Origin of the sequence: Paenibacillus lautus NBRC 15380, from assembly GCF_004000945.1 — a bacterium.
Classification (GTDB): Bacteria; Bacillota; Bacilli; order Paenibacillales; family Paenibacillaceae; genus Paenibacillus_AQ; species Paenibacillus_AQ lautus.
Window position 1 is genome coordinate 1 of the sequence record NZ_BIMF01000002.1, and the last position, 800,213, is coordinate 800,213.

An 800,213-nucleotide genomic window follows, 5' to 3' on the forward strand; every position below is an offset into this window, starting at 1 on the left:
TAAAAAAAGTCGCGCTGGGCGCGACTTTTCTGCTATTCTGTTATTCCATATCTGTTTCCCTATGAGAATATAATTTCCGTACGAAACCACCTAGGCTTCGTCCCATAACCGCTTCAGATTGTCCAAGCCCAACCGGGTTCCTTCCCTGCACTCCTCCATGCCCTCGAATTCCAGCGTAATATCTCCGTCATAACCGGATTCTTTAATGAGCCGAAGAATTCGTCGCACGTCCAGATCACCCTGGCCGAAGATGGAGCCTCGAAGGTAATTGCCGTGGGAGGTTCGGAACCATTTCCCCCCACCCGGGTCCTGATCATATGGACGATAATAGAAGTCTTTCACATGGATGAGCGAGGCAAACGGCAAGTTGCGTTTCACGCCGACCAGCGGCTGCTCATCAACGCATAGAAAGTTCCCAATATCCAGGGTCGTCTTGAAGTTCTGGCGGTCGACAGCCTGCAGCACGCGCTGTACCCGGTCGCTCGCCTGTACGCTCACGCCATGGTTCTCGATCGTGGTCGTAATCCCGTAACGGTCGGCGTAATCTGCAATATGACGACATCCTTCCACAATCATATCCAGATGGGTTTCCACATAATCAATGCCCATCTTCTCCGGCGGCAGCGTGAATGCCGTCACGTCATGACGCATATGCTTCATTCCTAACCGATTCACCGTATCGACATGGCGTTTGATCCGCTCAACCTCCGCATCGAAGGCGTCCCGGCTCTCCTGGACAAAATTAGCGGGCATGGAGTAGTTGGATAACGCGATGCCGGCTTCCGCCGCCCGCTCACGCACCGCATCGGCAAGCCCGGGATTATCCTCCAGCGTAAATCCGTAGGGCACAATCTCCATGTGCTGGCCGCCGTTCTCCGCGATCCAATCCACCACGTCCAGCACCGTCATTTCGCCTGCGCGGATAGCCGGCAGCAAGCTGTAGGTGCTCACTCCAACCTTCATCCTGCAATCCCTCCTTTATTTGCTTCTTCCATCATAAGCTTCCTGGTAGATTTCCAGGTAGCGGGCCACATTCATGGCCTCCAGCTGCTTCACGTAGCTATCCCAGTCCTTATCCAGATCGGCATCGCCGATCACGAAGCGGGCCATCATTTCATCCACGTAATCGTTGATCGTCTTGGACAGATCCGCTACCTCGGACGCCTGCTCGTTGGTTAGAAATAACGGCGGCACGGTGCTGACATCGGTTGGTTTGTAAGGTTCGTATTTATTTTTCGTCTCGTTGTACAATACGACTTCCAGGTCGTCGTCTCCTTTGGCAACAGCGCTCAGGCGGAAATCATTTGTACGCAAACTCGGGCCGGTTTGAATCCAGGCAATATTTTGGACCGTGCCGTATGACTTCAGCTCAGACCAGACTGCAGGCTCCCCGTTAATGCCGATCTCTCCATCCTTCGCTTCCCGCCATTCCTGGTCCGGGCGGCCATACACGCTTCTCAGCGTATGCTCCCGCTCGTACAACCCATCCGCCCACCGCAGGGCAAGCTCAGGATGCTTGGCCTTCTTCGTGATGACAAATGCACCCGGATTCATTCCGGTGGAATCGAGAGCCGCATAGCGAACCCCATTCGGTCCCTTGAGCGGCGGCACGGTCTTATATTCCAACCATCTTCCGCTTTCGCCGAGGAGTTGGGTAAATATACCCTGATGGCCGCCGGTTGAAGCGCCCAGAATTACGGAATCGGGATTTTCCCCGATCTGGATCAGCTGATTGTCATCCTGCGTGAACGACTCCGGAGCGAGCAGTCCCTCAGCATACAGCTTATTCATATACCGCAAGCCTTCCCTCCACTCCGGTTTGTTGAAGGCAACGTCAAGCTTGTCGTCTTTTATGAATATATGCTTGTAACTTGAGCCGTAAACCGGATTATAGATGAAAGAATTCAACAAGAACGCATCGATGGAGGAGCTCCAGGATTTCGGTGAAATCGACAGCGGAATTTCATCCTGGATTCCATTGCCGTTCGGGTCTTGTTCTTTGAAAGCCTTCAGCACCTCGTACAGCTCATCGGTGGTTTCGGGCATTTTTAGATTGAGTTTCTTCAGCCAAGGCTCATAAATCCACATCTTCTGGCTCATGGAGCAGTGATAACATTCATTCACTTCCGGAAGCGCATAGATATTGCCGTCGAGCGCCGTAATCGTGGATTGGATCTCCGGGTTCTCCTGGAACAATTTCTTCGTGTTCGGGCCCTGCTTCTCGATCAAATCATTCAATGGAAGAAAGGCGCCCTGCGAGCCGTAAATCATCTGCTGCGCCGGCGATATGTTCAAGCCCATGATGACATCGGGATAATCCTCGCTGGCAAGAACGAGATTCAGCTTCTCCTGCATGCTCTGCTCCGGAACGACCTCCCACTCGATATGCACATTCGTTTTTTCTTCGTACCATTTGGTGAATTCATTCGTTTCGAAATTCTCGACCAGTGGATTTCCCCGCACCATTACCTTCAAGGTGGTTTTCTCTTGAACCAGCGGATAGGTTCCCGGTTCGGATAATGCGATAGGCTCGGTGCCGGCTTTCTGCGCCTCATCCGCGCCCTTCGGGCTCTGTGAACCCGTGCAGCCTGCAAGAAGGATACTAAATGCGGTGAAAGCACTCATGATAACCCGTGTTCTTTTTCTCATAACGTCCCGCCCTCCTGAAATGATGGATGGTTTATCCCTTTAACGAACCGATCATGACCCCTTTGACAAAAAACTTCTGCAAGAACGGATAAACGATCAACAGCGGAACTGAAGTGACCACGATCAGCGAATATTTCAGCAGCTCCCGCAGCCCTTGCCGGGCCGCAGCGGTTTTAGCGTCGCCGAGCATTTCGATATTGACCTCGTTCTGCACCAGAATATCGCGAAGCACCAGCTGCAGCGGGTACAAATCCGCGCTCTTCAAATAGATCATGGCGTTGAAATATTGGTTCCAGTGTCCAACGGCATAGAATAGGGCAATGACGGCCAGAATCGGACCCGAAAGCGGCAGCACGATGCGCCACAGAAACCGGAAATCCGTACAGCCGTCCAGCTGCGAAGCCTCCAGCAATTCCGGGGGGATTGTCGTCTGGAAGTAGGTCCGCATGATGATAACGTTCCACACCGACAGCGCCCCGGGAATCAGCATCGACCATACCGTGTCAATCATGCCGAGATCCTTCACCAGCAGGTAGGTCGGAATGAGCCCCCCATTGAACAGCATCGTGAACACGAACAGCAGCATGAACACGCTGCGGCCCCGAAAATCCTTGCGCGACAACGGGTACGCCGCCATGACGGACAGAATGAGATTGATCGAGGTGCCTGCCAGCGTATAGAACAGCGTGTTCATGAAGCCTTTGGCGACCATTGTATTTTTGAACACCGCACGGTAACCCTCGAGCGTCGGGTCGACTGGCCACAGCCATACCTTTCCCGACAAAACCGCGCTGCTGGAACTGAATGAGGCGCTGACTACATAAATCAGCGGATATAACACAACGATTAGGAAAACGGATAAAATGATGTAGTTGACCACCGTAAACACGCGGTCCGAGCCGGATTCTTTCATGGCAGGTGATTGCATACATGTCCTCCCTTCCTTACCAAAGACTTTCCTGCTTCAGCTTTTTGGCCGTCTGATTCACGATCAGCAACAGCACGAAGCCGATGATTGCTTTAAACAACCCAATTGCCGTGGCATATGAGAAGTTCATCGCTTGAGATACCAATCCAACCTTGTACACGTACGTGTCAATGACTTCGGAAGAACGCAAATTCAGTGCGTTCTGCATTAACAGAATTTTCTCGAAGCCGGTCTCCAGCATTTGCCCCGTATTCAGAATGAGCAAAATAATGGCGATGGGCATGATGCCCGGGAGGTCAATATGGCGCATCCGCTGCATCTTCGTGGCTCCATCCATGACGGCTGCTTCATGGAGGGCCGGATCAATACCTGAAAGCGTTGCCAAAAAAATGATGCAGGAAAACCCGACATTCTGCCAAATATGGGACCACACATAGATCGACTGAAACCAGGAAGCCTCCGCCATGAAATGAAACGGACCTATGCCGATCCAGCCGAGCATCGTATTGATGAGTCCCGTTCTTGGATCCATAAACTGCAGCATCAAGCCCACCAGTACGACCAGAGAGATGAAATAAGGCGCGTATGTAACCATCTGGACGGTATTCTTGAATCGCCGGTTCCTTACATAATTCAGTCCAAGCGCAAGCATAATGGGAAACGGAAAACTGGCTATCAGCGTGTACAAGCTGATGGAGAATGTGTTCTTCAGCAGTCGCCAGAATTCATGCGATTGAAAGAAGCGTTCGAACTGGGCAAAGCCTACCCATGGACTTCCGTTGATCCCCTTCGTGACGTTGAACTCTTTAAACGCAATCTGCGCGCCGTACATCGGTACATACTTAAATATGATGATGTACAACAACGGGAGCAAAAAAAGCGCGTACAGTTGCCAGCTACGGATGATACTCTTCCAGCCACTCAGCAGTTACCACTCCAATCGTTAATGAATTCGTCCCGATCCGGTCCGTGATTGGAGTATATACAGCCGGGTTGATCGGCGTAAATCTTCATATTTCCGGTAGACTATTCAGAATTTTAGAATGGGCTGTTATTCACCAATCCGGCATTACGCATTTCTTAAGATTAAGCATGGTCTCCGGCCCGGTGAAGGCGTCTATACTCGGTAGCGCTGATGCCATTTACCCGTTTAAACGCCCGGCTGAAGGTGTTGAGCGACAGATAACCACAAGCTCCAGCGATGTCACTTACCGGCTTGTCGCTCGCCGCCAACTCCCGCTTTGCCTCATCCATTCGGAGCTTCTCGAGATACTCCGAGAAATTCAAACCCGTCTGCTCCTTGAAGAAGTAAGATACGTATGCTTCGGAGGTGCGGGTTTCCCGGGCGAGCGTGGATAAACTCAGATCGCTCTCTCCATAGTGGTTCTCGATATGGGTAAGGAGCCGGTTCGTTAAATGATCATTGTGACTCTTCTTCCTCTCCTCGTTCTTCAGGCAGAGCCGAGTGAATGCGGTGTAGAGAATATTCATAGCTTCGGCAGGAGGCATGACCGGGTTTATCGCTCGGATGACAGCGTCCATTTCCTCCGTTCTGCCGCTTCCATCATTTCCTGTCTGTTCGCAGCATTTCATCAAGGTACCGCTAAGCTCCTGGGTAAGGAGCTTCTCCACGGCCATCGGCAATTGCCGCTCCGCTCTGTTCTTCTCCTTGATCTGCAGCAGAAGCTGCTGTGTCTCATCCAGATTGCCTGCCTTCACAAGCTGTATCAGCCTCATCTCTTCATCGGCCGGGTAATAATAGGAGAAGGCCGGCGTATCCATTTCAGCATGATATAAGATAGGAGTCTTCTCGCTCCATCCCGCGTGATGAAGCACAAACCTGGCCTCCCCGTAGGAGCGGTATAGCTCAGCAACGCTGGACTGGCATTCTCCTACTGCCAGATACAAACCCGTATCTGAGATTCCGCTCAAATGCTTATAAATTACCTGTACATTCGCTCGCATCTGTGTCGTAAAATCCGCGTTGTCGGCTGCTGTTCCCGACAGGATCAGGACCAATTGGTTTTCACCAAAATCATGCAGCAGCACCCTCTCCCCGCATAACGCTTGAATCCGGTCACGGATGTTGATTTTTACAATATCGAGTTCCATCAGCATCTCTTCCATAAACGGCTCCTGGTATCCCCGAATATGAAGAAGAGCAACCGCATGGTGAGATCCCCGAAGTTGGACTTGTGCGTGCTCCATGGCAGCATCTATCTCTTGCATCGATGTGAAGCTTCCTTTCAGAAGCCTGTCAACCACGACATTTCGCAGCATCGGAATCTGTTCTTCCAACCGCTCCTTCAGCGTATCATGACTTTCAATCAGCTCGGACACGGAATGTCCGATATAATCAACGGCGTTACGAGAAACCACATGCTTTGCATCCCGACGCGATGACGGCAGAAGCTGGAGGATCTTAAGGAATGGTCTGCTGCTTCGATATGCAAAATAGCCGGCGATCCCAAGCCCCAGCAGAAGAGCCGTGATAAAAATCGTCAATGTCAGCTGTTTGATATAATTTACCTTTTGCAGCACCACGGATTTCGGTTGAGCGGATACATAGCTCCAGCCATTGTATTTGGACGTGGATTGCGTCACCAGCATTTCCTGACCGCCCAATCGGATATGGGAGTAGCCCCCTCGTTTGGGAAGCGCTTTCAAAATATCCGGTTCTTTCAAACCAATAGAACTGATCAGGTTGCCGTTCTGATCCGCGATGTAGGCAAACCCCTCTTGTTCCGGATCGACTTTTCGAAGCATGTCCTGAATCTGCATGTTGTTGATCAGTACAGTGACAACTCCACTGCTCCTTTTGTTCCCGAAGGATTGCATGTAGCTGACAACCGAGTAAGGTTTGCCTTCATACACGACCGAATGGCCTGGGGCATACGTTTTATAATGATACTGCCCAAACAGAGCTTGCTTCCACTCGCTTAATGACTGGTCGTCATAGCGCAGCTGCAAACGATAATACTGGTCCACCGTATACACCTTACGAGGTGAAACGATCATGTTGCTGTTCCTGTAAGCGATGTAATAATCCAAGATGAAATGATTAAACAATTTGTAATTAAACAAACTCTTTTCCAAATCCCATAGACGGTAAGGACCTGTTCCCGCAAACGGTTCTTTCTCAAATTGAAAAGACAGCACCTTCGATTCGCTCGACATCTGCCGTGCCATGTTCTCGATTTCGGCAAATCTCTGATCCAGCGCTTCCTGGATTTGCTGCAGAGCGGCGGAGGTGCTTCTCACCGTCTCACTTTCGATAAGCCCTGCAGTCTTCTCATAAGCAAACCATCCAACCAATAGGGAGCCCACCAAAATGACAGCATACGGTATGAAAAATCGAACCAGCAGCGCGGCCTTCTCCCCGGAAACGGATTTCACCGCTTTATTCCCCCTTTCATCCCTTCAGATATGATCCAATATAACAAAGAAAACATCGTATAGTCAGTAGACCAAAAGGCGCTCTTTAAGCATCAATCATGATCCCCGTTTTCATCGCAAGTGGGTATGATCTAATATTTGGAGACTGTCGGCATTTCATCCGTAAATTGGTTATCTCCTTCTCCTTCCCTTATACTGGATATGAAACTATCATTTTCGAGAGGAGACCATACCGATGAATGTGAACGAATCTCTGAAAAATGCGTTGTTTACCAAAGAATTTACTCATAACCCTTATCCTGTGTACGAGAAATTGAGGCAAAGCGATCCCATACTGAATCTGCAATTTCCGGATGGACGTTTCGGATGGCTGATCAGCAGTTACGCTGAAGCCGTTGAAGCACTCAAGGATGGCCGGTTCAGTAAAGACATCGCGAAAGCAATGGGGCAGGAACAGACCAGCGTGTTCAGCACTAATATGCTGTTCTCCGATCCACCGGATCACAAACGACTTCGCGGATTGGTCCAAAAGGGCTTTACTCCGCAGCGAATTGCGGATATGCGGGGCCATATTCAAGAGATCGCGGACAACCTGCTGGATGCTGTCTCCTCCAAAGACACCATGAATCTTATTGACGAATATGCCTTTAAGCTTCCCATTATAGTAATCAGCGAGATTCTCGGCGTTCCTACCGAGGATCAGGACAAGTTCCGGGTATGGTCCAATTCCATCATCGGCGCTTCCAACCAGGAAATGAACGAGCAAGTAGGTCAGCATATGAACGAGTTCATCGCTTATTTGAAGGACTGGTTTGCCAAGGTTCGCGAAAATCCCGGCGATGATATGATTAGTCAATTGGTCATTGCCGAGAATCAAGGTGAGCGCTTATCGGAACAAGAGCTGTATGGCGTCGTTACCTTAATGATTATTGCCGGCCATGAAACTACGGTGAACCTCATCGGCAATGGCGTGCTCGCGCTATTGGAGCATCCGGAGCAGCGCCGGCTTCTGCAGGCGCAGCCCGAACTCATTCATGGCGCTATTGAAGAAATGCTGCGCTACAACGGTCCCGTTGAATTCAGCACCTCCCGTTGGGCGGCGGAGGATATGGATTTTCATGGTGTTCACATGAAGAAAGGCGACTTGGTTGTCATCGCTTTGAATTCTGCAAATCGGGATGCCTCCCAATTTGAGGACCCGGATATCTTTGATATCACCCGTGAGAAGAGCCAGCATTTAGCCTTTGGCAAAGGGATTCATCTCTGTCTGGGAGCCCCCCTCGCCAGACTGGAGGGTGAAATCGCAATCAACACGCTGCTCCGCCGCTACCCCAATTTTGAGCTTCAACGGGACATCGATGAGCTTGAATGGAGACCAGGTATGATCGTCCGCGGTGTGAGGGAGATTCCGATTTCTCTTCATGGCTAATGCTCAACATTATGAATTTTGCTGCTGCCATGAAAAAGGCGAATCCTGTTAGGGATTCGCCTTTTGACTATGTTGATTTATTAAGACAAACAAAGTGTATCTCCCGTTCATAAATATAGAAGATTCTAATCTTAGTAGAATAACATGAGCAGATGCAGATATCTCATGTATGCATCTATTAGAATAACTTGTATGGTTACATATTAATTATTATGTAAACTTAACAACCTCGAGATTGACATTTCTCCTTTAGTTCAAATGCAGGAGTGAATAATAGTAAATTCCACCCTTTTTATCCAAATCACATCACTGTATTCTATTTAAAAGCCATTTTCAAGGAGGACTTATGAAGCATTTCATAAACATCCAATAAACCAACCGTTTCCCCGTTAATTGGGGAAACGGTTGGTACTGTTCATGGGATATAACCGTGTCAAGCAGCCGAACTGACGTTCATTGTGGATGACAGTCTGACTTTCCCCCGCCTCAGAAACACCGTAACGTTCATGGAATCGCCGCAATCGAGGTGGTTCCCACCCGTTTGCACTTCCGGCAAATTTCATGAAGACTGGCATAAGTACAATCTGATCAAGGTGACATCGATAAGAACATACCGCTCTACCTCTTCTGGTTATTGATATGGTAAAAATGGGTAAACTTAGATAGTAGCACCCTTTTAAACCGATACACCTCGAATTTTTATAAACTGGAAGAGGATGAACCGAATGAAATCAACAACGTCCAAAGAAAACCAATTACAGCGCATAAGATACTCCGCGCGTAATGTATGGGCCGGAATCTTATTCGGATTAGGTCTGGTCGGTTTTATCGATGAGGTTGTGTTCCACCAATTGCTGCACTGGCATCATTTCTACGATAAGTCTACAACCGAAATTGGACTTGTATCTGATGGACTGTTTCATGCGTTCAGCTGGTTTGCTACCATCGGGTCCTCATTCATGCTTGCCGATCTGCATCACCGGAATGCATTCTGGCTTAAACGGTGGATTGGAGGCATTCTGCTTGGAGGCGGCGCCTTCCAGCTGTATGACGGCATCATTCAGCATAAATGGATGCGGCTGCACCAGATTCGTTATAACGTCGATATCCGTCCCTACGATTGGGTCTGGAACCTGATTGCTGCGGGCATGATCATAGTTGGTCTGATTCTCATCGTGCGAACTCAAAACCGTGTCCGTTCCAAGGAGGCCTGATCCTATGATGAGTAACCATTCGCTTGATCATGGGGCTGGAATGTCCGGAGCCTCTGCTTCATGGACCTTCTGGGAATGGATCATGGGTGGCCTAATCTTTGCGCTTCTCATTCTTCTATATATAATTGCTGCTGCGATCTCCAATCGCAACTACCGAATTTGGCCGATCCATCGTTATGTTTGCTGGGTTGCGGGTATGCTTTGCATTGTTTTGCCGCTGATTGGTCCGCTAGCGCGACTCGCCCCTGCGAACTTCACGATCCATATGCTCGGACATCTGCTGCTCGGTATGCTGGGACCGCTGTTGATTGCATTCTCCGCGCCGATGACGCTGCTGCTCAGGTCTACACCCGTTCCATTCGCCAGACGAATCACTCGTTTGCTGAAGAGCAAACCGGCCCAAATCTTTGTTCATCCGGCGGTAGCGACCTTGTTGAATATCGGTGGACTATGGATCCTGTACACAACCGGCTTATTCATGGCCATGCATCATAACTTTTTACTGCATATCGTCGTGCATTTTCATGTTTTTGCAGCCGGGTATTTATTTACGGTATCTTTGATTTACGTGGATGTGGCTCCGCACCGTCGCAGCTTTCAGACTCGCACGATCATCCTGATGATCGCCATTGCCGGACATGGAATACTCTCCAAATACCTATATGCCCATCCACCCGATGGCGTATCTTCGGAACAGGCCCAGCTCGGCGGAATGCTGATGTATTACGGTGGCGACGCGGTTGATCTTATTCTAGTGTTTTGGTTGTGTATGCAATGGTATAAGTCGGCGAGCCCGCGACCTGCTGCATCCATCCAACCCTTGGATTAATCACCATTAACCGGATTGTGCTTGTTGTCACTCGTCTCCTCCGGCAGCATGTTGGAGATGCTTGGTACGTTACGCGGCTTATATTCAATGAGTTCAGAAGAGTATATCGCAACGGTCATTCTTCCCCCATTACCGAATGCCCGGATGAGGATAGGCTGATTATAGGCGTTCTCAAAAACAAAATCGGGTCCTCCCCAGCTCACCGTAGCATCGCGCCCCGGCAGCACATACGGGACGTTCCGGCTGTGAGAGTAGCGCTTTACAATCTGTAAGCCTGCACGGTCAATGGCATTATACAGTGTGGAAGAGACCTGACAAATCCCTCCTCCCACTCCCTCTGATAATTCGCCCCTGACGATAACGCCGGCACGCTTGTAACCTCTGTCCACCGTTCTCATGCCAACCACCTGATTAAACGAGAAGGTTTCTCCGGGGAATACGACTGCACTGTCAATCGCCTGAGCAGCTAACGCGATATTATGGGAACGATTTTTGTTGTTGGAATTAAAATAGGTGACATAGTAACCTATCGGTTTAACCCGAATGGAGGCTAGAAGCTCGGTATCCACCTTCGGATAAATCGGATACCTCGGTGCTTCGACGGAAGCGCCCCCAGTGCCGTACCAATATGAATAATATTGTTCCAGCAGTTTGCGTCGATCCAGTCTATGACCATTCTGCCCCGGAATGATTTGGCCACTGCTGCCAATCCGGGCGTTCCGGGCTTCCAGATAGGTTTTCCGATCAAGCGCATCCACCCATTGATCGTATTTATCCATATCCAGCAGCGGGAAAACATCAAGCGCATGTTCGCTTCGGCTCACGCTTGCCATGACTTTGCCTTCTTGCGTTATCATTAAATTGTTGTTTTCCGGTTCATCCCCTTGCAGGAGCATAAACAATAGACCAAGGACTGATATCCATCTCAAGCTGGTTCACCTGCTTTATCTTTGTGTTTTTCTCTATTCTTCGCGTTTTTGTACATATCCAGTTTCGTTCACTCTCTGGTATTATGATTGCATTACAGGTAATTCATTCAGATTGTTTTATAAACAAAAGAACCCGCACCATGAATGTGCGGGTTCTCTATATGTCATAACTTTAATTTACAAGGAGACAGGAGTCTCTTTCCTATGACTAAAGGGCAAAACAAGGAACAGAAACGAGCTTACGGCCAGCAATTCTGCAATCCCGATGACCGTTCCCATGGGGGCCGCGGTTGTTCCGTCTCCCAGGCCCACGAGTGGACTTGCGGCTGCACCTAATAACAATGGCAGTAATCCAAGAAGTGCGGACGCACTGCCTGATGTGTGGGCTGCTTGCTTCTGCATCGCCAGTGATGTTGTCGTTGCACTGACCATGCCGACGGCAGAAACAATCAGGAACAACATGGGTGCAATCAGCAGCAATCCGCCGCCGAGCCATGTGATCGCGAACAGCGACGTGCCTCCAAAGGCCGCTATGACCAGACCCGTTGTCAACAATTTGGTTTCCCCTGTACGGGAGGCTAATCTACCCGTAATTTGAGAGAACAGGACAATACCGACCCCGTTAACGGCAAAGAACAGGCTGTACATTTGAGGGGATACGCCAAAGATATCCTGCAATACGAATGGTGACCCCGAGATATAAGCAAACATCGCGGCTGATACGAACGCTTGGGAAAGCGCATAGCCGACAAATACGCGGTCCCGAACCAGCGTACCGAAGGTACGGAAGGTTTGCTTGATCCCGCCGTTGGCCCTTTTCTCCCGATTGAGCGTTTCCGGAAGACCAAACCATACAGCGAGCAGCATAAGCAATCCAATCAGGAACAGAACGACAAAAACTCCGCGCCAAGAGACGAAATTAAGGACAAACGCTCCGAATACGGGAGCGATAATGGGTGCTAAACCGTTGATCAGCATCAGCAATGTAAAAAATTTGGTCAGCTCCGAACCGGTGTATAAATCCCGGACGACAGCCCTGGATATGACGATACCGGCTGCTCCGCTTGCTCCCTGTACAAGCCGAAGCACAACCAGAACCCATATCGTTGGGGCAAACGCACACAGCAAGGAGGTAATCGAATAAACAATCAAGGATATGATGAGCGGTGCTTTTCTCCCCCGGATATCGCTGAGCGGGCCTGCCACAAGCTGTCCCAGAGCAAGACCAAGTAAAAACGCCGTCAGGCTTAATTGGGCCAACGATGCTGACGACCCCAAACTCTCGGAGAGTTTAGGCAGTGCAGGTAAATACATATCAACGGAAAGCGGCCCGAAAGCCGAAAGAGATCCGAGAATCAAGGCAAACTGAAGCCTCTTCCTGCGAGTTAGAACTATGGCTGAACCGGCTTCATTCGTGGTCATCGACATACGTTTTGTTACTTCCTTTCCTGCAACACATTGATGCATAAGTATAAAATTTCAGCAAACCATCTTAGGTTGCTAAATAACTATCCTATCATAGGATATATTTCGGTAGATTGCCATCCATTTTTTCTAAGCCAGTGGAATCCGCAAGGTAAACGTTGTGCCAATACCCAGCTCGCTATGCACTGTTATTCTGCCGCCATGGTCCTCTACAATTTTTTGACACAGGGATAACCCAAGGCCGGTCCCTTCTTCTTTGGTTGTATAGAACGGATCAAAAATCTTGGCCAGATTTTCATCGGCAATGCCTTTACCGGTATCCTCAACTTCGACGACAGCCATTCGTTCTTCCGCCCTGAGCGAGATTCGGACGGAGCCGGTGTGCTCCATCGCTTGAAAGGAATTACGAATCAGGTTGATTAGCACCTGGATGATCTTATCACGGTCCATGACGATCTGGATCGGTTCATCGCTTATGTCCAGCATAAATACATGTCCATGCGAAGCTGCTTCGGATTCACACAACGAATAGACTCGTGTCATGCAGTCCGTAAGTGATTCTACCCTCATATTGCTGGCATGGGGCTTGGAGAAGTGCAAAAATTCTGCCGTTAGCTCCCCTACCCGCGTAATCTCCCCCATAATGACTTCATACCAGGGCTGAATGTTATAACTTTGAGTTTTGGAGAGTTGAATAAACCCTTTAATGGAGGTAAGAGGATTCCGAATCTCATGGGCCATCCCGGCAGCCAATTCCCCCACCATTTTCATCTTTTCCGTTCGGATCATTTCCTCCTGGCTTCTCATCCAGGAATTGCGCCGCATTTGAAAGATACGGTCCTCTGCAGTGCTGATCATCTCTTGATAATTTATAGCTTCATGCGGGTAACAAGTGATGCTATAGGTCACCTGTACACCGATATTTTCAAAATGGAACATGCTGCTGTCGATATTGACGTGCTCGGGTAGCAGTATAGCAAAGCGGTCTCCCGCATATCGGGAGGCTGCCAGCATATCGTTCAGGAACAGTTTGCGCACGGCCCGTGAGAAACTGATCAGAATCTCATTGGCTGTGGAGATATCCTTGGCATTTAACGATTTGAAGTTGTTGATGTCCAGTAACACCAACTGAAAGGGCTTGTTCACCTCAATGAGATGCTGAACTTTATGCAAATATCCATCATAATTCAGAAGTCCCGTCAAGGGATCGTGATAGGTCAGGTAATCGTTTTGCTTATATAATTTCTTCTTCTCCGATTCAAGAAAGTTAACAAAATGAAAGGAAATGACGACGACAAAGGATGCTAAGCAATCAAACACTGAAACCAGAATATGGTATTTTGTAAAAGGTACATAAGTCAGACGAATGATGGAATATTGAAGGACCATAAGAAGGCACAGCGGCATCGTTTCTATGAAACGCTCTTTTTTATTAATGAGATTGATGATTAGTATGTAATACAGCAAGATACACCAATTCAATTGGCTGACATAATGAAACGCCCCGAGAAAGAGAAATTGTATACTGCGAAGCCATTCGTACTTTCGATCGAAAAAAACGGATGCATACAGTAACGATGCCGTGACCAGCATCAAAGGGATTGACGTTTGATATCCAAGATAAACTGACGACACCATGATAAAAACCGATATCATTGGTACAAATAGGAGCTTGAGTACTATAAACGACAAAGCGAATCACTCCTAAATCACTATTACTGGCGCAAAATGTAGAACGGAGGCAAGTTTCACCAAATATGGTACACCATATGCATGCTTCTGAACAGCAGGAAAACACGACTTTCAAAATAGCAAACGTGAATCTCTATCTGAAAATCGTGTTTATTCCTGCTAACCAGCTCGAATTCCGGCTACAATTCTTCGTACCGAATCGATATGAACTGATGAGTTGTCGGATGAAACGCAACGGTTACGTATACACCGAATTCACGAGCCCCTTTCTTAAGCCATAGCTTAAATTTCTCCTCCGCCATTTCACTGGATATCGTGGTTCTTCCCATATAGAGGTAGTCGACTACATCCATATTGTATTTACGCTTCGTTTCCGTCACCGCGAGAGTTCCCCATGTGGCGTAAGCAGGGTCTTTACTGTTCACGGCATGGATCAGGGACTCTGCAATTTCCGTCAATTCCTGCTGCCTGATTTTTGATGAAGTGCGATTTGCAGCAGTTAGAAGGTATTGCCAGTTTCCCTTTTCGAATACTAACAGCTGAAGCGTATTGATCGGTCCCTTGTAGAACTTTGCGGTTGTATGATCTGCCAGCTCCGATTCTAGAAACGATAGATGTTTCAGCTGCTGTTTATTCTCCAGGGGATATAACTCGATTTTGTAGTCATGTTCAGGTTTATATCGGTTTTGATAATGAACCTCCAAATGCTCGTCCAATCCGCCCTTCATGTCATAACAGCGGCCATACTGATGCGTGAAATCTACGGGCGGCAACTGCGGCGGTAAGAAGATGGCTGTACCGAAATGTTTCTCACAGGTCCTTACAGCCTCCTCCACAAGCTCACCGCTGGATTCAAAGATAGCCTGCTGAAACTGATTCTTCGAAGATTCTTTTATTCCTTGATCATCACCAGGACTTATCCCAAGCGATAAAACACCGGCTAATAAGATGCTGCCCAGCATAGTAAACCTCCTCTTTACACCTCTAGATAAATCTGGCGTGCGTCTCTCATGCCTAAGATTCCCGCTTACGTTCATCCTAATTCGACATGGGATTCGTTGGATAAATCCAGGGAAAAGTACACACACTGTGACAGACTATGCAGGAATCCGAGGTGAAAAGGCGTGGGGATGAAACAGAAGTTAAAATCCATGTTTCTGGTTAGCCATGAGCATTCTGAAGAAGGCCAAACTCACGAAAATCAACAGGACCCTAACCCCCAGGAAGAAGTTAGACTAACGCTGCAGCATATCATCGACCAATTTGATGATGCCGCCGATTTTGTTCATAAAACCTATCATAAGGAACGTTTGCATGTACTGTATTTCAGCCATTTAGTCAATGAGGATCGGCTGGAGCGTGACCTGCTCCCCCCTGTGTTAACCGCTGAAGCGCCGCTTGCGTTGTTAACAGAGCAATCCCAATTTAAACAAGTAACGGATACCAAAAAATGCGTTGAAGGCATTTTAAGCGGCATGGCGGCTATCTTTTATGAAGAAAACGCATTTCTGATCGATGTCATATTCCCGGTGTCCCGTACGGTTGCCGAATCCGAAACGGAATCCATCATTATTGGTCCGCACGAGGCGTTTACGGAACAAGCTTATACCAATCTGTCGTTGATCCGGAAGCGCGTGCAGAGTTCTCATCTCAAAGTCATTAAATTGTCCGTTGGTGAAGTGACCAAATCTGATGTCTATGTTCTTTACATCCAAGACATCGCCAATGAGAACTACGTAAAAGAAGTAATAAAGCGAATTAAGGATATCGAAATCGATGCTATCCATGATGCGAACATGCTGATTCAGTGCATTGATGATGATCCCTATTCGATCTTTACACAATTTCTGACCACCGAGCGGCCGGATACGATTGCATCCAAGCTGGTATCGGGTCGTATCGTCGGGATTATGGACGGGAGCCCCACCGCCTTCAGCGCCCCGGTCAACTTTTTTGAATTTTTCTCGTCTTCCGACGATTATTACCAAAGATGGAGCATAGGCACGGCAACCTTGTTCTTGAGGTTTGCAGCGCTCATTATCACGGTGACGTTGACGGCCCTTTACGTCTCGGTGACCTCCTTTCACTATGAGATGATTCCGGAGAATCTAATCCTGACATTGACAGAGTCCAGAAGTAAAGTACCCTTCCCCCCGATTTTTGAAGCGCTGCTGATGGAGACTACCATTGAGCTGCTGCGGGAAGCCGGTGCCAGACTACCTACCAAAATTGGACAGACCATCGGCATCGTAGGCGGTATTGTGATAGGACAGGCTGCCGTGCAAGCGGGATTAACCAGTAACATTCTGATCATTGCCGTCGCCTCTTCTGCTATTGCTTCCTTTGTTATACCCAATTATGTCATGAGCGCATCCTTTCGCCTCTTCCGCTTTGGGCTTATTGTAATGGCAGGATTTTGGGGCAATCTGGGTCTGGCCTTTGGACTGGCGTATATCGTCATTCACCTTAGCGGTTTGACGAGTATTGGCGCCTCTTATTTATCGCCTATTGCTCCTTTTGAGCCCTATGACTGGAAAGATGTATTCTTGAGACTGCCTTTTTCCACATTGGCCAAGCGGCCAACCCAAGTCAAAGCAAGAAATAAAGTGAAGTTAAAAATGAAGAGGTGAGGACAATTGAAAGAAAAACTATCTCAATTCCATACCGCGATCCTCATCTACATGATTCAAACGGGTGTTTATGTATTCAGCATTACCCAGGTCGAAGCCCAATATTTCGGAACAAATGGTTGGCTAATCACCATCCCGGTGTCCCTTATGATCTGTCTGAATATCTACATGATGTATTGGGTGTATCGGCTGGGCAAAGGACAGTCCATTTTCGAAATATTAGAAAAAAGTATTCCCAAGTTCATTCTGGTCCCCTTCTATCTGGCGATTAGTACGGTATGGGCACTTATTGGCTGTCTCGTTGCCAAGGAGTATGTACTGATCTTTCAGATGTTCGCGTTCCCAACAACCAACCCCATGGTGTTCAAGATTGCGATCGATGTTCTTGCATTTATGTTGCTGACCAAAGGGCTCTATAACATTTCCAAGGCTTCGACCGTTTTCTTCTGGACCACCATCTGGATGAGCTTGCTTATGCTATATTTTGTTGGGGAATTCAGAATCGAGAGATTATCCCCCTATATTTTTAAAGACGGTTACAGCATGACCGAGGGTCTTTTTCAAATTTATTTGGCGTACTTGGGTTATGAGCTGTGCTTACTTTTGTTTCCCTATACCGATAAGAAGACCAAACTGTTCAAGGCGGTATTCTATGGAAATTTAATTCGTACGGTATCCTATACGCTCTTGGGCTTTGTTTCGTTTGGCGTAATTGGCTCGGATATGCTTAAAGTCATGTTATTCCCGTTACTGGACTTGCTGGCTTATATCAAGCTTCCATTCGTTGAGCGAATCGAGAATCTTTTCTACGGCTTTTTCTTGTTTACCACCCTCATTACCCTTGTCCTTTACTTCTGGGCGGCTGGCGAAAGCACCCAAAGAGTTTTTCCAAAGGTCAAAATCCATGTCCACTATTTTTTTATCATTCTAGCAGCTTTGCTCATTTCCTACATTCCAACGGTATTGAACACAATCCGGGAGTGGCTTTTATTTCTGGGTTATATCCAGATTGGATTCGCCTACATAATGCCGTTGATACTAATACTTCTGCTGTTATGGCAGCGGCGCAAAAAGGCAGCGTGATGTGATATGTTAAAAAAATGTACGTGCTTACTCCTCCTGCTGTGTATCATCCCTGTATCCGGCTGCGGGGATCAACGCATTTTGGAAGATCTGGGATTCATCCAAACGACAAGCTATGATTTGCTCCCGAATGGCGAGTTAAGCTTCTCAGTCTCGATACCCCAAGCGGATCCAGAGACATCCGCTAAGCGTGAAGTGCTGACGGCAACAGCCAAGAGCAGCAAGGAAGCGAGAATGATCATGTCCAGACAAACGGGGATGATGCTGGTGAGTGGACAATTGCGTAATGTGTTGTTCGGTACTTCGTTGGCGGAAAGCGGATTGCACGGTCATCTGGATACCTTGTTTCGGGATCCCTCCATCTCTTCGCAGGTAAAAATCAGCGTGGTTGAAGGCAGTGCAGGCGAATTGCTCATTGACGATTACAAGCAGCACCCGCGAACCGGCCGATATATCGATATGCTGCTTGAGAAGGAAGCACTCGGGCAGACCATTCCCAAGGTTACGTTATTTAATTTCGCCAGGGATTTTTTTGATCAGGGCGTGGACCCTGTTGCTCCGATTCTTAAGAAGCATGATAACAATTACATTACAACGGATGGTATCGCGTTATTTAGAGATGATCGTTATGTTACGAAGATCCACTCTCAGGACGCATTGGTCTTCGCTTTTCTGAAAGACAAATTCCGAGAAGGCCAAATTAATATTGATCTGACGGAGATTAACGGCAAGCAGGAAAACGTCATGTTCAGTTCATTGATCAGCACGCGAAAAGTCAAGATCACCCGCGGAGTACAAGGCGTTGAGAAGGTTACGTTTCATGTCAAGGTTACCGGCTCTGTTCTGGAATACATCGGTGATGCCAAGTTAAGCAACGAGCGGGAACGGCGTGAGCTGGAGCAGCGAATCAGTCAATATATTTCAAAAAAAGGCGATGCCATGATTGCGTTGATGAAAAAACATCAGGTGGATAATCTCGGAATCGGCAGTCATGTTCGTAATCGGGTTGGCTATGAACAATGGAAAAAAATGAACTGGCGGCAGGAGCTTCAAAAGATTCCGGTGGAATGCTCGTTTGATGTGCACATTAAAGATTACGGGAAGTTTCGATAAAAAGGAAAGGGCCCTACTAGGGTCTTTTTCGTATTATTAGGTCAGCCAGAGATTTCTGGTTGGCCTTTTTGTGCCTAACAAGATCCTCTATCACGCTTGGAGATAATCAGAAACCGAAGTGAATTTAATGTTATATATTATGACATTATTATTGACTATTTTTTTGTATAGTGCTACATTTATCCAAAATAAATGTCTTCATGCATCAATCAGTCTCTATTCACCTCACGTAATGTAATGTATTCTAACGCAAACAATGTAAAAGGAGTGGCTTGGATGCACCTCACTTACCAAGAAAGAGACAAATTATTGCTTTTTCTCGCGTCGGAATTAGCGCAGAAACGTTTAGCCCGCGGGTTGAAATTGAACTATCCGGAAGCGGCGGCACTCATTTCAGGTTTTGTTGTTGAAGGAGCTCGTGATGGTAAGTCTGTAGCCGAATTAATGGAGGAAGCGCGTCATGTGCTGTCAGCCGATCAAGTGATGGACGGCGTGGCCCACTTGCTTAGAGAAGTTCAGGTCGAAGCCACCTTTGTAGACGGTACCAAGCTGGTCAGCGTTCATGACCCGATTCAAGGCGCTGCCGTTTCTTCCGACATTATTGCAGGCGAATACGACCTGCGAGATGAGCCGATCGAGCTGGTACCCGGCCGCCCTCGCATTACGCGTGAAGTTACGAACAGCGGAGACCGCCCGATCCAGGTAGGGTCGCACTTCCATTTTTACGAAAGCAATCCGGCCCTGCAATTCGATCGGAACGGCACGCAAGGTTATCGACTCGATATCGCTTCCGGATTGTCGACCAGATTCGAACCCGGGGAAACCTTGGAGGTCACTCTTGTTCAAATTGGCGGCAGCCAGGAGATTCACGGCTTTGCAGGTTTAACGAACGGAAAAACCAATGGGGTGGTGAGCTTATGACAACAATCGATCGTGCTACTTATGCCAGCATGTACGGGCCTACGACAGGGGATCGGGTTAGACTCGCCGACACCTCCCTCTGGCTTGAGATTGAGAAAGATTATACCGTCTATGGAGATGAATGCGTATTTGGCGGCGGTAAAGTGATACGTGACGGCATGGGGCAGCATCCTCTCGCGACCCGCGCGGAAGGCGTCCTTGATCTTGTCATTACGAATGCCATCATTCTCGATACTTGGGGGATTGTTAAAGCGGATATCGGGATCAAGGACGGGTTCATCAGCGGTATCGGAAAAGCGGGGAATCCACTCATGATGGATGGTGTCACCGACGGGATGATTATCGGTGTAGGCACGGAAGTCATCTCCGGCGAGAACTTGATCGTAACAGCCGGCGGCGTGGATTCCCATGTGCACTTTATCAGTCCACAGCAAGTCGAAATCGCGCTCCAAAGCGGTGTCACTACATTTGTTGGAGGAGGCACCGGGCCTGCTACGGGAACACTGGCAACCAATTGTACTTCTGGGGTATGGAACCTGCAGCGGATGCTGCAAGCAACAGATGCCCTTCCCATGAATATGGTTTTTCTTGGCCGCGGGAATAGCAGTCGTCCGGAAGCGCTGGCCGAACAAGTCCATGCCGGTGCGGCTGGACTCAAAATCCACGAAGACTGGGGCAGCACGCCCTACGTAATCGACAAGTGCCTGAACGTCGCCGAGGAACTGGATGTGCAGGTTAACATCCATACCGATACGCTGAACGAAGCGGGTTTTGTTGAAGACAGCTTACGCTCCTTTAACGGCCGGGCGATTCATACCTACCATACCGAAGGTGCAGGAGGCGGTCACGCCCCGGATCTGCTGCGGGTAGCTTCCATGCCGAATGTCCTCCCCTCCTCGACCAGTCCGACCATGCCCTATACGGTGAATACGATTGACGAACATCTGGATATGCTGATGATTTGCCATCATCTCGATCCGCGTATCCCTGAGGATGTTGCCTTCGCCGCGTCCCGGATTCGGGCAGAGACGATCGGAGCTGAGGATATTCTGCATGATATAGGAGCAATCAGCATGACCAGCTCCGATTCTCAAGCGATGGGACGTGTTGGCGAAGTCGCTATCCGTACGTGGCAAACAGCGGACAAAATGAAACAGCAGCGCGGTCCGCTAGGATCGGATACGAAATCGGACAATTTTCGAATCAAGCGCTATATTGCCAAATACACCATTAACCCTGCCATGACCCACGGCATATCCGATTACGTCGGCTCCATCGAGGTCGGAAAAATGGCCGATCTCGTACTCTGGAAACCCGCCTTCTTCGGAGCCAAGCCGGAGATCGTGCTGAAGAACGGCATGATTGTCCATGCCGTCATGGGCGACCCCAACGCGTCGATCGCTACACCGCAGCCTTATATGTATCGGCCGATGTTCGGCAGTTATGGCGGAGCCCAGGCTGCGCTAAGCGCTACTTTCGTATCCCAATCTTCCCTCCAGTTGGGTACGCTTGATCCACTGGGATTGCGGAAGCAGCTCCTGCCTGTCCGGAACTGCCGAACTGTGAGAAAAACGGATCTTATTCACAATGGAGAAACTCCCGAAATTATGGTGGATCCGGTGACTTATGCGGTAAGCGTTAACGGCGAAAAGCTGACAAGCGCCCCATCTTCCTACCTGCCGTTATCGCAGCGTTATTTCCTGGTTTGACGAATAAGTCCTATCAAATGAAGCGAATGAAGGCATCTCTGTCAAAGCCGAGAACATAAAAACCATGAGCTGCCTGGTATGCAGCCCATGGTTTTTACTTCTAAATGGCTTTAGTTCTCAATCAGAAGCTTCTTAGCAGCGCATGCGAGCATGCCGTCTGAAGGTCCCTCCAGCAGCGATTGATTTCGGCGTCTTCCATCGCAGCGGATAAACCCAGCAGCGGGAACACCTGCTGGCCGCAGGATAACGCGGTTTGGGCTGTTGCTATGCTTCGGGAGGTTACCTCTGCTTCTGTTGCATTTGATAATTCACCGTTACGCAGCAGCTCCTCCCATGAGCCTTCCACCGACTCATAAAAATCCGAAACAGATTGCTCCAACGCAGCTTTACGCTCCTCCAGCTTGCCGATCAGATGAGAAGAGCTTCCCCTCTGTGTCGCAAGTGATTCTGCAGCCTCAAGGAAATGCTCGGCAATACCGGCGGCGACTCCGGCAAAAGACACTTGAGCAAATGGAAGGAAGGGATATTGATAGATCGTTTCGTTCTTATACCCTTGGGTTTCCGTAAGTGAGAACGTCATCTCAAACGGCACAAATGCATCCACAACGGATATCGTATGACTCGCCGTTGCCCGCAGCCCGAAGGCATTCCAATCCTCCAGAATCTCGATTTGACCAGGATTCAGGATAAAGGATCGAATTAGGGGCTCGTCCTGATCTGCAGTCAGTTCGCCAGTGGCGTCTTGTACCGCGAAACCCGGTTCGATAACTGCATTGGCTGTAAAGGTCGTTGCATAGGTAGAACCGCTGCAATACTTCCAGCTGCCGTTCACAATAAATCCGCCGTCCACCTGTCTTGCCGTACCTGTCGGCATCCCGCTGCCCGCAATCACCGCTTCTCGGTGTGCGAATATGCGGCGGCTCACCTCCCGGCTCATCAGTGACGCGAAGAATCCTCCACCTGCTCCAATCGTAACCAGCCATCCCAGGTTACCGTCGATCCTCGCGCTCTCCTGAAAAATGCGCGTAGCCTCCGGCAGCGAGGTCATTCGTCCTTCAAGCTCATCGGGCACAAACAAGTGAAACAAACGATGATCATATATAGTTGCCAGCACTTCGGGTGTTACTTGTCTATACTTGTCCATCCCAAACGCTTGTTCTCTTATGGTTTGAATCTGATGTGCTGTAAATAACATAACTCCACCGCTTTCCACTATCATTTCTCTGTCGGAATACTATAACGATTCCGACCTTGTACGAATGTCCTTAATCTATTCTTTCGGAGCCGTTTCATCGATCTGGATCAACACCTTCTCCAGGGATCCCATGAAGGACACACGTTGTTCTTGATGATGTTGATACACGACCAACAGGCTATCGATTTGAGATTGCAAGCTGCTCTTTAAGGCTTCCGGCTTGGAGGATACAGATAATCCCAGATCTACTGCATCCAGCTGCCGGATTTCTTCCATCAGACCTCTCTCCACATGGTTGATCTCCATCAACTCATGAAGCAGCGTTTTCACCTTTACGGCCTTGGCCAAGCGCTGCTCATTGCTCCACTGCTCCTCGGGCGCCGAAGCATCAACAAGGGACACGCTGTAGTTTCGCATCGCAGTCAGCTCGCCGTTATAGGTTAAAGCTCCTTTCTGTATCAGGTGGCGAACCCGATACTCGATAAAGGAGTCGGATACGGTTAATTCACCCATTCCAATCACCTCGCCAATAATGCGGGCCGATTTCTTGAAGAACCCGTGTCTAGCCTCAAGACGATAAGCGGCTTGCAGTATATCTGCATCACAGTAAGATTCAGGAACGGTACGTAACAGCTCCCCTTGAAGCACGCGCAGAGCCCCATCTTCGTTCAGGATACGCTGCCAATCCGCACGATAGCCAGCCTGATCTTGCGGCGACAATGGAACATGCTCGGCTGTGTCCAGCACGTTTTGAAGTTTATCCATAGCTAACTCAAATGTACCTCGATACCAAATGTTCGGGTTTTGCTTGTGAAGATAACTTGTCGCATTCACTAACCTAACATCGTGATGATCCGGTATCAGTGATAACAGTCTGCGCAGACCAAGTTGTTCCGAGGCGGAATCCCCTGCCCAAACCAAGCACGGCACCTCCTTCAGCTGCTGGGGCCAAGTAAGCCAAGCGAAGGCTGCTTGTAGCATCCCTAACTTCCTGTCATCCGCATGCCCAATGCTATACCGCTCCATAAACCATTCATTTCGGATGGCAAATGAACGGGAGAAATCCTCATCTTTCGGAAGCGGCCCAACCATGAGATCATCGCCCAATGTAACTACGATTTCTCCCGGTTTCGATCGCAGCATCAACTTTAACGACCCTGCCGTTGAATCATCGAAGGCAATATGGACACGCGAAACATTCCCGCGATGCATCGGGGATTCGTGCAGGTAGGCTTCATTCCCCATCGCCCACTCTTTATCGAATAACTGAAGAAAGAGTTCGAGACTTTGATGCTTGCCTTCTGCCAGCAGCCTTGCTGATTCCGTATTCATCTTGTCCTTCAGTTTCAGAAGCTTTTCATAGAAATGGTTAATCGCCGTGCTTTTGCCCTTTCGATATTCCTCTCGTGTCATATGCTCCCGAAGGGGAATGAATGGATCATACATGCTTTGTCCCTTCCATACGGAATAAGCAAATGTTCGGGCAATACCGATAGCGCCTATCGCATCCAGACGATCTGCATCCTGTACAATTTGGCCTTCCAATGTACGCATGGTGCTTCCTGTTCCGCCCGAAAATGACATCGTACTGATAATCTCCAAAACGTTCTCTTGGTCGGAAGCTTCCACACCGGCTTGTGTCAACCAATGCTGAACCCGTTCGTAACCCGCTTCCTTCGATTCATTCAACTTCTCGTCGGCTACATCATGGAGCCATGCCGACAATTCACATATGTATGCATTCGCACCTTCAAGATATGCCAGGACCCGCGCGATTCGGGTGACACGCTGTACATGCCACCAATCGTGACCGCTTGAATCCTGTTCGAGAACAGAACGCGCAAATTGTTGTGCTTGCTGAATGATTTGACTATACGTCGATTTCATCTGAATCAATATCCCCCATCCCTGGCTGTCGAGCTCCAAACTCTATTATTCCCGATTTACCAGAACGTCGCAACAAAGAGTAGGTTTCAGGCAATATTTTGTATCCCGCGCGCGCATATGGGCATAAGATAAACAGATTTTGCTATACATTCGTTTAAATCCGTATACAAGCCGTTTCCGTAAGGATCCAGAAAGGAACGATAACGACCATGCTCGTGTTTATTCTTCCAGGTTTATATCCGCGTCTAAGCGAGAATACCGTATCCACGGTTAAGCGATTTATTTCTAATTCGCGTCCTATCGTGATTCAAATCGAAGAACAATCTGCAGTTGTAATGAATGAAGCCCTATCTCGGGAAGTGCATCCGTGGTTTATGACACTCTATGCCGGAGATGCTGTACAACCTTATGCCGAGAAAGAAATCGAACGGTGGCTGCAAACCTGCACTGACCGCTCACCTGGCTTTAGTGTGAATCCCGTTACGATCATAGATCAGCCGGCCGCATCTAGTTACAGACCTGTTCCATCCTTCCGTTTTCCCCGCGGTCCCCTGTTATGGCGCACAAAGATTGTAATGAATGAACAGACACCGGGTTTTACAACGAGGGATCTGCTGCCATTCCAAAAATACGTGTTGATCGATAAACAACTCCAGCTATCAACCCGATATGAGTGGACGGAAGTGGTTTCCGATGGAATCTTATATCCTCATCGCATCGCCCCTGCCTGGATGAAAGAACCGGAAGAATGGAACGCATTATCACCGCTTCTTCAAGCTGCCGCCCAAGGACATACACCAACATTAAGAGCCGCCACTCCTCCAAAGGTGACGATTGCTCTGTGCACCTATAATGATGGCGCATATCTTCCTTGGGCTGTCCGATCCGTATTGGCACAGACCTGTGGGGCTTGGGAGCTTGTCATTCTCGATGACGGTTCATCCGATGAAGAGACGACAGCTTATTTGCAGAGACTGCCTCTGGATCCCCGAATGAAGATGGTACGTTTGGAGGGAAATTCAGGGAAATCAAAAGCACTGAATCGAATCCTGAATATGGCGACGGCCCCCTGGTTATTGGAGCTTGATGCCGACGATTGGCTGCCCCCCAATGCGCTGGAAATTCTCATACGGGAAGCAGGCAGAGCGCAGAATGCTGCCGTCATCTATGGTGATCATATGGAATGGCTTGAACGCGCAAATAAAGAACTGATATATCAAGGAGTTAAGGCTGCGCCTTTTCCCCTGTCTTCCCAATTGCTGCTGGACGATGCCCCGGCTGTTGCCCCGCGCATGTTCAATGTCTCTATAATCAAGCAGCAGAAAGGCTGGGATCATAACACCCTTTATGAAGGAAGACTGTATGAAGATATTGGGCTTTTATTCAAGCTATCCAAAACCAGCAAGCTTCACCATGTCCCGGAGACGCTTTACCACCGAAGACTAAGAAATTCCAGCATGACCCATCGCTATCCCCACCGCTATCCGGCATGGAAGAACTCTTTAATAGACAAGTTAAATGAATCGGAAATGGCAAATCACTCAGAGGGGCAGAATGCGCACGAATGAGATCGTATCATTAAATACGGTGACCACTTGTGAGGTAGGGATATAATTCGAGCTCACAACCTCCACCGTAATCAATCCGTCTGATGAGGAACGGAACTGCCCCTGCAGAAATTGATTGGTCTGAATAACCTCTACCGTCCTGCCCACGAATGTAGCCAGAATTTCTGAAAAATTCATCTCTGTTCTCCCTCCTCTCTTTTATCTAAGCGATAGACAACAAACTGCGGAACGGTATAATGACTATGCTGCCGTTAGGCTCAGCAATCTGAATAAAATCCTCACCGATGGCAACCAGCGTTCCGAATACGGATCCTGCCGTAGTTACAACAGTAATCCGAGTATTCAGCCTTCCTCTTAATAAAGCAAGGACACTGCTGCTTTGTCCTACTTCTAAACCATTCACCTGCTCCTGCAGCGCATTGATGCGTGCATTCACCTGCTCCTGCTGCGCGATGATGCGTGCACTCAACTGAGCAATCTGCAATCGGATCTGTTCAATGCTGCGTATGAGTTTGCGACGTAGAATCAGGATTTTCCTCCACACCGAATGAGATGGTTTCGCATGCTTTTTCTTTCTTCGGCCTGTGATTTCCTTGCATTCACCGTCATGACCAAGGTTCCAATATCTCCTCACAAGAGCTTCCTCCCTTTGTATATTCACTGGTACCTTATGTTAGAGTCGGGACAGTGGCAACTCGGAATGTACAAAGATAAGAAAATGGCCTAAAACTATAGGCTTCAGCTATCAATGGCTCGGGAACACTTCCTGATCATTTAAGGATTTTGCGCTGCACCTGGTGTTCTACCCATACAGATATTTGGGATGATACATATTTTGTAAAATAGACCATTGCACCAGTGAGGAGGCTAATCTTGAATAAAATTAAGCAGCACCGCCGACGCAAGTCTACCACCAATCGATCCGCATCACGTCGCGGGAAACATCGCCGCCTGAACCTGAAGTACAACCGCAAGAAGCGATCGGCTTCCCCTCTCTCTCCCGCGGTCTCATTTCCAATGACGTATTCGCGGTCCGTACAACATATGGAGCCAGTCTCTGTTCAGTCAGCCAAAGCGGCGGATACGCTGACTGCCGCGAAGATCGGGCCAAAGACCAAGGCCTTATACGATGTTATACGTTTTCCCGTTATCGATTGGCAGTTTCGATGGCAGCGGCCCCAACAACTGTCTGAGCAGTTTGCGCAGCAGGGGCATCGGGTGTTCTATGTAACTCCGGAGATGATCAGCATAGGTAAAGAAGATGCATCAAGAGAAGAAATCAGCCGCCAGGTAAAGGTCAAAAATATTGCTCGAAATATATGGCTTGTCACCTTATGCGCGAATCGACCGTTAAATCTATACCAAGATGAAATGGATCGTTGGGATATTCAGTATTTAAAATGGTCGGTTGAATATGTTCGGGATAAATTCGGACTATCCCAACTGGTCTCGATTGTGGATCTCCCGTTCTGGACTCCGCTCGTTACCGCGATGGATCAGCATCATATCGTCTACGACTGCATGGACCATCATGGCGGCTTCTCAACGAACGACAAATCCATGCTTCTACTGGAAGAACAGCTGCTTCGGGAAGCAGAGCTTGTGGTGACAACCTCTCAGCATCTGTATGATTGGGCCGCCAAATACAATCCGGCCACTGTACTTATCCGCAATGCAGTAAATTCCGATTACTTCTCGAAGCCGCCGGATGAGGTTCTGCCCGAACTTGAATCCATCCATCAGCCCATCATCGGTTACTACGGGGCTATCTCGGACTGGTTTGATATTCAACTGGTGGAGTCACTGGCCCGGAGCCGGCCGGAATGGACGTTTGTCCTTATTGGGCACACCTTTGGCTGCGATACCTCGGGAATCGAGGAGCTGAGTAACGTATTATTGCTGGGAGAAAAGCCGTATCGTGAACTTCCGGCGTATCTGCATCGGTTCCAGGTTGCTTTAATTCCGTTCAAGAAGAACGAACTGACACAAGCTACCAATCCCGTCAAGTTGTATGAATATTTGGCAGCCGGTAAACCCGTCATTTCTACGGAACTTCCTGAAGTAAGGACGGTTGCAGGTAACATCGTCACGATTGCCAATACGGAAGTTCAATTTGAAGAGGCGATTGAAGCTGCTCTGCTTGAGTCCGAGAACAGCGCAATTGAACAGCGGCAGCAATTTGCGGAGCTCAACAATTGGGGTCAACGTTATGAAGCACTTGATGCTTATATTGTGCAGCATCTATATCCCAAAGTCAGTGTTATCCTGGTCCTTCATAATAACTGGTCCTATACGCAGCAGTGTCTTCATCGACTCCTCCAACCGGGTCATTATCCTAACCTGGAGGTTATCGTTGTTGATAATGCCTCGAAGGATCAGACATCCTCCTATCTCGGGAGCCTGCGTCATCCGTTGATCCAGGTGATAACCTCGTCTACGAATCTTGGCTTTGCCGCCGGCAACACCCTGGGATGTGAGCACTCTACCGGAGAATTTATCATCCTGCTAAATAACGATACGATTGTTCCGGACGGAAGCTGGATCTCTCGTCTGCTCAGACCTTTTCAAGAGGATGCCAAACTTGCAATGACAGGTCCGATGTCCAATCATGTGGGAAATGATCAAGCGCTGGATCATTTTATAGGGGATGCCATTCAAGGTGCCAATCCACGTTGGCTGAGCGAATTCTACGAACGTTATCGGCGAAAATACCGTTATACGGATCTGCTTGGATTTTTCTGCGTAGCCATTAGACGGAGTGTGTGGGAGCACGTGGGTGCACTGGATCCCGCTTTCGGCCTTGGAATGTTTGAGGACGATGATTATTGCGAACGCGTCAGGAATGCCGGGTACCGTCTGGCCATCGTTGAAGATGCCTTTGTATATCATCACGGCAGCGTTACGATCAATAAGCTGAATAATAATGTCTATAACGAGTTATGGAATAAGAACAAAGCTTATTATGAACAAAAGTGGAACAAACCGTGGAGAATGCCAAAAGGACCGGATAGCATTTTTCATTTAGTGGATCAACCAGCCGAAATCGCCTCCAGAGTCAACCAAACCGGGAAGAAAGTAGTCCTGGTGCTCGGCCTTACCGTATGGGAAACCAATTCCAGGCGCTGGCAGCAGATCGTGAAGGGATTATGCGAGAACGAGGACCTCTTGGTGATCGTGTATACCCATCTATATCATGGCAATCAAATCGTGGGGACTCGAAAAATAGGACCCCAGCTGTATTTTACAAACCGAATCGATTTGTTCTCTAATGTCAGGTTTGATCTAGTCATTTATTGCGGCTCTACGGATATCCACCCCCAGGTCCATTCCGTTCAATACTGGGCCGATTCCTTAAGCTATCATGAACAACAGCTCAATTCCTTGCATACTCAAATATCGAAGCTGCAAGTATTGGAACCGATCGGTGTATCTCAAGCGGTTAGCCATCTGTGCTTGTCTGTCCATGAGGTAACAGAAAGATAAGTTAAAAAAAACAGCCCCTTCATGATAACTGAATGTGACAATCAGATCATGGAGGGGTTGTTGTTGTATAAATTTATTCCGTTGATTCCAGGGCTTTCTGCCGACTCAAATAGTTCATGACCACTTCAGGATGATGACCCTCATAAGGCCGTGTGACGATATCATATTGTTCGGGTTTGAAGTTCCAATCCGGCTGTCCGAGATTCATCTGCACATTGACATCGCCTCTGCGGTTATCGTTGAACTTGATTTTGCTGCCGAGTGCATAGTGGTAATGATACACGTTCACATCGCTTCGCCCGCGGGGGATGCTCCATATACTCCTGCCTTCTGCCGCCTCCAGCGTGCAGTGATGCTTCTCGTCACGATAGCGTATTCCTTGTTTGGCCCGCCACATTCTGGTGATGTCGTTTGACCAGCGTTCATCACCGGGACTGTTCACCCGGATCGTCCATGGATCTCCCCAGAAATTAACGAAGGGAAACTGATAAATATCCACATCTGATCGGTTCATGAGTTCGGGCAACACTTCAGCAAAACGGTCCTCCATCATTTCATCGATATCCAGATTCATAATCCAGTCTCCTTGAGCCTGGTCAATCAGAAAGTTACGCACCACGGACTCGTTCCAATCCTCGGTGTATGGCAATCCGCTCTGCTGGACATGAAACAGTCGGATCGCATACCGATGCTGAAGACGTTCAATCTCTTCGATGGTTCCATCTGTACTTCCGCCATCGGCGATGATGATTTCATCCGCGAAGCGGCTTACGCTTTCTACATACAGGGGAATGAAGGTTATTTCATTTAATACCGGTACAATGACTGACAGCTTCATAGCGATTTGCTCCTCCTTATTGAGAAGATTGTTCGAGTATCAATTTTCGCATCGCGTTAACATCGCCTCTTGCTAGGCTATACCGCTGATACAGCGCGTAATTGGAATCGTAATTGGGATTCCCGTCAGGTCCTACGAATGGATGCCAAAAATGAACCATTTCCCCTTCCAGGCGGATGTGACGGCCAACCAAGGTATCCAGCGCGTAGGCAAATGCCTCATCCTCCCCGCCCCAGCCGACAAATCGTTCATCATATCCTCCGACCGTTTCATAAGCTTCGCGGCTAAGCACGTTGAAACCTCCCACAAACGCGGTCGCCTGCTCTACAACCATTTCTGCCTTAACGGCCAATGGCCAGCCGCTTGAATGCTGCAATAACAGCCGCGACGTATTTTCGGATAGACGAAGGATTCGACTAAAGGGGATGACCCACTGCCCGCTATTTACGTAAGTCAAGGATTCCTTCAATAAAGCCGGATCGTATACAATATCGCTATCTGCAATGACAATAATGTCTTTGGTAGCCTGTTGATAGGCACGATTGATGGCTTTGGATCTGCTAAAGAGCTCTCCGGAATCCGTTATTTCGCCTACGCATACTTCGACTTCCGGCATAGCCTGCGCGTAGTAGCCCAATACCCATTCAAAAGCTGAATCCCTGGGTCCGTTACCATCCGATTGATACGGAATCAGCACGGATACTCGATTTAACACACGCATCCCTCCTTCATAGCCATACTACCTATCCAATTGAAATAATACGCTTAACCAACGCCCAATCCCCTGTTCTACCGTCCAGAATGACTCAATGTAATGTCTGCACTGCGCTCCAATGTCATTCAGCTTGCGCTTCTGTCCTATCCATGAATGGATCAAGGTAATAAAATCTTCCGGAATGTCGCTGTCCAGGATCAAGCCATGCGCTTCCGGGTGAGCCGCTGCCTTGACATTGCCCACATGGGTCCCTAGTACAGGCACCCCGCATGCATAGGCCTCCAGCGCTGTTGCTCCGCTTCCCTCATTCGCCGATGTGATCAGAAGAAGATCCAGCTGATGATAAAAGTTAGGCATATCTTCATAAGAATACGCCCCGGCCGTTTCCATAAATGTAATTCTTTCATCATGACGGAAGTGGTCTCGGATTTGCTTATATAATGTAGTGTAATTTTTGGATCGTTTAGCAGGATCACCCGCCCAACCGACCACAAGCGGGCTCCTGCTCCTGCGTAATAGGGTTGATGGTTGAAATAATCGGTGGTCTACAAAATGCCCGATATATTCCACGTTCGCCTCCGGCGCAACCTTTCGCAGAGCTTGATTAAGCCTTTCGTTCATCGCGCCTATAACCCCGATTCTGGGGATGACAAGCCTGAGAAACTCCGGATCGGGGACAAGTTCATCTTCTTGCCATTCCCGGAGAGTCTCATAATTCTGACTGAAGTAATAATAGGAGACAGCGGCTGAAGCATCGATTCGAATATGCTTGAATATGCAGTAAGCTGCGATCCCCAGGCACAACGAACATATTCGGTCATAGGCCTGATTGATTTCATCGCTGCTGTGCTGCTCCAGAAACCGATCCAATTCTCCGATGGACATCAGATCCAGATCGGGATGATGCTGTTGAATGACCTTTGCATGCTTTCCTAAGATCCACCACTCCACATCATAGATCAGCAGATGCCTTCCCATAGTTCGAACACTCCTTTATGCTCATAATGGATTATATTCGTTCCCAGGTCTCCAAGTTTGTCACCGCGGCATAAATGATGAATTGGTCCATATTTCACGCAAAAAAAGAGCCGCCCTCTACAGATAAGTTCTGTATCGGCATGGCTCTTTGTTCGGTTTTCAGATTATTTTGAATCGATCTATACTCTTTTATCCACGATATGTTTTATATATGCTGAAAGAATCCCTTGAGCAAACCGTGCATCATCGCAAAAACCAGCTCGGAATCCTGAAGCTCGTTCTCCTTTATCCGATGCAAACATTCCTTCACGCTCATTCTTACTACGTCGATGTGCTCATATCCCTCGAGCTGTTGCTCCGCTTGACTTATCACCTCATCGGTATAATAAACATGGGCCATTTCATTGCATCTCCAGGACGCCGGATACAGCTTGCCCAGATAATGAAGCCTGCCGCATGTGCAGCCCGTTTCTTCCAGCATCTCACGGCGTGCAGCCGATTCCAGGTCCTCCTCATCACCTACGCCACCGCCGGGTAACTGAATGACGTAGTCATCCACGGCTGCGCGATATTGACGGATGAGTAACAATTGATCGCCATGCTTAGCCAGAACAACAACGGACACATGATTCTCTTTGGTATAATACACTTTACCTGACGCTTCCTCGTAAATCGAAATTCCATTATGACGGATCAACAATTCGGTATTTTCCATGCAGGCAGGAGCTCCTTAACCATATGATAGATTTTAGACTTCGAATTCATCTTTGAGGATGGAGAATAAATAGGAATCATGGTAAGCGCCTTTAAACCATAAGTGCTGCCGAAGATGCCCTTCCTGCTTCATTCCGATATGGCGCATGACCGCAGCTGACCCGATGTTTCCCGGCCTGCATGTGGCGTAGATCCGATTAACTCCCAGCTCCTTAAAACCAAAACGACACATGGCGCTAGCCGCTTCCGAAGCATAACCCTGTCGCCAATAGGCGGAATTCAAACAGTACCCAAGCTCTGCGTTCGTCTTGGATCGGTGAAGACCCACACCCCCGATTAAACGGCCGCTATCTTTCAGCACGATCGCCAGTTCATAGCTGTCACGAGGGCTCTGCTCTTTCATTTGGCGGATATCCGTTAAATATTGAAAAGTATCCTCTTCCGTATTCGGTCCCCACATCGTATACTCGGTCACTAATGGGTCAGAAGCGTAGGCATGAATACTAGCAATATCCTCCTCCTGAAAATCCCGGATCACCAATCTTGTTGACTCCATGTACATATGTACTCACTCCTTGAAATAACCTTCATCACAGTTGCGGAATTTTTTTCCTAATTATACCACACCCTAGGTTTTTGAAGAGAAAAAGAAGCCTGGGCATCTACTCGCCCAAGCTTCATATAGGATCCTTATTTTAGGATGCACCGTCCAGTTTCTCTTCACTGCCGTGCGTATTAAATTTATGAAGATAACGGGAAAGCACGCCATGTCTCGGAGAGATCAGGAAACTGATAATAAATACAATACCAGTGGCAAATGCCATAGATCCTGAGATGGAGGTGTCCAGCCATAACGCGACATAGTATCCCATGAATGCAGAAATGACGCCGAATGCTCCGCTTAATACCAGCATAATGGAGAGTTTATCCGTCCAGAGATAAGCCGCCGCCGCAGGGGTTATAAGCATAGCCACCACCATGATCGCTCCCACAGCATCGAACGATGCAACCGTCGTGATGGAGACCAGCGACATAAATACATAGTGCATGAGTACGACAGGAATGCCGATACTGGCTGCAAGGGCCGGATCAAAGGACGTAATCTTCCATTCCTTGTAAAATGCCAGTATCACGATGACCACAACGATGAGTACGGCTGCAAGCATGAAGGTAGCTTTCGGAACTTCTCCCAACAATGGGACATGCATCACATCCCATGGCACGAACGTAATTTCACCCATGAGGGCATGCTTGGTATCCAGATGCGCATTGCCAACCTGGGTTGCAATCAGGATAACGCCAATCGCAAACAAGGTTGTAAATACAACACCGATCGATGCATCCTGCTGAACGCCCCGGGAATGAAACCATTGAACGAGGACCGCAGTCAGCAATCCGGCAATAATCGCACCGATCAGCATATGAGGTCCACTTAGTTCTCTTGTGACGATAAAAGCCGTTACAATCCCTAGCAGCACAGTATGACTGATAGCATCGGCCATCATCGCCATTCTGCGCAGTATCAGGAACACGCCAACGATACCGCAAGACAATCCGACGAGAGAAGCCGTGAGCAATATCCATCCTGTATAGGTCATTGATTGCTCCCCCTTTCGGACAACCGGGGACTAAGAACGGCTTGATTGCCCGCATCCAGATGTTCTTTTTTCTGGGATCGGAGCTGCAGTGCCTGAATCAGCAGGCCTTTCTCAGCTCCGAAGACCAGGGAGATCGTGAACAATACGGAAGAAGCCACAACGATGAACGGCCCTGTAGGCCACCCTTTTCCTATCGTGCTGACCAGCGTGCCGACAAACCCGGCGCCCCCTCCAAATATTGCCGACAAAGTGACCATCATTCTAAAGGATTGAGTCCAATATCTTGCGCTGACGGCAGGTATGATCAGCATGGCCGCCATCAGAATGACACCAACAGCCTGAATGCCAATGACAATCACGAGAACGAGCACCCCCATATAGAGGCTATTCATCAGACGGCTATTCAACCCTAATCCCCCAGCAAAATCGGGATCAAACAGAAACAGTTTCCATTCCTTAAAGCCAATCCAGATGACCAGAATAACTATAGCGGCCAGAATAAGCATCGTAAAAACATCCTTACGAACCATGGATGCAGCCTGACCGAAGATAAAGTTATCCAGTCCGCTCTGATTCCCGCCCGCTGTACGGTTCACGATCGTGAGCAGCATAATGCCCAATCCGAAAAATACGGATAGAATCATGCCCATGGCCGTATCTTCCTTAATGCGGCTGGAGGTGCGGATCCACTGGATCATCCAGGCTCCGATTAAGGCGCTGGCAGCAGCCCCGAGTATCATCACCAGCAGATTCTTGCTTCCGGTCAATGCAAATGCAATCACGACACCGGGAAGAGCTGCATGAGACAACGCGTCACTCATCAAACTTTGCCGCTTCCAATAGGCGAGACAGCCGATCATGCCGGCTGCCATACCCAGAATTAATGTGCTCAATAGCACCCATTGCGTGTTAGGAGATAGTAATGAATTCAGCATGCGTTACGCCTCCTTCATCCAGCGAAGCGAACCGCCGTAGGCGCGGTATACATGCTCCTTCGTGAATACGTCTTCCGTCTTCCCATGCGCAATGACCGTACGGTTCAGGAGCAGCACATGGTCGAAATAATCCTCAACCGTCTGCAGATCATGATGGACAACCATTACGGTTTTACCGGCCATTTTCAGATCCTTCAGCGTGGTCATAATCGCCCGCTCGGTTGCTGCATCAACTCCAGCTAACGGCTCATCCATGAAATAGAGGTCGGCATCCTGGACAAGCGCCCTAGCAAGGAATACGCGCTGCTGCTGTCCACCGGAGAGCTGGCTGATCTGGCGGTCGGCAAAATCCGCCATGCCCATTTGATCCAGCGATGCCATCGCTTTTTCCTTATGGCTCTTGTTCGGTCGTTTCAGCCAGCCCACCCGGCCGTATAGGCCCATCATGACAACATCCAGCGCATCGGTCGGGAAATCCCAGTCCACGGATCCGCGCTGCGGCACATAGCCGACACGGGTCTTGGTTTTGCTTAAGCTTGATCCAAAGAATGACACATTCCCGGACAGCTTGGGATGAAGCTCCAGCATGACCTTTAACAGCGTTGATTTACCGGCGCCGTTCGGCCCGACAATGCTGGTTAAAGAGCCTTGCTCCACTTTAAAGGAGACATGGTGGAGCACTTTATTTTTACGATAGGATGCATTGAGGTCTTGAACTTGAAGTACAGACATTTTATTCACCACTTCCTGTTAATGCATGATAGATCGTTTCGACATTATGACGATACATACCAATATAAGTCCCTTCCGTCGTTCCCGCTTCGCCCATGGCATCGGAGAAGAGCTCTCCTCCAAGCTTTAAATCCAGCCCTTTCTTGGCAGCACCTTCAATAACGGCATTAATCGAAGCTGGATTGACACTGCTCTCAACGAATACCGCAGGCACCTTGTGTTGCAGCAGAATATCGATCGTTCCGTTGATATCCGAGAGGCCGATTTCATCCTCCGTACTCAGGCCTTGCAGTCCAACTACCTCCAGACCATGCAAGCGGCCGAAATATCCAAAGGCATCATGAGCGGTTACCATGACCCGCTGCTCTTGCGGAATCTGACTCAACTTATCCTTGGCCTCGGCTTTCAATTCATCCAACTGGGCAAAATACTTCTGCTTGTTCTCTTCAAAATAGTCAGCATCATCCGGGGCCAGGGACTTCAGCTTCTCTACAGCCGAATCCAAAGACGCTTTCCACAAATCGATGTCAAACCATACATGGGGATCGATGGCCTGCGTATCATCCTGCAGCAATTGATCCTTCGGGATGGCATCCGCAATCGCCAGTACAGGTTTGTTCTTACCGATCTGTTCGAATATTTCGGTCATGTTGCCTTCGAGATGAAGCCCGCTATAGAAAATAACATCACCGCTATCCAATTTCTTGATATCGCCTTGGGTTGCATTATATAAATGCGGATCGACGCCGGGCCCCATCAAGCTCAGTACCTCGACCCGGGCTCCCCCGATAACGGAGAGAGGCTCCGCAATCTGTCCAATGGTTGTAACCACGCGAATTTTCTTATCTCCCTGTTCACCCGCTGCTCCTTCCTGTTTCACTTCTCCCGAAGCGCACGCGGATAACACCAGCAGCAAACTCAGAATGGCGGCTGCCCCTATTAATATCCTGTTTCTACTAGTCCTCTTGTTCTCCATCTTCTTCTCCTCCACTCCACATCTATAATGAGTTTACTCAATCCTTAGACAATTCGGGAAAATCTCAAGTCTCGTCCTGCCACGAACCAATTATTTTGCTCTTATGCAACTTTAATTCCTATGTACAAAAAATAATCCATCTTTAGGTATTTGTCAATGTAATTTTGTGAATTCGCACATCCAATTCTGTTTGGACTCTCCATTCCTCCTTGATTTTATTGATAATATACGTACATGAAGGGCTCTTTTTTCATCAAGGCAAAATATTTAGCTATATATAAAATATTTTAATGATTTGATTTTTGTTATCTTAAACACACAAAAAGACGACTTCTCTGTAAGAGAAATCGCCTTTTTTTGTTAATATTCTCGGTATCGCTAAACTCTACACCACACACTTTGGAATAAACCTTTTCCACTTGTTATCCAAAAAATCGGATGTGCGCAAATTTGGTTTTGATTCGATCGAGTTTCTTCTTAGTTGAGCTACGATGATCTGGCAATAGCTTCACATTTGCCAATGCAGCGATACTCTCTACCACTTCATCAATCGATAGATGATCCGTGTCGATATGATGCTGGAACACTTCATTCGAGAATCCGCTAATGCATCGGTCAATTTGTTGTGCGGCCCAAGAATTCGAACCTTCCCCTCTGCTCCGCAGTCGTCTAAGGAGTACTTCCTTGGAAGCGCACAATGTAAAATGCTGTACTGCCACGCCATCACGTCTCAAATGACCAACGATTTCATCGAAATACTCCGCGTTTGTAATGGTCATCGGAGCAATGATCAATTGATCGGATTCCTGGTCCAAATACTTAAACATGGAGTAATTAAACTCCCTCCACATCGGATAATGCTGAAAGTCATCGCGTTTCGCATCCCTCGGCACATTATCGCGAATGAAGTAACCTGCATTCTCCGGATCGTACACGTACGAGTTCGGGATTCTTCGCTGAAGCTCATGCGCAGCCTGGGTCTTACCTGAACCAAATGCGCCGTTAACCCATATAATCATAGATAGATGATCCCCCTTCTTAACAGGGCAAGCTTTTATAAAACCCTTTAATGATACCGTCCTCATATCCGAGGGATTTATAGAATTTATGACTTTCGGCTTTCTTGCTCCCAGTAACAAGTGTGATGAAATGACAACCTCGTTCGATAGCAATTTCTTCAATCCGCATAATAAGCTGTTTACCGATTCCTTTACGCCGGTAAGCACTGGATATAATTAAATTCTCAATCATCATGAAGAAATTACAATCACCAGTCAGATCGTAGCATTGTATCCCCATAACCGACCCAATTAATGAGCCTTCCTCATTCTTCGCACCGAGCAAAAAATAAAGATCGTTTTCTTGCATTTTTAAAAATAGAGATTTCATTTTGATTGCGTCAACGGTACTCTCATCCAACTCTTCATATAACAGGATAAGATCATCTAAATCATCATAATGAATACGACGAATACTAACCATCATAAACTCCTTATTATTTCAACTAATCCTTCCTTAAAAAGTCCGGCATTCGAGTCAACGTTTTTCCGTGATCGCGGACAAAACCGTATTGTTCATACAGACCATGGGCATCCCGGGTAGACAATATGCCGAATATATTTCGGTAATCCTCGTGGGTCGTAATCGTTTCGATTAAATTCTTCCCCACTCCAAGCCCCCGATAAGCTTCATCCACATACACATCACACAGCCAATAAACCGTTGCGCCATCCGTCACCACGCGAGCAAAGCCGATCTGTCGGTTGTTATAATATGCCCCGAAGCACGTAGAGCCTTCTAGCGATTTTTTGATTTTCTGGTCCGAGCGCTCGTTAGCCCAGTAGCTTTGCCGCAAAAAATGTACAATGGCGTCCAAATCCAACAGGGAAGGGTCGCTGCTAATAAGGACCTGCTTCATATCGATGTCCGTCATCGCATCCACCTAGTCCTTTTCCCCTGAGCCGAATGCAATCACGTAGCCGTCCGGATCTTGAATCGCAAAATCCTTCCACACGCCCCAGTCCGCTTCCATGAATACAGGTTCCTGTGCCACTTCGGCCCCTCTGGAGGTCAGTTCCTCATACAATTCATCTAAATCGTGATGTGTATCCACATATGCGTATGTATCCCATGGCGTTTCTTGGTCTCTGCCTGCTGGATTCGGTGTGACATCTGTACTGGATTCCGCTTGAATCAGCTTGAATCCGAGCGCAAAATCATCCCTGACCGCCCAAACGTCATTTACTTCACAACCCAGCACTTCTTCATAGAACTGTTTGGAACGGGTAAGATCGGACACCAATCGAACTTGGACTGAGAATAGAATCTTGCTCATAAGATCATCTCCGACTAGTTTTATTCCATATTACAACCGTCCAATTCGCTTAACAAGAACTTTTCGTAAGCTCATCTTAAAGGGGATTCGTTTCCGTAATATTTTCGCAAAATCGGCGCGACTTTGTTCACGACATACCCGCTGCCTCCCCGTCCTTCAACATGCTCTACCATCATCGCGAGCAGGAGCTTGGACTCCGTCGTGTCAAACGCAACGAACCATCCGTTCTCCTGTCCTTTTTCGGATTTGCTGATTTTCAGTTCGGCGGTTCCCGTCTTCCCTGCAAGCTCATTGCCCGAAATATCAGCACCGTGTCCGCTACCTTTTGGATCCTGAACCACATCAACGAGCATACGCTTGATGATCTCGGCAGTGTGCGAATCCAACACTTCTTTCGTCTCACTGGGACGGATCTCCTGCTCTGATGAATCCAGCACAGGCTGAATCAGCTTCCCGCCATTCATAAAGGGGGTATATGCCAATGCCAAATGTAAAGGACTCATGAGCACTTCCCCTTGCCCATATCCGGAATCCGCGAGCTGAATTTCGTTTTGTATCCCCTCATTAGCCAGGCTTGCTTCCGGGAAAGGGAATTGAAGCGGCAGTGCCTCTTCGAAGCCGAACTTTACAGCTTCCTTCAAAAAAGGATCCGCACCGATCTCCAATGCTTCCTGTGCCAGATAGATGTTATCTGAATACACAAGAGCATCTCTTAGATTCAGGACAGGAACTTCCTTCACGCGTGTCACGTAATAATTTCCCCAGCTCGGATCTTTGGACCAACGCAAGCCGTGGATCTCCCTTACTTTACCGGGGGTAGTGACCCCAAGCTTCAGACCAACCGCAGCCGTGATCGGTTTAAATACCGAGCCCGGAGCATACAGCTTAGTAAAACGATTCAATAGCGGCTTATCCGGATTATGGTTCCACTCATCCCACTGCTCGGTCGATAATCCAACGATGAAAGCATTGGGATCATAGGACGGGCTGTTAACCAATGCCAAAATTTCTCCGGTCTTAGGGTTGATAGCCGCTGCGGTACCTGCATCCTCGCGAAATGAAGCAAATATGGATTGTTGTAGTTCAGCATCAATGGTTAAACGAATATCCTGACCATCTACGGCTTCCTTCTCGGCTACGATATCTTTGACCTTACCCGAGAAATCCACGATCGATATCCGTTTACCGTCCCGGCCGCGCAGCACCTCATTATATACTTGCTCGGATCCTGATTTACCGATAAGTTCATTCGTTCCATACTGCGCTTCGGGCGCATTGGTCAAATCCTCCTTCGTCACTTGTCGGATGTAGCCTGTTAGATGTGCTGCCGCCGCACCGTAAGGGTAGACTCGAGCACGTTCATTCTTCTTTACTACGCCTGCCAAATCACTGTAATCCATTCTGCTCTGCTGCGCATTCAGGTTTAGGATGGGTACGAAAAGATCATCCTTCACCCACGCCGCATCAAGCTTTCGCTTTATAATCTCGGTCGATATTCCCAATCGCTCAGCCAACGCAACCAAGGTCTGTTCTCCGTCGTCACCGAGCTTACCCGGAACGATACCGATGACTTCCATGGTGCCATTAATGGCCAATCCATGACCGTTTCGATCCAAAATCTCACCCCTGCTGGATGGTAACGTCTGCACGTTCACTTTATCCCCGTCATCCATGGCCGGCAAAATCAAGGATGGATGCCACACCATTCGCCAAGACAGGCTCTTACCCTCGGTTTCATCGTCTTCTTTTGAAAGCTCAAACGAACCCTTTGCCTGCACCCGGCCTGCCGATGTTTCCAATAGGATATGGTATGGATAGAATACTCGCTCATCCGTTGCTTCTTCTGTTGCTTTAGCCGTAAAGTCAGGCGTTATGGTGAGGTCTGCTGCTCCAATCCCTTCATAAATAGTCTGAAAACGTGTTATAAATTCCTCCTTTGTCATCTCCTGTCTGGATTTCCGTGACAGCAGATCGTACATCGATTCATAGCTGCCTTTCTCCCACCATTCAACATACCGTTTTGCAATCTCTTCCGGATCCGGTTCTTTGATGCGGTCACAGCCCGTATGTATTAGTACCAAACTCAGGCACAAGAAGACCCATACCCACTTAAAATGCATCGATTCCACTCCTCAAACCCCATATAATTAGACGTCATTACATCGTTCTCCTAACCATGAAAAGGATCATGATCAGGACGCAATCCATCCCAATCAGCATCAACAACTTGGCATGCTGTCTCCGATGAATCGTTAACCCGGTTTCAATGAGCGAAACGGCAAGCAAGCTCCACAATGAGACCTCCATAAGCGGAATAAGGAGAACAACCCAGATGATCGAAGCGGTGCTCACTATCCATAATAAACTTAGAATGATGACGATTACCGGCGGGAGCAGCTTCACCACTGTTGACTTCTTTGCGCGATATGCCCACAGTTGAAACAATCCCATCCCCATAAGCGTCAGTACGTATTCATTGCGTAAATAAGTGTCCATCATGATCCCTGCCTTCTTAATAAAAAACAATATCTAACCAAAGCATGCTGTATTGTAGAGTATACTTATAGCGTATCGTTGTGAGAATGCATGTTTTCTGGCTCTGTACCCGTACAGATCGATTGGAGGTATAACGAGATATGAAATACACCGACATTATTAAGTCAATAGAATGCCAAATACTGAATGGATTATTGAAACCAGGCAGCAAGCTGCCATCCATCCGTGCTTTGACAGAATCCTATTCTTGCAGCAAAAATACAGCCATACGGGCCTATGCTGAATTGGAAAAGAGACATATCATCTACGCTGTTCCCAAGAGTGGTTACTATATCGTTGAGGGCAGCGTAAACACAAACCGCCCGAACCCCTCGGACCAAGTGATTGATTTCCGATCTGCGGGACCTGACAAAGCGGTCATGCCTTACCGAGACTTTCAGCATTGCATGAACCAAGCGATTGAAATATATAAGGAAGAGTTGTTCACCTATTCCCAGATTCCGGGTTTGAAGTCACTTCGGGTTGAGTTAGCCCGACATTTACTCGATTTGCAGGTCTTCACGGTTCCTGAGAGGATCTATGTTGTATCCGGTTCGCAGCAAGCGCTGCATCTGCTCGTCTCTCTCCCTTTTCCTAACGGAAAGAACAATATTTGCGTGGAGCAGCCCACGCATTTTAGCATGATGGACTCCCTGAAGATCCATCAAGCTGTGACATACGGGATTGAGGTTACGAACGACGGAATCGACTTTGGACGGCTCGAGGACATTTTTAAAACTCGCGATATCAAGTTTTTCTATACGGTCTCAAGGTTCCATAACCCTACAGGCTACAGCTATTCCAATGAGGAGAAGAAGAGGATTGTAGAGCTGGCGCAGAAATATGATGTTTATATCATCGAGGATGACTATATGGGAGATTTGGATCGGGATTCAAAACATGATCCGATGTTTGCCTACGATCCGTCCGGCAGGGTGATCTACACGAAGAGCTTTTCCAAAGTCATGCTCCCCGGATTAAGGCTGGGCTTGGCCGTGATCCCCGAAGAGATGAATGAAATATTCCAGCGGGCGAAGCACGCTGCGGACATACATAGCCCCGTGCTCATGCAAGGCGCACTCGAAATTTATCTGAAGAACGGGATGTTCCGTGCACATATTCAGAGGATGCGGCAGACCTATAGTCAGAAAGGGGCTCTGCTCCAGCAGGCTTACCAAACTCACCTGCCGCCCTTCTTATCTTTTACGGGTTCGCAATCCGGGTTTTATTCCACGATCCAGCTGCCGGAGCCATTGAAAGCATATCAATTGGTTAACCATCTGGAGAACGAGAACGTATATGTTCAGGATGCCAGCAGCATGTTCTTGCCTGAGTTTAAGAACGAATCCATGATACGGCTGAGCGTATCTCAAGTGAAGGAGGAACTAATCGAAATCGGTGTTCAGAAAATTGCGGAAGGAGCCGCAGAATTGTTGAAAAGGCGTAGCGAGGTGAGGTTCATCTAGTCGGACCAGGTCGGAGGCGACCGGACCGACAGATGAAATAGGCTTAAGCGATGGGAGTTCCATTCGGCAGATCGACATCCGGCTTCAGAAGCACAACGTCTCCTGGCTCCGGTACCCCGCCGAGCACAAGCACTTCGGATTGATAGCCAGCTATGCGTCTCGGCGGAAAATTGACGATAGCTACCACTTGATTGCCTACGAGGGTGTCCGCATCATATCGATTCGTAATCTGGGCACTTGTGCGTTTGATCCCGAGCGGGCCGAAATCAATCTTCATTTTGATGGCCGGAACGCGTGCTTCCGGGAAAGGCTCTGCCTCCACGATCGTCCCGATCCGAATATCCAGCTTGGTCAAATCATCGATGGTTGCCATGACTATATCTCCTTACAGCTAGGTTATGTAGCGATTAATGATGTTCACCACACAAAATTTATGTATCATCTTATCACCTGCGTTTCCGGGAATTCAAGTGACAGATTGGTTTAGCGTGTTCTATACCGCTGGGGATCAGCTCAAGAACCAAATGGAGGTAAAGCATTCGACACTTTCTATATTGGCTCATTCTCCATAAGCTTCTTCCAATTCTGGTGCTGCCTATATACCTTATCCCATATCTGGTCCCGTTCGAATGTGGAATAGTTGACGAGCGGCTCATTAAATATGTCCGCCAGGATCTCAAACCATTCCGACTTCGATGAAATCTCTACCCTATCCAGCGCGTTGCCGCTCCACTTTCTCCATATGCAGCCTTTGAGTTCATTCATACCCAACTCGTGCCGTTGCCTGACAATGAACAGATCCATCCATGGAGATTCCGGTGATCGGCTATAAAATGCATGATTTGATTTAAACATATCCAGGCTGTTCACAACATCAGGAGCATAATCTACGCCTACATAAGAATAATGGGGATCATGAATCAGCCTCCAACCACGATCCGTTATGCGAGACGGCTCGAGTACATATTGAAAAGGTCCCTGTAGGTATTCTCCGAATTTCAATGGGATCGGCTCCCAGGGCATATCGCCCAGACCGACATCTACGAGCCACCTCTCTTCTTCCTCATGTTGATCATTCAACAGACTTACGGTTATCCCAAGATGGAAGCCGTTAATCCGAGGTTCTTGTCCTAAGGGCTGTACTCCAGCCTGGTGCCAATATGCCTTATAACCTAAGCCTCGAAGAAGCGCGGTAAAGGCTCCATTCAGATGAAAACAATAACCGCTTCGATGCTGGATCATAAGTTGTACCGATTCTTGTATATCGATGGATGTCGGTTTCCCAGCAAAAATATCCAAGGTCTGCCAAGGTATTCGCGCCACGTGTGCTTTATGCAGCTCGAATAAATATTCCTTCGACGGAGCCTGAATATCCGAGATGCCTAAACGGTTTAAATATGCCCTTACCTCACTTTGGCTGATCATCGTGTACACTCCTACTTTTTTTGCTTTATCATAAACAATAAACTGACCCTGATGAAATGGTCAGTTTTAACGTTTTATAAAAGACAGGTTAAACACTAACCGTGTTCAGCCCTTGTTCCAAGCCTTTTGCAGAAGCCGAATTCCTGATTCCATTTCAACTGCGTTCAAGCCTGCAAATCCCATGTATAACCTCGGGTACTGGTTAGCATCTTGCTGGTGGTTCATCCACATTTTTCGCAGGTCATATACGATAACCCCGACCTTCGCCGCCTCCTGAATCAATTCTTCCGAGGACACATCTTTTTTGACGGTCAGCTGAATGTGGAGTCCTGAATTCTGACCCGTAATTTCGACAAACCCGCCAAGATAAGCTTCGATCAACCCGATTAACTGATGATGTCTCTTCCTGTACAGATTACGCACTTTACGAATATGACGGTACCAGTGCCCCTGCTCAAAAAACGCAGTCATTGCCCACTGTTCCAAGCGTGAAGGGGCAAAGAACACTTCCTGACGCATGTGGGATATTTGATTCAGCAGCGCCGGCGGCAGAACGAGATAGTTCATTCGCAATGTCGGAGTCAACACTTTCGAGAACGTGCCGGCATATATGACCCGACCGTTGTTATCCAATCCTTGCAAGGAAGGAATGGGTTTCCCCTGGTAACGAAACTCGCCGTCATAATCATCCTCGATAATGTATGCGTTTTTGGCATGGGCCCATTCCAGTAATCGCTCCCGCTCCGGATATGGCATAATGCTTCCCGTCGGGAATTGGTGAGAGGGCGTGACATATACAAGCTGTGCCTGGCTGCGCTCCAGCTGGTCAAGCGAGATTCCTTTATCATTAAGCGTTATCGGAAGTAAATGGCAGCCATTCAGCTGAAATTGATCTCGTACCAAGCTGTAACCCGGTTCCTCAACAGCGATATGTTTAATCCCTTGCAGCACTCTGGAAAGTAGCCCCATGCTATAAGCTGTTCCGGCACCTATCACAATTTGCTCAGGTGTTGAATTAACCCCTCTGGAATTTCGCAAGTATTCGGAAACCACGGTGCGAAGCCCGTATTCACCCTGCGGATCTCCATACATTCCAATTTCACTCACATGCTGTTCCAGCGCTTCCTTCAACATTTTATTCCAGGTTCGAAGCGGAAAAGACGCTTGATCTAATCGAGTGGGATTAAAGTCAATAAAACCTGGATTCAAGCGCCCATAGGAATGCATGACAGACATCGTGGTTATAGAGGGAGTCTGCTGTTGATGGTGGTGTGATAGTTCCTGATATGGGTTCATGACATATAGCCCTGACCTCGGCTTGCTGGTCACATACCCTTCTGACGTTAACATTTGATAAGCTGTCTCTATCGGCGTTTTGCTTATATTGAGTTGAAGCTGGAGAGAACGAACGGAAGGCAATCGTTGTCCGTCGGGAATGGTGCCATTACGGATACCCTCACGAATTTGAAGATATAACTGCTGGTATAACGGGAACTCGCTTTGCTCGGGTAAAAGAATATCAAACAATTTGGACCACCTCAGGCATTCTTAATAGCTGAATAGGAGATACGTTTACTGAATTATACAATAAATCAGGTCCAGGTTACGCGCATCCATTGTCACGAAACATTTCATTCGATAATACCACTTTTATAACATCTGACTTTGATAAAAAGATTAAAACTGACCATTTCTGTATGGTCAGTTTTATTTTAAGCTAACGATAGCTTGGATGTATATCCATATGAATCTGTTACGAAAGGACGTAGGATCCCATGACTCATCCCATCCGTCTCCATCACAAAATCGGCCAAGGTTTAACGCCTCTCCAATTTATGGAGAATATGAAGATTCAAGAAATGAAATTGAGTTGCATCCCAAACACCAAGGAATTATGTAGACAAGTCTATGATCGCTTCCAATGGGAGAACGAAGACGCTGAGCGATTCTTCACTTCTGAGCTGCACATATTCAACCAACTGCACTGCCTTATTCTCTGTACGGATTGGTGTCCGGATGTCATATGGAATGTTCCTGTACTATTTAGAATATTGGAATATAGCCGTATGCCGACCGAAGTGCTCATCATGGAAGATCATATGGAGACAATGGATCATTTTCTCACGGATGGCGGACGCGCACAGCCGATTGCACTCTTCCTTCATGCAAGCACCGGAGAAGTATTCGGAACTTGGGGCGCTCGACCGGCATACATCCAAAACGTCATGGACGAGTTCAAAAGGGACCACCCCGATAAACAAGCTGCAGGATATCAAGAACAACTGGACCAAACGTACAAGAAGATCGGCGAGCTCTACCATGACGGTAATGAGTATCAGAGAGTCATGATTCAGGAATTAAGGCAGCTATTTACTTCTATTGCAGTATGAAATAAATCACACTCCCGCTGCTTAAATCTTCCTGAATATGTTATCATTACTAACGAAGATGCATGAGGGAGTCACTGATCGAGCAGCAGCTTATTAGGGTAAATAGAAGGATAAACATTCACCAAATTTCATTAACTCAGTACAAGGAGAGAAACACTTATGACAAAAAATGAAGTTCAGCGTCCGTCCCGCGTGGTGGTCATTGGTACAGGCGCTGTAGGAGCAACGACTGCGTACACCTTATTTTTACGTGAGAGAGTATCTGAACTGGTATTAATCGATGCGAACCATGACAAAGCTCTTGGCGAAGCCTTGGATATGAATCATGGTCTCCCCTTTGCCGGAGGCGTGAAGCTTTGGGCTGGAGATTACAGCGATTGCAAGGATGCAGACATCATTGTCATTGCCGCAGGCTCCAACCAAAGACCCGGCGAGACGCGAATTGACTTATTGAAGCGAAATACGGCGATATTTGACGAAATTATCCAGAACATCGTGAAATACAATGATCACGGCATCATTCTCGTGGCCACGAATCCGGTTGATATTCTGTCTTACGTCACGTTGAAGAAAAGCGGCTTCCCGGTCAATCGCGTAATCGGTTCTGGTACCTTGCTGGATAGCGCCCGTTTCCGGTATTTGATCGGACAAAACAAAGGCATTAATCCGCGCAGCATTCACGCCCATATCGTCGGAGAACACGGCGATTCCGAGCTGCCGCTTTGGAGCATTGCCAACATCGCAGGGATCGGGATCGATCTGACAGACGGCGAAAAAGAGGATATTTTCGACCGCACCAAGAATGCGGCTTATGAAATCATTAACGCCAAGGGCTCCACTTCCTATGCGATCGCATTGGCGCTCGATCGGATCATCGTCTCCATTTTGCAAAATGAAGGTTCCGTTCTCAATGTATCCACGCTGCTCACGGACTACCACGGTGTGTCCGATGTGTACTTAGGCGTACCATGTGTGGTTGATCGTACAGGGGTTCGGGAAATTCTGAATCTCGAGTTTAATGATGAGGAACTAACCCAATTCCATGCATCCGCCAACAAACTGAAAGAGCAGATTTCCAAAATTTACGAATAAAACAAGGCAAGGCTTTCCGGATGAGCGATCCGGGAAGCCTTGTTCTTTTGGCTAAGGCGTCGATGACGCGCGAAGAAGCGAGCGTATCAGTTGGCGGTATAAATAGAAATTGCACTGTAAAGCAGAAGCAATCCCATCGATATATTAAACAGGCGCTCATACCGGGACAACAGATGCTGGAACAGCGAACCGAACAACGCCCAGGTCATATTGGCGCAAATGCCGACGATCGTGAGCAAGAACGAGTATGATAACAACTGCGCATGGGATGTAGAGATCGGCATGACGAAGGTCGATATGGCTGTAATCCCGTATAAAATAACCTTCGGATTCATGAACTGAAAGATGAATCCGAAGGAAAAGGTATTGAATCCACGCGCCTTATCATCTGCACGATGCGGCTTGCTCTGCATGATTTTAATGGCCAGATAGATCAGGTACAGGCATCCGATGATATTCATAACAAACCTGATCTTCGGGATGAATGGGGATAATACCAGATTGAAATAGCTGGACAACAGCATAATGACCAAGCATCCAGCCGCTACACCTCCGATAAAGCGCAGCGTTTTTTTAAATCCGTGACTCCGTGCATAAGTCATCGAAATGATGTTGTTGGGGCCGGGCGTAAATGAAGCGACAATCGCATAGGTCAACAGCGGAACGATCAACACGCTCCCCCTCCTTTCTTGTATGTTATAATGAACAAAGTTGTACGTTATAGCGTTCATCCGTTATAATTATACATTATGTATGTTATAACGCACAATATGTGCAGTATGGAGGTCGATGATACATTGAAGCCCATCAATATAATATTGGCGAATAACTTGAAGCTGCTAAGGGAGGAAAGGAAGCTAAGCCTGGATAAAGTCGCGGAGATGACTGGAATCAGCAAGACGATGCTGGGGCAGATCGAACGCGGAGAATCGAGCCCCTCCATAACAACCGTATGGAAAATCGCGAACGGATTAAAGCTTTCTTTTACGTCATTGATCAATGAGCCTCATTCCGAAACGGTCGTGGTATCTCAAGAAGAGATCCAAGCGCTGGTGGAGGATAACGGAAAAATTCGGATTTATCCTTATTTTCCCTATGAGGACGGACGACGCTTCGAGATGTATTCATTAGAAATGGAGCATGGCGGTTATTTAAGTGCAGAGGCTCACATCGAGGGGACGGAAGAGTTTATTACTGTTTTCGAAGGAGAGCTTACCATTCGTGTCGATAACGAGGAATATACGGTGACACCAGGTAAATCCATTCGGTTTAAGGCCGATAAACCTCATGTTTACCATAACTCCGGCGCCTCCATGAACCGATTAAGCATGGTGATCCATTATTCCAAATAACCAAGAGATTTGAAAAAGCAGCAGCCCCCTCCATAAGAGGGAACTGCTGCTTCGTATATTGCTCCACGTTCAACGACGCAGTGAATTCGTACTAACCACTCCGTAACGGGACAACAGCTTGCGCCCGAGCAGTCCAACGATACGGTCCGTTATGAACCCCATCAATCCCAGACAAATCAATCCGACAAAAATCCAATCCGTGCGGAAGAACAAACGTGAATTCCAGATCAGATACCCCACGCCTTCATTGGACGCAATCATCTCTGCCCCGATAATCGCCATGAACGAGGTTCCCATGGCAAGCCGAATGCCGGTGAACATAAAAGGGACCGTTGCCGGAATGATGACATGCTGCACAATCTGGCACTCGGAAGCCCCCATGCTGCGGGCGGAGCGAATCTTATCCTCTTCTACGGATAGGACACCCGTCAACGTATTTAATACCACAATGAAGAAGGTTGCATACAGAATAAGCATCACTTTCGATGTTTCCCCGATGCCGAACCAGACCAGAAACAAGGTGATGAAGGCAATCGGCGGGATGAACCGGATGAAATTGAGGAAAGGTTCGGCGAAAGCGCGGATCGGCCCCACCTTTCCGATGATGAGCCCGGCCGGTATCGCAATCAGACTGCCAAGGGTCCAGCCGAGCAGCACCCGGTATGAACTGATCCCGATATACTGAATCAGGGTGCCGTCCGTCAACAATTCATATCCGCCCTTGGCGGTATAGATAGGACCCGGCAAAATTTCAGGCCCATACGCAAGGGAAAGCAACTGCCAGACGCCAAGGCCGGCGATCCACAGCAGGATATGAAGCGACCATTTCTTAATTTTCTCGCTCATAGGTCTCCTCCCTACTCGTCAAAGTGCGATTGGATTTGGTTATACAGCGCATGAAAAGCCGGATCTGTTAAATCTCTCGGGTAAGCGAGTGGCACCTCATAGATATCCGTTATTTTCGAGGAGGGTCCCGCTGACATGATGCCGATGCGTCCTCCCAGTAGAAGGGCTTCCTGAATATCGTGCGTCACGAAGATGACGGTTTTGTCGGTGTCCTGCCATATGCGCACCAACTCCCTTTGCATGGTCCGCCTTGTCATCGCATCCAATGCGCCGAACGGTTCATCCATGAGCAAAATCGCGGGATCATTGGACAATACCCTTGCCAGCTGTACCCGTTGTTTCATGCCGCCTGACAGTTCGCGTGGATATTTGCTTTCATGCCCCGCAAGACCCACTAGTGAAATAAACTGGTTGGATATGTCCTTTCGCTTCGCGGCAGGTATGCGTTTCATCCGAAGTCCAAATTCCACATTTTCTCTTACGGTTAGCCATGGGAACAGGGAGGAATCCGCTTGCTGGAATACAACGGCGCGATCCTGGCCCGGACGGTCCACCTCCTTCTCGCCTACTCTCACCTGCCCCGATGTCTTGGATACAAAGCCGGCGATCAGACTAAGCAGCGTCGACTTACCGCACCCGCTTGGACCCAGAAGAACAAAGAACTCGCCGCCTTTTACCGCCAGATTGACGTCCTGGATAATATAGTGCAAGTCACCTGCAGAAGTTTGCTGTGCGTAACTTTTATTCAACTGTTCAATATGGATTTCATTCTGCCTTGACGCTGCTCTCATCGTCTTCATCTCCTCACTTCAATTCAATGACTCGATCCGGAAATGCTTCTCTCACCAAATCCAGATTCAATTTCTCATTCAGTTCGAAATCCTTCTCGATGATACCGTTATCCACCATATATTTCTTCTGTCCCTGTAATCCTTGGTAGGCTTTATCCGTAAAACCTATGTTCCATGGATTCTTCGGCAGATCCTTTAGGGTCGCTTCTCTCGGCTGCTTGACTTCTTCATACATTAGGTCCGCCGTTTCCTCCGGATGCGCCTGGGCATAAGCTGACGCTTCATCCAGCGCTTTCAGAAGCGCTACGAAACCTTTCTTGTTGCTGTTGATCAATTCATTCGAAGCGATCAATCCAGTACCCAGCCTTACCGGTGTCTTGGACATATCCGACAGTTCTTTGGCTTCGGTAAGCGCGCCGAACTTCTCGTTCAGCACTGCCCCATATACCCAGGCGGCGTCAATATCGCCTTTTTTGAGAGCCACAAACGCCTCGTCGAAACCTCCCTGTCCGATCAGTTCCACATCCGACAACGCAACTCCGCTTTCAGCCAAATAAACGTCCCATAGATAGGGGATGAACGTGCCTCTTGAGAAACTTAACTTTTTACCCTTGAGATCAGCAGCGCTCCCGATTTCTTTACGTACGAACAGCTTCCATTCGCTCGCACTTACATCCGTTGCTGTACCTGATGAAGCGAAGATGGAGTAATCGCCTTTGCTGACAGCGTTCAGGAGCGGGAAGTCCGCACCGAATGCAATGTCTACCTGTTTAATGAATAAGGAGTTCACGCCCTCAGCCGGTGTAGCGAAGTTTACCAATTCGGCATCAATTCCGTGTTTGTCAAAGAAACCTTTGCTTTTAGCCACACGAAACACGGTATTGGTGGAAATGTCCGCGATTTTCAGTTTGAGCCGATTCCCCTGCTGCTCGCCCGAGGCATTTCCACACCCGCTTAGCATACTCATGGTGAGAATCAGTGACAGAAACCGAAAACTCCATTGCTTCAAAGATTGGTTTCTACTCATCGCGATCCCTTCCTTTTTGCACAAGTTCATCCGTTCTGGCCACGCAAAGCGCGCCCTCTCCATATGAGATCGTGCCTTCTACTTCCACGCTCGTAACAGCACCTCTTTGTGCGGCCCCCGGCAGGCGGAAATCGGCAACATCAAGCGGAGCAATCTCCGTCTCAACAGGCAACGCAAGCTGAGGTACCCATTCATATGGAACCCGGTATGCGCGATAGACCATATTGGAGTTGCGGCTGTTTTTATAAGGCGAAATATATTCCCACACCAGCTCGAATTCTCGTGTCACTTCGAATATTCGCCCGTCAGCCCCCTCGGTGATCAAGGTGTTGCCATTAGGGAGCCGCTGAGCCGAGCTGATATATGGACTGTAAAAACGGTATGAGTCAAGCGGAGCCTGGAATCCGGCTTCCGTCGGCGTATATTGCCATTCAATCTCTAAAGTAACGGGGTTGATTTCCAGGATGCGCGAATGGTCACGCCGAGCTATTTTCAGACCATCTCCCGCTTCCGGATTCGGCTTTCCGTAACCGCCCCAGCCACCGTTATCAAAGATTAGAATGTTACCTTCGCCCGGAAGGCCCTGTGGAATGAGATGAGCATGATGCTGACCGATAATCCAGCCGATATGCTTTGTTTCCTCCGTGGAATAATCGGGGCCAAGCTTCCAGACGATATCCCCGGTTTTTTTATCAATGATGGCAATAATATTCGTTTCCCTAGCATCCCAGATTATATTATCGGGATGGAAACGTTCGTCCCCCGCATCATAGAATCGGTTAGGGCCGAGCACCGATGCCGAATTAATGTGCATCCAATCGCCCGCATGAGCGCCAAAGCCGCGCGTATTCGGATCGCGGGATAATGCGAGCTTCGCATCCTCATCAAATCCGAGTTCATCAAAGTGATCGCTGACGGCCCACTCCCACACGACATTCCCTTCCCAATCCACTTCGATAATCGTGTCGTCCAACAGCTCAATGTCGGATATCTCGGGACGTTTCACATTTTTGTGGGCCAGAATGAGCGTATGGCCCGAATCCACTTTCGGATCTTGCCCTGGAACATAATAACCGACGGGATTGCCTTCCCGCTGATAGTCATGATGCTGGCGTGCCATCCACTGCGGCGGATGTCCCGGATCCTCTATGTATTCATAACGGTCAAATTTCCAGACGATATTGCCGTCCCAGTCGACCTGCACGAGATTGGTCTCATCCTGAAACCCGTATTTCGGATCGCGCTCTGACGTGCTGCCAAGCACGTAACCACCCGGAAACAGCTTGTTGGGAAAACCTCGAAGTCCTTTCCACAAATGAACCTCTTTCCCATTCATGTCGATGAGGAGAGCCCCTGTATCCGCTGCTTGATAAATCGTGTAACCGCTCCAAGCCTTCTTTGGGTTATATACCGTTGTACCTGTTGGATAAATCGTCGGATGTCCCATCGTCACAACTTCCTTTCAAATTTGAATTTAGTAAGAAATAAATGCATTCGAACGTTTCAAGGAGCCGCGATTACCTTGAACATTTCCTTCGTTGGGTTCGGTGGATAATGCGCACTGTCGCAGCACGGAATCCGCGAAACCTTCAAGATGTTCATGGAGCCGTTTAAAATAATGAATCTGTTCCCTGAGCTCCTCGTGCGAGAATGCGCCGAAGATCAGCTCAATCATGTACCCGCCAACATTTTCGTTACGCTGCAGCATCTGTCTTCCTGCTTCTGTAATGTCTAAGGCAATCGCTCTCCGGTCTGTCTTGCTTCGCCTTCTAATCGCGAATCCGGAAGTCTCCAGCTTGTCGCATATCGCCGTTACCGCTCCGGATGTGAAATCGAGCTGTTCCGCCAGCTCGCCAAGCCTCTGCTCGCCATCCCGGAATATCGTGTTGAGAATCAACAAGCCTGGTAGTGAGATGCCTTCTACCGAGATTTTGTCACGCTCTTTGACAAACCTGCGTACCACTTTACGAAAATGCCAATCGGCCTCCTCCAATAAATCCCAATCCTTCTCTTCCATGTCGCTCCTCTCTCGGGTCATAAACCTCCATATGCAGTCCTTATCTCCCGCAGCTAACTCTTGCAATACAGAAAGACCCCCATCTACCCCTTTCGTCGTACTAACGACAAAACGAGTAAACAGGAGCCTTTGGTGGACCAATCGGCTGACCGTATCGTTCAATGCTAAGATAATGAATGATCATTTAATGATCACTGAAGGATGATGCCTGTGGCTAGATTAAACCAATTAATTCCACCTGTCAAGTAGGAATTATTCTCTATGGTTCGAAAGAAATGAATAGTTAACTAAATGAACGACAACCGCGCACCCATTTGACGGATATGGTTGACGTCAGCGAACAAGATAAAATAATTGTAGAACGTTTCCCCAATTTGGACAGGGCGTGGGTATCTTACGATCAGGGCGGACTGCTTATTCATCTCCGCTGGTTGGTCGGCTGACGGAAAAATAAAACACGCTTCTTGATTTTGTATCTTCACAGGAACAATTCTTGGTGATGAGCCGTAAGGCATCAATGGGTGAAAGGCTTCAGAGTGGCACACTTCGGTAATACCTTCACTCGATGAAATCGCAGATACCTGAAAAAAACCGTCGGCCCCTTCGTATCTCTCTTCACTGACCCGACGCCAGTTTGCGGGATATGGAAAGGATACCCGGTACACAAAGCTGGTGAAGATGTTTTCCGAAATCCTTCTGGCTCTAGGAGACCACTGCAAAGCTGTAATCCGGCCGCCGCTGACAACGTTCACCGGCACCTGATCCCTGAGATCCACAATCCAGAGCTGACTTGCGCTTTCTACACCTGCGCATCCCGATAAATACGCGATTTTCATACCGTCCGGGGACCACCCTACGGGAGTGGCAAAACAGTCGGATGCCGCAATCGTTCGTTGATTCTGACCGGTGCGGCTGTCGATCTGGATAAGAGAATAATAATTGGGCTCTTCATAAGCGGTTGCGCTGTAGGCGATGCTCTGGGAGTCCGGGGACCATGACGGAAAATAGTTTTTGGCGAGCGGTCCGCCTTCCAGTGTATAGATGGTACCCGTTGCCAAATCCACAGTTGAAATTATGGAGATGCTTGCACCAGGGAATGTATACAGTGCGAAGGTTCCGTCCGGGGATATCCGAACGTCGTGGAGCGGTCCGTTCGTATTTTGCGTGATTTGTCTCCGTTTCGTGCCATCGGTTCGCATGCGGAAGAGCTGCGTGATGCCGCTGGCATCGGGAGCCGCAAATAGAAGCTCCGTACCCGAAGGGAACCATTGGACATCACTAGCTCCTGGCTCTGAGAAGGTATAGCTCCGATGCGTGAACGTATCATAAACGACGATTCGGTCGTTTTTAACATACACCAGAGACCGGTTGTCAGGAGACCAGTCCAGCAGCGTGAAGGGGTCAATTTGGTCAATCCTGGCTACAGTACGCGTGGCAATACTCAGCAAGTAGACCACATTTCCAATTCCGATAAATGCGATACTCCTGCTGTCGGGCGACCAATAAGGAACAGAGAATTCCGCGCCAAGTCCCCGAGTAAGTTGAACATGAAGTCCGTCCTGCGGTCGGTACAGCCAAATGTCGAACGGTCCGCCGCGATTCGATGTGTAGGCAATCCACCCTTGATCAAGAACATGAGAAACTGCTTGCAAGGCCAACATCCTCTCTTGAATCATCTGATACTCCAGATATATTCAGTGGAGGACGGTTAGGCGACCGTCCCGGATGGATTTATGACGCTTCTTCTTTTTCATTTGTCTTATCCTCTGGAAAAGATAACGCTCCACCAGAAAAATGATGGCCGATTCATGCCTAAGAGGCGTATCGAGCAAAGCGACCCTAAACCAGGGGTAACGATGCTCCATAAGTTCACCTCAAATTACGATTGGTGTAATCAGTACAAAGGTTCCCATCCGTTGACGTTCAAGAAATTCTATCATAAAAATTTCTCATCAATCCTTATGCATAAAATTCAATTGCAGGGTTACCTGAGAACATGGTATTGGAATATTCGCCGGCCTTGTATTCTGAGATGACTTTTGTCCAAAAAGCTTGGGCTGACAGATTTTTTTCCAACCAAGCGATACTCCAATTGCCCTTAAACATTTCGAACACTTTGAAAGCTGCCTCTTTACCAATTGACTGCTTTCGGTATTTTTTCAAGATGAAAAATTCCGCCATGGAATAGTTTGGAGTTGCATCACTAGCTGTTTTGATTTCTCTCACCAATACAAATCCGGCCAGCTTCCCCGATTGTATAACAAGGTAAGGATACCGCCCATCTTCCGTCCAGTAATTGTCTAAATACTTATAATCGTACAGGCCAAATTCGTTAACGTCATTCTCACGCTCATCTTCATATGGACTCATATCGTATTGATAGAGTTCCATCAGGTTACGTAATATTATTTTCTGCTCATATGAAACCCTTAGAAGTTCCACCTACCCACCACCATTCCTCTGTATGTATGTAAAAATATTCAATATGGTTATGGATCAATCCTGCCTATATTTGAGAATACCGCAGTCAAAAAAACGTTCCCTCATCGGCTAATTATCCGCGTTTTTCTAGTATTGTCCAACACAATAAAGGTTGGTAGAGTATAACAGTTATACTATCGCACATACATAAGGAGAGGAACACAATGACAGTTCAACAACAAGCAGCTAAGGATTCCATGATCGAATGGCTGGCAAATGAACAAGAGCTTGGCCATAAGCCCAGCAAAATCGAATTAGCGGGAGAATTTGATCTCCACGACATGCATTATTATATTTTCAAATATAAGAAGACCCTGTTTGGCAAATGGCTGGTCGGCGTTTGCGGCGGTTATGAAAGTCCGTCAGACACCGAGCATTGTGGACATGTATTCAGTGAGATGCAGCCCTATCATCCTTCCACTGCGGAACAGGAAGCTGTAGCCATGGTTAACATGATTCGTGAGTATTGGATGAAGCAGGCTGCACGATATGAGGCAGGGGAAGCTTCAGAGGATAACACGCTGGACTCCAATGAATCATCCGGGATATTTAATGGCTTCGTTCTGTTGAACTCCCCGGAATGCGACCTGGAACAGATCAAAGCAAATCTTCTGCACGATTGGAATATTTCGTCTTCCCCGGAGGATGGCAGCTCCGGAGAGGAAAAAGAAGGAATTCTGGTCTTTGAGTCAGACGGCTGCATGATCGCGGTCAGCTTCGTTGATGCTCCGGTACCGGATGGCGAGGCTGAGCATTATGCGCAAGGCAACTATCTGTGGCCAGAGGCTGTGGAGGTAACCAAAACTCATGTCAGCCAGCTTATTCTGACGGTGTTTTCGCGTGCTGCCTCCCCGCTTGATAGCGGCAGGGTGTACACCAAGCTGGCGGCGAGCTGTTTGAAGCTGCCTAATGCCGTCGGGCTCTATTCATCCGGCACGGTATTTCAGCCTGAGCTCTTTGTGGAAATGGCTGAAACCATGAAATCCGACGATCTATTTCCGCTGTTAAATCTGGTATACTTCGGGCTAGTTCGTACGGAATCCGGAGTCAATGGATATACATATGGGCTCAGAGCCTTTGGTAAAGACGAGATCGAAGTGCTGGACAGCCAGGTGACACCTGCCGAGCTTCGTGAATTCCTTATGGATATTTCTTTATATATTGTTGAACAGAACGTCACACTAAGAGACGGGGAAACCATTGGCTTTTCGGCGGAGCAGAAGCTGCCGATTATGCGTTCCGAGGGTGTCTATCTTGATGGTGACACGCTTAAAATCAAATTCTGATTCCATGTGATCTTCTCCAATAAAAAGGCTCTCCAAGTCATTCAATTAACTTGGTGAGCTTTTCAAACTCCACAGCCCGTAAGCTTACCGAGTGATCCATTAATTGTTCTCGTTGTATCCTAGGGTCGTCCTCTCTTTGAGTCCATCCTCTAATCGTTGACACCACTCATTTTCTTCCTAAACGCGAAAATGGCTACGACCATGATAACAACGGAATATCCAATCACCCACCACAAGTGAGGTAAGATCGAAGCGTATTCTCCGGAGATGGCGGCTCTTCCCGCATCAACCGCATGAGCAAAAGGGAGAACATACGCAATCTCTTTAAACCAACCGCCGACAAGATTCAGATCAAACCAAGTGCCGCTAAGCCATGCGCTAAGATTCGTCAATAATGCTCCACATATACCGCTTACCTGCTTATCATTAAATATACTGCCTGCCAGCAACCCGATTCCAATAAACAGAACCGCTGTTGGAAGGAGAACAATAACGGAGAGCAGAACATTCAAAGTTACTTGTAATCCCAAGAAGGAAGCCGCAACAAAGGTTATGGCAACCTGGAGAATCGCCATCGGAACTAAAGGTAATGTATATCCCACGATATAATTCGGCGCAGTTAGCGGACCCGTATACAATCTCATTAAAAATGAGGAGCTCCGATCTTTGGCTATGAGCATCCCAGAGAAAAGTGAAATGAAGGAGAACCCGAACACGGCAACGCCCGGAACAAGCTGATCAATGACAAAGAGTTCAATTTCAATATTCTGTTGCAGGGCAGATAGCAGCAAAAGTATAACCAAAGGGAAGCCGATGCCAAAGGCCAAATTCAGCGGATCTCTAACCATTTCTTTGTGGTTTCGTGTGGCAAATGCTGTAGCTCTCATCCTGTTGCCTCCTCTAATGCAGCTAAAGATACAAAAGCATCCTCAAGTGTTGGAGTGTTTGTCTTTTCTATTAATTCTGCAGCAGTTCCAACTGCCTTTAATCTCCCTTTCGTCATAATCCCGATTCGATCCGAAAGCGCTTCTGCCTCCTCCATATGGTGAGTTGTCAGAATGATGGTGATTTTTCCCTTGAGTTGTTTAATAGCTGTCCAAAGCTGCCGTCTTGCGATGACATCCAGTCCCAGTGTGGGTTCGTCTAGGAAAAGGATCGAAGGGTTCGAAATCAGGGCCATGGCAATACTAAGTCGTCTTTGCATTCCTCCCGACAGCGTCTTGGCTTTATCTTGAGCCACCTCGCGAAGACTAAAAGTGTCCAGCATTTCTTCCACCTTTACGGCAATAGACGAACTGTCATATCCGTAAACTTTAGCAATAAACTCAAGATTCTCTTTCACAGACAAATTCCGAGCCACAGCCGTTTCCTGAGGTGACACATTAATCTTTTCTTTGACTGCATACGGATTGGCGACGATACTGTCTCCTAACAGAGCGGCGTCGCCGCTACTCGGCTTACTGAGGCAGGTTAACATCTTGATCGTTGTCGTCTTTCCAGCACCATTCACGCCAAGCAGAGCAAACAGCTCGCCTTGCTCGATCTTAAGGTTAAGAGAATCAACGGCGGTTTTGGTCTTGTATCTTTTGGTTAAATTCTTCGTTTGAATGGCAATCACTCATCTTCCTCCTCGTATGTCTGCGCATGTAATATATCCTCTGCAAACTGCAGCAAGTCTTCGCTTTTCATAATGGCAATTCCCTTCTGCGCCTCATCACCCAGAACCAGCAGGCTATCACCAGGGCGTATATCGAATATTTCCCTGGCCTTTTTGGGAATTACGATCTGTCCACGTTCCCCGACCCGTACCATTCCAAAAATATGTTTTCCCTTTGGCCGAAGACCGATTTCTGAATGCTCATCGGAATAATGGACCAGATCATCCAATACAACCCCATACAGTTCCGCAAGAGCTGTACAATGCTGAATATCCGGTACAGTCTCTCCATTTTCCCACTTTGCAACAGCTTGTCTTGATACGCCAATCTTTTCGGCAACATCTTCTTGGGTGAATCGGTGTTTTTTTCGTAATTTCTTCAAATTCATATTAATCATGTTGATCACATCCTTTTTTCTCATTATAAAGTCATTTTCCGAGCAAACCACCAATCCAGGATAACATTCCATGTTGCTTTCGGTTGCCGCAGAACAGCCACACACAAAAAAGCCCCCTGTCAGAAGGGAGGCTTTTTTCGCGGTTATGAGAATAGCATTACGCCTGGATAAACAGGCTGAATTCCTGTCCGTTTTTGACCGGCTCCTGTGCCATGGTGTAGCCGTGTTTAACGACTTCCTCCGGCACGTTCCGAAAAGCGGAAGGACAGTCCGAAATGACCTGAAGCGTTTGTCCTTTTTTCATATCACGGAGTGTTTCGAGTGTGTAGATGACCGGGTAAGGACAAGATTCCCCTCGGAGATCCAGTGTGAAATCAACGGACATGGGTTGCATCCCCTTTCTTGAATCCTACGCCGAAGCGGTAGTTTTTTTGCCAGTATGCGGCGACAGCAAATCCGCCCCCGAGTACGAGCAGCGTAACCATCAATGCAGCCGCCGGACCCATGACGGTGATGAGGTTGATAGGCGAGCCGCTCTTCACGAGAAGGTCAAATACCCCCATATGATCCCATGCATATGCCAAAGCGGTTGCACCTATAATGTTGCCGATAAACACGGGTAAAAAGACAACTTGTCCCTCCATCAGCCGGTACATCATGCCGGTTTCGCAACCGCCGGCCATGACAATACCCAGGCCGAAGAGCAATCCCCCGATAAAGGTGCTTGGGGCGGCAATTTTTGTAATCGGGTCCAGACCGTATACAAGTATAACGATAAGCGTAGCGACAGAGCTGACTGCCATACCGACGGCAATCGCTTTTGTCATCGTGGCCCGGCCGCTGATCCACAGATCGCGAAAAGCGGAAGTAAAGCAGATCTGCCCCCGTTCGATCAGGATGCCGAATGCCGCTCCGAAAAGGGCGGCTGTCCCCAACATCGTGCGGCCGGTTGCGTAGAAGTATACGATCAGCCCGATGTACGCAAGACCTAACACAGCCCCCAATAGGGGTTGCCGGTTCTTACCCGGTTTAACGGACGGCACGGTACCGCCCATTTTGAGTACGGGCTTCCCTTTCCACCATCTTGTGTTAACCAGCCGAGCACCCAAAAACGTGCCCGCACCAGTAGCAACGATAAAGATCCAGGAATGAAGGGAGAATTGAGGCACACCGGTAAAAAAGGCTGCGAGATTGCACCCCAGAGCCAGCCGGGCTCCGAAGCCCGCGATGATTCCTCCGACAAATCCCTGAACGTACCGCCGTTTCTGTCTCGGCATTCGGATCTTAAAATTGCTGCTCAGCAGAATCGTAATGAGGGCTCCGATAAACATGCCCCATACGATCCAGCCGTCGGTCCGCGTCCATGTCGTTCCGTTCATATGGACGAGGTCGAAATACGCCCAATCCGATACATCCACCCCGATGAATTCCAGAATATGCCCCCCGAGACGGGTGAACTCACCGGTTACCGCCCATACCGTATGGGTGATTCCGAAGTAGACCGCGCTGAGAATACCGGCCAGGGCCATAACGAGATAAGGACTCCAGTAGCTTCCGAACCATGTTGAATATAACTTTTTCACTTGCTCAATAACTCCTCTTCCGCTAAATTCACAACTCTAATCTATAGTAAAACCCACAAATTCCATTTTACTATAAAAACTTTAATGCGGGGATGAAATTTGTTCATGATCTTACATCGTTAAAACAAAAAAGCCGCGATGATTCGCGACTTCCTATGCGTGTATGTTCTTGTTCTCCGAACTCATTTATGTTCAAAGCGGCGGGTTTTCTACTCCCATTTGTATCCACCCTTCCTTTGAAGGACCATATACCGCAGGGATATTCAATCCCGCTTGACGCATCAGGACGGTAACCTGTCCTCGATGATGAGCTATGTGCTTAATCAATCCCATAAAAATGGTAGCATTGGATTCCTGACGTCCAAAGGCATTTTGAAATTGTTTTAAAGTCTCATGCGTCCATTGTTCTTCAAGAGCTGTTTCTACATCAGAACTTATTTTTCTAAAAGTCTCGGCGATTTGGTTCGCGGAGGGTACTTCAGCAGAATCTTGTACCTGATCGATGACAAGCCCGAATTCAGTCAAGTATTCAGGGGTATTCGTTACGAAATGCCATACAATTCTTCCCAGATTCCTGCCTTCTGGGTATACTTGCTGCAGTAATGATTCATCCGTTAAACTGTCTAACACCTTTTGTGTTAATTCTGCTTCTCTTTTCCATTCTGTAATAAAATCTGAAACGGTTATATACATGATTGGTTCATCCCTTCTTAAGAAACTCGTTCAATATTTGATGGTAATCGTTAATTCTACACATCTTCCCTCCCCTATAAAATTGGATGTAAGAAAATCATCCTTAACTCCATCATATCTGCTAATAGTGACAAGGATTGTCATAGTTATTGATTTCAGGCGCGATTCGAAAAAAACTCGTGTAACCGAAGCCGTGAATAACTTTGGAAGTATCCTCCATACTAGTGAAGAACCACACAATACAACCAAGGAGGAACCATGATGCTCGACAATCTGGAAAGAGACTATGACTGCGCGAAAGCCAGCGACGATCTCCATCAGCTCAAACAGGAGCTTGCCGCTCTGCGGGAACAGGGTGCTGAAGACAAGGAAACACAGGAACAACTCAACCGACTGGAGAATCAAATCTCCTTCATTATGAACAAATGCGATATTAACCATTAACGTTCAATCCAATCTCTTCTTTGAGATCTGCAATGATCTCGCCATGAACTCCCTCCATGATTTAAAAAACCCGTATCCGTGAAGGATACGAGTTTTTTTTAGTTTCGCTATTACTCCTCAATCTGCTTAATCAATGTCTTCATTGGATCGATCGGGCGGTTTGCGTCATATGGATAGCGATTCAATACTTGAAGCAGCAGTTGATGCAGCTTTGCGTTTTCATTCACCTTTGAAAGAAGGAATTCCATCTTGGAAATCAGCTCCTTATATTCAGGGATGTGCCCCGGTGAATACACCTCAAACTCAAAGAACGAATTGCCGAAGACGGTTGCCCGCTTCACGCCTTGGAATTTCACATATCGGGCTTGCTTGGTGTCGAACTCCAGAATGTCTAGTGTTCCCTTAGATTCTATGACGCCGCCTTCACCGGAAATATTCTCCCAGTTCGTCTTGTCACCTGACACCAGAATCTGATATTTCTCCGCGTAAGCGCCCTGCCACTTGATCGTGACTTTATTGATGTCCTTGTTCTCTCCCAGATCCACGAGGAACCAGGCATCATCAACATACGTACTGGACCAGCGGGTGGATTCATTGCCATCCACGGCCTTATCAGGAGAATAATACGGGAATTCCGTTTCAGAGGACTCCGCCGACTTGAGAAGCGCAAGGTTATCCGTGCTCAGCAGCTCGATCGCTTTGTTGTGGATGACAACATTATCCAAATCACCTCTGAACGCGTTCGTCTCGCTGCCGATACGCAGCGTAGGCAAAACGAGCGTGTGCATTTTCGGATATTGCATCTCCAGCCGTTCCACATATTCGTCAAGATTGACGAACAGCGATACGCCTTTGTCATCGCCCTTCAGCAAAATATGCGTCCACTTATCTTCCGGAACGACGTAGTTAAAGGTGCTGTTATAATGCTCCTTGGTAAATCCGAGCTTTCCAGTCTTGCCTTGCTTCAGCTTCAAAGTTCCTGCTGGCGATTCCATCAATACGGCATCATCGGGATTGTTCTTGTCGGGCTTAATCCACATGGAGGCGGTCCAACCGAACCCGATTGCATCCACCGGCGTTTCGATATAACTCTTACCTCCATTAAATCGAACGCCATGCTGGTATTTGCCGTCGCTTATATCGACATTGACGCCTTTTCCGTCAAAACCGTTACCTGAATCATCTTTGAAGCTTTCCTCGAACAAATACCGCATGACCAAATGATCCTGATTGTTCACTGTAATTTTGTGAGAACGGTCAGCATTCGGCGCATCACCAAGAATCTTCGTCCGCTGTTCAAATCGGGAGAAAGACTTGTCGTCTCTCGTGCCGGTCCACATCTTCTCTGCGACCACCTGAATTCCAGGCTGCAGACGGATATGCGCATCATCCATGGATACGCCGTTCGCATCGGATACGTCGTTCCACATCGAGAACATGCCGCCCTTCACGCGTGGATGGCCAAGCGGCAGCGTTGTGTTCTCCCATTTGTTCGGCTCCCACTCGTTATATAGGAATTGCGAGTTCAAGTAATCACCATAGAGCGTAGGCACGATGTACATGTAGACGTTTTGGGAGTTGATGACGTCATAACCGAGATCCACGGCCTGCTGCGGAGCACCATATGGCTCATACCAGATTCCCATCGTCGCATCATTGCTGATCGGTGTTGTCCCGTTGTACATCGTCAAGCCTCCCCACATAATCGGATGCTTGCCCTTGCTATTGATATGCGTCACAAGGGTGTCCATGTACCAACGGAATCGCTCGATATCCGGTCCCCAGTATTCATCCGTGCCGATGTGCGCTTCAGGCCCGACAAAAGTCGGATCGCTTCCATCCAAGTATTCATTGAACAGACTTTTGACAAACTCCACCGTTTCCGGCTTGGAAATATCCAATCCCCGCTCATTCCCGAGTGCCGGATTATAGGAAGTGAATGCGCGGGAATGTCCAGGCGTATCAATTTCCGGGACCACGTTGATACCATAATCCATGGCCATCCATTGCAGCTCCTTGAATTCTTGCTTCGTGTAGTGCCCGTTCCCGCTTGCAAGTCCGGGATATGTGGTGCTCTCCAAACGATATGCTGCCGTCGTTCCATCTGCGAACGGTGTCCCGACGTCATCGTTCAAGTGGATTTGGAACATGTTCATTTTGTACCAAGACAACTGCTTTACATAGTCCCGCAGGAAATCGATCGTAAAATATTTGCGGGCTACGTCGATCATAAGTCCCCGCTTCTCATACTTCGGATAGTCCCTCGCTTCCCCGCGCGGAATCGTGCGATCCTCGTTCTGCTTGATGATTTGGAGCGCCGTTCTCGTGCCGAAGAAGGCCCCTGTCGCCGAAGATGAGGTAATCGATACGTACTCGCCCACCTTGAACACATTGCCTTCGTCCCCAAGCCAGGACAAGGACGGATCAATGGCTATGTAGAAATCGCCGGATCGCGGTTGCCCTGCTGTCACTTCCAGCTCATAGCCAGTGATGTCCAACAGATCATCGCGTGTGATCTCAGCCGCCTTGCGCAATACCGATTCATCCTTCGGATCCACCACAATGCGCGAGGATTCAGTTAATGTGTACCTCCCGGAGTCTCCATACCACTCACGCAGCGATGGAATGACATCGGGTTCAACGTTACGATCCGGTGTTTGCTCATGTAAACCCGGAACAATGACGGAAATATTGTCCGACAGCAGTTTCCGATCCGGTTGGTTCAGATCCTCCACTTGGACGATCAGATTCACCTTGGCATCGACAAGCGGTGTACGGATATTTCCTTCCAGGTCAATGACAGGGATCCTGTCGCTTCCATATACACTTACGCCGTATCCATCCGGCACCTCTGCTGCAGACCAATCCAGCTTGGTTTGTCCGGCTTGCACGCTCAGGACAGCCGTTACCTTATCGATCACGGATTGCAAATCATTCAACTGATACACTTCAAATTCATAAAAGGAATAGCCGTACAGCGTTCCTTCGACAGGTGCGCGCTTAACGCCCTGGAATTTCACGTAACGAGCCTCCAGCGAAGGGAAATCGACCGTTTCCGCTCCTCCCTTGCTTTGGATGATCCCGTCATTGTCCCTTACATTCATCCAGGTCTGGGCATCATCTGATACGAGAATCTTGTATGTATCAGCCGGAGTTTGCCAACGAATAACGACGCGGTCGAACGCTTTCTTCTCACCCAAATCAATGTAGAACCACTGATCATCTTCGATGGCCGAGGACCATCTTGTATTGCCCTTGCCGTCGACCGCCAAATCAGGCGTCAAATAATCCACTTCATTACCCGAAGAAAAGGCAGGAGCATTCAGGGCAAGATTCGTTCCGCTGAACGTAGCCTCTGCAAGGAGACGAGCAGCTTCATCATCTGATTCGCCATTTCGGATTTCTTTGCCGTCCTTATCATAGACGACCTTAGTTACGCTTGGCGTCGACAAGCCTATGTTATCCGAAATGGTAACGTTCATGTCGGCATCTTTACGCTGAACGTTCGTATTTTTTTGCCCGCTGGTTTCAGCGAGTGCTTGTGCAGGTTGAAAAGCCGTTAACCCCGATGTCATCACAATCATCAAGCTCAACAGCAGAACAACCGTCTTCGAATAAGCTCGTTTCTTCATCAGATCCCTCCGGTTCTATTCGTAATCGAAATCTATACGTTAACCTTGTCCTCCCCCCCCTTTCTCGTACATTTCCTAGTGAGTAAACGCTTACATCTTGTGAGCATTTCTATAATATTACAAAAGGGTACATGTGGGAAGTGTTATTTTCCTAAATGTACCCTAATTCACTCAATAATTTTTATTTTTGTATGTAATATCTATTTTCAACAAATAAGGTTTTTCCTTTCGATTGGTTAACCTCAGCGGTTATATAGGTTCGCAAACGCATACGCAGACGGACCGTATAATAGTTAAGAAGCCGGGTTGTCCTACTCTAAGGAATCCGGCTTTTGTTTTAAACTCATAGTGAACGTAATGATCGTTCTCGAAAAAAATAAATAAAGAAACCGAACCTTTTTTTGATAGAGAGACAATATAGTGTGTAAGCTTACCCAGGAGGGCCCTCTGAATGCAAAGTGAAGATATGTACCAATTGCTCAAACAAATGAAGGATGGTGATCAACAGGCGTTTCATACGATGTACGATGCCACCTATCAGGACGTCTACCGGACCGTTTCCTTTCTGGTGGATCATCAGCAGGATCGGGAAGATGTCATGAATGAGATTTATATGCAAATGTGGACGTCGCTTGCCAATTACGATACGAATCGACCTTTCCGTTTCTGGCTGCACGGCTTGGTCATCCGTCAAGTGCAGAGATTTCGGGTTAAGCGCTGGCGGAGATTCCGAATTTTCGAACGCATCCGTGCCTTCTCACGGGAAGAGTCGCATTGGGATCAACCTTCTGTGTTGATGGAAGGCACGAACCAAATGATATCACAGGCCATCCAGAAACTGACTAATAAACAGCGAACGGTAATTATCCTCCGCTTTTTTCACGACTATACGTTGGAGGAAATCGCGACCGTACTCGACATCCCGCTGGGTACAGTCAAGTCCAGATATCATGCAGGCATCCAGGCGCTTCGAAAAAACATATGGAATCTCCCCCCGGAAAGGATGGAAAAGATCAATGACTATTGAACGCAATATCCGTGAACACTTGCGCAAGGAAGCAGAAACGATGGATTGCCCTCCGGCAATTTCCAACCGAATAGCACGATCCTATTCACAATATCTGCAACAAAAAAGGAGCGGGAAACCTATGAAAAAACGATTAATAGCTGGAATAGTTACGACTGCGATTTTGATTCCAACCGCAGCATTTGCTGCCCCTACGCTGATTGAAATGCTGACTAGAACCCCGATGACTGCTGAACAAGTCAAGACGGATGAGGTTGGCAAAGCAGCTCTTGAGAAGCTGTATCGCGCATTTCCCGAAACCAAATCGTTTGAGATTATCGAGGCAAGCAACGTCCAAGGTGTCCAAACAAGCATCATCCTCCAGGAAAAAGGGGGAATCGGCAAAAAAATTACCCTGCATACAAACAGTACGACGGGTGAGATTGAACACGTGATTCAAGAGAATTGGGAGCCTAAGGAGAAGCCACTCACTGCTTTAACCGATCGGGAGATCAAATCGAAGGTTGATGATCTCTTGGATAAAATGTATGGCAACATCGATGCGTATGAGTTTGCTTTGGAGCAATTGGAGAACCCGGATCAGAAAACGTTGATATTGAATTACACCCAAAAGGGATCAAAAACACCGTTCTACCAGGTTATGGTGCAGAGTAATTCAATCAGTGTTTCTCTGATTGGAGGAGAGACTGCTTCTTCAAACGGTAAAGTGGAAGGTTTCTTCTCTACCAATGGTAAGCCCGATTATTTTGCAGACGCCTTTTTAAATGATGATAAACTCTTTTCTTTACTTAATATGAGTCCAACCGAATTAAAACAAGAATTAGCAAAAGGTAAATCTGTAGTGGAGATTGCAGCATCTAAAAATGTCTCGAAGCAACAGATTGTGGATGTCATTGCAAAAACACAGGTTGATTTACAAATCCAAGGTGAAGCTAATGGCGAAATTCCTAACAACAACCTTTCAAATGAACAAATGTTAAAAGCTATTGAACCAAAAGTATTACAAGTCATTGAATACAAAACAGTAACGCCATCGAAGAAATAACTCATTGATCAAACAAAAAGCCGGATTCCTTAAAGTAGGAAAACCCGGCTTTTTCACTATTAATCCGTTCTATACGTATATTTTCGTTAAAGGGCTGGCCCCCCTTTAACTTCTTTCATAAACTCTCTAAATTTTTCAGCAATTTCTTTGAAATGGGTGTGGTGCAAATAATGTGATCCATTCATTGTTATTACTTTTCCATGTACCGAGTCTTTGATCTGCCCTTCGTGCAGAGGGATCCATCCTTTTACACCTTGATTATCCGCTTGTACAAAGAGTAGAAGTGGAAGGTCTTTTGGGAATGTTAAGCCTTGAGCCTCTTTAAAATTGGAAGAAATATGGTCCATCTCACTTAACATCGTGGAACTATTCGAGTTTTTATTCGACAGCATTTTCATCTGCTCTACGGTGTGATCATCAAATGGGAGTTCAGCATAAGGGTCACCACCAAATTTGACCGCCAATCTTTGGAGACCTGATTTTTTAAGAAATGCAAACGTTTTTAACGGGAATTTAACATCCATACCCGGTTGTGTTGGAACACTGCTATCGATGCCGACAAATGCAGTCACCTCGTTAGGATATTTGTTCACATAATCAATGCCGTAAATGCCTGCAATGGAGTGGCCCATGAGCATATATCGGTTAATGTTAAGTTGCTGTAGCGCTTCATGAACTTCACTTACGATATTCTCTGTGGTTCGTTCTTTTTCAGTTCCATCACTTAATCCATAACCGAAAGGCTCGACCGCCACAACTTTGTAATATGGAGAGAGTTCATCGATGAGCAGCTTAAAATCAAGCGCTGGTGCAGCTGTTCCATAACCTGGAAGAAGCACGATCGTTTCCTTGCCTTCGCCTTGAATGAACACATTCATATTTTTCCCGTCTACAGATACGTGCTGGCCGTAGGGCTCTATCTTTTTCGCCTCTGAATTGCTACTGATCACATTCGTGATATAAACAATACCCAGAAAAAGAACAATGACGATAACGATTGCACCTATGATTTTAAGTAAAATACTTCGTACTTTCTTTGATTTCGTCCCATTCCTCGTAGTCATTTTCTCTGTTTGTGTCACGCTCATCTTCTCCTGTCTTGATCTGTTTGTTTGGCTTCCTTCATTGCCGCTAATGAAATCTTAACCAATGAAGATGTACTCCCCGTGACGTCAATATGAACGGAGTATGAACTGGCATAAAAAACTACGGTCTCACATGCAAGAAAGTTTGCACATGAGCCGTAGCTGTGAGAATACGAAGTAGATAATTGGAATTTCACGCTATGAATCTAATGAATCTGACGGCATTGTCAATGGCAATGTGACAATGACGGCTATAAAAAATCTGCTATGGGTTAAGGAGCGTCGCTGCATCGCGTAACAAATATTCCGCAGCTTCGGCGGAGATATGATTCCCTTTTTGTGCATGGACTTCTGAAATGAAACTGCTTAGGTTTTGTTTTTGCAATTTTTTCAGCAGACTGTTAGCAATCCCTTTGTTGTTAATTATGCCCTCATCTGCAAAACGTTGAACCAGTTCCTCAAGAGCGGCATAACTTGTTTTCACTTGAAAATCTACGGATTGTGTCGATGAATTCCCTGCTGCGTCCATAGCTTTTACCGTAAACGTATGTGTACCCAGCTCAAGTTTGTATAAAGGAATATCCATTAGATCCGTTAGTGCTTTTCCATCCAACATGACTTCGGTTTTTGCTTGGTCGACACCTGACAGCGTGTCTGCCACTTCAAATTCGGGTTGAAACACACCCGTGTTGAATTCAGATGTTACCACTTGATTTATCGTAATCTCCGGAGCTGTCCAATCCACCGTAATGTGGCTGGAGGCCTCAAAATCACCGTCGTCCGTCGTGGCCGTAATGACTGCCCTTCCTTCTTCTACGGCAGTCACGATTCCATGATTGTCTACCGTTGCCACCTGGACTTGATTCGAACTCCATGTCATATTCTTATTGGTTGCATGATCAGGCATAACCGTTGCATGGAGCTCTACGCTGCGGCCGGAAGAGGAATTAAACACAAGCTCTGGTCTATCTATCATAATTCCAGTAACGGGTACGTTATCAGAGATATGCTCAACGATGAGTTCATTTAACGCAATGTTCCCCCATATCCGATTCCCGTCATTAACCTTTAATCGAAGTTTATAGGCGTTTACCGTTGGAAAAGAAACGCTCTGGTGTTCTTTGGTGCTGTCGTTAAGCTCCCATTCAACTGATGCGTCGGATAATGCCGTCACCCACCGGCTTCCGTCGTAATACTCTACATCAAAATTTGTAATGCCCTGGCCGATTCCGAAAAATGTAACCAATGTAACCTTGTTGACCGGAACCCTATGATTGCCGTAATCAAGGGTAATATAACCAGGAAAACTCACATCTCCATTACTTCCCCATGCAGAGTTCAAATTGTTGTCGATGATATTAGTAATGGTGCCTGCTCCTGTAGCAAAGGTTGTGGTTACCATATCTTTGGACAGTTCAGGATTGTTATACAATTCAATTTCGTTCAGTGCGATTCGCCCTGATTGTCCGGCTCCGTCATTGACCTTCAATCTGATTTGAGAGAATCGAGTCAGTGGAAATTCCACGGATTTGATCTCATCCGCGCCCGTGTTCAGATCCCAAGTGAGATTGATGTTCGTGCGTAAGGGAATCCATGCCGAACCATTGCTGTATTCAAGATCAAAGTTCGTAATCCCCATTTCTTGCCCGTATCTAGTATTTAACTTCAATTGGTTGGCCATGAGCGTTTGCTCGCCAAAATCGAGCGTGATATCGTTCGGAAATGAAGGCGAAGCATCGGTTTCCCATGCCGTGTCGTAATCATTATCAATAATGTTTTCGACCGGTCCTGTAGATGACGTTTGAAATGTCGTACTTGCAACAGCCTGCGTAGCTAGATTGTCAACAGGTGTGCTGGCTGGCCGTTTCGGAACGATCACGATCGGATCTGGCATATTCCCGGCTGGTGGCACACTGCCCTCGTATTCGTGGGCACCGATATCGGGAGCACCATTATATAACGGGTTGCCGAAATAATCCCTTCCTCCGTTATCTTTTATGCGAATGCCTGCCCCTAGGAGTGGTGAATCCGCTTGCAATTGGTACCCATTCACTGTACCCATGCCATTGCCGCCGCTTCCAGGATCAACGAATCTCGGATCGTTCGTGATTTTATGTGCATCGGCCTGCACCAATGTGTTTCCTCCGTAATATGCGTTGTAGTCAAACGTTTGACCCGTCAAATCCCATCCCTTATCACCGACGCTGTAGTACACATTATTATAGTTATGAATGTTGCGCGGAGCACCCGAAGCCTTGGTGAAGTAATCGCTCATCACCGGGTTGCCTGATGATTTTCCTACGTAAATCGTATTATTGTAGTTATAGACATGATCAATGGATCCGCTGTATCGGAATATACTTTTCCTGTCGTTTTGGCTTATGTTGTATCTGACGATGGTATTGATTGTGTAGTACGTGTCGTTTACGAACAGCATGAAGCCGCCAGCGTTATCATGACTGTAATTGTACTGAACCAACGAACCGATGTTTCCTGCATCCACGTCGAAGCCATGCCCGTCTTCCGCGCCGTTCACACTGGCAAACGATTCGTTGAATTGAACGAGATTATTGTCCGCATACGCCCACCAAATGGAAGCATTGGTTGCCAGATACGTAGCTTGTTGGACGGTGTTGCGCTCGACCACCGCTCCATCGGTGACATTCCACGCGATCCCGCCTGTTGCAGCCCTGATGACGGTATTATTGGATATTTTCACATGGGTAGACGGCGTCCATGGCCCGTATGGTTTTGGTACCCATGGCCATAAATCACCCATTCCATAGCGCAAGATACAGTTGGAACCAATATAAATACCATAGGCATCCACATCTGTCAGTGTATTTCCGTCAATGAGAATATCGTTAAATGCGCTGGGTGTAGTCGACCCAACCGAATCGAAAATTATGCCCCCGGAGCGTGTGGTATATGATCCATCGACATCATGGATGTTCATGTTTTTGATATGGATGTGATTCAATAAACCAGCTTCCTCATTTAAGATATAAACACCCCGTCTTTGGCCCCGCGGATTCTCCCAATCTCGATCAAAAGGCAGCGGGGAGCTGTTTGTCACCTCCAGGTTGTTGATTTCCCAGTACTCCTGGTTTTTCAAAAAAACGGCTTCCAGTTCGGACGTAATCCCTGCAATTAATGGTTTGCTTCCGGAACCGTACATATCGATAATGATCGGATGTTCGCTTGAACCTGAACCTTTAGGCCACAGCCTGCCGTTCCAGCTCTCCCCAGCTTTAAACAAGATTTGGTCGCCTGGGGCAAAGGTAGTTGCGTTAATTTTATCTAACGACCTCCATGCAGCGTCTTGACTTGTGCCGTTATTCCCGTCATCTCCCCCTGTGCTGTCCACATAATAAGTGGTTCCGGCTGCTGAAGCAGTCGACGGTGAAACGGTAACCCAATTGCAAACGAAAGATAAAATCGAAACCATACAGATAAGCTTTTTGAAAAACGATTGGCGCAATCAACTTCATTCCTTTCATTTTTATTTATGTAAATGCCAAATTGGCGGTTACATTTGGAATTTTCTGTACAGCTCCTCATTCAATACAACCTGCGCATCGGTTACCCGCTCACGTATGTACTCCTCGTATTTGTTATCGATATAGTCCTTTAACACTTGTTCTCGAAATTCGTCAAATGCCAGATACTTGGAACCCTTCTGACCTTTCTCAATGCATTGGATTAGATAGAAGTGGCCGTTCTCTTCAACAATTTCGCTAACCTCTCCTGGACGAAGGTTGGCTGAAGCTTGAGCTACCGGACTTCTAGCGTTGTGCCTGTAGCTGTCCAAGTTATATAACTGCTCCGTAACCTGGTCACCTTGATTGATGTCCTTGGCTGCTTGCTCAAATGAAATCCCGGATGAGATTTTCTCCTTGGCAGTCTCCATCTTTTTTTTCTTCTGCGTTTTAAGAAGTGTATCGACATTCCGATTTGCATCAAGAAAAGATAACGATAATTGTCGTACCTTCACCGTTGCGGGTGCATCGTACAGCCTTCTCTTATTCGCCTCGTAAAACGTAATCAGCTGTTGTTCATTCGGCTTCCAGTCATGTTCCATCAGCTGGTTTTTGACCGATAAGGTTGTGTTCCCCATCATATATTCAAAATAAGTTTCCTCCGTATATTGAGCGGGACCGAAAACAACCTGATGATTCTTGATTGCTTTTTGCCTTCTCTCGTTTTCAAGGTTGAAGTTTTGTACAAAACCGTCGTAACTAATATCGGAAAGCACTCCCTGCTCTTTGGCAAGGATCTGTCGAATTTTAAGATTCATGCTATCTTCCAGCGCCTTCTTTTTGATCAACTCAAGCGGGATTTCATTTCCGTATGGCGTGGACCAAAATGCGGCCGACTGGGCAGCATCATATTTTTCATGGAAATAGTTGATAATTCCAGCTCTATTGGCTTGAATGGCTCTTTGAAATTCGCTTATATGAATCTCTACACCGTCAACTGTCGCGATATAGGTGTCTTCATGATGTGTTTGTGTAATTTCACGCTTTGCGATAAAAATGATAATCACCATGATCAAGATTAAGATTCCGGCTAGGAACAGCCATTTCAGACTGCAAAATTTATGTATCATCATACCCATCAGCACCCTCGTCATTAGGATTTTTTAATGAACACGATCCTACCTAGACCACTGCAAATTTATGTATAATTCATTATAATTTCCATAAGTAAGCGCTATCAATTTCTCCTTTTTTACATTCCTTTCACTTTCTTTACTTGTTCCCACGCATAAAAAAAGCGACAGAGGATTCATTCCTCTGCCGCCTTCTCTTTCGTACTTTCCGTTTTCTTAATCGCAGCCATGCGGCTCACAACCGGATCATGACTCCATTTCCGCTTGTCCGATGACCATGAAGTGGAAGCCCGTCATCCATTCCGTTATCCGTTTCTGCTCTCGTTCTTGAATTTCATGATGGACCAGACAACCAATAACAGCAGAACGGACAGACATACACTGATGCTGACCCGATTCTGCCCATCTATAAGGAAAAGAACCGTGATTACCGAAAGGCAAAGCGCAGTAATCCCAGTCACATAAGGGAAACCCCACACCTTGAAGCTGGGCTGCATCGGATAAGCTTTTCGAAGCTTCAGCTGCGAGAAGCAAATGCAGATCCATACCAGCACCACAACGAAGCCCGGAACCGCCATCAAGATCCGAAACAACTGGTCTTGCGCGATCAGTCCCAGCAGGGAGCCCGCCAAAAGAATGATTGCACAAAGTTTCAGCGTATTAAGGGGAATGCCTTTGCTCGTGGTCTTGGCCAGGCTCCGGGGAGCCTCCCCGGCGGCTGCCATGGAATAAATCATGCGCGTCGCACCATAGATGCCGGAGTTGGCTGCCGACAGCACGGCCGTTACCAATATGAAATTCATAATATGGGCCGTGCCCTGCAATCCCGTAGCGGATAACACCTGAACGAAAGGACTTGCCTCCCCTCCCAGTTGGTTCCACGGAATCAATCCGCATATGATCAGGATGGGCAGCGTAAAGAACAAAATCACCCTTAAAATAAAGTTGCGCACGACTTTAGGCAGGATTTTCTCCGCATTTTCGGTTTCGGTTAATGTGAGACCGATCAGCTCGGAACCTCCATACGAAAAGGTAACGACAAGCAGAGCCGAGAAGATGGCGAACCACCCATTTGGCAAAAATCCGCCGTGAGCGGTGAAATTTTGAAGATACGGGGTGTCCGAACTTGGAATAATGCCAAACATAAGAAAACTTCCCAATACAATAAAACTAATAATCATGGCGATTTTGATCCCGGCAAGCCAGAATTCCACTTCGCCAAAACTTCCAACACTCATCATATTGATTAAAATAATAAGCGCCGCACTTGCAAGGCTCAGCAGCCACAGCGGAACCTCCGGAAACCAGTATTGCAGAAAGCTGCCTGCCGCAATCACTTCAATTACGCATACTGACAGCCACATGAAACAATACATCCAGCCCATGACAAAAGAAACCCGTTTTCCAAAGGCTTCCCGAACAAAATCTTTCATATTGCGGCCCGGATATACCGTTGCCATTTCCGTCATGGCTCCCATAACGACCAGAAGAAGCAGTCCTGCAAAGATATAAGAGAAAATAACGCCCGGACCGGCGAGACTGATCGTCTCCGCACTTCCTTTAAATATGCCGGTGCCGATTACACCGCCCATCGCCATAAAGCTGATATGCCTTGGCCTCAATTTCTTCTGTAATGAAACTTCATCTTGTTTTGCCATTCACATATCCTCCTGATGACTTTCAAATTAACCTATTGATAAGTATAACCTTTTCTGCTAAGGAAACAACTTAAGAAATTCGCAAAGTTAAGAAGGAAGCATGATAGTTCTAATGCCTCTTATTCCTTGATAACGGTTAACAGGTTGTTAGCGAGAGCGGACTTATAAAGAGCCTGGGTGGCCCCAGGCTCTTCATTCATCTCGGTATGATTGCAGCTAGCTTTTGCGATTAATACGTGTACAGTGCTTTTGGGATGGCCATCATCGCATTACATTCATTGCTTCCCCGTCGAGACGATTCGGACATTGCTAATTTTGGACATGTTGCCGGAAGTATCGTACGCAACGATAAAATATTGATACGTTGTATTCGGCGTCAAGCCGCTATCCTTATAATCCGTCGTATTCGACGTTCCAATAACGCTATTATTCCGATAAACCTTATACTCTGCAATTCCAGCATTATCGAAAGATGGAATCCACTTCAGTTCTACGGATGAATCGGACACAGCTACCGCTTCTTCGATGGTTGGCTGCATCGGCGCTTCGGTGTCCGCGATGGTCGGTGACCACCAGTTACCCGAAACGACAATCATGCTTAGTAGACGCAGCGTATTCCCAAAGTATACGTCATCGTTCGTGGAGATGGAGGCATTGTGGTCCCATAATCGGTTGAGCCACGCTTGATTGGCCGGATTTATCATGGCGCTGACCATCATCGGCGCAGAAAATGATGTATCCGTATAATCCACGAGTGCTTTCGACCCGTCCAGCTTGTATCCTCCATATATTTTGCTTGGATCATCCCCGGTCACTTGGCGAATCCAAGACGTCATTTTATTGAGCTGCTCCTTGGCACGAGTTTCCCCAGTCATAAGAGCATCCGTGCCGATCCGCCAAGGAATACGCGAAGAGTTATAGCTGAAGTCCCCGTCTGTTTCAGACTCCAGGAATTCCGGATCTGCCGGTGCATAGCTGCCGTTTTTCTTCTCCACAAAGTCGGGCAGCAGCCCCGCATTCGGACTGTATTTTTTGTATACTCCTTCGCTAATGGAATAGGTTTTGTCGATGACCCGGTCCCAATTGGCGTCTCCGCTCGCGTTTTTAAAGTCTTTCAAATGCTGAAGCATAAAATCGGAAGGACGCGTAGCACTGCCATATTTAGCATCGTCGTCGCTCACCCAATCCGCAAGCTTCAAAGTCCACTCAGCGTGATTGACATCGCTCTTCATGATCGCGTCGATTACTTTTTTGGCTTCGGCCAAGTAATTGATCTCACCGTCGCTTCCCCACTGGCGATCCGCAAGGAGCAAAGCGTATGCGATATCCATATCACCATCCGTGGCCGAATCAACACCGCCGACATTCACGACGGCCTGACCTGTATCGCCCTGCTTCCAGGCCATAAGGTCCGGGTTGATCTTGCTCGGATGTGCTCTGAAATAGCGATATAGCCCGTCAAAATAAGCCTTGGCCTTAGGATCATGGCCCGCCATGTGTGCGGTGATCAGCATCCCGTATCCGTGCGCTTCCGAAACGGTCATCGGTTGATACTTGACTTTAAGCTCCTCGTCATATTCTTCTTGGAACCAGTCCCCGTCGGCATACCAGACGTAGTACTGATCCGGCTCCGAAGATTGAAGATACGGCTTCTTTTTCAAGTATTTCTGCTTCCATTCATCATACAGCCGGGAAACGGTTGCATCCAGCTGCGCTTGTTGCAGATGATTGGGCTTGATCGAGCCGGCGGTGTAAGCCGTATGCTGCGGGAACGGCTTGTAAGGCCCGGTGCCTTGCGAGGAAGGCAACGTTTTTAAGCGGATTTCTTCAGACGGCAGCGATTCGACTCCTCCCGCGGTGACGGCTGTCACCTTGTACCGATATTCCGTGTCGGGCGTCAGCCCGGTATCGATATACGTTATTTCCTTGGTTGTTCCATCGTGACGATCGTTACGGTAAATATGATACCGATCCGGCGCATTACCGGAAGGCGCTCTCCAGGTCAGGTCGATTTGGAAAGGAGACACGCCTTTACCCACCAAACCATCCACAGCAGATGGAGGCTCATTCCCCTCGGCATGATCCGACGTGCTTACCGTGACTGGACTGGAATTGTCTCTTCTGCCAACAGATTTGATCACCAGATTATATTGGATATCCGGATTTAATTTGTCGATGACGGCACTGTACTGCGACGTTCCCGACTTCAAGGGCACATAGAGGCTCCAATGCTTGCTGATCTTGTCATCCTTTTCGTAAATACGGAATCCTCTTACCTGCTCTTTGCTGGAAGAAGGTGTCTTCCAGGTCAACGTAGCCTTGGTACCTTGGAGTTTAACCTGAGCTCCCTCCACCGGATCCGGTTTGGTGTCAGTTCGTTTGATGCCGTAATGATCGTATACCTTCAGCCCATTTTTTCCGTATCCGCTCTTTCCTTCATCTTCAATAGCGGCCGTATAGGCATCGAATTTCAGAATTTGATCCGAAACCGACACATCCGTAAACATTTTTTTCTTCGGCTGGTTGTTAATTGCCGCGAAGTAATCGTCATACGGTTCGTTCTTGTAATAGAATTTGTTTCCAAATGCATTGGACATCAGATACACCGTTCCTTGAGGATTGACGACGTTGCCAGCTTCGTCTTTTTCCAGTTTTTTCGGATCGATGACCTTGTCCCCATACATTTGGAAGGAACGCATGTACATATGATCGTGAGCCTCGAACACCATATCAATGCCAAGCTCGTCAAAAACAGGAATCAGATTTTTTCTGTAAAATTTAACGCGATCCCCTTCCCATTGCGCGGAATTATCGCCGGCTGCATAAGGCGCTTTGTGAAGCGTGACGAACTTCCACTTCTTATCGGTCTTCGCCACCGTGTTCCGCATCCATTCAATCTGGTTCCAAAACTGTTCGTGCTGATCATCATCCCAGTCGACAGAGCCGTCTTCGTTCAGCTTGCCGTCAAACTGCGAGTTGTAGACCATGTAAAGCGCATCGCCGTATTCAAAAGAATAAACCGAGCCGTCATGTGTTGCATCCACCACTTTCCGTGGCAGATTGAAATGGTTGTAAAAGTTGTTATTCGGTGTCGTGGCATCCCCGTCCCAATCGGATACTTCGTGTCCGCCCAGTACGGGTACAAATGGCACTTTCATCAAATGCTCCTGCGCGAGCCCAAGCATCCACTGCCACTGCTCTTCCAGGTCGCCATTATCGACCAGATCGCCGGCATTGATCAGAAATTTGGGGTTGCCAATATGTTCGTAGGCTTTCTTGAAGGTATCTGCCCATGGTTCAAAGCCTGATTTGCTCGAGGCCTGAGAGTCGGCTCCCACGATAAAGCGATAAGGCTGCGGTGTCGCCGTATCAGTTTTAAACGATCCAACAGAGCTCCATATCGAACCATCGCCTACCCGGAATACATAATCGGTTCCCGGCTTTAACCCATTCGCGCTTGCTTTATGGCTGAAAAACGTTTTCTTCTTTCCGGTAGTTCTGTCACTCTTGGTCATATAAGTCGAAATTTCTTCCGAAGATCCGGTGAATTCAAGAACCCCCTCTTTCGGAAACAGGTTTCCGGTTCCCGTTGATTCGGCAACCTGGACTTTGGTTCCGGCCGGCGTATCCGTGTACCAAGCGAAAGCCATGCTCGTTCTTGGATCGCCGTTCAAGGTCATGTTAATGAGTTTCGGCGAAGAGACGGTTCCTACAGTCGTAAAACTCCACTCGATATTTCGAATCAGGGGGGAGCCGTCTTTTCCTTGGACCGCGGTTTGGGGAATGGTAACCCTGTAGCTTTTCCCTTGACCTAAACCTCCATGCCCAATACGTAAGGTCGTTTGGTTTATAACTTCGACGGAAAGACTTGGAACAGCCTGATTCTGGACATCCCGTACCGTGATGTCCTGTTTGGCCGTTAACGTGATCGGTTTGTTGAACTTAACCTCAATCGGCGTCGTCACGGATACCTTTTCCGCACCTTGTTCCGGAACATAGGATAAGTCGATGGTAGGCTGTTCAGGCGTTGTTCCGGATATCGGTTCCCCGGTTACGCGAATGTTCCGAATTTTACTGGAACCTCCCGATCCAATGCCGTTCGGATTATCTTTGGGGTTGGTTGGCTTATTGGAGTTAACCACCCAACGGATATACAGCATTTGCTTATCGTCTGCATTCGGCAGGGGGATGTTACGGAGTATGCAGGATTGATTCGGACAATTGTAACTTGAAACAATATTCATCTGTACAGTGCCTCCCGGTACGTCCGTCCATACCGTTCGGTCGGTGCTTACCTGTACTTTGAAATCGTTAGGAGCGGAACCCGAAGAGCTTTGCTCCGAGGATAGTTTGACATTCTTGTAGGCTGAAGTAGAAACCATGGCCAACCAATACTTCTTGCCCTGGCCATTGTCCCAGCCCTGATAGCTGATGTCTTGGGCTTTGCTGTCGTAGTATTCGAAATATCCTCCGAACTGTTGGAGGATGGAGGAAGACATGTTTTGTCCTCCGGTTGCAGGATGGACGCCTCCTTCTCCCTTGTTCTTGAAGACCCATTCAGCGATTAAGGCCTCGGCCGCTTTCCCCGGTCCATCGGAGGCTAGCTCGGGCTTGGACGTCACGGAGTCGGCATGGGAATTTGCCGGCAATGTCCAGGGGATCAACAAAAATGCTAAAAACAATAAGACCATCCGCTGTGAATTCCTTCCTCTTTTCTTCTTGATTCGCATGCTTTGCAACCCCTTTCCCGTTCAACTTGAACGGCTTGGCTTGAGGATTCGATTGAATCCCGCCTTCTTGAATATATCCCATGTTTTCTCTGGATTCTCGCGGAATCTTATCTAAAAATGGCCATTTTCAACATATATTGCTGTGAATTTGATTAACAATTCAAACGGCTTCGGGTACAATGAGGATATCATGACCTAGCTGGATTCCGTGAGAGGTGATATGACATCAACTTTTTTTGCTCTGATCCCTTTTATATCAGTCGAGAGAGCAAATCCCGGTCAAGCATTCCTTCATTCCACTATCACGACGCTTATGAAATTTTGTATATTGTCTCGGGCGAGCTGCATTATTGTATTGGAAGCCAGCCGTTTCAGCTCGTGGGCGGTTCCATGCTGCTCATTCGCAAGAATGACGGGCACCGTCTGATCAATCCTAACGGGGCCCCATTTGAAAGAGTAACGCTGCTCTTTCAAGAAGAGTTTTTAGGCGGGTTATTAACCGAGGATTCGTCTTTTCATCCCCTCTCCCCTTTCCAGTTAGGTTCCGGTTCCATCCGGTTAAAGGGCCAGGAGCAGGGGTATGTCGAAGGGATTTTTGCGAAGATGGCCGCCGAATCGGCAAACGGATATCCCGAGTCGAATTTCTATCTCAAAATCCTGTTGTCCGAGCTTTTGGTGTTCATCCACCGTATTCTAAACAGCGGCCGTCAATACATAAATGTCTCTACCAACCAGGTCCATCAGCGCATCTCCCATATTGCCCACTTTATCAATCACCACTATGATCAGCGCCTGACATTAGAGGAACTCACGAGCCGATTCCATGTAAGTCCCTCTCATCTTAGCCGAACCTTCAAAGAATCAACGGGATTTACCCTGATCGAGTATGTGAATAACGTAAGAATCAAGCAAGCGTGTCATTTGTTGAAAGAATCCAATTTGCAGGTTTCCGATATCGCCGAAAGCGTCGGCTTCGAGAATTCTACCCATTTCGGCCGCACGTTTAAAAGCATAATCGGTCTCTCTCCTCTGAAATTTCGTAAGAATCATCAGACGGATATACGGCCGTAAAGCAACAAAGAGCCTGAATTCCTTCTAGGGAATTCGGCTCTTTGTCCTATAACTCTTCCTCACCACTTTGACCATTTACATGATGAGGCAGCAAATGACACAACCTAGACGCACTATTAGTTTACATAATATTTATTACGTAACTTTCAGTTTCCAGGGTACAATTCATGGATTTTGGATACCAGATCTACTGAATTGGTATGGAACGCTTCGTTTGAATCCGTCCAGGCCGATTTCAGAAAGTAAGAGGCATGAAACCGCCATCCCTGATGATCCGGATTAAAATCCAGTTGAACCTCACGCCCCGGCCTTCCACGATACACCCTGGAACCCGGTTTGCGCCAACTTCCAATTCTGGTGATCCTGTCCGGATTCTGGCCCGTGATATATGTAAACCGGTCATTGTAGGGAATGTCCTTCAAATAAAACTTTGGACATCCCACAGCAAATACATGGACTCCTTGAAAGTCGTATTTCTCCTCCAAATAAAGCCCAACCTTATAAGCGATCACGCCTCCGGCGCTGTGACCGATCAGGATCAGTTGATCCGCACCTGCTGCATGCTCGCGGAGGATCTGTCCTGCGTTCACTACCCGATGCGAATACTCTCGAACCACGTCATATCCGACTTGAGTAAGCTGCCGGGCTAGCAAACGGATCAACGCGGAACCCGATATGCCGTTTGCCATTCCATACGGAAAAATCATCACAATTTTGGCATTTGGATATCTAAGGGCTATTTCGCTTGCAGCGTCTTCAAAATTATTCCGATAGGTCAGGATGCCGGCAAAAAAACAAACCACCGTTCTGCACTTTATTGAACATGTGCTATAGGAGGATACGAACGCCTCTGTCATGACTTCACAGTCCACCTCCAAAAAAGTGTTCCATTCTTACGTTGAATCATATGAAGAAACCCCCATGATAACAACGCGATTCCTATCTGCATTGTAGCATGAGGGTCCTCAATATTTCATTTTTTGTTCACCTTATTTTTTTGCAGCCAGCCATTGGGACAGCACATTAATTTCGTCTTCCGTCAGCTTGCCTTGGAATGCCGGCATTCCATTGCGTCCATTCGTAATAATACCCGCAATTTCGCCAGCATCGTACTTGGACCCTACGTTTTGCAGGCTTGGGAAATTCCCGCCCCCAGCCAAGTCTGTTGCGTGGCAAGCCATGCAGTTGGCATTGTAGAGCGACGTTGCTTCAGCATTGCCGGCATCTCCGCCGGTTGCTCCCTCTTGTGGAGCCTGTCCCCCGTTTTCAGCAGGAGCAGGCTCGGATGTATCATTGCCGCCGCCGCATGCTACCGCTGCAAAAGCAAAAGTTGTCAAAAGCATAACAAACAGTAACCCTTTTTTGAACATTTCTGAAACTGCCTCCTTTTGTAAAATGCAGGCTACACTAATAGCCCGCCCTTTTTGCTGTACTCCAGAATTCCATCCACGGTGCGATAAGCAAGAGCTCCGACCGTTCCGGTCGGATTATAGCCGCTATTATGCGGGAAAGCGGATGCGCCTACTACAAACAAATTTTCCATATCCCACATTTGCATGTAATTGTTGACGGCCGAATTGCCAGGGTTCTCTCCCATAATCACCCCGCCGGTATTATGAGTCGATTGGTATGTCGTAATTTCGTAAGGTCCCAGTTCCTTCAATTTCATAATGTTTTGGCCTCCCATCTCCTGCACGATCTCCGCGCAGCGATCGGACAGATACCTGGCCAATTGGCGGTCCTGCTCTTCGAAATCAAACGTGATTCGAATCAACGGGTCTCCGTAAGCATCCTTATAGGTGGGATCCAAATCCAGGTAGTGATGCCGAAAAGGCATCGAAGAACCTTGAGAGCCCACGGTTAGTACGCTGTTGGCATACTTCAAGGAATTCGCCTTAAATTCTTTTCCCCAACGCGGTGATTCCTCCGGTACCGGATTGTTTTGGATTGGCCTTTGACCGGTTACCGTATGGGCAATGTTCCCCCCATGTATGAACTTCAGGTCCGAGTGATCGAAATTGTCGCCGTTAAAATCGTCCAAGCTCATCCCTAGGCTTCCCGCACCGGCAAACAGATTGAATTTGTCCTCAAAAAATCCGGCGGCAGTCCCCTTGATTACCTGATAGGCATAGTTTTTGCCAATCACGCCCGTCCCGCTGGACGAGTCGTATGGTTTGCCGATTTTAGACAGGAGCATCAAACGAGTATTGTTAAAGACGTATCCCGTGGATACTACGATATCCGCCGGCTGTTCGATTTCCTCTCCGGTCGTTAGGTCCGTGTACATGACACCCGTTGCCTTACCGCCCTTATGCAGAATTCTTCTAACATAAGAATGGGTGCGAATTTCGAACTTTCCGGTTTTTTTCGCAACAGGAATCACGGTAACGACAGGATCCGCTTTCGCTCCGTATTCGCAGCCAAACCGCTCGCAGTATCCGCAGTACTGGCAGGCCGCTCTTGAAATGCCATCCGGGTTCGTGTAGCTTTCCGACAGATTGGCTGAAGGCACCGTATAGGGGTTGAGCTTCAGATTTTTCGCCGCTTCTGCAAACATCTTCATAGATGGCGTGTGGAGCATAGGCGGGGTCGGGTAAGGATTCGAACGTTTCCCTGCCATGGGATTTTCCTCGCCGGAGATGCCGGTCGTCTTCTCGAACTTATCAAAAAACGGCTCGAGCTGATCGTAGGTGATACCCCAGTCCTGGATCGTCATTTCCGGCGGTATTTTATCTTTCCCATATCGTTCTTCCGTCATGCTCCGAATTTTAAAATCGTAGGGCAGGAAACGGAACGTTTGCCCGTTCCAGTGTACGCCGGCTCCACCTAGTCCCTCCCCTAACAGAAACGATCCATACTGCCTCATCGGCAGTGCACGTACTTTTTCGGTGCTCCGAAATGTAATCGTTTCTTTGGAGAGGTCCTGCATCAAATCGTACCGAAGCGCGTAACGGAGTTCATCGTGAGCCATGTAATAGTCTTCCGTTACCCTTTCTTTACCTCTTTCCAATCCGACAACGGATAATCCCTTCTTGGTCAATTCCGAAGCGATAATCCCGCCAGCCCAGCCGACGCCGATAATGACAACATCCGTTTTCGGTAATTTTTTGGCCATATGTGTACTCCTTTCGCTATATATGAGCGGTTATAGGTGATCCTTTAAGCTCTTCGGCGGGATCACGGTGAATTCTTTATCAATGATGTTGGTATAAGCCATTTGGTTACCCGGATATTGACGCATGACCCAGCCCTGCATGTTTTTATTGCCGCCGTATAACGGATCACTATAAACCCCTTCCAATGTGCTGCTGCGCAGCAGATTAAAGAACCCGCTGGCAGAGATTGTTGTCAATTTGACCTCATCGTTCTGAAAGGCAGTTAACACGGCATCCTGTTCCTCTGGCGCCAGGCTGGGGAAGTCTTTTTGATACTTTTTCTGGCTGTAGTTCTGAATCTCGCGGAGACCGATGTAGAATATCTCTCGCCGTCTTAACCGGCCCTGATAGCCTTGCGTTTTCTCTCCAACATAGAAAGGGGGCTGCATATAATCTCTTGCATTGAAGCCCCAATCACCGGCCAACTGATGGTCGATGAAGAATGCCGCGCCCAGCTCTTTGGCGCCCGGACCATTCTCATCCGCAGGAAAAATGCGCTCTACGGCTGCTTCCGTGATCCTGTATTGTTCCTGGTTAAAAAACATTAATGCTTGGTTGTAGTTGTTTTCATTCTGCGCAGGCGCTGGCGCTGCAGGCGGGGTTTCCCGCTTCGGCAGCAGATATCCGAGTACGCCGCCCAGTACGACACCTCCCACGGCATAACCGGAGTTTCTCAGAAACTTCCGCCGTGACATCGTCTGCGAGCCGTCAGGCTTCGCTGGTTTGGTTTGTTGTTCGTCTTGTTCGCTCAAACTTTCAGCACCCCTACTCTTCATCATTTTGAATAATGGGTATTGTCCCCATCAAATTTTCATTCATACATTATTCTCCATCCGGGCATGATAAAATTACTACCGATATGGAGGCGAATGCTCATGAAACCATTGTGGAGCAGATGGAAAGGTCCCCTCCTGGGATCCGTACTGCTTCTTTCATTAACAGCCTGCTTGAATCAAACAGACAATCAACAAAATGCTCAATCCACGCAGCAAGGTAATGCTGATGCCGTTCATCTGCACAGTACCGATGTGATTCCAAGTTATCACGGACCGAAAACCGAAACGACCAACGTTTATGGCAATAACACAAGCGGTATGGGCATGTCCGTGTACAGCATGATCGGTTCATCCAGCCTGCATGAGGGCGGTGTCTCTTCCCATGTACAGTCAAGACTTGCAGGTCTAGGCATTGATGGGGTGAAAGCTTTTGTCCTCAATGACACGATTGTTCTGGCACGCGCAGAATCACAGGTTTCGTCCAACCACTATGACAACATGCAGCAGAAGGTGTTAAGTCAGACAGAAGGAATGTCAGGCAAAGGCGAGCCGGATGAAGGCGTAAGCGGGGCAAAGATTGCGGACAACGATAATATGTCGCAAGCCAAGGAGCAAGTGAAGAACATGTTTAATGAAGAAGTGCAAATTCTAACGGTGACGAATCCGCAAGCTCCTGCGCTGATAGACCGCATTGCCACGAAACTGCATGATTCACCGCGCGACGAGTCGATAGCCAGGGATATTTCGGAGCTGCTTCGGATGGCTTCGGATAAAAAATAGGTAAAGGAGTTGATCATATGCCTTTAGGAAACATCGGCGTGACAGGGCTGATCCTCATTTTGTTGATCGCCTTGATTATTTTCGGACCTTCGAAGCTGCCCGAACTGGGCCGCGCCTTCGGTCGAACACTGAGCGAGTTCAAAAACTCAACACGTGAACTGGTTTCAAGCGAAGATATCCAAGATGGAGATAAATTGAAATGACCCCGCACGAGCAGGGACAAGAACAGGAGCAGCATATAATAGAGCACTTAACAGAGCTCCGCAAGCGGATTCTCATCACATTGGGCACCTTTTTGGTAGCCCTTTGTGCCGCTTTTCTATATGTTGAACCGCTGTATGAAATGCTGACTCGGGACGTGGAGGGTCAGCTTCAAGTGCTGGGACCGACGGACGTGATTTGGGTATACTTCATGATTGCAGGGGTTATAGCTCTTGCGGTGACGATGCCTGTTGCCGGATTTCAGGTATGGCGATTCGTTGTGCCCGGCTTGAGTACCATTGAGCGGCGTGCTTCACTGGCGTATATCCCCGCAATCGGTGCCCTTTTTCTATTGGGCTTGGCCTTTGGCTACTTTGTCATTTATCCCATGGTCCTGTCCTTCCTGGATTCGCTGTCGCACCATTTCATAACAGCATATACCGCCGAGAGATATTTCCGTTTTATGGTGCATATGACCGTACCGTTCGGTGTGCTGTTCGAAATGCCCGTTGTCATCATGTTCTTGACCTCGATTGGCATTCTGAATCCGCTCCGCTTAGCTAAAATGCGGAAAATCGCCTATTTTCTGCTGACGATAGCAGCCGTCACCATTACACCGCCGGATATCGTGTCGGACATCCTCGTTATTGTTCCCCTGTTCCTGCTATATGAGATTAGCGTTGGATTGTCTCGCATTGTATATCTCAAAAGGCAGTCCAAGCTGGAATTGATAGGCGAATAAACCCGGTACAAATCAGTGACGCTGCTTACGGATACTAAAAAAAGCTTGGAGATCTGTTTTAGATCCCAAGCTTTAACTATGTGCAGACCTATTTTAATAATAGTTAGAAAATCGTAGGCACCATTCCCCCATCCATCCGGATTGGAGAACCCTTAAAAGCGGATGCGTAAGGACTGCATAGGAATGCTGCCAGCCTACCTATTTCGATAGGCTTGATAAATCGCTGTATTTCAGATTGAGGCAGGTTTGTAACCATAAATTCTTTTTCTTTTTCAGAAAAAGTCATATTTTTATCAGGGTACAACCTTTCAATGATTCGCTGCACATTCTCTGAGAGGGTGGGTCCGGGCATGATCGTATTGACGGTTACTTCTGTTCCCTTAGTTAATTTGGACAAGCTCTTTGACAAGGATAGCAGCATGGATTTCGTCATGCAGTACTGAGGCATTTGTCCTGAAGGCATAACGGCTTCTTCGCTTGCTATAAAAATAATGCGTCCATCATCACGCTTCAACATCTGAGGCAAGTAAAATTTAGTTAATCCATTAGCAGCAAGAACATTCGTACGGAAATATTTCTCCCATACCTCATCATCCACATCCTCATACTGCATAATCTCATAAATACCCATGTTGTTAACTAAAATATCCACTGTGGGATACTTTTCAAACAATGCTTCTCTTTGCTTCGAATCCACGATATCGGCGGTAGCATTTTGAGGAGAAGTCGCCGGGAACTTGGACTTGATGTCATTCACGGTTTGCTCGACCTCTTCATGATTTCGTCCATTAATGAGTACATGAACACCTTCTTTAGCTAGTTCAAAGGCAATGGCCTTACCTATTCCTTTTGATGACCCAGTTACTAGAGCCGTTTTATTGTTTAATCCCATATCCATAAAATAATCATTACTCCTTTGCGATCCGGATAGTGATTATATTACTTTGTCAGGAATGTGGAGTAACTAGCATATAACGCCAAAGTACTTGTACAACACGCCAATTGTGAATATTAAAGTAACCTGCAACCTCTCTACAGCATTCGTCTAATTTGTGAACGCTATGAATCCATTGTCAGCATTCCGTGCCGTTGTTCTGATAGCGAACCGGTACTGAAATGTTCAGTACGCCAATTCGATGGAGTATCTCCTTCCCAAAGACGGAAAGCACGGTAGAACGAGTTCTGATCCTCATATCCAATCAAAAAGGCTACTTCTTTGATATCGAGCGAAGGGTCTGCCAAGTACTCGATGGCCTGTTCATGTCTAGCTTGTGACATCAGTTGCTTGAAGCTCGTGTTTTCATCCGTTAGCCTGCGCTGTAAGGTGCGATCGCTCATATTGAGCTCCTTCGCCACAGATTGAATGTCAGGGCGTCCTGCTGTGAGACAGCGTTTGATGATCCACTTTACCATCTCGGTAATAGAGCGATTACTCTGAAGTTCATCAAGCGATCGGTCCAGTGCGGGAGTCAGGATCTCCAGCAATTCTTCGTTGTACGAGAGAAAAGGTCGGTCCAGATCTCTTCGAAAGAGTGTCAACCGGTTACATTTTGCGCCCGTCCGGATCCGACAGCCAAAATAAGCTTCAAGCGCCTGTACATCGCCCATAGGCTGCGAAAATTCGACCAACTGCGCGGTCAAAGGTTGACCTGTGCCCCGGCGTCCAAGCTCCAAAAGACATGCCAGTGTGATACCAACAAGCAGAGACGGACCGGGCTGCTCGCCTAGATTCAGCCACTCCAGCTCGATGGTACAGCGTTCGCCATCCTCGTTGATAAGCAAGCCTTCGGGTGGACATAGTTGTTTATACCGAGCCATCCGGTTTAGAGCATCGCGGTAGTCACGAGCGTGGTATGGCGCTAAGACGGTCGGTGGGTACTTCGCCGTTTCAAAGACGGTCGCAAGTTTGATTATGGCTTGGGCAGTGTCCCCAATGAGATCGGAATAAGCCTCCCAGATCGCGAAATATTGGGCGGTAGTGACTATAGGTTCCGTAATGATGATAAGCGGTAATTGTGCTTGTCGAGCTACGTCATGGGCGGCAATCCCTAATTGATGTAATCCTTCCCAAAATCCCAGCGGGATTTTAATTCGGTCAGAGGTGTAAGTCTCCATATATAGGGCTCCTTTAGCTGCTGTTTATTGTAAGTGTAAATATTCCTTGATTCCGTCCAGGATGGAGCTTGCCATTCTGTATTGAACTTCCTCTGTCAGCATTGCTTTCTCTTCTTGCGGATTCGTTCACAATATCCGCCATATGATAGCTTACTGAGCCATCATTCGAAACGTTATTATACAGCAAAATCATGATTATTGCAGACCATATAAAGCTTCATTTAATCAATTCTAATGTTAGGCGAAGCAGCCTTTCGGATTGATTATTGTTTAATATAACTTGAGCAATATCTAGTTTTTTGTTTTGTTTATAAGCAGTTAGCGAATCTTTAGGCGGCGACTTTATGAAATGAAGAATGGGTTCTACTGCTTTCTGGACAGGCAGACCGATTATTTTATAAATGAACTTGACCAATATTTTTAACAGCTTGTTATCGAATGCTTCCGTCGCCCCTTTTGTTTGAACTCCTCCGGGATTGAATAATTTATACTTTACATTATCCGTCGAGTATTCCCTGACAGACAAGGGAAAGGATTTCCTTCGGGTGTACTATACCATGCAAGATTGGGGAGAGAAGTGGAAGGGTTATGATACACAGGAGAACGAGAGCTGAACGCCCAAGATCGTTAGATGATTAAGCTAACGGATTACGACAGCTCAATTTACCACTTTTGGGCAACATGGAAATTATTTTCTGTAACCAATCCCGAACTTAAACGAGCTTTTAGAAAAACAGGTGCGTTAAATGTCCTTAAATTGGCTCTGAATTATCCTACAGCGCAAGAAGTGGCCAAGGTAACTCAGCAAACTATGATTCCGATTCCTCAATTTGACAAATCGAGTTTATTTTTTATACATTAGAGTTAGTTGTTTGAATAACTTACTCATAAGGAAGGTGAACCGGTCATGGCGAAACCCAATGTAATCAGCAAACAAGAGCTGCTCGAAGCTGCCCAAAAGTGTGTTGCAGAAAAAGGTATGGATAAATTAACTTTGAAAGCAGTGGCCGAACAAGCAAATGTCAGCCAAGGGACGGTCTATTATCATTTTCGAACGAAAGAGCAATTAATCATTGAACTCGTTGAAAGCCTATGTAATGCTTCATGGGTTTCACTGGAGCAAAACAATCGATCTATTGAAGAAGCCATACTAGAAGCCAAAGAACGATGCGATTATCATTCTGTTTATCATCGATTATTTTTCTCGTCATTAGCTGCTAGCTTTCAAATCAAAGAGAATCGCAGCCGTATGGGTGCCATGATTCAAGAGGAAAACCAACATCTGACTCACATTCTTACTGCACGTTGGGGTGAATCACCGATAAAGGAAATCACCTTGGAGCATTGGGGCATTTTAATGAACGCATTAATGGATGGGCTGGCCGTACAAGCTCTGCTGGATGAGGATTTTCCAAAAGACGAAATTTTTCATGCATTGCAAGTATTTTTTGATTTCATGTCCAGCGAGGTGAAGAAATGAACAGCACTCGGACAAACAGACAGCGTCATAGCTTCTTTTTGGCATGGGGATTCGTCCTTTGGCTTGCAGCGACGGTTATCTTTCATTTCTGGGGAGATTGGTTGATTGATGTCAGGCATCCCATTCGAACCGCTGTCAGCTTTATTATCGCGATCCCCTTGATTTACGGATGTATCGCTCCTTTGTTTTCCTCCCTCGATATTCCGTATTCAGAACGCCCCCGCCTTTCCGTCTACATTGCTTTGCCTGGCATGTTGTTAGACATTCTGTCGCTACTCTTCCACTCTGTCATTTTCCCGGTTATTTCAGTGGAGAGCATCCACGTGCTGGCCGCTTGGCTATTCTGGGCATACAGCTTGATATTTCTGGTAGGGCTGAGACCTACAAGGATGGCTACTCGGCGCTATTAGGCAGCTCATTATCATATACGTTATTGTTCTCGGACGAAAGACGGCTTTTAATGCCGTCTTTTTTTCTTTCGAGTGATCGATTTCAGAGAAGCGATACGATAACCGGTTCGATCTCACGTGGCTCAGTCACAGTTTCATATCGCCCCGCTACGTTACCGTTACGGTCGATCAAAAATTTTGTGAAATTCCACTTGATTCCGTCACCAGCGTATAAATCCGGGTATTTTTCCAGCAGGAAATCCTGCATCCAGCGCCCGCTCGAGGTTTGTGTGTCGAAGCCTTGAAACGGCGCTCGATGCGTAAGATATGGAAACAACGGGTGAGCCGACGGTCCGCGAACCTCTACTTTTTCAAACAAAGGAAACGTCACTCCAAATTGCCCCTCGCAATATTGTTGAATCTCCGCGTTGCTCCCAGGCTCTTTTTCATTGAATTGGTTGCACGGAAAACCGAGTATTTCAAAGCCCTGTTCACGGTGAAGCTCATAAAGCTGCTCAAGATCAGCAAATTGACGAGAATAGCCGCATCTGCTGGCAGTATTAACGATAAGAAGAACCTTGTCGCGGTATGTTGATAATTCTACGGGCTGGCCGAGAATGGACTTGGCTTGAAATTGATAAATGGACATCGGTCACACTCCTTCTTGCTTTTTATACAAAGATCATAGAATCAAGAGGTGTTATAGGTCCAATATATAGTTTGAATAACGCTTATAGATATACACAATAAATCAATGCGCTAGATGCTCAAACCAACCGAATATTAAACCAGAATTAGGGAACGATTAGATCGTACGAATCATTGTTAAAGCGAGCTGATCACATGCCATTGTTCAAAAAATCAAAGAAAACAAAATCCAAACCAGATCGATCTCAACAAAATCATCAAACGAATCAAATGCCGGCCCCCTCCCCCCTCTCCGATCACTTGGATCAGAATTTGCACTTGCTCAGGGAGCAGACCGGTAACAGCCGAGATATCATTATTCGTACGTTACAACATATTTTCGGAAGCGACCGTACCATTGCGGTCATTTATATCGATGGGCTGGTGGATACGCTTACGATTAATAACTCGATCATGCAATCTTTAACACCAAAAGATTACCATGAAAAGTTGCAGACATCCGACCCAACTGAGATCCTCTCTATGATCAAAAACCGATTCTTATCCATCGGCAGCATTAGCGATTTGGATAATATGGGTCAAATCATCTCCGCCGTACTTGAAGGCAATACCGTCATTCTCATAGACGGATCATGCCACGGCATTATGGCAAGCTCTACAGGAGGCGAAGAGCGCGGCGTAGAAGAGCCCCAATCTCAAACCGTTGTTCGCGGTCCAAAGGAAGGATTCACGGAAAATATCCGTACCAATACGGCTTTAATCCGTCGGAAGATTAAAAGCCCGAATCTCTGGATCGTGGATCGAAAGATTGGCCGGGTCACCCAAACGCATGTTGCCGTCATGTATTTGCATGGTATCGCCAATGATAAGGTGGTACAAGAAATACTGAATCGATTAGACCGAATTGATACCGACAGCATTCTGGAGAGCGGCTATATCGAAGAATTTATTCAAGACAATACGTTCACCCCCTTTCCTACCATTACCAACACGGAGCGCCCCGATGCGATCGCCGGTGCGATTCTGGAAGGGAAAGTGGCCATTTTGGTTGATGGAACTCCCTTTGCGCTGATTGCCCCCATCACCCTATTTAAGCTTTTTCAATCGAGTGAGGATTACTATCAAAAATTCGATATCGCCACCTTTTTGCGTCTCTTACGCATCATTTCCTTTGTTGTATCGATGCTTCTTCCTTCGCTTTATATTGCTATCTCAACGTTTCATCAAGAAATGCTGCCAACTACGTTGCTGATTAGCCTTGCGGCCCAGCGGGAAGGCATCCCCTTTCCGGCCGTTGTCGAAGCGCTGGCTATGGAAATTACATTCGAAGTATTAAGGGAAGCCGGCGTTCGAATGCCGAGAGCTATGGGTTCTGCGATATCCATTGTAGGTGCTTTGGTGCTGGGGCAAGCGGCAGTCCAGGCCGGTTTAGTATCTGCTGCCATGGTGATCATTGTTGCATTCACGGCCATTGCCAGCTTTGTGGCCCCGTCCGTGAGCATATCGAACTCGGCAAGATTGCTTCGTTTTGGTTTTATGATACTGGCGGCGACATTAGGGCTGTTTGGCATTATGGCTGGATTAATCGCGATGTTAATTCATTTATGCGGTTTACGTTCATTCGGCTTGCCCTACCTCGCCCCGTTCGCTCCATTTATCCCGTCAGACCAAAAAGACGTCTTGGTTCGTGTTCCATGGTGGGCCATGCTGGCAAGACCGACCTTAATCAGTCAGAACAACCGGAAACGGCAAAAAATGAGTCCGCGACCATCGCCTACCGAAGACAGGAAGTAATCAACAACCGGTAAACTAGGAGGTGAAGAAATAGATGAACCGTAAACTTAATCTCCTGATTCTTACCGTGATCCTTCCGTTCTTGCTAAACGGCTGCTGGGATAGCCGGGAGCTTAACTCGCTCAGCATTGTATCTGCAACATCCATTGACCGAAGCAATGACGAATGGGTCATTTCCTTCCAAGTTGTCATCCCGCAGTCCATTGCTACCCAGACAGGCGGTGGAGCCGGCGGCAGCCAATCTCCGATCACCATCTTTTCGACGAGGGGTAAGACGATTCGTGAAGCCATGCAGAATGCCAATCTAGAAGCACCTCGAACGCTCTTTTTTGCCCATAACTCCATTTTGATATTGAATGAGCAGGTCGCGCGGAAGGAAGGAGTACGGCAAATTCTTGATTTTTTCCTCCGCCCCTTGGAAAGCAGGGAAACGATGTCTGTTCTCCTGACCAAGGGCAAAGCCTCAAATCTATTAGAAGTACTTATTCCATTAGAGAAAATAACGGGAAACGCGATTCAACGAGTCATTACGCAAGGTCAAGAGAATCTGTCCCAGGTTAAAAATATTAAATTGATCGATTTTGCATCGATGATCGCAAATCCTTACCGAAGTGCCGTCGTTCCAGAGCTAAAGGTTTCCGGCGATCAAGAGGAACAATCCACCCTGGATGCCCTCAAGTCAACCCGGAATAAAGCGGTAATCAAACTTGGGGATCTGGGGGTCTTTCGAGGGGACAAGCTGGTTGGATGGATGAAGCGGGAAGAAAGCAGAGGGGTTGCTTGGCTGTCGAACAGCGTCAAAAACTTGATCATTGTGTTTCCTTGCAGTGATCGAGAAAATACTCAACTATCGAGCTACCGGGTAGTCCATTCATCGACCCAGGTGGAGCCAGTCATGGTAAACGGATCTATAAATATGAGGGTACACATTGAAACGAAAGGTGCCCTTGATGAAACCAGCTGTACGATGGATTTAACAAAGCCGGATGTCATAACGAAACTTGAGGAGACGATTACCGAACAAATCAAGGACGAGATAGGGACAGCTTGGAAGAGGATGCAGGAATTGAATACCGATCCGGCAGGCTTCATGGATATGATTCATAGAAGGTACCCTTCGGTAAGCAGACGATTATCAACGTCCGAACAACCGCTTCAGGAACTGGAACTCAACCTGAACATCAAAGTGACCATTGAGCACACGAATATGATCAATAAACCATTCTCAAATTTGATTGAACCGAAGAATTAACCGGCATTCGATCCCATGAATAAGGAGGTTCAACATGGAGAAAATCGGTAAATACCAAATCATTGCCATGACCATCTTGTTTATGATTGGCAGTACCCCGTTGTATGAGCTGGGGATCGATGCTAAGCAAGATGCATGGCTTGTCATGTTGGCTGGAATGATCGCGGGATCATTGTTGCTATATGTCTATCTATATATTCAGAACAGAAATTCGGATCTTAGTCTTCCCCGAATTTTGAATCAACACTTGGGCAAGTATCTAGGCTCATTCATTACTACAGCCTATGTCGTTTATTTTTCGTATGAATCCATGAGGAATACCCGGGAGTTCTCGGACATTATCAATATCTCCTTTCTCCCCAGTACGCCGCTGTACATCCTTATTCTTTTGATGGTCGTGCTGTCCGGCTACGCCGTATCAAAAGGCATTGAGGTTTTCTTTCGTGTCGTCGAATTCATGCTTCCTTTCACTCTAATAGGCTATATGCTAATCATCATCATGTTCCTCGGATCGAACATCATTCATCTTGAGCGCCTTTTGCCCATATTAGAGAATGGCATTCTGCCAGTGTTGCGTGCTTCCTTACCGGAGGTGATTAGCTTTCCCTTCGGACAAATCGTGGTATTTCTCATGTTTTGGAGTCATCTCGACGACAAGAAAAAGCTGTCCAAAGCATCTGTTTCTGCTTATATTTTCGTCGGCATCTTTTTATTGCTATTCAACATTTTAAACCTTGCTATTCTTGACCCTTCGATTACTAGTATTTCGACTTTTCCGCTGCTTCGTTCTGTCCGTCTCATCCAAATCGCCAATTTCCTTGAACGTTTGGATCCTTTGATTATCATGCTGATTTATATTGGAATTTTCGTTAAAATGACGGCATTCTACCTTGGAGCCGTGCTTGGACTTTCGAGTTTAATCAAAGTGAGCCATAAAAAATTAACGGTGATCGTGGGTGCCTTCATTTATGCCATTTCGTTTCTTTCCCCCAACTTTATATATCATATCTGGATCGGATTTAATCAAAATTTGAAATATCATTTTCCTATTTTTCAGATCTGGATACCACTGATACTAGCGTTGATTATTCTAGTCAAAGGACCTCGTTCATCCAAGCCCGGGTGATTAGAATTGTCCACAAGGACACTTTCATGCAAACCAAAAAGCCGCGTTGTCGCGGCTTTTTTAGCGTGTAACAAATCGTGTGTACCAAAGGACACCCAAACCCATCTAATCAGATGCTGCTGCAGGGAACCATCCTTCAAGCAGTGCTCCTCCTTCCGGATGATTGCTTGCGGCTAGTTCGCCTCCGTGCTGCCTAACAATTCTTTGTGAAATGGTTAAGCCTAATCCGCTTCCACCTGTTGAACGACTTCTGGATGCTTCCCCCCTATATAGAGGTTCGAATACGCGCTCAAGTTCTTCCGTAGAGAAGCCCGGCCCGGTATCGCGTAACGTAAACTTAACCTTATTGCCATCCTTGTTACACTGGACTTGGATTTCACCACCCGCTGGCGTGTGTCTGACGGCATTATCCAAAAGATTGTTCATGGCACGTTCTAATAAATGCATATCTCCATTGATAGTGCAGCCATCTGTTACATGGAATGAGATCGAGATGCCTTTTTGCCGAGCCAGCGGACTTAGACTGTCCCTTGAATTCCGGATTACCTGGTTAAAATCAACCGTTTTATGGTTCAGTTCCGACTCCACATACTCCATTTTTGTAAAGGTGAAAAGGTCCTCTACCAAACGATCCAATTGTGCCGATTTATCCTTGCAAACCGCCACATATTGGGTCATTTTCTCCGGGGATTGTGCGATCCCTTGCTCAAGTCCATCCAAATAGCCACGCAAAGCGAACAACGGTGTCCGTAAATCATGCGCCGCAGCAGCAATGACGAATCGGCGTTCCTCCTCCAATTCGGCCTGTTTCCCATAGGACTGCTCCAGTCCCTTCACCATAACATCGAATCCGTCGCGGACTTCAGCGATTTCGGTGACCCTGGACATGGGTAACCGAACCTCCCAATCCCCAGTTGCAATTTGTCTAGCTGCGATTCCCATCTTCTCGAGTGGTTTAAGAACGAATCTTCTCATTTCCATTCCGACGACAAAGATCGCAAGCAGGAGCCCGATAAAAGCCGACATGACTTGAACTTGATTGGATTGAGGCAAATACAGAATAACCCTTCCCAGCAATTGGCCGTCCTCTATGACAGAGAACCGCTCGGTCGATAACGTAGTGCCTCGTCGCTCCGGATTGGAACGATAAATTTCCTGATCTGCTGCGGATTGAATGAGAACATCCATCTTCGCTTCGCGCAGCGCTGTATACAATTGGTTTTGCCAGTTCGGATCCGACCATTGGTCTGTGTCCGTTTCAATTCGCTGAGTCATCTCCGATATATTTCGTTGCAGCGTTTCGTTTTGAAGCCGACCTTTTTCGAAGCTGAGCGTCTTGGTTTCCATAAAGTGTGCGGCAACAAAGAAGATCCAAGGCAATAAGAGGATAAAGAAGAAGCAAAGCATTGTAAACGTACGAATGCGGAGTGACCTCATGTTACCCTCCCTCAAAGCGATACCCTACTCCCCATACGTTGACCAGGAATATCGGTTGGTTCGGATCGGCTTCGATTTTCTCGCGAAGCCGGCTGAGATGGACCCGAATCGTATGCCTGTCGCCCACCCCATCCCAAAATTTCGCAAGTAATTGTTCGTAGGAGAAAACATGTCTGGGGTGCTCGGCAAATAATCGAAGCAACTCATATTCCTTGGGTGTGAGCACGACGTTATTTCCATCCACTAGTACTTCTCTCGTGGACAGGTTTAACTTGATGCGGCCGTAATCCAAGACCCTACTATCCATTGGCTGAGGGGAAGCGTAACGCCGCAATACGGCTTTCACTCTGGCAACGATCTCTCCTGGCGAAGCCGTTTTGACGATGTAATCATCGCCTCCGAGAGTCAGGCCACGAATCTTATCCACATCATCGCTGCGAGCGCTCAAAAAGAGGATGGGAACATTGCTCTCCACACGAATCCGGCGGCAAAACTCAAATCCATTTTGGCCCGGCATCATGATGTCAAGAACAATACAATGAATGGAATTTTGTTTGAATATGTCCCACGCTTGAGCGGTATCGCAAGCAGTCATTACTTGAAAGTTGTCATTCTCCAGAAAATCCCTTAATAGCTCAACGATACTTTGGTCATCGTCTACAACCAGTATCGTCTTTGATCCTCTCATGTTTATCCCACCTTTGCTTTCCTAGTTTATCATTTTTTTAGCAAGAACCAACGCAAGCTTATGTATTGTGATGGTTTGTTTATCCTTTTGTGACCTTTCTACATCTTCGTTTGAGATATTCGTTTGTTATGATTCTACTTGCGCACACGAACAGCCCATATTTCGGGTGATCGTCCCGCGCAGTCATCGATAAAGGAGGTTTACATATGGGTTTGGAAAATAACGCATTCTCGTTCTTCCCTTTTGGCGCTTTGTTTTGTCTCACGCTATTTGCTTTCCTGGCGGTTCGAGTATACGCGATTCGTCAACGTTACAAAAGCGATCATCAAAAGGATGATATCGCAATGATTCTAAAGAATCGAATGGCCAAAGGTGAAATTGATGAGAAGGAATATCGCATGCTGAAAGATCTTCTGATCAAATAGAGACTAGGAGGAATTATTGAATGCTAAACGTTCAAATCGTGTTGTTTGACGGCTTCGACCTTCTGGATGCAATAGCACCTTACGAGGTCTTTTGCGCCGCAGCCATGAATGCTGAAAACGCGTTAAGCGTAGAACTGGTCACCGCCGAAGGTCCAAGATCCGTGCCTAGCGGCATCAACGGGTTGAAGATTGAAGCGAGTGGCAGACTGAACCCGGAACGTGCGGGCATCATTCTCGTACCCGGCGCATCCGGCGATGTCGAAGATGATGGGCCAGATTCGATTCCGGCTATTCTGGGCCGGGCCATGAGTACGGGATTGACCGATATGATCAAGCAGGCGCTCCAGCACAAAGACATCATCGTCGCTACGGTCTGCGGCGGTTCCCTGGTGCTTGCCATGGGAGGCCTCTTGGAAGGCAGGCCGGCGGTAACCAACCACCTGGGCATGGATCTACTTGGTGCAACCGGTGCACTTCCCGTCTCGGCTCGCGTCGTGGACGACGGCAATCTGGTTACCGGCGGCGGCGTGACTTCAGGACTTGATGTAGCGCTATATCTGGTGGAGCGTGAACTTGGGCCTCGTATCGCTCACGCGGTAGAGCAGTTATTTGAATATGAACGAAGAGGAACGGTTTGGAAGGATAAAGGGATTGCGCCTAGCGTTCATAAACCATTGACGAGTGACGAACCCAACACTGCGGTGAACAAAACAGCGATGACAACCACGCCCAGTTCCCTGCATAGCAATAGCACACAGGCAACGGTCTTCGACGGGGATTGGGATACCACCCTCGCTACGCCCGTCGGGAAGCTGGAGGTCAAGCTCTCCATAGCGACAAGACACGAGATGATCCATGGCACGGCAACGCAAGGAGATGAAACCATCGAGTTTATAAACCCCGTGCTTCTGGATAACAAGCTGACCTGGTCGCTGCGAATCACGAAACCCATGCGCTTGAATCTCAAATTTGAAGTTGTTGTCGATGGAGATCACATGGTCGGTATCGCCAAAGCCGGACTCCTGCCTGCATCCAAATTAACAGGAAATCGGGTTTCCTAATCATATGAAAAACCGCGGCCTACACGCGGTCTGGCTTCCAAGAATGTACATCGATCGAGTTTTTTTCAGGAATGGAATGTATCAAATATGGCGCTTCGGGAGTTGGGAACGGATGAAGAAACGGAAATCGTTATACCTACTGCTGGCCTGTGTCAGCATACTATTTATACTATATGCCTTGGTTAAAAACTACTGGATCGATCCCGGTGCTGCGGGGTTTTTAAGCCATAAAACCGGGCTGAAGCGCGAGCTTAATCTCCCGGTTTGGTTAAATGTCATGTACGTTCATGTTGCATTCGCATGTATGGCCATGGCATCGGGGCTGGTTAACTTTTCGAATCGAATATTTGAAAGAAGCCGCTGGCTCCATCGCATAAACGGCTATGTATATATCGTGTCCGTACTGCTAGTTGTGCTGACTTCCGGATATATGGCCCCTTACGCCACCGGCGGAAAAATAAGCAGTATGGGATTCAATCTGCTGAATATGATTTGGCTGGTTATCACCATTACGGCGTTCGTCCAGATCAAGAGGAAACGGATCAACCGTCATCGCAACTGGATGATTCGTAGTTACGCCTTTTGCTTCACGAACATGTTGATTCATCTCATTACTTCCCTTTTTCATCAGGGGTTTGGATACGTTTACGCTACCAGCTACACCATCGGCGTTTACGGTTCTATTGCACTGCTGCTATTTATTCCTGAAATGATCATCAGAACGAATCGAAAGGAATTGGTATAAGATGAAAAAAATACTTAGCTTACTCATGTCGTTTACGCTCATTCTAAGTCTGTTAGCCCCCGCAGCAAGCGCGGAAACCAATAAGAAGCCGGATCCATCCAAGGATAAAAGCGTACATGTTCAAATCGTATTATTCGATGGGTTTGATCTGCTGGACGCATTAGCGCCATATGAAGTATTTGCTGCCGCTGGAATGTATACTGGTGGAAAAGTCACCGTTGAATTGGTATCTGCAGAAGGTAAACGTTCGGTCCCGAGCGGGCTGAATGGGCCCACTCTCGAAGCGCAAGCCGTAATAGACCCTAACCGTTCCGGGATTATAGTGGTTCCTGGAGCGTCGGGAAAGCCGGCAGGGTATTCCCAAGATGCTATTCCCAGCATATTAAGACAGGCTAAGGATACTGGTTTAACAAGTATGATGAAACAAGCGATGAATAATAAAAAAGTCACGGTGGCTACCGTGTGCGGAGGTTCATTGCTGCTGGCTATGGATGGCTTGTTGAAAGACAGATATGCGGTCACCAATCAGATCGGCATGGGGGCGCTAGGAGCTCTCGGTGCAGTTCCGGTTGAAGCAAGAATCGTGGAAGATGGTCCGCGCTTGGTGACTGGCGGAGGGGTTACTTCCGGACTTGATGTGGCCTTGTATTTGGTTGAGCGCGAAGTCGGGCCGCAGATTGCGAATGCCATTGAACAGTTATTCGAGTACGAGCGTAGAGGTACAGTATGGAAGGCAAAAGGCATAACGCCGATTAGCTTTGAGACAAGCCAGGAAACATCTAAAAAAGCACCCCCGGCTGCACCGGAGAAAAAAGCCGACAAGTGAGGAGGCGAGGCAATCGGGGAGCGTGGAAGCGTGTCGTTCCCACCTCTCGTTTATTACACGCAATGAATAGATGGCGTTTCATTTACTCGTTGAAGAACTCGCATGAACTCATTAAAAAAGCCGCATTTTGTGCGGCTTTTTTAAGTGCAATCTTTGGTCACTCTACCAAACAAAGCGCTTATTTTTTATTTGTAGTTCTGCCGGATGAGTCCCTTTATCCTCTCGCTAAAAATGTAAGAATCAAACCAGCCAGTTCTTCTGCGTGCGTCAGCGTGATCATATGGTCAGCCCCCTCGACTACTTCGAAACGGATGTCTTGAACTCGCTTGAACTGTTCCGCAATTCGCTGCATATCCTCCCATTCGACCGTTCCCTGAATAAACAGCGTGTTTACAACAAGCTCCTCCAACCGCTCGATCGCTGGCGGCATCGGCCATACAACCTCGAAGCTCTTCCACTCACTAAACACTCTGGTCATATACAACGTGTGCATCTCGCGCAAAAAATCCCGTTCAGAGCCGGACATCGTCACACGATAATTCGGCCCGCTTAACGATTGTTCTACGAGACGGTTGACATCGGGTGCACAAGCATTAACTTGGGCCATCCAATCGATGAATGGCTGGGAGTGCTCGAATCCGGTTAGTGATGGTGCGATTAATACCAAATGGTCGACTCTAGAAGGGTAAGTCAAGGCAAAATCCGTAACTGCCTGCCCTCCCATGGAATGACCGACAAGCGAAACGCGGTCAATTTCCAGATGATCAAGCAATGACCGTAGGTCTTCAACCAAGCTGGTTGGCTTTTGCGGCGCAGGGGATTTTCCAGTTCCGCGACCATCATACGTGATGACTTGATGATTCCGGGCTAACTGCGGGGCAACATACTTCCATTCTCTTGAATCTACACCTGGGCTGTGTACCAACACAACGGGTGTCCCACTGCCTTGAGTCTGATAAGCTAAATCCATTTAAAAACTCCTCTCGCCTATGGATGATGATCCAGATTTTATGATTCTAATATAATTTAAGACTGAACATTCGGTCAATAGAAAAACGCATGAAATCCAAGTTCCTTTCCTTACATGGGGTAAGAACTGTCCAAGTCAACACAAAAAGCCGCCCCTGGCGGCTTCTTAAACATGCGATAAACCTAGCGAGAATTGATGAGGAAAACCCGGTAAACCCTTGAACGTTAAAACACCATCACTGACCAAACTCCAGATTCTGTAGATGATAAAGGAATAGCTTATACGCTGCTGTGAGCTTTCCAGTATTTTAGTCACGACGTCTCCAGCCTTAACAAAATTACCGGGATTGAGTTTATCTTGCAGCTCCAAGACCGATTTAACAATAACCTCGTCCAGTTTATCCTCTTGGCAGCATATGATTTTTCCCTCTTCCCAGAGTCGAAGCACATCATCCTGTCCTGCCAACCCCAACCATTCTGACTCATAACGCTTCCTCAGATCAGAATTAAGAGGGATCCCCTCACCATAATTTCTGAGGATTTCGATGTATTTATCTCGTTCGACCAATGCCTGCGATACTGGAGCATTACCCTGCGCCGTTTCTGTGAGTATTTGTGTCACATTGACCATATGGACTGGACTCTTCCGCTCCCTCAGCAGATACATTGCAAATCGAAGCCCCGTTTGATCATGGGCGTTATCCGCGCACCATACCACAACGGTCTTGCTCTCCGGTATATTCTTCAGCGTATCGATCATACGCTCAATTTGGTGTTCCTGGTTTATACTGTCTGAATAATATGAATCCCTGTCATGTTCCATCAACCACATTTGCCTTCGGAGCTGCCCTTCCTTTGTGCTCAATTCCGTGATGGGACCGACTGAAAACCAATCATTAAATGCTAGTACCCGAGACTCCTCCCGTTTACCAAGTTGACTGAGCGCAACTTTTAATGAACCGGCTTCAGAGAGACTGAACACAATATGGACGTGAGTTTGAAGTTTCTCTTCTTGCAGTCTCTGGTTGTTAACGGTATCTATGTGCATTTCCAACAGCTTATACAATCTCTGACCGAACATTCTATCTTCATGATCACCATGCGTAGAATCGTGTATCGCTGTATTCACCAACTGACGAAGTAAAAGCCAATGTTCTCTTTCTTCAAACCCGCTTAATTTCTCAAAGTGTTTATCGATCACGATCCCTCCCAAACTTTCGGCTTGATGAGAAGTTACCTTAATTTCATGTGCACATGTATTACAGACTTAAAATATCCATATTCAGAATACAAGAAGTTCATCACTTCTTGTTCTCAGCACAGCTGCCACGTTTTGATGCCGCGTCCAATACCGACTGGATCGTTTGCTCCTCCAAGTATCGATTCAATTGCCGTTCGGCACCGTCCATCACCTGTTTGACCAGGCATACGCACTCACGGGGGTGGTCCTCTTGTTTCTCGGCAGCCTTCTCTTCGGTCAGCAAACGGTGCTGCCGCGAATTCATATTTGAGCATTCAAAGAGCTGCTGCCTTCCTTCGATCACCTGTATCACTTCAAGGAATGTAATCTGCTCGGCCGTCTTTGCAAGCTCGTAGCCTCCGTTCACTCCCGGCACTGCCCGCACGATTCCATCCTGCCTCAGCTTGGACATAATTTTGGACAAATAGCTTTCCGAAACGCCCAGCGTCGCAGATAACTCCTTGATTCCGATGTTCTGGTCACGCTCCGAATGAGCCAAATGGATTAAGGCGTGCAGAGCATAATCAACGCTTTTGGAAAACTGTATGGCGGTTTCCTCCTTTAATTTCGAATTACATAGACCTATGATATCCATTATATTAACTCGGATTCGTTTTTGCAATGAACCCAGGTTATAGGGTGGGTCTTGGTTACATTTACCTTCTGATTCTTTGAAAAGATTTGTCCGCAAAAAAAGCCGCCAACAAGGCGACTTCGGAAGCAAATTCATATGATAGCCTTACGGTCAACGGGGCTTGCAACCGCCGAAATTTGATGGACTATTTCAGCGTGTTGTTATTCCGAGGATCATATAATCCCGATGTGTCCTTGAACCATTCGAAGATATGGGATACACAAACCTTGAGGACCGCATAACCGGGAACGGCTAACAGAATGCCAACCACACCGAACAGATTACCGGCCGTCAGTATGACGAAGATAATCGTAATGGGGTGAATCTTAAGCGTTTTGCCCATGATTTGCGGTGAGATGAACTTCCCTTCGATTAATTGCACGATCGTCCATACCGCCACCATCTTCAGCAGCATCATCGGAGAAGTGACCAAAGCCACAATGAGCGCAGGCGTAATCGCAATTGCGGGTCCCAGATAGGGCACCACGCTGGTGAACGATGCAATAATCGCTAGAATCAACGCGTAATCCAGACCGATGATCATGTAACCGATATAGAGCAGAATCCCAATGCAGAAGCTCACAATAATCTGCCCGCGGATAAACGAGCTGATCTGATGATTGATATCCTGAAGCACATGCAAAATTCCGGAACGACTCTTCGTCGGCAGGAAAGACAATATTTTCAGAGGGAGCTTTTTGCCGTCTTTCAGCATATAAAACAGCACAAAGGGTACGGTCACAATCGACAGCACAACCTCCGTAAAAGCACCCAGAAACCCGCCCACTCTGCTCCACGTATGGTTCAGAATTTCCGTTGCCTTCTGCGTGACGGTTGTCCACCATTCTTGGGAGTTAATGTTCATGGTCTCTTGAATCTGATTATACAACTCGCTGCCCGTTAGATCTTCAAACTGCTGTCTAGCCTTTTCGCTATATGTCGGAAAATTATCAATCAGCCCCATAATCTGGTTGCGCAGCACCGGAATGACCGCGAGCACCACGATCGTTAGAATACCGGCAATAACCAGATATAGGATCAGGATGGACCATCCGCGCTTGATCTTCCATTTTTCCATTACATCTACCAGAGGGTTCAGCAAATAATAGAGAATTCCTGATAAAATGATCGGCAACACGATCGTCTTGATTAATACGGCGAGCGGATGCAGCACAAACGAAATCTTGCTTAGAACCAACACATTGAGTCCAACCAGCAACAGAACAAGCAAAAGAAGCACAAACTTATTGTTCAGAAAAAAGCGCTTGAACCGATCCGGCCAAATACGGGGTTGCTCCATACATGTCCTCCCTTACTTATGTATACATATTCAAGATGTAAAGCTGAGCATGGATTCACGACACCGAAAAAATCCGACAAAATGACGTGATCTTCATTCTTTTAACTATAATGTTTGAACGGGGCACATGTCCAGTTTACCAAGAACGAACTAGGAGGCATGTTCAGGTATTCACTGACATAAATACGGAAACAAGCCCGCATGTCACAAGGACACGCAGGCTGAAGCTGTTCAGTATGATCTTACAAGTACCGGGAAATGATGCGCACCAATTTCGCTGGCAGCTCATTCAGGTTGGTCATATCCAAAAACCTCTCGGCACCATAGATCTGACTAATGACATCCTTGTCTTGACCGATGGCGGCCGCCAAAAATTTGACTCCTTTTCTTTCGTATTCGGATAGCGTCTGCTGCATGTCCTGAATAGCCAGATTTCCTGTATAGTCTTCCATGGCTTTTGGCTGCCCGTCGCTGATGCTGATCAACAGCTTGGTTTGCTTCGGTGAAGCTGCTAACCGTTCCGCCATAATTCTTAAAGCCATACCATCCCGATTATTACTTCTGGCACGGATCCCCATCAACCTGAACCGATCGCGAACATCCGGTTGATCGTAATCGGCATATGCGAAGATGGACATTTGTTCCAAACGGGAAACATCCGCAGTATCCCCGTAAATTAAAACAGGAATATGGCAAATTTGACAGAATTCATAGACAGCAATGACCGCCCGCTTGGCCGCCTCCAATCTACCGAAAGCAGCCATCGATGCGGATTCATCCACCCTCAAACCGACCACAAGACCAGGGGATTCCGTCGGAGGACGTTTCTTGGCAAAATACTTGAAATCGCGATAGGCCACGCTGTCAGCCTGAAATTTAGAACCATAGTAATGGTTTTTGGCATATTCCGCGGTGTTCTCATGCTCCAATAGCGGCAGCGTCTTTCTGGCGATTTCCCGCACGATGGGCATAAGGCCCTTACTCAGACTCGAATATTCCTCCTGCTGATTCGGGTCGTATTCAGGACGGTGAACGATCAGCTTAACAGCCTGATGAATCGAGTCGGACACGATGGCTCTGGAGACTTGATTCAGTTTTTTGCGGAAGTCCCGCTCCCTCCGCTTCTCCTCCTCCGACATGGGTGCGGGATTGGCCTGATGATATTGCGGTGATCCGTCCTCCCCTGAATCCGTACTCTCCATATCCGCTGACTCATCCGCAAGGATGGATGTGCTGTTTTCGCTTTCAGCGGACTTTTTTAACCGGAGCCCTTCTTCCTCGGCTTCCCCATCAGAAGTGGAATCCGGGTCTATATCGCTGTCCCATGTCGTGATCTCCACTGCTTCTGCATTCCGTTTTTTATTATTTTCAATTGGGACTTCCTCCAACGTATCCAATAAGCCTTCGCCTACCAGCGCTTCTTCCAGCAGTTTGATCTCTTCCGAATCGGTAGTTATCTTATAGATCACTTTATGGTAAAGTGCCTCCCTCGCAGGAGCACCTTGAGCAACGGCATCCACCCAATAGAAATAGGAGCGCATGCCAGCCACGCCTTTAATGGCATTAGCCCGGGCCGTTTTATCCAATAGAATAATGACGCTTGCCAGCACGTCCAGCATTTCATCGTTCCGATAACCGGTTTTGGCCATTGCCCGCTCCATCATGATCTCTTTGGTCGGCAGGTCCATTTTCTCCGTATGCTGCACACGGTCACGCAATGCCTCGTTAAGCGGCCTGGATCCCGCATAACTGCGGTTTGCCGTAATCACGGCTATGAAATCCGGATGCCGGTGTACGATCTCCGTTGGGAGATTAAGACTGCCGCCCGGCTCCAATGCGGAATTTAATGCCATCAATACGCCAGCATCCCGAATCACGTTCGGTTCCTGTATTTCCAGCAGATATCCCTTTTGAAAAGCTCTGACGATCTCGGAAGCGTAAAATCGATACTCTACAGCTCCATCCAGAGTGCTATTCGCAGCCAGCTTCAATAATTGCTTCATCTTGGCGGCAGCCATCTCTTGTGGAATCTCCAGCGCCTCCATTAAAATCTCCGTCGAGCTTCGAAAGCCATCGCTTTCGTACAATGCTTTCAAGGCCGCTTGGTCCCCGGTTTCCAACTGCTTCATTCGATCCGATGAAATAACCGGTAAAATGGCGCCAAGGATATCCGATTTATCCATATCGGCAAAACAAGTTACTTTGGTATAGGGTAACCTGAAGTTTGCAGACAGCGCCTTGGCGAGCTGTGTTTTCCCGGAGCCGGCATCTCCCTCCAATAGAATATTGGCGATTTTCATCTCGCCGCGATGCCAATTACGCTTAATTTCATTCGTGATTCGGCGTTCTTCCTCGCTTACTGTATGCGTTAATGGTTTTTTCCAGACAAGGCTCTTTTCTTCGTCAGTCCATTCTCTCCCAGGAGACAGCACGCAAGATTCATTGTCATTCTGGTCGTTCATGACCTCTCACCTCCAAACTCTCGTTAACTCTGAACACGGGAAAAGCCTCTTAACTCCCCGTTCGACGGGTTTCTCATCGTGCATAACCCAATTCTTCTAACATTCTCGTTAAAGTGCGCAGACGTTCTCCAATCATCTCACCGTTATCGCTCAATGCCTCGTTGAACAGCTTGATATCCTCATGAATCTCTTCATTATCCGTACAAACAGCCACCGTCATGGCGTTCCCCTGCAATCCGATCCGGTCGATCACAGGATGTTGTGGATCATATAAATGTTCATATCTATAGGCTTCGCTAAAGTGGGTCAGGGCACTGCAAATGAGAATGGACAAATCTAGAATTCGATGGATGGGGATCTCATCCGAAGATCCAATCCCTTGTCCCTCGGCAGCTCTCCATACTTTGGCGGCAATATGCGCCTTGCCATCCTCGTTCTGCCCGCTCAATCCCAAAGATAGGGCTCTTACATCTGTCTTATATGCGAATCGTCCATCCACTTTCCCATAGTTATCCGAAATCATCACGGGTTTATGATTTGTAGAAGCAGGTTTTTCCATGGTCTCTCCTCATTTCTGAGTAATTAATAAACATATTTATGTTATGTCTATATATATAATAGACATTTTCGCAATTAATGTAAACACCAACCTCCATACTTCAATTGAATTACTCACTGGAAAGGATTATGTTCACAAAAAATCCGTGGAGGACACTGCGTCGTTGGTCGATGCCAGAACAAACGAAAGGCTGCCGCTCTATTCCCGCGGCAGCCTTGGTACAGCTGAGGTATTCCATGATCTTCCTATTCTAGATGAAACGCTGCTTCAAGCTCGCGAATCCGGTCGTCATCGATGTGTATAACATTGCCGAGCGTTCTTGCCGACAGAATGGACTTGGCGCTGTACTCGGCAACTTCCAATCGGTCAAACGCGTTGAGCAGGCTCTGACCGGTAACAATTACACAATTATTATTTACAATGGCAATCGGCGTATCGGCTTTAAACAGCGAAGCGGTACGCTCAGGCTCATTGTAAACCGCATGAAAAGGAAGCTTTGGCATTCCGCGAAGCAAGATATAACTCTCCGGAATCGTTCTTGAATCGAATGCGGTATCGGTTACGGCAAATGCCATGATGTTGGGAGGATGCGCGATAATGACCGAATGGACATGCGGCTGCATTTGGTAGATCGCTTCATGGAGAAAGACAGACTTGCTCGGCTGTTTGCCAGCCTCGACTTTACCGTTCTCAATACGGACAAGGTCACCCGGTTCCAGATCGTTGCGGTCTTTGCCGTAGGGTGTGATGACAAAACCATTCCAAACAATCGATGGGAAAATGTGCCCTGCGTGCTTGTGAACGGAGCGTGGAGCTTTACATATTATTTGATAAAATCAACCATAGGATAGTCTGCAGACGGTGAGTCCAGCAGTGGCTGTGGAGCACCCTTTAAATGAAAATCGAAAAAGGCAGCGACATAATTTCGATGGGCAGCGATCGTCTGCTGTGGATCAGCTGTTCCGATAAACTGCTGGACTGCTCGCGGCGAAAGACTCAGCTTCTCTTGAAGCTGGGGAAGGAGCGACTGATAATCTGTAAACGTATAATGTGCTCCCTCGGGTATGCTTAAATCGAGCTTCCACCCGGTCGAATGCTGCCAGAACGATTGGCGGTCCATCGCGGTAAGATGGGAATCGACCTCGCCCTCCTTATTGTAGCCTGAATTCATGAGCATGAACGGTCGATCCAAACCGTGCTGCGCCACCGGCAGCGGGTTATCGGGCATGTGGCCCATCGTTCCATCCATATCGATGCCGGCGTCAACCCGGTCATCCTCATACATCACCTGAGCAGCGGTAGCCCCGCCGGCGGAATGTCCGAATATTCCGATCTTTGACAGGTCCCATGTTTCTTGAAGTCCAGCGGGTAAAGGCTGATCGCTTGGATGACGGCCTTCCTTTATGAGTTCAAGTTGGTCCAACACATATTGGATATCATCCACTCTTACCTCTAGCATCTTCAGTATCACTTCTGCGCTGAAAGACGGTAATAACTTGGTTGCCACACTTCCATCAGGAAATTGGACCGCAGAGGCTTCATACGTATGATCGACGGCAACAACCACATAACCTCTGCTGGCCAAATCTTCGACTACAGCCGTCCCGAAGTTTCTTGGAACAGACCCTCCAGGTGTATAGATGAGGATAGGCCACCCCTCACTGTTGTTCACTGGAGGTGCATTCACCCAAGAATGTGTCCCGATACCGGATAGATCGACCCTCCCGGGATCCACTCCGATCGTTGAAATCGTGTTTTCATCGTAATACTTTGCTGCCCCGGGCTGCATGTACAAAGCCTTCTGCTCGCTTTTCCCCGAAGCAGGGTACCATATGCTGACCATCAGCTCCCTGTCTCTGTCCTGTTTCCATGGGTCCACCCGGTTGCCATCCTTGAAGTGCATCTCCATCGTCCCCACCGAATATTCTCCAGTAGGTTTCGGAAGCTGTAACTGGATTTTCTCTGTCTGCCCCCTCTCATCCTGCGTTGCAGGGGTTTCCGTGCCGAAGAATATGCCAATCAGAACTAGAAGACAGACCGTAATGGCTATAGCTGCAATTCTTACCACGGGGGCCGCCTTTCCATGGACGATCCTGCTGATGGAGTTGACCGTGAGCACATAATAAACCGAATAGATCAGGAAAAACACAGCGACGCAGATCAGGATGGGCAGCATGAGGCTGGCGCCTGCCATATTGCTGAATAACCTTTTCAACAATTGCAGGATGACCATGTAGTGGGCAAGCCCGATCGTGAGCGGCAGAGCAAAGATGAAGGCGTTCTGCTTGATGATGGCCATACTTATTTCTTTTCCGCTTACACCGATTTTTTTAAGAATATCGAACCGAGGTTTGTCTGCCGCCGCTTCGGTCAATTGCTTGAAATAGATCATGCTGCCTGTCGCCATGACAAAAACGAGCCCAAGAAATCCCAATATAAACACGTTAAAGGCCGCTTCTTCAATTCCAAGCCGGTATTCGGAATAAAAAGAAGACAAGTACGATTCCGGTGTCTTCAGCGCCGCCAGCGCATCGGCCGTGTGTTTCGTTGTCTTCTGTTCCTGCACGGCATACCCGACATAGCGGGTCGGCGAAACCTGCGCCTCGATTTTGTCGTAGGTGCCGTTACTTACAACAATCATCACATCCGGATAACTCCAATTGATGATACGTTCTTCAGTCATCCCCGCAAAAGCAAGGGATATCCGTTGATCCGGCAATTCGATGTCGATCGTTTCGCTTTCATAATCCGACCATTCATAGTCCGTATACATGGGCCGGATCGCAACTGCTTCATCCTGTTCGATCGGATCCATTTCGGGGAGACGCAGTGCCTTTGCCACCTGGTTGTATTGATCGAGCGAAACCACTTTGAGCGGGGTTTTATCTGCTTCGATCATTCTTTCCGGAAGAATCTCGGGATCGGAAACCTCTCCTTTTGTCTCCAGCACCGGAATCGTCATTTGCGCTATAATCGGATGCGCTTCATCCCCGCGTATGATATCGTCTACCTTCTGATTAAAGGCATGGTCCTGGGCAATATACATGTAGCTAAACGGTGCCGTAAGCTTCGATGTTTTGTCAAAAGTAAAATATGCACCTAATCCGACACTGAAAGCGCACAAAGCTGCTGCGGATAACAGAGAAATGACACTTAACAAACGAGCGTTTCCTTTAATCCGATACACCAAATTAGAGGTAATGACCAGATTCATGCCTTTATAGTAACTTCGTTTTCTCTTCTTGGCGGTTCTTAACAAGACAATGACCAAGGAGGAAAAGAGCAGAAGCGTTCCAGCGATAATACCGACGCTCATCACGCTCAGATTGACAAGGATTTCTTCGGTGACAGAAAAATCGCGGAAGGCGAATCCGTATCCCGCAGCCAAACAGAGAACTGCACCCACTGCAGATAGAAACGACGCTTTCGGCTCCTGCTCTCCTTCTTGCTCCGCGCGAAACAATTCGATGAGTTTAAAGCTGTAAATCAATCGATAGCCTTGGATCGATGTCGCCAATATAATCACCATGAACACGATGAGCGTATGAATCAGAGCTCGCAGAGAGAAAGCCATACCTACCTGTACCGGCGTCCCCAGCAGCTTGATTAAGATCATGGCAAACAGCTTGGACAACAATGTGCCAATCAAGATTCCTATGATTAAAACCGTCACCCCAATGATCAGGTTTTCATAAAACAGCATTTTTCCGATCTTTTTTTTGGGAAGACCAAGCAATGCGTACAAGCCTACTTCCTTTTTACGCTGTCTCGAAAAAAAACGGTTGGAATACATAATAAAGACGGCAACAAACACAATCAATAGGATGGACGCTATCATGAAAACGGATTGCATGCTCTGCGACGATTCGATTGAACTCGCAATTTCTTGGCTGTATTGCAAAGAAAGAAACGTATAATAGATGATGACGCTGAACAGGATGGAAATGAAATAGATCGAGTAGTTTTTGAAGTTCCCTTTCATGTTCTTTTTCACGATGTCAAACAAGGTCACTTGCATTCCCTCCCAGAGCGGTCAATACATCCAATATTTTTTTGAAAAAGTGTTTGCGGGATGTTTCGCCTTTCGTCAGTTCCGTGAAAATGCGACCGTCCTTAATAAACAGCACGCGCTTGCAATAGCTTGCCGCAAACGTGTCATGAGTGACCATCAGAATCGTTGCCTGATCATATTCATTCAGATCCTTCAGGCTCTCCAGCAGGTCGGTCGCCGATTTCGAGTCCAGCGCGCCGGTCGGCTCATCGGCCAGCAGCAGGCTGGGACCGGAAATCATGGCGCGTGAAGCCGCAGTCCGCTGTTTTTGACCTCCGGAAATCTGATACGGGTATTTGTCCAAAATCGGGGTGATGCCGAATTTGTCCGCGATCTCCCCCACTCTTTGCTCCAGTTCTTTGACATCCATCCTGGCCAGCGCCAAGGGCAGCAAGATGTTCTCCTTCACCGTTAATGTGTCCAGCAAATTGTAATCTTGAAAAATGAATCCCAGTTTATCCCGGCGAAAAGCGGATAGTTGTTCCTCATCCATCTTCAGTACGTCAACCCCGTCAATGACTACGTCTCCGGAGGTAGGTTGATCGATCGTCGCAATCACATGGAGCAAAGTCGATTTGCCTGCGCCCGACGGCCCCATGATCCCCACGAACTCTCCCTCCTGCACGGTCAAATCGATATCATCCAAGGCGGTATAGACATTTCCTTTCACGCCATAAACCTTTCGTACCTGAGCCGCGTTCACTACCATTTTCATGTTGATCTTTCCTTCCTGGTTATCAATATAGAAACAATATCAGCACGATTTCGAAATCATGATTTCTTATCCTAATCTTAATACAGGTCACCTTTACTTTAGCTTACAACTTCCCCCTCTACCTTACATTCCTGTCACATTAGACAAAGGAAGCCGCCCCGGAAACTTGCTTGTCTGCCGCGGGAAGATCGTATACAATGTGTTTAATTTGCCGCTAGTAACGCCCGGGAGGATCGTTTATGAAAATTATGATCGTAGAGGATGACCCGACCATTCGCGAAATGATCCAGTTAGCATTAACCAAATGGAGTCTGGAAACGGTCAGCGTCGATAATTTTGACCAGGTCGCGCAATGCTTTATTCATGACCAGCCCCATCTTGTGATCATGGATATCAACCTGCCATCGTATGATGGATTTTACTGGTGTCAAAAAATTAGGGAAATCTCCAATGTTCCGGTGCTCTTTCTCTCTTCCCGCGATTCGCCCATGGATGTTGTCATGTCGGTGAATATGGGCGGGGACGATTATATTCAGAAGCCGTTCCATATGGATGTATTGACCGCTAAAGTCAATGCGCTGCTGCGCCGAACGTATTCCTATTCGGACCTGCATTCCAATGTGTTCGAGCATGAGGGGGTCGTGTTCCTTCCGGACAAAGGGATGCTCACTTATGAAACCGAACAAGCGGAGCTTACCAAAACCGAAGTCAGTATATTGAAGATTCTGATGCAGCAGAAAGGAACCGTTGTAGACCGCAAGAAAATCATGCGTCATCTTTGGCAGGATGAAAGCTTCGTGGACGAAAACACGTTAACCGTCAACATCGTCCGCTTGCGCAAAAAACTGGCCGGCATCGGCAAGAAAAACTGGATTGTAACCAAGAAAGGGCAAGGTTATATGATCCCATGAGTTTCATTCAATACATAAAGGACAAACGTTATTTTTTGTTGCTGTACGCGGGGATGATGGGCTTTATTTCAATGATCCTTTCCCTATCGGTCACCCCGGGTCAAGTCGCAGGCAGCATTCTGTATATTCAAATCGTTTGTTTTGCCTTCACCACAGCCTACTTACTGATTGGCTATGCTTATCGCAGATCCTATTACCGTAAGCTGCAGGAGCTGATCGATCTTGACCGGGAAGATTGGCCTGTCGCTGCCCCTGAACCGCAAAATTTGCAGCAACGGCAATACCTTGAGCTTTTTGCCAAACTGCACCGTCATCATGAACGAGACCTCCGGAAACTCAATGAAGAGAAAATAGATCACCAGGAATTTATCATGTCCTGGATTCATGAGGTAAAGCTGCCGATTGCAGCAAGTCGTCTGCTCATGGAAAACAGCACGGGGGAAACGGCAGATTCCCTTGCCGATAAACTAGAGGATGAACTGGATAGAATAGAAAATTATGTGGAGCAGGCACTGTACTATTCTCGAATCGATTCTTTCTCCAAGGATTATTTCATCACGGAAGAACCGTTAGACGCGATCATTAAAACTTGCGCGAAAAAATTCGCCAAAACCTTTATCAATAAACAGATTCGGTTACAGATGGAGGACATTCCGCAAACCATCCATACCGATCGCAAATGGCTCGGATTTATCCTTGATCAAATCGTTGCAAATGCGTTGAAGTATACGAACGAAGGCGGGAACATTACATTCACGGTCGAAGAAGACCGTAAAGAAAAACGGTTGAACATTGTAGATACCGGGATCGGGATCCAGCCGGAGGACCTTCATCGCGTCTTTGAGAAAGGATTTACCGGCTCTATTGGAAGAAGTCATCCCAAATCGACCGGCATGGGACTTTATCTTGCAAAACAATTGGCGCATAAGCTGGGTCATAATTTGTCTATCCGGTCGGAGGCAGGAACGTATACAAAAGTCACGATTCATTTTCCTAAATCGGAAACTTATTACCGTTTATAAGCTGTAACGGTTTGAGCCCTACTCTACCTAATCAAAAAAGCCGCCATATTGGCGGCTCCTTCAGCGTATATTGTTCTTGTCGTCTGGCAGACATCAATGTCAACCTTTCGGACCAAACCATACAAGTTCATGATCGGATGCCCACATCACTAAGCAGTACGGTTCCGTGCTTCGTGAGGTTGAATTGGATAATGATCTTGCTCAACTGCTGCGGGTTGAAGTCCGGATTCATTTTGTGAAAATCGCTTAACGGGAAATCATAGCTTTGAAATACGGGTTCCGAGGTATTCCCGGTATTAGCGAATGGCCATTTCAACAATTTGCCCTCAATAAGGGGCGGCAACTTAGATATGTGGCTGAGCGGAAGACTTGCCTGATTGCCTTTCTTGTCTTCAACGGAAACCGTTGCGTTGATCAGTTCATTCGGGTCGCCGCTCGCGTCTTTTCCACGGGCGTCCGCCAACGAAAATACGACAGAGCTTTCCGTTCCCGTTACCAAGCCGCGTTCCGGCAGCGTGACCGTGAAGGATGCAGGTTCGGATTCTCCTCTCGTGTCCCAGCCTAAACGAACCGCGCTGTAATCGGCGAAGCCATGCTTGGTCCTTACCCTCTCCTCCTTCCATACCCGGAGATGTTCGCCCATCAGGCTGCCGCCAGGCATCGTCGTGCTCTGCAGATCGATGTCTTCTTGAAAATCGGCAATCATGGTTGTCCCCGAATCGTAAACATTGCCCACGTACAGGTTGTCGGGAATCCATTCCTTGGCGTAACCCAAATCCGTGAATATTTTCCGATATTGACGTTGGTCCTTAAGCGTTGCATCGAGAAAGGCAGATATGAACACCTTGGCAATCGTTTCCTGCTCCTCCCGCGGCATGATTTGACGAAGGTTAAAGAGACGATTCGAAAGGCCGACTCCATCCCCTCTGTTCCAGCCTCCGTTGAACTGGCCATGGTTGGCCCCATAAACGTAAATCATCGACTTCATGTAATCTTTGCCTTGGGTATACCGAATCCGATGATACTGTTTGGCAGCGTCCAAGCTGTTGACGTCCATATCATGGGCTCCATGCAAAGAGAGATAATTCACGTCCTGCAGCGGCAGCGGTTTGCCTTGAGGCTGATACTGCCCGTCCGTGCCCGCAATGGAAATGAGAGAGCGGATCGAGAAGTTATAGTCAAACTTGATATGGCCGTGATCCGGGTGATTGCCGAGCTTGTTGAAGGCAGCCGCAATCGCGATAGCTTCGCCTCCCCTGGAATGACCGATGAGGGCGATTCGTTCCATATCGACCTTTTGATAAAAGGGGCTGTCCGGAGCGCTGTTCCAACCCTTCCAGGTCTTCAAATGCTCCAGCAGCAGCAGACCTCTTGCCGGATTTTCGCGTTGGAGGGGGCTAATTAGAAAAAGGTCCTCGTATGGGGCGGCATTAAGGAAATTTTCATCCACGGAGACGAAAATATATCCTTTACTCGCGAGCAGTTTGCCGAGGTATTCGTAACCGGGATCGGAATAATCGTTCATTAAGTGGTTTCCATGCACAATCAGGACCAGCGGAAATGTGCCCTCCCCTTCGGGATACCACACTTTTCCGTTTAACGGCAGGGCATCCGGTCCGAAACCAAGCGACTTCGTTCGCCCTGAGGACCATTTCTCGACAAACTCGGTCGCATCCACCGTTTTGGTGGTCAAGGATCCGGTTTGGTTAAACTCTTTCCTGTAGCTTCCTCGGCTTCCGTATAACAAGCTTTTGACTTGATAGTCCCCTTCTGCCGCAGGGTTGTTCATCAGGGATTCTTCATACCTGCTTGAGGTTTTTAGCTGTTGTAAAGTGACGGCCGGAGCGTCTTCATCTCCCTCCCGAAACAGCCAGAAGCTGCACGTTCCAATCACGATGGCGATCAAGGACAAGCAGGCCATGGCGCCGATTCTCCTTGCTCTTGAGACTTGCCTGTAGCTTCCGGCTGCCATTTTATATAGCAATGCACCAAGTAATGAAAATACAAAGGCTAAACATGCAATGAAAACGGCTGATACTTTCGGCGGCACGAAGAAGCAGAATAATAGCAAGGTCAGTGAGCCTATCAACGTCCAAATATAACGGCTTGGCAGTTTCTTGACTCCATGCAGCAGCAACGCGGCCAAGCCGCTTATCATCGCAATCGCTAAGACAAACAAGAACGTGCCCGCGATATAATTCACGAAACCGTGCCCCGTCAATAAATAATCGGCCTGGATCAGGGTCAGAATGAATGCGATGCCTCCAAGTCCAAGCGACGCTCCCTTCCATCCGGGAGTTAAGGGCTGCAGACGTTTCCGGTTGGCAACGATTCTTTGTATAATGGCAAAACCCTTCTCGTTTTCTTTCTCTTTCTCTTTTTGTATTTCCACTCTTCCAGTCCTCCTGCACTCTATTTAGTAGATCGTTCTACATCTGAGGATACCGGATCACTCTTTCTGTGTACTTTCCCTATTCTTTCAGAAATCTTACATGCTGCTCGGCAGAAACAGAACGAATGTCGTTTGCCCAGTTTTTGTTGTAAGCCTGATCTTCCCTCCATGTTTTTCTACCACTTGTTTGGCAATGGCAAGACCTAGACCCGTACCCCCATCGCTTTTACGAGCTTGGTCTCCGCGGACAAAGGCATCGAAGACCTTTTCCTTCATGGCATCCGGAATTCGATACCATCGTCTGAAACGTGAATTTCGATTCCCTTTCCCCTCGTTGCCAATTTCAATCCAACGGTTGTGCCAGGCGGGTTGTATTGGATTGCATTGGACAGGATATTGGAAACCGCCCGGTATAACCAGGTCGCGTTGAAGGGGACGATGATTACACGATCGGGAATATCATACTGGAATAGAAACTTTTTTTCTTCGAAAACCTCGTAATACTCGGCTGCGATTTCCCTCATGAATTCCGTAAGGTCGGATGCCTCAACGGCAAAAGGATAGTCGGGACTATCCAGCTTGGACAGTTCGAAGATGCCGTCAATCAACTCCGACATCAGACTGGCTTTGTCGGAGATCATACGCAGGATTTGCCGCCTTCGCTCCTCCGAATCAACGAGCCCCACTTCCATCGCTTCGATATAACCCTGAATGGTGGTCATCGGTGTCTTCAGGTCATGGGAAATGTCGATCAGCATGCGCTGCTTGCTCTCCGCTAGCTCCCGATTTTCCTTCTCCATCCGTTCAAGCCGCTCCGCCATATCATTGAAATCGTCCTGAATTTGCGCGAGCTCATAACTCGCTTTAAAGTTCAATCTTTTGTGGTAATGTCCGCTGGTGATATTCCGTATGCCGTCAGCTATAGAGCTGAGCGGGGTCGTAAACCGGGAAGCTGTAAATCTTCCGAAGAAATATACGGTGATCGCAAACAAAGCGAGAAACAGAAGCAGGGTTTGAAGAGCCATTCTATAAAACACCAGCTCGTGCTGACCGCTGTCGACGTCAAGCACGGCGGTAGGAGTGCCAAGGGCGGTATCCTCTGCCTTGATCTGTCCGGATATATCCATAAAATAATTCAAGATTTGCGCATTTAATACATACAGAGAAACCGCAGCAATGAGTGCAATCGTAACAAAAAAATAAATGTATTGGCGAATCAGCGAACGCTGCAGGCGATTAGGAGATTTCATGGCTGCAACTCATCTTTCTTCGCAAATCGGTAACCGAGTCCGCGAATGGTCTTGATATAGACAGGCTTCCTCGGACAAGCTTCGATTTTATCGCGCAGCCTGCTGATTTGGACCATGACGGCGTTATCGTCAGCCAGATAATGCTCGTCCCAGGCTTGTTCAAAAATTTGCTTTTTCGTAAATACGCGCCCCGGTTCCCCCATAAACAATTTCAACAATTTGTACTCAATAGCGCTGAGTGAAATCGGTGTTCCCTTGATGTATAACATGCATTCGCGGTGATCCAGCATCAAGTCCCCAACGCAGGTTTCGGATAACGGCAGAGCTTCCGAAGGCTCGTTAAACTCATAGCAACGTCTTAACTGGGCCTGAATTCTCGCCATCACTTCAAGCGGACTGAACGGCTTGGACACATAATCGTCTGCCCCCAGCTTGAGCCCGGTTATTTTATCAAGTTCCTGATTTTTGGCCGAAATGAGAATGACCGGGATTTTATAATCCTGCCGCATCATGCGGAGCAGCTGGAATCCGTCGATGAACGGCATCATGATATCGAGGAGCGCGAGATCCACATGCTTGCTTTGTAGATGCTCTAGGGCTGCTTTCCCGTCGAAAGCCTCCAAAGTCCTATATCCTTCTGCCTCCAGATAAAGTTTAAGCATATCTATAATATCCGGATCATCATCGACAACAAGTATGGTTTTAGGCATAAAAAGCATCCTCCTTCAAGTAGTATATGGTTCTCCTTGGGAGGCTAATTTCCTTTTTTGCGTTGTTTCCGTAAGCATCGTTAAGCGCAAATAACCTCCTACCTGGATCGTCGGAGGTCATTCTATGATTAAATTTTATTGGCGTCCAATAAAACCAAACAAGAGAAGCTGGTTAAGTTCAGCCATCTTGTTTTTATAATTCCCGGATTTTGCCCAGGAAGCTTGAAGTGTCCCGACAACACTTAATAATTCCAAAAGGGTCTCCAGAGAAACAGAGGAATGAATCGCCCCTTCCTTCTTCCCCAGCTCAATAAATTCCTGAATAAGCTCCATTCTGATTTTATTGGTGTTTTCACTATATAAACTCGCCAGCACCTGATCCTCAACTGCACCCGGTGTACGCAGCAATTGATAGTCTTGGTCAGCACAGATCTCCAACACTTGGGATAGCTTGTCTTTAAACTCGATATTTTGTTTCAACACCTCCTTGGCCATATGGATGGTATTTTGCATCAGAACGTTTGCACATTCTTTGACCACCCCTTCTTTGCTGCCGAAGTAGTTATACAGCGATACGGACGATACGCCGGATTCTTCGGCAATATCCTTGATGCTGACATGGATGAAGCCTTTTTCTTTAAAAAGCTTTAATGCCGCATGAATGATCGCATCCTTCTTTTGCTGCGTTCTTATTTCGAATTTATTCATCCGTTTTCACTCACTTCCCGTTTTCGTCGCTACAAGTAGTTTACCATAAAAAGAGTGGTTTTTAAATTTCGAGGTCGATATTTAAAAACTTCTTGACAGTCCGATCGATGTCCATATAGAATCAAGCTGTAATTTTTAAATATCACGACGATTATTTAAAAACTATATTAATAACAAAAATAAGTGTTTGAGAACACGGTTTGATCAAATCGTATAACTCGAATGGAGGAACTACTATGAAAATATTGGTTTATGGCGCTGGGGTTCTTGGCAGTTATTTAGCCCACGAGCTGGTGCGTGGAGGTCACAACGTCTCGATACTGGCCAGAGGACAACGAGCGGATGAGTTGGAAAAGAGCGGCAATGTCATTCGGCATTATTTTCAGTTCCAAACAACGGTTCATAACGTAAGGGTGATCCGGGAACTACAGCCTGACGATGTTTATGATCTTATTTTTGTTGTGATGAAATATCCGGATTTCGAAGCGGTGCTGCCTGCACTTGCAGCGAACCATAGCAGCCACATCGTTATCATGGGCAACAATGCGAGTCCTGGGGAAATGGAGGAGTATTTGCAAACCCATAGCCCGGTAGCGAAAAAGGTTGCTTTCGCTTTTCAGACGATCGCTGGCTGGAGAGAGAATGGCCGGGTCATTAGCGTACGCGGACCAAGAACCAAAATCAATATCGGCGGTTTAGGTGAGGAGCTGTCTTGGCGTTCGGTGATCGATCAGGCTTTGGTTAACACCAAATATAAGTGGACCTACCAGAACAATATGAATGAGTGGCTGAAAAGTCATTTTGTCATGATCTTGGCATTGAATTCCATTGCTTCTACATATCACGGGGATTTGCGCAAAGCCGCAAAAGACAAGCAGCTGCTTAATCTTGTCATCCATGCTGTAGATGAGGGACATCAAGTGTTGGAGAAAAACGGGTTTACGGTTACGCCTGCCACTCAAAAGGAATTCGCCCGCAAAAAAAGAAAGCTGTTCTACATCCTGTTGAAGATGATGCTGTCGAACCCCATTGGCAGAATCCTGTTAAGTGATAAGGCGGTGTCAGCAAACGAGGTAACTGCTTTACAGCAAGCTTTTGATCAATTGAAAATTCGCGCGAACATGGCGACACCCCATTGGGATGAGCTCCAACATTATTCCGCGCCTGTTCAGAGATCATAGATGATGGCTTTATTGATCTATAAGCTTATCCAGATAAGAAATGATGTTCATAAAAAAATCTCTGCTCAACCAACGAGCAGAGATTTTATAAAACCTTCCGGCGGGCTTTGACTGAAGTTTCAATCACAGGCACCCACCGTCAGCCTTGAACATGCCTGAACAGCTAAGCATCCCCTTCACTCTCCCTGACATGGTTTTGGTTCGAAGCAGCCAAGCTTCCTCTTCGCTCGTACGCAACAACAACCATAACCATGCTTAATGCAGCGCAAATCATATACATGACGGAGTATGAATAATAATCGGCGATCGGTCCCATCACGACCCCGCCCATGGATACCCCAAGGTCAGCCATCGCAATAAACAGTCCGATCAACACATTGCGGTTAGATGGTGGCAGTACAAAGGACAAATAAGTAGTTAACGCCGGATATAGGAGCGCCTGCGCAATGCCCATAAGAATCGCGCCGGTGTATAGAAGAACCGCTCCCTGCTCTGAAGAAATGCTAATGCATACTGCGGCGAGGGTTAGCAGAAGCATGGTTCCCATGATAAAAAACGAATGCCATTTGCCATCCGACGGGATTCTTTTTCTTAGAAGAAACCGGGAAGCGACAACGACAGCAGCCTGAAGCATCAAATAAATGCCGGCACTGCCGCTGCTTAGCTGCGATCCGTATAATGGCATAAACGTTGTTACGGCTCCGAATACGATCGATGCGGATAGCATTAAGACACTGCATTTGAACAGAAACGGATTCTTTACGATTTGTCCGAAGGAGTGAAACATGCCTGAACGGTTTGCCGATTGCTCCGATGGAACCGTTTCTTTATCCATCTTGACGCTATATCCGAATACACCGGTACAAATGGCGATAGCTACGAAGATGACGGTGAATGAATCCATACCCCCGGTCTGCCAGAGGCCTAATGCAAGAACGGGACCGATGACGCCGGGAATATACGAAAACAAGGAATAAAACGAGATTCCTTGCGAACGTTCCTTTTCGGGCAGCGCATCGATGATGCCGATTTGGAGTGCCATCGAAAAAAAAGCCGTTGATATGCCTTGCAGTATTCGAGCAATCAGATATCCGCCTAACCCTGTACATGTGTACAGAATTAAGGCAGCGCCATTGACCAAAAGGATCAGGCGCAGCACCTTGACTGGACCATGCTTTTGAATCAAATGTCCGGCCCAGGGCCGAAAGAACATCGTCGTAAACATGTAAGCTCCCATGACGAGACCGATGGTAGAGCTGCTGGCTCCCCAAGCGGCTCCTTGCAGCGGGATTAATACATTGAGTAAGGCATTCGCACTGAAATAAAGCAGCGCCAGCATATATAAACGCAAAAATGGCCAAGACATTGCTCCACTCACTATTTCTCTCCTCCTGCTAGCGACTGATCCTTAAAACGTAATCAAATGCTCCATTAATTTTTTGGCATAATCCGACTGGACGTGCTTTAATTGCTCCATCCGAACCGTTTCCTCGACCCTGCCGCTTTTGAAAATCAGAACCCTGTCGCATAGATAAGCAGCAGCTTGTATATCATGCGTGATGAAGATGTAACTCATCTTATAAATGTCTTTAAGCTCCTTCAATAATCGAAGGACTTGTATCTGGACGGACACGTCCAAAGAGCTGATCGCCTCGTCGAGTACGATGCACTTGGGTTCTGTGGCAATTGCCCTGGCAATGCAGACTCGCTGGGCCTCACCACCGGACAGCTCATGAGCATATTTCGTTCTATAGGAAGCGTCCAACCCGACCTGATTCAGCAGCAGATCGATTTTGGCCCTATGGTCATTATTCAATGACCCCTGCGCCGTTAAAGGCTCCATGATCGCTTCTTCCACCGTAAAGAACGGGTTGATAGACGAAGTATAATCCTGAAATACGGCACTTATATTGCCAAATCGTACTTGGCGATTCATGACATGGTTCCCTTCAAATAAGACGTGTCCAAGGTCCGGTTTTTCTATTCCCAAGATCAGTCGTCCAAGGGTTGATTTTCCGCTTCCGCTTTCACCGATGATGCCGAGGCATTCCCCGCTTCCGCATTCAAAGCTTACATCCTCCAAAATGCGTTGCCTTTTCCCCGAAAACAAGCCGCCTACCCGGTAGGATTTATGGACGTTCTCGACTTTCAGCACGTTACGTTCCCCCGTTCATGATCTTATTGAAATGGCTGCTGAGCTCTAGGCGCGTAGAAACCAAGTATTGCGTATAAGCATGCCGGGGTTCCGTAAATACCGATTTAATACTCCCGCTTTCTACAATAACACCGCTTCTCATAACCAAGACTTCATCGGCGATTTTCTTCACGACACCCAAGTCATGCGAAACAAAGATCATGGAGCCTCCCATCCTTTCGCGAAGCTGGATGAATTGTTCCACGACCTCGTATTGCGAGATCGTATCCAGTGCGGTCGTCGGTTCGTCGGCGATTACGATATCGGGTTCCAGCACAAGCGTGAGCGCGATCATCAAACGCTGCAGCATGCCGCCTGATAGCTGGTGAGGATACTTATTCATGATCTCCATAGGATGGGGAAGCATAACGCTCTCCATGGCTTTTTTCATGTTGACTTCAGCCTCGCTCTTGCTCCAGCCGAAATGTGCCTTCAACGTCTCTTGGAAATGAATGCCGACGACGCTGGTGGGATCGAATGCTCCCATGCCGTTCTGCATGATCATGCCAATCTGCTTTCCCCTTCTTTTCCTCATGTCCCTTTCTGACAGCTGATTCAAATGTTCTCCCTTGAAGATAATCTCCCCGGATTGTCGAATCCAGGGTTTATGCAGCCTTATGATCGACCTGCATGTCAGGGATTTTCCGCTCCCGCTTTCCCCCACAATTGCCAGGCAGGTTCCCGCCTTCAATTGAAAGGAGCTGTCATGGATAATCTCTTTTCCCTCGTTCGCATCCCATACCCTCAGATGATTAACCTCTAGCATATTCATAAGTCGGTTTCTCCACCTCTGTTGTTCGCGGCTGTTTACCGGAGTTCATCCGTTTGGGATCAAGCGCGACTTGAAGCCCATCCGCCAGAAAATTAAAAGCCGATACGGCAATCACGATTGCCAAGCCGGGTGCTAACATGAGCTCGGGGCGTGAGAACATCACCTCTCTCGCTTCATTCAGCATCATGCCCCACTCGGCGTTGGGAGCCTTGATGCCCAGCCCTAAGAATGATAATCCGGAGATCTGCAGAATCATGGAACACATCGAACCGCTTGCAATGACGGCAATATCCGAAAATGTCACGGGAACGATATGCTTCAGAATGATCCTTCGATTGCTGATACCGGCTGCTTTTGAAAATTTCACGTAATCCATTTCCGCGTACTGCAGGACCGACGTTCGGATGACGCGGGCAAACCACGCCCATTTCATCGCGACAAAGGCAATCAGGATGTTCTCAAGGCCTGCGCCCAGAATGCCAACAACCGCAAGTGTCATGACATACCCGGGAAATGAAAGCATGATATCGCAAATTCGCATCAGGATTGCGTCTGTTTTTCCTCTGAAGTAACCTGCGATGAAACCAACGATCCCTCCAACTCCTACCGACGCCAACAAAGCTGCCAGAACCCATAAAATACTGGGACGGATGCCATAAATCAGCCGGGATAAGATGCATCTTCCCAGATGATCGTTACCGAACCAATGCGACCAGGAAGACCCGGCATAACGCAGCTTCATATCGACTTGATTCGGATCGTGCGGCGCAAATATAGGGGCGAACAGGCCGACGATTACGATGGCGGCAATGATGACCAGTGACAGGCTCGCCAGCTTGTCTCTGCTTAGACTTTTAAGTACGTTCATCAGATTTCCTTCCTTAGTTTCGGATTCAACGCAGCATTGATCATGTCCGACAAGGTGTTAAATAGTACAAAGGCTACCGCCAAAATAAGAACATACGCCTGGATGACCGGAAAGTCCCTGCTCAGAATGGATTTAACGCTCAGCCGCCCAAGTCCCGGCCATGCAAACACATTTTCGATAACGACGGTGCTGCCTAGAATAATGGGGATAGCCATGCAAAATATGGATACGGCAACTTGAAGCGAATTCCTCAGGATGCGCATGGTAATCTTCTTCTCGGGCAAACCGCAGGCTCTCCCGTATACAACATAGTCTTCATGTAAGTGGTTCAGCATCGAGCTTCTTACGTTTCTGAAGTAAATGCCGACATAACTCACCGATATGACCGTCACGGGAAGGATATAGCTTCGATACGAATCCATTCCGCTGGTCGGCAGCAAGTCCAATCGGACGGAAAAATACCAGATCATAATCGACGCAAGCCAGTAGGAAGGCATCGCTGTCAGAAAGAAGGAAACGCCCCTCACCGATCGATCCCATATTCTTCCCTCGTTTAATGCACAAGCAACCCCCAAGATAATGGACATGACGATAATAATAATAGACGAAACCAGGGTCAGCTTTAAGGTATTGAGAAATGCCGGGCTGATCAAAGACCAAACCGTCTGTCCCGTCACGTAGGATTCTCCAAAGTCCAATCGAAGGCAGGCCATTACCCAATCCGCATACTGTTTCAAGAATGGCTGATTCATCCCAAGCTCTTCACGCGTCTGGGCGATCAGCTCTTCCGTGATTTCCGGAACCTCCTGGGCGCGGAGCACCACTTCAGCAGGATCCATGGGGGACAGATTGATTAACAGAAAAGTCAAAAACGAAATAATGAGCAGAATCGGAACGGACAACAATAACCGTTTAACTACATAACTTCCCATAATGACTCCTTATCCAATATTGAGTTCGCCCACCTATTCAAAATGCATTAACTCAAAGGGCAGCTCAAACTGGGTTTGTTTGAATGTAATGCCTTTTAAATCCTTGGGTGCTAGAACCGTGACGCTTCCGCTTGAAATCGGGATAAACACCGCTTCATCGTGAACCATTGTCATGATGTCAGCGTATAACGACTTGCGGGTCTCCTCGTCCTTGGATACCATAACCTCCTGAATATGTTCATATAGATGATCCGCTTCCGCGATCCCTTTGGTTGTATGTAGATAAGAAGCCTCGGACGTGAAGGCAGAGATGGTGCTCTGCGGGTCATACGCCAATCCCCAGGTTTGATTAAACAACAGCTCATAATCCCCTGTGGATCTTCGATTCGCGATGGAACTCGACTCTTCGCCGATGATATCCAGCTTGATTCCGATCCCTTTTACCGCATTTTGGATGAATTCCGCCTGCGTTTTTTGCGAAGATGAATTACTGTCATAGTATAAGTTCATGGCCAGCTTCTTCCCGGCTTTGATCCTGGTCTCGCCATCGCTGCCCTTTCCCCATCCGGCCTGCTCCAGAAGTTGCTCAGCCCTTCCCGGGTCATATCCGCGTTCCTTCAATTGGACATCCGCATAGTTCACGTTGGACGAGAACAGTTGATTCGCTTCCGCCTCGCTCCCCTCGAATATGTCCTTGCTGATCGTTTCGCGATCGATCGCATGCCAGATCGCTTCACGCACGGCGGTTTCGCTTACCGGACTATCCGATTGGCTGCTGTTGGCCACAATCATTTTTGTATTCATGGCTTCGCTGCGAACCAGCTGGTATGCTCCGGATTCAACCAGGCGATTCATCGCTTGCACATCGATGCTGTCGGCCCCCCGATCATCAGTGAATACAAAATTCACCTCCCCTTTCTGCATAGCCAAAAATGTCGTCTCCCCTGCAGGCAGTACCTTGGCCGTAATTTTTTTGATTTTTGGCGGACCTCCCCAATACTCCTCGTTGGCGGTAAAGGTAGCGTACTCATCGATTTTATGTTCCGTAAACTGGTAAGGACCCGTACCATGGTGTCCGTTAACGCCATCCTTCGTTTCCCCTTGAATGAAATCCTTGGGTGAGAGGAATACATACGGCCGCGTCATGGACAGTTCGACCAGTGCAGGGTAATAAGCTTCGCTTAAAACCAATTGGACGGTGTGTGCATCCACTACCTTCACGCTCTTGATTTTGGTGGACAGCTTAATCCAGGCGTGTTTTTCGGCATTGTGCTGCACGGCGTCGAAATTCAGTTTGACAGCCTCGGCATTGAACGGTTCCCCGTCATGAAACTTCACGTCTTTCCTCAAATGAAAGGTATAGGTTTTCCCATCTTCCGAAATGTCCCAGGACTCCGCCAGCAAAGGCTTGACCCCTTCTTTTGTGTTCTCCACCAGCGATTCATATACCATACCCTGAGCCGGCATGGATCCGGTGTATAAATGAGGATTCATATCATGAATATCTTTTGCTGTTGCATAGATGAGTTCATTCTGGATTGCCGATTCGGCCTTACTTCCCTGATTTGTCTCCACGCACCCTGCCAGAAGCGCGATCGAGATCATAAACATCCATAGCTTGACACTTTTTCTGTTCACGGTTTTCCTCCTGCTACCCACTTGTTTATTGTTTCGTTCATCGGTTTGATAATTCCGTGCATATCAGCTCCAGATCATGCTTGAAGCTCTGAACCGTGAATGCATTGGATAACAACCGGTCCTTGTGAGCAAGTGATACATTTACGATTTTGTCTTCATACGTTTGTATGAACCGATCAATCGTCGGACAATCCACCTTTAAGAATCTGGCTATACCTTGTATGATCTTGATCCGATAATAATCCTCCTTGGGCATTCTCGGGATATCCAGGCAGCCTTCCTGATTGATAAACATACTCCTGATCGGAACTGCCGAAAAATCAAAGTACTTTCCATCTGGATCCGGCTGAGAAAAAGGATCAATTAACAATGAGGCGTAACGTATATACAATAAATACTCCTGATGAATCGTTTGTAATTGCTCAAAGCGATCGATATCCTGGCGCGATAAGCACTCTATTCTCACCGGATAGTTATCATCCGTCATGAACTTTAGCAAATTGATGCCCGTCATCCCTAATTGGTCTAAGATGTTCATCATCTCTTTCCACTGGGATAACATATTGCGGATCAGATCTTGCGTAATCGGGCCTTCAGGGAAAAGCTTGTAGACGTACTTGCGCGAACTCGACTCATCAAAAATGGCGTTTAATGAGAAGTCATTCATGAACAAAGCAGGATGAACATATAACGAAATATTTCTCGCCTCTGCTTCCAGCGGCGTCTTCATGACTTCCAGAGTTATATCCAATTGCTCATACAGACCGCAGAGACTGTCGACAAGACCGGAGCGCCCCCGTGTCGAGCCGATATAAACCTTTTTCTTGACCCCCGCGGTGATGACATGATTAGAAACTCGGCCACCCATCCACCTTGTGTCTCCATAATATGTAGAAAAACTAATGACTTCCGCATTCGGATTCAAGCTTCGAATATAACCGGATATTAAGCTGTTGGAACCGAAAGTCGGTGATATCAGTACGAAACATTTGACCTTACGTAGAACGTTATGGTGAATCTGTCGCATGACTTCCATATAAGCGTCGGTGGTCACCGCCAAAAATAAAGTGTCCCATTCACCTTCAATGGTTTCAAACCCCCGAAACACATCGTCAATGCGACACTCGCCTTCCATGGGACGATGCTTTTCATTTTGGATGCTTGCGAGAACCTTTTGATCATTTGCCGCAAGCGAGTCGAAGAACTCAGCAGACCGGACCGATTCACGTCCGGCGATCCCCAGGCGACAATAGAATTCCTTTTTAAGAGTTACTGCCAGCTGCAAGGCTGCAGGGCCTGTTCCCAACAACAGGACATGCTTCATCTCTCTCATTAGACACCTCACTTCGGTTACCGTTAGCTAAGCTATGATTTTTTTATATAAAGCAATGTCAAATATATCGTCTCGGCGTAGTAGGTTATCCACTAATTCCCATTTACGATCATCCGTCTCTTTCATGGGATAATTGAATAAAGACTTCAATCGGTTTCCATACCTCATGGCGACAACAACCTGTTCATTCGTCAATGGATATAACTGTTCCAACAACGCGTACTTATCAGCCACCGTCGAGCTAAAAATGATGTGGGTGATCTCTCTCAAATCATCAAGGAATTCAACCGATGTCTTTTCCAATCGGATCTTCAACCCCGGGCCCAATTTCTCTACAACCTTCTCACCAAGCTCAATTGCCTCAACATCAATGTCGATCCCGACTACTAGAGCTCCTGTACGCTTTGCGATCAATAGTGCCGTCATCGGGAAAGAGCCAGAGCCAACCAGCAATACTCTCGATTTCGAAGTGATCAGGAAACTTCCAAACTCTTTCTCGATGCATTCCTCGATATTTCTGAAATAATCGGTGATCTCCGTATCTCCCTTCTGCAATTTCAGCGCACGATATTTCTCCAGGATCGCGACGCAGCGCGCCGAATTTTTTCTTAGTCCATCGATCAGACCGCTAATTCGGCCGATCCCCTGTTGCTCCAGTTCATCCCATATTTTGATGTTCGTTTCATCTGTTATAAACGCCGAGTAGTGGTCAATTAGACGTTCCAGCTCGGTTCGGTGCCGATGAGAATAATCGAATCGGTCAGCGAAGTACTCAAACCTAGTTAAGTAATCACGTAAGGATTGCTCAAACGTTGCTAATTTCATGAATACCCTCTCCCACAGACAGGTTAAAATCCATATCAATAAAAGCTGTGCCTTGTGCTACGATTCCAACAGAACCTTCGATTTCCAGTTGGGTCAGTTGCTCCTGGTCATACAGTGCCTTTACAAGCATCGTCCCGCCGGGTTGATGGATATGAGCTTCGATATTGCGCCTATTCTTCCAGGCTAGGTAAGCGCCTATGGAAGCCGTACCGGAGCCACACCCTCTTTCCCACACCGCACTATTCAACTTCGGGACGTATATAAGCGTTGTTAGCTGACTTGAACTGGCGTTGTATAACAGAATCCCAAGCATGCTTGTTTCTAGAAATGATCCGATGCGCTTGGCCAAGCATAACATTTGGTTCTTCATATTTGCATCGATGTGTTCCACTTCAATCACGAAATGAATAAAGTCGCTATACCGGACGGCAACCGCGTTAGCAGGGGCTCCCCCTTCCTGAAGAACCGTTTGATCCATTTTCACCGGGAGAGGCATGTTGACCCGGCAGCGATAATCCTCCCTGTTTTTTGTTATGCGGCATGCCACTAATTGCTCGGCTCCTGAAACCTCTAATCGAAATACGGTTGTTTCATGACGCTCCATCTCCTGCAGCTCAGCCAGGTATGCCGCCAAGGCCATGCAGGCGTTACCGCAAAATTCACCTCCCGCCATTTGCAGTAACGCGTCAGCTTCCTGGTTCATGGATGGCTCAATGAAACCAACTTGTTCAGCATAAACGTTGTCATATGACATAATTTTAGAAGCAATGCGTATATGTTCATCGGACGGAAGCATGGTGTTAATTAGAATCGTCATATTTTGCGTCGGATTACATTTCACAAAATTGATCTTCTGCTTCATCAAAACTCCCTCTAATCCAAATTATTTTGAGTTGGCTGGCTTGACCAGAACTTTAATCGTAATTTTTACGATTTAGACTGAAATGAATATAGCATGGCATTTTGAAATAGTCAACATTTATCTCCATGTTTTTAAATAACAAAAAAACCACTGGATTCCGTTTCGAATCAGCGGTTTAATTGTAAATCCTCATCTGAAAACGCATGAGCTAAGCATGATCGTGTGTACCTGCATCATCGTATAGCCAATGGGCTATTCTGAACGACCCTCAGCCATTCACGTGATATCAATCGATGCCCGGCTGTCGTGGGATGAATGCCATCCCATATCCAATATTCGGCGCCTGCTCGTTTTGCCGCATGATCAAACGCTTCTTGCAGAGGGACAAACAGCGTTTCAAATTCTTGAGCCAATTGCCGGACAATTAGGCTATATTCCTCCAACCGTTGACGCCATTTGTCCCAATTTTGCACAGTGGCGCCCGTTTTCAGCACGAATGGCTCACATAAAACCAGGCCCGTCTGTGGAAGCACTTCTTTCGTTTCCTCCAGTATGTTCCGATATGCTTTTTCGAACCTATCGGTAGCACCGCTTGGCGAGCCTTCGATGATCCGACCTGCGTCGTTAACTCCAACCAACATACTGATCAGGTCAGGTCGCAGACTAATCGCATCTTCATTCCAACGCGCGTACAAATCCGAGACACGATTGCCGCTGATCCCTCTATTTATGAACTGAGGTCGGTATTCCGCTAGTTCAAATCCCAGCTCTGCGGCTATCAGATACACATAGCCATGGCCATGGATATGGTTAAGGTCGTTGTCGCGCCCCCAATTCCCATCCGTTATGGAGTCACCTTGAAACAATACGGTTTTGCTTGTCTTTGTCATCCTCTTCACTACACCTTTCTTCAAATAGCTTCCTAGGATCCATACGGAGCATTGCTTCGCCACATGTTTCCGCTTTCAAAACCACCCCTTACCTGATGATAAACCAAGCACCGAAGCGAAAACACCCTCTCGATTGGCTTGAAAATCATATCAACATTAGATAATGAACCGGATCATCATAGATTTGCGTGAATTGCTCATGTCCTTTGGTCAAAAAGAAGATATCGTGTACCAAACAAAAAGCAGAAATACATCATCGATGTATTTCTGCTTTTCTGCTTTATTGGCGCCTGTATATAAAGTTAAAGAATAAGAGGAGATTCTGATTTTCTATTGCTTGTTTTCTTTGGCATACAGGCTTTCTTCAGCAACCTGCGCTAGCTCCTCTGCTTTGATACTAATCTCATGGATCGTTGCCGAGAATTCCTGAATCGCCCTTGACTGGGTATCGGTTAGGGTATGGATATCGGAAAAAGCATGATTTAACCGCTGCAAAAATTCCTGAATATTCTTTGTAATGCCATTTATCTGATCCACGTTCTCTTTGGAGCTTGTCGCCAGCTTCCGAATCTCATCGGCAACGACCGAGAAACCCCTTCCTACTTCCCCAGCTCTTGCCGCTTCGATCGAAGCATTAAGACCTAACATATTGCTCTGATCCGAAATCTCCTTAACAACGCTGGAAATCTTTCCAATCTGCTGCGCGCTGGAGCTGACATCCGTCATTTGGTTCGTTACGTCAGTTACACGTTCGGTCAGGTGAGCAATCGATTGGCTGATATCTTCAATGGACGCGGTGGTCTGTTCGACAATTGCGGAAAAACTCTCGGCCATCTCAAACAGCGCATTCGCTTTTTCAAGACTTGTCCCCATGCCTACACCGCCGATAACCCTGCCCTGTTCGTCATGCAGCGGAATCGCGCGTGCAGCTAGCGGAAATCCAAACAGCTCTTTCGGAACGACAGCCGATAAAGCTTTATTATTGCGGATGGCATCGGTTACGATATCCCCCTCCACTAGCGGGTCCCCAGGCTTGACATTCAGCGAAAAGGTTCTTCCCGGAATGTTGATGATAAGCTTCTCCGTATCATAAATGCCAATCGTGATGTCATCATTCGTAAGACTTTTCAGCAATGGAGCTACCTTTACAAAAGCACGGATCAGCTCATGCTGTGTTTGCTCTTCAGTCACATTATTCATGCCTATCTCCCCCAACCCTTAATACGGGAATTTCCTTTGTCCGTAATGAACCGATATCCATTTCATGGTCGTAAATTCATCCAGGCTCCATTGCCCATTCAGACGACCCAACCCCGACTGCTTCTCTCCGCCAAATGCTACAATCGGCTCGTCGTTAATCGTGACATCATTGACATGGATCATGCCTGTATGGACCTTCTTCGCCATTTCAACACCACGTTCAAGATTGGAGGTGTGAATAGCCCCGCTGAGCCCAAAACGTGTGTCGTTGGCGATTGCGATTCCTTCCTCTTCCGTTTCGAACGGGATAATACACACAACCGGGCCGAACAACTCCTCTTGTGCTACCTCCATATCCGGTTTGACATTGACGAGTACGGTAGGCTCCACCATTCTGCCGGTGATATTACCTCGCACCAGTGCAACTGCACCTTGCTCGATGCCCTTCTCAATCAGCTTTTCCAGTGTTTCTGCCTGCCGATGGTTGATGACGGGCCCGATAATGGTCTGCGGATCGCTCGGATCACCTGTTGTCAAGGTAGAAACCTTCTCTTTGTATTGATCTACAAACTCCTGATAGATCGATTTCTGTACAAGAATCCGATTGGCAGACATACAGATCTGGCCTTGATGCGTAAATCTGCTGAACGTTGCCGCTTGTACCGCGTAATCGATATCAGCATCTTCCAGGATAATGAACGCGCTGTTCCCGCCGAGCTCCAGCAGCGGCTTTTTAAAGTGCTTGACGGCCAGCTGGCCAATATGGCTTCCGACCTTGGTCGAACCCGTGAAAGAAATGATTCTTGGAATCGGATGCTCAACGAATGCATCGCCAATCTCCTTAATCTCTGTCACCACAACATTCAACAAGCCCTTCGGTACACCCGCTTCTTCGAAAATCTTGCCGATCAGGGTTCCTCCCGTAATCGGCGAATCCTCATGCGGCTTCAGCACGACGCCGTTACCGGCACCCAATGCAGGGGCGACGGACTTCATGGACAAGAAGAAAGGGAAGTTAAACGGACTGATAACCCCAACCACGCCAGCCGGGATCCGATACAGGCGGTTCTCCTTGCCATCCTCGGTTGAAGGTAAAATCTTTCCCTCCATTCTAAGGGGGAACGTAGCCGCTTCCTTAATCATATTTTTCACAAGACCGATCTCGAATGCAGCCTTCAGACGCGTTCCGCCCAGCTCCTGAACAATAATAGACGTAATGTCTTCCTCATGCGATTCAATATATTTAACAGCATTTTCAAGGATGTCGCGTTTATGGTAAGGATTAACCTTGTCCCATTCCAGCTTAGCTTTATAGGCAGCTTGATATGCATCATCTATGTCTGTAACGCTCGCGATTTGAAATGCGGTAATGACCTCATCATTATATGGATTGATGTCCGGTAGCGTTTTACCACTCTTGCCGTCTCGCCATTGCCCGCCTATGAATTGCTTTCCTAATTTCGAGTAATCCATATGAACCCTCCTGTGTCGAATAATTCCAACTGATCTATATAATTATCGACTAAATACAGGTAATTGTTAAGTGAATTTTCTTTGACCTCTCCTCCCTATCAGAGCATGGCAATGAAATACCCCTTCCTCACCTAGTGAAGAAGGGGTATTAATCATAGATATACCGCTTGGCGCAACCGCTCAAACAATATGTTGTTTTCCAGATGGATATGCTCGAAGGTATCCTTTTCCAGCATGGCTAACCGTTGAAAGACCAGCCGATACGTACCGCAGGCATCAGCCGGAAGCTCGAAATCGGATGTTACGTCCCGCAGCTCCTGCAGCAAGCTGCCGGCATGAGCATGTTCATGTTCCAGTTCGGACACATGCGGCTTAAGCTCTGCTGCCGCTTGGTGGCTGGGGTCTGCTACAAACTTCAAAATGAGCGGGAATACAAACTCGTCCTCGTCCTTCGTATGCTCCAACAGCTCCTTTTTCAATTCCGAGAAGAGCTCCTGCACCCGAAGAAGCTCGGGGTGATGCTCTCCATGCACACGGGCCAATTTCGTGACATATGGCGTTAATGCCGGTAATTCATCACGCAGGAAGGCATGATGTTTTTGTTGGATGTGATCAATCAGTTCGGATTCCTTCAGTGAAGCAGGACGGCTTTCCTGGTAATTGGCAAACTTGCTCTCCACGGACCGAACTTCCTCCAGAACGGCGGCTGGATCCAAAGAACGCTGCTTGGCCGCCTCTTCCAAAGGCACCTGGCCACCGCAACAGAAATCGATGCGGAGGGATCGAAATAAATCCGCGGTTTGCGGGATGGATGTTACAATATCGGATACTTGGCTCTGAAGCGTGAATGAACTCATATTCAAACCTCCCTAAACTAAATACGTGTTTGTGAACTTTTTCACTCTTACAACTCAAGTATATGAAACTCCCATCCCCGCATATGTGATTGCAGTCATACTGAAATGTAACACTATGTGAACGATAGTATCGAAAGGACTACGGGAGCCAGGACAACAACAAACAGGGATGAAATCATCCCTGTTTTGAAGAACCGTAAATTAGGCACCCTTAAAGCTTCGGCATGCCGCGGCAGGATGTCCGACGCCATGACCGACAGATCCTTGCCGTGCTATGCCCGAACTTCGTTCTCAAAGCTGCCCGGGTTCCCCTTCTTCGGCTTTTTCGTCATCGTTCACATCATACACGGTTTTCGGACCTTTACCAGATTTCGCTGATACATTCACATTGGAAAATGTGGATGTATTGTAATTCCATGTTTCATTGTTAACTTTAGCCGCATCCGCCACAAGCCCGACATAAACTTGCTTTGGCAAAACGACTTGGATGTTTCCAACCGCTGTCCAACTGATTCCATCTTGAGAAATCAGCGATGTGAATTGGTTATCCTTGCGGACAAGCTTGATCCAGTAAGGCAGCTGAAATTCCTGCTCCGGCTGAATCCTCGCAACCTCTCCACCCTCCTCAGCGCGACTAAGGGTCACGCCTCTTTTTCCCGTGCGAATATAAGGGACGACAAGGGAAACGAAGGGAGCAGCCTCGTTCAGGCTCTCGCGGAACATGATGCCGGCTTCCGCTTCCTCATTCGTGGGGGTCATGCTTTCAATCCGGGCAACAATTTCAGCATCTCCCTTTACCTTCTGATATGCAAAATGAAAGACGTCCTTTGTGCCGCCGATATCTCCTGCGGACTTGACGGTCACTTCGCCAGGCACGTCGCCGAGCTGTGTATGTCCCGGAATACCCGAACTGCCGACATCGACCGACTTCCAAGGCTTGATGCTCCCTTCGGTGTTTGCATGAACGACCACGCTCGTCGAGAACGCCATCGTACCCGTATCGTCGATCGCTTTCGTGGCCCAATAATGAGTACCGTCCGCAGCGTCCGTCCATTCATAGCGGAACGGCATGCTGTCGTCCTCTCCAACCTTCTCCCCGTTCCGGTAAAACTCGACCTTCGATACGCTTCCGTCTTCATCTGAAACGGAAGCTTCAATCGTCACGTTCGATCCGGCTTTGACCACCGTGTTGTTCGCCGGGGCGGTAATGACTGCAAAGGGATTGGCTGATCCGTTGCCTGTAATGGAATTCAGATACAGCTCCAGATTCGTAAATCCTTCATTATTGGTCAAATTGCGGTCGCTCGGATCTATCGGGTTCAGCCCGTGGGCGATCTCCCAATCATTCGGCATTCCATCATGGTCGTCATCTTCTCTTGTGGAAACAACTGGCTCCACGAGCGGATATCCGCCTACCTCATTCTGGGAGTTAATATGCATGCCGGTTCGGTTGATCACATCCTGGATGATTCTGGCGTCAACGGCATCTCGTTTCGGCAGGGTGGCTCCGACGCTTTGCATGACCGCTGCATAAGCCTCCTCGGCGGATTCGGTCGGCAATGGATTGGCAAAGGAAGCGGGAGTTTCCAGCTTCACGTAATTCGGATATAGATGAACGCCGGACCAGTTATCCTGCGTATATTCCGGATACCCGTCCATGACGTTGCCATCGATATAGTAGCTTCCGGTGCTCTCCGCATTCATAAACCGAACGACTTCCGTTTCCGGGCCGGGCTTGTAATAATTGTTGATGATATTGGTAACCGCGCCTTTGCCTCCGTACGAAGCAAAGAAACCCCAGTTGTATACAACGTTATTGCGGAAATCATGAGAATTGCCGGCCGTGCTGTCAAACGCTGGGTTACGGCTGGAATTGTGAGCGATCAAGTTATGATGGAAGCTGGTGTTCTTTCCGCCCCATATCCCGCCGTAGCCGTGTCTGCCTTTGACGTGTCTGCTAATATGCATGGCGTCTGCAATGATCGACCACTGCACGGTGACATTTTCGTTGCCGTAAGGGCTGAACACTTCGTCGACGGACCAGGTGAACGAGGAGTGGTCAATGATAATGTCTTTCTTGTACCGTCCCCCAAAAGAGTCTGCTTCCGTTTCATTCATATCGCCCAGCCGGAATCGCATGTAACGGATGATCAGGTTGTTTCCATCAAAAGACGTTGGATACCCGATGACCGTAATCCCATCGCCCGGTGCCGTTTGACCTGCAAGTGTCAGGTTGTCTCCGAGAATCTTAAGCGGAGATTTCAGCTGGATCACGCCGCCGACTTTAAATACGACGGTCCGGTTTCCGGCGCTGACCGCGTCACGAAGCGAGCCCGGACCGGAATCGGCCAGCGTCGTTACCTCATACACGTCGCCGCCCCGGCCGCCGGTCGTAAACTTCCCACCGCCTTCGGCCCCTGGGAATGCAGGCGTTTGCAGGGAAGTTGCCGGGACTACGGATTCAGGACTCTCCTCGGCATAAGCGGCTCCTCCGGAACAACCGGTAAACAGCATCGTGAGGACAAGCATTTGCTTCAACCGTTTTCCTGCTTTCAATTGCGTACCTCCTTATCATTTTGAGATGCTTACAACGGATATAATTCGATCACCCCCTTTCTAAGCCTTAATGAATCCGAAAGCTACTTGATCACGACCTCCCCGGGTTCCACTTCAGAAGAAATCATAATCTGCTTAGTCTTATCGGCATGCAGCCCCGAACATTCGATTTGCCGGGACCGTTCCCCGGTCACCGCCAACAAGCGGTCATCCTGCGTGCCTCCTGTTCCACTGACATTCGCCACCTGAACGTTCCGGCTTTGGTGAAGGAGAAGCAGCGCATTCTCCTGAATGTGAAGGACCATGTCCTGAAGGCTCAGGTTTTGCCCATTTCGGCAAACAATGCCTTCCCGACTTGTGATGGCGAACCGCTTCACTGTCAGGTTCTCCACCGGCATTTCCGGCAGGCCGTTGATGAGCAGCGCAGTCTGCGCGCCGCTGCAGACGATATCCTGAATGACCATATTCCGGAATACGGGGGTTTCCTCGGTAACGGGGAGCATTGCTTCATCTTGGTACTCGCCGGAGCCGGCTTTCCCTTCGTAATATAAATTGAAGGAGATCGCATCCCCGTCGATATCCCGCATCCGGATCCGTTCAATCAAGATGTTCTCGACTACGCCGCCGCGCCCGCGGCAGCTTTTAAACCGAATGCCGATATCGGTGCCGATAAAAGTGCAATCGGATACGTACACATCCTTGATACCTCCGGACATTTCACTGCCGACCACGATGCCGCCGTGGCCGTGATAAACGGTGCAGTTCCGGATGCTGATCCGCTCGCTCGGCTTTGCCAGCAGACGCCCGGCTTCATTTTTGCCGGACTTCAAACAGATCGCGTCGTCTCCTACATCAAACGAGCTGTTTTCTACGGTTACGTCTTTGCACGAATCGATGTCCAGACCGTCCCCGTTCTGGGCATACCACGGATTGCGGACGATAATGTTTTGAATGGTGATCTGCTCCGATGCCCAAGGATGCAGGCACCAGGCTGCGGAATTTTGAAAGGTGGGACCGCTGAGCAGGATCCGCTTGCAGTTTCTCAAGCTCAGCAGATTGGGTCTCAGGTAGTCTCGGACAGGCTCATAATCATGAGGGTTCTGGCTGCCTGTCTGTTCGATCCGTGCCAAGCTCTCTTGCCCGTCCCGAGCAGCCGGCGTAGGCCACCACAGTCCCTCGTCATCCACGACGCCGCCGGATCGAATTAAGCGATCCCACTGGCTTTTCGTTAGCTTCCCTTGCTTAACGGGCCTCCAGGCTTCACCGCTTCCGTCAAAAATACCGCTGCCGGTGATCGCGATATCCTCCAGCCCTTCGCCATCGAGCGGAGACTGGCAGCGAAACATCTGCCGGCCCTCATACGTGGACATCCGGATCGGATAAGCCTCGAATTGCTTGCTGAACACAACGAGCGCACCAGCAGAGGCGTGAAGCTCAATCCGGCTATGCAAGGTTAACGGACCGGTGTGCCAGATCCCGGGAGGGATGACCACCTTCCCCCCTCCTGCCTTTGCGCAAGCTTCAATTGCTAGATGAAATGCTTGGGTGTTGTCATAAACGCCGTCTCCAACGGCGCCATAGTCTGTGATCGTTACCGTATGCTCCGGGATCACGGGCAAGTCAGGGCATATCGCTTCTTCTGTTTGTTTGATCATGTGTACCTCCGTTATTGTAAGATTGCAAATTCGATTTATATCGGCTGGACGAAATACCTTGCGCCTGTTTCGGTCGCTATTTCGATGACATGGCCATGACGTTCCATTGGCACCTCCCTTCCATCCGAGGTCATGACCCGTACGGATGGCTCCGCATAGAGACGAAGCTTCTTCCCGCTTTCCGAAGTGATGACTGCTTCCGTAAGACTACCGTTCCTCCAAGCGATATCGACCTCGAAGCCTCCTCTAGCTCGAAGTCCTCGTACACGCCCTTTTGGCCACGCATCTGGCAGCGCCGGAAGAAGGCGAATATGATCCAGGTGACTTTGGACCAGCATTTCTGCAATTCCCGCGGCAGCTCCAAAGTTGCCGTCGATTTGGAACGGCGGGTGATTATCGAACAAATTTGGGAGCGTCGATTGCCTCAGCAATTCCTTAAGATGAACATAGGACTGTTCTCCGTCCAACAACCGCGCCCAAAAGTTAATAATCCAGGCCCGACTCCACCCGGTATGTCCCCCGCCATGAGCCAGTCGCCTTCGAAGCGTAACCCGGGCGGCTTCTGCCAAATCCGGCGTCGAATCCGGACTGATGGTCGTTCCGGGATGAAGACCGAACAGGTGGGAGATGTGCCGGTGCCCGGGGTCGGCCTCTTCGTAATCCTCCAGCCATTCCTGCAGCTGCCCGTACTTTCCTACCTTCATTTCCGGCAGACAATCCTTGATGGCCGCCCATTCCTGGCGTGCGCTCTCATCGGTTTCCAGCTCCAGGCTGGCCTCGATGCAGGCATTGAACAGCTCCGTCAGAATCTGTGTGTCCATGGACGGTCCGTAACAGAGCGTTCCGGATTCGCCATTCGGCAGCTGATAACGGTTCTCCGGCGAAACGGATGGATTCGTCACGAGGTATCCTTCAGGGCTTTCTACCAGAAAGTCGGTAAAGAAGAGTACCGATTCCTTCATCGTCTCATAAGCTCTTTTCAAGGAAACCGGGTTCGGATTGAATTTGTAATGCTCCCAAAGATGAAGCGTCAGCCATGCGGCGCCCATCACCCATTGGGTGGCAGGCGGATAGATGTCCTGTGGCGCGGTGTCGGCCCAAATATCGGTGTTATGGTGGGCGACGAATCCGCGGCAGCCGTACATTTTCCGTGCCGTGACGCGTCCGGTACCCCTCATGCGTTCAATTAAATCAAACAGCGGTTCATGGCATTCGGGCAGATTGCAGCTTTCTGCCGGCCAGTAATTCATCTGGGTGTTGATATTGATCGTAAATTTGCTGTCCCAGGGCGGAGCCATGGAATCATTCCAGATCCCCTGGAGATTGGCCGGGAGCGACCCGGGGCGGCTGCAGGCGATAAGCAGATATCGGCCAAAGTGAAAATACAGGGTATACAACCCGGCATCCTCCCCCCCCGCCTGGACACGTTCAAGTCGGTGTGCCGTCGTCCGCAAATGGTTCTTCCGATCCGCAGGAGCTCCCAGTTCCAGCTTTACCCGCTCGAACAACCGCCGGTAATCCGCAATATGACGGTTCTTCAAAGCGGCGTAGCCCTGCTTCGCTGCATGTTCCAGCAGCTCATAACAGCGCAACTTCGGATCGTCCGCGCGAAATGTGCTGGCTGCGGCAATGATGAAAACGACTTCGTCGGCATGATCCACCAGGATATGCTCACCGATGACACGCACCGTTCCGCCGACAGCAATTGCTTTTGCAGCGGCAGTATAGGTAAGCCCATCCTTTCCCCCGCAATCATTTGTCATCACCACCGTGTCCGTGCCATGCCGATGGGCAGCATCCATGTGCTTTCCTTTCTGCCGCTCAAATCGCGATGTCAATGTCAGAGCACCCGGTCGATCGGCTTCCAGCCGGATGACCATCACCTCGTCCGGATAGCTGCAAAACACCTCCCGGGTAAAGGTAACGCCTCCGTACCGATATCTCGTTACGGCAACCGCCTTCTCAAGATCAAGCTCCCTGCGATAATGGGACAACTCACCTTGCGGATGATCGATTTGGATGCAGAAATCGCCTGCCGTCAAATATGGCCTCTGACTGCGCGGCGTCCCGGAAAAAGCCGTCTCCGACAGCCGGTGAGCTTCCTTCAGCCGCCCTTCGAACAGCAGCTTGCGGATAAGCGGAAGATGCCGAAGCGCATCCGGATTGTTGCGGTCTCTCGGCCCTCCGTGCCATACCGAGTCCTCATTAAACTGGATTTTTTCCTGTTCGACGGATCCAAACACCATGCCGCCAAGTCTTCCGTTCCCAATCGGTAAAGCCTCGTTCCAGTTCTGGGCCGGCTGGTCAAACCATATCAAGGTTTCTGAAATTAATGGCATTCTGTCCTCCGATCTTCTTCGTGCTGGTTATCACTTCGATACCAGTATATGGCCATGAATATACTCATTTCTTGAGCATACCATGCTGATTTACCATGCTAATTTTGCTTTTTTTGTTGACATCGAAACGTACCTAGATCATATTTGGGAAAGAAGTAGTAATCCATTGACAAGATGATGTAAGCGCTTATATAAATGTTAGTGATTGCAGCCAGAACCCTTGATGATCGGCTGCGGGCATGATATATAATCTTCTACGATCACTACAGGTAGTTATCCAACCAAGCTAAAGGAGTTTGAGAGGAATGAATGAACGGCTGCAGCCTAAGTACCACATTGGAGAGCATGATTTCTCCATCCAATACATGTCGCGAAACGGTTCCAGCAGCATGCCCCGTCCGCATGAGCATCCCTACTTCGAGCTGTATTACCTGCTTAACGGTGAGCGAGTGTACTTCATGGACGATAACGTGTTTACCGTCAAAAAAGGAGATATGATGATCGTGAACCCGCATGATCTCCACTCAACGGCAAGCTCCGATAAGCTGACCTTCGAGCGGGTGCTGATCGGCTTCTCCAGAAGCTTTATTAAACAGGGGGATGCCGGCGTCGCCAAGCTATTGGATCATGGGACGTCCAGACTCGTTCGTATTCCCTTGAAGCATCAGCCGGAAATCGAACGGCTGCTGCACTCCATGCTCGCAGAATGCCAAACGGAACAGACTCACTACAGCTCATTGGTTCGCTCGCTGATGAACGAGCTGCTCATCCGCCTCCACCGGATTGAAACCTCGCTTCAATCCCAGACTCATGAATACGAGCATCCGATGCACCAGAAAATTTCGGAGATTGCCCAATATATCAAATCGAATTTTTATGAAAAGCTCACGCTGGAGCAGGTCTCCAAGCAGTTTTACATCAGCCCCTCCTACCTCAGCAGGGTGTTCACCAGGCTGACAGGCTTTCACTTTCGCGAATACCTGCAGGTGGTGCGAATTCGCGAAGCCCAAAAAATGCTCGTGAACAGCCGGGAATCCGTACAAATCATCTCCGAACAGGCCGGATTTGAGCATATTGCCCACTTTAATAAAACCTTCAAAAAAATCACGGGCACGACCCCTCTTCAGTACCGCAAACGTCATGGATAGAATCGGGGCTGTTCCAAAGTTGTCACCTGTCTTGGAGCAGCTCCGCCAGTTTTTCTATATCTCTCCTTTTCCAACCCTAAACCAGTCGATATCCGCATACCCTCTGTCTGCATGATCCTCTGCACAAGCCGCGAACAATCCGACCTTGGCTCCAACCCAGTGCCCCTTTTCCGCTTCGAACTCCTTATCCCTGCACGGCAAGAAAGGACCGTCAGCAGCGGCAAAATAAAAACGGCATTTGGCACCAGAATGAACGGTCACCCGAATCGTTACCTTCCCTTCATTCAATCCGCCAGACCATACGACATTCTCCTCCAAGTCGTTCCCTTCGGCCTGGATGATCTCCATGCCGGAGCCGTCAACCTTCATGTGAACGGCCGCATAGGCGAATGTTCGTCCGAATACGATCAGGCCCGCCCGCTCACCGGGCTTTAGTGCCGTACCGTCCAGATTGGCTTCCGCATGAAATACTTCCGCCGGAAATTTCTGCATCAGCAAGTGAGGGGCATCGTAAATCGTGCGCGATGACTGGTTCTCCGGTACCTGGAAAGAAAATAATCGCAAATGGCTTTCCTTCTCGAATGCATACCAGGCCGGATTCGGATTGGCCTGCCATTGCCACTGAAGGCCAAGCGGAGCGCCTTCGAATTCGTCCGAGTCGTCCGGTGCCTGAATCATATGCTCCCTGCCGACGTTTGGCTTCGGATAACGCAGAACCGGTTCGCCGATCCCGTCTCCATTCGTGTCGGTCCCCATCAGCGGCCAATCATCCACCCAGTTCATGGGCTGTAGATGAACTATTCGTCCGTAGGCCTCCTTGTCTTGAAAATGCATAAACCAGGATTCGCCCGATGCCAGCTCCACCCAGCCACCTTGATGCGGCCCGTTAATCGGGCTATCGCCTTGATGCAGTACGATTTTGTCCTCATAGGGGCCGAAGACCGAGGTAGACCGAAGCACGGTCTGCCACCCCGTTGATACTCCACCTGCGGGAGCAAAAATATAATAATAACCATTCCGTTTATAGATCTTTGGCCCTTCCATCGTCGGATGACGCTCGGTCCCGTCGAAGACGATCTGACCTTCATCCAGCAGACGTTTTCCGTCAGGGGACATCCGGCACATTCTTAATCGATGCTTGATGCCGCATCTGCTTTTGGCAAACGCGTGAACCAGGTAAGCTTGGCCGTCATCGTCCCAGAACGGACACGGGTCGATCAAGCCTTTCCCCTCTTGAACCAGATGCCGAGGCGTCCAGCTGCCTGCCGGGTTCTCGGTGGTGCTCATAAAGATACCGACATCCGGGTCGCCATAGAATACCCAGTACTTGCCGTCATGGAACCGAAGGGCAGGTGCCCAGACTCCGTTTCCATGCTGAGGGACGTCATAGCTCGGCAGATCCATCCGGGGCAGCACATAATTGATGAGCTTCCAGTTAATCAAATCCTTCGAATGCAGAATCGGCAATCCGGGCAGATGGCCGAAGCTGGAGGCCGTCATATAGAAATCCTCCCCTGCCCGGATCACATCCGGATCCGAATAATCCGCATGAAGTACCGGGTTCACAAACGTCCCGTCCCCCTGATCCGACAACCATGGTTTGTTCTGCAGAGATTGCTTTGTTGACGATGAATGCATCGTATGGTTCCTCCTATCACGAATCTAGTAACCGCTCCATTTCCAGACTTGCAAGGATGAAAGGCGCTACGCCGATCTGGGCGTCCGACACCACTTTCTCGCTGATGTAATATTCGTACGAGCCGTTGCGCTCGTCACTGAGCCCCGCTCCATGGCACATGGAATGAAGATGCACGCCGGTATCGTTGACCTCGACAAACCTCTGAACCAAACCCTCATAAGCCCCCTCCGCAATGGATCTTGAAGGCTGTTCCAGGTATTGGAGCCGCACACCCTTGGCTAATGCATAAATAAACATGGAGGAGCCGGAGGTTTCAAGATAATTGCCTTCCCGGAAGCCTTGATCGAGCACCTGGAACCACAGACCGCTTTTTTCCTCCTGCCAACGTCCCAGCGCACGGCTCAAGCGTTCAAATATGCCTATAATTGTACCGCGCTTCGGATGATCTACCGGAAAAAATTCGAGACTGTCCACCAGCGCCATCGCATACCAGCCTAAGGCCCGGCTCCAAAAATGGGAAGATCTGCCGCTTTCCGGGTCAGCCCATACCTGTTCCTTGGCTTCATCCCATCCGTGATACAAAAGGCCCGTTTTGGGATCCCGGGTGCTACGCTCCACCAGCAGAAGCTGGTGAGCTACCTCGTCGAAGAATTCAGAACGGTTGTAGGTTTTGGCATACTGCGCCAGAAATGGCGAAGACATATAGAGCCCATCCAGCCACATCTGAAATGGGTATACTTTTTTGTGCCAAAAACCGCCGTCCGTCGTTCTGGGCTGGCTGATCAGCTGGGCGGCCAGCGTATGGGAAGCCTTTTCATAACGGGAGTCATGAAATCTGGCGCTTAGGGCAAACAAATTTTTCCCCTGATTGATCTGGTCCAGATTATATTCTTCGATGCGATATCCCCGAATGTCCCCATCCGCTTGGACAAAAAGATCCATATGCCGCTTCATGAACTCAAAATAATCGTCCTTGTTATAGAAATCCCCTGTGCGGGCGATTGCCATGAGCATCATCCCGGGTACATACGCCCACCGGCGGACAATTTCCGGGTGAAGTCCCTCGCTGTCCGCTTGACTGAGAATGGTATCCGCCGTCAGGACGGACCATCTGTTCTCTTCCTTCAAAACCGCCTCACCTCAATATCCTTGGAAGTTTCATTCACAAACCTAATTATAAAGAAACGGAAATCATAAAAATTCCGGATTTGATGCCATATCTCCCTCATATTTTGCATTTTATGCTCTACTTCCCCAGGTTTGTTCAATAAGCACCAAACAGAAAAAGCTGCTATTTTCAAATCTGGCATAAAAAGCAAAAAATGATCCGATTTAAACATCGGAGGCGTTTTTATTGGAGCCTCCAATTCGATAACATAGATGAAAAATTCATAAAAGGAGCGTGTTCATCGATGAAAATCACAGTAGATTCCAGCGGACATGGCGACTTCGCGACGGTACAGTCCGCAGTTGACTCGATTCCCGAGCAGACCGATTCTCTTGTCATCCTCGAAATCAAAAAGGGTGTGTACCGCGAGAAAATCACCATCCCTTCATCGAAGCCAGCTATTCGCATGATCGGCGAAGGAGCGGAAGAAACGGTTCTTACCTATTCGGATAACGCCCACACCTTGGGGAAAGATGGACAGCCCCTCGGCACCTTTCGCAGTGGAAGCTTGTATGTCTACGCCGACGATTTCAGCGCTGAACAATTGACCATCCGTAATGATTCGGGCCCTGGAACCGGCCAGGCTGTCGCCGCCTTTATCGATGCCGACCGCGTCTCCTTTCAGCATGTAAGGCTCGAAGGCGATCAGGATACGCTCTATGCGTCCGGCGGACGTCATTATTTTTCCGGATGTTTTATCGAGGGAGATGTCGATTTTATATTTGGGCCGGCAACGGCCGTATTCGACCGGTGCCTGATCCGCTGCAAGCGGTCCTGCGGTTACCTAACCGCAGCCAATACGCCGGAGGAAGCGGAGTTCGGCTATGTCTTTCTGGACTGCCATATCTCGGGAGCACCCGGCGTTGAGAACGTATACCTCGGCCGGCCATGGCGTGCTTACGCCAATGTGGTGTTCATCCGATGCGAAATGGACGGCTCGGTTCATCCGCTGGGATGGCATAACTGGAACCAACCGGACCGCGAGGGGACATCCCGTTATGCCGAATTCGGCAGCCGCGGCCCCGGCGCAGCCCCCTCCCTGCGGGTTGCATGGTCCAGGCAGCTGACAGAGGCCGAGGCTAAACCGTTTACGATCAAACAAGTACTCAGCGGACAAGACGGTTGGTGTCCGCCTTACGCTCCTGGTACATCTAAGCTGACGAAAGGTTGATGATGATGACTGCACTGGCTCGATCTCGTCCCGAGGAGGTCGGTATTCCTCCTTCCGCCATCCTCCGCTTTATGGAGAATATGGCGGTAAGGAATATGAACCTGCACAGCTTTATGCTGCTTCGGCAGGGCAAAGTGGCTGCCGAAGGCTATTACTTCCCGTTTCACAAGGATTTAAGGCATCCGATTTTCTCTGTCAGCAAGAGCCTGACTTCAGCAGCCGTCGGCATTGCCATTGGCGAAGGACTGATCTCGCTGGAGGACAAGGTCATTCATTTTTTTCCGGATAAGCAGCCTCAGACCGTACACCCGTACACAGCCAGCATGACCATCCAGCATCTGCTGAGCATGCAAACCGTTCACCGCAAATCCACCAATAAGGAAGCCCGAGATATCGTATTCGAATATCTTCATACGCCTCCCAGTCATCCTCCGGGTACCGTCTTTTCCTACGATACAACGGGGACGCATACGCTGTGTGCCATCCTCCAAAGGGTCACGGGGACCACCGTGCATGACTATCTCGAAACACGCTTGTTCCAGCCCCTCGGGATGCAGGATATCGAATGGGAGACCTGTCCGCTCGGAATTAACCTGGGCGGCAGCGGAGCCTATTGCACTCCAGAGGATATGGCCAAATTCGGCCAGCTGTATCTGCAGGACGGAGTGTGGAACGGGATCCGGATTCTACCGGAAGGCTGGGTTGAGCAAAGCACGTCCAAGGCGGTTGATAACTCCAGAGCCGGAATTCTGCTGGAAGGACGAAGCGGGTACGGATACCAATTCTGGCGGGCCAGGCGTCAAGCCTACTGTGCTTTCGGCGCCGGCGGGCAATTCGTTCTCGTCATTCCGGACCATGACGCCGTTTTCGTCTCAACGGCCAACACCATGCTGAACCGGGATGAACACCAAGGGATCCTGGATAGCGTGTGGACCCATCTGGTTCCTTCCATGCAGGCGTGCTGTCCCTTTAATGATGCCGATTATCAGCAGATGCAGCAGCGTCTAAGCGACTTGAAGCTCCATCTGCCGGAGGGAACCTCCTTCTCCAGTGCAGCAACGCAGGTCTCTGGTCAGCATTATCGCCTCGCAGCTAACGAGCCGGGATGGACGGTTTGTCGCGTTACGTTTAGTGACCAACACTGTGAGCTCGACTTCGTTCATGAAACCGAACGTTCCAGGATTTTATGCTCCATGAACGATTGGCACGTCGGTCCCGATCCTTTTTTCGGCCTTCCCTCGGCCTGTAGTACCGTATGGGCAGACTCGTCGACTTGCTTGATCCACATTCAGCTGCTGGAACAGCAGCAGATGTTTATCCTTACCTGCCGTTTCGACCGTGACGGTCTTGTTCTGCAAATCAAGCCGGCAGGCGCCCTCAGAACGAATCATCTTGACCTCGTGCTAATTGGAACGAAAATCGACGGTCCATGAACCGTATGCTCCTAATTTGCCTCTCTTTATAAGTTGAATGACTGATTTGCATATAACGCAGCCGTGTGAAATGTTCTTTCGATCATGAATTCAGCTTATAAGTAGTGAGAGACAAAGCAGCCAAGTACGCCAAAGGCACTTCCTTTTACTTGCCCGCTTTGTCTCTCGTTTTCATAATGAATGACCTCTATTCTTGATTCTCGTAGGACTCTTTATATTCCGCAGCCATTTGATCACCGCCGCTCTTTCTCCATCTCTCCACCTCGGCTTTCCAGCCGGCCTCGTCAATCTGTCCCATAATAAACTTGGTTTGCGCATCGGTGATGATCTGCTCCAGCTCTCCGCCGCGTTCATTATACGTATTGGATTTCAGGGTAAGTGCCGGATTCGACACAATATATTTCTCGTTCTCATACACGATTTGTTTGTTCTTGTTGAACAGCTCCGTTCCTTTCGGTTTCTTCTCCATGTTGTACAAATCGCCCCGCTGCGGAAACGTATCGCGATAAGGCTTGACTTCTTTAGCGTCCTTATCCGCATCGATCGTTACGGTAAAATCTCCTTCGACTTCGTAATGGACGCCTTCGATGCCTTTATTAATGACATTAACCATCTCGGGATCCAGCAGCTTGTCAACGAAGGTCAGCACTTTAGCCAGCTCTTCTTCAGACTTGACCGTTGATTTCGGGATCGCCAGGAAACCGGTATTCCCGCTTTCCCCCGGAACCCGAACGCCTTCAGGTCCTTGCAGCGCCGATACGTCGACAACCGCTTCCGGAACGACCTTCTCCAGCTTGGTTTGCAGCGATTGGCCGTTGCCGCCGGAGATCCGGATATTCGCGCGTCCCGATTCATACACCTTATTGAGCTCGGAGGAATCGACCACGGCGAAATCCTGGTTGATCAGCTTCTCTTCATATAATTTTCTGAACAGCTTCATCACCTCGAAGAACTGCTCGGATTCGAACTCCGGATAGAAATTGCCCTGTTCGTCGATGCCCCATTTATTAGGTGCGCCTTGGGAAACGGCAAGCCGGGTCAACGTCGATGCCGTACCCTGGTTATAGCCTTTGTCCAGCATCATTCCGTAGGTGTCCCTTTTTCCGTTGCCATCGGGGTCCTCTTCCGTGCTGTACCGGATAATTTCATACCAATCATCCAGGGTGACAGGATCCTTCAAGCCGGCTGCATCGAGCCAGTCCTTGCGGTAGCTGACGATCGCCCGGCCCATGTCCCGGAACAAGGGGATGCCGTACACTTTGCCGTTCACGCTGATGTTGTCATAATAGGCTTTTGGCTGTACAGCCAAATTCGGATAATTTTCCAAATGGGATGTGATGTCCCAGAACAGATCGGCTTCAAGCGAGCTGATCGTCGTTGGCGTATAGTTCAGCTTAATCAGCTTCGGAAGTTCATTGGAAGCGACCATGACGTTAACCTTCTCGTCGTATGCCGAGTAAGGTATCCACTGAATCCGCAGATCTGTGTTCGTGTATTCGCGTATTTTCTCCTCCATGGGATTGTTCGGGTCGGGTATTTCCCCAACCTGATTAACCACCAGGGTAAGCGGATAAGGTCCGTCCCCATTGACCCCGCTCCCGCCGCTTTTATCTCCACAAGCCGTCACAAGCATCATCCCCGCCAGCATCGTTATAACGGTTGTCATCCATCTTTTCTTCATCATTACCCCTCCATCATTTTTTATTTCTATTGAAACCCCTCTTGGGAAGAAGGAACGCATCGAACCGATTATCCTTTCACAGAGCCCAGCATGACACCCTTTGCGAAATGCTTTTGCAGAAAAGGATACACGAGCAGAATCGGCACGGTGGCAAAGACGATGACCGCCATACGGATCGTTAACGGCTGCACGTCCATTTCGTCAAAGCTGGAATCCCCCACCCGGCTCTGTGCCAAAATCACGATTTCCCTGAGCAGGACCTGAATCGGCCACTTCTCGTTATCATTGATGTACAGAATCGCATTGAAAAACGTGTTCCAATGGGCAACCGCATAAAACAAACCAAACGTCGCCATGGCCGGAAGGGACAATGGAAGCACGATCCGTATCAGAACCCCCAAGTCGTTACAGCCGTCGATTTTGGCCGAATCCTCCAGTCCGTCGGGAATTTGCTGAAAGAAGTTCTTCAGCACGATCAGGTTAAACGCACTGATGGCACTTGGTATCATCAAGGACCACAACGTATTGGTCAGATTTAACCCGTTCACGACAAAGTACGTTGGGATCATCCCCCCGCTAAACAGCATCGTGATCAATACGCCCAGCAGAATGGGATTTCTGCCCCGGAGATGAGGCTTGGACAACGGATAAGCCATCAGCGAGGTAAACGCAAGGTTGATCAGCGTTCCTACTACCGTAATATAGATTGAAACGAGCAGGCTTCGCGGCAGTGTATCCGACGAGAAAATATATTGATACGATACGAGCGACCATTCCTTGGGCCAAAGAATCAACCCGCCCTTGGCGACTTCGGCCGGACTGGCAAAGGAAACCGCCAGCACATAAACGAATGGAAGAATACATACGATCGCTACGATAAATAAAATGGAGTGGTTGATGATATCAAACAGGCGATTGCCCCAGGTTTGATCTTGACGCACGATATTTCCCTCCTGTCATCTTCGAAAAAATGCATCCGCGGCATCCTTCTAGTACACGCCTTCTTCCCCGAATCGCTTGGCCATCCAGTTTGATCCGAGAACCAGTATCAATCCGACGAAGGATTTGAACAAGCCGACGGCGGCACTGTAACTGTACTGCGCCTGCGTCATCCCTTTGGTGTACACATACGTATCGAATACTTCACTCACTTCCCGGTTCGTCGGCGTGATCATCAGGAAGATTTGCTCGAATCCCGAGTCCAAAAAATTTCCTAAACGGAGAATAAGCAAGATGATGATCGTGCTGCGGATGGCCGGCAGCGTGATATGCCACAGCTGACGCCAGCGTCCCGCTCCGTCGATCCGTGCGGCTTCATACTGCTGCAGGTCTACGCCTGCAAGGGCGGCAAGAAAAATCACGGTACCCCAGCCTACTTCCTTCCAGATCGACTGGGAAACGATCATCGTTCGGAACCAATCCTTCTCCAGCAAGAATGCGATTTTCTCTCCCGTTATTTGATAAATAACTTCGTTAAGAATGCCGTTCTCGGTCGTAAACAAAATATAGAAAATACCTACAACGACAACCCAGGATACAAAATGCGGGATATAGATCAACGTTTGGACAAATCTTTTGAAGCGTTCCCGCCTTAACTCATTCAGCATGAGCGCCAAAATAATCGGCAACGGAAAGAAAAAGATCAAGTTGTATACTGCTAGAATAATGGTGTTACGAAAGAGCATCCAAAACTGAGGCTCACTGAAAAAGCGCTCGAAATGCTTGAACCCGACCCACGGGCTGCCGAAGAATCCGGTATGCGGCTTGTAATCCTGGAAAGCCATCGTCACCCCGTACATCGGAACATATTTAAACACGATAAAATACAGCACACCGGGCAGCAGCATCAGATACATCCACCTGTCCCTGATCAAATCCCTCAATAATAGCTTTCTTTTCTCCAGGCGCAGTTCCCTTTTTACTTGCGGGCCTGCTGCTGCCGGAGTTTGATTAGATTTCATAGCACCTCTCCTCAAAGTTTTGTGAGCGTTACTTCCTGAATCATCTTCGAGCAAAACTCGCTTCGGAAACATTGGCATTGCCTGTATGAACCTCGTTCTTGTTGCTTGCTTGTATGCGTTTTCATGATTTATTATCCGTCACAGTCTTCGTGTCCGGCTATACTCCGTTCATGACTTCATGCACCAACCTTCGATAATTGCCTTTCCTGGATAGGAAGTAGGGATATTACCGTTTTTCGCCGCATATGCCGTATTCCACCTGCTGTGTGCCGCATATGACATACAGATGAAGCTGGATCTTCATGCTGTACATTAGTAGCGCACTGAATGATCCCGTAACTATTTTCCGTATCCCTGTACGAGCTTTTTTGGGACAAAAAAGCTGCTCCATCACCGCAAAACACGCTACGGATGGAACAGCTTCATTGGATTCTTTGATGGTGTATTAACATGAGATGAGCCCATCATGCCGGATGTGTCTTCATCTTTGAATTGAGGTGTTTATCATCCACTAACCTTCTTCACTGTGCAGCTGCTCCCGGTACTGGCCGGGTGTCAGACCAAACGTACGACGGAACGTACGAATAAAGGCGCTGATATTCGTGTAACTCACTTTCCGACCGATTTCCGAAACCTTCATCTCGGTCGTGGCTAGAAGATTTTTGGCGATATTCATTCGGTACTCGCTTATGTATTCACTGAAGGAGACGCCCATTTCTTTCTTAAATACCCGGCTGATGTAAGCCGGATTAAAATTCATGACCGCCGCGCAGTATTCGAGCGAAATGTCTTGATCATACTGCTCCTGCACGATTTCGACGATTCGGCGGGTGATGTTCACGAACTGTTTATCGGCTATATCCTCCAACATTCCGATTACAGGTTTAAACAATCTGGAGTGGAACCAGCTCGCAATTTCGGTTCGTGTCTGCAGCCTGAAGAGATGCTTCAGCTCCTCTTTGCCATTCCATACTTGCTGCATCGACTGTCCTTGCTCTTGGGCTATGCCAACGGTCTTGGACGCCAGCTGCAGCAGCAATAAATGATGCTCTTGATGAAACCCGTCCTTGCACAGCAATTCATCCAAAAAACGCTGAAACAGCTGCTCCACCTTCTCAAGCTGTCGTTCTTCCATGGCAAGCATCATCTGATCCTCAATCAGTCTTAATTTCGTGTATGCCGTCTTCTCTGCATTGCCTTGATCCTCAATATCGGCATAACGGACAATAATATTCGATCCAAGAATAAAGCGCAATCTGAGTGCATGGCTGCTTTCTTTAAAAGCACGCTTCGCATCAGACAACCGCTTGAACGGATGGCTGATGCCGATGCTGCATTCGAGCCCGAGGTATTCCTGAACCTTGGCTTTGATGTGCTGAGCGGTCTCATAGAACAAAGCTAGGCCGGCTTCGGCATCCTCCTCATTGCAGGTTAGCAGCGTAACCTGGGAATGATTCAGCACGATCGGGCTGAAGCGTGCCTCTTCGGGCAAGGTTTCCGAGACGATATTACTTACTGCAAACAGAAGAAGCTCCCGGTCCTGTTCCTGAAACCGCGATTGCTGAAGGTTATCCAGCTCAAGCTGCAGCACGCCGAGACTCCCCCAGCCCTTTGGAAACCCGTAGCGTTCGGAGGCGTAATGGTCATCGACACCGGACATCTGCTCGGTAAACAGCTTCAGGACATAGAATTCCCGAAGATGAACCGTCTGGGATTTCATCTGTTTGTCCAGCTCGTTTCTTGAAACAGCAAGGAAGGTCAAGCTCTCCCGGATGAACTCAAACTCATCTTTTCGGTTGTCATCGGTCTGCTGCGGCTGAACGTGCGTCGCGAACTCATGGAGTTTGCGGATTGGAGAATACATCCTTCGGCTGCCAAACAAGGAGGCGATCAGCACGGTCACAATAATCCCGAAACAGGCTGCGGCTGTAATCAGCGCAATGTTTCCCGTCTGAGCGGTCACTTTATCCAGCGATACGACGGATACATAGGTCCACCCGTTATAATTCGATTTGGCGTACAGTACGCTCACCTTTTTGCCTTCACTCTCTGCGTGAAATGCCCCTTGGAGCTGACCGGACTGCTGAATCCTTGTCGAAACCTCTCCATTGATCGAGCGGTATGCCTCCCGATCCCGAGCCGGCGACAGGAACGCTTCACTCTGCTCGTTCAGGATATATTGGGTGGCCCGCAAATTGACGGGCTCCAGCATGCTTCGGATATCTTTAGCGGTGATTTGCAGGATCAAAATACCGGAGGGGGAGGCGTTCTTCGACAGCAGCGGTATTTTATGCACCAGCCGAAGAGTCGTCGCCGTTTGTTCGGCACTGTTCCAAGGATCCGTCTCCACAGGATTGGCAGTCTGTGAAATTTCGCCAGGTCCCGTTGCCCAGAATATGCTTTCATTGGTATCCAGATACCGGTCGAAATCGGCTCTGTTCATGCCATCCAGCGGCTTGAGTGAATTTAAATCGACGACCCATTCATGCTTTAGATTGACGACATACACCTGGTTTAATATGGTCTGCGTCTGCAGGTTGAACATTTCCTTCATCAGTTCCCGGACCTTAATAAAATCCTGTCCGCTTAACTTGCTGTCCATCACAGACTTCAGCAGCGAAGAGTTCTCAAACTGCAAGGCGGTTCTTTGCATGGAATCGAGCACCTGCTCCACCCTCATCCGGGTTTGATTCAGCAGATGCATATTGCCCTCGTTCACCTTCTCCTCCACGTCTTTGGCGGCAATGAAATAAGAGAAGAATCCTATAAGAATCGTCGGGAAGGATCCCAGCAGCAAACTGTATATGAGTATTTTGGATTTGAATGTTGCCAATATCGTCTGCTCCTTCTTGGCATTGGATGTAAAGAACACGACTAACAGGAAATTTCAAAGTGCTATGTACAGTCCTAATGATAACGCTTGCAAAATAATGGTTTAAAAATCATAACATACCCGAGTAATAATTTTTAGTCTCCGTATGCTTTTTTGTCAGCATTATGATGCATTTTTGTCAAAAACACAACAGCTTACTCATGACACAAGCTCTTGCGAAATCGCAAGAGCTTGTTAAGCTAAAACCATATATCATGCTGTGCAATCCCTTATTCTGCAGAATCAGTAACCGCACCTTTAGATGCTGAGGACACTAATCGAGCATACTTGTATAATACGCCTGTGGAAACTTTGAGAGGAGGCTGCTGCCATGCTTGTGCCCTTGCAGCCAAATCGGAATCCGATACGTCGAACGTCATTTCTTGCGTTTCACTGTCGATGGTGATCATGTCTCCATTCCTCAGCAGCGCGATCGGCCCTCCTACCTGTGCTTCAGGCGATACATGACCGACGACGAAGCCATGCGAACCGCCAGAGAACCTGCCGTCCGTTATCAGCGCAACCTCCCCGCCGAGACCCTTTCCTACAATGAGGGCCGTGACCGACAGCATCTCCGGCATCCCCGGTCCGCCCTTGGGCCCGCAATAACGAATGACTAACACGTCGCCCTTGCGTATTTCATCTCTCAGGATCGCTTCGGTTGCCTCTTCCTCGCTGTCATACACCTTAGCCGGTCCGACAAAACGCAGCTTCTTCATGCCCGACATTTTGGCAACCGCACCTTCAGGTGCGAGGTTGCCTCTTAATACAACCAATGGCCCATTCGGCTTCAGCGGCTTATCGATGGGGCGAATGATTTCCTGGCTGCCCCGTAACGGCGCAACTTCCGCCAGATTCTCTGCCAATGATTTGCCTGTGACCGTCAGACAATCGCCATGCAGAAGTCCCTCGGCGAGCAATAATTTCATGACGCCCGGTATGCCGCCGACTTCGTTTAAGTCCTGCATGGCATGTCGACCGCTCGGCTTCAGATCTGCAAGGTGGGGAACGCGCAAACGGATTCGCTCGAAATCGTCTAACGTCAAATCAACGCCTACCGAATGAGCAATGGCAAGCAAGTGCAGGAACGCGTTGGTTGAACCGCCCAATGCCATGACGACCGTTATCGCATTCTCAAATGCCTTTTTCGTCATAATGTCTCTGGGATAGATTTCTTGCTCCAACAGCGATATGACCTGCCTTCCAGCCGCAGCGCATTCCGCTGCTTTGTCAGGTGAAATAGCCGGCGTAGAGGAGGAACCGGGCAGGCTCATCCCCATGGCTTCTGCCGCCGCTGCCATCGTATTGGCTGTATACATGCCCCCGCAAGAGCCCGGTCCCGGGCAGACGCTGCATTCCACCTTATGAAGCTGATCGTCCGTCATTTTTCCATCATGATATTGGCCGACCGCTTCGAAAGCCGTGACGATATCCACGTTCTTGCCTTCGAGCTTCCCGGGTTGTATCGTACCGCCGTAAACGTAAACCGCAGGAATATTCATCCGTCCGATCGCCATCAGGCAGGCGGGCGTATTCTTGTCGCAACCGCCGATCGCCACAAGACCATCGAAACGTTCAGCCCCCGTCACGATCTCAATCGAGTCCGCGATGGCTTCACGGCTGGGCAGGGAGAACAGCATGCCGCCATGTCCCATTGAAATGCCATCCGAAACCGTGATCGTGTTGAAAATAAGCGGAGCGCCACCATGGTTGCGTACCCCTTGCTTGGCCTCTAAGGCTAACTTGTCTATATGCATATTGCACGGAGTCACCTCGCTCCAAGTGCTGGCTACGCCAATCATCGGTTTCTTGAAATCCTCATCCGTAAAACCAACAGCCCGCAGCATCGCTCTGTTCGGTACCCGATTGACACCCTCGCTGATTACCTTACTGCGAATGCGTAAATCTTTTTTGTCTGTCATTCTTCCCTCTCCCCTCTATTTAAAGTAACTCATGGAGTTCCTGCATCGGACGCATGAAATTTTGTTTCATCATGGCCTGTGCCCGATCACTGTCTTTCTGCTCGAAAGCGCTGATAATCGATGCATGCTCATCGACAGAAGCCTGTGTAGCCGCGATCGGCTGTTTTAAGAACACGTACTTAAACCGCCGGATATGCATCTGTAGAGAAGCACTATATGCGGCGACATAAGGATTATCTGAGAGCTCCACGATGTAGTTATGAAACTGTTCATCCATCTCCATGGCTTGATAAGCTTGCCCGCTCTTCATGGCATTTTCAAATTCCAGATTCATCGCCCGCAATTGCTGAATCTGCTCCGGAACAATAATGGTAGCGGTTACTTCGGCAGCTAATGCTTGAAGAGCAGCCATGGTCGAATACATCTTAAAGATATTTTCCCTCTCAATGGCCGTAACTTTTGTTTCTTTCCCAGGGTGGGTGGACACGAGTCCTTGTACTTCGAGCAGTTGAAAAGCTTCCCGGATAGGCGTCCGGCTTACGCCAAGGGATTCCGCCAATTCGGCGTCGAGCAATTTCTCGCCGGGCTGCAACGTGCCATCGATAATCCATCGTTGAATTTGGGAGAAGGCTCTTTCCTTTGCAGTCATCCGAACTGGAGAGACAAAATTCTTAGGTACTGGCATCGTTTATCATCCTTACTATTCATGTTTGTTATATGCAATATATCGCATTCATATATTAAATACAACACATTTTAGACTGCTTCCATTGATAAAAATAACAACCGGAGGAAATACTTAAGTAAAATATCCAAATGCTGTGAGCCCCGTTGAATCAGGAGAGGTGTTGGTACAATGTCATTTTCCACATGGGCGGGTTCGAACCAACCCAACAATAGCGATCATATTTCTGCCAATCCAAATGGGAAGAACTCAGAGGATATGGATATATCGGCAAACCTGGAAGAAACCATATCCGAAATCAAGCAAGTTCTGGGTGATAGTGACGATTTTATGGTATATGGCTTCCATGTGTTCGGCCAGCATCCGGCTGTATTGTTATATTTCTCCGATATGACGGATCATGCCGTTATCAATAACACGATATTGAAGCCTCTTAAATATGGGCCGCGCCATATCGATGTTCATAACCTCCCGCATGATGCGTTAATGGAAACCATAATGAAAGATACGCTTTATCATAGCGAGGGTTATACGGAAAGAAAAATATCCGTTCTTACCGACAACCTGCTAAGGGGGCAATCCGTCGTAGCCATTGAAGGGCTGGACGAGGCGATTATCATTGACACACGGCAGACCACGCAGCGCTCTATTGAGCAGCCGGCGACGGAGCAGGTCATCCGCGGGGCCAGAGAGGGATTTATAGAGTCCCTGGGAACAAATATTTCTCTACTCCGCTATCGGCTGCAAACGCCGGATTTTCGAGTGAAATCCATGGAGATCGGAACGAAGACCAAATCCAAAGTTGCCATGTGTTACATGGACGGCATAACCAATCCCGGAATCATAAAAGAAGTACAAAAGCGGCTGGATGCCATTGAAATCGACGCCGTTTTGGATTCAGGTTATTTGGAGCAATTCATCGAAGACAACCATTGGTCTCCCTTTCCGCAAATCCAGTATACCGAGCGTCCCGACAAAGTCGTGGCGAATTTGCTGGAAGGAAGAGTCGCCATTTTAGTGGACGGCTCCCCTCTGGCCTTAATCGCGCCAACCGTGTTTAGCCAGTTCTATCAGACCGTTGAAGATTATACCGAACGATTCGTCCTGATGAGTGCGATCCGACTGTCCCGTCTGGTTGCTCTAGTATTTTCATTGGTCTTTCCCTCGTTGTATGTGGCGATTATTTCATTCAATCCTGAGCTGATCCCCACAGAATTTGCGGTCGCCGTTGCCGGTGGACGTGCGGGCGTACCCTTTCCAGCCGTGATCGAAGTGCTTGTCATTGAAATCTCGATGGAGGTCTTAAGGGAAGCAACCATACGCTTGCCGCAACAGGTCGGCGGGGCATTATCCATTGTCGGCGTGCTTGTCATCGGGCAGGCTGCGGTAGCGGCCGGATTCGCGAGCCCGATAACCGTCGTTATTATCGCTTTAACGACTATCGGCTCTTTTGCAACGCCGGCCTACAATGCGGCTCTAGCTCTTCGCTTGCTTCGATTTCCGCTGATCATTTTAGCCGGTATCTTCGGTCTATATGGCGTCATGGTCGGAATCATTTTGATCACCAATCATTTATTGTCACTTAAATCGTTCGGGGTCCCGTACTTAAGCCCCTTTGTGCCTGGCAACTTTCAAGGCATGCGGGATCTCCTGACCCGTGGGCCGTTGTGGAAGATGAAGAACCGGCCTTCCTTCCTCCATCCGACGAGCAAGACAAGGATGGGTGATCAAATGAAGGAACAGGTGGATCATTCTTCATCCCATATTATGGATCCCGTTCATCCTAACGACGAGAAAGGGCGTTAACCATGAGTGAACAGCGCCAAATCACTGTCTTGCAGGCTTCTGCCGTTACGATTAGCACCATCGTTGGAGTAGGCGTTCTTGCACTCCCCTTGGCTGCGGTGAAGGCCGCGGATGCAGGAGCTCCGTTAGTCACTTTTTTGGGAGTGCTGCTTGCGTTTGTCGGACTATTTTTTATGACCCGGCTTGGCATGCGGTTCCCGAATGACTCTTACATCGAGTATAGCGAAGTCATCATCGGCAAATGGCTTGGTAGAATCGGAAGCCTTCTATCGATTGCTTTCTTTGCCGTCTTAAGCTCTCTTGTTGCAAGGGAATTCGGAGAGGTTGTTGTCACAGCCGTTTTGAGAAATACGCCGCTTGAAGTAACTGTACTGGTCATGCTGCTCCTGGCTGCTTTTTCTTCACGCCGAAATATCATGACCTTTGCTTACATTCACTTATTTTACAGCCCCTTCATCCTAATTCCTGCGCTGTTGATCGTCGCCCTGTCGTTAAAAAACGCGGACATCGTCAATGTTCTTCCTGTGATGGGGAATGAAATTCGAGGAATACCGGCAGGTATTATTACGTTGTCCACCATGTTCCAAGGATACTTTATTATGATGATGGTCATCCCTGCCATGTGCAAACCGGAAAGAGCGATGCGATCCAGCATATGGGCGATGCTGATTACCGGGGTGCTGTATATATTAATCGTCACGGCAACGGTTAGCGTGTTTGGGGCAGAAGAGACAAAGAAGCTGTTATGGCCGACGCTGGAGCTGGCAAAAGCAACTTCATTACCTGCCAATATACTGGAACGTTTGGATGCGGTCTTTCTTGCCGTCTGGGTAACGGCTGTATTTACATCCTTATTCTCTTGCTACTACTTTACGATTTACTCAATAAGCAAGTTATTCCGATTAGCGGATCATGGGATGCTGTCCTTCTTCATCCTCCCCATTCTGTTCGTTCTGGCCATGCTGCCCCAAAGCTTGATTCAATTGAACGAAGTGAACGGCTTGATCTCCAAATTCGGGCTGCTGATAACGATCGTATATCCTGGAGTGCTGCTTATCATCGCCATGCTGCGTAAAAAAAGAGGTGCGCCCAAATGATCGGAAATCTTTACAGCGGTTATTTGGATGTCGCCATCTTGGTCTGGGTGTTATCCGGTATGTTCAATCTGTTCATCGATAAATATAAGTATGAACAATCGAACATGGCCAAGGAGAAACAGGTATCTCGTATACTGGGCTGGATCCATATTGTGATCGGAACGGTATTGTTTCTAAGTGTCATACTTGTCAAAGCCCTAGTGTGAGTGAGCATGTTACAAAGTTTTAGGAGGATTTCAATGAGGAAAAGAATAAGCGTTAGCCTAAACGTAAAATTCATGATCGTCCTTCTTCTATCCTGCTCACTCCTGACAAGCTGCTGGGATCGGATGGAGATTGAAGAGCGTGCTGTCGTTCTGGGAATATCGATCGATACAGCGGATAAGGATGCCGATGCACGTGAGGATGAAATATCTCATCTTCGCGGGAAATACCCGGCACCTAAACAGGAATTAATTCAACTATCCGTGCAAATTGCTCTTCCCGGCAGAATACCGCTCGGGCCAGGTGAAGGTGGAGGTTCGGGAGAAGGTGAACAAGAAACCGTGTGGGTGCTTGATGTTGTAGGGCACACGGTCGACGATGCCATGATGAATTTACAGCAGCAAATATCCGGAAAATTGTTTTTTGGCCATCTGCGCGTCATTGTCGTATCGGAAGAGTTTGCCAGAAAAGGATTGCAGAATTTGAACGACTATCTTCATCGTAACGCAGAAGTTCGCCGTATGGCTTGGTTGATGGTGTCGAAAGGGAAGGCAAAAAATCATATGCAGGCAGCACCAAAATTGGAGCGTGTCCCGGCGCTGTATCTAGCGTCCACATTGGACGATGCCGTAAAGCATGGCAAATTTCCGAGTAACTACATTGGGGCGTTCTGGAGCAATTCTTCAAAGAAAGGTCAGGAAGGATTTCTCCCTTATATCCAAATCATGAAGGGGGATAACGTGGAAGTCAGCGGAATGGCTTTTTTTAAAGGAGCCAAAATGGTAGGCGTGACAAAACCGATTGAAATTGCCGGATACCTGGTCATCAAAGGAATCAGTCCGGCAGGATACCGCGGAATTATTCATCTAGGGAACGATTCACAGGTCGTTACGATCCATGCGACGAACCGGGAATCGGAAGTTAAAGTCGATATCAAGAACGGTATTCCCCATTTTACAATCACGGCGCTGACGGAGATTAATGTTGAAGAAAAAAACACCGATACCATCCCGATCAATAACTCGAAAATTCTTCAAGAAATTGCACGCGAGAATGAGCATTCCGTTAAAGAATTGTTAATCGGATTAATCCAAAAGACGCAAAAAAAAGAATCCGATATATTCGGATTCGGCGAATTGGTAAGAGCCAAGAAACCATCGTATTGGAAAAGCCATGTTAAATCTGCAGAGCAATGGGGTGAAATCTATAAAAACATCACCTTTGATTATCGTGTGACGACCAAAGTTCGAAGAATCGGGATGAAGGCAGAATGATGGTCCCGTTTGTCATAAACAGCCGAGCATGGAACTCACCTTCATTTCGTCCAGGCTTCCGGGCCTACATCATGGACAGTAAGCGGAGGATTGGCCCGCAGCTTGCCTGGCGCATATTCGTCTGCCCCCACGTCAGGTATATAGCGGATCTGGCCATCCATGTCGTCCGCTGCAACGTATGGAGTCAGGGCAGCGTCCACGGCTGGGCTATAGACGGATAAACGGATGAGACCATCCCTGCTGCGCACCAAATGAAGTTCTTGTTTGGTCATCTCTCTGTCCACGATGGGATTGTTAGAAACCGGTGCGTTCCCGGAGAGCATATTTCCCTTGTACACAGCCCGTTCCTGGTCGGGTGCTTGTATCACTGCATCGGTTTCATGAAACATCGTACCTGCATGGCTAAATATCAGATTGTTGTATATCTTAGTCCCTACAGGCTGATATGTTCTGCCGCCCAGATTGAAAGTCGTCGTTTGATTACCGACATTCACGATGGTATTATTGTAGATCTGGACGTTATACTGCCGCCAATGTCCGCACAAAAGTTCCGTTCTTTGTTCGGCCGGCAGATCGCCAAGCCGTGCAGTTTGCTCTTGGTTTCCACCCCAACGAACGATGGGATTCGTACTGCCTTCCGGTCCGCCGTCATGTGTTCCTCCATCAAGACGAATCACTTTGTCCGTAAGACCTTCCATGTAATTGTTATAGATTTTGTGATCGTTGCCATATATCCGGAACCCGCTGCTGCCCGGTGTCACTCCATCACCAATCAGATGGTTGCCGTAGAAGCTGTTGCGGTTTCCATGTCGTGACACAATCCCGCCGTATGAATGACGAATCGTGTTGTACCGAATGATATTGTCACTGCTCTTCACCGAGATCACTTCATCTTCACCGTTAAACCCGTCAAACAAATTGTACTGAACCGTAATATAACCAGAGGAGAGCGAGGTACTGGAAAGCCCGAGCCTGATGGCTTCCAACCCGTTGGTTACCCGGGGACCAATGCCGTGAAAATAGTTATACTCCATGACGTCGTATTGCGATATATGCTGTCCGCTATGCCCTTCACCATCATATATCACGACTGCGCCAAAGCCCTTCTTCGGTCCAATATCATTATAAGCGATCCAGTTATGGCTGCTCGTTCCTTCGACTCGGATATAATGTCTGTGCGTGCCATTGTCCGTAATCAGATTCGGATCTTCATATGGCGTTAATCCATCATATATTTCTCCGTTCGGGTCATACCGTTCTCCACTGTACCGGCAGCTGTTCTCCACATTGAGCAGGCACCAAACATATCGGTTTTGAGCTTTAAATCGATAGGGCTGACCTGTTTCATCCAAGGCAAAGGTGTTGCCCAAAATGGAGATTCGGCTGGAGCTTTCCAGCTGAATCCCTGGATGAACCCCTGTAAGCGCCCGATGGGCCAATCCACGGTCATTCAAGGTCTGGTTTCCATTCTCATCACCGATCCCGTTCCGGAACGTGAGTCCGCTTACTTCAACATAACTTGAATTTTCAATGTGCATATAACTATTCCCACTAATGATAGCCTTGCCGGACTTCCCGGTAATCCGAATCGGATAGACCGCAGAGCCGTGTTTATCCTTCACAACAAACGGACCGTTCTGCTCATAGGTCCCATCCTTCAGTTCAATCAGCGTACCGGCCACAGCCTGATCCAGTGCCTGCTGCAATTGTTCCGCCGTACTGACCGAAACTCGCTTCATCTCCGGGAGCTTCACGTCTTCCTCCTTCTCTTCGCCAGCGTTTGGAGGAAGCGGTGGTTGTGGCTCTTCCGGAGGTTCACCCGGCACTTTCCCTCCGTAAAGCTCTACTTCCATGATACTGTTCCAGTTTCCCGAGCTTCCGCTGGCGTTATTGCCATATCCGATCAACCGCAAATACCTGGCCTTCACCGGACGCTGTAATACATAGGTTTGCATGATGCTGTCTTCCGGTTTCAGCTGCCGGCTGAACTGTCGTTCGAAAACAACGGTGCTGGATTGGAAATCTTCAGTATTCGAAGCTAATATCTCAAAGCTGGATTGACGCTCTCTAGCATTCAGAAAGGCAATGTTCACATAAGTGACGGTTTGTTCCGTGCCTAGATCAAACTGCAGCCATTGACCTTGACCGGAAGCGGACCAGCGGCTTTGCTGGCTCTCCCCGTCCTCGCCCCATACCCCATCCAATACATTCCCCGGTACGTAATTCGTGCCCGGCTGGTAGCTGCTTGCCGTTACCGTGCTCTCGATCCGCTTCAAGCTGCTGCTCCCTTCCGCATCGCTCGATGCCCCTTGGGCTTCTGAAGGCGACATCACCAGTGTTCCGACCAAAAGGATCGAGACCAGCCCCATACATATCAATCTGTGATACCGATGGTTTAATGCGTTTAATAACGTTTGCATATCCGTTCACCTCTCTTCGAATATTAACGTCCCCAACCAATCAGAATACGCGATGGGTCCAGCCCCGAAGCTTCGCGAGAGCCTCGATGTAATAATAATCCCCATAAACAAGCGACACATTGATATTGGTATCCGCCGGCTTATGGCCGGTTCCGCCAAACAGGATCCCCTCATGCTCAGGAGCCTGGAATGCTGCATACTCCGTCGACAAAGTCAGGACGATTCGCTCTGCGGATTTCCGGTATACAGCCCCAACCTCCGGAGTTGTCAAGGCAGCAAGCTCCAACAAACCGGAAGCGGCAATGGCCGCAGCGGAGGTGTCACGAGGCTCGGTGTCGGGATTCGGTATCCGGAAGTCCCATGGTGGTACCCCATGCCCCTGTAAGGAAGCTATAAAATGATGAGCTACCCGCTCCGCGGCGTACAAAAAATCCTTATTGTTCGTGTAACGGTAAGCGTTAGCCATCCCATACAGCGCCCACGCATTCCCTCTCGACCAGCAGGAATCCGGGGCATAGCCCTGCCATCCCTTATATTCCAGCAATTCCCCGCTTTCCGGATCAAACACAGCAACATGACAGGTAGATCCATCGGCACGGATCATATGCTGCAAAGCCATATTCGCATGGGCATTCGCAACGTGGCGGAATCTCGGGTCTTCTCCTTCTTCGGCAGCCCAGTACAAGAGGGACAGGTTCATGAGGCAATCGATAATAGCCCAGCCCGGGAGATCCTTGTTCCATGCCCTGATGTACTGTCCAGCCAAGTTAAATCGTCCGGCCAGAAAGTTAGCCGCCGCAAGCCCTCGCCTTCTGCCGTCTTCATCGCCGGTTAACTTATATTTCAATACAGCTGTCGGCAAATACTGAAACCCGACATCATGATGGAAGCGACTCTCTTCCAGCGTCAATCGTTCCATCCGTATATCCCACTCCCAAGCCGCTTCCAGGTACTTCGCCTCTCCAGTCATATCGTAAAAAATCCACAGCATGCCCGGCCAAAACCCTGATATCCAGTTGTCCAGGGTCAAGCCGTCGTACTCACCGTCCTTGGCCGCATGCGGAGCAAGTTCAGGCTTTCTAGCCAACATTCGGTCCACCTTCAACCGAGCACCATTCCACCACATATCCAGGTCGAGTTCATGTTGAATCTTGAAGTTACTCATCATATCCTCCTGTCGTTATCCTTTAATGGCTCCAATAAGAGCACCTTTCACGAAATACTTCTGCAAAAACGGATAGACCAGCAGAATCGGCACCGTTGCTACGATAATGGTCGCATGCTTCAGCGTTTCGCCGATGACGGCGACCTCCCCTCCGCTCGCTCCGCTTGCCATGGAGCTTGCATCATTCAGAAGCAGCAGCTCTCGCAGGACGAGCTGAAGAGGATACAGGGAGCGATCCTGTAAATAGATCATGGCCTGGAACCATGAGTTCCAGTGGCTGACACCGTAATACAGCAGCATGACGGCGATAACCGGCATGCACAGCGGCATCATGATCCGGAACAGGATGACGAATTCATTGGCTCCATCGATCTTGGCCGATTCCTCCAGACTATCAGGCACCGCTTCAAAAGCCGTTCTCATGATAATCAGATTAAATGCGGATATGGCCTGCGGGATAATTAAGGACCACAGCGTATTGGTGAGCTCCAGGCCTTTCACTGTAAAATACAGCGGAATCAAACCACCGCTGAAGAACATGGTGAATACGATAAACAGCATCAGCTGCTTTCGGTAGCGCAGTCCCTTGCGGGAGAGTGTATACGCTCCGAACGCCGTCAATGTGATATTGAGCACCAAGCCGCCAGAAACGATAAGGAACGTATTCAGGTATCCTTGAATAATCATCGGATTATCAAACACCAGCCGGTAAGCATTAAACGTCATATCCAGCGGCTTCCACAGAATCCCCGAATGCTGCATGTAACGGGTAGGATCACTCAAGGAAGCAAACAGCACGTAAATCAATGGGTATAACGTACATAACGTGATTACGGTCAACAAGACGTAATTAAAAACATCAAACAGCTTTTCACCGACCGACCTGTTCCCAGCTCTCCATTCCATTCCTTTCACCTCCTACCACAAGCTGGTTTTGTTCATTCTGCGGCTCAGCCAGTTTGAGCCGATGACAAGCGTGAAATTGATGGCCGAATTGAACAGCCCTACTGCCGAGCTGAAGCTGTAATTGAATTCCTGCAGCCCGACCCGGTACACATAGGTGCTTATGACATCAGCGGTATCGTAGATTGACGGATTATAGAGCAGGATGATTTTCTCGCTGCCAACGTTCATCAGCCTGCCGATCTCAAGAATGAACAGGATGATAATCGTAGGCATGATCCCAGGCAAAGTCACGTTCAACATCTGCCTCCACCGATTGGCTCCATCGATCTTCGCGGCCTCGTATTGTTCCTGGTCGATACCGGCCAGGGCTGCAAGGTAGATGATGGTCCCCCAACCGATGTTCTGCCAAATTCCGGAGGTGACAAAGAGGGCCCGGAAATATTCAGATTCCAGCAGAAGGGAGACCCGTTCCCATCCGAAAAAAGCCAACATATCGTTGATTAAACCGTCACTCATCGTGAATTCCTTAATAATGCCGCAAACAACGACCAGCGAAATAAAATGCGGCATATACGTTATGGTTTGAACCGTGCGTTTAAACGCGGTCTTTCTCACCTCGTTCAGCAGAAGCGCCAATATAATGGGCGCAGGGAAGCCAAAGAGCAGTTCATAAAAGCTGATTAACAGCGTGTTTTTGACAACCCGCCAGAAATAAATGCCGTTAAAAAACGATTCGAAGTGCTCCCAGCCGGCCCATGGACTTCCCATGATGCCAAGGCGTGGTGAGAACTCCTTAAAGGCGATGGACGCCCCGTACATGGGGAAATAATGAAATACCGCGAAGTATAGAAGTACCGGAATTAACATGATGTACAGGAAACGATTTTTACTAATGTCCTTCAGCAAGCCCCAATTTCGAGGATTCAGTCCTGCCGAGTTTGAAGGAATTGACGTGCGTGTCGGAGGCGGAAGTTTCGCCATGCCGTTCTCACTCCTCTTGTGCTGTCTATTGAAGTATCAAATTATTGGGGGAATGAAGTCGCTCCATTCCCCTCGCTTAAGATTTCGTTATCGGCTGTTGTATCGATCCAGAGCGCTTTGATAGATTTCAACCGCGCGCTCGATCCCCAGCTTCTTGATTTGCTCCACATACTTGTCGTAACTCTCCATCGGCTCCTTGCCGACAATGAACTTGACAAACATTTCCTCTTTATAGTTGCTGACTTCGGTTAGAATTTTGCCAAGTTCCTTGCTTTCTTCAGCGGTAGGCGTCAGGAAGCCAGGCAGTATATGCTTCTCGGCATCCGTCTTCGCCCACACTTTCACGGCCTCATCCTGTTCAGGGAACGTATTCCAGTTCCGACGTTCATCCGCTTCGTAGGGACCATTCGGCTTGGAATACTGCGATACCATCTGCTGCAGATTGTATTTTTCATTGTTTTTAATCAAATCGGTATACACCGGAGCACCGTTCTCCATCACGTAGCTCTCTCCTTCAATGCCGAAGTTGAAGAGCATCGCGCCTTCATCGCTGTAAGCATAATCAAGCCAGCGTACGATCAGTTCCGGATTTTTCGCAGCGGTTGTGATGGCTTTGCTTGGTCCCGGATTGTACTTGAAATCCCGTTGTCCAATAAAAGGAACTTCGTCTTTAAGAAGCGTTGGATATGGAGCACCAACGAGCTTGAATTTCGGATCCTGCTCCTTCATGGCATCCATCCATTTTCCCATGCCGCCGCTGAGGAGATTTACCGTTGCTCCGGTCTGCCCGGTCAGAATATTGTTATCCAACGCTTTGGTATCGGTAAGCGCAAAATCCTTGTCAAACAATCCTTCCGCAAACCACTTGCGGAATAAGGCCAGAAAATCTTTATACTGCGGATCTATGGGTCCATACTTCACCTTTCCTTCATCGTCCACATAGAAGGAGTTTGATGTGCGGTAAGCTCCGATGAAAGCATCGCGGATCTCAAAATTCCCTCCAGTGTAAGTTACACTGAGCGGTGCTTTGGCACCCTTCTCGTCGCGAAAGGCGATTAACGTCTTCTCCCACTCCTCTATAGTTGTTGGAACTGGGAGACCAAGTTCATCCAGCCAATCCTGACGGATCATGGGGCCACGGAAGACCAGCCCGGACGGATTGCGAATCATGGGAAATACATAATATTTGCCGCTGTCTGTCTTGACCATTTGGTCAAGCGTCGGATCCGCTTCGAGTTTCTTCTTCAGGTTCGGCGCGTATTGATCAATCAGATCATTGAGCTCCAGAATAACGCCGTCCTGAATGGCCTTCTCCGGTCCGCCCGGATAAGATCCCGCACTTCGTCCGGTCCAGTCGTATTCAATGACATCCGGAAGCTCATCGGACGCGATCATCAGATTGAATTGTTCAGCCGTCTGCTGATCATTCGGATGAATATACTCCACCTGAACACCTGTTTTGTCGACAAGCGCTTTCCCAAACGGCGTATCTGCCAGGTTGGAATAGAAGGTTACCGCATTCATGTTCAAGATTTCCCATGACGTGATCGATTCGGTTGTATTTAGCGGATACGATGAACCGATTGCAGTGGATGTACCCTTCCCGGCCTCGTTCGGCTTAGCATCCGGCGTGTTATCCTTACTTCCCGACGTACATCCCGCCAGCACCAGACTTGTTAACAATATGGCGGTCAGTCCTGACTTTACATTTCGCAACAAGCTGTCTTTGACCAGCAAACGTTGAACCATCATCATTCCCCCGATTGTAAGATTAGGTGTCGGATAAAGCCTGCATGCTGCCCTATCCGATGTCATTGTTCAATAAAACCCGTGTTCCTTACCATAGACAAAATCTAAAATCGCAGGCAATTCCTTAAAAATCGATGGCTTTTTATGAAAAATCCGGTTTACAGTGCGGCTTTCTGATATTTTCCCGGGGTCACGCCTTCGAATTTTTTAAAGATTCGCAAAAACGTGCTGACATCCGCATAACCGACCCGGCTGGCGATTTCATTGACGGTAAGCTTTTGCAGAACAAGCAGTTCTTTCGCCTTAGACAGACGGAGGTGGTTAATGGTATCCAGCAAGGCTTCTCCTGTAAATTCCTTGTACAGTCTCGATACGTAAGAGGGGGTCATTTGAAACGCGTCGCCAATCATAGAAATATTCAATTTCGGGTCATACAGATGCTCTTGGACATACTGCCGAACATCTTCGATTAAATAACGGTGGTGATTTCGTTTCTCAGCCAGAATCCATTCACACACTTGCGCAAGCAACTGTTTCATCCGTTCCTTCATCTCCGGAACATGATCGCACTCTAGCAATAGATCCGCATCGATGAAATTTTCTTCATATGTTCGTTTGCTGCCCGCTCTCACTTCCTCAAGCGTATTCAGCATCGTGCTTGCCAGGTTGTACATCAGGCATTTGGCGAGTGGAACCGAAACCGGGTGCTTGGAAAAGTTGGCTTGGAATATTTCATCCAAAGTGGCTTCCGCTTTGTCGTAGTTCCCGCTCTTCACCAAGCCAATAAACTGCTGCTGGACACTCAAAGGATAATAAAATTGACGGGTTTGGGTGCTCCTGTCCATAAGAGTGTCCGTATATGGGATGAACTGTCCGCTCCCCATCACAATCCGGTATTCAAGCGCGGCCTGCGCCTCTTGATAAGAAAGAGCGATCTCGTGCAAATTCGAATGAACCTGGCCGACAGCCACCGTAAGCTCTGCTTCGATATGCTTTCGCATGAAATCTTGAACCTGAGCCAGTATTCGATTCAATACTCTTTGCTCCTCTGGCAAACTCGCTTTGAAATTAACGACACAAGCAAGCGCATCGTTCATTTCTGTCGTGAACACAAGCGCTTCATCGGCAGCCGTATCCTCAAGCACGTTTGTTAGTATGAAATAAAGCATTTGCTGCTTCTGATCCGGGAGCCCACGAATGCCAAACTGTTCAAACTTGCCATAATGATCGATCGATATCAGCAGGACAACAGATCGGTCGGATTGAAACTGTATATCGTGAGCAGGCAGCGTTGTATGGAGAGACTGATCATGATCGGCATATCCCTTTAACAGACGCCGCAATAAATGCGCTCGGATTGTATTGCGATGTTTGTGAAGCGCCGTTTGCATATCTTCCTTTTCATGAAAATATTGCTGAATCGTCCCCTGCAGGAACGAATATTCATTGGCTCCTCCGTCAAACCTCAGACCGAATTGCTTGGATAAACTTTGCAGCATCACTTGAACCGGCATATAGTTTCTGCGTAAGAACAATACCGTAACCATACCTCCGATAAACAAGCTCAGGGCGATGCTGATCCATGTCAGATGGAGTAAATCTTTCATTTTCTCATTGAATAATGCCGCTGGCAGCACGGATACATATTTCCATCCGGTTACTTGGGACGTGATGTAGGAAACCGCGAACTGCCCCGCGTCCGAATCCATATAGATCATTCCGCTGTCTCCTTGAAGCTGCTCATAACTCAGACGAGCAGGTACGGCCGGATCCTGTCGTGATGCGGCGATATACCGGCTATCCGCATCTATAATGAACATACTGGCATCTTTTTGCCGGGGAACGCTCTCGATTAGTTTCGAATCCTTGATCAAGAACAGAACCACTGCCGGGGGCTGGGCCGGTGAATTAAATACGAGAGAATGAGCAAATACGACCACCGGGAAGCTCTGAAGGCCATCTTTAAACTCCATAGACTTGTAAACGTTTACATATCTTTGCTCGAACAGTCCCATCCACTTCTCATAGGAGGTTTCGTCATTCTGCCTCAGCTTCTGATAGAGCCCCCTGCCGCTTGTATGACCATACGTTGAAATCACCGTATCACTGTTCAAATACATCACGTAAATATCCTCAATCGAATCGTTTGCATTTTTATAGGTTCGCAGGCTTTCCGAAATGTTGAACACATCGTAATACTGAGGATCACGAAGGGGTAACTCCACGCTGGAAAAAGCCGAAATTCCCTTGTTCAGTGCGATTTCCAGGCTTAAACGCTCCAAACTCTTCAGCTTGCTGTCGATGGACATCTCCATCTGCTGAAGAAGCAATTCGTTTGCCCGATTGGTCTCGCTCTTCACTTGATGGTATGAGAATGAATACAGCACAAAGCTGATCAGAATCGGCACCATTAATACGGTGACATAAGAGAACAGCCATGCCACAATGACGCTGCAGTTATATTTACGAAGGATGTTGAACATGTGATTTTCCTCCTCCTTATTGCCTCCTGTGATAACAAGAGCAGCCTTCATAGGGATAAGGCTGCTCTTAAGACGAATACGGTTGCAGGGGTATGACTGATTACGGTTTAATGCGGAATCCCATACAATCTCCACGGTTTGCGACTGCCAAACAGATTGCATTTGCCCATCTCAGCAGGAACAGGCGAAATGTGGAACAGAGTGGATCCGCTCCAATTGGCCCTGTAAATATAGGCTTCCTCACCAGGCTTCAAAGCTAGATCGATCACCCCATCTGCCTGGATCACACACTCCTTGGATATTCCCCCGATGTCAATAACCAGGCCGTCGTCCGAAGATGTGACCATATCCGTTACGATCCGGCAGGGTTCTCCAGCAAGACTGCAAATATGTATCCAAGCCGTGCGCCCCTCCTCCCGAACGGCGCTAACAAGGAAACCTCCTTCTGCCCGCAGCTGATGGAATACCGACTCCGGCCACGGTTTAGGCACTGCCGGGAAAACGTATATCCGCTCTCCTCTGCTCTGAAGCAGCATATCATGGATCGATTCCGCCCCGGCGAGCGGGGTTTCGATGACCGGTCCCGCTTCTTTATACATGGTGTTCGGTTTAATGAGATGCATTAAGCTTCGCAAATACGCGAGGGCTTCATCTCCTAAACCTAACTTGGCTGCGATGGAGGCGGCTCCGGTAAAACTGAATCCGCGCAAATCTCCTTCAAGGCCGATCCAATGCCGAAGCGAGCGAAGAATCAGCGCCTTCTCCTCTTCGGTATCGCCGACGATATGCAGTGGAAAGGCCGCCATCAAATGGCTGAAATGGCGGTGTCCGAATTCCATACGCTGTCCCTCGCCGATCATATATCCGGATGAATCCACCGGAAAAGGTACCAATCGCTCAAGGACTTCACGCCAGCGACCGTGCAGCGGATCATGAACACCAAGCTGATCCGCCAAGCGGATTAAGGTTTCACATCCCCAGCGCAGCAGCGCTAAATCATAATGAGAATCAGCTGTCTTCACCTGCTTGAAAGACCCGTATTCCGGTGAGACTGTGGGAGGTAAATGAAGGCGGCCGTCCTGTCCTTCCTCAAGAAGGTGCAAATATAAACCTACACTGCGCCGCAAAAGAGGATATACCAAGCTTCGCAGCATTTGATCATCCATGGCATAACGGTAATGACGCCAGCAGTTATGCATCACCCAAGTTAAATTCCCCACCTCATCCGTGACCGGACTGTCCAGATCATAGCTTGAGCTTCGACCGAGTCCTGCGGAGTCCGCACGGTAAGCTTCGGGAGCATTACGGATCAGTTGGTCCTGCTGCCCCTGTAAGGAACGAATCAGCGACATGCCCAGATGGAGGCGATTCGCCGTATAGATCGGAGAGTAGCTCATCTGAACGTTCATATTGAACCATAATCCAGGCCATGGCGTAGATGTGAGCCACGGCCCCTGATTATCGATAGGGAAGGAGTCCGCCCGGGTTGCAGACGCCAGCTTATACATCTGTATCCAGTAAAAGCTTTCCAGCTGCTGATCCGGTATGGAAATGAAGCTTTCCGGATAGTAATGATGCCACCACCTGCGATGGGCATGAATCCAGGCTTCCCAGCCTGAGGTTGAGTTCGGCACAGCCCGAAGTTCCCGTATCGCCTGATCACGAACGGAATCGTCCGTGCCATTCATTACGGTTAAGATGCAGATCTGACGATGCAAGCTTCCCACTCCCTGCTCATACTGGTCAGGACGATGAGTTACCCAAGCCGTAGTGCAGCCATCCCCGCTTCCATATTCCTGTATGCCGATCGATACCTCACCGGATTCTATATGCTGAACGGTGGTATCAGGTATATACTGGTTGAGATTGATCCCGTCCGCGTTCTTCAAAATTGGGTCAACTTCCGGATAGGCGTACCATTTCAGCTTCGCATGGAGTTCACCTTCATCTGCATCGAGCTCCAAGACAAGTACAGGCGCTAATGCATGAATAAGCGCGCGAATTCTGACTTCTCCCTTCGTTGTCGGTATAACCGCCCGGAGCTCCGCGTTCCATAATTCCAACCGCATTTCGTAGGGCTGATAAATCCAACCCTCCAGCTCCAATGCAAGTTCGCCAATAGGCACGCGTACCGGAAAAGCCTCTGCACCCGGACGTGATGCGGTTATATCGGAACGTCCAAGCACAAAACGCAGTACATTCCGTTTATCCCGATGTTCTTCACTGTAGATCATCGCTCCGAGCATGCCGTTTCCAAGAAAAGCCCCTTCATCCCAGCTGATCGGTCGCGTTGTCCACAACATATCGTGTCTCGACATAAACACCGGCCAGTCAATGGCATTCTCAATGCGTGTAGTCACGATATCCCTCCCATTACAATGAAATGTTGTTTCTTATGTGCGCCTGTTTGAATTCCGTTGGTGTCATCTGCGTATATTTTTTAAATACGTCGGTAAAATACCGCCGCTCCACATAACCAAGCAATTCTGCTATCTCCTGGATTTGCCGATCCTCCAAGAGCAGCCGCTTGGCCACCTCCATCCGTTCTTGAGTGACAAATTGACTAAATGCCATTCCCGTCACTTTCTTGAACAAGCCGGCAAAATAACTGGGGCTTAAATGAACTGCCTTCGCGCAAGTACTAATGCTGAGGTCCTGATGCAAATTGGATTTCACATAATGAATGGCTTCCTGGATGATTTTTGCGGCGGCGGAGCGATTCTGATTCTCGATGCGTTCACAGCCTAGCGTCACGATGCTATGCAGAATCTTCTTCATGTCCGTTAAGGATCTCTCTGAGCTGACCCGCCCTTCCCGAACGATCATGTTCAAATCGGACAATTCATTCATGGGTACCTTATCTTGAATCGCCCTTAGCATCATATATGCCAGCTCATAGTATAAGCTAATGAAGTATTCCGGCTTCGGAAGCGGCGACCTGTCCGTAAACTCAGTCAGGATATGATCGAGCGTCAGTAAGGCTTGGTTGACGTTTCCGGATTGTATGGCAAACACCATTTCCTGCTCTGCCGTACGTATGCTGCGCGGCAAGGAGATTTCCGTATTAGCTATATCTTCATATGAAATCACCGCGTTGCCTCCGGTATAGAAATGGTATGACAGGGCATGCAAAGCCTGATCGTACGATGAGTTCAATTCATGGATATACGTTACGGGACTGCCAATTCCTATTGATATCGTTAATGAAGTATATAATCTGACATGCTGACAGCACGCCTCCGCTATGGCAGCCGCTGAAGCTGATAACGGTGTATTCAATACCGCGACTAGGCGGTTAGCCGAATCCCGGAATACCATCCCCCTTGTATACAAAGCGATGGTCTCCTCCGTAATATTCTTCAATGCAAACCGGGCAAGCTCCAGTTCATTCATCGGTGAATCTCGGTGCTTGTCAGCAAATCCGTCGATTTCAAGAATCATGACGAGCAATTGCCTGGACTCCAAATCCGGCTTTACATATTCCCACCGCTGCCCCGCCTCCTGTTCGTTCACCTTATGATGCAGCAGCAACGTGAACAATTCCTGACGCAGGAACGGCATGCTCTCCTGAACCCGCTGCTCTAATTCAGCGATATGATCCTCTTGGTTTCGTATCGTTTCAATTTCTTTTTTGGCCTTTACAACAATTTCCTCGATATGAGCAAGTGAAAAGGGTTTCGTTATGAAGTCAAATGCCCCAAGCTGAACCGCTTGCTTCGCATATTCGAAATCACTGAATCCCGTCATCAATATGACCTTGCTGCGCGGCAGCAGCTCTTTGACACGTCGGGTCAATTCCAGACCATCGAGCTTCGGCATTCGAATATCGGTCACGATGATATCCGGTTTGCACGAGGTGATCAACAGGAGTCCGTCTTCTCCATTGATAGCCGTCCCGCTTACGGATATCCCATGATGTTCCCAATTGATTTGCTTGGATATGCCATCGACGACACTCTGAATGTCATCAATAAAGCATATCGTTGTCGTTATTGCGCTCATCGGCTTGAGTCAACTCCCTTCGAGTTGTGGGTAACGGGGGATGATAATCGAAACTCGGGTACATACATTAGGTTCGCTTTCCATGTACAAATCAGCCGAGCTTCCATACTGAAGCTGTAATCGCAATCGGACATTATTTAACGCATAACCCGATGTAGCCGAGGATGCCGGTTGTCGAAGATGCGGATCGGCTGGATTCTTTTCGTTCAACCCCATACCGTTATCTTCCACGTTGAAATACAGATAGGTGCTATCCTGTTTCACCTGAATTCGAATGAACCCGCCCTCATTTCGATCGTTAAATCCGTGCAGGATTGAATTTTCAACCAGCGGCTGCAGCATGATTTTTAAGATCGGGTGCTGCATATCCACTAAGGGATCAACCTCGATGCTGTAGGTAAACAGCGTTTCATAGCATTTCTGCTGAATGTTTAAATACTGCTCCACGTGGAGCAGCTCATGTTCAAGCGTCGTCATCTCTTTGCCGCGGTTGAGGCCGAGCTGAAACAGCTGTGATAAGGACAGCACCATTTCCTGAACATCCTCCAATTGATTCAACTGGCACTTCCAGTAAACCGTGTTAAGCGTGTTATATAGAAAATGAGGATCAATTTGAGCTTGCAGGGCTTTCATCTCGGACTGGCGTTTATCCTTCTCTGCCTGCTTTACAACGTCAAACATTTCATTAAGCTCTTCCAGCATCCGGTTAAAGCGATAACCGACCTGCGTAATCTCATCATTGTATTCGCTTTCATAACGAACGTTAAGATCGTTCATCTCCACCCGTTTCATTAGCGATTGCAGGTGACTTAACGGTCTTATGAGCAATCGGGTCAGCATATTCGCAAAAGCAAACGACACGAGCAAGCATCCCGTGATCACCCCGAGAATGGTCAACTTAATGCTGTCCATCGGCTTCATCAATTCTGATTTGGGCAGGAAGCTGAACAGCGTCCACTCCTTCACTCCACCTACCTTGGTAAAGTTAACCAGGTATTCATAACCTTGGTCCGAATACTCAAAGTTTCCCTGCTCAGCTGTTAAGGCCTCCCTGTATTTAGGTTCAAGCTTCAGCGTATCCGCGATGATGGAATCGTTTAACAACACATCGCTCCCATCGGATGAGGCCAGGAGATGGAATTGTTTGCGATTTTTATCCTCCGAGGCAATTAATGATCGAATCGAGTCGATTTTGACATTCGCTACAACGAAAATATCTTCGATATAATGAGAAGGTATGCCCTCCATCACAAAGGAAATGACGTTCTCCCTGCTGGAAAAGAAACGGTCCTCATGACCGGCCATCCATAATTTGCGTTTCTCGCTTTTGATATGCGTATACAGCTCCGAGTCATAGAAAGAATGGGAGAAGTTACGCTGCTGACTTGTTTGATAATAGTCGCCCTCGCGCGTGGCGATAAGAATGGAATCGATAATGGGTTCATACAGCTTGGTCTGCACAAAAGTCGATTGCAGCCCGGACAGATGGGTATAGTAATTCTCGGTCTCCGAGTAGCTGCTGTCCATCCCTAACGCTCTTCGGTAAGCCGTATTGACCATCATCGAGTAAACCGCTTGCGTGACATGATTCAGCTTCTCATCCAACACCTTCGATGTTTTATGAATCGTTTCCTGACTAAGCTGATAAGCGTTGTCCTTCACAACTTCCTCCGCGATCATGTAGCTTAACGCGCCTGCGGTTGTAACCGCAAAAATGACAATGAGCATAAATGCGATCCAGATTCGGCGTCTGAACGATAGTCGGTAGAGCATAGATCAACATCCTCCGTCTCTAATTTTCGGCTGTGGCAGCAGTTGTTCGTTTTACATGATCAATCACTTTGCCATGAGACGTCCTGAGGATGCAGCGGATCAAATGTTGGAATAGCTTGTATATTCACTCTGCCGGCGGCCCGTTCCTGATCTAATGCTGCATTGTAACGCGCGTTCAGATCCTCAACCAATCGATCCAGATCTCCGCCGATCATGATGTACTTTACGAATTCGTCCTCCCACTCCCTTCCCTTTGGTTTGAATCCTTGAGGCGATGCAGGCCATATCCCGTCATAATCACCTGGGAAAAAGCTGGTGATGCCTTCGATGTCGGGTTTCCTGGCTTTCGCGGCTATCGCATTCACCGATAAAATGCCCAGTCCGGCCTCCTGATACCCGATCAGCACTTCATCGCTGTACATATAACGGAGAAACTTCCAAGCTTCTTCCTTGTGCTTCGACTGACTGCTAATCGATAACCACCTCGTCGCTCCAACTCCCTGGTTGATCACTCCTTTATAGGTTCCGTCAATGGATGGGGGAAGAGCAGCTCCCCATTGGATCTTGGCCGGAAACTGAAACTTATAAATGCTGGGTTCCGAAGAATAAGACAAATACATCCCGATCTTTCCATCGGCGAACTGTGCCCGAAGCGGATCGATGTCCAGGGATTCCGATCCCGGCAGCGTACTGCCGTTCTCCATCATCGTCCGGAATGCGCTAATAATCGGTATAAAGCCCGTAAAATCATAGTTGCCTGTCAAAAAGTCATAACCATCGCCGCTAATTCCGCTTATTTCCGCAATCGGAACGGCTGAGCGTCCGAGAGCGCTGGCAGGAATCTTATAGGGTAGCGCAAAACCGTAAACGCCATCCGCCTTTCCAATTTCGGTAATCCGGCTCGCCGCTTCCACCAACTCGTCAAGCGATTTTGGAGGTGAGGTTATGCCGGCCCGCTCAAACAGCTCCACATTATAAATAAGCCGCAAGGTTGAACCGCTGTTAGGAAGACTGTATATGAAGGGATCAAACACGTTATATCCTTCGATGAAGGCTTGCTTCCCGAACCTGTTTCTAATCGCGGGCGTTAAATATTCGTTTAATGGCTCCACATAGCCTTTTCGGGTCATTTCAGCAAGATCGATCGGGGTGAAGATATCAGGTGATAACTCGCTAGCAAATGACAAATCAAGCGATTGGGAAAAATCATCTGCCATTACAGTCATCTCAACCTCAATATGATCGGCATTCTCTTGGTTATAACGATAAATAACCTCTTTGATATAGTTCGCGTCATGACGCCCCGTTGACCAGAATTTCAGCTTTGTCTTTTCTGCGGCACCAGCCATATCCGAAACCGTTGAGTACGAAAATATAGGATCAGAGCCCTGCCCTTTGCCACCCTGCATGCACCCTGTTATGGTTATGCTCAAGCACATCAATGCAACCAGCGGTAATCTCCACGTGATCATGCACACACCCTCCTTGTGCTTGTATCGTAGCATAACCTATTTTGTGGATATAGACAGAACGGTAAAAAAACTGTAAAGGGAAGAATATCGATTCATCTCCCCATACGAAAAAGGCTACCCCAAGCAAATGCCTGGCGGTAGCCTTCTCATGATTCTTATGTCATGCTTACGTCTAGCTTGAACCTAATTTTAAGCCCACACCAAGGTCCTAACGCTGGAATGACACATCGGCTGCGATGGGCAGATGATCCGAAGCTTCCGTATGGATCACGCGCTGATTCGAATGCTGAACAGTTGGAGAGGTCAGAATGTAATCGATCGTTGCCGACGGATTAATTACAGGAAACGTATAGGCATCGTTTATCCCCTGAAAGCTGTTCACGAATAAACCGCTGTCGAGCAGCAGCTGAAACTCTGAACTGTCTGGTTCCGCATTAAAATCGCCCATCAGCAGCACCGGTCCCTCAGAGGCAGAAGCCGCCAGGTCAATGATTTCCTGCGCCTGTGCCGTTCTGCTGGTGACATCCAGTCCAAGATGCGTATTGTACACATCGACGTGGATCCCCTTCAGATTTACGACAGCGTGCAGTACACCGCGCTGCTCCTTCCCGAAGCTGCTTAACAAAACATTCTCGGATCGAAGGATCGGGTACTTGCTAACAATGGCAGTTCCGTACTGACGCTTGTTCGTCTGTCCCTCCTCCGGCTCCAAATCAAGATTGGCACCATAAGCATAGTGATATCCGAGCAAACCCGCCAGTTCCTTCGCTTGGTCTTGAAAGTCGCTTCGCTCCCCGTAGTACCGGTCCACTTCTTGAAGGCCGACAATTTCTGCGCCGGAATCACGGATGACATCGGCGATTCTTTGCAGGCTTAACTGCTCATCCAATCCAACCCCGTGATGGATATTGTAAGACATTACGGTCGTGCTTACTTCTTTGCCTTGTCCTTTTCCAGCCGCCATCACCCCCGTTGTAAACACGGGAACAAACAACAAGCAAGCGATAAACGAGATGAAGCCTTTTTTCATGGACGACTCTCCCTTTCATTGTCGAATGCCGAACGATGCTAACTTTTCCGTTGCTACAGCTCTCAGAGGCTGACCCGCGTGGAAGTTAATTAAATATGCTATCCGGAACGTAATACACTTTTTGCGTATCTTTTTTGTTTACCGGGTCCGTCACAATCGTAAAATAAACGTTGCTGTTCTTTGTCTGCACTCCCTCGATTTCATGGTTTCCCACATTCGTGATTTTCACGAGGGTTTTGAATGTCCCTGCGTTTGTCATCATGGCAATCTGCGGGATGTCACCTTCCGCTCCGCCTGATGTATATATTTTCGTCTGACCCAGCATATCGGCCCCCTGGAAGGATCCGTTTGGCCTTACGATCCCACTGCCCGACTGCGTAAAGCTGCCAACCGCTGCGTTCACCGCTGCTGCGCTGTCCATCCGCACCTGTTCATTGCTGTCAAGAAGCTTATTGAGTGCGACTGTGTCATAAATGGACCAAGTTACAGTCCCCTCTTTTGTTTGTACGCGGAACACCGTATGAGTACTGTTGCCGCCGCCATCCACACGGTAGGTCTCGCCTAGCCTTGCCCCCGTTTTATTGGCGTAATTCATATAGGTAAACCGATGCAAATCCGTATAATCCACCGTTTTGCCGGCCGAATATTGTAGTCTTGCTACCTGCAGCGACCAGTAATAGTCCGTCGAAGGATCTGCCTTTGAACTGAAATAAAAGTAATTGACGCCGTTGTACGTATACATATCCAGCGTTTGGCAGTGACCGGTATTCGTGACGGTCATTTCATCTACATAGGTAGCGTCTTTCCCGTTAATGAGCAATCTTGAAAGATAGCAAGTTCCCTTAGAGCGCTGTGTTACATACAGATACTTATCCGCAATGTAAGCTTTTTGAACAGCCACGTTGTGATTAAGTCCCTTCAGATTGTAGGCGAGCGTTGCTGAAGCGTTGACCGTTTTCTCAGGAGTTGCCGCGAATGCCGGCAATCCGGACAAACAAAACACGAGAGCTGCAAGTATTGCGGACGCGAGAATTTTTAAATGCCTTTTCATATGGTTCAACCCTTGAACGTCAACCATCAATACACCTCCATTAATAGTAGGAATCAAATTGGACTGCCGCCGAAAATGTACTAAAAACATGGTTCAAGCGGGCATTTTACTGTCATGGCTATAGGATACATTCCTCCTCTCTTGTTACAGAAACATCGCTTCATTCAACTCAAGTTTCTGCTTCTCTACAGAAAGTGGGGGATCCACTATTGAGTTTATCATTTACCTCAAGAATTTCCCGTGTATAAAATACTTAAAGTTAGATGAATCGCATGGTCCTTTAGCCCTTTTTTTTACGTTGGAGCGCAGAATATGTCGGAAGAGATTTGTATCGAATGTTCATCCGATACAGTAATACGAAAAACAAAAAAAACCGCGAATTAACGCGGCTCCTTGGTCTCAAGCAGTTTTGGGATGAAGAACAAAGGATATAACATGAGATACAGGTTAGGCGCCCACCACATGATGTCGAAATCGGACTTCATGATCCAAAAAACGATCGCCTGCAGTCCGGAACAAAATGTCAGGATAAGCGATATTAAGGCAAAACTTCTCCACTTTACATTCATGTGATTATGTAAGTAAAGACTGTACATTCCGGTGATGGAAATGAGTATATCCAGCGGGAAGAACGACCAATTCCAAACCACTAACAGCTCATTGGTATAATCCTTATATAAATATTCCTTGGGAATTAACGCAAGTGCGGTGACGACCCAATACAAAATAAATCCGATATCCGTAAATAAAAACAAACCTTTTAATGTTTTACTCAATCCATGCTCTCTCCTCTTGTTCAACCTTCCTCCTTGATAATACCGGATAAAAGGATCTCTCCCATATCCCGCAGACCCTCATGAAGCGTAATACTGCTCTTATTCTCAGACGAGTCCTCAATTAATCGATAAAGACCTCCTACATACAAATCAATAAATATTTTTGTATTAAAAGGGCGTAACCATCCTTGATTGATTCCTTCATGAAATAGTTCCGTGATGCTGTCCCATTGTTTGTTTAGAAATTGATCCAGCGTCTTCCATTGATCAGGATAATAACGCTGGAGCTCGGTTATGAAGTTCAATCCGATAAACTGAAAATCAGTCGGGATGAGGATGAGGCAGTGCTTAAGTTTATCGAGTGTAGTCAGGTCAGGATTACCCATGATCTCCTTTTCTTTTTCTTGAAGTTCGACAATGGCATCATGAAGAATCGTTGCAATAAGCACATCCTTCGAAGGGAAGTATCCGTACAGCGTCTTCGTGCTCATACCCAGCCGTTTGGCAAGGTCACCCATCGTAAATCGTAATCCTCTTCTCCTGATTTCATGGCTTGCCGCCTCAACTATTCGGTCTCTCAATAGGTACACTTCCTTGTTCGGAAAATAATAAAACGATAAAGTTTTCCTTGATTTCTAAAATCATATCCCAATTCCTTCCTCATGTCAACGAAAGCGCTCATTGTACGATAAAAAAGAGACAGCCATAAATGCTGCCTCCAAATGATCGATGCTCCTTGCTAATGTATAAGAATATCCTTCTGTTTCAGCTATGTTTTAGGACTTTAACTTTAATTCAACAACGCCGGTTTCCCAATCCGAATGAGCTCCCGCAACGATGTTGACTCTGCAAGGGACCACTTCGAATTCCATGTTTCGATTCCAAATAGCCAACTCCTCGAAGCCGAGCTCGAACGTGACGGTGGTTACATCACCGGGCTCCAGCGCTACCTTTTTGAATCCCTTCAATTCTCGCAGGCGGCGGGTGATCCCGGATTGATCGGCTTGTATGTAGAGCTGTACCACTTCGTCCCCCTTCATCTTTCCGGTGTTCTTCACTTCCACGTACACCTCGACACGACTTCCGGATCGAAGCTCGTCAAGCGTCATTTCCTTTTGTGAGATGGTCGGAGAACCGTAATCGAACGTGCTGTAACTCAAGCCGAATCCAAACGGATATAACGGCTTGGACGGCATATCGACATAAGGGCGAGGGCGCCCTGCATTTTTCTGATTATAATAAACCGGCAATTGACCTACGGAGCGCGGGATCGAGACGGGCAGCTTGCCGCTCGGGTTCACCTGGCCGAACAGAATTTCTCCGATGGCACGGCCGCCTTCGCTGCCGGGATACCAGGCGCACAGCAAAGCATCGCTGAGTTCAGCCACCTCGTCGATAGCCAGCGGACGTCCCTGAATGAGTACCGTAATCACTGGTTTTCCGATCGCGTGAATTTCCCGAACCAATTGCTCTTGTATGCCGCCTAATCGGAGATCGGCTAGATCGACGCCTTCACCGCAATCCATTTCCGTCGGATCTCCTTCAGCTACGATAGCTGCACCATTACTATCAAACGTATCTCCGAATTGACGGGCGCTGCTGCCTCCGAGTACGAGCACGACCGCGTCCGCGGAACGGGCGGCTTCGATCGCTTCTGGCAAGCCCTGCGTGGACATGCCTCGGACGCTGCATCCGGGAGCGAAAATGATGTCTGTACCTGCAGGTGCAGACATCCGAATGCCTTGGAGCGCCGTAACTCCGCTGCCCTCGAGCTGAACGCTGGTGTAGTCCCCAAGTTGGTTGTAGAGCCTGTCCGCGTTAGGGCCGATAACCGCCAGTCGTTTGATGCTGCCGCCATTCAGCGGCAGTACGTCTTTGTCGTTCTTAAGCAGTACAACCGCTTCTCTCGCGACGGATGCATTCAAGTCTTTAGCGGCTGCGTTGTTGACGTTTGTAGCTGCCAAGCCTTCGTCAACGTATGGGTGCTCGAACAGTCCCAATCGGAATTTAAGCCGAAGTACTCGAGCCACCGCGCGGTCAATGCTCTCCATATCGGCCTTCCCTTGTTTCACCGCTTGTTCAAGCGTTGTGAAGGACTTGTCCCACAAACTAAGATCAACCCCGGATGACAGGGCTAGACCCGCCGCGGATTCATAGTCTCCCGTAATGGACACCAACCGGTCGATGGCCGTTCCATCCGCCATGACGATTCCTTCAAATCCCCATTCATCTCTCAGAATGCCGGTTAACAGCTTATCATTGGCATGACACGGAATGCCGTCGAGCTCATTATAGGCCGCCATGACACCAGCCGCTCCTGCCTTGATCCCCGCCTCCGCGGCAGGCAAATGAATTTCGCGAAGCTCCCGCTCGCCAACGGGAACAGGTCCTGCATTGCGACCACCCTGCCCCGCTCCCTGAGCGCAGAGATGCTTGAGGACGGCAGCCGCTCTGTCCGGTTTTTCCCATTCTTCCGGGTTTCTTCCCTGCATGCCAAACACAACCGCTTCCGTCATTCGTGCAGCCAGGTAAGGGTCTTCTCCGTAACACTCCTCGGAACGTCCCCACCTTGGATCCTGCAGGATGTCCAGTACCGAAACCAACCCTAAATGCGCGCCTCGGCTGCGGATCTCGGAGGCTACCTGGGAATAGGCTTGTTCAATTAATTCGGGATTCCAGGTGGAACCGATGGCCGTATTGACGGGCAGAAGCGTTCCGTCAAGCGCTTGATGTCCATGGGGGCATTCCTCCGAGAGCAGGACGGGAATGCCCAGCCGGCTGTGTTCGATCACATAGCGCTGGATCGCATTCGCTACCTTCGCATTGTCCTGCGTAGGAATCCCGTTCTCATAGGTCACCCCGGACCAGGGATCCGCCCGGAACAGTCCATACAGTGCCCCCATGCCGGCCCCCCACTCGACATGATCCTTGAATAAGTCGGTCAGTTCAAACTCCGTTTCGGTTCCTTCGCTTCGACGATAAGCCATCCAACCGTACAAGTGCTGATTCAGCTGCCCAACCTTCTCCCTCAGCGTCATTTTGGATAACAAATCCTCTACACGCTCATTTACGGGGAGCGCAGCATTCCGATATTTCTCCATATTCCCCATACTCCTTCCATCCTGGTCGTCATGCTTCTGATCATTCTTTGATATTCAAGACCCGATATTTCTTGGGCGTCATGCCCGTGTATAGTTTGAAGACGGATACAAAATACTTGTATTCTTTGTAGCCGACGCGGTCCGCAATCTCAAACACCTTGTCCTGCGTCGTCAGCAGCAGCTTTCTGGCCTCGTTGATGCGCAATTCGTTCATGTATTCGCTGAAGCTTTTTCCCGTGCTTTGTTTGAAAATATTGCTGAAGTAGCTCGGCGTAATTTTCAAATACGCTGCCACTTCCGACGCTTTCAGGTCGCTCAGATAATGATCCGCCATATACTTCTTGGCCTTCTCAATGATCCAGAAGGATCTATCGATGCCAACCTTGTCGATCAACTGCAGCAGGTCAAACACTTCCGTGGATATCGCCTGCCGGATCGCATCGGGATGATTGAACACCTCCAGGTCGATCGTTCGCTCCAGACCATGCTCCAGCTGGGTCAGGCCGCTTTGACGAAGTCGCTGCCGCAGCATGATGGATAGTTCATCACACACTTTGACCATATCCGTCAACAGGTAGCGCTGATCCAGGAATAATCGGAACATGCCGTCGATAAGCTCTTCCAGCATATCGGCATCCTGCTTGAATAATGCCACGGACAGTTTCGAGACCATCTCGGCACTGTCGAAATCGTGCATGGCCCGGCCGTTATCCACCTCAGTCTTATATTCGCGATCCAGCAAGGAGCGCTTCTCCAAGGCATAATAAGGCAGTAACGCGCGCAACTCCGCGCACATGGCTGCCGTTTGGTCCAGGGAAGCGTAAGCATCCGATACCGCGCCATACAAGCGATGCTCTTCCGGCCAAGCTTCCAGCATGGTTTGCAGGATTTCATCCCACTGCCGCTTCGAGCGCGGTTGATCCGTCATCAGCAGGGTCATCAGCAAATTTTTATGCACAAGCACGGATACTTGACGGATATCACTCTTTTCCAAGCTTTCACGAACCGTCTGGAGCCACAAACGCTGCAGCATCGTAAACTCCTGTTCCGTCTGGGAAGCCGCAAGGATCGAGAACTTCTCCAGCTGCGTGGCTATGAGTTTATATTCGGCACTGTTTAACAGATATGGAGGTATCGACTTGGCTAAAGAAGTTTCATAAGGCGCGGCCATCTCGGAAAGCCAAAGCTCCGCATCCTTCGTTGGACTGTTGACACGGGTATCCTTGCTGCGAATGTCTTCCACGATTCCGATCACGGCCGCCACCAATTCGTCAATGTCGACCGGCTTCAGCAAGTAATCGGTTACATCAAGCTTGATGGCTTGGCGCGCATATTCGAATTCTTCATAACCGCTGATCATGATGACCCGAATCTGAGGGTGGCAGCGCTTCAGCTCTTTAGCAAGCTGAAGCCCGTCCATTCCCTCCATACGGATGTCGGTAAGAACCAGATCAATCCCGTGCTCTTTCACCACCTGCAAAGCTTCATGGCCGTCATAAGCCTCCGCGACGACTTCGACTCCATAATCCGCCCAGTCAATGGTATAGTGCAAGCCTTGACAGATCACGGGTTCATCGTCAACGATCAGCATTTTTACTGTCTTCACGTGTTGCATCGTACGATTCACCACCGTAGGTTTCAGAATATGGGAGCTTGAGGCGAATCAAGGTTCCTTGAGGTGAAGCCTCAATCACTTCCAGTCCGTAGCGTTCTCCGAAATATAGGTATAGACGTTCATGAATGTTGCTGAGCGCACCTCGTTTGTGACCGGCTTGAACCCCGTTTCGAAGGGATTCCCGGACTTCCTCTAAAGTAAGATCGTCCATTCCGCGGCCGTTATCCTGCACGTCGATCCAAATCTCATCCTCCCGCTTATACGCGATGACCGATATTCTCGCTGCCGGCTCGCACCGATCTATGCCATGTTTAAGAAAATTCTCAACCAAAGGCTGAATGGTAGCCTTCAAAGTAAGCGAATTCGCCAGATCATATTCCATATACAGCGCGTATTTCAGTTTCTGACCCAGCCGCCTCTGCTGCAAATACAAATAGGAGCGCACGAACTCCATTTCTTTAGCGAGACTGGTCTCGTAATGACCATTGTTCAGACTGGAACGCAAGAATCGGGACAAAATTTCGATGAGCTGGCTGGACTCGCTGGCCTTCTCCAGCCTGGCGGTCCAGCGGATCATATCCAGCGTATTATAGAGAAAATGCGGGTCCATCTGCTCCTGCAGCAAACGCAGCTCGGATTCGCGCTCCCGCAGTTCCAGCTTGTATTTATGCTCGATCAGTTCCTGAATCGTGGATACCATATCGTTAAACCTGCGATTCAGTTCGGAAATCTCGTCCTTGGAACGAATAGGTACCCTCGCGGAGAAATCGCCGAGCTTTACGCGATTGGTCTCAATCTTCAAGCGCAGAATCGGCCTGATGATCGTATAGTGGAATCCGATCAAGGCCGATAAACCCAATAGGAGAATGCCGACAAGAATGACTTGCATCAGAATTCTTACGCCTCGTATATCCTGATCCAGCGCAGCCTTGGGCACCATGGAAACGATAGTCCAGTCGGTGTTTTCCATCCGTTGATGAAAGGTCAAATACGCTTCCCCGTCGTGGCGGTAAGTGGAAGTGCCCATCGTACCAGCGGTTACGATATCCGTAATCGCTTTCCCGTCGCCGATATTCAAGGATAGCAATTCTTTGGAGGGCAGTACGATTTGACCTTCCGAATCTACAATGAACACCATGCCCTCGTCCCGCGTCAACCCCCGCTGCAGCTGTTTGAGTATACTGGCTTCATCCATGCGGATCACAAGCCGGGCAAGCGGCAATGTGATCTCGTCATAGGAATTCAGCACACGGAACAATGAGACGAGGTTTACTTCTCCATACCAGCCGCTGGTTGAAGGATAGCCGTTGCTCCATACGATCCCGCCTTTATGCTCGTCCGCAAGGCGATTCCATGACTCTTCGTTGCCGTGAATCGGCTCGCCCATCTCAATGGAATTGCCGTTAAAGCCGGTGATTGATATCGATTTGATATAGTTTTTGGACATCAACTGAAACGTCAGAAATCCTTCGAGATTTTGCTTCAACTGCTCTGCTCTCCCGCTCTCGGGCGGTGGGTTCAGCCGCAAATATTGGCGCATGTCATTGCTGAGGATCAAATAATCGGCAATATCCTCAATCATGGTCGTTTGCTCTTCCAACTGGTTCGTTACGATCTCCAGGCTGCGCTGGCTTGATTGAATAAATTGGCTGCGCAGCACTTCGCTCAGCTTGTCTTGGGCCAGGACGCCGACCCCAAGCGTAGGCAGAATGACAAAAAAGAGGAAAATGACCAGAGCCTTCTGTTTCAGACCATAATTCCCGATCCAGCCAAAGCCGCTACGCATATTCATTCCCTCTTTCGATGTCTTCATGATGTTGAACAGTAACCGGATTAGCCTTTGACTGCGCCTGCCGTCATGCCGTTAACGAGCTGTTTTTGCAGGAGCAGGTAAAATATAATGATCGGTATAAGCGCGATCGTCAGTGCAGCCATTTGCAATGTCAGGCTGGCCGTTTCAATGCCGACAAAGTTGGCGAGCCCCAGCGGCAATGTTTTCAGCGACGACGAACTGATCAAGACGAGTGCGAACAAGTACTCGTTCCAATTATAGATAAAGTTCAAAATCACGACGGTTGAAATCGCTGGACGCGTAATCGGCAAAATGATCGACCAGAAAATCTTGAATACACCCGCACCGTCCATGACGCCCGACTCTTCCAAATCCTTCGGGAACCCTCTCATAAAGCCTTCCAGAATAAAGATCGTCAACGACAAGTGGAAGGCCGTGTAAGGTAGAATCAACGATAAGTGGGTATCCAGCAAATGCAGATTCCGCATGATCAAGAAAATCGGAATCAAGGTCGCGTGGATCGGAACGACCATGCCCAGCAGAAATATCGCGTAAGTCGCACCGCGCAGCTTAAAATTGAACCGGGCTAAAAAGTACGCCGCAAGCGATCCGAGCAGGACCGTCACGATCAATGACACGACCGTTACAATAATGCTGTTAAGGAAGTAGGTATCCATATTTGCCACTTCCCACGCCTTTGCGTAATTGGAGAATTGCAGTTCAGTCGGTATGGAGAACGGGTTCGCCGCATATTCCTGCTCGGTTTTGAACGAATCTACGATCATCCAAAAGAAAGGGATTATATTAATAATAGCGAATATCCCCAAAAAAGTGTATGCCGATAAATGGAACCATTTCGTTTGTCTGTACATCTCCTCCCTCTCCCTTCTATTCTTTTTCTCTTGCCAATCGATTTACGATCGTGATGACGATGAGGCTAAACAGCAGAATCAATACGGATACCGCGCTGCCGTAGCCGAATCTCATATTCATAAATGAGTTGTTATACATATACACGGTCATAACCTCCGTCGCATGTGCCGGTCCTCCGCCCGTCATGATCTGGATCAGATCGAACACGCGGAACGAATTGCTGATGCTGTAGACAACGGAGACGAGCAATGTTCCCCGAATCATCGGAATGGTAATACGCATGATCCGGCTTAGTCCGGTCGCCCCATCCAGGGCAGCCGCCTCATTGACTTCATCGGGGATGTTCTGCAAAGCTGCCAAAAGAATAATCATATACAATCCGCAGTTTTGCCATATATAAGCGATGCTGATAGAAATCATGGACCAAAACGGATCGCCCAGCCAATTCTGCTGCCAGCTCTCAAGACCCAAAACGCTGAGCAGGTTATTCAGCATCCCGTATTCCGTGTTGTACACCATGCCCCAGATCAGGGATACCATGACCGATGATATGACCACGGGCAGGAATCCGATCGTCCGGAAGAAACTGGAGCCCTTGAGCCCTCGATTCAGCAGCAGGGCCAGCAGCAGGCCAAGCGGGATCTGACCCGCTATCCCGGTAAACATGATAATGATGTTGTTCTTAACGGACAGCCAAAAGATATCGTCCTTGAAAATATCCACGAAATTGTCCAGCCCGATAAAACGCATGGGCGTGATCCCGTCCCAGTTCATTAATGAATAATAAACCGATAAGCCGATGGGAAATATGGCAATACATATATAGATAATGAGTGCTGGCGCCAAGCCCAAGAAAATAGCCCATTTCGTATGCTTAAGCGTATGCATTGGCGTAACTCCTTTCTTTCTGCCTTTAATAAGAAAAACCCGCTGCCGGGTTTTTCTTTGTGCCATCATAATGTTGACCTAGGGAAATTTGTCGGCTTATTTCATGCTGTCGAAAGCTTCCTGCACCTCTTGGGCGAGTTCCTCCGGCGTACCTCTGCCGATGGTTAGAGCCTGCAATCCGTTTTGCATGACGTCGGTTACTTGCGTCGGAATGACACTGTCGAACACCGGCGCCGTTCCCTTGTTTGTCAGCTCCAGCATTTCCTTGAGATACGGGCTCGCATCTTCTGGGATTTCCACGTTAGCCGGTACGACAACGCCTTTACTGATCAGATCTTTGTATAAGTCCTCATTAACAAAAAACTTGATAAATTCCTCGGCCGCCGCTTTCTTTTCATCGCTCAATCCTTTTTTGATGGCTATGCCGTACTGAACGACGCCCGCGCTTTTCACCGGATCACCGGAACCGCCCGGAACGCTTGGGAAGAGCGCAATGCCGAATTTGTCCCCTTCTTCGTTGTTGATGCGGATTCTTCCGTCAACGGTAGAAGAAGAGATATGCATCGCTGCTTTGCCTTGAATGAAGTAATCCTGACCCTGCACGGAATCCATGTTGTTCGCATCCGTATTGAATGCCTCCAGCTTGGCGAGTTCGTCAATGACGGCAATCGCTTTCACATATTCGGGATCGGTAAATTTGGCTTCCTTGTTCAGGATTTTCTGCAAGAAGTCACTGCCTACGTAACGGTCCCCGATAATCGATAAGAAGGACGATTGCAGCGGCCATTTCTCTTTGTTGCCCAGGGAGATCGGCGTAATGCCGGCTTCCTTCAGCTTTTTCACCGCATCGATGAACTCTTCGTAAGTAGCCGGAAATTGGTCGTAACCGACCTTTGCGAACATCTCTTTGTTGTAATAAATAATATCCACGAAGGTTTGTTTGGTTGGCACGGCAAATTGACTGTTGTTCTGGTTAAACCCGGCCAATGCGTCCTCCGGCAAAATATCCTTCCAGTTGTCCATCAGGCCATCCAGCGGCATCAGCAGATCCCCGGCTACCAGAGGAGCCAGATCGGCACCGGGCCATACGACATTGATATCCGACAGGTTATTGGCGGCAGCCAGCGTTCGCAGTTTCGTTTTATACTCGGTTGCCGCTACCCCGTCCTGCTTGATGATAATGTCGGGATGCTGTTTTTCAAATTCGGCGATCCGCTCCTTGTACACCTCGTTATCCACGTTCGGTGAAGTCCATGGATGCATGATGTTCAAAGTAACCTTTTCCGGTTCGGCAGCATCTTTCTCTCCGGAACCGCAGGCCACCGTTGACATGAGCAGCAGTGCAGCTGTTCCAGTGAGCAGCATCGATCTAAGCTTCTTAGACGTTTTCATGTTCGTATACCCCTCTCTATATATGTTACATATAATGTTCTCATATTTGACAATATAAGATATATTTATTATACAATCGGGCTGAAGATCTCAATATCCATTAAAAAAACGATTTCATCTAATTTTTTTAAGTTATTTTGAATAGGTGGAATTTATATAATGCACAATTTTGTTGATATACGTCAATATTGATGACATTAACTTTACAAATTTCCAAATTAATGGTATCGCTTACATATTAGGTTCTATAGAAAGCGTGGCGGAGAAACCAATTTTAACTCTGCCACGCCTTAACCCTGCGTTATTGCGGTTCGTTCAAAATATAATCTACCAACTCATCCAAAGGAACCGTTGCGAGCGCGATCGCCGTATCCGTCACACCATAATAAATATAGAGAAGCCCGTCCTTGACTACATTGCCTGTCGGAAAAACGACGTTCGGAATCTGATAGCCGAACTTCTCATAATACGTCTCCGGCTCCATAATGAACCGGCGGGTTCTGGCGATGATTTTCTCCGGATTTTCCAGATCCAGCAGCAAGGCCCCAACGCGATACACCGTATCTTGGTCTACGCCGTGGTAAAGCACCAGCCAGCCCTTGTCCGTTCGTACCGGAGGCGTCGAGCCGCCGATTTTTTTGTACTCCCAGTCGTTGTTTTCGGCTTTTGCCAGCAGCTTGGGCTCGTCCCAATGCACCAAATCATCGGAGTAGCTGATCCACATCGCTGCTTTTTCGGTACCGTGCTCCTCCCCTACATATTCTTCCGGTCTGCGAAGCAGCACATACTTGCCGTTGATTTTCTCCGGGAACAGAATGTTGTCGCGATCATTAATATCTAGCGGCGTCGTATCACATAGGTATTCCCAGTGAATGAGATCCTTGGAGGTCAATATCCCGGAGCGCGTCAGCCAATGGCCTTCCTCTTCGCCCCAGCCGTCTGGGTATTCGGGAATCGAGCGTTCAGGGATGCCGGCTCCCGTCGGGTAATAGTTCATGGCGCACGGACGCAATGCATAGTTCAAATAAAAGGTATCGTCGATTTTGACGATTCGCGGGTCCTGAATGCTGCCGTAAGGAAATCCCAGCTGGTCCGGTGTTACGACGGGCTCGTCCAGCACATGGGTGAAATGCACGCCGTCCGTGCTCTCCAGGAGACCCAAGTAGTTTTTGCAGGGAGTCAGGGATCCCGCCGTCCGTTCAATCATATAAAATTTTCCGTTATCAATAATGACGGCCGGATTGAATACCGTCACCTTTCTCCAATCGTAGAGTCCAGGCACTACGATCGGATTTTCCGGATGCCGGGTAATTTTCATGGATAAGCCTCCTATGATCGTTATGTAAGTGTTATCAATTTCTTCACTTCATTATAAGAGGCTTGGCCCATTCATAATATCCTGCAAACTTTCAATATTATCCGAAATATTGTTATCAGTGGTGTCCTTGCTGTTAAATAGCATAAAAAAGCGGTTCAATAATGAACCGCTTCGATTTGGCCATTTGGCCGATAGGTATATGGAATTATCCTTAGTAGTGCGTTATTCAGTAAAAGCGCCCCATGTGTCTTTTTAATTGCCGCTTTCTACCTGTCTAGTATTAACTATGAACCAGTGTTTTCAAGCTTAAGCCTAGCGTTTCCGAAGTTGAATCTTGAATTTCTTCAAAAAGAGCCGGATTCTTCGCAAGTGACATGCCGTAAGAAGGAATCATTTCTTTTATTTTCGGCTCCCACTCTTTCATCTGTTGCGGGAAGCATTTCTCTAATACCTCTAGCATAACGTGAACGGCCGTCGAAGCGCCAGGAGAAGCACCGAGCAAGGCAGCGACCGATCCATCCGCGGCACTGACCACTTCCGTACCAAATTGAAGCGTTCCTTTACCGTTAGGAGTATCCTTAATCACTTGTACGCGTTGGCCCGCTACAACGATTTCCCAATCCTCGCTTTTGGCGTTCGGAATAAACTCGCGTAATTCTTCCATGCGCTTTTCATTCGATAATACCACTTGCTGGATCAAATATCTGGTCAATGCCATCTCTTTTACCCCAGCAGCCAGCATGGTGAAAAGATTATTCGGTTTGACGGAGCTTATCAAATCAAAATTCGACCCCGTTTTTAAGAACTTAGGCGAGAAGCCGGCGAACGGACCAAAGAGCAACGCTTTTTGGTTGTCAATATATCTTGTGTCCAAGTGCGGAACGGACATTGGAGGAGCACCAACCTTGGCTTTTCCGTATACTTTGGCATGATGCTGCGCTACTACTTCCGGGTTCTTACATACCATGAATAGTCCGCTTACAGGGAATCCTCCAATATGCTTTGACTCGGGTATACCGGTTTTTTGCAACAAATGCAGACTTCCGCCCCCGCCGCCGATAAAGATGAACTTAGCCGTATGATATTCGGTTTTACCGTGCTCGATATCATGCACTTTCACTTTCCACGAACCATCTTGTGTACGTTTAATATCCTTGACGCTATGTCTGTAGTTGATCTCGACGTTTTTGCTTCTCAAGTGCTCAAACAGCATGCGCGTTAAAGCGCCAAAGTTAATGTCCGTCCCGGAGTCAATTTTGGTTGCCGCTAACGGCTCATTCGATGTACGCCCTTCCATAATAAGCGGAATCCATTCCTTCAGCTGATCCGGATCCTCGGAATATTCCATCCCTTGAAAGAGCGGATTGTTTGACAGCGCTTCAAAACGTTTTTTCAAAAAAGCCACGTCTTTTTCGCCTTGCACTAAACTCATATGAGGAATAGGCATGATAAAGTCCTGCGGATTGCGAATCAGATTGCTGCTTACCAGATAAGACCAGAACTGTCTTGAAACCTGAAACTGTTCGTTAATATTGATCGCTTTGCTAACGTCTATAGATCCGTCAGGTTTTTCGGATGTATAGTTAAGCTCGCACAGTGCGGAATGGCCGGTCCCCGCATTATTCCATTCGTTGGAGCTTTCCTCCCCCGCGCTTGCGAGTTTCTCAAACACTTTGATCTCCCATTCAGGCACTAACTCTTTCAGTAAGGCTCCCAATGTCGCGCTCATAACTCCGGCACCAATTAAGATTACATCTGTTTTTTTCTCCATGTTGCTCATTATAAACCTTCCTTATCCCATATATTTGAAAAAAGGGTAGGCGTCCCTGCTAAAATTGCCATTAAAAAGCAAGGCGTCCCCTGAAAACACACCTTTTCTGTGTCAATTATCACCATATTATAGTCTATTATAATTATTGATAGATTAAAATATCTACTATTATCTAATTATTATAAACCATTTAAACTTGTTAACAAAGTGAGAAGATCCTCCACAATACCTAAACGCCCAAGAAACATAGCATTAACTTTGTTTCATACGAGAGATGAAGTCCATTTTTACCGTTATCCGTGTTCTTCTTCGCCGGGATTAGACATGTGCTAACCACTTCACAACAAAAAAAGCCGCAAGATTCGCGACTTCTTCTGATGCTGTTCCTTATCCTCCGATACTTTATCTTCTAGCTACTTCCCGCTGCCCAGGAGCAGATTCGTCTGGATCTCCAATTGCTTCTCAAGCGAGATGAGATCGCCTGCCGAAAATTGATGGATATCCAATGTGTAGATGCAATTGTTTTTGTAAGCCGGAAGTGACTTCCAGATGGCGCTCTCTAAAATCTCCTGGGCACGATCCCCGCCTCCGTCCGCATCGTAAACCGTCACGAACATATAATCTGCGGCCATCTCCGGCAGCGATTCCAGGGAAATGTCCAGACCGGCTCCTCTGTTTACGATCTGCTCTTTCACGGCTTCTGGCGGCTGATAACCAAGGCCCGAATAGAGGTTTCGGGTACCGCGCCCAAAGCTCTCTCCCACACCCAGAAGTTTTTCGCCCAAATCTCATAGACGCCAACCGTTTCTCCTTCCTTCACGACTCCGTTCAGCTCCGCTTTGGCCTCTGCAAGCTTCTCCTCATAATGACGAATCGCTTCCTCCGCTTCCTCCGATTTCCCGAGGAATTCTCCGAATTCCCGCAGCTCCGCATACAGATCCTTTGCGCCCCAGGGAATAACGATCGTCGGTGCGATTTTGGCGAATTGCTCATAGTTTTTATCGGAAGGTCTAATGATGAGATCCGGGTCAAGAGAAACGATTTTCTCAAGCGCCTCCTGATCGTCGCCGATATCCTCGATGCCACCGGTCAGGTCCTGCAAAAAATATTGATTCAGGCTGGCCGTTCCAGCGCCGATTGGTTTAACTCCCAAGGTCTAAAAAGCGCCATGTCCCTAAGGACGTGGCGCTTTGGTAATTAGTGAGGGGCCATTTTGCCAGGCATTTGCGGCTGCATCGGTGCGGTGGCGTAACTATTTTGCATATACTGCATATCTTGCTGAGGCAGCTGCGGCACTTGGTAGTAGCCATGCTTATTTTGATATAGCGAAATCTCATAAGCCATTTCAATGCAGTTAGGCAAGGAATCGGCAAGCACGCGGCGCACGACCGGATTCGTAGATTCCATGGCAGCATTGGTTTTCATCGTAGCACCCGATTTCACTGCGTTTAACATGCTGAGTGCAATCGTTTCATCGTTGATCTCGGCCGTGGATTGCATCGGTTTTTTCGGTTGGCCTGGTTTCATGCCGTAAATAAAGTCATTACCCTGCTTCATTTTATAGCTCTGCGTAGGCTTTGATGGATCTTGTCCGGATTTAAAACACTCTAACGTGATGTTATATTCATCTGCCATAAATTGTTTCTGGCGCTGCAAGATATCCCGTAGCTCCGGATCCTGTACATGCCCGCTCAGCATGGTATACGTGTTCATGGTGTTGATGGCCCCTGCCAATACTTCGTGGACATCAAACATTTCATGGCCGCCATGGTTCAATTGTTGTGGAATCATACCGGTTTCCATGTTTTGGTGATTTTGTTGTTCGAATTGCATTCTCGTACCTCCTAAAGTTATTATATGCCCTTCATATTGTGGATTCTTTTGTCCAGAATATACGGACGATTTGGCGATCGCATTTTTCTTTTGAATAAGTCTGGACCGTCAAAATAATAGATAGCCCCAGATACATACTCCGTACGACACATGAACATTTTAACCATAGAGGAGGCATGTGCTATGGATTCACCTGGGTGTGCAGGACCGAACGATTCCACATCGTCGGATCAAAAGAGCAATAAAGGCAGCTTAAAGTGGTGGCAGCTTTCACTGCTTGGCATCGGTTGTACGATTGGTACGGGGTATTTCCTAGGTTCCGGCATAGGTATTAAGCTGACGGGACCTTCCATGGTTTTATCATTCCTTATCGCTGCCATAGGAACCTATATCGTCTTTCATTTTTTGGCCAAAATGACGACGGCGGATCCTCAAGAGGGATCCTTTTGTTATTATGCGGGAAAAGCGTTTGGGCGGTGGGCACGTTTCGGAAGCGCATGGAATTACTGGAGCACGAAAATTCTAATCATGGGCAGTCAGCTGACGGCTCTGTCCATCCTGACCAAGTTTTGGTTCCCTGATATTCCGCTATGGATATTTGCAGCCATCTATGCCGTATTATCGATTGCCGTCGTTCTGCTTGGTACAAAAGGCTTCGACAAGGTGGAAAATGTATTAGCCGTCATCAAAACCGCGGCGATTCTCATGTTCATCCTTCTTTCTACTGCTGCGCTTATGGGCTGGATTCGCGGGGGGAGCGATGGCAGACCGGGTTTTCCCGATTCGATTGGACAAGTGTTCCCCGGCGGATTTGCCGCATTCTGGTCCTCGCTCTTATATGCTTTCTATGCTTATGGGGGTGTTGAAACTATCGGTTTGATGTCCATGCAGCTCAAAAACAAGAAGGATGCTCCCAAGTCGGGAAAAGTCATGCTCATTGGACTGACCGTGATTTACATGATATCCATCGGGCTTGCTGTCTTCATGGTTTCCTACAAACTCTTGAGCGAGAAAGAAAGCCCATTCGTTACAGCGCTATCCAGCTATCCGCTGACTTTCTTCCCCCATGTATTCAATGGAGCGATCATTATGGCCGGATTCTCGACGATGAGCGCCTCCTTGTTTGCCGTGGTGAATTTGCTTGTGACGATGGCCAAGGACGGCGATGCACCGATTATCTTTACGAAGAAACTGGAAAAGTTCCGGAAGCTGCCACTCCCTTCGCTGGTGCTTGCTGCGGTCGGACTGTCCGCTTCAATCGTCACGGCACTCCTATTGCCCGGAAAAATATACGAATATATTACAACCGCGGCCGGCATCCTGCAGATGTATAATTGGTCGTTCATAATCATTTCGGCATACAAAATTCTAAAAGTCAGAATGTGGGATATGATTCTGGGTGGAATCGGCATCATTCTACTGCTGGGTGCCGTAACCGGAACCATCATGGAGAAGAGCATTCGGCCCGGTTTTTTCGTCAGTTTGATTTTGGCTGCGCTAGTGGCTATCGTGACGCTGATCATGGTTAAGATATGGAATAAGATGCAGACCAACACCATCAGCAATGAATAAAGAAAGGATATCTTCTTAGTAAGATACCCTTTCTTTTTTGCTACTTATAGGAGCGGGATGTTCCTACAACTTCGTGTTCTAAGGTGCCGAGGGTACGCATGTCGTCGCATATAACTTTTTCCCAATCCCACTGATCGACGTAGATCGAATGCAGATTATCCATGTTTTCATCCCGTCTGACCGCTTTCATATCGGTATATAAACCTTCTCCGTTCGTAAAGCCGTATTGGGCGAGAGCCGACCGTTTCCACTTCGCAAGGGATTGCACAATTTCGACTCTGCCTTCCTTCATATCCATCACATCAAAAGATACGGTCCGTTCCGTACCGTTCAAATTGTCGTTAATGCCTGTGCCTTCCTTTACCATAACGGGTGAGGAGACTTCGATTAAGCGGAGTGCCTTCTCAAACCCTGTCTTAAAATACGATTTGGTTTTTTGTATGGCGACGGCCGTTTCTAGCCTGTTTAGCCTGGATTGGTAACGCTCAGGAATCAAGATAGATCTCAGCAAGTATTCTTATCCCCTTCACAACATATTGAAATGTAAACTTCTGCCTAATTGACTGAGAACAGTGTATGTTTACCTTTCAATACTGTCGCTTTGTCCAATGTATATTGAACATAATTGGGCAGATAACCACTCCGGTTATCTTGTTAAAGCAAGAATACCCTGAATACCAAAATACACGCCGAAACCGATCAGAGAAATTCCCGATATGACCGAAATCGCAGTCAGCATATTTTCATTCAGGAAGCGACGAAGCCCTGTCGTTAAACCGGCAACGCATAGATCCCAGAGGGTCAAGCCCAAAAAGATCATGCTGCTATACAACAGCAAATGGCTCGTCCCGAACGCTGAGGCGGTCTTCGCCAGGATGGAGCCATAGATCCCCAGCCAAAACAAAATCGATAAAGGACTCGTAATGGACATGAAAAATCCGAGCAAAAAACAGCTTAACAACGAATCCTTTTTTCTCGCTGCCGAACTGATTTTCAATTTATTCACTTTCATTATGCTTTCAACCCCGCTGTAAATCAGAACGAATCCGCCAAAGAGCCACAAAAAGATCTGAACAATCGGAATATTGAGAAATTGAACGAGACCTAAATAAATGAACAACATAAAAGCTGCATCTGCCAGCATGGATCCGGCTCCGACTACCCAGGCATGCCAAAAGCCGTTCTTGATGCCTTTATCAAGCCTGGCCGAGTTCACGGGCCCGATGGGAGCAGCCAAAGTTAATCCCAGAATAATGTAGCTGATCAACAAATTCACATTCAATCGCATTCACTCCCGCCCACAAATCCAAAGCTTGTACATTTTATGTGAAAAAAGCGGTTGGTTATGACTTCTAAATTCCCACAACCAATAAAAAAACCGCCTTTGGCGGGTAGTATCCCCTTCTAGTAGACAAGAGGACAAAGACATCTGTTAAGAGGGAATTCATATCGCCAATCCAGAAAAATTAAGCAACCGTTTCCCGGTGGAACCGAGAAACGGTTGCTGCTTAAAGCTGTCTTTTTTAGTTCTGTCTACTTGACAGGGGTATGACTATATGAGTTGGCTTTTCAATACGATCTGTAGTCCGTTCATTATTTGTTGATCAGTTGGCCTGCATATGCCTGCACATTTAGCGGAGCTGTCAAGTATTTTGGAGCTTTAGCTACAAACTCCTGAAAATGGCTACTCGCATTGTGGAGCCCCAGAGCTTCCTGGTCTTTCCACTGTTCAACCATAAGATACGTGTTATCCTGCTCCGTATCTTTGAGCAGCTTATAAGATTCATTTCCTTGTTCTGCACGGGACGCCTCAATAAGTTCTTTTACGGATTCCAGAAATTCTGCCTCTAGTTCACGGTTTACTTTCATTTCTGCATGAATAATAATCATCGCTATGACCTCACTTCCACTCTGCAATACGATCAATAGGAAGACGAGTCGTCAAACGCGCTTCTTTGGCAGCTTTACCTACAGAGATGAGCATTACCGGCACGTAACGTTCTTTCTCCATACCAAATGCTTCTGCAATTCGGGATTTGTCGTATCCACCAATTGGGTTGGTGTCATATCCACGGGCACGAGCAGCAAGCATAAGCTGCATGGAAACCAAGCCGCTATCGATAAGGATCATTTCACGGAAAGCCTGTGCCGGAATACGTCCGAACAGATCGGTATAGTTTGCCATCATCTGATCTTTAATCTCTTGTGGCAGATAACCGCGTTCCACAGCAGTACCCATAATTTCATCTGCATTGTCGAATGCGTTCATATCCCCAAATACAGCAATGACTGCGGAAGAAGTTGAAACTTGTGTTTTGTTGCCTGGTGCAAGCTCTTCAAGCGTTGCTTTTCCTTCTGGGCTATCAACGACAAGAAATCTCCAAGGCTGAAGATTAACGGATGACGGAGCCAAAGTCGCTTCTTCCAAAATTTCAGTCATTTCTTCACGGCTGATTTTGACCGATGGGTCGTATACCCGCACAGACCGACGGGATGTAATAATTTCTTTATAATTATTGTTTAGGGAAGTTACAGTCATGATATTCTCTCCTTTTATCTCTATAAGTTAATTGGTCTTACTTGGTTCTTTCATCTGTTGAATCTGGCTGTTCAGCTTCTGTAGAGCTTGAACTAACACAAGTCGTTCGGATTCAGTGAGGTCTGCCTGCAGTTCCTCCATAAATCGATCTTTCTCCGCCTTAAACGCTGCTACTTTACTTTTGCCCGCTTCGGTTAGTTGAACTAACGTTATCCGGTTGTCATTCTCACATCTGGTGCGCAGAAGTATGCCTTCCGCTTCTAACTGCTGAACATGACGGGTCACCGCAGCTGGATCAATAGACACTGCCTTCTGCAGATCCGACTGGCTAATTTCGCCACCCGTTAGTTTGCAGAGGAGTTCCAGCCGATTAGGACTAACTCCAGCGCATCGTTCAAACCGAGTCGCAATATGCTTATTCAGATGCATGAGCAAGTACAGCAGGTCTTCTGTATGACATGTAGAAATGTTAGAGACCTCCTTTAATTCATTGATCCATCAATGGTTGATGGGTCAATGATATACCTTTGATTTCTGAAAATCAAGTCTTTGCATAAAAAAAACCGGATCGTTTCCGTGAACGGAAACGATCCGGTCTTGTTAATAAGTTGCGATCACGCCACTATTCGATTTGCGATGAATGTTCACGCAAGCCGCGTTTATTCAAACGTCACGTTGCTTTGAAACTCGTTGCATTGAAAATTGCCCGCTTCGGCGTTCATGATAGGCTCACCGTTGATAAGCAAATTCCGGAAATGAACGCCTGTCACCCTTCGATTCGCGTCGTATCCGGCAATCACCGAAGGATTATCGCACGTTCCTTGATAGGAAACATCGTTGAAATAAACATTTTCGACGCGGCTGCCGGGAACGGGATTGTACTTTGGGTTATGGAAGACCCGTATATCGAACAGCCTTCCAAGCTCGAACGGCTCAATTCGCACATCGTTGAAGGATACGTTTCGAACCGTATTTTGATCTCCCGCATTGATAGCCAGGCAGCCCCAGTAACCGTCTTGAGGCTCATGATGCTCCAAGATATCGATATGGTGGAAGGAGATGTTTTCGATGGTATCTCCTTCCCCCTCGTGATCACCGTGAACACCAATCATGACGGGGTGGGCAACGTCTGCCCACAGAACCGCGCGATTCACCCGTACGTTCGACGTATCGCCCTTGAATTCGCCGCGACTGGCGTAAATGGCGATGCAATCGTCGGAGGTGCGCAGAAACACGTCCTCAATAAGGACGTTTTTACATGACATCATATCAATGCCGTCGCACCAGCCCCGCGTGCTGAACGACTTGAAGCCGCGAATGCGAACGTTCTCCGATTTGCCCAGATGGATGCTGTAGTGGGGCGGATCGATGGAGATGATATCCTCGACCGTAATATGGCTGGAATAATTGATTTGCACGGACCGCCAGTAAGTGCTTTTCTCGATGTCCCGCAAGTAAACCATTCCTCTTCCCCGAATATGGACGTTCTCGACATGATCGCATACAAGCGAACCGATAATGACGGATCCGCCCGCAAGGTATACCGTGGCGTTCGACGGCACATGGAACAACCCATCCTGGAATCGGTGCATGCCGGGACCGAAATAAATGACGCGTTTCGCTGGGCCTGCTGCTTGGCTTGTATGCCGTAGGAGATCGATTTTATTCTGAATCTCATATTCCCCGGGTTCAATGAAGGCTACGTCGGAAGACTCCGGATCGGGCGCATCTTCTTCAAGCGCATGGGCAAACAGATGAAGATTGTGAAACCGGTCTCCGTTTGCCTCAATGCTTAAGTTGCATGGCCGGTCAAGCCGGAGCCAGATCTTATTGGAATCATAATTAAAATCGATGTGACTGGCCAAAGGCCTAATATCCACTTGATGAAGCGCCTCTCTCCTATACGTGATCTCGACCTCGACAACGCCGGTAAAATCGAATGTCGCCATCGACGCTTCGCGCACGTCATGCATATCGACCCGAACCAGATAGGTGAACAGGTCTTGGTATTTCCCCTCCTCCGTCCTGACACGGACCGAGAAATCATCGTTTAAGGCCGCACCGTCAGGCGCGGGATAGGTAATGAGCGATGTTAAAGTTTCGTTCATGATCATTCCTCCGTACAACAAAATAATCTAAAGCTGATTCCCCTTCACGAATGGAAGAACGGGAGTAAAAAGGGCTGCCAAGACCGAGTCCCGACGCAGCGGAAGGAATCCCATCCTGGCAGCCCGGTTCCAAGCATCGGTTTGCCGTGCTTAATTAGCCGCTTGGCGTGCTTTGTAAACAGCCGTAGCCTCGTCCAGCACTTCCTGGCCGCCGGTTTTTAGCCATTGCGTCTTGAAAGCCTCGAAGGAAGCGTCCACCTCGTCTTTCCCGATGATGGCTTTGGTATAGAATTCATCCTGCAGTGTCACGAGCGTCGCCCAGTACTTACCCTTGCTTTCCAGCGCCGTCGGGCCTAAAATATCCGAGATCGGCTTCAACCCCTCGTTTAACGTTTCCCTGAATTCCAGTTTCTCTTTCGAGAAGTGGTATTTCCACATGCTCGAATCGCGTTCCACCAGCGGGTTATAGTAGCCGCCGTATCCCATGGCACGCGCTTCTTCTACGGTGCTGGCGTATGGCTCTTTCATGATGACGGCACCATCCACCAGGTCATAGGAAACGCCCTCTTCTCCGAAGACGCTGCGCAGATAAGCTTCGTCGCTGGAAGTGAGATCCTCAAGCATTTGCAGTATCTTGATGCGTTTGACTTCATCCTCCTCGACCTGCTTGCCGAACAGAAGCGGCACTTGGAGCGCGCCGTTGGACATCACGATGGATTCGCCTGCAGGCCCGATGACGCCTTTGCCATATATGGGACTGGTGCCGTTCGTCTTATCAGCTTCCTGTCCGGCAAATAAATGATGATACATGTTGTTATCGATATATCCGATTTTGTGGCTGCTCCACTTCTGACCGATCAGGGCGCCGTCATCGGTCATGAACTCCGGATCGATAAGCCCGGCATGGTACCATGCTCTAAGCAGCTTCGTGGCTTCTTTGGCCTGATCCGTAATCCCGCCCCATGTCACCGTACCCTCGTCGGTTAACATGAAGTGGTAGGGGTTGACGCCGTAAGCGGCATAGATAGAGTTAAACATCTGTGCCCTTACGTCTTTCCCCCGTCCACTCATGCCGAAGGTGTCCTTCTTGCCATTGCCGTCTGGATCGTTATTGCGGAATTTAGTCAACACGTCTTCCAATTGTTCCAGCGTTGTCGGCGGTTCGTCGTACCCGACCGCTTTCAACCACTCTCCGTTATAGGTCGGAATGAAGCCATAGGCCCCATTAAGCCAAATGCGAGGAACGCCGTAGTTTTTTCCGTCGATCATTCCGACATCCCAGGCATAAGGGTTAATTTCCTCCACTTCCTTCACGTAGGTCGGCATATATTTCTTGATTTCGTCAACGGAAATGCTGGCGATCACCCCTTGTCTAGCCCAGTTCGTCATATCCGCTTCGCTGATGTTATGAGGCAAAATATCAGGAATCTCACCGGAAGCGACCATGACTTTGAAGTTTTCGTCATTTCCTCTCATGTTGACAAACTTCACGTTATAGCGTTCTTCCAAATACTTCTGGGTCGAATTTCCATCCTCAGTCGGAATATCCCAGGTCGATGCGTTGGTCATGATGACAATCGGTTTGTCTTCGCCTTGCTTATCGGTTTCGGCGGTCTTATTACCGCTTGAGCTGCCACTACAGCCTGTAGCCATCAGCGAGATGGACAGGGCCGCGGACAAACCAAGGCTTTTCCAATGTTTCATGTTTAGATCCTCCCTTTTTCAACCCATTTCTTTATATTAACGAGCCGTCATTTCACTGCCCGAATATAACGTTTAGCCTTTAAGTGATCCGATCATCGTCCCTTTGACAAAATACTTCTGAAGGAATGGATACACAATCAGAATCGGCAATGCCGCGAACATGATCGTCGCCGCTTTAATGGACGACGTATACTCGAAATTGCCCACGACGGTTCGCCCGAACGTTTCGGCATCCGTATTCGTGATAACGATTTCCCGAAGGAAAAATTGCAAGACTTGCTTGTTCTGATCCGTGACGTAGAGGACGGCGTCAAACCATGCGTTCCAATGACCAACCGCTGCCCAGAGAGCCAATGTAGCGAGCACCGGCTTCGATAGGGGCAAAATAATGCGGAACAATATGCTGACATCGTTGGCCCCATCGATCTTGGCTGACTCCTCGAGCTCCGTTGGGATCGCCATAAAGAAATTGCGCAGTACGAGCATCGAGAACACCGGAATCAAACCCGGCAAAATGTAGATCCAGCGGGAATCCATTAATTGCAGCGACTTCATCAACAGATACGTAGGAATGATGCCGCCCCCGAAGAACATGGTGAACAGAATGACCATGGTATAGAAGCTGCGGTGCGGCAAATATTTGCGTGACAGCGGGTATGCGCACAGGGACATCGCGATCAGAGACAAGGCTGTGCCGACAATCGTCCGAAACACCGAGTTGCCAAATCCGATCCAAATTTTCGTCTGGCTTAATACCTGGTTCCAGGCGAACAAGTCCAGCTCCCGCGGATATAAATGAAACCCGAAACGACTCGCTTCACTCGGGCTGCTTAGTGAAACGGATGCAATATGCAAGAAAGGGTAAACGGTTACAACACATAAGAGGGTGACGAATAGAATAAGAGTGCATTGAAATATACGCTCTCCCGCGCTCATTTTCATAAGACTACCAATCTCCTTTCGCTCCCCGTTAGAGGACGCCTTCCTGTCCCATTTTCTTCATGACATAATTGGTACCCAGCACCAGCATAATGCCAATGACGTTCTTGAATAATCCGACGGCCGTCGTTAACCCGAACTGAGCCTGCTGGATGCCAGCCCGGTATACATAAGTATCAATGACATCGGCGACCTCATATACGGCTGGGCTGTACAAGTTGAAGATTTGGTCGAATCCGGCATTCAGTATGCCGCCGAGCGACAGGATGAACATGATCGAAACGACGGGCAATATCGAGGGCAGCGTAATATGCCACATTTTTTTCCATCTGCCTGCTCCATCGATAACGGAAGCTTCATAGAGAGTAGGATCGATACCCGCGAGTGCCGCCAAGTAAATGATCGTTCCCCATCCGATCTCTTTCCAGATATTCGTAGCAACCAGCGTCGGACGGAAATAATCGGGATCCGCCAAGAAGTACACCGGCTCCATGCCGAGGAGCTGCAAAATGTAATTCACGGGCCCTTCCGACGGCGACAGCATGACGATAATGATGCCTGACAAAATGACCCAAGAAAAAAAGTGCGGAATATACGAGATGGACTGTGCTACTCGCTTAAACCTGTGAGAACGCAGCTCATTTAACAGAAGCGCGAGAATGATCGGCGCAGGAAAACCGAAAACAATATTGTATAGGCTGATCAACAGCGTATTTTGAAAAATCCGGGCAAAGTCAGGCGATTGAAAGAACAAAAACTCAAAATGTTCAAGTCCGACCCAATCACTCCCCCATATTCCCTTGATCGGACTGAAATCCTTAAAAGCCAATTGAATCCCATATAACGGCCCATAATGGAAAATGCCAAACCAGATCAAGGTGGGTATGAGCATAAAAAACAAATATTTGCTTTTCTTATAATTTTTCCAGGTCTCTTTCCAAGCCCCCGCTTTATTCGCTACCATTCTGTTACCGTTTTCATTTTTGGGAGCATGGGCGACATTCAACTTATTCACTAGCCTGCACTTCCTTCCAGCAATCTTAGGGATCGTTCCTTCAGTATGGATTCATCCCCCGTAAACCATAGCTATTAGTCTTTGCGCAGCTAATGCTCTCTTCGCCATCTGCTGCTCTTGCACCCATTGTATCTGCAATGAGGCCGTCATAATGGCAAAACGATGCGCGAAAATGTTCATTGGTTGTTATACTCCCCGGGACGAGTTCTTGGTTAGCGAGCTCTCCCCTTGCCGTGCACCGAGTGTATGAACCCTGTTCGATATTTGAGCGGGGTCGTCCCCACTTCATGCTTGAACACCTGAACGAAGTAGGACGGGTTCGATATGCCGACTTCGGAGCCGATCCACTCCACTGACTTCGCAGTCGTTTCGAGCAGCCTGCACGCTTGCCTCATGCGCTTCGCTGTCACATATTCCTTCAGCGTGCTGCCCGTCTCTTCATGGAACAGCTTCGATAAATAAAATTTCGATAGATGCATGGCATCTGCAAGATCGTCCAGATAGAAGGTTTCCTGATAGTGTTCGTCGATCCAACTCATCGCCTGCTGCACATAACCGGTCGACTTCCGCTCCAATGTCCCCGGCGACCGGCTCTGACCCGATGGATCATATCGAATGACCGTATCCAGCAGCCGCAGGATGAGCATGCCGATCTCCTCCGCGTCCTCGCCCTTACCTTCTTGCCTGGTACGATCATAATCGTCAAAATTACGTTCGACCGTTTCCTCGGCTGTCTTCAAATCAAACGCTTGGATAGGGTGGCTGCCTTGCCATAAGGCGGCAAACAATCCGTGACGCCTTGCGAAGGGAAGCAGCAATTCATCGGCCAGCTGGGAATCAAAGTGGAAGATCGTACGCGTATACGGCTGCTCCGGGCTGACGTTGGCATAGACATGGTGCAGCTGATACGGACGAAAGAAGAACAGCATTCCCCTGCGAATGGGGAAAGTTTCGCCGCCTACGACGACATGCCCCGTCCCCTCGTGGACGAATAACATCTCGCAGCACTGGTGCCAGTGATAATAACCTTTGTACTGATCGGTATTGCGGTGCCGATAATCCCAGAATAGTTTCGCCCCTCCGAAAACAACCGCCTCAAACATACGTTTCATTTCCATTCCTCCATACCGGAATCGTAACGTACGACAAACTTCCATTCCGCTCTGCCCTAGACCGATTAACGACTTTACCATAAATAAAGATCATTGCCCTTCAGCTTGAACGCCGCTTCCATGAAAAAGTAATCTCCGTAAATAATCGGTTGGTGATGCGTGGTGCCGCCATACGCCGCCGAACCGCGCTGAATGATCGCATCCGATCGTTCGGTCCAATCGCTCCGAGTCTCCAAGGATTTCAGCAGTCTCAGCGCCGCCTTCAGATAGATGTGCTTGTCGTACGTTCCGACGCACCTGGCTATCTCGATCAACCCGCATGCCGCGATGGCGGCAGCCGTATCGTCATCCCACTTTGGTTCGGGAGGCTGCCGGAAATCGACCGGTATGACCCCGTCTTCAGGAATATTCGCCATGAAGTAATGAGCGATCCGCTTGGCGGTATCCAGATATTCGGCCTTGCCGGTGTGCTTGTAACTCATCATGAAGCCGTACATCGCCCAAGTCTGGCCTCTTGTCCAAGAGGAACCCTCTTCGTAACCTTGCCCGCCGTATGTTCGGACAACGCCGCCTTCGTACGGGTCGAATTCCACGATGTGGTGAACCGAACCGTCCATCCTTACGAATGCAGTCATGGCCGTATCCGCATGTCTTTCCGCAATCTGCTTGAACCTCGGATCGCCCGTCTCTTCCGTTGCCCAGTAAAGGAGCGGAATGTTGAACATGCAATCGACAATCGCCCAGCCGCGCGTTTCACCGTCATCCAGATCATTCCACGCTCGAATGAAGCCGCCTGCCGGGTTAAATCTTCCTGCCAGCAGCGTAGCGGCGTGCATGGCTCTTTTTCGGGAATCGGGGTTTGACGTCAGCTTGAAATTGGCAACGCTCGTCAGCAGCCACATAAACCCGACGTCGTGATGCAGCCCGTAAAACTCGTCAAAGCATCGATCCAGCTTGGCTTCGGAAATCACCGCAACATCTTTATATTTTTCGTTGCCCGTTTCGTGGTACATCAGCCACATCATGCCGCCCCAGAACCCGTTCGTCCACCAATTGATCCCGTCCGTCAACGTGCCGGAGGGATTCGAGGCGGAACGATCGTCATGCGTCCCGTCTATCGTTGTGTAAGGAATTTTATGCCTCGATTTTTCGCTTACCCAAGCCATCTTGGCCGTGATCTTCGCAATCAGGGCGTTCAACCATTGCTGCTCGTCGGTACTTAACACGGATCATAACCTTCTTTCTGTACGAAAACTGGTGATTTAACTTTAGCTAAAGTGTAGTTTCTATCCGTATCGAGAAGTTTGAAAAACAAGACAAGAAATGTTGAAATCTTGTTGTTTGTTTCTCTCTAATCCAGTGTAAATTGGCACGGATGTTCATCCTATTGCACTTTTGCAAGATACCTTGCAATTTTCGATGAAAGATTAGGAAAATCCGATTCGCCGCTCCTGAGGGCAGGCAGCCATTGCCGAATCGCATAAAAAAACCGGCAAGTTCGCCGGGCAAGCATCATATCGTCAAAACCTCTCCTTCTCTCAATACGCTGTAAGACGTTATCCGTACTACTCGGATAAGGGCTCGAGTTTCCACTGCAGATGGTGTCCTACGATATACCGCCATTGCCGGATAAGCGCACCGTCCGCCGTATGAACTGCACGTCTCCTGCCGGCATATGTAAAGCCCCGGGGAATCCCGGGGCTTTACATGTTCTGCTCCCTTGCTTATGGAAGGCGATGACTGGATTTATGGAGCTTCTGCTTTTTTTTCATCATGTCAAAATCGTCGGGATCGGACCTTGCATGTCAGCTAATGGCCTGACTGCATACTGCCCAAACCGCATATTAAAATCCCGTCTTGGGAATTTCCCTCGAACGGTGGTCGAATGGCCGAGCAGCGCCGGTTCTGACAGCATACATTCGTTCGTGCGCCGTCCGCGCCGCTCGAGCAATGTCGGCATAGGGACGATTGCAAACGTCTACCATGCCGATCTGATAATTCTCGCCGTCGAAGCGGCCGAGGGCCGGCTGGTCGTTCCATTGAAAATAATGCACGCCGATCAATTCCGGAATAGCAGCCGCTTGTTCTACGTAGCAGCGATAGGCGTCGCCACGCTCCCGCTGGGTGGCTACGGACCGGATACCGTAAGCCGGGAGGCCTCCTTCGGCTGCTCCAAAATGGTACTCGCCGATCATGACGGGCCGGTTCAGCTTCCTTGAGATCTCCGCGATCTGCTCACGATCAGGTGCGAACTGGTAACAGTTGAGCGAAAACACGTCGAACCACTCGCAGCCCTGCAGCACTTCATCACTGCTCACCCAGGCATATCGCATGCCCAGATTCAGATGATTCGGGTCCGCCTCTTTGCATAATCGGGCAGGCAGCTCCACATAGCGCCGAATCAGGAGCCGGTTGAACGCCGAGCAGTCCTCTCCGTAGGCCGCAAGGAAGGTATCCGCCGTTTGCGCTGGCTGGTACAGTTGTTCAAAGCCATCATAATCGCTGCCCCAGGCCGCGTTTAACCGCTCGATCGTTTCGTATTTGGCGATCATTCGTTCCACGAACCGTTCCTTGCTAACGAAGTGGACGGAGGAATCCAACATGAGACGCGTCTGATCTTGACCTTCCACAAAAGCCCAATGCGGCTCGTTTCGCATGAAATAACCGATCATTCGGCGATCCTCCCGCAGCGGTACAAGCTGCTGCGCGAAGTCCTTCGAGCCGCGTTCGTATTCCGGACTGAATACGTCCGGAAAGTCACGGAAAATCGTTTTCTCCGTTGACGGGAAGTCGGCCAGCGGATACACATAAGGCAGTGTCGAATCGCAGATAAAACCCGCATCCGACCAATTTCCGATCGTGTTGAATCCCCAGCGCCGCAGCCGGTACTCGGTCAGTGCCGTCCAATCCTTGCGCCAGCCCGGCCCGAATGCTCGGATCAGATTGGCAACCTCGAAGCTGAACTCCGCTCCGCCGCGCTGCCATGCGTCACCGTAACCCTCTTCCGGCGCAGGCAACTCGGGTAGCAGATGCTCCATGCCCGTGATTCGCATGGGCGAGGCTGGTCCCACGCAGTCCATGCCCGCACTGAACAACGCGAAGCCGTCCGGATCGACGAACCACCAGTTCGAACCGTCATATGCCGTGCGGAAATATCCGCTCGGCTCGAACGCCATCCCCCTCCAGCCTCCGTACCGGCCGAAACCAGTGCCTTCCTCGGTACGGGACCCTTCCAGAGTCCCGGCTTTTTTTCCAAACAAAGCCGCCTTACCGTCTTCGGCCTCGCGCGCTCTGGCCTCACGATCCCCTGCTGCCGTCGCTTTTGCTCGTTCGGATCGGAGCCGGCTAATAAGCTCCCGCTCGTCAGCCGTTTTCCCAGGCCATTGCCGGCGTGCCATCTGCCCCAGCTGATCGATATAAACCTGAGGCTTCCGTATGAATTCCGGCTCGACCGGGCTCAGACGCAGATCGGCAATCTTGACACTTCGGTCTGTAGTTGAAGGAATCGTGGCAATGGAAAAGCCAACGATTGCACTTCGATCGACCCGCGCGTCTCCGCGAAGTACCGTCTGGAGCGTACCTGGATAACGGGAGAGAAACAGCTTCTCCCCGTCCAGATGTTTCAATGGCAGGCATACCGTCGTGGGTACCTCCGGCAGAATGCCGATATGATACGTGATGGAGCGCCCATCTTTATCCTCAAAGCCAAACAGGACCACAAGGACATCCGCAGACTCGTGATAAACGTCGGCAACAACGAATTCTTTTTCGTTCCATGCGTGGCAGCTCACCATACCCGTACGCACCCGGATGCCGCCGCCTTTCGGCGGCACGGTCAATCGGAATTCAGATCCCGAAGAGGATTCAACGCGAACCCGGTCATCGACCTGAAAAACGTCGCAATGCAGCAACACGGAGTTGCTCATAACGTAACTCCTTTCTTTTAATCCAGACCCATCTTGGTCATGGCATCCTTCGTGTTCGTATTCGCATACCATTCGTTGACTTCCTCGGTAATTTGCGTGCCTCCCTTGGCGTACCAATTCTTGACGAATGCATCGTAAGCTTCCAGCGGCTCGTTGCCGTAGATGATCTTGGTGAATGTTTCTTTTTCCATCGTGGTCAGCTGCTCCCAGGATGTCTGCATCGTCGCGGTCGGCGGCCCGTTGAAGGCACTCGGGAGCAGTGCGTCACGGTTTTCGTAAGAGATAACAAAACCGTCTTTCGTTGTCTGCTCAGCCGCGTCGGCAGCCATTAGCGGCCCGTTATCCGCCTTCGCGCCGTTCGCCAGATCGAAGAAGTTTTTGCCTGCAGGGTAAACGGCTGGTGTATTTTTGGTGAACGCCATCTTGCCTACGCCCTGAACGGCATCCATCGGTTCGTTAAATTTGGTCGGATCGAACACGACCTCCCCGTCCACGATATCGTAGTCGTAGCCCTGTGCGTAGCCGTACTGGAAGTCACCGGTACCAAACGCTGCGTCATACAGCTTGTCGTAATACAGGAAGAAGGCTTCCATATTACTGAAATCCTTGTTAAACATGAAATATCCGTCGTTCAGCTGGCCGTTCTGATACGTACGGTCCCCGTTCACGCCTTGAATCGTCGCGTATGCCGCAATCTTGGCGCCCTTGACGTTCTTCTCGACGTCCTTGACGCTGTCGTACAGCCACGGACGACCGACGATAATGCCCGCTTTGCCTTCGGTAAAGTCAGCAATGGCATCCCAGGCTCCCTGCGTTGCCAGCTCTTTATTTAGGTACCCCATCGAGTACCAGTCCCGCAGCTTAGCCAGCGCTTCCTTGTTGCCGTCCGCGACCGAGCCGTACGACAACTTTCCATTCTCTTCACTCCACTGCATCGGCAGGCTCTTGCCGGTGAAGGCGCTGAAGATCATGACGGGATCGCTGACCCAGCCGGTATTGTAGCCGTCTTTCCCTGAGAATGTGAATCCATACGTATCGTTCTTGCCGTTCCCGTCCGGATCTTCATTTGTGAATGCGGCGATGATGCTCTCAAAGTCATCGATTGTTACGGGCGCTTTCAATTTTAAATGATCCAGCCAATCCTGGCGGATCAGCATGACCTGCCCTTCCGTCAAGTTCGGTGAGATCGCCATGCCATATACTTTGCCGTCGCGGGCAACCGGATTGAACGTCGTGGGATACTGTTTGTAGATCTCTTTCAGCCGTCCCGGCATATATTTGGCGATATCCTCCGTAACGTCCCGGACCCGTCCCGACTCGATCAAGTCGTTTGCCAGTGTCGTATCGTAAACTGGAAACAGATCCGGCAGCTTCTCGGAGCCCGTAAGAGCCAGACGCAGCTTGGTATTGTAGTTCCCCGCGTCTCCGCCGAGTAGGGTCGTCTTCGTCTTGATGCCCAGATTCTCCAGCGCCCACCTCGTCAGCACGTTGTCGTCGACGCTCTCGCCGGCCTTGTATTTGCCCGCATTCTCGTCCAGCTGCTTACCGATGGCAATGGTGATGGGCGGTTCGTATTTCCCGTCCTTGAGCACCGCCGGAGCCGCAGGCTCGGATCCGGAGTCGGTCGATCCGCACCCCGCAAGCAGACCTATTGCCAGCATGGCAGCCGATAATATAACCGCCGTCTTTTTCATATGCATGGAATTTTCCCCTTTTAGCGTATTTTTTTATTCTTTGACCGCCCCAAGCACGATTCCTTTGACAAAGTACTTTTGCAGGAACGGATATACCGCGATAATCGGCACCGTACTGATAAAGATCTGTGCGGCTTTAATGCTCTGTTCCGACAATGCCGCCGCCTCAGAGGCGCTGAGCGCGACATTCTGCGCCGAATTCTGAACCACGACCGTCTGCAGGAACGAAGCCAGCGGGTATTTGTCGGTGGTGGACATGTACAGGAGTCCGTCGAACCAAGAATTCCAGTGTCCCACCATAATGAACAAGCCGATGGTGGCGAGACCAGGCAGAGACAGCGGCAGATAGATTTTGCTGAAGATGACGAAGAACGAAGCGCCGTCGATAAAGGCCGCCTCCTCCAGCGCTTTCGGTATCGTTTTGAAAAAGTTCATGATAAGGATCAGGTTATAAGCTCCGAACGCGCCGGGGAGTATTAGCGCCAGGATGGTATCCTTCAATCCCAGCTCTGACACTAGAATATAGGAAGGGATGAGCCCTCCGGAGAACAGCATGGTAAACACGAAAATCCACATCAGGGCATTGCGGCCGCGGAACTCCTTCGACAGGGCATAGCCGGCGGTCGTTATCACCACCATGCTGATCAGCGTGCCCAGTGTCGTCCGAACGACCGAGATCCACATCGATCCCGTAAAGTTCGTATTGCGAAACGTCTTGGCATAGGCGTCCGTGTTGAACTCAACCGGCCAGAAAGAGACCAGGCCACCGTTAACTGCCGATTTGCTGCTGAACGACTGCGCCAATAAATGCAGCAGCGGAAGGAAGCACGAAAGCGCGACCACGATCAGCAGGATATGGTTGAAGACGGAGAACACTTTGTACCCCTTCGTTTTATGATACATCCGGCTACCTCCCGCTTAAAAGATTTTATAATTCGCGACTTTGTAGGCAATGCGGTAAGCGACAACGATCAGCACAAGGCTGATGCCCGATTTGAACAGTCCGACCGCCGTACCGAATCCATATTGTCCGTTCAACAGGGAAGAGCGGTATACATACGTGTCGATAATGTCTCCCGTACTGTAAACGAGCGGGTTGTACAGGTTGAAAATCTGATCAAAGCCGGCATCCAGGATACTGCCCAGACTCAGCGTGGCGATGACGATAATCATCGGCATCATACATGGCAGCGTAACGTGCCGCGTCTGCTGCCAGCGGTTTGCCCCGTCAATCTCCGAGGCTTCATAATAAGAAATATCGATACCGGCGATGGTTGCCAGATACACGATCATGCCGAATCCGAAGTTTTTCCACAAGTCGCTGATGATGACCGTCGGCCTGAACAGCTCCGGATCACCGAGGAAATAGATCGGCTCCATTCCGAATACAGCCGTCAAGATTCGGTTGACGCCGCCGTCCAGCCCCAAAATATCGATCATGATACCGGCGATCGTGACCCAAGACAGAAAATGCGGCAGGTATACCAGCGTCTGGATGCTCTTTTTGAGTCCGATATTACGAATCTCGTTTAGCAATATCGCCATAACGATCGGCACGATGATGCCGACGATGATCTTAATGACGGCGATGATCAGCGTATTGACAATCGCCTGTTTCGATTCTTCATACTGAAAGATTCTCTCGAAATGGTCTAGACCGATCCAGGCGGAGCCCGAAATCCCGAGCCACGGTTTGTAATCCTGAAATGCCATTACCAGCCCCGCCATCGGCCCGTAGGAAAAAATCAGGACGAAGGCCAGCGCAGGCAGGCAAAGCAAATACAGCGGCCAGTTCTTTCCGATTTCGTTTTTCCAGGGATTCTTACGGAACGCATTGACTGTTCGTATGTCCGTCTTATCCGCCTTAACTTCCGCGATCCTAGCGATTTTCCTCCCCCCCTTTTCACGATCTTAATCTTGCTTGGGTCTTTGCATGTTCTATGTTAGCAATACCGAATGCATTAAAAAATGTCCTAATTTCAAGATCATATCCCCGATCTTAACCATTTTCGAAGCGCTTTCATTCCTTCTTTTTATTTTGCCTTCCGCCGATTATGATAGAGAATAACAGTAATCTTAGTAGATGAATGGGAAGTGAGCCTGTTGAAAAAAGTGAATATGAAGCGTTTCATCTACTTCTTTGTGTTTTTCCTGCTCCTTACGCTTTCATTGTTTTCCGTGATGAATGCACTGGACTCCCGGACGATTCAGAACAGCCTGGTGAATACCGCCAAGAATCAGGTGAGCTACGCAGAAAGCGTCGTGGACGACATGCTGTACGAAGCGGGCATGTACGCCATTCAGTACACCGCCGACAGCTCGGTCCGATTCTATCAGCGGCAGATTCTGGAATTGGGCAGCTACGACGCGCAGATGAAGAAGAATGATATCGAAGAACGGATGAAAAATACGCTGTTGTCCAGCCAATCGGTCGAGTCCCTGGGCATCTACTGGAAAGCGGAAGGCTCGTTTATCACGACCCGCGTAGAAGCGCTTGCCGATGATATATACGGTTCCGTGGACAAACGAGGATGGAAACTCGTGAACGGCAGCCTCTATTACTTCTCCGTCTACCCCTATGTTCGGGAACCCCGCACACCAGAAGACATCGAATATATCGTGGGCGTCAAGCTGAAGACAGATTATTTGCGAAACCTGCTGCAAAAGTCCTTCAATGGAGGCAGCTCCAACGCCTTCTTTCTGGTTGGGGACGATTTGACGATCAGCGACGGAAAGCTTGTCGACGGCATCGCGAATAAAGCCCGCGAGACGGTTACGCCTGACCCGAAGCATATTCTCCGGTTCGATTACAGCACGCATGGCGGAGACTACTTCGTGCTGTCCAAATATATCGAACCGATCGACGCCTACCTCGTCGCGTATACGCGAATGAGCGATTTCCTAGAGCCGCTTAACCGGAATCGACAGGTATTCTTCGCCAGTATCCTGATCATCCTGATCATCGGATTGGTTGTCATCAGCACCTTCTATCGCAATTTTTACCGAAACGTCTACCTGCTCAACAAGAAGTTCCACCAGGTTGAACAGGGAGATTACGCCATCCGGATCCATGACCGTCCCAAGAATGAACTCGGCAGCTTGTTTGGCAGCTTCAATCACATGGTCGCCCAGATCCAGATGCTGTTCACGTCGCTGAAGACGGAGACGGACCTGCGCCGCAACGCGGAAATGAAGCAGCTTCAGGCGCAGATCAATCCGCATTTTCTCTACAACAGCCTGTTCTTCATCATGTCGATGGCCAAATCTTCGCCGGAAGCTGTCATCCGCATGAGCAAACATTTGGCCGAATACTACCGCTATCTAACCCGATTAGACTCAAGCAGTGTCACGCTTGCCACGGAATTGGAGTTGGCCGATCATTATCTGGGCATCATGGCCCTCTGCAAGACCATGGACTATGAGATCAAACTCCCGGAAGAATTGAAGGAGCAGCCCATCATGCCGTTGATCATCCAACCTATCGTGGAAAACGCGATTCTGCACGGTATCGAAGAACGCCAGGGCTCTCATCGGGTTTCCATATGCGTGGAGGCATTCCATACGGGAGCTCGGATTACGGTCGCCAATGACGGAAAGCCGCTTTCGCCGGATGAGCTGCGGGCTCTGCAAACTAGTGTCGATGCGGCCTTGCCTCCTCCCGGAACGGCAGGAATCGGACTGTGGAATATCAACCATCGCCTGAAAAACGCCTACGGGGAATCTTGCGGGTTACGTTTTGCCTTGAATGATTGGGGCGGATTGTCGGTTTCGGTGTTGGTGGATTTTTCGTTTGAAGAAGGAGGAGCTTATGCATTTATTGATCGTGGATGACGGACAGTATGTTGTAGAGTATCTCAAACATTTGCTAAACTGGGCCAAGTTTGGCGTCGATCACATCGAAACGACGACCAATCCCTCCGAAGCCCGGATGCTGTTGGACAGCGACCTGTTCGACATCATGATCACCGATATCCGCATGCCTGAGATTTCGGGTATCGACTTGCTTGAGCATATCCATAAACAGGGATTGAAGACAAAAGTCATCTTTCTATCCGGCTATTCCCAATTCGATTATGCCCAGAAGGCGATTCGATTAGGTGCACTGGATTATCTTCTGAAGCCGGTGGACTCAAACGACATGGACAAGGCGATGAGCCAGGCCGTGAAGAATATCGGAACGAGTCGAGCAAAACCCCGGGACGATGCCACCGGGAACGAACGGAATATAATGACGCGTCCAGCGGATCGATCGGACGGCCAAGCTTCTTGTTCTGGTGCGGATATCGTGCATGCGGTAAGGAATTACATCGGCGGCCATATCGGCGACGGGCTGAGCCTGGAAGAGTTAGGCAGTGTCGTGCATCTCCATCCGGTCTACCTGTCCAAACTCTATAAGCAGGAGACGGGAGAAAACCTGTCGAGCTACATTCTGCGCACCCGCTTGGAGAAATCGGCCCATCTGCTGGAAGTTTCCAATCTGCACGTCATGGACATCGCTCGCATGGTCGGTTACCGGAAGCCTCAGTATTTCATCAAGCTGTTTAAGGAGCTCTACGGCATCACGCCTTATCAATACAGACGGAAACGAATTGGGCAGTCCGTTAGGACGGACTTCTGATATCTAAAAAAATCGACCGTTTCTCCGATCAGGGGAAACGGTCGATTTTTAAGATGCTCGAGGTTGCAGAGTCGAATGTACAGTCCTCCCTCGTCCTCGGTCAGGACTACTTCACGTCAAGGTCCATAGTCCGGTCGTATAGCCTAATCGGCCTTGCGTATGATCCCAATAATAATAATCCCCATGCATCCATATCAAATAATACGAGTCGTCCTTCGATGCATTTCGTACAACGAAGGGACGTACGTTATTTTTTGCCGAGTTCTCGGTGACTTGATAGGATTGAGCAATCGCCCCATCATCTGCGATGACGAATTGATGAATTTCAAAGATATCATCGCCGTATTTGCCCCGTGAAGGTATTGACAAATATACGGTGGAAGGATCGGCATGATCCAGTGTCATGCCTCCGGAATAACAATGTTCTCTTTGATCATTTTGGTGAAACCAACGTCCTCCATCGGCTAATTGGGTGATTCGCCATTCGGAGCCTGACCACTTGGCGTAACAGTAGTGATGACGGTCCTTTTGCTCATTGATCCTGACAAACAAGATAACCGGATATCCCTCTCTATCGATGGCAATATCCCAGTTCCAATTGCGTGTATCCGGCTGTCGATCCACCAAATAGGCCGGATCGGTTTCGTGGTTATTCAGCTTCAGCGGCTCGCGATTCAGATCTGCGAGTTGATGTCCATCAGCGCCATGCAATGTCAGGGTGTTCACATCTAAATACGAATAATATAACGAATTCGGATTCATATTGTCAGGATGGGTATAGGTATAAGTCATCATAATTTTATCTTTTCCGTTGGATACGTACTTGGCATACGGCCTTTTTCCGGTTTCATGTTCATCCTCTCTTGAATCCACGATCTGCTTCGGTTCCATGTCGCAAGAGACATCGCCCACTTGATCCGGCAGCGAGAACCTCGCTACGGTAGGGTGCCAATGGACACCCCGCCACAATAGATAGAAATAACCGGGCTGATCGGTCATCACGAAGGGAGAAGGATAGGTGGTATTCCCATATCCCATGGTATCGATGATCTTTTCAGGTCCTAGCGTCGCAAGATCGTCAGGCTGGGTGGTTACGCGATAATAAAAATAAGGAGATGATGAGTGCTCGGAATAAAAGATCATCACCCGCCCATCGGGCAGCGCCAAAAACGTCGGATTGTTATGGTCATCCTCCTGAAAACCTGCTCGTACCCGTACTTGCTTATGTTCATGGGTTGCGTGATCATATTGAAAAGCTTGGATGCTGCCCGCAACATCGATATACCCGATATACGTTTTGTCGCTGCCTGTCGCGACATTTACGTGCCGCAGCGCTCGCGGATCTGCAAACCAGCACCAGGCACCATCATCGGTAATGGTTGACAGGATGCGTTCGGCATTAAGATTGTTAATGGGATTCATCATGTGGAGACCTCCTCGATCCTTGTTGGTTCAATCGATTGTTCCGTGATTCTCGCATTACCTTTTCGTGGCAGCGAATCCATCCAGTTGATTCTGCAGTTCCTCCATGAGCCTCGGGAATCCTGCTTCCGCCAACTGCTGCTTCGCGCGGTCCAAATCCGCGTCGATATCGGCGGTCATGCCAACGGACAGCGGTGCCAAGTAACGCGATCGAACCGTCTCCATGGCCGTGAGCTCCGCCGTTATTTTCCCCGTATCGAAACGGAATCCCGCCAGTGGACTTTGACCGTTCGCTTCGGCGCGTCTTGCGCCTTCCGTATGCAAATGCTCAACAATACTCTGCCATTCTCCCGGATATTTTTCCATCAGGCTCATGTAATCGTCATAAAGTCCCGTCCAACCCGGCTTTTTGTTCTCCGATTTGATGCCCGCGTAGCTGATGTAATCCCCGTCCAGGTTGTAGTTCTCCCCTTCCACGCCATACAGCAGGAGATTATAGTATGCACGATCCGTGTGCGCCTTCTCGATCAGTTTGACCGCAATTTCCTTATGCTTGGAATGGGTGCCGACCGAAATCATTGTCATGTTGTCCGGTGTCATGTAAGGCATGTAATTCGGTACATGGTCGAGAAAATAATCAAACCAGCCGTATTCGAATTCGGGAAACAGCTCCTTGAGCACTCCGATGTAACCGCTGCTGACAGCGCCGAAATGGTTGTTGAATTCAAGCGGCTTCTTGTCCGCTTTCATCCATTCAAGCGTTTCGCTGGTGGCATTACCCTGGGCGGCCAGAATATCCCGGCTTACGATCCCATCCTCATACCATTTCTTGGCGCGATGCAGAACCTCCTTATATTCCGGGGTATCATACATGCTGAGGGCTTTGTAAGGTTCGTCGATGGAGACAACCGCATATCCTTTGACCACATCAAGATACTTGGAACCCGCGATCAGCGTCCACACATTATCCGCAAACCGTTTGTCATTGATCATTGGGGTGTCCGGATACGCTTTTTTGGCTCTGTAAAGGTACTGCTCAGCTGACTCCAGATCCTTGATTTCCGGCAAGCCCCATGCTTTGCGCAAATCCTCGCGGAACAGCATGCCTTCGCCTCCCCCGCCCGGTTTGATGTACTGCGGAATGCCAAAGAGCTTGCCATTGATCATGACGCTGTCCAGCTTTCCGTCATAATGCTCAACGAGTTCCGGCACCTGTCCCAGCAGCGGCGTCAGATTCGCAAATGCATTCTTCGCTGCAAAAGATGCAAAATCAGACCATACCCCACCGACATATAGGTCGTACTCCTTGGATGCAATCGCCCGGCTGATCTGGTTCTTCTCATCTCCCCACGGAATGAAATCGAATCGAACGGTCGCTCCCAGGTCTCTGATGGTAAGAGCATCAAGCTGTTTATAAAAATGATCCATACCGCTGGCCGGCTCTCGGCCCATGGTGATAGCCTTCAATTGTACAACCGGCTTGACGTCAGGCCCACGAATGATGCCTGGAGTCCCTTCCTCCCCGATGCCCGGCGAAGCGCCGTGCCAGCATGCAGACATGGTGAAGATGCAACAGGTCAGCAGCGCTCCTATGGCTCGAACCGATTTCCTCAATAATATCCTCCTTTTATGTGTTGATGGTTGTTGCGGTGGATGGTTGTTGCGGTGGATTGTTGTTGCGGTTGGTGGTTGTTGCGGTTGGTGCAATGGATGGTTTTGCAGCAATAGCGGAGACTCTGTCCTCACAAACTCAATATTCGGCTGATTTCACCAAAACAACACCAGGGATATGCGTCGTATTACCATTTCCCTCATTAAGACCACCGCCATCGATCCAGCTTGGTTTTACTCCATGGATTTGCCGACGTTAGAGGACCCTGGTTCCGCTATTTCTTTGTTTTACCTATTTCACAGTAATATGCGGACAAGAGATCCGCTATTGCAGGATTTAGCGTGGAATCATTCGCGATTATGGTGCAATAACGGATCCTGTGTCCGCAAGATCACCATAACGAGCTCATTTCGGCGAAATAGCGAACCCTCTGTCCTCATGTTTACAATATGAGGCAATTCAAGCACGAAGCAGAGCCTCTATCTTCATGATCCCAATATGAGGCAAATTCTTGCATGAAGCGTGTCCTCTGTCCTCTCATGATCTCAATAGCTTCTATACGCATGTGCCCAAAAGCGTGCCGATCCCAGCCAGTTTCAACCCGATTCGAGAAGATTGCAAGATCTCGACTCCCCCTTGATGGCCGGGACATCGATGCTAACGGTTGTACCCGTCCCTTGTACCGAATGCAAGTGGATCCCCTCCAATTCGTTGAAATAGTACTCCAGCCGCTTCCTGATATTGTTCAGCCCGTATCCGCTGCCGCGATATCGGGACGAATGTGCGTTTGCATCCCCCATTCCCGGACCGTCGTCGCTTACGGACAGCCGCAATCGCCCGCTGAGGACGCTCCCTTTTATGAGAATCCGCCCTTCCGCTTCGTTTTTTTCCAATACACCGTGAATGATTGCGTTCTCGACGAGCGGCTGAAGCGTGATTTTCGGAAGCAAACATACCTCGGCGGCTGCATCAACTTCGATTTCAAACCGGATTTTTCCCTTGAACCGCTTCTGCTGAATGGCTACATACATTTCGCACAACAGGAGCTCGTCTTTGAGCGAAACAAAATCCTCTCCTTTGTTCAGGATCAGCTTGTAATAGTCGGACAAAGCATAAACGACTTGCTGTATGTTCGCTTTCTCGTCCTTCTGGGCCATCCATAAGATCATATCGAGCGTGTTATACAGGAAATGCGGGTTGATTTGGGATTGAAGCGCCTTGAGCTCAGCCCCTTTCTTTTCCTGACCGAGGCGGAATTGGTTGTCCATCAGCTCCTTCACACTGTTGATCATGTAATTATAGCTCGAGACTAAATGCCCTACTTCATCCTCTTGGGTGGCGATATCCAGGGTACTTAACCTGCCCTGCCGAACTTGGCTCATCTTGTTCATTAACAAAAAGATCCGCCGCGTGATAGACTTCGTTACCGGTATGATGCATATCAATAAAGCCAAGCATACGGCAGCATATACCAAAAGGACTTGATTTCGGGCCTGATTGACTGCTTGTGCCGCCGCATCTGCCGATATGATAGAGCGCAGGTACAGGTTCGTCGTTCCTATTCCGGAACTCCTAATCAAATACTCTCGATCGCCCGCCGTCGTCGGTTCGAACCGATTGCGGTGGACCGGCTTGGCAAACAGCTGAGCCCGCTGTTCCAATCCATCTTGTTCGTTGCTGATCACCATTTCACCGTCATCGGTCTCCAGGTATATGAGCTGCTCCGCGGACGTATTCATGACGTAGGATTGAAGCTGTCCAAGGTCTACGCGGATCGTGACGATGCCTACCGGTTTCGATAAATCGTTGACATTCCACAACACCCTGCCAAGGATGAGATGCTTCCTTGACCGCACAGCTTCATCCTCCGCCAGGACCCATACCGCATCTCCCTCGGCAGCCATGATCTTCTTCGCCCATGGCAGGGCTGCAACGCTGCTGATAGGCCGGTACATGGCAGCTCGGGCACCGGTGACAACGAAGTCGCCATTGATATAGTAAATGATGCCGCTCATCTCCGAGTTCGTTTGCAATATCCGGGTGTAATCCGTAATCCGCTCAAATGCGGATAACTGTTCCCACACCTGCATGCGCTTCGGATTTTTTGAGAAAACCTCATTGATCTGATCGTCAATCATAATCATGGATGAGACATCTTCAAGATGGGTGAACTTGGTCGACAGCAAGGACATGGCTTGTTCGAAATTTTGATTAGCAGCGTCTTGCTGTTTGCTGATGATGGAGTCCCGAAGCTCGCCGTAGATGGCCACAAACGTAATCACGAGCGGAATGATGCCGGCCATCGCAAACAGGAACATCAGCTTCTTTTGTAACGATAAATTCCCGAGCCAGGTCTTGAGCTTCATCCGGAACGCTTCCTTCGATATTCAACCGGCGTCAGGCCGGTGGATAACTTGAATACTTTGGCAAAATAACCCGGACTTGCATAACCGCACATTTTGGAAATATCCGCCATCTTGAAATGCTCGCCAGCTACCAATCGTTTCGCCAATTCCAGACGGTAATCATTCACGTACTGTTTAATCGTGGTTCCCGTCTCCTGTTTAAAGAGCACCCCCAGATGGGCGGTAGACAGATGCACATGGTCTGCAATCTCCCTGACATCCAAGTCCGGATTGCTGCAATGGCTGGATATATAGTTCATCACGGCGCGTATCATGCTGGAATAGGTGGATGCCTCGTTCGTCTCCTCTTGGTAGGCTAAGCACATGTCCAGAATATAATCTTTGACCTCCTGCATCGATCTGCAATGGTTCAAATGCCGCTCGGTTTCGCGAAGCTGATACACCTTGCCGGTACGGAGCAGCATTCCGTTCTTCTCGTTTAACATCGTTTGCGCAAAGGAAGCAAAAAGGGATACTATCCCCTCCTTGAGCATGTACTGGCCAGCCATCAGCCGGTCGCAATACGATTCCATCCACGCTGCCAGTTCTTGAGGGTTATGCCTCAGACAGTGGTGGAATTCCAGATACGCATCCCCTTTGATGCTATGTTGTACGAACAAGTTAGGTTCAAAAGTAATGATGGTTGAGTCCGGTCGATAAAACCCGGCCTCCAGAGCAAGCACCGATTCTTGAAAACTTCGGGGCACCTCCCTGAGATCGGAAACGACGCTGCCTGCACCGATTCGAAGTCCATTCTTACGCTCGCTCAACCGCTCAGCCAAGTGAAGCACCATCCCGCGCTCATTTCGATTGCGCAGCGGCATCAGCAGAAACTGTTTATGCTGATCGATTTGTTCGGTTAATGCCACACCCGCGTACGCTCCCCAATCGTCTTGCAGCGTAACCGAAGGTTCCACCGGATACCCTTCACGTCGGGATACGATAATGGATATATAACTCGTATCTGTCGGAAAACCGGCATCCTCGCACATTCGTATTATTTCATTCTGGCTATGTCCTCCGGTTCGCAAGGCAATGGCCAGCTTCCTCCGCTCTAAATCAACCCTCTGGTTCAACAGAACGTTCCGTTCCCTACGTTCGCGAATGTACTCCATCGTCCTCCCGATGGCCTTCTCCAATTCCGGAAGCTTAATTGGTTTCTCTACATAGTCCACGGCCGCGAGACGAATCGCGCTTTTCATGTAGGCTACCTCCATATATCCGCTGATGAAGAGCAGCTTGCTGTCAGGACAGATGGCCGACAATCGCTCCGCAAATTCTATTCCGTTCAGCTTGGGCATTCGAACATCGGTAATGACGATCTCGGGGCGATGGGCAGCTGCCATGCGAAGCGCCTGCGCTCCGTCTTCAGCCTGGAGTATTTCATGTATGCCCAGTCGCTTCCACTCGATGGCCTCGACGAGCCCCTCCCTCGTGTAAACGTCGTCGTCTGCAATCAGCACTTTCATTAGGATGGTTCCCTCCCCTGTATTCATAGATCCTCGCAGATACGTAAAGACAACGCTCTCAATTTATGGAATAACTTCATGCTTCCATGCCTTCTTGTCCGTATTTTATATCAACGAGGCACCCTTTAGTTTTTCCCCTTCCGTATCCGCATACCTTAATGGCTATGGAGATCTCGGCAAACACATCGTTTGCCGTGCATTCCACCATTTCGTCGCCCAAGCTGACGTCTTCCTTGGCAAAGGTCCCGCTGCCTTCCTTCGTCAATCGTTTTGCCCGTTCACGTCAAGATCAACGGAGAACCTTTTGCTTAATTTATGAAACTGCGAGCCGAACGCTCCACCTCTCACCAATATTCCTCAAGAGGCATGCAAGTAAAGAAGCCGCGTTACACGGCTTTTTTACTTGGGCCAAAAACATTGTCATGCTATGCCAAGCATCAAAGATATAGCGGAGCTGTATTTACGCATCAGGTTAGGCAGTTGAATTAATCAGCTTATCAATCCACGTCAATTCTTCCTTAACCTGGGAGATTGAATACAGCAGAACCTCGTCCCGGAATAACTCGTCCCCACCTTCATTCAGTCTTCTCTCGATTTCTGACAACAGGCCCTCCAAGTCCTTCTTTCTCCTATGTAGTATTCGAAATCGGTCCTCTTTGGAAATACGTTCGAACAGGGACACCCTGACCATGAATTCGATTTGATGTTTGGCGTCTTTTTCGGTGAATTCATTTATGAGGTTTGTGATTTTCTCCCTGCCTGCTTCAGTAATTTCGTATATATACTGATTCGGTCTGCCTACCTGCTCATTTCTATGTTTACGAACAAACCCCTCATCCGTAAATTTTCGCAATGTCGGATATAACATATTGTGATTGACGTCCATCAAATAACCGAGATCTTTTTGTATCTCTTTTTTTATTTCATACCCATGTTTCGGGGATTTATCGATTTGGATCAAAATGAGAAGTTCAAGATACATGAGGGTTCAGGCCTTTCGTTGATGGATTTGGCTAAATTGCTTCATGGTTAGCAGCACATCTCTAGAGTATATGTTCCACTAAAATCCGACAAGGAAAGAATATAAACAGAACTTTGGACATGGGCCATTGGAAACTATGACCAATTGAGACTCTATGTTAAATTAACATATGTTAATTTATAATTACAGAGGAGGGAATGTTATGAATCAAGATATCATCTCTTTGGAGGAAATCACGCAATTTCATTCACCGACCGAAGAATTCAATCCTTATGATTGGTACAAGCACAAACTGAAGCATGAGCCCATCAGTTACAACAAGGCAACCAATACATGGAACGTCTTTCGTTATGATGACGTAAAGAGGGTTCTCAAGGATCATGAATATTTCTCTAGTGTAAGACCGCGGACGATGATCAGTGTCGGTGCAGATAATGACGAAGGACAGAAAATGAGCAAAATCAACCTGCAGTCCGATCCGCCTGAGCACCAAAAAAGCCGGGCATTGATTTCGGCCGCTTTTACCCCTCGCAGCTTAAAGCTCTGGGAGCCGCGCATTCAAGAGATTGCTGACCAACTTCTGCATGAAATGGGAGATGCCGATGTCATTGATATCGTTCAAAATTATGCCAGTGCGCTGCCGACGATCGTCATAGCGGATCTCCTCGGAGTCCCTTCTGAAGACCGCTTATTATTTAAGGAATGGGTAAACCATTTATTCCTCCCTCTGCCCAAAAACCATTCGGAAAATGTTCAAGAACTGAAACGTTATGCAGCCAAGGAATATTACAGCTATCTCTATCCTCATATCGTACAAAAAAGAGCAAATCTTGCGGACGATATCATCTCTGATCTCATCCAAGTCGAGGTGAATGGGGATCGATTATCGGACGATGAGATCGTCAGAACGACGATGTTTATACTGGGTGCGGGCATTGAGACGACTACTCATCTGCTGAGCAATACGTTTTATTCCTTCCTGTATGACAACAATCAGATTTATGGCGAAATTCGGGCCAACCGCGAACTTCTTCCCAATGCCGTGGAGGAAATGCTCCGCTATCGATTTAACATTGCTAAAATGGACCGAACCGTAAAACAGGACAATAATGTACTCGGTGTGGATTTAAAACAAGGCGATCTCGTGGTGGCGTGGATGAGCGCTGCCAATATGGATGAAGAGGTTTTTGAGGATCCCTTCACTTTGAACATTCACCGCGCCAATAACAAAAAGCATTTAACTTTTGGTAATGGCGCACACTTCTGCCTGGGTGCTCCGCTGGCACGGCTGGAAGCAAACATTGCGATAAGCAGGTTTATGGATTGCTTCACGCACATTGAACCAGTTCCTGATTTTAGGCTGGAAAATAACTTGAGCCCGTCTGCTGCAGGACAAATGTTGACTCAGCTTCCTATCCGCGTTCATCGGTAATCATACCCTAAATCAAAAAAAGCCCTTCAAAGCAAGGGGCTCCCAATGTCGGGAAACCCTGTTTTATCTTAAACACAGGGTTTCCCGCTTTTTTGTCCAACTAATCTTTCAAGTAAGCATACTGTCGATAAAAAGATAAACCAACACCATGAATGATCGCCCAAGCTAGCGTGAATCCGTAAAAGCCCCAAGCCTGTCCACAACCTGCTCAGGGGTTTCCGTCTCCTGCCCTTCCCTCTTCTGCCGAAGCATCTGCCTATACGCGCCGGGCGTCATGCCAAGCTTGGCGGTAAACAAGCGTGTCATGTAGTTGGAATCGCGAATTCCCACCCTCTCCGCGATCTCGGAAATGCCAAGCACCGTACCCCCGAGCAGTTTTTTGGCTTCCTCCAGGCGCAGGTGCAGCACGTATTGCAGCGGCGTTTTGCCGATATGCTTCTTCATGCATCTCGCAATGTAGCTTGCCTGAAAGTGCAGCTCCTCTTCCAAAGCCGCACGTTCAAACGGCCGCCTCCAGTGTTCGTTCAAATAGGCAGCGGCGGCTTGGGCCAGCCGGACGGAAGGCTCCGGCTCGGACGTTTGTGCGCATTCTGCCTGCAGCGCGGCGAACAACTCCGTCAGCAATAAATGAAGCTGGAGTGCATTCTCCCCGTTCAGCCTGTTGTGGATATCGTTTAGTCCTCGCAGCATCGGCTCCAAGGTCTGTACATCGACGGATGAGAACTTCGGCAAGTACATGCGCTGCTGTGAAGACGGCTCGATGTCCTCGACCGTGCCTTTGGACAACAGGGTCGACCAAGGAATATCCTCCTGCCGTACGTGCACAGCAGGATGTCCGTGGATGAAATGTACCCAATAAATCTCCGTATGCTCCAAGCAGGCTCGATGCCCGAAGTGCGGAAGCCCCGCCTCCAGCACGAGCAGTTTTCCGGCACCAACCTCATATTCCATCTGTTCTTCCGTCATGTATAGCGTTCCCCTTGTTACCATGAGCAGATCATATACGCCGAAGGTTCGGGCAAAATGCCGGTCTCCCGGCTTCCATACGGCATGTCCCGCCGTTACGAATTGCGGGAGCGGCGGTATGGAAAACTCTAGGCACTGCACGGCGGTTCTCTCCTTTGCGAAAAGTCCATTTTATGCTAATCAAAGTCTATATTATCACTGGTTGCCTACGTATAAAAGAGGTACATTGAACTCAAGAAACCGTTCTCATCAGGCGGCAAAGGAGGCTGTTCACACATGCGATTTCGTCAGGTTCATCTCGACTTTCATACGTCCGAGGCCATCCCTGGCATCGGAAGCCAGTTTTCTAAAATCCAGTTTCAAAACATGCTGCGTGCCGGGCATGTCGATTCCATCACCGTTTTCTCTAAATGTCATCACGGTTGGGCTTACCACCCGAGCGAAGCCAATGAAACGCACCCGAATCTTTCGTTCGATCTGCTAGGCGAGATGATTGCTGCCGCCCACGAAATCGACGTCAAAACGCCGGTGTATTTGTCCGCGGGCCTCGACGAAAAGCTCGCGCGGCGCCATCCCGAATGGCTGATCCGCGATGTGGAAGATCGCACGCGCTGGGTAAAAGATTTCATGACGCCAGGCTACCATGAATTTTGCTTCAATACGCCATACCTGGACATCTTGCTTGAGCAAATACGCGAGGTAGTTTCCCGCTATGATGCGGACGGCATTTTCCTAGACATCGTCGGCATTCGTAAATGCCGGTGTCAGCACTGCGTAGCTTCACTGCGATCAGACGGCCAAGACCCTCGCGATGAAGCAGCCGTTGCCGCCTTAGGCGAGGCGACCTACCTGAACTATGCCCGACGCGTGCGGGAAACCGTGGACGAGATCAAGCCCAACCTTGCGGTCTTTCATAATAGCGGACATCAACGTCGCGGCCGCCGGGACCTCGCCCATGTCAACAGCCATTTGGAGCTGGAATCGCTGCCGACGGGAGGCTGGGGCTACGATCACTTTCCATTGTCGGCACGCTACGCCCAAACGCTGGGCATGGATTTTCTCGGCATGACGGGCAAATTCCATACCTCTTGGGGCGAATTTGGCGGTTACAAGCATCCAAACGCGCTGCGCTTCGAAACGGCGCTCAGCCTCGCCCATGGCGCCAAGTGCTCGATCGGTGACCAGCTTCATCCCTCGGGTCTCATGGATGAAGCCACCTACGCCTTGATCGGCACCGCCTACGCGGAGGTAGAAGCAAAGGAGCCATGGTGCAGCGAAACATCATCCGTGGCGGACATCGCCGTGTTATCGCTGGAGGCTGCTTGGGAGGCTTGTCCGGAAGCACGGAAATCGGAAGACCGGCACAATCTGGCGGATGCCGGAGCCGTACGCATCCTGACCGAAGGACATTACCTGTACGACATCGTGGACGCCAGTGCTGATTTCAGCCTCTACAAAGTGCTGATTTTACCGGACGAGGTGCCGATATGGCCGGCATTGGGAGAGGCCATTCGTGGATTCACCTCCAAAGGCGGCAAGGTTCTGGCCACGGGTCGATCGGGTTTAAATACGGCCGGCGACGCGTTTACGCTTGATCTTGGACTGAGCTGGAAAGGCCCGAGCCCTTACCGACCGTCGTATTTCCGTCCACACTTTACTCCAGGTTCCCTTCTGCCCGCTTCGTTTGTCATGTACAGCGAGGGACAGCAGGTGGAATTGAACGGCGGTCGTGCTCTTGGCAGCCAGGAGAATCCATACTTTAACCGGGACGTGTTCACGTTCTGCTCGCATCAGCACACGCCAAGTGCCGGAGAAGATGTCGGACCGGGTATGATTGAAAGCACAGGCGGCATCTACATCGCTTGGAATGTATTCAGCGACTATGCGGACAACGGCCACCTCATTCTGAAAGAGATGGTGTTGCACGCTCTCGCCCGGCTCTTGCCGCAGCCGTCCCTGCGATGCGACTTACCGGCCCGAGGCATAGCGACGCTTCAGTATCAGCAGGGCGAGAATCGCTACATTAATCACCTGCTGTATGCTTCCCCTGTGCTGAAGGGGCGCGTTGAAGTCATCGAAGACATCGTTCCGCTGCGGGATGTTTCCGTCGGTTTGCGTCTCCCTTCCCAGGCTGTGGTCAAGCGGGTCTATTTAGCTCCGTCAATGGAGGAACTTCCTTATACAGTCGATAATCAAGACGAGATCAACTACACAGTTCCTTATTTGGACAATCATCAAATGGTTGTGTTGGAGCTGGCGTAGGCATCCTGCCTGCCATAGATGAGTGATGACAAACAACTTTTGCCTTGAGAAATAGCCGCAGTCCCCGGGCTGCGGCATTTTCACTTTTTATTATTTAGATCCCGGTTTGTATTTATATCGCAATGATAGGATGGTTTACAACTGATATAGAGGTCATTCAGCAACGTACATCGAAGTCGTCAGCAAGAGATGTTCGGCTTCGCGCAAGCGGCATCAATATACCCTACTACGTTCATCGATCAATCGCTCCAGAAAGTCTGCAAATGTCGGAGCGTACTCCTCAATCAGAACATTCATGAGATCATAACGCATCACAGGGAACTCACCCTGATCATCCTTGGTGGACGTATCGAAATAATACAGCTCGTCCTCGTCAGGGACGAACAAATCCAGCCTATGCGGATATTGCTTCCGCCACTCTTCATCAGCCTGATTCAGGCGGTGTATGTATAAGATATCCGTATCGGCATATTCCCTCATGTCCGGAGGGGCTAGTGTGAGAATCTCCGTGCCACTTAGCATTGCACTGCCGTAATTCTTGAGCCACCAGCGATAGGAGGGGGGTAGGCTGAATCCCAGCTCCGCTTCTGCCTCGACGATCCAATCCTCGTCCACGCCGTGTCCGGGATACCATTTCAAGGCAGTCGTGCTTTCCAGTTTCTGTGCCAATCGTTCATACATAACGAGAACTCCCTTCTTCGCATCTCATGTTTGTGCCTTCAAGTTCAGTGGCTGCTCTAGTCCGTGCTGATTCCATCGTTGATCGCTGGGCATCAGACATCAACATATGAGTGACTTACCATTCATAAAAATTGTCCTCGATCAGCGTCTCAAAAGAATCTGCCAATAATTCGACCTCTCCTGTATCGTGATAGCAGATGAACACTTTTCCTGTCTGATCGATGATAATCGGATCGCCGGAACCGTCGATCGAGATGACATAACTGGTTCGTAATACATCGCCAAAAGGAAGCTCCGTACATTGCTCGCGGAAATCCAGCGTCAAATCAATGATTGTTTCATTTCCGATACTGGAGGCATTGGAGAATGCAAGTACCGAGAGGCCGCATATACTCCTCCGAACATCCTTATAAAACGTACATAGTCCTCATGAAACCTTACATTCAAACGCTGCTCTGCATTTGCGATTTCCTCTTGGGTTGCCGGACTTCCTAATAGCGAGGCCCGATCCTGCCTTAACAGGAATTTCTGTAATCTTTCCATTAATCTTCATTCATAGGATCATTCCCTCCCTGCCAAAGGAATGACCATATTCCAGGTGTGCGTGAAATCCCATGCGCGTGTACCCGTGCCGGTCGCTGCAAACAGATGGGTTGGGAACCCGTCTTCAAATAATAAATAGGGACGCTCGAGGTTGCACATTTCTTTAACCGTGCCGTCATCCCATGCAACCGTCCGTGAATACGCCTTGGGCTCAGAATGAATCTTCCAGTCCAGACAATCCGTACTCGTGGCATATACTCCAGCCCCCCATTCTCCCGTCAAGCCCTCAGACCCGTTCTTGGAATCATCCTTGATCAGGAGGTGGAATCGCTCTCCATCATGCCAAAGAAACGGATCCTCCACATGTTTATCTGGATCGGAGAAATTCAATATCGGATGATCGGATAACCGCTCGAAAGGACCAGATGGACGTTCTGCTACCGCTACGCCTAACTGGAGAGTGGATCCGCTATACTCCTGCGATTTATAAATCATATAGGTACGGCCATCCGCCAGAATGGCAACAGCCGGATTGGTTGTGACGGTACCGTCCCACTGTCCCAGGCGGGGAAGCAGAATGGGTTCGTCCGACCTTTCCCAAGGCCCGAATACCGATTGAGATGTCGCCAGCCCAATTCTTTTATTATTCCAGACCTCCGTGCCTCGTTCAGAGGAGACGGCGTCTCCTGGCCCGGGTATCGGCCCCCCGTATGTCGTTCCCATATAATAGAGGTAATACGTACCGTTCCAGTACTGAATGTGAGGATTGTGCTGGTTCATCCCATCAAAAATACCGCGATCTCTACGGCCGAGCACCACTTCCTCAAACCGGTAAGGACCTTCCGGGACCGGGCTGGCAGCCCTTACGATCTCACAATTGAACAGCCAATGGACCCCGAATCCAAGCTCCTTCCTCCACCTTGAGGCGAACAGATGATAACGGCCGTCCTCCCCCTTAACACATGATCCGCACCAAATAAAATAATCTTCTTCACAATATCCGCCGTTCACTGGCGCAGGCAGTAACCTCGCATGAATCGGATTATTCATGAATAATGACCTCCCGTGAGCATGGTTTGGCTATCCTTTCTCGCAACCGTTCTCATCTCCCTTACATGGATATTCTAGCAGAACGGGAAGGCAGTGAGAATAACAAGGTTTCTCCATGATCGTGACCATAGCAGCACGGGTTTTCCATTCAACCATTCACGGTTATGCGGTTCTTATCCAATCTCTGCACCTTAAGCTGCAATCTGAGCGCATTAGCAACAACAAGCACGGAGCTTGCGGCCATGCCGATGCAAGCGATGCGCGGGTCCAAATAACCGCATGCGGCCATTGGTACGGTAATGGCGTTATACAGCAGAGCAAAGAGCAAATTCTGATGAACATTCCGCATCGTTTGGCGGCTCCATGTATAAGCATCGATAATGTTGAAGAGTTTGTTTCCGATCAGCACGATGTCGCCGGCCTGTTTAGCCGCGTCCGCTCCCCCGCCCATGGCCATGCCGACATCCGCCACGGCTAGCGCAGCCGCATCGTTTATGCCATCGCCAATCATGGCAACGGATCGTCCTTGATGTTGGAGCTCGCGGATGAACGCCAGCTTGTCTTCAGGAAGCATGCCCACACGTATCTGATCGATCCCTGCCGCGGCAGCCACCGCCACGGCGGCCTGTTCCTCATCGCCGGTTACCATCCACACATCGCCTCTGCGCTTTAACTCCTGTACAATCTCCCGGGCATCTTTTCTTAGCTTGTCAATCAACACGAGCGATCCGATACACTTCCCGTTCACGGCGACATAAAGTCTGGTATAGCCAGGTTGATCTGGAGGATTCTCCAGTTGGATGCCCTGTTCCAGCAGCCATCTCCGGTTTCCCACGCATACGTGTTTTCCTATGACATAGCCTTCCATCCCTTTTCCAACCCGTTCTTGGAATTTCTGTGCTTCCAAAAGCGGGGTATGTTTTTCTTGGAAGGCTCGTATAATGGCTTGTGCTAGCGGGTGGCCGGACCGTGAAGCCAGCGCAGCCGACATGGATAGCACGTAAGCACCGTTGCTGCCGTCCGCGGTGTGAATTGTCGTAAGCTGAGGTCTTCCTTCCGTCAACGTGCCTGTCTTATCCAACAAGATGACATCGGTTCGTCGCAAACTCTCCAGGGAACGGCCGTCTTTGAATAGAACTCCTCTTTGGGCGGACGATCCGGTTGCGATCAGGATGGATACCGGCGTAGCTAGACCAAGCGCACAGGGACAGGCGATCAATAAAACAGACAGCGCGTGGCGCATGGCCGTTTCGGATGCATCGGGGGCATGGGATAACCAGAGCCACCCCGCATACGTAAGGGCAGCACAACCGATCATCATGGGAACAAAAATCGCCGCTATACGGTCAACGGTTCGCTGAATGGCCGGTTTTCCCTGTTGTGCGGACTCGATTAGTCCAATCATCTGAGATAGGCGGGTTTCATCATGATGCTTATCGACCACGATGTCCAAACTTCCAACCAGACAACGTGTTCCGGCGTAGACTCGATCTCTCATGCCCTTGGCCACCGCTGTACTTTCACCTGTCAGCATAGATTCATCGGCATCCGCCGATCCCGACTGAACAAAGCCGTCAATGGAGATCCATTCCCCATGGTTCACACGGATGCGGTCCCCGATCTGTACTTGATCCGCGGAAATCCATTCTTCCCCATGACTGCGTATGACTCGAACCCGTTTAACCTGAAGCTCATATAAGGCACTAAGTTGTTTCAATGCTCTGCCTTTGGCCATCGTCTCGAGCCACTTGCCCAGCAGAACCGCTGTCATCACCATCGCGATCGTATCAAAATAAAGCGTTGGGTGCGTTAGACTGTGCCTCGATTCAAACATGACATAGTGGCTGTAGAAATAAGCCACGGAGGTACTTAACGCAACGAGGGTGTCCATGTTTGACGTACGATGGATCATAGCCTGGTAAGCCCCGTAATAGAAAGGATATCCAACCCCAAACTGAAGCAAGGTAGCGAGCACCCATTGAAATACAGGCTCCATCAGCAAATCTGGTATCCATTGTGCGGGCAAGTCGGTAACATGCGCCAACATCGCCCATAAGAGCGGTGCCGATAAACAAGCAGCGATGATGAAGCGGATGCGATAAGCACCCGTCTCCGCTTCAAACCCTGCCTGCGGATGCGACTGCCTGTCCGTGGCTCCATATCCAAGTCTTCCAATTTTCTCCATGATCTTCTCTATTCCAATCTGCTTCGGTTCATAATGAATCGTGGCCTGTGACAAGGCGAGGCTGACACGGACAGACTGAATGCCTTCCACTTTACGAAGGACTTTTTCGATCCGGGCCGCGCAAGCCGTGCAAGTCATGCCTGTCACATGAATTTGATGCAGCTTCACAATGGTTCCTCCCCATCTACTTCTGTTATTCGCTTGTCCATACATTGTATGAAGATACACGTAACAACAGAATGGCTAAGAAGGGCCACCGATTGCGATTTTTGCCTGAAAGAGTGTGCAGTAACCATAAAAGCCGCCAATTTGGCGGCTTCATATGCGTAGATATTTTCTTGTTCTTTTGACACCATCAATTTGTTGTCCGCTTGATACCGAGATTAAGATTGCGATGATATATTTACTCCATGACAGCCGGGATAATGCAATCTTTAATCAGTGTCCATCGATCCCGTGGATTGACGGTAAATGTCGACGCAATGGCTACAACCAAATCTTTTTTCGGTATGCAGCATATGATATTGCCTCCGTCGCCTACTGCCGAGTATGCAGATACCCCGTCCTCATCGCGTAACCACCATAGATATCCATAATGGTTGGAATTCATCGCTGTTGATTGGTCAATCCATTCCCCCGAAACAATTGGCTGATTGTCCCAGGTGCCGCGGTTCAAATAAAGAAAGCCAAAACGCGCCATGTCACGAGGACTTAACGTGAGCCCCCAACCTCCCGTAGAGTTACCGGCCGGGTCTTTGACCCATCCCCTGACGTCTTTGCCGAATAAATCATCAAATCCGAATGAGCTCATGTTATAATCCGGAATTTCGTTCATGCCGATCGGTTTAAACAAGTGTTCGTTAGCAAACGCGCGGGCACTTTTTCCGGTGCTGCGGGTAATAATGGCTGAAAGGAGATGCACCCCTGCGGTAGAATACTTAAATGCTCCCAGGCTTCCTCCTTCGCCCATCAGATCCAGCGTGTACTTTACCCAATCAGACTGCATGCACAATTGGTCCAGCGGTTCGTGCCAATCCTCAAATGGATAAGGGGTCGTCATCGTAAGCAGATGGCGTATCGTTATCTCTCGTTTTTGTTGAGGATCAGCCTTTTGTGCAATTTCAGGAAAAAAATCCAGTACCTTCTGGTCTACATGTTGAATATAGCCTGAATCTATGGCAATGCCAATGAGTGCGGATATGATGCTTTTGGTAACCGATGCCACGTGGTATGTATCTTCCGGACCGTATCCATGGCCATATTTTTCATAAGCGATATATCCGTTTCTAACCACTACAATACCTTTAATATCGCTATATTCGGATGGGATCTTTGAATCAAGCACTGAAAGATTGTCAGCGTCTATTCTCAAGGTTGCCGGCTCAAGGGTTTGCCATGCTAGCGTTGGCCAGTAGTTTCTTTTCATTAGAGACACCTCGCGATATTCGTTTTTATGCCAATGAATGTATAAGAACCCTCTTATTTTTTTGTCACCGGAAAATACACCTCGGTAACCATATCCTCGGCAGCTAATTCTTGATGGGGGTCTGTTACGTATACTTCGTAAGGGGATTGAGTAAGAGCATAACCTTCATGTTCCACCCATTCCCTCAGCTTGGCATATACCGATGTCAAATTCGGATAAGCCCCCTTTAAAACAGACCTCGCACAAAGGCCGCCGCACAAGTTTCTAGTACCCTTAACAGCCTCTTTGATCGGGAGGGCAAACTCTGTATCATTGCCTGCAGGATCGAATTCAGGGCTATGATAGATCGTCATGGGGGTGCCAACCAAGGTCAGTTTCTCTTTAGCAATCTTTTCATAGAGCATGCTAAAATACCTGCCATAGCCTAGAACATAGTCGTCACTGCTCATCATCTGATGCATGTATAGAATATTCATCGGTCCAGTTTCTACGAGCTCTACCTCAATGCGATCCAGATAAGACATCAAATGTATGCCATGCTCCAGATTCAAAATATCCTGGTTCATTTGTTTTAGGGTATATTCATACGTGTTTAGCTTCTCTTGAATTTCCCGACGTTTGCGATTCAGGGCGAAGCGAAGCTTCTCTTCGGAAGTATCCGCTTCCCCGTCCAGAACTTCTTTGATTTCTTCGAGCGAAAAATGATAAGACTTCAAACGGTTGATATAGAGCATTTTCTTTAATTGGTGGATGGAATAATATCGATAACCGTTTTCTGGATTAATCTGATCCGGATGAATTAATCCGATTTCATCGTAATATCGAAGCGTTTTTGTAGATACTTCGCATATTTTGGAGAATTCTCCAATCGACAGCAAAGGTTCACCTCTTTTCTGGATTGGGATCTTGGTTCAAGTTCACTATACACCTTGCCCTAAGGGCAAAGTCCACTGCAAAATATGAAGAAAGCATCCTGATCTACCCAGCCTTCAATACGATAAAGGACGAGCATCCTCAGGTATCGCACCTGTGCTCAGCCAGTTGTCCACCACGCGGTTGAACCGTGCCGGATCGGCAAGTGGTATCCCATGTCCGACACCGGGGAACATGATCCCATGGCCACGATCACATAACTTCACAAGATCCTGAGCCGATTTTTTTACTATGCCTCTCTCCTTCTCCCCTACCGTTACCAATAGTTTTGTCGACGAATCTTTAATACTTTGAGAGATCGAATAGGACATGTTCTCCTTCAGCACCGAAACCAGCATCTCCCGGTTCATATCCAGAGATTCCGAATAATACTGTTCAAAATCCTCCCGATTCACGTACAGCGTGCTTGCCTGCCATTTGGAAAACCATCGGTATCTTGTCAGCGGATAGCTTATTCGAACAGAGGGTTCGATCAACTTAAGTGCTGCCGGCATCGGTCTCAGCAATGCGCTGTTTACGATTGCGTAGTCGATAAGTTGCGGTCGTTGACTCATCATCTCCACGAGAATTTGCGCACCGAGTGAAAAGCCGAGGACAACAATCTCCCTTCCGTCCGCCGTAGCCGAAATGATCTCGTTGATATGCTCCGCAGTGCGGCCTATGGAAAAGGGCGGCTGGCCGGGGCTTCGACCGTGTCCGGGCAAATCGGGGACCAAGCAATAATCGTCTTCAAAAAAAGGGATCTGCTTGTTCCACATCCAGCCGCTCACGCCGCCGCCATGCAAAAATACGATCATTCTTGCTGCATGTTTGTTTCCGCTCTCCTTAATGAATAGATTCAGTTTAATCATCCCCCAGTATCACGAATGATTTATACTATATCATATATTATAGTTTATAAATCAATTTAATATCGAGTTATATATAGTATTTTATACTATGATTTTAATTAAAGTATAAAATCGAGCAGACGCCTTCACGGATATTGATCTCCCCTGGACCAAAGTCGAGGCCCGGTTCCCGCCGAAGAGCCAGTTAAAACTCATTCTGCGGACCGTTCTTCCTTCTCCCTCCATCGTCTACCATGAAGTGGAAATCAAATGCATTTGAGACAAGGAGAGGAATCTATGAAGCTAATGAAACCAAGCAAGTCTAGAACCATTCGTGTACTGGCAGCATCCGTGCTGTCCGCTAGCCTGCTGGCTTTCCCTGCCGATATCTATGCAGATACGGCAAAACCCGCCTCAGGTACAACCGCAGCACAGCATACGGGAACACCGGTACTGAACGCCAAAGAGATCAAAGCGTTCACCGATGCCTATTTTGCCAAACCTCATGTTTCGGACATGCTGGCTGGTGCGCTTGTCGTGATCGTAAAAGACGACAAGGTGCTGATGAATACGGGCTACGGTTATGCCGACGTTGAATCCAAGAAAAAGATTGATCCCGATCGAACCTTGTTCCGCATGGCCTCGATATCCAAATCAATAACCGCGACGGCGGTCATGCAGCTGGTAGAGGACGGAAAAATCGACCTGAAGCAAGACATCACCCATTATATGCCGGATGTTAAGATCACCAACAACACCGGGACGCCCGTCACCGTAGAGCATTTATTGACTCATACGACAGGCTTCGACTTTACGGACAACTACTCGGTTCCGCCGCATATCGTTCAGAATGGTGAGGTGCCGCTCGCCGACTTTATCCGGTTTAATGCGCCAGCTGTGGTTCGTACGCCTGGGGAGGTTTACCGGTATGATAATCTTGCCTCCTCCATGCAGGGCTATATTGTCGAGAGGGTATCGGGGGAGCCGTTTGAAGATTATGTACAAAAGCATATTTTTGCCCCGCTAAAGATGGAGCAGGCTGCATTTCGGATGGATGATGACATCATCGCGAACCTTGCCACAGGCTACAATGCCGATCGTCAACCGTTTAAGGCATACCAAAACATTCCTACCATCGCACCGGAAGGCGGCATGTTCGCCACCGGTAACGATATGGCCAATTTCATCACCGCCCATCTAAATAAGGGGCAGTTCGGAACTTCCCGCATTATGAAGGAAGAGACCATGCGTTTGATGCATCAGACGCATTATGATGCTGCTGGCATTCCGTTGATGTCATACGGTTTCGAGTCGTTTATGCACAGCAGCCACAACGGCCAAACCGTGATTGGCAAGGGTGGCGATTTGGATGGCTATCATTCCTGGCTTTGGCTCCTTCCCGACCAGGATGTCGGAGGTCTGATCGTTGTTAACAGTGACGCGAGCACATCGATCCGAGCCGAATTTTTTACCGCATTCATGGATCATTTTTATCCCAAGAAGCAGGGTCAGCAGAATGACTTCCCGCTCAATCAGGAACAGCTCAAGAAATTCGAGGGCACATTCAGAAGCTTGAGAACACCGATTATCGCCACGCAGGTGAAGGCAGGCCAAGGTGAGTTATTGGTCTTGGATGCATTGGGTGAGCATAAACTCACGCCGGTCGGTCCGCTGCGATTCGTAGATGAGAACGGTGCGCCAGCTGCGTTCAAGGAAGATGAGAACGGCGATGTGGCGTATATGTATTACACGGCGATAGACAGCATGTCCGAGAAGCTCGCGGAGCCTGCTGCATACAACGACGTCCCAGATGAGAATCCCTATGCCAAGGATATCTACTTCGTTCAGTCCCTCAAGGCTTTCGGAGAAGATGAGCAATCCAACTTTCGACCGAATGAGCCGATCACACGGGCAGAGTTTGTCAGTGTCATCAGTCGGCTGACTGGCATGAAACCAAGCAAAAGCGCGAGTTCTTTTAAGGATATGCAGGGGCATCCACTCGCTGGATATGTGCAGAATGTCGCGGAAATGGGGGTCGTCACCGGCACGCCGACCCAGAACTTTGAACCCGATCAGCCGATCACGCGCCAAGAGGCTGCTGCAATCATATGGCGCACGGCGCATAACGCGCTTGGTGCGCAGGCGGTTCCGGCAAAACTCAGCTCCAAACCGGCTGCCTGGGCGGATGAAGCGGTGCAGTTCATGGTCGGATCCGGGATGCACGGGCCCGAGGTGACCAAAGACGCAAATGGTGCCGTTGATTACCGACCGACTGACAAACTTCTGCGTAAGGAAGCAGCTTCAATCTATGCGAAACTGATTCAACAAGCTTTTGGTTTTTAACGAAGAAGACACCCCCAAGTCGGGGTGTCTTCTTGTCATTTCATCAAATTTATCGTGATCTTTTTTTATTCCAGCGTGAAGTTTCCAGAGCCTGTGCGAACCTTCAGCGCCACATCGCCATTGCCGAACGTCCCCTTCAGTCTGCTCTCATCTTCGTCTTTTTCCTCATAACGTATTCCGGACCACTCGATATTCCCTTCACCGGAGCTTCCTTGAAAATCAACTTCCAGCGAGGAAGGCTCTTGAACCAAATCAACGGTTACATTCCCGCTTCCAGCTTGCAGGTCGGTATCATAGATCAACCGCTCCGCTTCCAGTTGTATGTTTCCGGAGCCCGTCTTTCCTTGGACGGCCGACTCCCCGTCTTTCAGTTCAACATCGCCGCTTCCATTCTGAAAGTTCACCGTTGTGGAATGGTAGCGTTCCGCTTCTATATTGCCGGATCCCGATTCCAACGTAAAGGATTCGGCTTCAATCTCCATTGCCTCGATATCACCACTGCCGGTATGCACCGTAAGTGAGCCTGCATTTACTTCCTGAACATGAATATTGCCGCTGCCTGCCTTGACGGTGACCGCATCTCCATGCATATTCCCGATCTCGATATCGCCGCTGCCACTTTCAATTTTGGCCGCTGCCCATTGTCTTTCCGGTAACTCCACGGATAAATCGATATCCATAATATGCACGCCAAACTCAATACCGTCAGGAACATCGACCCCGATCACCAGCATATCGCCGTTCGGTTCGACTTTCAATTTCACTTGATCTGCATTTTTCGTGCTTACCTTCCCGTTCAACCGGACCTTAATCTCGTCTGCATTACCTTTTGTGATTTCAATGTCGGTGCTTCCAGTCTGCAGGGTCAAATCCCGGAAGTCATCAGCTGCCAATGTTTTCTCTTCATTGATTTTCTTGGTGTTAAAGGAAAATCCGAATTGAACATCCGAAAAAATGTTCATCGGGTTCATCGTAAAGAGCAGCAGCAGTACGCCGGCCACTACGATCAATACACCTGTTTTCTTCTGCATAACGTGTTTCCATTCCTTCCGTCGTCCTTTTTGTCTCTCTCTTTTGCCGAATCCTGAAGTCCTATTCAGTATAGCATCCATTTAGAGACTTGAGCATTGGTCCCGCGAATGAGACGGGAACCTCGACCTAAGTCCAGTATTCCTTCGAAGCGAACGGCCACGTGCGTCAAAAAAACGAGTGCATTGTGTAAACCTTGGCTCCCCGTCAGCCGATTTGAACGGCAAAACAGCCAGTCCGCACCCGGCTGGCTGTTCTCGTCGCTATCCCAATGCCACATCAAGAATCATCATCAATACGAAACCGAACATTAAACTCATGGAAGCTAAATCCTTGTTGCCTTTTTCTTGCGAGCTTGGAATTACCTCTTCGGCTACAACAAAAATCATGGCACCGGCGGCGAAGCTCAATGCGTAAGGCAGCATGGGTTCAATAAAGGCGACGGCTACCGCGCCGATTACCGCGGCAATGGGTTCCACCATACCCGAGAACTGCCCATAGAAAAAGCTTTTTCTTTGAGACATTCCGTCACCTCGCAGGGGCATGGAAACGGCAACGCCTTCCGGGAAATTTTGAATGCCGATTCCCAGAGCCAACGTCAAAGCACCCACCAGTGATGCTTCAGTCCCTCCATTGGCAAGCGCACCGAATGCGATCCCGACCGCTAACCCTTCCGGAATGTTGTGGAGGGTAATTGCGAGTACTAGTAGTGTACTCCGTTTTCTCACTTTTGGGTTATATCCTTCCGCTCCTCCAATCGGAGAATTGGGATGAAGATGGGGTAAAATCTTATCGATTCCCCATATAAAGATTCCACCTAATAAAAATCCGAAGGCAGCCGGAAACCAGTTCCCAATCGCATTACCTTCCGACATCTCGATGGCTGGAGCCAATAAGGACCAGTAACTGGCCGCTATCATGACACCGCCAGCAAAACCCAACATACTATCCAGCAGGCGCTGGTTCAATGTTTTTGTAAAAAAAACAAGAGCCGCCCCTAACGCCGTCATTCCCCAAGTAAACAAGGTGGCTAGTAATGCTTGGATAATGGGATTGAAATTCATAAAAAAATCTACCATTAAACAAGAACTCCTTTTATGAAAATAATATGATACAAATAATATCACCTAATATAGGCCTTACATACATGTAACGATTATCTAGAGAGTAATCTAAAGTTTATGTACCCGCGAGAGTTCATTCTAATAACAGTCAGTGCAAATTATTATATATCATAATATGCAATTATGGTTGTACTTTATTTTTCTGTAACTCTGGAATTTATGAACGATGTTTTCCTCCACAACACTCACCTTTTGGTAAGTACCTGTACTAAAAGTGCATACTTACATCATGGCTGCGATCCCTTTATACTCAAGAAAATAAATCATGCTCAAGGAGGACAAATCTTTGAAAACTCTTGTTATCGTTACACACCCAAGCCTGGAAAACTCGGTTATAAATAAGCGCTGGGTCGAAGAACTCCAAAAATATCCGGAGCGGTATTCGGTTCACGAATTGCATAAGGTTTACCCAGACGGAATCATGGATGTACAAAAAGAACAGCAGCTCATTGAATCGCATAGCAATCTTATTTTACAGTTTCCAATCTATTGGTTTAATTGCCCGCCGCTCCTCAAAACATGGCTTGACGAGGTTTTGGCTTATGGGTGGGCTTACGGTTCAAATGGAGGGGATAAGTTAAAGAAACGCAAAGTTGGATTAGCAGTATCGGCCGGCATAAAAAAAGAAGATTATCGGGAAGACGGAAGGTATCGCTACACGCTTGCACAGATACTAACCCCTTTTGAAACGACCTTCCGCTACTGCGACGCAGATTATCGTTCGTTCTTGCGTTTTACGGGCAAGAGGCTGCTCCTGGCGGGAACGCGCCTGACATGGACCTATCGCCTCCTGATAACGCATTGGATATCAGTGCACGAGATTATTTGAAGTTCATAGACAACCTGTGATGAATGAACGGAATGGAGCCGTTAAAAAAATAGAAGTATTTCCTTGTTCAGGAAATACTTCTTTGGATATAACCAAACTTCATGCTTCCCGCTCCACAGCTTCCAGATCTGGCAAACTGTTCTTCTCTCCCCACTCGCACATCATATGTAACACAGGAATGAGGGAAAGTCCGCGTTCCGATAAGGTGTATTCGACTTTTGGAGGGACTTGGGGAAATTCCGTACGAACGATTAGCTCATCCGCCTCCAACTCCTTTAACATGATGCTTAGCGTTTTAAAGGATATGGAACCAATGCTTCGCTTCAGCTCATTATGCCGCATCACCTTATTTTCAGACAGCCAATACAAGATGATCATTTTATATTTGCCGCCGATCAAGGATAACGTATAACCAAAGCCGGTGTCTTGGGGTTTCACGCCAGTCGGAACACAGGTTTCAGTTTCGCGCATAAGTCACACTCTCCTTCGAATCTGTTCCATTTATCATGTACTGATCATCTTAACATAAAAACAGTACGGGATCGCAAGGAGATCGTAGTCTTAGGGTGCGATTTCCGCTGGCATGATGATTATCCGGCCCAGACGTCTTTTACATATTGTCCCGACGCCTCCAGTCCGGATAACCAGGCAGCAGCCTCTTCCGCATTCACGCCATGTCGGTCCCGATAGGAACGGATCAGCGTTTGTTCCACCTCAGGCGCCATCCGGGAGCCGTCGCCGCAAATATACATTTGCGCTCCTCCCTCAAGCAGCGACAGCAATAAAACTCCGTCTTGTTTCATTAAATGCTGGACATAGCATTTGTCTACACCGTCAATCCTCGAAAAGGCCGTATGCAGGATGACCAGCCCTTCTCGCTCCGCCTGCTCAAACTCCTCGCGGTAAAGATAGTCCTGCTCCGGATTCCGGCAGCCGAAGTACAGATGCGCGGCACCCAGCTCTTGACCAGCCTCCCGAAGCGCTTGTCTTGCCTGGATGAACCCCCTGAACGGAGCCACGCCCGTACCCGGTCCGATCATGATGATTGGCGTTGCCGGATCCTGCGGCAGCGCGAAGCCCGACTCAGGAGTACGAATAAACATAAATACCTCGGCGGACGTCTCCAATTGGGCCAAATAGTTGGAAGCCACGCCCCGATATTCTCCCTTGCCGCTCCAAGCACTCCCCCGAACGACACTGACCGTGATGCTTGCCGTATTCCGGCTAACTTTCGATGAGCTGGATATTGAATAATATCTCGGCTTCAATGGAGGCAGGAGCTCAAGAAACCGCTCAAACGGCAGCTCGCAGGCTTCATATCGCTCCAGCAGGTCGAGCATGGAGATCCGTTTGGCCCGCACTTCGGCCTGATAGTTCGCTTCCGCAAGCAGTTCCTGAAGCTCCTTGGCATGCGGCGGGCATACCGTACAAGCGGCCATTTCCCGAATCTGCGCTCTTGTAGCCGGCTCCTGCAGCTCCACGCTGCGGGAGAGCAGGTCGTCCAGGCGGACAGGAATGCCTGTAGGCAAATGTGCACCGCTTCTTCCTTCAGCAGACAAAACAAGGTGGGCGCCCGCATCCAGCTTGAATCGCTGGAGAACCCGCTGAACCAGCGTCACCGGATTGACCGGAAGCACCCCCAGATGATCTCCTTCGCGATAGTCCGTTCCATCCGGCAGCGAGATTTCGATATGCTGCGTGATCCTTCCGCTGTCGTCATGCTGTAGATTGCGGCTGTGGACAATACGCCCCGTCACGGCGTGGTAGGTTTCTGCCAGCGGAACGGCGGCCGCACCCTGCACAAACTGGACGGACAAAGCACTGCGTTTCGGCTCATTAACGGACATAAAAGGTAGTCCTAGCGATTGCATCAAATCCGGCCATAAATGCTCCGTCCATTCATCGACTTCCCGCTCAAAATCGCCGCTTGCATCACTTTCGCCGCGCAGGAGCAAACGCTGCGCCCCTTTGACGGCAAGCTGCTCGTCAATGAAGCGGGGAATACGCTGGTACGTGCTTGCCCAGTTGTGATCTCCGCAGCCGAATACCGCGTAACGGACGCCTTCGATTTCGGATTCATCCGCCGTTTCCAGCCATTCCATAAAAGCTTTGGCATTGGATGGCGGTTGCCCGTTGTACGAGGCAGTAACAATAACTACGACCCCTTCCTTCGGAAGCTTTCCGGCAAAGTCGTCCAGTGCGCCGACCTGGCTGTCGAACCCTTGGTGCTTCGCAGCATCCGCCACCTCTCTGGCAATTCCCTCTGCCGTGCCCAGATTGGAACCGTACAACGCGAGCAGCGGTGTATGATGGGCATGTGCCGCAGAGGTTTCGGACTTGACGTATTCCCGCTTCTCCGACTCGGGTGACACCGTCTTACCTCCTCCAGGAACAAAAAGTGAAGTCCCGTCTTGACGGCTTCGAACTTGAATATGGAACCCTTCCGGCTTCAGTGTGAGTGTTTCCTTCACCTTCAGCTCATAAGACTGGTTTTCGATCAGTTCAAAATATTTGAGCACTAAACCAAGCACCAAGGTTGCTTCCTGCAGCGCAAACTGCTGCCCGATGCAAGCCCGTTGTCCGTTACCAAACGGTTTGTAGGCGTCATGCGGCACCTTGCTCGGATCCTCGAAGCGTTCAGGTCTGAACGTCTCCACGTCGTCTCCCCACACACGCGAGTCTCTATGGAGTCCTGGGATCAGGACCGTCACGCTGTCTCCCTTCTTGATCGGATAGGTTCCTCCGATCGCCGTATCTTCCTTCGCATATAACGAGAAAGCAGGCGCCGTTGGCCATAAGCGCAGCGACTCGTTGAGTACCATGCGGACGTATTTCAGTTCCCTCACCTGGTTATAGGTCGGAACGGGATCTTTCAGGACGCGGTCCACTTCGCTTATCGCCTTATGCAAGGTATCCGGATTTTTCATCAAATAATAAATGGCAAAGGACAGCAAGCCGCTTGTCGTCTCATGCCCCGCGATAAGAAACGTGATGATCTGGTAACGGATGTTCTCATGATCGAGGCGCTCGCCTGTATCGGGATCGACGCCTTCCAGCATATGCGCGAGCAAATCCCCCTCTTCGCCGCCATGCGTCTTGCGATCTTGGATGAGCTCATCCACAAGGGAGAACATGAACTGAATATCCTCCTGAAACTGCCGCTTCTTTTTAAGCATAAACATGTCTTGGATGCCCAGACGATGAAGCTGGTTCATGCCCTCATCAAGCGCCCGCACCATGCTGTCGATAAATGGATGGTTGTCTTCGCGGTAGAAGCTGTTAAACCGGAAATTAAATCCGCACAGGCCGATGGTATCCAGCGTCAGGCGCGTCATGTCGGCAGGAACGTCCACGGTTTCGTCGGGATTGAGCCGAGCCCATTTCTGAATGAGCTGCATGGCGATATCGACCATTTTTGTATGATAGCCTTGCATTGCGCGCTGGCTGAAGCTGGAGAGCAGAATGTTGTGGGCTTTTTTCCAGTTGGGCTCCTGCGTAGCACTCGTAAACAGTCCATCCCCCGCGAACGGACGAACATTCTGAAGCGGTGCCCAGATTCGTTTATCAAAACGCTTCTCGTCACAAGCGTCCTTGACATATTCATGTCCCGAGACGTACAGCTCCTTGCGTCCGCCAGGATATTGAAATTGAAAGATAGGTCCGAGCTCCGAGGCAACCTTCACAAGCGATTGGACCGGAGCGGCGGAATCCAGCAGCGGCAGATTGCCGAGCGGACCGTAGGTTTTAGGTTGAGGCACTAACTTGGTTTGTGTCATGCTATCTCCCTCCATTATTCCTTTAATCTCTTTGTATTCGCCCCTATACTGGGCGGGATGAATCTCGACTAGAACCAAATGACCAAAATCGTAATATGGTCATTTTAAAATAAAAAAGGAGGATTCGACGCTGCATCGTTCGTTTTCACTTACAATGGCTGCCTGATCCTGCCTTTACCCTATCATGTTATGGATATCCCGCACATCTGCCGGAGGTCCGTAATATCCATTAGGTCCGCTGATATTCGATTATTACTTTTCAACCAGGAAGTGGCCCGTTATTGAAACTTTTGGACTATAGATCCAGAACATCGTTTGAACCGATATGGCCAAAACCTACATGTAAGCTGACATTCACGGATCTATGCTGGTGGATCCAGCCGTGATCCTCATTTTACTTGCTTTAGAGATACGATATGATTAATGCCTATTTTTCCTGCTTTCTTTGGGGGAATCGTGGTTCGTTTATATTCCTTAAAACCCATCTTTTCGTAGAGTCTCATGGCAGGTATATTCGTATCGGCTACCTCTTCAATTAAAAACTCACGGTATGGAGTAGCTTCAAGAATATGGCCTATAATCAGTGAGCCTACCCCCTGTCCTCGATATTCCGAGGCCGTCCCAACAAACTCAATCGAACACTTCACCGGAGACGGATTCACAAGAGGCGTTTCAAATTCCTTTTTCAAAAACAGGTACGCAAGGCTGCCCTTATATAACCCCAAATACTCCCGCAGCTCTTTTTTGTTGAGTTTCACGGATAAAGAGGTGCCGTCCGTACAGGCGGCCATCCCAGCCACTTTGTCGCCGTCAACGGCTACATAAAATTGATCCAGATTAAACATGTGGGCAAAGGCTCTTGCGATTTGCTCCTGATCTTTAGAGAAATATCCAAGCCATTGCGAGAATCCTTCCGCAAAAATACGGGACATTTGAACTCTTGCATCCATTCCTGATTGATCAGCTTTCCTAACGGTGAACATAGTCAATCTCCCTCCTTAAATAGGAATGATGTAAGTACTAGCGGGGATGGCATAACAAAGTTGTTTTTCAAAATCACTTTCATTTCAGCCAGGCCCTGCAAAGCCGAATAGAACAACACGGCCATTTGGTGAGCATCCCCGGAACGGAAATCGCCTGACTCCTGCCCCTTCTTGATAAGCGCGGTTGTAGCACGCAGCAGCCGATCATTAACCTCTAAAACCTCAACTTGCTTGGGATTGGCTGCACCACCGGAGAAAAACAGCTGACTCATCAGTATCAGCAAATTGGCAAGCTCTTCTCCATTTTGCATATCGTGATAAATTTCGTCGACAAACAGCGCCATGAGTTTTTTCGGAGAATCAGCTCCTTCAAACATTTGGGTGATTTTTTTCAAGCCGTCCAGTGCATATTCAACGAGTTCATTAAACAAGCTTTCTTTTGTTTTGTAATGCCGATATAAAAGCCCGATGCTGATGCCGGCAACATCAGCGATGTCCTGCACATTCGTGGAGCCGAACCCTTTTTGAACAAATAGCTGCATCCCGGCCGATTGTATTTTTTGTCTAGTTGCGTTACGCATTTCTTCATATTGTTCCTTAGTACGTGGCAAATTGCTTCTCCTTTTTATGAATGAGTTTTTACTCATTATAAAATATTGATATTGTAACAGCAAGCGAAGTATGGATACTTTTTTTCGTAAAGGCTGATTTTCGGCGAATGCACGAATGGCGTTTGGCATTGAATACCCCATTTTGAATCGGTTATCGTACATCATTGAGCTTCATCTCACTCAAAAATTTGTAGCGGGGTATTGCAGAGTCGCAATAAAATAAGTCATAGTTTTTCATCATAGCAGAAACTTTTCAGTAAATGTTCACAGAACTTTCACTTACGAGGAGCTTTCCCCCATCTCTATAATGACAAAGGTAACTAGAAAGGATGAGGAAATTGCCAACAACGAAGAAAGAGAATTTTTATTTTGGTATGATGATGTGTGTGGGGATGGTCATCATGATGACGACCTACAATTTGATCACGAACGGATTGATTGGAAGAATATCGCTGGTAGCCGTGCTCATGCAATTTGTTCTGGGCTTTATGATTGCCTTCATGCTGGAGTTGTTTGTTGTCGGACCCGCTGTCAAAAAAATCGTGTTTTCATTAACGCGTAACAATTCCAATAAAATCATCATGATCGTGGCGATGGCATTTTTTATGGTGATTGGAATGGTGACCTTTATGTCCATGTACGGACTGGCGTCCTTCTACTATGCAAACGGCCTCGGAGGAGAATCGGTGCTTGGAAGCTACTTCTCCATCTTCATTAAAAATTTTGTGTTTGCTTTGCCGCTTCAGCTCCTCATTGTAGGCCCGACCGTTCGATTCCTGTTTGGCAAGCTGAAAGCAAGCCGCATGAACGAATCCTTCACGACCGTTTAGATCGGGGGCTTCGCCGTAATAACAAAAAAAGCCGCGATTGATCGCGGCTATATTTATATTCAATATTCATCTGCACTTACATCCACATCCATACGTGATCCTCACATACGGAAACTTGCTATGACTGATTCATGGTTCTGATCAACTGGACGGCCATGCTTGGGCTCCATCCATAGCTTTACGAACATCATAATCACGGATGTCGATATCCAGCGGCATTCGAAGCGCCAACTTTGCAAGTTGGCTCCCGATAAATGGACCCATCGTCAGTCCGGACGCGCCCAACCCGTTTGCCGTAATAAGGCCTTCCCAGCCAGGGACATCACCGATAACCGGAAGAAAGCCGGGTGTAAACGGACGAAACCCGACTCGTATTTCCTGAAACGTGCTGTCAGCTAGTCCAGGCGCCAAGGCCAATCCTTTATTCAGGATTTCCTGCATGCCGCCGGCTGTCACTCTCGTATCGTAGCCTTCAACTTCATTTTCGTGAGTCGCCCCGATCACAATTTTCTGGTTATCAAAAGAGAGCAAATATTGATCCGAAGGCGGCATGACGACCGGCCAGGTACCTGTATCTTGCTGGTCAGCCGCCTGTACGTGCATGATTTGGGCTTTTTGAAAACGAACCTGAAAGTGAATGCCTAATGGCTGAAGCAGTTGGTTCGCCCATGCACCGGCACAAACAATGACTTCATCGGCCGCGAAGCTATTAGCTCCTACAGCTGCTCCTGTTACACGATTTCCTTGATATAACAATGCGGCATCCCCGTTTATAAGCTTGGCCCCGTTCCTCTGTGCGGACCGGATCAGCGCATCGCGCAGCGCACGACCATCAATACGGGCGGCACCGCTAATATGAACGGAATGATAACCTTCACCTAGCAAAGGAAAACGTTCATGGGTTTCTTCCTCATTCAGCCGGGTAATCTCACCGATTTCCGGAGCATCTGTTTTCCTAATATGAGCCCGTTCCTCCATCTTGCGGATTTTATCCAAATCGTCATGAATGCTAAGAGCGCCGACTTGTGCGTAGCCTGTTTCTGTCTCGCCTTCGCTGATGAGTTCTTTCACTAACTCAGGGTAAAAACGTGCGCCGGCCTTGGCTAATTGGTACCACGCCTGATTCCGCCTTTGCGACAGCCAGGGGCAGATTATGCCTGCTGCGGCATCCGTAGCCTGTCCTTTATCTTTGCGGTCTATAATAAGGACTTCCGCTCCCTTTTTTGCCAACTGATATGCAGTCGATGCCCCTAGTATACCCGATCCAATAACGATCACTTTCTTCATGCATGACATCCCTTTCCTTAAATCACTGTATCCATTATAGCGAATGCAGGAAAAAAGTATAACGCCCACCATCTAAGGGGTTTGGAACGGCGGCTAAAGCATGTCAGCAGAAACATTTCTTCTATACAAAAAAGCCGCCATATAGGCGACTTTACATCCATATAATCTATAGTTGATCTTATGGCTCGGTTATTCTTATTTTTCCATGACAGCAAAATAGTTTTCTTCATAATCCGCAAAGTTGAAAACTCTGCCGGAAGGCATAGTTACCACTTCGCCGACCGTGATATTGTGGCTGGTTAAATGGCTGTGCAGCATTTCGAAATTTTCCGTAAAAAACATTAAAGAAGGTGTGCCCAAATGTAATCCTGGCGACATTTTGGCTACGAATTCCTTATCATGCAAAATGATGCTTGTTTCTGCTTCCTTCGTTGGAGCGATTTCAATCCATCTCATTCCACCGTTGTTCTCTTCAGCTATGACCTGAAATCCCACCACTTCAGTCCAAAACTTCACAGCTTGATCCTGATCATTCACGTACACCATAATTTGACCAACTTTGCTAATCATCGATTGTTACACTCCCTCGCATAAGTAAGTTAAATGTCAAACCAGCTTGCCTCTATGATTCCTTTTCTCTTCAGATCATAACATGCCAGATGCATTTATATTTCTTATCCATTGCGAATTTTGGTTAAATATTGGATTAATTTCATATGTTGCACAATGTAAAAAGAAGTGCCCGTCAAAATATTTTGCGGACACTTCTTCACTTGCTGCGAAAAGGGTAGTCTAGTGAATTATTTTATAGGAATATTCAACTCAAGATCTTTCAATTGATTTTTGACGATCTCTCCGTTCTTATCCAGTTTGAATTCGCCTGACGTTGCATTGGGATCTTTGAATTCAGGTGTGAACGGCTTAATGACAATAGATTTTACGTCCGCATCCGGAGCCTCCAGAATAAAGTCGTAATAATAATCACCGTTCTTGTTATTCTCATCAGTGCCTCTTCCCGATATTCGCTCCAGTTCATTACCTTGATCATCAAGGAAATCATACAGGATTGTTGAATCATGTCCACCCTTCAGAACAAACTGAACTCGGGTGGAATGAGCTGTAGAATGAACCTGCTTTAACGTCAAGTGGAGATTACCCGCTTTTTTAGTAATGTTAGGTTCAAGAACAACCGGTTTGTTGACTTCTTTTTGAAACGGAATCTCCAATGTGAACGGTTTCTGAACACCTTCCAGATAAATTTTAGCCGTTAACTTGAACTTGTCAGGAAATGATTCAAGGTTGCCTCCAAGCAAGGATGCATCGCTCAGGACCATAACCGCATGATTCGGATCGGAACCCGGTGTTGTGCCTAAGCTTGGTCTCTTCGCCAAATCCCCTCCACCATATTCGTGTATGGATTTGCCGTCAATGAAGACATCCATTTCGCGGATAGAACCTTTATCGTGGATATATTCACCCATCTGCTCATCCCACTGGCCTCCGGTTAAACTGCCGGCAAACTCTTTACCGCTTCGCTTTAGTTCAACTTTAACATGGTTCCCGTCGTACAATGCTTTGGACGCTCCAAGGGTGATCCCTTGTTGGGTATCGCTAGCTACCTTGGATTTGTTTTGATCCAAGCTCTTTGACACTTGTGGCTTTGTTGCCGTTATACTCGCCGCTTGAGCAGTTCCCCATACTGCTCCTCCCAGAATCATACCTGTCAGTGCCACAGTACTCATTACTTTATACATGGTTTTCATGTTTTTTCTCTCCATTCGATTTCTATTTTTTTATGTTCGTTCGCTATTTGACCAAAACGCGAATTTCAATATCCTTCATGTATTGTTTGATGATGTTGCCTTTGCTGTCCACCTTGTATTGACCGGAGGTACCATCTTTCAACTCGGGCTTAAAGGGTTTTATGGTGAATGAGTTCACATTTTTGCCCAGCCCATCAAGGAGGATATCATAATAGTAATCACCTTTTTTATTATTCTCGTCGGTCCCCCTGCCACTGATCATGTCAAGCTGTTTACCTTGATCATCCACAACATCAAAGGAAATTGAATTCTTGTCAGAACCTTTTAGTATGAGTTGTAGTCTTGTCGAAGTAGACGTTAGAGTAGCCTTGTTCAATATCATGCTCAGACCATTCGATTTCTTGGTGATATTTGGCTTTAAGACAACCGGCTTACCCGAGCCTTTTTGTATCGGAATATCCAAGGTAAAGGGCTTGCTTACACCTTCAAGGCTAACGGTGGCAGTGAGCTTGAATTTATCGGGAAACGCCTTGATGTTTCCTCCAAGCTGTGATGCGTCCGTCAGGGTAATGATCGCTGTGTTCGGATCAGCGCCTGCTCGCCAGCTTAAACTCGGTCTTTGCGACAGACTTCCGGAACCATGGATTGATTTGCCGTCGATCAGGATACTCATGTCACGAATGGAACCTTTTTCCCTAACGTACTCATTCGTTTTGCTATCCAGTTTCCCTTCCGTAATTCCACCAGTAAATCCTTTGCCGCTGCGTTGGATCGTAATGCTGACATGGTTCCCGTCGTATACTGCCTTAGTTACCCGAAGAGTGATTCCTGATTGTGTTACAGATATGGCTGAAGCAGCAGCCATGATCTGCGCAGAATTGCTGCTGGCACTAGTCTTCTCGGCGGCTGCGTCAGCATGACCCAAGACGGTTCCCCCAAGAAGCATGGCGGCGAATGCTGCCGTAGACATGACTTTACATAATTTTTTCATAGGATCTCCTTGATATGTCTTTTTGTATTTTAGCGTTGAACGTCATACAGTTTATCCAAACCGAGATGATTCACTGGAATGGTAATCTCCAATTCCTTCAGGTATGTCTTGACCATTTCTCCGTTGCTGTCGACTTTGTACAAGCCGCTGTTAGCTGCGGGATCTTGGAAGACGGGCAGGAATGGCTTGATCGTTATGGATTCTGGGGCATCTTCAAATCGGTCAAACATCAACTCCAGCCGCTGTTGTTGCTGTCGATCATCCCGGTAGACCCCCTTCCCGGAAATCTGGCCGAGTTCTCTCCCCCGATCATCCCAAACCTCGAACAGCAGATTAGGGTCTCCGTGCTTCCCTGACTTGTCCGTGCGTACCAGATTCAAGATGAGATCTGTTGTGATTGGAGTGAATTTCAGCTGCTCCAGTGTGATTTGAAGTCCGTTCCATTCTCTTGTTTCTCCAGAAGAGACAGTAATTCGATCTGTATTTTTCCGAACAGGTACATGGAAGACATAAGGGGCATCAATTCCTTCAAGTGAAATTTTGGCCGTTAACTGGTATTGATCCGGCAAGGATTGATTATGATTATCTGAACGAGAAAAGCCTATGAGTTCGTACAGTACAACGTTGGGATCCGAAGTGGGCTTACCAATCAGACCCGGTTTATCGCTTAGGCCGGGATCATGGATGGAGGTGCCGTCTATGAACATCTCCACATCCGTGATGGCACCTTTTTGATATCTATACGTTGTATCGTTGTCGTCCTGTTTGATTTCAACATCCGATATTCCCCCCGTAAGTCCTTCACCCTCCCGCTTCACGGCCAGGGACAAACGAGTCCCGTCATATACAACCTGCGGTATTCGAATGGTCACACCTTCATGCGTTACGCTGGCGTTGGGTTCAGCTACCAACCCTCGCTCCCCCGCTGTTTGGAGCCCCAGATCATCAGCTAACCTGAAAATACTGCTGATCAGCGGTATTTTTTTTAAGGATTCTGCCATTGCCGGTGATACATAAGCACTGCTTATCACCCCAATCATGGCCGCCGCGGCAGTAGCTGCTACCAATCTGCGTACCTTAGTGGAACGCTGTTGCTGATTCGATCTCGTCGACATCGGAAGATCTGTCAGAGAAGCGTAAACCTCGTCCTGATGACGGCGAATGATATCCGGAACCTCGCTCCGAGGCGCCTTCCCTATCTCCCGAAGTTCTTTATCCAAGTCAAAAGGATTCATAGGCCAGCTTCCCCTTCCGATTTTGTTTTACCTGATCAAACAGTATTCCCCTCGCTCTGTGAAGACGCGCCCTCACAGCTCCATCCGTGATATAAAGCACGCTGGCGATTTCCTTAATGGGCAAATCCTGAAAATAGAATAAGTGTATAACGATTCGAAGCGATTCATCTAAGCGTTCCACCGCTTCACGAAGGTCCAGCTTGTGGCTGTCTTCGTAATAGTTGGATGTTCGTACTCGCTCAGGCACTTCAGCCATGACTATAGTGCGCTCTCTGCTTCGAAGCAGTTGATTGCATTCATTGATCAGAATCCGAATCACCCAGGTTTTAAAGTACTTTGGTTTTTGTAATGTAGATAAAGATTTATATGCTTTAAGTGTTGTCTCCTGAAAAGCATCGGCACAATCTTCATCGCGTTTTAGAATGGACTTCGCCAAGCCGTACAGTTCGGGTTCCAGCCTCCGGAAGAGCTGGATAAACGCTTCACGATCTCCTCGCTGTGCTCTCTTGACTTCATGTTCCAATTCTCGCACGATATTCATCTCCTTTTGAGGGCCCTCTATAAGATTAGATGGACGAGTATATCGAAATGTTATATTTTTCGATAAAAAACTTCATGGGTACCCGTTTGACACATCAAACGTTCATCGTTACTATTATAAATGACTTATTGGTTTTTTTAAAAACTATAAAGTTTAATTTTGCAAATTTTCAAAGAAAGTAGGTTCACCACCATGTCAGATCCATCTGCAATTGTTCGTAACACCCCAGAAGAAAGAGCTTTTACAATCAAGGACATTATGGCACCATTACTTGCCGTCATCATCGGCACCTTTATGGTCCTGTTGGACAGCACCGTCGTAAATGTCGCCGTACCTACGCTAGTTCAATATTTTGATAGCCCCCTGCATACCATTCAATGGTCGATAGCTGCATACACTCTGGCATTGTCAGCGGTTATCCCTCTCGCGGGTTGGCTGTCGGATAAATTTCAGCCTAAACGGGTGTTTCTCATATCGATCGGATTGTTTACGATAGGATCCGTGTTATGTGCTTTTGCCCAGTCAGCCGAGCAGCTCATCGCCTTCCGGGTTATTCAGGGAATGGGGGGCGGCATGGTATCGCCGATCGGAATGGCCATGGTGTACCGTTTGGCACCTCCGGATAAAAGAGGTTCTATTATAGGAATGTTTGGAATACCATTACTGCTTGCCCCAGCGCTCGGTCCCGTATTATCCGGATGGTTGATTGAGTTTGTCAGCTGGCAATGGATTTTTCTGATCAATCTCCCCATTGGCATGATCGGATTATTCGTGGGAATCAAACATCTGCCTTCCTTTCCAGGAAAGGAGGCTCCATCCCTGGACATGGTTGGCATGATACTTGGGCCCGTGGCTTTTGCCATGATTACTTATGGGGTCAGTGAAGGAGGGGTAAGCTGGACTTCCACCAGAACGTTGTCCGGAATCATCATCGGCGGAATCGCGCTGCTTCTCTTCATTTGGTCCTGCTTACGGCAAAAACAACCGTTGCTTGAACTGCGTGCGTTCAAATCGGTTGATTTCACACGCGGTATCATCATCTCCTGGATCATGCAGGCCGCCATGTTCGGCTCCGTGCTTTTGTTCCCGCTGCTGCTCCAGCAGATTAGAGGTTTCACTCCGCTGACGACCGGGTTAATCCTGCTGCCACAGGCAGTCGGTTCCATGATCTTTATGCCTATGGCAGGCAAGCTGTTTGATAAAGTGGGAGCACGTCCCCCGCTTGTGGCCGGAATGACACTGATGAGCATTGCATTGTTCACGATGTCCTTTGTTCGAATCGATACCCCTTTATTCCTTATCATGATCGTGCTGTTTCTAATGGGCTCCGGCATGGGGTTATCGATGATGTCCCTAAATACGCATGTATTAAATGCAACGCCTAAGCACCTTGTAAGCCGGGTTACTCCACTTACAAGTGCGTCGCAGCAGGTGATCGCTTCTTTTGCCGTCGCAGGGTTCACTGGATATTTATCTTCCCGGATGACATCAAACCCGCCGAGTAACCCTGTTGGAACCAACCCGCTGGAATCCCATGCAGCCTCCTTCGCGGACACCTTTTTCCTGGCTGCCTGCATCGCATGTATGGGACTGGTTCTCAGCTTATTTCTTAGAAAACCAAAACCAATAACCAATGAATCTTCGTTCGATTAAAAGGCAGATATCGAATCAACCACAATAACCGTTAAACATAGGAGGAACTTACTTGAGATTCGGAGAAATGGTTATCATACTATTCATTATCGCTCTGGCTATAGCAACGATTTGGGGACCCCGATCGAAGAAAAGCCGGCTGATTTACTCGTTAATCGCGCTATATATCGTTACGGTTGTGCAGATCATCGTGGAGGATTGCCGATGGCAAATGATTCCTTGTTATGCGGCTTCCGTTATCCTGACGATTTGCATCATTTTTAGAAAACATGAAAAACAACAACGCAGTAAGAGCAAGAGAAGGTGGATAGCCTGGTTGTGGACCACGATGTTGTTCTTTTACGCATCGGTCATGGTCGCATTGCCGCTCTTGCTCCCCGTATTCACATTTAATCAACCTCAAGGGCCCTATTCTGTGGGAACATCGATATACCATTTTATTGACAATGACCGGCCCGATGAGTACTCAGCCGATCCGACGGATCACCGCGAGCTGATGGTACAGTTATGGTATCCTTCCGAGCCCGAAACGGGGGAAGAAGCCGCACCCTATATCCGTGATGTTGCAGCGATTACACAAGGTCTCGAACAGGCCTTGTCCTTTCCTGCCTGGACGTTAAGCCATCTGGGTCTCGTGGAGTCCCATGCCTACAGCAATGCCCCGCTGTCCTCCATGGAGCAGGAATATCCGATCTTGATCTTTTCACACGGCATGACGGGTTTCCGCAACCAGAATACCTTCCAGATCGAAGAGCTGGCCAGCCATGGATATATCGTGGTCGGAATCGACCATGCCTATGATGCGGCTGCAACCGTATACCCGGACGGCCGGGAGATTCTGATCAACAAGCACCAGCTTTCAGGTTTTGAAGCGCTTGACGAGCACATGACATTATGGACTCAGGATGTATCCTTTATTTTGAATCGGCTCGAACAATTGAATAGACAGGATGAGCAGGACCGTTTTACAGGCCGTCTTGATCTGGAGCGAATCGGCATGTTTGGACATTCTTACGGCGGTGCCACTGCAGCCCAGATACTGCTGAAGGATGCTCGGATCAAGGCTGCGATCAATATGGATGGAACCTTATATGGAGACCCCATGCCGAGCACGGGACTTAATAAGCCATATTTACAGATGAATGGTGAGAAGAGTATCGATAAGTCGATATTCGATAACTCGCTGGATCAAGCCATGGCACAAAGCGGCCATACACGAGAGTATTACGAAGATTTTTGGGAGGAGACGGTAAGGCGTCGCATGAATGCTCTGCAGGGAGGCGGATACACAATGACGATTCCGCATACTTCCCATATGAGTTATACGGATTTTCATCTATTCTCTCCGCTGCTGCCTAACCCGGGAGAGGATCCAAAATCGGTTCATCGCATCATAAACGAGGTAAGCGTTGCTTTCTTTGACCAGCATCTCAAGGGAATACGGAATAACGCCATGGAAGAACTGTCGAAGAAATATCCGGATATCGAGCTAGTTCAAGATTAAGGCACCTTTCTTATGCCTGTGGATTAGCTCTGCAAAAAACGATATGATAGTGATCGAATCCGGTTTATTTGTACATCGTTAAGGGGGCCGCGCTATGAGTTTGTTAAAAGAAAAAATATTGCAATCGGCTATTCGTTCCTTTGCCGAAAAAGGATACCAAGCGACTTCGATTCAAGATATCGCAGATGATTGCAGCATCGCTAAAGGCTCAATCTATAAATACTATGGTTCCAAAGAAGAGCTGTACATCCGTATTCTGGAGAAACGACAGCAAGATATGATTGATGCCGTAGAGAAGATCCGCAAAAAAGGCTTATCCCGCAGGGAAACATTTATTGAGGAGATCGCTTACCAGTTCGATTTTTTCATTGAGCATGGATATTATATTTCGCGTGATCACAACGAGCTCCCACCGGCGAACAGTGACAAGATCGGCACCGTCATTCATCAGCTCCAATTGAATATGTTTCGTTATTACCAGGATATTTTGCTCCGTCATTACGAGAATTCCATAGCGGAATGGAAATGGGATGCTACGGCCGTCTTTAACGGATTGATCCGAGAGTATACCTTTCATGTATTGTTTGGATTCAAACCGCTCATTCAAAAGGAATTGGCTGTTTTCATCGCTGAGCGAATGGATGATCTCGTGCTGGGATTGGAACAACGTGCTCCCCGTCCCCTGCTCACCGACGAACTTATGAAGGAATATTCGATGATTGATTTAGAAGCACTTACCTATACGCAGGAAATACGAAGAACGGCGTTGATGGATACAATCGAGTCGATTATTCCGGATATGTCCATAACGAACTCCAGAAAAAAAGACTTGTCTGAGGTAACGGCGATGCTCCGGGAAGAGTTCACCGCAGAACGTCCCCGACACTTTTTGATCCAAGCGCTGCTAAAGGATCTCTATTCGGAGAATGAGCTAGCTTTTTACACGAATCAATTGCAGCAGTTGATTCGAGAAAGCCATTGACGGGATAACCGAGGGGGCCATGTCGGCCTCTTCACGAAATGGAATCAATCCGCGGAATCATTCAAAAGAAAAGAAGTTGCATACTTTGCGGCTTCTTTTCTTTAGGCACATATGATGTCACCTGTATTCGAGCTTCGTTCGGTTGTCCCCATTCAATGCATCTCCCCGCCCCCTGCTTGTTCTAACTCCAGTTCCCTGCACGTCCCCATAAGCATAATGCTTGAAATTGTAAATAAGATCATCATGACATTCCTCATCATACATCCCCTTCTTATATGTTCAATTAACCCCAGTCTAAACCATAATGAAAGTTTCACCTATCGATTAACCTTTCTACAAGCTTACATTGTTGTAAGACACTCTGATGAGTCCATTTGGAATCAAGCGATGGAAGGGCTTTATTTGACCGGCTACTGGGAGGGCTAGGTATACTGTAAGAACGTCTAGTTGATATTACAACGAAATGTAAAAAAGCTGCCGCTAATCAGCGGACAGCTTTTTTTTGAAATACCCTATTAAGGAAAACATACTCCCGTTCCTTCTCGGGATAACGGTCTTGTTGTTCCTTAAATTTCTTGATTGCCATCAAACTCAACGATCTTTGTCGCCACATTGTCGCAAAATGCACGATCATGCTCCACGAACAGAATTGTCGGTGCAAACTCGAGCAATAGCTCTTCAATTTGCATACGAGAGATAACATCGATAAAATTAAGCGGTTCATCCCAAACATACAAATGAGCATGCTCACTAAGGCTTTTAGCGATCAGCACCTTCTTCTTCTGTCCCCCGCTATAAGTCGAAATATCCTTTTCAAATTGAAGTCTGGAGAAATCGAGCTTTCGCAGTATGGATTTAAACAGGCTTTCATCAATCCCGCTGCTTATGGCATAGTCCGTCAAACTGCCTTGAAGATGGGACGTGTCCTGAGATACATAGGATATCTTAAGTTGGCTATCCCTGCTGAAATGACCCGTGCACTGCATCTCTTCTCCGCATATCAGCTTAAGGATACTGGATTTACCTGAACCGTTTTTACCCGAAAGGGCAATCCGGTCCCCTTTTTCAATCGTAAAACTCAGGTTTTCACACACCGTCTTAGGGCCATATGAAAGAGAGACACGCTCAAGCTCGACCAGCTGTTTTTTATGATAATCGAGTTGGAACATCTGCAGACTCTCGGAACTCTCGATATTTTTAAGCAGCTTCGATTTTTCATCAATGGCGGACTGCTGTCGCTGCTCCAGGTTTTTGGAGCGTTTCATCATTTTAGCTGCCTTATGGCCGATATAACCTTTATCTACTTTGGAGCCTGAATTTCTGGTGCCGTTTTTGGATTTTTCCACTTCGTGCGACCAATTCCCCGTCCTTCTGGCAGAATCGGTTAAACGTTTAATATCTTTCCTGAGTTTCTCATCACTGGCAAGCTCAAATTGATCCTGTCGCTTTTTATTTTCCCACCATGCGGAAAAATTGCCTTTTTGGATCTCGATATTGGTTTTATTGATGGACAGGATGTGGTCTACGCAGTGATCTAGGAATGATCTATCGTGAGACACCAGAATAAATCCGCTTTTCTTGCTGAGATAATCGCTGATCAATTTTCTTGCATGCATATCCAGATGATTGGTCGGTTCGTCAATCAAAAGGAAGCGGTTCTCCTTGATAAACAGCGCAGCCAGCATCACTTTGGTCTGCTCTCCGCTGGATAATGATGCAAAAGGCCGGTATAGCACATCTTCCGAAACCTTCAACAAGTTAAGCTCGCGCACGATTTGCCAATGTACATACTCCGGATAGATCTCCTCGATAACATCCAGAGTGAGATATTCCTTGTTCTCGACATGATAAGGGAAGTATTCGAAGCTCACGGAGGCCGAAATATTCCCGCTGTATTCGTATTTGCCTAGCAGCAGATTGAGAAACGTGGTTTTCCCCCTGCCGTTTCTGCCGGTAAATCCTAATTTCCAATCGGTATCGATTTGAAAGCTCACCTGTTCGAATATCGGATCAAAACTGCTCTCATAAGCAAACGAAAGGTTTGAAACATTGATTAATGACATTTTCATCATTCCTCTACGGTAAAATTTCAGAACGAAAAAAAAGCGCAAAAACACCAGAATCCGGTGCTTTTTACGCTTACGTTAACCAACTATACCATAAAGAAACAAGCGACGATCTAGCTATCGCTACGTTTGTCTGCATATAAGTATAGAAGGATAAAGTTCCGGTATCTGATTGGTTATGGTGTGAACCTTGCCTATGTTTCCCAGTATCGACAGGTTCACATAAACATCTACAACCTCTAATTCAGTCATCGCTTTATCCCTCCTTGAACCGATCCCGTTATCGTGTGAATATTAAAAAACTTAACATGAATGCCACCTATTGGTCAACCTGTGTGGAGTTACATCGAAGCATAATTCAGAATAATGACTTCTCGGTTCTGATCATCTCGGCAAAAAAGATCCGACCTAACGATCTTGCGCATTTAACTAGTAGCTGATAGGATAATTCGAGTGGTAGATGAATTGCCACCCTACATTTTGGATTAAAAGCAGGTGACTTATTATGAATTTGTTAAAAGAATTTAAGACCTTTGCGCTTAAGGGGAACGTGCTCGATTTAGCCATTGGGGTTATCATTGGTGCTGCTTTCGGCAAAATCGTATCCTCATTGGTGAGTGATATCATTATGCCGGTGATTGGATTGATTCTTGGCGGAGTGGATCTATCAGGGCTGAAGGCTACAATCGAGGATGCAACCCTGACGTATGGAGTGTTTCTTCAAACGGTTGTGGACTTCCTGATCGTCTCCTTCTCGATCTTCATGTTCATCCGTACACTGAACCGCTTCAAACGCAAAGAAGAAACAAAGGCTGAAGAACCGCCGGCTCCATCGAAGGAAGAACTATTGTTGACTGAAATTCGCGATTTACTGAAACAACAAAGTAAGGCTTCCGAAAAATAATATGCATTCGATCTGGAGAGTGTGTTTTCGATATGAGAACACACTCTCTTTTTTTCTCCTTCTTCCAGGTCTCTCCCATAGGAATACAAACGCCCGCCATATCCTCCCATTCATGTTTGATTGACAGATCATGCCAAATAGAATTATAATCCTTACTAAACCTAGTAATATAGTATAGATTATAATTTAGAGACAGATCACCCACACCGTATGGGGCTGTCCATAAAGGGAGATGTGGTATATGCCGAGTGTTCAAACGTTCAAAGCAACTGCCCATTTGCAAGAAGGGGTAAAAGTTGTTACTACTGTAAGGCAGTTCGAGTTAGTCATCGATGAGCCGAAAAGCCTTGGAGGTACGGATACCGGAATGAACCCCGTTGAAGCTCTGCTTGCCTCCCTGGGGGCATGCCAATCGATCGTGGCCCGTGTATATGCGCCAAAATTCGATGTGATCCTTGAAGATTTCAGAGTTGAGGTAGAAGGCGACCTGGACCTGGACGGATTCTTTAACCGCTCTGACGTACGTCCAGGATACTCCGATATTCGGTACACGTTCTACATCAAAACGCCTTCGTCCGCCGAGAAGGTTGAGCAGTTCGTTGAATTCCTGGAGAGTAAATGCCCTGTGGGCGATACGATAGCTGCACCGGTACATTTGAAGCTAAATCGCATCGTCATCGAGAACGAAGTGACAAATTCTTAATGCATCTACATATAAGGGCTGCCAGGTTGCACAAAGCAACTTAGCAGCCCTTCTTTTTCATCGTTATCTATACGATGGATTGTCCCATAGATAATTGGATTATTTGTTGTGAACAGCATAAAGGAAACGGCAATAACCGATCTCAGCCGCATTTTTCATCAGTTCTAGATTTAGCCAGGCTGCCAATTCATGAAAAGGCTTATCCGTGAAAGGCCATAACGTTCGTTCCGTAGAAAGGAACGCTTCGTCCGTCAAAGCCGACATTTCCCGTTTCCACTCGGTGCTCAATTCATTTATTCTATCCCTGGTCTCTTGGATGTTACCCATAGAATGGATCTCTTCACGGGCCAATGTCCCACTGCCGAATGAATGATTCAGCACCATAGACCACCAGTATGTGATATGCCATGTCAGCCATGATATATTCGGCGGGCCAATTTCATACTCCTCGGATTCCGGCCATTCTGCCAGCCAGATTTCAGATTCACGGTAAACATGGAGTCCCTTTGAAGCAGGTCGCCAATGAAACTCCTCGTCTTGAAGCCCCGTGAGATGCAAGTCGAGCAACTGCCAAGCGATTTGGAACTGGAAATCAAGAGTACTTCGAATGACTCCGGTCGGATTAGGTGAAAAATGTCCATCTTGCATTCTACCCCTCCATTCTGCGCATATTTATAAACGTTGTTTATTTTTGTCTATTATTTAACAAACATAATAAAGTATTGTTTGTTTAATGTCAACATATATCCGTAGAATAACTAATACAAAAAAGCCGCAATTATTATGCGGCTATTATCTGGTGCCTATGCCCGATTCGGATAATCGGGTAGCTTTTACGATATAGGAAGCCAATCCTGGAATCATCCTGGCGATGCCTGGATAGAAGCGATTGGTTTTGGCGAAAGCGAGGTTCTGCATTCTCCTTGCCCTTCTGAGAAGCTCCGTAAACGTACGATTGGCTTCAAGTGTATATTGTTTTCGCCATTGAACGAAGTTTATTTCTCCCTTTAAATATTTGTCTGTCCAGCCAGAGCATAGCAATGATGATCGCAGAGCAACCGACATCCCGTCCCCGCACAGCGGCGGAAGCATCAGCATCGCATCGCCGATGTGCGGATATTCCGACCATGGATGCGGTGTATGGGATATACGAAGCGGAGCAATGGATACCTGGGTTCCCGAAACAGGCTCTCCTTCAGCCATCCGTTCGGCCAACCTTCTGTTCGTGCGTGAAGCGGCCCGGAGAATTTCAGGCACCGATTTGCCGCTGCCCTGCACGGAGTTCAAGGTCAGCAACGCGGCCACATTGACCGTTCCATTTTCAATCGGCGAAATCCCGACATAACCCCCATCGCAAAAATACAGTTCAACACGGGCCGGTATCGTAATGCCGCTAAAATGCGATTTTACGCCGACATAGACGGTGTCATCCCGATATTCCTCGGCAGCGGCCACGCCACGCGGCCTTTTTGTACCATATGCACCAATGACAACCCTTGCCTCATATCGAACGCGCTCGTTCCCTTGCCTCGCATCGACTTCATACCGATGATCACCCAGCTTCTGAATACCGGTCACGGTTGTTCCCGTGACAATTTCCGCACCCGCGTTCACTGCATTCTCATGAAGAAGGCGATCCAGCTCATAGCGGCTGATACCGGTTGCCTGTCCCGGTAACGGAGCGTTAATCTCACCGCCGTGTGACATCACGATTTTGGCATGATCCATGGAACTAGGCTTAACCTCTTCACCCATTAGATGGACGCCTAGATAATCCAGCATCTCTTGGGTCTCTGGCGACATGAATTCACCACAGGTTTTATGGCGCGGAAATGATTGCCGATCCAGCAATATCGTACGATGCCCTTGCTTTGCAAGCTGTTGTGCACAGCTGGTGCCGGCTACTCCCGCTCCGATGATAATGACATCTGCTTGCTTTGACATATATGATCACCTGCCTTTATAGCTTTAACTGAAGAACATTGGCTTCCGAAATGAGTAGATGACTAGGGTGTCCGATGTTTCGGGATAACAACGGAATAACGGAATAGTGGCTTCCATTCATAGGTCATGGTGTCGTGATTAAGCTGCTTTTTCAACTCTCTCCAATCTCTCCCTTTAAATCCCTTTGCAACCGATAACGGACCATCATGGCGAATATAGCGATTGCGGGAAATGATGCGCGTCGTAATCCAGACAGCCGTGTAGGGTACCGGATGCCGATGAATATCATTGATCACGACCCCGTGAATAGAGGCTCGCAGCATATGTGTCACCATCTCCACCAGCTGATCGCCCTGGAAATGATGGATGAACTGGGAACCGGTCACGATATCAGCCGATGCACCGGGGACATCTTTAACGTCGGCGCGCCAAACTCGAACTCTCGGTTCGTTTTGAAACAGTCGTCTAGCCTCATCGCATGCTTCTTCCGTCATATCGACCAAGGTAATATTCAGCTTGATGCCCCTTTGATCCGACCATTGCAGCAGCTTCTGGTTCACATCGCCTGAACCGGCCCCTACGTCCATGATGCTAAGGGTGCTCGGGCTGCCCATCGATTTCCAAAGCTTCTCCACGCCGTTCAGGGTAGGTCCCGGCGCCGCGAAGATCCGATTCAGCCGCCTTAAGTGCTTCAGCGCTTCAATCAACTCTTCCCCTCCCATGGAGAAGTCATCCATCAGCTCATCTTCCTGCGCCCGGATGGACAAGGTTCTAAAGAAGGACATGGTCCTGCTCCTTAACCGATGACGCATAAGCCTTCACGTAGGTAAAACGCATGAGCTCCGCTGTCAGACCTGGCCCGAAGGCCATAGCTACCCCTTCCGTGGAAGCTTTGTCCAGCTCTTGCATCTCCTTACGCATCGCACTCAGCACAAACATAATGGTCACGGAGGAGAGATTCCCTGCCGTTCTTAAGATGTCCCTGCTGTATTTGGTTTGTTCATCGGTCAAGCGCATGACTTCCTGCACGGAATCCACGATGCCCCGTCCGCCAGGATGGATGGCCCACAATTCCGGAACCTTATCGTCCTTCAGCAGAATACGCAGTTCTTCCTCCAGGTGAATACCGAGCAGCTTGGGAATACGCGGCGATAAAAAAAGATCAAAGCCTGTATTGCCTACCTCCCACGTCATATCCTCCGTTGAATCCGGAAGCAGGACCGAATAACCCGGGCCGAGCTCCAAATAATGCCGATAATTCGTTTCCGGAAGACCGATAACACAGGATGAGGCCCCATCCCCAAAAAACGAGGCTGCAAACAGCGCTTCCCTCTCCTTGACCGGCTGAAAATGAAGGGTACAAAGCTCCACGCACACAATCAAAACTTGCGATGCCGGCGCTCCCCTTACAACATCCCTTGCCATTTGAATCGCCTTAAGACCCGCAGCACATCCCTGAAATATCAACGGCAGACGATTGACCCGCGGAGAAAGCCCCAACTGACGGACCAGCAGTACATCCATACCCGGCTGGTATTGGCCCGTGCAGCTGACCGTAATGAGATGCGTGATTCGATTCGGTGACATACCGGCATCTTTCAACGCCTTCTCGGCTGCTGCTACGCCAAGCGGGAGGGCCTCCCGCTTGTATGTATCCATTCGTTCCTCGGTTGTCGGGATATCTGACTTGTCATGGGAAGGCAGATAGCGGCATTCTTCCAATGGACCAAGGTAGTTGGATTCGCAAGTATAACGAGTTTCGACACCGCAGGATCTAAATACTCTTCGAGCAAAGCGGGCCAGATCGGGTTGATCCTGCAGCGTAGAGGCAATTAAATCCGCAATATCCGACTGTGCCACTGAATGTGCCGGCAATGCCGTACCCATCCCGAGAATCGCAGCATCGGACATACCGTTTGTATGTTTCATGCTAACCTCCTGTATCGTCTTGGAATTATACTTGATTACCCTTCCCTGAGCATTTTGAATTCGTTCAAAGATATACACTTGAGATTAGGATATCCCGAGCATAGCAAATTATATCCAATTCAAACCAAACGCTTCATACGCATGTCCGCAATCGCAAAAAAAACCACGATTCCGTGGTTTCCTGAGCTAATTATTAAGGTCTCGTCACGTAAAAGAAAACGCGGCTGCTTCCAGAGCGGACGTGTCCGCCAAGCCTACGGCCCCCGGCTCCAGCAAGTTAATCAATGTGCCTTGCGGAAAAAAGGCCTCGATGAAACCTTCCACTTTAGCGCCGACTGAAAATAAACGTTGGGTCCGATGCCAGTCCATCTGGCCAGCTTGCAGCTGTTCCATCCAAAGCTCTTCGAATGCCGCTTGACTGATCTCTGTATAATAGGGTTCCTCCGGATTAAGAGGGTGCTCCGCCAGCATGAAATGATAGGAATCATGCTTCCGGTTGGATGTAATGCAGCTGCCATCCTCATAAAGAACGATCTGCCTATAAGCCGTGCCGTTGTTGTCCATTTCAAAATACCAGGTTCCCATCCCCGGCTCCTGAATATCTTTTAGATATCTCATAATCGTCAACTCCTATCAGTTAAACCAAGCATTCAAAAAAATCGGTCAAATTCCGGCCGATCTATTTGTTCCTCTATCAAGCACTAGGTTTATTTTACCCTACCCAGCCACTTGGTGTTGTGCCTTAGAGCCTTGCATTGAGAGGTGTCTATTCCTTGTCGTTAAAATACAAAAACAAGCCCGATTGCAGCTGCAATCAGGCTTGCGTTCTATACATTATTTCCCGGGCATCGTGCTTACTTGCGTGCTGAACTGCTGCTCAAATTCCTTTATCGAGATGACATTTCCATCTACTCTCGACTGCTCAGCGGCAAACGCCATGAGATGACTTTGAACGGAACGGCTAGCCGAAGTAAGTCCTTGATGGTTTCCCCCTGTCTGCACCAGCCTCAGGAAATCCTTGATCAGACCCATATCACCGCCGCCGTGCCCGACATGCCCGCCCCTATCCTCAAATGTTATCCGCTCGATCTTGCCGCTGCCGAAATGAATGATCTCAATTTCGTTCTTCTCCATCGCTCCGCGGATTTCACCACGGGTTCCCATCAGCTTGATCGTGCGGCTGACATCTCGCGTAAACGCACTCATCGTAAATGCCGCCGTCACGGTATTGGCAAATTCCAGATTAACGACCTGATGGTCCACCACGTCATTATCGCAATGGTATACGCAGCGGCCATATGGTCCCTCCAGCAACGCCTTATAACGGGCATCATAACTCATATCATCACTGATCGCCGACGTTGGCCAATTCGTATCCTCTGTCAAATATAGATCAGGCGCATAATAGAGGCACTGGTCCGAGACCGGGCATCCGTCCAAACACCGTTTGGGTGCACCTTCCGGTGCTTGCGCAGCCGTAAAATGGCTCAACGAGCCGAAAGAGGATACCCGAAGGCAATCGGAATCGGCAAGCCAGAGCAAAATGTCGAGATCATGACAGGACTTGGCGAGAATCATCGGACTGGAATCCTCCTTACGACGCCAATTTCCACGCACAAAACTGTGCGCCTGATGCCAATAGCCCACATTCTCGTTATGCTGGATCGACATCAATTGGCCAATGGTCTCACGCTCCAACAGTTCCTTTAAAGTCGTGAAAAACGGCGTATACCGCAGCACGTGACAAATGGAAAACACCAGGCCGGCCTGCGAAGCCATCTCGCCCATCCGGATGCACTCTTCGGGATCCGGTGACATCGGCTTCTCCAGCAGCACATGGTAACCGGCCTCAAGCGCCCGGATTGTCGGCTCGAAATGCTGCTTATCCTGGGTGCATATCAATACCGCGTCCGCGAGTTTGGGCCCTGCAAAGAAATCATCCCAATTCTCGAAGCACGCCGCGTCTTCAAGACCATGCCTAGCTTGAAACTGTTCCCTCCGCTGCCGATTCGGTTCCGCAACGGCAACCACCTCCAGCTCATGGGGATGCAGCAGGGCATATTCCATATAATTGATGCCTCGCAGTCCTGCTCCGATGAGGGCAACCTTAACCTTATTCATCCGTTTCTTCTCCTTTTTATGCAAGCACTTATTCTTTGACGCTTCCGACCGTCATTCCTTTGACGAAATACTTCTGCAGGAACGGATACACAACCATGATCGGCAGCGCTCCCATGAATATTTGGGCAGTCCGGAGCGTTTTCTCGCTCAAATTCTCCATTGCTTTGATCTGTTCGATCGAAATCGAGGTCATTTGGGAATTGATTGACATAATGAGTGTAGACAAATAGGTTTGCAGCGGATATTTATCCGGTGAATTCAAGTACAGAATGCCGTCGAACCAAGCATTCCAGTGTCCCACGATGGTAAACAGGCCGATAGTCGCAATGGACGGCAGCGAAACCGGCAGGTAGATACGCCATAATATTCTCCAGTGTCCGGCACCGTCAATCGTTGCCGCCTCCTCCAGCTCCTTCGGAATCGTTCGGAAGAAGTTCAGCATCAGGACCATGTTCCATACATTGAGTGCCCCAGGCAGAATCAGAGCCCAAACGGAGTCAATCAAGCCGGTATTCTTCACGATCATGTAAGTGGGAATCAAACCCCCGCCGAAAAACATCGTAATGGCAAAAAACCACACGTACGGTGTTCGAAACTTAAATTGATGATTGGATTTCGATAAGGGATACGCGGTGATGAATACCAAAAACATATTCACTGCCGTCCCTAGCACGACCCGCGTTAGCGAAACTCGAAATGATCGAAAAAACTCGACCTTTTCGCCCAAGTACCGATAAGCATCCAGGTTAAAGCCGACAGGCCAGAGCCTCACTTCCCCCGCCATCGCCGCTGTATTCGAGCTTAACGAAATCGAGAGCAAATGAATGAACGGAATGATACCGAGCAAGGTGATTGCGGTTAGAACCAGCGTATTCACGATTACAAACAGCCTTCTGCTGATCGTTGGTTTGTGCATTTTCCTACCTCCACTCCAGCCTAAAAGATCCGATAATTGTTATATTTATAAGCTGCATAGTACGTCACAGCCACGAGAGCCAGCGAGATGACCGATTTAAAGAAGCCGACTGCGGCGGCAGGTCCGAATTGCTGACTGAACATTCCAAGCCTATAAACGAAGGTATCGATAATATCCGCTCCTTCATAAACCGTCGGGTTGTACATGATCAGAATTTGCTCGAAACCGGCGTTGAGAATTCCGCCAAGACTTAATACACCCAGCAGGATGAGAATCGGTGCCATGCCTGGGAGCGTGATATGAATCATCTGCTTCCATCTTCCCGCTCCGTCTACTTCAGCAGCTTCATACAGCGTGGCATGGATTCCTGTTATGGCAGCGAGCATAACAATCATGTTATAGCCCATCCCTTTCCATACGTCCGAACCGATGATGATCCCACGGAACCAGTGGTTATCCAGCATAAACATGATTGGTTCCATATCCAGTGCGCCCACCAAGCCGTTCACTGGACCATTCAAGGAGAACAATTCAATGATGACGCCGCCAAGCACCGTCCAGGACAGAAAGAACGGCAGGAAAATGGCGGATTGGATAAAACGCGAGAACCATCTTCGGGTGACTTCATTGAGAAGCAGTGCCAGGATCAGAGGCACCAGTAAAAACAAAATCATTTTAAATACGGAAATGACAATGGTGTTCCACAATACCTGCTTGAAATCGGGCAGTTCAAATACATAGCGAAAATTATCAAAGCCAACGAATTCCGAGTGAAAGAACCCGGCTAGCGGCTCAAATTGTTGAAAAGCCATGACAAGACCGGCCATAGGTCCATAAGCATAAATCAAAGTGACGATAACTCCAGGCAGCAACATCAAATGCAGCAGATATTCTTTTTTTAGCGTTCTCACAGATGAACCTCCCCGTCCATTTAAAACGGGAGGAATTTGCCAACTTCATCAAGGCTCATCCTCCCGCTCTATCATTCAAAGATTATTTGGCACTCTGCTGGCCGTACCAATCGTTGACCTCTTGCGTAATCTGATCGCCGCCAAGCGACTTCCAGCTCTGAACGAATTTATCGAATTCATCCAGCGAAGCCCCCATGACAATCTTGGTGAAGGTTTCCTGCATCAGTTTATCAAGCTGGGATCCCTTCTCCACCTGCGTTGCCGTGGGAAGGCCGTAGAATTCATTGTTCACGTAAGCCTGATTCTCTTTGATTTGCCGCGTCATTCCCCAGCCGCCGTCTTTCGCCGCCCGACTGAAATACTGACCCCAATTCACGCCTTTCGAGGCATCTGCGGTATTACCTGCAAGGTAATCCTTTGTTGCTTTGAAGACGTCCGCCACATTTTTGTAGTTCTCGTCATCCAGCGTAATTTCCGATTGGTTCGCGTCTAGCGCTTTGTTAACCTCCGTATAGATCGTATCGATTTGGGCCGGATTATAAATCCGCGGATTGAACCAATTGTATACATATCCTTTTTCCGCTTTATTCTGATCCATGTACTTCTTGTTGCCCATCTCGATGTAGAAGTTGATCATCTTAATGGCGGCTTCCGGATTCTTCATTTTTTTGTTCACGACCACGAGCTTATTGCTGCGAATCTTGGGTACCATCGACTTCCCGGGTCCATCCAGTCCAGGAATCTGAAGGGCAATCCATTCTGCCTTAGGATCTTTGTCGACATTGAGATTCAATGGCCAGTTCGGATACCACCATTCGCCGTAGGAAATACCAACCTTGCCTGCGGTAATATCTTCAACGGACTTGTTCTCGTCCTTCAAGGCAAATTCTTTATCCAGAATCCCCTCCTTGTACCAGGACTGCAGCTTGCCTAGCGCGGTCTTTACTTCCGGTTGAATGAGTCCAGGTATAAGCTTGCCGCTGTCGTCCTTGATCCAGGCAGACTGGTTGTCCCCGATGGACGGATAAGCACCAAACCCATTGAAGAAGCCCCTCAGGTCAAAGCCCCAGAAGAACAGATTCTTCTGCATCGCGATACCGTATGTGTCACTTTTACCGTTTTGGTCCGGATCCTGCTGCACAAAGGCCTTTGCAACCTGTTCCAGCTCATCCATGGTTTGCGGCGGCTGCAAATTCAGGTTGTCGAGCCAGTCCTTGCGGATCCAGAGCAGTTGGGTCGACAGGAACGGATCCTCAAATCCGGGAATCGCAAGCAGCTTTCCTTCCGACGTAAACGTCTTCATCGCAAAGCCGCCGTCAGACTCCATGTATTTTTTCAGTGCCGGCGAAGCGTAGTCGTTGTAAGCTTGGGTTAGATCGGCAAGCATACCCTGCTTCTTCAGCTTCTCGAAGTTCTTCTGGTCCAGTTCCATAATATCCGGCAGGTCCGCCGAAGCCATGGCTAATGAAAACTTCTGTTCGAACTGGCTGGAAGGCACCGTCCATTTGTACTGAACCTCAATGTTCAGCATGTCTTTGAGATCTTTGAAGTAAGCATTCTGTTCAGGTGTAATCCCTTGAGGCGTCCGCGGGTCTTCCGGCGGATTGTAGCCGAGCACTTGCGTGACCGTTACCGTTTCAGGATATTTGCCGAGAGGGTCGGGCGGTGCAGTATTGGTTTTTGCATCCTCGGTAGTGGTTTTGGCCGGCGTCCCCTCAGATTCTTTTACCTGATTCGAACATGCAGCCATTACCGAAAGCGTCATCGTGCTAATCAACATCATCTTCGCTAGCTTGATCCATCTCATGATTGCTTTCCCCCTTTATCTGACGTAATCTGGATATCTGTGTTGCTTAGGTATCATTATAGTTTTTAATGGAAAGCGCTATCAATTTTAAGATTTTTACTTCACTTTCACTTTTTTTACTTATTGGGAATTTCGGTATTCCTGAGGGGAAACACCCATCTTTTTCTTAAAAAATGTCGTGAAATAGGAAGGAGATTCGAATCCGAGCCGCGTGGCAATCTCCTGCAACTTCATATTCGTATGCTGCATCAGGTGAAGCGCCCCCTCCAGCTTCTTCGCCTGGATATACTCCAGCAGGTTGTGCCCTGTCAGCTGCTTGTAGTAGCGCGAAAGATAAGATGGGTTAAAATGGACTTCCTCCGCGATGGCAGTCAAGGAGACATCCCCGGATAAATGCTCCAAGATATATTTATGGATCCGGTCGATCACGTCGAATTTCATATCATCCTGCTTGAACCGGTCATAATCTTGGTTCGTATCCTCAAGCTCTTTAGCCTTTTCAATGTCCACAATGACCATATTTTGACCAAGCGAAGCCCTGCTCTGCAGCATGGATCGTAAAACATCAAGCTGCTGTCCCGAGGTATCCCATTTATGAAGCAGATTGCCCGAAATTCCGAAAGAAACATGAACACCGAGCAGTTCTTCGCATTCATTTTGGACCAGCTCCAGGATGCCTCTCATATAGGACATAACCCCGTGCCAATGAAGCTCACTCTCCGGCTCATCACCGCGAAAACGTCCCCGAAGCTCCGCATCCGGCTGCAGCAGCCATACCTGTAAGGCATCATCCAGAACAGCATGCTCACATGCAAATGAGGCAGGCAAATCGTTGATAAACGTCATCTGAACAGCTTGCGCCACATCCTTGGTTTTTGACTCCGCCGCTCCATTGATCCTTCCGATGATAAAGAATGCCGGCTGATCTACATCGATGCGGAACTCCACCTCTTCATAGCGGGGCTCGGACAGCAGGGAATGGACGGCTTCTCCTTTCAATACCTGTCGTATCAGCTCCCGTTTCAGCAAAGGCTCGGCGATTTGAAAATGCACCTTTGCCTTTTCCGCCTGAATTCTGCGACGGTTTTCCTCATCAAGCTTAGATGAAGCCTCTTGGACAGCTTGAAAAATCGGATCGATTCCTTCGGTTTTCAGGATGTAGTTATCCACGTTTTTGCGCAGTGCTTCATGCACATAATCAAATTCACTGTAACCGGTCAGGAAAATAATTCGGCAATGCGGCCAATAGTATGTAATTTCATCAATCAGTTGAAGCCCGTTCTTATGGGGCATTCGTATATCGCTGACCAGGATGTCCAGCTTCACTCTCATGGCAATCTCCAGCGCTTCCTTGGCGGAATAAGCTTTGCATACATCCAGTTCCAATTGTGCATGCTCCTGAAAAAGCTGAACCAAGCCGTTAACGATGACAGGCTCGTCGTCCACGATCAACAGTCTGTACATGATGATGCCTCCTCTATCCCATCGATGATAATGATCAGATCCACCTTCAAGCCGCCATAGTCGCTGCGCGAGATGAACAATCCGCTTCCGGGTCCATATTTGAGCTGAAGCCGGTTGTTCACGTTGATCAAACCTGTTTTTTCAATATGCTTCGAATCCATGGCAAGCTTGTCCCGCAAACACTGCAGCATCTCATTCGTTAACAGCTTCCCGTTATCCTGTACCGTGACACGCAATTTGCCTTCCCGGTAATCGCTGCTGATGTACACTTCCCCCTCCTCCATGCCGTCTTCGAACGCGTGTTCAAACGCATTTTCTACGATAGGCTGTATGATGAGTCTCGGAACAGTTATGAACGGCGGGATGTCCGAAATTTCCTTATGCTCGTATGTGATCCGGTTCGAGAAGCGGATGCCTTGAATGTCGCAGTAATCCAGCGCATGCTTATATTCCGTATAGAAAGGAACCTCGTCGGAGCCGCTTCTCGTGATGTATTGATAGTAGCTTCCGAGCTTTTGCGAGAGTTCCGCCGCACTGTCCGAGTCTCCAACCTTGCACATCATATAAATATTGAAAAAGCTGTTATATAGAAAATGTGGATTGATCTGGGACTGCAGCTGCTTCAGCTGCGAGTGCTGCAGTGCTATTTTTTGCTCATAGTTTTCCTCAATCGAATGTTTGAGCTTAAACGCCATCCTGTTGAACCCGTTAAATACGTAATGAAACTCGTCTTTGCTTCTGGACTCGATCATGATGTTCAAATTATCGGTTTCGATCATATGAAAGGCTTTGACAAGCTTGGACAGAGGCCGGTGGATCATCAGATTGACCGAGAATGAATAGAGCACCATGACGGTTACCGCCAGAATAAACAACGTATAAAACCATGTAATGAATTGGCTTAAAGGCCGCGTGATTTCATTTTGGTTCACATACATAACCAGGGACAGATGCAGCGCGCTAACTTCATTCTGGTTGATAAAATAGTCTACGCCTTCCAGTTCCCCCGTCGCCGGCACACTTTGCTCCGGGCTGGGATTGTCCAAGATATGGCTCAAAATCTCGGATGACTCATCGGCCCGAGGAGCCGTCGTTAATATGGTCCCCCCTTCTTTGCTCCCGAGTAATACTTCGGATTCCGGATACAGCTTGGCGATTTCGCTTAAAGCCCCCAGCAGCTTAGTTCGTGAAATTTCGATATAGGACCAGATGCCGCCGTTGTTTTCGGTTTCAATCAGGAAAATCCGCTCACCGCTGCGATAAAAAGAAGGCTTGGGCATCACCGCCATCATGGAAGATATCCGTTCCATTTCCTTATTAGGCGTATTGGTCACGCCTGTTGTGGTCGAGATCGTTTTCCCGATATCCTTCACGTAAACGCCGGCGCTAACGATGTACTCGCTGGAGACCATAAGGGTTGCAAGCCGATCCCTGACCTGATCGATGAGCTCCACCTCTTCATAATTCTCAAGCATGCTGCCTCGAAAGCTCAGCTTCTGCAGATCCTTGTCATTTAACAGCTGCAGCTGTAAATTCCGGATAAAATACATCTCTTTATCCAGCTGCTTGGAATAGAAAGATGCTCCTGCTGTCGCGGAGTTCAAGAGAGACTCCTTCGTCACGGACATCCCCTTATAATTCAACCAAATATTCATAGAGATGAGAGGAAGTAATAATAGAATAAAAACGATGACGATTTTCTGATACACAAACCATTTTGATGCTTTGCCCGGAGCTTGAAGTTTCATGCTTTCCCCCCATTTGGTATCAACCGATCTATTATCATCTAGTATAGGGGGGCCGGCTGACATTACAACGAATTATTTTTACATATTTGTTGTGAACCATGACAGGCATGGATTCCAGGCATAGAAAAAAGCCCCGCAAGGGGCTTTTAAGCTAGTTTAGAATTCAGTATAGGGATCGGTACTATGGTGTGGTCATTTCGCACGGATGATTTCATATTTTGGCTTCACGTTGTTGAAATCCGGATTGCTTCCGCTTACCATTAAGCCCATTCCCCAATCGAAGTGAACATCCGCCGTAGGCACGTCCGCAGCGTCACGATACTGGAACAGGATGTTTCTCCGGGTTCGCTCGCTCCGGTTCACGTCCGAGCCATGAATGGTCAGGTAATTAAAGAAGAGTACATCGCCCGCCTTGGCCGGGCATGGAGTTCCAGAAGATAACGGATACTCCTTGTGGTTCAAATAGTAAGCGCCGATATGCGGCAGAACGCCTTGTTTATGGGATCCCGGGACGACGCATAGGCAGCCGTTCTCCATATCGGCATCATCGAGATGAATGCTGGCGGCTAACATGGTGTGATCGCGATGAGGGAAATACGGATAATCTTGATGCATGGGAAAAGCGGCCCCGTTAGCAGGAGGCTTAACCAGCATTTTCGAGTGATGCAGCTGCACGTTGGGTCCGATGATTCGGTTCAACGCTTCTGTCATTCGAGGATGGATCGCGGCTCGCATAAAAGCGGCATCATGGTAGTGCACGTCGTGAAAGCCTTTCAGAACCAGCTTCTTAAGCTGCTCAGGCGGCAGGAAGTCGCCTTGCCATGCATGGTTTTGATCCGATTTGGCGCGTGCCGCCCTCTGGATAATCCCTTCAACTGCCGCTCTCATATCCTCTACTTCCTGTTGATTATAAACGCCTCGGACCAGCAGGTACCCATTGTCTTTGTAAAATTGCACATCCTTTTCGTCCATCATCACCATGCACCCTCTCAATATGTTATGGTTTATCTAAGTTCATTATAGTAAGGGCGAGCGAAATCGTATTTGCACGGGAATGACGACGTTTTGCAAAATTACGCCAAAGGAGCTGCAAATGCCTTGTACCATTGGAGCAAAAGCGAGGAACGCCTTAATCGTTATGCTGGACGGCTTGAAGGCGAAAGCCTCTCGTTCCTTGTCCATTATTGGGGGAGCGTCCAGCATTTGACGGCCAATTCCATACATCGGCATTCATTCTATGAGATTTGTTATGTGGACGGCGGAACCGGCATATATACGGACGGCGATCAGATGTATCCCTTATATGAAGGGGTAGCCTTCTGTACAATCCCAGGCCGGTTGCATCAGATCAAAGACGTAGACGGTCTGAATCTGTTATTCGTCGCGTTTGAACCAATGGAGAGACCGTCTGCCCAAGAAGTAACGGTGAAATACATCGAGGCTCTTCAGCGATGTGCCGTTTGGACCGAGCACGCCAGCGATTCGCCTGCCATTCAAATATGGAAATCCATGCTGCTGCGCTCGGAATCCGACACATCGCTGCCTGTATCGCTTTTGCCGAAGCTAGCACATGTACTCCTGCAATCCTTTCCTGGCCTGTTCGGGGCTTCCGGCAGTTTCGAAAGCGCTCCGCTCTTATCATCCGCGTTACAACTCATTCAAAAGGCAAAGTTGTACATAAGAGACAACCTCGGCGGGCCTGTGTCACTACCCGAAGTGGCGGCTTACCTGAATGTGTCCGAGCGGCAATTATCCCGATTGTTTGCGGAGAGTATTCATGAATCCTTTTCCTCCATGGTTCGCACCGAACGAATCCGGGCAGCCGAGCTAATGCTCCAGCATACCCGTGATCCCATCAAGGTGATTGCAGAGCGAACCGGGTTCTCATCCGTTCATTACTTCACAAGGCTGTTCACCAAGTTCAAAGGTATTTCCCCTGCCGCTTATCGAGCGAAATGGGCCTTAGAGGCGGATCATCAGGAATGATCTCTCGGACCAATGTTACCGCTCATAGATATTTCATACGGGAACCGTTATGCCAAGCCTGTCCATCACCGCTTTGAAGTTCGGGTGTACCTTGTATTCGTCAAATCGTTCATCCGGATACCATACGAGATCGGAGATCGACGCTGTAATATTGAAATCATATTGCATATCTAAATCGTCCGTCGCGAATTCGCTTGCGGATTGTAAAGATGACTGGTCGTACAATTTGATCGAAACGATACAAGGCATGAAACCGATAGGTACAATGGTTCAATGTGCTTAAGGAAAAATAGATAAGGAGATTCACATGACAGGAACCTTAACTTTAATCCGTTATAACGGAACCGAAAAACACGCTTTGGCCGAATCCAATGCCTACGCAACCCGCAGCCAAGTCAATGAACGGCCGCAAATCATGCTGTGGTTCGAGACGGAGACGGAACCCGAGCCGCTCCAGTGTTTACCGGATTCGGATGAATTGCTGAACAATCCGGACGCGGAGCTTACGATTTATCTGGATACGTTAAAATTAGATGAGTTTGCACCGCTGGAATTTACGATTACCCAGGGTTATAACGAGAACTCCAGAAGCCTGGATGCAAGGCTGTATTATTTTGAGCACCAGGAGGTGAATGATAACCGGGGACGCATCGAGTATAGAGGGAATGGCGTATTTTACGTATATTGGACTGGATCAACGATGGACGTCAACTATTATGACGGCAGTAAGCCGAATACCCGGCTGGAGCTGGAAGGCGAGTTTACGATGGAGAAATACGAGGATTGGATTTAAAGAAAAATACATAATCTGCAGTAGAACCCTCTGACCTGTAGAGCCAACGTTCATGGTGTGCTGACTCTACGGGGTTCTTCATCACTACTGCATGGTTTTTTTTGAGCCTTATACGCCGAACTGTTTTAAATGATGATCCAAATGTTTGTATAATCCTTTCCCCCATTGCTCCGGGGTCATTTTGCCGAAGAATGAATGGGGATGCGTGGTACATCCCTCAGGTCCGTTCTTTTGGAATGCTATAATTTTTTCTTTCAATTGTTCTCTTTCCGTTTCAAACTCTCTTGGATCCGCAATCAAAATGTCCGGAATGGTAGACATATTGCGGGGTAACGGTTTTTCATTATAAAAAACAGGCTTCGCGAATTTTCCTACCAATATACCTAACCAACCTCTTGGAGGATTCGTAATGCCCATGGCTATGTCTTGGAACGCGGAGCAGTGAGACAGCATTTGGGCAACATCCATTTTTCCCCATAACGGCTGTGCTTGAGAGCTTAATGTGTCGATTCGGTTTAATATTCGGGTCATATCCAAATGATTGTACATATTATTCATGATTGCCTCTCCCCATAATGAATTTCATGTCTAAACACCTGATTACATTATAGCTGACCCATCTTCGGGACATTTCTTCTTGATTGCTTTCTTGTTTTAATATTTTAATAGGAGAATTAATATCATCAAACCTGTGAAGCAAAGTGAAGCTGCAGCCAATAGGATTGAAACTTGATGGCGCCTGGTTTCGCGTATGTATTTCCACTCCATATATCCGCGAAAGCAGAAAATGCCGGATAATAAGAATGGCAATATGGGATAGGGTCTGCTCCTATCCATAGTCCATACAAGGATGAGTATCGGAAGTAATAAAGCCCATGAGCCCAGAAGATACCATTTATACACCGGCGTGTCACGCATTTCTTCCTCGCCTACATCAATGATCTTGCTCAGGACCCATGGACCGACACAAATAACAAGGATAATAAATGAGTATAACCCCTCCATTATCATCCTCCTTTAAGTGGAATAAAATGTAAGTCCTTTCTACATCCATCTCATAAAATATCCCTCTGACACCTTTACCTGTTTTTCTTTTGCCCATGTTTCCAATTGCCTGATCCCTTCCACCTGCTCCTCCTCGAACGTAAAACATAACCTTAGAGGTACAATTGCACGCCCTTTCGGCTTGATCCCTATCACCGGTTTGCTGTCATGGTTGATCAGTAAACATTTCACAGCTTCAGCGTTAATTACTGTCCCGTTTATGACGATTCCTTCTTGAGCCAATTCCATCACACTTGGCTTCTTCACGTAGGTTCTATATACGGAGATGATGAATACGGCGGAACAAAAAACTGACCATATGATACAGAAATAATAAAAGACATCCCTTTCCCCGTGGTGTCTCATGATATTACCAAGAAGAATAGCGATTAAAATCAACATCGAAATCATCAATCTGACCCCTGACGGAGCAGAAACTCGAAACATCCTCTTCTTATTCATCTTATCTCCTATCATGAAATAATGATCGTTCTGTTGTTCATCCTTATGTATAGGTTCATTATACTTGAACTAACAAAATGTGGTAACCGTATGTACAAAAAAACAATAAAAAAAGCCCCGATATAAGCGGCAGCTTATGTCTATGTATTCACATCATCTCATATAAAAAGCAATCAGGAATTACATGATCAACACCTCATTCTCTAAAAATTTATTCAATCTTACTGTTGTATTCCCCAGCAGCCAAACGATTCGGTTCGATCGGTTTGCTTAGCCAATGCTCATCGGTTTGTACGTGATTCTTGCGCACGAACTTGGCAACGCTGCGTTTAAAATCGTCATAAGCGAATGAGGAAGCCAGCCGAACCACATAACCTTCCTGTTCCCCTCCACAGTTTGACTGCTTCGTATAACATGCTTTGGTAGCACCCTCGTCCCAGACTCCCCGGTACAAGACAGGAACTGATACAAGCCCCAGACGTTCCGCCCAAGCCTCCGTCTCATCCCACGACAAGCATACATTATCCTCATTCCACACCGAAAACAGCATGTAATAGGCAGGCAGCGCCCCATACGAGAGCGAATGCTTGGCATATACGTTTTCCCCGCAAAGACGATAACCTTCCGGAATCAAATACTTGATGCCACCATGCAGTGTCTTCACATAATGACGGGAAGGATGATCCTTGCTGTCCAGGGACCTGGCGTGGATGAAATCGGTGTACATCGTGGTGTTCTCTCCGTCCATTTTCTCGGTAATGACAACTTCCTGCCCCGTAAAATGGTCGGTATCCCGTAAAATCTTATCGTCATCCGTATAACCTCTGGACCATGGCAAATGCATCGTTTTGGGATACTTCATTTTCATCGTTGTTCACCCCCTTATTTGCCGTAGGTATCGGCTTCCGCGAAGAAATACAGCTCAGCCAGCACATCTTCGCCTAACAAATGATAGATTTTGGATGCCCCGGCATCCCCTCCATGCAAAATTTCCATATGAAAGCTCACTAGTTGAACGACGTGCTGAATAAATGCATGTTCATAACCGAGATCCTTCAATGTATGGCAGGTTATGCTTGCCGATACATGCTCGTGCCCATAATAGGAATAGTACCCTCTTGCCTGCTTCCATACTTTGCAGAACGGCTTGCCCGCGTCATGGAACAGCGCAGCTATTTGCATAGCCAGCAGATGCTCGCCTTCATAGAAAGCATTAATATATTCCAGCACGGCAAACGTGTGCTCCGACAACGTCTTGGAATGATGCGGATTCTCCTGATCATATCCCAGCATCACGTTGAAATAAGGAGTTTGGGACAAGTAGCCGAATAACTCATCATGACCCGGTTTGCGTGTTAGCAGCACTTCCAGTTCTTCTCTTGTAAGCTGAGTTTCGCCCTGCTCGTGAACGAGATGCAAATCACTGAATCCTTCTCCGATGACAGGAAATTCAAGATTCTTGGCATATTTCGTCATGATCTTCTCATCGAGCCGGCGTTTTCGTCGTTTAACTCTTTCCAGAGCCACTTCATAAGGGGCTGTGCAAATATGGCATTCCACCGATCTATCGCCAAATCGCTTCAGGAACTTCTGTCTCCGCTCCCGGCTGACATTTGTAGCGTCGAATACGGCGTTTCGACCGTACATCAGTACCTGTTCGATTTCGGCGAAAGCCTCGTCAAATACCAAATACGTATTTTTCTGTTTGGATTCGCTGCCAAACAACCTTTCGCGTATCGCGTCCGTCACAACCAGCACGGCCCGCTCGCTTTTGCACAATTGTTTGGCATAATAGCTTTTTCCGCTGCCCGGTATCCCGACCAGCATATGAATCGTACACATGTTGTTCACCTCCTTTCATGTCTTGGTTCGCTTGGTGTCATGTTTCGCTTATCGGACTCCTTACCTCTAAATAATGTACCATCCATGCAGAGTGTTTGAGTAAGTAGAGAATTTTTATATTCAACTTTTACATGCCTATAAAAAGGCTGATTGCGCGCAGGTAAAGAGTCTACCCGGCAATCAGCCTTCATATCAAATCTACTCTTCATATCAAATCTACTCTGTGACTTTCCCTTTTGGAGCTGGAGCGGTTGTATCACGCTCTACCAGCTTGACGGGGATCAATGTCCGATCCGGTGTCTGTTTCCCTCTCTCCAGCCAGTTTACAACATGTTCGGCCGCTTGGCGTCCAATCTCGTAAAAATTCTGCTCAACGGTAGTCAGCGGGATCATGACATGCTCTGTGACAGGGTTATTATCAAAGCCTATGATCGATATATCCTCCGGAATGCGGATCCCTCGTTCCAAACAGCGGTTCAGCAAGTTGGCGGCGATCAGATCATTCTCCGTCTGAACAGCCGTTACCCCTTCCGCCTGATAAGAGTCCAGCAGCTCATTATAAAATTGCTCAAAGCCAACCTTCTCCCGATAATCCTTCATATTCAACCTGATATAACGGCTATCGACGGGAAGCCCGTGGTCCTTCAGCGCTTGGCAGTATCCGAAATAGCGGTTGCGCACCGATGAGGTTGATTCAATACTGACCGCTGTCAGAAACGCAATCTTTCGATGACCGAGCTCAATTAGCCTGGATACGGCTTGATAGGAACCGCCCAAATTGTCGGAAACCACCGCCCCTAACGGCAGGCTGTCAAAATATTTATCGATGGTCACGATCGGATAATCCTCAAGGCAAAGTCGATGCAAAATGTCATAGTTCGTCTGATCGTTCCGCGGATACAATATGATGGCCGCAATGCCCTTTCGGGTCAGCATTTCCAGCAGATCGCGTTCTTTCTGGGAATCGTAATCGCTTTGGTGAATGCTCAAATAGTAGCCGTTCGCGTTGAGCCAGTCCGAAGCTCCGCGAATATATCCCATCGTACCGCGGTCGTCTTCGGAAGGCAGGATAAGCGATATCATTTTTTCCGTTCCAACCGCCCGCTTCTCCTGTCCACGTTGCCGGGGTTTAACAAAGCTGCCGCTTCCCTTGATGCGGTAGATAAACCCGTCCCGCTCCAGTTCCTCTAGCGCTCTTCTTGTTGTAATACGGCTCACGCCGAAGGCGGAGCTCAGCTCGGCCTCCGTTGGAAGCTGGGCTTCAGGAGGATAGTGGCCTGATGAAATTTGCGATTTCAACTCGTCCATCATCACGCGGTACAGCGGTGGTTTATTGTCTTTGGTCAACTTGGTTCTCATCCCATCTTTATCTATTTTCCAGTGTTAATCTTGTCGTACTAAAATTATAGCGTTTGCATCATTGGCATGTAAACCGCTCCTATCGTCCGTTCTTTGAGCCATTTCGGTTACTTTACATTCGAATAACGTTCATACTGCGCCCGTTTGATATCCAGGTAGCTCTGGGCTCCCATTTTATCCAGGGTCTTGACGTAGTTATCCCAGTCCGTGTCCAAGCTGGCTTTCCCCGTCACAAACTTCACCCGCATCTCCTCAATGTATTTATTAATGTCGGTCAGGATCGCGCTCGTTTGATTGGCTTCGTCATCCGTTGGAACAAAATCCGGCCAAAGCTCTTTAGGCGCCAGCTGATCCAGTTCAGCCGGATCCGCCTTGATCTCGTCGGCTACCGTCGTCCCGCGCGCCGCCATCCGCAAATCGTCGTCAGGCTCAACATACGGATAATAAGCACCATACACATTATCGACATATTGGAAAGCACCCAACTGCACGCCGCCCTTGTAGTTTAAAATCTCGTCTTTGTATTTCGGTTTGCCGTCAACCAATTCGTAGGTCTCACCCTCAAGTCCAACGGTGGCGAAGTTAATCCCTTCCTCCCCATAGAAATAATCGATCCACTTGATGGTTTCAACCGGATATTTGTTTTTGTTAGTGATGACAAATCCAAAGATTCCTTTCGCCGGCGGTCCCAGCACCCCTGCGACTTTATCCCCATTAGGCCCCTCGAGGGCATGAATGCCCACATAGTTCTCCGCCGCATCCTTACCGATATATCCCGGCCCTTCCCATACAAACGAACCGATCAGATTATTGGAACCGTCCGTAGACCACTTCGCATAATCGTAGCCCGTCGTGAAATTCTGCTGGGCCAGCGACCCGTCCTTATACAGATCGCTCATGTAGCGGAGCAGCTCTCTGTACTTCGGATCATTAAACGTCGTCTTGACCTGTCCGTCCGCATCCTTATATAGATATTGGCCGAATGCCTTGGCACCGCCTTCCCCCATACCAAAGCTGCCGGCCAGGAAGCTCTCCAGGAAAGTCCAATAGGAAGACTCGAGCACCCAGCCCAGACGCGAGCTGTCCTTCTCCCGCACCTTTTTCAGCGCCTGGCGAAACTCCTCGGTCGTCTTCGGAACCTCAAGTCCCGCTTCATCGAGCCAACCCTTGTGGATATACAAACGAACGGAATTAAACGCTTTCGAGAAATCAACGTAAGGCAGGGCATAAATATGTCCGTCCGACATCGTGATTGCTCCCCTGATGTCCGGATTGTCCTTCAGCAGCTTGTTCAAATTTGGCGCATGCTGCTCAATCAGGTCTTCAAGCGGAACAAACAAACCCTGTTTGCCGTATTTCATCAGCTCGTCGGTGCCAAAGGCAATGCGATAGAATGCATCCGGCAGGTCGTTGGAGCCGAGCATGACATTTTTCCTTTCGGTCACGGCGGAGCCCGCCAGCTCCTCAAATTCGACTTGAATGCCGGACATTTCTTCGTATTTTTGCCACATCCATAATTGATCGGCCGGAGGATGCACATCGGTATACCCGCGCTTAACGATCCTTAACTTGATGCTGCCGGGATCTCCGTCTGTTCCGGCTGGTTCCGGCTCTGCCTTTCCTCCCGAACCGCTGCAAGCGGAAAGCGCCAACGAGAACGTCATCGTTAAGGCAAGCAGAAGCTTCATTCCTTTTCTCATTTCCGTATCCCCTCTTTCCATGAGTTATGAGTTCCAAGCGGTAATGACCGCTCCCTTGATCGGCTTTACCCTTTGATAGCTCCCACCATGATGCCTTTCTCAAAGAAACGCGACAGCAGCGGATACAGCAGGAGCAGCGGCAGCGCGGATAATACGACGATCGCATATTTCAGGCCTTCCTTGACCATCATCTGATCCGCATATTCGGCACCGACCGATATTCCGGCCATTTCCTTGAAGTCGTTCTGAACCAGTATTTCTCTTAAAATCAGCTGCAGCGGAAATTTATTTCGATCCGTCAAATAAATCATGGCGTCAAAATAAGAGTTCCAGTGGCCGACCCCGTAGAACAGGATCATGACAGCAATGATGGGCATAGACAAAGGCAGGACGATTCGGTACAGCATATGAAAATCGTTGCAGCCATCGACATAGGCGCTCTCTTCAAGTTCCACCGGAATCCGGGTCTGGAAGTAGGTTCGCATGATAATCATGTTGTAGGCGCTGATCGCACCAGGGAGCACCAAGGCCCACATCGTATTCAGCAAACCAAGCTCCTTGTTTACCAAATAAAGAGGGATCAACCCACCGCCGAAAAACATTGTAAAAGCAAACAGAAGCGTAAACAGTCCCTTGCCGTAAAAGCGCTTTCTGGACAGCGGATAAGCGCCAAATACCGTCATCATAATATTGATCGCAGTCCCTATGAATGCGTAGAGGAGTGTATTGGCATACCCTCTCCAGATCTCGCTGTTCTCGAACACTTTGGCGTAGCTGTCCAGGTTGAAACCTGCCGGGAACAGCAGCAGCGGCTTGTCCCATATTTGGCGCGGATCGGAAAATGAAGCAAACAAGACAAAGAGAAGCGGGTACAAAATAATGATGATCACGAGGACGGACAGCACTAAAATGATGATATCGGCCAGCTTTTCTCCAGGCGTTCGTTTGACGTTCAGCAGCACAGCTTACATTCCCTCCTTAATCCTGCACGGACGAGTCTTTACCATAAGCTGGTCTCCCCCGCCTTGCGTGCAACCGCATTGACGATGATCAGGATAATAAAGTTGATCACATTGTTGAACAGGCCCACGGCCGCGGAAAAGCTGTACTGGGTGTTAAGCAGCCCACTTTTGTACATGTAAGTGGAGATCACCTCGGAGGTTTCCAGGTTCATCGGGTTTTGCATCAACAGGATTTTCTCGAAGCCGACACTCATGATGCCGCCGGCGCTCAGAATGGACAGGATTACGATGGTCGGAACGATACCGGGAATCGTAATATGCCATATTCGCCGAAATTTGCTGGCCCCGTCCATATAAGCCGCCTCGTACAGGTCAGGCGAGATGCCCGATATGGCAGCGCTGTAGATGAGCGAAGACCAGCCAACTCCTTGCCATACACCCGACCAGACGTACAGATGCCAGAATTTCGATGGCTCTGCCAGATAATCGACCGGTTCCCTCCCCAAGGAAACAAGGATGGAGTTGAAGACGCCATTCGTCGGTGAGATGAAGAAGAACAGAATACCAACCGCGACCACAACCGAAATGAAGTGCGGGGCGTAGGAGATGCTTTGGGCGAATGAGCGGAATTTACGATTTCGAATCTCGTTGAACAAAAGCGCAAGCAAGATTGGAGCGGGAATGCCAACCAGCAGTCCGTATAAACTGATCCCGATGGTATTCTTCAGAATCGTCCAAAAATAATAAGCGTCAAAAAGCCGCTCGAAGTGCTCGAACCCGACCCATGGACTGTTCCAAATGCCAAGCCCGGGCATAAAATCCTTGAACGCGATCTGGACGCCGTACATCGGCCAATAATGCCAGATCAAAAAATATAGCACCGCCGGCGAGATAATGATGTACAACCCGATATTTCGCTTAAGCTGCCTTTTTACATGCGTCCATTTGTTGGACTTTGGAGCGGGCTGTGGGGAAGCCGAGTTTAATCGGGTGTCCATGCTTTGTCATGACCTCCTTTTTCTCGATCAAATTGCGTCAGCAATATTAGCCATGTTGGGGCACTAATATCGGCTTGCTTGGTAATGCACCACCTCCTTCCCAACAACTTGTATTAACATTTTTTATACACTTGATTATTTGTTATAACACATTCTAGTTAGGTTTTATTTTCCAGTCAATATGACATCGAAAAATTGCTACTTTAGATGTATAAACCGCACATTTGTTATGACAAATTTCGACGGTACCGCATTTCCATATCATAATGGAAGAGATATAACCTTTTCATCCTTGTTAGATGAAGAAACTAATCTTTATGGAATACAAAAAACAGCCGCGTGATTCACGCGGCTGTTTCTAAAATATGGACGAAGATATGGAAGCAAAGTATCGTGTTTATGAAGGGCTAGAGCATTCACCTGCTTACAGGTGACCTGCCAGTTTGGCAAGCACTTCTGCTTGTTCACCCGTCAATATTTTGCCTGATTGTGCGCTGACTTCATTGGAAAAGGCGTTCAGCATGCCTTCCTTGGCAGAGGAGTCTCCTCTATTCTCGGCCTCTTTCGCAGTGAGGAGTTTCGTTGACAGAGATTGTGCGAGTCCCGGATGACTTGCGGCAAAATGCTCTGCAAGCGCGGACAAGCTATCATAAGTCACGGACACCTCGAAACTAAAGACCGCTTCCGTTTGATTTCCCGCCAGATCGATTGCCGTTAGGGAAATATCATGAGATCCCGGCTCGAAGGAATAGGCAGGACGTTCAATCAGTGGACGAAGACATGGATTCTCAGCTAACCCGGACAAGCTATCGTCGGCGCTGCATGAGACGTATACGGAATCGGTAACCGTGTACTGTCGTTCCCCCGTGAATTCTACTACCGGAGCCGTCTTGTCAATCTGCACCTTCAGAGTTCCTGGAACCTCAGGCACGCCTGAGAAGTTGGTGGCGGAATAGGTGACCGTCGTGACGCCTTCCTTCGTGATTTCAAGCTGAGCCGTACTCCCTTTTACTGTAGTCTTCTCGATCGGTTGTGCCCCTTCCGCGGAATATTCGATCGAATAGGCACGGTCGGCAGAGATGGACAACGACACATCGGAATTCACCCAGCCGTTCTCGTTGGGAGAAGGCGATGGGCTTACCGTTGAGACTGGCGGCACACTGTCTTTTACCGTAACAAAGAAATCGTCATAATATGCGGCTGCCACATTGTATCTGGAGGTTACCGCGATCAGTTTAGCGTAGGCTGCATTGGCTGGCGCCTTGCCTCTGAGCGTCACTTTCTGCCACTGGGCCAATCGCGATTCATCCAAATGGGTTTCCAAGGTGGAGATGGTCGCGTTATTGCTATCAAAGAATCGGAACATAAAGCCCGGCTGGCCGGATTCAATATAAAGATTCATGCCCGCCGTATATTCCTCTCCCGGGATAACGGGAATCGGATCACTCTGAACGGCAACGGATGCCGTTCTCAGCGTGTCCGTAATCTTCAGGCTGTTCGTTCCTGTGAAACTGCGTTCTGTACTGAGATCATAGCGGTAACCGTTACCGGGAGCGAATAGCGGGCTCCATCCCTTTAATGCCTCTTCGAAGCCCGGGTTGGTAACAGGAACAGCCGTATGCAGCGGTTCTTCCACGACTTCTCCGTCAACTTCCATCCGATACAGAATCGTGTTGGTTTGCATATCTGTGAAATACAGGTTCCCGTCAGCATGCAAATCGAATCTGGAGGTGTCGGCCAATGTCCGATGTTCCAGCGTTTCAGGGTCTATGACCGTCAGTTTGTTGTTAAACAGCACATAGAGCAACCCATCCTCCGACCAACGCAGCGGGTGATGCGCCCATTGGCTGAAGTTTAAGCTTGGATACACCTTTTTGCTTTTTACTAATTCATAGGTATCGGGATCAATTGCAAAAATGTATTCATAGGATGCCCCCCAGATCAAACCGTCCGGACCGGCGGAAAGATCGCCGATGAATATCGGTTTATCCAATCCGGGAACCCTGAGCGGGAATTCGGTGATTTTTTGCTGCTTCTCCTCATCCCATACAAAGATTTTCGCTTCCGCCTCGGTCGGCTCGGAGCCGAGTCCGCCCCGAATCGTCGTGGAGCCGAACACCTTGCCGTCATGAACCGTGGTGCTGAGCACGCTCTGATTCTGGACGACATTGCGGTGAACGTTTATTTCACCGGTCGCGGTGTCATATACGGTCAGTGAGCCGCCCAAGGTTCCGTAACCGGAAATTGTTGAAATGTACAATTTGCCTTTTGAACTGGAGATATCCACCAGCCTCTCCTGATCATTGCCCAGGACGGCCAATCTCTTCGGATTGTTCATTCCAGGCTCCGTCGATAAATCGAACTCGTACAGTCCGCCCTCCGGATACACGCCCATATACACCTTATTGCCCACGGCATGAACGCTATCAGCCTGGCCGATGCTGAACGGCGTCGCCGTTTTATCCGTCAGATCAACGAGCGAAGAACGCGCCTGCGAGCCGGTGGTGATCAACTCTGTATCGGAGACGCTTTTCAATCGGTTTACAACGCCGGGCAGACCCGGAATGACCGGCGGCATCAGATGTACCTGTTTGGTTTCGATGTTCATGATCGTAACACCGCCGTCATATCGGACGGTAACCAGATTTTTGCCCGGGTATTCCGGATTGTTCGGAAATTCCACCCAATTTACTCCCCGAAATCCGCTGTTGTACTCCATTCCTGTCAACTCGACCTCATGCGTGGCAAGATCAAACGTTTTCAGCTTCTTGTCGGACATATAATACAGTTTTCCGTCAAGCGAGTCCGTTGCGTGCAGTCCCGTTACGTTCTCCAGCACAACATCCAGCCAGCTTTCCGTCTGCGTATCGTAGATAAACGCCTCTCCAGGAATGCCGCTTCCGTCCGTATATCTGGCAAACAAATAACGGTTATCAATCGTGCTCAAGTCATACACGGTGTCTTCTTTAACCGGCAAGGAAGCAGCGATATTCGTTTTCTCACCTGTCGTTAAATTCACGCGTACGATCTGCTTATGTGCGGTACCGGCATAGATATTGCCGCCCTGGTAAGCAATGGAGCGCACATATTCCTGATCAAGCAATCCGATGACGCGGCCATAATCTTTTGTCTGCTTTGTAGCCGGGTCGTACTGGTACACTTTGCCGCCGGGATAGGTTCCGACATACACACGGCCCTGTTCATCCGTGGTGATGCTGTTCGGGACTGACTGCCCGTCGAACTGCGCCACCTGCACAGGGACATGAGTAACCGGAGAGTAACTCCACAGCCTTGCTCCACCGCCATCAGCTGCAAGGAACAATGTTCCGTCCGGTGCCGTGGTATGTGCCCAGGAGCTTTCGGAAGGTCCGATCGGAATGCTCCGCAGCAGTTTATAATCCTCCAGATCAATGACGTTAAGATGACCCGGCTTCCCTTTACTGGTCGCATAAAGCACGTTGCGGCCCTCTTCCTTGCCGGTGGTGCCGTTGAACACGGCCACCGTATAGTTGTTAGGGACCAGAATTTCTTCCGGTGTCCCATACGTTTTTTGAGCCAGCCTGCTCTCCCCGGAAGCAGCTGCGACACCACCGCCTCCCGAGCATGCCAATATAAAACAAATTGCAAACATCAAGACTTGGTACTTGCCACCCTTTCTAATTCTCATAAATAACCTCCTTAGATTCAATCGTTGTCTTCCCGAAAGATCGCTCCACATGCAGACGGATATCGAACGGGCGTTCAGTCTCTGTTTTTGTATACGGAGCCTCCTTTTTAGATGGATTGATAAGCACCTTGTAAGTAGAAGATAGAACATGGACGGGGGCCGTCTGGCCCGTATATTAGGCAAATACCAAGATGGTGTCAATCGATATTTATCATGCTTCATTACATTTGTCCTGTTATGGGTCCATGTGGATTTTGCAAAAGAAGTAGAATAATCGCAAAGTCTTCATCGAATTTCCAAGCTTTAAATCCAATAGGAAAATAACAAAACGCAGGGGATTAACGACAAAAAAAGCCGCAATTTAAGCGGCCCGGCGTATAATAAAGATTCATATCACTCGCGGCATCATTCCCTCTTTAGGGGGCTCTTTATGAATTTCCTCAATTTGTGTTCATAGCAAATTTCCTGAATAACTTGATTGCTTCATATAAAATACTGCGAGGGATAAAAAAATAAAAGACTGCCTCTCAGCAGTCCTTCTTGGTACTTTTGAAGATTACTTGGGTACGGCAGCAACTCTTTCTTTCCGTGTTCGTCCGCCACGATTTGTGATAAATACACCGGATAAAATGAGAATCAAGCCGATAATCAGGCTCCATCCAATCGGTTCATCCAGCAGTGTATACCCCCAGATCATCGCCGTTGCAGGAACAAGATAGGTGACGGATGTGGCGAACTCGGGGCTCCCTTTCAAGACCATATAATTGAACAGAATATACGCCACGCCAGAACCGAAGATGCCAAGGCCAACAAAAGAACCTAGATTGGCAGGCTCCGCGATCTTGGCGAATTCCACCTTTTCCGTTGCAAAAGCGATTATACCGCTCCCTACCATTGCCCCAAACAGCGTTGCGAACGTTAACTGATACATCGTCAGTCCGCCCAATAAGCGTTTGGATAACTGTGAACCCACAGCATAACACAAAGTAGCACCTATCATCGCCGTGAAGCCAATGAAATCGACGGTAATAAATGATCCGGGGCGAATGCCGAGCAGAATGATCAGTCCGACAAGCGCGACACCCATGCCCATCCATTGAATCCGCCTAAATACGGAACCGAAGAACAGTAAACCCACGATCATGGTCCATATCGGCGTCGTTGCATTCAATACCGAAGCCATGCTGCTGGCCAGCCTGGTTTCGCTAAACCCGATCAAGGTCCATGGCAGGGCCATATTGATCATCGCTATTAAGATGGTTGGCAGCCAACGGATATCGCGCAGGTCGAACGGCTTTCGCATGATAAGCATGACAACCGTAATGAAGAGAAATCCAAAGGTTGACCGCAGAAAGGCGATCCCCCACGGGCCGAAATCGTGTAGCAAGTTTTTGATGAAAAAGAACGAACCTCCCCATATGAGACTCAGGAGGATGAGAGCAATATATAAGGATCGTGCCAACTTAATACCTTCTTTCTATATTAGGGACATCCTTATAAGTTAACATCTCATCAGGGAAGTTGTACAGAGCGATTCTAAACCGAGCTCTTGCAGCAGCTTCTCTTGGAATGATTCATGCATAATACTTAAGCCAAGCGGCATTCATGTAGGCTGGCACGCCTGGCGGTACTGCCTCGGTGAAACCCCGTACTGTTTGCGAAACTGATCGGCAAAATGATTGTAACTGTTAAACCCGACATCCTGCGCGGCTTCGTTCGCCGTACGGCCGGAATGGGTCATCAATAAGGCGGCATGGCGAATCCTCATTTGATTCAGATGCTCCAAGATGGTGTACCCCGTTTCTTGTTTGAACAAATGGGCCAGCCTGGACCCCGATATTCCGACCTCTCGCGATAAAGCATCAATTTTTATGTCTTCTTTTAACGAGCGAGACAATATGCCAAGGGTCTGCTCGACTCTGGGGTCGAGTCTTTTGTGCGTGCGCTGTGCAAGCAGAAGCAAAATCTCACGCAGGGCGTTCTGACACAGTGCCTCCCACAGTTCTAACCGGTCCAGCGAATCTTGCAGCACATTCCGAAATGCGAGCTCGACACGTCTTCGGACATGTTCATCCGGCAGGGCTTCAACCAGAAACTCCTCGTTTCGCAGCAGCCTGTTTTCCGGAAGCCCGGGATAATGGATCCACAGGAAGTTCCAGCGTTTCCCCTGCACAGTCCCGTATTCGTGAGCGATGTTGGCTTGCAGCAGGCCGAGCTCCCCGGGCCCACAGCGTTTCTCCCCGGCAGGCGTCCGGAAATAGCCCTCTCCATGCAGCGTGTAGACAAGCAGCCAATCCTGCATCCCGTGAGGACGACGCAGCCGATAAGCATCGTCTTGATCGAAATGGTCGCCGAATATGGTGCCGGTACTTTCTAAGGATATGCCTTCCCGTCCGTCAGGCGTTCGCACAAACCTCTCCTCCTCTGTACCTCGAATAGCAGAATCCCGGTAATTATAAGCAGATATCATACTTCCTCTCAAGTTAAGCAGACCTTATTCTATTGTCAACAGGAAAAAACAATAATCTTACGGGAGGAATTCTTATGCGAGAGAAGTTAAAGGTATTGACGGAAGAGCAGCTGCACAAGTTCGAAACGGAGGGGTATTTAATTGTAAAAGGGCTCTTCCGCCAAGAAGAGCTGTCGGAAATCGAAGCGACGTTTGAGGAGATCAGCCAAACGACCGTTCCTGGCCACTTTGAACCGGTGTTGGATGATGAAACTGCCGAACCGCTGAAGCGTTATCCCCGTGTGATGCATCCGCACCGCTTTAATGCAACGGCGAAGAAATACATGCTGCACATGCCTGTCATGGAGGTGCTGGCCGATTTGTATGGCGAACCGGCGCTTGCAGCTCAAAGCATGTTCTATTACAAACCCCCGGGTTCCCGCGGTCAAGCGCTCCACCAGGACAACTTCTACCTGCAGGTCGAGCCTGGCAACTGTATCGCGGCATGGGCCGCAATCGACGCGGCAGATGAACAGAACGGCGGTTTACTCGTCGTTCCAAAAACAAGTGATTATGCTCTGGTGTGCCCGGAAGAAGCCGATTCGAACGAGTCGTTTACTACTCATTTCGTGAAGCCGCCCAAGGATAGACAGGTCCTCCCCGCGATCATGGACAAAGGCGATGTGCTGTTCTTTAACGGCAACCTGATCCACGGCTCCTACCGCAACAAATCCAACCGGTTCCGCCGCGCCTTCATCTGCCACTACGCCAACGCATCGGCTACCAAGATCGGAGCATTCTATCGGCCGCTGTTCCGGGAAGACGGTACGGAGATCAATCTGGACATCAATCCGAATGGCGGTCCGTGCGGCGTTGAATTCGAAACGCCTTATCCCCATTGAAATAAAGGCGGCCAGCGTACATGTTCACGGCGCTGGTCGCCTATTTTCTTTTCTTCGAATAGAAGTGCTTGGTATACATCTGAACCACTCGAGCATTTTCAAGTCGGTCTATGCATCCCGTTTATATCTCTCGCTTGGAATCGATATATGTCTGCTCTGCTACGGCGGTAAATCGCTCGACCAGGTCGCTGATCTTGAACTTCTCCGCACCGATCATATAAGTCGTTACCGTATCATGAAATGGCGCATGCCAATGGGCAGGCACGCCCTCCTTGCCAACGATCGCACCGACAATGCTGCCTGCGGTAGCAGCCGTGCAATCGTTATCCAGCCCCATCGCCACTGTCTCGGAAATGACCTTGGACACATCCGTCCCTCCGATCATTAATCCGAAGACGGTCAAACATGCGTTATTGTTCGTATGAACGCCGGACATGCCTTGAAAACGCTTGTTCACGGCTTCTCGCGCTTCTGCGTAGTTTCGGATATCTCCACATATGGCGAGCGCCCATTCGATATCCTTATATAGGCTGCAATCTCTAGGAATTTCAGTCAACCCGATTCGAAGGGCGTTCTCAGGGTGATCGACACCGAAGGCGGCGGCTTGTGCCGCACTAAAAAACATTTCACCATAGATCCCGTTCCTTCGATGGCTCAAGTAGGCATCACGATATGCGTATTCCGCAGCTTTCGACGGAAACCCCGGTGCTATATAGGCCCACGGGTCGGATCGAATATCTGCTCCGATCCATTGACAGTACGGATTGTCTAAGTTCGCTGCTTCCATTGCCGTCCTGCCTGCCCTCAAGTTACGAAGTGCAACTTCTTCGGCTGTGCATGCGAGCGGTAAGTATTTCACCCAGCTCTTTCCCACGTCCTCCGTCGTAAAATGAATCCCATGTTCCTCCGCAATGAGCAGCCCCAGGATCGTATACGTAATATCATCGTCGACTGGAACGCCATTCATGCCTTCAAGCGTATATTCATAGAACGTGCTCTTCCCATATCGCCTATGGTTCGGATTCTTAATTTTGGACCAATAGTTCTGCGGTGGAAATGGATCCCCTATGTATTCGGCCCAACTCTTCATTTCATGCACTTCCCATAGTTCGACCGGAGCTCCCAGCGTACACCCGGCGAATCGTGCCAGCATGGCGCCCTCCAGCTTATCTTTATACACGGACTTATTGAACGTATTCCACATTCTTCGAGGCCCGTTAGGCCGAAGTGACTGAATCCCCCGCAGATCATCCGGCTCATGAGAAGCCAGTTTCTCGTCAACAGGCAGGTCTTGCAATTTCCGAGCGGCTGCATGCATTGCCCTTTCAATGTCCAGCCAGACGCTGGAAACGCCATCTGCTCCGTATTCATGGGCTAATCGCCCATACTCCATAATTTTTTCGGCTAACTCGGCCAATTTCGGTTCTACAGGATACGCCATGTCACACTCTCCTCCCACTTCCTGGTGTAATCGATTTCAACCCTAGTTTATAATAAGAAAAATAACAATTCTGCTAAAAAAGGACTGAAAACTATGCAGAAACGACCATATTCATACGAGGTCATCTCTCAGCCGTATCTGCTTCCTCCGGCCTTTCCTGTTGATTGGATAGAGAACTACGTCCAGAACGATGCCGATATTACGTATCTGCATTTTCACAATTGTCTTGAAATCGGATACTGCTGCGAAGGCTCGGGCGTGTTTTTCGTAGAGCAAAAGATAATGCCTTACTCGAAAGGTGATGTGAGCATTATTTTTCCGGGCCAGCTTCATCTTGCCCAAAGCGTAAAAGGGCAAGTTAGCCGCTGGCATTTCTGCTTCTTGGATCCGATTGCGCTACTCAAGATTTCTTCTTCCCAATCGTGGAATGATCCTACACCAGCGGGATATTCACGGTTCACCAATATCATCAGTCCCAAGGACGCTCCTGACATAACGTTAATGACGGAATATCTCATGAAAGAGCTGGGGCTTCAACAGCGAGGGTACGAATCCGCCGTCAAGGGCTATGTCTGGACCCTGATGACGCTCATCACCAGAATTATCGATGTCCAGATGGCTGACCATACGCCTGTTGCTGAAGCTGCCGATCGGACTTCCATGAACAAAATATCCAAAGCACTTGAGTATATCTCGCAGCATTACATGGAACCGATGCAAATTCATGAATTGGCGGCAGCTTGCAGCCTTAGCGTCACACATTTTCGTCGTACGTTCCGCGCGTGCATGGGGATGGCTCCGCTCGATTACCTGAACAACGTACGAATGCAAATGGCATCTGCATTGCTGTGCCATACTGACAACAGCATACTGTCTATCTCGGAAGAGGTTGGCTATGCCTCCGTATCCAGCTTCAACCGTCATTTCAAGCAATGGATGGGAGTTGCTCCCTCCAAATGGAGAACGATGAAACGTCAGAGCGAACGACCTATGAAGCCCTAGGTTTAAGTGTTCCAGTACCGTGGTACCCGAACCGGCCGAATCGGTTATCACCGGAGGTTTTGCGGTGTTTTCGCTCGTTCTCTTTTCGTGTTGACAAAATCCTAATCCTCCCATACATTTTGCAGCGGAAGGCCGAGCTCCGTTCTGGCTGCATCCACAATCATCTGAATAAAAGCGGTTTTCTCCCTTTATATATAAAAAAACGCCATTGATGAAGAAAGAATGGAATTTATATCCATTTTTCATAAAATTCGGCGTAAGGTACAATCATAGAAAAGCCCTACCATAGATCTTGGTAGGGCTGATTCATTAGGATAAGTGCATATCAACTAAAATTTTGCATTGTTTCCGATCATTAGCCAATGTTTCAAAACCTTTCTCGACAATATCACCGAGCGGTATGAGGCTTGTGATGACCTTGTTTCCGTCAATGATACCTCCGGCGAGCAATCGAATCACCTCGGGGAACAGGTTTACGTAAGCGTAAGAACCGGTAATTTTGGCTTCGGTCTTTACAAAGCTGTTCGGACTAAAGGTGACCGGCTGTTCCCATAAGCTCACAACTTTGAATTCCCCGCCTTTTCTCACCGCACTTACGCCGCTCAAGAATGTGGCCTGCACACCCGCCGCATCAAAGGCTACGTCCACTCCTCCGTCCGTCAGTTCCTTGATTCGTGCGACTGCATCGACTTCAACCGGGTTAAGCACGTGGGTTGCACCTAGCTCCAGCGCCTTCTCCCGGCGGTCATCGGAAACTTCCACGACGAATATTTCGCTTGCTCCCGCCGCTTTCACCGCTTGCAGAAGCAAAAGACCGATGGGACCAGCCCCAAAGATAGCTGTCGTATCGCCAAGACGCAGCGTGCTTTGTCGTACAGCATGCACCGCTACGGCCGTAGGCTCGACGAGTGCTCCAAGCTTGACGTCCATTCCAACTGGAAGCTTGAACGCATTCTCCTCTCTGACAACGGCGTATTCCGCGAACCCACCAGAAATGGAATAACCGTAACCGGTGCTGTTCGAGCAGAGGTTCGCCATCCCTCTTCGGCAATTGGAGCAGTGGCCACAAGCGATGAGTGGTTCAACGGCCACCTGATCACCAGGCTCCACGGTGGTTACGCCTTCTCCTACTTCAACAACCGTACCGGAGAATTCATGTCCGAGGACCGGCTGCGTGCGGATTGGAAATGTCCCCGCTAAATATTCATGCATGTCGCTTCCGCATATGCCTGCATAATCCACTTTGACGAGTACCTTTCCCGCTTCAAGAAGAGGAATGGCTGTTTCTTCAACCTTTATGTCTTTAGTTCCGTATATTTTCGCTGCTCTCATGATGTTATCCCCTTTGCTGTTCACGATGAATGTAAACCATTCAAGACAAGGCGAATAATATGCTCAGCTGCCTGCGTGGCATTGTCCTCCGTAGGGGGCAAATCGCTGAACACTGGCTCGAGGAACGGGTTCTGTCTGGAAAAGATAACGACCCCCATCACAAAATGGACGGCGTGCACAATCGATTCGAACTGAAACATGCCACGGCTCTTCCCTGCTTCCAGTATAGCTCTTAGATGTACCCAAGAAGGATAATAGGCATTCGAAAGCAGCTTGAGCCGTGGACTTTGCATCATCATTTCCTGTTGCAGGATATGAATCAGCTCTTCGTTATCGTAACGATATGCAACAAAACCACGGATAAACGTTTCAAGCGCGTTGATTGGCTCCTCCAAGTTGAAGGACAGCTTTGCAAAATGTTCATTAAGCGGTTCGAACAAAGCATAGAGCAGCTTGTCCTTTCCTCCGAAATGGTAGGATACAAGCGCTAATGCGACACCTGCTTCGTCACAAATTTGCCTGACGCTGGTGCCTTCAAACCCTTTTCTGGCAAAAAGCTTCTTCGCTGCCTCTAAAATCTTCTGCTTTACGTCCTTTTCCTGATCCTTTACCTGTTCTTCGTTTACCATTCGATATCCATTACCTGTCTACATGTATTTGCTATTCCAATTATTCGTTAAGTTGATCCTTTGATTTGAACGTTCGTTTTGAACAATTGTTCAAGCAGCTGCGAATTCATTTTACTCCTCGTTTATATTCATGTCAAATGTGTCTGAACCTTGGATCAGCCGCTCGTTATTATCCATATGAAAAACCAAACTTCCAATAGATAGAGCCGCGGCCTCCGCCGCAGCAATGATCCTCGCCTCCGTATGCAGCTCATACTATCTCGCTCTTCTAGTCTTTATCCATTGAGTGATTCGCCTGGTTCTTCCGATCATCTTAGGGAGCAGCATCAATGCGACGATACAAGAAATGATCAAATACACGGTCTGGACTCCCTTCTCTTCCGACAGCATCTGTTCAACACTCGTACCGATCAGTAGAACAGGCTGTTTCGTATCGTCCCCCGGTAAGATGAAGGCTTCCAACTGGCCTTTGTTAGCCCGGCCAATTACCGTCACCCAATCTCCGGGGGAGACGGCATAATAACCGTAAGCCGTGCCCTTGGGACTTTCCATCAGCAGTGGACGGGATGAATTTCCTTGGTAAATCAGGGATAATTGTTCTGGTTTAACCGTCGCAAAGTTCAGCGGAAGCCAGTCCTTGTAGAACCTGAACCGTTCCGCCTGAATCGTTACTCCGTTTAACTCTGAACTTCCCCATAATCGATGGCTTCCGTCATCATCCAGTTTGTAATCGCAACCACCCTTACCGCATCCCCAGCGGAACGGCTCTTTCTGAAGCAGAGCGTAACGATCCTGAAGCTTGCCTTCATCCGTATATGCCGCTTCTCCTCCTGCCTGACCTTCGAGCCGTACATAACCAGTCGTTTCGGATGTCAACTGTTGGACCGGCTGAGCTTTGAATATAATGGCCGTGAGCCGGGCGGAATCCCAATACATTAGAAATGATCCGAGCAGGATGATCCATCCGACCGCTTCCACAATCCGGAACCAGAACCGATCGAAGCGGGTGTCTTCAGATCGTTTGCGGCGTTTTCTCACGTTCTGCTTATATGTATGCATACCTGTACGGCTTGATTTATTTTTACGTTGCTTAGCCACGGGTTTATCTCCTCTCCCTGTTAACGCTTGTCAGAGATGACAATGTATCATATACGGCTGCAAGGTGTGTGGGGTTTCAGTCGGCATCAGATCTTGATAGGATGTGGGACATCCACGCGGCTATATCGTTTGGGTTGTGTGTATATTATGTTGACATCGTGTTAACAATTTGGGTACAATAAATCTACAACGTTAAGGAGGCTAATGCCAATGGATACAAATTTGCACATCCGTCTATCCAAAGAACTCAAGGAGAGCTTTCAAGAGATTGCGAAGGACAATAATACGGACCCTTCTTCTCTTGTTCGCGACTGGATCGGCAACTATGTAACGGAGCATCGAGGATCAGATGAAGATACAGCTGCCGAGTTATACTTGGCTGGTTACCAATTACAGCAAGCACTTGGAGGACGGGAACATGTCAGCAAGGAATTTGCTAAACAACTGCAGGAGCATTCCTTGACAAACCAGAAGGAGTTCACGCAGTTGATCCTGACTACCTATATGGATCTGGATCTTACGATTCCTTCGTGTTTATCCAAGACCTATAAAGGTTATGCTTATTCTCAAATGTTTTTGTTGGGCTTGATCGGCGATAAACCTAAGGATTTGACATAGAGGACGATAGCCGGGTCAGCGCATCAGAAACATCCATCCTTTCCTGTCAGCTCAACAGAAAAAACCGTCTACAAGTAGACGGATCGAACAAGATCTCCAAGCAATATCCATTTCAATTGCGATTTCTGTGAATTATCAAATAATCCACTTTGTCCTCCAACCGTTCAGGCGGATTTCGAGGACTTTTTTGTTTTTTTAGACCGCATTTTACGGAAGCCATGCATGCCGAACAACAGCAGCGGGAATAAAAATCCGATCGTAATCGAATAAGGAATCCAAGTCTTTGAATCCCAAAGCGTCTTGTATGGAACATTGGGATAAATGAAGACGGAAACCGCGGCCAAAATCCACCCTAGCGGCACGACAAGCGGCTGATAATTCTTGATATTGAATATCTGGCTTAGACCGATCGTAATCGCGTAAAAATACAAGGAAATACGGAAAAACAAAGTGATAAACCACATCACCGCCATGATCGCTTCAATACGTTGCAGAAAATTGCCGATATTAATCTTCTTTGCGAGCATGTAGCTGGGATACATATTTCTTGCTGTAATGTCCGGACCCAAGACCAAAATCGTTAATGAAATAATCATAAAGAGCACCAACCCACCAATTAGGCTTCCGATATATACGGCTTTGTAAGACTCCGCCGGACGATTGACGGAGCCCGGGTAGATGATCATCAAAACGATGTGCGGCAGAAATGCTATGCTAACGAAAGAGAGCGCGGCCGGGAAGATGGGGGTTATCCCCGATTCGAGAACAGGCTGTGCATGCTCCCATTTAATCTCCGATAATAATAAAATGCTCATGGATAGAAACAGAAGCAGGAACCATGGAAACAACATCTCCGCAGAGCGGGCTAGCACCTCAAGCCCCAAACGCACTCCCAGCACAACTATGGCCCCAAAGAGGAATATGATCGCCTGAATCGGGGTTTCGGGCAGTATCTGGATTGTTATGAAAATGCCGATTTCGTGTAACACCGTAGCAGGACCACCTAGAAACAGTGTAAGTAAAATCAGAAAGTTGACCGTTTTGCCAATCCATTTCCCAAAAAGCTTCTCGGACAATTGCAACAAATTCGTTTCCGGATACTTTTTGGACAATTGCAGCTGCACCGCCAAGATGATGAATCCGAAACCGATCCCAACCAGTGACGCAATCCACGAATCTTGTTTAGCCATGGAAGCCATACCCGAGGGAACGATAAGTATAGCACTGCCGATCGTATACATGGCGGCTAAAATGCTCAGCTGGCGCAACGAAATTTTGACTACGGGCATCCTTCCCCCTCCTTTTCCTATTGAATCAAACCGACGGCAGAGAGCCAATCACTGAACGGTTGGAATACGATCGATATCAAACCCAAGGGTGTCGGGATGTCGTGCATGAACGTTTGGGCCACGCTGATTCCAATACCCAAGATCATGAATGATGTGAACCCCCTGATCTCCCTATATTCTCTTTCCCGAAGCATTCTCGGCAGCTCAAGCCAGATTATGACCATGGCTGAGACTGCAATAATCGCGATATTCAGCATGAATTCGCCTCATTCCTTAAGATCATTTAAGATAGAATCATTGGTTGTACCCGTTCGCCGGATTCTGTAATCCACATGAATATGGGTCTGAAGGTTCGGAAAATATCGGTCGTTCCAATCTTCCTTCATCTCTTTCCATGCCTTCGGATGCGAACGGCGAAGAGCCTCCCCGAAGCCGAATATGTCAACTTTATGCTCCGTTTGCACTTTGTTGATAACAGACTCCAAGTTTTGTGTTAATCTTTCTTCCATTTCGACTTCGAGATCCCTCACGGTCGCCGGTTGGGACAGATCCAAGCCGCTGCACTCCACAGCGGCAATATTTCCCTCGATATTAATTGTAATATCCATTTCAGGACGGGATTGAACGATTCTTCCTTTCATCTTGGCATCGGTCCTAAGCGTCTCCAATATGACCTTTCCTTCATTACGGCAGGGAATAAAATCTACAGAGCTTTTAACGTCCCCCCTTATGAGTCGATACCCTCTGCTATCCTTCTCGTTCAACCAGCCAATCAGCTTATCTAATTTGAAAACGGCAAGCCCTGAATATTTCAAATGGCTTGGTGTATAAATATTTTCTACGTTTTTCTTCGTTTCTCCGATATCTCGATTCCCTGTTATCACAAGTCCTGTAAGGACGGGGTGCTTTCCGCTGCTGGTAAGGTCGTTCATTAATTGATCCAGCGTTACCGCCATGCTGGGTGACCAAACCTGGTCGGAGATTTGCAGGGAATCGTAAAGTTTATTGGCAGGGATGGTTTCCATAGTCGTCATGATTTTCAAAGTTTCTTCGGCAGTGGCTCCTCTAGTAACTACCAGGTAGAAATCAGGTCTGAATTCGTGATCCCTGGACAGCAGGTCAAGAACCTTTGCTATCCCTTCTCTTGTCATCGCCTCGTCCATCAGAAACATCCGTAAATGTGAAAAATAAATTTTCCGCGGACTGATCTGAGTGATTCTCCGCGCCGCTTCAAATATGGTGTCGCCTTCTGCCGTATACAATGTAGCAGGCGCTTGGGGACCTCCGCTTCTTTTAGCAGCAACCTGTCCAGGAACGGCAACTTGGACCGACAAACGGTAGCGCCCGTCCACCCAGTCAACCCCAGCGGCCACCGCTATCGCAAGTTCGTTCAATTCTCTGCGGTTCCAGCAACCGCTCAGAAGAAGAGTGATAACGATATGTATTAGAAGTAACGCCAGTATCCGTTTCATCAAATCCCCTCGCTTTCCTGCTGGTTTACATTCGTCTATTCCCGCGATTTCTGGGGAGGTGTACTTGTTCTGCGTTTAACGTTGTTCTTATTCACCAGTCGGGGCCGTTTCAGGAGCATCCAATGCGGCAGCCTCAAGATTGAATCCTTTTGACCTTCCGGAATTAACGGTGCAAAGGGTGACATATATGGGACTCCGAACGAACGGAGACTGCATAGATGGAGAATAAGGATGGTGACTCCGACAAAGATGCCGAAAAGTCCGAAGGATCCGGCAAGTGCCATTAACGGAAACCGGAGCATCCGGAATGCAATGGACATATTAAATGATGGAAGCACAAAGCTGGAAATAGCCGTAATGGCAACCACGATGACCATAGCTGCAGAGATAATCCCTGCTTCGACCGCGGCTTGTCCAATTACCAGCGTCCCAACTATAGAAATAGCGGAGCCGATATTTTTGGGCAGCCGCACGCCTGCCTCCCGCAGAATTTCGAAGGTTACCTCCATCAATAATGCCTCGACAAAGGCCGGGAACGGGATTTGTTCCCGCTGTGCGGCCAGCCCGAATAGAAGTCTCGTCGGCAGCATTTCGTGATGAAAGGTCGTAATCGCGACGTAGAGGGAAGGTGCTAACAAAGAAATGAATATGCTTAGGTAACGAAGCATACGCAGGAAAGAGCTGATATCAGCCCGTTGGTAATAATCCTCAGACGCATGCAGGAAAGATACAAAGAGGGCTGGAACAATCAGGACAAACGGAGTACCGTCCACTAAAATGGCGATTTTCCCCTCAAGCAGCTCGGCCGCGATCACATCGGGACGCTCCGTGTTATAAATCGTAGGGAAAGGGGTCAAGGTTTTATCCTGGATAAACTCTTCGATATAACCGCTCTCCAATATGCCGTCCACATCAATACGTTCAAGCCGAGTACGAACTTCCTGGACTATTTTCTCGTTTACAATACCATTGATGTACATTATTCCGATATCTGTTTGAGTAATTCGGCCAATCTGCATGGTTTCCAGCCACAGATTTGGATCCTTGATCTTTCGGCGAATCATAGCCGTATTCGTGCGTAGCGACTCCGAAAAAGCTTCCCGCGGCCCTCGGACGACATTTTCCGCCGATGTCTCCGTGACCCCGCGATCCTTCCATCCTCGGGTGCCTGCAGCGATGCCTCTATCCAATCCATCGACCAGAAAAACGGTGTCTCCTGACAATAAAGAATGGAACAGCTTTTTATAATTGTTTATAGACTGGATCTCTTTATTCATTAAGGAGATATCGCCTAATATCTTTTTGCCATCGAATGGTTGGGGATTGTCCGGATGACTCTTCTCCGAGGATTTCGCAATGTGAGCCACAGCTTTCATGATGGATTCTAAAATTATGTTTTGATCGGCCAGTCCGTCCGTATAGAGGATAGCGAGGTAACGTTCTTCCTCTCCTTCGATTGGAATCTCTCTGATCACGATATCGCTACTGTTGCCGAGGGTTTTTCTAATATGGTTCAGGTTGCTTCTTATATCCGGACTTAAAGCATCGGGATCTTTTGTCGATGTGTTAGCCGGTGGGGTATCTTTGGTGTTGTTTTTGATGGTATGGCCGGTTCTTCTTCGATACCGCATGGGAACATCCTTCCTCTCACAGATGCTATTCCCCCATTATTACCGAAGGAAACAAGCTGTAAACTTACAGTGGATCGCTTTCATAACAAATACAAATATCCCCCCATAGTCACAATGTAGAGTTCACTTGGATCATGATCTCTTTTTCACTTTCTGCCATGAGGGGACAATCGTATATCTATAAAATTTAATTATTTTATTTCTTCAGCAGCTCTATAGCCTGACTATCCTTAATCGGAATCCAGTATTGTTTGACCCCTATCGTAAGCGGTTGCGGGTACTCAAGCGCGTCCTCCCCAAAATTATAGGTCGTATTGTCTTCTATGGTATCGTCTTTAACCGATGTCAGGAGTCCGCTGTGACTACTGCTTTCTGGAGATAACCTGCTATGTTTCTCCCCCGAGGCATCGGTGAAGCTGTCCTCCAGCCACATCCCGAAGCTTTCTGCTGCTTGAGCTTCTTCGAGAATACGCTGAAAATAGACTTCTCCTGCGCCAGCTTCCTGATCGGACGGGAGCATTCGCAGACGCTCGTCCGGTGCATCGATGATTTGTTTCTTCTTCAGATCAACAACGATGTTCATCTCGTCCTTTTTCACGGCCGCGATGCCAAACGTCTTGAATGAGGTCGTATCCAATTGATCCAGCTGGCTGTTCTTGTAAACCAGCGTAACTTTGGCGTCATCCTTTAAGATCGCTTGAGGATAATATAACTTCTCGGTATGCTCCCCGCTTTTTCCGATCAGAACCGGATTAAGCAATTTAAAAATCTGTTTATCATTGGCTTGGTCATATTCCAAATCCACATAGGTGTTCAGAGGCGTAAACAGCAACTGGCGAACGTTAATCCGTTGTCCGTCTACCTTCAATGTACGATCCGGGTAATAAGCTCGTTCATTGTCTTCGAACATATTGGGTTCGAGTTCCAGAGAGAAATCCATGCTGGTCAAGTACTTCTTACTGCTAGAGTTCAAGGCTCGATCCGACGTATCGGATAAGGTAATATGAATGCTTGCCTTATTCGTGTAAGGATCCATTGGCAAAAGATTCGTGGAATAAGCATAATAGGAGTTCTGCCCTGGGGGAATCTGTCCGCTCCCGCTCATATTGGCTATCATGGCTCCAACTGACGGGGTTTCGTAACCTCCATAATCAAGCGTGAAATCCCGTACGATGATCTCTTTGTCACTATGATTAAGCACATTAAAGAGAACAAAGGACTTCCGGCCGTCGGATACAGCTCCCAGAATCTCGATTCGATATCCTTTTTTCTCCATGGCCTGGTTGATTGGTTGTATGAGACCTCGTTCAAGCGCGCTCCGCAGCGAGCCATCCTTAATCCGTTCAGTCGGGAACGATTCCAGATTATGTACGCTGCCGATACTGGAGGTCTGGACCGGACGGTCTTGATTCCCCGTATATGGAGATCCGTTCACCGTGAACATGAGGAGAGCTGCGGCAGTCATTGCTGCCATGGCTCCCAATCCGTAAGAATACATGCGCCGCATTTCTCGTTTCCTCCCCCGTTCCATTCCCCCCCGCACTGCAGTCGAAAGCTTAGACTCCGGTAAGGAATTGGCTTTCTCATTCAATACGGTTGAATCTTTCATAAGTACGCGCTGTTCTTTGTCCAGCATGGTATTATCGCCTCCCTATCCTTACACGTAGTTCCGAAGCTGCTTCAGCCCTTCACGCAGCCAGGTTTTAATCGTGCCTTCCGGTTTTTTGAGCACTTTTGCAATTTCTGCCGTGGTCATATCCTGGTAATACTTCAGCATCACGACGTGCCGATATTTTGTCTTCATCCGATCCAGTGCCTGCTCAAGATCGATCCGATCATTGCTTTGCATTTCCTGCGCAGCCTCTTCCCTCAATGCCTCCACCGGAAATACGCGTTTTTTACGCCGGAGCTCGTCCATGCAGCAGTTGATCGTGATCCGGATCAGCCAAGGGGCAAACGCCTGCTCATCCTTCAGCTTTGTGCGTTTCATCCAAGCTTTGCAGGACGCTTCCTGCACGATTTCCAGCGCATCGGCTTCGTTTCTCATATAACTGAATGCTATGGAGTATAATTTCCGTTGTTCGCTTGATAAATGGTTGAAAAAAGTTTCTTCTTCCATCTCCTTCGAATCCGACACCTTGACTTCCTTCATCGTATTCTCCACCCCACCGTCCCCCTTTCTTATGTCTTTGGGTAATGGGAAATTAGCCGCCATATCGTCCACTCATAAAGTAAGACGCGGCTCACCTGAAAATCGATTGATTTTTCGGAAAAATGTTTCGCGGACAAACTAAAAAACGACATCCAGAAAGTCGGTTGACCCGGACATCATTCTTTTATTCATCATCAAACATAGATTCAGGGTACTGCGGACCCCACGGCGCTCTAGTATACGCGTATGCTTGTTCTTAAAGGCTATGCGCCCTAAAATGGCCGCTAGCACACATGCGCAGAACTCAGCCTGAATGAATCGGCACAAACATTGCGATTGGTTCAACAACCAATCGATTCATTCCTAAATGATACCAGATAACTTGAGGTCATATGTTTTCTGGCAACGAAAAAAGAAGGCAACCCTGTAGAATCCAGGCTTACCTTCTCCTATGAATGAAGCGATTCGTATGGCTAAGAAGAAGAGAAATTGTTGTTCTCCATAACGATTACGGACTCCGTTCCGGACCTCGCGGCTGCGGTTTGTTTGGTATGTAGAACCAGTTCACGGATGCTGCTGCAGCATTGCTTCGCGCCTGCGACCAATAAAGGATCCCCGACAAAACTCAATTTCAATCTTTTGGACAAAAATCCCCCGATCGTCATGACCAATGGAACGGTAGGCGAAGTGTTGGAGTACACAATGGGCTCCGTGTTCTGATATTTGTCTTGAAGGATCAGACTCAAATTTTTTAAAGCTGGAATGACTACCTTGGATGAGCCCCGTCCAAGGGTGTACACCGGATGCCCGTTCTCATCCAGCCCGTGAAAAACAAGTTTGCCCATGTCGGAAGTATTGAGTTTATTGAAATAGTCCACCGCCAGAATCTCTTCTGTTGTAAGCTGCCGATTCGTGGGTAATTTATTCAGATGATACGCTGCTGCCAGCGAGGTTGTGTGCGTTCCACCGTAATCATTATAAATAAATATCATTTCATGTACCCCACCTTCGTTATGTCATGAGCTTATTATTCCCGTTAATCTATATCTCATTCCACCGAGCTACATATCCAGTTTGCTAGATTCAGCATGTTTCGAATAAAAAAAGCCCTGATTCTCAGGGCTTTGGCATGATTAAATCATCCTATGAATATAAAACTCAGTCCAGGTAAACGGCTTTGCCGAGTTTTGCGGATTCGTATAGAGCTTCCAAAATTCGAGATACAACATATGCCTGTTCCGGGGTAACGACAGGATCTTTATCCTGATCGATTGCCTCGATCCATCTTCTCATCTCAACATCCGGAGCCTGCTCCTTCTTACCGTCGTAGAACGCCACTCCGCCGGAATTCAATTCGATCTCGTTTGTGTACAGACGACTGAATTTCTCGCCGTTGATGCGAAGACCGTTCTTCATGTCGGCTCCGCCTTCCGAACCGCTCAGCGTACATTTGGCTTCATCGATATCCAGCGTATTGAGCGCCCAGCTGGATTCCAGCATAATGGTCGCGCCATTCTCCATTACAATCATGCCGAACGCGGAATCCTCTACGGTGAATTTTTCCGGATCCCATGGTCCCCAAGCGTTTGCCGCGTTCTCCTTGCGGGACAATTCATGGTATGTGGTACCGAGGACAATTTTCGGTTTGTAATTATCCATCATCCAGAGGGTCAAATCGAGAGCATGCGTACCGATATCGATAAGCGGCCCGCCGCCTTGTTTTTCCTCATCCAAAAATACGCCCCAAGTCGGAACAGCTCTTCTTCTTACAGCATGAGCTTTGGCAAAATAAATATTTCCGAGTTCACCGGCTTCGCATACTTGTTTCAAATAAAGACTATCTTCACGGAATCGGTTATTGTATCCAATCGTTAATTTCTTGCCTGTGCGCTCCGCGGTTTCCATCATCCGCTTCGCATCCGCAGCCGTTTTGGCCATCGGTTTCTCGCACATGACATGTTTACCTGCTTCAAGCGAAGCAATGGAAATCTCGGCATGCGAGTCATTAGGCGTCAGAACATGAATGATATCTATGCTTTGATCCTGCAGCAACTCTTTATAGTCGCTGTACACTTTTGCTTCCTCGATACCGTACTTGCTAGCAGCTGCTTCCGCCCGGTCAAGGACGATATCACAGAATGCCACGAGCTCCACGTTGTTTAATCTGCTTAAGCTCGGCAGGTGCTTCCCGTTTGCGATACCGCCGCAGCCGATAATTCCAATACGATAAACTTTTGACATGAATCATCACCATCACTTTTCATTATTTTTTTAATAACATCAATTATAAAGTCCTGCCTATCCATGACGCCTTAAAGAGCAGGCGGGCTTTTATGTATGTAATTCTGCCACAACATCTCTTCGGTCTCCGGATAAGAACTTAGCGGCCATGACATCCACATATAAGGTATCACATCTCACTCATTTTTTTAGTCCAACTATGCGACAAATCATATATAAAATTACGACATCATCATGATGATAACGTCACCGGCAAATGGTCTCTTGCCACTCATTCTAAGTAGTTTACATAATATAATTTATGAAAAAATGAATTCTACCATATCTACTTACAAAGCCGGCGCTGAACCCCCGTCAATATTAATGGAAGTTCCAGTAACATAGGAGGCAGCATCAGATGCCAAAAAAACGATGACTTTTGCCGCTTCTTCCGTGTTTCCAATACGTCCTAGCGGAATATTGTGCCGCGTATCCCTTGCGTACTGTTCCCATGTCAGTTCGGGTTCTTCCCGTTTCCATCGCTCTTCAAGCTGTGCGCTGCGGATCATTCCGATACACACGGTGTTTACTCTGATATGGTCAGGTGCCAGATCGCGACTCATGGCCTTGGTCATGGCCTGCCCCGCCGCTCGGCTGACGCTGCTGGGCATGGACGCAGCAGGCGGCGTCTTGGCCCAGGATGTGGTAACATTAATAATCGCACCTCCGCCGGACTCCCGCATAGGAGGGACGGCTGCACGTGCAAATCGAATCGCGCCAAACAGCTTGAGATCCAGATCAGATGCCCATTGTTCGTCATCGATCAGCTCAAACGGCTTCGCAGCAGCGGTTCCGGCATTGTTCACCAGAATATCAAGCTGTCCATAATGCTGCACGGTATCGGTTACCGCTTTAATACAGTCCTCCGGTTTCGTCACATCCGCTGTTATGGTTAGCGTTTCGATATCCGCTGCTTGCCGGATATGGTCTGCCGCAGTTTTTAACTGCTCCTCGTCCCGTGCACAAATAGCAACCTTGGCACCTTCGAGCGCAAACGTCACCGCGGCTTCAAGGCCTATGCCTCTGCTCCCTCCGGTGATCAACACAACCTTTCCTGTCAGTCCCAAGTCCATGTTCTATCGGCTCCTTTACCTTGATTTATCGGACAATTACTCCTAGATAGCTTCAACATCGAGGAGGAGTTTTCCTCTTTCATTCCTTGGATTCTCCGGCTCTATTGCCCTGTTAGCCTCATCCATGGCAGCCCGTCAAGACAGCAAAAAAAGCCGCGATGAATTCGCGGCTAAATAATCACTTCTATTGGTCTCCAAAATCATGATTGGATTCTCTTCTTGCAAAATCAACGAACTGAAACTTATCCAATCGATGTCTCGATTCCGTATATTGAAAAAGCGTGGTGTCTTCCAAATGTACGTATCCCCGGACGACGACAACATGCGTATCATTTCCGATATCCATATAGGCTTGGTCCATGGCCGTGGCACGTTCAACAGAGATTATTTTTTTCGAGTAGCTGATTTTTAGATGGAGTGTATGCTCCAGGTATTCATAAATGGAATCGCCCGTAATTTCCTTCGTTAACCCAGAAACGATGTCGGCAAGCAAGTAATCGATATCGAGAATGATACGCTCCCCTTCGATTTCCCTGGCACGGATCACCTTCCATACGAGCTGGTCCGGACGGATTTGAAGCTCCTTCGCAATGCTCTCCCCTGCAGGGATGCGTTCGGTTACGTAAACAAGCGTTCGGCTCTTTCTTCCTAACCGTTCGGCAAGCTCTTTATAACTGACGAGCCCCGTTACCGGGAAGTTCATTCTTCCTGTATCCAGCACAAATGAACCTTTACCTTTTACTTTATGGATGTAACCATTTTGAGCCAGCAAATTAAGTCCCTTGCGCACCGTTTCCCTTGTAATTTGATAGGTTGCCGCAAGCTCGTTTTCCGAGGGAAGCTTGCTGCCGGGTTGGAGAGCGCCGGTTTCAATTTGATCGGCATAATCTTTGTATAGCGTCCAATAAATGTTATTTGTCATCCCATTATCACCATCAGCTATTGTACCATGTTCCAGTGACTATTACATGTAACATAGAAACCGTCAGACTTCATTACCAAGAGACACTTGCAATACTCGAGTTTCCCCCGGGATCGCTTCACCTACAAACTCGTGAACCTCTTGAATATGGTCTTGTCCATCTGGAATAATAATCGGCGTAATGACGGGCAATCCGGCTTGTTCAATACGTTCGATATCAAATTCAAGCAGAAGCTGTCCTTGGGTTACTTCGGCCCCAGTTTCCACAAGCGCGGTAAATCCCTCACCTTTTAAAGAGACGGTGTTAATACCCACATGAATGAGAACCTGTACCCCGTTCTTATCGGTTAAAATAATCGCATGTTTACTTTTCTTGATCAGATGCGCGACTTGTCCGTCAAACGGAGCATACACTTTCCCTTCGGACGGGATGATGGCGATGCCCTGACCCATCTGTTTGTCCGCAAAGGCAGGGTCGGGTACCTCAGACAAGGAAACCACAGTCCCTTTAATCGGCGCCATGATATCGACTGCGGCTTTTTGCACAGCTTCCGTAGTTGGACTATTCTCCGTTAACGATGACGCTGATTGACGGTTGTCGTTCGTTTCAGCCATTACCGCTTGATCTCTTGAGACGGTGTCGGCCGCATTCTCTTTCACAGGACGTCGAAGCTGCTTGGACAACTGGTAACGCCCGAACAACAATGTGCCTGTGAACGGAATGACCAGTACAATCGCCATGCCTATGAAGAAGACGCCCCACTGGTTAGGGAAGATCGACAGGAATCCCGGAATCCCGCCCACGCCGATCGACGAAGCCAGAACGTTGTTCATGGCCAGCAGCACGCCGGCAATCCCGGAACCGATCATACCGAAGATAAACGGATATTTATGACGAACGTTGACCCCGAAGATGGCAGGCTCCGTTACCCCCAAGAAGGCCGAGATGGAAGATGTAACAGCAAGTCCTTTGGCTTTCTGTTCCTTCATGATAAACATCATGGCCAGCGCTGCGGCGCCTTGAGCAATATTAGACAGCGCCAGCATCGGCCATAAGAACGTTCCGCCTTCACTGCCGATGAGCTGAATGTCCACCGCAAGGAAGGTATGATGCATCCCCGTAATAACTAAGAGTGCATACAATCCGCCGTAGATCAGTCCGCCCAGGGCAGCAAAGGAATCAAAAATGCTGACGAGGCCTGAAGTAAGGACGTTGCCGATGGCAAACGTGATCGGTCCCACCAGAACGAACGCGAGGAACCCGGTCACCAACAGGGCAACGGGTGCCACGACAAGCAGCTTAATGGAGTCATGCACCCGTTTGTTTAGGAGCTTCTCGATTTTGGCCAAAATATAAGCCGAGACAAGGACCGGCAGCACTTGTCCTTGATAACCGATTTTCTCCACTTCAAAGCCGAACAGGTTCCAGATTGGAACTGTGCCTTCAAGTTTGGCATCCGCATACTGGTAGGCGCTGAGCAGATCCGGGTTTACCAGGATCAGGCCCAGTACGATACCTAGCAGCGGATTGCCACCGAACTGACGTACCGCCGACCAGCCGATCAAGACGGGCAGGAAAGTAAAGGCGGTGCTAGCAATCAGATTGATGATTGACGCTACGTCTGCCCACTCGGGATGGACCTGAATCAACGATTGTCCTTCATAGAAAATGCCCGGTCCCGTCAGCAGATTGTTAATCCCTAACAATAAACCTGCCATGACGATTGCCGGCAGAATCGGTATGAAAATATCCGCAAGCGTTTTAATTGCTCGCTGCAGCGGATTTTGCTTTTTGCTCGCAATGTTCTTCACTTCATCCTTCGATACTCTCGCACCGCCGGTGATATCCATCATTTCGTTGTAAACCTGGTCTACAAGTCCCGGTCCGATCACGACCTGAAATTGTCCCTGGGAAGAGAACTGCCCTTTCACCAGGTCGTTCTCGTCAAGTGCCCGGGAATCCACCTTGCTGTCGTCCACAAGGGCAAATCTTAATCGGGTTACGCAATGCGTAGCGGCTTCGATATTGTCTTTTCCGCCGACTGCCTCGACAATGCGTTCCACGTTTTTGCGATCAATGGCCATAGCTCTACGCTCCTGACATTATGAAATTAGTTGTTATGAATAAGCCACATATAGGATGCATACGGTCGAAGTGCAACTGTTGGAGTAAAGCGAGGTTCTTCCGTTGTGTTGCCGATTAACAGTTGAACCGATCGACTTTCGGTCAGAGTGTCTTGCATCTTCTCGGAAAGCTCGAACGAGACGTCGCGGTCGCTGAAATTGGAAATGACAACAAGCGTCTGCTCCTTGTTCGTTCTGGCATACGCATAAATTTCGGGATGGCCTTCATCCAGGCGAACATATTCACCGTCCGTAATCACCGGAATGTTCTTTCGCATTTCTATCAGCTTTCGGTAATGATGATATATTGAATAAGGATCTTCCACCTCGGATTGCGCATTGATAATCGGATACCGCTCATCGATCTTGATCCAAGGCGTCCCCGTCGTAAAGCCGGCTTGATCGCCGTCATTCCACGGCATAGGCAATCTGGAATTATCTCGCGAGCGTACCTTGACGATCTGGGCAGCCTCCTCCGGCGTCTTCCCCTGCTCCTGGAGAATGGTGTACATGTTTAAGGATTCAACATCCCGAAACTCGGATATATCATTCCATTTCGGATCGGGCATGCCGATCTCTTCCCCTTGATACACATATGGCGTGCCCTGCAAACCGTGAAGCGTCGTGGCCAGCATCTTGGCGCTTTCCGTACGGTATTCGCCATCATTGGTGAACCGGGTCAGCGCGCGCGGCTGATCATGGTTGTTCCAGAACAGGGCATTCCAGCCGCCGCCCTTCTGCATGCCGATTTGCCAATCGGAGAGCACTCTTTTCAACTCCTCGAAATCATAAGGCTTAAGTTCCCATTTTTGCCCGTTGGGATAATCTACCTTCAAGTGGTGAAAGTTGAACGTCATGGAGAATTCATTCTCCTTCGGGTTCGAGTAACGAATGCAATGCTCCAAGGTTGTGGAGGACATCTCTCCCACCGTGACGAGATTGTAAGGCTTGAACACTTTTTCGTTCAATTCCTTGATGTACTCGTGCACCCGGGGGCCGTCCGTATAAAACCTGCGCCCGTCTCCAGGCGCAATGGAACCATCATCATCGGGATAAGCGGGATCTTTCGATATGAGATTGATAACATCCATCCGGAATCCGCTTACGCCCTTGTCCGCCCAAAAGGTGAGGATATCCACAACCTCCGCCCGGACCTTCTCGTTCTCCCAATTCAGATCTGCCTGCGTTTTGTCAAAAAGTGTCAAGTAATATTGCCCTGTCCCCTCGTCATACTGCCATGCCGGGCCTCCAAACTTGGATTGCCAGTTGTTTGGTGGGCCGCCGTCTTCTGCGGGATCCCGCCAGATGTAAAAGTCGCGATACGGGTTATCGCGTGAGGAAATGGCTTCTTTAAACCATCGATGCTCGGTCGAAGAATGATTCACGACGATGTCGATCATCAGATGCATGCCTCTTTTTTTTAACTCGGCAACAAGCTCGTCGAAATCGTCCATCGTCCCGTATACAGGATCTATGCTGCAATAATCCGCAACGTCGTAACCGTTATCATTTTGCGGAGAAACGTACACCGGCTGGAGCCACACAATGTCGATGCCAAGTCCTTTTATATAATCAAGCTTCTCCATGAGCCCGCGAATATCGCCGGTGCCTTGGCCAGTCGTGTCGTTGAAGCTCTTCGGATATACTTGATAAACCGTCGAAGTTCTCCACCAATCTGGAGACTGGGTTCCTGAGTTTTGCATGTGACTGGGTCCTCCTCGTCATGTTGTATATACAGGTTACATATAGAAAAATCATATACATGTATATACAGGTTGTCAACCGTTTAACAATTAATACCCACTTCCAGGACGTTTCGACTACAAAAATAACAAATTAATTGGAATTTTCTTCTGATTCCACGTAAAAAAGACTCCTTCATGGAGTCTTTTTTTTCAACTTCGAATTGTACGGATACAATCGAAAAGGTATGCATTATGCCGATCAAGCCCTAGATTCCCCAGCCGGTTCCGTGACCAGCCGATAGGTTATTCCCTGTTCTGCTGCAAATGAATACACATCTTTATTGGAGAGCTGTACGGGAATCCGGGCTTCGCCTTGGTAAACCGCAATCAAATCTCCATGGCCAACGCCTACGCTGCACATACTGCCACACCGGGACATGATCTCTGCCTCCGTCAGTCTTCCATGCTTCCAGCGAATGTTGACTTCAAAGCCGCCTCGTGCCCGTAGTCCACGCACCTCGCCTTCCGGCCAAGCATCCGGCAGAGCAGGCAGCAGCATAAGAACGGAGCGATGCGACTGCAGCAGCATTTCCGCAATTCCCGCTGTAGCCGCAAAATTGCCGTCGATCTGAAAAGGAGGATGCGCTCCTAATAAACTCGCATACACGCCCCCGTGCTCGTAACGCTCCGATTCCCCGTCCCGCACCAATCTCAGCATATTGGTTAACAGTCGAAGCGCCCGGTTGCCGTCCCCGAACCGGCTCCATAGCGCAACTCGCCAGCCCAGGCTCCAACCCGTGCTTTCATCCCCGCGACGCTCCAAGGAAGTTCGGGCTGCTGCAAACAGATCAGGGCTTTCTTCCGCAGATAGCTGTCGTCCAGGATAAATCCCGACCAGGTGTGACGTATGCCGATGAAATACGTCCTCATCCTCGAAGTCATGGGACCATTCCTGCAGCTGACCGTATCGACCGACCTGCAGTGGCAGCAATCGTTCTCGTTTGTTAATCAATTCCTCTCGGAAATCCTCATCCGCGCCGAGAATGCTGGCCGCCTCCATGCAATTGGTGAACAGCTCCCAAATGAGGGAAATATCCATGGTCGCCCCTTCGCTGATCGCAGCTGTCCCATCCGACGTGCGGAATTTATGCTCCGGTGAGGTCGACGGAGATGTCACGAGATGACCTTCGTTATTTTCTATAAGCCAGTCCAAAGCAAATAAGGAAGCTTCCTTCATGATGGGATAAGCAACTGCGCGCAAATAGGCTTCATCACCACTAAATGCGTAATGCTCCCATAAGTGCTGCGTCAGCCAGATTCCTCCCATCTGCCAAAGCGCCCATGAAGGATCCCCGTCCCCGTAATTGCCGACCGGAGCGGTATGGGCCCAAATATCCGTATTGTGATGAACCGTCCAGCCTCGAGTACCGTAATGGACGGCGGCGGTGTCCGACCCGTTCACCGACAAACTTCTGATCAGCTCCAGCAGAGGTTGATGGCATTCTGCCAAATTGCATATCTCCGCGGGCCAATAGTTCATTTCCGCATTGATGTTCAAGGTCCAATTGCTGCTCCACGGCGGCCGGGTTGATGCATTCCATATTCCCTGGAGATTGGCGGCTTGCGTTCCGGGTCTGGAGCTTGAGATCAGGAGATAGCGGCCATAGTGGAACAACAGCTCGACCAGGCCTGGATCCCGGGCACCGAACTGCTCGATTCTCCTCTCCGTGTCCATATCACCGGAAGCTAGTGTCTCGCCTAATCGGAGGCTTACGCGATCATATAGGCTGCGATAATCGTTGATGTGCCGCTCGCGCAGCTCTGTCCAAGTGTGGCTTCTTACAGCTACCATACTAGTCGCAGCTTTAGCAGCGGCTGCAGCCGACGGATGGTCCCCGCCATCGCGGTGACCGGGAATTTGATCGAATCCGTTGAAGCTGGTTGCCGCGGTGAAGTAGATGACGGCTTCGCTGGCATCCAGTACATGGATGCCTGCGGCGTCCACCGTAACGCGGCCATCAGTTTCGGCCACTGCCAGCCGACCTTCGAAAGCCATGGCGGCGGTATGTTCAGGATCGCCGTAACGTATTGGACGATCAGACGACACGTAGCTGGGCTCGACGCGTTCCGGTGCAAATCCCGACATGAAGTACATATTTTCTTCGGTCTTTACGGTATAGCGCAGCGGACTTTCCAGATGTGCATGGAAGTTCAGGGCGCCAGGAGCGCTTGAGGTTAACCGCAATGCAATCATCTGGTCTGGGCTGGATGCGAAGCATTCTCTCGTATAGGACACCTCTCCGATACGGTATTCCGTTCGTTGAACGGCATTAGCGATATCCAGCGTTCTTCGGTAAGAATGAAACACACCTCCATGATCAAACCTGAGGCATAAGTCTCCAAACGGGAGGTAAGATTCCGTATAGGGCCCCATCATCTTGCGCCCTAGCTGGTCAGCCTCCGAATAACGCCCCTGGCGTATCAGTTCCCGGATCGCCGGCAGCGCATCCCGGGCTGACGGGTTGTTCCAATCCCTGGGATAACCGGACCACAGCGTATCCTCATTCAAGCTGATCGTTTCACGTTCCACGCCGCCGTAGATCATAGCTCCAAGACGTCCGTTGCCGATCGGCAGCGCTTCGGTCCAGACTGATGCCGGCTTAACATACTGCAATTTCATATTTTCTCTCACTCGCTATGCCTCCTTTAATTCAAATCGTCATACTTCAAGTCGTTACACAAAATATCAACTCCAATGCAGGCTTCCAGCTTGACGCGTTCGTCCAAAGGGACATTCCCTTCACGGTCGTATTTCTCCTGCATCCGAATCACGTTATTTTTAAATATCAGTCCCTCCGTGCTTCTTGCCATTAACCAATCTTCTCCGGTCGTTTCAAAGCGGTTGCCTGTAATCCGGATATTGCGATGAACCGATGCATGGTGATGTTTATTCTCAGGCGCAATTCGAATCACGGAATGCCCGGGGCTACCGCAATTCACAAACCGGTTATCCAAAATGCTCATATCCGTTACAGCGCCGGATTCGTACCAGGATGAGGCGTCCGCTGCGACCAGGATAGCGCTCATCTGCATAGCGTTTTCATAAACGGATCGAGTTCTTCCACCAGCTAATAAATCTGATCATAATGGATGTTGGCGGCGCATGGGTAGGTACTTCTGCGTATAGAAGGGTACATTTTTCCGCCTCGATACGTGCATGCAGCTAAATGACAGAAAGTAACTCCATATTAGGGTAATCGGTGAGCTTGGTAAATATCCGATTGTTAAGGATCATGATGCTTTATGACAATAACCGAAAGTAACCATGCTTTTGAATATTTTGATCATAGTCCGCAAAAAAACAATACAAAGAGGACAAGCTTTACGCTCGTCCTCTCGATCATGTACAGCCATGTCCATGCTGTAAAATATTAATTTACAGTCAGGGCCGCATCGGTTTCTCCTGCCCACTCTCCTACCGGTTTGATGGTATACGTCGTTCCCGACTTCAGTTTACTCTCCTGCGTCAGATCAAACACGCCTACGGCTCCCTTGCGGCTTGAATATTTGTAGGTTGCTATTTGGTTGTTGCCGTCTGCGTCGGTCAATTCAACGCTCCGGCCGGAGAAGAGCTCGTCCCCAGGATCCTCGGACAAGGTAATGGCAATGGAGCTGTCGCTGATTGCCTCGGCTCCGATGATTTCCAGCGGAGCAAACGCTCCTGCTACGAATGTCGGGTTGGCCATCTGTGCCCAATCCGAGGTAACGGTATAAGTAACACCCGGCGTCGGTGTCTGGCCTTCCGGCAAACGGAATTTCGGTTCTTGTTTGCCATCCGTGGACTGGGTAAACGGTACGTATTTTGCCACGATAGGTTGTCCGCCTGCAGGCGTAATCGTGACTTCCCTGCCCTGTCCTGACGAGATGATCTGATAGACTATTCCATCGGCGCTGTTGTTCTCATCCAGTACGAATGCATTGGCTCCGCGGCCTCCGCTATAGGCGGAAATAACGTAGCCGTAGTCAACGACGCCATTCTCTTTAAGTGCCTCCAACTCAAACGTATCCTGAGCGACTTGTCTAGCCTCTGTCATGTCCAACTTCGCGCTATTGCCTGCAAATGTGCCTGCTGTTTTCCCTTTATAGGTAAGCGTATACGATGTACCTGGTTTTTGAACTGAGGTTGGGACGATGTAAGTGGAAATCGAGCCGGTCTTCAAGCGCGGCATGTTGGTGAGTACCAGCCCGTCGTTAAATTTAAAATCTTCTTTGGCTTTGGCAAACGCCTCATTCTCTGCCGTCAAGGGAGCATCGAAGGTGACGATCAGGGTTATGGCATTCAATGCACGAATGCTCGTGATCTTGGCTTTTTCCGACGGAATTGCCTCATGGGCAACGCTTATCAAGTAGGCTGCTTGACCGCGAGTCGTATAGCCTTCCTCGGAGTAAAAACGTTTCGCCCAAACATCCACGGACTTCGCGTCTCGTTTCAGAGCCTTGGACACCATTTGTACCAGCTCGGCGTGGGTAACCATTCCCCGTGGATCAAAACGGCCTTCCGGTGCCTGCATGACATCCTGCGCTACCAGCTCAGCTGCGTACCGTTCATACCACGCGTTTGGATTCACATCCGTAAAGCTTGTCTTTGCATCCCCTTTGCCTTCAAGTCCAAATGCAAGATCAAGCATTTTCGCCAGCTCTGCCCGCGTGATCGGACTGGTTATCCCCATCGTGCCATCCTGGTATCCCTGCATCACGCGAAGCTGGGACAGCTCTTGAGTGGCTTGCTCTATATCTTGTGCAGCCAGCGGGACTTCCGCAGCCTGGGCCTGCAGAACATGAAACGGAAGCGAAGCGGTCGTTCCCAGGGCAGCCGCCACCATCATGGCCGCCAGTTTATTAGAATATATTTTCATTTGTAAACCCTCCCTATTTCGATGAGTATGAACGTGGAATCGTCATATCTCCATGATAGAAGAGAGTCCTAAACTCCCAAGAAAGCAGGGATTAAGCGTTTCAAAAACTTTTATTAACAAATTCTAAATTGTTTAGACCGAAAAGCGATAGCCAGCCCCCCATACCGTTTCAATATACTGCGGATTGGATGGATCCACCTCCATCTTTTCGCGCAGCTTACGGACATGGACGGTTACGGTTGCGATATCCCCGCTGGAATCCATGCCCCAAATCCGTTCAAACAGCTCCGTCTTGTTAAACACCCGGTTCGGATGGCTTGCCAGAAATTCAAGCAAATTAAACTCCCGGGTCGTAAACGTGACTTCCTCATTTCGGATGAACACTCTTCGCGCCGATTTATCGATGACCAAGCCGCGAATATGAATTTCTGAACTAGGACTTTGGCTTTGTTTGCCCATAAGCCTTATATATCTCATCAAATGGGCCTTGGCTCTTGCAACTAGTTCGCTCGGGCTGAATGGCTTGGTAATGTAATCGTCGGCACCGAGATTAAAGGCACGGATTTTATCGATCTCCTCATCCTTGGCGGATACGATCAGAATGGGAACCTCCTTGTTCTTTCGGATATGGCTGCATAGTTCAAAGCCATTCATACCGGGCAGCTGAAGGTCGACAATGATAAGGCTGTAGTCCTCGTTAAGGGCAAGCTTCAATCCCTCATTGCCTGTATGGCATAGATCTACGTGAAAACCGTTCAGTTCAAAATAATCCCGCTCCAATTGAGCGATCGTTGACTCGTCTTCAATGATGAGAATACGTGTGGTCATGGGTTACAGCGCTCCTTCGTAATCGCTCGTTTGAGGGTAAAGTACAGGCTGGTGCCGACGCCGGGCTCGCTTTCCGCCCAGATCCCACCTCCGTGTCCCTCGATGATCTGGCTGGCAATTGCAAGCCCCAGGCCGCTGCCGCCCGTTGAAGAATTGCGGGATTGCTCCGCACGGTAAAACCTTTCGAATATATAAGGGATCGCTTCCGGCTCGATGCCCATGCCATTATCCCGTATTTCAACCGTTACCCATTCCGGAGAAAGCTGAGTGGAGACGTATATGGTTTTGTGCAACTTGTCCATAAAATTTTGAGCATTCCCGATAATGTTGAGCACCGTTCTCTTTAATTTTTCCAGATCGGCAATGACCTCGACAGGCTGACCGATACGTTCCTTCCACTCCAGCCATATTCCCTTTTCCTCCAAAACATAGCGCTGCTCATCGATGCAATCGTCTATAAAACCGATGATATCGACATGCTCAAACATGAACGGAACCTGCTTTAAATCTAGCTTGGAATAAAGAAACAGTTCATCCACAAGTTTATCCAGATCGATGGTTTTGGTGTAAATGATGTTCACATATTTATCCATCTTCTCCGGTGTATCCGCAACGCCGTCGCGTATGCCTTCGATATACCCTTTAATATTTGTTATGGGTGTGCGCAAATCATGAGAGATATTGGAGATCAGCTCTTTCCGGTTCTCTTCATCCTGTAGCCGGAGTTGAATCGATTCAAGCAGACGCTTCCGCATATTCTCAAACGTCTCGTTTAATTGGCCGATTTCGTCCTTGGAATGCAAACCCAGAGAAAACTGGAGATTTCCCTCCTTGATGTGTTCCGCCGAATTGCGGAGCAAATCAAGCGGTTTGACCACGCTCCGTGTGATCCAGCGATATAACAATACATTTGCAACGACAACGATGCCAACGAGACTCAAGACAAGAATGGGCAGCAGCTTGCGCGTAACTTCGCCGAAAGGACTTCGCTCTCGAATAACATACACACTCCCTCTGGCACCATCCGAATACCGGAAATCATATTTGGCATAAGCATAAAACCGCTCACCGATGTTGAGGGTATTGCGAATCTGATTGTTGTTCAGGTCATATGGAGGCAGATTCGCTTCCAGTTCAGGCTGGTTCATCGTATGGGACTCAAAGATCTGGTCGTTTTCTCTGCGGACATACAGGCCCGCTCGTACGGTTCTCAGCTTAAAATCGTATTCCGTCAGCAGCTCTTTGTTCTGCAGCTCATCCGGCTCGTTCTTGGCAAGATATTTTAATTCGAGGAAAATAGTCTCCTCTTGTTCCGTGAGCGGGTTAATCTGGTAGTGCACTTTATAAAAATCCCGAATACCGTGAATATCGCCGGTAGCCGCAACGGTAAACAAACTGGCAGTCAAGACAAAGACCAGCAAGCTGATGACCAGCATACCGGTATAGGACAGCAGCAACTTAATCCGGATGGACATGAAATTCGCCTAAAAAGAACCGGAAACGATGTTTCCCTGAAACATCGTCGCCACGCGTTTGGATCTTCTCGCAACGGCTTCAGCCGAACAAGAAGCTTCTAGAAATACGATGCTGGCAACATCTCCGACCTGCGGCCATACCTGTTCCCCTTCATGATTAAGCGGTGTAATGCCACCGGTAATATATTGGAGCGTTTGCGCTAAAGCGCGTTCATCCACCCATCTGGATATTTCGGCCAGTCGGCCGGCGCGCTCCAGCACATCCCCATTTCCGAATGGCGACCATACATCAAAGATGTTGTCGCATCCGACGGCTACTTCTACACCGCGCTCGTGCAGTAAGCCAACCGGCGGAAACTTGCGGCCAATGGGCACACTCGTAATAATGGCGACCCCCGCTTCAGCGAGCAAGTCCCCCATCTCTTGTGCTTGGGATGGTGGAATATCACCCAGTCCGAAGGCATGGCTTATCGCCACCTTGCCTTGCAGACCCGCTTCAATGGTTAACTGAGCTAATCGCTTCATGGTGAAGAGCCCTAGATGATCGGCATCGTGCAGATGTAGGTCAATGCCCGCATGGGCTTCGACTGCGAGCTCCACCATTTCCTGCAAGGATGCTTCGATATCGCCATCCACCGTCGCCGGGTCAACCCCGCCGACCAGGCTTGCTCCCTTTCGAAGTGCTTGTCTTACCCCTTCCCTTGACTTCGAGCGCAGCAAACCATGCTGTGGAAAAGCAACGATCTCATAGGACAACTTTCCTTCAAATGTGCGTAATGCCTGTTGAATCGCTTCTAAATGGTCTAATCCCACTTCCGGATAGATATCCACATGCGTACGCACATGCGTCACGCCGGACTCCAGATAAACATCAAGCAGCCTTTCTGCACGGTCTTGCGTCAAGGTATCCAGCGAAGGAAGCGTCGCTTTCTCGATAGCCAAACGCTCGAAAATACTGGAAACCGGCGTAACGGCACGCCACCTGTCACCGAGCAGCGTTTTATCCAAATGGCAGTGCTTTTCGATAAAGGATGGCAGAAGCAATAAACCCTTCACGTCGTGTTGCGTCAACTCGTCTGTTATAGTTGTGTCGGAAGCTACGATTTTCGCGATTTTCCCATCTTCTATGAATATATGGCGAATCTCCGTTTTTGTTCCCGTAATAACGCCCTCTTGTACTTCATAACCACTCTCTAATCGGGCATTTGTTAACCAAAATGCTGAACTCATATCGATCATTCCTCTCTCCCCTTGCCAGACATACGATTATGCTATCACAGGAAAAATGATATGGATAATATTTAAAAAATAGGATTCACTTATGTTTTACATATACATAAAAAAGAAAAGCCACCCGCTAAGATGACTCTTCTGGTGGTCTTGGTTATGCTTGATAATCTCATATGTAAATCTCCTATTATCGAATCATGGGCTTTATTGTTAATTCATGGACCTTTGGTCCAGCCATACCTGAAACTCTTCCAGCGTCCTTACGTTTTCTTCCAGAACCGCTGTATAAATATCAAAGCTTCGCACGGCTTTGCCATATTCAGCACGGCTTGCCCAGTTATTCTCAAAATAGCTTCCCGGCGTTCCTCGGTCAGCCGTTCAGGCATCGTTATGATATGTTTCAAGTCGGGTTGTCTCTCCGGTTCATCCACGAACCAAATGTCCATTTTCCACTCCTTCCCCTGCTTAGACTTATACTTTAGGCCAATGTACAAGCCATCCGGATAAGCGGGATCCGTATTATAAACGCCGGTATCGTTGATGAACTTCAGCTCCCGTACACCAGCTTGCAGCATGAGTAAGCAATCCCCTGACTCGGACGCTCATCCAAGCCCTCCTGCACGTACTGACCATAGAATTGGTGCAGCTCTGAATACTGGCCCCCAGCTTCTCGACCATGACCGGATCGCTTAGGTCATCCTTCTGCAGGTCTCTTCCTTCCAGCCAGGTAAGCATGGAGCTGTTCCAACGCTTCCCTTCGTGTTCAATGATCGTAATCAGTTTGCCTTCCCGATTACGCAGCGGCCTTTGGACAAGCAGATGATCCCGGCCTGACAAGTGCTCCAGCATTTGGAGTTCACCCAGCAAACCGTCATAGGTATGCTGCTGACCTGCCATGCCGTCTTTTACCGGTTGATGAATGCGCAGCAGATATGTACTTCCGTCATGGTCTTCCACCTTATAGGTTCGATTTTCATTATGCCGAATAAACGTAATCTCGGGTTTCCGGATGCCGTATTCGTTCAAAATTTTTTGCAGCTGTTCATTTTGCATATGAAATTTCTCCTTCTATGTATAAAATGGACCGCATCATCCTTCAAGGAACGTATGGTCAAAATACGCCTTGAAATCAGGATATAGAAATACCAGTGACTTTTTAAGCTCAGCCCGATCCGTTTGTTCTTCATCCAAATCAAAACATATTTCATGTTCGATCTCATAGATGGCCCCGAAGCCCTCGCCCGCGTCTTCGTTTACATCGATACACCATATTTTGCCGTATTCGGAATCCCATGTGAAAGGAAGATATCCCAGCCGGCATAACAAGGGATTGTACATGTCCCTGACGTTATCCAGCGGCTCGTCCACAGCTTGTTCAGGTATGACGTCAAAGTAATGATGGTACGTGGAGATGAATGCTTTATACCACTCGGGAAAAGTCAATCCATACTCTTGTTCCATCACCCCAATATCAACTTCACTTATAGTGGAAGGAACCAGATTCCATATGGACCACTCCTCACCCGTATCGACGGCCTTCATCTCTGCGGGAACGTCAGGGCGCATCCACCTGCAGAATCCCTCCTCCGTAACTTGACTATATTTGGCGTAATAGGTCTCAAACCCTTGTTTGATATATTTGCGTATTTCCATCTAAAAAGTCTCCTTATGTAGAAATTTGTCTCTATTTCATATCACTATAATCTATTTTTGGGTTATTATTAGATTCGATCTATTCTATTTTGTTTACAATTCAGAAACAAGTCAGAGATTCTACCGATATAACTCTCTTATATACTCAGAGATAGCTAACGAGGAGGGACTTCAAATGCACAAAAAAATCGTCAAATCCATCATACCCACGGTCATCATCGGTTCCGTTGTCACAAGCCTAGCCTTATCTAGTGTTCTCAGCAGCACAAGTATTGGCAAGGTGGAAGCTGCCGCTGCATCTTCTTCCAGCTTATCATTTACTAAGTTTTTGGAAAACAACGCACCTCACCGGACTTTAAAGACCGTTCATGGTATCCATACGGTCACCAATCTATCAAGTACCGTTGTACTCGTCAACAAGCAAAGAAATCTACCATCGAGTTATGTTCCGCAAGACTTGGTTGTACCCCATATTCCGTTCAGCTTCTCGGGACCCAGTCCTAAAAAACAGATGAAAAAGGTAGCGGCAACTGCGCTTGAAAAATTGTTTGCGGCAGCCAAGAAAGACGGGATCGACCTCAAAGCCGTGTCGGGCTACCGGTCCTATGCCACTCAAAAAGCCATATTCGAACGCAACGCCCGTAATAAGGGCGAGGCCGTCGCTAACAAAACAAGCGCGCGTCCGGGACAAAGCGAGCATCAGACCGGGCTCAGCATGGATATATCCAGTGCTTCCGTAGGGTATGCTTTGGAGCAAAGCTTCGGAAATACCAAGGAAGGCAAATGGCTGAAAGCCAATGCACCGAAATACGGATTTATTATTCGTTACGGAAAAGGCAAGGAGAAATTAACCGGCTATTCTTATGAGCCTTGGCATGTTCGTTACGTTGGCGTCTATATTGCGGGAGAAATCACGAGACAAAACCTGACTCTTGAGCAGTATCTGGGCCAATCCCAATAATCGCACAATCAAGAAACGGACCATAATGGGTCCGTTTTTTTTGCCTTCTCTTCTTGTCTTAAGCTTCTGAAGTACATTCGCATATTTTACGTCGTTTCCGGCGGACAATGTACTCCATATAGACTAAGCACGTACATTAACAGCAGTAGACAGGTTCGTTAGCTATGATTTTCGCAAATGGGGTGAACAACATGCCTATTAAATCGGGAAAGCAGTATATCGAACGGATTGACCGACAGAATATCAACATTTGGTATAAAGGAGAGCCTATCAAGGGACCTTTATCCGAGCATCCTGCATTCCAAGGTCTTATTCAAACCCAAGCCGATCTATACGATATGCAATGTGAAGCAAGTTATATCGAACAGATGACGTACCCCTCACCCGATACGGGAGAACGGGTAGGCTTGTCTTTTCTCCCGCCAAAGAACGCTGAGGATTTGCAGAAACGCAGACTGATGATGGAGTTATGGGCGAACAGGCATCACGGCTTTTTAGGGCGCTCTCCCGATTATATGAACACCGCGATCATGTCCTTATATACCGCTGCCGATATTCTGGAGGAACATCATCCGAAATATGCGGAAAATCTCAGGAACTATTATAAGTACTGTCGTGAACATGACATTACATTATCTCACGCCTTCATCCAGCCCTATGCTTGTAGGATGTCCGGTCAGCAAGATGCTGCTGAAGACTCTATCGCAGCTAAAGTCATAGAGATTAACGATGAAGGAATGATCATAAGCGGAGCCTTCATGATGGCGACACAAGGTGCAACTTGCGAAGAAATGCTGGTATTCCCGACACCGTCCACAACGTTGTCCCAGGATGTGAATCCTTCTGCATTTGCATTTGCGGTTCCCAATGATTTACCGGGGATGACTTTTATATGCCGCGAAAGCTACGGTGCCACTTCTTCCTATGATTATCCTCTCAGCGCGAGATACGAAGAGATGGATACGCTCGTCATCTTCGACCGCGTGCTGGTCCCTCATGATCGAATATTTTACTATGGGGACGAGACTTACGCCGGGCGTTTATTCGGCGAGAGTCACTTTCATACGCATATCGCCCACCAAATGGCCATCCGTTATATCGTTAAAACCGAATTCATGCTCGGTTTGCTGGAATCCTTGGCAGATGAACAGAACGTTGGACTCGAGCCCCATATGGTCTCGAATGTTGCGAAAATGATAACATTTCTGGAGACCTTCAAAGCATTAAGATTGGCGTCCGAGCAGGGGGCCAGCCAGGATCCATTCGGATATTTCGTTCCTGCCGCCAGTCCTCTTCTCGCATCCAGCATCCTCTTCCCCAAATTCTATCCCGAGATGGTAGAGATGATTCAGCTGCTAGGCTCCAGCGGCCTGATTATGATCCCTTCCGAATTGGATTTTCAATCGGATTCCGGACCTTACCTTAACCAATATTTAAAAGGATCCACTACGGAGGCTTGGGAGCGAATCGCATTGTTCAGGCTTGCTTGGGAGCTTGGTGCGAGCTCGTTCGGTGGTCGGCAAACCCAGTTTGAACGATTCTTCTTCGGAAATGCGCAGACGGCAGCCTATCGCATGTATAACCATTTTGCACAGCATGAGCAGCTACGAAGCAGGATTAACGATTTTATTACCAAGAACCATCCTTCATCATAACTTGATCGACGGATGATCGTGCATATATAAAAAAGATGCGAGTTATAAACTCACATCTTTCCGTGTTGTTTTTCATGATGGGCACATATAGCTCACGAATGAGAATGCAGTCTCAATCTGAACCGATACTTCATATCGTCTTCGAACCACATCATAAAGTTTGTACCCCAAATGTTATTGTGCAGATTGAAATGGAATCCACCGGTCAATGAAACATAGGAGTTGTCGAATTGCAGCAACCGCGGTTCCCCCGGGCACACAAGCGGCGCGTCCAAGGTTTCAATGACCACCGTTCCGTCTGCCCCCTCATAATATAGGCCGGAATTGACACCATGCATGTTCCGGTTACCGTCCTTCACGACGAACAACGGAGATATACGCTGGCCCAGCTTATCCATCATCCATGCGTTGGGATTATCCACAAGGGGGGCAAACGAGAACCAGCTTGCTTCCGGAAGACGGCAGGCTGGTTTGCCCTTCCAGCTCAGACTTACCTCTATGACGGGCTCATTCGCAAGGAACGTATAGATTATGTTCAATCGGCGGGGAGCCCCATAGTGGTTGCTCAGAATCTCCGGCAGCTTCATTTCCGCCGTTACGATATCATAATCGGCGTTCCTCTCCAGGTGCAACGTCCGCAAGGACGCGGTATATCGCCGATACTCCGGCCGCGGCTTGACATACTCGATTCCCGGCTTGCCGAAATCGTTGTCTGCCCAGCCATGATGGATATCCAGATTGGTCATGTATTCTTTGAAGAAACGGTCGTAGTTTTCTTTGCTGAAGGTTTCATACCTATAAGTGCCCAGTCTTTGATGGTCATCCGCCCATGCTTTCCCAGATCGATCCATTAATCGGTTTATCGAGCCGTCGGCGGCGAAACTCACCTGAAACTGACCTAATTCGTATAGCTCGTTTGTTTCGATCGGTTGTTTGTACTCCATCGGCTCCGATCCCGGAAGGGGATAATGCTGGTTCATCCGATCCAGCTCCCTTCTCGCTTCAGCTGCCAACGACTTCGGCAGCGATTGAACGGCCTCCTCAAGATAATCCCGCTGCTCCTGCCAAGAGCTCTCGTAATGGCTGTACGACCTGGTATCAATCGCCTGCTGGCATAGGTAGTCATATTTCCTCAATGTATTGTCTTCAACGATATCCCGTGCTCTTGCAGCGGCTAAATCCGTGGCGGAATAATGAACAAAATCGGCGAGATAGACGGAATTGTTCAGCCCCCAGGTATGCTCGGGAATCAACATCAGACGGTTGCAAAATCGATCGTACGCATCACTGTTCTTGTCCAATTGACCGGAATCGATCCAGCGATCCCGGAGGCGAAGCAATTCACGGTAGCGGGCAATTTTCCAAGGATCCGAGGCAATGCCGTGTATCCACGAATCCCCGATTTCTTCGCTCACGACAGGCAATCGGTCCTTTACGGTTTGAAGCCGCCGGGCAAATGCATCCAGTGTCGAGGCCATGATTTCCGCCCCTGGATAATCCCGCTCCAACTGTTCAAATAAAACACGGATCTCCTCCATAGAAGATGGACCATGATTATCATGGGTATGGGCAAAATACAGGGCATCTTCCAACCCTTCCATGTGAAACGGCTTGCCGTAACTATCCGCATAATGAACGATGATCTCCGAGCCGTCGGAAGCCCGCCATACAAACATCTCCGGCACCTTGGGATTTTTGGATACCATATTAACGCCCAAATGCAAATATTGTATGCCGTGTTTAACCAGCAAAGGTACCATGGCAAGGGTATGGCCCGGAACGTCCGTCATTTTAGCGGCAACCGTGGTTTTTCCATACTTTTGGTCCAAGCCGCCCGAAATGGAGATTCCAAATTCGAATAGCCGGGCATCCATGATCTCCGTATGCGTCGTAAACGGCAGCCCATGCCAAACGATGCGTCCCTCCCCAATGGCATGTTCCATACGCGCCCGCATGTCAGGAGAAGCCGTTCGCAGAAATTCATCGATTAACCATGAGCCGGTCGTCCATACGAATTTTACGTTCCCCTCTTCATTTGCCAGCTGTTCGGACAGTTCCAGAGCCTGGGGTATGAAATGCTCCATATAACGCTCGATTACGTTCTTTCCCAAATCGGTAAACCCGATGTCCAGATGGGTCTTGAATACGACATGAACTCTTTTGATTGATGTTGCCATCCATGACTGCCCCTTTCAACAATAAACGGCTAACGCCGAACTTTGAGCCCCATTTTACTAGAGCAGATCGCACAAGTCTTTGCATGAAAGGGTCATGCTTTTGCAAAAAAAGGACACCTGCCATGAATCGCGCCGGAGCTCAGGCATTCCAAAAAGCCCCTCTCATTTCGGCTGGGAATGGGAAGGGCTTCGGAAGGCAAATTCGGATATCAGAAAGTGCTCGCCTTCGTTGTGTCCGGACACCATCTGGCCGGTCGATAATATCGAATCAGGACATCCATCGCTTCGGGTGTCCGCAGATGGGTAAGCGTTTCGAAGGCATATGCCCTTACATAACGATCCTTGCTGTGAAGCGCTTGCTCAAGCGAATGGATGACTAGGGGAACATCAGGAGCCTTGGCGGTACGAAGCAACGCCAAGGCCGCAGTGTATCCCATTTTATTTAGGATATAGCTCTGCTGGCTGAAGTCCGTTTCATCGGTTTCCGCGGTTCCACTTCCCTCTTGCAGAAGCGACTGTTCCAATACGTTTGCCAAGGCCTGACACACATCGCCTGCCTCGCTCCCCATCATGCCCAGCGCTTCGACTGCATTTCGGCGAACCCAATCGCTCGGGTCCTGCAAGCACGTGATCAATGCCGATGAAACCTCATGCGTCGAAGGTACCATCGCTCCCAATGCGAAAGCAGCAAGCGCCCTGCGCTTCTCGTTTGCGTGTTCCAGCAGTGCAAGCAGTCCTGGAACGGCACCAGCGCCGGCACCTTGCAGTCCGTAAGCCGCTCTCTCTGCGATTTGCGTTGTTCCTTCGGAAATGAGGCGTATCAATTCATCGATGCCGGCGGAGCCCAGTTGGCCAAGCGCATAACCGGCATTCAAAGCTACCGGCTCCCTATCATTCAACATTCGGGCCAGTTCAGGAGCCAACGAAGCGGCCTTTTCTCCTAGCAATCCAGCTTGATCCGCGGCCCTTGCGCGAACGGTCTCGTCCTCAGACTTTAGGTCTTCTGCCAATTGCTCTATTTGGGCTTTGTCTCCCGTTGCAGTGGGGATCCCCTGACCCGGTTCGCCTCGCATCCAATTCCATACATCTCTCCATAGATTCAAATGCACGTAAGGTGTTCCGCCCGTAAGGCTCATCTCCTTCTCTTGATGATTCCAGCTCGGCGATTCCGGCGCATGCAATCGAACGAATTGAAACTTTAACATGTAACGATCCATGTCGGAGACATTAAGCGAAGCTTTATGCCATAAATCAAAATGAACCAGAACCATCGTTCCGGCTTTGCCGGTCGGCAGCAGCGTCTTGCCTTGATCGCCTACAAACTTTTCGTAATATGCGGTACCGGGCATGATGGCGGTCGGTCCCATTTCCTCAGTGATATCCTGCATGTAATAAAAAATCATCGCCCACCAAGGCCGGTGGCTGCGCATGCTGGACCAGTAACCGTCTTTGTGCCACTGCCCGCCTCCCGGCAGCGGATCGCCCGGCTGATTGTAATGGCAATGCCGATGCGGATGCATATAGTAATCCGGTCCGAGTACACTCGTCAAAGCCCCTTTAACGACCGGCGTTTCGAAGAACTGCTGAATCTCGGGCACCCGGGGCAGGATGTTATTGCCGGGATTTCCTTCCTCGTGAAATACGACATTCATTTTATCCCTGACGGCAGCATGAAGCTGATCCGGCAATTCGTTGTGAAGCACCACATACCCCTTCGTAATAAATTGAATTATTTGTTCATCCGTCAATAGGCATTCACAATCCAACATCTTAATTCCCTCCTCATGCATGAAATGAATTCAGTGTTAGTATAGCAATGGTGACGATCGCTGTATTTACATAAACGTCAGGGTTTTGTACAATCGTCATGCGAATATTTATACAATCTTATCTTATAAGGAAGTGGAAATAATACGTGGATTTTGCCGTCTTCCATCCCTATGTGTTTTATGCGACACGGTATCCCTTTTCCAAAGGTCAAAGCAATAACAACCGGCACTGCTATTCGTCATCGCTTTATCTAATTACCGAGGGTATGGGCATCCTTCGCACCAGAGGCCGCACATACCATACCGACACGGGTTCCCTTGTCTATATACCGGCAGGGCAGCCGCATGATTGGATAGCGGACAGCCAGGATCCCATGGTACATGTCTGCTGTTATTTCGACTGGTCCTATGTGGACCGCCGAGCTTTGGCGGATCATCCCAGCGTGATCTGTTATGACATTGCCCAGCTGATTCCATCCTATGTAGGCCCTTCTTTTCCCTATGCCATACCCGAGCTCATGAGGGTTGAGAAGATCAACGTATGGAGCGATTGGTTTGAAAAATTCTACACCGGGAACCAATTCGAGAATGAGCATACCTACATGCGCAGCGTAAGGACACAAAGCCAGTTCCTGCAATTCATCGAGTATTTTCTTGCATTCGCATTACAGGATGAGGCCATTCCCGATCATAGAATGAACAAACTACTGGAGCGACTGGATCAGGATATCCTGCACGGCAAGCTGCGTCCATTGGAGTCGTATTACGAGGAACTTCGGATCAGCAGAGGTTATTTTTTCGAATTGTTCAGAAGATCGACGGGCTTGCCGCCGACCCAATACATTAACCAGTTCCGCATCAATCGGGCTAAGGAGGATCTGCGCAATATGGACCTCAGCATCACGGAGATCGCCGAGAAGCACGGCTTCTCTTCTATCCATTATTTTTCGAAGCTGTTCCGGCAACTTAACGGCTTATCGCCGCTAGATTACAGGAACGATCGAGTGGATGTCGATTGACCAGTAGAGATTCACCCTAATCCGCAGGATATACCCTCAATTCGTCTAATCCGATCAAAAAGCATATAATGTACGATAACAAGGGATCGCACTTGCTCTAAACATACTAGAGGGACCAAAAGGAGAGATTTGGAATCGATATGCGTTTTTTTTCATACCTAAGCTCCTTTATAAACAATTGGCGGGATTACCCGGCTGAAGAAAATACGATACTGGGGAATCGTTACACTGTTCAACAGAGGATTGGGGAAGGAAGTTACGGCATCCTGTATAAATGCATGGATCAACAGAGCGGCGATGTGGTGGCGGTCAAACAGTCACGACCCAGCAAAGGCGATTATGCAAGACAATTGCTGGATCGGGAGGCAGCGGTATTAAGATCCCTTAAGCATCCGCAAATTCCGGCATATCGGGATTTTTTCACGAACAACCGCGATCGTTATCTGGTCATGTCTTATATGAACGGTGATACGCTAGAAGATTTGATATTTGAACAAAACATGAAATACGAAGAAGACGAATGCATTGAGATCACACAGCAGCTTCTGAAGCTGGTCAGATACCTACACGAGCAAGGCTATGTTCATCTTGATCTGCGGATTCCTAACGTACTGTTTAAGGATGGCAGGATCAACCTTATTGATTTTGGCCTGGCGAGAAGGATCGGTGAACCCCCTCCGCTTCAAGTACCTGTACGGAAAAAGTTCAAGCGAGGCAGCTCGGCGTCCTCTGTTCAATTTAAGGATTCGAAGGAAAGCGAGGATCTTCGGGACATTGGTCACTTTATGTTGTTCATGCTCTACTCCACCTACGAACCGGATAACAATCGGGGTGCAGCCGTGGAGCGAAGCTGGCAGGAAGAATTGCATCTCTCGATGGGACTGCAGAATATGATCAAACGATTGCTGCAATTGAGTGAACCTTACTTAAGCTCTTTGCAGTTCATGCACGAACTGCAGTCGCTCGCTAAAACAAGAAGCCACCCCTCGGATAAGAAGGGCAGCCTTTAATTTGATTATGGGGTTTCATTTATGTTACGATCCGATTAAATTATATGGAATGATTACGAACAAGAAAGGAGGATGTTTTCACATGTTAAGAAAAATCATGAACAAGCTTCTCCACTCTACATCCCATAGTCATGGCCGTAAGCGTTACAGCAGTTCCGCGAAGAATTATGGAAGAAAATACAGCAGCAGTCATGGCTATTCGCGTCGTAAAGGTTCCTCGTCTGATTACAAGCACAGGCATGGCAACCAAGGTCATGGCTATTATAAGAACAGAAGAGGCAGCTCGAGCTAATCATTAAACATCATTATGGTGTCCTTCATCCCTCAAATGTTTTGGGGGATTTCTTTATGGCATTCATTTAATAAGGAGTCCACACTGCCGGGCATCTCATCTGATCGTGAAGTTAACCCCGTAATAGGATAATTTTAATTTACTTGCGACTCTCCGGGAAGAGTTATTCTCCCATGAAGTGCTGTACAACGGCAGCGCGCCCCTCTTACGCACCTCTATTGCCCATCCGGCGACAACGGCAGCCGCATAACCTCTTCCGCGAAATTCCTCTAACGTCTCAAGCCCGGCTTCGTGTGCTCCTTCCGTAATCCGAACGCTCCGGCAAACCGACACCACCCTGTTTTCATGAATGAGCGCAACGAAAGGCTGGCCGTAATCGATTTCCGTGATCAGCCATTCAAAACCGGTGAGCGAATATTCGTTCATATTTTCTCGAGTGATCCATACCGTCTGTTTGGCCGGCGTTGTTTTGTCAGGTATCCGGTAACAGGGTCCGCTCGTATAGCGCTTAGTACGAAGGAGATTCATATAAGCGGCAACATGTTTAGGCTTCGTCGGAACCTCATCGTTTACGATCGGCTCATCTTCAACCAGCGCCTTCAATTGGGCTGCAATTCCTTCGGGAACATCATGACGAAACCGGCAGATCGCGGAACCGTCTATCGTGCGACCCAGGAAAAATCTGGGGGCAAGCTCCTCTCCCGGCCAAGGCTCGTTGATGGTGCGAATTCGCATATCGCGGTCATGCGTAAACATCGCCCGGACATGCATTTCCATCAACGTCGTCGCAGTTGGCTCTTTATGTATCCAATGGTTCATGCTTATATCCCCTCCCAAGAAATGAATCCACGAAGTTGGCTGCATATCACCTTACATCGTATCAGATAAATCCAAGAATAGGTTGGGTATGAATCGCTTTAATAAAAAAAGACCCTGTCTTCCCCTATCCGGGAGGCAAGGTCAACAACGAGATTAGGTTTAATGGGTAATCCTTATATCTTCCTGCCCAGCGAGTTCCGCTGCAATCGCGGTATCAACGCATAGGCAAACGTGAAGAGCGGGCTTAACCATAAGAAAGCTGCATACGGTGCATACTCAATGACCGGTACGCCAAGCGTAGCTGCGAAGAAGGCACCGCTAACCCCCCAAGGAATCAATGGGTTAACAAGCGTGCCGCAATCCTCCAATGTACGGGACAACGTCTTTGCCGGAATATCTCTGCGGGTGTATTCTTCCTTGAACATCTGACCAGGCAAAAGGATCGATAAATATTGCTCGCCCGTCATGCCGTTGACCGCAATCGAAGATGCACCCGTCATCAGGACAATGCTGCTCTTCCGCTTTAGCGGCTGCATGACTTTGCGGAAGAAGGCTTCAATGACGCCGCAATGCTGAAGCAGCCCTCCTAAGGCTAAAGCAATCAAGATCAGCGATACGGACCACATCATCGATTGTAATCCGCCGCGGTTGACAATGGAAGCAACGGTTTCGTTGGCGATCGTGCTCTTGTAGCCGCTCTGCATGACGCTGAACCAGACATCGACTGCCGTCTGCTGCTGAACGAAGGCCGTTACGATGAGTCCGGTAACAATGCCGACCATAAGCGTCGGGAGAATCGGAATCCGTTTGATGGAACAGGCAATAACCGCAAACGGAGATATCAACGTTAGCCAATGAATTTGGAATCCACCATTCAGAGCAGCTTTGATTTGATTTATCGATGATAAATCAAGGGTATTCGTGGTTGGTGCAAGCAGGAAAAAGACCGTTGTCACGATCAGGGCCGGCACCGTGGTGTAGATCATGTTGCCTATATGGGTGAATAAGGATATGCCAGCGACCGCAGGAGCAAAATTCGTTGTGTCGGATAGCGGCGACATTTTATCACCGAAACAAGCGCCGCAGATTACCGCTCCTGCTGCCAGTGTCGGAGAAATCCCTGTTGTTACAGCGATTCCCATGAAGGCAACGCCAACCGTGCTGACTGTCGTGAAGGAGCTTCCGGTAAACATCGAGACCACGATCGTCACGTATAACGCGCTCACGGCAAAATAATGAGGCTCAATATAATCCATTCCATAGTATAAAATGGTCGGGACGGTGCCACTCATCATCCATACCGCTATCAGAATGCCGATGAGAGAAAGGATGAGAATCGGCATAATCGCCGTTTGTATGCCTTGAATGATCGCGGATTCGAGCTGCTTCCAGGAAAATCCGAACAATCGCAGCAAGGCGGCGATGCCCACGGTTGTTGCCAGGAGCGGAATATGCGGCTCTGCCTTAAAAAGAAAGATGGAGACAAACAGTACTGCCAGTATAAACGCGATAAGAATGATGCTTTTTGAGAAACTAAGATGTCGTTCCATGGTGCTAAGACTCCTTATACATGGTCGTGGCGGGAGTTCCTTCCCGTCCATTGATTATGAATGATTTACTTTTTCGCTTTTATGCTTTTCGGCTTCTTTGCATTGAAGCGCAAAGTAACACTATAAACGATAAGTACAAACTTCGTCAATATACGAACCATGAACAATGGCCACAAAAAGGCGACTGCACCCGAGCAGTCGCCTTTGTCTTAACAAGTATATTTATTATTTCGCTTGAATGTAACCTTCGGCTTTCAGTAATTCGGCGATTAGAACAGCTCCGCCAGCCGCGCCACGCAGCGTATTATGCGAGAGTCCTACGAACTTGTAATCGTAGAGAGAATCCTCGCGCAATCTGCCCACCGATACGCCCATGCCGCGCTCGATGTCACGGTCCAGCTTCGTCTGCGGCCGATTCTCTTCTTCGAAATACGTAATGAACTGTTTAGGCGCACTCGGTAGATTCAGTTCTTGCGGTCTACCTTTAAACTGCTGCCAGCGGTCCAGGATTTCATCCTTCGAAGGCTTGTTCTCGAACGATGCAAATACGGTGGCTAAGTGGCCATCGGTTACGGGAACGCGAATGCATTGCGTCGTAATCAATGGCGATTGGGCTTTCACGATCTCACCGTTCACAACGCTGCCCCAGATGCGCAGCGGCTCCTGCTCGCTCTTCTCTTCCTCCCCGCCGATATACGGGATCACATTGTCCAGCATATCCGGCCAATCGGTGAAGTTCTTACCGGCACCGGAAATCGCCTGATAGGTGGAGGCAACGACATGGGTAGGTTTGTAATCAAGCAAGGCGTGAAGCGCCGGTACATAACTCTGAATGGAGCAATTCGGCTTCACCGCAATGAATCCGGTTGTCGTTCCCAGACGTTTGCGCTGTGCGGCAATCACGTCAATATGCCCCGGATTAATTTCCGGAATGACCATCGGAACGTCTGGCGTCCATCGATGAGCGGAGTTATTGGAAATGACGGGCGTGCCCGTTTTGGCGTAGGCTTCTTCCAATGCCTGAATCTCATTCTTTTTCATATCCACCGCGCAAAATACAAAATCAACCTCTGCTGCTACTTGTTCCACTTGCGAAGCATCCTGCACAACAATGCCCTTCACCTGCTCGGGAATAGGCGTTGCAAGCTTCCAACGGCCCTGAACGGATTCTTCATACGTTTTGCCGGCTGAATTTCTGCTGGCTGAAATGGAAGTGACTTCGAACCATGGATGACCATCCAGCAATTGCATAAAACGTTGACCGACCATACCCGTTCCACCAACAATACCGACTTTAAGCTTTTCAGACATTCGTTACTCATATCCTTTCAATAGTGGCGTCATGTTCCCCATACATCGACTCTGATCTACCGTACGGACAAAAGCATGCAGTAAATGAGGCAAGCCCCTAAAGTTTATACACTCTTATCTCTTAACAAAAAAATCCCACCCCCAAGACCATAAGTCTTAGGGACGAGATTGTTATACTCGCGGTACCACCCCAAATTTGCCAATATGTCACCATATTCGCCTCATCGAGTACGGCATTACACGATAATGCAGATACTCTAGCTCTGTAACAGGAGCTCCTGGCACACCATCCTCCTCTATATGAGGGTTCCATGTGCTGCTCTGAGTCTTTTTTCAATAAAGAATGCTTTGCCCCTTTTCAGCTGCCGGAGCTCTCTGTACAAGAATTCGTTTATTTACTCGTCTCTTCATCGCATTTGTTATGATTATTATATATAAAACCATTTCGGTGGTAAACCTTATTTATAAAATTTTCTGAAAACTCGGCTGATTTCATATACTGTTACTCCTATCCACCCAATGCAACCATTTTATGGCTGAAGTCGCAGCGCCAACAGTTCCATTTCCCGGTGGATCGCCATTTCCATTCTTGTTCTTAATACTATGTATTGATTCAACAAAGGGTGATCGTATCCCAAAACATGTTGGATCCGGCCAGTCACGGAATCATCTTCATACTCGTTGCTCCATTGGAACAATTGCGCGTAGAGATCGGAGAACAGTTCATCATTCGTCGCAGCAAAACGTCCATCTCCCATTTCGGTTCCAACAAAATACGTCTGATCTGCGCCTGTTGCGATCGGCCAAATGCAGCGATGCCCAGGATCAATCCCGCATTGCAATCCGAGGAGGCCTGCTCCCCCCACTCCATAAGGCGGGGAACCATCCGGTCATCGGTGAACTTAAAACATAGAGCCGGGAGAAATTCAATGCGCTATTTCCTCGGCCAATTTCTGATCTCCGCATCTCATAATCGGATCGAGCAGCAGGGAACGCTTGTAATCGGAAGGCTCCTCCGCAAACTGACGGAATAATGCGGCTGCGTCATCCCGGTCACCATATAGGGAGGTAATCCGGCAGTACGAAGCCAGAATCGTTCCATCTATCCTGGGGTTGTTCTTTAATTCTCTGATGAGCTTTTCGGTGTTCCGTATCATCCTTATGGCTTCTCCTGTAACATGTGATGGCATCTTTCCTATAAAACGGCTTTTATTGAGCGGTTTCGTACAGAGCAGCTTCTACATATTCTCCCCGCGGACCATAACTTCCCTATTCTTAGTCCGGAGTCCTGTAGATACTCTGCCTACCCCAAACCACAGAAGCTCAACTAACGCGATGGCACCAGCTACGTCCAGCAGGACATGCTGTTTCACGAATAGCGTGGAAACAATGATCGACCAAGCACAGATATGCACCCACGCCCGATCCTTATTCGTAAAGCCTGTACTAGCTGCTGCCCCTTTTATCATCAAGTAACTGGTCAGGACATGGATGCTTGGGAAACAGTTGTAGGGATTGTCGGTGCTGTATACCAGGTTTACCAACCGATCAAGAACCCCTGCGCCCATAAGCGGCGGCCGCTCTACCGTGGTCTGGAACAAAAAAAAGATAATGTAACACGCAATTAGTCCAATGCACTGGGTCAACAGTGTTCGATAATATACTTTTCGATCTCTGGCACAGAACAGAAACAGCATGATAATGATAAAAGGATACCATACCAGATAAGGTACGATGAATATCGGTACAAACGGAATCGCAGAGTCAAGATCCGTCATTAAGCTTTTTACTGGCGTATGTGCTTGATTCAAGATACCATAAAAAATGTTGAGCACAGGAATGGCCAGGATCCATAGCAGCGGGAGATATGTCTTCCATTTTAAGTTCATTGGCTTCCTCCCTTCTTCGACTCTTCAGTCTCTTTAAATATATGAAACAACGACGCAATTGCGCCACCTGTTCTTGACATCAACCAACGATTTAGTCTTAATATCATTAGGTTTGAATGTAAATCCGGATAACTCACATGTTCTCTAATCACCACTTGCGTTTAGCTTAAGATCATCCCCTCATTTTGCGCGACGATTTTGCCGGTGACTTCTCAATATACCATGACGTCAAGTAAGGCTCAAGTCATAACCCACCTTGATATCGTTAAAAATCAACCATAAATACAAATCGAGCAAGTCCATTGCTGGACTGCTCGATTCGATCATTTACTGTGTATAACCGATTTCCCCATTGACAATCGTCATTCTGATCTTTGCCTTCAGCAGTTCATCCGGATCCATATCATCCTCCAAGCAACGATCCACAACGGTAAAATCGGCATATTTCCCTAATTCAATCGTACCCCGCTGCCCTGCTTCTCCCGCCGCCTTGGCGCCGCCAAGCGTAAACAATTCGATCGCTTCGGTTAAGCTCAGCTTCTCCTCTGGCATAAATCCATCGTGAGTCTCTTCCGGCTTCCGTCTCGTGATTGCAGCATGAATCCCGAGAAGCGGATTCAGCGGCTCGATAGGAGCATCGCTGCCGCCGGAACAAGGCAGCCCGGAGCACAGCCACTTTTTCCATGCATACAAGTAGCTTGTCCGATCAGGGCCTACACGCTCCAGCACCCATGGGAAATCGCTGGCTACAAACCGGGGCTGAAGATCAACGGCCAGATTCAGCTTACTCATCCGCTTAACCGTATCCGGGTGTACAATTTGGGCATGGATAAAGCGGTCCGGAAGTTTCGCTGCCTTGCTTAATGGTAAACATTCAAGCACATCCGTCATCATCTCTGCCGCGCCGTCCCCAATCGCATGAAAAGCAACGGGAAAGCCAAGTTTGCGCGCGCTGCCAACAATCTCCCTTAACTCCTCTGAAGTATGCATAGCCAGCCCCCGGGTATGAGGCGCATCATGGTAGGGTTCCTTCATCAGTGCCGTTCTTCCGCCAACTGCCCCATCCGTAAATAATTTAACGGCTCCGATACGGTTCCATTCGTTGCCGCTGCCTGCCTGGAGACCAAGCTCCTTTATTTCATCAAGATAATCATGAAACATCAGCTGATGTGTACGGAAGTACAGTCCCTCCTCTCTCAGCTCTCTATGCATCCGCAACATGGCTTCAACACTTCCCAGTAGACGGAGATCCTCCGTATGAGCTGCCGTAAGGCCTAGACGAAGCGCATCTCGGCATGCCTCAAGCATCGCTAATTTCAGCCTGAAGGGTTCAGGCTCCGGCTGAACCCTGGCAAAAGGTATCGATGCATTCTCGTAGATGCAGCCGTTTAAACGCCCATCGGCATCCCGGCCGAAAGCGCCGGAATCCGGGTCTGGCGTGTCCGCTGTAATACCCGCTCTTCGGAATGCTTCCGAATTACCGAGGAAAGCATGGAAACAGGTCCTTGTTAGATAGACCGGATGTTCCGTTGTAATATCGTCGAGTTCCTGCATGTTCGGAATCTGCTGGTCTGGAAAGTTATGTTCATTCCAGTTCAACCCCATGATCCACTCGCCAGGCTGCGTAACCGCGACCCTCGCCCGCAGCATAGCCAGCATCTCTTCCTTCGAGGTCGCCTCGGTGAAGTCAAGCATGCCAAGCTTCAGTCCATGCATACCGAGATGCATATGCGCATCGACCAGGCCAGGTAATACACAGGCGCCATCCCAATCCACCGTTCGATAATGCCGATCCGCCAGCTGAAGGCGCAGCTCGGCTGAACTTCCAATAGCACGAATGATTCCGTCTTCCACATATATCGAATCCGCTGACGAAGCGCCGTGTGGTGAAAAAAGATTACCGTTCGTAAAAAGGATAGGTTGCATGTTTTCTATTTCCTCCGAATTTTTCCCATTATTATACCAGACAGACATGCAGCTCGTCAGCCGGAGCAGGCCTAAGTCAACCTGCACCAAAACCAAACAAGCAGCCCCTCACGGAGCTGCTTGTACAAGTTTAATTAATTTTGGTGAAGAACCACTTCTGCGCATCCGTACCATTGTCCGTCCACTGCTGGACAACAGCCCCATCTGCTGTGGAAGCACTGGCTACATCGACTGCCAGTCCGCTTACCTTGGACACAAGTTTGTAATACCCTCCGCCAACATCAACGATCCTCCAACGCTGCGCATTCGATCCATTATCATCCCATTGCTGCAGCTGAACGCCAGTGGATGTGGACGAATTCGGTACATCGAGAACTTTTCCGCTATGCACAGCTGTGAGCTTGTAGTATCCGTCTCCGGTGCTTTCTACTCTGAACCTTTGATTATTGGCGACGTAGTTGGTCCACTGCTGTATCTTGGCTCCGCTTGCCGTGGAGACATCCACAACATCCATCACTTTCCCGCTCGCCTTGGAAGCAATCGTGTAAATCCCATCACTGATAACGTTCGATGCACCCGTGTCCTGATACACACGTACATAATCCACCAGCATCTGCGATGGGAACGGCGTGGAATTGTTCGGACTTCCCGGCCAATTTCCGCCGACTGCCAGATTCAGTAATAAAAAGAACGGGCGCTGGAATTCCTCGGTATTGCCGGTTCCGTTCTCAATATAGAATTCATTGAACTGCTGACCGTCCACGAACCAACGGATATATTTGGAGTCCCACTCTATGCTATAGACATGGAACTGGGAGAAATCCAAATTGCCGGACACTCGTCCAAATTCGGCATGCCCTCCTGCATCCCAGTGCACGGTACCATTCACGTAAGGGTTATTGTTTACCCGTTCCATAATGTCAATTTCTCCGCTTTTCGGCCAGCCAACCGAGCTGATGTTGCTTCCGAGCATCCAAAACGCCGGCCAGAGGCCTTGACCCGATGGCAGCTTGATCCGCGCCTCTACTTTCCCGTAAGTAAAGCTCTTCAAGTCTTGTGTTTTGATTCGGGCAGAAGTGTAATTCATGCCGCCATAGGATTCCTTCTGCGCTGTGATGACAAGATTTCCGCCAGTAACCTGCACATTCTGTGCCCGGTCGGTATAATATTGCAGCTCATTGTTTCCCCATCCACCGCTGCCGGTACCGATCTCCGGAGTCCAATTGGCTCTGTTGAGCGAGGTTCCATTGAACTCGTCACTCCATACCAAATTCCAGTTCGGTGCGGCATTGCTTTTGTTGACAGGCAATAGAACGACCAGAAGACTGAACAGTAGAACTACACATATTCCTTTTCTTAGCATCATGTTCCCTCCTAATTATCATCGGATTTAGGCTTCATGGACACTTTGTGTATTTGCATAGCTGTTCATTGCGCGAACCGTCTACTGAAACTTCGACTCACCCCTCTTTCTGTTCTCTATTGTTTGCCGTACAACCAATCTATGATGGTAGATTCACTTGTTGTTCAAGAATATAACATATGAAATAATGCGCTTACATTTCCATTATAGAACCATTATATACCACGATCAACCTTAGTTTATATTTTTTTACATTTAAAATCTGTAATTTATGCATCCCTATCCTATCAAAAAAAGCCGGCTGCAAGCATTGCCAAAATCGTAGATCCATCCAAATCACAGGACCGACGATTAGACATCATAGTTCCATCTGACGGAACAACAATAACCTGAACTCTCGCAGGGAGATTCAGGTTATTTGGGCCATATGATTTCATCCAGACTTATTCACGACATATCATGAGTTTGTTTCCATCGGGATCCTTCACGACGAACCAATGATTATGTTCAATTTCCGTCACGAGTTCCACTCCGAGCTTTTTCATGTATGCTAAAGATCCTTCCAGGTCCTCTGTCAGCAGCATGAACGCAGGAGTATCGATAGATGGCGCTCCCCCCGGCTGATCTCCTCCCCACTTCGGCATGGTATCCAGGATCACTCCCGTTCCTTCCATCGGTAAAGGACATAGATGACCATTCATAACCTGGCAATCATCTTCCGCTATTCCGAGTACACGGCAGTACCAGCTGCGCGATCTTTCGATATCCCGAACCGGAATGAATATGCTGCCCACTTTATTCTTAATCGGGCTAGCCTGAGCATGGTTGTGACGATCCTGCTTTTTTTCGTTCATTGTTTTACCTCCATGTATCATTTTTAACACGCGGGGTGTCATAAACGGACGATACCCTTCCGGCTGCACTCTTTCGATAGGCAATCGGCTCATGAACTCCCTCCATTCTTATGACTATGACATGATTTGAACAGGAACATAACACTTCACGTTGATGATCCCGTCATCCGCCTCTTCCTTAGGTAAGTAACTCGCGTACCAAGAGCGCGCTGGATCTGGCCTATACTCGGTTGACATATCGAGCCACCGATCCACTCTTTCAAGTACACCCGTCATCGTGCCATAAGCACCTGACTCCAGACAGGCATACAGTCCGCCTTCCAGCTCAACTTGTAGATCTACTTCTTCACGGGAAGGAAGGAACTCCTTAGGAGGAGCGATATAAACCTCGTACGTAGAGCTTTCGTCCAGCAGTCCACCGTCACAGTGCATGAACACGCGAATTCGCGAATCATCAATCAATCCATTTCGACATAACCAGGAAATGGAATCTTCATCCGCTTGTTTCACGCAGTCTACACCGGTCCTTCGAAAACGCATCACCTTCAGCGAAGACAGCTCCACGATTTCGATACGCTTCACCAGCTTGCTTCGTTCCACCGGAAGATAAAGCTTCATGCGAACGATTTGATCCCGGTTCAGAACATATTCTTCAATGAATTCATGCTTTCCTTGCTCAAACACACTGCGGGGCAGCCATTCGGAGAACAAACGGTTCCAGGTGTTTTGAATACTGTCTTCCGCCACCGATGTCGTTCGAGCCACCGCATACAGTCCGCCGTCAAGAGTCATGGAATATAGTTCGGGATGCTTCAAATTCTCGGCCTGGTTCATCAGGTCAACAGCGAGCAGCTGATAACCGAATGGCTTGGTTTCATCTTCCATGTCCACGTTCCAACCGAAGAGCCTCAGCCCATTGAGGTCGACGCGGTGTGAAGACAATCGTTCGCGAAAATGATCGATCGCAGCAGTTTCTATGCCATTCTCAAATTCGGAAACAAACAGATGGCCGATCCCTTTCTGAGGATTCAGACGGATAACCCTTACTTCAGGAAATCGTTCAGATAATTGCCGCTCTTCCAGATAGCATACATGTTCATTCAGATTCATCCGTTCGAAACTATAAACCAGCTGAGATCTCCGATATTGTCCTGGAGTCAGTCCCGTGAGCCTCTTGAAGGTTTTAATGAATGTCGGGTAGGACTCAAATCCGCAGCGGTATCCGATATCGATTGTTGGCAACTCGGTATCCCTCAAGCAGATGGCGGCTTCGTTGATTCTGCGTTTACGTATGTACTCCTTAATGGGGTGTCCCGTCAGGCTATGAAACAATCGGTATAAATTGGGCAGTGACATGGCCGCCACGCCGGCAATTTCCTCGAGTGTCAGCGATTCCGTAAGACGATGTTCGATGTAATCAATGGCGCGTTGAACGATTTCACTGCTCTGCATTTCAAATCCTTTTGCCCCCTATCTATGTGGATTGGTCATGAGGTCATCATACCAAATTCCTTGCCGCAAGAACTGTACTTTTTTATCAAAAAAATGAGAAGTGTTGCTATGACAACCGTTAGCGTAGCAAGTTTCCAAACCGATCGCAAGTTCGAGCTAGCCCGTTGGTTAAGCACCGATTTCTAGGCTGAGCCGGAAATCCTCCAGCTACCTCTTGTTATTCACAAGCCGATGTTTTATATTGACATAAGAGTAGGTCAAAACTAAAAGAGGTGAACGGACGAGATGACTCCACGCACGAAGGAACAAAACGAAGAGATCCGGCTGCAGCGTCTGGCGCAAATCCGGAAATCCGCTGCCGATGTGTTTTTGAATAAAGGGCCATTACTGGAAATCCGCGATGTAGCCGCGCAGGCGGGACTGGGCTATGGCACGGTATACCATTATTACAGCAATAAGGGCGATATGCTCCACGATCTGCTATGGGACGCGTTGGAGCGGGCCGGGGAATGGCTGGAAGCCCCACTGGAGGTCATGCACGCTTCGGCTTCGGGGGAGGCGCAGGCGGGCGGGCATTTCGGCTTAGCTGCTGCGGCGGACATCGGGAACTCGGCTGCCGCGGATTCCCGAAGGGGAAGCCGCGAAACGGCCGCTGCAGCTGAGCTTGGCCCCGTCGCTGCCGCCGGTGTCCGGCTGCTGCAGCTTTGGGCAGAGGACCACGCCCTGTACCTGCTGTTTAAACTGGCCGGTGAGGGCTTTGCCTCGCTGCCTGAAGCGCGCTCGGTCCCGCTCTCGGCCGCCTTTCGCCGGGAGGTGCTCGCGCCGCTTGCCGCGCTGCTGGAAACCGAGCGTGCGGCGGACGGGGCTGCCGCTTCCGGCGGAAACGCGGCGGAGCCGCCGCTGCTACTGCGAGCGGAAATGCTGCTGGCCGCCTTGGTCGGCTGCGCCTCGCTTTCGCTCCGCCGCGGAAAGCTGCACGAGGAGACCAGGGATATCGCCCGGTTTTTAAAATTATAGAATGGAGCGAATAAACAAAGATGATCATTTTAAAATCACCTAGAGAAATCGAAGAGATGAAGCCGGCCAGCCAAATTGTTGCGGACTGCTACCGCGAGGTGACCAAACTGATCGAGCCAGGGATCACCACCCGGGAAATCAATGACTTTGTTGCCAGACACATCACCAAGCTGGGCGGCAAGCAGTTTACGAAAGGGTACAACGGTTTCCCCGCCGAAACCTGCACATCGGTCAACGATGTGGTGGCCCACGGCATTCCTTCGAACCGGGCGCTGATGGACGGCGACTTGCTGAAGCTCGACATCGTCGTGGAATACGGCGGATGGTTCGGCGATTCGTGCTGGTGCTATGCGGTGGGCAATATCCGGCCGGAGGCGCAGAAAATAATGAAGGTGGCAAAGGAATGCTTGGATCTGGGGATCGCCCGGGCAAACCCCGGAGGCCGGCTCGGCGACATAACGTCGGCGATTCAACAGCATGCGGAAGCGAACGGGTTCTCGGTCGTACGCGATCTGCTTGCGCACGGGATCGGGCGGAGCCTGCACGAGGAGCCAAACTACGAGCATGTCGGCGTTGCCGGCAAAGGCATTCGGTTAAAGGAAGGCATGGTGTTTACGATTGAACCGATGATTAACGAAGGTACGTTCCGTATCACGATTGACGACGATCAGTGGACGGCGAGAACGGCCGACGGCAAGCTGTCGGCGCAATATGAGCATACGATCGCAATCACGCCGGACGGACCGCTGATTTTAACGGCCCAGTAGAATCGAGGCGAACGGACGGGAATGCGTCATTTTAGGAAATAAGTCGCCAATCCGGCCTGCTAACCCTTCTTCACTTCGATTACAGTTCATTTGTCGAATGATCCTTAATGGCTTGCTTCCCAGTTTCGTTGATTCCATAGCAAAAAGACATTCCGGGTGGAATGCCTTTTTGCTCCTCCATTCAAACTACTTTTGAAGAAAGCTTGTGAGTAATGGCCGCAGCAATTCCGGATTCGGCATATGGTCTTGGCCCTCTAATATCGTGTTTTTGGCGTTTGGAATCGCTCGGCTTAACTGCTTTCCAACCTCCAGCATGGATACGGGACTTTGTTCGCCAACAATAATACGGATCGGTGTAGTCAGACGGGATGCTCTTTCAAGCGGTGGCAGGTCACTGGCTAAAAGCGTATCATAGGCAAGCGTAGGCGCGAGTGCGGTCATGATAGCCCACTGAGGCGAATGCTGCATTCCGGCAATCACTTCCTTAGGGATACCGATTCCCTCCAAAAATAGACTAATTGCTTCGTCATACTTCCCGCTTTCAAGCAGCTGGTTTAATCCTAGAATCAACCCTTTGAATTCCAATTGATCTGCCTCATCGTGTGCATAAGCCGGGTCATACAGGACCGCCTTGTTTACTTTGTCTCCCAGCCGCATGGCGGCTTCAAGAGCAAGGATCGCTCCGGAGGAATGCCCGTAAAGGCATGCGGAGCCACCCGCTGCCTCAATGATGGCTTCAATATCTTCGATTTCTCGCTCCATTGAGTACGGCAATGTGTTGCCACTGTCACCGCGCCCTCTTCGGTCATAATTGTAAACGGTGAATGCCTGAGCAAATACTTGCGCATCGTGCAATACAGGCTCAAAGGAACGAAAGCATGTAGCCCCTGTAATATAGACAAGCGCAGGCCCGCTGCCATAGACATCGTAAGCCAAGCTGGTGCCGTCTTTTGACATGGTAGTTTTCATAATTTCCACTCCAATCCTTTCCAATTAAGGTTAAACAGATTATATCTTTTGGGAATACGCTGTATTTCTTCTGGATTGCTGCTTTCACAAACCATCCTTGCAACACGCATGGCCTTAACGAATGCCGGAACCAAAAAAAGTGCTGGCCTTTACGCCAACACTTCCTCCCGGGATATTTTCTCTACATTCAACAATATAGTAGAAGCAATTTAACGGTCTCGATTTACCATGTAATTTAATAAATGCTTGAGAAACGCCGTATTGCGCGGCATCTCCTGCAGCGCCTCCATGGCGAGGCAATAATGCTCCCACATTTCCCGACTGGCGCCTTCCTGACCCAAAATGCTCACAAAGGTCGATGTGTTGTTCTCCGCATCCTGCCCGCCGGGTTTCCCGAGCTGCGCCAAATCCCCCTGCACATCAAGCAAATCATCCTGGATCTGAAAGGCAATGCCCGCATGGTAAGCGAATTTCTTCAGTGTCGCAATTTCGGTCTCCTTCACCTGAGCAAGGATGGCAGGCATAACAAGAGATGCCTCGAACGCAATGCCCGTCTTGTAATAACAGACCGTATTCAACTCCTCCAAGGACAATGCCTTCCCTTTTGAATTCAAATCCATCGCCTGGCCCGCACACATATCACCCGCTCGCTGGGACGAATATTGAATCAGGTTCAGTACTGTTTTCGGATCAAACCCTTCTAGGGACGATTGTTCCTCGATGGCCTTCTGAATCAGGAACAGGCCGGTGATTTCCGCCGTCGCGCTATCATGAACCCGATGCAACGTCGGTCGTCCTCTACGCGTAGAGGCGTTATCCTGGGACGGCAAATCATCAAAAATCAAGGAAGCGGTGTGCATGTATTCAAGCGATCTCAGCAGCGGCACGATGGCGGAAGCTTGCAGTCCGTATTCGTTCACGCCCATGACCCAAGTCAAGATGGGTCTTAGACGCTTGCCATCCCCTTCGAGCGTATAATTGGCGGCGTCAATGAGCGACTCTTTCATTGGTGGAATGCCAGGGGACTTCGCGATTTGCAAGCTGTTGTTGATCTCATTCCGAACGGTTTTGAAGGTATCGATAAAAAAATCCTTTTCCTTCCGCTCGTTTCGGAGCACCGTAATCATCTGGTCCCGCAGCAATTTATCGAAGAAATCCACCTGATCGGCTTTGCGAACCATTTGCTGGATAAGCCGATTAAACTCCGGGATTCCGGATGCAAAAACACCCATGATTTCATTATATTTATCTGCCCCGACACGTGCTTTGCAACGCTTCAGGCCATTAATGGCCCGGTCCAGCATCACCTCTCGCGTCTTGGCGTCCGAATGATACACGTCATGAATCAGATGAGAGATAACCGCCCAGTACAGTTCAAAAGGATTGATAAGATCCGTACGCTGACCGCGATATTTTAAATAGTACGTGTACGGTGTTACCGCCCCGTCCTCCATATCCTGAAACATATCGGCAAAATCATCGGCCAGCTGGTTGTAGATACCGTAGAAGAATGTCCGGTCCTCAAAGCCTTCGTCGGCCGATGCGCTGATGACGGAACGGACGATCAATCGGGAGGACGATGATTTCAGAATGATCGGCAGATATAATTCCTCATTGCTGTAATTGGGATATGCGAGATCCTTAATGCGGTCAATATGCTGAGATTGAAAAAACACATTAGACTGCTCGAAAAAAGCATGCTGCGTTTCCGGGCGTTGATGCCCCTGAATATACTCAAATGCCTCTCGAAGCTCCGTATGAACGAAATGAACGAGATCCATGTTCTTACCGCTCCACTGACCAAGCTCTGGTACCGTTCCAGTGATTAGTGCCTGACGTATCATCTGGGAGTACTGTTCCTTCTCTTGAGCGTTCAAGACGCCTGAATCGAGCAGATCGTCTATAAAAGGATAGGTCAACCCGTAAGAATAACCCAATCGGATGGCATCATCAAGGCGAGCCGAACGCTCTACTGGTGGAGTCTCAGCCCCCATATCTTCAATGACATGCAGGACAACGCCAACAATAATTTTGATCAATTTGCGTTGGGCTTGCTCCGCATCCATCTCCTCCGGAATATGGGTCGCCACATGCTTCAGTTTGTTTATGACCCAAATCACGGCATTTTCTATCCCTTCCTTCTGGGCCCACCGGTACAGCCCGGCCAAACTCATATAATCCGGCGTGTCCCCTCCGTTCGTACTGGTGGAGCGAAGCAGAAGTTTTTTGGTATCGGCAACAACCCGCCGAATTCTGGCCTTCGTGTCAGGCGAGTGCAGAGCCATACCCAGATCTCTCATATAAATATAGGAAATGCTTCGATCCAAGTAATCATCCAATCCACCGGTATAATGAAGCCATCCGATATATCTATGATAATCCCGGGTATCCGGTTTCTTCTTACTCGGTGATAAAAAAGACAGCCATGAAGGACGATGAATATGCTTCCTTTTCCACATTAGAATGTCTTCTGTCAGGATCGGCACATAACTCTTTTCCTTGACCTGTACATAAAGTGATGCAAAATACTGAGCTGCCTTCTGCTCAGCCCGCCGATATCCCGTATCGGCATAATCTGTATACGCCACATTCATATGATGGAATCCCTCAACTTCTTTAAGTGTTTAACATGTACCCATGTTTATAACCTATATACGTAGAAGTTTCAATCGGGTTACATTTCAGTTTCAGCGTTGAAACGAATCAATAGCCTGTATCCAGATGTCCATAGCCTCCGTCACTTCGATCAACTGCTCTTCTGGGGTTAAGGACGCTTCATTGTCTCCCTTCTGGAAACCGTAAGAACCGAATTGTCCGTGATTGCCGCCCGCAATATCCACGTATGTCGTATCGTCCGGCAGATTCTCTCTTGCAGCTTCCCATTTTGTTCGATCAAGAACACCATCCTGCGTACCGGTCATCTGAAGCGCGGACATTTTCAATCCGTTTAGCTTGCCTCCATCATCTGCATATGATGCCATAAAATATACACCGTCAATAACATCCGCATGTTCAGATGCATATCTGGCAGCAAAAACCCCGCCTAAGGAATGCCCACCAATGACATAACGGTTGCCGGGATGCTCCGATATAAACGCATCCGCCTTATTCTGTCCGAACACGGCGAGATTCAAGGGCATGGATGCAATATACACACGGTGCCCCTTCTCAGCCATTCTCTTGGCAAAAGGCGCATAACTTTCGGGCTCCACCAAACCACCCGGATAAAATATAATGTCAGGCTGGATAACCTCCCTGCCCACGGGCTCGAAACGATAACCGTCTTTAAGTTGTTCAATGGTTATTTTGGTATCATGTTGAAACACCGCTTGCGCTTCATTCAGCGGTTCATAGGTGAGTGAGTCCAGTATGACCCCAGCCGCTACAATCACCATGACTAAAATGCATAGGGTCCATATGCAGAACCTGCGCCACCTCTTGCTCTTCGGTCTATGGTTTGGCCTCATTTCCATCACGTTCCCTTCCATCTAGGTATGTCGACCATTTAATTATACCGCAGGGTTAATTAAATGCCTATCGATCCGTTCAGATGTACTCTTCCCTTCAATCAAAACAAAAATAGGCTGCCGATTGGATCAGCAGCCTCGATAACCCGTGTATTATGAACCTGATCGTACAAACCGGAACCAGCCAAAATCAAACTGGCTTCCCGGCAGGAAGATGAACGTAACCTTCTGTTTGCCGGTCACATGCTTCAGATCGAATACTCGCTCTTCGTATCCATCAGACTGCGTAAATTCAACAAGCTGATTGCTTTCCCCTTCCGAATGGGCAAACCGGATATGAATCGTGTTCTTATCTATGGCTGAACGGCCGTATACCGCCAGTTTCGATGTACCTGCTTCTGAAAAATCCATAGAGTCAAACTCAAGGGAAACATTATTTCCTATACCTTCAACAACCTTGTCATCCATAATCTTAAAAGTATCTCCATAGATCCGATCGCTATCTGCAGCAAAATTCTGCTCGAACGCTCGATTCCCCGCTTGAAAATAAAACCCTTTGATATGCACCTTCTGACGAAGGACAAAGCATATTGACGTGATGCCGCGCAGCTTCTTGGACAACCGGTAGGTTTCTTCCTGATACACGTTCCACTTGGACTCTTTCTGATACATACAATCGGCCAGCAAAGAGCTGCCCTCCTCACCGGGCATGCCTTCCCAGATTTGCAGCGAGTACGCTTCGCTTGATAGTGCAAATATCGGAATGGTTATCGTATCGGAACCATGGGGACCAAAATCGATGTCCCGAAACCCGACTTGCGTCTCGCCGTCTCTGCTCGTAGCTACGCCTCTTTCGTTCCCGTTTCCAACCTCACCTTGACTGTAGTCATACAGTCCTGCAGAAATGAAGGCGTATGGGTCTTTGTACGCTGCACCCAAACCGTCGACTTGAAATTCAAGCTGAGAGATGAGCTTGGTTTTATCCGTCCCGTTCCGACTCGTACACCTCAAACGAAACTCACCGTCGCCAAGAGCAGTCACGATGGCTTCATGACCATCGGCTTCCACACTGGCGATATTGGATTCGATGCCGGCATCATTCACGACAGCCCATTCGACCTCTTGATATGAGGTTTTTGGCGGATGTAAAATGGCACGCACCACCATTTGCCGATTGGACGGATGAAAGGTTTGACCTCCTTCGCTGATCAGTTCAATCTTGCGAAGCGGAAGCTCCAGCATACTCCCCGTCAGGCACGGCCCCTCTTCGTTATTCATGCTTGCCGATATGCCCTTCCTCACTTCATCCCGTGCAGGGACGGATGTCAAATGTAGAACTCGGCTCTCCAAACCAATCGAAGACACTTCGATTCGGATTTGGCCAGGCTCCAATGTTGCTCCAATGATCGCCATCAGTTTACCACTGAACAATCTTCTGCTCCGGCCTTTGTACGGATCATAATCCGTGCTGTCCCCATTATCGAGTCCAAGCAATCGCCCGGCACCCGAGACATGGACCTCCACCCGGTTATTCGCGTTCTCGACGGCATGGCCGTCCTCATCTTCCATCGCGATTTCAACAAAGATAAGGTCTGTTCCGTCGGCAGTTAATTCTTCTTTATCCGGGCGCAAAACAATTCGCTTGGCATCACCAAAAGAGGATCGTATATCCGTAGCCACGATACGGCCTGCTTCGTCATAAGCGATCGCTTTCAATTCGCCTTTCACGTAAGGAATCTTCCACCAACCCACCAGCTCTCTTCCGTGTGCATGGTCAATATCATGTTTACCCATGGTTTCCCCATTAAGCTGCAGTTCGACGCTGGGCGCATTGGAACAAATGCGAATATCGATCAATTGACCATCGTTGAAATCCCAATATGGCAGCAGATGCACCATAGGTTTCGCTTGGTAATCCGTCCAGGCCGCTTGATAGATATAATAAGAATCCTTCTTAAAGGTGGCCGTATCCACCTGTCCGAAATAAGAGTTTTTGGTATGATACGGCGTAGGCTCTCCAATATAATCGAATCCGGTCCATATAAACTGCCCCAGCGAGAAAGGCATATCCCGCTCAGCCAGTATGCACGCCTCCGCCGATTTGGCCCCCCAACTTGTCGAGCTGTTTCCAAGGGAGGAACACTGCTCGTCATCATCGGCCAGAATGGATTTTTCAAACGGGAAATGATAGATGCCTCTGCTTTGTACGACCGACGCGGTCTCGCTGCCATAGATTATCCAATCCGGATGTTCCCGGTGATGCTTCTCGTAATATTTCTCGGCATAGTTATAACCTGCCACCTTTACAATGTCGGCACATTGTTGGGCGTTCTCCCAAGGCATATAATTGGACCCGATGGTAATGTTTGCATTTTGCTTGGGATCGTATCGCTTAACCTCTGCCATCAGCATTCTTGTTATATCCTGCCCCCTCTCATCCGCATGGGTATCATATATTTCATTACCGATACTCCACATCATGAGGGACGGATGGTTCCGGTCCCGCTTGACCCAGCTCTTCACATCGCGCCGAACCCAATCCGGGAAGAACCTTGCATAATCATAAGAGGTTTTCGGTCGTTCCCACATATCAAAGGCTTCCGATACGATCAGCAGCCCCATCTCATCCGCAAGATCCATCAATTCCTTTGCAGGCATATTATGAGCGGTGCGGACCGCGTTAGCTCCCATATCTTTCAAAATGGCCAATCTTCTGGCTAAGGCGGTTTTGTTGAAGGCTGCTCCCAAGGCTCCGAGATCATGATGCTCGCATACGCCGTTCAATTTCAGTTTACTGCCGTTCAAGAGGAAGCCCTGATTGGGATCAAGCTGAATGTGGCGGAATCCCACGTTGTGCGATACCGATTCTACCATTTCATCGTGCGAGTCTGCCGGTCGATCTGTTCCAGTCACCTTCATTTCGGTAACCAACTGATACAATTGAGGCTCATCCGGGCTCCAGAGCAATGGACGCTCTACGGCTAAAGTTTGCGTATTCGTTATGCTGCCAGTGCGGATCGCGTTGACGCGATCTGACACCTCTGCGATCCTCTGACCATCCTTCATGATCGTGTGGCTGATAAGCACATCATTTACGATGTTCACTTCCGTGTCGACTTCGACCAACCATCCGTTTTCCTGATATTTTGTCGATATGTAAATGCCGTCCGTTGCGATATGGCTCGCTCCCCTTGTCTTTAACCACACATTACGATAGATGCCCGCACCCGAATACCAACGGCTGTTCGGACTTTGATGCACAACCTTCACAACGATGACATTCTCCCCTTCTACCAGGACATCCGTTATTTCGTGTTCAAAGGAGGAATAACCATACTTCCATTCACCCACGTAATGACCATTGACATAGACCGAAGAATCCATATACACGCCGTCAAAACACAGCAGAACCTGACTGCCTTCGTTATTCCACGACCATAGCTTCCGATACCAGCCTATGCTGTTTTCATATAAATTCTCCGTATTATAAATAAGCCAATCATGGGGAATATCCACGGGTTTGAATTTGAGATTCGCCGAATCCGTAAGGTCAAGACTGCTCTTTGCAAATGTCCATCCATCATTAAATAATGTTTTTTTGTTCATGGGTGGTATCACCTTCTTCATTTATTTAATCATTCCATGTTGGCAGCATATTGAAGCCAGTCTATCCTACTATATCAGGATGCTTGATCATTTGAGCCCGCTTTTACAAAAGTACTAAAGTTTTCAAAGGATATTCTTTAATTGCCATATTTCTTTTCTGCCCATACAAAAAGGAGCCCTTTGGCGGCAGCAAACGTCAGAGCTCCTTGCTTGTTATGTCGTAAATATGAAAAAGAGATCAAGAAAACTTGATCTCCTCGAATAGCGCCGAGTGTTAGTGCAAGTACCCTGTCTCCACTTCGTCCAAGACTTTTCTTGCTTGTTCAATCCACATATCATCCACCGATGCGTCCGGGTCGATCGGAGCCTGGAATTGATCAAAGAGTGCTCCCATTAAACGAGGTACCGCATGCTTGTCGGTTCCCGTATTGTATATATGTCTGAACACGAATGGACGGCCAAGCTTTATCGTAGCATGACAACCGCCGCATTCGCCATCCAAGCTGCCTTTGGTGACCAGAAAAGGGATCCGAAGCCACACCATCCGCTCCTGGTCCAACCGCCGGTCCAGATAGCCATGCTTGTAATCCCAATTGCCGGCTAACGTAAAATCATGTTTACATAGATAGGTATCAATGTTCACAAAACGGTCTTCGATATTCTCCAATCTCGATTCCAAATTAATCATGTGCGCCCACCTTATCTTTTTAGTCCTAGCATGGGCTTGAATTCCAAGCAATATACGATCTCATTTACGATTTCAACCTGACAAAAACGTTTCCATATGCGGAGTCTCACGATCCAAATCTGACGAGCCGCTCCTCTCCCTTAAATTACTAGTCGCTATGATGTAAGCTTTCAAATCTCCTCCATAACCCATAAATTTAATGAAGTTTTTTATTAAAACAGTGACACTAGGCCATATCGAAGTCAAAAACACAACTTTCTTCCTAAGTAGTTAGCCTTAATCTTGTTAGAATCCATATAATTTAGTTTATTTAGTTAAATATTTCCAAATATAGAGTAGTTCCTTTTAAACCGATCATTCGTTCGATGTACTCCTTGCTCCCTGTCCCGTGAGAACAAGGGCTCATCTTTTTTTGAGGTATCAATGCTATAATAACCCCGTTTACTAAATAGAGAATACGTGGAGTTCTCGTAGAGAAACGGAGGAAAAACATGAAAGTAAAAAGTTACCCGATGCTTGCCGGCCTCTTGGCTGTCATGCTTCTGGTGGGGCTTCATACCCCGGCTTATGGAGAAAATGCTACAAAAAAAGCAACTTGGATCTGGCAGACGAATCTGATTCAGGATAGCGGCGAAGAACTGCTTCGTTTTTCCAGAGAAGAGGGAATTAATCTAATCTTCTTACAGATTGATCGTCAACTGCCGTCCGAAATTTACGAGGCATTTATACAGCGTGCGCATGAGAATCAAATCGCGGTGCATGCTTTAGGAGGAGATCCAAGATGGGCCCTCACCGAACATCGGGAGGATATGCTCGGACTCGCTGATTGGGTGATGAACTATAACGGCAAGGTTTCGGCTGGTGCCAGATTTGACGGAATCCATCTTGATATAGAGCCGTACGTGCTTCCCCAATGGGAGGATGAGAAGGACAAGATCATCAGCACCTGGGAACAAAATCTTAAGGTATTCCTGAATCAAGTATCCGGGAACGACCTGGAGCTCGGAATCGACATCCCCTTCTGGTTTGATCCATACACCTTGGGTACTGGAACCAGTCTGAATGAATGGCTGATCGGTACATTTGACCATGTTACGGTGATGGCCTACCGGAACGAAGTAGAATCCGAGCATGGGATTCTGGACCTGACGCGAGATGAGCTTGAGCTTGCCAACAGGCTTGGTAAGCAGATTCTTATTGGGGTTAATACGAAGGAAATGCCGGGCGAGTCTCACACCAGCTTTTATGGGCATGGTAAGGAAAGAATGAACGAGAAATTGGAGCATCTGTCCAGTGCGCTCAGTTCATATGCATCCTTTGCCGGAATCGCTATCCACGATATTCGCAACTGGCAAAACATGTCTGATGATGAGAGCGTACCGCCAGACGATAAGGAACCTACTTCCCCATCACCGGTCCCCGATCCGAATCCTGAACCGGGAGAAGGCGGTCGCGTGCCCGATGCGGATCCGGTTACACGGGACCCTATCGTAAGAGGCAGCTATATATGGGAAGCCCATGAAGTGATTCAAAACAGTCAGGAAATACTTGATTTTGCGAAGGAGAAAAACTTAAACTGGCTGTATGTAAGGCTGGACCTGGAGCAGCCGTACAGTTCGTACTCATCGTTTGTTAAACAAGCGGCTGCAGCCGGAATCGAGGTTCATGCCATGGGTGGCCATCCGATATGGGCACTTGAGGAGAACCGGCCCAGAATGCTGCGATTGGTCAATTACGTGAAGAACTACAACCGCGCAGTGGAAGGCAATGAGCGTTTTCACGGCATTCATCTGGACATTGAACCTTATGTGCTGCCTGCATGGAGAGAAAATTCGCAGCAGGTTATTTCCGAATGGACCGCGAATCTGGATGTCTTTGTTACAGAATTGAAGAAAGATTCCAACCTGGAAGCAAGCATGGATATGGCCGTGTGGCTGGACAAATATAAAGTTACCGGCCAAGATATATCGCTCAGCAAGTGGATGATCAACCGCATGGACCATGTTTCTCTCATGGCCTTCCGGGATGCAGCGGAAGGATCGAACGGGATCGTCGGGGTCGCTAAGGAAGAGATTGCATTTGCCGATGAGCTGGGCAAGCCGATCAAGATTTCCGTGGAGATTAAAGCCAGCCATGAAGGCGATCATATTTCCTTCTATGAAGAAGGAGCAGGTTACATGGAGGAAGAGCTTGCCAAGCTGCCTGATTTATTGAAGGATTCACCTTCCTTTACCGGTAGCGTGGTGCATGCTTATACTTATTGGAAGAATGCTAAACCGTGAAACCGTAAGTTGAGGTGAAGATAACCCCGCTGCTCTATTCGAGCAGCGGGGTTATTCTATATGTTCCCGCAGACTCCCGTCTTATGCGCGCGATATAACTTGACCCGCTGTTATACCCTATACTTCGCTAATGCCGAATATAAAGAAAATGCCGAATAAAATGATGCCAGGAACTACCTATTATCGAATCTAGTTCTTCCTCTCCATTTTAAGAAATAAAGAATATCACAATGCCGTTCCGGCAAACTACCGCATGCACGACCCTACAATCGCGGAATATCGTATGATCAAGGCAAATCCATTAGAGCAATGCCAGTCCTCGATACATATAAATAGAGTATATCTATCTACTAATTATGAATGGTAGGTATCTTTACAAAAAATGAATAAGTGACGGCGAGGAGTGATATTCGTGATCGTGCTCATTGTTATTTTGTTGGCAGGATGGGGACTTTACTCTCTACTAACGCCTCCTACACAGATTCCAATTGAATCTATTAAGGATGAGGCAGCAAGAGAGCAAGTTGCTTTTATTAGTGTCGTGATTCCCGACAATAAGGATAAGTAACCATTGCAATCAATCAATGATAGAAGGGAGTGAGACACTCCATGCTCAGTCCAGCAGTGATCACACTAACCATTGCAGCCTTTATAATCGCCATGGTTCTAATTATATGGCGTCCGAATGGATTAAATGAAGCCATACCGGCTTCCGTTGGTGCCGCAATCGTTGTACTAAGCGGGAGCGTATCGTTGACGGACCTCCTAATGATCGGATCAACCATAAGCAGTGCTGCCATTACGATCATAGCCACCATTGTCATGGCCGTCATACTTGAGAGTTTCGGATTTTTCAATTGGGCTGCCGAGGGCTTGGCTGCCAGAGCAAGGGGGTCGGGAATTCGGTTGTTCTGGTATGTCAATTTATTATGTTTTCTAATGACGCTATTCTTTAACAACGACGGAAGCATACTCATTACGACGCCGATCCTCCTAATTCTGCTCAAGCAACTCGGACTCAAAAACCATGAAAAAATCCCTTATCTACTCTCAGGCGCACTCATAGCCACTGCATCGAGTGCACCTATAGGCGTCAGCAATATCGTAAATTTAATTGCTTTAGAAATTGTGGACATGGATCTTTACATGCATACCATGATGATGTTCGTTCCGGCGACCCTCGGGCTTTTACTGCTCGTATTTCTGTTATTCCTCTGCTTTAAACGTCAGCTGCCGCGTAGGCTTCATGTGAAAAAGCACTTAGCCGAAGGTAAACATCCTCTAAGCAGTCCTCTGAATTCTCCAGCAGATGTTCACAAACGCAATACGTTGATGCGTAATGTTCTCCTGTTTGTTTTTACTGTTCGAATCGCTTTATTCGTCGCCTCCTATTTAGGAATACCTATCGAAATTGTAGCCATCCTGGGCTCAACCATTCTATTGTCCTGGAGATGGGCCGTTCTAAAAATCCCCCCAAACGATTTATTGAAAAAAACACCATGGCATATTCTTGTTTTTGCCTTCGCAATGTATGTGCTCATCTATGGACTTCATAATATCGGTTTAACGGAACTGTTAATCCAATTCTTCGAACCTATCGTTGCAACAGATCTACTAAACGCCAGCTTGTTGATGGGTGGCCTTCTCTCTTTATTATCGATCCTCTTTAATAATCACCCCGCCCTGATGGTAGGCACCATCACGTTAACCAATATGAACCTTGATCCGCTAACTCTCAAGATTGCTTACCTGGCCAGTGTAATCGGCAGTGATATAGGAGCACTGCTTCTCCCGATGGGTACACTCGCTTCCTTAATATGGATTCATATTTTAAAACAGCATCATGTCAAAATCAAATGGAAGGATTATATCAAGGTCACGATATTGACCATCCCTCCTACCCTTTTATTTACCCTGGTGGTTCTGGCCTTTTGGGTTCAATGGCTATACTGATGCGACAACTCGAGGAGAGCATTGAAAATGATGTGGCGCGCCGTTCATCGTTCTTTAAGAAAGATGGAGAATACGCACATCATTCATTGCTCTCTCTTTTACGTCCAATTCGTTCCGCTGACTATGTACATATCATGATTTCGAACGAATATCTGCATTCCGTGTGTGTTCGTACAGACCTTTCCACAACTCTATGAATAATGTGTTACTAGAAAGGAGTTGGTAGAATATGAAGCAGCCCCCCATCGTTATCAGCATACTTGGCAGTTCCGGCGGAGTGGCTAAAGCAATCCTCTCGCTTTTAGAGAAAAGCCTTGGCGATATCCATGACCCCATTCATATCTTTATGACGCACAGCAAGATTCATCTGATCGACCTGAAGCAGGAAGAAGCGGCACATTGTCGAACATTCATGCCGAATTTGCTCAAGCATGCGACACTGCACCAATTCGATTTGAACCATTTGGAACAGTTTCGCCAGCATTTGCGCTCGACTGGCACCACGCATGTGATCGATGTATCATGGGCGGATACGGTCGATATGCTTACATGCTGCCAAGAAACCGGCGTACACTATATGAATACCGCGCTTGAAAATCCGAAAGTGGATGAGAATGAGAGTCTTGCAGGATATACGCTCTTGGAAAGGTACCGAACTTTCCAGGAAGGCCGAAATCAAGCCACACGATCTGCCGCCATCATCGGCACCGGCATGAATCCGGGCGTCGTCCAGTGGATGGCCATCAAGTTAATGAACGAAACACCTGGCGAGAAACCGCTGGCCTGTTATATCGTTGAACATGACACTTCACTATACAAAGACCCTGCTCTTGTTAAAGAGCGCACGATTTACTCCACTTGGTCGCCAGAATGTTTTCTCGATGAAGCCATTCTCAATTATCCAATGTTCATGAAGCATCGGTTTCCGTTCACGATGCATCTTCCGGTATACGAGCTTGAATTCAAGGTCACGTTGGGAAATAAACAATTCTATGGATCATTAATGCCTCATGAGGAAGTATTGACCCTCGGCAAACTCTTCGATATGGAGACAGGTTTTATCTACCGCGTAAGCGACCATACCATTCGTTTAATCCGTTCCCAGCTTGAGGATATCGACGAAATATGGGAATGGGATCAGCAGGTGCTTGATCCAGTGAATGGTGAGGTCGGAGGAGAAGATTTAGTGGGGGTCCTGCTTGTATATCCGGACAAAGAGCGGTATATGTATAATGTTTTGAGCAGCGACGACATTTTCCCTCAATATCATATCAACGCCACCTATTTTCAGGTTGCCTGCGGCCTATACGGCGCACTATGCACGCTCCTTAAAGACGAAATTGCAAATGGGGTTTATTTCGTGGATGAATTACTCCTTCAGACCGAAAGTCGATACGGTGACTATCTGTCCTACTATATGAAAGATTTTGTGAGCGGCGAGAACCCGTGCACGGATGGACAACTGCTCGATCGCATGAGAAGATACGCTGCCCCCTCTTAAGGAGAGCTTCATTGATAAATAACGACTTCATTAATATGAGTACCGACTCATATGACATTTCTGAGAGCCTGCTAAATAGCAACCCCACCGCCAGATGAACTGTCAGTGGGAAGTCTGCAACTTTCTAAAAGTTTAGAGTATCAGCTTTAGGGCAGATGGATGGATTTAACGTGATCCATATGCAGGTAAATGTCGTCTCCGCCTGCGAGAACCAATTGAATGATTTTATCATTGACGGATTTCAGCAATCCTTTTTTGTGGGGATGTTCGCCGAGATCGAATATGACGAGCTGGCCCTCGAGCTTTTTTAATTGTTGATCCAAGGTGCGGGACAGCGCAACACCGGAAGGCTGTACTGGAAAATGTTCTTGGCTGAGACTGTAAGGGGTCATGTTGGGCGGATACGGTATCAGATATTTGACGTGGTTAACCGGAATATACACCGCCTGATGCATCGGCGAGTGATACACAAAGAAATCGTTCATAATGCCCGTCACATAACCATGCAATGAATGTGAGCCTCCCAAGTAAATTTCCGTAAAAACGCCCCTGGAATTCATCAGCATTTTGCGATATGAAATATTGGTGAGGTCGATCTTAGAATCAGGACCGCTATCCTTCGCAGGGTTTTCCCATTCATCATATAAACGTAAATGCTGCAAATGATGGATTGGAGTATATATATATTTTGAATTGGAATATAACACCAGAACGTCGCTTCCCATATCAATGAATTCTCCATGAAGCAGCGTCTTGCAGCCCGAAAGCTCCAACTCAACACGTTTGCCTATCATTGAACGTAATGGTTCCATCTCTTCCCTCCTCGCAAAAAAACTTCGCTGCGTAGCATGATGGTTTGCACATCATATAACTTCACTTAAGCATCAAGAATCACCATCACCATCACCTAACGCCTGCGCCTGCATATATTGTTGATATCGAACTACAACGTGCAGGCTTATAACCGCAAGCGTCGTACTGGATAAACACTCCCCTGAAAGGAAGCATTGGATGCCTTCGGCAGCCAATGCTCATTCAGAGGCAAGACATCAATAATGCACGCACAATGATATCGGTAAGGGGCTGAATCGGGGGAATATTCATGCAACTCACCTTATAAAAGAGGAGAACGCAATGATTCATGTGAGGTGTTTGGCTACGGAGGACTAACATACTTTTAAATTCCTATTGCTTCATATATAAAATGAGTGAGCAGAAGATGGCTGGACTTGGATATTCATTACACCGTTTGTATTGGACCGATAAGTTACTCGCCGCCACTTCTCCGTTTTCCGCTGCGATTCCGGTTGCCGGAGCGGTTATTGGAACGGTTGCCGCTGCGATTGCGCTTGCCGGAACGGTTCTTGGATTGGTTGCCGCCTGTCCAATTCATCCAGTCTCCGCCAGTCTGGTTACCTCTCGTTTGGTTACCTCCTGTGCGATTACCTCTCGTTTGGTTACCGCCTGTACGGTTTCCTCCCGATTGGTTGCCGCCCGAGCGGTTTCCTCCTTGGTTGCCTCCCGATTGGTTACCGCCTGAGCGGTTGCCTTGCGATTGCGATTGGTTGGATTGGTTGCCTTGAGAGTTGCTATTTTGATTTTGATTGCTGCCGGATTGGTTATTCCCTCCACCACGAACAACCGTGATCGATTTAATATGACTAACAGGGATGTGAACGACCTCTTGACCTTTTACGGTTAAGATCAGATAGTTCTGGTTCACGTCAACGATGATACCCTCCAGTTTTTCTGGTCCGCCGCGATTAATTTTGACAAGGCGATACCGAAGGGCTTGCATGACTCCCACGAAGTTGTATGCCGTGATCGGATTTACAATGCTTTCTCTCGCTCCACCGGATTTACCTGTATCCGTAATGCTCTTGACATGATCGTCTTTAACATAAACGAAACCGCCATCAGCAACTGCAACGAGGTAGTCTGACTGAGCATCGAGCAGAAGACCTTCGATTGAATCCGGCCCGCCGCGGTTGATCTTCACGTTTCTTCCTACCAAATTCCCGAAACCAAACCTGTTATAAGCCATGTTCATGCTCCTTTCGAGGATTCATATTTCGACAGATCATGAATGGTATATTTCAGGAGTTATCTTGACCGCATTGGATACCCCTCAATTGTCCATCAGGTCTATCGGTAATATATTTATATGTTTCCCGTAATAGAAAGGAACTGGTTTAATATAATCGAATCATATAAAATCAACGATAGTCTACCAGTTTGAAGGAGGTAGCTTCATGCCCTTGCCTGTGTATCGCGTTACTATCAAAGACAAGGATTATGAACAGTTAAAAAGCAATATTTGGTCAAATCATTTTGTGCCTGCACAGCTGGTTAGCGGGGGAAAAAGAATACCGATACGTATTCGCTATCGCGGAGGGCATACACGTGAATACCCGAAAAAATCCTATGAAATTAAAACCTCAAAATATACCTACCACTTCAATGCCGAATATGATGACCCTTCCATGATTCGAAACGCCCTCTCCTTTCAATTTTTCAATTCGATCCATGTGCCAAGCCCGTCGACCCGCCACTGTGTGCTGCATCTGAATAATGAGAATCTGGGGGTCTACCTTAATATTGAGGCAGTCAAGACTCCCTTTTTTCGTAAGCGGGGAATTCCCGTGCGCAGCATTATTTATGCCGTTAACGACAATGCCGATTTTACGGATAAGCGTTCATCCGGTAAATCCTCCTTCTCAGGTTATAACCTGATCAAAGGTTCCGAGCGCGATCGCGTGAAGCTGTCCAACTTCGTACAGCAGATTCATCTTAAAGCGGGTGCCGAATTGCAGCAGTATCTCCGTAAGCACCTGGACATCGAAAATTATTTGCGGTGGTTATGCGGCGCGGTATTAACCGGGAATTACGATGGCTTTAATCAGAACTACACTTTGTTTGAGCATGGAAAAACTCGAACGTACCGCATGATCCCGTGGGACTACGAGGGAACCTGGGGAAGGAATTGCTATGGAAAATTAGTAGATTCTGACCTTGTGAAAATTCAAGGTTATAATAAGCTGACCGAGAAAATATTATCCTTCCGTCCGCACAGGCAGAGGTATAAAGCTCTCCTGTCAGGGTTTCTTGAGTCGGTATTCACTGTGAGGCGCCAACTGCCCATCGTATACAAAATGCACAATGCGATTGCGGACCATGTCTATAAGGACCCTAATCATAAGTGGAGCGACAAGGTGTTTGACTCCGAGCCGGATACGATACGTAAATATATTGATCAGAGAAGACAGGACATCATGAATCAATTGGGCAGTTTGGATTAAACGTCAAAAAACAAGGCTGCCTTAATGATGTATTATCCCCTCCAAGTAAACGGTAGTGCGCTTCTTCGCACTGCCTACTTAAGGGCTAATAGCATTTCTCGGCAGCCTTGCAGCGGTCTTATCGTTCAGTATCCTGCTCCTTTTATGATTTAAGGCCACTATCCGTGGTATGCAGAATAGGTGTGAAAGACTCGATCGCCGATCCGGAGAAACCAGCTTCTTCCCGGCAGCTCAATCGACTGCTTGCCTTCAAAGTCTAGTGGATTACCTGCCTGCTCATACTCCGCTTTGGTGCGGTAATTATATTCTACAGGAGTCACGGCCTCATCCAGCGTAACGTGGAAATCGTAGTTGAAATCACTGCCATACGAAGAGTACCAAGGGAAGCTCCAGCCCTTCCGCTCTTTGTATGCCTCGATCTTAGCCAGTGGTGCACGGGAGATGTATACAAAAGAGGTGTCACGGTCATGCATTAACTTCAGGTGATCATCCGAAATCTCGGCTGCACCGGCTGAGCAGCCTGGACAACCCTGTTCCCAGTCCGGGTCAAACATGAAGTGCCCGACGATGAGTTGACTTCGACCGTCAAACAAGTCCAGCAGTCTTGCCTTGCCGTCCGGACCTTCGAAGACGTAATCCTTATCCATCTCGACCATTGGCAGGGTTCTTCGTTCAACCAGCATCGCATCCGGTTCATGGGTAACTTCGTTCTCTTTGGCTAACAATTCCTTACGAGCCATGAGCCACTCGTCCCGAGTCACGATTTTGGGAGATTCCTCCCCAGTCTCTTTGGCCATCAGCTCCTTACGATCGAATAGCCACTCATCCGGAGATAGGACTTTTGGAAGCTGCGAATGATTTTCTCCATTTTTCATAATGAAATTCTCCTTTCATGTATTTTCTTAAGTTTATCTCTCATGGCAGCTAAGGATTTCTTCTCAATTGCTCAAATATCAAGAATTATAGCTTTGCCCTTTCAGCAAAACCTTCTTTTTGGATATATAAAAATAAAGAAGCCTGATTTCAGGCTTCTTTACGGATCGCGCGTTATGTGTTTGTTACATATATTCCATTCTCGTTTTACGAGGCCCGCTGTCTTTTTTTAAACAGATTCTCGCCCCTAAGCCACATATGATATAAATACTCAAAGCTTCCTGCAAGTACCGCGATTAGCAGAACCTCCGAGAAATTAAGGGTCCAGTTCGCAACACCGCCAATGATCCACAGCATAACAAATACCAAGCCGGCATCCGCGATCGTAGCCATCATATTGCTGGTGCGGGGCAGAATATATAAATCCCCCACCAAATAAGCAACGATGCCAATTCCTAATGCCGTCAATATAGCCCCTGTGAACGAAGCATCGGTAAGCGCAACAAGCAGTGCCGTAATCAAAACTCCATGCACCAATAACTTAACAAGCAGTTTCATAAGCTATACACTCCTTTTCACGGTAGTGTTACCTGCTTGCATCATTATTACTCCTGAACATGGTCCCTAACCGTCGGAAAACCATCATGGATATCGGACGTTTCTAAGTACGCCCCAGTTTGATTTCCATAACCGTGCCTTGATCAACTTTGCTATGAACCTGAATATGTCCTCCATGCGCGATAACAATGTCATGCGTAATGGCCATGCCAAGACCTGACCCTTTATGGAGTTCTCCCGTATTGGTCCCACGATAATAGCGGTCGAAGATCCTTCCGAGCTCCTCCTGCTTAATGCCTTTTCCGTTATCCTCCACACGAATCAGGATCTGCTCTTCATTCTTCTCGACTTGGACCTTGATCGAAATATCCTCGCGGTTATGAACAATCGCATTATAGATCAGATTGCTGATTGCTCTGCGTATCAGAATATCGTCAACCTCGATTTTAATGACCTCATGACTGCTCCTAAAATCAATGTCCCGGTTGGCGTAGCTGGGGTCATTGAGGGTATCGATCACGACATTGCGTACCAGGCTTACGATATTTACATTTTTCTTATTCAACGTCAGCTCTTTATTCCTCAAGCGGGTCGACAGATTCAAGTCCTCGATCACGTCTCTCAAATATTTGGACTTTCCTTCGATGATCCCGGCATAATCCCGTATTTCATCCATGGAGAACTGATATTCCGTGTCCTTTATCATCTCCGCATAGCCTTGAATCGAAGCAAGAGGCGTTTTGATATCATGTGAGATATTGCCAATCCATTCTTCCTTCATCGCATCCAATTTCTTTCTTTCCTTCTCGCTTGATTTCAGCTCTTGGGACAAAAGATTGATATTGGCGAACACGTCCTTATATATCCCCTTTGGTTGATGATAGACGTTATAATCACGCCCAGCCAAACGCTTAATGCTGTCGATTAATATAAACATGGGTTTGGTCAGCCGCTTGCTAAAGATATAAGCGATACATAAGGCGATGAATCCGTCAACAATGATAATGGACACACTAAAGACCTTGAACGTCTGCGCGAAGTTCCGTGAATCGATGGTTAACACTTGCCGCTCCAGGTATGGGGTCGTAAATCCAACCAAGTAACTGTAACGATGTTCGAAGGCTGTCTTTTCGCCAATAAAGACGGTGGAAAGGACTTCCTTCTCGACATACTTATATATCTGTACAATATCGATGGGGGCGTACTTTGTTTTGGCCTCTTCCGGAGCAAGATAGCGGAAGATTTCCTTACCATCCTCATCCAGAATTTGAACCCATGCCTGATTCTTCTCCAGAATCTCCTTGCCCTTCTCGCTTATGGTAGCTCCCGATTCCGATATTACGATATATTCCTGAAAGGATCGGGATATCGACTCTGCTGAGGTTTGCCTATTTAGGAGTGGGAGATCCTCATTTACCGCTTGTAGAATGAATAGTCCGATAATCACCACGATGTTCATAATAATAACGATGACGACGATAAGAACCACGGAGACCAGATACCTGCCGGTCAGCTTCCACTTCATCCCTTATTCATCCTCTACAACAAGCTTATACCCAAGGCCTTTTACCGTGAGCAGATAGCGGGGATTGGAAGGGTCCTCTTCTATTTTCTCCCGCAGCCTCCGGATGTGAACCATCACGGTATTATCAAAACCGAAGAATTCCTCACCCCATACCTGATCATATAAACTTTCCTTGCTGATGATCTGGCCCGGATGTTTAAGCAGCAGCGTAAGCAGCCCCAGCTCTTTCGGTTTCAGTGGAATGACCTTCCCGCTCTTCTTCAGCTCCACCTTGTTTTCATCTAATTCAAAGGGGCCTTTCTTAATTACGCGATTCGGTTTGTCCTCATGCTCAGAAACATCCGGTCTCCGAAACCGGGCTTTGATCCGGTAAGCCACTTCCTTCGGACTAAATGGCTTGGTAATGTAGTCGTCGCCGCCGATGGCGAAACCCAGGATTTTATCAATCTCTTCTGTCTTCGCCGATAAGAAGAATATCGGAACATTGGAGACGCTTCGGATTTTCTTGCACACTTCGTATCCTTCTCCGTCCGGAAGCATGATATCCAGAATGACAAGATCGGGCTGCCATTTCTGGAATTCAAGCCAGGCTGCTTCCGCTGTTGCTGCGGTATACACCTGATCAATGCCTTCCTTGATCAGTACGGTTTGAAGAAGCCTGACAATATCCGCCTCATCATCAACGACAAGTACCTTTTGATCAAACGCCAAATTCGTTCACCCCCTGTTATAACCAACATTTTTCCCACCTGCCAAGCTGCTATTCAACAGCGTTTGGAGACTCGAGAAGGGAACCTCAAGCTTACTCCTCCGCAAAAAACTTCGACAGCGGATTCTCCTCTAGTTTATCTAACACCACCTTGCCATTCTTGTCCAACACATAGTACTGATAAAATGCGCTCGTGAATCCGAGAGATTCCTGCATGTTCGCCATGTACGTCTCCAAGGCCTCGTCTGTTACATGATCTCCATTCCAGAAATAGTGCAGCATTAGGCGATTTTGATTGAATGGATGCTTGATCGCATACGCCCCGGAAGCACTCGGTTGATTCATGGTATCCTTCCAGGCAAAGCCCATTTTGTTCGCCCGCTCGATAATACCGGATTTCAGCGCCTGCACTACCCCGTTCGATTTTCCGTTGCCAATCACGATCAGATTGCTTGTCCCCAGTTCCTTCTTTAATTTCTTTTTCAATACCTGACGATCCCGAATAACGTCATATTTCACTCCGCTGATATCCAGAAGCATCGTGAGCTGGTTCACCATGGCTTCTTGCTGCTTGCGTGTTTGAGTGCTTACTTGATCGCTCAGAACGATCGATAACGGCTCTCCTTGAAGGGCCTTCTCCATGATGCGGCTCATCGTTTCGTAGGGCAAGCCTGGAATTTGGGTTAAGGCTGATTGATACAGCAATTGAAACTGATCATGCAAATATGCGGTTTTTTCTTCGTCCGACAGTTGGTATTCAGGCTTAAGAACAAAACCCGGTTGATATAGGGCCGTGGCCATTTCGTTTCGCGCCTCTTTTCCGAGCACGTCTTCAATCGTTTGGAGAAGTCCCTCCATTGTGGCATTTTTATATACATAACGTTTGAAATATTCCCTCATAAAGTGGTCAAACTTCTCTTCCCCAACGGACCGGTACAATTGGTATAACGCTTGGCGACCTTTTTCGTAATAAACCGGACTAGCCAAGTCCCCCACCTCGTCATTGGTCGATGCAATGGCAAGTTCCATCTTGGAATCGTCAAATTGAATGGATTTAAAACCATTCAGCTTATCCCCCTGCTTCTCCGCAAAATACACCTTGGAAAAATCGGCAAAACCTTCGTCCAGGAACGATTCCTTCTCCGAATCGTTCCCGATCAGAGCGTGGAACCACTGATGAGCGATTTCATGAATGAATACCGTGTCCTGCGCCGGATCGGCCTGGCTCTGTATCTGTCCCATTTGGATGACCCGCGAATATTCGATAGCCACGCCCTCGACGTACGACTCGACGATTCGGAATTCCGGATAAGGATAAGCACCGTATTTATCACCAAAAAATTCGATCGCTTTAAATGCCTGATCGATATACCGATCCATGACCTGTTTCTTTCCCGGTTCGTTATCAAAATAAAAATATTCGATCGTCAAGCCGTCGCGGGTAACGCTGTTTACTTTGAAATTGGGACTGGCAAAGAATACGAATTCCCTTGTATTGTTGGCAACAGCGGAAACGACCTTGCGGCCGGATTCCACGTCATTCCGTGTCGTTATCGTGCCTGGCATCGCCACCTGATAAGCGTCGGGCATGTTGAACTCTACTTCATAATCTGCGGAAGCATAATAATCCGTTTCGAATGATGGACTGTAAGGGCTTGTATTCCATTGATGCTTCTCTTCATCATAGACCGACATGACCGGAAACCAGTGAGCGCCATTTACAATATCTTGATAATACGATAATCGCTGCGAACCATACGGAATGTTCAGAGAGAAGTCCATATGTACCGTTATCGCTGCGCCCGGTTGTATGGGCTCCTTCAATCGAATAGTCAAAGCCTGATCTTCATTATGGAAATCAAGTGCTTGGCCGTTTGCGTTCACTCCTTGAATATCAATACCTCCAAGAAAATCTTCCGGCTTCTTATCCGGATGGTTCTTGCTGATTTCTTCGTTTGATCGTTTAAACATGGACGTCTGTGTCGATTTTGAACGGTTCGCATCCGCATAGGTGTGGAATACCAGTTGATTCAACGTATCCTGACTGGTGTTTCGATAGGTAACCATGCTGCTTCCCTGTATGGTCATGTCCTTCTCGTTCAGTCTCGCCTGAATATGATATTGAATCGGTGCATGCGCTTCATCGCTCTCTGAAATTTGTGAAATTGCAGTAGGGGAATTAGCTTTTGCCGCTGCACTACCCGCGCTGATGAGCGGGCATGCAGTCAATGTCAATGCAAGTGAGCCGATGATAACCTTTTTCGATAGAATCGTCGTTCTTTCTTTAACATGAGTCACGTTATTCTCTCCCTCTGATATCGTCCTTATTTTCCTAACGTTTCGAGCTTTACTTTGGCTTGTTCCGGAAGCTTGTTTGCCTGTACCTCTTGATAGGAGCTGACACCCTTTTCTTTGACGTATAAACGCAGGTACGCTTCCTTCCGCAGTTCTTTGTTCGCCGTAAAGGTCAACGTCTTCGCTTTCCCTTCTTTGTTGAATCCCTCCAAGGTGTACTCATAGTAGATGTACTTCTCCCCGTTATCCGCTTTGTCTTCCACTTTGGTTCCATCTTGAATTTGCACATAATATGAATCTGTCCCGAAGCGGTTAATGTTCACATTTTGAATAAATACAACAAATCCAATGAGGATGGCGACAAGAATGCCGCCGAAGATCATCGTTTTTTTCATGACTCTACTCCTTTGTGGTAGTTTAATTTGTTTTGGTTACAATTTTATAGTAGGACCTAACGGTCACGACGTAATAGATCAAATAAACACAGGTGTAGACGCCCATACAAATCACAACTGGAATCACAAGATTCATATGCAGAAGTTTGGACAAAGCTGAAAGTGCGACAGCGCAGTGGGCAATGCCGGCAACGAGCGGCAAAGCAAAGATGAACAGGACTTGCTGGGCTATGCTCTTTTTAACCTCACGCCGATTTACGCCGATTTTGTTTAAAATCTGATATCTTGCCTTGTCCGAATTGGCTTCGGTTAATTGCTTGAAATAGATGATGCTGCCGGTCGCCGTGAGAAACACAAGCCCCAGGAATCCTCCCATAAAAATTAACAGGCCTGACGATTCCATTCCTCTTGCATAATCCTGATAATAGCTGGCGAATGACGCGCTTTCCGGCAAGACGCCTTCGATATCCTCCGTAAGTTGCTTCGCTTTGTCTTGATTCGATAGGCCATAAGCCTCCAGCAGGATGGGGTTTGTCTGCTTCTCCAATTGCGCAAACAGCTCATCGCTTACCACCATAGTAGAATAGACCGTACCCATATTCAGCACGCTATATTTCTTTAATTCCTTAAAGGTAATTTGCTGCTCCTGCTTGTTTTGTTTGAGAGTGACTGTAGAACCCACATAAGCCGGTGAAATTCCTTCGAAATAGGCCGGGTCCAAGACAACTGCCTCTTCTTCGCTTAAAGTAATGGTGTCTTTGCGGCCCTGCACCTTCGCCAGCTCGTTGAAATCATGCTGGGATATGATGCTGAATGTTTGAATGTCTTGCGAGAATGCCTCGCTAAGACCTCTAACATCAGCATCCACTTCCAAGACAGGGACGGACGCATGATATAACAGCTCGTGATGCGGAGTTGAGTCTATCAACTCGTCGACTCGCTTTGTTACGCTGCTATCATGGGAGATCCACATCATGCTGTTGGGGTTCGCTTGCTGTGCGCTGTTTGCATTGCTGTAATAGAAGCTGTACGCCGTCCCAACCGCAGTCAGTGTTGTGGCGCTAAGCACCGCAATGATCGTAAGCGTGCGTGCATTGCCTTTGATGCGATATAGAAGCTGGGAGACGCCGATCATGTTCATCCCGTTCCAGAATCGGTTCTTGTTATTTCTGGATAATTTCAACAACGTAACGGTCAGGGTACTGAACAGCAGATACGTTCCAATAATCACCGTCATCAGGATAACGAGTGGCGTTAGCATGAATCCCATCGCCGCCCAGGCCTTGGATTGCAGCAGGTTCTGCAGAGCAAGCCAGTATCCGGTGCCTATGAATACCAGAGACAATAAGGCGGTGATCCATGAAGCCTTCGGTTCCCGTTCTCCCTCCTGATCCGCATGAAACAACTCAATCAATTTGAACCGGTAGATCAATCGGTAACCCTGCAGAGAGGTAATAAGCGTAATGATCATGAACACGATGGTGGTGTTGATGATGGCCGCAGGCGATATCGAAAAATTCGACACTGCGTCATAACCCATGACCTTCATTAACAGGGATACAAAGAAACGCGTCAGCACCGAGCCGAGAGCAATCCCTGCCAGTAGAGCTAGCACACCCATCAGAAAATTTTCATAAAATAACATCCGGCCGATTTGTTTCTTCCGAACACCGAGCAGCGAATACAATCCGACTTCTTTCTTGCGCTTGCGGGTAAAGAAGGAATTGGAGTACCAAATGAATATAGCCACGAAGATGATCAGCACGACGGCCGCACCGCTAAAGGCCGAACTGATTTTTGTCGACCCCTCCGTTGCGGACTGGATCGCAGTATCATATTTTAGTGAAACAAATGTGAAATAAATGACGATACTAAAGATCATCGAAGCAAAGTACAAAAAGTAATTCGTGAAATTTTTGCGGATGTTTTTTCTGGCTATGCTAAATAGTGTCATCATGCTCACCCCCAAGTGCAGCAAGTACCTCCAGGATCTGATCAAAAAACACCTTGCGCAGCTGGTCTTCTCGATGAAGCTCCTGGTACAGCTGTCCGTCTTTTATAAAAATGACGCGTTTGCAGTAGCTTGCGGCATAAGCATCGTGAGTGACCATCATGATCGTGGAACGATGGAACTCATTCAATTTCTTTAAGCTTTGCAGCAAGCTTGTTGCCGACTTGGAATCCAGAGCCCCTGTCGGTTCATCCGCCAATATGAGGCTTGGACTGGCAACAATGGCGCGCGAGGCTGCAGTACGCTGCTTCTGACCACCCGAGATGTGATAAGGATATTTATCCAAGATATCGCGAATGCCAAACGTATCGGCGATCTCGTTAACCCGCTTCTCAATTTCGGCCGCAGGCACCCTGGACAACGCCAGGGGAAGCAAAATATTTTCTTTGACAGTGAGCGTGTCCAGCAGGTTGTAGTCCTGAAATATAAATCCGAGCTGGTTCCGGCGAAAATCGGACAGCTGCTCCTCGTTCATCGACACGATATGTTGTCCGGCAATGGTAATATCGCCTGCCGACGGTGTATCGATCGTCGAGAAAATATTCAGCAGCGTGGATTTGCCTGCCCCGGAAGGTCCCATAATGCCAACAAATTCGCCTTCCTGAATTTCAAGATTGATATCTTGCAATGCCGTATATTGATTCCCTTGAATACCGAATGTTTTTTCTACATGCTTTGCTTGTAATATAGTTGTCATATTGCGTTCTCCTTCAAGTCGTCGTTTGTTAAGCACAGATGTAATTATAGAAGGCGAATCTTACACGATTTTTATACGAACCTTACATAAAGCTTAACAAACTAGTTGAGTACACTTACACGAATCTGCTTGCCCAGTACAAAACAAAAACCCGCAGCATGGACATGGGCATGGCGGGCTAAAGCGCTCAATTATTCGGATTGGAACGAATGAACATGCTAATCCGTTTCAAGCAAGTCATAATCCTGTTCGAGATTCTGAATGGTGGAAGGGGTTTAAGAAATGATGTCACCCGAAATCGAAACCATTAGGCAGCAGCTCCCCGGCTGGCTGGGAGCAAGCTTGCCATGTGTCGGCAGAGGCAAAGTCGCCTCCTACATCCCCGAGCTATCCAAAGCTCCCCATGCTGCTTTGGGCATCACCCTTCTGAACACCCAGGGCGAATCCGCCACCGCCGGGGACTGCGGGCTGCGCTTTACGATGCAGAGCATCTCCAAAGTGTTTACCCTAATATTGGCGCTGATGGATAATGGAGAGGATGCCGTCTTCAGTAAGGTTGGCATGGAGCCGACCGGAGACAACTTTAATTCCATGCTGAAGCTGGAGTTAGTAAGGCCCGGCATTCCCTTCAATCCGATGATTAACGCAGGCGCGATTACCGTTTCTTCCTTAATTCGCGGAGGCAGCCCGAACGAGAAATCCGACCGAATTCTTCAGTTCCTAAAAGAGCTCTCAGGGAACGCTGGTTTGGAGTATGACTTGGGGGTTTACCGCTCAGAATCGGAAACCGGGAATCTGAATCGTTCCATATCCTTCTTTTTGAAGGAAAACGGGGTTCTAAGCGGCGATGTTGAAGAGGTGTTAGAAGTATATTTTCGACACTGCTCCATCAATGTGGATTGCGCCGATCTAGCCAGAATGGCCTTGGTGCTAGCCTGCAACGGTTCGGATCCGCTAACCGGCAAAGCGCTCATACCTCGAAGATATGTTCAAATCGCCAAGACATTCATGACGACATGCGGCATGTACAACGCATCAGGTGAATTCGCCATTCATGTAGGATTACCCGCCAAGAGCGGCGTTTCAGGAGGCATTTTAACTTTTGTGCCGGGACGTTATGGAATCGGTGTGCTAGGTCCAGCACTGAATGACAAGGGCAACAGCTATGCCGGCGTACATTTGCTGCAAACCATATCCCGGGAAATGGACTGGAGTATCTTCTAATTACAATAATCCCCCTGGAGCAGTTACAGCTTCAGGGGGATTGAATCCGCCGTATATGATCTGAATATAGCGCTTTGTTTGATAAGAGGGTAAGAAGGGAATGCTCCTAACCGTTTCGAATGGGGCCGGTTATCCTATTTTCTGAAGAACAGTCGCCCAATCCGGTCCGCAAATTCCTGCATATTCACACTGGATGGGTCAAGACGGTAATAACCGTTCTTCACGGCCTCCAATACCCAGAGCGGCAGCTTCTTGCCCTCAAGCAGCGGATATACGTTGTCGTATGCCCACACGAGATGCTCCCATCGCTTGTCGTTTCCATCCTGAATATACTCTGATACATCGAGTACCTTCCCTCTGCCTTCCTGCAGCAGTACATTCTTCAAATGAATATCCCGCGGGTTTAAGCCCTTGCTCCGCACAAAGGAGCGTGCAGCCTCGACATCATCGATGACCTGCCTTGGAACGGGTACACCATAGAGCAAACAATCGTACAGGGTTAATCCGGATTCATGACTGATCGCCACATAACGCTCACCTGCTCCATAAAATGCAGGAAAATAGGGGCTTCCCACCAGCTCTTGATAGACCTTAATCTCCGCTTCCTTCTTAGGCAGCGCCTCCGCAGCATACAGTTTAAACGCATAGGCCGGCAAAGGTTCGTATACGAATACCGCAGCATCCGTACCGATTCCGATGCAGCGCAGGTCATCCGATTCGCCTTCAATCGTTACAGGGTCGTTTTCACCGTTCTTGATAACTTCCATGCAAGCCAGTGCGGTTTCTGCCTGCTTCCAATGTTCGTGATTCATGGGCCACCTCATTTGGTGTTACTGGACTTAAATCAGTATGATATTACCACACTCACGCCATAAGAAAAAAGTCTATCGACGAACTTTCACAGATGACAGACCGCAATTAGATGAAGTTTTTCTTGCGAGATAAGGATGATAAGCCTCGGATGTTTATACTTTCTTATCTCTTTAAAAAAATATTTGCCGGCGATGGCTGATCCTAAACACAAAAAAACCGCGAAAGCTTCTCGCGGTTTCATGCTTGCTGCCTGATCGTTACTCCGGTTTCACGAAATATCCGATACCAGCGGCATACTCAATCATTTTTTCAAATAACGGCTTGTCCGGTAAAGCGCATTTCACGCCTGTGTGCTTGAGGAATTCCGATGTTTGCGGACAAGTATACCGGTAGATGGAATTCTTCGCTCCGTCGCCTTCGAACTGTGCCATCGCCAGCTCAAGGCCTTCCTTATCCTTCGGCTGCTGCGGGTCCAATAACCATGCCTCGTATTCCTTCCAGTCCATCACCGAAATGTCATATCCATGGGCTTTAAAATGCCCCACCATGTCCTCATAAGGAATGGCAACCGGGTTACAGATATGGAACACTCGCCCGACCGTTTCTTGCTGAAGCAGAAGAGCGGTAATGGCTTCCCCGGCATAGTTAATCGGCGTAATATCCACTTCCCATCTCACGCCAGGTGCTTTCTTCAACAGCAGCATCGCTTTCAGCATGCGGTAAAAAGCGTTGTTGTCGATGTTTTTCTGGAAAATTCCATTCTCCGAGTTACAGGACAAATTCCCAACACGATAAACCGCTGCCGGGATGCCTCTATCAGCACCGGCTTTAATGACCAGCTTCTCTGCCTCCAGTTTGCTGTTCGTGTAGACATTCTCGATGGACGACTCTTCATATCCCGTTCCGGCAACGATGGCCTCCCATTGACCGCCCATTGCCAAATCTTCAGGGATCCCAAGCGTAGATATAAAGTGGAAGCGGATATGCGGTCTTCTCTGAGCCAATGCTAACAGGCGGTCCGTACTCTCGACATTGACTCTCGCAAAATAGTCGGAATCGCCAAAATGCTTCACTTCAGCTCCGCAATGAATGATGGAATCGATGCGCGCTTCAATCATTGCACGGTCTTGGGCTCCGAGCCCGAGGAACTCCTGCTCCAAGTCACCCTGAATCGCAATCACCCTTTTATCCATTCGAGACTTGACATCTTCGCCAAAGTATCCGGTCATGATCTGCTCAAGGCGAGCATAAGGCTCCATCAGCTTCGATGGCCGAACCAGGCAGTACACGGTAGCAGTCGATTGTTTCAGTAGTTCATACAACAGATGTGATCCCAGATATCCCGTGGCACCTGTCAGCAAAATATGCTGCTGGGTATAGGTGGGTTGTGCCGAACCATGATGGATAGGGAAAGAGATCGGATACTCAGCCAAATCCTGAATAGGAAGATCCCTATCCTCTGTTTGATCGGATGGTTTCGTTTGCTGCCCCAATTCCTCTACTCGCTCCGCTAATTTTTCAATCGTCGGATACACAAAGAAATCATTGATCTTCAACTGTGGATAAAGCGGCTTAAGGAGCACCAGAATCTCCAGAATTTTCAGAGAATAACCGCCAATATCGAAGAAATCGTCATGGATGCCGATTTTGGTTTGGCCGAGAGCTTTTTCCCAGGCTGCAGCAATATCCCGCTGAATATCGTTAACCGGTGCCTCATAGGGGGAGTCGTCCTCTTCCATCTCCATCGACAACTCGTATAATGCCAGCTTCTTACGATCGATCTTACCGGTCGGGGATAGCGGCATTTCTTCGACGAAACACATGTATTTAGGAACCATGTAACTAGGTACCTTCTGACTTAAAAATTGCACCAAATCCTTAGCGGAAGCTGCCTGTCCATCATGGGTTGTATAGAATGCCGCTAACATTTTGGTTCCGTCCTCGTCCATTCTCGGAATGACCGCGATGTCCTTTACGCGTTCATGCTTCGCCAGATTATCCTCGATCTCCCCAATCTCGATCCGAAAGCCTCTAATCTTCACCTGTGAATCTTTACGTCCCCGGTATTCCACTTGTCCGTTCGGCAGCAGGCGAACCAAGTCTCCGGAACGGTAGTATTGTTTTCCAGATTCCGGTGTTAACGGATCCAGTATGAAGGCTTCTTTGGTTTTCTCAGGCTGATTCAGATACCCTTTGGCTACGCCAACCGAGCAGATTAGCAGCTCTCCGGTTACGCAAGTTGGACATAACTCATTATGTTCATTCACAATATACAATTCATAGTTGGCAAAAGGCGTCCCGATATACACGGTGGCCAGATCGTCCGGAACCGGATAATCCACGACATGCCCTGTTGCTACAACCGTCGTTTCCGTTGGGCCGTATAGATTCACGATTGGAATCTGCAGCTTCTTCTGGAACATACGAACGGTTTCTCCAGCCAGTGCTTCCCCACCGACCACGATCGTTTTGATATTACGGTATTTGTAAGTATCTTCCACAGGCAAATAGGCTGCCAATTGATTAAAAAACACCGTAGGCAAAATCGCGACACGCGTTGCATTGGTTTCTACCACAGCCTCCGTAAAGGCGTCTATGGAGAAACGCTGCTCATCGGAGAGAAGATGCAGCTGTGAACCGCAAGCCAGCGATCCGAATATATCGTAAACGGAAGCATCAAAGCTGAATGTGGAATATTGAAGAATGATATCCTGTTCACTCATCTGTAATTTCTCTTGATTGGCCAGTGCCAAATTCACGACGCCTTGATGGGCGATTAAGGCACCTTTCGGTTTGCCCGTAGAACCGGAGGTATAGATAATGTATGCCAAATCATCGCCTTCAACGCGGACGCCACAGGCTTCGGGCGAGTATAAAAGGAATTTATCATCAAGACAGAAGTACGCTGGCTTCGGTTGAAAACCAGCCAGGAGTCCATCCAGCTTTGCCGTGAAATCCTGATGCGTAAGAATAATCGCTGACTCGGTATCCTCGATAATATAGGCATTTCGTTCATCTGGATGTGATGGATCCAGCGGGATATAGGCTCCGCCGGCCTTGAGCACACCGAGCATACTGACAATTGTATTCAGGCCCCTCTTCATAAATATCGAGACGAATTGGCCTTTACGCAGCCCCTTGTCAATAAGCATATGTGCAATTTGGTTTGACAACCGGTCAAGCTGTTCGTACGTTACTTGCTCATGACCCGACGATAGTGCAATTCGTTTCGGAAATTTCTTCACAATGGAAGCAAGCATCGACACAATGGTAGGATCCTCCGGTAGCTCCTTCTTTGTGTCGTTGAGAATCGTGTACGCGTTCCGGTCCTCTTCTGTCAGCATAGGCAAACGGCTAACCGGCATGTCTCCATGCTCAAGAGCCGCGTTTGCAAGTTGCTCAAAATGCCTGCTGAATTTTTCGATCGTTTCTTCTTTATATAAAGGCCGTGCATAGGATACGTAGAGTGTCCACTCGTCCTTTCTTTCCTCCTGAACCATCCAGTTCAGCCAGCTAGAACTATAGGCATAACCATTCCCATTATTGCCATAGACCGTTTGGAGAGTGAGCGGTTGACCAGTGAATCCTTCTATATCCTCAAGCGAAAAGCTGCTTCCTTCAATCTGCTCCATTTTGACGGAAACTTGCTCATAAATCTGTGCGAATGAATCGTCGCCGCTTAAGTTAACTCTAAGCGGAAGGAGATTGCCCTTCTCATTGTTCACGCCGATCAGCAAATCGGTATCGTGAGTCATTCGGTACAGAAACACCACATAGTTTGTGAGCATCCACGCCTTAATGTCATATGAATCGCGGAACCGCTTGATCTTACCGGTTTCGATACGAAGGTTAATCGCCATGCGATCAAGCTCTTGCTGCTGAAGATGCGCTGGACCATCGGTGTACATATAGAATCCCGGTAAAGGTAGCTGCAGTTCATTCAACCAATATTCTTTGCCTTGTTCGATCATCAATGTTGTATTCAAAGGTTTCAGCTCCATCTTTTTTCTCTACTGTTTCTGTTGTCGTAGCATTACACACTATACTTGCAATTTGTTAACAAGGGCCTCCAACTCAGCGGAAACCTGGTTGATCTGTTCTGCAGACTCGAAGATTTTGGCGAAGGAAGCCTGCTGTTCCTGGGCACTGATCCGGATCTCACCCGACACGGACGAGTTTCTCTCTGCGAGCTCTGCCAGTTGTTTAATAGCCGCGGTAATCTGTTCGGTTTCGGCAACCATTTGCTGTGTAGCGGCAGACACCTCTTGAATTTGACTGGTCACCGTATCGGTTGCCACCAGCATGCCTTTAAACAGCTCACCGGTTTCTTTGACAACCTCAATCCCCTTAGCGACATTGTGTTCTCCTTCGCTGATCGCTTCTACAGCAGATGCCGTTTCATCCTGAATGTATCGAACCAATTCAATAATTTGGTCCGCCGATTTTCTTGATTCCTCTGAAAGTTTCTTAACTTCGCTGGCGACGACAGCAAAACCGCGTCCCTCTTCGCCCGCTCTTGCCGCCTCGATACCGGCATTGAGTGACAACAGATTCGTCTGAGAGGAAATTTCGGTAATAACCTGCACGATCTGACCGATCTCATGCGAGCGGTTCTGCAGCTTCTCGATGATATTCACCGAGTTTTTAACCGAATGATCGATCGAATTCATCTGCTCGATAACCTGTTCCACATTGTGATTACCACGTTCCGATTGTTCCTTCATCTGAATGGATATCTCGGAAAGATCCGATGTATTGCCGGCAATCGTGGATACGCCCGATGAGATTTCCTCAAGCGAAACGACGCTTTCGGTTATGGACGTGCTCTGTAAAGCAACTCGTTCCGACATTTCCTCCATATTTTTAGTAATAGCAGAAGAGTTATTGTTATTGACTTCCACAGCCGAGAAGAGGAATTTAGACTGCTCTGCAGACTGCTCCGATACCGTTTTGATCGTAGTAACTAGTTCATTAATATGATTGACGGTTGTATTGAACTTGGCATTAACCTGCCCCAGCTCATCTTCGCCGGCTTTTAATTGGACGGTGAAGTCACCTTTGCTCAGCTTGTCAAGCGCCCCCATTAATGCTTGAATTGGTGCGAATGTCCGTCTAATCGTGAAGTATTGCAGTGCTAATACAATCAGCAAAGTAATCAGCAGCGCAAAAACCGTATTGGTGATCAATTCCTGTTTCCCGGAAGCGATTAAGCTTGCATCCACGTCGATCCCCATATAAGCAAAAACTTCGCCGCTGGCATCCTGGAAAGGATGCAGCACGGTGATCCAGGTACCGTAATTGTCTGTATAACCTTTGGTGTAGACGGTTTTTTTCGTTTTCAACATCTCTCTTACGGCATCGGCATGGATCTTCGGTTGTTCGTATAAGTCTCCGAGATTCAAGTCTTCTTCGGCAAACATATCGAGCACTGCCGTAGGCATGGCAATAATCGAGGTCTTGTTGCCACCCTCGAGCTCCGGTCCAAAAATATAGCCTTGTGCAATGTTGGGATGACTTAGGGATAGGTCATCAAACGTTTTGGTTAGTTTCTTTTGGATATCCGCATTGCGGTCGGTCGCGCCTTTCACCGCTTGAGCATCTTCCAGCGATACGGACTTAACCAAGGTATCCATAATTTTTCCCGAATCGGATTGCAACTGCTTCGTCAGCACGCTGTCCTGGATATAATAGCTTGATCCAATCACAATGGCACCCGTAATAATGATATACAGGCTCGTCCATAACATGTTTTTTGTTACAATGCTCAGATTTTTAAACCGCGTTCCTCTTGATAACTTTTTTCGCTCACTCACTTGGTGTCTCTCCTTTGATATCTCTTATGTATCTTCCATTAAAAATAGGGATCTCTTTAGCGAACCTGTCGCATCACCTACTTTCCTGGAAACATTGAATATTTCCGGAATTTTTCATGAATACAATACATTTTTCAAAAATGTTCGTCTTGAATGAACCGCCTTCCCCCTCCATCATTCTTCTGACATAGGTTCATTCCACATAAAGTTCTTGTTATGTGAAATTCCAGTTCAATAGATCCATATTCACGTTATGATTCCATAAACCTTACATACATCTTTTGTACTATTAATAAATCGGCATTTCCCCTTATATTTTTAATACTTTAGTAATATTTGAATGCAAAATAATCCTGGTTTTCGACAATTATTTGAATTTTCATTGAAATTTCATCAACTGGGATCGCTGGATCCACCTTACTCGGAAACGCAAAAAAGGCGACATTCCGAATAGTCAGATGACTTTGGAATATCGCCTTATGGCTTCATTGCATGAAGAGGAAGCCTAGTTAAAGAAATTCATTATATTGTTTAATTTCCGCTCTAACTCCCCGAACTGTACAAATCGATCTTCCCTCAGAAACTCTTTGCCCTCAACGAATAGCAGGAGCGAGGGGGCGGTGAATATCAAATATCTTGAGGCGATCTCCCCTACCACTTCGGCCTGAATATGTCCAAGTGAGATACTCGGGAACCGCGTTAACAGTTCTCTAAGTTTCGGTAATATCGCATGGCATACACTGCAATCTGCCCTGGATACATATAAAAAACTGAATGTGTGATCTTGAATAAATCGTTCGATCGCCTCTATCGACGTCAGATGTTCCAGTTCTTTCATAATGATCACCTTGCTTTCAGGAGACATGCAGGTTAATTGTTCAGTCCAGAACCGCTGTGATGTGCGCAGACGTAACCGCCCAATGTGAAGCCGTCCAGTATTTCGCTTGGTCCTTCACATAAATAATTTGCGGCGATTCATGCTTCACGTTCAAATCCTCGGCGATTTTATTGGAAACCGGACGGGATTCGATGACTTTAACCAATGTATAATCCACATTACCGTTTGGCGCCTTTTTCAAATAAGATTCATACTCTGCCAAAGCATTGGAGCTAACCGGGCATGTCGTGCTATGCTTCAGAATGACTTGACCGCGTTCGGAAGATTTCTTCAGAATATTTTCCCATTCTTCTAGTGTTGTGATTTCATTCCATTGCATATGATTTTCTCCCCTTTGATGTGATTTATCGCATTGCATCCATTATATAAACCAATAGCTATTATACACTTAAATTCCGCTATTTTCATATTTAGAGATTACCACTCTTCATCCGACACTCGAATTGTATTACGGCCGGAGTGTTTAGCTTCGTATAATGCACGATCCGCAAGTTTCAATAACCTCTTAAGCCAATCTGTTGTCCAGGTCCAATACAAGGACACCTTCTCGCATACTTGCAAAAAGGTTGTCTCTCGCAATCGGTGCCACATGAAACAATCCTTTGGAGGTGAGTGCCCAGAGATAGAGCGCGGAGGTAACCGTCATGATGACGGGAATCGGGTCCATCCCATCTGGCGTAAGCCCGCCAAGATAAAGAAAATCGCCAATAAGGGGCAGAACAAGACCGATCAGCATCGTGTTCAGTTGAAACCGGTAGGACGGCATCTTATGCCAGCTCCGCAGCAGTAGGATCACTCCGCCGATCATGCAAGCGAAGGTGTAGGCTCCCTGAATGATGTACCATGGGCCGGCAACCACGTCTACTTTCAGATTGGAAATGCCTGAGTAGAATCCGATCTCGCGATAGTATAAATGATGCATTTCGTTTGTCATGACGAGCAGCATGGTTACGACTGGAATAGCAAACATCCCAATCAGCAGAGGACGTCTCAGATATCGTTCCATTCCAAGATAGGACAGAATGATCAGCAGATTAAGGGGGGGCAGAAACGGCATGCCCAAATATTCAAACTTGATCCAAAATTGAATCTCATGAAGCGAATTGCTGGACAATTCCAATGCAGCGCCGAAAGTATAGATCGACGCAAGCATACTGAAGACGAAGAAGGGTTTGACCATAGCAAGTTTCGAACGCCCAGACAGCGCGTAAAGACCCATGATGATGTTCAATACGCCTGCCGTGACAATTAGCGTAATCATAGCGGAGTAAGGTGTTCCCATGTTGTAGGCTCCAAGTCTGCATGTGGTTAACCGGTCATCTCAACCGATCAAATCTTTAAACCGATGTTACCACAGTGCCCCTATCGGAACAATGTTCCAACTATTGGATACCCCCTACTCGCCGCTAGTCGGAAACGATGAGCACAAAAAGAACCGCGGGTTACGCGGTTCCCCTATCCCCTATCTGTTTATTATTCACTCTAATATGCATAGAGTTTATCGTGCAATATTGAATCGTGCTCAGCTTGAGTACAGCGAACAATACGTGCGCTCGAAATTTCTGGCCAGCAAGTCCTCTTTTCGGATGAAAAATTGCAGTTCACCCGCATCCCACCAGCAAAATCCTACCTCGTCGTCCGAATCGATTGCCAGCAGCAGCAGTGTATCCCGGATTTCCTGCTGGGCCCGTTCCGCGTTGCCGCCGCAATGATCGGTAATTTGCTGCAGGGCCGCCTCCATGGAATAATTGTACTCTGATCCCGTTAACAGCATTAAAGCAGCCTCGTGCTCACAATCTCCATGCTGGGTAGAGGGGTAGCCAAAGATCGACGCGATGTCGTCAGATTCCAGCCCCGTCAATTGATGGCACAGGTCCTCGTAAGATTCAAAATCGTGCTCCTCATCCTCGATAACCTCATCATCCACATAAGCGTAATTAGGAGGCTCAAGCGTGGCTCTGGCTTCAATACGGTAGCCAGTGAACTCTTCTTCTAACGCGGTCCCCTCAGGCGATTTACATCGAATTACAGGCGCTGTCTGATCCTCTGCCAGATACAGAACCCGGTGCTCAATGTTATAGGCAGGTTCATCAACGCCAACGAAGAAATACAGCATTCCGCTAAGCGGAAGTGAAGCCGTGGCGTCGTGAGCTGCCAAATCCCTCAACTGCAGCTGTGTCAAAAACGTCATCGGTGTTCCATCCGAAGTGAGCGGCCATTTAATTCCTTCGGGAAGATCGGGATCTCCGCCAATCCGTGAATTGCACGAGCTGGTATAGTTCTCCTCTCCCTGTTTGGATAACCGAATGCCTTGCCGAGTATGTTCGATTAAATAGTCTGCTGCATGTTCAAATTGGTGCTCTTGGATGATGTTTTGCATTTTGACCAAGTTGTGTTCGTTTAGCTTCATCGTCTGTTTCCTCATCTTTTCATAAATTATAATGCTGCCATGATTACGAAAATTGCCCAAGTCTGAAGGTCCTGTTATTCTTCCTTAAAGAGATCTTCAATGATCGACTTATCATAGCCATTGGTGATCCTGTAACTCCAGGAATATTTCTTATGTATGCCTCTATTCGGAGAGATTCGGATGATATCCGGTTCCGTATAATGTATTTGAAAGGGCTTGTATTCGACGTTAATCCAGATCCAGTAATCCGTCCCCCTTGGGTAATTGTCGGTCCTCCATAACTTCGCGTGGGAGAAGCTATTCATGATGCGCTCGATGGTTGCCGGATCGGTAATTTTTATTCGATTCTCCCCGTACGAAATGCCCCTTTTCTCAATCGTTATATGATCTATCTTCTGTATGTCATGGATCTGATCGCCCATCAACTCCTTGTAGGTCGTTCTGGATTGAACTAATGAAAAGACCGCTCCCGACAATATGGTCAACGTCACGATAGCAAAAAAAATTCGCCATGACCTGTCACTCATCACGATTCCGCCTTGAAACCCTTTAGGTTACGGGCTATCTCATTCACTTTTTTCATATCCCCCTCCACTTATGCACGTTAATGGCACGGCACCCTCATAATATAAACCCCATCAGCCATGCTTTAGTTGCCGGATAATTTAACATCTTTTGGTTTGATCTGTCAATCCATTATTCGAAAGAATACCGAATCTCTAACTTGACATGATTGCCCACTTCTACGCTCAGTATATTCTTTCCTTGAAGCTTACCTGCATAAATGGTATCTTCCCCGTTCTGGGAATAGGCGACATATCCTCGGCATTGGTAAGATACCCGACTTCGATAAGCACTGCCGGCATTATCGGCGTTGAGAGCACTTTTAATTGCTCTTCCTTTATACCGCGATCACGAAGGTCGATTGCCCTCACCAAATGCTTCTGCAGGGTCTCGGCCAAAGGAATGCTATCCGCGTGCCGGTATAGGGTTTCGGTACCCGATGTCAAAGGATCGGTATACGTGTTGCCATGAATGGACACCATGGCATCCGCATTCCAATCATTCGCGATCGCTGCCCGTTCATCCAATTCGATGAAACGGTCATCCGTTCGTGTCAAGAGAGGCTCAAACATAGGATCCTCCTCAAGGAGGGCAGCAACCCGTCCGGCAAGGGACAGGTTGAACGCCTTCTCATATGCGCCGCTGACGCCTGTAGCTCCAGGATCCTTTCCCCCGTGGCCTGGATCGATGACGATCCGAAATGTCTCTTGATGATTGGGCACGTCAGGAAGCGTCTTAAAGGAATCCGCAAGTTTGGCCGATGATGCCGGTACCAGCTCCATAGTAGATGCACCTGTGTTTACTACCATTTTGAAGCCGACAATAAACATGATGGCAATAAGTAGAATATAAAATAGGATGACAAATTTTTTGCGTTTCTTGTAATAGTTCATGGCTCCTCCTTCTGGATGATCGTGCTAGATACGATTCCATAAGAAGAATATAATCGCCGGATGTGACAACGATTTTACCAAGATGTCAACAACTTGTGTCCGATACTGTACTATGGATACAAACAAGAGTATTTTCATAGATTCATGACGATGCAAAACCACCGCGCAGAAAAAAAGCCGCACGTGTGCGGCTTTCTCGAAATCATACACTTTTAAATTTATAAACCCGTTGCGACGTGTCTCCTCCCTGATTCTCCAATGACAGATCGACGTCAATTGTACAGGCAGACGCATCGTGTCTACGTTACACGTTCAGCGAATAGGACGAACGAGCGATCTCCGTGGCTTGAACCATGTTACGGAGGGATGCGACCGTTTCTTCCTTACCGCGTGTTTTGAGACCGCAGTCCGGGTTGATCCAGAACAGTTTCGGATCTAGGACCCGCAGTGCACGCTCGATCATGCTTGTCATCTCTTCCACACGAGGTACCCGTGGACTATGGATATCATACACGCCAAGTCCAATCCCTAATCTGTAGGTATTGACTTCAAAGCTATGGATCAGTTCGCCATGACTGCGCGAAGTTTCAATCGAGATGACATCGGCATCCATCGCCTCAATCGAATCGATCATGTCATGGAACTCGCAATAACACATATGCGTATGAATTTGCGTGGTCGGCTGAACCGTGCATGTAGTCATACGGAAGGCTTTAACAGCCCATGCGAGATACTCCGCTTGGTCTTCCTCCTTCAGCGGCAGCCCTTCGCGGACCGCAGGCTCATCCACCTGAATCATTCCGATGCCCGCCTGCTCCAGCGCCTCTACTTCCTGTCTTAAGGCATAGGCCAGTTGATAAGCAATCTGCTCCCGCGAGATGTCTTCGCGAACGAACGACCAGTTCATGATCGTAATCGGACCGGTTAGCATCCCTTTCACGGGCCGGTTAGTCTTCGACTGTGCATATTTCGTTTCCTCTACCGTCATCGGTTTCTCGAATGCCACATCCCCGAAGATCACGGGCGGTTTCACGCAGCGTGAGCCGTAAGACTGAACCCATCCAAACTGAGTGAAGGCAAAGCCTCCAAGCTTCTCTCCGAAAAATTCAACCATGTCCGTTCTCTCGAACTCGCCGTGCACAAGCACATCCAGGCCGATTTCTTCCTGCAGCTTGATCCAAACATCGATTTGATCCTGAATGAATCGCTCATACTGCTCATGATTCCATTCTCCCTTGCGCCACGCCTGGCGTGCCTTCCGCACCTCGGCTGACTGAGGGAAGCTGCCGATCGTCGTGGTCGGAAGAATCGGCAGCTGCCACTTATTCTGTTGAGCGACATGACGCTCTGCGAACGGCAGACTGCGAGCCGGATTCTGAGCACTAATCTCGGCAACTGTCTGCTGAATGTCATGTCGATTGCGCTCTTCAGATTGTTTAAGTGCCTGAAGCGCAGCCTCGCATTCCTCCAGTTCCTTGGAGATTCGGGCTGTGCCTGTGGAGATTGCTTTTGTCAAAAGTACCAGTTCATTCAGCTTCTCGTCGGCAAAGGCGAGCGCCCCTTTTAGTTCAGGCTGCAGTTTCGTTTCATTGTTCACCGTCACTGGAACATGCAGCAAGCTGCACGAGGATTGAACGATCAACCGTTCAGCGGCTACGTATGTCGTCAGTTCTTCCAATTGCGACAGCTTCTCGCGAAGGGACGCCTTCCAGATGCCCCGTCCGTCGATCATACCGGCGCCCAACACTTTATTCGCAGGAAACCCTGACTGTTTAATGGCTTGCACATTGCCTTGGTAACCATGCACCAGGTCAAGTCCGATGCCGCTAACCGGAAGCTGGATGATATCCTGATAGTTTTCTACGAATTCAAAATAGGTTTGCAGCATGATGTTTAGGCCAGGCGCCGAAGTCGCAAACGTTTCATAGATGGTTGTTAAGCGCTTCAGATCGGCTTTGCTTAATTTCGTTACCAGGATCGGCTCGTCGATCTGTACCCATTGAACGCCTTCTTGTGTGAGCTCCTGAAGGATCTGAACGTACAGCGGCAGTAATTTATCAAGCCAGGCATCCGTTTCCGAGGCTTGGTAGCCTTTGGACAACTTCAGGAAGGTGAGCGGACCGACAATAACCGGCTTGCCTTCTATCCCGAGTTTCTCCTTGGCCTCTCGATAAGCTGCCAGCGGTCTGTTCTCCGTCAAAACCGGAGCCGCCCCATCCAATTCTGGTACGATATAGTGATAATTGGTGTTAAACCACTTGGTCATTTCACTTGCTGTAGCGTCCTTCGTTCCGCGAGCCATACCATAATATACAGACAATGGCACAACACCGCCCTCATAAGCGAAGCGCTTCGGTACGATACCGAACATCGTCGCCGTGTCCAGAACATGATCGTAATAACTAAAATCATTGACGGCGATCAGATCAATTCCGCTCTCCTGCTGCTTGCGTAAATGATTCAACCGAATCTCCTGCAGCTGCTTGTGAAACTCCGATTCTTCGAGCTTGCCCGCCCAGAATGCTTCCAGGGCTTTTTTCCATTCCCGATCAGCGCCAATACGCGGATATCCCAGTACACTGCTCTTTGCCATCTATGTAACACTCCTATACAAATTGTTACAAGAAAGATATCACGTATTGATCGGTATAGTGTAACTCATATAAGCTATATCTAGTTATAGCCTACGGCTATAGCGAGGTAACTGCGATGATTATCGTTGACTCTCTTTCCTTTTTGACAACCATCCGATAAGACAGCCCGCCATACTCGAGGCGTACACGATAAATAAGCAAACGATGGCAAATAAGGCCTTCATGTATATAAACGCGAATCATCGATAGAAGTATGGAAATTATTCGAATGGATAAGTTGCTTGTTTCTCTCAACAAAAAAACCGCGTAATTACGCGGTTTCTCATAAGATGAAGTTGAAATATGGCATTCTTCATACGAATCCATCTTCGAATAAATGGGGCTGCTAGTCTATTTGGGGCACGGGTGTTCAGCTCGGGCACTCGGATGCGAACACCATAGAGCCGTTACAGAGATAGCATTGGTTATGTATGTTGAAACACCCTATAATGGGTTTACTTAGGATCGTAAAGGAGCTTATCTATGAAGACGATTGGACTTATCGGGGGAATGAGCTGGGAATCCTCCATTGAATACTACAGAATCATAAATGAGCAGGTGAGAAGCCGCATGGGTGGCCTCCACTCGGCCAAATGCCTTATGTACAGCGTGAATTTCGAAGAGATTGAACGCTATCAATCTGAGGGAAATTGGAAAAAAGCCGGTAAAACATTGGGCGAAGTTGCGCTTTCTTTAGAAAAAGGCGGCGCCGATTTTGTTGTGATATGTTCCAATACGATGCACATGGTACTAGAGGATATTGAAGAAAAAATAAGTATCCCTGTGCTGCACATCGCCGATGCCACAGCAAATCAAATCCGTGAACAGGGGATTCGTACAGTAGGCTTGCTTGGAACCAAATATACCATGGAGCAGAATTTTTACAAGCAAAGATTAGAATCTAATCACATCAAAGTGCTTATCCCCAATGAACAAGATCGAGAGATCGTAAATAAAGTGATATATGAGGAATTATGTCTCGGTCACATCCAATCGGATTCAAAAGCTTACTATAAAGAAGTTATTGAACGGCTGATTCAAGATGGAGCCGAAGGAATTATTCTAGGCTGTACGGAAATCGGATTATTAATAAAACCCGAGGATTCCAAAGTTCCTCTGTTTGATACAACCTTCATACATGCCATTGAAGCTGTTCATACCTCGTTGGAAGGCTGACTCTTCATGGGCTGACCCTCCCGATTTCGAGGGAGGGTGCCGATGCTTCTCGGCCCTCTCTTATCCAGCGAGTTCTTCATTCAAAATCGGATTTCTTTACAAGTTATCTATGCTGTTCAGTAACAAGATCAGCCCGGCAATGCACAGCACCCATGACAGAATCGATCCGGAGCTCTTGGCGATTCTCAGGCGCAGCTTCTCCAGCGGACGCTGCATCATGCGGCCTAATACGAGGTGTAAACCGAGCAATATGAATGGAGGCAGCACCATCACGATATTGTATGCAGCCAGGATGGGCATCCATTGAACCGTAGTTAACTGCGCCTTTGTCATGAGTCCGATTGCCGCAAAATACGGAAGGGCTGTTGCTACCTCCAGCAGGGACGTCGTGACACCAAGCCCGATCATGGCCCCGAAGCTTTTCGATCTTGGACGGCGCGGTTCGGACGTTTTTTTCGTTGGGATAAAGAAGCTGGCGATAAACAGGACTCCGCCGATCATGGCCATGACCCAGCTGACCGTTCGATTCTGAAAGATGCCGGTTACGGACTGCAGAACAGCATCCAAGCCCAGCATAAGCGCAGCTCCTACCAGGAAGTAGAAACCCGCCACTGTGAATAAATAAATGAATAAACGCGGGATTAACCGGTCCCGTTCGGTCAAGAGCAAATACACCGTTACGCCAAGCGTGGCTGGACTCAGCGTATCCAAGAGTGATAAGGCTCCAATGGAGAGCAGCAGTTCCAGCGTCAAGTAGTCTCCCCCTCTTCAACTTGTTTTTTGTCCTTTTGTAATACATAAATTTCAAAAGCCTGTTCCATGAATTGAAGAAGTTCATCCTCGATGGGATATAACCCCATCTGCTCCGACTGTGCTCGAGATTTACGGATTTCCCACAGCTTATCTACGAAGGGATCTTCATCTTCAAATACCTCCAGTCGTTTCTCATCCATCCGCCGCACAATTCGTTGTACATCCGGTGAGTCGGGTCCGTCCTGCATCCTCCTTTTGAGCTGCCCCAACAGAGCGATCCACTCGAGAGAGTCCGGGTCCGTGCTGTTCATATTAGGGAGCAGATTTAACAACTCTACTTCGCGCTTCTCAAACATTTGCTGCCTTAACGAATGCTTTAACGATGGGTCTCTTCCGGAGAGGTGAATTAATTTCTGAATGACATCCCAGCTTGTCTCACCTTCCACCGCGATGCTATGAAGCACAGCCCGCAGCGCCGATTCCATCTGGTTCAGCTTTTTTTGTTCGTTCAACACGAAGTCCAACTGATTCATCAAACTGGTGGACCAGTTCCATTCCGGATTTGAAATCATATCCGATATTTCTTGCAAACTGAAACCCAGCCTTTTCAGAAACTGTATTTGCTGCAGCTTCTTTAATTCATCATCACTGTATATACGATGTTTGCCCGGTGTTTTGGCGGCAGGAATCAGCAGGCCAATCTGGTCATAATAGCGCAGCGTTCTTACCGTAATACCCGTCTGTTTGGATAATTCTTGAATGGGAATCGACTTCATCACCTGCTTTCATAATCGTCTCTGATACCTTCAGTATATAAGATGACGTTACGTCGCTTTCAAGCTTTTTAACAAAAAAATAGTACATTTGTGATTGGATGCAGCCGGCACAAAAAAAGCCCGAGGTATCGGGCATTGTTCTAACACATTCTGAAATTCACTTCGATTTGAGGATTTTCGTTCTGGTTAACCCGATCAGATAAAGACCCATGGGAATCACCAACAAGTGAAGAAGGGCGTAACTCGACCACACATTCTGAATGATATCAGCAACATAGACGGTGTTGATGTATGTATTCCAGGCCACGATGATAAACAGCACGGACAACGGATAGATTAACGGATTTTGTTCCTTCAGTCGGAACACGGTCTTCATTCCTTGAAGAATGGAAAGATACAATAGAGAGATCTTGTTAAAACCCACCTGCAACAGCTCCCCCCATCCATGCCCTCTCCCCTTTTTTCTCCCCCTTGGCCAGAGGCAGGAACACCATCAGCACAATCAGTTTCTAAAACATGGAGGCATGGAATCCGGCCTTGGCAACAGGCATCCAGCCTCCCTCAAACATCGACCTGATATGGTTCCAATCGAACTGGGGAATGATCGAGAGGACAAGGACCATAAACAGAATGAACTTTCAAATAACAAATAACGCCTACTGAAGACTCGGGGAGTCCGCAACAGGCGTTATCTGATCAAAATTTTCTACCACTTTAAAGTATTGTTAATGTTAATGCGTCTGCCCTTTAGCCTGCAAATACGCTCGCTTGTAATCGGCCGCTTTTTGGGCGATCAAGCTGTAGTCCTGCCGCTTCAAGGCTTCGCTTGTCAGATCCGAGCCAATACCGACGGCTATTGCCCCCGCCTTAATCCATTCGCCAAGATTATCAAGCGAGACGCCACCGGTCGGCATAATATTCGCCTGTGGCAGCGGACCCTTGATCGCCTTGATCATCGACGGATCATACAGGTTGCCAGGGAACAGCTTGACAATGTCCGCCCCCAGTTCCAGTGCTTCCTGGATTTCCTTGATTGTCATTACCCCCGGCATGACCGGAATCCGATAGCGGTTGCACAACATCACGGTATCCCTGCTCAGGCACGGCCCAACAACAAACTGGGCACCGCTCAATATCGCAGCACGCGCGGTTTCCGGATCAAGCACTGTACCTACCCCAATGATGGCGTAGGAGGAAGGGTCTTGGGCGTTCCAGGAATATTTACGCGACAGCGTTTCAATAGCCCGGAGCGCAAACGGTACGGTCATCGTCACCTCAATCACTTTGATGCCGCCGGCAATCGCCTGCTCGGCCATCTCCACAACCTGCTCCGGCGTTTCGCCGCGCAGGACGGCGACGACTCCTTCTTCCGCGATTTTTTGAATCAGCTGCAGTTTCTTCATCTTAACTCCTCTTTTCTATTCGATAACTACACAGAATACAATTCAAACGTACACTCCGCTCCGTTTATCGTTCTCGCTGAGCTGCCTGAAGCCATGACCTTCAGATGTAGTCGATCCTCGGTCATCCATCCTGTATACGCAACCTCAAGGCTGCCGTCTGTTTTGAATTCCGGTCCGTGTTCGGACATCCGCCGCGCAAATGCCGCTAGCTGTCCGATGCCCCTGTGCTCCGCTTCTTGAACGGACACCGCCTCTATGGTAAGACCGATTCCGGCTCCCTGACAAACAACCAAATGATAGCCGGACTGTTCCCTAATGTCATAAGCAGTCCCGTTGCTCAAATGAACGGCAAAATAGACATCGTCTACTTTGCCGTACAAAGCTTCTGCCTCATACAACCATTCCCCTTCCGGTAGAACGCCAACAACTTCTCCGCCCCCATCATCCGCTGATTCCGGCAGCGGATACAGCGCCAGCACCACATTTTTGTGGTACAGCACCTCCATCCACTCGCTTTGGTGACGGGGATCGCTTCCAGAAGGATCATATCCCTCTCCCGGGTGAAAAAAATACAGCTGATTTGCCTTGCCGCCGGTGCGGACAGGGAGGCTGAACATCCAGCGCAGCTGCTCGTTGTCGAACTCACGAACCCGCTCCCACAATCCGCCCGCCGCAAAGTATTCCGTCACATAAGCATAAGAGTGCAGCTGCCGCATCTCGCCGTCAACCGACTTCATCAGAGCCTTGCGCACTTCCGTCGGTTCGCTTCGATTTAAGGCTAGGCGCCGTTTAGCTTCCGGCGCTTCGTGGAACAGAAAACCGGCATACTCCGTGCGCGGCATCTCCTCCGGGAGGCTGAAATCGCCGAACTGCACATAGTCGTGAAGCACATTGGCATCCCTCGGCGCATCATGCGGCCATCCCCTGGAGCGGGCTCCTACCCAAGCCCCTTTCAAATAATAGGACGTGCGCAGGCTCCACAACTCATCCAACAGTTCATTAAGCTCCCGCTTCAATTCCGGCTCCTCCGCCAATTCCAGCGCACAGGTGAACGCCTGTGTCCAATGCCAGAACCACGGCAGGCACCCATACTCAGCCATACCTTCCCGGCGGAGCAGACTCAGAGTATCCCGAAGACTTTGTTTTCCGTCTTCCAGAAGTTCCTTATCGCGAAAGCGCTGGCCGAATATTAACTTGGCTACCGTATATTTAGCCTCATGATGATTGCACACGGTGAGCGGCTTGCGAAAAAAACCTCCGTGGTAGATGTGTTCCACCGCAGCCACAAACTCCGCCGCCAAGCCCTCGCTCATCTCTCTTTCAAACTTACGATGGAAAAAAACCATCAAGCTTCCCATCAATTCTACCGGCAGCGCATGCGGATTCGCCGCTTCCGGTTTCGACCCAAGGTTCAGCGGCCAGTGTCCGTACATCTGACTCTTCGCGTCCCTGTTCTGCAGCCGCAGCACACGACCCAGAACCTCCTCAGCCAGACGCTTACCTTCCTGCCGGTTGAACCGCGGATCATTCTCAAAGTCTACCGAAGCAGCAAACAGATAGGAGGCATAATAGAAGTTATCACGCACATCCCTATGAAACCACAGTCCGCTGGATTGCAGAGACTGTCTCCATGCTTGTTCCGCAACGTTCTGGACAATCCGGTTCATTCTATCTTTATAATCGTTCATGTGTTCTCCTTTCCCAATCCGATAGGTAAAGCTGCTTCCCAACATAATGTAAAATTAATACGAACAAAAAGAAACCTAATTTGAACCTATATAAACATTAAATACCTAAATGAACAAAAAGGGAAGCTATACTTCAGAACCCATGCCATCATTTATCTTATTTGCAGCAAAAACCCAACCAGAGAGCTTCTCTGGCCGGGCTCGTTGAACTTGGTGAACTGTACAATATCGGTGTCTTTATGGACTATTTGTCTTCTCCGTCCTGTACGAAATTGAGCACAGCCTCGTCCACCGCCGCGGTCTGTCCAAGGTCCGGTTGATCCGACAGTTCTACTTCGCAAGATTCGGGACGGCCATGCAGTTCGAAAAGAACCAGTTCGTTGTTCCCTTTATGCAATAAAGGGCCGGGAATATACAATGCCTTTTGCGGCCCCGCCTTCCAGTACCGGCCGAGATTGAAGCCGTTGATCCAGGCAACACCCTTAGTCCAGCCATCAAAGCGAAGAAACGTATCGCCGATGTCCTCCACCTCAAAGCAGCCGCGGTAAAATCCTGGCAGGCCCGCGTTTTCTGACTCCGGCATGGACAGCTCTTCTTGCTCCGACTGCCCTTCATCCATAACCGGTTTATAAGAGAGTGAGGCCAGCATTTCGGGCTCCAGCGGCAGGGTCCGGATCGTCCAATCATACAGGAACTGGTTATCGATTCTCACACCTTCCGTGATTCCCTTGGGATCACGGATAAGCGGCCCATAATTGATCCGGCCCATGTTCTCGACGAGAATATCCAGCCTGGCTCCGTTTGCGGGAACGGTAATATCGAGCGGCTCTGAATTCCAACGTTCGATTACGCCGAGCGGCCGACCGTCCAGAAATACCTGGGCGCGATCTCGGACCTCCTGGATATGCAGCTGCTGTCCTTGCCGCGGTCCCTGAAGAAAGGTGCTGTACAATATAAAGCCATAGGACTGGCCGAATTTTTCCATCGGCTGGATGCATACGCTTTTTATCGGTTCTGAGAGATGCTGTAGATTGGCTTCCGTAAATAGACCGGCCATTTCAGCCAAAGCAACCTTTCCGTAGGCTGCCTTAGGAACGGGCTCCGGGAAGACACCACCTGGCGCAAAACCATGCTTGCTGAGGACCGACCGTACCGCCTCATATTTCTCTGTCTTATCCCCCCATTCCGTCAAAGGGGCATCATAATCATAGCTTGTCGTTGTTGGCTCATATGCCTGGATGTGATTCGCTCCACTGTAAAAGCCGAAGTTGGTTCCACCATGGAACATATACATATTGATCGAGGAGCCCTTCTCGAGCATTTCATCCAGTACGCCGGCGACATCCGCCGCATCCCGCACATGATGATCCTCCATCCAGTGATCAAACCAGCCGTTCCAGAATTCCATGACCATCAGCGGCTCTTCCGTTCGATATTCCCGGTATTTGCGGAAGGATTCCTCTACCCTGGAACCGAAATTCACAGTCGCATGCACATCATCAAGTGACCCGCCTAGCAGCATTTCGTCGGTTGGCCCGTCGGAGGTAAAGAGAAGCACATCAACACCCCGCCGCACCAGCCCTGCGCGCAAATACTCCAGATAGGCGTGATCGTTGCCATAACTACCGTATTCATTTTCGACCTGCACGGCCAGAATCGGCCCGCCGTTTGTGGACAGTAGAGGAACCAGTCTTGGGATCAGCTCATCGTAATAATGATCCACCTTGCTCAAATAGAGCGGGTCACTGCAACGAAGCTGGACTTCTCCATAACTAAGCAGCCAGCCCGGCAAACCTCCAAATTCCCACTCCGCACAGATAAACGGGCTTGGTCTGACAATAACGTGCAGGCCTAATTTCCCGGCTAATTCGATAAACGATACGACGTCGGCCATGCCGCTAAAGTTAAATTCCCCTTCTTTGGGTTCGTGTACATTCCAGGCGATATAAGTTTCAACGGTATTAAAGCCGCCGGCCTTTAATTTTAATAGCCTGTCCTCCCAATATTCAGGAACGACACGGAAATAGTGAATCGCTCCCGATATGATCCGGTACGGCTGCCCGTTCAACACGTATTGTCCGTTCTCCCAAGTGAGCATTGCCATTACAGATCCCCTCCACCTCATGATGATAAAATCCAACGTTTATTGCCCACAGCGATAAAGCGCTATGTTTTTGATTTTCGGACTTGCTGCCGATTGCAGTACCCGTAAACGCACCTTGTCGGCAGATACCGGAGAGAATGCATCGATTTTTTTGTGGCCGATCGCGCTGCCGCGTGTAACCTCAAGCCACTCTCCATCGATGAAGGCTTCCAGCACATATTGACTTACCCGTTCTCCGTAAGCAATGTCCTCCATGACAACGGCATGATCGATCACGCATGCTCCAGGAAGGGTAACCTCTACGACCTCACCCGATCCCGAGCTTTCAGCCAGGGCATGACCAAACCGACGCTCGATCTCTCTGCCAAATGCTAGAAGCCGCTTTACATCGGCTTCCGGAAGCAGCCCCCGATGGTCTGGAGCGACATTGAGCAGCAAGGTCGCCCCATGTCCGACCGATCGATAATAGATTTCCATTAACTGATCAACGGACAACAACAAGTGTTCTTCGTCTGGATGCCAGAACCAGCGGTCTTTGCGAATGGGAACATCGCATTCCGCAGGTACCCAGCCGGGCGTCTCCGGCAGCCACTTCAGCGATTCTTCGCTGAACATGCTGCCCCGCGAAGAATCGGCCGTGTTCCAGCAAGGATACGGAGCTACACCATCCTCATTGCCGACCCAACGGATCGTCGGCGCGCCCATATTAAACACCATGGCGCTGGGCTGATACCTTTTAACGAGATCCATGATTCGGGGCCAGTCATATTCGCGGCCTTCCGACCCCGCACCGTCAAACCATATTTCCACCAGTGGACCATAGCCGGTTAAGAGTTCCTCCAATTGTTTGCAGTAAAAGTCATCATATTTCTGCGGGTCGGCATAACATGGCTCATGCCTGTCCCAAGGGGATACATAAATACCGAATCCGATCCCCTCTTCCCGGCAAGCATCTGCGCATTCTTTTACGACATCGCCCAGCCCATCCTTCCACGGGCTCGAGGCTACGGAGTAATCCGTTGTCGCCGTCGGCCACAGGCAAAAGCCGTCATGGTGCTTGGCCGTCAATATGAAATAACGGAATCCCGCTTCCTTCGCGGACCTGACCCACTGTTTGGCATCCAGGCGGTCCGGATTAAACAAAGCCGGAGCATCCTTGCCTTCCCCCCATTCCTGGTCACAGAACGTATTGATTCCAAAATGGCAGAACATCCCGAGCTCCATGTCCTGCCAGACTAGCTGCTCTGGGGTCGGCAAAGCCGCAAGATCATCCGTATGCTGCTTCAAATCATCATTCATCTTTATTCACTCCCTCACATGAGTTTTGCTTCAGTATGAAACTTAGATCCAATAGAATAAATGACATGGTTCATTATCTTTTTAAAACAATCAGATAGGTCTCTCCCCCCTCAGCCGCAAACGTATATTGATAACCCAAGCCTGAGCTTAGGCATGTTATAGGTACAGGAACATGCGTGGAATCAAGTATGACAAGCTGCTGCCCGCTAAATAAAACACAATCCCTGAAATTCTCCGAATAAATCTCAGCCGCTTCAAGCTTGCCTTCTTTCCAGCTAATATTTACGGTATAACCGCCCCTAGCACGCAGTCCCTTCACCGAACCACTTGCCCATGAGGACGGCAGAGCAGGAAGCAAACGAACTTCGCCGCCATGGGATTGCAGCAGCATCTCCTGGATCGCGGCCGCTCCGCCGAAATTGGCATCAATTTGAAAAGGGGGATGGTCACCGAACAAATTCGGATGTACTGCCTTGACCAGCAGCTCGCGAAGACTGGCATGCGCTTTCTCTCCCTCGCCAAGTCTGGACCAGAAATTCGTGATCCACGCTTGACTCCAACCGGTATGTCCTCCGCCATTCTTTAAGCGCCGTTCCAGCGTTGCCTTGGCAGCCTTCCCTAACTCGGGCATGTGATGAGGGATAATCTGTTCTCCCGGGTGCAGAGCGAATAAATGTGAGATATGGCGATGACCCGGCTCAAACTCTTCATAATCAACAGCCCATTCCATGACCTGTCCGTATCGGCCGATTTGAGGCTGAGGAAGCTTCGCCCGCGTACCACTCCATTGTCTACTCCATTCCTCATCCAGCTCCAGAATCTCCGCTGCTTCAATACAGGCGGTAAATAACGCATATAAAATTTGTGAATCCATCGAAGGACCAGAGCATAAGGAACCGATCTGTCCTTTCTCGTTAATATAGCTGTTCTCCGGTGAGAGCGAAGGCGAAGTAACCAGATAGCCGTTCTCATCAAAAACAAGAAAATCAAGAAAGAACAAGGAAGCCTCCTTCAGGACTGGATAAGCCCGTTCACGCAGGAATGACTCTGACAGGCTATAGCGGTAATGCTCCCATAAATGAAGTGCCAGCCATGCCCCGCCCATCGGCCAGAAAATAGCGGGTGTCCATGCTCCAAACAAGCCGCTCTCTGCCCACAGATTTGATGAAGTGTGCGCCGTAAAACCTCTCGCCCCATACAGAGATTTCGCGGTCTTCCGCCCGTTGATGACCAAACGATCGATAAAATCGAACAATGGCTCGTGACATTCTGGCAAATTACCTGTCTCGGCAATCCAATAGTTCATTTGCAAATTAATGTTCAGATGATAATCACTCTCCCAGGGTGGCGTGAAACTTTCATTCCAGATTCCCTGCAAATTGGCAGGTAACCCCCCCGGTCTCGAGCTTGCCATCAGTAAATACCGGCCATATTGATAGAACAACGCCTCAAGCCCAGGATCATTCACCCCTTGCCGATAAAGCTGTAGTCTCTCCGAAGTAGGTTTATCAACAAGTGCATCTTCTGCCTCTGAAGCGCTCTCTTCCGTTACCGGAGTTATCCATGTATCAGCCGCTTCGATTTCCAGACTTACTCGCTCAAATAAAGCGCAATGATCAGCAATATGCTCATCCAGCAATGAGCCATATGGCAGCAATATAGCGGATTCCGCTTGTCTCAGCGCCTCCCGGTACGGGTCAGCACAGCGGAACGATGTTTGAGCGGCGAGCAGCAAAGTAACGACATCGGCAGACTGGATATTGAGGTAATTGCCAACCGTTTCACACTTGCCGCCAATCGTATCAGCATGAAGTACTGCCGCGTATTTAACACCATCCGGCCCACATATGTCCTCCATCGCCAATGTACGTTCATTTTCTCGCTTTATGTTTCCATCGAAGGGTCGCCTGCTTAACCGGACTGATACATGAATAGCTGCAGGCTCCGATGCGGAAATACGAACGACCAGCACTTGATGAACAGCGCTAGCAAAGACTTCTCGATCATAGAGAATACCTTTCTCTTCCCAGCTTACGGAAGCAACGCCTGTCCTCAGATTCAGCTCCCGCCTGTAATGATTAACTTCTGACGTGCCGGATTTGAACTGAAGCAGCAACTCTCCCAACGGTTGGTAAGGTCCAAAGTATGGCGGAGCATTCGTAAAATGTGTAAGCGCCAGCTGCTCCCCTTCTCGCAGCTCCCCACAGCGAAGAAGAGATCTGATATCATCCAGCTTTTCTAACGCCTCTGGATTGTCATGCTGTTTTGGTCCGCCATACCAGACGGAATCTTCATTCAAACCGATCCGCTCGGTGGACACACCGCCAAATACCATCGCTCCGAGTCTCCCGTTGCCGATGGGAAAAGCCTCCGTCCAGAGCTGTGCAGGCCGTCGTTCTACAAGCTTTCTATTATCGTTGATCATCGCTTTGCTCCTATTTTTGAATATCACAATAGAATAAGGGCTGCCTCAGATGTATGATCACTGAAGACAGCCCTTCCAATCAATAGCTAAGCATCAACCTTGCGGTTTTTATCAAGGCCCGATTATTTAACTAAGCCTTTTTCGTTGATGATCTTCGTTGCTTCGTCAACCATCCATTTCTGAACTTCATCAATCGGCTCATTACTGAGCATGAATTTTGCAAAGCCGTCATCAATGATCTTGGTCAATTCCGAGGTAGCTGTCATCATGACTTTGGCTGCATCCAGATACTGGATATCATCGCTGAACAGCGTATATTTCAAGGAATCCATGTCGTACTTATCCTCTTTACCGGCAACCAGCTTCGTCAGTAATTCTTCGTTATTAGCCTTCTTGTAGCCAGAAAACTCAAGTCTGTTGTCCGAATCGGCTGTTGTCATGAATCTCATAAGCTTGAAAGAAGCTTCCTTGTTGGCGGAATTGGCGCCCATCGCCAGCATGCTGCCGCTCGTGAAGTATTTTCCTTCATACTCTTTAGGTTCCCAGCCAGCAGGAGGCACAGGTACAGGAGCGAAGGCTGTTTTGAAATCATGCGGATATTGCTCCGTATTGCCTGGATCCGCTATCGTAAAGTTGCCTGTAAGAATCATAGCGGCTTCTTCATTGAAAAATTCAGTACGGTAGTTCAGCTTCGCGGCAAGCACGTCACTGTAAGGTTTGGCCGACTTGTCCGTCTCCTCCATATCTTTGCGGAGCTGGAAGAAATACTTGTAAGTCGGATCGGACAGAATGGTCGTTCCGTCCTCGTATACGAACGGATCTTTCATCATGGTTTGCGCCGGAGCATTCATATAAAGCTCCCACGTATGGAAGTAAGACCCATAACGCTTGTCAACGCCTTCGCCCTTGGTCAGCTTTTTGGAGTATTCGCGGTAATCATCCCAAGTCCAGCCGAATTTCGGAACCTCAAGTCCCGCTTCATTCAGAGCATCCTTGTTGAGCATCACATAGTTCATGCTCTTGGTGTACTGCATGCCATAATACTTGTCATCTACCTTGGCATTGACGAAGTACTCGTCTTCCGGAACCAGACTTTCTTGCTCATAGAACTCGTTCAGGGGAGCAAGAGCTCCGCGTGTAGCCCGTTCGAGAACTCCGCCCAAGCTTGGAAACTGTATCACGTCGATTGCTTCGCCGGAAGAGATCAGGAAATCCAGCTTTTTCAACATTTCCACGGAATCGCCGGGTACCAGAACCACGTGTTCGACCTTGATATTCGGATTCTGATCCATAAATTCCTGAAGCATGGCGTCCGTACCCGCCTGTTGAGCTTCGTTATCCCAGTTGTAATACTTGACGGTAACCTGCTTGTCCGTCTGACCGTTTCCGGCGTTTTTGCTAGCACCCGTTTCTGATCCGGAATTCCCGCAGCCGCTTAATACCAGGGTGCTCGCCAGGATCGTGCTAAGAATGACGGATAATCTGTGTTTGCTTTTTTTCTTCATCTTACTTCCCCCTGCACAGATAAATTAGTTGTCGTGCTGTTTCCATGTTCATTATAGGCACCAGCAAGGCCGATCAAGTGCACAATTTTGAGGTTCTAGGATTACATTTTTGACTTTCCGCAAACTTCTGATTTTTGACTTTAGACTTAGTATCAACCTTTTACCCCGCCTAAAGCAATGCCGTTTATGACCTGCTTTTGCAAAGCGATGAACACAATGACCAGCGGAATGATCGCCGATACCGCCGCCATCATCATAATGGCATAGTTGTTGGTGTAGTCATCACGGAACAGCGTCATACCCAGCGGAATGGTGTATAAGTCCTTGTCTAGCAAGAAGATCAACGGATTCTGGTAATCGTTCCAGGTCCAAATGAATTTAATGATCGCAACCGTCGCCAGCACAGGCTTGCACAGCGGCACCATAATGGAAGCAAATGTCCGCAGATGGCCCGCTCCGTCAATTCTGGCCGCTTCCAAATATTCATCGCTGATCCCGATCATAAATTGGCGCAGCAGGAACGTAAAGTAGATCGAGAACATGCTCATGAAGATGATGGCCGCATGCGTATTGTAGAGACCAAACCAGCGAATCAGCAGAAATCGCGGAATCAGCGTCGCCTGATCCGGAATGATCATGAACGAGAGCAAGGCCATAAAGACAAGATTCCGTCCTTTGAATCGAATCTTCGTCAGCGCATAAGCTGCCATGGATGAGATAATCAGCGTGATTAAGGTCGTAATAATCGCTATTTTAAAAGAATTGAAATAGAAATCATAGAAGGGGACTCTTCCCATCCAGACCATCTTGAAATTATAGGCCAAATTCACCTTCTCGGGTATCCATTGAATCGGAAAACGCATAACGTCCTTCTCATATTTGAAAGCCGCGGAAATCATCCAGATGAGCGGAACGAGAAACACGATGGACAAAGCCCCCATGAAAAGGGTGATTACCACTTTGGACATGTTTTTTCGAAGCAGCTGCATGTACATTCCTCTCCCTCCTTATTCTTCATTTCTCATTTTCCAGGTGAGCGCGGTAATCAGACCGATTATCGCGAACAGCAGCCAGGAAATGGCCGAAGCGTATCCCATATTGTAATATTGAAAGCCTTCCTCATAGATGCGGAATACCAGCACGGTAGAAGAATTGTTCGGGCCGCCTTCCGTTAAAAAGGCGATGATGTCAAACACTTTAAACGAGCCAATCAGCATCGTAATCAACAGGAAGAAGGTTGTCGGACGAAGCATCGGAACCGTGATGGCAAAGAACTTTTTAATTGCACTGGCGCCGTCAATATCCGCGGCTTCGTAAATTTCATTCGAAATGTTCGTGAGCCCGGCCATATAGATAATGATCGTGTAGCCCAACCCCGCCCAGGAACTGATAATTGAAATCGCCAAGAGCGACGTTTTCGGATCGACCAGCCATTTCGGCGGACTGCTGATCCCGAGTTCCATCAGAAACTGGTTGATCGGTCCCAGCGACGGGTGGAATAATGCGCTCCACACGGCAGCAACTGCGATGATCGATGAGATATAAGGAATAAAGAATGCAACTTTAAAATAACTCTTGAAGAACACGCTGTTGTGAATCAATACCGAAAGCACCAGAGCAATCGCAATCGGGATCGGCACTGTAAGAACCATATAAATCAAATTGTTCTTTATCGCTTGAATAATGGTCGGATCATGGAACATCTTGATGTAGTTATCCAGTCCGGTAAACTCGATACCCTTGACGCCCGACAGCATATCCCAATCGGATAAACTCAAATACAAAGAAAATCCAAGGGCGAATACGTTTAATAGCAGCATCCCGACAATTTCCGGGGCCAGAAACAGCCACCCGATCAAAGCCTCTTTCCGCTTGGGAGTCCAAAACTTCCGCCGGCTCTTGGGCACTGGTTGTTGTACAGCCTCCATGTAGCATCACCTCAACAATTTGTAAGTTGTCATTATAGTAATACATCCGCCATCGGCAAGAAGGAGGGATTATGACCAGCCATGTGCAAGATTTTGACCTAAAAAAGCCCCACAAAGTGGAGCCTATGCTTCGATGCTTATTCCAGGTACTTTGCGGGGACCCCAAAACAAAAAGCCCCACAAAGTGGAGCCTATGCTTCGATGCTGATTCTAAATACTTTGCGGGGACCCCAAAACATATAAATGCGAATACATTATTGCTTGCGCTTCGCTTAAAACGTATACATTCTAAAATCTTAAAAAGCCGCCCTTGTTCGGGCGGCTTGCTGCTGCAGCTGTGAATTAAATCGTATCGGTCCTCTTATTTTCGCGCGGTGTACTTCGCTTTATATTCGCTGGGCGTGGTCCCCACATATTTTTTAAACACCTTTGAAAAATACGTCCGATCCGAATAACCTAATCCCATGGCCAGTGACTCCAGATTTTGTCCGGACATTCTGAGCATTTTGGTGGCCATCTTCATTTTGTATTGATGCACGTAGTCCGTGAAGGTCAACCCCGTCATCCGTTTGAAATATCGCGAAAAATAGCTCGGATTCAGAAACAAATAGCGTGCCATGTCGATCGACGTGATGTTATCGTCAAGATGCTGATCGATATATTGCTGGATCACCTGCAGCTTCGGCTCATTCGGGGAGCTTCCCATTCCCGTATGCCGGGTTCCGATCATCTGGGTCAGCTTTCTCTCCACCAGTTCCATCATATCCACCAAGGTGCGAGCTAAAGCAAGATAGGCAAACAGATCCTCATCGAATTTCAGACTGGAGAACATCAGCTCGATACCTCGCAGCATCGAGGAAAGATCCCTGGCAAAGTCGGCCGGATCAATCGACAGCTCTTTCGCGGTGCCGGCGATTATGTGCAGGGTCGTGCGGATACCCTCGAGATCCTGCTTGATGATTTTCCGTTCCAGCTCCGAAACGTAGCTATCAAGAAATCCCTGAGGCGCGGCTTGAAACCACCGCGACCTTATTTGAGAAATTTCGGATATCGTATAGTCGGAATTTTCGTAAAACTCGCATTTGTCATGAAGAATTTCCTGATAGATGGAGCCAATCGAGCTTAATTCCATTTTGTCCGTTACCGTGGTAACGCTCGGTTGAATTTTAAGAAAGTGGACGCACTGATAACGCAGCCGCTGCAAATAATTATGCAGATGCAAGCTGGCATTCTGTGCGAGATTCACCCTAAAGTTATGCAGAATCACAATGTTCCCCTGCTCCATGAACGGCGTAATTCCTTCATACGATTCGGACAATTCCATCGCGATATTGTAGACAGCGTATAAAATCAGCGGAAATTCCGTTTGCCTGAAACGCTTGTCAAAGCTGGAAAGCTGAATGCTGACCAGCCCCAGCATAAACCACGGATAAGTCCATGAGATGCCGATCTGCGACGCGTAAGCCAACGTGGCCTCGGACGGCGAGCCCTTGATTACCCTTTGCAGCAAATCCTGCCGAAAGAGCTGGCTGTTGTAACTCGCCGCCTCGCGATGAATCAGACCGGCCCGCGTCTTTAACAAGTTCATGGATTTGCCAAGGCTCTGTTCCAACTGCTCAGCTGTAAGCTGATCTTTGATCAAATAATCATCCGCTTGCAGTTTTACGGCTTGCTGGGCATAATGAAAATCCTCATGACAGGTCAGGAAGATAATCCGAACCTCCGGCTTCATGCGAATAAAATGGTCCGCCAACTCCATGCCGTTTTTCTGCGGCAGTCCGATATCCGTAATGACAATGTCCGGCCGGACTTCCTCAAACATATGCAGCGCTTTCGCGCTGGAATACGTACTGCCGGCAATCTGCAGATTGTTTGCCTCCCAGTCAATCATCTGTTGCAGTACCTTGAGCATAGGAACATCATCGTCAATGAGCATTACTCTATACATCATTCTTCCTCTCCCTCCGGTAAAAAACCATGATGATGACTTAGGGGCAAGTACAGTGAAACTGACATTCCTCCCTGCGGAAGGTTGGCGAGTGTCAAACTCGCTTCCTGTCCAAAGGTCAATCGGAGTCTTTGGACCACATTCATAAGTCCGACTCTCTCATAAGCCCCATCCTGCTCGCCGCTTGCTGTTCCCAGCCTACGGTTCAGACATTGGAGCATTTCTTCTTCGGCCCCGGAGCCGTTGTTTGCAATCTCAATTATGATTCCGTCCGGGTGGCTTCGGGAACGGATCTCGATGCGTGGAGTCTGATGATCGACAAGCCCGTGGACGATGGCATTCTCAACGACAGGCTGCAAAATAAGCTTCGGCAAAATGAGCCCCTCGGTTTCCGGATCCAGATCAACCTCTAAGTGAAGCGGGATTTCATTGCGGATTTTCATAATGTCGACATAATGGCCGAGCAGCTTGCATTCCTCGCGTAAAGTGGCCGGTTCATTGACCTTGAGATAGGCTCGGAGCAAACTCATCAGTGAATCTATAATTCCGCTGTGAAGCGTATCCTTTGTCAAGATCAGGCTGCATTTGATCGAATTCAGCGTGTTAATCAAAAAATGAGGACGAATTTGCATAAACAAGGCTTCGAGCTCCATCACCCGCTTCTGTTCCTGCTCCTGTTCGATATCGTGAATCAGCCGCTGTAATTGATCGAGCATCGTATTCAGCGTCTGCCCCAATTCGGCGATATCATCCTTGCCCTTGACCTCCAGCCTGACATCCAGGTTTCCCATTCCGAACTGGCGAACAACCCGCTGCAGCTTGAGAATCGGACTGTGCAGCCTTTTGGCGATCAGGATGGACATCCCGGAGAAAACGAGAAAAAGCAGAAGAACCCCGGCAAGACCGGTATAAAATGTCCGGGATATCTGCCCCGACCACTCTTTCTCCGAAGCCTCATAGGCCAGCTTCCAGTTCGATTTCAAAATGGTCCTGTCCGTTCGGACACTGCCCTTAGTCTCCGTATGATGCGGGATCAGCCCCGAATCGCCTGCGATGAACTCCCCGGTTGTATCAAAGAGCGCCACCTTGCCGAAGTCGACCGTACCGAGCAGCCTGTTGAAGTAAGTATCGGAAATGGCGCTGAGCAGTACGGACACTTGCCTCTTCTCGCGGCTGTCATAGATGACCCTGGCGATATAGTAGCTTTTTCCCTTCCCTGCCGAGTCGCCGCCGTCCATCCCAAGCCATTGCAGGCTTTCCGGTTTATTGAGATCGACGCGCTCCATCAGCTTGTCGACATTTCCGTTTATGGCGGTCAAATCCTCCGTGCCGGAAGAGATGACGAAATGCTGACGGTTGACCAAGTACATGCGGACGTTATTATTCAGCGGCTTGGAGTTAATCAGGGAAAATACATCCTGAATTTGTCTAAAATGCACATAATCCTGATAAGTAGCCAGCCGTGTTGTGTCTGCAAATGACTTCAGGATATTGCGAACATTCGTATCGTTCACGATAAAATGGGAAGCAAACGTTACATCGTCAATCGTCTTGCTCAGCTCATCCGTCATGACGTTCAGGACATTCTCGTTGCTGAGCTGCAGCTTCTCTACCATCGTATCCCGAATCAGAACAAACGAAATGATAGAAACCGCTATCAGCGGAATAAAGATCAGCAAAAGAAACGACAGCTGGATGCGTTTGTAGTAGGTGAATTTGAACATTTTCTCTGCGCCTCTCTTTTGCTCTTGTCCTTTTATTCTATCAGTCCTCTGTGCTGGAAGCATTCATTAAATGATCACGGTTGCTTGCTTTTTTCCGCCTTGAAGGGTCGTCAGAACAACTTCTCCGAAGATCTGCATACCCTCCACCACATAAGAATCATAATGGCCCGACGGCGCACGGTGACTAACAACGAGAATAAACTCCTCTTCCATTCCCGGAAGCTGAATCCCGCATGCCTCCGCTTGCCCGTCATGAACCCGCTCACCCGTATGACGGTATACCGGGACCATACGGACTCGCGGAGAAGCCGTTTCGCCTGGACGATGAGGATACAGCACCTGCATGATGCTGATCAATCCTTTTCCCGTCCGGGAGTAAGTCACATTCGCATTCGATTCCAGCAGGTTATATTCGCGGGATATCACACCCTCGCCCACTTCTCCGCGCAGACCGTCTATGCGTACGGGGATAATCGATAGATTCGCCTCCCCGAGGGTGTTTGTACGGCATATCAATGACTCCGCTTCTATCCTGACTTCTCCTGGCGGGTGCGGAAAATGAAAATGCTGGGTAAAGGTATGTTGCTCAAGGCACACCAAACTGTCAATCAGCAGCCAAAAATACGGCTTAACAAAAATGATCCTTCTCCGCGGATACAACGGTTCATTCCCATAGAGGTAGCCGTCATGCGCCCCCTCTACATAGTCAAACTCCGGCCTGCTGACCCATTTGCTGCCTAGCGGCGCGGCAATCCGGTCGAAAGACCAGGTGTCCCTGACCCCGGTAAACCCGATTCCATCGACAACCGTTGTGTTATGGGCTGCGCTCTCCTTCAATGCTTTTCTGAGCGGCGTATGATCGCTATAATTGTACCTTCCAAGATCCGTGAGCAGATCATAACCATAGGCATGAAGATCCACGTGCAGCATATCGGCGTGCCCGTGGCCTCCGCCAAGCGGGCCGCAGTGAAAATAAAGGTACAATGCTTCTTCGTCCCAACCCGTTCGCATCGTATAATGACCGGAATGGGTGAAAGCTCGGCTCTGGGATGGCGGCTCCGCTGGAACCATAGCTTTGTACTCCCTGATTCCGGTTATGCCGAACAGCCAGGCATTATCATAATCCGGTCGAGCATTTCCGCCATATCTTAGAACGGAATCCCCAAATAACCACGCGGCATAGGTCAGAATTCCACGAATATCACTATCGTCGCTGTCTCCCAGCATCGGCTGCCTGTGATTCGGCTTCGCCCAGTACAGAGAAGCTTCGGCCATCTCGCGGACCGTACGCCGAAATGGACCGTCAAGCTCCAACCCGTTTAGATTGGCGAGGTGAATGCAGTCAAGATAACAAGCCAGAACCTCATGATGGTATGTAGGCGATTGCTCCCAGTGGATGCCATCCGCCATAATCTGAAGCCTCGCCGTCTCCTTCAGTCTCTCTTCTCCCATTTCCAGCCAACTTGCCGACTTGCTGAATTCGGGGAAGAATAGTGCTATATGGTATAAACCGCAAGTTTCCAGTACTCCCCAGTTGCTGATATGCTTCCAGCTGGTGAAGGAAGCAGCCAGATACTCCCCGTGCTCGTGAAGCGAAATCAGCGTTTTACCGAGCAATGACGGAGTCAGGGAAGGGCTACCGATCATGTACCGAAGTGCCTTGATCCAGTTCACGCTGCGCAGACCCGCTTCGATCGGGCGCCATGTCAACGTATCCGTCGTAGGTTCTCCAGGAACAGGATTCCGATTGATCCAATCTTCAAGCTGGCGGCAAAATGCCGCCGCATACTCCTCATCGCCTGTCATCGCATACGCTTGTCCCAGCGCTACCCAATAGCGGTGGCGATTCATCATATAAGCCCACTCCACGTCTTGATCGGGAATATGACACCAGTCTATATCACCGTCAAATGTAACGGGAATAACGCTCCGTTCCATATCCCATGGGAAGCGGAACAGGAACGTCTGCCGCACCACCTCATCCGCCGTCTTCATCACGGTTTCCAGTTCCTCTGCACAGTATTGCTTCACATAATCCGTGATTTTCTGCTTATTCTCACTGCTCATCCACCATCCGGGTGTCCTCCGGCAAGTGAAGTATTGATGCAGCTCACTCAGTACATCGTGCCGATGACCTTGATCGTCTCCCTCTTGCATCGGACTCCTCCAGATTCATAATCGTCAAAACGGCATCCACCGAAGCCTCCGTAGCATCAGCGTTCATACCAGTACCCCTTGCGCCCGGTCTCCATCCGAATCAAAGCTTCCAGGTAAAAATAATCCCCCCAGATCATGAAATCATCCGGGGACAATCCGCCGCGCACATGATAAGAACCATGCTGCAGCAGGCCCTCCGCCTCTTTGCCGATCGTGGAATAATCTCGTACCAGCGAGGTCATGGAAGCCTTCAGTCCTTGTTCGAAGTCCTCTCTTTCGGGATCCTCCTCTTCCAGGTGTCCAATCAGTTCCAGCAAGCCTGCTGCCACAATGGCGGAGGCCGAGCTGTCGCGATAAGTCTCGGCGGTTACGGGAGCATTAAAGTCCCAAAGGGCGACGTGATCCTCCGGTAAGTGCTTCAAGAAATACCTCGCCATTCTTTTAGATGTATCGAGGTACGCAGGATCTCCTGTATATTGGTATGCCAGCGCGAAGCCGTACACCCCCCAGGCTTGTCCCCTCGTCCAAGTCGAACCGTTCGTATAGCCCTGATGTGTGGCACCTCCGATCGGCTCCCCGGTACGCGGATCAAAGAAAAAGGTGTGGTATGAACTGTCATCTCCCCGCACCAGATAACGTCTTGTCTTCTCCGCCTGCATAATTGCAACATCCCGATATACGGGAATGCCGGTTTGCTGTCCCGCCCAGAACAGCAGCGGCAGATTCATCAAACAATCGATGATGATGCGGCCACCCTCCTGTTCATCTCCTTCAGGACCCCAGGCTTGAATATAACCTCCGCCCGGACGCCAGCGTTTCAGCAGCAAGTCCGCAGCTTGAAGCGTCAACTGGCGGGCACTCTCGTTCTTCTCAACGATCCACTCCGCTTTGGAGGACAAGGAATACAGGAATCCGATATCGTGATGATCAAGCACCTTCTTATCCGCAAAGCGTTGGCGGAAATCTTCTACCGTTCGCACTGCCCCCAATCTGAAAGCCTCGTCACCTGTGTATTCATAACATAGCCAGAGAAGGCCGCTCCAGAAGCCGTTCGTCCAGTCGTCATTGTCATTCAGCAAATAAGATCCGTCCCTGCTGACGTGGGGAAATCTGGTCCCGAAGGTATCCATGTTTTTTCGGATTTTCTCTACGGCATCTTGAATCGCACTGCTCCACATAACCTCTTACTCCCTTCAAATCGATCCTGATTACGATTCATGATAAGGAGAGTCACCCGGTTCTTGTAGAGCCGATTTTTGCCTTGATGTGCAATATTTTGACTTCTGTGTCCCAAGGGCGGTAAAAAAGGATCAGATCTGTCCCTTTTCGCTGGAAACCAACTAAAAAAAGGGACTATCCCAAAAGATCTTAGATCTTGCGGAAGGCCCCCTTCTTGCTGTTAGAAGACGCTCCATGTACGAATCGTTCCGCCCATCGCTGTTGCCCCCACATTTCTTGGAATGGTTCTGAGCAAGGACGAAATGTGGGGACAAAGGCGAGCGCTGACGCTTGTCCGGAATCGATTCGATATACCATGGACCAACTCTATCTGAATAAACTGAAGCCATAGCGGTGTGGGAATAATATCCTGAGCACCGCCATGGCTTTATTTGACACACTTTCTGTTTATGAGAGCCGTTCATCAGGCAACTAAATCTATATAGGACGGTCCCATATGTCGCCAAGCGATATGGTCTAGCCGTCGTACTTCTTCCACTTTCTGATTTTGGTTCTGAAGCTTTTGAAAGGGGCGACTGAATTGATATGCAGCCATTTCCACATCGGCCAGTTGGCACTGGTTACCGTCCATTTTCGAACGCCCGGACGAAACAACTCTTCCTCGGTCAACCGGTTGATCCATTCGCACCATTCATCCGTCCTCTGCTTCAGCATGAAACGCAATTCTTCCAAAGAATAGGCGTCATACGCAAGGTAGAATTGCTGATACAATGCTCCCAATTGATTCCATTTATAGTCAGGGGTTGGCGTCGTGACTTCTTTGCCCGCTAATTCATCCTTCTCCCAGCTCATCACCAGCGTTAGCCATCCAAGCTGATAGGCGATCATCTCTTGCGGCGTTCTATCGACTTCGCCAATGCGATGATTCCTTTTATCCTCCGGGACATCATCAAATTCTTGGTCAAACAGCTTATACGTTTTTTGAATTTCTGCGATGAAAACCTCTTTGCTCTGATACGTTTGCAATGTACCCTCTCCTCCATCATTTACATGTTCCACTTAACAGGCACATCCAAATTATACCATGCTCAGGAACCATGTACGGTGATGAATATCATCTATGCGCTTTTCCTCCGGTAACACTGTATACCTAAGCATATATAAGCGACGACAGCTACTAAACCACTTACTCCAGCAGAGATTGAGAAGGATCTTTTACAATCTTCTATTGCACTTACAAAAGATTTCACCGCTCAAACAATAGCTTAATTCAAACAGCTGACAGACCTCTTCTTATTTCCTAGACTCTATCTCTTTCCGAAGCCGTTCAATCACTTGATCTATGGAGCTTTCACCAAGTTCGCCCTCGCCCCGTTTACGGACCGATACGTGATCGGAGTTCATTTCCTTCTCCCCAAGGACCAGCGTGTATGGTGTCTTCAGCAAACCCGCTTCACGGATTTTATAACCCAGCTTTTCATTTCTTACATCGACGTTCACCCGGATGCGGGCATTCTCCAGACGCTTCTTTACCTTTAACGAGTAATCGATATAATGGTCCGATACCGGTATAATCATAACCTGTACGGGAGCCAGCCACATCGGGAAAGCCCCGCCGTAATGCTCTGTAAGAATCCCGATAAATCGCTCGATGGATCCAAATACCGCCCGGTGAATAACGACCGGCCTATGCTTCTGGTTATCTTCTCCGATATACGAAAGATCGAATTTTTCAGGGAATTGGAAATCCAGTTGGATGGTGCCGCATTGCCAGCTTCGCTTTAAGGAATCAAGGATATGAAAATCGATTTTCGGTCCGTAAAACGCCCCATCCCCTTCATTAATCCGGTACGGCAGCCCTAGTTGATCCAGGACCTGCTGCAGGGAGGACTCCGCCTGCTCCCACAATTGTTCAGACCCCATGGAATCTTCCGGCCTTGTCGATAACTCTATTGTATATTCAAAGCCAAAGACTTGATAAACCTGGCTGATAAAATCGATAACCTGCTTAATTTCTTCCTGGATCTGATCGGGTCTTACAAAAATATGTGCATCATCCTGACAAAACGTACGCACCCGCATCATGCCGTTAAGAGCGCCTGAGAATTCATGTCGGTGCACTTGACCAAATTCGGATATACGAATGGGCAGCTCTCTGTAGGAATGCAGCGAATTTTTGTAGACTAACATATGCCCTGGACAGTTCATCGGCTTCAGCGCGTACTCCGTCTCGTCTACTTGTGTGAAATACATATTGTCTTTGTAATGATCCCAGTGACCGGACATTTCCCAGAGCCGCTTGTTCATCATCAGCGGAGTGCGCACCTCATCATAATCGCGATGGAATTGAAGTCCTCTTGCGAATTGCTCCAGCTCATTGCGGATAATCATCCCGTTCGGCAAAAAGAAAGGCATGCCCGGTGCTTCCTCCGAGAACATAAAGAGCCCCAGCTCTTTTCCCAGCTTCCGATGATCCCGTTTCTTGGCCTCTTCAAGCAGCAACAGATGCTCCTCGAGCTGCGACTTCTTGGGAAACGCTGTTCCGTATATCCGTTGCAGCATTTTATTATCCGAGTTCCCCCGCCAATAAGCTCCCGCCACACTCATTAATTTGAATGCCTTGATTCTACCCGTTGATGGAAGATGCGGCCCCCTGCACAAATCAACGAATTCCCCCTGCTCATACACCGAAATGACCTCGTCCTCCGGCAATTCACGGATCAGCTCCATCTTGTATGGGTCATCTTTGAAAATACGTTCGGCCTCCTGACGACCAACCTCCCTGCGAATAATCGGCAGGTCTTCCTGAACGATCCTCTGCATTTCTCGCTCAATGGCAATCAAGTCATCGGTTGTAATCGAATGCCCCAGATCCATATCGTAATAAAAACCATCCTCAATGACAGGTCCTACCCCAAAATGGACAGACTGGCTGCCATAGATCCGTTTAACGGCCTGGGCCATCAGATGAGCCGCGCTGTGCCGATACACGAACAATCCATCCTCAGAATCCAGCGTGATGATACTTACTTCCGCATCCTGACGCAGCTCATGATTCAAATCCACGAGTTTCCCATTCACTTTGGCTGCAACAGCCTGTTTCCTAAGACCTGAATGAATGGATTCCGCGATCTGGCTCATCGTCGTTTGTGCGGGATACTCCCTTTGGCTTCCGTCCGGCAGCGTTACTATAATTGACATTGTTATCCCTCCATCAAATTTTGATTGAACGCAAAAAAGCACTCGATCCCTAAGGGACGAGTGCGTTCAGCTCGTGGTTCCACCCTAATTTGATCCGAAAATGGCAAGCGCTCATACTGCCAGCGTGCTCTTTTGGATCCTCATTCAGACATCCGGTAACGGGGATGATTCGGTGTTTTCTAGTACCATATCTCGATAGTCGAACGACCGATCAGGGTTCAAAAACACAGCTACAAAGGGGTAATTCAAGAAGCAATCACGGAGGAAGCTTTCACCAATCACTTCCCTCTCTGGGCAGGTTGTTTCAAGAATCATGTCTTTGATCGTTGCTGATAGTAAAGTACTATAAGTCAGTTTTTTCTAATTGTCAAACATTAATCTGACTGATAGATCCATGTCAATATGGATAACTTACTGTCTCCTCTAATACAAACTATGTCAACATCTCTATCATGTTCACTTTTCTTCATTGTTCAAAGATATTTTAATCAAATACCCAACACCTAAACCGACAAGAACTCCTGGAAAGGCACTGCCCAGCGCTAAACCGATACCCGCTCCAATGATGACGCAAGCGTAAATAATGACATCTCCCTTATTCATTCCGTCCATCTCCCTCTGTATGCATTTATGACGTAGGCCGTAATTTTCTATGACAAAATACATCTTACAAGATGACGTCGCGTCGCTTTCAAGTGGTTAACGTAAAATAGTAAGGTTTAAGGGGATCATGGAGGAATTTGCTCCAGTAAATCGACGACATTCGAAATGATCGGTTAAATCTCCCTTGTTTCTGCTTGAAGCCAAAGCGTTTAATATCTTACCATATGACATTAACGCTGAAGGAGGGTTGTCCATGGATATGGTTATCGATTTAGGAGTCAAACTGATCATCAGCTTTTTCGGGTTATGGATCATCACTTTTGTTACGGGGAGAAAAACCATCAGCCAGCTTACACCGCTTGACTTCTTGTCTTCCTTAATTCTGAGTGAAATCGTCGGGGCAAGCCTCTATGATGATAAGGTAAACCTATATCATTTGTTATTCGCGCTTGCGCTTTGGACGACGATGTCTTACCTCTTCGAGAAGGCAACCACCTACTTTGTTAAGTTCGGATATTTAACGGAAGGCCGGGCGGTGCTTCTGATCGATAACGGTAAACTCAACCAAAAATTGCTAAATAAATACGATATGGAATATAAACAGCTGTTATCCATGCTGAGACGGCAAAGCATTTTCTCGTTAACTGAAGTTAAATACGCCATTCTGGAAACGGACGGATCGCTGTCTGTCATGCGCAAACCCGAGTACGAGCCGCCTACGGCCCAGGACATGGGCATGGAAGCCAAGCCGGACACCTTTACGGTAACGGTCATCGACAAGGGAAAGCTGCTCGAGGAATCGATGCTCGGCAAGCACATTAAACAGAGCGTGATCCAATCGAAAGCGCGGGAACAAGGTTTTGACTCCCTGGAAGATATCGCTTATGCGGAATATGGAGATGACGGGAAGCTTTATGTTTATTCCAAACGGGAGGTTCAGGATTGAACCTGTACGTCTAATGAAAAACCAAAAAAGCCTGATTTGTCAGGCTTTTTTGGTTCGTCTCTACTAACTACAGTGCGAATTCAACGATATATTGTTTGCACACCGTACCATATCCTAGGGACTGATATAAACGTACCGCGCTTAGATTCTCTTCCAGCACATTCAGATACACATCGGGAGTGATTGCACGCCCCTTACGGGTCAATTCCGCGCACACTTTCTTGCCGTACCCTTGTCTTCTCCACGCCGCATCCGTGCCGATATTGCCAAGCTCCACATAATCATCGCTATAAATATGATATCCGCCGACAGCGATGAGCTTCCGATCCTGAACAACCCCATAAAACGGATTTTGAAGCTCTTCCCTTGCAAAAGCCATCGAATGAAACTCCGCCATCTTTGACTCGATCAGGTCAAAGTATGAGGGGTCTAAACGAAACACCTCGTCATCCCCTAACGGCAAATCTTCAAGTTGCCGATGCTTCATGAGAAGGATACCTGCGGGAGGTTTCATCACATCAATCTCAGGGTTCAGACCCTCCCATTCATCCTCATTCACGATAAAGCTCCCTATTGCCCCATCGGGTAATTCCAAATCTCGTTTCATTCGGGTCAGCACGGACCGAAATCGAAATGATGTCTGAAGTGGATAAAACGAAAAGGCGTAGAAAGGCAGACCTTTCAGGAAGGCTGTAACACCCAGAAGCTCTCCACATTCTGAGAACTGCCCATAGTGAACGGTATGATTTTTCCGGAACGTCAGATAGGAATAATATAAGAAATGCTGCTCTCGGTTTATCGTTTCTAAGAGACGCCCCAGTTCTTCAGGCAACAGTCTGCGAATCACCAAGTCTTCTCCCTTTCTCAAAAGAAATCCATGAGGTAGGTTTGACCCGCGGGGATCATCGTCTCCAACTGTGTCATGGCCTTTGGATTTCCTGATAGCCGGTGAACGGCATGCAGCGCCTGCGGCCTTTTGTATCCCGTAAACAGCGCCGATAACGTCTGAATATTGGTGGTCAGATCAGCCTGCTCCCCTTGATCGGTCGGAAGCTCCGACAACTCCGCTTTCCCCTCTTGATTAACTGATAACCTCCATCTGCCCGCATTCCAAGGCGCAACGGAATCTTCCACCTCTATGGTCATTACGGCTTCCTGATGCGCTTCAAAAGCGTACTGCTCCACAAAGGATTTCAAATCTACGATACGGGCCATGAAGTATGGGACGATTTCCTGGGTAACGCGTGGATCCGGCAGCATGAACGGCAGCTGATCATCCCCAGGTACCATCGTCATCGTAACCTGCTCAATCCTGGAATCATGGTTTCCAAAAAAGGTCCAGAGTGCGTTTCGGGCTTCTTCATTCAGGTACACAAATTCGTCGCACACGAGATCTTTGTCTTTGAGCTCATATAACGCGTAGCCCGTCGGTTTGCCCTCCGCTGAATAATAAACAACGCTGTGACTGTCCCCCTGCAGCACGAATCTTGTCCACCAAGTGTCATCCCGCACAAGCGTACCGTTATAGCGGCTGGCATAGGCTTGATACATGCCGTCCAGTGTTGGAATATCGGTAACGCCTCTTACAATGCGGCCAGGCACTTCCACTTTACGCGGGAATTTAGATACCGGGATGATGTACTTTTTATATTCCGCGTACAGCTCCCAGCCAAATTTACGATAGAACGGGATCGAGAATGGATGCAGGAAGGAAAGGGTCTGGCCTTTGCCCTTCATCTCTTGCAATGCATGCTTGAGCAAGGTGGATACATGCCCCTGTCTGCGGTTCTCGGGCCAGGTTGCCACACCGGCAATACCGCCCATATCGAAAAGGTTTCCATGCATATAAACTTGCAGCGGGATGATGGTCAGCTTCGCTTGCAGCTCTTCTCCATCAAAAATCCCCCAGAAGCGTTCAGGTTTAAAATGCTTTTGACTGGATTCTCGCTGCTCCGGTGTCAGTGTATATTGAAAGGCATATTCGGATAATTTTGTGCTGATCTCAAACTCGTCGGATCTTAATTGTCTGAGTTCCATACTTGCTTCACCTCTCCAATCTTTATATGTACTTTTGTTGCTGAATTACCGTTTATCCCGGTTCAGAATGTTGTTCCAGGATATATGATCAGTATAACATTGCTGCTGCCTATACGGTACAAAACACCGTCCGATTTCAGGCATATATCCAACCGTATTTAGATACACAAAAAATCAGAATATTTTTCACGAACTTTTTGTAAGCTACTTGACAAAGTTAACCCCCTGAGATTATGATTAGCTCATGCAAAATAACAAACACATCACGGTAAAAATAAATTTCAAATAATCGGGAGGTAACAAGAATGTCTAAATTGAACATCGGTATCATTTTGGGAAGTACCCGTCAAGGCCGTTTGAGCCCACAAGTAGGTGAATGGGTTAAACGTATCGCTGATGAACGCGGAGATGCAAACTACGAGATCGTAGATATCGCTGATTACAAGCTCCCGCTTTTGGGCGAAGCTGATGCTACAGAGCAAGCTACCGCTTGGAACAATAAGCTGAATAGTCTTGACGGTTTTGTATTCATCGTACAAGAATACAACCACAGCATCTCTGCCTCTTTGAAAAATGCACTCGATTTTGCTCGTGAGCCATGGAACAATAAAGCAGCAGGTATCGTGAGTTACGGTTCTGTTGGCGGCGCTCGTGCTGCCGAACATCTGCGTGGAATTCTGGGCGAATTGTCCGTAGCGGATGTTCGTGTACACCCAGCACTTTCGTTATTCACTGATTTCGAGAATGGCTCTGTGTTCAAACCGGCTGATCTTCATCTCGTCAACCTGAATGGCATGCTTGACCAAGTGTTGGCATGGAGCAGAGCATTGAAAACACTGCGTTAATCTCTGATCCAAGGACTGTCCCCTTCATCTTCCGATGAGGCGAGGGCAGTCCTTTTTATTTTTCGGGTACCATAGGTCTTTCAGCGACCATAAGTCTATACCGCAGCCCTTTCCCCGTTCCTACTCCATATCAATCTGGAATGTTTCTTTCAATCCCTTCTTGCCTTCAGGCGTGATGGTTATGGCCCTTGTTCTTGGCAGGCGTTGTATCCAATTTAACTCCAATAACCTTTCAAGCAAGGCATGGCCTAATGCGCCGGCAAGGTGATGGCGTCTTTCACTCCAATCCAAGCATCGATGCGTGAAGGCGCGTCGTTTTCGCTTGACTTGTTCCAGATCAATCTGAAATGCCTTAAAGAATTCTTCCCCTTTTTCTGTAACCGTAAATTGATTTTCCGTTTCGGATATGACCCCTGCGCTAAGCAGCGAGTTGGTCAATTGGATTCCCAAGCTCCCTGCAAGATGATCGTAACAAGTTCTTGCCTGACGTATGGCTTCGTGCTCCGTAGCTTGGTTTAATGATCTTATTTCGACAGGCGGCGTTATCGATAGAAGAGTCTCCAGGATTTGGGCAACCTCCTGGTTTCGTATTCCGTAATAACGATGTCTTCCCTGTTCTTCGACGGTGACCAGATTCGCCGCTACCATTTTCGATAAATGGAAGCTTGCCGTTTGCGGTTTGATTTTTGCCATGTACGCCAGCTCGCTTGCAGGATGATATCGCCCATCCAATAAGACGGTTAAAATGGCCGCTCTCGAAGCATCGCTTACGAGTGAGGCTACTTGTGCTATGTTCGAATTCGCATTCATCTCTATCCCTCCTGATGTAATCCATATTTCGATGAGCATCGAACCTTTTCTATTTTACAATGATTTGGGATAGAACAGTTAATGGGAGGAACATTTTTATGAAGAAAATGACAGGCATGATCAACTCGGACATCATTAAACCGAAAATCCTATACTATGGAACCCCGGTTATTTTGCTCAACACCCTAAACGAAGATGACACCGTAAATATTAGCCCGATCTCCTCATCCTGGGCGCTAGGAGAATATATCATTCTAGGGATCGGACTCGGGGGTAAAGCGATAGAGAACTTGGAAAGGCACCCGGAATGTGTCATCAACATTCCCGACCCTTCCTTATGGGAGAATGTTGAGAAATTAGCCCCTCATACAGGAAAATATCCGGTTCCTGATTATAAGGCAAAGAACGGATTTACTTATGAAAAAGATAAGTATGCGACAAGTGGATTAACTCCTGCGGATTCCGTCACCGTAAAGCCTACTCGCATCATGGAGTGTCCTATTCAAATCGAGGCGACAGTGAAAAACATTCGGGTTCCTGACTATTCTTCCATGTTTGCCATTGTCGAAACGCAGGCGATCCATGTACACGCCCATAGCGACATCATCCTGGATGAACATCATATTGATCCTGGAAAATGGAGTCCGCTCATATATAATTTCCGGCATTATTATGGTCTCGGCCATTCTTTAGGCAAAACCTATCGAGCCGAAACATAACATTCGTGGAGTTAATAAAGAAGAGGCCCGCAGCATATGCGAGCCTCTTCTGTACTTACACGTTATTATGGCTTAATCGGAATGGTCATTTCCAGTTCCTTCAGATATGTTTTATCCCCGTGGCTGTTCTTTCCATGACCGACTACGCTCCAATCCTTGTTGTTTACGGTCAGGGTAAACGGCTTAATTGTTATGGATTTCGGAGTTCCGTTAATAGGACTGTACAGTTCATCGATATGGTATTCGGTTTTGGGTTCGCTATGGAAGTAACCGAATTTTATTTGGTTCAGAACATTTCCTTGATCATCCACAAGCTCATAATAGACCATGCTCGCGCTGTAATCGCCTGATTGCTCTGGTGAAGCTGGAACCGGACCTTGACTGTCCAGAACCAGACGGGTCGATACCGGTGAAATATCCAATTGCTTGACGGTATAACTGAATTGTCCATCCGATTTCGTAGCATCGTTTGGCTTCACGACAACCGATTTTTTATCGACATTCACTGGGACCTTGAATTCGAAGGTTTCATTCACTTGAGTTACGTTGGCCTGAATAGTCAGCTCGAATTGATCAGGCAATTCCAAGCCCTTGGTAAGCTCAACCAAATAGGCGTTGTCCTTTGAGGGATGGGTTCCGAAGATCCCTTCTCCATACTCCACATCTCGTCCATCCACCAGGATTCGCGGTCTTTCGATATATCCTTTCACCTGGTCTTCCTTGGCTACTTTCCTCGACTTGATAAATTCGCTATCGGGATTACCAATTATTGTTTCATCTTCGCCTATATACGGAGAAGCTGTATTCGGCAAATCCACTCCCTCGCGCTCCAGTATAAAGGACAGCCGGGTTCCATCATATAGAAGGTTAGCTATCTTCAAAGTCACGCCATCGTGAGTCACGCTCAAGTTAGGTTCGGATAGAATTCCTTGCTTTATAGCGGTATGAACTGCTTCTTCGCTGGTTCCTTTGAATAGCACGCCGATCACTGGGATTTGCTTCAGGTTTGCCGCCATCACCGGCGATACAAATCCTGACCCGATCACGGTTCCTCCCAACACTGCTGCCGCGGATGCAACGAGTATCGTTCTTTTTAAACCACTCGGTTTCCGTTTGGATGATGCTCTTGTCATTTCACGTTCTCCAATCCTGTTCATGATTTGATAGCTCAAACTATTCTTCGGTAAAGACGATTCGCGTATCATTTCTTCAAGTACATTCATTTCAGCGAATTCCGTTTGTTTCGGCAATTGTCCCACGTGCTACCTCTCCTTTTTTGCTTATTCGGTCTATCAGTTTACGTCGTAACCGTTCATACTTCTTTCGTATCGTTGCCGACTTAAGTCCCATAATGTCGCTGATTTCCTCAAAGGTATACTGTTCAACCGCCTTCAGCAGCAATATGTGTCGTTCTTCTGCTGTCAAGTAGGTTAACAGCTCGTACACAATCGGCTCATGCTGAGATATTTGCATAACCGGCTGCTGTTCCTTGTAATGCTCGATCAGGTTAAGAAAACGGCTCTGCTTTTTTTTGATGTTGATCAGATGATGATAGGCCATTTTATACAACCAGGCGGAGAAAGACACTTGTCTCTTGTACTGATGAAGATGTTCATAGGCACGAATAAAAATTTCTTGTACCGCATCTTCAGTCTCCGCATGATTTTTCAGAATATAGTAGCAGTACGTGTACATCTGCCGCTCAAACTGGAGGATGATCGCTTGGTATGCGTGTTTATCTCCTACTTTGACTTGTTCTACAACCGCTTCAATGGCTTCTCTTCTTCCTTCCGCTTCCCCGGGGATGGTTGGCTGCAAGCGAGCTCACCTCCTTCTCTGTTTACCTATATAACAATCCCAACAAGCGATTTTGTGACACCCATTATTTTATGTAGTGTAATATGATGAACGAAGCTCCTGCCTCTAATAGCGTCTGGATGCCGGGTATGAGTCTCATTTAGCGTCGCTATCGCAGCTACAGCTTGGGGTAGCTCTTAACATAATTCAAGAATCGCTTCGTAGCTGGAGATATTTCCCGCATGGAGTTTACGGCAATGCCGAGCGATCTGAAACTCTTCTCCTTCAATTCGATCAACCGTATATTCCGTTGCTGCCCTCGCAGCACAAGTTCTGGAAGAATGCTGATGCCCAGGCCCTTCTCGACCATGGCCATAATGGCATAATCGTCACCAAGCGTATATTTGATAGCCGGCTTGATCCGGGCCTTCTCCAGCATTCGGTTCACATCATAATCGGAACCTTGGCTGGGCATAATAAACGGTTCATTCTCAATCTGGGACAATGTAATCGAATCCTCCGAACGGAGCGGATGTTCCATTGGCAGCAATACAAGCATCGGGTCTTGGTGCAGGGGAATCGCATCAAATATATCCGACGTTGGAAGTGACAGGAACCCGCAATCAATCTTGCCCTCCGCGATCCAATCCTCAATTTCCCGATAATCTCCTTCAACCAAACGAATCTCGATATGGGGATAATCCCGCTGGAAATCCTGAATAATGCCGGGCAGCCAGTGAACGCCGACGCTGGTGAAGGTACCAATGTGAATGGTTCCCAGCTCGATTCCATGAATGGAAGCCACCTGCTGCTCCAAATGTTCGTTCCATTTCAAAATTTCCCGCATCGTCTTCAGAATCTCTTCGCCATTGGTTGTCAACTTGGCGCCCGAGCGGTTCCGGATCAGCAACGAGAAGCCGAATTCATCCTCCAGGCTGTTGATCATATGGCTGACACCGGACTGCGTAAATCCCATCACTTCGGCGGCTTTGGTCAAGCTTCCGAGCTCGACCACTTTTAATAGAACTTTAAATTTATTTATACTCAAGGGAATTCCTCCTGATCGTTTATTACATGAATTTTACTCATATTTATTATTAGAAACATTCGTTTTACTTGTCTATTGTACGTGAGTATACTGATTCTGTTCAATCACTTGAAGGAGGAAAAAAGAACTTGAAACCGCTGAAGGCCGATCTTATGATTTTGTTCATCACCATTTGTTGGGGCTCGTCCTATCTTTTTATGAAAATGGGACTGGATTCGCTGGGAGAGTTTAATTTGATAGCCCTACGCTTTGGATTGGCCTTTATACTTGCAGGAGTGATTTTTCTCCCCCGCTTGCGCCAGGTTAACGTAAAAACGATTCGGTATGCCATGCTCCTGGGCTTTATATTATTTATCATGTTCACGGCGCTTACCTTGGGTCTGAAGACCACGACCACATCCAATGCCGGATTTCTGGTCAGTCTAACGGTGGTGTTTGTCCCCTTATTACATACGTTTCTATTTAAGAAAAAAATAGAGAACAAAGTGGTTGTCAGTATTTTGCTAGCCTTAACCGGCATCGCGCTGTTAACCATCCAGCTTCCTTTCACATTTAAGATTGGTGATCTGTTCTGCATAGCGGCGGCATTATGTTATGCGCTCCATATCAATATGGTAAGCACTGCCGCGCAGAAGGTTGATACGCTAAGCCTCGGCATCCTGCAGCTTGGGTTCACGGGATTGTATGCGTTCATCTCATCTCTGCTCTTTGAAACTCCAGTATGGCCAAGCACGACCCACTCGTGGATTGCTGTCCTTGTTCTTAGCGTGGTATGCACCGCAATCGGGTTCATCTTCCAGACGATCGCCCAAAAATATACAACCGCTACCCGGACGGGACTTGTATTCTCCCTGGAGCCTGTATTCGCGGCATTGGTCGGATTCTGGTTTGCTCACGAGATCATGAATTCCAATCAATATGTGGGTGCTGCCCTTGTGTTCCTTAGTGTTGTATTATCGAGCGTTAATGTAAAAGTGAGACGACGCTCTACCATCAAGAATAGACCCATTCCAATGGAGACGTATTCTGCTGAATTCAAGTAAAAAAGCTTGACTTATTCCTCAAAAATTTATATCTTTATATCACGGCTTAACTGATGACGATATCAGTTATGCAGGAACGTGATTAAAGGGGAGTAGCTGATACAACAAAGTCGTCATTCCGGGAAAGTTCCCCGGCTTTGTTGGCAACGATACGTTGTTTGCGAGACCTTTACCACACTCTGTGGTGAAGGTCTCTTTTTGATTATGGAGGACCTTCACCTGCCGGTGGAGGTCCTTTTTGTGCCTTCAATTATACAACTAGGAGGAATTGGTATGGAGCTTTTATTGGAGTATGGGTGGGTACTGTTGGTGCTCATCGCACTGGAAGGGTTGCTCGCAGCAGATAATGCGCTGGTCCTTGCCATTATGGTGAAGCATTTACCTGAGACTCAGCGTAAAAAGGCTTTATTTTACGGGTTGCTCGGAGCGTTCGTCTTCCGCATTGGTTCGCTGTTCTTAATCTCGTTCCTGGTGGACGTATGGCAGGTGCAAGCTATTGGCGCACTCTATCTTCTCTACATTTCGATCAATCACACATTGAAACACTTTATCAAAGGCAAGAAACCAACGGAAGACGCCAAGCCGCAACCGGACAAACCCAAGAAGCAATCCGGCTTCTGGATGACCGTCTTCAAAGTGGAAGTTGCAGACATCGCGTTTGCTGTAGACTCGATACTTGCAGCCGTAGCACTGGCTGTAGCACTGCCGCCAAGCGGTCTGGCGAACATCGGCGGCCTGGACGGAGGTCAGTTCATCGTCATCTTCCTGGGAGGATTCATTGGTCTGATCATCATGCGTTTTGCGGCATCCTACTTCGTGAAGCTGCTGCAGCAGCGCCCCGGACTTGAAGTGGCAGCATTCCTCATTGTCGGTTGGGTTGGGGTCAAACTTGCAGTCATCACCCTTGCGCATCCGGATGTTGCCCTTATCGACCATCACTTCCCGGAAAGCTCGATCTGGAAGGCATCCTTCTATATTGTTCTTGTGCTGATTGCCGTTATCGGATGGTTTAGTTCATCGAAGGAGAAAGTGCAAGACGAGGACAATGCAATCAAGGAAGTGGAAGACCAGCAGCCTGGAAAAACGCTTCAAGGATAAATTCGGTTTCGGATTGGAACAGGACAACGCAACAACTGAATCTATAGATTGATCCAACAACAGACAAAGGCGATTTGCTGACGGTGTATAAACCGTTCACAAATCGCCTTTCTTCCTGCTTATATGGTTAATTGCATATTATATAAATTCGCATAAGGGCCTTGACGGGCAATTAATTCATCATGCGTGCCCTGTTCCTCAATTCCGTCCTCGGATAACACGACGATTCGCTGCGCATTCCGTACCGTTGTCAGGCGATGAGCGATGACAAGCGTTGTGCGATTATTGCTCAACCGTTCCAGCGACTCCTGGACGGCTCGCTCGCTTTCATTATCCAGGGAACTGGTCGCTTCATCAAAAATAAGAATCGGCGGATTCTTCAGGAACACGCGTGCAATGCTGAGCCGCTGCTTCTGTCCTCCGGACAGCTTGACGCCGCGCTGCCCGATATCCGTATCGTAACCGTCCGGCAGTGCCATGATGAAATCATGGGCATTCGCTCTTTTCGCTGCTTCGATGATTTCCTCCTCGCTGGCCTCCATATTGCCATATCGGATGTTATCAAAGACGGTTCCCGCAAACAAATATACATCCTGCTGAACAATCCCGATATGCCTCCTTAACGAGTGCTGCGTGATATCCCGGATATCGCGTCCATCCAGCATAATGCGTCCTTCACTTACTTCATAAAAACGCGGAATCAACGAACACAATGTCGTCTTCCCGACGCCGGAGGGACCTACCAATGCCACATACTCGCCGGGCTTAATGTCCAGCGATACATGTTTCAGCACATAGCCATAGTTATCTTTGTATCGGAAGCTGACGTTCTGAAATGTGATATTCCCCTGAACCTGCGTGATGGCCGCAGCATCAACAGAATCCTCGATATCCGGCTCTACCTCCAGAATCTCCATGAACCGGTCGAATCCCGTAATGCCCTCCTGATACAGCCTGGCGAAATTAACCAGTCTCTGGATCGGTTCAATCAGAATGCCGATGCACAAGAAAAAGGTCAGCAAATCCGCCAGTTCCAGCGAGGCATCCACGATTGCGGCTCCGCCAAACACAATGACCGCTATGGTAATGAGTTGGGTAAACCCGACCAACCCTTCGTGAAAGTAGGTTTCACTCTTATACCCTTCCCTTCTGCTGTCAACGAACCGCCCGTTAGCATAAGCGAACTTTTTCCTCTCCACATGTTCATTCGTAAACGACTTCACCACGCGGATACCCGATAGAGAATCCTCGACCTGGGCGTTGATATCCCCGATCCGATCCTTGCTAACCCGCAGCGCCACATTCATCTTCTTATTAAAATAAAAAGCAAACACAGCCATGACCGGCAGAAAAAGAAACACGATCAGGGTAAGCTTCACGTCAATATACATTAAGATGATGAATGCACCCAGGAACTTCAGAACGGAAATGACGATATCTTCGGGCCCATGGTGATACAATTCGGTTAGCGATAGAATGTCATTGGTGGTGCGGGTCATGAGCTGCCCTGTTTTGTTCTCATCGTAGAAACCAAAAGACAGCTTCTGAAAATGGTCAAACAGTTCCCGTCTCATGTCACTCTCCATATAAGCCCCCATCATATGTCCTTTATAGGAGATGAACATATCGCAGAAAGTATGAATGAGGACCATCGCCAGCATGACAGCACCCACTGCATAGATTTGGGTCAGCGGATTCGGGGAATCCCCTTCCAACACGTTAATAGTGATATACCTTATACACAGCGGAAGCATCAGTGTAATTGCCGAAACAACAAAAGCACATGCCAAGTCTGCAAATAACAACCCAAGGTACGGTTTATAATAGGACAAAAATTTCTTGGTTCGAGAATTCAAATATATCTCCTCCATAATGTTGGAGGGTTAAATGCTCATATCCCTCCAAACTTGATTCATGATGTACTCGATTGTTTTTCTCATTCCAAACACCCTTCCTTTTACTTGATGACTCCATCATACCCAAAAACGGTACCACCCCGGAGTGTAAGAATCATTTATAATCAAAAAATCCCCTACGGATATAAAAAAGGCAGACATGGATTCTAACCAAGCCTGCCTTTCGCATATTCATGTTTTAATGATTCCAGCGTTCGTTAAGCAGCTCACCATTGATGGCTGCCGCAGCCATTGCTCCCATCGAAGCGGCGGCAATGGCCTGATACATTTCGGTGGCTGCATCACCGGCACTGTAGACGCCTGGCACACTCGTTTTACCGAAGGAATCAATGACCACGCTTCCGGCTTCATTGATTTGACAGCCGATCGCGGCCGGCAATTCAGAGCCGGAGACCAGCTTCGGCGCGAAAAAGATGCCCGTGCAAGGAATAACCTTTCCATCCTCCAGCACGACTTGCCGTACCATCCCTTCGTTCGACTCAATGCGATGAATCGGGGAGCTAAATACGGGGATGTTATGCTCCTCCAATTCTTGTCGTTGTTCATCCGTCAGTTCATCCGGTCCATGGGTACAAATTGTATAATGATCACTCCAACCTGCAATGACTTTGGCAAAGTGCGCTGCACCCGCACCCTTGGCAATCACGACAAGCGGCTGATCTCGCAGTTCCCATCCATCGCAATATGGACAGACGAAGGCACTTTTTCCATATACGTCTGCCAATCCGTTAATATCCAAGGGGCTATCCTTCTTCCCGACGGCAAAGAGGAGCTTTTTACTGCGGTATACCGTCCCTTGCCCTGTTGTAATTTGAAAATCACCATCAACACCTGTAACCGAAGCGGCAGTATCCTCTACAAAACTTACAGAGGGGTAAACGCTAATCTGTTCCCTTGCGATCCTGCGAAATTCTGATGGGCTAATGCCATCACGGGTGAGAAAACCATGGGACTCGCGGGTAACTCTATTACGCGGCTTCCCTTCATCGATCAGCACCACATGTTTTCTCGCTCTCCCCAATACCAACGCAGCATTCAAACCTGCCGGTCCCCCGCCAATAATAAGGACATCATGCATTTGTTCACTCATTTATACCAACACCTTTCTGGATCTTTAATGTCCATAATAAGGGCGCAAGAAGACATGACTTCTTGTTTATTTCTCCATGCCCAAGGAAGATTGCCATGGACAAATATTATTATAGACTTATGACATCCATTATAGACAAATAAGATCTATAATGCAATCCAATTTCTTTATTTTGATTTACGAATCAAAAAAAACCTCAGCCATTCGTAACCTGAACGGTTTCCGCAATCAAACGCTGTAGATCATGCATTCGATTGGGCGTGGCCAAGCTGGAATGGGTTAACATATCGCACAAGGCAACCAGATCCTCAAGCTTGGATAGGATTTTCCAGTGATCATGCAGAACCACTCCTTCCTCACGATATGCACGAATAAAGTTCTTTTCAAATACAGATCCATCGCGTTCGTATCGAAGCATATTGGCTATATCTACGTATCGGTTCCATGAAAAAGCCTCCTCCCAATCAAGCACTGCCGAAACCTCACATCCTCCAGCACCATTCCGCATTAATATATTTAAGCCGTTATAGTCCGAGTGAACAAGCACGGGTGTATCCTCAATCTCCGACAATAAATGACTGTACGTTCGACTGAAGGACCATACCGAATGAGCCAGCTCTTCCCCGAGCCATTGGCCGCATGGATCCTGAAAGAGGCTTTGTTCAATAAATGCGAGAAACCGTTCCCCGTCCATCCTCATCGGATCCTGGACTGTCATGTCCTCATTGAAGAAACCGGACTCCGTAAATGTGTGCTTGTGTATGTTGGCGAGAATGCGTCCAGCGGAGGCTGCAGCGGCGATGAGATCCTGCTCGCTTCCGTCGCGCATTACATCACGAAGAAGATCGCCTTCCTTCCACTCCATTACCGCCCATGGTTTATCGAATACGCTGCAGGTCATATCGGCATAGAGATAATCAGCAACAGGAACGGTTGGGCGTACCTTTCGAATGATAGCCAGTTCTTTGTCGGCAATCTCACGACCTTTCCTGAATAAGCGCAGCACGTAAGGCTCTGCACTGTCTTCCAGACGAATTTTGTAGTTGGTATTGCTAAGTCCGGTACCGATCCGTTCAGCGGCTGCTACTTTTTTACCGGGGAATACGGGTGCCATCATATCATGAATTTGTGTGATGTCTAGTTGCATCGGCGGAACTGAGCGTTCCCATCCCTCTTTCATCTTGATGCCCTCCTATTATGGAAAATTTAAAGTGGATTGAGTTATAATGCCGTTACCTCTATTTATAGTTTACATGCTCTAATATGTTATATGAAATCATCTTCACAGAATAGGAGAGTGATATAATGGCAGCCAGCTTTATAAACAGTTCAAAACCGCAAGGCATATACCGTTATTACCTGTACCAATCGCCCTCTCGCCTTACCAACAAATGGCCAACAAGCATCGAAACATACAAATTCTGGCGATCAGGTTCTGGCGTGTAGTTTACATAACTGAATCAGAAGAATAAATAAGAGCCACTCCATCGAGTGGCTCTCATTCATACAAAGCGAATGGTTTGTCTCATTTCACATAAACACCGTAGTCCAATATGACATTCCCCTGTTCGTCCGGCGTCATGAAACGGATATGGTGATAGCGTTCGAAGAACCACGGGTTCTCGTCCAAGATCCAGCCTTGTTCGGCAATTTTAGCCATACATGCGTTATGGGGTTCCATACCGAAGAGCTCACCGTTATCCCTATTGCCGTATAACCAACAGATCCCCACATCGCCTTCCGCCAGATCCGCATAATCAAATCCGTCCGGAACTTCCGTGTGCTCCGGGAACAGCATCCCGATCCAATATTCAAACTGATTTCCGCTCATTCGCATGATTCCGTATGAAGAACCCTCAGATTCAGGCAGTGCGCCAAGCTTGCCGATCTCTTCGAACCAGCCATTGGCGGACCATTCATCCCATCGGTCCGCGAAGCTTCCTGCCGCATTCCGGTGCTCATCGGAATACCGTTTGCCGATCAAACGTGTTGACGGGATATGTTCTTTATATACTTTGGTTACTTCTGCTGTCACGATCCTCACCCTCCTGCTTCATTTTTCGTTATGTACATCTAATTGAATTCTCGCGCTAGCATGAGAATCCTGCAAAGGATAGACCCAATATTTCAACTCGAGATGGGCCAGTCTTTAGACATGAGAGTAATGTTCAAATCGGATGAGAACGGGTGCAGCGCCGAAACGCGTGCTGAAAACCCTGTTCGGTGAAGACGGTGTACAGACGCTGGATGACCAAGAGCATCATCATCGCAAAGCGATGTTCATGTCCTTGATGTCCAGGGAAGCTCTTCGCAGCATGAGAGAAATCACCCGTAAACATTGGGAACTGGCTGTAAGTCGATGGGAATCCGAGGATAACGTCGAGATTTATGAGGAAGCTCAAGAAATGTTATGCCGGGTGGCCTGTGAGTGGGCGGCTGTATCGCTTCCTGAAGCTGAAGTGAAAGAGAAAACGGGCTGGCTAGCTGCTATGATCGAAGCTACAGCCGCTTTTGGAATCAAGCATAGGAAAGGAAGACATGCCCGGGCTAAAGCGGAAAAATGGATGCAAGAGCTCGTAGTTGACGTGCGCAGTGGAACGATAGAACCGAAGCAGGGCAGTACCCTGCATACGATGTCCTGGCACCGCAATCTTAGGGGTGAACTCCTGGATAAGGAAACCGCGGCGGTTCTACCCATTCTTCCCCTTTGCGCCTGCGCGTGCACGGAAGGATTTTACCTGGAACGGATATGCATTTGATAAAGGCGTGCTCACGATCCTCGACTTATACGGAACGAATCATCATCCCGGTCTGTGGGAGCAGCCGGAGCTGTTCAAGCCGGATCGTTTCGACGATTGGAACGGGAGCCCCTTTAACTTCATCCCTCAAGGAGGCGGAGATCATCATACGGGGCATCGCTGTGCCGGGGAGTGGATTACGCTCGAGATCATGAAGGAGAGTCTGGACTTCCTCGCGAACAAGATGAGTTATGAAGTGCCTGTACAGGACGTAAGCTTCAGCTTTCACGATATGCCGTCTCTTCCTCACAGTCGTATCGTTATTCGGAAAGTCAAAGCGCTGTTATAAAACTACTAGGATATGAAGCGGTAGTCAGGGGTAACATCATGCGCACCTGCTTACGCATCCCAACTACCGCTAACTTTTTCCTTAAGGCGTTAATGGTTATCGTTTAACCGACCATATCCTCTTCGCTCAATCCGCTGGCTTTAAACGCTTGTTCTTTCCCATCATAGCGAGCCAGAGAATGCACCTTGCGGTCCTTTACGTGCAACACCGTAAATACGATCGCTTCACCCTTGATACGGCCATCCTCATCAAGCCAAGTCCCATGCTGCTCCAGTACGATCCACTCATCCTTGGCGTAACGGTTTATCGTAGCCAGCTGCAGATTCACTCGTTCCAGCCACTCCTCCAAGTCCGCATTATTCATGAACCCGGCCCCTCGTGGACCTGCAATCTCAATTTGGGGTGCGGTTAAGCCAAGCAATCCTTCCAGATCTTTATGATTGGATCGATCCACCCATTGTTCCGCCGTTTCAATCGTCATCAACGTTTGGTTGTGTGCCGGATTACATTCCATTCCAATGTCACTCCTTATGCTCGAATGCTGTTCAAATAATGAAGCGTAGTATACTTCACAAAATCTGCATGTGACATGCCATCTTCCCTGACCAGGATGGAGAACACGAGGGGATCCAGTAATTGCATAAGCTGCAAGGCAGAGAAATGCGTCGGCAAATCTTCGGTGAACACCCGCTCCTTCTTCCCTCGCTCAATGATTCGCTCAAAACAGGCGATCACTTCATCCTGAACGTTCTGGAGCTCTTTAGCCTTTGCATCCGCGAAGATGGCACCCATATCCGGAAAACTCGTCAGCACGAAGGTAAAAAACGAGCTGGATAAAGCTTCGTCTATGATCCGTTCCACCTGTTGAACCGGATGGAAATCCTCGCTAACCGTCGATTCCACGATCTCTCGGAATTCCATTATTTTAGGTTTGATGAGCTCAAATACAAGCTCCTCTTTGGATTTATAATGCAGATACAATGTACCTTTTGCTATCTCTAACGCATCTGCGATATCACTCATTTTTATGGCATGATAACCGTTGTCCGTAATTAGCCGCTCAGCTGTTTGAAGGATTAGCTCTTGCCTCGCCTCAAATTTCTGTTCGCGTTTACTCAACACATCACCCCACTTCTCATTGAAATTGACCCTGGAGTCATTTATGACTCATGAGTCATTTTATTTCAAGCGAACTCTCTTGTCAAATTTAAGCTTGTACACCTTGCCCCCTGCATGTCACAATAAACTAGATACTGACAGTAAAATCAACCTATTTTGAATGGGAGGACCGTAATCATGAAAACGATGAAGCTTGGAAGCAGTTCACTGGAAGTACCTGTTGTAGCCGTTGGTTGCATGCGTATAAATTCGCTGGAAAAAGCGGAAGCCGAGCGTTTCGTGTCATCCGCACTGGAGGAAGGCGCTAACTTCTTCGACCATGCCGACATATACGGCGGCGGAGCTTGCGAGGAAATTTTTGCAGATGCGATACATATGAATGCAGAAGTCCGCGAGAAGATCATTCTGCAATCGAAATGCGGGATTCGTCAGGGCATGTTCGATTTCTCCAAAGAGCATATCTTGAATTCTGTCGATGGCATCCTGAAAAGACTCAAAACCGAGTATCTCGACGTACTCCTTCTTCACCGTCCGGATGCGTTAGTTGAGCCTGAAGAGGTGGCTGAAGCATTCGATAAACTCGAAAGCTCCGGTAAAGTGCGTCATTTCGGCGTATCCAACCAGAATCCGATGCAAATCCAGCTTCTGAAAAAAGCAGTGAAGCAGCCGCTCGTAGCCAACCAGCTGCAGCTAAGCATCACGAACACCACCATGATACAGAGCGGGATCAACGTCAACATGGAGAATGACGCCGCGGTTAACCGTGATGGCAGCGTGCTGGATTTCTGCCGACTTCACGACATTACGATTCAGCCTTGGTCGCCTTTCCAATACGGGTTCTTTGAAGGCGTATTCCTTGGTAGCGACAAGTTCCCTGAGCTTAATCAGAAGATCGATGAAATTGCGGAAAAATACAACGTAACCAATACTACAATTGCCATCGCATGGCTTCTTCGTCACCCTGCACATATGCAGCCGATCATCGGAACGATGAATATCAGTCGTTTGCAGGACTGCATTAAAGCCGGCGATGTAACGCTCACCCGCGAAGAATGGTATGCGATATACCGTGCGGCAGGCAACATCCTGCCTTAAAGGCCATTACAAAACAGCCTCCTATCGACTGCGATAGGAGGCTGTTTCATTATAATGCCGTGTTTTTAGAGGATGACGAAGGTTTGCGCTTGTTCACCGAGCTTAAACAAACAGGTATCATCACCAGCGACAGCAAACCTCCCGCAATCGAGAGTGTACCGTAACTGGTATGGGCAACCACCATACCGGATAAAGCGCCGCCCGATGCGCCCGTTAATGCAATCAAGACATCCACCGTTCCCTGTGTTCTGGCGCGGGCGGAAGGATGGGTAGCATCTATGATGAGCGCCGTTCCGCTGATGAAGCCAAGGTTCCAACCCAGCCCCAGCAAAGCCAGCGCCGTGATGATCAACGCCATGGATTCGGCAGGAGCCAAAGCGGCTAGAATCCCGGAACTCAGGAGCACGACTCCGGAAGCGATTGACATGCGGATGCGGCCGATTTTGTCCACGAGGAAACCTGTGATTAACGAGGGCAGGTACATCGCTCCGATATGAATGCCTATCACCAAACCGACCGCACTCAGATCATGGCCGTGATGTTTCATATGGACGGGCGTCATGGTCATGATTGAGACCATGACCACCTGAGTCAATATCATCACGCAGGCTCCAACCATGATCCCCCGTTTGTTTCGTTCTGATCCGTTCACCGTTCCGGCCGAAGAATCGCTGGAAATTTTAATTTTATCTTCCTCAATCGCTTGGGCAATCGCATAGGGATCCGGGCGCAGGAATACTAGCAGTATCAAACCTGCCAGAATAAATGCCACGGCTGCCAAAATAAACGGTCCTGCCAATCCGGGAATCCCGAAGGATTCCGCAACGTTCCCCATAACCCCCACCAGATTCGGACCCGCAACGGCACCGAAGGTGGTGGAAACCATCGCCATGCTAACCGCACCTGCCCGCTGTGAAGGTTTAGCCAAATCCGTGCCTGCATAACGAGCTTGCATATTCGTAGCGGTACCTGCACCGTATATCAACAACGAAGCAAACAATAGATAAATATTTTGATAAACGGCAGCCAATATGACTCCGATCGCGGCAATACCCCCCGCCAGGAATCCGGCAGCCAAACCAGGCCCTCTTCCATATCGCTGGGTAAGCCGGCCAATATACCAGGCACCCAGTGCGGAACCGACCGTGATTAGAGCAACAGGGATTCCTGCATAGCTGTCGGTCTTGAGCATATCCTGTGCCAGAAGCGCACCGACCGTCAATCCTGCGGCCAGGCCAGCCCCACCGAATATTTGCGAGAGGATCACAACGATGAGGGTCTTCTTATACAGCTTGTTCTGCAAGTCGGGCGAATCTATGTAAGATTGAATATGGGATAGCCGCTTTGTATTGGTTTCAGCAATATCCTGATCATGGGACATGGACATTCTCCTTTCATGTGCTACCAAACAGAATACCATAAACAATCTCACGATAAGAAGAAATTTTCATTTCACTTGGCTATATAGGATCTGCCAGCTAACCTGCAATCTGCCGTGCGTTAACCGAAACAGGAACTCCCTATCATCAGAGCCTCGCAATGCCCCGGCCCGCCTGTCTCCCTGTGAACAGACAGCCTCCCAGAAAAGTTCCCTCCAATGCACGGTATCCATGAACGCCTCCCCCTCCGAATCCCGCTGCTTCTCCAACTGCGTAGAGTCCGGGAACCGGCTCGCCGTTTGCATTAAGTACCCGCCCAGATAGATCCGTCTGCAGCCCGCCCAACGTTTTCCTGCTAAGAATATGTAAGCGTACCGCGATCAGAGGACCATGGGCTGGATCCAGAAATTTATGCGGTTTGGCTATGCGTACCAGACGATCGCCGATGTAATTCCTTGCACCCCGAAGCGCCGTAATCTGCAGATCCTTGGTGAATGCATGGTCCATCTCGCGGTCTCTCGCAGCCAGCTGACGCTCTATGTCCACCCGCTTGATCAGATCCCTGCCTGTCAGTTTATTCATGCCATCCACTAGCTCGGGCAGTGAATCGGCAACAACAAAATCCTCCCCATGATCCAGGAATGCCTGCACCGGCCCCGGGATACCCGAACCTACTCTGCCTAACACCTTGCGGATGCTCTTTCCTGTCAAATCCGGGTTTTGCTCTGATCCGGACAAGGCGAATTCCTTCTCTATCACTTTTCTGGTGAGAATGAACCAGGAATAATCATAGCCTGTATCCTGAATGGCTTTCAGAGTTCCCAGCGTATCGAAGCCCGGGAAATTCGGGGCAGAGAGCCTTTGCCCCTTGGCATCAAGCCAAACAGAAGAAGGACCCGGCAGTATCCGGATTCCGTGCTTTGACCAGACCGGGCTCCAATTCTGAATCCCTTCGGTATAGTGCCACATCCGGTCTCTATTGACGACCCGCCCACCTGCTTTCTCCGTAATTCCAAGCATCCGTCCATCCACATGCTCGGGAACGCCAGAGAGCATCGTTTGCGGAGGATTACCGAGCCGAGATGGCCAATGCTGCCGGATCAGCTCATGGTTGGCGCCGATTCCTCCGCTGGAGACAACAACGGTCTCTGCACAAAATTCATAGTCGCCGACCACCTCCCGCGAGCTTGCTTCGCCGCGACAAGCCGCACTCGGAGCAAGGACTGAACCTCTTACGCCTGTAACGGCACCCTCCTGTGTGATCAGTCCATCCACTTGGTGACGGGGGCGATAATCAACCATTCCTGAACGTATGGCGTCTCTGACCCTGGACTCGAATGGTTGTACGACTCCAGGACCTGTTCCCCACACAATATGAAAGCGCGGCACGGAATTGCCATGCCCCTCCGCGAGATACCCGCCACGTTCGGCCCAGCCTACAACGGGAAAGAATCGGACCCCTAACGAATGCAGCCATGCCCGTTTCTCGCCGGCCGCAAAATCGACATAGGCCTCTGCCCATTTCCGCCCCCATCGATCCTCGTCATCCTCCCGATCGAAACCAGCAGCTCCCAGCCAATCCTGCCACGCCAGTTCACGGGAATCCTTGATGCCCAGTCTTCGCTGTTCCGGCGAATCAACTAGGAATAACCCGCCAAAAGACCACCATGCCTGCCCGCCCAGCGAGCTTTCCGGCTCCTGATCAAGCAGCACCACCCGCTTGCCGGCCTCGGCTATCTCCGCGGTTGCCACAAGACCGGATAACCCCGCTCCCACCACGATTACGTCATATTTCATACGTGCACCCCCGTTTTTCAGATATATAAACAAGCAAGACCTGTTAACACTCTGGCAATATCACGTCTGGTTGTTTAAACATGATATTTTCTCCGGCTTGGAAGCGCTTCCCTATTGCTGCGAATTGGCATCGCGGAACCTTATGCCGTATTCATATAGTGTATGCCTTCCCTGTGCCACAAACATGTTTAATTCCAAAAAAAGTGAACCCCAAATGGATAAGGGTTCACTTTATGGTTAGCGTATCTGTATTTCGTTCCAATTTATCCTGTCCGTTCCTCCGCCTCCGCAGCCAGTTTCAGGAGCTGATCCCTCACTCGTACAACTTCACCGATGATCAGAAGCGCCGGATTCTTCACGTTCATAAGAAGGGCAATCTTGTGGATGGTTCCGAGCGTTCCCGTTATGGTTCGCTCCTCTGCCCTTGTCCCCTGTTCAACGATAGCAACGGGAGTTGACGACGGCTTGCCATGAGCGAGCATCTCCTTGCAGATGTCGTCCATTCTGCTGACGCCCATGTACACCACAAGTGTATCCACACTGTGAGCCAGCAAGTCCCACCTCACGCTTCGCTCGTTTCCATGGCAGCTCGTTCCGCTGACAAAAGCTACCGAAGTGCTGGCTCCACGGTGGGTCAGAGGTATCCCTGTGGAGGAGGCTGCTCCCAATGCCGAGGTAACGCCGGGCACGATCTCGAAGGGAATGCCTCGTGCAGCCAATTCGCACGCCTCTTCGCCACCTCGTCCGAAGATCAGTGGATCACCTCCCTTGAGTCTTACGACATCATGACCGGCAAGGGCATAAGTCACCATGTTCTCGTTAATTTTCTCCTGCGGAATGGAATGGCTGCCGGGTGCCTTACCGCAGAATACGAGTAAAGCATCCTTTTTTGCGTAACTCAACAGCTCATCGTTCACCAGTCGATCGTACATAATGACGTCCGCTTCACGAATACGCCGAAGGGCTTTCAGCGTAATCAGCTCCGGATCTCCCGGACCTGCGCCAACAATATACACCATGCCCGGCCTCATCGTCTTTTATCGACCGGAACCGTCGTCGCCTCCATAACCCTGAGTCCATGATGGGCCTTCGCAACCGGATTAACCTCGCTGCGCTTTCCGAATCCGAATTGGGATAAGTGCAACATCGCCCCGGTAAATACCGCTCCACCAATAAAATTACCTATTAGTACGGGGATTTGGTTCCAGAGCCACCAATCGGCCACACTGACATCCGCCCCGAGCATCATGCCCGCCGGTATCACAAACATATTTACAACCGCATGCTCGAATCCTTGACCGAAAAAGATCAGGATGGGCAGCCACATCGCAGCGATTTTTCCTATCGTTGAGCTTGACGTAAACGCCATGACAACGCCTAGCGTCACCATCCAGTTGCAGAGCATAGCCTTAATCACTACCAGCAGCATGCCGCTCACGCCCAGCGCCTTATAGCCGAGTGTCTTTGTCTCGCTCGTGTCGACAATCATCTGAATAAGCGGATGGCTCATATCCGTCCCCATCTTGGTCGCGATAAGTGCATAGAGCCCCCCATAAATCAGACAGCCTATCAGATGTCCGAGAATAACCCATCCATAATTTGCAAGCATGGAGGCACTTGAAGCTTTCTTTTGCAGGACGGCTAATGGCAAGAGCGCAAAGCTTCCAGTTACCAACTCTAGGCCCAGCAGGACAATCATCACAAAGCCAACCGGAAACAGGACTGCGCCCACCATCGGGATATTCGTTTGGTTCGAAGCCGTAAAAGCTAGCGTGGTGGCGCACGCCAGGATGGCGCCTGACAACATGCCGCGGATGAGCATTTGCGAAGTCTTCAGCCGGGCTTTCGCGGCTCCGGCCTCGATCATGTCATACATGACCTGATTCGGTTTCACATAATCCATATCGTGCACCCCCCCTCATATGGAAACAATCTTTCGCGTTTAAGCCGTACGATCCTGCAGGTATATCGCGCCGCTTACCGGATCAACTTCAACCTGATAGGTGTTTACGTTGCCCGTATCCGGCTCTTGAACCTGCCCGCTGCATAGATCGATCTTCCAATCATGCAGTGGACAGTGCACCTGCTTCCCGCATACCATTCCCTCCGAAAGCTTGCCTCCTTTATGCGGGCACTTGTTCTCCACAGCCAGAATATCCCCATCCGATAAACGGAACAGCGCGATTTCCGTTCCGTCGATTTCAATGGTCCTTGAGCCCTTATGATCAATTTCGTTCACATATCCTACATGAAGTTTCGTCATTTTTGAATTCCCCCTATTTCGTCACAGGTTCAGCATCAGGCAAAGGCACGAAGTTTTTACGAAGCCCAGTATCCGACGTAATTTCCTTCCACGGATCCTTCTGCTTGCTTAATGCCAGCTTTATTCTTGAGAAGAGCGCGACGCGGTCCTCCTTCTTCTCTAATGCTTTTTTTACATGGTCCAAGCCTACTCGTTCGATCCAAACCGATGTCCGCTCATTCCACTGCGCGTTTTCCCGATAGTATTGGATAAATGCCCCGGCCCATTCGAGCACCTCATCTTCCGTCTTCACGATGCATAATAACTCCGTTGCCCGAACATGAACGCCTCCATTGCCGCCGACGTGCAGTTCCCATCCGCCATCAATCGCTACGACTCCAAAATCCTTGATGGTCGCTTCTGCACAATTTCTAGGACATCCGGAAACCGCAAGTTTCACTTTAGCCGGGGTGCTCAGCCGCTCAAACTCTTTCTCCAAGCGCACACCCATGCCTATGGAATCCTGGGTGCCGAATCGGCAAAACGTGGACCCCACGCAAGTTTTAACGGTACGGAGGGCTTTACCGTAAGCATAACCGGAAGGCATATCCAGCTCCTCCCACATCTTCGGCAGATCCTCCTTCTTAACGCCAAGCAAGTCGATCCGTTGTCCGCCTGTAATCTTAACCATCGGGACATCGAATTTTTCTGCAATCTCTGCAATTTTCTTTAACTCCGAAGGTGACGTCACCCCGCCATATATTCTGGGAACAACGGAATAGGTGCCATCCTTCTGAATGTTGGCATGGTATCGCTCATTCGTGAAGCGGGATTCCTTCTCATCCACGTAGGATTCCGGAAACAGCATGCCCAGATAGTAGTTCAAGGATGGCCGGCATTTAGAACATCCCTCCGGATTGTCCCATCCCAGCACATTCATCACTTCTTTGACGGTTCCAAGTCCAAGACGGGTTATCTCGCTGATAATTTCATCCCGTCCTAGCGATGTACACCCGCATATCCCTTCTTTCACGGGCTCCCCTGCTGCATCTCCGGCGTATAACTGAACCAGTCCCTCAACGAGCGGTTTGCAGCCGCCGCAGGATCCCGATGCTTTTGTACAAGCTTTAACGGAAGCAACGGTGTTGCATTTTTTCGTAAGAATGGCATCTTTTATCGCTTCTTTCGATACGCCGTTACAGCCGCAAATGATCTCATCATCCGCCAGCTGAGCCAGCCGCTGTTCCGTCGATACGGTACCGGCATGACCCGTGAAGCCTAACAGAAGCTCCTTCTCTCGGCCCTTGATGGATTCGCCGCTTTTCATCAGCGAGAACAGCTTGGGTCCATCCCCTGTATCTCCGAACATAACGGCTCCGATGAGCCGGTCTTCGCGAATCACGATTTTTTTGTATACTCCTTCAACTTCATCTTGATATCGCATCGATCTTGTTCCTTCCGGTTCAGCAAAATGACCTGCAGAGAACACATCCACGCCGGATACCTTTAATTTCGTTGACGTTACGGAACCGGCGTACCCGCTCGTCTCCACACCCGCCAGATGCTTGGCAAGCACAGCCCCCTGTTCGTATAGCGGTGCCACAAGACCATAAGCGATTCCGCGATGCTCTGCGCATTCGCCCACCGCATAGATGCCGGGAATATTCGTCTCCATATAGTCGTTAACAACGATTCCGCGCTTGACTTCAATCCCGGAGGATTGTGCCAAGGAAACGTTCGGCTTGATCCCGACGGCCATTACGATCAGATCGGTCTCGACACGGCTCCCATCCGTAAATTGGAGTGCCTTCACCCGCTTCCGCCCTGAGATGGACTCCGAATTTTTATTCAGCAGAAATTTCATTCCTTGGGTTTCAAGTTCACGCTGCAGCATTCTGGCCGCCGTTTCGTCCAATTGTCGTTCCATTAGATAGGGGTTAAGGTGAACCACAGATACATCCATGCCCAAATGCAGAAGCCCTCTAGCGGCCTCCAGACCCAGCAGGCCTCCGCCGATAACCACCGCTTTCTTGTATTGCTGCGATGTCTTCACCATCGTTTCGCAATCCTTGATATCCCGGAACGCGATAACGCCTTCCTTGTCGGCACCAGTCAAAGGCAGCATAAATGGATTGGAACCGGTGGCTATAATCATTACATCATAGTCAGCAACAGCTCCTTGATCGGAAAAAACTTGACGATTCTGGGTGTCGATCCGTGTCACCGTATGACCCGCATATAACTGGATCCGATTCTCCTTATACCAATCCCAATCATTAATGATGATTTCCTTCATATCGGTACCACCTGCGAGGACGGATGACAGCATGATCCGGTTGTAGTTCGGATGAGGCTCCGATCCGAATATCGTAATCTCATAAGCATCCGGCGCAAGCTTGATCAAATGCTCGATTGCCCGTACCCCTGCCATACCATTCCCGATCATTACTAACTTCTTTTTTGTCATGGTTCGCGCTCCCCTCCGTCTAACACCTTAGAATATACTTGTTCATTCATCAAAAGCCTTAAAAACCAAAATAGCCTGCATTCGTTCCAGTAGAGTAGGCACACTCTTACCGGGAACGAAAGCAGGCTTCTTTGCCGCTAATGGGATACACCGTTGTATCCGGGAAATATAAAGTTTCTTGAGGGAAATATACACTACACCCGATCCATCTGTCAACATATTTGACATGAAATGAAGAAATTTAATTAAATATCGACATCACCCTGTGATATATGTTATATAATTTAACATAATAACTGCTTTGTGCTAACAGCTTAAACTCTGACAGGATATCATTTATGAGAGGAGCGTCAATCCATGCGTTCATTGCTGGTTATCCACCATCCGGTCCCTGCTTCAGAGCGAAGCGACACAGATGCCAGGGCGCTTCTTCCGGAGTTTATCCTTCGTTCATATGGCTACAATGTCCACCTTGCCCGCAATGAGAAGCAAGCGCTGGCCGGAATCATGGAAGCAGACGGTACGGTTCTCCACCTCCCGGTTGCTGCAATCAAATCATGGTGCAGCACCCTCGAACAACAAAAGCGCGTTCCGGTTCTGTGGTGGTGCAGCGATCATGCCGCTTCGCAATCTCTCGAAGCATGTGAAGATGATGTTATAATTGATGGACTTTTATTTCCCACCATGAAGGAGCATGAGCTGCATTGGACGCTGCATTTTAGTTCCAAGCATTTTTACGAACGAGAGCAGTGGCATAATGAAAGAACGCAGCTTCTTGCCCGCATTGAAGAGCGAAAATGGATTGATATGGCCAAAGGCATTCTGTGCAAGATGAAAAATATTTCGGAATCCGAAGCATACGATGTCCTGCGCAAACAGGCGATGAATGAAAGAAAAAGAATGGTGGATGTCGCAACCTCGATCGTCAAGTTGTATCAATTGCTGCAGGAGACCGGTTCAGGAGGTGCAAAAAAATCATGATCCACTTATTAAAAGAAGTCGGCCGCGGCAAACGGGGTGCACGGGACCTGACTTACGAGGAAGCGCTGCAGGCTGCAGAATCGATTCTCGGATTGCAGGCAACCCCTGCACAGATCGGTGCCTTTTTCATTGCGGAACGCATCAAAATGGAAAGCGTGGAAGAATTGGAGGCATTCGTGAAGGTCGGCCGTGAATATGCGGACCGTTCATTTGTACATGAGGGTGTAGACTGCGCAGGACCTTATGATGGCAGAAAGTCCTCCTTTTTCTCTACGTTAGCCACTGCGTTTGTGCTGGCTGCTGCTGACCTGCCTGTCACTCTGCATGGGACCGCATCACTGCCCCCGAAGTGGGGGATCACATTGTCGGATATACTTGCGGAGAAGGGGATAACCGGACCGTTACTGGCAAAAGAATCATGCGTCCGCGCTGCCCAGCAATCGGGCGTATTATATGTACATGCTGAAGAGTGGTGTCCCCCGCTTAAGAATCTTCGCCCGATCCGGGAGGAGCTGGGTATGCGGACCGTGCTTAATACGGCCGAAAAGTTTGTGGATTACTCTCATTCCCCTTTCTTAACCTTCGGTGTATACCATAATACGGTCTTTGACCGTTTAAGCCGACTGATCATGAAACTCGGTTATCGGAAAGCGATCATCATTCAAGGCAGTGAAGGCTCGGATGAACTATTCATTCACCGGCCCACGCGGACTTACCGAGTTGAGAAGGGTGAAGCCAACCTCCAGATCATCGACCCGGAAGCGTACGGACTCGATACGCCCGTTCCGGACATAAGCTGGACCCCCTCCGAACAAGCTGACGTTACCGAGCAGGTTCTACAGGGTACGGGGGACATCGCTTTTATCTACCAGGTTCTGCTGAATGGAGCCGTTCGCTTACAGTTGGCGGATAAGGTCAGATCCGTCGAGGAAGGGATCTATACTTGCAAGGCTCTGCTGGACTCGGGTAAACCGTGGGAGTTATATAACAAGTGGCTCTCCTTGCTTTTAGAATCTGTCCCGAATGACGGCTGGACCTCACCCATCGTCAGACATGTTTCGTATTGAACAGAAGAAACCCGCACCGGGCAAGCGGTGCGGGTTTCATTTTCATCACCTATTAAACCCCAAATCCAAATCCGAACGCAGAAACGATGATGACCAAGAGAATAAAGAGAACCAGTACTGCTCCAACGGATCCATATCCTCCGCCACCGTATCCAGCAACTTCACCCATTGTTCCAACCTCCTTTACTTTTCCGAACACAACATCCTATGCTCGTGATATCAAAGAGCGTAGACTCTAGAGGAAAAAATAAAAACAGGCAGGAATTGTGTCAACATGAATCCGGATATTTTAAGACGAAGCCTTATTTCGCAATCATTTTCTTGGCATAGTTCAGCACATCCGATTTGGCGCTCTCCGCCCAAATGCTGTACCGAATCTGCTGCTCTTCATCGACCCAATCCAAGTGATCCCTTCCCTTGGAGTCGGCTGTGTAGACACATTCTACTCCGTTAATGACGATGCTTTCCTTTTTCTCGTTCGGTTTCTTCTGCGGCACAGGCGTTCCGCCCATTGGCTGTTCAGGAACAATATAACTCGCAACAACTTGAAGCTTTACTTTTCCCTTATCAAAATTCAGGATCGCCCCGGATGCTTCATTCGACTTCATGATGTCGGAGTAAACGAACTTCTCGCCGTTAGTGGCCTTCGTCTTCAATTCCTGGTCCAGCTTCTCGTACAAGCTCGACGTTCTATCAGGGCTCTTTAAGTATAAAGACGCGTTCTGAAATGAATAACTCTTCGGCAAGTCAGCAGGCTTGGTTAGCGTTGGAGCGTTCATTGCCTTCGCCTTCGCCACATAGTCCGTATACTTAGTATAACCGAAGCCTTTAGACGTAAAGTGGATTTGATCTGTCCGATTATATTCCTGGTCCGCAACATAGTAGGCAACCATCTGTCCTGCCTTAAGTTTGTTACTCAACTCCTTGATATGATCATCAAACGAAACGGAGGTCTTCTCCGGTTTGGCAGTAGAAACCGCTACCTTCGTCTGCGGAACAGACGTGCTTGCACTGCTTGCTGCGTAAACATTCGCGGATCCAACCATCATCGTTGCTGCTAGAAATAAAGCAACCTTCATCTTGTTTTTCATCATGGTAAAATTCGTGCTCCTTTCGGCGGCAAGGCCTTTTGAAATAGTGTTGAATTACATCTCATATAACAACTTGCCGTCCCCAAAAGGGACATTTATCCAAAAAAAGCAGAAATCGTTTTATTCCGAAATAAGACCGGCTGCAATCTTCGCAAACTCATCCTTGGACAGTGGATCCTTTGGATCGTCCATAATCAAATACAGCACCTCTTCACTATCGCTAAGCCATGTTAATTTGCGCGATGAGTTTGTTGGGCTGGCTGACAAAATCATTTCTTTCCCATTAATCGTTAGTTTTACGGCTTGGTTTGTTGGCACCCCAGCTTTTGAACCTTTCTTTCGGGCAAAAGCCAGAATCGTGATCCGATTTTCACCTTTACGATATTCCATTCCCGTAGAAGCAATCTCGAACCAAGGAACAACCTTATAGAACAGTCCCTGTTCCTCATCCGACTTTCCAGCCTGCTCTTTGAGTTCATTCAGAAGACTTTCATACTCCGGTGTTCCCCATACGGGTTCGTTTCTAATTTGAATCCGTCCAAAATCAAATCGATACCCTTCGGGAACATAATCAGGTTCTCGAAGTAAGGGGGCACTCTTCTCTTCGATTTCTTTTGCGAGTTCTTGATAATTCGGATGCTTTGTCGCCATATAAACATAGTTCAGTGGATATTTTTTGGTGGATGAAGTTAGATGCTGGTCCTTGATATAATATACCGCCTGTTCACCCGGCTTTAACCTCTTGCTCAGCTCTTCTACCGTCTCTTTTCTTCGTTTAGCGTTATATTCCGATTCGGAATATTTCCATGGCTTCATGGTAGACAGAATGACTTCGCCTTCCTTGTTCTTGATCTGAATCAAATATTGACTTGCGTAAACACTAAGGGACGAAAGAATCAAAATCGCAGTAAGCATCGCAATAATTAAGGTTTTCTTACGATTCCCGTCATTTCTCCCGTGTTTCTTCCGATGAATTTGACGCACCTTTTGCATGATGGCGGGGGTCACGTCCACCTCTTCTTCCACGGAGTGCAATTCCATGCTTCTCAGAATTCGATCTTGCTCCGGCTGTCCCGAATCTCGCATAACCCCGTCCCCTCCTTCTCCTGGATCAGCTTGATGACTTTCTGTTTCATTCGAGCATACTTTTTCTTCACAGCACTAAGATTCTTATCCAGAATCTGTGCGATCTCCGTGAACGGTTTATCTTCGAACACCCGCAGCACGAGCAGATTCCGCTCTTCCACCGAGAGCTTCGTCATGGCATATTCCAGCGGTTCGCTGAACCACCGGCGCTCCAGCGACTGTTCCACGCTATCAGCATGCCCTGTCGATCGAATGAGTCGGCTCACTCGCATGCGAACTTGTCTCTTGCGAAGCAGATTGAGACAATGATGATAGGCAATCTTGTATAACCATGATGAGAACGAAACCTTGACTTCATAGGTATGAAGCTTGGTGAACGCTTTGATGAAGATATCCTGGACGGCATCCTGCGCGTCCTGCTTGCAGCCGAGCATCCGGCAGCAATATATGTAGATTGGTTTTTTGTACGTTTCAACGATAGGCTCGAAACCATCCACCTCACCGGCCTTAACGCGCCTCACGCACTCCTCTATCGAATCCAATTCGAAGACGCACCTCCGCGTAAATCTTATTTACGTTTGTATAACACCTCTTCTTTAAAAAAAGGGACACCTGTAACATAAATAAAAAACAACTCATACCTCAAGTATGAATTGTTTTGAAATATTGTCGATCTTTTCTTTGGATTTGCTTATCCCACAATTCACTTATATACCTGAGGGCATATACTCCTGCCATAAAATATATTTTTAATTATATATCTTATCATCTAAGATAAAATCATAGAAACCAATTGATAAGGATTAAGAGGTATCGGCCCATAGTGCAGTACAAATAAAAGGAGGTTATACGTAATGCCCAACATCCAGGAAAATCACAAGGTACTAGAGGAGCAGGAAGATCGCATCATTAGACAAACGATTGCCGATATGGAATCTGCATTTAATCAACATGATGCCGATGCTTTGGATCGTCACTTCACGCAAGACTCCACTTGGGTCAATGTCATGGGGGAGATGCTCTCAGGCTGGGAGCAAATAAATAACACACATAAAGTGGTTTTAAAGGGGCCGCTTCTTCATTCTTACGCAAAGTATTTCGTTGAGAAACTTGTATTCTTACGCTAGGATGTGGCCATCGCGCATATACGACAGTATCCGGCTACATCGAAGGGGGAAATCATCGTAGACGGGCAAGGAAGCCTGGCAATCTATGTGATGGTCAAGGACCAAGACACATGGCTCCTTGCTGCGGGTCAAAATACTTTAATCCAATCGCACCCAAAAGGATAATCACAATAAGATTGAATCTATCACCCAAGCCGTTTAAACATCATTTCCTATATTAAAACCCAGGTTCTCGATCATAAGATCGGGAACCTGGGTTCATTGAGTTCATCTATTGGTTCATACGGTTTTGAACGGTTAAACGGTGCAATTTCTTAACTTCGTGGAAACCGTTTTTTTCTGGCGATAAGCAGTCCACCCGCAATCATGACAACCGCCGCGCCGACCCAGATCCACGGATTCGTACCCGCTTCTTCCGCTGCAACCACATCGGCTTCAACCGCATTCGCTCCATAGAGAATCGCTTGCTCTCCTTCCACCACCTGAACGATATCACGTCCAAACTTCTCATAAAGGAATTCTGCATGCTGTTCATTGTATGGTGTAATGCCAACCTCAACCTTATCACCAACCACCCCCGTGTGAGTCACAATAAAACCCTGTGCGGAAAGCTCTTCTTGACCTGCACCGGCAACATATTCGTCAATCTCCGCTTGTTTGTTAGTCAGACGATCTTCCGCCGCGGAAGCCAAGTGCAAGGATGTTGATACCGCGCTATCCGGCGCAGCCAAGGCAGAACCAGCCCCAAATACGAGCAAAGCGCTCCCCAACAGCAGTATCTTGCCCCAATGCTTCATATTTACCTTTTTCATATCTCATTACCTCCTGGTTTTTCTGTATGATCGATTATGGATCTGGATTCATAACCGGTTCCATAGACCGGGCAATTTGAAGAGCTTCCTCTTGGCTCACAAGACCTGAGATCATAAAGTGAATATGATCTGTGTACCAATGGAGCTGAACATTAGGAACCATCCCTCCGTTGTCTTGAATCGGCTCGCCTCTGATTAAATAGCCTTCGACACCGTTCAAGTCCACTTTTTCATCGAAATGCTGGGACATATTCACTTTGTCTTCTTTGTTTACAAACAAACCGAATGAACGGTCGCCTGCTGTGTAACTGAATACCGCTTCTGTAGCTGCCTCTTCTTTCGGACCTGTTACCGAAATTTGATGAAGGGAGAAGCCCTTCGGAAGATAGGAGGGAATACGAAGCTTATCACCAAAGGCTTGCCCTGCCTCATCATAGCTGCCGAGAATTCGCGGTTCGTTATTCGAAATACCCGGCGGATTATCGATCGGGGCATCAGGACCAGGATCGTTTAGGACCACAGGGGGCTCCAGTACTACAGTAGGCGATTCCGGAGATTTAATGAAGTTAGGCTCAGCGAAAATGAGGAATAATCCGATGAGCGCAGCAGCGACTGCTGTTCCGGTGAACCATGGATACCATCTTTTTCTCGTTCTTCGCTCCTGATTCTCCAACTGCTTTCGTTCTCGCTCTACAAGCTGCTTCACCTTCACTTGCATATTTGTATCGAAGTGAAGGTTTTCAAACAGGAGGTCATCCGCTTCATTTTTTATAAGGTCACGAAGTTGGTCGTCCTGGGATGTCATTGTGCGAGTCCCTCCTTTGCCAGGTATTCGCCAAGAAGCTCTCTTGCCCGGTGAAGCCTCCCGCGAACGGTCCCTTCCGGTGCTCCGGTAGCTTCCGCGATTTCACGAGTTCCCAGGTCAAGATAGTAATACAAGTAAATAACCTCATGATAATGAACCGGCAGTTTGGCAATATATTTAAGAATGGTTGTTTGATCTAGGCGCTCCATGGCTTCCTCCTCCACACTGCGGAGTACGGAGCTTTCCAGCAGCAGCGGGTCCGTCGGTTGCTCTTGTGTCATTTTTAAACCCAGTTTATCCCGGCATGCATTAATTGCAATCTTCGTCAGCCACGTCTTCACACTGCTCTCCCCCCGGAATGATGTCCAATGGCGAAAAGCCCGCAGGAACACCTCCTGGCTAACATCCTCCGCTAAATGTCGATCACCCAGGTAGAAGTAGGCTGTACGCAGTATGGAGGTGCCATACTCGTTCATGAATTGCTCCAGCGACAGGGAGGGCTCAGACGGAAATCTTGATTTGTCGTTAGGGCCGGCCGGCCTTGCCATCTGTTGACCACCTCCATACTCTTTAGACGGCTTAACTCACCATTCCGCTACATCAAAAGCAAAATAAAAGTTCTGAAGAATGCCTGACAAGGTAACAAAAAAACAACCGATCGCAATCGACCGGTTGGACTTTCCCGCTTGCTATTATTTCAATGACGCCACTGTCCCATCCATCTCAGTAAAGTATCTGATTTTCTATGCCAGCGATGAGTTAAACTGAAAGATCAGCTTCTCATTATCGTCCCTCGTCGCAACCAACTCTTTTACGCATGATTCCGGCACATAGTTTTGCAGCGTCTTCCTCCAGAACGTCTGAGCCCGCTTATTGCGATCCGTGGCATTCGTCTGAACTTCCCAGCTGCCGGCATGCTTGTCGAACACTTGTGATGCAGCATTCTCCGCAACATGTTTACCACGGAAAGGTTTCATAACAAAAAACTCATTCATATAATAATCACTGCCAAAGGTGTGTGGCGGGGTTGCCACCAGAGCAAATCCTGCCGGGAGGCCATCCACTCGAATCAGATAAGGAAACAAAATCGAGGGCTTCTCCCACCATATATCAAAAACTTGGATCTGGTCATTCAAGGTTCTTGTGTCATCATCCTCATAGATGCCATAACGATTCGGCTTCCATCCCCATATCCCTGATAAATCATGCAAATACAGCGGATATATATTATTAATGATAAATTTGGTGGAAGTGTCGGTTAACTCCACGGTAACTTTCATATGTTTTCCTCCGTCCTAGACACTTCCTTAGGGTCATGCCCGCTATGTATTTCTCTGGCCAGCCTAAACTCCGCGATACCGTAAGCTCTCCAGCCGTAACCGTATTAATTGAGTTGGATATGTAACCCTACCGCTTGCTTAGACAGAAGCGAGTAAGTGACAGGAAATAAACTCAAACCAAATCCCTCCTTGCACTCAAGGGTATCATCCTCAATAAACGCTTACATATAGGCTGTATGATTATAATTATTTTTTATATAAACCGCGGTACGCCGTAATCACAAAAAAAAGCAGCAAGCTCTGTCTTCTTTCGGACAGGCTCACTGCTTAAAATCCATTTAGTCTTTGATCATGCTTTCCTTGTAAATCCCATAAGCTCTTTCACATGCAGGGTATTTTCCAAGGATGTCAGTTTTTCCAGTAAAGTGAATGCCACATCAAAAGCCGTTGCCGGGTTACATGAAGTGATCAGGTTCCCATCAACAACGATCTGTTGTTCCATGACATGGGCACCGAATTCTCGCAGCTGCGATTTTCTGATGCTGGTTGGGTGATCATAAGTTGTGGCTTTTCGTCCCTCCAATACGCCGGCTTTGCCAAGCGTAAGGGCTGCAACGCAAATCGTAGCAATCCACTTGCCCTGCGCATGAAATTCCTGAATGATCTTGGAGAACCTGGAGTCGTATGCATCGTTATAAAAGCCCGCTTCCTCGAACCCGCCGGGAATCGCCAGCGCATCGTAATCGTCCACCTTAACCGAGTCCAGCGTGATCTCAGGAATAACGGTAAAGTTCCACGTGCATTTCAACCGGTCATGCAGTCCCGCGGTCACAACCAGGGTTGTCCCGTCCCCCTCCAGCTTGTTCCACCCCAGAACATCGGTAAACACACTCGCCTCCACAGCTTCAAATCCATCCGCCAACAGTAAAAGCACTTTCTTCATAAGCCATCCTCCCCCGTCCTTGTCACTCTATTATCATCTTAAGCGACATCCCGATCTTTCGGATTGTGTTCTATCATAACTACACTTATCTCTAAATTCAACTGAAAAACAAATGAATAACAAAAAGAAGCAGCCCGATGACTGCCTCTTTTATTCAATAACCTGCATATCTGAACGGATGCTGAATTAATGATTTAAATCATATAACCCAGGTGCGTGCTCGTTGGCCAGCTCAGGCATTACAGGTAACGGAAACCCTTCCGGAGGTTGAACCACTTGCAGCTCCCCGCCATTTCTGCTTGGTGTTTGACCGCTAAAAATCTCGCCGATTCGCGTATCATCCAGCCTGAAGTTGAACTGTGCGTTATGGAATCCCATATCTACGTATTTTTGGCATTCCGGATATTTATGGATGTCGTAATTCGGAACAGGGAATATCTTACCCCATTCAACGCCCAGCGTCTCCAGCGCTTTGGCAAACGCATTTTGATGTGCATTATCCCGGACAATCAGGAAAGCCAACGTCTCACGGAACGTTTTGTTTGTGCTCATCTCATAGATTCGCGTTTTTTGGAGCACTCCCGTTGATTCGAGCACTACGTTATCGAGCAAATTACTAACCAAATTTCCGTGATCGTACACGTAATTTCCCTGCCAAGGGTTTCCTGCGGCATCAACAGGCAAAGAACTTTGGGCTCCCATGATAAAGTGATGCGGATTCGCATGCTTGATCGCTTCATCGAGCGGGGCCTCGTCCATTCCGGAATTACCGGCGCCTTCTGCGCCAGCTCCGGTAAGCAGCTGGTTGATTGTATGTTGTACCAACTCGACATGGCTTATCTCTTCCAAGAAAATGCCACGGATCAAGTCGCGATATGGATGGCATTCCCTCGGAAATTGTTGCTCTGGAAGAAGAATTGCATCATCGTCCGCATTTCGCCAAATCGGCCGCCTAACGTTTCCTGCAACACCTTTGCACCTGCTGGATCAGGTTGATCCGGAACAATCAGATTGATCAGATCCTCTTTATAAAAATACATGTAATATCCTCCCGCTTCCTCAATATAGTCACGAATCCAGTTTGTGTTTACATTCCATCTTCCATGCACCTGCATCCGTCACAATGATTTCCTGAAAATTGCCAGAGGCCTATTCTGCTTACTTCGAAAGAATTAAACAACAATCTCTTGCACATAATGACTCTGTTTGAATAAATATTAAAGGAGCGAATAAGATTGGGAATTTTAAGCGGTAATCCTAAAAATGAGCCCATGCATTATGGGGAAATATTTAGCGTATGGTCAGCATCCATGTTGGCAAAAGGCATGGTATCCTGCTACGAGGCTTATTTGAATCATGCAGGCGATAAAGATCTCAAAAAAATCCTTAATGATCTGTTGGATCAAGCTAAACTCGAGATTAAAGAATGTGATGAATTGCTTACCGACAACGGAATCGCCCCTGCACCGGGACTTCCCGAAAGACCTCCGGTCAAACTCGAGGATATTCCGGCGGGCGCAAGATTCACGGATCCGGAAATAGCGGCCAAAATCGCTGCTGACACATCACTCGGATTGGTATCATGCAGTCAAACCATGGGACAATCCATCCGGGAAGATATCGGCGCGTTATTCGCTAAATATCATCTCACCAAGACGGCGCTGGGTGTGCGTATCCTTCAGATGAATAAGGAAAAAGGCTGGCTCATTCCGCCGCCGCTTCAACTCAAGAGACCTGAATGAGTATAGTGTAATCAATCAAAAAAAACACTCTGATCTGATGTAGCTCAGAGTGTTTTTTTGATTTAATCATATGTTCGCACATTGATCTTCTTCTTGCTAAGCCTGCTGCTTCTTAACAGGCTGATGATCTCGAAGGAGCCAAATGTGGAAGAAATATTCAAAGATTCCGGCTAACACCGTAATGAGAAGAATGACCGAAAATTCCAGGGTCCAGTTCGCCAATTCACTAATCATCCAGAGCATGACGAATACCAGACCTGCATCTGCGATGGTAGCGATCATATTATGGGTCCTAGGCAAGATTAATAGGTCACCTACCAGATAAGAAGCAACGCCTATCCCCAGGGTAGCAATATAATTTATAACCCAATTTTATCCTTTCAAACTTTTCCTTTTCTATCTGTCATACCAGCCCCTCATGAATAGAATGTAAGACTTGACTGAGAGGAGTGAAGCTGGATGCTACAGCTTCAATAATGAAGCCTTAATAACAATACGGGGTCATCCGTTTTAATTTTCCTTCTGGTTAGCGCCGTGAACTCAGCCCGCAGCAAGCGGTCTCTCAGTCGCTCAGACAGTTGGCACTTGAATCTGCTGAGACGCTGAACCTTTTCTATGCACAACAAAAAAAGAAGCGGCTTGGATGCTGCTTCCTTTTTTTGTTTTTAACTCATTCCCTGACCCCGATGATGATTCCAGGTTCCGGCGGGAGTTGTTGGGGCAACGGATTGTTTGCTGCCTGTTGCCTGCCAATGAGGAACATACCGAGAATGACCAGAATGCCGCCGCACCATTGCTCCCATCCTGCGGATTCTTTTAATACGATGACCGATAACAACAAAGCCGTGAAAGGCATCATACCGGAAAAAGCAGCAGCTGTTGATACATGGCAGCGCTTGATGCCGGCATACCACAGCATGAAGGCCACGGCCGTCACGATCGGTCCATACCAAACAAGCGCAAGCCATTCCTGCAATCCTATTGCTGCCAGTGAAGCCACCGGATTCTCGAACCATGCGGGTATCAAGCATAACATCAAGGCGATCACCGAGACCAGCGTCGTCTGGACCACAGGATGAATGGCTTTGTTTGGTGAAGACGTTCGCTGCATCGAACCGATGCGGGAAAGCAGATTAAAGCCGGATTCACTCCATGCAGCGCAGAGCACAAGCAGGTTACCGTACAGATGTTGTGCCTCGAATGCATGGCCCGGCGTGAGTACCCCTTGTATGATCATAATGCCTACCACCGTGGTAACAATGCCTACCAACTTATTCCCGTTCACCGATTCTCTCAGGAGCCCGAATGCCAGCATGACGGTAAAGGCGGGTGTAGCGCCTGTGAGAATTCCTGCTTCTGCCGTGCTGGTATGAAGAAGGCCTTGCAGCAGCAGCATCCGAAACAGAAACATCCCGAGTAACGCCTGAAAGAACAGAACCCCCCACTCTCGGAATGTTAACTGTCGAACCGTCTTCACCAGTTCCTTCCTACATAGAGGGAGCATACATAGCAGAGCCAATACCAAGCTGGCGGCTGTTATCGTAAATGTCCCTAACTTCCCGTTCAAAAACCATGCCGTGATGACAGAAGTCCCTGCAAGCGTGAAAGCTCCGCATAAATAAAGCATTCCTTTCCATCGTTCCAAAAAGATCACATCCCCCAGATATCACAGATCGATAGCGACTGAATCTATGCTACAATCATAGGGAAAATACTGGTATGGTTACAGAGCCAGTTAAGCGAAAATTTATGCAGACCAGTTGGAGGATGCTCTTATGTTGGGAATAATACTGCACCGTAGCAGCGAAGTATCGCTTAAACGACAAATTTATTCAGCCATAAGGGAGAGGATTGTTCAAGGAATCCTGCAGCCAGGAGAAGGCCTGCCCTCATCCCGTCAATTGGCGAGAGAACTCAAGGTATCTCGTAATACGGTTAATGAAGCGTTTGACATGTTGAGCGTCGAAGGCTACGTTATAAGCCAACAAGGGGCTCCTACACGGGTCGCTAAAGGCATTGCACTAGATATCCTGGCTAACGTTGAACCGCCGCCGCGGAAAGAAGCTCCTCCTGATTTCGCAGCAGATTTCCGCACGGGACAGCCTGAACTCCGGCTATTTCCACGGTACGCATGGCAGCAGATTTCAATGAAAACCCTTGGCGACATGAGCTCTGCTCTGCTAGGTTATACGGGACCTCAGGGCCTGCCCGCACTTCGAGAAGAAATCTCATTGTGGCTTTATCGTTGCAAAGGCCTTAAGGTATGCAGCCAGGATATATTTATAACGGCAGGTGCAACACATGCGCTGAATATCCTTGCCGAATTACTCTATCAGAATGATCAGGAAATTTGGTTTGAAGATCCCTGCAACATCGAGATGCTGCAGACGTTCATCAATAAAGGGTATCGAATCCATCATGTTCCCGTGGATGAACACGGGGTTCAGACCGATCACTTGACCGACAAGCCTGGATGTCCCGTTTATGTTACACCCTCTCACCAATTTCCGCTTGGAGGCATTCTGCCGGCCGATCGGCGTGCTGCGCTCATCCGCTACGCCAGAAAAAACGGCAGCTATATCATCGAGGACGATTATGACAGCGAGTTCCGATATAGCGGAGATTCGGTCGCACCTTTATATGACATGGATCCCGATAGGGTCATTTATGTTGGCACATTCAGCAAAGTTCTGTTCCCGGCGCTTCGGATCGGGTATGCGATTGTGCCCCGTAAGCTTCAACAGCGCTGGGGGCATTTGCGTACCCATACGGATGTACAGAATCCCCCATTTGAGCAAGCTGCCTTAGCCGAGTTTTTACGCACCCGGAAATTTGACAGGCATATCGGGAAAATGCGAAAGATCTACGGCGAACGGAGGCAGGTCCTGTTATCTTCGCTACATGAGCTTTTCGGAGATACTTGGCGTTCCTGGGGGGATGCAGCCGGTCTGCATCTCGCTGTTGAATTTCCCGGGGGGATCTTTGACGAGGCTTTCAGGCTGAGGACCCGGCAGAATCGGATACGCATCACGCCGCTGGACTACCATTGTATTCAAAAAGGGATCCATGCTAACAAGTTATTGTTCGGCTACGGTCACCTGGAGGCGGGCGAAATCCGCGACGGAATATCCCTGCTGCATGCTTATTTGAAGGATCAAGGGTACTTATAACATCTTCAAGTTTCTTCATGCTTCCATCCAAACAGTGAAGGCTGCCATCAGGCAGCCTTTTTTTATGCTTCGTCACCGTACTCCATGCATCCCATTCCTATTTAATCTTTATTGCAGCCTCCGTGCTCGCCAGCCGTTTCGCAGCTTCTTCGGCTTCCAGAAAGGCCTGTTCCAGAATTTGATTTCGATCCAGAATCGCATTTCCCTGTGCCCGAATGATCTGATAATCCATTACTCCCATAAAATTAAACATGGACTTAAGGTATTTATGCGAGTACTCCACCTCGGCATACCAGTCATGATTCGTGTAAATGGCATCACTAGCCTGAATGACCAGCAGACTGCGGCCATCGGTTAGCAAGCCTTCCGAGCCGTTCTTTGTATATTGGAATGTCTCACGCGCAATGAGGATGTTATCGATATAATCTTTAAGCTTGGAAGGAACGTTGAAGTTGTGCATCGGCATTACGATGACATACTTTCGTGCCGCCTTAAATTGCTGCAGAATTACGGACATACGGTCCGTTATCTGTTGCTCTTCTTCGTTAAGGGGCTCTCCCTTTCCCTGTTTGCTCCATGTCTCCAGAACCATATGGTCTATGGCAGGTATAGAATCACGGTATAGATCGATTTGTTTTATAGCTCCTGCTGGGTTCCATTTCGAGTACGCCTCCAAAAAATGCTGAAGCACCCGCAAGCTGACCGATGTCGCTGCCTCCACCTTGGGATGCGCATTAATAATGAGCATGTTCTCCATCATAAATCTCTCCTTTTTCATCTATTTCATAATGTAGACAAAGAAGGCGATCCAATTGTGACATCTACCGTGATTTTATGCATAAATCAAAGGCTGCAATGGAAATGATATCTAAGAGAATGTATGGCAGGGGAGTGAATGTATGGATCTCAAAGAAAGCCTGGCTGAGTATTTCAAAGCGAATGCTGATTTTTTCAATGTTGAAATTCAATTGCTGCAATATCAAGTTCAAGTGATCGGTTTAGATTCTTTAGTTGATCTTCCCCAGAGTATCGCTTCACTGCAAATCCAAACCTCAAATATGATTGAAAATTCCCTGTCGCCCGCTTCTCTGCTTAAAAATCTAGGCGAACTTGTCGAACCCAAACTGGAAGCGGTTATTCCTGACATCATGAAGGGCAACCTGATCATCCTGGAACCCTTGTCGGGAACTTGCAGCGCCGTCCTTCCGATATCGAAAAGCGTCACCCGTTCTGTCTCATCGCCAGAAACGGAAAATACGTTATACGGCTCCAGCAGCGCTTTTCTGGAAGATATCAATACGAACATCGGCATTCTTCGAAAACATTGCACCGGGTCCTCCTTGCAAGTCGAAACGTACACCGTCGGGAAGAGTCATCCCAAATCGTTATTGTTGATCTATCAGGATGACCGGATCGAACCACGGTTATTGCAATCCATTCAAGCGAAAATCAAGGAGGGTCTGGATCAGGAAGTTCATCATATCCAGCAGCTCGAGAACATGCTGGGTGTAAACACGTGGTCGTTCGTAACTAACTTCAACATGACGGAATTACCGCAAAATGCGGCCCACTCCCTTCAGCAGGGCAAGGTTGTGTTAATGATCGACCGCTATCCGTTCGCGATCATTTTACCTAGCCTCGTGATGGATATGTTCTGTTTGAAGGATGACCATAACTATCCTCTCCCCTTCATGTACCTGATCAGAGTCCTGAGAATCATAGGCGTCTTAATCGCTACGATAATTCCCGGACTTTATGTTGCATTGGTGTCCGTCAACCCTGAGGTTCTGAGGCTTCAGCTGGCCTTATCGATTGCAAACAGCCGGCAGGATGTCCCTTATCCCGCCTTTGTCGAGACGCTCTTGCTCCTCATCGTCCTGGAGCTCATCCTTGAGGCGAGCGTCCGTCTTCCAAAAAGCGTAGGACCCACCATTACGATGGTTGGCGGTATCATCTTAGGTCAAGCCGCTGTATCCGCCAAACTCGTCAGCAACCTGTTGATTATCGTTCTGGCGGGTACAACTATTGCCTCTTCTACGGTTGTAGGATTTCAGAATTCTGTAGCTATACGAGGATTCAAGTATCTGTTGATTATTCTATCCGCTATCTATGGCATGCTGGGGCTCCTTGCTGGAATCGTTGTCATCTGTGCCTATATGGGCCATCAGAAAAGCATGGGGATTCCTTATTTATCATTACCTACATTAAATCAGAAGGATGAGCAAAATGGATAAGAGTGGTTATCAAGCAACCATCCTGTACGTGGTTTGTCATATGGGGCTTATCTTTTTTCTCTATCCCTCCGATTTGTTTGCAGGCATGGAAATGGGGCACTGGATCGGAATTTCCATAAGCTATGCGCTACATGCAGCTGCCCTCTACATGTATATGAAAGGCCTGCAATGGGCCGCCCAGAGGAATGTCATGAATGTCGTGGATATATTCCGCAGCGCTGGTAAATATCTCGCATGGATCTTTTTGCTTCCCGCCTTCTTTTACTTCGGCATCGCTATTATCATAACGCTTAGGGCCTATTCCGAGATGTTAACCTTGGTCTTTTTATCAACCACGCCGCTGTGGGCGATCCAGTTGTTATTGATTGCTATTGCTTTCCTCATGGCTTGGCAAGGAATGGCCAGCATGGCCCGAACCAGCGTCCTGCTGGTCATCCTGTTCACATTCCCCATCATTTTTGTTCTCTGCTTTAGCTTTCAAAATGTGGATTGGTATTATTTGCTCCCGATCATAGACTCTGAACAATCGCTTCATTTTCTTGCGAGACCCGATTTTCTAGTCAGTTTATTCGTATATGCAGGGGGCTTCTTTTTCCTGGGGCTGTTACCGACATCCATACATATTAGCATCAAGAAAATGATCCTGGGCTGCCTTCTGCTGCTCCCCATGTTCTTGTTATCGGTATATTTGCCGCTTCTGACCTTTGGGCAAGCCACGGCCGAGTTATATCAATTTCCCATGCTAATGACCATAGACACCGTGAATATCACCTGGCTGTTGTTCGATCGGGTCACAACTTTTTTCTTATTGAGTCTGATGGCGTTTGCGCTGCTGTACTTGGGAGTGACATTATGGGTTCTCGTTACGCTTACCAAGCGGGCCGTCCCAAAGATTCCCAATATCTATCTATTGATTGCTCTGACCGCCGGTTTGTTTGCCATATCCTTGGCCATCCCCAACTGGGATTTCCTTAAGAAGCTGCAGGTGTGGATTATTCCTCTGCGAATGTATATTTTCCTGGTGCTTCCGCTGATCACGTTTATCATCGGATGGCGGCACAAGCATAAAGCAAACCGTGCAACGGAGGTAACATAATATGGACAACCCGGTCATCATCCGCAATGCCTTGAAGTGCTTTCTCATGCTGGCTGTCCTGGTTCCGTTGCTTACCGGCTGCTGGGATATCAAAGACATTAACCATCGCTCGCTTCCGGTCATTATGGGCATTTCGCTAACCGAGGAGAATCAATACAAGGTGTTTTTGGATATCCCGGCAACCAATGAAACAAGCACCGTAAATATCGTTTCGGATACGGGCGATACCATCAATGAAATCATCGATCATATAAGCATGAACATGGAGACTCAAGTGGATCTACTGCATTTGAAAATCGTCATCGTGGATAAAAAATTTGCCCGAAACGGCATGGAAGACATCATTTCCGCATTTAATCGTTCCAGAGATATCTCCTCCAAAACGCTATTTGCTATCAGCGATCAAGGGCTGGATCAATTCTTTTCGGATATGGCTGCGAAATCGGAACACAGCGGTAATATCGTTTATGATTTTTTCGAAAAAAACGCCGGCTGGAATCCCCAATTAGCGGATACGCGGGTATGGCAAATGTTTCGCAGCATTCATTCCTATACGCATGATGTCATCGTCCCGATTATACGTTCTGGAAAATCCACAAGCATCGAATGCATGGGTTCGGCCATCATCAAGAATGGCAGGATGACGGGCCGAATCGGACCCGATGAAACGCTTGTGGCCAATGCCTTTTATGGTAAAAGCGCGTTCGGCAAAGTCGAGGTCATGGAGAGCGCCACCGTACAAATCATAAGCAACAGGCTTACCCATCACAGCTGGATGCAGGATGGCAAGCCTTATCTTCGAAGCCATCTTAGACTGAAGGTTACCATCCTGGACTCCAGGGGACATCCCACGGAAGAGCAGATCAACGAGAAGCTGGAAGAGCTGCTCACCCTCCGGCTGAATCAGATGTTTCAAGAGACGCAAAACGAACAAGCGGATATCTTGGCTTTGGGCCAATTTTTCAGAAATCATCTGACCCGAGAACAGCTGCGGGATTGGAGAACTACTTACTACCCTAATCTGGATTTCAAGCTGCGAGTAACGACCGTCATTGAGAATCGGGGTAATCTTAAAAATTTGTAAGTCCAGGATACGGATTGGACCACATAACAATTCATCAAAAAAAGGACCGCACCTGCGGTCCTTTTGATATTTTCGCATACCTGCTCTTGTTGCTGGCTTTTTTGGCGGATACCGCATCCCTTTTAACGCTACATACTTACCATGGGTTACGTTGTATGCACTAAGACTTCGCCAAAAGCATCCAGCGGCTCTTGATTTTCTTCCGCCGTTCCTACCGAAATCCGGATATGCCCAGGCAGCCCCCAACCTTTGGCGTATCGGACGATAATCCCCCGCTCCAGCAGCTTATGGTAAAGGATTTCTGCATGTTCTCCAAGCTCTGCCAGAATGAAATTGCTCATGCTTTCGTAGTAAGGAATCGATAACCGACTCTGTCCCTCATAGATTTGCTGTCTGCCTTGTTCATTCATCCGGCATGATGCCTGGACGTGCTCCTCATCCCCAAGTGCGGCCGATGCCGCTGCTTGTGCCAGCGCATTGACATTAAACGGCTCCTTAACCTGAAGCCATGTGCGGACAATGCCTTCTGAAGCTGCTCCGAAGCCGACGCGAATACCCGCAAGACCGTAGATTTTGGAGAAGGTATTCAGGGTGCGTGTATTCATCTTCTACACTTCGCTGTAATCGATCTCCAAAAACTGTTCCACTTCCTTCTTCCAGCGGTTCTCGACGAAATCAACATGCTGCGGATGCACATTATAGGCTTCATAATCGGCTTCGTTATCAAATACCATCGAGAAGCCGAAATCATATGTATTTTTAGGACTGATTTGTTTAAATACCTTAAACGCTTGAACCGTTGGAATCGTACTGAGGGCAGATCGTCCATCCTCCAAAAAACGATGCTCCTCCGCCGATCCTTTCTCATGTTTAAGTGAAAAAATAACGGAATGAATGATTGGGTTGGTTGTAATGTTTGTCCAGCTCCTTATTAAGTTTCGTATGAGGCTGATTATCTTGTATAACTTGAAGTACTGTGGCTAGAGTTACATCATATTATAACGTCAATCGTCAAATAAATCGCTACGAAAAAGGCACCCTTTTCCATGAAAATCGAAAAAGAGTGCCTAATATCTTGCAAATTTCATAACAATGGCATCGTCATAAAACATGACTGTAGAGCTTTTGCAAATTATTTAGTCTTCTGAATGTGATTCGTCAACAAATCAAGTAAATAGGCTTTTAGATCAACCATTCGTAAATTCGCAGGCTTTTCGTTAGTTCCAACAATGATCAGTGGGACAAGCGACTCCGTACGTCGGATCGAGCCATGGCCCCCGCCCCCCTCATGCGTTGGTGAACTTCGGTCCGCCAATTCGTATCCCGGTTTAGCCGTCACGACCAAAAATTCACCTTTATGAGAGTTCAGCGCCCCGGACAGCCTCTCCAGCACATCGGGATACTGCCCGTAATCCAAGGTTCGATCATCGGCATTCAATTTAAGGTCCAGCACCTCGGCATCCTGCTTCACGGTCCATGTCTGTTTATAGCGATCGACCAGGTTACCTTTCGCCTTATATCGGAGTTCTTTCGAAGTGGATCCCTGAATGGCATGAATCCATTCATTTTCTTTCCAAGCAACAAAATCGATGCGGTCATCCTTGCTTAGGATATCCGCTATGCTTCTCAAAGAACGACTCGATTTGAAATTATATACATAAGCCATCGTTTCATTGACTGCGAGGGCGACCTCGGTCTCCGCTTTCACCTCTTCGCCCGGCTTTAGAACGGAGATGCCTTTCAGCATAGCGGGCATATCAATCTCCGAACGTTGTTCCGCCGGAAGAAGCTGTGTCATGCCGCTGTCCCCAGCGATGACGAAAATCGCTTCGTTAAACGCTTTTTCCGGGGATCCGAAGGCACTTAATAAGGATTGGAGCTGCTGATCCACCTTTTTGACGCCTTCGAGCTCTGACGGACCTTTTTTATGAAGCTTCTGGTCCAGGTCCGGTAAATAAACATACAAAAAATCCGGAAGCTTGTTGGCTTGAATCAGATAGCTAACGGCTTCGATTGCATACTTATTGTTCAGCCCCATCCGATCATTGAGATCATCAGGCAGATTCTCTTTACCTTCTAGGGGGTTGGACAAGGCTCCCAAGGTTAAAAAATCCGGGCCTTTGACTTTTATTTTTTTCTGGAGAGAAGTCGGACCTTGAATCCAATCCGGGATCGTCAGCGTATGCTCGGTCGTTCCACGATATATCAGGCCGTTAATCGATCCTGATTTCAAGCCGAGACGGGCTAATTCTTCGTGGATCGTACGTGAATTCGGATTTAGATGTTTTCCGTTCAAATGGATTAAAGCATCGGTCAGGACTGGATTGATGCCTTGCTTGAGGATTTCCATCGGTCCTGTTCCGTAGTTGATCATCTTTTTATCGTCGGATGAGTACCATAGGAGCCCCGGTACGCTATGGCCATTCGGATATGTTCCCGTCAACATCGTGCTGTCAATCGTGACGGACATCGTAGGAAAAGAGCTGACCAGATCCTTATAGTATTGTCCATGTTCAATCAAATATTGAAAGGTGGGCAGCTGTTTTTGAGATATGCCCTTATCGATCGCCTGTGCCATTAATGAGTCGACCATCAGAAATATGACTTTCTTATGAGTGTTCCCTTGTTCGGATTTAACCCGCAGCAAATCCTGTTCGGCAGGTTTTTGATGCTGGCATCCCGTTACCGTGATCAACACAAGGGACAGCATTACGATGAACATCCTGTTTATCCGCATTTCGCATTCACCACCTTAGTACATTTTGTCACTAAAGTGGACATGTCATTCGAGGGATATTTTGCATATTTCCTCAGGCATGCATGACCAAACAAAGAGAGGGCTTTCGCCCTCTCACAATTCACAAAATCAGCTTTCCATTGCTCGCCCCTGTGGTTTCGTCAGTTTGAAGAACGATGAAGCACCCAGCACGGAGGTGGCAAACAAAATGGCTCCCATCGGCACAGCTGTGGATTCGTCAATGCCAACCAGCGGTGACACGATCGAACCCAGCATCAAGGGCAGCAAACCTATGACAGCACTTGCGCTTCCCGCTCGATGGCCTTGTTTCTCCATGGCCAACGTAAATGTACTGGTGGCTACCATGCCGATTGTAATCATATACATAAAGATTAAGATGACAATGATCGCGAGAGGCCCTTTGAGCATCGTCATGATCAGGAGCAGGAAGGTTGCACTTGCGGAGACGATGACCCCGATTCGAAGCAAATTCCGCTCATGGATGATGCCGCCAAAGCGGCCAATGATGAAACTCCCCGAAATAATGGCGATTCCATTAATTCCGAACAGCACGCTAAATACCTGCGGCGACACACCGTAAATTCCTTGGTATACAAACGGCGTCCCTGAAACGTAAGCAAAGCTTCCTCCGTGGATGAAGCCTACTGTCAACGCATATCCGATAAAGGACCGATCTTTGAACAGGCTTCCCATCGTACGTACGGAATGGGTAAGAGAGCTTGGGGTTCTTCTCTCCCGCGGCAAGGTTTCCTTCAACTGAATAGCAATTATCAATACGATGACTGCACCGAACACGCTTAAAAAATAAAAGATCGAATGCCAGCTTGCACCCGGCATAAGCAAAATGGCTCCACCGGACATCGGTGCAACCATGGGGGCAACCGCATTAATGACAGATAATAAGGCAAAAAACTTCGTAAGCTCGCGACCGCTGAACACATCCCTTACAACCGCGCGCGAGATGACAAGGCCCGCGGCTGCCGTAAATCCTTGCAAGAATCTGGCGATGATAAGCGCCGTAATATCGGGTGCCAATGCACAGAATAAGGAAGAAAGGGCAAACAAGGCAAGCGATATGAGCAGCGGCCTTCTTCTTCCTTGCGCATCGCTGATCGGTCCGACAATGATTTGGCCAACCGCAAGGCCGATCAGACAGGATGTCAAGCTAAGCTGTACGAGCGAGGCCCGCGCGCCTAAATCATCGGCAATGTCGGGAAAGCTCGGCAAATACATGTCGATGTTGAACGGTCCCAATATGCCAAGCAAGCTGAGGAGCAAGGCTAATCCGAGGCGTTCTTTTCCTGTCGGGTTATGAAGCATATGTGTCAAACACCTCTACTCTACTATTGTTTTGTATTCATATAATGTATCAGGTTTGTCCAAAATAGAATAGTGGCCTGCAAGGTTTATACGGTATACGTGTAATTCCGGACAAAAGAAGAGCCCGGTTCTAATCAAACCGCGCTCTTCCCGTTTTTATAAAGGATTCGGTTCACTTTCTCGGAGCTCAGCAGCATCATCACCGCAAACAATAGAATGACGACCGGAAACAAACCTATCGATATTTGAGCCGCAACGAGACCAAACAGTGGGGGCAGTATCGTGGTGCCGGTATAGGCAACGGCCATCTGATAGCCCATGATTCTGGACGATTGGGCTTTGCCGAAGCGGGCCGGCGTTTCATGCAGCAAACAAGGAAATATAGGCGCAAGCCCGAGTCCGATGACAATCAATCCGATTAGGGACAAATAGGAATGCAGCGGCAGCAATAACAGAATGGCCCCAGCAATGGCCGTCATTTGCCCGGTCCGGATAAGCGTGAGATTGCTGAATTTCAGCGTTACGAATCCGGTAATGAATCGTCCGACCGTGATGCCTCCATAATACATGGAAACCCACACTGCTGCTGTTTCTAACGGTAAATCTCTGGTCCCCACCAGAAAGCTCGCTCCCCATAAACCGACGGTCATTTCCACTCCGCAGTAGAATAAGAACGCCAGCAAAGTAAACTTGACCCCTTTAATTTGAAGCGGCTTTCCGTGTTTGTGTGCGGTAGCTTCATCACGGTTCGTTGATTCGTTTCTCGTATGAAATTCCTCCATGCCTTGGGGCTGATGCTTGCCCGCCACGATCCGCCAGAGTGGAAGTGTGAGAAGCAGGATGAAGACCAGAACGAATTGCAGCAGCGATACGGTATAATATCCCTCTCTCCATGCATCGTTGGTCCCCATGGAATAGGACATGATGATCGGTCCTAACGTGGCGCCTACTCCCCAGAAGCAGTGCAGCCAGCTCATATGATGGGCCTTATAATGGTTCGCCACGTAATTGTTCAACCCCGAATCGACTGCCCCTGCGCCTAATCCAAGCGGAATCGCCAGCAAAATCAGCCAGAATAGCGATGGCGCAAATGAAAAGCCGAGTAGCGCACTCGCCGTCAACAAACAGCTGACAAATGTAACGATACCCGTCCCGTAGCGTTCAATCAAACTTCCGCTAACCAAGCTGGATACAATCGTGCCTCCGGTTACGACCATGGATAGCAGCCCTGCGGATTCGAAGGCAGCACCGATATCCGGCTGCATGGCCGGCCAGGCAACCCCGAGCAAGGAATCCGGAAGCCCTAAACTAATAAAGGCCAAATAAATAATAAGAAGAAAAAATGTTACCACAAATTAAAGTCCTTTCTACGCTATGATCATTAACATAAGTAAGGAGAGTTTTCATCTATTCTAATACTTGTTCGGTCATATGGAAAGATTCGGCACGGCTTTAATTCTAGAAGATGAAAGGTTAGGCATGAAACGCATTCCAGAACTCACCCTCGGTATGGATCATGTCCTTGATCTGAGCAAAAGGAATCGTGAACGTCGGAAAACCCGCTGCGTAAGGGGCGATCTCATAGGGTGCAAACACCAGATGAAGCGCGTTCTCAGTGACATAGAAGGTCTGGTCGGCAGCGATACCCGTATAACTGTCCGGAAATACGTACGAATACTGAGGATCCTCTTGTATCTGCTTGCCAACGATCCGGCTGAGCTCCTTCACATAAGCGCTGCCCGGCTTAAACAAGTCCTTCAATTCATACATCCTGCCGTTCTCCAGATTGATAATGGCATATACTCTGGTTGGCATGCCATGCGCGGCACCGAAGGGATATTGATAACCGTTCAACTCCAGTTCAAGCAGGTTCTGCTTATAGAAAATGACGTCAAAATCGCCTGAATAAGAATAATCAAGCTGTTGATTCTCAGGAATGAATTTCACCTGTGACATTTCCTTAAGCTTCGTATTCAGCATTTGCTGAGATGCTTGATCCCTCATTCCTTCGATCTGTGGATAATAGACCAAGTAATCCGGATTGGGTTTATACTTTTCTTCCATTACCTTATATGGTTGTTGCAGCGGAATCACTGTATTTTGCTCCCATATGACCTGGCCCGACCGGTTCAGGTAAGACAAACGCTGATCGACCAGAGCCTTAATCAATCCGCCTGCTTCCAGTGTAAGCGAACCGCTGCCGTTCACTCGGGGATACCCCGGCGCCGGTCTGCCGGTTCGATCAATAAAATACGTCTGCTTCGCATCATAAACAGAGGCCAATCCGTGCCTATAGTCCGATACATCGCGATACGTAAAATCGGATAGCTTCTTCCCATCCCAATCTGCTATGGCATAGATCGAGCCAATATACGGCTGCGCAGGATCAATCGCACGCCCAAGCGAAAACCGGTCTTCATTCAAATCCCGAATATCGTTATATTCAGGCTGGATTACCCATTCGCCCTGCTTATTAATGACGCCATACTTCGACTTGTAATCTTCAGCCGTGTTGACGATGGCTCTGTCATGGTGAAAAGGAAATGCCGAAGTATATGTCGGCGGAATGACCATGTTCCCCTGCTCGTTGATATAGCCGTATTTGCCAGTGCTATCTTTCTGAAAGGCAAGCAAGCCATCTCCAGGCGGTCCGACATAGGCGAACGGATAGTTGGCCAATGGGCGGCCATGGAGATCAATGAGCGCGTAATGATGATCTTGTATTTTCACAACAGCTTTGCCATCGACAAAATCATTCGCTTCCTCATATTGCGCCGGGATCACCTCTTGGCCCGAGGAGTCGAGGTAGCCGTAGCGGCTGTTTGCGCCATCTCCACTGCCATTATCGGTTACATAGTAGACAGCCCTGCCTTCTTTAAGCTCTGCCATATACGGATATCCTCGTCGTGTCAGCACTTTCCCTTGTTCGTTGATCATCTTAAACCCTTGATCATCGATCACGGTCGCTCGATGCTCCGAGAACGGGCTGATGGACTGATATATAGGCTGTATTACGAAACGGTCAGACCTGTCGATGAGACCATACTTACCGTTTACGCCTACAATCGCGAGACCATTATCCTGAAAATCCTGCGCATCATCATACTTAGGTTGAATAACCATATTTCCACTACGATCAATGTATCCCCACTTCGTTCCGTCGGTTGTCTTCACAGATGCCGGAAATATCCCGACATGCTGCTGTGGCTGCCCTCTGCTTGCTAGCATCTCCTTGATCCGTTTCTCAAGTTCAAGCAGCGTTTCACGCGCCGGGTAAGGTTCTGAAAACGTGAGTGCTTTGCGGACCGACACAAGGGCCGCCTCCGGCATCCCGGCCCGATATTGTGCATCCGCGAGGTAATACCAATAATAAGAATAATCCGGATGCTCTTGCGTCAGTCTCTCGTAGTACCTTACAACGACAGGGAAATAATAGGGGTATACATCAGGTGCAGTCACGAACGCCCCCTGGCTCCACCTGACGACCTCGACTCGATAAGCTTCACCTGTATCGTGAATCCAAAGCGTGATTTCAGCCTGACCATCCGGGCCCGAAGCACCCGGCATATCCGCAATATCGATATAACTGTAATATATATCTGCAGGTGCGATATCTTGAAGGCCCTCTGGCGTCCAGGCGTATATCGACAATTTTGACCAGATGGAACCGAGCTGCCAACCTACGATTAATTGATTCATACCTGGGTTCAACACAGGGGCCGCCGTCAATGAAGTAACCCCATATCCCTGCCCCAAGATATTGGCAACGACCTCATATCCGCCATTGCGGTAAAGCAGCACAAATAAATAAAGCTCATCATTCAATCGGGACACACCGGCAATCTCTGGTATGTGATCTCCCGTGACATCGGCTGCGATAACTGCGGGATGTTGGACAGGCTTATCAATTCGCACAAGTTCAGCACCTTGTGGCAGATAGGTCATAGCTATTTGTGCCAGCTGCTGATCGTTAACGGACATTTGGACATCCTCCCTTGTTCAGAGCTTTCTCGCCTAATCGTATGCAGACTATGGTCAAATATGCACCTGAAGGCGTTGAGGGGCGGCACTTCTGACGCCTCATGCTTCCATTGTCGGATGATTGCATATCCAAAAAAACGACCTGATCACCTTAGGCAATCAGATCGTTCTCTTCGCTTCAAAATGGCTTGCTGACCATGAAATACAATATAACGACAGGCAGCAGCGTGGCTATCGTCCCGCCTACCGCCCAATACGCCGAAACTCTTTTATAATCGGCTGAAATGACCCCATCCGCAATGGATTGTATGCTATGCCGAATCATCCCTTTTTGCAGCGGAATCAAAAAACCAGCCCACAGAATCCCCGTTATGCCAAACAGAATCAATGAAGCCATCAGCCAGCTCATTCCGCCCATACCATATCCGGCTTGAACAGCCATCACAACGCCTGAAATGATGATCAGCAGCAAACCCGGCAGGGTAAATACCATATCGGCTAACATGACATTCTTAACCGTGTTATGGATTTCTGCCGGATCCCCTTTCAGATCAGCTCTTACTTTCCAGAATGCCGCCGTAATGATATTGCCGAGGAATAACACACATCCGGCAATGTGCAGAAATAACCACAACGTCATAAGCTATCCTTCCCCTCTTCCCGGTGACCGGGCCGGAGAATGTCGATGATGAAATCCGCATAATCCTTCGTGCTGAATACATGACTATTTACACCGATCAGCCCTCGCATCCGCAGTCCGAACGACAACAGCTCGAACAGCTCAGCCGTCCGTTCCGCATCGATGGATTCGGGTATGACCCCTGCTTCCTGGCCTGTAACAATCCATTTCTTCGAAGTTGCAGTCGCTTCCCTATAGAAGCCAGCCACAATGTCGGCGATTTCGGGCTGATCGCTTTTGCCAATAAGGTACATGAAGATCAGGTTGCTGACATCGTCACGGCTTTCCAGTCTCGACATGCTGTTGGTAATGGTATTCATCGGTCCGTCAAACTGCTTGATGTCCCCCTGCTTATTCACTTCGCTCATGAACTGCTCGTTCTGCTCGGCAAGTTTTGCTCGTAATACGTGCACAAACAGCTCATCCTTGCTTGAAACATAATGAAATATGGCCCCTTTGGACAAGCCGGAACGCTTCATGATGTCATTAAGGGTCGTTTGGCTGCAGCCTTGCTCCCTTATCAATTCTTCCGTGGCTTCAAGCAGTATTCGCTTGGTTTGCTCTCGCCGTTCTTCCTGCTTCATCTCATTACTCCTCCTTGATGATCATGGATTACCCCTGTGGTGAAAGCCATCCCGCCATGAGAACCGCTGCCAGGAACACGATTTGCAGCATCGTTCTCGGCCCGATTGGAGTGACCGGCTTGCCGCCGAGTGACAAATGGTGATTCGCTGCGTATACATTGGCAGGAAACATGGCTGCCAGCATCAGGGCCAGACCTGCAGATGCCAAAGCTGTGGTAGCCGGAATAAGGATGAGAATCGCGCCCGCAATCTCCAGCAGCCCGGTGACGGTAACCATGAACGGGGCATTCGGTATTCCGGGCGGGATCATGGCGATCAGATCGGCTCGTCGTTTTCCCCAGTGGGCAGAAGCTGTTACTAGAAACAGGACGGCAACCGCAAACCTGAGCGAAATGACCCAGTCATTCACATACTCCCAGCCTGCGAAGCCCAGCGTCCGAAACAAAAGAAACGAAACCAACATGACGACAAAGGGTATCATCAACCTCACCAACCTTCCGAATTTCTTAACTTTATTATATATACCGACCGTTGGTTTGTAAATATGAAATTCAAATTTATTCCTTTGAAGGCTACAGGCTCGTTCAGTATCTCAAAAAAAAGAGCAAGCGTGCGGCTGTATTCCAACCGGGCCTGCTCTCATTTTCTACTCTCATATCATAGACCTGTTATGCTGCGTCTTTTTCTTCTACATATATTCGAAATAGCAGGATATACAATACCACGCTGATTAATGCCGATATCAAGATGATGCTGAATATACCCATTGGCGGCAGCCAAGCAGACAGAAATACCGTCACCGGCGCCAGCAATCTTCCGATCGTAAACTGTAAGCTGTCAGCTCCCATATACTGCCCTCTTGCATGCTCCGGGGCATAACGACTGATAAAGCTCTGCGTCACCGGCGAGCGGACAATTTCCCCGAAAGTAAACATAATGGTTACGAAGAACAAAAACCAGATGTTCGTGTTCAATCCGAGTGCAAAAGTACCTACTCCGGATAACAAGGAAGACAGTACGAATACGTCACGCTCCTTCCAGTTCCGAAACCACTTGGTTACCGGAAGAATAAATAGAACGAACAGGAGCCCGTTAAGGCCCAGCACCCACCCTAAAATCTCCGTGCTCGATAACATTAATGAATGACCGTTCCAGGAGAACAGCGTCTGGGAGGGCACATAATCGATGACATATACCGCCAAATACAGGTCCAGCTGCATGATGGTCACAAGGGCAAATATCCCTGACAGTATGTACACCAGAAACACTTTATCCCGAAAAATGATGCCATATCCCTTCCACTGTTCCTTGAATACCTGAAGAATCGAACCCGTATCCGTCGGCTCTACGCTTTTCGCAGGCGCTGGCAGGGTTTCATGAACGATGAAGTAAATCGCGATGAAATAGATCAGCAATACGAAGGAACAAGACCACAGAAGCTCTTGCCGATACTGAAAAAAGAAAATGGCTCCAAGAGCCGGACCAAGCACGGCCCCCAAGTTGTTCGCTGTCGTGAACGTGGCGAATACCTGCCGTCGTTCTTGAACAGGAACCAAATCGGCGACCATCGCAGAGCTGGCGGGCCTATAGATGGCTCCCCCGAATCCGATGCCGATAAAAGCGGCATAATCGATCCAGTGCGAAGGCGACAGCGCGAACAGCGCAAACATGACCGTCTGCAGCGAGGCGCCAAGCAGCATGACGGGGCGACGTCCTAGCCGATCGGCTAAAGCACCGCCGAGCAGGCTGCCGATGATGCTGAATATCGGAGGAACCGTCATGAGGATTCCCGCGATATGATTGCCTAAAGCCGCTCCGAAATAAACCGTTATGAAGGGAAAGTACATCCAAAACAGCATATTGAACAGCGCTTCACCCAATAATCGAACCTTTAAATTGTTATCCCATAATCGTATTTGCACAAAACTCCCTCTCTCTATCCGAACAGCACAAGTTAATAAGCTTACGATATAACGCGTTTCCCGGCCGGGTATTACAAACTATAAAACATTTCCCTGGCAAAATATAGACTTATATTAAGCACTGAGCTATACTAATAATATGAAAGCCGAATATCGTCCGATTCAATTTAGATGACCCACAAAACGAACATTTGTTCCATATATGAAAAGACGCTCCCGCGGAAGCGTCTTTTTTCGATGCATGGATGTATTGAATTATCCTTCTGTTGGACCAGCATGGATATAACCTACACTCATCAGATTGGAAGCCTGGATGCAGGATGCTATTCCAGTTGGTTAATTAATCAGCTAGCTTCTTCAATTCATGCAAATGCTCGAAGATCATCTGGCATACCTCTGAGACCCGCTCCCGATCCTTATACGTTAACCACGCCAATTCTTCAATTTCCGAAGCCGGGCTTAACTCTCCTTCATACTCCGCCGTGTAACAGGACATCGTTACTCGAACGCCCTCCGATTTGCCGTGAGCGCCAGCACGGAAGCTGCCTGCATTTGCCGCGGTCTCCGGTTTGATACGAACGGACAGTTCCTCCTTGATTTCCCGTACCAGCGTATCGATATCGGATTCCCCCGGTTCCCGTTTTCCTCCCGGCAGGTAGTACGTATCCTTCCCTTTGGAGCGAGCGCCCAATATGCGTCCATCCTCGATGTGGATCCAGGCGATTTTGTCAATCTCGGTTATCATATGGATTCCTCCCCTTATCATATAAACTTCATGCTAAGCCGTCCCTTGTTGTTCCCGTTTTCCGCCTAATTTAAATACCAGGATCCCGCCGACAATCACAAGAACACCGATCAGCTGATTCATGGTAAACGGAACCTTCTCTAACCCTAACCATCCCAAGGAGTCCCACAACAGCGCGAAACCGAGCTGCGAGGTCATGACAATTGAGATGGCGAACGTGGCACCCAGCAGCCTTGTCGCCTGCACCAGGCAAATCACCACGCCGACCCCAATCAACCCGCTAATCCAGTACCAAGGCTCCATATTTTGAAGGGCGAACGTCCCTTTGCCTTCTACAGCAAGACTCATGCCGAACGAAGCCACGAAGCCCATGCCTAGCACCAACGTCGTTGTAGACCAGGAGCCGGTCTTCTCATTCACTCTATTATTGAAAATGTTCTGCAAACTAACCAATGAACCCGCGATGAGGGCCAATACCAATCCTGCTAACATGTTCCATCTCCTTACTTCATGATTCATCATCACTGTGTGTTATTCTTCGTAAATATTGCCCCCCGCTACACGTGTTAACGCATCCCGGTCTTTGATCAGAATGTACCCCTTATGACGCTCGATCAGCCCTTCCTGACTGAATTTCAGGATCACCCGGTTTAAATGCCGATAGCTCGTTCCAAGCAGATTCGCGATATCGGTCAGGTTGAACGCGGCCGGGTTATGGGTAGCCAACGTATCCGACTCCTCCTCCGAAACGGACAATAAATAGCTAGCCAATCGTACCTCTACCGGATGCAACAAATTGAAACTCAAGAAATTGGATTTAATATAAAATTTCCGCGTAATGATCCGCAGCAAAAATTGAAGCAGCGGCGGATGCTCCTGTCCATATTTGCGAAGCCAGCGATAATGCACGCCGATCATATAAACAGATGATATGGCCTGTACCGTATTGATCAACGGATTGCCTTGAATGTATTCAATATCTCCGATCACCTCAAGCGGTGTTTTAAAAGATAGAACAAGCGCCTTGCCTTCTGCGGAGGTCGTGAAGATTTTAATCTTCCCTTGAACCAGGATATACAGCATCTCGGCCGGCTCCCCTTGCGTGCAGACGATGTCGCCCTGATCGAAGTGATATAACACCAGATAAGGCATTAAATCATCGTGAAATACGGACTGGATCTGGTTGCTCAGCAACAAATGCTGCAGGAGCTCCGCATTATGAATTTCCTTCACGTCCCTCTCTCCTTTCCCGAACACTCTATCTTATGAACCGAATTTTCCATATCATAATTTGATAATCACGACACCGGCGATCATCATTCCGATCCCGATGAATTGTGGCAAGCTCATTCTCTTTTTCACCACGCCAAACCATCCGTTGCTGTCGATCAGGAACGTTAAGAATAACTGGGCGATCAATAACGCGGATATCGTTAATGTTACACCGATGTTCTGAATCGCTGTCACCTCGCTGAATATAATGGGTGCCCCCAAGGCTCCTCCGATTAGATAGAGCGGCTTCACTTGTCCAAATCCTTGTCTGCTTCCGTCCCGAACGAACAGCAGAATAATGAAAGCCATAATAAATCCGGTCAACTGCGTAACCGCGGCAGCTTGCCAGGTGCCCATATCCTGACTAATTCGGGCATTGGCCACCCCTTGCAGCGTAATGCAGGCACCGCCAATGAATGCAAATAAGATTCCTCTCACGATACATACTCCTTCTTCTATAGGTCTGTATACTATTAAAAGTGAATACCCCAAACTCAGGAAAGGACATATGTCCTGAAATGACGTAAATTCCAAATAAAGCGATGTCCAAGACACGAATTTCATTATATACTATCGGTCGGCTTGGCAGGTAACATACAAAAAGCTGCCGGAATTTCCTTGGCAGCTTAAGGGATTATCACGATGCAATGACTTATATATATTCAGGATGCCCATGCCGCTTGCAGCCGAACCAGTAGCATGCGGTTAGCGTGGAGGGTCGATGATCCATGATGGGATATTCCCCTTCTGTGAAACGAGAAAAAATCGTTTGGTAATTTGCTTATGGTGCATTATAGCATCTGAGTTTCTGATTTTAACCCATTCACGAGGTACAAAACAGTTTAAACCAAGATTGCATCTATGACTCTATGATCATTTTGTTTTAAAATATAACTAGATGTCACTCATTGACGTAACACCGACTTGGAAGGAGCTCCTCTAACGTTATGCTAGACAAACAAGAACAAGTCCCCGATGAACAGGGCGGATTAGAATTACAAGCGGATTGCGAACGCTGTTTTGGATTATGCTGCGTCGCTTTACCCTTCGCCGCCTCCACGGATTTTGCCATGGACAAAGACGGCGGAACCCCTTGTCACCATCTGCAATCCGACTTCCGCTGCGGTGTGCACAGCAGCTTGAGGCAGCGAGGTATGAGAGGCTGCACCGTATACGACTGCTTCGGAGCAGGCCAAGTGGTTTCACAGGTCACCTATAACGGTCGCGACTGGCGGCAAGCTCCTGAGACCGCAAAAGAAATGTTTGACGTATTCCCGATCATGCGGCAGCTTCACGAGCTGTTATGGTATCTGAACGAAGCCCTGGCTTTGCAACCGGCTCAAGACATTCATACCAATCTGAGTTTATCGATAAAAGAGACGCTACGGTTGACTCAGCTTCCTCCCGAATCCCTGTTACGGCTGGATGTGGCAGCTCATCGGGCAGAAGTAAATCAGCTGCTTCTTCGAACCAGTGAGCTTGTGCGGGATGATGCGCGAAAGAAGCATAAAGGGCCACATGTGCGTCAAAAGATCGGAGGCCGCGGTGCTGACTTGATGGGAGCTAAGCTTAAAGGAGCTGACCTGAGATACGTCAATCTGAGAGGCGCTTATCTCATTGCCGCGGACCTCAGAGGAGCCGATCTGCGGGCTGCCGATCTGATCGGTGCCGATTTCAGGGACGCAGACCTTAGGGGGGCCAATCTAGCAACCAGCCTCTTCCTTACTCAATTCCAGGTTAACGCAGCGAAAGGAGACGCCAGCACTAAACTGCCCCCCTCCTTATCTCGACCGGGACATTGGACGCGTTAACCCTCAATATATTTAGGAAAGAACAGAAGATGATTTACTATAAACACTAAAAATCCGGCAGCTGACTTGCTGTCGGATTTCTGATGTTGGCCAAACGTTTATACTCAACGACGTTAAGCGCGCTTCTTCCATGAATCCTTCAAAGGAACGATACGGTTGAACACCAGCTTGTGTTCGGTCGTATATTTGGAATCCACGCAGAAATAGCCGTGTCTGATGAATTGGTACGTTCGGTTCATCGTCGCTTTCAGCATAGAAGGCTCCAATATGGCGTTTTCGATTCGAATCAATGAATCGGGGTTCATCAGATCCTCCCAAACGTTATTCGATTCTGATAACTCGGCTGATTCCTTCAGCAATTTATCATACAAGTGAAGTTCCGCCGGGATCCCGTGCTTCGCGGATACCCAATGCAGCGTTGCTTTCACCTTCCGCTCATGAAATCCGCTCCCGCTCTTCGTTAATGGATCATACGTGCAGTGAATCTCCATGATGTCTCCCGTTGCTGGATCTTTCACGACATCCTCGCATTGGATGAAGTAGGCTCCTTTCAGGCGCACTTCCTTGCCAGGAGATAACCGATGAAATCCGGGAACCGGCTCCTCCATAAAGTCCGCTCGTTCGATGTACAACTCTCTTGAAAAAGGAACCTCCCGCTCACCCAACGTTTCATCACTTTCATGATTCGGAATAGCAAGCATCTCGGTGCAATCTTCTGAAAGATTGGTGATGATCACCTTCAGCGGCTTCATGACGGCCATCGCATTATAACACCGTTCCTTCAAGTCTTGACGGATATAATGGTCGAGCATGCCCGAGTCCACCAGGCTGTTGCCGCGAGACGCCCCGAGTTCTCCCAGGAAACGTCGGATGCCCTCAGGAGTCACGCCTCGCCGCCGTAATCCTTTCAACGTTGGCAGTCTGGGGTCATCCCATCCGTCGACAAAACCTCCCTCCACCAATTCCCTCAGGTATCGCTTGCTCGTTACGTATCCCGAGATATTCAATCTACCGAATTCCCGCTGTTTCGGAGGCTCCGTCACTTCCAGCTCCGTAAGCACCCACTCGTATAACGGTCGATGATCTTTAAATTCGGCTGAGCACAGCGAATGGGTAATTCCTTCGATCCAATCCTGGATCGGATGGGCGAAATCGTACATCGGATACACACACCACGTTGTTCCTGTACGATAATGCTCCGCATGAAGGATACGATACAGGACTGGATCTCTCAGGTTCATGTTGGGAGAAGACATATCGATTTTGGCTCGGAGTACTTTTTCCGACGTTTGGAATGCCCCTCCGATCATTTGCTCAAATAACGCCAAATTCTCCTCGATGCTGCGCTCCCGAAACGGGCTGTTGATACCGGCTTCGGTCAGCGTCCCCCGGTATTCCGTCATTTGTTCAGGGGTGAGGTCACAGACATAAGCCTTTCCTTTGGCTATGAGTTTCTTGGCCGCCTCAGCGATTTGATCCGCATAATCCGAACCGAAATAAACACTCGGCTTAAGCCCCAGCCACTCGATATCCTCCTGAATCGCATGCACGTATTTGATATCTTCCTTCAGTGGATTCGTATCATCGAACCGAAGATTGAAAGTACCATGAAACCGGCTGGCCATGGAATGATTGATGTAAATCGCATAGGCGCTGCCGATATGCAGATAACCGTTGGGCTCCGGCGGAAATCGCGTAGCCACTGGCCTGCGGTATACACCATTCTCTACATCCTCCTTGATCATCCTGGTCAAAAAATCCACCGATTCTTCTACCTTGTTTTTGTCGTCGCTCATACCTGATTCCTCCTTACGTTGTTTTTTCTGCCGTAATTCCATGAAAAACAAAAAAATCCCGTCTCCAAGACATAAGTCTTGGGGACGAGATTACGTTTCGCGGTGCCACCCCTATTTGCCGATATCTCGCGATATCGGCCTCATCAGGTACGGCCATCTCGCGATCGCTTATACCCTAGCTCTGTAACAGGAGCTCCTGTCGCACCATCCCTTATCCATAAGTTCCGATGCGCCGCTCAGAGGCTTGGTTCAATGAATGGCTTCCAACTCCTTTTCAGCTTACCGGAGCTCTCTGTAGGGATTCCTGTTCATCTACTCTTCTCTTCATGGCGTTTACAATTTGATCCATAGTATCATCTAAATATAAAAAAGTAAACCATGGAACTTTGTTAACATGAAACGCCTGAACATGCCTTCCGTCGTCTTATTTCGGCAGCAGCTTCACCGTAGCCTGCTTGCCGCTGACCTGAATGCCCGTCTCCTTTTTGCCTGCCTCAGCCAAATCTTGAACGAGTCGCTCAAGCAGCTTGCGGGCGGCTTCGCCCTCCTTACCTTGAATGCGAATAACGGGCTGGACAGCTTTGCCCGCTGCCAGCAGCTTATGCATTTGCGACAGCTTGGTGTCATAATCATGCTCTTCAATATGTACGGACAAACGGAATTCCTTTACTTTCATCGGAGCGGATGAAGCTGCTTGGCCCTTCTTCTCTTTTACGCCCTCCTGCTTCGCATGGCCCCGGCTTACGAGCTTGCATGGCGGGGGACTGCTGAATAACGAGGTACACACCAAATCGGCTTTGTGACTTTTCGCAAGCGCAAGCGCCTCATCCCTGGAGACGACTCCCAGATCTTCGCCGTTTAGGCCGGTCAGTTCTACTTCGCGTGCTTTTATCTTTTCATTCATAACTAACATGAACAGATCCTCCTATCGAAAGTCATGTAGATATTCGTTCATTTCATTTCTTTTTCCTCTACGTTCACATCATTGCGCATGAAGCGAACAGAATGCGTTCGGTATTCCTGCTCTTCCGTGATTTCCAGGCAGTTAAGCTGTTTACCGTACACGCACGCTCCATCGATTCCTATTTTGTCCCCTTCGTCACAAAACCAAATCCCCTCCGAATCATGCAAGTTCATGGCCGGCGTATGCCCGAACACCACCGTTTGGTTAAGGCCAGTCGGATAATTAAAGAATGGATCGCGAATCCAGATGAAATCATGATGAGGCTGCAACTTCCAGTCATCCACACCCGGATTGATCCCTGCATGCACGAATATATGGGTGTCTGTTTCATAATAGAGGGCCAGCGTATCGAGAAAGGATAGATGGTGCCCAAACTGTTTTTTAATATAGGCTTTACCTTCGTTATATCTGGTACGATCCATTTCACCCTCAAAAAAGTCGGCGCCGCAGTAGCTTTCTATCGTATGTCGAGCTCCATTGCGAATCCAGCGTGAGTTCACTTCATCGGTATCAAGCATAATGGCATCCAGCATCATCTGATCATGATTTCCCCGAAGAGTGACAGCCCCTGCATTCCGCAATTCCATCACTTGCTCAATGACTTCCCTGCTTCTTAATCCGCGATCCACATAATCCCCAAGCAAAATCAGCTGGTCCTTAGCGGGATTGTACTGCACGTCAGACAATAACTGATTGAATTCATCGTAGCAGCCATGAATGTCGCTAATCGCTAATATTCGAATCGTAGTCCCCTCCCTACCCTAATCATAATACCACTCTGTTCTCCAGCAGGTTCTTCAGGCTGATTAATGATTTTGACGGACCCATGCCTGCAATCGAATCCTGAAAATCAGCAAACTCTTCAACCGATGTTACTCCTTGTCACTTTATAATTTTAGGACATCCAATCCGAGTTACTTTGCTATTTAGGTATAATAGCATATTCTCCTTTACACCAACATCACTTGAACACAGGGCATCGACTTGTAAGGAACCGAGCACCCTTTCGCTGGGCGAACCTCCGCTTTTGGTGAAAAATGCACTCGTGTACAGTCCAAACGGTGAAGTAATTGAATTGTTAGAGGAGATTCAATCCATCGGCACCCATAAAGAATCGAGCTAAAAAAAGCCGTGCGTTCTCCCATTCCCTATGGCTGAACGCACGGCCTTTCTCTATTCAATAAAACTATATTTAGCCATCACGTCTCCCCAAGGGGCAATCCCGGCTTCTTTAAACCCGATTTGGGAATAGAGTCTTTCCGCACGCTCATTCTCGGGTTTGTAACATAGCATAACATCGTCCGTTGTATCCGGCGAGCTCCGAATCTCCTCGAGAACCAACCGAATCGCGGGTTTGGCATAATGCAGTCCCTGAAACTTGCCGTCGATCATAAACCGGTATATCCAGTAGTTATCATCGTGCGGGTGCAGACCATACATCACAAATCCGATCATCTCTTCATCATGGTAGATCGCACGCGTTTCGAAGCCCTCCATGAATTGTGCTTCCGCTATCGAATATAGATTGGGGGCAATCCACTTCTCCTGTTCAGGCGTGGGTTTAAGACGGATGCAATCCTCCCAATTGTCTTTATCTATGGCATGAAGTGTTATCAAATGCAAGACTCCTTCATATATGGTTTATGCCTTTATCCTAATCCAATGCCGACCATTTTTCACGGTATTAAATATGTAAATTCAAATAAGGCGCTGCATGCTGCCAGATGCAGAGCAAGATAATGAATGATTATAAGCATTGTTTACATATTCCGAATATCTCTCAATGGATAAACTAGAAGTAACTTTATTTTTATGGAGGCGATTTTGATGCGGCAATTGAACTATAACTTCCAACGGAAAGGACAACTAACCATGAAACGAATGAGGGTTATGATATATGAAGAACATATTGAATATTGGAGTTTTGGCCCATGTTGATGCCGGTAAAACTACACTAACGGAGCAAATCCTGTTTAGATCCGGCATTATTGATCAAGCGGGCTCCGTTGACCAAGGCAATACCATCACGGATTCGCTGGACATTGAACGGAGACGAGGCATCACGATAAAATCCGCTGCGGTATCGTTCATGAAGGGCGATCTAAAAATCAATCTGATTGATACGCCGGGACATGCCGATTTCATCTCGGAGGTCGAGCATTCACTAAGTGTGCTGGATGGCGTCATTCTGGTCATTTCCGCTGTTGAGGGCGTACAGGCCCAGACGCGGGTGCTCATGCAAACACTGAAAGAACAAGGGATTCCCACCCTTCTATTTATGAACAAGATCGATCGAATGGGCGCGAATTACGAGAAAGTCTCTACCATGATACGTAATCTGCTGGATGAACATATTTGCGAGATGAGCACTGTAACTCGTGAGGGCAGTACAACCGTTCGGGTAGACGTGGGCGATCCCCATAGCACAGGGTGGGTGGAAACCTTGGCATTGGTCAATGACGATCTGCTGAATGACTATGCCCAAGATATTCCCATCTCTCGCGAGCGGCTGCAGGAGGAATTACGCAGGCAAACCCATCAAGGTAAAGCTTATCCCCTATTTGCAGGATCAGCTGCCAAAGGGATCGGCATCGAGCCGCTGCTCCAAACGCTCGGTGAATCTTTCCCCGTTAATGACGCCTTGGTGCTTCAGCATGAATCGTTATCCGGACTGGTGTTCAAAGTGATCAAACTTCCGAATGGGGAACGGAACGTATACCTCCGGCTGTTCGCCGGCAGTATTCAAGCACGAGACGAGATTCCGGTGATAACGCAGAACGGCAACACCACCATGTTCAAGGTAAAACATCTACATGCTCTGCACCATGGCAAATCCATTCCGGTGAATCAGATCGTTGGCGGAGACATTGCGATTCTCATGACCGATGAACTCAAGGTGGGCGACGTCATCGGTGCTGTTTCCGACAGGATGAAGCGGGTCCACTTTCAGAAGCCGCCGATTCAAGTCCAAGTGTCAGCCAAGAATCCCGCGGAGGAGCATCATCTCCACACTGCCTTAAGCGATCTTACCGAAGAGGATCCGTTCCTGCAATATATCCAGGATACAAACACCAAGGAACATATCATCCACGTATTCGGCAAAGTCCAACAAGAAATTCTGCTGGAAACGATCCAGCAGCAATACGGCATCGAAGCCGTATTTTCAGCTCCGCGGGTCATTTGTATCGAGAAGCCTTTGGCTACCGGAGAGGCCGTTGAATTTATTGGCGAGTGTCCTTTTTACGCAACGGTTGGCTTACGGGTTGAGCCTGGCGAGAGAGGAACCGGAATTCAGTATCGTCTGGAAGTCGAACTGGGCTCCCTCCCCTTATCCTTTCAGAAAGCGATTAAAGATACGGTGATTGAGGTACTGCAGGAAGGTTTGTATGGATGGTCCGTGACCGATATTATCGTGACACTGACGCATACCGGTTATGCAAGTCCGGTTTCGACGGCAAAGGATTTTCGCAGCCTGACCCCGCTCGTCCTCATGTCGGCGCTCAACAAAGCCGGAACGGAAGTTTACGAGCCTATCAATTTCATCCAATTCATCCTGCCAGAATTCAGCTTGAGCAAAGTGTTGTCCAAGTTGGCGGCACTGGAAGGGACCTATCAGGAACCCACATTCCACAATAATGCTGTCCACGTTCATGGTACCATCCCCGTGCGGACAACTGACTTGCTGAAAGCCGAAGTGCATTCTCTGACAAGCGGTGAAGGCATGCTCTCCGTTAAACCAGGAGGCTACGTGAAGGTGCAAGCCACCGTCCCTGTGAATAAACGGCGACAAGTCAACCCGCTGAACCGCGGTGAATATATGCTTTACTTGAACAAGATTATGTAAGAATCTAGGTGGAAATGCGGCTGATGAAATTGAATGTTGGTATGTAATTCAGCGTATTTCGCGTTAGGCGGACCACCCACATAGAATGTAAAGACAGATAGCGGTGTCGAGAGAGGATCTCTCCCGCTATTTTTTTGTGCCAACACTAGCCTCAATCTATCTTTCTTAGTCTGGTGCAACTCTTTTTGCCCCTTGTCACTTATTAAGTGATAGGAAAAAACGTTGCTCTAGACCCACCCCTGCTCGGCTTGGTAATATAGTCAGGTACTATTTTTTGGGGCGTGCGGAAGGAGTCGGCTAGATTTGGAACAACAACGTTATCATGATTTAAAATTGGGTGAAAAAGGTGCCATCATCAGTATCATTGCTTATATCTGTTTATCTGCAATCAAATTATGGATAGGTTACACTGCCAACTCCGAGGCCCTGCGGGCGGACGGATTAAATAATGCCACAGATATCGTGGCGTCCATTGCTGTACTGATCGGACTGCGATTATCGCAAAAACCTGCGGACCGGGATCACCCATACGGTCACTGGAAAGCGGAAACGGTATCCTCCTTGATTGCTTCCTTCATCATGATGGCCGTCGGGATCCAGGTCCTGTTCGGGGCCGTATCTTCCATGTTTGAAGGAAACCATGCATCGCCTGATCTTATATCCGCGTGGACCGGCATGGGCTGCGCCATTGTGATGTACTTGGTCTACCGCTACAATAAGCGCCTAGCCACCAAAGTAAACAGTCAGGCCGTTATGGCGGCTGCCAAGGACAACCTCTCGGATGCCTGGGTCAGCATCGGTACGGTCGTCGGTATCATCGGCGCCCAATTTCATCTGCCATGGCTCGATCCGCTTACCGCCGTATTGGTAGGCTTCCTGATATGTAAAACCGCTTGGGATATATTCCGGGATGCCTCTCATCATTTAACCGATGGCTTCGATGAGAACATTGTCAAAGACTATAAAGAAACCGTAAAACAAGTGGTTGGCGTTAAGGGAGTCAAGGACATTCGGGCAAGGAATTACGGCAGCAACACGGTTGTCGACATCGTCATCCTGGTCAGGTCGAATCTGGATATCCGGGTCGCCCATGATATTTCTGACCAGGTGGAACATGAATTAAAAGAAACCCACGGCGTTTATGACGTACATGTTCATATAGAACCGAGTTAATCCTCCACATTACCATGTGTCATAACTAACGAAGAAGGTCCGACCACATTCCTATTGGCCGGACCTTTTTTTTATACCTCTCACTTATTGCTCCTGTATATGTTCTGGCAAATCCCCTGGCTGACAACCTTAAGTGCTGCATAATTTATCAATGACTTTTAACGAAACATATGCCCCAGCGTGAATATGGTTATACGGCCTGCTCTTCTTCCTCGAAACACTCAATAATGCTCTTTAAATCTCTTAATCCACCAATCTTTCTTCAATAAATACTCAGTTTTTATGGGCATTATTATGAATTGGTTATTCACTTCAATTGGTTCTTTCAATCCTGTATATACTAAATCGACATGTAAATTAAATGGTTTTATTTCTCTTCCGGCTTGATTTTCGAATTCTTGCACAAAAGCTATAAGATCTGGTTTAGCTTCCCAATAATTCATCGCAGTTTGACCGCCTGCAGGCATGCTCCACCAATTAATAAATGACGGCCACATATTTATCAGCATATCCTTTACGTCTTCTTCTCTAATCATTGAAAAATCAGGGGGATCTAAAACTAAATATCTCTGGTTACTCCTTTTCAGAAGCCCCTTTTTATAAATGCTTTGATTCCACAACTTTTTCCATTGCTCTTGAAGTTTTTGATTACTTCGCCCAACACTTGAAAATTGACTAGAGGGCCAGGTACTTTCTTCGAATTCTTCTGTTAATAGTCCATGTACACTAGCCACATACATTAGAAAATTCAAGTCATATTCTCCTGACATACAAATAGACCAAGAATTGTACATTGTAATTAAGTCCTTTCAATCAGCATTTAGAGCATGTAGGTAACGTTTTATAACTGATTTCATTCATTATTATCATTTTGGTCAGTTTGTATTAGCCGATTTCAACTAACGTTTCCGTATTCACAAACCCAAGAGGCTTATAGCACCAGCGACTGGGTCCAACGGACTTTGCCTCGCAGGGTTGTGAGCTAAATCAGCATCTCTTCTTATAACCTCTAGCGAATCAAGGGAAAAGCACGCAGCGTAGATACTATGTTAAAGGATGTCAGCGCCTTCTTCGAAACACATATATCGTCGGCTATTTCAAGTATTGTCTTACATTATTTAAGGTCTGTTATCTAACGGTCACCTAGATATTTTTCTACAGATTCAAGTAAAAAAAGACCACTCTCTTTAATAAATTGGGTTAGTAAGTGGATATGTCCGGAGCCATAAATCACAAGAATTCTATCTTGGGGGGATGAAATTCGTGAAATATTTGCATAGATAATTAGATTTCGACGATACCAGTAATTACAGAGCCAATCAATTCCTATATTGTTTTTACCATCCCCAACTCGCGCAACAGTCATATAAGTTTCATGGTCCTCTTGTATTGCGCTAGGAGTATTACCTGAGATCAGAAGTTCCCTTACTGTTTTTTCTTTCATTGACTTTTGAAGAGCCTCTACTTTTTCCTGATTGTTAGAATTTATCCGTTGATAGAGTTCGGGCATGTTTGATTGTGCATATTCATAAACATGTCCTAGTGCAACCCCTCCGTACCATTCATTCCAATCGATAGGGTAAATTCTATCATGACCAAGATTAGCCGCAGTACGGAAACCTAATTGATGGATTTCATTTGCCCCGAGAGTAAATTCACCTGACAAATATGAGAGATACTGATTATTATATGACTCATGTTCATCAGCTAGAGCTTCAACTGCGATTTTCGTTGGATTAAATAGTTTAAGTCTATCGACAACCTCATAAATCTCCTTTTGTCTTTGTGGCGCCAAGACGTCATCAGACTGAACATTGTGCATATCTAGTCCAGGATTGCCCATATGATATGTGCCAAGTAACAAAATGGTGCATTTGTTAGCAGAATCCATAAATAACCTCCATTTTTTAGACTTTATTAATTTTTGTCGTATTACTATAAATGAAGTTGCTAGTTCTTTATAAAACTTGCGCTGATTTCCTATAACGCTCTTGCATTCACGAACCCTCATCGTCGCTCAAGTGCGTAGCGCGGGTCGTCAGACTTAGCCGGTGCAGGATTGTCCGCCAGGTTCCACTCCCTCAATAATCCTCGGTGCGGACCTAGGAGCGCGTTAGCGATTCACAGTGTGAATGCATTGTTACCTGAAGTATGTGACTTTATTGAGTTAAATTCATTAGTTCTTTCTTAATTAGTTCATTCGCTTCTTCCTTGCTATCTGCTGGACTAAAAATATATCCTTCTTGAATACCATATTTTTCATTTATGTCATTCAGCGTTATCCATATATAATCTAATTCTTTTGTTGCCATCACACTGCCTACTGAATTAAGTGTTGTGTCCTTACTAAACGTTGTAATTGTCCCAAATAACTTCCCATCTTCGTAATAAAGTTCAATATCATATGAAAGATCATCATCTACAACTAGCTGGCCATTAAACGAATCTCTAGAAAATGTTACCAGATATCACTATTTGAGTTTTCTTTTCAAAGTTTGAATCGAAAGAATAGATCAAGCCTTCCATCTTCTTGTGCACTGTAGTCGAAGAAAAGTATAAACAAGCAATGGTTACTAACACAATGATGATGACAACGATATAAGTGTTTCTTTTTGTCATTTATATTCCCTTTCAATAGCTCTGCTGAATATGCTTTATCGAGATCCCCCATGCAGACCAAGAGGCTCCAGCCCCGAAGCGAAGATACAATGTTAGATGATGTTATTGCCCTTATTCGAATTTATTATTTAATTGGTCTATTAGGTTTGTCACTTCCCTTGGTGTTTTAAGTATTATTATGTTTTTTTCTTTTTCATATTTTTTTAACTTTTCGAGTATTCCTCTTCTTTTATGTTTTCTGAAATTCCATACCCACTTAATGAATTCCCAATCTAATTGCTCAGGACATCCCTCATTCAAATCAGGTCTTGTTCTTCCATGGTATTTAATTCTTCGTTTAATGACTCTATAAGTAGTTATCCACGGAGGTAAATCAAAGAAAATTATTGTATCCGCTCTAGAAATTCTAATATCTATTGTTCGATTATAATTTCCATCAATAATCCATTCATCATTTTGTATAAGCTCTCTTAGCAATTCATCCCATTCGTGATTAGGGGTTGCAATCCATCCAGGTTTCCAATAATACGCATCTAAATGATACAATGGTAACCCTAAGACTTCAGAGAGTTTACTTGAGAATGTAGATTTCCCTGATCCTCCAGATCCAATTATCATGATTCTCTTCATTTTGTTCTCCTGGTTATTAATGATTTATAGTTACTTCAAATGCTGCAATAATTTCCCCTAACGCTCTTGTATCTGCGAGCCTTCACGACTTAAGTCCATGAGGGCGTCCGCTAAGCGGTTAGTATTGTCTGCTGACTTTGCTTCCTTGAAAATCATCGTGCAGATCGAGGGCAGATGCACCCGGCTGCCCCTGCTTCCTCAAAATCCCTCTGCCGGACCGAGGGCGTTTGCCCGATGCGTGAATATATTGTTATCTAGATAACGCCCCTGATTTTGCTGATTTCATCTAACGTTCTCGCATCTACGACGCGACCCGGCCTTAGATAGTCTTATCTTAGGCCGGGTCGTGTGTTGTCAGAATATTCTTCCTTGTAAAATCGTCCAACAACCAAAGGGCGAAAGCCCCACAGCGTAGATGCATTGTAAAGTGATGTTACTGCCTTTCTGTGATTCCTACTATACATACTTTTGTTATTCAATCTTTTATTTTCTCAATTAGTAAATCCTGATAATATCAGTTTTCTCTAGTCCAATATGTTATAATTTTCCAAGTGAAATATACGACTGTAAGGGCGGTCGGCTAATCTCCCAGAAGGGAGGTGATGCCCATGGAGGTCAAAGATGCACTTTCCTTAATGTTCATGTTCGGCATGTTCATTTTGGCATTGCTTACCTACATGAAAAAGAAATAGACCGCCCTCGATAAGGTAACGGTCTGTTTCTCGACCTAACTCCTGTGGCCGACTGCTCTTTATGCAGTTATTGTGCTTTGGAGTCGTGTTCCAGCACGGCTCCTTACTTATTCTTACCTCAGTATAACTCAATTTATAACACTTTTATAGGTTTTGTTTGTTTATTTTTTCTGTAATGCTGTCTGCAGTAATTTCAGTTAACGTTCTTGTATCTACGAACCCGAGAAGCTTAAGGCGCGAATGCGCCGGGTCCGACGGACTTAGCCTCGCAGGGTAGTGAGCTGATTCAGCTTCTCTGTTGCCTCATCTTGTTTCTACTTCATGTTTCCTACGACTTTCACTCTCAGTCTCGTCGCATTTCCCGGATGATAAGCCAGCGGGGTTTCTTCCACTTCCACGAGCTCCACCGTAGCCGGATCAGCGCCAGCCAGCACCGCCTGCTTCACGGCTTTTTCTTGCGCATCTCTTAATGAATCCTCACGGGGCTCTGTAGAATAGATATAAATTTGTTCATATTGTCCACTGATTTGAGCAATACACGCGCCAATGGCGTTGGCTACGCCCCCGTTCTCAGGCTTAATCATATGAGATACCCCGCGAATTTTGTCCGGTATAACGACACTGCCGCCACCTACCAAAACAAGCTCAACGTCTCCCGACGATGTCTTCATTTTATCAATGGCCTGCTCAAGAATGGTTGCAATTTCAGCTTGTACATTTTTAGCGAAATCTTCATCCAGATGCGCTACCAAGCTCTTATCTCCGACATCCGCGAGACCCAGCCGAACGGCAATGTCTGTTGTAGTCAGCGTATGCCCGCCAAAGACCAGCGCTTCCTGTCCAATCTGGTATCCTACGCTGTCAGGGCCAACCGTAATTTTGCCGTTCTCCGACCGCACAATGCTTCCGCCGCCCAGCCCAACGGAGATAATATCCGGCATGCGGAAATTCGTGCGGATATCGCCAACCTCGACCGCAACCGAGGATTCTCTCGGGAAGCCGTCCTGCAAAACCCCGATGTCCGATGTCGTCCCTCCCACGTCGAGAACCATCGTATCTTTGATCTTCGCCAAATAAGAGGCACCGCGTATGCTGTTTGTTGGCCCGCATGCAATGGTCAGGATCGGAAATTCTTTAGCGTAATCGATCGACATTAAGGTACCGTCATTCTGGCATAAAAACACCGCAGCGTCTGTGATGCCTTTTTCTTCTAACGCCTGCACAAATCCTTGGGTCGTCGTTTCAATAACCTTGCACAATGCTGCATTGAGTATGGTCGCATTTTCCCTCTCTATTAAACCTACCGAACCGATAAGGGAAGAGCAGGAAACAGGGAATCCCGGTCCATACACTTGACGGATGAGATCGCGAACCTGAAGTTCCTGATCATTATTAATGGATGAAAACACACCAATGACGGCGATGGACTCGACACTGCTCCCCCATTCCTCCAAAAGAGCTCTAATTTCAGCTTCGTCAACTTCTCCAAGCACTTGGCCGTCATATTCATATCCGCCATGAACGAGAGCATATTTACCCGACAACTTCTGAACCATATCCTCAGGCCAGGATGTGTACGGAGCAACGGAAGCCGTTGCCGGGTAACCCAGACGAATGACGCCGACTTGGGCCAGCTTTTTGCGTTCAACAATGGCATTCGTGCACTGGGTTGTACCTAACATGGCATGCGTTATTTGGGTTTTATCTATATTCGATTCCTGCAGCAAATTCCGGAGCGAGGTTTCAATACCCGTTTTAATATCTAGACTTGTTGGTGATTTCAAACGCATGAATCAGATGATAATTCTCATCCAAAATGATGGCGTCCGTGTTGGTGCCGCCTACATCGATCCCGATTCTATACATTCTCAGCCACCGCCTTTTTCACCATTTCCTCAATAGGAACATAATCGTAATCATATCCGAAGTATCTTGGTCCTGCCGTCTGGATTCCCTTCTCCGTTCTCCACTTTTCATGAGCGGGCAGTCCAATAACCCGCACGCGTTTACCGTATTTCAGGCTCTCCGTGGTTACAGGCGACAAGGTTTCGTAATCAACCAGACAGATCAAATCGGGGGTCATCGCTATAACTTGACCATTCTTTTCGGCAACCAGGTTTTCATTTTGAAAATAAACCTTCATCACTCCGCCTTTATGTGCCTCGATTCCTTCGAGATGCATTTGACCGAGGTTAAATCCTCCCTTGGTTTCCCGGATGACATCCACGATTTTACCTTGGAAAAGCTCATAGCCGGACACAAGGCTCAGCAGCTCTTGAAGCTTATCGCCCGCGTCCCGATTCTTCGATGTAATGATTTCTCCAATCTGTTCGGAGAGGGTCACAATATGATGAACGCCGCTTTGCTTCATTTGAGCACCCGTTGCCGGGTACAGGCTTACTAAAGCACTGGCGCCCATTTCAACTGTGGCCGCTCTGGCGAGCCGTTCCGTCCATTTATTATCAATAGTCTCAAAAATGCCGATGTTCCCTTTTTCATCCGTAATCGCCATCGGTGTTGCCGGAATGCCGTCCAAGTTAAACGTCACCATTTGAAGCTCCGGGAACGCCCGCCCCATACCGTCACAGTCGATCAGAGGCAATCCCAGCTGCGCCGCAACGACGATGGGAATCATGGAATTGACGCCTCCCGCTTCCATCGGAAATGTGCCGGCAATCTGTTCTTTTCCCAAGTAATTCGCTAATTTTTGAAAAACCTTAACAAACTCGTCCCCTTTAGGGAATTTCTCCACCAATACAGAAGGCGCCCCCATCATCGCGGCCGGAATGAAAAAGTCCTCATCCTGAATCTCATCGACTGAGCATAGTTTTACAGGTCCAAACTTTTCAATGGCCGAGAGAGCCATCAATTTTCCGATGTAAGGATCTCCCCCTCCGCCGGTTCCTAGAAATGCTGCGCCGACGGCGATGTTTTCAACAGCTGCTTTATCTAGATATCTCATTCATTTTTCCTCCAATATAACGGTCTTCTGAGCCGATAAACGATAACCTATATAATATACGACAAAAGAAATGACAATCCCGATCAACGGCCCTACCAACAAACTCGGGATGCTGATTATTCGAATACTTTTTCCTTATTGTAAAAGATGAAGGTGGTCAGCGTCTTTTTCAGAAAACAAAAAAAATCCGATGTTTTTGTCTTATTGGACAAAACATCGGAACTTTTTAGTTATGGATGAGACGGTAGACCATGCAGGCGGTATAAACATCGTACGATTCCGAGTTGATGGTCACATCATATCCTATAAGCTCGCATATTTTTTTAATGCGATATTTCACCGTATTTTTGTGGACGAACAACAGCTTGCTGCAGTCATCCATATTCCCCTTCGCATCCAGAAGAAAAGTCATCAGGGTTTTCAATGCGTCAGGGTCGTCCATAATCGGCTCCATGACGGACAAGCATTCTTCCGTGATCTCTTCCCCTTGTTTGCTGAGGTCTATGGCCCGTCTCATGGAACGGACTTCAGCCGCGGTATATAGTTTGCGGTGATGATAGATGCGGTGGACCTCTTTAGAGACTCCGTTTACGAGCTGGTACATTCGGCGTACGTCCTGGGTGTTCCGCATCCTTGGAGAATAAACGATGCTTGATATTTCAGCGATGAGACTCGTGGTTTCGATATATTCCGCTGCGATTTCAAACTCATTGTATTTATATGAACAATTCCCTAGCAACACGACAACGCAGTGATCGATCGTTTGAATGACCGCGGTTTTATAATATTGCGAGAGATGCGCTTTTAAGTCTTCCCTTATCCTTCTTTCCTCCGACAAATCCCGAATGTAAACCAGCCACATCATTTGGATGGCGGAAACGTCAATGTAGAGCAAACTGGCCAATCTGCGCATTTTTTCGCTTTCATCATTCACGATGGCTTTAACCAAAGCGTATTCACTGACCTCGTTATGCTTGTCTCCCCACAAATTGATGGCCACCTGCACCACCTCGCTGATTTGATCCATCGTCTTCGGAGGCAGCTTCGTATTCTCTTTAATGAGAAACAGGTAAAGGACCTCCCCGTTTTTTTGATGAACACGTTTGTATTCAACAAAGCAGGACGAATCCAGCTCGCCTTCTCCCATTCTGCCGTTCAAAATGGAAGGCCCCATGGACCGAATTAGACTCGCAACATCGAGCGATGAATTGCGCGGCCACATGACACGATTGATGATATCCAGGTTGCTGTTTGTCAGAACGATGTTCGCTTTCATCCGGTCCGACAGCAGTTTAAGGGTAATTTCCACGCTCCGCAAATGTTCCGGCAGCAGCGAGACCTTTTCCAGTGATTCATTCACGAAATGCTCATTCACATTCTGATTGCTTACGATCGCCTCCATGACTTCATAAATGACTTCATTATACCTAAGAGAGTAATCGTTTCTCGGCATGCAAATGATAATAAAATTCAGAGATTCGGCAAGCTCGAGCACTTCATTGGCTATATCTGGCATGACAATGCCAACATAGTACAATATCAATCCCACTTCTCCAAGGTCATGCAAATATTGAACCGTTTTGCATTGCTGCTCCACGCTGTCCTTAATGGAATAAAAAGAGCTAATGACCAGCTCTTCGGCATACCACTCTTCTTGAACGGTTTGAATAATTTGCGAGAAAAAATTGACATCCGCCACCTCTAACACAGATAAAGAGGAAACGGTCTGATGTAGTCTGCTTGTTCCAGTGACCACCTGAGCTCCTCTAAATGAAGGCAGCTGCAGTAAATCTTCAACGGTTACCCCAATTTAATCACCACTTTTTTGTTCAATTCAAGCTGCTCCTGTTCTTTAAACTGTACGCAGTCTACATCTACAATAGATCATTCATCCAGTAGTAGATCCTCGTAGAAATAGCCTGTTAAAACCAAGCTATGATGCTTGGCATAACGAAGCAGCCTAAGATAGGCTCCATTAATATTAGTATAACCCTCGTTATGATAAGCAACCAAGCAACTTCCTTTGCCAACTATGAATTTTTTTGCATACTCGGCCGGGTTCACTAAGATGCTGAGTCAACAATCGACTCGTACCGATATTCATCTCCTGTTAAGGATTTCTTATAACGCACCCGCATTTACGACGCGCCCCGGCCTTAGATAAGTGCTATCTAAGGCCGGGGCGTGTAGCGTCTGTATATTCTTCTATGCCTGAACTTTTGACAACCAAGGGGCGAATGCCCGCTGCGTAGATGCAATGTTATGTGAGGTGGGACCAAGGCAACTCGCCTGACGTATGCGCGAATATATAGTTAGATGAAATTATGTCCTCTTTGAGATGCTCTCACTTCATAAACTTTCAATTGTTAACTATTTTGTACTGGTCTTTCAAATATAATCTCGTAATGAGTTGGCTTTCCATATCCATTATAATTAGTGGGAAGTACTTGAACTAACCGCCACCCCTCTCTTGCATATTCAATAATTGTCTGTTGATGTGTTGCATCTGAGAAAAATCCACCCAATGAAGTGTCAACAAAGGTATATTCGTACAAATTATCTTCCTCCGTTCTCAGTTTGTTTAGTACTGTGGTTTGTAGATACGATCAGTGTCTGTATCACTAATATGTCAATTCAAGGCCTTCAATCTCTTCTTGTTTTTTATTTATTATGTAACCCTTTCTAAATTCTGTGTCTAAACAAAGAATTGTGCAAAATATCCATTAATTTCAATAATAAATTGTTCATAGCCCTTCTGTTTTTCATGGTTTTAATCTACATTAATTTTATCTAACGTTTCCGTATTCACGACGTCCAACGAAGGCGGATGTGTCTGCTGAAATTCCTCTCCGAAATCCATCCAGCAGACCAAGGCTCCGCAAGGAGTCGCTGCTTGAATATTATGTTATAGATGTCATTGACCACTTCGAGTCAACCCCAAAACATTCCGTTATGCCCTTCGTCCACAATCTTTAACTGTATTTCAAAATCTTCATTCGGTTCTATATCATCTATGAAATGCCATTTCCCTTTACTGTCTTGCCAATATACTTTCCATTCATTCTCATCTAATCTGAACTGAGCTACTGGCATCTGCACCCATTGATCACTTTTGTATCCTTGTCTTTCTTCAATCAATGTCACGTGATTTCCTCTGATCTTGTAACTGATTCTAATCTGGCTTTTCACATGTTCTGGTACTGCATTTTGGGTGTATTTGTCCATGATTTTCATAATTCGCTTCTTCGTAAAATCATCCATGAATTCTGTCTCTCCTGCCCTAATCGGTTTTGCTTTGATTATATCACGATGATCACTCATAACGTTCTTGCATTCACGAACCCGAGGGGCTTAAGGCGCGTAGCGCCGTGCTATCATGGTATGACTTATTTTGGGTTCGAGCGCACCTTCCCTCGGTAAATTGTAGCTTATGCTCCATGAGATTCTTTTGCCATATCGACATGTGATGGTCTTCAATGATTAACTATTTACCTCTTTAACTCTAAATAATTCATATTATAATCTTCGCCTAAAAAATTCATCACTCCAGAAAATCCATTTAATTCCCATTCTCCATTTTTGTTTGGAGTAAACATGTATTCTCTTTTCCAATCCTTTAACTTCTCACCATCACCAACATATTCTTCCTCAATGCTTAATCTAGTTTGATTAAAAAACTCATTCTCGAAGTAACTCTTATAAACGACCGCATTTGTTATAGTTATTCCTTTATGAAAGAGTGTTGGGTATAATGTGTTCTGTTGTACATACATATCTGACTCGGGATCGGAATCCATATTATTGATAAATAATATAGATAGAATATCCTTAGCATGGCCCCCAAACTCTTCGGTAAAGGATTTCTCTAATTCCTTATACTCCAGTTTTGACACCTTTTCTCTCAATGCTAAATCAATGATCATTTTTTCTTTCTTCTCAACCATTTCAATTGCAGTGTTTATGTCGAAATCAATTGTTTCTTCTTTTATCGGCTTTAATTGTTCTGATGATTGACAAGCCGATAAAAACAAAATAACCATAATAAGTGAAAATAAGTAGGATTTCTTCATAATCAGCTACTCTCCCCTACAATTAAACCAACCCTTCTCTTAATGTATATACATCATAGTTTTTACTAAGTTTGGCCGTGGTCGCGTAATTCTTAAATTATAATGTTCTCGAATGTCGGATGTGTCCGCAGCCTAAACTTCCCTGCCAATAACCTCTACGGACCGAGCACGAATGCTTATTTGTTACCGAGTTGTTCCGCCAAACCGATTAGAAGTCCTTCGGTTCCACGAATGTAGCAGAGCCGATACGAATCTTCGTACTGAACCACTTCGCCAACGAGCTGAGCACCATGCTTAGTAAGTCTGGATACCATCTCGTCAATGTTTTGAACTGTGAACATGACGCGTAGATAACCAAGGGAGTTTACAGGAGCCGTCCGGTGATCTGATATCGTAGGTGGGGTGAGAAATCGCGAAAGTTCAAGTCGGCTGTGGCCATCTGGGGTAACCATCATAGCAATCTCTACACACTGAGAACCTAGTCCGGTTACGCGACCAGCCCATTCCCCTTCGACAGTGGTTCGCCCTTCGAGGTTCAAGCCAATCTCCTCGAAGAAAGAAATTGCGTCATCAAGGGATTCTACAACGATGCCGATATTGTCCATTCTTAGTAATTTATTATTTTCCATAGTTTTTTTCTCCTCGTATACAAATTTCTCACCTGATTATTTCCCGAATTATTTCATTAAAGAATCACTATTTCCTTCTAATGTAACACTTTCTCATTATTCACGAACAATGAGAGGAAAATGTGAAATTGGGTTTTCGGGTATGTCATATAACGTTAATGTATTCACGACATCCCACCACCTTAAGCCCGAAGGGCGGCCGCGACGCGGTTAGGTGGTGGGATGTGTCAGGCTGATTATCTTTTCTCGTCGAATCTACAGCAGAATCCTGCCGGACCGAGGGCGAATGCCCGAAGCGTGTGTATGGTATTATAATATGTCAACGCCTTCTCGAGTCACTTACAATGATCACTCTTTTACTGAATCTTTGCAAATACAAGTGTAGATCTTAATCCACTTCCATCGGATGATAAATCATCATTTCTAAGGGTACCTTCCAACTGAAAACCTAAACGTTCCGGGATTGCCTTGCTCTTTAAGTTTAAAGAGTCACAACGAATTTCAACTCTTCTCGCCTTCAAATTAGAGAAAGCAAAGTCCGTAATCCCTTGCACAGCTTCCGTCATAAAACCACTTCCACTGAATCTCGAATCAATCCAATATCCGATTTCGAATTTAGGAACATTCCAATCTATCCTATGCAAACCAGAAGATCCAATAAAATGGTTTGTTTCTTTATGGAAAATCAAAAGTCTAAGATCTTCTCTAGATAAAAATTTCGCATGTGCATCTCTAATATTGGCTTCAATCATTTGTTCCGTTTGCTCATTCTGAGCAAACGGCATCCATTCCTTCAGCTCGTTTATTGATACCATAATGCTTTCATACACAATCTTTCCATCACCTGGGAGTGGCATTCTTACTAACAACCTTTCAGTTGTAAAACTTGTTGGAAAGTCTAGCAGAATTGGATTCATGTTTGTTCTCTCCGTTCTATAATTTATCTTTATTCGATTGTGCCTTGATTTTCCTATAACGTCATTGTATTCAGTGAATTCTCATCGACTTAAGGCTCTGGAGGAGCCGGTCGCGATGCGGTTAGTCGGTCAGGGTTGTCCGCCTGATTCAGCTTCCTTGAAATGCCTCGGGCGGACCAAGGGACGACGTCAGTCGGCCCGCTACGTGAATACTTTGTTATAGGAAGTTAGGCCTTCTTCGAGTTACCCCAAATATTTTTTTCACTCTTTGTTATTATTTCGTAAGCAATTTCAAGGATTGTCTTATCTCGTATAATCATGAATTTTGTTGAGTACTCATTACAATGTATAAGTGACTCTCTCATTACTTCTAATGCTTCATCTAATGTCATCCATTTAACCGTCATACCGAGTTGTTTTTCACTTTCGCTTAGGTTTAAACTGCATACCCTTTTCCTTACATTTGCTATCCAACAATAAGATATCTGCAAAAAGTTAGTTTTTGCTTTGTGTTCTTCAATATACCCCAGTTCATAAGTTGCTTCTGCCTCATATCCAGTCTCTTCTTTAATTTCCCTTAAGAAAGACTGCTCTTTAGTTTCTTTTTCTTCGATTCCTCCTCCTGGCAATTTGTATAGATCTAGTTTTGACATGTACATCATGGCTATATTCAACGCTCCATCAATTAACACACCTCTTGAAGCAAATCGTGACACTGGCTCTATCAATTTAATAGGGCCACCGAGAATCTCATGATCAGTAATTTTTCTAATCAACTGCATTTAAGCTTCAATTCCTTTATCGAGTTTTTATCATGGTATGGCTATTGCCGTAATTACTGAGTTGTTTTTAATATGTTTTGCCTGAATTAGCTGATGCCATTGCCCTCTTGGGAAACTATCAAATTCTTCTATTCAAATATCCATCGTTCACCATATTCTTTTATTATATTTTTATTTTCAGGTTCTTCCTTAATTGGGTTTCCGTAATAATCAATAGTTTCCCGATCTTGAGCATAAGGGCCATTAATACTTCTAAACCATGCAGTTTGTTGTTTTCCGTTTATAGAATAAAGAATTTTATATATTGTATAATCATATCCTCGTTTTTGGTCCAGTTCGTTATCCATTGTGTCAACAAACGGACTATTTATTAATTTAACTTTAGTTATCTGTTCAACTTGTCCTCCCATTGATTCTATTGTCTTCTCAATTTTATTGCGGTGTAATTGTTCCCCCTTATTCCATAGTACATAAAATACAAGAATTCCAACAACTAAAGCTATTACAGCTATTATTCCTCCTGCTTTTGTACCGTGCTTTTTAATAATCAAACTATGTGATCCTCCGGAATTTTGTTTTATATTGCAATGGTTTCGGCTAACGTTTTGTATCTACGAACCTGAGAGCCTTAAAGGAGCGCAGCAACTAGCTCCCAAGGACATAGGCTTACAGGGTTTCCTCGAAATCCCTCTTGCAGATCAAGAGCCGTATAGGAACGCCACGTATATACGTTGTTATCCGATGCCTGGGCTATCCTCGAATCTGCCTTCAAATTCATCTCTTATGATTGAATACAGCTTTACATCTTGCAATTCTTCTTTCGACCATACATATTTTCTTAATATCCCTTCGAATTTCATTCCGCTCTTCTCCATGACTCTTGCGGATCCTACATTTTCCGGGTGACATTTCGCTTCTACTCTAACTAATTCAAGATCTTTAAAAGCGTATTCAATAATTCGGTTTACTACTTCCGTCATGATACCCTGATTCCAATATTCATTAGACAATACATATCCAAGTTCAGCTCTTAGACATCGATTATCCCATCTCACAAAACTGCAACTTCCAATTAATTTCTTGGTTTCTTTATGTTCAATTCCCCATGGACCTACCTTCTCGGTTTCATACCGATTAAGAACAAAATCAATAAATCCTTTCGTGTCCTCTTTACTCCTGTGATAGTTCCATGTTGTATACCTCGATACTTGGGGCACGGCACAATATTGATACATATTATCAATGTCTGCATATGTAATCGGTCTTAACAAAATTCGATCAGTTTCAAGTATAGGAAAGATTTCAAAATGGTCTTCTATACGCTTCATGAATTCGCCTCCAAAAATATATCTTTTGCTCAGGTTTCAGATAACGTTTGTGTATCTACAAATCCGAGAAGCTTAAAGGCGCACCCCGCCGGGCCCAACGGACTTAGCCTCGCAGAGTTGTCTGCCTGCTCATACTTCTTCGAATTGCTACGGACAGAACAAGTGGGCTTGTCCCCCGCAGCGCGAATACTCTGTTATGTGATGTCGCAGTCCTCTTCGATAAACCTTAAGAAATCTAATCATTCCACATTCTTGTTACTTCTTCTAATTCTAAGTTCTCAAATTGCATTTTATAAATATCTGGTTTCTTTAATTGATTCAAAAACTCCAAGCCAAAAGCTGAATCAAAATGATTCATCATCAAAGTCATTACAAGACCATGAGTCCCGATTGCTATTTTCTTCCCTCTGTGCTCTTTTAATATGGGTTTTAGAACTGAGATTGCTCTTTTCTGACAATCAGCATTAGACTCTCCACCCGGCAAGGTATAATCAGGGTCATTAAAACTCTCTTTGATACTAGACATTAACTCTGCATTTTTAATAAGATAAGATGCAAAATGACGTTCTCGAAGATTTTCAAATACTTCAATATCTAACTTTAAGTGCTTGGCCAATCCCTCAACACTAAGAATTGCTCGAGTATAAGGACTTGATATAATCTTGTCTATTCCTTCACCCATAAGTAACCTCGTTACTTTTTCAATATCGACCTTTCCTTTTGGGGTAAGCCCTCTTGTTCTTTCATTTCCTTCATTGTATGGTGATTCTCCATGCCTAACCATATAGATAATTGTCTTCATACAGGACTCCTTTTGATACTTTCATTAAATATCACACTGTGATTTCTCATAACGTTCTTGTATCTACGAACTCGAGTGGCTTAAGGCGCTCACGCGCAGGGTCAGACGGACTTTGCCTTGCAGGGTTGTCTGCTGATTCTCCTTCCTCGAAATTCCTCAGCAGACCAAGTTGCGTAGCGACGCTGCGTAGATACTATGTTAGGATGTTACGGACTTCCTTGTAATATTTAAACACTAGGTTTTAATAATCTTTGTATAATATCTTCTAAATTTATCATTTTCCTGCCCTGTTTCTGCCCCTGATTCTTCTTCACTTATCTCTAGTCCATTAAAAAAAAGCATTGTTCTTAAACCAATCCACTAGCTCAGCCAGTTCTAAAACATCTTCATTTTCATCGTTATCGAAGTATGAAAAAACGGTCAAAGTAATTGCTGGGACCCCTATATCACCATAATTCACTAATATAAAATCCTTGTTCTTATAAAATCTTTGTAGGTACTGTTCAATCTTACTTTCCACAAAGAGCAATGAATTTACCACGTCTTTATTACTTATGGTCCCCTTCTTCATTAGACGAGTAAAACCATGTATATATTTGTAATTATTTTGTGCTTCTACCTCAATTAATCCTGGATCATTGGAAAATAGAAAATTAGGATTACTTGTGATCTGTTCTATTTCTTTATATACTTTGTTAGAATACATATTTAAAAATTCGAGCAAGGTTTGTATCAGTCCTTTATATAATAATGTTTCCCGTAATTTCCTCTAACGTTGATGCATTCACGACGTCGAGAGCCTTAGAGTGACTGCTCTTAGGCTCGCAGATGTGTCCCGGCATCCGCTTCTCCGCTCATCACTTCCGGGAACCAGGGCCGACAGGCCCGATGCCTGAATGCGGTGTTCTCGGATGTTCTTGCCTCCTCGAGATACTTTCACTCTGCTTTCTTCTTTGGTATTGATTTGATTATGTATTCATCGTCTTTTAGCAACTTTCCAATGAGTTACGCTGGCAAATACTCTCTCAGGTTACATTCAGAATAATGTCCTTTAGTTCAATCAGAGTCTTGATTCGATAACTGGCCTGTGAGAAGTCATGTGTTTTTGTGAAGTCGTTATGGACAATAACACAGTCGATACCAGCCTCCACGGCTGAGTTCAACCCTCTGTTTGAATCCTCTACAACTAGGGTCTCTTCTTTGGTAGCTCCGAAGCGCTTTAGCCCGGTCAAGTATGGTTCAGGGTGCGGCTTGGTGCGCTCGTAGTCTTCGCGAACAAGTACGAATTCCATGAATTGTTTAATCTGGCGCTTTCCATGAATAAGTTCAAAATCCGCACGTTTTGCAGTCGTCACGATGGCCATGCGGACGTACTTTGACAGTTCTGCTAGAGTTTCAACTACGCCTTCAATCTCTATGGCTTCTGTTCTTAAATATTCCTGATAATAGATGTTGCGGACCTCACGCTGCTTGCTGATGATCTGTTCATCAATACCTGCCGCCCTAGCTTGGGACCAAGTACCCAATGATTGGGTCATGTCGCGGAGGTATTGATCTTTATCCAAGGTAAAACCAATGTCAGCCAGAGCGCGTTCTCCTGCTTTGTAATACCAGAATTCAGTATCAACCAGAACACCATCATGATCGAAGAGTATGTACTTTTTCATTGTTTCATTCTCCTTTGTCAACTGCGGCAACCATGGCGGCATTAGCCGCTCGACGGTCCGCTGTTTCAATTCTGCATTCAATTGGCTCATTGTCCTCCACCTCGTTCTCTCTGATTCTCACTATCGTTCTATTGAGGGGTACGACAACTATTCCGACAGAGGGGGTTACCAATAAAATCCTTCTTCGAATTTCTCCATACTTTGCTTTTTAATATGTTTTTATCTCATTCATGAGACCACTTCCTTGTAATATTCTTCTGCAAGAATTTCCAATAACGTTCTTGTATTCACGACGTCGAAAGACTTAAGGACAGAACTGGAGCTGCGAAGCCATCCTTTCTTCCGGTTCATGAAGCGAGATTAGTCATGCAGATGTGTCCGGCTGATTCTGCTTCCCGGAATACTGAAATCCCTCTTCGCTTTCGCTTCTCCTTCTACCGGACGAGGACGTATGCCGATACGTGAAAATATTGTTAGTGGATGTCAATGCCTTCCTCGATACCTCTAAAGTTCTTTATACATGCTTCGCTTTGTCATCAGATATTATAGTTTTCTTGCCTTAATCACTAAGGTTACAGGAAGCATCTTAGCTCTCTTGGCCAAATCGCTTTTATCGTCCCGCGATTGCATAATCTCATCATCAGTTTGCTCAATCAATTGCTCAATTACAAATCCTGCTTTCGCCAGAGCGTTTACATAGGTTGATAGCTTACGGTCCGCTAATAATAGCTCACCTTCATCAACAGCTACCGGATACCAAGCTTCATCGAAATAACTCTTTCTAAAAACAAACCCACCATTATCATCAGTAACACATCTGTGTATAGGATGAGACCAACTGAAAATAAATACACCATCTTTTTTAAGATACGTAGCGATACGGCAAAAGGTACCTTCAAGGTCGGTTGTCCAACCGATGGCATAAATCGAATAAACATAGTCAAAATAATCCGCCGGTATGCCGCATTCTTCTTCCATGGGAGAACAGATGAATTTTGCCGATAGACCGAGTGACTCCAAATGCTGCGTTGCCTTTTCAATTTGTTTTTCCGATATATCCACAGCCCATAGTTCAGATGCGTTGCGTTCCCCTTGATATTGCAAGGATTGGCCGTTGCCGCAGCCGATCTCCAGCAGTTTTTTTCCTGAGATATCGCCAAAGAGCTGGCATTTTTCTTCTGAGATAAACCATCCATAATAAGGAAGTGAAATTGCTCTTAAGAAGTCATTGCCTTTTGTATCCCAATAGATCCTGTTTGTCTTATGAACAACATTCTTATCCATGTTTTCCGAAATGGTTACGCCAACTTCGCCAGCGCCAATAATGATTGATCTATTTACAGACTTCTTGTCCATGAAGACACCCTCCCCAGAATAGTTTCTATTTCAGATTTGATTGATATCTGATAACGTTCTTGTATTCACGACATCGGCGAATGCTGAGGTGTCCGGTTGCTGCCGGACCGAGAGCGTATGCCCGATGCGTGAATATATTGTTATCGGATGTCAATTCCTTCTTCGATTCAACTAGCATAAGATTAATGGATATCGCAAAAGCAGCTAAAGGGTGGGGTTATAGATACCATTGAAATTAAATTGGTATTCATTGTCGATACGAATATAACCAAGAATACAGTTCTTTCTATTCCTTCGCAAAACACTAGAATAGTTCTCGTTATCTCTATTGCCCTCAGCAACTAGAATTTCATGTTCTTCGCACGAAAGTACAATTCCTATATGATCATGCGGGTTATCAGATAACAGCCTTTCATAGACAACGATATCACCGCGTTCGGGTATAAATTCTTCCTGATTCTCATAATGAAAAAATCCAGTCTCGGGTAGTTTCGCCCATTCCAATATTGCACCAACCCCCGCTAATCGATAACTTCCATTCGGATAACGTATTGGAAGCAAAAATCCAGATGACATGCAACTATGATAAACGAATGCGGCGCACCAATTATCTTTGAGTACTTTATATATATCAGGGTCGGGCCAATATTTGCAGATTTCCCGATATCGTTTGTCCCCTGGAATCCCCATAATCTTCTTCCCAGCTAAATCTTCCGAAATGTCAGCCAATAATTGACGTCTGTCTTTAATGTCGCTAGGAGCATCATCAAACATTTCAAATTCTTCCTCTATACAATCAGCTATGATTGAAAATTCGTCTAGTAAGCTTAAAAGTCTCCTAGTATCCAAATGGGTTACAGCTTGCTCTGTGTTCTGTAAGAACTTATGCAGCACAATGGCATCCTTGATTAATTCATCATATGGACCATGAGCTTGTCCCCTCTGATCTTGATAAAATATTGCCCGCAAAATAACAAGTTGCTCTTCCGTAGAGAAAACTCCTAAATCTCTTATGATTGGCCTAACCGCCTCAGCGCTATTGATTCCAGGGTAATGAATAATCCCAGTTTTGTAGTTGTAAAAGTAATGAAGTAAACCTGCGATTGTAGCAATTTCCGGTTCAAGTCCTCTTTTCATTGCAATCATTGATGCAATAGATGATACCCCATACAGTCGAACAGAAGCTTCCTGCTTTTTTAGCGTACTGTCCATACTAAATATCGTTTCATTAATAAGTATACGAATACTTTCTACCCGTGATTGCAAATTCCCCAAGACCATCCCTGCTTTCTTGACTTGGTAATACGTTACCAAACTACCAGTAATGTCATTCATTTATGATTTGATATAATGTTTATTGATTTCCGATAACGTTCCTGTATTCACGACCAAGCGTATGCTGGGTGTCCGGCGAATGCCGGACCCAGGACGAATGTCCGCAGCGTGAATATTATGTTATGTGAAGGACTCTCTTCTATGACTCATCCTAAAAAATCGGTTTTCAATGTCCACTCTAATCTTCTAAGCCACTCGGTTTTTACATTCGTATCCGCGTTCTTGATTCGATTCAAAATACTAATTACTATAGAAAGTGCAAATGCTTTTACGGCTTCCTCTGTTATTTGTATGGTCGAATGTAAACGTTATGTACTTAAGAAAATCTCAGATAACTCTTTACAAAAATCCGGGTAATGAAAATGAATAAACCACAATACCCATGCGATGTCTTGTAGAGGATGACCCCACCCTCCCCATTCCCAATCAATAACAACCATCGAATTGTCAGATACAATCGTATTATGAGGACCAAAATCACCATGTTTACAAGCTCTATTAATGGTAATTCCGAGTGAATATTTTTCTGTTTTATTGAGTTTATTTCACTTGATAAGCAAACACCTAGCAACTTGTAAATTTCTCGAGCCTTATCCATATCGCCTTGATCTAGAAAACGCTGTCCGTTGATTCCACGTATGTAATCCATAATGATGTACGACGATGTGTCGTCCTCAAAATAATCATGAATTCTTGGGGACACACCTGAATGGTTTAATAGAGTCAATGTGTTCCTTTCACTCTTAGCGTCATTATTGTTTTTATTGAAAATTTTCGCAATAACCAGAGGGTTTGATCCTTCGAGGAGAATTGTAGAATTGGTATACCCTCCTGTAAGTGCAGTCAATTTTATGTTTGGAAACTTACGTAACAGGATGTCGTTAGCCATCAACTGTGCACCTTCTTTCTCTATTTTTAGAGTCTTTCACTAACGTTTTGTATTCACGAACGCGAGAGCCTTAAGTGACGTAGGGAACGGGTCGCCAGACTTAGGCTCGCAGGGTTGTGAGCTGAACTTCCTCCACTGCCTACCTCATCTCGCGAACCAAGGGCGTATGCCCGCAGCGTAGATACTTCGTTATAAGATGTCCCCGCCTTCGGCGCTGATCCCGCCCTTACTTCTTAAGTTCTGACAATCTCTTCTCTATGTTCTTTCTTCTTGTCTCTGGGTTTTTAAAGTGGCTTATTCCATTTATGAATTTTGATCTTTCTGGATACGATAAGTTCTGAAAAAGCTCGTATGCTACTTCATCTTTCTCAAATGCTTCTTTAAAATCTTGTGGAATTTTTACTATTATTTCTTTGTTCTTATAGATTTCATCAATGTAGAGCTCCATAAAATGCGTAATTTCCCCATTAGGTTCGTACTTCAACTCAAAAACACCAAATTCCGGATCATAATAAGTTCCATCGTAGTAAAGCACACTATGTGTATATGTCGGAAAGTTAACGAGTAATACGCAAAGTGGTGGAAGTTCATCAATCGTATGACGCCAACTCAAGTAATCAATCTTATATTTTTTTAGAGCTTTATAAAAATCTGAAGTCCCTGAACCTTCCTTTCCTCTCATCACAGCCATTGCTTCCTCAATAGGAATTTGTGCTACCATTGCTAAGCACGCTTCATCGCACGATGAAAAATCTGGCTGGGGAACATAATTAATCTTAAATTTATTCATCTTCCAGCACCTCATGTAATTGTCGTTTTTAATTATTTTGCGTGGATTTCTTATAACGTCTTGTATTCACGAATCCGAGATCCTTGAGGCCCAACGGGGGAGGCCGCGACGCGGTTAGGTTCTCAGGTTTGTCCGCCTGATTCAGCTTCCTCGAAATTCCTCGGGCGAACCAAGGGACGGCGGCAGCCTACCCGCTGCGTGAATATTGTGTTATGCGAAGTTCCTTGACTTCCTCGAATTGCTACAACAATTCTTTAAACTTTTCTCTATTTATATTTGATAATGCTTTTCGCAATAATTCTTTGTCATAACCATTTGTTATTAATGCATTCAAAATTGCATCAGTTCGATCTTGTCTATTTCTTCTAATGTTTGATTCCAACTGAATCTCAAGAGGAACTACTGGTATTTCATAGTTCTCAAATTCAACATACTTCTTTAATTCCCAAATATATTTACCGCCTTCCCATATCCCTTCACCTTTAACCGAATCGGGTATTCCAGCTGAATTTGATATTTGAACCACTTCCACAGTAAAATCATGAATCTTCCATTTACCTTTAGTCCAAGTAAATCCAGATGGAAAAGTTTGAGTAAAGTATGGTTCCTCATTAGAGGAAAGCCAGTCTACATCAAAATAAGAAAGATTAGATTTAGTCGTTAAGTTGAATTCATTCAGTAGTTGAGCTAATTCTTTAACATCATTAATGTTCTGAACATATATATCTAAATCATTTGGATTCATTATTGCCTTCTGCATTACAGATCCAACTGATCCGACAATAATCCATTCATTTGCTAGATTAGATTCTGAGTAGAGTTTATAAAATGTCTTTAAAGCTTGTTTCCAAGACATAAAAATAGATCCTCCCTTTTTTATCGCTCTTCAAGGAATCTCACATAACGTTCCTGTATTCACGACGTCGGACGAAGTCGGATGTGTCTGCTGAGCCCGCTTCCCTGAAATCCATCCAGCAGACCAAGGCTCCGTAAGGAGCCGCCGCTTGAATATTATGTTATGTGGCGTTTGGGCCATCTTCGAATTACTTAATCATTGTTTGAAATCCCTTTTCGTACAAAAATCGTCATTTATTTTTATTACAGTTAAAATAAAAATTCTCAATAAAATCAAATAATTCTGATTATGAATTTCCTTATCATTCTCTATATTCGGTTGAATGTGACTATATTTGTTCCGTAAATCTAATCCATTATTAAATTGCGATTTATTAAGAGTATAATTGATATAATCTGTTTCCTGTCTAGAAAAGAGAGTGCTTTCAAATTCAATTATTCCCTTATCTTGTAACTCATCTAGTAGCTTACGCTTATATTCTGAACATTTCCAATAGCACACTACTTCATTAATATAAAAATTAAATAAAAGTAAGGCTAGTTGATAATCTTTAAAAGTTATAATTTCATCTTCGTCAATAGATAAATATTGTTTCTCTATGAGCCATTCAATTTCTTTCAAGTTGTAACTCGGAATTTCATTTTTATTCAATCTTTCATTTGTAAGTAACTCAAAAAAGTTGTTATAAGACTCAACTGCTCTTTCAAGGTATCCTAATCCACTCTGATCTGAAAAAAGTAAGTAAATTAAATAATTAAATTCATCCCCACAACCATAGGCATATTTCTTTGCTATCAAGGATGGAATATTTTTGTAGACAAGATGTTCAGATCGAATTTCAAGTAACTCAAAGTCTATATGTCCATCTTCAACATATAAAATAAATTGCTTAAGAACTGATTCTAGAGCAGGTGTAATATAAGTGCATTTCTCAAAAAAAGGTGAATTTACTGAGGGCATTTTCACTTTAAAGTTGTGTGCATCAAACTCTGCAAGCAAATAATCTTCAAAAAACCATTCAATGATTTCTTCTAGTCTTATCCCAATACTAAAGAGCTGATGATAATAACCTGACATTTGGAGTAATGACAAAACGTTCTTACGCTCAAATACAAAACCAACATTATATGCGTTTTGAGATGAAATAAAAATATGGCGTTCAAACACTCCCATCTCGCTTGTCTTATTAACTATTGTACTTCTCATTTGTAAATCAACAAATTCAAAAAGATATATAAAATTATTAAGTAAAGTTGGAAAATCCCTATTTTCTTCAATCCATTTCGTGCTGTACGTTGCAGCTATGGTTTGACCTTCATAAATCAACTTCACTTCTTCATTCTGACTTTTCGAAAAACTCACACTTGTCTCAATTGGCATTCCAGAGTTCTCTACGAAATATTGCTTTTCTAGTTCTTCTGCTTTTCGCTTTGCTTTTAACAAGACTTTGGGTGAGATTTCAAGTTTATCTTTACTGCTCTGTATGTTAGCAATAAGCCGTACATAGTTCAAATTAGGTTCTTCACTATCCAAATAGCTTGAAATAATTGATTCTTTATTTAGACTACTTAATTGTTTCGGAAAATGTATGGCTTGGGGTTCTCTATGATGTTTTAATTCATATTTATCCAAAAGCAGTTGGACTGCTGATAAGGGATCAGACAACATTTTATCTTTAATTATTTCACCATAGTGATTCGTGATGTTCTTAGACTTTAATAATTCTGCCAATGATACACTTGTTGTACTCAAGAATATCTTAAAACAGTCAGATGTGATATTCTCATATACCTTGAATTTGTCTATAAGTTCCCAAAAATCATCTCTATAATTTCTTTCGACTCTACTATACATTTCTAATAAGTTACCATCATTAATTGTCTTAAAGAACTTAGCGACTATTCCAAAGAGTTTATTAATTTTCTTTTCCAAACTAGCTATAGTATCAGGTGTCCAATCACTAAGATATACTTTATTATCGAAATACTTTTTTGCATTATAAAGTTCAATTACATCATTAATATCATCTACTTCTTCGTTGTAATATTCATCTATCAATGTTAGGCTTTTCGATAAATTTCTTCCATACAGAATATCAGTTATTGAATAGAATTTTATTCTTTTCATGTAAGCTCCTTATCTGTAACTGGCTTTTTGCCCTAATGTCACATAATGTTGCGCATCTACGACGCGACCCGACCCTAGATAACTCTTATCTTAGGTCGGGTCGTGTGTTGTCCGAATATTCTTCTATGCTTTCACTCCTGACAACCAAGGGGCGAATGATCCGCAGCGTAGATGTATTGTTATACGATGTCGGCGACTTCTCCGATTTCACTATTAATTTTCATTCAATCCATTTGTTTAAGTACGTAGTTCTAATGTTTTCAAGTCAATAATAAAGCTTTGTTGTGTGAGGATATCCAATCCGAGTAACCCTATATGGTCCTTTGGCAGTATACCAACATCTATTTCTATATTTTCAATGCTTCTTGTACCTATTTCAATCCTGTCCATAATTTTAGTGTAGAAAGGAACGCTTCCGCCAATCCCGTATGCTTCATATATAGAATCCCCTGTTTCGTAGGTCACACCGATTTCCTCCAAAATATCAGGAGAAATTATAGTATGTGAGGACCCTGTATCTATAATCACATCATCTATCCTCAATACACTTCCTCTGAATGTAACGGTAAGCGACGTCGTAATTAACTGTCCGTCATAGTTAATTTTCATTACTACTACGTCTCACTCTCATTAATGGGTCCCTGCGAAGATGGATCACAAAATATTGATTTGAAGTATGATACACCATACTCCCAGGCTCTACTTGAAAAAATTCTTTATTAGCATCTTGCTCTGATATAGTACGAATCGGTGCAACTTCATCTACTATTTTTATGTTGCCCTCCTCATGATAATTAAGTATGGAAACCAGAACAAATTGGTCAGGGAACAGTTCTCTTACTTCTTGCCATTTCATTCGTTCTACCTCCTACAGATTCATCCTAATTCTTTTTACTATCTTGATTTTATCATACTTATAGTTCAGCATTCTCATAGTATTTTTTATCACCTTTTTTATTATTTCGCCGATTTCTTATAACGTTCTTGTATTCACGAAACGACCCAGCCTTAGATAACTCTTATCTTAGGCTGGGTCGTTTGTTGTCTGAGTGTTCTTCCATGATTATACTTCTGACAACCAAGTGGGAGTAGCCCCGCAGCATAATACAGCGCCGTTACTACCTTCGAAGCATCACCTAAAAACCTTTGATCAAGATTCCAACTCTATTTTTTACTTTGGTATAAAAACTCAACTTCACCATCTAGCAAATATCGATATTCAAATAATTGCATTGTTCTTTCCCTTATTCTCTCCTTTATATCCATGGCTAGGCTTACCGATCCTCGTGATCCAAGGTAACCATTATCAATAAATGTCTTATCTACAAATTTTGTTTCCCTTAAGTGATACTGTAACCACTCTTTCTGAGACTCAATTAGTGCTTCTCTTGGTTCTCTATCCAACTTAGAAAGAAGCTTTTTATATATTTGGTTCAACTCTTTATCCCAAATCTCTGTATATTTGCTTTCCAACGCCCCCCATCCCAATGTTGTAATAATCTCTTTGGAATTTTGAAATTCATTAAATTCCACTTTATAATCATGATCTATAGGGTTTCGAAGCATTTCATCATAAAATTCTCCTTTCAATTCATAGTTCCCAATGCTCATGGTTAACACTTCATTGTTAGAAGGATCTGATCGACCTTCAGTCATTTCTATCGATTCTGTTCCATTACCTGTACTCACTACATCAAGAGGCATTTCAGAATTCACTATTGAATTAGTTTCGCTGTTCAAGGTAGTCGATTGACTAATATTTTGACAAGATGAAAACACAATCGTAATAAAAAATAATAAAAGTATCTTACCTTTCATAAATTATCTCCTTAAATATTATCTTTAATATTTACCGGTAATGGCGCATAACGTTGTTATATTCACGACGTCCTACCACCTTAAGCCCGAAAGGGCGGCCGCGATGCGGTTAGGTGGTGCGGATGTGTACGGCTGATAATACTCCTCTGAATACTGAAATGCCTCATCTAAATACATCGAGCTTCGGTCCGGACCGAGGGGCAAATGCCCAAATGCGTGAATATTTTGTTATAGGATGTCGGCAGCTTCCGTGAACAACCTACAAAACGTTCTTAATATAAGTCCCATTCGCTAAACTTATCAGAAAACCCGATAATTACTTCAAGTTCATCAGGTATATAATCGTTATCTAAATAATAAGCCGTCAACCGTGCGTGACCTTCTAATACAACTACTCGCGAGTTCTCATTCATAGACACAAATATTAATCTTGGAAATACTTTACCGTTCTTGAGAGCTAAATTGATATCTAGAAATCCTTGGTTACTAATTCCAAAGACTTCAATTTGATTCATGATATTCTTCGATGCCTGCAAAGGAAGTCTCGTATTACTTGATAATTCATTCCAATAACTATAGTTGATGTACATTACTTCGTTTAGATCTTGCTTCTCAAAGAAAGCTTTATACCATTTAACTTCTTTAGGAAAGTTCTCAAACAAATCCGTATTGCGACCGAACCCCCTTGTCTGACCCAGAATATCTCGTCTGATTTGGTTCTCGGCTTGATCATTCAAATTGGGTTTAATAAGTAAATTCAAGTCATGGTCTCCAAGTGCATTTAATATTCCTTCCTTAAATCTATCTGAGTTAACCTCTGCAATTAGGAATTCTGCTATTACTTCATCTTCTTGAACTTGACTAACTATCTTCACTTGTTAATCCTCCATAAATATGTTTTGTGCTGATTTCCTATAACGTTCTTGTATTCACGACGTCCCACCACCTTAAGGCTCCAGAGGAGCCGGCCGCGATGCGGTTAGGTGGTGCGGATGTGTTCGGCTGTTTATACTTCCCTGCAGTTGAAATGCCTCTTCGAATTCTCTTCTAACTCTCGCCGGACCGAGGGGTGAATGCCCCGAAGCGTGAATATGTTGTTATCAGAAGGATCAGCCTTCCTCGTTATTACCCTCAAGATGTTTTGTGCAGTTATGCAGTTCACAAGTCCATTGATTACCTGTTTTCTTTACTATTGTTATTGAAGTATTGCCGAAGTGTTTTGTAGGAAAATCAGGAAGTAAATTTATAAAATTAAATTCGATTAGGGCACCATGAGAAACAACTAGCACCTTTTCACCTTGATGATTCAACACAATTTCTTCTAAAAATTCTTTACCTCTCTTTTGGACAGCTTCAATTGGTTCAAGCCCCAGATTTAAATCTCTCCAGTCTGTTCCCCACTTTTCTATTCTTTCCTCTTCAGTAGTACCTTCAATCAATCCTCCTGCCCTTTCCCTGAGACGATCATCAAGATGAATATCTACTCCGATAGAATTCCCTATGATTAGAGCAGTTTGCTTTGCTCTTTCTAAAGTACTTGAATAAATATGATTCCAATTATTTGAACTTAATCTCTTAGCTAAAAGTTCTGCTTGATTAATCCCATCTTGATCCAACGGGATGTCAGAGTTGCCCTGTGCTCTGCCTTCTTTATTCCAACTGGTGCTGCCATGCCTTATAAGTGCTATGGTTGCCATTTTGTACTCCTCCTTGAATTTAATATTAATTTGCTGATCTTTCTGATAACGTTCCCGTATTCACGAACCCTCACCGACTTAAGGCTCCGCCAGGAGCCGGCCGCGACACGGTTAGTCGGTGCAGGGTTGTCTGCTGCCCCCACTTCCCTGAAAGTCCTCTTGCAGACCAAGGGCCGCCAGGTCCGCAGCGTGAATATGTTGTTAGGTGATTTTCCGGACACCTTGAATCACATTCATAATATTATTTTCATATATCTTTCAATATAGTATATTACAATTAACAAATTCCATCGTAGGGGTACTGACAATGAAAAATACAAGTTTGTCTGTATTGATTTTTTTCATTACAATTTTTTTAATAATTATTGGTCTTACTTCTTCTTTTATATGGTTCCCTAAGAAGGAGATTTTTTTGGCTCTTACTGCTTTAGGCGGATCATTAGCAGGAGGTTGGTTGACTTTAATTGGTGTGAAACTAACTATTCAAAAGTCCGATCAAGATAAATTCATTCAAACTTATATCGAAAAAGTTATAGCAATAAAAGAATCTAAAGATTTCCTCGAAGAATTTCTCGAAGAAGATTGTCCACATAATGAAGGCGAAGAACTTTGGAACATTATTGTACATAAAAGCTCTAAATTCGAATCTGTTTATCAGAATATTAATTATATTGTTGGTGGGGAATTAGCTTATAAGCTGTATGATCAAACTTTTCATTTTAAGGGATCTTATATAATTGATTACAAGCAATTTTTAGACACATCTTTTAAAAAAGAGATATTAGGCAAAGATACTGCACTAAAAAGATTCCTTGACAGTTTCTGTGATTCAATTGAAATTGTTATAAATAATATAATTGATGAAGAAGAAAAATTAGTTCAAAAATATACCGAACTAAAAAAGGGAAGATTTCTTATTTAAATATTAGTTGTAATATTATTCATAGGGAATTTCACCTAACGTTCTTGTATCTACGAACCAGAGAGGCTTAAAGGAGCGTAGCGACTGGGTCCGACGGACTTAGCCTCGCAGGGTTGTTCGCTGAGTACACCCCTTTGCCTTAATACCTCTTGCGAACCAAGGGCAAAGCCCGCAGCGTAGATACAATGTTAGGCGAGGTATCTGCATTCTTCGATTACACTTTCCTAATAATGATCCCTTCTTCAAACTCTTCTATATTATTAATGTTTATCCAAGTCTCGTCAGATTCTCTTAATCTATGAAAACGTAAAATTGTATCATCATCATGAAAAGTTAAGATAAGGATAAATTCATACTCTGGAAAATCAATTTTTAGTTTAGCGGACCACATTTCTAATAGCTTCTTTGCAAACTTTAAACCTTCTAAGGGATATTTTTTAAAGGTATTTGATATATCTATCATATGAACATGACTTTCACTTGCTTCAAATCCAGTTCGGTCCCCAAACTGGTGAATAATATGTTCAATATTAATTTCTACATTTTTTTCAGTGTTTTTCTTTATTACAATGCAACCTTCTACCTCCACAAAGTCTGGCCATACTACATCAATTAATTCAGATTTATCATGATATTTGAGATTGTGCTCTTTCTTAAGAATTTCATTGATTTTATTATTTGATATTTCCATCGAATCAGTCCTTAAAGATTTATTACTGCGGATATTTCGCCTAACGTTGATGCATTCACGAACCCTCACCGGCTTAAGCCCGTAGGGCGGGTCGTCAGACTTAGCCGGTGCAGGGTTGTCCCTTGGGTTTACTCCCCTGCCTCCGCCTCGGGGGACCGAGAGACGCGACAGCGGCCCGATGCGTGAATGCTATGTTATACGTCGGTCTCTCTTCATTGAACTGCTTACAAAGTTGTTCTTTTTGATTTTATGTAGTTCTAATGTGCTCAACTTTGCTAATTCTCTCTGAATAATTCGCAAGCAATAGGTCCAATAATCCATCCGGTACTAGTTTTTCCTGTTCATTATTCTCGAATCCATTAATTGATTTCCAAACTGCTTTATATGGATTTATTCCTTCTATACCTTCGATAACTTCTCTTTTGTATAAGTCATGATCAACAAGATCGGCTTCATAAATGAAATCTACTTCATGACCTATCTGATCCAAGTATGTAAATAGGTTTTCGATGACAAACTTTAGCTTGGGTTCTTGTATTTCGACATTTAATTCTTCTTTTACTTCTCGAATTATCGTCTCTTTACTATTCTCACCATACTCAACCGTTCCACCAACCGGCCGATAGAAAGTCTTGTTTACGGCTTTATCATATGTTTCTTCAACTAATATTTGATCGCCTCTTCGAAATAGACACAATGAAACGGTCCTGATGATCATTCAAATGATTCCTTTCTATGTTTTTCTATGTATTTTAGAGACTGTCGTATAACGTTCCTGTATTCACGACCCAGTGTATGCTGGGTGTCCGGCGACTGCCGGACCCAGGGCGAATGCCCGCAGCGTGAATATTATGTTATACGTAGTTACTGCTCTGCTTTGAAAGGCTGCTGTATTCCAACTTTATTTGTTCTAACTTTTTTGCTTGTTTAAATGCTCTTACTAAAAATTCTTCAACAGACAGGTTAAGATAATCCCAGTTCATTGCTTCTATGGAGATGGGTCCTGTATAATCAGCCTCTACTATTTTTCGCATAATTACATCCCAGTCAAGCGTGCCATCAAAAGGCAATCCATGTTGAGCGTAGCTTCCGTTATTATCATGCAGGTGCATAGCTTTTAATCGTTCACCGTATACGGACAAAAAATCGTATTCTGGATAGTATCGATAGTGGTGACTTACATCGTAACAAAATCCGACTTGCGGCGAATCCACTTCGCTCAATACGTGTGTCAAATTTGTTGAATTCCATAAATTCTCTAAAGCAAGGTTAACTCCTCGCTGTTCCGCTCTGTCCACAATGTGTTTAAATCTATCCATAGCAAAGGGGTTATGTATATGTTCTTCATCCGGAAGATGTATGACCATTGTTGGTATTTCTAGATTCGAACAGTCTTCAATACATTCCAGATAGCAATTGACCAAATCTTCACCCGCCAAATTAGCTAACCAAAGATCATTTTGATTTTCGATGGGGGCATGAATATTCTCTATCGTTAGCCCCGCTTCTCGTGCAAGTCGTGCTCCGCTTCGGTATTCTCCACGACCAAAGCCTTCACTCCACCACAACATTACCCCATCAAAACCTACTTTCTTGATCAAGCGATATCGTTCTTCAATAGGCAGTTCATATCCGAACCAATCATAGATACTAATCATATTAAACGCTCCTTTTCTCTTAAGGAATGATTCATGTTCTTTAAGTTCACCTGAAATAGCAGATGTGCTGATTTAGAAAAAAGATTAATTTCGATTTGAGTAATTACGTATAACGTTCCTTGAGAATTCACGACGCTAGACGAAGTCGAGTGTGTCCGACTACTCATGCTTCCCTGCCAATATCTCCTGCCGGACCAAGGGCGAATGCCCGATGCGTGAATATGGTGTTATGTGATGCCAACGACTTCCTCGAATTACTTATGGGTTTAACGTGAAGCAGTCATATACAAATTATATAAATTAGTACATTGGTCAAAACATTCCAGATATAAAATTCTGATTTCATCATTAGAGCATAACTTTAGATAACTTTCTGAATTTATGATCTCTTTGATGGGTAACATCTCATGATAATATTCCGGGCTATTCTCCTTCATTAAGATATCTTTATATCTACTAAGTACCTCTACATAAACATTATCAATAAGTCGATATTGACACTTACTGAGCTCCATCAGGAAGAATTTCTGTATTTCTCTCGCCAAAAACGAACCATTATTATAGGGAGGAGTACCGAAAAAGCAATTACTTACAGGAGACCTATACCAGTAATGATCTTTGTGCCAATGCTTTGTAACAATAAAAGAGTGCCACTTTCGAATTTCTTCATAACGAGATCCTAACACTTGAAAGTGGCTTGAATACAGTCGCTCAGTGGATTGTGATAGCAAGTAATTGATTATTTCTTCATTAGTATTTAATTGTGTGACCTTGGTTATCGAACACCAGCAAATATAGTTATTATCTATTTTTCCCAATAGGCATACTTCTTCACCAGGGCTAACATATATCTCAAAATAAAAATCTTTATTGCTAATATCATAATTCGGCTTAACACTATTCTTTGTTGTAATAAGGTTGTATTCAAACATTATAATGACTCCTTTATCAGAGTTTTCGCTGGTTTCACATAACGTTCAGGCATTCACGAACCCTCACCGGCTTAAGCGCGTAGCGCGGGTCTTAGTCGGTGCAGAGTTGTCCGCTGAAACAACTTCTCCGAAAATACTTCTTACGGACCGAGGGGCGTCAGCCCCTATGCGTGAATGCCATGTTATGCGATGCCCCTGACTTCCTCGAAATACTACATCATTACTGGTCTCTAATAGTTCTCTAATTCTCTTTCCAAATCGCATTTTAGCACTTCCACTTCTAATACTGCCGAATCATCATTATTAAAAAATATAGAGGGTTTAACTCCATCTTCTACCATTCTCAACAAAAACAACTCAATGAATTCCTGAAGATCGATGGCTTCTGACTTATAATTATTCCAATCACCAATTGCACAGTATTCGGCAAACTCTTTCCGAGGCCAAAAAGGAAATAAGTAATTCCCCTCATCGTCAGCGCTTGCTGCCCAGCCATCATCATATAATCCCCAAATCTCTTCTCGGTCTACGACTTGCTTAATGAAATACTCATATCGGATATTGGCCGGTTGCTTAATGAGCGATTCAAACTCTTTATTGTTCATTTTCTCTACACCTTTTGTTTTCATTTTTCTATCAGGGGTTTCGCATAACGTTCCTGTATCTACGGACCCCAGAGGCTTAAGGCGCGAATGCGCCGGGTCCCACGGACTTAGCCTCGAAGGGTTGTGAGCTGAATCCGCTTCTCTGCTTGCCTCTTCTGCGAACCAATGGCCGAACGGCCCGAAGCGTAGATACTATGTTGAGTGATGTATTCGTCATCCTCGATCAAGCTTCAGATAATGTTCCTAATTTCGTATATCTTTGTAAACAAATTCTTTATATTTCATAAATCCTTTGTTCTTATAGAAACTCCTAGCTACTTCATTGTTCACCCAATAATCTAATTCAATTTTATTTACTTTATTACTTTCAGCTACTTCAATAACTTTATTTATTAATCCATTTCCTACTCCCCTATGCCTAAATGCACTAAGGACATTCAGATGATGAATAAATAGAGATTGATACGCATTACGGAATGCACTTTCTTTATACTCTCGTAACTCCACCCAAGCATATCCCAATACTTGATCTTCTTCTCGCGCAACATAAAAGATAAATCTTGGGTCGTTTATGATTTGTTTAAAAAAAGTTTTCGCAGCATCGGGATCATATTGTTTAAAATACTCAGGATACATCTGTCTATGTAATTCTTGAACTTCCTGATTCAGCCTACTAATAAGCTCGTAATCATATGTTTGTAAGACTTCCATATCCCACCTCATATAAGCTTCTATCGATTTAAAATGTTCTTACGAATATTTCACTTAACGTTTTTGTATTCACGACGCGAGCCGGCCTTAGATAGATCTTATCTTAGGCCGGCTCGGGTATCGTCTGAGTTATCTCCCATGATTATACATCGGACGATCAAGGGGCGTAAGCCCCGCAGCTTGAATATTATGTTATAGGATGTCAACGACTACTTCGAAATTGCTAAACACTCTAAGATTTCATTTCATTTATTATTCTTTGGAGACCTGATAGATTTCCCTTGCCTAATGTTGAATAATAATTGACATGCTTTTGAGATGCTATTAAAGCTTTTGTAAAATATTCTTTCCCAAAATCTTTCTTTATACTTTCAAATAAAAACTTATTGGTTTCATTATTAAATGCTCTCTTGTATACTTCTCCATTCATCATCGCAAGAAATATGGTTATAAACGCTTGTGCTGATCCTTCATTCATTCCTGTAATCTTATTAAATTCTATTTTCCCTTCAGTTCTTGTAATATGCCCTAAGTATACCTTCTTAGCTATTTCATAAGCGGCTTCGCTCATTTCCATAGTGATTTTCATACGTTCTCCTATAATTAGATGATGTTATTTATACTCGTTGATTTCCTATAACGTCGAACTTGCCTATAGCAGGTTGTCACGTGAATAAACACCCCTTCCAAAGGCATCACCAGTGACCGAGGAGCGAATGCGACGATGTATTAATGCTTTGTTATAAGATGTCAGCGCCTACATCGAATTTCTTACAATACTGAATTGTTCTTTTGTTTAAATACTAACCTTTTTTTATAAAAACTTTAATTGTTCAAGAGATCCCATAAGAATCCTTCATTCATTCTAAGAAGAACACCCAATACACCAAGTGTTCTTACAGTCAATTTTTCACCATCTTCGTATTCATACCTTTTTTCATATGAGGCAAAAAATGCTGAGTTTCTAAAGTGAGATGACTTAAAATCAATTCTTTTCTCATCCTTATAACATACATCGATTAAGTACTTATCAAATTCACATCTAATACCATATTCCTGTAAAATCCACTTCTCAAATCTTTCATGAGAAGGCGTAGTTATTAACATTATGCTTAAACTAATAATTAAACCTATTGCAATACTCCTCAATATTTTTTTTATCTTAATTAAAATCACTTCTCAATTACTTCAATGCTTTACTGAATTTATCCATTATATGAAACTATAATTTGCATTGAAGTGTTTGCTCTGATTTCTTATAACGTTCTTGTGTTCAGACGCCGAGAGGCTTAAGGCCACGAAGTGGCCGGCTGCGCTTGCGCAGTTAGCCTCACAGGTGTGTCCGCCTGAATCCGCTTCTCCGAAATGCCTCGGGCGGACTGAGGGTTGAATGACCCGATGTGTGAACACGTTTTTATAGGATATAAGCGCCTTCTTGAATAACTTCCAAAGCACTTTACAATTTAAATTTGCCTAAAATTATTTTCATTCCTTGCTGGTGGCATTTCATAACAGCATTGTGATTTCTTTCTGAAATTCGCTTTTCAGAATCTAGAAAAGTTCCATCTAGATCTAGTACAATTGTTGAATACTTCATTGATTTCTCCTTTCGCGCTTCTGGTCATTTCACCTAACGTTTTGTGTTCACGAGCCCGAAAGGCTTAAGCTGCCCATCTATCCAGCGCAGCGATTGATTCTTGCCGGGTGGCTCCGCCACTTAGCCTTGTAGGGTTGTCCGGCTGACTCCACTTCTTGGCTTCTCAACTTCTGCCGGACCGAGGAGCGGATGCGACGATGCGTGAACATGGTGTTATACGACGCACCTCTTGCATTACCTACAAAGGGTTTAAATCCTGCCCTGTCCCAGAATCTTTTCCCCTCTCTACAAAATTAATATGCTGAAACCCCATGTCCTTGAAATTTTGCATTGCCCTTTGTGCATATCTATTATTTTCTTTCATAGGGGATGCTGTTGTAATAATAGAGACCTTTAATTGAGAAATATCTCTATCAATAAAATCCAGAAATTGATTTTTAATATCTTCAGTATAAAAACCACAAGAGGTTAGTAACAAGCCACTCATTGAAATCCCCGTCCTTAAATAATAGTTTATCTAATCTTTATAATTTAATTAAGCATTCCCCTGATTTCTGCTAACGTTGTTGTATTCGCGACGTCCATTCCCCTCAGATAGCTCTTATCTTAGGGAAATGGATGTATCTGCCTGATTCACTTCCTCGAAAATAGTTCTGGCAGATCAAGGGCCGTATGGCCCGCAGCGTGAATATTGTGTTATATGCTGTCCCAGCCTTCTATGAACACCCTATATATCATTGATTTCAATCGGAATTTTTGTTATACATGGATCTCCATACATTTGGTATAACTCCCCGTTTATAGCTACCGTAATGCTATCAAGTCCAACAAAAGGAATTATTGGAATTATAGTTACTTGTACCTCGCAGTATTGCTTAGCTTTTTCTAGCCAACTACCAATAACAGGTATAATATCACCTGATATAGAATAATTCTCGGTAAACTCGGTTTTTATCGTGTTTCTGCTCTTACTAACTACTACCTTGTTCAGCCAATCTCTACTTGTGTCATATTGGAAGAAACACCATAGTTGACAAAGTTGAATTTCAGGTACTTGTTGCTCTTTATCATGGTGATATCCAATCGATAATACGCCACAGTCAAGGATATTCTCCAAGTTTTCAATGCAGTTATAATAAGATATGGCCCATAACACTGTATTCTGTACTTCTTGAATGTTGTAGAATGCCTCTATGAATTCTTTGTTAGAAGCTATTAGTTCATTATTGAGTGAATATAGATTTCCCTCAATAATTTTATAGTCATTATGACCAAAACTATTTCTTAGCTTCGGAAGGTATGCTTTTGAAATTGCTTCAGCTAATTTCGGGAATGACTGCAACCCTGAAATTATGTAATCTACTGCAACTCCTTTACGCAACCTTCCAGATCTATCACGTAAGTTATTCAGTTCAGTATCTAAAATACTGTCTGATATTACCTTTCTCAGAACAGCTAACAAAATAAGAATCTCATCAATTTCATACTTACTTTGGTATGCACTGAGAGTAATTTGATTCAACTCAACACGTTCTATACGCAGATCTGTAAATAAACGAGTGAATTGAAAAACATTATTCCATCTATTATTAAAGTTATTAAATAGAGAATCCTGAAGTAACTTAAATCTCTCATAATTCTCTGGTTCAGAATTAATCATTTGATTTATCAATTTATATAGTTCTTGATGTATTTCCCCTTCATCTGTTATATCTTTCATAAAATAGATAAGGCTATGTCTATAAAATGAATAAGCTTCTTCGCTTTGCATAAATATAGTTTGATATGCAGGCGGAATATCATCTTCATGAATAGGTAATGCGTTTTCTTGTTGAATCCAACTCTCATACTTAATGTGTCGAAGTATTAGTCTATCGACGACTTCACGATCAATCAATGTGATCACACACTCCTCTTTATATTTATTAGCAGGGATTGCATATAACGTTCTTGTATTTACGACGTCGATCTTCCTTAGATAGCTCCTATCTTAGGGAGATCGATGTGTCCGGCTTATTCACTCCCCAGTATCTGAGATCACTTCAATCGAATCCTCTTCAACTTCGGCCGGACCAAAGGGGCGAAGCCCCAATGCGTGAATACTTTGTTATACGACGGTGTTTTGAATAATCCCATAATCTATTGCCTTTTCATCATCATTTCAATAATCTTTCTGTTATCTCCATCGTCCGGTTCAGCATTATCCCAGTCATGGCCATACATCATATCAGTGTGCCTAATAAGGAAATCAAGTTCAATCCAACGGTTTTCAATAATTAACTTAAAAATATATGCTATTTTATTTACCATGAATTTATTGAGTGTTTTCATATCTTCTTGTGAAAGTTGATTATTCGGACTTGCATGCATATCTTCTACAGGGCCATTTCGAAATGCAAAATGTGTAATTGCTTTTGATATCATGGTCAAATTCTCATCAACCAATAGCTTGTCTCTGTACTTCTCATTAACTTTCATTGCCTCTTCAGATTTTGCCAATAAGAAATCATCTAATATAGAGTTTCTAATAGTTATACCGTGCTTTTTTCTTCTGTATGAAATTTTAGATTCTTTTACATCAAATAATTGCGAGATAAGATAATCTGATTTTTCTTCTTCAATAAATAACTTCCTGAGCATTTCTGGAGTAAGTTCTTCTATATTTAACGACATTCCTGCTTCTTTTTTTGTTTTGAGTTCTTCATATAACTCCATAGTGGAAAACCTCCATTCAATACTCTCTTCGTACTGTCGTATAACGTTCCACATTCACGACGTCCACCGTAGGTGGATGTGTCCCGGCTATTCTTCCTCGCCCTCTGCTTCCGAGACCAAGGGTCAGCTTGCTGGCCCGCAGCGTGAATGTTTTGTTATAGGATGTCAGCGACTTCTTCGAATTACCAACAAATTTATCCTTGTAATCTTAAGCTATCGTACCTGTCGTTAGTTCATTCGACACTTACTATTTCTCATAATAATCTTGCCCCCTAAACCCATTAAAAGCGGAAAGAAGTCCGCAAAGACGAAGTCGATCTTGATCGATTAAATGTTTACCGTAAGCCTTAACAAACTGTTTGGAATAATCATCACTTCTCAGATTAAATTGTAATGACCACAGTCCCCAGAAAATGTCATAGTGCCGATCGCCTATACCACCATAACCTACATCAATATATCCAGTCATTTTAAAATCCTGAAGGATTAAGTTAGGTAAGCAGTAGTCACCATGTATAACTACTCTATCTTCTGTGGAATTTTTAAACAAAGATATCATATCTTCGTATGCGACTTTGATATTTGAATATCCCAAATACCTAAGCAGACCCTTTTCGACTCCACCCTCGCGATATTTTCTCTCGGCTCGTATAACCATTTCCTCTAATCCGTTCGTTATTGGACAATTCACAGGTTGGACTCGATGTAAACTTAAGAGACTTTCAGCAAATACTTCAGATAAATGTCCAGGTTGTTCAAGGTACTCATCACTTGCTGCATCTGAGCCAGTTAGCCGTTCTGTTACAAAAAAATCATTTGTGTCATTTGAAACGTAATGAACTACTTTTGGACATATTCCGAAATTGTATAAAAAATTTGTCATTATGGCTTCACAATTCATTTGATCTTTTGAAGTGACCTTAAGGAAATAATCATGAACGGGCCCTTTAATGTGATATACAGATGACCTTGAATTGTTCTTTATGATTGTTACCCCTGCATCGATTAAGTATCTTCGTATTTCTGTGGGAAAAGTCTCGTATTCAACTGAATTTATTGGGGTAATATTCATTGATTTCTCCTCCTAATGAATTCGACTTAATACATTTTCCTGTGCTTAAAAAGTAGGGCAACAAGATACTGTCTCCCTTTTTCAAAATAAACTCCCGTTGGCTGAATACCTATTATGGTTTAAATGGTTTTATCGTTTTCGCTGATTTCCTATAACGTTCCCGTATTCACGACGTCCGATGAAGTCGGATGTGTCCGGCTGTCTATACTTCCCTAACCTCTTCTACCGGACAAAGGATGTATACCGATGCGTGAATTTAATGTTAGAAGAAGTTACTTCCTTCCTTGGGAAACTCTCAAATCCATTAAACTGCACTCTTCTCATATTCATTAAATAAGCCTCTTCTTAATTTAGAAAATATATTAATATAGTCGGTTAATATACTTATGATACTTCCATCTTTTCCTGAATTCATTATATATAAAAGCTTGATTGTATTGCCGTCATTTACAAACTCAAATAACTTATCTAATATTTTATATGTTGTGGGACCTGCCATGATCGCTTTCTCTTTCAACTCAATCTCTTTTGAACTAAATTCGAAAAGACAAGAAAGCAATTCTTTTTCATTTTTGCATTCTTTAATTCTTTCCATTAATTTTTTTATTTCAGTGATAATATCACGTAACGCAATATCTTTCTGTGGAAAATCTTTAATAAACTGTTGTTTATTATTATGACTTATCGTAAGCCTAACCCCTATCAAAGTTAATAAGCCTCCGAATAATCCACCCAAATAACTACCGTAAAATGAAATCCAATCTGAAGTTTCTCCAGCAACATTTTTAGATGGTATGTTAAAAATTTTATTATAGATAATTGGGAAAATAAGCAGAACTAAAATAATTCCTAATCCCCATATTACATAAATAAGGTATTTCAATTTAAACTTGTCCCAAAACTTAAGGATTTTTCTTTTTCTATTTAATTTGTTTATCACGTGCATAGTTAATGGTTCAGCTTTTTTGTTCTTTTTATTTTTGCCACCATTGAGTAATCCCGCGCCTTCTTCACCGAAATACAGCTTGTTTGATAAGTCCTTTAGTTTTTGAATATCGAGTTCATTTTCTTGAAATATGTTCTTTAATTTCTTTAACAAAATTATTATCCTCACTTCATAATAAAATAGATCTGGTCTTATGACCTTTTAGTAATTTCTTCTAACGTTCCTGTATTCACGACGTCCCACCGACTTAAGGCTGCGCCAGCAGCCGGCCGCGATGCGGTTAGTCGGTGCGGATGTGTCCGCTTGAACACGCTTCAATATCATTCTCCTCGGGCGGACCGAGGAGCCGCCAGGGTCCGATGCGTGAAAATAATGTTATCTGAAGCCAGTGCCTTCTTCGAGTTCTCTAATTCTCATTTTTAAATCTTCTTTCAAGCTCTTTAACAAATACATCAATTGGATATTTATAATCGATTGGTTTGTAAATAAATCGATTATTCCACTTGTGTCGTAGAGCTTGATCTCTGAAATCTTCGTTTTCGCTCTCTAGTGTCTTCATAACAAGCATAATTTCATTCATTGTACTTATAACACTTCTACTATCCGTTTTGGTAATAGCCTTTTCGCAACATCTTTCTAAATAATATTGCGCTAGAGTATCAGGGATTTCTTCAACGGCAAAATAAGCTTCCAAATTATCTTTAAAGATTTCTCTTAGTTTATTTGCTTGATTTGTTCTAATACCAGTGACAGTTAAACTTAATCAAGAAAAGTCATTCATAAACACATAGTGCTTTCTACCATATAATTTGAAAAGGTTTACATCCCAACTAAAGAAAGAATCCGTATGTTCAATTGTTTCTGATTTGGCATTTAGATCTTTTAATGTGTCTTTCGTTGTTTTGAAAATAATCATGACTTTTGTTCCTTTCGTTCTTGCACTGGTTTCAGATAACGTCTTTTTCACGAACTTCGCAAAAATATCATCTCTTGAGGTGTTTACGAACTTCGTAAACACTCCTTCGCCAAACATTTTACTACTCCTCCTCTCCCTCAAACTCCTCCTTCCAATTGATCTAACGATCTTTTAATCCTTCTTATGTCCTTCACACTCACATGTGTGTACCTTTCGGTATAAGCGTAAATAGCCCTCATCTTGATCACAAGGTGTGGGCTACTTGATGCTTACGTTGATAGCACTCTCGTTCTAAAATGTCATGAAGGACTCTTGACTACCTAGGCACCATCGAATATAACGAACGTTTTGCCAATCGCGTCATCAGGGGCTTCGGCAACCCTGAGGGACTCTTGCAAAAAGAGCATGAGTGAAGCTCAAGAAGCACTAGGCTGAACAAGCTTTAGAGAGGAAAAACTTCTTCATAATACTGTAAACTTAACTCTATTTTATTAGTGGTACTTGTGACTATTATGGATTCACCTGTGTAATTTGGCATATTGAAATAGCAGCATTTACAAATGTACCTCCTCCTAAATCCAATTGTCCAAAAATAATTCCAAGTCCCGTTCTTTCTAAGTTGAAATTTTCCGCCATTCCACCAGTATTACTCCGAAAACTTACTGTTGTATTAACAAGTGTATCAAATAACTCTCTAAGAGGTCTTTCACGACAATCACATTCGCCCGGGAAATTCATAGGTGCATCTAATGTGATTTCAGTACCAGGTGAAAAGAGGACTGCAGTCACATCTGCAATGCTGACTATAGAGGTTGTGTTAGTTGCTTCGTCTACTACCGTAACCAGAAAATCATTCACTTCATTGATGGTGACGTTAGTTAATAATGGTTGTACATTAGGTGCGTCTGCAACAGTAGAAAGAATAACGGTCACACCAATTAATTGTTCTAATACATTTTGCATCGGAGAAACACAACAATCACAAACACTAAATTCAGGTCCTGGTGGTCCTTGTGGTCCTGCTGGTCCTTGTGGTCCTACTGGTCCAGCAGCGCCAATTGCTCCTGCCAGTCCTGCTAATCCTTGGGGTCCAAGTGCACCAATTGCTCCTGCCAATCCTGTAAGTCCTTGGGGTCCAAGTGCGCCTGCAAGCCCTCCAGGTCCAGCTTCTGCAATTGCTCCCGCAAGTCCTTGAAGTAATTGCTGTCCTTCTGGTGGGGGACACGGCACCCTCATTACTTTTTTTATAACTATTTTTTTAATAACTCGAAGACGACGTTTCTTTTTTTCTTTTAGATAGCATACAGTTGCGGTTTTCTTTTTACACCGTTTTTTTCTATCCGGAAAACTCAACAACGACACCTCCCTATAAGGATGGTTCAGTGTACGTGAGTTGTTTATTTTAGGCATGGACTATTAGCTTGGCTATAGCTAGACTCAAAACCATTTTAAGAATATTGGGCGTTATTCGTTGACCAAAATTCTCAGTCACAAAGATACGCCATTGATGCATCTCTTTTTTGCTTTATAAGCGGGTTGAGGGACGGATAACGATAGCTCAACGGGGTGCCGATCAAGGCTGCCTCGTTTTGGATTTTACAGATAAGATGTAATATAAACGTAAAATAACCCCCCACCTTTTCCTTCAGATGAGGGCTGGGATAAACTGAGTTAGGATTGGAATACACGACAGGTCAGCGGGAGCGAAGACGACCACGGCAGATTCAGTTCTCGTTCAACGGCAAAGAGCTGGCTGCAGGATAGGTTTTATCCTGCGAGCTTCATTGATAAACAAGCTGCACTCTTTCATCAACACACTATCAACATAAATCTTCGTTCCTTCAAAAAGTATATGCAACTGTTGAATGGATTCGGGTGTAAATGGAATCATCCAGATCTTCATTATAGCAGCAACCTAGTTATTGGGAAGCAAAAAGAGCTCACAATCGCCGTAATCGACGTTGTAAGCTCCCGATACTTTCGGTGCTGTCCATCCTTTATGATCTAACCGCATTCAATTCAATATTATTACGCGCCTTTCTTCTCTCCAATAAGCTGGATCATTTGGCTCTTATCGTTAACTCATGTCCAGAGATAGCAAACTATTAAACCTGCAGCATTACATAAACAGGCAGTATAGTGGAGTATGCACTACTTCAACCTACACAGGGTCAGGCCATCATGGCCCAGTTCCGGCTGAGCCGTAAACTACTCAAAAGACTGAAAAGTGAGGTTAATTAAATCGTTATGAATCCAGCTACAACAGTTGCAGCTCCTACCCAGATCCAGTACATGATGGTATTTTGTATAATAGAGAGATACATATTGTGGAACTGCGAAGGAGTGGAACTATCGTCATGAAACCGGAGTTAGATCCGAGAGAAATAAGAACCCTGCAAAAAATTAAAACCGCTCTCCTTCACATGATGGCTTCCCGAATCGATCCCATATCCATTACGGATCTATGTGCCGAGGCACAAGTGACACGGCCTACCTTTTACAAGCATTTTAGCAGCGTAGCCGAGTTAATGGAGGTCATGTCCAAGGAGACAATGGAAGATTTGGAACGCCGCATCGTGATCGAGAAAAAAATATCCCTTCAAGAGGTCGATTATGATGAACTGCCTTCCAATATGGTAGCTTTATTCAACCATGCGCTGGAGAATCGGCAGTTTTACGAAGCCTTCATCTTAATCCATCCGGACACCCCATTTTTGCGTTATTTTAAAGCCACGCTCTACCATTTTGTAAAGGTCGGGCTTGAAGCTGCCATCGAGACAGGCGCCGAGATCAGCGTTCCATCGGACGTGGTGATCAACTTTATGACGGGTGCGTTTCACGAGACCATCTTATGGTGGATGTTAAAGGGATATCCCTACACTCCACGGGAAATGACGGCCATGGCATTACGCTTGTCCATTAACGGCCCCTATCGATTCTAGAAATCAGAAGGAATATTTGTCCATTTCATCGAAATACAATGTACTAACACGAAATCGATAGAAAGAGATGTGTATAAGATGAATGGAATTCTGGGTGTATCCGGACTATCGTTCTTGCTGGTGACACTGTTCACGCCGCTCCTTATCTGGGGATTGCGCACGTTAAAGCTTACGCAGCCAATCCGGAGTGAGCTGCCTCCCGATCATCAGGCCAAACGCGGGACGCCGTTAATGGCAGGTCTTATATTGCTGATTGGCGTTGCCATTTCACTGCAATTTCAACCTGCGCCGCTTACCGTTTTTTTATGCGCGACCTTCCTCTTGTTTAGCTCGATCGGGTTTATGGATGACTTCAAAAAAGCTGCGTGGCAGGACCCGTCCGGAATCTCCGGTCGCATGAAGCTTGTTTTTCAGTTCCTGTTTACCGGCGCGTTGCTGTATGTACTGTTCCATTCCTTTTCACTGACAAGTGATATCCGACTCTTCAACGGCTTCCAGCTCCATTTGCCGGTTAGCGTGTACGTTATTATCATGCTGCTATTCATTGTGGGTTCGGCGAATGCCATTAACTTTACCGACGGATTGGACGGACTATTAATCAATGTAGCCATACCTACCTATTTTTTCTTCTTTTTAATCTCCGACAAACCGGAGGTGCAAATGTTCTCGCTGGTCATGGTCGGCTGCCTGCTCGGCTTGCTGCTCTACAATATTCATCCAGCACGGGCTTTCATGGGCGATACGGGATCTCTCGCCATTGGCGGCTCCCTTTCATTCTTAGCGGTGATCGAGAAGGTCGAAATTCTGATTCCACTTCTGTTCATCATCTATTTGGCCGAGCAGCTCTCGGTCATACTGCAGGTATGGTACTACAAACGCACCAAGCTGCGTCTGTTCCGAATGGCACCGATCCATTTCCACTTCAGTCTCAAGTACGGCTGGAGCGAGAACAAAATCGTGATGATTTTCGGTTTTGTCTCCTGGTTTATGGCTCTTCTCTGTTGGGTACTTGCAAAGTATGTGATGTGAAACACCGAAATAGACAAGCAAGAAAAAAAGCCTCCTGGTAGGATTGAAGCGTGGCTTCACTCTCCTGGATGGCTTTTTTCATGTATTAGGATCAGTCCCGACGGGAAGAAGCGATCTCTTCCAGCTCTTTTCTCAGACTCTGGAGCGTTAACGCACGTTCTTTGTCATCCTGGACATCATAGAGCAGCTGCTCCATGAACTCCCAGACATCTTCCAATTTGCGTCTCCCTTGATAAAATGCAAGCGCCTCGGCGTTTATCTCATACTGACCATGCGTTTCTTTATATACCCTCATGAATTCAGCAAAGTAGGGCTCGTCGGCAAAGGACATCATATCAGCTTCAACCGGTGCCAGCTTCAGTCCCTCCCAATCAATCAATTTCAGTTGTTGTCCGTCTGACATGAGATTCCAGGCATGAACGTCGGTATGACATAATGCCATACGAAGATTACGGTTCTTTAATGCTTCGGACAGCTCTTCAATTTTAAGCATTAAATTCTTCAAGCTCTCGATATGATGAAGCAGCACTTTTCCGAGGTCATACGGCAACTCCCCGTCGAGCGTGCTCCTTAGCTGCTCAAGAAACGGCACCGTAAAGCTTTCTTTCATCGCACTTGTCACCAGTGGAACCTCTTCCCCATAACGATGGAGCTCTCCGATCATCTCTGCCAGTTGCCTCACTTGATCCTTGGTCAGCTCGGTATCGGCGATTGTATCCCCGGCGATGTATTCATATAACAGATAAATCCCTTCGTCATCCTCGCATTGATAGCGGCCGTCAGTCGTAAGAATAGGCACAGGAATCTTACCCTTTAAACGACTATGCTCCTCAAGCCACAACAGGACAGGAACGTAATCATCAATAAGCGCAGTCCACTTCGGGGTAGATGCACGGCTTTTCTCATATACTTTCAGGAAATAGGTATGTTTGACATCCCATACCCTGAATGCCAATGCAGCCCATCCACCCTGTTGTGGTGAAATTCCGGTATGCTCCAAGCCGTAATAATCCTTCAACATGTATTGTAAATGGTCCATGGGTCCTCCTATCTATGCCTTTTATCATTCTTGATCATCCTATTTATCATTACGGTACTGAAAATTGGATATAAAGTCCATCATTTATGATACAGCCTCATTTATCCCGTTAAAAAAACAAGGATGCATCTTCTGCATCCTTGTTTGCCGTTAACCAGAACTTATTTTATTCTAATGGCCTGCCTTCTTTATAATAAAGATTCCGCTGAAGAATCACGAAGAAAATATGTACGTTCCGATACCCGTGCTCCGACAAGATGTCGTGAATGCGGGCTGCAACAGCATCATGAATCTCCTGAGATCTCTGGAACATGAGGATTTCCACGGATAGCGGCGTATTGGTTATAATCTGATAAGGAAGCAGTTCGATCTTCACAATTTCCTGCGGTATTTGAACAATCCTCGCGAATTCATCAACGACCTGTGGTGTGATTTCTTCAAGAAAGACTTCGGTAAATCCTTTAAAGCGTAAATATGGCACTCTGATCCCTTCATTTCGTCGAATTATTGTCTTATAGATGTCCTCAAGTGACTTTTATCTCTCTTCTACTATACAATATTGTTATTGTGAAAGGAATCACTATGATTCAGATGTACACATTCGCAGGTGGATTTCAACTATAGTTATCCTTTCAATTGCCCTGTACGAGCTCTTCCGATAAACTTGATAACATCCGATTCATCATACGAGAAATTTATTATGGAGGTGAATGTCCTCATGGGACAAAATCTATGGGATGCCGAATGGGAAGTGACCGAGTCGTTAGTCCGGTTATTGCTTACCCGTCAATTTCCCCAATTGTCCGCCCTTAAGGTCCAGGAGATTGGCAACGGATGGGACAACACCGTTTATCGCGTTGGCGATGAGTATGTATTTCGCTTTCCTCGTAGAAATATAGCCATATCTTTACTTAAAACCGAAGCAAAAATCCTGCCCAAGCTTGAACACTACATAACGGTACCTTATGCGAAACCCCTTTTCTTCGGAAAAGAAAGCGAAGACTATCCTGCACCTTTTCTGGGGTATAACTATCTTCCAGGAAAATTTCCGATTGGAATATCGGATGAAGCGCGGATGCAGTCGGCGGCAACACTCGCCCGGTTCCTGAAGAATCTGCATGCGTTTCCCGTGGAAATCGCTCAGCAAGAGGGTGTATTGTCCGACCAGCGTAATCTGGCCGATATCGCAGGCCGCAAAAACAAAATGCTGAATCTCCTTTCCAATCTTACCCACTATATTACGCAAGAGGAATTAAATGAGATCGAGGACTATTTGCAGGGCATCCACTTGGATCGGGCCAGGCACCAACATGTTCTAATCCACGGGGATCTCCATTTTAAAAACATGTTGGTCGACGATGCCGGCATGCTTTCGGGCATTATTGATTGGGGTGACGTAAACATTGGCCATCCTGCCTGTGACCTGAGTATCGTTTACAGCTTCCTGCCACCGGCCTCCAGGGAGGCCTTCTATGATATCTATGGCGAAGTGGACGACGAAACCAAGATTTTGGCACGGATGATCGCCGTATACATCCCCATGTTAATATTCATGCAGGCCATCGACGATAAAGATGAAGCCATTGCATTGGAAGCCAAATCGATTATTCAGCGTGCGATCGCCAGGTAATGGTTTGATGGTTATGGCGTAATCATATCCTATATAAAAAAGAAGCTTGAAAAAAACCTTCAAGCTTCTTTTTCTTCGTTTCGTGATTAGCCAGACGTTGCAGCAACGTTATATTTTTAACATTCCCATTAATGGCATAATGGTTTTTATCACATTCATGCCCAGTTTAATGTGAGGCACGATTTGTCCTAAAAAGCCCAACCCGCCTACAGCCGCAACTCCTTCTTTTTCCTCGGCTCCTTCGGCTGCCGGAGCGCTTGGGGGACCTCCAAACAAGTCGCTTAAAAATCCGGAAATCTGCGCTTTGTCCCCGCTCCGTGCAATCGAAGCCGGCATTTTTTTGTTAGCACGAAGTCCAGACAGCGTTACTTCCCGGCCTTGGATCTGGCTCAGTTCTCCGATATAGTAGCTGCCGTCCTTCAGAACGACCACGACCGGTTGACCTACCCAATGCTGCGGAGGTCTCGATTTCGAAGCGGTTCTGGATTTCCTTGCGCGTTTCGAAGACATATTAGGATCACCTCGCTTCCCTATTCATCATGATGACATCATATGCAGAGCCGTCTTTCATTCTTGTGCCTTTATAGGATGATAGATATAAATGCGTCAATAACCTAGATTTTCGGCCCAGCCACCGTATGAAATGAGCAGAAATTATTTCCGTCGAATGTGGCTTTTTGCCTCCCTCCGGTGTCTAATTAACTGTAAGGTCAAGAGGAGGTTCTTATTCATGTCAAGAGCTCATGACAATCTCCCTGTTTATCCGGATAACCAGGGAACCAATCGTACATTTGAAGAGGTGTATGATGAATACCGCCTGAGGATTCGCCATTATCTCGCACTGAAAGTGAATCCGATGGCTGCAGATGACTTAACACAACAAGTGTTCTTAAGGGCCATGGAGAACCTCGATAAGTTCAACGGGAATTCCAGTCTATTTACCTGGATCTTCAAGATTGCCCAGAACACGGTTAAAAATGAATATCGAAGTATATCACGTAAACATGAGATGCCTTATGACTTTACAAGTTATGAATCACAGTCCATCTCCCTTGATTTTGCCAGATATGTTGATATTCGAATCGATATTAGCTCGGCACTTAAGCAGCTGAGTGAGCTTGATCAACAGATTATATCCTTGCGATTTTTCGTGGATTGTACGCTGTCGGAAATATCCAGGATCGTGGGCATGCGCGAGAGTGCGGTGAAAAATCGATTGTACCGGTCATTGGAGAAGCTAAAGAAAGAATTAAAAGAATGGGGTGACATCACGATTATGTCAATTCTTGACTTGATATCCATTGAAAGCAAAAGTGAAGCCAATCATCGTCAGAGCAAGGTCCATCAGGACCTGTTTCAAGAACTTAAGAACAATGTAGAACAGATTGCAGCGAAATATCATCATCAGCCTTCACGCAAAATCGTAATTGAAATCTATCCCGATCTGCCAACATTCCATCAAGCCGTCGGTGAATCGGATGCACCGGATTGGTTCATGGGTACGTTCGATAACAACAAATTAAAAATCGTCTCGCCCTTGAACCCGGGACCCGAGCATACGTATCAATCGATCCTCCGGTCCACCCTGCACTTGTATACCATGTGGTTAATAAGTGACATTAATCCATCCGCACCCAAATGGATCCGTCAGGGCATCGGCGGGTACGAAGCGCAGCAAATGTCCGAGGATTTCATTCGGAGCACGACTTCCGAAGCCATCCGCAATCAGGCCATTCCTAGCTTCGAAGATCTCAATGATAATTCCTGGGAATTCGGCAAGACGGGATTTCAGTTCTCCTATCTGATCGTTGAGTTCATCATTAAAAAATACGGGTTAGACGCATTAAATCAATTCATCCGAAACCAGAATGATTATCAAGGCACTTTCCATCTTACCGAAGAAGAGCTACATGAACAGTGGGCGAAGGCCCTCCAAGATCAGCTGAATTAAATCGTAAGAGAACCCGGTCCAGGACCGGGTTTCTTTATTTTCCACCGCGCGGTCATGTGATATAACGCAACTACAATGGACTCGTCTTTAAGTTTACTTGACCTATTCATTCATAGGAATTTGACTGAACATTAAACCACCATCACATGTCATCATGGATTAAAGCAAAGCGATGTATAAACAAAATCAGAAAAGTAACGCTCTCGACGGAACATACATGCATTAGAAATAGCATTTGGCCGCTTTTATAGATATAAGTTCTTCTCCCGAGCTGAGACAAGAACTTATATCGCTAGCCAACAAAGACAAGAACCTGTGCTCATGGCGGATTCGATGAGAATCTAATAAGAACGCGGTAATGTCACTATATGCTTATGTCACAGGCGCAGAATGTCCCCGTACCAAGTCATGGAACCACAAGAAGATTGAGAGCGGCTCTAATTGATATTGGCATTTTTATCGAAAAATACTGTATTTCTTACCCTCTATGCAATTCGCGTAATTACAAGATGTGCGGAAACAGGCCTTGTTCCTCCAGCTAATGGAGTGATTGTGAGTGCCTCAGTATTGCCAGCAGGATTTCGAACTGTGAGGACTGAATTAATGACCGATGTTCGCACAAGAGCCATTCCTACGATTTGAGTAGTACCCGTTGCTCGCCCGACAACCGTATAAGCCAAGTCAGCGCCATTAAGTGTTAGAATGAGTTGGCCCGGTTCGTTTACACCTACTTGAAACAAAACCTGATAAGTGCCTATTGCCGCCAAGTTAAATGCGCTCGCATTTACACGGGTAATTTCCGTCCCACTGATTGGTCCATCTTGCGGGAAACTTACGTCCGTATTGGCAGCAACAGTAGCTGCATTATTAGGAGGCATTAAGGCAAAAAAATCTGCAAACCCTAATACTCCGACCGCCGGCCCTGCGGGCCCCGCTGGACCCGTTGCGCCTGCTGGTCCTGCTGGCCCTGCCAGTCCAGCTGCGCCAATTGCTCCTGCAAGTCCTGCTATTCCTTGGGGTCCGAGCGCTCCTGCAAGTCCTTCAGGCCCAAGTGCTCCAATCGCTCCTACAAGTCCTGCTAGTCCTTGGGGCCCTAGTGCTCCTGCAAGTCCTCCAGGTCCAAGTGTTCCAATCGCTCCTACAAGCCCTGCTAATCCTTGGGGGCCTAGCGCTCCTGCAATTCCTTGGGGGCCTAGTGCGCCAATCGCTCCTACAAGCCCTGCTAGCCCTTGGGGGCCTAGTGCTCCTGCAAGTCCTTGGGGTCCAGCTTCTGCGATTGCTCCTGCAAGTTCTTGAAGTAATTCCTGTCCTTCAGGCGGGGGACACTGGACCCGCACTATTTTTTTAATAACTCGTAAACGACGTTTCTCTTTTTTTTCTTTGGGATGGCACATATTTACAGTTCTCTTTGTACACCGTATTTTTCTATCCAAATAACTCAACTACGACACCTCCCTATAAAGATGGTTCAGTGTACGTGAGTCGTTTGTTTTAGGCATGGACTAATAGCCGTCTGTTAGCTGGACTATAGACTATTTTTAGAATTAATGGGTTTATGGTAGGGTATTGTATACCACAAACACCAACACACTTTCAGTAATTTGGGTCTTTTTTAGCAAGCACTTCTTATTGAAGGATTGACTTAAGTTCGACATCACTCCCGCTTCAAGGACCGTATCCGGACAGCGGATGTCTTAAACCCGGGCATTTTACAGAACGGGTCGAGCTCCGGCCGGGTCGCGTAATTGACATTCTGCACGCCGCCCCAATGCATGGGGACGAACAAGGTGTCTTCTCGAATCTGGTCTTTGATCCTGCTGCGAACGATAAAAGATCCATGCTCCGACAGGATCTCTACCCACTCGCCGTCCTGGATTCGATAACGCTGAGCGGTGTTTGGATGAATCTCGGCGAAATTTTCAAGCTCGCGTGCAAGCAAAGTGGGGCTTCTCCGGGTCTGTACACCGGTTAGATAGTGGGATAGAACACGACCATTGGTCAGAATGAGTGGGTAATCCTCGGACACGCCTTTCCATGGATCCCCTTCCGTAACAGAGAACACGGCCTTCCCGTCCGGATGGGCGAACGATTGTTGAAAAAGAAGACCCACCCCAGTCTCTTCAGGTGAGGGGCACGGCCAATATACGCCCTTCTCCCGGCGCAATCGGTCATAAGTAATTCCGTAGTAGTCCGCAATTCCACCTTTGCTCGCGAGCCGCAGTTCATTAAAGATCTCCTCAGGCTCGTTGAAGCGAAAATAATGCCTCTTGCCCAGCCTGTCTGCCAAGGAGCACAGAATCATCCAGTCATGACGCGCCTCACCCGGCGCCTGACGCCCTGCCTCTCGCAGAAGAACCCGTCCCTCCAGATTCGTCAGCGTCCCTTCATTCTCCATGTAGGAGGTTACCGGCAGAACGAGATCGGCTAATTGGGCCGTTTCGGACATAAACATGTCTGCAACCATCAGAAAATCAAGCTTCTTCAAGCCTTCCTCCACCAGTCCGGCGTTCGGATTCGATACGATAGGATTGGAGCCCATCACGAAGAGCGATTTAATCCCTCCCTGATGAATCAGCTCCATCATCTCATAGGCCGAGACTCCTTTCCCGGGCAGACTTGAAGCATCCACACCCCACACGGAGGCAACATACGCCCGATCCTTTTCATTCTCGATCGACCTGTAGCCCGGCAGCTGATCGGCCTTCTGTCCATGCTCTCTTCCCCCTTGTCCATTCCCCTGACCGGTGATGGCTCCGTATCCGCAGCCTTCTCTCCCGATTTTCCCCGTAGCCAAGACCAGGTTCAGAAAATGACGAACCGCCAAATGGCCATCCGTCTGCTGCTCCACCCCTCGCGCAGTCAGCACCATGCCTGTATCCGACTCACCATAAGCTAAAGCCGCCTCACGGATATGCCCCAGCTCCAATCCGCATATGCCTGCAGCCTCCGAGAGATCGAAGCTGTTTAAATAAACTCTAAGCTCATCGTAACCGTTCGTTCTTGCTTGAATGAAGGTCTCATCGATGAGCCCCTCATCCATAATGATCTTAAGCATCGCATCCGCCAGTACGGTATCCGTTCCCGGTCTGATCGGCAAATGCATATCGCCCATTGCGGCGGTGGCTGTTTTCCGCGGATCGATGACAACGATCTTCGCCCCATTCTCCTTAGCCTGGTTGAAGTAAGGCAGCAGCGTAGGCTGGCATTCCGCTATATTGGTGCCGGCCAGCACGATACAGCGTGCCAGAGGAATATCTGCCAATCTGAACGTCAACCCCCGGTCGATCCCGAAGGTTTTGCTCCCTGCAGAGGCGGCAGCAGACATACAGAAGCGGCCGTTATAATCGATATGGCGGGTACCCAGCGCCACCCTGGCAAATTTCCCGAGCAAGTATGCCGTTTCATTGGTCAGCGATCCACCGCCGTATACGGCATTGGCATCAGGGCCATACTGCTCTAAAATCCCCTGCATATGTTGACTGGCCACGGCAAATGCTTCATCCCATGAACATGGAACGAGCTCACCTTTTGAACGGATTAACGGATGCGTCAGGCGCTGTGAATGGACTGCATGCTGATGCGCATGCATGCCTTTGACGCATACCCTGCCCTCCGAAGCGGCGTTCGGAACCCCTTCCACCTTATATTCAGCCCGGCGCTGACCCGGAATGCCGTTCTCACCTTCGGTAACCGTCATCTTGCACTGTACACTGCAGAAAGGACATTGCGTCTCGATCACGGCAGCAGAACCTGTCACTTCAGCACGATCCGATTGAAGCATATCCAGACCACCTCTTCCTATTATTCTCCTGTTTTAACCGACTTGGGCCTCCCATACTTGGCGAGACAGCTTCTCTGCAAGTTCTCTTTGCAGATCATTGTCAAGAACATTTTCCCGGATTGCCGTTACGCCTGTACGTTCCACCCACCTCCACAGCGGTTCCTCATACAAGCTGTTCTGACGGTACCACTGCAAACAAGCAGCTACGAGCTGAACGACTTCTTCCTCGCGTTCCGCAACACCGATCAGCTGCCCTTCACGGACAGGATGCTCCGCATGTCCGCCGAGATAAACCTCCCAGCCCGCGGGGGAAGCGGAAATTCCGATCCCCTGGACCAGGATGCTGACGGACGACGCTGTGCAATCAGATACCCCTGCACTAACCGGGGATGGAAGAGACACTTCTCGACAGCTGGTGCGAAGCCATTCTCCAATTCTGCGAATGCCTGCCGCCTCCGGTTTAGATCCTTCTGTGTCTCCAACCCATACCTTGACCCCTTGATAAGACCCTGAGCCTTCAAAAGAAACATCGTCAAGGGCTTTAATTGCCAGCGCCCACTCATCATCGTTAACTGCGCCCGTCATTTCCATTTCAAAATAAAAGCGTACGGCTGGACGGCACACCTCACATCCGTCCCGCTTCTTCCAGCCCTGATGTAACATGAATTCCGAAATGGAATAACAGCCTTGATCCACGGCATGAACAACCGCTTGCTTCAATGAAGATTGACCAAGCACCGTGCACTCACAATAAGGAACTTCAACCGGCGTTCTGACTGACGTATGCGAGCCCTCTTTCTTTTTGCCGCTTCGCGTATATTTGACAAGAGCATCCACCATAGGCCGGCAGCCGCCGCAGGAACCGGATGCCCTGGTAAACTCCTTCACTTCATCCGAGCTTTCCAGATGATGTTCGGTAATAGCCCGCATGATCGCCGCTTTGCTGACACCATTGCAAGCGCACACCGTTTCATTGTCAGGGAGCGCCTCCGCAGCAGATCCGGCTGTGCTGACGGCTCCGCTTTCAGAAGGAATAAGCTCCGACACAGCCGCACCCTGCTGCACCAATGCCAGCAGCGAGGACCCCTCATTCGTATTTCCGAACAGAACAGCACCCGTAACCCTGCCTTTGCGCATCGTCACTTTTTTGTATGTGCCGCATACGGCATCGTAATGCTGAATAGCCGTTTCAGCATCTTCCCCTGATATCAACCCGGCGGAAAATACATCCACGCCCGATACTTTAAGCTGGGAGTAGGGAATCGACCCGCAATAAGGTTCTGCCTCCCGGCCGCAGATGACACGAGCAAGCACCTTCCCCTGCTCATATAGGGGAGCGACCAGACCATAACTAATGCCCCGGTGTTCCGCGCACTCACCAACGGCATAAATGTTCGGCTCGCTTGTTCTCATGAAGTCATCCACCAGAATCGCCCGCTGCGTTCGAAGGCCGCTTCTTTGGGCAAGCTCCACATTAGGCTTGATCCCTACAGCGAGTACGACTACATCAGCATCAAGCCGCGACCCGTCCATAAACCGAAGGCCTTGAGCCCTGGTACGGCCAACAATTCGCGTGGTGTCCTTTGCCAAGTTAAATCGCATCCCCTGAGCTTCAAGTTCCCGCTGCAGCATCATCGAAGCCGTTCGATCCAGCTGTCGGTTCATGATGTAAGGAGCATTATGAACCACTTGGGTTTCCATCCCGAGATGGAGAAGCCCGCGGGCAGCCTCCAATCCCAGTAATCCTCCGCCAATGACAGCCGCCTTAGCGTACACCTTGGACATGTCGGCCATTTTCGTACAGTCGTCCACGGTCCGAAACGAAATAACTCCTTCCTTATCCGTTCCGGGGATCGGCGGAATGAAGGGGGATGAGCCTGTTGCCAGAATTAAAGCATCATACGTTTCCCGTATACCGGAGGCTGTCTCAACAGAGCGGGATTTGATATCGATATGACGAACGGTCTCCCCCGCCAACAACCGAATGCCATGCACCTCATACCAGGACCAGTCGTTCAGAATGATATCCTGAAGAGAATGTTCACCTTGAAGAACTTTGGATAAAAGGATCCGATTATAGTTGGGACGAGGTTCCGCACCGAATATCGTAATATCGAAGAGCTCCGGGTCCAGCTTGAGGATTTCCTCTACACATCTTATCCCCGCCATCCCATTGCCAACGACAAGTAGTTTCTTTCTCTTCATGAATTCCCTCCATTCCCGCCATGTCATTTTCATGTGAGAAAATGACAAACGCCCTTCCCCCGTTATAAGGGAAAGGGCGTCATTGCCTCCAATCCGGCACATCATTGTGCCGGATTTCAATAATTATGATACATTCAGATTAGTTGATGAACAATTAAATGTCAATATATATAACACTAAATTAATATCATTGCTGGATAAATAAATTTTTAGATAAATTATGTAAAGTATATTGACATCCAATTAACCTCTTCTCTATAATGTGAATCATCAAAATCATATGTTATTTTACGGACGGGGACACAATGCTGTGTCTTTAGTCTTGGGCAATGAGGCCGCAAATCGTCTTGGGGAAAGGGCGAATTGCGGCCTTTTTATGCCTGCAGCTGTGAGTCGGCAACGATTAGAGAAAGTACACATTTGGATAAGGAGCGATAACCATGGAGAGGAAAGGATTTTGGCAAAGCGGGCATAAGCCCTCGCTATTTGGTGCTTTTCTGTATTTTGATATCAGCTTTATGATTTGGGGCATGCTTGGACCCCTTGCGGTGGTCATTGCCGCGGATTATCCGATGGACCCGGTGCAGAAGGCAAATCTGGTGGCTCTTCCCGTTCTGGGCGGCTCCATACTCCGACTCGTATTAGGTTTCCTGGCGGATCGCCTCGGCCCCAAACTAACAGCCCAAATTGGAATGGTAGTTACGCTGCTCCCTTTATTATTAGGCTGGCTGTGGGTCGATTCCCTGGATCAATTGTATGTCGTTGCTGTTCTGCTAGGGGTTGCTGGAGCTTCGTTCGCCGCAGCTCTGCCGCTGGCAGGACAGTGGTATCCCAAGGAACATCAAGGTTTGGCGATGGGAATTGCCGGGGCCGGCAACAGCGGCACCGTCCTCGCAACCCTCTTCGCCAATCGGCTCGCCCAACATTTCGGAAGCTGGGAGATGGTGTTCGGACTCGCCATTATCCCCATTGTGTTGGTCTTCATCTATTTCTCGCTGTTTGCACGCAATAGTCCGAATCGTCCAGCTCCCAAAAGATCATCCGAGTATGGAAGTGTCCTTAAGCAGCGTGATGCCTGGGTATTCTGCGCCCTGTACTGCGTGACGTTCGGCGGCTTTGTGGGGCTCGCCAACTATTTGACGATCTTCTTCAACACCCAGTATGGTCTCTCAGCGGTTCAGGCTGCGGACATTACCACGATCTGTGTCATAGCAGGGAGTTTCTTCCGCCCTGTGGGCGGCTTTCTGGCCGATCGAATCGGGGGCTCGCGGATGCTGATGTTTCTCTATGCCGGGGCGTCCATCATGCTAATCGGCGTCTCCTTCTTGCCTCCCCTTTGGCTGGTTGTCACGCTGCTGTTTATCGGCATGATGTGCCTGGGTGCGGGGAACGGTTCGGTATTTCAGCTCGTCCCTCAGCGTTTTGGCGGCGAGATCGGCTTGGTTACCGGTATTGTGGGAGCCGCCGGAGGTCTGGGCGGTTATGCTCTTCCGCTTATTCTCGGCCTGTTATACCAGGCAACAGGCTCATACACCGTAGGTTTCATCATCTTAAGTTTCATTGCTGCCGCTTCGCTGGCACTTACGGTCGTGATGCAGCTGAAATGGCGGCGAAGCTGGCTTCGCAGTGTGTCATCAGGCCCGCAGGCCGGTTCGGCCAAGATCTAGATGAAAGACGCTCAGGTTATAACCTCGTCAAACGAATACAATTGTTAAGAACATGTTGATGATGCGACCAATACCCGGTATTATACCGGGTATTGGTCAAGCTTTTACCTGTATTTTTTCGATGCCCTTCTACCCAATCAAACATCAATTCCTTACTTATTCGTTCCCAGTTAAAGGCTTATCTGTTCTTCTTCTCTCGTCAATAGGAAGTGTTGTTCCCGCTAAGGTGAGTTTAAGCATGAGAAACACGCCGTATCCGAGCACCCCACCGGCCGTATTCAGGATTAAATCATCTACATCAAAACTTCCCATTGAAAAAACGAGCTGAGAGCATTCCAGTCCCAGGCTCAACCCCAGGGATGTCGTGAAGGAGCCGATGAATCCGAAGAACTTGTTCCTAAGCATAAGACCGACGAATATACCGTTAGGCATGAATATGGCGATATTCCCGAATAGATTGATCACATCATGCCCGCTCGAAAGGTGCTTCATATTCATCCGAATGGATTCAAATGGCGTGAAATTGGCAAACGGCAATCGATTCTGCACATATTCCGGGTTCTCGATGGCTCGCTGCAACTGCTGCCACAGAAACGATAGATCCACGGAACCGAACTTGAATAAAATCACCTTGAGCAAGACGTAGAGATACAATGCATATGGCATTACCAGTATCCATTTATACGATAATTTCATTCCGCATCATCCTTGTTTAGCAGTACCGTCACAATGATTCCGTCGATATTGTTTCCGGATATCTCATACTCGCTTCCTGCCGGTATCTCAATCTCCATGTCCTTGGACGTCACGGGTACATACTTAATTTCGTATTCCTTCCCCTCTACGGTTGTTCTATAGCTGGATTTTTCCTTCAGGTAATCCAGATATTCCTCCAATGTAAGATTCAGTTCCTTCATGATCATGCTGTGCGGCTGCCCAACATAACGAAAATGCCACGGTTCATACTGAATGCCTGTAATCTCTGTTTTGTCCTGAGGATAGCGCAGAATGAAGCCGTGCTCCCATGCATGCTCCTTCAGCCACTTCCCTTCGGGCGATCGATCAATCGACTGTTGCGTCGATCCGATATCCATCGAGAGCCCGAGATTATGCTCGCTGTAGCCTGGGGGCAAGGCGTAATCGGAACCTTTCTCACGATAAAGCTGTTCTTGCTCGTCTTCATCCCGATACCCGCTGCTGATCATGAAGCGATTGACTCCGTCTTCTCCGGCGGCTCCAATCATATCACGGAAATTCTCCGCCACACTGCGCGATAACCGGATTGTGTTGTCCAGAACCACATAGCCATACATTAAGTCATGATTCTCAAACAATGTTACGATATCATTCGGCACCGCTTCCGGATCAAGCGGATGATCCTTATTGACCAGGACCAAATTTCCACGTGTCACTTGTTCATCCGTTACACGGATCGTTTGCTTAACTGATGGATGATTCGATGGCGTGCCGGAATCCGCTTTTGTTTCCTGTCCATCTCTACTGTCCACCCTATCCTTCACGTTAGGCTTCTCCGTCAGAATGGACTCGCATCCGACCAACAGAAATATAACGAGCATGATTAAACCCTTTTTCAACTTCAACAACTCCCTCTAGCTTGGTCTATCCAGATTAATGAATAGAGTTTAAGGAAAAGTAGGAAAAAGTTAAAGTTTTTCTTAAGAGAGGTGCGTTGGGCCTATCCCTTTTCCCTTTGACAAGATTGAAGCCTATGGCTTAACTTGGTATTTAGACTAAAAAGAATAAAGAAGGTGCCATTATTCTTGCTCAAATTATTTCGTTATTTGCGTCCCCACTGGTCAGCGGCCCTGCTTGCGCCGCTGCTTATGCTGCTGGAGGTCGCCATGGATTTGCTCCAGCCCATTCTCATGGCCAGCATTATTGATCAAGGCGTCATGCAGAACGATACTTCACACATTCTCCATACAGGTCTCATCATGCTGGGTGCGGCTGCCATCGGGCTGCTTGGAGGTCTCGGATGTACGATCTATTCTTCTATTGCCTCGCAGCGTTTCGGTGCCGACCTGCGCCGGGATTTGTTCCGCAAGGTTCAAACCCTCTCGTTCCGTAATCTGGACGATATCTCAACCGGTTCACTTATCACTCGGCTTACGAGCGACATCGTTCAGCTTCAGACCATGGTCCAGATGCTGCTGCGCATCTTCGTTCGGTCTCCATTTCTCGCGATTGGAAGTATGATCATGGCGGTGATCATTAGTCCCAAGCTCGCCATCATTCTAGCCATTGCCGTTCCGTTATTGTTCGTTGTGATGTTCTTCTTGATCCGGGCCACCCTCCCTTTATTCGCCACCGTTCAGAAGAAACTCGATAAAGTGAATACGGTCCTGAAGGAGAATTTCGCCGGCATCCGGGTATCCAAAGCATTCGTGCGATCCGGGTATGAGCAGGATCGATTCCATCAAGCGAATACCGATTTCACGCAAGTTTCGGTTAAAACACAACGGATCGTTGCGCTGAATATGCCTATCCTGACCATGATACTGAACATCAGTATCGTGATTGTCCTATGGCTCGGCGGGAAGAACGCGATTGATGGCTCATTTGAGGTGGGAAGCCTGGTAGCCTTTATCAACTATGTGACACAGGTGCTGTTCTCCGTTTCCTCCGTGGCGATGATGCTGGTTCGAATCTCTACAGCCAAGGTTTCCGCTGATCGTATCCAGGAAGTCATGCATACGGAATCCGAGATCTTGAACGTTGTTCATCCGACGATGAATGCATACAAGCAGGGAGAAATCGTATTTGACCAGGTGACTTTTTCCTATAAACCGGAGATTCAGAAGCCCGTTTTACATCATGTCAGTTTCAAGGTTCGACCGGGGCAGACCGTCGCGATTATGGGGGCAACCGGTTCGGGAAAAACCTCTCTGGTATCCCTGCTCCCCCGCCTGTATGATGTAACTTCCGGGCGGATATTCATCGATGGGACCGATGTGCGACAATACGATTTATCGGCGTTACGCGAACGAATTGGCATCGTCCTTCAAGAATCCATCCTCTTCACAGGCACGATCCGGGACAATATCCGCTACGGAAAAGCGGATGCTTCCGATGAAGAAGTGATCACAGCAGCCAAGGCTGCGCAGGTGCATGAATTCATTTCATCCATGCCGGAAGGGTACGATACGATCCTTGGACAAAGAGGCGTGAACCTCTCCGGCGGCCAGAAACAGCGAATCTCCATTGCACGGGCATTATTGCTTCGCCCCGCCATTCTTATTCTTGATGACAGCACCAGCGCCATCGATATGGGTACGGAGTCCAGGCTTCAGAAAGAGTTGGCCCGGCTGATGAACGGCCGCACCAGCCTCATGATTGCGCAGCGGATCTCTTCCGTAATCGATGCCGATCTTATACTGGTGCTGGATGATGGGAAATTGGTAGCGGAGGGTACGCACAGCGAGCTGCTTGCTTCCTGTGAGTTATACCAGGATATTTATCAATCGCAATTCGGCAAGGAGGTGTCTTCCCATGGCTAAACCGGATCAAGGATCAAAGCATGGCCATGCGGACGCTCCGGATCTGAGCATGCGCGGCGGCAGCCCCATGCGTGGAATGACGATGGCCAAGGCGAAGCCCAAAAATACGATGGGAACGATACGCCGGATCTGGAGTTATATTCGACCATTTAAAGGCGGTATGATCGCTGTTTTCTTGTTCACGCTTATCACAACGATTCTGTCCCTGGTTTCTCCTTACCTGCTGGGAAATGCGGTGGATCATTACATCATTCCCGGAGATTTTAAGGGACTCATGGGGCTGTGCGCGGTGCTTCTAGCGGTTTACGCGGGTACCGCACTCACGGCATGGCTGCAGCAGCATGTCATGGTTAAGGTCTCCCAGCTGTCTATCCAGGCCATGCGGAGGGATATTTTTGCAAGACTTCAAGTCCTTCCGCTGCGGTTCTTCGATAGCAAGACTCACGGCGAATTAATGAGCCGCACGACCAACGATATCGAGAACGTCTCCGGGACGTTGAATCAGAGCGTAACCCAGCTCATTTCAAGCGTACTGTCCCTGGTTGGATCGCTTGCCATCATGCTGTACCTGAACGTGTGGTTGACGCTGCTCAGCATGGTGACCATTCCGCTTGTCATGCTGTTCACAAAGACGGTAGCAAGCCGGACAAGGAAGCATTTCTCCAAGCAGCAGAGCACGCTGGGTGAGCTTAATGGCTTTATCGAGGAAACCGTCTCGGGTCAGAAGGTCGTACAGGTATATCGCCGGGAGCGGCATGCCGCTGCGCAGTTCGATGTCATGAACAAGAAGCTGACCGATGCCAGCATTCAAGCTCAGATTTATTCGGGTACCGTCGGTCCGGTTATGAACGTGCTGAATAACGTCAGCTTTGCTTTAATTGCGGCGGTTGGCGGGTACATGGCATTCAAGGATTTTACTACCGTTGGAGTTGTCGTTGCATTCCTGAACTACTCGAAGCAGTTTCAACGGCCGCTGAACGATCTGGCGAATCAATTCAACCTGGTGCAATCCGCTGTGGCGGGTGCTGAACGGGTCTTTGAGATTATCGATACCGAGTCGGAGTACCAAGACGATCAAGATGCGAATACAGCAGATGACATGCATGGGGAGGTACAATTTGACCGTGTCTGCTTCAGTTATAAGGAGGGCGTTCCGATCCTGAAGGATGTCTCACTTACCGCTCGGCCGGGCGAAACCATTGCACTCGTCGGTCCGACAGGCGCCGGCAAAACCACCATCATCAATCTGCTCACCCGTTTCTATGAAATCGATTCTGGCGTGATCACCATTGATGGGGTCGATATCCGTCAGCTGAATAAGGACAATCTGCGGAGCAAGCTGGGAATCGTGCTGCAGGATGCCTATGTATTCTCGGCATCGATTCGGGAGAACATCCGCTACGGCCGGCTTGATGCCTCGGACGAAGAGATCGAAACTGCCGCCAAGCTTGCCAATGCGCATGACTTCATTATGAAGCTGCCCAAAGGCTATGATACGCAGCTTCTATCGGGCGGAGGCAACCTGAGCCAGGGCCAGCGGCAGCTCTTGACGATCGCGCGCGCGGTGCTTGCCGATCCGGTCATTCTGATTCTGGACGAAGCTACCAGCAGCATCGATACGCGGACGGAGATGCATATTCAGACCGCCATGCGCACCCTAATGCAGGGCCGAACCAGCTTCGTCATCGCTCATCGTCTAAGCACCATTCGTGAGGCTGACCAGATTCTCGTCATGAATCAAGGCGGTATCACAGAGCGCGGCACACACGAAGAACTGCTGGCCAAACGCGGTTTTTATTACGAGTTATACAACAGCCAGTTTAAGTTAACCAGTTAAAGTGCCTTGCTTACAGGCTGCTGACAACAAACAAGAGAGTCGGTTCATGAAACCGGCTCTCTTGTTTTTCAGCTATAAGGATAAATGCTCTTAGAATTGAACGTTACGTATCGACCACCTTGCCCTTATAACTGCAGACCATTGTCTGTATCTGTATCAGTCTAAGACGAGCGCGGATTCTCTTCCCATTTGGCACGACCGGACCTGAACGCCTTTATTTGGATCAAACCGGCTTGATTCGCTAATCGAGCAGAGGCAAATCCAACGGACACTAGGGCCTACATTTCGATCAAAATAGGTCAATTCACGAATCGAAAGAACATCAGGGCCTACATTTCGATCAAACCTGCTCAATTCGCGAATTGAACGGACACTAGGGTCTTCATTTCGATCAAACCAGCTCAATCTACAAATTGAGCGGACACCAGGGCCTACATTTCGATCAAACCTGCTCAATCTACAAATCGAGCGGACACTAGGTCCGTTATTTCCATCAAAACAGCTCATTTCGCAACTCGAACGGACACTAGATCCGTTATTTTAGTTAGCATAGGGCGAAAATCACACTTTTACGGCGAATAACGTATCTCATGTCCGCTAAACAAGTTAATTTCATCTTTTTTAACTAAATAACGGATGCTCAGTCCGTTAACAAAACAAATACAATACAACGCAACGCAATGTAATGCAATGCAAAACAATATAAAACAACGCAATGCAGATGCACCTCCAGTGCCATGCAAATGCACTACAGGGCTACCATCTCGTACGATCTCATCATTCCAACTCAACTCGACTGGCATTACTCACGATCCGTTTTACAGCCCCGATAATCCATTCCATCTCCACATATTGGTTGTTCGGCGCATTGTATTCGACGCCCCAATAGCCCTTGTATCCGCCTGCGAGCAGGCTTCGTACCTTCTCCTCCGCATCGGGATGAACCGCTGTTTTCGCGTCAAAATGAGTATGTACCGTCCATGGGGCAACCATCGCATCCCCTTCAGCCTCATCGGCCTTCCATCTGCCAAGATGAAGCAGAAAACCAAAAGCCGGATGATGGACTTCCTCTGCAAGCCGTTTCATTTCGCGTGGAAGCAGCGACGCGCCCATATGATTTTCCGGACCAATGGTATAACCGCCATCCGCTGCACGATCCACCTTTACTAATCTGTATTCCATAACTCCGCTCCTTATCCCCTTTTGAATTAGGCTCATTATATAGGTTGGAAGAAGCGTGGGCAAAGGGATTTATCATCTATAATAAAAAATCACGCATCGTGTCCTAGCTAAGATAGAATCAGGCTAACCCCCAGATACCCCGCTGTTCCCCACATAATCAACGCTGATATTCGGTTCAACGTAGACAACATTTTCCCTGATGCATCCATCCTTCCCGCTGCCCTGCCCGCTATTCCTAGACCCAAGAACCACAGCCATGAAACTGCGATGCATACGACGGCAAAGGTCACTTTGTCCATCCCTGTATATTGAAGAGAGCTTGTGCCAATGACCCCCATCGTGTCCAGGACGGCATGCGGATTTAACAAAGATACGGACGTGGCAAAAACAATTTGCCTCTTCGGCGTAAACGAACGAGCCTCTTCCTGCGCTTGACCCGAAGGTTTGCTCTTCCAGGTCACCATTCCCATATAGACCAGGAAACAGATCCCCAGTGAAAAGAGCACCGTTCGGATCCACTCGTATTCCAGTACAACAACGGATACCCCCAGAATCGCTAGTGAGATCAGCAGCGTATCACAGAGCGATGCCGTAATCATGGCGGGCAGTGCCTTGACGAAGCGGGATTGTACCGCTCCCTGATTAAATACAAACACGTTCTGGACGCCCAAAGGAAGAATAAGGCCAAAAGCCAGGATGAAGCCATGAAGTAAGACACTGATCATATGAAACCAAACCTCCAACGAATATTTCCACCATTGTAAAGGAGGATGTCAGTTGCGTCTCCAACCAATTGGTTGGCGCTTGAACCAACCAATGAGGTATACTGAGGCATATTCCTACATGAAAGCGGGTTTACTTATACTTATGGCTGAAGAATGGAAATTAAATAAGTACTCCGATGTGCCGCTTCATCAGCAAATTTATGATGATATCAAGCGCAGAATCATGAACGGGGAATGGCCGGTCGGAACCCGAATTCCCACGCAGCGTGATCTGGCTGCCAAATTTCAAGTTAACCGCAGCACCATTGTGTATGCAATCGGGGAGCTCGCCGCAGACGGTTTAATCGAATCCCGCGTGGGGCAAGGCACCGTGATTATCAACAATACCTGGAGTTTACTCGCTGCCACGCCTCCGCCTGATTGGAATCAATATGTGAAATCCGGCTCCTATCAGCCCAACATCCAGATGATCCAGCAAATCAATCGCGCGGAAACCGATTCGGGCATGATCCGTCTCGGAACAGGCGAGCTCTCGCCCGATCTCCTCCCGACCGACCAAATGCGGGAGACGTTTAACGGCAGGATGTACAGCCGTTTCACCTTGGGTTACTCGGAACCGAAAGGGAGCCTATACTTAAGAGAAATCATCAGTGAGCATCTGAAAAAGAAAGGGGTTATAGCCTCCCCTGCTTCCATACTCATCGTCTCGGGCGGGCTGCAAGGCTTACAGCTGATCTCATTGGGACTGCTGCATCACGGCTCCTCCATTTTGGTGGAGAATCCCTCTTACCTGAACTCGATCCATGTGTTTCAATCTGCCGGCATGCATTTGCACGGCATCCCTATGGATGAGAGCGGGATCCGAACGGAAGCCATCGGAAGACTCAAGCGCCAACACAGGGCTGCCCTGCTGTATACCATCCCTGCCTTTCATAACCCAACCGGCACCCTGATGTCTTCTGACAGGCGAGCAGAGCTGCTTCGGATATGCGCTCAGGAAAGGCTGCCACTAATCGAGGATGACGTGTACGGGGATTTATGGTTCGATTCCCCCTCGCCACCTCCGCTGAAAGCTTCGGATAAACAAGGTCTGGTGCTCTATATGGGCAGCATGTCCAAGACCCTGGGTCCCGGACTGCGTATCGGATGGATCGTCGGGCCTGAGCCGGTCATCGACCGGCTGTCCGACATCAAAATGCAAACCGATTACGGCTCCAGCTCACTTTCCCAGCATGCCGTCGCCGAATGGCTCTCCAGCGGGTTATATGAGATACATCTCGATCATATCCGGGCAGAGCTTATGAGACGCCGAGACTTTACCCTATCGTTACTGGAGCAATATTTCCACGATATCGCACACTGGAATGTTCCTCAAGGCGGTTTTTATATCTGGCTTTGCATCAAGAACCCTCTCTCCATTCGCCCTTTATTTGAGCAGGCGCTGAAGGAGAGCATTCTGCTTAATCCGGGAAATATTTATGATCGTAACGACCAGCAGCATCTGCGCCTATCCTATGCTTACGCCTCGTACGATCAGCTGGAGAGCGGGCTTATCCGGCTTGCGGAGCTTATCCGCCTCCATGCGTTGTCATGAAAAAAAGGGCTCTCCCGAGGACTTTGATCCACAGGGAAGGCCCTTGCCTTATGTCAGTATACCCGCTCCATATCGCAAATCTATACCTTTCACCTACACATGACGCCGTTCCATCAGATTAATGCCTATGCCCATGCACAACACCCCGATGAGCAGCAATTTGGAAATCGGGATCCAGAGATCCGCGATTCCATAACTGTACACGGCTATTCCCGTCAATGCTTTCATGGCATGGGTCAGCGGAATGACTTCCGCGATGCCAAGCAGAATCGGATTCGTGATCGTTCCCGGCGGCATATATACCCCGCTGATGAGCGGCAGGATCGGAATGATGGACGGAAACAGCGTCCCAAATTGCTCGGGCGACTGCAATATGCCAACAAAGAGCATGGATAAAGCGACGATGGTCAGTATATAGATCACAGTGACTAGCAGCAGCAAGCCGTATTGGTCGCCTAGGTCGAAGCCGAAACCATACCGAAAGATGAGCAGCACGATGATGATCTGCAAGACGCCAATCAAAGAGCTGTAAAGCAGGTGACCCATATACATCTCTGTTTTCCGGACAGGAGACAGTATCAGCCGATTCCAAACGCCGGAGGTTTTATCCTTCGTAATCGTGTTCACCTTGAAACCAACAGTAAACATGACTAAGAATAACGAAAATCCGAACAGCAGCTGAAGTCCCATATCATGAGAAACGAGTTCTCCCCCGCCCTGCGACTCGGATTGGAGACGCATGGGTGGTTTCTCCATATAAGCATGTACGTGCTCGCGAAATTCAGCTTCATCTTGCACGTTCGCCGCTGCGGCCCGAAGCTGCAGCTCTCGTTCATAAACCGTACGGAGATGCTGATCAGCTAACTGGGCGTATGGGTTATCCATTGCGGCTATGATGCGATAATCGTCAGAGACCAGCTTCACGGCGAGATCTGCGCGTCCCTCGCGCACTTTCTTTCTTGCCGTCTGTTCATCCTCAATTCGAAATTCGAACGTATCGTTTTGATTCAGCCATTCGATCCACTTGGCTTCGGACTCATCAACCGCCCCGTCTGCCGTGAAGATGTCAATCTTGATCTTGCTGTCAGCCTTCCCTCCGAACATAAGCGTGGCCAATATGCTCAGACCGATGAACAAGATGATCATCCATGGATTTCGCTTTTCTTTCATCCATTGCGATATTAAAATGGGAGCCATCAGATCCGCCCCCTTCTTGGAAAGATCCATAAACTCGCAGCTAGAATAACGATGAAGAACACCCCTTGGTACAGAATCGGCAGCCATAGCTCTTGAAACGGACTGCCCTGTATCCACTGAATCATGGACATCAAGGCCAAGCCGTTGGGGGTTACGCTGCCGATGCTTATTAGCCAATCCGGCAAAATATAGATCGGCACCAGATTCCCTCCGATGACGCCGAGCACAAGAAGCAGTATGAATGATATGCCAGTTGCGACATCCGTGTCCTTCATTCGGAAGAGCATAGCCGTATATAGCGCAGATAACGCTGCAACCGTTAGACACATCATGAAGATAATGAAGGTCAAACCGATCCAGAAGCTCAGGGATATCCCCGGAAAAAGCTGAAACAGAAAGTGCGAGACGATCAGCAGGACCGCAGATTGCAGCAGAGACATGCAGAAGGTCGACCCAACCTTACCGGACATATAGCGAAATGGATGGGTCCCGGCAAGAAGGAGACGCATAAACACCATCTCTCGCTTTTCCGTGATCGATTTGGACGCCGTTGTTGTGGAAACGGACAGTGCAAAGAATATACTGACCGCCAGTGCGTAATATTGGAACGAGGTGATCATGTCCACACCTTCAATTTGTTCCAATCCGCCGACAGGGCTGTTCACCAGCGCAAGCTCGCCCTCACCCTTCCTTTCCTGTCCTTCCATTCCGCTGTCCAGCGCAGCTTGATAATTAACGGCACCCAAAAATCCATCCAGCATATTTTGCAGAACATTCACTTTCATTGAATTCTCAAGCGCAGTCAAAGTCAGCACCGCACCGTCCCCCTCATGCAGGAGCAGCTTGTTAAGCGCAGCCAGCGTATACCCTTCGGGGATCGTAATAACGGCCTCCACTTGCTCTTCCTCCAGCTGTGCAAGCGCAGTCTGGTCATCCAAAGCAGCAACTTGAAGAAATTCCTCCACTTCATCGTCGCCGAACATATTCATTAATAAGGCTTCCGGTTGGAAATTCGCAGCTGCTTCACTCAGTTCGTTCTTCTCTTCCGTACTGATCGACAAACTCTTTAGGCTTTCCTGAAAGGCATGAACTCCCTCTTCATGCCGATCCTTCACGACTAACGCAACTCTCATCTCAAGGGATTCATTCGAATTCTCTACCCAATTCGGCAAGGCAAATCCAAGAATCAGGATTAGCACTAATGGCATAAACAAAGCAATCAGCATCTCTTTCCGGTCTCGCCAATAGACGAGAAAGTCTTTCTTGAAAAATACGCCCAAGCGGCTGTCCCTCCCCTCAATCCCGAAGCTTGCGGCCGGTCAAATGAAGAAATACATCCTCGAGACTTGGCGACTGGATATGAATATTCTGAATCTGCACCTCATGGCGTTCGGCAGCCTGCACAATACCGGACAGAATGTAACTGTTCTTCATGACAATGAGCTTCAGGCCATGATCCGTCTCCTCAACCTGCCTGACGCTTTCTAAGGAGCGAAGCTCCTCGGCCAGCTCCGGATTCGGGCGACTCAGCTGAATGATCAGCGTATCCTCACCGGATAAGATGTGCTGCAGCTCCTCCTTGGTACCCGACGCGATAATCCGCCCATGATCCATGATGTACATCCGGCTGCACAGCTGCTCCACCTCTTCCATGTAATGGCTTGTGTACAGTACCGTTGTCCCTTTGTCCCGGTTTAAGCGCCGGACCGTTTCAAGAATATGATTGCGGGATTGCGGATCAATGCCCACGGTCGGTTCATCCATGATGACGATTTGCGGATCGTGCAGCAGAGCAGCTGCAATATTGATCCTTCTCTTCATGCCTCCGGAATAGGTTCTAATTAACTCCTTCTGGCGATCCCGAAGGCCGACCGTCTCAAGCAGCTCCTGAATTTTGATCTCCAATTCCTTTCCGTTCAATCCATATACGCGCCCGAAAAATTTAAGGTTTTCATACGAGGTCAATTCCTCATACAAGGCAATTTCCTGAGGCACTACGCCTAATACGGTGCGAATGTCCTGCGGATGCTTGAGCACGCTTTTGCCGTTCAGGCGTACATCGCCGCCCGTCGGTTTCAGCAAGGATGATATCATAGAGATTGTTGTCGATTTCCCGGCGCCGTTCGGACCGATCAATCCGACGGATTCTCCCCGGTCCAGATACAGGCTGACTTCCTCCACAGCAGTCTTGCCCTTAAACACTTTTCGAAGTTCTACGGTTTCCAGCATCATGTCCCCCCATTCTCGATATGAAACCTAACCTGCCTAGTTGCCCTTCGTTCATATCGTCATCCACTGCTACAAGTGTATATGCAAAAAGGCAGTGCCATCACTGCCCTCGGTCATTGCTTTGATTCAGAACCATGACTTCAGTCATGTTAGATTCGGATTTAACGGGTTATCGCCTTTTCTCGCGAATCAAACCACATTGTGCCGTATAGCATAAATCGCCAGCTGCGTCCGGTCTCTTAGATCAAGTTTGTCCATAATCTGGCTGACGTGATTCTTGACCGTTCCGATCGACAAACCCAGCTCGTCTGCGATTTCGCGGTTGCTGCGCCCTTCCCCTACCAGACGTATGATGGACAGCTCCCGCGGGGTAATCGAAGCATCAACGACGGGTGCTTTCTTCTCTTCCAGCAGTTTGGGGATCACCTTGGCCGCTACATCCTCCTGGAGCGACAATCCGCCGCTCAAGCAGCTTCGAATCGAGCGGATCAGGGCCTCCGGCTCCGCCTCCTTCAGCATATACCCGCTTGCCCCGCTCTTTAGCGCCTCGACCGCATACTGATCGTCATTAAACGTTGTCAGCATCAGCACTTTTGTCTTCGGCCATCGTGAACGTATGATGCGAGCAGCTTCCAATCCGTTCATCTCCGGCATTCGGATATCGAGCACAACGACATCAAAGATATGGTTTTCGCATAATACTACAGCCTCTTTGCCGTTGCCAGCTTCACCGGCAACCAGCATATCCGAATCGCTTTCGATCATCATCTTCAGACCTTGACGAACCATGGCCTGATCCTCTGCCAATAATAAACGTATCAGCGGACTCCCTCCTCTATTATCTTGGACATGAATAACGTTCCGCGAACGATAAATTGATTGTCGTACTGGGAGATTTGAAGCTCGCCTCCAGCCTCTTCCATTCGCTCTCGCATCGCTTTTAAACCATAGCCCTCCCGGTATGTATCGCGTTTCCGGTGATACGGATTGCTTACCTCAAAACGGAATATGCCGCCTCCCGGCGCTTCAAAAATGATATGCACTTCTCGCGTACTCCCATGCTTCATCGCATTGGTCATGGCTTCCTGAACCGCACGGTATACCGCAATGGAGTGGATATTGTTTAAAGGCACGGTAAGCGCTCCATGCCGCGCCGTTAGCGTTACGCGCATAAAACTCTCGGATTCCAAGCGCCGGAGAAGTCCAATGATCGCGGGCAATCCGCTGGTCTCCTGCTGCTTCATGGATTTCACCGCATTCCTGGACTCCTCCAGACTTTCCTTGGCAAGGGCTTTGAGCCCCTTCAGAACCTCGGCGGTTTCCCCGTCTGCCTGCATCCGGTGCATCTCAAGCTGCATGAGCAGTGCCGTTAATTTATGCCCGACGGAGTCATGGATATCGCGACCGACCTGAGCCCGCTCCTCCTGCCTCGCGTGCTGCTCATCCGTTATAAGACGACGTTTCATGTTACGGTATTCACTGAGCAGCGTTTCATTTCGAACCGCCGACTCTTCATAACGGGACCAGATGGTGCGAAACAGGGTAAGAGCCATCGCGAGAATAACAGAGTAAAGCGCGAGAAACAGCCATGGTAATCCGGAGTATCCTAACAAGCCGGGTGCAATGGCACCGGCGGTCAGCACTAAACCTATGCAGGCGGCATGAATGGCGGAGAGCCGATACACGGCTTTTCCCGCAAGAATGGAATAAACCAGCAGAATGTACGGGTCAGATGCACTCGTAGTGGTCGGCCATAAGGAGATCACGGAACATAATGATGCAATGAGCAGTGTGACAAATAGCATTGCAGGCTTGGCGCGGTATAACGGCAATAAAAAAAAGCCTGTGAAGAAAATGGCGCTGCTTCCCAATCTCCAAGGCAATTGATCCGGATTAACATGCTGGAGTACTGGAATGAAGGCGCATAGCCAGCTTAAAAGAAGAAATAAAAACCATATCCAGAACGACCGACATGCTCTCCTCTCTTTCCTATCAAGAGTTTCACAATTTCCAATAAAAGATGCCGTTCCAAATTGTGGTTATATCATATCACAAGCCTATTCGATACTTTTGGGGAAATAAGTAAACTGGAAATAAAAAATCGCTTCGATATTATTGTGAAAAAATATACATACAGGCCTAAACCCTTATCATTACTGGGATTTATTCGACAAGCTCAGAGGGCAATCACAGCGAAAAACAGGTCCGAAATTGTGACGAAACTGGTAACTCTCGTGAAAGTTTGAACAATGTATGAACTGCCCCAAAACCGCGCCACTACAATGATTTCGCTCACAACCTCCCCCTTTTGTAACAATTTGAACACATAAAATTACATACATTGACACGAATATGGATTTATCTGTTAATTATACAAGTTTATGTGTTTTGCAAAGCCGACCGGAACTTTCTACTATAGATGTGTCAGTAACATTGAATCGAACGAACGTTTCAAGGAAAGGGGTACATCATGAACAAAAGAGGGCCGTTATTTGCATTGTTTTTAGGCTTTACCTTGCTCTTATCGGGATGCAGCTCGCTCACGGTATTAGATCCGAAAGGACCGGCTGCCAGAACCCTATCCGATACAATCATATTCTCCATTCTCATGATGGTCGGAATTCTAGCGGTAGTTTACGCGCTCTATATCTACATGCTCACCAAATACCGAGCCAAGAAATCCAACGAGGGTTACGAACCGCCTCATGAAGAGGGTAACAAATGGCTGGAGATTCTGTGGACTGCCATTCCGATCCTGATCGTCGCCGTGCTATCGGTCGTAACCGTCAAAACGACGGTGGCCGTCGAGAACGTGCCGGAAGGTTATGAGAACCAAGAGCCTTTGGTCATTTACGCTTCCTCTTCGAACTGGAAATGGCACTTCAGCTATCCGGAAGAAGGAATTGAGACTGTCAATTACGTCAACATTCCAACCAATCGTCCGATCGAGTTCAGACTGTATTCATTCGGTCCGATCACAAGCTTCTGGATCCCTCAGCTTCACGGGCAGAAGTACGCGATGAGCGACATGATCACCAAGCTGAACATGGTGGCCGACGTACCGGGTTCCATGATGGGCCGTAACGCAAACTTCAACGGCGAAGGCTTTGCCCATATGGAGTTCGAAGCTCTTGCCATGACCTCTGCCGAGTACGATGAGTGGGTTAAAGATGTAAAGGACACCGCGCCTGAACTGAAGGAAGATGAGTTCAAGAAGCTTCTGGACACCGCGCATGTCGGACGAATGACCTTCTCCAACACGCATCTGGAATTCAGCCCGCCGCCATCCGAAGACCATCACCATGGCGGTGATGTCAACGGCAATGAGGAGCATCAGGACCATAAAGACGTCCACCCGGATCCTGCAACAACGGAAGAAACGGAATTTGACAGCGAAACGAACGTGGATCCAAACGAACCGCTGCCGAACTTCCCGGCTGAAGAAAGCCCAAATCATCAACATGAAGGACATTAAATCGGTGAGTGAATCATTGTTCGCCCGATCTACTTCATACATCCAGAAAGGAGCTAGGCCTTTATGAAATGGGACGAATTTTTCGTTACCGGTGATCCGTTAATTTACGGCGCCATGGTGAGTATCGTGCTCGTCTCGCTCGCAATCCTCTTCGGTTTGACCTATTACAAGAAGTGGGGATATATGTGGCGGGAATGGCTGACAACCGTGGATCACAAAAGAATTGGGGTCATGTACATCATCTGTGCATTGATCATGCTGTTCCGCGGGGGCGTCGACGCGATCATGATGCGCGCGCAGACCGCCGCACCGGAGATGAAGTTTCTGACCGGTCAGCATTATAATGAAGTATTCACGACTCACGGGGTCATCATGATCCTCTTTATGGCCATGCCGTTTATCTTCGGTCTGATGAACGTCATCATTCCGCTTCAGATCGGAGCCCGTGACGTAGCTTTCCCTAAACTGAACGCAATCAGCTTCTGGCTGTTCTTCGCCGGGGCCATGCTGTTCAACATTTCCTTCGTTATCGGAGGTTCGCCGGATGCAGGCTGGTCCGCTTACTTCCCGCTGGCCAGTATCGAATTCAGTCCGACGGTCGGCAACAACTACTACTCTCTATCGCTACAGATTTCAGGGATTGGTACCTTGCTGACAGGCCTTAACTTTATCGTAACGATCCTGAAGATGCGCGCGCCGGGCATGACCCTGATGCGCATGCCGATGTTCACATGGTCTGTATTGATTACTTGTGTCATCATTATCTTTGCTTTCCCTGTACTTACGATTGCGCTCCTGCTTATGATGTTCGACCGCATCTTTGGTTCGCAATTCTTCACGATGGCCAACGGCGGCATGGATATGCTATGGGCCAACCTGTTCTGGGTATGGGGACACCCTGAGGTATACATTGTCATTCTACCGGCTTTCGGTATTTTCAGTGAGATTATCTCGGCCTTCTCCAAAAAGAACTTGTACGGTTACAGCTCCATGGTATTGAGTATGGCGATTATTTCCGGCTTGTCCTTCCTGGTATGGGCCCACCATTTCTATACCATGGGTCAAGGAGCCATGGTCAACGGTTTCTTCTCCATCACAACGATGGCGATTGCCGTACCGACCGGGATCAAAATATTCAACTGGCTTTTCACCCTTCGCAAGGGTCGAATCAGCTTTACGACGCCGATGCTCTACTCGCTTGCCTTTATTCCGATCTTCACGATCGGCGGAGTAACCGGCGTCATGCTGGCGATGGCCAGTGCGGACTATCAATATCATAATACGATGTTCCTGGTTGCCCACTTCCACTATGTGCTCATTCCAGGCGCCGTATTCGCCGTCATTGCCGGTTTCCATTACTGGTTCCCTAAAGTGTTCGGCTTCCGTCTGAACGAAAAGCTTGGCAAAATCGCATTCTGGTTCATTGCCATCTCATTTAACGTAACGTTCTTCCCGATGTTCTTCCTGGGACTGATGGGGATGACCCGTCGTACGTACACCTATTCGGCTGAAACCGGCTTTGGCCCGCTGAATATGCTGTCGATGGTCGGCGCCGTCGGCCTGGCGATCGGATTCATCATTCTGGTATACAACATCTACTGGAGTACACGTTACGAGCCGCGCGACAAAACAGGAGATCCATGGGATGCACGCGCACTGGAATGGTCTACGCCAAGTCCGGTTCCTGTATACAACTTTGCAGTAACGCCGAAAGTCAAAGGCCGAGACGCCTACTGGTTCTCGAAGAAAAACAACGAGCCGCTTTCAGATGAGAAAATTACGAAAATTCACATGCCAAGCAACACCGGAAAGCCGTTTATACTGGGTATCGCCTTCTTCTTCCTTGGCTTCTTCCTGGTATTCAGCTGGTGGATTCCCTCCATCGTTGCCGGTATCGCGGTATTGATCATTATGGCAACCATGTCCTTTGACCGTGATCACGGGTACTACATTCCGGTTGAAGAGATTGTTCAAACCGAACAGAAACTGCGGGGTGATACGGTATGAAAATAGATGCCACTCAGCCGCTGGAATATGGAACAGAGGAAAACCGTAATCGTATATTCGGCTTCTGGCTGTTCCTCGGAGCTGAAATTGCGCTCTTTGCTACCTTGTTTACCGTCTACTTCGTTCTCGTGAACCGCTTTGCCAGCGGTCCGAGCGGAGCGGAAATCTTTGAAATTACGCCGGTCCTGCTTGAGACGTTCCTGCTCTTAACGAGCAGCTTCACGATCGGTTTGGCTGTTCATGCGATGCGTCTGGGACTGAAAAAGCAGACGATGATCTTTATGGTCATCACCCTGCTGCTGGGTGCGGGATTCCTTGGGATCGAGATCTTCGAATTCTTCACCTATGTGCATGAAGGAGTAACGCTCTCAACGAGCGCCTTCTCCTCCAGCTTGTTCACATTGCTTGGCACGCACGGAGCTCACGTTACCTTCGGTCTCCTGTGGGGAACTGCCATTCTGATTCAACTTAAAAAGCATGGACTGGATCATTCCACAGCCAACAAGTCCTTTATCTTCTCGCTTTACTGGCATTTCCTGGACGTTGTGTGGATCTTCATCTTCAGCTTTGTATACTTGAAAGGACTGATGTGACATGATAAAACAGCTGTTTCCAATTAAGCATGTAGCGGGTTATATATCGTCTCTCGTCCTTTCAGCGGTTGCGCTAGTCGTTCTGCTGGATATGCCGGCAGCTTCGAAATTGGCCGTTCTGCTGGTTACCGCGATCCTGCAGGCAGCCGTTCAGCTCATGCTGTTCATGCACGTTGGGGAAAGTGATGACAAAAAGTCCGTTTACATCAACATTGCCTTCGCTTTGTTTGTCGGCCTTGTCACGATCTTCGGAACGCTGTTCATCTTCGTATGGGGCTGGTACGCTTAAGACCCGCGAATCTTTGTGAACTTGTAACGTAACGATGAACGTCCGCATCCCGATAATTTCATCCAATATCAAAGAGGGTGTTCCAAAAGATCTTAGATCTGGCGGGAGCCCTCTTTTTCTGTTATGCGACGCTACGTGTACGAATCGTTCCTCCCAGTCATCCTTCAGACAAACAAAAAGAAAACCGTTTCTCCGTAGAATGGAAGTGCGACCCACCATTTAAAAAGGAACGGTTTTTTTGTATATTCAATATCCAGCTTCATCTGCCCATACAATATGAGGATCATTTAGTCATGACCAGACTCCATATCCAAAATTTCATCAATCTCACTCTGGAGCTTCGTGGTCAAGGTCTGTTCGTCTCCAATGATCCAGGCATGATTATAAGGAGCTTCCAGCGGGGACGTGCCGCTCTCACGCCGTATCGATTCAACATACTTTGTAATGGAACGTGGCACCCCGTCGCGCTCCGTAAACAATAAAGGTGCACGCTTACCCATATGGGACAAAGGGGCAGCTGCAATGGACAATACGGGCGAATCTGGTGTCGAGAATGAGAGGCTGTATCCCGGCGATTGAACGCCCCAACCAAAGCCTGTTGCGGGATCATTGAACTGTGCAAAATGAATGGCATTCTCGAATGGGTCATCCCCGGATATTCGCGTTACCTTCCCATATTGCCGCAGCTCGTCCTCTACGGCCCGGGATACCACCTTTTCCGGGCCGATAATATAAATATTCGCTTTTCCTTTTCGCTTAAGAAGCGCCTGTGCCGTCTCTTCAGGCACATTCCTCTCGCGGACATACAGCATCGTTTCCGGCATATGCGCAATCCAGCTCACCGCAGGGAGCGTATAGTCCGGACGCTCCATCGATCCGACAATAACCGAGGTGGGTACAGATCCGGATACCTTAGCGGCGTATTCATCGATAGCGGCTGCAGCTTCTTCAGGTTCCCCGGCAGCAATGTGATCGGTCTTATATTCAAGTCCGTTCAGCTCCTTCATCACCCTGTCCGAGATCGGGCCGACGGTGATAATCTCAATGCCCTTGTTATGCTCCGATCCCCTTGGCTTCAACCGTCTAAGCTCTTCCAGCGTCTCCTTGGGAATCCCCTCTTCTTCCACAAACAGCAGAGGTCCCTCGCTAAGCTGCGTCAGATCGACGCTCACAGCCGCTATGGACCATTGAGCCGAATCCACCAGAATCACCGTCTGCGGACGACTATGCTCATTCGTGGACTGCCACAGCGTCTTGGAGGTCAGCACGGCCGCACTTACAGGATCGGATGTATTCAATCGGATGGTGTTCTTCGTAGCAGACCAAGGTACAGGAACATCCTTCAGCAGCTCTTTGCTGTGAACAGCCGAGGGAATGGAGGGCTCGGAATGACTTTGAGTCTGACTCCATGCGAGAATGCCTGCCGTTAACAGGGCAAGAGCCCAGCCGGCGATCATTTTTTTCACCGTAAATTCCTCCTGTCTCACAATAAAGGTCTCTAGGATAGATCTCTTCCACCCTTGATGCTGTTACATCTACAGATCTTCCATTAACTTCTCCTCATCCATATCCAGTGGCAGACCCAGGCGGTCATTGGATCGGTTTCGCATCCATTGTTCCTTCAGCATCTTCACAAACACGTCATCCCTGGACAGCCAGACACCATACTGCCGCTTCATGTGCCGCTCTGCCTCCTCGAACGATCCGAACCGGAATGGGAGGGGTTCTCCGTTCCACTCGACAATCCATTCTCCGGCGTTGGCATAAACAAACAGCAGATCCTCGCCCCAGCTTTCGTAAAGAACGCCGGACTCCGCCCCCTTAATGTTGAATTGATTCCGTGAAGCATCGAACCGGATCGGTTCCAGCTCGAACGGATCAGCAGCAAATAACTGATACACTTCCTCCGTAATCGTGCACCCCGCTGCTTTGGGATGGCCGCCTCCTCCGTACCTCATTGCCACTTCGGATACATCCACGTGATCATGAATCGTGCGAAGGCTCATTTTCCTTCCCCCCATGTTCAAGATGGCAATGTAATCAAGGTGGGGATACGTCGTTCCCAGCTCGCTGGCAAGTTCAGAATGATAGGATTCGGCATAAACGATGCCTACGCAATGCTCCCCCACGAAGGTCTGAATGAGTTCTCGCTGCTTGCGGCGGATGTAACGATCGATTTTATTCTCTTCCATGTCCAATATTTTTTCTTCAAACTCATCAAAGAAGAAGCCCCCTTGCTCCCGCAGACGCTGCGTCATCTTGCTCTCAAATTCGTCAAGTGACAACATAAAGAACAAATCATTCAGTCGTTTAGCCTCAATCTTCTGGTTCTCTTCCCATTCCCACGTATCATAGAGGCGGACCAGTTCTACGAATTCGTCCAGCGCTTCGCTTCTGCCCAGATGTCCATGCTCAATTAAATATTCATAAAATAGTGAGGTTGCCGATGCCAATCGGCCGTCCCGATGCGTGATGTCCACTTGCCCCCAGCTATATTCATTCAAGTGAAGAGCCGTTTTGTGGTGATCGATCAGCTGCACCTGACCTCCCTCTTCGACAAACACGTTCAGTTCCTTCTCCATATCCGGAGCGACCGACAAATCCGTAATAAACAACACATCATACGGATTTTCCTGCACGGAAGTCCGGTTCAAATACCTTGCAACTTGTTGATTCAAACCGTGAATGGAGTTGTAACGGACATCAATTCCTTCACCGAAAGCGCATTTGGCGATAATGCCGCAACCGACACCATCCAGATCATTATGGCTATATAGATGATACATAGGTGACTTCCTCCAAACAGTAGGTGGAATGATTAGCTGATCCATTCTTTCATCCCTTTACGGTTCCCTAAAATCTGTCGTTTTAACCCTTTTAACCCTTGTTAGCCCCACCCGATGTTACAATGGAACAAAAAAAGAAGCGGCTTTAGCAGCCGCTTCTTTTTGGATAATAAAATATTATGCCTGTTGAACAGGTCTCGGTCCTTTGGATGCCTTAACCTCATACATGCCGTGGCTGGAGCTGATCACATGCTCCGGCTGCGGCTTGCCGCGGTTATCACGGTGTCCTTGAATATGTGCGGGACTGGTTTCCCAGCGTTTCCACGCTTCTTTGGATTCCCAGCGAATCATGACGATGACTTCTTCCGTTTCGTCGGTACGCTTTGCATTCTTAACAAGGACACTCAGATCGATGAAACCTTCAATTTCTTCAATGGGTCCCGGCTTGCTGAAACGCTCAACAACCAGATTGGATGTGCCTGCTTTAACAATAATCGTTTTCGTCTCGATCAACATATTCAACGAACACTCCCTTAGCTGAAAATAACCGTACAAATGAACGATATTCTTTCATTTTAAATGATAACGATTATCATTGTCAAATTCTATGCCTTCAACCGAAAACTAAAAAAAATCTGACCAGCAAAAGCCTGCTGACCAGATCATCATTAATTCAGTGAAACATGCTGCATGGAATGGCAAGCCGTACAATCCTCCTGCAGATAAAAAAGCGAAGTAAATCCAGCCTTCTTCAGCTTGCGCGCAGCCAGAATTCCATCCGAGCGCTTGGGCGTTACTATGACCACGGAGTCATCGGGTTTCAACTCCTGCTCCCACACATACGGCAATCTGCCGAGAGAGATGTTAATCGTTTCTTTCCGCGGACATGCCATGTATTCGGATACATCGCGTACATCGAGCATTTTCAAATTCGGACGTTCCTTCCGGGCCTGTCGAAGGTCACTGCACTTCATGAACCGCAAGCCAGTTATAGGCACATACCTTCGGTAATATAAACTGAATATAAATATAATCAGAGCGGCAGATGCAATCAGCACAAAGCATTCCCCCATCATTGTCATGTGCATCAGCTTGATGCTTGGTGGGAAGAGCATGAGACATCCAGCCCCCATCCCTACCCCTACGGGTATATAGTATGTGCTTCATGCATAAATGTCAATACATCATGACAGAGCGCATTCCTCAATTTCAAACCCTAGGTCTTCAATCAATCCCCAGTCTGCGGTATGGGCCTGGCCTTCTGTCGTTAAATAATCGCCGATGAAGATCGAGTTGGCTGCATATAATCCCAGCGGCTGCAAGGAGCGCAGATTCACTTCGCGTCCCCCCGCAATCCGAATCTCTTTCGTGGGGTTAACAAACCGCATCATGGCAAGAATCTTCAAACACATCATCGGCGTCAATTCCTTGCGTCCTTCAAGCGGAGTGCCCTCAATCGCATTCAGAAAATTGCAAGGAATCGAATCCGCTCCAAGCGATTTCAGAGCAAACGCAATCTCCACCCGTTCTTCCAGGCTCTCGCCCATTCCGAAGATGGCTCCGGAACAAGGGGACATTCCGGAAGAGCTTGCCTGCTTCACGGTATCTAGCCGGTCATCGTATGTATGCGTGGTCGTAATCTGCTCGTAGTTCTCTTTGGAAGTATTCAGATTATGGTTATATCGGTGCACGCCGGCATCGGCGAGCTTACGCGCATGATCCTCATTCAAAAAACCCAGACAACAGCACACCTTCAGCTGAGTCGTTTGTGTAATCTCCTTCACCGCCGCGACTACATGATCAATCTCCCGATTGGTAGGACGACGACCGGAAGCAACGATGCAATAGGTTCCCGCCTTTCGGCGAACCGACTCACGCGCGCCTTCCAGAATTTTGTCTTTGGTCAGCCATGCGTATTTATCAATAGGCGCTTCCGACACGATGGATTGGGAGCAGTATCCGCAATCTTCAGGACACAGACCGGATTTGGCGTTTACAATCATGTTGAGCTTGACCTTATTCCCGTAATACTCGCGGCGGATGCGATAGGCAGCCTGCATAACAGTCAGCAATTCCTGATCCTCGCTGTTCAGAATCGCCAAAGCTTCAACCGGCGTAATATCATGCCCTTGCACAACATGATCAGCCAGCGTCGCCCAATCATACTGGATTTGAGTCGTCATATCTTCATTCACCCTCTCCGTTTTTATTGTCAACCATTGTTATTAATAATCAGGTTAACAATATGGGTAATAATAGCATAGATGACGAAACAGAGGCAATCCTCAATCGCAGCTTTTACAAGAAAAAAAGGACTGCTTCATCCATGCCTGCGTCAGGCTTGATGAAACAATCCTCTTCCTCGTTAACTACTCATTTGACTTTACGGCGCCCGTTTGGGCAGCATTTTCACGTATTCATCGGACATTTTCATCAGCTGCAAAATATAGTCATAATCGCTGCGGTACTTCTCGATATCCGTTACGGGCTCGAGCGTCTTTAGGGACACCGCCGTTCCGTCCTCAAACCCGTCCCCTGGCACAAACAGAATGTCGTTGTTAAAGAATGAACCCGTCGGCAAATAATATCTCATCCCGATTACATTGCGGTCCACATTCAGCAGGTCATGCCCAAATGCGTTAAAGCCTTCATCGTCAAGCGATACACCTAAAAGGTTTGCGACCGTTGGCAGAATATCGACCTGGCCCCCTACCTGTTCGATAACCTTTCCTTCCTTCATGCCGGGTACATGAATGACAAGCGGGATGTTAAATCGGCTGACCCGCTCATGGTAAGGAATACCTAGCGTTGACGAGATCATATCGGCGTCGGCTTCTGCCGGATTGATGCCGAAGTGATCTCCGTACACAACCAGTACGGTATCATCCCACAACCCGTTCTGCTTCAGACGGTCAACCAGTGTTCCGAGTGCATAATCAGAATAATTCACCGACTTCAGGTAATTCCCCAGATGGGTCCCTTCAAGCTCAGCCGGCAGGGTGATCTTCGCAAATTCATCCTTCACATGGTATGGAGAATGGTTGGATACCGTGATGTAATGGGCATAGGTAGGCTTGTTCTGCTGATGATTCTCCAGCAGCTTCTCCACGCCGACACGGAACAGCTCTTCATCGGAAGGTCCGAATTCATTGAAGTTATCATTCGTAAAATATGGCTTGTCGTAATAATGTTGAAAATCAAGGGCCGGGTACATCTTGCTTCGATCCCAGAACTTCACATCATTCACGTGAAATGTCGTCGTCACATAACCGTGCTTGTTCAATAGCCGCGGCAGTCCCGGCAGCTCTTTATGTCCGAACCCGGTGGACATCGCCACCGTTCCGGTCGGATAAATCGAAGTATTGACCGCAAACTCGGCATCAGACGTGTTGCCTTGTCCAATCTGTTGGAAGACATGCGGGAAATACAGGCCGCCATCCGCAAGCTGGTTCATCACCGGTGTCAGCTCCTGGCCATTCAGGGATTGACCAACCGGAAAATTCTGCAGCGATTCCATCTGAACGATGATCAGATTTTTGCCTTTGGCAGCGCCGAAGTAGTCCGGCTTGTCCTTTGCTTCCTTAACGTAAGGATAGGTCGCCAGCAGCTGCTGGGACCGCAGAATCGTGTCTTGCAGACTCCCTTCGGCCAGCGCACGATTCTCCTGCGAAATCCGGATCACGGCGGAAACCTGATAATTCATGAATCCCATTTGCTCCGCTCGCACGATTTCATTCTCGATTCCCCATTCTTTGCGCATGATGAGTCCGGACAGAACACCCGCAATGACCAGCACAACCGTCATGGATATACGCCATTTCATTCCAGGCCTGCGCGAATAGGATGCGGAATAACTGGAACGGACTCCGCCGAAATGCAATCCTCTTTGGGAGCGCGAACGAATTTTTTGAATTGCCCATATGACCAGTAGGACAAACACGTCCAGGAAGAAGAGAAAGTGCTCCGGCTCTAACAAAGCCGTAATGCTGGCTCTCACCTGGTTTACTTGACCGATACCCGCAAGCGCGGTATACGTCGGTATGGACCCAAAATGAACGTTATAAACAGCGGACGCAAACATGATGAAAGATAATACGACATTTAGGACCACATAGACCATCTTTTTCCCTCTTACTGGCAGGATCAGCTCCAGAAAGCTAATCAGGGCCAACAGAGATAGCGCGTCGGTAAGCACCTTACCCCATGCGACCCCATTAAACAGAAACACTCTTAGAAGGATCAACTTCAATAAGAGCGTCAAAAAAACGAGTATGCATAATTTCAACCTTTGTTCAAGGTAGCGTTCCATTTTCCATTCCCTCTTCTGTGTAAAAATAATGTTAAATTGCAGCTTCCATTATAACAGGAATGTAAACGTCAATCTAATCTGCCCATTCCTTCGTCCCCCCTGTCAATTGTCCAATGCATGATCCTTCCGTATCACGTAGGATAAAGCATCCCAATCAAAAGGCTGGAGGGTTAAGACATGAAGATGGTTGTAACCGGCGGAGCAGGCTTTATCGGCTCCCATCTGGTGAATGGACTTGTTAATCAAGGCTATGAAGTCCATGTGATTGATAACCTGACAACCGGAGATCCAGGTCGCCTTCACAGCGAGGCGATTTTACATGTAGCCGATGTAAACAGTCAGCAGACCACGGCGTATCTCTCCGCGCTGAAGCCGGACGTCGTGTTCCACTTGGCCGCACAGGCTGATGTCCAGCGGTCGATCAAGGAGCCTCGGCTTGATGCGGATGCGAATGTGATGGGCACCATCAATATACTTGAAGCTTGCCGTAAGGCAGGGGTCCGTAAGATTGTGTTTGCTTCGACGTCAGGCGTATATGGAGATCTGGAGAAATCTCAGCTGACGGAGGATGATCCAGTTAATCCGATCTCCTTCTATGCACTGTCCAAGGTGGCAGGTGAGCAATATATCCGTTTATACCACCGCTTCTTCGGACTGCAGTACACCATTCTTCGTTATGGGAATGTCTACGGTCCGGGTCAGACTGCGAAGGGAGAAGGCGGTGTTGTGGCGGTGTTTGGTGACCGCCTGCGTCAAGGGACTCCGTTTCATATATACGGGGATGGCGAGCAAACCCGGGACTTCATTTATGTTAAGGATGTGGTTGAAGCGAACCTCGCCTCCATCCAACACGGGGATGAGTGCGTTCTTCATGTTAGCACCGGCACCGGCCATACCGTCAATTCCCTCGTCGATCTCATCAGCAGACTGCATCCTGACCGCATTGATGTCAGCTATCTGCCTGCGAAGAACGGTGATATTCTGCACAGCTGTCTGAATAATGAGAGAACCCGGGCATACCTGCAGTGGAGCCCATTATTTAGCCTGGAGGAAGGAGTGGAAGAAACCTACCGCCACTGGCTTCGCACATCCTAGTTTAGCCAATGAAAGGTAGGTGACAACAGAAAACAGCCTTGTTCCTCGTTCATCTCGAGGAATAAGGCTGTTTTGTTATACGTACTGAATGTAAAACCATGGGATTACAACCCTATCGATTGAAGCAGACCGGCAAAATTCATCGCATAGTTATGCGGATTAAAATGATGCTCGACATGTCGCATCGCCTGGTCTCGAATCTGTTCACGTAGAACAGGTTCCATCATGAATTCAAGCGCTTCGGTAACAGCATGCTGTATGTCTCCCAGCATGTAAAACTTGCCTGTAAAATTATGATGAACCGAGGTGGATACCCCATCCGAATCGGTCGTCAGGACCGGGCAGCGGCAGCTCATCGCCTCAAGCACCGCATAAGGCGCTCCCTCTACCTTGGAGGTACAGCACAGGAATCCGCCGGAGTCTCCAATAACCGAATAGTAGTAAGGCATCTCTGCATTAGGCACATTGGATCGAAGGGTTAACCGATCCGACAGGCCCAACTCATCAATGAGTGATAGGAATTGCGCCCTTTCTGCCGGCTGGCTGAGCTCAATATCCTCGAACATCCACATTTGCAGATCAGGAACATGTTCCTTAAGCGCATGCCCGATATGAAGAAACTCTCGCCAATTCTTGTTATCCTCGATCCGTCCAAGCCATGCCATTACAGGGCTTGAAGGACTCGGATAAAGATGGTAAGTGAACCGTTGACTATCAAAACAATTGTTGAAATGAAACTGCGGCTTATGCGGATACAGCTCCTGGAACAGAGCAGCAATATGAGGGGTATTGGGATTCAGCAGCGCGTCAGCATATGCGTTCACATACGGCGCTGCCTGTGCGAGCTGTGCACGGGCAACGCTCTTTGGTCCATACCCTTGAATCTCCAGCACGAATTTCCCTTTGAAGCCAAGCATTCGAAACCGAGGAAAACTGGCGTGATCCGTCGTAACGACGATGACGTCAAAATTATTCGAATCCAAGATGTGCTTGATCTCGATGTCATTGCGGGTTACGTAGATGGGGAAGTCCGCAGCATTCTGCATGCCCGACCCCCACTTATAATACAGACAATGCGCCTCAATTCCGGCAAGTCGCAGTGCACAGCATCGCTGTCTGTTTAATGTTTCGACCCCCCCGCTCGGCACATAGTAGACGAACAGCACCTTCATGTCGCACACCTCCCGTTATTCGATAACTTGAAAATCAGAATGTGAGTAGACGGCCACAAGCTGTCCTTCGTTCTTGGCATGCACAGTTACCAATGTGGAGTACGAGTAATTAATATTGGTCACGAGCAGCAGGCTGAACGCAATATTATGATTCATGATATTGGGTACAAACACCGTGGAACCGACCCCTACATGTACAAGGCCGACATGGTAAACTCCTTGGGGGTGATATCCATGCACGAGGACATCAAATACATCAGGCCCCGCATTCGTAATTGTGAGGTCCACGGACTGGATATACCGCGCGTCAATGTTACCGTATTCCACTGCATCTAAACGAAAGATGGACATTTCATTCCCTCCTGGCTATGGCAGCTTCATTAATTTCAGGATATGTAACTACCGCTGTGCCGGTAAGGGCATATCCAACGTGACGAACATCCAAATGTGTGTGACTTGATCCCCGGTCCAAGCCGCTTCTTTCCGATTCGCATTTAATATGATGAAGAATAACTTCGATTGGAAAGGTTGGTGACCATCGTGATGACTCTGCAGGATCTGAAGGGACCCTATTCTGCCATTTTCAGCTTGGGGATAAACTGTTTGCCCGCCATGGAACTGAGGGCACATGGACTGCGTAATATGGCTGGACCTCTCGATTGGATGGGTACCCCAGTACTGCCTAATGTTACAAGATTGCTTCGTAATCGATTTCAAGGGATGCTATCCTATCCTAACCTAACAACAATTGACAAGGCTAATGATGAGCTCTATAACGTGTGGGATCGGGAATATGATCTATATATGAACCATGATTTTTATATACACAACAATTTCCCGCCTCACCTTGCAGCCTATCCGGAAGTGAAAGCTAAATATGATCGAAGAATTTTAAGGTTTTTGCACAAAGTAGAAAGCGGAGGACGTATTCTCTTTATCCGAACCGATTCCAATTATGAAGATATCAAAGAGCTTGCTGTAACACTGGAGCAGCTAGTCACTGGTCCATTCCATCTCCTCGTTGTTAACCATTTGCCGGTTCCGGAGCTTGAATTGCAGGACTGGAAGCTAAAGCATGTATGCGTAGTCAACATGCCGAATCAGGACGTTTGGTATAGCAACCGCCATCGTTGGTCTTTTATATTTGATGGAATGTGGCTAATCTAACCTGACATATTTCACTTCATGAAAAAACGATGATCAAAACAAAATGGCCGGGCAAGAATCTCATCTTGACCGGCCTTTCCTCCTCAAATATTCGTGACAGGTTCGTCTGGCAGCTTATAATCTTTAGGAAGTGATTGAAATATCCGATTCCATATTACATAGTCGACAACAAGCTCTGGACTTGACACCTGATTCACAAATAATCGGTTATATAAATCACTCATAACCGGAAATCCTTGCTGCTGGTTCATATCTCCACTCCCCTTATTTTTGCGAAATGGCGCTGTTATATATGGCTAGAAGTCGTTCAATCATCAGGTCCATGGACCAGTGATTGATGGCAAACGCCTTTGCGTTCTGACCAAGGAACTTACGGTACTCATCATTTCCCAAAAGCGCGTTTAATTGCTGAGCTGTGCTCAGGGCATCTCCTACTGGCACAAGCAACCCGGTATAGCCATGCGTGACCATTTCAGGCAAACCTCCTGCTGTCGACACAACAGAAGGTAATCCTGCCATTTGCGCCTCCATTACGGAGAACGGCTGATTATCCTGAATGCAGGTGTGTACAAAGATGTCAGCCTGCGTGAGCAGCCCCGGAACGTTGCTTTGCTCGCCTAAAAAAAACACATCTTGTTGCAAGGATGCACGTATACTCTGCTCCTCCAGTTGTCTCCGCAAACTCCCATCCCCAACAATCCAGCATACCCAATCACTGCGCATCTGCTTTAATATGGTTAATGCGGACAGAAGCACGTGGATTCCCTTAACATATACCAGCCTGGCAGGACAAATGATCACTTTTTTTCCATGCGGCCGAAACATGAGACTTCCTTGGTTAAGCTTTGCTTGGAATCCGGCAGCATCAAGCCCATATTGGAAAACGGCAACTCGATAACTAGGCACTCCAAATTCCCCGACCAGAATATTTTTGGACCACTGGTTCGCAGCAATCGTTATATCTGAAGACATGGCAGCATGATATTCTAGTGCAGGAAAGTATCGCCATGCCGGACTTCCTTCGTTTACGCCTTCGGAGGGATTCTTGCGAAAGTGGTCCATCATTTCTCGGGCTACGGAGCCATGGACATGGGAAATAAGCGGGATACGCTTTGGTTTGACTCTGCTTAAGGACCGAGTGGAGAATATATCCTGGGTATGGATAATATCATACTGATTCAGCCCGAAATAAGATGCTGCAAGCTCAAAGCAGTACCGGTCCATCTCGTAAGAGCGTATGGCAAAATGTTGATTCACTCCCGGTGCGGTTTGCTTAGTGAGCTTGGTTTCTAGCATGGGCAGCAAAACGTCCTTTGAAAGTTCCTTTCCTCGATTGACAATATGAATTTTCTTGTAATCCGGACTGTTTCCAAGCATATCCACTTCATGACCAAGCCGCTCCAAACGATTTTTAAGCTGCTCCATGAAGTTCCAAACCCCGCCGACGTGAGGGATTAACCAGTGGGTTGCAAGCAATATTTTCATGGTATCCCCCATTAACCGCCGTGCTGCAGTGCGTAATGCTCAAGCACATGGCGGTAATTATTTTTGACCATTTCATATTCCTTAACGATGGTTGCTTGGTGGCGAATAGTTCCCATTTGAGAATGCTCCCGGTACATGGTCAGCATATCCGGTAAAAATCCAAATTGGGCTCCGTTCAAGAGCAGACGAATCCAGAGATCGTAATCATGGGTATAAGGAAGCTGTTGATTAAACAGACCTACCCGGTGCAGCCAGTCTTTCTTCGCAATCACTGTACAACCATTAATTGGACTGAAATGGATAAACTGACGACATAAATCAGCTGTACTTGCCATAGGAATCCCGCCATAAGGTTTCGTAATTCGGTTGTGCTCATCGATAACACAAAAACCGGTATACGTGACATCGAGTCCCCTGCTCAGCATAAACGACATCTGCCGTTCAATCTTTTGGGGGACAAAACGATCATCCGAACTGAGCCAGGCAATATATTCTCCGGAAGCATGCAGAATACCATGATTCAAGGCGCTGGCCGTTCCGCCGTTACTCTTGCCCATATAGTAGACTCTGTTCATGTAGGGGGCAATCAGATGTGAATATTGGGTTGACCCATCATCTACAACGATGATTTCTACGGCAGGGTACGTTTGGTGTACCGCACTTTCCAATGCTTGCTGTATATACTGGCAGTTATAGAAAGGTATAACTATCGAAACCGTCGGCATCATCCCCTGTCTCCTCCTTCTGCCTATCTTGATATAGGATCTAAATACATATCATGGGTTAGTACACCATATGCAGTGCTTACGCATTCCGAAAGGGACCCCTGTCCCCTGACATTTGACCAAATAACAGGCAGACGGCGTATAAAGGAACAACAATAGGGACTGCTTTTGTACATCATGCGCACTGCTCCCTTTACACACGGTGCGGGGTCCAGGGCATGCTGGGATGGCTGTCGACCCTACAAAACAAGCTGTCCTCCCGCTTGTCAGCTGGGAGAACAGCTTATGCAATCGAACGACTTTTAATTAGAAAAACAAGCGGAGCCCCACCAAAGTCAGGATCCCGACGATGACGGTGGCAAACAGGCTTTTCGTGAGAAAAGCGGTTAGGAAAGCGGGCACGGCTGCTATCAATTCGAGTGAATGCCCCCCTGGATCTACACGCCCAGCCGATAGGAGCAGCTCCTGGGCTAGCAGTGCTCCCATGACAGCAATCGGTACATGATTGAGCCACCGGATCATCATCTCCGGAATGCGGAGCTTGCTCAGGATCATAAGCGGCAAAACCCTGGGAATGAGGGTTACGACAGCACAACCGATAATCAGTATGGCGATAGGCCATCTTATTTCCATCGTTCGATCACCATCCCTGCTGTGGCCGCAACCATAATCGCGACAATCACCGCCGCGCTTCCCGGCATAATCGTACTGACAGCTACCACAGAAACGGCGGCAATCATAACCACCATGAAGTCAAGTTTATACTTCTTCCGGCTGATCCATTGCAGAGCCAGCAATCCGATAAACATCCCCGGCAAAGCAAAATCAAGGCCAAACTTCTCCGGCTCCGGAATCCACTCCCCGACTAAACCGCCCGCTACGTTGGCTGCACACCAGAACAGATATGCCGTGATATTCAGGCCGACCATCCATTTATAGCCGAGTCTCTTTTGCTCGGTGGCCTTAGCTGCCGCAACGCCAAACGTCTCGTCGGTTAACAGGGAGCCGATGAAGAAGCTTTTTCCCGAGGACAGCCCTTTAAAGTACGGGGCAATCGCGGCGCTTAACAGCAGATGCCTGGCATTTACGAAAAATATCGTAACAATAATCGATAAGACCGGGCTTGCAGCGGCTACCATCCCTGCGGCTATGAATTGCCCGGAGCCCGCATAGAGCAGCAGCGAAATGAGTGCGATCTCAAGCAGGCTGAAACCTGCGGTGCGCTCGACAACACCTGCCGCAAAGCCGATGCTCAAGTAGCCCAGCAGGGTTGGAATACAATCTTTGAAGCCTTGAAGATAGGAGTTTCCCTGGGGCCCCTCAAGACTAGTGGGAAGCCTTTCTGACTTGGTGCTCATCTGTGTTTGATTCCTCTCTCACTCTACAATTCTATTTTTAATTACTATGAATTCTTCCTGCACGCTTGTCAACGCTGTTACACCATTTTTCCATCAAAAAAAGCGTCCTTAGGAATGCTGCTCATTCACCAAGAACGCTTCTTCATTCGGTTTATTTGGCTGCTTAAGGCTTCAAGATGACTTTGATACAGCCATCCTTCCGCTCATTAAAGATATCGTAGCCATGGGCAGCCTTCTCCATCGAGAGCCGGTGTGTGATGATATCCGAAGGGTCTAAAGTCCCCTCTTTCAACATTTGATAAAGGTGCGGCATGTAATGAATGACGGGTGCCAGCCCCATTTTTAACGTAATATTGCGTTCGAACAGCTCCCCAAGCGGGAATGCATTATAAACAAGCCCGTATACGCCGGTTAACTGGATGGTCCCGTATTTGCGAACCATACTCACAGCCATGCGGAAAGCACCCAAGGAGCCCCCTTGAAGCTTCAGCATGCTTCCCAGCATCTCAATGCCGGTCCGTTTGGCATCCAGGCCCACACAATCGATGACAACGTCGGCGCCGCCCTTGGTAATCTCTCGAATATAATCCTCGATCTCGGGTATCTTCTCGAAATTGTAGGTTTCCACGTGATTGGTCCGTTTCGCATGCGCGAGCCTGTAATCCACATGATCGATTGCAATCACCCGCTTCGCGCCTTTCATCCAGGCAAACTTCTGCGTTAACAATCCTATCGGACCGCATCCCAGGACAACCACGACATCGCCGGGCTTAACCCCTCCGTTCTCCACGCTCCAGATGGCTGTGGGCAGCGCATCGGACAGCATGAGGAGCTTCTCATCTTCCATCTCGGCATCCTCAGGAATGACAAAGGGCATATAATTACCGTAAGGTACCCGCAGCAGCTCCGCCTGCGCGCCTTGAAAGCCGCCGTACGCGTCGCTGTATCCAAAAAAACCACCGGTATTCTTGGCTTCATTCGCATAATCGCATTGGCTCTCCATTTGATTCTGGCAGAAGACGCACGTTCCGCAAGAAACGATAAAAGGAATAATCACACGGTCGCCCACTTTGACCCTGCTTACTTCCGGACCTGCATCCACAACGATTCCCATCGGCTCATGGCCGATAATGTAATCATCATTAAGCGGCTTTAGCTCGCCGTTATATAAATGCAGATCAGATCCGCAGATGGCCGTGGTGGTGACTCGAATCAGGACATCGTCGCTGTGCCGAAGAACGGCGTCTTTCATTTCCTTCACTTGGATCCGATGTCTGCCTTGATAAGTGACTGCTTTCACGTACGAAACCCCTTTTCAAGTCAATATCCATTTTTGAAAGGATTTGTCTTTTCAGGATCAGTGTACGCCATTTCAATCAGAACTACTCCGGCAGTGCAAAAAAATAAAGCGACATTCACCCCAGCGCTTCGGGTTGAATGTCGACAGGCTGCTTTCTCGGTTTCCCGACCTTCAAGAATAATACCAGGCCTAACAGCACAAGCGCTCCCCCTGCCGCCTGCAGGGAATTCATCGACTCATTCAACAGGAGAAAGGCCAGTAAACTCGCTCCAACCGGCTCTCCGAGAACGCTCATCGATACGGTGGAGGCTGTGGCATACTTCATCAGCCAGTTAAATAACAGATGGCCGAATACCGTTGGCACGACAGCCAATAAGGCAAATATCCCCCACTCACGTCCGGAATACCCCGTCATGGGAATGTTCATTCCCACGTTGTACACCGCCAATACGGATGCTGCCACCGCAAAGACAAGCCAGCTGTATAGGAATGACGGCAAACGCCGTAGCAGCAATTGACCCAGCAGCATATGGACGGCGACCGCAGCCGTTCCCATCAGAGACATGATATCACCGGTCAAATGCCCTTTGCTCCCACTGAGCCCACTGCTTCCAATGAGAAGGAATACGCCGAGAAAGGCGATGGCCATGCCTCCGATTGCTGCCAGCGATGTTTTCTCCTTAAACCAAAAGTAAGCACCCATCATCACGAATACCGGCTGAAGGGCAAGGATAATCGTGGAGCTGGCTACGCTTGTCCACTTCAAGGAGCCCATCCATAACAAAAAGTGCAGGGCCAGCATCGCTCCGGATAGAAGGAGCAGCAGCAGTTCAGAACGCTTCAGCGATTTGATAGCCGGCACATATTTGCCCGCGAAGGGCAGCATGATCAGGAACGTTATCACCAGTCTGTACATCGCCTGGATGGAAACGGGGCTGCTGGACCATTTTACGAAAATCGAGGAAAAAGAAATAGCTATGATGCCGATAAATAGAGGAATAAATACGGGAATCGGTGCTCGGTTCGAATTCATGATGGTTAAATGATTCACCTTTCGTGTTATATTAGAGAATGATTTCAAAATTAAAACATTCGGAAAAGGATAATTGGCATGAAAAAGAAAGACCTTCGAAACCAAATGACCCCTCCCAAATTTCTGGCGATCGGCTTTGCCTCGATTACACTGATCGGGACATTCCTGCTTAAACTTCCCATCGCTACTGAGGACGTGACATCTACCCCGATAATAGATGCTCTCTTCACAGCGGTTTCCGCCATCAGTGTAACGGGTTTAACCGTTGTGGACACAGGGACTCATTGGTCCATATTTGGACAAATTGTCATGCTCATGCTCGTTCAGCTTGGCGGATTGGGCTTTATGACCTCAGCCACCTGGATTGCATTGATGTTCAATCGCAGAATCTCGCTTCGGGAGCGCATGATCCTTCAGGAAGCGATGGGTCAATACCAAATTCAAGGGATTGTAGACCTCATCCGAAGAGTGCTCGTCTATACGCTGATCATAGAAGGGGCAGGCGCCTTGCTGCTGACGCTCAGGTTCTCCGCCATTATGCCGCTTTCCGATGCGGCTTACTTTGGCATATTCCAAAGCATCTCCATATTCAACAATGCAGGCTTCGATCTCTTTGGCCAAATTCACGGACCTTTCTCAGGGTTTGCAACCTATGTAGCGGATCCTTTTGTCAATATCGTCGTGATGTTCTTAATCTTCCTTGGGGGAATCGGCTTCATCGTCATCTTTGATCTTATTGAATATCCGAAGTGCAGGAAACTGTCGCTTCACTCCAAGGTTGTATTAACCGTGACTTCACTGTTAATCGTAATCGGGGCTGTCATGATCTTTATTCTGGAGCACGGCAATCCCAAAACACTAGGGCCGCTCTCATACCCGGTAAAAATCATGGCGTCCCTATTCCAATCGATCACTCCGCGTTCCGGTGGCGTCAGCACCTTGGACATCGCGAGTCTGGAGCAATCCTCCCAGTTCTTCATGATTCTCCTGATGTTCATCGGAGCAGCGCCCGGATCGACTGGAGGGGGCATTAAGGTGACCACCTTCGCCGTGCTCATTGGTGCCGTCGTCACGATGATCCAGGGTAAACGCGATGTGGTTCTCTATCGCAATCGAATCTCCCAAGCCCTGGTTTATCGTTCCATTACGCTGACGATACTATCGTTGCTGCTATTGGTGGGAGCTTCCATGTTTCTGTCCGTTACGGAATCGGGTGAATTCTTAAGAATTCTGTTCGAAGCCGTATCCGCGTTCGGTACAGCCGGGCTATCGATGGGACTTACAACCGAGCTGTCCGGGGTTGGCAAGGTCACCATTGCCCTGCTCATGTTCCTTGGCCGGTTAGGTCCGCTAACCCTTGCGTACGCGCTTAGCCGCAAGAATAATAAAGAACTATACCGCCATCCGGAAGGTCGAATTACGATTGGTTAACTTGTTCTTCTCCCATGTCGGCACATATAAGAAAAACATCGATCGACGCACTTTCACAGAGGACAGACCCCGTTTAGAGGATGTTTTTCTTGCGATTACCGAATTTGTTCACCTTCGCTGAAAACTTATAAATGCTACAATCTTAAACAAACCGTACGCTTCCCTTCCACGGGAGGTGCACGGTTTGTTTTCATTGGATTACATGTTGGATTGGTCTCTTATTCCCCGAACTCACTCGCATCGATGGCTGCATCCAGCAAATCATCAAACAACTCATTGTCGGCTTCAATCCGCTCGTCAATCTGAAGAAACTGCTCCTCGATTCCCGGCTCGCCGGCGAAGTTCAGGCTGTAGTCCCAATCCCGGCCATTCTTGCTCAGGAATGTGATCTCGTAGGCTGATGCATGTCCATCTATAGAAAATACGGTATATCCTACGAACTGATCGCTATCATCCCGCTTCATATCCGCACGCTCGATTCGGACTTCTGACACGTTTCCACGCTCCTTCATTACGTTGTAAAGCACTCACAAGACTCAGTATATCACTTTTCTTGGCAGCTGATTATTGTTTTTCTTATACGGCAAGATCTAGTATAATATGGGTTGGTAAATTAAATTGCATTGGAGGGTACCAAATGTCCGATTTCAATACATACTTGGACAAATATGCCGAGTTGGCTGTAAAGGTGGGAGTTAACATACAGGAAGGTCAAACCTTAGTGGTTCATGCTCCTGTCGATTCCGCCGAGTTCACTCGCTTGATTGCCAAAAAGGCATACGAAGCGGGTGCCCGCCTGGTTAAGATCCTATGGACCGACGAAACGATAACAAGACTACAATTCGAAAAAGCTGCGGATGACGTCTTTACCGAAGCGCCGAAATGGTATGCCGGCGAAATGACGGAATTGGTGGAGAACGGCGCAGCCATTCTGCACGTGCTTGCCGAAAATCCCGATTTGCTCAGCGGCATTGATTCCGAGCGTATCGGAAACTTCTACAAAGCGCGCGGTGAAGCATTGAAGACATATCGCGCCTATCAACAATCCGACAAGTTTAGCTGGTGTCTGATCGCTGTGCCTTCAGCAGCTTGGGCTGCCAAGGTATTCCCGGATGTGCCGGAATCCGAACAAGTCGGCAAACTGTGGGATGCTATCTTCCACACCGTACGTGTGGATCAGGATAACCCGGTTGAAGCGTGGAACAAGCACCTCGAAGTGCTTGAAGCAAAATCCTCCGTGCTGAACGCAAAAAAATACAAGAAACTCCACTATATCGCACCGGGAACCGACCTTACCATCGAGCTGCCGGAAGGACATATTTGGGCGCAAGGCGACAGCATCAACGAGCGCGGGCATTCCTTTGTGGCGAACATGCCGACAGAAGAAGTATTTACCGCTCCTCTCAAAACAGGAGTCAACGGAACCGTACACAGTACGAAACCTTTGAGTTATGCCGGAAACATCGTGAACAATTTCTCCCTTACTTTTGAAGAAGGTAAAGTGGTCAGCTTCACGGCAGAGCAAGGCTATGAGACCCTTGAGCGTCTCCTGAACATGGATGAAGGTGCCCGTTACCTCGGAGAAGTGGCGCTGGTGCCGCATCACTCCCCGATCTCGGAGTCAAACATCCTATATTACAATACGTTGTTTGACGAGAATGCTTCCAACCACCTTGCACTCGGCAGCGCTTATGCATTCTGCTTAGAAGGCGGAAAAGAAATGAATCAGGAGCAGTTGATTCAGAACGGTCTCAATACGAGCGTAACCCATGTCGATTTCATGATCGGCTCCGGCGAAATGGATATTTACGGAGTAACGGCAGATGGCCAGGAAGAACCGGTATTCCTGAAAGGAAACTGGGCATTTTAAGAAACGATACAGCATCAGCAGCTATTTCTTATGAAGTAGCTGCTTTCTTGAACTTTTCCGGCCTTTAATTGACCTGAGGTTGATTTACAATCCGAAAAATTGTGCGATAATCAAGAAATCGCATGCAGTTACTTATAGGTAGCATAAAAGAAATGGAGGGTCTGTCATGTCCAGCTTTGAACAAAAATTGGAACGCTACGCGGAGCTTGCCGTCAAGGTGGGTGCCAATGTGCAGCCGGGACAAACACTGGTAGTTAACGCGATGATCGATGCTGCACCGTTGGTACGTCTTATCGTGAAGAAAGCTTATGAAACGGGCGCCAAGCAAGTTAAGGTGAACTACAGTGATGAAGTTGTGAACCGGATTCGGTACGATCTGGCACCAGATGACGCTTTTCTGGAGCCCCCGACATATTATGCGGAGGAAGTAACCGAGCTCGCCGAGCAAGGAGCTGCTTTCTTGACGATTCTCTCCTCGAACCCTGACCTGCTTAAAGGCGTTGATCCGGAGCGTATATCCAATTATCAACGTACATATGGCGCAGCTATGGCGAAATACCGGCAATATCAGCAAGCCGATAAAATGAGCTGGACCGGCATTGCCTACCCTTCCCCTGATTGGGCTGCCAAGGTGTTCCCTGACGTTCCAGCCGAGCAGCAGGTGGACAACATGTGGGACGCAATTTTTCACGCGGTTCGCGCGGATCTCGAAGATCCCATTGGTGCATGGGAAGAGCATATCGCGACCCTCCAGCACAAATCGGATGAGCTCAATGCCAAGAAATATCATAAGCTCCGGTTCACATCACCGGGAACGGATCTTACGATCGAGCTTCCGGAGGGGCATATTTGGGCCCAGGCGGGCAGTCACAACGAGAAAGGCGAACGTTTCGTTGCCAACATTCCGACGGAGGAAGTATTCACCGCACCTCTCAAAACCGGCGTGAACGGCACTGTACGCAGCACGAAGCCTTTAAGCTACGGCGGGAACATCATCGACAATTTCTCGATCACGTTCGAGAATGGCCGCATCGTCGATTTCTCCGCGGAACAAGGCGAAGATACCTTAACCCGCCTGATCTCCATGGATGAAGGCTCGCATTATCTGGGCGAGGTTGCTCTTGTGCCTTATCGCTCCCCGATATCGGAAAGCGGCATCTTGTATTACAACACGCTGTTTGACGAAAATGCCTCCTGTCACCTGGCTATCGGCAGCGCGTATGCTTTTAACCTTGAGGGCGGCAAGACCATGACGTCCGAACAGCTTCAAGCAAGCGGTCTGAACACCAGTATTACCCACGTCGACTTCATGATGGGCTCCAAGGAGCTTAATATTACCGGAATCACGCATGATGGCACGGAGGAGCCCGTATTCATCAACGGGAATTGGGCGTAAACCGCAGCCATTCCGTTATGTGCGTGACAAACACATCGCAATGCGATCGAAACTATACAACAGAGCAGCCTTTTAACAGAGGCTGCTCTGTTTTTTTCGATTAATACCGATAGATTGCCGAGCATATGATGAAGAGATGGACGCATACTTAAGATTTGTCATTTTAACTCATAAGCTAAAGCGCTTCAAACACATGACTTCATACAGTTAGACCCTTTTCCCGCAAACCGTCTTCAGACCAGTTGTTATTAGAATTAATAGGGCTTTTTTACCCGATATGTTGTAAAATGATGAGAGAAATAGGATGGTTACACCAGAGAGGGGATTATCGCGTGTCCAACCGATTACAGCTCCTCCTTGCAGCAGATTTCGCTGATCTGAGCGAACCTATTCAGGAAGAAATCTATTATGAATTTTATGACCTCGTTTATGGACAGATACTGTATGTCGTACGGGATCATGCTGCTGTTGAGGATATCATTCAGGAGTCCTTTATAAAAGTGATTACAAGTAAGCCGAATTTTGAAACCGAAAGCAAGATGCGGGGGTGGCTCCGTGTCGTTGCCAAAAACTCAACCATGAATTATTTAAGAAAAAATAAAAAATACCGTAACCAAGTGGATGTCGAGAGTGTTTTTATTAATGAAGAGGACGTGGTAGTTTCTTCCACGAACGTCGAACATCAGGTGGAGTCGAATATGCTGGAGGAATCCATCGAGCATTATCTCGACCAATTGAAGCCTGAATACAAGCTATTGATTGAGTACCGTTGGAAGCATAGTCTGACGTACAGGGAAATCGCGGAGCTGCTGAATACTCGCGAAGAGATCGTGAAGCAGCGCTTGTTCCGAGCCAGAGAATCCGTAAAAAAAATGCTGTATAGAGAGTGGGGTGAATTAGATGAGCAACGAAAAATACGATGATTGGTTTGATGAGGCCTTTGACGAAGCCTTTGATCGTGCAGCTTCACGTTCCTCACTCCCTACTGACATTGAGTCCAAACGACAATCCTGGCAGCAGGTTCAGCAGCAAATCAAACAGGTACACAAAAAGAAACAGCGTAGACGCACTTTTCAGTTAGCCGGAGTCATTGCAGCATCGATGGCCTTTGGTGCGTTGATATTCTCTCCATCCTCTGTAACTCAAGCGGTAACTCCGGTTTATCAGGAGATCAAGGATTGGGGAAATGGTGTGGTGACCCAAATTTTCGGCATGCGAGAGCCTGTTGATAAGAGCAAGGCATTAACTGCTCCCCCACCGGAGCAAGGAATAGTGCCGGAAGGGTATGTACCGCCAGCTGAATTAGTGGACACCGAATATATTCCTTTCACAGATACCGATGAATCTCTGACCGAATCGCAAAAACGCGCACCATTTAAAATACCAAAAATCAATTATCTTCCGGAAGATTACAAATTCCATGAGGCTACCGCATTAACAACCGATGAAAATGCCGTTTTTGACGAGCTCCATCTTCATTATAAAAATTCGGACGATAAGTTTTTTCATATTGATCTTATCGGGATGCAACTTGGCAAAATGATCAATCTCAATGGGGATATCAAGAAGACTATTGTTCTTGAATCCGGAGCGAAAGCCTATCTAACCGAGACTAACCTTCGCTTCTTATACGATAATGATCAAGTGATTGTATCCATTAGCGGCTTCTTCACAGAAGAAGAATTCATAAAAATTGCAAACGACATACAATGATTTTTTAGAGGATCAAAAAAGAACAATAAAATGGTTGAAGACAGGCTCAAGGGCTGGTCTTCGACCTTTTTGTTCCATGGTTACCTACACATCAGCAGATGATGGGACAGCGATGGGTGGAACGATTCCTACACAGAGCGTCTTTCGACTCAAAAAAAAGGGAGTGCCCCGCAAGATCTAAGATCTTGCGGGGCACTCCCTTCATAAATCCATATTCGTATTATTGTGCCACCAATATCGAGCTCGTGTGGTAAGTCCCTTCTTCATATGTACCGCTCTCTTTGACCCAGTGAATCGTCTTGGCCCGGTAATAATAACCCGCCTGTACACTAAAAGTTTTGCTTCCGCTCAGAGAGGCCCTACTTGTTCCGTTATCGTATGAAGCTCCCGAATCAACCCAAGCGGAGCCCGTCCAGCGTTGAAGAACATAATTGATTCCCAGAGAATCTACAGCTTGAGAAGCACTGGTAGTGGCGTTTATCCCTACTTGAGTACTACTTACTTTCCCAATCGAAGAAAAATAATCCAGCAAGTACTGATTCGCTAAAATGTTGAAGGAAGAGTCCAGATTCATCTCCACTGGGGGCGGTGGCGTTAAAGCACCGGGTGCAATGTCTGCAGCGGAATCCGCGTAAGCCCCTCCCGCCAGAGATAAACTTAATAGAACACTGACTGCAAGCGCTGAAGCTATACGTTTAGGACTGCGTATTCTTGACATAACATCACCTTTCTTTCAATATATTAGGAACATCCATATTTTAACACATGACATCAACACAAAAGTATCTAATTTTTCACAGTTTGATATAATTATTGAAACCTTTTTGCAAATAAAAAGAAGTAGCGGCATAATATGTCGCTACTTCTTCTAATATCCAGTTTACGCGCCTGCTTCTTCCTGAATCAGCTGCTGCTGCTGCCTGATCAGACGAATCCGCGAGATTCGTTTATGCTCGGTCTCCTCAATCACAAAGCGATAATCCTCATACATGACAGATTGACCTTTGTGTGGGAGCAGCACCTCAAGACGCGAGGACAGCCATCCACCGATAGTATCATAGTCTTCTGTATCCACGTTCAGACCAAATTGGTCATTAATTTCATCGATCAGCATCAACCCATCAATGGAGTATTCATCCTCCCCCACCTTTTCAATGCCCGGACGCTCTTCGTCAAACTCATCTTGAATTTCACCGACGATTTCTTCCATAATGTCCTCCAGGGTTACGAGTCCTGAAGTCCCGCCGTATTCATCAATAAGAATGGCAATTTGCGTCTTGCTCCGCTGCATTCTTCGCAGCAGATCACTGATCTTGATCGACTCAGGAACAGCAATGATCGGGCGAATCAAGGAAAGCTGGTCACGAACGAATCCGCGCATCAGATCTTTAATGTGAATAAAGCCAATGATATGATCCTTGTCTTCGTCACAGATCGGATAACGGGTTCGCATCCCCTCGCTTGCGATCTTCAGATTTTCTTCCAATGAAAGATTGTTGTATAAACAGATCATTTCTGTTCTGGGGATCATGATCTCCCTTGCCGTCGTATCGGCAAATTCAAAAATGTTGTCTACCAATACCATATCCGTGCTATCCATCAGGCCGCTCTCACTGCTCTCTTTCATCATATCCCGCAGTTCTTCCTCGGTATGAACATTCCGTTCAACCACCGGTTGCATCCGGAATAGGCGGAGAACGTTATTGGAGAGCCCATTCGCAAACCAGATAAACGGGAACATGATGGTGTAAAATACCCGCAGTGGGCCTGCTGACAGCAGCGTAATTTGTTCCGCTTTACGAACAGCCACCGTCTTGGGCGCCAATGCACCAAATACAATATGCATGAGTGCAATCAGGATGAAGGCTAATACCAAAGACACGGCATGAACGACTGTATTACTCCAGCCTATGCCATGAAACCAAGGCGTAATCATAGCGGATATCGTTCTTTCGCCGATCCATCCAAGTCCAATGGACACGATGGTAATACCAAACTGGCATGCGGATATATATCCGTCCAGATTTTGCAGTATGTTCTGCGCAAATTTTGCACGTCTATGTCCTTCTTCGACTAGAGCGTCAATGCGGCTGCTTTTCACTTTAACGAAAGCTAATTCAGCCGATACAAAAAATCCATTTAACAGGACGAGAATCAATACCAAGGTTAAACTTATCAAACTCGGTAAGGGGTCACTCAATCGATCTCCTACCCGCCATACAGCATGCTATGACGAATAGGAACACCTCCTTCGGTTATTAAAAATGTGTGGTGCCATCAAGCATAACAACGTGTTCGGACTACGCATCAACTTCCCAATGGTCTCATCTCCTTATCTTATTCCGACTTAGGCAAGCTATATAAGTAATTATATAGTACTACGATACACAGTCAAACGTTGTCTTATGACATTAATCAGCGTTGTTATAAGCTTTAATTTGATTCTCGGCCGTTAGCACTCGTTTTTCGATGAATTGATATATTCTATGAATAAACATTCAAAATGTTAATAGAATACTATGTATTCAGACATCTGGGCGGAAAAAATTCGCATGACATTGAATATTTGCCATTTGAAACATAATGAAATAACCCCCGTCTACGCTTAAGTAAACGAAGGTTATTATGCTGATGCTGCTAGAAGTTATCTTCCTGTCGGAGGCGGGTTGCCGATAACGCCTGGATATTGATATTGAAGCGGCTCGTCGAACACGACATAATCCAGATTTACCATCAGCAGGATGATACGGCGTCCTGTCGACCGTTCGCTAATAATGATATGATCGCGTCCAGCGGCTTCAACCACGCCTGTAAACACCTTGGCATTCCATTGCGAATTGTTTTCATATGTCATGTAGAAGGTTCCCTGCTTGCCCAGATTCAGTCGAAGAATATTCTCAACGTAAGATTGCTCGAATTGCGGGGCAGGAACAACGGTGCCTCCTGGAGTCATGGGGCTTCCGCTAGGCACCTGCGGTGGAACGTTCGCCATATAACCTGCCGTCCCGCGGCTCGGCACTCCTGGATAACGGACACCATTCATGAAGTTCACAGGTGGCACACCTTGATTGTACATAAGTAATTTCCTCCTTTAATTTATAACTCCCGCATAAGCGGTTGTATAACGTGACTCAATAGACTGCCGGGCAATCGGCATATGTTGGGGTGAAGAAGCAGTGTGCTTTGAAACGACCTGTGTTCTGCTGATTGTACCAGGTACCCGGGCAATCCCCTGCCGGGCGGAAAAACCATAGCGCATTGCTAGCCGGCCATATGCGTTCCCCATTAATCAATCTTTGGGCAAGCTGACGATCTCGATCCCTGGCCCGTTGATAAAAATAGCCCTTTTGTGTTGCTTCAAAGCCTCCCGGGCTCTGAAACACCATATCATTCATGTTGCGGATGTTTCGAAAATCCAAGCAGTTGGACAGTATCCGGTTCACGCCGACATTCCCGACCATGAGCATGCCCTGCTCGCCTTCACCTTCTGCCTCTGCGCGGATCAATCTCGCCAGAAGATCCACATCATTCGAATTCGTTTTGATGACTGCCACAGAGTTCCCCTCGCTTCCTTAAGATCACTTTGTATTTGTATGTGCATTCGCCCATAAATGTGACTATGTGAGGAGAAAAAAAAGTTCCTTACCGCAACTCACCACGGTAAGGAACTTTAGTTCCTGCATCTATTCATTACTTCACAGCATGACCGGAATAAACATATCTGAACTTATACTCTCCTGAGCCCGCTTGAATCACAACACCCGCTTCCCCATCAAGTGCAGATTGAATCCCGTTCGCTTGGTCTAGAGGTATCGCCTCTCCCTCCGTAACACTTGATGAATCAAAAGCGCCTGGCAGACGGATTTCCGCCGTTGCATTTGGCGGGATGGTTACCTCCAGTTGAAACTCTCCACTTTCCATTCTCCAGCTTGACCGGACGGTTCCGTACAGCGTATCGATCTTGCCTTCAGCCCATGTCAATCCTTCGCCAGGCACGGGCGCAATCACGATATGTTTATAACCTGGCGCCTCCTCCACGGTTTGTATGCCGGCAACCGTACGATACAACCACTCCCCGATGGCTCCGTATGCATAATGATTAAATGAATTCATATCGCGGCTCCAGAAGCTGCCGTCCTCCTTTATTCCGTCCCAATGCTCCCATATCGTGGTAGCGCCTTTCGTAATCGGATACAGCCATGAAGGATAGTCCCGCTGCAGCAGCAGCTTATACGCCGCGTCATGCATCCCATGCTGACTTAATACATGGTTAATATAAGGTGTGCCCACAAAGCCTGTCGTAAGATGATGCCTGCTCTCCTCCAGCAGCGAACAGAGACGTTGCGCTGCCCGTTTTTCCGTCTCTTCATCCAGCAACCCAAACATGAGCGCAAGCACATGCGCGGTCTGAGTCGAAGCCGCGAGCCTTCCGGCCGGGGTCACGAATTCGTTACGAAATGCAGCGACAACCCTTTCCTTAAGCGTGGCATACGCTGCCGCATCTTTTTCTTGCCCCAATACCACTGCCGTCTTTCTAAGCAGTTCTACCGAATAAGCATAAAACGCCGATGCGATCAAATCCCGCTCTGTAGCACCCACATAGTCGCCGGATTTCGCATCAAGCCCCAGCCAATCACCGAAGTGGAAGCCGGTATTCCACAAATATTCATTCTCCCCTTGTGCTTGGATGTAGGAAACCCAGCTCTTCATGCTCTTGTATTGACGCTCCAATATCCGTCGGTCGCCATAACAGACATATAGGGTCCACGGGCATATGACCGCTGCATCTCCCCATGCGGCCGAAGCATAGGCTTCATCCCCAAGGACATGCGGGACAACGAACGGTACTGCCCCGTCGCCACGCTGCTCTGCAGCCAGATCGGATAGCCACTTGGTGAAGAAAGGAGCTATGTTGGCAAGATAAGCAGCTGTACCTATAAACATCTGCGCATCTCCCGTCCAGCCAAGCCGCTCGTCACGCTGCGGACAATCCGTGGGCACATCCAGGAAATTTCCCTTAAGCCCCCATCGAATGTTGCTCTGCAATTGATTCACCATAGGTTCCGAGCATTGGAAAGTCCCGGTCTCTTCAAAATCCGAATGAAGCACAACCGCTTCGAAAGCACCCCGGTCCAGCTGCTCCTCCGTAAAACCGTCTAAGCGGACATACCGGAAGCCTTGGAACGTAAAATGGGGCTCGTAGGTTTCTTTCCCGCCACCTTTTAACGTGTACTGAATCGTTTGTTTAGCGGTTCGGAGGTTCTCCGTATAAAAGTTACCATTGGAATCCAGTATCTCCGCATGCTGCAGCGTCAAGATAGTTCCCTTGTCACCGGACACGCTAAATCGGACCCAACCCACCAAATTCTGTCCGAAGTCGATGACGGTTTCACCTTTAGGCGTGGTCAGCCATTCAACGGGCTCCACCGTTTGGATGGCTTTTACGGGCTCGTTAATCTGAGGCTTCAACATGTCAAACCCGTGATCGATCGATTCGACACCCTGCCAATCATTTGAGTTATAATTTCCTGAACTGAAGCCTTCCAGCTCCAACCGGGCATCGTAGGTTTCACCATGATAGAGTTCCGACATCTTGATCGGGCCTATGGCCGACTGCCAGCTTGAATCGGTTGCCATCACTTCTTCGCTCCCGTCTGCATACGTAATATGCAGCTCCAGCAAAAGGGCTAATCGATCCCCATAGATTGAACTCCGTTCCTCCCATCCCAATTGACCCTTGTACCATCCATTTCCGAGCCAAGCTCCGATTGCGTTTAGGCCAGTGTTCAGCATGTCCGTCACATCATAACTTTGCGTCTGTATCGTATGTTCGTAACTCGTCCAACCGGGTGTGAAATAACAATCTCCCACCCGCTGTCCGTTCAGTTCCAGTTCATAAAGGCCTAAGGCCGAGGCGTATATTCTTGCCTTTGAAATGGGCGACTTCAAGCTGAAGCTCTTGCGAAGCAGCGGTAGATGAGCAGAGTCCCCAGGCAGCAAAGAACGTGGTGCCGATATCCATTTCCCTACCCATTTCTCCCCTTGCAGCTTACCCGTCTCCCAATAGGCTGTATCCGACCATTCCGATACGTCCCCGACTTGATTCCAGACGCGAACTCGATAAGTATAGCGCTTACAAGACGATACACGCCATTCGCTTAATTCCACATGAACGGATTGTGATGAAGCCACTTTCCCAGAGGTCCAAAGGGGCTTGGAAAAGTTATTATCATTCGAAACCTCAATCTCATAGGCCGTTTGACTGACTGCTCTTTCGTCCGAGACCAACCTCCAGCTTAAACGCGGGTGCTTCTCGCCGATTCCTATCGGATTATGCTGGTACTCACATCGTAAATCCGTTACGCTAAACATAGAACATTCCTCCGTTCACCTTCATAAAAAGTTATCACAACAATCAAGCTCTATAGGCCGCAATCCGGGATGCTCGCTTCCTAACCGTGCCTGTTTCAACTATTATTATAAGTGAACCTGAACGTGGAATTATGGGGATATCAGACAATAATATGAGGCATAACGGACATTCTTCCCCTATTAACGATGAGGAGTATTAGGATGAAACGACCGATGGAAACCTATTACGGAGATTATTTTTTCCAGAATGACACCTTGATGTATGTGAATCGAAACGCGGAGAATTTTACAGGCTCTTACCATAACCATGATTTTCTGGAGATTGCTTATATTGCGGAGGGCGAGGGCTTTCATCACCTAGAGAACTCGGTTCAGCGCGTACGCAAAGGTCAAATGTTCTATATACCACTCGGAATATCTCATGTATTCCGGCCCACTTCTGCAAACGGGAAACCGCTCATTGTGAACAATTGCATATTCTCTGTACAGCTGCTGCCCAAATTGATAGCTTTTGCAACAGATTCGGATACTGCAGCCTTTTTGAAACGCATGGAGGATGGATCCCTTGGATACCACGCGATTATGGACCGACATGATCGCTTCGAGAGGCTCTTCGGCTCCCTCTATGAACAAAATGCCATGCCAGGCAGCGGTTCTGCCGTTTATCTGCACACGCTGCTGTTACAGCTGATCATTGAATTCAGCCGTGTCATTGAGCATCCCCATACTATGCCTTCGGTGCCGCAACACCATTCCTTCCAAGATGTCCTTCAATACGTGGAAGGGCAGTACATGCATGAGCTCACTTTGACACACCTTGCCCAAATCAGCGGATTCAGCGAGCGCCATTTGCAGCGATTGTTCCGCCGGTATACAGGCCAGAGCTGGCATCATTATCTGCAGACCGTGCGGATTCGAATAAGCCGCGAGCTGCTGCGCACCACCACGGACAAAATCAGTACGATTGCCGAGAAGGTCGGTTATAAGGACATGCATTCTTTCCACTCGGTGTTTAAGCGAAATACAGGGCTCACGCCTGGTCAATACCGGAGCGATATTCAGCATCATTCATCAACGACCGGACTCTCCTGCAAATAAATAAAGCATGATGATCCTCACGGTATCCAAGGTCATCATGCTTAGGAATATGCTCCTTCTTTTCCATTTCTTATTTGAAGTATCTTGCGTGCTCTTCCACCCACTCGGCAAATGTTCTTGCAGGACGTCCTGTTATCTGTTCAACCGTTTGATTGACGGTGTATGCTTCGATTGGCGGATTCATGTACCAGTTGATGACGTAATCGATAACGCCCTTATCAACCCCAAGTTCGGCCATTCGTTTACGCTCCTGCTCTTCGGTCAACTGAATAAACTTTATATCTTTACCGATAAAGCGGCTAAGAATCTGCACCTTTTCAGGAACCGTTAGCGCCTCGGGACCGGTTAAGGTATACATTTGGCCCGCATGGATATCCTCCGACAGCACCGCTGCAGCCACCCGTCCGATATCCCGCTCATGTATCGAAGCATTTAACGAAGCACCAAACAGATCGCGTACAACTCCCTCCGTTCGTATCGATTCTCTCCAGTTCATAACATTGGACATGTAATCTACCGGCTGCAGCTGTGTCCATTCCAGATGACTCGATTCTACTGCTTCCTCCACCGTCCCTTTCTTTCCGTCCCATAAAATGCTTACACGCCTTACTCCCGCAGCCTCGGCGATCCGTATAATCTCCTCCCCTGTCGTAAGCGGGACGTAACCTGCTCCAGTCGTGATTAAATGAAGCCCGGTCACACCCTGTAATGCTGGAATCAGCGTGTCGGGGTTACTCAGATCACCGGCAACCACTTCTACGCCAGCAGGTAATTTGGCAGAAGCCGGAAAACGGCTGAGTGCCCTGACGCTATGTCCAGCCCTTAGCAGCTCATGCACAACATGACGACCTACTTTGCCTGTCGCACCTGTAACTAGTATTGTCATGGTTTAATTCCTCCTTTATCTCAATAACAAGCCTACAGCAGTGGTACTTCCTTGTTGTTCCATTTAAACGTAATTCCAGACCGGTTACGTCCAGCTCTGGTCTAAATCAGCCATACAAAAAAGGCCTTATCCGCAGATAAGACCTGTCACTACGACTATAGTCTGATGGTTATGTGTTGAACCAATGGTTCCTTATCGCGTACAGCGCTGCCTGGGTACGATCCTGTACCTCCATTTTTCCCAGAATATGCGTGATATGCGTCTTTACCGTTTTCTCGGCAATATGTAGTTCTGCGGCGATTTCTTTGTTACTCCTGCCCAATGTAATCTGTTCAAGAACATGCTGCTCACGGATCGTCAGAATATCGATTCCTTTGACAACCTCGGGATCTGTCGCCACATGAGCAATTAATTGGTTTGTTACCTGAGGATGAAGCATGCGGTTTCCGTTTACAGCGGCAATGATGGTTTCGACCAGCACTTTAGGCTCGATATCCTTCAGCTGATATCCAATCGCTCCCGCTTTAATCGCCGGCAGAACCGAATCCCGGTCGGCAAAACTCGTGAGAATGATGACTTTGATATGAGGAAACTTGCTTGTGATTCGCTTTGTGGCTTCAACTCCGTCCATCTCCGGCATCTTCAGATCCATCAGTACCACATCAGGCAGCAGCTTTTCTACCTTATCCAGAGCCTCTAGCCCGTTAAGGGCTTGATCTACGATTTCTATCATGGGCTGTGTCTGCAGGAAATAACGCAACCCCCTTAATACAACGAGATGATCATCAACAATTAGCACTTTAATCTTCATAAGTTCAAACCTCTTTCTTGGATAAAAACGGAACCATTACGGTCACCATCGTCCCTGTGCCTTCCTCGCTGCTTATACTTAGGGTTCCTTGTATTTCTGAAGCCCTCTCCCTCATGCTGGTAAGCCCAAGCGAATGCGGACAGAGTTCGGGCGATCCCGGGTTGAATCCTCGGCCTTGATCCGATATTTTCATATATAGACTGGAGCCGTCCTGTTCCATTCGGATCCAGGCTCGGTTCGTACCCGCGTGTTTGCTGATATTGTTCAATGCCTCCTGCCCAATTCGATACAAGGACTCTTCCACCCGGTTCGTCAAAATAGGAATTTCTTTCATGATAAACGTCAGCTGTATGCCAAGTTTCTCGGCATAGTCCTTCAGCGATGCCAATATCCCTTTGGCCTCTCCGGAAGGTCGCAGCTGCCAAATTAACGTGCGCATTTCGGTGAGCGTTTCTTGGGCAAGCTGTCCAATATCATGTATTGCCTCCGCCGTATGCGGATCCTCATGTAAGGTCGTCTCACGCACGCCTTGAGCTAGCAGTGAAAGAGAGAACAGCTTTTGATTGACGGAATCATGAAGATCCCGTGCCAAACGGTTCCTCTCTTCAACCAACAATAAATCCTGCCACTCGTAATATAAACATATCTTTTCAATGGCCAGTGATATATGCTCCGCCAGCACATCTAAGATTTCAACCTCCAGCTCAGAGAAGGGCCCACTCTCACGGCCAATAAAGAGCACCCCCATCGTCTCATAGGTTTGAAAAATACGCTCAAGATGCTTTAATGGTATCGCCGCCGTATATGTATGGGGCTGAACGCCAGGAAGAACCCGGACCCGGCCTTCTTGCACCACTACGTTTTGTTCCTCATATGCCCGGTGTACGATTCCTGACTTTCGTGCGGTCTTATTGCCAGCCTTTCGTACCAGCTCCTTGCAGCTATGCGTCACTTCATTCTGACGGATCGTACGAAGATACAAGTTGTCATCGTCAGACGTAATCATGGCAACAGTCGGCCAGCCAAATGCATGAGCAAGCTGCTCTACGATCGCCACAAGCATTCTCTTCATATCGTTAATTTTCCATAGATATCTGGTTACTTTGCTTGCCTTGGCATAATAATCGACGATGAAGCGGGCTATGCTGTCCACCGCCTGTTTCTCCCTTTGCTCCGACAGTTTTGTCCGCTCGACCGCCGTTCCAATCTGATAGGCAACGGATTGTAACAACGCAAGTTCTCCCTCGCTAAAATGCTCTTTACCCGGCGAACCCACATTCAGCAGCCCCAGTCGTTTACCTTGAACCGTGAGCGGAATCGTAGCATGATGGGTCAAATTGTGCGTTTCTCCCCAGCACTGCTCTTTGGCATTGTGCAGTCGTTCACATTCAATAATCGTAACCGGTTCATTTAAATTTCCTGCCCAATACAATCGAAGGCATAGGCAGTCTCCGCATCGCATCGGTTTTTTGTTATCCCATGATAAAGCAGGCGGAAGGTTGACATCGGCTATTTGATCATAGTGTGGCTGATCTCCGATCAGAAAAAGCCATCCTGTCTCAAGATGGGTTAAATCCAGCAATTTTTCGAGTGTCGTTTGCAGCATTTGCTTCATATCGTTGCTCTGGTTCAAATTTTCCGCTATTGTCTTCAGAATGAGCAATTCTTCGACATATTGGTCTTTATCACATAACATCAGGCTCACTCCATCCCCTACCGATAAGTGAAATATCCATTGGATAGCATGTTACACGCACGCAACATTTTACCCAAGCTCTTTCTCCAGAAGCACTTCATCCTCCCGCTTATAACCTAATTTCTCATAAACTCCGATGGCTTGGTGATTATCATGACCCGTAAGCACCTTAACGGTCTTCACCCCGCGCGCAATCAATTGATCCTCCAGAAAAATGAGCAGCATTCCTGCCAGCCCCTGTCTTCTTGCCCGCTCCTGAATGTACATTTCCGTTATCTCGCCAACAAGCTCCCGGTAACAGAAGGATTGGAAGGACTGAGCACAGGCAAATCCAACAGGGTCATCGCCTATATAGGCTATGGCCACAATTTCACCCGATTGTTTTAATCGATGTTCAGCTTCATCCAGCGGCATTAACACTTCATTAAACTCCCAGTTTAACTGTACCAGGACGGATGCGTCCGAATGAGAGGCCAAGCGGATGTGTCTCTCTTTTTTCATAAAACTTCCTCCATTCGCAGAGTAGGTGCAGGTGGTCCTTTTACTCGCCAGTATACCATCTTTATCCAGCCTGAGCTTCCTTATCCTATCATAAAAAAAGATCCTGCTGCGTAAACAGCAAGGACCTTGTCAACTCAAACGATATTAGACTGTAGTAACCGAGAACATCAGGCCGCAATAAATGAACACAACAGCGCCTAGTCCGCATAACAACGCGCCTGCCGCGGCCCGGTTTCTGCGGAATACGTTCACGACGTTCCATAGAAGCGCTAGCCCAAGACAGAGGCTAAGGATTCCTATCCAGCTCCACGTGAAAGCCAGTTCACCGATCGTAAACCCGGGATGGAACCAAACAAAAGTTGCAGCAGGGCCATATAAGGCCAATGTATCAATGACCTCATGCGGAGCAGGCTGCTGGTTCATGTATCCGGTGACGATATAAATCAACCAGATCAGAACTCCCTCACTTCGTGCCCATGCCACCGGATGATAACCCGAATCCCGGCGCAGCTTGCGCTTTACGAGATGACCGTTTACAAACGCGAATACCAACAAGGGCAGAATGAGAATATGCTTAACCAGCAGAGCCTGACCATAAGACAGCGTCCAGCTGTTTATAGGCTCCGGCGTCACGGCCGTCATCAAGAATAGTCCCGATCCGATAACAATGATGACACAGATGATCGCTGTTGGATGGAACCATCTAAGAAACGCACTCCAGCGGCTCTGATCCGTACTGAACCATCCTGTTATCAGCAACGTTCCCGTCCATATCGCCATCGCTGTGAAATGGCCGAAGAATGCAAGCTGTCCTGTGCTTTCGAACAGGGATGCAGCGTGATTAAACGAGGACATGGCCACCGCAATGCCCAACAAGGCAACGGGCATAAGCCAGCGTAATATAGAACCCGGCTTCCGGCGGACAAGCATGCTCAGAATCCCCAATAGGATCGAAAGAACCAGAATCCAGGCATAACGCTCGCCCTCGCTGAACTTAAACATGATGCTGTTAAAGGACTGCCAGAACCCGATATCATCCTTGAAGAACATGATGATCTGCAGCAGCGGCACAAATCCGAAAACGAGGATGGCCACTGCCGCCACCGGGCCAAGCCAGGCCGGAACCGAAATTTCCGGCTTATATGCTTTCGGTACCAGGTACAGCACCGTGATGCCTGCCAGAATGGCGTAGGCTACATATAGAAACGGCTCACTTAACCAATAGTAAGACATTACTTTCTCTTCCGGGATGCTCTAATTCCAAAGTATCCTGCGATAACAGCCACGATGACGATAATAACGATCCATACGGTTGACCCGCTGCCTTCGGATGGTTCGGCAGCTGAATTGTCCGCTTGCTGATCCTGGCCAGCCGACTGATCCGTGTTGTCGGCAGCTGTGTTGTCTGCTGCCGTATTATCCGCAGGTGCTGTTTCATCCTGTGTATTTCCTGTATCCGCAGGCGTTTCTTCGGTATCGGCTGGTGTCTCAAGGGTAGCTTCTGCTTCTGGGGCATCTACCTCGAATGCATACGTTCCATCCACGGTATGTCCATCACCGCCCACAATTTTCCATTCGACCGTGTAGGAGCCGGATGGAAGCGGTGCTGCCAGCGTTCCCAGCATGGTATTCTGGTTGACCCTGACCTCCGCTACTTCAACCGATTCGCCTTGCGCATTCTTAACCTTGAGCACGCTCAAGTTTTCATCGATATTTTCATTAAATGACAGGCTTACTTCCTGCACGCTTTCCGTCAGCTTGGCATCCGCCGCGGGCGTACTGGTTTCCAGCTTGGAATGGGCCCACGTTGCTGTCGGGAACACCAGTATTAGCAGCAGACCTAAGGTCAGCAAGACTGAAGTTTTCACATGTTTCAACACGCATATCTCCTCCAAACCATTTATCTCAAATTTGAATCTTCTCCATCATAACAAAGACATTCTGACAATGCTAATGAGTATATTGTGAACAATGATCCTCTGATATTTTACAAAAAAAAGGAATGCCGCACAGCACGCGACATCCCCGGAATGTTTCACAGATTCAATTATCTTGACCTCTCTCATACCAATAGCCGGGTATCCCTTTGGTCAGTCGCAGCAAGGCTTCGAGATAATAGTAATCGCCCCAGATCATATAATCATCCGGTCCCACGCCCCCTCTGACGTAATAGGAACCATGCTTAATCAAGCCTTCCTCACCCGCCTCACCGATGGTAGAATATCGGTTTACGAGAGATATCATCGACTTCTCGACGGCTTCTGTCAATAGCCCTTTATTGTCATCTTCTCCGTCCAGATGCTCCAATATCTCCAGCATGCCGCACGCCGCAATGGCGGAAGCGGAGCTGTCGCGAGGTGTATCCGCTTCAATCGGAACGTCAAAATCCCAATACGCAACATGATCCTCCGGCAGATATTCGATAAAGAAACGGGCGGCACGTAAAGCCGTATCCAAATATTTCGGATCACGGGTATAGCGGTATGAGAGCGCAAATCCGTAGATGGCCCATGCCTGGCCCCGCGTCCAGGTAGAGCCGTCATGATATCCTTGATGCGTTCCTCCTCGGATGGGCTTTCCATCTGCTGGATCGAAGTAAAAGGTATGATACGACGAATCATCCCCGCGCATTAAGTAACGTCGGCTCTTGTCCGCGTGCGCTACGGCCACGCTCTTGTATCGCTCATCACCTGTCTGATCATACGCCCAATACAGCAGCGGAATGTTCATCATGCAATCGATGATAATGCGACCGCCGTTCTTCTCGTCGCCTTTCCGGCCCCAGGCCTGAATATACTGTCCCTCTTCCCGCCAGCGCAGCATCAGATGATCCGCTGCTTTCAAAGCGAGCTGTTTGCCTTCGACATGTTCATCCACGATCCACGCTGCCAATGCGGAGGGCGAATACAGAAATCCGATATCGTGATGGTCCAGACGCCGCTTTTCCTGCAGCCGCAGCTTGTAATCCTCCAATTGGGCTATTGCCGTTTCCTTAAACAGCGGGTCCTTCGTATATTCATAACACAGCCAGATCATCCCGGTGTAGAATCCTTCAATCCAGTCATTGCTTTCTCCCCACTCGTAACGCTTCTCTTCCGTAATATGAGGAAACTTCATCGGGAATTGTCCGATATTCCGCTTTGTTTTTTCTACCGCATCCCTAATGGCTTGCTCCCACATGAGTCAACTACCTCCTTATTCTTTGATGGCTCCGATCATGACGCCCTTCACGAAATATTTCTGCAAAAATGGATACAGAAACAAAATCGGCAGCGTAGCCACCATAATCGTTGCATACTTAATCGTTTCGCCAACCGGCATCCGATCTCCCCCGCCTACCGAGGTCATCATGCTGCTGGTATCGTTTTGGATGAGAATCTCGCGCAGGATCAGCTGCAGCGGAAACAAGTTCCGATCCCTTAAATAGATAAGGGCATCAAACCATTTATTCCAGTGCCACACCCCGTAAAAGAGCACCATCACCGCAATGACCGGCAGCGATAGCGGGATGATGATCCGGAACAGAATGGTCCAGTCGCTGGCTCCGTCGATCCTTGCAGATTCCTCGAGCGCATCCGGTATCCCTTGGAATGCCGTTCGCATAATAATCAAGTTCCATGTCGTCATGGCGCTTGGAATAATCAAAGCCCAGTACGTATCAATTAGACCCATATTTTTCACGAGCAGGTATTTCGGAATGAGCCCACCGTCGAAAAACATCGTCATTACGATCAACATCATGATAGTGCTCTTCCACATCACGTTTTTCCTGGATAAGCCATAGGCTCCGAGAGCCGTCATCAGAATGTTCAGCGTCGTGCCGACCACCACATAAAATATCGTGTTCAGGTAACTTCGGATAATATTGGGGTTCTCAAATACCATGCGATAGGAATCCAGCGAGAAGCCCTTGGGCCACAGCAGGATCCCCCGGTGCTGAACGAATTCGGCCGGCGTACTGATCGAAGCAAACAATACGTAGAGAAACGGGTATAACGTGACGATCGACAGCAAGCACAAGAGAATGATATTCGCAGAATCAAACAGGACTTCACTGACAGATTTTGAAGTACGCATGAGATGCCCCCCTTTCTACCACAGCTTCGTGTCGGTAAACCGCTTACTGAGATAATTGGCTCCAATGAGCAGTATAAAGTTAATGAGGGAATTAAACATGCCGACAGCGGCGCTGAAGCTGTAGCTTGCTTCCAAAATCCCCTTGCGGTAGACATAGGTACCGATAACGTCCGCCGTCTCATAGATAACCGGATTGTACATAATCAGAATCTTCTCATCCTGCAGCGCCATAAAGGAACCAATCCGCAAGATGAGCAAAATGATGACCGTTGGCAGAATGCCGGGCAGCGTAATTTGAAGCATCTGCTTCCAGCGGCCGGCACCGTCCACTTTAGCCGCTTCATAAAGGGATGGATCGATATTGGAAATGGCCGCGAGGTAAATGATAGATCCCCATCCAATCCCTTGCCAGATGGCAGATGAGGTATAGATGGTGCGGAACCATTCCGGCAGCCGCATGAACGAAATCGGTTTGCCGCCGAAGTAGGTCATGATGTGATTGATCAGCCCGTCTACCGACAAAAAATCAACCAGCATCCCGACAACCACGACAACGGATATAAAATGGGGAATGTACGTAATGGATTGTACCGTCCGCTTAAATATGCGATGCCGTACCTCGTTTAGCATTAGCGCCAGCACAATGGAGGCGGGAAAAACAAATATAAGATCGTACGCGCCCAGGATAATGGTATTGGAAACCACCCGCTCAAAGAAAAATCCGTTAAAGAAATCGCTGAAGTGTTGAAATCCGACCCACGGGCTATTCCATATGCCGAGCCCAGCCGAGAAGTTTTTGAACGCGATTTGCAGGCCATATAACGGTCCGTAATGAAACACGGCATAAAACGCCACCACCGGCAGCAGCATCAGGTAGATCGTGGAATTTCGGCGAAAGTCCCTCGCTGCTCTTGCGCTGAAGCTCTCTGGCTTGCTCTGTATCGTAACGTGGTTTGTCTCTTCCTTAAGCTGCACCGTATGCCCTCCTCTGACAAAAAGATCTTCACAGTTAGAGGGAGAATCCCGAGGTCTTCTCCCTCTTCATGCGCCTACAACTTAACGGCTGTTGAACCGGTCCAACGCGGCTTGCTGAATCTGGAGCGCTTCCTCAATGCCCATACCTTGAACCGTTTGGACAAATTGATCAAACCCGCTGATCGGCTCCACGCCCATAATGAATTTGTTAACCATCTCTTCGTAGTACGTATTAATATCGTTCATGATCGAGGCATAGCGTGTGCTTTCTTCAGCCGTTGGCGAAATAATCGGCATCAAACGGTCATTCTCCGCTTTCATCCATGTCTCAATGGCAGCTTTCTGCTGAGGAAGCGCGGAATACTGCTCGATGTAACGGCGATCCTGGACGAAAGGTCCCGAATAACTGGCCAGATTGTATTTCGACAACGCCTGGGTGATCGACAGCCCATCTGGATTTTTCATTACTTCGTCGGTATAGGTCGGGTACCCGTCCTTCATCTCGTAGCTGACTCCCTCGACCCCGAAATTAAACAGCATGTGCCCTTCTTCCCCATACTTGTAATCGATCCATTTCACCGTTTCCGCCGGGAACTTGTTCGCTTTTGTAACAGCCGCCCCAAATCCGTTGAACGGCGAATCCTTCTGTCCAAGGAGCGGCGTGTCCCCCTTCTTCAGCACAACGTTCGGAGCACCCACCAGTTCGACGTCAGGATTGCTTTTTAGCATGAGCTCGGAATAGCGGCCGAGGCTGCTGCCCATGTAACCAGAGAAGGCACCCACTTGATTGTTGGTCACTTTGGCATCTTTGAGTGTCCCGTCCGTTGCCGCATAATCCTGATCGATCAGGCCTTCGGCATACCATTTGCTCATCGTCTCCAAATACGATTTGAATTCGGGTTGGATTGGTCCATACTGCACCTTCCCGTCCACCTGATAAAATCCGGTCGTAATTCCCCACGCGCCGACAAATGCATGGTTGATGCCCGTCATATCCATATCAAGCAGAAGCGGGATTTCATCCGCTTGCCCATTTCCGTTCGGATCCTTGGTCTTGATCGCCTTCAATACTTCATACCACTCATCGATCGTTTCCGGTACGGACAGCTGAAGCTGGTCAAGCCAGTCCTTGCGGATGATAAGGCCGTTAAAGGTCAGCAAATATTCGTCCCCGCGGATAAATGGAAATACGTAAATGTTCCCTCCGTCTGTCGTGATCAATTTTTTGTATTCCGGATGCTCGTTCAACACTTTCGATAAATTCGGCGCATGTTCTTCAATCAACTCATTCAGGCGAATGATCGACCCGTCCGAAATGGCTTTATCCGGGCCTCCTGATACGTTGGCCCATCCATGTTCCACAACATCCGGCAAATTGCCTGACGAAACCATGATGTTAAAGGCGTCTGCCTCCTGGCCCGCCGGCGGATGCTGGAACTTCACTTTGGTGCCTGTCGTTTTCTCCAATTCCTGATATGCAGCGATTCCGTTCATATCCTGCATCGTTGCTGATGCATTTGCATTCAGCGATACCCAATAGGTCAACTGTTCAGGATATCCCGGGTCACCTCCAGCGGCCACGCCTGTTCCTTCCTTACCTTTTTCGCCGGCAGGCTCCTCGGCCCCCGAGCTTTTTCCGCTGCATCCGGCAATCATAGCCACAATCAGCATAAAGATCGCAAGTCTCGCAACACGTTTCCGGTTTGTTTTCAAATCACGACGCCTCCCTTTTTTCCTAATGAATGATCATCTGATAAGACTAGGCTCAAGTTATTCCAACCAGCCCTGCCTCAAATATTAATGCTGAAGCGCTTACATCGTATACCGTACAGTTTCAACATTCATAAACAGGGATTAAGAATTGAGATGATCATTTCTTAAGGTCGATGATAGGGAATGCAGGGTTTCCTTGTATTTTCCCGGGGTAATCCCTTCGTATTTCTTGAATACCCGGATAAAACCGACGTCACTGGTATACCCGACGGAACGGGCAATGTGCGATATTGTATTTTTGGCATCCCGCATCATTTCCTTGGAGCGCTCGATCCGAATCTTGGCCAAGTAATCCGTGAGATTGGTGCCGCTGTTTTTCTTGAAGAAAGCCGACAGATAGGGCGGCGTAATATCGAACTGCTCGGCAATGGAAGACAGACTGATCATGGCATCGTCGTGGTGATCCGCAATGTAGCTCTTGATCTTCTCAAGCAGCAGCGAAGAGGAATCGCCCCTTTGATCTCTTACGTAGAGACAGACCTTGCCGAGCATCCATTTCACTTCCCGGTAGAGCTCCTCTACCGTACTTCCTTCCGTAATTTCCTCAAGCGATTTCCCCGACTCGCCGAATATATCCTCGTACTTCACATTCAATGCATTCAGCAGCTTGAACATGGTGCTGAGCAGGTTAGCGAACATGAGTCTGCCGAGCTCAGGTGAGATGGATTGTCCATTGAAGTTATTGTGGTACAGACACTGGATGATATCCTGCGCCTTACCCGTATCCCCGCTTTTCATGGCGTTAATGAGCTGGATTTCCGTCTCAATGGGAAAATCATAATACACCCCCGTTTTCTGTTTCATTTCTTCGTACAATAAAATCGGTTTATACGCAGTAAAAATGGAATATTCCAAAGCTTTCAAGCTTTCGGTGTAACCGCTCGCCAAACATCCAAGACCTGTACGGATGTCGCTGATCCCGATCGTTATTTCGGATTTAAAGCGCTGTTCAATCACCAGCTTCACTTCCTCTGCCCAATCGTACAGCTGGGCTGCCTTGTCATGCAGCGGTTCTGGCATGTTTAGAATAATGGCAACCACGTTCTTCTCCAGCTCTACGGAATATGCGGTAAAGGGATGAATTTCTTCCGCCACCTTCCCGGTGACAAAACGGATCAGGGCCCATTCGCTTTCCCGCTCATTATGTATGAACCCGCTGGCATCCCTCAGCTCGATCAAGGCAACAACAAAACTCGAATGCGGGAATGAGATCCCCATGAAATCCAGAGCATGATCGGACATATCCGCCGTATCCACGTTCCCCTTCAGTAAACGCTGCAAAAAGTTCGACCGAATCACCGGTGTCTGCCTGGACAATTGCTCTTTCATCTCCGTTTGCTTGCCAAAGGAATCCGCCATCGTCGATTTGATATAATCATATTCGTTACGTACCTTTCCCTCCTTAACCGGATGGGATTGGCGGATGAAGCGGATAATGTCGCGCAAAGGGAAATACGCGCGGTAGGTCATGAACGCACAGGCGGCAATCCCAGCGACAAGACAGATGACCAGAACGCCAACGGCCATTCGTTTGACCATATTGACCTTTTCCATAAACACTTTTTCCGGCACGGCCGATACGTACTCCCACCCACTCCGCGTAGATCTAGTCGATACTGTCATCACACGCGGATTATCCGTGGTTTTACCCATGCGAACCTCGGATTCACCAGCACTCAGAATCACTTGGCCGCTGGCATCCTTGATGTAAATGGTTCCGTGGTTTGTTTTCACAATCTCCTCAAGCAATCCCGCGATCTGCCTCTCCTCAATCAGCATAACAAGCGCGCCTTTGGGATTAGCCTTCTCACCAAATGGAAGCGTTTGCATATATGTGAGCATGCGTTTCTGATTTAACCCCTTGCCAACTTCAGTCACGGGCAAATACCGATTAAAGTGGACACCGTGAAGAACATCTGTTTGATACTGTTGAAAGGTTAATTTTTCATATCCGTAAATATCGGAAAACAAGACACTGGACGTTGTCTTTAAGGATGGGCTGAGAACCGTATCGCTCTCCCGTAGATATACATAAAAATCGGTGATGAAACTGCTGCTGTTACGGTATCGCTGCATTTCCTGCATAAAAGTGTAGTAATGGTAGTTCTCGGTTCCATTTTGAGGGGAACTTGCCTTTAGCAGCGCATCCAGTCGCGGATGCGAAGTGATGTTCCGGGAAATCAGATGCATTTCATCCAGTCGGCTATCCACGACCTGCTTCGCCTGTTCGATCAGTGCCATGTTGGAGTTGTTGGCATTCTCGATCATAATCCGCTCGATTTGCGTATACAGTCCCCAGAACACGATGACCGGGATCAGCAGTATCACAAGATAGGACATGAGCAGTGTAACGAACACGGACACTCGATTGGAACGTTCATTTTTTGCGCTGGTTGTCGTCAATTTCCCCATACCCTCATTCCTTCCCATTCTTTAGATGTGACCTTTTTCGTACTTACATTAATTACATCATACTGTTTTTATTTATCATGAACAGGTTTTCTTCAAAAATGTTAATGCATCACGAATTTGTATCATATACGAGACGATCGACCCCATGACCATCAAGAAGAAGAGCGCCTTCCATGGGAAGACGCTCTTCATATTCAGATGAACTAAGGCTCATATATCATTTTGCGGGTCATGCCGCCATCCACAACCAGATGGGCCCCCGTCACGAAATCATTGTCCGGATCTGTAAGATAGAAGCAGGCTTTGGCGATATCGGCCGGGATCCCTACCCGTCCGGCAGGGTGCTGTTTATGGTCCGCTGAACGAAGCTCGTCATAGTTTCCGGTTTCAATCCAGCCTGGACTTATACAATTCACCCGAATCCCATCGGGTCCCAGGCTAACGGCCATGGCATGGCTCAACGCAACAATGGCTCCCTTGGAAGCTGCATAAGCCTCCGAATTCGGCTCGGACATGATCGAACGCGTGGAGGACATATTGACGACAGCCCCTCCATTCCCAGCCTTTTTCATATGTACCGCCGCTTCACGCGTAGCCAAAAAACAGCTTCGGGCATTCGTGTTGATCACATCGTCCCAGTCTTCAACCGTAAGCTCATATGGTGATTTCCACCGGGAGACCCCGGCATTGTTAATCAAAATATCGATGGTGCCGGCATATTGAACGGCTTGGTTCATCAGACGTTTAATATCTTCTTCCTTCCTTACATCGCAAGGGACGAAAACCGCGTTCAATCCTTGTTCCTTCAAGATGCTTGCCGCCAGGTTGCCCTGTTCTTCATGAACATCGCTTATTATCACTCGAGCTCCGCTTAGAGCATAAGCCTCAGCCAACCCGCGGCCAATCCCATTGGCAGAGCCCGTTATCACGACCGTTTTATCCTGAAATTTCATATGCTGCCCCTCCTTCTCCTTCATTATATACCACAAGAGAAGGCGGATATAAAAATCAAATCCGACACTTATTTAGGTTGGTCATAACCTCGGACCACGCTAAGATGCGCCCTCGGGTGCCTAACAAACCCGTAATACCGGGTTCCCTGAAAACGCAGCAGTCCCTCGTCCCCTTCCGCGCACATGCCGAATTCCTCCCCATTTACTACAAACTCCATGCGGTCTCCGCTCTCTACTTCAAATGTCAGATAATAGGTGGTACGAGTACGGCTCGACATCGTATCATCTGTCTGCTGCGTATGTTTCACTTCCGTTCGCTTGCTCACAATCTTGGAATCGACCGATAGCAAAGGCTGTCGGTTATTCTGACTCCATTGCAAGATTCCCTTACCGGCCGACAGCAAAATGATCCCGATGACGACGATGAAAAACACGGGCATTACGCTGCCGAAAAAATCGAACATCCAAACTGACCCCGATCCCATACGGCTCCCCCCTCCACCTTGTCTTGAAATATGTATATGCTTTATTTCGGACAATTTAACTCATACCTCATGGAAAGTTTGATTGAAATTTTAAAGAACTTGTCCCTTTCTGGGAGCACCAAAAAAGCCGATGTCTGCACTTTGTCAGTCATCAGCTTCTTCGTGGGACTAGAACGTCCTGTTCCATTCCTTCTCTTCATTGTCTTCATTGTCTTCATTTCCATTTAGTCGTAAGCCAATCTCATCCATCTCATCGTTTCTTCTTGTCCTGTCATTTCATGCTCTTGCGGTGTCATTTCCTGCTCATTCCAGCAAGCCAGACACTGCTCCTCGGTGTCGCATAAACATGCATCATCACAATGGTAGCAGAGGCGGAGGAAATTTATCGTCATTTGATCGGTATGCATACGGATCGTCCCCTTCCGAACAATTTGGAGTATCTGATTACACCTTTATCGTAGCATACATGGAGATTAATGTTTGTGATTTATTTCACAATATATATTGAAAAAAAGCTTTACAGAACTGCTGGTCACAGTCGATAAAGCTTTTGATCTTTGTCTTGGCGAATTCAAATCAGGTATTCTTGCCCTACATTATAAACCCTGCCAGGTTTCTCCGCCGTCACTGCTTTTCATCAGACGCGATCGATTCTTGTCCGTTGTTTCAATCAGCATCCACCCCACATCAGAAGATGTAAACTGAAGTTTTACCACGTTCGGATATTTGGCGAGATTATCGTTCAACAGCTTACTCCTCGGAAATGGCTTCCAGGTTTTGCCCATATCGTTCGTATGATAAACAATACCGTTCACCATTCTCCACCCGTCATGAAGGCGGCGGAAAACAGGCTGAATGGAACCCTTGCCGGTATCACCCGGCATGGGGAATGACACCAGATTCCATGATTTCCCCGTGTCGGCAGTAAAGTAACCCAAATAGCTCGCCTGATCATCCTTCACGCAGGTAACCGGTATATAAACCTCGCTTCCGCTACTGCCTCTGCCCAGAAACTTGGGGGTGCCGGCAAAGATCGAACCGCACGAATCCAGCAGCTTGCTCTTGAATATCTGTCCGGAGGACTTCCATTTCTGACCTCCATCACGGGTAATATACAATTTGGAGGATTGCATTTCACGAATGGTTGCAAATCCGACAAGCGAATCCGTGAATGTTAAGCCGATGATGGACCCTGTTCGTGGAATCACGCTGCCGGGAACTCGGGATGTAGGATACTCCGTATTCTGCATGACCTCTTCCCATAATCCGCCATTATTGTCGGTTCGAAATAGCGACTTCTCCTCGGAGCCCCGCGAAAGGTCGCCTTTCGCCATAATCCATCCCTGCTGAGATGAAACGAAGGACATGGCCGTGACGACGCCTGTCTCCGGCAGCGAGGAAAGCTTCCAGGTGTCTCCCCCGTCCGTCGTATTGAGCAGGATCGTTTCGGCTGATCTCTGCTTGTTACGTATAATCCAACCATGTTTCTTATCCGTAAACACGATGTCTTTCCCATACTCCAGCTTATCAACGAATTGAACGTTGGATGAAGGAGAGATATCAACCCACGTTTCGCCATAATCTTGGGTCTGGTAAAGGCGCAGTTCCGTGTTCGTTATTCCCCATGCAATCCCCGTTGACTCATTTAAGAGCTGGAAATCCGTCAACCGTGTATGTATCTGATATTTACTTTTTTCCTCAGGTGCTTTCATCGCCGTATCCGGCGTTACTAGTGTAATGGTCTGACCTTCTTCTTCATCTTCAACCGATTCAGGAGGGCCTTCTACTGTAGAAGTTTGCTGTTGTTTTATCGGTTCTGAGGTACAGGCTGCTAACATCAATGTCATTATCATTAGCATACTGAGCCAGAATATAAAACGACTTGATCTCAAGAATTCTTCCTCCTCTTATTTCGATGTCATGCTGCAAGTCTGCTTTTTCGACATTATAACATATTACGTCCAACAGAAATGTAAAGAACTGACTTGCAAAATTTACAATACTGTAGCTTTTTTGATAGTGTCAGTCTCATATGTATAAGGATGTTTTTATTATGGAAGACTTTTGAGGTGTGTAATTTTAGCAAGGCAGTTAAATTTAAGGAGGTGAACACTCATGGCTAAACCCGATAATCGCGAAGACAATGTAGAACATTTGCAGCAGGCAGTCCAAAACACGATTGAGAACTACCGTGAAGCTGAAGATTATCTCGAGGAGTTTGGGGATGAGATTCCGGCAAGCGAGAAAGAACAGATTCAAGATCGCAATGCTCGTCGTGAAAAGAGTATTTCCGGCTTCCGGGAAGAGATCAAAGACGAAGCTGCCCATCAGCAAGGAGAATAATCCGTAGATCACATAAAAACAGGAGGAAGCATATGATGCTCCTCCTGTTTTGTACATATCGCCTACTAGAGGCTATTCCTTCTCCACGAAATTCTTTTTGACAATGACTCCCTTATAATCCTTTAAATACTCGGGCGCACCCGTAATAAAGTGTCTAATCGCCTTCACCCTGGATTCCAAATCCATGGTATCGTTCGGACCCACCTGTACAACCGATGCAGATGCAACGGCTGTAATTTCGAGGCATCCCACATGAATCTTTTTAAAGTCTTGTATAATGTTTAGTTCTACATCTGACTGCCGCGGCCATCTGGGTATAGATCTGGAAAATATCGAGTAATCCTCATAATCTCCTTCGTCTTCAAAAAACACTGGCACCTGCCGCTGAACCGCCAATGCCCGCGTATTGGCATCAATATGTTCCGATTCACCGCATACACATACTGAACTATTTGAAATATTGATGATATACACGTGATCAACGTGTGAATGACGCTTCATGGTGCGGAACCCGGAGATAATGGAACAAGCGGGGTGATTTGCAGTGATTCGGAAGGCGTATCATACATGGAGAAGCTATTAATCACATGGGTATCTCCAATCAACAATACGGACGAACTTGAGATCGCTGTAATGCGGATCGAACCAACCTGGAGCTCTTTATTGACGACTGTCATTTTCATTTGAATTCCACTTCCCTCGTTGCAAATTAAGAAGGTGCTGCTCAACTGCCGTAACGATCTCACTCTTCACTTGTTTGATGATCGATTGCTCTACGTCTAGCGGGTTCATGCCTTCCCTGTTCGTTTGATATTGCTTCAGATACACCATAATACGGTCTCCGAGTTGTTTACGAATATCTTCTATCATAACCGCAGCATATTCATCACCAGGTACAAAATTGGCTTCGGAAATCACGCGTTCGATCTGCTCGGGTACGATGTCTTCTAGATAACGTGATACATTCTGATATATGTTCGAGTACTGTTCACCGCCGGCATATCCCGACGAGGACTGTGCTAACGGCTGACCATTCAAGGTAATATCGTCCAGGGACTGCCCCTCCTTAGGCATCAGTCCAATATTTAAGGTGCCTTCCAATTTTTCAATTTTCAATAAATCAAAATTATATTCCACCCGATCTATCGTTTTCTCGCTTCCTTGTCTTAATCGATCTATTTCACTGCGCATTTCCTTCAGCATTTGTTCCATTCTACTCAGCTGGTCTGACTGAGTACGAAGAAGATAGAACAATTGCTGTATATAATAGGAATCGTACATGGAACCGCCTCCCTGCTCCTTATACAATCTATGCGCAGGCAATTCACCTCATTCTTGTCTGTACAGTCCTTCAGTCGGCGCAGGCAATGGAACCAAGGGATTGTTATTATTCTGAGGCTCAAACTCAGGCGCAGGGCCTGTAAATCCGCCGGTGTTATATATAATGGATAATGCCCGGATCTCTCCTGCGGTTCCAATCTGCAGCACCGAAGAGTTTGTTACCGCTTCGACCCGAAGCTGCTGTATATTAATACATTGATGTACTGTTAGATTCACAGTGGATCACAACCTTAATTAAGCATTAGGCGAATCAATCAGGTCCGGATCAAATGTATTTGTACTGTTGGCCTGGTTGTTTGTTATATTTGTGCCAATACTGTCACCGGTGGTGAACGAGTTGGCGCCGGAATACGCTTTTGTGGAGCTAGTTAAGTCAATGACGCCTGTATTTCCAACCAAGACCGTAGAACTGGGGCCCACGTTAACAATTTTCATATTGCCGATAATCGAAACCACAATTCCACCTCTTCATTCAAAATCATACGCTTGGGTTTATTCTATGTGGTTGGATGCCTAGATGTCACTATAACATTCCTTCGCCCATATAATGAAATTACAGAACGAAGGAGGGATATCTAGTGAACTCAAGATCCAAACGACCCGACTGGTTAACGAAGGACTCTTTTTTCAACAACAAATCTTTTCCATTCAAAGATCTTAATGACCTCAATGAGGATTTTCAGCTGGATCCAACCGTGATTGAGGATTATGTGAAGGATACGATAAGACAAGCAGCCGCTGGAAATGAAATGCTGCCTAACCCTTCCACACTTCGATACGAAACGTTTGATACGCATAACTTTCTGGTTGTCAAATGTTATGTACCCAAACGTGTCCATCCGGAAAATTTATGGATTAAGCTAAATCGGACACAGATCAAAATCCATGGTCTGCCCAAAGATCAAAGCCAGACCATCATCTTACCGGTCCCCATTCTTCCTGCGCAAAGCATTGCGACCTATAAACAGCCCACACTACAAATTAAGATGCCAAAAATGTCAACTGGCCGATTTCATGATGTCAATATTCGTTTCTTATGATCTGGCCCTTTTCCCACCATTTTCACTTTTGTGCTTGGGTCTATACAGGAGGTTGGGGTGCAATTTGGTAAAAGTAGCTAGATAAATTGAAGTTGTTCTTTTGTTGTGAATTTTTCATATGATGCATTATTCACTTATAAATACGAATTTTCCGCATTAAAATAAGCTGATTTCATGATGAAATCAGCTTATTCAAGGATCTATGTGAAGGTCGATGCCGGGCCTATTAAGCCTCGGATACTACCGTATAACGCTCATTGATATGCTTCGGCTGTTCAAGTTCATCCAATACCGCGATCGCGTAATCCGCGTAGCTGACATAGCTTTGGCCGCTCGAATTGACAATGACATGGTCCTTGCCTTCCTGATAGCTGCCAGTCCGTTGACCTTTCGGATTAAAGAACGCAGCCGGACTAAGATACGTCCATTTCACATCGGAAGCCTGCTCCAGGTCTTTCAAGTTCTCACCGGCATGGAATGCCGTCGGATAATATTCCTTAGGAAAATCAGGAGTTTCCATGAGTCGCAAGGTTTTGGCTTCATCAACAAACAAGCTTCCGGCACCGCCCATCACAAACAGTCTGGTATTCGTGCCTTTCAGAGCTTCTGTCAGTACCCGGCCAACTTCCACATATTGAGTTTCCTGCCCGGGTGCCGCCGCAAAGGCATTCACGACGACATCGAAGCCCTGAAGATCGGCATTCGTCAATTCCAGCACGTTCTTTACCACAATGTTAACACTGGAATCGGAGATCTTGGATGCATCACGTACAATAGCCGTTACTTCATGACCGCGTGCTTGTGCTTCCTTGAGAATCAGACTTCCCGCTTTCCCTGTTGCACCGATAATACCAATCTGCATTGTGAATCTCTCCTTTATCAATTGTATATGCAAATGAGGGGCGAAAAAGAGGCTTTATATTCCCTTTTTCAATATTTCACTGGATTCATGGAGAAGTTTAGTTAATTGTTCACTATGCTCCTTCCCCAAGAGGGATACATATTGTCCATACAGCTGTTCAAAATATTGGTTTAGCTCCTGATACAACAGCTTCCCTTCATCCGTTAAGAAAATATGCGTTTCTTTCCATTCGGATTTGCGCTGTACCAACCTCTTCTCCTCCAGCTTATCAATGAACCGGGTGCTTGTGGATGGAGCAATCGATAACTTATCGCTTAGCTCCTTCTGTGTAATGCCGGGATATTGATGGATTACCACCAGTACATAGGAGTACGTTGGCGATAAGCCGGCTTTGGCAAAAGCATCCTCCGCCATCTTGGTCATCGAACGAGCAAAGCGATTCGAAGTAAAAAACAAGCATGAACTTAGTATGGAATCATCGATGTTCATAACCAGTCACCTCTCATTTGTATATACAAATTAACATGTTGCTAATATTTTGTCAACAACTTTCTTTTGGTTAGTTTGTTGATTCATTTTATCCTTTTCGTCGTAATTAGGTACGGATGCAATCGTATATAGTTTGCTTGTGAGATAGGGAGCGATTTTCTTCATTATTATGAATTTTTCATATAATGAAATACTTACCTTATTTTTAAGATAAAAGACGATTGACCTTGACATTAGTGTCAAGGTCTACACTATATTCGAAGCCAACACCCAAGGAGGAAAAAAAGATGGAACCGTCCAAACAAAATCAAGGCCAAATGATCGAACCTAGAGTTCGTGAAACTCAGCACAACACCAACAAGGAGCATGTGACCGTGCTCGGGCTCGGCCCTATGGGCCAAGCGCTTGCAGGAGCTTTTATCAAGAACGGCTACGCTACAAGTGTGGAACCGGACGGCTGCAAAGGCCGACGCACTTACAACACAAGGTGCAGTGCTTGCTCCGACTGTTACGGATGCCGTACTTGCCAGCCGGCTTATTATCATCTGTGTACTCAATTATGATGCAGTCCGCTCCATTCTCTCTCCTGCGACTAGCGCGTTGAAAGGGAAAACCCTCATTAACCTGACAGCCGACTCCCCTGAACGTGCACGCGACATGGCGGATTGGGCAACCGAGAACGGTATTGACTATATAGATGGAGCGATCATGACGCCGATAACGACCATCGGGCAGCCTTCGGCGGTTGTTCTGTACAGCGGGCATGAAGACGCGTATCGCAGCCATCGAGAAACACTTTCCAGTCTGGGAGGGACCGCTTCGTTCCTAGGGGAGGATTCTGGTCGTGCCGCGGCATATGATGTCGCATTGCTTGATGTGTTCTGGACAGCCATGAGCGGCTATGTGCACGCTCTGGCTATAGCACGCGCTGAGAATATTCCCGCAAAAGACATCGCCCCCTATGCGCACAATATCATTAACATTATGCCGAATATCATGACCTATATCGCACAAGATGTGGATCAAGGCGTATACCCTGGTGAGGGCTCGAGTCTCATCTCCAATATGACAAGTATGGAGCATATCATCCACGTGGCTGAACAACACGGCATCGATAGCAGTGTCTTAAACGCTGCAAAAGCTATTGCCCAAAGAGCGATCCATGCCGGTCATGGAGGAGATGGCTTCGCACGCTTAGTCGAATTCTGCTTAAAATGCGGAACCGACTATTCTGCAGATTAAAAGTCTAGATGAAATATAACAACGAATAGGCAAGTCAAACAGGTGACGAAAGCGTCCCCTCTTGACTTGCCTATTCGTTGAGTTCGCTGTCTCCTTAACCTTTGACAGCTCCTTCGGTCAAACCTTTCTGAATATACTTCGAGATAAACAGGTATACAATCAGCACCGGAATAACGGTCAACGATACAGCCGTAGCCATCAAACCAAAGTCTGTTCCGTATTGGGAGCTGATCTCATTGAGCAATGCAACGATCGGACGGACATTCTCTTTGTTTACAAAGATCAACGCTGAGAACAAGTCATTGTAAGCCCACATAAATACAAATATGCTTGCCGATGCAAATACGGGCTGCGAGATCGGCACGAAGATCTTAACAAACATCTGCCATCGGTTGCATCCATCCATGAAAGCCGCTTCTTCAAGTTCCTTCGGTATGGTGGCCATATAACCGGCAATAACCAAGGTCGCAAACGTCAGATTGCCTGCCGTTTGAGGGAAGATCAAGCCCCAATAGGTATTGACCAGGCTGGTTTTGATCAGAAGCTCGTATACCGGAACGACGGTGGCAAACGCCGGGATCAGCAAAGTCGCATACAGAATGGAATAAATGGTGCGCTTACCTCTGAAGTTGAATCTCGACAACACATAAGCGGCTAATCCCCCAAGCAGTAACACCAAAAATACGGTGCTGAAGGACATCACCAAACTATTGATATAACTTCTTCCGATATTGATGCGGTCAAAAGCGTTCTGATAGTTAACAAACACCGGTTCCCATGCGATACCAAAGGAATTATTCATCACATCGCGCGAAACCTTAAACGAGTTGTTCACGATCCAAAATAATGGATAGATGGTTGTTAAGGACCACGCTGTCAAAATCACGTACATCAACGTGGTGCCTAAACTAAACCGACTTTTCCTAACGCGCTGAGTTTTGTGTTCAACGACGATGGTTGGCTCCATAACAGTACACCCCTATAATGCTTAGTATGTAATCTCGTCTCTTTTCAACAAACGGTTGGCAATTAACGCAAGCAGTACGCCAAAGACCACCATGTATATCGCAACCGCTGATCCGTATCCAAAGTTCTGATCAACCATGGCCTTTTTGTACATGTACGTTCCCAGCACTTCTGTTCCATTCTGGCCGCTTGTAATGACCCAGATGAATTCGAACACCTTCAACGTACCTGTAATGGCAAGGGTGATAACAACCTTGATATCACTCATGATGAGCGGAATGGTAAGCATCGTTGTTTTCTTGAGCCCCGTGATTCCTTCCAACTTTGCAGCCTCATAATAATCCGCGGGTATTTTGGACATGGCGGTCAAGAACAGAACGAAATAAAAGCCCACATAATGCCATACCGTTGGAATCGATACCGCCTTAAGCGCATTCTTCGCATCCAGCCACAAAATCTTCTCTATGTTGAAATTGGCCAGCAAATTGTTCAGCAAACCGAAGTTGTAATTGTAGAACAATACAAATAATAAGGAAATGGCAGTACCGGAGATGACTACCGGGAAGAAAAAGACAGTTCGATAAAACCCCTTGAGCTTGGAAATGTTATCTACCAGGACGGCCAACACAAGTGCGATCCCAACCTGAAACACGATAACATAGAGCATGATTTCCAGTGTGTGCAATGTTGCAGCGCCAAGCAGTTTATCCGTAACAAGTCTCTCATAGTTAGCCCATCCCACAAACTTTTTGTCAAAAAAGCCGCTTGTGCGATAAAAGCTGAGATACAAACTCTTGAAGAACGGATAATATAGAAAGATTGTCATGATGGCTGCTGCAGGTAATAAAAACAGCACAATGTACTTGCGATCACCCTTCATATTAATCACCCTTGATGTTTATTTTTCTTCATCATCCATGCCGAAATGACTACGCCGCCCAAATGAAAGCAGAGGGGCGGCGTAACGTCACTTTTATTTCTACCGTTTCTTATGAAAACTATTTTTTGTTGGCATCCTCGGTTTTCTTCGCTTCTTCGATCGCTTGAGTAGGAGTTTTCTTGCCTTCCACTACAGGCTGAACGCTAGCACGAAGGTTACCAAACGTTTCTTGTGAAACTTTGCTGTCAACCGGCGCGCTGATGGAAGCTGCTTTGGCTGTCATAGCAAAACCGTCAAGAGCTACTTGCGGCAATCCAGTCACTTCAACGTCAGCAGCAGGTGTACCGCCGTTAGCTGAAGCGATTTTTTGAATGGAGGCCGGGGAAGTCAGGTGCTTCAGCAAAGCGATTGCCGCTTCTTTTTTGGCTGCGTCATCATAAGTGGCTTTGGAGAGGTAGAAACCGGAACCGAAACCGCCTACGATATCGTTACCGCTGCCAACGCCGCCAGGAACCGTAGGGAATGGCAGAACTGTAGAGTTATCACGAGTATCATCGCTCCAGCCGCCAACTGCCCAAGATCCTTCGATGGTCATAGCAGCCAGACCTTCACTGTAGTAGTTGCCGGACATGCTCAGGTCGATCGTTGCCGCGTCTTTAGGGAATGCGCCCAGGTCATACAATTCTTTCATCGCGGCATACGCTTTTTCCCAGTTTGGATCGATGCCGTCAAGCAGACCTTTATTTTGGCCTTCAGGACCTGCCGCAGACAAAATCGTGTGCTCGATCAGGTAGTGGGATTGGTCAAATGGTACGGACAAAGGAATGATGCCTTTGTCAGATAACGTCTTCACAGCTTTGGTCAATTTCGCCCAGTCTGTTGGAAGCTCCAGACCGTTTTCTTCGAAGATTTTTTTGTTAACGAACAAGCCTTCATAGAAACCGGTCAATGGTGCAGCGTAAATGTTACCGTCTTTTTGCTTGGCAAGCTCAAGCGCATCAGGAATGAAGCCGTTCTTCCACTCAGCGTCAGCGTCGAGAATTTCGTTCAGCGGGACAACCTTACCGGCATTGACGAAACCTTCTGCATCAGCCCCGATGAAGTAGAACAACAAGTCAGGCTCGTTGCCGCTGTTCATGTCGGTGTTAACTTTCGTTCTGAAACCGTCATCATTTGCTGACATGGTGTCGTTGTCTATCTTCACGTTCGGATGCTCCTTCGTGAAATCATCCAACGCTGCCTGGAAGGCTTCGCGAGCTGCGTCAGTTCCTCCGAAAGTCGAGAACACGCGGAGTGAAACCGGAGCGGCTTCATCCTTCTTCTCATCTGCCGGCGGAGTCGTTTCCGTCTTCGTAGTATCTCCTTCAGCAGCAGGAGTGTTGGTGCCACTGCTGTTACCGCATGCTGCGAGGAACATGGAGAGCAACAACATCACACTCATGAGTAACATGGAAGTCCTTTTCATTTCTAATCCCCCTAAGTATTTTTTCAGAACCTTATGTAAATACTTGCTGTCTACCAGAATTTTATTCCAAGCCCTACTGGTTTCAAAGGGGGACATTCATCTTTGGCAGGGGGAAATTTTTCCATATTGATTTTTATCCGCCTCATAGCTCCCTTTTTAAAGTAGGAGAATGCGCTAGGTAACGGAGAAGTTAGGCTACAACTTAGAGAGGTTAGATAAGGATTGGTGATAGATTTTTTCTATTATGAATTTTTCATGTATTGAAATATTGTGATCTTATGACTTCCATACTGACTTCTTTCAAAGCACAGCAAAAAAAGACCAACCCCTTCTAAACGGTTGGCCCTATCCCTGAATCCCTTCATATTCATTCATCTATTCTCGTATGAGCGAATCTAATCTCTAACTCTGCTTAATCTCACTCGGCAGAACCCCCCAATACTTCTGAAATACCTTCGAAAAGAAACCGCTATTGATGTACCCAACTTGTCTCGCAGCCTGCCCAACCTGTCCTCCCTCCTGGATGAACTGCTTGGCCAGCGTCATCTTGCGTTTAAGCACATATTGGGAGAACGACTCACCAACTTCATGCTTGAATAGTCGGCTTAAATAGGACTTGTTTACATATAACCGATCCGCGATCAAATTCAGGCTTATATCCTGACCGATTTCCTCGTCAACAAGGACAAGCAGACGCTGAATCAATTTATGTCCGCTTGGCTGAGGGCGCTTTTGCGAATGGGTCGTAATCTTACGTACGATCCGGTGCAGGGTTTGCTGAATTTGTTCCCTTGAATGAAGGTTCAGCACACTGTAAAAATAAACGGCATCCTCCCCCACCATCTGGCGCAGGTTCCACTGTTGTTCGCGAATGACGCGAAGCAAACCATGCATGAGATAAAGCAGCTTCTCCTGTACCTCCTCTACCGCAGAAGCATGCCCGAACACCTTCTCCAACAATCGATCAAGCGCCGCTTCCGCTATTTGAATATCTCCAAGCTCGATTCCTGTTTCAAGTGCTCTTTCATCAGAGGCAATCGTTAAATTCGCCGAACCATCTTCCCCGAGTTCATCCGCATAAGGGATCGCAAGGTCATGTCCATATACGACTCTTTTCCGAAGTGCATTCTGCGCCTGGGCATATAACATGGGCAGATGCTGCAGTCCAGTCGCGATACTGCTGATTCCCGCACTAGCTGTCACTTTCAGACACTCTTTTAACGTGGACAACACTTTGGTTGTGGTAAAGCTGACACGAAGCTGGAATTCACCTGGGACCTCCTCCGGTCTGCTATGAAAAATAATGACCGTAGAGCCCTTCGCATCCTGAAACAATTCGGAATCCATGCCTGATATCACGTCAAACGCAATGCTTCGCAGTGAAAATTGAAGCAGCGGCGTGTCCTCTGCCCGAAATCTCCCCCCGTCAATCAATGGATCCGGCTCCAAGACAACAACGGATAATCGTCGTTCCGCTTCAAACGGGATCAACAATTCCTTGCTTCGGCTTTCATATTCCCAATCGGCAAAGGCACCGGAAATGCAATTATTATAAAAAGTTTCCTGCAGTCTCGGCAGATGATTCCTCCATTTCGAGAACAGCATCTCATAGTTATGCCGCTTCTCCAATTCGCTTTTCAGGATAGCTGCCGCCTCCAGAACGGCCTGCAGGATCTCCTCATTGCTTGCAGGCTTAATCAGATATTTGAGTACGCCGGACTCCATGGCAGAACGTGCATATTCAAAATGTTCATAACCGCTGAGGATGATCATTTTCACCATTTCGTTGGACTCGTGAATCCGCTTCGCCAATGTGAGTCCATCCATTTCCGGCATCCGAATGTCCAGCACAATGATATCCGGGCGGGTCCGTTCCATCATTTGAAGCGCTTCACTCCCATTCTCCGCAAGAGCAACCACGTCGATGCCGTTCTCTTCCCAGGGGATGGTTCCCGCCATTCTTGCCCGGATACCGATCTCATCTTCCACGATCATTAAATTCATGCCCCGTCCCCCTCCATGTACCGGATACTTCCGCATTCAACCCGCGGTATATACAATCGAATACGCGTTCCTTCCACTTCATCACTATCAATCACTAGATCTGCCTTCTCCCCGTAGTGCAGTTTCAGCCTGGATTTCACGTTTCTCAAACCGTATAATTCCGCGTCCATCCGGTCCCTTCCCGCTGAGAGATCCAAATTCATCATGGAGATTCCATCCAGTTGCTGTTGAATATACTGCAGACGATCCGGCGCCATTCCAACACCATTATCCTTTACTTCGGCAACGAACCATTCCCCGTCGTTCACTGCAGAAATTTCGAGTGCCCGGCCGCCGTGTTTGCGCTCAAGCCCATGCAAAATCGCATTCTCCACTAACGGCTGGAGCAGCAATTTAAGCAGCAGGATATCTTCCGTACCTTCTCCCATCCGATAAGTGACTTCAAAATCAAATCGTCTCTGCTGCACTTTAATATAATAGGTCAGATGGTTGAATGTCTCCGAGACCGTGTAGTGTTCCTTTCCCTTACCCAGGCTGTATCTCAAAAACTTGGACAAATTGATGACCATCTCTCCCACATCGTCGGCGTCGCTTAATACCGCTGCCGAATAGATCGAATCCAGCGTATTGTACAGAAAATGAGGATTGATCTGCGACTGCAGCAATTTGAATTCCGTCTTCGTCAGCAATATCTGCTTCTCATACACATCTTCGATCAGGTGCCGCTGCGCACTGGCCAGATGATTGAACGTATCCATGACATACCCGAACTCATCCTCCCTTCGATGGATGATCTGGGTATCGAGCTGCCCCCTCCTCATTTCCTTCATCGCGGCTACCATCTTCTTCATCGGTTTGGATATGCCGCTGTAAACGATCCACGATATCCATAACGATATCAACACGCTTACGGCGATGATCAAGTACGTCCACCCTTGCAACGTATGCGATTCCTGCAAAATATCCTTCTCGGGCTGTACCATGACGAGTTTCCAGCCCGAGTCCTGTGACGTTACCCGAACCATAAGCATCCGCTCAGGATAACCCGGGAGATGGCCTGCAATCAGATCCTTGCGTTCGTCCGGCCAGGAGGGAGGAGTCGCAGTGCTGCTTGTCGTCGTAGCAATTAATTTCCCGTCCTGAGTAAACAGAAAAGCCTCTGCACGGCTGCTTGGAAGCAAACGCCTCAATTGGCTCACAAAATAATCCTTGCTTAGCGGCAGTATAACGATATTTTTGTTCCGTTCAGGATTGAGCAAGCTCATTCGCCTCATAACCACCATGACGTTCTCGTTATAGATCGGGTCTATCATATGGTTCGCATTGTACCGGTTCTCTTCCGGGAAGAATAACGTGATTTTCCCATCGGCTTCGATGGCCTGCTTGACCCATTCCAGCTGCTCTGGATTCTGTTCTTTTTGATATCCGGTGGTTGACAATAATATGCCGGAATCATAATGAAATAAGGACGCCTTCGGAGCCATCCGGTTAACAGAGGAGATGGCGGCGATTTGCTGATCAATCCACTGGAAATCCAAAATCGACTGCGGCGTGAGTACTTTGCCGGCATATTCGAATCTGCGGTTAATGTCATAATTGTTCGCAAGGACCGTTGTCAGCTCATACACCCCCTGCATCGTAAGGTCCACATAATGGACAACGGATTGCATGGCGCTTTGCGTACGATCGCCAATCTGATTTTTTAGAATCGTGCGCGAGCGATGATTGGAAAAGGTCGATATCACAACGAGGGGGATAAGGATCAGAATAAAATAACCGGTAAGCCGCAGCTGAATCGATTGCCTGAAACGGTTTTTCCATGTTCTGATCATTCAGCATCATCCTTGTCTACATAAATCAAAGTGAAGGCGCCTCTATTGGAAGCCCCTTCACTTTGTTATTCAGCTTATTTGTTCATCTTTGCATAATTCTCGTTCACCTCAGCGGTGATGGATTCACCGCCCTGGCTCTGCCATTGCAGCACGTATTGATCGAATGCTTCGACCGGCACAGTCCCCATGATGATCTTCGTAAATGTCTCCTGCATCAGCTTGGTCAATTGCACCCCGTTCTTGCCCATGCTTGGCGTCGGGGGTCCGTTGTATTCGTTCTGGATCAGGTTGCTGCTGATCCGTGTCACGTTATCCTTTAGCTTGAATTCAGGACCGAGCGCATCAAGCCGCTGATAGTCAAGCTCCTGATCCCATGGGGCGGCATAGTCCAAAATGTTGTTGCGGTAAACGTGCTTGTTGTGCTCCTCAAAGTCCATGACCAGCTTGCCGTTTTCCCTCTTCGATATGTTGTGCTCAGGCAAGCCGAGTTTGATCGGCTCATGGCCTTCGCCATTGGCAAAATTGAACATTTTGATGACTTCATTCGCCTTCTTGCTCTTTGCAGGCACGATGCTGTAGCCCATCACCATACTGGAGGCAAGGACGCCGGACTTCCCGTCCTGGCCCACCGGATAGTCAAGAGGAATCCATTCCGCCTTCGGATCGTTTGTCTTATTCGTCAAGATCGGCCCCCGCGTATCAAACCAGGTTGCCGAGAACAGGCCAGCTTTGCCGCTGGCTACTTTCTCTTCGATGTTGTTGTTCTTGTTCAGCGCCCATTCCGGATCAATCAGCTGTTCTTTATAGAGGTCCGCCAGGAACTGGAGAGCTTCCTTCGTTTCTGGCAGAATGGTGGCATTCACCAGCTTGCCGTCTCTCATCACCCATTGATTGACCGCAGACGCACCATTGAACGGTACACCGAAAGAGCCGAAGAATGGCGCCGATCGGATGAGATTTTCCCCCATCAACAAGCCGACCGTGTCATCCTTGCCGTTACCGTCGGGATCATTTTGAGCAAATTGACGCATCACATTCACATATTCATCCAGCGTCTTGGGCGGCTGCAATCCCAGATTGTCAAGCCAATCTTTACGCACATACATCAAATCGTTACCGAGAATATAATTGACCGCTGGCACCGCGTAGATGTTACCGTCCACCGTAACGGAGTCCCACGCTTCCTGTGGAACCGACTTCTTCAGATCGGGACCTGATGCCTCGATAGCATCATTCAGCGGCTGCAGTGCCTTTTGGTTTACCATGTTAATGAACCAGGAAGCGTCCTGTGTAAATACCATGTCTATATCGTCGCCGGATGACATCATCACATTCAGCTTGTCCTGATAGCCGTCGGAGGGCGGGTATACCACATGCACGTCGATATTGACGCTATCATTGACGTATTTTTGATAGGGGTTGTTGTTCTCGTTCATACCGTCCAAAAATTTACGACCAAAGTTAGGCTGCACAATATTGATGGTCTGCCTTTTGCCGACTTCTCCTGAATCGGGACTGCCGGAAGCCTCCTTCCCGCCTCCGCATCCACTGAGCAAACCGGCCGCTATAGCGGAGATCACCAATCCTGACAACATGTTTCGCAATTTCATACTTTCAGCCCCTTTATATAAAAATATTACGAAATGTAAACGGATACAAGAACAATATGTCCTATTACCCCTTGACCGAGCCGATCATAATTCCCTTCACAAAATATTTCTGAAGGAACGGATACACGAGCAATATTGGCAATGTGCTCGCTATCAATGCTGCGGCTTTCAGCGACTCCACCGCCAGGAGCTGCCGTTCCAGGCTATCCGTCGTATTAATGTTCGATTGCCCCGACATCACAAGCTCCCGCAAATAGATTTGCAGCGGCTTTAAAGAAGAATCGGTAACGTACATAACCGCATCGAAGAAGGAATTCCATTGTCCGACCGCATTAAACAAGGCGATTGTGGCAATCACCGGCATGGACAGCGGTACTACGATGCGAAATAAAATCCCGAGATTGGACGAACCGTCGATTCTTGCGGATTCCTCCAGTTCATTCGGGATGGACTGAAAGAAATTTTTCATGATGACCACATGAAATGCGTTAACAGCGCCCGGAATGACGTAGGCCCAGAAGGTGTTCATCAGATGCAGCTCCTTGATTACCAGGTATGTCGGGATCATCCCGCCGCTGAACAGCATGGTAAAGACAATGAGGAACATGATAGGACCGCGGCCTTTAATGTAATATCTTGATAGAGGATACGCAAGCAGCATGGTCATGACTACGCTGATGAGGGTCCCCACAACCGTCCGCTGCACGCTGACGAGAAAAGATTGAACGAACCCGGGGTCATTGAACACCTTCATGTAAGCTTCCGTCGTCCATTCTACCGGCAGGAAGGAGACTTCGCCGGATACAATTGCCCGGTAGCTGCTGAACGACTGGGCCAGAATGTGAATGAAGGGCGCCAAAGCCAGAAGCCCAAAACAGGCAAGCGCAAAGTGATTGATGCCGCTGAACCATTTTTCTCCCTTTGACATTTTCATAATCAGTAGATCCCTTCTTGACCCGTTCTTTTAACGGCTTTGTTGACGATAACGACCAGCACCAGACTGATGACGGATTTAAGCAATCCAACCGCAGTCGAATAACTGAACTCGGACTGACCGATACCAATTCGGTACACATAGGTCTCAATGACGTCGGCAACATCATATACGAGCGAGTTATACAGAACGAATATTTGTTCAAACCCCACATCGAGGATGCTGCCAAGCCTAAGCAGGAACAGCACGATGATTGTCCCTTTAATGGAAGGAAGGGTTACATGCCACAGCTGCTTCCACTTCCCTGCACCGTCCATGACGGCTGCCTCATACTGCTGCTGGTCGATGCCCGCGAGAGCCGCAAGATAGACGATGGCCCCCCAACCGACCTCCTTCCAAATATCGCTGATGACCAGCACCGATCGAAACCAAGCCGGATCCGCTAAAAAAAACACGGGTTCGAATCCAAGCCATTTCATGATTTCATTGACTGCGCCCGTTGCGGGAGACAGGACGTTTACCAATATACCGCCTAAAATGATCCAAGACAGAAAGTGCGGCAAGTAAGCAAGCGTTTGGATCGTCCGCTTATAAAACATGCTGCGGATCTCATTGAGCAGAAGTGCTAGGATGATGGGACCCGGGAAACCCCAGAACAGCTTATATAAACTGATAATGACCGTGTTCCAGAACACCTGATAGAATTGGGGATCATGAAACAGCCGTACAAAGTGGTCGAACCCGACCCATTCGCTGGCATTAAATCCTGCAAATATGCTGTAATCCTTAAAGGCGATCACAATCCCCCACATCGGAAGGTACTTAAAAACGAGAAAATACACGATACCAGGAACCATGATCAAGTACAAATCCCAATATTGCCTGAGGTTTGCGAAACGTTTTTTGTTTAAGACCGTATCGGTGCTGGTGCCGGACGGTCTGGGCACGGTGACAGCCTTATGTTGTGCCACGGCATTCACCTCTCTTTTGTTGTCTGGTCGCTATGATAAAAGAATGGATTCGCTTCCGCCTAAACTTCAGCAAGCTCGCCCAGCCAGGCCCCTTGCTCGATGAGAAGACGCTGCAATTGCTTGATATCGACCTCCCGGGATGTACTGCCCGTCTTTGCACAGATGGCCGCGGCTGTTCCCGCTGCCTGCCCCATTGCAAAGCAGTTGGGCATTACCCGAAGCGAGCCCTGTACGACTCGGTCAGCGGAGGCGGCCCGTCCCGCAACCCACACATTTGCCAAACCTTGAGGAAGAAGGGAACGGTATGGAACCCCATGCGACCGACCGGGGGGAAGATGGCGAATTTCCATGTTTTCTTTGCTGGTTGCCATATGGATATCAATAAAATAAGCATTTCTTGCAATGTCGTCTTCAAAGCTTCGCATGGATATAAAGTCATCCTGAACCAGCATGTAGTCACCGACGATGCGGCGGGTTTCACGTATACCGATTTGCTCGCCTGTGCTGACCAAATGGGCGTCTTCAAATCCGGGTACATACTTCCGCAGAAATTCGACCTGGATCTTGACCAGCTTTCTGCCTTCTACCGCAGCCTCTGTGAGATCTTCCGCCTTCGTTCCGTCCACGCCGAACACATGGCCGAAGTTGACCCCAACCAAGTAATCGGACACCCAGGCAAAGCCGGAGACTTCTTTCCGGCCGGGAGGCAGATCGCCGTTGCTCTGCGCTAACTGAACCGCTTGCGGAATTTGTCCGGTGTCACCGCTATCCCTCATATATTGCCTGAAGCGCTCCCGGTTCACGTTGGTTAACAGGTAGCACATCGTCCCCGGCTGCAGCTCGCCGCCATGCCCGCCTTTCTGAAACGGAGCGCCGGCCAGCGCCGCAATATCGGCGTCACCTGTGGCATCTATGACGTACTTGGCCTCGACGATCGATCTTCCGGACTTATTCAGAAGCACCAGACCGTTCACGTCATGGCCCCCCGGATTCATGACCAGCTGTCCAACAAATGTATGGAACAGAACCTTGGCTCCGCTCTCAAGCAGCGCTTCATCGTACACCCGCTTCAATACCTCAACGTCAATCGGAACCCAATCCAGCTGTTCTTTATATTCCGTGATATAAGAAGGTTTGCAATTCGCTTTCATTCGCTCCATCAGCTCAAGCCCGATACCGCGAATGACAGGCTTCTCATGGTCGGTAAAAGGACAAAAGGCAGGTACCAGTGCCGTCGTGCCCATACCTCCTAGAAATCCCCTTTGCTCAATCAGCAACGTATTTGCTCCATTATTGGCGGCAGCGATGGCAGCGGCAATGCCGGTCGGCCCTCCTCCGACGACGACGACATCAACCTGGTTCATAATAGGCAGTTCTTCCGGCGGCAGCGTCCATGTTCTTTTCGTTGTCATGTTTAGACCCTCCAGTTGGTAAACTCGAAATGTCCCGATCCATTCGGGTATACCTACATTTTAGATCCCAATGGCGGTCATGATTAGCACACGCTGATGACATTCACTGTTCGGATCATGACCTTTTCATGGATTTAAATAAAAAAGAGCTGATTCACAGGCAGGAACCTGCGAAAATAGCTCTTTAACGAACACACTCATCCAAATTCGTTAGATACTTATTTTCCTTTTATGAATGAACGCTCCCGGGTTTATCTTTGCACGGTTTTATCTTTGCACGGTTTATCCTTGTCAGGTTTATCCTTGGGTTTGCTCCCGTGGTTTGTTTGATCGTTACTCGGCTTGCCTCTATCAGGCTTCTCGCCGCCTGGGCAGCTGTTACCCGGACGATCGACTCCCGGCTTACCGGAAACCGTGACGCCAGGAGACTTATTCCCCGCCTCATCCACCGTTCGGATTCGATACGCGTATTCCGTCCCATTCACGAGCCCGTTTATTGTAACGGTTTGTACCCCTTTGCCTACATGAACCGCTTCGGCTTCGGCTGCACCTTCACCCAAAACGACGACATGGGCGAAATCGTCATCCTCCGGATCCGTCCAGTACAAGGTCAGCTGGCCGTCCCCTTCCACTATCGCCGCATCATTCACTTCCTTCGGTGCCGTGTCGTCGTTGTAGCCTGTCTCCATGTCCATAACCCTGGCGATTTTATCATTCGGATTCACCGGTATCCCTTGCCATGAAGGCTTCGTAATATTTATGCGCAAGGCTGTCGTTTGAAGTGTTTCGAAGTGCAGATCATTATACTCGCCATAAAAGCCGTCCTTGTCATTATCGACAACGGATGCCACCGGCACCCATACGGTTCCGTCCCAGTAATCTACGCTAAAATCACGGATATGCCATTGTTCACCGCTCGCGGCTCCACTCCAAATTTTTAAGTAGTTGAGTTTTTGCGGAACCGTCCATTCCATTTCAATAAAATGGCTCTCTTCCTGCCCTTGAGACAACCAGCGGGTGGATAGATTTCCATCAACGGCATATTCCTTAACGTTAGATCCGTTGGTTGAATCCACAGTCAAAGCTGCGAGCTGGGCTATGTTGCGGACGGTTATCGGTCCGAATATTTCAGACGGCTCCGAGGCACCGCCCGTGTTTTTGGCCGTAATTCGGTAATAGTACGGTATGCCGCTGCTTGCGGACGCATCCTTGAACGGTTGATCTGCTTCCGCGAGATCAGCCCCAACCACCGACCAAGGTCCGTTTGGCGCTTCAGCCCGTTCGATATCATACGATTCAGCCCACTTTACCGGGTACCATGTCATGGAAGCAACTGAGGTAAAAGGTATCCACATCGGCTGATCCGGTACCGGTGGAACGGAAGAGGCGGTAATGGGGCCAACGACATTCGAAGGCTCCGAGATTCCGGCCCCGTTCATCCCTTTTACCCGATAATAATAATTCATTCCTTCCGCAGCCGTCGTATCTTGGAAAGGCCGAAAAGGAATATCACTATCTAGTACCTGAGTGCCTATGATGGTCCATGGCCCATCCAGGTGTTCTGCTCTTTCGAATTGATAGGATTCCGCCCCCGCAGATCCTCTCCAGGCGATGCCAAGCACCGATTCGATCGGCAGTAGCTGAGGTGCGTCAGGTACTGGCATCGGCGGGACCGGCAGTCCGCGGATTTCATGGGCTTTTTCGCGAATCATGGACATAATCGCCTTTTCGTCATAGGTTTCACCCGATGGAAAGCCTGGCCAACGGAAATCTCCTTCCTTGTTGTAAAAGCCGCCGTCCTTGTTGTGAGACTTCAACGTCCATAACAAGGCTCCGGATGTACCATTAGCGATCGCCTCATCAGCCGTTCGGGTCAGATTTGTCCTGTTTGAGTGTCCAAACTCCCCGATAACAAACGCTTTTTTACCCAAACTCAAGTTTCGGTCCGCAGCAGCACGCAGCGCATAATCAGCTCCTCCGCTCTCATAATAATGATTGGATACGATATCCACATTGGGATCCTCAAGGGAAGCCTGACTGATACCGTACCGTCCATCCATTACGATGTGATTAGAGTCCATACTTTTTATATAAGCACTCATCTCCTGTGTCCATGCATCCGTCGGGTATAATTCATTGCCGGTTTCCCAAGCAAGGATGGCTTTGTCGTCTTTATATTTGATGCCGGTATAAGTATTCGTCCTGTTCAGCACATAGCTAACCAGGTGTTTATAATCTTCCTTCAATTCGGGATCGGTGTAGAACTCCTCGGCGGTCTTCCCCCGAAAACCTGCAAACTGTTTTATTCCTCCGACATGCTCCCATGTATCGATAAAAGGAATAATGACGCGGATATGATACTCATTTGCCAGCCTCAGCACATGGTCCAGGTCCCGAAAATAGTCTTCATTATACTGTCTTAAGCCGGTTACATGACTTGGCTGATCCCCATTGGCGGTTCCCCCTTTGATCGTGAACGTATAAAGTCTGACTACAGTGCCACCCATTTGCTGCAAGGATTTAAATACATCCTCCTGTTCCCATGGATCAGGGCGATGCCATACGGGAGCTGGCATATACGTGAGATTTGAGCCGTTCATGGATATGAACCGGAACTCCTTCTCGCCATCCATCAATCGATCCCCGCTGCGCGTGATAAAGTTCCATTCTTTTGGCGGTACGCCATCCGCTGCGGCGGTTAAACCTACACGATCCATTCCTCCCAACATAAGCAAACATACAAGCATGACAGAAATCCAATGTCTTCGCATTCTTCTTCATTCCTCCTGTCCCTACTTCGATTTGAACAAAAATGGCTCCCCTGATGTAAGCGGTGTCATTTTTTGTTGTTGATCTAAATTATAGGGACCCTTGCGCAAAGTTGTTAGGTTACGTTCATGACTTGTCCTGTTCCGCTGATGACTTTTTCGGAATGCAGCTATTGGGGAACCCCTTATATTAACTGGTGGTTCGTGTCCATATCAAAGATACAAAGGACTGCCCTTCCGTTAGAACTGTATCTTACCTGGTCCAAAATATATCGACACCCGCTCCTGTCCGCGAAAAAAGAGCCTGTCGAGAGATCTCGACAAGCTCATCTTAGACATTTCTATACCTTGCCCACCCAATCCGCACCGGCAACCTCTCGCCAGCGGTTGCGGATCGACTCGTAAATCTCCTCCGGCAATAGCCCTTTTTCCAGTATTGCGGCATTTTGTCCCCACCGGTCCGGATTTGCCGTGCCAACGATGGCAGTTGCTACGCCCGGCGTGCTCAGTGTGAATCTTAATGCCGTTTCAACGCCCTGCTGCACGTCCGCGAGAAAATCGTAATTCAATTCGCCTAACCGGACCCAATAAGGGTAAGCATAATCCTGTTCGCTTAGCGTTTCGTTCTTCCAGGCAACATTGGCTACCGGACGTTTGGCAATAATTCCTATTTCCTGCTGCATGGCAAGCGGAATCGTGAGATCGATCGCCTCCTGGTCGGCAATGTTCAGCGAAGTTTCAAAGCTGTCGAACACACCGGTTTGAAGGGCATAGAGCGCATCGGTTGAGTCGCCGCTATAGCCGATGTATCGCGTTTTGCCCTGCTCCTTAGCTCTTCGTAACACCTCGATCACTTCGCCCCGCCGCAGGATCTCTTCAGAGCAGCTGTGAAGATGGATGACATCGACGTGGTCCACCTGCAGTCGCTTCAAGCTGCGGTCAATGCTCTGCGCAAGCATCATGGGATCCCAATCCGGATAGTCCAAACCGGAAGCATGGCCGCATTTCGTAAACAGGTAATAATCATCTCTTCGACCTGACAAAGCCTTGCCGATCAATTCCTCGCTGCGGCCATAACATTCCGCGGTATCAATCATGTTAAGACCCGCATCAATAGCGCTGTGCAGCAGCCGGTCCACCGTCTTCTGATCCGACCGGCCGATCTCGGCGCCGCCAAATCCCAGCACACTAACCTGCATGTCCGTACGTCCAAATGCTCTTCGTTCCATTTTTCTTCACTCTCCTCCCTGTTAATCCCATTCATCATTACCCGATCCGAATAAACCTGAAAGCTTTTTTTTTCATATCATTCCGATTTCACGATTTTCTTAAGTTTGAAAGAATACTCCCCTGCTAAAATCCATATATGCTAAGTCCGCCATCCACCAGCAGCGTTTGCCCGGTCATGTAATTGGCAGCCTCGGACGCCAGGAAAACGACAGGTCCCACCACTTCTTCCAGACTTCCCACGCGCTTAAGCGGTGTCCGGTCCAATATGGACTGCATATAAGCTTCATCGCTAAGGAGCTTCTCCGTCAGCGGAGTCCGAAAATACCAGGGTCCGACCGAGTTGACCTGAATTCCATACTGCGCCCACTCCATCGCAAGCACCTTGGTCATATGGATGAGAGCCGCCTTCGCTGATCCATAGACAACGCCTGTGCGAAGGGCGGTATGTCCGCCTACGGAGGAGATATTAACGATTCTGCCATTTCCCTGATTTTTCATAAATCGAGCAGCCGCTTGAGAAGCTACAAAAGCCGACTTCAGGTTGGTTTGTACAATCAAGTCCCATTCAGAATCCGTCACTTCCAGCGCAGGCGTACGAATGTTAATGCCGGCGTTATTCACCAGTATATCGATCCGTCCTGTCTGATCTACAAATTCGCGAATCGCTCCCTCGATCTCTTCCCTTATGGTCAGATCACCCGGCAGCACAAATGCTTGACCCTGGTTCAAGCCATGGATCAGATTTGCGGTCTCCTCCAAATCGCTTTTGGTTCGGGACATCAAGCCGACATCACATCCGGCCTCTGCCAAACCTACGGCAATAGCGCGTCCGATTCCACGTCCCGCCCCTGTTACAAAAGCTTTTTTTCCTTCCAGATTAAAGCTCGGTAAGTACATCCGACTCCCTCCTAATCATCTCTTTATACCCAGATTCAATAATCCATGTTGAACGATCTTTCGATCCGTGTAAAATGCTAGGAATTGAAATATTGCGAAGGATTGTGACGAACCGGATCAATATATTCCTCATATCGACCGCCCGTATAAGATTCAATAACTTTTCGCCAAAAAGCCTGCGCTGGTATATTGCTGCTGATTTGCGTCACCTTCCAGCGTCCCTGGAACTGATCAAACAGCCGCGTTGCCGCCCAAGTCCCCAAACCCGTACGCCGATATTTCTGCATAACGAAAAATTCCGTCATGTAATAGTCCGCTTCTGCGGCGTCATCCATCCGCTCGACTAAGGCAAACCCGGCTGGACGTTGATCAAACGTAATCAGATACGGATATTTCCGTTCCCGTTTTTTCCAAAATTCATCCAGATCCGGATAGGGTAAAAACAGCCCTTGATCATTCACCGAAATATCCAGATATTTGGTAAAATCATATAAGTACAATTGCATCAAGTTTACGATAACGGCTTGTTTCCGCTTGGGAACCAGCTCAATTCCCATGCGTTCCGATCGTTCTGAAATCATGCTGCCGCCTCCCTGGGCATATCATCTATCACTTTCATGCTTCATCTCTTCATCTTAATATCCGATCATAGTGAAACACAAGCGTTATATCGATCCGTGAGCACGGTGATCTGACCCATGCAAGCACGATAGACTTTCCATATGTTACACTAGTATTTAATGACAAAGGTCATCGCTATAAAGACAATCATTCGAGGTGGAACATGAATATACAAAAAGATATCGACCGTGCAAGACTCGATGAGAAATCGCCGGACATGCCTTGGTTCGTACAGCAATTTATCGACTACAAGCTCCCGGATCTCTCCCCCTCCACCCTGCTTGAATATGTAAGGGATTATGAAACGTTCTTTAATTGGCTCCGGTCGGAGGGGCTGTCACAAGCAACCTCTAACCGAGAGGTGACGCTGCTTGAGCTGGAGACGCTGCGCATGGACAGCATTACCAGTTACCGATTATATCTGACTACGCGCCGGGAAGGGACCAACTCCAGAATCACCGTTTCCCGCAAGCTCTCATCGCTGCGCTCCTTGTTTCATTATTTAAGCCAGATTGCAGAGGATGAGGATTTTTATCCGCTTCTCAAGCGTAACATCATGGCAAAAGTGGAAATTAAGCGAATTCATAAACCCAAAGATACGGCTGCCAAGTTAAAAGGAAAAATACTGGAAGAAGAAGAACTTCAGGATTTCATCACTTACATTCACGAAGGATATGGGCTGGATGTGGAGCAGAACAAGCAGGCGCTCTATGCGCATGAACAAAATAAGGTCAGAGATGCCTGTATCGCCAGCCTCATATTAAATTCCGGTCTTCGTGTATCCGAAGTGGTCAATTTGAATCTTGCAGACATCGACCTGAACAATAAAATGCTGCATGTCTATCGTAAAGGGAATAATGACGAAACCTTCAAAACCCCGGTCTACTTCCGTGCTCAAGCCAAAGACGATCTTGAGTATTACCTGCAGCTTCGGCAGGCTCGCTACAAGGTGCCAAAAAAAGAAAAAGCTCTGTTCGTTGCACTGCGTAACGGCCAGAACGAAGGGCAGCGCATGACCAAACGGGCAATTCAGGCGATGATCATCAAATATGCCAAGCGTTTTGGCAAGCCATCCCTGACCGTACATAAGCTGCGGCATTCGTTTGCAACCGACTATTATCTTCAAAATGATATCTACAAAACCAAAGAACAACTGGGACACGCTTCTACCGAGACAACCGAAGTGTACGCCCACTTAACGGACAAAACCATGTCCGAGGCGATTGAACGCCGCTCTGAAGATTAACCACAGCTTGTTTATAATGACAGCAGCAGCGACGTGACCCGCTCCGTGTCATTCCAAGTAAACAGGGGAACCGCTAGCCGCTGCTGTATCTCATGCAGGGCCGTCGGTTCCTTTAGCATTTCAGGACGCACCACGATACCCCTGATCTCCTCAACTTGATCCAGCAGCCCAATGTCCTCCGTTCCCCGCAGCAGTACGAGCTTCGGATAAGGCTGCATCTTATAACCTTCGACGAGCACCAGATCAAAATCGCTGTACAAATGGATCAACGACGCAAGTTCCAGCTCCGTTTCCATCAGCATCGCCGTACGCCCCGGTGAAGCGATGGCGATCCCCTCGGCTCCCGCCTCACGGAATTTGTACGTGTCGGTCCCTTTGTGGTCCATTTCAAATCCGTGGCCATCATGCTTGATGACGGCTGTCCGAGTGCCGTGCCATTTCAACTGTGGAATCAAGCTGGCAATCAACGTTGTTTTGCCGCTGTTCTTATAACCGCAGATTTGGAAAACCTTCATGTCCAGGCTCCCGGCAGAACGAGAACTTGTACGGTTTGGCCTTTAACTGCACCTCGAAGCTCTGGCGGAATCACAATTAAGCAGCCACTGTCTTTGATCGTGATCATGACACTCGATTCATCAAGGGATGCAGGTGTCGCTATAAGCTTTCCATTTGACACCTCAAGGCTCCCCCGGACGAAACGGGTAAAGTTATTCACTTTCGAGTAATCCGAACCCAATTCTGCCGTCCATTCGATTAAAAACAACTGCTCCATGCCAAGCATCTTTCGGATCGCAGGTCTGACAAACAACAGAAAGCCCACAAAACATGCCCCCGGATTACCCGATAGCGCGAAGAGCAGCTTACCCTCCTTCACAGCCGCGGTTGTCACACTTCCTGGACGCATTGTGACTTTATTAAACAGCATGTCCAGACCGCCGGATGTCACCAGCTCGCCCATAATATCGTAGTCGCCTACAGAAACGCCGCCTGTCGTAACCACGATGTCATACACCTGGAGCGCTTCCTCCACCTTCTGGCGGGCAAGCTCGATATCATCCGGGATCGCCTCCATAATCACCGGCACACCACCGGCTTCCCGAATTTGCGATGCAAGCATATAGGTATTGCTGTTTCGGATTTTACCAGGTTCAAGCGGCTCGGTGATGTCCAATAGCTCGGTGCCCGTTGAGAAAATCCCTACTACCGGCTGACGATACACTTCTACCTGATGTACTCCGAAGGTAGCCAGAACCGAAATTTCTCCAGGCCCGATGAGAGTTCCCCGGCGCAGGATCAAATCACCTTCCTGAAGCTCGAATCCGAGGGGAGTGATATTCTTTCCCTTCTCGATGGACCGCTTGAAGCCTACATGGGTTAGGCCATCATCTTCCACTCGAAGCTCCGTCGCTTCAAGCATAACGACAGCGTCTGCCCCTTCAGGGACTTGAGCGCCTGTCATGATGCGGGAAGCCTTGCCTTGCTCGATTGGGATTGCAGATACATATCCGCACGGGATCTGGTCGACAACCTCAAGCCACACCTTTTCCCCTAGATCGCATACCGCCAAATCCGCTGATCGAACGGCATAACCGTCCATGCCCGAACGGGCAAAAGCCGGAAACGGGTGGGGGGCGATGACATCGGAAGCAAGCACACGTCCATCACTGTCCTGCAGCCGAATGAGCTCCTCCTGACCAAGCCCCGCATAAGAAGCGGCAAGCGCTTGCGCGTCTGCTACCTGTAATGCGCGCCGATCAAATTTATGATTTTGTTTCTTAGGCGATATCGAATGATTATCCTTCACAACGCATCCCTCACTTTCTGACTCAAAGAAAACTGACATTCTTACTGTACTACATTCTGAACAATCTTCAAACCGAGCACCAGGTCCCATCCATGCCCTCCGGCTCTATAAGCCATATAGAAAGACACCAACCGGGTGTGTATTTTTGATTGGACAAAAAAAGCGCATGGTCACCAGACCATGCGCTTGAAACTTCTTGCATTACCTTCGTCCCCTTCGGGAGATTTTGCCGGATCCGATTCGGGTCTTCGGCTTCTTGTACGATTTCTTCGGCGAATCGAACAAACCTCCGCCGCTTTCGCCGCGCTTAATCGTGCCGCGGTCTCCGCTTGTATCCGGATTTCGTCGGAACAGGCTTCCGCCGGTACCGGCAGAATCCTGACCGCGCCGGGTAATCTTACCGCTCCGGTCCACCGTCAGCGGCGGAGCGATCTTCTTATCCTGGCTTGTTGGCTTCTTATAGTTACCTTGTGCCGGTTTATACACATCTTTACTTGTATAACCACGGTAACCTCCGCCGCCCATCGAATCAAATAAGTTCCCGATCAGAACGGCCGTTAAGTACCCTTGCAGGAAACTTGAATCATAGTTGCGCTGAACATACTCTTTGGAATCGATTTCGATCAGCGTATCGGCCGGCTTCTGGGGATCCTGCTGTAAATGGTAATACTCATCCCCATACACCAAAAACATCCGCTCGCTATTCTCAGGAGACGATTGATCCGGCGTATTTGCCGCCATGAGCTCGCCTGCAACATCGGGAACGCTTTTATCAGCTGCCCGGTACACATAGGACGTTGCATTTCCGTCTCGATTGACGGATTCCAGCGGATAGGTATCTTTGATATTCGGCGCTCCGCATCCACTCAATAATGATACGAACAAACTCAGCACCAATATGATTTTTATAGATATAAAAGAGCGTTCCTTCATGCCACCACTCCTAAGTCGCCCGGATAACTCGAACGTCCCCCGGTATCACTTTCTCGCCTTCATACAACATAAACCGCCCGTTCTGCCATTCAATTCGCAGCAGTTTGTAATCATCCGATTGGTATTGCCATACATGCTGCTCCCCACTTTGAGTAAACGCAGTGCGACCGGTAATCGAAACATGTCCCCCGTATTCCTCTTCCAAATGAAATACATGATCGTCCAAATCGATGATGGAGGGTACCTCATCCGGAGAATCCAGCCGTCCATCGATCGGAGAATACAAGGCATACTGAACCGTCTCGCGCTCTTCGATATGAAGATAAGCAATGGTGCTGCCATCCTGCAGCGTTAAGACGACTGCATTACGACCGCGATTGTGCACGCGACCCGTGACTTCATAAGTGACCAGAGACACTTCGCAAATATCGCCGGGAGCCAGCTGCAGCATGCTTTTCTCTACCTTGGGCGGCTCCGGCTTACTAAATAAGTTGCTGATTCTTTTCCACATACTCATCTTTCCTGTCCCCTATCTCCATTATGCGTTCTATAGGCAAGCGGTAATAATTAACGCTCCAACCACATGCAGCGATCCTGCAAACAAGCCGTATCCCGTCTTACCCTCGCGGGTGCCTTTATCAAGGTTCAGCTTGCCGAAATTACGCAGCATGAGCTCTGTCAACGATTCGAGAACCAACAATATGATAAACGAAATAATCGATACCACAATCGCTTCAAGCAGATGATATGATGTTCCGATCGACACGGATAAAATATACCCTTGTGCGAACAGCTTCAGTATCAGTCTTGTGGTTACCGCCATATTACCCGCTTTCACTTCTTCAAGATCGTTATATTTCGTGAACAGGGAATCCACAAACATCAAAACAAACAACAGCAGTCCACCGACAGCTGTCCAAAGCAATACACGCAAGATCATATCAAAATCCATCGCTAAGCCTCCACATTCAACATACGAAAAACTCATTGAGCCCCGGACTGCATCAATTAAAGACAAACGTCCATAAAGGGATGTTCCCCATGTATATCTACTATCAAACAAAAGCGAAGGAGAAGCACAGCTGCTGCATTCAGCCCTGCTGTTTCTCCCTCGCCCCCTAAACTATATACCTGTTAGACCACTGAATCCGTTTTTACTTGTTCTCGTATTGTTTCATCAAGGCTGCCAGCTCATCCTCAACGACTTTGTCCTTGCCAAGGTTCTCAAACTCTTCATCAAGGGATTTCTCTTTTGTCGACATTTCATTGCTTGCTTCCGCACGTGCTTCCATTGCGAGCATCTTCTCTTCCATACGTTTCAAACCGGCAGACGCTGTATCAGAACCAAACCCGTTCATCGCTTTGTTTATCTCGGTTTGCGCTTTAGCAGCATTATAACGGGCTACCAAAGTTTCGCGCTTGTTCTTCATCGCTGTTAGCTGCTTACGCATTTCTTCCAGCTTGCTGCGCAGATTGTCAGCTGCCAGTTTGTTCTGATCATAGCTTGCTTTGTACTCATCACGCTTGGCCTCGGCGGCCTTCTTCTCTTCCAGCGCGCGGCGGGCAAGATCAACGTTTTGAGCTTGTGCTGCGGTATGAGCCTGCTGCGTGCGTTTTTCGACAAGCGCAGCTTGCTCTTCATAAAGTGCTTTAAAGCGTTTCTCGATGGCAATTTGCGAAGCTACCGCTTTCTCGGCATCCTCAAGATCTTCCGTCATATCCCGAATGTACTGGTCCGTCATTTTAATCGGGTCTTCCGCCTTGTCGATAATGGCGTTAATATTGGACATGGTCAAATCGCGCAATCTTTTAAATATGGACATCGTTCTCTTCCTCTCGCTTTCACTTTAAAATACTGGTATATGATTAATATTTACGTTGCATGCTCCAAAACGTTTCAAAATATTTTTTAGAGGTTGTTCATTTTAATACCCTCGTTCATATTGCTTGGGAACTTTCTGTCCGCCATCAAGCGCCTTGGCTGCATGAACAGCCCAGTAGGGATCGCGGAGCATCCCCCGGCCAATCGCCACCAGATCCGCTTTACCTGACAAAATAACCTCTTGCGCGGCATTGTAATCATCCAGCAATCCTACCGCAATAACAGGCACCTTTAACAGCTGCTTGAACTCTGCTGCCAGATCCACCTGATAACCGGGCTTCGCTTCCGGGCCGCCATTTGCACCGACCTGGCCTTCTCCCCCCGAGGAGATATGAAAGATATCGACACCGGCATCCCGGTAACGTTTGCAGATCTCCGCACAATATTGCACATCGTAACCGCCGTCCACATATTCTTTTGCAGATACCCTCATCATGATCGGCATGCCTTCAGGCAGCACTTCCTTAACGGCTTGAACAACCCGCTCGCCGAACAGAGGAAGGTCTTGACCATATTCATCACTGCGCTGATTCGTCAGCGGCGAGTGAAACTGATGAATGAGGTAACCATGGGCGCCATGAATCTCAACGGTATCAAACCCGGCTTCAACAGCTCGACGCGCACCTTCCTTGAAGGCTTGAATGAGCTCTTCCACTTCCGCCCCGGAGAGCACCTTGGGCATTTTGTAATGAGAGCTGAACGGAATCGCAGAAGGGGCTACCGACGGTTCAGCATCCTGCGCTTTTCTTCCGGCATGCCCAAGCTGAATACCGATCTTGGTTCCATAAGAATGCACGTTCTCCACAATACGGCGATAGGCTGGAATCTGATTGTCATCCCAGATCCCCGTATCCTGATTCGTAATGCGTCCATCAGGATGGACACCTGTCATTTCCACAATAATTAAGCCAGTACCTCCTACGGCACGGCTGACGTAATGAACAAAATGCCAATCATTCGGAATCCCGTCCCCAGCTTGAACGGAATATTGACACATCGGTGGCATAACAATGCGATTCTTGAGGGTCAAATTCTTGAAATTGTAAGGTGTAAACAAGTCTGCCAAGCGATTATCTCCTTCCATATCCAAATGATCAAGATGTAATAAAATCTGATACCGGTTATTATACACCTTTCTGCGGGAAAACTAAAAAACATCGCATTCCATATTGAGGATAATCGCCCGATCAACTGGGCATACCATATTAAAAAGCAAAGGGGGCCGATCGTGATGTTCAAACGATACTGCGCAGGAAGCTGCCTGTTGTGGATCATGTTATTCTTTTTTATGGTGCCGGACATCCCGGCAAACGCGTCCGCTGTACATAGTTTCTCACTTCACCCCCAGGACACTTCCGTCATGTCGGAGTCCGGTCAGATCATGGATCATGCCAAGCGCAGTAAAACCCAAAATTCAGACGATGCGCCGTCTTTAAGTCAATTGCTGAGAAAATACCCGGATACCTTTCGCTCCAGCGGACCCCGGGTCAAACAGATCGCTCTGACCTTTGATGATGTTCCGGATCCCCGTTTTACCGGGAAAGTACTGGATGTCCTCAAAGAGTATCAGGTAAATGCCACATTCTTTGCAGTGGGGGAACGCGCCAAAAAACACCCCGCTCTCGCGAAACGAATCCATGAAGAAGGTCATGCCATTGGCAATCACTCTTATAATCACGCGCAGCTGAACAAGCTGAGCCTGGACAAATTCAAAAGCCAAATCGAACGTACCAATACGATCTTGAAATCCCTAACCGGAGTGGATCCTCGGCTAATCCGTCCGCCTTATGGCGATATTAACGAAGAGCAGCTTCAATGGGCACGCAAAAACGGATACAAAGTCGTGAATTGGAATGTTGACTCCCTCGATTGGAAAGGACTGCCTAAGGAAGAGGTTAAGCGCAACATTCTATCAGCGGTCGGGCCAGGCTCGATCGTACTCCAACATGCCGGAGGTGGCGTGGGATCGGACCTAACCGGAACGATCGAAGCGCTCCCGGATATTATTACCGAACTGCGGAGTAAGGGATATAGCTTCGTGACACTTCCGGAGATGTTAGGAGTATCAGAGTCGAGATAGATCTGTCTAACAAAAAAAGACGGCTGACTGGAGCACTGATCCAGACTAGCCGTCTTCCGTATTAGAATTGTTATTTCATGAGGATGGGTTGAATTATTCGATAATGAACAATTTGATGTCCTGAATGCCGAATTGCTTCACGGCTGATTGTGAACCCGGAATGAAGATATCAATCCGATTCCCTTTAATAGCCCCGCCGATATCACGAGCTTCTGCTACAAATGCCTTTTTCGGTAGTCCTGGATGCTCGTGTCCTGTTACAAGCACCTTGGTGCCGAGCGGAATGATCTTGGGATCCACCGCAATGGTACCGAGCTCAAGGGAATTTCCGAAGTAATCAACAGCACCCCATTTCCCGTTCTCGCTTGCGGCAGCAGAATAAGCGGTTGCCTTGACCGACAATGTTTTGCTGTAATTAAACGTCTTGCCCCATGCTTCCACCACGTTCTTCTCAGAGGAAACGCTCAAGCTAGGCGTAAACCCGGAGGTACCTGGAGCGATGGGTGCAGCAGACGCCGTCGAGTTCATCGATACCGAACCGGGGATGGTGATTTTCAGACCCTGGTATATATTTGTTGCTTTAATCGTTGGATTCGCCTTCATCAGCTTGTCCATGTTAACGCCGTACTGTTTGGACAAGAAATAAAAGGTATCGCCGTTCTTGGCCACATGCACTGCGCTTGCATGTGCCTGCAGACCCCCTCCGGCAAAAGTCAAGCCAAGGGCAACGGCTGTAATGGTAAACCATTTTGCAGTTTTTCCAGCGATCTTATGGTTAAGTCCACGATTTTTAGTCCATGATTTCATTTGTTGTAACATCTAAAGATGCCTCCTTATATGTAACTTGGTCATTCGGATGTAGTATGTCAACGAACATGAATATATCACAATTTTGTAACCTATACTGCAAGCAATTGTTACCAATAAACAGACAAAAACAGCGCCAATTCCTGAAACAATCAGGTATGGCGCTGTTTTGGTTTGTTACAATGCAGATATAAAAGTTACAAAACCTTACTTAAAAACTCTTGCGTACGAGGATGAGTCGGATGGCCAAACAGCTGGTCCGGCGTGCCTTCCTCAACGATTTTACCGCCATCCATGAACAGGATCCGATCTCCCACTTCCCGAGCAAAGCCCATCTCATGGGTGACGATGACCATCGTCATACCGCCCTCGGCAAGCTTCTTCATCACTTCCAATACCTCACCCACCATCTCCGGGTCCAGTGCTGAGGTCGGTTCGTCAAACAGCATGACATGCGGCTGCATCGCGAGTGCTCTCGCTATGGCAATTCTCTGCTTCTGTCCTCCGGACAGCTGGGAAGGATACGCCTCCTTCTTGTCCTGCAGGCCAACTGACTTCAGCAGCTCGTCTGCAGTCGCCTCGGCTTCCTTCGCCGAGACGCCCTTCACCTGAATGGGAGCGAGCGTAATATTATCAATGACCTTCTTGTGAGGAAACAGGTTAAACTGCTGAAATACCATGCCCATTTTCTCACGGGTAGCATTGATATTGTGATTCTTGGCGGTGATCAGCTCACCCTCGAACGAAATTTCGCCGCTGGTCGGCACTTCAAGCAAATTGAGACATCGTAAGAAGGTACTTTTACCGGAGCCGCTCGGTCCGATGACAACCACCACTTCTCCTTTTGCAATCTCGATGTTTATACCCTTCAATATGTCCAGCTTGCCAAACGATTTATGAAGATCCTTAATGGTTATCACTTGCACTCAACTTCCTTTCCCAGACACCCAGAAGCTTCGAAAGAACGAATGTCAGTATAAAGTAGATCAGGGCAGCCACAAGCAGCGGATTAAGCGGGGCAAAGGTAGAACCGCGCAAAATCTGAGCCTGGTACATAATATCGAATACCCCGATGAACGATACGATGGACGATTCCTTGATAATGACAACGAATTCGTTACCGATGGCCGGGAGTACCCCTTTCAGTGCTTGCGGCAAAATGATATGACGCATTGCCTTGCCCTTCGTCATCCCGAGTGAACGGGCCGCTTCCAGCTGACCGCGGTCCACGCCTTGAATGCCAGCACGGAATATTTCAGCCAGATAGGCCGCGCTGTTGATAGAAAGCGTCAAAATCCCCGACTGGATCGGTGAAAATTTAATATCAAACGCCGCCAAGCTGTAATGGATAATAAACAACTGGACCAGCATCGGGGTACCACGGATGATCTCAATATAAGCGGTAGCCAAAAACTTAAGGATTTTTACACCCGACATCCGCATTAAAGCGATAATCAATCCGAGAATGAAACCGAAAAACACACCAAGAGCCGAAATAAGCAGCGTAAACTGGATTCCCTTGGCGTAATAATCACGGTACTTCCAAAAGAATTCGAATGTGTTCAGGTTCTCTGCCTTACGACCGGCAGCCAGGTCACTGGCCTCGTCGACAAACTTCTGGATCTGGTTATTCTCCTTCAAGCGCTCGAGTGTAGCATTAATGCTCTTGAGCAGCTCTTCGTTCCCTTTACGAACCCCGATGGCATAGGCATCGTTCTCAGCCGTTGGTTTGGCGTCCGTGATCACCATGGTCGCTTCATTCATATTGGTCTTTGCGATCGGATATTCAGCGAGAACAACATCCACACGCTCGGATTCCAGCTGCAGCAGCAAGTCCGGGATTTTATCCAGTGATACTACATTGGCTTTCGGGATGGTTTTTGCAATGGACTCCTGAATGGAGCTTTTCTGAACCCCGATCCGGGCTCCCTCCAGGCTTTCAAGCGTGTTGAACTTTAGTGCATCTTCCTTACGAACGACAACCGATTGTTCCGCAGCATAATATGGCTCGGAGAAATCAATGCTTTTTCGGCGCTCTTCCGTCGGATTCATGCCCGATATAACGAAATCCACGCGTCCGCTCGTCAGCTCCGGCAAGAGCGCATCAAAGGAGGTGTCCTTAATAATGAGCTCGGCGCCAAGATCCTTGGCGATTTCCTTCGCAATATCGATATCAAATCCGACGATGGTATCCACGCCATCTATCGTTTTATGGAACTCATAAGGTGCATAATCAGCACTCGTGCCGAGAATCACCGTTTTCTTCTCACCCTCCGCATGGACGATACTGCCAAAAGATAGCACGACCACCATGAATAGGGTCATCCACGCTGTAAATTTACGTTTCATATGTCTCGTTTCTCCCCTAACTATTACAAATAGATTCAATCATAGAAAAAATGCAACTGAGTCATTATAAAACAGGATGCATGAATATGCAATGAAAATTCATGGATTTTCAATTTGAGCACAAATGCTTTTTTAACTTGCACATGGCGCCGATTTCACTATTTTAATACAATGGTCAATTCATCATACCCTTAGGATTATGTTACTCATGATTCTTTTAACCATTTCGTCAAATAAATTAGAGCGCTGAATCTTTTTAAAATCTATATTGTGGAAATCACTTCGCTATTTTAAGTGATAAGAGGATCTGTAGTGAACCCTTTTCCGACGATGCATAATCTATCCGTTCCCTTCCCATCTTATAATAGCGCATAAAATCCGGTACTTGATACATGAAGGCCAGCCGGGCTGTCTCTTTCACTCCATGATTCATGCAAGCCAGCAGTTGGTTATTAATTAGCTATAGCTTTACTCATATAGGAGGTGTAACCATGCTGTTAGAAGCACTGTATCATGTTCCAAGAGATAAATGGGCTTATGCATATGATACAAAAACCATTCATCTTCGGATCCGAACCAAAAAAAACGATATTGATTCTGTTGTTGCCATGACCGGCGACAAATATGATTGGGACCGTACGTACTTCGAGATCACCATGGAAAAGGCCGCCTCGGATGACATGTTTGATTACTGGGAATGCGGAGTCAGGCCAAAATACAAAAGACTGTCCTACGGCTTTCGGATTCATGCCGGAGATGAAACGGTTTATATGGTGGACAGCGGTATCGGATGGGACTATCCTTATCCGCCTGCAGGTTACTTTGAATTCCCGTACATACATGAAGTCGATGTATTCAAGGTACCGGAATGGGCCAAAGAAGCCGTGTTTTATCAAATTATGACGGAGCGCTTTGCTAACGGAAATCCTGCCACCAATCCTAAAGAAACCGAGGCCTGGGGCGGCAAGCCGGAGGTGGATAATTTCTTCGGCGGTGACCTGCAGGGCGTACTGGATCATCTGGATGATCTCGTTGACCTAGGCATTAACGCCATTTATTTTACTCCGCTCTTCCTCTCCCCCTCCAATCATAAATATGACACGGTTGATTATAAACAGGTGGATCCGCACTTTGGCGATAATGAATTGTTGAAAAAAGTAGTAGATACTTGTCACGCTAAAGGCATTCGAGTGATTCTCGATGCGGTATTCAATCACTGCAGCGAGGAGTTCCCTCCCTTTCAGGACGTGCTGAAGCACGGCGAGAAATCCAGATATGCGGAATGGTTTCATGTGAACCAGTTTCCTTGCGAGGTCAAGGATGGCATTCCCAGCTACGATACCTTCGGCTTTTTCGGAAATATGCCGAAATTCAATACGGCCAATCCCGAAGTTAAGGCGTATTTGCTGGGTGTAGCCGAGTACTGGATCAAGGAGATCAATCTCGACGGCTGGCGTCTGGACGTTGCCAATGAAATCGACCATCATTTCTGGCGGGATTTCAGACAAGTCGTCAAGAAGGCCAACCCTGAGGCTTATATCGTGGGCGAGGTCTGGTCGGACTCCTTAATCTGGCTGCAAGGTGACCAGTTTGATTCCGTCATGAATTATCCTTTTGCCGATAAGGTGCTGGAGTTCTTTAACGGCAACATGGACGGGCTCACTTTCGCCAACCGGATCGGCTCGATTCTGATGCGATATCCGCAGCAGACCAACGAAGTGGTCTTTAATCTGCTGTGCAGCCACGATACGCCGAGGCTGCTTACCCGTGTAGGAGAAGATATCCGGCGCATGAAACTCACGGTTGTATTTCTGTTTACATTCATGGGAACGCCGTGCATCTTTTATGGCGACGAAATCGGATTGACTGGTGACGGAGATCCCGATTGCCGGAAATGCATGGAATGGGATCCCAAGAAACGAAACCAAGAGCTGTATAAGTTTTATCAAGGGATGATCGCGCTTCGAAAAGAACATAAGGCGCTGAGACAGGGGCGCTTCCGTTTCCTGCAAGCGAATCTCCATGATCCTTGCATCGTGTACGAGCGTGCGGACGAAACCATGCATTTTATCGTCTGGATGAACAACAGCGACTCGAAACGCACCATATCGCATCCTATCATCACGACCGATTGGATTGATGCCGAGACGGAGGAGCCTGTAAAACCGGTAAACGGTACGATGCATATCGATTTAGAACCTTATGCATATCGAATTTTATGCCGGCAATTGAAGCATTAATAAACTCAACTTATGTAATACACACTCCTAGATAAGGGATATGAAGCTTCAGACCAACTGGCACCATAGCATCCATATCGAGCTTCAACACGCACAGGGGTGCAAGGATAGCAGCGTTATTCGGCTATCCTTGCACCCCTGTCTTCTTGTTATGGTTCAAGCGTGGGATTTGGTGATTTGATGGTATATCTCCTGATATTCCTTCGCCGAAACGTTCCAGCTGTAATCCCCGCCCAAGGCGTTCTTGCTCACTTTACGCCAGTGCTCAGGCATGCGGTAAATAGAGGTTGCGCGCCGGATCGTGTTCATCATATCATGCGCGTTGTAATCCTTGAAAGAGAATCCGTTCCCTTCCCCCGTATACTCGTTATATGCATGAACCGTATCGTTCAGTCCGCCTGTTTCGCGGACAATCGGTACACTGCCGTAACGCATGGCGATGAGTTGGCTGATACCGCACGGTTCGAATTTGGAAGGCATCAGGAACAGGTCGCTGCCAGCGTAGAAGCGCCGGGACAACGGTTCATTGAACCGAATCTGGGCCGACATTTTATTGGGATACCGATTGGCCGCTTCCCGGAACCAATGTTCATATGAAGGGTCTCCCGTTCCCAGAAGGACAAATTGAATCTCATCATAGTACAGCAGCTCATCCAGAATCCGGATGACCAGATCGAGTCCCTTCGAATCGACCAGCCGCGTCACCATCGACATCAACGGAATATGCGGGGCCACCGGAAGATTCAACTCTTCCTGTAGGGCAATTTTATTCTGCGTTTTCTTATTCAGACCGCTCCGGAACTTCATCGCGATGTGCGGATCGGTCGCCGGGTTGTAACTCTTGGTATCAATGCCATTCACGATGCCGCTCAATCTCGAACCTTGGGCTGACAAAAGCCCGTCGAGTCCGTATCCGTAATAACCGGTCTGGATCTCCGAGGCATAAGTCGGGCTAACCGTCGTTACATGATCTGCATAGACGATTCCCGCTTTCATGAAATTCACGTTTCCGTAATATTCCACGCCTTCCGCTGTGAAATGGCGGCTGTGGATTCCAAGCAGATCAACCAGCACCTCGTATGGATATACGCCTTGATACAACAAATTGTGGATTGTAAATACGGTTCGAACCTCCGCATAGTAAGGATCATGGCGGTAGACATCTTCAAGAAGCAGCGGAATCATGGCCGTATGCCAATCGTGGCAGTGAAGCACGTCCGGCTGAAAGCCGATAACCGGCAATATCTCGAGGACGGCGCGGTTGAAGAACGAAAAGCGCTCGCCATCGTCCATGTAGCCATAAATGCCGTCGCGGCCAAAATAATATTCATTATCTATGAAATAGATCGTCACTCCGTCCTCAACCAGGGATTCGATGCCGCAATACTGCTCGCGCCAGCCTACCCGCACCCGGGTTTCCCCTACATGAGTCATACGCTCCCGGTATTCCTCAGGAATCCCTCGATATTTGGGCAGAACCACCCGAATATCCTCGCCCATGCCACGAAGGGATTTAGGCAAAGCAGCGATCACATCCGCCAATCCGCCTGTCTTGATGTACGGTCCACATTCTGAAGCTGCAAATAACAATTTCAATCCTGCTTCCCCCTTTGATTTCGCTTGGTTCTCCGTGCCGTCTTCTCTTTTACTGCTGCCGCCTTGAGTGAAGCGTCCTGTCGAGCCTGCGATTTTCTGGAACGCGGCTTTTTCTTTAACACGACCATGCCTAACGGAGGCAGCTTGATCTCCAGGCTGTGGGTTTGGCCATGCCAGGCCTTCTTCTCCGCTTTCATATCTTCGTTGTTGACCAGTCCGGAGCCGCCATAATCGGTGTGATCGGAATTCAATATTTCCACGTACTGTCCCGCTCTCGGTAAGCCGATCCGATATTGGTCATATGCCCGAGGCTGAAAATTAATGACGACGATCAGTGTATCGCCAGGTTTTGTGCCCATTCTCATGTACGATAGTACACTCTGCTCATGATCATCGGCGCTAAGCCACTCGAAGCCTTCCCATTGGTGATCCTGCTCCCATAGCGCCTTCTCCTCCACATACATGCGGTTTAACGCTGCCGTGTAAGCCAGCTGCTTCCGGTGGCTTTCGTAGTCCAGCAGCAGCCAATCCAGCTGTTCCTGATCCTTCCATTCAATGAACTGACCGAACTCACCCCCCATAAACAGCAGCTTCTTGCCGGGCTGGGTGATCTGATATCCGAGCAAAATCCGGAGACCCGCAAACTTTTGTTCATAGCTGCCCGGCATTTTATTAAGCAGTGATTTCTTCCCGTGGACTACTTCGTCGTGTGACAGCGGTAATGTAAAATTTTCTGAATAGGCATAACAGATGGGAAATGTTAGTAAATTATGATGGGTAGGCCGCTGATCGAATTCTTGCTCCACATAGGACAGCGTGTCATTCATCCAGCCCATGTTCCATTTGTAATTAAACCCGAGGCCCCCTTCGTGCACGGGTGCTGTTACCCCTGCCCAAGCGCTGGACTCCTCGGCCATCATCAAGGCATTCGGGTAATATCGAAACACGGCTTTATTCAATTCCTGCAGAAAGGATATCGCTTCGAGATTTTCCAAGCCACCATGTTCATTAGGGCTGTACTGACCTTCGCGCTTCTCAAAATCCAGCCGGATCATGCTTGTCACAGCGTCAACACGAAGACCATCAATATGATACATATCCATCCAAAATAAGGCATTGGAGATGAGGAATGAAATCACCTCTGGCTTGGCATAATCGAAAGACAGTGTTCCCCAGCCCGGTTTCTCTGCTTTTTGCGGGTCTGCGTACTCGTAAAGAGCCGCCCCGTCAAACAGTCGAAGCCCGTGGGCATCCTTGGCAAAATGTGCGGGCACCCAGTCGAGGAGCACGCCAATACCAGCTTGATGCAGCTGATCCACAAGGTACATGAAATCATGGGGACTTCCGTATCTGCTCGTCAGCGCATAGAATCCGGTTCCCTGATACCCCCACGAAAGGTCGTACGGATGCTCAGCCAAGGGCATGAATTCCACGTGGGTATAACTCATCTCCAGCAAGTAGGGGATCAGTTGGTCCGCCAGCTCGCGGTATGTATAGAACGAGCCGTTCTCCTTTTGCCGCCAGGTTCCAAAGTGCATTTCATATATGTTCATCGGCTTGGTGTAGGGGGATTTGTTCTTTCTTTTCCATGCAGCGTCATTCCAATGATAACCAGAGAGATCGGTCACGACCGATGCCGTTGCAGGCCGAATTTCGGCATGAAACGCGTACGGATCCGCCTTCAAGAACGTTTCTCCATACGGTCCGGTGATATGATATTTGTAAAAAGTTCCAGTCTCCATCCCAGGGAAAAACCGACTCCAAATTCCCGAATCGGGCATCCTATATAACGTGTCTTGGGAACCGTCCCAGCCGTTCCAGTCTCCGGCAAGACCCACCTGCCTTGCATTCGGAGCCCACACCGTAAAACGCACGCCTTCTTGTCCATCTTCAGTAACACGGTGTGCGCCCATGCATTGGTAACTGTGATACCAGGTTCCTTCATGAAATAAATACAATTGTTCCGGAGTCATGTTTCCTTCCCTAACTGCTTGGTTCAATCATCGTCACCCGCTTTTTCTTAAAAATCCATATTATTAGTGCTATTACCCCATTCTAACCATGTTGAAAATAAAAAATGTCCCTGAAAAATAATTTTGTAATTTTCAATTTACTTTTTCAATATAATCGTTTCAAACCCCGGGAATGTCGTTTATGTAATGTACAACGTGAAAATACATTGGGAGGGAAACGTGATGAAGAGAAAAGACTGTATTGCTATGCTTCTGGCCGGTGGAGAAGGTAAACGATTAGCTCCCCTTACGTCCAAGCTGGCAAAACCCGCCGTTCCTTTTGGCGGACATTATCGTATAATCGATTTTCCTCTCAGCAATTGTGTGAACTCCGGAATCGATACGGTTGGAGTGCTTACACAATATGAGGCAGAATCATTACACGAACATATCGGTGAAGGCGAACCCTGGGGACTAACACATACAGGACGTGAAGGCATTGCTCTGCTTCCATCCAACAGCACACACCAAGACGGATACTTGGGTACAGCAGACGCCATTTATAAAAACATTCCATACATCGATGATCAAAATCCCGAACATGTCCTTATTCTATCCGGGGACCATATTTACCAGATGGATTACCGCGAAATGCTTGAAGCCCACATGAAACAAGCGGCACCTGCCACGATCTCCGTGATGGAAGTACCTTGGGAAGACGCCAGCCGGTTTGGCGTCATGAGCGTTGATGACAATCTCAATATCATTGAATTTGCCGAAAAGCCGGCAGAACCGCAAAGCAACCTCGCCTCGATGGGCATTTATTTGTTCCGTTGGGACTATCTGAAGCAGCACCTCATTGAGGATGCGGCTGATCCAAATTCCAGCCATGATTTTGGGAAGGATGTCATCCCTAAGATGCTGGCCGGAGAAGAATCACTGCTTGCGTTTCGCTTCCAGGGCTACTGGCGCGATGTGGGCACTGTAGAAAGCCTCTGGGAAGCCCATATGGATGTGCTTAGCCAAAACGAGCTAGTCCTGGAGAGATCCGATTGGCCTATGTATACCCGAGCATGGAAGACCAAGCTGTCGGCGGCGCGGAACCGCAATACGGAACACACAGACTGCTTGATTCATGACCAATGCACCTTCGAAGGAAAAGCCAAGAGCTCCGTTATATTCTGCGGTGCGGAGATCGGCAAATACTCCATCGTCAAGGACAGTGTGGTCATGCCGAATGCCAAAATCGGCAAGGGCGTCCATATCGAGCATGCCATCATCGGTGAGGGAGCGATCATCAAGGATGGAGCGATTGTAAAAGGGGCTCCCGGCAACGTTGTAGTTGTTGGACCTTACGAGACCGTGCTTCCGAAACCAACCATTCGTACCCAGCCGTCCCGGCTGCTTCAGGATGTATACGAAAAAGGACGCTTGCGGGCTAATGTCTCTTCATCTTAAACGAGTTTCTTCAACAGAATATTAGCTCTGAGATAAATCCCTTCAGACTTTTATACAAAAAAGCGATCCGTGACGGATCGCTTTTTCTCGTGTATCGTGCCCTGCTGACTGTGTCTCAAGCGCATGCGACTTAGGTTTTGTAACACGTAAAATTATGAAATAAAACGCTTCTCATATAAATTCACGAAGCGACCACCCATATCCTGCTCAGCCACGAACTGAAATCCTTGGCGCTGATAAAATTGGTTCAGCGTTGGCAGATGAGATACGCAATCCAGCCTGAAACCCTGTTTACCCTTGGATAACAAATACGATTCTGCAAAAGAAATCATCTTCGTTCCAAGCTCCAGTCCCCGATACGAGGCGCGTACGGTCAGCCGATGCAGATAACCATAGGCCGGATCGTCCCGCTCTCCCCAATAGGCTGGGTCTCCATACTGCAGCGTGAACATGCCGATGGCCATGTCTTCATGCCACAGGATAAACACTTCACGCTCCGCCAGATACTGCTCCATCAAGTCCAAGGAAAAGAGCGATGGACTCCACTGCTTGCGCCCTTGCTGTTCCATCACCTCCGCCGCTTCCTTGAGAAGCGACAGCATCTCCCCTGCCTGTTCTGCTTCAGCCCGTTTTAATTCAAACCGACCTTGCTCAGTAGAAAACGTTGCTGCTGTGTCCCCCACTTTCGCTCTCCCCCTTGTAGAATAGCCCCACAAAGTGGAGCCTACGCTTACGATGCTTATTCCAAATACTTTGCGGGGACCCCAATACAATACCCCAAAACAATACCCCAAAACAATACCCCACAAAGTGGAGCCTACGCTATGATGCTTATTCCAAATGCTTTGCGGGGACCCCAATACAATACCCAGAACACAATATCATTGGGCTGAAAACTTATAAATTCTGTACTCTTGAGAAAAGCTTTGCCGGTAACCCGGCAAAGCTTATACTGTCGGTCCGGCTACGTCATCCTCACCGTTCTCTAATCCGCCGGCCATCGGTATTTTTCCTTCAGGCAGCGGCAGCTTGACGATAACGGATGTTCCGTGCCCGAGCTCGCTTTCCATCTCCATCGTGCCTCCATGGAGTTCAATGAGCTGCTGTGTAATCGCGAGACCCAGTCCCGTTCCCCCGTTAAGCGGATTAACCTGGAAGAACCGATCCTTTACCCGCCGCAGGTGTTCGTCCGATATGCCAATACCGTGATCCTCCACGGTTACGACAACAAACTTGTCTTCCATAGCGAAGGACAGGTTGATTATGCCGTTCTCATGCGAGAATTTAATCGCATTGTCCACAATATTCAGAAACACCTGCTTCAACCGGTTGGCATCCCCATAGATAATCGGTTTTTCGTCGGTCTCCAGTTTGATCTGGATGCCCTTCTTCTCAGCCTTGGTCCACAGATTGAGCATAATCTCTTGCAGAAGCTCCCGTAAATTCACGATACCCTTCACAAGTTTCATCTCATTCTGCTGGAGCTTGGAGAAGTCGAGCAGCTCTTCAACAAGACCGATCAAGCGATCGGTTTCCTTCGAAATAATCTGCATCCCGATCTTCGTTTCTTCCGGATCATAGCCGCCGGAGTCGAGCGTTTCACTCCAGCCCTTAATGCTTGTGAGCGGAGTCCGCAGCTCATGCGAAATGGATGAAACAAAATCATCCTTCACCTGGTTGCTTCGTACAATCTCCTGCGCCATGTAGTTCAGGGTTGACGCTAGCTCGCCAAGCTCATATTTATAGTCGCCTTTGATTCTCACGTTAAATTTGCCCTTGGCCATCTGCGCGGATACCGTTGTAATGTTGTTGAGCGGCTTTACGATGGAGTTGGCCAGCCCAATGCTGAAGGCAAGCACTAGCGCTAACACGGCCCCTCCGATGCTGACGGCAAACAGTGTGATTTTCATCAGCTTGTCGTTAATGAACTCAAGCGAAGTCACATAGCGAAGAATGTAGGTTTTCTCAAAACCGTTCGAAACAGTTTGGGATACGGCCATAACGATCTGCCCCGTACCTTGCTGCTTGCCAATCCAACGGCTCGTATTGCCTGCAAGCGCTTGGGTGACATCACTGGTATTGATGGTCTGTTCTATTTCGAAGCCGGTAGATGTTGAGAGCACTTGACCCGCCGGATTCAGAATTTGAAGCTCCGTTGTATACAATTCAAAATGGCGAACCATCTCGCTCAGCTGGTTGACGTTGTCCGACGAGGTCAGTCGAAAGGGCTGATAGAAATCGTTGGCGGTATTAATATGATTCACAATATGATTGTATACCGTATCGTAATAATACGATCGTAAAGCGATTAGAAATATGACCTCAATCAGCAGCAAGGCGATGAACACTACCAGGAAGTAGTGCAGCACGATTTGCCGCCGAATGCCTTTTTTGATGATCATTGTCCCTGACCCTTCCATTTATAGCCGTGTCCCCATACCGTCTGGAGGTATTCCGGCTCGGAAGGATTGCCTTCGATTTTTTGGCGCAGTCTCCGAATGTTCACGTCCACGATTTTGGGGTCACCCATATATTCTTTGCCCCATACGTGATCGAGCAGCACATCACGACTAAGCGGCGTGTTTTCTTTCTCCAGGAAAAACTGCACCAGCGAAAATTCAGTAGGCGTCAGCTCCACCGGCTGCCCGTTCTTCTTGAACTGCTTGGAGATCAGATCCAGCGTAAAGGGACCTGATTGAAATGATACCTTGGCGGCTCCCGCACGCTGGACATTCACCCTCCGCAGCAGAGATTGCAGCCTGGCGATTAACTCCGTCGGACTAAACGGTTTGCTTACGTGGTCGTCGGCTCCGACGGAGAGGGCATACACTTTATCCTGCTCCTGAACTTTTGCCGTCAGAAAAATAATGCCGATCCGCTCGTTCGTTTCCCGAATTCTGCGGCATACTTCAAATCCGTCAATCCCCGGTACCATAACATCAAGCAAAGCGATATCGATATCTGGCGTCGTTTGCAGCATACGAAGGGCTTCGTTGCCGTCCCCAGTCTCCAGAACTTCAAAGCCGTTTCGTTTCAGATTAATTACAATAAAACTGCGGATAGATTCTTCATCTTCTAATATGAGCACTTTACTCAAGGTCTAGTTCCCCTTTCTTTCGATAGGAGCCACATTATTGCTGTTTGGCTTTTTATCTTTTTTACTCAGTTTCAGATCGCCATGACTTCGGTAAGCAATCACGCGGTTTTTCTCCTTCACCAAAATCTCCCAATCGGATTCGGCTTTCTCCCACTGGGCCGTCGAAAAGAATTTGATCTCTGCAACGGACTCTCCCGTATCGGTCATGACAAAGTTTAAATACGCATTTTTGTTGGATTCCGACGTGATGGTAATCTTATTGTACATGTCTGGCGGAAAGTCCAGATAGAAGTGATTGTTCATATCGTAGTACCTTTGGAGTACGAATTGAAGCCCTTCTTTTTCATTGCTCTCCCGTACCTCTCCGTCCCACTGGAAGTACGTGGTGAAGAACGGGATCTCATCCAGGATAAGCCGATCTTCCCAGCCGCTTGGCCTCATAAGAACACCAAACTCCAAAATACCGTCATCATTCACATCCTCGCTCTCGACAGGCAGCTCCTTGTAGGTAAGCAGTTCATCCTGGAGGACGTCAATAAACTGGTTTTCCTCCATAATAATGAGCTTGGAATAAGAAGAGCTGGATACAACCGAAGCGTCCAAGATGATACCTTCTTTGTCCTTGGCCACTTTACCTGCGACAACATTGTAATAACTTTCGATATTCGGTCCCAGTTCCAGCTTGTTCAGCTCGACAAAGGCGTCCTCGAATTTGTCATATTGATAGGTGCTGATATACGAGAGCTCTTTCTGCTGAAGATAGACAACCGTAATATCGTTGATCTTATCCCCGTTCATGTCTCCGATATTAAAGTGTGTATATGGCAAAGCCGGTATTTTTTCGAGCGAATCCCCGGAGAATGAATACACGGCCAGCAGGTTCTGAAGATTCTCTTCGCCGCGGGAGAATCCGGCTACGATGTCGACCTTGCCGTCATTCGTAAAATCGACAAAATCAAACGACTCCAATACCGTCCCTTCTCCATCGAAATCAAGCTTCTTCACCCATGTATCGCCTTGCTGCTGCATAATCATGCCATGGATCTTCACTTCATCGTCCGGCGTCTGATAGAAGACGACCGCTTCCAAAATCCCGTCGTTGTCCAGGTCATGAATACGGATGGAACTGCTATCCACGTCACTTCGCGGCCGGATAATGGCACCGGCATTCAGCTTTTTCTTCAGAAGCGCAGATTGAATGGCGCCATTCAGCGTCGCTTTATCCGTCGGTAAATCCGGTCGCTTCATTAAAGACACCGGGTCCTGAATAAACGTGCAGCCGCTTAGGATAAATAGTAACAAGCCTGCCAAGAGGGCTTGCATCACTCTATATTTCAATAAGTATCAACTCATTTCTATACATTCACCTGGCGTCTTTGGTGATCGATAATTACAGTCTTGACTTCTCGCCATGGGTTAAACGTCTTCCGGTCACATCCACGGCCAGCTCTCCGCCGGATAGACCCATGATCCGGGTGCAATACTTCTCGGCCAGCTCCAAGGGAATCACGGTAAATACAGTTAAACGTTCTTCCTCGCACAAGGTTTTAAGTGTCTTCAATACATGCTCGGCCGAAGCCGGATCAAGTCCCGTGACCGGCTCGTCCGCCAAAATTACCTTGGCACCATGAACGAGCGCGCGGGCAATAGCAATCCGCTGCTTCTCGCCGCCGCTTAACTCGCCGGCCTTTCGTTTGGCCTTGTCCAACAAGCCCAGGTGCTCAATCGTATCCATAGCTCCCATATAATCATCAGACCGGACCATCCCGGTTACCATCCGCCACAGCGGTGTTTGGCTGGATTGTCCGATCAATACATTCTTAAGCGCCGTTCGATTCACATTCAAGGACGGGTTCTGCTCAAGATAAGCCCATTCCCGGCGAATTCTCCGTTTTCCCGCAGGATTCATCATATCTTCGCCATCAATCGTTAATTTGCCGCCGTCCCATTTTTGCTGCATGGATAGACAGCTCATCAACAAGCTTTTCCCGCTTCCGCTCGCACCGATCAGACCGATCATTTCCCCGTGCTCCATCTGAAAAGTGATATCCTTTAACACCGGTGTGCGTTCAGGACCCATCGTTTTCTTCAGCCGATCCACTTTAATCATGTTATCGTCTCTCCCGTCAAGTGCATATTCCTACTCTCTAGTTTAGAAGAAAGCGAAAGCAATTGCCATGAGAACACACATTCCTATTTTTGTGTTGATGCTGTTGTGACTTTAAACCATAATCCCGTACACGCAAACAGAATATACAATCCACCAAGCAGAACGAAGATCCCTCCGTTCCACCCCGTTTCCATGATAGCGCCCCCCGCATTCGGACCTGCTATGCTGCCCGCATTAAAATGGAAGGAAGCCACGACGTTGGCCGCCGGCAGCAGCACTCTGGGAAGGATATCCGCCGCATAAGCCAAACCGAGGGAGAAGAAGGAACCGACCAGGCCGCCGGCCAGCGTTAGTAATATTAAGGTTGCCCAGAAATTCGTTCCTGCTGCAGGAATGAGCAAGAAACAGCACCCGCCCACAACACCGGCGATTGTCAGCACCCGTTTGCGTCCGAATTTATCACTCCAAATGCCGAGGGGAAGCTGCAGCACCAGACCGCCGATGCCAACAAAAGGAAGGAGTGCCGAAATTTCGCCCAATGTAAACCCGCTTCTTAACCCGTAGACCGGGAAGTTGCTGTTAATGCCTGCTTCCATATATCCGTAGAGGAACGCTGGAATCAAGGCAAACCAGGCTAGGCGGTAGCTTTTGAGATAGCGTCCAGCCGGCTGCTGCTCCCCATTCTCGTTTTTTTCCGGCTTCAAGTTCGGAAGTTTGAAGAGCACGATCAACAGAATGAACAAGAACAGCACCGCCAGAATGATAAACGGTACCGCCTCGCCATACTTTAACAGCGGAATGCCCAGCGGCCCTATACTGAATCCCAAACCGTAGGACATGCCGTAAAAGGATATGCTTCGCCCCCGGTTCTTAACCGTTGACATCATCAGCACCCATAGCTGTGCCGCATAATGAAGTGCGCTGTCGCCAATACCCACGAGCACGCGCAGTACAAACCAGACGGCCACGCTCGGAATCAACGGAAAAGCGACCAGCGACAGCATTACCAGCACAAGTCCCGAAATGATCAGTTTTTTGAAACCGACCCACCCGAGAAGTCTTTCCGCAACGAGCGTCATGGCAAACGAGCCTACATATAGCGCCGCCGCGTTCAATCCGTTCATGGAGGATGAGATGCCCATCCGTTCCAAAAAAATAGCCAGAACCGGTAATAACAGTCCCTGACTTAAACCTGCCGCAACCACGACGGCAATTAAAATGAAATAATGAGTTCTCCCCTGACGGGGGGTTACAGCTTCTGTCACTGAAATATAGTCCTCCTCTAATGTGAAAAAACGATGAATTTAAACAGTCAAATGAACATTATAGTGGACAAGCCCAATCCATACAAGCCATAATAATAACAATGCCATCAATTGGGAGGGTATCCGTTAATGAAATATAAAGTTAGTATCGATGTCTCTATGGTGTACGAGCTGCTGGGCAGCTTCATGATATATGCAACAAGGAAATGGACCGATAATCTGGATATCGGAAAACAGCTGATAACGGAGATGGACGAGCGTTTACCTCAGCCTGTTCGTGTCCAGTTCAGTCGAGCCCGTTCATGGCCACTCGGAGATTATGATGTGTTATACGCTTTGATCATGCTTCGGGGAGAACACCTTGAAATCCCGGATTTTCTGAATTGGATCGAATCTTCCGCCGTGGAAGAGCTGCATGACCTGCTTCAGCCTCACTTGCCGTCCCTCTCACTGGATGAAACATCTAGAATTCGAGAAAACTATACACCGCTGATGAAGCTTTGGCACGAGCACTACTTCTCAGAAGTGGAGCCTGACCTGTACCAGCTTCTGGAAGAAGATGCCGAAGAGAAACGAATGCTCCTTCCGAAAATGGACGACGAAAACTTGATCGAATATGCCTCAAGCGGGGTTATACTGGACGACGTGCCTCAGGAGAACGTAGTCTTATTCCCGGGCACGCATTTCCGGCCGATCAATACCTATTGCTTCTATGAGAACGTACTCCTGCTGCAGTATCCTATTGATATTCCGGAAGAAGAGGAAGATGAGCCGCCCGTCGTTCTCCTCCGTATGACCGAGGCACTCGCGGACCCGGAGCGTCTCCGTCTCCTGCGATATATTGCAGATGAGCCGAAGGCCGTGTCCGAAATGGCGTCCGAGTTGGGTCAGCCTTATGAGGAATTGATGCACCACTTGATGATATTGAGGGCGGCAGGCTTGCTGCGCTCCCATCTGAAGTCCGAGAATAACGAAAGATTCAGCCTGCGGCCGGATGGGGCTGCCGAGCTTCAGATGTTCCTGGAGACTTACATTCGACTTTCATAGCAAGAAGGAGTGAACCATGAGTATAACATCGCAGCATATTATCTTCGACATGGATGACACATTAATACATTGCAACAAATATTTCAATCTGATCCTCGGTGATTACTTCGAGTGGATGACCGAATGGTTTCAACATGTTGGCTTGACTACTGAAGAAGTCCGGACCAAGCAAATGGAGATCGACGTAGCCGGCATCGATAAGCTGGGATTTGCAAGTGCGAACTTTCCCCAGTCCCTTATCGATACGTATCATTATTTCGGCCGCATTCACGGAAGAGAAAGCTCGCGCAAGGAAGAGGAGCTTCTCTACGAGTTAGGACTCAGTGTGTATGAGCAGGAAATCGAAGCCTACCCCGGCATGGTCGAGACGCTCGAGAAGCTTCAGGAGGATGGACATTGCCTCCACCTCTATACAGGAGGCGAGACCAGAATTCAGAAACGAAAAATCGAACAGATGAAGCTGGCCGATTACTTCAAAGACCGTATCTACATTCGCCAGCATAAAAATATTTCGGCATTGGAAGAAATCCTCACGATGGGGACATTCTCCCGTTCCGATACGTGGATGATCGGCAACTCGCTTCGCACGGATGTCATTCCGGCACTAACGGCTGGCATCAACAGCATCTATATCAAACAACAGCGCGAATGGCAATATAACCTGGTCGAGCTGAAGCAAGAGCCGCATAATGTGTTATATACCGTTTCGGCGCTGACCGAAGTGCCCGAGGTCATTGAAGAGCATTTGGATTAATCAAAATAAACCGAGCCGATATCAAGGAGCAACTCCCTGATGGGCTCGGTTTTTTATTTAACTGTGCCGTCTCACGATTTCACGGCTTCACTCGAGTCCTCTGCCTGAACAGCAAGCTTTCCGTTCCCTTCAGCAGCTAAGACAATCCTGCCTTTATACGTGCTGCCGTCCTCGTTTTTAAAGGATAACACCTGGGTCTTGCCTTGAAGCAGCAAGGATTTCAGCATCGCATGCGAAACTTGTTTACCGGCAAATTCCTTCCAGATGACATAGCTGCAGCCGGTTTTAAAATTCGCGCAGCCATAACCTTTGCGCCCTTCAATAATATGCCCTTCACATCCGGGTCTAGGGCATCGGCCTAATGAAGAGCGTACGGACGACGTTTCGCTTGGAGTAGAGGCATCTGATTTCGGAGTCCGCTTAGCCGCACCCTCTTCCTTGTCACGCGAAGTTGCGGCAGCTTTTCCCGCGCTTCGCTTCCCTCTGCCTTTGGACTTGTCCTCATCCCCGCCGAATAATGACGAAGGCGCCGGGCGCTGGGAGGATACCTTATTGATGATCGAAATGGTAAACTTCTGCACGTTTTGCATGAACACGTCTGCGGAAGCCTCGCCCTTGGATATTTGGTGAAGGCGACGTTCCCATTGACCAGTCATCTCAGGCGAAGCAAGTAATTCTACGCCTGCATGCCGGATCAACTCCACCGCCGTCCTTCCTTTTTGGGTAACGGTGATTCTTTTGCCCTGCATCGTAATATATCCGACCTTCTTCAAGCGCTCGATGGTCGCTGCCCGGGTTGCCGGCGTTCCCAGCCCGCTGTCTTTCATCGCATCCCGAAGCGCTTCATCCTCAATGGATTTTCCGGCACTCTCCATCGCCTTCAGCAAGGTTCCTTCCGTATAACTCTTTGGCGGTTGGGTTGCCTTTTCTTTCACTTCGGATTTTTTGCAGTGTACCGGCATATCGGGAGACAGATCAAAGGAACGGTCGTTCCATTCCTGGGTCTCCTCTTCCTCGTCCTCTTTCCCCTTCTTGGAAGATTTGGCTTTCTTCTGCTCTTTGTCCTGGGCAATCAGCACCTTCCAGCCAAGCGATAGCAGTTCCTTGATTCCCGTCTTGAACGTTTCACCCTCTACCTCGGTGAGTACCGTATGCTGCTTATACATCGCCGGCGGGTAGAAATGCGACAAGAACCGGATGATGACCAGATCGTAAATATGCTGCTCTTCCTTGCTGAGTGTGCCCGGACGCTTTAATGTCGGCAAGATGGCATGGTGATCCTCAACCCGCTGCGGATTACATACCGCTTTATTGTTAATCTGCACCCGGCTAGGATCCGCTCCTTCAGCCATCGATGCATAGGAGGTTGATTTCAACATATGAAGTGCCTTGTGCATGCCTTCGATATTCTGTTCATTCACATAATTGGAGTTGGTACGCGGATATGAGATCACCTTATGACGCTCATACAACGCTTGCGCGAGATCCAGCGTTTTTTTGGCAGAGTATCCGTATTTGGCATTGGCTTCACGCTGAAGAAGGGTCAAATCATACAATTTAAACGGATATTCTTTCGTTTCTTTGACCTCATATTTGGTGATAACCCCATTCTTCCCATTGACCTTCGATGCAATCGCCTCTGCTTTCTCCTGAGAGGTCAGCCGCTCTCCCTGCCATGTTCCGTTATACTCCAGCTGCTCTTGTTTGAACACGGCCTTCACATCGTAAAACGTTTGCGATTCGAAGGCTTCGATTTCCTTCTGCCGATCATAGATTAGAGCCAGAACCGGCGTCTGGACCCGTCCAACCGATAGTAATGTCTGATGACGGGTTGTAAAGGCACGCGACGCATTCATGCCGATCAACCAATCGGCTTCACTGCGTGCGCGCGCAGCTTGCGTTAAATTCTCGAATTCAACCCCATCCTTCAGCTCCGCGAAGCCACGGGCGATGCTTTCCGCCGTTAAATCCGAAATCCATAGTCTTTTTACAGGCTGTTTAAGTTTTAATTGCTGTTGGATCAGAGCGAAAATATATTGTCCTTCTCGCCCCGCATCACATGCGTTTACGATATGGCTGCAGCGCTTGGCGACCTCTCCAATGACCTTCAGCTGATCCTTGGTTTTCGGATTCGGGATGATTTTGAATTGCTCCGGAATGATGGGCAGGTCCCGTAAATTCCAGCGTTTGTACTTCGGATCATATGCATCCGGCTCCGCTAGCCCAACCAGATGTCCGATAGCCCAAGTTATGATATATTGCTCACCTTCAAGATATGTACGGTTATTCTTGGCCCGCGGCTCGATGACCGCAGCGATGTTCCGTCCCATATCCGGCTTTTCGGCAATGACCAACGTTTTCAAATGACATTCTCCTCCCCGATGAGTAACCATGTCGCGGTGGCTAACTCCAAAAAGGACTTCGCTCTCGCGAAGTCCTTTTAACTACTATTAGTATGATAGCATATTTAGGAGAAGGATTAAACCAGTACGGTCGCACCCATTAAATATTTGTCTACCTCGCGCGCCACCTCGCGGCCTTCGTTGATGGCCCATACCACGAGGCTTTGTCCGCGGCGCATGTCTCCAGCGGCAAATACTTTATCCACATTGGTCGTATATTTGCCGTACAGTGCTTTCACATTGGAACGGCGATCCGTTTCAAGTCCAAGCTGCTCGACCAGCGTATGCTCCGGTCCATCAAAACCGATGGCGATAAACGCCATTTGAGCAGGAAATACTTTTTCCGTACCCGGAATCGGTTGATACACTTTACGGCCGGTTTCATCTACAATACGCTCGATTTGAACGGTATGAAGCTCTTTCAGATTGCCCTCTTCATCCCCGACAAATTTCGTCGTCATAATGGAGAATTCGCGTGGATCGTTGCCAAACAGTGCTTTCGCTTCCTCATGTGCGTAATCGAGCGTGTACACATTCGGGAACTGCGGCCAAGGGTTTGCAATTGGGTCGCGCTGCAGTGGAGCCTGTTTATGCGTACCGAACTGGGTGACGCTGCTGCAGCCGTGACGGAGCGCTGTAGCGACGCAGTCGGAGCCGGTGTCGCCGCCGCCGATGACAATAACGTCTTTGTCTTTTGCCGACAAGTAGTTGCCGTCTTCAAGACCTGAATCCAGCAGACTCTTGATGGTTCCGTTCAAATAATCCATTGCATAGTGAATGCCCTTGAGGTCACTGCCCTCAATATTGAATTCACGCGGCTTTGTAGCACCGCCGCACAGGACAACGGCATCATAGTCTTCCATCAGCTGCTTGGCGGGAATGTCCTTGCCGATCTCGGTGCTGACAACGAATTCGACGCCTTCAGCCGCGAGCAGATCTACACGGCGCTGAACAATACCCTTGTCCAGCTTCATGGATGGAATCCCGTAAGTCAACAGGCCGCCGATACGGTCGGCACGTTCATAGACGGTTACGGAATGGCCTGCTTTGTTCAGTTGAGCAGCCGCAGCCAGCCCTGCCGGACCGGAACCGACAACGGCTACGCGACGTCCCGTTCGCTTCGCCGGCGGCTCGGGAACAACCCAGCCTTCTTCAAAGCCCTTGTCGATGATCGCTTGCTCGATGGATTTAATCGTAACCGGCTCCCCGATCAAACCGACGGTACAGGAACCCTCGCAAGGGGCAGGACATACGCGTCCGGTAAACTCAGGGAAGTTGTTTGTTTTGTGGAGACGCTCCAGAGCTTCTCTCCATAAGCCCCGATATACAAGATTGTTCCATTCCGGAATCAGATTGTGAATCGGGCAGCCCGAAGTGCCGCCGAGCATATCGATTCCTGTATGGCAGTATGGCGTACCGCAGTCCATGCAGCGTGCTCCCTGGGTCTGGAGCTCTTCTTCTTCTAAATGTTTATGAAACTCTTCCCAGTCTTTAACTCGTTCTGCCGGGCTCCGATCTGCCGGAAGCTGGCGCTGATATTCCATAAATCCTGTTGGTGTAGACATACTGCTTTTACCCCCATCCGTTCTATCCATGCTGGTTACCATGTACAATTTATCATATCATAAATCATCCGACATCGATCTTCAGATGACCCAAGAAACAGGTTTCAGTCTGATTTATTTTTTCTATTTATGCTAAAAAATTTTTTATCAGAGCTTGAACCCCCACGATTAGCGGCTATTTAAGCAGCGATTTGTATAAACATTAAAAATATAGTAGCATTTCGCTTTTCTCCTGTTAAATGGACTATATGCATGATCATTTGTATTATCCTACTATCAAAGCGTTGTCAACATGAATGGATTAGGGTATGTCTATCCCTTGTAAGCTCACCATCAAGCTCTTTATTTTCGTTCAAACGTAACAAACCGGTAGGCATACGGATTTTTCTCGTCCGTTATGCCGGGAATTTCTTCGATAATTTCCCATTCATCCCAGTTCACTTCGGGGAAGAACGTATCCCCTTCAAAAGTCTCATCAATAAACGTACAGTACAGTCGATCCGCTTTCGGAAGCATCAAATCATAAATCTGCGATCCGCCAATGACCATCAGCTCTTCGTTCTCCGCGTAGGGAAGGGCTTCATCCATATCATGGATCACGATGCCCTGATCGTCCGACACCGCGAAGCTTTTGTCTCTCGTGAGCACGATGTTCTTTCGGTGAGGCAGCGGTTTGCTGCCAAAGGAATCCCAAGTCTTGCGCCCCATCAGAATGGTTTTATGCAGGGTTTTCTCCCTGAAGAAGGCCATATCCCGCGGCAAACGCCAAGGCATCGTACCGTTCAGCCCAATCACTTGATCCTTGCCCATTGCCCATATCATGGATATCATTGCACACTCACTCCTTCCTTGTACGAATGGATTTTACCGAATATGGGTCACAACTTTTTATTTACACAGCTACGGTCGCTTTAATGGTTGGATGATACTGGTAACCCTCGAATTCAAAGTCTTCGAATGTATAATCAAAAATGCTCTCCGGCTTGCGCTTGATGACCAGCTTAGGCAGCTCATAAGGCTCGCGTTCAAGCTGCGTTTTGACCTGTTCCATATGATTGGAATAGATATGCACATCGCCCCCGGACCAGATGAATTCACCCGGCTCCAGGCCGCACTGCTGGGCAACCATATGGGTAAGCAGCGCATAACTCGCGATGTTGAACGGCAGTCCGAGGAAACTGTCCACAGAACGCATGGTAAGCATACAGGAGAGTTTCCCGCCCGCCACGTAGAATTGGAATACAAAATGGCATGGAGGCAGCTTCATGTTATCGATCTCTGCCACGTTCCAGGCACTGACGATATGCCGCCGGGAGTCGGGATTGTTTTTAATCGAATCGATGACATTGGCAATCTGGTCGATATGGCGTCCATCCGGCGTTTCCCAGGCTCGCCACTGCGAGCCGTAAACCGGCCCCAAATCACCGTTCTCATCCGCCCACTCGTCCCATATCCGCACGCCGTTTTCTTTTAGATACCGGATGTTTGTTTCCCCGCTTAAGAACCACAGAAGCTCATGTATTACCGATTTCAGGTGAATCCGCTTGGTTGTCATCAGAGGGAAGCCTTTGGCAAGGTCAAAACGCAGTTGTCTTCCAAATACGGATAACGTTCCCGTTCCCGTGCGGTCTCCTTTCTCTACTCCATGTTCAAGTATGTCTTGCAGCAGCTCCAAATATTGTTTCATGTATAGTCACCTCACTAGAATCTCATATCAACAGTCTATCATGTTCGTGGAATGTTTGGGATGCTTAAAATAACCCTGCGCAGAGAGGCTCGGTATCACTTGGCATATCCACACAAAAAAACAGGAGGCAGAAACCGCCTGCGCGTTCTCTGCCTCCTGGCCGAATATATAATGACTCGCAAATACGTCTTGGATTAACGGGCAATGATGTGGATCGGATGACCCATAACCAATTCCGCAGCTTCCATTACGATTTCGCCAAGCGTCGGATGCGCATGGATGGTCAAGGCTACATCTTCAAGCGTAGCGCCCATCTCAATCGCAAGACCGAGCTCTGCAATCAGGTTGGAAGCTTCCAGACCTACGATTTGCGCTCCGAGAATAAGTCCTGTTCCTTCTTCAGCCACGATCTTCACGAAGCCTTCCGGATGGTTCAAGGATACGGAACGTCCGTTACCTGCGTAAGGGAATTTGCCAGCTTTCACTTTATGGCCTTTTTCCTTCGCTTGAGCTTCGGTGTAACCTACGCTGGAGCATTCTGGATCCGTGAACACAACGGCTGGAATACACTTGTAATCCACGACGGACGGCATTCCGGAAATGGCCTCGGCAGCCACTTTACCTTCATAGGAAGCTTTGTGTGCAAGCGCCAGACCGGACACGATATCCCCGATCGCGAAGATATGAGGAATGCTGGTGCGTCCTTGATGGTCAACTTTCACGTAACCGCGCTCGTCGAGATCCAGCCCGATCAGATCAAGGCCAAGCTCTCCGTCCGTGTTCGGACGACGGCCAACCGTAACCAGCAGGTAATCAGCTGTTACTTCTTTAGTTTCCCCATTCACGGAGTATTTCACGGTAACTTCTTTATCATTTTGCTCAGCACTTTCAGCTTTTGCACCTGTGATAATTTCGATACCGGTTTTCTTCATGTTTTTGGTAACGAGGCTTGTCATGTCTTTGTCAAAGCCAGCCAAAACGCTGTCCAGACCTTCGATGATCGTTACTTTCGAACCGAATTTGGAGTACATTTGACCAAGCTCGGCACCGATGTAGCCGCCACCGATGACGATCATGCTCTTCGGTACCTCAGGCAGGTTCAATGCTTCGGTAGAAGACAAGATGCGTCCGCCAAACGGGAATGGCTTCAGTTCGATTGGGCGGGAACCTGTAGCAATGATGCAGTTCTTGAAGCGGTAACGCGGAGATTCATGATCATTGAATACACGCGCTTCGTTTTCGTTGATGAACATGCACTCGCCGTTGAAAACTTCCACTTTGTTGCCTTTCAGCAAACCGGCAACGCCGCCAGTCATTTTTTTGACAACGCCGTTTTTGAATTCCTGCGTTTTTGCAAAATCAACGGTTACGTTCTCCACGGAAATACCGAAGGCATCGGCATGCTTAGCGGATTCAAACTGATGAGCTGCAGCGATCAAAGCCTTGGAAGGAATACAACCACGGTTCAAGCAAACACCGCCGAGTTCCGATTTATCAACGATCAGAACCTTTTGACCCAGTTGGGCGGCACGAATCGCCGCCACATATCCACCAGGACCAGCACCAATGACTAGAGTATCAATATCTAAAGAAGCATCTCCAACTACCATTAGTTACACCTCCATAACAAGCAGCTCAGGGTTAGCGAGCAGTTGTTTAATATAGTTCATAAAGTTTTGAGCCGTTGCGCCGTCGATGATACGGTGGTCAAAGCTCAAGGACAATGCCATAACAGGTGCTGCTACAATCTCGCCGTTCTTCACAACCGCTTTTTCGCTGATGCGGCCGGTACCAAGAATAGCAACCTCTGGGAAGTTAATGATTGGTGTAAAGAACATACCGCCTGCGGATCCGATGTTCGTGATGGAAATCGTGCTGCCCTTCATTTCGTTAGGGGACAATTTGCCTTCACGGCCGCGAGCAGCCAGGTCACGGATGCTGTCAGCGATCATCCAGATGCTCTTACGATCCGCATCTTTGATAACCGGTACGATCAGACCGTTGTCTGTATCTGTAGCGATACCGATGTTGTAGTATTTTTTGTACACGATTTCGTTCGCTTCTTCGTCGATCATTGCATTCAAAGCAGGGAATTGACGGCTAGCCGCAACGAGTGCTTTAACGATGAACGGCAGATACGTAACTTTCGTGCCTTTTTTCTCCGCGATCGGTTTCATGCGGGTACGGAACGCTACCAGCTCGGTTACGTCAACTTCGTCCATGATCGTAACGTGAGGAGCTGTGTAAGCCGATTTAACCATGGCGTTCGAGATCGCTTTACGGATGCCTTTGAATGGTACGCGCTCTTCTTCTGCACGAGTATCCACCGCTGCGGATGCTGCTGCAGGAGCTGCTTTTGCTTCTGAAGTAACTTCTTGCGCTGGAGCTGCTGCCGCTTGGCCTCCACCGTTTTTGAAGGCTTCAACATCTTCGCGAGTCACTTTACCATTGTTGCCGGAGCCCTGCACTTGTGCAATGTCTACTCCTTGCTCGCGAGCGAATTTACGCACGCTTGGCGTAGCCAGAACTTCATGGTTAGGTGCTGCTGGTGCAGCTGCTCCACCGTTTCCGCCTTGTTTAGCGTCAGCCGGAGCATCTTGAGCCGGGGAAGAAGTTGTATCCGCGCTGCCTTTCGCTGCATCAGCTTCTTGCGCCGATTGCTCTTCAGCAGGAGCTTCCTGCTCAGGAATGTCGCCTTCAGCGTCGATGATAGCAACCACTTCACCGACACGGCACACTTGACCATCCTTGGCAAAAACTTCTTGAACCGTACCGTTCACGGGACAAGGAACTTCTACGACTGCCTTGTCGTTCTGTACTTCCATGATGATGTCGTCGTCTGTTACTTTGTCGCCCGGCTTGATATGCATTTTGATGATTTCACCTTCATGCAGACCTTCACCCAGCTCTGGAAAACGATATTCAAATTTTGCCAACTGAAAAACCTCCCTAGAAATTGCTGCTATTAGAAATTCAATACTTTATTGACGGCATCCACGATACGTGCCGGAGTAGGCAACCAAGTGTCCTCGATTTGCGCGAATGGATACACAGTGTCCGGTGGAGTCACGCGAAGCACTGGAGCTTCCAAGTGCAGAATCGCTTTCTCATTGATTTGAGCGATAACTTCTGCGGCTACGCCGGCAGATTTTTGCGCTTCTTGAACCACGATAGCACGGTTGGTTTTCTTAACCGAAGCAAGCACGGTATCGATGTCGATTGGAGAAATGGTGCGCAAGTCGATGATTTCCGCTTTGATTCCGTTCTTCTCAAGTTCGTCCGCCGCTTTCGTTGCGGTGTGAACCATCAGACCGTAAGCGATAATCGTAACGTCGGTTCCTTCGCGAACCACGTTAGCTTTGCCAAGCTCAACGGTGTAGTCACCTTCAGGAACTTCAGCGCGGAACGCATGATACAGGTTCAAGTGCTCCATGAAGAACACAGGGTCATTATCGCGAATCGCTGCGATCATGAGTCCTTTTGCATCATAAGGATTGGAAGGTACTACAACTTTAATACCCGGGGTTTGCGTGATCAAACCTTCGAGTGCATCGGTATGCAGCTCAGCCGCTTTAACCCCGCCGCCGAATGGCGTACGGAATACGATTGGGGAGTTGTAACGTCCACCGGAACGGTAACGCATACGCGCTGCTTGAACAACGATTTGGTCAAGAGCTTCAAAGATAAATCCAACGAATTGAATTTCAGCGATTGGACGGAAGCCTTGAATACCGAGACCTACTGCCAAACCGCCGATTGCGGACTCAGCCAGCGGCGTATCGAATACGCGCTCTTCCCCGAATTCTTTTTGAAGGCCTTCCGTTACCCGGAAAACACCGCCGACATTACCCACGTCTTCACCGAAGATGACAACGTTAGGGTCACGGCTCAATTCAACGCGCATGGCGTCGCGAATCGCTTCTTTCATGTTCATTTGTGCCATTGCTTCATTTCCTCCTTAAGAAATACAGTTCACTAAAATTCCAGTGTTATGCCTTGCGGCTATATATCGATGTCAAAACGTTATTCAAAAACAGACCTGATGCAGCCATGACAAAACCGGATGATTATCCAGGATCAACCTTTGACAATCATCGGCCCGTCATTTTTATTGGAAATCAGCTTTCTGCTCTTCCAGATGCTTCGGCGTTTGTTCGAACATGCTGTCGATCAAACCAGGTACCGTCATTTTTTCCGTTTGTTCTGCTTTTTTAATTTGCTCGTTGACTTTCGCTTTCGCTTCTTCTTTCACGCGAGCTGTATCTTCCTCTGTCCAGAGGCCTTTTGCTTCCAGGTACTTCGCAAGACGTGCGATCGGATCCTTCTCGTTCCACTCGCCCTCTTCTTCCTTCGTACGATATTTCGAAGCGTCGTCAGACAGGGAATGCGGACGGAAACGGTATGTTACAGCTTCGATAAGCGTTGCGCCTTCGCCGTTGCGGCCGCGTTCTGCAGCATCACGAACCGCTTTGATCACAGCGAGGACATCCATGCCGTCAACTTTAACGCCCTTGATACCGGCTGCTACAGCTTTATGTGCGATAGACAATGCTGCAGTCTGCTTGGAGAATGGAGTCGTGATTGCATATCCGTTGTTTTGAACGAAGAAGATGACTGGCAGTTTGTACACGCCTGCATAGTTCAAGCCTTCGTAGAAGTCGCCTTCGGAAGAGCCGCCGTCACCGGTATAAGTAATAACCACTTGTTTTTGCTTCTTCAATTTGTAGCCCATAGCGATACCCATAGCATGCAAGATTTGCGCGCCAATGATGATCTGAGGCATCAATACGTTAACACCCTCCGGAATTTGTCCGCCATGCTGATGTCCGCGGGAATAGAGGAATGCTTGATAAAGCGGAAGTCCATGCCATACGATTTGCGGCATATCACGGTAGCCCGGGCAGACAAAGTCGTCTTTCTCAAGCGCAAATTCGCTACCTACCATCGTTGCTTCTTGACCGGATACAGGAGCATAGAAACCGAGACGTCCTTGGCGGCCGAGATTTACGGCGCGGTCGTCCCAAGTACGGGTAAATACCATACGGTACATAATTTCTTTCAGTTGATCGTCTGACAATTCAGGCAGAAGATCTTTGTTTACGATTTTGCCATCCGGGGAAAGTACAGATAGAGTATCGACTTCCTCGGTATATACTTCATAAGGAACCTTGGTCATTTTTTTCACCTCAATAAATATTTGAATATCAAGTTCCGCTGTTATAGAATTATTATACACCTGTTTTACTGCATTCGTCAAAGAAATAGCAGATAAAATTTCATATTTCTTAACGTTTGTATGTATAACAGTTAATGAATAATACTATAACAGTATGACAAACATCATAGAACAGCAGCCAACTTAGACATGTCAGGGTAATTTTAACTTATTGTTTACCGCATTTCAAAAACTAACCCGAAAAAGGTGACGAATGATGACGAATGAACGTTTATTGAAGCGAACCATTGTAAAAGAAGTGATTGAAAGCCAGTTTCTGCAGGAGAATCGAACGCTGCGTATTTACCTTCCTCCCGGATACAATGAAATTCTCAGCTATCCCGTTGTTTACTGTCAGGATGGAGAGGAATTTTTCAATTTTGGCCGCATTGCGACTTGGGCCAACCAGCTCATTCTCGAAGAAGGCGTGGAGCCGTTTATCATTGTAGGCGTGGAAGTGAACACCAAAGTTCGCACCGAGGAATACGCGCCATTCGGAAACCGTTTCGACGCTTATCTATCCTGCTTCGCCGAAGAGATTATTCCCTTCGTCGAACAAAGATATCCTGTGCGCAAAGAGCCTGCCGAAAGAGTACTTGCCGGCGACTCCCTTGGCGGAAGTGTCTCCGTGCATCTGGCCTTGCGTTACCCGCATCTCTTCACCCGAATCATCAGCTTGTCCGGCGCCTTCTATGAGAAGTCCCAGCATATGATCAGGGAAGAACCGGATTTGTCCTGGCTCGACATCTATATGATTGTAGGCTTGCAAGAAGACAACTATGCAACCGATACAGGTGTCTATAACTTCGTTGAATTGAATCGTTCAACAAAGGCATTGCTGGAAGAACGGGGTGCCACAATATCTTATCTTGAAAAAGACGGCCGCCACCTTTGGGGTTTCTGGCAAAAAGAGCTCCCTGCTGCTCTTATGTACTTCCTGGGCTAATCGATTGATTGGCAAAATCCATTGGCTATATAAATGACCTGTTACAGCAAAATTCTTTGCCTGTCCCACCCGGGACCTTACGCATTACGCTTTAAAGCAGTTGGCAAAAAAAGAATACCCGTGAAGCAAACGTAAGCGCAAGCTATATGCCCCCTTTGCTTCACTTCAAAAAAAGATGAACAACCGCGCATTTTTTATGGAATGTGCATTGTTCATCTTTTATGTTCAGCAGCCCGTTCTTCTTGGTATCGCTTTCAATTATTTTCGTCAAAAAAGCGGTTGACTCACCGCTTGTTCGAATCGATTATAGCTTTTCTTTCATGATTTTGTCCAGTAAGATGTCACACCCCGCATCAATCAGACGGTACACTTCATCAAAATTTCCAGTGAAATACGGATCCGGCACCTCGCGCAGCTTTTCATCCGGCAGCAAATCCATAAACTTCAGAATCGCGGCCTGGTCGCCTCCCGCTAGCTTGCGCAAATTCGCCACATTCGAATCATCCATGCCGATGACGTAATCGAACTTGACGAGGTCCTGGCTTTCCACTTTGCGAGCGACCATTCCTTCGTAGCTGATTTGCCAGCTGTCCAGCAGCTTTCGGGTTCCTTCATGGGGAACGTTTCCGATATGCCAATCTCCTGTGCCGGCAGAATCCACGCGTATCTTATCCTGCAGTCCACGCTGTACAATTTTATGTCGCAGCACCGCTTCCGCCATCGGCGATCGGCAAATATTGCCCAAACATACAAACAAAACGGATACCATGGTCCTCTCTCCTTCACGCTATACTTAATCGTCATTTCACGAAAAATTTCATATTCATGAATGACGTTGCCTACCTTCCATTATCCCGAACTAACTTTTTTTCCATTGGCTGCCGCTGGATGGCCCTCGTGCAGCGACCTTCTAGGCAACCTCCATTTATAAAGCACGGACAGCATCCGGAACACGATCACCACAACAAACAAAGTAAGCAGTTCCCATGTCTTGGTGGCTACACCAAGGCCGATGGCGACTCCTGCTATCATGGCCCAGACCGCATAGATCTCATCACGCAGCACCAGCGGTTTCCGTCCAGCCAATAAATCACGGACCATTCCCCCGCCGCTTCCGGTAAGCACGGCAGCCACAATCACCGCGCTCATGGGGTGATTCATTTGCGTAGCATATAAAGCCCCTTGAATCGCAAAGGCAGATAATCCGATCGCATCGAACAGTGCCTCCGTTTTCTTCCAGTGCTGAATCAAACCGAGCGGCAGCACAAACGCTACAAATACCGAAATCATCGCGAGCATGATTAAATCGCCCTGTCCCCACAGGGTGGTAACCGGCACGCCGATCAGTACGTTTCTTATAATACCCCCGCCGAAGGCTGTGACTAGACCCAGAACCACAACCCCCAAAATATCGTATTCCTCTTCCATAGCTACAAAAGCTCCGGACATGGCAAACGCAATGGTGCCAATGATACTGAATACGTCAAACACATGCATGTCCAAAATTCAGTTCCCCCGCTCCCCCGTCAATTTACATACTACATTGTAGCCGTGCCTATTAAAATTGTGCAAGCATGAAAACTGCTCTATACTAGAATTCAATGACAATTCTCTCGAAAAAGGAGGAATTTATAATGAACCATACTCGCGTCCTGATCTTTACAGGTGGGGAGTTGTCACCGCGATTCCTGGATGAGGTTCAAAACGGGGACTTCATTATAGGGGCTGATCGCGGAGCCCTCTACCTGATTGAACATGGAATCAAACCGGACCTGTCCGTTGGAGATTTCGACTCCATTTCGCCAGGCCAAATGGATCGAGTACGATCCATGAGCGGCAAGGTGATTGACTGTGATCCCATCGATAAAAATTTAACCGACACCGAGCTTGCCTTCGAACTGGCACTGGAGCATTCCCCCGAATCCATCATGATTCTGGGAGCTACGGGCACGCGCCTGGATCACACGCTGGCTAATATCCACATGCTGATTCGTGGGCTCCAGCATCATATCCCGTGTTCTATATTAGATGAGAACAATTTTATTACCCTGACAGGCTCCAGCTGCATTGTCGAGAACAAAGGGTTTACATATGTCTCCCTCCTGCCGTTGACTACGGAAGTTACCGGGATCAATCTCGAAGGATTCGAGTACCCGCTCCACGATGCCACTTTGCGATTGGGGCAGTCTCTTGGAGTTAGTAATAAGCTGGCCGAGGATAAAGGGACGGTCCGGATCGAAGGCGGTCTACTGCTCATTATTCAAAGTAAGGATCACTAATCGTTACTATTTTGTCATCTTTGATGCGATCATGTTAACAATCAAAATTACTGTTAAAAACCCTTGTATATCAAGGGTTTTTTCTCATTTTTAACTCATCGATTGCACCTAGTTCTTAATATTTTGTTACTTTTAATGATATTTTAATAATTCGCTTTCATTTCATGCGGCCCAATGGTTTGCGCCGATTATCCAAAATATAGTCGGTTTCAAATCTGATATACTCGGTTCATCGCAAAAAACAAAACTGCTTGGAGGTAATAACAACATGAATCGACAGCATTGGATTAAGAAGGCCGTAGTAATCAGCTTGAGCGCAACTTTGGGTGTAGGAGCAGTTCTTACTGTTGCACCGCCGGCTCCTGTAGAAGCAGCATCGGTAAGCAAAGGATCTCAAGTCGTTAACTTTGGTAAACAATATATGGGTACACCTTATAAATTCGGAGCATCCACGTCCACCACAAGAGTGTTTGACTGCTCTTCCTTTATGAAGCATATCTTTAAAAAATACGGCGTAAATCTGCCGCGTACATCCGCTGCCCAATCCAAAGTGGGTAAGGCCGTATCCAAATCGAACCTGAAAGCCGGCGATTTGATATTCTTCTCGAGCGGAAGCCGTGCAAATGGACGAAACGTAACTCACGTTGCCGTTTATATGGGTAACAACAAAATTCTGCACACTTACGGCAAGCCTGGCGTAACGATCTCCAGCCTGTCAGGCAACTGGAGCAAGACTTACCTGAAAGCCCGCCGCGTACTGTAGTACTGTTATTATGGAATGAAATCAAAGACCGACTTCCACTTACGGAAGGCGGTCTTTTTTGCTTGCAGCATTGATTTCTTCCTGCGATAGCAGTTTATATCCGGTCCCCCGAATCGTACGCAGCAGCTTTTGTTTGCGCCCCCTATCGATTTTCTCTCTCAAATGAAGAATATAGACATCTACCACGTTGGTGCCCGTATGAAAATCGTAATCCCACACCTGTTTTAATATATCCTCACGCGTGCATACCTGGCCCTGCCTTCTAGCCAAAAACAGCAGCAGATCATACTCGCGATGAGTCAGCTCCACAGCTTCCTCTTCCCGGAATACATTTCGGCTCAGAGGATCGATCACCAGATCTCCGATTCGGATGACTTCCTCTCGTTCCATGCGACCTGTCTGAAAAAGTTTCAGCAAGTTCGCAATCCGCGCCAACAGCTCTCTTGTATCTCTGTCATTAGGGATGTAGTCATGGGCACCTGCCTCCAATGCCTGAATTGCTTCATCAGAACCGTCATTTCCGATAACGATGATCGGGATCTGTTCCCTTTTGCCTGTCAACCGCTCCACGAGATTGAATTGGCTCATGCCCGGCAATCTGCTGTCGATAAGCAGCAAGTCTGCGCCTGAGCGCTGCAAAACGGCGACTACCTCCGAATAATTCATGGCATGCTTAACCTTATAACCCGCTTGTTCTAAAAGCTCCATAACGGTCTGAACCCGATCTTGATTGTCTGCCGCGATCAAAATTACTTTCTCCACGGGTTCCCCCCCGCTTTCAACGCTTAATAATGTAAGTATGTCTGATTCATCCTGCTTTCACTCCAAAAGATGCTGGGATCACATACGATTTCCGTAGAATTACATCTTATCTCCGATGCGACGCTATTTTTATAATGGGATAAAGGATTAGGAAAGGGGGATATCTTCAAAATTTCGCTTGTTCAATCGGAAAGGAAAGTATGGTGTGAACACACTTTGGAGGAGGAAAATAACATGCGCAACAAACTCGTGGTATGGCCTCTTGTCATGGCTATGCTGATTTCTATCGTATGCACGGCTGCAGGGCCGCCCGCACCGGTTTCAGCCGCAGGCGAAACCAACCTCTCGCTTGGCAAAGCTGTAACAGCAAGTGGTCAATCCCAAACCTATGGGCCGGCTAACGTTAACGATGGCAATCAGGGTTCATACTGGGAAAGCACTAATCATGCGTTCCCCCAGTGGATTCAAGTCGATCTCGGTGTTGACACCAGTATCAACCGGATCGTCCTTAAACTTCCTGCCACCTGGGAGTCACGGACACAAACGCTAACCGTGCAGGGCAGCTCGAACGGTTCCACATTCTCAAATATGGTGGACTCGGCCGACTATGAATTCAACCCGTCTACAGCAGGAAACTCGGTGACTATCAGTTTTGACGAAGCGAGCACGCGATATGTTCGCCTGACCGTAACCAGCAATACGACTTGGCCGGCAGCACAGCTGTCGGAGTTTGAAATTTATGGACCATCGATCTCCCCGCCAACACCTCCGACGGGTAACAACATCGCGAGCGGCAAACCGATTACCGCCTCCTCAAGCACCTTCACGTATGCAGCAACCCATGCTAACGACAACGACATCCAAACCTACTGGGAAGGCGGAAGCAATCCAAGCACCCTGACGCTCGACTTGGGAACCGATCACGATATCACCACCATCGTACTGAAGCTCAATCCGTCTCCGGCGTGGAGTTCGCGCACCCAAACCATACAAGTGCTCGGGCATGACCAGAGCACAACGAATTTCAGTAATTTGGTATCGCCACAGTCTTATGCGTTCAATCCCGCGTCCGGCAACTTTGTGACGATTCCCGTAACGGCAACCGTTAAAGGTCTACAATTGAACATAACGTCCAATTCCGGCGCACCGGCCGGGCAGATTGCGGAATTCGAAGTGTACGGCACAGCCGCCAAGAATCCGGACCTGACCATTACGGATATGTCCTGGACTCCTTCTACTCCGATTGAAAACGATGACATTACACTGCGTGCTACAGTTAAAAACATTGGGAACGTGGAAGCTGGCGCTACGACGGTCAATTTTTACCTGAATGGCGCTAAAGCAGGCTCCTCCCCGGTAGGTCTGCTTGCGGCAGGAGCATCCACCACGGTAACATTACAATCCGGAACCAAAGCGGCTGGATCCTATTCCGTCAGTGCGAAGGTCGATGAGGATAATGAAATCATGGAACAGAATAACGAAAACAACAGCTATTCGCATACATCCCCTCTGGTTATTGGTGCGCTCGAAAGCTCTGATTTGATAGGAACCGTGCAATGGTCACCCGCTACTCCTGTCGCAGGGAATGCAGTAGCCTTTACCGTTAATCTTAAGAACCAGGGCAACAAAGCCACGGCAAGCGGATCCCACGCGATTTCCGTCGCTCTGAAAAATCCGGCCGGTTCAACGATTCAAACCTTCACCGGTGGTTATGATGGCGCGCTTGCTGCAGGTTCCTCCGCCGCTGTCCATATTCCGGGCACATGGACAGCGGAAAGTGGCAGCTACACGTTAACAACAACCGTGGCACCCGATGCAAACGAAGTACCCGTCAAACGGGAGAACAACGTCAGCCAGGCCAATCTCATGGTATATTCCTCCCGTGGCGCCAGCATGCCATATACCCGATACGATACGGATGATGCATTACGCAGCGGCGGGGCTCTGCTGAAGACGGCACCGACTTTCGATCAAGCGCTCACAGCCTCGGAAGCATCCGGCCAACGTTATATAGCGCTTCCTTCCAACGGGTCCAATCTGGAATGGACGGTTCGACCAGGTGAAGGCGGGGCCGGCGTAACCATGCGTTATACGATGCCGGACTCACCCGACGGCATGGGATTGACTGGATCACTCGACGTGTATGTAAATGGCACAAAGAAAAAAACCGTTCCATTGACTTCCTACTACAGCTGGCAATATTTCTCCAGCGATCATCCTGCTGATGAGCCTGGGGGAGGACGCCCTCTCTTCCGGTTCGATGAAGTACACTGGAAGATGGATACGCCGCTCCAGCCGGGAGACAAAATCCGGATTCAAAAGTCCAATTCCGATAACCTGGAATATGGCGTTGATTTTATCGAAATCGAGCCGGTACCGACGGCTATCGCCCGCCCGGCTAACTCGGTATCCGTAACGGATTTCGGTGCAGCGCCAAACGATGGCCAAGATGACCTACCGGCGTTTGAAGCTGCTGTGCAGGCTGCCGCTTCAACCGGCAAAACCTTATACATTCCTGAAGGGACATTCCATCTGGGCAACATGTGGAAGATCGGTTCGGTTGGGAATATGTTGGATGACATCAAGATTATGGGCGCAGGCATCTGGCATACAAACATTCAATTTACCAACCCGAACGCCGCTTCTGGCGGGATTTCACTTCGGATCACGGGCCAGCTTGACTTCAGCCATATCTACCTCAACTCAAATCTGCGGTCACGATATAATCAAAATGCAATCTACAAGGGATTTATGGATAATTTCGGCACCAACTCCAAAATACACAATGTGTGGGTCGAGCATTTTGAGTGCGGCTTCTGGGTAGGCGATTATGCACATACCCCAGCCATTATCGCGGAGGGTCTAATCATTGAAAACAGCCGGATCCGCAATAATCTGGCGGATGGGGTCAATTTTGCCCAAGGAACCAGCCATTCAACTGTACGTAACAGCAGCATTCGAAATAACGGAGACGATGGTCTCGCCGTATGGACGAGTAACGTCAATGGCGCACCTGCGGGCGTTAACAACACCTTCTCGTATAATACCATCGAAAATAATTGGCGTGCTGCAGCCATTGCATTCTTTGGGGGAAGCGGTCATAAGGCTACTCACAACCTGATTGTTGACACCGTAGGCGGATCTGGGATTCGAATGAATACCGTGTTCCCGGGGTACCATTTCCAAAACAATACCGGCATTCTGTTCTCCGATACAACGATCATTGGGAGTGGAACCAGTAAAGACCTGTACGATGGGGAGCGCGGCGCGATCGATCTGGAAGCATCGAATGATGCGATTCGCAATGTCACGTTTACCAACATCGATATCCTGAACACCCAGCGCAGTGCCGTTCAGCTTGGTTATGGGGGCGGCTTTCAGAACATCGTATTTAACAACATCCATATTGACGGTACAGGGCTTGACGGGATTACATCCTCAAGATTCTCGAATCCTCATCCTGGTGCGGCGATTTACACCTATTCGGGCAATGGGTCGGCAACATTTAACAATCTGACGACGCAAAATATCGCTCATCCGGATCGGTTTTTCATTCAGAACGGTTTTCAATTGATCGTGCAATAATCCGGCTTAAACATCAAAAGGAGGAGTCTTTTGTGACTCCTCCTTTTGTAATTGACGGATATATAGATAAGTAACGCTAGTATTTGTCGCAGATTAACCACCTACGTATTGATTATACAGCGACCTGGCCTTAGCGATATCCGATGTGCCATGTACCAGGGTTCTCCCGTCCCGGAATATAACCAAACGATGCGGAGTCACCTGATAGATGATCATATACGGCGTTACGGTTGCTTTTCCTTGATGAAGCCTGTTCAATCGATCGGCCATTTCATCCAGCTGAAGCTGCATGGGGCTGGCTGGCCTGATCTGTACCGTATCCCTACCGCACAATACTTCGCTTTTATCAGCATGTTCAGCCGTCAAGTAAGGATATTTCGGATGCTCACCGCATGTGGGGCAGTCTGATTGTTTCGCTCGGTCTACGCCAAACTCCACCCATTCATTACGCCATAAGTCGAATGACAGCATTTTTTTTCTAAGAACATGTCGGTGTCCCGATAAAAGCTTCATCGCTTCCATCGTTTGATGAGCAGCGACCATCTGTACCGCTTGAGGAAGAATTCCGTTAATGTCGCAGGTGTCACCGCCCAAGGGAATCGTTCCTAGCAAACAGTTCAAGCATGGCGTCTCTCCCGGCAAGAAGGTGTAACTCATTCCTGAGCTTCCGACGCAGCCTCCGTATATCCACGGGATTCCATGCTTATATCCGATATCGTTCAGGATCAGCCGGGTTCCGAAATTATCGGTAGCGTCCATCATTAAATCAACGCCTTGACAGAGTACCGCCAGTTCCTGCGCACGTACATCCATAACGATACCATCCACGATACCGTCTGAATTAATTTCGGATAACCGCTTAGCCGCTGCTACGGCCTTCGGCAATCGATCGATCGCGTCCTGTTCGGTAAACAGCTGCTGACGCTGCAGATTGCTCCATTCCACGTAATCCCGATCCACGATAGTTACATGCCCAACACCTGCGCGAACCAAAGTTTCCGCTACGGCGCTTCCCAGCGCACCAGCTCCAAGAACGAGCACGTGACTGTCCCGGAGGCGAAGCTGGCCTTCTTTTCCAAATGGCGTAAACCGCTCTTGCCTAGAATACCGATCCTCTCGTTCCATATGAACTGTTACACCGCGGTCCGGGGACTCCGAGGCGGCCATGAAGAGAGGCAACGTACGATTTACTTCCTCCCTCTTATCGCTTAAACCAGACATGAATTTTCCTCCGATCAATATCTGCAAATCTTCTAAATAAAATAAAAGAAGACTTCATGAAGTTTTTAGACGACGACCCATGATTAAAATACCCATCCCACGAAGAGGATGGGCTGTTTAACTATTTCAACCTAATACAACCTAGTATTCAACGCCTTCTCCAGTATTCCGCGATGACGCAGAATCCAGGCCGCACTCCGCGCCCTCCAGGCCAATCCCCACAGAACGCCTTCCGTTTCCGGCGTGACCTGCAGCTCAATCGCTTCCTCTGCCGTTTCCCGAACGACCACCTCAACGATCATATCAAAGAGGGCAGCCCTACTAGCTGGATCGACGCCATATGCGTCAACCAATAGACGGAGCTGCCTTGCACGAACCTCTGCGTTTGGCAAACCAACCCGTTCAGCTACATCATCATCATGCAGCTGCGGAAAGAGCCAACATACGCGGGCTAGTTCAACAAGCGGATGTACAGGTCCGGCGTATTCCCAGTCAATTAGTGCAATCGGCATCCCATCACGGGTAACCATATTCCAAGGAGCCATATCACCATGGCTGTATACCACCCCGATATCACCCAGTTCCCGCAGGAACCACGGTTTCCAGACCATCCCGGGCTCAGGATTAAATGTAGCCGAAGCGTCATGAAGCCGACGCAATAATTGTCCTACCTCGATGATGCCTTCGTCGCTCCATGGTCCGGGATGAACAAATTCGCCTTCGATATAACTTAACATCTCTTGGCCTTTCTCATTACATCCTGAGCCTATAATTTCCGGTATCGAGGTAAACCCTGATTGCCTCAGGTGTCTCAACAAAGAGTGTACAGCCGGAGTCCAGGCTCCGGATGGGCGGTACACAATCTGGCCCCGCCGTACAACCGACTTCTCGCGAGAGAGTATGACGTCTTCTCCCTGATTTGAGTTATTTTCCGAATTCATTTAATACGACTCCCTTCAGAAGGGAATTACACAGGTTCATGGGGCTAAGGATGCGAATCCCCTTCATATAATAATGCCCCGATGGATAAGTCCAAGTCTTCCATCCACATCTCCTCCGTTCGTTTCAGGTTATTTCTAGCATATCACAAATGCGCTTCCTCCATAAACCATAACCGTACGCCCCATTTTGCCGGATATACCAAAGGAGGACAGGCAGCAATCTGCCCATCCTCCTTATGGAAACTAATAAACTCATTCTTATTAAGGTTTGATATATCCTGGCAGAGAGCAGGATTATGATTCTGATAATCAGGAATTCTGGTTGGACCAATCTTCGACGTTCCAGATCTTGGTCACCCAATCCTCATAAAACTCAGGTTCGTGGGAAACCAGCAGGATCGTGCCTTTATATTCTTTCAAAGCACGCCTTAATTCCTCCTTAGCCACAACATCAAGGTGATTGGTCGGTTCGTCAAACAGAATCCAGTTGCTTTCGCGCATCAGAAGTTTACACAGACGGACCTTGGCTTGCTCTCCGCCGCTCAATGCCTTCAATGGACGGGTAATATGCTCGTTTTTGAGCCCGCAGCGAGCAAGCGCTGCACGAACCTCGTGCTGGTTCAAATGTGAAAATTCGTTCCACACATCATCAATCGGCGTAATATTCCCTGGACGTACTTCCTGCTCAAAATAAGCAGGCACCAGGAAATCCCCTTGATACGTCTTCCCGGAGAGCGCCGGGATTTTGCCTAATATGGTCTTCAGCAGCGTTGATTTACCTACGCCATTACAGCCTACAATGGCAATTTTCTCTCCTCGCTCGATGAGGATATTCATTTTGGGGAGCAATGGTCGATCGTATCCGATCTCAAAGTCTATTCCCTCGAATACCGTTTTACCGCTGGCACGGGATTCCTTGAAGTTAAACACAGGTTTAGCCGCTTCCTCCGGGCGGTCAATCCGCTCCATTCGATCCAGCTGCTTCTCCCGGCTCTTCGCTCGGCCAGAGGTGGAATAACGGGCCTTGTTCCGCTGAATGAAGTCTTCCTGTTTCTTGATGAACTCCTGCTGCTTCTCGTAAGCATCAATGTGCTGGTTCTTATTGATATCGGCCATTTCCAGGAACTTCTCGTAGTTCGCTGTATAGCGAGTTAACTTCGCAAATTCCAGATGATAGATCACATCCACCACCTGGTTCATAAATTCCGTATCATGGGATATCAAAATGAAAGCATATGGATATTGCTTCAAATATTGAGTGAGCCATTCAATATGCTCAACATCCAGATAGTTGGTGGGCTCGTCCAATAACAGTACGTTCGGCTTCTCAAGAAGAAGCTTCGCAAGCAATACTTTGGTACGCTGTCCCCCGCTTAACGTCGCAACATCGCGATCCAGGCCAATGACGGATAACCCAAGACCATTCGCCATCTCTTCAACCTTTACGTCCAACATGTAGAAATCCCCGATATCCAGCTGCTCCTGAATTTCACCCATTTGCTCGAGCAGCAGCTCCAACTCTTCAGGAGAAGCATCACTCATCTTATTGGTGATCTCCAACATTTCCTTTTCCAGCTCCAGCAAGGGCAGGAAGGCATCCTTCAGTACATCGCGAACTGTTTTGCCAGGTGTCAGCTTGGTATGCTGATCCAGGTATCCGTACCGGATCTTCGGTGTCCACTCCACCTTGCCGCTGTCTTTCAACAGCTGCCCGGTCAAAATATTCATTAGTGTTGATTTGCCTACGCCGTTTGCTCCAACCAAACCAACATGTTCGCCTGCCAACAAACGAAAGGATACATTCTTAAATAGAGTACGTTCCCCGAAATTATGCGATACGTTCTCTACAGTCAATAAACTCATGGCTATAGTAACTCCTGTCTGTATAAAATGAACTTATTTCATGTTAATTTAGCGAAATATACACAGTCAAGAGTTTATTGTATCACATCATGGAGTCCGGCAGAAACCATAACTTTCAGGGATTAGAGGACACCGGGATTGGAACAGCTTTTCTCCTGATAACCGGCGGCCGCTGCCTCCTTGGCACTCGGAAACACTTCTTCCACGCGATAGTTGTATTGGCAGACATCACGATAATAATATTTGAGTCCCCTGCTATCCACCCCTCCGAAATAGACCGGGGCTTTAACGAGTCTGCCGCCTCCAAGGGCATAATTATTATAATACTGATCGCCCATGGGAATGCCTTGAATAAACGCCATCATACCGATATCATCAATCGTATTCACCCACTCTTCCTGGGATATCAACGGAAGTGCGAACGTATAGGATATTCCGTTCCGGAGCGCCATTTGGTTGTGCCGCTGTATGTAATATGCAAGATGATCTTGAACGGCATTCACAATCGTGATTCGCCTGACTTGTTCGAACACTTCCACATCTTCCAGCAAAGCTACACCCGTCCTGCCGGTCAGGTCCTCCCGAAAGCCAGAGTGCCAGAGGGAGGAACCTCCACCTGATTCATGTACCTGTACGAAGGAATCCAATGTAAACTGGATGCTGTTGCCCCTGCCATCATTCCAGGCATAAGGAATTTTGGGTATCCATCTGTGTTCCATGAGCTCCTCCCCATACGCGTTGGTGAAGGTTTGCGAAACATACATATAATACCCGTCATAATCCAGAACCACGATGGCAGGTATGTACCACCACAGGGCATTCTGCGCAGCCGGATCATCCGCGATGCCCATATTGATGTACAACGTCCGGGAAAAGGACTCCAGCGCTCGCTCTTTGTCCGCACGCATAAATTTTAAAGAATCATATGCCGACTCTTTGTCCTGGGTCTCATTATCGTTCAGCATCATCCCGCCGTCTTGGACGGCAGTGCGCAGAGCAGCCGAGTATTTCATCTCTACGTACCGAACATCCTCCAGACTCTCAGCACGCATGCCCAGGATGAGAAACATGGGGAAAAACACGGCGGTAAATACGATGGCAAGATCAGTAATCTTCATTCAGAACCAAGCCTCCGTAAGGGAATGCGATTGCTGCTTTTCCACCTGAATTTGATCCCGTCAGCGCATCGAACATGATCAGTCCGGGCGTTCGATTCAACGTACTGACACTTACCTGGAAGTGATCTCCGGCCGTTAGACGGTATCGGCGACTGTCATCGTTTTTATCAACATTCGACTCCGGGAACAGATAGCCCATAACATCTTCCTGATAATAAGCATCATATACGACGGAGTAGCGGTTCAGGAATGTTCCAGGATCTGAAGGATCGGCATATTCGGGGTGGTACTTCTTGTGACGATGCTCCATCTCCACATTGTAAATGTTCCCGGTAGCTGCCAGCTCTTGCAGGAAGTCATTGTACATGATCGGGGTAATATACCCCTTCGTACGAACACTGTCCACGAATTTGGTGACGGATTGATAAACAACGAGCCGTGACAGATCATCCTGTCTTCTGGCCATCTCGCCTGCGGGAACCAAATACAGCAAAAGAAGCGCCAGAAAGGCAGCAAACCATTTCGAAACCGAGTTTGACATTGTTATTACCTCACTTTAACAAACTGGATGCTCTCCACTACTCCATCGATTCTCCGAACGTACTCCGCATCATAACGGGCGTTCGTATCAATGATCGAAAGATCCAGCTCCTCCGGATTACTTCCGGATCGGAATCGTACACCATCCACATACATATGGAAGCCGCCAGCTTGTACCTCTCGCAGCGTGAATAATACTTCGCTTCCCTTATAAGTCAGCTTCCTGGGCTCGTTTGTCATCTCTACGGTGATCACACCGGCATGCTGCTCCTGAGTCATTCTGCCTGCGGCTGATATACCGCCATCCACCATCGTCTGAATATGGAATGCATACAGGACAGCGCCAAGAAATAATGCCACCCCTGCTGCCAATTCAAGTGCGCTTATGGTTTGTTCACGCAAGGCAAGTCACCTTTCTGTTCAGAACTATTGATCGAATTTGATGCCTCTGATCACGTTGGAATCATCCTTAACGATGGTGGCCTTAAATTTTCCGCTTGGATTGACGTATTCTGGGCTTTTCTCATCCATAACGAAATCGATATTCCCTTGTCTTGAATCCGGATTGAGAATCGAACCGTCCTTCTCCAATACATTGCCGTACCATTGCCCTGCTTTATTTTTCCCCGTTGCTATGAAAACGCCGAATTGATCCTTGTCCTTGTATTTGCGCAGTGCGTTCGTCACCTGAGAACCGCTGATGGTTGTTCCGTCATACACGGTAAATGCTGCCTGGGACAGCTCAGTCTGAATATCCGAAAAATTGTTCTGAGCAGTTTTGGTTGCCTCCTGCGCCGAAATGAACAAAATAACAACAATGGTAATCAAAGCAATGGTCAGAAATATACCTGCTGCAACCTTTAAAGCGGATGATGCATTATTCATTGAAATCTCCCTCATTCTCTCGTTTATTATTTGAACCTATTGATATAATTCCGCGTTGACAATCCTTGTATCGTTATAACCGTTGAATGTGCTCATAGTACGTTTCCATTTGGGAGAAACTCATGCCGATTAGAGGGATGACAAGATACATAAAGATCAGCGCATACATCGGAGTAAAACCGATCATTCGCCCCCATGCGGCCTTCGTGTCGATCATCGCTTCATACTCCTGCTTGCGCTGCTCGAAACTGAATATCATTTCTCCATCGAGGTCATCAAAAACATCCTTAATCGGTACTTTATCTACCGCAAGCAGCAGCTTGTCCACCAGCCGCTGAAATTCAGGAAACCAGACGTCTTCCTTCAGCTCCAGCAATGCCAACTGTGCGCCATGTTCGTAATGAAGCAAGCTTTTTTGAATGGGAATCTTAAAAATAACGGCAAACCGATTTAGCCATTCTAAGATAGCTTCAACCGAGATACGCTCCATTCCGCGCAGTATGGATATGACTGTCTGAAACTGATAAATTTCATGCTGCATTTCCATATTGCGTACTTTCCGGTGAAAATGCAGCAGCCATAATGGCGCCGCATATGCAGTCACACCTGCCAGAAAGGATAGGAGCAACTCCCACCATTTCAAATACTCGCTATCATAGCGCTGCAGTTTGGTCATAATTCGATCGGTTGTGATCTCAACTTGTTCCTTGGTCAATGGAGTAGGTTCTGTCTCATTAATCATCTGCTTGACCTGATCATCGGTTACATCCGGCGACATATGGAATTGTTCAATAAGCAGCCGATCGCGTTCAACCGTTTCCTCTGCCTGCCGACGCTCGATCTCATTCATCTGGCCGAACAGAGAATGGTTCAAGGAAACGGGGGCATACAGCAGATGATGTTTAGCCTGCACGTGCAAGCCTATTGCGAGCGATAACGACAGGAAAAAAGCTAGGAAAAAGAACGTCATTCTTCTGATATAGAGCCATTCGAACTTGATTCGCGCGTTGCTTTCCTTTAGTAACCGCACCTGCCTGTCATATTTCACCGTACCAGGTGTTGGAGCCATCACCTTCACAAGCCAGCGTATAATAGGAATCCGGTACATCCTTTCTTCCAAGGTCATCTTCTGAACCTCTGCGCGGTAGTCCGTTTCCCGATTTTGCTGAAGCTTCTGAAGCAAGATGTAAGAAATGAGAATAATGACATAAATCGATATCTTGGTCATAAAACCGAGCTTGCTCATATAAAACTCGTCCATCGACGGAAAACTGCTTCTGGCCCAGCGTTCAATCGGTTTGGTGAAAAAGACCGGAGCCAACGAAATCACATTCAAGCCCTTCATTAAATAATCCAGCTTGTCTCTGCGCAATATTTCCAATTGGATCTCCTTGGTCAATCCGCTTAGTCCATGCAGATAGATGGAGCCCTGTTTTCTCGCATGATCGCCAAACTCCATGACAAGATGTGAAATGCCCGCAAACGCTTTAAGATATCGGTTCGGCGCTACCTCATAATACCTCTCCAACTCGTCATCAGGATCGTTGGATACCAAGGCATTGTAGATCCGATGGGCATGCATAGAGATTTCATGTCCTGAAGTCTCAGCCCCCTCGTACAAAGCTTCCTCTACCATTCCATGCTGCTGATAGTGATGGCGGACCGAGGAGAACAATTCAACCGATTGGATAAGGATTCTTCGTTCCAGTCGGTTAATGAACATCTCAACGAGCATATTGTTAATGACCGCTGCTGCGAGAATAACAATGACAATAAACCCCGGGTCCGGATGACTCCATATAAGGAGCATGGCGGTTAAACCGATCGTGCCGGTAATCGCGAAGGCTAATCTCACTGTTTCAAACCGGAGTGATATTTCGTCGTAGGGATGCATGATCGTGATCCGCTGTCTGATCCGTTTAAGATAGTCTTGGATTATCGGGAGCTTCATCCCATACATATAGGCCAATTGAAACCATTGCCGGTACATCCCGCGCAGTGATCTTACCTCGCCCGCACCCACCTTTACGGCCGTTTCCTCACGATACCCTCGTCTTCTGCTCATCCACGACACGATACCGAACGTGATGGAAAACAGCGCCAGGGATATGATTAAAATCAGTATCAACACATCTTTAGAGGTCACTTTGATTCCCCCACCCTGAAGCCAGAAACATTTTGAATTCTTCGGCATCTTCCGGATGCATCTGCTCCGTCATTTCGCGAACACTGCATTCGGATAACTTGGCGGCAGCGATATAGGTCCCGTCCCGATATTCAATCACATTACGGGATTCGAAATAACTTACCTCGTTCAATCTCCGCATATGTTCTGCACTTAACTGAAAATACTGCTCCATGCTGCTCTTCCAGCTGTTTTCTGAAGTTCCCTCGAATGGTGGCAGGGATCCCTTCTCAACCGGGATGCACTCCGTAATACGCTCTATGTAACGGTTACCGTAAGCGTCTCTTCTTAGATGTATATCAAAGTTGATCACGCTGACCACCTGCTGCTCAGCAATATGCTCTTGCCTGAAAACGCCGCTCTTGAGCAGGGAGTTGCGCAAGGATTGTACAAGGTCTTTGAATGTCTTGGCATGATGGGTAAACACGGTAAACAAACTTGCCACTTGAGACATCTGTATCATCCATGACGCTACCTCGTCGCTGGCAACCTCACCAAGAATATTAACTGTACCGTCCGTCTTCTTCTGCAGATCCAGACCGGCCTGCCCACTAATATGCTCGGTTTCCCTGAAGCTGAGAATGTTCCTGCGGCTATAGATTTTCCTTAAATGCAGCTCAAAGGCCATCTCCTGAACCCGAAGGGTATAAGACGCATAAATATGACCAACCATCGCCATGAGCAGCGTTGTTTTTCCGGAACCCTGAGCACCGGTGATTGCCGTAATCCGGCTGCCTTTCATTAAATACCTCAACAAACCGATTACCAATTCCGAGCCGTTTCCCGTAATTAACTGATCAAGCGAAGCCTTGGGCAGATCAAACTTGCGAACAAAGAACGCCCAGGACTCGGCAAATGGTGGCCGGACCACAACGACCCTGGAGCCATCCTTCATCTCATTCACTTTATAACCGCTAGCTTCTGAAAGCTGCCCGGGATGATTGTACTTGTATATGTTTTGACATACCCTCTTAAGTTCCAGCATCGAACCAAACGATAAAAAAGCTAGATGCAGCGAAACCCCTCGATAAAAAATCCATACACTCTCACAGCCTGTTGCTGGCTATTCGGGATGCGAAAAACTTAGCCCCAAGAACTCATCCTGGGAGTGAAAGATATCCTGTCCACTGTCACTATTGACAGGAATGCCACTAACCCCGCCACTGATCCCGTCAATCCGTTGATCCCTGATTTCATCCACAACGGAAAAGCCTTTGTACTGCTGATAAATGCGCTGGACGACGATGTCAAGCTTCTCCGGAAACAAGAGCGGCCGTTGCTCTGACTCATAGATATATGCGATGTCTTCCGCGGTAACCGCATACACGCTGCCCTCTCCGTAACCAGGAATCACGCGCGGCCCTGCAAGATCGTAGGTTTCAAGAAGTACGGATAAAGCATCCTCCCCATGCCTTTGCTTATACAGGTATAATATGATCTCGAATTGATCCTGGGCTGTTAACTCGGTCAGGTTTTCGAACGGAATGGCTGCATGAATGTTGGACTCGTTCAAACCCAGATCTCGGACCAGCATCTGCTTTAAATAGTCCTTTACATATGCTTTATCCAGGACATCTCCGGATACGCAGCCCTTGAGAGCACTTCGCAATTCACTTCGCTTGTTCAGCCTGCGGCGATACTCCTCCTCGTGCAGCCCTAAATCAGATAACTGGCTGTGCGTCAGCTGATGAAGACTATCTTTAACAAACGCAGTCATTGCTTCTAGCGAATAGGGGTCGGATCTCCGTGAAATAGTAGCCGCCGGTTTTCGGGTATCCAAATAACGCAGATATACAAACAGCAATCCAAACAAAATAATGACGATGATCCATATCGTATTCAAGGAATTACCCAAGAGCATGCAGGCCTCCCGCTTTCGAACCGCCGGAAGGCAGACCAAGGTGTTCAGCCGCGGCATCCGCCAGATTACGAACAGCATCATACAGTGGGCTCATGCGTTTGAGGTCAGCGCCTCCTCGACTTCGCTGCATGTAGGACATAACTGAGCGCATATTCCATGCATCCGTCATACCGGAACAATACGGGACACCAAGTACCATCGTTTTGATGCCAAAGCGGCGCTTGATATTTTGCAGTGTACAATGGCTCTCCCGGTCATATTTGCCGACGATATACAAGCATTCCTTGTCCTTCACTTCAGGGGGCAGGCTCACCTGGTTGAGCTCACTCTCCAGGACATGCATATTCTGATTCAATCCAACCACGATTAAGTCTGCCGCTCGAAGTATCGCACAATCTGCCGCTCCAGGGGCTCCATTGCCTGCATCGGCTATCGTGACGTCGTAACTTCGCTTGGAGGACTCCATAACTCTGGTCATAAGTTCAGCCTGTTTCCCGTCCCCCCCACTTCTTGCGGCATGTATATCATCGGCGGACATGGGTTTCGGTCCACATAAAAGATCGAGCCGATCAGACAGGAGCGGCAAGGTATAATTGCGTACATTCTCCGGGTTCAGTCTCCCGCTTGTACTAAGCCGTTCCAAGGCATCCATTCCGGTATCTTGAAAAGCCGTCATATAATCTAATGATTCCTGCTTATAGGTAAAGGCTTGTTCTACTCGTTCCCCTGCATGTCCACCATGGGCGAGCAGCACTTTGACCTGATATTCAAACGCCAATACGATAGGTAAGCTCGAGGCTAACATCGTACTGCCGCTGCCGCTCTTTAAGGGACTCCATACAGCAATCAGACTCATGCATGCCTCCTTCCTGCTTGCCGAAGTGCCCGGCGAATATGCCGGTGCTCCATTTCCGTTAACCTGCGGAGAAGTTCGGTAAGCGATCGTTTATACTGTCTGGACAATGGCTTGATGCCCAGTCTCCCATCATGTTCATTTTTTATTTTCAAGGCGAAAAACAATTCATCCCATGGCATTTTTACGGGCGGTCCCAGCCACTGAATCCGGCTGTCTTCCAGATAGCCTTCAATGTAGGTTTCATCCATCAAATCTTCAATGACCTGAACATATACCCGATGGAAAGGCGGCAGCGGACCATCTGTTCTTGCGGCTCTCAGTTCATCAAGCAAGGCCGTACTCTTACGCAGTCCTGTTACCTCGAATCCGCTAACCCAAACATGGGCATCTGCTGTATCCCACTGCATCTTGTCCAGAAAATCCGACTTCTCCACGTCCATGACGATATAGTCATACTTCTTCTCGTCTGTTTCTTCCAGATAGTCCATCAGCGACGTATAGTTCTCAAATCCGGTTGCCACGTCGAATCCGGCAAACTCCATAACCGGCAGCTGCGGATGTATCACGCCTATGCAATGTTTGTACTTCGCATCCATCGCACCATCCACAAGCAGTACCCTGTTGTCTCCATTAGCTAATATTTTGCACATGTAGAGGAGCATGTCGCTCTTATCACAGATGCCTGTAAATATCCACCTCTTCAATTTGATTACACTCCTTCACTTACCATCTGTTCTTCGGGCTTCGCCTTGTATTTACTAAGGACTTGAGAATATCAAATCCGCTTCTTGTGATTCCTTATCACTGCTCGCCTCGGAATCTGCCGGACCGGTTGACCCCAAAATCTGCTCCGCTTCTGAATCCCGCTCTTCGCGGAGTGGAGGAGTCTCTGAACTTGCCTCACCCTCTGGACGGATGTCAGCGGTATTCCAATTCGTATCATTTGAAGATTTCGCTTGGGAGCTTATATGGGATGCCGGGCTCCATGAATCCGGACTCCTTGCACCGCCAGCAAAGATAGAGTTATGATGCATGTCGGATACCTGAGCCTGCTGATTCGGCTGCTGATTCGGCTGAAGCTTGCTTAAATCCTCCTCCAGCGTGCTTCGCAGAGTAACCTCCAAATGCTTCTCGGCTTTCTTCACAATATTCGGGTTGCTTGCAATCAGCTTCGTTACTTCAGCGTTCGGGGGATAGTTAGGAATCGCTCTTTCTTGCAGCTCCGGCTCTACATAGGTAAGTGCATAGAGCGTTGCATCATGCAGATAAGCATCCACCAAAGCGCTGGAAAGCAATAAAATCTCCTGTTCGCTTAACGTTGTCCAGAACGCTGGATGTTGAAGCCTATCGATCTTCTTCTTGGATAAAATGATGTAATCCTGTCCGGTAGGAAACTGGACCCTCACATCGATAACGTCCCCTTGACGTAAATTGCTTGGCAGATATACGGACTTCATCTCCCGATGACGAAGATCGGACGGCGTCGGCTCTTCTTCAAAGAGCATTGAGCGAGTAATCGGTGTTCCCTGCAGCAGCTCGATCTTGGCTCCCTTCCCCGCAATCTCTTCCTTGACCGAGAACAGATTCCCGGAAGAACCGTCATCAGGCAAACGCACTTCCTTGATATCCTTCGCCTCTATGAAATGACCGGGCGGAATATCTTTTAACGGAACCCATGCAACCTTCATTGAATTGAGCTGCTGAAGCTGTGTCTCTTCAAGCTCCGTGATTCGATGCTCGTATTTAGTACGCTCAATACTCTGCTGCTCTTTATAGCCCTGCACATAATACATCATTGCCCCGGCACATACGGCACCTGTCACGGCTGCGCCGGCAAGTCCGGCAAATATCAGTTTGCGGCTGCGCCTCCTGATAATCGGCATTGCTTCATCTCCTTTAGTTCATATGCAGTTAATTCTTTAGAAACCTGAATCTTCGCTTCCTTTCTGCCGGCGGCAAGTAGTCCTGAAATAACTGTGCAAAAGCCTCACGGCTGCTGTCCGGCACTTCAAAAGGGTCCAATTGCAGGGGCAATGAATGAACTTTATTCGTCCCTAGCGTTCTTCTCATCTCTTGAATCGTTTCTTCGCCTGCAAGAGGCAGTGCATAGATCCTGGCCGGCTGTGGATGTCTTGACAGCATCCGGGCCAGCGTCACCACATCATGCTGTCGCCACTCCGCTCCTGATCCGATAACGATAGGGAGATCAGCCCGAAGGAACTCCTCAAGCCGTTCGCTGTCCCGGTATGCTCCCAAATCCAAGACAACCGCATCGTAACTGCCTCCGAGCAGCGAGATCACTTCCGTTCTGGCTGTTTGCCGCCAAAAGTGAATCCCGTTGATTTCGAACTTTCGGATAGACCCCAGCTTCCCGCCTTCGGCAATTTCCTGAATCCGGGTAAAAGCGGTGGATTTTGCGCTCATCTCTACGATCGCTACCTTCCCGTACCTTGAAGCCAAGTAATGCCCAAATGCGATGCAGCTGTGCGTTGTTCCTACACCGGACGATGCCCCCAATACGGCCGCCACAAGCGTCCCGGCCAGCGTGTTGGACTGAACACCCGATAAATTTGCAGTTATCGGCTGCTGCCTGCTAAGCGCTGAACGAACATCTAGGGCGGATTGATATCGGTGCTCCGGAGCATACTGCAGCAGCTTTCGGATAACGGGCACAAGCTCTCTAGGTAAATCGCTACGAATATGCCGCTCCACGCCCGTTATCCATTCACTGAATTTGCCGCCGGTTGAGAGATAAAGCAGAAGCGCTCCAAGCCCATACAGGTCCGATCTTGCATCACTTTGCCTACCTCCATACTGCTCCGGGGCCGCAAATCCAACGGTGCCTAGCTTGACCGTATCTTCGCCTCTCTCCTGTTTATAACTTCTCGCGATTCCAAAATCGATGAGTCTAACCTCCAGCTGATCCGTCAGCATAATATTCGATGGCTTTAAATCTCGGAATATAACCTGGGGTTCGTGGTTATGGAGATACTCCAGAACATCCAGCAATTGCTCGGTCAGTTCCATAATGAAGTCCGGATTCACATTTCCCCGATATCCCCGGAAGTACTTCTCCAATGTCATGCCCTGAATATAATCCATAACTAAATAGGTGTATCCGGTAGCCTGAGCATGAAAAAAATCGACAATGCGCGGCAGCCGCGGGTGACTGAGTTTAATCAGAAGCTGTGCCTCATCCTGAACGGCGCGCTGCATCCCGGGTTCAGACAAACTCTCTTTCACTGCCCATTTCTTCCCGGGCAGCTTCAGATCCTCGGCTAGATAGACACAGCTCATCCCCCCTTCACCAATCACGCGGTCAATCACGTAACGCTCGCCCAACACTTCCCCATGTACCAATCTGCAAGGCTGATTCATGTCAACGCCCTCTCCTCTGACTTACAAGCACAACAAAAAAAGGAAAGCACTCCGCCACATCACTGAATCGTGATGAAGAGCGGGATGCTTTCCCTGTTGTTGTCGTTGGTTAATTTTGGGATCATTATAGAACAAGATACATTCACTTGTAAAGACTTTTTTAATACTTAAACATATATAGCGTAATCTCGTCCCGATTATGGAACAGCTGCTTCGCTCCCTGAATCTGCATTCTGGACTCCTCAAACACCGACATGATCTCTTTCACCAGCGCCATCGGTTTCTTAGTCAGCAGCTTAACCGTAATAACAGCGGTGCCGCCCGTCTCAAGGCTGTACAGAAGCCCGGTCACCATTCGGGCCATCAGTTTGGGGCTCCAGCTCATGTCGCATACCAGCAGATCGAATTCATGCTCTCTAAACGACACGTCCGCCGCATTCTTATGGACGACACGCAGGTTCTTGTGCCCATCCAGTGATGGATGCATTTTAGCCGGATCAACAGCCGTAACTTGCAAGCCGCGCTCCAATAGAAAGGATGTCCATCCGCCAGGCGCTGCTCCGATATCGACAGCCTTGCGGAAGGAATCAAACGGAATCCCGAACTGCTTCTCCGCCTCAAGGAGCTTGAATTTGGCTCTTGAGATTTGTCCCTCTTCCCGTTGAAAGCGGACGGCGCCTCCGTTCCAATCCGACAGGTTGTCCTCCGGCCGCGACACGCCAACGTACCAGACGCTGTCAGCAGTGAATAGTGAAATAATCCATTCCGGTGCCTGGACCGTGTATTCAAGTTCCATTGCAGCCAAGCGATGCTGTAATTCATCCCGAAGCGCAGCCGGGTTATCCTTCCACGAGCTGTTCTCCGTCTTGCGGATTTGGATGGACACGCGGCTGCGGCCGATCTCCTCCCGCTTCATGACATGCTCAACGACCGCATGCAATGCTTCGACAGCGGTATCAGCTGTTATTTCCAGATGTACTGGAAACAGATGCCGCAGAAATATAGGCGGGGAAGACGTAATTAGCCGCTTAGCCTCATCTTCGGAACTGCCGAGTGTCGCCAAAAACACCTCGCCCGGCATCAACATCGTGCTCTTTAAACTGCCAAACATCCGCCGCAGCTCTTCTTGGGCGTAAGGAGCAAAACCATGGTTTGCCGTACATACCCACTTACTGTGGAAATCTCCGTGATTTTCATTCTGTTCCTCATGTTCTTGCATAACTTTTAATTCGTCCAAACGGATTAACCTCCAGAAATAACTTTGATCCAGGGACGTCCGCCATCCCATTCCAGCTGAGCGTCGATATCATAAGTTTGTTTGATAAGTTCATGGTTCAAAACTTCTTCTTTGCGTCCCGCGGCCGTCAACCGTCCGTTTTTAATAAGCGCCACATGAGTAAATAAAGGGACAATCTCCTCGATATGATGCGTGACGTACACGACCGTAATATTACGCTGCCTCAGCCGGTCAATCTCATGCAGCATCTTCTCCCTTTCATACAAATCCAGACCGGCGCACGGTTCATCCATAATCAGAATCTTTGGATCGGCCATGAGGGATCGTGCCAGCATCACCTTTTTCCGTTCACCCTGGGACAATATCCCGAGAGGCTGCTCCGCCAAATGGCCGAAATTCATTTCGTTTAGCAGAGTATAAGCTAGGTTTCTGGCCTCTTCCGGTATGTCCTGGTAGAAGCGCAGAAAGGCGTAAGCCCCTGTTGCCACAACCTCCCAGACCGGGTCGCTCAGCGTCAATTTCTCCAATAACGACTGGCTAATATAACCGATCGATTTGCGGACCTCCCGAATATCGCATTGTCCATAAACATGGCCAAGAACCTCAACGCGCCCGCTGGAAGGAAACATATACCCTGTCATCATTTCCAGCAGCGTCGTTTTGCCTGATCCGTTCCTGCCCAAGATAGCCCAGTTCTGTCCCGGCTTCATCTCAATAACATCATGCAGAATATGACGATTCCCTCTGACGAGCGACACATGCTGTAGCGAAATCACGGCTTCACGCTCCTAACAAAACTTACGATATCCTGCACGGAACCCATCCGGTACAGCACCTCCGGCTCAGCGAGGGGGCTGGACTGGATGGCCAACAATGCAGGTACGCTGCGGATTTGATACCGTTCCACAATGCCCGGAAGAAAGTTCACATCGGCTTCGAGCAGCTGTACATCCGGCACCACATGTTCCACGATGTCGATCATCTTACGCGCTGCGGCACATGTGCCGCATAATGGCGTATGTAAAAATACGATGACAGGATCCGCATTCGCATCCCGTTTCGTCAGACGCTCGTGCCATTCAAGCCTCTCCGTCAATTCACGCTGCGTAACCTCAATCATCTTGAACCCTGGGCAACTTCCCGCAGCACGGATTCGGGCATCGGTCCATTGTGGACCTTGACGCTTTTCGGCATGTGCTCATAGAGCAGCTCATACATTTTTCTTCGGCCTGACGGACTTGAGGTATGCAAATAAATTTCCTTAGCCTGCAGGTTTTCGGCGATCATGGCTGTAACCACGTCTCCGCCGTTCATTTGGCCATGCCCGAGTTCAAAGTCAAGCGACAGAACGTCCACTTCACATTCACGGAGCATCAGCAAACACTCTTCCCCGTTTCGAGCCAGCGCAAATCCTTTCGGATTGGGACGCCAGTCGTCTAAATACAGATGAATCATATTACTCTCTCCCTTAATCAGGACCAGGACAGCACCTTGGCGATGTCTTCCCGATGCGTGCCGTCAGCCCCTTTTTCACTTTCCAGGACAAATGCCTTGCCCGCAAGTTCCGGTGCCAGAACCAGACGCTTCAGAGCTTCTGTGCCTATCATACCTTGTCCGATGCGGGCGTGGCGATCTTTTCTTGAGCCGGCCCCATATTTCGAATCGTTCAAATGAACGGCAACGGTAGATTCCCAATAAGCTAGCGACTGGCCCCTGGCAAGGAGCTCATCCGTATTCGAAATGTCCCATCCTCCGGCGGCAAACAAGTGGCAGGTATCCAGGCAAAAGCCTATTTTTTCCGGATAATCGGCAAGCTGTCTAACCTTCACGCTCTCTTCTAGCGTCATCCCCATGGACCCATGGTCTCCCGCCTGATTCTCGATCAGCAGCTTGGCCCTGCCCGTCCAGGAAGACAACACATCATTCATGCAGCGAATAATATTCTGATACCCTTCAAGGACATTCTGACTCTTGAGATGCCCAAAATGAACCACGATACCCAGCGATCCGCAAGCCTCGGCAATCATGAGATCGTTCTTTAGGGAATCTACGGTCAACTGGTAAAACGCTTCTCCCCGGGTTAAGCCAACCGCCATATTCGTCGGATACGGTGTGTGCGCGATCGAAACGAGTCCTTGTTCCTGACAAAACGCTGCGCATGCGGCGGCATTGCGGACGTCCGGCGTCTTCAAGTGAAGACTGCGCGGATTTTTCGGGAAATACTGATACGCGAGTGAACCGATGCCGGCTGCATGCTGAGCTGCTGCGAGAAATCCGCCGCGTGTGCTGACATGGCTTCCAATCCGGACTTTAGACTTCATGCTGACAGTTCGGACAAAAGAACACTTTGCGCGAGGTATGCTCCGCCTTCACGATCGGCGTGCCGCAGCGAACACAGGGCTCTCCTTCGCGATCGTAAACTTTGCACTCGTCGTTATAAGCTCCCGTCAGGGTGTCCCCTTCCTGAAACGGCATTTCCATATATCCGCCGCCATCCGTTGCCTCGTGCATCACTTTAACGGTACTCTCGTATAACTGCTCTAAAGACTGCTCCGATAGATCCTGAATTTTGGACAGCGGGTGAATTTGGGCATCGAAGGCAATCTCATCCGCGTAACAGTTGCCGATTCCGGCGACAACCTGCTGATTGACCAGCGTTGTTTTTAAAGCGCCCCGCCGTTTTCCGATCAGTTCGACAAAGCGCGCTTTGGTCATTCGCCGATCCAGAAGTTCAGGTCCAAGCTCTTTAAGCGCATTTTCCGTTTCTCGGGCCGTTAGGAAGTGCAAGTAACCCAGACGCAGACCGATAAAATACAGCACCTGATCACCAAATGTGATCTCGACCTGAGTCGACCTTGAGGGACGTTCCTCATCCCTATGCCCTAAATACAAAATGCCGCCCAGCATGAGGTGAAGCAGCAATCTGCCTCCGTTATGCAGATGGAATATGAGATGCTTGCCTCTACGTTCCACAAAAATGACCTTGCTTCCCTTTAGCACGGAAGTAAAGTCTTCAACCGTCACATTTAGTGATTTTTCACGGTTCACGACGACATTCGTGATTGGCACATTCAAAATGCTCTGCGATAACAATCTTCGGTAATTTTCCATTTCCGGCAGTTCCGGCATGATTCATCTTCCCTTTCGTCAATCACAAAAGTTTATGTACACACTCGATCATTATGAACACAGCAGATTTTTCACTTCGCTCAAATCCCGGCAGATAAAGTCCGGTGTGACCCCCGTGGCTTCCATATGCGCCTCCATATTGTGATCGGTCGTGATTCCGGTCATAACGAGCACCGTCTTACAGCCTGCATGCGCGCCAGCCGCGATGTCCGTACGTATATTATCTCCGATTACATAAGTTTCCTCCGGGGCCAAACCGAGGCGATCCGAAGCAAATTTCATTAAAATCGAGGACGGCTTTCCGATGACCGTCGGTTTCACTCCGGAAGCGGCTTCGATCGCAGCACCCAGCGAACCTGCACCGGGCATCAAGCCGGTATCCGATGGAAGCTGCAAATCCGGATTGGTCAATATCGACACGGCTCCCTCCTGAATCCAGCGAACGGCACGTGTTAACTTCTCGTAATGGAACGAGCGGTCGATTCCTTGAATCACATAATCAGGGGACTGCTCCACGATGTTCAGACCTGCGGACAAGAGCGCTTCACGGAGCCCCTCTTCTCCGAGCATCGCCACTTTGGCACCCGGCGACTTCTCAGCGATATATTTAGCTGCAGCCAGGGAGGAGGTGCATACTTCCTCCGGTAAGGCAGGGATCCCCATCTCCATCAGATGCGCCGCAACCTGTTCGGGTGTCCTTGATGAATTATTCGTTACATACAGGAACGGAATCTGCAATTCCTTCAGCCGCTCGATGAGAAGGTCTGCCCCCTCAATTCGATGCCGGCCATGATACAGCGTTCCATCCAGATCAATCAGTAATCCTTTTGGTTTTGGTTTTTCCATGAGTTGATAGCACCTTCTTATTTCTTTCCTTCACGCCATAAATGATTCATCGGCTAAAGGTTGAGCTTTCTCGGCATCGCCGTGATCGTCAATCATCGTCATATATCGGTATAAATATGTATAACCATGGTTCATACACTGCGCTGAAGTTTGCTTACGCTGAAACCCCAGTTAGTATTATTGTAAAGAAGGCTACTTCCGGTTGCAAGGTTCATGGCGAGTATCTCAGCCCGGCGGCAAATCAGTCGAAAGAGATCGAAGACTGTCCAAGCGTTAGTGATTATAAACCGGTTTGTCATTTCCTGCGCTTTCCCGGAAAATAATTCACTCAATCACTCGATATTTCCCTGTAAATAGCCGCTTTGTCTACTTATGATCTGCGCTGGATTGGGTACAATCCGAAATCCTCTGCTAGGCGTGTATTTTCAAAAATCTCCTGCGCTTCCTTGAGCAGCGGCTGCAAGTGCTCAATATCCTTATACCGGGAGCTGAAGTGGGTCAGGAACAGCGATCGTACTTCAGCCCGTTTGGCTGCTTCCGCTGCCTGTTTAGCCGTACTGTGATAGTATTCGTGCGCTAGTTCCGACAGATCTTCCATGAAAGTGGCTTCATGAACCAGAAGATCGGCACCTTTGGCCAGAGTCTCCACTCCAGGGCATGGCCTTGTATCCCCGAGAATCGTGACCACTCTCCCTTTTTTCGGTGTCAGGAGCACATCAGAGGCATGAATCCATCGCCCGTCGCCGAGTTCCACGCTCTCCCCTCTTTTTAGCTTGCCATAAAGCGGCCCTGGCTTGAGTCCATAATCCGCCAAACGTTTCAGGTCCAGACTGCCGGGGAGATCCTTCTCCACGATACGGTAGCCATAACTCTCGGCCCTGTGATCCAGCTTTGCCGATTCCACGAGGAAGTTATCGTCCTCAAACAATATGCCACCGGTGTGCTCAATAACCTCCATCGTATAAGGGACACGCGATTGGCTGATGCTCAGCGTAGTTTCAATGAAAACCTTAATACCTGGGGGACCATATATCGACAGGGGTGAAGTTACCCCTTGGGCACCTCGGCTGGATAGCAACCCTGGCAAACCGAATACATGATCACCGTGCATATGTGTAATGAATACCTTTTCAAGCTTGGACAGCTTGAGCGGGGACTTCAATATTTGATGCTGCGTGCCTTCTCCACAATCAAACAGCCACAGACTTCTTCGTTCTTCCAGCATACGCAGTGCAATCGAGGTCACGTTACGCTGCAGCGTAGGAACCCCCGCGTTTGTTCCTAAAAAATAGAGTTCCATCCCTCTTCTCCCCTTTCGTGTTGTAAACCGGAGAAATCCCCCGAAACATTCGGAGGATTTCAAACCGGCTGTACCGGTATTCAAATGTTAAGCTTTATCCACGTTAAAATAATGAGCCTCCGGATGGCTGAACACCATGGCGGATACCGATGCCTCCGGTTCCATCATGAAACCTTCGGTAAGATGAACGCCGATATCTTCTGGCTGCATCAATTTAAATAACGGTTCCTGATCCTCCAGATCCGGACAGGCCGGATACCCGAAGGATACGCGAATGCCTTGGTATCTCGCACCCAAGCGCTGCTTCATTGTCATGTCAGCCGGATCGGGGTATCCCCACGTATCCCGCATCATATGGTGAATCCGCTCCGCCAGACCTTCTGCCGTTTCCAGTGCGACTGATTGAAGCGCATGTGAGCGCAAATAGTCACCCTTGTCCTTCCATTCCCCGGACAATTTTCCGACGCCGTGTCCGGCTGTAACGACAAGGAATCCAACGTAATCCATTACCCCGCTGTCTACGGATTTCAGGAAATCCGCCAAGCACAGGTACGGCTCAACCTGCTGTCTTGGAAACGTAAAGGTATGCAACACTTTTGTTGTATCTTTCGGATCGTATATGAGAATATCATTTCCTCTCGACTGTGCCGGGAAGAAACGGTACATCGCATGCGCCTGTATGATCCCCGATTGAACGGCCTCTTCCAGAATACCATCAACGGTTTCCTTAAGCGATACCGCCTTCGGGTCATTGGCTTTCAGCAGCTGTTCCACTGAACCTTTCAGGCCTAAATGATGTCCCAACAGCATCTGCATGTTGATATAAGGCAGGATATGCGAAATCGGGTAGTTTCGAAGCACATGCCGCTCCATATCCGGCGGTATATATACAGGAGCATCGGTCGAAATTTTGGAGCGCAGCCCTTCTGACAGCTTCGGCATTACTTTTACTACCTGAGGTGCAGCGGCATCCGCTTCTTGCTCTGCCTTAATCTCTTCCGCCATTTGGGTCCGCAGCACCGGATCGCTCAGCTGGTTGGCCAATGCAAGACCATCCATTGCGTCCTTCGCGTAAAGCACCATGCCGTCATACTCGGGACGAATGCGGGTCTTCGTGAATTTCCGTGTAAGAGCCGCCCCGCCTACCATGATCGGAACGCTAATGCCCGCGTTTTTCAAATCCTGGGCGGTGGATACCATCTGTTGGGCTGACTTCACGAGCAAACCGGACAAGCCGATCGCATCGGGCTGCTCGCGTCGGTATGCCTCGATAATTTGCTCCGGTGGTACTTTTATACCCAAATTAATGATTTGATAACCATTGTTGGATAAGATGATCTCCACCAGGTTTTTACCGATATCATGCACGTCCCCCTTCACGGTGGCAAGCATGATTTTCCCTTTGACCGACGACTCGTTTTTCTCCATAAAGGATTCGAGATACGCCACGGAGGCTTTCATCACTTCGGCACTTTGCAGCACCTCAGCCACAATGAGTTCGTTGTTGTTAAACAAGCGTCCAACCTCGGTCATCCCGGCCATCAGCGGGCCATTAATGATCTCCAGCGCGCCGTATTTGGTTAATGCTTCATCTAAGTCCGGAATGAGGCCTTCCTTGGAACCTTCCACCACATAGGATGCAAGTCGCTCCTCGAGTGTCAGATTGGATACCTTCACCTTCTTCTCTACCTTTTTATCCCGGAATGCCGCCACAAAAGCAGCCAACGTCTCATCGTTGGTGCGGTAAATCAAATCCTCTGCCAGTCGGCGCTCTTCTTCCGGGATTGAGGCATAACGCTCCAGCTTCTCGGTATTCACGATTGCGTAATCCAATCCCGCTTTTGTGCACTCGTACAGATACACGGAGTTCAAGACTTCACGGCCCGCTTCCGGCAATCCAAAGGAAACGTTACTGATGCCGAGGATCGTATGCACTTTTGGCATGGCTTCTTTTATGATGCGGATGCCTTCAATCGTTTCCTTGGCGGATCCGATATACTGTTCGTCCCCCGTACCTACCGGGAATACAAGTGTGTCGAAAATAATGTCCTCAGGCGAAACGCCATATTTGTTCACCAACAGATCATAAGAACGCTGGGCTACCTTCAGCTTGTCGTCACGATGGATCGCCTGACCGGTCTCATCAATGGTTCCTACAACAACCGCGGCACCGTATTTATGCACCAACGGGATCACATGCTCAAATTTCTCTTCACCGTCTTCAAGGTTAATGGAGTTAATAATCGCCTTCCCTTGCGAATATTGCAGCGCCAGGTCAATAACGGCTGGATCGGTGGTATCAATCATGAGCGGCACTTTAACCTTTTTAACTACTAGCTCCAGAAACTTAATCATATCTTCCGACTCTTCACGATCCGGATCCTGTACGCAAACATCAATGACATGTGCGCCATTCTTGACCTGTGCACGTGCGATCTCGGAGGCTTCCTCATATTTACCTTCTACAATTAACCGTTTAAACTTCCTGGAACCCAGAACATTCGTTCTCTCCCCCACCATATACGGTCGGTTTTCCTGCTCGATATAAACCGGCTCGATACCGGATAATGCCGGCAAATGTCCACCATCCAGCGGTCGTGGGGAGAAGCCATCCATCGTTTGTTTTAAAGCGCGAATATGGTCGGGTGTTGTCCCACAGCATCCGCCGGCGATGTTAAGCCAGCCTTTTTCAGCAAAAGCCCCCATCTTTTGAGCCAACGATTCAGGGGATTCGTGGTACTGCCCGTTCTCGTCTGGGAGACCTGCGTTAGGATAACAGCTAATGGCACTTCTCGACATTTCGGATAAGGAGCGAATATGGTCACGCATGAATTCCGGGCCCGTTGCACAGTTAAGGCCAATGGATACGGGATTCAGATGTTCCAAAGAAATGTAGAATGCCTCTATATTTTGTCCGGCCAGCGTCGTTCCCATCGGTTCAATCGTACCGGATATCATGATTGGAAGCGTGACGCCCGTTTTATCAAACGCTTGGCGAATCCCAATGCTCCCGGCTTTCACGTTTAATGTATCCTGGGATGTTTCGAGCAAAAGCGCATCAACTCCGCCTTCAATCAAGGCAACGGCTTGCTCCTCGTAACTCTCGATCAATTCGGCAAAGGTCACACCGCCGGTAACCGATAGCGTCTTGGTTGTCGGACCCATCGCTCCTACCACATAGCGCGGGCTGTCCGGCGTGGAATATTTTTCAACCGCTGCACGGGCCAAATGAGCCGCTTTCAAGTTGATTTCCCGGGCAAGTTCAGGTATATCGTATTCAGCAAGCACAACCGAGGTTGCGCCAAACGTATTGGTTTCAATCAGGTCGGCACCTGCTTCAAGATATTGTTCATGTATTTTCTGAATGACATCCGGCCGATGAATGACCAGCATTTCATTACAGCCATCGAGGTCCGGACCGCCAAAATCTTCAGCTGAGAGGTCCTCCTGCTGGATCATCGTGCCCATGGCACCATCAAGAATTAATATTCGTTCTTTAAGTACTTCTTGTAAGCTAGGCTTGTTCAACTCGTAAACCTCCCCCGAAAACGTTAAATCTTAGTGTATCAGAATATTTTTCAATAGAAAAGCTGAAATATTGCGCAGCAATGGGTACAAATCCACATTTTCAGATGACAAATGCTGTGAGGGGGGCTATAATACATATTAATCCAACGGGAGAAAGAGGGTTAAAGCTATGGCAGAGATTGTGATTCGCAACACGAACGAACGCATTACTGGAGAAGAAAATGTTCGGGAATTCCTGAATAACCAAGAGGTTGTTTACGAGCACTGGAATATGGAAAAACTCCCGGCAGCGCTTCAAGAAAATTTCAAGCTTAGTGATGACGATAAGAAGCGCATTTTGGACATCTTTGATGAAGAAATTCGCGACTTGGCTGCAAGACGCGGCTACAAAATTTGGGATGTCATCACACTTTCCGAGTCCACGCCCAATATAGAGGACCTGCTGAAAAAATTCGAAGAGGTTCACACCCACGCGGAAGACGAAATCCGTGCGATTGTCGGCGGTAAAGGAATCTTCATTATTAAAGGCTCCGACGATGTCGGTTACTTTAATGTAGAGCTTGAGCCAGGCGATGTCATTTCCGTACCGGAAAATACGCCTCACTTCTTCACATTGATGGAGAACAAGCAGATCATCGCAGTTCGTCTTTTCATTGAAGAGAACGGCTGGGTTGCTACACCGGTAGAAGATCCTCAATTCCAATAAGCCTGAGGGCAAATTGATTAGGAGAACGGAATAAGGCAGCGCATCAATCCACTTGCGGATCATGCGCTGCCTTTTTATTGGAGCCGAGCAGCTTAACTATAAAGGAGGATTCCAATATTTATTAGCGATGCGTTACTCCGTTACCTTCAGTTCCTTTAGCGGCATAGAATGCTGTCCTCTCGCCGTGACATGTGAAACGATACGATAGGTTCCAGCCTCATCGAAGGTTTTCTCCATTTTGTAAACCCCGCCTTGATCATGCTTGACCGGGACCTTCGCCTGAACGCCTCCGCCTTCCAGCGTCACTTCAAATTCCACATCGTTCGCATCTTCCACCGGGCTGCCGGCTTGCGTCACCTTCGCTTCGATCAACACCTTCTCGCCAGCCTTAATGCTCTCCGGCGTCAGAGACAGCTCGACGATGATGGGTTCCGCCATCACATCATCTCCGGATTCCGCCTTGCTGTCATTACATGCGGCAAGCGCAACCGCCATTAGCACCATGGCTGCAATTAGGGCCATCTTTTTTCTGGTCATGCTCTACACCTCTTTTACAAAATAGGGCTATGTATGGTTCATTCACGTAATGGTCATTTCCAAACGACGTAAGTTTCCTAATCCATTATATCGCATAATTCTTTTCCTTCTATCTCATGCAGCTTACAATTGTGTGACGTTTATCATAGCCAAGGGCAAGGGTGAAATCAGAACGTATAACCAACAAAAAAACAGCCCATAACCGCTGAATCTGCTGTTAGGGCTGTTCCTATGTAAGTTTAGCGTATCAATTATTCGGGCTTAGCTCTTAATTGTATAGTCTATAAAGATGCCACGATGGCATGCAGCTCCGATAAATGTTTAATCTCAAACTTCGGTTGAATGGACGGATCATGAGGTCGGTTTACCCGATTGATCCAAACCGTATGCAGTCCAGCCGCATTTCCGCCTTTAATGTCTGTGGTCAGCTTATCTCCCACCATCACGGCCTGATCCGCCTCGACACCTAACAAGTCAAGTGCATGCTGGAAGATGGAAACATCCGGCTTCCCTTTGCCAAAATCACCGGAGATGATGATATGATCAAAGTAAGGAACCAGTTCCGGAACACCGTCCAGCTTCTCCTGCTGCAAATCCGGACTTCCGTTCGTAAGAAGGAGCAGCTTTACATTCCCCTGCAATTCCTTCAGAACTTCAAACGTTTCTTCATATACGTATGGTCTTGTTCTGCGTTCAGCAGCGAATTGTGCAGCCAGCGTCTCGGCCAATAGTTCATTATCAACGCCCAGGCGCTGAAGTCCGCGTCGCCATGATTCCTTGCGGTATACGGGTGCCAGCTCCTGCAGCTTTCTGAATTCAGGCTGCGAACCAGCCGTAAAATTAGCCCACAAGCCTTCAAAAGGGTTAATTCCGATCATTTTGGTAAAAGCAAAGGTATCATATGATTCATATAATGCTCTCGCTTCTTCCCGTACTGCGGCCAAAAGTGATTGGGCATCTACGCCGGTCTCGTCCGCTCCGGCCTGGCATGTCACTTCAAACGCTTCTTCCACACTACGTTCATCCCACAATAACGTATCGTCCAAATCAAACAAAACCGCAGCTATCGGCATGTCTCTCCCACTCCTCATATACACTGTGATCTATTCTATATGTTAATTATGCTCCACTGGAATTTGATGAGTCTTTGCGAACTCTTCCAATCTTTCGCCCATCGCTTTCGTATCATAAAGATTCATCATACGCGAGAATACCCAGTTGCCTGCTTTCCCCTTGCCTTGGATCACGACGGAACCTGAAGCCAATTTGATCTTCTCGATATCCGATACAGCCAAACGACGTTCCCTATTGAACTTCATCGTGGAAACGGAAGCACGCTCAATCTTCAAATAAGGTTTGCGTAGGAAAATCATGAGCGCTAACAGGATATACAAGCTGACACCAACCCAATTCAACACGTCATTGCTTCCGCCGGCTGCCTGGGATGTCGCCGTTCCGAGAAGCGCATACAAACCAGCCAGTGCAACGAGTACTAACGGAAGAACATACTTACGCCCCTTAAACACGTCATGCTTATCATTGACGGCAGAGCCTTGGTATGAGGTCAGTCCCTGCTTTTTACGCTGCTTGTTCAGCTGTGACATATTTTTGTTGACTTTTCTTTCCCATGATCGTGACATATAGTTCCCCCTGAACTCAATTTCAAAATATTACCAATCCATATATAAACTTGGGGTAACCGTATTCGATTCCACGAATAATCGGCACCCCAAGTATTATAATTCTATCCATCTATCTGGTCATGAATCCACTGTTGTAGGTCCATGCGACAGTTGATCGACTAATGCTTTAATCGCGGGCCGCCTTTTTGTTCATTTTCATCAACCCATTCGATCGTTTCCAGCTGTTGTCTAAAGTTACTGCGAATATTATTAAGGTATATTTCCCGAAGCTCAGCCCGTTCTTTGAGCTCTTCCGCGGTCAATCCCTCACTCTTCTGTTTTCTTGCTAGTACATTGATGCGTTCAACCAAAGTATCGATGTCCATGACTTCTCCTCCAATTCCGATATCATGTATAACTTAAACATGTGAAAAAGAGCTTGTCAAGGCAACAGCACCCTTGCAAACTCTTATTAAGAACAAATATGAACATATGATGCCATAAATGGGTTCCTCTATGTTAAGAAATCAATAGTCGTCTATTATAAACACGCTTATACTGCGTGAAATCACTTCGTTAGGCAAGCTTAGAAATATGAAGCGAGAAGTAGGGACATATATAAGGAAAGGTTTGCTCTTAGCGTCGTCCAATTACCAGACCGGTAAAGACAACACCTCTCCGGCCTGTATATCCGGACCTTTCAATCCGTTAATTCTTCGGATGCTATCCAGATAGACTCTCGTATCCATATCTGCCGGTTTATGAAGGGAAGCAATTCGCCACAAACTATCACCATATTGAACAATAACCTGCTTCTCCCCAGCCGGCTTGTCCATCCCCCCGGCAAAAACGGAATATGCTCCTGTCCAAAATGAAGCTACGATCAAGAGGATGAATAAAAGCTTTATAAAAGGAATGGATGCCATTCTGGACTTCAATTGATTGCTCCAAGTCTCCGAGGAATTCTTCGTTTTCACTGGAACGTTCTCATAAATGCTGCGGTATGTACTGTATTTCAACATGGAATCATCATCTCCCAAACAAGTGTTCTCTTATGGATTTATATTAACACGAACACTTGTTTGATTCAATACCTAAAAGAACATTTGTTCTATTTTTATTTAGAACTTATGTTTGTACGAACGGAAGTTCTATGTTATAATTTTCCCAAACGTTACTAAATGGGGTTGATACGGCATGTCGAAAATATCCAGCCGCCAGCTGGCGATCTTAGAGTTTATCCGCAACGAAGTTCGTAGCAAGGGTTACCCGCCTTCTGTCCGGGAAATCGGCGAGGCTGTCGGACTAGCCTCCAGTTCAACGGTCCATGGACATCTAGACCGTCTGGAGAAGAAAGGCCTCATTCGCCGTGACCCTACGAAACCAAGAGCCATCGAGCTGCTTGGCCAAGAAGAGTCCGATAGCGCGAACCTGTTTACCCACACCATTGCCAGAGTGCCTGTTGTCGGTAAAGTCACTGCAGGTGTTCCTATTACAGCCATGGAGAACATTGAGGATTATTTCCCGCTCCCGCAGCATTATGTAGGCGACGATAAGGTGTTCATGTTGTCGGTTGTCGGTGACAGTATGATCGAAGCTGGCATTCACAGCGGCGACTATGTCATTGTTCGCCAGCAGCAAACTGCAGACAATGGCGACATTGTTGTAGCGATGACCGAAGAAGACGAAGCAACGGTAAAGACCTTCTACAAGGAGAAGGATCATGTACGATTGCAACCGGAGAATCCTACCTACGAGCCACTGCGCCTGAACCATGTTACGATTCTCGGTAAAGTAATCGGACTCTTCAGGGACGTCCACTAACTTCATAGATTTATGAATAAGAGGTTACCTTCCTTAATTGGACGGTAACCTCTTTACTTGTTTTATTTAACTCGCAGGGGATATCATTGTATTGCCTTGGACCAGTACCATTGCATTTTGCCTAAGATCCAACCGATACGTTCGCGTGAGTTTAGAATCCGATGAACCTTCTCCGCCAGGCCCCTCCGTGGACTGCAGAACCAGCTTATTCTCTTTAACCATGGGAGTAGTACCTGGTCTATAATATGAAAAGTAGGATATCAAGGATTCATCCTGAAATCGGAGCTGGACGGCTTTACCCGTTTCATGCTCTACTGCGAACGCATAGATTTGTATACCATGACAGTCCCTATATTGCGGTGCCAGTATAAATACATCGGCATCTTGAAACGGCAGGCGAATCATATCAACCGGAGCAGATGTTGGTTGAATAAAAGTAAGATCCCCCAACGTAGTTACTTCATTTGTAACTTGGTTAGTACTATACTGTACGCTGTAGTTTCCGGTAAACGACATATCCGTTTCGATACCGAAGCAGCTCGGTGCTCCCAATGTCGTTATTTTTTCCTGTCCAACTGCAATAAGCCTTAACCTTCCTTCATCCGTTACGCCTTGTGCCCGGATTGTCTCTTCCGTACCAGGAGGTAAAGTCCCTGCTCTCTGTTGTTCCTCTCTGCCAAAAGGCAATTGAAAGGCAATTAAAATAATCAGAAGCATTAACCCTCCAACAAATCCAACTTGTAAGTACTTTCGACGTTTAGGCTTGCTGTCGGTGAAAATCACGGACCTATGCACGTTTTTTTTCATTTCGGATGTGAACTTTTCATCTGAAAAGGGAGCATTTTTAGCCCGGTTGTACCAGTCTGGTTTATCCTCATTCATAGCCATTCTCCTTCAACATGTTCTGTACTTTTTTCCTTGCCCGATACAATCTGGATTTTACGGTGCCTGTCGCAATATGAAGCAGCTCCGCAATCTCACGCATTGGCATTTCATAGTATAGGTCCAGGACCAACACCTCCCTAAACTTGCTCGGCAAAGTCATAATCATGGCCCATATTTCATCCGTATACAGCTCGTCCAAATATTCCGCTTCCGCTGACCGGTTTGAGGAACTGGCGAGAAGCTTGTCCTTAAGGATGACTTTCCGAAAGAAAAAAGCCTGTTTGTACCGGAACGCCGTATGTCGCGTGATCGTAAGCAGCCACGTCTTCAGCGTCGCCTGACCGCGAAAGGTATGTATGCCATAATAGGCCTTAATAAATGCTTCTTGTGCAATATCGTCTGCCAAGGCATGCTGTTTGGTCAAAAAATACGCATAATTCCACACATCATTTCCATATTCATTCATGATTCTATCCAGCGTCTGGCTGTCCATGATCGTCATCTGCTTCAAGTATTCGAGCTCCAACCGATTCACCTCGTCTAATTAGAGTCATGGAAGCGAGGAAAGGTTCATTTTTTCGTAAAATAAAAAAAGAATCTTCCCTTTTATGGAGGGCGATTCTGTATTAGCTGCATTCCATGAACGGTTCTCCAAAATCATAAACCAAAATCTATTGCCATTGCTATTAAACTAACGGAGCCTCTTCCCAGGCCTGTTTAAATCGAGAACCAAATCTTCGAATGGATTCTTTGTCGGCCGTTAACTGAAATCCTGTTCAGACCCGTAAAAACGCAACTGATATATTCCTTTTCGATCCATCTGTTCCCAGCTCAGATGGTATAAATGTTTTTCAAAAGATATAAATAAGCCGTCTAATTTAAAACCATTTAAATACTCAAGCGGAAATTCAGCAGTTACCGAAATAAAGTTCCTTATTGTCATATTGGTCCACCCAAAATTCAAATCATAAATGATTCGGTTAGCTTGAAAGAACTTAAAATTGATCTGGCATCCTTCATCCTAACCAGCAATACGAGATATAAACGCGAACGCTGCCCGAGTTCCTTTCTCTTCGTGGTCGCTTAGAGTTGCCATTTACGTGCCTCCTTCGTTGTTCCACTTACCAGCTTTTCACCTACTCACTAACTTTATATGAAAGCCGGCTAATATTCCATAAGCCCTGTTGGATCAATTTGATTGGAAAAACAAAAAAACCCTCACGCCTTACGGCGCAAGGGATTCCTCTATTAATACATGGTAATGTACTGATCGCGTTCCCATTGGTGAACTTGTGTTCTATACATATCCCACTCGATTTCTTTCAGTTCATAGAAGTGAGCCAGCGCATGATCACCGAGTGCATCGGAAATGACTTCGCTGCGGATCAATTCGTTAAGAGCTTCTTTCAGGTTTGCCGGCAAGCTAGGGATGCCTTCCTCAATGCGCTCTTCTTCCGTCATCACATAGATGTTACGGTCAATTGGAGCCGGGAGCGACAGCTCACGTTTAACGCCGTCCAAACCTGCTTTCAGCATGACAGCCAGAGCCAGATACGGGTTCGCCGCTGGATCCGGGTTACGCACTTCGATACGCGTGCTGAGGCCACGGGATGCAGGGATACGAATCATCGGGCTGCGGTTACTTGCAGACCATGCTACGTAGCAAGGTGCTTCGTAACCAGGCACGAGACGTTTGTACGAGTTCACCGTTGGGTTCGTAATCGCAGCAAACGCGCGTGCATGCTTAAGAATACCCGCCATATAGTTACGAGCCGTTACGCTCAAGCCAAGCTCATCACTCTCGTCAACAAACGCGTTCTCGCCGCCTTTGAAGAGCGATTGGTTACAGTGCATGCCGGAGCCGTTTACGCCAAAGAGTGGTTTTGGCATAAAGGTAGCAATCAGTCCATGCTGACGAGCGATCGTCTTAACAACCAATTTAAACGTTTGAATCTGGTCAGCCGCTTTGATCGCATCTGCATATTTGAAGTCGATTTCGTGCTGTCCGGGAGCAACCTCATGGTGAGAAGCTTCGATTTCAAAGCCCATCTCTTCCAGCGTCAATACGATATCACGGCGGCAGTTCTCGCCAAGATCCGTAGGCGCGAGGTCAAAGTATCCGCCTTGGTCATTTAGCTCCATGGTCGGGTTGCCTTTTTCATCGGTTTTGAACAGGAAGAATTCCGGTTCCGGACCAACATTCATGGAAGTGAAGCCCATCTCTTCCGCTTCCTTCAATGCTCTCTTCAAAATGCCGCGCGGATCTCCAGCAAATGGGGTGCCGTCAGGCATGTAGATATCACAGATCAGACGAGCAACGCGATCCTCGGATACCCAAGGGAAGATCATGAAGGTATCCAGGTCCGGGTACAGGTACATATCGGATTCTTCGATACGTACATAACCTTCGATGGACGAACCGTCGAACATCATTTTATTATCAAGCGCTTTAGGCAGCTGGCTTAACGGAATTTCAACGTTTTTAATTGTTCCAAGCAAATCTGTAAATTGCAAGCGGATAAATCGAACATTTTCTTCTTTGGCAATGCGTAGAATGTCCTCTCTGGTATAACTCACTTTATCCTCTCCTTTTTAAATAAAAAACTAGTCTTAATGAAGAATTACAGCATGGCAATCCTTATTTATTAAAAAACCGGGATAATTCCCCTTGAATCAATGAAACCTGACCCGGTCTTTTAGCGGTAATCAATTCCTGCTTCAGCAAACGTCGCAACTGGGACTCCGACATCTCACGGCGTCTGTTCTCGGTATCAGGAGTAATGACGGTAGCCTCTTCAGACTCTTTTGTGACTGGGTTCATTACTTGTTTAATGCCGGCGATATTAACACCTTTTTCAATCAAAGCCTTAATCTCTAGCAGTCGCTCCACATCATTGAAGGAAAACAGGCGTTGGTTGCCCGACGTTCGGGCTGGGACAATTAAGTTATGCTGCTCATAATAGCGAATTTGTCTGGCAGATAGATCCGTAAGCTTCATAACAATGCCTATCGGAAATAACGCCATATTCCTCCGAATCTCATCACCCATATCTCATCAACCTTCCAAGTGGTCTATTCTGATCCTATTGTACATTTCCTGATCAACCACGTCAACCGCATGTAAGGATAACTCACAACAATTTACGATCTTTCATGCTTTGGAGGGCCATAAGCACACCATATTTAACATGAGAGTAGGTCAAGCCGCCTTGCATATAACCGATATATGGAGATCGGATCGGCGCGTCCGCGGATAATTCAAGGCTTCCTCCCTGGATGAACGTACCTGCCGCCATGATGACGGGATGTTCGTATCCAGGCATATCCCAAGGCTCAGGCACCACATGACTATCGACTGCCGCAGCCCGCTGAATCCCTTGAACAAAAGCGATTAGATGATCCGCTCCGGTAAACGATACGGCCTGGATCAAATCGGTTCGTTCATCCTGCCAGCCCGGCTTGGTTGTGAACCCTACCGCCTCAAACATCGCGGCAGCATAAATGCTGCCCTTGACCGCTTGTCCAACCGTGGATGGTGCCAGGAATAATCCCTGATAGATGCCTCGGGTCGTTCCCAGCATCGCCCCCACTTCTCGTCCGATTCCGGGAGCGGTCAGCCGATAGGCTGCCTTATCCACATAGGCGGCTTTACCGCATATGTAGCCGCCGGTTTCGGCAATGCCGCCGCCAGGGTTTTTGATAAGAGAACCCGCCATCAAATCAACGCCAACTTCCGTCGGTTCCAATCGCTCCGTAAACTCGCCGTAACAGTTATCAACAAAAACAATCAAATCCTGACGGATGGACCGGATCCGGCTGACCATGTCACCAATCTGGGAAACCGTGAACGAAGAACGCCAATCATATCCACGGGAACGCTGGATACCGATAACCTTGGTTGAAGGCGTGATTGCCCTCTCTACCCGCTCCCAATCCATATCCCCTTGTTCTGTTAGCGCAACCTCCTGATAACCGATTCCGAAATCTCGAAGGGACCCGTTACCGTCCCCGGGTTCGCCAATCACTTTATGGAGGGTGTCATAGGGACGCCCCGAAATATACAACAGCTCATCTCCCGGCCTTAACACACCAAACAGTGCTGTTGAGATCGTATGGGTACCGGAAGCAAAATGCGGCCTCACCAGGGCAGATTCGGCTCCAAATACGTCTGCGTAGACTTCATCCAGCACTTCACGGCCGCGATCATTATATGCATACCCGGTGGAAGCCGCAAAATGAAAATCACTCACCTGAAACTTCTGGAAAGCATCGATCACCTTCCACTGATTAAAATCAACGATAGCGTCGATCTCCCGTAAACGCTGCCCGATTTTGGATTCAATCTCACTGCTCAATTCAAGTATATCTTGCGAAAATCTTGCCATGACCAACTGCTCTCTCCTCTTTTACACATGATGTCTCACATCTTAACACATATTTTTATTTCATAGAACTCTGCAATGGATGGACACCCTGAACACGCAATATAAGCCCCATACAGGGGCTTATACGACGATTCCTATTGATGGCTAAGATCCATTCTGAACGTAATCATGAAGCAAATAACCCATTTTCTCATAATCGGCTTTATTGATTCGAACTTCATAGAGGATATCATTCTCATCAAAAGACTGCTCCAGCACATCTCCGACACGGTATACAACCGAGTTCAGATCGCCGCGGTCAGCCGGAATCCGGAACGTCACGTTCCCTCCGGACAGCTGGTCCTGAATCGCTTCACGGACTATTTCCAAATCCTGATCATGATACGCACTAATCTTTAATTGACCATCCCCGGTAGGCAGCATCTCCAGCTGATCCGGTTCACATGCGTCCTTCTTGTTAAACAGAACGATTTGCGGTTTATCCGCCGCCCCCAAATCCTGAAGTATGGATTGCACGACTGCCATCTGTTCGTCCCGCATAGGGGAAGAAGCATCTACGACATGAAGAATCAGATCGGCTTCGTTGACTTCTTCCAGCGTCGCACGGAACGACGCTACCAGATCATGAGGAAGGTTCTGTATAAATCCTACGGTATCCGTAAGGACAACTTCTTTGCCGCTCGGCAGCTCCAACACACGCGACGTGGGATCCAGCGTAGCAAACAATTGATTTTCGATATAAACGTCTGCGGCCGTTAACCGGTTCAGCAATGTTGACTTGCCGGCATTGGTATAACCGACCAGGGCAACCTGTACGGCGCCGCTCTTCTTCCGGCGCTCCCGATGAAGCGTCCGATGCCGGGTGACTTCATCCAACTGCCGCTTCAGGTCGCTGATTCTGTCCCGGATATGCCTGCGGTCGGTTTCGAGCTTGCTTTCCCCTGGTCCGCGTGTCCCGATCCCCGCTCCGAGCCTGGACAGATTCTTACCATGACCCGACAACCGCGGGAGCAAATAAGTAAGCTGAGCTAACTCCACCTGGATAATCCCCTCACGGGTCTTCGCTCGCTGAGCGAAAATGTCCAGTATCAATTGAGTGCGGTCGATAATTTTCACATCGAGTGATTCTTCCAGATTTCGAACCTGCGCGCCGGATAATTCCTGATCAAAAATGGCCGTTGTTGCACCCAAGCCATCAATCGCCATACGCAGCTCTTCAACCTTCCCTTTGCCGATGAACCACTTGGAATCCGGAACTTCGCGATTCTGTGTAATGACATCCAGCACCACCACTCCAGCGGTTTCAGCTAGCTGAACCAACTCCTGCAGCGAGTGTTCCGGATTCATTCCTGAGCGTTTAACCGCATCCGTCACCAAACTGACCAAAACGGCTTTATCTTCGATCTCTGTCCGGGTATCATGCGTTATATTTGTCATATAGCCAACTCCTTCTAACATTACGTCTCCTAATTTAACTAACCGCTGCTGCCTGCAATAAACATTATGATCCAAAGAAAGCAGCGTTACCCCTTCATTATGTTCGAATACAAGCTTAAAATCATTGTATTTTTCCGTTTAACTTAAAGTCCTCCGGCCGCAGGGTCATAAGCTCCAGCTTACCGGGATTTCCGGTTACGTACTGATTCAGCAGTCGAACCGATTGATTCCTTATCGATTTCTCGATAACATTCCGTACGTAACGCGCATTACTGAAGGCGTGTAGTCCGTGATCCTTCTCCAACTGCAGGTGTTCCTTCAGCTTGCTCAGCGACTGCGGCATCAAGATATAATCCCTCTCCTTCGCCATCAGCTCCGAAATCTGGATCAATTGATCCAAATTGTAATCCGGGAAGTCCATCTGGATCGGAAAACGGGAATACAGGCCGGGATTCGAATCCATAAAAAAATCAATCTCATCGCTGTAGCCTGCCAAAATAAGAATGAACTGATTTTTATGATCCTCCATCGCCTTGACCAGTGTATCGATCGCTTCCTTGCCAAAATCCTTCTCACCGCCGCGCGCCAAACTGTAAGCCTCGTCGATGAACAGAATTCCTCCAAGCGCTTTTTTGACCAATTCTCTGGTCTTCTGTGCCGTGTGACCGATATATTCACCTACGAGATCCGCCCGTTCCACTTCGACCAGGTGACCCTTATTAAGCACGCCCATCTTCTGAAACAGCTTTGCCACGATACGGGCGACGGTGGTTTTCCCAGTTCCGGGGTTTCCTTTAAAAATCATATGGTACACATGACCGCCACTTAATAAGCCTGCTTCCGTACGCATCTGGGCCACTTGAAGCAAAGCATAGATTTCAAATACCAGGTCCTTGATTTGTTCGAGACCTACCAGTTGATCCAGCTCTTTCTGTATTTCCTGGAATAGACTGTGCTGGGAAACAGGGTTTGGCGAAGGGGCCGGTTCCCGTTCCGGAACCGCACTGCTGATGAGTGGAGGTTCCGCGCTGCGGAGCACGACATTAATCTGCCTGGATGGCCGTCCTTCAGATCGGCCGTTAGCGGCCGTTACACGCCCGTTCATTGCTCCTCACCTCTTTATCCAAAGGGCTGACTATCTATTCCAATGTATTCTATTTACAGCCTGCTTATTAGAAGTTTCGTCCTCATAGGACACCCATGGCGATCAACAGCCGATCGGCCGTCCATTTCGTATAAGCCAGCACTTCTCTAGACTTGTGTTTGGCCATCGGCAAAACGGTAGATTCCGTTAGCGACATAGAAGGATGATCGTAACCAAGGGTTCTTGCAACCTCCATCGCCCTCGTCCCGTGATAGTCATGGGTTATTATAATGGCGGTGTTCCACCCATGCTCCTCCATCATCGCTTGGCTGAAGAGCAAATTCTCATAAGTGCTCGTAGCTTCGTTCTCCAGGAAGATCCGTTCCCCGGGTACGCCCGCTTCGACCAAGAAATTTCTCATCCCTTCGGCTTCGGTATATGGATATCCGGGCTTATCGAGGCCGCCTGAAACGATAAAGGTATCAAAACGGCCTGCATGGTATTCAACCAGTGCATGCTCAAGCCGTTCCCGAAGCCCCGGACTTGGCTGATCTCCCCACATGGAAGCGCCCAAGATGATGCCGACATCCGCCTTGTCCGACGGACTGCTGACGGCGCTTTCGATCTTCCAATATGCATAACCTGACCATAGCAATCCAAGAACAACGAGAGAGAGCAAGGTAATCATCCCTCGCCGATACCATGCTCTCTTCTTAGTGCCTGCTTGTGGCAAACTCTTATGTATTTCCTGACGCATTATTTCATCCTCCTGAACTCTCCGTTATGAAATAACTGGTCGCGGTGCTTCAGAGACATCATAAAGTAAGGGAATTCATGCGCGTCGATGGCCCGAAGCAGATTCCGTGCAGTCACCTTGGCAAGCCTGTAATCATCCCGGGTAATGTCATTCCGCCCTAGGGCATCCTCAAGCTCATCTTCATCCAGCAAGAACACTTCACCATTCTTGACAACCACAACGTCCAAATACAGATCGTCAAACCAAGGGACACCCTGATCCGTTACCCCTTGTTTCTTGCAAATATCGATATACCATTGAACAATATTTCGTTTGTCATCAAACATGGCTGTCACGATGAAATGGCTGTCCTTCGGATAATACTGCAGCCATGAATAGCCTTTGTCCGCGATTCGGTAGGTATGACGGCCATACGTCTTCCACAACGGTTCTTTCAGGCCATATATGGTATATAACGTGAGATACCCTGTAAATTGCTCACATTCCACATACCGGGAAGTGAAGTGCCGGCGGGTGATACGGCGCCAATTCGCCCGATCTCCGAATTTACGTTTCATGGAACTTTTCCTCCCCATTCGTATTCCCAGCTTACCACATTTGGGTTTCACACTCAAAACAAAGAAGCCTCCGCAATCATGCGGAGGCTCTCAAGTTCATCATGGGCTGTCTTGGAACTCGTCAGATCCGTCAACCGGATCCGACGGATCCACAATGGTTCCCGGTACCGTAGGAATATTGCCCGAATCGGTGTCGGTTCCTCCAGTGCCTGTGTCACCATTGCTAGATCCATCTCCTGAGCCATCCGATCCATTGCCAGGATCTTGACCATCTTGGCCATTCCCGGCTCCGTTTCCATCGTCAGGAGGGTTCGTTCCATTACCATTACCGTTCCCGTTCCCGTTGCCATTGCCTGGGCCTTCACCATTCCCATTGCCTGGCTCGCCATTACCGTTGCCATTTCCGTTCCCGTTGCCATTCCCAGGAGGAAACTCGTTTCCTGCTCCGTTGTCACCTTCATCAACCGGAGGCGGTTCCTGGGTGTCCCCCGGATCGGGTTCAAGATCCTCAGGCGGCAATTCCTCGGAAACGGCCACAATCTGCAGAATGTTCGAAGGTGCCGACTCCTGGTTCGTCGACGGGTCTATAGCGGTCACATAATAATCATAGGTCAATCCCTCCATTGCGCTCAAATCCTCAATGGACGTACCATTCAAGGCATCGAGAATCGGGGTGTATTCCGATTCCGACGTTTCCTTACGGTACACGCGGTATTGAACGTTGCCCTGAACCGGATTCCAGCTCAGTGATACGGTCTGAGATTCCCCATTATAGGAACCTGTCAAACCGCTGACTGCGGCTAATGTCGTTTCTTCTACAGGCGGCTGAACCGGCTCGGTATTCGGGAAGCTCTTCGCTTCATAGCCCTGAACCGCCTTCTCCATCACTTTGCCCCATAAGGAAGCGGAGATCGAACTGCTTCGTTTCAGCAGATGCTGCCGGTCAGGGGTATCATAACCCATCCATACAGCTGCCGTTAACTCCGGCGTATATCCGACAAACCATACGTCGCGGTTTGAGCTGACGCCCTTATAGCCGCTCTGCGTGGTTCCGGTCTTACCGGCTACCGGACGGCTGATCCGAGCATTTCTACCCGTTCCGTCCTCTACAACGCGCTTCATCATGTCTGTCATTTGCGAAGCCGTCGAAGCGCTCATCACGCGCTTCCCTTTGCTGCCTTTATTCTCAAACACAACCTTGCCTTTGCTATCTTTAATCTGTTTGATCGCAAAAGCCTCTTTGAATTCTCCGCCATTGGCAAAGGCGCTGAAAGCTTGTGCCATCTCGAATGTGTTCGTACCGGTATCCATGCCGCCGAGGGCCAGGGATAAGTTCGCATCGCCTTCGGTCATCTTGATGCCGAGACTCTGAGCGAACTCAAATCCGGTTTTTACGCCGATTTGGTTCAACAGCCATACGGCCGGAATGTTTTCGGAACGCTGAATCGCTTCCGGCATACCAATCGTTTCCGAATATCCGTGCAGGTTATTTGGGCAATAATTGGTGCCAAAACATTGCTTTTTATTACTTAATCTGGAGTCCTTCGTGAACTTTCCGGATTCCAGCGCCGGTGCATACGATACAATCGGCTTCAAGGCGGATCCCGGCTGACGACGGCTGTCGGTAGCCCGGCTGAACCCGCCTCGCGTATATTCCCGTCCACCGGACATGGCTACGATACCGCCGGTTTCCTGGTTAATGATGACCATAGAACCTTCCACCGGCACGTCGTCCGGACTTTCTTCAAAGTTAGCCGGATTCTTGAATTCTTCTTCCATTGCCGTCTGGGCATTCACGTCCATCGTTGTGTAAATCTGATATCCGCCAATGTTGACATCGTCCTCGGTGAGGCCCCATTTTTCTTCGGCTTCTTCCATTACATAATCGATAAACGCTGTATACTTCTGCTGTCTTTCTGGCGGTGTATAAGCATAGTCCACTTTCTTGGCTTCCGCTGCCTCTTCGGCCGTGATATACCCCTGCTGTTCCATCAAGGTCAAGACAACCGCACGACGCTCTTTGGAAAGGTCGGGATTCTTCAGCGGATTATAGCGGGATGGCCCTTTCGGCATTGCCGCAAGTGTCGCCATTTCCCATAACTTCAAATCATTCAGATCCGACTTGCCGAAATAACGCTCGGATGCGGCTTTGATGCCGTAATAAGGTCCCCCGAAGTTAATCCGGTTCAAATACATCTCAATAATTTCCTGTTTGCTGTGCTGACGCTCAAGCGCCAGCGCGATCGACATTTCAGTAGCCTTCCGGAAGAACGTTTTATCCCTTGTCAGGAATATATTCTTCGCCAGCTGCTGCGTGATCGTACTTCCGCCTTCGACCATGGAACGGGCCATGATATCCTTTACCGCTGCGCGGCCGATCGACCACATATCCACGCCGTTGTGCTCCATGAACCGTTTATCTTCTGTTGCAATGAATGCTTGTATCAATTTCTCCGGAATATCCTCATACTTCACAGGATCACTCTTCTGGAGGGACAGTTCGCCCATCAGCGTGCCATTACGGTCATATACCTTGGAAGTACCGTAAGCGGTCAGCTTATCCTGATTCTGCTCCAGCAGCTTTTCGCCGCTGATCAAGATGAACAAATAACCTGCAAGCGCACAGAAGATCGCAATGACGGCCGTGAAAAACAACGCCCATGCAATTCGCTTTCCTTTGCCTTTTTTCTTCTTCGCATTCGGTTTCGTGGTTTTCGATGTCTTCGAGTTGTCTTTGTTTTTGTTCAACCTTGACATCTGATTATCTTTTCCAGCCATTTGTCCCCCTCCTTACTCCCTTGCGGGATCAAGCCTTCTGACTTTGAGTCATGCCTCGGAAAGAAAAGAACAACCTTCTCAGGTTGCTCTCTGCACTCCTTATAAGCTAAACGAATTATAAACCAAAAAGTTTCAAATTAATCAGTTGACGGTATGATTTTGCTCTTTATAAATCCATTCTAAAATCTATTGATCGCTGCTGTTTTCCTGCATCAGGGACACATTACGCTGCGGCATGAACGTGGAGATAGCATGCTTGTACACCATTTGCTGACGGCCGTCGCTGTCAATCACGATGGTAAAATTGTCAAAAGCTTTGATCGTTCCACGGATCTGAAAGCCGTTTGTAAGGTATACCGTGGCCGGAATGTTCTCTTTGCGCAGTTGGTTCAAGAACGTGTCTTGGATGTTAATGGACTTGTTCATTAGCCGTACCCCCAATGGTTCATTTAGATTGTTTTGAAATATATTCAAGATTTCAGTGAAACTTTCCTGCTATTATAGCACGGATTTTTTGATAGTTTGCAGAAAAATTTCCCGAGTCGGTGACGTCTACCCACTCGATGTCCTTCATGTGGCGAAACCAAGATAGCTGCCGCTTAGCGAACCGGCGTGTATCGCGCTTGAGCAGCACGACGGCCTCCTCGTAGCTGAACTCCCCGCTAAGGTACGATACGATTTCTTTGTAACCCAGCCCTTGCATGGATACAAGCCCCGGAGCGAATCCTTTGTCCATGAGCGCCGCTACCTCATCAACAAGTCCCTGGCTCAGCATAAGATCAATTCGCTCTTCAATACGGTTATATAGCATTTGCCTGTCCATTGTCAAACCGACCAAGCATAAGTCATAGGGAGATTGCTTGGTTTGAGGCGCCAGCTGGGCCGAAAGTGGGACACCGGTCATATGGAATACTTCCAAAGCACGAACGACCCGACGTAGGTCATTAGGGTGAAGCCGCTCGGCCGTTTCAGGATCTACCTCTGCCAATTTTTGATGAAGAGCCTCGGCTCCATGTTCATTGGCATAGCGGAACTGCTCTTCCCGAAAAACTTCATCCGCTCCGGTCTCGCTGAACTGATACCCGTAGCACACCGACTCCACGTAAAGCCCGGTTCCGCCAACAATGAACGGAAGTTTGCCCCGCTCCGTGATCTCCGTAATAAGCCTTTGGCTCTGCTCCTGAAATTCGGCTACCGAATAGGGGTGATCGGGCTCGTGAATGTCAATGAGATGGTGGGGAACGCCTTCCATTTCCTCAGCGGAAATTTTGGCCGTTCCGATATCCATGCCCCGGTATACTTGCATCGAATCGCCGGAAATAATCTCACACCCGAATTCCTTCGCAATTTCAATGCTCATTTTGGTTTTACCTACTGCTGTAGGCCCGATGAGAACGAGCAGTTTCGGTTTGGTTTCATCTGTCAATGGAAATCACTCCGTACGTTATTTTCGATTTTCCCCGTTCAGGCAAGCTAAAGCCAAGCCGCTCAAACTCTCCGCTGGATCGCGCTTCCTTCATCACGACGGTTTTGCGCGCGACCCTGACCGCTTCTCTCACACTTTCCATTTCCAGCGGTTCCCCATTTGCATAATGTCTCAGAGGATGGATGGAAGCCGATTCGGCGATCGGTTCACGGAACATCGGATCAAAATAAACAATGTCTACGCTCCGGTCCGGCAGCAACTTCAAATAATCCAGGTGATGGCTGTGCCTGACTTCGATTCGTCTCATCGCCTGATCACTGGCCTCCAGATGGCTTTCATAGGTCCGAAGCCCTTCTTTTAGCAGCGCATACAAGGGCAGCGAGCTTTCCAGGGCAGTGATCCGGCTGTTCGCCCCGCCCTTGCCCGAGAATACCAGGGAGTCGGCTCCAAGCCCCGCCGTACAATCCAGTACGGAATCCCCTTCCTCCATTCCGGAAGCCTCCAGCATGGGATCGGGTTTTCCGCTCAGCACGCGTTTCAATCGGACAAACCCCATACTGGGGTGAAATTCCATGACTGAGCCGCCCGGTCCGCTTAGACGTACATGTCCGTTCAGTACGACCAGCACGTCGTCGTCTCCGAACATGCGGGCTAATTTTCGCAATGAATGACCGCCGCGCTGGACATAACGACAGCCGGTTTCCTGGGCTAAACGTTTCGCGCGCTCCACAATGTCCGGCGCTTCCGCTTCTCCAGTTGTAATAATCATGAAGGTCCTCCTTGCTGTTACATCACGCGCTTAAACATTTTCTCCAAATCAAAAGCTGAAAACGAAACCACAATCGGTCGTCCATGCGGACATGTGTATGGCTGCCGGCAGGCGCCTAAACGCTGAATCAGCGTCATCGCCTCCTGCTCCGTCAGCTTCTGATTGGCTTTAATGGAAGCCTTGCAGGAACACATGATCGACGAGGTTTCTCTCAGCTTGGCGATATCAATATTGCGTTCGCTCAGCACCCATTCCGCCATCTCCTCGATAATGGCCTTCTCGTCGCCCTTAGGGAACCAGAACGGATGAGAACGAACCAGGAAGGTATGGCCGCCAAAAAACTCCATATAAACGCCAACCTTCTCAAACCAGTGCAGCCGTTCCTTCACCTTCTCCGATTCCGATGGCGTGAATTCCAGCGTAATCGGCAGCAGCAGCTCCTGGGATGCATCTGCCGGGTTGCCAAACTGTTCGTAGTAATACTCGTAGTTAATCCGCTCATGCGCGGCATGCTGATCAATCAGGTACAGCCCGGTATCATTCTGCGCTATGAGATAGGTACCGTGATGCTGGCCGATGAGCGTAAGCTCCGGAAATGGCGGAATCTCGGGAGCCGGTCCTGAGGCCGCCTGCAGCCACTCCTTCGTTACGGCAGGAATTCCCGCATTCCCCCTGGTCTCATTGCGGTAATCACTGCGGTAAGAAGAAGCTGCTGCCGTTTCACGCATTTGCGAGGAGGCAGCTGTACCTGCTGCTCCGTCGCCATAAGTGCGCTTGATATCCGACTCTGCCTGGGTGAAGAACTGTCCCTCAGGCCATGTCGACGCAGACGGCCCCTTGAGAGGCATGTTTCCACCAGTTGAAGGCTCGCCGCCGCTTCCTGGAATCGCGATATCCCGTTCATTGCCGCTGCCGGTCGCCGAGGCATGGACTTGCGCAGGAGAAAATTGCAGCTGTTCCTGGATATAGGCGTTGTCGCTTTTGCCAATATTTTGTTTGGCCGGACGTGGAATAAGGATTTCCTGCTGCAGCACCTTGCGAATCTCTTCCTCCACAAAAGCAAACAGCTCCTGCTCTTTACTAAACCGCACCTCCAGCTTGGATGGATGCACATTCACATCGATCAACGAGGGGTGCATGGACAACTGAATAACAACGAGCGGAAACCGGTTGATCGGCAGCAGCGTATGATAACCTCTCAAAATCGCCTGCATTAAGCCGTAGTTCCGGATGTACCTCCCATTAATGATGAGCGACATGCCGTTACGGTTTGCCCGGGTATAATCCGGGCGGCTGATATATCCGCTTAACGTATAATCCATATTCTCCGCTTCAAACGGCAGCATGGCTTTGGCCGATTGAGTACCGTATATGGCCGCAATGACCTGAAGGGCATCGCCGTTGCCCAGCGTCTGCAGCAGCGAGTTTCCATTGTGCCTGAGCGTAAAGGCAATATCCGGCCGGGAAAGGGCCAGACGATACATATAGTCGGATATGTGCCCCAGCTCCGTTTGGATCGTTTTCATATATTTCAGCCTTGCCGGCGTATTGAAGAACAATTCCTTTACGAGGAAATCCGTTCCTCTGGGTGCGGCCGTCTCTTCGTTCACCCGCAGATGACCGCCTTCGATTTCGATCACCCGTCCGCGGCCATCCTGAGCATTGGATGTAACCAGACGTACCTTGGATACGGCCGCAATGGATGGCAGGGCTTCGCCTCTGAATCCAAGGCTGGTGATTTGGAACAGATCGCGGCCTTCGACGATTTTGCTCGTTGCGTGGCGGTAAAAAGCCGTTTCGCAATCCTCCGGATCAATACCGGCGCCGTTATCCGTTACGCGAATGCTGTCCAGTCCGCCTTCTTCGACCGTTACGTCAATCTTGGTGCTCCCGGCATCAATGGCGTTCTCAACTAGCTCCTTCACAACGGAGGCAGGCCGCTCCACCACCTCACCGGCAGCAATCTGGTTTGCAATATGCTCGTCCAAAATCCGAATAATCCCCATCGTTCCTACCTCCGTTTCATTTCATTCCCATGCTAACATCACATATCCTTCGCTTGAAGCTTCAGGTCATTCAGGAACTGCATGGCCTGAAGCGGTGTCATATTCATCACGTCCGCGCCCTTAACGGCATCAATGAGGCTCTTGACGGCAGGATCTTGAGATGCTTCCGGCGGCATGGAGTGCTGATCCTTACCGGGCTTCGCACTCGGTTCAGGCACTTCCTCCTCGCCAAAAATGGAAAGCTGCACCACGCCGCCCTTCTGGTCGGCGCCGCTCAAGCTTTCGGTATACGGCACCCTATCTTCACGAAACTCATGCACCGTTTCCGGTCCAATTCGTCTCTCATCGGAATGAGCAACGGTAGCCGGCTGCTCGCGCTGCATCACAGCCCCTTGCTCCGATGCCACAGCGGCCAGCGAAGCCATCTCCAGGCCCTGCAGCAGTCCATAGGCACGGTCAATGATACTGCCGGGCAAGCCGGCCAATCTCGCGCAGTAAATGCCGTAGCTGCTGTCGGCCGCCCCAGGGATCAGCTTACGGAGGAAATGCACTTTGTCTCCGCTTTCCTGAACCGCCATGGAATAGTTTTTGAGACCGCCAAGGCTTTCCTGAAGATGGGCAAGCTCATGGAAATGCGTCGAAACCAATGCCTTGCAGCCGATGTGATCATGCACATACTCAATCACGGCTTGCGCGATTGCCATGCCTTCACTCGTCGACGTACCGCGTCCCAGCTCATCAATGATGATCAGGCTGCGGGGCGTTGCTTTTTCCGTCATGACCTGAATATCCGCCATTTCCACCATGAAGGTGCTCTGGCCGCCAATCAGATCGTCAGCCGCCCCGATGCGGGTAAAGATACGGTCCACCAGCGGGATAACCGCGCGCTCTGCCGGAACAAAGCAGCCCATCTGGGCCAAAATCGATAACAAGGCCACCTGGCGCATGTACGTGCTTTTTCCAGCCATATTCGGACCGGTAATAAGCAGGATCGAGGAGCCTTCCTTGCGTAAATCCGTTCCGTTCGCGATAAACGATGAATCCTTCATGACGGCTTCCACGACAGGATGACGGCCGCCTTCAACGATATAATCATAACCTTCGCTCAGTTCCGGTTTCACGAACCGGTATTCCGCGCTGACCGCAGCCAACGATTGATAGACGTCAATCTCGGCAATCCGCTCAGCGAGCTTTTGCAGCCGGCTCACTTGGGTATTCAGCTTGTCCCTGATCTCGGTAAAGAGGGCGTACTCCAAATCCACCATCTTCTCCTGCGCCTCCAGGATCAGACCTTCCTTCTCCTTCAGCTCGGGCGTGACATATCGCTCTGCATTCGCCAGTGTCTGTTTGCGTTCGTACCGGCCTTCCGGCAGGGATGAAAGATTGGACTTGGTCACCTCGATATAATAACCGAACACCTTGTTGTAACCGATCTTCAGCGACTTGATCCCCGTAGCCGCGCGTTCCTTGGCTTCCAGCTCCGCGATCCAGCGTTTGCCGCTGGTGCTCGCTTCGCGAAACTCATCCAGCCGCTCGTGATAGCCCGGTTTGATGATGCCTCCGTCACGCACGGACACCGGCGGTTCATCGACAATCGCATGCTCAATCAGTTCACACAGATCGTCGCAAATATCCGTATCCGCAGCCACCCGGCGCAGCGTCTCGGAAGCCGACTGGGCACACAGCTCTTTCAGAGAAGGTATTTGTCTTAATGACAGCTTGAGCGCGTTCAAATCCCGTCCGTTCGCGCTGCCGAACGCAATCCGGCCGACCAACCGTTCCAGATCGTAAATCTCTTTCAGCGCCATCCGCAAATCTTCACGCAGTATGTACTGGTTATACAAATGCTCAACAGCCTCCAGCCGCTCTTCGATCCGGCTGCGGGACAGCAGCGGTTTATCGATTCTCCGCCGCAGGAGTCTGGCTCCCATCGAGGTTTCCGTGCGATCCAGAAGCCACAGGAGCGAACCTTTCTTCGAGCGCTCTCGAACCGTCTCAACGAGCTCCAGGTTGCGTCTGGTGAACGGATCCAGCACCATGTATTGTCCCGGTTCATAGGAAGCAATCTGCGTCAGCTGTCCCAGCGACCGCTTCTGCGTCTCGCTTAAATACGAGATCAGCAAGGATATGCAGGCTCTTCGCTCCTCTTCCAGGCGGGCCCATGCCGGTTCTCCGAATTGGGTGCGAACCAATGCGTCCTCCCTGCGATCCCATGCCGTATAGACGATGTTCCGGCTGCCTGGAAGCGACTGAGATGAAATGATATCAAGAAGGGATGCGTCCCCAATGATCTCGGAGGGCTCATACAGGCCGATCTCATCCCGCAGCCATTCCTCCGAAGATGGGACCGACGTCACATAAAGCTCGCCGGTTGACAGATCGCATGCCGATAAAGACATCAAGCCGCCCGCTTCCGTGACACAAACCATGTAATTGTTCGATTTGTCGTGCACGACCTTGCCGTCCATGATGGTCCCCGGCGTGACGACCCGGACGATTTCCCGCCGCACCATGCCTTTGGTGACCGAAGCATCCTCCATCTGTTCGCAGATGGCAACTTTGTACCCTTTCTCAATCAACCGCTGAATATAACCCTCCGCGGAATGATAAGGCACTCCGCACATCGGTATTTTCTCTGCACCGCCGCCCTCGCGGCCGGTCAGCGTAATCTCCAATTCCTTCGACGCGAGGATCGCATCATCAAAAAACATTTCGTAAAAATCGCCTAAGCGGAAAAAAAGAAACGCATCGCGCGCTTGTTCTTTGACCTTCAAATATTGTTCAATCATCGGCGTATATTTAGCCATGACGTACCTCCATTACCTTCTAGCTTGACCTCCATTATAACAGAAATTGACCGCAAGGCATCACGCCTTAACGGGAATATTCCACAGCGGCCTGATATCTCTGCTCTCATCCCAGGCGCGCCCCGCCTCCATGTGTGCAAGAGCCAGTTCGATTTCACGAGCAAAGTCCGAATATTCCGGCAGTGCCGACAGATCCCTGTGCCAGCCTGCGATGCATTCTTTAAGCACGGACTTATCGCCTTCGTAATAGGCGCGATGGTAACGTTCCGTATTGAATGGTCTCGCCAGCAAACGGTCGCTGTATCGAGCTGCCAGATAGGCAACATACAGCGATACCTTCGCCACAAGCGGCGAAACGAGAAAGCTGGGAAGCGTACGGTATTCAAATCCGCCATACGGCTGCCTCCGAAAATCGCCCAGGAAACCATAACGGGGTCGGCGAAGACGCCCCTTGGGGTCTTCGAGCAGCGCCAGCGGCAGAGCCAGATAATTGTCCAGGGTCTGAAGAAGGGACAGGGAGAGCGGTACTCCGCTGAAATGTATATGGCCGCCTAGCGGGAAATCATCATAAGGCAGAGCTCCTGCCCTCCATGTTAGTGAACGATCCGTAATCAGGCTCTGGGCTTGGCGCAGAGCTTTTTGCATTTCAATCATTAACGCCTTCGGATTCGCTCTCGGTAACGGCCTGAGTTCGGCAATGGGGTAAATGACCTCACCCCGAAAACGAACGGCGTCACTGCCGACCGATCCGCCACGCTCCATAAATTCGGATGCAAACACAATGTCTCCGTTATCCTTCATCAGCACAAACTCGGGATCCATCCCCATAAGCAGCGGCGGAGTCAAATGGGATTCATTGTCTTCGTTAAACGTGTGAAAACCTGCCGCCTGCTGGCCTTTGGCACTCATAACGGTTTTATTCCGGCCCGCTTTCATGCGGACATCCTCGACTACATATCTTCGCCCGGGCCGGGCCGTGATGATGACCTCCCCTTCATCCGCACCCAGCGTATACAGCGACCTCAGGGCCGCTTTCTCCAATCTCCGATGCAGGCCATCCTCGTACCTCCCGTTCTCGGGGTCGGGCTCATACATCACTTCACTACCGCCGAGCTGGTAGGAGCGGATCGAGGCAGCGGACAGCTGCTCGACATGAACCGCGTACCTGGCCGTGTAATGCTTTTCCTCAACTGAGCTCAAACCCAGAAGGCACGGTATCCCGGATCTGGCCAGACGTGCTTGCGCGAGGAGCGCGGCCGCTCCCTTCAATGGTACATATTCTTTTACAGCAGCTGGTTTTACTTTATAATGAGCCATCTCCTAGTCCCCCTGTAAAAAAAATAAAAAAGAGGGCATCCGCCCTCCGCAAAGCTGCCCTCACTGCATATGCTAAGATTAGAATCACTCCTACAGGAGGGTTATCTTACAGTTCATCCTCCAGACCTTCGTAATCAAGGTCTTCATAATCATCGACTTCGTCTCCCAGGACGTAATCGAATTCTTTGTCTTCGTAGTCGCCGTGATGATGGCTGCATACTTTGACAACGACCTTGGTTTCGGCAATCAGCTCCACCGCGTACTCTCTCTCTACCCGCAGAATGACACTCGTGCCATTCGAGGATACGCTGGCCTCAACGCAGCTCGGCTCCTGTGTCGCTTCAGCCGACACTTCCACCGTGGAAGCACGGTGCTTCGGATCCAGATAAGAAAGAGGCACGCGTTCTACATACGATACCGTTTCTTTCGCCACATCGGTCTGTGAATTTTTGTCATAGGAATACCAGATGTTAACATCGTAAGTACCAATAACTTCAATTCCGTCTCCGGCGGCAACCGCCTCGTATTGATGGTTTATAATCCAAGCCCCCAAAATACTGGTCGGATTATTAGGCGGAGTCACGGTATGTGTTACGGTAGAGAATTTACGACCCTTGCCGCAGATCGCCTTCGTGATGATTTCTCTACATTGGTGTTTATGACTCAATGACATCTTCGAACCTCCTCCATACAATCATTCCATACATGTGTATGCAAGACATGGGCGAATGTTGAATGAAGTGGTCCAAATAAATTCATATGATGCTAAAAATATCAGATTTTTTTTTGCAAATCCCTGAGCTATACGGCCGAATCCGCGCGCTTCTGCGGTTTTTTCGCCGTGGGCGCCTTATACTTCTTCGAAATATTCAGATAGTATTCCAGTTCATGGCATAGCTGCAGAATGGCGGACCGGACCTCGAATTCTTCGCGGGTCGTCGGCAGCTCCATCTCCTTGAACCTGTCCTCCAGTTCAATCAGCAGTCCTTCGGACTTGCCCGTATATCCTTCGGCAACGACATCCTTGCTTAACTGATCGAATATTTCCGCCGTCAGCACGCCGTGCGGAAGCCGCTCGTACACCTGGGAGATCTGATGCATCATGCTCTGGATATTCTCCATCTGTTCCTTCCGCATATAAAAATATATGTTCCAGGAGCCGTCCGGATGAATCATCTGATTCTCGGATGCCCGCTTCGCTTCCTCAATTCCTTTTTCAATCTGCCGGTTGGCCTCGATCAGCTCTTTACCGTCCCATATATGTTCGGGATCTCGAAGTGTAAGCGAGAAATGATGGAAAATGACAGAGAAGAGCCCGTCCACCTTCCGGCGGATCTCCATCATCGCTCCCTCGCTGTTTGGCATATAAACCAGGTTCACAAGCATGGCCGATCCGAGACCGATAATCAACAGTTCAATTTGGGTGAGCAAAATGTCCACCCCGATCTCTTCGCCCTGAAACACCCGAAACACCACGACCGAGCTGGTTACAATGCCTTCCTTGAAGTTCGCCTTCGAAATCGCGGGGAATGCAAGCAATATGTATAAAGCCAGTACCCAATAATGAAAACCGAGAAAATAAAATAGCATACACGCCAACACCAGGCCCAGCAATGAAGCGAACAATCTGGACGATATGGAGCGCACACTCCGTTTTCGTGTGACGTCAACGCCGAGTATAGCAAGAAGACCGGCGGACGTAGCCCCCGGTATGTTCAAGGCATCTGTAATTAAGATGGCAAGCAGGCTTGCCGCAGCCGTTTTGATGACACGAAATCCCATGTGATGAAGAGCCTCCAGGCGAGTTGATGATGATTATATATGTTTCCTTATGATGTGACCACATATATAAGGTATCTTCATCCTAGCTTATTTTTATGCCATAAACAACCATGCCTGGGGGCTGCAGACCAAGCCCATTAACGATGAGTCAGCAATTTCCTTTCTATATATACCACCATTTGATACATAGCTGTAGCCACTACAGCGATAATGAGCAGGCTCGACAGCACAAGCGTGAAATTGAATACCTGAAAGCCGTACATAATCAAGTAACCAAGACCCGATTTGGCGACCAGGAATTCGCCGACAATGACGCCGACCCACGCCATGCCCACGTTGACCTTGAGCGTTGACACGATCGCCGGATAGGACGCCGGCAAAATAACTCGCTGAAACACCTGGCGCTTGCTTCCGCCGAAGGTGCGGACGACCTTGATCAGATTGGAATCCACCTCATGAAAACTGTTGTAAACGACAAGCGTGGTCACAATGACCGTGATGGATAACGTAGTGACGACAATAGCGGTAAAACCCGCGCCAAACATCACGATAAATATGGGACCCAGCGCCACTTTCGGCATACTGTTGAACACAACCATATAAGGGTCCAGAACTTTGTTGAGAAACGGCGACCACCAGATCAAAACGGCCAGCAGCGTGCCTACCAGCGTGCCGAGCAGAAACCCGACAACCGTCTCCCCTACCGTAATCCCCAAATGCCCCCATAACTCGCCGCTGATCATATTCCCCCATATGTTGGCAAAGATTTTAGTGGGATAGCTGAAGAGCAGCACGTCAATCCATTTGAATCTGCCCGCCGCTTCCCACCAGATAAAGAATAACAGCAGCAAGCTAAGCTGAACGGTCAGCACGCGTGTGCGTATGCTTTTCTTTTGCTTCATGTGTTTTACATAAATATCCTGGAGCCAGCCCTTCGAAGAAGAAGCAGAAGGCTCATCCCTTGATGTCATAGGCTTCACTCCTTCCCGATCGTTTGCATTTCGCCCCAGATCTCATGAAACAATTCGTTGAACCCTGGCTCCTTACGAGCAAAAAAAGGCTGTACCCGGCGTATGTTCTCGGGAATATTGAACATGCGATGAATCCTTCCCGGGTTGCGGTTCAAGAGCATAACCCGGTCGCTCATCGCAATCGCTTCGGACAAATCATGGGTGACCAGGATGGCGGTCTTCCCCCGCTCCTTCAAGGTCTCCACGATCAGATCCTCAAGCTGCAGCTTCGTCTGATAATCCAGTGCGGAGAAGGGTTCATCCAGCAGCAGCAGTCCCGGGTCGGTCGCCAAGGTCCTTACGAGTGCAACCCGCTGTCTCATTCCGCCTGACAGCTGGGCCGGATAGAGATTGCCGCTCTCTCCGAGGCCCATCTCCTTAAGCAAACTCTGGACGATACCTCGGCTTTCCGGATTCAACCTCTCCGTCAGTTCCAAGCCGATCAAGGCGTTATCCATAATGGTGCGCCAAGGAAACAAATAGTCCTGCTGCAGCATGTACCCGACCTCCGGCGACGGTCCGTTTACCGGTTTGCCGTTCACGTAGGCGGTTCCTTTGGATGGCTGCAGCAAGCCGGCAATGACAGACAAGATCGTTGTCTTGCCGCAGCCGCTGGGTCCAACCAGGCTGATGAACTCCCCTGGTTCCACTTTCAGTTGAATTCCTTCCACAGCCAGAGAGGCTTCCCGATCCGTGACATATACGTGAGCGATATCGCTCAATTCAACTACCGGTACCATTGGTGCTCTCTCCTTTCGTTCTATGGATTAGGAGCACTTCATTATTTAGCTTGTTTCGCTTTCTCGGCAAAGCTGTTGTTGACGATCGTGTCAGGCGCTACCCGTTCTTTCAGCTCCCCGGCTTGCTCCATCACGTCCAGCAGATTGTTCCATTCCGCCTCGTCCACGATCGGATCGGTTGCATAGCTGCCTTGCTCTTTGTAGCGTTTAACGGAAGACACCACGATGTCGCGGTCGCTATCCTTAAAATAAGGCATGATCGCATCCGCGATATCTTCCGGGCTGTTCGCATCCACCCACTGCTGAGCCTTGTAAAGGGCATTCGTAAACTTCTGCACCGTTGCATCGTTTTTGTTGATGTAGCTCTGCTTCGTCATGAATACGGTATATGGCAGACGTCCGCTTTCTACGCCAAAGGAAGCGACCACCTTGCCTCGGCCTTCTTTTTCAAATATGGAGGCCTGCGGCTCAAAAAGCTGAACAAATTCACCGGTACCGGAAGCATAGGCAGAGGCGATATTCGCAAAATCGATATTCTGAATCAGCTCCAGGTCCGCGTGCGGATCGATCCCTTTTTTATTCAAGGTAAACTCGCCTGCCATCTGCGGCATTCCCCCTTTGCGCTGTCCGAGGAATACTTTACCCTTCAGGTTGTTCCAGTCAAAAGCACCCGATCCGTCTCTGGCCATCAGAAATGTCCCGTCCGTCTGCGTCACCTGTCCGAAGTTAATGACCGGATCTTCAGAGCCCTGTTGATACACATAAATCGAAGTTTCTGAGCCGACAAGTGCCACATCGATGGCTCCCGACAGCAGGGCCGTCATCGTTTTGTCTCCCCCAGAAGTCGTCTGCAGCTCGACATCTAGACCTTCTTCCTTGAAAAATCCCTTTTCCAATGCGACATACTGCGGCGCATAGAAGATCGAGCGCGTCACTTCGCCAATCTTGACCTTCGTAGCCGATCCGCCGCCACCGCACCCGGCAAGCGCCGCTCCGGAAACAAGCAGCATGGTTAGCGCCAGCCCCCACCATTTTTGACGCTTCATCGTAACCCTCCATTCCCATTGACCCATTGTTTCTTTTCAGCATATGCATGTGCCTGCCCAAAGGTTAAACTTCTGATAGAGTATGCCGGCGGATGGTGATTGGCACTATGGATATTTGGAAGGAAATAACATCTGCCTGATCCAAGATTACATGGAACCACGAATCATAACAAAAACGTCTATTAACGCATTTTCACAGAAGACAGACCGTGTTTATAGAAAGTCTTTCTAGCGAGAACAGGATGGAAGCCTTCGAAGGTGATACTGTTTTAATGCAAAAAAACGCAGCCCCTTGGGCTGCGTTTATCGTGATGCTTAAAGTTTGTAAATCTCTTTATACTTCTCTTCGAGATAGTCGGCCAGATAGTCCGGATTCAGTTCTTCTCCGGTGACACGTACGATGATCTCGGACGGCTTCTCGCTCTTTCCGTACTTGTAAACCTTGTCCGTCAGCCATTCCTTAATCGGAGCCAGGTTCCCTTCTTCGATGAGCTGGTCGAGGTTCGGCAGTTCTTTGCGCATCGTATGTAGGAACTGAGCCGCATACATGTTGCCGAGGGAATACGAAGCGAAATATCCGAAATCGCCCCCGGACCAGTGAACATCCTGCAGAACCCCCATTCCGTCGTTCGGCGGCATAATGCCGAGGTATTCTTTATACTTCGCGTTCCAGGTCTCCGGAAGATCCTTCACCGCCAACCCTTCGTTAAAGAGCATTTTCTCGATCTCATAACGAATGATGATGTGCAGATTATAAGTAAGTTCATCCGCCTCAATTCGAATCAGAGAGTTCTCTACCTTGTTCGCGGCCAAATAGAAATCCTCGATGTCCACGTCCTTCAATTGTTCAGGGAAGTGCTGCTGCAGATCCGCGAAATAACGGCGCCAGAACGGACGGCTGCGGCCAATCATATTTTCCCACAGACGGGATTGAGATTCATGGATGCCCATTGAGGTACCGCCGGAAAGCGGCGTACCTGCAAGCTCCTTATCGATATTTTGCTCGTAAAGGGCATGCCCCCCCTCATGCAAAGAGCTGAATACCGCACTTAGCACATCATCGGGAAGATACATGGTCGTGATGCGCACGTCACCCGGGTTCAAGCCCGTCGCAAATGGATGCACGCTCTCGTCCAAACGTCCCGCTTCAAAGTCGTAGCCCATTTGCTCCAGCAGGAATAAACTGAATTTCTCCTGCTGCTCTTTCGGAAACAGCTGTTTCAAGAAGTCCGTTTTCGGCTTGAAGGGCGAATTCTGGATCGCATGAACTAGCGGTACCAGACGCGCTTTCAGGCGTTCGAAGATGGCATCCACCTTTTCCACCGTTAAATCCGGCTCATACATATCAAGGAGTGTGTCGTATCTTGTGTTTTTCACGCCCCAATATTCAATAAACTCTTGCTTGAACGCAACAATCTTCGTTAAGTAAGGTTCGAAACCTTCAAAATCGCTGTTCTTCTTCGCTTCCTCCCACTTCGTCTCCGATTGGGCGGCGAGAATGGAATACTCCTGGAAGCGTTCAGGCGGGATGGATTTGCTCTGATCGTACACCTTGCGTGCTTCGGCAATCATGCGGCGTTTGCGGTCATCGAGCTGTTCTGCTTGTTTCGGCTCCGCAAAAAACGATAACAACTGTCCCATTTCTTCCGATATTTGCAGTTTAAATGCTTCTGTGGATAGAACCCCGATCGTTTCCGAACGGATTTCGGTTCCCTTGCGTGGAGCACCCGTCCGTAAATCCCAATGAAGTAGGCCAATAGCTTCGTAATAACTCATGATTTTGCGAACCAATCGATCAAATTGTTCCCATTGTGGTAAATGTTGTACTGCCATTCCGGCACACCTTCTTTTTTTATTAATAGGATTCTTCTATTCTCTATTGATGATACTTTTTACAAGGTATATAATCAACTTCCAGAAAGAATAAATAACAATATACATATAAAGGAGTGTCAGGATGCAGTGAACATTCAACTCACCCCGCAAGCAGAGCTGAAGCTGAAGCACAAGCTTGGGGACAAGCCGGGCGCAATCAGGCTGATCTATGACACGGAGGGATGCGGATGTGCCGTCAACGGCTTCCCAGGCCTGCGTATTGTAGATGAGCCGACGATGGAAGATATCGCTATCGAGACAGGCAGCCCGGTGCCGTTTATCATGAACCGCAAGCAGGCCGTTTTTTTCGAAGAGAAGATGAGGCTCGACGCCGATCCAGCCACCTACTCCTTTCGCCTGGACAGCAGCGGACAGAACTACGGTACTAACATTCAAGTATTAGATGCCAGAGCATAAGAACAACAAATAAACAATAGATACAAAGGAGAGAAAATCGATGGAAAAACACCTTAACAGCATTCTGGAACACAATCGCAGCTTTGTAGAGAATAAAGAGTACGAATCCTACCTGACAGGGCGTTTTCCTGAGAAGAAACTCGTCATTATCACTTGTATGGATACACGATTGGTCGAACTGCTCCCTAAAGCGATGAATTTCAAAAATGGCGATGTCAAAATCATTAAAAACGCCGGCGCGATTATTTCACAGCCCTTCGGAAGTGTTATGCGAAGCGTCATGGTTGCACTGTACGAACTGCACGCCGAAGAAGTCATCGTTGTGGGTCACTACGAATGCGGCATGGCTTCCCTGAACGCCGAGGACATGATCCAGCATATGAGAGACCGCGGCATATCCGATGAAGTGTTGTCCACGCTGGAAAACTCGGGCATCCGGTTATCCAAATGGCTTCGCGGATTCGATAACATTACGGACGGCGTAAAAAATACCGTAAACCTGATCAAAAACCACCCACTTCTTCCTCCAAACGTACCCGTTCACGGCATGGTCATCGATCCCAACACCGGCGCGCTTGATCTGGTCGTAGAAGGTTACGAGAACGAATAAATCAACCAAAGTCAAATGGAAGCACAAACGCTTAAGCGTTTGTGCTTTTTTAGTCACAATTTTGCCAAAAGCAGAGAGAAAGCCCCCTCCCCCGGTTGTCAAACCATACAGTTTCAGTGTACACTTTTTATCAACCGGACCGATAGGCGGATTATCATTCCTGCCTTAGCGTCCACGATATGCGTTTCAAAGGGAGTTATGTCCATGAATACGTTGTCATACGGCTTGTTAGGATTACTGGCAAGAAGAGAATCATCGGGATACGATTTGATGCTTCGAATACAGCCTTTTTGGCAAGCCAAACACAGTCAGATCTATCCACTGCTGTCCAGCATGGAGGAGAAACAGCTATTGTCCTCGCACTGGGTCCAGCAAAGTGATAAACCGGACAAGAAAATCTATGCGATTACAGAAAAAGGCATGCAGAAGCTGCGTGAATGGATGTATCAACCCATCGCGCCTGCAGTCACCAAGGATGAACTTTCTCTTCGAACCTTTTGCCTGTGGCTAACGGAGATCGGCATCGCCGTCGATATTTTCGAGGACCGCAGAATCGGGTATCTGGAGAAGAAACGTTATTATGAGCAGATATTAGAGGGAATTCCGGAGGATACCCGCGAGATTGGAAGCAAGGCTTTCAGCAATTATGTACTCGCTACCAAAGGGTTGATGATGGCTGAAACCGAGCTGAAGTGGTGCGACTGGGTACTGGAATTACTGAGACGGCAGCAGCACACAACAGCCTCAAAACATGGTCGCACAAATTTTGAAACCTTATCGTGACTCGTCCGTATTACTCTTTATTACTCTAAATTTACTGGGAGGTTCGACAGAACACGATGAAAAAAGTATTGACTATTCTTGTAGCGATTACACTGTTCTTTGTAGCGCTGACGCCTGATTCCGCAGATGCCCGCAGAGGTGGCGGAGGTTTCAAATCCGGCACCAAGTCATACAACAGCACTCCGAAAAAGGATACCAATAATGTTCAACAAACGAACAACCGTTCCAATACGACAGGAGCAGCCGGCAGCACAAAAAAACCAGGATTTTTTAGCGGCGGCAGCTTGATGAAAGGACTTATGATCGGTGGTCTGGCTGGTTTGCTCTTCGGCAGCATGTTCGCCGGCATGGGCTTCATGGGCGAAATCATGGGATTGCTCATTAACCTGATCGCAATCTGGGCTTTGATTATGATCGTTATGGCTGTTGTACGCGCCGTGAAGAATCGTCGTAAACAAAACGAACCTCGCGACAACAACAATAACAATAATCGGTACTAATCCATGGTTCTGAGCATGGATGAAATCATCAATGCGGTCTGCCTTCATCAGGCGGAACGCAGAGGCGTCAAACCAACCGATGTATCGCTTGAGCTTAGCTGGGACGAAGATACCGGATATACAGCCGAAGTATGGGTCAGCGGAAGAACACAATATTTGATTGAGGCTAACCTCATCGAAGCTATTCTCCGTTACCTGCACTCCGAGTACAATATCCGCGCTTACAGCGAACAAGTACGACTTGAGCTGGAAGACGAAATTATCGCAATCGTTCAGCAATAACGTTATGAATCGATAAAGCAGCCGCTTCGCTACTATGTGAAGCGGCTGCTCTTTGATTACAAACAATAGAATCAGTTCGTACACCGCACAAAGGTTCCGTCCAAGAAAAGCGCTTCAACAATATCGCGCCCCTCTCCTATTTATCATACGAGCAATGCGCATGCATCATTAGCTTCGCTCTGTGCCTTTGCCTGCGTTTCTGCCCGGATTAGGCGACTCCAGCTCTTTCCGCTTGCCCGCCTTATGCCACTCTTCATATTTTCCGCCAATCTGCAGGAAGGATTCATTGATCATATCCGTCATTTCTTGGATTTCGTCCTTGGTATACTTCAAATGGGTGTTTACATTATCCACCTTGTATTTTAGCAGAAGCTTGATATGGGCTATGGTATGAATGGTATCCTCCAGGATCCAGAAGATCACTTCATCAACATCCTTCGTCCTCTTGCTGAGCATCTGCACGCCTCTTTCATACATAGCGAGCTCGCAATCCTGCACTCCAACCCGGACAACCGGACTCAAATCACCGATATAACCTTCTTCAAAAGGTAGAGTGGCCACTCTCTCGTATTCAGGATCATACACAGAAGTCTTATGAAGCAGATGAAGGATTCGATCAATCATTTCTTGTTTTGTAAGCATAATGGACATATATCCCCCCTCAGGAGCCTCGTAAATTAGTTTCTATATCGCTCACAGTACTATTGGCTTATAATTCAATGCCTTTTCAACGATTTCCTCAGGTGTAAGATCTTCTTCCGGCCAAAAAATCAGATTGCTGATGTCAGGGTGAGGCACATTCGTTGACTAAAGAGCAGTAGAAATCAGTCGGCTCCTCTCCATCGTATAAATAAAAAACACTGCACCAGCTTCAGAAGAACTTAAATAAAAGAAATAAGCCTTCCATAATAAAGGCTTATTTCTCACTATGGTACGCTTATATCATTTCTCTACCAATACTTCATTCAAAAAATTCCCCGTTTAGAAGCACTTCCCGAAACAGCACATTATGATATAAAACCATATCAACTGCCTTCATGTTTTTGCCCGGCTAAACCGTAAAAGAAAAGCTCCAACAAGGTTTCCATGCTGCCATTGCCATATTCCTGGTTCCCCGAATCCCAGCGTCGCCCCAGCTCATTCATGAACATCGAGAAGTACAGCATCGCGACCTCTTCGGTTTGGTCCTTATGAATATAACCTTCTTGTTTCCCCAGCGCGACAAATCTCATGAAAAAACCTTTTACTTTCTCCTCGCTGTACTGTTGGATCGTCTGACTAATGCCACGCTCCTCGGAGGATTGGAATTTCCGGAACTCTTCCGACAAAAAGGTCAGATTCTTAGCCTCCAACTGCATGATTTCTCGGGTCTTATCGGCAAAAGAGCGCGCGGAATCCAGAATGCGCTCATACACCTCCAACTGCTTGTCCGTCCACTCCTTGATCATTTCCATATAGAGCTGATCTTTGGTTCCAAAATAGTTATATATCGTCGCAGGTGACACGCCTGCCTGTTGGGCGATTTCGTTAACGCTAACCTTTTGGTAACCGTGCCTTGAAAATAGCTGGAAAGCGGCGTCGAAGACCTGTTCGATTTTTTTGTGCTTTCTTCGTTCATACCCGTTCATGTGTTCTCCACCTCAAATGAAGTATATATCAAGTTTTAGAGCAACTCAATGCTTTCACTATAAAACAATTGACAACCACCTACTCGAAGTTATAATGTTTTTGTAGTCAATCAATTCAATTACTACATAATATTAATTTAAATTAGAAAAGAAATGAGTGCGTTATGTAATGAAAATCGTAAAGATTCCTTCGATTCTGCATGATGTTTTTGGTGAAAAGCAGTCCGTTGGCTCTCTTCTGGTCATACTGCTCTTCGGTGGACTTCTAACCATCGCGATGGGCTTCATTTATCCTGAAATCACAAGCTCTTTGCCTTTATGGCGCAGTACCCTTGCCTTATTGCTCATCTTCGATATTTTCGCCGGCTGCATTGCCAATTTCACAATCTCAACCAGTAATTTCTACGCGTCCCGAAAAACGAATCGCACAGTGTTCATTGCGATACACGTTCATATCATCATGATTGCGCTTCTGTTGAATACCGATATTGAGTATGCCGTCGGTATATGGGCATATACAATCGCTGGAGCTGTGATCGTAAATGCGCTGATCGGGAAATCATCGCAGCGTTTTATAGGAGGCTTGCTCCTGTCGATCGGCATAGGAGGTACGTTCTTGCTGTCCAACATCCAGCCCTACATGTTATTGGCCGGCACCCTGTTTATGCTGAAAGTATTGTTCAGCTTTGCTGTCGATCATTATGGCGAAGCTGTAGAGAAAGCATGAACACTTCATGCAGAGTATCCAAGCTGACCAAATCGGATAAACTCTTATTTTCATTCATTATGAGCCTGGCATTTGCCCGGGATCCCTTGTTTCTGTATGCATTTGGCGATCCAGAACTCGATCGTAAATCAAGAAGCAGAGCGGCCGCATTTGTCTCCCTCATGTTTGATAAAAGCTTTCTGCTGAATGAAGAAATATGGGGCTATTTTGAAAACGAAATCTTGCTCGGTACCTTTAGTGGTTCATGCGGATAACAAGTCACATGGAATCGCGCTCGATACGGAAAATAAGGGGAATGTAAATTTGTATCAAAGGTGGGGATTTGCTTTAAGGCATGAAGAGAATATCAACGGCCTGACCGTGTATTGCATGTTCTATCAGAAATAGCTCTCCGATATGGTTCTTTGAAGATACGATTCGTCCCATCTATATTAGGTGTCATTGACCTGTGCTCCGAGATTGTCGATAATAGTAGAATAAGTTCACTATCTTCAAGGGATTGGAGCTATGTAATGAAATATCATAATCTGGAAGAATGCATTATGGATCTGGAGAAACATGGGCATTTGGTTCGTATACATGAAGAGGTTGATCCTCATTTGGAAATGGCAGCCATACATATGAAGGTCTATGCCGCAGGCGGCCCGGCGCTGCTGTTTGAAAATGTAAAGGGTTCAAGGTTCCGCGCGGTCTCCAATCTGTTCGGTACGATCGAGCGCAGTAAATTCATTTTCCGGGAAACCTTCGAATCTACGCAAGACGTGATTGCGCTGCGCAACGATCCGATGAAGGCGCTCAAAAATCCGTTCAAATATATCGGGACGGGATTGGCAGCTAAAACCGCATTACCTATCAAAAAAACGGGGACTCTCCCACCTGGCTTTCAGGAAATTCAAATTTCCGATCTGCCGCTAATTAAGCACTGGAAGGACGATGGCGGTGCTTTTGTCACGCTGCCTCAAGTCTATTCGGAAGATCCGGAGAAGCCAGGTGTCATGAATTCCAATCTGGGCATGTACCGGGTGCAGCTCACAGGCAACGAATATGAAATGAACAGGGAAGTCGGCATCCATTACCAAATCCACCGGGGTATCGGCATCCATCAAGCGAAGGCCAATAAATTGGGGCAGCCGCTTAAAGTAAGCTGTTTCATCGGGGGTCCCCCTGCGCATACGATTTCAGCGGTTATGCCGCTGCCTGAAGGCATGAGCGAGCTTACCTTTGCCGGCTTGCTGTCCGGACGCCATTTCCGGTACAGCTATGTTGACGGCTACTGCATTAGCCACGATGCGGATTTTGTCATTACAGGGGAAATCCATCCGGGTGAAACCAAGCCGGAAGGTCCCTTTGGCGATCATCTGGGCTATTACAGCCTTGTCCATCCGTTTCCCGTCATGCGAGTGCACAAGGTCTACGCCAAACAACAGGCCATCTATCCATTTACGGTCGTGGGAAGACCTCCGCAGGAGGATACGTCCTTCGGCGAACTGATTCATGAGCTGACCGGCGGGGCCATCCGGCAAGAAATTCCGGGTGTCAAAGAGGTTCATGCGGTGGACGCTGCTGGGGTTCACCCCTTGCTCTTTGCCATCGGCAGCGAACGATATACCCCTTATCAACAAGTGAAACAGCCGGCTGAGCTTCTTACGATTGCCAATCGGATATTGGGCACGGGCCAATTGAGTTTGGCCAAGTATCTGTTCATAGCGGCCGAGGAGAACCAAACCTTAGACACGCATCAGATCGAGGCTTTTATGTCCTATATATTGGAACGTATCGACCTGCACCGGGATATCCATTTTCAGACCAATACCACGATCGATACACTCGATTATTCCGGTACCGGTCTCAACACCGGCAGCAAGGTCGTATTCGCGGCGGTCGGGGATAAAAAAAGGGATTTGTGCCAAGAGGTGCCTGAAGCCTTGAAGGATCTGCCCGGGTACTCGCCATCGAAATGGATCATGCCCGGCATTGTCGCAATCCAGGGAGCCCCTTTTACGAGTTATGCCGAAGTACGGCAGGAAATGGAGCATCTAAACGAGGCAATCCGTGCGAGAGGTGCCCTCTCTTCCTGTCCAATGATCATTCTGTGTGATGATAGTGAATTCATGAGTGCGACAGTGAGTAATTTCCTGTGGGCGACCTTTACGCGCAGCAATCCTTCCCATGACATTCACGGTGTGAACAGCCGCTATGAGCACAAGCACTGGGGTTGTGATACGGTCATTATCGATGCCCGTACGAAACCGCATCAGGCCCCACCATTAATACCGGATGAAGAGGTTGAACGCAGCATCAAGCGTTTATTTACGGATGGAGGCAGTTTAAGTCGTATTCCGATACGATAAATTAAGGGATGACCGCGGGCGTTATTCCAGAAATGAATGAAATTTATAAGGGCTGGTCTGTAGTCAATGCGACTATGGGATCAGCCCTTATATATCTTCATAGGAACCACGATGACGATGATGCAAAAAGAGCGGAGGTTGGGATTCAACTTCAAGTGCCATTCGGTTGTCCGCTTCCTATACCAGCACGCTCAGCACATCCTCAATCTTTCTCCCGTGCGATATGCTCCCATAATTCATCCAGGTGAGAAAATCAACCTCATACACACAGCCACTCTTAACGGCCGGCAGTGACTTCCATTCCGGCGTATCCATCACGCTTCTCTCCTCGCCTTCACATGAAGAATGGCGTTTATCGAGGGTAATAAACAAATGATCGGCATCCAATAGTTTCATGTATTCCCGGGTTAGAATCGCATTTCTGGCATCCCCTGACAACCGCTGAACGAGCGGATGCGGGGTCAGCCCAAGATCCCTGTACAGGATCGGCCCGGTATACCCGTGATCTGGGCCCGAATACAGACTCATTCCTAATGCCGATATACGAAGACAAGCCACGGTTTGTGTTCGGACGGCTCGTTTCAGAAGCGCCTTGGCTCTACTAGCTTTATATTCATACTGTGCAATGACATCCGACACCCGATCCATCCGGCCCAGCAGGTCTGCCGATGTACGAAGCGTCTGGCGCCAATCCTCGCCTGCGTGCTGAAACTCGTATGTTGGCGCTAACCGTCCCAAGCCGTCGTCGGACATCCAACGTGTGAAGCCCTGATCCATCATGATCATATCCAGCTTATGACGGGAAAGTTCATCAATATCCTCACGCTCGATATCGATGACCGGAACATCGTGCAAGCCAAGATAATCCTGCTTTCCCCACCGCGGGTGGGTGCATTGTATGACGGGCTTAATGCCGAGAGCTACCAGAAAATCTTCAAGGAATGGCGCAAACACCCGCTTAGTATCGTGGTCATGGCGACGACGTCGATATTGACCAGGAGAAACGCCGACCGTCTGTTTGAATCGACGATTAAAATAATATTCGTTGCTAAACCCAACGAATGATGCAATATCCAGCAGCCGATCTTCCGTTGCCAGCAGCAATTCTTTTGCACGCTCAATCCGGATACGGTTCAGGTAATCAAGCGGATACTGGGTCGTTAACTCTTTAAAAATCCGCGTATAATGCCAACGCGCAACGTCCGCACGATCAGCCAGTTGTTCCACTGTCCACGTCTTCCGGTAATCTTCTGTCAGATGCTCGATCGATCGCTCCACGGCCTGACGCATATCGATGGACTGTGAATCGTTCCGGTTCTGCCTGCATAGAAACAGCATAAGCTGCTGAAATCGAACGTGAACGTCGAAGTCTTCCAGCTCGCACCTGGTTCCCCGTTGCTTCCAGAGAGCTTCCAAATAATCAAGGCACTGGGAGAACGGACGACAGGACAAAACTCCCTGGCGCATGCAGGATTGGAAGCTTCGCACCGGCACAGAGTCGGTCTTCCTGCCATCAATCCTCCAATATTCGTAAGTTAATCGATAGTAAGCCAATCCGTCGGATTCAGAATGAATAACCGAAGTTGTGCCTGGTACAATGTGATAACATCGCCCTCGACGTATGGCATGCTCTGTATCCTCCAGAACCAATCGTCCGGTCCCGGCAGTCGCAATCAGCAGCGTGAAGTCGTTCCCGCACACAGGAGCCTCCAGCCCATTTATGGAACGAGAACGAAACCGAATATCCTTAAGCCTATAAAAAGCAGTATCGCGCAGCAACTTGATCTCATCGTTCATGTCATCTTCCCCTACCGAAAATCATATGTATAGCGCAAAAGAACAAAAAAGCATATCAACTTGGTTGACAGCTTCCTGTTCCTTCTCATCATGCACGGTTAATCTGATTATTGGACAAACCAGTTCAAGAGATCATCGGCTTTTATCATATTCGCTTTAATCGCGCCCGTTTGCCAGTGGGTTCGATCCGCTCTGTACACATGACCGTTTTTGACGGCGGGTACGGATTTCCACAACGGACTGTCAAATACCTGCATTGCTTCTTGATTCTCTTCCGAGTCCCAGCTGCCGTTCGAAGGGAAAATAATGATATGGTCCGCATCTAACTCCGGGATTTTCTCTTCGGATAGAATAGCTTGAAAATCGGTCATGTCACGCGCAAACGGGTGTGGAGTCAACCCCATTTCTTTGTAGATATTGCCGATAAACCGGTTCTCGATACCAAACAGGGCGAGCGTTTTATCTCCGACATTTAACCGGAGCACCGCCACGGTCTCTTCCCCGACAGCTTGTTGCAGTTTCATCCTCGTTTCCTCGATTTTCTTATTATAGTCGCTCAACACGCCTTCGGCTTCCTCAGGTATGCCAAGCACATCCCCTATGGCCTTCATAATGTCCGGCGGACTTTGTAAAATAGACTCGGGCAGCCGATAAGTAGGCGCTATTTTGGAGTATAGTTCATACTTGGCCGCATCCACCGCTCCGTCAACAATAATCAAATCCGGACCGGTTTCCAGCAGAGCCTCCACGCTCCCCGTTATATCAAAGGTCGGAACTTCGAGTTCCAAATAATCCTGTTTCCCCCAGCTCGGATGATACCACTGCACAACAGGCGTAATGCCAAGGGCCAGCAGATAGTCCTCCAGGTAAATTCCCGCTACCCTCTTCGGATCTACGGGAATTTCGACTTCTCCGAATTCATCCTTCACCACTTTGGTAGCAGCCGCATCCTGCTCCTCCTGCTTGTCCTTCTGTTCCGTGACTTGTTCTGAAGGCTCAGCTCCCTCCTGACTCTGCTGAGCTCCGCATCCAGCCAGTAGAATCATCAGCGCTAATAAAGCTAGCATCCATCCGGCATTCTTATAAATAGACCTTGCCATAAAACATGTCTCCCCTTGCACGTTGTTAAAAGGTACGAAAAGAGCACGAATCCCACATATTGATTATGATAATCATTCTCATTTCGTTCAGGTACATTGTATCTCACCCTTTGGGATCCAACAATACATTTTCTCGAATCTTTTTTTATACAAACTAAAAGGGCCCCTTAGCTTGGAAGCCCCTCTACTTTTTATTCATAAATCTATATAATAAATATTATTTCTACCTGGGAGGGAGAGCATTGTTTCCAATACTAGAGACCAAACGATTAAAGCTGCGGGAAATCCAGCATCAGGATGCCGGGGCCATCTATAGCTGCTTCTCGAATGATGAGGTGACTCGCTATTACGGACAAGACACACTGACCACCCTCGAGCAGGCACTCCACATGGTTAAGCTCTTCGCTACCAACTACGCGGAGAAACGCGGGATTCGTTGGGGCATCGAAAGGAAAGATACGCAGGGTCTCATCGGCACCATGGGGTATAACGTATGGTCCCCGCGGCATAAGAGGGCCGAGATCGGATATGAAATACATCCTGAATTCTGGGGACAAGGTTATGCAATCGAAGCTGCCTCCGCCGTGATCGCATATGGTTTTCAAGTGCTTGGCTTGACCCGCATCGGTGCCGTTGTTTTTCTTGAGAACCAGGCTTCCCACGCCCTGCTGACCAAACTCGGTTTTGAAGCGGAAGGTATCCTTCGCCAATATATATATCAAAACGGCGTGGCACACGATACGCGGGTGTATTCATTATTAAAAAACTAACCACTTGCGTTAGGGGTTCTGCTTAAACCTCTTTAAGTTTCATTCTTCCGGGGATTCCTTCGCATCCAGAAAAGGTTTGTTCACAAAATAATACATAAAACCCATCAGCAGCACGCCGCCAATCAAATTGCCAATCGTTACCGGGATCAGGTTATGCAGTACGCCTTCCAATGAAATCGTGCCGGGATGATTCAGCACGAGCGCAATAGCAAAGGTGCACATATTCGCAACGCTGTGCTCATATCCGGAAATGAAGAAACAGAATACAAACAGCATCATGGCAAACATCTTGGCCCCGTCGCCCTTCAGTGACATCGGGATGAAAAAGCAAGGCATACAAGCCAGTTGCACAGAATGGCCCTGAAAAACAGCTGCACCGTCGGAGTGGTCATTTTGTGCTCAACCACATCGAGCAAAAAACCGTTCACGGATGAATCCACGAAAAGTCCGGTCAAGAAAATCAGCAGCGCAAACGTGCACGCCCCCAAGATATTCCCCGCGTAGCTGAAGACCCACAGCTTGACGACCTCCAGCCATCTTAGTTTCTTGCGCAGAGCGGCATACGTGTAGTAGAACGTGTTCCCCGTAAACAAGTCCCCTCCCCCATACGCGATCAGAATGATCGCCGCGCCAAACGTAAGGGCGGCCATCGGGTAAGTCAGGGGGGAATGCTCCAGATAAAAGAAGTTGCCTGTCTTAAAAGCAACAATGACGCCAAAGCCGATAAACATGCTGGCGAGCATGGAGCGGGCGATGTAACGAAGATGGCTTTGTTTGAAAATTTTGTGTTTTTTGAGAGCAAGCTGCTCCACCTTGAGTAATGATTCGGTTTCCATAATTCCTCCTGAAAAAGTCGATTCTATATAGATTACACGATTTTTCCAATAATTCATATCGCCTTATGTATCATTACCCCATTTCCCCTGACGAAATATTCATGGTGGACACAACTCGATCCGGTCGGGGTATCAAATCTGATATTTCATCTTCATAGAATCGTAACCCACTGCCGTTAAGCTTCCACTATCATAAGAAGATAAGGATGATACACTTGTTTGATGCACAGCGCAGGTGGTAATTAGTTGTTACAAAGGAGAGGATGCAACATGAACTTGAAACAACCAGCAAAAAAAGCAATCGTCGCCTTGACCATCGCAGGAGTCTTCGGTGTAAGTGCAATCGGTGTAAATCATGCTGTTTTTCCGCTGCAGCAAGCAGAAGCGGCTACGGCGGCCAATGCCGGCGATTATGCTGCGGAGCATGCGCTCAAGACGCTCAACAGCTTCTATAAACCCGCATTAAAGGGACAATTTCCTGGTGCCGTCAGCGGATTAACGATCGGTAAAAGCACAAAGCAGGATGTTTATAAAGCAATTGGCGAGCCTTCCGTGGCAGGCAAGCATGCCGACGCCTTCGATGTATACGGGGCCAACATGGGGAATCCAGGCTACGCCTTTTCCTATAAACTGAACAAAATCCGCGAGATGCGTTATTTTGGCACGAACGTGGAGCGGCAGACGAACATCGGCGGCATCACCATGAAAATGCTGAAGCAGAACTGGTTTGCACCGGACGCCACAACCACTTTCAAAACCGGAAAAGTCAAGCAAACCAAGCTCACTTACAACCGGGGAGATTACAAATTGGAGTTCATCTTTAACAGCAGCACAGAGCTGGACCATATTAATCTGCTGAAAAAATAACCGAGATTAGAAACTCTCACTCCCCAATTTATGGTTAACCTGTCCAGAAAACATCAGAAAAGCCCGGTCTCTTAGAGAGCCGGGCTTTTCTGATACATGTATAGATTTTTACAGCAAATACTGAAACAATGTATCGTCCAGCCACTCCTGACTATATTCCATCCGCTTAAATCCAGCAGCTAGCATATACACCTGCTCACTTAACACTTGAGACTCATCGGTCCCTTCCTGATAGCGGCTCAAAAAATGCAGAAATACATCAACCATACGCAAGCGCATGAGAACCGGAATCGCGGCAATCTCCTCTGCGTTCAGCCGAACGCGGCTGGCAAATCCTTCACAAAACTGCTTTATGGCCTTCCTCTCGTCCGCGATTCCCAAAAATCCCGAGATGACGACCGCAGGCTCCATCGCTCTTACATCCCATGTGCAAAATTCAAAATCAAGCAAAGCGGTAACCGTATGCGGGTGATCTGCGTCTACCAATAGATTCGAAAGGTTAAGATCACAATGCACTAGCTGCTGCGGCAGATTTTTTAAAGATTCAAGCCTGCTGCATATATCGGCGTATGCTTCTTTTAGTATATGAAGTGCCTCTGCTTGATCCTTGAACTCCATTGGCGGCTGCTTGCAAAAATCTAGAATGAACGCTTCGCTGCATGCAGGATAAGACTGAAGCAGCTCGAAATAAGGTGGGTACACCGGTTCCATTCCGATTGAACAAGCCGCAAGGGCATTTACCAGTTCCCCGGTCTTCTCCCCGAAGGAATACGCTGCTTGAGTGCTGCCTTCTTCCGGACGCACTCCTTCAATATATGCAAATAGGCAGGCGTAACGATCACTCCCATCCTGAACCCGAACCATCTTATCGCCAGACGCGGAAGGAAGAGGAGCCGGAATCTTATAACTCAGCGGCACCTGCTGCAGCGAGTCCAGAACCGCAAACTCGAATTCGATTCTTGCCTTATCTCGATGTGTATTGTAAATACGCATGACCGAGCGGCGTTGTTCGTTATGAATAAAGTGGGTCGTATTGTTCCAGCCCGTCGGACCTTTAACCAGTTCACCGTTCCACTCTGGCCAGTAGACTTGCAGAAGATGCTGAATCATGATTTTACCTCTCTTACCCTTTTAAATCTTCAGTTATATCAAATGAAGCGTCATTTCTGTGCAACTTCTTCCGTTTTCGCCACAATAACCTTTACGCCAAGATCCTGAATCCGGTCCATAACCTCCTGATCCGCCTTCTGATCGGTAATTAACACATCCAAATCTTCGACGGCGCCGGCTCTGGCAAAGCCATCCTGTCCGAGGATCCGATGCGTTGCCATGCCGATTCTGCGGCGGGATACGGCAGAGACCGCGCGACCAAAAGCGGCAACTTCAGGAGTAGCCACGAATATTCCCTCATCGGAAATACCGCCTCCGCTAACGAAACTGATATCAAATTTAAATTGACGAATAAATTCGTTAGCAAGCACGTCCGTAATATTTCCGGAAGGCTTCACCCGCCCGCCAATCAAATAGGTGTCAATCCATTCGCGCTCGCGCAGGGCTTCTGCTACACGCATGCAGTTGGTCACGATCGTCAAGGGCATTTGCTCCGGAAGATGCTTCAGCAGTAAATAGGTAAGCGAACTGCTGCCAATGAACAACGTGTCTTTTTCTCGGACGTATGAAACGGCTAATTGAGCAATGGCGTTCCCTTCCGGAGACCCTTCACCATACCGCTGTTCCGGGACCAGGGGCGGTTGTCTGACTTTCATGGAAGGAATCGCGCCTCCGTGCGTTTTCTGGAGTAAGCCTTGCTCCTCCATGATCGTCAGATCCCGGCGAATCGAATCAATCGATATTTCAAATCGCTCGGCCAAGTCCTTGGCAATCACCCGTTTATCTTGATGCAGCAAAGCAAGAATTTTCTGACGACGTTCCTCGGCAAACATTCCTGATTGATCTTGCACCATACATCTTCCCTCCTGAATATTCATTTGTTTTCCACTTCACACCTCAATTATATTCGTTTTTATTCCGTTTTACCAGATAAATTCTTCATTTTAATTCGTTTATATGCATTTTTTAGCGTGAATTTTCCGAATGATTCGTAATAATTACAGTACAACCGTTGGCATATCCTTCGTGTCCCTCACAACACGGAAACCGCAATTGCCCGTCGAACTGTCGGGCGTATTCCCGCTGCGTGCCGCGACTCGGTACCGGTTGCAGTAGGATCTGTGGCACAGGTACGAACCGCCGCGCATCGACCTTCTGCCGCTTGGCTCCACGTAGAACGGATTTACATCCGAGGTCTGTTGATGATAAGACGGGCTGAACCAATCGCCGCACCATTCCCATACGTTACCGGACATGTTATACAGTCCGTAACCATTCGGTTTATAGGCATCCACCGGCGCGGTTCCGATATACCCGTCGCTGGCGTTATTTTTGACCGGAAATTTGCCCTGCCATATGTTGCATCGATGTTCTCCGTCCTGCTTCAGCAGATCGCCCCATGGATAGGTCCTGCCCTCCAAACCGCCGCGAGCCGCATACTCCCATTCCGCTTCCGTAGGAAGCCTCACGCCTGCCCAACGGCCGTATGCCATGGCATCGTTCCAGGATATATGTACAACCGGATGGTCCATCCGGTCTTCGATGCTCGAATCCGCTCCCTCGGGTGCTGCCCAATATGCACCTTCGACCACCAGCCACCAGGGCACTTCTTGCGGAACTTGTGCGACTCTTGCCTTTGTCTCCTCCGAAGCCAGCAGTTCAAATACAAACGACCATCCGAAATGCTCCGCTTCCGTAACATAACCGGTTGCTTCCACAAAGCGTTGAAACTGTTCATTCGTAACGGCATACGGTGAGATTTCAAATCCGGAAACGGTTACGCTGCGAGCCGGCCCCTCGCCGTCACGCGGAAAGCCTTCTTGCGAATTCGTGCCCATCGTAAACGTCCCTCCAGGCAGCATGACCATGTCGGTATGGAGATCAGGAAGAGACTGTTCATGATCCTCATCTTCTCTAATATTGCCAAGCTGCTCCTTCTGATCGGTTTCCGCTAACCGCACGTTCGCTCGGGAGCCGGCGCAGCAAGAATGTTGTTCTCCCATGCTAAGTTCCTCCTATGCTTGATACGGAGAACAGGACAACCACTATCGGAGCGGTTATCCTGCTTCACTTGCTATAATTATTATTACACGAACTCCCGAGGATGGCGACGCATCAATTCCGGAATCGCTTCACCTCGGCCCGTGTTCTTCAAACGCTCGATATACCGGGGCAGATGACCTTTGGCATGGTAAGGTCCCCCCTCCTTCATGACCGTCCACAATGGATCCACGTCAAACGGCATCGTTGACATCATATGATCATGCCACTCATTCAGCAGGTAGACGGCTTCCCTGCAAAGATCCGGCCTTTGAGAGGCCTGATTGTGCTGTTCATGAACGTCCTCGGTGATGTGGAACAGCATTTCTTTGTCGAACAGATGATAGCCGTCGTGGTACGTTCGAATGTAGAGCCATTCTCCAAATCGCACGCTTCGCTGACAGACATGGGCGCATTGAGAGACCACCAGATACTCCCTGCCGCTGCCTTTCCCGCTTCGCAAGCTCTCCGCATAACTGATGCCATCCCAGCTTCGTGCCGGTGCAAGGTTCAAATATTCCGCCATCGTAGGCAGAAGATCCAGATGATAGTGGAGCTCGCGATCCGTTACTCCCTTCATGATGCCAGGCCCCCGAATAATCATCGGAATGCGGCAGGTTCCCTGATCCGCTGTGCCATGTTCACCATAAATCCCAAGCTCGCCCATGTTCTCGCCATGATCCGCGGTAATGATGACGATCAGATCATCCATCACTCCCTTGTTCTCCAGCAATTCAAAGATGGCGCCGATGTGCTCGTCCATATGCCGAATGCCGCAATCATAGCCGTCCACCATCGTCCGCAAATCCTCCATCGTCCGAATCTCTCCGGGATGACGCGGAAAATTGGGAGATACTTCACTATTATACATGTTAATTTCATTCACTCCATGCGGGCCGACCTTCTTCTGATGCTCCTGAAGCACCTCTTCGGTAATCCAATCCGGGAGAGGATCATGCTCGAACGGGTTTCCCAGCGACTGCGGTGCCCGATAAGGTGTATGCGGATCCCAGAAGTTCACATAGAGCATCCAGTTATCTTCATCGGCGTTACGATCCAGCCAATCCAGCACGACCGGAGATACTTCCTCTGCCGACTCCAAGCCGCCCTTACCTGTATTATACATTTCATTGAAGCCCGCATAGAAGGTCCAGGCGGAATGGCGTTCTCCGAACGGACTGATCAACGCGGTTTTCATGCCGGCCCGGCGGAATATAGCGGGAAAACTCTCCGAAGCGAGTTTATCGCGGAAATCCCGCGTAATGCCTTCATGCCGCACATCGGCTGCCGAGCCCCCATGGCCTACGACGCCGTTATGAATGCCGAATTTGCCGGTCATCAGCGCGGTTCTTGAAGGAAAACACGGAGCGTCCGAGGTATAATAATTGTCAAAACGCACGCCTTCCGCCGCTATTCGGTCAATGTTCGGCGACGTATTCCGGTGATATCCGTAGCATCCTAAGTGATCCGGTCTGGTCGAATCCAAATCCAGCAATAATACTCTCATCTCCTCATCGCTTCCTTCCTCGTCTGAATTCACTTACCCTGGATATATGTCAGCGTTTACAAAACGACTGCAGTTGACTGAAATTATAGGCCAATGCTCTGTCCAGAGTCGATGTACATTTCGTTAATTTGTTGTACGATTCTACTACGATTTTAATTAGCAGGAGCATAAAAACTAACAACCCCCTACTCATTGAAAGCATGAATATGCTAGGCTATAGGTATAAAATCACTGCGAGGTGTTTTCATGTGATCCAGCTGATGAGCGTAAATTTTGATGATAATATTCCGAACTGGCGGACTCAGCTTGAGACGATTGATTACAACGTCCTTGTTGTGGTAAGAGAAGGCAAAGTGAGGTATGAAATCAACGGGGAGGAGATGATTGCTGAAAAAGAAGACGTACTCTTCATCCCGCGATCTACAAGGCGGAGCGGAGGCAATTGGAATGGCGTCCCTCATCAGAAATACACCATTCTCTTTACGATGGATCCGCATGAATCCACAGGCATCCCGTTTCTGGATGAGGGACGATGCCTTAAATTCAATCTCGCGCATATTCAATATGCCTACCGTCGCTGTGAGCGCTTATTCGAGGAAATGCGGGGCGGCAAAAGCTACCGCGCCATGATCTGTCAGGGCATCATGCAGGAGCTGATGGGCATGCTGGCCCGTGAACTCGAGAAGACCGAGCTGCCACCAAGCAAAAGAAACTATGCGGATACCATCAAATCGTATCTGTTGGAGCACTACCGCGAACCGATCGAAATCGATAAACTCGCAAAGTTAATTCATCGTTCCCCGAATTATGCCACCGCCCTCTTCAAGGAGGTGTACGGTCATTCACCGATTCGGTATATGCACCAGCTGCGCGTGCTGGAAGCGTGCAACCTGCTGCTTCATTCGGACATGACGATCGCTCATATCGCCCACTATCTGGGTTATTATGACACGTCCTATTTTTATCGCATGTTTAAAAAATACACCGGTCTGTCACCCTCCGACTATGTGCAGCAGGGCGATCGGTCCGATGTATCCAAGCTCTTCACCTAATCCTCTCTGATTGTCATACCGTTGTTGGCGGCTTCTGGCCTGCAAACTGAATGACATGAGACAAGCCTTGATGCCCCTGCCCTTCCTGCCTGACGACCTCACCCATGAAAAAATGGACAATCCGCCAATCCGCAAAAGTTTCGAGGAAATCCCCAGGGGCGTACAAAAACTGCTGATCTTGCGGCCCCCCGCTGCGATAAGGAATCTGGTACGGGGAGTACACTTCAGTGAGGAAATATCCTCCAGGCTTCACCGCTGCCTTCACGCCCGCTAAAGTCCTCGTTCTTAATTCCTTGGAAAAATGTCCAAACACGCATATAACCTCATCCCATTGATCCTGCTTCCACTGCGCATCGTGCAGATCCACAAGCTCGGTACGAATCTCAACACCGCTGGCTTCCGCCAGTCGATGGGCTTTGTTAAGGCCGGATTCCGCGTAATCCCATACGGTTACGTTCATCCCTTCCCGGGCCAGGAACACCGCATTCCGTCCTTCTCCTTCCGCGATAGCCAGTGCGTCGCCCGTTAAGCTTAATTTCTTATGCATGTCGGCTATAAATACATTCGGGTCCGTTCCAAATACGTAATCATCTCCCTGAAACCGTTCATTCCATGGATTCATCGTTTGAGCACCTCTCTCTTTTGAAATCAATGTAACCCTGTACACACGAAAGCTAAACCCATCTTACCATTCCTACCGCATCGATGATATTGTACGAACTTCTGGAATAACCATACTGCTTTCCGGAGCCCGCCATCATATCATAGAATGTCCAGCCAAATTTTGACGGCCGTTGCCAGGATCAAGACAGCCAATAGGATCTGCAAGACCTTTGTGTTCATCTTCTTGCCTGCCGCCGCACCTAGAGGGGAAGCGATCAGACTGGCGGCAACCATGATGAGAGCGGGGATATAGTCCACCTGGCCAGTGGTCAGCTTGCCCACCGTCGAACCGATGGATGAGATGAAGGTGATCGCAAGCGAGGTTGCAATGGTCATCCGGGTCGGAATTTTCAACACAACCAGCATGATCGGAACGAGCAGAAAAGCACCTGCCGCTCCGACGATACCTGCTCCGATTCCGACCAAAAGCGCCAGCCCGGCAGCCAGCCATTTGTTGAATTTGACCTGATCCAGCGGGATATCGTCCACCCCTTTGTTTGGGATGAACATCATAATGGCCGCGATAAGCGCCAATATTCCGCAGATGAGATTTATGCTGCTCTCGCTCATCATTTTAGAGCCGAAGCCGCCGATGAAGCTGCCAAGCAAAATAGCTGAACCCATATGGATAATGAGCGTTTTATTCAGCTTTACATTCGAATCCATTGTCGTCATATCACATCGAACCTCCAATGTTTTGTTTGTCGGGCAATCATATACCCCAATGGGTATATTTCATTTCAAAAAAAGGGGGCCAAACACACCCATTCTTTTTCAAGGAAACCTGATTACTCTGTTGTGCCTTCCCATTCGAGCATGCCCCCCGTCATGTTGACGACTCGATAGCCTTGGCTCTCCAAATATTGCGCTGCCCGGCCGCTGCGGCCACCGGAACGGCATACCATAACATATTCTTTCGACCGATCAAGCTCCTGCTTGCGATATTCAATCAAACCGAGCGGAATGTTGACGGCGCCTGGAATTTTCCCTTCTGCGACCTCTTCCGTTTCTCGCACATCGATAATATTCATGACGATCCTATCATTCAGCTTCTGCTCTACTTCTTTGGGAGAAATCTCTCTCATGTTAATCAACACTCCTTCTTGCTTTAAGCTTTTAAGACCAGGCACTCATGCCGCCCTTGACATTGGTCACCTTCTCAAAGCCTGACTTCCTTAATATTTTGCTGGCTTTGTTGCTCCGCATGCCACTTTGGCAGATCAATACCACTTCCTTCTCTCTTGAGAGCGACTCACTGCTCAATAAGAGCTGGTCCAGCGGAATATTGCGAAAACCCCGAATGTGATTTCCCTTGAATTCTCCAGGCGTCCGGACATCGATGAACTGTTTGTTTGCGTTGACGTCCTTCAGCTCACGCTTCAGCTGTGCCGCGGTAATCTGTCTGACTCCTTTGGCCGGGAGAATTCTCCATACGATAAACATAATCATAAGTGCAATGAACATGATATGGAGTAGATCCATCTTTATTCCCTCTCTTTATGCACGCATTCGTCGCCGCTGTTTTCGTTATATAAACAAGTTGACATTGCCATCCTGGGCATCGCCCAAATAACCTGCCACCCCCGCATATTCAATATCTTCAAACAGCTCTTCTTTTTGCAGACCGAGAAGGTCCATCGTCATGGTGCAAGCAACCAGTTTCACGTCCTGCTCCTTCGCCAGCTCGATCAGCTGCGGAAGCGGTACGGCATTGTGTTTCTTGATCACATCCTTTATCATTTTGGGACCCATGCCGGCAAAATTCATTTTGGAAAGTCCCATGTTATTGGACCCACGCGGCATCATTTTCCCGAACATTTTTTCCATGAAACTCTTCTTCTTGGGCAGCAGCACGTCTTCGTCCTTGCGCAGGGCATTCAATCCCCAAAAGGTGTGGAATATCGTCACCTCATGGTCGTATGCCGCAGCACCGTTCGCGATGATATAAGCAGCCATAGCTTTGTCATAATCGCCGCTGAATAATACGATCGTTGTCTTTTTTGTTTCCGTCACGTTAAGATCTCCCCCTGTAAAAAAATAATGAAATTCCGTTCTTGGATCAGACATCAGACATCACACATACCCATATGGGTATATTGTAATTCAAAAAAAATTATCCCTTCCTAATCCAAAATTTCTGTACGTCGCCTTCCTCCTGATAGTCTAACAATTCATGGCCTGTCGATTTGGCCCATGCCGTCAGATCGCTCTTTGCGCCTTGATCCGTCGTATGAATCTCAAGGACCTCACCCGGTTCCATCTCTTTTATTTCTTTTTTTGTTTTCACGATCGGCATGGGACATGCCAAGCCCTTCGCATCCAATACTTTATCCGCGTTCATGATAATATTCCTCCTTCGATTAATGGACGATTATTTTATATACCCATAGGGGTATATAAAACCATGTCGAATATCATGTCAATCTTGTTCATTTTCCCATTCTGGAGCGGGGTGTAGGAACCATCCCTTCAATTATCTGCTTCTAACGAGCAGATTTACCGCTTCGATCACCAACTTCTCTGTATCCTGCCCGCTCTCTTCGGCTTTCTGTACACATTCGACAAGATTGGAGCTGACTACAACGCCAATCGTCCGATCTATAGCCGACCGAGTGGCCGACAGCTGGGTTATGACCTCCTTGCAATCTTTGTTCTCCTCCATCATCTTCAGAATGCCGCGCAGCTGACCTTCAATCCGTTTTACCCGATTCTTCATTTGATCATCGTAATCCATCTCGAACCCCTCCTATCTGTACTTATGTCGTGCCTGATATTTGTCACACCATTCGGTGCTGATACATGTTATAATACCCCATAGGGTATAAAATAATCAATTCATAATACGCTCCAAATTCAGGGAGGAATATACGATGGGCAAAAAAATCATCATTGTCGGCGGTGTGGCTGGTGGGGCCTCGGCAGCTGCCAGGCTGCGGAGATTGGATGAGAGCTCTACCATTATTGTAGTGGAACGCGGGGAATATATTTCGTTTGCAAATTGCGGTCTCCCCTACTATATAGGAGAAACTATAAAGGACCACAATAAGCTTATGGTGCAGACCGTGCCCGGCCTTAGCAGCCGCTACGGGCTGGATATTCGGAATCTTAGCGAAGTTACGTCCATACTGCGTGATGAGAAAATGGTTACGATTAAAAACCTTAATACCGGCGAAACCTACACCGAGAGTTATGATTATCTGATCCTGTCACCCGGCGCGAAGCCAATGGTGCCGGATATTCCCGGCTTGTCGGAAGCCCGTAACGTATTCACATTGCGGAATATCCCGGATACGGACCGGATCAAGCAGTACGTGGATGAAGCCCAGCCGAAGGAAGCCGTTATTGTCGGGGGCGGGTTTATCGGGCTGGAAATGGCCGAGAATCTGGCGGATCGCGGCGTTCAGGTGACAGTCATCGAAATGGCGAACCAGGTAATGGCTCCGCTCGACTACGAAATGGCCGCGATCGTCCAGTCGCATCTTCAGGAAAAAGGAGTCCGTTTGATTCTTGAGGACGGCGTACAAACGTTTCATGACGGTGGCCATCAAATTGAGCTTTCCAGCGGCAAACGAATATCAACCGAGATGACCTTGCTTTCGATAGGCGTTCGGCCCGAGAGTGTGCTGGCGTCATATGCCGGACTTCGCGTCAATGATCGCGGCGGGATTCAAGTTAACGAATTTATGCAGACCACCGACCCGAACATTTATGCGATCGGCGATGCAATCGAAGTGAAGGATTTCGTCCTTCAGAGCCAGGCCTTTATTCCGCTCGCAGGGCCTGCCAACCGACAGGGCCGACTTGTTGCAGATCATATCTATGGTAAAAACAATAGCTACAAGGGCACACTGGGTTCGTCGAACGCCAAGGTCTTTGATCTGACGGTCGCGGCTACGGGTATCAATGAAAAACGTCTCAAGCAGGTAAGTGCACCTTATCAAGCTATCCATATTCACCCCTCGTCGCATGCCGGGTACTACCCCGGGGCGTATCCCATCTCCTTGAAGCTGTTATTCCATCCGGAAACAGGTCAAATCTATGGGGCGCAAGCGATTGGAGCAGATGGCGCGGATAAGCGGATCGATGTCATTGCTACTGCGATCAAGGGGAATCTCAGCGTATGGGACTTGACGGAACTGGAGCTATCCTACGCGCCCCCTTATTCCTCCGCCAAAGACCCGGTAAACTATGCCGGATATGTTGCCGCCAACATCCTGGATGGCTTGGTTGAAACGGTACAATGGCATGAAATCGATGATGTGGTTGAAAACGGCGCCACCTTGATCGACGTCCGTGAACCTAAGGAAAGGGAAGCGGGTTATATCCAAGGTTCCATCAACATTCCGCTTAACGATCTGCGCAGCCGGCTGAAGGAATTGCCGGAGAATGAAACGCTGTACGTGACTTGCCAGGTTGGGCTGCGCGGATATTTGGCGGCGCGTATTTTGGCCGAGCATGGATTCCGGGTTAAGAACCTGGACGGCGGCTAGAAAACATATGCATCGGTTTACGAGCAATCATAATCCTTCCTAACTAAATCGGTCTGAAAGCGATGGATATGCTGCTTGCAACAAAAATACAACATGCAAGAAAGCCCCGGAATTCCGGGGCTTTCTTCTTTATATGAAATAGATAATGGCTTAAATCAGCTTGTGCGCATACCATTTCTTGCCGCGGAAGCGCCATAGGAAGACCGCTCCCCGGACGCCCCATTCACAGTTCATGGCTAGCCATACGCCAAGAATGCTCCAGCCCAGAACGATCCCCATAATATAACCGAGAATCACCCGAAACAGCCACATGGTCAGCATCGAAGTGATTGATGTAAAACGCGAGTCGCCTGCCGCACGCAGCGCCGAAGGCAGTATAAAGCTTATCGACCATAGCGGAACCTGTACCAGGGTGTTAATCAACAGCACCACAAACAGATCGTTCACGATTTCCGGAGGCGGGTTAAACAGCCCGACCAGCGGCCGGTAGAGCGGCATCAAAATCAAACCCATGAAGGCGAGCGAGATTGCGCCAAGCCACAAAAAAGATTTGATGAACTTCCGGGCATCCGCTATATTTCCGCGGCCAATGCATTGACCGACGACGGTCACAATCGTTAAGGACAACGCGCTGGCTGGAATTTGGAAGACGGCCGCAAGTGAAGACCCGATCGCGTTCGTTGCAATGGCGTAAGTGCCTAGGCTGACGATAAACACTTGGGTCAAGAGCTTTCCCCCGTTAAAAAACATCTGCTCGGCTGCGAACGGAAGCCCGATAAACATAATTTTGCGCAGCATCGATATCGGAAAATGAAACAGATCCCGAAGGCGGATATGCAGTGTGGCATCCACTCTGAACAGATAGTAGAGCGCGCAGGCCGCACCGGCAAAACGGGCGATGTTAATCGCCAGCGTCATGCCCATAACGCCCATATTCAGCAGCGTGATGAACACGATGTTGAGCAGAACATAGAGCAGGTTCATGATCAGCGACAACGCCAGTGAAGCCCGAGTCTTGCCGATCCCTCTCAGCGCGCCGCAAACGGCCTGCACGATGGCAATTCCGATGAAGGAAGTACTGCTTCCGATCAGATACACTCGCGCACTCTCCAGCACCTCGGGTGACGCTGAGCCGAATAGCAGATTCAGCACCGGCTGGTGAAGCCCAATGATCAGCAGCGCGATCGCTAAAGCGATCATAGCCACCGATGTAACGGTGGCCGCAGAAGCCCGGGATACCATCATCGCGTTGCCGCTTCCCTTATACTGCGCCACGACGACGGTGCCCCCGGTTGCCACCGCCACGAACACATTGATGAGGAAGATGTTCAGAGAGTCCACCATGTTCACGGCGCTGACCGCCGATACACCCGACGAACTGATCATGGCCGTATTGACCAGGTTCAAACCGATGATGAATGCCTGGTCGATCAATATCGGGAAAAATAAAGCAAAAATCTGCCGGTAGTCCATCGACTCCCCGGTTAAATGATGTTGAAGCAAACCGTTCATTTGGGTTCGTAATCGAACCAACATCTGTCATCACATTCTTTTCGTTGTAATATAAAAGAAAAAACTCTTCATGCGAAGAGCTTCAGGCTTACGGTATTTAGAAATGGCAGCCGTAACCGTTCCGCTTGGGAGAGCTTACTCCCTCGCCAAGGGGACAATACGGATTGATTCATTTGATCCCGGATTAACCCCGTCTTTGATTGGAGGATATCACCAGACCCGTGATCTGTCAACGAATGCAAGCCGCAGGAAACGACCGTAAACCGCTGATAAACGGAGGAACATGCGAGTCTAGACTTTCCGAAGACGTTTCGACAGCCATCCAGAAGCTAAGTGGCATAAAGCACACTCGAAGTTTGTACTTTTCGCAACCTCCGTCATCATTCCGATGCAGTACTGAAAGACCTTTTACCGGGTGGATCTCTTTTTTTGGCAAAGCTGCGTACCCTTCCAATGATCTGTTATGGCAAGCTTCGTGGACTAATGCATTCCAATGCGTGCTCTTCTATTCCCATACGATACTCGCTTCCGTCATTGCAGTCACACCTTTTCTTGATTATTCCGACTTGTTCCAGCGGTCATAGGCATCCTGATAAATCTTCAGCATTTCTTCCAGACCCATCTTGTTAATCATCTTCACATAATCGTCCCACATCGTGAGCGGTTCCTGACCAACGACAAACTTCGCTTCCATTTGATCGACATAGGTTTTAATGTCCGTCTTAATGATATTCAGCCTTTTTTGCTCTTCATTGCTGAAATACACATCCGGGTATGCTGGCAACGCATAAGGGTTTAACTTCTCGTCAACCATTTTGTTGTAATCCGGCCCTTTGCCGTTGTCACGCATAGCATCAAATTTTCTTTCCTTGATCAATGGCAGTTGTCCACCACAGTCCGGGGTTAACTTCGCCCGATATTCCTCACTGTTCATTCCTTCAGGGAAATCGAACTCCCACTTCGTTTTGGCGTCATCCAGCCATTTGATACTGTTTCCGTAAATCCCGAGTTTGCTGCCTTCGGAGGAGTACAAATAATCGACCCACCGCATCGTCGCCTCAGGATACTTATTCTGACTCGTAATCGCGAATGTACCACGGCGGATTTTCGATGATTTCAGCGCCAGCTTTACGCTGTTGACCGGACTGGTCAGCGTCCCAAGCATAGGGTGCTTTAAATTGTCTTCCGGTTTGTCGACCTTCAGGACGAGATCTGGAGATGAATGTGGGAAAGCACCGATTTGATTCGAATTTCCTTTGGCCGTCATTTGCTGGGACGTCTGTACAAAGGTTTCCCCATCCATCAGCTTCTCTGTGAACAGTTTGTTCAAGTAAGCGAGATATTCCTTGTACTGATCTTGCACCGGATTGAAGCGGACCTTCCCGTCCTTTACCTCCACTTCACGGCCAAGCAAGCCGAATGCTGGCAGCAGCACACTTTGGAAGCCCCCCAGTTTCTCGCTGGATAACGGGGTTTCGTCATTTTTGCCGTTCTTGTTGGGGTCTTCGTTTTTGAACCGCTTCAGCAGCTCATACAGTTCATCCGTAGTCGTTGGCTCCGTCGTAATCCCCAAACTCTCCATCCAGTCCCCGTTCAGCCACAGTCTGCTCGGAACAAACGCGCGCGGCTCGTCGATAATGAGCGGGAGGGCGTAAATATGTCCGTCCACGGTGGTGATCGACTTTTTGATATCCGGATTATCATTCATCAGCTTTTTGAAATTCGGCGCGTACTTCTCGATCAATCCTTCCAGCGGAACCAGATAACCTTGGCCGCCGTATGTAACTTCATCGTCAGGTGTAAGACCAGCATTGAAGAACACATCAGGCAATTGCTGGCTTGCGAAAGCCAGATTCTTAGCCTCTTGATAATTAGCTCCAGGAGGCGTATTGAAATTAAAATGGATATTTGTCATTTCTTCCATTTCCTTAAATAGTACCATGTCCTCCCAAGGCCCGTGAATGGCCGCTTTCGCTCCCATCATCGTCAAAGTGATTTTGTCACCTACAATCGGGTAGCCGCTGGCATTGAAATTTTTCGGTTCTCCCCCACTCTCATTCCCAGCTTGATTCGCTTTATTGCCCGGGCTGCACCCGGCTAACAGGATTGCGCCGCTTATGATGATACAGATACTCCCTTTTAACCATTTTTTCATAACTTTGTTTCCCCTCTCTATGAGTTTATATGGTTCATCGTTGTGAAATTCCGAGTTTGCCGTTAACCCTTAACGGAGCCTATGAGCACACCTTTCATGAAAAAGCGCTGCATAAACGGATAGATGACGATAATCGGCAAGCTGGATACGATCATGACGGCATACTTGATGATGTCGGCAATTCGGGCTTGTTTGGCCATCGCTTCCATGTCGTCTCCGGTCATCAGCATCGTATCGTTCATCTGATTCTGTACGAGTATTTCACGCAAAATTAATTGAAGCGGATACAAGCTGCGGTCCTTCAAGTAAATGATGGCACTAAAGTAACTGTTCCAGTGGGTCACCCCATAATAAAGGGCCATGACCGCGATGATTGGAGCAGAGAGCGGAAGCACGATTTTCAGAAACAGAACGGTATTGGAGCAGCCATCGATTTCGGCAGATTCCTGGAGCTCTTTCGGAATATTGGTTTGAAAAAATGTGCGGCAAATAATCAGGTTATACACTGCAACTGCATTAGGAATCAGCAGCGCCCACACGGTGTTCAGCATTCCAAGCCAGCTGACGAGCAGGAAAGATGGAATCAGCCCGCCTCCGAAAAACATCGTGAATACGATCAAACCCATCATGATCCCGCGGCCTTTCAAATCTTTGCGTGAGAGCGCATAGGCCCCTGGAATCGTAAACAGCAGGTTGATGGCTGTTCCTGCAACCGTATACAAAATCGTGTTTCTGTAACCGGACCAAATCTCCGGATTTTGAAACACGCGCTGATACCCTTCAAACGTAATGCCTCTGGGATAAAGCCACATCGTCCCCTGATTCACATAGACAGGATCACTGATCGAGGCGCTGATAACGTATACGAGCGGGTATAAAACGATGATCAGGATAAAGAACAAAAATATGAAATTGATGATTTCGAACACTCTGTCCGATCTGAGTTTCCTATTCATGGTTGTCTCCCCCCCTCCTTTACCATAGACTTGTCTCGTTTACCCTCTTGGCGATCCGGTTAACGGTAAGCAGCAGTACGAAATTAATAACCGAGTTAAACAAGCCAACCGCAGCCGAGAAGCTGAACTGGCCTTGCACAAGCCCGCTTCGGTATACGTATGTGGAGATAACGTCTGACGACTCCAGATTCAGTGGGTTTTGCAGCAGGAATACTTTTTCAAATCCGACGGACATAAAACTCCCTACGTTCAGAATGAGCAAGATCACCATCGTAGGAAAGATGCTCGGAAGATTGATATGCCATATGCGCTTCATCCGGGTGGCTCCGTCGATCATCGCCGCTTCATGCTGCTGGGGATCGACTCCAGCCAGCGCCGCCAGGTAAATAATCGTCCCCCAGCCCATACTTTGCCATACACCGGAGAGTACGAACACAGATTTGAACCAGCCCGGTTCGCCCAGAAATTGTACAGGTTCTCCACCCAAAGCCTTGATGGTTAAATTGACTAAACCGGTTCCCGGAGACAGAAAAGCGATAATCATGCCACTCATGACAACTACGGATATAAAGTGAGGTGCATACGTTACGGTCTGCACCCACTTTTTGAATGCCCCGTTCTTCAGCTCATTGAGCGCTAACGCGATCATGATCGGGATCGGAAACCCGACGATCATTTCATACAAGCTGATGCCAACCGTGTTCCGGATCAGATCCCAAAAATAATAAGAATCGAAAAAGCGCCTTAAATGCTCCAGACCCACCCAAGGGCTGTTCCATATCCCCGAACTAGGGGCATAATCCCTGAAGGCAATCTGCAGGCCATACAGCGGGAAATAATGAAATACAATAAAATAGGCCATCGTGGGCAGAACGAATAAATACAATTCCCAATTTTTGAGAACCGACTTCCATCCGCTTTTCCTGAGCCCGCGCCCCACCCTTTTGGTAGCACGCAGTGTCTTGGCTGTCATGAACCAACCAACCCCTTTCTCAAATTGAACTGGTGAACCGCAGTTAATAAATCCCATGCTACCTGTTCGAATATGTAATCGTAAATCTGTAGAAATTGTTCTGTGGTTGTTACTCTTTACATTGCCTCCCGCGACAAGCCGAATCCATGTAAATTTGTCGTTCTTGCTCTGGATTGTCGATTCTTTACAATGCTGTACATCCTTCTTTATCAAGGCTTATCTCCTGCCCGACCCAAGGCTAATGGACAAAAAAAGCGCGTTCTCTCGAATCGAAGATTTCGAGTAGAAGCACGCGTTTTATCGAAAGATTATACGAAGATTTACAGCTTGGTACTCACGAATACAGTTTCCGGTACTGCCCAAGCGTAATACCTTCTGTATTTTTAAATTTGCGCATGAAATTGGAGACGTCCGAATAGCCAACACTGGCAACAATATCTTTAATGGTCAGGTCGCTGTTCTTTAACAGCCGTTTGACCTCCTCCATGCGAAGATGGGTAACATATTCGGTAAACGTATACCCCGTCTGGTCTTTCATGTAACGGCTGAAATAGGATATGGACATCTGGAAGTGATCGGCGATTTTCTCCAAACTCAAGTCATATTCCTGGTAGTGCTGCTCAATATATTGGAAAATCTCTGTTCCCATGGCGGTGTTCTTGCTTTCTTTATTGGCCTGCACATAATCGCATATGAGGTCGATGAGTCCGGTCATCCCCGCATCCAGTTGTTTCAAGGTCGTGAATTCCGCCAAATGGCTTCGATACTCTTGAGGAATACCCAGTTTCATTTCATTCATCGTTCTGAGAAACGTGTTGATCAGATCAAAACTCATACAGCGGAAGTAGAACAAGGATACTTCTTTTCCTTCTAAATCATGCATGATGTTAGCCAGAGCGGTTTTGGCCGCTGTATTGTTTCCCTGCTTCATGCTTTGCACAAGGCGGATTTGCTCTTCGATCGGGTACCACTCACTGCCTTCCTGCCACTCTGACATATCAGCGAAATATACGATCTCCCCTTTGCGAATCCGACCGCTTTGCTCCATAGCAGCAGAAGCTTCAATGTAAGACCGATTCACATGAATCAGCCCGGATACTGGGCTGCCCATACCGACCGTTGGCCGAAATCCGCAGCAATGCTCGAACAGCCGAGCAATTTCGACTGCAATATCCTCTTGGACTCGGCGCACACATGATTCGTTGCAGCCCGTGCTAATCAGGATGGCGATGGACTGATCTGGTATGAGTTCTACTCCATACCCAACCGCATCCGTCATGGATATCTCGGACAGCCGCCGCAGCAGCTCTTCCCGGTTCTGCGTGGATATGTACTCACTCCTGTCCATCTGGATAACGGTCACAAAGCAGTTCTCTCCGGGAAGCGCCAAATTTTCCCTGGACAAAAAAGCTATCGTCTCCTCCTCATCCTTGATCGAACCTAATATCAGTCGGACGAAAAACTGCTCACGCACAATCGGACGCTGTTCATCGATTCTCTTCATCAGGTCGCGCGTCGCCTGAACGGAATCGCGGATCAAGTCGAGTTCATTATGGCGGCTGTCATCGTTTCCATGCGTCCATACCTGTAAAGTCCGTACATAATCTGCGATGTTCCGGATCGGACGGTATTGCCTAGTAGAGAGCAGTACAGCGATCAGAATCCCGAAGGCGACAACTGCACCACAAATGAGTAATACAAAGGTCCGCATTTCCAGTACCCTTCCCAAAAACTGATCGGTTGGCATAACGATGACATAAGACCAACCCGTCAAATTTGATTTAGCCTGCATTAGAGAATAATGTTCGTCGCCCAGCTTGGCATCGTGAATGCCATCCTGGGCCTTGGAGACAAGTAACTGTTTGGCATCCTGTTCCGTCAGGTCATTCTCGCGGCTCCTTGAAGCCAGAATGTTGTCCTTGGAATCCAAAATGTAAACGCTGCCATTAAAGTCTCCTAAAATAGGACCCACCAGTTCGGTCAGCATCGATTCACGAATGAAGAAGCTAACCGTGCCGTAAGGCGATTGGCTATTGCGTGGAATCGGGAACATATACATCAGCACGTTTTGCTTCTGGCTGCTGCCCGAAACAGTAGTTTGGGTACGACGGATTTCAGGGATCTGAAGACGGCTCATTTCCTCGTCCAGCCGGATCCCGTCCAGGTCACTAAATCCGTACACCCGTTTAGCAAATGTATCGAATGAGTTGATTCCGGACGAAGTATACAGCCGCTCATCCCCATGAAAATAAAGCGCAACTTCATCGACAATCGTGTTATTTGCCTTATATTTGCCCAGCTCATCCACAACTTCAATTTCTTTGTATTTCCCGCTCTTCACTACGAATGGGGTTAGTTCGGAATCAATCGAAATCCTTGAAGCGGTGTTGTCCAGACCGCGTGCCAATAAGTCGAACGTATTCTTGACCTGGTTCAGCTTGTATACATTGGATGACTCAATTTCACTTTTGAATCGTACGACCGCATTATAATACACGACACCGCTAAGTATAATGAACGGTATGGCAAAAATCAGTACATGCGACAGTAGAAATTGATAGAACAAGCGAGAATTGGTTCGTTTGCGCCTCATTGTTCTCCTCCAATATTAGTTATGGCAGCAAATTAGACTGGAATGCAGTTTTTCTTTAAATAATACAACTCCTTCCATTTATTATTCGTACAATATAGGCGTTATTCGTAAGTTAGTCAATACAGAAGTGGCAGCTAACCATGACGTATAAAAGGCTTGTTATCCAAAAATCCCGCTCTCTCCGTTGTTACAAGAGAGATCGGGATTTGGATCACATATGTGCTTCTATACTTTAGATTCGTCTGCTTCTTTTTCGGATATAAGCCAATGTATAGAGCATACTTCCAGCTACGATAACCACTGAAAACAGAAGCAGCAAGTTGCTGTACAAGTCTGCCACAGCATTCCATAACATTGGAAGAAGCGGGAAATCCAGCAATCGTCTGGAAAGTAAACCTCCTACGATCGCAACTCCGATCCCCTCCGATAAGAAGCATGCAAAATTAAGCATTCCCATCCCTGCTCCCGCTTCTTTCTCTTCCAGAGCATCGGAAACGACGGTTGAAATCACCGTCTTCACAAAAGAAAGGCCTCCAAATACAAAAATAAGCATGGCGGTAACAATCCAAGGTGATTGATCCGCCAGCATAGCTATGGTTAAAAAACCACCGATAATCATCAAGGATCCTATATAGAACACAAGATGATGACCTTTTTTATCGACGAGTATGCCCCCTAACATGCCAAACAGCATGACGCTCATGGCACCAGGGAATATAATACCCGCGCCAATCATGCCTGTTGACAGATGATGGACGCTTCTCATCAGATAAGGCACCATGGACAGAAATCCCGCAACCATGCCCAAAATGATGCAGCCCGTGACCGTTCCGGCGATGAACTTCTTCCTTACGAATAAATACGGTTCGATAAATGGATTTGAGGCCCGCTTGATACGTGCGGCGAATAGTACGAGCGCTGCTAAACAGCCAGCCAGATACATCCAATGCTCATCGGTTGTAAACAAGGTAAATAGCACTACGCCAATCGAGAGCAGAGCTGCTCCCGTAACATCCATGTTCCCTTTCTGTTTGGTTTCATCCGGCAGCACTCATAAAAAGAACGGAATCGTTGCAAGCGTCATAAGAGGAAAAACAAACAACACGGACCAGTGCACATAATGGGCAACGACGCCTCCGATGACAGGCCCGATTCCTTCGCCCGTTGCAACCAGCGATCCTATAAGACCAAAAGCTCTGCCGCGAGATTTTGCATCGAAATAACGCACAATCATGACCATGACCAGTGCAGGGATGGCAGAGGCTCCCGCCCCCTGAATAAATCTTGCCGCAATCACAGCAGGTAAATAGGCATGTGCCGCTAATCCCAGGATAGACCCGCTGCCGTACGTTACGATGCCTATCATGAGCATTTTTTTGATCCCGTACAGATCCGATATTTTTCCGTACACAAACGAACCAATGGCGAACGACAGCATAAAGCCTGTATTGACCCAATTGGCAGTCGATGGCTCCACTTGAAATTGTCTAGCGATATCCGGTAGTGCCACATTAAACACCGTTTCATTCAAAACGCTGAAAAATACCAAAAATCCCAGCCAGGCAAAGGCGCCTTTCACATTTGTGATCCGTAATTTTTGGCTTGGTTGAGTAATCTCTTCCACTTGGTAGTTGCCCCCATAAAATTAGGGGAATACGCAGTTTATAGGGTCAATGATGCGATTTCCCTCAAATTTTGTACCCAAATCAATGTTTTTTGCCGCATGCAATAATCCTCCTTAGAAATTTCTATTTTTATATAACATACGGTTTAGGAAAATTTGTAATCCGTGAATTTCCCTCTAAACGGGCAGACATCCATTCCCGAAAATATAAATATATGAAAAAACGAAGCGCTAGCCATATCCGTGCTTCGTTTTTGTGCGGCACCTCCTCTCTAAGTATCAGCCCCTTCTACCGTGAGCTTAAACGGTGGCTAGCGTCTGCTCTCCACACCTACCATGGTCACTACTCCATACCAACTCTATCTATTTGCATAGGATATCTAATGATAGATTCAAGGAGGTTTGGTAGCATGACAACCCCTATGGAGTTTGATGCCATTTTCAGTCTGGGTCACAACTGTCAGGTTGCCGCCCAGCTAAGAAGAAACAAGCTGCGTCATGCAGCGGGTCCGTTGGACTGGTTCAACTTCGCTTCAACACACGAGTTTTGTAAAGTCATTAAACATCAATTCAGCGATTTCATGCTCCGGGATAACCTGGTCATATATGGTAAATCCGTAAACTGTTACTATGTACGAGACAAACGATCTTCCTGTTTATCCTTCCATGATTTCAAGAACGATCCGGAGGAGCGGCCTTTATATGACTACCCCGTTTTTCGCGAACGGCTGGATCGAAGAATCGAGCGCTTTAACCGCAACTTGAATTCTGAACAAAAGACTCTGCTCGTGCGGATCATCCCGCATAAAAAAGATGCTGAGACGATTGATCAGGTTATTCGTGAAACCTACTCCAATCCGAACGTAACCCTGTTATTTGTCATGCTTAGCAGCAGTCCGAGTATTGTAACCCTTCCCTCATTCTCGGATCGGGTGCTCATCAAGCAAATACCGAAAGGACCCACATGGGAAGGTGATTTGGAGGCTTGGAAGACCATTCTTGGAAAATTTTCGCTCATTTCAGGGGAATAAACGTTTGACAAAACCAAAATTTTCCTGTATATTTACTAAAAGTGAATCGGAGCTCTTACGAAGGAAGCACCCGTAAGTCTGGCGTTTAATAGCGCCTTTCTACGGGTGCTTTTTGTCGTGAGTCCGGTCATCCTGTCATGATGCGCTAGCCGCTAATGATGATTATTATTTTTTAGGAGAGATGTTTATGTTTAGAAGATTACTGACTTCATCCCTTGTTATGGCACTATTTCTCACTTTAATCCCCATGCCTTTCGCAAATGCGGCCGCGATTGAGTTCACCGATACGGTACAAGCCCAATTGAATGCCACGGCGGACCGGGCCGGCGGAACTGTTCGTGGGAAGCTAATCAAACAGTACGATGATTTTAAATCCGAACGAAAGCAGGCGATGGATTGGGACGATCGAATCTCTTCCCTTCGTTATGCCAATGAAGCCAAAGCTTCGGAAACCCGCAAAAGAATCAGCGAAATCGATAAGGACAAAATCCGCAAGCTAGAGGATCAGCTCCAAACAGCCAAAACCAAGTACCAGCCGCTGTTTAACACCTATACCGCTCTCAATAAGCAAATCGCCGCAGCTAAAAAACTCAAAGACAAAACGCTCTCCAAGATGCTGCAGTCACAGGCTGGTGGCATGAAACTCCTGGTTACCCTGGGACGTGAGGATATTAGAAATAAGCAGGCCGCCCTTACGGCTGCCAAGAAAGAGAAAACTTCCAAAGCGGCAAAGGTCCGCTCTATCCTGTCCGAGATTGATTCCTACAAAAGCAAGATCAAGGGCGATAAAAGCGCAATCTCTACGCCGAATAAACTGATGACAACCGAGTGGAAGAATTTCAAAACCGCAGTAAAGGCCAATGAATCGGCCAGAACCAGCGATACCCTTTCCAGGCTGCTGACGCTCTCCGGTCAGATCCTGACGAAAAAGAAAAGCATTTACAGTCACGAACAAAAAATCGAGTCTATCATTGCACGTGCAAATGCGCAATTAAAATAACGATTTAAGAGTCCCACGATACAAAAATAACTTCTGCCGAGGGCAGAAGTTATTGTTCGATATGCAACAAGTCAACTCAACTTGAAGCCGTTTGTAACGGGTATTGAAATCCAGCCAACCTGGATTGATCAAGCAATGGATAGTCATATAACATGCCTTCATAAACAACCTCGAACGCCGGATGCTGAAAGAAATCATTCGGAGTTACTGCGGATGAAGGGCGATCCCATAGATGGATTCTGCTTTGCTTCATCGCTTCCGCTACGAATTGTGAGCAGAAGTAGGATCTTTCTCTCGTAATATCAAGTCTCATCAGCACGCCGAACATACCGATGAGATTGTACCCGTAAGCATCCTCTTCATCCTTATAATTTTGAATCACGCGTCTTGCCGCCTCAAATTGCTCTCTTGTGATCTGGAGACGGAGCAGAGCGCAGCGCGTACCAGGAAAGTGACGGAAGGTCCCTTCGTATACATCTTCCTCCACAAAACCCCCAACCCAAGGATTGTTGGCGCATTTGCGGCCGAAACTGAACACTTCGTTCAAATTCTCGTCCAGCGCCAGCGAAGCATGATTATAGGGAGCTGCCGTAATTCGTTTGATCAGTTTCGTAAACATCGTACCCGTATCAGTCAGAAGAACATATATATTTTGGTTATCGGACATTTGGCTTTCCCCCACATACATTGATTACATATTTCATTGAATCCGGATTTCGTCAAATCCTTCGTTAATTTCATTGTAGTAGAGGCAAGCCGTTTCCATAACCGACTATAGGTGTGAATAGAACCTGGACCTTAGTCGAGTTCTCACCTGACCTTGCGACATGATACCCCTAACTATACCCCATATAAGCGACGATAGGAAGATGGCGTCATGCCTTCATGCTCCATAAATCGCTTGTTAAAATAACTGACACTTGGATAGCCCGCTTCCACTGCAATTTGTCCGATGGTTTTTTCTTTATGGTCGAGCAGCCACTGCTTTGCCATCTGGAGTCGGCAGCGCGTTACAAAATCCATCGGAGTCATCTCCATGACATTGCGGAATAATTTGCAGAAATAGTAAGTGGTTACGCCGAGTCTGTCCGCCCACTCTTCCAAAATAAACGGCTGTGCCGCTTCCTGCTGCATAATCGGCAGCAGTTCAAGAATCCGGTTGGCGGAGTTGTTCGATTTATTGTCCGATAATGCGGACGCCTGCTCCACGAATACCGCTAACAAGGAATACGTTAGCGTGGATAATTGCGCAGGCTTGAGCATCCGGTGGGTCTCCGCCTCACATAACAGCGCTTCGTGCGCTTCCTCAAAGGCAGACGGCTGCCGAATGCTCCACAGCTGGCTTTTATGAAATCCGCGTTCGATGAAATAGTTCTGCAGACCGCTGCCATAAAAGTGGAACCACCGTACATCCCACGGATCGTCCTCGCTTGTGTAATAACGCTGTGCCTGCATAGGAAAATACAGCACGGCTTCACCTGGGCCAAGCGTATGGGCTACATTTTCGATTTCAACATACCCTTTACCGGAAGCCACATAGTGAATATTGAAATTGTTTAAAGACCCGGCTGCCCGCGTAACCGTATGGTCCGGTTCATCCCGGTAAATTCCCACCGATTCGGGCAGGCAGAAGAACGGCATTTGCGGAAGGGTCAGCAGATGACTTTGTCGTTTCATCATAATACTCCTCGAATGACAATATTGTTGTATTAGACTACAAAATAATATTATATCAATTTTATTTCTTGTCTTTTATAATCGCAATATAATCTTAATAAGTTGTATAGGAGCTGATGAACATGACTCAAAAACTTCGTTGGGGAATCCTTGGCTGCGCCAGCATTGCCAAACGCTCGGTCATACCTGGTTTGCAGCAATCCCGTCTCAATGAAGTCGTTGCCATTGCCAGCCGCGATCAGGCAAAAGCAGCACAAACGGCTGAGGAACTGAATATCCCGACAGGATACGGCAGTTACGAGTCCTTGCTCGAGGATTCTTCCATAGATGCTATCTATATTCCGCTCCCTAACCATCTACATAAAGAATGGAGCATCCGTGCGGCGGAAGCCGGTAAACACATTCTATGCGAAAAACCGCTTGCGCTGACGGAAGCAGAAGCAGCTGAAATGGCTGAAGCAGCAGCTAAAGCCGGCGTAGTGCTGGCCGAAGCCTTTATGTATCGCTATCACCCGCGGTATGACTTGATGAAGGAAATGATCGACTCCGGTGCCATCGGGGATATTCGGGGCATTCGCAGCGCGTTTACCTTCAACAGCTCAGCCAATCACGGCAATGTCCGTTTCCGCAAGGATTGGGGCGGCGGCTCGATTTATGATGTCGGCTGTTATCCGATCAATGCCGCGCGGATCCTGCTGAATAAAGAGCCGGAAGCCGTTACCGTTCAAGCTTTCTTCTCCCCTGAGCATGACCATGTCGACATGATGGCATCCGGATTAATCGAATTTGAAGGCAATGTCGCTCTGACATTTGATTGCGGAATGTGGGCGGCGTATCGCAACCCTCTTGAAATTGTGGGCACGATTGGCCTGATTGAAGTCCCTTACGCTTATAGCTTGCCTGAGGACGGAGCGAACTTCTTCTTAACGACAGGCGAAGGACGTAAAGAAATCGAGGTTCCTCGTGCAAACGCATACAGCGAACAAGGTGATCATATGGCCGAAGCTATTTTGAACAACAAACCCCTCCGCTACTCCGCAGAGGACGCAATTCACAACATGAAAGTCATTGACGCTTGCCTGCAATCTGCCCATGAACGGAAGCGAATTGTATTGTAATTACACCCAAGGAGGATATGAATATGAAATATATATCAATCAAGGGATTAAACAAACCCGTCTCAGCACTAATGAAAGGAACGGACTACTTCTATCATGATTCGTACGAGAAAGCTGCCGCCAATATGGATGCTTACCTTGCGATCGGCGGCAATTCCGTTGATACCGCCCACATCTACTGTGGAGGTCAAAGCGAAGAAGTCATCGGCAGATACATGCAGGAAAGGGGTAACCGGGATCAGATCGTCATCCTGACCAAGGGGGCCCATCATGATCAGAACGGCCCGCGCGTGAATAAAAAGGACATCAAGAGTGACATCACAACGAGCTTCGAAAGACTGCAAACGAATTTCATCGATCTGTACGCTCTTCACCGTGACGACCCTGAGGTTCCGGCAGGTGAAGTTATTGAGGCCCTGAACGAATACATTGCCGATGGCAGCGTGGGTGCCATTGGGGTATCCAATTGGACATGGGAGCGCATCCGGGATGCCAATGCCTATGCTGAAGCGAATGGACTGGTCGGTTTCTCCTTCAGCAGCCCGAATCTCAGTCTGGCCAAGCCAAACGAGCCGTTCTGGAAAGGCTGCGTCTCAGCCGATGCAGAGACGATTGCGTGGCATGAGGCCGAGCAGTTCCCGCTGTTCTCCTGGTCTTCTCAAGCGAGAGGATTCTTCACCGGACGATTTACGCCGGAAATTCGAGATAATGCGGATCTTGTGCGGGTATTCTACAGCGATGCGAACTGGGAGCGATTAGAGCGCGCCAAACAACTGGCCGCAACGAAGAATGTGACAGCCATACAGATCGCGCTCGCTTACGTGCTGAACCAGCCATTCCCGACCTGTGCGCTGATCGGTGCGCAATCAGCCGAAGAATTAAAATCCTGTGATGAAGGTTCAACCATCCAGCTGACAAGGGAAGAAATAGACTGGTTAGACCTAACGATCGATCAGCTGTCTACAATCTAAATGTTAAAAGCGCCTTGTGCCAGGATAATTCCATCCTGCTCAAGGCGCTTTTTATAGGCTAATGAACCGTCTGAAACCCTTCACTAGGACGAAGCCATCTCCTTGATCGGTAGAATAATCCGCGCTGCTGAGTTACTTCCTACTCCTGCAAACTCCGAAGATATGCTTCATATTCAACCGTAAACTCAAGCGCTTCCTTAAAATCCGGGGACTTGAGCGAAAGGGCTTCGACGACTTCCTCTTTTCCTGTCTCATGCAAGGCTAGGATGCGAGGCTGCCTTGGGACGCGAAACTGGGTATGATCGTGATATACGATGGTGACGATGGTGCCAAGCGGCTCCTTCTCGGTTGAATAAACCGTACTCCACATCCAGCGCTGCTGGTCCGTCCCTTCCGGGCTTCCCCATTCTCTTGAAATGTCAAAGTTCCCCGGGAAATTAGGTTCAGGACGTATTCCCAGCTCCTTGAATTCTCTATGAATCGGCAAGAATAACAGGTTCAAAAACGTCCCATACGCTGCATCTCCACCCTCGTTGTATGCCCTCATCAGTTTTTCATGATTTACGGTAAGTACGGTTTGCCAGTTTCGTTCAATGTATTCGGAAACATAGCTTCCGATGGCTTCGATGGGATGATCTTGATGATCTTGGTGCTCTTCCAAAAATTCCTGCAGCGGTTTCATTGGTTTCATGGTTTACCCCTTCCCATTTCATGGATTTTTTGATGTACCTCTCCAGCTTACAACATGGGTGCAAATTGTAAGGTTTGTAGGATAACCAGCCCATATTAGGGGTAAACCTTATCATGTACTTTAGTCTCTTACCCTGAACCCTTGTAACATACCGGCAATCACATCCATCGTTTCCTCGAGGCCTTTATCGGTTTCCGGCATTTGAGCGACCCAGAGCGAGCATTCGTTTAATGCGCCGGACAAGGCATGGGTCATAGCATCAACAGGGATTCTCTTCATCATTCCCAACTCCTGCATCAAGGTTAACTGCTCCCGCAGATGACTCATCGAATGCAGCTCGTCCAACTCTCGCCAAGATTCCCAGCCTACGACACTTGGACCGTCAATGAGCATAATCCGCTTATTCTGCGGTTCGACCACGGCTGCAACAAAAGCCCGGCAGCCAAAGAGGAGCTGCTCCCAAGGATCCTCGGAGCTATCCGCTTCCGTCTCGACGCGCTGCGCTATTTCCGATTGCACTAATTCAAGCACGGCCAGGAACAAACCTAGTTTATTCTTAAAGTGATGATACAGCGCGCCGCGGGTAGCTTTAGCTTCGTCGGCAATCTCTTCTAGTGCCGCATTGGCGTAGCCTTTTTCCGTAAATTGGGTTCTGGCTACCTTCAGCAGCAGCTGTATTGTCTCGTTGGTTTCGCTTTTGCTTCTTCTCATATTTCGCGTTGTTCCCCCCTATGCATCATTCTCTGGGGTCAACCCCGTTTGGTGACCACACTTCTTCATTATACTGCTCGAGAAAGGCCTGGGAAGGCGGAATAATCTTGATCATGTCAATCAGTACCCCATTCGGGTCACTAGTAATAAAATGCCGCTGACCAAATTCCTCGTCCCGCATATCCTGATGGAGCTGCAGCTTTTCGTGGATGACCAGCCTTTGGTACTCGGCATCCACATCCTCCACCTCGAAATTCAGAATCAATCCCTGTACAGGTTTCTGAAAAGCGGACGGTACCGTGGGATGGTCTTTGGATAAGATGGCCATTTCATAAGCGCCTTGTCCTTGGTCACCCTTCTTCAGGCTTACATACCAATCCGCTTCAAAAACAATCTCAAAACCAAACAACCGTGTGTAAAAGTCTGCGCTTTCGGCAATCTTCTCAGTCATGATCACGGGATAAAATCCTTGCAGCTTCATATGGAAAACATCTCCTTCTATAATGGGATGCATCCAATTTAACATACATACAGTATGTATGTAAATATGTTCTTTTAAAACTTACCATAAAAAAAAGAACCTGCAGATCGGACCGCAGGTTCTTCGTTTGCTACCACAACAAGCTGACAGCCAATAGATTGAACAATGCTAACGGCAATATGACATTAGGGTTGGGCCCGTATGGCACAAATGGAGGGTATCCCGGGAAGAAACCTCTGTTGCCTTGTTCTACAAGAATGTACACATTCTTTGCATCAACATTAATGACGATACCTTCAATGGCTTCATCATCCATCGTATGCACTCTTACCTTGCGATTGACTACGTTTTTCATGGCCGAATGGGCGCTTTCTCTATGTTTCTTCATGGAATGTACCAACTGGTGGTCGCATTGAAACAGCATTTGGGGTTGGGTTGAATAATGGCTCATGATGCTCCTCCTTCATTCTCTTCTATTCGCATTGTATGCAAATGTCCCGTCAAGGGTGTTTGCCTATCTGAAATCCGTTTAATGCATAGCGGATACGGGTATAGTACAACCAGATGAAGGAGGGTTAAACACCATGGACAATCGAAATATACAGACAAAGCCCGGAAGCTTTTTTATTGAAGATAACGGAAAAACGGTAGCCGAAATCTCCTACTCACCTCAAGGAAACGGAGTGATTAGTATCGATCATACCTATATTTCACCCGGCCTACGAGGCCAAGGAATCGCCGACGAACTCGTTCGAAAAGTAATAGGATACGCTCGGGAAGAAGATTTGAAAATCATCCCCGTTTGCTCCTACGCCGGACATTATTTTGACAAAAACGTCGAAGATCGTGTACTGCTGCACAAATAACAAACGATGATTAAAACAACATATGGCATTAGGAATCGGATGTACCCGTAAGGTTTAACTCGCCAGCCATAAGAAAGCTCCTCTTATCGGTTGGCTTTTACGCGCCATGATTTCCATGTTCAAATGTAACGTTGGTATTTTCTATTGCGATAGAGTGATCCTATCCTCTATGATCAAATGGTATAGCTTAAGTTAGGGAGGCAACTGTAATCATGAGGCAAACAGCGGAACATTGGGTCTGGGAACAGATGTTTGATAACTTGCCTATTGGGGCAATCCTGATTTCTGCGGTTGACGAGCCTGTGGCGAAGGTGAATGATCGTTTTTGCGAACTTATCGAATCCAAACGTTCAGACCTGCTTCAGCTCAAACCTTCCGAAATCCAAGTTCTATCCAACTTATCGATTCAACAAACATTACAATCATTGACATATGACCTAACGTCCACGCTCAAAAAAAACTCTTACTTTATCCGCCGTGACGGAAATCAAGTTCAAGTCTCTGTGACGATTTCCCTGTTGAACCATCCCGCCCCTGGAGAGACTCCATGGATTTTATGCTGTATTGAACCTGGGACCGTACAGGAGGAGTCGTCTTTGCCGCCGACCATTAAGAATGATGAGCTGCTTGCACTCATCTCCAAGAGCGGACAAGATCTTATATCCATTAGCAACGCCGACGGCATCATCGAATACATCTCACCTTCTGTAACGGAAATCCTCGGATACACCCAAGAGGAAATGACGGGCCAATGCCGGATCGATTACTATCATCAGGTTGATTCCGAGCAAATGAAAGAACCGGGCAAACTATTCTCAGAGGAAGATAGTTTCGTTCGACGCATACGCCATAAGGACGGGCATTATTTATGGTTTGAAACGTCTTTCCAGCTGGTCCGGGGAGCGCAAGGCGAGGTTACCAAGGTCCTGGCCATTGGACGAAATATTACCAAACGCAAAACGGATGAGGATACGCTGGCCCATGCGCAGCGGATTGCCAAGATTGGTTCCTGGCGTTGGGACTTAATCACGCATACGCTAACCTACAGCGATGAAATGAGGCGAATTTACGGGTATCAGATCAGTACTACCGAGCCAAACCATAACACGCTGCTGTCATTGGTCGTTCCGGAGGACCGCGAGCGGCTGGAGGCGGAATTGAGCAGAGCCATTCTAGGGAAAGCGAATGAAATCATTTACCGGATCCAGCTTCAGGACGGGCAAATCCGAACGATTCGAGCTCAATGGGAAGTCTCCGTTACGAACCAAGGCAGACCGATGGAGATGGTCGGCATGGCCCAGGATATCACCGAGCAGGTGCTGATTGAACAGCAGTCGCTGGAGAATGAAAATAAGTACAAGCTCATAACCGAAAATTCCCTTGATTTCATATCGAGTAGCACCATAGGCTGTTCCACGTTTCTTTATTGTTCACCTTCCTGTTATTCCCTGCTTGGATATCGTCCGGATGAGATGGTTGGCACCAGTATATTCGATTACGTATACGCTGAGGATATCATACCGCTCCAGGACTATTTCAAGAATTGCCTGGACGGCAAATCGCTCATACCAATTACCTTCCGTTATATACATAAGGATGGCAGGCACATCTGGTTTGAAGTCAATTGCAAGTACATTAGCACGCAGGACGGCCAAAAGAACGAAATCATTTCGATCGCCCGCGACATTTCCGAGCGAAAGATGATGGAATTTAAACTTAAAGAAAGCGAGCAGCGATATCGTTCTCTATTTGAATATAATCCGTCGGCGGTATACTCCCTGAATTTGGATGGCGACTACTTAACGGCCAATCAGAATTTGCAGGAGCTGACGGGATATTCCCTGGACGAGCTGATCGGAATGTATTTCGGACCGATTGTAGCGGAAAATGACATGGCTCGAACGTTGTATCATTTTAATCAGGCGACTGAAGGCATACCGCAGAGCTATGATCTGACGATAATTCATAAGGATGGACATCCCATCAACATCAATACCGTCAACATACCGATTTTCGTGGATGACGAAGTGGTCGGCGTCTATGGCATTACCCGGGACATTACCGAGCGCATGCGAACCATGGAAGAGATTAAGAAACTTAGCCGCGAGCTCACTCTTTTGCTGAATACGGTGTCCGAAGGCATTATCGGGCTGGACATTCACGGACATGTCGCATTTATCAATCCGGCAGGCGCAGCGATGCTGGATTATGAACCGTCCACCACCATCGGAAGACCTTGCGACCAGATTATCAAAGAAATTTGCCATGACGGCACTTTTTATCGGGGGGATGATTCACCACTTGTTCGGGCCGTCAAACAAGGCGTACCGCTGTCCAGAGCCGAAATTGTGCTTTGGCGAGGCGACGGAACCAGCTTTCTGGCAGATTATCAGGTCAACCCAATCTGGGATCAAGGAGAGCGCAAAGGTGCCGTTATGGTGTTCCGCGATATCACCGATGAGAAAGAGATCATCCGGGCGAAGGAGAATGCCGAACGGGCAGATCAAGCGAAAACGGAGTTTCTGACCATGATGAGCCACGAACTCCGTACACCCATGAACGGCATCATCGGTATGATTGAGCTGTTAAGAACGACCGAGCTTGACGAGGACCAACAGAATTATACCGATATTTTGATGGAGAGCAGCAGCTCGCTGCTGCACATCCTGAACGAGATCCTCGATTTCAGCAAAATCGAGACCGGCAATATGACCCTCATTCACGAACCGATCGATTTACGTTCCTTGCTTGAAATCGTCGTTGATTTATTCTCGGCCAAAGCCAAAGAAAAAGGATTAACGTTATCCTGCAGCATCAACAGCTCCACGGTTCCCGATGTGATCATCGGCGATGCCCTGCGGCTGCGGCAAGTGCTTGTTAATCTTATCAGCAATGCTATTAAATTCACCCATGAGGGCAGCATCGTGATCAGTGTCGAGGGACTGCGCAGGACGGGCACCCATGAATTCACGCTTGCTTTTCAAGTAAGGGATACGGGAATTGGCATTCCTGCTGAACAGCAGCATCAGCTGTTCACCTCCTTCTCGCAGCTTCATCCATCCTTGAATCGCAAATACGGCGGTACGGGATTGGGGCTGGCGATCAGTAAAAAACTAGTTGAGCTGATGGGAGGGGTCATCGGCGTCGAGAGTCGTGAAAACGTCGGTTCCTCCTTCTACTTTACGATCCCGACCCATACGCTGCATGATGATATCACGGACAAATAAGCCTTTGGTTTCACTCCAATATCCTCCACAAAAAAAAGGGTGATCTACAGCAATGAGCTGTGGACCACCCTTTTCTCATATATGCAAATGGTACTACTGCTCGTACAGAGACTCTAGTTCGTCGACGAGTGATCCAACATAAGCTACCGCTTTGGAGATCGGCTCGGAAGTGGACATATCGACGCCCGCCATCGCCATTAATTCCAGCGGGCTCTTGCTGCCTCCGGTTTTGAGGACGTGGAGCCAGCGGTCTACAGCCGGTTGTCCCTCCTCGCGAATCAATTGTGCTGCAGCTGTTGATGCAGTCAGACCTGCGGCATAAGTATATGGATAGAGACCCATATAATAATGCGGTTGTCTCATCCAGGTCAGCTTCGCTCCTTCATCGAGCTCGACCGCGTCACCCCAGAAATCGGAAAGCACGGCACCCTTTAGCTCAGATAGCTTATCTGCGGTAATCGGCTCATCAGCCATCGCATGGCGGTATACCCGTCGCTGCATTTCCGCTTCCAGAAGATGAGTCACGTAGTTATGGTAATACGTGCTCAGAAGCTGAAGAATAACAGAGCGTCGCATCCGCTTATCCTCGGATTGGCTGAGCAAGTGATCCGCCAGCAGCAGCTCGTTCATCGTTGAAGGCGCTTCGATAAAATACAAGGAAGGACGCGCATTGGTAATACGCTGATTCTTCGCTGCCAGCATCAAATGACCGGCATGCCCGACTTCATGCGCTAATGTGAAGGCATTGCGCATATTATCCGCCCATGCCATCAGGATATAGGAATGTACCCCGTATACGGAGGAACAGAACGCGCCTGTAGATTTACCGATATTATCGGCATAATCCACCCAGCGCTTGGAGAACGTGGATTTAACGATCTCGCCGTATTCAGGACCCAGAATCGACAAGGCGCTCGAAATCGTGGAGCACGCTTCTTCATAAGTGACGCTTGGATTGAAATCCGGATCCATCGGCGCTTTCAAATCGCAGAACAGCATTTGATCCAGCCCAAGCACACGCTTCTTGAGCTTCATAAGCCTCCGCATATGCGGAGCTAACTCCGTCAGAATGGTATCATGAATATGGTTGTACATCTCCATCGTCACTTGCTGCGGCTTCAGCAGCATGTCCGTTACGGTATCATACCCGCGAAGCCGGGACATCACCACTTGCTTCTTCACTTCGGTGGCGTAAGCCTCGGCAAATGTATGACGCGATCCCTGCAGCGACTTCGTGAACGAGGCATAAGCCTCCCGTCGAAGCTGCGTATCCTCAGACATTTCGTAAGAATTCTCGTACAGACGGAACGAGACCGGTTTGTTTACGTCATTCACTTGAATCTCGTCAAAGATCATATCCGACAGCTTGCTGCGCAAATAGATGCGGTAAGGCGAACCGAGCACCTCTCCCAGCGATGCTAGCACGCTTTCCGTCTCAGGACTCAAGCGGTGAGGCTTGGATTCCAGCAACAATTTTAAGCTGCGGGCATAAGGTACAAGCCCGTTTTCCTTCGTTATGTAATGTTCGATGGCTCCATCTTCGAGATCCAGCAGCTCCGATTCAATGAACGTCAGAGAGGATTGGATGCGTGAGAGAACATCGCCCGTTTTGGCCGAATTCGCCAGGTTAGCCGGGTTGGTTCCGTCCTCCGATTGTCGTAATCTGGCATACGCCCCGACTCTGCTAATGCTCTCCATCAAAACTTCCTGTTCATTCAAGCATTCCAGAAGAACAGATGCCCCCTCTCCCAGTCTGCCTTTGAATCGCGTCAATTGAGCAGCTTGTGATTCAAGCGCCTTTAACCCCGCTTCGAATTCTTCTTGCGAGACAAACAAATCATCCAGATTCCAGGTTGCCTCAATTGGAACCTCACTTCGTGTCAGCAATTTCCCCATGGATACAGCTCCTCTCGTGTCTTATCCTCTCATGATTGACTATCGCAACTACTAATGATTAGCAACAGCATAACAATTCCATCATATCACAGTTTTTTAAGGGATCGTATCCGCTTTTCCACCTTGACTTCTGACCATATTTATGGATATAGTTATTGCATACTCTTATCTAAAGGAGAGATTTTGATGTCGGTGGTCGTTCTTAACTAACCAAATTTCATATGGATTGAAATGTAAAATTTTGGACATTCCCTGTAACGGGATATGTTTATTTTTTGATGGATTTTCATTTCGTCCGTTGAATTAGTTAAGAACTGCGGATATCAATTGAAGCCCCTTTAGGGTTTATTCAGATATGATATGGTCATCCGTGCTGAGTTCAGCACGGATTTTTTGGGTCTCCCCCTCTTTTATGCAAAAGGGTTATTTGGAGCTGTCCCATAACGCCATGCCATCGGAATAACGGTCTATGGGCGGAAAGCGAACCTTAGTAGTTCGCTTTCCGCCCTTTTTTGCGCTGTATAACCATCCATTTTATAGTCAAAAGGAGAATATCACCCATGAAACCATTCGCATTAAACAAATTGGAGTACGAGAAAATTCGCACCGAGCTTGAACGCCTTGCCGTATCATATCTGGGAGTCGAGCATATCCGGAAGATGGCCCCCCTCACCCAGATGAAAGCCATTCGCAATAAGCTAAATGAAACGGAGGAAGCCAAAACCCTGCTCCAAACCGGGGCTAGCGTCCCTATTCCTTCCCTGGAGGGAATCGAGATGATCCTGGATCTGCTCGGCACCGGTTATGTGCTGTCTGAGCGCGATTTCGGGAATATGGTCCAATATCTGAGAAGCTGCCGCCAGCTCATTCAATATATGAATGCCAAGGAAGGCATTGCTCCATTGATCAGTTCCTACGCCTCCTCTATGCATGAACTGCGTCCACTTCTGTCCGAAATCGAACGCAGCATTCACGGCGGTCGTGTTGTGGATAGCGCCAGTAAAGATCTGGCCAAAATCCGCAAAAAAATCATCGTAACCGAGGAACGGATCAAGCGTAAGCTCGACAGCCTGATGAGCCGTTACAAAGGGATCATGCAAGAGCATGTCATCAGCAAGCGTGGAGGACGTTACGTGCTGCCCATCAAGAAGGAGCACCGTAAATCCGTAAATGGCTCGATTCTGGATGAATCGGCCAGCGGGCAGACGGTATTTATCGAGCCTTCCGACATGCAGGCACTTCAGATGGAATTAACTCTTCTGCACGCCGAAGAAGTCCGGGAAGAAACAAAGGTGCTGAGTGATTTGACCGCACTTGCCGAGTTATATCAATTCGAACTGAGAACCAATGCCGACATTGTTGGAATCTACGATTACATCATAGCCAGAGGCAAGTACGCCATTTCCATCGGCGGGCGCAATGTGAGCCTGAACCAGGATGGGTTCATCCATCTAAAATCTGCGGTGCATCCTTTAATCGGCTCCTCTATGATACCGCTGGACTTCACCATCGGGAAGCAGTACAAAACCTTGATCATTACAGGACCTAACACCGGCGGCAAAACTTCAGCGCTCAAGACGGTCGGACTCATCACCGTTATGGTTCAATCCGGTCTGCTGGTTCCTGTAGGTGAAGGCAGCCATTGCGCCATCTTTGACGAGGTTTCCGTCGATATCGGAGATGGGCAGAGTTTGGAGCATGCCCTCAGCACGTTCTCTGCGCATATTCGCAACATCCGCGACATTTTGCAGACGGCCGGCCGGTCCACGCTGGTGCTGCTTGATGAAATGGCGTCCGGAACGGACCCTGGTGAAGGCGTTGGATTGTCGATCGCCATTCTGGAGGAGCTGAGTCAACGTCAAGCAACGGTTGTGGTCACCACGCATTTTACCGAAATCAAAAATTTTGCCGAGCGCACAGCCGGCTTTGAGAATGCCCGGATGGAATTTGATGCCGACACACTCGAGCCGCTCTATCGTCTGCGGATCGGTGAAGCCGGTCACAGTTATGCTTTTGTCATTGCAGCAAAGCTGGGCATTCCGGAGTCGATCATTGCCAGATCGCGTGAAATCACGGAAGCGGGAACGGAAAGAGGTGACACGTCCCTTATATATGATGCTGGATCAGAGTCCGAAGAATGGACAGAAGAGGCGAGTCCGGTAGACCAAGTTACCTTACCGTCAGACGAACAGGATAAGCTTAAGAATGTTAAGGATCATGAAGATGAAAATGAAGCCTCTCCCTCTTCCTTCTACCAACTTGGCGATCGTGTCTATGTGCCTTATTTGAAACGAAGCGGAACCGTGTATGAAACCATGGACGGTAGGGGAAATATCGGTGTTATGATTCAGAAGGATCGACTGAAGATTAACCATAAACGGCTGAAGCCTTATATTGCGGCCAAGGATCTATACCCGGAGGATTATGATCTTGATATCGTTTTTGAGAGCAAAGAGAATCGGAAGAAGCGTAAACTGATGAACCGCAAACACATTGAGGGGCTGCAGATAGAAACGAAGCCGGAGTAACGAAACTCTTGATGATGGGTCGACCAGGATATCAAAAAAGAATCCTAAGGATTTGCGAAGGAGAGATCACGATGAACTTACGCACAGAAACCAAGAACGATTATGAGAAGGTCCAGGACCTTCTCACCCATGCTTTTCCCGGACAGGAAGAAGCGATTCTGGTACAGCGGCTGCGGGAAGACAAAGCCTTTCAACGGGAATTGTCAATCATAGCGGAAGAAGATGGGATCATCAAGGGCCATATTATGTTCAGCCGAGCCAGCCTTTTTGACGGCATTCATACCCATCACGTGGCTGCACTAGGGCCGCTGGCCGTGCTTCCGGATTATCAACGACAAGGGATCGGCGGAAAATTGATTGAAGAAGGCAAACGACGGTGTCTCACGCACGGCTATCCCCTTGTTTTTCTATTCGGCCATCCGGCGTATTATCCCCGGTTCGGTTTTGTGCAGGCCAGAACCTATGGGATCGATATAACCCAATTCACTGTTTCCGATGAAGTGTTCATGGTTGCCGAGCTTCAGCAGGGCGCACTCGATCACCTGCATGGCGAATTCCGTTTCCACTCCGCATTCGAAGATTTGGGGTAAGTCTCCGAGCTTCAAAGTCTATATCATCCGAATAGGTTTGATCAAGCCGGGCAATCCTTGGTGGCATTCAGCTTCTGATATGTTGTACAATAAAATCTAAATGACTATTTGAAGGATGGTTTTCAACATGTATGTAGCTCAGGATTGGCAAGATTACGAGGTCATCGATACCGGAGGCGGGGAAAAGCTGGAACGCTGGGGCGACGTGATTCTCAGACGTCCGGATCCGCAGATCATATGGCCGATTGAACGTGAAGATGGACAGTGGCGCAGTGTTCACGGACACTATCACCGCAGCTCGTCCGGCGGCGGGCAATGGGACATGAAAAAGCAGCTTCCGGACCGGTGGACCATCTCATACGACCAATTGAAATTTCATATTCGACCAACCAATTTTAAACATACCGGTTTGTTTCCGGAGCAGGCAGCCAACTGGCGCTGGATGATGGATAAGATCGCTTCAGCCGGACGCCCGGTCAGCGTGCTGAACCTATTCGCCTATACCGGCGGAGCAACCGTCGCGGCCGCCTCGGCCGGAGCTCAGGTTGTCCATGTGGATGCTGCGAAGGGGATGGTTCAATGGGCCAAGGAAAACGCGGCATTGTCCGGCCTCGCCGACCGTCCTATCCGTTATATCACGGATGATGTGTTTAAATTCGTGCAACGGGAGCAGCGTCGGGGAAACAAATACGATGCGATCATTATGGACCCTCCATCTTATGGCCGCGGACCAAGTGGAGAAACGTGGAAGCTTGAACAGAGCTTGTACCCATTCCTCGAAAGCTGCATGAGCATCGTATCGGATCATCCGCTGTTCATGCTGATTAACTCCTATACAACCGGCATCTCTCCTACTGTTCTGAATAACATGCTGACCATGACCATGAAGCTGAAATACGGCGGCACCATCAGTGCGGGAGAAATCGGATTGCCGATTACCCGCTCCGGCATGAACCTGCCATGCGGCATCCTGGGTCGATGGGAGTCCTGATTCGATGAGCAAGCGGGAACCTGCAGCATATCCGGTTGTGCCGATTCTTTTCGAGGATAATCATGTGTTAGGTGTAACCAAGCCGGTAAACATCCCCTCCCAGGAGGATGCTACCGGCGATCCCGACATGCTGACCATTCTGAAACAGGACATTAAGGAGCGCTACAATAAACCGGGCAATGTATTTTTGGGATTGGTGCACCGTCTGGACCGTCCGGTTGGCGGAGCGATGGTCTTTGCCAAGACCTCCAAAGCCGCTTCCCGATTATCGGAAGCCGTCCGCAGTCGCAGCTTCCGCAAGCAGTATGTAGCGGTCGTTCACGGGATTCCTTCGAAAACTTCGGGTCGGCTCGTGAATATGTTGTATAAGGATGTAAAAACCAACACCGTCTATGTCACCTCTAAAGGTACGGACGGGGCCAAGGAGGCCATTCTGGATTACACCGTGCTCCAAACGGCGGATGGCTTCAGCCTCGTCCTGATCGAGCTGCACACGGGCAGGCCGCACCAAATCCGCGTACAGCTCAGCCATGCGGGACATCCGCTGTTCGGAGATCAGAAGTATGGAAGCAAGGTGAACAAAGCCGGCCAGCAGATTGCCTTATGGTCCGTATTGGTCGGATTTCCGCACCCCGTTACCAAAGATGATATCTCCATTCGTTCCATGCCGCCCTCAGTCTATCCTTGGAGCCTCTTCTCCATGGACAAGCTGGAGTCCACACTACGGTCCTATTAATAGAACTCAAAAAAACGAAATCCAATCTTGGATTTCGTTTTTTATATGCCCTTTCACAGTGGCAAATATTGTAATATTTTATCCCTCTTCGATAATATATTATCCCTTTACTTTTATCAAAGAATGCCGAAAAATAGTAACTAGATTAGTTTAACATTTTTTAGATGATTTGTACAATCATGGTATAAACTCTAATTTTGAGTTTATATAAACCAACGGCTGCCAAGGAGGAGGATGATCAAAGCTGTTCATGAATGGTTACAAATTAAATATTCAAGGAGGAATTTGTTATGGACCAAGTTCGATGTCAAACAAATCGCCGCTTGCATTTGAAACCGCTGTGGATTTTTTTAGGAAGCACACTGTTGTTCTTCACCATCATGATCATCACAGCAAGCAGCGTCTCCGCTCATGGTTATGTTGAATCACCAGCCAGTCGTGGTTATAAGTGTAAGCTTGGAGAGAACACCAACTGCGGCAGAATCATATATGAACCGCATTCCCTGGAGGGAAAAGGAAACTTCCCGATCGGTGGACCGGCGGATGGTCAGATTGCTGGTGCTGGAATTTTTCACGAGCTCAATGAACAATCACCTACCCGCTGGAGTAAAGTGAACATGAACGGCGGACCGAATACGTTTAAGTGGGTGCTGACCGCTGCTCACGCCACATCCGATTGGAAATATTATATTACGAAAAAAGGCTGGGATTCCAGCAACCCCCTCGCACGCGCAGATCTCGAATTGTTCTGCTCCTTCAATGACGGTGGTAAACAACCGCCGAACACCGTAACCCACACTTGTAACGTACCTACCGACCGCACCGGCTACTATCTGATCCTCGCCGTATGGGAAATCGCCGATACAGGCAACGCCTTCTATAACGTAATCGACGTGAACCTGAATAACGGCAGCGGGAATCAGGACACGCAAGCTCCAACCGTACCGGGTAACTTGAGATCCACAGGTGTCACCAGCAGCAGCATAACGCTCTCATGGAACGCTTCCACGGATAACGTCGGGGTAACCTTCTATGAAATCTATCAAGGGTCCAATCTCGTAACCACCGTATCCGGATCAACCTTAAGCCACACCGTAACCGGTCTGCAAGCGGCAACCTCCTATACCTTTACGGTAAAAGCACGTGATGGAGCAGGCAACGTTTCACCAGCGAGCAGTCCGTTAACTATTGCCACATCGAATCCCGTCCCGGACACTCAAGCCCCGACGGCCCCTGCCAATTTGCGATCTGTAGGTTCTACTTCGACCAGCGTATCACTAGCCTGGAACAATGCCACGGATAACGTCGGGGTAACCGGTTATGAAGTATATCGGGGCACAACGCTGGTGACCACGGTATCCGGCAGCACGCTTTCCTATACGGTCAGCGGGTTGACGCCAAACACATCTTATAACTTCACCGTGAAAGCTCGTGATGCGGCTGGCAACGTCTCTCCTGCAAGCAATCAGCTGCAGGTCACCACGACGGACGGCTCCACACCGGAAACTCCGGCCTGGGCACCTAACACTTCATACCAGCAGGGAGCTTTAGTCACATATGGAGGCAACACCTATGAGTGCCGCCAAGCCCACACGTCCCTGCCTGGTTGGGAACCCTCCAACGTCCCGGCTTTATGGTTGCTTAAGTCATAATTTCATGACGTCTTGTAAAAAGTTCGAAATCATGGATTGACCATGATGTTCCATGCGTATGAAGATATGTAACAGCCCAAGGGTGAGCTGCCGTATGCAGCCGCCAGGGGGCTTCTCTACGTTTACAACGTTTGCTTCAGAACTTAGACCTCAACCAGAGCTTCCTTTGGAGCTGTATTAATCTTTCCTAACAGATAGACAAGCAGCTGTTGATTATGCGAGGATATGCGGTTCAAAATCTGGGAAAGGTACTCCTCCCTAACCTGTAATCCGCGCGTATACTCCTCACGTCCTTTATAGGATATCGTCACCCAGACGATCCGTCTGTCATTTGCGTCACGTTCCCGTTTGATCAGTCCATTCTTCTCCATCCGGTCCAATAGCATGGTTACGGCTGCCGGACTTGTGGCCAGGTAAGGAATGAAATCGGAAGGTTTCATTCGCTTCTGTTCAGCCAGCACCTCCAGCACCATCAGTTGCGATTCCGTCAATGTCGGTGCTAATCCGGCTTCCATATGGAGCTTATAATCCTTTGCCAGCTTGGACCACACCTTGGCGAATTCGGCAGTATGCATGTTTTATCCCGTCCCTTCAATTATGTCTGTCATGATCAAACATCGGATACCATCCGTGGATGTTGCACTGTACTTCGTTGAATGGATTTCGTTTGAATCCAAGTCATGATTCCATAATAGTTTATAGGATTAACTTTTCGCGGGCGAGCTCCCAATATCCTTCTTTTTTCGTTAAAAAATATAATTTCCAATCAAGCGACAAAACCCGTCAACCCTTATATGACGGCGTTTTTCAAGGTTCACCTTGCTTCGACATAGACGGACATATGTCAAATAGTATAAACAAAAGTTCTAATGTTGTGCAAACGCAAAATATAGCAAAAGCACCTCGACAAATATCATCGAAGGTGCTTTTCGTCCATCTATCTCACCTGTACTTCGAACATTTCTTTCTAAACAAAGGAAGTACCTACATCCTTGTTTAACTTTCTTTGCCTAACTCCCCATGCGGAATACTTACCAAATCAACAATCTGTCCTTGCTTGCCAACATCCGCAAGCAGTTTGCCTATCGATTTACGTTCCGCGATCGGTACTTTCTCCGTATGAATCGGATAAGCTTGCCCGTCTTCGCTGTACGCCATTATCTGCAACGGTTCACGGCAATAGAAAGCACCGACAATGGCGCTGCCGTTCGGCTTCACCCGCTTGCCTTCCTTAAACTCAAACGTAGCTATTCCTTTTCCGCCGCGGCTTTGCGTCTGGTAATCCAACAGCAAGCTGCGCTTACCATAACCAAGATCCGTGATGGTCAAAATTTCACCCTCATCGTTCTCCACCCATAACGCTGCAACGACTTCATCCCCGTCACGGAGCTGGATTCCCCGGACCCCGCCGGAAACGCGTCCCATGGCGTTGACTTCCTGCTCATTAAACCGGATGCTCATCCCTTCTTTCGAGATCAGCACAATATCTTTATTGCTATCACTCACGACGACCTGGATAATACTGTCTTCCGCAGCAACCTTGGCGGCCGCAACGGCGCCAGTCCGCTTGGTTACATACTCCTTGAGCTCTGTACGCTTCACTTGACCTTTGCGGCTGACGAACACAAGTGATTTGCCCTCTTCTTCAAAATTCGAAACCGGAATGACCGATACGATGTGATCCTCTTTCGGCACCTGAATCACGTTAACGATAGCCGTACCGGCATCTTTCCATTTGTATTCCGGAATTTGGTGAACCGGCAATAAGAAATACTGTCCACGGCTCGTGAATATGAGCAGATTCTCCAGCGTATTGACTTCAAACAGACGGGTGATGTAATCCCCTTCCTTAACGCCGGAGCTTTCCAGCTCACCGCCGCTTCGGGTGAAGGATAACATGCTGGTACGCTTGATGTAGCCTTCATTAGACAGCGTTACGAGCACGTCCTCTGCGTTAACCAGCACTTCAAGATTCACCTTGATCTCTTCCACTTCTTCCTGAATGACAGAACGCCGGTCGATACCGTACTTCTCGCGAATTTCAAGCAGCTCTTTGCGAATGACGGCAATCAGCTTCTTATCGCTGTCCAGGATCGCACGCAAGCCCTCGATTTTCTTTGTTAACTCGTCCAGCTCTTTTTGCAGGGAATGAATTTCAAGGTTCGTAAGGCGGTATAATTGCAAAGTCAATATGGAATCGGCTTGTCTCTCCGTGAAACCGAACATCCATTGCAGATTGTTCTGGGCATCCTGGCGATTCTTGGACGCTTTGATCGCCGCAATAACCTCATCCAGGATATTTAAAGCCTTAACCAGGCCTTCCAATACATGCGCCCGATCCTCTGCTTTCTCCAGCTCATACTGCGTCCGGTGCGTGACGACTTCACGCTGATGCCCGATATAAGCGGATAACATGTCTTTAAGCCCCAGCTGTTGAGGGGTTTTATTCACAATCGCAACCATATTGAAGTTGTACGTAATTTGCAGATCGGTTTTCTTGAACAAATAAGCAAGAATCCCGTTTGCGTCGGCATCCTTCTTCAGCTCAACGACGATGCGAAGTCCTTCCCGTCCGCTCTCATCGCGAACCTCGGCGATGCCTTCGACTTTTTTCTCGAGCCGTATGTTCTCCATGGCGGTAACAAGCCGGGACTTAACGACCTGGTAAGGGATTTCCGTGATGACAATCTGCTGCTTGCCGCCGCGAAGCGATTCAATGTCCGTCTTCGACCGCAGATATACGCGGCCTTTGCCTGTACGATAGGCATCCAAAATGCCTTCGCCGCCCATGATGATTCCGCTGGTTGGGAAATCCGGACCTTTGATAAAGGTCATAATCTCGGCCAGCTCAATCTCCGGCTTCTGCATGACGGCAATACAAGCATCGATCACTTCCCGTAGATTGTGAGGCGGAATTTCAGTGGCGAAGCCTGCGGAAATCCCGCTAGCTCCGTTCACAAGCAGGTTGGGGTACCGTGAAGGCAGCACAACCGGTTCCTTGGCCGTGTTATCAAAATTATCCTTAAACAGCACGGTCCGCTTCTCGATATCCCGAAGCAGTTCCATGGCAATCGGCGATAACCTTGCCTCGGTATAACGCATCGCTGCTGCGGGATCATCGTCCTGTGAACCCCAGTTTCCGTGGCCGTCCACAAGCACATGTCCCATCTTCCATGGCTGGGCCATCCGAACCATACCTTCATAAATCGATGAGTCCCCGTGCGGATGGTAGTTACCCATAACATCCCCGACAGTTTTGGCTGATTTACGGTATGGTTTATCCGGTGTGTTACCCGAATCGTACATGGCATACAGAATCCGGCGCTGAACGGGCTTCAGGCCGTCACGGACGTCCGGGATCGCCCGGTCCTGAATAATATACTTGGAATACCGGCCAAATCGATCACCTACGACCTCTTCCAGAAAAGCCGGCAAAAATTGCTCCGATAAACTCATTCCTTCACCTTCTATTCCTCAAACTCCGCGAAGTTGACATTTTCTACGATCCACCGCTTGCGGGGATCTACTTTATCTCCCATCAGCGTAGACACGCGACGCTCCGCTTTGGCAGCATCATCGATTTGTACCTGCAGCAATGTCCGTGTTTCCGGGTTCATCGTTGTTTCCCATAATTGCTCCGGGTTCATCTCGCCCAGACCTTTGTAGCGTTGCAGCTCAAAGTTCTTGAATTCCTTCAAATAATTAGCCAGCTGCTCATCCGTCCAGGCATACCGTATGGTTTCCAGCTTCCCGGATTTGCTGGCGATTTTATACAGTGGAGGCTGTGCAAGATAGACGCGGCCTTCATCAATCAACGGTTTCATGTATCTGTAGAAGAACGTAAGCAGCAGCACCTGAATGTGAGCGCCATCCGTGTCCGCATCCGTCATGATAATGATTTTCGAATAATTGCTGTCCCCGGCGGTGAACTCCGTACCGATTCCTGCTCCGATGGCAGATACAATCGCTCGGTATTCATCATTCTTCAGGATGTCGGCCAGCTTCGACTTTTCCGGATTCATCGGTTTCCCTTTAAGAGGCAGTATAGCCTGGATTTTCGAATCCCGTCCCTGCTTCGCAGAGCCGCCGGCGGAGTCTCCTTCGACAATAAACAATTCGGTTCTCGAAAAATCCTTGGACTGCGCCGGCGTCAGCTTGCCGCCTAGATTGGAGCTCTCGCTGCGTTTCTTGCCGCTGCGCATTTCATCCCTTGCTTTACGGGCCGCTTCACGGGCTTTGGAAGCCTGGATGGCCTTCTTCAAGAGCGTTTGCGCGATCTGTGGATTCTCCTCGAGGAAGATTTGCATCTTCTCGGTGACAATGCTGTCAACCGCACTGCGCGCAGAGGCGCTCCCCAACTGGTCCTTAGTCTGGCCGACAAATTCGACCTCAGCCATCTTGACGCTGATCACGGTCATCATGCCTTCCCGGAGATCATTCCCCTCCAGGTTCTTGTCCTTTTCCTTCAAAAGATTGTTCTTGCGGGCATAATCATTCATGACACGGGTATACGCTGTCTTAAAGCCCGTCTCATGCGTACCGCCCCCGCGCGTCGGGATGGAGTTAACGAAAGAAGCCAGCGTTTCGGTGTATCCCGCATTATACTGAAGGGCGATTTCGACTTCGATATCATCCTTCTCCGCATAAAAATGGATCACATCATGCAGCACGTCCTTGCCTTCATTCAGGAACTGCACAAACTGGCTTGCGCCGCCTTCGTAGAAAAACTCTTCTCCGTTGCCGCTACGCTCGTCTTTCAGAACAATCCGGAGTCCGGAGTTCAGGAAGGCAATTTCCTGTAAGCGCTCTGCAAGCGTGTCGTAGTTGAGATGCGTTCCCGCAGTAAACACGCGCGCATCCGGTTTAAACGTAATCTTCGTGCCTGTTTTGTTCGTATTACCAAGCACCTCAAGGCCCGTTACCGGTTCCCCGACATGCTCTTTTCCTTTTTTGTCCTGCCAATATTCAAAACGTTGGCGGTGAATTTTACCATCACGGTAAATTTCCACCTCCAGCCACTCGGAGAGCGCATTGGTTACCGAGGCGCCAACGCCATGAAGACCGCCGGACTTCTTATATCCGGAACCACCGAATTTACCGCCGGCATGCAAAATCGTAAATACAACCTGCGGGGTGGGGATGCCTGTCTTGTGCATTCCGGTTGGAATACCGCGTCCGTTATCGTATACCGTCGCGGACCCGTCTTTATGCAATGTAATTTCAATTCTCGAGCAGTACTTGGCCAAATGCTCGTCTACGGCGTTGTCCACAATTTCCCATACCAGATGATGCAAGCCTGACGAGCTTGTGCTCCCTATGTACATGCCTGGCCGTTTGCGCACCGCAACGAGGCCTTCGAGCACTTGAATGTCGTCAGCATCGTATCCTGAACGGTTGTTACCGCCGTTCTTCGATGACTCTGCAAACATATCGATCTGTTCGACCATTCATGCTCCTCCTTCAAATTCACGTATCTCGTGTATTTCTATTTCTACATTTCAATATTTTAGAAGAACGCTGTTCCCTAAAAAATGCAAACAAATGTTTCATGCTTTGTCCATTTTAATTCAAGATATCCCTTCTCGTAAAGACACTGAATGAAACAATAACCGCACAAATTGCCCAGAGGGCCAATACGGCAAGGGAAAAATTTAAAGTCATCCCCTCAATTGGCGGTAAATTGCCGGCTAAATAATTGGTCAAATTCAGGTTTACCATAAACAAATATTTCGCGCTGCTCCATGCCGATGCCATATTCGTCAGAATATTACCGGCAATCAATGCGGCCATCATAATCACAATGCTCGCCGCCGTACTTTGAACCAGCACGGACACCATAAAGGCCAGCATACCGACACATACGCCGACAAACCACACCAAGCCGCCCTGCATCAGCAAGTACTTCCACTGCGGAACAGCATGAACGCCGGACATATCCACATCAGACCCAACAATTTGGAATCCCGTGAATACCGGTATCTCAAACCCCTTGTATCCGAAGGCAAGACCGGAGATCAGATAGGCAATGACAAAGGTGGAAACTACGATAAGAGACGTAAACATGATCAGGGCGATCAGTTTGCTCAGCAGCACCTTCCATCGCTTCACAGGCCTTGTCAGCAGCATCTTGATGGTACCGGTCGTCCGTTCGCCGGAGACAATATCTGAAGCAATGGCCATAATGAGCAGCGGGATAAATAGGGATATCGCATTATTCAAAAATTCCCGTGTGAACGTAACCCCGTTTGGTTGATTAGGATTCACATCATGCTGCAAATAATACTGCATTTGCTGAATAAAGATTTGCCTATATCGTTTCCATTCATCCGGTACCCTGTCACTGCTAAGCGAATTCTCATTATCCGTGATTCGCTGCTGAAGCTCAAGCCGCCAGTCACTATTGAACTTCTCCCGGCTCCGTTCAGCCGATTTCATCTGGGCATAGGTAAACATGGGAACCAGAACAAGAAGAACCAGCAGGACAACATAGAACCGCTTTCGTTTGATAATTTTGATGCACTCGTTCTTGATCAGGGGCAACAGGTTACTCAATGCTCTCACCCTCCGTCATCTGCAGGAACAGCTGCTCCAGCGTAGGATTGATCCGATGAACCTCCCGGACCTGTACACCAGCGGCCACCAGCCGTTCCACAGCTCTAGACGTGTATGTCGTGCTCATACGGGTCACAACAGCGCCCGGAGACATGCCTGCAAGCAAATTATCATCGAGCACCTCCTCGGGGCGGTCGACAATTTGGCAATAATCCAGCTTTTGCAATATTCGTTTGCCTTGCACGGCGGGATCCAGATCCCAGATAACATGATCACTGCTGCCGGCAATTAATTCATCGACCTCACCAACCGCAAGCACTCTTCCGCTGCTGATGATCGCCACGCGATCGCATAGCAGCTGAATTTCGCTCAGCAGATGGCTGGAGACAAAAACAGCCAATCCTTTTCCGGCCAATTGGTGTATGAACTGCCGCATCTCTTTGATCCCTTTCGGATCAAGACCGTTGGTCGGCTCGTCCAGAATGAGCAGCCTCGGTCTGCCGAGCAGCGCCTGGGCTATCCCGAGCCGCTGCCGCATTCCCAGTGAATATGTACTCACTTTGTCATGAATTCTTCGATCCAGTCTCACCGTATCCACAACTTCCTGTATTCGCTGCTGGTCAATGCCGGGCTGCATTCGCGCAAAATGCTCAAGATTTTCCCATCCTGTCATATACGAATACATTTCCGGATTCTCCACGATGGACCCAATATAACGCAGCGCCTGCTCCTGCTGGCGGTTCACATCATAACCGCAGACCTCGATCCTGCCGGAGGACGGTTTAATCAAGTCCACAAGCATGCGGATTGTGGTCGTCTTTCCTGCCCCGTTCGGCCCCAAGAAGCCAAATATTTCGCCTGCGCGCACGTCGAACGACACATCATGTATAATCCATTTTCGACCGATTTTCTTTTTTACATGCTGGACAGATAGTACGATTTCTTGAGCTTGTTCATTCATCGAATTCCAACTCCCCATATGACATCCTCATCATGCCTACAGCATACCCTCTACAATTCGATCCGCTATAGCCTGATATCCTGCCCCGTTCGGATGAAAATGGTCCGAGGACAGATACTCGCCCAGCTTATGCTGAAACAGATCGAACGTGGGGACCAATGTCATATTGGGATCCCGGTTCACGATCTCCATAACCGCATGATTCCATGCAGAGACCACGATATTGCCGGGTATGAGCAAGTCTTCCAAATCGGAAAAAGGATGATACAGACCGATATAAACGATTCTCGCATCCGGATTAATGGCGCGAATCTTCTCCAGAATCGCCCGCAGGCGTTCAGATGCTTGCGGCAATGCACCCATCAGCTTAGCAGGTTCGAGCTCTATCTCATCGGAATCCGCCGCCCCTTCCATCAGCCCGCTGCCTTGAAAGATATCATTGCCTCCAATCGAAAGCATAATGACATTGGCTTGCTTCAAGGCATACTGTATTCCCTTGTCGTCCAGCTTGGGAAGGAGTCCTTCGGTCGTCATTCCGTTTATGGCCAGATTCGCCAGCAGGCTCGCTGTTCGGCCATCGCCATTTAATTGATCCACGCTTCGACGGACAAAACCGCTCCCGGTATTGTCCCCCGTTCCCTTGGCCAGTGAATCTCCAATCGCAGTTACCTTTAAATCATTCGGCAAAATCGGATGTGATGGAGCGCTCTCCGGCTCTTCCGGCGCTGTCTCTTCTTCGGACGCCTCGGATCCTCCACCACCAGTCAGCAAGGGCTGTCCTTGCGGATCATTAATATCCTTAAATGCATACACAAAGCCAAGAATAAGCACAATCGTTACTATAACCGACACGGAGGCAGTAATTCGCCATATCCATGCAGATGATTTCATGACATTCCCCCTACAAAATTCCTCATGTACACTACCTTAAGACTTCTATTAAAAATTTGCAAATCAAAACACGCAAAGAAGACTGCCCCGGACGCAGTCTTTCGATGCGTGACCGGGGCAGCCCTGTTCATATGAAACAAGATAAGTGCTTATTCACTGATGAATTCTTGAACCCAATATCCGTTGTAGTATCCAACACCGATCATGGTGAAGTTCGGAGACAGGATATTTTCACGATGACCTTGACTATTCATCCAGGAGTTCATAACTTCTTGTGGTGTACGTTGCCCTTTAGCAATATTCTCACCGGCATAGCCGTAAGAAATACCGTAGGCTTTCATCATATCGAATGGAGAACCATGCGTTGGCGAAGTGTGGCTGAAATAATTGTTATTGCTCATGTCCTTCGCTTTATCGAGTGCCACGGTTGTCAGCTTAGCATGGACCGTAAGCGGCTTCAGGCCTGCATTCGCACGTTCTTTGTTCACCAACTTTACAACCTCGGAAGCAAAATTCGATTGTTCCGTTGTACCCGCAGACTCGGAAGGCTGGGACGGTGTTGTAGATGGAGCGCTGGTCTCAGGCTTGCTTGTTTCTGGTTGAGTCGTTTCTGGTTTGCTGGTTTCCGGCTTACTTGCTTGCGGAGTTTCAGCAGGCTGGTTCGCCTGAGGTTTTTCCGTTTGCGGCTTCTGAACGACCACCCATTTAAACTGTGATTCCAAGCCTTGGCTCTCCAGGAATTTCTGAATCTTTTGTTGCCAGTTTACATAATTATTGCTTTCAGCAGGTGCAGCAGACGCCGTCGTTGGCAGCATGATGCCGACAGCCAGTACAGCAGCAATGCTCCCGCCTGCGATTTTCTTTATCCAATGGTTGTTCATGAATGCTCATCTCCTATGCTCATAGTTGTGGAGTTTGCTTGACCGCCCCTTCTAAGATGAATTTCTAGGGTGCCGGACGATCAAACAATAGTTACATTTTTGTAATCTCGTACGAACACATTGTAACACATTTGATACCTTCGGCAATCCTACAATTGTTGGAAAAGCGTCCTTGAATTCCTACCTATACACCGGAAACCAAGTCGGCTCTAGTCCCAGACATGATGTAGGGATCGATGCTTTAATCAAGCGAAGAATCTCTTCTTATATCGGTGGTCTTCCAATCGAGTTTTAGGGAAAAACAAGAAAAAACCCACCCCAAAATTGGGATGGGTTTATGAAAAGACGAAGACTACAGCTTTTTACTAAACTGGTATCCAGCCTTTTCAAATCCAATATGCTCATAAAATGCATGTGCGGGAGCAAGTTCTTCCCGGTTGCCGCTTGTGAGAAACAAGAGGTGGCTACCATGCTGTCTTCCCCATGTCTCTGCACCGCGAATCAATCTTTTGCCAATTCCTTGGCCGCGGTAGCTTGAGGTTACAATAACCGAAGTAATTTGAGTGACCGGTTCGGTCATAGTGAAGGATTTGACTTGACGAAGCATGATCATACCAACAACAACACCATCAACCTCAGCAATCAGATTGCCGTATAAAGGATTGTCGTTCATGGCTTCCATCCGTTCACGCATCACATTAAGCGTGGTCGGATAATTCAGTTCGCGCATCAAGGATGTGACAGCTTCCAAATCATTCTTCTCAAAGTTTCGAATCAGCAGTGCAGGCGCAGATAATACGCTTTCGATGCTCATTATACCCTCATGCTTCCCTTCTTCTATGAATTCTGAGTAAACTCTACTTCTATTTTGTAAGTTTACGAAGAAGATTGCAAGTATCAAGCGACATTTTTTTTACATTTGTGTCGGTTTTGTTAAACCTTTGTTAAGCCGTTTTTACAAAAATCGGTATTGTGCTTCAATCAACCCATGGTACGTACCCTGCTTCTGCATAAGCTGGCTGTGATTTCCTTCTTCGATTATCTTGCCGTGATCAAGCACAACGATATGATCGGCGTGGCGGATCGTTGACAAACGGTGCGCCACGATGAAGGAGGTTCGACCCTGAAGCAGCACTTTAAGAGCTTCCTGAATTTTCAATTCCGTCTCGGTATCGATACTCGCCGTTGCTTCATCCAGAATTAGAATCCGCGGATCGGCAAGGAGCGCCCTGGCAAAGGACAGCAGCTGCCGCTGACCCATGGACAGCATATTCCCGCGTTCTTCAACCTCGGTATCGTAGCCGCCCGGCATTTGAACGATAAAATCATGGGCCCCGACCGCCTTGGCTACATCCTCTATCTCCTCATTGGTTGCATCCAGACGGCCAAACCGGATATTATCTCGAATCGTACCGGAGAAAATAAAGGTATCCTGCAGCACGATGCCAATCTGATTTCGAAGACTTTCAACCGTTACCGATTGGATATCGTATCCGTCGATGGTTAATTTACCTTCGGTAATATCATAGAATCGGCTGAGCAGATTAATGATGGTACTTTTGCCTGATCCGGTATGACCGACAAGCGCAATCGACTGGCCTGCCTTCACGTCCAGATTGATCCCTTTGAGAGCCTGGCGTCCTTTTTCGTATTCAAACACCACATTCTCCAGCTTGATATCCCCTTTAATCGTCGGCAATTTCTTCGCCCCAGGCTGATCATCAATGCTCGGCTTCTCGTCAATAAACTCAAAAATACGTTCAGAGGAAGCCATGGCAACAAGCAATTGGTTATACATTTGGCCAAGCCGGTTGATCGGCTCCCAGAAGTTTCCTACATATTGGGTGAAGGCAATGAGCAGACCGATGGTGAGCTCGCCTTGTTGGATCAACACGGCACCAAGCCAGAACAAGATCAATGAACCGAAACCACCGGTAATTTCGATAAGAGGCCCAAACCCTTGGTTCATGGCAGACGCCTTATCCCAGGACTTTTTGCTGTCCATGTTCATGTTGTCAAAAAACTTCATATTCTCTTCTTCTTGCGTGTAAGCTTGGGTCACGCGGATCCCTTGAATCGATTCATTCAAGTGGGAGTTTATCCGCGAGTTACGAATCCGTACATCCTGCCATGCACGCCGGATACGTACACGGAGTTTGGTCGAGATGAAGAACATGATCGGTACCGTGACAATAACAGCAAGACCGAGCTTCCAGTTTATTAAGAGAAGGATGACCACAATACCTACTAGCTGCACGCAGTCGATGATCAGATTGACAACCCCGTTAGTAAACAAATCTTGCAGGGAGTTAACATCATTCGTAACCCGGACCAGCACGGATCCAGCCGGACGCTTGTCGAAGAAATTAAAGGACAAGCGCTGAATATGCTGGAACAGATCCGCTCGCAGGTCATATATCACTCGCTGACCGATGATATTCGTAAACTTGATACGAAATATTCCGGCAACCCATTGAATGATATACATCGCCAGGACGGCTATCGTAATCTGATATAGCAAGGTCAGACTTGGATTCCCATTCTTCGGTTCGATGGCCTGGTCAATGGCCAAACTGGTCAAGAACGGAATGGCAAGCTTCGTAATGGTACCGATGATCATCATAAGTCCGATCAGCGGGAGAATCTGCTTGGCATAAGGTTTCATGTACGAGATCAGCCGTGTCAGCTGCGACCAGTTAAACGGTTTCTCAATCGCATCATCGTCCTTGTATACAAAACGTTCATTGGTTTCTTCCGAGGGCTTCCGCGGCCTCGGAATCTTTTGCTTTTGATGCGGTTCAGTATTTACATTGGCGTTCATGCTTGCACCTGCCCTTGCGTGCCTCCTGCTTGAGCTTGCTTCGCAATAAGGTCCGCATATTGTATTTTGTACACATCCTGATAAGGTCCTGGCACTGCAATCAATTCAGTATGCTTGCCGCGCTGCACGACTCTTCCCTCATCCAGAACGAGAATTTCATCCGCATGACGTAAAGAGGAAATCCGGTGAGCGATGATAAACGTCGTTCTGCCGTTCATGACTTCCTGGAAGCCGGATTGAATTTCATGCTCGGTTTCCATATCCACTGCACTGGTGGCATCATCCAGGATCAGAATTTTCGGATCCTTCAGCAGAGCCCGGGCAATCGCGATCCGCTGCTTCTGTCCGCCGGAGAGGCCCATTCCCCGTTCGCCAACGATGGTATCATAGCCATCCTTCATCTCCATGATGAAGTCATGAGCTTTGGCCAGCTTGGCTACCCGGATAATCTCTTCCATACTGACGTTCTTCATCCCGTAAGAGATGTTATTTCGTATACTGGATGAGAACAGGAAGGTCTCCTGGAATACCGTGGCGATCTGGCTGCGTAAACTCCGCACCTTAATGTCATTAATGTTGACTCCATCTAATTTAATACTGCCTTGATTGACATTGTAAGCATGCATCAAGAGCTGTATTATCGTCGACTTACCAGAGCCCGTTCCGCCAAGCAAACCGATAACAGAGCCGGGACGCGCATCCAGATTAATATCTTTAACTGCAGCCATCTTATTGCCGTAAGCAAAGGTGACATTATCAAATACGACGTGTCCTTTCACTTTGCTTGGCACCAAATCTACAGCACGTTCGCGGTCTTCCACATCAATTGGCTGATTTAGCAGCTCCAACACACGTTCACCGGAAGCCTTGGACTGCGTATAGTTGTTAATGTGGAAACCAATTCCCCAGAGAGGGCCGATTATGTACCAGATCAAGGTAAAGAACGCTGCTAACTCCCCAACTGTCATTGAACCTTTGATAACCATGGCACCGCCGACTGCAAGGAGAATGACGACACTGATATTCGCAAATAGTTCCATCATCGGGAAGTAGCGTGCCCACAGTGAAGAGGCAAAAATTTGGTTGGTTTTGTAGCGCTCATTCCGTTCGGAGAACTTCTCCACTTCGTGAGGCTCACGCGCAAAAGATTTTACGGTTCGAACGCCCGTAATATTCTCCTGAACCGCGGTCGTCAGCGAGCTCAGCGCAAGACGCATTTCCTGGAAAGCCGGATGGATCTTGGATTCGAACTTCAGAGCTGCCACAACCAAGAATGGCATCGCTACCAAAGTAACCAGCGTTAATTGCCAGCTGATGGTGAACATCATGATGGAACCAAAGGTTATCATCAGTACTAAATTGAGAAGTTGGGCAAAACCGAAGCCGATAAACATCCGGATTGCTTCCAAATCCCCGGTAAGCCGCGACATCAAATCCCCTGTCCGTGCCGTGTCATAATAGCGGAACGATAGAAATTGCAATTTTTCATAGCAGGCGTTTCGTAACGAGTATGCCAGGTAGTTACCTAGCCTTCCCCCAAAAAAACCGTGCAGAAACTGCATTGAAGCTTTCAGAATTACCACACCCAGCACAGTAAGTGCGAGCTGCGGCACGATGCCGTAATTCTCCAGCTTGATTGCATCGTCAATCAGCACTTTCAACAGCTGCGGATAGACAAGTCCTAAAGCGGTTGCAATCGCCAGACACAGAATGGAAAGAAAAAGATAACTTCGTTTCTCCCAAAAGAAGCCCTGCAGTTGCCTGAGAACATTCATGTTTATCCTCCTTTGGATTATTTTCGTTCAGGTTATGTAGCATTTATGAAGTTTATCATCGACCTGAACCCGCGGCAAAGAGGGAAAACCGTCATAAATGAGCCAAAAGGACCTAAAGGGGGCAAATAGTATAACTTATCTTTGTTTCATAATGAAATCATCGGAAATTCTCATTAATACTAGGGGATATAATCACATTGTCAGTCCCTTCAACCATCAGGCTTCATCCACGATTTCCGACTTTTTTGAACATGCTTGAAAAAGGGTAATATCCTAAGCCGTTTTCATCCCAGTGCGAACGCTGTAGCGGATTAAAATACGTCATACCATCCTCTTAACCTTCATCAGCCCACGGTGAACATAGGAAAAAAGACGCCCCGCCATGGTGGCATACGGGACGCCTTTTGATTGAGAAGTATGAGTTTGGAGTTTAAGCTGCATAAAATCGCTATGCGTATGGGAGCTTCTGACACCAACAATAACTATGCTATTCCGTTGTGTACTGCTCTTGATCGCATAAGAGCCGTCATTACCGTGCTCCCTGAATCATAACTTCCAGCTCATCCGCCAGCTTACTCCACATCAACGGAGATTGGCCGTCCTGCAGAGAACCGAGAATGGCAGCCATGGATTCCTTCAGCTGTTCCTCCAACACCGAGACATGATGCTGCAATGAACGCTCACTCATCCGAACATAGTGGTCTGTCAGCTGCTCTTCTCGAATGCTCACCACACTCGCCACGGCTTCCTTCACCTTCGGCTCAGCCGCTTCACGAAGCTTGGAGCTTCCGCTTCCCTCAAAGAAATGCTTCGGGTTCTTAAAGGACGACCAGAAGGACAACCAATCCCCCTGTATTTGCAGATCCGTTTCTTCCAGCTCCGGCGGTGACCAGTCCTTATCCGCCCGTATGGAAAGGGACAAGCCCTCGGCCATACCGTTGATATCCGCTGCTGCTTTAAGCGCTGCGTCTTCAGCTAATTTGCGGCCGGCCATCTCTAAGCGAAGCGTTGTCGCCCATAACTCCTGATCCAGCTCCATGGACATCGTCCGCATCAAATCTCGTCCGCAAGCCGCAAAGGCCGATTTCAGGTGACCTGCATCCTCCCGGAGCACGGAAGGATTAAACGACTCCTGAAAGAAACGGTTCATGGCATAATCCAGCCGCTGCCGTACATGAAACAGCAGCTCGCTGCTTTCCTGCGCGATGTCGCGCGACATATTAAACTCCGTTAAAGCCGCAAGGCGAGATAAGGCTTGTTGATGAACCTCTTCCAGCTCCACGATTTTACGCTCACGCGTGGTCTCATCCTGGGCTGCCATATCGGCCCATGCTCTGATCCGGTCCCTAACCGAAGCCAGTTCATCATAAGCAGCGCGCTCGGAAAGCCTTGGCAGCTCTTCAACCGCAAATCGACTAAGCGCTCCTTCGAATACAGGGAACCCCGATTCCTTCAATTTTGCTTCATCCCCATCCAGCTTACTATCCAGCGCAGCCAGACTGGAAACGGGGAAGATATGCGGGCTGCCTACCCCGCTGGATGTCAGGTTAGTACGAACATGCTTCACAACCTCATCCAGCTCCTCTTCGGATTGTGCAAGGTCTGCGGCATTGACGATAAAAAACATTTTATCCAGGGCAAAACTGTCTTTAACCCTGCCCAGCTGGGACAGGAATTGCCGATCCGCTTTGGAAAACGCATGGTTGTAATACGTTACGTAAACGATGGCGTCCGCATTTTTAATATAATTGAATGTTACGCCCGTATGTCGGGCATGCAGGGAATCGGCTCCCGGCGTATCCACCAGCACAATCCCCTGCTCCGTCATCGGACAGCTGTAATACAGATCGATCCCGTCGACAAAACAGGATTTGGTTTCGTCCGCCACATAGCCCCGATATTCCGCCAGCTCTACCGTTTCCGTCGTACCAAGTTTGGATTCCATCACTTCCCAACCGGCGGCGGCGGCCTTCAGGAACCCGTAATGCGGCAAGCCTGCCGGGTGAATACCGGCTGGATTCAATCCTTCTGCCGTGCTTCGCCAATTGCCCGGATTCGGTTCCTGGAGACCCAGCACGCTAAAGGAGTACTTCAGATCGTCCCACCACATCTCGCGACTCTTCATCCGCACGGCTGCGGTACCATGGGAATTCCCTTCAGCCGGTGCCAGAATCCGGTTCACCGCCGCCGTTGTCGGGTGCGGTGACACCGGTAGGACCGACTCGCCCAGCAGTGCATTGGCGAAGGAGGACTTCCCGGCGCTGAACGCACCGAACAGCGCCAAAGTGAACGAGCCGCCCGCAAGCGCATCCGCGCGGGCGGTCAAATCCCGCGCGGCCGAGACAAGCGCGGGATGCGGCGCCAGCAGCGCTGCTGCGGCGCGCAGCTCGGCTGCCGCGGCATCCAGCC

698 protein-coding genes, 12 pseudogenes and 2 other annotated features are annotated in these 800,213 nt (G+C 48.0%); of the genes and pseudogenes, 155 read left to right on the forward strand and 555 right to left on the reverse strand.

What is annotated here, in order from left to right; all coding sequences use genetic code 11:
- Positions 1-90: 90 nt before the first annotated feature.
- The 5 genes from PLA01S_RS03490 to PLA01S_RS03510 all read right to left on the reverse strand — a co-directional run bounded on the left by PLA01S_RS03490 (position 91) and on the right by PLA01S_RS03510 (position 6,973).
- Positions 91-963 (reverse strand): sugar phosphate isomerase/epimerase family protein, encoded by an 873-nt coding sequence (locus PLA01S_RS03490; protein ID WP_127590104.1) that lies wholly within the window; start codon positions 961-963, stop codon positions 91-93.
- Between the two features lie 15 nt (positions 964-978).
- Positions 979-2,649, reverse strand: a complete 1,671-nt coding sequence (locus tag PLA01S_RS03495; RefSeq protein WP_127590105.1) for an ABC transporter substrate-binding protein — start codon at positions 2,647-2,649, stop codon at positions 979-981.
- 31 nt (positions 2,650-2,680) lie between these two features.
- Entirely contained in the window at positions 2,681-3,577 is an 897-nt protein-coding gene (locus tag PLA01S_RS03500) for a carbohydrate ABC transporter permease (RefSeq protein WP_127590106.1), read from the reverse strand.
- A 16-nt stretch (positions 3,578-3,593) separates the two neighbouring features.
- A complete protein-coding gene (locus PLA01S_RS03505) occupies positions 3,594-4,451 on the reverse strand; it encodes an ABC transporter permease (RefSeq protein ID WP_246059302.1) in 858 nt (285 codons plus the stop codon).
- 212 nt (positions 4,452-4,663) lie between these two features.
- On the reverse strand, positions 4,664-6,973 hold the full coding sequence (locus PLA01S_RS03510) for a helix-turn-helix domain-containing protein (RefSeq protein ID WP_127590108.1): 2,310 nt from the start codon (positions 6,971-6,973) through the stop codon (positions 4,664-4,666).
- Positions 6,974-7,208: 235 nt separating this feature from the next.
- Here PLA01S_RS03510 and PLA01S_RS03515 point away from each other — a divergent pair, with 235 nt between their 5' ends.
- The 3 genes from PLA01S_RS03515 to PLA01S_RS03525 all read left to right on the forward strand — a co-directional run bounded on the left by PLA01S_RS03515 (position 7,209) and on the right by PLA01S_RS03525 (position 10,445).
- Complete coding sequence (locus PLA01S_RS03515) at positions 7,209-8,402, forward strand: cytochrome P450 family protein (RefSeq protein WP_127590109.1); 1,194 nt, start codon at positions 7,209-7,211, stop codon at positions 8,400-8,402.
- A 725-nt stretch (positions 8,403-9,127) separates the two neighbouring features.
- Positions 9,128-9,616, forward strand: coding sequence for a DUF2243 domain-containing protein (locus PLA01S_RS03520; RefSeq protein ID WP_127590110.1), 489 nt, complete (start codon positions 9,128-9,130; stop codon positions 9,614-9,616).
- A 7-nt stretch (positions 9,617-9,623) separates the two neighbouring features.
- Entirely contained in the window at positions 9,624-10,445 is an 822-nt protein-coding gene (locus PLA01S_RS03525; RefSeq protein ID WP_127591017.1) for a cytochrome c oxidase assembly protein, read from the forward strand.
- On the opposite strand, the gene PLA01S_RS03530 is transcribed toward PLA01S_RS03525, so the two are convergent.
- From PLA01S_RS03530 to PLA01S_RS03545, 4 genes are all read right to left on the reverse strand, one after another.
- The gene (locus tag PLA01S_RS03530) at positions 10,442-11,374 is read right to left on the reverse strand and encodes a VanW family protein (RefSeq protein ID WP_127590111.1); all 933 of its coding nucleotides are present in this window, start codon (positions 11,372-11,374) and stop codon (positions 10,442-10,444) included. The genes PLA01S_RS03525 and PLA01S_RS03530 overlap by 4 nt on opposite strands.
- Before the next feature lie 177 nt (positions 11,375-11,551).
- The gene (locus PLA01S_RS03535) at positions 11,552-12,802 is read right to left on the reverse strand and encodes a multidrug effflux MFS transporter (protein WP_127590112.1); all 1,251 of its coding nucleotides are present in this window, start codon (positions 12,800-12,802) and stop codon (positions 11,552-11,554) included.
- A 126-nt stretch (positions 12,803-12,928) separates the two neighbouring features.
- The gene (locus PLA01S_RS03540; protein WP_246059303.1) at positions 12,929-14,437 is read right to left on the reverse strand and encodes an ATP-binding protein; all 1,509 of its coding nucleotides are present in this window, start codon (positions 14,435-14,437) and stop codon (positions 12,929-12,931) included.
- Positions 14,438-14,670: 233 nt separating this feature from the next.
- Positions 14,671-15,453 carry a YqzG/YhdC family protein gene (locus PLA01S_RS03545; RefSeq protein WP_127590114.1) on the reverse strand — a complete coding sequence of 261 codons (783 nt, stop codon included), beginning with the start codon at positions 15,451-15,453 and terminating at the stop codon, positions 14,671-14,673.
- 168 nt (positions 15,454-15,621) lie between these two features.
- On the opposite strand from PLA01S_RS03545, the gene PLA01S_RS03550 reads away from it, so the two are divergent.
- The 5 genes from PLA01S_RS03550 to ureC all read left to right on the forward strand — a co-directional run bounded on the left by PLA01S_RS03550 (position 15,622) and on the right by ureC (position 21,947).
- Positions 15,622-17,121: a spore germination protein gene (locus PLA01S_RS03550; protein ID WP_246059304.1), complete on the forward strand. Its 1,500-nt coding sequence runs from the start codon at positions 15,622-15,624 to the stop codon at positions 17,119-17,121.
- Positions 17,122-17,127: 6 nt separating this feature from the next.
- Positions 17,128-18,204, forward strand: coding sequence for a GerAB/ArcD/ProY family transporter (locus PLA01S_RS03555; protein ID WP_127590116.1), 1,077 nt, complete (start codon positions 17,128-17,130; stop codon positions 18,202-18,204).
- Positions 18,205-18,210: 6 nt separating this feature from the next.
- On the forward strand, positions 18,211-19,317 hold the full coding sequence (locus PLA01S_RS03560) for a Ger(x)C family spore germination protein (protein WP_127590117.1): 1,107 nt from the start codon (positions 18,211-18,213) through the stop codon (positions 19,315-19,317).
- Positions 19,318-19,593: 276 nt separating this feature from the next.
- The gene (ureA, locus tag PLA01S_RS03565) at positions 19,594-20,238 is read left to right on the forward strand and encodes an urease subunit gamma (protein ID WP_127590118.1); all 645 of its coding nucleotides are present in this window, start codon (positions 19,594-19,596) and stop codon (positions 20,236-20,238) included.
- Positions 20,235-21,947 carry an urease subunit alpha gene (gene ureC, locus PLA01S_RS03570; RefSeq protein ID WP_127590119.1) on the forward strand — a complete coding sequence of 571 codons (1,713 nt, stop codon included), beginning with the start codon at positions 20,235-20,237 and terminating at the stop codon, positions 21,945-21,947. The genes ureA and ureC overlap by 4 nt, the downstream gene beginning before the upstream one ends.
- Before the next feature lie 121 nt (positions 21,948-22,068).
- Here the strand turns inward: ureC and PLA01S_RS03575 are convergent, their stop codons facing one another.
- Together PLA01S_RS03575 and PLA01S_RS03580 are read right to left on the reverse strand one after the other, a co-directional pair.
- Positions 22,069-23,142: an acyl-CoA dehydrogenase family protein gene (locus tag PLA01S_RS03575; protein WP_246059305.1), complete on the reverse strand. Its 1,074-nt coding sequence runs from the start codon at positions 23,140-23,142 to the stop codon at positions 22,069-22,071.
- A 75-nt stretch (positions 23,143-23,217) separates the two neighbouring features.
- Positions 23,218-25,029 (reverse strand): DUF3658 domain-containing protein, encoded by a 1,812-nt coding sequence (locus PLA01S_RS03580; RefSeq protein WP_127590121.1) that lies wholly within the window; start codon positions 25,027-25,029, stop codon positions 23,218-23,220.
- 209 nt (positions 25,030-25,238) lie between these two features.
- Between PLA01S_RS03580 and PLA01S_RS03585 the strand changes: the two genes are divergently transcribed.
- Positions 25,239-26,597: a glycosyltransferase family 2 protein gene (locus PLA01S_RS03585; protein WP_127590122.1), complete on the forward strand. Its 1,359-nt coding sequence runs from the start codon at positions 25,239-25,241 to the stop codon at positions 26,595-26,597.
- Here the strand turns inward: PLA01S_RS03585 and PLA01S_RS03590 are convergent.
- Together PLA01S_RS03590 and PLA01S_RS03595 are read right to left on the reverse strand one after the other, a co-directional pair.
- Complete coding sequence (locus PLA01S_RS03590) at positions 26,571-26,774, reverse strand: hypothetical protein (RefSeq protein WP_127590123.1); 204 nt, start codon at positions 26,772-26,774, stop codon at positions 26,571-26,573. The two genes, PLA01S_RS03585 and PLA01S_RS03590, sit on opposite strands and share 27 nt — an antisense overlap.
- A gap of 25 nt (positions 26,775-26,799) precedes the next feature.
- Complete coding sequence (locus tag PLA01S_RS03595) at positions 26,800-27,231, reverse strand: hypothetical protein (RefSeq protein ID WP_246059306.1); 432 nt, start codon at positions 27,229-27,231, stop codon at positions 26,800-26,802.
- 239 nt (positions 27,232-27,470) lie between these two features.
- Here PLA01S_RS03595 and PLA01S_RS03600 point away from each other — a divergent pair, with 239 nt between their 5' ends.
- A complete protein-coding gene (locus PLA01S_RS03600) occupies positions 27,471-30,080 on the forward strand; it encodes a glycosyltransferase (protein WP_127590124.1) in 2,610 nt (869 codons plus the stop codon).
- A gap of 73 nt (positions 30,081-30,153) precedes the next feature.
- Here the strand turns inward: PLA01S_RS03600 and PLA01S_RS03605 are convergent, their stop codons facing one another.
- The 15 genes from PLA01S_RS03605 to PLA01S_RS03675 form a co-directional block, all read right to left on the reverse strand.
- On the reverse strand, positions 30,154-30,918 hold the full coding sequence (locus tag PLA01S_RS03605; RefSeq protein WP_127590125.1) for a glycosyltransferase: 765 nt from the start codon (positions 30,916-30,918) through the stop codon (positions 30,154-30,156).
- 16 nt (positions 30,919-30,934) lie between these two features.
- Entirely contained in the window at positions 30,935-31,633 is a 699-nt protein-coding gene (locus tag PLA01S_RS03610; RefSeq protein WP_127590126.1) for a galactosyltransferase-related protein, read from the reverse strand.
- A gap of 24 nt (positions 31,634-31,657) precedes the next feature.
- Positions 31,658-32,611 carry a glycosyltransferase family 4 protein gene (locus tag PLA01S_RS03615; RefSeq protein WP_127590127.1) on the reverse strand — a complete coding sequence of 318 codons (954 nt, stop codon included), beginning with the start codon at positions 32,609-32,611 and terminating at the stop codon, positions 31,658-31,660.
- 205 nt (positions 32,612-32,816) lie between these two features.
- Positions 32,817-33,326, reverse strand: a complete 510-nt coding sequence (locus PLA01S_RS03620; RefSeq protein ID WP_127590128.1) for an NUDIX hydrolase — start codon at positions 33,324-33,326, stop codon at positions 32,817-32,819.
- A 33-nt stretch (positions 33,327-33,359) separates the two neighbouring features.
- A complete protein-coding gene (locus tag PLA01S_RS03625) occupies positions 33,360-33,887 on the reverse strand; it encodes a GNAT family N-acetyltransferase (protein WP_127590129.1) in 528 nt (175 codons plus the stop codon).
- A 133-nt stretch (positions 33,888-34,020) separates the two neighbouring features.
- Positions 34,021-34,923, reverse strand: coding sequence for a metal ABC transporter permease (locus PLA01S_RS03630; protein ID WP_127590130.1), 903 nt, complete (start codon positions 34,921-34,923; stop codon positions 34,021-34,023).
- Positions 34,920-35,858 (reverse strand): metal ABC transporter permease, encoded by a 939-nt coding sequence (locus tag PLA01S_RS03635; RefSeq protein WP_127590131.1) that lies wholly within the window; start codon positions 35,856-35,858, stop codon positions 34,920-34,922. The genes PLA01S_RS03630 and PLA01S_RS03635 overlap by 4 nt, the downstream gene beginning before the upstream one ends.
- Positions 35,859-35,861: 3 nt before the next feature.
- Positions 35,862-36,590, reverse strand: coding sequence for a metal ABC transporter ATP-binding protein (locus PLA01S_RS03640; RefSeq protein WP_076323422.1), 729 nt, complete (start codon positions 36,588-36,590; stop codon positions 35,862-35,864).
- A gap of 1 nt (position 36,591) precedes the next feature.
- Positions 36,592-37,566, reverse strand: coding sequence for a metal ABC transporter solute-binding protein, Zn/Mn family (locus tag PLA01S_RS03645; protein WP_127590132.1), 975 nt, complete (start codon positions 37,564-37,566; stop codon positions 36,592-36,594).
- Between the two features lie 422 nt (positions 37,567-37,988).
- Positions 37,989-38,585 carry an ATP-binding protein gene (locus PLA01S_RS03650; RefSeq protein ID WP_127590133.1) on the reverse strand — a complete coding sequence of 199 codons (597 nt, stop codon included), beginning with the start codon at positions 38,583-38,585 and terminating at the stop codon, positions 37,989-37,991.
- 19 nt (positions 38,586-38,604) lie between these two features.
- On the reverse strand, positions 38,605-39,048 hold the full coding sequence (locus PLA01S_RS03655) for a GNAT family N-acetyltransferase (RefSeq protein WP_164817291.1): 444 nt from the start codon (positions 39,046-39,048) through the stop codon (positions 38,605-38,607).
- Between the two features lie 22 nt (positions 39,049-39,070).
- The gene (locus PLA01S_RS03660) at positions 39,071-39,499 is read right to left on the reverse strand and encodes a GNAT family N-acetyltransferase (RefSeq protein WP_127591021.1); all 429 of its coding nucleotides are present in this window, start codon (positions 39,497-39,499) and stop codon (positions 39,071-39,073) included.
- A gap of 9 nt (positions 39,500-39,508) precedes the next feature.
- Positions 39,509-39,901: a VOC family protein gene (locus PLA01S_RS03665; protein ID WP_127590135.1), complete on the reverse strand. Its 393-nt coding sequence runs from the start codon at positions 39,899-39,901 to the stop codon at positions 39,509-39,511.
- A gap of 71 nt (positions 39,902-39,972) precedes the next feature.
- Positions 39,973-42,021 (reverse strand): penicillin-binding transpeptidase domain-containing protein, encoded by a 2,049-nt coding sequence (locus PLA01S_RS03670; RefSeq protein WP_127590136.1) that lies wholly within the window; start codon positions 42,019-42,021, stop codon positions 39,973-39,975.
- A 37-nt stretch (positions 42,022-42,058) separates the two neighbouring features.
- A complete protein-coding gene (locus PLA01S_RS03675; protein ID WP_127590137.1) occupies positions 42,059-42,400 on the reverse strand; it encodes a hypothetical protein in 342 nt (113 codons plus the stop codon).
- A 137-nt stretch (positions 42,401-42,537) separates the two neighbouring features.
- On the opposite strand from PLA01S_RS03675, the gene PLA01S_RS03680 reads away from it, so the two are divergent.
- Complete coding sequence (locus tag PLA01S_RS03680; RefSeq protein ID WP_127590138.1) at positions 42,538-43,902, forward strand: aminotransferase-like domain-containing protein; 1,365 nt, start codon at positions 42,538-42,540, stop codon at positions 43,900-43,902.
- 43 nt (positions 43,903-43,945) lie between these two features.
- Here PLA01S_RS03680 and csaA read toward each other — a convergent pair whose 3' ends face one another.
- From csaA to pdxR (PLA01S_RS03695), 3 genes are all read right to left on the reverse strand, one after another.
- Positions 43,946-44,275 (reverse strand): chaperone CsaA, encoded by a 330-nt coding sequence (gene csaA / locus PLA01S_RS03685; RefSeq protein ID WP_127590139.1) that lies wholly within the window; start codon positions 44,273-44,275, stop codon positions 43,946-43,948.
- Positions 44,276-44,451: 176 nt separating this feature from the next.
- Positions 44,452-45,327 carry an arylamine N-acetyltransferase family protein gene (locus PLA01S_RS03690; protein WP_127590140.1) on the reverse strand — a complete coding sequence of 292 codons (876 nt, stop codon included), beginning with the start codon at positions 45,325-45,327 and terminating at the stop codon, positions 44,452-44,454.
- A gap of 105 nt (positions 45,328-45,432) precedes the next feature.
- Positions 45,433-46,854, reverse strand: coding sequence for a MocR-like pyridoxine biosynthesis transcription factor PdxR (gene pdxR / locus PLA01S_RS03695; RefSeq protein ID WP_127590141.1), 1,422 nt, complete (start codon positions 46,852-46,854; stop codon positions 45,433-45,435).
- 332 nt (positions 46,855-47,186) lie between these two features.
- Here pdxR (PLA01S_RS03695) and PLA01S_RS03700 point away from each other — a divergent pair, with 332 nt between their 5' ends.
- Positions 47,187-47,717 carry a thioredoxin family protein gene (locus PLA01S_RS03700; RefSeq protein WP_246059364.1) on the forward strand — a complete coding sequence of 177 codons (531 nt, stop codon included), beginning with the start codon at positions 47,187-47,189 and terminating at the stop codon, positions 47,715-47,717.
- 159 nt (positions 47,718-47,876) lie between these two features.
- Positions 47,877-48,809, forward strand: coding sequence for an L-lactate dehydrogenase (locus PLA01S_RS03705; protein ID WP_127590143.1), 933 nt, complete (start codon positions 47,877-47,879; stop codon positions 48,807-48,809).
- Between the two features lie 86 nt (positions 48,810-48,895).
- On the opposite strand, the gene PLA01S_RS03710 is transcribed toward PLA01S_RS03705, so the two are convergent.
- On the reverse strand, positions 48,896-49,483 hold the full coding sequence (locus tag PLA01S_RS03710; RefSeq protein WP_127590144.1) for a LysE family transporter: 588 nt from the start codon (positions 49,481-49,483) through the stop codon (positions 48,896-48,898).
- Positions 49,484-49,606: 123 nt separating this feature from the next.
- Between PLA01S_RS03710 and PLA01S_RS03715 the strand changes: the two genes are divergently transcribed.
- On the forward strand, positions 49,607-50,161 hold the full coding sequence (locus PLA01S_RS03715; RefSeq protein WP_174819183.1) for a helix-turn-helix domain-containing protein: 555 nt from the start codon (positions 49,607-49,609) through the stop codon (positions 50,159-50,161).
- A 69-nt stretch (positions 50,162-50,230) separates the two neighbouring features.
- Here the strand turns inward: PLA01S_RS03715 and PLA01S_RS03720 are convergent, their stop codons facing one another.
- From PLA01S_RS03720 to PLA01S_RS03750, 7 genes are all read right to left on the reverse strand, one after another.
- On the reverse strand, positions 50,231-51,007 hold the full coding sequence (locus PLA01S_RS03720; RefSeq protein WP_127590146.1) for an ABC transporter permease: 777 nt from the start codon (positions 51,005-51,007) through the stop codon (positions 50,231-50,233).
- 11 nt (positions 51,008-51,018) lie between these two features.
- Positions 51,019-51,798 (reverse strand): ABC transporter ATP-binding protein, encoded by a 780-nt coding sequence (locus PLA01S_RS03725; protein ID WP_127590147.1) that lies wholly within the window; start codon positions 51,796-51,798, stop codon positions 51,019-51,021.
- Between the two features lie 13 nt (positions 51,799-51,811).
- The gene (locus PLA01S_RS03730) at positions 51,812-52,765 is read right to left on the reverse strand and encodes an ABC transporter substrate-binding protein (RefSeq protein WP_371860391.1); all 954 of its coding nucleotides are present in this window, start codon (positions 52,763-52,765) and stop codon (positions 51,812-51,814) included.
- Positions 52,766-52,817: 52 nt separating this feature from the next.
- Positions 52,818-54,272: an aryl-sulfate sulfotransferase gene (locus tag PLA01S_RS03735; RefSeq protein ID WP_127590149.1), complete on the reverse strand. Its 1,455-nt coding sequence runs from the start codon at positions 54,270-54,272 to the stop codon at positions 52,818-52,820.
- 27 nt (positions 54,273-54,299) lie between these two features.
- Positions 54,300-54,842 (reverse strand): MarR family winged helix-turn-helix transcriptional regulator, encoded by a 543-nt coding sequence (locus PLA01S_RS03740; protein ID WP_127590150.1) that lies wholly within the window; start codon positions 54,840-54,842, stop codon positions 54,300-54,302.
- Positions 54,843-55,129: 287 nt separating this feature from the next.
- Positions 55,130-56,503, reverse strand: a complete 1,374-nt coding sequence (locus tag PLA01S_RS03745) for a PD40 domain-containing protein (protein WP_127591023.1) — start codon at positions 56,501-56,503, stop codon at positions 55,130-55,132.
- Between the two features lie 298 nt (positions 56,504-56,801).
- Positions 56,802-57,284 (reverse strand): GNAT family N-acetyltransferase, encoded by a 483-nt coding sequence (locus PLA01S_RS03750; RefSeq protein WP_127590151.1) that lies wholly within the window; start codon positions 57,282-57,284, stop codon positions 56,802-56,804.
- 203 nt (positions 57,285-57,487) lie between these two features.
- On the opposite strand from PLA01S_RS03750, the gene PLA01S_RS03755 reads away from it, so the two are divergent.
- Positions 57,488-58,609: a DUF4261 domain-containing protein gene (locus PLA01S_RS03755; RefSeq protein WP_127590152.1), complete on the forward strand. Its 1,122-nt coding sequence runs from the start codon at positions 57,488-57,490 to the stop codon at positions 58,607-58,609.
- A 149-nt stretch (positions 58,610-58,758) separates the two neighbouring features.
- Here PLA01S_RS03755 and PLA01S_RS03760 read toward each other — a convergent pair whose 3' ends face one another.
- From PLA01S_RS03760 to PLA01S_RS03785, 6 genes are all read right to left on the reverse strand, one after another.
- On the reverse strand, positions 58,759-59,496 hold the full coding sequence (locus PLA01S_RS03760) for an ABC transporter permease (protein ID WP_127590153.1): 738 nt from the start codon (positions 59,494-59,496) through the stop codon (positions 58,759-58,761).
- On the reverse strand, positions 59,493-60,224 hold the full coding sequence (locus tag PLA01S_RS03765) for an ABC transporter ATP-binding protein (protein WP_218033640.1): 732 nt from the start codon (positions 60,222-60,224) through the stop codon (positions 59,493-59,495). Before PLA01S_RS03765 ends, PLA01S_RS03760 begins: the two co-directional genes overlap by 4 nt.
- Positions 60,224-60,664 carry a helix-turn-helix domain-containing protein gene (locus tag PLA01S_RS03770; protein WP_127590155.1) on the reverse strand — a complete coding sequence of 147 codons (441 nt, stop codon included), beginning with the start codon at positions 60,662-60,664 and terminating at the stop codon, positions 60,224-60,226. The genes PLA01S_RS03765 and PLA01S_RS03770 overlap by 1 nt, the downstream gene beginning before the upstream one ends.
- Before the next feature lie 157 nt (positions 60,665-60,821).
- Positions 60,822-61,049 carry a sulfurtransferase-like selenium metabolism protein YedF gene (gene yedF / locus PLA01S_RS03775; protein ID WP_015735163.1) on the reverse strand — a complete coding sequence of 76 codons (228 nt, stop codon included), beginning with the start codon at positions 61,047-61,049 and terminating at the stop codon, positions 60,822-60,824.
- Complete coding sequence (gene yedE / locus PLA01S_RS03780; protein WP_246059365.1) at positions 61,039-62,193, reverse strand: selenium metabolism membrane protein YedE/FdhT; 1,155 nt, start codon at positions 62,191-62,193, stop codon at positions 61,039-61,041. Before yedE ends, yedF begins: the two co-directional genes overlap by 11 nt.
- Before the next feature lie 246 nt (positions 62,194-62,439).
- Complete coding sequence (locus PLA01S_RS03785) at positions 62,440-62,940, reverse strand: DinB family protein (RefSeq protein WP_127590157.1); 501 nt, start codon at positions 62,938-62,940, stop codon at positions 62,440-62,442.
- Between the two features lie 261 nt (positions 62,941-63,201).
- On the opposite strand from PLA01S_RS03785, the gene PLA01S_RS03790 reads away from it, so the two are divergent.
- Positions 63,202-63,384: a DUF2524 domain-containing protein gene (locus PLA01S_RS03790; protein ID WP_127591025.1), complete on the forward strand. Its 183-nt coding sequence runs from the start codon at positions 63,202-63,204 to the stop codon at positions 63,382-63,384.
- Positions 63,385-63,494: 110 nt separating this feature from the next.
- Here PLA01S_RS03790 and PLA01S_RS03795 read toward each other — a convergent pair whose 3' ends face one another.
- Positions 63,495-67,016, reverse strand: coding sequence for a discoidin domain-containing protein (locus PLA01S_RS03795; RefSeq protein WP_127590158.1), 3,522 nt, complete (start codon positions 67,014-67,016; stop codon positions 63,495-63,497).
- Positions 67,017-67,467: 451 nt separating this feature from the next.
- Here PLA01S_RS03795 and PLA01S_RS03800 point away from each other — a divergent pair, with 451 nt between their 5' ends.
- The gene (locus tag PLA01S_RS03800) at positions 67,468-68,043 is read left to right on the forward strand and encodes a sigma-70 family RNA polymerase sigma factor (RefSeq protein WP_127590159.1); all 576 of its coding nucleotides are present in this window, start codon (positions 67,468-67,470) and stop codon (positions 68,041-68,043) included.
- On the forward strand, positions 68,033-69,088 hold the full coding sequence (locus PLA01S_RS03805) for a hypothetical protein (protein WP_174819185.1): 1,056 nt from the start codon (positions 68,033-68,035) through the stop codon (positions 69,086-69,088). Before PLA01S_RS03800 ends, PLA01S_RS03805 begins: the two co-directional genes overlap by 11 nt.
- An 86-nt stretch (positions 69,089-69,174) precedes the next feature.
- Here PLA01S_RS03805 and PLA01S_RS03810 read toward each other — a convergent pair whose 3' ends face one another.
- The 5 genes from PLA01S_RS03810 to PLA01S_RS03830 form a co-directional block, all read right to left on the reverse strand.
- The gene (locus PLA01S_RS03810) at positions 69,175-70,176 is read right to left on the reverse strand and encodes an alpha/beta hydrolase (RefSeq protein ID WP_371860383.1); all 1,002 of its coding nucleotides are present in this window, start codon (positions 70,174-70,176) and stop codon (positions 69,175-69,177) included.
- 262 nt (positions 70,177-70,438) lie between these two features.
- Positions 70,439-73,654 (reverse strand): discoidin domain-containing protein, encoded by a 3,216-nt coding sequence (locus PLA01S_RS03815; RefSeq protein ID WP_127590161.1) that lies wholly within the window; start codon positions 73,652-73,654, stop codon positions 70,439-70,441.
- 48 nt (positions 73,655-73,702) lie between these two features.
- Positions 73,703-74,806: a peptidylprolyl isomerase gene (locus PLA01S_RS03820; RefSeq protein WP_307719749.1), complete on the reverse strand. Its 1,104-nt coding sequence runs from the start codon at positions 74,804-74,806 to the stop codon at positions 73,703-73,705.
- 284 nt (positions 74,807-75,090) lie between these two features.
- Positions 75,091-76,443, reverse strand: a complete 1,353-nt coding sequence (locus tag PLA01S_RS03825) for an amino acid permease (protein ID WP_127590163.1) — start codon at positions 76,441-76,443, stop codon at positions 75,091-75,093.
- Positions 76,444-76,718: 275 nt separating this feature from the next.
- A complete protein-coding gene (locus PLA01S_RS03830) occupies positions 76,719-81,173 on the reverse strand; it encodes a glycosyl hydrolase family 8 (RefSeq protein ID WP_246059308.1) in 4,455 nt (1,484 codons plus the stop codon).
- Between the two features lie 285 nt (positions 81,174-81,458).
- Between PLA01S_RS03830 and PLA01S_RS03835 the strand changes: the two genes are divergently transcribed.
- Complete coding sequence (locus PLA01S_RS03835; protein WP_272868134.1) at positions 81,459-82,244, forward strand: AraC family transcriptional regulator; 786 nt, start codon at positions 81,459-81,461, stop codon at positions 82,242-82,244.
- Positions 82,245-82,390: 146 nt separating this feature from the next.
- Here the strand turns inward: PLA01S_RS03835 and PLA01S_RS03840 are convergent, their stop codons facing one another.
- The 4 genes from PLA01S_RS03840 to PLA01S_RS03855 form a co-directional block, all read right to left on the reverse strand.
- On the reverse strand, positions 82,391-82,951 hold the full coding sequence (locus PLA01S_RS03840) for an alpha/beta hydrolase (RefSeq protein WP_246059309.1): 561 nt from the start codon (positions 82,949-82,951) through the stop codon (positions 82,391-82,393).
- A gap of 282 nt (positions 82,952-83,233) precedes the next feature.
- The gene (locus PLA01S_RS03845; protein ID WP_127590166.1) at positions 83,234-83,614 is read right to left on the reverse strand and encodes a c-type cytochrome; all 381 of its coding nucleotides are present in this window, start codon (positions 83,612-83,614) and stop codon (positions 83,234-83,236) included.
- A gap of 32 nt (positions 83,615-83,646) precedes the next feature.
- Positions 83,647-85,359, reverse strand: coding sequence for a GMC family oxidoreductase (locus tag PLA01S_RS03850; protein ID WP_127590167.1), 1,713 nt, complete (start codon positions 85,357-85,359; stop codon positions 83,647-83,649).
- Between the two features lie 30 nt (positions 85,360-85,389).
- Positions 85,390-86,151: a gluconate 2-dehydrogenase subunit 3 family protein gene (locus tag PLA01S_RS03855; protein WP_127590168.1), complete on the reverse strand. Its 762-nt coding sequence runs from the start codon at positions 86,149-86,151 to the stop codon at positions 85,390-85,392.
- 123 nt (positions 86,152-86,274) lie between these two features.
- Between PLA01S_RS03855 and PLA01S_RS03860 the strand changes: the two genes are divergently transcribed.
- From PLA01S_RS03860 to tatC, 3 genes are read left to right on the forward strand one after another with little or no spacing between them, the layout of a single operon-like run.
- On the forward strand, positions 86,275-86,955 hold the full coding sequence (locus PLA01S_RS03860; RefSeq protein WP_127590169.1) for a hypothetical protein: 681 nt from the start codon (positions 86,275-86,277) through the stop codon (positions 86,953-86,955).
- 17 nt (positions 86,956-86,972) lie between these two features.
- Positions 86,973-87,158, forward strand: a complete 186-nt coding sequence (tatA, locus tag PLA01S_RS03865) for a twin-arginine translocase TatA/TatE family subunit (RefSeq protein ID WP_100536978.1) — start codon at positions 86,973-86,975, stop codon at positions 87,156-87,158.
- Positions 87,155-87,898, forward strand: coding sequence for a twin-arginine translocase subunit TatC (gene tatC / locus PLA01S_RS03870; protein ID WP_127590170.1), 744 nt, complete (start codon positions 87,155-87,157; stop codon positions 87,896-87,898). Before tatA ends, tatC begins: the two co-directional genes overlap by 4 nt.
- A gap of 103 nt (positions 87,899-88,001) precedes the next feature.
- Here the strand turns inward: tatC and PLA01S_RS03875 are convergent, their stop codons facing one another.
- Both PLA01S_RS03875 and PLA01S_RS03880 read right to left on the reverse strand, forming a co-directional pair.
- Positions 88,002-88,796, reverse strand: a complete 795-nt coding sequence (locus PLA01S_RS03875) for an SDR family NAD(P)-dependent oxidoreductase (RefSeq protein ID WP_127590171.1) — start codon at positions 88,794-88,796, stop codon at positions 88,002-88,004.
- Positions 88,797-88,957: 161 nt separating this feature from the next.
- Positions 88,958-90,013 carry an AraC family transcriptional regulator gene (locus PLA01S_RS03880; RefSeq protein WP_127590172.1) on the reverse strand — a complete coding sequence of 352 codons (1,056 nt, stop codon included), beginning with the start codon at positions 90,011-90,013 and terminating at the stop codon, positions 88,958-88,960.
- A gap of 476 nt (positions 90,014-90,489) precedes the next feature.
- On the opposite strand from PLA01S_RS03880, the gene PLA01S_RS03890 reads away from it, so the two are divergent.
- The 4 genes from PLA01S_RS03890 to PLA01S_RS03900 are packed head-to-tail and all read left to right on the forward strand — an operon-like array spanning position 90,490 to position 91,903.
- Entirely contained in the window at positions 90,490-90,627 is a 138-nt protein-coding gene (locus PLA01S_RS03890; RefSeq protein ID WP_127590173.1) for a winged helix-turn-helix transcriptional regulator, read from the forward strand.
- A gap of 17 nt (positions 90,628-90,644) precedes the next feature.
- Entirely contained in the window at positions 90,645-90,875 is a 231-nt protein-coding gene (locus tag PLA01S_RS31850; protein WP_164817293.1) for a hypothetical protein, read from the forward strand.
- Positions 90,876-90,920: 45 nt separating this feature from the next.
- Positions 90,921-91,493 (forward strand): TetR/AcrR family transcriptional regulator, encoded by a 573-nt coding sequence (locus PLA01S_RS03895; protein ID WP_127590174.1) that lies wholly within the window; start codon positions 90,921-90,923, stop codon positions 91,491-91,493.
- Positions 91,490-91,903: a DUF5367 family protein gene (locus PLA01S_RS03900; RefSeq protein ID WP_127590175.1), complete on the forward strand. Its 414-nt coding sequence runs from the start codon at positions 91,490-91,492 to the stop codon at positions 91,901-91,903. Before PLA01S_RS03895 ends, PLA01S_RS03900 begins: the two co-directional genes overlap by 4 nt.
- A gap of 82 nt (positions 91,904-91,985) precedes the next feature.
- On the opposite strand, the gene PLA01S_RS03905 is transcribed toward PLA01S_RS03900, so the two are convergent.
- Positions 91,986-92,531, reverse strand: coding sequence for a glutathione peroxidase (locus PLA01S_RS03905; RefSeq protein WP_127590176.1), 546 nt, complete (start codon positions 92,529-92,531; stop codon positions 91,986-91,988).
- Positions 92,532-92,800: 269 nt separating this feature from the next.
- On the opposite strand from PLA01S_RS03905, the gene PLA01S_RS03910 reads away from it, so the two are divergent.
- From PLA01S_RS03910 to PLA01S_RS03920, 3 genes are read left to right on the forward strand one after another with little or no spacing between them, the layout of a single operon-like run.
- Positions 92,801-94,324, forward strand: a complete 1,524-nt coding sequence (locus PLA01S_RS03910) for a spore germination protein (protein WP_127591031.1) — start codon at positions 92,801-92,803, stop codon at positions 94,322-94,324.
- 34 nt (positions 94,325-94,358) lie between these two features.
- Positions 94,359-95,576: a Ger(x)C family spore germination protein gene (locus tag PLA01S_RS03915; RefSeq protein ID WP_127590177.1), complete on the forward strand. Its 1,218-nt coding sequence runs from the start codon at positions 94,359-94,361 to the stop codon at positions 95,574-95,576.
- Between the two features lie 34 nt (positions 95,577-95,610).
- On the forward strand, positions 95,611-96,702 hold the full coding sequence (locus PLA01S_RS03920; RefSeq protein WP_127590178.1) for a GerAB/ArcD/ProY family transporter: 1,092 nt from the start codon (positions 95,611-95,613) through the stop codon (positions 96,700-96,702).
- Between the two features lie 105 nt (positions 96,703-96,807).
- On the opposite strand, the gene PLA01S_RS03925 is transcribed toward PLA01S_RS03920, so the two are convergent.
- Entirely contained in the window at positions 96,808-98,139 is a 1,332-nt protein-coding gene (locus PLA01S_RS03925) for a sensor histidine kinase (RefSeq protein ID WP_127590179.1), read from the reverse strand.
- 1 nt (position 98,140) lies between these two features.
- Positions 98,141-98,827 carry a response regulator transcription factor gene (locus PLA01S_RS03930; RefSeq protein WP_127590180.1) on the reverse strand — a complete coding sequence of 229 codons (687 nt, stop codon included), beginning with the start codon at positions 98,825-98,827 and terminating at the stop codon, positions 98,141-98,143.
- A 206-nt stretch (positions 98,828-99,033) separates the two neighbouring features.
- Here PLA01S_RS03930 and PLA01S_RS03935 point away from each other — a divergent pair, with 206 nt between their 5' ends.
- The 4 genes from PLA01S_RS03935 (at position 99,034) to PLA01S_RS03950 (ending at position 101,884) form a co-directional block, all read left to right on the forward strand.
- A complete protein-coding gene (locus PLA01S_RS03935; RefSeq protein ID WP_127590181.1) occupies positions 99,034-99,252 on the forward strand; it encodes an SHOCT domain-containing protein in 219 nt (72 codons plus the stop codon).
- Positions 99,253-99,272: 20 nt separating this feature from the next.
- Complete coding sequence (locus tag PLA01S_RS03940) at positions 99,273-100,313, forward strand: DJ-1/PfpI family protein (RefSeq protein WP_127590182.1); 1,041 nt, start codon at positions 99,273-99,275, stop codon at positions 100,311-100,313.
- A gap of 112 nt (positions 100,314-100,425) precedes the next feature.
- Entirely contained in the window at positions 100,426-101,058 is a 633-nt protein-coding gene (locus PLA01S_RS03945; protein ID WP_127590183.1) for a DUF2306 domain-containing protein, read from the forward strand.
- A gap of 1 nt (position 101,059) precedes the next feature.
- Positions 101,060-101,884, forward strand: coding sequence for a DJ-1/PfpI family protein (locus PLA01S_RS03950; RefSeq protein ID WP_127590184.1), 825 nt, complete (start codon positions 101,060-101,062; stop codon positions 101,882-101,884).
- 214 nt (positions 101,885-102,098) lie between these two features.
- On the opposite strand, the gene PLA01S_RS03955 is transcribed toward PLA01S_RS03950, so the two are convergent.
- The 7 genes from PLA01S_RS03955 to PLA01S_RS03985 form a co-directional block, all read right to left on the reverse strand.
- Positions 102,099-102,854, reverse strand: a complete 756-nt coding sequence (locus PLA01S_RS03955) for an alpha/beta fold hydrolase (RefSeq protein WP_127590185.1) — start codon at positions 102,852-102,854, stop codon at positions 102,099-102,101.
- 165 nt (positions 102,855-103,019) lie between these two features.
- Complete coding sequence (locus PLA01S_RS03960) at positions 103,020-104,054, reverse strand: DUF1835 domain-containing protein (protein WP_246059311.1); 1,035 nt, start codon at positions 104,052-104,054, stop codon at positions 103,020-103,022.
- A 100-nt stretch (positions 104,055-104,154) separates the two neighbouring features.
- A complete protein-coding gene (locus PLA01S_RS03965) occupies positions 104,155-104,640 on the reverse strand; it encodes an RrF2 family transcriptional regulator (RefSeq protein ID WP_100539353.1) in 486 nt (161 codons plus the stop codon).
- A 232-nt stretch (positions 104,641-104,872) separates the two neighbouring features.
- Positions 104,873-106,027, reverse strand: a complete 1,155-nt coding sequence (locus PLA01S_RS03970; RefSeq protein WP_100536962.1) for an AI-2E family transporter — start codon at positions 106,025-106,027, stop codon at positions 104,873-104,875.
- A 242-nt stretch (positions 106,028-106,269) separates the two neighbouring features.
- Positions 106,270-108,489 (reverse strand): AAA family ATPase, encoded by a 2,220-nt coding sequence (locus tag PLA01S_RS03975; protein WP_127590186.1) that lies wholly within the window; start codon positions 108,487-108,489, stop codon positions 106,270-106,272.
- A gap of 73 nt (positions 108,490-108,562) precedes the next feature.
- Positions 108,563-109,048, reverse strand: coding sequence for a DUF6530 family protein (locus tag PLA01S_RS03980; protein WP_127590187.1), 486 nt, complete (start codon positions 109,046-109,048; stop codon positions 108,563-108,565).
- A 245-nt stretch (positions 109,049-109,293) separates the two neighbouring features.
- Positions 109,294-109,767 (reverse strand): class II aldolase/adducin family protein, encoded by a 474-nt coding sequence (locus tag PLA01S_RS03985; RefSeq protein ID WP_246059366.1) that lies wholly within the window; start codon positions 109,765-109,767, stop codon positions 109,294-109,296.
- Here PLA01S_RS03985 and PLA01S_RS32390 point away from each other — a divergent pair.
- Positions 109,687-109,899 (forward strand): hypothetical protein, encoded by a 213-nt coding sequence (locus PLA01S_RS32390; protein ID WP_246059312.1) that lies wholly within the window; start codon positions 109,687-109,689, stop codon positions 109,897-109,899. The genes PLA01S_RS03985 and PLA01S_RS32390 overlap by 81 nt on opposite strands.
- On the opposite strand, the gene PLA01S_RS03990 is transcribed toward PLA01S_RS32390, so the two are convergent.
- Both PLA01S_RS03990 and PLA01S_RS03995 read right to left on the reverse strand, forming a co-directional pair.
- A complete protein-coding gene (locus tag PLA01S_RS03990) occupies positions 109,872-113,060 on the reverse strand; it encodes an FtsX-like permease family protein (protein WP_127590188.1) in 3,189 nt (1,062 codons plus the stop codon). The genes PLA01S_RS32390 and PLA01S_RS03990 overlap by 28 nt on opposite strands.
- The gene (locus PLA01S_RS03995; protein ID WP_127590189.1) at positions 113,047-113,814 is read right to left on the reverse strand and encodes an ABC transporter ATP-binding protein; all 768 of its coding nucleotides are present in this window, start codon (positions 113,812-113,814) and stop codon (positions 113,047-113,049) included. Before PLA01S_RS03995 ends, PLA01S_RS03990 begins: the two co-directional genes overlap by 14 nt.
- Positions 113,815-114,053: 239 nt before the next feature.
- On the opposite strand from PLA01S_RS03995, the gene PLA01S_RS04000 reads away from it, so the two are divergent.
- Both PLA01S_RS04000 and PLA01S_RS04005 read left to right on the forward strand, forming a co-directional pair.
- Complete coding sequence (locus PLA01S_RS04000; RefSeq protein ID WP_127590190.1) at positions 114,054-114,725, forward strand: response regulator transcription factor; 672 nt, start codon at positions 114,054-114,056, stop codon at positions 114,723-114,725.
- Complete coding sequence (locus tag PLA01S_RS04005) at positions 114,722-115,747, forward strand: sensor histidine kinase (protein ID WP_127590191.1); 1,026 nt, start codon at positions 114,722-114,724, stop codon at positions 115,745-115,747. Before PLA01S_RS04000 ends, PLA01S_RS04005 begins: the two co-directional genes overlap by 4 nt.
- Positions 115,748-115,874: 127 nt before the next feature.
- Here PLA01S_RS04005 and bahA read toward each other — a convergent pair whose 3' ends face one another.
- The 4 genes and pseudogenes from bahA to PLA01S_RS04025 all read right to left on the reverse strand — a co-directional run bounded on the left by bahA (position 115,875) and on the right by PLA01S_RS04025 (position 120,807).
- The gene (bahA, locus tag PLA01S_RS04010; protein ID WP_127590192.1) at positions 115,875-118,139 is read right to left on the reverse strand and encodes a bacitracin amidohydrolase BahA; all 2,265 of its coding nucleotides are present in this window, start codon (positions 118,137-118,139) and stop codon (positions 115,875-115,877) included.
- A gap of 96 nt (positions 118,140-118,235) precedes the next feature.
- A pseudogene (locus PLA01S_RS04015) lies at positions 118,236-119,389 on the reverse strand (HAMP domain-containing sensor histidine kinase).
- The gene (locus tag PLA01S_RS04020; RefSeq protein ID WP_127590193.1) at positions 119,386-120,099 is read right to left on the reverse strand and encodes a response regulator transcription factor; all 714 of its coding nucleotides are present in this window, start codon (positions 120,097-120,099) and stop codon (positions 119,386-119,388) included. Before PLA01S_RS04020 ends, PLA01S_RS04015 begins: the two are co-directional and overlap by 4 nt.
- 135 nt (positions 120,100-120,234) lie before the next feature.
- On the reverse strand, positions 120,235-120,807 hold the full coding sequence (locus PLA01S_RS04025) for a TetR/AcrR family transcriptional regulator (RefSeq protein ID WP_127590194.1): 573 nt from the start codon (positions 120,805-120,807) through the stop codon (positions 120,235-120,237).
- Positions 120,808-121,043: 236 nt separating this feature from the next.
- On the opposite strand from PLA01S_RS04025, the gene PLA01S_RS04030 reads away from it, so the two are divergent.
- Positions 121,044-121,988, forward strand: a complete 945-nt coding sequence (locus tag PLA01S_RS04030) for a ketopantoate reductase family protein (protein ID WP_127590195.1) — start codon at positions 121,044-121,046, stop codon at positions 121,986-121,988.
- Positions 121,989-122,151: 163 nt separating this feature from the next.
- Here PLA01S_RS04030 and cntE read toward each other — a convergent pair whose 3' ends face one another.
- The 16 genes from cntE to PLA01S_RS04110 all read right to left on the reverse strand — a co-directional run bounded on the left by cntE (position 122,152) and on the right by PLA01S_RS04110 (position 142,382).
- Complete coding sequence (gene cntE, locus PLA01S_RS04035; RefSeq protein ID WP_127590196.1) at positions 122,152-123,366, reverse strand: staphylopine family metallophore export MFS transporter CntE; 1,215 nt, start codon at positions 123,364-123,366, stop codon at positions 122,152-122,154.
- Positions 123,367-123,396: 30 nt separating this feature from the next.
- A complete protein-coding gene (locus PLA01S_RS04040; protein WP_127590197.1) occupies positions 123,397-124,143 on the reverse strand; it encodes an ABC transporter ATP-binding protein in 747 nt (248 codons plus the stop codon).
- 1 nt (position 124,144) lies between these two features.
- Positions 124,145-124,954 (reverse strand): staphylopine uptake ABC transporter ATP-binding protein CntD, encoded by an 810-nt coding sequence (gene cntD, locus PLA01S_RS04045; RefSeq protein WP_127590198.1) that lies wholly within the window; start codon positions 124,952-124,954, stop codon positions 124,145-124,147.
- Entirely contained in the window at positions 124,935-125,822 is an 888-nt protein-coding gene (cntC, locus tag PLA01S_RS04050) for a staphylopine uptake ABC transporter permease subunit CntC (protein ID WP_127590199.1), read from the reverse strand. Before cntC ends, cntD begins: the two co-directional genes overlap by 20 nt.
- Positions 125,822-126,754 (reverse strand): nickel/cobalt ABC transporter permease, encoded by a 933-nt coding sequence (gene opp1B / locus PLA01S_RS04055; RefSeq protein WP_127590200.1) that lies wholly within the window; start codon positions 126,752-126,754, stop codon positions 125,822-125,824. Before opp1B ends, cntC begins: the two co-directional genes overlap by 1 nt.
- Before the next feature lie 33 nt (positions 126,755-126,787).
- The gene (gene cntA, locus PLA01S_RS04060) at positions 126,788-128,392 is read right to left on the reverse strand and encodes a staphylopine-dependent metal ABC transporter substrate-binding lipoprotein (protein ID WP_272868131.1); all 1,605 of its coding nucleotides are present in this window, start codon (positions 128,390-128,392) and stop codon (positions 126,788-126,790) included.
- A gap of 37 nt (positions 128,393-128,429) precedes the next feature.
- A complete protein-coding gene (locus PLA01S_RS04065) occupies positions 128,430-129,725 on the reverse strand; it encodes an opine metallophore biosynthesis dehydrogenase (RefSeq protein ID WP_127590201.1) in 1,296 nt (431 codons plus the stop codon).
- Between the two features lie 27 nt (positions 129,726-129,752).
- Complete coding sequence (locus PLA01S_RS04070; RefSeq protein ID WP_127590202.1) at positions 129,753-130,550, reverse strand: class I SAM-dependent methyltransferase; 798 nt, start codon at positions 130,548-130,550, stop codon at positions 129,753-129,755.
- On the reverse strand, positions 130,531-131,412 hold the full coding sequence (locus PLA01S_RS04075) for a histidine racemase CntK family protein (RefSeq protein WP_127590203.1): 882 nt from the start codon (positions 131,410-131,412) through the stop codon (positions 130,531-130,533). The genes PLA01S_RS04070 and PLA01S_RS04075 overlap by 20 nt, the downstream gene beginning before the upstream one ends.
- Positions 131,413-131,645: 233 nt before the next feature.
- Complete coding sequence (locus PLA01S_RS04080) at positions 131,646-132,302, reverse strand: SGNH/GDSL hydrolase family protein (protein ID WP_127590204.1); 657 nt, start codon at positions 132,300-132,302, stop codon at positions 131,646-131,648.
- 330 nt (positions 132,303-132,632) lie between these two features.
- Positions 132,633-133,502: a methyl-accepting chemotaxis protein gene (locus PLA01S_RS04085; protein ID WP_127590205.1), complete on the reverse strand. Its 870-nt coding sequence runs from the start codon at positions 133,500-133,502 to the stop codon at positions 132,633-132,635.
- 18 nt (positions 133,503-133,520) lie between these two features.
- The gene (gene yfmT, locus PLA01S_RS04090; protein ID WP_127590206.1) at positions 133,521-134,975 is read right to left on the reverse strand and encodes a benzaldehyde dehydrogenase; all 1,455 of its coding nucleotides are present in this window, start codon (positions 134,973-134,975) and stop codon (positions 133,521-133,523) included.
- Between the two features lie 152 nt (positions 134,976-135,127).
- On the reverse strand, positions 135,128-135,832 hold the full coding sequence (gene ric, locus PLA01S_RS04095) for an iron-sulfur cluster repair di-iron protein (RefSeq protein ID WP_127590207.1): 705 nt from the start codon (positions 135,830-135,832) through the stop codon (positions 135,128-135,130).
- A 291-nt stretch (positions 135,833-136,123) separates the two neighbouring features.
- Positions 136,124-138,388, reverse strand: a complete 2,265-nt coding sequence (locus tag PLA01S_RS04100; protein WP_127590208.1) for an Ig-like domain-containing protein — start codon at positions 138,386-138,388, stop codon at positions 136,124-136,126.
- An 83-nt stretch (positions 138,389-138,471) separates the two neighbouring features.
- Complete coding sequence (locus PLA01S_RS04105; RefSeq protein WP_127590209.1) at positions 138,472-140,043, reverse strand: glycoside hydrolase family 28 protein; 1,572 nt, start codon at positions 140,041-140,043, stop codon at positions 138,472-138,474.
- Positions 140,044-140,078: 35 nt separating this feature from the next.
- Entirely contained in the window at positions 140,079-142,382 is a 2,304-nt protein-coding gene (locus PLA01S_RS04110; protein WP_127590210.1) for a glycoside hydrolase family 95 protein, read from the reverse strand.
- Positions 142,383-142,687: 305 nt separating this feature from the next.
- On the opposite strand from PLA01S_RS04110, the gene PLA01S_RS04115 reads away from it, so the two are divergent.
- Entirely contained in the window at positions 142,688-143,530 is an 843-nt protein-coding gene (locus tag PLA01S_RS04115; protein ID WP_127590211.1) for a helix-turn-helix transcriptional regulator, read from the forward strand.
- Positions 143,531-143,584: 54 nt separating this feature from the next.
- On the opposite strand, the gene PLA01S_RS04120 is transcribed toward PLA01S_RS04115, so the two are convergent.
- Entirely contained in the window at positions 143,585-145,168 is a 1,584-nt protein-coding gene (locus PLA01S_RS04120) for a glycoside hydrolase family 43 protein (protein ID WP_127590212.1), read from the reverse strand.
- Between the two features lie 16 nt (positions 145,169-145,184).
- Complete coding sequence (locus PLA01S_RS04125) at positions 145,185-146,297, reverse strand: glycoside hydrolase family 88/105 protein (RefSeq protein WP_127590213.1); 1,113 nt, start codon at positions 146,295-146,297, stop codon at positions 145,185-145,187.
- A gap of 284 nt (positions 146,298-146,581) precedes the next feature.
- On the opposite strand from PLA01S_RS04125, the gene PLA01S_RS04130 reads away from it, so the two are divergent.
- Both PLA01S_RS04130 and PLA01S_RS04135 read left to right on the forward strand, forming a co-directional pair.
- Complete coding sequence (locus tag PLA01S_RS04130) at positions 146,582-147,508, forward strand: pectinesterase family protein (protein ID WP_127590214.1); 927 nt, start codon at positions 146,582-146,584, stop codon at positions 147,506-147,508.
- Between the two features lie 2 nt (positions 147,509-147,510).
- On the forward strand, positions 147,511-148,941 hold the full coding sequence (locus tag PLA01S_RS04135; RefSeq protein WP_246059315.1) for a serine hydrolase domain-containing protein: 1,431 nt from the start codon (positions 147,511-147,513) through the stop codon (positions 148,939-148,941).
- 187 nt (positions 148,942-149,128) lie between these two features.
- Here PLA01S_RS04135 and PLA01S_RS04140 read toward each other — a convergent pair whose 3' ends face one another.
- From PLA01S_RS04140 to PLA01S_RS04165, 6 genes are all read right to left on the reverse strand, one after another.
- Complete coding sequence (locus PLA01S_RS04140) at positions 149,129-150,622, reverse strand: extracellular solute-binding protein (protein WP_127590216.1); 1,494 nt, start codon at positions 150,620-150,622, stop codon at positions 149,129-149,131.
- 68 nt (positions 150,623-150,690) lie between these two features.
- Entirely contained in the window at positions 150,691-151,563 is an 873-nt protein-coding gene (locus PLA01S_RS04145; RefSeq protein WP_127590217.1) for a carbohydrate ABC transporter permease, read from the reverse strand.
- A 48-nt stretch (positions 151,564-151,611) separates the two neighbouring features.
- The gene (locus PLA01S_RS04150; RefSeq protein ID WP_127590218.1) at positions 151,612-152,583 is read right to left on the reverse strand and encodes an ABC transporter permease; all 972 of its coding nucleotides are present in this window, start codon (positions 152,581-152,583) and stop codon (positions 151,612-151,614) included.
- A gap of 511 nt (positions 152,584-153,094) precedes the next feature.
- On the reverse strand, positions 153,095-155,416 hold the full coding sequence (locus PLA01S_RS04155; RefSeq protein ID WP_127590219.1) for a helix-turn-helix domain-containing protein: 2,322 nt from the start codon (positions 155,414-155,416) through the stop codon (positions 153,095-153,097).
- 269 nt (positions 155,417-155,685) lie between these two features.
- Positions 155,686-157,377, reverse strand: coding sequence for a dihydroxy-acid dehydratase (ilvD, locus tag PLA01S_RS04160; RefSeq protein WP_127590220.1), 1,692 nt, complete (start codon positions 157,375-157,377; stop codon positions 155,686-155,688).
- Positions 157,378-157,396: 19 nt separating this feature from the next.
- Entirely contained in the window at positions 157,397-158,062 is a 666-nt protein-coding gene (locus PLA01S_RS04165; RefSeq protein WP_127590221.1) for a GntR family transcriptional regulator, read from the reverse strand.
- Between the two features lie 171 nt (positions 158,063-158,233).
- On the opposite strand from PLA01S_RS04165, the gene PLA01S_RS04170 reads away from it, so the two are divergent.
- Genes PLA01S_RS04170 through PLA01S_RS04185 form a run of 4 tightly spaced genes read left to right on the forward strand, consistent with a single transcriptional unit; the run spans position 158,234 to position 162,443 of the window.
- Positions 158,234-159,868 carry a spore germination protein gene (locus PLA01S_RS04170; RefSeq protein WP_127590222.1) on the forward strand — a complete coding sequence of 545 codons (1,635 nt, stop codon included), beginning with the start codon at positions 158,234-158,236 and terminating at the stop codon, positions 159,866-159,868.
- A 2-nt stretch (positions 159,869-159,870) separates the two neighbouring features.
- Positions 159,871-160,965, forward strand: coding sequence for a GerAB/ArcD/ProY family transporter (locus PLA01S_RS04175; RefSeq protein ID WP_127590223.1), 1,095 nt, complete (start codon positions 159,871-159,873; stop codon positions 160,963-160,965).
- Positions 160,962-161,171: a CLC_0170 family protein gene (locus tag PLA01S_RS04180; RefSeq protein WP_100536922.1), complete on the forward strand. Its 210-nt coding sequence runs from the start codon at positions 160,962-160,964 to the stop codon at positions 161,169-161,171. The genes PLA01S_RS04175 and PLA01S_RS04180 overlap by 4 nt, the downstream gene beginning before the upstream one ends.
- Before the next feature lie 33 nt (positions 161,172-161,204).
- Positions 161,205-162,443 carry a Ger(x)C family spore germination protein gene (locus PLA01S_RS04185; RefSeq protein WP_127590224.1) on the forward strand — a complete coding sequence of 413 codons (1,239 nt, stop codon included), beginning with the start codon at positions 161,205-161,207 and terminating at the stop codon, positions 162,441-162,443.
- A 41-nt stretch (positions 162,444-162,484) separates the two neighbouring features.
- Here the strand turns inward: PLA01S_RS04185 and PLA01S_RS04190 are convergent, their stop codons facing one another.
- From PLA01S_RS04190 to PLA01S_RS04305, 25 genes are all read right to left on the reverse strand, one after another.
- On the reverse strand, positions 162,485-164,863 hold the full coding sequence (locus PLA01S_RS04190; protein ID WP_127590225.1) for a chondroitinase-B domain-containing protein: 2,379 nt from the start codon (positions 164,861-164,863) through the stop codon (positions 162,485-162,487).
- Between the two features lie 40 nt (positions 164,864-164,903).
- Positions 164,904-166,028 (reverse strand): glycoside hydrolase family 88 protein, encoded by a 1,125-nt coding sequence (locus PLA01S_RS04195; protein WP_246059316.1) that lies wholly within the window; start codon positions 166,026-166,028, stop codon positions 164,904-164,906.
- Positions 166,029-166,043: 15 nt separating this feature from the next.
- Complete coding sequence (locus PLA01S_RS04200) at positions 166,044-166,934, reverse strand: carbohydrate ABC transporter permease (RefSeq protein ID WP_127590226.1); 891 nt, start codon at positions 166,932-166,934, stop codon at positions 166,044-166,046.
- 12 nt (positions 166,935-166,946) lie between these two features.
- The gene (locus PLA01S_RS04205) at positions 166,947-167,915 is read right to left on the reverse strand and encodes an ABC transporter permease (RefSeq protein WP_174819186.1); all 969 of its coding nucleotides are present in this window, start codon (positions 167,913-167,915) and stop codon (positions 166,947-166,949) included.
- Positions 167,916-168,002: 87 nt separating this feature from the next.
- Positions 168,003-169,664 (reverse strand): extracellular solute-binding protein, encoded by a 1,662-nt coding sequence (locus PLA01S_RS04210; RefSeq protein ID WP_246059317.1) that lies wholly within the window; start codon positions 169,662-169,664, stop codon positions 168,003-168,005.
- Between the two features lie 158 nt (positions 169,665-169,822).
- Complete coding sequence (locus PLA01S_RS04215) at positions 169,823-172,147, reverse strand: helix-turn-helix domain-containing protein (RefSeq protein WP_164817296.1); 2,325 nt, start codon at positions 172,145-172,147, stop codon at positions 169,823-169,825.
- A 107-nt stretch (positions 172,148-172,254) separates the two neighbouring features.
- Entirely contained in the window at positions 172,255-174,507 is a 2,253-nt protein-coding gene (locus PLA01S_RS32260) for a glycosyl hydrolase family 95 catalytic domain-containing protein (RefSeq protein WP_218033638.1), read from the reverse strand.
- A 13-nt stretch (positions 174,508-174,520) separates the two neighbouring features.
- On the reverse strand, positions 174,521-176,149 hold the full coding sequence (locus PLA01S_RS04225) for a response regulator (RefSeq protein WP_127590228.1): 1,629 nt from the start codon (positions 176,147-176,149) through the stop codon (positions 174,521-174,523).
- Positions 176,150-176,158: 9 nt separating this feature from the next.
- The gene (locus tag PLA01S_RS04230) at positions 176,159-177,922 is read right to left on the reverse strand and encodes a sensor histidine kinase (RefSeq protein WP_127590229.1); all 1,764 of its coding nucleotides are present in this window, start codon (positions 177,920-177,922) and stop codon (positions 176,159-176,161) included.
- A gap of 59 nt (positions 177,923-177,981) precedes the next feature.
- Positions 177,982-179,394, reverse strand: a complete 1,413-nt coding sequence (locus tag PLA01S_RS04235; protein ID WP_164817298.1) for an ABC transporter substrate-binding protein — start codon at positions 179,392-179,394, stop codon at positions 177,982-177,984.
- Positions 179,395-179,602: 208 nt separating this feature from the next.
- Positions 179,603-180,424 (reverse strand): endonuclease/exonuclease/phosphatase family protein, encoded by an 822-nt coding sequence (locus PLA01S_RS04240; RefSeq protein WP_127590231.1) that lies wholly within the window; start codon positions 180,422-180,424, stop codon positions 179,603-179,605.
- 85 nt (positions 180,425-180,509) lie between these two features.
- Entirely contained in the window at positions 180,510-181,502 is a 993-nt protein-coding gene (locus PLA01S_RS04245; RefSeq protein ID WP_127590232.1) for a helveticin J family class III bacteriocin, read from the reverse strand.
- 353 nt (positions 181,503-181,855) lie between these two features.
- Positions 181,856-182,251: a YvaD family protein gene (locus PLA01S_RS04250; RefSeq protein WP_127590233.1), complete on the reverse strand. Its 396-nt coding sequence runs from the start codon at positions 182,249-182,251 to the stop codon at positions 181,856-181,858.
- Positions 182,252-182,271: 20 nt separating this feature from the next.
- Positions 182,272-182,832 (reverse strand): TetR/AcrR family transcriptional regulator, encoded by a 561-nt coding sequence (locus PLA01S_RS04255; protein WP_127590234.1) that lies wholly within the window; start codon positions 182,830-182,832, stop codon positions 182,272-182,274.
- A gap of 195 nt (positions 182,833-183,027) precedes the next feature.
- Positions 183,028-185,352, reverse strand: a complete 2,325-nt coding sequence (locus tag PLA01S_RS04260) for a glycoside hydrolase family 3 N-terminal domain-containing protein (RefSeq protein WP_127590235.1) — start codon at positions 185,350-185,352, stop codon at positions 183,028-183,030.
- A gap of 40 nt (positions 185,353-185,392) precedes the next feature.
- Positions 185,393-186,967 carry a response regulator gene (locus PLA01S_RS04265; protein ID WP_127590236.1) on the reverse strand — a complete coding sequence of 525 codons (1,575 nt, stop codon included), beginning with the start codon at positions 186,965-186,967 and terminating at the stop codon, positions 185,393-185,395.
- The gene (locus tag PLA01S_RS04270; protein WP_127590237.1) at positions 186,930-188,753 is read right to left on the reverse strand and encodes a sensor histidine kinase; all 1,824 of its coding nucleotides are present in this window, start codon (positions 188,751-188,753) and stop codon (positions 186,930-186,932) included. The genes PLA01S_RS04265 and PLA01S_RS04270 overlap by 38 nt, the downstream gene beginning before the upstream one ends.
- A gap of 47 nt (positions 188,754-188,800) precedes the next feature.
- Positions 188,801-189,631: a carbohydrate ABC transporter permease gene (locus PLA01S_RS04275; RefSeq protein ID WP_100536906.1), complete on the reverse strand. Its 831-nt coding sequence runs from the start codon at positions 189,629-189,631 to the stop codon at positions 188,801-188,803.
- 16 nt (positions 189,632-189,647) lie between these two features.
- Complete coding sequence (locus tag PLA01S_RS04280) at positions 189,648-190,520, reverse strand: carbohydrate ABC transporter permease (RefSeq protein ID WP_127590238.1); 873 nt, start codon at positions 190,518-190,520, stop codon at positions 189,648-189,650.
- A 96-nt stretch (positions 190,521-190,616) separates the two neighbouring features.
- Positions 190,617-191,912 (reverse strand): extracellular solute-binding protein, encoded by a 1,296-nt coding sequence (locus tag PLA01S_RS04285; protein ID WP_127590239.1) that lies wholly within the window; start codon positions 191,910-191,912, stop codon positions 190,617-190,619.
- Between the two features lie 301 nt (positions 191,913-192,213).
- Positions 192,214-193,230, reverse strand: coding sequence for a glycoside hydrolase family 130 protein (locus PLA01S_RS04290; RefSeq protein ID WP_127590240.1), 1,017 nt, complete (start codon positions 193,228-193,230; stop codon positions 192,214-192,216).
- A gap of 280 nt (positions 193,231-193,510) precedes the next feature.
- Positions 193,511-195,010 (reverse strand): malate:quinone oxidoreductase, encoded by a 1,500-nt coding sequence (locus PLA01S_RS04295; RefSeq protein WP_127590241.1) that lies wholly within the window; start codon positions 195,008-195,010, stop codon positions 193,511-193,513.
- 404 nt (positions 195,011-195,414) lie between these two features.
- Positions 195,415-195,696, reverse strand: a complete 282-nt coding sequence (locus PLA01S_RS32795; RefSeq protein WP_272868132.1) for an ABC transporter substrate-binding protein — start codon at positions 195,694-195,696, stop codon at positions 195,415-195,417.
- Positions 195,693-196,154 (reverse strand): ABC transporter substrate-binding protein, encoded by a 462-nt coding sequence (locus tag PLA01S_RS32800; RefSeq protein WP_272868133.1) that lies wholly within the window; start codon positions 196,152-196,154, stop codon positions 195,693-195,695. Before PLA01S_RS32800 ends, PLA01S_RS32795 begins: the two co-directional genes overlap by 4 nt.
- Before the next feature lie 44 nt (positions 196,155-196,198).
- Entirely contained in the window at positions 196,199-196,834 is a 636-nt protein-coding gene (locus PLA01S_RS04305) for a spore coat protein (RefSeq protein ID WP_127590242.1), read from the reverse strand.
- A gap of 183 nt (positions 196,835-197,017) precedes the next feature.
- Between PLA01S_RS04305 and PLA01S_RS04310 the strand changes: the two genes are divergently transcribed.
- A complete protein-coding gene (locus PLA01S_RS04310) occupies positions 197,018-198,406 on the forward strand; it encodes an amino acid permease (RefSeq protein WP_127590243.1) in 1,389 nt (462 codons plus the stop codon).
- Between the two features lie 40 nt (positions 198,407-198,446).
- Here the strand turns inward: PLA01S_RS04310 and PLA01S_RS04315 are convergent, their stop codons facing one another.
- From PLA01S_RS04315 to PLA01S_RS04385, 15 genes are all read right to left on the reverse strand, one after another.
- Positions 198,447-198,917, reverse strand: a complete 471-nt coding sequence (locus PLA01S_RS04315) for a class-II aminoacyl-tRNA synthetase family protein (RefSeq protein WP_127590244.1) — start codon at positions 198,915-198,917, stop codon at positions 198,447-198,449.
- A 135-nt stretch (positions 198,918-199,052) separates the two neighbouring features.
- On the reverse strand, positions 199,053-199,688 hold the full coding sequence (locus PLA01S_RS04320; RefSeq protein WP_127590245.1) for a LysE family transporter: 636 nt from the start codon (positions 199,686-199,688) through the stop codon (positions 199,053-199,055).
- 311 nt (positions 199,689-199,999) lie between these two features.
- Positions 200,000-200,296 (reverse strand): putative quinol monooxygenase, encoded by a 297-nt coding sequence (locus PLA01S_RS04325; protein WP_127590246.1) that lies wholly within the window; start codon positions 200,294-200,296, stop codon positions 200,000-200,002.
- Between the two features lie 10 nt (positions 200,297-200,306).
- Positions 200,307-200,945: a nitroreductase family protein gene (locus PLA01S_RS04330; RefSeq protein ID WP_100536885.1), complete on the reverse strand. Its 639-nt coding sequence runs from the start codon at positions 200,943-200,945 to the stop codon at positions 200,307-200,309.
- A 27-nt stretch (positions 200,946-200,972) separates the two neighbouring features.
- Positions 200,973-201,374 (reverse strand): MarR family winged helix-turn-helix transcriptional regulator, encoded by a 402-nt coding sequence (locus PLA01S_RS32805; RefSeq protein WP_127591046.1) that lies wholly within the window; start codon positions 201,372-201,374, stop codon positions 200,973-200,975.
- A 230-nt stretch (positions 201,375-201,604) separates the two neighbouring features.
- Positions 201,605-203,053 (reverse strand): glycosyl hydrolase family 28 protein, encoded by a 1,449-nt coding sequence (locus PLA01S_RS04340; protein WP_127590247.1) that lies wholly within the window; start codon positions 203,051-203,053, stop codon positions 201,605-201,607.
- A gap of 150 nt (positions 203,054-203,203) precedes the next feature.
- The gene (locus tag PLA01S_RS04345) at positions 203,204-204,757 is read right to left on the reverse strand and encodes an extracellular solute-binding protein (protein ID WP_127590248.1); all 1,554 of its coding nucleotides are present in this window, start codon (positions 204,755-204,757) and stop codon (positions 203,204-203,206) included.
- Between the two features lie 72 nt (positions 204,758-204,829).
- The gene (locus tag PLA01S_RS04350; RefSeq protein WP_127590249.1) at positions 204,830-205,699 is read right to left on the reverse strand and encodes a carbohydrate ABC transporter permease; all 870 of its coding nucleotides are present in this window, start codon (positions 205,697-205,699) and stop codon (positions 204,830-204,832) included.
- Between the two features lie 28 nt (positions 205,700-205,727).
- Complete coding sequence (locus PLA01S_RS04355; RefSeq protein ID WP_246059318.1) at positions 205,728-206,711, reverse strand: ABC transporter permease; 984 nt, start codon at positions 206,709-206,711, stop codon at positions 205,728-205,730.
- A 212-nt stretch (positions 206,712-206,923) separates the two neighbouring features.
- Complete coding sequence (locus PLA01S_RS04360) at positions 206,924-207,823, reverse strand: helix-turn-helix domain-containing protein (RefSeq protein ID WP_164817300.1); 900 nt, start codon at positions 207,821-207,823, stop codon at positions 206,924-206,926.
- Between the two features lie 74 nt (positions 207,824-207,897).
- The gene (locus PLA01S_RS04365; protein ID WP_127590251.1) at positions 207,898-209,049 is read right to left on the reverse strand and encodes an AGE family epimerase/isomerase; all 1,152 of its coding nucleotides are present in this window, start codon (positions 209,047-209,049) and stop codon (positions 207,898-207,900) included.
- Positions 209,050-209,667: 618 nt separating this feature from the next.
- Positions 209,668-211,749: a beta-galactosidase gene (locus PLA01S_RS04370; protein WP_164817302.1), complete on the reverse strand. Its 2,082-nt coding sequence runs from the start codon at positions 211,747-211,749 to the stop codon at positions 209,668-209,670.
- 17 nt (positions 211,750-211,766) lie between these two features.
- A complete protein-coding gene (locus tag PLA01S_RS04375; protein ID WP_246059319.1) occupies positions 211,767-213,449 on the reverse strand; it encodes a type 2 periplasmic-binding domain-containing protein in 1,683 nt (560 codons plus the stop codon).
- 27 nt (positions 213,450-213,476) lie between these two features.
- A complete protein-coding gene (locus tag PLA01S_RS04380) occupies positions 213,477-214,346 on the reverse strand; it encodes a carbohydrate ABC transporter permease (RefSeq protein ID WP_127590253.1) in 870 nt (289 codons plus the stop codon).
- A gap of 15 nt (positions 214,347-214,361) precedes the next feature.
- Positions 214,362-215,246 (reverse strand): ABC transporter permease, encoded by an 885-nt coding sequence (locus tag PLA01S_RS04385; RefSeq protein ID WP_127590254.1) that lies wholly within the window; start codon positions 215,244-215,246, stop codon positions 214,362-214,364.
- 309 nt (positions 215,247-215,555) lie between these two features.
- Between PLA01S_RS04385 and PLA01S_RS04390 the strand changes: the two genes are divergently transcribed.
- Together PLA01S_RS04390 and PLA01S_RS04395 are read left to right on the forward strand one after the other, a co-directional pair.
- Complete coding sequence (locus PLA01S_RS04390) at positions 215,556-217,274, forward strand: sensor histidine kinase (protein ID WP_246059368.1); 1,719 nt, start codon at positions 215,556-215,558, stop codon at positions 217,272-217,274.
- Positions 217,252-218,061, forward strand: a complete 810-nt coding sequence (locus PLA01S_RS04395; protein ID WP_164817304.1) for a response regulator transcription factor — start codon at positions 217,252-217,254, stop codon at positions 218,059-218,061. Before PLA01S_RS04390 ends, PLA01S_RS04395 begins: the two co-directional genes overlap by 23 nt.
- 111 nt (positions 218,062-218,172) lie before the next feature.
- On the opposite strand, the gene PLA01S_RS04400 is transcribed toward PLA01S_RS04395, so the two are convergent.
- The 6 genes and pseudogenes from PLA01S_RS04400 to PLA01S_RS04425 form a co-directional block, all read right to left on the reverse strand.
- Positions 218,173-219,486 carry a BNR repeat-containing protein gene (locus PLA01S_RS04400; protein ID WP_127590256.1) on the reverse strand — a complete coding sequence of 438 codons (1,314 nt, stop codon included), beginning with the start codon at positions 219,484-219,486 and terminating at the stop codon, positions 218,173-218,175.
- Between the two features lie 54 nt (positions 219,487-219,540).
- Positions 219,541-221,097, reverse strand: a complete 1,557-nt coding sequence (locus PLA01S_RS04405) for a DUF3502 domain-containing protein (protein ID WP_246059320.1) — start codon at positions 221,095-221,097, stop codon at positions 219,541-219,543.
- A 594-nt stretch (positions 221,098-221,691) separates the two neighbouring features.
- Positions 221,692-223,461 (reverse strand): cache domain-containing sensor histidine kinase, encoded by a 1,770-nt coding sequence (locus PLA01S_RS04410; RefSeq protein WP_127590257.1) that lies wholly within the window; start codon positions 223,459-223,461, stop codon positions 221,692-221,694.
- Positions 223,458-224,969, reverse strand: a complete 1,512-nt coding sequence (locus PLA01S_RS04415; protein ID WP_164817306.1) for a response regulator — start codon at positions 224,967-224,969, stop codon at positions 223,458-223,460. The genes PLA01S_RS04410 and PLA01S_RS04415 overlap by 4 nt, the downstream gene beginning before the upstream one ends.
- A gap of 76 nt (positions 224,970-225,045) precedes the next feature.
- Positions 225,046-225,237, reverse strand: a pseudogene (locus tag PLA01S_RS04420) (DUF6138 family protein); the annotation flags it as partial.
- Between the two features lie 204 nt (positions 225,238-225,441).
- Entirely contained in the window at positions 225,442-225,930 is a 489-nt protein-coding gene (locus PLA01S_RS04425) for a PadR family transcriptional regulator (protein ID WP_246059321.1), read from the reverse strand.
- 223 nt (positions 225,931-226,153) lie between these two features.
- On the opposite strand from PLA01S_RS04425, the gene PLA01S_RS04430 reads away from it, so the two are divergent.
- Positions 226,154-227,383: a cytochrome P450 gene (locus PLA01S_RS04430; protein ID WP_127590261.1), complete on the forward strand. Its 1,230-nt coding sequence runs from the start codon at positions 226,154-226,156 to the stop codon at positions 227,381-227,383.
- A gap of 165 nt (positions 227,384-227,548) precedes the next feature.
- On the opposite strand, the gene PLA01S_RS04435 is transcribed toward PLA01S_RS04430, so the two are convergent.
- Entirely contained in the window at positions 227,549-228,490 is a 942-nt protein-coding gene (locus tag PLA01S_RS04435; protein WP_127590262.1) for a helix-turn-helix transcriptional regulator, read from the reverse strand.
- A 135-nt stretch (positions 228,491-228,625) separates the two neighbouring features.
- Between PLA01S_RS04435 and PLA01S_RS04440 the strand changes: the two genes are divergently transcribed.
- Complete coding sequence (locus PLA01S_RS04440; RefSeq protein ID WP_127590263.1) at positions 228,626-230,611, forward strand: alpha-amylase family protein; 1,986 nt, start codon at positions 228,626-228,628, stop codon at positions 230,609-230,611.
- A gap of 213 nt (positions 230,612-230,824) precedes the next feature.
- Here PLA01S_RS04440 and PLA01S_RS04445 read toward each other — a convergent pair whose 3' ends face one another.
- From PLA01S_RS04445 to PLA01S_RS04475, 8 genes are all read right to left on the reverse strand, one after another.
- Positions 230,825-231,292 carry an SMI1/KNR4 family protein gene (locus PLA01S_RS04445; protein ID WP_127590264.1) on the reverse strand — a complete coding sequence of 156 codons (468 nt, stop codon included), beginning with the start codon at positions 231,290-231,292 and terminating at the stop codon, positions 230,825-230,827.
- A gap of 115 nt (positions 231,293-231,407) precedes the next feature.
- A complete protein-coding gene (locus PLA01S_RS32410; protein ID WP_246059322.1) occupies positions 231,408-231,617 on the reverse strand; it encodes an SMI1/KNR4 family protein in 210 nt (69 codons plus the stop codon).
- Positions 231,614-231,835 carry an SMI1/KNR4 family protein gene (locus PLA01S_RS32985; protein ID WP_371860384.1) on the reverse strand — a complete coding sequence of 74 codons (222 nt, stop codon included), beginning with the start codon at positions 231,833-231,835 and terminating at the stop codon, positions 231,614-231,616. The genes PLA01S_RS32410 and PLA01S_RS32985 overlap by 4 nt, the downstream gene beginning before the upstream one ends.
- Positions 231,836-231,853: 18 nt before the next feature.
- A complete protein-coding gene (locus PLA01S_RS04455; RefSeq protein WP_127590265.1) occupies positions 231,854-232,885 on the reverse strand; it encodes a glycoside hydrolase family protein in 1,032 nt (343 codons plus the stop codon).
- Between the two features lie 148 nt (positions 232,886-233,033).
- Positions 233,034-235,238 (reverse strand): heavy metal translocating P-type ATPase, encoded by a 2,205-nt coding sequence (locus tag PLA01S_RS04460; RefSeq protein WP_127590266.1) that lies wholly within the window; start codon positions 235,236-235,238, stop codon positions 233,034-233,036.
- Positions 235,239-235,473: 235 nt separating this feature from the next.
- Positions 235,474-236,496, reverse strand: coding sequence for a serine hydrolase domain-containing protein (locus tag PLA01S_RS04465; protein ID WP_127590267.1), 1,023 nt, complete (start codon positions 236,494-236,496; stop codon positions 235,474-235,476).
- Positions 236,497-236,549: 53 nt separating this feature from the next.
- Entirely contained in the window at positions 236,550-237,374 is an 825-nt protein-coding gene (locus PLA01S_RS04470) for a MerR family transcriptional regulator (protein WP_127590268.1), read from the reverse strand.
- Between the two features lie 111 nt (positions 237,375-237,485).
- On the reverse strand, positions 237,486-238,226 hold the full coding sequence (locus PLA01S_RS04475) for an alpha/beta fold hydrolase (RefSeq protein WP_246059323.1): 741 nt from the start codon (positions 238,224-238,226) through the stop codon (positions 237,486-237,488).
- Positions 238,227-238,556: 330 nt separating this feature from the next.
- Here PLA01S_RS04475 and PLA01S_RS04480 point away from each other — a divergent pair, with 330 nt between their 5' ends.
- Entirely contained in the window at positions 238,557-240,602 is a 2,046-nt protein-coding gene (locus tag PLA01S_RS04480; protein WP_127590269.1) for a serine hydrolase domain-containing protein, read from the forward strand.
- Positions 240,603-240,667: 65 nt separating this feature from the next.
- Here the strand turns inward: PLA01S_RS04480 and PLA01S_RS04485 are convergent, their stop codons facing one another.
- On the reverse strand, positions 240,668-241,633 hold the full coding sequence (locus PLA01S_RS04485; RefSeq protein WP_127590270.1) for a DUF4097 family beta strand repeat-containing protein: 966 nt from the start codon (positions 241,631-241,633) through the stop codon (positions 240,668-240,670).
- Positions 241,634-241,894: 261 nt separating this feature from the next.
- Positions 241,895-242,710 carry a ZIP family metal transporter gene (locus PLA01S_RS04490; RefSeq protein ID WP_127590271.1) on the reverse strand — a complete coding sequence of 272 codons (816 nt, stop codon included), beginning with the start codon at positions 242,708-242,710 and terminating at the stop codon, positions 241,895-241,897.
- Positions 242,711-243,041: 331 nt separating this feature from the next.
- Between PLA01S_RS04490 and PLA01S_RS04495 the strand changes: the two are divergent.
- Positions 243,042-243,604 (forward strand): annotated as a pseudogene (locus tag PLA01S_RS04495) (NAD(P)H-dependent oxidoreductase).
- Positions 243,605-243,683: 79 nt separating this feature from the next.
- On the opposite strand, the gene PLA01S_RS04500 reads toward PLA01S_RS04495, so the two are convergent.
- The 4 genes from PLA01S_RS04500 to PLA01S_RS04515 all read right to left on the reverse strand — a co-directional run bounded on the left by PLA01S_RS04500 (position 243,684) and on the right by PLA01S_RS04515 (position 248,954).
- Positions 243,684-244,055 (reverse strand): winged helix-turn-helix transcriptional regulator, encoded by a 372-nt coding sequence (locus PLA01S_RS04500; RefSeq protein WP_127590272.1) that lies wholly within the window; start codon positions 244,053-244,055, stop codon positions 243,684-243,686.
- Positions 244,056-244,174: 119 nt separating this feature from the next.
- Positions 244,175-247,360: a bifunctional cytochrome P450/NADPH--P450 reductase gene (locus PLA01S_RS04505; protein ID WP_127590273.1), complete on the reverse strand. Its 3,186-nt coding sequence runs from the start codon at positions 247,358-247,360 to the stop codon at positions 244,175-244,177.
- A 389-nt stretch (positions 247,361-247,749) separates the two neighbouring features.
- Positions 247,750-248,343 carry a GNAT family N-acetyltransferase gene (locus PLA01S_RS04510; RefSeq protein ID WP_127590274.1) on the reverse strand — a complete coding sequence of 198 codons (594 nt, stop codon included), beginning with the start codon at positions 248,341-248,343 and terminating at the stop codon, positions 247,750-247,752.
- A gap of 2 nt (positions 248,344-248,345) precedes the next feature.
- Entirely contained in the window at positions 248,346-248,954 is a 609-nt protein-coding gene (locus PLA01S_RS04515) for a TetR/AcrR family transcriptional regulator (RefSeq protein WP_127591058.1), read from the reverse strand.
- Positions 248,955-249,292: 338 nt separating this feature from the next.
- On the opposite strand from PLA01S_RS04515, the gene PLA01S_RS04520 reads away from it, so the two are divergent.
- Positions 249,293-249,784 carry a DUF2798 domain-containing protein gene (locus tag PLA01S_RS04520; RefSeq protein WP_127590275.1) on the forward strand — a complete coding sequence of 164 codons (492 nt, stop codon included), beginning with the start codon at positions 249,293-249,295 and terminating at the stop codon, positions 249,782-249,784.
- A 141-nt stretch (positions 249,785-249,925) separates the two neighbouring features.
- Here PLA01S_RS04520 and PLA01S_RS04525 read toward each other — a convergent pair whose 3' ends face one another.
- The 6 genes from PLA01S_RS04525 to PLA01S_RS04550 form a co-directional block, all read right to left on the reverse strand.
- A complete protein-coding gene (locus PLA01S_RS04525) occupies positions 249,926-251,071 on the reverse strand; it encodes an NAD(P)/FAD-dependent oxidoreductase (RefSeq protein ID WP_127590276.1) in 1,146 nt (381 codons plus the stop codon).
- A gap of 195 nt (positions 251,072-251,266) precedes the next feature.
- Positions 251,267-251,641, reverse strand: a complete 375-nt coding sequence (locus PLA01S_RS04530; RefSeq protein ID WP_127590277.1) for a VOC family protein — start codon at positions 251,639-251,641, stop codon at positions 251,267-251,269.
- Positions 251,642-251,871: 230 nt separating this feature from the next.
- The gene (locus PLA01S_RS04535) at positions 251,872-252,834 is read right to left on the reverse strand and encodes a DUF5643 domain-containing protein (RefSeq protein WP_127590278.1); all 963 of its coding nucleotides are present in this window, start codon (positions 252,832-252,834) and stop codon (positions 251,872-251,874) included.
- Between the two features lie 43 nt (positions 252,835-252,877).
- Positions 252,878-253,804 (reverse strand): DUF5643 domain-containing protein, encoded by a 927-nt coding sequence (locus PLA01S_RS04540; protein WP_164817308.1) that lies wholly within the window; start codon positions 253,802-253,804, stop codon positions 252,878-252,880.
- A gap of 50 nt (positions 253,805-253,854) precedes the next feature.
- Positions 253,855-255,060, reverse strand: a complete 1,206-nt coding sequence (locus PLA01S_RS04545; RefSeq protein ID WP_127590280.1) for a DUF4179 domain-containing protein — start codon at positions 255,058-255,060, stop codon at positions 253,855-253,857.
- Positions 255,047-255,592 carry a sigma-70 family RNA polymerase sigma factor gene (locus tag PLA01S_RS04550; protein ID WP_127590281.1) on the reverse strand — a complete coding sequence of 182 codons (546 nt, stop codon included), beginning with the start codon at positions 255,590-255,592 and terminating at the stop codon, positions 255,047-255,049. The genes PLA01S_RS04545 and PLA01S_RS04550 overlap by 14 nt, the downstream gene beginning before the upstream one ends.
- A gap of 201 nt (positions 255,593-255,793) precedes the next feature.
- Between PLA01S_RS04550 and PLA01S_RS04555 the strand changes: the two genes are divergently transcribed.
- From PLA01S_RS04555 to PLA01S_RS04565, 3 genes are all read left to right on the forward strand, one after another.
- Positions 255,794-257,254 carry an MDR family MFS transporter gene (locus PLA01S_RS04555; protein WP_127590282.1) on the forward strand — a complete coding sequence of 487 codons (1,461 nt, stop codon included), beginning with the start codon at positions 255,794-255,796 and terminating at the stop codon, positions 257,252-257,254.
- A gap of 52 nt (positions 257,255-257,306) precedes the next feature.
- Positions 257,307-258,758 (forward strand): alpha/beta hydrolase family protein, encoded by a 1,452-nt coding sequence (locus tag PLA01S_RS04560; RefSeq protein WP_127590283.1) that lies wholly within the window; start codon positions 257,307-257,309, stop codon positions 258,756-258,758.
- A gap of 94 nt (positions 258,759-258,852) precedes the next feature.
- The gene (locus PLA01S_RS04565; RefSeq protein ID WP_127590284.1) at positions 258,853-259,740 is read left to right on the forward strand and encodes a TetR/AcrR family transcriptional regulator; all 888 of its coding nucleotides are present in this window, start codon (positions 258,853-258,855) and stop codon (positions 259,738-259,740) included.
- A 566-nt stretch (positions 259,741-260,306) separates the two neighbouring features.
- Here PLA01S_RS04565 and PLA01S_RS04570 read toward each other — a convergent pair.
- On the reverse strand, positions 260,307-261,803 hold the full coding sequence (locus PLA01S_RS04570) for an Lsa family ABC-F type ribosomal protection protein (RefSeq protein WP_127590285.1): 1,497 nt from the start codon (positions 261,801-261,803) through the stop codon (positions 260,307-260,309).
- A 508-nt stretch (positions 261,804-262,311) separates the two neighbouring features.
- On the opposite strand from PLA01S_RS04570, the gene mscL reads away from it, so the two are divergent.
- Both mscL and PLA01S_RS04580 read left to right on the forward strand, forming a co-directional pair.
- The gene (mscL, locus tag PLA01S_RS04575; protein WP_127590286.1) at positions 262,312-262,710 is read left to right on the forward strand and encodes a large conductance mechanosensitive channel protein MscL; all 399 of its coding nucleotides are present in this window, start codon (positions 262,312-262,314) and stop codon (positions 262,708-262,710) included.
- Positions 262,711-262,951: 241 nt separating this feature from the next.
- Positions 262,952-263,413, forward strand: coding sequence for an OsmC family protein (locus PLA01S_RS04580; protein ID WP_127590287.1), 462 nt, complete (start codon positions 262,952-262,954; stop codon positions 263,411-263,413).
- A 99-nt stretch (positions 263,414-263,512) separates the two neighbouring features.
- Here the strand turns inward: PLA01S_RS04580 and PLA01S_RS04585 are convergent, their stop codons facing one another.
- The 12 genes from PLA01S_RS04585 to PLA01S_RS04640 all read right to left on the reverse strand — a co-directional run bounded on the left by PLA01S_RS04585 (position 263,513) and on the right by PLA01S_RS04640 (position 277,228).
- The gene (locus PLA01S_RS04585; protein ID WP_127590288.1) at positions 263,513-264,061 is read right to left on the reverse strand and encodes a DinB family protein; all 549 of its coding nucleotides are present in this window, start codon (positions 264,059-264,061) and stop codon (positions 263,513-263,515) included.
- 144 nt (positions 264,062-264,205) lie between these two features.
- Complete coding sequence (locus tag PLA01S_RS04590; RefSeq protein ID WP_127590289.1) at positions 264,206-265,357, reverse strand: NAD(P)/FAD-dependent oxidoreductase; 1,152 nt, start codon at positions 265,355-265,357, stop codon at positions 264,206-264,208.
- 62 nt (positions 265,358-265,419) lie between these two features.
- On the reverse strand, positions 265,420-266,142 hold the full coding sequence (locus PLA01S_RS04595) for an SAM-dependent methyltransferase (protein WP_127590290.1): 723 nt from the start codon (positions 266,140-266,142) through the stop codon (positions 265,420-265,422).
- Positions 266,129-267,286: a type III polyketide synthase gene (locus PLA01S_RS04600; RefSeq protein ID WP_127590291.1), complete on the reverse strand. Its 1,158-nt coding sequence runs from the start codon at positions 267,284-267,286 to the stop codon at positions 266,129-266,131. The genes PLA01S_RS04595 and PLA01S_RS04600 overlap by 14 nt, the downstream gene beginning before the upstream one ends.
- Before the next feature lie 204 nt (positions 267,287-267,490).
- Positions 267,491-267,904 carry a hypothetical protein gene (locus PLA01S_RS04605; protein WP_246059325.1) on the reverse strand — a complete coding sequence of 138 codons (414 nt, stop codon included), beginning with the start codon at positions 267,902-267,904 and terminating at the stop codon, positions 267,491-267,493.
- 216 nt (positions 267,905-268,120) lie between these two features.
- Positions 268,121-269,407, reverse strand: coding sequence for a Gfo/Idh/MocA family protein (locus PLA01S_RS04610; protein ID WP_127590292.1), 1,287 nt, complete (start codon positions 269,405-269,407; stop codon positions 268,121-268,123).
- A 28-nt stretch (positions 269,408-269,435) separates the two neighbouring features.
- Complete coding sequence (locus PLA01S_RS04615; protein ID WP_127590293.1) at positions 269,436-270,323, reverse strand: carbohydrate ABC transporter permease; 888 nt, start codon at positions 270,321-270,323, stop codon at positions 269,436-269,438.
- Positions 270,324-270,343: 20 nt separating this feature from the next.
- Entirely contained in the window at positions 270,344-271,234 is an 891-nt protein-coding gene (locus PLA01S_RS04620) for an ABC transporter permease (protein WP_127590294.1), read from the reverse strand.
- An 82-nt stretch (positions 271,235-271,316) separates the two neighbouring features.
- Positions 271,317-273,041 carry an extracellular solute-binding protein gene (locus PLA01S_RS04625; protein WP_127590295.1) on the reverse strand — a complete coding sequence of 575 codons (1,725 nt, stop codon included), beginning with the start codon at positions 273,039-273,041 and terminating at the stop codon, positions 271,317-271,319.
- A gap of 120 nt (positions 273,042-273,161) precedes the next feature.
- Entirely contained in the window at positions 273,162-274,505 is a 1,344-nt protein-coding gene (locus PLA01S_RS04630) for a response regulator (protein ID WP_127590296.1), read from the reverse strand.
- Positions 274,490-276,253, reverse strand: a complete 1,764-nt coding sequence (locus PLA01S_RS04635; RefSeq protein ID WP_127590297.1) for a histidine kinase — start codon at positions 276,251-276,253, stop codon at positions 274,490-274,492. Before PLA01S_RS04635 ends, PLA01S_RS04630 begins: the two co-directional genes overlap by 16 nt.
- 192 nt (positions 276,254-276,445) lie before the next feature.
- Positions 276,446-277,228, reverse strand: a complete 783-nt coding sequence (locus PLA01S_RS04640; RefSeq protein ID WP_127590298.1) for a phytanoyl-CoA dioxygenase family protein — start codon at positions 277,226-277,228, stop codon at positions 276,446-276,448.
- A gap of 123 nt (positions 277,229-277,351) precedes the next feature.
- Between PLA01S_RS04640 and PLA01S_RS04645 the strand changes: the two genes are divergently transcribed.
- Positions 277,352-278,239, forward strand: a complete 888-nt coding sequence (locus PLA01S_RS04645; protein ID WP_127590299.1) for an AraC family transcriptional regulator — start codon at positions 277,352-277,354, stop codon at positions 278,237-278,239.
- Between the two features lie 33 nt (positions 278,240-278,272).
- Here the strand turns inward: PLA01S_RS04645 and PLA01S_RS31855 are convergent, their stop codons facing one another.
- Complete coding sequence (locus tag PLA01S_RS31855) at positions 278,273-278,488, reverse strand: hypothetical protein (protein WP_164817290.1); 216 nt, start codon at positions 278,486-278,488, stop codon at positions 278,273-278,275.
- A gap of 58 nt (positions 278,489-278,546) precedes the next feature.
- Here PLA01S_RS31855 and PLA01S_RS04650 point away from each other — a divergent pair, with 58 nt between their 5' ends.
- A complete protein-coding gene (locus tag PLA01S_RS04650) occupies positions 278,547-279,032 on the forward strand; it encodes a hypothetical protein (protein ID WP_127590300.1) in 486 nt (161 codons plus the stop codon).
- A 108-nt stretch (positions 279,033-279,140) separates the two neighbouring features.
- On the opposite strand, the gene PLA01S_RS04655 is transcribed toward PLA01S_RS04650, so the two are convergent.
- From PLA01S_RS04655 to PLA01S_RS04710, 12 genes are all read right to left on the reverse strand, one after another.
- The gene (locus tag PLA01S_RS04655; RefSeq protein WP_127590301.1) at positions 279,141-279,590 is read right to left on the reverse strand and encodes a DUF1569 domain-containing protein; all 450 of its coding nucleotides are present in this window, start codon (positions 279,588-279,590) and stop codon (positions 279,141-279,143) included.
- 96 nt (positions 279,591-279,686) lie between these two features.
- Positions 279,687-280,043, reverse strand: coding sequence for a DUF4181 domain-containing protein (locus PLA01S_RS04660; RefSeq protein WP_307719750.1), 357 nt, complete (start codon positions 280,041-280,043; stop codon positions 279,687-279,689).
- 33 nt (positions 280,044-280,076) lie between these two features.
- Positions 280,077-280,487, reverse strand: coding sequence for a hypothetical protein (locus PLA01S_RS04665; protein ID WP_246059326.1), 411 nt, complete (start codon positions 280,485-280,487; stop codon positions 280,077-280,079).
- A 262-nt stretch (positions 280,488-280,749) separates the two neighbouring features.
- Positions 280,750-281,406 (reverse strand): RNA ligase family protein, encoded by a 657-nt coding sequence (locus tag PLA01S_RS04670; RefSeq protein ID WP_127590304.1) that lies wholly within the window; start codon positions 281,404-281,406, stop codon positions 280,750-280,752.
- A gap of 14 nt (positions 281,407-281,420) precedes the next feature.
- Complete coding sequence (locus tag PLA01S_RS04675; RefSeq protein ID WP_127590305.1) at positions 281,421-282,380, reverse strand: AAA family ATPase; 960 nt, start codon at positions 282,378-282,380, stop codon at positions 281,421-281,423.
- Positions 282,381-282,596: 216 nt separating this feature from the next.
- Positions 282,597-283,739: a GntR family transcriptional regulator gene (locus PLA01S_RS04680; protein ID WP_246059327.1), complete on the reverse strand. Its 1,143-nt coding sequence runs from the start codon at positions 283,737-283,739 to the stop codon at positions 282,597-282,599.
- A gap of 107 nt (positions 283,740-283,846) precedes the next feature.
- Positions 283,847-285,439 carry an ABC transporter substrate-binding protein gene (locus PLA01S_RS04685; RefSeq protein WP_127590307.1) on the reverse strand — a complete coding sequence of 531 codons (1,593 nt, stop codon included), beginning with the start codon at positions 285,437-285,439 and terminating at the stop codon, positions 283,847-283,849.
- A gap of 65 nt (positions 285,440-285,504) precedes the next feature.
- Positions 285,505-286,401, reverse strand: coding sequence for a carbohydrate ABC transporter permease (locus PLA01S_RS04690; RefSeq protein WP_100536813.1), 897 nt, complete (start codon positions 286,399-286,401; stop codon positions 285,505-285,507).
- A 38-nt stretch (positions 286,402-286,439) separates the two neighbouring features.
- A complete protein-coding gene (locus PLA01S_RS04695) occupies positions 286,440-287,399 on the reverse strand; it encodes an ABC transporter permease (RefSeq protein ID WP_127590308.1) in 960 nt (319 codons plus the stop codon).
- 424 nt (positions 287,400-287,823) lie between these two features.
- Positions 287,824-291,066, reverse strand: a complete 3,243-nt coding sequence (locus PLA01S_RS04700; RefSeq protein ID WP_127590309.1) for a PQQ-binding-like beta-propeller repeat protein — start codon at positions 291,064-291,066, stop codon at positions 287,824-287,826.
- Positions 291,067-291,622: 556 nt separating this feature from the next.
- A complete protein-coding gene (locus PLA01S_RS04705; RefSeq protein WP_127590310.1) occupies positions 291,623-292,528 on the reverse strand; it encodes a DMT family transporter in 906 nt (301 codons plus the stop codon).
- Positions 292,529-292,669: 141 nt separating this feature from the next.
- Positions 292,670-293,476, reverse strand: coding sequence for a helix-turn-helix domain-containing protein (locus PLA01S_RS04710; protein WP_127590311.1), 807 nt, complete (start codon positions 293,474-293,476; stop codon positions 292,670-292,672).
- A gap of 134 nt (positions 293,477-293,610) precedes the next feature.
- Between PLA01S_RS04710 and PLA01S_RS04715 the strand changes: the two genes are divergently transcribed.
- Complete coding sequence (locus PLA01S_RS04715) at positions 293,611-294,417, forward strand: phytanoyl-CoA dioxygenase family protein (protein ID WP_127590312.1); 807 nt, start codon at positions 293,611-293,613, stop codon at positions 294,415-294,417.
- A 121-nt stretch (positions 294,418-294,538) separates the two neighbouring features.
- Here the strand turns inward: PLA01S_RS04715 and PLA01S_RS04720 are convergent, their stop codons facing one another.
- The gene (locus PLA01S_RS04720; RefSeq protein WP_127590313.1) at positions 294,539-295,858 is read right to left on the reverse strand and encodes an ADP-ribosylglycohydrolase family protein; all 1,320 of its coding nucleotides are present in this window, start codon (positions 295,856-295,858) and stop codon (positions 294,539-294,541) included.
- A gap of 93 nt (positions 295,859-295,951) precedes the next feature.
- Here PLA01S_RS04720 and PLA01S_RS04725 point away from each other — a divergent pair, with 93 nt between their 5' ends.
- Positions 295,952-296,860, forward strand: coding sequence for an AraC family transcriptional regulator (locus tag PLA01S_RS04725; protein WP_127590314.1), 909 nt, complete (start codon positions 295,952-295,954; stop codon positions 296,858-296,860).
- A gap of 309 nt (positions 296,861-297,169) precedes the next feature.
- Here PLA01S_RS04725 and PLA01S_RS04735 read toward each other — a convergent pair whose 3' ends face one another.
- From PLA01S_RS04735 to PLA01S_RS04745, 3 genes are all read right to left on the reverse strand, one after another.
- Positions 297,170-298,192, reverse strand: coding sequence for a 2,3-butanediol dehydrogenase (locus PLA01S_RS04735; protein WP_127590315.1), 1,023 nt, complete (start codon positions 298,190-298,192; stop codon positions 297,170-297,172).
- Positions 298,193-298,212: 20 nt separating this feature from the next.
- Positions 298,213-298,821 (reverse strand): TetR/AcrR family transcriptional regulator, encoded by a 609-nt coding sequence (locus tag PLA01S_RS04740; protein WP_127590316.1) that lies wholly within the window; start codon positions 298,819-298,821, stop codon positions 298,213-298,215.
- Positions 298,822-299,076: 255 nt separating this feature from the next.
- Positions 299,077-299,919, reverse strand: a complete 843-nt coding sequence (locus PLA01S_RS04745; RefSeq protein ID WP_127590317.1) for a hypothetical protein — start codon at positions 299,917-299,919, stop codon at positions 299,077-299,079.
- A 210-nt stretch (positions 299,920-300,129) separates the two neighbouring features.
- Between PLA01S_RS04745 and PLA01S_RS04750 the strand changes: the two genes are divergently transcribed.
- Positions 300,130-300,537, forward strand: coding sequence for a ribbon-helix-helix domain-containing protein (locus PLA01S_RS04750; protein ID WP_127590318.1), 408 nt, complete (start codon positions 300,130-300,132; stop codon positions 300,535-300,537).
- 164 nt (positions 300,538-300,701) lie between these two features.
- Here PLA01S_RS04750 and PLA01S_RS04755 read toward each other — a convergent pair whose 3' ends face one another.
- From PLA01S_RS04755 to PLA01S_RS04855, 21 genes are all read right to left on the reverse strand, one after another.
- Complete coding sequence (locus PLA01S_RS04755; RefSeq protein ID WP_127590319.1) at positions 300,702-301,826, reverse strand: GerAB/ArcD/ProY family transporter; 1,125 nt, start codon at positions 301,824-301,826, stop codon at positions 300,702-300,704.
- 17 nt (positions 301,827-301,843) lie between these two features.
- Positions 301,844-302,083 carry a hypothetical protein gene (locus tag PLA01S_RS04760; RefSeq protein WP_127590320.1) on the reverse strand — a complete coding sequence of 80 codons (240 nt, stop codon included), beginning with the start codon at positions 302,081-302,083 and terminating at the stop codon, positions 301,844-301,846.
- Positions 302,084-302,092: 9 nt separating this feature from the next.
- On the reverse strand, positions 302,093-303,298 hold the full coding sequence (locus PLA01S_RS04765; protein ID WP_127590324.1) for a Ger(x)C family spore germination protein: 1,206 nt from the start codon (positions 303,296-303,298) through the stop codon (positions 302,093-302,095).
- 35 nt (positions 303,299-303,333) lie between these two features.
- Positions 303,334-304,929, reverse strand: a complete 1,596-nt coding sequence (locus PLA01S_RS04770) for a spore germination protein (protein WP_127590326.1) — start codon at positions 304,927-304,929, stop codon at positions 303,334-303,336.
- A gap of 196 nt (positions 304,930-305,125) precedes the next feature.
- Entirely contained in the window at positions 305,126-306,565 is a 1,440-nt protein-coding gene (locus tag PLA01S_RS04775) for a DUF4179 domain-containing protein (protein ID WP_127590328.1), read from the reverse strand.
- Positions 306,566-306,586: 21 nt separating this feature from the next.
- Complete coding sequence (locus PLA01S_RS04780; RefSeq protein ID WP_127591060.1) at positions 306,587-307,081, reverse strand: sigma-70 family RNA polymerase sigma factor; 495 nt, start codon at positions 307,079-307,081, stop codon at positions 306,587-306,589.
- Between the two features lie 473 nt (positions 307,082-307,554).
- The gene (locus PLA01S_RS04785) at positions 307,555-308,073 is read right to left on the reverse strand and encodes a DUF3189 family protein (protein ID WP_127590330.1); all 519 of its coding nucleotides are present in this window, start codon (positions 308,071-308,073) and stop codon (positions 307,555-307,557) included.
- Between the two features lie 166 nt (positions 308,074-308,239).
- Positions 308,240-309,322, reverse strand: a complete 1,083-nt coding sequence (locus tag PLA01S_RS04790) for a Gfo/Idh/MocA family protein (RefSeq protein WP_127590332.1) — start codon at positions 309,320-309,322, stop codon at positions 308,240-308,242.
- A gap of 329 nt (positions 309,323-309,651) precedes the next feature.
- On the reverse strand, positions 309,652-310,434 hold the full coding sequence (locus PLA01S_RS04795; RefSeq protein WP_127590334.1) for an SDR family NAD(P)-dependent oxidoreductase: 783 nt from the start codon (positions 310,432-310,434) through the stop codon (positions 309,652-309,654).
- Between the two features lie 184 nt (positions 310,435-310,618).
- The gene (treR, locus tag PLA01S_RS04800) at positions 310,619-311,356 is read right to left on the reverse strand and encodes a trehalose operon repressor (protein WP_127590336.1); all 738 of its coding nucleotides are present in this window, start codon (positions 311,354-311,356) and stop codon (positions 310,619-310,621) included.
- Positions 311,357-311,419: 63 nt separating this feature from the next.
- The gene (treP, locus tag PLA01S_RS04805) at positions 311,420-313,441 is read right to left on the reverse strand and encodes a PTS system trehalose-specific EIIBC component (RefSeq protein ID WP_127590338.1); all 2,022 of its coding nucleotides are present in this window, start codon (positions 313,439-313,441) and stop codon (positions 311,420-311,422) included.
- 26 nt (positions 313,442-313,467) lie between these two features.
- Positions 313,468-315,183, reverse strand: a complete 1,716-nt coding sequence (gene treC, locus PLA01S_RS04810; RefSeq protein WP_127590340.1) for an alpha,alpha-phosphotrehalase — start codon at positions 315,181-315,183, stop codon at positions 313,468-313,470.
- Between the two features lie 241 nt (positions 315,184-315,424).
- Positions 315,425-317,845 (reverse strand): glycoside hydrolase family 95 protein, encoded by a 2,421-nt coding sequence (locus tag PLA01S_RS04815; RefSeq protein WP_127591062.1) that lies wholly within the window; start codon positions 317,843-317,845, stop codon positions 315,425-315,427.
- A gap of 26 nt (positions 317,846-317,871) precedes the next feature.
- Positions 317,872-318,252, reverse strand: coding sequence for a hypothetical protein (locus tag PLA01S_RS04820; protein ID WP_174819187.1), 381 nt, complete (start codon positions 318,250-318,252; stop codon positions 317,872-317,874).
- Between the two features lie 344 nt (positions 318,253-318,596).
- On the reverse strand, positions 318,597-320,081 hold the full coding sequence (locus PLA01S_RS04825) for an S-layer homology domain-containing protein (RefSeq protein WP_127590342.1): 1,485 nt from the start codon (positions 320,079-320,081) through the stop codon (positions 318,597-318,599).
- 132 nt (positions 320,082-320,213) lie between these two features.
- Complete coding sequence (locus PLA01S_RS04830; protein ID WP_127590344.1) at positions 320,214-320,909, reverse strand: response regulator transcription factor; 696 nt, start codon at positions 320,907-320,909, stop codon at positions 320,214-320,216.
- The gene (locus PLA01S_RS04835; RefSeq protein ID WP_127590346.1) at positions 320,906-322,384 is read right to left on the reverse strand and encodes a sensor histidine kinase; all 1,479 of its coding nucleotides are present in this window, start codon (positions 322,382-322,384) and stop codon (positions 320,906-320,908) included. Before PLA01S_RS04835 ends, PLA01S_RS04830 begins: the two co-directional genes overlap by 4 nt.
- Positions 322,385-322,393: 9 nt before the next feature.
- Positions 322,394-323,614, reverse strand: a complete 1,221-nt coding sequence (locus PLA01S_RS04840; RefSeq protein ID WP_127590348.1) for an amidohydrolase — start codon at positions 323,612-323,614, stop codon at positions 322,394-322,396.
- A gap of 260 nt (positions 323,615-323,874) precedes the next feature.
- Positions 323,875-324,189 carry a hypothetical protein gene (locus tag PLA01S_RS04845; RefSeq protein ID WP_246059328.1) on the reverse strand — a complete coding sequence of 105 codons (315 nt, stop codon included), beginning with the start codon at positions 324,187-324,189 and terminating at the stop codon, positions 323,875-323,877.
- Entirely contained in the window at positions 324,134-324,667 is a 534-nt protein-coding gene (locus PLA01S_RS04850; protein WP_246059329.1) for a phosphotransferase enzyme family protein, read from the reverse strand. The genes PLA01S_RS04845 and PLA01S_RS04850 overlap by 56 nt, the downstream gene beginning before the upstream one ends.
- 36 nt (positions 324,668-324,703) lie before the next feature.
- A complete protein-coding gene (locus PLA01S_RS04855; RefSeq protein ID WP_127590350.1) occupies positions 324,704-325,267 on the reverse strand; it encodes an SMI1/KNR4 family protein in 564 nt (187 codons plus the stop codon).
- Between the two features lie 175 nt (positions 325,268-325,442).
- On the opposite strand from PLA01S_RS04855, the gene PLA01S_RS04860 reads away from it, so the two are divergent.
- Both PLA01S_RS04860 and PLA01S_RS04865 read left to right on the forward strand, forming a co-directional pair.
- Entirely contained in the window at positions 325,443-326,228 is a 786-nt protein-coding gene (locus tag PLA01S_RS04860) for a M15 family metallopeptidase (RefSeq protein WP_127590352.1), read from the forward strand.
- 191 nt (positions 326,229-326,419) lie between these two features.
- On the forward strand, positions 326,420-327,883 hold the full coding sequence (locus tag PLA01S_RS04865; RefSeq protein ID WP_127590354.1) for a 4-hydroxyphenylacetate 3-hydroxylase family protein: 1,464 nt from the start codon (positions 326,420-326,422) through the stop codon (positions 327,881-327,883).
- A gap of 92 nt (positions 327,884-327,975) precedes the next feature.
- Here the strand turns inward: PLA01S_RS04865 and PLA01S_RS04870 are convergent, their stop codons facing one another.
- A complete protein-coding gene (locus PLA01S_RS04870) occupies positions 327,976-330,060 on the reverse strand; it encodes a DUF5054 domain-containing protein (RefSeq protein WP_127590356.1) in 2,085 nt (694 codons plus the stop codon).
- Positions 330,061-330,269: 209 nt separating this feature from the next.
- On the reverse strand, positions 330,270-331,829 hold the full coding sequence (locus PLA01S_RS04875; protein WP_127590358.1) for a HEAT repeat domain-containing protein: 1,560 nt from the start codon (positions 331,827-331,829) through the stop codon (positions 330,270-330,272).
- Between the two features lie 146 nt (positions 331,830-331,975).
- On the opposite strand from PLA01S_RS04875, the gene PLA01S_RS04880 reads away from it, so the two are divergent.
- The 3 genes from PLA01S_RS04880 to PLA01S_RS04890 all read left to right on the forward strand — a co-directional run bounded on the left by PLA01S_RS04880 (position 331,976) and on the right by PLA01S_RS04890 (position 334,150).
- Positions 331,976-332,848 (forward strand): helix-turn-helix domain-containing protein, encoded by an 873-nt coding sequence (locus PLA01S_RS04880; protein ID WP_127590360.1) that lies wholly within the window; start codon positions 331,976-331,978, stop codon positions 332,846-332,848.
- 278 nt (positions 332,849-333,126) lie between these two features.
- Complete coding sequence (locus PLA01S_RS04885) at positions 333,127-333,858, forward strand: protein kinase family protein (RefSeq protein ID WP_246059330.1); 732 nt, start codon at positions 333,127-333,129, stop codon at positions 333,856-333,858.
- Between the two features lie 82 nt (positions 333,859-333,940).
- Positions 333,941-334,150, forward strand: coding sequence for a hypothetical protein (locus tag PLA01S_RS04890; protein ID WP_100539335.1), 210 nt, complete (start codon positions 333,941-333,943; stop codon positions 334,148-334,150).
- Positions 334,151-334,246: 96 nt separating this feature from the next.
- Here the strand turns inward: PLA01S_RS04890 and aac(2')-IIb are convergent, their stop codons facing one another.
- The 10 genes from aac(2')-IIb to PLA01S_RS04940 all read right to left on the reverse strand — a co-directional run bounded on the left by aac(2')-IIb (position 334,247) and on the right by PLA01S_RS04940 (position 345,314).
- Complete coding sequence (aac(2')-IIb, locus tag PLA01S_RS04895; RefSeq protein ID WP_246059331.1) at positions 334,247-334,969, reverse strand: kasugamycin N-acetyltransferase AAC(2')-IIb; 723 nt, start codon at positions 334,967-334,969, stop codon at positions 334,247-334,249.
- 173 nt (positions 334,970-335,142) lie between these two features.
- Positions 335,143-336,519 (reverse strand): Na+/H+ antiporter NhaC, encoded by a 1,377-nt coding sequence (gene nhaC, locus PLA01S_RS04900; RefSeq protein WP_127590364.1) that lies wholly within the window; start codon positions 336,517-336,519, stop codon positions 335,143-335,145.
- Between the two features lie 225 nt (positions 336,520-336,744).
- Positions 336,745-337,830, reverse strand: coding sequence for an aspartate-semialdehyde dehydrogenase (gene asd / locus PLA01S_RS04905; RefSeq protein ID WP_100536778.1), 1,086 nt, complete (start codon positions 337,828-337,830; stop codon positions 336,745-336,747).
- Positions 337,831-337,985: 155 nt separating this feature from the next.
- Positions 337,986-338,250 (reverse strand) — a binding site (T-box leader).
- A 110-nt stretch (positions 338,251-338,360) separates the two neighbouring features.
- The gene (locus PLA01S_RS04910; protein WP_164817310.1) at positions 338,361-338,696 is read right to left on the reverse strand and encodes a hypothetical protein; all 336 of its coding nucleotides are present in this window, start codon (positions 338,694-338,696) and stop codon (positions 338,361-338,363) included.
- 60 nt (positions 338,697-338,756) lie between these two features.
- Positions 338,757-338,987 (reverse strand): hypothetical protein, encoded by a 231-nt coding sequence (locus PLA01S_RS04915; protein WP_127590368.1) that lies wholly within the window; start codon positions 338,985-338,987, stop codon positions 338,757-338,759.
- Positions 338,988-339,068: 81 nt separating this feature from the next.
- Entirely contained in the window at positions 339,069-339,719 is a 651-nt protein-coding gene (locus tag PLA01S_RS04920) for a phosphatase PAP2 family protein (protein ID WP_127590370.1), read from the reverse strand.
- Positions 339,720-340,046: 327 nt separating this feature from the next.
- Complete coding sequence (locus PLA01S_RS04925; RefSeq protein WP_127590372.1) at positions 340,047-341,645, reverse strand: amidohydrolase; 1,599 nt, start codon at positions 341,643-341,645, stop codon at positions 340,047-340,049.
- A 130-nt stretch (positions 341,646-341,775) separates the two neighbouring features.
- Positions 341,776-343,008: an RICIN domain-containing protein gene (locus tag PLA01S_RS04930; RefSeq protein ID WP_127591066.1), complete on the reverse strand. Its 1,233-nt coding sequence runs from the start codon at positions 343,006-343,008 to the stop codon at positions 341,776-341,778.
- 443 nt (positions 343,009-343,451) lie between these two features.
- Positions 343,452-343,862 (reverse strand): VOC family protein, encoded by a 411-nt coding sequence (locus PLA01S_RS04935; RefSeq protein ID WP_127590375.1) that lies wholly within the window; start codon positions 343,860-343,862, stop codon positions 343,452-343,454.
- Positions 343,863-343,976: 114 nt separating this feature from the next.
- A complete protein-coding gene (locus PLA01S_RS04940; protein WP_127590377.1) occupies positions 343,977-345,314 on the reverse strand; it encodes a helix-turn-helix domain-containing protein in 1,338 nt (445 codons plus the stop codon).
- A 285-nt stretch (positions 345,315-345,599) separates the two neighbouring features.
- On the opposite strand from PLA01S_RS04940, the gene PLA01S_RS04945 reads away from it, so the two are divergent.
- Both PLA01S_RS04945 and map read left to right on the forward strand, forming a co-directional pair.
- The gene (locus PLA01S_RS04945; protein ID WP_127590379.1) at positions 345,600-346,331 is read left to right on the forward strand and encodes a TetR/AcrR family transcriptional regulator; all 732 of its coding nucleotides are present in this window, start codon (positions 345,600-345,602) and stop codon (positions 346,329-346,331) included.
- A 20-nt stretch (positions 346,332-346,351) separates the two neighbouring features.
- Positions 346,352-347,098, forward strand: a complete 747-nt coding sequence (gene map / locus PLA01S_RS04950; protein ID WP_127590381.1) for a type I methionyl aminopeptidase — start codon at positions 346,352-346,354, stop codon at positions 347,096-347,098.
- A gap of 186 nt (positions 347,099-347,284) precedes the next feature.
- Here the strand turns inward: map and PLA01S_RS04955 are convergent, their stop codons facing one another.
- The 5 genes from PLA01S_RS04955 to PLA01S_RS04975 form a co-directional block, all read right to left on the reverse strand.
- Positions 347,285-348,067 carry an alpha/beta fold hydrolase gene (locus PLA01S_RS04955; protein ID WP_127590383.1) on the reverse strand — a complete coding sequence of 261 codons (783 nt, stop codon included), beginning with the start codon at positions 348,065-348,067 and terminating at the stop codon, positions 347,285-347,287.
- Positions 348,068-348,276: 209 nt separating this feature from the next.
- Positions 348,277-350,661 (reverse strand): polyprenyl synthetase family protein, encoded by a 2,385-nt coding sequence (locus PLA01S_RS04960; protein ID WP_127590385.1) that lies wholly within the window; start codon positions 350,659-350,661, stop codon positions 348,277-348,279.
- A gap of 93 nt (positions 350,662-350,754) precedes the next feature.
- A complete protein-coding gene (locus PLA01S_RS04965) occupies positions 350,755-351,462 on the reverse strand; it encodes an alpha/beta hydrolase (RefSeq protein WP_246059332.1) in 708 nt (235 codons plus the stop codon).
- A 225-nt stretch (positions 351,463-351,687) separates the two neighbouring features.
- Entirely contained in the window at positions 351,688-355,140 is a 3,453-nt protein-coding gene (locus PLA01S_RS04970) for a glycoside hydrolase family 2 TIM barrel-domain containing protein (RefSeq protein ID WP_127590387.1), read from the reverse strand.
- 274 nt (positions 355,141-355,414) lie between these two features.
- Complete coding sequence (locus PLA01S_RS04975) at positions 355,415-355,828, reverse strand: YugN-like family protein (protein ID WP_100536768.1); 414 nt, start codon at positions 355,826-355,828, stop codon at positions 355,415-355,417.
- Positions 355,829-356,319: 491 nt separating this feature from the next.
- Between PLA01S_RS04975 and PLA01S_RS04980 the strand changes: the two genes are divergently transcribed.
- The 4 genes from PLA01S_RS04980 (at position 356,320) to PLA01S_RS04990 (ending at position 361,564) form a co-directional block, all read left to right on the forward strand.
- Complete coding sequence (locus tag PLA01S_RS04980; RefSeq protein WP_127590389.1) at positions 356,320-358,110, forward strand: hypothetical protein; 1,791 nt, start codon at positions 356,320-356,322, stop codon at positions 358,108-358,110.
- A 412-nt stretch (positions 358,111-358,522) separates the two neighbouring features.
- Positions 358,523-358,678 (forward strand): hypothetical protein, encoded by a 156-nt coding sequence (locus tag PLA01S_RS31860; protein ID WP_164817312.1) that lies wholly within the window; start codon positions 358,523-358,525, stop codon positions 358,676-358,678.
- Between the two features lie 41 nt (positions 358,679-358,719).
- Positions 358,720-360,063, forward strand: coding sequence for an ArsB/NhaD family transporter (locus PLA01S_RS04985; protein ID WP_127590391.1), 1,344 nt, complete (start codon positions 358,720-358,722; stop codon positions 360,061-360,063).
- 229 nt (positions 360,064-360,292) lie between these two features.
- Positions 360,293-361,564 (forward strand): saccharopine dehydrogenase NADP-binding domain-containing protein, encoded by a 1,272-nt coding sequence (locus PLA01S_RS04990; protein ID WP_127590393.1) that lies wholly within the window; start codon positions 360,293-360,295, stop codon positions 361,562-361,564.
- Between the two features lie 146 nt (positions 361,565-361,710).
- On the opposite strand, the gene PLA01S_RS04995 is transcribed toward PLA01S_RS04990, so the two are convergent.
- Both PLA01S_RS04995 and PLA01S_RS05000 read right to left on the reverse strand, forming a co-directional pair.
- Entirely contained in the window at positions 361,711-362,376 is a 666-nt protein-coding gene (locus PLA01S_RS04995) for a YwrJ family protein (protein ID WP_127590395.1), read from the reverse strand.
- Positions 362,377-362,831: 455 nt separating this feature from the next.
- Complete coding sequence (locus PLA01S_RS05000) at positions 362,832-363,608, reverse strand: hypothetical protein (RefSeq protein WP_127590397.1); 777 nt, start codon at positions 363,606-363,608, stop codon at positions 362,832-362,834.
- A 208-nt stretch (positions 363,609-363,816) separates the two neighbouring features.
- Here PLA01S_RS05000 and PLA01S_RS05005 point away from each other — a divergent pair, with 208 nt between their 5' ends.
- Entirely contained in the window at positions 363,817-364,863 is a 1,047-nt protein-coding gene (locus tag PLA01S_RS05005; protein ID WP_127590399.1) for a CotH kinase family protein, read from the forward strand.
- Between the two features lie 158 nt (positions 364,864-365,021).
- Here PLA01S_RS05005 and PLA01S_RS05010 read toward each other — a convergent pair whose 3' ends face one another.
- The 8 genes from PLA01S_RS05010 to PLA01S_RS05045 form a co-directional block, all read right to left on the reverse strand.
- A complete protein-coding gene (locus PLA01S_RS05010) occupies positions 365,022-365,738 on the reverse strand; it encodes a DUF899 domain-containing protein (RefSeq protein ID WP_246059333.1) in 717 nt (238 codons plus the stop codon).
- Between the two features lie 205 nt (positions 365,739-365,943).
- Positions 365,944-366,294, reverse strand: a complete 351-nt coding sequence (locus tag PLA01S_RS05015) for a DUF2512 family protein (RefSeq protein WP_127590401.1) — start codon at positions 366,292-366,294, stop codon at positions 365,944-365,946.
- Positions 366,295-366,397: 103 nt separating this feature from the next.
- Positions 366,398-367,819: a sensor histidine kinase gene (locus PLA01S_RS05020; RefSeq protein ID WP_127590403.1), complete on the reverse strand. Its 1,422-nt coding sequence runs from the start codon at positions 367,817-367,819 to the stop codon at positions 366,398-366,400.
- Between the two features lie 3 nt (positions 367,820-367,822).
- A complete protein-coding gene (locus tag PLA01S_RS05025) occupies positions 367,823-368,530 on the reverse strand; it encodes a response regulator transcription factor (protein WP_127590405.1) in 708 nt (235 codons plus the stop codon).
- Positions 368,531-368,621: 91 nt separating this feature from the next.
- Entirely contained in the window at positions 368,622-370,826 is a 2,205-nt protein-coding gene (locus tag PLA01S_RS05030; RefSeq protein WP_127590407.1) for a M1 family metallopeptidase, read from the reverse strand.
- 26 nt (positions 370,827-370,852) lie between these two features.
- On the reverse strand, positions 370,853-371,218 hold the full coding sequence (locus PLA01S_RS05035; RefSeq protein WP_127590409.1) for a YxeA family protein: 366 nt from the start codon (positions 371,216-371,218) through the stop codon (positions 370,853-370,855).
- 22 nt (positions 371,219-371,240) lie between these two features.
- The gene (locus PLA01S_RS05040; protein WP_127591072.1) at positions 371,241-373,172 is read right to left on the reverse strand and encodes an ABC transporter permease; all 1,932 of its coding nucleotides are present in this window, start codon (positions 373,170-373,172) and stop codon (positions 371,241-371,243) included.
- Complete coding sequence (locus PLA01S_RS05045) at positions 373,159-373,926, reverse strand: ABC transporter ATP-binding protein (RefSeq protein ID WP_127590411.1); 768 nt, start codon at positions 373,924-373,926, stop codon at positions 373,159-373,161. Before PLA01S_RS05045 ends, PLA01S_RS05040 begins: the two co-directional genes overlap by 14 nt.
- Positions 373,927-374,208: 282 nt before the next feature.
- On the opposite strand from PLA01S_RS05045, the gene glsA reads away from it, so the two are divergent.
- A complete protein-coding gene (glsA, locus tag PLA01S_RS05050; protein WP_127590413.1) occupies positions 374,209-375,150 on the forward strand; it encodes a glutaminase A in 942 nt (313 codons plus the stop codon).
- A gap of 134 nt (positions 375,151-375,284) precedes the next feature.
- On the opposite strand, the gene PLA01S_RS05055 is transcribed toward glsA, so the two are convergent.
- The 10 genes from PLA01S_RS05055 to metE all read right to left on the reverse strand — a co-directional run bounded on the left by PLA01S_RS05055 (position 375,285) and on the right by metE (position 389,134).
- Complete coding sequence (locus PLA01S_RS05055; RefSeq protein ID WP_127590415.1) at positions 375,285-375,962, reverse strand: protein kinase family protein; 678 nt, start codon at positions 375,960-375,962, stop codon at positions 375,285-375,287.
- A gap of 258 nt (positions 375,963-376,220) precedes the next feature.
- Positions 376,221-379,949, reverse strand: coding sequence for a non-ribosomal peptide synthetase family protein (locus PLA01S_RS05060; RefSeq protein WP_246059334.1), 3,729 nt, complete (start codon positions 379,947-379,949; stop codon positions 376,221-376,223).
- Between the two features lie 54 nt (positions 379,950-380,003).
- Positions 380,004-381,776, reverse strand: coding sequence for a methyl-accepting chemotaxis protein (locus PLA01S_RS05065; RefSeq protein WP_127590419.1), 1,773 nt, complete (start codon positions 381,774-381,776; stop codon positions 380,004-380,006).
- Between the two features lie 505 nt (positions 381,777-382,281).
- A complete protein-coding gene (locus PLA01S_RS32415; protein WP_127590421.1) occupies positions 382,282-382,614 on the reverse strand; it encodes a thioredoxin family protein in 333 nt (110 codons plus the stop codon).
- Positions 382,615-382,654: 40 nt separating this feature from the next.
- Positions 382,655-382,993: a bacillithiol system redox-active protein YtxJ gene (ytxJ, locus tag PLA01S_RS05075; RefSeq protein WP_127590423.1), complete on the reverse strand. Its 339-nt coding sequence runs from the start codon at positions 382,991-382,993 to the stop codon at positions 382,655-382,657.
- 186 nt (positions 382,994-383,179) lie between these two features.
- Positions 383,180-383,956 (reverse strand): histidine kinase N-terminal 7TM domain-containing protein, encoded by a 777-nt coding sequence (locus tag PLA01S_RS05080; RefSeq protein WP_246059335.1) that lies wholly within the window; start codon positions 383,954-383,956, stop codon positions 383,180-383,182.
- 240 nt (positions 383,957-384,196) lie between these two features.
- Positions 384,197-385,054 (reverse strand): YwqG family protein, encoded by an 858-nt coding sequence (locus PLA01S_RS05085; RefSeq protein WP_246059336.1) that lies wholly within the window; start codon positions 385,052-385,054, stop codon positions 384,197-384,199.
- A 104-nt stretch (positions 385,055-385,158) separates the two neighbouring features.
- Positions 385,159-385,611, reverse strand: a complete 453-nt coding sequence (locus PLA01S_RS05090) for a hypothetical protein (protein WP_127590427.1) — start codon at positions 385,609-385,611, stop codon at positions 385,159-385,161.
- A gap of 222 nt (positions 385,612-385,833) precedes the next feature.
- Positions 385,834-386,541 carry an N-acetylmuramoyl-L-alanine amidase family protein gene (locus tag PLA01S_RS05095; RefSeq protein ID WP_246059337.1) on the reverse strand — a complete coding sequence of 236 codons (708 nt, stop codon included), beginning with the start codon at positions 386,539-386,541 and terminating at the stop codon, positions 385,834-385,836.
- Positions 386,542-386,845: 304 nt separating this feature from the next.
- Complete coding sequence (metE, locus tag PLA01S_RS05100; protein WP_127590429.1) at positions 386,846-389,134, reverse strand: 5-methyltetrahydropteroyltriglutamate--homocysteine S-methyltransferase; 2,289 nt, start codon at positions 389,132-389,134, stop codon at positions 386,846-386,848.
- A gap of 523 nt (positions 389,135-389,657) precedes the next feature.
- On the opposite strand from metE, the gene PLA01S_RS05105 reads away from it, so the two are divergent.
- Complete coding sequence (locus PLA01S_RS05105; RefSeq protein WP_127590431.1) at positions 389,658-390,350, forward strand: aspartate/glutamate racemase family protein; 693 nt, start codon at positions 389,658-389,660, stop codon at positions 390,348-390,350.
- Between the two features lie 96 nt (positions 390,351-390,446).
- Here the strand turns inward: PLA01S_RS05105 and PLA01S_RS05110 are convergent, their stop codons facing one another.
- The 18 genes from PLA01S_RS05110 to PLA01S_RS31865 form a co-directional block, all read right to left on the reverse strand.
- The gene (locus PLA01S_RS05110) at positions 390,447-391,103 is read right to left on the reverse strand and encodes a GAP family protein (protein WP_127590432.1); all 657 of its coding nucleotides are present in this window, start codon (positions 391,101-391,103) and stop codon (positions 390,447-390,449) included.
- Positions 391,100-391,879: a MerR family transcriptional regulator gene (locus PLA01S_RS05115; protein ID WP_127590434.1), complete on the reverse strand. Its 780-nt coding sequence runs from the start codon at positions 391,877-391,879 to the stop codon at positions 391,100-391,102. The genes PLA01S_RS05110 and PLA01S_RS05115 overlap by 4 nt, the downstream gene beginning before the upstream one ends.
- Before the next feature lie 157 nt (positions 391,880-392,036).
- Positions 392,037-392,303 (reverse strand): hypothetical protein, encoded by a 267-nt coding sequence (locus tag PLA01S_RS32420; protein WP_246059338.1) that lies wholly within the window; start codon positions 392,301-392,303, stop codon positions 392,037-392,039.
- Between the two features lie 307 nt (positions 392,304-392,610).
- The gene (locus PLA01S_RS05125; RefSeq protein ID WP_127590436.1) at positions 392,611-393,282 is read right to left on the reverse strand and encodes a bifunctional 2-keto-4-hydroxyglutarate aldolase/2-keto-3-deoxy-6-phosphogluconate aldolase; all 672 of its coding nucleotides are present in this window, start codon (positions 393,280-393,282) and stop codon (positions 392,611-392,613) included.
- A gap of 26 nt (positions 393,283-393,308) precedes the next feature.
- Positions 393,309-394,970, reverse strand: a complete 1,662-nt coding sequence (locus tag PLA01S_RS05130) for a hypothetical protein (RefSeq protein ID WP_127590438.1) — start codon at positions 394,968-394,970, stop codon at positions 393,309-393,311.
- Between the two features lie 244 nt (positions 394,971-395,214).
- Positions 395,215-397,074: a glycoside hydrolase family 35 protein gene (locus PLA01S_RS05135; RefSeq protein WP_127590440.1), complete on the reverse strand. Its 1,860-nt coding sequence runs from the start codon at positions 397,072-397,074 to the stop codon at positions 395,215-395,217.
- A gap of 39 nt (positions 397,075-397,113) precedes the next feature.
- A complete protein-coding gene (locus tag PLA01S_RS05140) occupies positions 397,114-398,373 on the reverse strand; it encodes an alpha-L-fucosidase (protein WP_127590442.1) in 1,260 nt (419 codons plus the stop codon).
- Between the two features lie 73 nt (positions 398,374-398,446).
- Positions 398,447-400,798, reverse strand: coding sequence for a glycoside hydrolase family 95 protein (locus PLA01S_RS05145; protein ID WP_127590444.1), 2,352 nt, complete (start codon positions 400,796-400,798; stop codon positions 398,447-398,449).
- A 122-nt stretch (positions 400,799-400,920) separates the two neighbouring features.
- Positions 400,921-402,303 (reverse strand): ABC transporter substrate-binding protein, encoded by a 1,383-nt coding sequence (locus tag PLA01S_RS05150; protein ID WP_127590446.1) that lies wholly within the window; start codon positions 402,301-402,303, stop codon positions 400,921-400,923.
- Between the two features lie 152 nt (positions 402,304-402,455).
- Positions 402,456-403,292: a carbohydrate ABC transporter permease gene (locus tag PLA01S_RS05155; RefSeq protein WP_164817335.1), complete on the reverse strand. Its 837-nt coding sequence runs from the start codon at positions 403,290-403,292 to the stop codon at positions 402,456-402,458.
- Positions 403,293-403,310: 18 nt separating this feature from the next.
- Entirely contained in the window at positions 403,311-404,231 is a 921-nt protein-coding gene (locus PLA01S_RS05160) for a carbohydrate ABC transporter permease (RefSeq protein WP_127590448.1), read from the reverse strand.
- A 361-nt stretch (positions 404,232-404,592) separates the two neighbouring features.
- Positions 404,593-406,182 (reverse strand): response regulator, encoded by a 1,590-nt coding sequence (locus PLA01S_RS05165; RefSeq protein WP_127590450.1) that lies wholly within the window; start codon positions 406,180-406,182, stop codon positions 404,593-404,595.
- Complete coding sequence (locus PLA01S_RS05170) at positions 406,179-407,903, reverse strand: sensor histidine kinase (protein WP_127590452.1); 1,725 nt, start codon at positions 407,901-407,903, stop codon at positions 406,179-406,181. Before PLA01S_RS05170 ends, PLA01S_RS05165 begins: the two co-directional genes overlap by 4 nt.
- A 66-nt stretch (positions 407,904-407,969) precedes the next feature.
- Complete coding sequence (locus PLA01S_RS05175; protein WP_246059339.1) at positions 407,970-410,060, reverse strand: alginate lyase family protein; 2,091 nt, start codon at positions 410,058-410,060, stop codon at positions 407,970-407,972.
- A gap of 56 nt (positions 410,061-410,116) precedes the next feature.
- Positions 410,117-411,238, reverse strand: coding sequence for a glycoside hydrolase family 88 protein (locus tag PLA01S_RS05180; protein ID WP_127590454.1), 1,122 nt, complete (start codon positions 411,236-411,238; stop codon positions 410,117-410,119).
- A gap of 517 nt (positions 411,239-411,755) precedes the next feature.
- Positions 411,756-412,265, reverse strand: coding sequence for a ClbS/DfsB family four-helix bundle protein (locus PLA01S_RS05185; protein WP_127590456.1), 510 nt, complete (start codon positions 412,263-412,265; stop codon positions 411,756-411,758).
- Positions 412,266-412,532: 267 nt separating this feature from the next.
- Entirely contained in the window at positions 412,533-414,440 is a 1,908-nt protein-coding gene (thrS, locus tag PLA01S_RS05190; protein WP_127590458.1) for a threonine--tRNA ligase, read from the reverse strand.
- 456 nt (positions 414,441-414,896) lie between these two features.
- Positions 414,897-415,043: a hypothetical protein gene (locus tag PLA01S_RS31865; protein ID WP_164817314.1), complete on the reverse strand. Its 147-nt coding sequence runs from the start codon at positions 415,041-415,043 to the stop codon at positions 414,897-414,899.
- Positions 415,044-415,296: 253 nt separating this feature from the next.
- On the opposite strand from PLA01S_RS31865, the gene PLA01S_RS05195 reads away from it, so the two are divergent.
- Entirely contained in the window at positions 415,297-415,989 is a 693-nt protein-coding gene (locus PLA01S_RS05195; RefSeq protein ID WP_127590460.1) for a DUF421 domain-containing protein, read from the forward strand.
- A gap of 67 nt (positions 415,990-416,056) precedes the next feature.
- On the opposite strand, the gene PLA01S_RS05200 is transcribed toward PLA01S_RS05195, so the two are convergent.
- Both PLA01S_RS05200 and PLA01S_RS05205 read right to left on the reverse strand, forming a co-directional pair.
- Positions 416,057-416,836: a GNAT family N-acetyltransferase gene (locus PLA01S_RS05200; RefSeq protein WP_127590462.1), complete on the reverse strand. Its 780-nt coding sequence runs from the start codon at positions 416,834-416,836 to the stop codon at positions 416,057-416,059.
- 17 nt (positions 416,837-416,853) lie between these two features.
- Positions 416,854-418,026, reverse strand: coding sequence for a GNAT family N-acetyltransferase (locus PLA01S_RS05205; protein WP_127590464.1), 1,173 nt, complete (start codon positions 418,024-418,026; stop codon positions 416,854-416,856).
- Positions 418,027-418,331: 305 nt separating this feature from the next.
- On the opposite strand from PLA01S_RS05205, the gene PLA01S_RS05210 reads away from it, so the two are divergent.
- Entirely contained in the window at positions 418,332-418,871 is a 540-nt protein-coding gene (locus PLA01S_RS05210) for an NADPH-dependent FMN reductase (RefSeq protein ID WP_127590466.1), read from the forward strand.
- Positions 418,872-418,991: 120 nt separating this feature from the next.
- Here PLA01S_RS05210 and PLA01S_RS05215 read toward each other — a convergent pair whose 3' ends face one another.
- The gene (locus PLA01S_RS05215) at positions 418,992-419,681 is read right to left on the reverse strand and encodes an ArsR/SmtB family transcription factor (protein ID WP_127590468.1); all 690 of its coding nucleotides are present in this window, start codon (positions 419,679-419,681) and stop codon (positions 418,992-418,994) included.
- Positions 419,682-419,779: 98 nt separating this feature from the next.
- On the opposite strand from PLA01S_RS05215, the gene PLA01S_RS05220 reads away from it, so the two are divergent.
- Positions 419,780-420,400, forward strand: coding sequence for a flavin reductase family protein (locus PLA01S_RS05220; protein WP_127590470.1), 621 nt, complete (start codon positions 419,780-419,782; stop codon positions 420,398-420,400).
- Between the two features lie 65 nt (positions 420,401-420,465).
- Here the strand turns inward: PLA01S_RS05220 and PLA01S_RS05225 are convergent, their stop codons facing one another.
- The 3 genes from PLA01S_RS05225 to PLA01S_RS05235 all read right to left on the reverse strand — a co-directional run bounded on the left by PLA01S_RS05225 (position 420,466) and on the right by PLA01S_RS05235 (position 423,245).
- On the reverse strand, positions 420,466-421,659 hold the full coding sequence (locus PLA01S_RS05225) for a DUF4179 domain-containing protein (RefSeq protein WP_127590472.1): 1,194 nt from the start codon (positions 421,657-421,659) through the stop codon (positions 420,466-420,468).
- Complete coding sequence (locus PLA01S_RS05230) at positions 421,625-422,218, reverse strand: RNA polymerase sigma factor (protein WP_127590474.1); 594 nt, start codon at positions 422,216-422,218, stop codon at positions 421,625-421,627. Before PLA01S_RS05230 ends, PLA01S_RS05225 begins: the two co-directional genes overlap by 35 nt.
- Before the next feature lie 157 nt (positions 422,219-422,375).
- Positions 422,376-423,245, reverse strand: a complete 870-nt coding sequence (locus tag PLA01S_RS05235; RefSeq protein ID WP_127590476.1) for a LysR family transcriptional regulator — start codon at positions 423,243-423,245, stop codon at positions 422,376-422,378.
- A gap of 128 nt (positions 423,246-423,373) precedes the next feature.
- Here PLA01S_RS05235 and PLA01S_RS05240 point away from each other — a divergent pair, with 128 nt between their 5' ends.
- Together PLA01S_RS05240 and PLA01S_RS05245 are read left to right on the forward strand one after the other, a co-directional pair.
- The gene (locus PLA01S_RS05240) at positions 423,374-424,288 is read left to right on the forward strand and encodes a DMT family transporter (protein ID WP_127590478.1); all 915 of its coding nucleotides are present in this window, start codon (positions 423,374-423,376) and stop codon (positions 424,286-424,288) included.
- 273 nt (positions 424,289-424,561) lie between these two features.
- Positions 424,562-425,386, forward strand: coding sequence for a TerC family protein (locus PLA01S_RS05245; protein WP_127590480.1), 825 nt, complete (start codon positions 424,562-424,564; stop codon positions 425,384-425,386).
- 119 nt (positions 425,387-425,505) lie between these two features.
- On the opposite strand, the gene PLA01S_RS05250 is transcribed toward PLA01S_RS05245, so the two are convergent.
- The 4 genes from PLA01S_RS05250 to PLA01S_RS05265 form a co-directional block, all read right to left on the reverse strand.
- Positions 425,506-427,242, reverse strand: a complete 1,737-nt coding sequence (locus PLA01S_RS05250) for an ABC transporter ATP-binding protein (protein WP_127590482.1) — start codon at positions 427,240-427,242, stop codon at positions 425,506-425,508.
- Between the two features lie 238 nt (positions 427,243-427,480).
- On the reverse strand, positions 427,481-428,392 hold the full coding sequence (locus tag PLA01S_RS05255; protein ID WP_127590484.1) for an NAD(P)/FAD-dependent oxidoreductase: 912 nt from the start codon (positions 428,390-428,392) through the stop codon (positions 427,481-427,483).
- A gap of 196 nt (positions 428,393-428,588) precedes the next feature.
- The gene (locus tag PLA01S_RS05260) at positions 428,589-429,572 is read right to left on the reverse strand and encodes a phosphotransferase family protein (RefSeq protein WP_127590486.1); all 984 of its coding nucleotides are present in this window, start codon (positions 429,570-429,572) and stop codon (positions 428,589-428,591) included.
- Between the two features lie 345 nt (positions 429,573-429,917).
- Positions 429,918-430,427 carry an AraC family transcriptional regulator gene (locus PLA01S_RS05265; protein WP_127590488.1) on the reverse strand — a complete coding sequence of 170 codons (510 nt, stop codon included), beginning with the start codon at positions 430,425-430,427 and terminating at the stop codon, positions 429,918-429,920.
- Positions 430,428-430,569: 142 nt separating this feature from the next.
- Between PLA01S_RS05265 and PLA01S_RS32425 the strand changes: the two genes are divergently transcribed.
- Entirely contained in the window at positions 430,570-431,151 is a 582-nt protein-coding gene (locus PLA01S_RS32425; protein WP_246059340.1) for a cytochrome P450 family protein, read from the forward strand.
- Positions 431,051-431,479: a cytochrome P450 gene (locus PLA01S_RS32430; RefSeq protein WP_246059341.1), complete on the forward strand. Its 429-nt coding sequence runs from the start codon at positions 431,051-431,053 to the stop codon at positions 431,477-431,479. The genes PLA01S_RS32425 and PLA01S_RS32430 overlap by 101 nt, the downstream gene beginning before the upstream one ends.
- A gap of 103 nt (positions 431,480-431,582) precedes the next feature.
- Here the strand turns inward: PLA01S_RS32430 and PLA01S_RS05275 are convergent, their stop codons facing one another.
- Both PLA01S_RS05275 and PLA01S_RS05280 read right to left on the reverse strand, forming a co-directional pair.
- The gene (locus PLA01S_RS05275) at positions 431,583-431,993 is read right to left on the reverse strand and encodes a hypothetical protein (RefSeq protein WP_127590490.1); all 411 of its coding nucleotides are present in this window, start codon (positions 431,991-431,993) and stop codon (positions 431,583-431,585) included.
- 14 nt (positions 431,994-432,007) lie between these two features.
- A complete protein-coding gene (locus PLA01S_RS05280; protein WP_164817316.1) occupies positions 432,008-432,598 on the reverse strand; it encodes a TetR/AcrR family transcriptional regulator in 591 nt (196 codons plus the stop codon).
- 177 nt (positions 432,599-432,775) lie between these two features.
- Here PLA01S_RS05280 and PLA01S_RS05285 point away from each other — a divergent pair, with 177 nt between their 5' ends.
- The gene (locus PLA01S_RS05285; RefSeq protein WP_100536702.1) at positions 432,776-433,693 is read left to right on the forward strand and encodes an aldo/keto reductase; all 918 of its coding nucleotides are present in this window, start codon (positions 432,776-432,778) and stop codon (positions 433,691-433,693) included.
- 49 nt (positions 433,694-433,742) lie between these two features.
- Here PLA01S_RS05285 and PLA01S_RS05290 read toward each other — a convergent pair whose 3' ends face one another.
- From PLA01S_RS05290 to nirB (PLA01S_RS05315), 6 genes are all read right to left on the reverse strand, one after another.
- Complete coding sequence (locus PLA01S_RS05290) at positions 433,743-435,074, reverse strand: MFS transporter (RefSeq protein ID WP_127590493.1); 1,332 nt, start codon at positions 435,072-435,074, stop codon at positions 433,743-433,745.
- A 145-nt stretch (positions 435,075-435,219) separates the two neighbouring features.
- A complete protein-coding gene (locus PLA01S_RS05295) occupies positions 435,220-436,869 on the reverse strand; it encodes an FAD-binding dehydrogenase (RefSeq protein ID WP_127590495.1) in 1,650 nt (549 codons plus the stop codon).
- A 263-nt stretch (positions 436,870-437,132) separates the two neighbouring features.
- On the reverse strand, positions 437,133-437,900 hold the full coding sequence (gene cobA / locus PLA01S_RS05300) for a uroporphyrinogen-III C-methyltransferase (RefSeq protein WP_127590497.1): 768 nt from the start codon (positions 437,898-437,900) through the stop codon (positions 437,133-437,135).
- Complete coding sequence (locus PLA01S_RS05305) at positions 437,897-438,772, reverse strand: formate/nitrite transporter family protein (RefSeq protein ID WP_127590499.1); 876 nt, start codon at positions 438,770-438,772, stop codon at positions 437,897-437,899. Before PLA01S_RS05305 ends, cobA begins: the two co-directional genes overlap by 4 nt.
- Positions 438,773-438,811: 39 nt before the next feature.
- Positions 438,812-439,132: a nitrite reductase small subunit NirD gene (gene nirD, locus PLA01S_RS05310; protein WP_100536697.1), complete on the reverse strand. Its 321-nt coding sequence runs from the start codon at positions 439,130-439,132 to the stop codon at positions 438,812-438,814.
- 13 nt (positions 439,133-439,145) lie between these two features.
- On the reverse strand, positions 439,146-441,578 hold the full coding sequence (gene nirB / locus PLA01S_RS05315) for a nitrite reductase large subunit NirB (RefSeq protein ID WP_127590501.1): 2,433 nt from the start codon (positions 441,576-441,578) through the stop codon (positions 439,146-439,148).
- Between the two features lie 357 nt (positions 441,579-441,935).
- Between nirB (PLA01S_RS05315) and PLA01S_RS05320 the strand changes: the two genes are divergently transcribed.
- Together PLA01S_RS05320 and PLA01S_RS05325 are read left to right on the forward strand one after the other, a co-directional pair.
- On the forward strand, positions 441,936-442,559 hold the full coding sequence (locus PLA01S_RS05320; RefSeq protein WP_127590503.1) for an ANTAR domain-containing response regulator: 624 nt from the start codon (positions 441,936-441,938) through the stop codon (positions 442,557-442,559).
- Positions 442,556-443,626: an anthranilate phosphoribosyltransferase gene (locus PLA01S_RS05325; RefSeq protein ID WP_127590505.1), complete on the forward strand. Its 1,071-nt coding sequence runs from the start codon at positions 442,556-442,558 to the stop codon at positions 443,624-443,626. The genes PLA01S_RS05320 and PLA01S_RS05325 overlap by 4 nt, the downstream gene beginning before the upstream one ends.
- A gap of 52 nt (positions 443,627-443,678) precedes the next feature.
- On the opposite strand, the gene PLA01S_RS32265 is transcribed toward PLA01S_RS05325, so the two are convergent.
- The 4 genes from PLA01S_RS32265 to PLA01S_RS05340 form a co-directional block, all read right to left on the reverse strand.
- The gene (locus PLA01S_RS32265; RefSeq protein ID WP_218033639.1) at positions 443,679-443,795 is read right to left on the reverse strand and encodes a YjcZ family sporulation protein; all 117 of its coding nucleotides are present in this window, start codon (positions 443,793-443,795) and stop codon (positions 443,679-443,681) included.
- 133 nt (positions 443,796-443,928) lie between these two features.
- A complete protein-coding gene (locus tag PLA01S_RS05330; protein ID WP_127590507.1) occupies positions 443,929-444,720 on the reverse strand; it encodes a hypothetical protein in 792 nt (263 codons plus the stop codon).
- A gap of 117 nt (positions 444,721-444,837) precedes the next feature.
- Positions 444,838-445,803 carry a superinfection exclusion B family protein gene (locus PLA01S_RS05335; protein ID WP_246059342.1) on the reverse strand — a complete coding sequence of 322 codons (966 nt, stop codon included), beginning with the start codon at positions 445,801-445,803 and terminating at the stop codon, positions 444,838-444,840.
- Complete coding sequence (locus tag PLA01S_RS05340; protein WP_127590509.1) at positions 445,764-446,345, reverse strand: RNA polymerase sigma factor; 582 nt, start codon at positions 446,343-446,345, stop codon at positions 445,764-445,766. The genes PLA01S_RS05335 and PLA01S_RS05340 overlap by 40 nt, the downstream gene beginning before the upstream one ends.
- Before the next feature lie 312 nt (positions 446,346-446,657).
- On the opposite strand from PLA01S_RS05340, the gene PLA01S_RS32435 reads away from it, so the two are divergent.
- Positions 446,658-446,930 carry a YybH family protein gene (locus PLA01S_RS32435; protein WP_246059344.1) on the forward strand — a complete coding sequence of 91 codons (273 nt, stop codon included), beginning with the start codon at positions 446,658-446,660 and terminating at the stop codon, positions 446,928-446,930.
- A 314-nt stretch (positions 446,931-447,244) separates the two neighbouring features.
- On the opposite strand, the gene PLA01S_RS05350 is transcribed toward PLA01S_RS32435, so the two are convergent.
- From PLA01S_RS05350 to PLA01S_RS05375, 6 genes and pseudogenes are all read right to left on the reverse strand, one after another.
- Complete coding sequence (locus PLA01S_RS05350; protein ID WP_127590510.1) at positions 447,245-447,742, reverse strand: LPXTG cell wall anchor domain-containing protein; 498 nt, start codon at positions 447,740-447,742, stop codon at positions 447,245-447,247.
- 34 nt (positions 447,743-447,776) lie between these two features.
- Positions 447,777-448,547: a DUF4367 domain-containing protein gene (locus PLA01S_RS05355; protein ID WP_127590512.1), complete on the reverse strand. Its 771-nt coding sequence runs from the start codon at positions 448,545-448,547 to the stop codon at positions 447,777-447,779.
- Complete coding sequence (locus PLA01S_RS05360) at positions 448,544-449,095, reverse strand: sigma-70 family RNA polymerase sigma factor (RefSeq protein ID WP_127590514.1); 552 nt, start codon at positions 449,093-449,095, stop codon at positions 448,544-448,546. Before PLA01S_RS05360 ends, PLA01S_RS05355 begins: the two co-directional genes overlap by 4 nt.
- A 195-nt stretch (positions 449,096-449,290) precedes the next feature.
- Positions 449,291-449,827, reverse strand: coding sequence for a GNAT family N-acetyltransferase (locus PLA01S_RS05365; protein ID WP_127590516.1), 537 nt, complete (start codon positions 449,825-449,827; stop codon positions 449,291-449,293).
- A gap of 349 nt (positions 449,828-450,176) precedes the next feature.
- A complete protein-coding gene (locus PLA01S_RS05370; protein WP_127590517.1) occupies positions 450,177-450,770 on the reverse strand; it encodes a DJ-1/PfpI family protein in 594 nt (197 codons plus the stop codon).
- Between the two features lie 186 nt (positions 450,771-450,956).
- Positions 450,957-451,810, reverse strand: a pseudogene (locus PLA01S_RS05375) (manganese catalase family protein).
- 195 nt (positions 451,811-452,005) lie between these two features.
- Here PLA01S_RS05375 and PLA01S_RS05380 point away from each other — a divergent pair.
- Positions 452,006-452,512, forward strand: a complete 507-nt coding sequence (locus PLA01S_RS05380) for a DUF3231 family protein (RefSeq protein ID WP_127590519.1) — start codon at positions 452,006-452,008, stop codon at positions 452,510-452,512.
- A 96-nt stretch (positions 452,513-452,608) separates the two neighbouring features.
- Here the strand turns inward: PLA01S_RS05380 and PLA01S_RS05385 are convergent, their stop codons facing one another.
- Together PLA01S_RS05385 and PLA01S_RS05390 are read right to left on the reverse strand one after the other, a co-directional pair.
- Positions 452,609-452,875 carry a DUF2512 family protein gene (locus PLA01S_RS05385; protein ID WP_127590521.1) on the reverse strand — a complete coding sequence of 89 codons (267 nt, stop codon included), beginning with the start codon at positions 452,873-452,875 and terminating at the stop codon, positions 452,609-452,611.
- A 307-nt stretch (positions 452,876-453,182) separates the two neighbouring features.
- Positions 453,183-454,166, reverse strand: coding sequence for a DMT family transporter (locus tag PLA01S_RS05390; protein WP_127590523.1), 984 nt, complete (start codon positions 454,164-454,166; stop codon positions 453,183-453,185).
- Positions 454,167-454,287: 121 nt separating this feature from the next.
- Here PLA01S_RS05390 and pdxR (PLA01S_RS05395) point away from each other — a divergent pair, with 121 nt between their 5' ends.
- On the forward strand, positions 454,288-455,682 hold the full coding sequence (gene pdxR / locus PLA01S_RS05395) for a MocR-like pyridoxine biosynthesis transcription factor PdxR (RefSeq protein ID WP_127590525.1): 1,395 nt from the start codon (positions 454,288-454,290) through the stop codon (positions 455,680-455,682).
- 97 nt (positions 455,683-455,779) lie between these two features.
- Here pdxR (PLA01S_RS05395) and PLA01S_RS05400 read toward each other — a convergent pair whose 3' ends face one another.
- A complete protein-coding gene (locus PLA01S_RS05400) occupies positions 455,780-456,439 on the reverse strand; it encodes an FMN-dependent NADH-azoreductase (RefSeq protein ID WP_127591076.1) in 660 nt (219 codons plus the stop codon).
- 142 nt (positions 456,440-456,581) lie between these two features.
- Here PLA01S_RS05400 and PLA01S_RS05405 point away from each other — a divergent pair, with 142 nt between their 5' ends.
- Genes PLA01S_RS05405 through PLA01S_RS05415 form a run of 3 tightly spaced genes read left to right on the forward strand, consistent with a single transcriptional unit; the run spans position 456,582 to position 460,096 of the window.
- A complete protein-coding gene (locus tag PLA01S_RS05405) occupies positions 456,582-457,916 on the forward strand; it encodes a spore germination protein (protein ID WP_127590527.1) in 1,335 nt (444 codons plus the stop codon).
- The gene (locus tag PLA01S_RS05410) at positions 457,909-459,012 is read left to right on the forward strand and encodes a GerAB/ArcD/ProY family transporter (protein WP_127590529.1); all 1,104 of its coding nucleotides are present in this window, start codon (positions 457,909-457,911) and stop codon (positions 459,010-459,012) included. The genes PLA01S_RS05405 and PLA01S_RS05410 overlap by 8 nt, the downstream gene beginning before the upstream one ends.
- Position 459,013: 1 nt before the next feature.
- Positions 459,014-460,096 (forward strand): Ger(x)C family spore germination protein, encoded by a 1,083-nt coding sequence (locus PLA01S_RS05415; protein ID WP_127590531.1) that lies wholly within the window; start codon positions 459,014-459,016, stop codon positions 460,094-460,096.
- A gap of 146 nt (positions 460,097-460,242) precedes the next feature.
- Here the strand turns inward: PLA01S_RS05415 and PLA01S_RS05420 are convergent, their stop codons facing one another.
- From PLA01S_RS05420 to PLA01S_RS05485, 14 genes are all read right to left on the reverse strand, one after another.
- A complete protein-coding gene (locus tag PLA01S_RS05420; protein WP_246059346.1) occupies positions 460,243-460,701 on the reverse strand; it encodes an aminotransferase class I/II-fold pyridoxal phosphate-dependent enzyme in 459 nt (152 codons plus the stop codon).
- 3 nt (positions 460,702-460,704) lie between these two features.
- On the reverse strand, positions 460,705-461,052 hold the full coding sequence (locus tag PLA01S_RS05425; protein WP_371860393.1) for a Dabb family protein: 348 nt from the start codon (positions 461,050-461,052) through the stop codon (positions 460,705-460,707).
- 176 nt (positions 461,053-461,228) lie between these two features.
- Positions 461,229-462,833, reverse strand: a complete 1,605-nt coding sequence (locus PLA01S_RS05430) for an alkaline phosphatase family protein (RefSeq protein ID WP_127590533.1) — start codon at positions 462,831-462,833, stop codon at positions 461,229-461,231.
- A 129-nt stretch (positions 462,834-462,962) separates the two neighbouring features.
- Positions 462,963-464,174: a Bcr/CflA family efflux MFS transporter gene (locus tag PLA01S_RS05435; protein WP_127590535.1), complete on the reverse strand. Its 1,212-nt coding sequence runs from the start codon at positions 464,172-464,174 to the stop codon at positions 462,963-462,965.
- A 134-nt stretch (positions 464,175-464,308) separates the two neighbouring features.
- A complete protein-coding gene (locus PLA01S_RS05440) occupies positions 464,309-465,526 on the reverse strand; it encodes an MFS transporter (RefSeq protein ID WP_127590537.1) in 1,218 nt (405 codons plus the stop codon).
- A gap of 121 nt (positions 465,527-465,647) precedes the next feature.
- Complete coding sequence (locus PLA01S_RS05445) at positions 465,648-468,155, reverse strand: WG repeat-containing protein (protein ID WP_127590539.1); 2,508 nt, start codon at positions 468,153-468,155, stop codon at positions 465,648-465,650.
- 178 nt (positions 468,156-468,333) lie between these two features.
- Complete coding sequence (locus tag PLA01S_RS05450) at positions 468,334-468,795, reverse strand: DUF2269 family protein (RefSeq protein WP_127590541.1); 462 nt, start codon at positions 468,793-468,795, stop codon at positions 468,334-468,336.
- A complete protein-coding gene (locus PLA01S_RS05455) occupies positions 468,792-469,418 on the reverse strand; it encodes a TetR/AcrR family transcriptional regulator (protein ID WP_127590543.1) in 627 nt (208 codons plus the stop codon). The genes PLA01S_RS05450 and PLA01S_RS05455 overlap by 4 nt, the downstream gene beginning before the upstream one ends.
- A 28-nt stretch (positions 469,419-469,446) precedes the next feature.
- The gene (locus PLA01S_RS05460; protein ID WP_127591078.1) at positions 469,447-469,899 is read right to left on the reverse strand and encodes a DoxX family protein; all 453 of its coding nucleotides are present in this window, start codon (positions 469,897-469,899) and stop codon (positions 469,447-469,449) included.
- A 187-nt stretch (positions 469,900-470,086) separates the two neighbouring features.
- Complete coding sequence (locus PLA01S_RS05465; protein WP_127590545.1) at positions 470,087-471,340, reverse strand: MDR family MFS transporter; 1,254 nt, start codon at positions 471,338-471,340, stop codon at positions 470,087-470,089.
- A gap of 340 nt (positions 471,341-471,680) precedes the next feature.
- A complete protein-coding gene (locus tag PLA01S_RS05470) occupies positions 471,681-472,085 on the reverse strand; it encodes an NUDIX hydrolase (protein WP_127590547.1) in 405 nt (134 codons plus the stop codon).
- 33 nt (positions 472,086-472,118) lie between these two features.
- Entirely contained in the window at positions 472,119-472,577 is a 459-nt protein-coding gene (locus PLA01S_RS05475; RefSeq protein WP_127590549.1) for a DMT family transporter, read from the reverse strand.
- A 39-nt stretch (positions 472,578-472,616) separates the two neighbouring features.
- Positions 472,617-473,318, reverse strand: coding sequence for a Crp/Fnr family transcriptional regulator (locus tag PLA01S_RS05480; protein ID WP_127590551.1), 702 nt, complete (start codon positions 473,316-473,318; stop codon positions 472,617-472,619).
- Between the two features lie 51 nt (positions 473,319-473,369).
- On the reverse strand, positions 473,370-473,795 hold the full coding sequence (locus PLA01S_RS05485) for a DMT family transporter (RefSeq protein ID WP_127590553.1): 426 nt from the start codon (positions 473,793-473,795) through the stop codon (positions 473,370-473,372).
- 509 nt (positions 473,796-474,304) lie between these two features.
- On the opposite strand from PLA01S_RS05485, the gene PLA01S_RS05490 reads away from it, so the two are divergent.
- Positions 474,305-475,168, forward strand: coding sequence for a pentapeptide repeat-containing protein (locus PLA01S_RS05490; protein WP_127590555.1), 864 nt, complete (start codon positions 474,305-474,307; stop codon positions 475,166-475,168).
- A gap of 113 nt (positions 475,169-475,281) precedes the next feature.
- On the opposite strand, the gene PLA01S_RS05495 is transcribed toward PLA01S_RS05490, so the two are convergent.
- The 4 genes from PLA01S_RS05495 to PLA01S_RS05515 all read right to left on the reverse strand — a co-directional run bounded on the left by PLA01S_RS05495 (position 475,282) and on the right by PLA01S_RS05515 (position 479,545).
- A complete protein-coding gene (locus PLA01S_RS05495) occupies positions 475,282-476,964 on the reverse strand; it encodes a glutamine--tRNA ligase/YqeY domain fusion protein (protein ID WP_127590557.1) in 1,683 nt (560 codons plus the stop codon).
- 77 nt (positions 476,965-477,041) lie between these two features.
- Positions 477,042-477,301 (reverse strand) — a binding site (T-box leader).
- Between the two features lie 87 nt (positions 477,302-477,388).
- Positions 477,389-477,877 carry a translation initiation factor IF-3 gene (infC, locus tag PLA01S_RS05500; protein ID WP_127590559.1) on the reverse strand — a complete coding sequence of 163 codons (489 nt, stop codon included), beginning with the start codon at positions 477,875-477,877 and terminating at the stop codon, positions 477,389-477,391.
- Between the two features lie 38 nt (positions 477,878-477,915).
- Positions 477,916-478,671 (reverse strand): metallophosphoesterase family protein, encoded by a 756-nt coding sequence (locus PLA01S_RS05505; protein ID WP_127590561.1) that lies wholly within the window; start codon positions 478,669-478,671, stop codon positions 477,916-477,918.
- A gap of 430 nt (positions 478,672-479,101) precedes the next feature.
- Positions 479,102-479,545, reverse strand: a complete 444-nt coding sequence (locus PLA01S_RS05515; protein ID WP_100536633.1) for a GNAT family N-acetyltransferase — start codon at positions 479,543-479,545, stop codon at positions 479,102-479,104.
- A 280-nt stretch (positions 479,546-479,825) separates the two neighbouring features.
- On the opposite strand from PLA01S_RS05515, the gene PLA01S_RS05520 reads away from it, so the two are divergent.
- Together PLA01S_RS05520 and PLA01S_RS05525 are read left to right on the forward strand one after the other, a co-directional pair.
- Entirely contained in the window at positions 479,826-481,772 is a 1,947-nt protein-coding gene (locus PLA01S_RS05520) for an elongation factor G (RefSeq protein ID WP_127590565.1), read from the forward strand.
- A gap of 303 nt (positions 481,773-482,075) precedes the next feature.
- On the forward strand, positions 482,076-482,945 hold the full coding sequence (locus PLA01S_RS05525; RefSeq protein ID WP_127590567.1) for a cation diffusion facilitator family transporter: 870 nt from the start codon (positions 482,076-482,078) through the stop codon (positions 482,943-482,945).
- Between the two features lie 221 nt (positions 482,946-483,166).
- Here PLA01S_RS05525 and PLA01S_RS05530 read toward each other — a convergent pair whose 3' ends face one another.
- The 4 genes from PLA01S_RS05530 to PLA01S_RS05540 form a co-directional block, all read right to left on the reverse strand.
- Positions 483,167-483,697 carry a hypothetical protein gene (locus PLA01S_RS05530; protein ID WP_127590569.1) on the reverse strand — a complete coding sequence of 177 codons (531 nt, stop codon included), beginning with the start codon at positions 483,695-483,697 and terminating at the stop codon, positions 483,167-483,169.
- A 380-nt stretch (positions 483,698-484,077) separates the two neighbouring features.
- A complete protein-coding gene (locus PLA01S_RS05535; protein WP_127590571.1) occupies positions 484,078-484,836 on the reverse strand; it encodes a DUF5694 domain-containing protein in 759 nt (252 codons plus the stop codon).
- Between the two features lie 268 nt (positions 484,837-485,104).
- Positions 485,105-485,257, reverse strand: coding sequence for a hypothetical protein (locus PLA01S_RS31870; RefSeq protein ID WP_164817318.1), 153 nt, complete (start codon positions 485,255-485,257; stop codon positions 485,105-485,107).
- A gap of 418 nt (positions 485,258-485,675) precedes the next feature.
- Positions 485,676-486,194 carry a DNA topology modulation protein gene (locus PLA01S_RS05540; protein ID WP_127590573.1) on the reverse strand — a complete coding sequence of 173 codons (519 nt, stop codon included), beginning with the start codon at positions 486,192-486,194 and terminating at the stop codon, positions 485,676-485,678.
- 608 nt (positions 486,195-486,802) lie between these two features.
- On the opposite strand from PLA01S_RS05540, the gene PLA01S_RS32945 reads away from it, so the two are divergent.
- Complete coding sequence (locus PLA01S_RS32945; protein WP_220687457.1) at positions 486,803-486,886, forward strand: putative holin-like toxin; 84 nt, start codon at positions 486,803-486,805, stop codon at positions 486,884-486,886.
- A gap of 314 nt (positions 486,887-487,200) precedes the next feature.
- On the opposite strand, the pseudogene PLA01S_RS05545 reads toward PLA01S_RS32945, so the two are convergent.
- From PLA01S_RS05545 to PLA01S_RS05665, 26 genes and pseudogenes are all read right to left on the reverse strand, one after another.
- Positions 487,201-488,752 (reverse strand): annotated as a pseudogene (locus PLA01S_RS05545) (hydantoinase/oxoprolinase N-terminal domain-containing protein).
- Positions 488,745-489,848 carry an S-methyl thiohydantoin desulfurase family protein gene (locus PLA01S_RS05550; RefSeq protein WP_127590575.1) on the reverse strand — a complete coding sequence of 368 codons (1,104 nt, stop codon included), beginning with the start codon at positions 489,846-489,848 and terminating at the stop codon, positions 488,745-488,747. The pseudogene PLA01S_RS05545 and the gene PLA01S_RS05550 overlap by 8 nt, the downstream one beginning before the upstream one ends.
- 226 nt (positions 489,849-490,074) lie before the next feature.
- Entirely contained in the window at positions 490,075-491,604 is a 1,530-nt protein-coding gene (locus tag PLA01S_RS05555) for a PucR family transcriptional regulator (RefSeq protein ID WP_246059348.1), read from the reverse strand.
- Positions 491,605-492,214: 610 nt separating this feature from the next.
- Positions 492,215-492,403 carry a DUF4177 domain-containing protein gene (locus PLA01S_RS05560; protein WP_074961996.1) on the reverse strand — a complete coding sequence of 63 codons (189 nt, stop codon included), beginning with the start codon at positions 492,401-492,403 and terminating at the stop codon, positions 492,215-492,217.
- A gap of 376 nt (positions 492,404-492,779) precedes the next feature.
- On the reverse strand, positions 492,780-493,109 hold the full coding sequence (locus tag PLA01S_RS32445) for a DUF3024 domain-containing protein (RefSeq protein ID WP_246059349.1): 330 nt from the start codon (positions 493,107-493,109) through the stop codon (positions 492,780-492,782).
- 227 nt (positions 493,110-493,336) lie between these two features.
- Positions 493,337-493,918, reverse strand: coding sequence for a hypothetical protein (locus PLA01S_RS05570; protein WP_127590579.1), 582 nt, complete (start codon positions 493,916-493,918; stop codon positions 493,337-493,339).
- Positions 493,919-494,094: 176 nt separating this feature from the next.
- The gene (locus tag PLA01S_RS05575) at positions 494,095-494,547 is read right to left on the reverse strand and encodes a VOC family protein (protein WP_100536622.1); all 453 of its coding nucleotides are present in this window, start codon (positions 494,545-494,547) and stop codon (positions 494,095-494,097) included.
- Positions 494,548-494,903: 356 nt separating this feature from the next.
- Positions 494,904-495,464 carry a GNAT family N-acetyltransferase gene (locus PLA01S_RS05580; protein WP_127590581.1) on the reverse strand — a complete coding sequence of 187 codons (561 nt, stop codon included), beginning with the start codon at positions 495,462-495,464 and terminating at the stop codon, positions 494,904-494,906.
- Positions 495,465-495,691: 227 nt separating this feature from the next.
- On the reverse strand, positions 495,692-496,246 hold the full coding sequence (locus PLA01S_RS05585; protein WP_127590583.1) for an NUDIX hydrolase: 555 nt from the start codon (positions 496,244-496,246) through the stop codon (positions 495,692-495,694).
- 128 nt (positions 496,247-496,374) lie between these two features.
- Entirely contained in the window at positions 496,375-496,797 is a 423-nt protein-coding gene (locus PLA01S_RS05590) for a hypothetical protein (RefSeq protein ID WP_127590585.1), read from the reverse strand.
- 183 nt (positions 496,798-496,980) lie between these two features.
- Complete coding sequence (locus PLA01S_RS05595) at positions 496,981-497,574, reverse strand: GNAT family N-acetyltransferase (RefSeq protein ID WP_127590587.1); 594 nt, start codon at positions 497,572-497,574, stop codon at positions 496,981-496,983.
- A gap of 235 nt (positions 497,575-497,809) precedes the next feature.
- Complete coding sequence (locus PLA01S_RS05600) at positions 497,810-498,376, reverse strand: histidine phosphatase family protein (RefSeq protein WP_127590590.1); 567 nt, start codon at positions 498,374-498,376, stop codon at positions 497,810-497,812.
- Between the two features lie 328 nt (positions 498,377-498,704).
- Positions 498,705-499,082, reverse strand: a complete 378-nt coding sequence (locus tag PLA01S_RS05605; RefSeq protein ID WP_164817320.1) for a hypothetical protein — start codon at positions 499,080-499,082, stop codon at positions 498,705-498,707.
- Between the two features lie 319 nt (positions 499,083-499,401).
- Complete coding sequence (locus tag PLA01S_RS05610; RefSeq protein ID WP_246059350.1) at positions 499,402-500,133, reverse strand: HAD family hydrolase; 732 nt, start codon at positions 500,131-500,133, stop codon at positions 499,402-499,404.
- Positions 500,134-500,586: 453 nt separating this feature from the next.
- On the reverse strand, positions 500,587-501,399 hold the full coding sequence (locus PLA01S_RS05615; protein WP_127590594.1) for a class I SAM-dependent methyltransferase: 813 nt from the start codon (positions 501,397-501,399) through the stop codon (positions 500,587-500,589).
- A gap of 204 nt (positions 501,400-501,603) precedes the next feature.
- Positions 501,604-502,734: a CHAP domain-containing protein gene (locus tag PLA01S_RS05620; RefSeq protein WP_246059351.1), complete on the reverse strand. Its 1,131-nt coding sequence runs from the start codon at positions 502,732-502,734 to the stop codon at positions 501,604-501,606.
- A 308-nt stretch (positions 502,735-503,042) separates the two neighbouring features.
- Positions 503,043-503,243 carry a phosphotransferase gene (locus tag PLA01S_RS32990; RefSeq protein ID WP_371860394.1) on the reverse strand — a complete coding sequence of 67 codons (201 nt, stop codon included), beginning with the start codon at positions 503,241-503,243 and terminating at the stop codon, positions 503,043-503,045.
- Positions 503,244-503,299: 56 nt separating this feature from the next.
- Positions 503,300-503,623: pseudogene (locus PLA01S_RS32995) on the reverse strand (hypothetical protein); the annotation flags it as partial.
- A gap of 226 nt (positions 503,624-503,849) precedes the next feature.
- On the reverse strand, positions 503,850-504,413 hold the full coding sequence (locus PLA01S_RS05630; RefSeq protein WP_164817322.1) for a YdeI/OmpD-associated family protein: 564 nt from the start codon (positions 504,411-504,413) through the stop codon (positions 503,850-503,852).
- Positions 504,414-504,654: 241 nt separating this feature from the next.
- Positions 504,655-505,269 carry a nucleotidyltransferase family protein gene (locus PLA01S_RS05635; protein WP_127590602.1) on the reverse strand — a complete coding sequence of 205 codons (615 nt, stop codon included), beginning with the start codon at positions 505,267-505,269 and terminating at the stop codon, positions 504,655-504,657.
- 195 nt (positions 505,270-505,464) lie between these two features.
- Positions 505,465-507,396 carry a hypothetical protein gene (locus PLA01S_RS05640; RefSeq protein WP_246059352.1) on the reverse strand — a complete coding sequence of 644 codons (1,932 nt, stop codon included), beginning with the start codon at positions 507,394-507,396 and terminating at the stop codon, positions 505,465-505,467.
- Between the two features lie 237 nt (positions 507,397-507,633).
- Positions 507,634-508,005, reverse strand: a complete 372-nt coding sequence (locus tag PLA01S_RS05645; RefSeq protein WP_127590604.1) for a retropepsin-like aspartic protease — start codon at positions 508,003-508,005, stop codon at positions 507,634-507,636.
- On the reverse strand, positions 507,995-508,252 hold the full coding sequence (locus PLA01S_RS05650) for a hypothetical protein (protein ID WP_127590606.1): 258 nt from the start codon (positions 508,250-508,252) through the stop codon (positions 507,995-507,997). Before PLA01S_RS05650 ends, PLA01S_RS05645 begins: the two co-directional genes overlap by 11 nt.
- Before the next feature lie 308 nt (positions 508,253-508,560).
- On the reverse strand, positions 508,561-509,214 hold the full coding sequence (locus PLA01S_RS05655) for a lysozyme inhibitor LprI family protein (RefSeq protein WP_127590608.1): 654 nt from the start codon (positions 509,212-509,214) through the stop codon (positions 508,561-508,563).
- A 272-nt stretch (positions 509,215-509,486) separates the two neighbouring features.
- Positions 509,487-510,089 (reverse strand): hypothetical protein, encoded by a 603-nt coding sequence (locus tag PLA01S_RS05660; protein ID WP_127590610.1) that lies wholly within the window; start codon positions 510,087-510,089, stop codon positions 509,487-509,489.
- Between the two features lie 234 nt (positions 510,090-510,323).
- Positions 510,324-510,911: a histidine phosphatase family protein gene (locus tag PLA01S_RS05665; protein ID WP_127590612.1), complete on the reverse strand. Its 588-nt coding sequence runs from the start codon at positions 510,909-510,911 to the stop codon at positions 510,324-510,326.
- A 307-nt stretch (positions 510,912-511,218) separates the two neighbouring features.
- Between PLA01S_RS05665 and PLA01S_RS05670 the strand changes: the two genes are divergently transcribed.
- Positions 511,219-511,833 carry a hypothetical protein gene (locus PLA01S_RS05670; protein WP_127590614.1) on the forward strand — a complete coding sequence of 205 codons (615 nt, stop codon included), beginning with the start codon at positions 511,219-511,221 and terminating at the stop codon, positions 511,831-511,833.
- 214 nt (positions 511,834-512,047) lie between these two features.
- Here PLA01S_RS05670 and PLA01S_RS05675 read toward each other — a convergent pair whose 3' ends face one another.
- From PLA01S_RS05675 to PLA01S_RS05755, 16 genes and pseudogenes are all read right to left on the reverse strand, one after another.
- Complete coding sequence (locus PLA01S_RS05675) at positions 512,048-512,524, reverse strand: PM0498 family protein (RefSeq protein ID WP_127590616.1); 477 nt, start codon at positions 512,522-512,524, stop codon at positions 512,048-512,050.
- 247 nt (positions 512,525-512,771) lie between these two features.
- Positions 512,772-513,242 (reverse strand): NUDIX hydrolase, encoded by a 471-nt coding sequence (locus PLA01S_RS05680; protein WP_127590618.1) that lies wholly within the window; start codon positions 513,240-513,242, stop codon positions 512,772-512,774.
- A 136-nt stretch (positions 513,243-513,378) separates the two neighbouring features.
- Entirely contained in the window at positions 513,379-514,182 is an 804-nt protein-coding gene (locus tag PLA01S_RS05685; protein ID WP_127590620.1) for a sugar phosphate isomerase/epimerase family protein, read from the reverse strand.
- A gap of 266 nt (positions 514,183-514,448) precedes the next feature.
- On the reverse strand, positions 514,449-515,114 hold the full coding sequence (locus tag PLA01S_RS05690) for a hypothetical protein (RefSeq protein ID WP_127590622.1): 666 nt from the start codon (positions 515,112-515,114) through the stop codon (positions 514,449-514,451).
- Between the two features lie 230 nt (positions 515,115-515,344).
- Positions 515,345-515,743, reverse strand: coding sequence for a DUF2750 domain-containing protein (locus PLA01S_RS05695; RefSeq protein WP_246059353.1), 399 nt, complete (start codon positions 515,741-515,743; stop codon positions 515,345-515,347).
- 219 nt (positions 515,744-515,962) lie between these two features.
- Positions 515,963-516,430, reverse strand: a complete 468-nt coding sequence (locus tag PLA01S_RS05700) for a GNAT family N-acetyltransferase (protein ID WP_127590626.1) — start codon at positions 516,428-516,430, stop codon at positions 515,963-515,965.
- A 232-nt stretch (positions 516,431-516,662) separates the two neighbouring features.
- Complete coding sequence (locus tag PLA01S_RS05705) at positions 516,663-517,019, reverse strand: hypothetical protein (RefSeq protein ID WP_127590628.1); 357 nt, start codon at positions 517,017-517,019, stop codon at positions 516,663-516,665.
- A gap of 236 nt (positions 517,020-517,255) precedes the next feature.
- Positions 517,256-517,606: a hypothetical protein gene (locus tag PLA01S_RS05710; protein ID WP_127590630.1), complete on the reverse strand. Its 351-nt coding sequence runs from the start codon at positions 517,604-517,606 to the stop codon at positions 517,256-517,258.
- Between the two features lie 280 nt (positions 517,607-517,886).
- Complete coding sequence (locus PLA01S_RS05715) at positions 517,887-518,027, reverse strand: HAD family hydrolase (protein WP_127590632.1); 141 nt, start codon at positions 518,025-518,027, stop codon at positions 517,887-517,889.
- Positions 518,028-518,265: 238 nt separating this feature from the next.
- On the reverse strand, positions 518,266-518,514 hold the full coding sequence (locus tag PLA01S_RS05720) for a type 1 periplasmic-binding domain-containing protein (protein ID WP_246059354.1): 249 nt from the start codon (positions 518,512-518,514) through the stop codon (positions 518,266-518,268).
- A 240-nt stretch (positions 518,515-518,754) separates the two neighbouring features.
- Positions 518,755-519,924: a hypothetical protein gene (locus tag PLA01S_RS05725; protein ID WP_127590634.1), complete on the reverse strand. Its 1,170-nt coding sequence runs from the start codon at positions 519,922-519,924 to the stop codon at positions 518,755-518,757.
- A 242-nt stretch (positions 519,925-520,166) separates the two neighbouring features.
- A complete protein-coding gene (locus PLA01S_RS05730; protein WP_127590636.1) occupies positions 520,167-520,742 on the reverse strand; it encodes a hypothetical protein in 576 nt (191 codons plus the stop codon).
- A 247-nt stretch (positions 520,743-520,989) separates the two neighbouring features.
- On the reverse strand, positions 520,990-521,814 hold the full coding sequence (locus PLA01S_RS05735) for an aminoglycoside 3'-phosphotransferase (protein WP_127590638.1): 825 nt from the start codon (positions 521,812-521,814) through the stop codon (positions 520,990-520,992).
- A gap of 304 nt (positions 521,815-522,118) precedes the next feature.
- Positions 522,119-522,913 (reverse strand): hypothetical protein, encoded by a 795-nt coding sequence (locus PLA01S_RS05740; protein ID WP_127590640.1) that lies wholly within the window; start codon positions 522,911-522,913, stop codon positions 522,119-522,121.
- A gap of 253 nt (positions 522,914-523,166) precedes the next feature.
- A pseudogene (locus PLA01S_RS33000) lies at positions 523,167-523,793 on the reverse strand (DUF6933 domain-containing protein).
- Positions 523,794-524,186: 393 nt separating this feature from the next.
- Positions 524,187-525,038 carry a bclA protein gene (locus PLA01S_RS05755; protein WP_272868136.1) on the reverse strand — a complete coding sequence of 284 codons (852 nt, stop codon included), beginning with the start codon at positions 525,036-525,038 and terminating at the stop codon, positions 524,187-524,189.
- Between the two features lie 995 nt (positions 525,039-526,033).
- On the opposite strand from PLA01S_RS05755, the gene PLA01S_RS05760 reads away from it, so the two are divergent.
- Together PLA01S_RS05760 and mraY are read left to right on the forward strand one after the other, a co-directional pair.
- The gene (locus tag PLA01S_RS05760; protein WP_127590648.1) at positions 526,034-526,618 is read left to right on the forward strand and encodes a TetR/AcrR family transcriptional regulator; all 585 of its coding nucleotides are present in this window, start codon (positions 526,034-526,036) and stop codon (positions 526,616-526,618) included.
- Positions 526,619-526,696: 78 nt separating this feature from the next.
- Positions 526,697-527,647 carry a phospho-N-acetylmuramoyl-pentapeptide-transferase gene (mraY, locus tag PLA01S_RS05765; RefSeq protein WP_174819189.1) on the forward strand — a complete coding sequence of 317 codons (951 nt, stop codon included), beginning with the start codon at positions 526,697-526,699 and terminating at the stop codon, positions 527,645-527,647.
- Between the two features lie 91 nt (positions 527,648-527,738).
- Here the strand turns inward: mraY and PLA01S_RS05770 are convergent, their stop codons facing one another.
- Both PLA01S_RS05770 and PLA01S_RS05775 read right to left on the reverse strand, forming a co-directional pair.
- Positions 527,739-528,686 (reverse strand): aminoglycoside phosphotransferase family protein, encoded by a 948-nt coding sequence (locus PLA01S_RS05770; protein WP_127590652.1) that lies wholly within the window; start codon positions 528,684-528,686, stop codon positions 527,739-527,741.
- A gap of 166 nt (positions 528,687-528,852) precedes the next feature.
- Positions 528,853-529,167, reverse strand: a complete 315-nt coding sequence (locus tag PLA01S_RS05775; RefSeq protein ID WP_127590654.1) for a DUF1904 family protein — start codon at positions 529,165-529,167, stop codon at positions 528,853-528,855.
- Between the two features lie 237 nt (positions 529,168-529,404).
- On the opposite strand from PLA01S_RS05775, the gene PLA01S_RS05780 reads away from it, so the two are divergent.
- A complete protein-coding gene (locus PLA01S_RS05780) occupies positions 529,405-530,316 on the forward strand; it encodes an aminoglycoside phosphotransferase family protein (RefSeq protein WP_127590656.1) in 912 nt (303 codons plus the stop codon).
- Positions 530,317-530,424: 108 nt separating this feature from the next.
- On the opposite strand, the gene PLA01S_RS05785 is transcribed toward PLA01S_RS05780, so the two are convergent.
- Entirely contained in the window at positions 530,425-530,826 is a 402-nt protein-coding gene (locus PLA01S_RS05785) for a hypothetical protein (protein ID WP_127590658.1), read from the reverse strand.
- A gap of 220 nt (positions 530,827-531,046) precedes the next feature.
- Between PLA01S_RS05785 and PLA01S_RS05790 the strand changes: the two genes are divergently transcribed.
- On the forward strand, positions 531,047-532,267 hold the full coding sequence (locus tag PLA01S_RS05790) for an RNA polymerase sigma factor (protein ID WP_127590660.1): 1,221 nt from the start codon (positions 531,047-531,049) through the stop codon (positions 532,265-532,267).
- 485 nt (positions 532,268-532,752) lie between these two features.
- Here PLA01S_RS05790 and PLA01S_RS05795 read toward each other — a convergent pair whose 3' ends face one another.
- From PLA01S_RS05795 to nirB (PLA01S_RS05805), 3 genes are all read right to left on the reverse strand, one after another.
- Positions 532,753-533,661 carry a collagen-like domain-containing protein gene (locus PLA01S_RS05795; protein ID WP_246059355.1) on the reverse strand — a complete coding sequence of 303 codons (909 nt, stop codon included), beginning with the start codon at positions 533,659-533,661 and terminating at the stop codon, positions 532,753-532,755.
- 260 nt (positions 533,662-533,921) lie between these two features.
- Positions 533,922-536,048: an assimilatory nitrate reductase catalytic subunit NasC gene (nasC, locus tag PLA01S_RS05800; RefSeq protein WP_127590664.1), complete on the reverse strand. Its 2,127-nt coding sequence runs from the start codon at positions 536,046-536,048 to the stop codon at positions 533,922-533,924.
- Between the two features lie 33 nt (positions 536,049-536,081).
- Entirely contained in the window at positions 536,082-538,253 is a 2,172-nt protein-coding gene (gene nirB / locus PLA01S_RS05805) for a nitrite reductase large subunit NirB (protein ID WP_127590666.1), read from the reverse strand.
- Between the two features lie 440 nt (positions 538,254-538,693).
- Between nirB (PLA01S_RS05805) and PLA01S_RS05810 the strand changes: the two genes are divergently transcribed.
- Positions 538,694-539,920 carry a nitrate/nitrite transporter gene (locus tag PLA01S_RS05810; RefSeq protein ID WP_127590668.1) on the forward strand — a complete coding sequence of 409 codons (1,227 nt, stop codon included), beginning with the start codon at positions 538,694-538,696 and terminating at the stop codon, positions 539,918-539,920.
- Between the two features lie 156 nt (positions 539,921-540,076).
- On the opposite strand, the gene PLA01S_RS05815 is transcribed toward PLA01S_RS05810, so the two are convergent.
- Together PLA01S_RS05815 and PLA01S_RS05820 are read right to left on the reverse strand one after the other, a co-directional pair.
- On the reverse strand, positions 540,077-540,616 hold the full coding sequence (locus PLA01S_RS05815; protein ID WP_127590671.1) for a VanZ family protein: 540 nt from the start codon (positions 540,614-540,616) through the stop codon (positions 540,077-540,079).
- Positions 540,613-541,515: a M15 family metallopeptidase gene (locus tag PLA01S_RS05820; protein WP_127590673.1), complete on the reverse strand. Its 903-nt coding sequence runs from the start codon at positions 541,513-541,515 to the stop codon at positions 540,613-540,615. The genes PLA01S_RS05815 and PLA01S_RS05820 overlap by 4 nt, the downstream gene beginning before the upstream one ends.
- 186 nt (positions 541,516-541,701) lie before the next feature.
- Here PLA01S_RS05820 and PLA01S_RS05825 point away from each other — a divergent pair, with 186 nt between their 5' ends.
- Both PLA01S_RS05825 and PLA01S_RS05830 read left to right on the forward strand, forming a co-directional pair.
- Entirely contained in the window at positions 541,702-543,438 is a 1,737-nt protein-coding gene (locus tag PLA01S_RS05825; RefSeq protein ID WP_127590675.1) for an ABC transporter ATP-binding protein, read from the forward strand.
- Positions 543,431-545,275, forward strand: a complete 1,845-nt coding sequence (locus PLA01S_RS05830) for an ABC transporter ATP-binding protein (RefSeq protein WP_127590677.1) — start codon at positions 543,431-543,433, stop codon at positions 545,273-545,275. Before PLA01S_RS05825 ends, PLA01S_RS05830 begins: the two co-directional genes overlap by 8 nt.
- A gap of 777 nt (positions 545,276-546,052) precedes the next feature.
- Here the strand turns inward: PLA01S_RS05830 and PLA01S_RS05835 are convergent.
- Together PLA01S_RS05835 and PLA01S_RS05840 are read right to left on the reverse strand one after the other, a co-directional pair.
- Entirely contained in the window at positions 546,053-546,457 is a 405-nt protein-coding gene (locus tag PLA01S_RS05835; protein ID WP_246059356.1) for an IolE/MocC family protein, read from the reverse strand.
- Between the two features lie 107 nt (positions 546,458-546,564).
- Positions 546,565-547,182 carry a LysE/ArgO family amino acid transporter gene (locus PLA01S_RS05840; protein WP_127590679.1) on the reverse strand — a complete coding sequence of 206 codons (618 nt, stop codon included), beginning with the start codon at positions 547,180-547,182 and terminating at the stop codon, positions 546,565-546,567.
- 142 nt (positions 547,183-547,324) lie between these two features.
- Between PLA01S_RS05840 and PLA01S_RS05845 the strand changes: the two genes are divergently transcribed.
- A complete protein-coding gene (locus tag PLA01S_RS05845; protein WP_127590681.1) occupies positions 547,325-548,776 on the forward strand; it encodes an aminotransferase-like domain-containing protein in 1,452 nt (483 codons plus the stop codon).
- A 93-nt stretch (positions 548,777-548,869) separates the two neighbouring features.
- On the opposite strand, the gene PLA01S_RS05850 is transcribed toward PLA01S_RS05845, so the two are convergent.
- The 5 genes from PLA01S_RS05850 to PLA01S_RS05870 all read right to left on the reverse strand — a co-directional run bounded on the left by PLA01S_RS05850 (position 548,870) and on the right by PLA01S_RS05870 (position 554,034).
- Positions 548,870-549,946, reverse strand: a complete 1,077-nt coding sequence (locus tag PLA01S_RS05850; RefSeq protein ID WP_164817323.1) for an ABC transporter permease — start codon at positions 549,944-549,946, stop codon at positions 548,870-548,872.
- Positions 549,947-549,972: 26 nt separating this feature from the next.
- On the reverse strand, positions 549,973-551,253 hold the full coding sequence (locus tag PLA01S_RS05855; RefSeq protein WP_127590685.1) for an ABC transporter permease: 1,281 nt from the start codon (positions 551,251-551,253) through the stop codon (positions 549,973-549,975).
- A gap of 16 nt (positions 551,254-551,269) precedes the next feature.
- A complete protein-coding gene (locus tag PLA01S_RS05860) occupies positions 551,270-552,202 on the reverse strand; it encodes an ABC transporter ATP-binding protein (RefSeq protein ID WP_127591086.1) in 933 nt (310 codons plus the stop codon).
- A 189-nt stretch (positions 552,203-552,391) separates the two neighbouring features.
- Positions 552,392-553,024 (reverse strand): response regulator, encoded by a 633-nt coding sequence (locus PLA01S_RS05865; protein ID WP_127590687.1) that lies wholly within the window; start codon positions 553,022-553,024, stop codon positions 552,392-552,394.
- Positions 553,021-554,034: a histidine kinase gene (locus tag PLA01S_RS05870; RefSeq protein ID WP_246059357.1), complete on the reverse strand. Its 1,014-nt coding sequence runs from the start codon at positions 554,032-554,034 to the stop codon at positions 553,021-553,023. The genes PLA01S_RS05865 and PLA01S_RS05870 overlap by 4 nt, the downstream gene beginning before the upstream one ends.
- Before the next feature lie 638 nt (positions 554,035-554,672).
- Here PLA01S_RS05870 and qoxA point away from each other — a divergent pair.
- The 4 genes from qoxA (at position 554,673) to qoxD (ending at position 558,566) form a co-directional block, all read left to right on the forward strand.
- The gene (qoxA, locus tag PLA01S_RS05875; protein ID WP_100536575.1) at positions 554,673-555,677 is read left to right on the forward strand and encodes a cytochrome aa3 quinol oxidase subunit II; all 1,005 of its coding nucleotides are present in this window, start codon (positions 554,673-554,675) and stop codon (positions 555,675-555,677) included.
- A 63-nt stretch (positions 555,678-555,740) separates the two neighbouring features.
- A complete protein-coding gene (qoxB, locus tag PLA01S_RS05880; RefSeq protein ID WP_127590691.1) occupies positions 555,741-557,684 on the forward strand; it encodes a cytochrome aa3 quinol oxidase subunit I in 1,944 nt (647 codons plus the stop codon).
- A complete protein-coding gene (gene qoxC, locus PLA01S_RS05885; protein ID WP_100536573.1) occupies positions 557,681-558,277 on the forward strand; it encodes a cytochrome aa3 quinol oxidase subunit III in 597 nt (198 codons plus the stop codon). Before qoxB ends, qoxC begins: the two co-directional genes overlap by 4 nt.
- A 1-nt stretch (position 558,278) precedes the next feature.
- The gene (gene qoxD / locus PLA01S_RS05890; RefSeq protein ID WP_127590693.1) at positions 558,279-558,566 is read left to right on the forward strand and encodes a cytochrome aa3 quinol oxidase subunit IV; all 288 of its coding nucleotides are present in this window, start codon (positions 558,279-558,281) and stop codon (positions 558,564-558,566) included.
- Positions 558,567-558,853: 287 nt separating this feature from the next.
- On the opposite strand, the gene PLA01S_RS05895 is transcribed toward qoxD, so the two are convergent.
- From PLA01S_RS05895 to PLA01S_RS05920, 6 genes are all read right to left on the reverse strand, one after another.
- On the reverse strand, positions 558,854-560,023 hold the full coding sequence (locus PLA01S_RS05895) for a cell wall-binding repeat-containing protein (protein ID WP_246059371.1): 1,170 nt from the start codon (positions 560,021-560,023) through the stop codon (positions 558,854-558,856).
- 78 nt (positions 560,024-560,101) lie between these two features.
- Entirely contained in the window at positions 560,102-561,352 is a 1,251-nt protein-coding gene (locus PLA01S_RS05900; RefSeq protein ID WP_127590697.1) for a DHH family phosphoesterase, read from the reverse strand.
- A 177-nt stretch (positions 561,353-561,529) separates the two neighbouring features.
- A complete protein-coding gene (locus PLA01S_RS05905) occupies positions 561,530-561,868 on the reverse strand; it encodes an antibiotic biosynthesis monooxygenase (protein WP_127591088.1) in 339 nt (112 codons plus the stop codon).
- A 152-nt stretch (positions 561,869-562,020) separates the two neighbouring features.
- Positions 562,021-562,410 carry a rhodanese-like domain-containing protein gene (locus PLA01S_RS05910; RefSeq protein ID WP_246059358.1) on the reverse strand — a complete coding sequence of 130 codons (390 nt, stop codon included), beginning with the start codon at positions 562,408-562,410 and terminating at the stop codon, positions 562,021-562,023.
- Between the two features lie 126 nt (positions 562,411-562,536).
- Positions 562,537-563,535, reverse strand: a complete 999-nt coding sequence (gene bioB, locus PLA01S_RS05915) for a biotin synthase BioB (protein ID WP_127590699.1) — start codon at positions 563,533-563,535, stop codon at positions 562,537-562,539.
- 200 nt (positions 563,536-563,735) lie between these two features.
- Complete coding sequence (locus tag PLA01S_RS05920; RefSeq protein ID WP_127590700.1) at positions 563,736-565,661, reverse strand: LTA synthase family protein; 1,926 nt, start codon at positions 565,659-565,661, stop codon at positions 563,736-563,738.
- Between the two features lie 177 nt (positions 565,662-565,838).
- Here PLA01S_RS05920 and PLA01S_RS05925 point away from each other — a divergent pair, with 177 nt between their 5' ends.
- Positions 565,839-566,756: an NAD-dependent epimerase/dehydratase family protein gene (locus PLA01S_RS05925; protein ID WP_127590703.1), complete on the forward strand. Its 918-nt coding sequence runs from the start codon at positions 565,839-565,841 to the stop codon at positions 566,754-566,756.
- 104 nt (positions 566,757-566,860) lie between these two features.
- Here PLA01S_RS05925 and PLA01S_RS05930 read toward each other — a convergent pair whose 3' ends face one another.
- Positions 566,861-567,928: a glycosyltransferase family 4 protein gene (locus PLA01S_RS05930; RefSeq protein ID WP_127590705.1), complete on the reverse strand. Its 1,068-nt coding sequence runs from the start codon at positions 567,926-567,928 to the stop codon at positions 566,861-566,863.
- Between the two features lie 15 nt (positions 567,929-567,943).
- Positions 567,944-568,279, reverse strand: coding sequence for a hypothetical protein (locus PLA01S_RS05935; protein WP_100536564.1), 336 nt, complete (start codon positions 568,277-568,279; stop codon positions 567,944-567,946).
- Positions 568,280-568,471: 192 nt separating this feature from the next.
- On the opposite strand from PLA01S_RS05935, the gene PLA01S_RS05940 reads away from it, so the two are divergent.
- Entirely contained in the window at positions 568,472-569,095 is a 624-nt protein-coding gene (locus tag PLA01S_RS05940; protein ID WP_272868137.1) for a DUF1796 family putative cysteine peptidase, read from the forward strand.
- Between the two features lie 83 nt (positions 569,096-569,178).
- Here the strand turns inward: PLA01S_RS05940 and PLA01S_RS31875 are convergent, their stop codons facing one another.
- The 7 genes from PLA01S_RS31875 to PLA01S_RS05970 all read right to left on the reverse strand — a co-directional run bounded on the left by PLA01S_RS31875 (position 569,179) and on the right by PLA01S_RS05970 (position 574,996).
- Complete coding sequence (locus PLA01S_RS31875; RefSeq protein ID WP_164817325.1) at positions 569,179-569,346, reverse strand: hypothetical protein; 168 nt, start codon at positions 569,344-569,346, stop codon at positions 569,179-569,181.
- A 13-nt stretch (positions 569,347-569,359) separates the two neighbouring features.
- Positions 569,360-570,580, reverse strand: a complete 1,221-nt coding sequence (locus PLA01S_RS05945; RefSeq protein WP_127590707.1) for a glycosyltransferase family 4 protein — start codon at positions 570,578-570,580, stop codon at positions 569,360-569,362.
- Between the two features lie 11 nt (positions 570,581-570,591).
- On the reverse strand, positions 570,592-571,308 hold the full coding sequence (locus tag PLA01S_RS05950) for a glycosyltransferase family 2 protein (RefSeq protein WP_127590709.1): 717 nt from the start codon (positions 571,306-571,308) through the stop codon (positions 570,592-570,594).
- Positions 571,309-571,611: 303 nt separating this feature from the next.
- A complete protein-coding gene (locus PLA01S_RS05955) occupies positions 571,612-571,938 on the reverse strand; it encodes an AzlD domain-containing protein (protein ID WP_127590711.1) in 327 nt (108 codons plus the stop codon).
- Positions 571,929-572,663: an AzlC family ABC transporter permease gene (locus PLA01S_RS05960; RefSeq protein WP_127590713.1), complete on the reverse strand. Its 735-nt coding sequence runs from the start codon at positions 572,661-572,663 to the stop codon at positions 571,929-571,931. Before PLA01S_RS05960 ends, PLA01S_RS05955 begins: the two co-directional genes overlap by 10 nt.
- A gap of 163 nt (positions 572,664-572,826) precedes the next feature.
- Positions 572,827-573,963, reverse strand: a complete 1,137-nt coding sequence (locus tag PLA01S_RS05965) for a zinc-dependent alcohol dehydrogenase (RefSeq protein ID WP_127590715.1) — start codon at positions 573,961-573,963, stop codon at positions 572,827-572,829.
- A 115-nt stretch (positions 573,964-574,078) separates the two neighbouring features.
- On the reverse strand, positions 574,079-574,996 hold the full coding sequence (locus tag PLA01S_RS05970; RefSeq protein ID WP_100536558.1) for a DMT family transporter: 918 nt from the start codon (positions 574,994-574,996) through the stop codon (positions 574,079-574,081).
- A gap of 78 nt (positions 574,997-575,074) precedes the next feature.
- Between PLA01S_RS05970 and PLA01S_RS05975 the strand changes: the two genes are divergently transcribed.
- Positions 575,075-576,427, forward strand: coding sequence for a TrkH family potassium uptake protein (locus PLA01S_RS05975; RefSeq protein ID WP_127590717.1), 1,353 nt, complete (start codon positions 575,075-575,077; stop codon positions 576,425-576,427).
- Between the two features lie 218 nt (positions 576,428-576,645).
- Here the strand turns inward: PLA01S_RS05975 and PLA01S_RS05980 are convergent, their stop codons facing one another.
- Positions 576,646-576,921, reverse strand: coding sequence for a hypothetical protein (locus PLA01S_RS05980; RefSeq protein ID WP_071224350.1), 276 nt, complete (start codon positions 576,919-576,921; stop codon positions 576,646-576,648).
- A gap of 143 nt (positions 576,922-577,064) precedes the next feature.
- Here PLA01S_RS05980 and PLA01S_RS05985 point away from each other — a divergent pair, with 143 nt between their 5' ends.
- The 4 genes from PLA01S_RS05985 (at position 577,065) to PLA01S_RS06000 (ending at position 581,406) form a co-directional block, all read left to right on the forward strand.
- Positions 577,065-578,297, forward strand: a complete 1,233-nt coding sequence (locus PLA01S_RS05985) for an aminopeptidase (RefSeq protein ID WP_127590719.1) — start codon at positions 577,065-577,067, stop codon at positions 578,295-578,297.
- A gap of 166 nt (positions 578,298-578,463) precedes the next feature.
- Entirely contained in the window at positions 578,464-579,693 is a 1,230-nt protein-coding gene (locus PLA01S_RS05990; RefSeq protein ID WP_127590722.1) for an aminopeptidase, read from the forward strand.
- A 332-nt stretch (positions 579,694-580,025) separates the two neighbouring features.
- A complete protein-coding gene (locus PLA01S_RS05995; protein WP_100536554.1) occupies positions 580,026-580,616 on the forward strand; it encodes an RNA polymerase sigma factor in 591 nt (196 codons plus the stop codon).
- Positions 580,594-581,406 carry a DUF4367 domain-containing protein gene (locus tag PLA01S_RS06000; protein ID WP_127590724.1) on the forward strand — a complete coding sequence of 271 codons (813 nt, stop codon included), beginning with the start codon at positions 580,594-580,596 and terminating at the stop codon, positions 581,404-581,406. The genes PLA01S_RS05995 and PLA01S_RS06000 overlap by 23 nt, the downstream gene beginning before the upstream one ends.
- Positions 581,407-581,626: 220 nt before the next feature.
- Here PLA01S_RS06000 and PLA01S_RS06005 read toward each other — a convergent pair whose 3' ends face one another.
- The 5 genes from PLA01S_RS06005 to PLA01S_RS06025 form a co-directional block, all read right to left on the reverse strand.
- Positions 581,627-582,124, reverse strand: coding sequence for a hypothetical protein (locus tag PLA01S_RS06005; protein WP_127590726.1), 498 nt, complete (start codon positions 582,122-582,124; stop codon positions 581,627-581,629).
- Positions 582,125-582,286: 162 nt separating this feature from the next.
- Positions 582,287-583,606: a hemolysin family protein gene (locus PLA01S_RS06010; protein WP_127590728.1), complete on the reverse strand. Its 1,320-nt coding sequence runs from the start codon at positions 583,604-583,606 to the stop codon at positions 582,287-582,289.
- Positions 583,607-584,050: 444 nt separating this feature from the next.
- Positions 584,051-584,449 (reverse strand): spore coat protein GerQ, encoded by a 399-nt coding sequence (gerQ, locus tag PLA01S_RS06015; protein ID WP_243390847.1) that lies wholly within the window; start codon positions 584,447-584,449, stop codon positions 584,051-584,053.
- Between the two features lie 88 nt (positions 584,450-584,537).
- Complete coding sequence (locus tag PLA01S_RS06020; RefSeq protein ID WP_127590730.1) at positions 584,538-584,960, reverse strand: cell wall hydrolase; 423 nt, start codon at positions 584,958-584,960, stop codon at positions 584,538-584,540.
- Between the two features lie 136 nt (positions 584,961-585,096).
- Positions 585,097-587,778 (reverse strand): family 78 glycoside hydrolase catalytic domain, encoded by a 2,682-nt coding sequence (locus PLA01S_RS06025; RefSeq protein WP_127590733.1) that lies wholly within the window; start codon positions 587,776-587,778, stop codon positions 585,097-585,099.
- Positions 587,779-587,979: 201 nt separating this feature from the next.
- Between PLA01S_RS06025 and PLA01S_RS06030 the strand changes: the two genes are divergently transcribed.
- The gene (locus PLA01S_RS06030) at positions 587,980-588,876 is read left to right on the forward strand and encodes an AraC family transcriptional regulator (RefSeq protein WP_127590735.1); all 897 of its coding nucleotides are present in this window, start codon (positions 587,980-587,982) and stop codon (positions 588,874-588,876) included.
- Positions 588,877-588,946: 70 nt separating this feature from the next.
- Here PLA01S_RS06030 and PLA01S_RS06035 read toward each other — a convergent pair whose 3' ends face one another.
- From PLA01S_RS06035 to PLA01S_RS06105, 15 genes are all read right to left on the reverse strand, one after another.
- Positions 588,947-589,762, reverse strand: a complete 816-nt coding sequence (locus PLA01S_RS06035) for an NmrA family NAD(P)-binding protein (protein ID WP_127590736.1) — start codon at positions 589,760-589,762, stop codon at positions 588,947-588,949.
- A gap of 169 nt (positions 589,763-589,931) precedes the next feature.
- Complete coding sequence (locus PLA01S_RS06040; protein WP_127590737.1) at positions 589,932-590,573, reverse strand: response regulator; 642 nt, start codon at positions 590,571-590,573, stop codon at positions 589,932-589,934.
- A 4-nt stretch (positions 590,574-590,577) separates the two neighbouring features.
- On the reverse strand, positions 590,578-592,269 hold the full coding sequence (locus PLA01S_RS06045) for a GAF domain-containing sensor histidine kinase (protein ID WP_164817327.1): 1,692 nt from the start codon (positions 592,267-592,269) through the stop codon (positions 590,578-590,580).
- Between the two features lie 69 nt (positions 592,270-592,338).
- Complete coding sequence (locus tag PLA01S_RS06050) at positions 592,339-592,770, reverse strand: GNAT family N-acetyltransferase (protein WP_127590741.1); 432 nt, start codon at positions 592,768-592,770, stop codon at positions 592,339-592,341.
- Between the two features lie 144 nt (positions 592,771-592,914).
- A complete protein-coding gene (locus tag PLA01S_RS06055) occupies positions 592,915-594,003 on the reverse strand; it encodes a CopD family protein (RefSeq protein WP_127590743.1) in 1,089 nt (362 codons plus the stop codon).
- Positions 594,003-594,650 carry a copper resistance CopC family protein gene (locus tag PLA01S_RS06060; protein ID WP_127590745.1) on the reverse strand — a complete coding sequence of 216 codons (648 nt, stop codon included), beginning with the start codon at positions 594,648-594,650 and terminating at the stop codon, positions 594,003-594,005. Before PLA01S_RS06060 ends, PLA01S_RS06055 begins: the two co-directional genes overlap by 1 nt.
- Positions 594,651-594,813: 163 nt before the next feature.
- On the reverse strand, positions 594,814-595,950 hold the full coding sequence (locus PLA01S_RS06065) for a glycoside hydrolase family 88 protein (protein WP_127590747.1): 1,137 nt from the start codon (positions 595,948-595,950) through the stop codon (positions 594,814-594,816).
- 15 nt (positions 595,951-595,965) lie between these two features.
- Positions 595,966-596,847, reverse strand: a complete 882-nt coding sequence (locus PLA01S_RS06070; protein ID WP_127590749.1) for a carbohydrate ABC transporter permease — start codon at positions 596,845-596,847, stop codon at positions 595,966-595,968.
- 15 nt (positions 596,848-596,862) lie between these two features.
- On the reverse strand, positions 596,863-597,822 hold the full coding sequence (locus tag PLA01S_RS06075) for an ABC transporter permease (RefSeq protein ID WP_127590751.1): 960 nt from the start codon (positions 597,820-597,822) through the stop codon (positions 596,863-596,865).
- 81 nt (positions 597,823-597,903) lie between these two features.
- Positions 597,904-599,535 carry an extracellular solute-binding protein gene (locus PLA01S_RS06080; protein ID WP_127590753.1) on the reverse strand — a complete coding sequence of 544 codons (1,632 nt, stop codon included), beginning with the start codon at positions 599,533-599,535 and terminating at the stop codon, positions 597,904-597,906.
- A 141-nt stretch (positions 599,536-599,676) separates the two neighbouring features.
- Positions 599,677-602,007, reverse strand: coding sequence for an AraC family transcriptional regulator (locus tag PLA01S_RS06085; RefSeq protein ID WP_127590755.1), 2,331 nt, complete (start codon positions 602,005-602,007; stop codon positions 599,677-599,679).
- A gap of 203 nt (positions 602,008-602,210) precedes the next feature.
- Positions 602,211-602,960 (reverse strand): SDR family NAD(P)-dependent oxidoreductase, encoded by a 750-nt coding sequence (locus PLA01S_RS06090; RefSeq protein WP_127590757.1) that lies wholly within the window; start codon positions 602,958-602,960, stop codon positions 602,211-602,213.
- Between the two features lie 68 nt (positions 602,961-603,028).
- Complete coding sequence (locus PLA01S_RS06095) at positions 603,029-603,445, reverse strand: DUF2500 domain-containing protein (protein ID WP_100536536.1); 417 nt, start codon at positions 603,443-603,445, stop codon at positions 603,029-603,031.
- Positions 603,446-603,669: 224 nt separating this feature from the next.
- Positions 603,670-603,852, reverse strand: coding sequence for a hypothetical protein (locus tag PLA01S_RS06100; RefSeq protein WP_127590759.1), 183 nt, complete (start codon positions 603,850-603,852; stop codon positions 603,670-603,672).
- A gap of 189 nt (positions 603,853-604,041) precedes the next feature.
- Positions 604,042-605,337: a WD40/YVTN/BNR-like repeat-containing protein gene (locus PLA01S_RS06105; RefSeq protein ID WP_127590761.1), complete on the reverse strand. Its 1,296-nt coding sequence runs from the start codon at positions 605,335-605,337 to the stop codon at positions 604,042-604,044.
- 223 nt (positions 605,338-605,560) lie between these two features.
- On the opposite strand from PLA01S_RS06105, the gene tlp reads away from it, so the two are divergent.
- Positions 605,561-605,788: a small acid-soluble spore protein Tlp gene (gene tlp / locus PLA01S_RS06110; RefSeq protein WP_071218157.1), complete on the forward strand. Its 228-nt coding sequence runs from the start codon at positions 605,561-605,563 to the stop codon at positions 605,786-605,788.
- 72 nt (positions 605,789-605,860) lie between these two features.
- On the opposite strand, the gene PLA01S_RS06115 is transcribed toward tlp, so the two are convergent.
- From PLA01S_RS06115 to PLA01S_RS06135, 5 genes are read right to left on the reverse strand one after another with little or no spacing between them, the layout of a single operon-like run.
- Complete coding sequence (locus PLA01S_RS06115; RefSeq protein WP_127590763.1) at positions 605,861-606,289, reverse strand: spore germination protein GerPE; 429 nt, start codon at positions 606,287-606,289, stop codon at positions 605,861-605,863.
- Complete coding sequence (locus tag PLA01S_RS06120) at positions 606,286-606,471, reverse strand: spore germination protein GerPD (RefSeq protein WP_127590765.1); 186 nt, start codon at positions 606,469-606,471, stop codon at positions 606,286-606,288. The genes PLA01S_RS06115 and PLA01S_RS06120 overlap by 4 nt, the downstream gene beginning before the upstream one ends.
- Positions 606,449-607,069 (reverse strand): spore germination protein GerPC, encoded by a 621-nt coding sequence (gerPC, locus tag PLA01S_RS06125; protein ID WP_127590767.1) that lies wholly within the window; start codon positions 607,067-607,069, stop codon positions 606,449-606,451. Before gerPC ends, PLA01S_RS06120 begins: the two co-directional genes overlap by 23 nt.
- A gap of 48 nt (positions 607,070-607,117) precedes the next feature.
- Positions 607,118-607,345: a spore germination protein GerPB gene (locus PLA01S_RS06130; protein WP_127590769.1), complete on the reverse strand. Its 228-nt coding sequence runs from the start codon at positions 607,343-607,345 to the stop codon at positions 607,118-607,120.
- 18 nt (positions 607,346-607,363) lie between these two features.
- A complete protein-coding gene (locus tag PLA01S_RS06135; RefSeq protein ID WP_127590771.1) occupies positions 607,364-607,585 on the reverse strand; it encodes a spore germination protein in 222 nt (73 codons plus the stop codon).
- A gap of 122 nt (positions 607,586-607,707) precedes the next feature.
- On the opposite strand from PLA01S_RS06135, the gene PLA01S_RS06140 reads away from it, so the two are divergent.
- Complete coding sequence (locus PLA01S_RS06140; RefSeq protein ID WP_127590773.1) at positions 607,708-608,169, forward strand: Hsp20/alpha crystallin family protein; 462 nt, start codon at positions 607,708-607,710, stop codon at positions 608,167-608,169.
- Between the two features lie 226 nt (positions 608,170-608,395).
- Here the strand turns inward: PLA01S_RS06140 and PLA01S_RS06145 are convergent, their stop codons facing one another.
- Positions 608,396-609,031 carry an NAD(P)-dependent oxidoreductase gene (locus PLA01S_RS06145; RefSeq protein WP_127590775.1) on the reverse strand — a complete coding sequence of 212 codons (636 nt, stop codon included), beginning with the start codon at positions 609,029-609,031 and terminating at the stop codon, positions 608,396-608,398.
- 54 nt (positions 609,032-609,085) lie between these two features.
- Entirely contained in the window at positions 609,086-609,520 is a 435-nt protein-coding gene (locus PLA01S_RS06150) for a MarR family winged helix-turn-helix transcriptional regulator (protein WP_127590777.1), read from the reverse strand.
- A 405-nt stretch (positions 609,521-609,925) separates the two neighbouring features.
- Between PLA01S_RS06150 and PLA01S_RS06155 the strand changes: the two genes are divergently transcribed.
- Positions 609,926-610,762: an NAD(P)-dependent oxidoreductase gene (locus PLA01S_RS06155; protein WP_307719751.1), complete on the forward strand. Its 837-nt coding sequence runs from the start codon at positions 609,926-609,928 to the stop codon at positions 610,760-610,762.
- Between the two features lie 94 nt (positions 610,763-610,856).
- On the opposite strand, the gene PLA01S_RS06160 is transcribed toward PLA01S_RS06155, so the two are convergent.
- From PLA01S_RS06160 to PLA01S_RS06220, 13 genes are all read right to left on the reverse strand, one after another.
- Entirely contained in the window at positions 610,857-611,729 is an 873-nt protein-coding gene (locus PLA01S_RS06160) for a carbohydrate ABC transporter permease (RefSeq protein WP_100536527.1), read from the reverse strand.
- A 21-nt stretch (positions 611,730-611,750) separates the two neighbouring features.
- Positions 611,751-612,608 carry a carbohydrate ABC transporter permease gene (locus PLA01S_RS06165; RefSeq protein ID WP_100536526.1) on the reverse strand — a complete coding sequence of 286 codons (858 nt, stop codon included), beginning with the start codon at positions 612,606-612,608 and terminating at the stop codon, positions 611,751-611,753.
- Between the two features lie 118 nt (positions 612,609-612,726).
- A complete protein-coding gene (locus PLA01S_RS06170) occupies positions 612,727-614,049 on the reverse strand; it encodes an ABC transporter substrate-binding protein (RefSeq protein ID WP_246059359.1) in 1,323 nt (440 codons plus the stop codon).
- 426 nt (positions 614,050-614,475) lie between these two features.
- A complete protein-coding gene (locus PLA01S_RS06175) occupies positions 614,476-616,077 on the reverse strand; it encodes a response regulator (protein WP_127590781.1) in 1,602 nt (533 codons plus the stop codon).
- Complete coding sequence (locus PLA01S_RS06180) at positions 616,074-617,909, reverse strand: sensor histidine kinase (RefSeq protein WP_127590783.1); 1,836 nt, start codon at positions 617,907-617,909, stop codon at positions 616,074-616,076. The genes PLA01S_RS06175 and PLA01S_RS06180 overlap by 4 nt, the downstream gene beginning before the upstream one ends.
- 74 nt (positions 617,910-617,983) lie before the next feature.
- Positions 617,984-619,519 (reverse strand): extracellular solute-binding protein, encoded by a 1,536-nt coding sequence (locus PLA01S_RS06185; RefSeq protein WP_036665345.1) that lies wholly within the window; start codon positions 619,517-619,519, stop codon positions 617,984-617,986.
- A gap of 64 nt (positions 619,520-619,583) precedes the next feature.
- Positions 619,584-620,453, reverse strand: a complete 870-nt coding sequence (locus PLA01S_RS06190) for a carbohydrate ABC transporter permease (protein WP_127590785.1) — start codon at positions 620,451-620,453, stop codon at positions 619,584-619,586.
- A 2-nt stretch (positions 620,454-620,455) separates the two neighbouring features.
- Positions 620,456-621,424, reverse strand: a complete 969-nt coding sequence (locus PLA01S_RS06195; protein WP_127590788.1) for an ABC transporter permease — start codon at positions 621,422-621,424, stop codon at positions 620,456-620,458.
- Positions 621,425-621,483: 59 nt separating this feature from the next.
- The gene (locus PLA01S_RS06200) at positions 621,484-622,836 is read right to left on the reverse strand and encodes an FAD-dependent oxidoreductase (protein ID WP_127590790.1); all 1,353 of its coding nucleotides are present in this window, start codon (positions 622,834-622,836) and stop codon (positions 621,484-621,486) included.
- Between the two features lie 251 nt (positions 622,837-623,087).
- Positions 623,088-625,607: a cellulase family glycosylhydrolase gene (locus PLA01S_RS06205; RefSeq protein ID WP_127590792.1), complete on the reverse strand. Its 2,520-nt coding sequence runs from the start codon at positions 625,605-625,607 to the stop codon at positions 623,088-623,090.
- A gap of 338 nt (positions 625,608-625,945) precedes the next feature.
- Positions 625,946-626,833, reverse strand: coding sequence for an aldo/keto reductase (locus PLA01S_RS06210; protein ID WP_127590794.1), 888 nt, complete (start codon positions 626,831-626,833; stop codon positions 625,946-625,948).
- Between the two features lie 124 nt (positions 626,834-626,957).
- A complete protein-coding gene (locus tag PLA01S_RS06215; RefSeq protein WP_127590796.1) occupies positions 626,958-627,731 on the reverse strand; it encodes an SDR family NAD(P)-dependent oxidoreductase in 774 nt (257 codons plus the stop codon).
- Positions 627,732-627,808: 77 nt separating this feature from the next.
- Positions 627,809-628,312, reverse strand: a complete 504-nt coding sequence (locus PLA01S_RS06220; RefSeq protein WP_127590798.1) for a GNAT family N-acetyltransferase — start codon at positions 628,310-628,312, stop codon at positions 627,809-627,811.
- A 203-nt stretch (positions 628,313-628,515) separates the two neighbouring features.
- Between PLA01S_RS06220 and xerS the strand changes: the two genes are divergently transcribed.
- Entirely contained in the window at positions 628,516-629,598 is a 1,083-nt protein-coding gene (gene xerS, locus PLA01S_RS06225; protein ID WP_100536514.1) for a tyrosine recombinase XerS, read from the forward strand.
- Between the two features lie 11 nt (positions 629,599-629,609).
- Here xerS and mobB read toward each other — a convergent pair whose 3' ends face one another.
- The 7 genes from mobB to PLA01S_RS06260 form a co-directional block, all read right to left on the reverse strand.
- The gene (gene mobB / locus PLA01S_RS06230) at positions 629,610-630,113 is read right to left on the reverse strand and encodes a molybdopterin-guanine dinucleotide biosynthesis protein B (protein WP_127590800.1); all 504 of its coding nucleotides are present in this window, start codon (positions 630,111-630,113) and stop codon (positions 629,610-629,612) included.
- Positions 630,110-631,402: a molybdopterin molybdotransferase MoeA gene (locus PLA01S_RS06235; RefSeq protein ID WP_127590802.1), complete on the reverse strand. Its 1,293-nt coding sequence runs from the start codon at positions 631,400-631,402 to the stop codon at positions 630,110-630,112. The genes mobB and PLA01S_RS06235 overlap by 4 nt, the downstream gene beginning before the upstream one ends.
- Positions 631,403-631,603: 201 nt before the next feature.
- Complete coding sequence (locus PLA01S_RS06240) at positions 631,604-632,335, reverse strand: DUF4247 domain-containing protein (protein WP_127590804.1); 732 nt, start codon at positions 632,333-632,335, stop codon at positions 631,604-631,606.
- A 10-nt stretch (positions 632,336-632,345) separates the two neighbouring features.
- Positions 632,346-632,852, reverse strand: coding sequence for a DUF4178 domain-containing protein (locus PLA01S_RS06245; protein ID WP_127590806.1), 507 nt, complete (start codon positions 632,850-632,852; stop codon positions 632,346-632,348).
- Positions 632,853-632,882: 30 nt separating this feature from the next.
- A complete protein-coding gene (locus tag PLA01S_RS06250) occupies positions 632,883-633,287 on the reverse strand; it encodes a DUF350 domain-containing protein (protein WP_071218177.1) in 405 nt (134 codons plus the stop codon).
- A 202-nt stretch (positions 633,288-633,489) separates the two neighbouring features.
- Entirely contained in the window at positions 633,490-634,158 is a 669-nt protein-coding gene (locus tag PLA01S_RS06255) for a PspA/IM30 family protein (protein WP_127590808.1), read from the reverse strand.
- A gap of 102 nt (positions 634,159-634,260) precedes the next feature.
- Positions 634,261-635,283 carry an NADH:flavin oxidoreductase/NADH oxidase gene (locus PLA01S_RS06260; RefSeq protein WP_127590810.1) on the reverse strand — a complete coding sequence of 341 codons (1,023 nt, stop codon included), beginning with the start codon at positions 635,281-635,283 and terminating at the stop codon, positions 634,261-634,263.
- A 165-nt stretch (positions 635,284-635,448) separates the two neighbouring features.
- On the opposite strand from PLA01S_RS06260, the gene PLA01S_RS06265 reads away from it, so the two are divergent.
- On the forward strand, positions 635,449-636,297 hold the full coding sequence (locus PLA01S_RS06265) for a polysaccharide deacetylase family protein (protein ID WP_127591094.1): 849 nt from the start codon (positions 635,449-635,451) through the stop codon (positions 636,295-636,297).
- Positions 636,298-636,390: 93 nt separating this feature from the next.
- Here PLA01S_RS06265 and PLA01S_RS06270 read toward each other — a convergent pair whose 3' ends face one another.
- From PLA01S_RS06270 to PLA01S_RS06280, 3 genes are all read right to left on the reverse strand, one after another.
- Positions 636,391-637,116 (reverse strand): 3D domain-containing protein, encoded by a 726-nt coding sequence (locus tag PLA01S_RS06270; RefSeq protein ID WP_127590812.1) that lies wholly within the window; start codon positions 637,114-637,116, stop codon positions 636,391-636,393.
- Between the two features lie 185 nt (positions 637,117-637,301).
- Complete coding sequence (locus PLA01S_RS06275) at positions 637,302-638,024, reverse strand: amino acid ABC transporter ATP-binding protein (RefSeq protein ID WP_164817329.1); 723 nt, start codon at positions 638,022-638,024, stop codon at positions 637,302-637,304.
- Complete coding sequence (locus tag PLA01S_RS06280) at positions 638,011-639,453, reverse strand: ABC transporter substrate-binding protein/permease (protein ID WP_127590817.1); 1,443 nt, start codon at positions 639,451-639,453, stop codon at positions 638,011-638,013. The genes PLA01S_RS06275 and PLA01S_RS06280 overlap by 14 nt, the downstream gene beginning before the upstream one ends.
- Positions 639,454-639,944: 491 nt before the next feature.
- Between PLA01S_RS06280 and PLA01S_RS06285 the strand changes: the two genes are divergently transcribed.
- On the forward strand, positions 639,945-641,693 hold the full coding sequence (locus tag PLA01S_RS06285) for an alpha-glycosidase (protein ID WP_127590819.1): 1,749 nt from the start codon (positions 639,945-639,947) through the stop codon (positions 641,691-641,693).
- 156 nt (positions 641,694-641,849) lie between these two features.
- Here the strand turns inward: PLA01S_RS06285 and glgA are convergent, their stop codons facing one another.
- Positions 641,850-643,289 (reverse strand): glycogen synthase GlgA, encoded by a 1,440-nt coding sequence (gene glgA, locus PLA01S_RS06290; RefSeq protein ID WP_127590821.1) that lies wholly within the window; start codon positions 643,287-643,289, stop codon positions 641,850-641,852.
- Positions 643,286-645,262 carry a 1,4-alpha-glucan branching protein GlgB gene (gene glgB / locus PLA01S_RS06295; RefSeq protein WP_127591097.1) on the reverse strand — a complete coding sequence of 659 codons (1,977 nt, stop codon included), beginning with the start codon at positions 645,260-645,262 and terminating at the stop codon, positions 643,286-643,288. The genes glgA and glgB overlap by 4 nt, the downstream gene beginning before the upstream one ends.
- Positions 645,263-645,484: 222 nt before the next feature.
- Between glgB and PLA01S_RS06300 the strand changes: the two genes are divergently transcribed.
- Positions 645,485-646,699: a glucose-1-phosphate adenylyltransferase gene (locus PLA01S_RS06300; RefSeq protein WP_127590823.1), complete on the forward strand. Its 1,215-nt coding sequence runs from the start codon at positions 645,485-645,487 to the stop codon at positions 646,697-646,699.
- 152 nt (positions 646,700-646,851) lie between these two features.
- Here PLA01S_RS06300 and PLA01S_RS06305 read toward each other — a convergent pair whose 3' ends face one another.
- From PLA01S_RS06305 to PLA01S_RS06330, 6 genes are all read right to left on the reverse strand, one after another.
- Positions 646,852-647,382 (reverse strand): GNAT family N-acetyltransferase, encoded by a 531-nt coding sequence (locus PLA01S_RS06305; RefSeq protein ID WP_127590825.1) that lies wholly within the window; start codon positions 647,380-647,382, stop codon positions 646,852-646,854.
- A 264-nt stretch (positions 647,383-647,646) separates the two neighbouring features.
- Complete coding sequence (locus PLA01S_RS06310; RefSeq protein WP_127590827.1) at positions 647,647-649,101, reverse strand: sensor histidine kinase; 1,455 nt, start codon at positions 649,099-649,101, stop codon at positions 647,647-647,649.
- Complete coding sequence (locus PLA01S_RS06315; RefSeq protein WP_100536498.1) at positions 649,098-649,796, reverse strand: response regulator transcription factor; 699 nt, start codon at positions 649,794-649,796, stop codon at positions 649,098-649,100. The genes PLA01S_RS06310 and PLA01S_RS06315 overlap by 4 nt, the downstream gene beginning before the upstream one ends.
- Before the next feature lie 3 nt (positions 649,797-649,799).
- Positions 649,800-651,098: an FG-GAP repeat domain-containing protein gene (locus tag PLA01S_RS06320; RefSeq protein ID WP_246059360.1), complete on the reverse strand. Its 1,299-nt coding sequence runs from the start codon at positions 651,096-651,098 to the stop codon at positions 649,800-649,802.
- A gap of 88 nt (positions 651,099-651,186) precedes the next feature.
- Complete coding sequence (locus PLA01S_RS06325; protein WP_100536497.1) at positions 651,187-651,906, reverse strand: phosphonate ABC transporter ATP-binding protein; 720 nt, start codon at positions 651,904-651,906, stop codon at positions 651,187-651,189.
- Positions 651,907-651,989: 83 nt separating this feature from the next.
- A complete protein-coding gene (locus PLA01S_RS06330) occupies positions 651,990-653,171 on the reverse strand; it encodes an MFS transporter (RefSeq protein ID WP_127590829.1) in 1,182 nt (393 codons plus the stop codon).
- 129 nt (positions 653,172-653,300) lie between these two features.
- Between PLA01S_RS06330 and PLA01S_RS06335 the strand changes: the two genes are divergently transcribed.
- Entirely contained in the window at positions 653,301-654,218 is a 918-nt protein-coding gene (locus PLA01S_RS06335; RefSeq protein ID WP_100536495.1) for an ArsR/SmtB family transcription factor, read from the forward strand.
- Positions 654,219-654,234: 16 nt separating this feature from the next.
- Complete coding sequence (locus tag PLA01S_RS06340) at positions 654,235-654,972, forward strand: HAD family hydrolase (protein WP_127590831.1); 738 nt, start codon at positions 654,235-654,237, stop codon at positions 654,970-654,972.
- Between the two features lie 71 nt (positions 654,973-655,043).
- On the opposite strand, the gene PLA01S_RS06345 is transcribed toward PLA01S_RS06340, so the two are convergent.
- The 8 genes from PLA01S_RS06345 to pdhA form a co-directional block, all read right to left on the reverse strand.
- Complete coding sequence (locus PLA01S_RS06345) at positions 655,044-657,335, reverse strand: type IA DNA topoisomerase (protein WP_127590833.1); 2,292 nt, start codon at positions 657,333-657,335, stop codon at positions 655,044-655,046.
- A gap of 116 nt (positions 657,336-657,451) precedes the next feature.
- On the reverse strand, positions 657,452-658,939 hold the full coding sequence (locus PLA01S_RS06350) for a glutamate synthase subunit beta (protein WP_127590835.1): 1,488 nt from the start codon (positions 658,937-658,939) through the stop codon (positions 657,452-657,454).
- Positions 658,940-659,281: 342 nt separating this feature from the next.
- Positions 659,282-659,770, reverse strand: coding sequence for a dihydrofolate reductase (locus PLA01S_RS06355; protein WP_127590837.1), 489 nt, complete (start codon positions 659,768-659,770; stop codon positions 659,282-659,284).
- A 61-nt stretch (positions 659,771-659,831) separates the two neighbouring features.
- The gene (gene thyA / locus PLA01S_RS06360; protein WP_127590839.1) at positions 659,832-660,626 is read right to left on the reverse strand and encodes a thymidylate synthase; all 795 of its coding nucleotides are present in this window, start codon (positions 660,624-660,626) and stop codon (positions 659,832-659,834) included.
- A 194-nt stretch (positions 660,627-660,820) separates the two neighbouring features.
- Positions 660,821-662,236 (reverse strand): dihydrolipoyl dehydrogenase, encoded by a 1,416-nt coding sequence (gene lpdA, locus PLA01S_RS06365; protein WP_127590841.1) that lies wholly within the window; start codon positions 662,234-662,236, stop codon positions 660,821-660,823.
- Positions 662,237-662,239: 3 nt separating this feature from the next.
- Positions 662,240-663,562 (reverse strand): dihydrolipoamide acetyltransferase family protein, encoded by a 1,323-nt coding sequence (locus tag PLA01S_RS06370; protein WP_127590843.1) that lies wholly within the window; start codon positions 663,560-663,562, stop codon positions 662,240-662,242.
- 29 nt (positions 663,563-663,591) lie between these two features.
- The gene (locus PLA01S_RS06375; RefSeq protein WP_009589183.1) at positions 663,592-664,569 is read right to left on the reverse strand and encodes an alpha-ketoacid dehydrogenase subunit beta; all 978 of its coding nucleotides are present in this window, start codon (positions 664,567-664,569) and stop codon (positions 663,592-663,594) included.
- 165 nt (positions 664,570-664,734) lie between these two features.
- Positions 664,735-665,802, reverse strand: coding sequence for a pyruvate dehydrogenase (acetyl-transferring) E1 component subunit alpha (gene pdhA / locus PLA01S_RS06380; protein ID WP_113056870.1), 1,068 nt, complete (start codon positions 665,800-665,802; stop codon positions 664,735-664,737).
- A gap of 256 nt (positions 665,803-666,058) precedes the next feature.
- Here pdhA and PLA01S_RS06385 point away from each other — a divergent pair, with 256 nt between their 5' ends.
- On the forward strand, positions 666,059-666,787 hold the full coding sequence (locus tag PLA01S_RS06385; protein ID WP_127591101.1) for an alpha/beta hydrolase: 729 nt from the start codon (positions 666,059-666,061) through the stop codon (positions 666,785-666,787).
- A 304-nt stretch (positions 666,788-667,091) separates the two neighbouring features.
- Here the strand turns inward: PLA01S_RS06385 and PLA01S_RS06390 are convergent, their stop codons facing one another.
- Complete coding sequence (locus PLA01S_RS06390; RefSeq protein ID WP_127590845.1) at positions 667,092-667,556, reverse strand: low molecular weight protein-tyrosine-phosphatase; 465 nt, start codon at positions 667,554-667,556, stop codon at positions 667,092-667,094.
- 80 nt (positions 667,557-667,636) lie between these two features.
- Positions 667,637-668,284: a trimeric intracellular cation channel family protein gene (locus PLA01S_RS06395; RefSeq protein ID WP_100539321.1), complete on the reverse strand. Its 648-nt coding sequence runs from the start codon at positions 668,282-668,284 to the stop codon at positions 667,637-667,639.
- Between the two features lie 137 nt (positions 668,285-668,421).
- Here PLA01S_RS06395 and PLA01S_RS06400 point away from each other — a divergent pair, with 137 nt between their 5' ends.
- Both PLA01S_RS06400 and PLA01S_RS06405 read left to right on the forward strand, forming a co-directional pair.
- Complete coding sequence (locus PLA01S_RS06400) at positions 668,422-669,066, forward strand: thiamine diphosphokinase (RefSeq protein WP_127590847.1); 645 nt, start codon at positions 668,422-668,424, stop codon at positions 669,064-669,066.
- Between the two features lie 268 nt (positions 669,067-669,334).
- The gene (locus tag PLA01S_RS06405; RefSeq protein ID WP_127590849.1) at positions 669,335-669,829 is read left to right on the forward strand and encodes a C40 family peptidase; all 495 of its coding nucleotides are present in this window, start codon (positions 669,335-669,337) and stop codon (positions 669,827-669,829) included.
- 39 nt (positions 669,830-669,868) lie between these two features.
- Here the strand turns inward: PLA01S_RS06405 and PLA01S_RS06410 are convergent, their stop codons facing one another.
- Positions 669,869-670,591: a response regulator transcription factor gene (locus tag PLA01S_RS06410; RefSeq protein WP_127590851.1), complete on the reverse strand. Its 723-nt coding sequence runs from the start codon at positions 670,589-670,591 to the stop codon at positions 669,869-669,871.
- A 234-nt stretch (positions 670,592-670,825) separates the two neighbouring features.
- Here PLA01S_RS06410 and PLA01S_RS06415 point away from each other — a divergent pair, with 234 nt between their 5' ends.
- Positions 670,826-674,176 (forward strand): galactose-binding domain-containing protein, encoded by a 3,351-nt coding sequence (locus PLA01S_RS06415; RefSeq protein WP_127590853.1) that lies wholly within the window; start codon positions 670,826-670,828, stop codon positions 674,174-674,176.
- A 93-nt stretch (positions 674,177-674,269) separates the two neighbouring features.
- Here the strand turns inward: PLA01S_RS06415 and PLA01S_RS06420 are convergent, their stop codons facing one another.
- From PLA01S_RS06420 to metH, 22 genes and pseudogenes are all read right to left on the reverse strand, one after another.
- A complete protein-coding gene (locus PLA01S_RS06420) occupies positions 674,270-675,343 on the reverse strand; it encodes a ThiF family adenylyltransferase (RefSeq protein ID WP_246059374.1) in 1,074 nt (357 codons plus the stop codon).
- Between the two features lie 185 nt (positions 675,344-675,528).
- A complete protein-coding gene (locus PLA01S_RS06425) occupies positions 675,529-676,338 on the reverse strand; it encodes a phosphotransferase (protein WP_127590857.1) in 810 nt (269 codons plus the stop codon).
- A gap of 309 nt (positions 676,339-676,647) precedes the next feature.
- Entirely contained in the window at positions 676,648-678,201 is a 1,554-nt protein-coding gene (locus PLA01S_RS06430; protein ID WP_127590859.1) for an ABC-F family ATP-binding cassette domain-containing protein, read from the reverse strand.
- Between the two features lie 122 nt (positions 678,202-678,323).
- Positions 678,324-679,319: a hypothetical protein gene (locus PLA01S_RS06435; RefSeq protein WP_127590861.1), complete on the reverse strand. Its 996-nt coding sequence runs from the start codon at positions 679,317-679,319 to the stop codon at positions 678,324-678,326.
- On the reverse strand, positions 679,306-679,860 hold the full coding sequence (locus PLA01S_RS06440; protein ID WP_127590863.1) for a hypothetical protein: 555 nt from the start codon (positions 679,858-679,860) through the stop codon (positions 679,306-679,308). The genes PLA01S_RS06435 and PLA01S_RS06440 overlap by 14 nt, the downstream gene beginning before the upstream one ends.
- A 5-nt stretch (positions 679,861-679,865) precedes the next feature.
- Positions 679,866-680,261 (reverse strand): hypothetical protein, encoded by a 396-nt coding sequence (locus PLA01S_RS06445; RefSeq protein WP_246059361.1) that lies wholly within the window; start codon positions 680,259-680,261, stop codon positions 679,866-679,868.
- 24 nt (positions 680,262-680,285) lie between these two features.
- On the reverse strand, positions 680,286-680,744 hold the full coding sequence (locus tag PLA01S_RS06450; RefSeq protein WP_100536476.1) for an ABC transporter permease: 459 nt from the start codon (positions 680,742-680,744) through the stop codon (positions 680,286-680,288).
- 73 nt (positions 680,745-680,817) lie between these two features.
- A complete protein-coding gene (locus PLA01S_RS06455) occupies positions 680,818-682,890 on the reverse strand; it encodes a hypothetical protein (protein ID WP_127590865.1) in 2,073 nt (690 codons plus the stop codon).
- Positions 682,880-684,790 (reverse strand): annotated as a pseudogene (locus tag PLA01S_RS06460) (pilus assembly protein CpaF). Before PLA01S_RS06460 ends, PLA01S_RS06455 begins: the two are co-directional and overlap by 11 nt.
- Complete coding sequence (locus PLA01S_RS06465; RefSeq protein WP_127590867.1) at positions 684,777-685,646, reverse strand: CpaE/TadZ family protein; 870 nt, start codon at positions 685,644-685,646, stop codon at positions 684,777-684,779. The pseudogene PLA01S_RS06460 and the gene PLA01S_RS06465 overlap by 14 nt, the downstream one beginning before the upstream one ends.
- The gene (locus PLA01S_RS06470; RefSeq protein ID WP_127590869.1) at positions 685,643-686,350 is read right to left on the reverse strand and encodes a hypothetical protein; all 708 of its coding nucleotides are present in this window, start codon (positions 686,348-686,350) and stop codon (positions 685,643-685,645) included. The genes PLA01S_RS06465 and PLA01S_RS06470 overlap by 4 nt, the downstream gene beginning before the upstream one ends.
- A 54-nt stretch (positions 686,351-686,404) precedes the next feature.
- The gene (locus tag PLA01S_RS06475; protein ID WP_127590871.1) at positions 686,405-687,529 is read right to left on the reverse strand and encodes an SAF domain-containing protein; all 1,125 of its coding nucleotides are present in this window, start codon (positions 687,527-687,529) and stop codon (positions 686,405-686,407) included.
- Positions 687,530-687,557: 28 nt separating this feature from the next.
- Complete coding sequence (locus tag PLA01S_RS06480; protein ID WP_127590873.1) at positions 687,558-689,024, reverse strand: serine/threonine protein kinase; 1,467 nt, start codon at positions 689,022-689,024, stop codon at positions 687,558-687,560.
- A 160-nt stretch (positions 689,025-689,184) separates the two neighbouring features.
- Positions 689,185-690,261: an SAM-dependent methyltransferase gene (locus tag PLA01S_RS06485; protein ID WP_127590875.1), complete on the reverse strand. Its 1,077-nt coding sequence runs from the start codon at positions 690,259-690,261 to the stop codon at positions 689,185-689,187.
- A gap of 5 nt (positions 690,262-690,266) precedes the next feature.
- On the reverse strand, positions 690,267-691,037 hold the full coding sequence (locus PLA01S_RS06490; protein ID WP_127590877.1) for an ABC transporter ATP-binding protein: 771 nt from the start codon (positions 691,035-691,037) through the stop codon (positions 690,267-690,269).
- A complete protein-coding gene (locus PLA01S_RS06495) occupies positions 691,034-691,381 on the reverse strand; it encodes a thioredoxin family protein (protein WP_100536467.1) in 348 nt (115 codons plus the stop codon). Before PLA01S_RS06495 ends, PLA01S_RS06490 begins: the two co-directional genes overlap by 4 nt.
- Positions 691,378-691,716: a cyclic-phosphate processing receiver domain-containing protein gene (locus PLA01S_RS06500; protein ID WP_127590879.1), complete on the reverse strand. Its 339-nt coding sequence runs from the start codon at positions 691,714-691,716 to the stop codon at positions 691,378-691,380. Before PLA01S_RS06500 ends, PLA01S_RS06495 begins: the two co-directional genes overlap by 4 nt.
- A 17-nt stretch (positions 691,717-691,733) precedes the next feature.
- Entirely contained in the window at positions 691,734-692,582 is an 849-nt protein-coding gene (locus PLA01S_RS06505) for a deoxyribonuclease IV (RefSeq protein WP_127590881.1), read from the reverse strand.
- Positions 692,572-693,390: a DNA-formamidopyrimidine glycosylase gene (mutM, locus tag PLA01S_RS06510; protein WP_100536464.1), complete on the reverse strand. Its 819-nt coding sequence runs from the start codon at positions 693,388-693,390 to the stop codon at positions 692,572-692,574. The genes PLA01S_RS06505 and mutM overlap by 11 nt, the downstream gene beginning before the upstream one ends.
- 51 nt (positions 693,391-693,441) lie before the next feature.
- Positions 693,442-694,236: a 5' nucleotidase NucF gene (nucF, locus tag PLA01S_RS06515; RefSeq protein ID WP_127590883.1), complete on the reverse strand. Its 795-nt coding sequence runs from the start codon at positions 694,234-694,236 to the stop codon at positions 693,442-693,444.
- 370 nt (positions 694,237-694,606) lie between these two features.
- Positions 694,607-695,536: a ribonuclease Z gene (rnz, locus tag PLA01S_RS06520; protein WP_127590885.1), complete on the reverse strand. Its 930-nt coding sequence runs from the start codon at positions 695,534-695,536 to the stop codon at positions 694,607-694,609.
- Positions 695,537-695,623: 87 nt separating this feature from the next.
- Entirely contained in the window at positions 695,624-699,064 is a 3,441-nt protein-coding gene (metH, locus tag PLA01S_RS06525) for a methionine synthase (protein ID WP_127590887.1), read from the reverse strand.
- Between the two features lie 169 nt (positions 699,065-699,233).
- On the opposite strand from metH, the gene PLA01S_RS06530 reads away from it, so the two are divergent.
- Complete coding sequence (locus PLA01S_RS06530) at positions 699,234-699,770, forward strand: acireductone dioxygenase (protein ID WP_127590889.1); 537 nt, start codon at positions 699,234-699,236, stop codon at positions 699,768-699,770.
- A 132-nt stretch (positions 699,771-699,902) separates the two neighbouring features.
- On the opposite strand, the gene PLA01S_RS06535 is transcribed toward PLA01S_RS06530, so the two are convergent.
- The 5 genes from PLA01S_RS06535 to PLA01S_RS06555 all read right to left on the reverse strand — a co-directional run bounded on the left by PLA01S_RS06535 (position 699,903) and on the right by PLA01S_RS06555 (position 702,951).
- The gene (locus PLA01S_RS06535) at positions 699,903-700,307 is read right to left on the reverse strand and encodes a FixH family protein (protein WP_127590891.1); all 405 of its coding nucleotides are present in this window, start codon (positions 700,305-700,307) and stop codon (positions 699,903-699,905) included.
- A gap of 281 nt (positions 700,308-700,588) precedes the next feature.
- Complete coding sequence (locus PLA01S_RS06540) at positions 700,589-701,380, reverse strand: HAD family hydrolase (protein WP_127590893.1); 792 nt, start codon at positions 701,378-701,380, stop codon at positions 700,589-700,591.
- A 42-nt stretch (positions 701,381-701,422) separates the two neighbouring features.
- Positions 701,423-701,947: a hypothetical protein gene (locus tag PLA01S_RS06545; protein WP_071218230.1), complete on the reverse strand. Its 525-nt coding sequence runs from the start codon at positions 701,945-701,947 to the stop codon at positions 701,423-701,425.
- Between the two features lie 161 nt (positions 701,948-702,108).
- Positions 702,109-702,315 (reverse strand): DUF896 domain-containing protein, encoded by a 207-nt coding sequence (locus PLA01S_RS06550; protein WP_100536458.1) that lies wholly within the window; start codon positions 702,313-702,315, stop codon positions 702,109-702,111.
- A gap of 264 nt (positions 702,316-702,579) precedes the next feature.
- A complete protein-coding gene (locus PLA01S_RS06555) occupies positions 702,580-702,951 on the reverse strand; it encodes a LysM peptidoglycan-binding domain-containing protein (RefSeq protein ID WP_127590895.1) in 372 nt (123 codons plus the stop codon).
- A 175-nt stretch (positions 702,952-703,126) separates the two neighbouring features.
- Between PLA01S_RS06555 and lexA the strand changes: the two genes are divergently transcribed.
- Positions 703,127-703,753 carry a transcriptional repressor LexA gene (gene lexA / locus PLA01S_RS06560; protein WP_006209658.1) on the forward strand — a complete coding sequence of 209 codons (627 nt, stop codon included), beginning with the start codon at positions 703,127-703,129 and terminating at the stop codon, positions 703,751-703,753.
- Positions 703,754-703,819: 66 nt separating this feature from the next.
- Here the strand turns inward: lexA and PLA01S_RS06565 are convergent, their stop codons facing one another.
- The 22 genes from PLA01S_RS06565 to PLA01S_RS06675 form a co-directional block, all read right to left on the reverse strand.
- Positions 703,820-704,635: a hypothetical protein gene (locus tag PLA01S_RS06565; protein WP_127590897.1), complete on the reverse strand. Its 816-nt coding sequence runs from the start codon at positions 704,633-704,635 to the stop codon at positions 703,820-703,822.
- Positions 704,628-705,140, reverse strand: a complete 513-nt coding sequence (locus tag PLA01S_RS06570) for an RNA polymerase sigma factor (protein ID WP_371860397.1) — start codon at positions 705,138-705,140, stop codon at positions 704,628-704,630. The genes PLA01S_RS06565 and PLA01S_RS06570 overlap by 8 nt, the downstream gene beginning before the upstream one ends.
- Before the next feature lie 746 nt (positions 705,141-705,886).
- Positions 705,887-707,215 (reverse strand): type I glutamate--ammonia ligase, encoded by a 1,329-nt coding sequence (glnA, locus tag PLA01S_RS06580; RefSeq protein ID WP_100536454.1) that lies wholly within the window; start codon positions 707,213-707,215, stop codon positions 705,887-705,889.
- A 61-nt stretch (positions 707,216-707,276) separates the two neighbouring features.
- Positions 707,277-707,687 (reverse strand): MerR family transcriptional regulator, encoded by a 411-nt coding sequence (locus tag PLA01S_RS06585; protein ID WP_006209652.1) that lies wholly within the window; start codon positions 707,685-707,687, stop codon positions 707,277-707,279.
- Positions 707,688-707,769: 82 nt separating this feature from the next.
- The gene (locus PLA01S_RS06590) at positions 707,770-709,023 is read right to left on the reverse strand and encodes a methionine gamma-lyase family protein (protein WP_127590901.1); all 1,254 of its coding nucleotides are present in this window, start codon (positions 709,021-709,023) and stop codon (positions 707,770-707,772) included.
- Between the two features lie 144 nt (positions 709,024-709,167).
- Complete coding sequence (gene hflX / locus PLA01S_RS06595) at positions 709,168-710,460, reverse strand: GTPase HflX (RefSeq protein WP_127590903.1); 1,293 nt, start codon at positions 710,458-710,460, stop codon at positions 709,168-709,170.
- Between the two features lie 121 nt (positions 710,461-710,581).
- Positions 710,582-711,565 (reverse strand): AAA family ATPase, encoded by a 984-nt coding sequence (locus PLA01S_RS06600; RefSeq protein ID WP_100536451.1) that lies wholly within the window; start codon positions 711,563-711,565, stop codon positions 710,582-710,584.
- Between the two features lie 82 nt (positions 711,566-711,647).
- The gene (locus tag PLA01S_RS06605) at positions 711,648-712,301 is read right to left on the reverse strand and encodes a YdcF family protein (RefSeq protein ID WP_127590904.1); all 654 of its coding nucleotides are present in this window, start codon (positions 712,299-712,301) and stop codon (positions 711,648-711,650) included.
- Entirely contained in the window at positions 712,301-712,858 is a 558-nt protein-coding gene (locus tag PLA01S_RS06610; protein ID WP_127590906.1) for a ribonuclease FAU-1 family protein, read from the reverse strand. The genes PLA01S_RS06605 and PLA01S_RS06610 overlap by 1 nt, the downstream gene beginning before the upstream one ends.
- Positions 712,859-712,957: 99 nt before the next feature.
- Complete coding sequence (locus PLA01S_RS06615) at positions 712,958-715,636, reverse strand: PBP1A family penicillin-binding protein (RefSeq protein WP_127590908.1); 2,679 nt, start codon at positions 715,634-715,636, stop codon at positions 712,958-712,960.
- Between the two features lie 186 nt (positions 715,637-715,822).
- Positions 715,823-716,062, reverse strand: a complete 240-nt coding sequence (hfq, locus tag PLA01S_RS06620) for an RNA chaperone Hfq (protein WP_100536448.1) — start codon at positions 716,060-716,062, stop codon at positions 715,823-715,825.
- 52 nt (positions 716,063-716,114) lie between these two features.
- Positions 716,115-717,062 (reverse strand): tRNA (adenosine(37)-N6)-dimethylallyltransferase MiaA, encoded by a 948-nt coding sequence (gene miaA / locus PLA01S_RS06625; protein WP_127590910.1) that lies wholly within the window; start codon positions 717,060-717,062, stop codon positions 716,115-716,117.
- Entirely contained in the window at positions 717,052-717,831 is a 780-nt protein-coding gene (locus tag PLA01S_RS06630) for a class I SAM-dependent methyltransferase (protein WP_127590912.1), read from the reverse strand. The genes miaA and PLA01S_RS06630 overlap by 11 nt, the downstream gene beginning before the upstream one ends.
- A gap of 17 nt (positions 717,832-717,848) precedes the next feature.
- Positions 717,849-719,837, reverse strand: coding sequence for a DNA mismatch repair endonuclease MutL (mutL, locus tag PLA01S_RS06635; protein WP_127590914.1), 1,989 nt, complete (start codon positions 719,835-719,837; stop codon positions 717,849-717,851).
- 38 nt (positions 719,838-719,875) lie between these two features.
- Positions 719,876-722,644 (reverse strand): DNA mismatch repair protein MutS, encoded by a 2,769-nt coding sequence (mutS, locus tag PLA01S_RS06640; RefSeq protein ID WP_127590916.1) that lies wholly within the window; start codon positions 722,642-722,644, stop codon positions 719,876-719,878.
- A gap of 60 nt (positions 722,645-722,704) precedes the next feature.
- Positions 722,705-723,961 (reverse strand): putative amidoligase domain-containing protein, encoded by a 1,257-nt coding sequence (locus PLA01S_RS06645; RefSeq protein ID WP_127590918.1) that lies wholly within the window; start codon positions 723,959-723,961, stop codon positions 722,705-722,707.
- A 106-nt stretch (positions 723,962-724,067) separates the two neighbouring features.
- A complete protein-coding gene (locus PLA01S_RS06650; protein WP_071218248.1) occupies positions 724,068-724,634 on the reverse strand; it encodes an outer spore coat protein CotE in 567 nt (188 codons plus the stop codon).
- A 128-nt stretch (positions 724,635-724,762) separates the two neighbouring features.
- Positions 724,763-725,743, reverse strand: a complete 981-nt coding sequence (locus PLA01S_RS06655; RefSeq protein WP_127590920.1) for an aromatic acid exporter family protein — start codon at positions 725,741-725,743, stop codon at positions 724,763-724,765.
- A 137-nt stretch (positions 725,744-725,880) separates the two neighbouring features.
- On the reverse strand, positions 725,881-726,714 hold the full coding sequence (locus PLA01S_RS06660; RefSeq protein ID WP_100536441.1) for an ABC transporter permease: 834 nt from the start codon (positions 726,712-726,714) through the stop codon (positions 725,881-725,883).
- Between the two features lie 5 nt (positions 726,715-726,719).
- The gene (locus tag PLA01S_RS06665; protein ID WP_127590922.1) at positions 726,720-727,493 is read right to left on the reverse strand and encodes an ABC transporter ATP-binding protein; all 774 of its coding nucleotides are present in this window, start codon (positions 727,491-727,493) and stop codon (positions 726,720-726,722) included.
- A gap of 41 nt (positions 727,494-727,534) precedes the next feature.
- A complete protein-coding gene (locus PLA01S_RS06670; RefSeq protein ID WP_127590924.1) occupies positions 727,535-728,539 on the reverse strand; it encodes an ABC transporter substrate-binding protein in 1,005 nt (334 codons plus the stop codon).
- A 315-nt stretch (positions 728,540-728,854) separates the two neighbouring features.
- Positions 728,855-730,372, reverse strand: coding sequence for a carboxypeptidase M32 (locus PLA01S_RS06675; RefSeq protein WP_127590926.1), 1,518 nt, complete (start codon positions 730,370-730,372; stop codon positions 728,855-728,857).
- Between the two features lie 129 nt (positions 730,373-730,501).
- Here PLA01S_RS06675 and PLA01S_RS06680 point away from each other — a divergent pair, with 129 nt between their 5' ends.
- The 5 genes from PLA01S_RS06680 to PLA01S_RS06700 all read left to right on the forward strand — a co-directional run bounded on the left by PLA01S_RS06680 (position 730,502) and on the right by PLA01S_RS06700 (position 733,006).
- Positions 730,502-730,831 (forward strand): iron-sulfur cluster biosynthesis family protein, encoded by a 330-nt coding sequence (locus PLA01S_RS06680; protein WP_127590928.1) that lies wholly within the window; start codon positions 730,502-730,504, stop codon positions 730,829-730,831.
- 40 nt (positions 730,832-730,871) lie between these two features.
- Positions 730,872-731,441, forward strand: coding sequence for a beta-class carbonic anhydrase (locus tag PLA01S_RS06685; RefSeq protein WP_090911712.1), 570 nt, complete (start codon positions 730,872-730,874; stop codon positions 731,439-731,441).
- A gap of 204 nt (positions 731,442-731,645) precedes the next feature.
- Positions 731,646-732,224, forward strand: coding sequence for a PadR family transcriptional regulator (locus tag PLA01S_RS06690; protein ID WP_100536436.1), 579 nt, complete (start codon positions 731,646-731,648; stop codon positions 732,222-732,224).
- Between the two features lie 56 nt (positions 732,225-732,280).
- Positions 732,281-732,724, forward strand: coding sequence for a hypothetical protein (locus PLA01S_RS06695; RefSeq protein WP_100536435.1), 444 nt, complete (start codon positions 732,281-732,283; stop codon positions 732,722-732,724).
- Positions 732,725-732,727: 3 nt separating this feature from the next.
- Positions 732,728-733,006 (forward strand): YxcD family protein, encoded by a 279-nt coding sequence (locus tag PLA01S_RS06700; protein WP_006209626.1) that lies wholly within the window; start codon positions 732,728-732,730, stop codon positions 733,004-733,006.
- Positions 733,007-733,174: 168 nt separating this feature from the next.
- Here the strand turns inward: PLA01S_RS06700 and PLA01S_RS06705 are convergent, their stop codons facing one another.
- The 3 genes and pseudogenes from PLA01S_RS06705 to PLA01S_RS06710 form a co-directional block, all read right to left on the reverse strand.
- Positions 733,175-733,657, reverse strand: coding sequence for an immunity 63 family protein (locus PLA01S_RS06705; protein WP_127590930.1), 483 nt, complete (start codon positions 733,655-733,657; stop codon positions 733,175-733,177).
- A 42-nt stretch (positions 733,658-733,699) separates the two neighbouring features.
- Positions 733,700-733,807 (reverse strand): annotated as a pseudogene (locus PLA01S_RS33165) (bacteriocin immunity protein); the annotation flags it as partial.
- A gap of 224 nt (positions 733,808-734,031) precedes the next feature.
- A complete protein-coding gene (locus PLA01S_RS06710; RefSeq protein WP_127590932.1) occupies positions 734,032-734,634 on the reverse strand; it encodes a TetR/AcrR family transcriptional regulator in 603 nt (200 codons plus the stop codon).
- A 169-nt stretch (positions 734,635-734,803) separates the two neighbouring features.
- Here PLA01S_RS06710 and PLA01S_RS06715 point away from each other — a divergent pair, with 169 nt between their 5' ends.
- The 3 genes from PLA01S_RS06715 to PLA01S_RS06725 all read left to right on the forward strand — a co-directional run bounded on the left by PLA01S_RS06715 (position 734,804) and on the right by PLA01S_RS06725 (position 737,712).
- Positions 734,804-735,361 carry a hypothetical protein gene (locus PLA01S_RS06715; RefSeq protein WP_127590934.1) on the forward strand — a complete coding sequence of 186 codons (558 nt, stop codon included), beginning with the start codon at positions 734,804-734,806 and terminating at the stop codon, positions 735,359-735,361.
- A gap of 59 nt (positions 735,362-735,420) precedes the next feature.
- Positions 735,421-735,615 carry a hypothetical protein gene (locus PLA01S_RS32450; RefSeq protein WP_246059362.1) on the forward strand — a complete coding sequence of 65 codons (195 nt, stop codon included), beginning with the start codon at positions 735,421-735,423 and terminating at the stop codon, positions 735,613-735,615.
- Positions 735,616-735,873: 258 nt separating this feature from the next.
- On the forward strand, positions 735,874-737,712 hold the full coding sequence (locus PLA01S_RS06725) for a UbiD family decarboxylase (protein ID WP_127590936.1): 1,839 nt from the start codon (positions 735,874-735,876) through the stop codon (positions 737,710-737,712).
- A 177-nt stretch (positions 737,713-737,889) separates the two neighbouring features.
- Here the strand turns inward: PLA01S_RS06725 and PLA01S_RS06730 are convergent, their stop codons facing one another.
- Both PLA01S_RS06730 and PLA01S_RS06735 read right to left on the reverse strand, forming a co-directional pair.
- On the reverse strand, positions 737,890-739,509 hold the full coding sequence (locus tag PLA01S_RS06730) for an AraC family transcriptional regulator (protein WP_127590938.1): 1,620 nt from the start codon (positions 739,507-739,509) through the stop codon (positions 737,890-737,892).
- Between the two features lie 107 nt (positions 739,510-739,616).
- Entirely contained in the window at positions 739,617-740,609 is a 993-nt protein-coding gene (locus tag PLA01S_RS06735) for an ABC transporter substrate-binding protein (protein ID WP_246059363.1), read from the reverse strand.
- Positions 740,610-740,851: 242 nt separating this feature from the next.
- Between PLA01S_RS06735 and PLA01S_RS06740 the strand changes: the two genes are divergently transcribed.
- A complete protein-coding gene (locus PLA01S_RS06740; protein ID WP_127590940.1) occupies positions 740,852-741,379 on the forward strand; it encodes a GNAT family N-acetyltransferase in 528 nt (175 codons plus the stop codon).
- A gap of 39 nt (positions 741,380-741,418) precedes the next feature.
- Here PLA01S_RS06740 and PLA01S_RS06745 read toward each other — a convergent pair.
- Positions 741,419-742,215: pseudogene (locus PLA01S_RS06745) on the reverse strand (formate/nitrite transporter family protein).
- A gap of 270 nt (positions 742,216-742,485) precedes the next feature.
- Between PLA01S_RS06745 and PLA01S_RS06750 the strand changes: the two are divergent.
- A complete protein-coding gene (locus PLA01S_RS06750; RefSeq protein ID WP_127590942.1) occupies positions 742,486-743,082 on the forward strand; it encodes a YjgB family protein in 597 nt (198 codons plus the stop codon).
- Positions 743,083-743,190: 108 nt separating this feature from the next.
- Here the strand turns inward: PLA01S_RS06750 and PLA01S_RS06755 are convergent, their stop codons facing one another.
- The 4 genes from PLA01S_RS06755 to PLA01S_RS06770 form a co-directional block, all read right to left on the reverse strand.
- A complete protein-coding gene (locus tag PLA01S_RS06755) occupies positions 743,191-744,192 on the reverse strand; it encodes a phosphotransferase (RefSeq protein WP_127590944.1) in 1,002 nt (333 codons plus the stop codon).
- A 50-nt stretch (positions 744,193-744,242) separates the two neighbouring features.
- Complete coding sequence (locus PLA01S_RS06760; protein WP_164817341.1) at positions 744,243-745,025, reverse strand: DeoR/GlpR family DNA-binding transcription regulator; 783 nt, start codon at positions 745,023-745,025, stop codon at positions 744,243-744,245.
- 165 nt (positions 745,026-745,190) lie between these two features.
- Positions 745,191-746,195, reverse strand: coding sequence for a formylglycine-generating enzyme family protein (locus PLA01S_RS06765; protein ID WP_127590948.1), 1,005 nt, complete (start codon positions 746,193-746,195; stop codon positions 745,191-745,193).
- Between the two features lie 83 nt (positions 746,196-746,278).
- Positions 746,279-747,739, reverse strand: a complete 1,461-nt coding sequence (locus PLA01S_RS06770; RefSeq protein WP_127590950.1) for a sulfatase family protein — start codon at positions 747,737-747,739, stop codon at positions 746,279-746,281.
- A gap of 248 nt (positions 747,740-747,987) precedes the next feature.
- On the opposite strand from PLA01S_RS06770, the gene PLA01S_RS06775 reads away from it, so the two are divergent.
- Positions 747,988-748,791 (forward strand): helix-turn-helix domain-containing protein, encoded by an 804-nt coding sequence (locus tag PLA01S_RS06775; protein ID WP_127590952.1) that lies wholly within the window; start codon positions 747,988-747,990, stop codon positions 748,789-748,791.
- A 13-nt stretch (positions 748,792-748,804) separates the two neighbouring features.
- Here PLA01S_RS06775 and PLA01S_RS06780 read toward each other — a convergent pair whose 3' ends face one another.
- The 7 genes and pseudogenes from PLA01S_RS06780 to PLA01S_RS06810 form a co-directional block, all read right to left on the reverse strand.
- Positions 748,805-749,413 (reverse strand): class I SAM-dependent methyltransferase, encoded by a 609-nt coding sequence (locus PLA01S_RS06780; protein ID WP_127590954.1) that lies wholly within the window; start codon positions 749,411-749,413, stop codon positions 748,805-748,807.
- A gap of 140 nt (positions 749,414-749,553) precedes the next feature.
- Positions 749,554-750,102, reverse strand: a pseudogene (locus PLA01S_RS06785) (sulfite exporter TauE/SafE family protein); the annotation flags it as partial.
- Positions 750,103-750,242: 140 nt separating this feature from the next.
- Positions 750,243-750,539 carry a rhodanese-like domain-containing protein gene (locus PLA01S_RS06790; protein WP_127590956.1) on the reverse strand — a complete coding sequence of 99 codons (297 nt, stop codon included), beginning with the start codon at positions 750,537-750,539 and terminating at the stop codon, positions 750,243-750,245.
- A 31-nt stretch (positions 750,540-750,570) separates the two neighbouring features.
- Positions 750,571-750,936 (reverse strand): rhodanese-like domain-containing protein, encoded by a 366-nt coding sequence (locus PLA01S_RS06795; RefSeq protein WP_127590958.1) that lies wholly within the window; start codon positions 750,934-750,936, stop codon positions 750,571-750,573.
- Positions 750,937-750,981: 45 nt separating this feature from the next.
- Positions 750,982-751,467, reverse strand: coding sequence for a DsrE/DsrF/DrsH-like family protein (locus tag PLA01S_RS06800; RefSeq protein ID WP_127590960.1), 486 nt, complete (start codon positions 751,465-751,467; stop codon positions 750,982-750,984).
- A 100-nt stretch (positions 751,468-751,567) separates the two neighbouring features.
- Positions 751,568-751,795 carry a sulfurtransferase TusA family protein gene (locus PLA01S_RS06805; protein ID WP_100536413.1) on the reverse strand — a complete coding sequence of 76 codons (228 nt, stop codon included), beginning with the start codon at positions 751,793-751,795 and terminating at the stop codon, positions 751,568-751,570.
- Between the two features lie 132 nt (positions 751,796-751,927).
- Positions 751,928-752,188, reverse strand: a complete 261-nt coding sequence (locus PLA01S_RS06810) for a metal-sensitive transcriptional regulator (protein ID WP_100536412.1) — start codon at positions 752,186-752,188, stop codon at positions 751,928-751,930.
- A 136-nt stretch (positions 752,189-752,324) separates the two neighbouring features.
- Here PLA01S_RS06810 and PLA01S_RS06815 point away from each other — a divergent pair, with 136 nt between their 5' ends.
- Positions 752,325-753,944 (forward strand): FAD-dependent oxidoreductase, encoded by a 1,620-nt coding sequence (locus PLA01S_RS06815; RefSeq protein WP_127590962.1) that lies wholly within the window; start codon positions 752,325-752,327, stop codon positions 753,942-753,944.
- A gap of 150 nt (positions 753,945-754,094) precedes the next feature.
- Here PLA01S_RS06815 and PLA01S_RS06820 read toward each other — a convergent pair whose 3' ends face one another.
- The 6 genes and pseudogenes from PLA01S_RS06820 to PLA01S_RS06845 all read right to left on the reverse strand — a co-directional run bounded on the left by PLA01S_RS06820 (position 754,095) and on the right by PLA01S_RS06845 (position 763,721).
- A complete protein-coding gene (locus PLA01S_RS06820) occupies positions 754,095-755,480 on the reverse strand; it encodes an MATE family efflux transporter (protein ID WP_100536410.1) in 1,386 nt (461 codons plus the stop codon).
- Between the two features lie 532 nt (positions 755,481-756,012).
- On the reverse strand, positions 756,013-757,611 hold the full coding sequence (locus PLA01S_RS06825; protein WP_127590964.1) for an extracellular solute-binding protein: 1,599 nt from the start codon (positions 757,609-757,611) through the stop codon (positions 756,013-756,015).
- Positions 757,612-757,673: 62 nt separating this feature from the next.
- Positions 757,674-758,567, reverse strand: a complete 894-nt coding sequence (locus PLA01S_RS06830) for a carbohydrate ABC transporter permease (protein ID WP_127590966.1) — start codon at positions 758,565-758,567, stop codon at positions 757,674-757,676.
- Between the two features lie 19 nt (positions 758,568-758,586).
- Positions 758,587-759,540: an ABC transporter permease gene (locus tag PLA01S_RS06835; protein ID WP_127590968.1), complete on the reverse strand. Its 954-nt coding sequence runs from the start codon at positions 759,538-759,540 to the stop codon at positions 758,587-758,589.
- 334 nt (positions 759,541-759,874) lie between these two features.
- Positions 759,875-762,133 (reverse strand): helix-turn-helix domain-containing protein, encoded by a 2,259-nt coding sequence (locus PLA01S_RS06840; RefSeq protein WP_127590970.1) that lies wholly within the window; start codon positions 762,131-762,133, stop codon positions 759,875-759,877.
- A 232-nt stretch (positions 762,134-762,365) separates the two neighbouring features.
- Positions 762,366-763,721: pseudogene (locus PLA01S_RS06845) on the reverse strand (MFS transporter).
- Positions 763,722-764,167: 446 nt separating this feature from the next.
- Between PLA01S_RS06845 and PLA01S_RS06850 the strand changes: the two are divergent.
- Together PLA01S_RS06850 and PLA01S_RS06855 are read left to right on the forward strand one after the other, a co-directional pair.
- A complete protein-coding gene (locus tag PLA01S_RS06850; RefSeq protein ID WP_127590972.1) occupies positions 764,168-764,788 on the forward strand; it encodes a DUF1796 family putative cysteine peptidase in 621 nt (206 codons plus the stop codon).
- A 187-nt stretch (positions 764,789-764,975) separates the two neighbouring features.
- Positions 764,976-765,788, forward strand: coding sequence for a hypothetical protein (locus PLA01S_RS06855; protein ID WP_127590974.1), 813 nt, complete (start codon positions 764,976-764,978; stop codon positions 765,786-765,788).
- Positions 765,789-765,864: 76 nt separating this feature from the next.
- On the opposite strand, the gene PLA01S_RS06860 is transcribed toward PLA01S_RS06855, so the two are convergent.
- Entirely contained in the window at positions 765,865-766,455 is a 591-nt protein-coding gene (locus PLA01S_RS06860; protein ID WP_127590976.1) for a hypothetical protein, read from the reverse strand.
- Positions 766,456-766,628: 173 nt separating this feature from the next.
- A complete protein-coding gene (locus tag PLA01S_RS06865; protein WP_127591107.1) occupies positions 766,629-767,465 on the reverse strand; it encodes a helix-turn-helix transcriptional regulator in 837 nt (278 codons plus the stop codon).
- 122 nt (positions 767,466-767,587) lie between these two features.
- On the opposite strand from PLA01S_RS06865, the gene PLA01S_RS06870 reads away from it, so the two are divergent.
- On the forward strand, positions 767,588-768,583 hold the full coding sequence (locus tag PLA01S_RS06870; RefSeq protein WP_127590978.1) for a Gfo/Idh/MocA family protein: 996 nt from the start codon (positions 767,588-767,590) through the stop codon (positions 768,581-768,583).
- Between the two features lie 23 nt (positions 768,584-768,606).
- Positions 768,607-769,554 carry an aldo/keto reductase gene (locus tag PLA01S_RS06875; RefSeq protein WP_100536397.1) on the forward strand — a complete coding sequence of 316 codons (948 nt, stop codon included), beginning with the start codon at positions 768,607-768,609 and terminating at the stop codon, positions 769,552-769,554.
- A 139-nt stretch (positions 769,555-769,693) separates the two neighbouring features.
- On the opposite strand, the gene PLA01S_RS06880 is transcribed toward PLA01S_RS06875, so the two are convergent.
- From PLA01S_RS06880 to PLA01S_RS06895, 4 genes are all read right to left on the reverse strand, one after another.
- A complete protein-coding gene (locus PLA01S_RS06880; protein ID WP_127590980.1) occupies positions 769,694-770,245 on the reverse strand; it encodes a DUF6022 family protein in 552 nt (183 codons plus the stop codon).
- Between the two features lie 120 nt (positions 770,246-770,365).
- Complete coding sequence (locus tag PLA01S_RS06885; protein WP_127590981.1) at positions 770,366-770,956, reverse strand: TetR/AcrR family transcriptional regulator; 591 nt, start codon at positions 770,954-770,956, stop codon at positions 770,366-770,368.
- A 25-nt stretch (positions 770,957-770,981) separates the two neighbouring features.
- Complete coding sequence (locus PLA01S_RS06890; RefSeq protein ID WP_127590983.1) at positions 770,982-771,437, reverse strand: VOC family protein; 456 nt, start codon at positions 771,435-771,437, stop codon at positions 770,982-770,984.
- Between the two features lie 130 nt (positions 771,438-771,567).
- Complete coding sequence (locus PLA01S_RS06895; RefSeq protein ID WP_100536393.1) at positions 771,568-771,888, reverse strand: hypothetical protein; 321 nt, start codon at positions 771,886-771,888, stop codon at positions 771,568-771,570.
- 133 nt (positions 771,889-772,021) lie between these two features.
- Here PLA01S_RS06895 and PLA01S_RS06900 point away from each other — a divergent pair, with 133 nt between their 5' ends.
- Both PLA01S_RS06900 and PLA01S_RS06905 read left to right on the forward strand, forming a co-directional pair.
- On the forward strand, positions 772,022-772,303 hold the full coding sequence (locus PLA01S_RS06900) for a GNAT family N-acetyltransferase (RefSeq protein ID WP_127590985.1): 282 nt from the start codon (positions 772,022-772,024) through the stop codon (positions 772,301-772,303).
- A gap of 212 nt (positions 772,304-772,515) precedes the next feature.
- A complete protein-coding gene (locus PLA01S_RS06905) occupies positions 772,516-775,530 on the forward strand; it encodes a PAS domain S-box protein (RefSeq protein ID WP_127590987.1) in 3,015 nt (1,004 codons plus the stop codon).
- Between the two features lie 93 nt (positions 775,531-775,623).
- Here PLA01S_RS06905 and pepF read toward each other — a convergent pair whose 3' ends face one another.
- Positions 775,624-777,426 carry an oligoendopeptidase F gene (gene pepF / locus PLA01S_RS06910; protein ID WP_127590989.1) on the reverse strand — a complete coding sequence of 601 codons (1,803 nt, stop codon included), beginning with the start codon at positions 777,424-777,426 and terminating at the stop codon, positions 775,624-775,626.
- Between the two features lie 560 nt (positions 777,427-777,986).
- Between pepF and PLA01S_RS06915 the strand changes: the two genes are divergently transcribed.
- The 5 genes from PLA01S_RS06915 to PLA01S_RS06935 all read left to right on the forward strand — a co-directional run bounded on the left by PLA01S_RS06915 (position 777,987) and on the right by PLA01S_RS06935 (position 783,923).
- Positions 777,987-779,954 carry an endonuclease MutS2 gene (locus PLA01S_RS06915; protein ID WP_127590991.1) on the forward strand — a complete coding sequence of 656 codons (1,968 nt, stop codon included), beginning with the start codon at positions 777,987-777,989 and terminating at the stop codon, positions 779,952-779,954.
- A 71-nt stretch (positions 779,955-780,025) separates the two neighbouring features.
- Positions 780,026-780,544, forward strand: a complete 519-nt coding sequence (locus PLA01S_RS06920; RefSeq protein ID WP_127590993.1) for a GNAT family N-acetyltransferase — start codon at positions 780,026-780,028, stop codon at positions 780,542-780,544.
- Positions 780,545-780,671: 127 nt separating this feature from the next.
- Positions 780,672-781,535 carry a class I SAM-dependent methyltransferase gene (locus PLA01S_RS06925; RefSeq protein ID WP_127590995.1) on the forward strand — a complete coding sequence of 288 codons (864 nt, stop codon included), beginning with the start codon at positions 780,672-780,674 and terminating at the stop codon, positions 781,533-781,535.
- 4 nt (positions 781,536-781,539) lie between these two features.
- Positions 781,540-782,271 (forward strand): RluA family pseudouridine synthase, encoded by a 732-nt coding sequence (locus tag PLA01S_RS06930; RefSeq protein ID WP_127590997.1) that lies wholly within the window; start codon positions 781,540-781,542, stop codon positions 782,269-782,271.
- Positions 782,272-782,561: 290 nt separating this feature from the next.
- Positions 782,562-783,923 carry a lytic polysaccharide monooxygenase gene (locus PLA01S_RS06935; protein WP_127590999.1) on the forward strand — a complete coding sequence of 454 codons (1,362 nt, stop codon included), beginning with the start codon at positions 782,562-782,564 and terminating at the stop codon, positions 783,921-783,923.
- Positions 783,924-784,066: 143 nt separating this feature from the next.
- Here the strand turns inward: PLA01S_RS06935 and PLA01S_RS06940 are convergent, their stop codons facing one another.
- The 11 genes from PLA01S_RS06940 to PLA01S_RS06990 form a co-directional block, all read right to left on the reverse strand.
- Positions 784,067-784,498: a MarR family transcriptional regulator gene (locus tag PLA01S_RS06940; protein WP_127591001.1), complete on the reverse strand. Its 432-nt coding sequence runs from the start codon at positions 784,496-784,498 to the stop codon at positions 784,067-784,069.
- Positions 784,499-784,919: 421 nt separating this feature from the next.
- Positions 784,920-787,379 (reverse strand): DNA gyrase subunit A, encoded by a 2,460-nt coding sequence (gyrA, locus tag PLA01S_RS06945; protein WP_127591003.1) that lies wholly within the window; start codon positions 787,377-787,379, stop codon positions 784,920-784,922.
- An 11-nt stretch (positions 787,380-787,390) separates the two neighbouring features.
- Entirely contained in the window at positions 787,391-789,370 is a 1,980-nt protein-coding gene (gene parE / locus PLA01S_RS06950; RefSeq protein WP_100536382.1) for a DNA topoisomerase IV subunit B, read from the reverse strand.
- 115 nt (positions 789,371-789,485) lie between these two features.
- Positions 789,486-790,475, reverse strand: a complete 990-nt coding sequence (locus PLA01S_RS06955) for an ABC transporter permease (RefSeq protein WP_127591005.1) — start codon at positions 790,473-790,475, stop codon at positions 789,486-789,488.
- Positions 790,468-791,436 carry an ABC transporter ATP-binding protein gene (locus tag PLA01S_RS06960; protein WP_127591007.1) on the reverse strand — a complete coding sequence of 323 codons (969 nt, stop codon included), beginning with the start codon at positions 791,434-791,436 and terminating at the stop codon, positions 790,468-790,470. Before PLA01S_RS06960 ends, PLA01S_RS06955 begins: the two co-directional genes overlap by 8 nt.
- A gap of 36 nt (positions 791,437-791,472) precedes the next feature.
- Positions 791,473-792,327 carry a GDSL-type esterase/lipase family protein gene (locus PLA01S_RS06965; protein ID WP_127591009.1) on the reverse strand — a complete coding sequence of 285 codons (855 nt, stop codon included), beginning with the start codon at positions 792,325-792,327 and terminating at the stop codon, positions 791,473-791,475.
- Between the two features lie 149 nt (positions 792,328-792,476).
- On the reverse strand, positions 792,477-793,208 hold the full coding sequence (locus tag PLA01S_RS06970; RefSeq protein WP_127591011.1) for a CAP domain-containing protein: 732 nt from the start codon (positions 793,206-793,208) through the stop codon (positions 792,477-792,479).
- A gap of 352 nt (positions 793,209-793,560) precedes the next feature.
- On the reverse strand, positions 793,561-794,022 hold the full coding sequence (locus PLA01S_RS06975) for a GNAT family N-acetyltransferase (protein ID WP_071218337.1): 462 nt from the start codon (positions 794,020-794,022) through the stop codon (positions 793,561-793,563).
- A 141-nt stretch (positions 794,023-794,163) separates the two neighbouring features.
- Positions 794,164-796,029: an ABC transporter ATP-binding protein gene (locus tag PLA01S_RS06980; protein ID WP_127591013.1), complete on the reverse strand. Its 1,866-nt coding sequence runs from the start codon at positions 796,027-796,029 to the stop codon at positions 794,164-794,166.
- The gene (locus tag PLA01S_RS06985; RefSeq protein ID WP_127591015.1) at positions 796,026-797,804 is read right to left on the reverse strand and encodes an ABC transporter ATP-binding protein; all 1,779 of its coding nucleotides are present in this window, start codon (positions 797,802-797,804) and stop codon (positions 796,026-796,028) included. Before PLA01S_RS06985 ends, PLA01S_RS06980 begins: the two co-directional genes overlap by 4 nt.
- 529 nt (positions 797,805-798,333) lie before the next feature.
- A partial coding sequence (locus tag PLA01S_RS06990; protein ID WP_174819190.1) for a dynamin family protein occupies positions 798,334-800,213 on the reverse strand: 1,880 nt, incomplete at its 5' end.

Excerpts from the sequence above, each read along its gene's own strand:
- PLA01S_RS03490 (WP_127590104.1), bottom strand. The coding sequence starts at position 963 with ATGAAGGTTGGAGTGAGCACCTACAGCTTGCTGCCGGCTATCCGCGCA.
- PLA01S_RS03495 (WP_127590105.1), bottom strand. The coding sequence starts at position 2,649 with ATGAGAAAAAGAACACGGGTTATCATGAGTGCTTTCACCGCATTTAGT.
- PLA01S_RS03500 (WP_127590106.1), bottom strand. The coding sequence starts at position 3,577 with ATGCAATCACCTGCCATGAAAGAATCCGGCTCGGACCGCGTGTTTACG.
- PLA01S_RS03515 (WP_127590109.1), top strand. The coding sequence starts at position 7,209 with ATGAATGTGAACGAATCTCTGAAAAATGCGTTGTTTACCAAAGAATTT.
- PLA01S_RS03520 (WP_127590110.1), top strand. The coding sequence starts at position 9,128 with ATGAAATCAACAACGTCCAAAGAAAACCAATTACAGCGCATAAGATAC.
- PLA01S_RS03525 (WP_127591017.1), top strand. The coding sequence starts at position 9,624 with ATGAGTAACCATTCGCTTGATCATGGGGCTGGAATGTCCGGAGCCTCT.
- PLA01S_RS03535 (WP_127590112.1), bottom strand. The coding sequence starts at position 12,802 with ATGTCGATGACCACGAATGAAGCCGGTTCAGCCATAGTTCTAACTCGC.
- PLA01S_RS03540 (WP_246059303.1), bottom strand. The coding sequence starts at position 14,437 with ATGGTGTCGTCAGTTTATCTTGGATATCAAACGTCAATCCCTTTGATG.
- PLA01S_RS03545 (WP_127590114.1), bottom strand. The coding sequence starts at position 15,453 with ATGCTGGGCAGCATCTTATTAGCCGGTGTTTTATCGCTTGGGATAAGT.
- PLA01S_RS03550 (WP_246059304.1), top strand. The coding sequence starts at position 15,622 with ATGAAACAGAAGTTAAAATCCATGTTTCTGGTTAGCCATGAGCATTCT.
- PLA01S_RS03560 (WP_127590117.1), top strand. The coding sequence starts at position 18,211 with ATGTTAAAAAAATGTACGTGCTTACTCCTCCTGCTGTGTATCATCCCT.
- ureA (WP_127590118.1), top strand. The coding sequence starts at position 19,594 with ATGCACCTCACTTACCAAGAAAGAGACAAATTATTGCTTTTTCTCGCG.
- ureC (WP_127590119.1), top strand. The coding sequence starts at position 20,235 with ATGACAACAATCGATCGTGCTACTTATGCCAGCATGTACGGGCCTACG.
- PLA01S_RS03575 (WP_246059305.1), bottom strand. The coding sequence starts at position 23,142 with ATGTTATTTACAGCACATCAGATTCAAACCATAAGAGAACAAGCGTTT.
- PLA01S_RS03580 (WP_127590121.1), bottom strand. The coding sequence starts at position 25,029 with ATGAAATCGACGTATAGTCAAATCATTCAGCAAGCACAACAATTTGCG.
- PLA01S_RS03585 (WP_127590122.1), top strand. The coding sequence starts at position 25,239 with ATGCTCGTGTTTATTCTTCCAGGTTTATATCCGCGTCTAAGCGAGAAT.
- PLA01S_RS03590 (WP_127590123.1), bottom strand. The coding sequence starts at position 26,774 with ATGAATTTTTCAGAAATTCTGGCTACATTCGTGGGCAGGACGGTAGAG.
- PLA01S_RS03605 (WP_127590125.1), bottom strand. The coding sequence starts at position 30,918 with ATGAAGCTGTCAGTCATTGTACCGGTATTAAATGAAATAACCTTCATT.
- PLA01S_RS03615 (WP_127590127.1), bottom strand. The coding sequence starts at position 32,611 with ATGGGAAGGCATCTGCTGATCTATGATGTGGAGTGGTGGATCTTAGGA.
- PLA01S_RS03620 (WP_127590128.1), bottom strand. The coding sequence starts at position 33,326 with ATGGAAAATACCGAATTGTTGATCCGTCATAATGGAATTTCGATTTAC.
- PLA01S_RS03625 (WP_127590129.1), bottom strand. The coding sequence starts at position 33,887 with ATGTACATGGAGTCAACAAGATTGGTGATCCGGGATTTTCAGGAGGAG.
- PLA01S_RS03630 (WP_127590130.1), bottom strand. The coding sequence starts at position 34,923 with ATGACCTATACAGGATGGATATTGCTCACGGCTTCTCTCGTCGGATTG.
- PLA01S_RS03635 (WP_127590131.1), bottom strand. The coding sequence starts at position 35,858 with ATGCTGAATTCATTACTATCTCCTAACACGCAATGGGTGCTATTGAGC.
- PLA01S_RS03640 (WP_076323422.1), bottom strand. The coding sequence starts at position 36,590 with ATGTCTGTACTTCAAGTTCAAGACCTCAATGCATCCTATCGTAAAAAT.
- PLA01S_RS03645 (WP_127590132.1), bottom strand. The coding sequence starts at position 37,566 with ATGGAGAACAAGAGGACTAGTAGAAACAGGATATTAATAGGGGCAGCC.
- PLA01S_RS03650 (WP_127590133.1), bottom strand. The coding sequence starts at position 38,585 with ATGATTATATGGGTTAACGGCGCATTTGGTTCAGGTAAGACCCAGGCT.
- PLA01S_RS03655 (WP_164817291.1), bottom strand. The coding sequence starts at position 39,048 with ATGGTTAGTATTCGTCGTATTCATTATGATGATTTAGATGATCTTATC.
- PLA01S_RS03660 (WP_127591021.1), bottom strand. The coding sequence starts at position 39,499 with ATGACGGACATCGATATGAAGCAGGTCCTTATTAGCAGCGACCCTTCC.
- PLA01S_RS03665 (WP_127590135.1), bottom strand. The coding sequence starts at position 39,901 with ATGAGCAAGATTCTATTCTCAGTCCAAGTTCGATTGGTGTCCGATCTT.
- PLA01S_RS03670 (WP_127590136.1), bottom strand. The coding sequence starts at position 42,021 with ATGCATTTTAAGTGGGTATGGGTCTTCTTGTGCCTGAGTTTGGTACTA.
- PLA01S_RS03675 (WP_127590137.1), bottom strand. The coding sequence starts at position 42,400 with ATGATGGACACTTATTTACGCAATGAATACGTACTGACGCTTATGGGG.
- PLA01S_RS03680 (WP_127590138.1), top strand. The coding sequence starts at position 42,538 with ATGAAATACACCGACATTATTAAGTCAATAGAATGCCAAATACTGAAT.
- csaA (WP_127590139.1), bottom strand. The coding sequence starts at position 44,275 with ATGGCAACCATCGATGATTTGACCAAGCTGGATATTCGGATCGGGACG.
- PLA01S_RS03690 (WP_127590140.1), bottom strand. The coding sequence starts at position 45,327 with ATGATCAGCCAAAGTGAGGTAAGGGCATATTTAAACCGTTTAGGCATC.
- PLA01S_RS03700 (WP_246059364.1), top strand. The coding sequence starts at position 47,187 with ATGAAATTGAGTTGCATCCCAAACACCAAGGAATTATGTAGACAAGTC.
- PLA01S_RS03705 (WP_127590143.1), top strand. The coding sequence starts at position 47,877 with ATGACAAAAAATGAAGTTCAGCGTCCGTCCCGCGTGGTGGTCATTGGT.
- PLA01S_RS03720 (WP_127590146.1), bottom strand. The coding sequence starts at position 51,007 with ATGAGCGAGAAAATTAAGAAATGGTCGCTTCATATCCTGCTGTGGATC.
- PLA01S_RS03725 (WP_127590147.1), bottom strand. The coding sequence starts at position 51,798 with ATGAGAGCAGCGTCAAGGCAGAATGAAATCCATATTGAACAGTTGAAT.
- PLA01S_RS03730 (WP_371860391.1), bottom strand. The coding sequence starts at position 52,765 with ATGAGTATGCTAAGCGGGTGTGGAAATGCCTCGGGCGAGCAGCAGGGG.
- PLA01S_RS03735 (WP_127590149.1), bottom strand. The coding sequence starts at position 54,272 with ATGGGACATCCGACGATTTATCCAACAGGTACAACGGTATATAACCCA.
- PLA01S_RS03740 (WP_127590150.1), bottom strand. The coding sequence starts at position 54,842 with ATGGAAGAGAAGGATTGGGATTTATTGGAGGAGGCCGATTGGCATTTT.
- PLA01S_RS03745 (WP_127591023.1), bottom strand. The coding sequence starts at position 56,503 with ATGTTGGCCTTGCAAGCAGTTTCTCATGTTCTTGATCAAGGGTGGATT.
- PLA01S_RS03755 (WP_127590152.1), top strand. The coding sequence starts at position 57,488 with ATGACAGTTCAACAACAAGCAGCTAAGGATTCCATGATCGAATGGCTG.
- PLA01S_RS03760 (WP_127590153.1), bottom strand. The coding sequence starts at position 59,496 with ATGAGAGCTACAGCATTTGCCACACGAAACCACAAAGAAATGGTTAGA.
- PLA01S_RS03770 (WP_127590155.1), bottom strand. The coding sequence starts at position 60,664 with ATGATTAATATGAATTTGAAGAAATTACGAAAAAAACACCGATTCACC.
- yedF (WP_015735163.1), bottom strand. The coding sequence starts at position 61,049 with ATGTCCGTTGATTTCACACTGGATCTCCGAGGGGAATCTTGTCCTTAC.
- yedE (WP_246059365.1), bottom strand. The coding sequence starts at position 62,193 with ATGGCCCTGGCCGGTATTCTCAGCGCGGTCTACTTCGGAATCACCCAT.
- PLA01S_RS03785 (WP_127590157.1), bottom strand. The coding sequence starts at position 62,940 with ATGTATATAACCGTTTCAGATTTTATTACAGAATGGAAAAGAGAAGCA.
- PLA01S_RS03790 (WP_127591025.1), top strand. The coding sequence starts at position 63,202 with ATGCTCGACAATCTGGAAAGAGACTATGACTGCGCGAAAGCCAGCGAC.
- PLA01S_RS03795 (WP_127590158.1), bottom strand. The coding sequence starts at position 67,016 with ATGAAGAAACGAGCTTATTCGAAGACGGTTGTTCTGCTGTTGAGCTTG.
- PLA01S_RS03800 (WP_127590159.1), top strand. The coding sequence starts at position 67,468 with ATGCAAAGTGAAGATATGTACCAATTGCTCAAACAAATGAAGGATGGT.
- PLA01S_RS03805 (WP_174819185.1), top strand. The coding sequence starts at position 68,033 with ATGACTATTGAACGCAATATCCGTGAACACTTGCGCAAGGAAGCAGAA.
- PLA01S_RS03810 (WP_371860383.1), bottom strand. The coding sequence starts at position 70,176 with ATGAGCGTGACACAAACAGAGAAAATGACTACGAGGAATGGGACGAAA.
- PLA01S_RS03820 (WP_307719749.1), bottom strand. The coding sequence starts at position 74,806 with ATGACGAGGGTGCTGATGGGTATGATGATACATAAATTTTGCAGTCTG.
- PLA01S_RS03825 (WP_127590163.1), bottom strand. The coding sequence starts at position 76,443 with ATGGCAAAACAAGATGAAGTTTCATTACAGAAGAAATTGAGGCCAAGG.
- PLA01S_RS03830 (WP_246059308.1), bottom strand. The coding sequence starts at position 81,173 with ATGCGAATCAAGAAGAAAAGAGGAAGGAATTCACAGCGGATGGTCTTA.
- PLA01S_RS03840 (WP_246059309.1), bottom strand. The coding sequence starts at position 82,951 with ATGATTTTTCCGTATGGAATGGCAAACGGCATATCGGGTTCCGCGTTG.
- PLA01S_RS03845 (WP_127590166.1), bottom strand. The coding sequence starts at position 83,614 with ATGTTCAAAAAAGGGTTACTGTTTGTTATGCTTTTGACAACTTTTGCT.
- PLA01S_RS03850 (WP_127590167.1), bottom strand. The coding sequence starts at position 85,359 with ATGGCCAAAAAATTACCGAAAACGGATGTTGTCATTATCGGCGTCGGC.
- PLA01S_RS03860 (WP_127590169.1), top strand. The coding sequence starts at position 86,275 with ATGAAACCATTGTGGAGCAGATGGAAAGGTCCCCTCCTGGGATCCGTA.
- tatA (WP_100536978.1), top strand. The coding sequence starts at position 86,973 with ATGCCTTTAGGAAACATCGGCGTGACAGGGCTGATCCTCATTTTGTTG.
- tatC (WP_127590170.1), top strand. The coding sequence starts at position 87,155 with ATGACCCCGCACGAGCAGGGACAAGAACAGGAGCAGCATATAATAGAG.
- PLA01S_RS03875 (WP_127590171.1), bottom strand. The coding sequence starts at position 88,796 with ATGGATATGGGATTAAACAATAAAACGGCTCTAGTAACTGGGTCATCA.
- PLA01S_RS03880 (WP_127590172.1), bottom strand. The coding sequence starts at position 90,013 with ATGGAGACTTACACCTCTGACCGAATTAAAATCCCGCTGGGATTTTGG.
- PLA01S_RS31850 (WP_164817293.1), top strand. The coding sequence starts at position 90,645 with ATGATTAAGCTAACGGATTACGACAGCTCAATTTACCACTTTTGGGCA.
- PLA01S_RS03895 (WP_127590174.1), top strand. The coding sequence starts at position 90,921 with ATGGCGAAACCCAATGTAATCAGCAAACAAGAGCTGCTCGAAGCTGCC.
- PLA01S_RS03900 (WP_127590175.1), top strand. The coding sequence starts at position 91,490 with ATGAACAGCACTCGGACAAACAGACAGCGTCATAGCTTCTTTTTGGCA.
- PLA01S_RS03905 (WP_127590176.1), bottom strand. The coding sequence starts at position 92,531 with ATGTCCATTTATCAATTTCAAGCCAAGTCCATTCTCGGCCAGCCCGTA.
- PLA01S_RS03910 (WP_127591031.1), top strand. The coding sequence starts at position 92,801 with ATGCCGGCCCCCTCCCCCCTCTCCGATCACTTGGATCAGAATTTGCAC.
- PLA01S_RS03915 (WP_127590177.1), top strand. The coding sequence starts at position 94,359 with ATGAACCGTAAACTTAATCTCCTGATTCTTACCGTGATCCTTCCGTTC.
- PLA01S_RS03920 (WP_127590178.1), top strand. The coding sequence starts at position 95,611 with ATGGAGAAAATCGGTAAATACCAAATCATTGCCATGACCATCTTGTTT.
- PLA01S_RS03925 (WP_127590179.1), bottom strand. The coding sequence starts at position 98,139 with ATGAGGTCACTCCGCATTCGTACGTTTACAATGCTTTGCTTCTTCTTT.
- PLA01S_RS03930 (WP_127590180.1), bottom strand. The coding sequence starts at position 98,827 with ATGAGAGGATCAAAGACGATACTGGTTGTAGACGATGACCAAAGTATC.
- PLA01S_RS03935 (WP_127590181.1), top strand. The coding sequence starts at position 99,034 with ATGGGTTTGGAAAATAACGCATTCTCGTTCTTCCCTTTTGGCGCTTTG.
- PLA01S_RS03940 (WP_127590182.1), top strand. The coding sequence starts at position 99,273 with ATGCTAAACGTTCAAATCGTGTTGTTTGACGGCTTCGACCTTCTGGAT.
- PLA01S_RS03945 (WP_127590183.1), top strand. The coding sequence starts at position 100,426 with ATGAAGAAACGGAAATCGTTATACCTACTGCTGGCCTGTGTCAGCATA.
- PLA01S_RS03950 (WP_127590184.1), top strand. The coding sequence starts at position 101,060 with ATGAAAAAAATACTTAGCTTACTCATGTCGTTTACGCTCATTCTAAGT.
- PLA01S_RS03955 (WP_127590185.1), bottom strand. The coding sequence starts at position 102,854 with ATGGATTTAGCTTATCAGACTCAAGGCAGTGGGACACCCGTTGTGTTG.
- PLA01S_RS03970 (WP_100536962.1), bottom strand. The coding sequence starts at position 106,027 with ATGGAGCAACCCCGTATTTGGCCGGATCGGTTCAAGCGCTTTTTTCTG.
- PLA01S_RS03975 (WP_127590186.1), bottom strand. The coding sequence starts at position 108,489 with ATGAACGACCAGAATGACAATGAATCTTGCGTGCTGTCTCCTGGGAGA.
- PLA01S_RS03980 (WP_127590187.1), bottom strand. The coding sequence starts at position 109,048 with ATGGAAAAACCTGCTTCTACAAATCATAAACCCGTGATGATTTCGGAT.
- PLA01S_RS32390 (WP_246059312.1), top strand. The coding sequence starts at position 109,687 with ATGGAGAAAGACAGACTTGCTCGGCTGTTTGCCAGCCTCGACTTTACC.
- PLA01S_RS03995 (WP_127590189.1), bottom strand. The coding sequence starts at position 113,814 with ATGAAAATGGTAGTGAACGCGGCTCAGGTACGAAAGGTTTATGGCGTG.
- PLA01S_RS04000 (WP_127590190.1), top strand. The coding sequence starts at position 114,054 with ATGAAAATTATGATCGTAGAGGATGACCCGACCATTCGCGAAATGATC.
- PLA01S_RS04005 (WP_127590191.1), top strand. The coding sequence starts at position 114,722 with ATGAGTTTCATTCAATACATAAAGGACAAACGTTATTTTTTGTTGCTG.
- PLA01S_RS04020 (WP_127590193.1), bottom strand. The coding sequence starts at position 120,099 with ATGCCTAAAACCATACTTGTTGTCGATGATGATCCGGATATTATAGAT.
- PLA01S_RS04025 (WP_127590194.1), bottom strand. The coding sequence starts at position 120,807 with ATGAATAAATTCGAAATAAGAACGCAGCAAAAGAAGGATGCGATCATT.
- PLA01S_RS04030 (WP_127590195.1), top strand. The coding sequence starts at position 121,044 with ATGAAAATATTGGTTTATGGCGCTGGGGTTCTTGGCAGTTATTTAGCC.
- cntD (WP_127590198.1), bottom strand. The coding sequence starts at position 124,954 with ATGAATATGCTAGAGGTTAATCATCTGAGGGTATGGGATGCGAACGAG.
- cntC (WP_127590199.1), bottom strand. The coding sequence starts at position 125,822 with ATGAACGTACTTAAAAGTCTAAGCAGAGACAAGCTGGCGAGCCTGTCA.
- opp1B (WP_127590200.1), bottom strand. The coding sequence starts at position 126,754 with ATGGGAAGTTATGTAGTTAAACGGTTATTGTTGTCCGTTCCGATTCTG.
- PLA01S_RS04065 (WP_127590201.1), bottom strand. The coding sequence starts at position 129,725 with ATGAGAGAGATGAAGCATGTCCTGTTGTTGGGAACAGGCCCTGCAGCC.
- PLA01S_RS04070 (WP_127590202.1), bottom strand. The coding sequence starts at position 130,550 with ATGAAATTAGCAACGTTTGAGCAATCCTTACGTGATTACTTAACTAGG.
- PLA01S_RS04075 (WP_127590203.1), bottom strand. The coding sequence starts at position 131,412 with ATGAAGCAGAAGATCAATTTTGTGAAATGTAATCCGACGCAAAATATG.
- PLA01S_RS04080 (WP_127590204.1), bottom strand. The coding sequence starts at position 132,302 with ATGACAAAGACAAGCAAAACCGTATTGTTTCAAGGTGACTCCATAACG.
- PLA01S_RS04085 (WP_127590205.1), bottom strand. The coding sequence starts at position 133,502 with ATGAATAATGTGACTGAAGAGCAAACACAGCATGAGCTGATCCGTGCT.
- yfmT (WP_127590206.1), bottom strand. The coding sequence starts at position 134,975 with ATGGATTACTCGAAATTAGGAAAGCAATTCATAGGCGGGCAATGGCGA.
- ric (WP_127590207.1), bottom strand. The coding sequence starts at position 135,832 with ATGAGTTCATTCACGCTTCAGAGCCAAGTATCCGATATTGTAACATCC.
- PLA01S_RS04105 (WP_127590209.1), bottom strand. The coding sequence starts at position 140,043 with ATGATCAAACAAACAGAAGAAGCGATATGCCCTGACTTGCCCGTGATC.
- PLA01S_RS04110 (WP_127590210.1), bottom strand. The coding sequence starts at position 142,382 with ATGCCATTAATTTCAGAAACCTTGATATGGTTTGACCAGCCGGCCCAG.
- PLA01S_RS04115 (WP_127590211.1), top strand. The coding sequence starts at position 142,688 with ATGAATGAACGGCTGCAGCCTAAGTACCACATTGGAGAGCATGATTTC.
- PLA01S_RS04120 (WP_127590212.1), bottom strand. The coding sequence starts at position 145,168 with ATGCATTCATCGTCAACAAAGCAATCTCTGCAGAACAAACCATGGTTG.
- PLA01S_RS04130 (WP_127590214.1), top strand. The coding sequence starts at position 146,582 with ATGAAAATCACAGTAGATTCCAGCGGACATGGCGACTTCGCGACGGTA.
- PLA01S_RS04135 (WP_246059315.1), top strand. The coding sequence starts at position 147,511 with ATGATGACTGCACTGGCTCGATCTCGTCCCGAGGAGGTCGGTATTCCT.
- PLA01S_RS04140 (WP_127590216.1), bottom strand. The coding sequence starts at position 150,622 with ATGAAGAAAAGATGGATGACAACCGTTATAACGATGCTGGCGGGGATG.
- PLA01S_RS04150 (WP_127590218.1), bottom strand. The coding sequence starts at position 152,583 with ATGAAATCTAATCAAACTCCGGCAGCAGCAGGCCCGCAAGTAAAAAGG.
- ilvD (WP_127590220.1), bottom strand. The coding sequence starts at position 157,377 with ATGACAGACAAAAAAGATTTACGCATTCGCAGTAAGGTAATCAGCGAG.
- PLA01S_RS04165 (WP_127590221.1), bottom strand. The coding sequence starts at position 158,062 with ATGCCAGTACCTAAGAATTTTGTCTCTCCAGTTCGGATGACTGCAAAG.
- PLA01S_RS04170 (WP_127590222.1), top strand. The coding sequence starts at position 158,234 with ATGTCATTTTCCACATGGGCGGGTTCGAACCAACCCAACAATAGCGAT.
- PLA01S_RS04175 (WP_127590223.1), top strand. The coding sequence starts at position 159,871 with ATGAGTGAACAGCGCCAAATCACTGTCTTGCAGGCTTCTGCCGTTACG.
- PLA01S_RS04180 (WP_100536922.1), top strand. The coding sequence starts at position 160,962 with ATGATCGGAAATCTTTACAGCGGTTATTTGGATGTCGCCATCTTGGTC.
- PLA01S_RS04185 (WP_127590224.1), top strand. The coding sequence starts at position 161,205 with ATGAGGAAAAGAATAAGCGTTAGCCTAAACGTAAAATTCATGATCGTC.
- PLA01S_RS04190 (WP_127590225.1), bottom strand. The coding sequence starts at position 164,863 with ATGCAAACGTTATTAAACGCATTAAACCATCGGTATCACAGATTGATA.
- PLA01S_RS04195 (WP_246059316.1), bottom strand. The coding sequence starts at position 166,028 with ATGAGTAACTTCAAGATTCAACATGAACTCGACCTGGATATGTGGTGG.
- PLA01S_RS04200 (WP_127590226.1), bottom strand. The coding sequence starts at position 166,934 with ATGGAATGGAGAGCTGGGAACAGGTCGGTCGGTGAAAAGCTGTTTGAT.
- PLA01S_RS04205 (WP_174819186.1), bottom strand. The coding sequence starts at position 167,915 with ATGGCGAAACTTCCGCCTCCGACACGCACGTCAATTCCTTCAAACTCG.
- PLA01S_RS04210 (WP_246059317.1), bottom strand. The coding sequence starts at position 169,664 with ATGGTTCAACGTTTGCTGGTCAAAGACAGCTTGTTGCGAAATGTAAAG.
- PLA01S_RS04215 (WP_164817296.1), bottom strand. The coding sequence starts at position 172,147 with ATGTTCAACATCCTTCGTAAATATAACTGCAGCGTCATTGTGGCATGG.
- PLA01S_RS04225 (WP_127590228.1), bottom strand. The coding sequence starts at position 176,149 with ATGAGCGCAATAACGACAACGATATGCTTTATTGATGACATTCAGAGT.
- PLA01S_RS04230 (WP_127590229.1), bottom strand. The coding sequence starts at position 177,922 with ATGCTCTACCGACTATCGTTCAGACGCCGAATCTGGATCGCATTTATG.
- PLA01S_RS04235 (WP_164817298.1), bottom strand. The coding sequence starts at position 179,394 with ATGATCACGTGGAGATTACCGCTGGTTGCATTGATGTGCTTGAGCATA.
- PLA01S_RS04240 (WP_127590231.1), bottom strand. The coding sequence starts at position 180,424 with ATGAAAAAAGGCTTCATCTCGTTTATCGCTTGCTTGTTGTTTGTTCCC.
- PLA01S_RS04245 (WP_127590232.1), bottom strand. The coding sequence starts at position 181,502 with ATGGTTGACGTTCAAGGGTTGAACCATATGAAAAGGCATTTAAAAATT.
- PLA01S_RS04260 (WP_127590235.1), bottom strand. The coding sequence starts at position 185,352 with ATGGAGAAATATCGGAATGCTGCGCTCCCCGTAAATGAGCGTGTAGAG.
- PLA01S_RS04265 (WP_127590236.1), bottom strand. The coding sequence starts at position 186,967 with ATGCAACACGTGAAGACAGTAAAAATGCTGATCGTTGACGATGAACCC.
- PLA01S_RS04270 (WP_127590237.1), bottom strand. The coding sequence starts at position 188,753 with ATGCGTAGCGGCTTTGGCTGGATCGGGAATTATGGTCTGAAACAGAAG.
- PLA01S_RS04275 (WP_100536906.1), bottom strand. The coding sequence starts at position 189,631 with ATGTACAGACAAACGAAATGGTTCCATTTATCGGCATACACTTTTTTG.
- PLA01S_RS04280 (WP_127590238.1), bottom strand. The coding sequence starts at position 190,520 with ATGCATACGCTTAAGCATACGAAATGGGCTATTTTCTTGGGCTTGGCG.
- PLA01S_RS04285 (WP_127590239.1), bottom strand. The coding sequence starts at position 191,912 with ATGAAAACGTCTAAGAAGCTTAGATCGATGCTGCTCACTGGAACAGCT.
- PLA01S_RS04290 (WP_127590240.1), bottom strand. The coding sequence starts at position 193,230 with ATGAAAATTACCCGGCATCCGGAAAATCCGATCGTAGTGCCTGGACTC.
- PLA01S_RS04295 (WP_127590241.1), bottom strand. The coding sequence starts at position 195,010 with ATGAGCAACATGGAGAAAAAAACAGATGTAATCTTAATTGGTGCCGGA.
- PLA01S_RS04305 (WP_127590242.1), bottom strand. The coding sequence starts at position 196,834 with ATGCAATTCGAACAACAAAATCACCAAAACATGGAAACCGGTATGATT.
- PLA01S_RS04310 (WP_127590243.1), top strand. The coding sequence starts at position 197,018 with ATGGATTCACCTGGGTGTGCAGGACCGAACGATTCCACATCGTCGGAT.
- PLA01S_RS04325 (WP_127590246.1), bottom strand. The coding sequence starts at position 200,296 with ATGATTATTATTCATGCAGAAATGAAAGTAAACCGTGAACTAGAGGCA.
- PLA01S_RS04330 (WP_100536885.1), bottom strand. The coding sequence starts at position 200,945 with ATGACTGTAACTTCCCTAAACAATAATTATAAAGAAATTATTACATCC.
- PLA01S_RS32805 (WP_127591046.1), bottom strand. The coding sequence starts at position 201,374 with ATGCATCTGAATAAGCATATTGCGACTCGGTTTGAACGATGCGCTGGA.
- PLA01S_RS04340 (WP_127590247.1), bottom strand. The coding sequence starts at position 203,053 with ATGAACGAAACTTTAACATCGCTCATTACCTATCCCGCGCCTGACGGT.
- PLA01S_RS04345 (WP_127590248.1), bottom strand. The coding sequence starts at position 204,757 with ATGAAACATTGGAAAAGCCTTGGTTTGTCCGCGGCCCTGTCCATCTCG.
- PLA01S_RS04350 (WP_127590249.1), bottom strand. The coding sequence starts at position 205,699 with ATGAAAATGAGCGCGGGAGAGCGTATATTTCAATGCACTCTTATTCTA.
- PLA01S_RS04360 (WP_164817300.1), bottom strand. The coding sequence starts at position 207,823 with ATGAAACGTATGTTTGAGGCGGTTGTTTTCGGAGGGGCGAAACTATTC.
- PLA01S_RS04370 (WP_164817302.1), bottom strand. The coding sequence starts at position 211,749 with ATGAGCAACTCCGTGTTGCTGCATTGCGACGTTTTTCAGGTCGATGAC.
- PLA01S_RS04375 (WP_246059319.1), bottom strand. The coding sequence starts at position 213,449 with ATGCATATGAAAAAGACGGCGGTTATATTATCGGCTGCCATGCTGGCA.
- PLA01S_RS04380 (WP_127590253.1), bottom strand. The coding sequence starts at position 214,346 with ATGTATCATAAAACGAAGGGGTACAAAGTGTTCTCCGTCTTCAACCAT.
- PLA01S_RS04395 (WP_164817304.1), top strand. The coding sequence starts at position 217,252 with ATGCATTTATTGATCGTGGATGACGGACAGTATGTTGTAGAGTATCTC.
- PLA01S_RS04400 (WP_127590256.1), bottom strand. The coding sequence starts at position 219,486 with ATGATGAATCCCATTAACAATCTTAATGCCGAACGCATCCTGTCAACC.
- PLA01S_RS04410 (WP_127590257.1), bottom strand. The coding sequence starts at position 223,461 with ATGAAGCTCAAGACCTGGCTCGGGAATTTATCGTTACAAAAGAAGCTG.
- PLA01S_RS04415 (WP_164817306.1), bottom strand. The coding sequence starts at position 224,969 with ATGAAAGTGCTGATTGCAGACGACGACGTTTACACGAGGGAGGGGCTC.
- PLA01S_RS04430 (WP_127590261.1), top strand. The coding sequence starts at position 226,154 with ATGAATCAAGATATCATCTCTTTGGAGGAAATCACGCAATTTCATTCA.
- PLA01S_RS04440 (WP_127590263.1), top strand. The coding sequence starts at position 228,626 with ATGCGATTTCGTCAGGTTCATCTCGACTTTCATACGTCCGAGGCCATC.
- PLA01S_RS04445 (WP_127590264.1), bottom strand. The coding sequence starts at position 231,292 with ATGTATGAACGATTGGCACAGAAACTGGAAAGCACGACTGCCTTGAAA.
- PLA01S_RS32985 (WP_371860384.1), bottom strand. The coding sequence starts at position 231,835 with ATGGAAAGATTACAGAAATTCCTGTTAAGGCAGGATCGGGCCTCGCTA.
- PLA01S_RS04455 (WP_127590265.1), bottom strand. The coding sequence starts at position 232,885 with ATGAATAATCCGATTCATGCGAGGTTACTGCCTGCGCCAGTGAACGGC.
- PLA01S_RS04465 (WP_127590267.1), bottom strand. The coding sequence starts at position 236,496 with ATGAAAAGAAACTACTGGCCAACGCTAGCATGGCAAACCCTTGAGCCG.
- PLA01S_RS04475 (WP_246059323.1), bottom strand. The coding sequence starts at position 238,226 with ATGATCGTATTTTTGCATGGCGGCGGCGTGAGCGGCTGGATGTGGAAC.
- PLA01S_RS04480 (WP_127590269.1), top strand. The coding sequence starts at position 238,557 with ATGAAGCTAATGAAACCAAGCAAGTCTAGAACCATTCGTGTACTGGCA.
- PLA01S_RS04485 (WP_127590270.1), bottom strand. The coding sequence starts at position 241,633 with ATGCAGAAGAAAACAGGTGTATTGATCGTAGTGGCCGGCGTACTGCTG.
- PLA01S_RS04490 (WP_127590271.1), bottom strand. The coding sequence starts at position 242,710 with ATGGTAGATTTTTTTATGAATTTCAATCCCATTATCCAAGCATTACTA.
- PLA01S_RS04500 (WP_127590272.1), bottom strand. The coding sequence starts at position 244,055 with ATGCGCGAAACTGAAACCTGTGTTCCGACTGGCGTGAAACCCCAAGAC.
- PLA01S_RS04505 (WP_127590273.1), bottom strand. The coding sequence starts at position 247,360 with ATGACACAAACCAAGTTAGTGCCTCAACCTAAAACCTACGGTCCGCTC.
- PLA01S_RS04510 (WP_127590274.1), bottom strand. The coding sequence starts at position 248,343 with ATGTTCACCGTTAGGAAAGCTGATCAATCAGGAATGGATGCAAGAGTT.
- PLA01S_RS04525 (WP_127590276.1), bottom strand. The coding sequence starts at position 251,071 with ATGAAGAAAGTGATCGTTATTGGATCGGGTATACTAGGGGCATCGACT.
- PLA01S_RS04530 (WP_127590277.1), bottom strand. The coding sequence starts at position 251,641 with ATGATTAGCAAAGTTGGTCAAATTATGGTGTACGTGAATGATCAGGAT.
- PLA01S_RS04535 (WP_127590278.1), bottom strand. The coding sequence starts at position 252,834 with ATGAAAACCATGTATAAAGTAATGAGTACTGTGGCACTGACAGGTATG.
- PLA01S_RS04540 (WP_164817308.1), bottom strand. The coding sequence starts at position 253,804 with ATGTCTACGGCAGCATTCGCCGCCATGCTTCTTGGGGGAACCGTCTTG.
- PLA01S_RS04545 (WP_127590280.1), bottom strand. The coding sequence starts at position 255,060 with ATGAATCCTTTTGACTTGGATAAAGAACTTCGGGAGATAGGGAAGGCG.
- PLA01S_RS04555 (WP_127590282.1), top strand. The coding sequence starts at position 255,794 with ATGTCAGATCCATCTGCAATTGTTCGTAACACCCCAGAAGAAAGAGCT.
- PLA01S_RS04565 (WP_127590284.1), top strand. The coding sequence starts at position 258,853 with ATGAGTTTGTTAAAAGAAAAAATATTGCAATCGGCTATTCGTTCCTTT.
- PLA01S_RS04570 (WP_127590285.1), bottom strand. The coding sequence starts at position 261,803 with ATGTCATTAATCAATGTTTCAAACCTTTCGTTTGCTTATGAGAGCAGT.
- mscL (WP_127590286.1), top strand. The coding sequence starts at position 262,312 with ATGAATTTGTTAAAAGAATTTAAGACCTTTGCGCTTAAGGGGAACGTG.
- PLA01S_RS04580 (WP_127590287.1), top strand. The coding sequence starts at position 262,952 with ATGCCGAGTGTTCAAACGTTCAAAGCAACTGCCCATTTGCAAGAAGGG.
- PLA01S_RS04585 (WP_127590288.1), bottom strand. The coding sequence starts at position 264,061 with ATGCAAGATGGACATTTTTCACCTAATCCGACCGGAGTCATTCGAAGT.
- PLA01S_RS04590 (WP_127590289.1), bottom strand. The coding sequence starts at position 265,357 with ATGTCAAAGCAAGCAGATGTCATTATCATCGGAGCGGGAGTAGCCGGC.
- PLA01S_RS04595 (WP_127590290.1), bottom strand. The coding sequence starts at position 266,142 with ATGTCCTTCTTTAGAACCTTGTCCATCCGGGCGCAGGAAGATGAGCTG.
- PLA01S_RS04600 (WP_127590291.1), bottom strand. The coding sequence starts at position 267,286 with ATGAAACATACAAACGGTATGTCCGATGCTGCGATTCTCGGGATGGGT.
- PLA01S_RS04605 (WP_246059325.1), bottom strand. The coding sequence starts at position 267,904 with ATGAGATATCTAAAAGATATTCAGGAGCCGGGGATGGGAACCTGGTAT.
- PLA01S_RS04610 (WP_127590292.1), bottom strand. The coding sequence starts at position 269,407 with ATGAATAAGGTTAAGGTTGCCCTCATCGGAGCAGGACTGCGAGGCATC.
- PLA01S_RS04615 (WP_127590293.1), bottom strand. The coding sequence starts at position 270,323 with ATGCACAAACCAACGATCAGCAGAAGGCTGTTTGTAATCGTGAATACG.
- PLA01S_RS04625 (WP_127590295.1), bottom strand. The coding sequence starts at position 273,041 with ATGAGATGGATCAAGCTAGCGAAGATGATGTTGATTAGCACGATGACG.
- PLA01S_RS04630 (WP_127590296.1), bottom strand. The coding sequence starts at position 274,505 with ATGTACAGACTGTTGATCGTGGACGACGAGCCTGTCATCGTTAACGGC.
- PLA01S_RS04635 (WP_127590297.1), bottom strand. The coding sequence starts at position 276,253 with ATGAAACTTCAAGCTCCGGGCAAAGCATCAAAATGGTTTGTGTATCAG.
- PLA01S_RS04640 (WP_127590298.1), bottom strand. The coding sequence starts at position 277,228 with ATGATGGACGAAAAGGATGTGCAATTTTACAAAGACAATGGGTACCTG.
- PLA01S_RS31855 (WP_164817290.1), bottom strand. The coding sequence starts at position 278,488 with ATGCCTTGTATCGTTTCGATCAAATTGTACGACCAGTCATCTTTACAA.
- PLA01S_RS04650 (WP_127590300.1), top strand. The coding sequence starts at position 278,547 with ATGACAGGAACCTTAACTTTAATCCGTTATAACGGAACCGAAAAACAC.
- PLA01S_RS04655 (WP_127590301.1), bottom strand. The coding sequence starts at position 279,590 with ATGAATAATATGTACAATCATTTGGATATGACCCGAATATTAAACCGA.
- PLA01S_RS04660 (WP_307719750.1), bottom strand. The coding sequence starts at position 280,043 with ATGATAATGGAGGGGTTATACTCATTTATTATCCTTGTTATTTGTGTC.
- PLA01S_RS04665 (WP_246059326.1), bottom strand. The coding sequence starts at position 280,487 with ATGATTTCGATGTTGATTTTAATCGCTATTCTTCTTGGTAATATCATG.
- PLA01S_RS04670 (WP_127590304.1), bottom strand. The coding sequence starts at position 281,406 with ATGAAAATGAAGTATCCCAAAACGATGCATTTGCCATGGTCCAGAGGT.
- PLA01S_RS04675 (WP_127590305.1), bottom strand. The coding sequence starts at position 282,380 with ATGTGTACGATTCATATGCTGGTCGGGATACCGGGCAGCGGAAAAAGC.
- PLA01S_RS04680 (WP_246059327.1), bottom strand. The coding sequence starts at position 283,739 with ATGAGAACCAAGTTGACCAAAGACAATAAACCACCGCTGTACCGCGTG.
- PLA01S_RS04685 (WP_127590307.1), bottom strand. The coding sequence starts at position 285,439 with ATGAGAAAAGGAATGAAGCTTCTGCTTGCCTTAACGATGACGTTCTCG.
- PLA01S_RS04695 (WP_127590308.1), bottom strand. The coding sequence starts at position 287,399 with ATGGACACCCGATTAAACTCGGCTTCCCCACAGCCCGCTCCAAAGTCC.
- PLA01S_RS04700 (WP_127590309.1), bottom strand. The coding sequence starts at position 291,066 with ATGAGAATTAGAAAGGGTGGCAAGTACCAAGTCTTGATGTTTGCAATT.
- PLA01S_RS04715 (WP_127590312.1), top strand. The coding sequence starts at position 293,611 with ATGCGAGAGAAGTTAAAGGTATTGACGGAAGAGCAGCTGCACAAGTTC.
- PLA01S_RS04720 (WP_127590313.1), bottom strand. The coding sequence starts at position 295,858 with ATGGCGTATCCTGTAGAACCGAAATTGGCCGAGTTAGCCGAAAAAATT.
- PLA01S_RS04725 (WP_127590314.1), top strand. The coding sequence starts at position 295,952 with ATGCAGAAACGACCATATTCATACGAGGTCATCTCTCAGCCGTATCTG.
- PLA01S_RS04735 (WP_127590315.1), bottom strand. The coding sequence starts at position 298,192 with ATGAGAGCAGCGAAAATATACGGAACTAAAGACATAAAGGTTGAAGAA.
- PLA01S_RS04740 (WP_127590316.1), bottom strand. The coding sequence starts at position 298,821 with ATGGTAAACGAAGAACAGGTAAAGGATCAGGAAAAGGACGTAAAGCAG.
- PLA01S_RS04750 (WP_127590318.1), top strand. The coding sequence starts at position 300,130 with ATGGATACAAATTTGCACATCCGTCTATCCAAAGAACTCAAGGAGAGC.
- PLA01S_RS04755 (WP_127590319.1), bottom strand. The coding sequence starts at position 301,826 with ATGCCCGTAGTCAAAATTTCGTTGCGCCAGCTGAGCATTTTAGCCGCC.
- PLA01S_RS04760 (WP_127590320.1), bottom strand. The coding sequence starts at position 302,083 with ATGCTGAATATCGCGATTATTGCAGTCTCAGCCATGGTCATAATCTGG.
- PLA01S_RS04765 (WP_127590324.1), bottom strand. The coding sequence starts at position 303,298 with ATGAAACGGATACTGGCGTTACTTCTAATACATATCGTTATCACTCTT.
- PLA01S_RS04770 (WP_127590326.1), bottom strand. The coding sequence starts at position 304,929 with ATGCGGTATCGAAGAAGAACCGGCCATACCATCAAAAACAACACCAAA.
- PLA01S_RS04775 (WP_127590328.1), bottom strand. The coding sequence starts at position 306,565 with ATGCTGGACAAAGAACAGCGCGTACTTATGAAAGATTCAACCGTATTG.
- PLA01S_RS04780 (WP_127591060.1), bottom strand. The coding sequence starts at position 307,081 with ATGAAGGAAGTCAAGGTGTCGGATTCGAAGGAGATGGAAGAAGAAACT.
- PLA01S_RS04785 (WP_127590330.1), bottom strand. The coding sequence starts at position 308,073 with ATGATATTTATTTATAATGATTACGGTGGAACGCACACAACCTCGCTG.
- PLA01S_RS04790 (WP_127590332.1), bottom strand. The coding sequence starts at position 309,322 with ATGTCAAAAGTTTATCGTATTGGAATTATCGGCTGCGGCGGTATCGCA.
- PLA01S_RS04795 (WP_127590334.1), bottom strand. The coding sequence starts at position 310,434 with ATGGACTTGGGACTGACAGGAAAGGTTGTGTTGATCACCGGAGGGAGC.
- treR (WP_127590336.1), bottom strand. The coding sequence starts at position 311,356 with ATGACAAATAACATTTATTGGACGCTATACAAAGATTATGCCGATCAA.
- treP (WP_127590338.1), bottom strand. The coding sequence starts at position 313,441 with ATGGCCATTGATCGCAAAAACGTGGAACGCATTGTCGAGGCAGTCGGC.
- treC (WP_127590340.1), bottom strand. The coding sequence starts at position 315,183 with ATGCAAAACTCAGGAACCCAGTCTCCAGATTGGTGGAGAACTTCGACG.
- PLA01S_RS04815 (WP_127591062.1), bottom strand. The coding sequence starts at position 317,845 with ATGAAATTGCAGTATGTTAAGCCGGCATCAGTCTGGACCGAAGCGCTG.
- PLA01S_RS04820 (WP_174819187.1), bottom strand. The coding sequence starts at position 318,252 with ATGAGCGCTATCCTGGTCGCAGCGGACGCCTCATCCTGGTACGAATCC.
- PLA01S_RS04825 (WP_127590342.1), bottom strand. The coding sequence starts at position 320,081 with ATGAAAATATATTCTAATAAACTGGCGGCCATGATGGTGGCGGCTGCC.
- PLA01S_RS04830 (WP_127590344.1), bottom strand. The coding sequence starts at position 320,909 with ATGACCACACGTATTCTCATCATTGAAGACGAGTCAACGATCGCTCAA.
- PLA01S_RS04835 (WP_127590346.1), bottom strand. The coding sequence starts at position 322,384 with ATGTCCATCCGGATTAAGTTGCTGCTGTCCTATACCGGTATGCTGGTC.
- PLA01S_RS04840 (WP_127590348.1), bottom strand. The coding sequence starts at position 323,614 with ATGAGTTCAGCATTTTGGTTAACAAATGCCCGATTAGAGAGTGGTTAT.
- PLA01S_RS04845 (WP_246059328.1), bottom strand. The coding sequence starts at position 324,189 with ATGCTGCAAGCTGGTGTACGGGAGCTGAAGTTCATCAACGATACCGGC.
- PLA01S_RS04850 (WP_246059329.1), bottom strand. The coding sequence starts at position 324,667 with ATGCAAAATGAACAGCTGCAAAAAATTTTGAACGAATACGGCATCCGG.
- PLA01S_RS04855 (WP_127590350.1), bottom strand. The coding sequence starts at position 325,267 with ATGGAAATACGCAAATATATCAAACAAGGGTTTGAGACCTATTACGCC.
- PLA01S_RS04860 (WP_127590352.1), top strand. The coding sequence starts at position 325,443 with ATGCACAAAAAAATCGTCAAATCCATCATACCCACGGTCATCATCGGT.
- PLA01S_RS04865 (WP_127590354.1), top strand. The coding sequence starts at position 326,420 with ATGCCTATTAAATCGGGAAAGCAGTATATCGAACGGATTGACCGACAG.
- PLA01S_RS04870 (WP_127590356.1), bottom strand. The coding sequence starts at position 330,060 with ATGGCAACATCAATCAAAAGAGTTCATGTCGTATTCAAGACCCATCTG.
- PLA01S_RS04875 (WP_127590358.1), bottom strand. The coding sequence starts at position 331,829 with ATGTTGGATTGTGAATGCCTATTGACGGATGAACAAATAATTCAATTT.
- PLA01S_RS04885 (WP_246059330.1), top strand. The coding sequence starts at position 333,127 with ATGGATCAACAGAGCGGCGATGTGGTGGCGGTCAAACAGTCACGACCC.
- PLA01S_RS04890 (WP_100539335.1), top strand. The coding sequence starts at position 333,941 with ATGTTAAGAAAAATCATGAACAAGCTTCTCCACTCTACATCCCATAGT.
- nhaC (WP_127590364.1), bottom strand. The coding sequence starts at position 336,519 with ATGGAACGACATCTTAGTTTCTCAAAAAGCATCATTCTTATCGCGTTT.
- asd (WP_100536778.1), bottom strand. The coding sequence starts at position 337,830 with ATGTCTGAAAAGCTTAAAGTCGGTATTGTTGGTGGAACGGGTATGGTC.
- PLA01S_RS04915 (WP_127590368.1), bottom strand. The coding sequence starts at position 338,987 with ATGATACGGAACACCGAAAAGCTCATCAGAGAATTAAAGAACAACCCC.
- PLA01S_RS04920 (WP_127590370.1), bottom strand. The coding sequence starts at position 339,719 with ATGAACTTAAAATGGAAGACATATCTCCCGCTGCTATGGATCCTGGCC.
- PLA01S_RS04925 (WP_127590372.1), bottom strand. The coding sequence starts at position 341,645 with ATGCAACCTATCCTTTTTACGAACGGTAATCTTTTTTCACCACACGGC.
- PLA01S_RS04930 (WP_127591066.1), bottom strand. The coding sequence starts at position 343,008 with ATGCTAAGAAAAGGAATATGTGTAGTTCTACTGTTCAGTCTTCTGGTC.
- PLA01S_RS04935 (WP_127590375.1), bottom strand. The coding sequence starts at position 343,862 with ATGAACGAAAAAAAGCAGGATCGTCACAACCATGCTCAGGCTAGCCCG.
- PLA01S_RS04940 (WP_127590377.1), bottom strand. The coding sequence starts at position 345,314 with ATGCAGAGCAGTGAAATCGTTCAACGCGCCATTGATTACATCGAACAT.
- PLA01S_RS04945 (WP_127590379.1), top strand. The coding sequence starts at position 345,600 with ATGACTCCACGCACGAAGGAACAAAACGAAGAGATCCGGCTGCAGCGT.
- map (WP_127590381.1), top strand. The coding sequence starts at position 346,352 with ATGATCATTTTAAAATCACCTAGAGAAATCGAAGAGATGAAGCCGGCC.
- PLA01S_RS04955 (WP_127590383.1), bottom strand. The coding sequence starts at position 348,067 with ATGAAAACTACCATGTCAAAAGACGGCACCAGCTTGGCTTACGATGTC.
- PLA01S_RS04960 (WP_127590385.1), bottom strand. The coding sequence starts at position 350,661 with ATGAATGTGGCGTATACAGATTATGCCGATACGGGATATCGGCGGGCT.
- PLA01S_RS04965 (WP_246059332.1), bottom strand. The coding sequence starts at position 351,462 with ATGGTGATTGTAGCGGCTGGGGTCATACTGGACTCACTCACCTATGAA.
- PLA01S_RS04970 (WP_127590387.1), bottom strand. The coding sequence starts at position 355,140 with ATGAACAAAAAAACATTATTTAATGATGGATGGACATTTGCAAAGAGC.
- PLA01S_RS04975 (WP_100536768.1), bottom strand. The coding sequence starts at position 355,828 with ATGATTAATTTGGAATCGAGATTGGAGAATATCGAAGACCGTTTTGTG.
- PLA01S_RS04980 (WP_127590389.1), top strand. The coding sequence starts at position 356,320 with ATGAAAGTAAAAAGTTACCCGATGCTTGCCGGCCTCTTGGCTGTCATG.
- PLA01S_RS04985 (WP_127590391.1), top strand. The coding sequence starts at position 358,720 with ATGCTCAGTCCAGCAGTGATCACACTAACCATTGCAGCCTTTATAATC.
- PLA01S_RS04990 (WP_127590393.1), top strand. The coding sequence starts at position 360,293 with ATGAAGCAGCCCCCCATCGTTATCAGCATACTTGGCAGTTCCGGCGGA.
- PLA01S_RS04995 (WP_127590395.1), bottom strand. The coding sequence starts at position 362,376 with ATGGAACCATTACGTTCAATGATAGGCAAACGTGTTGAGTTGGAGCTT.
- PLA01S_RS05000 (WP_127590397.1), bottom strand. The coding sequence starts at position 363,608 with ATGGCTTATAACAGGTTTGGTTTCGGGAATTTGGTAGGAAGAAACGTG.
- PLA01S_RS05005 (WP_127590399.1), top strand. The coding sequence starts at position 363,817 with ATGCCCTTGCCTGTGTATCGCGTTACTATCAAAGACAAGGATTATGAA.
- PLA01S_RS05010 (WP_246059333.1), bottom strand. The coding sequence starts at position 365,738 with ATGAAAAATGGAGAAAATCATTCGCAGCTTCCAAAAGTCCTATCTCCG.
- PLA01S_RS05015 (WP_127590401.1), bottom strand. The coding sequence starts at position 366,294 with ATGAAACTGCTTGTTAAGTTATTGGTGCATGGAGTTTTGATTACGGCA.
- PLA01S_RS05020 (WP_127590403.1), bottom strand. The coding sequence starts at position 367,819 with ATGAAGTGGAAGCTGACCGGCAGGTATCTGGTCTCCGTGGTTCTTATC.
- PLA01S_RS05035 (WP_127590409.1), bottom strand. The coding sequence starts at position 371,218 with ATGAAAAAAACGATGATCTTCGGCGGCATTCTTGTCGCCATCCTCATT.
- PLA01S_RS05040 (WP_127591072.1), bottom strand. The coding sequence starts at position 373,172 with ATGACACTATTTAGCATAGCCAGAAAAAACATCCGCAAAAATTTCACG.
- PLA01S_RS05045 (WP_127590411.1), bottom strand. The coding sequence starts at position 373,926 with ATGACAACTATATTACAAGCAAAGCATGTAGAAAAAACATTCGGTATT.
- glsA (WP_127590413.1), top strand. The coding sequence starts at position 374,209 with ATGATGTCACCCGAAATCGAAACCATTAGGCAGCAGCTCCCCGGCTGG.
- PLA01S_RS05055 (WP_127590415.1), bottom strand. The coding sequence starts at position 375,962 with ATGAATCACGAACATTGGAAGCAGGCAGAAACCGCACTGGCTTGCATG.
- PLA01S_RS32415 (WP_127590421.1), bottom strand. The coding sequence starts at position 382,614 with ATGAAAGAACTGGAACATCTGACGTCGATAGAGGCGATCGAACGATTT.
- ytxJ (WP_127590423.1), bottom strand. The coding sequence starts at position 382,993 with ATGCAATGGAATGAAATCACAACACTAGAAGAATGGGAAAATATTCTG.
- PLA01S_RS05080 (WP_246059335.1), bottom strand. The coding sequence starts at position 383,956 with ATGGGAACACCTTACTCCGCTATGATTACGCTAATTGTCACGGCAGGC.
- PLA01S_RS05085 (WP_246059336.1), bottom strand. The coding sequence starts at position 385,054 with ATGCAAAACATCATCCAAGAGCACCAATTTGAACATGCAGCAGACTAT.
- PLA01S_RS05090 (WP_127590427.1), bottom strand. The coding sequence starts at position 385,611 with ATGAGTGACAGGTCATGGCGAATTTTTTTTGCTATCGTGACGTTGACC.
- PLA01S_RS05095 (WP_246059337.1), bottom strand. The coding sequence starts at position 386,541 with ATGAACTATTACAAGAAACGCAAAAAATTTGTCATCCTATTTTATATT.
- metE (WP_127590429.1), bottom strand. The coding sequence starts at position 389,134 with ATGGCAAAGAGCAGTGTACTGGGATATCCGCGTATTGGCGCTGATCGG.
- PLA01S_RS05105 (WP_127590431.1), top strand. The coding sequence starts at position 389,658 with ATGAAGACGATTGGACTTATCGGGGGAATGAGCTGGGAATCCTCCATT.
- PLA01S_RS05115 (WP_127590434.1), bottom strand. The coding sequence starts at position 391,879 with ATGAAGTCGATTCCCATTCAAGAATTATCCAAACAGACGGGTATTACG.
- PLA01S_RS05125 (WP_127590436.1), bottom strand. The coding sequence starts at position 393,282 with ATGAAGAAACTGCAGCTGATTCAAAAAATCGCGGAAGAAGGAGTCGTC.
- PLA01S_RS05130 (WP_127590438.1), bottom strand. The coding sequence starts at position 394,970 with ATGAACGATTATAAAGATAGAATGAACCGGATTGTCCAGAACGTTGCG.
- PLA01S_RS05135 (WP_127590440.1), bottom strand. The coding sequence starts at position 397,074 with ATGGCAATGCTCACTTGGGAGAACGGACAATACGTGTTGAACGGGCAG.
- PLA01S_RS05140 (WP_127590442.1), bottom strand. The coding sequence starts at position 398,373 with ATGAATGATGATTTGAAGCAGCATACGGATGATCTTGCGGCTTTGCCG.
- PLA01S_RS05145 (WP_127590444.1), bottom strand. The coding sequence starts at position 400,798 with ATGATCAACGATAATAGAAAGCTTGTAGAACGACGGCCTGCACAGCTC.
- PLA01S_RS05150 (WP_127590446.1), bottom strand. The coding sequence starts at position 402,303 with ATGAAGAAAAAAAGCAAACACAGATTATCCGTCATTCTTAGCACGATC.
- PLA01S_RS05155 (WP_164817335.1), bottom strand. The coding sequence starts at position 403,292 with ATGCAGCTGCTTCGAAAAAACATGTCCAAAGTGGTAATCACCCTTTTC.
- PLA01S_RS05160 (WP_127590448.1), bottom strand. The coding sequence starts at position 404,231 with ATGGAGGCTGTACAACAACCAGTGCCCAAGAGCCGGCGGAAGTTTTGG.
- PLA01S_RS05165 (WP_127590450.1), bottom strand. The coding sequence starts at position 406,182 with ATGATGTATAGAGTAATGCTCATTGACGATGATGTTCCTATGCTCAAG.
- PLA01S_RS05170 (WP_127590452.1), bottom strand. The coding sequence starts at position 407,903 with ATGTTCAAATTCACCTACTACAAACGCATCCAGCTGTCGTTTCTTTTG.
- PLA01S_RS05175 (WP_246059339.1), bottom strand. The coding sequence starts at position 410,060 with ATGCAAGAGGGAGACGATCAAGGTCATCGGCACGATGTACTGAGTGAG.
- PLA01S_RS05180 (WP_127590454.1), bottom strand. The coding sequence starts at position 411,238 with ATGTGGAGCAGTGCGATTCAAGATGCCGTAGAGAAAATCCGAAAAAAC.
- thrS (WP_127590458.1), bottom strand. The coding sequence starts at position 414,440 with ATGTCAATTATAGTAACGCTGCCGGACGGAAGCCAAAGGGAGTATCCC.
- PLA01S_RS31865 (WP_164817314.1), bottom strand. The coding sequence starts at position 415,043 with ATGAATAAGGGAGATGTCATTATTTACGCTTGCGTCATCATTGGAGCG.
- PLA01S_RS05195 (WP_127590460.1), top strand. The coding sequence starts at position 415,297 with ATGGATATGGTTATCGATTTAGGAGTCAAACTGATCATCAGCTTTTTC.
- PLA01S_RS05205 (WP_127590464.1), bottom strand. The coding sequence starts at position 418,026 with ATGGAACTCAGACAATTAAGATCCGACGAGTTTGAGATCAGCACAAAA.
- PLA01S_RS05210 (WP_127590466.1), top strand. The coding sequence starts at position 418,332 with ATGTCTAAATTGAACATCGGTATCATTTTGGGAAGTACCCGTCAAGGC.
- PLA01S_RS05215 (WP_127590468.1), bottom strand. The coding sequence starts at position 419,681 with ATGAATGCGAATTCGAACATAGCACAAGTAGCCTCACTCGTAAGCGAT.
- PLA01S_RS05220 (WP_127590470.1), top strand. The coding sequence starts at position 419,780 with ATGAAGAAAATGACAGGCATGATCAACTCGGACATCATTAAACCGAAA.
- PLA01S_RS05245 (WP_127590480.1), top strand. The coding sequence starts at position 424,562 with ATGGAGCTTTTATTGGAGTATGGGTGGGTACTGTTGGTGCTCATCGCA.
- PLA01S_RS05255 (WP_127590484.1), bottom strand. The coding sequence starts at position 428,392 with ATGAGTGAACAAATGCATGATGTCCTTATTATTGGCGGGGGACCGGCA.
- PLA01S_RS05260 (WP_127590486.1), bottom strand. The coding sequence starts at position 429,572 with ATGAAAGAGGGATGGGAACGCTCAGTTCCGCCGATGCAACTAGACATC.
- PLA01S_RS32425 (WP_246059340.1), top strand. The coding sequence starts at position 430,570 with ATGAGAACGGGTGCAGCGCCGAAACGCGTGCTGAAAACCCTGTTCGGT.
- PLA01S_RS05275 (WP_127590490.1), bottom strand. The coding sequence starts at position 431,993 with ATGGAATGTAATCCGGCACACAACCAAACGTTGATGACGATTGAAACG.
- PLA01S_RS05285 (WP_100536702.1), top strand. The coding sequence starts at position 432,776 with ATGAAAACGATGAAGCTTGGAAGCAGTTCACTGGAAGTACCTGTTGTA.
- PLA01S_RS05290 (WP_127590493.1), bottom strand. The coding sequence starts at position 435,074 with ATGTCCCATGATCAGGATATTGCTGAAACCAATACAAAGCGGCTATCC.
- PLA01S_RS05295 (WP_127590495.1), bottom strand. The coding sequence starts at position 436,869 with ATGAAATATGACGTAATCGTGGTGGGAGCGGGGTTATCCGGTCTTGTG.
- cobA (WP_127590497.1), bottom strand. The coding sequence starts at position 437,900 with ATGAGGCCGGGCATGGTGTATATTGTTGGCGCAGGTCCGGGAGATCCG.
- PLA01S_RS05305 (WP_127590499.1), bottom strand. The coding sequence starts at position 438,772 with ATGGATTATGTGAAACCGAATCAGGTCATGTATGACATGATCGAGGCC.
- nirD (WP_100536697.1), bottom strand. The coding sequence starts at position 439,132 with ATGACGAAACTTCATGTAGGATATGTGAACGAAATTGATCATAAGGGC.
- nirB (WP_127590501.1), bottom strand. The coding sequence starts at position 441,578 with ATGACAAAAAAGAAGTTAGTAATGATCGGGAATGGTATGGCAGGGGTA.
- PLA01S_RS05320 (WP_127590503.1), top strand. The coding sequence starts at position 441,936 with ATGCGTTCATTGCTGGTTATCCACCATCCGGTCCCTGCTTCAGAGCGA.
- PLA01S_RS05325 (WP_127590505.1), top strand. The coding sequence starts at position 442,556 with ATGATCCACTTATTAAAAGAAGTCGGCCGCGGCAAACGGGGTGCACGG.
- PLA01S_RS32265 (WP_218033639.1), bottom strand. The coding sequence starts at position 443,795 with ATGGGTGAAGTTGCTGGATACGGTGGCGGAGGATATGGATCCGTTGGA.
- PLA01S_RS05330 (WP_127590507.1), bottom strand. The coding sequence starts at position 444,720 with ATGATGAAAAACAAGATGAAGGTTGCTTTATTTCTAGCAGCAACGATG.
- PLA01S_RS05335 (WP_246059342.1), bottom strand. The coding sequence starts at position 445,803 with ATGCGAGATTCGGGACAGCCGGAGCAAGATCGAATTCTGAGAAGCATG.
- PLA01S_RS32435 (WP_246059344.1), top strand. The coding sequence starts at position 446,658 with ATGCCCAACATCCAGGAAAATCACAAGGTACTAGAGGAGCAGGAAGAT.
- PLA01S_RS05350 (WP_127590510.1), bottom strand. The coding sequence starts at position 447,742 with ATGAAAAAGGTAAATATGAAGCATTGGGGCAAGATACTGCTGTTGGGG.
- PLA01S_RS05355 (WP_127590512.1), bottom strand. The coding sequence starts at position 448,547 with ATGACATCCCAGGACGACCAACTTCGTGACCTTATAAAAAATGAAGCG.
- PLA01S_RS05360 (WP_127590514.1), bottom strand. The coding sequence starts at position 449,095 with ATGGCAAGGCCGGCCGGCCCTAACGACAAATCAAGATTTCCGTCTGAG.
- PLA01S_RS05365 (WP_127590516.1), bottom strand. The coding sequence starts at position 449,827 with ATGAAAGTTACCGTGGAGTTAACCGACACTTCCACCAAATTTATCATT.
- PLA01S_RS05370 (WP_127590517.1), bottom strand. The coding sequence starts at position 450,770 with ATGAAGAAAGTGCTTTTACTGTTGGCGGATGGATTTGAAGCTGTGGAG.
- pdxR (WP_127590525.1), top strand. The coding sequence starts at position 454,288 with ATGTTGGGAATAATACTGCACCGTAGCAGCGAAGTATCGCTTAAACGA.
- PLA01S_RS05400 (WP_127591076.1), bottom strand. The coding sequence starts at position 456,439 with ATGGAGAACATGCTCATTATTAATGCGCATCCCAAGGTGGAGGCAGCG.
- PLA01S_RS05405 (WP_127590527.1), top strand. The coding sequence starts at position 456,582 with ATGGATCTCAAAGAAAGCCTGGCTGAGTATTTCAAAGCGAATGCTGAT.
- PLA01S_RS05410 (WP_127590529.1), top strand. The coding sequence starts at position 457,909 with ATGGATAAGAGTGGTTATCAAGCAACCATCCTGTACGTGGTTTGTCAT.
- PLA01S_RS05415 (WP_127590531.1), top strand. The coding sequence starts at position 459,014 with ATGGACAACCCGGTCATCATCCGCAATGCCTTGAAGTGCTTTCTCATG.
- PLA01S_RS05420 (WP_246059346.1), bottom strand. The coding sequence starts at position 460,701 with ATGAATACACGCACCCTGAATACCTTCTCCAAAATCTACGGTCTTGCG.
- PLA01S_RS05430 (WP_127590533.1), bottom strand. The coding sequence starts at position 462,833 with ATGCGGATAAACAGGATGTTCATCGTAATGCTGTCCCTTGTGTTGATC.
- PLA01S_RS05435 (WP_127590535.1), bottom strand. The coding sequence starts at position 464,174 with ATGCTTCATAACCCGACAGGAAAAGAACGCCTCGGATTAGCCTTGCTC.
- PLA01S_RS05445 (WP_127590539.1), bottom strand. The coding sequence starts at position 468,155 with ATGTCCGTTAACGATCAGCAGCTGGCACAAATAGCTATGACCTATCTG.
- PLA01S_RS05450 (WP_127590541.1), bottom strand. The coding sequence starts at position 468,795 with ATGACGTTGTGGTTATTTCTGCACATTGCCGGATGTGTGTTATTCCTC.
- PLA01S_RS05455 (WP_127590543.1), bottom strand. The coding sequence starts at position 469,418 with ATGAAGCAGGAAGAACGGCGAGAGCAAACCAAGCGAATACTGCTTGAA.
- PLA01S_RS05460 (WP_127591078.1), bottom strand. The coding sequence starts at position 469,899 with ATGATACCCTTTGTCGTCATGTTGGTTTCGTTTCTTTTGTTTCGGACG.
- PLA01S_RS05470 (WP_127590547.1), bottom strand. The coding sequence starts at position 472,085 with ATGATAACCGAGATTGACAAAATCGCCTGGATCCACATCGAGGATGGA.
- PLA01S_RS05475 (WP_127590549.1), bottom strand. The coding sequence starts at position 472,577 with ATGTTAGCAGGATTGGTATTGGCCCTCATCGCGGGTTCATTGGTTAGT.
- PLA01S_RS05490 (WP_127590555.1), top strand. The coding sequence starts at position 474,305 with ATGCTAGACAAACAAGAACAAGTCCCCGATGAACAGGGCGGATTAGAA.
- PLA01S_RS05495 (WP_127590557.1), bottom strand. The coding sequence starts at position 476,964 with ATGAGCGACGACAAAAACAAGGTAGAAGAATCGGTGGATTTTTTGACC.
- infC (WP_127590559.1), bottom strand. The coding sequence starts at position 477,877 with ATGTTAGTTATGAATGAAAAGATAAAAGCACGCGAAGTAGAACTGACC.
- PLA01S_RS05520 (WP_127590565.1), top strand. The coding sequence starts at position 479,826 with ATGAAGAACATATTGAATATTGGAGTTTTGGCCCATGTTGATGCCGGT.
- PLA01S_RS05535 (WP_127590571.1), bottom strand. The coding sequence starts at position 484,836 with ATGGATTCTGCTAACAAATGCACCATTTTGTTACTTGGCACATATCAT.
- PLA01S_RS31870 (WP_164817318.1), bottom strand. The coding sequence starts at position 485,257 with ATGGCAACAAAAGAATTAGATTATATATGGATAACGCTGAATGACATA.
- PLA01S_RS05540 (WP_127590573.1), bottom strand. The coding sequence starts at position 486,194 with ATGAAGAGAATCATGATAATTGGATCTGGAGGATCAGGGAAATCTACA.
- PLA01S_RS32945 (WP_220687457.1), top strand. The coding sequence starts at position 486,803 with ATGGAGGTCAAAGATGCACTTTCCTTAATGTTCATGTTCGGCATGTTC.
- PLA01S_RS05550 (WP_127590575.1), bottom strand. The coding sequence starts at position 489,848 with ATGAGATATCTAGATAAAGCAGCTGTTGAAAACATCGCCGTCGGCGCA.
- PLA01S_RS32445 (WP_246059349.1), bottom strand. The coding sequence starts at position 493,109 with ATGGATGATTTTACGAAGAAGCGAATTATGAAAATCATGGACAAATAC.
- PLA01S_RS05570 (WP_127590579.1), bottom strand. The coding sequence starts at position 493,918 with ATGAAGAAATCCTACTTATTTTCACTTATTATGGTTATTTTGTTTTTA.
- PLA01S_RS05575 (WP_100536622.1), bottom strand. The coding sequence starts at position 494,547 with ATGGAAAATAATAAATTACTAAGAATGGACAATATCGGCATCGTTGTA.
- PLA01S_RS05580 (WP_127590581.1), bottom strand. The coding sequence starts at position 495,464 with ATGAATCCAATTCTGCTAGACTTTCCAACAAGTTTTACAACTGAAAGG.
- PLA01S_RS05585 (WP_127590583.1), bottom strand. The coding sequence starts at position 496,246 with ATGCAGTTGATTAGAAAAATTACTGATCATGAGATTCTCGGTGGCCCT.
- PLA01S_RS05595 (WP_127590587.1), bottom strand. The coding sequence starts at position 497,574 with ATGAAGCGTATAGAAGACCATTTTGAAATCTTTCCTATACTTGAAACT.
- PLA01S_RS05600 (WP_127590590.1), bottom strand. The coding sequence starts at position 498,376 with ATGAAGACAATTATCTATATGGTTAGGCATGGAGAATCACCATACAAT.
- PLA01S_RS05605 (WP_164817320.1), bottom strand. The coding sequence starts at position 499,082 with ATGTATTCTAACAAAGTATATAAAGAAATAGAACAGATCACAAGTAAT.
- PLA01S_RS05610 (WP_246059350.1), bottom strand. The coding sequence starts at position 500,133 with ATGAGCCAATTGAATGCAGAATTGAAACAGCGGACCGTCGAGCGGCTA.
- PLA01S_RS05615 (WP_127590594.1), bottom strand. The coding sequence starts at position 501,399 with ATGGACAAGAAGTCTGTAAATAGATCAATCATTATTGGCGCTGGCGAA.
- PLA01S_RS05620 (WP_246059351.1), bottom strand. The coding sequence starts at position 502,734 with ATGAATGACATTACTGGTAGTTTGGTAACGTATTACCAAGTCAAGAAA.
- PLA01S_RS05630 (WP_164817322.1), bottom strand. The coding sequence starts at position 504,413 with ATGAATAAATTTAAGATTAATTATGTTCCCCAGCCAGATTTTTCATCG.
- PLA01S_RS05635 (WP_127590602.1), bottom strand. The coding sequence starts at position 505,269 with ATGTCTTGGAAACAAGCTTTAAAGACATTTTATAAACTCTACTCAGAA.
- PLA01S_RS05640 (WP_246059352.1), bottom strand. The coding sequence starts at position 507,396 with ATGAAAAGAATAAAATTCTATTCAATAACTGATATTCTGTATGGAAGA.
- PLA01S_RS05645 (WP_127590604.1), bottom strand. The coding sequence starts at position 508,005 with ATGAAAATTAACTATGACGGACAGTTAATTACGACGTCGCTTACCGTT.
- PLA01S_RS05650 (WP_127590606.1), bottom strand. The coding sequence starts at position 508,252 with ATGAAATGGCAAGAAGTAAGAGAACTGTTCCCTGACCAATTTGTTCTG.
- PLA01S_RS05655 (WP_127590608.1), bottom strand. The coding sequence starts at position 509,214 with ATGAAAGGTAAGATACTTTTATTATTTTTTATTACGATTGTGTTTTCA.
- PLA01S_RS05665 (WP_127590612.1), bottom strand. The coding sequence starts at position 510,911 with ATGGCAACCATAGCACTTATAAGGCATGGCAGCACCAGTTGGAATAAA.
- PLA01S_RS05670 (WP_127590614.1), top strand. The coding sequence starts at position 511,219 with ATGAAAAATACAAGTTTGTCTGTATTGATTTTTTTCATTACAATTTTT.
- PLA01S_RS05675 (WP_127590616.1), bottom strand. The coding sequence starts at position 512,524 with ATGGAAATATCAAATAATAAAATCAATGAAATTCTTAAGAAAGAGCAC.
- PLA01S_RS05680 (WP_127590618.1), bottom strand. The coding sequence starts at position 513,242 with ATGATCATCAGGACCGTTTCATTGTGTCTATTTCGAAGAGGCGATCAA.
- PLA01S_RS05685 (WP_127590620.1), bottom strand. The coding sequence starts at position 514,182 with ATGATTAGTATCTATGATTGGTTCGGATATGAACTGCCTATTGAAGAA.
- PLA01S_RS05690 (WP_127590622.1), bottom strand. The coding sequence starts at position 515,114 with ATGTTTGAATACAACCTTATTACAACAAAGAATAGTGTTAAGCCGAAT.
- PLA01S_RS05695 (WP_246059353.1), bottom strand. The coding sequence starts at position 515,743 with ATGAAAACAAAAGGTGTAGAGAAAATGAACAATAAAGAGTTTGAATCG.
- PLA01S_RS05700 (WP_127590626.1), bottom strand. The coding sequence starts at position 516,430 with ATGGAAGTCTTACAAACATATGATTACGAGCTTATTAGTAGGCTGAAT.
- PLA01S_RS05705 (WP_127590628.1), bottom strand. The coding sequence starts at position 517,019 with ATGAAAATCACTATGGAAATGAGCGAAGCCGCTTATGAAATAGCTAAG.
- PLA01S_RS05715 (WP_127590632.1), bottom strand. The coding sequence starts at position 518,027 with ATGAAGTATTCAACAATTGTACTAGATCTAGATGGAACTTTTCTAGAT.
- PLA01S_RS05720 (WP_246059354.1), bottom strand. The coding sequence starts at position 518,514 with ATGAGTGGCTTGTTACTAACCTCTTGTGGTTTTTATACTGAAGATATT.
- PLA01S_RS05730 (WP_127590636.1), bottom strand. The coding sequence starts at position 520,742 with ATGGAGTTATATGAAGAACTCAAAACAAAAAAAGAAGCAGGAATGTCG.
- PLA01S_RS05735 (WP_127590638.1), bottom strand. The coding sequence starts at position 521,814 with ATGAATATTACCCCAATAAATTCAGTTGAATACGAGACTTTTCCCACA.
- PLA01S_RS05760 (WP_127590648.1), top strand. The coding sequence starts at position 526,034 with ATGAAACCGGAGTTAGATCCGAGAGAAATAAGAACCCTGCAAAAAATT.
- mraY (WP_174819189.1), top strand. The coding sequence starts at position 526,697 with ATGAATGGAATTCTGGGTGTATCCGGACTATCGTTCTTGCTGGTGACA.
- PLA01S_RS05770 (WP_127590652.1), bottom strand. The coding sequence starts at position 528,686 with ATGGACCATTTACAATACATGTTGAAGGATTATTACGGCTTGGAGCAT.
- PLA01S_RS05780 (WP_127590656.1), top strand. The coding sequence starts at position 529,405 with ATGGGACAAAATCTATGGGATGCCGAATGGGAAGTGACCGAGTCGTTA.
- PLA01S_RS05785 (WP_127590658.1), bottom strand. The coding sequence starts at position 530,826 with ATGTCTTCGAAACGCGCAAGGAAATCCAGAACCGCTTCGAAATCGAGA.
- PLA01S_RS05790 (WP_127590660.1), top strand. The coding sequence starts at position 531,047 with ATGTCAAGAGCTCATGACAATCTCCCTGTTTATCCGGATAACCAGGGA.
- PLA01S_RS05795 (WP_246059355.1), bottom strand. The coding sequence starts at position 533,661 with ATGTGCCATCCCAAAGAAAAAAAAGAGAAACGTCGTTTACGAGTTATT.
- nasC (WP_127590664.1), bottom strand. The coding sequence starts at position 536,048 with ATGCTTCAATCGGATCGTGCTGAAGTGACAGGTTCTGCTGCCGTGATC.
- nirB (WP_127590666.1), bottom strand. The coding sequence starts at position 538,253 with ATGAAGAGAAAGAAACTACTTGTCGTTGGCAATGGGATGGCGGGGATA.
- PLA01S_RS05810 (WP_127590668.1), top strand. The coding sequence starts at position 538,694 with ATGGAGAGGAAAGGATTTTGGCAAAGCGGGCATAAGCCCTCGCTATTT.
- PLA01S_RS05815 (WP_127590671.1), bottom strand. The coding sequence starts at position 540,616 with ATGAAATTATCGTATAAATGGATACTGGTAATGCCATATGCATTGTAT.
- PLA01S_RS05830 (WP_127590677.1), top strand. The coding sequence starts at position 543,431 with ATGGCTAAACCGGATCAAGGATCAAAGCATGGCCATGCGGACGCTCCG.
- PLA01S_RS05835 (WP_246059356.1), bottom strand. The coding sequence starts at position 546,457 with ATGGAATACAGATTAGTAAAGGTGGATCGTGCAGCGGATGGCGGTTAT.
- PLA01S_RS05840 (WP_127590679.1), bottom strand. The coding sequence starts at position 547,182 with ATGATCAGTGTCTTACTTCATGGCTTCATCCTGGCTTTTGGCCTTATT.
- PLA01S_RS05845 (WP_127590681.1), top strand. The coding sequence starts at position 547,325 with ATGGCTGAAGAATGGAAATTAAATAAGTACTCCGATGTGCCGCTTCAT.
- PLA01S_RS05850 (WP_164817323.1), bottom strand. The coding sequence starts at position 549,946 with ATGAAAGAAAAGCGAAATCCATGGATGATCATCTTGTTCATCGGTCTG.
- PLA01S_RS05860 (WP_127591086.1), bottom strand. The coding sequence starts at position 552,202 with ATGCTGGAAACCGTAGAACTTCGAAAAGTGTTTAAGGGCAAGACTGCT.
- qoxA (WP_100536575.1), top strand. The coding sequence starts at position 554,673 with ATGAACAAAAGAGGGCCGTTATTTGCATTGTTTTTAGGCTTTACCTTG.
- qoxB (WP_127590691.1), top strand. The coding sequence starts at position 555,741 with ATGAAATGGGACGAATTTTTCGTTACCGGTGATCCGTTAATTTACGGC.
- qoxC (WP_100536573.1), top strand. The coding sequence starts at position 557,681 with ATGAAAATAGATGCCACTCAGCCGCTGGAATATGGAACAGAGGAAAAC.
- qoxD (WP_127590693.1), top strand. The coding sequence starts at position 558,279 with ATGATAAAACAGCTGTTTCCAATTAAGCATGTAGCGGGTTATATATCG.
- PLA01S_RS05895 (WP_246059371.1), bottom strand. The coding sequence starts at position 560,023 with ATGATCGCCGGCTGGGCTCTTGCCCTGTTAACGGCAGGCATTCTCGCA.
- PLA01S_RS05900 (WP_127590697.1), bottom strand. The coding sequence starts at position 561,352 with ATGTATCATCTATATAGCCATAATGATCTGGATGGTGTCGGTTGCGGC.
- PLA01S_RS05905 (WP_127591088.1), bottom strand. The coding sequence starts at position 561,868 with ATGTTGATCGAGACGAAAACGATTATTGTTAAAGCAGGCACATCCAAT.
- bioB (WP_127590699.1), bottom strand. The coding sequence starts at position 563,535 with ATGACGACTCAAATCCAGTATGATTGGGCGACGCTGGCTGATCATGTT.
- PLA01S_RS05920 (WP_127590700.1), bottom strand. The coding sequence starts at position 565,661 with ATGGAACGCTACCTTGAACAAAGGTTGAAATTATGCATACTCGTTTTT.
- PLA01S_RS05925 (WP_127590703.1), top strand. The coding sequence starts at position 565,839 with ATGAAGATGGTTGTAACCGGCGGAGCAGGCTTTATCGGCTCCCATCTG.
- PLA01S_RS05930 (WP_127590705.1), bottom strand. The coding sequence starts at position 567,928 with ATGAAGGTGCTGTTCGTCTACTATGTGCCGAGCGGGGGGGTCGAAACA.
- PLA01S_RS05935 (WP_100536564.1), bottom strand. The coding sequence starts at position 568,279 with ATGTCCATCTTTCGTTTAGATGCAGTGGAATACGGTAACATTGACGCG.
- PLA01S_RS05940 (WP_272868137.1), top strand. The coding sequence starts at position 568,472 with ATGACTCTGCAGGATCTGAAGGGACCCTATTCTGCCATTTTCAGCTTG.
- PLA01S_RS31875 (WP_164817325.1), bottom strand. The coding sequence starts at position 569,346 with ATGAACCAGCAGCAAGGATTTCCGGTTATGAGTGATTTATATAACCGA.
- PLA01S_RS05945 (WP_127590707.1), bottom strand. The coding sequence starts at position 570,580 with ATGAAAATATTGCTTGCAACCCACTGGTTAATCCCTCACGTCGGCGGG.
- PLA01S_RS05950 (WP_127590709.1), bottom strand. The coding sequence starts at position 571,308 with ATGATGCCGACGGTTTCGATAGTTATACCTTTCTATAACTGCCAGTAT.
- PLA01S_RS05955 (WP_127590711.1), bottom strand. The coding sequence starts at position 571,938 with ATGGAAATAAGATGGCCTATCGCCATACTGATTATCGGTTGTGCTGTC.
- PLA01S_RS05960 (WP_127590713.1), bottom strand. The coding sequence starts at position 572,663 with ATGAGCACCAAGTCAGAAAGGCTTCCCACTAGTCTTGAGGGGCCCCAG.
- PLA01S_RS05970 (WP_100536558.1), bottom strand. The coding sequence starts at position 574,996 with ATGAATTCGAACCGAGCACCGATTCCCGTATTTATTCCTCTATTTATC.
- PLA01S_RS05975 (WP_127590717.1), top strand. The coding sequence starts at position 575,075 with ATGAAAAAGAAAGACCTTCGAAACCAAATGACCCCTCCCAAATTTCTG.
- PLA01S_RS05985 (WP_127590719.1), top strand. The coding sequence starts at position 577,065 with ATGTCCGATTTCAATACATACTTGGACAAATATGCCGAGTTGGCTGTA.
- PLA01S_RS05990 (WP_127590722.1), top strand. The coding sequence starts at position 578,464 with ATGTCCAGCTTTGAACAAAAATTGGAACGCTACGCGGAGCTTGCCGTC.
- PLA01S_RS06000 (WP_127590724.1), top strand. The coding sequence starts at position 580,594 with ATGAGCAACGAAAAATACGATGATTGGTTTGATGAGGCCTTTGACGAA.
- PLA01S_RS06005 (WP_127590726.1), bottom strand. The coding sequence starts at position 582,124 with ATGTCAAGAATACGCAGTCCTAAACGTATAGCTTCAGCGCTTGCAGTC.
- gerQ (WP_243390847.1), bottom strand. The coding sequence starts at position 584,449 with ATGAATGGTGTCCGTTATCCAGGAGTGCCGAGCCGCGGGACGGCAGGT.
- PLA01S_RS06025 (WP_127590733.1), bottom strand. The coding sequence starts at position 587,778 with ATGTTTAGCGTAACGGATTTACGATGTGAGTACCAGCATAATCCGATA.
- PLA01S_RS06030 (WP_127590735.1), top strand. The coding sequence starts at position 587,980 with ATGAAACGACCGATGGAAACCTATTACGGAGATTATTTTTTCCAGAAT.
- PLA01S_RS06035 (WP_127590736.1), bottom strand. The coding sequence starts at position 589,762 with ATGACAATACTAGTTACAGGTGCGACAGGCAAAGTAGGTCGTCATGTT.
- PLA01S_RS06040 (WP_127590737.1), bottom strand. The coding sequence starts at position 590,573 with ATGAAGATTAAAGTGCTAATTGTTGATGATCATCTCGTTGTATTAAGG.
- PLA01S_RS06045 (WP_164817327.1), bottom strand. The coding sequence starts at position 592,269 with ATGTTATGTGATAAAGACCAATATGTCGAAGAATTGCTCATTCTGAAG.
- PLA01S_RS06050 (WP_127590741.1), bottom strand. The coding sequence starts at position 592,770 with ATGAAAAAAGAGAGACACATCCGCTTGGCCTCTCATTCGGACGCATCC.
- PLA01S_RS06055 (WP_127590743.1), bottom strand. The coding sequence starts at position 594,003 with ATGTCTTACTATTGGTTAAGTGAGCCGTTTCTATATGTAGCCTACGCC.
- PLA01S_RS06065 (WP_127590747.1), bottom strand. The coding sequence starts at position 595,950 with ATGTGGGAGCAAGCCATTAGGGATGCGGTAGAAAAAACAAAGCGGAAT.
- PLA01S_RS06070 (WP_127590749.1), bottom strand. The coding sequence starts at position 596,847 with ATGCGTACTTCAAAATCTGTCAGTGAAGTCCTGTTTGATTCTGCGAAT.
- PLA01S_RS06085 (WP_127590755.1), bottom strand. The coding sequence starts at position 602,007 with ATGGGGAAATTGACGACAACCAGCGCAAAAAATGAACGTTCCAATCGA.
- PLA01S_RS06090 (WP_127590757.1), bottom strand. The coding sequence starts at position 602,960 with ATGAAATTTCAGGATAAAACGGTCGTGATAACGGGCTCTGCCAATGGG.
- PLA01S_RS06095 (WP_100536536.1), bottom strand. The coding sequence starts at position 603,445 with ATGGGATCGGGGTCAGTTTGGATGTTCGATTTTTTCGGCAGCGTAATG.
- PLA01S_RS06100 (WP_127590759.1), bottom strand. The coding sequence starts at position 603,852 with ATGCATACCGATCAAATGACGATAAATTTCCTCCGCCTCTGCTACCAT.
- tlp (WP_071218157.1), top strand. The coding sequence starts at position 605,561 with ATGGCTAAACCCGATAATCGCGAAGACAATGTAGAACATTTGCAGCAG.
- PLA01S_RS06115 (WP_127590763.1), bottom strand. The coding sequence starts at position 606,289 with ATGAAGCGTCATTCACACGTTGATCACGTGTATATCATCAATATTTCA.
- PLA01S_RS06120 (WP_127590765.1), bottom strand. The coding sequence starts at position 606,471 with ATGAAAATGACAGTCGTCAATAAAGAGCTCCAGGTTGGTTCGATCCGC.
- gerPC (WP_127590767.1), bottom strand. The coding sequence starts at position 607,069 with ATGTACGATTCCTATTATATACAGCAATTGTTCTATCTTCTTCGTACT.
- PLA01S_RS06145 (WP_127590775.1), bottom strand. The coding sequence starts at position 609,031 with ATGCAGATTGGTATTATCGGTGCAACAGGGAAAGCGGGAAGTCTGATT.
- PLA01S_RS06150 (WP_127590777.1), bottom strand. The coding sequence starts at position 609,520 with ATGAACATCGATGATTCCATACTAAGTTCATGCTTGTTTTTTACTTCG.
- PLA01S_RS06160 (WP_100536527.1), bottom strand. The coding sequence starts at position 611,729 with ATGGAGCCAACCATCGTCGTTGAACACAAAACTCAGCGCGTTAGGAAA.
- PLA01S_RS06165 (WP_100536526.1), bottom strand. The coding sequence starts at position 612,608 with ATGAAGGGTGATCGCAAGTACATTGTGCTGTTTTTATTACCTGCAGCA.
- PLA01S_RS06170 (WP_246059359.1), bottom strand. The coding sequence starts at position 614,049 with ATGAGTGTGATGTTGTTGCTCTCCATGTTCCTCGCAGCATGCGGTAAC.
- PLA01S_RS06175 (WP_127590781.1), bottom strand. The coding sequence starts at position 616,077 with ATGAATTTAATGATCGTGGAAGATGAGATCGGTATCCGGGCAAGAATG.
- PLA01S_RS06180 (WP_127590783.1), bottom strand. The coding sequence starts at position 617,909 with ATGATCAGAACATGGAAAAACCGTTTCAGGCAATCGATTCAGCTGCGG.
- PLA01S_RS06185 (WP_036665345.1), bottom strand. The coding sequence starts at position 619,519 with ATGAAATTGCGAAACATGTTGTCAGGATTGGTGATCTCCGCTATAGCG.
- PLA01S_RS06190 (WP_127590785.1), bottom strand. The coding sequence starts at position 620,453 with ATGAAAATGTCAAAGGGAGAAAAATGGTTCAGCGGCATCAATCACTTT.
- PLA01S_RS06200 (WP_127590790.1), bottom strand. The coding sequence starts at position 622,836 with ATGACAACGAAAAGAACATGGACGCTGCCGCCGGAAGAACTGCCTATT.
- PLA01S_RS06205 (WP_127590792.1), bottom strand. The coding sequence starts at position 625,607 with ATGCGAAGACATTGGATTTCTGTCATGCTTGTATGTTTGCTTATGTTG.
- PLA01S_RS06210 (WP_127590794.1), bottom strand. The coding sequence starts at position 626,833 with ATGGAACGAAGAGCATTTGGACGTACGGACATGCAGGTTAGTGTGCTG.
- PLA01S_RS06215 (WP_127590796.1), bottom strand. The coding sequence starts at position 627,731 with ATGTACTTACCGAGCTTTAATCTGGAAGGAAAAAAAGCTTTTGTAACA.
- PLA01S_RS06220 (WP_127590798.1), bottom strand. The coding sequence starts at position 628,312 with ATGATTTCAGAACGATCGGAACGCATGGGAATTGAGCTGGTTCCCAAG.
- xerS (WP_100536514.1), top strand. The coding sequence starts at position 628,516 with ATGAATATACAAAAAGATATCGACCGTGCAAGACTCGATGAGAAATCG.
- mobB (WP_127590800.1), bottom strand. The coding sequence starts at position 630,113 with ATGAAGGTTTTCCAAATCTGCGGTTATAAGAACAGCGGCAAAACAACG.
- PLA01S_RS06240 (WP_127590804.1), bottom strand. The coding sequence starts at position 632,335 with ATGAAGGAACGCTCTTTTATATCTATAAAAATCATATTGGTGCTGAGT.
- PLA01S_RS06245 (WP_127590806.1), bottom strand. The coding sequence starts at position 632,852 with ATGAGTATGTGGAAAAGAATCAGCAACTTATTTAGTAAGCCGGAGCCG.
- PLA01S_RS06250 (WP_071218177.1), bottom strand. The coding sequence starts at position 633,287 with ATGGATTTTGATATGATCTTGCGTGTATTGCTTTGGACAGCTGTCGGT.
- PLA01S_RS06255 (WP_127590808.1), bottom strand. The coding sequence starts at position 634,158 with ATGTCCATATTTAAAAGATTGCGCGATTTGACCATGTCCAATATTAAC.
- PLA01S_RS06265 (WP_127591094.1), top strand. The coding sequence starts at position 635,449 with ATGTTCAAACGATACTGCGCAGGAAGCTGCCTGTTGTGGATCATGTTA.
- PLA01S_RS06270 (WP_127590812.1), bottom strand. The coding sequence starts at position 637,116 with ATGTTACAACAAATGAAATCATGGACTAAAAATCGTGGACTTAACCAT.
- PLA01S_RS06280 (WP_127590817.1), bottom strand. The coding sequence starts at position 639,453 with ATGAAACGTAAATTTACAGCGTGGATGACCCTATTCATGGTGGTCGTG.
- PLA01S_RS06285 (WP_127590819.1), top strand. The coding sequence starts at position 639,945 with ATGCTGTTAGAAGCACTGTATCATGTTCCAAGAGATAAATGGGCTTAT.
- glgB (WP_127591097.1), bottom strand. The coding sequence starts at position 645,262 with ATGACTCCGGAACAATTGTATTTATTTCATGAAGGAACCTGGTATCAC.
- PLA01S_RS06300 (WP_127590823.1), top strand. The coding sequence starts at position 645,485 with ATGAAGAGAAAAGACTGTATTGCTATGCTTCTGGCCGGTGGAGAAGGT.
- PLA01S_RS06310 (WP_127590827.1), bottom strand. The coding sequence starts at position 649,101 with ATGATCATCAAAAAAGGCATTCGGCGGCAAATCGTGCTGCACTACTTC.
- PLA01S_RS06325 (WP_100536497.1), bottom strand. The coding sequence starts at position 651,906 with ATGATTAAAGTGGATCGGCTGAAGAAAACGATGGGTCCTGAACGCACA.
- PLA01S_RS06335 (WP_100536495.1), top strand. The coding sequence starts at position 653,301 with ATGAAATATAAAGTTAGTATCGATGTCTCTATGGTGTACGAGCTGCTG.
- PLA01S_RS06340 (WP_127590831.1), top strand. The coding sequence starts at position 654,235 with ATGAGTATAACATCGCAGCATATTATCTTCGACATGGATGACACATTA.
- PLA01S_RS06350 (WP_127590835.1), bottom strand. The coding sequence starts at position 658,939 with ATGTCTACACCAACAGGATTTATGGAATATCAGCGCCAGCTTCCGGCA.
- PLA01S_RS06355 (WP_127590837.1), bottom strand. The coding sequence starts at position 659,770 with ATGATATCCATGATATGGGCAATGGGCAAGGATCAAGTGATTGGGCTG.
- thyA (WP_127590839.1), bottom strand. The coding sequence starts at position 660,626 with ATGAAACAATATTTGGAGCTGCTGCAAGACATACTTGAACATGGAGTA.
- lpdA (WP_127590841.1), bottom strand. The coding sequence starts at position 662,236 with ATGGTAGTTGGAGATGCTTCTTTAGATATTGATACTCTAGTCATTGGT.
- PLA01S_RS06375 (WP_009589183.1), bottom strand. The coding sequence starts at position 664,569 with ATGGCACAAATGAACATGAAAGAAGCGATTCGCGACGCCATGCGCGTT.
- pdhA (WP_113056870.1), bottom strand. The coding sequence starts at position 665,802 with ATGACCAAGGTTCCTTATGAAGTATATACCGAGGAAGTCGATACTCTA.
- PLA01S_RS06385 (WP_127591101.1), top strand. The coding sequence starts at position 666,059 with ATGACGAATGAACGTTTATTGAAGCGAACCATTGTAAAAGAAGTGATT.
- PLA01S_RS06390 (WP_127590845.1), bottom strand. The coding sequence starts at position 667,556 with ATGGTATCCGTTTTGTTTGTATGTTTGGGCAATATTTGCCGATCGCCG.
- PLA01S_RS06395 (WP_100539321.1), bottom strand. The coding sequence starts at position 668,284 with ATGCATGTGTTTGACGTATTCAGTATCATTGGCACCATTGCGTTTGCC.
- PLA01S_RS06400 (WP_127590847.1), top strand. The coding sequence starts at position 668,422 with ATGAACCATACTCGCGTCCTGATCTTTACAGGTGGGGAGTTGTCACCG.
- PLA01S_RS06405 (WP_127590849.1), top strand. The coding sequence starts at position 669,335 with ATGAATCGACAGCATTGGATTAAGAAGGCCGTAGTAATCAGCTTGAGC.
- PLA01S_RS06415 (WP_127590853.1), top strand. The coding sequence starts at position 670,826 with ATGCGCAACAAACTCGTGGTATGGCCTCTTGTCATGGCTATGCTGATT.
- PLA01S_RS06420 (WP_246059374.1), bottom strand. The coding sequence starts at position 675,343 with ATGGCCGCCTCGGAGTCCCCGGACCGCGGTGTAACAGTTCATATGGAA.
- PLA01S_RS06425 (WP_127590857.1), bottom strand. The coding sequence starts at position 676,338 with ATGAATTCGGAAAATAACTCAAATCAGGGAGAAGACGTCATACTCTCT.
- PLA01S_RS06430 (WP_127590859.1), bottom strand. The coding sequence starts at position 678,201 with ATGAGTTTATTGACTGTAGAGAACGTATCGCATAATTTCGGGGAACGT.
- PLA01S_RS06435 (WP_127590861.1), bottom strand. The coding sequence starts at position 679,319 with ATGAAGATTACTGATCTTGCCATCGTATTTACCGCCGTGTTTTTCCCC.
- PLA01S_RS06440 (WP_127590863.1), bottom strand. The coding sequence starts at position 679,860 with ATGTCAAACTCGGTTTCGAAATGGTTTGCTGCCTTTCTGGCGCTTCTT.
- PLA01S_RS06450 (WP_100536476.1), bottom strand. The coding sequence starts at position 680,744 with ATGAATAATGCATCATCCGCTTTAAAGGTTGCAGCAGGTATATTTCTG.
- PLA01S_RS06465 (WP_127590867.1), bottom strand. The coding sequence starts at position 685,646 with ATGAGTCTGATTGCTGTATGGAGTCCCTTAAAGAGCGGCAGCGGCAGT.
- PLA01S_RS06475 (WP_127590871.1), bottom strand. The coding sequence starts at position 687,529 with ATGCCGATTATCAGGAGGCGCAGCCGCAAACTGATATTTGCCGGACTT.
- PLA01S_RS06480 (WP_127590873.1), bottom strand. The coding sequence starts at position 689,024 with ATGAATCAGCCTTGCAGATTGGTACATGGGGAAGTGTTGGGCGAGCGT.
- PLA01S_RS06495 (WP_100536467.1), bottom strand. The coding sequence starts at position 691,381 with ATGATTGAGGTTACGCAGCGTGAATTGACGGAGAGGCTTGAATGGCAC.
- PLA01S_RS06500 (WP_127590879.1), bottom strand. The coding sequence starts at position 691,716 with ATGATTCATCTGTATTTAGACGACTGGCGTCCCAATCCGAAAGGATTT.
- PLA01S_RS06505 (WP_127590881.1), bottom strand. The coding sequence starts at position 692,582 with ATGAAGTCTAAAGTCCGGATTGGAAGCCATGTCAGCACACGCGGCGGA.
- mutM (WP_100536464.1), bottom strand. The coding sequence starts at position 693,390 with ATGCCGGAACTGCCGGAAATGGAAAATTACCGAAGATTGTTATCGCAG.
- nucF (WP_127590883.1), bottom strand. The coding sequence starts at position 694,236 with ATGGAAAAACCAAAACCAAAAGGATTACTGATTGATCTGGATGGAACG.
- rnz (WP_127590885.1), bottom strand. The coding sequence starts at position 695,536 with ATGGAACTCTATTTTTTAGGAACAAACGCGGGGGTTCCTACGCTGCAG.
- PLA01S_RS06530 (WP_127590889.1), top strand. The coding sequence starts at position 699,234 with ATGGCAGAGATTGTGATTCGCAACACGAACGAACGCATTACTGGAGAA.
- PLA01S_RS06535 (WP_127590891.1), bottom strand. The coding sequence starts at position 700,307 with ATGACCAGAAAAAAGATGGCCCTAATTGCAGCCATGGTGCTAATGGCG.
- PLA01S_RS06540 (WP_127590893.1), bottom strand. The coding sequence starts at position 701,380 with ATGCCGATAGCTGCGGTTTTGTTTGATTTGGACGATACGTTATTGTGG.
- PLA01S_RS06545 (WP_071218230.1), bottom strand. The coding sequence starts at position 701,947 with ATGTCACGATCATGGGAAAGAAAAGTCAACAAAAATATGTCACAGCTG.
- PLA01S_RS06550 (WP_100536458.1), bottom strand. The coding sequence starts at position 702,315 with ATGGACATCGATACTTTGGTTGAACGCATCAATGTACTAGCAAGAAAA.
- PLA01S_RS06555 (WP_127590895.1), bottom strand. The coding sequence starts at position 702,951 with ATGTTGAAATACAGTACATACCGCAGCATTTATGAGAACGTTCCAGTG.
- lexA (WP_006209658.1), top strand. The coding sequence starts at position 703,127 with ATGTCGAAAATATCCAGCCGCCAGCTGGCGATCTTAGAGTTTATCCGC.
- PLA01S_RS06565 (WP_127590897.1), bottom strand. The coding sequence starts at position 704,635 with ATGAATGAGGATAAACCAGACTGGTACAACCGGGCTAAAAATGCTCCC.
- PLA01S_RS06570 (WP_371860397.1), bottom strand. The coding sequence starts at position 705,140 with ATGACGATCATGGACAGCCAGACGCTGGATAGAATCATGAATGAATAT.
- PLA01S_RS06585 (WP_006209652.1), bottom strand. The coding sequence starts at position 707,687 with ATGGGTGATGAGATTCGGAGGAATATGGCGTTATTTCCGATAGGCATT.
- PLA01S_RS06590 (WP_127590901.1), bottom strand. The coding sequence starts at position 709,023 with ATGGCAAGATTTTCGCAAGATATACTTGAATTGAGCAGTGAGATTGAA.
- hflX (WP_127590903.1), bottom strand. The coding sequence starts at position 710,460 with ATGACAAATATAACGCATGATACCCGGACAGAGATCGAAGATAAAGCC.
- PLA01S_RS06600 (WP_100536451.1), bottom strand. The coding sequence starts at position 711,565 with ATGAACGGGCGTGTAACGGCCGCTAACGGCCGATCTGAAGGACGGCCA.
- PLA01S_RS06605 (WP_127590904.1), bottom strand. The coding sequence starts at position 712,301 with ATGCGTCAGGAAATACATAAGAGTTTGCCACAAGCAGGCACTAAGAAG.
- PLA01S_RS06610 (WP_127590906.1), bottom strand. The coding sequence starts at position 712,858 with ATGAAACGTAAATTCGGAGATCGGGCGAATTGGCGCCGTATCACCCGC.
- PLA01S_RS06615 (WP_127590908.1), bottom strand. The coding sequence starts at position 715,636 with ATGGCTGGAAAAGATAATCAGATGTCAAGGTTGAACAAAAACAAAGAC.
- hfq (WP_100536448.1), bottom strand. The coding sequence starts at position 716,062 with ATGAACAAGTCCATTAACATCCAAGACACGTTCTTGAACCAACTGCGC.
- PLA01S_RS06630 (WP_127590912.1), bottom strand. The coding sequence starts at position 717,831 with ATGATTATTACAACTGGAGAAGCGGAAGCGCCGGACATTGTGGAGCGC.
- mutL (WP_127590914.1), bottom strand. The coding sequence starts at position 719,837 with ATGGGGATTATTCGGATTTTGGACGAGCATATTGCAAACCAGATTGCT.
- mutS (WP_127590916.1), bottom strand. The coding sequence starts at position 722,644 with ATGGCTAAATATACGCCGATGATTGAACAATATTTGAAGGTCAAAGAA.
- PLA01S_RS06645 (WP_127590918.1), bottom strand. The coding sequence starts at position 723,961 with ATGGCTCATTATAAAGTAAAACCAGCTGCTGTAAAAGAATATGTACCA.
- PLA01S_RS06650 (WP_071218248.1), bottom strand. The coding sequence starts at position 724,634 with ATGTCATTGAGTCATAAACACCAATGTAGAGAAATCATCACGAAGGCG.
- PLA01S_RS06655 (WP_127590920.1), bottom strand. The coding sequence starts at position 725,743 with ATGGGATTTCGTGTCATCAAAACGGCTGCGGCAAGCCTGCTTGCCATC.
- PLA01S_RS06660 (WP_100536441.1), bottom strand. The coding sequence starts at position 726,714 with ATGACATCAAGGGATGAGCCTTCTGCTTCTTCTTCGAAGGGCTGGCTC.
- PLA01S_RS06665 (WP_127590922.1), bottom strand. The coding sequence starts at position 727,493 with ATGGTACCGGTAGTTGAATTGAGCGATATCGCTCACGTATATGTCACG.
- PLA01S_RS06670 (WP_127590924.1), bottom strand. The coding sequence starts at position 728,539 with ATGAAGCGTCAAAAATGGTGGGGGCTGGCGCTAACCATGCTGCTTGTT.
- PLA01S_RS06675 (WP_127590926.1), bottom strand. The coding sequence starts at position 730,372 with ATGGCAGTACAACATTTACCACAATGGGAACAATTTGATCGATTGGTT.
- PLA01S_RS06685 (WP_090911712.1), top strand. The coding sequence starts at position 730,872 with ATGGAAAAACACCTTAACAGCATTCTGGAACACAATCGCAGCTTTGTA.
- PLA01S_RS06690 (WP_100536436.1), top strand. The coding sequence starts at position 731,646 with ATGAATACGTTGTCATACGGCTTGTTAGGATTACTGGCAAGAAGAGAA.
- PLA01S_RS06695 (WP_100536435.1), top strand. The coding sequence starts at position 732,281 with ATGAAAAAAGTATTGACTATTCTTGTAGCGATTACACTGTTCTTTGTA.
- PLA01S_RS06700 (WP_006209626.1), top strand. The coding sequence starts at position 732,728 with ATGGTTCTGAGCATGGATGAAATCATCAATGCGGTCTGCCTTCATCAG.
- PLA01S_RS06705 (WP_127590930.1), bottom strand. The coding sequence starts at position 733,657 with ATGTCCATTATGCTTACAAAACAAGAAATGATTGATCGAATCCTTCAT.
- PLA01S_RS06710 (WP_127590932.1), bottom strand. The coding sequence starts at position 734,634 with ATGAACGGGTATGAACGAAGAAAGCACAAAAAAATCGAACAGGTCTTC.
- PLA01S_RS06715 (WP_127590934.1), top strand. The coding sequence starts at position 734,804 with ATGAAAATCGTAAAGATTCCTTCGATTCTGCATGATGTTTTTGGTGAA.
- PLA01S_RS32450 (WP_246059362.1), top strand. The coding sequence starts at position 735,421 with ATGAGCCTGGCATTTGCCCGGGATCCCTTGTTTCTGTATGCATTTGGC.
- PLA01S_RS06725 (WP_127590936.1), top strand. The coding sequence starts at position 735,874 with ATGAAATATCATAATCTGGAAGAATGCATTATGGATCTGGAGAAACAT.
- PLA01S_RS06730 (WP_127590938.1), bottom strand. The coding sequence starts at position 739,509 with ATGAACGATGAGATCAAGTTGCTGCGCGATACTGCTTTTTATAGGCTT.
- PLA01S_RS06735 (WP_246059363.1), bottom strand. The coding sequence starts at position 740,609 with ATGGCAAGGTCTATTTATAAGAATGCCGGATGGATGCTAGCTTTATTA.
- PLA01S_RS06750 (WP_127590942.1), top strand. The coding sequence starts at position 742,486 with ATGAACTTGAAACAACCAGCAAAAAAAGCAATCGTCGCCTTGACCATC.
- PLA01S_RS06755 (WP_127590944.1), bottom strand. The coding sequence starts at position 744,192 with ATGATTCAGCATCTTCTGCAAGTCTACTGGCCAGAGTGGAACGGTGAA.
- PLA01S_RS06760 (WP_164817341.1), bottom strand. The coding sequence starts at position 745,025 with ATGTTTGCCGAGGAACGTCGTCAGAAAATTCTTGCTTTGCTGCATCAA.
- PLA01S_RS06765 (WP_127590948.1), bottom strand. The coding sequence starts at position 746,195 with ATGGGAGAACAACATTCTTGCTGCGCCGGCTCCCGAGCGAACGTGCGG.
- PLA01S_RS06770 (WP_127590950.1), bottom strand. The coding sequence starts at position 747,739 with ATGAGAGTATTATTGCTGGATTTGGATTCGACCAGACCGGATCACTTA.
- PLA01S_RS06780 (WP_127590954.1), bottom strand. The coding sequence starts at position 749,413 with ATGAATCCATGGAATGAACGGTTTCAGGGAGATGATTACGTATTTGGA.
- PLA01S_RS06790 (WP_127590956.1), bottom strand. The coding sequence starts at position 750,539 with ATGAGAGAGATTTCTCCCAAAGAAGTAGAGCAGAAGCTGAATGATAGG.
- PLA01S_RS06795 (WP_127590958.1), bottom strand. The coding sequence starts at position 750,936 with ATGGATCTACTCCATATCATGTTCATTGCACTTATGATTATGTTTATC.
- PLA01S_RS06805 (WP_100536413.1), bottom strand. The coding sequence starts at position 751,795 with ATGAACGCGGATAAAGTATTGGATGCGAAGGGCTTGGCATGTCCCATG.
- PLA01S_RS06810 (WP_100536412.1), bottom strand. The coding sequence starts at position 752,188 with ATGGATTACGATGATCAAATGAAGAATCGGGTAAAACGGATTGAAGGT.
- PLA01S_RS06815 (WP_127590962.1), top strand. The coding sequence starts at position 752,325 with ATGGGCAAAAAAATCATCATTGTCGGCGGTGTGGCTGGTGGGGCCTCG.
- PLA01S_RS06820 (WP_100536410.1), bottom strand. The coding sequence starts at position 755,480 with ATGTTGGTTCGATTACGAACCCAAATGAACGGTTTGCTTCAACATCAT.
- PLA01S_RS06825 (WP_127590964.1), bottom strand. The coding sequence starts at position 757,611 with ATGAAAAAATGGTTAAAAGGGAGTATCTGTATCATCATAAGCGGCGCA.
- PLA01S_RS06830 (WP_127590966.1), bottom strand. The coding sequence starts at position 758,567 with ATGAATAGGAAACTCAGATCGGACAGAGTGTTCGAAATCATCAATTTC.
- PLA01S_RS06835 (WP_127590968.1), bottom strand. The coding sequence starts at position 759,540 with ATGACAGCCAAGACACTGCGTGCTACCAAAAGGGTGGGGCGCGGGCTC.
- PLA01S_RS06840 (WP_127590970.1), bottom strand. The coding sequence starts at position 762,133 with ATGAGGCGCAAACGAACCAATTCTCGCTTGTTCTATCAATTTCTACTG.
- PLA01S_RS06850 (WP_127590972.1), top strand. The coding sequence starts at position 764,168 with ATGACAACCCCTATGGAGTTTGATGCCATTTTCAGTCTGGGTCACAAC.
- PLA01S_RS06855 (WP_127590974.1), top strand. The coding sequence starts at position 764,976 with ATGTTTAGAAGATTACTGACTTCATCCCTTGTTATGGCACTATTTCTC.
- PLA01S_RS06860 (WP_127590976.1), bottom strand. The coding sequence starts at position 766,455 with ATGTCCGATAACCAAAATATATATGTTCTTCTGACTGATACGGGTACG.
- PLA01S_RS06865 (WP_127591107.1), bottom strand. The coding sequence starts at position 767,465 with ATGAAACGACAAAGTCATCTGCTGACCCTTCCGCAAATGCCGTTCTTC.
- PLA01S_RS06870 (WP_127590978.1), top strand. The coding sequence starts at position 767,588 with ATGACTCAAAAACTTCGTTGGGGAATCCTTGGCTGCGCCAGCATTGCC.
- PLA01S_RS06875 (WP_100536397.1), top strand. The coding sequence starts at position 768,607 with ATGAAATATATATCAATCAAGGGATTAAACAAACCCGTCTCAGCACTA.
- PLA01S_RS06880 (WP_127590980.1), bottom strand. The coding sequence starts at position 770,245 with ATGAAACCAATGAAACCGCTGCAGGAATTTTTGGAAGAGCACCAAGAT.
- PLA01S_RS06885 (WP_127590981.1), bottom strand. The coding sequence starts at position 770,956 with ATGAGAAGAAGCAAAAGCGAAACCAACGAGACAATACAGCTGCTGCTG.
- PLA01S_RS06890 (WP_127590983.1), bottom strand. The coding sequence starts at position 771,437 with ATGAAGCTGCAAGGATTTTATCCCGTGATCATGACTGAGAAGATTGCC.
- PLA01S_RS06895 (WP_100536393.1), bottom strand. The coding sequence starts at position 771,888 with ATGAGCCATTATTCAACCCAACCCCAAATGCTGTTTCAATGCGACCAC.
- PLA01S_RS06900 (WP_127590985.1), top strand. The coding sequence starts at position 772,022 with ATGGACAATCGAAATATACAGACAAAGCCCGGAAGCTTTTTTATTGAA.
- PLA01S_RS06905 (WP_127590987.1), top strand. The coding sequence starts at position 772,516 with ATGAGGCAAACAGCGGAACATTGGGTCTGGGAACAGATGTTTGATAAC.
- pepF (WP_127590989.1), bottom strand. The coding sequence starts at position 777,426 with ATGGGGAAATTGCTGACACGAAGTGAGGTTCCAATTGAGGCAACCTGG.
- PLA01S_RS06915 (WP_127590991.1), top strand. The coding sequence starts at position 777,987 with ATGAAACCATTCGCATTAAACAAATTGGAGTACGAGAAAATTCGCACC.
- PLA01S_RS06920 (WP_127590993.1), top strand. The coding sequence starts at position 780,026 with ATGAACTTACGCACAGAAACCAAGAACGATTATGAGAAGGTCCAGGAC.
- PLA01S_RS06925 (WP_127590995.1), top strand. The coding sequence starts at position 780,672 with ATGTATGTAGCTCAGGATTGGCAAGATTACGAGGTCATCGATACCGGA.
- PLA01S_RS06930 (WP_127590997.1), top strand. The coding sequence starts at position 781,540 with ATGAGCAAGCGGGAACCTGCAGCATATCCGGTTGTGCCGATTCTTTTC.
- PLA01S_RS06935 (WP_127590999.1), top strand. The coding sequence starts at position 782,562 with ATGGACCAAGTTCGATGTCAAACAAATCGCCGCTTGCATTTGAAACCG.
- PLA01S_RS06940 (WP_127591001.1), bottom strand. The coding sequence starts at position 784,498 with ATGCATACTGCCGAATTCGCCAAGGTGTGGTCCAAGCTGGCAAAGGAT.
- gyrA (WP_127591003.1), bottom strand. The coding sequence starts at position 787,379 with ATGAGTTTATCGGAGCAATTTTTGCCGGCTTTTCTGGAAGAGGTCGTA.
- parE (WP_100536382.1), bottom strand. The coding sequence starts at position 789,370 with ATGGTCGAACAGATCGATATGTTTGCAGAGTCATCGAAGAACGGCGGT.
- PLA01S_RS06960 (WP_127591007.1), bottom strand. The coding sequence starts at position 791,436 with ATGAATGAACAAGCTCAAGAAATCGTACTATCTGTCCAGCATGTAAAA.
- PLA01S_RS06965 (WP_127591009.1), bottom strand. The coding sequence starts at position 792,327 with ATGAAATCATCTGCATGGATATGGCGAATTACTGCCTCCGTGTCGGTT.
- PLA01S_RS06970 (WP_127591011.1), bottom strand. The coding sequence starts at position 793,208 with ATGAACAACCATTGGATAAAGAAAATCGCAGGCGGGAGCATTGCTGCT.
- PLA01S_RS06975 (WP_071218337.1), bottom strand. The coding sequence starts at position 794,022 with ATGAGCATCGAAAGCGTATTATCTGCGCCTGCACTGCTGATTCGAAAC.
- PLA01S_RS06980 (WP_127591013.1), bottom strand. The coding sequence starts at position 796,029 with ATGAACGCCAATGTAAATACTGAACCGCATCAAAAGCAAAAGATTCCG.
- PLA01S_RS06985 (WP_127591015.1), bottom strand. The coding sequence starts at position 797,804 with ATGAATGTTCTCAGGCAACTGCAGGGCTTCTTTTGGGAGAAACGAAGT.